The organism is Bordetella bronchiseptica (assembly GCF_900636925.1).
GTDB classification, from domain to species: Bacteria; Pseudomonadota; Gammaproteobacteria; order Burkholderiales; family Burkholderiaceae_B; genus Bordetella; species Bordetella pertussis.
This window is the reverse complement of sequence record NZ_LR134326.1, coordinates 169,944-1,079,654: the sequence shown is the minus strand read 5'-3', so window position 1 is coordinate 1,079,654 and position 909,711 is coordinate 169,944. Positions and strand designations below refer to the sequence as shown.

The 909,711-nt window shown below is 68.4% G+C and carries 844 protein-coding genes, 7 tRNA genes, 3 rRNA genes, 2 other RNA genes, 1 pseudogene and 3 riboswitches (1 of these 860 cut by a window edge); of the genes and pseudogenes, 415 read left to right on the top strand and 442 right to left on the bottom strand.

Annotated features, from left to right (window positions below):
- Nucleotides 1–81: 81 nt before the first annotated feature.
- Entirely contained in the window at nt 82–660 is a 579-nt protein-coding gene (phaP, locus tag EL288_RS05090; RefSeq protein ID WP_003814172.1) for a TIGR01841 family phasin, read from the bottom strand.
- 385 nt (nt 661–1,045) lie between these two features.
- On the opposite strand from phaP, the gene EL288_RS05085 reads away from it, so the two are divergent.
- Nucleotides 1,046–2,023 carry a tripartite tricarboxylate transporter substrate binding protein BugD gene (locus tag EL288_RS05085; RefSeq protein WP_003814174.1) on the top strand — a complete coding sequence of 326 codons (978 nt, stop codon included), beginning with the start codon at nt 1,046–1,048 and terminating at the stop codon, nt 2,021–2,023.
- A 93-nt stretch (nt 2,024–2,116) separates the two neighbouring features.
- Here the strand turns inward: EL288_RS05085 and dnt are convergent, their stop codons facing one another.
- The 4 genes from dnt to EL288_RS05065 form a co-directional block, all read right to left on the bottom strand.
- Nucleotides 2,117–6,511, bottom strand: a complete 4,395-nt coding sequence (gene dnt, locus EL288_RS05080; RefSeq protein WP_033459082.1) for a dermonecrotic toxin — start codon at nt 6,509–6,511, stop codon at nt 2,117–2,119.
- A gap of 200 nt (nt 6,512–6,711) precedes the next feature.
- Nucleotides 6,712–7,560 carry an IclR family transcriptional regulator gene (locus tag EL288_RS05075; protein ID WP_003814178.1) on the bottom strand — a complete coding sequence of 283 codons (849 nt, stop codon included), beginning with the start codon at nt 7,558–7,560 and terminating at the stop codon, nt 6,712–6,714.
- A 158-nt stretch (nt 7,561–7,718) separates the two neighbouring features.
- Nucleotides 7,719–8,531 carry a competence/damage-inducible protein A gene (locus EL288_RS05070; protein ID WP_003814179.1) on the bottom strand — a complete coding sequence of 271 codons (813 nt, stop codon included), beginning with the start codon at nt 8,529–8,531 and terminating at the stop codon, nt 7,719–7,721.
- 53 nt (nt 8,532–8,584) lie between these two features.
- Complete coding sequence (locus EL288_RS05065) at nt 8,585–9,385, bottom strand: EI24 domain-containing protein (protein WP_003814183.1); 801 nt, start codon at nt 9,383–9,385, stop codon at nt 8,585–8,587.
- Between the two features lie 61 nt (nt 9,386–9,446).
- Here EL288_RS05065 and EL288_RS05060 point away from each other — a divergent pair, with 61 nt between their 5' ends.
- Nucleotides 9,447–9,830, top strand: a complete 384-nt coding sequence (locus EL288_RS05060; protein ID WP_003814185.1) for a thioredoxin family protein — start codon at nt 9,447–9,449, stop codon at nt 9,828–9,830.
- Nucleotides 9,831–9,841: 11 nt separating this feature from the next.
- Here the strand turns inward: EL288_RS05060 and EL288_RS05055 are convergent, their stop codons facing one another.
- The 3 genes from EL288_RS05055 to EL288_RS05040 form a co-directional block, all read right to left on the bottom strand.
- The gene (locus tag EL288_RS05055) at nt 9,842–11,275 is read right to left on the bottom strand and encodes a DEAD/DEAH box helicase (RefSeq protein ID WP_033448688.1); all 1,434 of its coding nucleotides are present in this window, start codon (nt 11,273–11,275) and stop codon (nt 9,842–9,844) included.
- Between the two features lie 286 nt (nt 11,276–11,561).
- Nucleotides 11,562–11,891, bottom strand: a complete 330-nt coding sequence (locus EL288_RS05045) for an AzlD domain-containing protein (protein WP_033459080.1) — start codon at nt 11,889–11,891, stop codon at nt 11,562–11,564.
- A gap of 2 nt (nt 11,892–11,893) precedes the next feature.
- Nucleotides 11,894–12,643 (bottom strand): AzlC family ABC transporter permease, encoded by a 750-nt coding sequence (locus EL288_RS05040; RefSeq protein ID WP_010931455.1) that lies wholly within the window; start codon nt 12,641–12,643, stop codon nt 11,894–11,896.
- 182 nt (nt 12,644–12,825) lie between these two features.
- On the opposite strand from EL288_RS05040, the gene EL288_RS05035 reads away from it, so the two are divergent.
- Genes EL288_RS05035 through EL288_RS05020 form a run of 4 tightly spaced genes read left to right on the top strand, consistent with a single transcriptional unit; the run spans nt 12,826 to nt 15,567 of the window.
- Nucleotides 12,826–13,746: a branched-chain amino acid transaminase gene (locus EL288_RS05035; RefSeq protein WP_003814193.1), complete on the top strand. Its 921-nt coding sequence runs from the start codon at nt 12,826–12,828 to the stop codon at nt 13,744–13,746.
- A 46-nt stretch (nt 13,747–13,792) separates the two neighbouring features.
- Entirely contained in the window at nt 13,793–14,005 is a 213-nt protein-coding gene (locus tag EL288_RS05030; RefSeq protein ID WP_003814195.1) for a zinc-finger domain-containing protein, read from the top strand.
- A 22-nt stretch (nt 14,006–14,027) separates the two neighbouring features.
- Nucleotides 14,028–14,450 carry a YybH family protein gene (locus EL288_RS05025; protein WP_003814197.1) on the top strand — a complete coding sequence of 141 codons (423 nt, stop codon included), beginning with the start codon at nt 14,028–14,030 and terminating at the stop codon, nt 14,448–14,450.
- Nucleotides 14,451–14,466: 16 nt separating this feature from the next.
- The gene (locus EL288_RS05020) at nt 14,467–15,567 is read left to right on the top strand and encodes a YheT family hydrolase (RefSeq protein ID WP_003814199.1); all 1,101 of its coding nucleotides are present in this window, start codon (nt 14,467–14,469) and stop codon (nt 15,565–15,567) included.
- Between the two features lie 96 nt (nt 15,568–15,663).
- Here the strand turns inward: EL288_RS05020 and EL288_RS05015 are convergent, their stop codons facing one another.
- The gene (locus tag EL288_RS05015; protein WP_003814201.1) at nt 15,664–17,181 is read right to left on the bottom strand and encodes a M48 family metalloprotease; all 1,518 of its coding nucleotides are present in this window, start codon (nt 17,179–17,181) and stop codon (nt 15,664–15,666) included.
- A gap of 75 nt (nt 17,182–17,256) precedes the next feature.
- Between EL288_RS05015 and galU the strand changes: the two genes are divergently transcribed.
- Complete coding sequence (gene galU, locus EL288_RS05010) at nt 17,257–18,096, top strand: UTP--glucose-1-phosphate uridylyltransferase GalU (protein ID WP_003814203.1); 840 nt, start codon at nt 17,257–17,259, stop codon at nt 18,094–18,096.
- A gap of 21 nt (nt 18,097–18,117) precedes the next feature.
- On the opposite strand, the gene EL288_RS05005 is transcribed toward galU, so the two are convergent.
- The 4 genes from EL288_RS05005 to EL288_RS04990 form a co-directional block, all read right to left on the bottom strand.
- Nucleotides 18,118–18,999 carry a cytochrome c oxidase assembly protein gene (locus tag EL288_RS05005; RefSeq protein WP_003814205.1) on the bottom strand — a complete coding sequence of 294 codons (882 nt, stop codon included), beginning with the start codon at nt 18,997–18,999 and terminating at the stop codon, nt 18,118–18,120.
- An 81-nt stretch (nt 19,000–19,080) separates the two neighbouring features.
- The gene (locus EL288_RS05000; RefSeq protein ID WP_033459078.1) at nt 19,081–20,175 is read right to left on the bottom strand and encodes a porin; all 1,095 of its coding nucleotides are present in this window, start codon (nt 20,173–20,175) and stop codon (nt 19,081–19,083) included.
- A gap of 257 nt (nt 20,176–20,432) precedes the next feature.
- Nucleotides 20,433–20,792 carry a hypothetical protein gene (locus EL288_RS04995; protein ID WP_003814209.1) on the bottom strand — a complete coding sequence of 120 codons (360 nt, stop codon included), beginning with the start codon at nt 20,790–20,792 and terminating at the stop codon, nt 20,433–20,435.
- A 381-nt stretch (nt 20,793–21,173) separates the two neighbouring features.
- Nucleotides 21,174–22,181: a sodium:calcium antiporter gene (locus EL288_RS04990; RefSeq protein ID WP_003820973.1), complete on the bottom strand. Its 1,008-nt coding sequence runs from the start codon at nt 22,179–22,181 to the stop codon at nt 21,174–21,176.
- A gap of 43 nt (nt 22,182–22,224) precedes the next feature.
- Nucleotides 22,225–22,418: riboswitch (yybP-ykoY riboswitch) on the bottom strand.
- Nucleotides 22,419–22,497: 79 nt separating this feature from the next.
- Here EL288_RS04990 and EL288_RS04985 point away from each other — a divergent pair.
- The gene (locus EL288_RS04985; protein ID WP_003814212.1) at nt 22,498–23,838 is read left to right on the top strand and encodes an aminopeptidase P N-terminal domain-containing protein; all 1,341 of its coding nucleotides are present in this window, start codon (nt 22,498–22,500) and stop codon (nt 23,836–23,838) included.
- Nucleotides 23,839–23,847: 9 nt separating this feature from the next.
- Here EL288_RS04985 and EL288_RS04980 read toward each other — a convergent pair whose 3' ends face one another.
- On the bottom strand, nt 23,848–24,300 hold the full coding sequence (locus tag EL288_RS04980) for a TM2 domain-containing protein (RefSeq protein ID WP_003814215.1): 453 nt from the start codon (nt 24,298–24,300) through the stop codon (nt 23,848–23,850).
- 96 nt (nt 24,301–24,396) lie between these two features.
- Here EL288_RS04980 and EL288_RS04975 point away from each other — a divergent pair, with 96 nt between their 5' ends.
- From EL288_RS04975 to ruvA, 6 genes are all read left to right on the top strand, one after another.
- Entirely contained in the window at nt 24,397–25,578 is a 1,182-nt protein-coding gene (locus EL288_RS04975) for a UbiH/UbiF/VisC/COQ6 family ubiquinone biosynthesis hydroxylase (protein WP_003814217.1), read from the top strand.
- Nucleotides 25,579–25,643: 65 nt separating this feature from the next.
- On the top strand, nt 25,644–26,669 hold the full coding sequence (gene dusB / locus EL288_RS04970) for a tRNA dihydrouridine synthase DusB (protein ID WP_023995141.1): 1,026 nt from the start codon (nt 25,644–25,646) through the stop codon (nt 26,667–26,669).
- A gap of 40 nt (nt 26,670–26,709) precedes the next feature.
- Nucleotides 26,710–26,949, top strand: coding sequence for a helix-turn-helix domain-containing protein (locus tag EL288_RS04965; RefSeq protein ID WP_003814221.1), 240 nt, complete (start codon nt 26,710–26,712; stop codon nt 26,947–26,949).
- Between the two features lie 69 nt (nt 26,950–27,018).
- Complete coding sequence (gene purH, locus EL288_RS04960) at nt 27,019–28,608, top strand: bifunctional phosphoribosylaminoimidazolecarboxamide formyltransferase/IMP cyclohydrolase (RefSeq protein WP_003814223.1); 1,590 nt, start codon at nt 27,019–27,021, stop codon at nt 28,606–28,608.
- Nucleotides 28,608–29,156 (top strand): crossover junction endodeoxyribonuclease RuvC, encoded by a 549-nt coding sequence (ruvC, locus tag EL288_RS04955; RefSeq protein WP_003814225.1) that lies wholly within the window; start codon nt 28,608–28,610, stop codon nt 29,154–29,156. The genes purH and ruvC overlap by 1 nt, the downstream gene beginning before the upstream one ends.
- 80 nt (nt 29,157–29,236) lie before the next feature.
- Nucleotides 29,237–29,809 carry a Holliday junction branch migration protein RuvA gene (ruvA, locus tag EL288_RS04950; RefSeq protein ID WP_003814226.1) on the top strand — a complete coding sequence of 191 codons (573 nt, stop codon included), beginning with the start codon at nt 29,237–29,239 and terminating at the stop codon, nt 29,807–29,809.
- An 18-nt stretch (nt 29,810–29,827) separates the two neighbouring features.
- Here the strand turns inward: ruvA and EL288_RS04945 are convergent, their stop codons facing one another.
- Together EL288_RS04945 and EL288_RS04940 are read right to left on the bottom strand one after the other, a co-directional pair.
- A complete protein-coding gene (locus EL288_RS04945) occupies nt 29,828–30,739 on the bottom strand; it encodes a complex I NDUFA9 subunit family protein (protein ID WP_010927008.1) in 912 nt (303 codons plus the stop codon).
- Between the two features lie 73 nt (nt 30,740–30,812).
- On the bottom strand, nt 30,813–31,781 hold the full coding sequence (locus tag EL288_RS04940; RefSeq protein ID WP_003814230.1) for a threo-3-hydroxy-L-aspartate ammonia-lyase: 969 nt from the start codon (nt 31,779–31,781) through the stop codon (nt 30,813–30,815).
- Nucleotides 31,782–31,903: 122 nt separating this feature from the next.
- Here EL288_RS04940 and ruvB point away from each other — a divergent pair, with 122 nt between their 5' ends.
- The gene (ruvB, locus tag EL288_RS04935) at nt 31,904–32,977 is read left to right on the top strand and encodes a Holliday junction branch migration DNA helicase RuvB (RefSeq protein ID WP_003814231.1); all 1,074 of its coding nucleotides are present in this window, start codon (nt 31,904–31,906) and stop codon (nt 32,975–32,977) included.
- Between the two features lie 4 nt (nt 32,978–32,981).
- On the opposite strand, the gene recQ is transcribed toward ruvB, so the two are convergent.
- Nucleotides 32,982–34,802 (bottom strand): DNA helicase RecQ, encoded by a 1,821-nt coding sequence (gene recQ / locus EL288_RS04930; RefSeq protein WP_010927009.1) that lies wholly within the window; start codon nt 34,800–34,802, stop codon nt 32,982–32,984.
- A gap of 76 nt (nt 34,803–34,878) precedes the next feature.
- Nucleotides 34,879–36,330: a fimbrial protein gene (locus EL288_RS04925; protein ID WP_033451259.1), complete on the bottom strand. Its 1,452-nt coding sequence runs from the start codon at nt 36,328–36,330 to the stop codon at nt 34,879–34,881.
- 157 nt (nt 36,331–36,487) lie between these two features.
- Between EL288_RS04925 and EL288_RS04920 the strand changes: the two genes are divergently transcribed.
- Together EL288_RS04920 and risK are read left to right on the top strand one after the other, a co-directional pair.
- Nucleotides 36,488–37,189: a response regulator gene (locus EL288_RS04920; protein WP_003814239.1), complete on the top strand. Its 702-nt coding sequence runs from the start codon at nt 36,488–36,490 to the stop codon at nt 37,187–37,189.
- Entirely contained in the window at nt 37,189–38,613 is a 1,425-nt protein-coding gene (risK, locus tag EL288_RS04915; RefSeq protein ID WP_003814241.1) for a sensor histidine kinase RisK, read from the top strand. The genes EL288_RS04920 and risK overlap by 1 nt, the downstream gene beginning before the upstream one ends.
- Before the next feature lie 16 nt (nt 38,614–38,629).
- On the opposite strand, the gene EL288_RS04910 is transcribed toward risK, so the two are convergent.
- Complete coding sequence (locus tag EL288_RS04910) at nt 38,630–39,685, bottom strand: cytochrome d ubiquinol oxidase subunit II (RefSeq protein WP_003814243.1); 1,056 nt, start codon at nt 39,683–39,685, stop codon at nt 38,630–38,632.
- Nucleotides 39,682–41,022: a cytochrome ubiquinol oxidase subunit I gene (locus tag EL288_RS04905; protein ID WP_033447111.1), complete on the bottom strand. Its 1,341-nt coding sequence runs from the start codon at nt 41,020–41,022 to the stop codon at nt 39,682–39,684. Before EL288_RS04905 ends, EL288_RS04910 begins: the two co-directional genes overlap by 4 nt.
- 115 nt (nt 41,023–41,137) lie before the next feature.
- Between EL288_RS04905 and EL288_RS04900 the strand changes: the two genes are divergently transcribed.
- The 4 genes from EL288_RS04900 to minE all read left to right on the top strand — a co-directional run bounded on the left by EL288_RS04900 (nt 41,138) and on the right by minE (nt 45,074).
- The gene (locus EL288_RS04900; RefSeq protein WP_003814246.1) at nt 41,138–42,901 is read left to right on the top strand and encodes a glutamine--tRNA ligase/YqeY domain fusion protein; all 1,764 of its coding nucleotides are present in this window, start codon (nt 41,138–41,140) and stop codon (nt 42,899–42,901) included.
- A 111-nt stretch (nt 42,902–43,012) separates the two neighbouring features.
- Nucleotides 43,013–43,891 (top strand): septum site-determining protein MinC, encoded by an 879-nt coding sequence (minC, locus tag EL288_RS04895; protein ID WP_126621899.1) that lies wholly within the window; start codon nt 43,013–43,015, stop codon nt 43,889–43,891.
- A 112-nt stretch (nt 43,892–44,003) separates the two neighbouring features.
- Nucleotides 44,004–44,819 carry a septum site-determining protein MinD gene (gene minD, locus EL288_RS04890; protein ID WP_003814250.1) on the top strand — a complete coding sequence of 272 codons (816 nt, stop codon included), beginning with the start codon at nt 44,004–44,006 and terminating at the stop codon, nt 44,817–44,819.
- 3 nt (nt 44,820–44,822) lie between these two features.
- Nucleotides 44,823–45,074, top strand: coding sequence for a cell division topological specificity factor MinE (gene minE / locus EL288_RS04885; protein WP_003814252.1), 252 nt, complete (start codon nt 44,823–44,825; stop codon nt 45,072–45,074).
- A 183-nt stretch (nt 45,075–45,257) separates the two neighbouring features.
- On the opposite strand, the gene EL288_RS04880 is transcribed toward minE, so the two are convergent.
- The 4 genes from EL288_RS04880 to EL288_RS04865 form a co-directional block, all read right to left on the bottom strand.
- On the bottom strand, nt 45,258–45,479 hold the full coding sequence (locus tag EL288_RS04880) for a glycine zipper 2TM domain-containing protein (protein ID WP_003814254.1): 222 nt from the start codon (nt 45,477–45,479) through the stop codon (nt 45,258–45,260).
- 197 nt (nt 45,480–45,676) lie between these two features.
- Entirely contained in the window at nt 45,677–46,216 is a 540-nt protein-coding gene (locus tag EL288_RS04875; protein WP_003814256.1) for an isochorismatase family protein, read from the bottom strand.
- Nucleotides 46,217–46,236: 20 nt separating this feature from the next.
- Nucleotides 46,237–47,910 carry an energy-dependent translational throttle protein EttA gene (gene ettA, locus EL288_RS04870; RefSeq protein ID WP_003814257.1) on the bottom strand — a complete coding sequence of 558 codons (1,674 nt, stop codon included), beginning with the start codon at nt 47,908–47,910 and terminating at the stop codon, nt 46,237–46,239.
- Nucleotides 47,911–48,004: 94 nt separating this feature from the next.
- The gene (locus EL288_RS04865; RefSeq protein ID WP_003814259.1) at nt 48,005–48,922 is read right to left on the bottom strand and encodes a DMT family transporter; all 918 of its coding nucleotides are present in this window, start codon (nt 48,920–48,922) and stop codon (nt 48,005–48,007) included.
- 112 nt (nt 48,923–49,034) lie between these two features.
- On the opposite strand from EL288_RS04865, the gene EL288_RS04860 reads away from it, so the two are divergent.
- The 3 genes from EL288_RS04860 to EL288_RS04850 all read left to right on the top strand — a co-directional run bounded on the left by EL288_RS04860 (nt 49,035) and on the right by EL288_RS04850 (nt 51,782).
- Nucleotides 49,035–49,550 carry a hypothetical protein gene (locus EL288_RS04860; RefSeq protein WP_003814261.1) on the top strand — a complete coding sequence of 172 codons (516 nt, stop codon included), beginning with the start codon at nt 49,035–49,037 and terminating at the stop codon, nt 49,548–49,550.
- Nucleotides 49,551–49,670: 120 nt separating this feature from the next.
- Nucleotides 49,671–51,152 carry an indoleacetamide hydrolase gene (gene iaaH, locus EL288_RS04855; RefSeq protein ID WP_003814263.1) on the top strand — a complete coding sequence of 494 codons (1,482 nt, stop codon included), beginning with the start codon at nt 49,671–49,673 and terminating at the stop codon, nt 51,150–51,152.
- Between the two features lie 132 nt (nt 51,153–51,284).
- Nucleotides 51,285–51,782: a VOC family protein gene (locus EL288_RS04850; RefSeq protein WP_003814264.1), complete on the top strand. Its 498-nt coding sequence runs from the start codon at nt 51,285–51,287 to the stop codon at nt 51,780–51,782.
- Nucleotides 51,783–51,794: 12 nt separating this feature from the next.
- On the opposite strand, the gene EL288_RS04845 is transcribed toward EL288_RS04850, so the two are convergent.
- From EL288_RS04845 to EL288_RS04820, 6 genes are all read right to left on the bottom strand, one after another.
- Nucleotides 51,795–52,787, bottom strand: coding sequence for an ABC transporter ATP-binding protein (locus tag EL288_RS04845; RefSeq protein ID WP_003814266.1), 993 nt, complete (start codon nt 52,785–52,787; stop codon nt 51,795–51,797).
- Nucleotides 52,784–53,758 (bottom strand): ABC transporter ATP-binding protein, encoded by a 975-nt coding sequence (locus EL288_RS04840; RefSeq protein ID WP_003814268.1) that lies wholly within the window; start codon nt 53,756–53,758, stop codon nt 52,784–52,786. Before EL288_RS04840 ends, EL288_RS04845 begins: the two co-directional genes overlap by 4 nt.
- A 7-nt stretch (nt 53,759–53,765) precedes the next feature.
- Nucleotides 53,766–54,680: an ABC transporter permease gene (locus EL288_RS04835; RefSeq protein WP_010927016.1), complete on the bottom strand. Its 915-nt coding sequence runs from the start codon at nt 54,678–54,680 to the stop codon at nt 53,766–53,768.
- A complete protein-coding gene (locus tag EL288_RS04830; protein ID WP_003814271.1) occupies nt 54,680–55,666 on the bottom strand; it encodes an ABC transporter permease in 987 nt (328 codons plus the stop codon). Before EL288_RS04830 ends, EL288_RS04835 begins: the two co-directional genes overlap by 1 nt.
- A 79-nt stretch (nt 55,667–55,745) precedes the next feature.
- Nucleotides 55,746–57,317: an ABC transporter substrate-binding protein gene (locus EL288_RS04825; protein ID WP_003814273.1), complete on the bottom strand. Its 1,572-nt coding sequence runs from the start codon at nt 57,315–57,317 to the stop codon at nt 55,746–55,748.
- Nucleotides 57,318–57,435: 118 nt separating this feature from the next.
- Nucleotides 57,436–58,371 carry a glycosyltransferase family 2 protein gene (locus EL288_RS04820; RefSeq protein ID WP_003814275.1) on the bottom strand — a complete coding sequence of 312 codons (936 nt, stop codon included), beginning with the start codon at nt 58,369–58,371 and terminating at the stop codon, nt 57,436–57,438.
- A gap of 188 nt (nt 58,372–58,559) precedes the next feature.
- Between EL288_RS04820 and EL288_RS04815 the strand changes: the two genes are divergently transcribed.
- A complete protein-coding gene (locus EL288_RS04815; RefSeq protein WP_003814277.1) occupies nt 58,560–59,504 on the top strand; it encodes a LysR family transcriptional regulator in 945 nt (314 codons plus the stop codon).
- 68 nt (nt 59,505–59,572) lie between these two features.
- On the opposite strand, the gene EL288_RS24520 is transcribed toward EL288_RS04815, so the two are convergent.
- A complete protein-coding gene (locus EL288_RS24520; RefSeq protein WP_006226408.1) occupies nt 59,573–59,701 on the bottom strand; it encodes a hypothetical protein in 129 nt (42 codons plus the stop codon).
- 370 nt (nt 59,702–60,071) lie between these two features.
- Between EL288_RS24520 and uvrA the strand changes: the two genes are divergently transcribed.
- From uvrA to EL288_RS04795, 3 genes are read left to right on the top strand one after another with little or no spacing between them, the layout of a single operon-like run.
- Nucleotides 60,072–65,789 (top strand): excinuclease ABC subunit UvrA, encoded by a 5,718-nt coding sequence (gene uvrA, locus EL288_RS04805; RefSeq protein ID WP_003814283.1) that lies wholly within the window; start codon nt 60,072–60,074, stop codon nt 65,787–65,789.
- Between the two features lie 5 nt (nt 65,790–65,794).
- The gene (locus tag EL288_RS04800; RefSeq protein ID WP_010927018.1) at nt 65,795–66,922 is read left to right on the top strand and encodes an aminodeoxychorismate synthase component I; all 1,128 of its coding nucleotides are present in this window, start codon (nt 65,795–65,797) and stop codon (nt 66,920–66,922) included.
- 55 nt (nt 66,923–66,977) lie between these two features.
- Nucleotides 66,978–67,604, top strand: coding sequence for an aminotransferase class IV family protein (locus EL288_RS04795; RefSeq protein WP_003814287.1), 627 nt, complete (start codon nt 66,978–66,980; stop codon nt 67,602–67,604).
- Nucleotides 67,605–67,771: 167 nt separating this feature from the next.
- Here the strand turns inward: EL288_RS04795 and EL288_RS04790 are convergent, their stop codons facing one another.
- Together EL288_RS04790 and EL288_RS04785 are read right to left on the bottom strand one after the other, a co-directional pair.
- Nucleotides 67,772–68,482, bottom strand: coding sequence for an SDR family NAD(P)-dependent oxidoreductase (locus EL288_RS04790; protein ID WP_010927020.1), 711 nt, complete (start codon nt 68,480–68,482; stop codon nt 67,772–67,774).
- Nucleotides 68,479–69,483, bottom strand: coding sequence for a Bug family tripartite tricarboxylate transporter substrate binding protein (locus EL288_RS04785; RefSeq protein ID WP_003814290.1), 1,005 nt, complete (start codon nt 69,481–69,483; stop codon nt 68,479–68,481). Before EL288_RS04785 ends, EL288_RS04790 begins: the two co-directional genes overlap by 4 nt.
- A gap of 95 nt (nt 69,484–69,578) precedes the next feature.
- Here EL288_RS04785 and EL288_RS04780 point away from each other — a divergent pair, with 95 nt between their 5' ends.
- Both EL288_RS04780 and EL288_RS04775 read left to right on the top strand, forming a co-directional pair.
- Nucleotides 69,579–71,210, top strand: coding sequence for an AMP-binding protein (locus EL288_RS04780; RefSeq protein ID WP_172607920.1), 1,632 nt, complete (start codon nt 69,579–69,581; stop codon nt 71,208–71,210).
- 2 nt (nt 71,211–71,212) lie between these two features.
- On the top strand, nt 71,213–71,950 hold the full coding sequence (locus tag EL288_RS04775) for a GntR family transcriptional regulator (RefSeq protein WP_033467697.1): 738 nt from the start codon (nt 71,213–71,215) through the stop codon (nt 71,948–71,950).
- Between the two features lie 155 nt (nt 71,951–72,105).
- Here the strand turns inward: EL288_RS04775 and EL288_RS04770 are convergent, their stop codons facing one another.
- Nucleotides 72,106–72,978: a tRNA threonylcarbamoyladenosine dehydratase gene (locus EL288_RS04770; protein ID WP_019247745.1), complete on the bottom strand. Its 873-nt coding sequence runs from the start codon at nt 72,976–72,978 to the stop codon at nt 72,106–72,108.
- 268 nt (nt 72,979–73,246) lie between these two features.
- Here EL288_RS04770 and EL288_RS04765 point away from each other — a divergent pair, with 268 nt between their 5' ends.
- The 6 genes from EL288_RS04765 to purU all read left to right on the top strand — a co-directional run bounded on the left by EL288_RS04765 (nt 73,247) and on the right by purU (nt 78,396).
- Complete coding sequence (locus EL288_RS04765) at nt 73,247–74,467, top strand: MFS transporter (RefSeq protein WP_003814298.1); 1,221 nt, start codon at nt 73,247–73,249, stop codon at nt 74,465–74,467.
- On the top strand, nt 74,464–75,123 hold the full coding sequence (locus EL288_RS04760; protein WP_003814300.1) for a gamma-glutamylcyclotransferase: 660 nt from the start codon (nt 74,464–74,466) through the stop codon (nt 75,121–75,123). The genes EL288_RS04765 and EL288_RS04760 overlap by 4 nt, the downstream gene beginning before the upstream one ends.
- A 71-nt stretch (nt 75,124–75,194) precedes the next feature.
- Nucleotides 75,195–75,827, top strand: a complete 633-nt coding sequence (gene pdxH, locus EL288_RS04755; RefSeq protein ID WP_003814302.1) for a pyridoxamine 5'-phosphate oxidase — start codon at nt 75,195–75,197, stop codon at nt 75,825–75,827.
- 29 nt (nt 75,828–75,856) lie between these two features.
- On the top strand, nt 75,857–76,375 hold the full coding sequence (locus EL288_RS04750) for a flavin reductase family protein (protein ID WP_003814305.1): 519 nt from the start codon (nt 75,857–75,859) through the stop codon (nt 76,373–76,375).
- 10 nt (nt 76,376–76,385) lie between these two features.
- A complete protein-coding gene (locus tag EL288_RS04745) occupies nt 76,386–77,495 on the top strand; it encodes an NAD(P)/FAD-dependent oxidoreductase (protein ID WP_033447117.1) in 1,110 nt (369 codons plus the stop codon).
- A 46-nt stretch (nt 77,496–77,541) separates the two neighbouring features.
- Nucleotides 77,542–78,396, top strand: coding sequence for a formyltetrahydrofolate deformylase (gene purU, locus EL288_RS04740; protein ID WP_003814312.1), 855 nt, complete (start codon nt 77,542–77,544; stop codon nt 78,394–78,396).
- Between the two features lies 1 nt (nt 78,397).
- On the opposite strand, the gene EL288_RS04735 is transcribed toward purU, so the two are convergent.
- Complete coding sequence (locus tag EL288_RS04735; protein WP_003814314.1) at nt 78,398–79,300, bottom strand: LysR substrate-binding domain-containing protein; 903 nt, start codon at nt 79,298–79,300, stop codon at nt 78,398–78,400.
- A gap of 109 nt (nt 79,301–79,409) precedes the next feature.
- On the opposite strand from EL288_RS04735, the gene EL288_RS04730 reads away from it, so the two are divergent.
- Genes EL288_RS04730 through EL288_RS04720 form a run of 3 tightly spaced genes read left to right on the top strand, consistent with a single transcriptional unit; the run spans nt 79,410 to nt 83,273 of the window.
- On the top strand, nt 79,410–81,119 hold the full coding sequence (locus EL288_RS04730) for an acyl-CoA dehydrogenase family protein (protein ID WP_010927024.1): 1,710 nt from the start codon (nt 79,410–79,412) through the stop codon (nt 81,117–81,119).
- A 35-nt stretch (nt 81,120–81,154) separates the two neighbouring features.
- Nucleotides 81,155–82,135, top strand: a complete 981-nt coding sequence (locus EL288_RS04725) for a Bug family tripartite tricarboxylate transporter substrate binding protein (RefSeq protein WP_003814318.1) — start codon at nt 81,155–81,157, stop codon at nt 82,133–82,135.
- Between the two features lie 13 nt (nt 82,136–82,148).
- Nucleotides 82,149–83,273, top strand: coding sequence for a CaiB/BaiF CoA transferase family protein (locus tag EL288_RS04720; RefSeq protein WP_003814319.1), 1,125 nt, complete (start codon nt 82,149–82,151; stop codon nt 83,271–83,273).
- A 7-nt stretch (nt 83,274–83,280) separates the two neighbouring features.
- Here the strand turns inward: EL288_RS04720 and ggt are convergent, their stop codons facing one another.
- Nucleotides 83,281–85,035 (bottom strand): gamma-glutamyltransferase, encoded by a 1,755-nt coding sequence (ggt, locus tag EL288_RS04715; RefSeq protein ID WP_003814321.1) that lies wholly within the window; start codon nt 85,033–85,035, stop codon nt 83,281–83,283.
- 106 nt (nt 85,036–85,141) lie between these two features.
- Here ggt and EL288_RS04710 point away from each other — a divergent pair, with 106 nt between their 5' ends.
- A complete protein-coding gene (locus tag EL288_RS04710) occupies nt 85,142–86,041 on the top strand; it encodes a LysR family transcriptional regulator (protein ID WP_003814323.1) in 900 nt (299 codons plus the stop codon).
- Nucleotides 86,042–86,105: 64 nt separating this feature from the next.
- Here EL288_RS04710 and EL288_RS04705 read toward each other — a convergent pair whose 3' ends face one another.
- The gene (locus EL288_RS04705) at nt 86,106–87,089 is read right to left on the bottom strand and encodes a tripartite tricarboxylate transporter substrate binding protein BugE (RefSeq protein WP_003814324.1); all 984 of its coding nucleotides are present in this window, start codon (nt 87,087–87,089) and stop codon (nt 86,106–86,108) included.
- Nucleotides 87,090–87,224: 135 nt separating this feature from the next.
- Between EL288_RS04705 and EL288_RS04700 the strand changes: the two genes are divergently transcribed.
- Nucleotides 87,225–88,205, top strand: a complete 981-nt coding sequence (locus EL288_RS04700; RefSeq protein ID WP_003814325.1) for an AEC family transporter — start codon at nt 87,225–87,227, stop codon at nt 88,203–88,205.
- Between the two features lie 16 nt (nt 88,206–88,221).
- On the opposite strand, the gene fumC is transcribed toward EL288_RS04700, so the two are convergent.
- Nucleotides 88,222–89,613, bottom strand: coding sequence for a class II fumarate hydratase (gene fumC, locus EL288_RS04695; RefSeq protein ID WP_010929707.1), 1,392 nt, complete (start codon nt 89,611–89,613; stop codon nt 88,222–88,224).
- Between the two features lie 151 nt (nt 89,614–89,764).
- Here fumC and EL288_RS04690 point away from each other — a divergent pair, with 151 nt between their 5' ends.
- Nucleotides 89,765–90,301, top strand: coding sequence for a bifunctional alanine racemase/tRNA (adenosine(37)-N6)-threonylcarbamoyltransferase complex ATPase subunit type 1 TsaE (locus tag EL288_RS04690; RefSeq protein ID WP_003814329.1), 537 nt, complete (start codon nt 89,765–89,767; stop codon nt 90,299–90,301).
- Nucleotides 90,232–91,617 carry an N-acetylmuramoyl-L-alanine amidase gene (locus EL288_RS04685; RefSeq protein WP_019247543.1) on the top strand — a complete coding sequence of 462 codons (1,386 nt, stop codon included), beginning with the start codon at nt 90,232–90,234 and terminating at the stop codon, nt 91,615–91,617. Before EL288_RS04690 ends, EL288_RS04685 begins: the two co-directional genes overlap by 70 nt.
- Before the next feature lie 142 nt (nt 91,618–91,759).
- Here EL288_RS04685 and EL288_RS04680 read toward each other — a convergent pair whose 3' ends face one another.
- On the bottom strand, nt 91,760–92,398 hold the full coding sequence (locus EL288_RS04680) for a VTT domain-containing protein (protein ID WP_003814332.1): 639 nt from the start codon (nt 92,396–92,398) through the stop codon (nt 91,760–91,762).
- A gap of 86 nt (nt 92,399–92,484) precedes the next feature.
- Here EL288_RS04680 and mutL point away from each other — a divergent pair, with 86 nt between their 5' ends.
- Both mutL and miaA read left to right on the top strand, forming a co-directional pair.
- The gene (gene mutL / locus EL288_RS04675) at nt 92,485–94,374 is read left to right on the top strand and encodes a DNA mismatch repair endonuclease MutL (RefSeq protein WP_003814334.1); all 1,890 of its coding nucleotides are present in this window, start codon (nt 92,485–92,487) and stop codon (nt 94,372–94,374) included.
- On the top strand, nt 94,371–95,312 hold the full coding sequence (gene miaA / locus EL288_RS04670) for a tRNA (adenosine(37)-N6)-dimethylallyltransferase MiaA (RefSeq protein WP_003814337.1): 942 nt from the start codon (nt 94,371–94,373) through the stop codon (nt 95,310–95,312). Before mutL ends, miaA begins: the two co-directional genes overlap by 4 nt.
- A gap of 43 nt (nt 95,313–95,355) precedes the next feature.
- On the opposite strand, the gene purM is transcribed toward miaA, so the two are convergent.
- Complete coding sequence (gene purM, locus EL288_RS04665) at nt 95,356–96,405, bottom strand: phosphoribosylformylglycinamidine cyclo-ligase (protein ID WP_003814339.1); 1,050 nt, start codon at nt 96,403–96,405, stop codon at nt 95,356–95,358.
- A gap of 252 nt (nt 96,406–96,657) precedes the next feature.
- Here purM and hda point away from each other — a divergent pair, with 252 nt between their 5' ends.
- The 4 genes from hda to EL288_RS04645 are packed head-to-tail and all read left to right on the top strand — an operon-like array spanning nt 96,658 to nt 99,898.
- Complete coding sequence (hda, locus tag EL288_RS04660; protein ID WP_003814341.1) at nt 96,658–97,359, top strand: DnaA regulatory inactivator Hda; 702 nt, start codon at nt 96,658–96,660, stop codon at nt 97,357–97,359.
- Entirely contained in the window at nt 97,356–98,054 is a 699-nt protein-coding gene (locus tag EL288_RS04655; RefSeq protein ID WP_003814344.1) for an HAD family hydrolase, read from the top strand. Before hda ends, EL288_RS04655 begins: the two co-directional genes overlap by 4 nt.
- Entirely contained in the window at nt 98,055–99,410 is a 1,356-nt protein-coding gene (gene pcnB, locus EL288_RS04650) for a polynucleotide adenylyltransferase PcnB (RefSeq protein ID WP_003814346.1), read from the top strand.
- A complete protein-coding gene (locus EL288_RS04645) occupies nt 99,407–99,898 on the top strand; it encodes a 2-amino-4-hydroxy-6-hydroxymethyldihydropteridine diphosphokinase (RefSeq protein ID WP_010927026.1) in 492 nt (163 codons plus the stop codon). Before pcnB ends, EL288_RS04645 begins: the two co-directional genes overlap by 4 nt.
- An 18-nt stretch (nt 99,899–99,916) precedes the next feature.
- Here the strand turns inward: EL288_RS04645 and EL288_RS04640 are convergent, their stop codons facing one another.
- The 3 genes from EL288_RS04640 to EL288_RS04630 are packed head-to-tail and all read right to left on the bottom strand — an operon-like array spanning nt 99,917 to nt 104,393.
- Complete coding sequence (locus tag EL288_RS04640; protein WP_003814351.1) at nt 99,917–100,873, bottom strand: tripartite tricarboxylate transporter substrate binding protein; 957 nt, start codon at nt 100,871–100,873, stop codon at nt 99,917–99,919.
- 26 nt (nt 100,874–100,899) lie between these two features.
- A complete protein-coding gene (locus tag EL288_RS04635; RefSeq protein ID WP_126621897.1) occupies nt 100,900–102,294 on the bottom strand; it encodes an MmgE/PrpD family protein in 1,395 nt (464 codons plus the stop codon).
- Complete coding sequence (locus EL288_RS04630) at nt 102,291–104,393, bottom strand: TRAP transporter large permease (RefSeq protein ID WP_003814355.1); 2,103 nt, start codon at nt 104,391–104,393, stop codon at nt 102,291–102,293. Before EL288_RS04630 ends, EL288_RS04635 begins: the two co-directional genes overlap by 4 nt.
- Before the next feature lie 170 nt (nt 104,394–104,563).
- Here EL288_RS04630 and EL288_RS04625 point away from each other — a divergent pair, with 170 nt between their 5' ends.
- Both EL288_RS04625 and EL288_RS04620 read left to right on the top strand, forming a co-directional pair.
- Nucleotides 104,564–105,607 carry a TRAP transporter substrate-binding protein gene (locus EL288_RS04625; protein ID WP_003814356.1) on the top strand — a complete coding sequence of 348 codons (1,044 nt, stop codon included), beginning with the start codon at nt 104,564–104,566 and terminating at the stop codon, nt 105,605–105,607.
- A 43-nt stretch (nt 105,608–105,650) separates the two neighbouring features.
- Nucleotides 105,651–106,394 (top strand): GntR family transcriptional regulator, encoded by a 744-nt coding sequence (locus EL288_RS04620; protein WP_003814358.1) that lies wholly within the window; start codon nt 105,651–105,653, stop codon nt 106,392–106,394.
- Between the two features lie 16 nt (nt 106,395–106,410).
- On the opposite strand, the gene yihU is transcribed toward EL288_RS04620, so the two are convergent.
- Together yihU and EL288_RS04610 are read right to left on the bottom strand one after the other, a co-directional pair.
- The gene (yihU, locus tag EL288_RS04615; RefSeq protein WP_033449807.1) at nt 106,411–107,361 is read right to left on the bottom strand and encodes a sulfolactaldehyde 3-reductase; all 951 of its coding nucleotides are present in this window, start codon (nt 107,359–107,361) and stop codon (nt 106,411–106,413) included.
- A 54-nt stretch (nt 107,362–107,415) separates the two neighbouring features.
- Complete coding sequence (locus EL288_RS04610) at nt 107,416–107,826, bottom strand: carboxymuconolactone decarboxylase family protein (protein ID WP_003814363.1); 411 nt, start codon at nt 107,824–107,826, stop codon at nt 107,416–107,418.
- Between the two features lie 127 nt (nt 107,827–107,953).
- On the opposite strand from EL288_RS04610, the gene EL288_RS04605 reads away from it, so the two are divergent.
- The 5 genes from EL288_RS04605 to EL288_RS04585 are packed head-to-tail and all read left to right on the top strand — an operon-like array spanning nt 107,954 to nt 112,360.
- Nucleotides 107,954–108,781: an N-acyl homoserine lactonase family protein gene (locus EL288_RS04605; RefSeq protein WP_003814365.1), complete on the top strand. Its 828-nt coding sequence runs from the start codon at nt 107,954–107,956 to the stop codon at nt 108,779–108,781.
- Nucleotides 108,778–109,575, top strand: coding sequence for an SDR family oxidoreductase (locus EL288_RS04600; protein ID WP_003814367.1), 798 nt, complete (start codon nt 108,778–108,780; stop codon nt 109,573–109,575). Before EL288_RS04605 ends, EL288_RS04600 begins: the two co-directional genes overlap by 4 nt.
- 52 nt (nt 109,576–109,627) lie before the next feature.
- Nucleotides 109,628–110,542 (top strand): NAD(P)-dependent oxidoreductase, encoded by a 915-nt coding sequence (locus EL288_RS04595; RefSeq protein ID WP_003814369.1) that lies wholly within the window; start codon nt 109,628–109,630, stop codon nt 110,540–110,542.
- Nucleotides 110,539–111,339: an SDR family NAD(P)-dependent oxidoreductase gene (locus tag EL288_RS04590; RefSeq protein ID WP_003814372.1), complete on the top strand. Its 801-nt coding sequence runs from the start codon at nt 110,539–110,541 to the stop codon at nt 111,337–111,339. The genes EL288_RS04595 and EL288_RS04590 overlap by 4 nt, the downstream gene beginning before the upstream one ends.
- Nucleotides 111,340–111,373: 34 nt before the next feature.
- Nucleotides 111,374–112,360, top strand: coding sequence for a tripartite tricarboxylate transporter substrate binding protein (locus EL288_RS04585; RefSeq protein ID WP_003814374.1), 987 nt, complete (start codon nt 111,374–111,376; stop codon nt 112,358–112,360).
- Between the two features lie 33 nt (nt 112,361–112,393).
- Here EL288_RS04585 and EL288_RS04580 read toward each other — a convergent pair whose 3' ends face one another.
- The 6 genes from EL288_RS04580 to EL288_RS04555 all read right to left on the bottom strand — a co-directional run bounded on the left by EL288_RS04580 (nt 112,394) and on the right by EL288_RS04555 (nt 118,773).
- Nucleotides 112,394–113,308: a sugar kinase gene (locus EL288_RS04580; protein ID WP_003814376.1), complete on the bottom strand. Its 915-nt coding sequence runs from the start codon at nt 113,306–113,308 to the stop codon at nt 112,394–112,396.
- A 3-nt stretch (nt 113,309–113,311) separates the two neighbouring features.
- On the bottom strand, nt 113,312–114,151 hold the full coding sequence (locus tag EL288_RS04575; RefSeq protein ID WP_003814379.1) for an HpcH/HpaI aldolase/citrate lyase family protein: 840 nt from the start codon (nt 114,149–114,151) through the stop codon (nt 113,312–113,314).
- Nucleotides 114,148–115,344: a CaiB/BaiF CoA transferase family protein gene (locus EL288_RS04570; protein WP_010927028.1), complete on the bottom strand. Its 1,197-nt coding sequence runs from the start codon at nt 115,342–115,344 to the stop codon at nt 114,148–114,150. The genes EL288_RS04575 and EL288_RS04570 overlap by 4 nt, the downstream gene beginning before the upstream one ends.
- A complete protein-coding gene (locus EL288_RS04565; RefSeq protein ID WP_003814382.1) occupies nt 115,341–116,171 on the bottom strand; it encodes an FAS1-like dehydratase domain-containing protein in 831 nt (276 codons plus the stop codon). Before EL288_RS04565 ends, EL288_RS04570 begins: the two co-directional genes overlap by 4 nt.
- A 242-nt stretch (nt 116,172–116,413) precedes the next feature.
- Nucleotides 116,414–117,937 (bottom strand): fumarate hydratase, encoded by a 1,524-nt coding sequence (locus EL288_RS04560; RefSeq protein ID WP_003814384.1) that lies wholly within the window; start codon nt 117,935–117,937, stop codon nt 116,414–116,416.
- Between the two features lie 68 nt (nt 117,938–118,005).
- A complete protein-coding gene (locus EL288_RS04555; protein WP_003820893.1) occupies nt 118,006–118,773 on the bottom strand; it encodes a crotonase/enoyl-CoA hydratase family protein in 768 nt (255 codons plus the stop codon).
- A 182-nt stretch (nt 118,774–118,955) separates the two neighbouring features.
- On the opposite strand from EL288_RS04555, the gene EL288_RS04550 reads away from it, so the two are divergent.
- Genes EL288_RS04550 through EL288_RS04530 form a run of 5 tightly spaced genes read left to right on the top strand, consistent with a single transcriptional unit; the run spans nt 118,956 to nt 123,382 of the window.
- Complete coding sequence (locus EL288_RS04550) at nt 118,956–119,921, top strand: Bug family tripartite tricarboxylate transporter substrate binding protein (RefSeq protein ID WP_003814388.1); 966 nt, start codon at nt 118,956–118,958, stop codon at nt 119,919–119,921.
- A gap of 21 nt (nt 119,922–119,942) precedes the next feature.
- Nucleotides 119,943–120,722, top strand: coding sequence for a GntR family transcriptional regulator (locus EL288_RS04545; protein WP_003814390.1), 780 nt, complete (start codon nt 119,943–119,945; stop codon nt 120,720–120,722).
- A gap of 22 nt (nt 120,723–120,744) precedes the next feature.
- Nucleotides 120,745–122,007 carry a 3-isopropylmalate dehydratase large subunit gene (locus EL288_RS04540; protein ID WP_126621896.1) on the top strand — a complete coding sequence of 421 codons (1,263 nt, stop codon included), beginning with the start codon at nt 120,745–120,747 and terminating at the stop codon, nt 122,005–122,007.
- Complete coding sequence (locus EL288_RS04535) at nt 122,004–122,519, top strand: LeuD/DmdB family oxidoreductase small subunit (protein ID WP_003820891.1); 516 nt, start codon at nt 122,004–122,006, stop codon at nt 122,517–122,519. The genes EL288_RS04540 and EL288_RS04535 overlap by 4 nt, the downstream gene beginning before the upstream one ends.
- Entirely contained in the window at nt 122,519–123,382 is an 864-nt protein-coding gene (locus tag EL288_RS04530) for an isocitrate lyase/PEP mutase family protein (RefSeq protein ID WP_010927030.1), read from the top strand. The genes EL288_RS04535 and EL288_RS04530 overlap by 1 nt, the downstream gene beginning before the upstream one ends.
- On the opposite strand, the gene EL288_RS04525 is transcribed toward EL288_RS04530, so the two are convergent.
- On the bottom strand, nt 123,379–124,569 hold the full coding sequence (locus EL288_RS04525) for an MFS transporter (RefSeq protein ID WP_003814398.1): 1,191 nt from the start codon (nt 124,567–124,569) through the stop codon (nt 123,379–123,381). The genes EL288_RS04530 and EL288_RS04525 overlap by 4 nt on opposite strands.
- A gap of 289 nt (nt 124,570–124,858) precedes the next feature.
- Here EL288_RS04525 and glyQ point away from each other — a divergent pair, with 289 nt between their 5' ends.
- The 7 genes from glyQ to def all read left to right on the top strand — a co-directional run bounded on the left by glyQ (nt 124,859) and on the right by def (nt 131,079).
- Nucleotides 124,859–125,770 (top strand): glycine--tRNA ligase subunit alpha, encoded by a 912-nt coding sequence (glyQ, locus tag EL288_RS04520; protein WP_010929585.1) that lies wholly within the window; start codon nt 124,859–124,861, stop codon nt 125,768–125,770.
- A 1-nt stretch (nt 125,771) separates the two neighbouring features.
- Entirely contained in the window at nt 125,772–127,910 is a 2,139-nt protein-coding gene (gene glyS / locus EL288_RS04515; RefSeq protein ID WP_010927031.1) for a glycine--tRNA ligase subunit beta, read from the top strand.
- Nucleotides 127,907–128,446: a D-glycero-beta-D-manno-heptose 1,7-bisphosphate 7-phosphatase gene (gene gmhB, locus EL288_RS04510; RefSeq protein ID WP_003814404.1), complete on the top strand. Its 540-nt coding sequence runs from the start codon at nt 127,907–127,909 to the stop codon at nt 128,444–128,446. The genes glyS and gmhB overlap by 4 nt, the downstream gene beginning before the upstream one ends.
- A gap of 3 nt (nt 128,447–128,449) precedes the next feature.
- The gene (locus tag EL288_RS04505; RefSeq protein WP_003814405.1) at nt 128,450–129,178 is read left to right on the top strand and encodes a lysophospholipid acyltransferase family protein; all 729 of its coding nucleotides are present in this window, start codon (nt 128,450–128,452) and stop codon (nt 129,176–129,178) included.
- Nucleotides 129,165–130,073 carry a M48 family metallopeptidase gene (locus EL288_RS04500; RefSeq protein ID WP_003814407.1) on the top strand — a complete coding sequence of 303 codons (909 nt, stop codon included), beginning with the start codon at nt 129,165–129,167 and terminating at the stop codon, nt 130,071–130,073. The genes EL288_RS04505 and EL288_RS04500 overlap by 14 nt, the downstream gene beginning before the upstream one ends.
- A 70-nt stretch (nt 130,074–130,143) precedes the next feature.
- Nucleotides 130,144–130,539, top strand: a complete 396-nt coding sequence (gloA, locus tag EL288_RS04495; RefSeq protein WP_003814410.1) for a lactoylglutathione lyase — start codon at nt 130,144–130,146, stop codon at nt 130,537–130,539.
- A 9-nt stretch (nt 130,540–130,548) separates the two neighbouring features.
- Nucleotides 130,549–131,079, top strand: coding sequence for a peptide deformylase (gene def / locus EL288_RS04490; protein WP_003814412.1), 531 nt, complete (start codon nt 130,549–130,551; stop codon nt 131,077–131,079).
- 128 nt (nt 131,080–131,207) lie between these two features.
- Here the strand turns inward: def and EL288_RS04485 are convergent, their stop codons facing one another.
- Entirely contained in the window at nt 131,208–133,421 is a 2,214-nt protein-coding gene (locus EL288_RS04485) for an acyl-CoA dehydrogenase (protein ID WP_010927033.1), read from the bottom strand.
- A 142-nt stretch (nt 133,422–133,563) separates the two neighbouring features.
- On the opposite strand from EL288_RS04485, the gene EL288_RS04480 reads away from it, so the two are divergent.
- Nucleotides 133,564–134,793, top strand: a complete 1,230-nt coding sequence (locus EL288_RS04480) for a nucleoside recognition domain-containing protein (RefSeq protein WP_010929184.1) — start codon at nt 133,564–133,566, stop codon at nt 134,791–134,793.
- A 2-nt stretch (nt 134,794–134,795) separates the two neighbouring features.
- Here EL288_RS04480 and pyk read toward each other — a convergent pair whose 3' ends face one another.
- On the bottom strand, nt 134,796–136,238 hold the full coding sequence (gene pyk, locus EL288_RS04475; RefSeq protein ID WP_003814419.1) for a pyruvate kinase: 1,443 nt from the start codon (nt 136,236–136,238) through the stop codon (nt 134,796–134,798).
- Between the two features lie 104 nt (nt 136,239–136,342).
- Here pyk and EL288_RS04470 point away from each other — a divergent pair, with 104 nt between their 5' ends.
- Nucleotides 136,343–137,488, top strand: coding sequence for a glycerate kinase (locus tag EL288_RS04470; RefSeq protein WP_003814421.1), 1,146 nt, complete (start codon nt 136,343–136,345; stop codon nt 137,486–137,488).
- Between the two features lie 31 nt (nt 137,489–137,519).
- Here EL288_RS04470 and rsmA read toward each other — a convergent pair whose 3' ends face one another.
- The 3 genes from rsmA to EL288_RS04455 are packed head-to-tail and all read right to left on the bottom strand — an operon-like array spanning nt 137,520 to nt 142,270.
- Nucleotides 137,520–138,317, bottom strand: a complete 798-nt coding sequence (rsmA, locus tag EL288_RS04465) for a 16S rRNA (adenine(1518)-N(6)/adenine(1519)-N(6))-dimethyltransferase RsmA (protein WP_003814423.1) — start codon at nt 138,315–138,317, stop codon at nt 137,520–137,522.
- 24 nt (nt 138,318–138,341) lie between these two features.
- Nucleotides 138,342–139,901, bottom strand: coding sequence for a peptidylprolyl isomerase (locus EL288_RS04460; RefSeq protein ID WP_003814426.1), 1,560 nt, complete (start codon nt 139,899–139,901; stop codon nt 138,342–138,344).
- Complete coding sequence (locus tag EL288_RS04455) at nt 139,898–142,270, bottom strand: LPS-assembly protein LptD (RefSeq protein WP_010927034.1); 2,373 nt, start codon at nt 142,268–142,270, stop codon at nt 139,898–139,900. Before EL288_RS04455 ends, EL288_RS04460 begins: the two co-directional genes overlap by 4 nt.
- Nucleotides 142,271–142,379: 109 nt before the next feature.
- Here EL288_RS04455 and EL288_RS04450 point away from each other — a divergent pair, with 109 nt between their 5' ends.
- The 3 genes from EL288_RS04450 to EL288_RS04440 all read left to right on the top strand — a co-directional run bounded on the left by EL288_RS04450 (nt 142,380) and on the right by EL288_RS04440 (nt 145,020).
- Complete coding sequence (locus EL288_RS04450; protein WP_003814431.1) at nt 142,380–143,483, top strand: aminoglycoside phosphotransferase family protein; 1,104 nt, start codon at nt 142,380–142,382, stop codon at nt 143,481–143,483.
- Nucleotides 143,483–144,175, top strand: coding sequence for an N-acetylmuramate alpha-1-phosphate uridylyltransferase MurU (gene murU, locus EL288_RS04445; protein WP_010927035.1), 693 nt, complete (start codon nt 143,483–143,485; stop codon nt 144,173–144,175). Before EL288_RS04450 ends, murU begins: the two co-directional genes overlap by 1 nt.
- Nucleotides 144,176–144,318: 143 nt before the next feature.
- The gene (locus EL288_RS04440; RefSeq protein ID WP_003820867.1) at nt 144,319–145,020 is read left to right on the top strand and encodes a DUF6776 family protein; all 702 of its coding nucleotides are present in this window, start codon (nt 144,319–144,321) and stop codon (nt 145,018–145,020) included.
- Here the strand turns inward: EL288_RS04440 and EL288_RS04435 are convergent.
- The 3 genes from EL288_RS04435 to EL288_RS04425 form a co-directional block, all read right to left on the bottom strand.
- A complete protein-coding gene (locus tag EL288_RS04435) occupies nt 145,005–145,382 on the bottom strand; it encodes a 4a-hydroxytetrahydrobiopterin dehydratase (RefSeq protein ID WP_003814437.1) in 378 nt (125 codons plus the stop codon). The two genes, EL288_RS04440 and EL288_RS04435, sit on opposite strands and share 16 nt — an antisense overlap.
- Nucleotides 145,383–145,405: 23 nt before the next feature.
- Nucleotides 145,406–146,053: an OmpA family protein gene (locus EL288_RS04430; RefSeq protein ID WP_010927036.1), complete on the bottom strand. Its 648-nt coding sequence runs from the start codon at nt 146,051–146,053 to the stop codon at nt 145,406–145,408.
- 113 nt (nt 146,054–146,166) lie between these two features.
- Complete coding sequence (locus EL288_RS04425) at nt 146,167–147,039, bottom strand: isocitrate lyase/PEP mutase family protein (RefSeq protein WP_003814441.1); 873 nt, start codon at nt 147,037–147,039, stop codon at nt 146,167–146,169.
- Nucleotides 147,040–147,379: 340 nt separating this feature from the next.
- Between EL288_RS04425 and EL288_RS04420 the strand changes: the two genes are divergently transcribed.
- Nucleotides 147,380–147,598, top strand: a complete 219-nt coding sequence (locus EL288_RS04420; protein WP_003814443.1) for a DUF1059 domain-containing protein — start codon at nt 147,380–147,382, stop codon at nt 147,596–147,598.
- 39 nt (nt 147,599–147,637) lie between these two features.
- On the opposite strand, the gene EL288_RS04415 is transcribed toward EL288_RS04420, so the two are convergent.
- The 6 genes from EL288_RS04415 to EL288_RS04390 form a co-directional block, all read right to left on the bottom strand.
- Nucleotides 147,638–149,017, bottom strand: a complete 1,380-nt coding sequence (locus tag EL288_RS04415) for an aminotransferase family protein (protein WP_003814445.1) — start codon at nt 149,015–149,017, stop codon at nt 147,638–147,640.
- Nucleotides 149,018–149,058: 41 nt separating this feature from the next.
- A complete protein-coding gene (locus EL288_RS04410) occupies nt 149,059–150,456 on the bottom strand; it encodes an amidase family protein (RefSeq protein ID WP_010927037.1) in 1,398 nt (465 codons plus the stop codon).
- Between the two features lie 39 nt (nt 150,457–150,495).
- The gene (locus tag EL288_RS04405) at nt 150,496–152,148 is read right to left on the bottom strand and encodes a dipeptide ABC transporter ATP-binding protein (RefSeq protein ID WP_010927038.1); all 1,653 of its coding nucleotides are present in this window, start codon (nt 152,146–152,148) and stop codon (nt 150,496–150,498) included.
- Between the two features lie 3 nt (nt 152,149–152,151).
- Nucleotides 152,152–153,036, bottom strand: a complete 885-nt coding sequence (locus tag EL288_RS04400; protein ID WP_126621895.1) for an ABC transporter permease — start codon at nt 153,034–153,036, stop codon at nt 152,152–152,154.
- Nucleotides 153,036–153,977, bottom strand: coding sequence for an ABC transporter permease (locus EL288_RS04395; protein ID WP_003814453.1), 942 nt, complete (start codon nt 153,975–153,977; stop codon nt 153,036–153,038). The genes EL288_RS04400 and EL288_RS04395 overlap by 1 nt, the downstream gene beginning before the upstream one ends.
- A gap of 78 nt (nt 153,978–154,055) precedes the next feature.
- Nucleotides 154,056–155,642 (bottom strand): ABC transporter substrate-binding protein, encoded by a 1,587-nt coding sequence (locus EL288_RS04390; RefSeq protein ID WP_227914937.1) that lies wholly within the window; start codon nt 155,640–155,642, stop codon nt 154,056–154,058.
- Between the two features lie 199 nt (nt 155,643–155,841).
- On the opposite strand from EL288_RS04390, the gene EL288_RS04385 reads away from it, so the two are divergent.
- Nucleotides 155,842–156,657: an IclR family transcriptional regulator gene (locus EL288_RS04385; protein ID WP_003814457.1), complete on the top strand. Its 816-nt coding sequence runs from the start codon at nt 155,842–155,844 to the stop codon at nt 156,655–156,657.
- A 67-nt stretch (nt 156,658–156,724) separates the two neighbouring features.
- Here EL288_RS04385 and EL288_RS04380 read toward each other — a convergent pair whose 3' ends face one another.
- Nucleotides 156,725–157,294, bottom strand: a complete 570-nt coding sequence (locus EL288_RS04380) for a TetR/AcrR family transcriptional regulator (protein ID WP_003814459.1) — start codon at nt 157,292–157,294, stop codon at nt 156,725–156,727.
- A gap of 556 nt (nt 157,295–157,850) precedes the next feature.
- Between EL288_RS04380 and nspC the strand changes: the two genes are divergently transcribed.
- Together nspC and EL288_RS04370 are read left to right on the top strand one after the other, a co-directional pair.
- A complete protein-coding gene (gene nspC / locus EL288_RS04375; RefSeq protein ID WP_003814461.1) occupies nt 157,851–158,948 on the top strand; it encodes a carboxynorspermidine decarboxylase in 1,098 nt (365 codons plus the stop codon).
- A gap of 33 nt (nt 158,949–158,981) precedes the next feature.
- The gene (locus EL288_RS04370; protein WP_003814462.1) at nt 158,982–160,247 is read left to right on the top strand and encodes a saccharopine dehydrogenase family protein; all 1,266 of its coding nucleotides are present in this window, start codon (nt 158,982–158,984) and stop codon (nt 160,245–160,247) included.
- Nucleotides 160,248–160,302: 55 nt separating this feature from the next.
- Here the strand turns inward: EL288_RS04370 and EL288_RS04365 are convergent, their stop codons facing one another.
- Nucleotides 160,303–160,791 (bottom strand): sigma-70 family RNA polymerase sigma factor, encoded by a 489-nt coding sequence (locus EL288_RS04365; protein ID WP_003814464.1) that lies wholly within the window; start codon nt 160,789–160,791, stop codon nt 160,303–160,305.
- A 130-nt stretch (nt 160,792–160,921) separates the two neighbouring features.
- Between EL288_RS04365 and EL288_RS04360 the strand changes: the two genes are divergently transcribed.
- The gene (locus EL288_RS04360) at nt 160,922–161,893 is read left to right on the top strand and encodes a FecR family protein (protein ID WP_033449818.1); all 972 of its coding nucleotides are present in this window, start codon (nt 160,922–160,924) and stop codon (nt 161,891–161,893) included.
- 119 nt (nt 161,894–162,012) lie between these two features.
- Nucleotides 162,013–164,457 carry a TonB-dependent siderophore receptor gene (locus EL288_RS04355; RefSeq protein ID WP_010927039.1) on the top strand — a complete coding sequence of 815 codons (2,445 nt, stop codon included), beginning with the start codon at nt 162,013–162,015 and terminating at the stop codon, nt 164,455–164,457.
- 15 nt (nt 164,458–164,472) lie between these two features.
- On the opposite strand, the gene EL288_RS04350 is transcribed toward EL288_RS04355, so the two are convergent.
- Together EL288_RS04350 and EL288_RS04345 are read right to left on the bottom strand one after the other, a co-directional pair.
- A complete protein-coding gene (locus EL288_RS04350) occupies nt 164,473–165,063 on the bottom strand; it encodes a YceI family protein (protein WP_003814470.1) in 591 nt (196 codons plus the stop codon).
- Nucleotides 165,064–165,152: 89 nt separating this feature from the next.
- The gene (locus EL288_RS04345; protein WP_003814488.1) at nt 165,153–166,115 is read right to left on the bottom strand and encodes a bifunctional GNAT family N-acetyltransferase/nucleoside diphosphate kinase regulator; all 963 of its coding nucleotides are present in this window, start codon (nt 166,113–166,115) and stop codon (nt 165,153–165,155) included.
- 234 nt (nt 166,116–166,349) lie between these two features.
- On the opposite strand from EL288_RS04345, the gene EL288_RS04340 reads away from it, so the two are divergent.
- Together EL288_RS04340 and EL288_RS04335 are read left to right on the top strand one after the other, a co-directional pair.
- On the top strand, nt 166,350–167,666 hold the full coding sequence (locus tag EL288_RS04340) for an aromatic ring-hydroxylating oxygenase subunit alpha (protein ID WP_003814490.1): 1,317 nt from the start codon (nt 166,350–166,352) through the stop codon (nt 167,664–167,666).
- Between the two features lie 5 nt (nt 167,667–167,671).
- Nucleotides 167,672–168,193 (top strand): aromatic-ring-hydroxylating dioxygenase subunit beta, encoded by a 522-nt coding sequence (locus tag EL288_RS04335; RefSeq protein WP_003814492.1) that lies wholly within the window; start codon nt 167,672–167,674, stop codon nt 168,191–168,193.
- 128 nt (nt 168,194–168,321) lie between these two features.
- On the opposite strand, the gene EL288_RS04330 is transcribed toward EL288_RS04335, so the two are convergent.
- A complete protein-coding gene (locus tag EL288_RS04330) occupies nt 168,322–169,296 on the bottom strand; it encodes a LysR family transcriptional regulator (protein ID WP_003814494.1) in 975 nt (324 codons plus the stop codon).
- A 265-nt stretch (nt 169,297–169,561) separates the two neighbouring features.
- Here EL288_RS04330 and EL288_RS04325 point away from each other — a divergent pair, with 265 nt between their 5' ends.
- The 9 genes and pseudogenes from EL288_RS04325 to EL288_RS04285 all read left to right on the top strand — a co-directional run bounded on the left by EL288_RS04325 (nt 169,562) and on the right by EL288_RS04285 (nt 178,216).
- On the top strand, nt 169,562–170,581 hold the full coding sequence (locus EL288_RS04325) for a tripartite tricarboxylate transporter substrate binding protein (protein WP_010927040.1): 1,020 nt from the start codon (nt 169,562–169,564) through the stop codon (nt 170,579–170,581).
- A gap of 21 nt (nt 170,582–170,602) precedes the next feature.
- The gene (locus EL288_RS04320; protein ID WP_003814497.1) at nt 170,603–171,418 is read left to right on the top strand and encodes an alpha/beta fold hydrolase; all 816 of its coding nucleotides are present in this window, start codon (nt 170,603–170,605) and stop codon (nt 171,416–171,418) included.
- Nucleotides 171,419–171,462: 44 nt separating this feature from the next.
- The gene (locus tag EL288_RS04315) at nt 171,463–171,879 is read left to right on the top strand and encodes a RidA family protein (RefSeq protein ID WP_003814499.1); all 417 of its coding nucleotides are present in this window, start codon (nt 171,463–171,465) and stop codon (nt 171,877–171,879) included.
- Nucleotides 171,880–171,891: 12 nt separating this feature from the next.
- The gene (locus EL288_RS04310; RefSeq protein ID WP_003814501.1) at nt 171,892–172,926 is read left to right on the top strand and encodes a DODA-type extradiol aromatic ring-opening family dioxygenase; all 1,035 of its coding nucleotides are present in this window, start codon (nt 171,892–171,894) and stop codon (nt 172,924–172,926) included.
- Complete coding sequence (locus tag EL288_RS04305) at nt 172,923–173,804, top strand: fumarylacetoacetate hydrolase family protein (protein ID WP_010927041.1); 882 nt, start codon at nt 172,923–172,925, stop codon at nt 173,802–173,804. Before EL288_RS04310 ends, EL288_RS04305 begins: the two co-directional genes overlap by 4 nt.
- Before the next feature lie 317 nt (nt 173,805–174,121).
- A pseudogene (locus EL288_RS04300) lies at nt 174,122–174,313 on the top strand (IS5/IS1182 family transposase); the annotation flags it as partial.
- 137 nt (nt 174,314–174,450) lie between these two features.
- Nucleotides 174,451–175,392, top strand: coding sequence for a hypothetical protein (locus tag EL288_RS04295; RefSeq protein ID WP_230591593.1), 942 nt, complete (start codon nt 174,451–174,453; stop codon nt 175,390–175,392).
- Between the two features lie 8 nt (nt 175,393–175,400).
- The gene (locus EL288_RS04290) at nt 175,401–176,576 is read left to right on the top strand and encodes a hypothetical protein (RefSeq protein WP_033447159.1); all 1,176 of its coding nucleotides are present in this window, start codon (nt 175,401–175,403) and stop codon (nt 176,574–176,576) included.
- Nucleotides 176,573–178,216: an MORN repeat-containing protein gene (locus EL288_RS04285; RefSeq protein ID WP_003814506.1), complete on the top strand. Its 1,644-nt coding sequence runs from the start codon at nt 176,573–176,575 to the stop codon at nt 178,214–178,216. Before EL288_RS04290 ends, EL288_RS04285 begins: the two co-directional genes overlap by 4 nt.
- Before the next feature lie 38 nt (nt 178,217–178,254).
- Here EL288_RS04285 and EL288_RS04280 read toward each other — a convergent pair whose 3' ends face one another.
- From EL288_RS04280 to EL288_RS04270, 3 genes are all read right to left on the bottom strand, one after another.
- The gene (locus EL288_RS04280; RefSeq protein ID WP_010927044.1) at nt 178,255–178,476 is read right to left on the bottom strand and encodes a hypothetical protein; all 222 of its coding nucleotides are present in this window, start codon (nt 178,474–178,476) and stop codon (nt 178,255–178,257) included.
- 125 nt (nt 178,477–178,601) lie between these two features.
- Nucleotides 178,602–178,677 (bottom strand) — tRNA-Lys (locus EL288_RS04275).
- Nucleotides 178,678–178,793: 116 nt separating this feature from the next.
- The gene (locus EL288_RS04270; RefSeq protein WP_003814507.1) at nt 178,794–179,534 is read right to left on the bottom strand and encodes a glucose 1-dehydrogenase; all 741 of its coding nucleotides are present in this window, start codon (nt 179,532–179,534) and stop codon (nt 178,794–178,796) included.
- 103 nt (nt 179,535–179,637) lie between these two features.
- Here EL288_RS04270 and EL288_RS04265 point away from each other — a divergent pair, with 103 nt between their 5' ends.
- The gene (locus EL288_RS04265; RefSeq protein ID WP_033457485.1) at nt 179,638–180,258 is read left to right on the top strand and encodes a TetR/AcrR family transcriptional regulator; all 621 of its coding nucleotides are present in this window, start codon (nt 179,638–179,640) and stop codon (nt 180,256–180,258) included.
- A gap of 1 nt (nt 180,259) precedes the next feature.
- On the opposite strand, the gene EL288_RS04260 is transcribed toward EL288_RS04265, so the two are convergent.
- The 3 genes from EL288_RS04260 to soxR all read right to left on the bottom strand — a co-directional run bounded on the left by EL288_RS04260 (nt 180,260) and on the right by soxR (nt 183,664).
- The gene (locus tag EL288_RS04260; protein ID WP_126621894.1) at nt 180,260–182,368 is read right to left on the bottom strand and encodes an AsmA family protein; all 2,109 of its coding nucleotides are present in this window, start codon (nt 182,366–182,368) and stop codon (nt 180,260–180,262) included.
- 140 nt (nt 182,369–182,508) lie between these two features.
- The gene (locus EL288_RS04255) at nt 182,509–183,168 is read right to left on the bottom strand and encodes a DNA-3-methyladenine glycosylase I (RefSeq protein WP_003814513.1); all 660 of its coding nucleotides are present in this window, start codon (nt 183,166–183,168) and stop codon (nt 182,509–182,511) included.
- A 31-nt stretch (nt 183,169–183,199) separates the two neighbouring features.
- Entirely contained in the window at nt 183,200–183,664 is a 465-nt protein-coding gene (soxR, locus tag EL288_RS04250; RefSeq protein ID WP_003814514.1) for a redox-sensitive transcriptional activator SoxR, read from the bottom strand.
- A 276-nt stretch (nt 183,665–183,940) separates the two neighbouring features.
- Here soxR and EL288_RS04245 point away from each other — a divergent pair, with 276 nt between their 5' ends.
- Nucleotides 183,941–184,126, top strand: coding sequence for a hypothetical protein (locus EL288_RS04245; protein WP_019248355.1), 186 nt, complete (start codon nt 183,941–183,943; stop codon nt 184,124–184,126).
- Nucleotides 184,127–184,176: 50 nt separating this feature from the next.
- Here the strand turns inward: EL288_RS04245 and EL288_RS04240 are convergent, their stop codons facing one another.
- From EL288_RS04240 to EL288_RS04205, 8 genes are read right to left on the bottom strand one after another with little or no spacing between them, the layout of a single operon-like run.
- A complete protein-coding gene (locus tag EL288_RS04240) occupies nt 184,177–184,929 on the bottom strand; it encodes an IclR family transcriptional regulator (protein ID WP_003814516.1) in 753 nt (250 codons plus the stop codon).
- A gap of 6 nt (nt 184,930–184,935) precedes the next feature.
- Entirely contained in the window at nt 184,936–186,198 is a 1,263-nt protein-coding gene (locus EL288_RS04235; protein WP_010927060.1) for an ABC transporter substrate-binding protein, read from the bottom strand.
- A 41-nt stretch (nt 186,199–186,239) separates the two neighbouring features.
- Nucleotides 186,240–187,502, bottom strand: a complete 1,263-nt coding sequence (locus EL288_RS04230) for an FAD-dependent oxidoreductase (RefSeq protein ID WP_010927061.1) — start codon at nt 187,500–187,502, stop codon at nt 186,240–186,242.
- Between the two features lie 4 nt (nt 187,503–187,506).
- Complete coding sequence (locus EL288_RS04225; protein ID WP_010929211.1) at nt 187,507–188,634, bottom strand: ABC transporter ATP-binding protein; 1,128 nt, start codon at nt 188,632–188,634, stop codon at nt 187,507–187,509.
- A gap of 10 nt (nt 188,635–188,644) precedes the next feature.
- Complete coding sequence (locus tag EL288_RS04220; protein WP_003814524.1) at nt 188,645–189,472, bottom strand: carbohydrate ABC transporter permease; 828 nt, start codon at nt 189,470–189,472, stop codon at nt 188,645–188,647.
- Nucleotides 189,459–190,325 carry a carbohydrate ABC transporter permease gene (locus EL288_RS04215; protein WP_003814526.1) on the bottom strand — a complete coding sequence of 289 codons (867 nt, stop codon included), beginning with the start codon at nt 190,323–190,325 and terminating at the stop codon, nt 189,459–189,461. Before EL288_RS04215 ends, EL288_RS04220 begins: the two co-directional genes overlap by 14 nt.
- Entirely contained in the window at nt 190,322–191,695 is a 1,374-nt protein-coding gene (locus EL288_RS04210) for an MmgE/PrpD family protein (RefSeq protein WP_003814527.1), read from the bottom strand. Before EL288_RS04210 ends, EL288_RS04215 begins: the two co-directional genes overlap by 4 nt.
- On the bottom strand, nt 191,692–192,096 hold the full coding sequence (locus EL288_RS04205; protein WP_010927063.1) for a hypothetical protein: 405 nt from the start codon (nt 192,094–192,096) through the stop codon (nt 191,692–191,694). Before EL288_RS04205 ends, EL288_RS04210 begins: the two co-directional genes overlap by 4 nt.
- Before the next feature lie 443 nt (nt 192,097–192,539).
- Between EL288_RS04205 and EL288_RS04200 the strand changes: the two genes are divergently transcribed.
- The 5 genes from EL288_RS04200 to EL288_RS04180 are packed head-to-tail and all read left to right on the top strand — an operon-like array spanning nt 192,540 to nt 196,187.
- Nucleotides 192,540–193,451: a Bug family tripartite tricarboxylate transporter substrate binding protein gene (locus tag EL288_RS04200; RefSeq protein ID WP_003814529.1), complete on the top strand. Its 912-nt coding sequence runs from the start codon at nt 192,540–192,542 to the stop codon at nt 193,449–193,451.
- A 14-nt stretch (nt 193,452–193,465) separates the two neighbouring features.
- Nucleotides 193,466–194,176, top strand: coding sequence for a FadR/GntR family transcriptional regulator (locus EL288_RS04195; RefSeq protein ID WP_010927064.1), 711 nt, complete (start codon nt 193,466–193,468; stop codon nt 194,174–194,176).
- Nucleotides 194,173–195,417, top strand: coding sequence for an aconitase X (locus EL288_RS04190; protein ID WP_010927065.1), 1,245 nt, complete (start codon nt 194,173–194,175; stop codon nt 195,415–195,417). The genes EL288_RS04195 and EL288_RS04190 overlap by 4 nt, the downstream gene beginning before the upstream one ends.
- Nucleotide 195,418: 1 nt before the next feature.
- The gene (locus EL288_RS04185; protein WP_003814534.1) at nt 195,419–195,853 is read left to right on the top strand and encodes an aconitase X swivel domain-containing protein; all 435 of its coding nucleotides are present in this window, start codon (nt 195,419–195,421) and stop codon (nt 195,851–195,853) included.
- A gap of 28 nt (nt 195,854–195,881) precedes the next feature.
- Complete coding sequence (locus tag EL288_RS04180; protein WP_003814535.1) at nt 195,882–196,187, top strand: putative quinol monooxygenase; 306 nt, start codon at nt 195,882–195,884, stop codon at nt 196,185–196,187.
- A 57-nt stretch (nt 196,188–196,244) separates the two neighbouring features.
- Here the strand turns inward: EL288_RS04180 and EL288_RS04175 are convergent, their stop codons facing one another.
- The 7 genes from EL288_RS04175 to EL288_RS04145 all read right to left on the bottom strand — a co-directional run bounded on the left by EL288_RS04175 (nt 196,245) and on the right by EL288_RS04145 (nt 205,018).
- Complete coding sequence (locus EL288_RS04175; RefSeq protein ID WP_172596446.1) at nt 196,245–197,399, bottom strand: iron-containing alcohol dehydrogenase; 1,155 nt, start codon at nt 197,397–197,399, stop codon at nt 196,245–196,247.
- Between the two features lie 287 nt (nt 197,400–197,686).
- Nucleotides 197,687–197,762: transfer RNA gene (locus EL288_RS04170), tRNA-Lys, on the bottom strand.
- A gap of 129 nt (nt 197,763–197,891) precedes the next feature.
- Nucleotides 197,892–198,689, bottom strand: coding sequence for a MetQ/NlpA family ABC transporter substrate-binding protein (locus tag EL288_RS04165; protein WP_033457477.1), 798 nt, complete (start codon nt 198,687–198,689; stop codon nt 197,892–197,894).
- Nucleotides 198,690–198,736: 47 nt separating this feature from the next.
- Nucleotides 198,737–199,390, bottom strand: coding sequence for a methionine ABC transporter permease (locus EL288_RS04160; RefSeq protein WP_033447981.1), 654 nt, complete (start codon nt 199,388–199,390; stop codon nt 198,737–198,739).
- Nucleotides 199,347–200,435, bottom strand: coding sequence for a methionine ABC transporter ATP-binding protein (locus EL288_RS04155; RefSeq protein ID WP_003814544.1), 1,089 nt, complete (start codon nt 200,433–200,435; stop codon nt 199,347–199,349). The genes EL288_RS04160 and EL288_RS04155 overlap by 44 nt, the downstream gene beginning before the upstream one ends.
- A gap of 164 nt (nt 200,436–200,599) precedes the next feature.
- On the bottom strand, nt 200,600–202,825 hold the full coding sequence (locus tag EL288_RS04150; protein WP_003814547.1) for a glycoside hydrolase family 31 protein: 2,226 nt from the start codon (nt 202,823–202,825) through the stop codon (nt 200,600–200,602).
- Between the two features lie 294 nt (nt 202,826–203,119).
- Complete coding sequence (locus EL288_RS04145) at nt 203,120–205,018, bottom strand: bifunctional tRNA (5-methylaminomethyl-2-thiouridine)(34)-methyltransferase MnmD/FAD-dependent 5-carboxymethylaminomethyl-2-thiouridine(34) oxidoreductase MnmC (RefSeq protein ID WP_003814548.1); 1,899 nt, start codon at nt 205,016–205,018, stop codon at nt 203,120–203,122.
- Nucleotides 205,019–205,148: 130 nt separating this feature from the next.
- Here EL288_RS04145 and EL288_RS04140 point away from each other — a divergent pair, with 130 nt between their 5' ends.
- Nucleotides 205,149–206,042, top strand: coding sequence for an inositol monophosphatase family protein (locus EL288_RS04140; protein WP_003814549.1), 894 nt, complete (start codon nt 205,149–205,151; stop codon nt 206,040–206,042).
- Nucleotides 206,043–206,060: 18 nt separating this feature from the next.
- Here EL288_RS04140 and EL288_RS04135 read toward each other — a convergent pair whose 3' ends face one another.
- Nucleotides 206,061–207,737 (bottom strand): AMP-binding protein, encoded by a 1,677-nt coding sequence (locus tag EL288_RS04135; protein ID WP_010927068.1) that lies wholly within the window; start codon nt 207,735–207,737, stop codon nt 206,061–206,063.
- A gap of 76 nt (nt 207,738–207,813) precedes the next feature.
- Between EL288_RS04135 and EL288_RS04130 the strand changes: the two genes are divergently transcribed.
- On the top strand, nt 207,814–209,010 hold the full coding sequence (locus EL288_RS04130) for a M20 aminoacylase family protein (RefSeq protein WP_010929218.1): 1,197 nt from the start codon (nt 207,814–207,816) through the stop codon (nt 209,008–209,010).
- A gap of 13 nt (nt 209,011–209,023) precedes the next feature.
- On the opposite strand, the gene EL288_RS04125 is transcribed toward EL288_RS04130, so the two are convergent.
- Entirely contained in the window at nt 209,024–209,902 is an 879-nt protein-coding gene (locus EL288_RS04125; RefSeq protein WP_003814552.1) for a LysR family transcriptional regulator, read from the bottom strand.
- 106 nt (nt 209,903–210,008) lie between these two features.
- Here EL288_RS04125 and EL288_RS04120 point away from each other — a divergent pair, with 106 nt between their 5' ends.
- The 4 genes from EL288_RS04120 (at nt 210,009) to pagP (ending at nt 213,666) form a co-directional block, all read left to right on the top strand.
- Entirely contained in the window at nt 210,009–211,055 is a 1,047-nt protein-coding gene (locus tag EL288_RS04120; RefSeq protein ID WP_010929220.1) for a YeiH family protein, read from the top strand.
- A gap of 63 nt (nt 211,056–211,118) precedes the next feature.
- Entirely contained in the window at nt 211,119–211,529 is a 411-nt protein-coding gene (locus EL288_RS04115) for an acyl-CoA thioesterase (protein ID WP_003814554.1), read from the top strand.
- Between the two features lie 10 nt (nt 211,530–211,539).
- Complete coding sequence (gene mgtE / locus EL288_RS04110; RefSeq protein WP_003814555.1) at nt 211,540–213,012, top strand: magnesium transporter; 1,473 nt, start codon at nt 211,540–211,542, stop codon at nt 213,010–213,012.
- 105 nt (nt 213,013–213,117) lie between these two features.
- On the top strand, nt 213,118–213,666 hold the full coding sequence (pagP, locus tag EL288_RS04105; RefSeq protein WP_003814556.1) for a lipid IV(A) palmitoyltransferase PagP: 549 nt from the start codon (nt 213,118–213,120) through the stop codon (nt 213,664–213,666).
- Here the strand turns inward: pagP and EL288_RS04100 are convergent.
- The 4 genes from EL288_RS04100 to EL288_RS04085 form a co-directional block, all read right to left on the bottom strand.
- A complete protein-coding gene (locus tag EL288_RS04100; RefSeq protein WP_003814557.1) occupies nt 213,663–214,271 on the bottom strand; it encodes a gamma-glutamylcyclotransferase in 609 nt (202 codons plus the stop codon). The two genes, pagP and EL288_RS04100, sit on opposite strands and share 4 nt — an antisense overlap.
- Nucleotides 214,272–214,453: 182 nt before the next feature.
- Nucleotides 214,454–214,912, bottom strand: a complete 459-nt coding sequence (locus EL288_RS04095; protein ID WP_023852720.1) for an Lrp/AsnC family transcriptional regulator — start codon at nt 214,910–214,912, stop codon at nt 214,454–214,456.
- Nucleotides 214,913–214,930: 18 nt separating this feature from the next.
- Entirely contained in the window at nt 214,931–216,190 is a 1,260-nt protein-coding gene (locus EL288_RS04090) for a D-amino acid dehydrogenase (RefSeq protein ID WP_003814559.1), read from the bottom strand.
- 84 nt (nt 216,191–216,274) lie between these two features.
- Complete coding sequence (locus EL288_RS04085) at nt 216,275–217,054, bottom strand: SDR family oxidoreductase (protein ID WP_003814560.1); 780 nt, start codon at nt 217,052–217,054, stop codon at nt 216,275–216,277.
- Between the two features lie 114 nt (nt 217,055–217,168).
- On the opposite strand from EL288_RS04085, the gene EL288_RS04080 reads away from it, so the two are divergent.
- Nucleotides 217,169–217,723 (top strand): cysteine dioxygenase family protein, encoded by a 555-nt coding sequence (locus tag EL288_RS04080; RefSeq protein WP_003814561.1) that lies wholly within the window; start codon nt 217,169–217,171, stop codon nt 217,721–217,723.
- Nucleotides 217,724–217,732: 9 nt separating this feature from the next.
- On the opposite strand, the gene EL288_RS04075 is transcribed toward EL288_RS04080, so the two are convergent.
- From EL288_RS04075 to EL288_RS04060, 4 genes are all read right to left on the bottom strand, one after another.
- A complete protein-coding gene (locus tag EL288_RS04075) occupies nt 217,733–218,716 on the bottom strand; it encodes a tripartite tricarboxylate transporter substrate binding protein (protein WP_003814562.1) in 984 nt (327 codons plus the stop codon).
- Between the two features lie 179 nt (nt 218,717–218,895).
- Entirely contained in the window at nt 218,896–219,615 is a 720-nt protein-coding gene (locus EL288_RS04070) for a VOC family protein (protein WP_003814563.1), read from the bottom strand.
- A 16-nt stretch (nt 219,616–219,631) separates the two neighbouring features.
- Nucleotides 219,632–222,367 (bottom strand): preprotein translocase subunit SecA, encoded by a 2,736-nt coding sequence (gene secA, locus EL288_RS04065; protein ID WP_033459045.1) that lies wholly within the window; start codon nt 222,365–222,367, stop codon nt 219,632–219,634.
- Nucleotides 222,368–222,546: 179 nt separating this feature from the next.
- Nucleotides 222,547–223,533, bottom strand: coding sequence for a M23 family metallopeptidase (locus EL288_RS04060; RefSeq protein ID WP_003814565.1), 987 nt, complete (start codon nt 223,531–223,533; stop codon nt 222,547–222,549).
- A gap of 128 nt (nt 223,534–223,661) precedes the next feature.
- On the opposite strand from EL288_RS04060, the gene EL288_RS04055 reads away from it, so the two are divergent.
- A complete protein-coding gene (locus tag EL288_RS04055; protein ID WP_010931255.1) occupies nt 223,662–224,069 on the top strand; it encodes a flagellar hook-length control protein FliK in 408 nt (135 codons plus the stop codon).
- 111 nt (nt 224,070–224,180) lie between these two features.
- Here the strand turns inward: EL288_RS04055 and lpxC are convergent, their stop codons facing one another.
- From lpxC to rnpB, 16 genes are all read right to left on the bottom strand, one after another.
- A complete protein-coding gene (lpxC, locus tag EL288_RS04050) occupies nt 224,181–225,104 on the bottom strand; it encodes a UDP-3-O-acyl-N-acetylglucosamine deacetylase (protein ID WP_003814567.1) in 924 nt (307 codons plus the stop codon).
- A gap of 228 nt (nt 225,105–225,332) precedes the next feature.
- Entirely contained in the window at nt 225,333–226,517 is a 1,185-nt protein-coding gene (gene ftsZ, locus EL288_RS04045) for a cell division protein FtsZ (RefSeq protein ID WP_003814568.1), read from the bottom strand.
- Between the two features lie 188 nt (nt 226,518–226,705).
- Nucleotides 226,706–227,932 carry a cell division protein FtsA gene (gene ftsA, locus EL288_RS04040; protein WP_003814569.1) on the bottom strand — a complete coding sequence of 409 codons (1,227 nt, stop codon included), beginning with the start codon at nt 227,930–227,932 and terminating at the stop codon, nt 226,706–226,708.
- A 4-nt stretch (nt 227,933–227,936) separates the two neighbouring features.
- Entirely contained in the window at nt 227,937–228,758 is an 822-nt protein-coding gene (locus EL288_RS04035; RefSeq protein WP_003814570.1) for a cell division protein FtsQ/DivIB, read from the bottom strand.
- 12 nt (nt 228,759–228,770) lie between these two features.
- The gene (locus EL288_RS04030) at nt 228,771–229,721 is read right to left on the bottom strand and encodes a D-alanine--D-alanine ligase (RefSeq protein WP_003814571.1); all 951 of its coding nucleotides are present in this window, start codon (nt 229,719–229,721) and stop codon (nt 228,771–228,773) included.
- The gene (gene murC / locus EL288_RS04025; protein WP_003814572.1) at nt 229,718–231,124 is read right to left on the bottom strand and encodes a UDP-N-acetylmuramate--L-alanine ligase; all 1,407 of its coding nucleotides are present in this window, start codon (nt 231,122–231,124) and stop codon (nt 229,718–229,720) included. Before murC ends, EL288_RS04030 begins: the two co-directional genes overlap by 4 nt.
- Nucleotides 231,121–232,194 carry an undecaprenyldiphospho-muramoylpentapeptide beta-N-acetylglucosaminyltransferase gene (gene murG / locus EL288_RS04020; RefSeq protein ID WP_003814573.1) on the bottom strand — a complete coding sequence of 358 codons (1,074 nt, stop codon included), beginning with the start codon at nt 232,192–232,194 and terminating at the stop codon, nt 231,121–231,123. Before murG ends, murC begins: the two co-directional genes overlap by 4 nt.
- Nucleotides 232,191–233,384, bottom strand: coding sequence for a putative lipid II flippase FtsW (gene ftsW / locus EL288_RS04015; protein WP_003814574.1), 1,194 nt, complete (start codon nt 233,382–233,384; stop codon nt 232,191–232,193). Before ftsW ends, murG begins: the two co-directional genes overlap by 4 nt.
- Nucleotides 233,381–234,913, bottom strand: a complete 1,533-nt coding sequence (murD, locus tag EL288_RS04010; RefSeq protein WP_003814575.1) for a UDP-N-acetylmuramoyl-L-alanine--D-glutamate ligase — start codon at nt 234,911–234,913, stop codon at nt 233,381–233,383. The genes ftsW and murD overlap by 4 nt, the downstream gene beginning before the upstream one ends.
- The gene (gene mraY / locus EL288_RS04005; RefSeq protein WP_019247664.1) at nt 234,910–236,079 is read right to left on the bottom strand and encodes a phospho-N-acetylmuramoyl-pentapeptide-transferase; all 1,170 of its coding nucleotides are present in this window, start codon (nt 236,077–236,079) and stop codon (nt 234,910–234,912) included. Before mraY ends, murD begins: the two co-directional genes overlap by 4 nt.
- Nucleotides 236,069–238,906 (bottom strand): bifunctional UDP-N-acetylmuramoyl-L-alanyl-D-glutamate--2,6-diaminopimelate ligase MurE/UDP-N-acetylmuramoyl-tripeptide--D-alanyl-D-alanine ligase MurF, encoded by a 2,838-nt coding sequence (gene murF, locus EL288_RS04000; protein WP_033459042.1) that lies wholly within the window; start codon nt 238,904–238,906, stop codon nt 236,069–236,071. The genes mraY and murF overlap by 11 nt, the downstream gene beginning before the upstream one ends.
- Complete coding sequence (locus tag EL288_RS03995; RefSeq protein WP_033446492.1) at nt 238,903–240,633, bottom strand: peptidoglycan D,D-transpeptidase FtsI family protein; 1,731 nt, start codon at nt 240,631–240,633, stop codon at nt 238,903–238,905. The genes murF and EL288_RS03995 overlap by 4 nt, the downstream gene beginning before the upstream one ends.
- On the bottom strand, nt 240,630–240,908 hold the full coding sequence (gene ftsL, locus EL288_RS03990; RefSeq protein WP_003814581.1) for a cell division protein FtsL: 279 nt from the start codon (nt 240,906–240,908) through the stop codon (nt 240,630–240,632). Before ftsL ends, EL288_RS03995 begins: the two co-directional genes overlap by 4 nt.
- A complete protein-coding gene (gene rsmH, locus EL288_RS03985) occupies nt 240,908–242,002 on the bottom strand; it encodes a 16S rRNA (cytosine(1402)-N(4))-methyltransferase RsmH (protein WP_003814582.1) in 1,095 nt (364 codons plus the stop codon). Before rsmH ends, ftsL begins: the two co-directional genes overlap by 1 nt.
- An 8-nt stretch (nt 242,003–242,010) precedes the next feature.
- Nucleotides 242,011–242,439, bottom strand: coding sequence for a division/cell wall cluster transcriptional repressor MraZ (gene mraZ, locus EL288_RS03980; RefSeq protein ID WP_010931263.1), 429 nt, complete (start codon nt 242,437–242,439; stop codon nt 242,011–242,013).
- 278 nt (nt 242,440–242,717) lie between these two features.
- An RNA gene (rnpB, locus tag EL288_RS03975) (RNase P RNA component class A) lies at nt 242,718–243,135 on the bottom strand.
- A gap of 106 nt (nt 243,136–243,241) precedes the next feature.
- Here rnpB and EL288_RS03970 point away from each other — a divergent pair.
- Entirely contained in the window at nt 243,242–245,050 is a 1,809-nt protein-coding gene (locus tag EL288_RS03970; protein ID WP_003814586.1) for an ATP-binding cassette domain-containing protein, read from the top strand.
- Nucleotides 245,051–245,089: 39 nt separating this feature from the next.
- On the opposite strand, the gene pyrC is transcribed toward EL288_RS03970, so the two are convergent.
- Together pyrC and EL288_RS03960 are read right to left on the bottom strand one after the other, a co-directional pair.
- Entirely contained in the window at nt 245,090–246,169 is a 1,080-nt protein-coding gene (pyrC, locus tag EL288_RS03965) for a dihydroorotase (protein WP_003814588.1), read from the bottom strand.
- Complete coding sequence (locus tag EL288_RS03960; RefSeq protein WP_003814590.1) at nt 246,166–247,359, bottom strand: M20 aminoacylase family protein; 1,194 nt, start codon at nt 247,357–247,359, stop codon at nt 246,166–246,168. The genes pyrC and EL288_RS03960 overlap by 4 nt, the downstream gene beginning before the upstream one ends.
- 149 nt (nt 247,360–247,508) lie before the next feature.
- On the opposite strand from EL288_RS03960, the gene EL288_RS03955 reads away from it, so the two are divergent.
- Nucleotides 247,509–247,787: an SWIB/MDM2 domain-containing protein gene (locus EL288_RS03955; RefSeq protein WP_003814592.1), complete on the top strand. Its 279-nt coding sequence runs from the start codon at nt 247,509–247,511 to the stop codon at nt 247,785–247,787.
- 339 nt (nt 247,788–248,126) lie between these two features.
- On the opposite strand, the gene EL288_RS03950 is transcribed toward EL288_RS03955, so the two are convergent.
- From EL288_RS03950 to EL288_RS03920, 7 genes are all read right to left on the bottom strand, one after another.
- Nucleotides 248,127–248,519: a DUF4870 family protein gene (locus EL288_RS03950; RefSeq protein WP_003814593.1), complete on the bottom strand. Its 393-nt coding sequence runs from the start codon at nt 248,517–248,519 to the stop codon at nt 248,127–248,129.
- Nucleotides 248,520–249,666: 1,147 nt separating this feature from the next.
- Nucleotides 249,667–249,779 (bottom strand): 5S ribosomal RNA (gene rrf, locus EL288_RS03945).
- A gap of 175 nt (nt 249,780–249,954) precedes the next feature.
- Nucleotides 249,955–252,836 (bottom strand): 23S ribosomal RNA (locus EL288_RS03940).
- 322 nt (nt 252,837–253,158) lie between these two features.
- Nucleotides 253,159–253,234: transfer RNA gene (locus EL288_RS03935), tRNA-Ala, on the bottom strand.
- A gap of 20 nt (nt 253,235–253,254) precedes the next feature.
- Nucleotides 253,255–253,331, bottom strand: a tRNA-Ile gene (locus EL288_RS03930).
- Nucleotides 253,332–253,428: 97 nt separating this feature from the next.
- Nucleotides 253,429–254,959: ribosomal RNA gene (locus EL288_RS03925) — 16S ribosomal RNA — on the bottom strand.
- The 16S, 23S and 5S rRNA genes sit together here with 2 tRNA genes alongside, the layout of an rRNA operon.
- 873 nt (nt 254,960–255,832) lie before the next feature.
- A complete protein-coding gene (locus EL288_RS03920) occupies nt 255,833–256,309 on the bottom strand; it encodes an Lrp/AsnC family transcriptional regulator (RefSeq protein ID WP_003814595.1) in 477 nt (158 codons plus the stop codon).
- A 152-nt stretch (nt 256,310–256,461) separates the two neighbouring features.
- Between EL288_RS03920 and hppD the strand changes: the two genes are divergently transcribed.
- Complete coding sequence (gene hppD, locus EL288_RS03915; RefSeq protein ID WP_003814597.1) at nt 256,462–257,574, top strand: 4-hydroxyphenylpyruvate dioxygenase; 1,113 nt, start codon at nt 256,462–256,464, stop codon at nt 257,572–257,574.
- A 67-nt stretch (nt 257,575–257,641) separates the two neighbouring features.
- Here hppD and msrA read toward each other — a convergent pair whose 3' ends face one another.
- The 3 genes from msrA to ilvD are packed head-to-tail and all read right to left on the bottom strand — an operon-like array spanning nt 257,642 to nt 260,227.
- A complete protein-coding gene (gene msrA, locus EL288_RS03910; RefSeq protein WP_003814600.1) occupies nt 257,642–258,202 on the bottom strand; it encodes a peptide-methionine (S)-S-oxide reductase MsrA in 561 nt (186 codons plus the stop codon).
- A 23-nt stretch (nt 258,203–258,225) separates the two neighbouring features.
- The gene (locus tag EL288_RS03905) at nt 258,226–258,558 is read right to left on the bottom strand and encodes a c-type cytochrome (RefSeq protein ID WP_010929235.1); all 333 of its coding nucleotides are present in this window, start codon (nt 258,556–258,558) and stop codon (nt 258,226–258,228) included.
- Nucleotides 258,542–260,227, bottom strand: coding sequence for a dihydroxy-acid dehydratase (ilvD, locus tag EL288_RS03900; RefSeq protein WP_003814604.1), 1,686 nt, complete (start codon nt 260,225–260,227; stop codon nt 258,542–258,544). Before ilvD ends, EL288_RS03905 begins: the two co-directional genes overlap by 17 nt.
- 119 nt (nt 260,228–260,346) lie before the next feature.
- Between ilvD and lgt the strand changes: the two genes are divergently transcribed.
- Nucleotides 260,347–261,135, top strand: a complete 789-nt coding sequence (gene lgt, locus EL288_RS03895) for a prolipoprotein diacylglyceryl transferase (RefSeq protein ID WP_003814606.1) — start codon at nt 260,347–260,349, stop codon at nt 261,133–261,135.
- Here lgt and EL288_RS03890 read toward each other — a convergent pair.
- The 4 genes from EL288_RS03890 to EL288_RS03875 all read right to left on the bottom strand — a co-directional run bounded on the left by EL288_RS03890 (nt 261,110) and on the right by EL288_RS03875 (nt 263,035).
- Nucleotides 261,110–261,880 carry an SIMPL domain-containing protein gene (locus tag EL288_RS03890; RefSeq protein WP_010927072.1) on the bottom strand — a complete coding sequence of 257 codons (771 nt, stop codon included), beginning with the start codon at nt 261,878–261,880 and terminating at the stop codon, nt 261,110–261,112. The two genes, lgt and EL288_RS03890, sit on opposite strands and share 26 nt — an antisense overlap.
- Before the next feature lie 75 nt (nt 261,881–261,955).
- A non-coding RNA gene (ssrS, locus tag EL288_RS03885) (6S RNA) lies at nt 261,956–262,141 on the bottom strand.
- Nucleotides 262,142–262,193: 52 nt separating this feature from the next.
- On the bottom strand, nt 262,194–262,505 hold the full coding sequence (locus tag EL288_RS03880; protein WP_003814611.1) for a cell division protein ZapA: 312 nt from the start codon (nt 262,503–262,505) through the stop codon (nt 262,194–262,196).
- On the bottom strand, nt 262,505–263,035 hold the full coding sequence (locus tag EL288_RS03875; protein WP_003814613.1) for a hypothetical protein: 531 nt from the start codon (nt 263,033–263,035) through the stop codon (nt 262,505–262,507). The genes EL288_RS03880 and EL288_RS03875 overlap by 1 nt, the downstream gene beginning before the upstream one ends.
- A gap of 352 nt (nt 263,036–263,387) precedes the next feature.
- On the opposite strand from EL288_RS03875, the gene EL288_RS03870 reads away from it, so the two are divergent.
- The 4 genes from EL288_RS03870 (at nt 263,388) to EL288_RS03855 (ending at nt 268,137) form a co-directional block, all read left to right on the top strand.
- Entirely contained in the window at nt 263,388–263,852 is a 465-nt protein-coding gene (locus tag EL288_RS03870; protein ID WP_003814615.1) for a tripartite tricarboxylate transporter TctB family protein, read from the top strand.
- Between the two features lie 14 nt (nt 263,853–263,866).
- A complete protein-coding gene (locus EL288_RS03865; protein ID WP_003820743.1) occupies nt 263,867–265,372 on the top strand; it encodes a tripartite tricarboxylate transporter permease in 1,506 nt (501 codons plus the stop codon).
- 196 nt (nt 265,373–265,568) lie between these two features.
- Nucleotides 265,569–267,176, top strand: a complete 1,608-nt coding sequence (locus EL288_RS03860; RefSeq protein WP_003814619.1) for a gamma-glutamyltransferase family protein — start codon at nt 265,569–265,571, stop codon at nt 267,174–267,176.
- A 55-nt stretch (nt 267,177–267,231) separates the two neighbouring features.
- Nucleotides 267,232–268,137: an NAD(P)-dependent oxidoreductase gene (locus tag EL288_RS03855; RefSeq protein WP_003814620.1), complete on the top strand. Its 906-nt coding sequence runs from the start codon at nt 267,232–267,234 to the stop codon at nt 268,135–268,137.
- A gap of 48 nt (nt 268,138–268,185) precedes the next feature.
- Here the strand turns inward: EL288_RS03855 and EL288_RS03850 are convergent, their stop codons facing one another.
- Nucleotides 268,186–268,815 (bottom strand): FMN-dependent NADH-azoreductase, encoded by a 630-nt coding sequence (locus EL288_RS03850; protein WP_003814622.1) that lies wholly within the window; start codon nt 268,813–268,815, stop codon nt 268,186–268,188.
- A gap of 121 nt (nt 268,816–268,936) precedes the next feature.
- Here EL288_RS03850 and EL288_RS03845 point away from each other — a divergent pair, with 121 nt between their 5' ends.
- Entirely contained in the window at nt 268,937–269,860 is a 924-nt protein-coding gene (locus EL288_RS03845) for a LysR family transcriptional regulator (RefSeq protein ID WP_003814625.1), read from the top strand.
- An 8-nt stretch (nt 269,861–269,868) separates the two neighbouring features.
- Here EL288_RS03845 and EL288_RS03840 read toward each other — a convergent pair whose 3' ends face one another.
- Nucleotides 269,869–270,267, bottom strand: a complete 399-nt coding sequence (locus EL288_RS03840; RefSeq protein WP_003814626.1) for a type III secretion system chaperone family protein — start codon at nt 270,265–270,267, stop codon at nt 269,869–269,871.
- Between the two features lie 241 nt (nt 270,268–270,508).
- On the opposite strand from EL288_RS03840, the gene bopC reads away from it, so the two are divergent.
- Nucleotides 270,509–272,485: a type III secretion system effector BopC gene (bopC, locus tag EL288_RS03835; RefSeq protein WP_003814629.1), complete on the top strand. Its 1,977-nt coding sequence runs from the start codon at nt 270,509–270,511 to the stop codon at nt 272,483–272,485.
- 39 nt (nt 272,486–272,524) lie between these two features.
- Here the strand turns inward: bopC and EL288_RS03830 are convergent, their stop codons facing one another.
- From EL288_RS03830 to EL288_RS03820, 3 genes are read right to left on the bottom strand one after another with little or no spacing between them, the layout of a single operon-like run.
- The gene (locus tag EL288_RS03830; protein WP_003814631.1) at nt 272,525–274,036 is read right to left on the bottom strand and encodes a sensor histidine kinase; all 1,512 of its coding nucleotides are present in this window, start codon (nt 274,034–274,036) and stop codon (nt 272,525–272,527) included.
- A gap of 31 nt (nt 274,037–274,067) precedes the next feature.
- Entirely contained in the window at nt 274,068–274,754 is a 687-nt protein-coding gene (locus EL288_RS03825; protein WP_033446989.1) for a response regulator, read from the bottom strand.
- A complete protein-coding gene (locus EL288_RS03820; RefSeq protein ID WP_003814635.1) occupies nt 274,735–275,307 on the bottom strand; it encodes an RNA pyrophosphohydrolase in 573 nt (190 codons plus the stop codon). The genes EL288_RS03825 and EL288_RS03820 overlap by 20 nt, the downstream gene beginning before the upstream one ends.
- A gap of 65 nt (nt 275,308–275,372) precedes the next feature.
- On the opposite strand from EL288_RS03820, the gene EL288_RS03815 reads away from it, so the two are divergent.
- The 12 genes from EL288_RS03815 to EL288_RS03760 all read left to right on the top strand — a co-directional run bounded on the left by EL288_RS03815 (nt 275,373) and on the right by EL288_RS03760 (nt 287,121).
- Nucleotides 275,373–277,103, top strand: coding sequence for a proline--tRNA ligase (locus tag EL288_RS03815; RefSeq protein ID WP_003814636.1), 1,731 nt, complete (start codon nt 275,373–275,375; stop codon nt 277,101–277,103).
- 52 nt (nt 277,104–277,155) lie between these two features.
- Nucleotides 277,156–277,584, top strand: a complete 429-nt coding sequence (gene ybgC / locus EL288_RS03810; protein WP_003814639.1) for a tol-pal system-associated acyl-CoA thioesterase — start codon at nt 277,156–277,158, stop codon at nt 277,582–277,584.
- 2 nt (nt 277,585–277,586) lie between these two features.
- Nucleotides 277,587–278,267 carry a protein TolQ gene (gene tolQ, locus EL288_RS03805; protein WP_003814641.1) on the top strand — a complete coding sequence of 227 codons (681 nt, stop codon included), beginning with the start codon at nt 277,587–277,589 and terminating at the stop codon, nt 278,265–278,267.
- Nucleotides 278,267–278,725, top strand: a complete 459-nt coding sequence (tolR, locus tag EL288_RS03800) for a protein TolR (RefSeq protein WP_003814643.1) — start codon at nt 278,267–278,269, stop codon at nt 278,723–278,725. The genes tolQ and tolR overlap by 1 nt, the downstream gene beginning before the upstream one ends.
- A gap of 36 nt (nt 278,726–278,761) precedes the next feature.
- Nucleotides 278,762–279,883, top strand: coding sequence for a cell envelope integrity protein TolA (gene tolA / locus EL288_RS03795; protein ID WP_003814646.1), 1,122 nt, complete (start codon nt 278,762–278,764; stop codon nt 279,881–279,883).
- A gap of 16 nt (nt 279,884–279,899) precedes the next feature.
- Nucleotides 279,900–281,216, top strand: a complete 1,317-nt coding sequence (gene tolB / locus EL288_RS03790) for a Tol-Pal system beta propeller repeat protein TolB (protein ID WP_010931417.1) — start codon at nt 279,900–279,902, stop codon at nt 281,214–281,216.
- Between the two features lie 31 nt (nt 281,217–281,247).
- The gene (pal, locus tag EL288_RS03785; protein ID WP_003814650.1) at nt 281,248–281,745 is read left to right on the top strand and encodes a peptidoglycan-associated lipoprotein Pal; all 498 of its coding nucleotides are present in this window, start codon (nt 281,248–281,250) and stop codon (nt 281,743–281,745) included.
- An 86-nt stretch (nt 281,746–281,831) separates the two neighbouring features.
- Nucleotides 281,832–282,521, top strand: coding sequence for a tol-pal system protein YbgF (gene ybgF / locus EL288_RS03780; protein WP_003814652.1), 690 nt, complete (start codon nt 281,832–281,834; stop codon nt 282,519–282,521).
- The gene (locus EL288_RS03775) at nt 282,521–283,570 is read left to right on the top strand and encodes a FecCD family ABC transporter permease (RefSeq protein WP_003814655.1); all 1,050 of its coding nucleotides are present in this window, start codon (nt 282,521–282,523) and stop codon (nt 283,568–283,570) included. The genes ybgF and EL288_RS03775 overlap by 1 nt, the downstream gene beginning before the upstream one ends.
- A complete protein-coding gene (locus EL288_RS03770; RefSeq protein ID WP_003814657.1) occupies nt 283,567–284,361 on the top strand; it encodes an ABC transporter ATP-binding protein in 795 nt (264 codons plus the stop codon). The genes EL288_RS03775 and EL288_RS03770 overlap by 4 nt, the downstream gene beginning before the upstream one ends.
- A gap of 167 nt (nt 284,362–284,528) precedes the next feature.
- Complete coding sequence (locus tag EL288_RS03765) at nt 284,529–285,515, top strand: tripartite tricarboxylate transporter substrate binding protein (protein WP_003814659.1); 987 nt, start codon at nt 284,529–284,531, stop codon at nt 285,513–285,515.
- Between the two features lie 4 nt (nt 285,516–285,519).
- On the top strand, nt 285,520–287,121 hold the full coding sequence (locus tag EL288_RS03760; RefSeq protein WP_015064955.1) for a gamma-glutamyltransferase family protein: 1,602 nt from the start codon (nt 285,520–285,522) through the stop codon (nt 287,119–287,121).
- Nucleotides 287,122–287,131: 10 nt separating this feature from the next.
- On the opposite strand, the gene EL288_RS03755 is transcribed toward EL288_RS03760, so the two are convergent.
- Nucleotides 287,132–287,587 carry a MarR family winged helix-turn-helix transcriptional regulator gene (locus EL288_RS03755; RefSeq protein WP_003814663.1) on the bottom strand — a complete coding sequence of 152 codons (456 nt, stop codon included), beginning with the start codon at nt 287,585–287,587 and terminating at the stop codon, nt 287,132–287,134.
- A gap of 90 nt (nt 287,588–287,677) precedes the next feature.
- Between EL288_RS03755 and EL288_RS03750 the strand changes: the two genes are divergently transcribed.
- On the top strand, nt 287,678–288,946 hold the full coding sequence (locus tag EL288_RS03750; protein WP_003814665.1) for an NAD(P)/FAD-dependent oxidoreductase: 1,269 nt from the start codon (nt 287,678–287,680) through the stop codon (nt 288,944–288,946).
- 12 nt (nt 288,947–288,958) lie between these two features.
- Here the strand turns inward: EL288_RS03750 and EL288_RS03745 are convergent, their stop codons facing one another.
- Nucleotides 288,959–289,459 (bottom strand): YbaK/EbsC family protein, encoded by a 501-nt coding sequence (locus EL288_RS03745; protein ID WP_003814667.1) that lies wholly within the window; start codon nt 289,457–289,459, stop codon nt 288,959–288,961.
- A 119-nt stretch (nt 289,460–289,578) separates the two neighbouring features.
- Between EL288_RS03745 and EL288_RS03740 the strand changes: the two genes are divergently transcribed.
- From EL288_RS03740 to EL288_RS03730, 3 genes are all read left to right on the top strand, one after another.
- Nucleotides 289,579–290,385: an alpha/beta fold hydrolase gene (locus tag EL288_RS03740; RefSeq protein WP_003814668.1), complete on the top strand. Its 807-nt coding sequence runs from the start codon at nt 289,579–289,581 to the stop codon at nt 290,383–290,385.
- A gap of 222 nt (nt 290,386–290,607) precedes the next feature.
- The gene (locus EL288_RS03735; protein ID WP_003814670.1) at nt 290,608–291,606 is read left to right on the top strand and encodes a Bug family tripartite tricarboxylate transporter substrate binding protein; all 999 of its coding nucleotides are present in this window, start codon (nt 290,608–290,610) and stop codon (nt 291,604–291,606) included.
- A gap of 100 nt (nt 291,607–291,706) precedes the next feature.
- Nucleotides 291,707–293,341 carry an AMP-binding protein gene (locus EL288_RS03730; protein WP_003814672.1) on the top strand — a complete coding sequence of 545 codons (1,635 nt, stop codon included), beginning with the start codon at nt 291,707–291,709 and terminating at the stop codon, nt 293,339–293,341.
- A 48-nt stretch (nt 293,342–293,389) separates the two neighbouring features.
- On the opposite strand, the gene EL288_RS03725 is transcribed toward EL288_RS03730, so the two are convergent.
- The 3 genes from EL288_RS03725 to EL288_RS03715 form a co-directional block, all read right to left on the bottom strand.
- Entirely contained in the window at nt 293,390–294,583 is a 1,194-nt protein-coding gene (locus EL288_RS03725) for an acetyl-CoA C-acyltransferase (RefSeq protein WP_003814674.1), read from the bottom strand.
- Between the two features lie 65 nt (nt 294,584–294,648).
- Nucleotides 294,649–295,677, bottom strand: coding sequence for an acyl-CoA dehydrogenase family protein (locus EL288_RS03720; protein WP_003814676.1), 1,029 nt, complete (start codon nt 295,675–295,677; stop codon nt 294,649–294,651).
- 26 nt (nt 295,678–295,703) lie between these two features.
- On the bottom strand, nt 295,704–296,876 hold the full coding sequence (locus tag EL288_RS03715; protein ID WP_003814678.1) for an acyl-CoA dehydrogenase family protein: 1,173 nt from the start codon (nt 296,874–296,876) through the stop codon (nt 295,704–295,706).
- 185 nt (nt 296,877–297,061) lie between these two features.
- On the opposite strand from EL288_RS03715, the gene EL288_RS03710 reads away from it, so the two are divergent.
- The gene (locus EL288_RS03710) at nt 297,062–297,979 is read left to right on the top strand and encodes a LysR family transcriptional regulator (protein WP_010929255.1); all 918 of its coding nucleotides are present in this window, start codon (nt 297,062–297,064) and stop codon (nt 297,977–297,979) included.
- 10 nt (nt 297,980–297,989) lie between these two features.
- Here EL288_RS03710 and EL288_RS03705 read toward each other — a convergent pair whose 3' ends face one another.
- From EL288_RS03705 to EL288_RS03690, 4 genes are all read right to left on the bottom strand, one after another.
- Nucleotides 297,990–298,961 (bottom strand): Bug family tripartite tricarboxylate transporter substrate binding protein, encoded by a 972-nt coding sequence (locus EL288_RS03705; RefSeq protein ID WP_126621893.1) that lies wholly within the window; start codon nt 298,959–298,961, stop codon nt 297,990–297,992.
- A 66-nt stretch (nt 298,962–299,027) separates the two neighbouring features.
- The gene (locus EL288_RS03700) at nt 299,028–299,813 is read right to left on the bottom strand and encodes a crotonase/enoyl-CoA hydratase family protein (RefSeq protein WP_003814689.1); all 786 of its coding nucleotides are present in this window, start codon (nt 299,811–299,813) and stop codon (nt 299,028–299,030) included.
- Nucleotides 299,806–301,038 (bottom strand): CaiB/BaiF CoA transferase family protein, encoded by a 1,233-nt coding sequence (locus EL288_RS03695; protein ID WP_003814691.1) that lies wholly within the window; start codon nt 301,036–301,038, stop codon nt 299,806–299,808. The genes EL288_RS03700 and EL288_RS03695 overlap by 8 nt, the downstream gene beginning before the upstream one ends.
- A gap of 195 nt (nt 301,039–301,233) precedes the next feature.
- Entirely contained in the window at nt 301,234–301,989 is a 756-nt protein-coding gene (locus EL288_RS03690) for a TerC family protein (RefSeq protein WP_003814694.1), read from the bottom strand.
- Nucleotides 301,990–302,099: 110 nt separating this feature from the next.
- On the opposite strand from EL288_RS03690, the gene EL288_RS03685 reads away from it, so the two are divergent.
- The gene (locus EL288_RS03685) at nt 302,100–302,618 is read left to right on the top strand and encodes an MgtC/SapB family protein (protein ID WP_003814697.1); all 519 of its coding nucleotides are present in this window, start codon (nt 302,100–302,102) and stop codon (nt 302,616–302,618) included.
- Here EL288_RS03685 and fusA read toward each other — a convergent pair.
- From fusA to EL288_RS03665, 4 genes are all read right to left on the bottom strand, one after another.
- Complete coding sequence (gene fusA / locus EL288_RS03680) at nt 302,615–304,738, bottom strand: elongation factor G (protein WP_003814699.1); 2,124 nt, start codon at nt 304,736–304,738, stop codon at nt 302,615–302,617. The two genes, EL288_RS03685 and fusA, sit on opposite strands and share 4 nt — an antisense overlap.
- Before the next feature lie 410 nt (nt 304,739–305,148).
- Entirely contained in the window at nt 305,149–305,619 is a 471-nt protein-coding gene (locus tag EL288_RS03675) for a universal stress protein (protein ID WP_003814701.1), read from the bottom strand.
- A gap of 88 nt (nt 305,620–305,707) precedes the next feature.
- On the bottom strand, nt 305,708–306,052 hold the full coding sequence (locus EL288_RS03670; protein ID WP_003814702.1) for a TIGR01244 family sulfur transferase: 345 nt from the start codon (nt 306,050–306,052) through the stop codon (nt 305,708–305,710).
- A 99-nt stretch (nt 306,053–306,151) separates the two neighbouring features.
- On the bottom strand, nt 306,152–307,552 hold the full coding sequence (locus tag EL288_RS03665) for an aminotransferase-like domain-containing protein (protein ID WP_003814704.1): 1,401 nt from the start codon (nt 307,550–307,552) through the stop codon (nt 306,152–306,154).
- 188 nt (nt 307,553–307,740) lie between these two features.
- Here EL288_RS03665 and EL288_RS03660 point away from each other — a divergent pair, with 188 nt between their 5' ends.
- The 3 genes from EL288_RS03660 to EL288_RS03650 all read left to right on the top strand — a co-directional run bounded on the left by EL288_RS03660 (nt 307,741) and on the right by EL288_RS03650 (nt 310,324).
- Complete coding sequence (locus EL288_RS03660) at nt 307,741–308,655, top strand: DMT family transporter (RefSeq protein WP_003814706.1); 915 nt, start codon at nt 307,741–307,743, stop codon at nt 308,653–308,655.
- Complete coding sequence (locus tag EL288_RS03655; RefSeq protein ID WP_010927085.1) at nt 308,652–309,311, top strand: LysE family translocator; 660 nt, start codon at nt 308,652–308,654, stop codon at nt 309,309–309,311. Before EL288_RS03660 ends, EL288_RS03655 begins: the two co-directional genes overlap by 4 nt.
- A gap of 89 nt (nt 309,312–309,400) precedes the next feature.
- On the top strand, nt 309,401–310,324 hold the full coding sequence (locus tag EL288_RS03650) for an alpha/beta hydrolase (RefSeq protein WP_033469713.1): 924 nt from the start codon (nt 309,401–309,403) through the stop codon (nt 310,322–310,324).
- A gap of 5 nt (nt 310,325–310,329) precedes the next feature.
- On the opposite strand, the gene EL288_RS03645 is transcribed toward EL288_RS03650, so the two are convergent.
- Nucleotides 310,330–310,785: a multidrug/biocide efflux PACE transporter gene (locus EL288_RS03645; protein ID WP_003814711.1), complete on the bottom strand. Its 456-nt coding sequence runs from the start codon at nt 310,783–310,785 to the stop codon at nt 310,330–310,332.
- Nucleotides 310,782–311,783 carry a ChbG/HpnK family deacetylase gene (locus EL288_RS03640; RefSeq protein ID WP_162835034.1) on the bottom strand — a complete coding sequence of 334 codons (1,002 nt, stop codon included), beginning with the start codon at nt 311,781–311,783 and terminating at the stop codon, nt 310,782–310,784. Before EL288_RS03640 ends, EL288_RS03645 begins: the two co-directional genes overlap by 4 nt.
- Between EL288_RS03640 and EL288_RS03635 the strand changes: the two genes are divergently transcribed.
- Nucleotides 311,718–312,113, top strand: coding sequence for a GtrA family protein (locus EL288_RS03635; RefSeq protein ID WP_042962164.1), 396 nt, complete (start codon nt 311,718–311,720; stop codon nt 312,111–312,113). The two genes, EL288_RS03640 and EL288_RS03635, sit on opposite strands and share 66 nt — an antisense overlap.
- Here the strand turns inward: EL288_RS03635 and EL288_RS03630 are convergent.
- The gene (locus EL288_RS03630) at nt 312,073–313,692 is read right to left on the bottom strand and encodes an ArnT family glycosyltransferase (protein WP_003814717.1); all 1,620 of its coding nucleotides are present in this window, start codon (nt 313,690–313,692) and stop codon (nt 312,073–312,075) included. The genes EL288_RS03635 and EL288_RS03630 overlap by 41 nt on opposite strands.
- Complete coding sequence (locus EL288_RS03625) at nt 313,689–314,747, bottom strand: glycosyltransferase family 2 protein (RefSeq protein ID WP_080703256.1); 1,059 nt, start codon at nt 314,745–314,747, stop codon at nt 313,689–313,691. The genes EL288_RS03630 and EL288_RS03625 overlap by 4 nt, the downstream gene beginning before the upstream one ends.
- Nucleotides 314,748–314,876: 129 nt before the next feature.
- On the opposite strand from EL288_RS03625, the gene EL288_RS03620 reads away from it, so the two are divergent.
- The 3 genes from EL288_RS03620 (at nt 314,877) to EL288_RS03610 (ending at nt 318,301) form a co-directional block, all read left to right on the top strand.
- Nucleotides 314,877–315,392 (top strand): GNAT family N-acetyltransferase, encoded by a 516-nt coding sequence (locus EL288_RS03620; protein WP_003814722.1) that lies wholly within the window; start codon nt 314,877–314,879, stop codon nt 315,390–315,392.
- A 195-nt stretch (nt 315,393–315,587) separates the two neighbouring features.
- Nucleotides 315,588–316,793, top strand: a complete 1,206-nt coding sequence (gene gltS / locus EL288_RS03615; protein ID WP_010927088.1) for a sodium/glutamate symporter — start codon at nt 315,588–315,590, stop codon at nt 316,791–316,793.
- A complete protein-coding gene (locus EL288_RS03610) occupies nt 316,790–318,301 on the top strand; it encodes a TAXI family TRAP transporter solute-binding subunit (RefSeq protein ID WP_033469712.1) in 1,512 nt (503 codons plus the stop codon). The genes gltS and EL288_RS03610 overlap by 4 nt, the downstream gene beginning before the upstream one ends.
- A gap of 15 nt (nt 318,302–318,316) precedes the next feature.
- Here the strand turns inward: EL288_RS03610 and EL288_RS03605 are convergent, their stop codons facing one another.
- The 8 genes from EL288_RS03605 to EL288_RS03570 form a co-directional block, all read right to left on the bottom strand.
- Nucleotides 318,317–319,630, bottom strand: a complete 1,314-nt coding sequence (locus tag EL288_RS03605) for a short-chain fatty acid transporter (protein ID WP_003814726.1) — start codon at nt 319,628–319,630, stop codon at nt 318,317–318,319.
- Between the two features lie 190 nt (nt 319,631–319,820).
- Nucleotides 319,821–320,000, bottom strand: a complete 180-nt coding sequence (locus EL288_RS03600) for a hypothetical protein (RefSeq protein ID WP_003814728.1) — start codon at nt 319,998–320,000, stop codon at nt 319,821–319,823.
- A 274-nt stretch (nt 320,001–320,274) separates the two neighbouring features.
- Nucleotides 320,275–320,349 (bottom strand) — tRNA-Val (locus EL288_RS03595).
- A 59-nt stretch (nt 320,350–320,408) separates the two neighbouring features.
- A complete protein-coding gene (gene dnaQ, locus EL288_RS03590; protein ID WP_003814730.1) occupies nt 320,409–321,143 on the bottom strand; it encodes a DNA polymerase III subunit epsilon in 735 nt (244 codons plus the stop codon).
- A gap of 8 nt (nt 321,144–321,151) precedes the next feature.
- Entirely contained in the window at nt 321,152–324,238 is a 3,087-nt protein-coding gene (locus EL288_RS03585) for an efflux RND transporter permease subunit (protein ID WP_003814731.1), read from the bottom strand.
- A gap of 12 nt (nt 324,239–324,250) precedes the next feature.
- On the bottom strand, nt 324,251–325,330 hold the full coding sequence (locus EL288_RS03580; protein ID WP_126621892.1) for an efflux RND transporter periplasmic adaptor subunit: 1,080 nt from the start codon (nt 325,328–325,330) through the stop codon (nt 324,251–324,253).
- A 168-nt stretch (nt 325,331–325,498) separates the two neighbouring features.
- Complete coding sequence (rnhA, locus tag EL288_RS03575) at nt 325,499–325,966, bottom strand: ribonuclease HI (protein ID WP_003814734.1); 468 nt, start codon at nt 325,964–325,966, stop codon at nt 325,499–325,501.
- A gap of 60 nt (nt 325,967–326,026) precedes the next feature.
- Complete coding sequence (locus EL288_RS03570) at nt 326,027–326,797, bottom strand: class I SAM-dependent methyltransferase (protein ID WP_003814735.1); 771 nt, start codon at nt 326,795–326,797, stop codon at nt 326,027–326,029.
- A gap of 20 nt (nt 326,798–326,817) precedes the next feature.
- On the opposite strand from EL288_RS03570, the gene gloB reads away from it, so the two are divergent.
- The 3 genes from gloB to fabI all read left to right on the top strand — a co-directional run bounded on the left by gloB (nt 326,818) and on the right by fabI (nt 329,918).
- Nucleotides 326,818–327,618, top strand: a complete 801-nt coding sequence (gene gloB / locus EL288_RS03565) for a hydroxyacylglutathione hydrolase (RefSeq protein WP_010927090.1) — start codon at nt 326,818–326,820, stop codon at nt 327,616–327,618.
- A gap of 10 nt (nt 327,619–327,628) precedes the next feature.
- Nucleotides 327,629–329,038, top strand: coding sequence for a transglycosylase SLT domain-containing protein (locus EL288_RS03560; RefSeq protein ID WP_003814738.1), 1,410 nt, complete (start codon nt 327,629–327,631; stop codon nt 329,036–329,038).
- 94 nt (nt 329,039–329,132) lie between these two features.
- Complete coding sequence (gene fabI / locus EL288_RS03555; protein WP_003814739.1) at nt 329,133–329,918, top strand: enoyl-ACP reductase FabI; 786 nt, start codon at nt 329,133–329,135, stop codon at nt 329,916–329,918.
- A 151-nt stretch (nt 329,919–330,069) separates the two neighbouring features.
- Here the strand turns inward: fabI and EL288_RS03550 are convergent, their stop codons facing one another.
- Nucleotides 330,070–330,462, bottom strand: a complete 393-nt coding sequence (locus EL288_RS03550) for an OsmC family protein (RefSeq protein WP_003814742.1) — start codon at nt 330,460–330,462, stop codon at nt 330,070–330,072.
- Between the two features lie 137 nt (nt 330,463–330,599).
- On the opposite strand from EL288_RS03550, the gene EL288_RS03545 reads away from it, so the two are divergent.
- Entirely contained in the window at nt 330,600–331,280 is a 681-nt protein-coding gene (locus EL288_RS03545) for a tellurite resistance TerB family protein (RefSeq protein ID WP_003814743.1), read from the top strand.
- A gap of 4 nt (nt 331,281–331,284) precedes the next feature.
- Here the strand turns inward: EL288_RS03545 and EL288_RS03540 are convergent, their stop codons facing one another.
- The 3 genes from EL288_RS03540 to EL288_RS03530 form a co-directional block, all read right to left on the bottom strand.
- Nucleotides 331,285–332,256 carry a tripartite tricarboxylate transporter substrate binding protein gene (locus tag EL288_RS03540; RefSeq protein ID WP_003814745.1) on the bottom strand — a complete coding sequence of 324 codons (972 nt, stop codon included), beginning with the start codon at nt 332,254–332,256 and terminating at the stop codon, nt 331,285–331,287.
- Between the two features lie 95 nt (nt 332,257–332,351).
- Nucleotides 332,352–333,257: a carboxylating nicotinate-nucleotide diphosphorylase gene (gene nadC / locus EL288_RS03535; RefSeq protein WP_003814746.1), complete on the bottom strand. Its 906-nt coding sequence runs from the start codon at nt 333,255–333,257 to the stop codon at nt 332,352–332,354.
- Nucleotides 333,258–333,357: 100 nt separating this feature from the next.
- Entirely contained in the window at nt 333,358–334,326 is a 969-nt protein-coding gene (locus EL288_RS03530; RefSeq protein WP_003814748.1) for an NUDIX hydrolase, read from the bottom strand.
- 342 nt (nt 334,327–334,668) lie between these two features.
- Between EL288_RS03530 and EL288_RS03525 the strand changes: the two genes are divergently transcribed.
- The 8 genes from EL288_RS03525 to EL288_RS03490 all read left to right on the top strand — a co-directional run bounded on the left by EL288_RS03525 (nt 334,669) and on the right by EL288_RS03490 (nt 342,986).
- Nucleotides 334,669–334,902, top strand: a complete 234-nt coding sequence (locus tag EL288_RS03525; RefSeq protein ID WP_003820674.1) for a hypothetical protein — start codon at nt 334,669–334,671, stop codon at nt 334,900–334,902.
- Nucleotides 334,903–335,142: 240 nt separating this feature from the next.
- Nucleotides 335,143–336,504 (top strand): aromatic ring-hydroxylating dioxygenase subunit alpha, encoded by a 1,362-nt coding sequence (locus EL288_RS03520; RefSeq protein ID WP_003814754.1) that lies wholly within the window; start codon nt 335,143–335,145, stop codon nt 336,502–336,504.
- Between the two features lie 58 nt (nt 336,505–336,562).
- Nucleotides 336,563–337,201, top strand: a complete 639-nt coding sequence (locus tag EL288_RS03515; RefSeq protein ID WP_003814756.1) for a hypothetical protein — start codon at nt 336,563–336,565, stop codon at nt 337,199–337,201.
- A complete protein-coding gene (locus EL288_RS03510) occupies nt 337,201–338,070 on the top strand; it encodes a branched-chain amino acid ABC transporter permease (protein ID WP_003814759.1) in 870 nt (289 codons plus the stop codon). Before EL288_RS03515 ends, EL288_RS03510 begins: the two co-directional genes overlap by 1 nt.
- Nucleotides 338,067–339,029: a branched-chain amino acid ABC transporter permease gene (locus EL288_RS03505; RefSeq protein ID WP_003814761.1), complete on the top strand. Its 963-nt coding sequence runs from the start codon at nt 338,067–338,069 to the stop codon at nt 339,027–339,029. The genes EL288_RS03510 and EL288_RS03505 overlap by 4 nt, the downstream gene beginning before the upstream one ends.
- Complete coding sequence (locus EL288_RS03500) at nt 339,026–340,624, top strand: ATP-binding cassette domain-containing protein (protein ID WP_003814764.1); 1,599 nt, start codon at nt 339,026–339,028, stop codon at nt 340,622–340,624. The genes EL288_RS03505 and EL288_RS03500 overlap by 4 nt, the downstream gene beginning before the upstream one ends.
- The gene (locus tag EL288_RS03495; RefSeq protein WP_003814765.1) at nt 340,621–341,844 is read left to right on the top strand and encodes a YlbE family protein; all 1,224 of its coding nucleotides are present in this window, start codon (nt 340,621–340,623) and stop codon (nt 341,842–341,844) included. Before EL288_RS03500 ends, EL288_RS03495 begins: the two co-directional genes overlap by 4 nt.
- Nucleotides 341,841–342,986 (top strand): ABC transporter substrate-binding protein, encoded by a 1,146-nt coding sequence (locus EL288_RS03490; RefSeq protein WP_003814767.1) that lies wholly within the window; start codon nt 341,841–341,843, stop codon nt 342,984–342,986. Before EL288_RS03495 ends, EL288_RS03490 begins: the two co-directional genes overlap by 4 nt.
- A 15-nt stretch (nt 342,987–343,001) precedes the next feature.
- On the opposite strand, the gene EL288_RS03485 is transcribed toward EL288_RS03490, so the two are convergent.
- Entirely contained in the window at nt 343,002–343,916 is a 915-nt protein-coding gene (locus tag EL288_RS03485; RefSeq protein WP_003814768.1) for a LysR family transcriptional regulator, read from the bottom strand.
- 68 nt (nt 343,917–343,984) lie between these two features.
- On the opposite strand from EL288_RS03485, the gene EL288_RS03480 reads away from it, so the two are divergent.
- The 4 genes from EL288_RS03480 (at nt 343,985) to nudC (ending at nt 347,920) form a co-directional block, all read left to right on the top strand.
- Nucleotides 343,985–344,830 carry an MDR/zinc-dependent alcohol dehydrogenase-like family protein gene (locus tag EL288_RS03480; protein ID WP_010931612.1) on the top strand — a complete coding sequence of 282 codons (846 nt, stop codon included), beginning with the start codon at nt 343,985–343,987 and terminating at the stop codon, nt 344,828–344,830.
- Nucleotides 344,827–346,131, top strand: coding sequence for an amidase (locus tag EL288_RS03475; protein ID WP_003814774.1), 1,305 nt, complete (start codon nt 344,827–344,829; stop codon nt 346,129–346,131). The genes EL288_RS03480 and EL288_RS03475 overlap by 4 nt, the downstream gene beginning before the upstream one ends.
- Entirely contained in the window at nt 346,128–347,072 is a 945-nt protein-coding gene (locus EL288_RS03470) for a PDR/VanB family oxidoreductase (protein WP_003814776.1), read from the top strand. Before EL288_RS03475 ends, EL288_RS03470 begins: the two co-directional genes overlap by 4 nt.
- An 80-nt stretch (nt 347,073–347,152) precedes the next feature.
- Nucleotides 347,153–347,920: an NAD(+) diphosphatase gene (nudC, locus tag EL288_RS03465; protein WP_033458993.1), complete on the top strand. Its 768-nt coding sequence runs from the start codon at nt 347,153–347,155 to the stop codon at nt 347,918–347,920.
- Between the two features lie 24 nt (nt 347,921–347,944).
- On the opposite strand, the gene EL288_RS03460 is transcribed toward nudC, so the two are convergent.
- Nucleotides 347,945–348,649 (bottom strand): TetR/AcrR family transcriptional regulator, encoded by a 705-nt coding sequence (locus EL288_RS03460; RefSeq protein WP_014905429.1) that lies wholly within the window; start codon nt 348,647–348,649, stop codon nt 347,945–347,947.
- 290 nt (nt 348,650–348,939) lie between these two features.
- Here EL288_RS03460 and EL288_RS03455 point away from each other — a divergent pair, with 290 nt between their 5' ends.
- The 10 genes from EL288_RS03455 to EL288_RS03410 all read left to right on the top strand — a co-directional run bounded on the left by EL288_RS03455 (nt 348,940) and on the right by EL288_RS03410 (nt 359,132).
- The gene (locus EL288_RS03455) at nt 348,940–350,133 is read left to right on the top strand and encodes a CaiB/BaiF CoA transferase family protein (RefSeq protein WP_003814783.1); all 1,194 of its coding nucleotides are present in this window, start codon (nt 348,940–348,942) and stop codon (nt 350,131–350,133) included.
- On the top strand, nt 350,130–351,134 hold the full coding sequence (locus EL288_RS03450; protein WP_015064946.1) for an NADPH:quinone oxidoreductase family protein: 1,005 nt from the start codon (nt 350,130–350,132) through the stop codon (nt 351,132–351,134). Before EL288_RS03455 ends, EL288_RS03450 begins: the two co-directional genes overlap by 4 nt.
- A 52-nt stretch (nt 351,135–351,186) precedes the next feature.
- A complete protein-coding gene (locus EL288_RS03445; RefSeq protein ID WP_010927094.1) occupies nt 351,187–352,152 on the top strand; it encodes a Bug family tripartite tricarboxylate transporter substrate binding protein in 966 nt (321 codons plus the stop codon).
- Nucleotide 352,153: 1 nt separating this feature from the next.
- Nucleotides 352,154–352,927 (top strand): enoyl-CoA hydratase/isomerase family protein, encoded by a 774-nt coding sequence (locus tag EL288_RS03440; RefSeq protein WP_003814790.1) that lies wholly within the window; start codon nt 352,154–352,156, stop codon nt 352,925–352,927.
- Between the two features lie 366 nt (nt 352,928–353,293).
- Nucleotides 353,294–354,193: an ABC transporter ATP-binding protein gene (locus EL288_RS03435; RefSeq protein ID WP_003814793.1), complete on the top strand. Its 900-nt coding sequence runs from the start codon at nt 353,294–353,296 to the stop codon at nt 354,191–354,193.
- Nucleotides 354,194–354,219: 26 nt separating this feature from the next.
- Entirely contained in the window at nt 354,220–355,272 is a 1,053-nt protein-coding gene (locus EL288_RS03430) for an ABC transporter substrate-binding protein (protein ID WP_003814795.1), read from the top strand.
- Nucleotides 355,269–356,066 (top strand): ABC transporter permease, encoded by a 798-nt coding sequence (locus tag EL288_RS03425; protein WP_003814796.1) that lies wholly within the window; start codon nt 355,269–355,271, stop codon nt 356,064–356,066. Before EL288_RS03430 ends, EL288_RS03425 begins: the two co-directional genes overlap by 4 nt.
- A 61-nt stretch (nt 356,067–356,127) precedes the next feature.
- Nucleotides 356,128–356,919, top strand: a complete 792-nt coding sequence (locus EL288_RS03420; protein ID WP_003814799.1) for a GntR family transcriptional regulator — start codon at nt 356,128–356,130, stop codon at nt 356,917–356,919.
- A 52-nt stretch (nt 356,920–356,971) separates the two neighbouring features.
- Nucleotides 356,972–358,021, top strand: coding sequence for an ABC transporter substrate-binding protein (locus EL288_RS03415; protein ID WP_003814800.1), 1,050 nt, complete (start codon nt 356,972–356,974; stop codon nt 358,019–358,021).
- 118 nt (nt 358,022–358,139) lie between these two features.
- Nucleotides 358,140–359,132: a Bug family tripartite tricarboxylate transporter substrate binding protein gene (locus EL288_RS03410; protein WP_010929275.1), complete on the top strand. Its 993-nt coding sequence runs from the start codon at nt 358,140–358,142 to the stop codon at nt 359,130–359,132.
- 12 nt (nt 359,133–359,144) lie between these two features.
- Here the strand turns inward: EL288_RS03410 and EL288_RS03405 are convergent, their stop codons facing one another.
- From EL288_RS03405 to EL288_RS03335, 15 genes are all read right to left on the bottom strand, one after another.
- Nucleotides 359,145–359,975, bottom strand: coding sequence for a GntR family transcriptional regulator (locus EL288_RS03405; protein WP_003814804.1), 831 nt, complete (start codon nt 359,973–359,975; stop codon nt 359,145–359,147).
- Between the two features lie 53 nt (nt 359,976–360,028).
- The gene (locus EL288_RS03400; RefSeq protein WP_049788774.1) at nt 360,029–361,033 is read right to left on the bottom strand and encodes an SLAC1 anion channel family protein; all 1,005 of its coding nucleotides are present in this window, start codon (nt 361,031–361,033) and stop codon (nt 360,029–360,031) included.
- A gap of 53 nt (nt 361,034–361,086) precedes the next feature.
- Entirely contained in the window at nt 361,087–362,544 is a 1,458-nt protein-coding gene (locus EL288_RS03395) for a sulfatase-like hydrolase/transferase (protein WP_003814808.1), read from the bottom strand.
- A gap of 139 nt (nt 362,545–362,683) precedes the next feature.
- Complete coding sequence (locus EL288_RS03390) at nt 362,684–364,285, bottom strand: GMC family oxidoreductase (protein ID WP_003814809.1); 1,602 nt, start codon at nt 364,283–364,285, stop codon at nt 362,684–362,686.
- A gap of 13 nt (nt 364,286–364,298) precedes the next feature.
- Entirely contained in the window at nt 364,299–365,255 is a 957-nt protein-coding gene (locus EL288_RS03385; protein WP_003814811.1) for a PDR/VanB family oxidoreductase, read from the bottom strand.
- A gap of 15 nt (nt 365,256–365,270) precedes the next feature.
- Nucleotides 365,271–366,707 carry a Rieske 2Fe-2S domain-containing protein gene (locus EL288_RS03380; protein ID WP_010927098.1) on the bottom strand — a complete coding sequence of 479 codons (1,437 nt, stop codon included), beginning with the start codon at nt 366,705–366,707 and terminating at the stop codon, nt 365,271–365,273.
- Between the two features lie 63 nt (nt 366,708–366,770).
- Entirely contained in the window at nt 366,771–368,225 is a 1,455-nt protein-coding gene (locus EL288_RS03375; RefSeq protein ID WP_033458995.1) for an NAD-dependent succinate-semialdehyde dehydrogenase, read from the bottom strand.
- 293 nt (nt 368,226–368,518) lie between these two features.
- Nucleotides 368,519–369,163 (bottom strand): urease accessory protein UreG, encoded by a 645-nt coding sequence (gene ureG, locus EL288_RS03370; protein ID WP_003814817.1) that lies wholly within the window; start codon nt 369,161–369,163, stop codon nt 368,519–368,521.
- Between the two features lie 24 nt (nt 369,164–369,187).
- A complete protein-coding gene (locus EL288_RS03365; RefSeq protein ID WP_033458997.1) occupies nt 369,188–369,889 on the bottom strand; it encodes an urease accessory protein UreF in 702 nt (233 codons plus the stop codon).
- Nucleotides 369,873–370,490 (bottom strand): urease accessory protein UreE, encoded by a 618-nt coding sequence (gene ureE, locus EL288_RS03360; protein ID WP_033458998.1) that lies wholly within the window; start codon nt 370,488–370,490, stop codon nt 369,873–369,875. The genes EL288_RS03365 and ureE overlap by 17 nt, the downstream gene beginning before the upstream one ends.
- A 2-nt stretch (nt 370,491–370,492) precedes the next feature.
- Nucleotides 370,493–372,208 carry an urease subunit alpha gene (gene ureC / locus EL288_RS03355; RefSeq protein WP_003814824.1) on the bottom strand — a complete coding sequence of 572 codons (1,716 nt, stop codon included), beginning with the start codon at nt 372,206–372,208 and terminating at the stop codon, nt 370,493–370,495.
- Nucleotides 372,205–372,513 (bottom strand): urease subunit beta, encoded by a 309-nt coding sequence (locus EL288_RS03350; RefSeq protein ID WP_003814827.1) that lies wholly within the window; start codon nt 372,511–372,513, stop codon nt 372,205–372,207. Before EL288_RS03350 ends, ureC begins: the two co-directional genes overlap by 4 nt.
- Before the next feature lie 16 nt (nt 372,514–372,529).
- Entirely contained in the window at nt 372,530–373,147 is a 618-nt protein-coding gene (locus EL288_RS03345) for a HupE/UreJ family protein (protein WP_003814828.1), read from the bottom strand.
- 44 nt (nt 373,148–373,191) lie between these two features.
- Complete coding sequence (locus EL288_RS03340; protein WP_003814830.1) at nt 373,192–373,494, bottom strand: urease subunit gamma; 303 nt, start codon at nt 373,492–373,494, stop codon at nt 373,192–373,194.
- A gap of 100 nt (nt 373,495–373,594) precedes the next feature.
- Entirely contained in the window at nt 373,595–374,449 is an 855-nt protein-coding gene (locus EL288_RS03335) for an urease accessory protein UreD (RefSeq protein WP_003814832.1), read from the bottom strand.
- 466 nt (nt 374,450–374,915) lie between these two features.
- Here EL288_RS03335 and EL288_RS03330 point away from each other — a divergent pair, with 466 nt between their 5' ends.
- The 8 genes from EL288_RS03330 to EL288_RS03295 all read left to right on the top strand — a co-directional run bounded on the left by EL288_RS03330 (nt 374,916) and on the right by EL288_RS03295 (nt 383,100).
- The gene (locus EL288_RS03330) at nt 374,916–375,893 is read left to right on the top strand and encodes a LysR family transcriptional regulator (RefSeq protein WP_003814834.1); all 978 of its coding nucleotides are present in this window, start codon (nt 374,916–374,918) and stop codon (nt 375,891–375,893) included.
- A gap of 187 nt (nt 375,894–376,080) precedes the next feature.
- The gene (locus EL288_RS03325) at nt 376,081–377,022 is read left to right on the top strand and encodes a Bug family tripartite tricarboxylate transporter substrate binding protein (RefSeq protein WP_225665527.1); all 942 of its coding nucleotides are present in this window, start codon (nt 376,081–376,083) and stop codon (nt 377,020–377,022) included.
- Nucleotides 377,023–377,109: 87 nt separating this feature from the next.
- Nucleotides 377,110–378,072 carry a Bug family tripartite tricarboxylate transporter substrate binding protein gene (locus EL288_RS03320; protein WP_003814838.1) on the top strand — a complete coding sequence of 321 codons (963 nt, stop codon included), beginning with the start codon at nt 377,110–377,112 and terminating at the stop codon, nt 378,070–378,072.
- Between the two features lie 18 nt (nt 378,073–378,090).
- A complete protein-coding gene (locus EL288_RS03315) occupies nt 378,091–379,233 on the top strand; it encodes a thiolase family protein (protein ID WP_003814839.1) in 1,143 nt (380 codons plus the stop codon).
- Nucleotides 379,230–379,646 (top strand): Zn-ribbon domain-containing OB-fold protein, encoded by a 417-nt coding sequence (locus tag EL288_RS03310; protein ID WP_003814841.1) that lies wholly within the window; start codon nt 379,230–379,232, stop codon nt 379,644–379,646. The genes EL288_RS03315 and EL288_RS03310 overlap by 4 nt, the downstream gene beginning before the upstream one ends.
- Entirely contained in the window at nt 379,643–380,839 is a 1,197-nt protein-coding gene (locus tag EL288_RS03305) for a succinyl-CoA--benzylsuccinate CoA-transferase (protein WP_033447952.1), read from the top strand. Before EL288_RS03310 ends, EL288_RS03305 begins: the two co-directional genes overlap by 4 nt.
- Nucleotides 380,836–382,050, top strand: a complete 1,215-nt coding sequence (locus EL288_RS03300) for a CaiB/BaiF CoA transferase family protein (RefSeq protein WP_033459000.1) — start codon at nt 380,836–380,838, stop codon at nt 382,048–382,050. Before EL288_RS03305 ends, EL288_RS03300 begins: the two co-directional genes overlap by 4 nt.
- Before the next feature lie 6 nt (nt 382,051–382,056).
- Nucleotides 382,057–383,100 (top strand): amidohydrolase family protein, encoded by a 1,044-nt coding sequence (locus tag EL288_RS03295; RefSeq protein WP_003814847.1) that lies wholly within the window; start codon nt 382,057–382,059, stop codon nt 383,098–383,100.
- 115 nt (nt 383,101–383,215) lie between these two features.
- Here EL288_RS03295 and EL288_RS03290 read toward each other — a convergent pair.
- A tRNA-Ser gene (locus tag EL288_RS03290) sits at nt 383,216–383,306 on the bottom strand.
- 106 nt (nt 383,307–383,412) lie between these two features.
- Nucleotides 383,413–384,207 (bottom strand): GntR family transcriptional regulator, encoded by a 795-nt coding sequence (locus EL288_RS03285; protein ID WP_003814848.1) that lies wholly within the window; start codon nt 384,205–384,207, stop codon nt 383,413–383,415.
- Nucleotides 384,208–384,307: 100 nt separating this feature from the next.
- Between EL288_RS03285 and EL288_RS03280 the strand changes: the two genes are divergently transcribed.
- From EL288_RS03280 to EL288_RS03265, 4 genes are all read left to right on the top strand, one after another.
- A complete protein-coding gene (locus EL288_RS03280; RefSeq protein WP_010927102.1) occupies nt 384,308–385,543 on the top strand; it encodes a methylaspartate ammonia-lyase in 1,236 nt (411 codons plus the stop codon).
- A 68-nt stretch (nt 385,544–385,611) separates the two neighbouring features.
- On the top strand, nt 385,612–386,628 hold the full coding sequence (locus EL288_RS03275; protein WP_003814852.1) for a Bug family tripartite tricarboxylate transporter substrate binding protein: 1,017 nt from the start codon (nt 385,612–385,614) through the stop codon (nt 386,626–386,628).
- An 11-nt stretch (nt 386,629–386,639) separates the two neighbouring features.
- Nucleotides 386,640–388,016, top strand: a complete 1,377-nt coding sequence (locus tag EL288_RS03270) for an MmgE/PrpD family protein (RefSeq protein WP_033446468.1) — start codon at nt 386,640–386,642, stop codon at nt 388,014–388,016.
- Nucleotides 388,013–389,209 (top strand): MFS transporter, encoded by a 1,197-nt coding sequence (locus EL288_RS03265; protein WP_033459001.1) that lies wholly within the window; start codon nt 388,013–388,015, stop codon nt 389,207–389,209. Before EL288_RS03270 ends, EL288_RS03265 begins: the two co-directional genes overlap by 4 nt.
- On the opposite strand, the gene EL288_RS03260 is transcribed toward EL288_RS03265, so the two are convergent.
- From EL288_RS03260 to ribD, 4 genes are all read right to left on the bottom strand, one after another.
- The gene (locus EL288_RS03260) at nt 389,206–390,744 is read right to left on the bottom strand and encodes a SpoVR family protein (RefSeq protein ID WP_003814858.1); all 1,539 of its coding nucleotides are present in this window, start codon (nt 390,742–390,744) and stop codon (nt 389,206–389,208) included. The genes EL288_RS03265 and EL288_RS03260 overlap by 4 nt on opposite strands.
- The gene (locus tag EL288_RS03255) at nt 390,741–392,000 is read right to left on the bottom strand and encodes a YeaH/YhbH family protein (RefSeq protein ID WP_003814861.1); all 1,260 of its coding nucleotides are present in this window, start codon (nt 391,998–392,000) and stop codon (nt 390,741–390,743) included. The genes EL288_RS03260 and EL288_RS03255 overlap by 4 nt, the downstream gene beginning before the upstream one ends.
- A gap of 12 nt (nt 392,001–392,012) precedes the next feature.
- Nucleotides 392,013–393,938 carry a PrkA family serine protein kinase gene (locus tag EL288_RS03250; protein ID WP_033446470.1) on the bottom strand — a complete coding sequence of 642 codons (1,926 nt, stop codon included), beginning with the start codon at nt 393,936–393,938 and terminating at the stop codon, nt 392,013–392,015.
- A 377-nt stretch (nt 393,939–394,315) separates the two neighbouring features.
- Nucleotides 394,316–395,440, bottom strand: coding sequence for a bifunctional diaminohydroxyphosphoribosylaminopyrimidine deaminase/5-amino-6-(5-phosphoribosylamino)uracil reductase RibD (gene ribD, locus EL288_RS03245; RefSeq protein WP_003814865.1), 1,125 nt, complete (start codon nt 395,438–395,440; stop codon nt 394,316–394,318).
- 205 nt (nt 395,441–395,645) lie between these two features.
- Here ribD and EL288_RS03240 point away from each other — a divergent pair, with 205 nt between their 5' ends.
- Complete coding sequence (locus tag EL288_RS03240; RefSeq protein ID WP_003814867.1) at nt 395,646–396,209, top strand: cysteine hydrolase family protein; 564 nt, start codon at nt 395,646–395,648, stop codon at nt 396,207–396,209.
- Between the two features lie 12 nt (nt 396,210–396,221).
- Nucleotides 396,222–397,178, top strand: a complete 957-nt coding sequence (locus EL288_RS03235) for a GlxA family transcriptional regulator (RefSeq protein WP_003814870.1) — start codon at nt 396,222–396,224, stop codon at nt 397,176–397,178.
- A gap of 12 nt (nt 397,179–397,190) precedes the next feature.
- Here EL288_RS03235 and nrdR read toward each other — a convergent pair whose 3' ends face one another.
- From nrdR to tyrS, 4 genes are all read right to left on the bottom strand, one after another.
- Nucleotides 397,191–397,673, bottom strand: a complete 483-nt coding sequence (gene nrdR / locus EL288_RS03230) for a transcriptional regulator NrdR (RefSeq protein ID WP_003814871.1) — start codon at nt 397,671–397,673, stop codon at nt 397,191–397,193.
- A 158-nt stretch (nt 397,674–397,831) separates the two neighbouring features.
- Nucleotides 397,832–399,079: a serine hydroxymethyltransferase gene (gene glyA, locus EL288_RS03225; RefSeq protein ID WP_003814873.1), complete on the bottom strand. Its 1,248-nt coding sequence runs from the start codon at nt 399,077–399,079 to the stop codon at nt 397,832–397,834.
- Between the two features lie 214 nt (nt 399,080–399,293).
- A complete protein-coding gene (locus EL288_RS03220) occupies nt 399,294–399,950 on the bottom strand; it encodes a YbhB/YbcL family Raf kinase inhibitor-like protein (protein WP_003820605.1) in 657 nt (218 codons plus the stop codon).
- A gap of 35 nt (nt 399,951–399,985) precedes the next feature.
- The gene (tyrS, locus tag EL288_RS03215) at nt 399,986–401,215 is read right to left on the bottom strand and encodes a tyrosine--tRNA ligase (RefSeq protein ID WP_003814877.1); all 1,230 of its coding nucleotides are present in this window, start codon (nt 401,213–401,215) and stop codon (nt 399,986–399,988) included.
- 261 nt (nt 401,216–401,476) lie between these two features.
- Here tyrS and EL288_RS03210 point away from each other — a divergent pair, with 261 nt between their 5' ends.
- Both EL288_RS03210 and EL288_RS03205 read left to right on the top strand, forming a co-directional pair.
- The gene (locus tag EL288_RS03210; protein ID WP_003814879.1) at nt 401,477–402,892 is read left to right on the top strand and encodes a M23 family metallopeptidase; all 1,416 of its coding nucleotides are present in this window, start codon (nt 401,477–401,479) and stop codon (nt 402,890–402,892) included.
- Nucleotides 402,893–402,897: 5 nt separating this feature from the next.
- Nucleotides 402,898–404,034: an anhydro-N-acetylmuramic acid kinase gene (locus tag EL288_RS03205; protein WP_033452667.1), complete on the top strand. Its 1,137-nt coding sequence runs from the start codon at nt 402,898–402,900 to the stop codon at nt 404,032–404,034.
- A gap of 69 nt (nt 404,035–404,103) precedes the next feature.
- Here EL288_RS03205 and erpA read toward each other — a convergent pair whose 3' ends face one another.
- The 7 genes from erpA to pmbA form a co-directional block, all read right to left on the bottom strand.
- Nucleotides 404,104–404,475 carry an iron-sulfur cluster insertion protein ErpA gene (gene erpA, locus EL288_RS03200; protein WP_003814883.1) on the bottom strand — a complete coding sequence of 124 codons (372 nt, stop codon included), beginning with the start codon at nt 404,473–404,475 and terminating at the stop codon, nt 404,104–404,106.
- Nucleotides 404,476–404,562: 87 nt separating this feature from the next.
- The gene (locus EL288_RS03195) at nt 404,563–405,309 is read right to left on the bottom strand and encodes a DUF6776 family protein (protein ID WP_033446475.1); all 747 of its coding nucleotides are present in this window, start codon (nt 405,307–405,309) and stop codon (nt 404,563–404,565) included.
- Between the two features lie 36 nt (nt 405,310–405,345).
- Nucleotides 405,346–406,410: an N-acetyl-gamma-glutamyl-phosphate reductase gene (argC, locus tag EL288_RS03190; RefSeq protein ID WP_003814887.1), complete on the bottom strand. Its 1,065-nt coding sequence runs from the start codon at nt 406,408–406,410 to the stop codon at nt 405,346–405,348.
- A gap of 188 nt (nt 406,411–406,598) precedes the next feature.
- Nucleotides 406,599–406,991, bottom strand: coding sequence for a 30S ribosomal protein S9 (gene rpsI / locus EL288_RS03185; protein WP_003814889.1), 393 nt, complete (start codon nt 406,989–406,991; stop codon nt 406,599–406,601).
- A gap of 9 nt (nt 406,992–407,000) precedes the next feature.
- Nucleotides 407,001–407,429 (bottom strand): 50S ribosomal protein L13, encoded by a 429-nt coding sequence (rplM, locus tag EL288_RS03180; protein WP_010927106.1) that lies wholly within the window; start codon nt 407,427–407,429, stop codon nt 407,001–407,003.
- A 294-nt stretch (nt 407,430–407,723) separates the two neighbouring features.
- On the bottom strand, nt 407,724–408,821 hold the full coding sequence (locus EL288_RS03175) for a TRAP transporter substrate-binding protein (RefSeq protein ID WP_003814893.1): 1,098 nt from the start codon (nt 408,819–408,821) through the stop codon (nt 407,724–407,726).
- A gap of 339 nt (nt 408,822–409,160) precedes the next feature.
- Nucleotides 409,161–410,525: a metalloprotease PmbA gene (gene pmbA / locus EL288_RS03170; protein ID WP_003814895.1), complete on the bottom strand. Its 1,365-nt coding sequence runs from the start codon at nt 410,523–410,525 to the stop codon at nt 409,161–409,163.
- A gap of 58 nt (nt 410,526–410,583) precedes the next feature.
- On the opposite strand from pmbA, the gene yjgA reads away from it, so the two are divergent.
- From yjgA to EL288_RS03140, 6 genes are all read left to right on the top strand, one after another.
- Entirely contained in the window at nt 410,584–411,135 is a 552-nt protein-coding gene (yjgA, locus tag EL288_RS03165) for a ribosome biogenesis factor YjgA (protein WP_003814897.1), read from the top strand.
- Between the two features lie 13 nt (nt 411,136–411,148).
- Entirely contained in the window at nt 411,149–411,823 is a 675-nt protein-coding gene (locus EL288_RS03160; protein ID WP_003814899.1) for an alpha/beta hydrolase, read from the top strand.
- Between the two features lie 211 nt (nt 411,824–412,034).
- Nucleotides 412,035–413,084, top strand: coding sequence for an ABC transporter substrate-binding protein (locus EL288_RS03155; RefSeq protein ID WP_003814901.1), 1,050 nt, complete (start codon nt 412,035–412,037; stop codon nt 413,082–413,084).
- Complete coding sequence (locus EL288_RS03150; RefSeq protein ID WP_003814902.1) at nt 413,081–413,890, top strand: ABC transporter ATP-binding protein; 810 nt, start codon at nt 413,081–413,083, stop codon at nt 413,888–413,890. The genes EL288_RS03155 and EL288_RS03150 overlap by 4 nt, the downstream gene beginning before the upstream one ends.
- A gap of 2 nt (nt 413,891–413,892) precedes the next feature.
- The gene (locus EL288_RS03145; RefSeq protein ID WP_003814904.1) at nt 413,893–414,729 is read left to right on the top strand and encodes an ABC transporter permease; all 837 of its coding nucleotides are present in this window, start codon (nt 413,893–413,895) and stop codon (nt 414,727–414,729) included.
- Nucleotides 414,730–414,743: 14 nt separating this feature from the next.
- The gene (locus EL288_RS03140) at nt 414,744–415,436 is read left to right on the top strand and encodes an isochorismatase family cysteine hydrolase (protein WP_003814906.1); all 693 of its coding nucleotides are present in this window, start codon (nt 414,744–414,746) and stop codon (nt 415,434–415,436) included.
- 11 nt (nt 415,437–415,447) lie between these two features.
- Here the strand turns inward: EL288_RS03140 and EL288_RS03135 are convergent, their stop codons facing one another.
- The 3 genes from EL288_RS03135 to EL288_RS03125 all read right to left on the bottom strand — a co-directional run bounded on the left by EL288_RS03135 (nt 415,448) and on the right by EL288_RS03125 (nt 418,944).
- Nucleotides 415,448–415,837, bottom strand: coding sequence for a VOC family protein (locus EL288_RS03135; RefSeq protein ID WP_003814908.1), 390 nt, complete (start codon nt 415,835–415,837; stop codon nt 415,448–415,450).
- Nucleotides 415,838–415,942: 105 nt separating this feature from the next.
- Complete coding sequence (gene dbpA / locus EL288_RS03130) at nt 415,943–417,331, bottom strand: ATP-dependent RNA helicase DbpA (RefSeq protein WP_003814910.1); 1,389 nt, start codon at nt 417,329–417,331, stop codon at nt 415,943–415,945.
- A gap of 116 nt (nt 417,332–417,447) precedes the next feature.
- Nucleotides 417,448–418,944: a membrane protein gene (locus EL288_RS03125; RefSeq protein WP_003814912.1), complete on the bottom strand. Its 1,497-nt coding sequence runs from the start codon at nt 418,942–418,944 to the stop codon at nt 417,448–417,450.
- A 296-nt stretch (nt 418,945–419,240) separates the two neighbouring features.
- Between EL288_RS03125 and EL288_RS03120 the strand changes: the two genes are divergently transcribed.
- Nucleotides 419,241–419,915, top strand: a complete 675-nt coding sequence (locus EL288_RS03120; protein WP_003814914.1) for a GntR family transcriptional regulator — start codon at nt 419,241–419,243, stop codon at nt 419,913–419,915.
- Here the strand turns inward: EL288_RS03120 and EL288_RS03115 are convergent.
- Nucleotides 419,912–422,371 (bottom strand): bifunctional acetate--CoA ligase family protein/GNAT family N-acetyltransferase, encoded by a 2,460-nt coding sequence (locus EL288_RS03115; protein WP_003814915.1) that lies wholly within the window; start codon nt 422,369–422,371, stop codon nt 419,912–419,914. The genes EL288_RS03120 and EL288_RS03115 overlap by 4 nt on opposite strands.
- 96 nt (nt 422,372–422,467) lie before the next feature.
- Here EL288_RS03115 and gltX point away from each other — a divergent pair, with 96 nt between their 5' ends.
- Complete coding sequence (gltX, locus tag EL288_RS03110; RefSeq protein ID WP_003814917.1) at nt 422,468–423,913, top strand: glutamate--tRNA ligase; 1,446 nt, start codon at nt 422,468–422,470, stop codon at nt 423,911–423,913.
- A 3-nt stretch (nt 423,914–423,916) separates the two neighbouring features.
- Here gltX and EL288_RS03105 read toward each other — a convergent pair whose 3' ends face one another.
- The 3 genes from EL288_RS03105 to EL288_RS03095 all read right to left on the bottom strand — a co-directional run bounded on the left by EL288_RS03105 (nt 423,917) and on the right by EL288_RS03095 (nt 426,404).
- Nucleotides 423,917–425,119 (bottom strand): MFS transporter, encoded by a 1,203-nt coding sequence (locus EL288_RS03105; RefSeq protein ID WP_003814920.1) that lies wholly within the window; start codon nt 425,117–425,119, stop codon nt 423,917–423,919.
- A 68-nt stretch (nt 425,120–425,187) separates the two neighbouring features.
- Nucleotides 425,188–425,697, bottom strand: coding sequence for a lipoprotein (locus EL288_RS03100; RefSeq protein WP_003814922.1), 510 nt, complete (start codon nt 425,695–425,697; stop codon nt 425,188–425,190).
- A 254-nt stretch (nt 425,698–425,951) separates the two neighbouring features.
- A complete protein-coding gene (locus EL288_RS03095; RefSeq protein ID WP_003814925.1) occupies nt 425,952–426,404 on the bottom strand; it encodes an Lrp/AsnC family transcriptional regulator in 453 nt (150 codons plus the stop codon).
- 128 nt (nt 426,405–426,532) lie between these two features.
- Between EL288_RS03095 and EL288_RS03090 the strand changes: the two genes are divergently transcribed.
- From EL288_RS03090 to EL288_RS03070, 5 genes are all read left to right on the top strand, one after another.
- Entirely contained in the window at nt 426,533–430,039 is a 3,507-nt protein-coding gene (locus EL288_RS03090; RefSeq protein ID WP_033459002.1) for an indolepyruvate ferredoxin oxidoreductase family protein, read from the top strand.
- A 305-nt stretch (nt 430,040–430,344) separates the two neighbouring features.
- Nucleotides 430,345–433,272 (top strand): ribonucleoside-diphosphate reductase subunit alpha, encoded by a 2,928-nt coding sequence (locus tag EL288_RS03085; RefSeq protein WP_003814928.1) that lies wholly within the window; start codon nt 430,345–430,347, stop codon nt 433,270–433,272.
- Between the two features lie 21 nt (nt 433,273–433,293).
- A complete protein-coding gene (locus EL288_RS03080; RefSeq protein WP_003814929.1) occupies nt 433,294–434,490 on the top strand; it encodes a ribonucleotide-diphosphate reductase subunit beta in 1,197 nt (398 codons plus the stop codon).
- A gap of 317 nt (nt 434,491–434,807) precedes the next feature.
- The gene (locus EL288_RS03075; RefSeq protein WP_033447104.1) at nt 434,808–435,500 is read left to right on the top strand and encodes a histone H1-like DNA-binding protein; all 693 of its coding nucleotides are present in this window, start codon (nt 434,808–434,810) and stop codon (nt 435,498–435,500) included.
- 138 nt (nt 435,501–435,638) lie between these two features.
- Nucleotides 435,639–436,214, top strand: coding sequence for a YggT family protein (locus tag EL288_RS03070; RefSeq protein WP_003814933.1), 576 nt, complete (start codon nt 435,639–435,641; stop codon nt 436,212–436,214).
- A 7-nt stretch (nt 436,215–436,221) separates the two neighbouring features.
- Here EL288_RS03070 and EL288_RS03065 read toward each other — a convergent pair whose 3' ends face one another.
- From EL288_RS03065 to EL288_RS03005, 13 genes are all read right to left on the bottom strand, one after another.
- Nucleotides 436,222–437,685 (bottom strand): D-alanine--poly(phosphoribitol) ligase, encoded by a 1,464-nt coding sequence (locus tag EL288_RS03065; protein ID WP_010927112.1) that lies wholly within the window; start codon nt 437,683–437,685, stop codon nt 436,222–436,224.
- A gap of 10 nt (nt 437,686–437,695) precedes the next feature.
- Nucleotides 437,696–438,823, bottom strand: a complete 1,128-nt coding sequence (locus EL288_RS03060) for a membrane-bound O-acyltransferase (protein ID WP_003814937.1) — start codon at nt 438,821–438,823, stop codon at nt 437,696–437,698.
- A 7-nt stretch (nt 438,824–438,830) separates the two neighbouring features.
- The gene (locus EL288_RS24515) at nt 438,831–438,956 is read right to left on the bottom strand and encodes a hypothetical protein (RefSeq protein WP_003814939.1); all 126 of its coding nucleotides are present in this window, start codon (nt 438,954–438,956) and stop codon (nt 438,831–438,833) included.
- Entirely contained in the window at nt 438,953–440,080 is a 1,128-nt protein-coding gene (locus EL288_RS03050; RefSeq protein WP_003814941.1) for a D-alanyl-lipoteichoic acid biosynthesis protein DltD, read from the bottom strand. The genes EL288_RS24515 and EL288_RS03050 overlap by 4 nt, the downstream gene beginning before the upstream one ends.
- 25 nt (nt 440,081–440,105) lie before the next feature.
- Nucleotides 440,106–440,345 (bottom strand): acyl carrier protein, encoded by a 240-nt coding sequence (locus tag EL288_RS03045; protein ID WP_003814943.1) that lies wholly within the window; start codon nt 440,343–440,345, stop codon nt 440,106–440,108.
- A 321-nt stretch (nt 440,346–440,666) separates the two neighbouring features.
- A complete protein-coding gene (locus tag EL288_RS03040; protein ID WP_003814946.1) occupies nt 440,667–441,170 on the bottom strand; it encodes an outer membrane lipoprotein in 504 nt (167 codons plus the stop codon).
- Between the two features lie 173 nt (nt 441,171–441,343).
- Nucleotides 441,344–442,285: a carbohydrate kinase family protein gene (locus EL288_RS03035; protein WP_003814947.1), complete on the bottom strand. Its 942-nt coding sequence runs from the start codon at nt 442,283–442,285 to the stop codon at nt 441,344–441,346.
- Between the two features lie 11 nt (nt 442,286–442,296).
- On the bottom strand, nt 442,297–443,406 hold the full coding sequence (locus EL288_RS03030; RefSeq protein ID WP_010927115.1) for a DUF3426 domain-containing protein: 1,110 nt from the start codon (nt 443,404–443,406) through the stop codon (nt 442,297–442,299).
- 25 nt (nt 443,407–443,431) lie between these two features.
- Nucleotides 443,432–444,355 (bottom strand): 50S ribosomal protein L11 methyltransferase, encoded by a 924-nt coding sequence (gene prmA / locus EL288_RS03025; RefSeq protein WP_003814950.1) that lies wholly within the window; start codon nt 444,353–444,355, stop codon nt 443,432–443,434.
- Nucleotides 444,356–444,373: 18 nt separating this feature from the next.
- Nucleotides 444,374–445,720 (bottom strand): acetyl-CoA carboxylase biotin carboxylase subunit, encoded by a 1,347-nt coding sequence (gene accC, locus EL288_RS03020; RefSeq protein ID WP_003814951.1) that lies wholly within the window; start codon nt 445,718–445,720, stop codon nt 444,374–444,376.
- Between the two features lie 9 nt (nt 445,721–445,729).
- Nucleotides 445,730–446,179, bottom strand: coding sequence for an acetyl-CoA carboxylase biotin carboxyl carrier protein (accB, locus tag EL288_RS03015; protein ID WP_003814952.1), 450 nt, complete (start codon nt 446,177–446,179; stop codon nt 445,730–445,732).
- Between the two features lie 89 nt (nt 446,180–446,268).
- A complete protein-coding gene (gene aroQ, locus EL288_RS03010) occupies nt 446,269–446,703 on the bottom strand; it encodes a type II 3-dehydroquinate dehydratase (protein WP_003814953.1) in 435 nt (144 codons plus the stop codon).
- A gap of 78 nt (nt 446,704–446,781) precedes the next feature.
- A complete protein-coding gene (locus EL288_RS03005; RefSeq protein WP_003814954.1) occupies nt 446,782–447,330 on the bottom strand; it encodes a TlpA family protein disulfide reductase in 549 nt (182 codons plus the stop codon).
- A gap of 82 nt (nt 447,331–447,412) precedes the next feature.
- Here EL288_RS03005 and mpl point away from each other — a divergent pair, with 82 nt between their 5' ends.
- The 8 genes from mpl to EL288_RS02965 all read left to right on the top strand — a co-directional run bounded on the left by mpl (nt 447,413) and on the right by EL288_RS02965 (nt 455,993).
- Nucleotides 447,413–448,783, top strand: coding sequence for a UDP-N-acetylmuramate:L-alanyl-gamma-D-glutamyl-meso-diaminopimelate ligase (mpl, locus tag EL288_RS03000; protein WP_003814955.1), 1,371 nt, complete (start codon nt 447,413–447,415; stop codon nt 448,781–448,783).
- Between the two features lie 10 nt (nt 448,784–448,793).
- On the top strand, nt 448,794–449,387 hold the full coding sequence (locus EL288_RS02995) for a YqiA/YcfP family alpha/beta fold hydrolase (protein WP_003814956.1): 594 nt from the start codon (nt 448,794–448,796) through the stop codon (nt 449,385–449,387).
- 71 nt (nt 449,388–449,458) lie between these two features.
- Nucleotides 449,459–451,342: a ribonuclease catalytic domain-containing protein gene (locus EL288_RS02990; RefSeq protein ID WP_003814957.1), complete on the top strand. Its 1,884-nt coding sequence runs from the start codon at nt 449,459–449,461 to the stop codon at nt 451,340–451,342.
- Between the two features lie 37 nt (nt 451,343–451,379).
- Nucleotides 451,380–452,279, top strand: coding sequence for a TonB family protein (locus EL288_RS02985; protein ID WP_004567783.1), 900 nt, complete (start codon nt 451,380–451,382; stop codon nt 452,277–452,279).
- Nucleotides 452,276–453,139 (top strand): shikimate dehydrogenase, encoded by an 864-nt coding sequence (gene aroE / locus EL288_RS02980; protein WP_003814959.1) that lies wholly within the window; start codon nt 452,276–452,278, stop codon nt 453,137–453,139. The genes EL288_RS02985 and aroE overlap by 4 nt, the downstream gene beginning before the upstream one ends.
- A 20-nt stretch (nt 453,140–453,159) precedes the next feature.
- Entirely contained in the window at nt 453,160–453,888 is a 729-nt protein-coding gene (mtgA, locus tag EL288_RS02975; RefSeq protein WP_003814960.1) for a monofunctional biosynthetic peptidoglycan transglycosylase, read from the top strand.
- A gap of 96 nt (nt 453,889–453,984) precedes the next feature.
- Entirely contained in the window at nt 453,985–455,163 is a 1,179-nt protein-coding gene (gene lptG / locus EL288_RS02970) for an LPS export ABC transporter permease LptG (protein WP_033446409.1), read from the top strand.
- Nucleotides 455,160–455,993, top strand: coding sequence for a symmetrical bis(5'-nucleosyl)-tetraphosphatase (locus EL288_RS02965; protein ID WP_003814962.1), 834 nt, complete (start codon nt 455,160–455,162; stop codon nt 455,991–455,993). The genes lptG and EL288_RS02965 overlap by 4 nt, the downstream gene beginning before the upstream one ends.
- 36 nt (nt 455,994–456,029) lie before the next feature.
- Here the strand turns inward: EL288_RS02965 and EL288_RS02960 are convergent, their stop codons facing one another.
- The 6 genes from EL288_RS02960 to EL288_RS02935 all read right to left on the bottom strand — a co-directional run bounded on the left by EL288_RS02960 (nt 456,030) and on the right by EL288_RS02935 (nt 460,280).
- Nucleotides 456,030–456,770 carry a lysophospholipid acyltransferase family protein gene (locus EL288_RS02960; protein WP_003814963.1) on the bottom strand — a complete coding sequence of 247 codons (741 nt, stop codon included), beginning with the start codon at nt 456,768–456,770 and terminating at the stop codon, nt 456,030–456,032.
- A complete protein-coding gene (locus EL288_RS02955; protein WP_003814964.1) occupies nt 456,767–458,065 on the bottom strand; it encodes a dihydroorotase in 1,299 nt (432 codons plus the stop codon). The genes EL288_RS02960 and EL288_RS02955 overlap by 4 nt, the downstream gene beginning before the upstream one ends.
- Nucleotides 458,062–459,015: an aspartate carbamoyltransferase catalytic subunit gene (locus EL288_RS02950; RefSeq protein ID WP_033459004.1), complete on the bottom strand. Its 954-nt coding sequence runs from the start codon at nt 459,013–459,015 to the stop codon at nt 458,062–458,064. Before EL288_RS02950 ends, EL288_RS02955 begins: the two co-directional genes overlap by 4 nt.
- 13 nt (nt 459,016–459,028) lie before the next feature.
- On the bottom strand, nt 459,029–459,430 hold the full coding sequence (ruvX, locus tag EL288_RS02945; protein WP_003814967.1) for a Holliday junction resolvase RuvX: 402 nt from the start codon (nt 459,428–459,430) through the stop codon (nt 459,029–459,031).
- Nucleotides 459,423–460,028 (bottom strand): YqgE/AlgH family protein, encoded by a 606-nt coding sequence (locus EL288_RS02940; protein WP_010927118.1) that lies wholly within the window; start codon nt 460,026–460,028, stop codon nt 459,423–459,425. Before EL288_RS02940 ends, ruvX begins: the two co-directional genes overlap by 8 nt.
- An 87-nt stretch (nt 460,029–460,115) precedes the next feature.
- Nucleotides 460,116–460,280, bottom strand: coding sequence for a rubredoxin (locus EL288_RS02935; protein ID WP_003814980.1), 165 nt, complete (start codon nt 460,278–460,280; stop codon nt 460,116–460,118).
- A 116-nt stretch (nt 460,281–460,396) separates the two neighbouring features.
- On the opposite strand from EL288_RS02935, the gene EL288_RS02930 reads away from it, so the two are divergent.
- The 4 genes from EL288_RS02930 (at nt 460,397) to EL288_RS02915 (ending at nt 465,060) form a co-directional block, all read left to right on the top strand.
- A complete protein-coding gene (locus tag EL288_RS02930; RefSeq protein ID WP_003814982.1) occupies nt 460,397–461,245 on the top strand; it encodes a hydroxymethylpyrimidine/phosphomethylpyrimidine kinase in 849 nt (282 codons plus the stop codon).
- Nucleotides 461,242–461,895, top strand: coding sequence for a thiamine phosphate synthase (thiE, locus tag EL288_RS02925; protein ID WP_015064930.1), 654 nt, complete (start codon nt 461,242–461,244; stop codon nt 461,893–461,895). The genes EL288_RS02930 and thiE overlap by 4 nt, the downstream gene beginning before the upstream one ends.
- 16 nt (nt 461,896–461,911) lie before the next feature.
- Nucleotides 461,912–463,195, top strand: a complete 1,284-nt coding sequence (gene hemL / locus EL288_RS02920; RefSeq protein WP_003814987.1) for a glutamate-1-semialdehyde 2,1-aminomutase — start codon at nt 461,912–461,914, stop codon at nt 463,193–463,195.
- A gap of 239 nt (nt 463,196–463,434) precedes the next feature.
- Nucleotides 463,435–465,060 (top strand): DUF342 domain-containing protein, encoded by a 1,626-nt coding sequence (locus EL288_RS02915; RefSeq protein WP_015064929.1) that lies wholly within the window; start codon nt 463,435–463,437, stop codon nt 465,058–465,060.
- Nucleotides 465,061–465,153: 93 nt separating this feature from the next.
- On the opposite strand, the gene EL288_RS02910 is transcribed toward EL288_RS02915, so the two are convergent.
- The 12 genes from EL288_RS02910 to EL288_RS02855 form a co-directional block, all read right to left on the bottom strand.
- A complete protein-coding gene (locus EL288_RS02910; protein WP_003814990.1) occupies nt 465,154–465,555 on the bottom strand; it encodes a RidA family protein in 402 nt (133 codons plus the stop codon).
- Between the two features lie 24 nt (nt 465,556–465,579).
- A complete protein-coding gene (locus EL288_RS02905; protein WP_003814993.1) occupies nt 465,580–466,014 on the bottom strand; it encodes an acyl-CoA thioesterase in 435 nt (144 codons plus the stop codon).
- Nucleotide 466,015: 1 nt separating this feature from the next.
- Entirely contained in the window at nt 466,016–467,665 is a 1,650-nt protein-coding gene (locus EL288_RS02900; RefSeq protein WP_003814996.1) for an AMP-binding protein, read from the bottom strand.
- Between the two features lie 40 nt (nt 467,666–467,705).
- Nucleotides 467,706–468,875, bottom strand: coding sequence for an acyl-CoA dehydrogenase family protein (locus tag EL288_RS02895; RefSeq protein WP_003814998.1), 1,170 nt, complete (start codon nt 468,873–468,875; stop codon nt 467,706–467,708).
- Between the two features lie 2 nt (nt 468,876–468,877).
- Nucleotides 468,878–469,735 (bottom strand): enoyl-CoA hydratase family protein, encoded by an 858-nt coding sequence (locus EL288_RS02890; protein ID WP_003815000.1) that lies wholly within the window; start codon nt 469,733–469,735, stop codon nt 468,878–468,880.
- Nucleotides 469,736–469,756: 21 nt separating this feature from the next.
- The gene (locus EL288_RS02885) at nt 469,757–470,548 is read right to left on the bottom strand and encodes an SDR family NAD(P)-dependent oxidoreductase (protein ID WP_003815002.1); all 792 of its coding nucleotides are present in this window, start codon (nt 470,546–470,548) and stop codon (nt 469,757–469,759) included.
- Entirely contained in the window at nt 470,545–472,896 is a 2,352-nt protein-coding gene (locus tag EL288_RS02880) for a bifunctional salicylyl-CoA 5-hydroxylase/oxidoreductase (RefSeq protein WP_003815004.1), read from the bottom strand. Before EL288_RS02880 ends, EL288_RS02885 begins: the two co-directional genes overlap by 4 nt.
- 205 nt (nt 472,897–473,101) lie before the next feature.
- A complete protein-coding gene (locus tag EL288_RS02875) occupies nt 473,102–473,806 on the bottom strand; it encodes an ABC transporter ATP-binding protein (RefSeq protein WP_033446410.1) in 705 nt (234 codons plus the stop codon).
- A complete protein-coding gene (locus EL288_RS02870; protein ID WP_003815010.1) occupies nt 473,800–474,594 on the bottom strand; it encodes an ABC transporter ATP-binding protein in 795 nt (264 codons plus the stop codon). Before EL288_RS02870 ends, EL288_RS02875 begins: the two co-directional genes overlap by 7 nt.
- Nucleotides 474,591–475,556, bottom strand: coding sequence for a branched-chain amino acid ABC transporter permease (locus EL288_RS02865; RefSeq protein ID WP_003815011.1), 966 nt, complete (start codon nt 475,554–475,556; stop codon nt 474,591–474,593). The genes EL288_RS02870 and EL288_RS02865 overlap by 4 nt, the downstream gene beginning before the upstream one ends.
- Before the next feature lie 3 nt (nt 475,557–475,559).
- The gene (locus EL288_RS02860; protein WP_033459006.1) at nt 475,560–476,480 is read right to left on the bottom strand and encodes a branched-chain amino acid ABC transporter permease; all 921 of its coding nucleotides are present in this window, start codon (nt 476,478–476,480) and stop codon (nt 475,560–475,562) included.
- Nucleotides 476,481–476,576: 96 nt separating this feature from the next.
- Nucleotides 476,577–477,740 (bottom strand): ABC transporter substrate-binding protein, encoded by a 1,164-nt coding sequence (locus EL288_RS02855; protein WP_003815015.1) that lies wholly within the window; start codon nt 477,738–477,740, stop codon nt 476,577–476,579.
- Between the two features lie 222 nt (nt 477,741–477,962).
- Here EL288_RS02855 and EL288_RS02850 point away from each other — a divergent pair, with 222 nt between their 5' ends.
- The 6 genes from EL288_RS02850 to EL288_RS02825 all read left to right on the top strand — a co-directional run bounded on the left by EL288_RS02850 (nt 477,963) and on the right by EL288_RS02825 (nt 483,716).
- The gene (locus tag EL288_RS02850) at nt 477,963–478,853 is read left to right on the top strand and encodes an alpha/beta hydrolase (protein WP_010929728.1); all 891 of its coding nucleotides are present in this window, start codon (nt 477,963–477,965) and stop codon (nt 478,851–478,853) included.
- A 3-nt stretch (nt 478,854–478,856) separates the two neighbouring features.
- Nucleotides 478,857–479,360: a MarR family winged helix-turn-helix transcriptional regulator gene (locus EL288_RS02845; RefSeq protein WP_003815019.1), complete on the top strand. Its 504-nt coding sequence runs from the start codon at nt 478,857–478,859 to the stop codon at nt 479,358–479,360.
- Nucleotides 479,361–479,402: 42 nt separating this feature from the next.
- A complete protein-coding gene (locus tag EL288_RS02840) occupies nt 479,403–480,401 on the top strand; it encodes a hypothetical protein (RefSeq protein ID WP_033459007.1) in 999 nt (332 codons plus the stop codon).
- A gap of 67 nt (nt 480,402–480,468) precedes the next feature.
- On the top strand, nt 480,469–481,695 hold the full coding sequence (gene argJ, locus EL288_RS02835; RefSeq protein ID WP_003815023.1) for a bifunctional glutamate N-acetyltransferase/amino-acid acetyltransferase ArgJ: 1,227 nt from the start codon (nt 480,469–480,471) through the stop codon (nt 481,693–481,695).
- A 199-nt stretch (nt 481,696–481,894) separates the two neighbouring features.
- Nucleotides 481,895–482,761 (top strand): ATP-binding protein, encoded by an 867-nt coding sequence (locus EL288_RS02830; protein WP_003815026.1) that lies wholly within the window; start codon nt 481,895–481,897, stop codon nt 482,759–482,761.
- Nucleotides 482,754–483,716 carry a Nudix family hydrolase gene (locus EL288_RS02825; protein ID WP_003815027.1) on the top strand — a complete coding sequence of 321 codons (963 nt, stop codon included), beginning with the start codon at nt 482,754–482,756 and terminating at the stop codon, nt 483,714–483,716. Before EL288_RS02830 ends, EL288_RS02825 begins: the two co-directional genes overlap by 8 nt.
- A 10-nt stretch (nt 483,717–483,726) precedes the next feature.
- On the opposite strand, the gene EL288_RS02820 is transcribed toward EL288_RS02825, so the two are convergent.
- From EL288_RS02820 to EL288_RS02790, 7 genes are all read right to left on the bottom strand, one after another.
- Complete coding sequence (locus EL288_RS02820; protein ID WP_010929320.1) at nt 483,727–485,229, bottom strand: efflux transporter outer membrane subunit; 1,503 nt, start codon at nt 485,227–485,229, stop codon at nt 483,727–483,729.
- A complete protein-coding gene (locus EL288_RS02815) occupies nt 485,226–488,333 on the bottom strand; it encodes a multidrug efflux RND transporter permease subunit (protein ID WP_003815032.1) in 3,108 nt (1,035 codons plus the stop codon). Before EL288_RS02815 ends, EL288_RS02820 begins: the two co-directional genes overlap by 4 nt.
- Nucleotides 488,330–491,431 (bottom strand): MdtB/MuxB family multidrug efflux RND transporter permease subunit, encoded by a 3,102-nt coding sequence (locus EL288_RS02810; RefSeq protein ID WP_003815034.1) that lies wholly within the window; start codon nt 491,429–491,431, stop codon nt 488,330–488,332. The genes EL288_RS02815 and EL288_RS02810 overlap by 4 nt, the downstream gene beginning before the upstream one ends.
- Nucleotides 491,428–492,678, bottom strand: a complete 1,251-nt coding sequence (locus EL288_RS02805) for an MdtA/MuxA family multidrug efflux RND transporter periplasmic adaptor subunit (protein WP_003815035.1) — start codon at nt 492,676–492,678, stop codon at nt 491,428–491,430. The genes EL288_RS02810 and EL288_RS02805 overlap by 4 nt, the downstream gene beginning before the upstream one ends.
- Nucleotides 492,679–492,858: 180 nt before the next feature.
- A complete protein-coding gene (zapD, locus tag EL288_RS02800; RefSeq protein WP_023853184.1) occupies nt 492,859–493,611 on the bottom strand; it encodes a cell division protein ZapD in 753 nt (250 codons plus the stop codon).
- A gap of 41 nt (nt 493,612–493,652) precedes the next feature.
- On the bottom strand, nt 493,653–494,303 hold the full coding sequence (gene coaE / locus EL288_RS02795; RefSeq protein ID WP_010927124.1) for a dephospho-CoA kinase: 651 nt from the start codon (nt 494,301–494,303) through the stop codon (nt 493,653–493,655).
- Between the two features lie 2 nt (nt 494,304–494,305).
- Entirely contained in the window at nt 494,306–495,145 is an 840-nt protein-coding gene (locus EL288_RS02790) for a prepilin peptidase (protein WP_033459008.1), read from the bottom strand.
- Between the two features lie 240 nt (nt 495,146–495,385).
- On the opposite strand from EL288_RS02790, the gene EL288_RS02785 reads away from it, so the two are divergent.
- Nucleotides 495,386–496,129: a copper resistance protein NlpE N-terminal domain-containing protein gene (locus EL288_RS02785; RefSeq protein ID WP_003815047.1), complete on the top strand. Its 744-nt coding sequence runs from the start codon at nt 495,386–495,388 to the stop codon at nt 496,127–496,129.
- An 82-nt stretch (nt 496,130–496,211) separates the two neighbouring features.
- Here the strand turns inward: EL288_RS02785 and EL288_RS02780 are convergent, their stop codons facing one another.
- The 4 genes from EL288_RS02780 to EL288_RS02765 form a co-directional block, all read right to left on the bottom strand.
- On the bottom strand, nt 496,212–496,559 hold the full coding sequence (locus EL288_RS02780; RefSeq protein WP_003815049.1) for a LuxR C-terminal-related transcriptional regulator: 348 nt from the start codon (nt 496,557–496,559) through the stop codon (nt 496,212–496,214).
- A 97-nt stretch (nt 496,560–496,656) separates the two neighbouring features.
- Entirely contained in the window at nt 496,657–497,499 is an 843-nt protein-coding gene (gene panC, locus EL288_RS02775) for a pantoate--beta-alanine ligase (protein WP_003815051.1), read from the bottom strand.
- Between the two features lie 44 nt (nt 497,500–497,543).
- A complete protein-coding gene (locus EL288_RS02770; RefSeq protein WP_003815053.1) occupies nt 497,544–498,431 on the bottom strand; it encodes a segregation and condensation protein A in 888 nt (295 codons plus the stop codon).
- A gap of 26 nt (nt 498,432–498,457) precedes the next feature.
- Nucleotides 498,458–498,646 (bottom strand): DUF3460 family protein, encoded by a 189-nt coding sequence (locus EL288_RS02765; protein ID WP_003815055.1) that lies wholly within the window; start codon nt 498,644–498,646, stop codon nt 498,458–498,460.
- A 97-nt stretch (nt 498,647–498,743) separates the two neighbouring features.
- Between EL288_RS02765 and EL288_RS02760 the strand changes: the two genes are divergently transcribed.
- Nucleotides 498,744–500,201 (top strand): DHA2 family efflux MFS transporter permease subunit, encoded by a 1,458-nt coding sequence (locus EL288_RS02760; protein WP_033451374.1) that lies wholly within the window; start codon nt 498,744–498,746, stop codon nt 500,199–500,201.
- Complete coding sequence (glpK, locus tag EL288_RS02755) at nt 500,188–501,714, top strand: glycerol kinase GlpK (RefSeq protein WP_015040573.1); 1,527 nt, start codon at nt 500,188–500,190, stop codon at nt 501,712–501,714. Before EL288_RS02760 ends, glpK begins: the two co-directional genes overlap by 14 nt.
- 18 nt (nt 501,715–501,732) lie before the next feature.
- Here glpK and EL288_RS02750 read toward each other — a convergent pair whose 3' ends face one another.
- From EL288_RS02750 to EL288_RS02725, 6 genes are all read right to left on the bottom strand, one after another.
- Complete coding sequence (locus tag EL288_RS02750; RefSeq protein ID WP_003815061.1) at nt 501,733–502,200, bottom strand: CopD family protein; 468 nt, start codon at nt 502,198–502,200, stop codon at nt 501,733–501,735.
- Nucleotides 502,200–503,222, bottom strand: coding sequence for a Bug family tripartite tricarboxylate transporter substrate binding protein (locus EL288_RS02745; RefSeq protein WP_003815063.1), 1,023 nt, complete (start codon nt 503,220–503,222; stop codon nt 502,200–502,202). The genes EL288_RS02750 and EL288_RS02745 overlap by 1 nt, the downstream gene beginning before the upstream one ends.
- Nucleotides 503,223–503,342: 120 nt before the next feature.
- Nucleotides 503,343–504,083, bottom strand: a complete 741-nt coding sequence (locus EL288_RS02740; protein ID WP_003815064.1) for an amino acid ABC transporter ATP-binding protein — start codon at nt 504,081–504,083, stop codon at nt 503,343–503,345.
- A 54-nt stretch (nt 504,084–504,137) separates the two neighbouring features.
- On the bottom strand, nt 504,138–505,238 hold the full coding sequence (locus EL288_RS02735; protein ID WP_003815066.1) for an amino acid ABC transporter permease: 1,101 nt from the start codon (nt 505,236–505,238) through the stop codon (nt 504,138–504,140).
- Between the two features lies 1 nt (nt 505,239).
- A complete protein-coding gene (locus EL288_RS02730; protein ID WP_033451376.1) occupies nt 505,240–506,430 on the bottom strand; it encodes an amino acid ABC transporter permease in 1,191 nt (396 codons plus the stop codon).
- A gap of 119 nt (nt 506,431–506,549) precedes the next feature.
- Complete coding sequence (locus EL288_RS02725) at nt 506,550–507,566, bottom strand: amino acid ABC transporter substrate-binding protein (RefSeq protein WP_003815070.1); 1,017 nt, start codon at nt 507,564–507,566, stop codon at nt 506,550–506,552.
- Between the two features lie 318 nt (nt 507,567–507,884).
- On the opposite strand from EL288_RS02725, the gene EL288_RS02720 reads away from it, so the two are divergent.
- From EL288_RS02720 to cheD, 3 genes are all read left to right on the top strand, one after another.
- Entirely contained in the window at nt 507,885–508,556 is a 672-nt protein-coding gene (locus EL288_RS02720; protein WP_003815073.1) for a cell division ATP-binding protein FtsE, read from the top strand.
- Nucleotides 508,553–509,461: a cell division protein FtsX gene (locus EL288_RS02715; protein WP_033452690.1), complete on the top strand. Its 909-nt coding sequence runs from the start codon at nt 508,553–508,555 to the stop codon at nt 509,459–509,461. Before EL288_RS02720 ends, EL288_RS02715 begins: the two co-directional genes overlap by 4 nt.
- 212 nt (nt 509,462–509,673) lie before the next feature.
- Nucleotides 509,674–510,354, top strand: a complete 681-nt coding sequence (gene cheD, locus EL288_RS02710) for a chemoreceptor glutamine deamidase CheD (RefSeq protein ID WP_003817642.1) — start codon at nt 509,674–509,676, stop codon at nt 510,352–510,354.
- A 90-nt stretch (nt 510,355–510,444) separates the two neighbouring features.
- Here the strand turns inward: cheD and EL288_RS02705 are convergent, their stop codons facing one another.
- A complete protein-coding gene (locus EL288_RS02705) occupies nt 510,445–514,053 on the bottom strand; it encodes an indolepyruvate ferredoxin oxidoreductase family protein (RefSeq protein WP_003815079.1) in 3,609 nt (1,202 codons plus the stop codon).
- A 148-nt stretch (nt 514,054–514,201) separates the two neighbouring features.
- On the opposite strand from EL288_RS02705, the gene mutY reads away from it, so the two are divergent.
- Nucleotides 514,202–515,278 carry an A/G-specific adenine glycosylase gene (gene mutY, locus EL288_RS02700; RefSeq protein WP_010927127.1) on the top strand — a complete coding sequence of 359 codons (1,077 nt, stop codon included), beginning with the start codon at nt 514,202–514,204 and terminating at the stop codon, nt 515,276–515,278.
- Nucleotides 515,279–515,288: 10 nt separating this feature from the next.
- Here the strand turns inward: mutY and EL288_RS02695 are convergent, their stop codons facing one another.
- On the bottom strand, nt 515,289–516,098 hold the full coding sequence (locus tag EL288_RS02695) for a helix-turn-helix transcriptional regulator (protein WP_033459009.1): 810 nt from the start codon (nt 516,096–516,098) through the stop codon (nt 515,289–515,291).
- 89 nt (nt 516,099–516,187) lie between these two features.
- On the opposite strand from EL288_RS02695, the gene EL288_RS02690 reads away from it, so the two are divergent.
- Nucleotides 516,188–516,961, top strand: a complete 774-nt coding sequence (locus EL288_RS02690; protein WP_003815086.1) for a class I SAM-dependent methyltransferase — start codon at nt 516,188–516,190, stop codon at nt 516,959–516,961.
- 131 nt (nt 516,962–517,092) lie between these two features.
- Here the strand turns inward: EL288_RS02690 and metH are convergent, their stop codons facing one another.
- Nucleotides 517,093–520,866 carry a methionine synthase gene (gene metH / locus EL288_RS02685; RefSeq protein ID WP_010927128.1) on the bottom strand — a complete coding sequence of 1,258 codons (3,774 nt, stop codon included), beginning with the start codon at nt 520,864–520,866 and terminating at the stop codon, nt 517,093–517,095.
- 105 nt (nt 520,867–520,971) lie between these two features.
- Nucleotides 520,972–521,130, top strand: a riboswitch (cobalamin riboswitch).
- A gap of 72 nt (nt 521,131–521,202) precedes the next feature.
- Between metH and EL288_RS02680 the strand changes: the two genes are divergently transcribed.
- The 6 genes from EL288_RS02680 to EL288_RS02655 all read left to right on the top strand — a co-directional run bounded on the left by EL288_RS02680 (nt 521,203) and on the right by EL288_RS02655 (nt 527,811).
- A complete protein-coding gene (locus EL288_RS02680; RefSeq protein ID WP_003815090.1) occupies nt 521,203–523,092 on the top strand; it encodes a TonB-dependent receptor domain-containing protein in 1,890 nt (629 codons plus the stop codon).
- Between the two features lie 11 nt (nt 523,093–523,103).
- Nucleotides 523,104–523,997 carry a cobalamin-binding protein gene (locus tag EL288_RS02675; protein WP_003815092.1) on the top strand — a complete coding sequence of 298 codons (894 nt, stop codon included), beginning with the start codon at nt 523,104–523,106 and terminating at the stop codon, nt 523,995–523,997.
- Nucleotides 523,998–524,100: 103 nt separating this feature from the next.
- Nucleotides 524,101–524,898: a thiazole synthase gene (locus EL288_RS02670; RefSeq protein ID WP_033446412.1), complete on the top strand. Its 798-nt coding sequence runs from the start codon at nt 524,101–524,103 to the stop codon at nt 524,896–524,898.
- Nucleotides 524,895–525,746: a bifunctional hydroxymethylpyrimidine kinase/phosphomethylpyrimidine kinase gene (thiD, locus tag EL288_RS02665; protein WP_003815096.1), complete on the top strand. Its 852-nt coding sequence runs from the start codon at nt 524,895–524,897 to the stop codon at nt 525,744–525,746. Before EL288_RS02670 ends, thiD begins: the two co-directional genes overlap by 4 nt.
- A gap of 61 nt (nt 525,747–525,807) precedes the next feature.
- Nucleotides 525,808–526,488: a protein-L-isoaspartate O-methyltransferase family protein gene (locus EL288_RS02660; protein WP_003815097.1), complete on the top strand. Its 681-nt coding sequence runs from the start codon at nt 525,808–525,810 to the stop codon at nt 526,486–526,488.
- A gap of 3 nt (nt 526,489–526,491) precedes the next feature.
- Nucleotides 526,492–527,811 carry a TolC family outer membrane protein gene (locus EL288_RS02655; RefSeq protein WP_003815100.1) on the top strand — a complete coding sequence of 440 codons (1,320 nt, stop codon included), beginning with the start codon at nt 526,492–526,494 and terminating at the stop codon, nt 527,809–527,811.
- Between the two features lie 20 nt (nt 527,812–527,831).
- On the opposite strand, the gene rfaE2 is transcribed toward EL288_RS02655, so the two are convergent.
- From rfaE2 to ubiE, 6 genes are all read right to left on the bottom strand, one after another.
- Entirely contained in the window at nt 527,832–528,320 is a 489-nt protein-coding gene (gene rfaE2 / locus EL288_RS02650; RefSeq protein ID WP_003815102.1) for a D-glycero-beta-D-manno-heptose 1-phosphate adenylyltransferase, read from the bottom strand.
- 153 nt (nt 528,321–528,473) lie between these two features.
- Complete coding sequence (locus tag EL288_RS02645) at nt 528,474–529,352, bottom strand: ferritin family protein (protein WP_003815103.1); 879 nt, start codon at nt 529,350–529,352, stop codon at nt 528,474–528,476.
- Nucleotides 529,353–529,526: 174 nt separating this feature from the next.
- On the bottom strand, nt 529,527–531,089 hold the full coding sequence (gene ubiB, locus EL288_RS02640) for a ubiquinone biosynthesis regulatory protein kinase UbiB (RefSeq protein WP_003815105.1): 1,563 nt from the start codon (nt 531,087–531,089) through the stop codon (nt 529,527–529,529).
- Complete coding sequence (locus EL288_RS02635; protein ID WP_003815107.1) at nt 531,086–531,721, bottom strand: ubiquinone biosynthesis accessory factor UbiJ; 636 nt, start codon at nt 531,719–531,721, stop codon at nt 531,086–531,088. Before EL288_RS02635 ends, ubiB begins: the two co-directional genes overlap by 4 nt.
- 228 nt (nt 531,722–531,949) lie before the next feature.
- A complete protein-coding gene (locus EL288_RS02630; RefSeq protein WP_015040585.1) occupies nt 531,950–532,954 on the bottom strand; it encodes a Tim44 domain-containing protein in 1,005 nt (334 codons plus the stop codon).
- Nucleotides 532,955–533,119: 165 nt separating this feature from the next.
- Nucleotides 533,120–533,896 carry a bifunctional demethylmenaquinone methyltransferase/2-methoxy-6-polyprenyl-1,4-benzoquinol methylase UbiE gene (ubiE, locus tag EL288_RS02625; RefSeq protein ID WP_003815111.1) on the bottom strand — a complete coding sequence of 259 codons (777 nt, stop codon included), beginning with the start codon at nt 533,894–533,896 and terminating at the stop codon, nt 533,120–533,122.
- A gap of 166 nt (nt 533,897–534,062) precedes the next feature.
- Here ubiE and phoB point away from each other — a divergent pair, with 166 nt between their 5' ends.
- From phoB to serA, 6 genes are all read left to right on the top strand, one after another.
- Entirely contained in the window at nt 534,063–534,761 is a 699-nt protein-coding gene (gene phoB, locus EL288_RS02620) for a phosphate regulon transcriptional regulator PhoB (protein ID WP_003815113.1), read from the top strand.
- A gap of 11 nt (nt 534,762–534,772) precedes the next feature.
- Entirely contained in the window at nt 534,773–536,083 is a 1,311-nt protein-coding gene (phoR, locus tag EL288_RS02615; protein ID WP_003815115.1) for a phosphate regulon sensor histidine kinase PhoR, read from the top strand.
- Nucleotides 536,084–536,138: 55 nt separating this feature from the next.
- Complete coding sequence (locus EL288_RS02610) at nt 536,139–536,816, top strand: heavy metal response regulator transcription factor (RefSeq protein WP_003815117.1); 678 nt, start codon at nt 536,139–536,141, stop codon at nt 536,814–536,816.
- Nucleotides 536,813–538,210 (top strand): heavy metal sensor histidine kinase, encoded by a 1,398-nt coding sequence (locus EL288_RS02605; protein WP_003815118.1) that lies wholly within the window; start codon nt 536,813–536,815, stop codon nt 538,208–538,210. Before EL288_RS02610 ends, EL288_RS02605 begins: the two co-directional genes overlap by 4 nt.
- 105 nt (nt 538,211–538,315) lie before the next feature.
- Nucleotides 538,316–538,777: a DUF411 domain-containing protein gene (locus EL288_RS02600; protein WP_003815120.1), complete on the top strand. Its 462-nt coding sequence runs from the start codon at nt 538,316–538,318 to the stop codon at nt 538,775–538,777.
- Nucleotides 538,778–538,877: 100 nt separating this feature from the next.
- Nucleotides 538,878–540,077: a phosphoglycerate dehydrogenase gene (gene serA / locus EL288_RS02595; protein WP_033446413.1), complete on the top strand. Its 1,200-nt coding sequence runs from the start codon at nt 538,878–538,880 to the stop codon at nt 540,075–540,077.
- Between the two features lie 73 nt (nt 540,078–540,150).
- Here serA and EL288_RS02590 read toward each other — a convergent pair whose 3' ends face one another.
- Nucleotides 540,151–541,026, bottom strand: coding sequence for a LysR family transcriptional regulator (locus EL288_RS02590; RefSeq protein WP_003815123.1), 876 nt, complete (start codon nt 541,024–541,026; stop codon nt 540,151–540,153).
- 101 nt (nt 541,027–541,127) lie between these two features.
- Between EL288_RS02590 and EL288_RS02585 the strand changes: the two genes are divergently transcribed.
- The 4 genes from EL288_RS02585 to EL288_RS02570 are packed head-to-tail and all read left to right on the top strand — an operon-like array spanning nt 541,128 to nt 544,077.
- Entirely contained in the window at nt 541,128–541,559 is a 432-nt protein-coding gene (locus EL288_RS02585) for a VOC family protein (RefSeq protein WP_003815126.1), read from the top strand.
- A gap of 18 nt (nt 541,560–541,577) precedes the next feature.
- Nucleotides 541,578–542,312 carry a 5-oxoprolinase subunit PxpB gene (gene pxpB, locus EL288_RS02580; protein WP_003815128.1) on the top strand — a complete coding sequence of 245 codons (735 nt, stop codon included), beginning with the start codon at nt 541,578–541,580 and terminating at the stop codon, nt 542,310–542,312.
- Nucleotides 542,309–543,322, top strand: coding sequence for a 5-oxoprolinase subunit C family protein (locus EL288_RS02575; protein WP_003815130.1), 1,014 nt, complete (start codon nt 542,309–542,311; stop codon nt 543,320–543,322). Before pxpB (EL288_RS02580) ends, EL288_RS02575 begins: the two co-directional genes overlap by 4 nt.
- On the top strand, nt 543,319–544,077 hold the full coding sequence (locus EL288_RS02570) for a LamB/YcsF family protein (RefSeq protein ID WP_003815133.1): 759 nt from the start codon (nt 543,319–543,321) through the stop codon (nt 544,075–544,077). Before EL288_RS02575 ends, EL288_RS02570 begins: the two co-directional genes overlap by 4 nt.
- Before the next feature lie 10 nt (nt 544,078–544,087).
- Here the strand turns inward: EL288_RS02570 and EL288_RS02565 are convergent, their stop codons facing one another.
- Entirely contained in the window at nt 544,088–544,870 is a 783-nt protein-coding gene (locus EL288_RS02565) for an IclR family transcriptional regulator (RefSeq protein ID WP_003815135.1), read from the bottom strand.
- Between the two features lie 118 nt (nt 544,871–544,988).
- Here EL288_RS02565 and EL288_RS02560 point away from each other — a divergent pair, with 118 nt between their 5' ends.
- The 5 genes from EL288_RS02560 to EL288_RS02540 all read left to right on the top strand — a co-directional run bounded on the left by EL288_RS02560 (nt 544,989) and on the right by EL288_RS02540 (nt 550,224).
- Nucleotides 544,989–545,960 carry a tripartite tricarboxylate transporter substrate binding protein gene (locus EL288_RS02560; RefSeq protein WP_049788735.1) on the top strand — a complete coding sequence of 324 codons (972 nt, stop codon included), beginning with the start codon at nt 544,989–544,991 and terminating at the stop codon, nt 545,958–545,960.
- 62 nt (nt 545,961–546,022) lie between these two features.
- The gene (locus tag EL288_RS02555) at nt 546,023–547,243 is read left to right on the top strand and encodes an FAD-dependent monooxygenase (RefSeq protein ID WP_003815139.1); all 1,221 of its coding nucleotides are present in this window, start codon (nt 546,023–546,025) and stop codon (nt 547,241–547,243) included.
- Between the two features lie 20 nt (nt 547,244–547,263).
- Nucleotides 547,264–548,076 carry an enoyl-CoA hydratase gene (locus EL288_RS02550; protein WP_015064915.1) on the top strand — a complete coding sequence of 271 codons (813 nt, stop codon included), beginning with the start codon at nt 547,264–547,266 and terminating at the stop codon, nt 548,074–548,076.
- Nucleotides 548,077–548,081: 5 nt separating this feature from the next.
- Nucleotides 548,082–549,017, top strand: a complete 936-nt coding sequence (locus EL288_RS02545; RefSeq protein ID WP_003815145.1) for an alpha/beta hydrolase fold domain-containing protein — start codon at nt 548,082–548,084, stop codon at nt 549,015–549,017.
- Nucleotides 549,001–550,224: a CaiB/BaiF CoA transferase family protein gene (locus tag EL288_RS02540; protein ID WP_033459011.1), complete on the top strand. Its 1,224-nt coding sequence runs from the start codon at nt 549,001–549,003 to the stop codon at nt 550,222–550,224. Before EL288_RS02545 ends, EL288_RS02540 begins: the two co-directional genes overlap by 17 nt.
- 87 nt (nt 550,225–550,311) lie before the next feature.
- Here EL288_RS02540 and EL288_RS02535 read toward each other — a convergent pair whose 3' ends face one another.
- The 3 genes from EL288_RS02535 to EL288_RS02525 all read right to left on the bottom strand — a co-directional run bounded on the left by EL288_RS02535 (nt 550,312) and on the right by EL288_RS02525 (nt 555,772).
- Nucleotides 550,312–551,097 carry a GntR family transcriptional regulator gene (locus tag EL288_RS02535; protein ID WP_003815149.1) on the bottom strand — a complete coding sequence of 262 codons (786 nt, stop codon included), beginning with the start codon at nt 551,095–551,097 and terminating at the stop codon, nt 550,312–550,314.
- A 52-nt stretch (nt 551,098–551,149) separates the two neighbouring features.
- Nucleotides 551,150–555,112: a DUF3683 domain-containing protein gene (locus EL288_RS02530; protein ID WP_003815152.1), complete on the bottom strand. Its 3,963-nt coding sequence runs from the start codon at nt 555,110–555,112 to the stop codon at nt 551,150–551,152.
- A 123-nt stretch (nt 555,113–555,235) separates the two neighbouring features.
- Nucleotides 555,236–555,772 carry a YqaA family protein gene (locus tag EL288_RS02525; protein ID WP_033459012.1) on the bottom strand — a complete coding sequence of 179 codons (537 nt, stop codon included), beginning with the start codon at nt 555,770–555,772 and terminating at the stop codon, nt 555,236–555,238.
- An 86-nt stretch (nt 555,773–555,858) separates the two neighbouring features.
- Here EL288_RS02525 and ilvA point away from each other — a divergent pair, with 86 nt between their 5' ends.
- Nucleotides 555,859–557,367 carry a threonine ammonia-lyase, biosynthetic gene (gene ilvA / locus EL288_RS02520; RefSeq protein ID WP_003815155.1) on the top strand — a complete coding sequence of 503 codons (1,509 nt, stop codon included), beginning with the start codon at nt 555,859–555,861 and terminating at the stop codon, nt 557,365–557,367.
- An 89-nt stretch (nt 557,368–557,456) separates the two neighbouring features.
- Here ilvA and EL288_RS02515 read toward each other — a convergent pair whose 3' ends face one another.
- The gene (locus tag EL288_RS02515) at nt 557,457–558,563 is read right to left on the bottom strand and encodes a porin (protein WP_010927133.1); all 1,107 of its coding nucleotides are present in this window, start codon (nt 558,561–558,563) and stop codon (nt 557,457–557,459) included.
- Nucleotides 558,564–558,772: 209 nt separating this feature from the next.
- Nucleotides 558,773–559,156 (bottom strand): DUF4148 domain-containing protein, encoded by a 384-nt coding sequence (locus EL288_RS02510; protein ID WP_003815157.1) that lies wholly within the window; start codon nt 559,154–559,156, stop codon nt 558,773–558,775.
- Between the two features lie 243 nt (nt 559,157–559,399).
- Here EL288_RS02510 and EL288_RS02505 point away from each other — a divergent pair, with 243 nt between their 5' ends.
- A complete protein-coding gene (locus EL288_RS02505) occupies nt 559,400–560,290 on the top strand; it encodes a LysR family transcriptional regulator (protein ID WP_010927134.1) in 891 nt (296 codons plus the stop codon).
- A gap of 12 nt (nt 560,291–560,302) precedes the next feature.
- Here EL288_RS02505 and EL288_RS02500 read toward each other — a convergent pair whose 3' ends face one another.
- The 8 genes from EL288_RS02500 to purT form a co-directional block, all read right to left on the bottom strand.
- On the bottom strand, nt 560,303–560,851 hold the full coding sequence (locus EL288_RS02500; protein ID WP_033446416.1) for an adenine phosphoribosyltransferase: 549 nt from the start codon (nt 560,849–560,851) through the stop codon (nt 560,303–560,305).
- 62 nt (nt 560,852–560,913) lie between these two features.
- Complete coding sequence (gene cydC, locus EL288_RS02495) at nt 560,914–562,593, bottom strand: thiol reductant ABC exporter subunit CydC (RefSeq protein WP_003815160.1); 1,680 nt, start codon at nt 562,591–562,593, stop codon at nt 560,914–560,916.
- On the bottom strand, nt 562,590–564,341 hold the full coding sequence (gene cydD, locus EL288_RS02490; RefSeq protein ID WP_033456055.1) for a thiol reductant ABC exporter subunit CydD: 1,752 nt from the start codon (nt 564,339–564,341) through the stop codon (nt 562,590–562,592). Before cydD ends, cydC begins: the two co-directional genes overlap by 4 nt.
- Nucleotides 564,338–564,463: a cytochrome bd-I oxidase subunit CydX gene (gene cydX / locus EL288_RS02485; protein WP_003815163.1), complete on the bottom strand. Its 126-nt coding sequence runs from the start codon at nt 564,461–564,463 to the stop codon at nt 564,338–564,340. Before cydX ends, cydD begins: the two co-directional genes overlap by 4 nt.
- Before the next feature lie 13 nt (nt 564,464–564,476).
- Nucleotides 564,477–565,631, bottom strand: a complete 1,155-nt coding sequence (gene cydB / locus EL288_RS02480; RefSeq protein WP_003815166.1) for a cytochrome d ubiquinol oxidase subunit II — start codon at nt 565,629–565,631, stop codon at nt 564,477–564,479.
- Between the two features lie 15 nt (nt 565,632–565,646).
- The gene (locus tag EL288_RS02475; protein ID WP_003815168.1) at nt 565,647–567,266 is read right to left on the bottom strand and encodes a cytochrome ubiquinol oxidase subunit I; all 1,620 of its coding nucleotides are present in this window, start codon (nt 567,264–567,266) and stop codon (nt 565,647–565,649) included.
- 83 nt (nt 567,267–567,349) lie between these two features.
- Nucleotides 567,350–567,895 carry a GbsR/MarR family transcriptional regulator gene (locus tag EL288_RS02470; RefSeq protein WP_003815169.1) on the bottom strand — a complete coding sequence of 182 codons (546 nt, stop codon included), beginning with the start codon at nt 567,893–567,895 and terminating at the stop codon, nt 567,350–567,352.
- 142 nt (nt 567,896–568,037) lie between these two features.
- On the bottom strand, nt 568,038–569,258 hold the full coding sequence (gene purT / locus EL288_RS02465; RefSeq protein ID WP_003815170.1) for a formate-dependent phosphoribosylglycinamide formyltransferase: 1,221 nt from the start codon (nt 569,256–569,258) through the stop codon (nt 568,038–568,040).
- A gap of 105 nt (nt 569,259–569,363) precedes the next feature.
- Here purT and EL288_RS02460 point away from each other — a divergent pair, with 105 nt between their 5' ends.
- The 8 genes from EL288_RS02460 (at nt 569,364) to hprK (ending at nt 575,291) form a co-directional block, all read left to right on the top strand.
- Complete coding sequence (locus tag EL288_RS02460; protein WP_003815171.1) at nt 569,364–570,353, top strand: KpsF/GutQ family sugar-phosphate isomerase; 990 nt, start codon at nt 569,364–569,366, stop codon at nt 570,351–570,353.
- The gene (locus tag EL288_RS02455) at nt 570,350–570,958 is read left to right on the top strand and encodes a KdsC family phosphatase (RefSeq protein WP_003815172.1); all 609 of its coding nucleotides are present in this window, start codon (nt 570,350–570,352) and stop codon (nt 570,956–570,958) included. The genes EL288_RS02460 and EL288_RS02455 overlap by 4 nt, the downstream gene beginning before the upstream one ends.
- A gap of 12 nt (nt 570,959–570,970) precedes the next feature.
- Nucleotides 570,971–571,600 carry an LPS export ABC transporter periplasmic protein LptC gene (lptC, locus tag EL288_RS02450; protein ID WP_003815173.1) on the top strand — a complete coding sequence of 210 codons (630 nt, stop codon included), beginning with the start codon at nt 570,971–570,973 and terminating at the stop codon, nt 571,598–571,600.
- Nucleotides 571,597–572,217 carry a lipopolysaccharide transport periplasmic protein LptA gene (lptA, locus tag EL288_RS02445; RefSeq protein ID WP_003815175.1) on the top strand — a complete coding sequence of 207 codons (621 nt, stop codon included), beginning with the start codon at nt 571,597–571,599 and terminating at the stop codon, nt 572,215–572,217. Before lptC ends, lptA begins: the two co-directional genes overlap by 4 nt.
- Before the next feature lie 31 nt (nt 572,218–572,248).
- Nucleotides 572,249–573,040 carry an LPS export ABC transporter ATP-binding protein gene (lptB, locus tag EL288_RS02440; RefSeq protein WP_003815177.1) on the top strand — a complete coding sequence of 264 codons (792 nt, stop codon included), beginning with the start codon at nt 572,249–572,251 and terminating at the stop codon, nt 573,038–573,040.
- Nucleotides 573,041–573,275: 235 nt separating this feature from the next.
- Nucleotides 573,276–573,614: a ribosome hibernation-promoting factor, HPF/YfiA family gene (gene hpf / locus EL288_RS02435; RefSeq protein WP_003815178.1), complete on the top strand. Its 339-nt coding sequence runs from the start codon at nt 573,276–573,278 to the stop codon at nt 573,612–573,614.
- Between the two features lie 276 nt (nt 573,615–573,890).
- Nucleotides 573,891–574,346, top strand: coding sequence for a PTS sugar transporter subunit IIA (locus EL288_RS02430; RefSeq protein ID WP_010929966.1), 456 nt, complete (start codon nt 573,891–573,893; stop codon nt 574,344–574,346).
- An 18-nt stretch (nt 574,347–574,364) separates the two neighbouring features.
- Entirely contained in the window at nt 574,365–575,291 is a 927-nt protein-coding gene (hprK, locus tag EL288_RS02425; protein ID WP_003815180.1) for an HPr(Ser) kinase/phosphatase, read from the top strand.
- A 103-nt stretch (nt 575,292–575,394) separates the two neighbouring features.
- Here hprK and EL288_RS02420 read toward each other — a convergent pair whose 3' ends face one another.
- Nucleotides 575,395–576,681 carry a cytochrome c gene (locus EL288_RS02420; protein WP_003815181.1) on the bottom strand — a complete coding sequence of 429 codons (1,287 nt, stop codon included), beginning with the start codon at nt 576,679–576,681 and terminating at the stop codon, nt 575,395–575,397.
- Nucleotides 576,682–576,691: 10 nt separating this feature from the next.
- On the bottom strand, nt 576,692–577,444 hold the full coding sequence (locus EL288_RS02415) for a c-type cytochrome (RefSeq protein WP_003815182.1): 753 nt from the start codon (nt 577,442–577,444) through the stop codon (nt 576,692–576,694).
- A gap of 171 nt (nt 577,445–577,615) precedes the next feature.
- Between EL288_RS02415 and rapZ the strand changes: the two genes are divergently transcribed.
- Together rapZ and EL288_RS02405 are read left to right on the top strand one after the other, a co-directional pair.
- Nucleotides 577,616–578,488 (top strand): RNase adapter RapZ, encoded by an 873-nt coding sequence (gene rapZ, locus EL288_RS02410; protein ID WP_003815183.1) that lies wholly within the window; start codon nt 577,616–577,618, stop codon nt 578,486–578,488.
- A complete protein-coding gene (locus tag EL288_RS02405) occupies nt 578,485–579,435 on the top strand; it encodes a septal ring lytic transglycosylase RlpA family protein (RefSeq protein ID WP_003815184.1) in 951 nt (316 codons plus the stop codon). Before rapZ ends, EL288_RS02405 begins: the two co-directional genes overlap by 4 nt.
- Here the strand turns inward: EL288_RS02405 and EL288_RS02400 are convergent.
- Together EL288_RS02400 and rsmI are read right to left on the bottom strand one after the other, a co-directional pair.
- Complete coding sequence (locus EL288_RS02400; protein WP_003815185.1) at nt 579,432–580,004, bottom strand: methylated-DNA--[protein]-cysteine S-methyltransferase; 573 nt, start codon at nt 580,002–580,004, stop codon at nt 579,432–579,434. The two genes, EL288_RS02405 and EL288_RS02400, sit on opposite strands and share 4 nt — an antisense overlap.
- Nucleotides 580,001–580,939, bottom strand: coding sequence for a 16S rRNA (cytidine(1402)-2'-O)-methyltransferase (gene rsmI / locus EL288_RS02395; protein WP_033459014.1), 939 nt, complete (start codon nt 580,937–580,939; stop codon nt 580,001–580,003). Before rsmI ends, EL288_RS02400 begins: the two co-directional genes overlap by 4 nt.
- Before the next feature lie 66 nt (nt 580,940–581,005).
- Here rsmI and EL288_RS02390 point away from each other — a divergent pair, with 66 nt between their 5' ends.
- From EL288_RS02390 to EL288_RS02375, 4 genes are read left to right on the top strand one after another with little or no spacing between them, the layout of a single operon-like run.
- Nucleotides 581,006–581,539: a YraN family protein gene (locus tag EL288_RS02390; protein WP_033459016.1), complete on the top strand. Its 534-nt coding sequence runs from the start codon at nt 581,006–581,008 to the stop codon at nt 581,537–581,539.
- Nucleotides 581,540–581,547: 8 nt separating this feature from the next.
- Nucleotides 581,548–582,141, top strand: a complete 594-nt coding sequence (locus EL288_RS02385; RefSeq protein WP_033446211.1) for a phosphoheptose isomerase — start codon at nt 581,548–581,550, stop codon at nt 582,139–582,141.
- Complete coding sequence (locus EL288_RS02380) at nt 582,138–582,881, top strand: BON domain-containing protein (RefSeq protein ID WP_003815190.1); 744 nt, start codon at nt 582,138–582,140, stop codon at nt 582,879–582,881. Before EL288_RS02385 ends, EL288_RS02380 begins: the two co-directional genes overlap by 4 nt.
- Nucleotides 582,878–583,369 carry a peroxiredoxin family protein gene (locus EL288_RS02375; RefSeq protein ID WP_003815191.1) on the top strand — a complete coding sequence of 164 codons (492 nt, stop codon included), beginning with the start codon at nt 582,878–582,880 and terminating at the stop codon, nt 583,367–583,369. Before EL288_RS02380 ends, EL288_RS02375 begins: the two co-directional genes overlap by 4 nt.
- Nucleotides 583,370–583,525: 156 nt before the next feature.
- On the opposite strand, the gene EL288_RS02370 is transcribed toward EL288_RS02375, so the two are convergent.
- Complete coding sequence (locus EL288_RS02370) at nt 583,526–584,314, bottom strand: MetQ/NlpA family ABC transporter substrate-binding protein (RefSeq protein ID WP_003815192.1); 789 nt, start codon at nt 584,312–584,314, stop codon at nt 583,526–583,528.
- Nucleotides 584,315–584,575: 261 nt separating this feature from the next.
- Here EL288_RS02370 and argB point away from each other — a divergent pair, with 261 nt between their 5' ends.
- From argB to EL288_RS02345, 5 genes are all read left to right on the top strand, one after another.
- Nucleotides 584,576–585,478 (top strand): acetylglutamate kinase, encoded by a 903-nt coding sequence (gene argB / locus EL288_RS02365; RefSeq protein ID WP_003815193.1) that lies wholly within the window; start codon nt 584,576–584,578, stop codon nt 585,476–585,478.
- Nucleotides 585,478–586,224 (top strand): pyrimidine 5'-nucleotidase, encoded by a 747-nt coding sequence (locus EL288_RS02360; protein ID WP_003815194.1) that lies wholly within the window; start codon nt 585,478–585,480, stop codon nt 586,222–586,224. Before argB ends, EL288_RS02360 begins: the two co-directional genes overlap by 1 nt.
- Nucleotides 586,225–586,273: 49 nt before the next feature.
- Complete coding sequence (gene slmA, locus EL288_RS02355) at nt 586,274–586,849, top strand: nucleoid occlusion factor SlmA (protein WP_010927138.1); 576 nt, start codon at nt 586,274–586,276, stop codon at nt 586,847–586,849.
- A gap of 212 nt (nt 586,850–587,061) precedes the next feature.
- Nucleotides 587,062–588,555, top strand: coding sequence for a DASS family sodium-coupled anion symporter (locus tag EL288_RS02350; RefSeq protein WP_003815196.1), 1,494 nt, complete (start codon nt 587,062–587,064; stop codon nt 588,553–588,555).
- A gap of 10 nt (nt 588,556–588,565) precedes the next feature.
- Nucleotides 588,566–589,621 carry an Ldh family oxidoreductase gene (locus EL288_RS02345; RefSeq protein ID WP_003815197.1) on the top strand — a complete coding sequence of 352 codons (1,056 nt, stop codon included), beginning with the start codon at nt 588,566–588,568 and terminating at the stop codon, nt 589,619–589,621.
- Nucleotides 589,622–589,646: 25 nt separating this feature from the next.
- On the opposite strand, the gene rodA is transcribed toward EL288_RS02345, so the two are convergent.
- The 5 genes from rodA to EL288_RS02320 all read right to left on the bottom strand — a co-directional run bounded on the left by rodA (nt 589,647) and on the right by EL288_RS02320 (nt 595,312).
- Entirely contained in the window at nt 589,647–590,783 is a 1,137-nt protein-coding gene (rodA, locus tag EL288_RS02340) for a rod shape-determining protein RodA (RefSeq protein ID WP_003815198.1), read from the bottom strand.
- Nucleotides 590,780–592,732 carry a penicillin-binding protein 2 gene (gene mrdA, locus EL288_RS02335; RefSeq protein ID WP_003815201.1) on the bottom strand — a complete coding sequence of 651 codons (1,953 nt, stop codon included), beginning with the start codon at nt 592,730–592,732 and terminating at the stop codon, nt 590,780–590,782. Before mrdA ends, rodA begins: the two co-directional genes overlap by 4 nt.
- A 13-nt stretch (nt 592,733–592,745) precedes the next feature.
- Entirely contained in the window at nt 592,746–593,309 is a 564-nt protein-coding gene (gene mreD / locus EL288_RS02330; RefSeq protein WP_003815202.1) for a rod shape-determining protein MreD, read from the bottom strand.
- Complete coding sequence (gene mreC / locus EL288_RS02325) at nt 593,296–594,180, bottom strand: rod shape-determining protein MreC (RefSeq protein WP_003815203.1); 885 nt, start codon at nt 594,178–594,180, stop codon at nt 593,296–593,298. Before mreC ends, mreD begins: the two co-directional genes overlap by 14 nt.
- Before the next feature lie 88 nt (nt 594,181–594,268).
- Nucleotides 594,269–595,312, bottom strand: coding sequence for a rod shape-determining protein (locus EL288_RS02320; protein WP_003815204.1), 1,044 nt, complete (start codon nt 595,310–595,312; stop codon nt 594,269–594,271).
- A gap of 230 nt (nt 595,313–595,542) precedes the next feature.
- Here EL288_RS02320 and gatC point away from each other — a divergent pair, with 230 nt between their 5' ends.
- Genes gatC through gatB form a run of 3 tightly spaced genes read left to right on the top strand, consistent with a single transcriptional unit; the run spans nt 595,543 to nt 598,849 of the window.
- Nucleotides 595,543–595,851, top strand: coding sequence for an Asp-tRNA(Asn)/Glu-tRNA(Gln) amidotransferase subunit GatC (gatC, locus tag EL288_RS02315; protein WP_010929772.1), 309 nt, complete (start codon nt 595,543–595,545; stop codon nt 595,849–595,851).
- Nucleotides 595,852–595,853: 2 nt separating this feature from the next.
- Nucleotides 595,854–597,392: an Asp-tRNA(Asn)/Glu-tRNA(Gln) amidotransferase subunit GatA gene (gene gatA, locus EL288_RS02310; protein WP_010927141.1), complete on the top strand. Its 1,539-nt coding sequence runs from the start codon at nt 595,854–595,856 to the stop codon at nt 597,390–597,392.
- Between the two features lie 2 nt (nt 597,393–597,394).
- The gene (gene gatB, locus EL288_RS02305) at nt 597,395–598,849 is read left to right on the top strand and encodes an Asp-tRNA(Asn)/Glu-tRNA(Gln) amidotransferase subunit GatB (RefSeq protein WP_003815208.1); all 1,455 of its coding nucleotides are present in this window, start codon (nt 597,395–597,397) and stop codon (nt 598,847–598,849) included.
- An 83-nt stretch (nt 598,850–598,932) separates the two neighbouring features.
- Here the strand turns inward: gatB and pyrE are convergent, their stop codons facing one another.
- Nucleotides 598,933–599,607, bottom strand: coding sequence for an orotate phosphoribosyltransferase (gene pyrE / locus EL288_RS02300; RefSeq protein WP_033459018.1), 675 nt, complete (start codon nt 599,605–599,607; stop codon nt 598,933–598,935).
- A 137-nt stretch (nt 599,608–599,744) separates the two neighbouring features.
- Here pyrE and EL288_RS02295 point away from each other — a divergent pair, with 137 nt between their 5' ends.
- Entirely contained in the window at nt 599,745–600,533 is a 789-nt protein-coding gene (locus tag EL288_RS02295; protein WP_003815212.1) for an exodeoxyribonuclease III, read from the top strand.
- A gap of 423 nt (nt 600,534–600,956) precedes the next feature.
- Nucleotides 600,957–602,300 carry an NADP-specific glutamate dehydrogenase gene (gene gdhA / locus EL288_RS02290; RefSeq protein WP_014905419.1) on the top strand — a complete coding sequence of 448 codons (1,344 nt, stop codon included), beginning with the start codon at nt 600,957–600,959 and terminating at the stop codon, nt 602,298–602,300.
- A gap of 36 nt (nt 602,301–602,336) precedes the next feature.
- On the opposite strand, the gene EL288_RS02285 is transcribed toward gdhA, so the two are convergent.
- The gene (locus tag EL288_RS02285; protein ID WP_010929766.1) at nt 602,337–602,975 is read right to left on the bottom strand and encodes a trimeric intracellular cation channel family protein; all 639 of its coding nucleotides are present in this window, start codon (nt 602,973–602,975) and stop codon (nt 602,337–602,339) included.
- A gap of 190 nt (nt 602,976–603,165) precedes the next feature.
- Here EL288_RS02285 and EL288_RS02280 point away from each other — a divergent pair, with 190 nt between their 5' ends.
- On the top strand, nt 603,166–604,032 hold the full coding sequence (locus EL288_RS02280; RefSeq protein ID WP_003815215.1) for a universal stress protein: 867 nt from the start codon (nt 603,166–603,168) through the stop codon (nt 604,030–604,032).
- Between the two features lie 82 nt (nt 604,033–604,114).
- Here the strand turns inward: EL288_RS02280 and EL288_RS02275 are convergent, their stop codons facing one another.
- A complete protein-coding gene (locus EL288_RS02275; RefSeq protein WP_003815222.1) occupies nt 604,115–605,029 on the bottom strand; it encodes a LysR family transcriptional regulator in 915 nt (304 codons plus the stop codon).
- 96 nt (nt 605,030–605,125) lie between these two features.
- Here EL288_RS02275 and EL288_RS02270 point away from each other — a divergent pair, with 96 nt between their 5' ends.
- Nucleotides 605,126–606,217: a tartrate dehydrogenase gene (locus EL288_RS02270; protein ID WP_003815224.1), complete on the top strand. Its 1,092-nt coding sequence runs from the start codon at nt 605,126–605,128 to the stop codon at nt 606,215–606,217.
- Between the two features lie 42 nt (nt 606,218–606,259).
- Here EL288_RS02270 and EL288_RS02265 read toward each other — a convergent pair whose 3' ends face one another.
- Together EL288_RS02265 and EL288_RS02260 are read right to left on the bottom strand one after the other, a co-directional pair.
- On the bottom strand, nt 606,260–607,651 hold the full coding sequence (locus EL288_RS02265; RefSeq protein WP_003815226.1) for a beta-propeller fold lactonase family protein: 1,392 nt from the start codon (nt 607,649–607,651) through the stop codon (nt 606,260–606,262).
- A gap of 72 nt (nt 607,652–607,723) precedes the next feature.
- Complete coding sequence (locus tag EL288_RS02260; protein WP_003815228.1) at nt 607,724–608,170, bottom strand: DUF305 domain-containing protein; 447 nt, start codon at nt 608,168–608,170, stop codon at nt 607,724–607,726.
- 175 nt (nt 608,171–608,345) lie between these two features.
- Here EL288_RS02260 and EL288_RS02255 point away from each other — a divergent pair, with 175 nt between their 5' ends.
- Nucleotides 608,346–609,017 (top strand): heavy metal response regulator transcription factor, encoded by a 672-nt coding sequence (locus EL288_RS02255; RefSeq protein ID WP_003815229.1) that lies wholly within the window; start codon nt 608,346–608,348, stop codon nt 609,015–609,017.
- A complete protein-coding gene (locus EL288_RS02250) occupies nt 609,014–610,429 on the top strand; it encodes a heavy metal sensor histidine kinase (protein WP_003815230.1) in 1,416 nt (471 codons plus the stop codon). Before EL288_RS02255 ends, EL288_RS02250 begins: the two co-directional genes overlap by 4 nt.
- On the opposite strand, the gene EL288_RS02245 is transcribed toward EL288_RS02250, so the two are convergent.
- Nucleotides 610,394–611,350 (bottom strand): LysR family transcriptional regulator, encoded by a 957-nt coding sequence (locus tag EL288_RS02245; protein ID WP_003815231.1) that lies wholly within the window; start codon nt 611,348–611,350, stop codon nt 610,394–610,396. The genes EL288_RS02250 and EL288_RS02245 overlap by 36 nt on opposite strands.
- A gap of 139 nt (nt 611,351–611,489) precedes the next feature.
- Between EL288_RS02245 and cuyA the strand changes: the two genes are divergently transcribed.
- The 6 genes from cuyA (at nt 611,490) to cuyB (ending at nt 616,590) form a co-directional block, all read left to right on the top strand.
- Entirely contained in the window at nt 611,490–612,515 is a 1,026-nt protein-coding gene (gene cuyA, locus EL288_RS02240) for a D-cysteate sulfo-lyase (RefSeq protein WP_003815232.1), read from the top strand.
- A 93-nt stretch (nt 612,516–612,608) separates the two neighbouring features.
- Complete coding sequence (locus EL288_RS02235; protein ID WP_003815233.1) at nt 612,609–613,508, top strand: amino acid ABC transporter substrate-binding protein; 900 nt, start codon at nt 612,609–612,611, stop codon at nt 613,506–613,508.
- Nucleotides 613,509–613,643: 135 nt separating this feature from the next.
- On the top strand, nt 613,644–614,405 hold the full coding sequence (locus tag EL288_RS02230; protein WP_003815234.1) for an amino acid ABC transporter permease: 762 nt from the start codon (nt 613,644–613,646) through the stop codon (nt 614,403–614,405).
- Entirely contained in the window at nt 614,402–615,091 is a 690-nt protein-coding gene (locus tag EL288_RS02225) for an amino acid ABC transporter permease (protein WP_003815244.1), read from the top strand. Before EL288_RS02230 ends, EL288_RS02225 begins: the two co-directional genes overlap by 4 nt.
- 24 nt (nt 615,092–615,115) lie before the next feature.
- A complete protein-coding gene (locus EL288_RS02220) occupies nt 615,116–615,850 on the top strand; it encodes an amino acid ABC transporter ATP-binding protein (protein ID WP_003815245.1) in 735 nt (244 codons plus the stop codon).
- Nucleotides 615,851–615,855: 5 nt separating this feature from the next.
- On the top strand, nt 615,856–616,590 hold the full coding sequence (gene cuyB / locus EL288_RS02215; RefSeq protein ID WP_003815247.1) for a cysteate racemase: 735 nt from the start codon (nt 615,856–615,858) through the stop codon (nt 616,588–616,590).
- A gap of 57 nt (nt 616,591–616,647) precedes the next feature.
- On the opposite strand, the gene EL288_RS02210 is transcribed toward cuyB, so the two are convergent.
- The 4 genes from EL288_RS02210 to metX form a co-directional block, all read right to left on the bottom strand.
- Nucleotides 616,648–617,712: a porin gene (locus tag EL288_RS02210; protein WP_003815249.1), complete on the bottom strand. Its 1,065-nt coding sequence runs from the start codon at nt 617,710–617,712 to the stop codon at nt 616,648–616,650.
- Between the two features lie 111 nt (nt 617,713–617,823).
- Complete coding sequence (locus tag EL288_RS02205; protein WP_003815250.1) at nt 617,824–619,035, bottom strand: muropeptide transporter; 1,212 nt, start codon at nt 619,033–619,035, stop codon at nt 617,824–617,826.
- A gap of 124 nt (nt 619,036–619,159) precedes the next feature.
- Nucleotides 619,160–619,774 (bottom strand): methionine biosynthesis protein MetW, encoded by a 615-nt coding sequence (metW, locus tag EL288_RS02200; RefSeq protein ID WP_003815252.1) that lies wholly within the window; start codon nt 619,772–619,774, stop codon nt 619,160–619,162.
- Nucleotides 619,771–621,018 carry a homoserine O-succinyltransferase MetX gene (metX, locus tag EL288_RS02195; protein WP_003815253.1) on the bottom strand — a complete coding sequence of 416 codons (1,248 nt, stop codon included), beginning with the start codon at nt 621,016–621,018 and terminating at the stop codon, nt 619,771–619,773. Before metX ends, metW begins: the two co-directional genes overlap by 4 nt.
- Nucleotides 621,008–621,088: riboswitch (SAM riboswitch) on the bottom strand. It overlaps the preceding gene by 11 nt.
- Before the next feature lie 93 nt (nt 621,089–621,181).
- Between metX and EL288_RS02190 the strand changes: the two genes are divergently transcribed.
- On the top strand, nt 621,182–622,189 hold the full coding sequence (locus EL288_RS02190) for an Ldh family oxidoreductase (protein ID WP_003815254.1): 1,008 nt from the start codon (nt 621,182–621,184) through the stop codon (nt 622,187–622,189).
- 3 nt (nt 622,190–622,192) lie between these two features.
- Here the strand turns inward: EL288_RS02190 and EL288_RS02185 are convergent, their stop codons facing one another.
- Nucleotides 622,193–623,086, bottom strand: coding sequence for an AEC family transporter (locus EL288_RS02185; protein ID WP_003815255.1), 894 nt, complete (start codon nt 623,084–623,086; stop codon nt 622,193–622,195).
- Nucleotides 623,087–623,213: 127 nt separating this feature from the next.
- Here EL288_RS02185 and EL288_RS02180 point away from each other — a divergent pair, with 127 nt between their 5' ends.
- Nucleotides 623,214–623,450 (top strand): helix-turn-helix domain-containing protein, encoded by a 237-nt coding sequence (locus tag EL288_RS02180; RefSeq protein WP_003815265.1) that lies wholly within the window; start codon nt 623,214–623,216, stop codon nt 623,448–623,450.
- On the opposite strand, the gene EL288_RS02175 is transcribed toward EL288_RS02180, so the two are convergent.
- The gene (locus EL288_RS02175; RefSeq protein WP_010929589.1) at nt 623,422–623,970 is read right to left on the bottom strand and encodes a hypothetical protein; all 549 of its coding nucleotides are present in this window, start codon (nt 623,968–623,970) and stop codon (nt 623,422–623,424) included. The two genes, EL288_RS02180 and EL288_RS02175, sit on opposite strands and share 29 nt — an antisense overlap.
- A gap of 112 nt (nt 623,971–624,082) precedes the next feature.
- Here EL288_RS02175 and EL288_RS02170 point away from each other — a divergent pair, with 112 nt between their 5' ends.
- The 3 genes from EL288_RS02170 (at nt 624,083) to EL288_RS02160 (ending at nt 627,117) form a co-directional block, all read left to right on the top strand.
- Nucleotides 624,083–624,916, top strand: coding sequence for an alpha/beta hydrolase (locus EL288_RS02170; RefSeq protein ID WP_003815269.1), 834 nt, complete (start codon nt 624,083–624,085; stop codon nt 624,914–624,916).
- A 33-nt stretch (nt 624,917–624,949) separates the two neighbouring features.
- Complete coding sequence (gene gshA, locus EL288_RS02165; protein ID WP_003815271.1) at nt 624,950–626,533, top strand: glutamate--cysteine ligase; 1,584 nt, start codon at nt 624,950–624,952, stop codon at nt 626,531–626,533.
- A 65-nt stretch (nt 626,534–626,598) separates the two neighbouring features.
- A complete protein-coding gene (locus tag EL288_RS02160) occupies nt 626,599–627,117 on the top strand; it encodes a lipocalin family protein (protein WP_003815273.1) in 519 nt (172 codons plus the stop codon).
- On the opposite strand, the gene EL288_RS02155 is transcribed toward EL288_RS02160, so the two are convergent.
- From EL288_RS02155 to EL288_RS02145, 3 genes are all read right to left on the bottom strand, one after another.
- Nucleotides 627,114–628,082 (bottom strand): M14 family metallopeptidase, encoded by a 969-nt coding sequence (locus EL288_RS02155; RefSeq protein ID WP_033459020.1) that lies wholly within the window; start codon nt 628,080–628,082, stop codon nt 627,114–627,116. The genes EL288_RS02160 and EL288_RS02155 overlap by 4 nt on opposite strands.
- Before the next feature lie 29 nt (nt 628,083–628,111).
- A complete protein-coding gene (locus tag EL288_RS02150; RefSeq protein WP_033459022.1) occupies nt 628,112–629,098 on the bottom strand; it encodes a Bug family tripartite tricarboxylate transporter substrate binding protein in 987 nt (328 codons plus the stop codon).
- 134 nt (nt 629,099–629,232) lie between these two features.
- Nucleotides 629,233–630,144: a LysR family transcriptional regulator gene (locus EL288_RS02145; RefSeq protein WP_033448320.1), complete on the bottom strand. Its 912-nt coding sequence runs from the start codon at nt 630,142–630,144 to the stop codon at nt 629,233–629,235.
- Nucleotides 630,145–630,270: 126 nt separating this feature from the next.
- Between EL288_RS02145 and panB the strand changes: the two genes are divergently transcribed.
- Nucleotides 630,271–631,107, top strand: coding sequence for a 3-methyl-2-oxobutanoate hydroxymethyltransferase (panB, locus tag EL288_RS02140; RefSeq protein ID WP_003815281.1), 837 nt, complete (start codon nt 630,271–630,273; stop codon nt 631,105–631,107).
- Between the two features lie 513 nt (nt 631,108–631,620).
- Nucleotides 631,621–632,730, top strand: coding sequence for a porin (locus EL288_RS02135; protein ID WP_033448266.1), 1,110 nt, complete (start codon nt 631,621–631,623; stop codon nt 632,728–632,730).
- A 132-nt stretch (nt 632,731–632,862) separates the two neighbouring features.
- Here EL288_RS02135 and EL288_RS02130 read toward each other — a convergent pair whose 3' ends face one another.
- The gene (locus EL288_RS02130) at nt 632,863–633,909 is read right to left on the bottom strand and encodes a LacI family DNA-binding transcriptional regulator (protein WP_003815283.1); all 1,047 of its coding nucleotides are present in this window, start codon (nt 633,907–633,909) and stop codon (nt 632,863–632,865) included.
- A gap of 127 nt (nt 633,910–634,036) precedes the next feature.
- On the opposite strand from EL288_RS02130, the gene EL288_RS02125 reads away from it, so the two are divergent.
- The 6 genes from EL288_RS02125 (at nt 634,037) to EL288_RS02100 (ending at nt 639,949) form a co-directional block, all read left to right on the top strand.
- Nucleotides 634,037–634,909, top strand: a complete 873-nt coding sequence (locus tag EL288_RS02125) for a branched-chain amino acid ABC transporter permease (protein WP_003815285.1) — start codon at nt 634,037–634,039, stop codon at nt 634,907–634,909.
- Between the two features lie 28 nt (nt 634,910–634,937).
- Nucleotides 634,938–635,867 carry a branched-chain amino acid ABC transporter permease gene (locus EL288_RS02120; RefSeq protein WP_003815286.1) on the top strand — a complete coding sequence of 310 codons (930 nt, stop codon included), beginning with the start codon at nt 634,938–634,940 and terminating at the stop codon, nt 635,865–635,867.
- A 2-nt stretch (nt 635,868–635,869) separates the two neighbouring features.
- Nucleotides 635,870–636,634, top strand: a complete 765-nt coding sequence (locus tag EL288_RS02115) for an ABC transporter ATP-binding protein (RefSeq protein ID WP_003815287.1) — start codon at nt 635,870–635,872, stop codon at nt 636,632–636,634.
- Nucleotides 636,627–637,340: an ABC transporter ATP-binding protein gene (locus EL288_RS02110; protein ID WP_003815288.1), complete on the top strand. Its 714-nt coding sequence runs from the start codon at nt 636,627–636,629 to the stop codon at nt 637,338–637,340. Before EL288_RS02115 ends, EL288_RS02110 begins: the two co-directional genes overlap by 8 nt.
- 60 nt (nt 637,341–637,400) lie before the next feature.
- The gene (locus EL288_RS02105; protein ID WP_003815289.1) at nt 637,401–638,546 is read left to right on the top strand and encodes an ABC transporter substrate-binding protein; all 1,146 of its coding nucleotides are present in this window, start codon (nt 637,401–637,403) and stop codon (nt 638,544–638,546) included.
- Between the two features lie 74 nt (nt 638,547–638,620).
- A complete protein-coding gene (locus EL288_RS02100) occupies nt 638,621–639,949 on the top strand; it encodes an amidase (RefSeq protein WP_015064900.1) in 1,329 nt (442 codons plus the stop codon).
- Nucleotides 639,950–639,984: 35 nt separating this feature from the next.
- On the opposite strand, the gene EL288_RS02095 is transcribed toward EL288_RS02100, so the two are convergent.
- Nucleotides 639,985–640,575: a cysteine dioxygenase family protein gene (locus EL288_RS02095; protein ID WP_003815296.1), complete on the bottom strand. Its 591-nt coding sequence runs from the start codon at nt 640,573–640,575 to the stop codon at nt 639,985–639,987.
- A 290-nt stretch (nt 640,576–640,865) separates the two neighbouring features.
- Here EL288_RS02095 and EL288_RS02090 point away from each other — a divergent pair, with 290 nt between their 5' ends.
- From EL288_RS02090 to EL288_RS02080, 3 genes are read left to right on the top strand one after another with little or no spacing between them, the layout of a single operon-like run.
- Nucleotides 640,866–641,660, top strand: a complete 795-nt coding sequence (locus tag EL288_RS02090; protein ID WP_003815297.1) for an IclR family transcriptional regulator — start codon at nt 640,866–640,868, stop codon at nt 641,658–641,660.
- Between the two features lie 16 nt (nt 641,661–641,676).
- Entirely contained in the window at nt 641,677–642,837 is a 1,161-nt protein-coding gene (locus EL288_RS02085; protein ID WP_003815298.1) for a CaiB/BaiF CoA transferase family protein, read from the top strand.
- Nucleotides 642,834–643,577 (top strand): enoyl-CoA hydratase/isomerase family protein, encoded by a 744-nt coding sequence (locus EL288_RS02080; RefSeq protein ID WP_126621891.1) that lies wholly within the window; start codon nt 642,834–642,836, stop codon nt 643,575–643,577. Before EL288_RS02085 ends, EL288_RS02080 begins: the two co-directional genes overlap by 4 nt.
- Here EL288_RS02080 and EL288_RS02075 read toward each other — a convergent pair.
- The 4 genes from EL288_RS02075 to EL288_RS02060 all read right to left on the bottom strand — a co-directional run bounded on the left by EL288_RS02075 (nt 643,574) and on the right by EL288_RS02060 (nt 647,197).
- Nucleotides 643,574–644,488 carry a copper resistance protein B gene (locus EL288_RS02075; protein ID WP_033448268.1) on the bottom strand — a complete coding sequence of 305 codons (915 nt, stop codon included), beginning with the start codon at nt 644,486–644,488 and terminating at the stop codon, nt 643,574–643,576. The genes EL288_RS02080 and EL288_RS02075 overlap by 4 nt on opposite strands.
- Nucleotides 644,489–644,495: 7 nt before the next feature.
- Complete coding sequence (locus tag EL288_RS02070) at nt 644,496–646,271, bottom strand: copper resistance system multicopper oxidase (protein WP_126621890.1); 1,776 nt, start codon at nt 646,269–646,271, stop codon at nt 644,496–644,498.
- Between the two features lie 43 nt (nt 646,272–646,314).
- Nucleotides 646,315–646,809: a cupredoxin domain-containing protein gene (locus EL288_RS02065; protein ID WP_010927148.1), complete on the bottom strand. Its 495-nt coding sequence runs from the start codon at nt 646,807–646,809 to the stop codon at nt 646,315–646,317.
- Between the two features lie 313 nt (nt 646,810–647,122).
- Nucleotides 647,123–647,197, bottom strand: a tRNA-Arg gene (locus EL288_RS02060).
- 201 nt (nt 647,198–647,398) lie between these two features.
- Between EL288_RS02060 and EL288_RS02055 the strand changes: the two genes are divergently transcribed.
- The gene (locus EL288_RS02055; RefSeq protein ID WP_172607919.1) at nt 647,399–648,298 is read left to right on the top strand and encodes a c-type cytochrome; all 900 of its coding nucleotides are present in this window, start codon (nt 647,399–647,401) and stop codon (nt 648,296–648,298) included.
- Between the two features lie 188 nt (nt 648,299–648,486).
- On the opposite strand, the gene EL288_RS02050 is transcribed toward EL288_RS02055, so the two are convergent.
- The 4 genes from EL288_RS02050 to EL288_RS02035 form a co-directional block, all read right to left on the bottom strand.
- Entirely contained in the window at nt 648,487–650,001 is a 1,515-nt protein-coding gene (locus tag EL288_RS02050) for a 3-hydroxyacyl-CoA dehydrogenase (RefSeq protein WP_003815305.1), read from the bottom strand.
- 83 nt (nt 650,002–650,084) lie between these two features.
- A complete protein-coding gene (locus EL288_RS02045) occupies nt 650,085–651,314 on the bottom strand; it encodes a CaiB/BaiF CoA transferase family protein (protein WP_003817791.1) in 1,230 nt (409 codons plus the stop codon).
- 112 nt (nt 651,315–651,426) lie between these two features.
- On the bottom strand, nt 651,427–652,575 hold the full coding sequence (locus EL288_RS02040; protein WP_003817793.1) for an acyl-CoA dehydrogenase family protein: 1,149 nt from the start codon (nt 652,573–652,575) through the stop codon (nt 651,427–651,429).
- 44 nt (nt 652,576–652,619) lie between these two features.
- On the bottom strand, nt 652,620–653,282 hold the full coding sequence (locus EL288_RS02035; protein ID WP_080707664.1) for a TetR/AcrR family transcriptional regulator: 663 nt from the start codon (nt 653,280–653,282) through the stop codon (nt 652,620–652,622).
- A gap of 113 nt (nt 653,283–653,395) precedes the next feature.
- Here EL288_RS02035 and EL288_RS02030 point away from each other — a divergent pair, with 113 nt between their 5' ends.
- Entirely contained in the window at nt 653,396–654,388 is a 993-nt protein-coding gene (locus EL288_RS02030; RefSeq protein ID WP_003817796.1) for an NAD(P)H-dependent flavin oxidoreductase, read from the top strand.
- Nucleotides 654,385–655,122 carry an enoyl-CoA hydratase-related protein gene (locus tag EL288_RS02025; protein WP_003815313.1) on the top strand — a complete coding sequence of 246 codons (738 nt, stop codon included), beginning with the start codon at nt 654,385–654,387 and terminating at the stop codon, nt 655,120–655,122. The genes EL288_RS02030 and EL288_RS02025 overlap by 4 nt, the downstream gene beginning before the upstream one ends.
- A 79-nt stretch (nt 655,123–655,201) precedes the next feature.
- On the opposite strand, the gene EL288_RS02020 is transcribed toward EL288_RS02025, so the two are convergent.
- Nucleotides 655,202–656,023 carry an enoyl-CoA hydratase/isomerase family protein gene (locus tag EL288_RS02020; RefSeq protein WP_003815315.1) on the bottom strand — a complete coding sequence of 274 codons (822 nt, stop codon included), beginning with the start codon at nt 656,021–656,023 and terminating at the stop codon, nt 655,202–655,204.
- Nucleotides 656,024–656,111: 88 nt separating this feature from the next.
- Between EL288_RS02020 and EL288_RS02015 the strand changes: the two genes are divergently transcribed.
- The 10 genes from EL288_RS02015 to EL288_RS01970 all read left to right on the top strand — a co-directional run bounded on the left by EL288_RS02015 (nt 656,112) and on the right by EL288_RS01970 (nt 666,389).
- A complete protein-coding gene (locus EL288_RS02015) occupies nt 656,112–656,972 on the top strand; it encodes an NAD(P)H-hydrate dehydratase (protein ID WP_003815316.1) in 861 nt (286 codons plus the stop codon).
- Nucleotides 656,973–657,099: 127 nt separating this feature from the next.
- Nucleotides 657,100–657,336, top strand: coding sequence for a hypothetical protein (locus EL288_RS02010; protein ID WP_003815317.1), 237 nt, complete (start codon nt 657,100–657,102; stop codon nt 657,334–657,336).
- Between the two features lie 296 nt (nt 657,337–657,632).
- Entirely contained in the window at nt 657,633–659,261 is a 1,629-nt protein-coding gene (locus EL288_RS02005; protein WP_003815318.1) for an ABC transporter substrate-binding protein, read from the top strand.
- Between the two features lie 48 nt (nt 659,262–659,309).
- On the top strand, nt 659,310–660,353 hold the full coding sequence (locus tag EL288_RS02000; RefSeq protein ID WP_003815319.1) for a M14 family metallopeptidase: 1,044 nt from the start codon (nt 659,310–659,312) through the stop codon (nt 660,351–660,353).
- 58 nt (nt 660,354–660,411) lie between these two features.
- Complete coding sequence (locus EL288_RS01995; RefSeq protein ID WP_003815321.1) at nt 660,412–661,389, top strand: ABC transporter permease; 978 nt, start codon at nt 660,412–660,414, stop codon at nt 661,387–661,389.
- A 7-nt stretch (nt 661,390–661,396) separates the two neighbouring features.
- The gene (locus EL288_RS01990) at nt 661,397–662,317 is read left to right on the top strand and encodes an ABC transporter permease (protein ID WP_010929399.1); all 921 of its coding nucleotides are present in this window, start codon (nt 661,397–661,399) and stop codon (nt 662,315–662,317) included.
- A complete protein-coding gene (locus EL288_RS01985; protein ID WP_003815325.1) occupies nt 662,314–663,297 on the top strand; it encodes an ABC transporter ATP-binding protein in 984 nt (327 codons plus the stop codon). The genes EL288_RS01990 and EL288_RS01985 overlap by 4 nt, the downstream gene beginning before the upstream one ends.
- Nucleotides 663,294–664,304: an ABC transporter ATP-binding protein gene (locus tag EL288_RS01980; RefSeq protein ID WP_003815327.1), complete on the top strand. Its 1,011-nt coding sequence runs from the start codon at nt 663,294–663,296 to the stop codon at nt 664,302–664,304. Before EL288_RS01985 ends, EL288_RS01980 begins: the two co-directional genes overlap by 4 nt.
- A 2-nt stretch (nt 664,305–664,306) precedes the next feature.
- Nucleotides 664,307–665,212 carry a hydrolase gene (locus tag EL288_RS01975; protein WP_003815329.1) on the top strand — a complete coding sequence of 302 codons (906 nt, stop codon included), beginning with the start codon at nt 664,307–664,309 and terminating at the stop codon, nt 665,210–665,212.
- Nucleotides 665,213–665,255: 43 nt separating this feature from the next.
- On the top strand, nt 665,256–666,389 hold the full coding sequence (locus EL288_RS01970; RefSeq protein WP_010929402.1) for a M20 family metallopeptidase: 1,134 nt from the start codon (nt 665,256–665,258) through the stop codon (nt 666,387–666,389).
- Nucleotides 666,390–666,519: 130 nt separating this feature from the next.
- On the opposite strand, the gene EL288_RS01965 is transcribed toward EL288_RS01970, so the two are convergent.
- The 15 genes from EL288_RS01965 to EL288_RS01895 all read right to left on the bottom strand — a co-directional run bounded on the left by EL288_RS01965 (nt 666,520) and on the right by EL288_RS01895 (nt 683,358).
- On the bottom strand, nt 666,520–668,589 hold the full coding sequence (locus EL288_RS01965; RefSeq protein WP_003815333.1) for a UvrD-helicase domain-containing protein: 2,070 nt from the start codon (nt 668,587–668,589) through the stop codon (nt 666,520–666,522).
- 42 nt (nt 668,590–668,631) lie between these two features.
- On the bottom strand, nt 668,632–670,734 hold the full coding sequence (locus tag EL288_RS01960; RefSeq protein ID WP_033450588.1) for a primosomal protein N': 2,103 nt from the start codon (nt 670,732–670,734) through the stop codon (nt 668,632–668,634).
- Nucleotides 670,735–671,040: 306 nt separating this feature from the next.
- The gene (gene hemE, locus EL288_RS01955) at nt 671,041–672,117 is read right to left on the bottom strand and encodes a uroporphyrinogen decarboxylase (protein ID WP_003815337.1); all 1,077 of its coding nucleotides are present in this window, start codon (nt 672,115–672,117) and stop codon (nt 671,041–671,043) included.
- A gap of 75 nt (nt 672,118–672,192) precedes the next feature.
- Nucleotides 672,193–673,074: a hypothetical protein gene (locus EL288_RS01950; RefSeq protein ID WP_033450601.1), complete on the bottom strand. Its 882-nt coding sequence runs from the start codon at nt 673,072–673,074 to the stop codon at nt 672,193–672,195.
- Between the two features lie 182 nt (nt 673,075–673,256).
- The gene (locus tag EL288_RS01945) at nt 673,257–673,679 is read right to left on the bottom strand and encodes a F0F1 ATP synthase subunit epsilon (protein WP_003815341.1); all 423 of its coding nucleotides are present in this window, start codon (nt 673,677–673,679) and stop codon (nt 673,257–673,259) included.
- A gap of 9 nt (nt 673,680–673,688) precedes the next feature.
- Nucleotides 673,689–675,089 (bottom strand): F0F1 ATP synthase subunit beta, encoded by a 1,401-nt coding sequence (gene atpD, locus EL288_RS01940; RefSeq protein ID WP_003815343.1) that lies wholly within the window; start codon nt 675,087–675,089, stop codon nt 673,689–673,691.
- Nucleotides 675,090–675,131: 42 nt separating this feature from the next.
- The gene (gene atpG, locus EL288_RS01935) at nt 675,132–676,037 is read right to left on the bottom strand and encodes a F0F1 ATP synthase subunit gamma (RefSeq protein WP_003815344.1); all 906 of its coding nucleotides are present in this window, start codon (nt 676,035–676,037) and stop codon (nt 675,132–675,134) included.
- A gap of 98 nt (nt 676,038–676,135) precedes the next feature.
- Nucleotides 676,136–677,677, bottom strand: a complete 1,542-nt coding sequence (atpA, locus tag EL288_RS01930; RefSeq protein ID WP_003815346.1) for a F0F1 ATP synthase subunit alpha — start codon at nt 677,675–677,677, stop codon at nt 676,136–676,138.
- Between the two features lie 34 nt (nt 677,678–677,711).
- Nucleotides 677,712–678,251: a F0F1 ATP synthase subunit delta gene (locus EL288_RS01925; protein ID WP_003815348.1), complete on the bottom strand. Its 540-nt coding sequence runs from the start codon at nt 678,249–678,251 to the stop codon at nt 677,712–677,714.
- A gap of 12 nt (nt 678,252–678,263) precedes the next feature.
- Nucleotides 678,264–678,734 (bottom strand): F0F1 ATP synthase subunit B, encoded by a 471-nt coding sequence (locus EL288_RS01920; RefSeq protein WP_003815350.1) that lies wholly within the window; start codon nt 678,732–678,734, stop codon nt 678,264–678,266.
- A gap of 137 nt (nt 678,735–678,871) precedes the next feature.
- Nucleotides 678,872–679,114 (bottom strand): F0F1 ATP synthase subunit C, encoded by a 243-nt coding sequence (atpE, locus tag EL288_RS01915; RefSeq protein WP_003815363.1) that lies wholly within the window; start codon nt 679,112–679,114, stop codon nt 678,872–678,874.
- A gap of 116 nt (nt 679,115–679,230) precedes the next feature.
- Nucleotides 679,231–680,112 carry a F0F1 ATP synthase subunit A gene (atpB, locus tag EL288_RS01910; protein ID WP_003815364.1) on the bottom strand — a complete coding sequence of 294 codons (882 nt, stop codon included), beginning with the start codon at nt 680,110–680,112 and terminating at the stop codon, nt 679,231–679,233.
- 72 nt (nt 680,113–680,184) lie between these two features.
- Nucleotides 680,185–680,601, bottom strand: a complete 417-nt coding sequence (locus EL288_RS01905) for an ATP synthase subunit I (RefSeq protein WP_020699690.1) — start codon at nt 680,599–680,601, stop codon at nt 680,185–680,187.
- A gap of 175 nt (nt 680,602–680,776) precedes the next feature.
- The gene (locus EL288_RS01900; protein ID WP_033458697.1) at nt 680,777–682,285 is read right to left on the bottom strand and encodes a DUF1254 domain-containing protein; all 1,509 of its coding nucleotides are present in this window, start codon (nt 682,283–682,285) and stop codon (nt 680,777–680,779) included.
- Between the two features lie 296 nt (nt 682,286–682,581).
- Nucleotides 682,582–683,358: an enoyl-CoA hydratase gene (locus EL288_RS01895; protein ID WP_003815367.1), complete on the bottom strand. Its 777-nt coding sequence runs from the start codon at nt 683,356–683,358 to the stop codon at nt 682,582–682,584.
- A 34-nt stretch (nt 683,359–683,392) separates the two neighbouring features.
- Between EL288_RS01895 and EL288_RS01890 the strand changes: the two genes are divergently transcribed.
- Nucleotides 683,393–685,165, top strand: a complete 1,773-nt coding sequence (locus tag EL288_RS01890) for a M61 family metallopeptidase (RefSeq protein WP_080707665.1) — start codon at nt 683,393–683,395, stop codon at nt 685,163–685,165.
- A gap of 1 nt (nt 685,166) precedes the next feature.
- Here EL288_RS01890 and EL288_RS01885 read toward each other — a convergent pair whose 3' ends face one another.
- Nucleotides 685,167–686,069 (bottom strand): NAD(P)/FAD-dependent oxidoreductase, encoded by a 903-nt coding sequence (locus tag EL288_RS01885; RefSeq protein ID WP_003815369.1) that lies wholly within the window; start codon nt 686,067–686,069, stop codon nt 685,167–685,169.
- Nucleotides 686,070–686,193: 124 nt separating this feature from the next.
- Here EL288_RS01885 and folB point away from each other — a divergent pair, with 124 nt between their 5' ends.
- Both folB and ttcA read left to right on the top strand, forming a co-directional pair.
- On the top strand, nt 686,194–686,553 hold the full coding sequence (folB, locus tag EL288_RS01880; RefSeq protein WP_003815370.1) for a dihydroneopterin aldolase: 360 nt from the start codon (nt 686,194–686,196) through the stop codon (nt 686,551–686,553).
- Nucleotides 686,554–686,584: 31 nt separating this feature from the next.
- A complete protein-coding gene (gene ttcA, locus EL288_RS01875; protein ID WP_003815371.1) occupies nt 686,585–687,547 on the top strand; it encodes a tRNA 2-thiocytidine(32) synthetase TtcA in 963 nt (320 codons plus the stop codon).
- A gap of 12 nt (nt 687,548–687,559) precedes the next feature.
- Here the strand turns inward: ttcA and EL288_RS01870 are convergent, their stop codons facing one another.
- From EL288_RS01870 to apaG, 5 genes are read right to left on the bottom strand one after another with little or no spacing between them, the layout of a single operon-like run.
- The gene (locus EL288_RS01870) at nt 687,560–688,528 is read right to left on the bottom strand and encodes a D-2-hydroxyacid dehydrogenase family protein (RefSeq protein WP_003815373.1); all 969 of its coding nucleotides are present in this window, start codon (nt 688,526–688,528) and stop codon (nt 687,560–687,562) included.
- Nucleotides 688,529–688,555: 27 nt separating this feature from the next.
- The gene (gene dsbC / locus EL288_RS01865) at nt 688,556–689,395 is read right to left on the bottom strand and encodes a thiol:disulfide interchange protein DsbC (protein WP_003815375.1); all 840 of its coding nucleotides are present in this window, start codon (nt 689,393–689,395) and stop codon (nt 688,556–688,558) included.
- Nucleotides 689,392–690,561: a UbiH/UbiF family hydroxylase gene (locus EL288_RS01860; protein ID WP_003815378.1), complete on the bottom strand. Its 1,170-nt coding sequence runs from the start codon at nt 690,559–690,561 to the stop codon at nt 689,392–689,394. The genes dsbC and EL288_RS01860 overlap by 4 nt, the downstream gene beginning before the upstream one ends.
- Nucleotides 690,558–691,847 (bottom strand): murein transglycosylase A, encoded by a 1,290-nt coding sequence (gene mltA / locus EL288_RS01855; protein WP_003815379.1) that lies wholly within the window; start codon nt 691,845–691,847, stop codon nt 690,558–690,560. The genes EL288_RS01860 and mltA overlap by 4 nt, the downstream gene beginning before the upstream one ends.
- Before the next feature lie 42 nt (nt 691,848–691,889).
- On the bottom strand, nt 691,890–692,264 hold the full coding sequence (gene apaG, locus EL288_RS01850) for a Co2+/Mg2+ efflux protein ApaG (protein WP_003815381.1): 375 nt from the start codon (nt 692,262–692,264) through the stop codon (nt 691,890–691,892).
- A gap of 114 nt (nt 692,265–692,378) precedes the next feature.
- Between apaG and rpe the strand changes: the two genes are divergently transcribed.
- The 6 genes from rpe (at nt 692,379) to trpC (ending at nt 698,057) form a co-directional block, all read left to right on the top strand.
- Entirely contained in the window at nt 692,379–693,107 is a 729-nt protein-coding gene (rpe, locus tag EL288_RS01845; protein WP_023852620.1) for a ribulose-phosphate 3-epimerase, read from the top strand.
- A gap of 7 nt (nt 693,108–693,114) precedes the next feature.
- Entirely contained in the window at nt 693,115–693,819 is a 705-nt protein-coding gene (locus EL288_RS01840; protein ID WP_003815386.1) for a phosphoglycolate phosphatase, read from the top strand.
- Between the two features lie 263 nt (nt 693,820–694,082).
- Nucleotides 694,083–695,603, top strand: a complete 1,521-nt coding sequence (gene trpE, locus EL288_RS01835) for an anthranilate synthase component I (RefSeq protein WP_126621888.1) — start codon at nt 694,083–694,085, stop codon at nt 695,601–695,603.
- A gap of 55 nt (nt 695,604–695,658) precedes the next feature.
- Nucleotides 695,659–696,222 (top strand): aminodeoxychorismate/anthranilate synthase component II, encoded by a 564-nt coding sequence (locus EL288_RS01830; protein ID WP_003815390.1) that lies wholly within the window; start codon nt 695,659–695,661, stop codon nt 696,220–696,222.
- Between the two features lie 18 nt (nt 696,223–696,240).
- Complete coding sequence (trpD, locus tag EL288_RS01825) at nt 696,241–697,272, top strand: anthranilate phosphoribosyltransferase (RefSeq protein ID WP_003815392.1); 1,032 nt, start codon at nt 696,241–696,243, stop codon at nt 697,270–697,272.
- A complete protein-coding gene (trpC, locus tag EL288_RS01820) occupies nt 697,269–698,057 on the top strand; it encodes an indole-3-glycerol phosphate synthase TrpC (protein WP_003815394.1) in 789 nt (262 codons plus the stop codon). Before trpD ends, trpC begins: the two co-directional genes overlap by 4 nt.
- Before the next feature lie 20 nt (nt 698,058–698,077).
- Here trpC and EL288_RS24330 read toward each other — a convergent pair whose 3' ends face one another.
- From EL288_RS24330 to EL288_RS01805, 4 genes are read right to left on the bottom strand one after another with little or no spacing between them, the layout of a single operon-like run.
- Nucleotides 698,078–698,236 (bottom strand): hypothetical protein, encoded by a 159-nt coding sequence (locus EL288_RS24330; protein WP_162835032.1) that lies wholly within the window; start codon nt 698,234–698,236, stop codon nt 698,078–698,080.
- The gene (locus tag EL288_RS01815) at nt 698,233–698,997 is read right to left on the bottom strand and encodes an SDR family oxidoreductase (RefSeq protein ID WP_003815396.1); all 765 of its coding nucleotides are present in this window, start codon (nt 698,995–698,997) and stop codon (nt 698,233–698,235) included. Before EL288_RS01815 ends, EL288_RS24330 begins: the two co-directional genes overlap by 4 nt.
- 36 nt (nt 698,998–699,033) lie before the next feature.
- Nucleotides 699,034–699,663 (bottom strand): 2-hydroxychromene-2-carboxylate isomerase, encoded by a 630-nt coding sequence (locus EL288_RS01810; protein WP_003815398.1) that lies wholly within the window; start codon nt 699,661–699,663, stop codon nt 699,034–699,036.
- The gene (locus tag EL288_RS01805) at nt 699,660–699,926 is read right to left on the bottom strand and encodes a DUF2917 domain-containing protein (protein WP_003815400.1); all 267 of its coding nucleotides are present in this window, start codon (nt 699,924–699,926) and stop codon (nt 699,660–699,662) included. Before EL288_RS01805 ends, EL288_RS01810 begins: the two co-directional genes overlap by 4 nt.
- 129 nt (nt 699,927–700,055) lie before the next feature.
- Between EL288_RS01805 and EL288_RS01800 the strand changes: the two genes are divergently transcribed.
- The 4 genes from EL288_RS01800 (at nt 700,056) to EL288_RS01785 (ending at nt 704,163) form a co-directional block, all read left to right on the top strand.
- Complete coding sequence (locus EL288_RS01800) at nt 700,056–700,985, top strand: LysR substrate-binding domain-containing protein (protein ID WP_003815402.1); 930 nt, start codon at nt 700,056–700,058, stop codon at nt 700,983–700,985.
- Nucleotides 700,986–701,025: 40 nt separating this feature from the next.
- A complete protein-coding gene (locus tag EL288_RS01795; protein WP_003815405.1) occupies nt 701,026–702,012 on the top strand; it encodes an MBL fold metallo-hydrolase in 987 nt (328 codons plus the stop codon).
- A gap of 149 nt (nt 702,013–702,161) precedes the next feature.
- Nucleotides 702,162–703,580, top strand: a complete 1,419-nt coding sequence (locus tag EL288_RS01790) for a DUF1254 domain-containing protein (protein WP_003815407.1) — start codon at nt 702,162–702,164, stop codon at nt 703,578–703,580.
- Nucleotides 703,581–703,647: 67 nt separating this feature from the next.
- Nucleotides 703,648–704,163, top strand: a complete 516-nt coding sequence (locus EL288_RS01785; RefSeq protein ID WP_003815410.1) for an acyl-CoA thioesterase — start codon at nt 703,648–703,650, stop codon at nt 704,161–704,163.
- A gap of 6 nt (nt 704,164–704,169) precedes the next feature.
- On the opposite strand, the gene EL288_RS01780 is transcribed toward EL288_RS01785, so the two are convergent.
- The 9 genes from EL288_RS01780 to EL288_RS01740 all read right to left on the bottom strand — a co-directional run bounded on the left by EL288_RS01780 (nt 704,170) and on the right by EL288_RS01740 (nt 713,493).
- Nucleotides 704,170–705,165: a sterol desaturase family protein gene (locus EL288_RS01780; RefSeq protein ID WP_003815411.1), complete on the bottom strand. Its 996-nt coding sequence runs from the start codon at nt 705,163–705,165 to the stop codon at nt 704,170–704,172.
- Between the two features lie 2 nt (nt 705,166–705,167).
- The gene (locus EL288_RS01775; protein WP_033448285.1) at nt 705,168–705,974 is read right to left on the bottom strand and encodes a polysaccharide deacetylase family protein; all 807 of its coding nucleotides are present in this window, start codon (nt 705,972–705,974) and stop codon (nt 705,168–705,170) included.
- A complete protein-coding gene (locus tag EL288_RS01770) occupies nt 705,958–706,947 on the bottom strand; it encodes a YVTN family beta-propeller repeat protein (RefSeq protein WP_003815413.1) in 990 nt (329 codons plus the stop codon). Before EL288_RS01770 ends, EL288_RS01775 begins: the two co-directional genes overlap by 17 nt.
- A gap of 191 nt (nt 706,948–707,138) precedes the next feature.
- Complete coding sequence (locus tag EL288_RS01765; protein ID WP_003815414.1) at nt 707,139–707,879, bottom strand: ABC transporter substrate-binding protein; 741 nt, start codon at nt 707,877–707,879, stop codon at nt 707,139–707,141.
- A gap of 216 nt (nt 707,880–708,095) precedes the next feature.
- Nucleotides 708,096–709,106, bottom strand: coding sequence for a 2Fe-2S iron-sulfur cluster-binding protein (locus EL288_RS01760; protein WP_003815415.1), 1,011 nt, complete (start codon nt 709,104–709,106; stop codon nt 708,096–708,098).
- A gap of 18 nt (nt 709,107–709,124) precedes the next feature.
- Complete coding sequence (locus EL288_RS01755) at nt 709,125–709,604, bottom strand: GlcG/HbpS family heme-binding protein (RefSeq protein ID WP_126621887.1); 480 nt, start codon at nt 709,602–709,604, stop codon at nt 709,125–709,127.
- A 24-nt stretch (nt 709,605–709,628) separates the two neighbouring features.
- The gene (locus tag EL288_RS01750) at nt 709,629–711,089 is read right to left on the bottom strand and encodes an aldehyde dehydrogenase family protein (protein WP_003815417.1); all 1,461 of its coding nucleotides are present in this window, start codon (nt 711,087–711,089) and stop codon (nt 709,629–709,631) included.
- Between the two features lie 44 nt (nt 711,090–711,133).
- Nucleotides 711,134–711,865 (bottom strand): TenA family transcriptional regulator, encoded by a 732-nt coding sequence (locus EL288_RS01745; protein WP_003815418.1) that lies wholly within the window; start codon nt 711,863–711,865, stop codon nt 711,134–711,136.
- Nucleotides 711,866–711,984: 119 nt separating this feature from the next.
- Nucleotides 711,985–713,493 carry a hypothetical protein gene (locus EL288_RS01740; RefSeq protein ID WP_126621886.1) on the bottom strand — a complete coding sequence of 503 codons (1,509 nt, stop codon included), beginning with the start codon at nt 713,491–713,493 and terminating at the stop codon, nt 711,985–711,987.
- Nucleotides 713,494–713,722: 229 nt separating this feature from the next.
- Between EL288_RS01740 and EL288_RS01735 the strand changes: the two genes are divergently transcribed.
- The gene (locus tag EL288_RS01735) at nt 713,723–714,466 is read left to right on the top strand and encodes a sulfite exporter TauE/SafE family protein (protein ID WP_003815420.1); all 744 of its coding nucleotides are present in this window, start codon (nt 713,723–713,725) and stop codon (nt 714,464–714,466) included.
- A gap of 98 nt (nt 714,467–714,564) precedes the next feature.
- Entirely contained in the window at nt 714,565–715,287 is a 723-nt protein-coding gene (locus EL288_RS01730; RefSeq protein ID WP_003815421.1) for a GntR family transcriptional regulator, read from the top strand.
- A gap of 8 nt (nt 715,288–715,295) precedes the next feature.
- On the opposite strand, the gene EL288_RS01725 is transcribed toward EL288_RS01730, so the two are convergent.
- Genes EL288_RS01725 through EL288_RS01710 form a run of 4 tightly spaced genes read right to left on the bottom strand, consistent with a single transcriptional unit; the run spans nt 715,296 to nt 717,181 of the window.
- Nucleotides 715,296–716,228, bottom strand: coding sequence for an ornithine cyclodeaminase family protein (locus EL288_RS01725; RefSeq protein WP_003815423.1), 933 nt, complete (start codon nt 716,226–716,228; stop codon nt 715,296–715,298).
- A gap of 10 nt (nt 716,229–716,238) precedes the next feature.
- Nucleotides 716,239–716,544 carry a 2Fe-2S iron-sulfur cluster-binding protein gene (locus tag EL288_RS01720; RefSeq protein WP_003815425.1) on the bottom strand — a complete coding sequence of 102 codons (306 nt, stop codon included), beginning with the start codon at nt 716,542–716,544 and terminating at the stop codon, nt 716,239–716,241.
- A gap of 18 nt (nt 716,545–716,562) precedes the next feature.
- Entirely contained in the window at nt 716,563–716,862 is a 300-nt protein-coding gene (locus EL288_RS01715) for a hypothetical protein (protein WP_003815427.1), read from the bottom strand.
- Between the two features lies 1 nt (nt 716,863).
- Nucleotides 716,864–717,181: a 2Fe-2S iron-sulfur cluster-binding protein gene (locus EL288_RS01710; protein ID WP_003815429.1), complete on the bottom strand. Its 318-nt coding sequence runs from the start codon at nt 717,179–717,181 to the stop codon at nt 716,864–716,866.
- 334 nt (nt 717,182–717,515) lie between these two features.
- Between EL288_RS01710 and EL288_RS01705 the strand changes: the two genes are divergently transcribed.
- The 8 genes from EL288_RS01705 (at nt 717,516) to EL288_RS01670 (ending at nt 725,822) form a co-directional block, all read left to right on the top strand.
- On the top strand, nt 717,516–717,686 hold the full coding sequence (locus tag EL288_RS01705) for a hypothetical protein (protein ID WP_225665520.1): 171 nt from the start codon (nt 717,516–717,518) through the stop codon (nt 717,684–717,686).
- Between the two features lie 173 nt (nt 717,687–717,859).
- Nucleotides 717,860–718,369, top strand: a complete 510-nt coding sequence (locus EL288_RS01700) for a sigma-70 family RNA polymerase sigma factor (protein ID WP_003815434.1) — start codon at nt 717,860–717,862, stop codon at nt 718,367–718,369.
- Between the two features lie 35 nt (nt 718,370–718,404).
- Entirely contained in the window at nt 718,405–719,322 is a 918-nt protein-coding gene (locus EL288_RS01695; protein ID WP_003815436.1) for a DUF4880 domain-containing protein, read from the top strand.
- Between the two features lie 132 nt (nt 719,323–719,454).
- Nucleotides 719,455–722,067, top strand: coding sequence for a TonB-dependent receptor (locus EL288_RS01690; RefSeq protein ID WP_003815438.1), 2,613 nt, complete (start codon nt 719,455–719,457; stop codon nt 722,065–722,067).
- A gap of 57 nt (nt 722,068–722,124) precedes the next feature.
- Entirely contained in the window at nt 722,125–723,171 is a 1,047-nt protein-coding gene (locus tag EL288_RS01685; protein WP_003815440.1) for a hemin-degrading factor, read from the top strand.
- On the top strand, nt 723,168–724,031 hold the full coding sequence (locus EL288_RS01680) for a heme/hemin ABC transporter substrate-binding protein (RefSeq protein ID WP_003815441.1): 864 nt from the start codon (nt 723,168–723,170) through the stop codon (nt 724,029–724,031). Before EL288_RS01685 ends, EL288_RS01680 begins: the two co-directional genes overlap by 4 nt.
- Nucleotides 724,032–724,074: 43 nt before the next feature.
- Complete coding sequence (locus EL288_RS01675) at nt 724,075–725,019, top strand: FecCD family ABC transporter permease (RefSeq protein ID WP_003815443.1); 945 nt, start codon at nt 724,075–724,077, stop codon at nt 725,017–725,019.
- A 14-nt stretch (nt 725,020–725,033) separates the two neighbouring features.
- Nucleotides 725,034–725,822, top strand: a complete 789-nt coding sequence (locus tag EL288_RS01670; protein ID WP_003815444.1) for a heme ABC transporter ATP-binding protein — start codon at nt 725,034–725,036, stop codon at nt 725,820–725,822.
- Nucleotides 725,823–725,825: 3 nt separating this feature from the next.
- Here EL288_RS01670 and EL288_RS01665 read toward each other — a convergent pair whose 3' ends face one another.
- Nucleotides 725,826–726,326, bottom strand: coding sequence for a DUF523 domain-containing protein (locus tag EL288_RS01665; RefSeq protein ID WP_003815447.1), 501 nt, complete (start codon nt 726,324–726,326; stop codon nt 725,826–725,828).
- Between the two features lie 144 nt (nt 726,327–726,470).
- Between EL288_RS01665 and EL288_RS01660 the strand changes: the two genes are divergently transcribed.
- The 4 genes from EL288_RS01660 (at nt 726,471) to EL288_RS01645 (ending at nt 729,700) form a co-directional block, all read left to right on the top strand.
- Nucleotides 726,471–727,193, top strand: a complete 723-nt coding sequence (locus tag EL288_RS01660) for a 2OG-Fe(II) oxygenase (RefSeq protein ID WP_003815449.1) — start codon at nt 726,471–726,473, stop codon at nt 727,191–727,193.
- An 11-nt stretch (nt 727,194–727,204) separates the two neighbouring features.
- Nucleotides 727,205–727,855 (top strand): DNA oxidative demethylase AlkB, encoded by a 651-nt coding sequence (alkB, locus tag EL288_RS01655; protein ID WP_003815451.1) that lies wholly within the window; start codon nt 727,205–727,207, stop codon nt 727,853–727,855.
- Nucleotides 727,856–727,875: 20 nt separating this feature from the next.
- Nucleotides 727,876–728,463 carry a methylated-DNA--[protein]-cysteine S-methyltransferase gene (locus EL288_RS01650; protein ID WP_003815453.1) on the top strand — a complete coding sequence of 196 codons (588 nt, stop codon included), beginning with the start codon at nt 727,876–727,878 and terminating at the stop codon, nt 728,461–728,463.
- A 94-nt stretch (nt 728,464–728,557) separates the two neighbouring features.
- Nucleotides 728,558–729,700 (top strand): GGDEF domain-containing protein, encoded by a 1,143-nt coding sequence (locus EL288_RS01645; RefSeq protein ID WP_003815455.1) that lies wholly within the window; start codon nt 728,558–728,560, stop codon nt 729,698–729,700.
- A gap of 9 nt (nt 729,701–729,709) precedes the next feature.
- Here EL288_RS01645 and EL288_RS01640 read toward each other — a convergent pair whose 3' ends face one another.
- The 3 genes from EL288_RS01640 to EL288_RS01630 all read right to left on the bottom strand — a co-directional run bounded on the left by EL288_RS01640 (nt 729,710) and on the right by EL288_RS01630 (nt 732,917).
- Entirely contained in the window at nt 729,710–730,540 is an 831-nt protein-coding gene (locus tag EL288_RS01640) for a DUF2950 family protein (protein ID WP_003815456.1), read from the bottom strand.
- Nucleotides 730,537–731,850 (bottom strand): DUF3300 domain-containing protein, encoded by a 1,314-nt coding sequence (locus tag EL288_RS01635; protein WP_003815458.1) that lies wholly within the window; start codon nt 731,848–731,850, stop codon nt 730,537–730,539. The genes EL288_RS01640 and EL288_RS01635 overlap by 4 nt, the downstream gene beginning before the upstream one ends.
- Nucleotides 731,851–731,960: 110 nt before the next feature.
- On the bottom strand, nt 731,961–732,917 hold the full coding sequence (locus tag EL288_RS01630; RefSeq protein WP_003815460.1) for a LysR family transcriptional regulator: 957 nt from the start codon (nt 732,915–732,917) through the stop codon (nt 731,961–731,963).
- A 104-nt stretch (nt 732,918–733,021) separates the two neighbouring features.
- Between EL288_RS01630 and EL288_RS01625 the strand changes: the two genes are divergently transcribed.
- On the top strand, nt 733,022–734,017 hold the full coding sequence (locus EL288_RS01625; RefSeq protein ID WP_010929436.1) for a Bug family tripartite tricarboxylate transporter substrate binding protein: 996 nt from the start codon (nt 733,022–733,024) through the stop codon (nt 734,015–734,017).
- A gap of 12 nt (nt 734,018–734,029) precedes the next feature.
- Nucleotides 734,030–734,914 (top strand): MBL fold metallo-hydrolase, encoded by an 885-nt coding sequence (locus tag EL288_RS01620; RefSeq protein WP_003815464.1) that lies wholly within the window; start codon nt 734,030–734,032, stop codon nt 734,912–734,914.
- 43 nt (nt 734,915–734,957) lie between these two features.
- On the opposite strand, the gene EL288_RS01615 is transcribed toward EL288_RS01620, so the two are convergent.
- Together EL288_RS01615 and EL288_RS01610 are read right to left on the bottom strand one after the other, a co-directional pair.
- On the bottom strand, nt 734,958–736,034 hold the full coding sequence (locus EL288_RS01615; RefSeq protein WP_010929437.1) for a serine hydrolase domain-containing protein: 1,077 nt from the start codon (nt 736,032–736,034) through the stop codon (nt 734,958–734,960).
- 8 nt (nt 736,035–736,042) lie between these two features.
- The gene (locus EL288_RS01610) at nt 736,043–737,239 is read right to left on the bottom strand and encodes a pyridoxal-phosphate-dependent aminotransferase family protein (RefSeq protein ID WP_033449479.1); all 1,197 of its coding nucleotides are present in this window, start codon (nt 737,237–737,239) and stop codon (nt 736,043–736,045) included.
- A gap of 198 nt (nt 737,240–737,437) precedes the next feature.
- Here EL288_RS01610 and EL288_RS01605 point away from each other — a divergent pair, with 198 nt between their 5' ends.
- Nucleotides 737,438–738,148 (top strand): GntR family transcriptional regulator, encoded by a 711-nt coding sequence (locus tag EL288_RS01605; RefSeq protein ID WP_003815471.1) that lies wholly within the window; start codon nt 737,438–737,440, stop codon nt 738,146–738,148.
- 32 nt (nt 738,149–738,180) lie between these two features.
- Here EL288_RS01605 and EL288_RS01600 read toward each other — a convergent pair whose 3' ends face one another.
- Together EL288_RS01600 and ctaD (EL288_RS01595) are read right to left on the bottom strand one after the other, a co-directional pair.
- A complete protein-coding gene (locus tag EL288_RS01600; protein ID WP_003815472.1) occupies nt 738,181–738,726 on the bottom strand; it encodes a DUF2244 domain-containing protein in 546 nt (181 codons plus the stop codon).
- 27 nt (nt 738,727–738,753) lie between these two features.
- Nucleotides 738,754–740,349, bottom strand: coding sequence for a cytochrome c oxidase subunit I (ctaD, locus tag EL288_RS01595; protein ID WP_003815474.1), 1,596 nt, complete (start codon nt 740,347–740,349; stop codon nt 738,754–738,756).
- A gap of 364 nt (nt 740,350–740,713) precedes the next feature.
- Between ctaD (EL288_RS01595) and EL288_RS01590 the strand changes: the two genes are divergently transcribed.
- Nucleotides 740,714–741,682 (top strand): Bug family tripartite tricarboxylate transporter substrate binding protein, encoded by a 969-nt coding sequence (locus EL288_RS01590; protein ID WP_003815476.1) that lies wholly within the window; start codon nt 740,714–740,716, stop codon nt 741,680–741,682.
- Between the two features lie 15 nt (nt 741,683–741,697).
- Here the strand turns inward: EL288_RS01590 and EL288_RS01585 are convergent, their stop codons facing one another.
- The gene (locus EL288_RS01585) at nt 741,698–742,642 is read right to left on the bottom strand and encodes a LysR family transcriptional regulator (RefSeq protein ID WP_003815477.1); all 945 of its coding nucleotides are present in this window, start codon (nt 742,640–742,642) and stop codon (nt 741,698–741,700) included.
- A 228-nt stretch (nt 742,643–742,870) separates the two neighbouring features.
- Here EL288_RS01585 and EL288_RS01580 point away from each other — a divergent pair, with 228 nt between their 5' ends.
- The 3 genes from EL288_RS01580 to EL288_RS01570 are packed head-to-tail and all read left to right on the top strand — an operon-like array spanning nt 742,871 to nt 745,257.
- A complete protein-coding gene (locus EL288_RS01580) occupies nt 742,871–743,578 on the top strand; it encodes a haloacid dehalogenase type II (protein ID WP_003815479.1) in 708 nt (235 codons plus the stop codon).
- A 2-nt stretch (nt 743,579–743,580) separates the two neighbouring features.
- Nucleotides 743,581–744,789 carry a CaiB/BaiF CoA transferase family protein gene (locus EL288_RS01575; protein WP_003815482.1) on the top strand — a complete coding sequence of 403 codons (1,209 nt, stop codon included), beginning with the start codon at nt 743,581–743,583 and terminating at the stop codon, nt 744,787–744,789.
- 12 nt (nt 744,790–744,801) lie between these two features.
- Nucleotides 744,802–745,257 carry a PaaI family thioesterase gene (locus EL288_RS01570; protein ID WP_003815484.1) on the top strand — a complete coding sequence of 152 codons (456 nt, stop codon included), beginning with the start codon at nt 744,802–744,804 and terminating at the stop codon, nt 745,255–745,257.
- 10 nt (nt 745,258–745,267) lie between these two features.
- Here the strand turns inward: EL288_RS01570 and EL288_RS01565 are convergent, their stop codons facing one another.
- Genes EL288_RS01565 through EL288_RS01555 form a run of 3 tightly spaced genes read right to left on the bottom strand, consistent with a single transcriptional unit; the run spans nt 745,268 to nt 749,093 of the window.
- On the bottom strand, nt 745,268–746,242 hold the full coding sequence (locus EL288_RS01565; RefSeq protein ID WP_003815486.1) for a Bug family tripartite tricarboxylate transporter substrate binding protein: 975 nt from the start codon (nt 746,240–746,242) through the stop codon (nt 745,268–745,270).
- A 39-nt stretch (nt 746,243–746,281) separates the two neighbouring features.
- Complete coding sequence (locus tag EL288_RS01560; protein WP_010927164.1) at nt 746,282–748,030, bottom strand: acyclic terpene utilization AtuA family protein; 1,749 nt, start codon at nt 748,028–748,030, stop codon at nt 746,282–746,284.
- A gap of 7 nt (nt 748,031–748,037) precedes the next feature.
- Nucleotides 748,038–749,093 (bottom strand): Bug family tripartite tricarboxylate transporter substrate binding protein, encoded by a 1,056-nt coding sequence (locus EL288_RS01555; protein ID WP_126621885.1) that lies wholly within the window; start codon nt 749,091–749,093, stop codon nt 748,038–748,040.
- A gap of 111 nt (nt 749,094–749,204) precedes the next feature.
- On the opposite strand from EL288_RS01555, the gene EL288_RS01550 reads away from it, so the two are divergent.
- On the top strand, nt 749,205–750,200 hold the full coding sequence (locus tag EL288_RS01550) for a LysR family transcriptional regulator (protein ID WP_010927166.1): 996 nt from the start codon (nt 749,205–749,207) through the stop codon (nt 750,198–750,200).
- A gap of 90 nt (nt 750,201–750,290) precedes the next feature.
- Here the strand turns inward: EL288_RS01550 and EL288_RS01545 are convergent, their stop codons facing one another.
- The gene (locus tag EL288_RS01545; protein ID WP_232018719.1) at nt 750,291–751,352 is read right to left on the bottom strand and encodes an Ldh family oxidoreductase; all 1,062 of its coding nucleotides are present in this window, start codon (nt 751,350–751,352) and stop codon (nt 750,291–750,293) included.
- Between the two features lie 117 nt (nt 751,353–751,469).
- Between EL288_RS01545 and EL288_RS01540 the strand changes: the two genes are divergently transcribed.
- The 5 genes from EL288_RS01540 to EL288_RS01520 all read left to right on the top strand — a co-directional run bounded on the left by EL288_RS01540 (nt 751,470) and on the right by EL288_RS01520 (nt 755,673).
- The gene (locus tag EL288_RS01540) at nt 751,470–752,162 is read left to right on the top strand and encodes a FadR/GntR family transcriptional regulator (protein WP_230590509.1); all 693 of its coding nucleotides are present in this window, start codon (nt 751,470–751,472) and stop codon (nt 752,160–752,162) included.
- Between the two features lie 108 nt (nt 752,163–752,270).
- Complete coding sequence (locus EL288_RS01535) at nt 752,271–753,056, top strand: SDR family oxidoreductase (RefSeq protein WP_033449482.1); 786 nt, start codon at nt 752,271–752,273, stop codon at nt 753,054–753,056.
- Nucleotides 753,057–753,102: 46 nt separating this feature from the next.
- Entirely contained in the window at nt 753,103–754,266 is a 1,164-nt protein-coding gene (locus tag EL288_RS01530; RefSeq protein WP_003815495.1) for a mandelate racemase/muconate lactonizing enzyme family protein, read from the top strand.
- Nucleotides 754,263–754,631: a cupin domain-containing protein gene (locus EL288_RS01525; protein WP_003815496.1), complete on the top strand. Its 369-nt coding sequence runs from the start codon at nt 754,263–754,265 to the stop codon at nt 754,629–754,631. Before EL288_RS01530 ends, EL288_RS01525 begins: the two co-directional genes overlap by 4 nt.
- Nucleotides 754,632–754,695: 64 nt before the next feature.
- Complete coding sequence (locus EL288_RS01520; protein ID WP_003815497.1) at nt 754,696–755,673, top strand: Bug family tripartite tricarboxylate transporter substrate binding protein; 978 nt, start codon at nt 754,696–754,698, stop codon at nt 755,671–755,673.
- Nucleotides 755,674–755,772: 99 nt separating this feature from the next.
- On the opposite strand, the gene EL288_RS01515 is transcribed toward EL288_RS01520, so the two are convergent.
- On the bottom strand, nt 755,773–756,579 hold the full coding sequence (locus tag EL288_RS01515; protein ID WP_003815499.1) for an IclR family transcriptional regulator: 807 nt from the start codon (nt 756,577–756,579) through the stop codon (nt 755,773–755,775).
- A gap of 129 nt (nt 756,580–756,708) precedes the next feature.
- On the opposite strand from EL288_RS01515, the gene EL288_RS01510 reads away from it, so the two are divergent.
- The 3 genes from EL288_RS01510 (at nt 756,709) to EL288_RS01500 (ending at nt 760,400) form a co-directional block, all read left to right on the top strand.
- Complete coding sequence (locus EL288_RS01510) at nt 756,709–758,466, top strand: FAD-dependent oxidoreductase (protein ID WP_033456002.1); 1,758 nt, start codon at nt 756,709–756,711, stop codon at nt 758,464–758,466.
- A 75-nt stretch (nt 758,467–758,541) separates the two neighbouring features.
- Entirely contained in the window at nt 758,542–759,501 is a 960-nt protein-coding gene (locus tag EL288_RS01505; protein WP_003817909.1) for a Bug family tripartite tricarboxylate transporter substrate binding protein, read from the top strand.
- A gap of 53 nt (nt 759,502–759,554) precedes the next feature.
- Nucleotides 759,555–760,400, top strand: a complete 846-nt coding sequence (locus tag EL288_RS01500) for an amidohydrolase family protein (RefSeq protein WP_003815505.1) — start codon at nt 759,555–759,557, stop codon at nt 760,398–760,400.
- Nucleotides 760,401–760,451: 51 nt separating this feature from the next.
- On the opposite strand, the gene EL288_RS01495 is transcribed toward EL288_RS01500, so the two are convergent.
- From EL288_RS01495 to EL288_RS01415, 17 genes are all read right to left on the bottom strand, one after another.
- Nucleotides 760,452–761,066, bottom strand: coding sequence for a TetR/AcrR family transcriptional regulator (locus EL288_RS01495; protein WP_042145809.1), 615 nt, complete (start codon nt 761,064–761,066; stop codon nt 760,452–760,454).
- Between the two features lie 81 nt (nt 761,067–761,147).
- Complete coding sequence (gene lpdA / locus EL288_RS01490) at nt 761,148–762,557, bottom strand: dihydrolipoyl dehydrogenase (protein WP_003815510.1); 1,410 nt, start codon at nt 762,555–762,557, stop codon at nt 761,148–761,150.
- 16 nt (nt 762,558–762,573) lie between these two features.
- A complete protein-coding gene (locus EL288_RS01485) occupies nt 762,574–763,314 on the bottom strand; it encodes an ABC transporter ATP-binding protein (protein WP_015064875.1) in 741 nt (246 codons plus the stop codon).
- Complete coding sequence (locus EL288_RS01480) at nt 763,307–765,121, bottom strand: branched-chain amino acid ABC transporter ATP-binding protein/permease (protein WP_033452732.1); 1,815 nt, start codon at nt 765,119–765,121, stop codon at nt 763,307–763,309. The genes EL288_RS01485 and EL288_RS01480 overlap by 8 nt, the downstream gene beginning before the upstream one ends.
- Nucleotides 765,122–765,126: 5 nt before the next feature.
- Nucleotides 765,127–766,011, bottom strand: coding sequence for a branched-chain amino acid ABC transporter permease (locus EL288_RS01475; protein WP_003815515.1), 885 nt, complete (start codon nt 766,009–766,011; stop codon nt 765,127–765,129).
- Nucleotides 766,012–766,080: 69 nt separating this feature from the next.
- A complete protein-coding gene (locus EL288_RS01470; protein ID WP_003815516.1) occupies nt 766,081–767,289 on the bottom strand; it encodes an ABC transporter substrate-binding protein in 1,209 nt (402 codons plus the stop codon).
- A 74-nt stretch (nt 767,290–767,363) separates the two neighbouring features.
- Nucleotides 767,364–768,761, bottom strand: coding sequence for an MmgE/PrpD family protein (locus EL288_RS01465; RefSeq protein ID WP_003815519.1), 1,398 nt, complete (start codon nt 768,759–768,761; stop codon nt 767,364–767,366).
- Between the two features lie 20 nt (nt 768,762–768,781).
- A complete protein-coding gene (locus tag EL288_RS01460; protein WP_003817924.1) occupies nt 768,782–770,275 on the bottom strand; it encodes an AMP-binding protein in 1,494 nt (497 codons plus the stop codon).
- A 79-nt stretch (nt 770,276–770,354) separates the two neighbouring features.
- Nucleotides 770,355–771,530 carry an acyl-CoA dehydrogenase family protein gene (locus tag EL288_RS01455; RefSeq protein ID WP_003815523.1) on the bottom strand — a complete coding sequence of 392 codons (1,176 nt, stop codon included), beginning with the start codon at nt 771,528–771,530 and terminating at the stop codon, nt 770,355–770,357.
- 5 nt (nt 771,531–771,535) lie between these two features.
- On the bottom strand, nt 771,536–772,777 hold the full coding sequence (locus EL288_RS01450; RefSeq protein ID WP_033455998.1) for a dihydrolipoamide acetyltransferase family protein: 1,242 nt from the start codon (nt 772,775–772,777) through the stop codon (nt 771,536–771,538).
- 3 nt (nt 772,778–772,780) lie between these two features.
- Nucleotides 772,781–773,566: an enoyl-CoA hydratase/isomerase family protein gene (locus EL288_RS01445; RefSeq protein WP_003815526.1), complete on the bottom strand. Its 786-nt coding sequence runs from the start codon at nt 773,564–773,566 to the stop codon at nt 772,781–772,783.
- Nucleotides 773,567–773,580: 14 nt separating this feature from the next.
- Nucleotides 773,581–774,555: an alpha-ketoacid dehydrogenase subunit beta gene (locus EL288_RS01440; protein WP_003815527.1), complete on the bottom strand. Its 975-nt coding sequence runs from the start codon at nt 774,553–774,555 to the stop codon at nt 773,581–773,583.
- 1 nt (nt 774,556) lies between these two features.
- Entirely contained in the window at nt 774,557–775,528 is a 972-nt protein-coding gene (locus EL288_RS01435) for a thiamine pyrophosphate-dependent dehydrogenase E1 component subunit alpha (RefSeq protein ID WP_003815529.1), read from the bottom strand.
- Nucleotides 775,529–775,877: 349 nt separating this feature from the next.
- Nucleotides 775,878–776,663, bottom strand: coding sequence for an IclR family transcriptional regulator (locus EL288_RS01430; RefSeq protein ID WP_003815531.1), 786 nt, complete (start codon nt 776,661–776,663; stop codon nt 775,878–775,880).
- Between the two features lie 76 nt (nt 776,664–776,739).
- A complete protein-coding gene (locus tag EL288_RS01425; RefSeq protein ID WP_126621883.1) occupies nt 776,740–777,516 on the bottom strand; it encodes an enoyl-CoA hydratase/isomerase family protein in 777 nt (258 codons plus the stop codon).
- The gene (locus tag EL288_RS01420; protein WP_033447006.1) at nt 777,513–779,645 is read right to left on the bottom strand and encodes an acetate--CoA ligase family protein; all 2,133 of its coding nucleotides are present in this window, start codon (nt 779,643–779,645) and stop codon (nt 777,513–777,515) included. The genes EL288_RS01425 and EL288_RS01420 overlap by 4 nt, the downstream gene beginning before the upstream one ends.
- 1 nt (nt 779,646) lies before the next feature.
- Nucleotides 779,647–780,639 carry a tripartite tricarboxylate transporter substrate binding protein gene (locus EL288_RS01415; RefSeq protein WP_003815537.1) on the bottom strand — a complete coding sequence of 331 codons (993 nt, stop codon included), beginning with the start codon at nt 780,637–780,639 and terminating at the stop codon, nt 779,647–779,649.
- A gap of 244 nt (nt 780,640–780,883) precedes the next feature.
- Here EL288_RS01415 and EL288_RS01410 point away from each other — a divergent pair, with 244 nt between their 5' ends.
- The 9 genes from EL288_RS01410 to EL288_RS01370 are packed head-to-tail and all read left to right on the top strand — an operon-like array spanning nt 780,884 to nt 788,512.
- On the top strand, nt 780,884–782,032 hold the full coding sequence (locus EL288_RS01410; protein ID WP_033458600.1) for an acyl-CoA dehydrogenase family protein: 1,149 nt from the start codon (nt 780,884–780,886) through the stop codon (nt 782,030–782,032).
- Nucleotides 782,029–782,835 (top strand): enoyl-CoA hydratase/isomerase family protein, encoded by an 807-nt coding sequence (locus EL288_RS01405; RefSeq protein ID WP_003815541.1) that lies wholly within the window; start codon nt 782,029–782,031, stop codon nt 782,833–782,835. Before EL288_RS01410 ends, EL288_RS01405 begins: the two co-directional genes overlap by 4 nt.
- Nucleotides 782,832–783,986: a thiolase family protein gene (locus tag EL288_RS01400; protein ID WP_003815544.1), complete on the top strand. Its 1,155-nt coding sequence runs from the start codon at nt 782,832–782,834 to the stop codon at nt 783,984–783,986. The genes EL288_RS01405 and EL288_RS01400 overlap by 4 nt, the downstream gene beginning before the upstream one ends.
- Nucleotide 783,987: 1 nt before the next feature.
- Nucleotides 783,988–784,389: a Zn-ribbon domain-containing OB-fold protein gene (locus EL288_RS01395; protein ID WP_003815546.1), complete on the top strand. Its 402-nt coding sequence runs from the start codon at nt 783,988–783,990 to the stop codon at nt 784,387–784,389.
- Nucleotides 784,386–784,781, top strand: a complete 396-nt coding sequence (locus tag EL288_RS01390; RefSeq protein ID WP_003815548.1) for a hypothetical protein — start codon at nt 784,386–784,388, stop codon at nt 784,779–784,781. The genes EL288_RS01395 and EL288_RS01390 overlap by 4 nt, the downstream gene beginning before the upstream one ends.
- Complete coding sequence (locus tag EL288_RS01385) at nt 784,778–785,170, top strand: MaoC family dehydratase (protein WP_003815550.1); 393 nt, start codon at nt 784,778–784,780, stop codon at nt 785,168–785,170. Before EL288_RS01390 ends, EL288_RS01385 begins: the two co-directional genes overlap by 4 nt.
- A gap of 10 nt (nt 785,171–785,180) precedes the next feature.
- The gene (locus tag EL288_RS01380) at nt 785,181–786,341 is read left to right on the top strand and encodes an acyl-CoA dehydrogenase family protein (protein ID WP_003815551.1); all 1,161 of its coding nucleotides are present in this window, start codon (nt 785,181–785,183) and stop codon (nt 786,339–786,341) included.
- A gap of 37 nt (nt 786,342–786,378) precedes the next feature.
- Nucleotides 786,379–787,356 (top strand): tripartite tricarboxylate transporter substrate binding protein, encoded by a 978-nt coding sequence (locus EL288_RS01375; RefSeq protein ID WP_010927177.1) that lies wholly within the window; start codon nt 786,379–786,381, stop codon nt 787,354–787,356.
- A 7-nt stretch (nt 787,357–787,363) separates the two neighbouring features.
- The gene (locus tag EL288_RS01370) at nt 787,364–788,512 is read left to right on the top strand and encodes a CoA transferase (RefSeq protein WP_003815553.1); all 1,149 of its coding nucleotides are present in this window, start codon (nt 787,364–787,366) and stop codon (nt 788,510–788,512) included.
- On the opposite strand, the gene EL288_RS01365 is transcribed toward EL288_RS01370, so the two are convergent.
- A complete protein-coding gene (locus EL288_RS01365; RefSeq protein WP_003815554.1) occupies nt 788,509–789,399 on the bottom strand; it encodes a LysR family transcriptional regulator in 891 nt (296 codons plus the stop codon). The two genes, EL288_RS01370 and EL288_RS01365, sit on opposite strands and share 4 nt — an antisense overlap.
- A gap of 206 nt (nt 789,400–789,605) precedes the next feature.
- On the opposite strand from EL288_RS01365, the gene EL288_RS01360 reads away from it, so the two are divergent.
- Nucleotides 789,606–790,553, top strand: coding sequence for a dihydrodipicolinate synthase family protein (locus EL288_RS01360; protein WP_003815555.1), 948 nt, complete (start codon nt 789,606–789,608; stop codon nt 790,551–790,553).
- Between the two features lie 10 nt (nt 790,554–790,563).
- On the opposite strand, the gene EL288_RS24510 is transcribed toward EL288_RS01360, so the two are convergent.
- Entirely contained in the window at nt 790,564–791,247 is a 684-nt protein-coding gene (locus tag EL288_RS24510) for a GntR family transcriptional regulator (protein WP_003815556.1), read from the bottom strand.
- A gap of 214 nt (nt 791,248–791,461) precedes the next feature.
- Here EL288_RS24510 and EL288_RS01350 point away from each other — a divergent pair, with 214 nt between their 5' ends.
- The 18 genes from EL288_RS01350 (at nt 791,462) to mnmH (ending at nt 809,683) form a co-directional block, all read left to right on the top strand.
- Entirely contained in the window at nt 791,462–792,691 is a 1,230-nt protein-coding gene (locus EL288_RS01350) for a pyridoxal phosphate-dependent aminotransferase (protein ID WP_003817956.1), read from the top strand.
- Nucleotides 792,688–793,413, top strand: coding sequence for a 5-oxoprolinase subunit PxpB (gene pxpB / locus EL288_RS01345; protein ID WP_033453737.1), 726 nt, complete (start codon nt 792,688–792,690; stop codon nt 793,411–793,413). The genes EL288_RS01350 and pxpB (EL288_RS01345) overlap by 4 nt, the downstream gene beginning before the upstream one ends.
- On the top strand, nt 793,410–794,411 hold the full coding sequence (locus tag EL288_RS01340) for a 5-oxoprolinase subunit C family protein (protein WP_015064866.1): 1,002 nt from the start codon (nt 793,410–793,412) through the stop codon (nt 794,409–794,411). The genes pxpB (EL288_RS01345) and EL288_RS01340 overlap by 4 nt, the downstream gene beginning before the upstream one ends.
- A gap of 38 nt (nt 794,412–794,449) precedes the next feature.
- Nucleotides 794,450–795,202, top strand: a complete 753-nt coding sequence (locus EL288_RS01335; RefSeq protein ID WP_003815560.1) for a LamB/YcsF family protein — start codon at nt 794,450–794,452, stop codon at nt 795,200–795,202.
- A 64-nt stretch (nt 795,203–795,266) separates the two neighbouring features.
- Nucleotides 795,267–796,874 (top strand): ABC transporter substrate-binding protein, encoded by a 1,608-nt coding sequence (locus EL288_RS01330; RefSeq protein ID WP_003815561.1) that lies wholly within the window; start codon nt 795,267–795,269, stop codon nt 796,872–796,874.
- Between the two features lie 64 nt (nt 796,875–796,938).
- Complete coding sequence (locus EL288_RS01325) at nt 796,939–797,925, top strand: ABC transporter permease (RefSeq protein ID WP_003815564.1); 987 nt, start codon at nt 796,939–796,941, stop codon at nt 797,923–797,925.
- A 3-nt stretch (nt 797,926–797,928) separates the two neighbouring features.
- Complete coding sequence (locus tag EL288_RS01320; protein WP_003815566.1) at nt 797,929–798,768, top strand: ABC transporter permease; 840 nt, start codon at nt 797,929–797,931, stop codon at nt 798,766–798,768.
- A 4-nt stretch (nt 798,769–798,772) separates the two neighbouring features.
- Nucleotides 798,773–800,464, top strand: a complete 1,692-nt coding sequence (locus EL288_RS01315; RefSeq protein ID WP_003815568.1) for an ABC transporter ATP-binding protein — start codon at nt 798,773–798,775, stop codon at nt 800,462–800,464.
- The gene (locus tag EL288_RS01310; protein WP_003815570.1) at nt 800,458–801,780 is read left to right on the top strand and encodes a Zn-dependent hydrolase; all 1,323 of its coding nucleotides are present in this window, start codon (nt 800,458–800,460) and stop codon (nt 801,778–801,780) included. The genes EL288_RS01315 and EL288_RS01310 overlap by 7 nt, the downstream gene beginning before the upstream one ends.
- Nucleotides 801,765–802,754 carry a hydroxyacid dehydrogenase gene (locus tag EL288_RS01305; protein WP_010927183.1) on the top strand — a complete coding sequence of 330 codons (990 nt, stop codon included), beginning with the start codon at nt 801,765–801,767 and terminating at the stop codon, nt 802,752–802,754. Before EL288_RS01310 ends, EL288_RS01305 begins: the two co-directional genes overlap by 16 nt.
- Nucleotides 802,755–802,756: 2 nt before the next feature.
- Nucleotides 802,757–803,560 carry an N-formylglutamate deformylase gene (gene hutG, locus EL288_RS01300; protein WP_003815574.1) on the top strand — a complete coding sequence of 268 codons (804 nt, stop codon included), beginning with the start codon at nt 802,757–802,759 and terminating at the stop codon, nt 803,558–803,560.
- A gap of 13 nt (nt 803,561–803,573) precedes the next feature.
- Nucleotides 803,574–803,975 (top strand): acetyl-CoA carboxylase biotin carboxyl carrier protein, encoded by a 402-nt coding sequence (locus EL288_RS01295; RefSeq protein ID WP_010927184.1) that lies wholly within the window; start codon nt 803,574–803,576, stop codon nt 803,973–803,975.
- Nucleotides 803,972–804,418, top strand: a complete 447-nt coding sequence (locus EL288_RS01290; RefSeq protein ID WP_033449869.1) for an acetyl-CoA carboxylase biotin carboxyl carrier protein — start codon at nt 803,972–803,974, stop codon at nt 804,416–804,418. Before EL288_RS01295 ends, EL288_RS01290 begins: the two co-directional genes overlap by 4 nt.
- Nucleotides 804,408–805,772, top strand: coding sequence for an acetyl-CoA carboxylase biotin carboxylase subunit (accC, locus tag EL288_RS01285; protein ID WP_003815580.1), 1,365 nt, complete (start codon nt 804,408–804,410; stop codon nt 805,770–805,772). Before EL288_RS01290 ends, accC (EL288_RS01285) begins: the two co-directional genes overlap by 11 nt.
- 46 nt (nt 805,773–805,818) lie before the next feature.
- Entirely contained in the window at nt 805,819–807,042 is a 1,224-nt protein-coding gene (locus EL288_RS01280; RefSeq protein ID WP_010926183.1) for a pyridoxal phosphate-dependent aminotransferase, read from the top strand.
- Nucleotides 807,043–807,057: 15 nt separating this feature from the next.
- Entirely contained in the window at nt 807,058–807,441 is a 384-nt protein-coding gene (locus EL288_RS01275; protein WP_003815583.1) for a RidA family protein, read from the top strand.
- A gap of 101 nt (nt 807,442–807,542) precedes the next feature.
- Nucleotides 807,543–808,577, top strand: coding sequence for a selenide, water dikinase SelD (gene selD / locus EL288_RS01270; RefSeq protein WP_003815585.1), 1,035 nt, complete (start codon nt 807,543–807,545; stop codon nt 808,575–808,577).
- Nucleotides 808,577–809,683 carry a tRNA 2-selenouridine(34) synthase MnmH gene (gene mnmH / locus EL288_RS01265; protein WP_010927187.1) on the top strand — a complete coding sequence of 369 codons (1,107 nt, stop codon included), beginning with the start codon at nt 808,577–808,579 and terminating at the stop codon, nt 809,681–809,683. Before selD ends, mnmH begins: the two co-directional genes overlap by 1 nt.
- Before the next feature lie 9 nt (nt 809,684–809,692).
- Here mnmH and EL288_RS01260 read toward each other — a convergent pair whose 3' ends face one another.
- Both EL288_RS01260 and EL288_RS01255 read right to left on the bottom strand, forming a co-directional pair.
- Complete coding sequence (locus tag EL288_RS01260; RefSeq protein ID WP_225665898.1) at nt 809,693–810,028, bottom strand: DUF3325 domain-containing protein; 336 nt, start codon at nt 810,026–810,028, stop codon at nt 809,693–809,695.
- A 5-nt stretch (nt 810,029–810,033) separates the two neighbouring features.
- The gene (locus tag EL288_RS01255; protein WP_015064860.1) at nt 810,034–811,653 is read right to left on the bottom strand and encodes a PepSY-associated TM helix domain-containing protein; all 1,620 of its coding nucleotides are present in this window, start codon (nt 811,651–811,653) and stop codon (nt 810,034–810,036) included.
- A 282-nt stretch (nt 811,654–811,935) separates the two neighbouring features.
- On the opposite strand from EL288_RS01255, the gene EL288_RS01250 reads away from it, so the two are divergent.
- The 5 genes from EL288_RS01250 to EL288_RS01230 all read left to right on the top strand — a co-directional run bounded on the left by EL288_RS01250 (nt 811,936) and on the right by EL288_RS01230 (nt 817,973).
- Nucleotides 811,936–812,457: a sigma-70 family RNA polymerase sigma factor gene (locus tag EL288_RS01250; RefSeq protein WP_225665899.1), complete on the top strand. Its 522-nt coding sequence runs from the start codon at nt 811,936–811,938 to the stop codon at nt 812,455–812,457.
- A gap of 1 nt (nt 812,458) precedes the next feature.
- Nucleotides 812,459–813,493, top strand: coding sequence for a FecR family protein (locus EL288_RS01245; protein ID WP_003815596.1), 1,035 nt, complete (start codon nt 812,459–812,461; stop codon nt 813,491–813,493).
- A gap of 103 nt (nt 813,494–813,596) precedes the next feature.
- Complete coding sequence (locus EL288_RS01240) at nt 813,597–816,158, top strand: TonB-dependent siderophore receptor (protein ID WP_230594844.1); 2,562 nt, start codon at nt 813,597–813,599, stop codon at nt 816,156–816,158.
- Nucleotides 816,159–816,372: 214 nt separating this feature from the next.
- Nucleotides 816,373–816,810 (top strand): PaaI family thioesterase, encoded by a 438-nt coding sequence (locus EL288_RS01235; protein WP_003815599.1) that lies wholly within the window; start codon nt 816,373–816,375, stop codon nt 816,808–816,810.
- Nucleotides 816,810–817,973 carry a CaiB/BaiF CoA transferase family protein gene (locus EL288_RS01230; protein WP_003815601.1) on the top strand — a complete coding sequence of 388 codons (1,164 nt, stop codon included), beginning with the start codon at nt 816,810–816,812 and terminating at the stop codon, nt 817,971–817,973. Before EL288_RS01235 ends, EL288_RS01230 begins: the two co-directional genes overlap by 1 nt.
- On the opposite strand, the gene EL288_RS01225 is transcribed toward EL288_RS01230, so the two are convergent.
- Nucleotides 817,950–818,732 carry an IclR family transcriptional regulator gene (locus tag EL288_RS01225; protein WP_003815603.1) on the bottom strand — a complete coding sequence of 261 codons (783 nt, stop codon included), beginning with the start codon at nt 818,730–818,732 and terminating at the stop codon, nt 817,950–817,952. The genes EL288_RS01230 and EL288_RS01225 overlap by 24 nt on opposite strands.
- Nucleotides 818,733–818,855: 123 nt before the next feature.
- Between EL288_RS01225 and EL288_RS01220 the strand changes: the two genes are divergently transcribed.
- Complete coding sequence (locus tag EL288_RS01220; protein ID WP_003815605.1) at nt 818,856–819,872, top strand: oxidoreductase; 1,017 nt, start codon at nt 818,856–818,858, stop codon at nt 819,870–819,872.
- A 59-nt stretch (nt 819,873–819,931) separates the two neighbouring features.
- On the opposite strand, the gene EL288_RS01215 is transcribed toward EL288_RS01220, so the two are convergent.
- The 6 genes from EL288_RS01215 to EL288_RS01190 all read right to left on the bottom strand — a co-directional run bounded on the left by EL288_RS01215 (nt 819,932) and on the right by EL288_RS01190 (nt 825,858).
- A complete protein-coding gene (locus tag EL288_RS01215; protein ID WP_003815606.1) occupies nt 819,932–820,984 on the bottom strand; it encodes a Bug family tripartite tricarboxylate transporter substrate binding protein in 1,053 nt (350 codons plus the stop codon).
- Between the two features lie 58 nt (nt 820,985–821,042).
- Entirely contained in the window at nt 821,043–821,810 is a 768-nt protein-coding gene (locus EL288_RS01210; RefSeq protein WP_003815607.1) for a glucose 1-dehydrogenase, read from the bottom strand.
- Nucleotides 821,811–821,830: 20 nt separating this feature from the next.
- On the bottom strand, nt 821,831–822,304 hold the full coding sequence (locus EL288_RS01205; RefSeq protein ID WP_161781423.1) for a MaoC family dehydratase: 474 nt from the start codon (nt 822,302–822,304) through the stop codon (nt 821,831–821,833).
- 20 nt (nt 822,305–822,324) lie between these two features.
- On the bottom strand, nt 822,325–823,479 hold the full coding sequence (locus tag EL288_RS01200; RefSeq protein WP_003815609.1) for an acyl-CoA dehydrogenase family protein: 1,155 nt from the start codon (nt 823,477–823,479) through the stop codon (nt 822,325–822,327).
- Entirely contained in the window at nt 823,455–824,717 is a 1,263-nt protein-coding gene (locus tag EL288_RS01195; RefSeq protein WP_003815610.1) for a CaiB/BaiF CoA transferase family protein, read from the bottom strand. Before EL288_RS01195 ends, EL288_RS01200 begins: the two co-directional genes overlap by 25 nt.
- Before the next feature lie 166 nt (nt 824,718–824,883).
- Nucleotides 824,884–825,858, bottom strand: a complete 975-nt coding sequence (locus EL288_RS01190; RefSeq protein WP_003815611.1) for a Bug family tripartite tricarboxylate transporter substrate binding protein — start codon at nt 825,856–825,858, stop codon at nt 824,884–824,886.
- Between the two features lie 187 nt (nt 825,859–826,045).
- Between EL288_RS01190 and EL288_RS01185 the strand changes: the two genes are divergently transcribed.
- The 7 genes from EL288_RS01185 (at nt 826,046) to EL288_RS01155 (ending at nt 834,669) form a co-directional block, all read left to right on the top strand.
- Complete coding sequence (locus tag EL288_RS01185) at nt 826,046–826,816, top strand: enoyl-CoA hydratase/isomerase family protein (RefSeq protein WP_003815612.1); 771 nt, start codon at nt 826,046–826,048, stop codon at nt 826,814–826,816.
- A gap of 46 nt (nt 826,817–826,862) precedes the next feature.
- Nucleotides 826,863–828,881 carry an NADPH-dependent 2,4-dienoyl-CoA reductase gene (locus EL288_RS01180; protein ID WP_033473272.1) on the top strand — a complete coding sequence of 673 codons (2,019 nt, stop codon included), beginning with the start codon at nt 826,863–826,865 and terminating at the stop codon, nt 828,879–828,881.
- Nucleotides 828,882–828,943: 62 nt separating this feature from the next.
- Nucleotides 828,944–829,753, top strand: coding sequence for an enoyl-CoA hydratase/isomerase family protein (locus tag EL288_RS01175; RefSeq protein WP_003815614.1), 810 nt, complete (start codon nt 828,944–828,946; stop codon nt 829,751–829,753).
- Between the two features lie 87 nt (nt 829,754–829,840).
- The gene (locus EL288_RS01170) at nt 829,841–830,290 is read left to right on the top strand and encodes a MarR family winged helix-turn-helix transcriptional regulator (protein ID WP_003815617.1); all 450 of its coding nucleotides are present in this window, start codon (nt 829,841–829,843) and stop codon (nt 830,288–830,290) included.
- 23 nt (nt 830,291–830,313) lie between these two features.
- Entirely contained in the window at nt 830,314–831,063 is a 750-nt protein-coding gene (locus tag EL288_RS01165; RefSeq protein WP_033469392.1) for an electron transfer flavoprotein subunit beta/FixA family protein, read from the top strand.
- Complete coding sequence (locus EL288_RS01160) at nt 831,063–831,992, top strand: electron transfer flavoprotein subunit alpha/FixB family protein (RefSeq protein WP_126621882.1); 930 nt, start codon at nt 831,063–831,065, stop codon at nt 831,990–831,992. The genes EL288_RS01165 and EL288_RS01160 overlap by 1 nt, the downstream gene beginning before the upstream one ends.
- Before the next feature lie 412 nt (nt 831,993–832,404).
- Nucleotides 832,405–834,669 (top strand): TonB-dependent receptor domain-containing protein, encoded by a 2,265-nt coding sequence (locus EL288_RS01155; protein ID WP_003815626.1) that lies wholly within the window; start codon nt 832,405–832,407, stop codon nt 834,667–834,669.
- 72 nt (nt 834,670–834,741) lie between these two features.
- On the opposite strand, the gene EL288_RS01150 is transcribed toward EL288_RS01155, so the two are convergent.
- Together EL288_RS01150 and EL288_RS01145 are read right to left on the bottom strand one after the other, a co-directional pair.
- Nucleotides 834,742–835,719 carry a Bug family tripartite tricarboxylate transporter substrate binding protein gene (locus EL288_RS01150; protein WP_003815629.1) on the bottom strand — a complete coding sequence of 326 codons (978 nt, stop codon included), beginning with the start codon at nt 835,717–835,719 and terminating at the stop codon, nt 834,742–834,744.
- Nucleotides 835,720–835,760: 41 nt separating this feature from the next.
- Complete coding sequence (locus EL288_RS01145) at nt 835,761–836,246, bottom strand: MaoC family dehydratase (RefSeq protein ID WP_003815630.1); 486 nt, start codon at nt 836,244–836,246, stop codon at nt 835,761–835,763.
- Nucleotides 836,247–836,449: 203 nt separating this feature from the next.
- On the opposite strand from EL288_RS01145, the gene fabG reads away from it, so the two are divergent.
- From fabG to EL288_RS01105, 8 genes are all read left to right on the top strand, one after another.
- Nucleotides 836,450–837,196: a 3-oxoacyl-ACP reductase FabG gene (gene fabG / locus EL288_RS01140; RefSeq protein WP_010927192.1), complete on the top strand. Its 747-nt coding sequence runs from the start codon at nt 836,450–836,452 to the stop codon at nt 837,194–837,196.
- Nucleotides 837,197–837,221: 25 nt separating this feature from the next.
- Nucleotides 837,222–838,418: a CaiB/BaiF CoA transferase family protein gene (locus EL288_RS01135; RefSeq protein ID WP_010927193.1), complete on the top strand. Its 1,197-nt coding sequence runs from the start codon at nt 837,222–837,224 to the stop codon at nt 838,416–838,418.
- Between the two features lie 32 nt (nt 838,419–838,450).
- A complete protein-coding gene (locus EL288_RS01130) occupies nt 838,451–839,704 on the top strand; it encodes a thiolase family protein (protein WP_003815636.1) in 1,254 nt (417 codons plus the stop codon).
- A 32-nt stretch (nt 839,705–839,736) separates the two neighbouring features.
- On the top strand, nt 839,737–840,600 hold the full coding sequence (locus EL288_RS01125) for a MaoC/PaaZ C-terminal domain-containing protein (RefSeq protein WP_033458627.1): 864 nt from the start codon (nt 839,737–839,739) through the stop codon (nt 840,598–840,600).
- 28 nt (nt 840,601–840,628) lie between these two features.
- Complete coding sequence (locus EL288_RS01120; RefSeq protein ID WP_010927195.1) at nt 840,629–841,774, top strand: CaiB/BaiF CoA transferase family protein; 1,146 nt, start codon at nt 840,629–840,631, stop codon at nt 841,772–841,774.
- A 55-nt stretch (nt 841,775–841,829) separates the two neighbouring features.
- Nucleotides 841,830–842,699, top strand: a complete 870-nt coding sequence (locus tag EL288_RS01115; RefSeq protein WP_003815643.1) for an IclR family transcriptional regulator — start codon at nt 841,830–841,832, stop codon at nt 842,697–842,699.
- A 146-nt stretch (nt 842,700–842,845) separates the two neighbouring features.
- Nucleotides 842,846–843,817 carry a VOC family protein gene (locus EL288_RS01110; protein WP_225665494.1) on the top strand — a complete coding sequence of 324 codons (972 nt, stop codon included), beginning with the start codon at nt 842,846–842,848 and terminating at the stop codon, nt 843,815–843,817.
- The gene (locus EL288_RS01105) at nt 843,805–844,704 is read left to right on the top strand and encodes an alpha/beta fold hydrolase (RefSeq protein ID WP_126621881.1); all 900 of its coding nucleotides are present in this window, start codon (nt 843,805–843,807) and stop codon (nt 844,702–844,704) included. Before EL288_RS01110 ends, EL288_RS01105 begins: the two co-directional genes overlap by 13 nt.
- Nucleotides 844,705–844,776: 72 nt before the next feature.
- Here the strand turns inward: EL288_RS01105 and EL288_RS01100 are convergent, their stop codons facing one another.
- The 9 genes from EL288_RS01100 to EL288_RS01060 form a co-directional block, all read right to left on the bottom strand.
- Nucleotides 844,777–845,748, bottom strand: a complete 972-nt coding sequence (locus tag EL288_RS01100) for a PDR/VanB family oxidoreductase (RefSeq protein WP_003815651.1) — start codon at nt 845,746–845,748, stop codon at nt 844,777–844,779.
- Nucleotides 845,745–846,965: a Rieske 2Fe-2S domain-containing protein gene (locus EL288_RS01095; protein ID WP_231844138.1), complete on the bottom strand. Its 1,221-nt coding sequence runs from the start codon at nt 846,963–846,965 to the stop codon at nt 845,745–845,747. The genes EL288_RS01100 and EL288_RS01095 overlap by 4 nt, the downstream gene beginning before the upstream one ends.
- Before the next feature lie 106 nt (nt 846,966–847,071).
- On the bottom strand, nt 847,072–848,193 hold the full coding sequence (locus EL288_RS01090; RefSeq protein ID WP_003815655.1) for an ABC transporter substrate-binding protein: 1,122 nt from the start codon (nt 848,191–848,193) through the stop codon (nt 847,072–847,074).
- 131 nt (nt 848,194–848,324) lie between these two features.
- On the bottom strand, nt 848,325–850,007 hold the full coding sequence (locus tag EL288_RS01085) for an ABC transporter permease (protein ID WP_003815656.1): 1,683 nt from the start codon (nt 850,005–850,007) through the stop codon (nt 848,325–848,327).
- Between the two features lie 5 nt (nt 850,008–850,012).
- On the bottom strand, nt 850,013–851,131 hold the full coding sequence (locus tag EL288_RS01080) for an ABC transporter ATP-binding protein (protein ID WP_033458630.1): 1,119 nt from the start codon (nt 851,129–851,131) through the stop codon (nt 850,013–850,015).
- Nucleotides 851,132–851,141: 10 nt separating this feature from the next.
- Nucleotides 851,142–852,305, bottom strand: a complete 1,164-nt coding sequence (locus tag EL288_RS01075; RefSeq protein ID WP_010927199.1) for a Gfo/Idh/MocA family protein — start codon at nt 852,303–852,305, stop codon at nt 851,142–851,144.
- A gap of 28 nt (nt 852,306–852,333) precedes the next feature.
- Nucleotides 852,334–853,011 (bottom strand): RraA family protein, encoded by a 678-nt coding sequence (locus tag EL288_RS01070; protein ID WP_080603799.1) that lies wholly within the window; start codon nt 853,009–853,011, stop codon nt 852,334–852,336.
- A 33-nt stretch (nt 853,012–853,044) separates the two neighbouring features.
- Nucleotides 853,045–853,830, bottom strand: coding sequence for an SDR family oxidoreductase (locus EL288_RS01065; protein WP_015040701.1), 786 nt, complete (start codon nt 853,828–853,830; stop codon nt 853,045–853,047).
- A 10-nt stretch (nt 853,831–853,840) separates the two neighbouring features.
- Entirely contained in the window at nt 853,841–854,659 is an 819-nt protein-coding gene (locus tag EL288_RS01060) for an aspartate dehydrogenase (RefSeq protein ID WP_003815666.1), read from the bottom strand.
- A 165-nt stretch (nt 854,660–854,824) separates the two neighbouring features.
- On the opposite strand from EL288_RS01060, the gene EL288_RS01055 reads away from it, so the two are divergent.
- On the top strand, nt 854,825–855,790 hold the full coding sequence (locus EL288_RS01055) for a LysR substrate-binding domain-containing protein (RefSeq protein ID WP_003815667.1): 966 nt from the start codon (nt 854,825–854,827) through the stop codon (nt 855,788–855,790).
- Between the two features lie 27 nt (nt 855,791–855,817).
- On the opposite strand, the gene EL288_RS01050 is transcribed toward EL288_RS01055, so the two are convergent.
- The 3 genes from EL288_RS01050 to EL288_RS01040 are packed head-to-tail and all read right to left on the bottom strand — an operon-like array spanning nt 855,818 to nt 858,485.
- The gene (locus tag EL288_RS01050) at nt 855,818–856,225 is read right to left on the bottom strand and encodes an aconitase X swivel domain-containing protein (RefSeq protein ID WP_003815668.1); all 408 of its coding nucleotides are present in this window, start codon (nt 856,223–856,225) and stop codon (nt 855,818–855,820) included.
- Entirely contained in the window at nt 856,222–857,463 is a 1,242-nt protein-coding gene (locus tag EL288_RS01045) for an aconitase X (protein WP_326929484.1), read from the bottom strand. Before EL288_RS01045 ends, EL288_RS01050 begins: the two co-directional genes overlap by 4 nt.
- Nucleotides 857,464–857,513: 50 nt before the next feature.
- Complete coding sequence (locus tag EL288_RS01040) at nt 857,514–858,485, bottom strand: Bug family tripartite tricarboxylate transporter substrate binding protein (protein WP_003815671.1); 972 nt, start codon at nt 858,483–858,485, stop codon at nt 857,514–857,516.
- 106 nt (nt 858,486–858,591) lie between these two features.
- Between EL288_RS01040 and EL288_RS01035 the strand changes: the two genes are divergently transcribed.
- Complete coding sequence (locus EL288_RS01035; RefSeq protein WP_003815672.1) at nt 858,592–859,554, top strand: LysR substrate-binding domain-containing protein; 963 nt, start codon at nt 858,592–858,594, stop codon at nt 859,552–859,554.
- Between the two features lie 118 nt (nt 859,555–859,672).
- The gene (gene dld / locus EL288_RS01030) at nt 859,673–861,394 is read left to right on the top strand and encodes a D-lactate dehydrogenase (RefSeq protein WP_010927203.1); all 1,722 of its coding nucleotides are present in this window, start codon (nt 859,673–859,675) and stop codon (nt 861,392–861,394) included.
- Between the two features lie 43 nt (nt 861,395–861,437).
- Here dld and EL288_RS01025 read toward each other — a convergent pair whose 3' ends face one another.
- The 7 genes from EL288_RS01025 to EL288_RS00995 form a co-directional block, all read right to left on the bottom strand.
- On the bottom strand, nt 861,438–862,568 hold the full coding sequence (locus tag EL288_RS01025) for an acyl-CoA dehydrogenase family protein (RefSeq protein WP_003815676.1): 1,131 nt from the start codon (nt 862,566–862,568) through the stop codon (nt 861,438–861,440).
- Between the two features lie 13 nt (nt 862,569–862,581).
- A complete protein-coding gene (locus EL288_RS01020) occupies nt 862,582–863,772 on the bottom strand; it encodes an acyl-CoA dehydrogenase family protein (RefSeq protein ID WP_010927204.1) in 1,191 nt (396 codons plus the stop codon).
- Between the two features lie 180 nt (nt 863,773–863,952).
- Nucleotides 863,953–864,972 carry a Bug family tripartite tricarboxylate transporter substrate binding protein gene (locus tag EL288_RS01015; protein WP_003815680.1) on the bottom strand — a complete coding sequence of 340 codons (1,020 nt, stop codon included), beginning with the start codon at nt 864,970–864,972 and terminating at the stop codon, nt 863,953–863,955.
- A 132-nt stretch (nt 864,973–865,104) separates the two neighbouring features.
- Nucleotides 865,105–866,277: an acetylornithine deacetylase gene (gene argE, locus EL288_RS01010; protein WP_003815681.1), complete on the bottom strand. Its 1,173-nt coding sequence runs from the start codon at nt 866,275–866,277 to the stop codon at nt 865,105–865,107.
- Nucleotides 866,270–866,944, bottom strand: a complete 675-nt coding sequence (locus EL288_RS01005; RefSeq protein WP_003815682.1) for a DUF1028 domain-containing protein — start codon at nt 866,942–866,944, stop codon at nt 866,270–866,272. Before EL288_RS01005 ends, argE begins: the two co-directional genes overlap by 8 nt.
- Before the next feature lie 10 nt (nt 866,945–866,954).
- Complete coding sequence (locus EL288_RS01000; protein ID WP_033447889.1) at nt 866,955–867,383, bottom strand: RidA family protein; 429 nt, start codon at nt 867,381–867,383, stop codon at nt 866,955–866,957.
- Between the two features lie 30 nt (nt 867,384–867,413).
- Entirely contained in the window at nt 867,414–868,688 is a 1,275-nt protein-coding gene (locus EL288_RS00995; protein ID WP_003815690.1) for a flavin-containing monooxygenase, read from the bottom strand.
- Between the two features lie 364 nt (nt 868,689–869,052).
- Here EL288_RS00995 and acuI point away from each other — a divergent pair, with 364 nt between their 5' ends.
- Nucleotides 869,053–870,036 carry an acrylyl-CoA reductase (NADPH) gene (gene acuI, locus EL288_RS00990; RefSeq protein ID WP_003815692.1) on the top strand — a complete coding sequence of 328 codons (984 nt, stop codon included), beginning with the start codon at nt 869,053–869,055 and terminating at the stop codon, nt 870,034–870,036.
- A gap of 44 nt (nt 870,037–870,080) precedes the next feature.
- On the opposite strand, the gene EL288_RS00985 is transcribed toward acuI, so the two are convergent.
- The 3 genes from EL288_RS00985 to EL288_RS00975 form a co-directional block, all read right to left on the bottom strand.
- Nucleotides 870,081–871,064 carry a LysR family transcriptional regulator gene (locus tag EL288_RS00985; RefSeq protein ID WP_003815694.1) on the bottom strand — a complete coding sequence of 328 codons (984 nt, stop codon included), beginning with the start codon at nt 871,062–871,064 and terminating at the stop codon, nt 870,081–870,083.
- 147 nt (nt 871,065–871,211) lie between these two features.
- Nucleotides 871,212–873,353, bottom strand: coding sequence for an acetate--CoA ligase family protein (locus EL288_RS00980; RefSeq protein WP_003815695.1), 2,142 nt, complete (start codon nt 873,351–873,353; stop codon nt 871,212–871,214).
- A complete protein-coding gene (locus EL288_RS00975) occupies nt 873,353–874,132 on the bottom strand; it encodes an enoyl-CoA hydratase/isomerase family protein (RefSeq protein WP_003815696.1) in 780 nt (259 codons plus the stop codon). Before EL288_RS00975 ends, EL288_RS00980 begins: the two co-directional genes overlap by 1 nt.
- A gap of 398 nt (nt 874,133–874,530) precedes the next feature.
- Here EL288_RS00975 and EL288_RS00970 point away from each other — a divergent pair, with 398 nt between their 5' ends.
- From EL288_RS00970 to EL288_RS00960, 3 genes are all read left to right on the top strand, one after another.
- Nucleotides 874,531–875,424 (top strand): ABC transporter substrate-binding protein, encoded by an 894-nt coding sequence (locus EL288_RS00970; protein WP_003815697.1) that lies wholly within the window; start codon nt 874,531–874,533, stop codon nt 875,422–875,424.
- Nucleotides 875,425–875,487: 63 nt separating this feature from the next.
- Complete coding sequence (locus EL288_RS00965) at nt 875,488–876,507, top strand: Bug family tripartite tricarboxylate transporter substrate binding protein (RefSeq protein ID WP_003815698.1); 1,020 nt, start codon at nt 875,488–875,490, stop codon at nt 876,505–876,507.
- 56 nt (nt 876,508–876,563) lie between these two features.
- Complete coding sequence (locus tag EL288_RS00960) at nt 876,564–877,544, top strand: NAD-dependent epimerase/dehydratase family protein (protein WP_033452866.1); 981 nt, start codon at nt 876,564–876,566, stop codon at nt 877,542–877,544.
- Nucleotides 877,545–877,743: 199 nt separating this feature from the next.
- Here EL288_RS00960 and glmS read toward each other — a convergent pair whose 3' ends face one another.
- Complete coding sequence (gene glmS / locus EL288_RS00955) at nt 877,744–879,576, bottom strand: glutamine--fructose-6-phosphate transaminase (isomerizing) (RefSeq protein ID WP_003815700.1); 1,833 nt, start codon at nt 879,574–879,576, stop codon at nt 877,744–877,746.
- A 149-nt stretch (nt 879,577–879,725) separates the two neighbouring features.
- On the opposite strand from glmS, the gene EL288_RS00950 reads away from it, so the two are divergent.
- Complete coding sequence (locus EL288_RS00950; RefSeq protein WP_003815701.1) at nt 879,726–880,214, top strand: Lrp/AsnC family transcriptional regulator; 489 nt, start codon at nt 879,726–879,728, stop codon at nt 880,212–880,214.
- Between the two features lie 21 nt (nt 880,215–880,235).
- Here EL288_RS00950 and EL288_RS00945 read toward each other — a convergent pair whose 3' ends face one another.
- Nucleotides 880,236–881,420 (bottom strand): acetyl-CoA C-acyltransferase, encoded by a 1,185-nt coding sequence (locus EL288_RS00945; protein ID WP_033454214.1) that lies wholly within the window; start codon nt 881,418–881,420, stop codon nt 880,236–880,238.
- A 29-nt stretch (nt 881,421–881,449) separates the two neighbouring features.
- On the bottom strand, nt 881,450–883,567 hold the full coding sequence (locus tag EL288_RS00940) for a 3-hydroxyacyl-CoA dehydrogenase NAD-binding domain-containing protein (protein WP_010927208.1): 2,118 nt from the start codon (nt 883,565–883,567) through the stop codon (nt 881,450–881,452).
- Between the two features lie 257 nt (nt 883,568–883,824).
- On the opposite strand from EL288_RS00940, the gene EL288_RS00935 reads away from it, so the two are divergent.
- From EL288_RS00935 to EL288_RS00910, 6 genes are all read left to right on the top strand, one after another.
- Nucleotides 883,825–885,627 (top strand): DNA alkylation response protein, encoded by a 1,803-nt coding sequence (locus tag EL288_RS00935; protein WP_033458632.1) that lies wholly within the window; start codon nt 883,825–883,827, stop codon nt 885,625–885,627.
- A gap of 81 nt (nt 885,628–885,708) precedes the next feature.
- Complete coding sequence (locus tag EL288_RS00930) at nt 885,709–886,695, top strand: Bug family tripartite tricarboxylate transporter substrate binding protein (RefSeq protein ID WP_003815708.1); 987 nt, start codon at nt 885,709–885,711, stop codon at nt 886,693–886,695.
- A gap of 51 nt (nt 886,696–886,746) precedes the next feature.
- Complete coding sequence (locus tag EL288_RS00925; RefSeq protein WP_010927211.1) at nt 886,747–888,936, top strand: acetate--CoA ligase family protein; 2,190 nt, start codon at nt 886,747–886,749, stop codon at nt 888,934–888,936.
- On the top strand, nt 888,933–889,730 hold the full coding sequence (locus EL288_RS00920; RefSeq protein WP_033454218.1) for a citryl-CoA lyase: 798 nt from the start codon (nt 888,933–888,935) through the stop codon (nt 889,728–889,730). The genes EL288_RS00925 and EL288_RS00920 overlap by 4 nt, the downstream gene beginning before the upstream one ends.
- Nucleotides 889,727–890,563, top strand: a complete 837-nt coding sequence (locus EL288_RS00915; RefSeq protein WP_003815714.1) for an IclR family transcriptional regulator — start codon at nt 889,727–889,729, stop codon at nt 890,561–890,563. The genes EL288_RS00920 and EL288_RS00915 overlap by 4 nt, the downstream gene beginning before the upstream one ends.
- A gap of 19 nt (nt 890,564–890,582) precedes the next feature.
- The gene (locus EL288_RS00910; RefSeq protein WP_033458635.1) at nt 890,583–892,958 is read left to right on the top strand and encodes a molybdopterin-dependent oxidoreductase; all 2,376 of its coding nucleotides are present in this window, start codon (nt 890,583–890,585) and stop codon (nt 892,956–892,958) included.
- On the opposite strand, the gene EL288_RS00905 is transcribed toward EL288_RS00910, so the two are convergent.
- The 8 genes from EL288_RS00905 to EL288_RS00870 form a co-directional block, all read right to left on the bottom strand.
- Nucleotides 892,955–893,836 carry a DMT family transporter gene (locus EL288_RS00905; RefSeq protein WP_010929452.1) on the bottom strand — a complete coding sequence of 294 codons (882 nt, stop codon included), beginning with the start codon at nt 893,834–893,836 and terminating at the stop codon, nt 892,955–892,957. The two genes, EL288_RS00910 and EL288_RS00905, sit on opposite strands and share 4 nt — an antisense overlap.
- Before the next feature lie 98 nt (nt 893,837–893,934).
- Nucleotides 893,935–894,681, bottom strand: coding sequence for a helix-turn-helix domain-containing protein (locus EL288_RS00900; protein WP_003815717.1), 747 nt, complete (start codon nt 894,679–894,681; stop codon nt 893,935–893,937).
- Nucleotides 894,682–894,702: 21 nt separating this feature from the next.
- Entirely contained in the window at nt 894,703–895,764 is a 1,062-nt protein-coding gene (locus EL288_RS00895) for a glycosyltransferase family 4 protein (protein WP_010929453.1), read from the bottom strand.
- Nucleotides 895,761–897,083, bottom strand: a complete 1,323-nt coding sequence (locus EL288_RS00890; RefSeq protein WP_010927215.1) for a UDP-glucose dehydrogenase family protein — start codon at nt 897,081–897,083, stop codon at nt 895,761–895,763. The genes EL288_RS00895 and EL288_RS00890 overlap by 4 nt, the downstream gene beginning before the upstream one ends.
- A 113-nt stretch (nt 897,084–897,196) precedes the next feature.
- Nucleotides 897,197–898,582: an MFS transporter gene (locus EL288_RS00885; RefSeq protein WP_003815720.1), complete on the bottom strand. Its 1,386-nt coding sequence runs from the start codon at nt 898,580–898,582 to the stop codon at nt 897,197–897,199.
- Nucleotides 898,579–899,952 (bottom strand): bifunctional UDP-N-acetylglucosamine diphosphorylase/glucosamine-1-phosphate N-acetyltransferase GlmU, encoded by a 1,374-nt coding sequence (gene glmU, locus EL288_RS00880; RefSeq protein WP_003815721.1) that lies wholly within the window; start codon nt 899,950–899,952, stop codon nt 898,579–898,581. Before glmU ends, EL288_RS00885 begins: the two co-directional genes overlap by 4 nt.
- 74 nt (nt 899,953–900,026) lie before the next feature.
- Nucleotides 900,027–900,740 carry a PhaM family polyhydroxyalkanoate granule multifunctional regulatory protein gene (locus EL288_RS00875; RefSeq protein WP_003815722.1) on the bottom strand — a complete coding sequence of 238 codons (714 nt, stop codon included), beginning with the start codon at nt 900,738–900,740 and terminating at the stop codon, nt 900,027–900,029.
- A gap of 214 nt (nt 900,741–900,954) precedes the next feature.
- Nucleotides 900,955–901,599 (bottom strand): glycine zipper 2TM domain-containing protein, encoded by a 645-nt coding sequence (locus EL288_RS00870; protein ID WP_003815724.1) that lies wholly within the window; start codon nt 901,597–901,599, stop codon nt 900,955–900,957.
- A 127-nt stretch (nt 901,600–901,726) separates the two neighbouring features.
- On the opposite strand from EL288_RS00870, the gene EL288_RS00865 reads away from it, so the two are divergent.
- Nucleotides 901,727–901,948 carry a DUF3717 domain-containing protein gene (locus tag EL288_RS00865; protein ID WP_003815725.1) on the top strand — a complete coding sequence of 74 codons (222 nt, stop codon included), beginning with the start codon at nt 901,727–901,729 and terminating at the stop codon, nt 901,946–901,948.
- 171 nt (nt 901,949–902,119) lie between these two features.
- Here EL288_RS00865 and EL288_RS00860 read toward each other — a convergent pair whose 3' ends face one another.
- From EL288_RS00860 to EL288_RS00840, 5 genes are read right to left on the bottom strand one after another with little or no spacing between them, the layout of a single operon-like run.
- Nucleotides 902,120–902,722, bottom strand: a complete 603-nt coding sequence (locus EL288_RS00860) for an SCO family protein (protein ID WP_003815727.1) — start codon at nt 902,720–902,722, stop codon at nt 902,120–902,122.
- Between the two features lie 19 nt (nt 902,723–902,741).
- Nucleotides 902,742–903,635, bottom strand: coding sequence for a heme o synthase (gene cyoE / locus EL288_RS00855; RefSeq protein WP_003815729.1), 894 nt, complete (start codon nt 903,633–903,635; stop codon nt 902,742–902,744).
- Between the two features lie 10 nt (nt 903,636–903,645).
- Nucleotides 903,646–904,677, bottom strand: a complete 1,032-nt coding sequence (locus EL288_RS00850) for a COX15/CtaA family protein (protein ID WP_126621880.1) — start codon at nt 904,675–904,677, stop codon at nt 903,646–903,648.
- Nucleotides 904,678–904,679: 2 nt separating this feature from the next.
- Nucleotides 904,680–905,300: an SCO family protein gene (locus tag EL288_RS00845; protein ID WP_003815732.1), complete on the bottom strand. Its 621-nt coding sequence runs from the start codon at nt 905,298–905,300 to the stop codon at nt 904,680–904,682.
- 25 nt (nt 905,301–905,325) lie between these two features.
- On the bottom strand, nt 905,326–906,072 hold the full coding sequence (locus EL288_RS00840; RefSeq protein ID WP_019247764.1) for an SURF1 family protein: 747 nt from the start codon (nt 906,070–906,072) through the stop codon (nt 905,326–905,328).
- A 60-nt stretch (nt 906,073–906,132) separates the two neighbouring features.
- Here EL288_RS00840 and EL288_RS00835 point away from each other — a divergent pair, with 60 nt between their 5' ends.
- Nucleotides 906,133–906,333: a twin transmembrane helix small protein gene (locus EL288_RS00835; protein WP_003815736.1), complete on the top strand. Its 201-nt coding sequence runs from the start codon at nt 906,133–906,135 to the stop codon at nt 906,331–906,333.
- 109 nt (nt 906,334–906,442) lie between these two features.
- Here the strand turns inward: EL288_RS00835 and EL288_RS00830 are convergent, their stop codons facing one another.
- The 5 genes from EL288_RS00830 to coxB form a co-directional block, all read right to left on the bottom strand.
- On the bottom strand, nt 906,443–907,318 hold the full coding sequence (locus EL288_RS00830) for a cytochrome c oxidase subunit 3 (protein ID WP_003815738.1): 876 nt from the start codon (nt 907,316–907,318) through the stop codon (nt 906,443–906,445).
- 36 nt (nt 907,319–907,354) lie between these two features.
- The gene (locus EL288_RS00825) at nt 907,355–907,579 is read right to left on the bottom strand and encodes a DUF2970 domain-containing protein (RefSeq protein ID WP_003815740.1); all 225 of its coding nucleotides are present in this window, start codon (nt 907,577–907,579) and stop codon (nt 907,355–907,357) included.
- Between the two features lie 13 nt (nt 907,580–907,592).
- Nucleotides 907,593–907,715: a cytochrome oxidase small assembly protein gene (locus tag EL288_RS24405; protein WP_003815743.1), complete on the bottom strand. Its 123-nt coding sequence runs from the start codon at nt 907,713–907,715 to the stop codon at nt 907,593–907,595.
- A gap of 34 nt (nt 907,716–907,749) precedes the next feature.
- On the bottom strand, nt 907,750–909,357 hold the full coding sequence (ctaD, locus tag EL288_RS00815) for a cytochrome c oxidase subunit I (protein ID WP_003815745.1): 1,608 nt from the start codon (nt 909,355–909,357) through the stop codon (nt 907,750–907,752).
- A 110-nt stretch (nt 909,358–909,467) separates the two neighbouring features.
- Nucleotides 909,468–909,711, bottom strand: the final stretch of a protein-coding gene (coxB, locus tag EL288_RS00810) for a cytochrome c oxidase subunit II (RefSeq protein ID WP_003815748.1). It continues 914 nt past the right edge of the window; the window shows 244 of its 1,158 coding nt (coding positions 915–1,158); the start codon falls outside the window, past its right edge; the stop codon is at nt 909,468–909,470.

Below are 909,711 nucleotides of genomic sequence, written 5' to 3'. Positions count from 1 at the left end.
CGAAGGTGGCCCGAATTCCAGCTCTGCTCTGTCACTCAACAGTACTACAGTATGGGCTGTCGCAACAGCCCCCTGGTACGATCAGGCGGCGCGGCGATTGCGGCCCGCGGCCTTGGTCGCGACCTCGGCGGCGTCGCTGGCAGCCTTGAAAGAGGCATTGGCGGCGGCGTTCAGGTTGCTTTCGGCGACTTCGGCGGCCTGCTTGGCAGCCTTGGTCAGCGAATCGTAGGCGCTGTTGGCCGTCGCCAGCGACGACTTGATCAGGGCCACGGCGCTTTCCGAGCCGGTGGGCGCGTTCTTGGAGAACTGCTCGACCGCTTCGGTCAGCTGCTGTTGGCCTTCGGCGATCTGGGCCTCGGCCAGCTGGGCCAGTTCGGCTTGCACGCCGGCCACGATGTCGTATACATGCTTGCCATAGGCCAGCGCCTTTTCGGCGCCCGGCTGCACCAGGCCGCTGGTGAACGAGGCAACGTCTTGCGGATCCTTCAGCTCAGCCGCTTGCTGCGACTGCTGGGCGACTTCGTCCAGCGTGGCGCGCACGACCTTCAGATTCAGGTCGACCAGCTTTTCGAAACCGGCGAACATGGCCGATTGCGCGGCGACCAGCGAGTTGACGGTGGCTTTCTGGCGGGCCAGAACTTGTTGGGGGATGGCGCTCATAGGTATCTCCTGTCAGGGTCCGGCCGGGCCGGAAAATTTCACGACGGTCTGTGACGACAAAACGTGCGCGGATCTGGTAGGAAAATTCACCGCCGGCGCGTTTGCTGCATTGCACAATTGCCATTCTACGGACCTAAAAAGTCTTGTCAAGCACTTTTTGTGCGTCGCAACAATTGCTTGCCGGACTCCCGTGGCGCAACCTGCGTCCCCCTTTTTCTGCAGCCAGGATTAATCCGGTTGGGGGATACCCGCAATGACGCTGTTTCGATTGTTTTCTACACTTCTGACAGCCTGACGGCATTACCCTCATCGACCGTCAGACATAACAAGAAAGGCCAACCCGGCCCGAATCAACCGCAGCCATACCAACTGCATTGGAGACCTCATGCCCCCCATTTCCCGTAAGCTCTCGGCCCTGTTCGCCGCCGTCGCCCTGACCGGCGCGGGCACTGCCCTGGCGGAGTATCCCGAGCGCCCCGTGAACATGGTCGTGCCGTTCGCGGCAGGCGGTCCTACCGACAACGTGGCCCGCTCGCTGGCCGAATCCATGCGGCCGACCCTGGGCGAAACCGTCGTGGTCGAGAACAAGGGCGGCGCCGGCGGCACCATCGGCACCACCCAGGTGGCGCGCGCCCAGCCCGACGGCTACTCGATCCTGCTCATGCACGCCGGCTTCTCGACCGCGCCCTCGCTGTACAAGAACCCCGGCTACGAGCCCTACACCAGCTTCGAGCCCATCGGCCTGGTGGTGGACGTGCCGATGACCATCATTGCCCGCGGCGATTTCCCGCCCAACAACATCAAGGAACTGGCCGAGTACGTCAAGAAGAACGCCGACAAGATTTCACTGGCCAATGCCGGCATCGGCGCGGCCAGCCACTTGTGCGGCACCATGCTGGTCGAGGCGCTGGGCGTCAACCTGCTGACCATTCCCTACAAGGGCACGGCGCCGGCCATGAACGATCTGCTGGGCAAGCAGGTCGACCTGATGTGCGACCAGACCACCAATACCACGCAGCAGATCACCAGCGGCAAGGTGAAGGCCTACGCGGTCACCAGCCTCAAGCGCGTGCCCACCCTGCCCGACCTGCCCACCATGGACGAGTCCGGCTACAAGGGTTTCGAAGTGGGTATCTGGCACGGCATGTGGGCCCCCAAGGGCACGCCCAAGCCGGTGGTCGACAAGCTGGTCAAGAGCCTGCAGGCCGGCCTGGCCGATCCCAAGTTCCAGGAGCGCATGAAGCAGCTGGGCGCCGAGGTGCTGACCAACGAGGCCAACCCCGAGGCGCTGCAAGCCAAGGTCAAGCAGCAGGTGCCGCAATGGGCCGAGCTGTTCAAGAAGGCGGGCGTGGAAAAGCAATAAAGGCCGCGTCCCAATGCGGCCGGGCCGCGCATCGCGCGGCCCGGCCGGCCGATCGGGCGAGGCCTGCGCGCCCGCCGTTTCGCGCAATGCGATTCAGACCGGCGCCGGAAACAACGTCACCAATCGTTCGTTCAACACATCCAAGGCACTGCCGCTGCCTGCCCAGGCCAGATCCTCCGCCAGCAGGACGGCTCGCGCCCCTTGTCCGTCGTTGGAAATCAGAACGTATACCTGGCCGAGGCGGGGAACGGCCGACGCCTGGACTGCTGCGTTGTAGTCGAACGAAACCACACTGCCCGCCCCCGCATCGTGACGCGTTATGCGCGTACTGCCGCCTCCCGGCACATCCTTGCCCAGATAGGCAATGACCGCCCGGTCGTAGGTCGCGGCGATGCTGACCAAGTCGTCATTGCGCATCGGCGCCGGGATTGAGATCGGCGCGTACCCCATCGCCAAATGGGCCTGGTAAAGCGCCTGTACGCCTTCGCGCGCAGTCGCCCAATCCCCGAGTTCGGTCGACTTGCCAGTGTGGTAGAAGGCCAGGTAGCCCTCCTTGACCCCAACCATCGTCGTGCACCCGCTCAAGGAGCCGCCAGTCAGGATGAGCGGCGTCGCGACGGGAACAGTGTCGAGCCTCACGCGCACCCCGATCGCCCCTTCATCGCCGTTCTCGATGCTGATGATCCGCACATTGTCGGTCAGCATGACCTCGCGTGCCGCTGCGGGCGCGCCGTACGCATATTCGATCTCAGCCCCCGTCCACGATTGAATATAGCCATGGACAGGCCCGTCGACCGGCCTGAAGACGCTGGCGTCGAGCGCACGCGGCGCGGACATGCGCACCGGGCGGTCGTAACGCACGAACGAAATATCCAGCCCCGGAGGAAGATCGATGTCGCGCCTGCCGCCCAATGGCGGCCTGGCGCGCAGCGGGGAAATATCCCCATGGTTGAGCAATCCGATATCGGTATTTGCGTAATCCAGGCGCGTCGGGCTGATGGCGGCAGGACCGAAGTTCCATACCAGCGCCCCCCCGCCGGAAGCCTGTCGCCATGCGGGAAATATATCGTTCACGAACGACTGGAATATCGCGGGCGACGATTCCGAATAGGCGCCCAGCATGACGAAAAGACCGGTGCTGGCGGGATTCCCGATACCGCGTTCGAGCTGGGCGACGTTCGAGATATCGAACACATTGCCCAGCAGCCGGGGCGAAACGGCCTCCACGACCTCACTGGCCGTCGCGGCATGGCCCAGGCTGAGCAGGTGGAACGCCATCAGGTCGACAAAACGCGCATTTTCATAGCCGAGCCTGGCATGCAAATCGACAATGGCATCCAGATACAACTCCATCCGAGCCTGCCTGCCCAGCGACGTGTTCCGGTCCACTGCGTTAAACAGCGTTGCGACATCGTCGAGGTCATATCCCGCCCGGTACAGCACGTCATTGACCGGACTCAGATCGCCGATATAGGCCCTGACCTCCTGCAGGCGTCGCCCGATGCGCTGGCGAAGGCCGGCGTCCGGCTCGCCGAAGAAAATCCGGATCGCCGCGTCCATATCAGATTCAGCGCGCGGCGACGCAAGCCTGCTCCTGCAGGTATCGATATGCCTGAGCGCCACACGCCTCGCCTGGTTGAGCAGGCGGCGCATCGGCGCGGCCTGCTCGGCGGCAAGGGCGACCAGATTACGCGTGCGGATGCGTCCGAAGATTTCCGGCGCCCCACCCCGGCCAGGGACATCCAGATGCGTCTCCCAGTGGCCTTGCCCGTTCAGCCGAACCGGAACGGTATAGGTCAGCCTCGGCGGCAAGCGCCCGTTGACCACGCGCCAACCATGCGTGTATGCATCCCAGATGACTCTGTAGGCATTCCCGGATTCGACGATGAAGTACTCGGTGCGCTCGCTCAACGGTCCCAAGCCGCGCGTGTAGATGCCCTCAAACCTGCCGCCGGACGTGGACTCGACCAAACCGGTGGCGTCCACGCCGGCCATCCGCCATTCGCTTGCCAATTGGCCCCCCGTGCGCCCGGCCGAGGAACTGGCAGCGGAGAATGCCTGCCGCAGGAAGGCCTGGTTACGCCCGCCGACCGTAGTGGCGCTCACGAATCCCGCGACAAGCCGACGGATCGGCACGGGCTCGAAGATCTCATACAGATCGACGAGCAGCGAACGCGACAGGCGCAACCCGCTGGCTCCGATCAATGCCGGAAGCTCCTTGAGCACCGAACGCCACAAGCGCTGCCCGCTCAACCCCGCGATGCGTTGCCGCACCACGAAATTGCGCAGGTTGCCATACTGGGTACGGGTGAAACTACCCAACTTCCCTCCTATGCTGAACACCGAGGCAAGCAAGGAAATCGAATCAAAGACGATGCTCCCCACATCGACCCGATAGGAACGATCCTGGGTCGAAAAGAATATTTCCCGGTAGAACGGCACGATCCAGAAGGCGAACTTCTGCCATTCGCTGGGTTTGTACAAAGCGGACTTCGCGTGCGCCGCGAGGTCGTCCAGACTGTGCCTCAGGGCAACGGAAACAGCGAATAGCGGCACACCCAGCGCGCCTGCGGGCAGCCTGTACTCTTGCCGATACCCGAAATACCAGCATTTCTTGACATCCAGCCCCGGATTGCTCCGCCTCAATTTGAGGAGGTAGTTGTCGCGCAGACTTGGCCCTTCAGTCGCGGGGCCGCCGAGAAACCACCCGCCCGTTCGACGGCCGGTTCGAAAGCGGCCTTGCGGCTCGGCAAGGGCGGCCAGCGTAGGATTCTGCATCACCTCAGCGTTCGCAAGGACATCAGACCAAAGCTCACCGTTGATGTTCGATACCAACAGCCAGCTGGAATCATGGAGCTGGAACATGGTGAAAAGACCCGGCAGATCGGTCAGCGGCGGCCGCCCCAGGCAATATTCAATGCCCCTGTTGTGATTTTCGATTCCACGCGCGATCAGCCCTGGCTGCGATGTCAGCACCTTGTAGTGCCGTACTTTCTGCAGGGGAAGGCACCATTGATCGACCGTCATCCGCGAGCCCAGGGCCAGAATCCGCGCCAGCCGCTGCGCCTCGAGTATGCTGTATTGATCGATATAGTCGTTGAACTGGGCCGCATACTCCGCGTAGCTGGCGAACGCGTCGCTATCGCGAAAATCGGTAAAACTGATGAAGCCCCGAGGCTCCGGCTCCTGGTCGCCAAGCAGCATGCCCGCGGTTTCCTGCTCCAGCCTTCTGAATCGCGCAAGCACGCCAAGGGGCCGAAACCTGGCCAATACGACGGGCAACGTGCGCTGCGCGCTCTCGAGATCGCAGAGCACGCCCGCGATCAACGCGGCGGCCATGGATACATAAGCCGCGTCATTGGCTGCTCCACTGGCCACGATTTCGTCGTACTCGCCAGCCGCAACCGCCGGCATCGTAGAGGCGTTGCCGCGCCGCGCCCCCAGCAACCGCAAGGCCTCGCGCTTGATGAACCGAAGAGCCAGCGCATTGCGGTAATCGCCGTAGACGCGCACATCGCGCAAGGCGGCGTAGTCGAGCGCGAACGCCGCCTCGAGCAGATCAACCCGCGCCTGCTGGGTCGCGGCCAGATGAAACTTGGCGATTTCCCACGCATCAAGTTTGCGTGGCATCTCGTCTCCCGGGCTATCGACCGAGCCTTGCGCCCGGATGCGCAGTTGGGCATGCAGGCAATCCGCCAATGCATCGGCATACGCCAGATCGGCAACGGTGCGCATATACCCTGCATCCGCGACCACGCCATATGGGCCGGATGCCTGGAAAATCGCCTGCTCGCCCCGATTGATGCCGTCGCGGCACAAACGCCATACGTCGTGTTCGGCGGTATCCAGACTGCCGTCGTCCGGCTCTCCGTCCATGCGGCGTTCGATGCTTTCGGCGAGCGCCTGCTCGTAGATGTCGGCATCCAGATCGACGGTGCCGGCCAATTCGTCGTAGGCGAACCATAGCGGGTGTTCGAACACCGAGCCCAGACGTCCCGAACGATCCACCGGACGCTGGCGGCGGCGCTTGAGGTACGCCGCCGCCAGCGGATGCGGCACGCGATTCAGTAGGTAGTAGATCTCGTAGCGCGCCTTGACATACTCGAATACCAGGTCGCTGATCGCAGTGCGGGACAAGGCGGCGATCAACACGCCGAGATAGACATCGAGTGCGATCAACCACTGCAGGATCAATGACTCAGGCTCGAGACGAGCACGAATCGCCACCTGCATTTTCTTCAAATTGGAAACCGCCACCGGGCGGTACTTGGGATAATAGAACCATGTACGAGCATCCTGGCCGATGGGTTCATCCCCGTTGGGCGCTTCGCTAAACAGCGCGAATTCGGCCTTCTCTCGTTTGGCCCGTCCACCCGCAAGATCCCCGGACTCTTCCGAGGGCAGCGCCAGCAACTCTTCCACCACGCCGTCGTAGCCTACAAGCGCCATGTCGACAAGTTGCCGCAATGCCGATTCATCTTTATCCACGTTTGTTTGCCCCTGACCGGAAACCGGAAACGACCCCAGGTCGCCTGTTAGTCAGGCTAGCAAACACACAAGAACCGGCCCATCGGATGCGCAGCCATCTCCCAGCCGAACGCTCCGGAGATCAGGACGCCGCACCAACGGTTACGGTGCGATCGCAGCCACGCCTGCACGCACCGCCTTATCGCCAGGCCAGGCCGGACTCAGGCAGCCGCTGGCGCGTGGATCCCGTTGACGCCGGGCTCGTAGCCGAGCGCCTCGGAAATGCTGGCGGCGGCATCGACCAGCAGGCGTATCCATTCGTCCTGCAGGCGCTCGGCCGGGGCCGAGATGGACAGGCCCGCGACCAGCTTGCCGGTGTCGTCGTAGATGCCGGCGGCGATGCAGCGTACGCCCAGTTCCAGCTCTTCGTTGTCGCGCGCGTAGCCGTGCCGGCGCACCAGGGCCAGCTCGCGCTCGAGGCGGTCGAGCTCGGTCAGGCTGTTGCGGGTGTGCCCGGCCAACCCGGTACGCAGCGCATAGGCGCGCACCAGCCGCGTATCGTAGGTGGACAGGAACAGTTTGCCGGTGGAGGTCAGGTGCAGGGGCGCCCGCCCGCCGATGGCGCGCACCACCTGCATGCCGGAGCGCTCGCTCCAGGCCCGGTCGATATAGACGATTTCGTCGCCTTGCTGGACCGACAGGTTGATCGTCTGCCCGGTCTGCTTGTGCAGCGAACGCATGGCGCCGATGGCCGCCTCGCGCACATTCAGCCGCCCCTTGACCAGCGAACCGAGCTCCAGCAGGCGCATGCCCAGCTGGTACAGGCCGTTGTCGACCCGCTCGACATAGCGCCCTACCACCAGGTCATTGAGAATGCGGTGCGCGGTGGAGGCATGCAGGCCGGTAGTGGCCGACAGTTCCTTGAGCGTGACGGGTTCGGGCTGGGCCGCGAGCGCATCGAGCAGGCGCATGGCGCGGTCGATCACCTGGATGGCGATGGGATGCTGGCCGGCGCCGTCGTCGGAGTGAGACCCCGGCCCCCTGGCTGTAGCGTTCGGAATACGGGACATAGTGGTTGCGGATAGATGCCGCCCCGGGGCGGCGCCGATGCGGCACCGCAACAAGGAGCAGATTTATCGTATTGTGAAATCTATAAAGCCGTTTGGCAACCGCTATTTTTCTCGCCCCCTATTTTTCAGCAGAACGTCAGCATGGCGTCAACTCATCGTCAGTTTTGAGCTGGCGGAGCCAGTTTTCCGCCCAGGCGCACCACCTCGGCGCGCAGGAAGGCCAAGGCTTGCGCCGCCGCCTCGGGTTCGCCCTTGACGCCCAGGTCGATATGCGATGGCCCGCCCGTCTCGCCCACGCTGGGCAGGCTGAAGGCGCGCACGCCCGGCCAGCGCTGCTCGATTTCCACCATGGCCGGCGTGATGCGCGACTCGGGCATGTCGAACACCAGGAACGAATGTTCGGCATGCCGCACCTGGTGATGCAACGCGCGGTAGCGGGTATCCAGGGTCCATTCCAGCATGGGCCAGGCCATCACGGGAAAGCCCGGCACGAACGTATGGTCGCGCACGAAGAAGCCAGGAATGCGGTTGTACGGGTTGGGCACGATCTCGCAGCCTCGCGGGAACATTCCCATCTGCAGGCGCTGCTGGTTTTCCGGCGTGCCCATGTCGGCCGTACCCTGCCCCTTGGCGGCCATTTCGGCCGCGCGCAGCGCGATCGCCTGTTCGGCCTCGGGATGCAGGGCCAGCGGCAGGTCCAGCGCCTCGGCCGCGGCCTGGCGCGTGTGATCGTCGGGCGTGCCGCCGATGCCGCCACACGAAAAGACGATATCGCCGCTGGCGAAGCTGCGCCGCAAGACGGCCGCCAGCGTGGCGCGATCGTCGGGCAGGAGTTCGGCCCAGGACAGCTTCAGGCCGCGTGCGCCCAGCAGTTCGACCACCTTGGAAAAATGCTTGTCCTGGCGACGGCCGGAGAGGATCTCGTCGCCTACGATGATGAGCCCGATGCGGCGGGCGGATTCGGCTGCCATGTCTGGTTTCCGGAAAAAATGAGCCCCCCCCGGGGGGCGTGCAGGGCAATGCGCTAGACGTCGATCGTGCGTTCCTGGCGCAGGCGCTGCAGGGCGTCCAGGCCATAGTGCGCATACACCAGCCCCGAGAACACGGGCAGGATGATCCAGGCCGGCGGCAGCAGGTTGAGCAGCGAACAGACCAGTCCGATCAGCCAGAACCCGCTGTTGTGGCGCTTGAGCAGGATGGCGCGTTCGGCCGGGCTGGCGTGTTCGACGATGGCATCCAGGCGCAGCATGCGGGTGAAGGCGAACGCCCACCAGAACACCGACAGGATCACCGCCATGGGCGGGATCAGCCAGAAGGGCAGCGTCAACAACCAGCCGGCGCCGAACGCCAGGCTGACCCATAGCGCGTTCCAGACGCTGACCGCCGTGGCGTTCCTGCCCTGGCGGGCCAGGCCGGCATATTCCCGGCCGCCGACATGCCGCAGCACCAGCGGCATGACGAACACCGCCGCGATGGCCAGGCCCAGGATGCCGGAGATCGGCAGCAGGATCGCCGCCGCGATGACGGGCACCAGGTAGATCTTGAGCGAGAACAGCCCCGCCGCGACCATCCAGTCGTCGACCTGGTTGATGGCCTGCCACTGCGATGCCTCGAAGCGCAGCCACTCGTTCAGGGGCGTCCAGAACAGCCACAGCAACAGGATGGCGCCCAGCAGCGCGATCAGGAACGGCAGCAGCACCGCGAACAGCATGTTGGGATGGCACTGCGATACCAGCGCCCGCTTGAAGGCCCGCGCGATGCCGGCGGCGCCCGTGGCGGCGTTGCCGGCGGGCGGGATGATCGATTCGGGACGGGGTACAGTCATGGCGCGGCCGGAGAACGGATATGCCGGCTATGATAGTCAAACACGCTGCGATTTGCCCACAATGCCGCTACACGTACCTGGTTCCGACATCCCCACCCTGCGCGCCGCCCTGGCGCGCTCCGACGCCTGGCTGGTTGCCTGCTTCTGCGCCGCCTGGTGCGATACCTGCCAGCAATACCGGCCCAAGCTGCTGGAGCTGGCGCGGGCTCGGCCGGGACATACCTTTGCGTGGATCGACATCGAGGACCACCCGGACCTGCTGGGCGAGGAAGACGTCGAGAACTTCCCGACGCTGCTGGTGCAGGCGCATGGCAAGGTGCTGTTCTATGGCCCGATGCTGCCGCATATCGGCCATCTGGAGCGCCTGCTCGACAGCCTGGATCCGCAAGGCAGACCCGTGGCAACCGGCCTGCCCGACGTGGCGCGGCTGCTGGCCGCAGCCTGAAGCGGCGCCGCTCAGCCCTTGCGGCTGCCGCCCAGCAGCACTGCCAGTTGGCGCTTGGGCGCGTTGCTGCGCCCTTCCTGCTCGGGCGTCTCGGGCGAGGCCGGCTGGCCGTTGGCAGGCTCGTAAGGCTTGTAGAAGAGTTCGTCGACCGGCTGGCGCGGCGCGGCCGCGCCTGAAGTGCGGCGTTCGCCGCGGTGGCGGTCGGCGCCACGCTCGCGCGGGGCGTCGCGGTCGCGGCCATGGCTGCGCGCAACCAGGTCGGCCGGCAGTTCCAGCTTGCCGCGCGGCACCTGGCGCTTGATCAGCTTCTCGATGTCGAGCAGATAGCGCTCTTCGTCGGCGGTGAACAGGGCGATCGCCTCGCCCGACGCGCCGGCGCGGCCGGTGCGGCCGATCCGGTGGACATAGTCTTCGGCGTTGTACGGCAGGTCGTAGTTGATGACGCAGGGCACGCCGGCCACGTCCAGGCCGCGCGCCGCGACGTCGGTCGCCACCAGCACTTCCAGATCGCCGGCCTTGAACGCCTCGAGCGCCTTCATGCGGTCGCCCTGGGTCTTGTCGCCGTGGATCGACTCGGCCTTCACGCCGTCACGCTCGAGCTGGCGCGCCAGCCTCGCGGTGCCGATCTTGGTGTTGGAAAACACGATGACCTGCTTCAGGCCGCGCGACTTGACCAGGTGCACCACCGCCGCCCGCTTGGTATCGCCATGCATCTGGTAGGCGATCTGCGTGACGGTGTCGGCCGTGGCGTTGCGCGCGGCGACTTCGATCTCCACCGGGTGGTTCAGGTACGAACGGCCCAGCTTGCGGATTTCATTGCTGAACGTGGCCGAGAACAGCAGCCCCTGGCGCTGCGCCGGCAACAGGCGGATGATGCGTTCGAGATCGGGCAGAAAGCCCATGTCGAGCATGCGGTCGGCCTCGTCGAGCACCAGGATGCCGACCTGGCTGAGGTTGACGTTCTTCTGCTCGACGTGATCGAGCAGGCGCCCCGGCGTGGCCACCAGGACTTCGCAACCGCGCCGCAGGGCTTCCTTCTGCGGACCGATGTCCACGCCGCCGAACACCACGGCGCTGCGCAGCGGCGTATGCAGGCTGTAGCGCTTGACGCTTTCGTAAACCTGGTCGGCCAGTTCCCGCGTGGGCGTGAGAATGAGGGCCCGCACCGGGTGGCGCGCCGGCGATGCGCTGGTATTGGCCAGCGGCATCAGGCGATGCAGGATCGGCAGCGTGAATGCCGCCGTCTTGCCGGTGCCGGTCTGGGCGGCGCCCATCACATCGCGGCCTTCCACTACGACCGGAATCGCCTGCGCCTGAATCGGCGTGGGATTCGTATAGCCGGTGTCGGCAATCGACTTGAGCAGTAACGGATGCAGGCCGAAGTCTGCGAAAGTGCGCGTAGGCGCGTCGGTAACAGGCGCGTCGGAGGAGGTAGATTCAGTCATTAAGATGGGCAGATGCCGGGGGCTGCAAAAAGAACAAGAACGGACGTACGGCCAGGCCCGGATTGCTTGTGGATAACTTATTTTAGCGCACCGGCGGCCCGGGGCGCCCACGCGGGCTTTTTTGCCGCCGGGCCGCCCCAAGGCAAAAGCCCCCCTGGGGGGCAGCAAGCTGGCGCAGCGAGCGCAGCGTGGGGGCATTTTCCACCGCCGGGCCGCCCCAAGGCAAAAGCCCCCCTGGGGGGCAGCAAGCTGGCGCAGCGAGCGCAGCGTGGGGGCTTTTCTACCCTCAGCCGGCCAGCCAGCGCAGGCCCCACAGGGCCACCATCCCGACCACGATCACCAGCACCGCGCTGCGCGTACGCAGGAACGCCATGATGGCAAGAACGCCAGCCACCAGCTTGTAGTCGAACGCCGGCCCGAAGCCGGCTTTCCAGGGCAGCAGGTCCGGCACGACGATCGCCGTCAAGGCCGCCGCCGGCGCGTAGCGCAAGGCCCGCCGGACGCCATCGGGCAGGGGAATGTAGTCGCCGAACAGCATGAAGCCGGCCCGCGTCAGCACGCTGCATAGCGTCAGCAACAGGATGGCGCCGTAGACGTAGAGATCTCTGTCCGACATGGTCAGGTGCGCCCCTTGAAGAAGCGTTCGGCCCAGATGCCGGCCACGATGCCCGCCACCACGGCGGCCGCCAGGCCCAGCCGCAATGGCAGCAGCTGGCCCACCCAGGCCACCATGCCCGCCGCCAGCATCGACACCAGCATGGGCTTGGAATTGGCCAGCGGCACCGTGATGGCCAGCAAGGCCAGCACCGCGGCGAAGTCCAGCGACCAGGCTTCCGGCACCAGCGACCCCAGGTAGATGCCGACGATCGAGGTCACCTGCCAGACCATCCAGCCGGGCGCCACCGTGCCCAGGAAGAACCACAGTTGCTCGCGGGTGCCGCGTTCGGCGGCGTCGCCAAAGCGCGGCATGAACAGCACGAAGCCCATGTCGGTGGTGAAATAGCCCAGCCCCAGGCGCCGCGGCCAGGACATATGGCGGAAATAGGGATGCAGGGCCGCGCCGAAGATGAGAAAGCGCAGGTTGACCACGAAGCCGGCGGCGAAAATCAGCCACAGCGGCGCGCCGGTGGCGATCAGCGGCAGCGAGGTCAGTTGCGCCGATCCGGCGTACATCAGCAGCGTCATGGCCAGCGCCATGGACTCGGTCAGCCCGGACTTGACCATGGCCACGCCCGTGACCATGCCCCAGGTGCCGGTGGCGATCAGGGCGGGGGTAATGGCGCGCACGCCGGCGCGAAAGGCGTCCGCGCGTTCCTGCCGGGCCTGGCGGGCGTCTTCGAGCGCGGAAGTGGCAGGATCAGAAGCCAAGGCGCAGCCCCTGGCGATACGGACAGGACGACATGGGACTCACAGGAGAAACGAAACGCGCGACCGGCCAGGCAGACGCCAGGCGGCGCGCAAACCGCGCGACGGGCGGCCACGCCGCCAGCACGACATCATTGTAACCTCGCTGCTTGATACAATACGCGCCTCTATAGAGGGAGAACATCATGTCGATGTCGGACCGCGACGGCTTCATCTGGTATGACGGCAAGCTGGTGCCTTGGCGCGAGGCCACCACGCACGTGCTGACCCACTCCCTCCACTACGGACTGTCCGTCTTCGAAGGCGTGCGCGCCTACGAAACCGCGGCCGGCACCGCCATCTTCCGGCTGCAGGACCACACCAACCGCCTGTTCAATTCGGCCCACATCTACCAGATCCCGCTGCCGTACGACCGCGACACCCTCAACGAGGCCCAGCGCGAAGTGGTGCGCGCCAACGGCCTGGCATCGTGTTACCTGCGCCCGCTGGCCTTCTATGGCTCGGAAAAAATGGGGGTCTCGCCCAAGGGCGCCCAGGTGCACGTGGCCATCGCCGCCTGGCCCTGGGGCGCCTATCTGGGCGAGACCGCCCTGGCGCAGGGCATCCGCGTCAAGGTGTCCTCGTTCGCGCGCCAGCACGTCAACGTCACCATGCCGCGCGCCAAGGTGGCCACCACGTACGCCAATTCCATCATCGCCAATGCCGAAGCGCTGCAGGATGGCTACGACGAGGCCCTGCTGCTCGATACCGAGGGTTTCGTGGCCGAAGGCGCCGGCGAGAACATTTTCATCGTCAAGGACGGCGTGCTGTGCGAGCCCGAGATCGCCTCGGCGCTGACGGGCATCACCCGCTCCACCATCCATGCGCTGGCCGCCGACCTCGGCCTGCGCGTCGTCACCAAGCGCCTCACACGCGATGACGTCTACATTGCCGACGAAGCCTTCTTCACTGGCACCGCGGCCGAGGTCACGCCGATCCGCGAGGTCGACAACCGGCAGATCGGCGCCGGCCGCCGCGGCCCGGTCACCGAGAAGCTGCAGCAGGCCTTCTTCGACCTGGTCAACGGCCGCAACCCCAAATACCAGCATTGGCTGACCCCGGTATGACCGCCAGCCACGCTGTCCACGCTGTCTTTTTTTTCAGGAATCACTCATGACCGCCGCCGCCCAAGCCGCCGTCCCCGCCCACGACGCCATCGAAGTCGGGGCCGAAGACCTGCCCGTGTACTGCCCGGGCCCGAAAGCGCCCCTGTGGAGCATGCATCCGCGCGTCTTCCTCGACGTCACCCATACCGGCCAGGCCAGCTGCCCGTACTGTGGCGCCGCCTACCGCCTCAAGCCCGGCACGGTCGTCCACGGCCACTGAAATCCCTACCGCCATCGCCACCATGTTTGCCACGCCCGACGAAGCCGAACACGCGTTCTACGAAGCACTGGAACATGCCGACCTGGATCGTCTGATGCAGGTCTGGTCCGACGACGAGGAAATCGCCTGCATCCATCCAGGCGGCCTGCGTATCGTCGGGCACACGGCCGTCCATGAGTCGTGGCAGCAGGTCCTGGCCAACGGGCCGCTGCACCTGCGGCCGCTGCGGCCGCTGGTCATGCAAAGCATGATGTGCGCCGTGCATGTGCTGGTCGAACAAGTGACGGTAATGACGCGCGAAGGCGCGCAGTTCGCCAATTGCTACGCCACCAACGTCTATCACAAGGGGCCGGCCGGCTGGCGCATGGTGCTGCACCATGCCTCGCAGGCGCCGGCCGAGGCCGGGGTGCTCGACCTGCACGACTTCCCCGACCGTCTCCACTAAGGGCGGGTGGATCTCGTTGGCTGCCTCCAGAATCGACCTGACGCCCTGCCCCGTTCCGCCCTGGCTGCCCGACCGGCATAGCCAGACGGTATACGCGGCGGTGCTGGCCCAATACCACCGCATCGCTTTCGTGCGCGAGCGGGTCGACACCCCCGATACCGATTTCGTCGACTTCGACTGGACCGGCCCTGGCCTGTTCCCGCACAAGACCGCCGAAGGCGCCGCGCCCGCCGGCCCGGCGCCGCAAGGCAATGGCCGCATCGCGGCGGCGCGCTGGATCACCGCGACCGACTGGGCCTCGCTGCCGCAAACGGCCGACACGCCGGCGCTGATCCTCTTCCATGGGCTGGAAGGCGGCAGCACCAGCCGCTACGCGCAGTCGATCGCCCATTATTTCCGGGCGCGCGGCTGGATCGTCGTCATCGCCCATTTCCGCGGCTGCTCCGGGGTCCCCAACCGGCTGGCGCGCGCCTATTATTCGGGCGACTCGGCCGAAGTCGGCTTCATGCTCGATACCGTGCGCGCGCGCATCCCGCACGCGCGCTGGCACGCGGTGGGCGTTTCGCTGGGCGGCAATGCCTTGCTCAAGTACCTGGGCGAACACCACGACGAGGCCAGCTGGCTGGCCGCCGCGGCCGGCGTGTCGGTACCCCTGGACCTGGTGGCCGGCGGCAAGGCCCTGTGCACCGGCTTCATCGCACGGCGCATCTACACCGCGTACTTCCTGAAGACCATGCGGCGCAAGGTACTGGAGAAGGCCAAGCGCTTTCCGGGCGCCATCGACGTCATACGCATCGCCCACGCGCGCGACCTGCGCGACTTCGACGATGCCTATACGGCGCGCATGCATGGCTACCGCAATGCGCTGGACTACTGGACGCGCGCGTCCAGCAAGCCCTGGCTGGCCCATATCAAGACGCCCACGCTGGTGCTCAACGCCCGCAACGATCCGTTCCTGCCCGAAAGCGCCCTGCCCATCCCGGCCGAATGCTCGGACAGCGTGCTGCTGCACCAGCCGGCCGAAGGCGGCCACGCGGGGTTCCCTACCGGGCCGTTCCCGGCGCACCTGAACTGGCTGCCGCAGCGGCTGGGACGCTTCTTCGAGATGGGCAGCTGAGGCCCGGGCCTCGGCGAGCGTCCTCCGCCACTGGGCATACAGCCAGCAATCGCGCGGCTGGCCGCGCAACGCTGCCGGCATCCATGCTTGCCCGCCTCAGCCCGACTTGAACCGTTCCAGCAGCTGCCGCTCGTCGGCCAGCTTCTGCTTGATTTCGCGGATCGAAACGTCGATCTGCGACTGCTCGTAGAAATCGTTCGACAGGCCGCGCGCCTGCTGCAGCTGCGACTCGGCCGAGGCATAGGCGCCGGTCAGGTCGTAGTAGCGCGCCATGTTGCGGCGCGCATCCACCGGGTGGCCGGTGCGTTCTTCGCTTTGCGCAAGCAGCTGGTACAGGCTGGGCTCGTCGCCGCCCCACTGCCTGGCGCGCTCGCGCAAATAGGCCTGCGCGTCGGCATGCCGGCCGGCAGCCTGCAGCGCCTGGGCGTAGGCAATGCCCAGCGCCTTGCGATCCGGCCAGCGCTTGACGGCGGCTTGCGCCAGCGCCAGCGCCTGGTCATTGTCCTTGGCAGCCACGGCGACGTCGATCGCCAGGCGGGCCATCTGGGGCGAGGAACGGCCGCCCGCCCCCGCCTGCTCCAGGAAGGCGCGCGCCTGGGCCAGGTCGTTGCGCTGGAACGCATACAAGGCCAACCCATAGAAAGCGGCCGCCTGCCGCACGCCCGACAGCGCGCGCGACTCGTCCTGCAGCTGCTGCTGCGCGGTGCGCAGGCTGAGCGCATCGCGCCCCTGCGCCACCCGCATCTTGGCGCGGATGAACCAGAAATCGTCGCTGTCCACATGGCGCGAGCCCGGCAGGCCGCGGATGCGGTTCTGTACGTCGGACATCCGATCGATCGACAAGGGGTGAGTACTGGCCCATGCGCCGCCGCCCATGCCTTCGTTCAGGCGCGACGCATTCATCAGGCGCGAGAACATCTGGGCCATGCCGTCGGGGTCGTAGCCGGCCTTGGCAAGCATCTGCAACCCGGTGCGGTCGGCTTCGCGCTCGGCATCGCGCGAAAAACCCAGTTGACGATTGATCGCCGCCGCCTGGCCGAACGCGGCCACCCCCATGGCGAGGTTGCCTCCGCCGCCGGCCAGCGCCGCCAGCAAGGCGCCGGCCAGGCTGGCCAGCATCACCATGCTGTTCTGGTTCTGCTGCGTCATCCCCCGGGCGATATGGCGCTGGGCAACGTGGCCGATTTCGTGCGCCAGCACCGCCGCCAGTTCCGATTCGCTCGCCGAGGACACGATGAGGCCCGTGTTGACGCCGATATACCCGCCCGGCATCGCGAAAGCGTTGATTTCCGGATCGCGCACGCCGAACATCTCGACGTGCGGCGCGGCGCCTGGAGCGAACGAAGCCAGCTTGCGCCCCATGGTGGTCAGGTACTGGCGCAGTTCGGGATCGTTGATATAGGTGGGGTCCCGCCGGCCCTGGGCCATGATGGCGTCGCCCAGTTGGCGCTCCAGCATGGGCGAAAGCTCGGAGGCGGACGCCGCGCCCATTGAAGGCAGGCCGGAAGGCTGCCCCACCGCCGGCGCGACCGGCAAGCCCAGCGCCAGGCTCAACGCCGCGGCAAGCGCGCGCCTGCCCAGCGATGGCGAAAATGTCAGGTTCCAGCGGTTCATGGCACTATGATAGCCAGAGGTGGTAAAAAGTTTGCCGCTTCGACAAATTTTCCCGCACTTCCCCCTGGAGTTTTCATGCAAGTTGTCCGCAAAGCCGTCTTTCCCGTGGCCGGTATGGGCACCCGTTTTCTGCCCGCCACCAAGGCCATGCCGAAGGAAATGCTGCCGGTCGTGGACAAACCCCTGATCCAATATGCCGTCGAAGAGGCCGTCGCCGCTGGGATCACCGACCTCATCTTCGTCACGGGCCGCAACAAGCGGGCCATCGAAGACCATTTCGATGCCGCCCCCGAGCTGGAAACCGACCTGGAAGCGAAGGGCAAGCACGAACTGCTGGCGCTGGTCCGCGACATCCTCCCCGCGCACGTGAACTGCCTGTACATCCGCCAATCGGCCCCGCTGGGCCTGGGACATGCCGTGCTGACGGCCGCGCCGGCGGTAGGCAACGAGCCCTTCGCGGTGCTGCTGGCCGATGACCTGATCGACGCCGACACGCCGGTGCTCAAGCAGCTGATCGACGTGGCGGTGGCGCGCCAGGGCAGCGTGCTGGGCGTACAGGAGGTGCCGCGCGAAGACACGCGCAAATACGGCATCGTGGCCAGCCAGCCAGTCGATGCGCGCACCGAGCGTGTCACCCACATCGTCGAGAAACCCGCCCCCGAGCAAGCCCCCACCACCCTGGCGGTCGTCGGCCGCTATGTGCTGGAGGCAGCCATTTTCGACCATCTGCGTGCCACCACGGTCGGGGCGGGCAATGAAATCCAGCTGACGGACGGTATCGCCGCGCTGCTGCGCGAACGCGACGTCTATGCGCACCGCTATGACGGCAAGCGCTATGACTGCGGCAGCAAGGCGGGCATGTTCCAGGCCACCGTGGCCCTGGGCCGCAAATACCACGGCCTGATTCCGGAATAAGGCCGGGTATCGAGGCCGCGCTCAGGCGGCCGGACTGGTCGGACTCCCGGCGGCCCGCTGCCGGGCCCGCGCCGCGCGGTCCTGCGGCCGCAGGCGGCCCTTGCCCGACAGGCGCATCAAGGTGCCCAGCGCCACCAGCAGGCCCACCACTTCGACCAGCGCCGCCGGTATCCACATGGTCAGCCCGCCTATGGTCTGATCGGTCTGTGCCGACATGGCGATGGCCCGGCCGCACAGTTCGAACAGGGGATACAGGTCGCGCTCGGTAAAGGCGATGACCGCGCCGGCCACCATTTGCGGCGCCATGGTCAGCGCCGGCGACAGCACACGCCCGCCCGGCGTCATGGCCGCGGGAGGACTGGGGCGGCGATCAAGAATGAGGTTCCAGTACATGAAACCGCTGATGACGACCGACCAATTCATCAGCCGGTACAGGCGCCAGTCGAGCATGGAATAGAACTGGACGGAAGGCAGCAGCCACACCAGCACCAGGAAGACGAACAGCGTCGGCACGAACACCTTGTGGGTCAGCACCGCCGCCAGCGCCCGCCCCGTGCCGGTACGCAGGAAGTCGCGCAAGCGCACGCGCCACGCCATGGGCAGGCCGGCACGCATCGCCGAACCGGGGAAAGCCGCCATCACCAGCAAGGGCCCCAGATGGTGCAGCACCAGGTGCTGGGCGCGGTGGATGAAGAACATGCGCTCGGCGTAATAGTCCAGCCGCGTATGCATCGACAGGTACAGCAGCACCATGCCCGACCAGAACAGCCATTGGCGTGCCGCGGTCACGTGATGCACGCGCTGTCCACGCACGAACAACACAATGGCGACGACAAACGCCGCCACCAGCGTGGGCGAAAATTCCCAAGGTATGAGCCACTCCAGCCAATCCATGCGCGTCATCCGAAAACAGCCAGCAGGTGGCGAGGCGCGACGCCTCGCCGCCTGATTGTAGTTGACGACGCGCTGAAAGGCCGGGAATGCTCAGAAGCGCTGGGTCATTCCCACGCCAAACCGCGAGGCGCGGCCCACGTCGGAGGCGAAGGGGTCTTCCGGATCGTAGCCTTTCATATACCCGCCATAGGCATAAAGGCTGGTGCGCGCGGAAAGATCCTGGCGATAGCCCAGCGTCACGACATAGGCCTTGCTTGCCTGCTGGCCATTGGCCCAATGCCAGTCGGGGCGGGCCATGGAGCCCTGCACCAGCCATGCGCCATTGCCGTGCACGGGCACTTCCAGACCCAGCAGCCATGCATTGATGGCGCCACCATGGGCGAACGGCTCCGGGCCCAGGCCAATCTGGCCGCCACCGTTCAGGCCCACGAAACCGTTGCGCTGGCGCGACCAGGCTAGCGCCATCTTGAGCGCCTCGAAGTCGTACGTGAAACCGGCCTGCAAGGCTTGCGGCGAGCGGCCGCCGGTTGCCGACGTGTCGTGGAGGTTGAGCTTGTCCCAGGTGAAGGCGGCCAGCAGCGGGCCATCCTCGTACTTGAGACCGGTGCTGAAAGCCGGGCTGCGGTCGAACCGCCCGGTGTCGCCGCTTTCGACGTCGAAGGCGTAGCCCACCCCCCATTGCCAGCCGGAGAACTCCGGCGACAGGTAATTGACCAGGTTGTTGACGCGATAGTTGTCGGACGCCTTGAACAGCGCCCCCATGCCCATGTCGCGCCACGAGGCGATTTCGAGCTGGCCCCCGTATTGCAGGCCGATGGACTGCTGGCGGCCCAGGCTCAATTCGCCAACGCCGGCGTGGCCCAGGCCGACCCAGGTGCCGTAGTCGAACAGCCGTGCGTCGTCGTTGCGGGTGCCGTTGGCGGCGTCGAAACCGCTTTCCAGGCCGAACGACGCCCGCCAGCCGCCGTCCAGCTCCTCGGTGCCGCGCAGGCCCCAGAGGTTGTCGGTCTGCCCCCCGCCGAGCACCTGCTGCCGCGTGCCCAGGCCGGACACGCGCGTGGTGGCCAGCCCCACGTCCACCACCCCATACAACTCGAGCTGGTTGGCGGCCCTTGCTGGCGCGACGGACCAGAAAACGCTGGAAGAGCCGGCCGCCATGGCGGCCACGACGAGAAGACGACGCATGCCTGGAACTCCCGAATCAAGGGTGAAAACAGGGTTCAGCCTAGCGCGCCGCGTCGTACCCGGAGGTTAGCCAAGAAGAAAAGCAGACTGGTCCGATGCCAAAACCCGCAGACATTCACCTGTCCCGGAGCCAAACCGCACGCGGAGATACAAGAATGGAAGAAAAGCGCCTAGACCGCCGGCGTGCGCGGCCGCGCCGGTATGGCGCCGGCCGCGCGGCGCGGCTGGAGGGAGGAAGCGCGCATGGCCCGCGCGGTTCAGGCCACGGCCTCGGCACAGGCGCGCGCGCCGGCTGGCTCGGCGGCGCCGAAGCGCAGCTGCTGTACCGCCGGGTTGGCGCTGAGGCGGCGCGCCTGCGACATCAGCTCGGCGCGCAGCTCGGGCGGGCAGCTGACCGTGATGCAGGCCGACGCCAGCTCGGCGTCGCGGCCGCTGTCGACCTGGAACTGGGCCACGCTCAGGCCGGCGGCCGAGAAATCCAGGCAGATCTGCTTGCGCACGGCGCCCAGCGCATCGCGCGGGCAGACGAAGGTAAGGCGGGAGGTGCCGCGGCGTTGGCTGAGCGCATGGGTGCGATCAACCCCGGCACGGCGCAGGAACAAGTCAAAGAAACGCATGTCGACCTCCGTTACTGAGCGGAATCGGACTGCGGATACGCGCGCACGCGACAACCACGCAGCAAAGGCGGCGCACGACGATACGCGCGCGGACTTACGCTGGCGGCAGGCGGCGGTTCTGGCGGATTTGGTGGGAAGGCCCGGCGCGCTGCGCGTCGGACATACCGCACCCTGCATGACAGGATGCGGCAGATGGGTGCTCTGCTTGCGTCCTGTCAGGCAATAGCGTCGATGCAAGATCGACTACTGTCGCCGGAATCGGTATTCACAGAACAACTCCAGGGGATATAAACACGTCGATTCTACTCGGGTTTCTACTAATAAACAACACTTTTGGGCCGCCGCCGCGCTGAAACGGCCAGCGTGGCGGCGTCATGCGGCTCAAGCGTAGAAATGCCAGCCCAGGTATCCCGCGAACAGGGCGTACAGGCCGCCCACCGCCGACAGCGCCGGCACGCTCATGGCGGCGCGCCGGAAGCGCAGCCACAGCAGCAGGATCGCCGCCAGGGTGAAGCCGCCGGCGGCGAGCAAGGGGGCGTCGAGCAGCCACGGCGTCAGGAAGATGCCCAGCGCGCTGGGAATGGTGGCCTGGATCATCATGGCGCCGGAAATATTGGCCAGGGCCAGGCGCTCCTTGCCCTGCCGCACCCAGATCAGGGCGTTCATGATTTCCGGCAGTTCCGTGGCCACCGGGGCAAGCAGCAGGGCCGCCACGTGCGGCGAGGCGCCCATGGCCAGGCCCAGCAGCTCGATCTGGCGCACGAACACGTGCGAAGCCAGCGCGATCACGGCCAGCGCCAGCACCGTCTGCGTACAGGCCCAGAACAGGCTGGGGCTGGGATCGCGCGGCCGCAGCTTGAGCGGCTCAAGGTCTTCGCAATCCAGGCACTCTTCCTCGCGGGTCAGTTCGCGCTTGACGTACAGTCCGTAGACCGCCAGGAACAGCAGGCCCAGCCAGGGCTTCCAGGCGAATGCCAGCAGGCCCAGCGCCACCTTGAACACGAACACGCCCATGAACCAGGCCTGGTCGCGCGCCAGGCGCCGCTGGTCGGCATTGATGGCGGCCTCCACCTGGCTGGAGCCGGCGCGGCGCGTGCGCGCCAGCGTCAGCCCCACCACGGCATAGGCCAGCGTCGCCAGCACCAGCGGTCCGCCCATCGCGGCGCCCACGCCGATATCCTTCTGCTCGGGCGTGGTGCCGAACACCACGGCCATGAACGTGACGGCGCTTTCCGGCAGCGCCGTGCCGAAGGCCGCCAGCACGGTGCCGGTCGCGGTGGCCCCGAGCTTGAAGCGGTGGCCGACCCATTCGACGCCGTTGACGAAGAACTCGCACGCGAAATAGATGATCGCGGCCGAGAGGAAGAACAACAGCAGGGTGATGAACATGATGACGCGGCCGGACGAGCAGATCCCAATGGCACGACGACGCGGCTCGCCCGGCAGGGTGAACGCATCGCGGCCAAAGGTCTCGCCGGGCTGCTGCGCGCGGATGATCCGTGCGTGCGGGCCGTCAGCGCCATGGGGTACGAAACCACCAAGTGTGTTGACGCTGACTCTCTGGAGCCGGCCTCTGTTCGGAGGCGGATCCGGGGATAGAGATGGCTACTCCCCAATGACAGTGCGCGGATTGTAGCAGGCAATCTGCCTGGCCGGCGCGCGGGCGCGGTAAAGTAAAAGGCCCCGTATCCGAGCGCGCCACGCAATGAGCCTGCCTCCCGACGACATCGCCCCGTTTGCCGCGCGCCGCCGGCGCCTGATGGATCACATGCGCGCCGCGGGCGGCGGCATCGCCATCCTGCCCACCGCGCCGCAGGCCTTGCGCAATCGCGACGCCGAGTACCCGTACCGGCACGACAGCGATTTCTTCTACCTGACCGGCTTCACCGAGCCCGAGGCCTGGCTGGTGCTGGTCGCCGGCGCCACCGATCGCGCCCTGCTGTTCTGCCGCGACAAGCATCCCGAGCATGAGGTCTGGGAAGGGTTCCGCTTCGGCCCCGAGGCGGCCGCGGCGCGCTTCGGTTTCGACGACGCCCACGGGATCGGCACGCTGGACGAACTGGTGCCCGCCCTGCTGCTGGACCAGCCCGCCCTGTGGACGCCCGTGGCGGCCAGCGCGGCGCTCGACGAACGGGTGCGCGGCTGGCTGGCCGCGGCGCGCGCGCAGGGCCGCAGCGGCCGCCTGGCGCCGGCCGTGCTGCGCGACCCCGCCCCCGTCCTGGCCGGCATGCGGCTGGTCAAGGACGCCGCCGAGATCGCCGCCATGCGCCGCGCGGCCAAGATTTCGGCCGCCGCGCACCAGCGCGCGATGCGCGCGGCCCGTCCCGGCATGCGCGAGTATGAGCTGGAGGCCGAGCTGCTGTACGAATTCCGCCGCCAGGGCGCGCAATCGGTGGCGTACAACAGCATCGTGGCCGCCGGCGCCAATGCCTGCGTGCTGCACTACCCCGCCGGCGACGCCGAACTGCGCGACGGCGACCTGGTGCTGATCGACGCCGGTTGCGAATACGACAGCTACGCCGCCGACATTACCCGCACTTTCCCGGTCAACGGCCGGTTCAGCGGACCGCAGCGCGCGCTGTACGACCTGGTGGCGCACGCCCAGGAGGCGGCCGTGGCGGCCACCGGCCCGGGCCGCAGCTGGAACGACGGACACGAAGCGGCGGTACGCGTGCTGGCCCAGGGCATGCTGGACGAAAAACTGTTGACGGGATCGCTGGACGGGGTGCTGGAATCGGGCGCCTACAGCCGCTTCTACATGCATCGCACCGGGCATTGGCTGGGCCTGGACGTGCATGACGTGGGCGATTACCGCGGCGCCGGGCCGGCCGGCGCGCCACGCCCGTGGCGCATGCTCGAGCCGGGCATGATGCTGACGGTGGAGCCGGGCATCTACGTGCGCGCGGCCGACGACGTGCCGGCGCGCTTCTGGGATATCGGCATCCGGATCGAGGACGACGCCCTGGTGACCGAGGAAGGCTGCGAACTCATCACCCGCGGCGTGCCGGTGCAGGCGCGCGAGATCGAAGCCCTGATGCGCGAATAGTGGCGCGCCCTAGAACACGTAGCCGTCGAGCCAGCCCATGGCGACCCAGGTGTAGACCACGACCATCGCGACGGCGAACATCGACGCGATGGCGCCCACCAGCACACCGAATATTGCCACCAGCACCGGCCCCCAGCCGGTGCGCGAGACCTGCCCCAGCCCGGGGTTGTACAGGCGATCGAATTTCTCGTCGGGCATCAGGCTGAACACCACCCCTTCGATGAACCCGTCGATCATGGGAATGAACAGCAGGAAGAACGCCGGGTTGTCGTACCAGACCGGAAACCACTGGGTGGCCGCCAGGCACAGGATGGCCGCCAGGGTGACCATCCAGGCGCGGCGCCGCCCCAGATACCACCAGTGCGCGCCGATCCAGCCCAATGCGCAGGCCAGCAGGCCCAGGGCGATCTTGCTGCGCGGCCGGCGGGCGGCGCCGGGAACGGAAAGGTGTGCCTGCGTCATGTCGGATTGTGAGGAAATCGGAAAAGCGGCGCGTGCCGGACAGGGGCATTTTAGGGGCTGGCGCGGCCAAGGGAAGCCCCGGAGGGAACGGGTAGAATGCGCTGCATGACTCTGCCCGCCTACGATATCGCCATCCTGGGCGCCGGCCCGGTCGGCCGCGTGCTGGCCCTGCTGCTGGCGCGCCTGACGCCGCAGCCGCAGCGCATCGCCCTGCTGCAAGGCGGCGCGGGCCTGCCCCCGACGCCGGCGGGCACGCTCGGCCCGGCGGCCGACCCGCGCGTGCTGGCGCTGAACCACGGCAGCCGGGTGCTGCTGGAATCGCTGCGCGCCTGGCCGGCCCATGCCGCCGAGATCCGCCATATCCACGTTTCGCAGCGCGGCCGCCTCGGCCGCACGGTCATCGACCGCGAGGATTTCGACGTGCCGCAACTGGGCAATGTGGTCGCCTACGCGGCCCTGCATGCGCAGCTGGAACAGGCGGTGCAGGACTGCGGCGTTACGGTCTTGTCCGGCCCGCCTGCCCGCGTCGACGGCCAGGATGGCGAAGGCCTGACGGTGCGCCAGGGCGACGCCGCGCTGCATTGCCGGCTAGCCGTCCAGTGCGACGGCGCCGGGGGCAGCGACGTGCGGCGCGACTATGCCCAGCACGCGGTATTGACCAGCGCCCACGCCACGCTGCCGCGGTCCGGCTGGGCCTGGGAGCGCTTTACCAACGAAGGTCCTCTGGCCATGCTGCCGCACCCCCAGACGCCGGAGGCCTACTCGGTCGTATGGTGTTGCGCGCCGCCGCGCGCCCGGCGGCTGGCCGGCCTGGATGACGAGGCGTTCTCGCGCGAACTGACCGAAGCGTTCGGCACCCGGCTGGGGCGCCTGCGCAGCGCGGCGCCGCGCCACGTTTTCCCGCTGGAGCTCAAGGCGCGCCATGCGCAGGCGCACGGCCGCCTCGCCACGATAGGCAACGCCGCCCAGACGCTGCACCCGGTGGCCGGCCAGGGCCTCAACCTGGGGCTGCGCGACGCCGCGCAGCTGGCCCACGCCCTGCCCGACTGGCTGGCCGCCCCGCAGGCCGACCCATCCCCCCTGCTGGCCACCTTTGCCCGCGCCCGGCTGGCCGACCGCTGGGTGACCGCCGGCCTGACCGACCTGATGCCGCGCATTTTCGCCACCGGCCTGGCTCCGGTCGAACACGCCTGCGGACTGGCCCTGCTGGGGCTGGACATCGCCGCGCCATTGCGCGCGCCGCTGGCTCGCCATCTGTTGCAAGGCCTCAGGGTCTGACCCTGAAACAGGGCCCGCGCGATCTGGAAAAATGGGGATGGACGCAAGGCGGTTAAAATGTGCGCATGCGCATCGGTCCCTGGTCCCTTCCCAACAACGTTCTGGTCGCCCCGATGGCCGGGGTGACGGATCGTCCCTACCGCCAGCTCTGCAAGCGGCTGGGGGCGGGCTATGCGGTCTCGGAAATGGCCGCGAGCAACCCGCGGCTGTGGGACAGCGTCAAGACCTCGCGCCGCTTGAACCATGAGGGCGAGATAGACCCGATTTCGGTGCAGATCGCCGGCGCTGACCCCACGATGATGGCGGAAGCCGCCGCTTTCAATGTCGCCAAGGGCGCCCGCATCATCGACATCAACATGGGCTGCCCGGTCAAGAAGGTGTGCAACGTGGCGTCCGGCTCGGCGCTGCTGCGCCACGAAGACCTGATCGTCCGCATCCTGGAGGCCGTGGTGGCAGCCTGCGCGCCGCTGGGCGTGCCGGTGACGCTCAAGACCCGCACCGGCTGGGACCGCGAGCACCGCAACGCCTTGCGGGTGGGCCGCCTGGCCGAACAGGCGGGCATCGCCGCCCTGACCCTGCATGGCCGCACCCGCGCCGACCTGTACACCGGACAGGCCGAGTACGACACGATACGGGCCGTCAAGGCCGAACTGAAGATTCCCGTTATCGCCAACGGCGATATCGATTCGCCCGAGAAAGCGCGCCAGGTCCTGGATTACACTGGCGCCGACGCCGTCATGATCGGCCGGGCCGCGCAGGGGCGTCCCTGGATATTCCGGGAGATCGACCACTACCTGCGCACCGGCGCCAGGCTGGCGCCGCCGTCGTACGGCGAGATGCGCGACCTGCTGCTCGAACACCTGGACGACCACTACCGCTTCTATGGCGAACACACCGGCGTACGCACGGCGCGCAAGCACATAGGCTGGTACCTGGACGACCTGCCGGGCGCAGCCGCGTTCTGCGCCCGCATGAACCAGATCGACAACACGCGCGAGCAATGGCGCGCGGTGGCCGACTGGTTCGACACCATTTTGCGCGAGGGCCGCGACCAGCAGGCCTTTGTGGCGCAACCCCTGCTGGCGGCATGACCGCCAGTCACCACCAACATAAAAACACTCTGCACTCAAAATGAGCAAGAAAGATGTCCTGGAAGAATGCGTGCGCGCCAGCCTGGAGCGCTATTTCGAAGACTTGGGCGATTCCGAGCCCCACGACATGTGGGACATGGTGATGCGCTGCGTGGAGCGCCCGGTTCTCGAAGTGGCCCTGGAACGCTCCGGCGGCAACCAGTCGCGGGCATCGGAAATGCTCGGCATCACGCGCAACACCCTGCGCAAGAAGCTGCTGGCGCACAACATCCAGCCGTAGAACATCGCCCTTTTCCCGTATCCCGCGCCCTGCTCGCCCGCGACGGCGGCGCCCCACCTGCCTGCTGACATGAAAATCGAAACCGCCCTGCTCTCGGTGTCCGACAAGACCGGCATCGTCGAATTCGCCCGCGCCCTGACCGCTCGCGGCGTGCGCCTGCTGTCGACCGGAGGAACCGCCCGCCTGCTGTCCGAAGCCGGCCTGGCCGTCACCGAGGTCGCCCAGCACACCGGTTCGCCGGAAATCCTGGAAGGCCGCGTGAAGACGCTGCATCCCAAGATCCACGGCGGCCTGCTGGCGCGGCGCGACAGCGCCGAGCACATGGATACGATCGCCGCCTGCGGCATCGATCGCATCGATATGCTGGTGGTCAACCTGTATCCGTTTCGCGAAACCGTGGCCAAGCCCGACTGCACCTTCGCCGACGCCATCGAGAACATCGACATCGGCGGCCCGGCCATGCTGCGCGCCGCCGCCAAGAACCATGGCACCGACGCCGGCGGGGTGACGGTCGTGATCGATCCGGCCGACTACTCGCGCGTGCTGGCCCAGATGGACCAGGGCGGCAGCACCTCGTACGCGCTGCGCCTGGAGCTGGCGGCCAAGGTCTACAGCCATACCGCCGCCTACGACGGCGCCATCGCCGCCTACCTGACCAGCCTGGCCGAGGCCGCGCCGGCCCAGGACGCGGTGCCCGCGCGCAACGAATGGCCGGGCACCCTGACCATCCAGGTGCGCCAGGAGCAGGCGCTGCGCTACGGCGAGAACCCGCACCAGACCGCGGCGTTCTACGTCGACGCGCAGCGTCCGGCGGGCCTGCTGGGCAACTATCGCCAGCTGCAGGGCAAGGAGCTGTCGTACAACAACATCGCCGACGCGGACGCGGCCTGGGAATGCGTGCGCAGCTTCGACAGCACCGCCTGCGTCATCGTCAAGCACGCCAACCCGTGCGGCGTGGCGATCGGCGACGGCACGCTGCACGCCTACCAGCAGGCCTTCAAGACCGACCCGACCTCGGCCTTCGGCGGCATCATCGCCTTCAACCGCCCGGTCGACGCCGCCACCGCCGAAGCGGTCAGCGGCCAGTTCCTGGAAGTGCTGCTGGCCCCCGCCTACGACGGCGCGGCGCTGGCCATCCTGGCGGCCAAGAAGAACGTACGCGTGCTGGAAGTGCCGGCCGGCCCGGGCCAGAATGCCTTCGACATCAAGCGCGTGGGCGGCGGCTGGCTGGTGCAGAGCCCGGACGCCTACAACGTGCCGCGCGACGCGCTGAAAGTGGTCAGCAAGCGCCAGCCCACCGAGCAGGAAATGAACGACCTGGCGTTTGCCTGGAAGGTCGCCAAGTACGTCAAGTCCAACGCCATCGTGTTCGTGGGCGGCGGCATGACGCTGGGCGTGGGCGCCGGCCAGATGAGCCGCATCGACTCGGCCCGCATCGCCTCGATCAAGGCCGAGAACGCGGGCCTGACCCTGCGCGGTTCGGCGGTCGCCTCGGACGCCTTCTTCCCCTTCCGCGACGGCCTGGACGTGGTGGTGGCGGCGGGCGCGACCTGCGTCATCCAGCCCGGCGGCAGCGTGCGCGACGACGAAGTGATCGCGGCGGCGGACGAGCATGGCATCGCCATGGTCCTGACCGGCACGCGCCACTTCCGCCACTGATGCGCGTACTCGGCATCGACCCCGGCCTGCGCCGCACCGGCTTTGGCGTCATCGATGCCGAGGGCATGCGCCTGCGCTACGTCGCCAGCGGGACCATCGTGGTCCCGCCGGCGCTGGCGCTGCCCGAACGCCTGAAGGTCATCCTCGACAACCTGCGCGAAGTCGCGCGCGAGACCCGGCCCGACGTCGCCGCGCTGGAAATCGTCTTTCTCAACACCAACCCGGCCTCCACGCTGCTGCTGGGACAGGCGCGCGGCGCGGCCCTGTGCGCGCTGGCCGACAGCGCGCTGGACGTGCACGAGTACACCGCGCTGCAGATCAAGAAAGCCGTCGTGGGCACCGGCCGCGCGGCCAAGGAGCAGGTGCAGATGATGGTGCAGCGCCTGCTGTCGCTGGACGGCACGCCCGCGCCCGATTCGGCCGACGCGCTGGCCTGCGCCATTTGCCATGCCCACGTCGGCCCGCTGCACGACAAGCTGGACCGCCTGGGCACGGCCGCGCAACTGGGCAGCCGCCCGCGCCTGCGCAACGGCCGCCTGGTCGGCTGAGCGCGGCGCGGCGGCACTGCGTATAGAATGCGGGCAAACGCCGCCGCCGTGGCGGCGCCCTCATCCTGGCCTGTCACCCCATGATCGGACGCATTACCGGAACCCTCATCGAGAAATCGCCGCCCGTCGTCTGTGTCGACGTCAACGGAGTGGGCTATGAAATCGATGTCCCCATGAGCACCCTGTATGCGCTGCCCGAGACCGGCGCGCGGGTCACCCTGTTCACCCACCTGGTGGTGCGCGAGGATGCGCAGCTGCTGTACGGGTTCGGCAGCAGCGCCGAGCGCAGCACGTTCCGCGAGCTGATCAAGGTGACCGGCATCGGCGCGCGCACCGCGCTGGCGGTCCTGTCGGGGCTCTCGGTGGCCGAGCTGTCGCAGGCCATCACGCTGCAGGAGACCGGGCGCCTGACGCGCGTGCCGGGCATCGGCAAGAAGACCGCGGAGCGCCTGCTGCTGGAGATGCGCGGCAAGCTGGGCGCGGACATCGGCGCCACCCCGCACGCGGCCAGCGGCCACCAGAGCGATATCCTCAACGCGCTGCTGGCGCTGGGCTACTCCGACAAGGAATCCCAGGCGGCGCTCAAGAAGCTGCCCGACGGGGTGGACGTGTCGGAAGGCATCCGCCTGGCGCTCAAGGCCCTGGTCCGCTAGGACCGGCGGGCCGCGCCCCTAGCGCCGCGCCAGGTAGGCCGGCGCGACCGCCTCCAGCGCGGCGGGCGGCGCGGCCAGCCCCGAGGGCGCGGCGCCGCTGGCCACGTTGTCGCGCGTGAGCGAATCCAGGTTGTCGCGCGAGACCAGCGGATCGCCGGGCAGGCATTCGAACAACAGCGCCTGCATCCGGCCCAGCGCCATCGGCATTTCGCATACCGGCCGCGGGTGGCCGCTCCAGAGCGCGCACAAACGCACGATTTCACCCAGGGTGTAGACCTGCGGGCCGCACAGCTCGTAGATCTTGCCGGCCGTATGGCCGTTGGCCAGCGCCGCCATCATGGCGTCGGCCACGTCGCCCACATAGACCGGCTGCATGCGCGAACGCGCGCCGGCCAGCGGCAGGACGGGGAACAGGCGCGCCAGCCGCGCGAACATCCGGGTGAAGTTGTCGTCGGGACCGAACACCACCGAGGGCCGGAACAGCGTCCAGCCGCCCGTGGCGCCGAACACGCGCTGGATGGCGGCCTCGCCGTCGCCCTTGGAGCGCAGGTACATGCTGGGGCCGCCGCTGTCGGCGCCCAACGCGCTGACGTGCAACATGCGCGCCACGCCGTTGCGCACGCAGGCCTGGGCAATGCGCTCCGGCAACAGCACGTGCGCGCGGGCGAAGCCGGCGCCGTAGGGACGTCCGCGGCCCCCATGCAGCACGCCCACCAGGTTGACGACCGCATCGCACCGGTGCATGAGCCGGTCCAGCTCGGCGTCGTCGTGCACGTCCGCTTCGATCAGGGTGACCGTGGGCAGCACCTGCAGGTCCCGCCCCTTGTTGTAGCGGCGCGTCGGCACCAGGACCTTGTGCTCTTGCGCCGCCAGGCGCGCAACCAGATGACGGCCGATGAAGCCGGTTCCGCCGATGACAAGGATACGCATCGCGCAGCCCCCTGTAGCATCATTGTCGACCGGCCCATTCTGCCCTGCCCCGGGCGCGCCCGCAAGGGCGCGCTCAGTCGGCCAGCAGGCGCGCGTAGACCGGCAGGTCGACGTTGCCGCCGCTGATGATGACGCCGACGCGCTTGCCGGCCGCCTCGGGGATGAGTTTGCGCAACGCGGCGGTGGCGGCCAGGCAGCCGGTGGGTTCGACCACCATTTTCATGCGCTCGGCGAAGAACCTCATGCTTTGCACCAGTTCGGCATCGCTGACGGTCAGGATGTCCGCCACCTGCTGCTGGATGATGGCGAAGGTCAGCCGGCCCAGGTGCGTCGTGACCGCGCCGTCGGCGATCGACTTGGGGGCGGCGATGGTGACGATCTCGCCCTTGCGCAAGGATTGCTGGCCGTCGTTGCCGGCCGCCGGCTCGACGCCGTAGACGCGGCAGGCCGGGCTGAGGGCCCGCGCCGCCAGGGCCGAGCCCGCCAGCAGTCCGCCGCCGCCCAGGCACACGAACAGGAAGTCGAGTTCGCCGACCTCGTCGAACAGTTCCTTGGCGGCGGTCCCCTGCCCGGCGATCACGTCGGCGTGGTCATAGGGCGGGATCAGCGTGGCGCCGGTTTCTTCGTGCAAGCGGCGCGCGATGGCCTCGCGGTCCTCGCTGTAGCGGTCGTAGGTGACGACCCGGCCGCCGTAGCCCTCGGTGGCCGCGCGCTTGGCCGCCGGCGCGTCCTGCGGCATGATGATGGTGGCCTGCACGCCCTGCAGGCGCGCGGCCAGGGCGATGGCCTGGGCATGGTTGCCCGACGAAAATGTCACCACGCCGGCGCGGCGCTGTTCGGGCGTCAGGCGGGCGATGGCGTTGTAGCCGCCGCGAAACTTGAACGCCCCCATGCGCTGGAAGTTCTCGCACTTGAAAAAGACCTGCGCGCCGGCCATGGCGTCGGCGGTGGCCGAGGTCAGCACGGGCGTGCGATGGGCCACGCCAGCCAGCGTGGCGGCCGCCTGCTCGACGTCGGCGTAAGTGGGCAATTGGGGCTGCATGGGGGAATCCTCGATGGGCGGGCTGCGATTGCCGCATCATATCGCTATCGCCGGCGCCCGGCGGGCGCAAGGCCTGCCCGGGTGGTGTACGATGCCTTTCGCGCACGCCCAGATCCGAATTTATGGCCATTCAGTCCGACTCGCTCTCTTCCCTGCCCGATTCTCCCCGCATTGTCGCGCCGCAACCGGTGTCGCCCAACGAGGAGTCGATCGAACGCGCCCTGCGGCCCAAGGCGCTGGAAGAATACGTCGGCCAGCAGCGCGCGCGCGAACAGCTGGAGATCTTCATCGCGGCCGCGCGCAAGCGCGGCGAGGCGCTCGACCATGTCCTGCTGTTCGGCCCGCCGGGCCTGGGCAAGACCACCCTGGCGCACATCATCGCGCACGAAATGGGCGTGCAGCTGCGCCAGACGTCCGGCCCCGTGCTGGAGCGCCCGGGCGACCTGGCGGCGCTGCTGACCAACCTGGAACGCAACGACGTCCTGTTCATCGACGAGATCCACCGCCTGTCGCCGGTGGTCGAGGAAATCCTTTATCCGGCGCTGGAAGACTTCCAGATCGACATCCTGATCGGCGAAGGCCCGGCCGCGCGCAGCGTCAAGCTGGACCTGCAACCCTTCACGCTGGTGGGCGCCACCACCCGCGCCGGCATGCTGACCAATCCGCTGCGCGACCGCTTCGGCATCGTGTCGCGGCTGGAGTTCTACAACACCGACGAACTGGCCCGCATCGTCACGCGCAGCGCCAGCCTGCTCAACGCCGACATCACCGCCGACGGCGCGCACGAAGTGGCGCGCCGCTCGCGCGGCACGCCGCGTATCGCCAACCGCCTGCTGCGGCGCGTGCGCGACTATGCGCAGGTCAAGGCTCACGGCGTGATCGACCAGGACGCCGCCGGCCGCGCGCTGGCCATGCTGGATGTGGACCCGCAGGGCCTGGATGTCATGGACCGCAAGCTGCTCGAAGCCATCGTGCACAAGTTCGACGGCGGCCCGGTCGGCGTGGACAGCCTGGCGGCGGCGATCGGCGAAGAGCGCGACACCATCGAAGACGTCATCGAGCCGTATCTGATCCAGCACGGCTACCTGCAGCGCACGCCGCGCGGCCGCACCGCCACGCTGACGACCTGGCGCCACCTGGGGCTGACCCCGCCGGCCGCGGCGAGCGGCGGCACGGGCGAGCTGTTCAGCAAGTAGGCCGCTACGGGCGCTGCACGCAGCGCAGGATTTCCTCGCCGTAGGCTTGCAGCTTGCGCGCCCCCACGCCGCTGATGTGGCTGAGATCGTCCAGCGACTCCGGCCGGGCCAGCGCGATCTCGCGCAGGGTGGCGTCGTGGAAGATCACATAGGCCGGCACCCCGTTGCTCTTGGCAACCTCGCCGCGCCAGCTGCGCAGCGACTCGAACACCGGCTTGGCCTCGGCCGGCAGGTCGATGGGGTCGGGCCGCGCGCGGGCGCCCGCGCGCGAGCCGCGCGGTTTTTTCTCGGCCTCGCGGCGCAGCATGAGCTGATGCTCGCCCTTGAGCACGGCGCGGCTGCCCTCGGTCAGCGCCAGGGTGCCGAAACCCTCGTGATCGACCGCCAGCAGGCCCTGGGCCAGCAGCTGGCGCAGCACGCCGCGCCAGGCATTCTCGGACAGGTCGGCGCCCACGCCGAATACGCTCAGGGTTTCGTGGTCGTGCTGGCGCGTGCGGTCGGTGCTCTTGCCGCGCAGGATATCGATGATATGGCCGGCGCCGTAGCGCTGGCCGCGCTCCTTCCACAGGCGGTACACGGCCGACAGCACTTTCTGCGCGGCGACCGTGCCGTCCCAGGCCTGCGGCGGTTCGAGGCAGACGTCGCAGTTGCCGCAAGCCGTGATGGTCTGCCCGAAGTAAGCCAGCAGGCGCACGCGCCGGCATTCGACGGTTTCGCACAGGCCCAGCATGGCATCGAGCTGCTGGCCGAGCCGGCGCCGGTAGGCATCGTCGCCGGGCGACTCGTCGATCATGCGGCGTTGCTGCACCACGTCCTGCAGGCCATAGGCCAGCCACGCCGAGGCCGGCAGCCCGTCGCGGCCGGCCCGGCCGGTTTCCTGGTAGTAGCCTTCGACCGACTTGGGCAGGTCGATGTGCGCCACGAAACGCACGTCGGGCTTGTCGATGCCCATGCCGAAGGCGATGGTGGCCACCATGACGATGCCATCCTCGCGCAGGAAGCGCGCCTGGTTGGCGGCGCGCACCGCCGGGCTCAGGCCGGCATGGTAGGGCAAGGCATTGACGCCATTGGCGCACAGGAAGTCGGCGGTTTCCTCGACGCGGGCGCGCGACAGGCCGTACACCACGCCCGATTCGCCTTCGTGCTCGCTGCGGATGAGATCCAGCAGCTGGCGCCGCACTTCGTTCTTCTCGACGATGCGGTAGCGGATATTGGGACGGTCGAAGCTGGCCACGAAATGGCGGGCTTCGTCCAGGGCCAGGCGCTGCGCGATCTCGCTGCGCGTGGCCGCGGTGGCGGTGGCCGTCAGCGCGATGCGCGGCACCTCGGGCCAGCGCTCGTGCAGCATCGACAGCCCGAGGTATTCGGGCCGGAAATCATGCCCCCATTGCGAGACGCAGTGCGCCTCGTCGATGGCGAACAGGGCGATGCGCCCGCGCTCGAGCAATTGCAGGCAGCGGTCGGTCAGCAGGCGCTCCGGCGCCACGTAGAGCAGGTCCAGCTCGCCGGCCAGGAATGCCTGCTCGACCTCGCGCGCCACGCGCCAATCCTGGGTGGAATTGAGAAACGCGGCCCGCACCCCCAGTTCGGTCAGGGCGTCGACCTGGTCCTGCATCAGGGCGATCAGGGGGGAAACCACGATACCGGTGCCTTCGCGCACCAGCGCGGGCACCTGGTAGCACAACGACTTGCCGCCGCCGGTAGGCATCAGCACCAGCGCGTCGCCGCCGCCGATGACGTGCTCGACGATGGCTTGCTGGTCGCCACGGAAGGATTCGTAACCGAAAACGCGCGCAAGCACGCCCAGGGCGCGCGGGTCAGACATGGGTAGCAGGCAGATGCATCATGGCGGGGATTTTAAGCCCCAGCGCCGGCCTGTCCCTAATCGCCCCGGCCGCCGGCTAGAAACCCAGCCAGCGCCCGCGCATGAAGGCGTCCACCGGCATGCTGATATTGGCCCGCATTTCGTAGTCGCCGGAGATGACGTCGCGGTCCGCGCCCACCGCGAACTTCACGCTGGGCGCCAGCAGCATGCTGTGCTGCAGGCCGAAGCGCCGCTCGGTGACGCTGTCCACGCCCATGCCGCTGGCCTGGTAGGTGCCGCTTAGCGTGCCCCACCCGCTGATCGGCACGCCGGCCGACAAGGTATTGCGCATCTGCCGATGGGCGAAGCCGCCGTCCTGGAAACTGGCCAGGTCGCCGAAGCCGGCGCCCACTTCCTCGGTCGCCACGCCCAGCGTGACCGCGTCGTCGGCCAGGTTGACGTTGTAGCCGAACCGGTAGCGCCAGGCGTTGACCGCGTCGAAGGTGCTCTGGGTGGCGCCGACCTGGAAGGTGCCCAGTTCGCCCGCCGCGTAAGTGGTGCCCACGCCGCGCGTGGTCAGCGAAGGTGCCGACTGCATCTGCCCTTCCAGCGTCAGGCTGGGGGTCAGCCCGTAGCGGACCATGCCGCTGCCCGCCGAGGCGCCATAGTCGACCGCGCCCGAGGTGGCGGCCGGATCCATGTTGTTCAGGCGCCCGAACACCGACGAATAACCCAGTTGCCCCTCGGGCAGCAGCCCGCCGGGGGAGAGCCGGTCGCTGAGTTGCACGCCGCCGATCGGCGCCGTGCTGCCCCAGCCCGGCGCCTTGGAAACGACGTTGCCCATGGCCAGCGAAGGGCCGGTCACGGGCCGGTAGACCCAGCTGCGGTCGCCGTAGCTGACGGTGGGCACGGCGCTGGCGGAGGAAAACCAGGGCCTGCGCGGCTGGGCCACGCCGGTCATGAGGTAGACCGAACGCTTGCCCGCCAGGTCGTCGGTTTCGAGACCGAAGGAGTAGTTCGGCTCGGCCGGCGGCACGTCGGGAAACAAGTCCTCGCAGCCCAGGGGCATGCTGGCGGGCGCATCGGCGCCGTCGCCGGCAGGCGGCAACGGCACGGCGGGGTCATGCCCGAGCGCCGGCGCGGCCGCGTGCACCGAGGCGTCGGCGCCGGTTTCCGCCGGCAGCATGCGGCAGGGTTCGGGAATGGCGCGCTCCTGCAGCACCGGCGCCAGCGCGACCGGCTGCGAGCTGGCCGGCGCCAGCACGGAGATGCCGTAGCGGGCGACGTCGTCGGCCGCGCGCGCATAGGCCCGCCCGGCGGGCCGGGGGGCCGCCGTCTCGGGCGGGGTGGTGTCGATCGCGGCAGGCTCGGGGCCGGCCTCGAGGCCCGCCGGGGCCCTGGAGATATCCGGCGGATCGGGCATGGCGCAGGCCGCCAGCGCCATATTGCCGGCCAGGACAGCGGCCACCGCCACGCGCGAGACGCCTCTGTGTTCGCGTTCGCAGGCAAGCATCACGCGCACCAGTGTAGGAATTCCCGAGCGAGGCATCTGTAAACTTTCTTGATAAATCGGCACGGGAACTGACCCGGCGCGGCGGCCAACGGGCCTGATTTTACGTCCGCGCGCGCCGGCTTCGCCGGCGCTGTCCGTTTCAGTCGATTTCCCGCCTCTTGCGGCGCCCGGGGCGCCGCGTCACTATGCGAACATGGACAATCCTCATACCAAGCTGCTGGTCGTCGACGACGACCCCGCCTTGCGGCAACTGCTGGCCGACTACCTCAACCGGCATGGCTACGACACCCTGCTGGCGCCCGACGCCAGCGACCTCGCCGCGCGCATCACGCGCTACGCCCCCGACCTGCTCGTCCTGGACCGCATGCTGCCGGGCGGCGACGGCGCCGACGCCTGCCGCCGCCTGCGCGACCAGGGCGAAGACATCCCCGTCATCCTGCTGACGGCGCGCGACGAAGCCGTGGACCGCATCATCGGCCTGGAAGCCGGCGCCGACGACTACCTCGGCAAGCCCTTCGACCCGCGCGAGCTGCTGGCGCGCATCGAAGCCGTGCTGCGGCGCAAGCGCGGCCCCTCGGCCCTGACCAAGGACGCCCCGGTCAGCTTCGGGCCCTTCGTATTCGATCCTGCCACGCGGCAATTGCTGCGCGATGACACGCCGGTCAAGCTGACCGGCGGCGAAATCAACCTGCTCGAAGCGCTGGTACGCAATGCCGGCAAGCCGCTCTCGCGCGAACGCCTGCTGGCGCTGGCGCGCGACGACGACGGCGGCGAGCGCAACGACCGCGCCATCGATATCGCCATCCTGCGCCTGCGGCGCGCCATCGAGGAAGACCCGAAGCAGCCGCGCTGGATCCAGACCGTGTGGGGCATCGGCTACCGGTTTTCGCCCTGATGAAACTGCCCCGCCTGCCGGCGCCGCGCTCGCTGCGCATGCGCCTGATCCTGCTGGTGCTGGGTTCGGTCCTGCTGGCGCAGGCCGCCACGCTGGCCACGGTGTCCTATTTCCGGCACAAATTCATGGAGGACGTGGCGATCGACTACATCGCCACCACCATCCGCACCTTGCGCGCCTCGCTGTCGCAGGTGCCGACCGACGAACGCGCGGAGTTCGTGCGCCAGGCTTCCGGCAACCAGTGGCGGCTCTGGTCGCGCTCGCTGCCGGCCGACGCGCGGCTGCAGCGCTGGCATCGCGGCCCCCAGGAAGACGAGGCCGAGCGCGAGCGGATGCGGCGCGAGTACGAACGCCGCCATCCGCCGCCCGACGACATCCGGCGCGACCTGCGCGGCCTGGTCAGCGAACTCAACGAGCGCCTCAGCGACGGCACCCGTGTGGCGCTGTCGCGCGGCCCCCGGCCGGAAATCTTCATCTCGCTGGCGCCCAGCCCCTCGCCCGACGACGCGCCGCCGCTGCGCGAATGGCTGGTCATCCCGCTCGAACGCCTGGATCCGCCCGTCGCCACCCCATTGATCGCATTCTGGGTCGGCGGGATCGGGCTGGTGCTGCTGCTGGCCGCCTGGTTTTCGTGGCACATCACGCGGCCGCTCACGCGCCTGGCCGACGCCGCCGACCAGCTGGCCGCCGGCCAGCCCCAGCGCGTCGAACCCTCGGGGCCGCATGAAACGCGCGTGCTGGGCGAACGCTTCAACGCCATGCTGGACGCGCTGGCCGAGTCCGACTCGGTGCGGCGCACGCTGCTGTCAGGGCTGCCGCACGACCTGAAGGGGCCGCTGTCGCGCATGTGGCTGCGCATCGAGATGGCCGACGACCCGACGCTCAAGGAAGGATTGCGCAAGGACCTGCAGGACATGCAGCACATGGTCGACCAGTTCATCGGCTTCGTGCGCGGCACCGACCCGGCCGCCTACCGCTACGCGCCGCTGGCGCTGGGCGAATGGCTGGCCGAGCGCGTGGGCGCATGGCAGGGTGCGGGCACCGACATCCGCCTGCAGGCGCCCGACAATGGCGCGCTGGGCATACAGGCAGACGCGGTGGCGCTGGGCCGCCTGCTGGACAACCTGATCGGCAACGCCCTGCATCATGGCGCGCCGCCGGTCGAGGTCAGCCTGCGGCGCGACGCGGACATGGCGGTGCTGGAAGTGTCGGACCACGGGCCCGGCATCGCGCCCGAGCGGCGCACCGAGGCGCTGCGGCCCTTCGCGAGGCTGGACGACGCCCGCACGCGCACCGGCAACGTCGGCCTGGGGCTGGCGCTGGCCGAGGCCATCGCGCGCGCCCACGGCGGCGGGCTCGAATTGCGCCAGGCGCCCTCGGGCGGCCTGCTGGTGCGCATTACCCTGCCGCTTGCGAAGGCTTGACCCGCCGGCCGCGCCGTCAGGCGCCCGGCGGCGGCAAGAGCGGCACCGGCCGGCGTTCCTTGCCGAACACCGAACGGTACGCCAGGATGTTGAATACCAGCACCACGGGCACCCCGATCACGGTGCCGGCCAGCACCAGCCGCATGGAATCCAGCGCGCCGCTGCCATCCCAGATGGTCATGTCGTCGAGGATCAGGTACGGGAAGAAGCTGTAGGCCAGGCCGCACAGCATCAGCACGAACAGCATCACGCACAGGACGAACGGCAGCCAGCTGAAGCCGTCGGCCTTGCCCGGCAGCCGCGCCAGCAGCATCTCGGCCGCCACGAAGCCCAGCAGCATGAGGGCCCAGACCATGGCGGCCACGCCCAGGTGGGCCGTATTGCTCCATTTGTAGAAGATGCCGGCGTTGGCCAGGCCCAGCGTCACGGCGATGGCCACCATGCCGGCGGCGGTCCAGCGGATCGAGTGCCGCGCCCAGCCGGCGGCGCGCCGCTGCAGCTCGCCGTCGACCCGCATGACCAGCCAGCACGCGCCCAGCAGCGCATACGCGGCCATGGCGCACAGCCCGACGAAGAAGGCGAACCAGCCGTAGCCGGCGTCGGCCTGGTAGTCGGTGGCGATGCGCCCCAGCACCATGCCCTGGCCCAGCGCGGTCAGCAGCGACCCCACCCAGAACCCGAAGATCCAGCGCGGCTTGATCTCGGTGCGGGCGCGGATGCGGAACTCGAACGACACGCTGCGCAACACCATGCCCAGCGCCATCACGGTCAATGGCCCGAACAGCTTGCCCAGCACCACCCCCCAGGCGAACGGGAACGCCGAGACGAACAGCCCCAGCCCCAGCAGCGGCCAGAACTCGTTGGCATCGCGCCACGGGCTGAGCAGGCCCATCATGCGGCCGCGCTCTTCCGAGGGCGCCAGCTGCAGCAGCAGTCCGACGCCGATGTCGAATCCGTCGAGCACGATGCCGGCCGCCATCAGCAGCAGCAACAGCCCGACGAAAACCAGCGGCATCCAGAACGAGGGATCGTCGGGGCTCAGGCCCAGCGAGGCGGCCAGGGTCGCGATCATGAGGATCCTCCGGTCTTGCGCACGGGCACCACGCCATAGCGCGCGGCGTGAAACAGCATGCCCACGAACGCGGCCAGCAGCACGGCGTACAGCGCGATATGGCCGGCCAGGCTGTAGAGCAGCGCGGGCGTGGTCACCGGCCCCAGCACTTCGGACTGGGTCACGGCGCGATTGACGGCATACGGCTGCATGCCGGCCAGGTCGTAGCACCAGGTGGCCACGACTCCGAGCGCGCCGGCGAACATCAGCAGCGAAAGCACGCGCAGCCACCAGCGCGGCAGGGCCGCCGGATCGAAACCGCGCCGGCAGGTCAGCGCCAGGGTGGCGCACGAGGCCGCCAGCATCAGCAGGCCCAGCCCCAGCGCCAGCCGCAAGGACCAGAACGTGAAGGCCACGGGCGGCTGCATGCCGGAGAATTTGTCCAGGCCCAGGTAGCCGAGCGAAGCGTCGCGGTGCAGCCAGCGCCCGCCCGCCCCGGCCAGCGAGACCGCGGCCAGGTTGGCCTGGGCGCGGGCGCTGGGCCAGCCGAACACCACCAGCTCGGGCTCGGCGCCGCTGTGCCAGAAGCCCGCCGCGGCGGCGGCCTTGGCCGGCTGCAGGCGCGCCGTGACCTCGCCCATGCCGGCGGCCACCGGCCCCAGCAGCAGCGAGGCCAGCAGCGCGACGGTCAGGCCGGCGCGAAAGGCGTGGCGCTCGCCGTCGTCCAGCGGGCGGCGCAGGGCCTGCATGGCGGTCACGCCCAGCATCAGGAACCCGGCCGTCAGGAAAGCGCCCAGCACGGTTAGGCCCAGGCGCCAGCCGAACGACGGATTCAGGACCACCGCGCGCCAGTCGTATACCTGGTAGCGGCCGTCGATCAGGACCGCACCGTCAGGCGTCTGCAGCCAGGAAAACAGGGCCAGCACCCAGCCCACCGCCACCAGCTGCCCGATCGCCACCATCAGCACGGCCAGCGTATGGGCGGCGTCGGAGACCCGGCGCTGGCCAAACAGCATCACGCCCAGGAAGCACGACTTGACGATGAAGATGGACAGCACGCCGTAGCCCAGCAAGGGACCGGCCAGGTTGCCGATCTTGTCCATCAGGCCCGACCAGAGGCTGCCCAGCTGGATCAGCACCGGCACCGCGCAGGCCAGCGCCAGCACGAACGCCAGCGCGAAGATGCGCACCCAGAAGCGGTAGGCGGCCGTCCAGCCGGACTGCCCCGACCAGCGGGCGCGCAGCTTGAAGAACAGCAGCAGCCAGGCCAGCGCCAGCGATATCGCCAGGAACAGCGCCAGAAAGCCCAGGCTTGCCGTGAACTGCGCGCGTGCCAGCAGGAGTGGAGGGATATTCATGATGGGCGGTAGTTTAGAGCCTGTTTCCGGCATGTGGGGGACGGCTTGCAACAGTGTTTCCGCGCGAACGTGGCAAAATTGACTCTTTGTCGCCGCTTTTTCCTATTCTTTCAGAATGACCCACGCCCCGACGCCGCCTGCCGCCAGCAATTTCCTGCGCCCGATCATCGAAGACGACCTGCAAGCGAACCGCTTCCAGGGCAAACTGTGGGCCGGCAAACCCGGCCCGGCCGCGCTGCAGGCGCAGGGGCAGCCCGACCCGGCGCGCATCCGCACCCGCTTTCCGCCGGAGCCCAACGGCTACCTGCACATCGGCCACGCCAAGAGCATCTGCGTGAACTTCGGGCTGGCGCGCGACTACGGCGGCGTCTGCCACCTGCGCTTCGACGACACCAACCCCGAGAAGGAAGAGCAGGAGTACGTCGACGCCATCATCGAGGCCGTGCATTGGCTGGGCTTCGATTGGCAGGCCGATGGCAATGACAACCTGTATTTCGCCAGCGACTACTTCGAATTCATGTACGAGTTCGCCGAGGCGCTGGTGCAGGCCGGCCACGCCTACGTCGACGAGCAAAGCGCCGAAGAGATCCGCGCCAGCCGCGGCACGCTGACCGAGCCGGGCACCGACTCGCCATGGCGCGACCGCCCGGCCGACGAGTCGCTGCTGCGCCTGCGCGAGATGCGCGACGGCAAGCATCCCGACGGCAGCCTGGTGCTGCGCGCCCGGATCGACATGGCCTCGCCCAACATCAACCTGCGCGACCCGGTCATGTACCGCGTGCGCCATGCCACCCACCACCGCACCGGCAACGCATGGTGCATCTACCCGATGTACAGCTGGGCCCATCCGGTGGAAGATGCCCTGGAAGGCATCACCCACAGCATCTGCACGCTGGAATTCGAAGACCAGCGGCCGTTCTATGACTGGATCCTGGCGCGCCTGGCCGAGCTGGGCAAGCTGGCGCGCCCGCTGCCGCACCAGTACGAGTTCGCCCGGCTGAACCTGACCTACGTGGTCACCAGCAAGCGCAAGCTGCTGCAACTGGTGCGCGAAGGCTACGTGGATGGCTGGGACGACCCGCGCATGCCGACGCTGTTCGGCCTGCGCCGGCGCGGCTACACGCCGTCCTCGATCCGGCTGTTCTGCGACCGCACCGCGGTATCGAAGTCGGATTCGCGCATCGACTACAGCCTGCTCGAACAGGCGGTGCGCGACGACCTCGACCCGGTGGCGCCGCGCTCGGTCGCGGTGCTGGACCCGCTCAAGCTGGTGATCACCAATTACCCGGAAGGCCGCAGCGAGACCTGCTCGGCCCCGCGCAACCCGCACGATCCGCAGGCCGGCGTGCGCGAATTCCCGTTCACGCGCGAGCTGTGGATCGAGCAGGACGACTTCCGCGAAGAGCCGCCCAAGAAGTACTTCCGGTTGTTCCCCGGCAACACGGTGCGGCTGAAGTACGGCTACGTGGTGCGCTGCACCGGTTTTACCAAGGACCAATCGGGCAAGGTCGTGGAAGTGCAGGCCGAATACCTGCCGGACACCAAGAGCGGCACGCCGGGCGCCGACAGCGTCAAGGTCAAGGGCAATATCACCTGGGTGAGCGCGGCCCACGCCGTACCGGCCCAGGTACACCTGTACGACCGGCTGTTCGCCGACGCGCATCCCGACGGCGGCGACAAGGACTTCCTGGCCTGCCTGAACCCCAATTCCAAGCAGACCGTGCAGGCCTGGCTGGAGCCGGGCATCGAGGCCGTCCCTGGCGCCACGTGGCAGTTCGAGCGGCTGGGCTATTTCACGGTGGACAGCAAGGACTCCCGCCCCGAGGCGCCGGTCCTGAACCGCATCGTGACCCTGCGCGACTCCTGGCAGGCGGCCTGACCGCGCGCCAGGACGCTCCGCGCGGCGCTGGCCGGGTTATCATGCCCGACAATCCGCTGTCGCCGGCCGCCCTCCGCTTCGGGCCGGCGGCCGGCGCTTCCATTCCAATCCATGAACACTGAATCCCTCGCCCTGGACTTCAAGAGCGCCACGCTCTATGCCATTCGCGTGGTGCTGCACGATGCCGACACCACTCGCCTGCGCGCCGCGCTGGACAAGCGCATGGCCGATGCCGGCAGCTTCTTCGAGAACGAGCCGGTGGTCATCGATGCCACCCGCGTCGATGCGCCGGTGGACTGGCCCGCCCTGCTGCAGGCCCTGGCCGACCACAATCTGCCGCCCATCGGCGTGGTGGCCGAGGGCGCCAACCTGCAGGGCGCCCGCGATGCCGGACTGGTGCCGGTCGAGCTGTCGACCCCGGTGGCCCGCGCGCCCCAGGTGATCGACACGGCGCCGCCCAACGATGTGGCCACGCCGGTGCCGTCCGTGCCCGAGGCGACCGCCGAGGCCGCGGCCAAGGCCGGCCCGCAGGACGACGAAGCGTACGGCGAGCAGGCCGACGAAGCGCCCGCGCACAACCTCGAGTCGGTGCCGACGCGCGCGGCGCGCGAGACCACCGAAGCCAACCGCCCTACCGCCACGCCGCCCCAGTCCTCGTCGGCGCTGGTCATCACCAAGCCCCTGCGCTCGGGCCAGCGCGTCTATGCGCGCCATACCGACCTGATCGTGATCGGCATGGTCAGCCAGGGCGCCGAAGTCATCGCCGACGGCAACGTGCACGTGTACGGCCCGCTGCGCGGCAAGGCCATGGCCGGCGCGCGCGGCGACACCTCGGCGCGCATCTTCACCACGCAGCTCGATGCCGAACTGCTGGCCGTGGCCGGCGTGTACCGGGTGGTGGAGGACAAACTGGACAGGGCGTTGCATAACCAGCCGGCCCTGGTGCGGCTCGACGGCGACACCTTGCGCATCGAGGCGCTGAAGGGTTGAAACGACACCAGGCGAACGGCACACGACTGCCTACATCTTGTAAGAAGCCTTCATACGCTTTTTGCTTTACGATAACGCGATTTGTACGCACATAAATAAGGGTTCGAGCGTCATGACACGTATTGTTGTGGTGACTTCCGGCAAGGGCGGGGTGGGCAAGACCACCACCAGCGCCAGCTTTTCCGCTGGCCTCGCAATGCGAGGCCACAAGACCGCTGTCATCGACTTCGATGTCGGCTTGCGCAACCTGGACCTCATCATGGGGTGCGAGCGCCGCGTCGTCTACGACTTCGTCAACGTGATCCAGGGCGAGGCGTCCCTCAAGCAGGCGCTCATCAAGGACAAGCAACTCGAGAACCTGTTCATCCTGCCCGCCTCGCAGACCCGCGACAAGGACGCGCTGACGCAGGAAGGCGTCGAGAAGGTGATCGACGAGCTCAAGGAAATGGGCTTCGACTACATCGTCTGCGACTCGCCCGCCGGTATCGAGGCGGGCGCGCTGATGGCCGCCTATTTCGCCGACGACGCGCTGGTCGTGACCAACCCCGAAGTATCGTCGGTGCGCGACTCCGACCGCATCCTGGGCATCCTGGCCGCCAAGTCGCGCCGCGCCGTGCAGGGCGACGAGCCGGTCAAGGAATACCTGCTGCTGACCCGCTACAACCCCAAGCGCGTCAACGACGGCGAAATGCTGTCGCTGAGCGACATCGAGGATATCCTGCGCATCAAGCTGATCGGCGTGATCCCGGAATCCGAAGCCGTGCTGCAGGCCTCCAACCAGGGCCTGCCCGCCATCCACCTCAAAGATACCGACGTCTCCGAAGCCTACAAGGACGTCGTGGCGCGCTTCCTGGGCGAAGAACGCTCGCTGCGCTTTACCGACTATGAAAAGCCTGGCTTGTTGAAGCGGCTGTTCGGGGGAAAGTAAGCAATGTCCTTCCTGTCGTTTCTGCTCGGTCAGAAGAAGTCCTCGGCCAGCGTCGCCAAAGAACGTCTTCAGATCATCCTGGCCCACGAGCGCGGCCGCGGCGACTCGCCGGACTACCTGCCGCAACTGCAGCAGGAGCTGGTTGCCGTCATTTCGAAATACGTCAAGATCGACCCCGAAGACATCAAGGTCCACCTCGAACGCCAGGACACCCTGGAAGTGCTCGAGGTCAAGATCGAAATGCCGCAAAACTGAACACTCGGGTGCCTGTCCCCGCACGGGGGACAGGCACCCGCTGAATCTTGTTCCCGCACGCGGGACAGCCACCCGCTGAACCCATGCCGGCCGCCTCCCCCGACGGCGCCTCGGCAGCCACGAAAAACCCGGCCGAAGCCGGGTTTCTCGTTGAGGCGCGGAGTTGAGGCGCGGGGCGCGGATCTACTTGCCGACCTGGTCGCCGATCACGCCACCGATGGCGGCGCCGCCGACCGTGCCGAGAATGCCGCCGTTGGTGATCACGGCGCCCGCCACGCCACCCAGTGCGGCACCGCCCACGGTGCTCTTCTGGCGGCGGCTCATGCTGTCCCAGGACGAGCAGCCGGCCATGGAAACGGCCAGCAAGGCGGCCATGCAGGCTTTGGAGAGGGTACCGATCTTCATAACAAGCTCCTATTCTTGTGCCGGGATAGCGCACCAGCAGCGAAGCGAGCGCAACACGCACAAAGCGCGTCCCATGAAACTTAGAGCCTACAGAATCGCAAAATACTGCACCGGATGCTGTTAGGTTTGCCCAGGAATTGTGTCAATGGGTAGGCAATCCCGCCCGGATGCAGGCAGGTTGTTGCCGGAACGCGCGTTCATTTGACCAAACGTAACACGTCGCGAAACTTGGGATGTTCGCAAGTTTCCATCCATTCGAATATCGCCATCTCGGTGGTGACGATTTCGGCGCCGGCGCCGCGCGCGCGGCGCAAGGCCGCATGGTGATCGGCCGGCTTGCGCGAGCCGGCGGCATCCGAGACCAGCAAGGCGCGGTAGCCTTCCTCGAGCAGGCCCAGCACGGTTTGCAGCACGCAGATGTGCGCTTCGCAGCCGGCCACGAGTATGGTCTTGCGGGCCGGCGGCAGCCAGGCGGTGAAACCGGGCTCGCGCGTGGCCGAGAAATGCATCTTGGGGAAACGGGCCTGGATCTGCGTGTCCAGCGGCGCCACCGTGACGCCCAGCATGCGCGCATGGTGTTCGGTGGCCACCACGGGGACATCCAGCAGGCGGGCCGCCTGCGCCAGCTTGTGCGCGGCGGCCAGCACGGCCTGGCCGTCGTGGATGGCGGGCATGAGGCGGCCCTGCATGTCCACGATGAGCAGCGTGGCCTGGTTGGCTTGCAGCAGTGCGGACATGCGGACCTCCGGTTGCGGCCTTACTTGAGGGCCTTGTAGCGCAGGCGCTTGGGCTTGGCGCCCTCCTCGCCCAGGCGGTGCTTCTTGTCGGCTTCGTACTCCTGGTAGTTGCCGTCGAAGAACACCACTTGCGAATCGCCCTCGAACGCCAGGATGTGGGTGGCGATCCGGTCCAGGAACCAGCGATCGTGGCTGATCACCATGACGCTGCCCGGGAACTCGAGCAGCGCGTCTTCCAGCGCGCGCAGCGTTTCGACGTCCAGGTCGTTGGACGGTTCGTCCAGCAGCAGCACGTTGCCGCCGGCGATGAGGGTCTTGGCCAGGTGCAGGCGGCCGCGCTCGCCGCCGGACAATTGCCCGACGATCTTGTTCTGGTCGCCGCCCTTGAAGTTGAAGCGGCCCAGGTAGGCGCGCGAGGGCATTTCGAACTTGCCCACGGTCAGCAGGTCGGCGCCGTCGGCCACCGCGTCGAACACGGTCTTGTTGCCCTCGAGCGAATCGCGCGACTGGTCCACGTAGGCCAGCTTGACCGTCTGGCCCAGCTTCACTTCGCCCGAATCGGGCTGCTCGCGGCCGGCCAGCATGCGAAACAGCGTGGACTTGCCCGCGCCGTTGGGGCCGATGATGCCGACGATGGCGCCGGCCGGCACCTTGAAGCTGAGGTCGTCGATCAGCAGGCGGTCGCCATAGGCCTTGCTGACATTGTTGAACTCGATGACTTCATTGCCCAGGCGGTCGCCCACCGGAATGAAGATTTCCTGGGTTTCGTTGCGCTTCTGGTATTCGTACGAGGACAGCTCCTCGAAGCGGGCGATACGCGCCTTGGCCTTGGCCTGGCGGCCCTTGGGGTTCTGGCGCACCCACTCCAGTTCCTTCTTGATGGTCTTCTGGCGCGCGGACTCGGTGGCCTCTTCCTGCTTGAGGCGGTCTTCCTTCTGCTCCAGCCAGGAACTGTAGTTGCCTTTCCAGGGGATGCCGTAGCCGCGGTCCAGTTCGAGGATCCACTCCGCCGCGTTGTCGAGGAAGTAGCGGTCGTGGGTCACGGCCACCACGGTGCCAGGGAACTTGTGCAGGAACTGCTCCAGCCACTCCACGCTTTCCGCGTCGAGGTGGTTGGTGGGCTCGTCCAGCAGCAGCATATCGGGCTTGGACAGCAGCAGGCGGCACAGCGCCACGCGGCGTTTTTCGCCCCCCGACAGCTTGCCCACCATCGCGTCCCAGGGCGGCAGGCGCAGGGCGTCGGCGGCGATTTCCATCTGGTGCTCGATATCGTCGGCGCCGCTGGACGCGGCGGCGGCGATGACGGCCTCCAGCTCGGCCTGCTCGGCCGCCAGGGCATCGAAATCCGCATCCGGCTCGGCGTAGGCGGCGTAGACCTCGTCAAGGCGCTGCTTGGCGTTGAAGACGGCGCCCAGGCCCTCTTCCACCGACTGGCGCACCGTATGTTCGGGGTTGAGTTCGGGCTCCTGCGGCAGGTAGCCGATGTTCAGCCCCGGCATGGGGATGGCTTCGCCTTCGATTTCCTTGTCCACGCCGGCCATGATCTTGAGCAGCGTGGATTTCCCCGAGCCGTTCAGGCCCAGCACGCCGATCTTGGCGCCAGGAAAAAAGGAAAGGGAGATGTCGCGCAGGATCTGCCGCTTGGGCGGCACGATCTTGCCGACACGGTTCATCGTGTAGACGTATTGGGCCATGGACTCAGGGTCGGAAAAAGACAGTGATATACCGGAACAAGCCCTGATTGTAGGCCGGAACCCGCCGGCCCACCGCAGGCCGGCCGCAACGGCCTCAGGCGCGGCGCCGCGCGGGGCGCCACTGGGCCAGGCTGACGCCGGCCAGCGCCATCAGGCCGCCGGCAATGTGATACAGGTGCGGCGTTTCGCCCAGGAAGGCGGCGGCGATGGCGACCGTGACGACCGGCATCAGGTTGAGGAAGATGCTGGCCCGGTTGGGTCCCAGGTAGCGCACCCCCTGCATCCACAGAAATGGCGCGAACAGCGACGGGAAAATGCCTGCATACAGGACCAGCGGGATGTTCTGCGCATTCAGGGGCGAGGCCGGCGTCAGCAGGAATGCCGGCAACTGGAACACAATGCCGAACAGCACCTGCACGAACAGCGACTGCCACGGCCCGACCGACATCGGCCACTTGCGCAACAGCACGCCGTAGAGCGCATACGCCAGCGCCGCCAGCCCCATCAGCGCGTCGCCGCGGCTGCCGCCCAGCGCCAGCAGGCGCAGCGGATTGCCCTCGCCCAGCAGGATGCCCAGCCCCGCGAGCGAGACCACGGCGCCGAGGATGGCGGTGAGCGCCGGCCGTTCGCGCAGCACCAGCGAGCCGACCACGACCGTCAGCAAGGGAACCATGGCGGTGATGATGCCCATGTTGGTGGCGGTGGTCGTGCCCGCCGCCACGTACATCAGGCCCTGGTACAAGGCCATGCCGAGGCCGCCCAGGACCGCCAGCCTGCCGAGGTTGGGCCGGATCTGCGGCCATTGCCGCAGCACTCCGGGCAGGGCGAACGGCGCCAGCAGCAGGCCGGCCAGCACCCAGCGGTAGAAACCGATGGAGGCTGGCGCGATCACGTCGGCCGCCATTTTGGTTACCACCATGTTGACCGACCAGATCGTCGTCGCCAGCAGGGGAAACGCCATGTGGCGCGGCTGCGGCTGGGCGGCGCCGGGCGGCGAAGGGATGCTGCGCATCGAAAATCCGGAATTGGGGAAACCCCGCGATGTTAGCGCAGGGCCGCCATGCGCCCGGCCGCGGAAAGCGCGACAATACGGGCTGCCTTTCGTTGTCCCACCAGGAATCACCATGTCCGCCTCCGCCCAGCCGCCCGCCTCGCTCACGCATTTCAGTCCCGCCGAACTGGACATGCTGGCCAAGACCGCCGACGCGCTCAGCGCCTATCTGGGCAAGCCGGTGCTGGCCGAAGTGGCGCTCGGCGACGAAGGCACCGAATGGGTCACGTTCGGGGTCGCGCTGGATACCGACGCAGACGAAACCGACGACGCCGCGCCGCATGTCCAGATGGGCGGCGCCGGCGCGCGCCTGCTGGGCGGGCGCGGCGGCCTGCCCGACTCCGACACGGAAAGCTATGACTGCCTGTATCTGTGGGCGGTGCAGATTTCGCTCGTCGAAGGCGAGCGTTTCATCAAGCTGGACCAGGACGGCGACGAATGCGCCTGGTCGGACCAGCTCACCGATGTGCTGCCGTTCGCGCTGAGCGAAGACGAGCTGCCGCCGGACGACGACGAAGACGACGAGGACGACGAGGACGGGGCCGACGACGACGGTCCCGGCCACAACGGCGATACACACCGTCACTAAGCGGGCAGGCATCGGGCGGATTTTGCGGTAGTCTGGCTTCTGTCCGGGCGGCCATGCAGCAGCCGTCCCGCCAGCCGGCCGGCCCAGGCCGCGCGGCCGATCCGTCGTGCAAGGAGCCCCATGACCTCGACCCCGCCCCCCGCGTTCCCCGCCGGCGCCAAGCGCCCCGACCTGGCCAGCCTGACCGCCTACGAAGCCGCGCGCGAGCTGGCCGCCGGCGAAATCGGCAGCGAAGCGCTGACCGCCGCCTACCTGGCCCGCATCGCGGCGCATCCGGAACTCAACGCCTTCATCACGGTGGACGCCGACGGCGCGCTGGCGCAGGCGCGCGCCTGGGACGCGGCGCGCGCCGCCGGCGCCGCCGCGCAGCCGCTGGGCGGCGTGCCCATCGCCATCAAGGACAACATCCACGTGGCCGGCCTGCCCAATACCGCCGGCACGCCGGCGCTGCGGGGATTCGTGCCGCGCGCGCATGCCCCGGTCGTGCAGCGCCTGGTCCAGGCCGGCGCCGTCATCCTGGGCAAGACCAATATGCACGAGCTGGCCTACGGCGTCAGCGGCTACAACACCGCGTTCCATGGCGAGCGCACCGTCGGCGTGCGCAATGCCTACGACACGGCCCGCATCGCCGGCGGCTCGTCGGCGGGCAGCGGCGCGGCCGTGGGCGCGCGCCTGGCCCCCGCGGCGCTGGGCACGGACACCGGCGCCTCGATCCGCCTGCCGGCCGCGCTCAATGGCGGCGTGGGGCTGCGGCCCACGGTAGGCCGCTACGATGCCGCCGGCATCACGCCGATCTCGCATACGCGCGACACCCCCGGCCCCATGGCCAACAGCGTGACCGACGTCATGCTGCTGGACGCCGTGATCTCCGGCGAGCCGGCGCCGGCGCCGATCCCGGCGACCCGCATCCGCCTGGGCCTGCCGGCCTGGTTCTGGACCGGCCTGGATCCCGCCATCGCAGCGGTGGCGCGCGCCGCGCTGGACAAGCTGCGCGCCGCCGGCGTCGACCTGATCGAACTCGACATGCCGGGGCTGAAGGAGCAGAACCAGGAAATCAGCTTCGTGCTGGCCCTGTACGAACAGAAGATGGACCTGATCGACTATCTGCGGCGCTACGAGGCCGGACCGGATTTCGACGGCGTGGTGGCGCAGATCGCCAGCCCCGACGTGCGCGCCATTTTCACCGACATGATCGCGCCGCTGCGGCTGCCCGGCCCCGACGGCGCCGGCCTCGACCTGGAGCCCCTGTACCGCGAGGCCATCGCCACCGGGCGGCCGGCGCTGATCGGCATCTATCGCGACGCCTTCGCGCGCCATCGCATCGACGCCCTGCTGTTTCCCACCGTGCCGGTGGGCGCGCCCCTGGCCGGCCCCGACGCCAGTTCGCTGGAGAACTTCGCCAGGCTGGCGCGCAACGTCGACCCCGGCAGCAACGCCGGCCTGCCCGGCCTGAGCCTGCCCGCCGGGCTGGACGCGCACGGCCTGCCCGTGGGCCTGGAACTGGACGGCCTGCCCGGCGAAGACCGCAAGGTACTGGCCATCGGCCTGATGCTGGAAACCATCCTGGGCCGGCTCGCGCCGCCTGCCATCGCGGCGGCCTGAGACGCGGCGGCCCGCCGCAGGCGGCCAGTGCACGCCCGCCGCGGGGCGATCGCGGCGCAGTGCATCGCGGCGCTTGCCGGCGCGCGCCGCGGCGCTTTAAGGTGGAACGACCCCGTCCACTGGAGCCGCGCCATGGCCCGCCTCACCCGCATCGTTCCCTGCCTGTGGTTCGACCACCAGGCCGAGGAAGCCGCCCGCTACTACGCGGATATATTCGACAACTCGCGCGTCGGCGCGATCAGCCGCTACGGCGAGGCCGGCAAGGAGGTGCACGGACGCGCGCCCGGCTCGGTCATGACAGTGCAGTTCGAACTGGACGGCACGCCCTTCACGGCGCTCAACGGCGGCCCGGCGTTCCAGTTCAGCCCGGCGATTTCGCTGCAGGTCAGCTGCGCCACCCAGGAAGAAATCGACCACTACTGGGAGCGGCTGGGCGCCGGCGGCGATCCGCGGGCGCAACAATGCGGCTGGCTGGCCGACCAATACGGCCTGTCGTGGCAGATCGTGCCCGCCATGGTGGCCGAGTGGATGACCGGCGACCCGGCCGGCGCGCAGCGCGCCATGGCGGCGCTGCTGGGCATGAAGAAGCTGGACATCGCCGCCCTGCGGCGCGCCTACGACGGCGCCTGAGCGGCGCCACGCTCAGGCCAGGCGGCCTTCCTCCACCGCGTGGCAGGCGACCACGGCCAGGCCGTGCCCAAGCGCCCGCGGCGCCTCGCTCTTGCAGCGCGCGTTCGCATGCGGGCAACGCGGATGGAAGGCGCAGCCTGTCGGGGGATTGAGCGGATTGGGCACCTCGCCGGCCACCGCGGTACGCGGCCGCCCGGCGCCGTTCAGGTCGGGAATCGCCTCCAGCAGCATGCGGGTGTAGGGATGGCGCGGCTGCGCGAACAGCTCGTCGCGCGGCGCCACTTCGACCAGCTTGCCCAGGTACATCACGCCCACGCGGTCGGCCACATGGTGCACCACCGCCAGATTGTGCGAGATGAACAGATAGGTCAGGCCCAGTTCGCGCTGCAGATCCTTCATCAGGTTCAGCACCTGCGCCTGCACCGATACGTCCAGCGCCGAGGTCGGCTCGTCGCACACCAGGAACTGCGGCCGCGCCGCCAGGGCGCGCGCGATCGAGATGCGCTGGCGCTGGCCGCCCGAGAACTGGTGCGGATAGCGGTGCTGGTCGGCCGGGTCGAGCCCGACCTGGCGCAGCAGCTCGCCGACCCGTTCCTGGCGCTGCGCCGGCGCCAGGCTGGCATGCGTGAGCAGGGGTTCGGCGATGATGCGCCCGACCCGCCAGCGCGGATTGAGGCTGGCATAGGGGTCCTGGAAGATCATCTGCAGGCGGCTGCGCAACTGCTTGCCCTGCGGCGTGGCAAGCGCCGACAGCGGCTGGCCGTCGAACTGTATCGCGCCGCGCGTCAGCCCATACAGACCCACCAGCATGCGCGCCACGGTCGATTTGCCGCAGCCCGACTCGCCCACCAGCGCCAGGGTCTCGCCACGCGCGATCTCGAAACTGACCCCGTCGACCGCGCGCAGCATCTGGCGCGGCTTGCGCGCCAGGACGCGCTCGAGCCACGGCGCCGACACGTCGAACCAGCGCGCGGCATCCCGTACCTGTACCAATGGCGCGTTCATGCCGCCTCCCTCGCATCGTGCAGCCAACAGGCGGCCCGCGAAGCGCCCGCCGGCATCAGCTCGGGACGTTCGCTGCCGCAGCGCGGCAGCCGGACCTTGCAGCGCGGGTTGAAGGCGCAGCCTGGCGGAATGGCGTTCAGGCGCGGCATGCTGCCGTCGATCTGGACCAGACGCTCGGCATGGCTGTCGAGCGCCGGGATCGATCCCATCAGGCCTTCGGTGTAGGGGTGGCGCGGACGATGGATGACATCGCCGACCGGCCCGATCTCGGCCAGCCGCCCGGCGTACATGACGGCCACGCGATCGGCGGTCTCGGCGATCACGCCCATGTCGTGGGTGATCAGCATGACCGAGGCGCCCTGCTCGCGGCACAGCTTCTTCAGCAATTCGATGATCTGCGCCTGGATGGAGACATCCAGCGCCGTGGTGGGCTCGTCGGCCACCACCAGCCTGGGCTCGGCCGCCAGCGCCAGCGCGATCACCACGCGTTGCCGCATGCCGCCGGAGAACTGGTGCGGAAAATGATCGATGCGCTCGCGCGCGGCCGGAATGCCGGTGGCCGCCAGCAGCTCGATGGCGCGCTCGCGCGCCTGGCTCCAGGACAGCGGAAGATGCGTCACGATGGTTTCGGCCAGCTGCCGGCCAACCGTGTACAGCGGATTGAGCGAGGTCAGCGGATCCTGGAACACCGCCCCGATTTCGCGCCCGCGCACGCGCCGCATCTGGTCTTCGCGCAGGTTGTCGATGCGCCGCCCGGCCAGCAGGATCTGGCCCGCGCTGATGCGCCCCGGCGGTTCGAGCAGGCCGATGATGGCGGCGCCGGTCAACGACTTGCCGGCGCCGGATTCGCCCACCACGCCCAGCACTTCGCCCGGCGCGATGGTGAACGACACATCGTCCAGCGCCTTGAGGGTGCCCCGGCGGGTCGGGAATTCGACCGACAGGTTCTTCACTTCAAGCAATGCGCTCATGGTCGCCTCAATTCAGCCGGGGGTTGAGCGCGTCGCGCAGCCAGTCGCCCACCAGGTTGACCGACAGCACCAGCAGCACCAGGGCGGCGCCGGGGAAGATGGTGATCCACCACTCTCCGGAAAACAGGAAATCGTTGCCGATGCGGATCAGCGTGCCCAGCGAGGGCGCGGTGGGCGGCACGCCCACGCCGAGGAACGACAGCGTGGCCTCGGTGATGATCGCGGTGGCCAGGTGCACCGTGGCCAGCACCAGGACCGGCCCCATGACGTTGGGCAGCACATGGCGGAACATGATGACCGGCGGGGCCACCCCGATGACGCGGGCCGCCTGCACGTATTCGCGGTTCTTCTCCACCAGGGTGGAGCCGCGCACGGTGCGGGCATATTGCGGCCAGCCGGCCAGGGCGATGGCGCCGATCAGCACCGGGAACGCGATCACTTCGTGCAGCTCGCGCGGCACGGCGGCGCGCGCCACGCCATCGATGAGCAGGGCGATCAGGATGGCGGGAAACGACAGCTGCACATCGGCCACGCGCATGATCAACGCGTCCAGCCGGCCGCCCGCGTAGCCCGAGACCAGGCCGAGCACCACGCCGATCAGCATGGACAGCGCCACCGAGGCCAGCCCGATCAGCAGCGACACGCGGGTGCCGTACAGGATGGCCGAGTACAGGTCGCGGCCCTGGCTGTCGGTCCCCAGCAAGTACTGCGGCTGGCCATTGTCGGACCAGGCCGGCGGCAGCAGCGCATCGAGCAGCTCGACCGTGGTCAGGTCGAAGGGATTGTGCGGCGCCACCCAGCGCGCGCCGAACGCGCTGACCAGCAGCAGCGCCAGCACCAGCGTGGCGACCATGGCCACCGGGCTGTGGCGCCACGACCAGGCCAGGTCGCTGTCCCACCAGCGTTTGAGTACGGCGCGCATCAGTGGCCTCCGTTGCGCGACAGCCCGGAACGCAGGCGCGGGTCGACGACGAAATACAGCAGATCGACGATCAGGTTGATCACCACGAACACCAGCGCGATCAGGCACAGATAGGCCGCCATCACCGGCACGTCGGCGAACTGCACCGCCTGGATGAACAGCAGCCCCATGCCCGGCCACTGGAATACGGTCTCGGTGACGATGGCGAACGCGATGATGCCGCCCAGCTGCAGGCCGGTGATGGTAATGACGGGCACCATGGTGTTCTTCAGCGCGTGGCCGAAATGGATGGCGCGCTGGCGCAGGCCGCGCGCGCGGGCGAACTTGATGTAGTCCGAGCGCAGCACTTCCAGCATCTCGGAACGCACCAGCCGCAGCACCAGCGTCATCTGGAACAGCGACAGCGTGATCGAGGGCAGGATCAGGTGCTTCCACCCCGTGGCGGTGAACAGCCCCGAGGTCCACCAGCCGAAGCTGACGGTATCGCCGCGGCCGTAGCTGGGCAGCCAGCCCAGCTGCACCGAGAACACCAGGATCAGCAGGATGCCGATCAGGAAGGTGGGCAGGGATACGCCCAGCAGGGACCCGGCCAGCACCAGCTGCGCCAGCAGGCCGTGGCGGCGCAGCGCCGTGTACACGCCCAGCGGCAGGCCGACGACCAGCGCGAGAACCGCCGCCACCAGCGACAGCTCCAGCGTGGCGGGCAGGCGGGCCTGGATCAGGCTGGAGACCTTCTCGCTCTGGCGCAGCGAAATGCCGAAATCGCCCTGCAGGGCGTTGCCGACGAAGCGGGCGAACTGGACCGGCGGCGCGTCGTCCAGGCCGAGGCGCTCGCGCAGCTCGACCCGCTCGGCGTCGGTGGCGTCCTGCCCCAGCATGATGGTGACGGGATCGCCGACGTATTGGAAAAGCACGAAAGCCAGCAGGGCGACGGTGAGCATGACCGCCGCGGCCTGCAGGATGCGGCGCAGAATGAATGCAAGCATGGCAACTCGATACGGGGTGCGGCGCCGCCAGGCGCCGCACCCGGGACGGGACGCCGGCGCGCAGCGTCCCTCGCGGGCCTCAGTCGATACGCACCCAGTCGGCCGACAGGCGATTGTCGGCCCGATGGATCACCGTCACGTTCTTGCGCATGGCCCAGGGAATGACCTGGTCGTGCAGCGGAATATGGCCGAACTCCTGGGCATGGATTTCGAGCGCGCGGACGATGTCGGCGTCGCGCTTGGCCGGGTCGGTCTCGGTCTTGATGCGGTCGATGATCGCGTCGGCTTCCTTGTTGCTGTAGTCGCCCAGGTTGTACATGCCGTCGGCGCCCTCGCCCTTGGTGCGCACCAGGTTCTGCAGCGTGTACATGGCGTCGAAGGTCGGCACGCCCCAGCCGAACAGGAAGGCGCTGGTGTCGCGCGACTGCACCTTGGGGAAATAGGTGGCGCGCGGCATGGCGTTCAACGAGGCCTTCACGCCCACCTTGGCCCACATGCCCACCACGGCCTGGCAGATCGCCTCGTCGTTGATGTAGCGGTTGTTGGGGCAGTCCAGCGTGAAACTGAGCGTACCGTCATAGCCCGCCTCCTTGAGCAGCGCGCGCGCCTTCTCGGGGTCGTAGGGCACGCGCTTGTGCAGGGCTTCGGTCCAGCCATGCACCTGCGGCGCGATCATGGTGCCGGTCGGCGCCGACAAGCCGCGCATGACCGCGCGCTTGATCGCCTCGACGTCGATGGCGCGGTACAGCGCCTCGCGCACGCGCACGTCGGCGAACGGGTTCTTGCCCTTGACGCTGGAATACAGCAGCTCCGGGCGCTTCTGGTCGAAGCCGATATAGATGGTGCGGTACTCGTTGCCCTCCACCACCTTGGCCTGCTGGCGCAGGCGCTCCAGGTCCTGCGCGGCCGGATCGAGCACGAAGTCGATCTCGCCGGACAGCAGCGCGGCGGTGCGGGTGGCGTTCTGCTTGATCGGGGTGAAGACCACTTCCGTGACGTTGCCGATCTTCCTGTCCTTGTTCCACCACTCGGTGTTCTCGACGAACACCGTGCGCACGTCCACCTCGCGCGACTTCAGCTTGTAGGCGCCGGTGCCGTTGGTGTTGCGCGCCGCGAAGGTTTCTTCCTTGTTGACGAAGTCCTGCGGCTTGGCGACGTTGTGCTTCTCCGACCAGGCCTTGTTCATGATGAACACGTTGGGCAGCTGCCGCAGCAGCACCGGGTTGGGCGCGCTGGTTTCGATCTCGATGGTGTAGTCGTCGATCTTGCGCGCTTCCTTGATGCCCGTGGTGTACGCCTTGTAGTTCGAGGTGGGCGCCATGGCGCGATGGATCGAGAACACCGCATCCTCGGCGGTGAACGGCGCGCCGTCGTGGAACTTCACGCCCTCGCGCAGCTTGAAGCGATACAGCGTGGGCGAGACCTGGGTCCATTCGGTGGCCAGCGCCGGCACCACCTTGAAATCCTTGTCATAGGCCACCAGCGGTTCGTACACATAGCTGTTGGCGGCAATCGTCATGCCTTCGTTTTGCGAATGCGGGTCGAACGTGAGAATGTCGCCCTGCGAAGCCCAGCGGAAAGTCTTCGCCTGCCCGATCGACGGCAGGGCGCAAGCAGCGGCGATCGCGATAGCAATCATGGTGCGGCGCATGGTTAGCTCCTGACAGATATCTGAATGACCGCCGGATATTGCCGTAGCGCCGCTTCGCGCGTCAATTAGGGGTTTGTGCCGATACTGGGGGGGCACCCGCCGCCGCGGGCGCAGGCGCTCAGGCCACGCCGCGGCGGCGATCGCGGCGATACAGCAGATAGCCCAGCGGCCACATCAGCAGGACCAGCAGCCGCGCGGACGGCTGGGTCAGCCGGTACGCCTGCACCGCGGTGGGCAGGCCGGAGTTGTCCAGGTGCAGGCGAAAACGCGTGTAGCGCGCCGCCGCCATGATGAACTCCCGCGGCCGGTAGCGAAACCAGTCCAGGTGATGCTGCAGCATGTCCCAGGCCAGCAGGTACAGGCCCTGGATATTGCTGCTCAGGGATACGCCGCCCTGGCTCAGGCCGCCCGGCGTGTCGTGGTACACACGCACGACCCGGTTGATGAAGCGGCTGAGATAGCCGGCGCGCGAGATCGCCCACCACACCAGGCTTTCCGGCACGAAGCCGGCCACGTCCTCGGGAAACGGAAAGCGGCGCAGCACATCGGCGCGCATGGCGCCGAATTTCTCGCCCTGCACGCGGTAGCGGAAGTACATGTCCACCGCCGTGCTGTCGAAGACATCCTGCGGGAAGCGGTCGCCCACGATGGAACCGTCGGGCCGCGCGCACAGGCCGGTGACCGCCACATAGGTCTCGCGCCGGTCGGCGGGTATGCCCTCCCAGGCGTCCTTGAGTATGGCCAGGGCGTCGGGCGGGATTTCGTCGTCGCTGTCCAGGCCCACCACCAGCATGCCGCGCGCTTCGCGCACGCCGCGGTTGAAGGCGGTTTTCTTGTGCTGGTTGTGCTGCCACACATAGCGGATGGGAAAATCCGCCTGCGCCTGCCAGGCCCGCACCACCTCGTGCGTATTGTCGGTGGAACCATCGTCGACGACGACCCATTCGAAATCCCGACAGGTCTGGCGTTGCAGTGACTGGAACACTCGGTGCAACGTGACGGCCCGGTTATACGTGGGCGTCAGCACCGTGAATTGGAATTGCGAATCGATCATGCTCGTTTAGCCGGTACGCAACGGACGAGTCGGTTATGGGGGTGGCGCGAGAGTTGCAGTGTATGGGATAAGCCTCGCAGGCACACGCGCACTCCCTCTCATTTTGCAATTGAATATGTCATCTATTGGCATATTCTTACTTCGCTATAGGACGCGGTACACTCGCGCCGTACCTGTCCGACCCCGTCATGCAAGCGCAAACCGTCCAGCTCAACGATATCGCCCTGTTCGTCGAAGTCGCCAAGCGCAAGAGCTTCAGCCTGGCCGCCCGCGCGCTGGACATGCCGACGTCGACGCTATCGCGGCGCATCAACCAGCTGGAAAAGGCCATCGGCCTGCGGCTGATCAACCGCAATACCCGGCGCCTGGAGCTGACCGACGCCGGCACGGTCTATCTGCTACGTTGCCAGGGCCTGATCGACGAAACGCGGCTGGCGCGCGAACAACTGGAATCGCTGACGGGCCGCCCCAAGGGCCGGCTGAACATATCCATGCCGTATAGCCTGGCGATCTGGCTGCTGCCGACCTCGCTGGGCGCATTCCTGGACAGCTACCCCGAGATCGATTGCGAATTCGATCTCAACCTGAATGCCAGCGCGACCTCGCAGGGCGCCCCCTTCGACGTCATCCTGCGCTTCGGGCGCGACAGCGGCGACGACGAAACGCCGGATCCCAATACCGTGGTCGACGAAATCATTTCGCTCGACAGCTACCTGTACGCCTCGGAAGATTATCTGGCCCGCTACGGCGAGCCGCGCGACCCCGCCGACCTGGGCCGCCACGAATGCCTGCGCACGGCCATCGACCCGGAACATTCGCACTGGACGCTGCACAATGGCGAGCGCACCGAGCGCGTCGAGGTAAGCGGCCACGTGGCGGGCAACAACATCAGCGTGGTCGGCACGCTGGCCGGGCTGGGGCTGGGCATCACGCGCCTGCCGCATTGCCAGGCGCTCGATCCCGTGATCGAACGCAACTCGCTGCGCCGCGTACTGCCCCAGTGGCGGGTGCAGCCGATCTCCATCTACGCGGTGTACCCCTCGCCGATCCTGCCGGGCCGCACGCGCGTGTTCATGGATTTCGTCCGGCCGATGCTCGGACCCGCGCCGACCGGCCCGCAGCCGCGCGCCTGACCCCGGCGCCGCGCATAAAAAAACCGCCGGCAAGGGCCAGCGGTTTTTTTACCTGCAAGCAACGCAACTTACACGCGCTTGATCTTTTCCAGCATCTTGAAAACGCCCTTGGGCGACTTCACGAAAAGACGCTTGAAAGCCTTGCCCAGGCAACGGCGTTCCAGGGTGTTGCGACGCACGCGTTTGCGTTCGGCCATGATGATCTCCAGTGGGGTGGCCGCCGCGCCCGCCCCTGCCATTGCAGGCGCGAAAAGGCGACGGCGAAAATCTGAATAACTCGGCATTCTAGCCTGAAACAGGCGGGGCCGCCAAGCCGCGAGGGAGCATGGGCCCGGCCAGGCCGGCGCCACCGGCGGTCACGCCCCATCGGACAGTCTTCCTGGATCCTGGCCAGCAAGACATCAGGAAAATCTGCGATACTGTTTATTTATACAGCAAGAAAATCCGGACGCTGCGGCGCTGGCAAGGCAACGGTCCGGCCGTTGACTGCCCGCCGGCGCCGCGTTCCCGCATGGCGGCGCAGCCCGTACTCCGCCGCTGTCCTCCCTCAGGCTACGATTACGCCCCATGAGCTCCCAGATCCGCATCGTTGGCGCCCGCCAGAACAATCTCAAGAACCTCGACCTGACCATCGCCACCGGCGAACTCGTGGTGGTAACCGGGGTGTCCGGCTCGGGCAAAAGCTCGCTGGCCTTCGACACCCTGTATGCCGAAGGACAACGCCGCTACGTCGAGACCTTCTCGCCCTACGCGCGCCAGTTCCTCGACCGCATGGACAAGCCGCAGGTCGACCGCATCGAAGGCATCCTGCCGGCGATCGCCATCGACCAGACCAACCCGGTGCGCAGCTCGCGCAGCACGGTCGGCACCATGACCGAGCTCAACGATCACCTGAAGCTGCTGTTCGCGCGCGGCGCGCGGCTGTACTGTCGCGGCTGCGGCAAGCAGGTGCGGCGCGATACGCCCGAGTCGGTGTTCCATTCGCTGGCCGGGCGCGCGGCCGCGCTGGGAGATCCGCGCCTGGTGGTGACCTTCCCCATCGCGGTGCCGGCCAATTTCACCGAGGACGAGGTGCGCGGCTTCCTCGACCAGCAGGGCTACACGCGCGTGCATGCCGAGGAAGCCGCCAGCGCCGCCGCGCCCGCGCCCAAGGCGCGCCGCGGCAAAAGCGCCAAGGGCGCCAAGGACGGCGCCGCGCCGGTCGCGCGCCGCATCCTGCACGTCGTGCAGGACCGCTTCCGCTTTGCCGCAGCCGAGCGCGAGCGCGTCATGGAGGCGCTGGATACCGCGCTGCGCATGGGCGCGGGCCATCTGGCGGTGTACGCCATGGGCGAGGAAGGCGGCGCCGACCAGGCGGTCTGGAAATACAGCGACCGGCTGCACTGCGCCGACTGCGACATCGAATACACCGATCCGCTGCCCAGCAGCTTCTCGTTCAACTCGCCGCTGGGCGCCTGCGAAGCCTGCCGCGGCTTCGGGCGGGTGATCGGCATCGACATCGGGCTGGTGATTCCCGACGAGAACAAGACCTTGCTGGAAGGCGCGATCAAGCCGTGGCAGACGCCTTCGTTCAAGGAATGCCAGGACGACATGGTCAAGTACGCGCCGCGCGCCGGCATCCCGCTGTCGGTGCCATGGAAATCCATGACGCCCGAACAGCGCGGCTGGGTGCTGCACGGCGACCCCGACTGGAAAGGCGGCAACCAGGCCTGGAAGACGCAGTGGTACGGCGTGCACAAGTTCTTCGCGTGGCTGGAGAGCAAGGCCTACAAGATGCATGTGCGGGTGCTGCTGTCGAAATACCGCAGCTATACCCCCTGCCCCACCTGCCACGGCGCGCGCCTGAAACCCGACGCCCTGCTGTGGCGCCTGGGCAGCCGCGCCGAGGCCGATGCGGTGCTGCCGCCAGGCGAAGGCCGCTACCAGCGCTTCATGCCGGCCGGCACCAGCTGGAGCCGGCCGCAGCTCGAGGCGCTGGACGGCCTGTCCGTCCACGATGTGATGCAGCTGCCCATCGAACGCGTGCGCCGCTTCTTCGACGGCCTGCGCTTCGAGGGCGTGCTGGACGCCGCGGCCGACCTGCTGATGACCGAAGTGCGCGCGCGCCTGAAGTTCCTGTGCGACGTCGGGCTGGGCTATCTCACGCTGGACCGCCAGAGCCGTACGCTGTCGGGCGGCGAAGTGCAGCGCATCAACCTCACCACGGCGCTGGGCACCTCGCTGGTCAACACGCTGTTCGTGCTGGACGAGCCCTCGATCGGCCTGCATCCGCGCGACATGCATCGCGTGGTCGAGGTCATGCACCGCCTGCGCGACGCCGGCAACACGCTGGTGGTGGTCGAGCACGACCCGCAGGTCATGGTGGCCGCCGACCGCATCATCGATATCGGCCCCGGCCCCGGCGAGCGCGGCGGACGCATCGTGTTCGACGGATCGCCGGCACAGCTGCGCGCCGCCAATACCCTGACCGGCGATTACCTGGGCGGGCGCCAGCGCGTGGAGGCCCCCCGGCCCATGCCGGTGGCCAACAATACGCCGCGGCTCATCCTCGAAGGCGCCACCGCGCACAACCTGAACAACGTGTCGATCGAACTGCCGCTGGGCCGACTGGTGTGCGTCACGGGCGTGTCCGGCTCGGGCAAATCGACGCTGGTGCAGGACGTGCTCTACCCCGCCCTGCTCAAGCAGAAGGGCAAGCCGTCCGAAGCGCCCGGCGCGTTCGATCGCCTGCTGGGCGCCGAGCAGATCGCCGACGTGGTGATGGTGGACCAGACGCCCATCGGCAAGACGGCGCGCTCCAACCCGGCCAGCTACGTCGGCGCATTCGACGCGATCCGCAAGCTGTACGCCCAGGCGGCGCTGTCCAAGGAGCGCGGCTACACCGCCGGCACCTTCAGCTTCAACAGCGGCGACGGACGCTGCCCGACCTGCGGCGGCACCGGTTTCGAGCACGTCGAAATGCAGTTCCTGTCCGACGTCTACCTGCGCTGCCCCGATTGCGACGGCAAGCGGTTCCGCCCCGAAGTGCTGGAGGTGCGCGTCGAGCACCTGGGCAAGAGCGCCTCGATCGACCAGGTGCTGGAAATGACGGTCAGCGAGGCGCTGGAATTCTTCAAGGGACTGCGCGACGTGCAGACCGGCCTGGCGCCGCTGGCCGACGTGGGCCTGGAGTACGTGCGGCTGGGCCAGCCCGTGCCCACGCTGTCGGGCGGCGAGGCGCAGCGGCTCAAGCTGGCCGGCCACCTGGCCGAGGCGGCGCGCAGCGGCATCTCCACCGCCAAGGTTGCCAAGAAGGGCAGCCTGTTCCTGTTCGACGAGCCCACCACCGGCCTGCACTTCGACGACGTGGCGCGCCTGATGCGCGCCTTCCGCAAGCTGCTGGCCGCCGGCCATACGCTGCTGGTGATCGAACACAACCTGGACGTCATCCGCGCCGCCGACTGGCTGATCGACCTGGGCCCGGAAGGCGGCGACGCCGGCGGCGAAGTGGTGGGCGTGGGCACGCCGCAGGACCTGATGGCCAATGACCGCTCGCATACCGGCCTGGCGCTGCGCGACTACGAAGGCAGCATCCTGCCCGTGGCGCCGGTCAGCGCGCTGGCCGAGCCGGCCGCCGCCTATGGCGAGGAAGCCGGCACGCCGCTGCAATCGCTGATGCGCCGGCGCCGCCAGGCGGCCCAGTCCATCGAGATCCGCAACGCGCGCGAGCACAACCTGAAGAACGTCAACGTCGAGATCCCGCGCGACAAGTTCACGGTCATCACGGGCGTGTCCGGGTCGGGCAAGTCGACCCTGGCCTTCGACATCCTGTTCAACGAAGGCCAGCGGCGCTACCTCGAATCGCTCAACGCCTATGCGCGCGCCATCGTGCAGCCTGCCGGCAAGCCCGACGTGGACGCCATCTTCGGCATCCCGCCCACCGTGGCGATCGAACAGCGCACCAGCCGCGGCGGACGCAAGTCGACCGTGGCCACCATGACGGAAATCCATCACTTCCTGCGCCTGCTGTACGTCAAGCTGGGCACCCAGTACTGCCCCGATTGCAAGGTGGCGGTCGAGCCGCAGAACGCCGACCAGATCGTGGCGCGCCTGCTGCGCGAACACAAGGGCCAGCACATCGGCGTGCTGGCGCCGCTGGTGACGGCGCGCAAGGGCTACTACACCGACCTGGCCAAATGGGCAGGCAGCAAGGGCCACACCCATCTGCGCGTCGACGGCGCCTTCATCCCGGTCAGCCCCTGGCCGCGCCTGGACCGCTACAAGGAACACACCATCGAACTGCCGGTGGCCGATGTGGTGGTCGACCCCGGCAACGAAGCGGCGCTGCGCGATGCCGTGCGGCAGGCCCTGGAGCATGGGCAGGGCGTGCTGAGCGTGGTGTACCCGCTCGACCGGCTGCGCGCAGGCCTGGATGGCGATCTGCAACAGCAGCACTTCTCGGTCAAGCGCGCCTGCCCGTCGTGCGGCATCAGCTTCCCCGAGCCCGATCCGCGCCTGTTCTCGTACAACTCCAAGCACGGCTGGTGCGGCGGCTGCTTCGGCACCGGCCTGCAGCTGCAGGGCTTCGACGCCGAACAGACCGGCGAGGAAACCGCCTGGAACGCCTGGTACGAAGGCGAAGCCAGGACCTGCACGGTATGCCATGGCCAGCGCCTGAACCGCGTCGCGCTGGCGGTGCGCTGGCGCGACCGCTCGATCGCCGAGCTGGCTGCGCTGCCCGTCTCCGACGCCCATACCTTCTTCACCGGCCTGGTCACGCGCGGCCGCGAAGGCGAGATCGCGCGCGACATCCTGGCGGAAATCCGCGGCCGGCTCAATTTCATGCAGGAGGTCGGGCTGAGTTATCTGGCGCTGGACCGCGCCGCGCCCACGCTCTCGGGCGGCGAGGCGCAGCGCATCCGGCTGGCCGCGCAACTGGGCTCCAACCTGCAGGGCGTGTGCTACGTGCTGGACGAACCCACCATCGGCCTGCATCCGCGCGACAACCGCATCCTGCTCGACGCGCTGGCGCGCCTGGAAGGCAATGGCAACACCCTGGTGGTGGTGGAACACGACGACGACACCATCCGGCGCGCCTCGCACATCATCGATATCGGCCCAGGCGCGGGTATCCGCGGCGGCCGCGTGGTGGCGCAGGGCAGCGCGCAGGACCTGATCGACGCCCCCGAGTCGGTCACCGGCCGCTACCTGGCCAAGCCGCTGGCGCACCCGCTCAACGGCCGCCGCGCCGTCACCGCGGACACGCCCATGATCCGCGTGCACGGCGCGCGCCTGCACAACCTGCGCAGCGTGGACGCCAGCATTCCGATCGGGCGCCTGAGCGTGGTGACCGGCGTGTCCGGTTCGGGCAAATCCACCCTGGCGCGCGAAGTGCTGCTGGACAACCTGGTCCAGGCCGTGTCGCAGGGCAAGGCGCCGGGCTGGAGCGGCTGCGAACGCATCACCGGCTGGGAGGTCATCGATCGCGTGCTCGAGGTCGACCAGACCCCCATCGGCAAAACGCCGCGCTCGTGTCCCGCCACCTATGTCGGGTTCTGGGACGATGTGCGCAAGCAATTCGCCGATACGCGCGAGGCGCGCATGCGCGGCTGGACCGCGGCGCGCTTCTCGTTCAATACTGGCGACGGCCGCTGCCCGATCTGCGAGGGCCAGGGCATGCGCACCATCGAAATGAGTTTCCTGCCCGATGTGAAGGTGCCCTGCGACGCATGCAACGGCGCGCGCTTCAGCAGCGATACCCTGAGCGTGCAGATGCGCGGCAAGAACGCCGGCGAACTGCTGGCCATGGAAGTGGACGACGCCATCGGCTACTTCGCCGCGCATCCGAAAATCCACCGTCCGCTGCAATTGATGCAGGACGTCGGCCTGGGCTACCTGACGCTGGGCCAGCCCTCGCCCACGCTCTCCGGCGGCGAGGCGCAACGCATCAAGCTGGTCACGGAGCTGTCGAAGGCGCGCCTGACCGAAGGCGTCATCACCACCGGGCGCGCCTCGCGCGCGCCGCACACGCTGTATGTGCTGGACGAACCCACGGTGGGCCTGTCGATGGCCGATGTGGAGAAGCTGATCCATGTGCTGCACCGGCTGGTCGAAGCCGGCAATACCGTGGTGGTGATCGAACACAACCTGGACGTGATCGCCGAAGCCGACTGGCTGCTCGACCTGGGGCCCGAAGGGGGCAGCGGCGGCGGCCAATTGGTGGCCGAGGGTTCGCCCGAACACGTGGTAAGTTTGCGCGAGCGTTCGCACACCGGGCGCGTACTCAGTGAGTTCCTGCAGCAGTAGAAGCAATGGAATGCCGTTTTGAAGACCGGCTGGCCGGACGCGCCCTGCGCCTGGCCGGCGACCCGATCCGCATCGAGGCGCGCAGCGCCGACGCCGTGGCGCCCGCCCTGCGGGAGATCGAGCGGGCGCGCGCCGGCGGCCGCTGGATCGCGCTGCTGCTCGACTACGAACTGGGCGAATGGCTGCTGCCGGAGGCCTTGCGGGCGCCCGCGTCCGGGGCGGCGCCCGCGCCCCGCGAGGACGGCCGGGCGCGCCTGACCGCGCTGGCCTTCGAGCGCGCCGAGGTCGAAGCGCCCTGGCCCGCGCCCGCCACGCCGGCGGCGCGCATCGTCTCGGTCGCGCCGCGTATGGCGCGGGACGACTATCTGCGCGCGGTCGACGCCATCCGCGAGCTGATCGCCGCGGGCGAGCTGTACCAGGTCAACTACACCCAGCCGCTGGACGTGCGCATCGAGGGCGACCCCCGCCTGCTGTACCGGCAGATCGCGGCGCGCCATCCCGTGGGGAACGGCGCCTACATCGAGGACGGCGAACGCACCATCCTGTCGTTCTCGCCGGAACTGTTCGTGGCGCGCCAGGGCGAACGCCTGGTGACGCGCCCGATGAAAGGCACCGCGCCGCGGCACGCCGATCCGGCCGAAGACGCGCGGCTGGGGCGCGAACTGCTGGCCAGCGACAAGAACCGCGCCGAAAACCTCATGATCGTCGACCTGCTGCGCAACGACCTGGGGCGCCTGGCCACGCCGGGCTCGGTCAAGGTCGATGCCCTGTTCTCGCTGGAACGCTACCCCACCGTGTGGACCATGACCTCGACCGTCTCGGCCCATGCGCCGCACGCCGGCCTGGCCGACGTGCTGCGCGCGCTGTTTCCCTGCGGCTCGATCACCGGCGCGCCCAAGATCGCCGCGATGCGGCGCATTCGCCAGATGGAGGCGGCGCCGCGCGGGCTGTATTGCGGCAGTATCGGCTGGCTGGCGCCCGATGGCGATTTCTCGCTCAACGTGGCGATCCGCACGCTGGTGCTGGATCGCGCCGGCCACGGCGTGTACGGCGTGGGCGGCGGTATCGTGCACGACTCGGACGCCGCGCAGGAATGGCAGGAATGCCATTGGAAAGCGCGCATCCTGGGCTGACGCCGGCGCGCCGCTTGGCCTACACTAGCCGGGGCACCGCGCCGCAAGGAACCGCATGCAACCCGAGCTCATCGAAACCATCCTGGTCACGGCCGACCGCCAGCTGCCGCTGCTGGGGCGCCACCTCGCGCGGCTGCTGACCTCCTGCCAGGCATTGCGGTATCGCTGCAACGAGCCGGCCGTCGAATCCGCCATCATGGCCGCCGTGCGCGGCCTGCACGCCCCCGGTCCGCACCGGCTGCGCCTGCTGCTGGCGCGCGACGGCAGCCACGACATCCAGACCGCGCCGCTGGCGCCGCTGCCGCCCGACCAGGAAGTGATGCTGGCGCCGGAGGCGCTGGATGCCGACGAGCCGCTGCTGCGCTACAAGACGACCTACCGCCCCTGGTACGCCCACACCATCGAATGGCTGCCATCCCATCCCCGGGTGTTCGACCTGCTGTACCTGAACCAGCACGGCGAACTGTGCGAAGGCAGCCGCAGCAATGTCTACCTCGAACTGGGCGGACGCTGGTACACCCCGCCCATCGCCAGCGGCTGCCTGCCCGGCGTGCAGCGCGCCGAACTGATCGACCAGGGCAAAGTCCAGGAACGCACCCTCACCATGTCGGACCTGCGCAGCGCCGAATCGATCCGCCTGTCCAACGCCCTGCGCGGATGGATAGAGGTGCAATACCACTGACTCCGGTGCCTGTCCCCGCAGGGGGACTGGCACCGGCAAACTCCTTGCCAGTCCCCGCATGCGGACTGGCACCGGCAAACTCCTTGCCTGTCCCCGCTGCGGCAAGGGTGCCTGTCCCCGCGGGGACAGGCACCCCGCCCTACGCCATGCGCACTTGGCCGCCACGCTCACACCGTCATGCCCCCGCACACATACAGCACCTGCCCGGTGATGAACCCGGCGCGCGGGTCGAGCAGGCTGGCCACCGCATGGGCCACTTCGTCGGGACGGCCGACGCGGCCCACCGGAATGGCGGCTTCCAGTTGCCGCGTGCGCGGATCGCCCGGCGGGTTGGACTGGTTGAACAGCTCCGTGGCGATCGGACCGGGCGCCACGACGTTGACCGTGATGCCGGCCGGCGCCAGCTCCAGCGCCCAGGTGCGCGACATGCCGGCCAGCCCTGCCTTGCTGGCGCCATAGGCCGAACGGCCGGGCTTGCCCAGCGCGGCGCGGCTGCCGATATTGACGACCCGCCCGTAACCGCGCGCCCGCATGCCCGGCAGCAGCGCCTGCAGCAGCACCAGCGGCGCCACCAGGTTCAGCGCCAGCGTGCGCTGCATGGCGTCCGGCGCCACCTGGTCGATCCCGGCCACTTCGATCAGGCCGGCGTTGTTGACCAGATGCAGCACTTCTCGCTGCGCCGCCAGTTCGGTGGCCGCGCGGCGCGCCGCTTCGGTGTCGGACAGGTCGACCGGCACGAAGCGCTCGCCCGGCAGCACATCGGCCGGCTTGCCGCGGCTGAAGTTCACGACGTCATAACCATCGGCCAGCAGGCGTTGCGCGATGGCGCGGCCGATGCCGCGGCTCGCGCCGGTGACCAGGACGACGGGCCGGCTCATTGCGCGCGGATCCCGCGTTGCTTGATCAGCTCGCCCCACTTCTGGCGTTCGGCCTGCTCGAACTGGCCCAATTGCGCGCCGAACTTGTCGCCCGGCCGCGCGCCCATGGCGCCGAACTGGCGCGCCAGCTCCGGCGCCTGCAGCCCCTGGCGGGCCGCCGCCACCAGCTGCTCGACCACCGGCTGCGGCGTGCCGCGCGGCGCGTACAGCGCGAACCACGCCGTCACATCGAAACCGGCGACGCCGGCCTCGGCGAAAGTGGGCAGGTCGGGCACCGAGGGATCGCGTTGCGCCGAGGTGATGGCGATGCCGCGCACCAGCGAACCGTCCTTGATCTGCGCCAGCGCGCCGGGCAGGTTGTCGAACAGGAGATCGACCTGCCCGCCCGCGACCGCCGGCAGGGAGGCCGAAGTGCCCTTGAACGGCACGTGCAGCAGGCTGATTCCGGCCACGGCCTCGAAATAGGCGCCGGTCAGGTGCACCGACGAGCCCACGCCCGGCGACGCGTAGGTCAGTTTGTTGTCCTTGCGCTGGCGGGCCGCCTCGATCACGTCGGCCAGTGTGCGGTAGGGAGACCTGGCGCTGACGGCCAGCACGTTGGGCGTGGTCGACACCAGCGCGACCGGCACCAGGTCCCGGCCCGGGTCGTACGGCATGTCGGCGTAGAGGAATTGGTTGATGCTTTGCGTACCGATGGTGCCCAGGCCCAGCGTGTAGCCGTCGGGCTTGCTGCGCGTGACGTACGTCATGCCGACGTTGCCGCCGGCGCCCGGCCGGTTTTCCACCAGCACGGTCTGCTTCAGGTGCGGCTGCATCGCATGGGCGATGGCGCGCCCGAAGATGTCCGCCGCGCCGCCGGGCGGATACGGCACCACGACCGTCACGGGATGCTCGGGGTAGCCCGCGGCGCCTGCCTGCGCCGCCAGCGTCGCCATGCACGCGGCAATAAGGGCGCGGACTGCCGCCCTGCACGCGCGCCACTGCCCAGGTGTTCGCTTCATGCCTGCCTCCACTTGTATCCGTCGCCGGCTTTTTCTAAAGTACGTAAATACGTACTTTATTCATCTAAACATAAACGTCCAGGGCAGACAACCGCATGCGTGCCGCGCTTGCGCCCCTTCCGGAGGCCGCCATGCCCGCCGCTGAACTGTTCGCCACGAGGCTCGACACGCATGCCCGCGAGCGCCCAGAGGCCGTCGCGCTGATCGACCGCGACCGCCCCGTCACGCATGCCGCGCTGCGCGCCGGCGTGCTGGACCTGGCCGGCGGCCTGGCGGCGCTGGGCGTGCGCCGCGGCGAGCGCGTCGCGCTGTGGCTGCCCAATTGCGCGCACTGGGTGACGATGTTCCTGGCCTGCGCCCGCCTGGGCGCGCTGACGCTCGCGGTCAATACCCGCTTTCGCGCCCAGGAGCTGGGCGACATTCTCGGGCGCGGCCAGGCCGACTGGCTGGTCTACTGGCCGGGCTTCAAGGGCATCGACTTCGCCGGCATCCTGGCCGCCGTGCCGCCCGCCGCACGCGCGCGCCTGCGCGGCGCCATCGTCGTGGACGGGAGCGGCGCACAGGCTACCCCCGGCCCCGCCGGCCTGGCGGCCCACGCCCTGGCCGCGCTGCACGGCCCCGCTCCCTTGCCGGCGCCCAATGCCGGCGTGCTGTGCTTTACCACTTCGGGCACCACGTCGCTGCCCAAGTTCGTCCTGCACGACCAGGACACCCTGCTGCGCCATGGCGACGCCATCGCGCGCTCGTACGGTTATGACGACGACAGCCGCATCCTGGCCAGCGCCCCCTTTTGCGGCGCGTTCGGCTTCGCCACCCTGGTGGGCGCGCTGGCGCGCGGCGTGCCGGTGATATGCGAACCCGCGTTCGACGCGGCGCGCTCGGTGGCGGCCGTCCGCCGCCACCGCGTCACCCATACCTACGCCAACAACGAGGCCCTGGTGCAGATGTTCCGCCTCGGCGAACGGGCCGACTTCGCGACGGCGCGGCTGTTCGGCTTCGCCAGCTTCGCGCCGGCCCTGGGCGACCTGCTGCCGCTGGCCCGGGCGCAAGGCGTACCGCTGACCGGCCTGTATGGCTCCAGCGAACTGATCGCGCTGGTGGCGGCGCAGCCGCGCGAACCGGCCGATGGCGACGTCTCGGTGCGCTACGAGCCCGGCGGCGCATTGATCCACCCCGAGGCGCGCGTGCGCGCCCGCGATCCGCAGGACGGCCGGATCCTGGCCGATGGCGAATCGGGCGAAATCGAAATCCTGGCGCCCAGCCTGATGCGCGGCTACCTGGACAACCCGCAGGCCAGCGCCGGCGCCCTGACCGACGACGGCTATTTCAGGACCGGCGATCTCGGCTACACCCTGGGTACGCGGCAGTTCGTGTTCCAGACCCGCATGGGCGACTCGCTGCGCCTGTCCGGGTTCCTGGTCAACCCGGCCGAAATCGAACAGGCCGTCGAGGCGCTGCCGGGCATACGGGCCTGCCAGGTCGTCGGCGCCACCCGCGACGGCAAGACCGTGCCGTATGCCTTCGTGCTGCTGGACGCAGGCGCGAGCCCCGATCCGCCCGGCTGGATGGCCGCCTGCAGACAGGGCATGGCCGGTTTCAAGGTGCCGGCCGGCTTCCAGGTGCTGGAGGCGTTTCCGGTGGTCGAAAGCGCCAACTCGGCCAAGATCCAGAAACACAAGCTGCGCGAACAGGCCGAGGCCTTGCTCGCCGCCGCGCCTGCCGCCTGACCATGTCCGCCGCCCGGCTCTTTGCCCGCAGTCCCCAGCCGCTGTACCTGCAAGCCGCGGCGGTATTCCGCGGCCACATCCAGACCGGCGTCTGGCGGCCCGGCCGGCAGATCCCGCCGCTGGATGCGCTGGCGGCCCGCTACGGCATCGCCCGCTCGACCGTGCGGCAGGCGCTCGGCCTGCTGGAGGCCGACGGCCTGATCCGCCGCTCGCGCGGCAGCGGCACCTTCGTCGAGGACACCCTGCCCGAAACCCCCACGCTGCTCATCCCCAAGAACTGGGCCGAGACCGTGGCCCTGAGCAGGCAGCTGGGCACCGTGGCGCTGCACGAATCCAGTGCGCAGCAGCCGCTGCCCGACGACCTGGGCATACCCTGCGACTTCGCCCGCGACGGCCGCTTCCAATACCTGCGCCGCCTGCACACCGCCGCCGCCGGCCCGTTCTGCTTCAGCGAGGTCTACCTGGAAAGCGCGCTGTTCCGCAAGCACCGCGCCGAGATCCGCGCCAGCACCGTCGCGCCCGTGCTGGACCGCCACTACCGGGCACGGCTCAGCCACGCGCGCCAGGTGCTCAACGTCATCGAGGCCGGCGCCGCGTCGGCCCAGGCCCTGCGCATTCCCGTATCCGCGCCGGTGGCCGAACTGCGCCGCTACGTCTGCATCGACGCGCGCATCGTCTACTTCGCCCGCCTGGAATTCCCCTTCCACAAGGTGCGGATGGAATTCGACCTCCTTCCATAAGAAGGCGTGCCTGTCCCCGTATGGGGACAGGCGCCCGCCAACTTACCGGGGTGCCTCTTCCCGCAGGAATCCGGGTGCCTGTCCCAGCGGGGACAGGCACCCCGTCATACGCCAGCACGCTTGACCGCAGCGTACCGGCGCGCCGGCGCCACTGCTCAAGCGCCCGGCTTGCCCACCACCCATCGCAGCACTTCGTTGGCCGCGGCCAGGCCCATGGCGGCGGTCACGGTGACGACCGAGCCGTAGCCGGCGCACGACAGGCCCTGGGGGGCCGCGCGGGTCCCGGCCGCGCCCATATCGTCCTCGCCCTCGACGGCGCGGGTCCAGGCGTCGGGCAGGATGGCGGGCTGGTCGAACCACAAGGCACGCACGCCCATGCGCGGCACCCGTTTGCGGACCTTGCCGTTGGCGTCCGAGGCCCGGGGGAAGCCATGCTCGCGCCGCAGCTTGTTGCGCAGCTTGGCCAGCAGCGCGTCGTTGACGGCTTCGGACAGGTCGCCGGCGCGCAGCGCCAGCGGGTCGGTCTTGCCGCCGGCGCCGCCGCACAGCAGCAGCGGCACGCCGCGCTGGCGCGCGTGCAGGATCATGGCGATCTTGGCCGCCGCCTGGTCGGTGCAGTCGACGATCGCGGCATAGGGACCGCCCAGCACTTGCATCACGTTATCGGGCGCGACGAATTCGTCGACACGGGTCACGGCGCAGGCCGGGTTGATCTGGCCGATGCGTTGCGCCATGGCCTCGATCTTGGCCTGCCCCAGCGTGTCCGACAACGCATGGATCTGGCGGTTGACGTTGGATTCGGCGATGTGGTCCAGGTCGATCAGGGTCAGGGCGCCCACGCCGCAACGCGCCAACGCTTCGGCGGTCCAGGAGCCGACGCCGCCCAGGCCCGCCACCGCGACATGGGCCCCGCGCAGGGCGGCCGGCGCATCCGGGCCATACAGACGGGCCAAGCCGCCGAAGCGGCGTTCGGCATCGGCCTCGCAGGCCGGCGCGATCACAGAAGGCTGAGAGTTCATGGGCGCCATTTTCCCATGCCGGCCCCGACGCGGGACGATAGGCCGGACTCGCCGCCGAGGCGGTTACGTTGCACATACGACACATTACCGCGCCGAAAGCCGCCGCCAGGCCAGGACATGCCCACGGCGAGGCTTGCGCCAACTGCTGCCAAATGCCGCCAACTGGCCGCCACCTGCGCCATACAGGCCGCCTACCTCGCGCCATGCGCGCCGGAGCGCGCGAGGCGGGCTGCTCGACATAGGCCGAAGTTAGGGACAGAATGAAAGCAGTTACGCCGTGTCTACCTCCGACCCTACCCCCTCGCGCCCGACCCATGGCCCCGAACTTTCGGGAGCAGGGTATCTGTGCCTGCTGGCCATGCTCAATCACATGGCCCTTACCGGGGGACGCATCACCGTCTCGCTGACCGCCCTGAAACTGGGCCTGTCGACCTTCACGGTCGGCATGCTGGTGGCGGTGTTCGCCGTGCTGCCTATGTTCGCTTCGGTGCATGCCGGGCGCTGGGTGGACAAGATCGGCGTCGTGCGGCCGCTGGTGATCGGCTCCTCGCTGGTCACCTTCGGCACGGCCCTGCCCTTCGTCTCGCAAACCCAGGCGGCGCTGCTGGTGGCGTCGTGTTGCATCGGTATCGGCTTCATGCTGCATCAGGTAGCGACGCAGGACCTGCTGGGACACGCCGAGCCGCGCGAGCGGCTGCGCAACTTCTCCTGGATGTCGCTGGCGCTGGCCGCCTCCGGGTTCTCCGGTCCGCTGATCGCCGGCCTGGCGATCGACCACCTGGGCACGCGCCTGGCGTTCGGCATGCTGGCGCTCGGCCCCATGCTGTCGCTGGTGGGCCTGTACCTGCTGCGCCAACCGCTGCGCACCATGAACGGCGCGCTGACCGGGGGCAGCAACCGCCCCGCCGAGCGGCGCCGCATCACCGAGCTGCTGGCGGTGCCGCCGCTGCGCCGCATCCTGATGGTCAACACCATCCTGTCGGGGGCCTGGGATACGCATTTGTTCGTGGTGCCCATCTTCGGCGTGGCGATCGGCCTGTCCGCCACCACCATCGGCGTCATACTTGCCGCCTTCGCGGCGGCAACGTTCGTCATCCGCCTGGTTCTGCCGTTCATCCAGACGCGCGTGCGCTCGTGGACGCTGGTGCGCGCCGCCATGGCCACCGCCGCCATCGATTTCCTGCTTTATCCGTTTTTCACCGACGTAGGCATGCTGATCGGCCTGTCGTTCGTCCTGGGACTGGCGCTGGGTTGCTGCCAGCCGAGTATGCTGTCCCTGCTGCACCAGTATTCGCCGCCCGGCCGCGCAGCCGAGGCCGTGGGCCTGCGCATGGCGCTGATCAACGCCTCGCAGGTATCGCTGCCGTTGACGTTCGGCGCGCTCGGTGCGGTAATTGGCGTGGCGCCCTTGTTCTGGGCCTATGCGCTCGCCCTGGTGGCGGGCGGCTGGGCCAACCGCAATCCCCCGCAAGAATCCGATTCCTCCAAGTCTTCGTGAATACGCAGTCCCCTCCGTCCCCGCACGATCCGCACGGCGCCGCCGCGCTGCCCTTTCGCCTCTGGACTGCCGAGGAGCGGCGCGCCTCGCTCGACACCGCGCTGCGCGAATGGCGCGACGGCGAAGACGTCTGGGTATACGGCTATGGATCGCTGATCTGGCGGCCCGACTTCGATTTCGTCGAGCGCAGGCTGGCCACCCTGCACGGTCATCACCGGGCGCTGTGCCTGTGGTCGCGCGTGAACCGCGGCACGCCGGAATGCCCCGGGCTGGTGTTCGGGCTGGACCGCGGCGGCTCGTGCCGCGGCGTGGTCTACCGCCTGGCCGGCCGGCAGGTGCCCGATTACTTCCCCGCGCTGTGGGACCGCGAGATGTCCACCGGCGCCTATCTGCCGCGCTGGCTGCGCTGCGCCACCGAGCACGGTCCGGTCAACGCGCTGGTGTTCATCATGAACCGCGCCAACCCGGCCTATATCCGCGCCTTGCCCGAACCCGAACTGCTGGCCATCGTGCGGCGCGCCTCGGGCCGCTACGGCCCCTGCACCGAGTACGTGGTGCAGACGGCGCAGGCGCTGCGCCAGGCCGGCATCCGCGATGCGCGCCTGGAGCAGATCGCGCGCCAGCTGGAGGCCGACGTCCATCCGCTGGGCGTATAGGGCCGCGCCCACGCGGGCGCGGCGTTGGCGGTACACTGACAGCCTTCCATCCAGCCGGTTCCGCAACAGCCATGTCCGTGTCCGATCTGCGCCAGAGTTACGAAAAAGGCGTTCTCGTCGAAGAGCAGGCCGCCGCCTCGCCGTTCCAGCAGTTCGCGCGCTGGTTCGACGAAGCCGTCGCGGCCCGGGTGCCCGAACCCAACGCCATGACCCTGGCCACGGTCAACGCCGAGGGCCAGCCCAGCGCCCGCATCGTGCTGATCAAGGGCTACGACGACGCCGGCTTCGTGTTTTTCACCAATTACGAATCGCGCAAGGGCCTGGACCTGGACGCCAACCCGCGCGCCAGCCTGCTGTTCTTCTGGCAGCCGCTGGAGCGCCAGGTGCGCATCGAAGGCGTGATCGAGAAAGTCAGCGCGGCCGAATCGGACGAATACTTCCACAGCCGCCCGCTCGGCTCGCGCCTGGGCGCCTGGGCTTCGCGCCAGAGCCAGCCCATTACCCGCGACGAGCTGGAAGCGCGCGAGCGCGAGTTCCGCGACCGCTACGGCGAGCATCCGCCGCGTCCGCCGCACTGGGGCGGCTACCGCCTCAAGCCGAACCGCTTCGAATTCTGGCAGGGCCGCCCGTCGCGCCTGCATGACCGGCTGCGCTACGAGCCCGACGGCAAACAGGGCTGGACCATCGATCGCCTCTCGCCCTGACGCGCCCTTTTGCCGCCATCGCCGCCTGAATGTCCGCAGCTTTCCCCCCCGCCTTTGACGCCGCCTTCTTCCGCACCGCGCTGGGCCGTTTCGCCACCGGCGTCACGGTCGTCACCACGGCCGGGCCGGACGGCCAGCCTGTCGGGCTGACCGTCAGCTCGTTCAACTCGGTGTCGCTCAACCCGCCGCTGATCCTGTGGAGCCTGGCGCGCACCTCGTCCTCGCTGGCGGCCTTCGAGCGCTGCCAGCGCTATGTGGTCAACGTGCTCTCGGCCAGCCAGATCGCGCTGGCGCGCCGCTTCGCCACCGGCAAGACGCCCGAGCGCTTCGCCGGGCTGACGCTGGCGCAGGCGCCGGCCGGCACGCCCATGCTGGGCGAAGGCTGCGCCGCCTGGTTCGAGTGCCGCAACCGCAGCCGCTACGAAGAAGGCGACCACATCATCATGGTCGGGCAGGTCGAGCACTGCGGGCACAGCGGCGTGCCGCCGCTGGTGTTCCACGCGGGCGGCTTCGATCTCACGCCGCCGCATGGCGGCGCTTCCAGCTGAGAGAATCTCCATGAGCACCGACATCGATTGCATCGTCATCGGCGCCGGCGTGGTCGGCCTGGCCATCGCGCGCGCCCTGGCCGCCGGCGGCCATGAGGTCCTGGTGGCCGAAGCGGCCGAGGGCATCGGCACCGGCACCAGTTCGCGCAATTCGGAAGTCATCCACGCCGGCATCTACTATCCGGCCGACAGCCTCAAGGCGCGCCTGTGCGTGCGCGGCAAGCACCTGCTGTACGAATACTGCGCCGCGCGCGGCGTGCCGCACCAGCGGCTGGGCAAGCTGATCGTCGCCACCTCCGACGCGGAAGCCAGCCAGCTCGACAGCATCGCGCGGCGCGCCGGCGCCAACGGCGTCGACGACCTGCAGCACATCGACGGCGCCGCCGCGCGCCGGCTGGAGCCGGCGCTGCACTGTACGGCGGCCCTGGTATCGCCGTCCACGGGCATCGTCGACAGCCACGCGCTGATGCTGGCCTATCAGGGCGACGCCGAGAACGACGGCGCGCAATTGGTTTTCCATACTCCGCTGATAGCCGGCCGGGTGCGCCCCGAGGGCGGCTTCGAGCTGGATTTCGGCGGCGCCGAGCCCATGACGCTGAGCTGCCGGGTGCTGATCAATGCCGCGGGCCTGCACGCCCCCGGCCTGGCGCGCCGCATCGAGGGCATACCGCGGGACAGCATTCCGCCCGAATACCTGTGCAAGGGCAGCTATTTCACGCTGGCCGGCCGGGCGCCGTTCTCGCGCCTCATCTACCCCGTCCCCCAGCATGCCGGGCTGGGGGTGCACCTGACGCTGGACCTGGGCGGACAGGCCAAATTCGGTCCCGATACCGAGTGGATAGCCACCGAAGACTACACGTTGGACCCGCGCCGCGCCGACGTCTTCTACGCCGCCGTGCGCAGCTACTGGCCGGCCCTGCCCGACGGCGCGCTGGCGCCCGGCTACACTGGCATCCGCCCGAAGATCTCCGGCCCGCACGAACCGGCCGCCGACTTCGCCATCGCCGGCCCCGCCAGCCATGGCGTGGCCGGCCTGGTCAACCTGTACGGCATCGAATCGCCCGGGCTGACGGCCAGCCTGGCCATCGCCGAAGAAACCCTGGCCCGCCTGGCCGCCTGAGCGCGCCGGCCGGCCCGTACCAACCCCTGCCCCATATTCTCCGACCATGCAGCACAACGACTACATCCTGACCCTGTCCTGCCCCGACCGCACCGGCATCGTGTTCCGCGTCAGCGGCCTGCTGTTCGAACTGGGGTGCAACATCCGGGATTCGCAGCAGTTCGGCGACGAAGAGACGGGGCGCTTCTTCCTGCGCGTGCACTTCGACCTGCCGCGCGCAGCGGCCGAAAGCGCGCTGCGCGAGCAGTTCGCGGCGCTGGCCAACGGCTACGACATGCAATGGCAGATCCACGACGCGCATCGCAAGGCGCGCCTGCTCATCATGGTGAGCAAGCAGGGCCACTGCCTGAACGACCTGCTGTTTCGCGTCAGCAGCGGCCAGCTGCGCGCCGAAGTGGCCGCCATCGTGTCCAACCACAACGACTATGCCAGCCTGGCGGCGTCATACGGCATCCCGTTCCACCATATGCCCGTCACGCCCGACACCAAGGCCGCGCAGGAGCGCCAGGTGCTGGAGCTGGTGGAACGCGAGCAGATCGACCTGGTGGTGCTGGCGCGCTACATGCAGATCCTGTCGGCCGACATGTGCCAGGCGCTGGCCGGGCGCGCCATCAACATCCACCACAGCTTCCTGCCCAGCTTCAAGGGCGCGCGCCCCTATCACCAGGCGCACGCGCGCGGCGTCAAGATCATCGGCGCCACCGCGCACTACGTGACCTCCGACCTGGACGAAGGCCCCATCATCGAGCAGGACATCGAGCGCGTGGACCACACCATGACGGCCGCCGACCTGACCCAGGTGGGCAGCGACATCGAATCGCTGGTGCTGTCGCGCGCGGTACGCAGCCACGTCGAGCACCGCATCCTGCTCAACCGCAGCAAGACCGTCGTGTTCCGCTGAACTAGGCGCGCACGGGCGGCGGCGCGAAATGGCGCAAGGCCGCCTGCAAGGCCGTTGCCTGCAGGGACGTGGGCGCCAGGCTGGGCCAGGCGATCTGGCACACCGAGCGCGCCTGGTGCTCGAACGCCACATAGCAGGTGCCGGCCAGCCCGGCCCGCGCCAGGCACGCCGGCACGATGGACACCCCCAACCCGCTGGCCACCAGCGCCGCGACGCTGAGCCAATGCCGCACCTCGTGGCGCACCGCCGGGTGAAAGCCGGCCGCCACGCACAGCGACAACACCGTCTCGTAATAGCTGGGCGAGGCGGCCTGCGCGAAGAACACGAAATCCTCCCCGGCCAGGTCGGCCAGGCGCAGCGAGCGCTGGCCTGCCAGGCGGTGCGTGTCGGGCAGGCAGACGACGAACGGCTCGGCCACCAGGTCGCGCGCGCTCACACCCTCGGGCGGCGGATTGGCATGGATGAAACCCAGGTCGAGCTCGCCGCGCCGTAGCGCCTCGAGCTGGTCGTGCGAATTGCGCTCGGCCAGCACCTGCTCCACATCGGGCAGTTCGGCGCGCAAGGCCGCCAGCAGGTCGGGCAGGCCCCGGTACAGCATGGACCCCACGAAGCCGATGCGCAGGCGGCCTTGCAGCCCGGCCTCGGCGCGCCGCACCAGCCGCCCCACCTCCTCGCCCTGGCGCAGCAGCGACAGCGCTTCGCCATAGAGCACGCGGCCGGCGTCGGTCAGCGCCACATGGCGGCTGGAACGCTCGAACAGGCGCGCGCCCAGCTGGGTTTCCAGCTGGCGGATGGCGTAGCTCAGCGGCGGCTGCGAGATATGCAGGCGCTGGGCGGCGCGGCTGAAATTGCGCTCCTGCGCCACGGCGATGAAATAGCGCAGCAAACGGGGCTCCAGGTCCATGCCTCCTCCTATCCATACTTTAATTGTATTGTTCTACACCAAAACGGTATTTGTATAGATATATCGAACGGGCGACCATGGCGGCAAAGAATCCGGCAAGGGAGACACCATGGATACGCTTTCCTCCACCGACACGTCCGCCACGGCGGCCAGCCCGGTGCCCGACGCGCGCGGCCTGAACCTGTTCCGCGCCGATCCGTATGCGGCCGGCCTGGCGCGCTGCTACCTGCCCGCCGATCTCTGCGACCACCTGTTGCCGCACCTGGATCGCCTGGGCGCGCTGGCCGGCGGCCGCATGGACGAACTGGCCATGACGGCCGACCGCCACCCGCCCACGCTGTCGGTGCGGCACCGCACCGGCACGGACGAATCGCGCATCGACAAGCATCCCGCCTATGTGGAGCTGGAGCGCCTGGCCTACAGCGAGTTCGGCCTGGCGGCCCTGTCGCATCGCGGCGGCGTGCTCGGCTGGCCGGACCCCATGCCCGCCGCGGCCAAGTACGCGCTCAGCCATCTGTTCGTGCAGGCCGAATTCGGCCTGTGCTGCCCGGTCAGCATGACGGACTCGCTGGCGCGCACGCTGCGCAAGTTCGGCGACCCCGCGCTGGTGGAACAGGTCTTGCCGCAAGTCATCACGCAGGATTTCGACCAGCTGCAGCAAGGCGCCATGTTCATGACCGAACAAGGCGCCGGCTCGGACGTCAGCGCCACCACGGTGACCGCCCAGGCGCAGGCCGACGGGCGCTGGGCGCTGCATGGCGACAAGTGGTTCTGCTCCAACCCGGATGCCGGCTTTGCCATGGTGCTGGCGCGCAGCGAGCCCAACGCAGGCCTGCGCGGCGTGTCGCTGTTCCTGCTGCCGCGCCGCCTGCCCGACGGCAGCCCCAACCACTACCGCATCCTGCGCCTGAAGGACAAGCTGGGCACGCGCTCGATGGCCAGCGGCGAGATCCGCCTGGAAGGCGCGCTGGCATGGCTGGTCGGCCAGCGCGGCCAGGGATTCAAGCACATGGCCGACATGATCAACAACTCGCGCCTGTCCAACGGCATGCGCGCCGCCGGCCTGATGCGCCGCGCGCTGACCGAGGCGGTGTTCTTCGCCCAGCAGCGGCGCGCCTTCGGCAAGCGCCTGATCGACATGCCGCTGATGCGCCGGCAACTGGCCAAGATGGCCATGCGCGCCGAGCAGGCGCGCAGCGTCATGTTCCAGACCGCCCAGGCGCTGGCCGCCGCCGACCGCGGCGAGGGCGAGGCGGCGCTGCCGCGCATCCTCACGCCGCTGATCAAGTTCCGCGCCTGCCGCGACGCGCGCCAGGTGACCGGCGACGCGATGGAGGTCCGCGGCGGCTGCGGCTATATCGAAGAATGGGTCGAGCCGCGCCTGATGCGCGATGCGCATCTCGGCTCGATCTGGGAAGGCACCAGCAACATCGTGGCGCTGGACGTACTGCGCGCCATCCGCAAGGCCGACGCCCTGCCGGCGCTGCAGCGCCATGTGCAGGCCTTGCTGGCCGCCGGCGCGCCGTGCCCGCCCGAGCTGGCGCCGATCCAGGCGCGCGCCTTCGACGGCGCCTATGCGCTGGCCGCGCACGCGGCCGCCCATGAACGCGACGACCTGGCGCGCCAGGCGGCCTCGGCCCTGTACCACGTCGTCGCCATCGCCGCGCTGCGCTGGGAAGCGGCGCGCGATCCCCGACTGGCCTCGCGCGCCGCGCTGGCCGACCTGGCGCTGCGCCACCGGCTCGCTCCCCGCGACCCTTGCGCGCTGCCCGCCGACGACGACGCGGCGTGCCGCGCCGTGCTGCAGACCGCGCTGTAGCGGCGGTTCCCACATAACAACGACGGAGACATACCATGCAACAGCTGATTCGCAGCCTCGTCCTGGCCGCCGGCCTGGCCTTGCTGGGCGGCGCCGCCGCGCCGGCGCTGGCCGACTACCCCGACCGGCCAGTCACCCTGGTCGTTCCCTTCCCGCCCGGCGGCCCCACCGACGCCATGGCGCGCCGGCTGGCCGAAGGCCTGAAAACGCAACTCGACCAGACCGTGGTGGTGGAAAACCGCGGCGGCGCGGGCGGCAATATCGGCGCCGAACTGGTGGCCCACGCCAAGCCCGACGGCTATACGCTGCTGTTCGGCACCTCGGGCCCGCTGGCCATCAACATCAGCCTGTACAAGAAACAGAACTACGACCCGCGCACCAGCTTCGCGCCCATCGTGCGCATCGGCCACCTGCCCAACATCCTGGTGGTGCATCCCTCGGTGCCGGCCAACAACGTGCAGGAACTGATCGCCTACGCCAAGGCCAATCCCGACAAGCTGAGCTACGCGTCCTCGGGCAACGGCGCCTCCTCGCACCTGGCCGGCGTGCTGTTCAACCGCATGGCCGGCACGCGCATCCTGCACGTGCCCTACAAGGGCACCGGCCCGGCCCTGAACGACCTGCTGGGCGGGCAGGTTTCGATGTCGTTCACCGACATCCTTACCGCGTTGCCGCACATACAGGCCGGCAAGCTGAAGGCCATCGGCCTGGCCAGCGCGCAGCGCTCGCAGGCCCTGCCCGAGCTGCCCACGATTGCCGAACAGGGGCTGGCCGGCTACGACGTCAGCGTATTCTTCGGCATCGTGGCGCCCAAGGGCACGCCCGACGCCATCGTGCAGAAACTGAACGCCGCCTTCATCGCCGCGCTGGACGCGCCCGAAGTGCGCGACACGCTGCGCAAGCAAGGCATCGTGCCGGCGCCCGAGCGCACGCCGCAGGCCCTGGCCGGCTTCATCAACGAGGAAGTCGACAAGTGGGGCGAGCTGATCCGCGCCGCGCAGATTTCCCTGGACTAAAGGCGTATCCACCATGGCTGTTGCCGCATTGCCCCCCGGCGCCCTGCAAGGCTGCCGCGTCATCGACCTGTCGCGCGTGCTGGGCGGCCCGTACTGCACCCAGATCCTCGCCGACCACGGCGCCGACGTGCTGAAGATCGAACCGCCCGGCGGCGACGAGACGCGCGGCTGGGGGCCGCCGTTCTCCGGCCAGACCGCCTCCTACTTCATCGGCGTCAACCGCAACAAGCGTGGCATGGCGCTGGACCTGTCGCAGCCTGCCGGCCAGGAGCTGCTGCGCGGCCTGCTGGCCGACGCCGACGTGCTGGTGGAGAATTTCAAGCCCGGCACGCTGGAGAAGTGGGGGCTGGGCTACGACACGCTGAGCCAGGCCTTTCCGCGCCTGGTGCATTGCCGCGTCAGCGGCTTCGGCGCCGACGGCCCGCTGGGCGGCCTGCCGGGCTACGACGCCTGCGCCCAGGCCATGTGCGGGCTGATGAGCGTCAACGGCGAGGCCGACGGCCCGGCCACGCGGGTGGGCCTGCCGGTCGTGGACATGGTGACCGGCCTGAACGCGGCCGTCGCCGTGCTGCTGGCCCTGCAGGAGCGCCAGCGCAGTGGCCTGGGCCAGTTCCTGGACATCACGCTGTACGACTGCGCGCTGTCGCTGCTGCATCCGCACGCGCCGAACTACTTCTACAGCGGCCGGGTGCCCACGCGCACCGGCAACGCGCATCCGAACATCGCGCCGTATGAAACCCTGCCCACCGGCGCCGGGCCGATCTTCCTGGCGGTGGGCAACAACCGCCAGTTCGCGGCGCTGGCCGACGCGCTGGGCGCCCCGCAACTGGCGCAGGACGCGCGCTTTGCCAGCAACGCCGAGCGCCTGGCGCATCGCGACGCCCTGTGCGCCGCGCTGACCGAACTGCTGCGGCCGCACGAAGCGGCCTCGCTGGCCGAGCGCCTGCTGCGGCTGGGCGTGCCGGCCGCGGCCGTGCTGGACGTGGCGCAGGCGCTCGACCATCCGCACGCCCGCCACCGCGGCATGCTGCTGGAAGCCGGCGACTACCGGGGCATCGCCTCGCCCATCAAGCTGTCGCGCACCCCCGCGCGCCTGCGCAGCGTGCCGCCGGCCTTGCAGGAACCGGCCGGGGCCTGAACCGCCCTCAGTCGCCCAGCGCCAGGCCTTCGCGGCGCGGATCGGCGCCGCCGGCCAGGCCGTGCGGCCCGATCACGATGCCCTGGATTCCGCTGGGAAAATCGGTGATGCGCACCTCATGGCCCATGCGCCGCAGCGCCGGGGCCAGCGCTTCCAGCGCCGTGCCGCGCTCGAGCTCGGTTTCCTTGTTGCGGCTGCCCAGGTTGGGCAGCGCGATCGCCTGCTGCACGTCCAGCTTCCAATCGAGCACGCCGACCAGCGTCTTGGCCACGTAGTTGATGATGGCGCTGCCGCCGGGCGAACCCAGCGCCAGCACGGGCTTGCCGGCGCGAAACACGATCATGGGCGCCATCGAGCTGCGCGGCCGCTTGCCCGGCTCGACCCGGTTGGCGACCAGCCGCCCTTCCGGATCGCGGTAGGAGGACGAGAAGTCCGTCATCTCGTTGTTGAGCAGGAAACCGCGCACGAAGATCTTGCTGCCGAACGCGGCCTCGATGGTGGACGTCATGGAAACCACGTTGCCCGCGGCATCCACCGCCACCAGGTGGCTGGTCGAGGGCACCTCGATGGCGTCGTCGCGCGCGCGTTCGGCCAGCAGCCCCTGCGGATCGCCCGGCAGGGCCGTCTTCATGCTGCGGTCGGGGCGGATCAGCGCGCCGCGCTGGCGCAGGTAGGCGGGATCGAGCAGCGCCCGCACCGGAACATCGACAAAGGCCGGATCGGCCACGTAGAAGTCTCGGTCGGCGAAGGCCAGCCGCCCGGCCTCGGAAAAATAATGCACGGCCTCGACACTGCCGGGACGCATGCGCGCCAGCGGGTACTGTTCCAGTTCGCCCAGCATCTGCAGCACCGCCAGCGGGCCGCTGCTCGGCGGCGGCGCGCCGCACAGGCGGTAGCCCCGGTACAGGCCACACACAGGCTCGCGCACCACGGCCCGGTAGCCGGCCAAGTCGGCCTCGGCCAGGTCGCCCGGCGTGGGATGGGCACGCACCGCCGCCACGATGTCGCGCGCGATCGGCCCGCGGTAGAAGGCATCGGCCCCCTCGCGCGCGATGCTGCGCAGCGTGGCCGCGAACTCGGGATTCCGCAGCCGGTGGCCGACCGGCCAGGCCTGCCCGTCGGGGCCGTAGAAGTAGCGCGCCGCCGCGGGCTGCGCCGCCAGCGCCTTGTCGCCGGCGATGGACTCGTGCAGGCGCGGCGACACGGCGAACCCCTGCTCGGCCATCGCGATGGCCGGCTCGAACAGGGCCTGCCATGGCAGCTTGCCGTGCTGGCGATGCGCCAGCTCCAGGCCGCGCAACAGGCCCGGCGTGCCGACCGCGCGGCCGTTGTTGACCGATTCGGCATACGACAGCGGCTTGCCCTCGCGCAGGAAGCGGTCGGGCCGCGCAGCCGCGGGCGCGGTCTCGCGGCTGTCGTAGACGCGCAGCTCGCCGGCGCCGCGGTCGTAGTGCACCATGAAGGCGCCGCCGCCTATGCCCGAGGATTGCGGCTCGACCAGGTTCAGCACCAGTTGCGCGGCGATGATGGCGTCGGTGGCGCTGCCGCCGGCCCGCAGGATACGGTAGCCGGCCTCGCTGGCCAGCGGGTTGGCGGTGGCGATCATGTAGCGCTGGGCGTGCGCTTGCGCGCGCTCGCTGCGCGCGCTGGCGATCTCCGGATTGACGTCCTCGCGCGCCACGCCCGGCGCCTCGCGCGCCCAGGCCGGCGCCTGGCAAATGGCGGCGGCGCACAGCGCCGCCAACAGCGTCCGCAATGGCATGGTCTCCCCTCCTCAGGCTGGTCCAACGGCACATGATAAACAGGCTGTCCGGCAGCGGCGAACCCGCCTCGGCATAGAATCGCATTTTCCATCCCGGGTTTGAGCCATGCGCCTGCGCCACATCGAGATCTTCGAGGCCATCCGCCGTACCGGGTCGCTGACCGAGGCGGCGGCGGCCCTGCATATTTCTCAGCCCGCGGCCAGCAAGCTGCTGGCGCACGCCGAGGCCCAGCTCGGGTTCAAGCTGTTCGAGCGGGTCAAGGGGCGCCTGGTGGCCACGCGCGAAGCCGAAATCCTGGCGCCCGAGGTGGCGCGCCTGAACCAGGACCTCGGCAGCGTGCGCAGGCTGGCCGCCAGCCTGCGCGACCGCCCCCACGGCCACCTGCGGCTGGGCTGCGCGCCGGCTCTCGGCCTGGGCCTGCTGCCCGGCGTGGTGCGCGCCAGCCGCGACGCCCAGCCCGGCATCACCTTCGACATCCACACCCATCACAGCGCCGAGCTGGTGCAGGGCCTGCTGGCGCACGAGCTCGACCTGGCCATTACCTTCGACGCCAACGACCACCCCGGCCTGACGCGCACCAGCCTGGGCCATACCGAACTGGTGCACCTGAGCCGCCGCCCCGGCGCCGGCACGACGCGCCTGCAGGAACTCGGCGGCGAAACCCTCATCGTGCTCGACGCCCGCGATGCCTCGGGCTCGCTGCTGCAAATGGCGCTGGACGCGCAAGGGCTGGCCCCCCGCGTGGCAATCCAGGTACAGACCCACTACGTGGCCTGCGCGCTGGCCGAGGCCGGTTGCGGCGACGCCGTGGTCGACGCCATCACCGCGCGCGCCATGCTGCGTCCCGGCATGGCGCTGCGGCGCCTGGAGCCGGCGCTGCGCGTGCCCATCAGCGTCATGACCCGCAGCCAGGACGCGCTCTCGACCCTGCACCACGACTTCATCGAGCGCCTGCGCCAGGCCTGCTCGGTGCTGCAGGCGCAGCCCGCGCCGCAACCGGAATAAACAACGCGCGCAAGAAAAAAGCGCCCCGCGGGGCGCTTTCGGCGTGCACGGTGTCAGGCAGCCATCAGTCCAGCTTGATGTTCTGCTTCTTGACCACGTCCTGCGCCCAGTCGTACTGCTCCTTGATTTCCTTGGCGAACTCTTCGGGCGTGTTGCCCGACGGCGCCGAGCCCTGGTCGTCCAGGGCCTTGATGACCTTCGGGTCCTTCAGGGCCACCACGGCGGCATCGCGCAGCTTGTTCACGACATCCATCGGCGTGCCCTTGGGCGCCAGCAGGCCGTACCACACCGGCTGGTTCAGCACCGGGAAACCGGCATCGGCGAACGTGGGGACGTCCTTGATGGCGTCGATGCGGGTCGGCCACGCGATGGCCATGGCGCGCAGCTTGCCGGCCTGGATCTGCGGCATGGACGACGGCAGGTTGTCGAAGATCAGTTCGATCTGGCCGCCCACGGCATCGGCCACGGCCGGGCCCGAACCCTTGTAGGGCACGTGCACGATATCGGTGCCCGTGGCCATCTTGAACGACTCGCCCATCAGGTGCAGCACGCCGCAGGTGCCCGAGCTGCCATACGAGTACTTGCCGGGGTTCTTCTTGAGCTCTTCCAGGAAGCCCTTGAAATCCTTGGCGGGAAACTTGGGATTGACCGCCACGACGTTGGCCGTGTTGGCGAAGTTGGTGACCGGCTGGAAATCCTTGATCGGGTCGTACGGCAGGTCCTTGGGTCGGCAGGCCGGGTTGACGGCCATGGTCGACACGGTGGCGATCGACAGCGTGTAGCCGTCGGGCTCGGCCCGCGCGGCTTCGGACGCGCCGATGGCGCCGCCGGCGCCGCCCTTGTTTTCCACCACCATGGGCTGGCCCAGCTCCTGGCTCATGCGCTGCGTCACCAGGCGGGCGATGATGTCGGTCGAGCCGCCCGGGGCAAACGGAACGATCACGCGAATGGCCTTGCTGGGATAGGCATCGGCGGCCTGCGCGCCAGCGGCGGCGACAAGGCCGGTGGCCACGGCAATGGCCTGAACCAGGGTGCGTACTTTATTCATGAGTTTGTTTCCTCCAGGGATTTCGGCGCCGTGCGTAACGGGCCGGCTGTGCGGTGGGCGTACCGGTGTGCGGCGGCCTTTTTGAGTGTTGGCGCGCGCCTTCAAAGGATTGCTTATGGCCAAGGCGCTGCCAGAATGTCGGAGAATAGCAGCTTGCGCCGCGACGCGGAAGCGCCGCTCCTGTCAATTTTCCTTCCAGGTTCCATGTCGGTTGCCCTGCTGGTTTTGCCCGATTTCATGCTCGTCGCCCTGGGCTGGGCCCTGCGCCACAAACTGGGATTCTCCCGCGAATTCTTCGCCGGCACCGAGCGCATGGTGTATTTCGTGCTGTTCCCCGCGCTGCTGTTCCAGTCCATCCTGCGCACCCCCATCAGCGCCGGCCATGCCATGCAGCTGCTGCAGGCCACCGCGGCCCTGATGGCCTGCGGCGTGGCGCTGGCCTGGCTGGCCGGCCCCGTGCTCAGGCCCGCGCCGGTGGCGCTGGCCTCGGCGGCGCAATGCGGCTACCGCTTCAATACCTATATCGGCCTGGCCCTGGCCGCCAGCCTGGCCGGCGGCCCCGGCCAGACCATCATGGCGCTGATCGTGGGCTTTGCCGTGCCCATGGCCAATGTCGCCGCCGTGTACGGCCTGGCGCGCCACAGCGGCAACGGCCTGCTGCGCGAGCTGGCGCGCAACCCGCTGCTGGTCTCGACCCTGCTGGGCCTGGCCTGCAACCTCGCCGGGCTGAGCCTGCCCGGGCCCATCGACACCGTGATGGCGCGGCTGGGCGCGGCGGCCCTGGCGCTGGGCATCATGTGCGTGGGCGCCAGCCTCGCCTGGGAAGGCGGCAAGGGCCATGGCCGGCTGATCGGCTGGATGCTGGCGGTCAAGCTGGCCGCCATGCCGTCGGCGGCGCTGGGCATCGCCTGGGCGCTGGGGCTGCCGGCGCTGGAGACGCGCATGCTGGTGCTGTTTTCCGCCCTGCCCACCGCCTCGGCGGCGTATGTGCTGGCCATGCGCATGGGCGGCGACGGCCGCATGGTCGCGGTGCTGATCTCGCTGGGCACGCTGGCCTCGGCCGCGACCATCCCGCTCTGGCTGACCGCGGCCGCGGGGCTGGGCGCGCCCAACTGACGCGCCCGGCGCCGCTCTAGCGGCGCGCGTTGGTCATGTCGCCCGGCACCACCCACTCGGCGAACTGCGCCTCGGTCAGGTGCCCCAGCGCCAGCGCCGCCTCTTTCAGCGACAGGTTTTCCTTGTGCGCCTTCTTGGCGATCTGCGCGGCCTTGTCGTAGCCGATGTGCGGGTTGAGCGCGGTCACCAGCATCAGCGAACGCTCGACCAGCTCGGTGATGCGCTCGCGGTTGGGCTCGATGCCGGCCGCGCAGTGCTTGTCGAAGCTGACCATGCCGTCGGCCAGCAGGCGCACCGACTGCAGGAAATTGTGGATCACCAGCGGCTTGAAGACGTTCAGCTCGAAGTTGCCGCTGGCCCCGCCGACATTGATGGCCACGTCGTTGCCCATGACCTGCGCGGCCAGCATCGTGACGGCTTCGCACTGGGTCGGGTTGACCTTGCCCGGCATGATGGAGCTGCCCGGCTCGTTCTCGGGAATGCTGATTTCGCCCAGGCCCGAGCGCGGGCCGCTGGCCAGCCAGCGCACATCGTTGGCGATCTTCATCAGGCCGGCGGCCAGCGTCTTCAAGGCGCCGTGCGCGAACAGCAGCGCCTCGTGCGAGGCCAGCGCCTGGAACTTGTTGGGCGCCGACACGAACGCGCTGCCCGTGTCATGGGCCAGTTCGGCCGATACCTTGGCGCTGAACTGCGGATGCGCGTTCAGGCCGGTGCCCACCGCCGTGCCGCCGATGGCCAGCTGGTGCAGGCCGGCCAGCGTCGCGCGGATCTGCTGCTCGGCCAGGTCCAGCTGCGCCACGTAGCCGGAGATCTCCTGGCCCAGCGTCAACGGGGTGGCGTCCTGCAAATGGGTGCGGCCGATCTTGACGATGTCGTAGAACGCCGCGCTCTTGGCGGCCAGCGTGCCGCGCAACGCCTTCAGGGCGGGCAGCACGCGGTGCTCGACCTCGACCGCGGCGGCCACGTGCATGGCGGTCGGAAAGGTATCGTTGGACGACTGGCCCCGGTTCACGTGGTCGTTGGGGTGCACCTTGCGGCCTTCGCCGCGCTCGCCGCCCAGCAGCTCGGAGGCGCGGTTGGCCAGCACCTCGTTCATGTTCATGTTGCTCTGCGTGCCCGAGCCGGTCTGCCAGACCGACAGCGGAAACTCGTCGGGCCACTTGCCGGCGATCACCTCATCGGCGGCCCGCATGATGGCGTCTGCGACCTGCGGATCCAGCTCGCCCAGCTCGGCGTTGACCTTGGCGGCGGCGCGCTTCAGGCGCGCCATGGCGGCGACCAGCGGCACCGGCATCTTCTCGGTCGAGATCGCGAAGAAATGCAGCGAGCGCTGGGTCTGCGCGCCCCACAGGTGCTGCTCGGGCACCTCGATCGGGCCGAAAGTGTCTTTTTCGGTGCGGGTTTTCATGGCGGTACAGCTCCGTTTGCGGCGAGTTGGTCGGGTTGCCGGACGCATCCGGCAATAGATGAACGAGAATCAATCCTGTCGGCAAGCGTAGCAGAAAGCACGCTTCCTATAATCCGCTCCACGCCTTGCGTTTTACCACTCGAGACCCGCCATGTCCGCCCCACCGACCACCCTCTGCCTGCACCTGCCCGACGAAGCCGCCACCGAAGACCTGGCGCGCCAGCTTGCGCCGCTGGTCGACGGGCGGCGCGGCGGCCAGCCGGGGGGACAGATCCACCTGCAAGGCGACCTGGGCGCCGGCAAGACGGCCTTCACGCGCGCACTGTTGCGTGAATGCGGCATCCAGGGCCGGATCAAGAGTCCCAGCTACGCGCTGCTTGAATCCTATAAAGTTTCTAACTTATACTTCTATCACCTTGATTTTTATAGGTTTAGCGATTCGCGCGAATGGCTGGACGCCGGTTTCCGAGATTTACTGCGTGACGACGCGGTAGTTTTGATCGAATGGCCGGAGCGCGCGGCAGGCTTGCTGCCCCCTCCGGACCTGCTGATCTCCCTGGCTTACGCGGACCAGGGACGGGACGCCAGCCTGACCGCCCATACCGCCCGAGGACAAACATGGTTGAACGCGATTGTCCCCCCGCCCACGGCGCGCTCTCTCCCCGCGCCGCCGCCCGCCGACGCCTGATCAGCGTCGCCGCGACCCTGCTCGTCCTCCCTGTCGTTCCCCGCCTGGCGCATGCGGCCACCATCCTGGCCGTGCGCACCTGGCCGGCCGATGAGTACACGCGCGTCACGCTCGAGCTCGACAGCGAGCTCAAGGCGGAACACTTCACGCTGGAGAACCCCCACCGCCTGGTGGTCGACATCGAAGGCCTGTCGGTCAATGCCGCCCTCAACGACCTCGTGTCCAAGGTGCGGCACGACGACCCGTACATCCAGGGCCTGCGCGTGGCGCAGAACCGGCCCAACGTGGTGCGCCTGGTATTCGACCTCAAGCAGTCGGTGGCGCCCCAGGTGTTCACCCTCAAGCCGGTGGCCGACTACCAGTACCGCCTGGTGCTGGACCTGTACCCGAAGGTGGCGCAGGACCCGCTGATGGCGATCCTGAACAAGCAGTCCGGGCCCGATGTCGACGACCCGCTGGCGCGCGTGCTCGACGAGATCGCGCGCAACCAGCCCGCGCCCGACCAGCCGGCCGCGCCGCTGGCCCGCGGCCAGGAGCCGGCGCCCGCGCTGCCCGCCCCGCCCATCAAGCCGCTTCCCGCGCCCGGCCGCTCGGCCAGCCGCAAGCGCATGCTGACCATCGCGCTCGATCCCGGACATGGCGGCGAGGACCCCGGCGCCATCGGCCGCTCGGGCCTGCGCGAGAAGGACGTGGTGCTGCGCATCGCGCGGCGGCTGAAGACCCTGATCGACGCCCAGCCGTACATGCGCGCCTATCTGACGCGCGACGACGATTACTTCGTGCCGCTGCACGTGCGCGTGCAGAAGGCGCGGCGCGTGCGCGCCGACCTGTTCGTGTCCATCCACGCCGACGCCTTCATCAAGCCCACGGCCAACGGCTCGTCGGTGTTCGCGCTGTCCGAACGCGGCGCATCCAGCACGCAGGCGCGCTGGCTGGCCGACAAGGAGAACGCGGCCGACCTGATCGGCGGCGTCAACCTCGGCAGCCACGACCGCCAGGTGGCCAAGGTGCTGCTGGACCTGTCCACCACGGCGCAGATCAACGATTCGCTCAAGGTCGGCAGCGCCTTCCTGGACGAGATCAAGAAGATCAACCGGCTGCACAAGAACCGGGTCGAGCAGGCGGGCTTCGCGGTACTGAAGGCGCCCGATATCCCGTCCATCCTGGTCGAGACGGCCTTCATCAGCAATCCGAAGGAAGAAGCCCTGCTGCGCAGCGCGGCGCACCAGGAAAAGCTGGCGCAGGCCATGATGACCGGCATCGACCGCTACTTCACCGCCAACCCGCCGCTGGCGCGCGTAGGCGACGTGAGCTGAGCCGGGGCGCCTGCCCCGGCAGGGACAGATACCGCCTTGGCCGTCAAGCGTCGATGGCGTACAGCAGGGTGCCTGTCCCGGCTGGGACAGGCACCCTTGCCGCGGGTGTCGCTCCTCCCCAACGGGGACGGGCGCCCGCTTCTCACTGCCCGCGCCGTACCTGCAGCAGGCGCACCAGCGCGCCGATCACCACGGGCACGATGGCCGCGCCCAATCCGATCAGCACGATGGTGTTCAGGTGTTCGCGCACCAGCGGAATGTTGCCGAAGAAATAGCCCGCGGCCACCAGGCTGATCACCCACAGCAGCGCGCCGCCGATGTTGAACAGCTGGAAGCGCGCCAGGCGCATGTCCGCCACGCCGGCCACGAACGGCGCGAAGGTGCGGATCACGGGAATGAAGCGCGACATGACGATGGTCTTGCCGCCGTGCTTCTCGTAGAACGCGTGCGTGCGCATCAGCGCATTGCGGTCCAGGAAGCGCAGGTTCATCGAGAACACGCGCGGCCCGATGTAGCGCCCTATCGTGTAGTTGACCGTATTGCCGCTGATGGCCGCCACGATCAGCAGCGCTGCCGTCAGCACCGGGTCCATGTGGCCGGTGGCGCCGAACGCGCCGGCGATGAACAGCAGCGAGTCGCCGGGCAGGAACGGCAGCACCACCAGCCCGGTCTCGGCAAACACGATGAGAAACAGCACCAGGTACACCCACACGCCATACTGTTCGACCCAGATGCCTAGGGTCTGGTCGATGTGGAGCACCATATTGAAGAAGTCGAGCATAAGGGTCCGTGGATACGAGGCCGGCCGCCGGGCGGTAGCGTAGGGCTAAAATCGCCATTATTGCCTATTCCGTTTGCCGCCCCTCCATGTCCGATCGCCGCCCGATTGCTACCCTGCCCGACCTGTTGATCAGCCAGATCGCCGCCGGCGAGGTGATCGAACGGCCGGCGTCGGTGCTCAAGGAAATCCTTGAAAACGCCATCGACGCCGGCGCGCGCGCCATCGAGGTGCGCCTGGAAGGCGGCGGCATCCGCCGCATCGCCGTCACCGACGACGGCAGCGGCATCCCGCCCGAGGAACTGCCGCTGGCGCTCACGCGCCATGCCACCAGCAAGATCCGCTCGCTCGACGAACTGGAGTCGGTGGCCTCGATGGGGTTTCGCGGCGAGGCCCTGGCGTCGATCGCCTCGGTGGCCGACCTCACCATCATCTCGCGCACGCGCGGCGCCGAGCACGCCTGGCAGATCGACGGCGGCAGCCTGCAGGTCAGCCCGGCCTCGGGGCCGCCAGGCACGACGATAGACGTACGCCAGCTGTTCGACCGCGTTCCGGCGCGGCGCAAGTTCCTGCGCTCGGAAGCCACCGAATTCGGCCATTGCGTCGACGCCATGGAACGCATCGCGCTGGCCCATCCCGAAGTCGCTTTCCGCCTGTTCCACCACGACCGCGCGCAGCGCCAATGGCTGCCGGCCGACCATGGACAGCGCATCCGCGACGTGCTGGGCGCCGAATTCGTCGGCCATGTGCTGCCGGTACAGGCGGCCGCCGGCGCCATCGCCCTGATGGGCATGGTGACGCGGCCCACCGCCGCGCGGGCGCGCGCCGACCGCCAGTACCTGTACGTCAATGGCCGCTTCGTGCGCGACCGCACCGTCAGCCATGCCTTGCGCAGCGCCTATGCCGACGTGCTGCACGGCGACCGGCAACCCGCCTATGTGCTGTATCTGGACATCGACCCGGGCGCGGTCGACGTCAACGTGCACCCGGCCAAGCACGAAGTGCGCTTTCGCGACAGCGGCGCGGTGCACCGGTTCGTTTCGCAGGTGGTGGGCCAGACGCTGGCGCAGACCGGCGGGGCCGAAGCGGTGCCGGCCGGCGTCCCGGACGGCGCCGCCCCCGACGCGGCCTACGCCGGCGAGCCGGCCGCCGCCGCGCCCGGCCTGGCCGAGCCGCGCGCCCCCTATCCCGCTGCGTATCCGTCGCCGGGCCAGTCGCCCTACCAAGGGTCGCCGGCACGGCCGCACACGCAGGTGCCGTTCCGCCTGCACGGCGAACCCGCCGGCATACCCGCGACCGACTGGCAAAGCCTGTACCGCCCCCTGCCCGGAGATGCGGCGCCGGCCGCCACGGCACTGCGCGCCGCCCCCGCCACGCCGCTGCCGACGGCCGACGAGCATCCGCTGGGGCAGGCCCTGGCGCAGCTGCACGGCATCTACATCCTGGCGCAGAACTCGCGCGGGCTGGTGCTGGTCGACATGCACGCCGCGCACGAGCGGGTGGTCTACGAACAGCTCAAGCGCGCCCTGGACGACCGGGCGCTGCCGCGCCAGGACTTGCTGGTGCCGGTCGTGTTCCACGCCGCCGAGAAGGACGTGGCGCTGGTCGAAGAGCACGAGACCCAGCTGAACGAGCTGGGTTTCGAGATGCGCCCGTCCGGCCCCGCCTCCATCGCGGTGCGCAGCGTGCCGGCCCTGCTGGCGCGCGGCGACATCGAAAGCCTGGCGCGCGCCGTGCTGCGCGACCTGGGCGCGGTGGGCGTGTCGCGCCTGCTGACCGAGCAGCGCAACGAGCTGCTGAGCACCATGGCCTGCCATGGCTCGGTGCGCGCCAACCGGCGCCTGACGCTGGAGGAAATGAACGCGCTGCTGCGCCAGATGGAAATCACCGAGCGCGCCGACCAGTGCAACCACGGCCGCCCCACCTGGGTGCAATGGTCGGTCAACGACCTCGACAAACTGTTCCTGCGCGGCCAATGACCCCGCGCGCCATCATCTGCCTGGCCGGCCCCACGGCGGCCGGCAAGAGCGCTTCGACCCTCGCGCTGGCGCAGCGCTGGCCGCTCGAAATCATCAACGTCGATTCGGCCACCATCTACCGCGGCATGGACATCGGCACCGCCAAGCCGTCGGCGGCCGAGCGCGCCCAGGTTCCCCAGCACCTGCTGGATATCCGCGATCCGGCGCAATCGTATTCGGCCGCCGAATTTCGCGCCGACGCGCTGCGGCTGATCGCAGAGATCCACGCGCGCGGCCGCATTCCGCTGCTGGCCGGCGGCACCATGCTGTACTACAAGGCGCTGCGCGAAGGGCTGGACGATTTGCCGCAGGCCGATCCGGCGCTGCGCGCCGAACTCGAGGCGCGCGCCGCGCGGCTGGGCTGGCCTGCGCTGCATGCCGAGCTGGCGTTGCTGGACCCCGCCACCGCGGCGCGCCTGTCGCCCAACGACAGCCAGCGCATCCAGCGCGCGCTGGAAATCTGCCGCCTGGCCGGCCAACCCATGTCGGCCCTGCTGCAAGGCGAACGGCGCGGCGACGCGCCATCGCCCTACCGCTACGTCACGCTCAGCCTGGAGCCCTCCGAGCGCGCGGCGCTGCACGCGCGCATCGCGCAGCGTTTCGACGCCATGCTGGCGGCCGGGCTGGTCGAGGAAGTACGCGGCCTGCACGCGCGACCGGACCTGCACCCGGGGCTGCCGTCGGTGCGCTGCGTCGGTTACCGGCAGATGTGGTCGTACCTGGATGGCGATATCGACCTGGATACCGCGCGCGAACAAGGCGTGGCGGCCACGCGCCAGCTGGCCAAGCGCCAGCTTACCTGGCTGCGCGCGCAGCCGGAGCGCGTGATCATCGATTGCCTGGCCGGCGACGCCGTGGCGCGCACCGTCGACGCGATGGCGCGGGCGCTGCCCGACTGAGCAAGGGTGCCTGTCCCCACGGGGACAGGCACCGAACCCTGCCTCAGACCACGACGGTCTGGGCCATGCCGTCCTGCTGCGGCACGATTTCGCCGATCCGGTTGACGATCTCGCCCTGCTCGCGCAGCGTGGCGGCGACGGCGTCGGCCTGGTCCGCCGCGACCACCAGCACCATGCCGATGCCGCAGTTGAACACGCGGTGCATCTCGGCATCGGCCACGCTGCCCTGCTGCTGCAGCCACTGGAACAGCTTGGGCATTTCCCAGCCGTCGCGCTGCAATTGCGCGGCCATGCCGGGTTGCAGGATGCGCGGCACGTTGTCGAGCAGGCCGCCGCCGGTGATATGCGCCAGGCCCTTGATGGCCGGGCCGTGGCGATCCAGGGCCGCCAGCACCTGCTTGACGTAGATGCGGGTCGGCGCCATGACCACGTCGACCAGCGGCTGGCCGTGGAAGTCCTGGTCGGGGCGCGCGCCGGCGCGCTCGAGGATCTTGCGCACCAGCGAATAGCCGTTCGAGTGCGCGCCGCTGGAAGCCAGGCCCAGCACCACGTCGCCGGGCTGGATCGACTTGCCGTCGATGATGGCCGACTTGTCGACCGCGCCCACCGCGAAGCCCGCCAGATCGTATTCGCCGTCGGGATACATTCCCGGCATCTCGGCGGTTTCGCCGCCGATCAGCGCGCAGCCGGCCAGTTCGCAGCCGCGCGCGATACCGCCCACCACCGCGGCCGCCGTGTCCACCGACAGCTTGCCGCAGGCGAAGTAGTCGAGGAAGTACAGCGGCTCGGCGCCCTGCACCAGGATGTCGTTGACGCTCATGGCGACCAGGTCGATGCCCACGGTGTCATGGCGGTTCCAGTCGAACGCCAGGCGCAGCTTGGTGCCCACGCCGTCGGTGCCGGACACCAGCACGGGCTCGCGGAATTTCTTCGGCACCTCGAACAGGGCGCCGAAGCCGCCGATGCCTGCCAACACTCCGGGACGCATGGTGCGCGCGGCCAGGGGTTTGATGCGGTCGACCAGCGCGTCGCCTGCATCGATGTCGACCCCGGCATCGCGATAGGTCAAGGGAGCGGAATGTTGATTAGTCATGTGAAAAACCGTGGGGTATGTAACAATTGCGGGATTTTGGGTGGTACGTCCGGGATTTTACGACGCCGGGCGCGATCCTGGCCGCAAACCCCTGGAAATGCTCCGAAATGCTCCGCCCGCCGGGTTTCGCCCCTGCGCGTTCGCCATTGCGCGACACTGCCCGGCCCGCAGTGGTTTAATGCAGGGTTGGCCGCGCCGGGGCATGCCATGCGCCGCGCGCCGCGATCCGGAAAGCCTGTTTTATCGCCATACATGAACCGCCAGCTGCTGCTTGACGTTCTTCCTGCGCCTGCGCCTACGCTGAACAACTACATTGCCGGTCCCAACGGCCAGGCGCTGGCGGCCGCGCACGCCCTGACGGCCGGGCGGGCCATCTACCTGTGGGGGCCGGCCGGCTGCGGCCGTACGCACCTGCTGCGCGGCCTGAGCGCCCGGCCCGAGGCCATCTACATCGACGCCGCGCGCGCGGCGCAGTCGCTGCGCGAGCTGGCCGAGGCCGACTCCACCGCGCCCATGCCGCGGCTGGTGGCCGTCGACGACGTGCACCGCATGGACGACGCGCGGCAGGCCGGCCTGTTCGCCCTGTACAATCGCTGGCGCGAATCGGCCGCCACCGGCCGGGCCTTCGCGCTGGCCGTCTCCGGCGACCGCGCCCCGATGTCGCTGCCGCTGCGCGAAGACCTGCGCACCCGGCTGGGCTGGGACCTGGTCTTCCGGCTCGACCCCCTGTCCGACGCGGACAAACTGGCCGCGCTGACCGCCCAGGCCGCCGAGCGCGGCCTGCAGCTGGCGCCCGAGGTCATCAACTGGATGCTCACCCACCACGAACGCGACATCCGGAAGCTGGCTGCCTTGCTGGACGCGCTGGACCGCTATTCGCTGGCCACCGGCCGGCCCATTACCATTCCCCTGCTTCGCGCCATGCTGGCAGACCCTCACTCGCAAGCGACATGACGACCCGACGCCTAGCCCTGTTCGACCTCGACCACACCCTGTTGCCGTTGGACAGCGACTACCAATGGGCCGACTTCCTGGCCCGCACCGGCCGCGCCGGCGATCCCGCCGAGGCGCGCCGGCGCAACGACGACCTGATGGAGCGCTACAACCGCGGCGAACTGACCGCCGAGCAGGCCGCCGAGTTCATGCTGGGCCTGCTGGCGGCGCACTCGCCGGTGGAGCTGGCCGCCTGGCACGAGGAATTCATGCGCGATGTGATCCGCCCCAGCCTCACGGCCCAGGCGGTGGACGTGGTGCGCGGACACCTGGCGGCCGGCGACCTGTGCGCGCTGGTGACCGCCACCAACAGTTTTGTCACCGCCCCGATCGCGCGCGCCTTCGGCGTGCAGCACCTGATCGCCACCGACCCGGAATACCGCGACGGCCGGTACACTGGTCGCATCGAAGGCACGCCCAGCTTCCGCGAAGGCAAGGTGGTGCGGGTCAACCAGTGGCTGGCCGGCATGGGCCTGGCGCTGGGCGATTTCGCCGAGTCGTACTTCTACAGCGATTCGGTCAACGATGTTCCCTTGCTGGAAGCGGTAACACGGCCTATCGCCGCCAATCCCAGCCCGGGCCTGCGCGAAATCGCCCAGGCGCGCGGATGGCAGGTGATCGACCTGTTCGACCACCTCGAAGATGCGAAGTCCTAAATGATTACCGAAACCATAAGAAAATTTGTCGGCCGGCTGTTCGCGCCGGCCCTGCGCGGCCCACAGCGCATCGGCGCGGAACGCCATGGCATCGATCGCCGCAATGTCTCGCGCCACGCCATCAAAGTCTGCGACGTCCTGCGCCAGCATGGCTACGAAGCCTATATCGTCGGCGGCGCGGTGCGCGACCTGATCGTGGGCCTGGAGCCCAAGGATTTCGACGTGGCCACCAATGCCACGCCCGAGCAGATCCGGCCGCTGTTTCGCCGCGCCCGCATCATCGGCCGGCGCTTCCAGCTGGTGCACGTGGTGTTCGGCCAGGAAATCATCGAAACCTCGACCTTCCGCGCGCCGGCCTCGGACGACCAGGAAACCGACGAGCACGGCCGCATCCTGCGCGACAACGTATTCGGCAGCCAGGAAGAAGACGCGGCGCGCCGCGACTTCACCATGAACGCGCTGTACTACGACCCGCACACCGAGGAAGTCATCGACTACCACCAGGGCGTGCAGGACCTGAAAAAGCGCCAGGTGCGCATCATCGGCGATCCGGTCAAGCGCTATCGCGAAGACCCCGTGCGCATGCTGCGGGCGGTGCGCTTCGCCGCCAAGCTGAACGGCAGCATCGATACCGCCACGCGGCAGCCGATCCGCACCATGGCCAGCCTGATCGAGAACGTGCCGGCCTCCCGCCTGTTCGACGAAATGCTCAAGCTGCTGACCTGCGGCCACGCCATGGACTGCCTGCGGCAGTTGCGCAACGACGGCCTGCACCACGGCCTGCTGCCCTTGCTCGACGTCGTGCTCGAGCAGCCCGGCGGCGAGAATTTCGTCGAACTGGCGCTGGAGCGCACCGATGCGCGCGTGCGCGCCGGCAAGACCATCAGCCCCAGCTTCCTGTTCGCGGCGCTGCTGTGGCAACTGGTCGACGTGCGCTGGAAACAGCTGCGGGCCCAGGGCGAGCACAACATCCCCGCGCTGGTGCAGGCCGCCGACTCGGTGCTGGACGAACAGACCGAGAAACTGGCCATCCAGCGCCGCTTCTCGTCCGATATGCGCGAGATCTGGTTCATGCAGCCGCGCTTCGAGCGCCGCGCCGGCAAGACCATCTACCGCATGCTGGAGCAGCCGCGCTTTCGCGCCGCCTGCGACTTCCTGCAGCTGCGCGCCGCCGCCGGCGAGTTCGACAGCGTGCTGGCCCAGTGGTGGATGGACCTGGCCAATGGCGACGATGCCACGCGCGCCGAAATGATCGAGGAAACCGCCCACCTGCCGCGCGAAGCGGGCGACGCGCCGGCGCAAAAGCGCCGCCGTCCGCGCCGCCGCCCGTCCAACCGCCCGCGCGAACCGCAATGAACGGCAGCCCGGCTTCCGCCCTGGCATACGTCGGCCTGGGAGCCAACCTGGGCGACGCGGCCGCCACGCTGCGCAGCGTGCTGGCCGAACTGGCCGCCGCGCCAGGCATCCTCGCCTGCAAGGCTTCGCGCCTGTACCGGACGGCGCCCGTCGACGCCCAGGGCCCCGACTTCGTCAACGCGGTCGCCGCGCTCGACACCACGCTGGCGCCGCTGGACCTGCTGGACCTGTTGCAGGCGCTGGAACAGCGCCATGGCCGCGAGCGGCCCTACCGCAATGCGCCGCGCACCCTGGACCTGGACCTGCTGCTGTATGGCGAACAGGCCATCGACCATCCCCGCCTGAGCGTGCCGCATCCGCGCATGCATGAACGCGCCTTCGTGCTGGCGCCGCTGTGCGAACTGGCCCCCGCCCTGCGCCTGGCGCAAGGCGACTGCGCGGCGCTGCTGGCCGCGCTGGAAGACCAGGCCATCGAGCCGCTGCGCTGAGGGCAGCGGCTCCCCTGGTCAGGGCTGCAGATTGCCTTCCTTGACCACCTTGCCCCACTTGGCGATCTCGTCCTGCAGGAAGGCCGCCGCGTGCGCCGGGCTGTCCGCCACCAGATCGATACCGTCGCGCTCGAGCATCTGGCGCATGGCCGGCGTGTTCAGCGCGCGCGCCGACGCTTCGTTCAGCTTCTGGATCACCGCCGGCGGCGTGCCCTGCGGCGCGGCCAGCACGAACCAGTTGCGGGCCTCGAAGCCCGGCAGGGTCTCGGCCACGGTCGGCACGTCGGGCAGGATGGCCATGCGCTTGGACCCCGTGGTCGCCAGCACGCGCAGCTTGCCCGCGCGCACGTGGACCAGGGACGAAGCCGGGTTGTCGATCATCAGGTCCACTTCACCGCTGATCAGGTCCATGAACGCCGCGCCCGCCCCCTTGTAGGGAATCGTCATGAACGTCACCCCGCCCTGCCCGGCGAGCATGGCGGTGGCCAGCGCCTGGATGCCGGTGCTGGCGCTCAGGGCGAAATTGATGCGGTCCGACTGCCTGGCCTGCGCCAGCACGTCCGGCAGCGACGCCGCCTTGAACCTGTTGCTGGCCACCAGCACCTGGGGCGCCGCCGCCATGATCATGACCGGAGAGAAATCCTTGACCGGGTCGTACGGCACCTGCGGATAGAACGCCGGCGTCGTGGCGAAGGCGGCCGAACTCAGCAGCAGCGTGTAGCCGTCGGCCGCGGCCCGCGCGACGTCGGTGGCGCCGATCTGCCCGGTGTTGCTGGGCTTGTTCTCGACCACGATGCTCTGGCCCAGGATATCTCCAAGCTCCTTGGCGAAGGGACGCGCCAGCGCATCGACGCCGCCGCCCGCGGCAAACGGCACCACGATGCGCACCGCCTTGTCGGGGTAGCCGGCATGCGCCGCGCCGCTTCCCACCGTCATCGCCGCGGCCAGCAGCGTTCCCCAGATTCTCTTCTTCACGTATGTCTCCTATGTTGCACGTGCATTCAGGCGGCCGGCTGTTCCGCCGCCAGTCGCATGACGGCGGCGGCATCGCCCGCCTCATCCAATGTCCAGACCGCCTCGATCAGCCGGTCCGCATCCACGCGCGCGCCGCCATGGCGGCACAGTTCGCGCAGTTTTTCCTCGATCTCGCCGTCTTGCAGCGGCCGCTCCCGCGACCCGCGCGCGGCCTGCACCTCGCGCTCGAGCAGCGTGCCGTCCTGGAACGCGATGCGCACCTTCACGGCGTCGACCGACATGCTGGCGTCGTCGCGAAAGCCCAGCCGCAGGCCCAACGCCCGCAGCCCGGCGTCGGCGACCGCCTCGTCCGAAAACTCGGGCAGCCCGGCGCCGCCGCGCACCAGCGCCACGGCCACGGCATGCTGGGCGCTGACTTGCGACTGCCGGCCGGTGGCGACGCCCGGCCGGTCGGTGCGCTGTTTCAACAGCGGGTGCCCGGTCAGTTCGATGCGCTCGATGGCGGCCCAGCCGCCGCCGGCGATGCGGGGATCGGCCGCCAGCGCCAGGCAGGCGTCGATCACCGGATTGAGCACCACGCCGCAGGGATACGGCTTGTACGTGTTGTTCAGCACCTCCCAGCGTTCGCCCAGGCCGGCGCTGACCGCAGCGATATCGGGCGCGTCGGCGGCCACGCGCAGATAGCCGCGCACGCCCTCCAGCGGTTGCGGCGGTCCGTCGAAACCCTCCGCCGCCAGCAGGGCCGACAGCAGCCCGTTGCGCGCCGCATTGCCCACGCTGATGCTCTTGGCCGCGGTGCCCAGCGTTTCCACCAGCCCGCCTGCCTGCACCGCCGCGCAACCCAGTGCCGCCACCATGGCGTCGCCCGGCAGTCCCAGGCAGCGCGCGGCGCCCAGCGCGGCGCCGAATACGCCGCAGGTCGACGTGATATGCCAGCCACGCGCATAGTGCCCCGGCGACATGGCATTGCCGATGCGGCAGGTCGCCTCGACGCCGAGCACGAACGCATGCAGCAGCTGCGCGCCGCTCAGCGGCCGGGTTTCGGCCAGCGCGAACAGGGCCGGCGCCACCGGCGCCGTGGGATGGATGATGGTGGGGTGATGCGTGTCGTCGAAATCGTAGACATTGGCCGCCATGGCATTGAGCGCGGCCGCGTTGAGCATGTCCAGGCGCCGCGCGCGGCCCACCAGCGACGCCCGCGCGTCCGAGGCGAACCGGGCATAGGTGCGCGTGGCGGTGTCCAGGACGGGATCGCGCGCGGCCGCCAGCGCCACGGCGAAGTAATTCAACAGGCTGCGCCGGCCTTCGTGGCGCACCGCCTGCGGCACATCCTCCCAGCGGCTGGTGGCCGCGAAGCGCGCCAGTTCCGCGCTGACCGCGGGCGTGCCGGCGAGCGGCGAGACAGCTTGATTCATGGTCATTTCACTTGTTGGGGAAGCCACATCACGATCTGCGGATAAATGTAGATCAGGCACAGGAAGAGCAGGATGATCAGCACGAAGGGCAAGGCGCCGCGGATGATATCCGTGAAACGCGCCTTCTCGTTCATGCTGCGCAACACGAACAGAACCATGCCCACGGGCGGCGTGATCAGCCCGAGCTCGATCATCAGCACCAGGAAGACGCCGAACCAGATGGGGTCCAGGCCCAGCGACATGGCGATGGGGTATGTCACCGGCAGGGTCATCAGCATCATCGCGATGGACTCGACGAACATGCCCAGCACCAGATAGGCCAGCACCATGGCGGCGACGATCAGCGCCGGCGACAGATCCGCGCCCTGGATCAGGTTGACCACCTCGCGCGGCAGCCGCAGATAATCGAACACCCAGCTGAAGATGCCCGCGCCCACGACGATCAGCAGCAACAGCGCCGTCACCTTGGCGGAGTCGTGCGCGATCTCGAACAACGCCCGCCAGCTCAACTGGCGACGCACCAGGCACAGCACGAAGGCGCTGACGGCGCCGATGGCGGCGGCCTCGGTCGGCGTGGCCACGCCCGTGTACATCGAACCGAGCACCGCGCCGATGATCGCCACGAAAGGCACCATGCCGCGCGACGCGCTCAGCTTCTCGCGCAGCGTGTAGGCGCGCGCCACCGGCGCCGAGCCCGGCACCGCCAGCGCCCAGACCAGCGCGCCCAGCATGAAGCAGGCCATCAGCAGCAGGCCCGGCAACATGCCGGCCAGAAAGAGATGGGTGACCGACGCGCCCACGGTCGTGCCATAGATGATCATCGGGATGCTGGGCGGGATGAGAATGCCGAGCGTCGCGCCAGCCGCCGCTACCCCGTAGGTCAGGCGCGGACTGTAGCCGCGTTCGATCATGTCCGGGCAGGCCACCTTGCCCAGCGTGGCGGCCGTGGCCAGGCTCGAGCCCGACACCGCCGCGAACACGGCCGAGGCGCCCGCCGACGCGTGCGCCAGGCCGCCGGGCGCGCGGCCGAACCAGCGCACCAGCGCGTCGAACATGCCCGCGGTAATGCCGCTGCGCAGCAACAGTCCGCCCATGAAGATGAACATGGGCACGGCCGTCAGCGTGAAGGTATTGGTGCTGCTCCAGGCGCGCTCGGCCAGCAGCGACAGCTGCGGACGCGACAACAGGAAATACACGCCGAACAGGCCCACCAGGCCCAACGCGACCCCGATGCGCACGCCGAGAAACAGCAGCAGCATCATGCTGGCTACCAGCAGGAAGGCGACCCAGCCCAGCGACTGTCCGCGCGCCAGGCCATACAGGACGGCGCAGCCGCCGACGACCAGCACGACGTGCGCCAGGGTGCGCACGCCGCTCCACGCCCATGCGCAGGCCAGCAGGGCCGCGACGATGAGGGCCATGCCCCAGTCGAAGCGGCCGCCGGCCGCCATCGGCACCGCATTGGCGCCCAGGGCCACCAGCGCGGCCGCCAGCAAGGCCAGCAGCGCCGGCGTCAGCCAGCGCCGCCAGGCCTGGGCAGGCGGGCTCAGGCGATAGATGTCCACCAGGATGGACATGCAGAAAACCACCATTCCCACCGACACCGCCAGCTCGGGCATCCACTGCGGCGTGGAAAGCAAGCCCCAGTCGCGCGTGTCGTTGAGGTACTCGCGCACGTTGAAACTGGCCATCTGCCAGCCCAGCACCACGCAGAACAGCAACGCCAGCCACTGGCACAGCAATTCCACCCGCAGGCGCACGGGCGCGGACAGGCGGTCGATCCAGAGTTCGACCTGGACATGCGAGTTGGAGGCCTGCGCCGCGGCCAGGCCGAAGAACACGGTGGCCACGAGCAGGTAGCCGGAGATCTCGGTCGCCCATGCCGTGGGCGCGTTGAAGAGGTAGCGCGAGAAGATCTCATAGCACATCGACAAGGCCATGAGCAGCAGCGCCACCGTCGCCAGCGCGCCGCAGGCGCGCGAGATCGCCGCCATCCAGCGGATCAGGCAGAAGTCCTGATCGATCGCCAGGGGGTAGGGGGAAGCGCCCGCAAGCTCCGCCGGCTCGATCGGCATGACAGGTGCCGGCATCTCGATACTGCTCATAGCTGTCTCCTCGACACACGCGGCGCGGCCGCGCGATGGTGTTTTCCCTGAGAGAGCCGGCAAGCTCCTCCCAGAATGATGTTATGACGGTATTATAGGCATATTGTATGATTGAATGCTTGGAATTTTAACAGCGCACCGCGCCGCAACACCAACCTAGGAGGAGCAACATGTCCCAACGTTTCCCGCTACCACGCGGATTCCAGGCCGCCCTGGCAGCGGCCGCCCTGTGCACGGCCAGCTGGAGCGGCGCCGCCGCCGCCCAGACCTATGACCTGACCATGGCCGTCATCACTTCGCCCGGCGACGGCTATTCCATCCTCACGGCCTCGGTGCCCGAACGGGTGGCCAAGGCCACGGACGGCAAGGTCAAGGTCACGGTCAGCGATTCGCTCGTGCCGCCGGCGCAAATCGCCACCGCCGTGCGCGAAGGCCGCGTGGACATGAGCGCCGCCCTGCACACCTACCTGGCGGCCGACGAGCCGCGCATGGGCATCTTCAACCTGCCCGGCCTGATCAACAACATCCAGGAATACAAGCAGGTGTGCGACGCCTTCTGGTGCGAGGACACCCGCAAGATCTGGAAGGACAAGTGGAACGCCATCGTCCTGGCCGAAGGCGCGTGGTGCACCCAGCAGCTCTTCTCCAAGGATCCGATCCACAAGGTCGAGGATTTCAAGGGCAAGCGGCTGCGCGTGCACAATCCGCAGACCGCCGAAGTCGTCAACGCGCTGGGCGGCAAGCCGGTCGCAATGCCCACCACGGAGATCTTCCCCGCGCTCGAGCGTGGCGTGATCGACGGCCTGTTCATCTCGACCTGCGTGGGCGGCTCGCTGGAATTCTGGCGCATCGCCAAGAACGTGCAGAACTGGAGCCTCGGCCCGATCAACGGCTGGGCCATCCTGGCCAACCCCGACAGCTGGCAGAAGCTGCCGGCCGACGTGCAGAAGCAGGTCCAGGGCGCGATGGATGCCCTGCAGCAGGAGGCCTTCGGCAATTACGACACCTTCGTCAGCAACGCCCAGCAGGAGATGATGAAGAAGGGCGTGACCTTCTGGGTAGCCCCCGAGGAGGAACGGGCTAAACTAATGCAGCAGCAATATATCGGTCCTTCCTACGAGGCGTGGAACAAGCGCGCCAAGCAGGTCGGGTTCGATGGCCCGGCCTATCTCGATCGCGTGCGCACGACGCTCGGCAAGAGCGCCTCGAACTGATCGCAGGCCGTCCAATGGTGTCCGGTGCGCTCGCACGCACCGGATGCCTTTCCCATTTTGCAATACGAACCGCATGACATCTCCCGCAGCGCCAGAAGGTGAATTCAAGGTCCAGCGTGTCGCTTCCGTACTGCGCCATAGCGTGACCGAGAGCATCCGCAACGCCATCCTGGTTGGCCGGTTCCGCCCGGGCGAACGCCTGCCCGAACGCGAACTCTGCGAAATGACCGGCGTCAGCCGCACCCTGGTGCGCGAAGCGCTGCGCCAGCTCGAATCCGAAGGCCTGATCGTCGTCATTCCGCACCGCGGCCCGGTGGTCGAGCGGCTGTCGCCCGAACAGGCGCGCGGCATCTACCAGGTGCGCGAGGAACTGGAAGGCCTGGCCTGCCAGCTGTTCGCCGAACACGCCACCGAACCCCAGCTCGCCGCCCTGCAGGAGGCCTTCCAGGCGCTCAAGCGCGCCCTCACGCGCGGCACGCCGCTGGAGCAGATCGCCGCCAAGAACGCGTTCTACCAGCAGCTGCTCGACGGGGCCGGCAACGAGGCGCTGACCACCACCCTGCGTCTGCTCAACTCGCGCGTCATGCTGCTGCGCTCGACGTCCATGCAGGCGCCGGGCCGCGCCAAGCACAGCGTGGCCGAGCTGTCGAACCTGCTGCAGGCCCTGGTGGCGCGCGACGGCAAGGCTGCCCGCAAGGCGGGCAGCCTGCACGTGCGCAATGCCGCCAGCGTGGCCATCGCCATCCTGCAGGACTCGCTGGCCGACGCTGCCGCGACGGCCGAGTAAGCCCCGCGCGGCGCGCTCAGCGTGCCGCCGCCCCGAACGGATCGGCCTCGACCGGCGTATCCACCTGGTAAGGCAACGCCTCGGGCAATCCCGACAGGCTGCGCATGACCGGGTAGATCGCGCTGTAATCCTGTCCGCCACGGCCCTGCGCGCGCGCCGCCGTATAGGACTGGAATGCCGCGCTGCCCATCGGTACGCAGGCCCGGCTGCGCGCCGCCAGTTCGAGCGCCAGGCCCAGGTCCTTGTGCGCCAGGTCGACCTGGAAACCCGCCGACAGGTCGCCGCGCAGCACCTTGTTCGGATAGGTGATGTTCATATGCCCCAGGCCGGCGATGGTCCCGCGCATGACCTCCAGGGCCAGCTCGACGCTCAAGCCGCTGGCCTCGGCCAGGGTCAGGGCCTCGGCCGTCAGGGCATTGAGCGAAATACCCATGAAGTTGTTGACCACCTTCACGCGCGAACCGCCGCCCACTTCGCCGCAATCGATGACCTGGTTGCCCATGCACAGCAGCGCATCGCGGGCGCGCGCCTTGTCCTGCGCGCTGCCGCTGGCGAGGATCAGCAGCGTGCCGCGCTGCGCCTCCATGGCGGAGCGGCCGACCGGCGAATCCAGCATGCGCATGCCGCGCTCGGCCAGGCGCTGCGCGATCAGGTCGGTTTCCTGGGGCAGGATGGTGGACATGTTGATGAACAGCGCTCCCGGGCCCATGCCCTGCAGGGCGCCGTCGGCGCCTTCGAGCGCCGCCTGGATATGCGTCGCGGTTGGCAGCATGGCGATGACCAGGGCGGCCCCGGCCGCCGCCTCGCGCGCGCTGGCGGCGCGCTGGCCGCCGGCCTGCGCCAGGGCGTCCAGCGCTTGCGGATTCAGGTCGTAGCCGGTGACGGCATGGCCGCCCTTGACCAGGTTGCAGGCCATGGGCAGGCCCATCGCGCCCAGGCCGAGAAATGCGATCTTGTGTTTCTGCATGATGTCTCCTTGTCGGCCAGCGCATCCAGGCACTGGCCTGTCCTCGCCAACGCGTCAGGCGAAGGCCCCTTCTTTCTCCATCGTCTCCACCACTTCGCGCACCGCCTTCATGGCGTCCAGCGCGGCGGGTACGCCACAGTAGATCGCCGCCTGCAGCACGACCTCGACGATTTCGTCCTTGGTCACCCCATTGTTGATCGCGCCGCGCAGGTGCAGGCGCAGCTCGTTGGGCCGGTTCAAAGCGATCAGCATGGCCAGGTTCAGGAAGCTGCGGGTCTTGCGCTCCAGGCCGGGACGCGTCCAGACTTCGCCCCAGCAATATTCGGTGACCAGCTTCTGCAGGGAAGCCGTGAGGTCATCGGCGCTATTGAGCGATTTATCCACATACGCGTCGCCGACCACCGCGCGGCGAACTGCCAGGCCTTTTTGGAACTGCTCGGTTTGAAACTCAGGCCGTAATGCCATGGTGTGTCTCCATTGAGTGAAAAGCGGCGCGTTGGAACATCCACTTGCTACCGCACGTCGTACTACTATAATACAATCCTATTGTATTTATAAGATCCCAAACGTCATCCAGCCTGGAGGAGACACCTTGAACTGTGCGCCTTTTGACGTGTACGCCATCCGCTACGCGCGCCATAGCGGCCGGATCGCGGCCGACAACTATCTGGGCAAGGTGGATTTCCACGATGCCGAATCCGATCTCGATTACTACGTGTGGGCGCTGCGCCGCGGCGACGAGGTCTATGTGGTGGACACCGGCTTCGCCGAAGACGCGGCGCGCCAGCGCGGCCGCGAGCTGCTGATGCGCCCGGCGCAGGGCCTGGCCCTCATCGGCATCGACGCGACACAGGTGCGCGACGTGATCCTCACCCACCTGCACTACGACCACGCGGGCACGCTGGGCGACTTCCCCGCCGCCACCTTCCATGTGCAGGACGCCGAGCCGGCCTACGCCACCGGGCGCTGCATGTGCCATGGGCCGTTGCGCCACCCCTACGACGTCGAGGACGTGGTCGGGTTCGTGCGCAAGGTCTATGCCGGCCGGGTCAGCTTTCACAACGGCCAGACCGAACTGGCGCCCGGGCTGTCGCTGCACCTGGTCGGCGGCCACACCGGCGGCCTGCAGATCGTGCGCGTCTGGACGCAGCGCGGCTGGGTCGTGCTGGCTTCCGATGCCAGCCATCTCTACGGCAATATCGGCCACGACGCGCCCTTCCCGGCGGTCTACCACGTGGGCGACATGCTGGAGGGCTACCGCACCGTCCGGCGGCTGGCGGACTCCGAGGCGCATATCGTGCCGGGCCATGATCCACAGGTGATGCAGCGCTACCCCGCGCCTTCGCCCGAGCTGCATGGCAAGGTGGTGCGGCTGGACGTCGCTCCCACGCCCGACGGGCTCGTGCCGGAGGCGGCATGAACCCGGCCCGCCCGCTACACGGGCGCTGCGCCCTGATCACCGGCGCCGAGGCCGGACTGGGGCTGGCCATCGCCGATACGCTGGCCCGTTCCGGCGCCGACATCGTGATGCACTGCCTGCAGGCCAACGAAAGCGCCCGCCAGGCGCAAGCCGCCCTGGCGCGCGAGCACGGCGTGCGGGTGCTGCTGCTGCAGGCCGACCTGCGGGACGTGGACCAGATCGAGGCCATGGCGGCCCAGGCGCTGGCCGAGCTGCCGCGCCTGGACATCCTGGTCAACAACGCCGTGGTGCGCCATTTCGAGCCGGCCCATGAACTGCCGCGCGCCCACTGGGACGAGTCGCTGGCCGTCAACCTGTCGGCGGCGTTCCACCTCGCCCGCCTGGCGCTGCCGGGCATGCTGGCGCAGGGCTGGGGCCGCATCATCAATCTGTCGTCGGTCTATGGCGCGGGAGCCGCGGCCAACCGGGTCGGCTACGTCACCACCAAGACCGCCCTGCTGGGACTGACCCGCGCGCTGGCCGTGGAAACCGCCGCCAGCGGCATCACCTGCAACGCCGTCGCGCCGGGAACCGCGCCCACGCCGGCCATCGTCGGCCGCATCGCCGAGATCGCGCGGCGCGACGGCGTCGCGCAGGAACAGGCCGAACGCGAATACCTGGCCGCGCGCCAACCCACCGGCCGCTTCGTCGCCATGGAAAACGTGGCGGCCCTGGTCGCCTTCCTGTGCAGCGATGCCGGACGCGACATCACGGGCGCCACCCTGCCCATCGACGGCGGCTGGACCGCGGCCTAGGCCGCCCCTCTTTCACTTCCCACTCTCTATTCACACCACAGCGAGACACATCATGACGACGGAAAAGCATCTTGGTTTCGTAGGTATCGGCCGCATGGGCACTCCCATCGCCGAACGCCTGCTCGAAGCCGGCTACACCCTGACGGTCTACGACACGCAGGCCCCCGCGCTGCAGGCGCTGGCCGCCAAGGGCGCCCATATCGCCGACTCGCCCAAGGCAGTGGCCGACCGCGCCGAGACCGTGCTGGTATCCCTGCCCACCCCGGACATCGTGCTCGCTGTGGCGCTGGGCGAGGACGGCCTGGCGCGCGGCAGCGCGGTGCGCACGGTCATCGATCTGTCCACCAGCGGCTCGCAGGCCGCGCGCACGCTGGCCGACGGCCTGGCGGCGCAGAACATCGCCAGCATCGACTGCCCGGTCAGCGGCGGCGTCACGGGCGCCAAGCGCGGCACGCTCGCGCTGATGGTTTCCGGTCCGCGCGAGCGCTACGACGCCCTGCACGACATGTTCGGCGTGATCGGCAAGCCGGTCTACGTCGGCGAGCGCGCCGGCATGGCGCAGACCATGAAGGTCATCAACAACCTGATTTCGGTCACCGCGCTGAGCATCACCTCGGAGCTGATGGTGATGGGCGTGAAGGCCGGGCTGGATCCGGACATCATGCTCCAGGTCATCAACTCGGGCTCGGGCCGCACCAACGCCTCGGAAGACAAGATTCCCCGCTTCGTGCTTACCCGCAGCTTCGACTTTGGTTTTGCCATCGGCCTGTCCGCCAAGGACGTGCGCCTGTGCCTCGAGGAAAGCGAACAGCTGGGCGTGCCGCTGCGGGTCGGCGACGCCGCCCGGCGCCTGCTCAACGACGCGCGCGACAAGTTCGGCAATGATGCCGACCTGACCGAAATCATCCGCTACGTCGAAGACAACGCGGGCGTACAGGTGCGCGGCAAAGCCGCCGACGCGGCATGAGCACGGCCGGCGTAGCCGTCATCACGGGCGGCGCAAGCGGCATCGGCGCCGCCTGCGCCCGCCGCTTCGCGGCCCAGGGGATGGCGGTCGCCATCCTGGACGTGGCGCGCGAGGCGGGCGAGGCCCTGGCCGCCGAGCTCGGCGCCCAGGGCGCGCCGGCGCGCTTCTATGCCTGCGACGTGGCCGACGCCGCGGCCGTGCAGGCCTGCGCCGACGCGGTCTCGGCCGAGCTGGGCGAGACCGCGCTGCTGGTCACGTCCGCCGCGCTCATTCCCAATACCGAATCGGTGCTGGACATGGACCTCGCCGAGCATGACCGCATGTGGCGCGTCAACTACCACGGCACGGTGCATGCCTGCCGCAGCTTCGGACGCATTCTGCGCGCGCGCCGCGCGGGCCACATCGTCACCCTCGGCTCCATCAACAGCCGCAACGCACTGCCCTTGCCCGCCTACAACCCGGGCAAGGCCGCGCTGGCGCGCCTGACCGAGCTGCTGGCCCAGGAGCTGGGCCGCCACGGCGTGCGGGTCAACAGCGTGGCGCCGACCTACGTCATGACGCCGGCGCTGCAGGCCCGTATCGACGCCGGCCAGCGCGACCTCGCCGCAATGATGTCGGTGCACGCGCTGGATGCGCTGCCCACGCCCGCGGACATCGCCGACGCCGTGGCCTTCCTGTGCTCGCCGCAGGCCCGCCTGATCACCGGCGTGCTGCTGCCGGTGGACGCCGGCTGGGCCAGCGGCGTCAGCTACCGCACCTACGCCGGCGGCATGCCCCCGCAGAGCCACGGCGCCTGACCCCACCCCCATACCAAGACAACGGAGATCCCACATGTCCGGCTCATTCCTGAAAGCCCTGCGGCGCGCGCCCTTGCTGGCGCTGTGCCTGGCCCTGCTGCCGGCCGCCGCGGCCCGCGCCGCCTACCCCGAGCGCCCCGTGCGCGTCATCGTGCCGTTCGCCGCCGGCGGCGGCGCCGACATCGTCGCCCGCCTGGTCTTCAAGGGCGTCAGCGAGCAGCTCGGCCAGCCCTTCATCATCGACAACCGCGGCGGCGCCGGCGGCATCATCGGCACCGACGCGGTCGCCAAGGCCGAGGCCGATGGCTATACCCTGCTGCTGGGCCAGAGCGGCCCCAACGCGATCAACCCCTCGGTGTACAGCAAGCTGCCGTACGACGCGCGCAAGGACTTCGCGCCGGTCACGCAGCTGACCAGCTACCCCTATGTCGTGGCGGTCAAGAACGGCCTGGCGCCGAACAATCTGCGCGAACTGATCGAACTGGCCAAGCGCGAACCCGGCACGCTCACGTTGTCGACCGCCGGCCAGGGCAGCTCCGCGCACCTGGCGGTCGAGCTCTTCATGCGCCAGGCTGGCATCGTCGTCATCCCCGTTCCGTACAAGGGCGCCGGCCCGGCGCTGCTGGACGTGGTCGGCGGCGTGGTCGACATGACCTTCGGTGATGCCGCGTCGGCCTCCAAGCAGGCGCAGGCCGGCAAGATCAAGGCGCTGGCCGTCACAGGCGCGCGGCGCTCGCCCCTGATTCCCGACGTGCCCACGGTGCAGGAAGCCGGGGTGCCGGGCTACGAAGCCTCGGCCTGGCATGCCGTGCTGGCCCCGCGCGGCACGCCGCAACCGGTCATCCAGACGCTGTACACGGCCATCGCCAAGGTGCTCGCCGACCCGCAGCTGAAGGCGCGCCTGGCCCAGGACGGCATCGAAGCCGTGGGCAGCGAGCCGCAGGCATTCGGCCAAGCCTTGAACGCGGAAATCGACAAATGGCAGAAGGTGGTCGAAGACGCGGGCATCAAGCTGGAGTAAGCCGGCCCGCACGGCGCCGGCTCGGCGCCGTGCCTACGCCTTCTCGGGCCAGCGCGCCATCACGGCGGCGACATCGTCCTGGCCCGGCAGCCCGGCCTCGTTGCCCAGGTGCTGGATCTTGTAGGCCGCCGCCGCGCGCGCGAAGCGGAAGTGCTCGCGCCATGGCAGCTGCGGCCGCGCCGCATACGACCACACATAGGCGCCGTGGAACACATCGCCCGCCCCCGAGGTGTCCACCACCGCGCTGGCGGGAATGTCCAGCGCGGGCAGGCGCGACACCGCGCCGGCCTCGTCGTACCACAGCATGCCGCGCTCGCCCTGGGTGACCGCGCCGATGCGGCAGCCGCAATCGCGCAGCCACTCGAGCAAGGCTTCGGCGCTCAGGCCCATCTGCTCGCACAGGCGCTCGGCGCACACCGCCACGTCGATATGCCGCATGAGCTCGGCGGTGTTGCTGCGCAGGCCCCCGCCGTCGAGCGAAGTCAGCACGCCGGCGGCGCGGCAGGCGCGCGCGTAGTGCAGCGCGGCATCCGGCTGGTGGCCGTCCAGGTGCAGGACGCGGTATCCGCCCACTTCGAGCAGCGGAAACGATTGCAGGTAATCGGTGTCGCGGGCGCGCAGGATGGCGCGCTTGCCGTCGCGCGGCATGATGAACGACAGCGATGAGCGCCGTACCGGCCGCGGATGCACGCGCACGCCATGGCTGGCGGCCATGTCGGCGAACATGTGGCCCAGCCAGTCGGGCGCCTGCGGACAGATCAGATCGGGAGCCAGGCCCAGCCGCGCGCAGGCGAACGCGGCGGTGACGGCATTGCCGCCGAACGACACGGCGTAGTCGCGCGCCACGCGCTTGTCGTCGCCGCCGGGCCATTCGTCGGCCAGCAAGGTCACGTCGATATAGGCGTGGCCGACGAACAGCGCCGCCGGCGCGGGACCGGGCGCGGCCATGGCTCAGGCTTCCTGGCCGGCCGGCTCGCCGGCTCGCGCCAGCAGCTGGCGCGCCCGGGCGATCACCGGCGCATCCACCATCTTGCCGTCGAGCATGAAGGTGCCCGCGCCGCTGTCGCGGTGCGCCGCCACCACGCGGCGCGCCCAGTCCAGCTCGGCCAGGGGCGGCAGCAGCGCCTCGTGCACGATGGGCACCTGGGTCGGATGGATGCACAGCATGCCGGCAAAGCCCATGTCGCGCGCCCGCGTGGCGGCCGCCCGCAGGCCGGCCGTGTCCTGGACGCCCGGATGCACGCCGTCGAGCGGCTGCGCCAGGCCGGCCGCGCGGCTGTGCAGCAGCACCTGCACGCGGGCCTGGTCCAGCGCCACGCCGGCCGCCTCGGTGTCGGGCGTCAGGCCGAGATCCAGCGCGTAGTCCAGGCTGCCGAAGGCCAGCCGCGCCACGCCCGGCGTGCCCGCGACGTCGGCCGCGTTGAGCACGCCGCGCGCCGTCTCGATGATGGGCACGATGGGAATGCCGCTTTGCGCCGCATGGCGCACCTGCATCAGGCTCTCGGCCTTGGGCAGCAGGATGCCTCTGACGCCGGGCCGCCCGCGGCACGCTTTCAGGTCGTCATCGTGCCAGGCCGTGGACGCATCGTTGATGCGCACCCACAGGCGCGCGTCGGGATGCGTGCCCAGGAAATCGCACAGCGCTTCGCGCGCGCTGTCCTTGGCCAGATGCTCGACCGCATCCTCGAGATCGACGATCACGGCATCGGCGCCGCTGGCCAGCGCCTTGGGAATACGCTCGGGCCGGCTGGCCGGCACGAACAACGCAGTACGCACGACAGTTTGCATCACACCACCTCGGCTGCACGCAGGCGCGCCACCTCATCGGGCGCGTATCCCAACGATGCTAGCACCGCGGCGGTGTTTTCGCCCACCGCCGGCACGGCATCCATCCGCGCGGCGAACGCGTTGCTGGTGGCCGGCGGCAACAGCGCCGGCAGCGTGCCAGCCGGGCTGTCCACCTCGCGCCAGCGCTGGCGCGCCTGCAATTGGGGGTGTTCCCAGACATCGCGCATCTGGTTGACGCGCGCATTGGCAATCTGGGCCTGCTCCAGCCGCGCCGTCACCTCGCCGATGTCCAGGCGCGCGAAAACCGCCACGATCAAGGCGCGCAGCGCGTCGCGATTGGCCGCGCGGCGGGAATTGCTGGCGTAGCGCTCGTCGTCGGCCAGCTCGGGCTGGCGCAGCACGCGCTCGCAGAAGGCGCGCCATTCGCGCTCGTTCTGCAGGCCGAGCATGATGGTGGCGCCGTCGCCCACCGGGAACGGGCCATAGGGGTAGATGGTGGCGTGCGCGGCGCCCGCGCGCGGCGGCGGCGGCGCGTCGTCGAAGGCGTAATACATCGGATAGCCCATCCACTCGACCGTGCTCTCCAGCATGGAGACGTCGATCCGGCTGCCGACGCCGGTCTTGCCGCGCAGCAGCAAGGCATTGAGAATGCCCGAATAGGCGTACATGCCGGCGGCGATGTCGGAGATGGAGCACCCGGCCTTGACCGGCTCGTCCGGCGTGCCGGTGACCGACACGAAGCCGCTCTCGCTCTGGATGAGCAGGTCGTACGCCTTCTTGTCCTGGTACGGCCCGCCTTGTCCGTAGCCGGAGATATCGCAGACGATCAGGCGGCTGAAACGCGCGTGCAGCTGCTCGAACGACAGCCCCAGCCGGGCGGCCGCGCCCGGCGCGAGGTTCTGCACCAGCACGTCGGCCGACGCCAGCAGGCGTTCCAGCACCTCGTCGGCGCCGGGCCGCTTGAGGTCGAGGGTCAGGCTTTCCTTGGAACGGTTGGTCCACACGAAATGCGACGACAGGCCGCGCACGCGCTCGTCGTAGCCGCGCGCGAAGTCGCCGCTGCCGGGCCGCTCGATCTTGATGACGCGCGCGCCCATGTCGGCCAGCTGGCGGGTGCAGAACGGCGCGGCGATGGCGTGCTCCAGGCTGACGACGGTGATGCCGTCGAGCGGGCGGATGGCGGGCACGTCGCTCATGCCGTGAACCTCAGCTCGCCCTGGTGGGCCAGGGTATCGTCCTGCTGCGCCCACAGGCGCGCCAGGCCCGGCTCGGCCACGGCGCCGGCCACCTCGAACGGACGCGGCGCGATCAGCGGCCGCAGGCCGCGGTAGGACAGGTGGTCCAGACGCGCCCCGGGGTGGGCGCGGCGGAATGCCGCCACCATCATGGTGGCGATCATCGGCCCGTGCACCACCAGCCCGGGATAGCCCTCGACGCCGGTGACATAGGGGTAGTCGTAGTGGATGCGGTGGCCGTTGAAGGTGACGGCGGAATAGCGGAACAGCAGCACTTCCGAGGGCGTCATGGTTTCGCGCCACTGCGCCGCCGGCGCGGGCTCGGTGCCGGCCAGCTTGGGCGGGCTGGGCTGGCGGTAGACGATGTCCTGCTCCTCCAGGATCGCCAGCTCGCCCTCCTGGCGGTATTCGTGCCGCACGGTGACGAACAGCAGCGCGCCGGTGCGGCCGGTCTTCTCCTGGATACTGGCGACCGTGGACAGGCGTTCGGCCGGCACGCCCACGCGCAACGGCTGGCGGAACTCGACCCGGCCGCCGGCCCACATGCGGTTGCGGTCATCGGCCGGCGGCAGGAAACCGCCGCGCGCCGGATGCCCGTCGCGACCCAGGCCGTCCAGGCCCACCGTGCTGATGAAAAACGCCCACTGCCACAGGGGCGGCAGCGGCTGCCCGGCGCCAGGCGCCGGCTCTCCCAGCGTCGCGGCCACGCGGCCCACGGCTATCGGGTCCAGGGAGTCCTGCACGCATTCGGAGCTGCCTATCCAGGCGGCGAGGGAAGTAGCGGTCATCTCGGCGATCCTCGTTGCATCGAATCCGCCAGCATGCCCGCCCCACCGCGCCCGCGCAATTCGTTTTTCCGGTAGGCCGCCTTCGAAAAACCCATACACCTACATGGGTGCCTGTCCCCGCAGGGGGACTGGCACCCACAAATTCCTGGGGTGCCTGTCCCGACATAGGGACTGATATCTGCGACAGGGTGTGCCTGTCCCCGCTGGGACAGGCACACGACCCGCCCCCGTCGGGGCAGGAATCAGGCGACCGCGACCGGAATCTTGCCGATGCGGGCCTGCCACTCCTTCGGGCCGGTGGTGTGCACCGAGGTGCCCTGCGAGTCCACCGCGACGGTCACGGGCATGTCCTTGACGTCGAACTCGTAGATGGCTTCCATGCCCAGGTCCTCGAAAGCCAGGACCTTGGCGTTGCGGATGGCCTTGGACACCAGGTAGGCCGCGCCGCCCACCGCCATCAGGTAGGCCGAGCCGTGCTTGCGGATCGACTCGATGGCGACCGGGCCGCGCTCGGACTTGCCGATCATGGAGATCAGGCCGGTCTGCGCCAGCATCATGTCGGTGAACTTGTCCATGCGGGTCGCCGTGGTGGGACCGGCCGGGCCGACGACTTCGTCGCGCACCGGATCGACCGGGCCGACGTAGTAGATGACGCGGTTGGTGAAGTCCACCGGCAGGCTCTCGCCCTTGGACAGCATGTCCTGGATGCGCTTGTGCGCCGCGTCGCGGCCGGTCAGCATCTTGCCCGACAGCAGCAAGGTCTGGCCCGGTTTCCAGCTGGCGACTTCTTCCTTGGTCAGGGTATCGAGGTCGACCTGCCTGGACTTGTTGTAATCGGGCGCCCAGTGCACTTCCGGCCATTCGGACAGCGACGGCGGATCGAGGCGGGCCGGACCGGAGCCGTCCAGCACGAAATGCGCGTGGCGCGTGGCGGCGCAGTTCGGGATCATCGCCACCGGCTTGGACGCGGCGTGCGTGGGGAAGGTGCTGATCTTGACGTCCAGCACGGTCGTCAGGCCGCCCAGGCCCTGCGCGCCGATGCCCAGGGCGTTGACCTTCTCGTACAGCTCGATGCGCAGCTCTTCCAGCTTGCTCTGCGGGCCGCGCGCCAGCAGCTCGTACATGTCGATGTCTTCCATCAGCGACTGCTTGGCCATCAGCATGGCCTTCTCGGCCGTGCCGCCCACGCCGATGCCGAGCATGCCCGGCGGGCACCAGCCGGCGCCCATGGTCGGCACGGTCTTGAGCACCCAGTCGACCAGCGAATCGCTGGGATTGAGCATGACGAACTTGGACTTGTTTTCCGAGCCGCCGCCCTTGGAGGCCACTTGCACGTCGACGGTGTCGCCCGGCACCAGTTCGACGTGCAGGATACAGGGCGTGTTGTCGCGGGTGTTCTTGCGCGCGAACAGCGGATCGTCCAGCACCGACGCGCGCAGCGGGTTGTCGGGGTTGAGGTAGCCGCGGCGCACGCCTTCGTCACAGAGTTCCTGCAGCGTGCGTTGCGTGTCGAAGCGCACGTTCATGCCGACCTTGAGGAACACGTTGACGATGCCGGTGTCCTGGCACAGCGGGCGCTTGCCCTCGGCGCACATGCGCGAGTTGGTCAGGATCTGCGCCATGGCATCGCGGGCGGCCGGGCTTTCTTCACGCTCGTAGGCGCGCGCCAGGTGACGGATATAGTCCACCGGGTGGTAGTAGCTGATGAACTGGATGCCATCGGCGATGGACTGGATGAAGTCTTCTTCTTTGATGAGGACGGTCATGACGGTATGCGAGGATGGATGAACAATGGGCGCGCGGCGGTCAGGCCCGCCGCGCCATGCGGCCTGTTTTATTTGCCTTGCCAGACAGGCTTGCGCTTCTCGGCGAAGGCGGTGGCGCCTTCCTTGGCGTCGGCCGAGGTGAAGATTTCGGTGACCTGCGGACGCTGGCGGTCGAACATGGTTTCCTGGTCCCAGTCGCCCGATTGCGCGACGATGCTCTTGGCAACCTGCACCGCCAGCGGGCCGTTCTCGACGATGACGCGGGCCAGCGCCAGCGCGCCTTCCAGCGCGCCGCCGGCCGCCGTCAGGCGGTTGACCAGGCCCAGCGCATGGGCGCGCGACGCATCCAGGAAATCGCCCGTCAGGATGATTTCCATGGCGATGTGGTACGGCAGCCGGCGCGGCAGGCGCAGCATGCCGCCGGCGCCCGGCACCAGGCCGCGCTTGACTTCGGGCAGGCCGAACTTGGCATTGTCGGCGGCCACCAGCAGATCGCAGCTCAGGGCCATTTCGCAGCCACCGGCCAGCGCATAGCCCTCGACCGCCGCGATCAGCGGTTTCTTCGGCGGGCGTTCGGTCAGGGCGGCAAAGCCACGCTCGGGTAGCGACGGGCGCTGTCCGGTCCGGGCGAACGCCTTCAAGTCCATGCCGGCCGAGAACGTGCCGCCCGCGCCGGTCAGGATGCCGATACGCACGTCGTCGCGCTCATCGAGCTGGTCCAGCGCGGCGGCCATGGCCTGCGCCGTTTCGAAATTGATGGCGTTCCTGGCTTCGGGACGGTTGACCGTGATGATCTGGATGCCGTCGGCGATTTCCACCTTGACCAGTTCTGACATGCAATGCTCCTTCCGTATGCGCATGGGGCCGGGCCCCGACTTTTATATAAGACTCGACAGACCCGCATCATACGACCATTGCTCCGACCCCCGCTTCAGACTGCGCTGACCTTCACTTGCGAGACGCTTCAAATCTCCGGTACACTTGTACTATCATCAATACAACATATCAGGAGACGAATATGCAGGGATTGCAACGCCTGGCCGCCGGCTGCGCACTGTTTGGCGCGCTGGCCCTGCCGCTGGCGCCGGCCTCGGCGCAGAACAATGCCATCAAGCTGGTCGTGGGCGCCCCGCCCGGAGGCACCACCGACACCGTCGCGCGCAGCATCGCCCAGCACATGGCGCAGGACCTCAAGCGCACCGTGCTGGTCGAGAACAAGCCCGGCGCGGGCGGCAACATCGCGGCCGACTATGTCGCCAAGGGCAAGGCCGACGGCAGCACCCTGCTGGTCACCTTCACCAGTTTCTCGATCAACGCCAGCCTGTACCGCAACCTGCCGTTCGACCCGGTGCGCGACTTCACGCCCATCAGCATGCTGGCCAACGTGCCCAGCGTGCTGGTCACGCGCAAGGACTTCCCGGCCCGGACCATGCCGGAGTTCGTTTCGCTGGTGCAGGCCAGTCCGGGCAAGTACACCATGGCGCTGGGCGCCATCGGCTCCTCGCTGCACATGGCCGGCGAGCGCATGAAGATGATGGCGGGGCTGGACATCCTCAACGTGCCGTACAAGGGCACGTCGCCGGCCATCACCGACCTGCTCGGCGGCCAGGTGGACATGATGGTCGCCAGCTCGCTCAACGCCCTGCCGCACATCAAGAGCGGCGCGCTCAAGGCGCTGGGCGTCACCAGCCCGCAGCCGCTGCCGCAATTCCCCGGCGTGCCGCCCATCGGCGATACCATCAAGGGTTTCGAATCCAACGCATGGTTCGCCCTGTTCGGCCCGGCCGGCCTGCCGCCCGAGACGGTCGCGGCGCTGAACGCCGCCGCCCGCAAGGCGGTCGACACGCCCGAGTTCCGCAAGCTGCTCGAAGGCGAGGCGGCCACCGCGGTCAGCAGCAGCCCGCAGGAACTGGACGAATTCGTGCGCAAGGACATCGAACGCTACGCCGAACTCGTCAAGTTCACCGGCGCCACGGTGGACTGAACCCAACCGACTGGAGCCCCCGTGCCCGACAGCCCCTTGCCCCTGTATCACAAGGTCTATCTGCTGCTGAAGCAGCGCCTGCAATCGGGCGGCTTCGCCCTGAACGCGGCGATGCCCGGCGAGAACGCGCTGGCGGCCGAATACGGCGTCTCGCGCCTGACGATACGGCGCTCGCTCGAGGCGCTGGAGTCCGAAGGCCTGATCGAGCGCCGCCAGGGGCGGGGCACTTTCGCCGCCGAGGGCGCGATCCTGTCGGCGCCGCAGCACAGCGCCGACATCGACACGCTGATGGCGCACCTGGCCCGCATGGGCATGCATACCCAGGTGAACCTGCTCGAACTCGACACCGTGCCGGCCACCCCGCAGGTGGCGGCGCAGCTCGAACTGCCGGCCGGCGCGCCGGTACAGCGGGCGGTGCGGGTACGCAGCCACCAGGGCCTGCCGTTTTCGTACCTGGTCACGTACGTGCCGGGCGAAATCGGCCAGCGCATCCGCCGCGAGGACCTGGGCGCCAAGCCCCTGCTGGCGATCTTCCGCGACCTGGGCGTGCGCGTGGCGCGCGCCCAGCAATCGATCTCGGCGGTGCTGGCCGAGCCCGGCACGGCCGGCGCGCTGGACGTGCCGGTCGGCTCGGCCCTGCTCAGCCTGCAACGCCTGGTGCGCGACGACGCCGGCCGGCCGGTGGAATGGCTGCATGCCCTGTACCGGCCCGACCGCTACGAATACCGCCTGGATATGCAGGCCCACGATACGCCGGGCCAGCCTACCTGGCTGCCCGCCGGCGCGCCGCGGCGCGCCTGACCGAAACCTCCCAGACGCCCTCATGCCTGCCCAGACGCTAGCCCAGAAACTGCTGGCCGCCGCCGCCGGCCGCGACGCCGTGCGCGTCGGCGAGATCGTGACCTGCAAGGTCGACCTGGCCATGTTCCACGATTCCAGCGGCCCGCGCCGCCTGCAGCCCATGCTCGAAGAGCTGGGCACCGGCCTGTGGGACCGCTCCCGCATCGTGCTGGTCATGGACCATTACGTGCCCGAGTCCGATGACGAATCGCGCCGCATCGTGCGCATCGCCCGCGATTGGGCGCGCGAACAGGCCCTGCCGCACGTGTACGACTCGCTGGGCATCTGCCACGTGGTGGTGCCGGAACACGGCCATGTGCGCCCCGGCATGTTCTGCGTGGGCGGCGACTCCCATTCGCCCACCGGCGGCGCCTTCGGCGCCTATATGTTCGGCGTGGGCAGCACCGAGATGCTGGGCGTGGTCAGCAGCGGCGAAATCTGGATGCGCGTGCCCGACACGCTGATGATGCACTGGCGCGGCCGGCTGCGCCCGGGCGTCATGGCCAAGGACATGATGCTGTACATGATAGGCCTGCACGGCATGAACGGCGGGCGCTACCAGGCCGTGGAGTTCTGCGGCGAAGCGGTGCGCGCCCTGTCCATGCAGGAACGCATGACGCTGTCGAACATGTCGGCCGAACTGGGCGCCCAGGCCGGCCTGATCGCGCCCGACCGGACCACTGCGCAGTACCTGCGCCAGGCCGGCGCGCCCGAGCCCGATACCGCGCGCTGGCAGTCCGACCCGGATGCGCCCGCCCAATGGCACGAGTACGACGCCGACAGCCTGCCGCCCTACGTGGCGGCGCCGCACAGTCCGGCCAACGCCGCCCCGGTCCAGGCATACGCCGACACCGCCGTGCAGGTGGCCTATATCGGCGCGTGCACCGGCGCCAAGCTGGACGATCTGCGCGCGGCCGCGCAGGTCTTGCGCGGCCGCCGCGTGGCCCCGGGCGTCAGCCTGCTGGTGGCCCCGGCCAGCCAGCGCGACCAGGCGCGCGCGCAGGACGAAGGCGTGCTGCCGGCGCTGGTCGAGGCCGGCGCGACGGTGCTGCCCACCACCTGCGGCGCCTGTTCCGGCTACGGCGGCTCCATCCCGGACGGCGCCAATGTGATTTCCACCACGGCCCGCAACTTCAAGGGCCGCATGGGCGCGGCCAGCGCCCGGGTCTACCTGGCGTCCCCGTACACCGTGGCGGCCTCGGCCCTGGCCGGCCGCATCGCCGACCCGCGCGAGGTCCTGTCATGAGCGAAACGCACCAAGCCTGGCGCGTGGGCGACGACGTCGATACCGACCAGCTCGCCCCGGGCGCCTATATGAAACTCGGCATCGCCGATATCGCGCGCCATTGCCTCGAAGGCGTACGCCCCGACTTCGCCGGCGGCGTGCGGCCGGGCGACGTGCTGGTGGCCGGACGCAATTTCGGCATCGGCTCCTCGCGCGAGCAGGCCGCCGCCGCCCTGGTGCAACTGGGCCTGCGCGCGGTCATCGCGCCCAGCTACAGCGGCCTGTATTTCCGCAACGCCTTCAACGTGGGCCTGCTGCTGCTGACCTGCGAACGCGCCGGCGAGATCGCCGAGGGCGAACGGATCCGCATCGACCTGCCCAACCAGCGCGTGCTGCGCGCCGACGGCACGCCCCTGCCCTGCGAGCCCGTGCCCGCCTTCCTGCTCGACATGGTGCAGGCGGGCGGCCTGCTCATGCAATTGAAGCGGCGGCTGGCCGACGGCTCGCTGCCGCGTTACCCGATGAAAGCCTGATGACCCCTGCATCCCTGAAACACAAGCTGGCCGCCGGCCAGACCCTGCTGGCCCCCGGCGTCTACGATGCGCTGTCGGCGCTGATCGCCGAACAGGCCGGCTTCGACGCCGTCTACCTGTCGGGCGCCTCGATCGCCTACACCCGCCTGGGCCGCTCCGACGTCGGCCTGACCACCTACAGCGAAGTCGAGGACGTGCTGGCGCGCATCACCGAGCGCGTGCGCTGCCCGGTGATCGTCGACGCCGACACCGGCTTCGGCAACGCCCTCAATGTGCAGCGCACCGTGCGCGGCTTCGAGCGCGCCGGCGCCGCGATGATCCAGCTGGAAGACCAGGACTTTCCCAAGCGCTGCGGGCACCTGGCGGGTAAATCGCTGGTCCCGGCCGACGAGATGTGCGGCAAGCTGCGCGCCGCCCTGGATGCCCGCGCCAGCGACGGCACGCTGATCCTGGCCCGCACCGACGCGGTCGCGGTCGAGGGCATCGACGCCGCGTTCGAGCGGGCCGAACGCTACCTGGAATGCGGCGTGGACGCCCTCTTCATCGAGGCGCTGCGCTCGCCGCAGCAGCTCGACGCCGCCTGCGCCCGCTTCGCCGCGCGGGTGCCGCTGCTGGCCAATATGGTGGAAGGCGGCCAGACGCCCGTCGAAAGCGCCCAGGCGCTGGCCGAGCGCGGCTTTCGCATCGTGATTTTCCCGGGCGGCACGGCGCGCGCCGTATCGCATGCGCTGCAGGACTATTACGGCAGCCTGCGCGAGCACGGCACCACCGCCCCCTGGCGCGCGCGCATGCTGGACTTCGACCAGCTCAACGCGCTGATCGGCACCCCCGCCCTGCTGGAGACGGCCGAGCGCTACCGCTAGCGCGGCGCCTGGCCGCGCGGCAGCCAGTGCCAGAACACGGCGGCGGCGGCCAGGCCCACCCCGCCCATGGCCGCCACCCCGGCGGCCAGCGACACCAGCGCGGTGATGCCGGACAGCGCCACCGGCCCCAGGCTGCCGCCCAGGTCGGACATCAGGCGCCACAGGCCCAGGAACTCGGTACGCCCGGACGCAGGCGCCGCGTCGGCGCCCAGCGTCATGACAATGCCCGAGCCAATGCCGTTGCCCATGCCCAGCATCATCGCCACGATCACGAAACCGGCCACGCCGCTGGTCAGCGAGGTGCCGATCAGGGCGCAGCCCATCAGCAGCGTCGAGGGCACCGCCACCCACAGCCGCCCGCGCCGGTCCATCAGCATGCCTGCCGGATAGAACACCGACATGTCGATCGCCGCCACCAGGCCATAAATGAGCGAGGTGGTCGCCGGGTTGACGCCCAGGTGGTCGGCCCACAGCGGGATCACCACCTGCCGGGACGCGCGCACCGCGCTGACCAGCAGGATGCCCAGCCCCAGCGTCAGGTATACCTGGCGATGCGCGCGCGCCACGTCCAGCAGCCGCGGCCGGGCGACGGCCGCCTCGCCGCGGCGCCGCGGCGGCGCCATGTCGGGCGCGAACCACGCAATCAGGCCGGCCCCGGTCATGGCCACGGCCGCCACCCAGTACGCGCCCTGCAGGCCCATGAAGTGGATCAGCGCCGCGCCGGCGAACGGCCCGGCGAACACGCCGATGCGCATGGTGCCGGCCAGCGTGGACAGGGCGCGCGCGCGCATGTAGGCGGGCACGGCGTCGATCATGTAGCCCTGCCGCGCCAGCAGGAAGACCGAGGACGCCATGCCGACCATGAACACGCCGGTCGCCAGCATCCACAGCGTGCCGGCGAAGATGCACAGCAGCAGCGCCACCACGCTGAGCGCCGCCGCGCCCACCATGGAGCGCCGCTCGCCGTGGCGCGAGGTGAACATCGCGGCGGGGATGTTGCTGACCAGCGAACCGATGCCGACCAGGCCCACGATCAGGCCCGAGGTAGCCAGCGAAGCGCCCAGTTCCCGTGCGGTAAGCGCCACCACGGGCAGGATGGCGCCATTGCTCACGCCATAGAGGATGGAGGGGCCGAAGGCGGGAACGGCAATGTCTTTGAGGCTGAACGAAGCGTCGTGGTCGGACACGATGGGAACAGGAAGTGGGGGCCGACCTGTATTCTAGGACCTGTCCCGCATGGGGACCGACATTCGCGGCAGCGTGTGCCTGTCCCCGGACGGGCGCTGACATCCGCGGCGCGGTGTGCCTGTCCCCACTGGGACAGGCACACCGTCGTGCGGCACGGCGAACGGCGGCCGCTCCGCGGACGGCCAAAAAGGGACGTGTCCGCCGTCTGCGCCAAGGCCAGTTAAAATGGCGGGTTTTCCACGCTGCCGGCTGGCGCGCGGCCTGCCGCGCCCCGACTTCCTTACCCCTATGCTCACCTTCCAGCAAATCATCCTCACGCTCCAGGACTATTGGGACAAACAAGGCTGCGCCCTGCTGCAGCCGTACGACATGGAAGTCGGCGCCGGCACCTCGCACACGGCCACCTTCCTGCGCGCCATCGGCCCCGAGCCGTGGCGCGCCGCCTACGTGCAGCCTTCGCGCCGCCCCAAGGACGGCCGCTACGGCGAAAACCCGAACCGCCTGCAGCACTACTACCAGTACCAGGTCGTGCTCAAGCCCGCGCCGCCCGAAATCCTCGACCTCTACATCGGCTCGCTCAAGGCGCTGGGCATCGACCCCACGCAACACGACATCCGCTTCGTCGAGGACGACTGGGAAAACCCCACGCTGGGCGCCTGGGGCCTGGGCTGGGAAGTCTGGCTCAACGGCATGGAAGTCACCCAGTTCACCTACTTCCAGCAAGTCGGCGGCCTGGACTGCACGCCCACGACCGGCGAGATCACCTACGGCCTGGAACGCCTGGCGATGTACCTGCAGGACGTCGAAAGCGTCTACGACCTGGTCTGGACCGAAGGCGCCAACGGCAACCGCGTCTACTACCGCGACGTGTTCCACCAGAACGAGGTCGAGCAATCGACCTACAACTTCGAGCACGCGTCGGCCGACATGCTGTTTGCGCACTTCAACGATTACGAAGCCGAGGCCAAGCGCCTGATGGACGTGCCGCTGGCCCTGCCGGCCTACGAGGCGGCGCTGAAGGCTGCCCACACTTTCAACATGCTGGATGCGCGCGGCGCGATCAGCGTGACCGAGCGCGCCGCCTACATCGGCCGCATCCGCAACCTGTCGCGCGCCGTCGCGCAGGCCTACTACGACTCCCGCGAACGACTGGGCTTCCCCATGCTTGCCGGCCGCAAGGCCGCCGGGGAGGCAGCCTGACATGACCACCGATATCCGCCCCCTGCTGGTTGAACTGTTTACCGAAGAACTGCCGCCCAAGGCCTTGCAGAAGCTGGGCCAGGCGTTCGCCGAAGGCGTGCGCGCCACCCTGGCGCGCCACCATCTGCTGGCCGACGGCTGCGCGGTCGAGCCTTTCGCCACGCCGCGCCGGCTGGCGGTGCGCCTGTCGGCCGTGCTGGCCCAGGCCCCCGAGCAGGCCTACGCCGAGAAACTGATGCCGGTGAAGGTCGGCCTGGACGCCAACGGACAGCCCACCGCCGCGCTGGCCAAGAAGCTGGCCGCCAAGGGCCTGGAAGGCCTGGATCCGGCCACGCTGGAACGCGAGTCCGATGGCAAGCAGGAATACCTGGTGGCGCGCGGCACGGCCGCCGGCGCGCAACTGGCCGTCGGGCTGCAGGAGGGGCTGGACGCCGCCATCGACGGCCTGCCCATTCCCAAGGTGATGCGCTACCAGTTGGCCGACGGCCAGACCACCGTCAAGTTCGTGCGCCCGGCGCACGGGCTGGTGGCCCTGTTCGGCGCCGACATCGTGCCGATCGCGGCGCTGGGCCTGCAGGCCGGCCGCGCCACGCAGGGGCACCGCTTCCAGAGCAACGGCGCCATCGAGCTCGCCACGGCCCAAGGCTACGAGGCCGACCTGGCCGAGCGCGGCCGCGTCATTGCCTCGTTCGAGGCGCGCCGCGCCGAGATTTCGCGCCTGCTCGACGAGCACGCGCAACGGCTGGGCGCCACGCTGGGCGACGACCCCGAAGTCACGGCCCTGCTGGACGAAGTGACCGCCCTGGTCGAACACCCCACGGTCTATGTCGGGCAGTTCGAGGAACAGTTCCTGCAAGTGCCGCAGGAGTGCCTGATCCTGACCATGCGGCTGAACCAGAAGTACTTCCCGCTGTTCGACCCGGCCAGCGGCAAGCTGACGCACCGCTTCCTGATCGTCAGCAACATGCAGGTGGCCGACCCGGCCAACATCGTCGAAGGCAACCAGCGCGTGGTGCGTCCGCGCCTGGCCGACGCCCAGTTCTTCTTCGAGACCGACCGCAAGACCCCGCTGGCCGCGCGCGTCGAGCAGCTGGGCAGCATCGTCTACCACAACAAGCTGGGCACCCAGCTCGAACGCGTCGAGCGCGTGCGCGCCATCGCGCGCGGCATCGCCACGGCGCTGGGCGGCGACGCCGCCCATTGCGACCGCGCCGCGCTGCTGGCCAAGGCCGACCTGGGCTCGAACATGGTGGGCGAGTTCCCCGAGCTGCAGGGCATCATGGGCGCCTACTACGCCCAGGGCGACGGCGAGCCCGCCGACGTGGTCACCGCCCTGCGCACGCAATACCGCAACCGCTATGACGCGCCGGTCGACGCCGCCACGCTGACCGCGGCCACGCTGTTCATCGCCGAGCGCATCGAAACCCTGGTCGGCATCTGGAGCATCGGCCTGGCGCCCACCGGCGAGCGCGACCCGTTCGGCCTGCGCCGCGCCGCGCTGGGCCTGATCAGCGCCTTCGAGCAACTGGCCGCCGGCGGCTGGCTGAAGGTCAGCGAAGACGGCCCGCTGTCGCTGGACGGCCTGCTGGCGCTGGCCGCGCAGGCCTTCCCGGACGGCAAGATCGGCGCCGACACCCTGGCCGAGGTGCGCGCCTTCATCTACGAACGCTACCGCAACCAGCTGATCGGCGAACACGACCGCAACGCGGTCGAGGCCGTCATCGCGCTGGCGCCGCCGCTGCACCAGGTGGCCGCACGCGTACGCGCGGTGGCCGCCTTCGCGCAACTGCCGGCGGCGGCCAGTCTGGCCGCGGCCAACAAGCGCATCGGCAACCTGCTCAAGAAGGCCGAAGGGGAAATCGGCGCGGTCGATGCCGCGCTGCTGCAGGACCCGGCCGAAAAGGCACTGGCCGAGGCCGTGGCGCAACTGCGGCCGCAAGCCCGGGCCCAGCTGCAGGCGGGCGATTTCGCCGCCAGCCTGGCCACGCTGGCGCAAGCGCGCGAGCCGGTGGACGCCTTCTTCGCCGATGTCATGGTGATGGCCGACGACGCGGCGCTGCGCGCCAACCGCCTGGCGCTGCTGGGCCAACTGCACGGCCTCATGAACCAGGTGGCCGACATTTCCAGGCTGGCCCAGTGAAACTGATCATTCTCGACCGTGACGGCGTGGTCAACCAGGACAGCGATGCCTTCGTCAAATCGCCGGACGAATGGATCGCGCTGCCTGGCAGCCTGCAGGCCATCGCGCGCCTGACGCAGGCCGACTGGACGGTGGTGCTGGCCACCAACCAGTCGGGGCTTGCGCGCGGGCTGTTCGACACGGCCACGCTCAACGCCATCCACGACAAGATGCACCGCGCGCTGGCGCAGATGGGCGGTGTCGTCGACGCCATTTTCATGTGCCCCCACGGGCCGGACGACGGCTGTGCGTGCCGCAAGCCGCTGCCGGGCATGTATCGCGACATCGCGCGCCGCTACGACGTCGACCTGGCCGGCGTGCCGGCGGTGGGCGACTCGCTGCGCGACCTGCAGGCGGCCGCGCAGGCAGGCTGTGCGCCGTGGCTGGTGCAGACCGGCAACGGCCGCAAGACGCTGGCGCAGGGCGGCCTGCCCGAAGGCACGCGCGTATGCGAGGACCTGGCCGCGGTGGCCGAGCAACTGCTGCAGGAGGCCTGATCCATGGCCTGGCTGCGTTCGGCGCTGTATGCACTGTTCCTGATCGTCACCGTCATTCCCTATGCGTTCGCCTGCATCCTGTGGGCGCCGCTGCCGCTGCACTGGCGCTATCGCCTGACCGTGGGCTGGCCGCGCCTGGCCATCTGGGGCGCGCGCGTGATCTGCGGCATCCGCTGGCGCATCAAGGGCGCCGAGAACCTGCCCGACGGTCCCGCCATCCTGCTCTCCAAGCACCAGTCCGCCTGGGAGACGCTGTTCTTCCCGGCCCACATGCCGCGCGAAGTGTGCTTCGTCTACAAGAAAGAACTGCACATGGTGCCGTTCTTCGGCTGGGGCCTGGCGCTGCTGCGCATGATCCCCATCGATCGCGCCAAGGGCCGTGACGCCTTCGAGCAGGTCGTGCGCCAGGGCCAGGTGCGCCTGGACGAAGGCCGCTGGCCGCTGCTGTTTCCCGAGGGCACGCGCGTGCCGCCCGGAAAGACCGGCCGCTTCAAGATGGGCGGCGCGCTGCTGGCTTCGCGCACCGGCGCGCGCATCATCCCGGTGGCGCACAACGCCGGCGAATGCTGGCGCCGCAATGCCTTCGTCAAGCGCCCCGGCCTGATTACCGTCTCGATCGGCCCCGCGATAGAATCGCAGGACGTCGCCCCTGAAGTCCTCAACGCCAAAGTACAGGCCTGGATCGAAGGCGAGATGCGTGTTCTCAATCCCGAAAGGTATGGCCAAGCCTGATCAGCTGGAACTGCTGTTCGACGTCGCGCCGCCGGCGGATCCGGCCAGCGCGGCGCCGCCGGGCGCGCCGCCGCGCAAGACGCCCAAGGCCCGGCCGGCGCCGCCCGCGCCGGCCGCCATCGCCACCCCGTGCCCCGATCCGCTGCCGCCCGGCGCGCGCTGGCGCGAAGTCCATACCGAACAACAACCCATCGGCTTCGTGCTGCTGCGCTCGCGCCGCCGCAGCATCGGCTTCGTGGTGGCCGACGACGGGCTGCGCGTCACCGCGCCCAACTGGGTCACGCTGGGACAGATCGATGATGCCGTGCGCGAGAAGGCGCGCTGGATCCTTGCCAAGCTGCGCGACTGGCACGCCCGCAAGGAACAACTGGCCATGGCGCACACGCGCTGGCAGGCCGGCGGCGAACTGCCCTACCTGGGCAAGCGCATCGTTCTCGGCCTGGGCGCCGAACGCCGCCAGGCTTGCCTGTCGGGCGATGCCGACGCGCCCTGCGACGGCGACACCCTGTGGCTGGCGCTGCCCGTCGATGCCGACCAGGCGCGCATCCGCGACGCCGCCCAGGCATGGCTGCAACAGCGCGCCGGAGCCTGGTTCGGCGCCCGCCTGGCGCACTTCCTGCAGCTCACCGGCCTGCGCATCCGGCGCTGGCGGCTGTCCTCGGCCGCCACCCGCTGGGGCTCGTGCACCAGCGACGGCAACATCATGCTCAACTGGCGCCTGATCCACTTCGCGCCGGCCATCATCGATTACGTCATCGCCCACGAACTGGCCCATCTGCGCGAGATGAACCACAGCCAGGACTTCTGGACCGAAGTCGGCCATATCCTGCCCGGCTTCGAGGACGCCAAGAACGTACTGCGGCGCCACGATCCCGCCACCCTGCCGCAGTTCTGAGCCCGCGCCGGCTGGCGCGGCCGATTTGCTACGATGACGCCCTGGACGTTTTACCCATGAGGAGTTCATCATGCGCCTGTTGCATACCATGCTGCGCGTCGGCAACCTGGATAAATCCATCGATTTCTATACCAGCGTGCTGGGCATGCGCGAACTGCGCCGCAAAGACTACCCGGATGGCCGCTTCACCCTGGCCTTTGTCGGCTACCAGGACGAAAGCGAAGCCGCCGCCATCGAGCTGACCCACAACTGGGACACCGAGAAATACGACCTGGGCACCGGCTACGGCCACATCGCCATCGAAGTCGACAATGCCTACGAGGCCTGTGACAAGGTCAAGGAAAAAGGCGGCAAGGTCACCCGCGAGGCCGGCCCCATGAAGCACGGCACCACTGTCATCGCCTTCGTCGAGGATCCGGACGGCTACAAGATCGAGTTCATCCAGAAAAAGGGTCGCAACGACTGAGGCCCCGCCATGATCCACGCCATACTCAAGATGGGCGACCCGCGCCTGCTGCGCGTGGCCGCGCCGGTCGAGCGCTACGACACGCCCGAACTGCGCGCGCTGATCGACGACATGTTCGAAACCATGGCGCACGCCCAGGGCGTGGGCCTGGCCGCGCCGCAGATCGGCGTGGATCTGCAGCTGGTGATCTTCGGGTTCGAGCGCAACGACCGCTACCCGGACGCGCCGGCCGTGCCGCGCACCATCCTGTGCAACCCGGTCATCGAACCGCTATCGGACGAGATGGAAGACGGCTGGGAAGGCTGCCTGTCGGTACCCGGCCTGCGCGGCCTGGTGCCGCGCTACCGCCATATCCGCTACAGCGGCTACGACCCCGCCGGCCAGCGCATCGAACGCGAAGCCGAAGGCTTCCACGCCCGGGTGGTGCAGCACGAATGCGACCACCTCATCGGCCGGCTCTACCCCACCCGTATCCGCGACCTGACCAAGTTCGGCTACACCGAGGTGCTGTTTCCGGAGATGGACCCGAACGCCGACTGATCCAGGCGCCTGTCCCCGCGGGGACGGATACCGTCTTGGCCGTCAAACCGCAGTGTGCCTGTCCCAGCGGGGACAGGCACACTGGCCGCAGTTGGGACAGGCACCCACGCACCCGGAGCCTGCGCCCGCTACCGCCCGCGGCCGGTCAGCTCCTGCGGCGCGAAATCATCGACCGCCAGCACGCCCGCCACCGCCGCCTCGGCGGCCTCGATCTCGGCCGCCTGCTCGGGCGTCAGCGCGCCGCCGCGCAGCGCGTCGCGCCAATCCGGCACGCCTTCGCGCCGCAGGCGGTCCAGCAGGGGCTGCACCGCCGTCGCCAGGGCAAAGGCGCGCTCCAGGCGGCCTAGCGGATCGTCGCCATCGCGCTGCAGGTCGGCCGCCAGCCGGTCGTGCGTGCGCGACGGCGACAGCAGCAAGGCCGCGCATTCGCGCGTCAGCGCATCCGAGGGGCCGCGCGCCAGCCGCACGGGCAGGATCAGCGCGCGCACCAGCCATGCCAAGGGCCGGTTGGGCAGGTTGGACAGCACCTGGTCGATACGGGTCTCGATGCGATGCCGGCCATCCTCCATGCACCAGCGCACCAGGGCAAGGTCGCCATGGCAGCGCCCCTCGTCCTCCCAGCGCTTGAGCACCGCCGACAGCAGATACAGTTCGGACAGGATGTCGCCCAGGCGCGCCGAAATCATTTCGCGGCGCTTGAGCGCTCCGCCCAGCGCGCCCAGCGCCACATCGGCCAGCAGCGCGAACGCCGCCGCGTAGCGGCTGAGCTGGCGGTAATGGATCGCCGTGGGTCCGCTGACCGGCGCGCGCGCCAGCAGCCCGCCGGTCCAGGCCCGGCCCCAGGCCCGCAAGGTGTTGGCGCCGGCGTGGCCCAGATGCTTCCAGAACAGGCCATGGAAGGCCTCCAGGCCGCGCTGGGTGTCCTGGTCGCCCAGGGCCAGCACCTCGCCCATCAGGTACGGGTGGGCGCGGATCGCTCCCTGGCCGAATACGATCAGGCAGCGCGTCAGGATATTGGCGCCCTCGACCGTGATGGCGATGGGCACCGCGCGATACAGATTGCCGAGATAGTTCGACGGACCGTCGATCACCGCCTTGCCGGCGTGCACGTCCATCGCGTCGTCGACCGACTCGCGCATGCGCTCGGTGGCGTGGTATTTCATGATGGCGGAGATCACCGCCGGCTTGTGCCCCTGGTTCAGCGCCGCGCAGGTCAGGCGGCGCGCGGCCTCGACCAGATAGGCGTTGCCCGCCAGCCGCGCCAGCTTCTCCTGCACGCCCTCGAACTGGCCGACCGGGATGCCGAACTGGCGGCGGATACGCGCGTACATGCCGGTGGCGCGCGCGCTGACCACGGCCGCCGCGGCCGACAGCGACGGCAGCGAGATGCCGCGGCCGGCGGCCAGCGCGCTCATCAGCATCTGCCAGCCCTGGCCGGCGCGCGCCGGTCCGCCGATCAGGGCCTCGATCGGCACGAAGACATCGCGGCCGCGGTTGGGGCCGTTCTGGAATACCTGCATGGCCGGCAGATGGCGCCGGCCGATTTCCACGCCGGGCGCCTCGGTGGGCACCAGCGCCACCGAAATGCCGATATCGGCCGGACCGCCCAGCAGGCCCTCGGGGTCGGACAGCTTGAACGCCAGGCCCAGCACCGTGGCCACCGGCCCCAGCGTGATGTAGCGCTTGTGCCAGTTCAGGCGTATGCCCAGCATCTCGCGTCCATCCACCACCTGGCGGCACACCACGCCGGTGTCGGTCATGGAGGCCGCGTCCGAGCCGGCCTCGGGGCTGGTCAGGCCGAAGCACGGCACCTCGGTGCCGTCGGCCAGGCGCGGCAGCCAGAATTCGCGCTGCTCGGGCGTGCCGAACTGCAGCAGCAGCTCGCCCGGTCCGAGCGAATTCGGCACCATCACGGTCACCCCCGCCGTGATCGAATAAGCCGAAATGCGCCGCACCACCTCCGAATGCGCATACGGAGAAAAGCCCAGGCCGCCGTATTGCTCGGGAATGATCATGCCGAAAAAGCGCTGCGATTTCATGAACTGCCAGACCGGCTCGGGCAGATCGCGGCGCGACCAGGTGATGTCCCATTCGTCCAGCATGGCGCACAGCTGCGCCACCGGGCCATCGATGAAGCGCTGCTCGGCGGCCGTCAGCTCGGCCGGCGGCACATCCAGCAGCTTGCGCCAATCGGGATTGCCGGTGAACAGGTCGGCGTCCCACCAGACATCGCCGGCCTCGATGGCCTCGCGTTCGGTGTCCGACATGCCGGGCATGGCCTTGCGCGCCCAGCGAAATGCGGGTTCGGTGATACGCCTGCGGCGCCAAGCGTTGAAATCCATGCGCAATTCCTTTTCGTATCGATGCCTCTGCGACCCAAGTTACCAGAATTGACCGGGTGCGGCCAATGCCGCGCCAGTCTGCGACAATGAGCGGCGCCGCGCCGCGGCGCCCTGTCCCGTCCGCCTCACCGCGCACCCGCTCATGCTGAACAAGCTCTGGCTCGCCTTCTTCCTGACCGCCGCCGCCGCGGCCCTGTACCGCTGGCTGGGCCTGGGCGAACCCGACGTCTTCCAGGCCATGGTGGTCTCGCTGTTCGACATGGCGCGCGTGTCGGTGGAAGTGATGGTGCTGCTGTTCGGCACGCTCACCCTGTGGCTGGGCTTTCTGCGCATCGCCGAAGCCGCCGGGCTGGTCGAGCGGCTGGCCAGCCTGCTGGGGCCCCTGTTCGCGCGCCTGATGCCCGAGGTCCCGCGCGGGCATCCCGCCATCGGCCTCATCACGCTGAACTTCGCCGCCAATGGCCTGGGGCTGGACAACGCCGCCACGCCGATCGGCCTGCGCGCCATGCGCGAGCTGCAGTCGCTCAATCCCAATCCCGATACGGCCAGCAATGCGCAGATCCTGTTCCTGGTGCTCAACGCATCGTCGCTCACCCTGCTGCCGGTCACGCTGTTCATGTTCCGCGCCCAGCAGGGCGCGGCCGATCCGACGCTGATCTTCCTGCCCATCCTGCTGGCCACCAGCGCCTCGACGCTGGCCGGCCTGCTGGCCGTCGCGTTCTGCCAGCGCCTGCGCCTGCACGACCCGGTGGTGCTGGCATGGCTGGGCAGCGCCGCGCTGGCCTTGGGCGCGTTCATGGTGATGCTGGCCGGCATGTCGGCCGCCGCGATCGCCGCGCTGTCCTCGCTGCTGGGCAACCTGACGCTGTTCGCGGTGCTGCTGGCGTTCCTGGTGGCGGGCGCCTGGAAGAAGGTGCCGGTCTACGAGACCTTCATCGCCGGCGCCAAGGACGGCTTCAACATCGCCCGTGACCTGCTGCCCTACCTGGTGGCCATGCTGTGCGCGATCGGCGTGCTGCGCGCCTCGGGCGCGCTGGATTTCGCGCTCGACGGCATGCGCTGGCTGGCGCATGCCGCCGGCTGGGACACGCGCTTCGTCGACGCGCTGCCCACCGCCCTGGTCAAGCCCTTCTCGGGCAGCGCGGCGCGCGCCATGATGCTCGAAACCATGAGCCACTTCGGCGTGGACAGCTTTCCGGCGCTGCTGGCGGCGGTCATGCAGGGCAGCACCGAAACCACTTTCTACGTGCTGGCCGTGTACTTCGGCTCGGTCGGCATCGTGCGGGCGCGCCACGCCGTGGGTTGCGCGCTGGCCGCCGACCTGGCCGGCGTGCTGGCCTCGATCGGCGTGTGCTACTGGTTCTTCGGCTAGGGCTATTCCACCTTCAGGATCTTCAGGCCGTTGGTGCCGCCGCTGTCGCGGTAGAAATCGCCCTTGGTCAGGATGACCCAGTCGCCCGCCGCGACACGGCCACGCTTCTTCAGCTCGTCGATGGCCGCGTTGCTCAAGTCGGCCGGGTCGTATTCGGCCGGCGCGAAGGGCACCGTGTAGACGCCGCGAAACAGCGCCGCGCGCCGCTGCGTGGGGCCATGCGGGCTGTAGCAGTAGATCGGCACGCCCGAACGGATGCGCGACATGATCAGCGGCGTGTGCCCGCTTTCGGTCAGCGCGATGATGGCCTTCACGCCCGGGAAATGGTTGGCCGCGTACATGGCCGCCAGCGCGATGGTCTCGTCGCAGCGCGTGAACGTCTCGCCCAGGCGATGGTGCGAATGCGTGGTGGTGGGGTGCTTCTCCGCCCCCAGACAGACCCGCGCCATCGCCGCCACCGCCTCGATCGGATACTGGCCCGAGGCGCTTTCGGCCGACAGCATGACGGCGTCCGTGTAGTCGAGCACCGCGTTGGCCACGTCCGACACCTCGGCGCGCGTGGGCATGGGGCTGGCCACCATGGACTCCATCATCTGGGTGGCCGTGATGACCACCTTGTTCAGCGTACGCGCGTGCTGGATGATGCGCTTCTGGATGCCGACCAGTTCGGCGTCGCCCACTTCCACGCCCAGGTCGCCGCGCGCCACCATCACGCCGTCGCTGGCGCGGATCAGCGCATCCAGCGCGTCGTCGTCGGCCACCGCCTCGGCGCGCTCGATCTTGGCGATGATCCAGGCCTGGCTGCCGGCCGCGCGCAGCAGCGCGCGGGCTTCATCGATGTCGGCCCCATAGCGCGGAAACGATACGGCCACGTAGTCCAGCTCCATCTCGGCGGCCAGCTTGATGTCGGTGCGGTCCTTGTCGGTGAGGCTGGGCGCCGAAAGGCCGCCGCCGCGCCGGTTGATGCCCTTGTTGTTCGACAGCGGCCCGCCCACCGTCACGGTGGTGTGGACCTCCTCGGCCCCCACGCTGTCGACCACCAGCACCACGCGGCCATCGTCGAGCAGCAGCTCGTCGCCAGGGCGGCAGTCCTGCACCAGCTCGGGATAATCGATACCCACGATGGTTGCGTCGCCGGCCTCCTTGGAATGTGAGCGCGACAGCGTGAAAGGCTGGCCGGCCTGCAGGGTGACCTGCTGGTCGGTGAAGCGGGCGATCCGGATCTTCGGGCCCTGCAAGTCGCCCATGAGGGCCACGAAGCGCCCTTGCTCGGCCGCCAGCTCGCGCACCAGCCGCACGCGCTCGCGATGGTCCTGCGCGCTGCCGTGCGAGAAATTCAGGCGGGCCACGTCCATGCCGGCGCGTATCAGCCCGTCGAGCCGCTCGGGCGTGGACGTGGCGGGCCCCAGGGTGGCAACGATTTTGGTGCGGCGCAGTACGGGCATGTAGGCTCTCTCCGACGAAAACACGACAAGCCTGTATGGTACGACGCCCCGGGTCGCGCGGGTATCATAGGCGCTCGCCTTGCCGCGCCAGGAGCCGCACCATCGTGAAGATCGTCATCGCGCCCGATTCATTCAAGGAAAGCCTGTCGGCCCCCGACGCCGCCGCCGCCATCGCGCGCGGCGTCCGGCAGGCCTGTCCCGGCGCCCATACCCTGTGCATCCCGATGGCCGACGGCGGCGAAGGCACGGTCCAGGCCGTGCTGGCCGCCACCGGCGGCCAATGGCGCGAAACAACCGTGCGCGGCGCGCTGGGCGAACCGGTGCGGGCCCGCTGGGGCTGGCTGCCCGATGACGCCACCGCGGTCATCGAAATGGCCGCCGCGGCCGGCCTGGAACTTGCCCCGCCGGCGCAGCGCGATCCCTTGCGCGCCTGCAGCCATGGCGTGGGCGAACTGATCCGCGCCGCTTTGGATGCCGGCGCGCGGCGCCTCATCGTGGGCTTGGGCGGGTCGGCCACCAACGACGGCGGCGCGGGCATGCTGACAGCGCTGGGCGTACGGTGGCTGGATGCGGACGGCCGGGCACTGGCGCCCGGCGGCGCGGCGCTGGCCGATTTGCGGCAGGTGGACGCCAGCGGCCTGGACGCGCGCCTGCGCGGCGTCGTGGTCGAGATCGCCTCCGACGTCGACAATCCGCTGTGCGGCCCGCACGGCGCCTCGCATACCTTCGGTCCGCAGAAGGGCGCCACCCCGGAACAGGTACGGCAGCTGGACGCCGCCCTGGCGCACATGGCCGAAATCGTGACGCGGGCGGGGCATCCCGACCAGCGCGCGGCGCCGGGCGCCGGCGCCGCCGGCGGCCTGGGCTATGCCGCGCTCGCCTTCCTGTCGGCGCGCTTGCGCCCGGGGGTGGAGATCGTCGCCGAACTGGGCCAGCTGGCACAGGCGGTGGCCGGCGCCACCCTGGTGTTCACCGGCGAAGGCCGCATCGATGCGCAGACGCTGCGCGGCAAGACCCCGGCCGGCGTGGCCCGCATCGCCAGCGCCGCCGGCGTGCCGGTGGTGGCGCTGGCCGGCTCGCTGGGCGAGGGATACCAGGACCTGCATGCGGGCGGCATCACGGCGGCATTCAGCCTGGCGCCCGGCCCCATCACGCTGCAGCAGGCCTGCGAGCAGGCCGAAACACTGCTGGCCGAGCGGGCCCGCGACATCATGCAACTATGGGTCGCGGCAGGACGCCGCATGCTCTAGGGCCGAGCCGCCCCGGCGCGGCGCGCGCCGTTCAGGGACGGGCCAGCCCCGGCGCGCCGGCCGCCAGCAAGGCGTCGGCCAGGCCGATGAATTGCGCCACGCCCACTTCCTCGGCGCGCGCGGTCGGTGCAATGCCCAGTTCGTCCCAGGGGGTCAGGGCCGCCCAGTCGCCCAGCACGCGGCGCAGCATCTTGCGCCGCTGCGAAAAAGCCCGCGCCACCACCGTCTCGAACGCCGCGTCGCTGGCCGGACGCAACCGGTCGGCCGGCAGCGGCGCCATGCGCACCACCGCCGATACCACGCGCGGCGGCGGATCGAACGCCTCGGGCGCAACGTCGAACAGCTTCTCCATGCGATAGCGGGCCTGCAGCATGACCGACAGGCGGCTGTAGTCGCCGCTGCCGGGCTCGGCCACCATGCGGTCGATGACCTCGCGCTGCAGCATGAAATGCTGGTCGCGCACCTGTTCGGCGGCGCCCATCAGGTGAAACAGCAGCGGGCTGGAAATGTTGTACGGCAGATTGCCCACCACCCTCAGCCCCTGGCCGAACTGCGCGAAATCGACCGTCAAGGCGTCGGCCTCGACCACGGTCAGCCGTTCGGCGGGGTACTGCCGGCGCAGGCGCGCGGCCAGATCGCGGTCGATCTCGACCGCGGTCAGGTGATCGATGCGATCGAGCAAGGGGCGGGTCAACGCCGACAGGCCCGGACCGATCTCGACCACGCGGTCGTCGCGCGCGGGCCCGATGGCCCGCACGATCGACTCGACCACGCTCTCGTCGGTCAGGAAATGCTGGCCGAAGCGCTTGCGCGCCTGGTGTGCTGACATGAAATGGACCGGTCCTGTCGGATGCTAACGGTTGTTCTGTTCCAGCCGCTCTTGCTTCTCGAGGCGGTTGTCGATGAACGCCTGCGAACGCAATTGCTCGAGCCAGTCCTCGAAGGCCGGCACGGCGCGGCGCTCGAACAGCAGCTGGCGGGCGCGCATGCGCTGCACTTCGTCGGACACGTCGTGCTCGCGGCGCTCCAGCACCTGGATCAGGTGCCAGCCGAACGGCGACAGCACGGGCGGGCTGATTTCGTTGGGCTGCAGCGCATTCATGGCGGCCTCGAACGGCGGCACCGTGTCGCCCGGGTTCACCCAGCCCAGGTCGCCGCCCTGCGGCGCGGTCGAATCCTGGGAATACTGACGGGCCATGTCCTCGAATTTCACCGCGCCGCCCTGCAGGCGCTCGCGGATCTGCTCCAGGCGCTGGCGCGCCTGGTCGTCGGTCATGACGGTGGAGGTCTTGATCAGGATGTGGCGCGCGTGCGTCTGCGTCACGCGCACCGGCCCTTGCGGCGCGGCCACCGACGGCCCTTCCTGGAACGAGGACGGCTGCTGCGGCGCCGGCGCGGGCGCCGGCCGGGCGGCCTGCGCGGGCTGGCCGCCACCGGCGCGGTCGACCACCTTCAGGATATGGAAACCGTTGCCGCTTTGCACCAGCCCCGACACCTGGCCAGCGGACAGCGAGCCGGCCGCCTTGACGAACAGATCCGGCCAGCCGTCCAGCGGGCGCGCGCCCATCATGCCGCCCTGCAGCGCTTCGGGGCCGTCGGAATTGGCGGCGGCCAGGCTAGCGAAGTCATCGCCCTTCTTGGCGCGGGCGAGCAAGCCCTCGGCCTTCTTGCGCAAGGCCGCGACCTGGTCGGGCGACGAGCCTTCCGGCACCCGCACGAGGATCTGCGCCAGCACCAGCATCGCCGGCCCGGACTGCGCCGGTTGCCGCGGCTGGGGCTGGGGCTGCTGCGGCGCCGGCGCACGCGTGGCCTGGGCGGCGGCGGGATTGCGTTCCTGGTCTTTCAGGAAGGCATCCACTTCAGCATCGGAAATAATGATATTGGCGTCCACGGCGCGCTGGCGCAGGCGGTCCATGCGGATATCGTCGCGCAGGGACTTGCGGTACTGCTCCCAGGTCACGCCGCTTTTCTCGATTTCGGCGCGCATGGCCGCCGGCGTGATCTTGTTGCGCGAGGCAATCATGTTGATCGCCTGGTCGACCTGCGCCTCGTCGACGCGGATGCCCATGCGGTCGGCTTCCTGGCGCTCCAGGCGCTCCATGATCAGGCGCTGCAGCACCTGCTTCTGCAGGGTGCGCTCGTCGGGCACCTGGATGCCGCGTTTTTGCAGGTCCGCAGAGGCCAGCTTGGACGCCTCGCGCACTTCGCGCAGGGTAATGACATCCTTGTTGACGATCGCGGCGATACCGTCGACGAACTGCTCGCTCGGCGCCGGCGTGGCCGGCTTCTGGTCGCCTTTCGGCGCCGGCTTGGCCGGCTGGGCCTGCGCGGCCGACAGGGGCAGGCCCGCCGCCAGCATCAACGCCAGTACCGTGCCGGACATGCGGCGCAGGGAATGCAAGCTACGCATCATTCATACCTTTCAAAAGTCGTGCCCGTAGGCGTCGGTGGAACCACCGATTGGTAGCCCGGGATGCTCCTGTTGAGCAGGCTGATCGGATCGGTACCCAAGGCACCCAGCCCAGTCAGCTCAAGCTGGAAGAACAGCGCCGTGTTGGTGTCGGCAGCCGACACCGCGTAGCGCTGGTAGACCACACGGCCCACCCAGCAACAGTCGCCCTTGTACTCCAGCCCGGCAATGGCCTGCGTCACGCGCGGCGACTGCTCGGCCGCCGCCGCCGTGGCGGGCTCGGAGCGCAGCGAGTAATCGACCCGGCCCACGCCATACCAGCGGCGATGGATCGGCCATTGCACCGCCAGGCTGACCTGGTTCTGGCCCTGCGGCTGATACGAAATGCCGGGCAGCGGATCGCGCTGGTAGCGGTAGGCCACCGCCACCGTGGTCAGGCGCTGCGGCGACCAGCGCGCGCTGACCATGCCGCGCGACCATTTGTTGTCGTACGGGTTGTACTGCGCCGCCACGTCGGTGGTCAGCGTATCGGTAAGCGCCGCGGTGGCGCCCACCAGGAAGTCCGAACGCACATTCTTGCGCGGCTGCTCCGCCGGCAGGGTGACTTCCTGGTCCTGGAAATAGATGCGCTGCGCCGCCGACAGCGACAGGCGCTCGAAACCGGTGTTGGCGTCCAGCCAGCGCGTGGTCAGCGCCGCCGTGAGCTGGTTGGCGTTGGCGATGCGGTCCCAGCCGCCGGTGTAGATGTTCTCCTGGAACGCCTGGTCGAAACTGAAATCGGCCAGCGTCGTGTCGTAGACCGGCAGCGCGGACTGGTCGCGATACGGCACGCGCAGATAGTACAGGCGCGGCTCCAGCGTCTGCGTGGCGGCCTTGCCGAACAGCGAGGCGTCGCGCTCGAAGATCATGCCCGCGTCCAGCGACATGATGGGCACGGTGCGCGATTCGGTGCGCTTGTAGTTCGACAGGCCGATCCGGTTCCAGTCGCGGTTGTACCAGTCGGTGCGGTACTGGGTATAGTGCACGCCCACCTTGGGCACCAGGAACCAGCCCGGTCGCACGATGGGATACGAAACCGTGGGATAGGTCTGCAAGCGGTCGCCATCGGGGCCCAGGCGGCGGCCGTTGAGCAAGGGGCGCTGGAACCGCACCGCCGTGCTCACCCATTCCGCGTCGAAACCGCCCCAATCGTAGCGCGCCCCCTTGAGCCACAGCTCCGGCACCTTGTCGTAGGGCGGCGCCAGCGGCGCGTCCGGATCTTGCAGGGTCTGGTACTTGTAGACTTGCGCGTAGGTCTGCCAGTAGGTGCTGGACCAGCCCACCCGGCCACGTCGCGGCAGATAGGTGGTCGACGCCGTATTGAGCCCCAGCTCGGAGATGTCGCGGAAGTAGTTGTCGTCCGACGCCCCGGCGATATCCCAATCGGTATAGAAGCCATTGCCCAGGAGCTGCCGGTGATACGTGCGGTACATCCAGCGGTCGCGGCCGGTCTCGTTGTCGTCGGGCAGGTAGGTGCCGATCGCCACGCCCCGGTAGCCCGAGCCCAGGTAGCGGAACTCGCCGCCCAGCTGCGCGCCGCGCTTGCTCAGGTAGCGCGGCACCAGCGTCAGGTCATAGTTGGGCGCCAGGTTGAAATAGTACGGCAGCGAGATGTCGAACCCGCTGTTGCTGGTGGTGCCGTAGGTGGGCATCAGGAAGCCCGACTTGCGCTCTTTCTTGACCGGGAAGGTCAGGTAGGGCGAGGCCAGGATGGGCACATCCTTGAAATACAGCACCCCGTTGCGCGCCACCCCTTCGTTCTCGTCGAAATCCAGGTCTACCGTATCGGCCTTGATGTACCACGACGGCTTGGGGCACGGGCAGCCGCTGTAGGTGACCTGGCTCAGCCGCATCTGCGACTTGCTGAAGATGTCCGCGTGCCGGGCCTGCGCCGTGCCGCCGCTGGCGCCGATCCAGAAATTGGGCTCCTGGATCTCGCCGCTGTAGGTATCGACGTTCAGGCGCGCCGACGGGCCGGTGATCAGCGTGCCGTCGCGCAGCATGCGCGCGCTGCCCTGCACGTCCACATCGCCGGTATCGCGCCGGTAATTGATGCGGTCGCCCTTGATGATGCCGTCCACCCGGCGCACCTGGGCATTGCCCGTCAGGGTGACCTCGCTATCCGGGTCGCCGCTGATCTGGTCGGCCTCCATGAAGGCCGGGATCTTTTCGTCCGGCAGCCGATGCACGCGCAGCCCGGGCGAGGTGCGCAGGACCGGCGCGCCGATCGAGGCCGAGGGGGCGCTGGCCGCGGCCGAATCCTGATTGCCCTGAGCCTGAACGGCCCCGGCTACGCTGAAAGCTGAAAGGATCAACCACCGGAGCATGCGCACGAGGGAAACAACGCCTTATGAATGAGGCCGCCCGGGCGGGACTGGCCCCGACCGACGGCTGGAATGACCCGGTATTATAGAGAAGCCGGGCGATAGGGGAATTCCTGTTTTGCCCGGCACCGGCCTACCCATCCGGGGCCGCCGGGATCCCGAAACCATCGAGACGCGCTGCTTGAACAACGACCAAGACTCCCGCCTGGCCCTGATCCACGCGTGGCTGCAAACCCTGCCGGGCTCGCTCGGCCTGCGCCCCGAGACCATGGAGCCCGCCTCCAGCGACGCCAGCTTCCGCCGCTATTTCCGCCTGCAGGCGGCGGCCGGCACCCTGATCGTCATGGATGCCCCGCCGCCCCACGAGGACGTGCGCCCCTTCGTGCACATCGACGGCCTGCTGCGCGAGGCCGGCGTCAACGTGCCCGAAATCGTGGCCCAGGACGCCGGGCAAGGCCTGCTGCTGCTGTCCGACCTGGGGCAGGACACCTTCTACCAGCGTATCCGCGCCGGCATCAGCGACGCCCAGCTCCAGTCGATGTACCGGGACACCCTGGCCACGCTGGTGCGCCTGCAGCAGGCCAGCACGGCCGGGCTGCCGGCCTACGACGGCGCCCGGCTGGCGGCCGAGCTCGAACTCTTCCCCGAATGGTATGTCGGCCGCCACCACGGCGTGACGCTGGACGACAAGACGGCCGCCGCGCTGCGGCAGATATTCGGCCTGCTGGCGGCCGAGGGCGACACGGGCCACCGGGTGCTGGTGCACCGCGACTTCCACTCGCCCAACCTGATGGTCTGCGACGAGCCGCGCTACGGCCCGAATCCCGGCGTCATCGACTTCCAGGACGCGCTGGCCGGTCCGCTCACGTACGACCTGGCTTCGCTGGTCACCGACGCCCGCACCACCTGGGAAGAGCCGCAGCAGCTGGATTGGGCGATCCGCTACTGGGAGCTGGCGCGCGCCGCCGGCCTGCCGGTGGACGCCGATTTCGCGCAGTTCCACCGCGCCTACGAATGGATGGGCCTGCAGCGCAACCTGCGCATCCTGGGCGTGTTCGCCCGCCTGAACCACCGCGACGGCAAATCCATCTACCTGTCGCACATGCCGCGCGTCAGCGGCTACGTGCGCCAGGTGGCGCAGCGCTATGGCGCGTTCGCGCCGCTGCTGCGCCTGCTGGACAAGCTGGACGACCGCCAGGTCCAGGTCGGATACACCTTCTGATGCGCGCCATGATCCTGGCCGCCGGCCGCGGCGAACGCATGCGCCCGCTGACCGACACCACGCCCAAGCCCCTGCTGGCCGTGGGCGGCAAGCCGCTGATCGTCTGGCATATCGAACGCCTGGTGGCCGCCGGCCTGCGCGACATCGTCATCAACCACGCCTGGCTGGGCCAGCGCATCGTCGACCACCTGGGCGACGGCGGCGCCTACGGCGCGCGCCTGCGCTACTCGGCCGAAGCGGCGGCGCTGGAAACCGCGGGCGGCATCGCCCAGGCCCTGCCCCTGCTGGGCGACGCCCCCTTCCTGGTCATCAATGGCGATATCTGGTGCGACTGGGATCCCGCCCAGGCCCGGCGCCAGGCCGCGGCCCTGGACGCCGCCGGCGCGCAAGCCTGGCTGCTGCTGGTGGACAACCCGCCCCAGCATCCGCAGGGCGACTTCCGGCTGGAAGACGACGGGCGGGTCGCCGACGACGGCGCGCCGAAGCTGACTTTCGCGGGAATCGGCCTTTACCGGCCCGCCCTGTTCGATCCTGTGGCGCGCGGCAGCGCCGCCCCGCTGGCCCCGCTGCTGCGCCAGGCCATGGCGCGGCGGGCGGTCATCGGCGCGCGGCACGCCGGCCGCTGGACCGACGTGGGTACCCCCCAGCGGCTGGCCGCGCTGGACGGCCAGTTGCGCCCGGAAGGCACGTAACGTCACGTATTTCACGTCATCTACGGACGAAACCAGAGGTATCCGCCGGTCGCCAAGGAGGCTGCAACGCGGTATCCTCTACCACTTTGGCCCGAAGACACGCATGCTGTCTTCGCTGATTCTGCTACAGGAAATTCTCTCGCATGGCGTTCGGACGATCACAACGGCAAGTATTCAAGCCCTCGGTGTATCAGCCCGGTAAACGCACCCGGCGCATGCCGCGCTGGCTGGTGTTGCTGCTGGTGGGCATTGCGCTCGGCGCGGGCGGCGTGCTGTTCCTGCAGACCAACTACGGCCCGCAACGGCTGACCGTCGAGCAATCCGAACAACTGCACACCGAACTGAGCGCCGCCAACCTCGAGCGCCAGCGCCTGCAGACCCAGCTGGACGAAGCCATCGGCCAGCGCGACGCCAACAAATCCACCCACGAACAGCTCACGACCGACCTGGCGCAAGCGCGTACGCGCATCGATACGCTGAACCAGGAGTTGCTGCTGTTCCAGGACGCCATGCCGCCCGACCCGCGCGGCGGCGACATCGGCGTGCGCTCCGCCGTGTTCAAGCGCCAGCCGGGCCAGCTGAGCTACCAGGTGCTGATCATGCGCGAGAACCATGCGGGTCCGGCCTTCAAGGGCAATGTAACGCTGGCCATCGAAGGCAGCTACGCCAACGGCCGCCGCGGCACGCTCACGCCCGATCCGCTGGCGCTGGACCTGCAGCGCTACAACAATACCCAGGGCGTCCTGCCGCTGCCCGACGGCTTCACGCCGCGCTCGGTCACCATCCGCGTGCTGGACGGCCAGCAGAAGCAGCACGCCATGCGCATCTACTACGTGCGCGGCTGATCCGCGCGCGCCGGCAGGCCGGTGGCGCCCAGGCGCCCGGCCGCCTCGTCCATGAACTGCGCCATGCGCACATCCAGCTCGGTCACCCCGCCGGCGTCATGGGTGGTCAGCGTCACGTCGACCCGGTTGTAGACATTGCGCCATTCCGGGTGGTGGTCCATTTTCTCGGCGAACATCGCCACGCGCGCCATGAAGCCGAACGCGGCATTGAAATTGTCGAACCGATAGCGCTTCTCGATGGCGTCGCGCCCGGCCGCCGCGTTCCAGCCCTGCAAGGCCGGCAGCGCCACCTCGGCGCCGATACGCATCGGAAATTCCGTACTCATCGCAAACTCCCCGCGGCCGCGTCCGCCAGCCGGCATGGGCGGCGGACGCGCCGCCCTGTCTATTGCTTGACCGCGTACAGATAGACTTCGACGCGGCGGTTGGCGGCCCGGCCCTCGGCCGTCGCATTGTCGCCGACCGGGTCGTTGGCGCCGCGGCCCTCGACCGTCATGCGCCCCTGCGCCACGCCCTGCTTGCCCAGGTAGGACGTCACGGCGCGCGCGCGATTGACCGACAGTTGCTGGTTGTGCGCCGCCGAGCCGGTACTGTCGGTATGGCCCACCACCTTGGTGCGCAGTTCCGGATGCTGGTTCAGGGCGCGCGCCACGCTGTCGAGCACCGGCAGCAAGGCCGGCTTGAGCTGCGACTTGTCGGTGTCGAACGATACGTTGCTGGGAATGTTGACCTTCAGGCTGCCATCCGGCATCTCGACCACATCGATGCCCAGCGACGACGCGCCGGACTGCTGCACGTCCTGCTTGACGCCCGACCAGTTGTAGCCGATCAGGCCGCCGGCCACCGCGCCGATGCCGGCGCCGATCGCGGCGCCCTTGCCGTGGCCGATCAGGGCGCCGATACCCGCGCCCACCGCCGCGCCCGCGCCCGTGCCGATCGCGGTATTGGTCTGCTGCGGTGTCGCGCAGCCCGAAATGAGCAGGGCAGCGGCACTGACGACGGCGACGCGCATGATGGTTGTTCTTGCTTGCATGACGACCTCCTCGACGGTAGGGACAGGACCGGCAGGCACCGGCTCGACCATGCTAGCAAGCGGCAGACGGCGCACTCGAAACATTTTGTATATTCCTGCCGGCCCACCCGGAATCACGCATCCTTGTAGCGTTCCTCCAGCTCGTCATACAACGGCTTGCCCACCAGCCGTTGCCGCTCCAGGAAAGGCGCGAGCAACGCCGGGTCCTCGTCCAGCTTGCCGTCGCGCCTGAGCGCGCCCAGCGCGCGCTGCATGCCCAGCACCGCCCCCTGCAATGTCGCATTGGCGTACAGCACCACGCTGTAGCCCAGGCGCCCGAGTTGCGCGGCCGGCATGGGCGGCGTCTTGCCGCCCACCACGATATTGACCAGCAGCGGCTGGCTCAGCAGTTGCGGCAGCTTGCCCACCTCGTCCTGGTCGACGATCGCCTCGACGAACAGGATGTCCGCGCCCGCCTCGGCGAAACGCCGGGCGCGCTCGATGGCGGCGTCGAAACCCTCGACAGCGCGCGCGTCGGTGCGGGCGATGATGAGGAAATCCTCGTCGCGCCGCGCGTCGGCCGCCGCCTTGATCTTCGACACCATCTCGGACAGCGGCGCCACGCTCTTGCCGGCGAAGTGGCCGCAGCGCTTGGGAAACACCTGGTCTTCCAGCTGGATGGCATCGGCCCCGGCGCGCTCCAGCACCCGCACGGTATGCCATACATTGACCGCGTTGCCGAAGCCGGTGTCGGCGTCGACGATCAGGGGCAACTCGACCGCATCGCGGATGCGCGAGGTCGCGTCGGCCACGTCGCGCAAGCCGATGATGCCCAGGTCCGGCGCGCCGTAATGCATGTTGGTCAGGCCCGCGCCGGTCAGGTAGACCGCCTCGAACCCCTGGTCCGCCACGATCCTGGCGCTCATCGCGTTGAACGCGCCCGCCACCAGCATGCCATTGCGCTGCGCGACCCGTTCGCGCAGCACCCGTTTGGTCGAATTGCTCATTGCCCATGCTCTCCTTGCAGGAAGCCGGCCTGCGCCGGGCCGCCGTTGATGATGCGCTCCCCACGCCGCGCGGCTTCACGCGCAGGTCGGGCTGGCCCCAGCAGCATATACCAGGCGGCCCCGAATGATTCTTGGCGCCACGCCCAGGACAGGAATGGCAGATGCAAACCCTTACCAGGCGCGCGTGCGGGCGCCACGGCGGCGCAGGCCGCGCGAGCTTATAATTTTTCCTGGATCGCCCACCCGGTGCGACGCGCCATCGGGAACAGCGCCAGCAAGATCGCGCGTCGATTCCTCATGCGCCGCCGGCAGCATCGCCGCGGCGCGCAAGGGGCACACCATGTCACGCAAATATATCGACTGCCGTGAGTTTCCCAGCGAAATGAACTGCTCGGTCGCGCTGTCGGCCGACAGCGACGCCGAACTCCTGGAAGCCGCGGTCCAGCACGCCACCACCGTGCACAAGCACGCCGACACCCCGGAGTTGCGCGCGCAACTCAAGACCATGTTCCATGAGGGCACGCCGCCGCTCGCGGCGCAGGCCGGCAGCCGCGCCTGACCACGGGCCGGGCCGCACGCGGCCCGGCCGCAGGCGCCGTCAACCGAAGACCGTGGCCAGCGCCCGGTCGATCGCGCCGCACAGTTCGTCCACCTCGTCGCGCGTCAGGATCAGCGGCGGGGCCAGGCACAAGGTCGTATTGAGACCGGGCAGCGCGCGCGTGATCACGCCGATCAGCACGCCCTGCGCCTTGCACTGCGCCACCACGCGCTTGGCGTCGGCCTCGGAAACCGGCGTTTTCGCCGCCCGGTCGCTCACCAGTTCCACGCCCTGCAGCAAACCCTTGCCGCGCACGTCGCCGATGACGGCATGCTTGTCGGCCAGTTGGCGCAGGCACGCCTGCAAGTAGTCGCCCACCTGCGCGGCATGCTCGACCAGCCCCTCCTCCTCGAGGATGCGCAGATTCTCCAGCGCCGCCGCCGCGCTGCCCGCGCAGCCGCCGAAGGTGGAGACGTCGCGGAAGAAACTGAGGGGATCGTCCGGTTCGTCCTTGAACTGCTCGAAGATGCGCTCGTGCGTCACCGTGCAGGCAATGGCCGCATAGCCCGAGGCCGTGCCCTTGGCCAGCGTGACGAAATCCGGCTCGATGTCGAAATGCTGGTAGCCGAACCATTTGCCGGTGCGCCCCAGGCCGCACACGACCTCGTCGATATGCAGCAGCACATCGTGGCGCCGGCAGATCTCCTGCACGCGGCGCCAGTAGCCCTCGGGGGGCACGATGATGCCGCCGCCGGCGGTGATGGGTTCGAGGCAGAGCAGCCCGACCGTTTCCGGGCCTTCGCGCAGGATGACCTCCTCGATGGCGTCGGCGGCGCGCTCGCCGTAGTTCGCCACATCCCATTGCTTGCGGTACTCCAGGCAGTGCGGCACCTGGACGAAACCGTCGGGAAACGGACCGTACTGCGCCGCCCGCTCGGGCTGGCCCGCCGCCGCCAGCGTGGCGATCGACGATCCGTGATAGTCCCGCTCGCGAAACAGGATCTTGTATTTCCTGCCGGCATGGTGGCGCGCGGAGATCTGGCGCACCATCTTGAATACCTTCTCGTTGGCCTCGGAGCCCGAGTTCGAAAAATACACCCGGCTCATGCCCGGCATCTTCGAGACCAGCTGCCTGGCGAACAGCGCGCCGGGCACATTGCCCGCGCTTTGCGCGAAATAGTTCAGCTTGAGCATCTGGTCGCGCATGGCGTTGGCGATCCGCTCCCGCCCGTAGCCGACATTGACGGTCCAGAGTCCGCCGGCCGTGGCGTCCAGGTACTCCTTGCCGCTGGCATCGCGGATACGCGTGCCCTTTCCTTCGACCACCACCCAGGGGGCCGTGGCCTGCAGGGCGTCGTGCTGCAGCATGTGATGCCAGATGGCATTGCGGTCGTCTTCGACGACGCTGTGAAGATCATTGATCGTTGCCAAGTCGTTCATGGAAACCTTCCGCTGAAAGTAGGGGCTGGGAAATAAACGGGTTACACGGGGTCCACCGGGACGGGCGGCATGCCGCGCGCGGCGATGTCCTCGGCCGCCAGGAACAGCAAGTCCTCGCGGTAACGGCCGGCCGCCAGCTGGATACCCACGGGCGCCGAGCCGCACATGCCGGTCGCCACGCTCATGCACGGCAGGCCCATGAAGGCCAGGCCAAGCTGCGGCATCTGCGCCTCCCAGACGCTGTCGTAATCGGCCGCGGACCGGGTATCCAGGTCGTTGGCGAAGGGCAGGCGGGCCGACACCGGCAGCATCATCAAGGGATAGTCCTCGAAGAACAGCATCCACTGGCGCAGATAGGACGCCCGCGCCTTGAGCGCCGAACAGTAGCTTTGCAGGGTGACGCCGGCCGACTGCGGCTGGCCCCGCAGCATGGCCAGGGCGCCCGGGTCGCCCTCGGCCTGCGCCTCGGCCAGCAAGGCCGGATATTCGTCGCCCAGCCACAGGGTCACCTGGGCCACGGCGGCATCGCGCATGGGCGGAATGTCGTCCAGCTCGGCCACTTCCCAGCCGGCGTCGCGCAAGCGCGCCGCCGCATCCAGCAGCGCATCGGCCACCCCGGCGTCGATCTCCAGGCCGTCGGGCCGCAGGCACAGCGCCACCCGGCGCGGCCGGGCCGGGCCGGCCAGCGGCGCGGGCACCCACCACGGGTCGCGCGGGTCCGCGTGGGCCAGCGCGGCGAACGACAATTCGATGTCGGCCACGGTGCGGGCCAGCGGACCGGAGACCGACATGAGCTGCCCGCCCAGGCCGCGTTCGGGGAACGAAGCGTTGTAGTTGGGAATGCGCCCCAGGGTCGGGCGCAGGCCGTGCACGCCGCACGCGTAGGCCGGATACCGGATCGAGCCGGCGATGTCCGTGCCATGCGCGATGGCGCCGATGCCCGAGGCAACCGCCGCGCTGGCGCCCCCGGAAGAGCCGCCTGGCGTCAGGCTGCGGTCGAACGGGTTGTAGGTGTCGCCGTGCAGGCGGCCATTGGTGAACCAGCGCAGGCCGAACGCCGGCATGTTGGTGCGCCCGATGGGAATCGCCCCGGCCCGCTCGAAGTTGTCCACGATGGGGCTGTTGGCCGCGGCGCGGTGGTCCTTCAGCTTGCGGATGCCCATGGTGGTCGCGAAACCCGCCTGGTCGTGCGTGACCTTGACCGTCACCGGCACGCCGGCCAGCGGGCCGGGGTCCTCGCCGGCGGCGATGCGCGCGTCGACGCGGGCCGCCGCCGCCAGCGCCGCCTGGGGGTCGCTGTCGACCACGGCATTGATGCGCCCATTGACGGCCTCCATGCGGTCCAGCGCGGCGCGCACCGCCTCGCTTGCCGAGAACGCCCCCGACTTCACGCCCGCGACAATCTCGCAGGCCGACAGCCGCCACAATTCTGATGTCACGCCCCTTCCCCCTCGATGCTTCGCAAGCCGGACAGATGGCTACCGTTCGCGAAAGTTGGCAAAGTCCCAATCGCGTCCCGGCGCGGCCTCGATCAACGCGCGCGTGTAGGCGTGCGCGGGCCGCGCCAGGACATTCTCGGCCGTGTCGTGCTCCACCACGCGGCCATGCCGCATCACCATGACCTCGTCGCAGATCTGCGCGGCCACCCGCAGATCGTGCGTGATGAACAGAATCGCGATGTCCAGCTTGCGCTGCAGCGTGTCGAGCAATTCGAGCACCTGCGCCTGTACCGAGACATCGAGCGCGGACACCGCCTCGTCGGCCACCAGGACGTCGGGCCGCATGGCGATGGCGCGCGCGATGGCGATGCGCTGCCGCTGCCCGCCCGAGAACTGATGGGGATAGCGCGCCAGGGCGTCGGCCGGCAGGCCCACCAGCTCCAGCAATTCGGCCGCCTGCGCCAGCGCGGCCTGCCTGTCCTGCCCGAAGTTCACCGGCCCTTCGATCAGGCTGGCGCCGATGGTGCGGCGGGGGTTGAGCGAACGGTACGGATCCTGGAAGACGATCTGCAGATGCTTGCGAAACGGCTTGAGCTGCCTGGGGCCCAGCCGCGCGATATCGGCATCGCCGACACGGATGGCGCCTTCGCTCGGCTCGATCAGCCGCATCACGCAGCGCGCCACCGTGGACTTGCCCGAGCCGCTCTCGCCCACGATGCCCAGCGTACGGCCGGGCTGGATGCTGAACGCGACATCGTGCGCGGCCTGGACTTCCCGCCGGCGGCCCGGGAACCCGCCCATCGCATAGCGTTTCGCAAGCCCCTGCACCTGCAGCGTGGCGCACGCCTGCGGCGCGGCCCGGCCGGGCCGCGGAATCAGGCTGGGCACCGACTTGAGCAACTTGCGGGTGTAGTCCTGCCGCGGTTCGCGCAACAATTGCTCGACCGGCGCGCTCTCGACGATTTCGCCCAGGCGCATGACATAGACCCGGTCGGCGATCTCGGCCACCACCCCCATGTCATGGGTGATGAACAGCACCGCCGTATCGTGCTTGTGCTGCAGCTCGCTGATCAGCTTGAGCACCTGGTTCTGCGTGGTGACGTCCAGCGCGGTGGTCGGCTCGTCGGCGATCAGCAGCCGCGGCTCCAGCACCAGCGCCATGGCGATCATGATGCGCTGGCGCTGCCCGCCGGAGAGCTGGTGCGGATAGGATTCGTAGATACGCGCCACGTCGGGCAGGTGGACCTGCTCCATGATGTCGAGCACGCGCTGCTTCTTCTCGCGCCTGGGCAGCGCCGTGTGGCTGTCCAGCACCTCTTCGATCTGCGGCCCCACCTTCATGACCGGGTTCAGGGCCGTCATGGGCTCCTGGAAAATCATGGAAATGCGCTTGGCGCGCAAGTCCCGCAAGGCGGCCGGCCCGAGGTCTAGCAGGTTCTGGCCATCGAGTTCGATGCGTCCGCCTGTCACCCGCAGATGCCCCTTGGGCAGCAGGCCCATGACCGCCAGCGAGGTCATGGACTTGCCCGAGCCGCTTTCGCCCACCAGGCAGACCGTCTCGCCCTGCCGGATATCGACGTCGATATCCCGCAGGATGGCGCTGCCGGCGCCCGGCTGCCCGTCCACCAGGGACAGGCCCGCGATGCGCAGCACCACCGGGCGATGTTGGAGATCGCGCTTGCGAAATATCATCGTTTACTCCCCCCGCCGCTTCAGGCGCGGATCGAGCATGTCGCGCGCGGTGTCGCCCAGCAGGTTGATGGACAGGATGCACAGCGACAGCAGCAGGCCCGGCCACAGCATCAGCCCCGGGCGGATCTGGAAGTACATGCGCGCTTCCGCCATGATGTTGCCCCAGGTCGGTATCTCGGTGGAGACGCCCGCCCCCAGGAACGACAGCACCGCCTCGGTCAGGATGGCCGAGGCGCAGACGTAGGTGGCCTGCACCATGAGCGGCGCCAGGGTATTGGGCATGATGTGCCGCCAGAGAATGCCGGGCATCGACGTGCCCAGCGCCAGGGCCGCCTCGACATAGGGCTCTTCGCGCGCCGACAGCACCACCGAGCGCACCAGGCGCACCACGCGCGGCACCTCCGGCACCGTAATGGCGATGATGACCGACCAGATGCTCGGCCCGTTGAGCGCGGCCAGGGCGATCGCCAGCAGGATGGACGGCACCGACATCACGGCGTCCATGATGCGCATGACCACGCCGTCGAGCACGCGGAAGAACCCCGAGACCAGGCCGATGCACAGCCCCGCGGCGATGGAGATGACGGCCGCCGCCACACCCACCAGCAGCGAGACCTGGCCGCCCGCCATCACGCGCGAGAACACGTCGCGCCCCAGCGCATCCGTGCCCAGCCAATGATCCGCGCTGGCCGGCTTCAGGCGCATCAGCGGGTTGATCGCGATCGGATCGTGCGGGATGTACAGATAGGCGGCCGCCGTGGCCAGGACCAGGACCGCCAGCACCAGCGCGGCGGCAATCGGCGGCCAGCCGAAGCGGCACCATGCGGGCAGCTGGGTGACCCGGAATACGGCCTGCAGGGCGCTGGCCGGCTGCGGTAGCGTGGTCATCAGTAGCGGATCCTCGGATCGAAAATGGTATAGGACAGATCGATCAACAGATTGATGAACACGTACAGCGCGCTGGTCAGCAGGATCATCGCCTGGATGACCGGATAGTCGCGCGCCAGCACCGCGTCCACGGTCAGGCGGCCGATGCCGGGAATGTTGTAGACGCTCTCGGTCACCACCACGCCGGCGATCAGCAGCGCGAACCCCGTGCCGATGATGGTGACGATGGGCACCGCCGCGTTGCCCAGCGCGTGGCGAAACAGCACGATGCGCTCCTTGACGCCCTTGGCCCGCGCCGTACGGATGTAGTCCTCGCCCAGCACGTCGAGCATGCTGGCCCTGGTCATGCGCGCGATCAGCGCCACGAATACCGTGGCCAGCGTCATGCAGGGCAGGACCGCCGTGCGCAGGAACTGCTGCGGATCCTGGAACACCGAGGTAAAGCCCTGCACCGGCAGCCAGCGCAGGTCCACGGCGAAGATCTTCATCAGGATGTAGCCCACCACGAAAGCCGGGATCGAAAAGCCGATGACCGAGAACGCCATCACCGCGTAGTCGAGCCAGCTGCGATGCCGCCATGCGGCCAGCACCCCCAGCGGCACCGCGATCAGCACCGACAGGATGATGGTCAGGGTGGCGATCTGCAGCGTCGGCCCGACCCGCTGGCCGATCAGTTTGGTGACCGGCTGCCTGGAAATGATCGACGTTCCCAGGTCGCCGGACGCAAGCTGCGTCATCCAGGTGCGGAACTGCACCGTCAGCGGCTCGGTCAGGCCCAGCGACTTGCGGATGTTCTCGATCTGGGCGGGCGTGGCCGAATCGCCGGCGATGATGGCCGCCGCGTCGCCCGGCGTCAGGCGCAGCAGCAGGAATACGAACACCGCCACGATCACCACGACCGGAATCGTGGCGAGCACGCGCCGCAGGATGTAACCGAACATCGGCCGCCCCTTGTGGATTGAGTCAGGATGGGGCGGACCGCGGCCTCTCCAGGCCGCCGGTCCGCCATGGTGCGATGGCTACTTCTTGTCCATCTGCCAGAACACGGGAACCGGCGACGCAATGATGTCGACCAGGTTGGCGCGGCGCCCCTGGACCGTCTGGAACTGGCCCAGCGGCAGGTAGGTGACCTCGTCCATGACGCGCGCCTGGATCCGCTTGGCCACGTCCAGCTGCGCCTGCGGCGATCCGGCCGTGATGTACTCGCCGCGCATCGCCTCCAGCTCGGGATCCTGCGCCCAGCCGAAGAAGCCCTCGTCGCCGCGCGCGTTGAGCGTGGCGTTGATCAACGGCGTCGTGACCTCGGGCACCATCCAGTAACTGAAGAACATGCTCCAGCCGCCCTGCGACGGCGCGCCCTTGTTGGTGCGGCGGGTCACCAGCGTCTGCCAGTCCATCGGCTGCAGGTCCACCTTGAAGCCGGCGGCGCGCAATTGCTGGGCCGCCACCAGCGGCGGCGCGGCGAGAATGGGCACATCGGTCGGCTGCAGGATCACGACGGGCGATCCGTCATAGCCCGCCTCCTTGAGCAGGGCGCGCGCGCCCTCCACGTCGCCCTTGCCGGTCAGGGCCCCGGCGCCGGCTTCGGAGGCCAGCGGCGTGCCGCAGCCCAGCACCGCGCCGCATACCTGGTAATACTTGGGATTGCCGACCATGGCCGCCAGGATGGGCTCCTGGCTCATGGCCTTGAGCGCGGCCTGGCGTATCCGCTTGTCGTTGAACGGCGGCTGCTTGAAATTCATGCGCCCCAGGGCCTGGTAGCCCAGTTGGTCGCGCACTTCCAGCACCACGTCGGCGTTCGACTCGAGGATGGGCAGCAGATCGGTCGGCGTCTGCTCCAGATAGTCGATCTCGCCCGACGACAGCGCGCTGACCGCCGTCTGCGCGTCCGGCATGGTCACCCAGTTGACCCGGTCGACCTTGACCACCTTGCCGCCCGCCATCCAGTTGGCCGGTTCGTTGCGCGGCACGTATTTGTCGAACTTCGCATACGCCACCTTCACGCCGGGCGAGAACTCGTCCAGGACGAAGCGGAACGGGCCGGAGCCGGTGTAGTCGGTAATGGCTTCGCTCGACGGCGTCCTGGCCACCCGCTCGGGCATGATGAACGGCGGCACCGTCGACTGCTTGCCCAGGGTTTCCAGCATCGGGCCGAACGGCTTGCTCAGTTTCCAGGTGATCGTCCGGGCGTCAGTGGCGGCCAGGCTTTCGGTCTGGTCGAAAATGTGCTGGCCGCCGGTGTCGCGCTCGCCCCAGCGCTTGAGCGAGGCCACCACATCGGCCGCCGTGACCGGCGCCCCGTCGTGGAACCACAGGTTCTCGCGCAGCGTGAAGGTGTAGGTCAGCCCGTCGGGCGACACACTGAAATCCGCCATCTGCGGCCGGACATTGAAGTCCTTGTCCATCGAGACCAGCACGTCATAGATCATGTACCCATGATTGCGCGTGATGTGGGCCGTCGTGATGATGGGGTCCAGGACGCGCAGCCCCGAGTGCATGACGGCCGTCACCGTCTTGGGCGCCTGCGCCGCCGCGGGGACCGTCGCGGCCAGTCCGCAGAGCGCGGCCGCCACGGCCGCCAGGCGTGCGCCGGCGCGTATCTTCACAGCGGGATCAGCCGCATTGCGTGCGATGAACATCGTTTCTTCCCCTTGTTGTGTCGACTACATCAGAGATGACTTCGGTGACCGGGAACAACTAACATCGAAAACAAACTTCGGAACTTAAGTATCGCTGTGAGATACTTATATATTGTTTGCGACAATCCTAAATGAGATATCGTCAGCCCGTCAATAGGAGGAATTCATGCGGCGCAGTATTGTCAACAGCGAACTGGGCGTCAGGTCTCCCACCGAAGAAGAGCTCGAAGACCCGTTGTTCGTGCAGGCCGCGGCGAGAACCCTGCAGGTGCTGTCCGCCTTCCATCGCGCGGTGCGGCCCATGAGCCTGGACGAAATCGCCGAGGCGTCGGGAGTGGGCCGCAGCAGCACCCAGCGCATTCTCAACACCCTGCGCGTGCTCGGCTATGTCGAGCGCAGCGACGGAGGACGCGGCTACGTCCCCGGCATACGCATCCTCGACCATGCGCTGGACTACCTGCGGCTCAATACCCTGATTTCGCGCGCCTCCCCCGTCCTGCTCGACCTGCGGCGCAATGCGCTGGAGCGTGTCGACCTCAGCGTGTTCGACGACCTGCGATTGGTCTACGCCTCGCGCCTGCAGAGCAAGCGGGAGACCTTCTTCGCCACCCTGGTGGGGCACAGCGTGCCCACGTTCTGCACCGCCGGCGGGCGAGCCATCCTGTCCCACCTGCCCGGCGCCGAGGTCGACGACATCATCGCCCGCTCCGACCGCACCCCGTTCACGGACAAGACCATCACCGCGCCCAGGGAGATCCGCAAGAAAGTCGAACAGGCGCGCGTGTCCGGCTACGCCGTCACCATCGAGGAGGTGCTGGTGGGAGAGATAGGCATAGGCGTGGCGGTGCTGGGCGCCGACGGCCGTCCGGTCGGCGCGATACATATCGCGGGCTCGCTGAGCGAGTGGACGCCCGAAGCCTTCACCGCGCGATTCGCGCCGCTGGCGGTGGAAGCCGCCACGGCCATCAATCGCCTGAGCTGAGACGGCGCCCGCGCCGGCAGCCCGTATCCGGGCCATGGGCTCGCGCGGGCATGCCCATGGCCGCGCCTTACGCGGCCGAGCGCGCCGCGCCGCCCACGGGTTCGGCCACGAAGTCCAGCAGATCGTGGAACAGCTCGCGCCAGAGCCGATCGGACATCGGAAATCCAGCCACATGCCGCATGAAAAACGCACCTTCGGCAGCAAGAAAAGCAATGCGCAACAGCCGCTCTTCCTGAGTTTCCGCCGAGAACTTGCCGACGCGCGACGCGTACCACTTCGCCATCACGCCCTCGGTCGCATCCGAGCCGACCAGCGCCGTCAGGACCGCCGCCAGCCTTGAGTTGGCCTCGGACGATTCCTTGCCGGTGATCTTGACATGCCTGCGCACACGCTCGCGCAGCGACGATTGCGGGCCGATCTTCTTCTGGTAGGCGCGCTGTTCCTTGCGCAGCCACCTTTCCAGCAAGGCCTCCATCATGGCCTCGCGCGTGCCGAACACGGACTGGACGCTCGCCTTGGACAGGCCGGCCGCCTCGGCCAGCCCGCCAAAGGAGATCGTCACGGCGCCCGCCTCCGAAATGATGGATTCGGCGATATCCAGCAAACGCTCTCGATCTATCGTGCGGGGTCTGACCATCTAGGCGTCCAAATTCAATTATGATACGATCATATGATAACAAGTCGGAGCCCCGGGGTTCGTGTCGCCTCGTGCCTCCACCTCGTGCCTCCATATGGCGCGTGACGCCGCGCCCGTTGTCCCGCCGCGAGCCCGGCTTCACTGGCCGCCGTTGGCGTAATGCAATATGAAGTCTCGGCCCCGTCTCGGCAGGGGCCCATCTACTGGTTGGAGAGGACGCTATGAATAGTGACGCCCTCTTCCAATTGGGGATCGTTCCGGCATCGCTGAACACGACCCAAACGGAAGACAGAACTATCGTGACCGCAACGCGAATCGCATTCGCGTCGGCCGCGCGTGCGCTGCATCCGTTGCATGGCGCGCTGCACCACAAGGCTGGCACGCTGCTTCCCCACTCGGACCGAATGCGTACCTGAGGCCAGCGCCGCGCTGCGGCGTGCCTCCACCCGCCATCGCCTTCACGGGCTCCCGGCTTCGCGGCCGATCGCCCGGCCACTTTCCTATTGCAACACTCCACGCATGGCCTTGCGAGCCCCGTGCGTGGCATTGCCCCGCCATGTTGAAAACGCCTTACTACCTGATCGACAAACGTGCCCTGCTCCAGAACCTGGAGGTCATACGCCGCATCCGCGAGCGATCCGGGGCGAAGGTCCTGCTCGCGCTCAAGTGCTTCGCCACCTGGAGCGTATTCGACCTGATGCGCGAGTACATGGACGGCACGACATCGTCGTCGCTGTTCGAAGTCCGCCTGGGCCGCGAGAAATTCGGCGGCGAGACCCATGCCTACAGCGTGGCCTATGCCGAGGACGACATCGACGACGTGGTCGCCTGCGCCGACAAGATCATCTTCAACTCGCTGTCGCAGCTCGAGCGCTACGCGCCGCGCGCCTCGGCCATACCGCGGGGGCTGCGCCTGAACCCCGGCATCAGCGTGTCCGGCTATGACCTGGCCAACCCCGCCAGGCCCTTCAGCCGCCTGGGCGAAACGGACCTGGACAGGATCGCGCAAGCCATGCCGATGATCGACGGCTTCATGGTCCACAACAATTGCGAGAACCGCGATTTCACCCGCTTCGACGCCCTGCTGACCGAACTCGAGCATCGCTACGGCCACCTGCTTGGGCAAATCAACTGGATCAGCCTGGGCGGCGGGATCCACTTCACCGAGCCCGGATACGCGCTGGACGCTTTCTGCGACCGCTTGCGCCGCTTCTCGGAGCAGTACGGCGTCCAGGTATACCTGGAGCCGGGCGAAGCGGCCATCACCAATACGGCCACACTGGAAGTGACGGTGCTGGACGTGATGCGCAACGAAAAGAACCTGGCCATCGTCGACGCGGCGACCGAGGCCCACATGCTCGACCTGCTGATCTACCGCATGAGCGCGCGCGTGCAGCCCGACCAGGGCCCGCACCGCTACGTCATCTATGGCAACTCCTGCCTGGCGGGCGACGTGTTCGGCGAATTCAGCTTCGAATCGCCGCTGCAACCCGGTTCGCGGATTTCCATCCAGGACGCCGCGGGGTACACGATGGTCAAGAAGAACTGGTTCAACGGCGTGCGCATGCCCGCCATCGCGATCCGGGAACTGGATGGAGAAATTCGGCTGGTGCGGGAGTTCGGCTACCAGGATTACGTAGACAGCCTGTCCTGAGGAACTGGCTCTGTTGATTGAAGCGAGGTCAAAATGAAACGAAACGTCCTGATCATCGGCGCCGGCGGCGTGGCGCACGTGGTCGCGCACAAATGCGCGCAGCACAACGCCACGCTCGGCGAAATCCACATCGCGTCGCGCACGCTGGACAAGGCCCAGGGAATCGTCCGCTCGGTCCATGCCATGGGCAACCTGCAAACCAACGGCGTCGTGAAAGCGCATGGCCTGAACGCACTGGACATCAAGGCGACCGCCGCGCTCATCCGCGCCACCAATGCGCGCATCGTCATCCAGGCCGGCACCTCGTTCCTGAACATGGCCGTGCTCGCCGCATGCATCGAAACCGGCGCGGCCTACATCGACACGGCCATCCACGAAGACCCCGCGAAGACCTGCGAGGCGCCGCCCTGGTACGCGAACTACGAGTGGAAGCAGGCGCAGGCCTGCGCCGACGCCGGCGTGACCGCGATCCTGGGCGCGGGCTTCGACCCCGGCGTGGTCAACGCCTACGCTAAGCTGGCGGTCGACGAACTGTTCGACGAGGTCAGCTCGATCGACATCATCGATACCAACGCGGGCTCGCACGGCAAGTACTTCGCCACCAACTTCGATCCCGAGATCAACTTCCGCGAGTTCACCGGATCCGTCTGGTCATGGCAGGAAGGCCGCTGGTGCGAGAACCGCATGTTCGAAGAGCAGCGCGCCTGGGACCTGCCCGTGGTCGGCCGCCAGACCACCTACCTGACCGGCCATGACGAGATCCACTCGCTGTCGACGCACCTGAACGTCCCCAACATCCGCTTCTGGATGGGCTTCAGCGACCACTACATCAACGTCTTCACCGTGCTGAACTCCCTCGGCCTGCTGTCCGAGCAACCGGTGCGCACGGCCGAGGGCCAGCAGGTCGTCCCGCTGAAAGTGGTCAAGGCCGTGCTGCCCGACCCCGCGTCCCTGGCCCGCACCTACAAGGGCAAGACCTGCATCGGCGACCTGGTCCGCGGCGTCAAGGACGGCCGCCCCCATGAGGTCCTGATCTACAACGTGTGCGACCACGAGCAGGCCTACCGCGAAGTGGGCAGCCAGGCCATCTCGTATACGGCCGGCGTGCCCGCCACCGCGGCCGCGCTGCTGATCGCCGACGGCGCGTGGGACAACCGCAAGATGAACAACATCGAGCAACTCGCGCCGCGCCCGTGGCTGCAGCTGCTGGAGACCATGGGGCTGCCGTCCCGGATCCGCGATGCGCACGGCGACCGCGCGCTGCTCAGCCCATGCGGGAAGCTGCTGAAAGCCGCCTGACGCCGCCATCGCCCCGGCCTGCGCCATCCCGGGCCGGGCCCCGCGCGCTGGTCAGCTAGGCATCGGCGCCGTGTTCCCACGCGCGCATGCGGGAGCGGCAGTGCCGTAGCGCGCGCGTGAGGTGCTTGTGCACCATATCAACGGAAATGCCGAGGCTGTTGGCGATTTCATCGTGCGACATGCCTTCGACCTGCCGCATCAGGAAGGCCTGACGGCAGGCCGGCGGCAACTCCTGCAGGGCCCGTTCCAGCCGCGCCAGTTGCTGCCGGCGGTAGAGCCGCTCGTCCTGCAGCGGCGCTTCGCACCGGACGGCTTCTGCGGCGGCGTCCAGCGGCATGACCTGGCTGCCGCGACGGTTGCGATACAGGTCCGTGCAAAGATTCAGGGCGGCCCGGAACAGAAATGCGCGCGGCTGGACGATGGCGCAGCTGCCATTGCGATCGAGCACGCGCGCATAGGCCTCCTGGGCGACATCGGCGGCGTCATGCGAATTGCCGAGTTTTCGCGCAAGGAACCGCAACAACTCCGTGTAGTACTGCTCCATCCAGGCCTTCCCCCGCGTCGACCGACCAAGGCGCAAATGCGGAATCCTGCATAATGCCGCCTGAAACCGTGCTCTCCCCAGGCCGTGCACGGCGCCAAATGTGTAACAAATCTCATTTATATTAACAGCCATGGCTGTCCCACCCAGCAAGCAGGACGACCTCCTGACCGAGCAGGCCGTGCAATGGTGCGTGCGCATCCACGATGCGTCCTGTTCCGAGCAGGACCGCGCGGCGCTGCAAGCCTGGCTCGAAGCAGATCCGCGCCACGCCCGCGAGTACGAAGCGGTGCGCGATATCTGGACGCTGGCGCAGGACCTGCCGGCCCATGAGGCGCCGGCCAAGGCCTGCGCGCCGCGGCGCCGTCCCTATCCCGCCGCCCGCCGGGCGCTGGGCGCCTGCGCGCTGGGCCTGGCCTGCTGGGCAGCCGGCTGGTGGTTCGCCGTACTGCCCAGTTCCTACCACCGCTACGCCAGCGATGCGCGGGTGGCCACGGTCACGCTGGGCGACGGCACCGAAGTCGACATGAACATCGACACGGCCATGGTGTATCGCAACTACCGGGACGCGCGCCGTGTGCGCCTGAGCGACGGGGAGGCCTATTTCCGCGTGTTCCACGACGCCAGCCATCCCTTCGTGGTCGAAGCCGGGGCCGGGACGATCACCGTTACCGGCACGGCATTCAATGTCTGGAAATCGGGCGACAACGTCGTCGTCACGCTGGTCGAGGGCCGCGTGGACCTGCGCGCCAGCGCCACCGGCAAGACGGTAAGCCTGCAACCGCTGACGCAGGCACGCTACGCCGGGCGCGGCGAGCCTGTCACGCGCGCCGTCGACGGCGCGCAGTCCGCGGCCTGGCGCCACGGCAAGCTGGTGCTCGACAACACCACGCTGCGCGACGCCATCATGCAGATCAACCGCTACCTGCCCGCCGAGGCGCGCTACACGGCGGTGGATCCCGCCATCGCGGGCCTGCGCCTGGGCGGCACCTACGATGTGCGCAATGTGGGCGAACTGGCCCGCGCGCTGCCTGACATCCTGCCCGTGCGTACGGTACGCAAGGCCGACGGCAGCCTGGCGCTGGTTCCCAACCCGCCTCGATAAGCCGCGGCGCAGGTTTGCGATAGCGCCGCGCAGCGGCCGGCCGAGACTCGCGTGACGTTTCATTTTGTTTCAATTTTGCGTTCCCAGGAGGTCTGGCCGTTCCGTCTTAGAGATTGGTAGTGGTAATTACTTTCAATCTCTTTTCGGTTAAACATTCCATGCGAGCCAGACCGAGCGCGGCAACCCGCGCCCTGCACTCATCGTCGCGCCCCCGCCGCCTGATCCCTGCCCTGCTGGGCGCGCTTGCCTGCCTGGGCACTGGCGTACAGGCCGCGCCCATCGACGTCGATATCCCGCCCCAGAACCTGGCCCAAGCCCTGCACCAGCTTGGCCGGCAAGCCAACCTGCAGGTCCTGTACAGCCAGGACCTGGTCGATGGCCAGCGCAGCCCCGCCGTGCAGGGCCGCATGGAACCTGCCGAAGCGCTGGAACGCCTGCTGAAAGGCCGCAACATCCGCTATTCGATCCAGCACAACACCGTCACGCTCACGCCCATGCCGCTGACTGCGACGCTGCCGGCAATCAGCGTGGTCGGCGCCCTGCCTGACTCCGACACCTACGTGGCCACAGGCACGACAGCCGGCACCAAGACGGACACGCCGCTGATCGAAATACCGCAATCCATTTCGGTGGTGACCGCCGCGCAGATCCGCGAGCAGAATCCGCAGACGCTGGGCGACGCCGTGCGCTACACGCCCGGTATCGTGGTGCAGGAAGGATTCAACCGCACCGACGATCCTTTCATCATCCGCGGCTTCGACGTCCGCACCAATCCCGGCGTCATGTTCCGCGACGGGCTGAAAATCCCCCTGCCCCATTACAGCGCGATGTCCGAACCCTACGCGCTCGAACGCATCGAGGTCGTGAAAGGCCCCGCTTCGGTGCTGTACGGACAGGCCTCGCCAGGCGGCATCGTCAACGTGGTGTCCAAGCGGCCGACAGACAGCCCGCTGCGCGAGCTGCAGCTGAGCGGCGGCTCGCACAGCAACAGGCAGCTCGCCGGCGACTTCGGCGGACGCATCGACGACGAGGGACGGCTGACCTACCGCCTGACCGGCCTGGCGCGCAATGCCGACACGATGATCGACCATGTCCCGGACGACCGCTACTATCTCGCCCCCGCGCTGACCTGGCGCATCAGCCCGGACACCTCGCTGACGCTGCTGGCGAGCTACATGAAGAACAAGACCATCAACAACGCCGGCTACCCGCTCGAAGGCACGGTCAAGTACAACCCCAACGGCCGCATCCCGCGTCACCGCTTCACCGGCGAGCCGGACTGGAGCAAGTGGGACCAGGAGGTCGCCAACGTGGGGTACCAGTTTGCGCACCGCTTCAACGACACCTGGCAATTCAAGCAGAACCTGGGCTACGCCCAGTCGCGCAACCGCGTCAACCACGCCTACTGGTGGACCTGGGTGCCCGGAAGCGACTTCTCCACGGCCGAGCGCGGCGCCTACCGCCGCGACGATGACGCCCACGGCGTGAGCATCGACAACCAGTTCGAGGCCACGTGGCAATCCGGCCGCTTCAGGCACAACACGCTGTTCGGCCTCGATTACACCGAAACCTCGTTCACCCGCAAACAGTACGCCGGCTACAACAACCTCGCCCCGATCGACTTCTTCGATCCGGCGTACGGCTCGGACGTACTGCTGCCGGCGAAGCCGGACACCTACACCAACGAGAAGCGCAGCCAGCTCGGCCTGTACTTGCAGGACCAGATAAAGTTCGACGACAAACTGGTGGTGGTGCTCAGCGGCCGCTACGACAATGCCGACGGCTCGACGCTGAACAAGCTGAGCGGCGTCAATACCCGCACCGGCGACAACGCGTTCACGTGGCGCACCGGCCTGCTCTACCTTGCGGACAACGGTCTGGCGCCCTATATCAGCTATTCGACTTCGTTCCAGCCGCAGGCCGGCACCACCTCGCCCGCACGCGGCACCACGCCCTTCGACCCGACCAAGGGCAAGCAGTGGGAAGCCGGCGTGAAGTACCAGCCCAATGGTTCGAACTCGTTCATCACCGCATCCGTCTTCGAGCTGACGCGCACCAACGTCCCCACGACCGACCCCGCCAACCCCGTCTACAGCGTGCAGGAAGGCGAGGTGCGCTCGCGCGGCCTCGAATTGTCGGCCACCGCCAACCTGGCCTCGGGCTGGAACCTGATCGCGGCCTACACGTATACCGACGCGGAAATCACCAAGAGCAACTCCAACACGCTAGGCAACACGCCCGAGGCCGTGCCGCGCAACATGGCGTCGCTATGGTCCGACTACACCGTCCCGTCCGGTGCGCTGGCGGGGTTGAATATCGGCGCCGGCGTGCGCTACATGGGCTCGACCTACAACAACACCAATGCCGCCAAGGTCGGCGACTACACCGTGTTCGACGCCGCCGTGCGCTACGACTTCGGGGCGCGCAGCCCGTCCCTGAAAGGCTGGACGGCCGATCTCACCGTGCGCAACCTGTTCGACAAGGACTACGTGGCCTCGTGCACCTATGCCTGCTTCTACGGAGAAGGCAGGACCGTGCTGGGCCGGGTCACGTACAAATGGTAGGGAACGCGGCCGGCGTCAGCGCGCCGCTTCCGCGACCGCCTCGATGGTGATGCGCAGCTGGACCTCGTCGCTGACATCCGGCGCGAACGCGTCCACGCCGAAATCGCTGCGCTTCAATGTCGTCGTGGCGTCGAAACCGATGGCAGGACGCTGCGCCATCGGGTGCATGCCCTGCCCGTTCCGGCGCGCCTGCAGGACCACCGGCTTGTCGATGCCCTTGATGCGCAGGATGCCGTCGATCTGCAGCCTGCCGTCGCCCCGGTCGGTCACCGAGGTGCTCTTGAAGCGGATATCGGGATACCTGGCTGCCTCGAAGAACTGGACGCCCTGCAGCATCCCGTCCAGCTTGGGAACGTGCGAAGTCAGCTTCGACACCGGTATGCGCAGATCGACCGCCGAATCCGCCGGACTGGCCGCGTCGTAGCGCACCACGCCGGTGACGCCGCCCGCGTGCGCCGTGGGCTTGGAGAAGCCCAGGTGGTCCCAGGTCACCACGATTTCGGTGTGCTCCGGATCGATCTGGTAATCGACCGGCGCGGCCTGCGCCGACAGGCCAGCCAGCGCCAGGAGCGTGGCGGCGAAATAGGCAGGGTAGTTTTTCTTCATGGATGCGCTTTGGTGCCTGGCCTCCGGAAACCGGAAGCGCCCTGGTTCATGGCGGCGGCCAGGCCAGCCGGCCGCCGGAGCGTGCGAACCTACAGGTGGAAATCCCCCGCGGCTTCCGGCTGGTAGAGCACTTTCTCGATCCAGATCCGGCGGGTGCGGTCCGAAATCCGCCAGTCGACGGCATCGCCTTCCTGGTAGCCCAGGATCGCGGTGCCGAAGTCGGAAAAGACAGATAGTTTCCCGGCGCTGTCGTCCGCGTCGTCAGGATAGACCAGCGCCACCTCCACTTGCTCGTCGTCCACGTTCAGCAAGGCCCTGGAGTTCATCGTCACGACATTGCCCGCCACTTGCCGCGGATCCACCACGACGGCGCGCTCGACCTCGTGCTCCAGCTCGGCAAGCGCCGGGCCCTGTTCGAGCTCGAGCAGGCTCCTGAGCCGGGCCTGGTCGATTTCGGTGATCTGGATTCCACTGGGCTCGCCCGCCGCGCTTTCGCGCAAGAACCGGAGATAGCGCTCCACAGTCATGGAGAATGACTTCAGCGTCGGCGTTTCGCTTTCCAGCACGAAACCGCAACGCAGGAAGGCGTTCAACGAACGTTCGTTGTCCGGGTGGACCTTGGCGATGAGCCGCGCGGCCCGCATCTCGAAGAAGGCCAGCTTCATGCCTTCGCGGATGGCGCTGGCGCCCAGCTTGCGGCCCCAGTTGTCGCGGTTTCCGATGACCAGGACGATCTCGCAGTCCGACCCCGTCTTGACGAGACGGACAAAACCCACCGGCACGTCATGCCGGTCATAGGCCATGAAGAATCGGCCGCCCTGGTTGAACAGATGGGTCAGGACCGGCAACTGGACCCGGTCGATGACCTGTTCGATGAACCGCGAGACATGGCGCGAATCGCTCAGATGACGGGTGACATGCTCGTCCTCCAGCCAATCCATCAGAGTCAGCGCGTGCGCCCGGGTAATTTCCGGACACAGCGAAATGAAAGGCTTGTTCATCTTCACCACATTTGGTTGTAAAGAATGAAAGCCCTTCATGGCCACGGCCATGACGGTTCTTTCCACAAAGCGGCCATTTTAAGCCAGCACGCGCGCAGGGGTTGATTCGGGGTTCTGCCGCTGCGTAAACCGCGCGCCGCGGCGCGCGACCGCACGATGAAGTTTTCTTCAGGCCGGAGATGAAATATCGTCGGGTGACACCGCACGCCACGCCCCATAGTATCTGTCACACGCAAAGCAATGGACGGGTAATTGACCGTCCATTTCCAATATATGGAGTGACAAATGACGAGCTATACAGCGGCGGGGCTAGGCGAACTGGTCCAAAGGGACGGAGCGCTTGTCAATGGACGCATCTACACCGACCCGGAGATCTTCGGCCTGGAAATGGAGAGGATATTCTCGAAGGTCTGGGTATACGTGGGCCACGAAAGCCAGGTCGCCAATCCGGGCGATTATATGACCGGCTACCTGGCTCAGCAGCCGATCATCCTGACCCGCGATCGCGCCGGGCAGATACACGTGCTGTTCAATCGCTGCACCCACCGCGGCGCCAAAATCGTCAATCGCGAGCGCGGCAACGAACGCCTGCTGACCTGTATGTACCACGGCTGGGCCTTCGGGCACGATGGCGAATTGCGCGGAATTCCCTTGAAAAAGGATTTCCCCGCCGAGGCGGTCGAACCGTGCAAGGCAAGCCTGGCCCGACCACCACGCGTGGACGCGTATCGCGGATTCATCTTCGCGAGCCTGAATCCCGATGTGGAGCCGCTCCGCGACTACCTGGGAGCAGCCGCCTCCGGGATCGACGAAATCGTTGATCGTGCCCCGGCCGGCACGATCCGCCTGAGCGCCGGCTGCCATCGCTATATCTACGAAGGCAATTGGAAACTGCAGACAGACAACCTGGGCGATATGTACCACCCCGTGGCGTGCCACAGCTCCACCGTCGACGAGGACGGCAAGCAGTTCAAGCGGCGGCCTGGCGACGAAGGCGGCCGCGCCGCCTTCCTGGGTGCCGATGGCGAACCCATCGTCATCCAGACCGGCGTGCGCGGATTTCTCCGGGGACACAGCTCCGAGGCAAGCCTGTTCGGCGCCAACGATATCGTCAAGGAAGAGACGCGGCAGCGCGGCGGCATCATCGACGAATATCGATCCCTGCTGATCGAACAGCATGGCGTGGAAAAGACCGATGAAATCCTGAAGAACCGCCGCCACAGCATGACGCTGTTCCCGAATCTGGATGTGCTCATGGTGCAGACGTCCGTGCGGGTGGTCATCCCGCTTGCCTACAACCGTACCGAGGTGCGCATCTATCCCGTCCACCTGGATGGCGCGCCGGATGAGTTGAACCGCCAGATCATCAAGTTCCTCAATATCACTCATTCCGCGGCGTCCTTCATCCAGACCGATGACCTGGAAGCGTTCAAGCGCCAGCAGGAGGGATTAGCCGCCCGCTCGCCGCAATGGCTGATCGTGGCGCGTGGTCAAGGCAGCGAGATCGACGAGGGCAATGGCGCATATTTCGGGCCGCGCGCCAGCGAGGTCGGCCAGCGCATGCGCCATCAGTATTGGCGCGAACTCATGATGGCGGAGTAAGGATAATGTTGAAGAAGATCGACGATAGCGAGTCGTTGCTGGATACCGCCGCCCTGGCGCCGCTGCAGCGGTTTGTCGAGCGCGAATGCCGTCTGCTGGACGAACAGCGCTTCGAGGAATGGCTGGCGCTCTATTTGCCGGAGGCCACATACTGGGCGCCGGCGACACGCGACAACCCCGATCCGGATTCGCAGGTATCGCTGTTCTGGGACGACAAGGAGACGATGCAGACACGCGTGCAACGCCTGCTGCACCCGGAAATCCACAGCCAGATTCCGGCTTCGGTGACGGTCCGGCTGACCAGCAACTTCAGGGCGGCCGTGGCACCCGGCGGCGAGAAAGATGCCTATCAGGTGGAATGTCGATTCATCATGGTCGAAGACCGGCTGGGCAGCCCTCGGCAGCAATTCGCCGGCACGTTCAATTACTTGCTTGTGCAAAATGGCGCAGCGTTCCGTATCCGGCAAAAGCGGGTCGATCTGACCAATTGCGACCACGCCTTCCATACGCTGACGCAGCCGTTCTAGGGGCCGCGCCCTGCGCTGCCTGGTAGCGCACGACTCGTTGCCCTCACGCCGATCGTCGCCGCCTGGCATGGGGCGACGAGCCGGCGCCGGTGGTTGCCGAGCGCTTCCGCGGCCGCCGCCGCGGGCGGTCAAGCCAGCCGTTGCGCCGACGTGCCCTTGGCATTGGACAGCGCCGCTTCCTGCCTCAGCCACTCCTTGAATATCGTGAGCCGGCTGTCATTGCCCGTCGATGCATCCTTGACCAGATAATAGCTTCGGTCGATTCGCACCTGCTCATCGAACGGCAGATACAGGATGCCATCGCGCAGGAGTGACTCCGCCAGCACAGGCGTCGATACGACGACGCCCAGTTGGTCGGCCGCCGCCGACAGCGCGAGCAAGGCGTGGGTGAAGTGCATTTCCTTGGCAGGCTTGCCGTCGGCCAGGCCGGCGGCCGCCAGCCAGCGTTGCCAAAACGACGCGCTGCCATACAGCGTGCCACGATCATCGTGCAACCAGGGAAGCTCCAGCAAGCGGCTGCCCATGGCTTGTTTCTCGCCCTTCGGCAGCAGCGCGGGCGAGCACATCGGCGCGATGTACAGAGGAATCAGTTCCTCATGTTCGAACCCGCCGAATTGCCCGTTGCCATAGGCAATCACCAGGTCCGCTTCCTGGACCCAATCCTGGACGTTGTTCACGCCGCTTTGCTGTTCCTGGCGCAGCTGGGCCGCCTGCCGCAGCCGTGTCGTGACACGCACGTCGATATCCGGATACAGCAGCGAGAAGCGGTGCAAGCGCGGGAACAGCCACAGCGACGCGAACGACGGCGACGTGTTGACGGTAATGATGTCGGGCCCGCGATGTTTGCGCAACTTGTCAACGCCCACCTTCAGCGACTCGAACCCCTGCTGCAGGTACGGCAGGCAGGAAACCGCCGCATCTGTCAGGACCAGGCCTCGTCCAGTGCGCTCGAATAACTTGACGCCGAGCAGGTCTTCCAACTGCTGGATCTGATGGCTGACCGCGGTGGGGGTGACATGCAGTTCAGCCGCCGCGAGTTTGACACTGCGATATCGAGCGGCCGCCTCGAACGTCCGCAGGGCAGTGAGAGAAGGAAGCGACATGAGTAGATGAATTTAATTGAGTTCTGAGATGACGAATGCTCGATTGAATGTGCCGCAGGCGCTATCTATCATGCGATCAAGCCCGTGCGCCTGCGATGACACGATTGTGTTGCCGCATCAGCGAGGCCGCAAGTTGCCATGCGCCTTCGTAGATTACACATCAACACATGGCCACAACTGTAGTTCGGGGTTTACCCGGACTGGCCAGGATGATCGGTTGCCCTATCCGCGCTACCGCGCAGCAACCGCAAAAAGGAGACGTTTCATGAGCCGTAAAAAGTCGCCTCGCGGCGGTTTCCGTTCCCGCCTACGTCGTGCCGGCGGAACGCTTGCTTCAATCATTGTCGCGACGGCCTGTACGCTGCCTGTCACGAGTCCCGCGCGGGCGGAGTATCCGAACCGTCCCGTGACCCTGGTCGTGCCCTACTCTCCCGGTGGCGGAGTCGACGCGGTCGCCCGCGTCTTTGCCAGATCCCTGAGCGATAAGTTCAAGCAATCCGTCGTGGTAGAAAATCGCCCCGGCGCCGGCGCCATGATTGGCATCGACTACGCGAACCGGGCTCGTCCGGACGGCTATACATTGCTGATCGTCGATCCGGCATTTGTCATCAACCCCAGCCTTCAACCGCAGGTGTCGTACAAGGTCAGCGATCTCAAGCCTGTCGGCATTCTTACCGGTTCACCCCTCGTCCTGGTATCGGCAAAGAACTCGCGATTCGATTCCCTTGCCGGGATGCTGAAAATCTCCAAGGTCGAAGGCAAGGGCGTGACGTACGCAACCCCGGGCATTGGCACCACCCCCCATATGGCCGGTGAACTGCTGCGCGAAACGCAGGGCGCGAATCTGACTCAGGTGCCCTATAAGGGCAGCGGTCCCGCCACGGCGGATGTCATTTCCGGCCAGGTCGATGTCGGCTTCATGAGCATCACCGCGGCGGCGACGTTCCTCAAGGAAAACCGTTTGCAAGGTCTGGCTACCTCGGGCACGGCGCGCTCCACGGTTCTGCCTGACTTGCCGACAATCGCGGAAGTTACCCAATCCGACTACAGCGTGTTGTTCTGGACCGGGTTGTTCATTTCCGCGAAGGTGCCTGACGAGATTCAGCAATCACTGGCCGCCGCGGTGCAGGCCGTTTATGCGGATCCGGCCTACGCAAAAGGGCTCGCCGGCCTGGGTGAAACCCCGGTGGGGACCAAGCTGGCCGATCCCGGGCAATACGTCAACGCTGAATACAGCAAATGGGCAGCGCTGATAGCCAAGGCCAATCTCAAGCAGAAAGACTGACCGGGGATGGCGCAAAAGACAATGGACCGAAAGCAAACCACCTTCAACGGACTGCGCGTGGCCTATTGGGAGGGAGGAAGCGGAGAGCCGCTGCTTCTGATTCACGGCTCCGGGCCGGGCGCATCCACGCTGGGCAACTGGCGGCTCGTCCTGGACGAACTGGCCCGGGATTTCCACGTTATCGCGCCAGACCTGATCGGATTCGGGCAGAGCGACCGCAAGCCCGAGGCCCCGTATTTCGATCTCGACCTGTGGGCCGTCCAAGCCAAGGCAGCGCTGGATCTGTTTGACAGCGCCCGGATCAACGTCCTGGGGCATTCCCTTTCCGGCTACCTGGCCTTGCGGCTGGCCAGCGAGGATGCGCGCGTGCGCGCCGTCATGACGACCGGGGCGATGGGCGTGCCATTTCCCTTGAATGACGACTTGGAAAGAACCTGGTCATTCCCCCCGACCCGCGAGGCGATCGTGCGGGCAGGCGAATCGCTGGTCTATGACCGCGACGTACTGACCGAGGCCTACGTTCAGGGCCGCGTCGACGTTTTGCACCAGGGGGATTACGGCGCGTATTTCAGCGCGATGTTCGCCGGCGACAAGCAGCAGTACATCGACGCCGCCGTGCTGCCCGCCCAGGCGTGGGGACGCATCCAGTGCCCCGTCATGCTCGTGCACGGCCGCAACGATCTGCCGATCCCGTTCGAACGAAGCGCGCTGGAAATTGCCCGCCGCCTGCCGCATGCCGATCTCGTTGCACTGGCGCATTGCGGGCACTCCCCCGCCCTGGAGCATCCCGGCAAGCTGGCCGCCCTCGCGCGCCTTTTCTTTCATCCGGCGCCGTAGGCGCCGCTGCGTCCATTCGCATCCCACAACCACCAGGAATCATTATGAGCACAGAACTGCAGTACATGAACCCCGAAGGCGCCTGCCCGGCCCAGGGTCTTTACTCGCACGCGACTCGCGTGCCCGCAGGAGGAAACACGTACTTCATCGCCGGCCAGCTCTCCGTGGCGCCGGATGGCAGCGTTGCGGGCAAAGGCAGCTTCGAAACGCAGTTCCGCCAGGTTTTCAAGAACCTGGCCGACGTGCTGCACGGCCTCGGCTTGTCCCACAAGCACCTGGTGAAATTCACCACGTTCCTGGTTCATTCCCAGGACATCGAGACGTTCATGAAACTGCGTGCCGAATACTTCCCCACGATCTTTCCGGGAAGTCTTCCGCCCAATACCTTGCTGATCGTCGATCGCCTCGTCAAGGAAGAGTTCCTGCTCGAAGTCGAGGCAATCGCGTACCAACCGGCTTGATCGGAGGCAATCATGGCCAAGATCGTGGCTGGAATCGGCATGTCCCATGCGCCCGGCGCCCTGGGATGGCCGGATGCGCCCTCGGCGTCCGTGCGGCGGCGTCTTCTGCAAGCCGCCGACCGCCTGGGCCGCAGCCTGGATGCCGCACGCCCCGACGTGATCATCGCCTTCCTCGATGACCACTTCGAGAACCACTTCCGCTCGCTGATGCCGACGGTGGGCATCGGCGTGGCGGACAGCCATCCTGGCCCCGCCACGCAATGGCTGGAAGCGCTGCGCCTGACCCGGCAGGAGCGCTTTGGCGGCGCGCCCGAGATTGCCGAACGGCTGTTGCGGTCGCTGGTCGCCGATGGATACGACGTAGCAAGAATGGGCGAGATCGAATACGGCAACAACCTGATGGTGCCGTGGAAGCTGATGGCGCCCAGGAGCGCGCCGGCGATCATTCCCGTCTTCACCAATGTGTTCTCCCCACCGGTGATGCCATACCGGCGCGCGTACGCGTTTGGCGCCGCGCTGCGCAACGCGGCGGAGGCGCTCGACGCGGACCTGCGCGTCGCCTTCATGGCCACCGGGGGCATGTCCCACTGGCCGCCGTTCTGGAACGACTCCAGCCCCGAGGCCGACGCCTTCCTGGCGCGAATGAAGGCATTCCAGACGCATGGCAAGTCCGTCCTCGAAAAGGATCCCCACCTGCTGCGCGACCTGGCGGCCTATGAAATCGAGATGGCCGAGCGCAACCAGTGGCCGCTGAACTCGCCGCACCCCCTGGTCAACGAGGCCTGGGATCGCCAGATGCTCGATGCCCTGGCTCGCGGCGACGTCGAGTTCCTGTGCGGCTTGCAATACGAGGACGTAAAACGCGACGGCGGACATGGCGGCCAGGAAATCATCAACTGGATCGAGCTGATGGGAGCCATGAAGGGGGCTCCCGCGACGCTGCTCGAATACGAAGCGGTCACCGAGTGGATCTGCGGGATGGCTTATATGGATTACGGCGTGGCGCAGGCCTGGCCGGTCAATCCACTCATCAAGGAACAGGAATGAAGTTTGCAAGCCTCGACTATCAAGGCAAGGCACAGGTGGCGATCTTGGACACGGAGGCCGGCGTGTTCTGGCCTTTGTCCGGGCTTTTGCGCGACGAAGGCGACCTGGTCGAGCTGATCAGCGCCTGGGACAGTGTGCACCAGCGGATCGCGCCGTCGGGCGCCGGCATTGCTCTCGATCGGGCGACCATCCTCGCCCCGATCTCATCGCCCCGGCGCAACATCTTCTGTGTCGGGAAAAACTACCACGAGCACGCAGCCGAGTTCCAGCGCTCGGGGTTCGACAGCAGCGCAAAGGATGGAGAGCATGCCCCCGAAGCGCCGGTGGTATTCACCAAACCGGCCTCGGCGATCGTGGCCCCCGGGGCCGTCATTCCCCGGCATGCCCAGGTGACGCAGCAGCTGGATTACGAGGCCGAGCTGGCGGTCGTGATCGGCAAGGCCGGACAAGGCATCAAGAAGGCTGACGCCATGTCGCACGTCTTCGGCTACACCATCATCAACGATGTCACGGCCCGAGACCTTCAGAAATTGCATCGTCAGTGGTTCATCGGCAAATCGTTGGATGGCTTCTGCCCGATGGGCCCGTATATCGTGACGGCCGATGAAGTGGATGGACAGGCCCTGGATGTGCGATGCTGGATCAATGACGAGCTGCGACAGAACGCGAACACGCGGCAACTGATCTTCGACATCCCGACCCTGATCGAGACCTTGTCGGCCGGCATGACGCTGCAGCCGGGCGACATCATCGCGACCGGCACCCCGGCCGGCGTGGGGATAGGTTTTACGCCCCCACGCTTCCTGCAATCGGGAGACCGTGTCCGCATCGAGATCGCGGGATTGGGCGTACTCGAAAACACGGTCGGTAACGAGTAAGTCGTCAAGACGCGGACCAGGCGCGGCCATGCCACCCCGCGCCTCAATGGGCCTTGCGGCCTGCGCCGGGAATCCCCGCAGCAAGCCGGGCGGGATGTCCGCAAATGGAAAAGGACTTAGCGACTGCTCGCTAAGTCCTTGATCATTCTGGTGGGCTGTAAGTGGCTCGAACACTCGACCTACGGATTAAGAAGCCTAGCGTGTCCGCTTTTACCTTTACGTGGATGCCTCCACCTTACTGAGCGACTTCTGGAAAGAAGTCGAACTGATCCCGCAAGAGAGGAGTCCCTGACATGAAAATGCTGCCGGCGAGTTGCCGGCAGTGGTTTCTCAAGGAGATCGAGGGTTTGTTCGTGCCGGTGCTGCTGCTGGCGCGCGAGATGAAGCTGCTCAAGCTGAGGCACATTGCGCTGGACGGCACGAAGATCAAGGCCAACGCGAGCAAGTACAAGGCGCTGTCGTGGGGGCATGCGAACCGTATTGCGGGGCAGTTGCGCGAGGAGGTGCGGGACAAGGAACCGCAGCCGCCGCCATCGGCGCTCGCGCTAATTATTGAAATAAAAAGTAAAGTTCAGTACATTCCCTGACGAATTCCTGAATTTTCGAGAGACGGCTAATGACCCGACGCCAGCAGCGAAAGTCCCGCATGACACCTCGATTGCTGGCTGTGGCGGTATCAGGGTTATGCGTTTCGGGCTGCGAAACCACGCCAGGCGGATCATCCGCTGCGCCGGACGCGTATGCCTCGGTCCCATCCGCTAGCGGCCAACTGCGTTCGCTGGGGCCGGTTCCCGATCCTGCCGCTGCGCTGCAAGCCCGTGCCTTGCGGGACATCAACCATCTGCTGACGCAAGGCGAAGCCCTGTTCGCTCCGGGGCAGGGTGTTTCGTGCCCGGTTTCTTACCCGTTGGAAGCGGTTAACAGGCGCTTGCGCGCCAACGGGTCGCCGGAAGAGGCGCCACCGCTGGTATATGCCTTGAATGTCGTCTCGGGCGCTTGCCCCAGCCAGGGATCGAGCGCGGAGGATTTCAAGTTCGAAGGGCCGGTGGATTACATACTGGTCACGCACAAACGCAAGCAGACCACGGGCGACGACCATGACGACATTCTGTTGCAGGAGCGCCGCGTGGGGGTTTACGCCGGGGGCATGCCCGTCGGTGAGCACAAGGAATTCGGGCGCGCATTGCACAAGCACTATCGTCGCCTGTTTTCCGGGGAGATCATGGAGATGCGAGCGGCAGGCCGTGACGCCGGCAAACCCATGTATTCCGTCTACTACCAAAGCTACGGAGGCGGCGGCGCGCCGGAACTGGCCGGAACGCCCGTTGGCGGGACGGTCGATTTCTTTTCTCCGGACTGGCTGGCACAGCCTCTCAAGACCACGATCACGGTGGCCGCATACCCTGACGCATCGCGCAGAGTCGTCACGATTTATGAGGATGGCGAGCCCGTCAGGCGCTTTCGTGCCAGAAAAATGGACGGGCAATACGTCTTGCATGGTTGGTACGAATACCTCAAGCCACGCGGAAATAGCGTGTGCTACCAACATGCCGTGCAAATCCATGCGACCGAATGCGCCGACCTTTGAGGCACGGGATGACCATGCAATGTAAAAACAAAATCAGCGCGGGACTGATCCTGCTGGCGTGCGGCGTATTGGCCGGTTGCATGGGGGACCACGACCCTTACGCGGGTTATGCGCCCGCGGAACGAGCCAAGCTAGAAGCGGACGACAATGCTCGCCTCGCTGCCTTCCATCAGCAGTTCACGCAAGAGAAGGCAAACAACGCAGCGCTGGAAACCGTTGCCGATGAAATGCTGGCGTACCGCATGCGCTCAGGGGATACATCGCTGTTCGAGGGGGTGCGCGTTCGCGGCGACTTTGATCGCTTTGACGGGCAAATGAGCCTGGTGCGCGATGCATATACCCATAAACTGGCGCTCACCTATCACAAAGGTACGTATCATTCCTCGCCGGCGTCCACCTACCTCGGTCCCGCATCGGGCTTGAACCAGGCGCCGGCTGGATTCAACGGGCAGTACCAGGGTGATTTCAACATGTTCCTGCAGGCGCCCAGCGAGCTTGACCAGGAATTGGAATTGACCGACCCGGCCATTCGCACGGGGTCTTACGTGATGATTGGCACCTTTGTCCGTCACGATGGCGTGCGGGAACCTGGCATTTACGTGGCGGATTTTGCCAATGGCAATCACGCGTTGAAATTCACCAGGGCCACGCCTGCCTATCTTGCCCAAATGGAGCAGCGCTACGCCGATCAGGTGGCGTCTTTCCGCGAGTCGGAGCGCCGGCGGCGGCAAGCCGAGGCCTCTGGCGGCGGCGACGGATTCGGGGCCTTGCTGGCGCTGGGCCTGGGTGGCTTGATTTTGTCGTCGGCCGATATTCCCGGGGCGGATGTCGCCCAGATCGGCGCGGCCTTGTTCCAGGACGTGATGACCGACGGCCAAACACAGGCGCTGGCCGCCATCGCGCGAAGTGGCCGAGGCGCATACGCGCCCAGCACGCTGGGCGGCGCCGCGGTTGCGTCCGCCGGCGATACGCCCGCCCGCGGCGGCGCCGAACGCACTCAGCAATACCGTGTCACCTGCCCGGCGGGGCATTCCAGCACGGTGCCCATTCCATACAAAAGCGCTTCCTGCCTCGCGGCCAAGCAGGAAATGGCGCGCGTCTACGCTTGCAATCTGGTGGGCGAGTTTGAACAAGTCGCGCGGCAATGCGCACAGGGCTGCGGTTCGCCGCAGTGTGTCGAATGAATATCATCCATGCCGCGCGGCGGTTGGCCCTGGTAGCCTTGGCAAGCCTGGCGCTTTCGGGATGCGAAACGTTGACCAATATGGCGACCAGCGTGCGCGATGCCTTTGCGCCCGCGCCTCAAAGCGATGCGGCGGTCGAGGCCCCGCCGGCTCCCGGGACTTCCGTGGCGGATTCGTCGGCTGGCCCTGCCGACGAATCCGCCGAGGATCCTCTCGCGCCGGGTTTCCTGCATTTCGTTCTGCCCGATTCCCCCTGGGGTACGGAGGGTTGGCGTTTCGAGGCGTTGGCGGCCAAGTCCACGGCTGGCTTCATCCCTTTGCAGTCCGATGCCAGGTTGGGCTATCACCTCAAGCTGACCTTGTGGCCTGATCAATACCAGGTCCGGGTGTCTTTGCGTGGCGATACACGCTTGTCCCAGTGGGTGACGGTCGAGGCCGGAAGGCACACTGTCATCCATGTGGACTTGGGCGTCGTGACGGACGACGTTCTAGTCCTGCATGGCGAAGATGCCCTGAAACGTCTTGCCGAGTCCTTGGCGCTGTCCCGGGACCTGGGTCTGGCGCAGACTTTCAGCCCGTTTCGTCTGATATTCGACGGCGGTCTGGAGGGACGCTGGCATGGCCCCAGGAGCGATGGACAGGCCCGCGGTACGGGCAGGCTGGAGCTCTTCCGAGCCCAGTCTCGCGTGGCTCGCCTCGAAAATGCCCAGGCATTGCCGGGTGCGCGAAGCGGTTTCGAGGGCGTGCCGGTATTTGACGACGGCCGGCAAGTGGCGGGCCGCTGGCAGGGCAGGAGCCTGGCCGAGGGCAGCGTCATGCGTTTTCCGGACGGCCGTGTTTTCCAGGGCGGCTATACCGGCACGGAACCCGACACAGGCAAGTTGACCCTGACCGATGGCAGGACGTGGACAGGCAAGGTGAGCAATGGACAGCCGACAGGCAACGGAGATTTGACGTTGCCCGACGGTACGGTGGTTCACGATGTGCCGGGCATCGACGAGTCGGCGTTTGACGGCGAGTACGAATGCACCGCGCCGAGCGGCCGCGCCGTCAACTGCGCTTATTTCGAGGGCGAAAGACAGGCTTCTCTTGCGCAATACAAGCGCCGCGACAAGGCGCGGCAGGCCGCGACAGCGCGTGAGGTTGCGCAGGCGCGCGAGTTGGCCGAGGTTGCCCGGCAAACCCAGCCGGCCTCGCGAACCGATCCCATGAGTAAACAAGGCCTTGCCGCGGCGGTTGCCGCCGCCCAGGAAAACCAGGCCCGTCATCAGGACGCGCCCGCCGTCGACGGCAAACTCGATCGCCCGCAACTATCGAATGCCGCGCCAGCGGCTAGCGGTTGCGCGCGGGTAGAGGGCCGGTTTTCCACCACCACGGGTTTGAGCAAGGTGTCTTTCGATGCCGGCGGACGCGGGCATTTCTGGCAAAAAACATATGGTGGCGCGCGCGCCTATACCTTTGACGTCGATTTCCGTTGGACGAGCACTGATTCCAAGATGACGTTCGACTACGACGAAGCCGTCTACCGCGATGCGGCGGGCAATGAAATGCAGCGTACCCGCATGCCCGGCGGCACTGTCGCCTGCAGCTACGACGGGCGCGAACTGTCGATTGGCGGCGTGTCCTACTTCCGGCTCTAAAAACCAAGGCCTTGCAACTCGATGCGTTGCAAGGCCTTTTAAAGTTCGTACTGCTCGCTCACGTCCTGCGGGTTGGCCCGCAGGGCATTCTCCATACCCCGCTTGCCGTCATCGACCCACTGCTCGACTTCCGAGGGCGACAGGTCGTACTGGGGGCTGGCCTCGGCCACGATGGTCTTGCCTTGAAAAATGTCCAGCACCAGCGCGCTCTTGCTTTCGTCACTGCCACCCGGCTCCGTTCGTGTTCCATGTTCGGGCATCGCCTACCGCCTCACCATGACCTGAATTGATCGATGCAGACTCAGAATGCCTGCACAGCGCCTGCATGAAGCCGAAAAGCAAAAAGGCCGTCAGTGACTACTATCACTAACGGCCTTACAAATCATGGTGGGCTGTGAGTGGCTCGAACACTCGACCTACGGATTAAGAGTCCGCTGCTCTACCAACTGAGCTAACAGCCCGGCGATTGCTGCCTGTCATTCCGGGCCAGCCGGTTTGCAGTACTGATGCAATTGCAAGAGGGCGCATTGTACACGAATTTTCGGACCTGTCCAGCCGCGCCCGGTTTTCTTTGCGCTCAGGCGGCGTAGCCGCCGTCGACCGAGATCTCGGCGCCGGTGACGTAGCGCGCCTGGGGTCCGGCCAGGTAGGCCACCATGTTGGCGATGTCGGCCGGCTCGCCGTAGTGGGGCACGGCCAGCATCTGGACCAGCGCCGCGGCCTGGTCGGTGCCGGCCGGGTTCATGTCGGTGTCGATGGGCCCGGGGTGCACCACGTTGGCGGTGATGCCGCGCGGGCCCAGTTCGCGCGCCAGCGCGCGCGTGAAGGCGGCGACGGCGGCCTTGCCGGCGGCGTACAGGGCCACGCCCGGCCGGCCGGTGTGTCCGGCCAGGCAGCTGCCGATGTTGACGATGCGCCCGCCCTCGCCCAGGTGCGGCAGCGCCGCCTGGGTGGCGACGAACACGGCGCGCACGTTGATGTCCATCGAGCGGTCGTAGTCGTCGGCCGAGATGTCCTCGACCGGCCCGGCCAGGAAGATGCCGGCGTTGTTGACCAGGATGTCGAGGCGGCCCAGGTCGGCGGCGGCCCGGGCCACGGCCTCGCGGACCTGCCCGGCATCGGCCGCGTCGGCGGCGTAGGCGTGGGCGCGCCGCCCGGTGGCGCGCAGTTCTTCCACCAGCGCGTGGGCCTTGTCGGCGGCGCTGACGTAGGTCAGCGCGATATCGGCGCCGTCGGCGGCCAGGCGGCGCGCGATGGCCGCGCCGATGCCGCGGCTTGCGCCGGTGATGAAAGCAACTTTTCCGTCGAGTGCGGCCATGGCCAGCTCCATTTATGTAGTGATCGATACATATATAATGAAGGCGGGCCACCCGGTCTGTCAATACCCCGGCGACAGCGGGCCCCACGGGTAGAATCCAGGCATGGCAGAACGTGGTCGCCCGCGCAGCTTCGAACGGACCGAAGCGCTGCGCCAGGCAATGGAAGTTTTCTGGTCCAAGGGATATGAAGGAGCGTCGCTGGCCGACCTGACGTCGGCCATGGGGATCAATGCGCCCAGCCTGTACGCGGCGTTCGGCTCGAAAGAGGCCTTATTCCGCGAAGCGGTGCAACGCTACGCCGACACCGAGGGCGCGCGGACGCGGCGCGCCCTGCTGGAGGCCCCCGACGCGCGCGCCGCCATCGCAGGCATGCTGCTGGCCGGCGCGCAGACCTGCACGCTGAACGGCAAGCCGCCCGGCTGCCTGATGGTGCTGGGCGCCACCGCGGGCCCGGCGCAGCATGCGCCGGTGCGCGGCTGGCTGGGCGAGCACCGCCGCGATATGCAGGCCCTGATCCTGCGGCGGCTGGAGCAGGGGCGCCGCGACGGCGAGATCGGCCCGGACGCCGACCTGGCCGCGCTGGCGGCCTTCTACGCCACCGTCCTGCATGGCATGTCGATCCAGGCCCGCGACGGCGCCGACCGCGCGGCGCTGCAAGCGGTGGCGCGGCAGGCCATGCACGCCTGGGAAGCACTGGCGCGCCCGCCCGCCGCCGCCCGCTGACCTAGCGGCGCGGCGCCTGGGCGGGCTTGCGCATTTCCGTCAGCAGGGTGGCGCAGTGATTGTCGTCGCTGGTGCTGGGCGCGATCAGCGCCAGCAGGCCGGCGGCCGGCGTCAGGAGTATGCCCAGGGCCACCGCGCCGGCGCCGCGCGCGGCCAGCGGCCCGACATGCACGCCGGCGTCGGGCTTCTTGAAGCTGCCTTTGACGTACAGCGGCGAGCGCAGCGAGAACAGCCGAAAGCCCTTGCTGTCGGGATCGATATCCAGGTTGAGCAGTTCCTTGCGGAAGTCGATCGAGCCGGTGATGTTGACGACGGCGTTCTCGGTGTCGATCACGAACACGCGCGGCGTCATGACCCCGCGCGTCATGCCCATGTCGGCCGCGGCGCAATTGATCTTGACCTCGTCGTCGCCGAACAGCTTGCTGACCACATAGTTGCCGACATTCAGGCCGGCGATCTCCATCAGCGCGCGGCTGATCACGCCATCGTTGACCAGCAGCTTGGTCTCGCCGCTGGCGCTGCCCAGCAGGGCCGCCACGGAGTTGCCCTGGCCGGAGATCGCCACGTCGCCGTTGACCTCGCCCAGCGCCTTCTGCATGGCCTGCACGTTCGGAAACAGCTGCTTCAGGCGCAGCCGCCGCACGGCCAGGCGCACATTGCCGCTCATGGGCGCCTGGCGCCCGTCCAGCTTGAGCGTGGCGTCCAGGCTGCCGCCCGCCATGCCGAAACGCAGCGGCGCCAGGGTCAGCACGCCGTCGTCGAGCAGCACGTGCGCGGTCAGGTCGCTGATGGGCAGCCTGTCGCTGTGCACGATGCGCTCGCCGCGCAATTCCACGTCGGCGTCCATGACGCGCCAGCGGTCGGTGCGGAACTCCTGTACCGGCAGGACCTTGTCCGCCGGTTGCGCGACGGCTTTCTCGCCTTCGGCCTTGACGGACTTGGCGCCGCCCGATTGCACGCCGATCAGCGGCCCCAGGTCGGCCATGCGCAGCAGGCGCGAGGACAGTTTGCCGCTCAGCCTGGGACGCGGTTGCTGCAAGGCGAAGGTGATGTCGCCGTGCAGGTCGCTGGCGCCCACCTTGCCATTGAAATCGCGGTATTCGAAGCGCGCGCCCTGGGGGTCCTGCAGCCTGGCGACCAGGCGGCCGTCGGTGGAGTACGGCGGCGTATCGGGCAAGGTCACGCCGGTCAGGGGATACAGGTTGGCCATCGAAGCGCCGGCCAGCTTCAGGCGCAGGTCCAGCGCGCCCAGGCTCATGGGGTCGGTCAGGGTGCCCACCACCTCGACCTTGGTCGAGCCAATGGCCACCTCCGCCTGCACGGGAAACGGTTGGCGGGCGTCGCGCAGCGCCAGCATGCCGCCGACCTTGCCCGTCCCTTCCAGCGGCAGCTCCTTGTAGCGGCCGTTCACTTGCCAGCCGAACGCGTAATCGGGCGGCGCGGCAGGCGCGGCGGCGTCCGCCGGCTTGCCGCTATCCGCCCCGCCGGCCGCCTGGTCCGCGGCGCCGTCGCCGGCCGGCGCCCCGGCCAGTTCGGCGAACGGCACGGGCTTGCCCAGCGGGTCGACCAGCACGTCCAGGTCGGCCTGCGCAATGGCGTCCGCATAGCGGATGGCTCCCTGGTCGAAGCCGATCGCGTCGATGTCCACTTTCCAGGGCGAGGGCTCGCCCGTATCGGGCATGGTGAATTCCCAGTTGGCCACGCCATCGGCGCGGCGCTGCAGGTCGGCGCGCAGGCCGCTCAGCTGGATGCGCCGGATGACCACGCGCTGCCGCAGCAGCGGCAAGGGCGCCAGGCGGAACTCGCCGCGGCGCAGCGTCAACAGGTTGGGATCGCGGGCCCAGACGGCATTGGCGATGGCGACATCATGGACCACGAAATGCGGCCAGGGCACCCAGCCGCGCCAGCCGCCCTGCCCGGGTTCGCGCGCCCATTGCACGCTGAGGTCGCCCTGGATGGCGAACGGCCGGCCCAGCGCGGCGCTCGCCCGCTCGTTGATCGTCGGCTTCAAGCGATTCCAGTCCAGCGTGGCCAGGATCACCAGCACGGCCGCCAACAGGGCCAGCACGGCGCCGGCCAGACCCAGGAAAATCTTCTTCTTGCGCGTCATCCCACGGATCCCTTTGCCTGACGACGTGGAGCGGATCAGGCTGTTTATCCTTCACCTAGGGTAGCGCAGGCATGCGCGGGCGCAAAGGCCGGCGCACCATCGGGATACAGCCGGCAATACTGCCTTACGTGCTCGCCTCCTCAATCGGGGCGCTGGAATCGATAACGCGCCTGCTCGCAGGCGGCATGATGATGGCACCGGGGGTGATGGTCGTTGACCATGCCGACCGACTGCATGAAGGCATAGACGGTGGTGGGCCCCACGAAAGACCAGCCCTGCTTCTTGAGGGCCTTGGAAAGGGCCTCGGACTCGGCGGTGCGGGCCAGCACCTCGAAAGGCGCATCGGCGCCGCGCGGCGGCGCCTCGTAGCGCCAGAAGAATGCCGCCAGCGAACCTTCCCGGTCGCGCAGGGCCAGGGCGCGCCGCGCATTGTTGATCACCGCCTCGATCTTGCCCCGGTGGCGCACGATGCCGGCGTCCTGCAACAGCGCCTCGACCCGGCGTTCGTCGAAACCCGCCACCCGCTCCAGCTCGAAGTCGGCGAAGGCGCGCCGGAAGGCCGCGCGCTTGTTCAGGATGGTGCGCCAGCTCAGGCCGGACTGGAAGCCCTCCAGGCACAGCTGCTCGAACAGGGCGCGATCGTCGGCCTGCGGCCGGCCCCATTCGTGGTCGTGGTAGGCCACATAATCGACGGAATGATCCAGCCAGCCGCAGCGGGTCAGGCCGTCGGCAAAATCGGTACGAGGGTCCATGATGCGGGGAAACAGAAAGGCAAGTTCCGGAACCACCGATGCTAGCAAATCTTCCGGAAAACTCCTGTCCTGCCCGGCATCATTCGTGCGGCGGGAAATGCGGCCCCGCGCCCAGGCACGCCATGGCGTCGTCGGGATTGCGCAACGGACACTCCCGCAGCGACAGGCAGCCGCAGCCGATACAGCCATCGAGCTGGTCGCGCAGTTGCGTCAGCCCCAGGATGCGCTGGTCCAGTTCCTGGCGCCAGGCACGCGACAGGCGCCGCCAGTCGGCCACGGTGGGCGCGCGCGAGGTCGGCAGGGTGGCCAGCGCCTGCGCGATAGCGGCCAGCGGCAAACCCATGCGCTGCGCCACGCGTATCACCGCCACCCGCCGCAATACGGCACGCGCGTAGCGGCGCTGATTGCCGGCCGTGCGGGTGCTGGCGATCAACCCCTTGGCTTCGTAGAAATGCAGGGCCGATACGGCCAGCCCGGTGCGCGCGGCCACCTCGCCCACCGACAGCAAGTCCGGACGCCGGACGGCCTGCGCGGATCGCGTCATCACCCACCCCAAATCCTGGTCATCGCGCCAATGCTAACAGCGCGCCCGCGCCGAATGCCCACAACCCCGCGACGCGCAGGGGCTTTGCGCTTGACCTCAAGCTAGCTTGAGGGTCCATAGTGGTGCCCGTCGTCGATACGTCCGCACGCCGGGCAGTGTAGACATCCAGGGCGCGTTGCCCGGTCACCACGGTGCAATGAACTTATGCCCGGCCGGACGATCCTAATGCTTCGAGCATCAGCAGCATGCGCCGCGCCGCCACACCAAGGAGTACCCATGTCCGAACCCGTACGCACCGCCTCCCGCCCGGGCAAGCAGCCAGCCTCGTCCGCCGCCGAGCCGATGGCCCCGCGGCAGGCGCCGCGCTCGCGCCCCGCGGCGCGCGCTGGCGCCAACGCGTCCGGCCGGCCGCGCGATGCGATCGAGCACGAACTGGTGCGCGCCTGGAGCAACGTGTCGTAGCACACGGCCAGGCCGGCATCGTCCCGGCGCGCCAGCCATCGCGGCTACCTTTATCCCTCCAATGCGAACTCCGGAACCGCCTGGGTCGCCAGTGACGCCCGCGCCCGATCCAGGGCTTCGCGTATGGCGTGAAACTGCTTGCCGCCCTCGCTGCCGGCGGAAGCCGCGCTGACCCCATAGACCACCCCGTCGACCTCGAAATCGATGGCCACGGCCGTATAACCGGGCGTCAGCACACTCCGGGTCACGAAACACCCCAGCTTGCGGCATTGCCGGACCCGCTCGCGGATGTCCGCCCCCTGGTAGCCGGCGGCGAGCAGCCCGTCCTGGTTGCGCACCAGATAGCGGTCTATTTCGTAGTCCGGCCAACGGGACAGCAGGCAAACCCCGGCGGGACCGATGCCGAGCAGGCGCATGACCGCGACCTTGCTCGGCACGATCTCCAGCTCGGCCACGTCGAAGTAGGTCCGCTGCAGGACCGAATAGTCACCCGAGCAGCGAACCAGGTGCAGGCGGCATGCGTGCTGCGAGGCGAGCGGCTTGAGTACCTTCTCGATGGCGGGCGGCACGTACGGACGCGCGACCGCCTGCACCCCCAGGTCGAACGCCAGGGGGCCCAGGTGCAGCTTGCGCGTACTGGGGTGGCGCACGACCAGGCCCGACTGCCGCAGCATGTCTATCCAGCGATACGCCGTCGATAGCGACAGGCCGAGCTGCTCGCTGACGTAGCGGGCCGTCACCCCGGCGCGGTTGCTGTCGCCCACCAGCAGCAGTATCGACACGCAGATCGAAAATGGCGCCATGTCAGGTCAATTCAGCAGCCGCAGGGTTTCTTTCTGCATGGCCGCCGCCGTCTCCTGCTCCGACATGTCATTGGCCAGCATCTTGTTGATGGCGCTCTCGATCTGGCCGGAACTGATCAGGTCGCCGGACTTCGGCGTCAGCCCGACCCCGTCGATCCCCGGCATGGTGCCGACCGTATGGCGGCGGATGAAATCGGTGGCGCCGGGAAAGCGCTTGACCGTCTCGTTCGACGCCTGGAACTGGTCGTAGGCCGCCTGGTCGTGGTAGACCGGAAACGAGCTGATGGACGCGGCATCCAGGTAGGCGGCGAACGAGTTGGTGGAGAACAGATGCTCGACGAACGCCTTGGCGTCCTGGCTGTTCTTGCCGTCGGCGATGCACCAGCCGCGCTGGTTCTGGATCGTGCGGTTCACCTTGCCCGGCAAGGCCAGGGCCAGGGTGGAGCCTTCGTCGCGATTGGTGCGCTGGAAGGTTGCCATCGACGAGGGATTGGAGATGGTCATGGCCACCCTGCCCTGCGCCAGCGCGCGCTGGATCTCCGAGAAGCCGAAATTCAACGACCCCGGCGGCGAGTAGGCATACAGCTGCTTGTAGACCTTCAGCGCATCGATGGACGCAGGGGACTCGAAGATGGGGTTGCCCTGCGCGTCGAACGTGCTGCCGCCCATCGAGTACAGAATCATGCCGTAGGCGAAACGCGGCGAGAAATCGGTCTTGCCCGGCATGGCGATGCCGTACTTGCCATTGGCGGGGTCATTCAGCTTCTGCGCCGCGCGGATCACGTCCTCCCAGCTCTCGGGAGCCGCCAGGCCGGCCTTCTTGAAAAGGTCGGCCCGGTACATCAGGTAGGTCGGCGTGCGCGCCACCGGCACGCAGGCCACCGCGCCCCGGTAGCTCCATTGCTTGAGCGCGTCTTCATCGAAGCGGTTTTTCCCCAGACGGTCGATGAGGTCCGACACATCCGCCAGCTTTCCCCCTTTCATCCCGTCAAGCCAGGGCGCCAGCCCATAGGTCGTCCAGATGACATCGGGCAAGCCGCCCGCCGCCGCCGCGGCGGGAATCTTGAGGTAAGCGTCGTTGGGAGACATCTGCACCACGCTGACCTTGACGCCGGGATGCTTGGCCTTGAACGCGGCAGCCTCCGTTTCGAGCCATTTCTTGTAGCCTGGACGGGAGTCCGTCATCCACACGACGATGGAACCATCAGCCATCGCACAGCCGGAATACAGCAGCGACGACACCAACAGTGAAGCAACGCGTTTCATCATGTCCCCTTAGACGATTCTGGTTGAAACAGGTCGACGCCTGTCTATATGAACTTCATGGAAGCCAGCTCGGAAAACGCTGTCCTGGATGAGCTGGCAACGAGCTCATGGGCCGCGATGCCGGCCGACTCGCCCATCTGGATGCACGGTGCGGTAACACGGCAGGAGGCCTGCGCCAGCGGCGTGCTGCTGATCGCGCGGCCGATGACCAGGGCGTTCTGGATGCCCTGCGGCAAACACGACTCGTAGGGTATGCCGTAGTAGCGGTCCCCTTCCAGGGGTTCCCAGTGCGTCTGCGTATTCGAGCCGTGGAACTCGATCGGCCAGGCTGAATAGGCGACCGAGTTGGCCGGCTTGTCCCCGTCGCGCACCATGGCTTCGGTCAGGGGATGGTCATTGACGATGTTGCGCGAGTCCCGCACGCCCACCGACGACCCCAGGTCGACGATCTCGATATTGGCGAAGCCGTCCACCTCCCGCTTCAGCAGCTCGACCAGCCGGAAGGCTTCCTTGCGCGCCTCGGTCTCCACCCGGGACATATCCAGCGCGGCGGCCAGCGCATCATCGGCGGTCGATTCGAAATACACCCTGGTCGCGTTGAAATGCAGCAGCCGCTGGTCGGGATGCACATAGACGGCGACCGCGCTGCGCTTGAACGCCTCCGCCTGGCCGCTGGCATTGTGCTTCTCGATGGCCAGCCTGATTTCCGTGCGCACGTCGCGCACGCGCGGGTCCACGTCGGCCCCGATGACGCGGAACATCGACGATGCCGCCTGCACGGTGCCGTTCTCGCCGCGGCGCAAGGGCGTCGCGCACAGGCCTGCCAGGGAGGCGTTGCCGGTCGCGTCGACATACGCGCGCGCCGCAAGGGAGAACGGGCCTTCCACGCCGGCCAGGTGAACGCGCGCGATCCGCTCGCCTTCCATGTCGACCGCGAACAGCCGCGAATGGAAGAAAGTCGTCACGTTGGGCGGCAGGAGTTGATCCAGCAGGTATCGCACCTTGACCGGCTCGTAAGGCAAGGCCGTGACATGGCCGTACGAGTACAGGCCATCGCAAGCCTGCGCCTTGCGCATCGCGTGCACAAACTCGTCGAACAGGCCATGCACGACCTGGGTATGGGCGGTGCCCGTCCACGCGCCGCAAATGCCGCCCAGGGTCACCTGCGTCAGCGTCCCGCCGAGCATCCCGGATGCCTCGACGAGCGCCACGCGCAACCCCCTGCGGGCCGCGCTGATGGCCGCGAAGACGCCGCTGGTACCGCCGCCCACGACGACCAGGTCATAACTGTCCTGTGGAATATCCATATTCCTACTCACGAATCCTCCTTCCGCTTTGCGGATCGAAACACATTGCATGCCTGCCCTCGAAGCGGACGCTGTAACGCTGCGCCCGGTCGAGCCGGTCCGAGCCGAAGGCCTGGACCATCGTCTCGCCGGACTCGCGCTTGAGGGAAACAATGGTCTTTCCGCCGAGATACTCGGAAGAAAGAAACAGGAACTCCCCCTGGGCGTCGGGCGTGATCTCCAGGTGGTCGGGCCTGACCCCAATGAGCAGGTCGCCGTGCGGATCGAGCGGACAACGTCCATCGCCCAGCGTCACGACGGCCTGCGCCGCGGCTTGGGAAAACTGCGCGCTCGCGACACGCATGAAATTGATCCGGGGCGAGCCAAGGAACTCCGCCGCGTACGTGGTAGCCGGCTGTTCGTACAGTTCGGCCGGCGCGCCGTCCTGCTCGATGCGCCCTTCCCGCATGAGAATGACCCGCGTGCCCATCGTCATGGCCTCGGTCTGGTCATGGGTCACGTAGACAATGGTGTGGCCGAGGTCGCGGTGCAGGTCGGCGATCTCGCGCCGTGTCGAGGCCCGCAGCTGGGCATCCAGGTTGGAAAGCGGTTCGTCCATCAGGCAGATTTCCCGGCCATCGACAATGGCCCGGGCCAGCGCCACGCGTTGCCGTTGCCCGCCCGACAGCGCGCGCGGCTTCCTGTCGAGCAAGGGCGTCAGCCGGACTTTGCCGGCCGCCCGCTCGGCGGCCTCGCGCATGGTATTGAGGATACGCTTGCGGTTCGGAAACAGCCGGCCGAACAGGGGAAGCGAGTACGCATACTTCCACAGGCTCATCTTTATGGGAAACGAGATGTTCTCCCAGACCTTCAGGTGCGGATACAGCGCGTAGCTTTGAAAGACCATCGCCAGGCGCCGGTCCTTCGGCGGCACGTCCGTCATGACCGCATCGCCGATGCGAACGGCTCCGGATGTGGGTTGCTCGAGGCCGGCGATGATCTTGAGCAGCGTGCTCTTGCCGCACCCCGACTCGCCGAGTATCACCACGAACTCCCCCGGCGCGATCGCCAGGGAAATATCGTCCAGTATGGGCGAGCCGCCATACGACTTCGACACCGAATTCAGCTGGATTGCCGTGCTTGTTGACTTCATAGAGTGGTTCTCATCCTTTGACTGCGCCCGACGTCATCCCGCCCACGAAATACTTCTGGAAGAAGACGAAAAGCAGCAGGATCGGCAGCGTGGTGATGGTCCCCATCGCCATCATCAGGCCGTCGGTCAGTTCATAATCGGACGACAGGTATCCGATCGCCAGCGGCAGCGTTCGCAGGGTTTCCGAATCGAGCAGGATGAGGGCGAAGATGTAATCGTCCCAGGCCAGGATGAACGTCAGCAAGGCCGTGGCGACCACGCCGGGCTTGATCATCGGAGCCAGGATGTAGATCAGCGTCTTCATCCGATCCGCGCCATCGATGGCGGCGGAATGCTCCACCTCCTTGGGCAGTTGCTCGAAATACCCGATCATGACCCAGGTCGCGAACGGTATGGCATAGGTGGAAAGCCCCAGCACATGGCCCATGCGCGTGTTGTAGATGTTCAGCCAGACCGCGATCAGGTAGAACGGCACGACCAGGATGATGATCGGCACCATGTACGCGAACAGCACATAGGCCCGGTAGTACTTGCTGTGGCGGATCTCGAACCGCGAAAAGGCATAACCGGCCAGGATCCCGATCGGCATGGAGAACAGCACCGAAAGCACCGAGTTGACCGCGCTGTTGAAGAAAAACTGGCCGAACGATTTCTCGTACCAGGCCGACTGGATGTTCGCCATGTCGAGCGCGCCGGGCAGGATGCGCAACGGCACCTGGTAGAGCTCGTGTTCCGGCCGGATAGCGGTCAGCACCATCCAGGCGATCGGAACGAACAGCACCGCGCCGACCAGCCACGCCATCGCGGCCGGAAGCGGGAATCGGTTAATTATCCGCATGGCGTCGTCTCATCATGAAAGCGATACACAGGCAGGTCAGCGCGAGGGCGATGACGCCCAGGGCGGAGGCCTTGCCCAACGCGAACTCCCGAAAGGCCAGTTCGTAGATCATCAGCGGCAGGATCCGCGTGCTGTCCGCCGGTCCGCCGTTGGTCAGCAAGGCCATCAGGGAATAGTTGTTGGCGATCTGCATCGTGCGGATCACGGCAAGAATGAGCAGCAGGCCCTTGAGATACGGAAGCGTCACGTAGACGAAGCATTGGATCGAATTGCCCCCCGAGACCCGGGCTGCGTGATAGTCCTCGTCGCTGATGCCCTGCAAGGCCGCGAAGACCATGATCACGACGAACGGAATCCCGCGCCATGCGCTCACGATCAGCGCCGTCGCGAATGCCGTGTCGGGCGAGGACAGGAAGGGAAACCGCGCCAGCCCTTCCAGCCCCGCGCCGCCCGCGATGCCGGAGACCAGGCCGGTCTCCGGTGTCAGCAGCCATTGCCACATGTACGCCACCACCGCGACGGGTATCACCCAGGGCAGGAAGATCGCGCCCCGCAGGAACGCCCTGAACCGGGTGACGCGATCGAGCAGCACCGCGATGATGGTGCCCAGCGCCAGCTGTGGAATGACCGACAGCACGATCCACAGGAAAGTGATCCTGAGCGATCGCCAGAACTGCTCGCTGGCCAGCAGATCGCCGTAGTTCTGCAAGCCGATGAACTTCGCGCTCGACTCGCCCAGCCTCAGGTCGAAGAACGAGAACGCAATGGTGGCAAGCAACGGGACGATCACCAGCGCCGTCAGGACCAGCAGCGCGGGGCTGAGCAGCAGCATTCCCAGCCGGTTCTCTTTCATGGCGCGCCATTGATCAGTGTCGAGATTTCGCTTGCCAGCGGGTTGCCGGTTTCGTCGCGCAGGCGCGCCACGATGCCGTCGACCGCCTCGGGCGGCAGCAAGCCCCGCGCGCCGTCGGCCAGCTTGGTGGCATGGTCGAAAGGACGGTCGTAGCCGCCGAGCATCTGCTCGACGGTCCGGGTAGCCGTGCGCCCGTCCCGGCCATGGACGGTCACCGTCGCGCCGTACTTGAAGTCCTGGAACTGCGCCTTCTGGAGCCGCTCGCTGGGAACCAGGCTGATCTTGCCGTAGAGGGCCTTGACCCGCGCGTCGGTGGCGTTTTCGACCAGGTATTGCTCGTGGATGAGATCGCCATGGACATAGGCGGCGGCCACGCAGAATTTCGTGTCGAAACACAGGCCCACGTGCGTCAGCAGCCCCTGCTCGTAAGCGTCCAGGACGCCGGGTTCGAAGTCGTCGTAGCGGCCGCCCACATACAGCGTGGCCGTGCTGCATTCGACCACGATCCGCTCCACGTCCTCGGGCGCGATCTCTTCGCGGATGGACATGGCGCACTCGGCCGCGGGCAGGTTGTACGCGCAACCCGCGTGCTTCTTGGTCGACAGTGTTTCGGTGTACCACTTGACGCCGATATCCCGCGTCAGCTCCTTGAAATCGATCGACTCGGACACCGTGGCGAGATAGCCCGCCGGGTGTTCCACGATGTCGCCGCGGCCCACGATATCCTGCCGGGCCATGTTGGCCGAGGCGATGGCCCACATCGCGGGCAGGCCATTGACCAGCAGCTTGGAATCGGTCGTCCAGCCCACCGGACAGTTTTCCATCGCCATGTAGCAGCTATGGCCCAAGGCATAGCCCAGCTGCCGCCTGTCCAGCCCCAGCAACCGGCCGGCCACCAGCGGCAACTCGATCTGATGGTTGGGCAGGCCGTTGCCGAGGTAAGCGCCGCGCTGGATCGCCCGCGACGTACGGCCCGCGATTTCATTGCCGATCGTCACGGCCACGATCACGTCGTTGAGCCGCAGGCCGCGCTCTTCGGCAAGCGCCCATGCCACCGGCACGACGGCGGCGCCGACGTGGCTGATGAGCACCCAGTCTTCCCAGTCCAGGAGCTGCGCCAGGCCCGAGTTGTACAGCGCCGCCGAAGCGGCGGACATGCCCGTGCCCGCGCCGAAGGCCGAACTTTCGCCGCGGCCGAACGTCGCCAGGATGGATTGCTCGAAGGACTTCGCGACCGGCAATTGCGCGCCGCCCAGTATCGAGCCGACCGTGGCGATGATCTGTTCCCGCACGATGGACCTCACGTGGACGGGAATATCCTCGTAGCGCAGGTCATGGGCGAAATCGATGAGGGGAGCCGAGCTGGTCATTGTTTTTCCTCGAGCAGGACGGCCTGCAGCAACATGGAGAAATGCATGATGTAGCGACGTTCGTGCTTCAGGAAGCCGCACTTCCCGGCCAGCACCTTGCTCATGATGGAACGCTCGCCGCTGAGCACCGTATCCCAGTCGGGCGCGCCGAGCTGGATCGTGCAATGGGGCCGATGCGCGTGCTCGCGCACGACCATGGACGGCTCCACGCACAGGTACACGGACTCTTCGCCGCGCTTGAGCTGATAGACCGTGCCCAGTACTGCTTCCAGCCTTGGCGTCAGGTATTTACGTCCGCTGCGCTGCAAGGCACTGCGGATTCTTTCTATGTCTTCGAAGAACATGGCGCGTTTCCCGTGGCAAAAGATGGCCGGAGTATTGGGGACAACGCGGCACGGCACAATTGTGCGCGGCGAGAGTTTCGCAGTTTCTGGGAATTTCCATGAAACCGCGGTTACTCCCCTATGGGACCGGCCTCGCCATCCTGCTAGGCTTGTCTGTTTTGCCGCGCGCGCCGCGGCCCGCGGCGCGCGCGCGCCGGCGCTGCTGCTTTCCCACCCATGCCGCACATTCATGCCGACGCCCTCCGCGCGCGTGGCGCATCCCGTCGCGCCGGATGCTTGCGCTGTTCATGACCCCACCGCGAACGCCGGCTGACGCCCTCGCCGCGGCGGTATTCCCATCGCTTTCTGGATAACCCTCAGTGTTGCGGCGAGTTTATTTGGTAAGATGAAAACGCGCAATTGGTAATACAACTTTTGAGGATCCGATGATGGAAAGACGCAGGTTGTTATTGGGCGGCCTGGCCGCGGGTATTGCGGCGCCGCTGTTGGCCCGACGCGCGATGGCCAGCCCCCGCAAATATCCGGGCAAGCCCATCCGCATGATCATTCCCTTTCCCGCAGCCGGCGTGACCGACATTTCGGCGCGCCTGCTGGCGGCGGCGATGGCCGAGGAACTCGGGCAGACCATCATTCCCGAGAACAAGCCGGGCGCGGCGGGCAATATCGCTGCCAAATACGTGGCCGATGCCGCGCCGGATGGCTACACGATTCTTTTCAACAACTCCGCCACGCACGGCATCAACCCCACCCTGTTCAAGAGCATCAACTTCGATGCCGAACGCGACTTCACGCCCATCCTGTACTGTTCCTCCTCGCCGAACCTGTTCGTGGCGAACAAGAACTTCCCGGGCGACACGATTGCCGATTTCGTCGACATCGCCAGGCAGCAAGGCCCCGCGGTCATGATGGCGCTGGGCAGCCTGGGCAGCAGCCAGCACATGGCCGCCGAATTGCTGCGCCACGTCACGGCCACCCAATTCACCACCGTCCCGTACCGCGGCGGCGCGCTGGCCTTGCAGGATCTGATCGGCGGCACCGTGCAGACGCTGTGCGACGGTTATCCGTCGTCCATCCAGCACATCCGCCGCGGCACCATCAAGGCGCTGGGCGTCACTTCCCCGGAACGCATACCGAGCGCGCCCGACATCCCCGCCGTGGCGGAAACCCTCCCGGGCTACAGTGCCTACGGCTGGTTCGGGCTGGTAGGCCCCGCGGGCATGGACGCGGACGTGGTCGCCGTGCTGAACCAGGCCGGCAACAAGGCGCTGCAGGATCCCGAACTGCGCTCCCGTTATGCTGAGGTCGGTGCTACCTTGCACGGCGGCCCCCCGGAAGTGTTCAAGCAGCACATCCAGGACGAAATCAAACGCTGGCGGGAGATCATCATCGCGACCAACGCCAAGCCCGAATAACAAAGGATTCCCACTTGAGCTCGACGAAACGACCTGCCTCCCGCGCTGACGAAATCACCCAGGAACTGGTGCGGATGATTCAACTGGCCGACGCCCGTCGAATCGCGAAACTGCCGACCGAAATGGAGCTGGCCGCCCAGCTGGGTATCAGCCGTCCGGTGATACGCGAGAGTCTTTCGAGACTGGAATCGCTCAACATGGTGACGCGCCGCCAGGGTTCCGGCCTGTACATCGTTGCGCCGGAAAAGCGCAGCCCCGAAGCGCTGGTGCTGCTGGAGCAATCGGCGCCGCTGTCGCCACGCTCCATCGCCGAAGCGATGTCGGTGCGCGCGATCCTGGAACTGGAAACCGGCCGCCTGGCCGCGCTCAACCACCGGCAAGTGGACCTGGACCGGATGGCGGCCGAAATCGAGCGGCTGGCGGCCACCGGCGCGCGGGGCCTGGAGGCCGCCGAGGCCGACGAGGCGTTCCACCGGGCGCTGTCGGACGCGGCCGGCAACGTCACCCTGAGCCAGGTGCTGGATCTGTTCCTGCGCCTGTCATGGCGCAGGCGTGTCGAGTATTTCTCGCAGCCCAAGCTGGGTAAACAATCAATCATCGAGCACCAGGAGATCCTCAACGCCGTGGCGTCAGGCGACCCGGATGCCGTCAGCACGGCCATCCGGACCCACCTGAACAGCGCGGAACGCTTCTGGGACTCGAAATACGTAAAGAAGAAATCATGATACTGACGGACGAACAACAAGGTCTGTTGAACGGCGACGCCGGCGACGTCGTTGCGAAGTACTTCACCTGGCTGGTCGAATGGGGCCGCTTGATGGGCGCGCAACGACTGGTCAAGGTCGACAGCGTGCACACTTCCGGCATCACCGCGCAAGGCAGGGTCGCCGGCGCGGTAAGCCCCGAAGCCCGCAAGAAAACCCTCGAACAAGTCATCGAGTTCACCAGCGTCCGCATGCGGGCGCCGACTGCCACCCACGTGGCGCGCGTATGCGTGGAGGACGACAAGGGCGGCGGCCTGTCGGCGGAGGACCAGGCATTCCAGAAGCTGGTGATAGACCGGGCGCGCGACGCGGGCATCCAGCTGACCTGGACCTGCGCGCCGTACATCGCGGGCATACTGCCCAGCAAGAACCAGATCTGCGCCTGGACCGAGTCCTCGGCGGTCGTCTACATCAATGCCATGGTCGGAGCCCGATCCACCCGCAACGGCACCGAAAGCGCCATCGCGGCGGCCATGTCCGGCTGGTTCCCCGAGTTCGGCGTGCTGCTGGAAGAAAACCGCCAGGCCGATCTCATCGTGGAAGTCGAGGCCGCCCCTTCCGAGGAACTGTGCGACTGGGGCTTCCTGGGCTATTTCGCCGGCGAAGTATCGGGCCTGCGAACCCCGGTCCTCGATCAGCTGCGCGCGCCGTCCCTGGAAGAAGCCAAGCAATTGTCCGCCGCGGTGGCCACCGGCGGCGGCTGCACCATGTTCCATATCGCCGGCGTCACCCCCGAGGCCCCCACGCTGGACGCCGTGGCCAGGCGCCCGCTGGAGCGCATCCACTACACGGCGGCGGACCGCGCGCGCATCGCTGCCAAACTAAACACCCTGACGAGCGAACGGATCGATTACGTCGTGCTGGGCTGTCCGCACGCCACCTTGCACGAGATCCAGGTCATCGCCAGCCAGCTGGAGGGCCGCCGCGTCTGCCCGAACGTGCGCCTGGAAGTCTGGACGGCCTGGGCAGTGCGCGCGGTCGCGCAGCGCATGGGGCTGGTCGATGTGATCGAACGGGCCGGCGGCAAGGTGCTGACCGACTCGTGTCCCTCGATCACCCGCTCCGGCCATGGCCGCCGCATGGTCACCAATGCGGTCAAGCAAGGCAACTATCTACAGGGAATGACCGGCCACGAGGTCGCCGTCGGCAAACTGACCGACGTGGTTTCCGCGGCGCTGACCGGCACTTGGCAAGGACTTTGACATGCTCACTATCGATACGGCGTCCCGCACTTTTCACTGCAAGACCTGGGTGACGGGCCAGACACAGGGCAAGGCGGTCATCGCTCGCGAACGGATCTCGTTCTGGGGCGGCTTCGACCCGCAGACCGGCAGGATCGTGGACCCCTATTCCTCCCTGCGCGGACGCGACATCTCCGATTGCGTCCTGATCCTGCTATCCTCGAAAGGCTCGTCCGGAACATCGGGCATGCTCTCGCTGGCGACGCGCGCCGGCCACGCGCCCGCGGCGATGATCCAGGTAGAGATGGACCCCGTGACCGTCATGGGCTGTCTCGTCAACAACATTCCCTTGCTGCAGGCGACCGGATTCGATCCGTTCGAGCAGATCCAGGACGGAGACCTGGTGCGGATAGACGGCGAGAACGGTACGATCACCCTCGCCCCCGGGCAAGCCTGATACCGTCCCCTCCACCAAAGGTACCCCTATGTCCCAACCCTATCTGCAGGTCATCGCGCACTATCACGCCCAGCCAGGCGCCCAGGAGCAAGTCGGTGCGCTGCTTGCCCGGCTGGCGGAACACACCCGCACCGAACCGGCGAATCTGTATTACGAGTACTTCCAGTCGGGAAGCGATCCGTGCCACTTCGTCATCCTGGAAAAGTATCGCGACATGCACGGCCTGGATGAGCATCGCCAGACCGCGCATTTCCAGGCAATCGGCATCGGCCAGATCATTCCCCTGCTGGCCAGGCGCGAGGTCGAAAGCCACATGGTCACCCCGGACAGCTGACGCCGCCCGGGGTCCGCGCGCACCGCCGCAACGGCGGCGTGCGCGGCGCCGGCAGCGTCAGAACGCCTCTTCGTAGAGTCGCGTGGCGTCGGCCAGCGTGACATCGCGCGGATTGTTCCCCAACAGGCGCTGTTGCTGCAGGGCCAGCCCGGCCAGCGCCGGGATGTCCGCCGCCGTGACGCCGACCTGCGCCAGCCGCGTCGGCAGTTCCAGCGCCCCCGCCACCTCGGCCATCGCCTGCACGAACGCGGCGGCCTTTTCCGCCACGCCACCGGCATACCCCGGCAGGATCACGTCCGCCAGCTCCGCGTACTGGGTCTCGCAACGCAGCGAATTGAACCGCAGCACCGGCCCCAGCACCAGGGAGTTGGACAGCCCGTGCGGCACATGGAATGCGCTGCCCAACGGATAGGCCAGCGCATGCACGGCACCCACCGGCGCATTGGCGAACGCCTGGCCCGCCAGCATCGCGCCCAGCAGCATGTCCTGCCGCGCCGCCAGGTCGCCGCCGTCGCGGCAGGCGAGCGGCAACGCGCGAAACAGCAACCGCAACGCTTCGCGCGCCAGGGCGTCGGAAATGGGATTCTTGAGCACCCGGCTGGTATATGCCTCGGTCGCGTGCACCATGGCGTCGATACCGGTGGCCGCGGTGATGGCCGGCGGCAGGCCCAGCGTCAAGGTGGCGTCCAGGACGGCCAGGTCGGCATACAGCACGGGCGAGATGACGCCGGCCTTGGCGCCATCGCCGGTCGTCACGACGGCGATCGGCGTGGCCTCCGAGCCGGTGCCCGCCGTGGTCGGCACCTGCACCAGCGGCAAGCGCGGCCCCGCGACCAGGCCTATGCCATAGGCTTGGCGCAAGTCCTGCGTCGTCCCGGCGAATGCGGCAGCCAGCTTGGCCACATCCATCGAAGAACCGCCGCCAAAGCCCACGATCACCTGGGCCCGGGCATCGCGCGCCGCAATGATGGCGCGCTCGACCACCGACTCCGGCGGATCCGCGACCACCTCATCGAACATGGCCACCGTATGGCCCGCGCTGGCCAGCGCGTCGCGCAGCCGGCCCGCCAGGCCCAGTGAAACCAGCGCGCCGTCCGTCACCAGCAGGACGCGGCTGGCGCCCCATCGGGCCGCCAGCGTCTCTCCCAGGGCGTCGCTGGCGCCAGCGCCGACCAGCGTCCTCGCATGCGTACAGAACTCAAACATCGCCACCTCGCTCAGAACAGGCTGAAGTCCGCGTGCCGACGCACGGCATCCGCCCGCGCGGCGCGACTCGGAAAACCAGCTTAGCAGGCTGCGGGATCGCGCAGGCAGGCTGGTGCGGCGGTTTCCCAATTGTCGGGAAACCGCGTCGCGGCAAGCGGATATCGAAGGCGGGAAGATGGCCGCGCGCAACAACCAGGCGCACCGCATGAAAAAGGCCAGCAAGAAAAAAGCCGCTTCCATGAGCGGCTTTTTTCTTGCTGGCCTTGTTGCTGACCTTGCTTGCTGAATCTGGTTGGTGGGTCGTGCGCGACTCGAACGCGCGACCAACGGATTAAAAGTCCGCTGCTCTACCAACTGAGCTAACGACCCGACCGAAGCCAGGAATTATGACGGATTTCCAGCCCTGTGTCAAAATCGGCCGGGTGCAAAAGCCAAGCCGCCCGAGGGCGGATTGGCGGGATGCGGGCCCGGCCACCGCCGGACGCGTGCTGCCGAGGCTTACCAGGCGGCGACCACGGCGCCCTTGTACTTGCCGAGGATGAACTCCTTGACCGGCGCGCTCTGGTAGATGGAAACCAGCTTGCGCAGGTCGGCGCGGTCCTTGTCCTGCTCGCGCACCACCAGAACGTTGGCATAGGGCGACTCGGCCGATTCGCGCACCAGCGCATCCTTGCTCGGATCCAGGCCGGCTTCCAGCGCGAAATTGGTGTTCACGGCGGAAGCGTCGGTGTCGTCCAGCGAGCGCGGCAGTTGGGCGGCGTCCAGTTCGATGAAGCGCAGCTTGCGCGGATTCTCCACCACATCGATCGGCGTGGCCTTCAGGCCGGCCTCCGGACGCAGCTTGATCAGGCCATGGTCCTGCAAGAGCAGCAAGGCGCGCCCGCCGTTGGTGGGATCGTTGGGGATGCCGATGCGCGCGCCGTCCTTCAGCTCGTTCAGGTTCTTGACCTTCTTGCTGTAGACGCCGATGGGGAAGATCACGGTCTTGGCGATGCTGACCAGCTTGTAGCCGCGGTCGGCATTGGCGTTGTCCAGGTACGGCTGGTGCTGGTAGCTGTTGGCGTCGAGGTCGCCGGACGCCAGCGCCACGTTGGGCTGCACGTAGTCCGAGAACTCGATGACCTGGATATTCAGGCCCTGCTTGGCGGCCTCCTGCTTGACCACCTCGAAGATCTGCGCGTGCGGGCCGGCGGTCACGCCGATCTTCAGCGGCTTGTCCTGCGCCAGCGCAGGCTGCGCAAACACGGCGGCGCCCAGGGCGAACGCGGCGAGGGTTTTCAGGAACTTGGTGCTCATGTTGCGATATTCCCAGATACGGAGTGATGAAAAGAATCGTGCGGGATTCAGCGGTGCGACATGCGGCGCACCAGCCAGTCGCCCAGGCTCTGGACGACCTGCACCAGCGCGATCAGCACGACCACGACAGCCAGCATGACTTCAGGCAGGAAGCGCTGGTAGCCATAACGGATGCCCAGATCGCCCAGGCCGCCGCCGCCGATGGCGCCGGCCATGGCCGAGTAGCCGATCAGGCTGACGATGGTGACGATGGTGGCGGCCACCAGGCCAGGCAGGGCCTCGGGCAGCAGCACCTTGCAGATGATCTGCAAGGGCGAGGCGCCCATGGCGCGCGCCGCGGTGATCAGGCCTGGGTCCACTTCGCGCATGGCGTTCTCGGCGACGCGGGCCATGAAGGGAATCGCCGCCACCGCCAGCGGAACAATGGCTGCGGTGGTGCCGATGGAGGTCTGCACCAGCAGGCGGGTGAACGGGATGATGGCCACCATCAGGATGATGAAAGGCACCGAGCGCGTGCCGTTGACGACGGCCGCCAGCACCCGGTTGACCGCCAGGTTCTGCAGCATGCCGCCGCGTCCGGTGACGATGAGCAGCACGCCCAGCGGAATGCCGACCACCACCGAAATGGCGCCGGACACGCCGACCATCAGCAGGGTCTCATGCAGCGACGTGATAAGCAGATCGATCAGTTGCGGGCTCATGGGCGATTTCTTCTACGGTGATTTCACGGGCGGCCAGCGCGGCGAGCGCGTCCTTGACCGCGTGCGGCGCGCCTTGCGCCAGTACGAACAGCGTGCCGACGGCCACGCCCTGGATGTCCTCGACGCGCGCCTGCACCAGGCTCACGTCCAGCGCGAACTCGCGCGCCAGGTCCGACCAGAGCGGCTCGCCGGCGGCCACGCCCTTGAGCGACAGGCGCCACAGGCGCACGGCGCGGCCGGGCTCGGCGGCCGCCAGCGCGTCGATGCGCTGCTTGACGGCGGCCAGGGTGGCCTCGCTGAGATCCGACGCGGTCGCGGCCGAGACCATGGCGCGGGTGACTTCGTGCCGGGGCGCGGCGAACACTTCGCGCGTGCTGCCCAGCTCCACCACCTCGCCATGCGACAGCACGGCGACCCGGTCGCAGATCTCGCGCACCACTTCCATCTGGTGGGTGATCATCACCACCGTCACGCCCGTCTTGCGATTGATATCGCGCAGCAGCGCCAGGATGTTGTGGGTGGTCTCGGGGTCCAGCGCCGACGTCGCCTCGTCGCTGAGCAGCACGTCGGGGTCATTGGCCAGGGCGCGCGCGATGCCCACGCGCTGCTTCTGCCCGCCGCTGATCTGGCTGGGATAGCGGTCGCGCAGGTGCTCCAGGCCGACCAGCGCCAGCAGCCGCTCGACCCTGGCGGGAATCTCGGCGCGCGCCACGCCGGCGATCTCCAGCGGCAGGGCCACGTTGCCGTACACGGTACGGCGCGCCAGCAGGTTGAACCCCTGGAACACCATGCCGATGCGGCGGCGCTGGTTGCGCAGCTGCGCCTCGCCCAGCCCCACCAGGGCCTGGCCGCCAATGGCGATGCTGCCCTGGTCCGGGCGCTCGAGCAGGTTGATGCATTGAACCAGCGTACTTTTGCCCGCGCCGCTCGGCCCGATGATGCCGAACACCTCGCCCTGCTGGATGTGCAGGTTGATGCCCCGCAGCGCTTCGAAGCGGCCATGCGGGGTGGCGTACGTCTTGGATAGATTTTCGATATGAATCATGGCATGCGATTGTGAATCGCCGCTCTTCTTAAGAGAACGACTGTTTATTCCTCTTTTTATAACTATTAGTTATATAAAATGGATAAGACCCGATGCGTGCCGGCAACGGGCCGGCAACGCATCGGGTCGGAAGGGAACGCGCCGGGCACCAGGCCCGGCAGGCGTCAACGAGCGCGCGAGATGCGGACTTCAGCGCCGCGGCGCTTCACTTCCAGCCCTTCGGAAGGCAGGATGCGCAGTCCTTCCAGCCCCTTGATATAGCTGGAACCCTGCATTTGCATTACGCGGATTTTATTGCGCATGACCACCGGATTGTGGACCGGCATGCCGAACATCCAGACCTCGTCCAGGATACGCGCCGAGTTGAACTCGCCCGTGTGCTGCGCGGCCGGGCCGAGACAGAGCATGTGGCCTTCGCGGCCGAACACGGGGTAGCGGTCCAGTTCGCACTCGACGGTCCAGGTCGTGCCGCCCTCGTAGCGGTGGCCGGTGTTGAGGTCCCACCAGGCGTCGCCCTTGGGCAGGTAGACGCGCACCTGCTTGCCCGGCTGCGTCACCGGCGCGACCAGCAAGGCCGGCCCCAGCAGGTATTGCAGGTCCCAGGCATGCGCATGCGGATCGTGCGGGAACGACATGGCCATCGAACGCTGCACCGGCAGGCCGGTACGCGCCGAGTCCTCGATGGCGCCGAGCACGTAGGGAATCAGGCGGTAGCGCCACTGCATCCAGGTGCGGGCATGCGCCAGAGCTTCTTCGCCGAAGGCGTCGGGCAGCAGGCCAGGGACGCCCTGGAAGCTGAAATTGGCCGACAGCACGCAGGCCCCCAGCCAGCGCAGGTACAGCTCGGCGGTCATGCCCTCGAGCGGCGCCTGCGCCGAACCCAGCGCATGCACCTGCACCGGCACGCCGCTCGCGCCGATCGACAGCGCGGTGCGCAGGCTGTGCTCCAGCCCGGCCCAGTCGTTGGTCACGCGCGGGCCCACCTGCCACGGCAGGCGCTGCGCCGCCGGGAACAGGTCGGTACTGGGCACCACGCCCTCGGGCGGCACTTTCAGGCCGGCCACCGCGTCGAACAGCGCACGGCGGGCCAGCAGCGGATACATGGTGCGCAGCGCCGGGCCGGTTTCGCCGTTGCGCGCCGACACGCCATCGGGAATCGCGATCTGCGCGTCGCAGGCCGGCGCGTCCAGGCCGTCCTCGATCAACTGGCGGTGCCGCTCCACCCACATCGCGTAAGCGTCGCGATACGACAGATCCAGCAGGCCGTAGGGCTGCCCGCCGGTGGCGGCGTTGCCGTCGAACACCTGGGCGCTGCCATCGTCGCGCGTCAGCAGCCAACCGCGGTCTTCCAGCTCTTCGAACAACAGGCTGGATTTCAGCACGCCCGGAAAACCGCTCGCCGCCACATGGACATGATGCTTGTGGAACAGCGCCAGCATCTGGCGCGCGTCGGGGAAGCGCTGGGCATCCCACTCGAGCACCGGCTTGTCGGCCTGGAAGCTCCAGGCCGCCGGCAAGGCCAGCGTCACGGCATCCAGCGCAATCTGCTGATCGCGCAGGCGCGCCACCAGGGCCGCCGTCTCGGTCGGCATCTGGCCGTCGGCCTGCTGCAGCCATGCGCCCATCGCCCACAGCACCGGCTGGCCGGCGCGGCCGGTCAGCGCGGTGTACTGGTTGAGGATCTCGGCCGGCTCGCCGACGAACAGGAACAGGTCCAGCACCGGGTCGTCGATGGTGAGCACATAGGCGCCCTCGGCGGGCTCCAGGCCCACCGCGTGCTCGACGCGCCGCATCGTGTTGGCGTACACGCCCCAGCCGCGCGGGCTCCAGGCCAGCGGCAAGGCGCGATGCTCGGGGTCATCGGACACCACGGCTTCGCCGCGGCGGTTGAGATCTCCCGGCGTTTCGCCCAGGCCATAGACGGGCTCGGCGCCCTCCAGGCCCAGGCCCACGGTCCACACGGCCTCGTCGGTTTCGTCGAGCGCGTTGTGGCCGAACGCGGGCGTATGCGCGGACACTTCGGAAGCAAAGACTTCCTGGTCGCCGCGATACAGTTTCACGCGCACGGGATCGGAGAGCACCTCAAGCGTGGTATCGCCCTGGGCGATACGCCAGCCGCCGCCGTCGTCGCGCGGCGTCAACGTCGCCTCGCCCACGGCCTCCTGGCGCGCCAGCAACATTTCAGCCACGGCGCGCGCACGCGCGCTGGATTTTTCATCGGTGAGGAGACTCGCCTCGCCACAACGCAGGCGGTATACGCCCGGCGCGTGCGCTTCGACTACCAGGTGCAAGCCGTCGCCCGCGTCGAAGTCGATGCGGCTAGGGCGGGACGTCAACAACTCGACGGTGTCGAGCTGGGTAGTATGAGCAAAGTCGAACTTCGGCGGCACAGAGCATCCCCCGGCTTTAGCCAAAAAACCATTAAAAGACGCTATTTTGACGGATTTGGGCCCTGAAATAAACTCGCCCCCTCATTTTGAGGGTGCCGGCATGCCGTAGGCGGCGCTTCAGGCGCCATTTTGCGGCCTGAGCAGTCACTTACTTCCAACCCCCGCAAAATCGCCAATCACCGCTATCGTTCAGCTTATATCGGTGTTTCGGGCCCTATTTTGCCGCCAACCCCGGCCGATTATGCGCCCACTGCGCCGCGCGTGGTCGGCAATAGATGCGACACCATTTTATTTTCATCGTGGCGCGATTTGCGCCAGCAAGTCGGTTTCGAGCGGCCCGGGCTCGCCGCAGAGGCGCGCCGCGATCACGTCGCCCATCAGCGCCGCCCAGCTCAGCCCGCGCGATGCGTATCCCGCCGCCAGCCACAGCCCCGGCGCATGGGCGAGCGGCCCGGCCGCCGGCAACCGGCCCGGCAGCACGGCGCGCCATCCCGCCCAGCCGGGCAACGAACCGGGCTGCAGGGACGCGAAGGCGGCCGGCGCCTGGCCCAGCAGGCCCGCGGCCTTGTCCAGGTTGACGCGCTGGCCTTCGGCGCCGGTCAGCGCCTGCGCGGCGCCATGCACATAGGTGCTGCCGGCCACGCACCAGCCGTCCACGGCGGGCAGCAGGTATCCCTCGCCGCCGACGACGCAGCGCGGCCCGCCGGACAGGGCCTCGGCCGGCAGCAGGGTCACTTCGCCGGCCAGCGCGTGCATCCGGGCCAGCCGCGGCAAGGGTTCGAGCAGGCCGCTGTCGGCCAGCAGGCGCGGCGCGTCGGCCGCATTGGCCAGGACCACCACCGGCGCCTGCGCCACCTGCCGTCCCTGCGCGTCGAGCACCTGCCACTGGGCGCCGTGGCGCCGCAGCCGCGCAGCCTGCGCCGCGATCGTGCTTATGCCCTCGCCCGCCAGCAGCGCATCGATGAGCGCGCCCGGCCGCACCAGCATGCCGTCGGCGAAGAACACGCCGCCGCGCGCCACCGGCAAGCCGGCCAGCGCCCCCGCCTGGTCGCGGTCCACCATGCGCACCCAGTCGGCCGGAAATTGCAGGATCTGCAGCGTCTGCGCCAGCGCCGCCGCGCGGCCGGCATCGCGCTCGAGCTGCACGGTGCCGCAGCGCCGGGGCGCGGCCGGCGCCGGCAGGTCGCGCCAGCGCAGCCAGGCGCGCTGGCTGCCCGCGCGCGACAGGCGCGCACGCGGATTGTCGTCGCGCGCGATGACCGGCGTCAGGGCCGCGGCGGCATGGCCGGCGTGCGACGCAAGGCCCGCCAGCCGCGCCGCATCCAGTACCGTCACGGCCCGGCCGCGCAAGGCCAGCGCATGCGCCACCGCCGCGCCGGCCAGCCCGGCGCCGACCACCAGCACCGGCGCGCCGTCATCATCGGGCGCATCGTCGGGTGTCGCCACCCCAGGCAGGCGCTGGCCCAGCGTCATGTGCCACTTGCCGCCAAAGCCCGGCGCGCGCCGGACGGCAAAGCCCGCCTGTTGCAGCGCCTGCCGCACCTGCCCGGCGCTGCACCAGGAGGCCAGCGTGGCGTCCGGCGCTGCCAGCCGCGCCAGGGCCTGCAGCATGTGCGGGTCCCACATGGCGGGATTGCCGCGCGGCGCGAAGCCGTCCAGGAAGTAGGCGTCGACGCGCGCCGTCAGGCGCGGCGCCAGCTGTTGCGCCGCGCCGAAGCCCAGCGTCAAGGTCAGCGCGCCGCCTTCGAACTCCAGCCGGTGCAGCCCGGGCAGCAGCGGGGGCCACTGCGCGGCCAACTGGGTGGCCAGCGCCTGCAGTCCCGCCGGCGCATGGGCGCGCAGCACGGCCAGCAGATCCTCGCGCGCAAACGGGTGTCCCTCCAGCGACAGCATGTGCAGGCGGCGCGGCCGCGCCGGATCGTCACGCCAGGCTTGCCACAGGGTGAGAAAATTCAGCCCCATGCCGAAGCCCGTCTCGCAGACGGTAAAGCGCGCCCGGCCGCGCCAACGCTGCGGCAGGCCGTTGCCCCGCAGAAAAACATGCTCCGCCTGGCCGGCCGCGTCGTCGCGCGAGTGATAGACATCGCCATAGGCGGCGCTGTACAGGCGGCCCTGTTCGTCATGGACGACGACGGCGGGCTGCAGGGGCGCATACGGGGCAGACATGGCGGCAGGAAAGATCCGACTATTCAAAGGTTTGCCACTATAAAGCCATCGCCGGCCGTTGGATAAGCACCACGCCGTTGCAACGAAATACCTGGCAGCGGGCCCGAATTCTCCCTGGTTGCGGAATGCGTTGCGAGCATGGGCTTACACTTGGGCTATGCAGACCTCCGCCCAACGCTCCCCTGCCTCCGCCACCCTGGACCTCGGCGCGGCCGTCGACGCAGCCGTCACAGCGGCCCATGCAGGCGCCGCCATTCTGCAGTCGTACGCGCACCATCGCTCGGATCTGGTCATCGACCGCAAGGCGCGCAACGACCTGGTCTCGCAGGCCGACCGCGAGTCCGAGGCCGCCGTCATCAGCGTATTGCGCGAGCGCACGCCGCAGTTCGGCATCGTGGCCGAAGAAACCGGCGGCGCGGCGCAAGGGCCGGCCACCTGGTACATCGACCCGCTGGACGGCACCACCAACTATCTGCACGGCATCCCGCACTACGCGGTGTCGATCGCGCTGGTCGCCCACGCGGGCACGCGCGTGGTGGCGGGCGCCGACCTGCAGGAAGACACGCCGGTCATCGGCGTGGTCTACGACCCCAGCAGCGAAGAGCTTTTCACCGCCGTCCATGGCATCGGCTCGTGGCTCAACGGCCATCGCATCTCGTGCTCGCGCACGTCGACGCTCGACGATGCCGTGCTGGCCACGGGCTTTCCGTTCCGCGATTTTTCCTTCGCCCACCAGTACATGCCGATGCTGCACGATGCCATCCGCCGCACCCGCGGCGTGCGCCGCATGGGCGCGGCGGCGCTGGACCTGGCCTGGACGGCCTGCGGCCGCTACGACGGCTATTGGGAAATGGGCCTGGCGCCGTGGGATGTCGCGGCCGGCACCTTGCTCGTGCGCGAGGCCGGCGGCGTGTGCACCGACATGATGCGACAGCAGTCGTGGCCCAGCGGCGGCCGCGTGGTGGCCGGCAACCGGCACATCCACGGCGCGCTGTTCGACATGGTCAGCCCGCACCTGGACGCGCCCGCGCCCGATTCCAGCCAGGCCTGAGCGCCCGCGCGGCCCGCGCTAGCTTCCCGCCTCGGGCCGCAGTTCGCGCCGCAGGATCTTGCCCACGTTGCTCTTGGGCAGTTCGTCGCGGAATTCCACGTGGCGCGGACGCTTGTAGCCGGTCAGCCGCTCCTCGCACCATTGCAGCACCGCTTCGGCCGTCAGGGCCGGATCCTTCTTCACGACGAATACCTTGACCGCCTCGCCCGAATGCTCGTCGGGCACGCCGATGACCGCGCACTCCAGGACACCCGGATGCGCCGCGATGACGGCCTCGACTTCATTGGGATACACCTTGAAGCCCGACACCGCGATCATGTCTTTCTTGCGGTCGACGATGCGCGTGTAGCCGGCCTCGTCCATGATGCCGATGTCGCCGGTCAGGAAGAATCCGTCGGCCGTCATGACGTTGCGCGTTTCCTCGGGCTTCTGCCAATACCCCAGCATGACTTGCGGGCCGCGGATCGCAACCTCGCCACGCTCGCCCAGCGGCACCGGCGCACCGTCATCATCGAGAATGGCCACGTCGGTCGATGGCAGCGGCAGGCCGATGGAGCCCGAATAGGTCTTGGCGTCGGTGGGGTTCACGGTGGCCACCGGCGAGGTCTCCGACAGGCCGTACCCTTCTATCAGCGGATGGCCGGTCAGCTCCAGCCACCGCTCGGCGACCTGGCGCTGCACCGCCATGCCGCCGCCCAGGGTCAGGCGCAGGTCGGTGAAATCCAGCTTGGCGAAATCCGGGTTGTTGACCAGGGCGTTGAACAAGGTATTGACGCCGGGGAAGATATTGACCGGCGCCTGGCGCCAGGCAGCGATCAGCGCCGCCTGGTCGCGCGGATTGATGACCAGCAGATTGCGCATGCCGGCATGCATGCCGTAGAGGCCGCAGACCGTCATGGCGAACACGTGGTACAGCGGCAGCGCGCTGATGATCGTCAATTGCCGGCCATGCAGGTCGTGCAGCACCGGCTGCGCCACGGCTTCGGTCTGCAGCACGTTGGCTACCAGGTTGCCATGCGACAGCATGGCGCCCTTGGGTACGCCGGTGGTGCCGCCGGTGTACTGCAGCACGGCCAGGTCGTCCATGCCCAGTGCGGGCGGCGTGAACGTGGCGCGCGCGCCGTCGCGCAAGGCATCCGGCAGGCGGTGCGCCCCGTCGATGCGCCACGGCGGAACCAGCTTCTTCACATAGCGCGCCGCCAGGTTGACCAGCGGCGCTTTCAGGCCTCCCAGCAAGTCGCCAGGGCCGACCACCACGACATGCGACAGCGCGCCGCGATCGGGCACCGCCTGCAGCGTGTGCGCGAAATTCTCCAGGATGACGATCGTCTCGGCGCCGCTGTCGAGCAGCTGGCGCTGCAATTCGTCGGCCTTGTAGAGCGGATTGACGTTCACCACCACCATGCCGGCGCGCAGCGTCCCCAGCAGGCACACCAGGTAGGCGGGCACGTTGGGCATCATCAGCGCCACGCGCGCGCCGCGCGCCAGGCCGCGCCCCTGCAGCCAGGCGGCGAAGTGCCGCGCATGGGCATCCAGTTGCGCATAGGTCATGTCCGAGCCCATCGAGCGGCAGGCCACCTGGCCGGCATGGCGCCGGCAGGCCTGGTCCAGCAGGTCGGTCAGCGACGTGTAGTCCTGCGGCGAAATCTCGTGGGGAACCCCCGCGGGATAGTGGGCGAGCCAGGGGCGCAGCATGGTGTTTGCCTCCATTAATTCGAGTTTTGTTTGATGATAACCTTGTTGCCTCGGACTTCCGCATGGAGCCCACGGCATGAAACTGATCGAACCCATCGTCGCGTGGCGCCAGGATATCGCCGCCATACGCCGCGACATACACGCGCACCCCGAACTGGCATTCGAGGAATTCCGCACCGCCGACGTGGTGGCGGCCAGGCTGCAGGAATGGGGCATCGAGGTCGACCGCGGCCTGGGCGGCACGGGGGTGGTCGGCATCATCCGCGGCACGCGCGAAGGCGCGCGGGCGGTCGGCCTGCGCGCCGACATGGACGCCTTGCCCATGCAGGAAGCCAACACTTTCGAGCACGCCAGCCGCAATCCGGGCAAGATGCACGCGTGCGGCCACGATGGCCATACCGCCATGCTGCTGGCCGCGGCGCGCTTCCTGTCGCAGCAGCGCGATTTCGCCGGCACCGTGTACGTGATCTTCCAACCGGCCGAGGAAGGCGGCGGCGGCGCCAAGCGCATGATCGACGATGGCCTGTTCACCCGCTTCCCCATGGAAGCGGTATTCGGCATGCATAACTGGCCGGGCATGAAAGTCGGCCAGTTCGGCCTGACCGCCGGGCCCATCATGGCCTCGAGCAACGAGTTCGCGATCCACATCAAGGGCAAGGGCACGCACGCCGGCATGCCGCACCTGGGCGTCGATCCGGTCATGGCGGCGGTGCAGCTGGCGCAATCGCTGCAGACCATCGTCACGCGCAACCGCAACCCGCTCGACGCCGCCGTGCTCAGCATCACCCAGATCCACACCGGCAGCGCCGACAACGTGGTGCCCAACGAGGCCGTCATGCGCGGCACGGTGCGCACCTTCACGCTGGAAACGCTCGACCTGATCGAGCGCCGCATGGGCGAAATCACGCGCCTGACCTGTGCCGCCCTCGATTGCGAGGGCGAGCTGGAATTCCGGCGCAACTATCCGCCCACCATCAACCACCCCGCCGAATCGGCGTTCTGCGCCGGCGTCATGCGCGGCATCGTGGGCGCGGAGAACGTCAACGACCACGTCCAGCCCACCATGGGCGCGGAGGACTTCGCCTTCATGCTGCAGGACAAGCCCGGCTGCTACGTCTGGATCGGCAACGGATCGGGCGACCACCGCGACGCCGGCCATGGCGCCGGCCCCTGCATGCTGCACAACGGCAGCTACGACTTCAACGACGAACTGTTGCCGCTGGGCGCCACCTACTGGGTAGAGCTGGCGCGCCAGTGGCTGGCGCGCCCCTGAGCCGGCCAGGCCCCTAGGGCAGCGCCAGGCAGGCGTCCAGGAAGCGCTGGGTGGCGCGCGCCGCGGCGCTGGCGTGCGGCGCCAGGATGCTGAGCGTGCGCGTCAGCGGCCGCGGCAGCAGCCGCAGCGTCGCCAGCGAGCCGTCTTCGTGCCGCACCGACATGATGGAGACGAAGCCCACGCCCAGGCCGGCGCGCACCGCCTGCTTGACCCCTTCCACGCCCGCCAGCTCCAGCCCCACGGCCGGCGCCAGCCCCGCGCTGGCGAAGGCGCGCTCGACCAGCCCGCGCACGCCCGAACCCGGCTCGCGCGTGACCTGGGGCCAGGCCGCCAGGTCGCGCAGCGTGGCCGCGCCGTTGCCCGCCAGCGTGTGGTCGGAGCGCACGATCGCCACCACCTCGTCCTGGCGCCAGGGGTGCACCACCGTATCGGCGGGCAGGCCGGCCGGCACTTCGCCTTCGATGAAAGCCAGGTCCAGGGACGGCAGCCGCTCGACGATCTGGCGCGTATTGCCGTCCGACAGATGCACGCCGACGGCCGGGTAGCGGGCCCGGAAGGCGGCCACCAGGCCGGGCAGCAGGTAGCTGGCCGGCGTGGTGCTGGCGCCCAGGCGCAACGAACCGGTTTCCAGGCCGCGCCAGGCGTCGCGCAGCGCGCCGGCCTGGCTGTATACCTGGCGCAGTTGGCGCGCGTGCTCGGCCAGCCGCTCGCCGGCCGCGGTCAGGACGATGCCATGGCCGCTGCGCCGATACAACGGCTCGCCGAACCAGTCCTGCAACATGCGCAACTGGCCGGACACCGCCGGCTGCGACAGGTGCAGCAGTTCGGCGGCGCGGCTGATATTGCCGGCATCGGCCACGCTGGCGAAGGTAAGCAATTGCTCCGGTGTCATGCCGATATCGTAATTCCTGATGATAGATATTAAAAATAAAGATTTTTCAGATAATAGTCCGGGTCGTAATATTTCTGCCAGTTATTTAGTTATCGCTGACGGCGCTATGACCACCACTACCTCTACCCTGCCCTTGCCCACCCCGTGGCGCGACAAGCTCAATGGCATCCTGTTCGTCGCCCTGATGGCGGCGGCCGTGGTGCAACTGGCCGACCTGCCGTTCATCCGGCAATTCGGCTTCTCGCCCCTGGTGGTCGGCATCGTCTGTGGCATGCTGTATGGCAATTTCCTGCGCGGCACCATGCCGGCCGATTGGGGCGCCGGCGTGCACTTCACGGCGCGCCGCCTGCTGCGCATCGCCGTCGCCTTCTACGGCCTGAACATCAGCATCCAGCAAATCGCCGCGGTAGGACTGCCCGGCCTGGCGGTGTCGGTCGGCGTGGTCGCCTCCACCCTGCTCATCGGCACGGTGGCCGGCCAGCGGCTGCTCGGCCTGGACCGCGACACCGCCATGCTGACGGCCGCCGGCAGCGCGATCTGCGGCGCCGCCGCCGTGCTGGCCTTCGAGCCGACCCTGCGCGCCGCCCCTCACAAGAGCGCGGTGGCGGTCGCCACCGTCGTCCTGTTCGGCACGCTCTCGATGTTCCTCTACCCGGTGATCTACCACGCCGGCTGGCTGCCCTTCGACACCCAGGCGCTGGGCATCTATATCGGCGGCACCGTGCACGAGGTTGCCCAGGTGGTCGGCGCGGCCAGCAACATCGATCCGGCCACGACCGAGGTCGCCACCATCGTCAAGATGACGCGCGTCGCCTTGCTGGTGCCCGTCCTGCTGGTGCTGGGCTTCTGGCTGCGCGCCAGCGCCGCCGCCGGCGCCGACGGCAAATCCCACGCCAAGCTGCCGGTGCCGTGGTTCGCGATCGGCTTCCTGGTCCTGGCCATCGTCAACTCCCTCGACATCCTGCCGTCCGACCTGGTCACCGCCATCCGCAAGCTGGATGTGTTCGTCCTGACCATGGCCATGACGGCGCTGGGAATCGAAACCCGCTTCGCCCAGATCCGCAAGGCCGGACCGCGCGTCATGGCGCTGGGACTGGTCCTGTACGCTTGGCTGGTGTTCGGCGGCTACGGAATCGTGAAGCTGGCGACCTGAGCCGCGCGCTTAGGACACGTTTTTCCTGCATAATCGGCCGGGTCCCTTCAGGAGCCGGCCCGCATGACCAACCCACCCAAATCCCCCTTCACCAGCCTGCCCAGCGGCCGCGAGCCGGTCCTGCGCGTCATGCCCATGCCCGCCGATGCCAATATCCATGGCGACGTGTTCGGCGGCTGGATCATGGCGCAGGTGGATATCGCCGGCTCGATCCCTGCCGCCCGGCGCGCCGCCGGACGCGTGGCCACCGTGGCCGTCAACGCATTCCAGTTCAAGCAACCGGTATTCGTCGGCGACCTGCTCAGTTTCTATACCTCCATCACGCGCACCGGCACGACCTCGGTCACGGTGTCGGTCGAAGTGTATGCTGAACGCCAGCGCCTGGACGCCGAAGTCGTGAAGGTCACCGAAGCGGTGCTCACCTACGTCGCCACCGACGAAGCCCGGCGCAGCCGCCCGCTGCCCACCCTTTGAGTCCTGTTGCATGACGCAGTCCTCCGCCACGCCCAAGCCGCCCGCGACGCCCCGCCGGCTCGACCCCGAAGACGCCCAGCACGCACTGGCCGAGGTCCAGGAGTGCCTGCGCCGGCAACATCTGGTCGAAGACCTGGTCCATCGCCAGGAACAGGGCGACGACAAGGCCCACCTGGTGGAAGACCTGGTGCACCGCCAGCATGAGGCGGAGCTGGCGACCCTGATCAACGGGCTGCACCCGGCCGACATTGCCTTCATCCTGGAATCGCTGCCCAAGGACGAACGCCAGACGGTGTGGCGGCTGGTCAGTACCGAGCACGATGCCGATGTCCTGATCGAAGTCGAAGACTGGGTGCGCGAATCGCTGATCGAGGCGATGGACCGCCAGGACCTGGTCGCCGCCACCGGCAGCATGGACGCCGACGAGCTGGCCGACCTGGCGCCCGATCTGCCGCCCGACGTGGTAGCCGAAGTCCAGAAGGGCCTGACCGAGGAAGAGCGTGCCCAGCTGCTCGAGGCCATGGGCTACCCCGAGGACAGCGTCGGCGCCATCATGGACTTCGAAATGGTCCGGGTGCGCGAGGACGTGTCGCTGGAGGTGGTGTTGCGCTACCTGCGCCGCCTGCACGAACTGCCCGACCACACCGACCAGATTTTCGTGGTCGACCGCCAGGACAAGCTGCAAGGCGTCCTGCCGATCGCCACGCTGCTGGTCAGCGAGCCCGATACCGAAGTGCGCGCGGTCATGAACTCGGATTTCCTGACCCTGGGCCCGCTGGATTCCGACGCCGACGCCGCCAGCGCGTTCGAACGCTACGACCTGGTCTCGGCCCCGGTCACCGACGAACAGGGCCGGCTGATCGGCCGCGTCACCATTGCCGACGTGGTGGACGTGATCCAGGAAGACTCGCAGGAGCAGGCGCTGTCGCGCGCCGGTCTGCAGGAAGAAGACATCTTCGCGCCCGTGCTCATGGCCTTGCGCAACCGCGCCCCCTGGCTGCTGTTCAACCTCTGTACCGCGGCCACCGCCTCGTTCGTGGCTTCGCGCTTCGAGGATACCGTCAGCCACATCGTGATCCTGGCGTTTCTCATGTCCATCGTGGCGGGTATCGGCGGCAACTCCGGCAACCAGACCATGACCATGATCATCCGCGCGCTGGCCGTCGGCCGCATCACCGGCCGCAACCTCTGGCAACTGGTCAAGCGCGAAATGCTGGTCACGCTGCTGGTGGGATTGTGCGGCAGCCTGGTGGCCGCCCTGTTCGCCTGGGCCATTTCCGATTCGCTGTCCATCGCCGTCGTCATGATGGCCGCGATGATCTGCAACATGCTGGTCGGCGCCTCGGTAGGCGTCATGGTGCCCATGTTGCGCGCGCGCTTCGGCAAGGACCCGGCCATCGGCTCGTCGGTGCTGCTGACCTTCGCCACCGACTCGCTCGGCTTTTTCATTTTCCTCGGGCTGGCCACGATCTTCCTACTGTAGCTCCGCATTCCAGGTAGGCCATTTCCCTTGACAGCTCCCTGAAAGGCTATATGTTGCGCCATCGGTTAAGGTGTCGGTTTGCACTTTTTCCCGTTAGCGCAGCATATGACCCAGTATTTTCGGGCCCTGGCTTTCTTTCTTTTGCTGGTGCCGGCAACGGCCATGGCCTGTGACGGCTGGCCTTCCTGGGCGCGTGGCGCCTGCCAGCGCGTGGACCAGATATGGAATGAGGGCGGCAACGACCTCTACCTGACCGGCTACTCGTGGCACAACCGGGCCATGTACAGCAGCGACAAGATCCGCAGCTTCAACGAGCTGGCCTGGGGCGGCGGACTGGGCAAGAGCATCTACGACGAGGACGGCGACTGGCAAGGGCTGTACGCCATGGCGTTTCTCGATTCGCACAGCGACATCGAACCGATAGCCGGCTATGGTTTCCAGAAAATCGGCCGCATCGGCGCCGATACCCGCCTGGGCATCGGCTACACCGTCTTCCTGACTTCGCGCTCCGACATCATGAGCCGGGTGCCGTTTCCCGGCATCCTGCCGCTGGTCTCTGCCGGCTACAGGGATGCCACCCTCTACGCCACGTATATCCCGGGCGGCAAGGGCAACGGCAACGTGCTGTTCATGTTTGGCCGCTGGGAGTTCTAAGGCTGCGCCAGCCTGTCGACCAGCGCCCCCAGGCGCCAATCGACAATGCCATGCTCGTTGAGCGCCCGATGGGTTTCCCGCACGTAATCCAGGCATGCGCCCGAACGCCCCACCGCCTGGCGTACGGCGCGTATCAGGAGCTCGTCGCTGAGCGCGCCCGCGTAGTGCCGGCAACGCCGGTCCGGCACGAAGGCCAGCCCGCGCACCGGCGCCTGCCCGGTATGGCAGCGTAGCCAGCGCGGCTTGTATGCCCCGCCGCTCATTTCGCGATGCCATAGCGCCTGGAAGACCTCGGGCACGTCGCGCCCGGCCACCCGGAACGCCACGCCCCGGCAGCATCCGCCACGGTCCAGGCCGAACACCAGGCCCGGATTGTCGGGCGAGCCGCGATGATCGTGCGACCACAGGCACAGCGAGCGATGGTACCCGCGCACCGTCGCCAGCCGGCGCTCCTGCCAGGCGAAGTCGGGTCGCCAGATCAGCGATCCATACGCAAATACCCAGACGTCCTCGCCGCCGTTCCACTGCGCCAGCAGGTCGCGCGCCGAACCGGCCAGCGGGCCGGCCCCTGCGTCCGCCGCGGCGGCGGACTCCCGCAATGACATAACCAAAACCACCTCTGCCTGTGCGCCGGCACGCGCTGCGCGAGCCGGATAGCGAGCTATGCTACGCCGGCGCCGAAGAAATTACCTTGCGAGATGACGGGCCTGGCATGCCCCGCCAGGCAAAACCCGTTCACGGCGCACGCCCGCGGCGAAAAATTTTTGCACGCGCTCGGCGCCCCCCTCTACACAGCGTCCAGCGGCAGTTCCGTGGTGCTCTTGATGACTTCCATCGAAAAGCTGGCGCTGACGTCCAGCAAGTCGACCGCTTCGATGAGACGCCGGTAGAACCGGTCGTACGCCGCCATGTCCTCGACCACGACCTTGAGCAGGTAGTCGATATCCCCCGCCATGCGGTAGAACTCCACCACATTGGGCAGCGACATGACCGCGTTGATCAGGTTGTCGGTCCATTTGGCATTGTGCTGGTTGGTCTTGATGGACACGAAGACGGTCAGGTTCAGCCCCAGCGCCTTGGGGTCGAGCAGCACCGCGTTGCGCGCGATCACGCCGTCGTCCTTCAGCTTCTGGATGCGGCGCCAGCATGGCGTCACCGACAGGTTCACCTGCTCGGCGATCTCGGCCACCGAGCAGGTGGCGTCTTTCTGCAGCAGGCGCAGAATCTTGATATCGGTTTGATCCACGGGAACCCCCAAATAGCGTCAGGTGTAGCGGTCGGCGGTCAAGCCATCCAGGTCAATCTGCGGCGTGCGGCCGGCAACGATGTCTGCGACGATCCTGCCGGTACCGCAGGCTTGTGTCCAGCCATTCGAGCCATGGCCGCAGTTCAGGTAGAGATTGGCGTAGCGGGTCGGCCCCAGTATGGCCGGGCCGTCCGGCGTCATGGGCCGCAGGCCGGCCCATGCCTGCGCCGCGTCGTAATCGGCGCCTTGCGGAAACCACTCGCGCACCACGCGCTTGAGAAACGCCACGCGGCCTGGGTCGATCGCCAGGCCGTACCCTTTCAGTTCGGCCATGCCGGCCGCGCGCAGACGCGGGCCCAGCCGGGAAATCATCACCTTGTTGTATTCGTCCATGATGGCCGTCCGCGGCGCGCGCGCCTCGTCGGCGATCGGCGCGGTGATCGAGTAACCCTTGACCGGGTAAATGGGCAGCTTCAAGCCCAGCGGCCGCAGCAGGAAAGGTGTGCTGCCGCCCAGGGCGATCACATAGGCGTCGGCCTGCAGCAATCCCTGGTCGGTGTGCACGCCCGCGATCGCCCCGCCGGCTTGCGCCAGGCTCGCCACGGTACAGCCGTAACGGAACGCCACGCCCTGGCCGGCCAGCCAGGCGCCCATGCCGCAAACGAATTTGTAGCAATCCCCGGAGCCATCGAGCGGCAGGAACAGGCCGCCCGCCACCGGCGCGCCGGCGCCGGCCAGCGCCGGCTCGCGTGCGGCGGCCTCGGCGCCGCTCAAGAACTGCCATGGCACCTCGAACTCGTCGAGCGCACGCGTGATATTGGGCACGGCCTTCAGGTCGGCCTCGCCGCGAAACAGCTGTAGCGTGCCATCCTGGTGGAAGTCGAACGAAATCGGCAGCCCGGCTGCGGCGATCTCGCGCAGGCAGGCCTGGCTGTAGTGCGCCACGCGCTGCATGCGCAGCTTGTTGACACGAAAGCGCTCGGCGGAGCACTCGCCCAGCCAGCGTGCCAGCCATGCCAGCTTGCGCGGCCGCGGCGCCAGCGAGAAGCGGATCGGCGCATTGCGCTGCAACGCCATGCGCAGCACCTTGGCCACCATGCCGGGCGCGGCCCACGGCCCGGCGAAGCTGGGGCACAGCCCGCCGGCGTTGCCGAAACTGGTTTCGCGCGCCGGGCCGGCCTGGCGCTCGACCACGGTCACGGCATGGCCATCGCGCCACAGGTAGTAGGCTGCGGTCATGCCGGCCACGCCCGCCCCCAGGACCAATACACGCATCAATGGCTTCCTTGTGTGAGAGGCCGCGTGGCCGCCCTTTTCGATAAGGGGCGCATTATGCCGCAGCGCCCGCGCCGCGCGTGCGCGTCAATAGGTGCCTGGATAGCCCCCGCCGTCGATCAGAATATTCTGACCGGTCATGTAGCCGGTATGCATCGAACATATGTAGGCGCACAACGCGCCCAGTTCCTCGGGCTGGCCGTAGCGGCCGGCCGGATTGGCACGGCCGCGCTCTTCCCACAGTTTCTCGAACGGCTGGCCCGACTGCTCCACCAGGCCCTGGATGTGGCGCACCTGGGCATCGGTCGCGAAGGCGCCGGGCAGCAGGTTGTTGATGGTGACGTTATGGCGCACGGTCTGCCGCGCCAGGCCCGCGACGAACCCGATCAATCCGGAGCGCGCGCCATTGGACAGGCCCAGCTCCGCGTGCGGCGCCTTGACGCTGCGCGAGACGATATTGACGATGCGGCCGAAGCCGCGCTGCGTCATGCCATCGACCACCCGGCGGATCATGTCGATGGGTCCCAGCATCATCGCGTCCAATGCGCTGATCCAGTCATCGCGGCTCCAGTCGCGGAAGTCGCCCGGCAAGGGGCCGTCGGCATTGTTGATCAGGATGTCGGGCGCCGGACAGGCCGCCAGCGCGGCCTCGCGACCCTCGGCGCGGGTCAGGTCGGCGGCCACCCAGCCCACGCCGATGCCGGCTTCGCGGGTGATCTGCGCCGCGGCCTGCTCCAGCGTTTGCGCCGTGCGCGCCGCCAGCGTCACCTTGACTCCTTCCAGCGCCAGTTGGCGGGCACAGGCCCGTCCCATTCCACGGCTGCCGCCGAACACCAGCGCCGTCCTGCCTGCGATACCCAGATCCATGCCGACTCCTGATGAAATATTTTTCTAATCCGTCCCCTGCCGGCCTGCCATTTGGCAAACCCATTCCGGAACGTAGCCCCTAGGATAGGAAGACTGTCAGCATTCGTCCATCCCATGCGCACGCCACCGCTTGTATCCGTCCCTATTTCACCCAGCCTGCAGAATTTGTGCGCCTCGGTGCAGTCCGCGCAACTGAACGCGGCGCAGGCCTTGCTGCGTGAACTGGCCGCCAGCGTGGCCGGCGCGAACGGCGCGCTGGCCGACCTGCCGCCCGAGCTGCGCGCCGGGCATCCCGATCACTACAGCCGGCACGTCGCCTACGCCGACCCGCACGGCAGCTTCACCATTGCCTACCTGATCTGGCGTCCGGGACAGTTCAGCCCGGTGCACGGCCACAAGACCTGGTGCACCTACCGGGTCCTGCAGGGCGAGCTCACCGAATCCCATTACCGCTGGGACCCCGAACTCGGGCTGGCCCTGCGCACCGGCGCCGTGGCGCGCCGCCCGGGCGACATCGTCACCGCCACCCCCGGCCTGGCGCAGATCCACCGGCTGGGCAACGCCGGCGACGAGGTTGCCATTTCCCTGCACATCTATGGCGTGGCCCAGAGCGATATCGCCACCGGCGTCAACCACGTCGTGCAGGAAGCCGCGCCACGCCCGCACTAGGCGCCGCCGTCAGTTCTCGAGGCTGATGTTGTTGGCCTTGATGAACGAATCCCAACGCTCGTACTCGCTGCGCACGTACTGTTCCAGCGCCGGACCGTCCGAGGCGACGATTTCGAAGCCCGCCTCGTTCAGCTTGCGGCTCACCTCGGGGTCGGCCAGCACCGTCTGGAACGCCGCGGTCAGCTTGCGCACCGTATCGGCGGGCGTGCCGGCCGGCGCGAACATGCCGCTCCAGGAGTAGGCGACAAAACCGGGAAAGCCCGATTCGATCACCGTGGGCACCTCGGGCAAGTCGCTCAGGCGCTTGTCGCCGGCCACCGCCAGCGGCTTTATCTTGCCGGCCTGGATCTGGCCGCGCAACGCCGCGTAACTCAGCCAGGTCATGTTCGCCTGCCCGCCCACGACCGCCTGCACCGCCGGCCCCGCCCCGCCGTAGGGTACGTGCAGCAGTTCGACCTTGGCGCGCCGCTTCAGCTCTTCGGGCGCCAGGTGATTCAGCGAGCCCACGCCCGTGGAGGCGTAATTGAAGGTGTTGGCCGGCCGCTTGCGGGCGGCGTCCAGGAACTCGGCCAGCGTCTTGCCCGGCACCGACGGATTGGCCCCCACCACCAGCGGGAACCGCACGGTCTGGCTGATCGCCACGAAGTCCTTGAAGGTGTCGTAGGGCAGCTTGGGCTTGACCGCCGGGTTGATCGCATGATTGTCGAAGCTGACCAGCAGGGTGTTGCCGTCCGGCTCGGCACGCGCCACGTACGCGGTGGCGATCTGGCTTGCCGCGCCGACCTTGTTCTCGACCACGACCGCGCGCCCGCCCAACTCCTTGGACAGGCGCGGCTGCATGATGCGCGCCAGGATATCGGTGCTGCCGCCCGGCGGATACGGGACGACCAGCACGAGCGGCCGTTCGTCGGCGTGCGCGGGCGCGCAGGCTGCGCCCAACAGGGCCAACGCGCACAGGCTGGCCGCAAAACCCTTCAGTATTCGAGGTTTCATAGATTTTCTGCCCCATAAGGTCAGTGAAAACGGCCTGCCGGCCATCCATGGATCACGCATGCGGATCGCCGGCCGCCTTGCGCGGCCTCGGCCCGACCCAGGCCATGCTCAGCCACTATGATGCGCCATCGGCGTGCGCCGCGCATGCGCCGGCGCAAAGCCGGCGGCATGCGTGCCGCTCAGACGCCGGTATCCAGCGTGTAATGCGCGCCGTCGCGGTTTTCCAAGGTCAGCGTGCGCAGCCGCGGCGTGGCGCAGGCCGGATCCTGCCGCACCCGCAGCCGCAGGTTGCCCAGGGGTACGTCCCAGCCGCCGGCGACGGCCTCGGCCGGCACGTCCACCACCGCTGCCAGGCGCTGCGCCACGGCCTGCGCGTCGGCGGCGTCCGCCTCGATGCTGACGATGCCGCGGGCGCCGTTCGGGTGGGACAGGAGTTCATCGTTCCAGACCAGCTCGGGCGTGAGATGGCGGCAGAAGTACATCCGGATTCCCGGGATGGGCTGCTCGGCGAAACGCACGGTATGGAAGCGCGCCTGGACCTCGCGGCCCTGCCACTGCGCCGCGCGCGTCAGTTCCTGCACGGGATTGACGGCGAAACCTGCCTCGAGCAGGCGCCGGTACGTCGCCTCGGCGTCGTAGGTGCGAAACACCAGGGCCTCCAGGCCCAGCGGCGAGTCGGCGATTTCCTTGCGCGCCGGCGGCGCGCCGGGCGGCCAGCCCAGCAACTCGACGTAGGTGCCTTCCAGCACGATCAGGCGATTGCACGACCCCAGGTTGTGCACCGCCTTCTCGCTGAGGTGAAAGCCCTGGCGCTCGAAATGCGGCGCCAGCGCATCCAGCCGGTCGCGCACCATGACCACGGCATGGTCGAATTCGGTGCGGCCGACGGCATGCAGCATGGCGTTCTCCGGTGCGTCAGGCCAACTGGCCGTGGCAATGCTTGTACTTCTTGCCGCTGCCGCACGGGCAGGGTTCGTTGCGGCCGACCTTGGGCAGCACATTGCGCACCGGCTGCGCGCCCTGCGGCTGGCCATCGTTGGCCAGCGCCTCGTCGTAGTCGGAGTGGTGGTACTGCACGTTCTGCACGTGGGGTTGCGCCGCATCGGCCTCGGCCTGCTCGACCTGCTCGGCCGACTGCACCCGCACCGTCATCAGCACCCGCACCACGTCGTCGCGGATACGGTCCAACATGCCCGAGAACAGCTCGAAAGCCTCGCGCTTGTATTCCTGCTTGGGGTTCTTCTGGGCGTAGCCGCGCAGGTGGATGCCCTGGCGCAGATAGTCCAGCGCAGACAGGTGCTCGCGCCAATGCGTATCGATCGACTGGAGCATGATCGAGCGCTCGAACTGCGCCCACGACTCGGCCCCGACCTGCTCCACCTTGGCCGTGTAGATCTGGCGCGCGGCCGCCACCACTCGCTCGAGCAGTTCCTCGTCGGTCAGGTTGGGCTCCTGCTCCAGCATATCGGTCAGCGGCAGCTGGATGTGCCAGTCGCCCGCCAGCGCCTTTTCCAGCCCGGCGACGTCCCATTGCTCCTCGACCGATTCCTCGGGGATGAAGCCACGGAACATTTCGGCCACGGCGGCATCGCGCAGGCCCTCGACGGTCGCGCCGATGGAAGCGGCTTCCAGCACCTCGTTGCGCTGCGAATACAGTACCTTGCGCTGGTCGTTGGCCACGTCGTCGTATTCGAGCAGCTGCTTGCGGATGTCGAAGTTGCGGCCCTCGACCTTGCGCTGGGCAGTCTCGATCGAACGGGTCACCATGCCGGCCTCGATGGGCTCGCCCTCGGGCAGCTTGAGGCGCTCCATGATGGCACGCACGCGGTCGCCGGCGAAGATGCGCATCAGCGGGTCTTCGAGCGACAGGTAGAAGCGCGACGAGCCCGGGTCGCCCTGGCGCCCCGCGCGGCCGCGCAGCTGGTTGTCGATACGGCGCGACTCATGGCGCTCGGTGCCGATGATGCGCAGGCCGCCGGCCTGCTTGACGCGCTCGTTGAGCGGTTTCCACTCGGCACGCAGCGTTTCGATGCGCGCCTCCTTCTCGGCCTCGCTCAGCGCCTCGTTGGCGTGGATCAGGTCGACCTGCTTGTCGACGCTGCCGCCCAGCACGATGTCGGTGCCGCGGCCGGCCATGTTGGTGGCGATGGTGATGTGGCCCGGCTTGCCGGCCTCGGCGACGATCTCCGCCTCGCGCGCGTGCTGCTTGGCGTTGAGGACCTCGTGCGGCAGCTTGGCCTGGCGCAGCAGGCCGGCCAGCAGCTCGGAGTTCTCGATGCTGGTGGTGCCCACCAGCACCGGCTGGCCGCGCTCGTGGCAGTCGCGGATGTCGTTGAGGATCGCCTGGTATTTCTCTTGCGTCGTCTTGAAGACCTGGTCGTTCTGGTCCTTGCGGACCATCGGCTTGTTGGTCGGGATGATGACGGTTTCCAGGGTGTAGATCTCCTGGAATTCGTACGCTTCGGTATCGGCGGTCCCGGTCATGCCCGACAGCTTGTCGTACATGCGGAAGTAGTTCTGGAAAGTGATCGAGGCCAGCGTCTGGTTTTCATGCTGGATCTTGACGCCTTCCTTGGCCTCGACGGCCTGGTGCAGCCCATCGGACCAGCGGCGGCCAACCATGAGGCGGCCGGTGAATTCGTCGACGATCACGACCTCGTCGTCCTGCACCACGTACTGCTGGTCGCGGAAGAACAGCGTATGGGCGCGCAATGCCACCATCATGTGGTGCATCAGGGCGATATGGCGCGGGTCGTAGAGCGACTCGCCCTCGGGCAGCAGGCCCACGCGCGTGAGGATCTTCTCGGCGCTCTCGTGGCCGGCCTCGGACATGTAGACTTGCTGGCTCTTCTCGTCGACCCAGTAGTCGCCTTCGGGCTCGGGCTCGTGCGGCTTGGGTTCGGACGCCATGCGCTTGAGCAGCGGCGGCACCGCGTTCATGCGCACGTAGAGTTCGGTGTGGTCCTCGGCCTGGCCGGAGATGATCAGCGGCGTGCGCGCCTCGTCGATCAGGATCGAGTCCACTTCGTCGACGATGGCGTAGAAGAGGCGGCGCTGGCGGCGGTCCTCGACGCGATACTCCATGTTGTCGCGCAGGTAGTCGAAGCCGAATTCGTTATTGGTGCCGTAAGTGATGTCGGCAGCGTAGGCGGCGATCTTCTCGTCGTTGGGCTGCTGCGGCACCACCACGCCGGTCGACATGCCCAGGAAGCGGTACAGCCGCCCCATCCACTCGGCGTCGCGGCGGGCCAGGTAGTCGTTGACCGTCACGACGTGCACACCCTTGCCGGCGATGGCGTTCAGGTAGACCGGCAGCGTGGCCATCAGCGTCTTGCCCTCGCCGGTACGCATTTCGGCGATCTTGCCGTTGTGCAGCGCGATCCCGCCCAGCATCTGGACGTCGAAGTGGCGCATCCCGAACACGCGCTTGCCCGCCTCGCGGACCACCGCGAAGGCTTCCGGCAGCAGGTCGTCCAGCGACGTGCCCTGCTGATGCCGATCGCGAAACTCCTGAGTCTTTGCCGACAATTCCTCATCGGAAAGAGCCGAAATCTTGGGCTCCAGGCTATTAATCTGAGCTACCTGCTTGCGATATTCCTTCAGCAAGCGGTCGTTACGACTACCAATGAGTTTTTTGAGCAGAGAAACCATGCGTGTCGTTGGCGGCACCGGCCGGTTTGCGCCGCAACGGCGGCGGACAGACCCGTGACTGGATTGTTGTTGTCTGGTTGAGCGGGCAAACCCGCCGGGAAACGATCCAGTTTAACGCACCTGGACCGCAACGGCCTGCCGTGCGCACGGCGGCCCCGTCCGGCCTCGCGACGCGCCGTTCAGCGGGTCGCCGAAGCCGCGGGCGCCGTGGCTGGCGCCTGGGCCACGGTGGGCGGCGCCGTCTGCTGGGGCCCCAGGAACAGGCGCGGATCCAGCGGCTGGCCGGCCAGCCGCACCTCGAAATGCAGGTGCGGCCCGGTGGAACGGCCCGACGAGCCCACGCGGGCGATCTCCTGGCCGCGCTCGACCACGTCGCCCGGCTTGACCAGCAGGCGCGAGGCGTGGGCGTAACGTGTGATCAGGCCGTTGCCGTGGTCGATTTCCACGCTGTTGCCGTAGCCGCTCTGGTATTTGGCCACCAGCACCACGCCCCCCGACGCCGCCAGGATGGGCGTGCCGCTGGGCGCCGAGAAATCGAGCCCTTCGTGCATGGCGTAGCGGCCCGTCACCGGGTTGCGGCGCCAGCCATACGATGAACTGAGGTAGGGGTATTCAGTGATGGGCATGGCCGAAGGCAGCAGCGCCTTGTCCGCGGAACGGCGCGTCAGGGCTGCATCCAGCAGCCGCAGGTTGTCGGCCTGCTGCGCCATGCGTACCTGGATCTCGTCGAGCTGCTGCGCCAGGTCGGCGGCCGTGGCCGGCGACGGCGGCTGCCGGTCGGTGAACAGGTCATCCATCACGTGGGTGGCTTCCTCGGGCATGCCCTGCAGCTGGGTGGCCAGTTCCGGGTCGGTATAGGCGACCCCGGCCACCTGGGCCACGCGCCGCCCCAGCCCGTCGATACTGGCCAGCTTGGCCTGCAGCGTGCCGACCTTGGTGGCAAGCATGGTAACGTTCTCACGCACGAACGCCGTATCCCGGTCGGGGCTGACGGCCTGGGCGTAGGCAGGCCAATCGACCGCGTACGCGGCCGGAGCCGACGGGGACATATAGCGTTGCACGGCCGCGCCCACGATGGCGGCGGTCAGCAAGGTGGCGCCCACCAGCAATGCCAGGCGCCCGCCCCCGAGAGTGAAATGCCCTTCCCGCCCGGGCTGGGCATGCATAATCACGATCTTCAAGCTTGCATCCTGTTATTTGAGCCGGCATGGCCAGTCGAAACACATACCGTCCTCCGCGTTCTTCCACCAACCGCCCCGGCGACCGTAGCGCCCTGGGGTGGCTGGGTCATGACATGCGCGGCGCCGGCGTATTGGCCACGGCGCGCAAGCACCTGCAGATACAGCACGCCGTGGCGGCGGTCCTGCCGCCGGCGCTGGGAGCGCTGTGCGTGGTCGCCAAGCTGGAGAACCAGCATCTGCAGTTGGCGGTGCCGGGCCCGGCCCACGCGGCCAAGCTGCGCCAGATGGCGCCGCGCATTGCCCAGACCCTGACAGGTCAAGGTTGGAACGTAAACGAAATCAGCGTCCGGGTGCAAGCCGGCATGCCGCGGCCGGGACAAAAAGCGCCACGCCCGCCCAAGCTGGCCCAGCCCCTGGGCTCGACTGCCCTGGATGCCTTCGAGACGCTGCATCGGGGCTTGCGCCCCGGCCCCCTGGCCGACGCCGTGGCGCGGCTGCTGAAACACCACAAGAACCGCTGACGCGGGGCCGGCCAGCGGCCGGCAAACCGGGGACGCCTGAGCATCCCCACCAAAAAGCCTATGGCCGCTCAGCGCGGCCATAGGGCGAAAACCGATATCGGCAAGGCCTGGTCAGGCCAGCTTCCATTCGTGCCGGAACGCCTGCGGCGCCTCGGCTTGGGATTCATACGTCACCAGCTCCCAGGCATCCTGCTGTTCGAGCAAGGCGCGGGCCAGCTGGTTGTTCAGGGCATGGCCCGATTTGTAGGCAACGTAGCGCGCCACCAGCGGCTTGCCCAGCAGATACAGGTCGCCGATGGCGTCCAGGATCTTGTGCTTCACGAATTCGTCATCGTAGCGCAGGCCGTCGCTGTTGAGCACCCGGAACTCGTCCATGACGATGGCGTTGTCCAGGCTGCCGCCACGCGCAAGGCCCATCGAGCGCAGGGCCTCGACCTCGTTGACGAAGCCGAAGGTGCGCGCGCGCGCGATTTCGCGCACGTACGAATGGGTGGCGAAATCGATTTCGGCGAAATTGGCCGTGGAATCGATGGCCGGATGGCGGAAGTCGATCGAGAACGCCAGCGCGAAACCCTCGTGCGGCTCCAGGCGGGCCCATTTTTCGTTGCGGCCCTCGCCTTCGCGCACCTCGATGGGCTTCAACACGCGGATGAAGCGCTTGGGCGCATTCTGCTCGACGATGCCGGCCGAACGCAGCAGGTACACGAACGTGGCCGCGCTGCCATCCATGATGGGAACTTCTTCGGCCGTCAGGTCGACATGCAGGTTGTCGATGCCCAGGCCGGCCAGTGCCGACATCAGGTGCTCGACGGTGGAAACGCGCACGTTGCCCTGCTGCAGCACCGACGCCATGCGCGTGTCGCCCACGCCGATGGCCGAGGCCGGCAGGTCCACGACCTGGGGCAGGTCGACGCGGTGGAAGACAATGCCGGTATTCGCCTCGGCCGGACGCAGGGTGAGTTCGACCCGGCGACCCGAATGGACGCCCACGCCTATCGTGCGTACGAGATTTTGAATACTGCGCTGTCGGAACATGACGACTCTATTATTCTTGCGAAAGCCGGAAATCTACCAATAGACACCGGCATAACCGGGCTATTGTAACCTCCAGGGAACAATGCTGCCAGCCAAGTCCATTGCCAATAAATAATGCGTCCCTTTTATTGGCGGACAGGCGGACCGCTCCGACTCCGGCCCGCCGGGGAAAGGGCGGGCCGGAGTTGAGGGAGTTAGAGCCGTAGGACGGCTCTTTGGTTCACTACGTCAATCGGCTTGCTTGCGCAGGAAGGCCGGAATGTCGAAGTGGTCCATCCCGGAGCTTTCCAACGCGCGCACCTGGGCCGAAGCCTGGCTGCGCGGGTTGCGCATCACCGACGGCATGTCCAGCCCGCGGTAATCGCCCTGCTGGCCAGCCAGCATGTTGCCCACCGGCATGTTGTCGGTGCCGGTACGCAACGCCTCGCTGGTGTGCTGCACCAGTTGCGGACGGACGGCCTCGCGGCCCAGGCCGGTGGCCACCACGGTCACGCGCAGCTCTTCGCCCATCTGCTCGTCGTAGGCGGTGCCGAAGATCACGGTGGCGTCGTCCGAAGCGTAGCTGCGGATCGTTTCCATGATTTCGCGCGTTTCGCGCATCTTCAGCGTGCGGCTGGCGGTGATGTTGACCAGCACGCCGCGCGCGCCGTTCAGGTCCACGCCTTCGAGCAGCGGGCAGGCGATCGCCTTTTCCGCCGCCACGCGCGCGCGGTCCGCACCGCTGGCCGCGGCCGTGCCCATCATGGCCTGGCCCTGCTCGCCCATGATCGTCTTGACGTCTTCGAAGTCGACGTTGACGTTGCCCTCGACATTGATGATCTCGGCAATGCCCGCGCAAGCGTTGTGCAGGATGTCGTCGGCCGCCTTGAAGCAGTCTTCCTGCGTGGCGTCGTCGTCCATCAGCTCGTAGAGGTTCTCGTTGAGGACCACGATGAGCGAATGCACGTGCTTGCCCAGCTCGCCGATACCGTCTTCGGCCATGCGCAGGCGTTTGTTGCCTTCGAAGGTGAACGGCTTGGTGACCACGCCGACGGTCAGGATGCCCAGCTCCTTGGCCACTTCCGCGACCACGGGGCCGGCGCCCGTGCCGGTGCCGCCACCCATGCCCGCGGTGATGAACACCATGTGCGCGCCGTTGAGCGCCGCGCGAATCTCCTCGCGCGCCGTCTCGGCCGAAGCACGGCCCTGCTCGGGCTTGGCGCCCGCGCCCAGGCCGGTGCGGCCCAGGCGGATCTGCACCGGCGCATTGGTAGCCGCCAGCGCCTGCGCGTCGGTATTGGCGCAAATGAAGTCCACGCCGCTGACACCGCTGCGAATCATATGCGCGACGGCGTTGCCGCCCGCGCCCCCAACACCAACGACCTTGATTACGGTCCCCTTGGCGTTGTTCTCAAGCATCTCAAAGTTCATCATGATGACTCCCTCACAAGTCCGAATTGCAAATCACAAAAATTCCCCAACAACCTATCTTTTGTGAATCGCCTCAAAGCCGAAGCCGACCGTGGTCCGCAACGGGTTTGAGACGCCTCCCCTTTCCGGTCCGCCCGGCAATACCGCCGCCGCGCGCACCGAGGAACAGGCCCCGACCTGTCCCTTCCTGATCAGTTCATGAACCATTCCTTCATGCGCGCCAGCAGGGTCTTGAAGTTGCCGGTCTGCGCCGCCACCTTGCGGCCGCGCAGACGCTGCATGCGCGCTTCCTGCAGCAAGCCCATCACCGTCGAGAAGCGCGGGTTGCGCATCACGTCGGCCAGGCTGCCTTCATATTCGGGTACCGCCACGCGCACCGGCTTGAGGAACACGTCCTCGGCCAGTTCGATCATGCCGGGCATCTGCGCCGAACCGCCGGTGAGCACCACGCCCGAGGCCAGCAGGTCCTCGTAGCCGGAGTCGCGCACCACCTGCTGGATCAGCGTGAACAATTCCTCGACGCGCGGCTCGATCACCGCCCCCAGGGCCTGGCGCTTGACCTGGCGCGGGCCGCGATCGCCCAGGCCCGGCACTTCGACCGCCTCGTCGGGACGCGCCAGCACTTGCTTGGCCACGCCGTAGCGCAGCTTGATTTCCTCGGCATCGGGCGTGGGCGTGCGCAGCATCGCCGCGATGTCGTTGGTGATCTGGTCGCCCGCGATCGGGATCACGGCCGTGTGGCGGATCGCGCCGCCGGTGAAGATGGCGACGTCGGTGGTGCCGCCGCCGATATCGACCAGCACCACGCCCAGCTCCTTCTCGTCGGCGGTCAGGCACGCCAGGCTGGAGGCCAGGGGCTGCAGGATCAGATCCTGCACTTCCAGGCCGCAGCGGCGCACGCACTTGACGATGTTCTGCGCGGCGCTGACCGCGCCCGTGACGATGTGCACGCGCACTTCCAGGCGCAGGCCGCTCATGCCGATGGGCTCGCGGATGTCTTCCTGGCCGTCGACGATGAACTCCTGCGTCAGCACGTGCAGCACCTGCTGGTCGGTGGGAATGTTCACCGCCTTGGCGGTTTCGATCACGCGGGCGACGTCGGTGGCGGTGACTTCCTTGTCCTTGACGGCCACCATGCCGCTGGAATTGAAGCTGCGGATATGGCTGCCGGCGATGCCGGCGTACACGTCGCGGATCTTGCAGTCGGCCATCAGCTCGGCCTCTTCGAGGGCGCGCTGGATGGAGTTGACCGTGGTTTCGATATTGACGACCACGCCCTTGCGCATGCCGCGCGATTCATGCTGGCCCAGGCCCAGCACTTCGAAGCGCCCTTCGGGCAAGATCTCGGCCACGACAGCCACCACCTTGCTGGTGCCGATATCGAGGGCGACGATAAGGTCCTTGATGTCACGGGTCATGGCGTTAGCGTTTCTTGGCAGGTTTCGATTTGGAATGTGATGCATGCTCGGGCGGCAGCGGCGCCAGCGCCAGGGCAAATCCGGTTGGGTAGCGCAGGTCGGCCTGCGTCACCGTGCGTCCTTCGAGCCGGCTGCTGACCACCGGCCAGGCCTGCACGAAGCGCTGAATGCGCGCGGCGAACGGCAAGGCGCCGGGCAGGCCGTGCGGATCGGGCGCATCGGCGCCCGGATCGCGGCCCAGGTCCAGCTTCATGCCGTTGGACAGCGTCACGGCCCACGCATAGCGCGGGTTGAGCACCAGCTCGCGCACATGCATGTCCAGCGGCGCGAACCAGCGCGCCAGCTCGGCGTAGCGCTGCACCACCAGGCTCTCCGTGCCTTCCGGCCCGGTGAAGTGCGGCAGCACCATGTCGTCGGCCAGCTCGCCCGTGTTGGCGGTGAACGCTTCGCCCCAGGTGTTGATCATCTGGTTCTCGTTCCACAGCGCCAGCGGCTGCTGCTCCTCGACGCGCACGCGCAAGGTATTGGGCCAGATGCGCCGCACCGTGGCATGGCGCACCCAGGGCACCGACTCGAACGCCTCGCGGGCTTCGTCCAGGTCGACGGTAAAGAAATTGCCCCCGAAGCGCCCCGCGATCGCCGCGCGCACGGCGCCGGTCGAGACATAGTGCATCTCGGTCTCGGGCATGGACTCGATCTCGATGGCCGCCAACGTGAAATAGGGACGCTGCGCCACCCACGCCACGCCGGCCAACAGCATGGCGGCTACCGCCAGCACGGCCAGTGTGTTGGCGATCAGGTTGATGGTGCGAGCGTCGTTCCACACAGAGCGTCCCGTTCAATCTTGTCGCGCCGGGCTGCGCACTTTGCACGCGGCCTCGGCCAGGATGGCCACGCACAGGTCGGCATAGCTCATGCCCACCGCGCGCGCCGCCATCGGCACCAGTGAATGGCCGGTCATGCCGGGCGAAGTATTCATTTCCAGCAGCCAGGGCCGGTTCTCCCGGTCCAGGATGAAGTCGACCCGGCCCCAACCCTCGCAACCCAGCGCGGCGTAGGCGCGCTCGGCGACGGCGGCCACGTCCGCGGCCACGTCCGCGGGCAGGTCGGCCGGGCAGAAGTACTGCGTGTCGTCCGAGAAGTACTTGTGTTCGTAGTCATAATTGCCGCCGGGCGCGACGATCTCGATCACCGGCAAGGCGCGCGCCGCGGCGCCCGAGCCCAGCACGGCGACGGTCAGTTCGCGGCCCGTGATGAACTGTTCGGCCAGCACCTCGGCGTCGAAACGCGCGGCCAGCTCGTACGCCGCCTTCATGTCCGAATAGCCCGCCACCTTGGTGATGCCGACGGTCGAGCCCTCGTGCGGCGGCTTGAGTATCAGCGGCAGGCCCAGGCGGTCGGGCACCAGGCGCAGTTCGGTGCTGCCGCCCAGCACCTCGAAGGCCGGCGTGGGCAAGCCGTGCTGCAGCCACACCCGCTTGGTCATGATCTTGTCCATCGACAGGCTGGAGGCCAGCGGCCCGCTGCCGGTGTAAGGAATGCCCAGCAGCTCCAGCGCTCCCTGCAGCGTGCCGTCCTCGCCATAGCGGCCATGCAGGGCGATGAACACGCGCTCGAAACCCGCCGCGGCGAGGTCCGCCAGGCTGCGCTCGCCGGTGTCGAACAGGTGCGCGTCCACGCCGGCGCTCAGCAGGGCTTCGTGCACGCCCTTGCCGGACATCAGCGACACTTCCCGCTCGGCCGAACGGCCGCCGTACAACACGCCGACTTTGCCGAATTGCTTGCTCATGCCAGTTCTCCCACGAGGGCCGGCGTCTTGCTGATCGAGCCTGCTCCCATCACCACCACGACGTCGCCGTCGCGCACGAAATCGAGGATGGCCTGCGGCAATTCGCCCACGTCCTCGACGAAGACCGGCTCGACCTTGCCGGCCACGCGCAGCGCGCGCGACAGGGCGCGGCCGTCGGCCGCCACCAGCGGCGCCTCGCCCGCCGCGTAGACCTCGGTCAGCAGCACGCCGTCGGCCGAGCCCAGCACACGCACGAAATCCTCGAAGCAGTCGCGCGTGCGGGTGTAGCGATGCGGCTGGAAAGCCAGCACGATGCGCCGCTGCGGCCAGGCGCCGCGCGCCGCGGCCAGCGTGGCCGCCATTTCCACCGGGTGATGGCCGTAGTCGTCGACCAGGGTGAAGGTGCCGCCGCCATGCGCGGCCGGCACCGGCAGGTCGCCCCATTGGGTAAAGCGCCGCCCGACGCCCTTGAAGGCGGCCAGCGCCTCGCGGATCGCGGCGTCGTCCACGCCCAGCTCGGTGGCCACGGCAATGGCCGCCAGCGCATTGCGCACGTTGTGCAGGCCGGGCAGGTTCAGCTCGACCTGCAGCGCGGGCAGTACCACGTCGCGGTCGCGCCGCTGCACCGTGAAGCGCATGCGGGTGCCGTCGGCCTGCACGTCCTGGGCGCACACCTGCGCGTCGGGGCTGAGTCCGTAGGTGGTGATCGGCCGCGACACGAACGGCATGATCTCGCGCACGTTGGCGTCGTCGGCGCAAAGAATGGCGCTGCCATAGAACGGCAGGCGCTGGGTGAATTCGATGAAGGCGCTCTTCAGGCGCGCCACGTCGTGGCCGTACGTATCCATGTGATCGGCGTCGATGTTGGTCACGATGGCCATCACCGGCAGCAGATTCAGGAACGAGGCGTCCGACTCGTCGGCCTCGACGACGATGTACTCGCCCTGGCCCAGGCGCGCGTTGGCGCCGGCCGAGGTCAGCCGCCCGCCGATCACGAAGGTCGGATCGAGGCCGCCGGCCGCCAGCACGCTGGCCACCAGGCTGGTCGTGGTGGTCTTGCCATGCGTGCCCGCGACCGCGATGCCGCGCTTCAGGCGCATCAGTTCGGCCAGCATCACGGCGCGCGGCACGACCGGGATGCGCGCGGCGCGCGCGGCCAGGACTTCCGGGTTGTCGCCGGCCACGGCGGTGGAGGTGACGATGGCGCCGGCGCCGGCCACGTTGGCGCGGTCGTGCCCGATGGCGATGCGCATGCCCAGCTCGGCCAGGCGGCGCGTCACGGCGGATTCGTTCAGGTCGGAACCGCTGATGGTATAGCCCAGGTTGAGCAATACCTCGGCGATGCCGCTCATGCCCGAGCCGCCGACGCCGACAAAGTGTATGTGTTGGATGCGATGTTTCATGATGCCCGCCTCGCTGCCTGCTCGCAAACGTCGGCGATATGGGCCGCGGCGCGCGGCAGCGCATGCGTGCGCGCCCGGCCGGCCACGGCCTGGAGTTCTTGTCGGGTACGCTGGCCCAGCCACTGCGCCAGCCACTGCGGCGTCAGGCTGGCTTGCGGCTGCAGCCAGGCCGCCTGCGCGTCGCTCAGGAAGCGCGCGTTGGCGGTCTGGTGGTCGTCGATGGCGTGCGGGAACGGCACGAACAGGGCCGCGACGCCGGCCGCCGCCACTTCCGACACCGTCATGGCGCCGGCGCGGCAGATCAGCAGGTCGGCCTGGGCCATGGCGCCGGCCATGTCGTCGATGAAGGCGCGGCAATCGGCCTGCACGCCCGCTTGCGCATAGGCCTGCTGCAAGGCGGGCAGATGCTGCTCGCCCGCCTGGTGCACCACCTGGGGCCGCGCCTGCTCCGGCAACAGCGCCAGCGCCTGCGGCACGGTGGTGTTCAGCGCATGGGCGCCGAGACTGCCGCCAACCACCAGCACGCGCAACGCGCCGCTGCGGCCGGCATAGCGTTCGGCGGGCTCGGGCAGCGCGCACAGATCGGCGCGCACCGGGTTGCCCAGCGCCTCGCCGCGCGGCAACACGCCGGGAAAACCGCTGAGCACGCGGCGCGCCAGCCTGGCCAGCCAGCGGTTGGCCGTGCCGGCCACCGCATTCTGTTCGTGCACGACCAGCGGCGTGCGGCGCAGCGCTGCCATGACGCCGCCCGGGAAAGCCACATAGCCGCCCATGCCCAGCACCACGTCCGGCCGGATATCGGCCAGCCTGCGCCAGGCCTGCGCGCAAGCGCGCGCCAACAGGAACGGCAGTTTCAGCAGCGCGGCGGCGCCGCGCCCGCGCACGCCCTGGAAGCGCAGGGGAACCAGTTCGATGCCGCGCGGCGGCACCAGCCGGCCTTCCATCTTGTCGGGATTGCCCAGCCACAGCACGCGCCAGCCGCGCTCGCGCAGCACTTCGGCCACCGCCAGGCCCGGCATGATGTGGCCGCCCGTGCCGCCCGCCATGATGAGGATGGTCGGTGCGCTCATACCCGGCCTCCCCGCATCATGACGCGATTCTCGACGTCCACGCGGATCAGCATCGCCAGCGCGCACAGGTTCATGACGATGCCCGAGCCGCCGTAGCTCATCAGCGGCAGGGTCAGGCCCTTGGTGGGCAGCAGGCCCAGGCACACGCCCATGTTGATGAAGGCCTGCACGCCCACCCACATGGCCACGCCGTGCGCCACCAGCCCGGCGAACGTGCGCTCCATCGCGATGGCCTGCCGGCCGATGTCGAAACCGCGGTAGACGATGATCGCGAACAGCGTGATCACCAGCATGACGCCGGCGAACCCCAGCTCCTCGCCCACCACGGCCATCAGGAAGTCGGTATGGGCCTCCGGCAGGTAGTGCAGTTTCTCGACGCTGGCGCCCAGGCCCACGCCGAACCACTCGCCGCGCCCCAGGGCGATCAGCGAATGCGACAACTGGTAGGCGCTGCCGTAGGCATTGGCCTCGTTCCAGGGGTCCAGGTAGGCGAACAGGCGCGCGCGCCGCCAGGGCGACACCCAGATCAGCATCAGGAAGGTGCCCACCAGCACGGCCAGCAGGCTGCTGAAATACTTGCCGTTGATGCCGCCCAGGAACAGGATGCCGATGGCGATCGCCACGATCACCATGAACGCGCCCAGGTCCGGCTCCAGCAGCAGCAGCATGCCCACGCCGCCCAGCGCGCAGGCCATCGGCAGGAAGCCGCGCGAGAACGCCTGCATGTGCTCCTGCTTGCGCACGGTGTAGTCCGCGGCATACAGGAGAGCGGCCAGCTTCATCAATTCGGAGGGCTGGAAATTCAGCGGTCCCAGCGGGATCCAGCGATGCGCGCCGTTGACCTCGCGGCCGATGCCGGGAATCAGCACCGCCACCAGCAGGATCAGCGCGAACATGAACAGCGGCACGGCCAGGCGCTGCCATACCCGGATCGGCACGCTCAGCACGACGGCGGCGGCCAGCAGGCCGGCCGTCAGGAACAGCCCGTGGCGGATCACGAAGTAATAGCGGCCGTAGGAGGCGTAGCGCGGCCCGTCGGCCAACGCGATGGAAGCCGAATACACCATCAACAAGCCCAGCAGCAGCAGGGTCGACGCGGCGACGATCAGCGGCATGTCGTAATTGCGCATGCGCGTGCGGCCGGGCCGTACGGCGTTCACACTGGCGGTGAGTTCGGCGAACAGGCTCATGCCACCTCTCCCCGGTCGAGCGCGAGTTCCTGCACCTCCGCGGCGAATACTTCGCCACGGTGCGGGTAATTGCGGAACATGTCGAAGCTGGCGCAGGCCGGCGACAACAGCACGGCATCGCCGGGCTGCGCCAGCTCGGCGGCGCGGCGCACGGCCTCGCGCATGTCGGCGGCGGCCACGCAGGGAACGCCGGTGGGCTCGAGCACCTTGCCGATAGCCGCCCCGTCGACGCCGATCAGCACCACGGCGCGCGCGTGGCGGCGCACCACCGGCACCAGCGGCGAGAAATCCTGGCCCTTGCCCTGTCCGCCAGCGATCAGCACGACCTGCTGGCCCAGGCCTTCCAGGGCGGCCACGGTGGCGCCCACGTTGGTGCCCTTGCTGTCATTGATGTAGTCGACATCGCCGATCGAGCGCACCAGTTCGGCGCGATGCGGCTCGCCGGCATAGTCGCGCAGGGTGCGCAGCATCGGGCCCCAGCCCAGGTCGAGCGAGCGGGCCAGCTGCATCGCGGCCAGGGCATTGAGGGCATTGTGCACGCCACGGATGCGCAGGGCATCCACCGGCATCAGGCGGCTCATGCGGCCACCGGCGCGGGTGGGCGGCGGCGCGTCCTTCTTGCGTCGCGGCGCCGGCGCCGGCTCGTCGAAATCGTTGGATTCGCAGGCGGTCAGCCACGCAACGCCCTGACCCAGCTCCAGGCCCATGTCACCGACCAGGGCGGGCACGTCGCGGCCGAAGCTGCGTACATTCAAGGCTTGCAGGCTCTCGACCATGGCGACCGTCAACGGATCGTCGCGGTTGACGATGGCCAGGCGCGCCGGCTTGAGGATGCGGGCCTTGGCTTGCGCATAGGCCTGCATGTCGCCATGCCAGTCGAGGTGGTCCTGGGTCACGTTCAGCACGACCGCGGCGTCGGGCGCCAGCGTCCGCGTGGTTTCCAGCTGGAAGCTGGACAGTTCCAGCACCCACACCTGAGGCAGATCATCCTGGTCCAGCGCATCTATCAGCGCGGCCAGCGCGGCGGGGCTGATATTGCCGGCCGCGCGCGCGCTCATCCCGCCTGCCTCGATCAGCTGCCGGGTCAGCGCGGTGACGGTGGTCTTGCCATTGGTGCCAGTGATCGCCAGCACGCGCGGACGATACTCTCGGGATTCGGCCAGGCCGGCCAGCGCGCGGGCGAACAGCTCGATCTCGCCCACCACTTCCACGTTGCGCTCACGGGCCTGCTCCAGCAGTTCGCGGGTAGGCGACTCGTGCGGCACCAATCCCGGGCTCAGCACGATCTGCGCTACGCCGTCGAGCAGGTCCGGGGGGAACTGCTCGCCGCAGCCCAGCCGGTATTCGACCGTGGCATCGGCCAGCGCCGCTTGCAGCGCGGCCAGCCCTCCCGGTTGCGCGCGCGTGTCCGCCACGCGCAGGGGCGAACCCTGGCGGGCGCACCAGCGCGCGGCGGCCACGCCCGTCTCGCCCAATCCGAGGATCAGGACAAGCGGTGCGGCGGCACGGGAGGTTTCAGTCGTATTCATCGCAACTTCAGTGTGGAAAGGCCGACCAGCACCAGCATCATGGTGATGATCCAGAACCGCACGACGACCTGGGTTTCCTTCCAGCCGCCCACCTCGAAATGGTGATGCAGCGGCGCCATGCGGAATATCCGCCGGCCCTGGCCGTACTTGCGCTTGGTGTATTTGAACCAGGTGACCTGCACCATGACCGAAAGGGTTTCGACCACGAACACGCCACCCATGATGAAAAGCACGATTTCCTGGCGCACGATCACCGCGATGGTGCCCAGCGCGCCGCCCAGCGCCAGCGCGCCGACATCGCCCATGAACACTTGCGCCGGATAGGCGTTGAACCACAGGAAGGCCAGGCCCGCGCCCCCGATGGCGGCGCACAGCACCATCAGCTCGGCCGCGCCGGGAATGTACGGGAACAGCAGGTACTTGGAATAATCGACGCGGCCGACCACGTAGGCGAAGATGCCCAGGGCGCTGCCGACCATGACCGTAGGCATGATGGCCAGGCCGTCCAGGCCATCGGTCAGGTTGACGGCGTTGCTGGTGCCGACGATGACGGCCCAGGTCAGGGCCACGAAGCCCAGCACGCCCAGCGGATAGCTGACCGACTTGAAGAACGGCACGATCAGGTCGGCCCGCGTCGGCAGCGGCATCGTGAACCCGCTACCCACCCATGCCTTGAAGAGCGGCCACAGTTCGGTATTGGCGGGCGCCGAGACGGCGAAGGCCAGATACACGGCGGCGACCAGCCCGATGGTCGCCTGCCAGAAGAACTTCTGCCGGGCCGGCATGCCTTCGGGATCGCGGTAGACGACCTTGCGATAGTCGTCCATCCACCCGATCCAGCCAAAGCCGAACGTCACCAGCAACACCACCCAGACGAAGCGATTGGTCCAGTCCGCCCACAGCAGCGTGCTGATGGCGATCGCGATCAGGATGAGCGCGCCGCCCATGGTCGGCGTGCCCGTCTTGACCAGGTGCGACTCCGGGCCGTAGGCGCGCACGGCCTGGCCGATCTTCATTTCGGTCAGGCGGCGGATCACGCGCGGCCCCGCCACCAGGCCGATCAGCAGCGCCGTCGCGCACGCCAGCACGGCGCGCAGCGTGATGTACTCGAATACGCCAATGGCGCGCACGTCGTCGGACAGCCACCGGGCGATCTCAAGCAGCATGCTTGTCCCCCTGCCCCGAAGGCGCCTGATTGTTGCCGCTGAAAGCCGTCACTACCCGCTCCATGCGCATAAAGCGCGAACCCTTGATCAAAATGCTGGACGGGCGCAGGCCGCGCAACGCGGCCACGACTTCGTCAACCGATGCGCAGGCGCGCGCCGCCGGACCGAATGCGTGTGCGGCATCCCGGCTGGCCTCGCCTAGCGTGATAAGCGCGTCGATGCCATGCTCGCGCGCGTAATCGCCCACCTCGCGATGCATGGCGGGCCCGTTGTCCCCGACTTCGCCCATGTCGCCGAGCACCAATGCGCGCGGCGCGGGCAGCCGCGCCAGCACGTCGATGGCGGCGCGCGCCGAGTCAGGATTGGCATTGTAGGTGTCATCGATGAGCACGGTTCCGTCACTCATTTGCCGATGCTGCATGCGCCCGGCGACGGCCTGGAAACCGGCCAGCGCCGCGATGCAGGTATGCAGGGGCGCGCCGGCCGCCAGGCCGCAAGCGATCGCCGCCAGCGCGTTGCGCAGGTTGTGCAGGCCCGGCACGGGCAGATCCAGCTCGGCGCTGCCGGCCGGGGTCACCAGGCCGCATTGCGTGCCATGCGCCTGCGTCACGACACGCTCGGCGTAGACATCCAGGCCCGGTTGCAGGCCGAAGCGCAGCACCCGGCGCGCGCCCGCCAGCTTGTCCCAGATGGCGGCGTAGGGTTCGTCGCCCGGATAGACGGCCACGCCGTCCTCCGGCAAGGCGCCGATGACCGCGCCGTTCTCGTGCGCCACCGCCTCGACGGTATGCATGAATTCCTGGTGTTCGCGCTGGGCATTGGTCACCAGCGCAACCGTCGGCGCCGCCATCGCGGCCAGGCGTTCGATCTCGCCGGGATGGTTCATGCCCAGCTCGAAAACGGCGGCGCGATGCCGCGCGCGCAGGCGCAGCAGGGTCAGCGGCACGCCGATCTCGTTGTTGAAATTGCCAGCCGTCGCCAGGCGGCCGTCGTCGCCCTGCCACTGCGCCAGGATGGCGGAAATCATTTCCTTGGTGGTGGTCTTGCCATTGCTGCCCGTCACGGCGACGACCGGCAGCGTGAAACTGGAACGCCAGGCCGTGCCCATGCGGCCCAGCGCGGCCAGCGTATCGCCCAGCACCAGCTGGGGCAGCGCCACATCCGCCACTGGATGCGCCACCACGGCGGCGCAGGCGCCGGCCGACTGCGCCTGCGGCAGATAGTCGTGGCCGTCGAAATTTTCGCCCGACAGGGCCACGAACAGCTCGCCGCGGCCGATGCGGCGCGTATCGGTCGACACCGCGCCCGCATGCGGCAGCAACAGCGCCAGCCGGGCCCACTGGCGATCGTCGAACGGCAATTTGCGGCCGCCGATGTCCTGGTAGGTTTCATGTCCCTTGCCGGCCAGCAGTATCACGTCGTCGGGAGCCGCGCTCCACAGCGTCTGCATGATGGCCAGCGCGCGGTCAGGCTGCACCGCCGCGCGCATGCCGGCGGGAATGCCGGCCAGAATCTGGTCGATGATGTCCTGCGGCGATTCGCTGCGCGGATTGTCGCTGGTGACCACCACCCGGTCGGCCCGCTCGACGGCGATACGGCCCATTTCGGGTCGCTTGCCGGGGTCGCGCTCGCCGCCGCAGCCGAACACGCACACCAGGCGCCCGCCGCGCGCCTGCGCCACCGGGCGCAAGGCGGTCAGCGCGCGCGCCAGGGCGTCGGGCGTATGGGCGTAATCGACCACCACCAGCGCCCCTTGGGCGCCCGCGGTCAGGTGCTGCAACGGCACCGGCGTCACGGCCTGCAGGCGGCCGTCGACCGGCGAAATCGCCGCCAGTTCGCGCACGATCTGCGGCAGCGGCCAGCCCAGCTTGCTCAGCGCGCCGGCCACCAACAGCAGATTGGAGATATTGTGCTGGCCGAGCAGGCGCGTGACGATCTGCGCTTCGCCATCGGGCAGCGCCAGCGTGAACACCTGGCCATGCGCGGTGGCCTGCAGGTCGCGCGCGTGGACGTCGGCGGGAGCCCCTTGCAGCGAGTAGCCGGTCTTCAGCGCGGCCGGCAGGGACGCCAGCAAGCGTTCGCCGGCGGGATCGTCCGCATTGACGACGGCGGCCTGCAGGTCCGGCCATTGGAACAGCGCCGCCTTGGCCTGCTCGTAGCGCTGCATGGTGCCGTGGTAATCGAGATGATCGCGCGTCAGGTTGGTAAAACCCGCCACCGCGATGCGGATATGGTCCAGCCGGCCCTGCTCGATGCCGATGGACGAGGCCTCCAGGGCCACCGCGCGCGCGCCCGCGGCGCGCATCCGGGCCAGCGTGCGGTGCATGGTCAGCACATCCGGCGTGGTCAGGCTGCCGCCCAGCGACTGGCCGTCGGGCAGCAGCGCGCCCAGGGTGCCGATGCTGCCGCACGGCTTGCCCATGCGCGTGAGCACCTGCGCCAGCCATTGGGTGCACGAGGTCTTGCCGTTGGTGCCGGTTATCGCCACCACGCTCAGGTCCTGCGACGGACGGCCATACCATTCATCGGCCAGCGCGCCAAGCAAGGTGCGCAGCTGCGCGACCGGCAAGGCCTGCGCGCCCGCGGGCGCGACCGGCGCGCCTTCGGTTTCGTACAGGATGGCGCTGGCGCCACGCGCCAGCGCCTGATCCATGAATTGGCGGCCGTCGCTGGCCAGGCCGGGGCAGGCGACGAACACATCGCCCGGCTCGATCTCGCGCGAATCCAGGCGCAGATCGGCCGTCGGGGCGACGCATCCGCGCAGCCACGCCAGCGCCTGGTCCAGGTGCTGCCGTTGCACGGCGTTCAGGCGATTCGTCGGGCTCATCGCGCGCCCTCCGGATTGCCGGCCACGATGGTCGACTCGAACGGCGCGTCGGGCTGCACGCCCATCAGCCGCAGGCTGCCGCCCACGATGCGCGAGAACACCGGCGCGGCGATGGCGCCGCCGTAATAACCGCCCACCTGCGGCTCGTCGATCGAGACCGCCACCACGATCTTGGGATTGGAGACAGGCGCAAAACCCACGAACGAGCTGCGGTGGCGCTGAGCGCTGTACTTTCCGTCGACAATCTTGCGCGCGGTGCCGCTCTTGCCGGCCACCCGGTAGCCCTGAACCTGGGCGCGCTTGGCCCCGTCGGGCCCGGCAGCGGCCTCCAGCATGGCGCGCACGGTGGCGGCGGTCTTGGGGTTGTAGACCCGTACGCTGGTGGGCGCGCTTTCGCGCTTGACCAGCGTCAGCGACACCATGTCGCCATCGCGCGCGAAAACGGTATAGGCACGAGCCACCTGCAGCAGCGACACGGACAGCCCGTAGCCGTAGGCCATGGTGGCCTTCTCGATCAGGCGCCAGCGGTCCCACGGACGCAGGCGGCCGGGCGCGGCACCGGGAAAGCCCAGCTGGGGCGCCTGCCCGAGCCCCAGCCCGGTGAACAGATCCCACATCTCGCGCGACTGCAGCTTCTCGGAGATCATGGTCATGCCGATATTGCTGGACTTCAGCAGCACTCCGGCCAGATCCAGCGTGCCGTTGCGGCTGACATCGCTGATCGTGCTGCCCTGGTATTGAAAGCGGCCGTTACCGGTCTCGAACATGGTCGCGGTCGAGATGCGGCCCAGATCCAGCGCCAGCGCGGCGGTGAACGGCTTCATGATCGAACCCGGCTCGAATGTATCGGTGATCGCCTGGTTGCGCAGCGTCGAGACCTGGAACGTCTCGCGATGGTTCGGATCGAACGAGGGCAGGTTGACCAGCGCCAGGACCTCGCCGGTATGCACGTCGATCACCACGGCCGTCGCGCTCTTGGCCTGGTGCGCGACGCGCGCGTCCTGCAGTTCCTTGTACACCAGGTACTGCAGGCGCGTGTCGATGGACAGGCGCAGGTCGCGGCCGTCGACCGGCAAGGTCACCGCCTGCACGTCCTCGATGACGCGGCCCAGGCGATCCTTGATGACGCGGCGCGAGCCCGGCTGGCCCGACAATTGCTGGTTGAACGTCAGCTCGACGCCCTCCTGCCCCTGGTCCTCGACATTATTGAAGCCCACGATGTGGGCCGTGACCTCGCCTTCCGGGTAGTAGCGGCGCGACTCCGGCTGCTGGTGGATTCCGGGCAGGGCCATTTGCTTGATCTTGTCGGCAACGTCCATCGGCACCTGACGCTTCAGGTACACGAAATTGCGGTCTTCGTCGGCCAGCCGGCGACGCAGCTCGGCCACCGGCGTCTGAAGCAGTTGCGCCAGCGCGGCCACCTGCTCGGGCGGGATCGGCTTGGCGTCCTCGGGAATCGCCCATATGGCGCGCGCCGGCACGCTGGATGCCAGCACCACGCCGTTGCGATCCAGGATCTTGCCGCGCGTGGCGGCCAGGGTCAGCGTGCGCTCGTAGCGGCGCTCGCCCTGCTGCTGCAGGAACTCGGTCGACAGGCCCTGCAGGAACAGGGCGCGCCCGGCCAGCACGACAAAGCCGCCGAACAACAGTATCAGCACCAGACGGGCGCGCCACATGGGCAGCTGCCCGCGCAGCACGGGATTGTCGAAGAAAGGCACCCGCCTCACTGGGCGCCTCCGGCGGGCTGGTTCATATAGAGCGTGCGGTCGGGCACGATCGGAATCATCTTCAGGTCGTCACGCGCGGCACGGTCGATGCGGGCGTTGCGCGCCAGCTCGGCCCGCTCCAGCTGCAGGCGGCGCCAGTTCGTATCGAGATCGCGCGCCTCGGCCTGGCTGCGCCCCAGTTCGATGAAGAGCTGGCGCGACTGGTAGCGGCTGGTGACCAGGGAAATGGCCGACAGCATCAGCAACGCGGCAACGATGAGACTGGTGCGCCCCATTAGCGACGCCTCCCCTTGGAACCGGCGCGCGTGCCGCGCACCGGCTCGCCGGGCACCCGGCCGGCCTTGACGAAACCAGCCCCGCCGCCAGGCGGCAGCGGCTCGCCCGTGCGTTCGGCCACCCGCAGGATGGCCGAACGGGCGCGCGCATTGCCGGCGACTTCGACGTCGTCGGCGACAACCTTGCCCAGCGAGCGCACCAGCGGTTGCGGCAATTCGCTTTCACGCAAGGGCAGGCGCGCGTGCGCGGCGGCCGGACGAGCCGCCGCCGCGATGCATTGCTTGACCATGCGATCTTCCAGCGAATGAAAACTGATCACCGCCAACCTCCCCCCCGGGCCAAGCAGGTCTAGAGCTGACGCGAGGGCGCGAGCGAGCTCTTCGAGCTCCCGATTGATGTAAATCCGTAGAGCCTGAAAGGTGCGTGTGGCCGGATGCTGCCCCTTTTCGCGCGTGCGGACGGCGCCGGCGACGCACTCGGCAAGCTGGAGCGTGGTGTGCAGCGGCCGTGTTGCGCGGCAAGCAGCAATCGCTTTTGCAACCTGAAAAGCAAACCGTTCTTCGCCATAATCTGCTATGACCTCCCGCATCTCATCCACGCTGGCTTGCGCCAGCCAATCCGCCACCGTGGGGCCGCGGGTCGTATCCATCCTCATGTCGAGGGGACCGTCCCGCATGAACGAAAACCCCCGTTCGGCATCGTCAATCTGGGGCGATGACACGCCCAGATCCAGCATCACGCCATCGACCTGCTCGATGCCGCGCGCCGTCAATTCCTCGGCCATGGTGGCAAAGCCGCCATGCACCACTTCCACCCGCCCATCGCCGGCGGCCAGTTCCCGGGCCACCGCGATCGCCTGCGGATCCTTGTCGAACACCACCAGGCGCGCCTGCGCGCCCAGCCGGGCCAGCAGCGCGCGGCTGTGTCCGCCGCGGCCGAACGTGCCGTCGACGAAGACGCCGTGCTGCAGGCGCGTGGCCGCATCCGGCCCCGGCTCGCCGGCCTGACGGTGGGCGCCCTTGCCGCCGAAATCCGGCAGCACCAACGCGTCAACCGTCGGCTCCAGCAGCACGGGCCGATGTTCGAATTCCATATCCGGCTTCAGAACGAAAACTGATTCAACACATCCGGCATTCCCTGAGCCAGGTCCTCTGCCTCTCGGCGGGCCAGGGAAGCGGCATCCCAGAGCTCGAAGTGCGCGCCCATACCGAGCAGCATCACATCGCGCGTCATACCGGAAGCGTTGCGCAGCTCAGGAGCGATCAGAACCCGACCCGACCCGTCGATGTCCACGTCCTGCGCGTTGCCCAACAGCAGACGCTGCAGCGCACGCGCCGACATGGGAAACGCCGCGATCTGCGCGCGCTTCTCTTCCCACTCGGGACGCGGATACACCAACAGGCAGCCATCGGGATGACGGGTCAGGGTCAACCGGCCTTCGGCACGGTCCATGAGCGCGTCACGATGCCGGGTCGGAATCGAGATCCGCCCCTTAGCATCCAACGTGAGTGCGCTGCTTCCCTGGAACACCCGTTTGCCCCACTTAGTTGCACAAATTCCTACTTTTTCCCACTCTACGGGAAGCAACTTCATGGGTCAAGGCCGTGGTTGCAATTTTTTCAATCACAACAAGGACTTAGAGCCAATTGTAAAAACGGCGCGCGGAAAACTTGCTGATAAATCAGCAGCTTGCGCCGACTATTAAATGTCATTCATCAGAAGTAGGGCCCGGGCGCGTGTTTTCATTGTTTTACGTAGGGCGCCGTAAGCCAGCCGGCCGGATTCCGGCCGGCTGTCATGAAAATGCAGTGCAGAGCAGATCTATAGGCCGGATTCTGTACGCCGGGTTTCCCCGGCGGGCAATCATTCCTCTTGGCGAACCATTGCTGGACCGCTCCAGCCACCTACCCGCATGCTTGGACGGAGCCGCCCTTCCCGGCCTTACGGCCGTACGCATGCCTATTTGATGTTGCTCCGGATAGAGGTTGCCGCGTTTCACCCTGTCATGCCGCCGCCCGTTTCCGGACGGCGCGGCACGGAGATGGCCGTGCCGGTGCGCGCCAGGCGCGCCCTCATGACAGACTCGTCTCTGTGGCCCTGTTCCTCGGCTTTTCCGGCGGGCAAGCCCGCCAGCGTCGCCGGACGGCCGTTAGCCGCTATCCCGCCCTGTGGAGTCCGGACCTTCCTCGAAGGATTTGCATCCCCCGCGATTGCCCGATCTGCCCTGCGAGCGGCATTTTAGTACAGTCGGCGCCCCGGCTCCCGGCCGCGCGCTGCCCGCCCCGCGCGTTCCTGCGACAATACAGGCCAATACGCATCACTCTGTCTGTCCATGGCCCTCGCTTCCCTTATTACGCTTACCGACGTTCAACTGGCCTACGGCCACCACCCCTTGCTGGACCACGCCGATTTCGCCATCCAGGAAGGCGAGCGCATCGGCCTGATCGGGCGCAACGGCGCGGGCAAATCTTCGCTGCTGCGCCTGCTCGATGGCCGCACGCAGCCCGACGACGGCGACATCGCCCGCAGTTCGGGCCTGCGCGTGGCCACGGTCGAGCAGGAACCCGCACTGGATGAAACCGGCACGGTGTTCGACGTCGTGTGCGACGCCCATGCCCATCCCGAAGACTGGCAGCGGCCGGCGCGCGTACGGGCCGCGCTCGAACGCCTGGGACTGCCGGCCGAAGCGGCGATCGCCAGCCTGTCCGGCGGCATGCGCAAGCGCGTCGCGCTGGCGCGCGCCCTGGTCGACGAACCCGACCTGTTGCTGCTGGACGAACCGACCAACCACCTGGACTTCGACGGCATCGCATGGCTGGAAGCCATGCTGCGCAACTGGAAGGGCGCGGCCGTCATCATCACCCACGACCGGCGCTTCCTCGACGCGGTGGCGACCCGCATCGTCGAGCTCGACCGCGGCCGCCTGCTCAGCTTTCCCGGCAATTTTTCGCAGTGGCAGGAGCGCAAGGCGCAGTGGCTCGAAGCCGAGCGCCTGGAGCAGGCCCGCTTCGACAAGCTGCTGGCCCAGGAAGAAGTCTGGATCCGCAAGGGCATCGAGGCGCGCCGCACCCGCAACGAAGGCCGCGTGCGCCGGCTCGAACAGCTGCGCGTCGAACGCGCCGAGCGCCGCGAACGCGTCGGCAACGTCAGTCTGGCGCTGGCCCAAGGCCAGCGTTCGGGCAAGCTGGTCGCCGAACTCCAGGACGTCGGCAAGGCGTTCGGCGACAAGGTCGTGGTGCGCGACTACTCGACCACCATCCTGCGCGGCGACCGCATCGGCATCGTCGGCCCCAACGGCGCGGGCAAGACTACCCTGCTCAAGCTGCTGCTCGGCGAACTGCCGCCCGACAGCGGCACGGTGCGCCAGGGCAGCAACGTCTCGGTGGCCTATTTCGACCAGATGCGCGCCCAGCTCGACGAGAACGCGACGCTGGTGGACATCATCAGCCCAGGCAGCGAGTGGGTGGAGATCGGCGGCGCGCGCAAGCACGTGATGAGCTATCTCGGCGACTTCCTGTTCTCGCCGGCCCGCGCCGGCTCGCCCGTCAGCAGCCTGTCCGGCGGCGAGCGGGCCCGCCTGCTGCTGGCGCGCCTGTTCGCGCGCCCGGCCAACGTGCTGGTGCTCGACGAACCCACCAACGACCTGGACATCGAAACGCTGGAACTGCTGGAAGAACTGCTGCAGGAATACGCCGGCACGGTGCTGCTGGTCAGCCACGACCGGGCCTTCCTGAACAACGTCGTCACCCAGACCATCGCCGCCGAAGGCGACGGCCGCTGGCGCGACTACGTCGGCGGCTACGACGAATGGCAGGCGCAACGGCCCGCCCAGGCCGCCGCGCCCAAGGCCGAGAAACCCGCCGAAACCGCCAAGCCCGCCGCGGCGCGCCCCAAGCCGGTGCGCGCGGCACGGCTGAGCGCCTGGGATCTGCGCGAACTGGAAGCCCTGCCCGATGCCATCGCCGCCATCGAGGCCCGTCAGGCCGAATTGAGCGGCAAGCTGGCCGACGGCAGCCTGTACCGCGACGCGCCGGACGAAGTCGAACGCATCAACGCGGAACTGGCCACCCTGGAAAGCGAACTGGAAGAAAAATTCGCGCGCTGGGAACTCCTGGAAGCGCGTCGGGGCGACTCCGCCTGACACGCAGGCCGGGCCTCGCAAGGTCCGGCCTGCCCTGGCTCAGGCCAGGGCCCGCCAGCCGAGCGACTCGCCGCCGGCCAGCGGCACCAGGGTCGTATCGCCGAACGCGACCTCCGCCGGAATTTCGTAGGCTTCGCGCCGCAGCGTGAGCGTACCCGTATTGCGCGGCAGGCCGTAAAAATCCGGGCCGTGGAAGCTGGCAAAGCCTTCCAGCCGATCCAGGCGGCCGACCGCGTCGAACGCGGTGGCGTAAAGCTCCATTGCATGCAGGGCCGTATAGCAGCCCGCGCAACCACAGGCATGTTCCTTCAGGCCGCGCGCATGGGGCGCGCTGTCGGTACCCAGGAAGAAACGCGGACTGCCGCTGGTGGCCGCCTCGACCAGGGCCTGGCGATGCACCTCGCGCTTGAGGATCGGCAGGCAATACCAATGCGGCCGCACGCCGCCCGTGAAAATCGCATTGCGGTTGTAGAGCATGTGCTGCGGCGTGATGGTCGCGGCGGTGGGTCCTTCCGCGTCGCGCACGTAGTGGGCGCCTTCCCGGGTCGTGATGTGCTCGAACACCACCTTCAGGCCGGGATACGCGCGCCGCAGCGGCTGCATGACACGTTCGATGAACACCGCTTCGCGGTCGAACACGTCGATCGCCGGATCGGTCACCTCGCCGTGCACCAGCAGCGGCATGCCGCAGCGCTCCAGCGCAGCCAGCGCGGCGCCACACTTGCCCAGCAGGTCGGTCACGCCGGCATCGGAGTTTGTGGTGGCCCCGGCCGGATACAGCTTGACCGCGGCGACCTGCCCGGACTCATGCGCGCGCACGATTTCCTCGGCCGGCGTGTTGTCGGTCAGGTACAGCGTCATCAAGGGCGTGAAGGCAGCCGTATCGCCACCCGCCTTGCGCAGCGCCGCTTCGATCCGCGCGCGATAGGCCAGCGCCTGCTCGGTGGTGGTCACCGGCGGGCGGAGGTTGGGCATCACGATGGCGCGCGCGAACTGCCGCGCCGTATCCAGCACCACCGCCTCGAGGGCGCTGCCATCGCGCAGGTGCAGGTGCCAATCGTCCGGGCGGGTGATGGTAAGTTCTGTAGCGTGTTGGTTGGACATGGAAGCGGGCCTCAATCGGCCAAAGGCATGCCGCGCTCGGCCAGCGCGCTGAACATCGCGCTGCCCAGGGGAATCACGGCATCGTTGAAATCGAAATGGCTATTGTGCAGCACACAGCCCGACTCGGCGCCGCCCTGGCCGAGCCGGAAATACGCGCCGGGCCGCATCTGCAGCATAAACGAAAAATCCTCCGAGCCCATCGAGGGCACCAGATCGCGCACCACGTTCTCGCGGCCGATCATCTCGGTGGCGATATCGGCGACCAGGTTGGCGTGCTGCGGCGTATTCAGCGTGGCCGGGTAAATGCGCTCGTAGAGCACTTCCGCCGTGGCGCCGAAAGCGCTGGCGATGGCGCTGGCCAGTTCACGCATGCGGGACTCCACCATCTCCTGGACGGAACGGCGGAACGTGCGCACCGTGCCCACCATCCGGGCCTCGCGCGGAATCACGCTCATCGCGCCCGGGTGGCCGGCCTGCACCGAACCGATCGACAGCACCGCCGAATCGAGCGGATTGACGTTGCGCGACACGATGGTCTGCAGCGCGGTAATCAGGTGCCCCGCCACCGTGACCGGATCGATCGTCTGATAAGGATGCGCGCCATGGCCGCCGCGGCCGTTGATCGTGATCTCGAAACGATCGGCCGCCGCCATCATCGGACCCGGATTGATCCCCACCGTGCCCGGCTTGAGGCCTGGCCAGTTGTGCAGGGCGTAGATCGCGTCGCAGGGAAACGTATCGAAGAGCCCGTCGTCGATCATCGCCTTGGCGCCGCCGCGCCCTTCCTCCGCCGGCTGGAAGATCAGTACGGCCGTGCCATCGAAATTGCGGGTTTGCGCAAGATACTTCGCCGCCCCGATCAGCACCGCCGTATGGCCGTCATGGCCGCAACCATGCATCAGGCCCGGTTTCGTCGATTTGTGCCCGAAATCGTTGTCCTCGGTCATCGGCAGCGCGTCCATGTCGGCACGCAGGCCGATCATGCGGCCGCTGTCGCATGTACGGCCCCGGATGATCCCCACCACGCCCGTCTTGCCGATGCCGCGATGCACCTCGATGCCCAGCGCTTCCAGCGCGCCGGCGACAATGCCCGAAGTACGGACCTCCTCGAACCCCAGCTCGGGGTGGGCATGCAGATCGCGCCTCAACGCCGTCAATTCGTCATGAAACAGCCGGATGGATTCGAGCGGGGAACGGGCGTACATGGGCAGTTACAGGTTGCTGTCCCGAGGGGGACCGATCAGTAATTTTAGTTGCTACAGAGGATAAATGGCTTTGTCTTTAGGGGAGAGACACGTTATGCTGCGGCCCGCAGGACTATTTTTCCAACAAGCCAGAGAAGGAGCGCCGCATTATGGCCACACCCTCCAAAACCGCGACCGCACGCAAGCCGAACGCCGCGTTCATGAAGCCCCTGACCCCCAGCGCCGAGCTGGCCGCTGTCATCGGCTCGGAAGCCGTGCCGCGTACCGAGGTCACCAAGAAGATCTGGGATTACATCAAAAAGCACAACCTGCAGGATGCCAGCAACAAGCGCAACATCAACGCCGACGCCAAGCTGCGCCCCATCTTCGGCAAAGACCAGGTCACGATGTTCGAACTGACCAAGCTGGTCAACGCGCACCTGAAGTAATCGATCGGGCCAAAGGGCGTACGGCGTACGTCCCTTCCCGTCTCAGTGCCGGGCCTGCCGCAACAGCGGGCATTCGGTTGGCACAATCCGCTTCAAGCAATCTCCGCACGCGCTGGCCCACATCCGGTCCGCACCGCCTCGCAGCTGCTCCCCTGCCTCCCCCCCCCCCCACGCGAACATCCGCAGCACCGCCAGACGGCCCCTGCCGCACCCTGCCGCACCCTGCCGCACCCTGCCGCATCCTGCTTCTGCTGCGCACTGTACACACCAGCCGCCTGCAAACGAAAACGGCTGGCACAAAGCCAGCCGTTGCGAGCGGAACCGCGGCCTGTACCCGAGTCAGGTGTAGCTCGACGGTGCATTGCCTTCGAGCAAGGCCAGCCAGCCCTTGATCAGGCGATACAGCACCCATACCACCGTTGCCACCACGCCGATCCAGCCGATGAAAATCAACGTGGCGATGGCGCTGATGGCCAGCCACAGCAAGGCCCACCAGAAGGTGCGCAGCAGCCAGTCGAAATGACTTGCGTACATCGTGCCCGCGGTGTCGCCGCGCTTGACGTACATCAGCACTACGGCAGCCAGCGTGGCTATACCCAGAAAACCGCCGGTCAAAAAGCCCAGCGCGTACAGACCGTAAGCCACATGGGTAAGCGTGCGCAGATCCGGGGCACCGCCCGGCTGAAGGGTCTGGGGGTCACTCACGATTACTGCTCCATCGAATAAGTTCACAGCAATCTTACCGCAAGATGCACGCCCGCCTCGGCCGGCGTTGTTATTTGTAGACGGCGTCCTGTTCAACGCTGTTGACGGCGGTTCACTCCGTATTGACGACGACTCGCGCGCCTTGGAAGAATTGCCGCCGTGCGTGGGCAAGGCGCCTGAAAGTGCACGGCACGGCCAGGCCAGCGACACCTAATCCGCATCGCCGTGACCTCGTCCGGACATCGCTTCGGCCTTGCGTTGCCACGCCTGGGGCATCCGATGGAAGCAACGGCGAAGCGCGCGGAGCTGGCGAGCGGGTTAGCGGTGCCAGTCCCCCTTCGGGGACAGGCACCCGGCGAGGTGCAGCGGGTGCGGGCGCCTGGGCGCCTGCCCGCGGTCACGGTTGGCAGGTGCGATGCCGAGGCGAGATTCCACGGCGTGTGTCTGTCCCCGCACGGGGACTGACACGCGCTGCAGGCGGCACGGTCAGAAGCGGGGGATGTCTGCAGGTGCCAGTCCCCCTTCGGGGACAGGCACCCGGCGACGTGCGGCGGATGCGGGCGCATGGGCGCTTGTCTGCCGTCACGGTTGGCGGGTGCGATGCCGAGGCAGGACTCCACGGCGGGTGTCTGTCCCCGCACGGGGACTGACACGCGCTGCAGGCAGCACGGTCAGAAGCAGGGGATGTCTGCAGGTGCCAGTCCCCCTGCGGGGACAGGCACCCGGCGGCGTGCGGCGGATGCGGGCGCATGGGCGCCTGCCCGCGGTCACGGTTGGCGGGTGCGATGCCGAGGCTTGATTCCACGGCGGGTGTCTGTCCCCGCACGGGGACTGACACGCGCTGCAGGCAGCACGGTCAGAAGCAGGGGATGTCTGCAGGTGCCAGTCCCCCTGCGGGGACAGGCACCCGGCGGCGTGCGGCGGATGCGGGCGCATGGGCGCCTGCCCGCGGTCACGGTTGGCGGGTGCGATGCCGAGGCTTGATTCCACGGCGTGTGTCTGTCCCCGCACGGGGACTGACACACGCTGCAGGCGGCACGGTCAGAAGCGGGGGATGTCTGCAGGTGCCCGTCCCCTTGCGGGGACAGGCACCCGGCGAGGTGCGGGCGCCTGGGCGTCCCCCCAAAAACAAAACCCCGCGAGCCGTGAGGCTGCGGGGTTTTGAGCAATAAAAGCCTGACGATGACCTACTTTCACAGATGTACATCCACTATCATCGGCGCGAAGGCGTTTCACTGTCCTGTTCGGGATGGGAAGGAGTGGGACCACCTTGCTATGGTCGTCAGGCGTAACCGGCTAAGCGGTTGACGCATGGTCAACGGCTTGAATCTGGAAGAAGCACAGCGTGCGCCTGGCAGTCGATTGGGACTGGCAGCGACGCGGGTTGCGTGTGTATGTTGTGTTGGTATGAACGGCGCTGGCGCTTACTGTCCAGCGGTAATAATTAAGACTTGAGAGTTATAGGATCAAGCCTCACGGGCAATTAGTATCGGTTAGCTTAACGCATTACTGCGCTTCCACACCCGACCTATCAACGTCCTGGTCTCGAACGACCCTTCAGGGGGATCTAGTCCCCGGGATACCTAATCTTCAGACGAGTTTCCCGCTTAGATGCCTTCAGCGGTTATCTCTTCCGTACTTAGCTACCCGGCAATGCCATTGGCATGACAACCGGTACACCAGAGGTACGTCCACTCCGGTCCTCTCGTACTAGGAGCAGGCTCCGTCAAGTATCCAACGCCCACGGCAGATAGGGACCAAACTGTCTCACGACGTTTTAAACCCAGCTCACGTACCTCTTTAAATGGCGAACAGCCATACCCTTGGGACCGGCTACAGCCCCAGGATGAGATGAGCCGACATCGAGGTGCCAAACACCGCCGTCGATATGAACTCTTGGGCGGTATCAGCCTGTTATCCCCAGAGTACCTTTTATCCGTTGAGCGATGGCCCTTCCATTCAGAACCACCGGATCACTATGTCCTGCTTTCGCACCTGTTCGACTTGTCAGTCTCACAGTCAAGCACGCTTATGCCATTGCACTATCAGCACGATTTCCGACCGTACCTAGCGTACCTTCGAACTCCTCCGTTACGCTTTGGGAGGAGACCGCCCCAGTCAAACTGCCTACCATGCACTGTCCCCGATCCGGATAACGGACCAAGGTTAGAACCGCAAACAAACCAGGGTGGTATTTCAAGGATGGCTCCCTCGAATCTGGCGACTCGAGTTCTGCGCCTCCCACCTATCCTACACAGGCCGGTTCACAGTCCAATGCAAAGCTACAGTAAAGGTTCATGGGGTCTTTCCGTCTAGCCGCGGGTAGATTGCATCATCACAAACACTTCAACTTCGCTGAGTCTCAGGAGGAGACAGTGTGGCCATCGTTACGCCATTCGTGCAGGTCGGAACTTACCCGACAAGGAATTTCGCTACCTTAGGACCGTTATAGTTACGGCCGCCGTTTACCGGGGCTTCGATCAAGAGCTTGCACCCCATCACTTAACCTTCCGGCACCGGGCAGGCGTCACACCCTATACGTCGACTTTCGTCTTTGCAGAGTGCTGTGTTTTTAATAAACAGTCGCAGCCACCGATTCTCTGCGACCCCTTCATGCTCAGCGCGCAGGCGCTTCACACTACCAGGGTATACCTTCTCCCGAAGTTACGGTATCAATTTGCCGAGTTCCTTCTCCTGAGTTCTCTCAAGCGCCTTGGAATATTCATCCCGTCCACCTGTGTCGGTTTGCGGTACGGTCTCGTACAGCTGAAGCTTAGAGGCTTTTCTTGGAACCACTTCCAATCACTTCGCGAGACTTGCTCGCTCGTGCCACACCCTTGATTCTCGCGCCCGGATTTGCCTAAGCGCCATCTTCAATGCAGCAACAGGGACATCCAACACCCTGATGACCTTCCGCGATCCGTCCCCCCATCGCACTGTACGACGGTGCTGGAATATTAACCAGCTTCCCATCAGCTACGCATCTCTGCCTCGCCTTAGGGGCCGACTCACCCTGCGCCGATGAACGTTGCGCAGGAAACCTTGGACTTACGGCGAGGGGGCTTTTCACCCCCTTTATCGCTACTCATGTCAGCATTCGCACTTCTGATACCTCCAGCAGCCTTTACAAGCCACCTTCGCAGGCTTACAGAACGCTCTCCTACCGCGTGCACTAAAAGTGCACACCCGCAGCTTCGGTTTATCGCTTAGCCCCGTTACATCTTCCGCGCAGGACGACTCGATCAGTGAGCTATTACGCTTTCTTTAAAGGGTGGCTGCTTCTAAGCCAACCTCCTGACTGTCTATGCCTTCCCACTTCGTTTCCCACTTAGCGATAATTCGGGACCTTAGCTGGCGGTCTGGGTTGTTTCCCTCTTGAGTCCGGACGTTAGCACCCGGTGCTCTGTCTCCCAAGCTGTACTTGCAGGTATTCGGAGTTTGCCATGGTTTGGTAAGTCGCCATGACCCCCTAGCCATAACAGTGCTCTACCCCCTGCAGTAATACTTGAGGCACTACCTAAATAGTTTTCGGAGAGAACCAGCTATTTCCAGATTTGTTTAGCCTTTCACCCCTATCCACAGCTCATCCCCTAGTTTTTCAACACTAGTGGGTTCGGTCCTCCAGCACGTGTTACCGTGCCTTCAACCTGGCCATGGGTAGATCATCTGGTTTCGGGTCTACACCCAGCGACTGGACGCCCTATTCGGACTCGCTTTCGCTACGCCTTCCCTATTCGGTTAAGCTCGCCACTGAATGTAAGTCGCTGACCCATTATACAAAAGGTACGCCGTCACCCCATAAAGAGGCTCCGACTGTTTGTATGCATACGGTTTCAGGATCTATTTCACTCCCCTTCCGGGGTTCTTTTCGCCTTTCCCTCACGGTACTGGTTCACTATCGGTCGATCACGAGTATTTAGCCTTGGAGGATGGTCCCCCCATCTTCAGACAGGATTTCACGTGTCCCGCCCTACTTCTCTTACGCCTAGTTCCACACTCTGCATTTCGTCTACAGGGCTATCACCTGCTACGGCCGGACTTTCCATTCCGTTCGACTATGCAAAATGCTAAATCGTAAAGGCTCTTCCGATTTCGCTCGCCACTACTTTCGGAATCTCGGTTGATTTCTTTTCCTCGAGCTACTGAGATGTTTCAGTTCACCCGGTTCGCCTCCACTGGCCTATGTATTCAGCCAGGGATACCGCTTGCGCGGTGGGTTTCCCCATTCGGATATCTGCGGATCAATGCTTGTTTGCCAGCTCCCCGCAGCTTTTCGCAGGCTACTACGTCCTTCATCGCCTGTGATCGCCAAGGCATCCACCATATGCACTTAGTCGCTTGATCCTATAACACTAAAGTCTTATAGGTGCTGTTCATTCGCGCTTGTGCCGTTCATAAGTTCAAAGCACCTGACCAAACGCTTGCGCGCCCAGCCAGTTCTTGAGACTTGGAACAAAATCATGCAATCACAACCCGTATCCGTCTTCATCGACTCGCGTCGACTACTAAACGAACACTTTACGTTGTGCTTCTTCCAAATTGTTAAAGAACATATATAGCTGTCGGGCCAAAACCCAACGCTTAACACTGACTCGCAGCACTAAGCGTTGCTCTCTCGCCTTCCTGGTCTCGCCTGCCAACCCGCTCCCATCTTCAAGACGGGCTCTGGTGGAGGTGAACGGGATCGAACCGATGACATCCTGCTTGCAAAGCAGGCGCTCTCCCAGCTGAGCTACACCCCCATTTCCCTCTCAGGAAACCTTGGTGGGTCTGGTTGGATTCGAACCAACGACCCCCGCCTTATCAAGACGGTGCTCTAACCGACTGAGCTACAGACCCGCGAAACCTTTCTCTCTCGGATCAGCAGCCACCGATCCAGCAGCTATATAACAACAACCGATAAGCGTGGACACTTGACACGAGCACTCAAGCTCTTAAAGGAGGTGATCCAGCCGCACCTTCCGATACGGCTACCTTGTTACGACTTCACCCCAGTCATGAATCCTACCGTGGTAATCGCCCCCCTTGCGGTTAGGCTAACTACTTCTGGTAAAACCCACTCCCATGGTGTGACGGGCGGTGTGTACAAGACCCGGGAACGTATTCACCGCGACATGCTGATCCGCGATTACTAGCGATTCCGACTTCACGCAGTCGAGTTGCAGACTGCGATCCGGACTACGATCGGGTTTCTGGGATTGGCTCCCCCTCGCGGGTTGGCGACCCTCTGTCCCGACCATTGTATGACGTGTGAAGCCCTACCCATAAGGGCCATGAGGACTTGACGTCATCCCCACCTTCCTCCGGTTTGTCACCGGCAGTCTCATTAGAGTGCCCTTTCGTAGCAACTAATGACAAGGGTTGCGCTCGTTGCGGGACTTAACCCAACATCTCACGACACGAGCTGACGACAGCCATGCAGCACCTGTGTTCCGGTTCTCTTGCGAGCACTCCCAAATCTCTTCGGGATTCCAGACATGTCAAGGGTAGGTAAGGTTTTTCGCGTTGCATCGAATTAATCCACATCATCCACCGCTTGTGCGGGTCCCCGTCAATTCCTTTGAGTTTTAATCTTGCGACCGTACTCCCCAGGCGGTCAACTTCACGCGTTAGCTGCGCTACCAAGGCCCGAAGGCCCCAACAGCTAGTTGACATCGTTTAGGGCGTGGACTACCAGGGTATCTAATCCTGTTTGCTCCCCACGCTTTCGTGCATGAGCGTCAGTGTTATCCCAGGAGGCTGCCTTCGCCATCGGTGTTCCTCCGCATATCTACGCATTTCACTGCTACACGCGGAATTCCACCTCCCTCTGACACACTCTAGCCCGGTAGTTAAAAATGCAGTTCCAAGGTTAAGCCCTGGGATTTCACATCTTTCTTTCCGAACCGCCTGCGCACGCTTTACGCCCAGTAATTCCGATTAACGCTTGCACCCTACGTATTACCGCGGCTGCTGGCACGTAGTTAGCCGGTGCTTATTCTGCAGGTACCGTCAGTTGCACAGGATATTAGCCCGTGCCGTTTCTTTCCTGCCAAAAGTGCTTTACAACCCGAAGGCCTTCATCGCACACGCGGGATGGCTGGATCAGGGTTGCCCCCATTGTCCAAAATTCCCCACTGCTGCCTCCCGTAGGAGTCTGGGCCGTGTCTCAGTCCCAGTGTGGCTGGTCGTCCTCTCAAACCAGCTACGGATCGTCGCCTTGGTAGGCCGTTACCCCACCAACTAGCTAATCCGATATCGGCCGCTCCAATAGTGCGAGGCCCGAAGGTCCCCCGCTTTCCCCCGTAGGGCGTATGCGGTATTAGCCACGCTTTCGCGTAGTTATCCCCCGCTACTGGGCACGTTCCGATACATTACTCACCCGTTCGCCACTCGCCACCAGGCCGAAGCCCGTGCTGCCGTCCGACTTGCATGTGTAAAGCATCCCGCCAGCGTTCAATCTGAGCCAGGATCAAACTCTTCAGTTCAATCTCTGTGTGTGGACCCTGATCGAAACCAGGATCCGTATCGCTTGCTCAAAGGAAGTGAGGTTTAAAAAACCTTACTTCATTCAGTGAGCACTTGATAATGCTTTGCTTTCGATGACGACCGTAGCCGCCATCGTGCGCTCGCACCAAGTGCCCACACTTATCGGTTGTTAAATTGTTAAAGAGCGGTCTTGCCATCCGGCCTTCCGGCCGGCGCTGCGTTTTCAGCAGCAGAGAAACGAGATTATGAAGAAGTTTTTTCAGCTTGTCAAGTCGGCCTCGCCTGCTCCGCACCTGACTCACCCCCTTCCTCAAGGCCTGCGCCTCTCGCCTGGCACTTCTCGAAACCCCAGCACCCGCGCCTATCGGCATCAGGGTTAACCCTTGGGTTTCGGCAACTGCCAAGCCCGAAACTATAACACGACTCTTGCAGAATTTGCAACCCAAAGGCAGCGATTCGTTAACCGTCGTGCAACAACACCTGCCAGAACCCCGGGAACCGCCACATCGGCATAATCCCGCCCGCCCCGCCCCGGTGCTGCCCGCGCCCCCTGCCCTGGCTTGCCGGCTCCCGCACCTGGGCGGAGAACCTGCAAACCGCGGGATTCGCGGTTCCGGCTTCGTCGCGCTGAAAGATCAGTGCGGCGAAGAAGCGAGACTATAGCACAGAAAAAATTCGTACGCTGGCGTTGTGACACCAATTTTGCTGGTTCGTTAATTATTTTGTGTGCCCGCCATATTTTCCCTCCGGAACGAACCGCCCCTTTTTATTTCGGACAGGCTGGATGGCGGCTGCCCGCCGCCCTTCCATGGCCCCTATATATAGAGGGCATGGTGGAACACGGCACCGTGTCCCTATATATACGGCGACCGCTATACGCGCAGCTCGGTGGTTTCCTTGATCTGCTGCAGCGCGAAGTAGGATTTCATGTCCACCACGGCCGGATGCTGCATCAGGGTGTCCATGGCGAACCGGGAGAAGTGCGCCAGGTCCGCCACCTGGATGCGCAGCAGATAGTCCATGTCCCCCGACATCGCGTAGCACTCCACCACTTCGGGCCATAATTGGACATCCCGGGCGAAGTTGCCCATTGGCGCGTGGCTGCCGCCGCTGTGCTTGTTCAGTTTGATGGTGACGTAGGCCAGCAGGCCCAGCCCGACTTTCTCGGCATCGACCAGCGCCACGTAGCGCTTGATATAGCCCTGCTCCTCCAGGCGCCGTACCCGGCGCAGGCACGGACTGGGAGAAAGCGAAACCCGCTCGGCCAGCTCCTGGTTGCTGAGCCGCCCGTCGCGCTGCAATTCGGCAAGAATTCGCCGATCTGTCCTATCCAACTCAACCCCTAGCATCATCAGCCCCAAATTTGACCAGTACGGCAATATTATTGCCGATAACAGGCTTTTTCAGGGCATATTTGCAATCGCCTGCCCGCCTTCGCTGCCTACAATCTGCGTTCTGGTTTCAAGCAAATTGATTGCACAACATACAAGGGAGAGCAGCCATGGCTGAGAATTTCCAACCCTGGGAAAATCCGATGGGTACGGCCGGTTTCGAGTTCATCGAATACACCGCCCCCGATCCTGTCGCGTTGCGCAAGGTTTTCGAACTGCTGGGCTTCAAGGCCATCGCGAAGCACCGGCACAAGGATGTGACGCTGTACCGTCAGGGCGGGGTGAACTTCCTCATCAACGCCGAACCCGATTCGTTCGCCCAACGCTTCGCGCGCCTGCACGGCCCGTCGATCTGCGCCATCGGCTTTCGCGTGCAGGACGCCAACAAAGCCTACAAGCGCGCGCTCGAACTCGGCGCGTGGGGGTTCGACTCGCATAGCGGCCCGATGGAGCTGAACATCCCGGCCATCAAGGGCATCGGCGACTCGCTCATCTATCTGGTGGACCGCTGGCGCGGCAAGCAGGGCCACGGCGGCATCGGCGACATCAGCATCTACGACGTCGACTTCGAGCCGATCGATCGCGATACCGCGCAGACCGACGTGAACCACGCCGGCGCCGGCCTGACGCTGGTCGACCACCTGACGCACAACGTGCACAAGGGCCGTATGGCCGAGTGGTCCGAGTTCTACGAGCGCCTGTTCAATTTCCGCGAGGTCCGCTACTTCGACATCGAAGGCAAGGTGACCGGCGTGAAGTCGAAGGCCATGACCTCGCCCTGCGGCAATATCCGTATCCCGATCAACGAGGAAGGCACCGAAGAGAAGGGGCAGATCCAGGAATACCTGGACCTGTACCGCGGCGAAGGCATCCAGCACATCGCGATGGCCACCGACGATATCTACCAGACGGTGGAGGCGCTGCGCCGCAACGGCGTGGTATTCCTGGATACGCCGGACACCTACTACGAACTGCTGGACCGCCGCCTGCCCGACCATGGCGAGGACGTGACGCGCCTGCGGAAGAATCGCATCCTGCTCGACGGCGCGCCCGGCGGCGGGCTGCTGCTGCAGATCTTCACGGAAAACCAGATCGGCCCGATCTTCTTCGAAATCATTCAGCGCAAGGGCAACGACGGTTTCGGCGAAGGCAACTTCAAGGCGCTGTTCGAATCGATCGAACTCGACCAGATGCGCCGAGGCGTGGTCAAGCAGGTCGACTGAGCCCTGCCTGGCGCGAGCAAGGCCCACCCTCGCGGTGGGCCTTGTCATTTCGGGCGCCGCGGCGCGCTCAGCGTGCCAGGCGGTCCTGGAACTGCTTGCGGAACTTGGCGACCTTGGGCGCGATGACGAACTGGCAATAGCCCTGCTCTGGATGCAGGGCGTAATAGTCGCGGTGATAGTCTTCGGCCGGCCAGAACTTCGCCGGCGCGAGCAGGCGGGTCACGATGGGGGCATCGAAGACCTGTTGCGCACGCAATTCGTCCATGACGGCTTGCGCCTGCTCGCGTTGCCGTTCGTCCTGCCAGAAGATGGCGGACTCGTACTGCGGCCCGACGTCATTGCCCTGGCGCCCCGGGGTGGTGGGATCATGGGTGGCGAAGAAGACCCGCAACAGATCGCCGTACGACAGCACGGCGGGGTCGAACTCGACGCGCGCCACTTCGATATGGCCGGTGTCCTTGCCGCAGACTTGTTCGTAGGTGGGATGCTCGACGTGGCCGCCGGCATAGCCGGGTTCGATGCCGGTCACGCCACGCAGGTCCTTGAAGACGGCCTCGACGCACCAGAAGCAGCCGCCCCCGAGAACGGCTGCTTCGGTGGCCGGGCCGGCCGGTTGGGATGAAGACATGGCTTTCGCTCCGGAAAGAATGCTCAGGGCTTGGCGGGCAAGGACAGGATCCACTCGGCCAGCGCATGCGCGTCGGCGTCGCTGACCTGCGGCTGGGCCGGCATGGGCACGGCGCCCCAGGCGCCGCGCCCGCCGCCACGGATCTTGCCCGCCAGATAGGCCGCGGCCTCGGACTGCCCCGCGTAGCGTTCGGATATGCTGCGCAAAGGCGGCCCCACCCGCTTGCTGTCGACCTGATGGCAGGCCATACAGTTCTTGTTGCGCGCCAGCGCCTCGCCAGCCGGCTGCGCGCCGGCGCTACCGCCGGCCAGACAGGCCAGGACCGCCCACGCGGCCAGACTACTCTTCAAATGCATCGGTTACTGCCCCACGGCTGGCGGTACAGGCCAGCTTGCCGAACTTGGCAAGCACGCCGCGCACATAGCGCGGCTTGGGCTGGGCCCAAGCCTTGCGACGAGCCGCCATTTCCTCATCGCTGATGTTGAGCTGCAGCAGCAGCTGATGGGCATCGATGGTAACCGAATCGCCCTCGCGAATCAGCGCGATCGGCCCGCCGACGAACGCCTCGGGCGCCACGTGCCCGACCACCATGCCCCAGGTGCCGCCGGAAAACCGCCCGTCGGTGATCAGGCCGACGGTTTCGCCCAACCCCTGGCCGACCAGCGCGGAAGTGGGCGCGAGCATCTCGCGCATGCCTGGACCGCCCTTGGGGCCCTCGTAGCGGATCACCACCACATCGCCATCGCGGATGCGGCGGTCCATGATGGCGGACATGGCATCGTCTTCGGAATCGAACACGCGCGCCGGGCCGGTAATGACCGGATTCTTCAACCCGGTGATCTTGGCCACGCAGCCTTCCGGCGAAAGATTGCCCTTGAGTATCGCCAGGTGCCCCTGCGGGTAGAGCGCGCGTTCGATGGGCATGATGACGTCCTGCCCGGGCGGCGGCGCATCGGGTACGTTCGCCAGCGTCTCGGCCACGGTCTTGCCGGTGATGGTGATGCAATCGCCATGCAACAGGCCGGCGTTCAGCAGGATCTTCATCACTTGTGGGATGCCGCCGGCGCGATGCAGGTCGGTCGCCACGTACTTGCCGGACGGCTTGAGATCGCAGATGACCGGCACGCGCTTGCGGATGCGCTCGAAGTCGTCGATGTTCCACGGCACTTCCGCCGCGTGGGCGATGGCGAGGAAGTGCAGCACGGCGTTGGTCGAGCCGCCCGTGGCCATGATCACCGCCACGGCGTTCTCGATGGAGGCGCGGGTGATGATGTCGCGCGGCCGCAGCTGGCGCCGCACCGCCTCGACCAGCACGCGCGCCGATTCCGCCGCCGACGCGACTTTCTCCTGGTCCTCGTTGGCCATGGTGCTGGAATGAGGCAGGCTCATCCCCATGGCCTCGAAGGCCGAGCTCATGGTGTTGGCCGTGTACATGCCGCCGCAGGAACCCGACCCGGGGATGGCGCATTGCTCGATGGCCTTGAAGTCGGTTTCGTCCATGCGGCCCATGGTGTATTCGCCGACGGCTTCGAACACCGATACGATGGTCAGGTCCTTGCCCTTGTAGTGGCCGGGCTTGATGGTGCCGCCATACACGTAGATGCCGGGCACATTCATGCGCGCGAGCGCCATCATGCCGCCGGGCATGTTCTTGTCGCATCCGCCGATGACCACCACGCCATCCATCCACTGCCCCTGCGCGGCGGTCTCGATGCAGTCGGCGATGACCTCGCGCGACACCAGCGAATACTTCATTCCTTCGGTGCCCATGGACATGCCATCGGAAATCGTCGGCGTGCCGAACACCTGGGGGTTGGCGCGGGAGACGCGGATGGCCTCGATCGCCGCGTCGGCCAGGCGCTGCAGCCCGCTGTTGCATGGAGTGATCGTGGAATGTCCGTTGGCCACGCCGATCATCGGATTCTGGAAATCCGCCTCGGTGTAGCCCAGCGCGTAGTACATGGCCCGATTGGGCGCGCGCGCCACGCCCTCGGTAATGTGACGGGAACGATTGTTGTCGGACATGGTCTTGTCTCCAGGTGCGTAGGCCCATGCCGGGCCGGCCAGATCGCTGTCGGAAGGCAGCGCTACGGAACAACACGCTCGCCGGTTATTATCGGACATCTTCTTGCGCCAGGCGGAACATGCTTCAGTACCCTCAAATCGACCCCGTAGCCCTGCGTATCGGCCCGCTCGCCATCCATTGGTATGGATTGATGTATCTGATCGGATTCGCGCTGGTCTATGCGCTCGGCCGCCGCCGCATCACGTCAGGCCATACGACCTCGATGACGGTGCGCGACCTGGAAGACCTGATTTTCTACAGCGTGCTGGGCGTGGTGCTGGGCGGGCGGCTGGGCTATGTCCTGTTCTACAAGCCCGCCCACTATCTGGCCAACCCGCTGGAGATTTTTTATCTGTGGGAAGGCGGCATGTCGTTCCACGGCGGCCTGATCGGCGTCATCGTGGTAATGCTGCTGTTCGCCCACAAGAAGCGGCTGGGCTTTTTCACCGTGAGCGATTTCATCGCGCCGCTGATTCCGCTGGGTCTGGCCGCCGGCCGCCTGGGCAATTTCATCAATGGCGAATTGTGGGGCCGGCCGACCGACGTACCCTGGGCGATGGTCTTCCCGCAATCGGGCGACGGGCTGCCGCGGCACCCGTCCCAGCTCTACGAACTGGGCCTGGAAGGCATCGTCCTGTTCGCGCTGCTGTGGTGGTATTCGAGCAAGCCCCGCGCGGCGGGGCAGGTAAGCGCCATGTTCCTGATGGGTTATGGCGCATTCCGGTTCCTGGTGGAGTTCACGCGCGAACCGGACAACTTCCTGGGGCTGCTGGCGGCCGGACTCAGCATGGGGCAATGGCTGTCGATACCCATGGTGCTGGCCGGCGCCGGCCTGTACCTGTTTACTGCAAGGCCACCGTCCCGTTGACGGCGATGCTGACGGTGACTTCGCCCGCCTCGAGGGGAGCCTCGGGGTTGGGCGCGCCGCCGCCGGCGTCCTTGGCCATCATCATCTGCGCGCCCACCGCGCGCGGGACGGGCGCCCCGCCGCTGCCGCCCAGGTCCAGCTTGATCAGGCGATAACCCGAAAAGCCGAAGGCATTGGCCGCGGCCAGCGCGCGCTCGCGAAACGCCGTGGCGGCCTGGCTGAGCAGCTTGCGCTCCTCGGCTTCGCGGCCGGCGCGCGACAGCTGGAAACTGATGTTGGTGATGGCGGTCTTGTCGCCCAGCTTGGCAGCCAGCGCCGAGGCCGCCTGGAAGTCCTTGGACTCGAGCACGACCTCGCCCTGGCCGCGCCAGTTGATGACCTTGCCCTTGGAGTTGGTATTGGGCCACACGTTGTAGCCGCCGGTGCGCACGTCGATGTTCTTGGCGCCGCGCGCGCGCTTGACGACGTCCTCGAGCGCGGCCGACAGCTTCTTGCCGGCGCCCGGCTGGTCATTGGCCTCGACCTCGGCGGACAGGGTGATGCGCACCGTATCCTGCTTGACCTCGGAAGACGCGCTCGCCTGCAGCGTCAGCTCGGGCGCGCGGCTGGCGCTGTCGGCCTGGGTCTGCGGCGCCGCCGCGGGCGGCTGCGATTGGGCAAGGACGGGCTGCGCGGCGGCCAGGGCCAGGGCGGCAGCGCATGCGGCGCCCAGCCGGGTCAGCGAAAACGCGGAATGTCGAAGCATGGTGGACCTGTGAGGGAACGTGGGGGAGGGAGAGAGACATCCGAAGGCAGGCCTGCGATACAGGCCTGCCTGGATAGATGCCCCGCCTGTGCCGTCAAGGCCGGCATCTCGAACCCTGAGGTTCAAGGTGGTCGCGATCCGAAGAGCATCGGGTTCGTCTACGAGTAGACGATCACTCCAGCTCTACACTCCCGCAACCCATATGCCGTAAGACATAGGTTCAGAGAATGTATGGCCAAGTCACGAGCACGGCAGGGACAAACCATGAATACTGCATGAATTCCGATACTGCGCGCGGGTTACCGCGTTGACGCTAGAGCAGCTTTTCCTGTCCGGACAGCGCGTCGTCCAGCATCAAATTCATTTCCTCGATTCTACGCTTGAAGTCGCCCACCGCCAAACCGCCCAGCGGGCCATCCGGCGCCTTCATGGCGAGCAGTTCGCCAGCAACTTGCAGCGCCGCCATCACGGCGATGCGCTCGTTGCTGGACACCTTGCCCGAACCCTGAATACGCAGCATGAGCTGGTCGACATGGCGCACGGCGGCCATGAGCACGGGTTTTTCTTCAGCGGAGCACGCCAGCGAGTAGTCGCGCCCCAGAATCGTGACGTCCACACGTTCCATTACGATTGCTCCCCGGCCGGCGCGCCCGGCAGGCGGGCCAGCACGGCGTCGATACGTTCGCGCGCCGTCGAGGCGGCCACGCGCAGGCGTTGCAGATCGGTGTCGCGCGCCCGCAGGTTGCCCTGCAGCTCGGCCTCGCGCGCACTGACGCGGGACTCCAGCGCCTGGCGTTCGGCGGCTTCGCGCGCCAGTTGCTCGCGCAGCGCGACTTCGGTCTGCTGCGCCTCGGCCAACTGGGTCGCGGTGGCGCCGTCGTGCTCGCGCAAGCGGGCCTGCAAAGCCTGCAGCTCCGTCTCGAAATCGGCGCAACGCTGCTTGAGCTTGCGCTGTTCGGATTCGCTGTCGTTCAGGCGGACACGCAACGCGTCACGCTCGGCATGCAGATGCCGGGTGCGTTGCACCAATTGCCCGATACGGGCGGCGAGTTGGTCGAGGTCTTGCAGCATGGGCGCTATCGTAAACCATCCGGGAACCGAACGGGCCTCTTCACGCAAGCTGAGAAACACGGCAATATTCGGTAGAACCTGCATTTGCCGCTTTGCGGCGCGGCCCTGGCGCCATGAGCGCCCGCCAGCCGGCTTGGCTGTCGGCCAGCTGTCTGCAAACTTTCAGTTTGCTTTCATTCTGGCTTCGCCACGGCGATCCCGTTACACATTCAAGCCCCCGCAGGTGCATTTCTAGGGAAAACCCCGAGCAACTGGCGGAAAACCAGGGTTTCCAGCGCCCTTGCCCTCCATTACCATTCGGCCTTCAAAAATACGCAAGCGCCGATTTCAGAAAACCAAACGGCACCACCAAGTGCCTTTTTTGTGCCCGCCACCCAGCACGAGCCGGAGCAGGCAGTCTTTTAAATACATGCTGTAAAACAGGAGCCAACCAATCATGCAGCTACGCAATCGACAGGACTTCTGGTCGGGGGTGATGTTCATCGTCCTCGGACTGGGATTTTCCTGGCAAGCCAGCAGCTACCAAATGGGTACTGCCGCCCGCATGGGGCCGGGATACTTTCCTTTCTGGCTGGGGCTTGTCCTGGCTTTGTTGGGCGCGATCGTGCTGATCAGCGCGCTGTCCAAGAAAGCCACCGAGACAGCCGTGGAAGGCTTCGATTGGCGCATCGTTTTCCTGGTGGTGGGCTCGGTCGTCCTGTACGCCCTGATCCTCAAGCCGCTGGGTGTCTATCTGTCCGTCTTCGTCCTCGTGGTGGTCAGCAGCCTGGCCAGCCACGAATTCAGTTGGAAGGTGGCCGTTGCCAACGGCATCTTCCTCGTGGTCTTCAGCTATCTGGCGTTCATCAAGGGACTCGGCCTGATTTTCCCGCTGTGGCCGTCGTTTCTGGGCATGAACTAAGGAGACCATGAGTCATGGAATTGTTTGACAACCTGATGCTGGGTTTCTCGGTGGCGTTCACCCCCGAGAACCTGGCGTACGCATTGCTCGGCTGCATCCTGGGCACCCTGATCGGCGTGTTGCCGGGCATCGGCCCGGTTCCGACCATCGCCATGCTGCTGCCCATCACCTATGTGCTGCCGCCGGTGGCCGGCCTGATCATGCTTGCCGGCATTTACTACGGCGCCCAGTACGGCGGCTCGACCACGGCCATCCTGGTCGCGCTACCCGGCGAGACGTCAGCGGTGGTGACCGTGCTCGACGGCCACCAGATGGCGCGCAATGGCCGCGCCGGCGCCGCCCTGGCCATCGCCGCCCTGGGCTCGTTCTTCGCCGGTTGCGTCGCCACGCTGCTGCTGGCTGCCTTCGCGCCCCCGCTGGCCGAAGTCGCCTTCAAGTTCGGTCCGGCCGAATACTTCTCGCTCATGGTGCTGGGCCTGGTGGGCGCGGTGGTGCTGGCGTCGGGCTCGCTGCCCAAGGCCATCGCCATGATCATCCTCGGCCTGCTGCTGGGCATGGTCGGCACCGACGTGAACTCCGGCGTGGCCCGCTATGACTTCGGCATCCCCGAGCTGCAGGACGGCATCGACTTCGCCATCGTCGCCATGGGCGTGTTCGGCTTCGCCGAAATCATGACCAACCTGGAGCAGAAGGAAAACCGCGTCGACATCACCGACAAGATCGGCTCGCTGTATCCGAACTTCCAGGAGTTCAAGGAAGCCGCCCCGGCCGTGGTGCGCGGCACCGCCCTGGGTTCGGCCCTGGGCATCCTGCCGGGCGGCGGCGCCGTGCTGTCCTCGTTCGCCTCCTACACGCTCGAGAAGAAGATCTCGAAGAACCCGGAGCGCTTCGGCAAGGGCCACCCGGCCGGCCTGGCTGGCCCCGAGTCGGCCAACAACGCGGCCGCGCAGACCTCGTTCATCCCGCTGCTGACCCTGGGCATCCCGGGCAACGCCGTGATGGCGCTGATGGTCGGCGCGATGACCATCCACAACATCCAGCCGGGCCCGCAGGTCATGACCAGCCACCCCGAGCTGTTCTGGGGCCTGATCGCCTCGATGTGGATCGGCAACCTGATGCTGGTGGTGCTGAACCTGCCGCTGATCGGCCTGTGGGTCAAGCTGCTGAAAGTGCCCTACCGCATCCTGTTCCCGGCCATCCTGGTGTTCTGCACCATCGGCGTGTACTCGTTGAACTACAACACGTTCGACATCTTCATGACCGCGGCCTTCGGCGTGGTGGGCTACGTGTGGGCCAAGCTGAAATGCGAAGGCGCGCCGCTGCTGCTGGGCCTGGTGCTCGGCCCCATGATGGAAGAGAACTTCCGGCGCGCGCTGCTGCTGTCGCGTGGCGACTTCAGCACCTTCGTGACGCGCCCGCTGTCGGCGACCCTGCTGGCCGTCGCGCTCTTCCTGGTGGTGCTGGTGGCGCTGCCGGCGATCCGCAAGAAGCGCGAGGAAACCTTCGTCGAGGAAGAATGATCCCTCGATGCGGCCGGCGCCTGCCGGCCGGCGCGAACCGGGCCCTCGGGCCCGGTTTTTTTTTGCCTCGGCTTCGCAGTGCCGCACGCCATGGGCACCAGGCCGTGAGATTTCAAATTGCAACCAATCACAACAAATTTGACATGAATCGGCCGCGAGTGCGTTAAGCTACGGGTTTACCCGTGTCTATCGGCTTGTGATGAAGTTCGATTGGAACAACCCCTACCCCAGCACCCGGATTCCTGTTTTCGCGCGCAACGTGGTCGCCACGTCCCACCCGCTGGCGGCGCAGGCAGGGCTGCGCATCCTGGCGCTAGGGGGCAACGCCGCGGATGCGGCGGTGGCCAGCGCCGCGACGCTGGCGCTGGTCGAGCCAGCCAGCAATGGCCTGGGCTCGGATTGTTTCGCCCTGGTCTGGGATGGCGCCCGCCTGCATGGCCTGAACGCCTCGGGCACCGCCCCGGCGGCGTGGAGCCCCGGCTATTTCCAGCGCAAGCATCAGGGCGCGATCCCGCTGCGCGGCTGGGACAGCGTGACCATACCGGGCTGCGTGGCGGGCTGGGCCAGCCTGCACGACAAGCTGGGCAGCCTGCCCTTCGCCGACGTGCTGGCGCCCGCCATCGAATATGCCGAGCGCGGCTTCGCGGTGCCCCCGACGGTGCAGCGAAGATGGGCTGACCAGGTGGACCCGCTGCGCAGCCTGCCCGGATTCGCCGAACACTTCCTGCCGCATGGACGCGCGCCCGAGGTGGGCGAGCATTTCGTGCTGGCGGGCGCGGCCGCCACGCTGCGGCGCATTGCCGCCAGCGGCGGGCGCGATTTCTACGAAGGGGAAACAGCGCAGAAGCTGGTGGCGCACGCGCAGGCCCACGAGGCGGCGCTGACGCTGGGCGACCTGCGCGATTATGCGCCGCAATGGGTCGAGCCCATCAGCCAGGCCTACCGCGGCCATGCGTTGCACCAGCTGCCGCCCAATGGGCAGGGCCTGGCGGCCCTGATCGCGCTGGGGATCGTCGAACACTTCGACCTGGCATCGCGCCCCGCCGAACATCCGGATACCCAGCACATCCTGATCGAAGCCATGAAGCTGGCGTTTGCCGATGTCCATGCGCACGTGGCCGACGCGGCGCACATGCGCATCCGCGTCGAACAGCTGCTGGACCCGGCCTACCTGGCCGAACGCGCGCGCCTGATCGACCTGCGCCGCGCTCGCGTCTACAACGCCGCGCAGGCGCCGCAGGGCGGCACCGTCTACCTTGCATGCGCCGACCGCAATGGCATGATGGTCAGTTTCACCCAGTCCAATTACATGGGATTCGGATCCGGCATCGTGGTGCCGGGCACCGGCATCAGCCTGCAGAACCGCGGCTGCTGCTTCAGCATGGACCCCGATCATCCGAACGTCGTGGGCGGCGGCAAGCGCCCGTTCCACACCGGCATTCCCGCCTTCCTGACGCAGGATGGCGCGCCACTGATGAGTTTCGGCATCATGGGCGGCAACATGCAGCCGCAGGGACATCTGCAGGCGCTGGTGCGCATGCTCGATTATCGGCAGCAGCCGCAGGCGGCATGCGATGCGCCGCGCTGGAAATGGAACCGCGGGCTCTCGGTCGATATCGAAGCCGCCATGCCCGCGCAGGTGACCGACGCCCTGCGTGCCCGCGGCCATATCGTGGAGGTCGCGGCGCCGGCTGGCAAGGATTTCGGTTCGGGCCAGTTCATCTGGCGCCTGGGGGATCCGGCGGTCGATGGCTATGTCGCGGCCAGCGACAGCCGCCGCGACGGACTCGCCGCGGGCTTTTGATTGCGTTAAGGTTACTGTCCTGCATCCCAACAGCGCCCTTTAACGGAGATCCGGCATGGCCACCATCGGCTCGAAGACGTACGACACCACCACCCCGCGCAACGTCGCTTTCCTGGGCCTGGGCGTCATGGGCCTGCCCATGGCCGGTCACCTGGCCCGCGCGGGCCATCAGGTCACGGTCTACAACCGCACGGCAGCCAAGGCGCAGGCCTGGGCCGCCGAATTCGGCGGCAAGGCCGCCGCCACGCCGCGCGAAGCCGCGGCAGGCGCGCAAATCGTGTTCTGCTGTGTCGGCAACGACGACGACCTGCGCAGCGTGGTGCTGGGCGCGGACGGCGCCTTCGCCGGCATGCAGGCCGGCGCGGTCTTCGTCGACCACACCACCGCCTCGGCCGATGTGGCGCGCGAACTCTATGCGGCGGCGCGCGAACTGAATCTGCAGTTCATCGATGCGCCGGTCTCCGGCGGCCAGGCCGGCGCCGTCAATGGCGCGCTGACCATCATGTGCGGCGGCGACAGCGCCACGTTCGAGGACATCAAGCCCGTGGCGCACGCCTTCGGCCGCGCCGTGACGCTGGTGGGCCCGCCGGGAGCCGGCCAGCTGGCCAAGATGGTCAACCAGGTCTGCATCGCCGGCGTGGTGCAAGGCCTGTCCGAAGCCATCGCTTTCGGCCAGACCGCGGGATTGGACATGAAGCTGGTGCTGGATGTGATCAGCAAGGGCGCCGCGCAAAGCTGGCAGATGGAAAACCGCGGCGCCACGATGGTGGACGACCAGTTCGATTTCGGTTTCGCCGTGGACTGGATGCGCAAGGACCTCGGCCTGGTGCTGGCAGAGGCGCGCAACAATGGCGCACGCCTGCCGCTGACCGCCCTGGTGGACCAGTTTTACGGCGATGTGCAGAAAATGGGCGGCAACCGCTGGGATACGTCCAGCCTCATCAAGCGGCTGCGCGACTGAGGCCGCGGCGCCGGCCGCTCGTAGCCCGGGCGGCCGGCGCCCGTTCGATCAGGCCGCCGCCAGACCCTGGCGCGCATCAAGCGACAGCGCATCGATGCGCTGCCTGGCCAGGGCCAACCCTTCCTGGGCGGCCAGCTCGCCCATCGCCATGCCTTCGGCCGCGATGAACGTCACGTCGGTCATGCCCAGGAAGGCCAGCATCTGCTTCAGGTAGGGCGTCATCGTGTCGTCGGGCGTACCCTCGGACTTGCCGCCGCGAGCGATCAGCACCAGCACCTGCTTGCCCTGCACCAGGCCTTCGGGCTTGCCTTCGGCCGTATAGCGGAACGTCACGCCGGCGCGGGCGATATGGTCGATATAGCTCTTGAACTGGGCCGGCAGGTTGAAGTTGTAGACCGGCACGGCGAAGACGATGCGATCGGCATCGAAGAGTTCGGCGACCAGGTCATCGCTGAGCGCGGCGATGCGCTGCTGCTGCGCGTTGCGCGCCTCGGCGGGCGTGAACAGCGCCCCGACCGTCGCGCCGTCGAAATACGGCACGGGATCGGCGGCCAGATCGCGGATCTTGACCGTACCGCCGGGTTCGGACTGCTTCAGGCGGGCCAGCAGATGGTCGGCCAGTTGCTTGGAATTCGAACGATCGCCAAGGATCGAGGACAGGATGACGAGGGTTTTCATAAGGTGGGCCTCCAGTGGTACGGCGTCGTGCCGTGTAGCCATGGCGTTACTTTAAGAGGCTTCATTGTTTACATAAACCCAGTTAAGATGAACTGTTCGTTCTGAATTTAGAACAATTTTCATGCAAGATCTCAACGACCTCTACTACTTCGCCCAAGTCGTCGAGCAAGGCGGCTTCAGTGCGGCATCGCGGGTGCTCGATGTCCCGAAATCCCGCCTGTCGCGCCGCATCTCGCAACTGGAGGACCGGCTGGGGGTGCGCCTGCTGCAACGCACGACGCGCCGCCTGCGCCTGACCACGGCCGGCGAACGCTACCTGCACTACTGCCAGGAAATGACGGCGTCCGCGCGTGCGGCCGAGGACGCCATGCGGCAGTTGCAATCGGAGCCCGCGGGCCCGGTGGTGGTCAGTTGCCCGGTGTCGATTGCCCAGCAGATGCTGGCGCCGCTGCTGCCGGAATTCCTCGACGCCTGGCCGTCGGTATCGGTGCAGCTGCTGGTCACCAACCGGCGGGTGGACGTGATCCGGGAGGGGGTGGACCTGGCCTTGCGCGTGCGCACCAAGCTGGATACCGATGCCGAGCTGGTGGTCAAGCATCTGGGCATAGCCAGCGGCACCCTGGTGGCAAGCCCCGCCTACCTGCAACGCCATGGCACGCCCGAAACGCCGCAGGAACTGGCCTCGCATCGCACGCTCAGCTTCAACGACCCGCAGAACGAAGTGCGCTGGCCGCTGACCAACCAGCGCGGGGAATCGGTCGAAGTCGCCGTGCAGCCGGTGCTGGCCAGCAATGACTTCATCGTGCTGACCCAGGCCGCGGTGCGCGGGCGCGGCATCGCGCTGCTGCCGTCGATGGCCAGCGAAGCGGAGCTGCGGCGCGGCGAGCTGGTGCGGGTACTGCCGGACTGGCGCTCGCCGGAAGGCATCGTGCATTGCATCTACCCGTCGCGGCGCGGCATGATGCCCGCCGTGCGCGCTTTCCTGGACTTTCTTGCCAAGCGCGTGCCCCCGCTGGTGCGCCAGAGCGACACGGCCCGGCCGTAGGGCCGGCCTCAGGCCTTGCGGCCGGCGACCTCGGCCGTGTCCTGCGGCGCCGGCGGCGCGGCGGCCGGGGCCATGAGGGCCGCGGCGCGCGCCGCGACCCGCACCAGCAACGCGTGCAATTGCTCGGCCGTCAGGCGGCCGACATGCTCGCGCGCCCACAGGATGGCCTCGCCCTGCTCGGACAGGTCCAGCAGCACGGGCGGCCACTGCGCCAGGCTGTTGACCAGCGCCGCGCCCGGCAGCGGATCGGGCGCCGGACCAAGCGGCAGCAGCACGGTCACCATGTCGTCCTCGCATCCGATATGGACCGCCCATTGCTCATCGATGGCCAGGGAGGTGACCGGCTCGTCGGCGCCAACGGGCAGCCCCAGCAGGTGGCGCAGATTGCGGATGAGCAAAGGGAACATGGCATCTCCTGAGCATACGTACGGATGGGGTCACATATGCTGACCTCCCCGGCGCCCGGCCCAAATCAGGCAAACGCTGCCCGCCATGGGGGAAAGCGGCCTAACGAGCACGGACTTCTCCGCGCCACGCGGGACGCGAAGAACGCCGGACAGGCCGCGGTTACCAACATGGCATCCGGCGGGCTGGCTGTCGCCCGCGCCGCATCCGGCCATCGCCGCCCCAACCACGGAGGACCCGCACATGTTGAGCAACAACGTCAATCCGGTCGTCGGCCTGTCGTACCGCCCCCTGCCCGAGACGCCGCCCAGCGGCCAGGCCGCCGCACACCCCTCCATGCGCCTGCTCGAGCCGAACAACGACGAATTCGTGCGCAGCGTGGCCAGCCCGCGCCTGCACCACAGCAGCGAGGCGCTGCGCGAAGTCAAGCACGATGTCAGGCAGTTCCAGGCCAGCGGCGACCGCTCGCTGCAGCAACTGCGCGATCTGGAAGTGGCGCTCAATCACTGGGAGGCCAGCCAGCCCAGGGAGTTCGCCAAGCGCGGCGGCATGGTGGCCGAATTGCGCACCGCCATCGACGCCTACAAGCAGCAGCTGCACGAGCAGGCGCCCAGCCATGCCAATCTGGACGTGAAATGGCTGGATGGGCTGCGCGCCGGGTCGATGGCGCTGCAAGGCGACGTCAAGGTCTGGATGCAGAACCTCGAAGACCTGCATACGCGGCGTCCCGACGAATTCGCCGCCCGCCTGCAGCAATCCACCGACGCGCTGTACAGCCACCTGGAGGCCCAATGGGCGAAGCAGCACGGAACGCCGCCCACGGCGAGCGACGTCGCGGGCATGCCGCAATGGCAGGAATACACCGCCATGCTGCGCGAGCGCTTCGCGGGCCTGGACACCATACGCCCCAACCTGACGGCCGAGGAAAACGGCGTCGCCATCCTCAAGACGCAGACGCAGCTGCTGGCTTTGCAGCGGGCGCAGGAAGCGCTGCAGGCCAGCCTGGCCGACGGCGTGTCGCACCAGGGCGACGTCGGCCTGCTGCGCACCCAGTTGCTGGCCGGCATGGTCGAAGGATTGATCGCCCTGCAGCAGGCCGACGACGACAGCGCGCTATGGAGCCGCCCTTCCGCCGCCGATAGCGGCGGCCGCCTGTCCGTCGAAGCCGGTGCCAAGGCCAGCACCGATTTCGAGGCGCCGGCCAGCAAGGGCGAGCTGCTCAGGGGCAAGGGCATCAGCGGCGAAGCCGTGCTGGAGGCGTTCGCCAACATCGAGATGAGCGTAAGCGGCTCGCGCGCCGGCGCCGCCGGCGAGGCGGAAGGCTCGCTGCGGCTGTACGGCGAGTCCACGGCACGCGCCGAGGTGTCCGGGTCGTTCGAGCCTTTCGCCCTGTCGGGCAGCATCGGGCGCGAGGAAGCCGACGGCGACACCGCGGCCAGCGCCAACCCCGTGCTGTCGCTGAACGTGAGCGCCGAGCTGTCGAGCAAGCTGGGGCTGGAAGCCCAGGGCTCGGTGACGCTGGGCAGTTTGCTCAAGCTGGATGCCGAAGGACGCGCGGAAGTCGGCGCCAGCGCCGAGGTCTCGGGCACGGCGGCGATCGACAAGCGCAGCGACGGCCTCGGCGTGCGCCTGGAGGGCCAGGCCGAGGCCTTCGCGGGCCTGAAGGCCGAAGGAACGTTGACGGCCAACCTGCTGCACAGCAAATATGCCGACGCGCACGGGCTGACCGCCTCGGTCACCGGTAGCGCCAATGTCGGACTGGGAGCCACGGCCGAGGGCAAGCTGGTGGCCAGCCCCGGCCAGTTCGAAATGGGCGGCGAGGTCGGCACCACGCTCGGCGTGGGCGGCAATATCGGCTGGAACAGCAAGGTCGACGTCAACGCTTCGACCGCCTACGCCTACGAACTGGCCTCGGCGGCCATGGCGCGCTTTGACGCCTTACGCGCCAGCCAGCTCGACCATGACGCCAAGACCAGCGGCAACGAAAGCCAGCTCAACCGCCTGGCGGCCAACCTGCAATCGCACATCGACGCGACCAGCCAAAAATTGGATGCACTGAACAGCGCCGGGGTCGAAAGCCGGATCCGCAAGGTGGACGGGTTTGCCGCCGGCGACGGCGCCCAGGCGGCGGCCGGCCTGGCGGCACAAATGGCCTTGGTGGGAACGGGCGCGGACCTCAGCCACGACATCAAGATCACGGCGCTGAATCTACGCGCATGACGGCGAGGCGTTCGGGGCGAGGCGTTCGAGGCGAGACGCTCAGCCGCTGCGCCGGAACGCCTCGGCCTCGTCGGCCGGCGCGCTCTGGTCGTACAGGGGAATCCAGAACACGGCGCACAATCCGATCCCGCCCTGGGCGTTGGGCTCGCCGTCGCGCAATTCGATATCGCCATCGTTGCGCCGCGCATAGGCACGGGCGATCGACAGCCCCAGCCCCGATCCCGACGACGACGCATGGCGGTCGCCCGCCATGCGGTCGAACCGGGCAAACGCCCGGGCGCGCAATAGCGGCTCGATGCCAGGGCCATCGTCGGCGACCTGCACCTCGGCGCGGCCGGGGTAGCGCACGACCGATACCGTGATGTGCGCCCCCGCCGGGGCATAGTTGATGGCGTTGTGCACCAGGTTGGACAGGGCCTCGTGCAGTTCGACCTCGCTGCCCCAGACCGGCACCACGGCGGTGTCGCTGGCGCCTTCGGCCTCGTCGCCGCGCGCGTCGACCCAGCCCAGATCCTGCTGCTTCTCGTGGGCCAGCGGCAGGTACTGCAGCACGACGTCGCGCGCCACGTCGTTGAGGTCGAGCTCCTGGCGCGGTGGCGCATCGGCCTGGCTGGCATGCGCCAGCGACAGCAGTTGCTCGGTCAGGCGGCGGGTGCGGCCAAGCTGGTCGACGATGGCGCGCAATCCCTCCTGGGCGCGCACCGGATCGCGCTCGCGCAAGGCGTATTGCGCCTGGGTCAGCATGATGGCCAAGGGCGTGCGCAACTGGTGCGACGCGTCGGCCAGGAACTGCGACTGTTCGTCCAGCACGCGGCGATGACGGGCAATGTGGTGATTGACGGCCTCGACCAGCGGCGCGACCTCGCTGGGCACCCGCGTGGCGTCCAGCGGCGTCAGGTCGTCGGGCCGGCGGGTGCGGATATCGTTGCGCAGGCGCACCAGCGGCCGCAGGGCCCAGTTCACCCCCCACCAGACCAGCAAGGCCACCAGCGCCAGCATGCGGGTATCGCGCAAGACCTCCTGGCGCTGCGCGCTGGCCTCGGCCTCGACGCGCTTGCCGATGCTTTCGGCCACCACGACCAGCACCTGGCGATGCTGGTTGCGGTAGTAGAGGTCGCGCACCACGGCCACGGCGCGCACCGGATCGTTGCGATACACCGCGTCGAAGAAGACCGGCTGCCCGTTGCTGCGCGGCCAGTACGGAGGACGCGGCATCTCCGGCATGCCCGACAGCGCCCGGCCGGGCTCGCGCGGCATGCCGGGCAGGTTTTCAGGCCAGGGGGGGTCGATTTCCTCGATGCGGTAATACTTTCGCATCCCGGCCTTGGACTCGAGCATGACCTGGGCGTACAGCGGCGTCGCCACCTGCAGCGTGCCGTCGGCCGCGAACTCCAGGCTGCTCTCCAGCACGCGCGCCGGCTCCAGCAGCGCCGAGTCATAGGCTTCGTTGGTGATGGCCGCCAGGGTGCGGTAGTCGTTCCAGCTGTCGATGACCAGCAATACCACCACGCCCGGCAGCAACAGCGAGATGAGCAGCGCCCGGATGCCCACCAGCGGCGTGCGCGACGATGCGCGCGAACGCTCAGCTTTCGGAGGATTCACTGACGGTGCTTTCCAGCATGTATCCCAGGCCGCGCACCGTGACGATGCGCACGTCGCTGCCCGTCAGTTTCTTGCGCAGGCGGTGCAGCACCACTTCGATGGCGTCGGGATTGGCCTCGCTTTCGTGCGTGAACACTTTGCCGAAAAGCTGCGACTTGTCGACCGGATAGCCGCTGCGGGTCAGCAGCGCCGCCAGGGCGGCATGCTCGCGCGGCGTCAGGAACAGCAGCGCACCGTCCAGGGTGAAGGCGCGGCTTTCGCCGTCGTACGACAGCGAGCCGCATTGCAGGCGGGGGGGCTGCCGGCCGCGGCTGCGCCGCACCAGGGCGGTCAGGCGGGCCTCCAGCTCTTCGAGCGCGAACGGCTTGGTCAGGAAATCGTCGGCGCCGAGATTGAGCCCGCGCACCCGGTCCTGCAGCGCGCCCTGGGCGGTCAGCAGCAGCACCGGCGTACGGTCGTCCCGGTTGCGCATTTCGCGCAGCAGCACCAGCCCGTGCTTGTCGGGCAGGCGCAGGTCCATGACCACCGCATCATATTCGTTGCCCGCCATCAGGCCTTCGGCCGTACGGGCGTCCGGCGCGTGGTCGGGCGTGAACCCGCTCTGCGCCAGCGCCCGCATCAGCCAGGCCGCCATGTCGCGCTCGTCTTCAACCAGCAATATGCGCATGGCCATCCGTCTCGGAGGACGGGCTGTCGGTCGAACGCGGCCCATGCACCCGCTGGCGCAGATAGCGCGTTTCGTGGTGCCGGCGGAATAGAATGACAGCCAGCTCGTTCAGGGCCTGCGTATAGACGTCGCGCTTGAACTCGATGACCGCGTCCAGGGGCACCCAATACTGGCTCCAGCGCCAGGCGTCGAATTCCGGGTGCTGCGTGGCGCGCAGGCATACGTCGCTGTCGCGCCCTACCAGGCGCAACAGGAACCAGATCTGCTTTTGTCCTTTATAGTGGCCACGCCACTCTCGCCGGACGAAGTGATCCGGCACGTTATAACGCAACCAATCACGTGTACGCCCCAAAATGCGGACATGCTCGGGCTTCAAGCCCACCTCTTCATGGAGTTCGCGATACATGGCCTGCACCGGGCTTTCGCCGTACTTGATGCCACCCTGCGGGAACTGCCAGGCATGTTCCCGGATTCGCTTGCCCCAGAAGACCTCGTTTTTACCGTTTACGAGAATGATGCCGACATTGGGACGGTAGCCTTCGCGATCAAGCATGGGCCACCCCCACCGAATTCAATACAATTACGGTCGATTATACGTATCTGCTGCCACCTTTAACTATGCGCGCCTCCAAGTACCACCTGAACACTCTGAAAGAAGCCCCTGCCGAGGCCGAGATCGCCAGCCACCAGTTGATGACGCGGGCCGGCATGATTCGCAAGCTGGCGGGCGGAATCTACACCTACATGCCGCTGGGGCTGAAGGTCATCCGTAAGATCGAGGGCATTGTCCGCGAGGAAATGAACGCAGCCGGCGCCATCGAGCTGCTGATGCCGGTGGTGCAGCCGGCCGAACTCTGGATGGAGTCCGGCCGCTGGGAACAGTACGGCGCGGAGCTGCTGCGCATCAAGGACCGCCACCAGCGCGATTTCGTCCTGCAGCCGACCTCGGAAGAAGTGATCACGGACATCGCGCGCAACGAGATCCAGAGCTACCGCCAGCTGCCGCTGAACTTCTACCATATCCAGACCAAGTTCCGCGACGAACGCCGCCCCCGCTTCGGGTTGATGCGCGGGCGCGAGTTCACCATGAAGGACGCCTACTCGTTCGACCGCGACGAGGCCGGCGCCCAGCGCAGCTACGACATCATGTACGCCGCCTACCAGCGCATTTTCCAGCGCCTGGGCCTGGAGTTCCGCGCCGTGGCGGCCGACACCGGCTCGATCGGCGGATCGCGCAGCCATGAGTTCCAGGTCATCGCCGACACCGGCGAGGACCTGATCGTGTACAACCCCGAGTCGGACTACGCCGCCAATATCGAGCTGGCCGAAGCGCCCGCCCTGCTGGCCACCCGCGCCGCTCCCGGCCAAGACCTGGAGGCGGTGCCCACGCCCGGCGCGGCTAAGTGCGAGGACGTGGCCAAGCTGCTGGACCTGCCGCTGGCGCGCACCATCAAATCCATCGTGCTGGCCGTCGACCAGCCCGAGGGGCCGGCGCAGGTCTGGCTGTTGCTGCTGCGCGGCGATCACGAACTCAACGAAATCAAGGCGGGCAAGCTGCCCGGGCTGGCCGGCTTCCGCTTCGCCACCGAGACGGAAATCCTCGACCATTTCGGCTGCAAGCCCGGTTACCTGGGCCCGATCAAGACGGCCAGGCCGGTGCACGTGGTGGCCGACCGCACAGTCGCCAACATGGCCGATTTCGTCTGTGGCGCCAACCGCGAGGACTACCACTACCAGGGCGCCAACTGGGGCCGCGACCTGCCCGAACCCGAGCTGGTCGCGGACCTGCGCAACGTGGTCGAGGGCGACCCCTCGCCCGACGGCAAGGGCGCCCTGTCCATCCAGCGCGGCATCGAGGTCGGCCACGTGTTCTTCCTGGGCACCAAGTACTCGGAAGCGCTCAAGGCCACTTTCCTGGACGACAACGGCAAGCCGGCCGTGCTGCAGATGGGCTGCTACGGGATCGGCGTCACCCGCATCGTGGGCGCGGCCATCGAGCAGAACCACGACGCCCGCGGCATCATCTGGCCGCGCGCCATCGCCCCCTACGAGGTGGTGATCTGCCCGGTGGGCTGGGGCAAAAGTGAAACTGTTCGTGACACCGCGCTGGCGCTGTACGAGGCGCTGCGCGCGCGCGGCGTGGACGTCATGCTCGACGACCGCGACAGCCGTCCGGGCGTCATGTTCGCCGAATGGGAGCTGATCGGCGTGCCCCTGCGCGTAACAGTTGGAGAACGCGGCCTGAACGAGGGTGTGGTGGAATTGCAGGCCCGCCGCGAAGCCGAGGCGGCCAAGGTCCCGGTGGATCAGGCCCTGGCGCAGACGCTGGCCAAACTCGACTTGCTATAGTCCCCAGGGCGGGCGCCAGCCCGCCCCGGCAGCCACAGGGCTCCTATCGATCGTGACCGACCCGAAGTTCTCCGAATCCGTGCTGGATATCCGTGTCTACTATGAAGACACGGACGCCGGCGGAGTCGTCTTCTACGCCAACTACCTGAAGTTCCTGGAACGGGCCCGCACCGAATGGCTGCGTGGCCTGGGCGTGAACCAGTCGGACCTCGCCGAGCGCGAGCACCGCCTGTTCGTTGTCCACTCGCTGGACATGTCCTACCGCAAGCCCGCCCGGCTGGACGACCTGATTACCATACGCAGCCGGATTACACGAATCGGCCGGGCTTCGATACACTTCGCGCAGCGCGCCGAGCGCAATGGGGAACTGCTTGCCCAGGGCAACATCCAAATCTGCTGCGTCGATTCGATCCGTATGCGTCCGGCCGAACTGCCGGACGATATTCGCGCAAAACTGAAATTCATCCAGATTCAGGAATAAACATGCAAGTCACCAACGACATGTCGTTGCTTTCGCTGATCTCCCACGCCAGCGTGCCGGTTCAGTTGATCATGCTGCTGCTGCTGGGCATCTCGATCATGTCCTGGACCTATATTTTTGCCAAGCGCCTGGCAATCAAGCGGGCGCACCAGCAGACCCGCCGCTTCGAGGACGACTTCTGGTCGGGCGGCGACCTGGCCATGCTGCAACAGGCGGTGGCCACCCGCCGCGACGAACAGGGCGCCCTGGCGCGCATTTTCGACGCCGGCATGACCGAATTCCTCAAGGCGCGCCGCACCAGCGCCGCCGGCGACGTCAACGCGGTGCTCGATGGCCCGCGCCGGGCCATGCGCGCGGCCTACCAGCGCGAAATGGACTCTCTCGAATCGCACCTGAACTTCCTCGCCTCGGCGGGCTCGGTCAGCCCGTACATCGGCCTGCTGGGCACGGTGTGGGGCATCATGCACGCCTTCATCGGCCTGTCGAACATGCAGCAGGCCACGCTGGCCGCGGTGGCGCCCGGCATCGCCGAGGCCCTGATCGCCACGGCCATCGGCCTGTTCGCGGCCATCCCCGCCGTGGTGGCCTATAACCGCTTCACCAACGACATCGACCGCCTGTCGATCCGGTTCGACAGCTTCGTCGACGAGTTCCTGAACATTCTGCAGCGGCAGGTGCGCTAATGCCTTCGGTACGCTCCAACGGCCGGGCCGGCCGCCGCATGAAGGCCGACATCAACGTCGTGCCCTATATCGACGTCATGCTGGTGCTGCTGGTGATCTTCATGGTCACCGCGCCCCTGATCACGCCGGGGCTGATCGAGCTGCCCTCGGTGGGGCAGGCCGCCGATGTGCCGGCCAAGCCGCTGGAAGTGCAGATTTCGGAAGACGGCAAGATTGCCTTGCGCATGCGCGAGCCGGGCGCCACGCCCCAGGACATCGCGCGCACCGAGCTGGTCAACCAGGTCCGTTCGCGCATTACCGCCGAAACGCCGGTGGTGATCGCCGCCGACGGCAAGGTGCCGTACGAGTCGGTGGTGAAAGTCATGGACGAATTGCGTTCCAGCGGCATCACGCGCCTGGGCCTGCTGGTCGACCAGGGCGCCGGCGCCGAGACGCAGCAACCTGCCCGGAAACGCTAACGCGCCGCTTGCGGACAAGCCGGCACAGCAAGACACATGACCCCACCCCTTATTCGAAGCGACCGTTCGGCGCCTCCCTCGCCCGCCACCCAGGACAACCGCAAGGCCCTGGGCCTGGCGGTACTGGTGCACCTGCTGCTGTTGCTGGTGCTGATCTTCGGCGTGAACTGGCGTTCGGAAAACCCCGGGCCGGTGCAGGTCGAACTGTGGGCCGACGGCGACTCGCCAGTCAACCCGCCGCCCGACGAAGTCAAGCCGCAGCCCAAGCCGGAACCGCAGCCGGAACCTGAACCGCAACCGCAGCCCGAACCCGAGCCGGAGCCCGAACCGCCGCCGCCCCCTCCGCCCCCCCCTCCGCCGCAGCCGGAAGTCCAGCCCAAGGAACAGCCGGACCCGGAGATCGCGCTGGAAGAAGCGCGCAAGAAGCGCGAGCAGGAAGAAAAGGCCCGCCAGGCCGCCGAGGCCGCCAAGGAAAAGGCGCGCCTGGAAGAAGAGCGCCGCCAGGCCGAGCTGAAGGAAAGGCAACGCCTCGAACAGGAGCGCCGCGCGGCCGAGAAAGCCGCGGCGGAGAAGGCCGCCGCCGAAAAGGCCGCCGCCGAGAAGCAGGCCGCCGAAAAGAAGGCCAAGGAAGAGGCCGCCAAGAAGGCCGAAGCCGAGAAGAAAGCCGAGGCCGAGAAAAAAGCCAAGGAAGAGGCGGCCAAGAAGGCGGCCGCCGAGAAAGCCGCTGCCGAGAAGGCGGCCGCCGAGAAGAAAGCCAAGGAAGAGGCCGCCAAGAAGGCCGCCGCCGACAAGGCCCTGCGCGATGCCTTCCGCAACGACGCCCTGGGCGCGGCCGGCATCCCGGGCGGCACGGCCGACCGCAACCAGGCCGGCGGCGGACGCGACAGCGGCTATGGCGCCAAGGTGCGCGCCTGCGTGCAGCCAGGCGTGGCCTATCCGCCGCCGCCGCGCGCCGGCTCGGCCAATCCCACGGCACAATACCGGGTACAGTTGGGTTCTGATGGGAAGGTCAATGGTGTCACGCTGACCAGTTCTTCGGGCAACCCGGGTTTCGACCGGGCGGTCGAAACCGGCATCCGCCGCTGCAACCCTTTCCCCAAACCATCGACCGGCCGCTACGAGCCCATTATCGATGTTGTGTACCGCATGTACGATTGACAGGAGATTGCCCGCTATGACACCCGCCTTCCGCCGCGCAGACCTGACGGGGTTCCTGCGCACCTACGGCGCCGCGCTCATTCTGCTGCTGGCAGCGATGCTGGCCTGGCAACCCGCCCAGGCGCAGTTGCGCGTGGACATTTCCGGCACCGGCGCCACGCAGTACCCGGTGGCGATCGCCGACTTCGCGGTCGACGACACGCACGGGCGCGCGCTTGCCGAAGTGATCCGCGCCGACCTGACCCGCACCGGCCAGTTCCGCCTGATCAACGCGGCCGGCTCCGGCCTGAATGTGGACTCGCAGGTCGCCCACGACGACTGGCGCGCCAAGGGCGCCGACTTCCTGGCCTACGGCAGCATCACCCGCGGCCCCGACGGCCGCTACGACGTGCGCTACCGCCTGGCCGACACGGTCAAGAAAGGCCAGCTCGACGGCGTGGCGTTCTCGGGGACGGAGCAGGAGCTGCGCCGCGTGGCGCACCAGATCGCCGACCGCATCTACGAGAAGATCACCGGCGTGCGCGGCGTGTTCTCGACCCGCATCGCCTACGTGCTCAAGCGCGGCAGCACCTACGAGCTGCAGGTCGCCGACGCCGACGGCCAGAATCCGCAGGTCGCCCTGCGCTCGCGCGAGCCCATCATTTCGCCCAGCTGGTCGCCCGATGGCTCGCGGCTGGCCTACGTGAGTTTCGAGTCGGGCAAGCCGGTGGTCTACGTGCACACGCTGGCAACCAGCGCGCGCATTCCGGTGGCCAACTTCAAGGGCAACAACAGCGCGCCCGCGTGGTCGCCCGATGGCAGCCAGCTGGCGGTGGCGCTGACCCGCGATGGTTTGTCGCAAATTTACATCGTTAGCGCCGGCGGCGGCTCGAATATGCGCCGTATTACGCGCTCTCCGGGCATCGACACCGAGCCGAACTTTACGCCCGACGGCCGTTCCATTATCTTTACCAGTGACCGCAGTGGTGGGCCGCAAATCTACCAGACCGGCCTGGATGGTGGAGATGCCCGCCGCCTGACGTTTAATGGTGGTTACAACATTTCACCCCGAATTTCCCCCGATGGATCGACGCTGCTGTACGTTGCAAGACGCGACGGCGCGTTTCGTATCGCTTCGCTCAACCTGTCCTCAGGATCCGAAACGCTGCTGACTGACGGTCGTGACGATCAGTCTCCCAGTTTCGCGCCCAACGGCATGCAAGTGCTCTACGCCGCAATCCAGAATGGTCGTAGCGTGCTTGCCGGTGTCTCGAGCGATGGGCGCGTGCGGCAGACCTTGTCCGTCCTGAACGGGGAAATACGTGAACCAACGTGGGGCCCTTTTACCCGTTAACACGTGTGACTCTCTTTGCAAAGGAACTATCATGAAGTCGCGCATTGCCAAAAGCCTAACCATAGCTGCGCTGGCCGCCACGCTGGCAGCCTGCAGTTCCGTCCCTCTCGACGACAAGGCAGGTCAAGCTGGAGGCTCCGGCCAGGGTTCGGCCTCCGGCCAGATCCTGGATCCCTTCAACCCGCAAAGCATTCTGGCGCAACAGCGCTCGGTGTACTTTGACTTCGACAGCTATACGGTGTCGGAACAGTATCGCGGCCTGGTCGAAACCCACGCCCGCTACCTGGCTTCGAACAACCAGCAGCGCATCAAGATCGAAGGCAATACCGACGAACGCGGCGGCGCCGAGTACAACCTCGCACTGGGCCAACGCCGTGCCGACGCTGTCCGTCGCATGATGACCCTGCTGGGTGTGTCGGACAACCAGATCGAAACCATTAGTTTCGGCAAGGAAAAGCCGAAGGCGACGGGTTCGAGCGAGGCTGATTTCGCCGAGAACCGCCGCGCCGATATCGTTTATCAGCGCTAAGTCCTCGCGACGCCAAGCAGCCCCACCACGCGTCGGGACGGTCATCCGGCCGTCCCGACGTTTTCGTTTCAGACCTGGATATTTTCATGCGCGATCAAGCCCTGCCCCTGCGTACTCTGGTCATTACCGCCAGCCTGGCCCTTGCGGCCATGGCAGCCCCCGCCCATGCCTTTGCCGACGATGAAGCGCGCCGCGCCATCCTGGATCTGCGCCAGCAGGTGCAACAGCAGAATGAGCAGAACCAGCGCGCGCGGCTGCAATTGGCCGATCAGTTGCAGGCCATGCAACAGGAAATCGCCCAATTGCGCGACCAGTTGGAACTGATTTCGCGCCAGCAGCCCAATGCCCAGGGCGGCCAGCCCCAGCACGCCGGCAACCCGCCCGGCGTGACCGCGGTCGACCAGCAGGAACAGGCCGCCTATGACGGCGCGATCGATCTGTTCCGCAAGGGCCAGTACAAGGACGCCGCCGAATCGCTGGCCGCCTTCATCGCGCTGTACCCGAACAGCCAGCTGGCGCCGACGGCGCAGTTCTACCTGGGCAGCAGCCGCTACGCCATGAAGGATTTCAAGGGCGCGATCGAGCAGCTCAACAATCTGGTGCAGAACGCGCCGACCAACGCCCGCGCCCCCGACGCCCTGCTGGTGATCGCCGGCAGCCAGATCGAGCTGAACAACCGCGCCGGCGCCAAGGCCACGCTGCAGCGCATCGTGCGCGACTATCCCACCACGCCGGCCGCCAACACGGCCAAGAGCCGCCTGCAACTGCTGCAGTAATGGCCGAGGCCGCTCCCGACGCGGTGCGGGCCTACGGCCGCCTGCTGCGGCGCCGCCGGTGGCTGATGGCCGCCCTGGCGGCGGCGGCCTGCGCGGCCCTGGCCGCCGACGCCGCGCTGGGTCCCGCCGGCCTGACCCTGGCCGACCTCTGGCGCACCCTGCTGCAACCCGGCGCCGCCGATACGGCGGCCCGCGTCATCGTCTGGGACATCCGCCTGCCGCAGGCCGCCATGGCCGCCATCGTCGGCATGGCGCTGGGCCTGGCGGGGGCCGAGATGCAGACCATCCTGAACAATCCGCTGGCCAGTCCGTTCACGCTTGGCGTTTCCTCCGCGGCGGCGCTGGGCGCTTCGCTGGCCATCGTGCTGCACGTCGGCGTGCCCGGCGTGGCCGCGCCCTGGCTGGTGCCGCTTTACGCTTTCCTGTTCGCCGCGCTGGCCGGCCTGCTGCTGGACCAGGTGGCGCGGCACCGTGCGATCGGCGCGCCGGCCATCGTGCTGTTCGGCATCGCGCTGGTCTTCACCTTCAATGCGCTGATCTCGCTGATCCAGTTCACCGCCAGCGCCCAGGCGCTGCAGAATCTGGTGTTCTGGACCATGGGCAGCATGGCGCGCGCCGATTGGGCCAGCGTGGGCATCCTGGCGCTCGCCTGCGCGCTGGCCCTGCCGCTGGCGCTGCGCCACGCCTGGCGGCTGACCGCCCTGCGGCTGGGCGAAACGCGCGCGGCCAGCTTCGGCGTGGACGTGCGCCGGCTGCGCCTGGCCGCCCTGTGCCGCATCAGCCTGCTGGCGGCGCTGGCGGTGGCATTCGCCGGCACGATCGGCTTCATCGGGCTGGTGGCGCCCCACATCGCCCGCCGCCTGTTCGGCGAGGATCACCGCTTCTACCTGCCTGGCAGCGCGCTGACCGGCGCGCTGATCCTGTCGCTGGCCGCCTCGGTGTCCAAGAGCCTGGTGCCGGGGGTGATCGTGCCGGTGGGCATCGTGACCTCGCTGGTGGGCATTCCCTTTTTCGTGGCGGTGCTGCTGCGCCGCCCGCAAAGCCTGTGAACGCGCCAGGACTGGCCATCGAAGGCCTGGGCGTGGCCTATGGCGCGCGCACGGTCATCGCCGGGCTGAGCCTGGGGCCCTTGCCGCATGGCACGCTCACCGCGCTGCTGGGCCCCAACGGCAGCGGCAAATCCACCCTGCTCAAGGCGGTGGCGGGACTGCTGCCCGCGCGCGGCGGCGCGATCGCCCTGGACGGGCAGAGGCTGGACCAGGCCGACCTGGCGCAGCGGGCGCAGCAGGTCGCCTATCTGCCGCAAGGCCTGCCGGCCGATGTCCACTTGCGCGTGTTCGAATCGGTGCTGGTCGCGGCGCGCGCGCATGGTGGCGAGGCGGCCGGACAAATCGGGCCGCCGGCCATCGCCGCCCTGCTCGAACGGCTGGGCATCGGCCATCTGGCGCTGCAATTCCTCGACGAACTGTCCGGCGGACAGAAGCAGCTGGTGGGCCTGGCGCAGGCGCTGATCCGGCGCCCGCGCGTGCTGCTGCTCGACGAGCCGCTATCGGCGCTGGACCCGAACTACCAGTTCCATGTGATGGACCTGCTGTGCCAGGAAACCCGCGACCATGGCTTGATCACCATCGCGGCGCTGCACGATATCAATATCGCCCTGCGCCATGCCGACCAGGCGCTGCTGATCCGCGCCGGAGAGCTGGCGGCGGCCGGCGAGCCGGCCGCCGTGATCGACGCGCCGATGCTGGCGCGTGTCTACGGCATCCAGGCGCGCGTGGAACGCTGCTCGCGCGGCCACCCCCATGTGCTGGTGGACGGCGTGGCCGGCCCCGTCAGGTAGAAGCGACCCCAGCGCCATCGGTGACGCATGGCCGGCCGTACACGGCGGCACAAAACGTTGACATAGCAACTATATGCTCATAGGATGAGCACCTCGCCCGCCGCCACCCGGCCGCGGCGCGTTTTCCGCTGACTTCCCCCGCCCATATCCGCCCAGGAGATGCATTCATGTCCGGTTTCCGCTGTTTTACGCTGGCGCGCCTGATCGCGCCCGTCTTCGCGGCCGCAGCGCTGGCCGCCGCGCCCGCCAGCGCCGCGGATTTTCCCAGCCGTCCGATCAAGCTGGTCGTGCCGGCGCCGCCGGGCGGCGCGGGCGACATCAGCGCGCGCGCCATCGCCGAAGGCATGGGCGCCAAGCTGGGCCAGCCGGTCATCGTGGAAAACCGCCCCGGCGCGGCCACGCTGCTGGGCCTGCGCGCCGTCGTGCGCGACCAGCCCGACGGCTACACCATGGCGCTGCTGCCGGTCACGGGCGTGGCCATCGCCACCACCATGTACGACAACGTCCCCAGCCTGGAGAAGGACTTCTCGTATGTGGCCGGCGTGGTCAACGCCCCGCACATGCTGGTGGCGCCGGCCGGCCATCAGTCGGCCACCGTGGCCGAACTCGTCGCCCGGCTGAAGGCCGCGCCCGGCCGCTACAACTACGCTTCGCAGGGCGTGGGCTCGCTGTCGCACCTGGAGTCGGCGCTGTTCCTGGACGGATCGAAGGCGCAGGCCGAGCACGTCCCGTACAAGGGCAGCGCCGAAGCCCTGCCCGGCCTGATGAGCGGCGAGACCGCGTTCATGTTCGACAGCGTCGCATCGGTACGCACCCACGTGGCGGCCGGCAAGCTGGTGGCCCTGGGCACCAGCGCCAGCGGCCGCGTGCCGCAGTTTCCCGATGCCCCCACGATGGCGGAACTGGGCATCGCCGACCTGAAGGCCGACAACCCATTCGCGTTCGTCGCCCCGGCCGGCACGCCGCCGGCGGTGATCGCGGTGCTGACCGATGCGGTGCGCACCGCGCTGGCAGACCCCAAGATCATCGAGACGTTGACGCGCGCCGGCATGGTGCCGGCGTTCCAGCCGCCCAAGGATATCGCCCGCATCGCCGCCGAGGACCTGGCGTTCTGGCCCGGAATGGCGCGCCGCGTCGGCGCCAAGAAGGAGTAATCGCATGACCGCCCCCCTCCCCCTGGACTGGACTTTCCCGTACGTATCGCAGCGCATGCCCGCGCTGGGCGAGAACATGGTCTGCACCGAGCAGCCGCTGGCCAACCAGGCCGCCATGCGCATGCTGGCGGCTGGCGGCAACGCCGTCGACGCGGCGATCGCGGCGGCCATCACCATGACGGTGGTGGGCCCGTGCATGAACGGCATCGGCGGCGATCTGTTCGCCATCATCTGGGACGGACGCCAGCTGCATGGCCTGAATGCCTCGGGACGGGCGCCGCAGGCCTGGACGCGGGAATACTTCTCGCGCCATGACGCCATGCCCGCGCGCGGCTGGGACGCCGTGACGGTGCCGGGCGCCGTGTCGGGATGGGTGGCGCTGTCGCGCAAATTCGGCAAGCTGGATTTCGCCCGCCTGTTCGAGCCGGCCCTGCACTACGCGCGCCACGGCTTCCTGGTCACGCCCATCACCGCGCGCCAGTGGGCGGACCAGGCCGAGCCGATCATGCAGGGCCCCGGCTTTCGCGATGCCTTCGCCCCCAACGGCCGCACGCCCCAGCCCGGCGAACGGTTCATCTGCCCTGGGCAAGCCGATACGCTGCAGGATATCGCGGACACGCACGGCGAATCGTTCTACCGCGGCGCGCTGGCCGCCCGCATCGCCGCGTTCGCGCGCGAGACCGGCGGGGCACTGACCGAGGCCGACCTGGCCGCGCACCAGGCGGATTGGGTGGACCCGATCGGCGCGCAGTACGGCGAACTGACGCTGCACGAAATCGGCCCCAGCGGCCAGGGCATCGGCGCGCTGATGGCGCTGGGCATGCTCGACGGCCTGTCGGGCAAGCTGGGCCAGCCCGACAGCACGGACTTCTATCACTACCAGATCGAGGCCATGAAACTGGCCTTCGCCGACATCAACCGCTATGTGGCCGACCCCGCCTCGATGCGCGAGGTCTCGGCCGAGATGCTGCTCGACCGCGCCTACCTGGCCACGCGCGCCGGCGCGATCGACCCCGCCGAGGCGCGCTACCCGGGCCCCGGCAAACCCCACAACGGCGGCACGACGTACCTGACGGCCGCCGACGCCGACGGCATGATGGTGTCGCTGATCCAGTCCAACTTCAAGGGCTTCGGCTCCGGCGTGGTGGTGCCTGGCACCGGCATCGCCCTGCACAATCGCGGCTGGGGCTTCAACCTGATCGAAGGCCATCCCAACGAGGTCGGACCCGGCAAACGGCCGTTCCACACCATCATCCCGGGCTTCCTGATGCGCGACGGCGAGCCGCTGATGAGCTTCGGCGTGATGGGCGGCTCGCTGCAGGCGCAGGGCCACGTACAGGTGACGGTGCGCACGGCCGCCGGACAGAACCCGCAGGCCATCGTCGACGCGCCGCGCTGGCGCATCCTGGAGGACAACCGCACCGTCATGGTGGAATGGAACTTCCCCGACGCCGCCGTGGCGGGCCTGCGCGAGCGCGGCCACGCGGTGACCGTGGCGCCGCGCTTCTCGGATGAATTTGGCGGCTCGCAAGCCATCATGCGCATCGAGGGCGGCTACCTCGGCGCGTCGGACCACCGCAAGGATGGACAGGCCAGCGCGCTCTGAACGCGGCGCCTCAGAGTTCGTCCATGATGGCCTGCGCCTGCTCGGCCAGCTTGTCGAGCGTGGCATTGAAGGCGGCCAGTTCGTCGGCGGACAGGGCGCGCTTCATGCGCTCGTCGCGCGCCAGACTGATGCGCAGACCCTGCCGGTACACTTCGATGCCGGCAGGCGTCAGCGAGGCCAGCACCTTGCGGCGGTCATGGACGCCGGGCACGCGGTTCACGTAGGCTTTGTCGGTGAGTTCCTGCAAGGCCCGGCTGACCTGGCTTTTGTCGTAGCGGCAGAAATCGGCGATCTCCTGCACCGAACCGACGCCGTCGTTGGCCAGGAAGAACATGACGCGCCATTGCCGCACCGACAGGCCGAGCTCGCGCCCCATCATGAGCTCGAGGCTGCGGTACAGCAGTTGACTGGTCGACAGGAAGCGAAAGGCAAGCAGGCGGGATGCCGCCTGGGTGGATTTGTCCATGCTGAACCCTGAGCGGAATGGAAATGGCGGGCGCCAGGCAGGCCCGAGTATACAGAACGCCTCGCGCCCGGCTGGCGCGCGGCGCGCATCATGGAGATGGGATCGATGAGCAAGGAAATCATCGTGCTGGGCGCGGGCATGGTGGGCGTGTGCGCGGCCCTGCACCTGCAGCGCCGCGGCCACCGCGTCACGCTGGTGGACCGGCGCGAACCGGGGCTGGAGACCTCGTACGGCAATGCCGGCATCATCCAGCGCGAGGCGGTCGAACCCTATGCCTTCCCGCGCGGCCTGGCCACCTTGCTGCGCGTGGCGCTGCGCCGCGGCTTCGACATCCGCTACCACTGGGGCGCCCTGCCCGCGCTGCTGCCGCGCCTGGCGGCCTACTACGCCGCCAGCGCGCCGCGCCGCTACCGGCCCATCGCCCTGGCGTACGGCCAGATCATCGCCCATTGCACGGACGAGCACCAGGCGCTGATCGATGCGTCGGGCTGCGGCGACCTGATCCGGCGCACCGGCTTTCGTTCGCTGTTTCGCGGCGCGGCCGGCTTCGGCGCGGCTACCCGCGAGGCGCGGCGCCTGGCCGACGAATGCGGCGTGGCGCTGAAGATCGAATCGGCGTCCGACCTCGAGCAGGCCGAACCGGCCTTGCGGCCCGGCGTGAGCGCCGGCGCCATCCATTGGCAGGAGCCCTGGAGCGTGGCCGACCCCGGCGCGCTGGTGGCCGCCTATGCCGAGCGCTTCCAGGCCGAAGGCGGGACGGTGCTGTGCGGCGATGCCGGCACGCTGCAGCGCACCGGCGCCGGCTGGTCCGTACAGGTCGACGAGCCGGCCGGGCCGGCCCGGCGCGAAGCCGGCCACGCCGTGGTGGCGCTCGGCCCCTGGTCGGATGGCCTGCTGCGGCGTTTCGGCTACCGGCTGCCCCTGTTCGTCAAGCGCGGCTACCACCGCCACTACCAATGCGCCGCCATGCCCAGCATGCCGGTGCAGGATGCCGATTGCGGCTTCGTGCTCAGCCCCATGCAGCGCGGCCTGCGCCTGGCCACCGGCGCCGAGCTGGCGCGCCAGGACGCGCCGCCCACGCCCGTGCAGCTGGCGCGCGCCGAAACGGCCGCGCGCGACCTGTACGCGCTGGGAGAACCGGCCGAGCCGGACTTCTGGATGGGCAGCCGCCCCTGCACGGTGGACATGCTGCCGGTGATCGGCGCGGCGCCGCGCCACCCCGGCCTGTGGTTCAACCTCGGCCACGGGCACCAGGGCTTTACGCTGGGGCCGGTCAGCGGCCGGCTGCTGGCCGAACTGGTGGACGGCGCGCCGACCGTGGTCGACGCCGCGCCCTATTCGCCCGCCCGCTTCGGTTGATGCAAGGCGCCGTTATGCGGCGCGTTGCGCCACATCGGCGACCGGCGCGCCGGTCATGTCCGCCAATTGGCGCGGCGTCAGGTTGAACACCGCGTGCGGATGGCCGGCCGCCGCCCACAGGCTGTCGTACCGGAACAGGTCTTCGTCGAGCAGCATCACCGGCCGCACGGCATGGCCGATGGGGCAGACGCCGCCGATGGCGTAACCCGTCATGGCGCGCACGAACTTGGCGTCGGCCTTGGCCAGCCCGCCCACCCGCGCGGCGACCTTGGCCTCGTCGACCCGGTTGACGCCGCTGGCGATGACCAGCACCGGGGCGTCGTCGGCCGCGCGCCGGAAGATGATGGACTTGGCGATCTGCGCCACTTCGCAGCCCAGCCCCGCGGCCGCCTCGGCCGAGGTCTTGCCGGTCTCGGGCAGCATGATCACCGGCCTGTCATGGCCCATCTCGCGCAGCAGCCGCGCCACGCGCAGCGCCGACTCGGGCAGGGAATTCGGTTGGTCTTCGGCCATGGGTAGCGGATCCTTCGGGAAGTCATCGGCAAGGCGATCGGCCACGAGTGTATCAGCCCGCCCGCGCCGTCCGGGCTAGAATCACGCCCTGCGGGCCGTCGCGGCGCGCCACACCTGCCATGCGCTCAGAACCCCAACTTTCCCTGCAGACCGCCGCCATCGACGGCTACCCCATCGCCTACGCCGAGGCCGGCCAGGGCGCGCCCATGGTGCTGATCCATGGCTCGCTGTGCGATTGCCGCTACTGGAAGCCGCAGCTCGGACCGCTGGGCCGATCCTTTCGCGTGCTGGCGCCGTCGCTGCGCCACTACTGGCCCGAAACCTGGGATGGCGCCGGCGACGATTTCTCGGTCGTCCGCCACGCGCAGGACATCGTCGAATTCATCGAAAACGTGTGCGGCGAGCCCGTGCACCTGGTGGGCCATTCGCGCGGCGGCCGCGTCGCGCTGGAGACGGCGCTGCGCCGCCCCGACCTGGCCCGCTCGCTGGTGCTGGCCGATCCGGGCCTGCCGCTGCCCGGCGGCGACGACTCGCGCGGCGGATTCCGCCAACGCGCGCTGGCGCTGATCCGCGACGGCGACACCGACGCGGGCCTGGCGCTGTTCATCGATACGGTGACCGGACCGGACACCTGGCGCCGCATGGTGCCCTGGTTCAAGGACATGGTGCGCGACAACGCCAATACCCTGCTGGGCCAGGCGCGCGAACAGCCAGGCGCGCTGACGCCGCAAACCCTGCGCACGCTGGCGCTGCCGACGCTGCTGATCGGCGGCGCGCTCAGCCCCGCCCCCTACCCCGAGGTGCTGGACCTGCTCGAAGGCACCTGGCCCCACGCCGAGCGCACGGCCATCGCCGGCTCGTCGCACGGCATGAACCTGGGCAATCCGCGCGCCTTCAACGGCGCGATCGAAGCCTTCCTCGCCTAGGCCGGCACCGCGCAGCCCCTTGCCGCGCGGGCTGCGCGCCCCCGATACGCCGACCGTATTGGCCGAGACAAATAAAGTATTTGTGGAGACCGCCGCACCCTACATAGCATTGCCAGCTGTTGCACCAGGACGCGGCATGCCGCGCGGAACGTTCCCGATCCGCGCCATGCCGCCGACAGAACAATCGACAACAGCCTCAGGCAATCAAGGGGGAGCAGCAACATGGCGATTCACAAGAAAACACGGCCGTATCTTGCCTCGGCCGTCGGGGCGATGCTGTGCGCATTCGCGGCACCGGTTTGCGCGCAAGCCACCTACCCCTCCCGGCCGGTCAGCATCGTGGTGCAGACGCCGCCCGGAGGACCGTTGGACGCCGCCATGCGCGTCGTCGCCAAGCAGCTGGAGCAGCGGTTCGGCAACAACGCCAGCGTCATCGTGGAGAACAAGCCGGGCGCCAATGGCCTGATCGCGACGAAGTTCGTCGCCCAGTCGGCGCCGGACGGCCATACCCTGCTGGGCGTCAGCGTCTCGCATGTGGCCAACCCCAGCATCCACCGGAACATGCCGTTCGATCCCCTGCAGGAGCTCAAGGGCATCGCGCACCTGGGCGTCGCGCGCAACGTTTTCGTCGCCAGCGCGGTAGCGCCGCCCAGGAGCATCGAGGAATTCGTCGCCTGGGCCAAAGAGAACCCGGACAAAGTGACGTTCGGCTCCGGCGGCGTGGGTTCGGGCGGGCACCTGATGGCCGAGCTGATCGCACAGTCGACCGGCATCCGCATGACGCACGTCGCCTACAAGGGCGGCACCGCCATGCTGCCCGACCTGGTCGCCGGACGGGTGCTGTTTAGCGTGGACACGCTCAAGAACATGGCCCCGGTCGTCGAGGCAGGGTCGGTCAGGATACTGGGCGTGACCAACGCGCAGCGCTGGCCCGACCTGGCCTCGGTGCCGACCTTCGTCGAGTCCGGCTATCCGCAAGTGGCGCTCAACTCGTGGATCGGCATCGTGGCGCCGGCCAAGACCCCGCCGGAAGTGATGGCGCGGCTGGAACGCGAGCTCGCCTCGATCGCCAGCCTGCCGGAGGTCAGGGAGCAGTTTTCGGGGTTCGGGCTCAGCATTCTTCCCGAGCCGCTGGTCGGCGAGCAATTCCAGGCCTTCATGGAATCGGAGAAAGCCATGTGGAAGAAGATCGCCGACGCGGCGGACATCAAGGTCGACTAGACGAGCCCATCACCCGGCCGGCGCCACGCCGACCGGGCAACCCCGGCGCGCGGCGCTCTCCGCACCGAATGTGCACGGCGGCAACGACATCAAGGCCCACATGGCAGACTTCACGCTGGACGATATCAAGCAACGCAGCATGGCGGAAATCACCGCGATGCAGGCGCGGCGGCATGGCGAAAAGGCCTTTCTTCATTTCCTGCCGCGCGACGAAAGGATCAGCTATGCCGGGTTCGACCGGCGCAGCAGCGCCGTCGGCCGGGGCCTGAAAGCCCATGGCGTGCAGGCCGGCGCGCATGTCGGGCTGATTCTCGACAATTGCCCGGAGATGATCCTGGCGGTATTCGCGCTGGCCAAGATCGGCGCGGTGTGGGTGCCGATCAATACCGCGGCCAAGGGAAAGCTGCTGGTCTATTACCTGGATTTCGCCGACATCACGACGCTGATCGTGCACGAGAAGTATCTGGCCCCGATCGCGGCGTGCCTGCACGAACTTCCCAGGCTGCAGCGGATCGTCGTCGTCGACGATGGATCCGGACATGCCGCGCAGCAGGCCCCCCGGGCCATCCGCTACGCCGCGCTGGAGCAGGATGGCCGCGAGGACCAGGCGTTCGACGCCGACCCCTGGCAGCTTGGCGCGCTGCTGTTCACGTCGGGCACGACGGGGCCGTCCAAGGCCGTCATGTGGCCGCAGGCGGGGGTGAATGTGTGGGCTGCGCAGAACGCCATGGCCCGCTGGGTCGCCCATGACGACGTGGAGTATGTCTGCCTGCCGCTGTTCCATGCCAACGCCTTGCTCAACAGTACCTGGACGGCGTTCGTGGCGGGCGCCACCGTGGCGTTGACGGACCGCTACTCGACCACGCGCTTCTGGAGCGAGATCCGCCAGTGCGGCGCCACCCGTTTCAACTCGCTGGGCGCGATCGTCAATTTCCTGTGGACCCAGCCGCCCACGCCGCAGGACCGCGACCACAAGGTCCGGCTGTGCTCGATGGCGCCCGTCCCGCCCTATGTGCACGAGTTCGAGGCCCGCTTCGGCGTCAAGGTTTTCACCGGCTACGGGCTCAGCGACTATTGCCTGGCGGCCTCCACCCGGCTGGACGATCCCGCCGAGAAGGCCTTCAGTTGCGGCAAGCCGCGCCCGGGCATCGACCTGCGCATCGTCGACGACAACGACATCGAACTGCCCGCCGGCCAGACCGGAGAGATCGCGTTGCGCAGCCACGAAACCTGGAGCACGGCCTCGGGCTACTACAAGATGCCCGAGGCGACGCTGCAGGCGCGGCGCAACTTCCTGTTCCACACGGGCGACCGGGGCTACCTGGACGCGGACGGCTATCTGTACTTCGTCGACCGCAAGAAGGACTCCATACGGCGGCGCGGCGAGAATATTTCCTCGCAGGAAGTCGAGGCCGTCCTCACGTCGCATCCCGAAGTCGTCAATGCCGCGGTCTACCCCGTACGCGGCGATCTGCCCGAGGATGAAGTTGGCGCCTCGGTGCTGCTGCGCCCGGGCAGCGCGCTGAGCTACCAGGACCTGACCCGGTATTGCGTGGAAAACATGAGCTACTACATGGTGCCGCGCTTCCTGGAATTCGTCGATGCGTTGCCGCTGACCGAATCCGGCAAGATCGAGAAGTTCAAGCTCAAGCAGCGCGCCGAGCAGCGGCCATCTCCGCTGTGGGACCGCGAGGCGGCGGGTATCGTCGTCTCGCGCGCAAGCGCCAGGGCGTAGCGCGCCGCGCCCGCCGCCCGGCAAGCGGGCCGGCGGGCGGCCGCGGCCTCAGGCGCGCTCGACGGCGATCGCCGTCGCTTCGCCGCCGCCCAGGCACAGGCAGGCCACGCCGCGACGCAGGCCGCGCCGCCGCAGCGCGTGCATCAGCGTGACGATCAGGCGCGCGCCCGTGGCGCCGACCGGATGCCCCAAGGCGCAGGCGCCGCCGTTGACATTGACCCGTTCGGCCGGCAGGCCCAGTTCGCGCAAGGCGATCATCGTCACGACCGCGAAAGCCTCGTTGATCTCGAACAGGTCGACCGAGTCGCGGTCCCAGCCCACCCGCTCGAACAGCCGCGCGATGGCGCGCACGGGCGCGGCCGGAAACTGGCCCGGTGGCAGCGCCGCGGTGGCATGGCCGACGATGCGCGCCTGGGGAGCCAGCCCCAGGCGCTCGGCGTGCGCCTGCCGCGTCAGCACCAGGGCGGCCGCGCCGTCGGAGATCGAAGAGGCGTTGCCGGCAGTCACCGTGCCGTCGGCATTGAAGACCGGCTTGAGGCTGGCCAGCCGCGACACGTCGCACAGGCCGGGCGTCTCGTCGACAGCGACCATGGCGGCCGGCGCGCCACGGCGCGCCAGGCCGGCTATGGGCGCGATTTCCTCGGCGAATTCGCCTTCGGCGACGCTGCGTTGCGCCCGCAGGACGCTCTCGTGCGCATACGCGTCCTGCTGTTCGCGGGAGAAGCCGTATTCGCGCGCGGCCAGGTCGGCGTAATGCCCCATCAGCCGGCCTTCGTAGGCATCCTGCAGGCCGTCGCGGTACATGTGGTCGAGCAACTGGCCGTCACCGAGCCGATATCCCTGGCGCGCCTTGGGGATCAGATGCGGCGCATTGCTCATCGACTCCATGCCGCCGGCCAGCACCACATCGGCCGATCCGGCGCGCAGCATGTCATGCGCCAGCATGGCGGCCTTCATGCCCGAGCCGCACATCTTGCTCAGGGTGGTGGCCTGCACGTCGGTAGGCAGCCCTGCGCCGAGCACGGCCTGGCGGGCCGGCGCCTGCCCCAGCCCGGCGAACAGGCAGCATCCCATCAGCGCCTCCTGCGCCGCGTCGGGCTGCAGGCCCGCCTGCCGCACCGCGGCGGCCAGCGCATGGGCGCCCAGTTGCGGCGCGCTGTAGTGCGCCAGCGCGCCCTGGAACGCGCCGATGGGTGTGCGCCGCGCCGCGACGATGACTACGGGATCTGGATGGACGGACATGATGGACCTCGGAAAGGAGACAAGGGGAAAAATCGCTGCGCCGGCGGCGCGGCGTGCGGACGACGCTAGGCGTGGGCGGCGGACACCATCCCGCGCACCACGTCCAGCAGCGTCCGCTCGCCATCGGCCAGCACGCGCCGGCCAAGCAGCTCGGCGCAATCGTCTTCGCTCATCCCGGTGGCGCGCCACTCGTGCAGCCGCGCCGTGTACAGGCCGAGCGGCAATTCCTCGGTGATACCGATGGCGCCATGCACCGCATGCGCCAGCGCGCAGACAACGGGCACGGCCTCGCAGGCCCTGAGCCGGGCACAGGCGGCAAGCGCGGGATCGGGAAACAGCGCGCCGCTGGCGCATGCCAGCCGCGCGGCCATGGCCACGGCCGCCACTTGCTCGGCCAGCATGCTGATGTCCTGCTGGACCGCCTGAAACCGCCCCAGGGCCCGGCCGAACTGCTGCCGCTCCTGCACATAGGCCACGCAGCGATCCAGCACCGCCTGCATGGCCCCTGCCATGCCCGCGGCGTCGGCCGCGTTGCGCCAGGCCTGCACGGCGCCGGCGGGCGCCCCGGCGCGGCCGGCTTGCGCCGGCGTCCCGCGCCAGGCCGGCGCGCCGCTGGCGCGCGGCCGGAACAAGCCGGGCTGGACCGCGTCCGGCGCCGGCCACAGCGCCAGGCAACCATCGTGCTCGACCGCCACGGCCTGCGCCAGCGCCACGCCCGCGATGGGCGCGCAGCGCCAGCCGGCGCCATGGGGCAGCGCCACGCCCAGGGCGATCGGCCCGTCCGGCACGGCCTGCCCGGCGGCGCGCAGCAAGGCGCGCGCCAGCAAGGTGTCGGCAAACGGAAACGGCAAGGCCATGGCCCCGGCGGCCCGCAGCAAGCCTTCGGCATCGGCAAGCGACAGGCCGGCGCCGCCGTGTTCGGCGGGCGACAAGGCGTCGCCATAGCCCAGGGCGTCCACCTCGTTCCAGGCGCGCGCGGCGCCGGCGCGCGGATCGGCCGCGGCTTCGAGCTCGCGCACCCGCTCCAGCGGACACAGGCCGGCCAGCGCCCGGGCAAACGTTTCGTATAGATCCTGCTGCATGGTGGACACCATGTACTCCCCCTCGATGTAGGTCCGCCTCAGCGCAGCCCGAGCTCGCGCGCGATGATGCCGCGCAGGATATGGCGCGTTCCGCCGCGCAAGGAAAATGTCGGATTGATCAGCGTCAGGTAGGCCAGCGTACGCATCAGCACATCGTCGGGCGCCGGCTGCGGACTGGCGTGCAGCGCCTGCCCTATCAGCTCGGGAACCGCCTGCTCGAACTCGGTGCCCAGGTCTTTCACCAATACGGCGGCGAGACTGGCGTCGGCGCCCTGCTCCAGCCGCTGCGATACCGCCAGCGACATCGAGCGCAGCACCGCGAGCCGCGCGGCCAGGCGGCCCGCCAGGCAGACCTGCGCCCGCTGGGGCGCGGCGTCGCGACGCAGATGGGCCAGCCAGCCATCGAGCAGGACCATGCTGGAGTAGATGCGCTCCGGACCGCTGCGTTCGAGCGCCAGTTCGGCCATCACCTGCCGCCAGCCGCTGCCTTCCTCGCCCACCAGCGCATCGTGCGGCAGCAGCACGTTGTCGAACAGCACCTCGCAGAAATGCGCATCGCCGGCGATGTCGCGGATGGGCCGGATCTCGATGCCCGGCAGCGCAAGGTCGAAGATCATCTGCGACAGCCCGCGGTGGCGATCTTCCGGCGCGCCGGAGGTGCGCACCAGCGCGCACATGTAGTGCGAACGGTGGGCGTTCGTCGTCCAGATCTTGCGTCCGTTCAGCAACCAGCCGTCGGCGACGGGCGTGGCGCGCGTGCGCACGCTGGCCAGGTCCGACCCGGTGTCGGGTTCGCTCATGCCGATGGCGAAGAAGGCCTCGCCGCGGATGATCCTGGGCAGGTAGAACGCGCGCTGCGCCGGCGAACCGAAGCGCAGGATCAATGGCGCGGTCTGGCGATCGGCGATCCAGTGCGCCGACACCGGCGCGCCGGCGGCCAGCAGTTCTTCGCTGAGCACGAAGCGCGCGAAATTACTGCGGCCCGCGCCGCCGTACTCGACGGGCAGCGTCAGGCCCAGCCAGCCCTGCCGCGCCAGCGCGCGGCTGAATTCGGCGTCATGCCCCATCCAGGAGCGCGCCCGCCGATCCGCCGGCATTTCCCGCAGCGCCTCGTCCAGGAAGGCGCGCACGGCCGGACGCAGGGCCTCGTCGTGCGCGGGAATGGCGGCAAGCTGCAGCGCCTCGATGATCGTGCCCAAGATGGCTCCCATACGTGCGGCGGCACGGCACCGCGCACGCGCGCCGGTTCTTGAAGATGCCGTGAAACCCATGGCCCGCGCGGCTGCGCGGGCATCACGACAATCTACACGCAGCCCATATCACGGTCTAATATTAGATGTGGACCGGGCAATACATCGTGCATATCGCCAGCCCGGCGCATCACTGGAGGCGCGCCGTGGAGCTACGCCAGCTCAAGCAATTGTTGGTCCTGTCCGAAACGCTCAATTTCCATCGGGCGGCCGAGCGGCTTCATATGGCGCAACCGCCCCTTTCCACCGCGATCAAGAAACTGGAACAGGAACTGGGCGTACAGCTGTTCGAGCGGCTGCCCGCGGGCCTGCAACCCACGCCGGCGGCCGAGGTGGTATTGCGCTATGCGCGCGCCACGCTGTTCTACGCCGATGAAATCCAGCGCGCTGCCCAGGAAGGCGCCAGCGGCAAGCAGGGCATGCTCAAGGTGGGCTTTGTCGGCTCGTCGATCTACTCGCTGATGCCGCAGCTGCTGTCGGCGTTCCGCAAGGACTACCCGCGCGTGGACCTGGTCATTGAGGAGTCCACCACGGTGGACCTGCTGCGCCGCCTGGATGCGCACACCCTGGACGTCGCGTTGGTGCGCTTTCCGGTGCTGGAACCGTCGACGGCCCGCATCACGCTGCTGCAGGCCGATCATCTGATGCTGGCGGTGCCGGCCGGCAGCCGCTACGCGCAGCGCGACGACGTCGCGCTCGACGAGCTGGCGGACGAACCGTTCATCGGCTATTCGCGCACGCACGTGCCGGGCATGCACGCGTTGATCATGTACGCGTTCCAACAGTATGGCGTGGTGCCTCACATCGCGCAGGAGGCGATCCAGGTGCAGACCATCCTGAGCCTGGTGGAAAGCGGGCTGGGCCTGGCCATCGTGCCCAAGGTGGCATGCCGGCAGGCCGGCAGCGGCGTGCGGCTGGTCAATGTGCCGCAACTGGCCGAAACCATCAAGGTCGGCATCGCCCTGGCCGTGCATCCCGACAACGCCACGCCGACCACCGCCAACTTCGTCGACATGGCGTGCCGCCTGATGCAGACCGAGCCGGCCGCCGGCCAGGCGCGCTGAGCCCCGATCGCTATTCCTGCTGGATATTGGCCAGTTTGGCGATGCGCCGCATGGACGCCAGCTCGTCGCGCTGGAACGCCGCCAGGGTATTGGGGCCGCCGACGAAGGGCTCGCCGCCCAATTGCTCCATGAACGCCTTGCCTTCCTGGCTGCGCACCAGCGCCTGGACGGCGTCGGACACGCGCGCGACGATGGCCGGATCGACCTTCGCGGGAAAGAAGGCGGCGGTCCAGGCATAGGCTTCGAACCCCTTGTTGCCGCTTTCCTGCATGGTGGGAACGTCGGGCAGGTCCTTGATGCGCCGTGTGCTGGTCACCGCCAGCGGCCGCAATTTGCCGCCGCGGATCAACGGCAAGGCGGCGCTGACGTCGGCCACGCTGTATTGCACGACGCCCCCGGCCACGTCGGCCAGCGCGGCCGACGTACCCTTGTACGGCACGTGGGTGGCCTTGATTCCGTTCTGCTCGTGAAACAGCTCCAGCACGACCTGGTAGGTCGCGGTGCCGCTGGCAAAGTTCAGCTGGCCGGGCGCCGCCCGCGCGGCGGCCACCAGATCGGCAACGCTGCGGTAGGGCGAATTGGCCGGCACGACCAGGGCCATCGGAAAGCGCGCGATCGGCGCGACCGGGGCAAAGTCCTTGACCGCGTCGTAGGGCAGGTTCTTGAAGACGGCCGCGTTGGTCGTCATGGGCGAATTGCTGGCGACGAACAGGGTGTAGCCATCGGGCGGCGCGGTAGCCACGGCCTGGGCGGCAATGAAGCTGTTGCCGCCGGGCCGGTTTTCCACCACGAAAGGCTGCTTGAAACGCTCCGCCAGATGCTTGGACAGGAACCGCGCGGTCGTGTCCGCGCCGCTGCCCGGCGGCAGGGACACGATGATCTTCACCGGATGCGCGGGATAGTCGGACGCCGCGCGGGCGCTGCCACCCTGCGCCAACGCCGCGACGGACAATAGCGCAAGGGCCAGGGTCCTGGAATGCATGGTCGTCTCCGTTCTGTTGGTGCTTGTCGGATGCCGCGGCGGCCGCAAGGCCGGCGCGCAGCCGCGTCAGCCTCGCTTGCGGCTCAGATGGGCGTCGAGCGCGCCGGCATGCTCCTGGGTGTGATGCGCCAGCGCCTGGAAGCCCGCCGACAGCTCCAGCAAGGTATCCAGCCGCGTATGCTGGCCCTCGCGCAACAGCCGCTTGGTCAGGCGCAGCGCATGGCCGGAATGCTGGGCAATCTCCTGGGCCAGCGCCAGCGCCGCCGGCAGCAGCGCGTCGGCGTCGAACACCTCCGAGACCAACCCCAGTTCGCGGGCGCGCGCGGCGTCGATGCTGCGGCCCGTGAACGCCAGCTCGCAAGCGCGCGACATGCCGACGATGCGCGGCAACAGCCAGGCGCCGCCGTCGCCCGGCGTCAGGCCCAGCTTGACGAAACTCTCGGCAAAGCTGGCTTGGCGGGCGGCCAGCCGGATATCGCACATGCAGGCCAGGTCGCAGCCGGCGCCGATGGCCGGCCCATTGACCGCGGCAATGGTCGGGACCTCCAGGTTGTACAGCGCCAGCGGGATACGCTGGATGCCGCTGCGATAGGCCTGGCGGCTGTGCACCGGCTCGCCCAGCCCGGCGCCCACCGTATCGGACAGCGTCTTGAGATTGCCGCCGGACGAGAACACGCCATGCGAGCCTGTCAGCACCACGGCCCGCACCGACAGGTCGGCGCCGATCCGCGCGCAGGCCTGGACCAGCGCCTCGACCGCGTCGGCATCGGACAGGGCGTTGCGGGTGCGTTCGCGGTCCATGGTCAACAGCAGCACGCCGCCGTGCCGTTCGTGGCGCAGGAAATCAGTCATGATCGGTTCCCTCCGGAAGCTGGCGGGCCGCGGCGATGGCCGCCCCGTTCCGCACCAGCGCGGCAATGGCCTCGTCGTCGTATCCCGCTTCTTTCAGCACGTCGACGCTGTGTTCGCCCAGGCGCGGCGCATGGCCGCGCGGCTGGGGCGGCGTGCCGGACCACCGCGACGGCACCGCCATCATGCGCACCGCGCCTTCGCTGGGATGGTCCACCATGCCGAAGAAACCGATGGCCTCCAGATGCGGGTCGCGCAGCAGCGAGGCCATGGTGTGCACGGGCATGGCCGGGATATCTGCGGCCTCGAACGCGGCCAGCCACTCCTCGGTGGTGCGGCTGGCGATGGCGTCCGACACCAGGCGATAAATGGCGTGGATGTGCTGGGTGCGGGTGCCGATGTCGCGAAACCGCGGGTCGGCCGCGTCGCGGCCAGGCTGGCCGATGAGCTCGAAGAACGCCTTCCAGTGCTTGTCCGCATAGAGCAGGACGCAGATGTGGCCGTTTCGGGTGGCGTAGGGCCGCCGGTCGGCGTTCAGGATGCGTGGATAGCCGGGCGGCCCCAGGGGCGGCTCGAAGGTCTGGCCCATCATGTGGTCGCCCAGGATAAGGTGCGCCATGGTCTCGAACATGGGCACGTCGATGGCCTGCCCCTGGCCCGTGCGGGCGCGGTGGTACAGGCCGGCGGTGACGGCGTTGGCGGCGCTGATGCCGACGATGCGGTCGACCATGGCGCTGGGCGCGTAGCGCGGTATGTCGCTGCCCGCCTCGACCGACAGCGACGGAATCCCCACGGCCCCCTGGATCAGGTCGTCATAGGCCGCCCGGGCGGCGTAGGGGCCGCGCTGGTCGTAGCCGTACATGCCGACATACAGGATCGACGGATTGGCCTGCGCCACTTCGGCGTACGACAGCCCCAACCGCGCCATCGCCTGGGGACGCACGTTGTAGACCAGCACGTCGCAGGTGGCGGCCACCTTGAGCAGCGCCTCCCGGCCGGCGGGGTTTTTCAGGTCCAGGGCAATGCTGCGCTTGCTGCGGTTGGCGTGCAGGAAGATGCCGCCCATGTCCGCGTGGCGGCCGGGCCCGATACCGCGCACATTGTCGCCGGCGGGCGGTTCGACCTTGATGACGTCGGCGCCCAGGTCGCCCAGTATCTGCGTCGCGTACGGCCCCATCAACACGGTCGTGACGTCGAGGATGCGTACGCCCTCCAAGGGGCCGCTCATGCGCCGCCTCCGCCATGCCCCGCTCCGGCGCGCGCGGGGCGCCCGGCCATGCGCTTTCCTGTATTGCCTTCTTGCATCACGACTCCTGCCCAGGATGTTCTTTGCGAACATCCTAGGCAAGAAGGGCGCGCCGCGGAAATACTATATTTGGGTCGGCCGATACATCGCAGGTATTGCCGCCGCGCGGCCGCGGCGTCATCCGCCGGCGGCCCCCGCGCCACGCCCTTCGCGGGCGCGGCGCGCCATCATGTTCAGCCCCTCGACCAGGGCCGAGAACGCCATCGCGGCGTAGATATAGCCCTTGGGCACATGCGCGCCGAACCCTTCGGCAATCAGCGTCATGCCTATCATCATCAGGAAGGCCAGCGCCAGCATGACCACGGTCGGATTGCGTTCGATGAAGCGCGCCAGCGGCTCGGCCGCCAGCAGCATGACGGCTACCGCGACGATCACCGCCACGAACATGATGGGAATGTGCTCGGTCATGCCCACGGCGGTGATGATGCTGTCGATCGAGAACACCAGATCCAGCATCAGGATCTGCGCCACCGCCGCGGCAAAGCCGAGCGTGGCGGCCTTGCCGCCGAACATGTCGTCGCCCGGGTTGGGATCGACATGGTGGTGGATTTCCTTGGTGGCCTTCCACACCAGGAACAGGCCGCCGGCCACCAGGATGACGTCGCGCCACGAAAACCCGTGGCCGAACAGTTCGAACACCGGCTGCGTCAGCTGCACGATGAACGCCACCGTGCCCAGCAGCGCCAGCCGCAGGATCAGCGCCATGCCGATCCCGATGCGCCGCGCCTTGGTCTGGTGCTGGGGCGGCAGCTTGTTGGTGAGTATGGAGATGAATATGAGGTTGTCGATGCCCAGCACGACTTCCATGGCGATGAGGGTAGCCAGGGCTGCCCAGGCGGCGGGTTGCTGGGCCAGCGAAACAAGATAGTCCATCGGCGTCTCCAACGCAGGCGGGTTTGCCGATCATAACGACCCCCGGCCGCCGTGCACAGCGCCGCGTGGCCCTGCTATGCTGGAATTCCCTTTTCCGGGAGCACGCAGCCATGGACACTGTCTGGATGGAAATCTGGACCACCGTGCGCAACGAATTCGCCGACATTCCGGATGTCGCCGAGGCCACCCGCATCGTACTGCGCCTGGGCATGGCGGTGGCGCTGGGCGGGCTGCTGGGCTACGAGCGGGAGCGCAGCGGCAAGGCGGCCGGGCTGCGCACCCACATGCTGGTGGCCCTGGGCGCGGCGCTGTTCGTCCTGGTGCCGCTGCAAGGCGGCATGGAGGTCGGCGACCTCAGCCGCGTGCTGCAGGGCGTGATCGCCGGCATCGGCTTCCTGGGCGCGGGCGCCATCATCAAGCTGGGCAACGAGGGCGAGATCCGCGGCCTGACCACCTCGGCCGGCATCTGGCTGACCGCGGCAATCGGCGTGGCCGCCGGCATGGGGCGCGAGGCCACCGCGCTGGCCAGCACGCTGATCGCCCTGTTCGTCCTGGCGGCGCTGCGCCGCCTGGAAAAGCGCATCGCGGCCCGCGACGACAAGCGGGTCGTCGCGCAGCCGCCGCCCTAGCCCCGCGCCGCCGCCCCCGAACCGCGGGCAGCGATGATCTGCTCGGCCACCTGGCGCGGCGCCTCGGCGTAATGCTTGAACTCCATGCTGTAGGTGGCGCGCCCCTGCGTCAGCGAACGCAGCGACGTGGAGTAGCCGAACATCTCGGCCAGGGGCACCTCGGCGCGCACCAGCTTGCCGCCTCCGCCGGCGATGTCCTCCATGCCCTGCACCATGCCGCGCCGCGACGACAGGTCGCCCATCACGTTGCCCGTGAAATCCTCCGGCGTCTCGACCTCCACGTGCATCATGGGTTCGAGCAGCACCGGCTTGGCGCGCCGCATGCCCTCCTTGAAGGCCATCGACGCCGCCATGCGGAACGCATTCTCGTTCGAGTCCACGTCGTGGTACGAGCCGAACACCAGCGTGACCTTGACGTCGACCACCGGATAGCCCGCCAGCACGCCGGTGTTCAGCGTCTCGCGCACCCCGCGGTCGACCGCGGGGATGAACTCGCGCGGCACCACGCCGCCCTTGATGGCGTCGACGAACTCGTAGCCCTTGCCCTGCTCCTGCGGCTCCAGCTTGAGCACCACATGACCGTACTGGCCGCGCCCGCCCGACTGCTTGACGAACTTGCCCTCGACGTCGGTGACGGTGGACCGGATGGTCTCGCGGTAGGCGACCTGGGGCTTGCCCACGTTGGCCTCGACCCCGAACTCGCGCTTCATGCGATCGACCAGGATTTCCAGGTGCAGCTCGCCCATGCCCGAAATAATGGTCTGGCCGGACTCCTCGTCGGTCCGCACCCGGAACGACGGATCCTCCTGCGCCAGCCGGTTGAGCGCAATGCCCATTTTTTCCTGGTCGGCCTTGGTGCGGGGCTCGACGGCCTGCGAAATCACCGGTTCGGGGAAGGTCATGCGCTCGAGGATGATGACGTGCGCCGGGTCGGTCAGCGTGTCGCCGGTGGTGATTTCCTTGATGCCGACCGCGGCGGCGATGTCGCCGGCGTAGACCTCGCTGATTTCGCGCCGTTCGTTGGCGTGCATCTGCAGGATGCGGCCCAGCCGCTCTTTCTTGCTCTTGAGCGGGTTGAGCACCGAATCGCCCGACTTGACCACGCCCGAGTAGACCCGGAAGAAAACCAGCTGGCCCACGAAGGGGTCGGTCATGATCTTGAACGCCAGCGCCGAGAACGGCTCGTCGTCGGCGGGATGGCGCTCGATCTCGCGGTCGCGCTCGTCGTGGCCGATGATGGCCGGCACGTCCGCCGGCGAGGGCAGGTAGTCGATGACCGCGTCCAGCATGGCCTGCACGCCCTTGTTCTTGAATGCGCTGCCGCACAGCATGGGCACGATCTCGTTGGCGACGGTGCGGGCGCGCAGGCCGCTCTTGATTTCGTCCTCGCTCAGCGGCTGGCCCGACAGGTATTTTTCGAGCAGGGCTTCGTTGGCCTCGGCCGCCTTTTCGATCATTTTCTCGCGCCACTGCTCGGCCTGCGCCTGGAGCTCGGGCGGAATGTCGCGGTATTCGAAACGCACGCCCTGGCTGGCGTCGTCCCAGATGATGGCCTTCATCTTGACCAGGTCCACCACTCCCTCGAAATGGTCCTCGGCGCCGACCGGGATCTGTATCGGCACGGCGTCGCCCTTGAGGCGCTCGACGATCTGGCGCTGCACGCGGAAGAAGTCGGCCCCGACACGGTCCATCTTGTTGACGAAGGCGATGCGCGGCACGCCATACTTGTTGGCCTGGCGCCAGACCGTCTCGGACTGCGGCTGCACGCCGCCCACCGAGTCGTAGACCATGCAGGCGCCGTCGAGCACCCGCATCGAGCGCTCGACCTCGATGGTGAAGTCCACGTGCCCCGGGGTGTCGATGATGTTGATGCGGTGTTCGGGATAATTGCCGGCCATGCCGCGCCAGAACGCCGTGGTGGCGGCCGACGTGATGGTGATGCCGCGCTCCTGCTCCTGCTCCATCCAGTCCATGGTCGCCGCGCCTTCGTGCACCTCGCCCAGCTTGTGGGTGATGCCGGTGTAGAAAAGGATGCGCTCGGTGGTGGTGGTCTTGCCCGCGTCGATATGGGCGCTGATGCCGATGTTGCGGTAGCGTTCGATGCTCGTCCTGCGAGTCATGATGGCCTCTTGATGGCAAGGGATCGTGGTTTTTCCACGCGTCGCGGAGGTCGTCCGCGCCGCCTTGCGCACCTGCGCTGCAATCGGCTGTGGCTGGATCTGGCGCCGATGCGCTATTGCAGACAATACTACGACTGGCGCCGCCCATGGCAGATATCCCTGGCGTCGCCGGGGTGGCTTGCCGCAAGGCGCGGGACATCTCCCGCGCCTGTCCCGTCCTGTCGCCGGAGGTGCCTGTCCCCGCCGGGACAGGCACCCGGGCCCAGGAAAACCCCCACGCTGCGCCCGCTGTGCGGGCGTGCCTGTCCCCGCCGGGACAGGCACACTGTCGTACGCCATCGACGACAGGCCGAAAAAAAGCCCCGCGGCCTGCGGCCGGCGGGGCGTGTACGGCGCCGGGACTGCCGGCGCTATTTCTTGTCCTTGTCTTCCTTGACCCGGTACACCAGCACGGCCGTGTGGGCCAGCGACAGCACCTTGGCGGTCACGCTGCCCAGCAGCAGGCGCGACAGGCCGCTGCGGCCGTGGCTGCCGATGAAGATCAGGTCGCAGCCGGCCTCGCCGGCGGCCTGGACGATGCCGTCGGCCACGTTGAAATTGGACACCGCGCGCGACTCGGCCTTGACCCCGGCGGTTTCGGCCCGGTCGAGGATCAGCTTGAGGTATTTCTCAGCCTGTTCGGCCGAGGCCTTTTCGTAGTCTTCGTCGGTAATGGCGTAGGCGGCGGCCATGCCATCGAACCCGATGGTGGCGGCAAACGGCTGCGTGACATGCAGCGCGACGACTTCGGCGCCGGTGGAGCGGGCAAAGCAGATGCCCGCATTGGCTGCTTGCGCGGACAGCGGGGAACCGTCCGTGGGAATCAGGATCTTCTTGAACATGCTGCCTGCTCCTGTCTGGTAAGAGACTCCATGCTAACGGAAAACCACCCGCCGACGCACCCCGGGGGAGACCCGCCCTTGACCCGCGTCAACCCAGTTGCTGGGCGGCCGCGAACAGGTTGGTGCAACGGGTGCCGGTACGGCAGTAGGCGAGCACAGGGCCCGGCATCGTGCGCAACAGCTCGGCGAAGCGCGCGACGTCGGCGGCGGTCATCGCGCTGCCGACCACCGGCTGGTACTCGACCTGCAAACCCAGCGCCTGGGCGGCCTGCGACACATCGGCGGCGGTCGGCTGGTCGGGGCCGCCTTCGAAATCGGGCCGGTTGATGATGACGCTCTTGTAACCCGCGGCGGCCACATCGGCCATGTCGGTCGGCCCCAGCTGGGGCGCGACGGCGAAATTCTCGGTAAGGGGCTTGATAGCGGCGGACATGGTTGCAACCTCGAATGGTGAAACGCCGGACAGGCGGGATCTGTGGAAAGTATATTCAGTTCTGCGGATCGGCGTATGCCCGGCGCGGCTTCGTCGGCCCTATTGCGCCATCACCGCGGCGATCGATTGCCAGATGCCCGGCGTATCGACCATGGCGACCGAGAACCGCAGCATGGTCGACGGCGCGCCGCTGGGCGAGAACAGGGTGCCCGGCGCCAGCAGCATGCCGCGCTCGGCCGCGTTGCGCGCCACCGGCTCGGAATCGCGGCCGCAGTCGGCCCAGACGAACATGCCGGCGTGCGGCTCGTGCGGGACGGACAGCCCGAGCTGCTGCAGGGCCTGGATGCTGCGCAGGCGCGCTTCGTTGACGCGCGCGCGCACGCGCTCGATGTGGCGCCGGTATTGCCCTTCGACCAGCACCCGGTGCACCACCCGCTCGCCCAGCTCCGGCGAGGTCAGCCCGGCCAGCATTTTCAGGTCGGTCAGGCGCTGCAGCGTCTCGGCCCCGGCCGCGATATAGCCCACGCGCAGGCTGGCCGCCAGCATCTTGGAAAAGCCGCCCACCAGGATCACGCGCTCGAGGCGGTCGAGCGCGGCCAGCTTCATGGCGCCGCCCGGGTGCAGGTCGGCATAGGTGTCGTCCTCGACCACCATGAAATCATGGCGCTCGGCCAGGCGCAGGATGTCGTAGGCCGCGCCGGCCGACAAGGTATGGCCGGTGGGATTGTGGACCGCGCCGTTGATGATGTACAGGCGCGGCTTGTGCTCGGCCGCCAGGCGGTCGAGCATGGCCAGGTCCGGGCCATCGGGGCCGCGCGGCACCCCGACGGGACGCGCGCCGAATGCAGCCAGGCGCCCGAAGATGACGAACCACGCCGGGTCTTCGACCAGCACCGTGTCGCCTGGCTTGATCAGATGGCGCGCCACGATGTCCAGGCCATGCGTCACGCCATTGGTGGTGAGCAGATTGCGCTCCGGATGGGCCGGCACGCCATCGGCCTGCAGCATGGAAGCCAGCTGCTGGCGCAGCGGCGCGTAGCCTTGCGGGCTGCCGTACGACACCAGGTTGCCGCGCACCGTGCGGCCCACCGCCCGCACCGCCGCGGCCACCATGTCGGGGTCGAGCCACTCGGGCGGCAGCAGGCCGGCGCCGCCCGGCATGCCGGCGGCGGTTTCGCGGAACATGTTGCGCAGCAGCCAGCTCACGTCCACCCGCACCGGGGTTTCGGGCGCGGCCTGCGGCACCCGTGCGCTCGCCAGGGCGGTCAGGGAGGCGCTGCGGGCCCGCACGAAGAATCCGGCGCCGCGCCGGGATTGCACCAGCCCGCGCGCCACCAGCCGGTCATAGGCCTCGACCACGGTGAAGCGGCTGACACCGCTTTGCTCGGCCATCCGGCGTATGGACGGCAGCCGGGTGCCCGGCCGCAGGCCGTGCTCGTCGATGCGCCGCGCCAGGTCATCGGCCAATTGCGTCACCAGGGTGGCATCGGCCTGCCGCACCGGCTGCCACCCGGCGCCGGAGGGGGAAGAAGTCGCAACTGTCATGGTGGTTTTACCAGGCCAGTGATTAAAGTGACATGAAAAAGTGTACCGGTACTGTACCGATATCTATGCGTAGAGTGACACCAATGCGCCGGCACGGCAAGCCCGGCCGGCCGCTTTCCCCCATCCAGAGGCAAATCTTTCCCATGTCACCTCCTAGCGCGCAAGCATCGGCACCGTCCGCCTCCCCCCACGCCCCGAGCTGGGAAGGCTATGGCTACGGATTGATCGGCGTCCTGGTCTTCGCCCTGACCCTGCCCATGACCCGGCTTGCCGTCGGCGAGCTCTCCCCGCTGCTGGTCGGACTGGGCCGCGCCCTGCTGGCGGCCGTGCCGGCTGCCGCGCTGCTGTGGCTGACACGCAGCCGGCGTCCCGACCGGGCCGAATGGTCCGGCATCGTGCTGGCCGCCGTCGGCATCGTGGTGGGCTGGCCGGTCGCCTCGACGCTGGCCATGGCGTCGGTGCCGGCCGCGCACGGCGCGGTGTTCAACGGCCTGCTGCCGCTGTCGACGGCGGTATTCGCCGCCTGGCGCAGCGGCGAACGCCCCTCGCCGGCGTTCTGGAGCTTCGCGGTGCTGGGCGCCGTCCTGGTGGCGGGCTATGCGTTGCGGCAGGGCCACGGCGCCCTGCAGCCGGGCGACCTGTGGCTGCTGCTGGCGGTGGTGCTGGGCGGCATGGGCTACGCCGAAGGCGCCCGGGCCAGCCGCACGCTGGGCGGCTGGCGCACCATCTGCTGGGCGCTGGTGGTCAGCGTGCCGGCGCTGCTGCCGGCCGTGCTGTGGCTGGCGCACGACGCGGCCTGGCCCAGCCTGCCGGTGGCCGGCGCGTTTGCCTACCTGGCCTTCGGCTCGATGTTCCTGGGATTTTTCGCCTGGTATCGCGGCCTGGCCATAGGCGGTATCGCGCGGGTCGGGCAGATCCAGCTGCTGCAACCGTTTCTTACGGTTGTCGCGGCCGCCCTGCTGTTCAATGAGCAGGTCGAACCCATTACCTATGTGTTTGCCGTGGCGGTGGTGCTGGTCATCGCCGGCGGCCGGCGCGCCATGGTGCGAAAAGCATGATCGGCTCCGACCTGTCCTCCCTCGACCAGGCGCCCCTGGCCTCGCTGTCGGTATTGATGCCGCTGGTGCTGTTCACGCTGGTCAACTCGCTGACGCCCGGGCCGAACAACGTGATGCTGGCCTCCTCGGGGCTGACCTTCGGCTTTCGCCGCACGATCCCCCACCTGCTGGGGATCTCGGTCGGCTTTTCGATCATGCTGCTGATGGTCGGCCTGGGGCTGGGCGCCACGCTGGAGCGCCTGCCCTGGCTGTACTCGACGCTGAAATACGGCGGCGCCGCCTATCTGCTGTACCTGGCCTGGAAAATCGCCACCTCCGGCCCGATGGAAAGCGGCGCCGAACGCGGCAAGCCGCTGACCTTCATCCAGGCCGCGCTGTTCCAGTGGGTCAACCCCAAGGCCTGGGTCATGATCGTCAGCGTGGTGGCGACCTATACGCCGCAGCATGGCTATTTCGCCAACCTGATCATTGCGACCCTGGTGTGCGGCGTGGTCAACCTGCCCAGCGTGGGCGTCTGGGCCGCCTTCGGCATGGCGCTGCGCCGCTGGCTGCACCGCCCGGCCGCGGTGCGCGCCTTCAATGTCGGCATGGCCGTGCTGCTGGTGGTGTCGCTGTATCCGGTGGGCCTGGACCTGCTGGCGCTGTATACCGGCTGACGCCAGGGAACTGGCGGGCACGCCGTATGGTCTGAGCAGAAGGCGGGCGCCGCCGCGCGCGCCCTCGAATACGAACAAGCTCCGGTTACATGGTTTCCCTGCCCTTCAGACTCTCGTGGCGCCGCATGGCGGCCGTGCTGCTATTGGCGGCCGGCGCGCTGGGCTTCAACCAGCTCGACGCCTGGCAGCGCCAGGCCATTTTCTCGCCGCAAACCGATCAGCAGCGCTGGTGGCGCGAACCGCCGGCAGGCACCGAGGTGTTCGACCTGGCGCTGCCCAACGGCGACAAGGTGCATGCCTGGTACTGGCAGAGCCCGCGCCGCGACGCGCCGACCGTGCTGTACCTGCACGGCGCGCGCTGGAACCTCAACGGCAGCGCGTTCCGCATGGAGGGCTGGACCCGCATGGGCTACTCGATGCTGGCGATCGATTATCGCGGCTTCGGCCAGTCGACGCCGCTGCTGCCCTCGGAGCAAAGCGCCTCGCAGGACGCCGCCGCGGCGCTGCAGGAACTGGCGCGCCGCCAGCCCGATCCGGCGCGCCGCTTCATCTACGGCCACAGCCTGGGCGGCGCCATCGCCATCGACCTGGCGGCGCGGCCCGATCTGCCGCCGTTCGCGGGGCTGATCGTCGAATCCAGCTTCACCAGCATCGGGGCCATGCTCGGCACGATGAAATGGGGCTGGGTGCCCGGCGCCACGCTGCTGGTCACGCAACCGTTCGCCTCGGTGGACAAGCTGGCCGCGCTGACCACTCCCATGTTGCTGCTGCATGGCACGGCCGACCGGGTGGTGCCGCACACCATGAGCGACGAACTCTATCGCGCCGCGCAACAGGTGCCCGCCGACCTCAAGCGGCTGGTGAAGATCGAAGGCGCGTCGCACTCGGGCGCGATCCGCAGCGGACGCATCTATGAAGATGCCGTGGCCGACTTCGTACGCGACGCCGGCCGCGGCTATGCCGGCCGCCAGGGCGCCCCGCCCCCGCTCACGGCCTCTCGGCCCGGTACCTGAGCGGCTCAGGCGCCGGCCGGCTCGATCCGGCCCCACCAGCGCGCGCGCAGCTTGTCATAGGCCAGGTTGTAGAAGAAGGCGTAGGGCAGGTAGAACATCAGCAGGCCGATGTCCAGCATGAAGGCTTCCCAGAAGCTGATGGCCAGCCACCAGGCGGCCAGCGGCACGATGATCAGCACCAGGCCCAGCTCGAAGCCCACCGCATGCGCCACGCGCACCGGCATGGTACGGACCACGCCGAAGCGGCGCTCCAGCCGTTCGAAGCCGGCGTTGTAGACCATGTTCCACAGCAGCGCGATCCAGGCGATGACGGCGGTCAGCACGCCCATGTCGAACAGCGGCTGGTCCATGGCCCAGGCGGCGACGGGTGCGCTCAGGCCGATGGCGATGATTTCGAAGAAGAACGCGTGCAGGAAGCGTTCCTTGATGGTTTTGGGGGTTTGTTTCGAGGAAGAACTCATAAACGGCTTGCCAGGCGCCGGAAGCTGCCGGAATGCGGAACATTCCGGACCTTACCCGATTCCTGGCTCGCCTGCCGGCCACGGACCTGGCTCAGGCGCACGATGCGCAAGCCGTTGCGCGCCAGCCAGGTGCCCAGTTCGGGGTGCGCCAGCACCTCGTATTCGGCGGCGCGCTGGGAGGCGTGCGCCGCGCCGTGGACCTGCGGCCAGCCCGGATGGCACATCAGCAGATCGCCATCGCGCGCATTCATCAGCCAATGATGCAGCAGGCCGGCGTAACGCCGCGGCCCGCCCGTGAAACCGTAGACGCCCAGCATGCGCCGGTTGGTCTGCCAGCCCTCCTGGCCGGCGGCGCGCGCCAGCGCCCCGGCGCCCAGCGCGCCGATCAGCCGCGCCTTGGCGGCTTCGGCCAGCGGCAGCCCGAACTGCAGGCCGGGTGCGGTATGCCGCAGCCAGATGCGCTGCCCGGCGTAGCGCCGCTTGAGCAGGGCGCGCAGGCGCGGCAGGATGCCGGGCAGCTGATGCACGTGCTGGTGGCCGTCGACGTAGTCGGGCGCGCGGCCGAATGCCCGTTCGAACGCGTCGAACTGGCTGGCCAGCCGCGCATCTATCCAGTCCGGATCCAGCTGGCCGGCGTAGGCGCGCCACAGCAGGGCCGCCAGCCCGGGCGCGGCCGGGGCGGCGCCGGCAAAGGCTTCGGTGAAATCGACATGGACGCCCAGGTCGACGTCCAGGCGCGCCAGCGCCGGCGCATCGGCGGCGAACGCCGGCGCCAGCGGCATGCAGCTGACCGCGCTCAGGCGTCCCGCGCCGGCCAATTCGATCAGCGCGCCATCGATGGCCTCGTTCATGCCAAAATCATCGCCGCACACCGCGATGCGCCGGCAACGGACATCGCCGGCCTGGTTCCTCAAGGGAGACACCTCTTCGACATGCGCGGCCTGCTGCGACAGATTGCCTGGTTCATTGCCGTCGGATGCGCCGCGGCCGCCACCCATTGGGCCGTCGCGGTCGCCTGCGTGGAATGGGCCGGCCTGCCCCCGCTGGGGGCCAACGTGGTGGGCTGGCTGCTGGCCTTCGTCGTATCGTTCACTGGTCATTTCAGACTCACTTTCCGCCACCTTGCGGCATCCTGGACCATAGCCGCCCGGCGTTTCTTCCTTGTGTCAGCCCTGGGTTTCGCCATCAATGAGTTGTCATATGCCTGGCTGCTGCACGCCACGTCGCTGCCCTATGACGTGCTGCTGGCCCTGGTGTTGATCGGGCTGGCCTTCCTGACATTCGTCGCTAGCCGCCTGTGGGCGTTCCGTCACAGACACGCCCCTTGAAGGCTTCGTCCACCAGCACCAGCCAGAGGCTGCGCCGCGCGTCGGCAAAGCGCGCCGCCTGGCCGCGCAGCGGCGCGTACGCCTCTTCGTCGGCCGCCGTGCCCCAGACCCAGTAACGGCTGCCCTCCGGCGCCTGGCACAGGCGCTGCTGGAAAGTATCTGCCGAGACCAGCAGCCGCTCGCCCAGGGCCGGCTCGAACTGGACCGCGTCGTAGAGCTCCCGGCGCCAATTGTCGCGCTTGGGAATCTCGGGGTTGCTCCAGTCGTCGACCACCCACATCGGCCGGGCCGCATGGGCATACAGCTGCAGGTCGAACGGATAGGTATGCAGGGCCACCAGCGTGTCGTCCGGCCGCAACTCGCCGCGCAGCGACAGGGCCAGCTCGCGCGAACTGCCGCGGGCGTTGAACGACGCCACGAACACCGCGGTCACGCAGATGGCCACCGCCACCAGGGCGCTGACGCGCGCCATGCGGCGCGTGGCCCGCGCCACCGCCGGGTCGCGCAAGGCGCCCATCACCACTTCGGCCAGCAGGAAGGCCAGCGGCGGCAGCACCGGCATGATGTAGCCGACCAGCTTGGACTGCGGCATGGAGAAAAACGCCACGATGACCGCCAGCCAGACCAGCGCCAGGCGGCGCAAGCCGTCCGGGTCGGCGTCGGCGGCCCAGAATTGCTTGCGCAGCAAGCCGCCGGCCCACAACGACCACGGCAATGCCAGGCCCGCGATGACGGGCAGGTAGAACCAGAACGGCTGCACATTGTTGAAGCCGGTCTGCGCGAAACGCTCGAAATGCTGGTGGACGAAGAAGTACTGGAAAAAGCCCGGGTAGCGTACCTGCATCAGCCAGAACCAGGGCACGGCCACCACCGCGAACGCCAGGATGGCGGGCGGCCACAGCAAGGCCCGCAGGCCGCGCCAGTCGCGCCGCCACGCCAGCCAGGCCAGCAGGATCGCGCCCGGCAGCACCAGCCCGATCAGCCCCTTGGCCAGCATGGCCAGCGCGGCGCACACGCCGGTGGCCAGCGCCATGGCGCGCCAGGCCTGCCCGCCGCGGACACGCAGCGCCGTGTCGGCGCCGGCCAGCACGCACAGCGTGATCATGCCGGCCACCAGCATGTCCATGTTGGCGTACTGGGCACCGCCGAAAAACAGCGGCAGCGTGGCCAGCACCAGCACGCAGAGCGTCGCGGACGCGGCGTCGCGATGGCGGCGCACGAACAGGTACAGCGCGACGGCGCTGGCCCAGGCGGCCAGCGCCGAGGGCAGGCGCGCCGCCCATTCGTTGACGCCGAACAGGCGAAACGACAGCTCGGCCAGCCAGTAGTACAGCGGCGGCTTGTGGAAATACGGCATGCCGTCGATGAGCGGCACCGCGAACGAGCCGTTGCGCAGCATGTCCCAGGCCACGCCGGCGTAGCGCCCTTCGTCGGGCAGCGCCAGGGGCCGCATCCAGGACAGGAAGGCCAGCCAGACGCCGACCGCGAGAAGCAGCCAGCCCGCCGCGGGCAGGGGCCAGGGCCTGGCCTGGCCAGGGGAAACCGCATGGGGTTGCATGGATCGGGTAGCGAGAGTCATTGGGAACGCGCCTTGGCCGCGCGCTTGGCGCGCCCGCGGCGTTGACGGGCGATGAACAGGGGCCGGCCTTTCACTTCGTCGAAGATCCGGGCCACGTACTCGCCCACCACGCCCAGCGAAATCAGGTTGATGCCGGCAAAGAACAGCAGCGCGGTGACGATGGTGGTCCAGCCGGACACCGCGTTGCCGCTGATGAGATAGTCGGCCACCAGGTAACCGCCGTAGGACAGCGACAGCAGCGCGAACAGCACGCCGATGAGGCTGACCAGCCGCAGCGGCCAGGTGGTGAAGGCGGTCAGGCCGTCGCAGGCCAGGCGAAACAGCTTCCAGGCGCTGAAGTGGCTGGCGCCATGGCGGCGCGCTTGCGGGGTGTAGGGCACGGCCTGCGACTTGAAGCCCACCCAGGCATACAGCCCCTTCATGAAGCGGGTGCGTTCGGGCAGCGCCACCAGGGCCTCGACCACGCGGCGGTCCATCAGGCGGAAGTCGCCCGCGTGCGGCGGCACCTCGACGCCGCGCGCCGTGCTCAGCAGGCGGTAGAACGCGCGGGCGCCGACACGCTTGAACCACGGCTCGTCGTCGCGCTGGCGCCGCACCGCGTAGACCATGTCGGCGCCGTTGCGCCAGGCCGCCAGCATGTCGCCTATCAGTTCGGGCGGATGCTGCATGTCGGCGTCCAGACAGATGACGGCGTCGCCGTCCGCGGCTTCCAGGCCGGCTGTCAGGGCGGCCTCCTTGCCGAAATTGCGCGACAGCTGCACGTAGCGGATGCCCTCGACCGCGGACCATTGCGCCATCAGCTCGGCGGTATCGTCGGTGCTGCCGTCGTCGACGACGATGATTTCCCAGCTGGCACACCATTGCTCCAGGCAGGCGCGCAGGGCCGGCACCAGCACCCGCAGGTTGGCCGCCTCGTTCAGGCCCGGCACCACGCAGCTGACCTGCACGCCGGTGGCGCCGTCCCCCGCCAGCACCGCCATGCGCGCGGCCTGCCCGGCGGCGGACGTGCCGGCGCCGGCAAGCAGCTGGGATCGGAATTCGGTATACATGAACACACCACGGCGAAATTGACGGGAACGGCCGCCAGTATTCGTGAAGCCCCGTCAAATTTTCATCAAATCCGCTGCCGTTGGGAGCGTTCGCCGGGCTTCGGTAAAATCGCCGCACCCCGAACGGAGAAGTACGTGCCCCAAAGTTACATTGTGCGAACAATGCGGCCGGCCGACGTGGAGGCAGTGCTGCGAGTCCAGGCCGCTGTGTACCCGGCCAGCCTGCTCGAGAGCGCCGCCCTGTTCCAGAACCGGATCGAGATCGCGCCAGCCACCTGCCAGGTCGCGCTGGACGGCCAGGATCTCATCGGTTACCTGATCGCCTATCCCTGGGACGCCGGCCTGCCGCCGGCCCTGGACCGATCGCTCGAGCGCCTGCCGGGCGCCGCCGATACCTGGTTCGTCCATGATTGCGCCGTGCTGCCCGCCGCCCAGGGCGGCGGCGTGGCCGCGGCCTTGCTGGCCGGCGGACGCGCGCAGGCGCGGCGCCTGGGCCTGCGGCGCGCCAGCCTGGTGGCGCTGGCCCCGGCCGTCGGCTACTGGCTGCGGCATGGCTACCAGCCCCTGGCGGATTCGGACGCGCTGCGCGCCAAGCTGGCCGGCTATGGCGACGGGGCCCGCTACATGGTGCGCGCCGACCTGGCCGGCTGAAATATTGAGCCCGGCGGTCAACTGGCCCACAATAGGCCATCAGCGAGACTGCCCGCCGCCCGGAAATCCGGCCAGCGGACAGGCCGGTCATGGAGCAGCCGGCCAGGCGCACGCGCCGTTGCGCCCGGCCACGGCTTTCGCGCAGCGCTAGTTCGTCCTGAGGTTTCAACCGGCCCTGGAGGGCCAAAGGCTCGCATGATTTCCCTCACGCCCGTTCAGTCGCTTCTGGCCTGCTGCCTGGTGCTGGTCGCAGGCCGCATTCTGACCACGCGCATCGGCGTGCTGTCGCGCTACAGCATTCCCGACCCCATCGTCGGCGGCCTGCTGTTCGCGGTCCTGGCCACCGCCCTGGGCACCTGGGGCGGGATCCAGATCTCGCTCGAGACCAACATCAAACCCACCCTGCTGCTGATCTTCTTCGGCTGCATCGGCCTGACCGCCGACCTCAAGCTGCTGGCGCGCGGCGGGCCGCGCCTGATCGCCTTCCTGCTGGCGCTGATTCCCTTCCTGGTGCTGCAGAACGCCGTCGGCCTGGGCCTGGCCTGGCTGCTGGACATGCATCCGCTGATGGGGCTGATCGGCGGCACCATCACCCTGGTGGGCGGGCACGGCACCGGCGCCGCCTACGCGGCGCGCTTTGCCGACATCAACAATATCCAGGACGTCATGGCGCTGGCCATGACCGCCGCCACGATCGGCCTGGTGCTCGGCGGCATCATCGGCGGCCCGGTGGCCGAATGGCTGATCCGCCGGCACAAGCTGGACCCGCGCATGGCCGGCAAGGACGCCAACCAGGTACTGCCCGAAGTCGAGACCACCGCCGAGGCGCCCACCGCCACGTCGTTCATCACCTCGCTGACGGCGGTATTCGTGACGGTCGTGGTCGGCACCTACCTGGCGGGCCTGGTCGAGGACGCCCCGATCAGCCTGCCGAATTTCCTGTGGTGCCTGGCCACCGGCGCGATCATCCGCAACTTCGGCGGATACGTCGGCATACGGCTGGACGACCGGGTCTCGGAAATCATCGGATCGATCTCGCTGTCGCTGTTCCTGGGCCTGACCATGATGACGCTGGACCTGTCCAGCGTGGTGCGGCTGGCCGGCCCGCTGGCGCTGATGCTGGTGGCGCAGGCGCTGGTGTGCGCGCTGTATGCCGGCTGGGCGGTGTTCCGGATGCTCAAGCGCGACTACGAGGCGGCCGTCATGGCGGCGGCGTTCTGCGGTTTCGCCATGGGCGCCACCGCGACGGCCATCGCCAATATGCAGGCGCTGACGCGGCGCCACGGCCCGGCGCCCGAATCGTTCATCGTGGTGCCGGTCACCGGCGCGTTCCTGGTCGACATCCTGAACGTGATCGTCCTGACCTCGCTGATCGCCCTGCCGTTCGTGGGAGGCATGTGACCATGTTCATCCGCTGGCTCATTCTCTCCGCCTGCCTGCTGCTGGCCGCCTGCAGCCGCGCTCCCGATACCGAGATCCTGCAGCGCGATGTCGGCCAGACCCTGGCCGCCACGTACGGCCCGGACCTGTTCGACATCGTCGCGCTGCGCCGCATGGGCTCGGCCACCGACAGCACGGCCCCGCCGGGCCAGACGCGCCGGGTGGTCTATTACGATGTGGTGCTGGGCCTGAAGAAGGACCTCACCCTGGGCGCCTGGGACCAGCCCGGCGCCGCCGCGCTGGTCAGCCTGCTGGGCGCCGGGCCGCGCAGCATCTCGGGGGTGAAATCCAGCGGCAATGCCGCCGGCGACCAGATCGTCGCCCACGCCAGCGCCATCTACCAGCGCGACGCAGAGCAATGGGTGCACGTCGCCCCGGCCAGCTTCACGGCCACCGAAGCGCCCTCGCTGGACACCGGCGCGCCGCCGCCGGTGACGCGCCAGCTGCTCCAGACGCTGGAGCAGATCACGCGTTCCGTGCCCTACAGCGCCTCCAGCACCGCCCAGCACGTGGTGCAACAGGAGCTGGAGCGCTCGGTGGCGCGCATCAATGGCCGGCTTGCCCGCCTGCAAAAGGGCTACCCGCTGGCGACCGGCCCCGACAAGGGCGAGTACCTGGCGTTCGGCCAGGCGCTGGCCGCGATCGGGCGCAACGAGCAGGTGCGCGTCATTCCCCTCATTACCGGCGGCAGCGCGGACAACATGGCCATGCTGCGCAGCGGCGCGGCGGTGGCCGCCCTGTCGCAGGCCGACATCGCGCAACTGGCCTACGAGGGCAAGGGGCCGTTCGAAAGCCAGGGACCGTTCTCCGGGTTGCGCGCGCTGGGCAGCCTGTATCCGGAGCTGGTGCACATCGTGGTGCGCCAGGGCGATGGCATGGCCACGGTGGGCGCGCTGCGCGGCAAGAAGATTGCCCTGGGCCCGGCGGGCTCGGCGGTACGCACCACGCTGGAGACCGTGCTGGCAGCCCATGGGCTGCAGCCGGGGCGCGACTATGCAGTCATCGACACGCCGGCCGCCGCGGCCCTGCCGCAGCTGAGCGAAGGACGGGTCGACGCGGTGGCGCAGGTCATCGGTACGCCGGCCGCGCCCTTGCGCGCGGCGCTGACCCAGGCGCGCCTGGCGCTGCTGCCGCTGGACCGGGCTGCGATCGACAAGCTGGTGCAGGCCGATCCGACCCTGATGGCGCTGGACATCCCGGCCAACACCTACCCCAGCCAGGCCGCGGCCATCCCCACGGTGGGCATGGCGGCGCTGCTGGTCACCACGGCCGATCTGACGCGCGACGAGGCCGCGCATATGGTGGACGTGGTATACCGGGCCGGGCAGGACCTGCTGGCCGCCGGGTCCGCGCAGGGTGCGCAGGTATCCGCGGCCAACGCCGGGCGCGGATTGAGCATTCCCCTGCACGACGGCGCCGTGGAAGCCTTCGAGAAACTGGGCGCGCCGCCCCTGCCCGAGGGCAGGTAGGCGGCTGGCGCCGGGCTAGAAGAAGCTCAGTCCCACCGAAATGATGACGCCGGTCACCAGCAGCTGGATGATGCAATAGCCCATGATGTCCTTGGCCTTCAGGCCGGCAATCGCCAGCACCGGCAAGGCCCAGAACGGCTGGAGCATGTTGGTCCAGGCGTCGCCCCAGGCAACGGCCATCGCCACCCTCGGCATATCCGCGCCGAGCGCCTGCGCCGCGCTGATCACGATGGGGCTTTGCACCGCCCATTGCCCGCCGCCCGACGGAATGAAGATGTTCACGATGCCGGCGCTGATGAAGGTCCAGAACGGCAGCGTGGCGGCCGAGGCGATCGACACGAACCACTCGGACAAGGTGGCGGCCAGCCCCGAGTCCATCATGATGGCCATGATTCCCGCATAGAACGGGAACTGGATCACGATGCCCGCGCCTCCCTTGATGGCTTCGTCCAGGCTGGCCAGCAGGCGGCGCGGCGTGCCGTGCAGCAGGATGGCCAGGATCAGGAAGCTGAAGTTGATGACATTGAGGTTCAGGCCGGCGCCGCGCACGACGTAGTAGTCGAACATGTAGGCCAGCCCGCCCGCGGCGATCAGCCAGGCCAGCAGCCTGCTGTTCTCCAGGCGCGCGGCCGGACGCTTGTCGTCGTCCGAGGCCGGCACCGAGGCCTCTTCCAGGCGCGCCGGATCGACATAGACGCTTTCCTTCTCGTCGGGCAGCATCAGCCGGTTGACCAGCGGCACGAGGATGAACATCGCCACCACGATCACCAGGTTGAATACCGCGAAAATCGTATCGCCGGTGGGAATGATGCCGATCTTGTCGGCGGAGAAATGCCCCTCGGTCGCGATGGTCAGCGGAATCGAGCCGGCCAGACCGCCGTGCCAGATGATGAAGCCGGAATAGGCGCTGGCCACCAGCAGCCGGTAATCGACCCGCACCTGGCGGGCGATCTGCTTGGCGAACAGCGCGCCCACCACCAGCCCGAAGCCCCAGTTGATCCAGCTGGCGGCCAGCGACACCACGCTGACCAGGATGATCGCCCCGCCGGCGCTGGTGGCCAGGCTGGCCAGCCGCGCCAGCATCCGCTTGACCAGCGGCGTGCTGGCCAGCATGTAGCCGGTGACCAGCACCAGCAGCATCTGCATCGCGAAAGTCAGCAGCCCCCAGAAGCCGTTGCCCCACCAGCGCACGACGGCCATGGGGGTCTGGCCCTCGATGATCATGGCCGCGCCGGCGGCGACCAGCGTCAGCAGCACCACGAATACGTAAGGGTCGGGCAAATAGCGCTCAACCATTTTCACGGCTGAACGAGACATCAGTTTGAACACATCATCCTCCTGTTGGCTGGCCAGGCGCCACGGAGGTCCATGGATAATGAACGGGCGGCGCGCAAGCCATGGTCGTTGTTCGACGATAGCCCAGGCCTGGCGCGCAGGCCCGGGGATGCGCACAGACAGCACCCGGCCGTCCGCACGCGGCGCATCCTAACATGCCGCGCGTGCCGGCCCCGCGGCCGGCTCAGTAGTAGAAAGAGTTGAAGGTAATGTATGCCTTGTAGGCGATCGTCGCGAGCGCGGCGATCAGGCCGATGCCCAGCAGGCCCAGGCCAAGGTTGCGGTCGCGCAGGCCGAAGCCCACGATCATCAAGGCGACGGCCGCCGCGATGATGATCAGCATCGTGTTCGTATCCGGGTGCATGCTTTTGTTCTCCCTGGTTGACCTGGCCGCGGCCGCCCCGCGACGATGCGGCCCGCGCGCGCCACCGGCGCCTCCCCAAAACGGCAACCCCGCCCCATCTTAGCTGCCGTGCCTGCCTTGCGGACTCTACCGCAGGCGCAGGCTTGCGCCAAATCAACGGCGACGGCCCGCCCGCGCCACAAGACGCAGCACGCGCTCGCGCAAAGGTAGAAAAAAGGAAGCGGAAATGAAGAAGGGCCGGTGCTTTTGCAAGCGACCGGCCCTTCTGGGATGCTGGTGGGTGGTACAAGTTTCGAACTTGTGACCCCTGCCGTGTGAAGGCAGTGCTCTACCACTGAGCTAACCACCCCGAAAGAGGCGAAATTCTAGCACGAAAAAAACATTGTGTGCAAACGACCGCCCGCAGGCTCAGCCAGGCTGCCCGGATTCCGCGGGCAGCGGCTCGATCGCGCGCCAGGCGCAGGCCCCGCCGACCGCCTTGTCCAGCGCCTGCAGATAGGCCGCATGCTCGGCCAATTCCGCTTCGCTGGCGGCCAGCACGGTCAGCACCGAGGCATCGAACTTGCCCAGCACCAACGCGCCGTTGGCGTTCGCGCCCTGGTCATCGACGTCGATCAGCAAGGCGTCCTGGCCGCGCGTCATCGCCAGCCAGACCTCGGCCAGCAGCTGCGAGTCGAGCAAGGCGCCGTGCAGGGTCCGGTGGGCGTTGGAGATGCCGTAGCGGTCGCACAGCGCGTCGAGCGAGTTGCGCTTGCCGGGGTGCAGGCTGCGCGCATGCAGCAGCGAATCGACAATGTTCTCGCAGTGGGTGTTCAGCGGATCGCGGCCGATGCGCTGCAGCTCGGCGTTGAAGAACTTGACGTCGAACGCGGCGTTGTGGGCGATCAGCTCGGCGTCGGCGATGAAAGCCAGGAATTGCTCGGCCACTTCGGCAAAGCGCGGCTTGTCGGCCAGGAACTCGGTGGTCAGGCCGTGCACCGCCAGCGCCTCGGGGTCGCTGTCGCGGTCAGGGTTCAGGTAGAGGTGCAGATTGTTGCCCGTGACCATCCGGTTGACGATCTCGACGCAACCGATTTCGACGATGCGATGGCCCTGGGCCGGGTCCAGGCCGGTGGTTTCCGTATCGAAAATGATCTGGCGCATAAGCGGTGCTACTCCGAGGCGGGCGGCGCGACGGCCGGCCCGGTATGGCTGGCGCCGGTGCGCTGCCCTTGCGGGCGCGCCGCGGCGATCATCGAATACGCCACCGGCACCACGAACAAAGTCAGTAGTGTACCCAGCATCAGCCCGCCGACCAGCACCCAGCCGATCTGCTGGCGCGATTCGGCGCCCGCGCCCTGCGCCAGCGCCAGCGGCACGGTGCCCAGCACCATGGCGCCGGTCGTCATCAGGATGGGACGCAGGCGCAGCACGCTGGCCTCGACCACGGCCTCGTGCATGGCCTTGCCCTGGTCGCGCAGCTGGTTGGCGAATTCGACGATCAGGATGCCGTGCTTGGTGATCAGCCCCACCAGGGTGATCAGGCCGATCTGGCTGTAGATGGACAGCGTGCCGCCGGTCAGCCACAGCGCCAGCAACGCCCCGGTCATCGACAGCGGCACCGACAGCATGATGATGAAGGGATTGCGCCAGCTCTCGAACTGGGCCGCCAGCACCAGGTAGATGAAAGCCAGCGCCATGGCAAACACCAGGTAGATGCTGCCCGACGAGTCGCGGAACTCGCGCGACTGGCCATCGAGGTCGGTGATCACCGTATTGGGCAGCACGTCGCGCGCCACCCGGTGCATGTGGTCGAGCACTTCGCCCAGCGCATAGCCCGGCGCCACCGCTGCGTCGACCTTGACCGCGCGCAAGCGGTTGAAGTGGTTGAGCGACTGCGGCGACACGCTTTCGCGCACCGACAGCAGGTTGTCCAGCTGCACCATGCTGCCATCGCGCGCCCGCACGTAAATGCCCGAGATGTCGGTGGGCGTGGCGCGGTCGCCCTGCACCACCTGCACGATCACGTCGTACTGTTCGCCCTGGTCCTTGTAGCGCGTGACCTGCCGCCCCCCCAGCATGGATTCCAGGGTGCGCCCGACCACTTCGACGCTGGCCCCCACGTCGGCCATCTTGTCGCGATCGACGTGCACGCGCAGTTCGGGGGTGTTCAGGCGCAGGTCGGTATCGATGTTCTGCAGGCCGGGATAGTCGCGCAGCGCATTGGTGAACACGCCGACCAGCTTGGCCAGCTCGGGATACGAGGCCTGGCTCATGATGATGAATTCCACCGGCTTGGAACGGGCCGACTGCCCCAGCGAGGGCGGATTGGTCGGGAACGCCCGCACGCCCGGCAGCGACGCGAACTTGGGCTGCAGCTCCTGGGCGATCTGCTGCTGGCGCCGGGTGCGCTCCTCCCAGGGCGTCAGGCGCAGGATGGCCGTGCCGTCGGTGACCGTCGGAAAGCCCACCGTCACCTGGGCGGTGGCGGCCTCCGGGATGGCGGCGTAGAACTGTTCGATGCCCAGCATGCTGTCGAGCGTGTAGTTCAGCGTGGCGCCTTCGGGTGCGCTGACGATGCCGAACACGACGCCGCGGTCCTCGATCGGGGCCAGTTCGCTCTTGACCACCGAGAACAGCACCCCGCTGGCGGCCGCCACCACGGCGCCCACGCCCACCACCGTCCAGCGATGGCGCAAGGCCAGCTCCAGCGCGCGCCGGTAGCCGCGCCCCAGCGCTTCCAGCCAGCCCTCGATCAGGTTGTACCAGCGATTGTGGCTGTGCTGGTGCCGCAGCAGCACCGAGCACATCATGGGGGTAAGCGTCAGCGCCACGAAGCCCGACACCAGCACGGCGCCCGCCAGCGCCAGCGCGAATTCGATGAACAGCCGCCCGGTGCGGCCGGTGGCGAACGCCAGCGGCGCGTACACCGTGACCAGGGTCAGGGTCATCGCCACCACCGCGAAGCCGATCTCGCGCGACCCCTGGAACGCCGCCTGCTTGCGCGGCATGCCTTCCTCGATGTGCCGGAAGATGTTCTCCAGCACCACGATGGCGTCGTCGACCACCAGCCCGATGGCCAGCACCATCGCGAGCAGGGTCAGGGTGTTGATCGAAAAGCCGAACAGGTACATCAGGGCGCAGGCGCCCACCAGCGATACCGGGATGGTGACGATGGGGATGATGCTGGCGCGCAGGTTGCGCAGGAAGAAGAAGATCACCAGCACCACCAGGATGATGGCTTCGCCGATGGTCTTGAACACCGAGTCGATCGAACGCTCGATGAACACCGACGAGTCATAGGCGATGTTCAGCTTCATTCCGGCCGGCAGGCTCTGGTTGAGCTGCACGATCTCGGCGCGCACCGCCTTGGAGAGCTCCAGCGGATTGGCGGTGGACTGGCGCGTCAGGCCGATATTGATGGCCGAACGCCCGTTGTAGCGCGACAGCACGCGATCATTGGCCGCGCCGATCTCCACCTTGGCCACGTCGCGCAGGCGCACCGGATAGCCCTTGACGTTGGCCACCACCACATCCTCGAACTGGGCCGGCGTCTGCAGGTCGGTCGAGGACACCACCGAGAATTCGCGCGCGCGCGATTCGATGCGCCCGGCCGGGATCTCCACGTTCTGGCTGCGCAGCGCCGCCTCCACGTCCTGCACCGTCAGCCCGTAGGCCGCCAGCTTGTCGCGGTCCACGTAGATGCGCATCGACGGCAGGCGCTCGCCGAACACGCGCACCTCGGCCGCGCCCGGCAGCACCGACAGGCGGGTCTTGATATAGCGGTTGATGTAGTCCGAGGTCTGGATGGCCGAGTACGAGCCGGATTCGACCGCGATGTAGATGATGGGCTGGGAATCGGCCTCGACCTTGCCGATGATGGGCTCGTCGATCTCGTCGGGCAGGAAGCGGCGCGCCCGCGATACCTTGTCGCGCACTTCGGCGGCCGCGGCGTCCGGATCGCGCGAGAGGCTGAACTTGATGTTGATCAGGCTGCGCTCGGAGCGGCTGCGCGAGGTCATCACGTCCACGCCCTCGATGCCCGCCAGCTGGTCTTCCAGGGGCTTGGTGACCTGCGACTCGATCACCTCGGGCGAGGCGCCCTTGTAGGTGGTGTCGACCGAGACGATGGGCTCGTCGATCTTGGGATATTCGCGCACACTCAGGCGCGTATACGAAATAAGGCCGATCAGGACGATGATCAGCGAGAGCACCGACGCGAAGACCGGCCGGCGGATGCAGATTTCCGAGAGCACCATGGCGCGCCCCGCCTACGAACCGTTGGCGATGATCGTGACCGGCGCGCCATCGGTCAGGCGCTGCAGGCCGGCCACCACCACCTCGTCGCCGGCGCCCACGCCGGTTAGCAGCTCGACCCGGCCTTCGCGCCGCTCGCCCACCGTCACCTCGACCCGCTGCGCCACGCCATCGCGCACGCGGAACACATACTGGGTCTGGCCCGACGGCGACAACGCCGCCTCGGGCACCGCCAGCGCCTTTTCCTGGCCGAACAGCAGCTGCACGCGCGCGAACATGCCCGGACGCAGCACGCTGTCGGGGTTGGCCACGGTGGCGCGCAGCAGGATCGAGCGGCCGCCCGCGTCGACCAGCGGGCTGACGGCGTACACCACGCCCTGGCGCTGCTCGCCGGGCAGGGCATCGAGCCGCACGCTGAGCATCTGGCCCACGCCCACCTTGCTGAAATACATCTCGGGCACGCGGAAATCGACCTTGAGCGGATCGATCGCCTCCAGCGGCGCGAGGTCCTGCCCCTGGTTGACGTAGTCGCCCACGGACACGTCGCGCAGTCCCACGATGCCGGCAAACGGCGCGCGTATCGTCATCTTGTCCAGCCGGGCCTGGGCCAGCGCGGCCGCGGCCTGCTGCACCTTCAGCGAGCTGGCCGCCTCGTCGCGCGCCTGCTGGCTGACAAAGCCGCGGCCCTGCAGGTCCTGGGCGCGCCGGAACTGGCTTTGCGCCAGCGCCAGGTTGGCGCGCGCCTGGTCCAGCTCGGCGCGCGGCACCGAGTCGTCCAGCCGCACCAGGGTCTGCCCGGCCCGCACCGCCTCGCCTTCCTTGAAATCGATGTGCTGGATGCGGCCCGCCACTTCGGGGCGCAGCACCACCGACTCGTCAGAGCGCAGGCTGCCCACGGCGGCGATCCCGCGCGCGAACGGCGTCTCCACCACCTTGGCGGTTTCGACCCGGACGGCCGCCGGCGTCACGCCGGGCTGGGCCAGCGGCGTCACCGGCGCGCCGGAATTGGAGAGCCAGCGCGGCACATAGAGGCCCAGGGCAGCCCCCGCGGCCAGCCCGGCGGCGACTGCGGCAATCAATGCGGCTTTCTTCATGCGAAAACGTGGCAAGGCCGCACCGACCGGGCGATGCGGCAGCAAATTGGGAAGTCTGGCACTGTAGCACCCGCGTTTACATCTTGGCACAGCACTACCCTGCAGTTTCGCGGAATTCGGACCCGCCGTGCCATGCAATGCCGCCCGTTTAGGGATATCCCTGGTGCGCTAGCGGCCCCGCGCGGCCTCCACCCCCTGGTTGGCCAGGGCGTCGGCGCGCTCGTTGCCCGGATCGCCGGCGTGCCCGCGCACCCAGCGCCACTGCACCTGGTGCCGGCCGACCTGCTCGTCCAGGGCCTGCCACAGCTCGACGTTCTTGACCGGTTTCTTGTCGGCCGTGCGCCAGCCGCGCCGCTTCCAGTTCGCCAGCCATTCCGTCATGCCTTTCATGACATATTGGGAATCGGTGTGGATGGTGACGCGGCACGGCCGTTTCAGCGCCCGCAGGCCCTCGATGACGGCCATCAGCTCCATGCGGTTGTTGGTGGTCTGGCGTTCGCCGCCGTGCATGGTTTTCTCGTGCTGGCCGGCGCGCATCAGCACGCCCCATCCGCCCGGGCCGGGATTGCCCTTGCATGCGCCGTCGGTCCACATTTCCACCTGCTGGCCGTCGCCGCTACCTTCTAGATTCTGCATAGTGTCCGTATCGGGGCGCGCCGGATCGGCCCGGCGCGCCGGAATGAAAGTACGGCATTATCACCGGCCCGGATCGTCGGCCTGGCGATTGACCGCCACCGAGGCGGCCTGGGCGCGCTTGCGGCGCGTCTTCCAGGCCGGGCCGATCAGGCGCATGGCGGCGACCTTCTTGGTGGCGGTCACCACGTACACGGCGCCGCCCAGGCCCCACCAGCGCTGGCCGTAGCGCTCCATGAAGCGCCAGCGGCGCAGCCACTTGTCGGTGCGGCAGGCGGGCGCGTAGCAGCCGAACCGCCCGCGCTCGACCTCGAACGACAGCAGCTTGAACCAGTCCTTCAGGCGCGGCAGCGCGACCTGCGCCGACAGGGGCAGCGGCAGCCAGGCCTCCATGCCGGGCATGAGATTGCGCGCCCCCCACAGGCTCCAGGGGTTGAAGCCGGAAATCACCACCCGCCCTTCGGGCACCAGCACGCGCTCGACCTCGCGCAGCACCAGATGGGGCGCCTCGGCGCATTCGAAGGCGTGCGGCAGCACCAGCAGATCCACGCTCTGCGACTCGAACGGCAGCGCCTCGGGCGCGGCCGCCACGCAGGCCTGCCAGCCTTGCGCCAGCTCGGGCGGCGGCACGCCGGCCCCCACCCAGGCCTTGAACGGCATGCGGTTGGCGCGCAGCAGGTTGGGCTCGGCCAGCCCCACCTGCCAAGCGTAATATCCGAAGATGTCAGCCACCGCCTCGTCGAACTGGGCCTGCTCCCAGGCCAGGACGTACTGCCCCGGCGGCGTCTGGAACCATTCGGCCAGTTCTACAATCGGCGGAGTTTCTTCTGCCACGCTGTCGATCCCTTTCCAATATGCAAACCGCGCCCCCCCTGTCCGCCGTCGTGCCCTTGCCGGCCTTTTCCGATAACTATATCTGGGCCCTGGCCCATGAGGGCCAGGCCGCCGTGGTCGATCCCGGCGACGCCGCGCCGGTGCTGCGCTGGCTGCGCGCAACCGGCGCCACGCTGCGCGCCATTCTACTCACGCATCATCACCCCGACCACGTGGGCGGCGTGCTGGAATTGGTGCAGGCCACCGGCGCGACGGTGTACGGCCCGGCCGGCGAAACCCTGCCGCACTGCGACGTGCGGCTGGCCGAGGGCGACCGCGTGACGCTGCCCGAACTGGCGCTGGCGCTGGAGGTCCTGGACGTGCCCGGCCACACGGCCGGCCACATCGCCTACACCGGCCGCGCGGCCGGCGTCGAGCGCGTGCTTTTCTGTGGCGACACCCTGTTTGCCGGCGGCTGTGGCCGGCTGTTCGAGGGAACCCCGGCGCAAATGCTTGATTCATTGGAGAAATTATCTGCCTTACCGGCAGATACACAGGTTTGCTGTGCGCACGAGTACACTCTAGCGAACTTGCGCTGGGCGCTGGCGGTCGAACCCGCCAACCGCACCCTGCAACAGTGGTACCAGCGGGCCCAGGAGCTGCGCAACGAAGGGACGCCCACCTTGCCGTCGACGATCGGCCAGGAGCGCGAGACCAATCCTTTCCTGCGCACACCGCATGCCGCCGTTGCTCACGCTGCTGCTGTCTGGTCCGGACGTTCCCTGGCAACGCCCGTGGAAGTCTTTGCGGCTTTGCGCCAATGGAAGAACAATTTCAAGTGATCCACCGCCCATGAGATTTCTCCGCCTCCTGCTACCCCTGTTCCTCGCCGTACTTGCCGGCTGCGCCGGCACCGCAAAACAGAACCAGGCCGCCGGTCCCTCCAGCAACCGCTACATCGCCCAAGACACCTCCCGCACCGTCGATCTCACCAGCCCCCCCAGCGACGCCTGGGACCGCATCCGCCGCGGCTTCGCCATCCCCAACCTGAACACCGACCTGGCCCAGGAGTGGACCGACTACTACGCGTCGCACCCCGAGTCGGTGCAGCGCATGGCCGAGCGGGCCGGCAAGTACCTGTACTTCATCGTCGACGAAATCAACCGCCGCGGCCTGCCCACCGAGCTGGCGCTGCTGCCCTTCGTCGAAAGCGCCTACAACCCCACCGCCCTGTCGCGCTCGCAAGCCTCGGGCCTGTGGCAGTTCATTCCCACCACCGGCCAGCATTTCAACCTCAAGCAGGACTGGTGGCGCGACGAGCGCCGCGACCCGATCGCCTCGACCTACGCCGCGCTCGACTACCTGGAAAAGCTGTTCGAGATGCAGGGCGACTGGTACCTGGCGCTGGCCTCGTACAACTGGGGCGAGGGCTCGGTGCAACGCGCCATGGCCAAGAACGAGGCGGCCGGCCTGGGCACCGACTACCTGTCGCTGAACATGCCCGACGAGACCCGCAACTACGTGCCCAAGCTGCAGGCCATCAAGAACATCATCGCCAACCCGCGCAAGTTCGCGGTGGTATTGCCGCCGGTCGAGAACACCCCGTATTTCGTCGCGGTGCAGAAGAACCGCGACATCGACATCGAGCTGGCGGCCAGGCTGGCCGAAATGCCGCTGGACGAATTCAAGGCGCTCAACCCCGCGTTCAACCGTCCCCTGATCCGCGGCGAGCATGCCCCCACCCTGCTGCTGCCGGCCGACCGGGCCGACCGCTTCAACGCCAACCTGCAGAACTACAAGGGCGACCTCAGTTCCTGGAAGGTCTACCATACGCGCCGCGGCGAAAGCTATGCCGCCATCGCCAAGCGCTTCGGCATCAGCGAGGCCAAGCTGCGCGCCAGCAACGACATCGGCTCGAAACGGAAGGTGGCCGCCGGCCAGGCGCTGCTGATCCCGGGCGTGCCCAGCGGAGACGGCGCCGCCAATATCCAGCTGGCGTCGCTGTCGCCGCCGGTGGGCGCGCTGGACAACGTGGGCGAACCGCGCGCCGCTGCGGCGCCGCGCGGCAAGGCGCCGGCGCGCGTGGCCAGCGCGCGCCCCAACGTGCGCACCCACAAGGTCAGCTCGGGCGACACCCTGTTCGGCCTGGCGCGCAAATACGGCACCTCGGTCGGTGCGCTGCGCGCCCTGAACAACCTCAAGGGCAACAACCTGAAGCTGGGCTCGCAATTGCGCATCCCGGGCACCGGCACGCGCGGCTGACCAGGCGCGCCGGCCCCGCGCCGGCGCCCGTCCGCCAAGCCGCTAAAATTCCTACAATAGCGGCCTTTCCGCAAGGCAATCAAAGGACATCAACATGGGCTTTCTCGCCGGCAAGCGCATCCTCATGACCGGGGTGCTTTCCAACCGATCCATCGCCTACGGCATCGCGCGCGCCTGCCGCGACCAGGGCGCCGACCTGGCGTTCACCTACGTGGGCGACCGCTTCAAGGAACGCATCACCGAATTCGCCGCCTCGTTCGGCAGCGACATCGTGCTGCCCTGCGACGTGGCCGAGGACAGCCAGATCGACGCCGCCTTCGCCGAACTGGGCAAGCGCTGGGACGGCCTGGACGGCCTGGTGCACGCCATCGGCTTCGCGCCGCGCGAAGCGATCGCCGGCGACTTCCTCGACGGCCTGTCGCGCGAGAACTTTCGTATCGCGCACGATATCTCGGCCTACAGCTTCCCAGCCATGGCCAAGGCGGCGCTGCCGCTGATGGAAGGCCGCAAGGGCTCGGTCCTGACCCTGAGCTACCTGGGCTCCGAGCGCGTGGTCGCCAACTACAACACCATGGGCCTGGCCAAGGCCTCGCTGGAAGCCAGCGTGCGCTACCTGGCCACCGCCCTCGGCCCGCGCGGCATCCGCGCCAACGCCATCTCGGCCGGCCCCATCAAGACGCTGGCCGCCAGCGGCATCAAGGACTTCTCGTCGATCCTGAAGTTCGTCGAAGCCAACGCCCCGCTGCGCCGCAACGTCACCATCGAAGACGTCGGCAACGTCGCCGCCTTCATGCTGTCCGACCTCGCCGCCGGCATCACCGGCGAAATCACCCACGTCGACGCCGGCTTCTCGACCGTCGTCCCGGGAATGGAAAACTGATCCCTCCGGTGCCTGTCCCCGTAGGGGGACTGGCACCGGCCAAATCCGACCTCCGGTGCCTGTCCCCGCAGGGAGGGTGCCTGTCCCCGCCGGGACAGGCACACTGCTGTACGCCATCGACGCTTGACGGCCAAGACGGTATCTGTCCCCCCTACTCCACCACGATCGTCGACACCTGGATGTCGGTGGCGGTCATGAGTTTGTGCAGGGGGCACTTGTCGGCCACCTTGAGCAGTTCGTCGATCTGCGCGTCGTCCAGGTCGCCATGCAGTTTCAGCTTGGCGGTCAGGCGGTAGATGCCCTTGCGCTCTTCGCTGGCGTCGCGCACCACATCCACGTCCACCGCTTGCAGCGGCAGTCCCTTGCGCTGGGCGTACACCATCAGCGTCAACGCCTTGCAGCCGCCCAGCGCGGTGTCGAAATAGTCGTGCGGGTCCGGCCCTTCGCCCTGCGGTTGCGGCATGGCCAGCGGCAGTTCGTGGCCTTCGGCGGTGGCGGTGTACTGCAGTCCGCCGGGGGTGTTGGCGCGCACTTGGATCGTCATGGGATGTCTCCGTTCAGGCGCGGCCCCGCTGGCTGCGCGTCCAGGTTTTGTACCATGGGCGCCGCCTGACAACCGGCTGAACTATTTGGCAGACCGCCAGTCAGACGGTAATTCCACGCAAGACACAGGAGTCCACATTGAGCGCCCGTCAATTACTCGATCAGTTGTTGCAGTCCGGCCAGAGCCTGATGCAGGGCGCCGGCGCGCAAGCGCAGCAGGCCACCCAGGGCGGCAAGGGTACGTTCCTGGCCGGCCTGGGCGGCGGCGCGCTGGGCGCGGGCGCCCTGGGCCTGCTGCTGGGCAGCAAGAAGGCCCGCAAGATCGGCGGCAAGGTCGCCATGTACGGCGGCATGGCGGCGCTGGGCGCACTGGCCTATCGCGCCTACGACCAGTACCAGCGCAACCAGGCCGGCGGCGCGGCTGCCCCGGCGCCGCAGACCCTGGACCGCCTGCCGCCCGCCCAGGCCGAGCAGCACAGCAACGCCGTGCTGGTGGCCATGATAGGCGCGGCCAAGGCCGACGGCCACATCGGCCCCGACGAGCGCCAGTTGCTCGAAACCGAACTGGCCAAGCTGTCCGGCGACGCCGGCGACCGTGCCTGGCTGGAGGCCGAACTGGCCCGCCCGCTCGACCCGGCCGTCATCGCCCAGCAGGCGCGCACGCCGGAAATGGGGGCCGAAATGTACCTGGCCAGCCTGCTGGTGGCCGACGAGCAGAGCTTCATGGAACGCGCCTACCTGGACGAGCTGGCGCGCCAGCTCAAGCTGCCCGCCGAACTCAAGCAGCAGCTCGAGGCGCAGGTACCGGCCGCGGCCTGAGCCTTCAGTCGGCGCGCAGCCCCATGCGCGCCGTCAAGGCGGCGAAGCGGGCGATGTCGGCCTGCACCAGCGCCTCGAAGCGTTCCGGGCCTTCGCTGACCGGGTTGAAGCCCAGCGATTCGAGCTCCCGGCGCATGGCGGGTTCGGCCACGATGGCCGACAGCGCCTCGTACAGGCGCTGGATCACCGCCGGCGGCGTGCCGGCCGGCGCCAGCAGGCCATGCCACTGGTCCAGCTCATAGCCCGGCGCGCCCTGCTCGGCCACGGTGGGCACGTCCGGCAGCAGCGGCGAGCGCTGCGCCGAGGTCACCGCCAGCGCGCGCAACTTGCCCGCATGGATGAACGGCGCCGCGCTGGACGCGGTCACGATGCCCAGCGGCACCTGCCGCGACAGCACGTCCGTCAGCGCCGGGCCGCAACCTCGATACGGCACGTGCTGCAACCAGGCGCCGCTGGCCTGGCGCAGCATTTCGCCGGCCAGGTGCTGCGGCGTGCCGTTGCCGCACGAGGCGAACGCCAGCGTGCGGCTCTGCGTGTCCGCCTGGCGCAGCCGCTCCGGCAGGCCGGCATCGCCGGCCGGCTCGGCGGTCACGATCACCGAGGGCACATATGCGACGTTGATCACCGCCGTGAAATCGCGCGTGGGCGAGAAATCCAGGTTGCGGAACACCCCGGGGTTGACGGCGAACGAGCTGTTGACCATCAGCAGCGTATAGCCGTCGGGCCGCGCCTCGGCCACGGCGCGCGCGCCGATATTGCCGCTGGCGCCCGGACGGTTTTCCACCACCACCGGCTGGCCCAGCCGCTGCTGCATGGCGGCGCCCAGCTTGCGGGCCAGCAGGTCGGTGCCACCGCCGGGCGGGAAGGTCACGACAATGGTGATGGCGTGGTCGGGATAGGTGGCCGGCGCTTGCGCCGCGGCCGCGCCGGCGCCGAGCAGGCAGCCGGCCAACAGGATCGAGACTCGTGATTTCATGGTCGTCATGGGTGCAACGGGTCGCAACGCCCCGCATGGCGGGGCGCCGTGGTTGAGAAAACGGAACAGGAAAGGGCCGCGGCCCCGGGAACTGGCTAGCTGTCCAGGCCGATATCCAGCACCCGGGCGCTATGGGTCAGCCAGCCGATCGCCATCAGGTCCACCCCGGTGGCGGCCACCGCCGGCGCGGTCTCGGGCGTGATGCGGCCCGATGCCTCGGTGACCGCGCGCCCGTCGACCAGCGCCACCGCTTCGCGCAAGGTGTCCAGGTCCATGTTGTCCAGCAGGACCACGTCCACGCCCAGGCGCAGCGCGACGCGCAATTGCTCCAGCGTGTCGACCTCGACCTCGATCTTGACCATGTGGCCGATGGCCGCCCGCGCGCGCTGCACGGCGGCGTCGATGCCGCCGGCGATCGCCACGTGGTTGTCCTTGATCAGCACGGCATCGTCCAGCCCGTAGCGGTGGTTGCTGCCGCCGCCCACGCGCACGGCGTATTTCTGCACCGCGCGCAGGCCCGGCATGGTCTTGCGGGTGCAGGTCACCTTGGTATGGCCGGCGCCGATGGCCGCCACGATGGACGCGGTGGCCGAGGCCACGCCGCTGAGGTGGCAGAGAAAATTCAGGGCCGTGCGCTCGGCCGTCAGCATGCCGCGCGCCGGGCCGCGGATCAGCGCGATCTCGGCGCCGGGCTGCAACTGCGCGCCGTCGGGCAGCAAGGCATGGAATTCGATTTCCGGGTCGACCAGGCGAAACGCCAGGCGCGCCAGGTCCAGCCCCGCCAGCACCCCGGCCTGGCGCGCCACCAGGCGGGTCTGCGCGCGCGCCTGCGCCGGCACGATGGCGTCGGTCGTGATGTCGCCGGCACGGCCCAGGTCCTCCAGCAGCGCCGCGCGCACCAGCGGCTCGAGCATGACCTGCGGCAAGGGAGCGGGCGCCGTACGGAGCGTCGGCGCGGCGTCGATGGCGAGAGGGGCCGCCTGCCCGATATTTATGCTCATAATGAGTATTTAAGGGTCAAAAAAATGGCCACAGGGGCTGTGTTTAATTATGCTATTCCTGAGCATAAAGCGCTGTCAAGCATTTTTCGCCCCCCGCCGCCTAGAATTGCCGCGCCAGCGGCAGTTTGCTGCCGGCGATGGCGCGCTCGAGCAGCACGTCGCGGCGGAACCGGAACAGCTTGGCCGGGCGCCCCGCCGCGCCGCTGGCCATGCCGCCGGTTTCCTCGACCAGTTCCTGCTGTTCGATGAGGCGGCGGAAGTTCTGCTTGTGCAGGCCGCGGCCGGCCAGGGCCTCGACGGCCATCTGCAGCTGCAGCAGCGTGAATTCGGGCGGCATCAGTTCGAACACCACCGGCCGGTACTTGATCTTGGCGCGCAGGCGCGCAATGCCGGTGGCCAGGATGCGGCGATGGTCGTGCCGCATCGACTGCCCCGCCACCGGCAGGCCCGAGGCGTCCGGGTGGCGCGACTCGGGCACCAGCCCGGCCTCGAACAGCAGCTCGTAGCGCTGCAGGACCATGTCCTCGTTCCAGCCCGCGCCATCCAGCCCGAAGGTCAGGGCGACGCGCTGGCGGCGCTGCGCCCGGGCCGCGGCGTCGGCGCCCGCCCCGGCCCAGGCCAGCAGGCGGGGCGCGATCTCGTCGGCGATGATGGCCGGCCGGCCGGCGCGCCAGTCTTCCCATGGAAAGTAGCGATACCAGTGCTGCCAGCCCACCTGCGCCACGCCGGTGGCGCCGGCCTCGCGCGTCAGGCCCAGGTAGCTGACCGAAATGACGCGCGCTCCGGCCTCGTTGGAACGGTCGCTGTCGGCAAAGGTGTAAAGCTGTTCGACATAGCCCAGCGGGTGATGCGTCTGGGTCTCCACCCAGGCGCGCAGGCCGGCCTGCAGCGAACGGTGCGCCAGTTCGAACGGGCCGGCCGGCAGCGCGCGGGCGTCCTCGGTGGTGAGCACGCGCGGCTCTCCTTGCGTCACCGCCACCAGGACGGCTACCAATTCGGCGGAAACGGATCTGTCGAGTGCGTCGGTCAAGGCGATGGGAATGGGATACGGGAGGCGTGGCGCCGCCACGGCGCAGGCGGCGGGCGACCGGAAGCGTCGCGCCCCGATTATAGGCGGCACAAGCTGCAACAGCCGCTTGCAAAACGCTTGGATACGGGCGGGCGCGCCGGCCTAAGATGGGATGTATGCAGAACCGGCTCGGCTCCTCGCGGCGCCTGTCCCCGCAGGAACCGGGTGCCTGTCCCGACCGGGGCTGGCATCCGCGGCGAGGTGTGCCTGTCCCCACTGGGACAGGCACACCGCTCTACGCCATGAACGGTTGACGGCCAAGACGGTATCTGTCTCAGCGGGGACAGGCACCCGATACAGCCCGCATGACTCGATGACGCACCTGTTTCTGGAGCAGCCATCATGACCAAGACCGCACGCGATTCCCAACCCGCAGACCCGCACGCGCAATCCTGGCCACACCGTCCGGTGAACGCGCGCAAGGGCACGGACGTCATGCCCATGCCCGAGGAAGCCCCCCAGGTGGCCGGCATGCCCCGGCGCGGCCGGGCCATTGCCGAACCCGGCGATCCCGGCGTCATTACGCCCGAAGACGATGTGCTCGACACCTCGCACTTGAGCAACCCGCAACGCTGACGCAAATTCGTGGCTGGATGCGGCGCCGCAGCGCGGCGCCGCCGTGCGCGCGCGCCGGCGACCGGCCATCCCCGGGGCACCGCGGCGGTGCTGCTGCGCACCAATATCCGGCGCGCAATCCCCCTTTTCGTGCTGCTTTAAAAAAACGGATCTGGTTGGTTCGTTTTAATTATTTTCGCGCGCCGCGCTTTTTTCCTAGAGTGCATTCCATGTTCCTGCAACCTTCCTATGGCGCGAAACATGGAAAAGAAAATCGTACTCGTCAAACCGTATTCCGCATATGAACGGGACAAGACGCCGGCCGAGAACGCCGACCTGACCCGTGTCGAAAAAGGCTCGCCGATGGGCGAGTACCTGCGGCGCTTCTGGCAGCCCGTGGCGCTATCCGAGGAACTGGGCGAACTGCCCACGGCGGTGCGCATGTTCGGCGAAGACCTGGTGCTGTTTCGCGCTCGCAACGGCAAGCCCGGCCTGCTCGAAAAGCACTGCAGCCACCGCGGCACGTCGCTGGAGTTCGGCATCTGCGAGGAAAACGGCCTGCGCTGCTGCTACCACGGCTGGCTGTTCGGCGTGGACGGGCAGATCCTCGAAACCCCGGGAGACCCGCCCGACTCGCAGCTGCGCTTCAATGTCTGCCACGGCGCGTATCCGCTGCATGAGTACCGGGGCATCATCTTCGGGTATTTCGGCCCGCCGGCGGACAAGCCCGAGTTCCCGGTCTACGACACGTACGACATCCCCGGCGACCGCCTGGTGCCCTACTGTATTACGTACCCGTGCAACTGGCTGCAGGTCCACGAAAACGTGATGGACCCGGCGCACGCCGTGTTCCTGCATACGCGCATCAGCTTCACGCAATTCGCCGAGGCCTGGGGCGAGCTGCCCGAAATGGACTTCGTGCCCACGCCCACCGGCATGATCTACGTCACGTCGCGCCGCTGGGAAGACAAGGTGTGGGTGCGCTCCAACGACATCGTGCTGCCCAACCTGGCGCAGGTCGGCCACATCTGGGAAGACGGGCTGACGCCCAAGGAATTCGCCCGCGTGGCGATCACGCGCTGGACCACGCCGATCGACGACCACACCTGCCGCATCATAGGCTGGCGCCACATGCACCCGGATGCCGACCCGCGCGGCCTGGCCGACGAAAGCCTGTGCGGCGTGGAGACGGTGGATTTCTTCGGCCAGAACGGCGAGCGGCCCTACGCCGACCGCCAGCGCATGCCGGGCGATTACGACGCGCAGATTTCGCAGCGCCCGATCGCCGTGCACGCGATGGAAAACCTCACCCGCTGCGACCGCGGCGTGGCCATGCTGCGGCAGCTGCTGCGGCGCGAGTCGCGCAAGATCGCCAACGGCGAGGCGCCCGCCATCTCGCCGCTGCGCGCCAACGGCGCCACGCCCACCTACGCCCACGACACGGTGGTCAGCATCCCGCCCGCCGACACCGACGACGCGGCCTGCGTGCGCGAGATCGGCAAGGCCATCACCGCCATCGTCGTCAAGGGCGACCACCACGAACAGGCCGATCGCCCGGAACAGGTGCGCGAACGCATCCGCGCCTACGCCGCCGAACAGGCCAGCACCGCCACCTCCGAATGAGGGCCGGCCGCCACGGCGGCCCTCGCATCCCTTCGTCACCCACTACAGGACACCCAAGATGAGCTCACCCGTACATCCCGGCAAAGTGGCATGGACCGGCGACAACCCCGGCATCTACCTGAAGGAGCAGGACGACGGTCCATGGACCGGCCTGGCGACGTATTTCCACATCAATTATTCGCCCTATGGCATGGGCCGCGGCGTGCTGTTGCTGGAGCAGCCCGATATCGCCGCGACCCTGCCGCAGGCCTGCAATGTCTGCATCACCGACAACGAGCCGCTGGCGCGCTATCTGATGAAGGAGTTCTTCGCGCGCTTCAATTCATTCCGCGTCTCGGCCGGCACCGAGGCGATCAGCTACCTGCCGCTGACCGAGGCGCGCTCGGCCGGCGATACGCGCTCGCGCTACCAGGAGATCCTGCGCTCGCGCGATATCGAAGTGGTGCTGACCTGGGACGGCCTGACCGAGCCCTACGCGGTGGACATGCCGCCCGAGAAAGGACCCACCGGCCGCCATGAGATGTACAGCCTGTTCATCGACGCGACCGACGCCAGCATCACCCTCAACGGCAAGCCGCTGCGCGGCCGCGTCACCACGCGCAACTTCGACGGCGGCAAGAAGAGCTCCGCATTCCTGGCGTTCTCGGAATCGTGGATGGAGACGCCGTCCGACGGCACCGACAAAAGGACCACATGATGACCGAGTTCCTGCAGTACCTCGTCTCGGGCCTGGTGGTGGGCTGCATCTACGGCCTGGTCGCCATCGGCTTTACCGCCGTCTACAACGTGACCAACATCGTCAATTTCGCGCAGGGCGAGGCCTCGATGCTGGGCGCGCTGGCAACCGCCTCGATGCTGGCGGCCGGCGTTCCCCTGCCGCTGGCCGTGGTCGCCTGCGTGCTGCTGGTCGGCGCGCTGGGCGTGGTGCTGGAGCGCTTTGCGCTGCGCCCGGTGGGCAGCCACGCGATCCGCGGCATCATCATCACCATAGGCATCAGCGTGGTACTGCAGGGACTCGCCGTGGTGACCTGGGGCACCGACGCCCAGTCGCTGCCCGCCTTCTCCGGCTCGACGCCGATCAGCGTGTACGGCGTGTCGATGCAGCCCCAGGCATTCTGGGTGCTGGGCACCAGCGTGGTGCTGATGGCGGTGCTGTACGTCTTTCTCACCCGCACGTACCTGGGCCGCAGCTTCCGCGCCTGTGCGATGAATCCGCAGGCCGCGGCGCTGATGGGCATTCCCTCGTCGGTGATGCGCGGCCTGGGCTTCTTCCTGTCGGGCGCGGTCGGCGCCATCGCCGGCATCATCATCGCGCCCATCGCGCTGATGCAGTACGACAGCGGCGCGGCGCTGGGCATCAAGGGCTTCGTCGCCTGCATCATGGGCGGCTTCGGCAACCCGGTGGGCGCGGCCGCCGGCGGCCTGCTGCTGGGGCTGCTGGAGGCCTTCTCGGCCGGCTACATCAGTTCGGGGTTCAAGAACGCCATCGCGTTCGTCCTGCTGCTGGCCTTCCTGCTGGTGCGCCCCGGCGGACTGTTCGGCGAATTCGACAAGGTGAAGCGATGAAGAAACTTCCACTGGTGCTCACGCTGGCCCTGCTGGCCGCGGTCTACTCCACCGGCAACGCCTATCTGATCAACCTGTTCGTCGTCTGTGCGATCTATGCGCTGCCGGCCATCGGCCTGTCGCTGCTGGTCGGGCATTGCGGACAGATCTCGCTGGGACACGCCGCCTTCGTGGGCATAGGCGCCTACGCCGCGGCCATCGCCTCGCAGCGCTGGGACATGGATCCATGGCTGGCCGTGCTGTTCGCCGCGGCGCTGGCGTGCGCGGCAGCATGGGCGGTGGGCAAGCTGGTGTTCCGGCTGCGCGGCCACCACCTGGCCATGGCGACGCTGGCGCTGGGCATGATCGTCCACACCGTGCTGGTCGAATGGCACGACGTCACCGGCGGCCCCGACGGCATCAGCGTGGCGGGCGTGCTCAAGGTGGGCAGCCTGGAACTGGCCTCGGACCCGGCCTTTTTCGTGCTGGGCTGGCTGGCCGTCATCGTCGCGCTGATCCTGGCCGACAACCTGATCCGCTCGCCCTTCGGGCTGGCCCTGCGCGTGGTGGGCGAAAGCGAGCTGGTGGCCGGTTCCATCGGCATCGCGCCGGCGCGCGTCAAGCAGCTCATCATGATGGCCAGCGGGGCGCTGGCCGGACTGTCGGGGGGCCTCTACACATTCTGGATGGGCTACATCAGTCCGGATCCGTTCAACGTGGCGCTGTCGATCAAGCTGCTGCTGATCGTGGCCCTGAGCGGCTTCACCGGCACCTGGCGCACGCTGGTCGGCGTGTTCTTCGTGGTGCTGGTCAGCGAGGGCATGAAATCGTTCGGCCACCTGGACGTCATCCTGTACGGCCTGCTGCTGATCCTGACCATGCTGTTCCCGGTGCAAAGGCTGGGCAACGCGCTGCGCCACCTGCTCGCCCGCCGGGCCAACCGCGCCAAGGCGCCCGTCATCAAGGCCAATGTCCTATGAATAGCTCCGCAATCATGCTGGACGTCCAGCGCGTGGGTATCCGGTTCGGCGGGCTGCAGGCCCTGGACGATGTGTCGTTCCAGGTCCGCCGCGGCGAAATCCTCGCCCTGATCGGCCCCAATGGCGCCGGCAAGTCGACCCTGCTGAACATCGTCTCGGGCGCGCTTGCGCCCGGCCAGGGCAAGGTCTGTTTCGAGAACGAGGACGTGACCGGCCTGCCCGCTCACGAGGTGAACGTGCGCGGCCTGGCGCGCACTTTCCAGGCCGCCGAGATCCTGACCGCGCTGACGGTGCGCGAGAACGTCATGGCCGCCGGCGTGCGGCGCAGCGGCAGCGGCTTTCTGGCCGGGCTGGCCGGCCTGGGCTGGAAGACGGGCACGGCGCAGACGCTGTCCGAGCAGGCCATGATGCATCTGAAGACGGTCGGCATGGCGGCGCTGGCCGATACCTCGGCCGCCCAGCTGACGGCCGGCCAGCAACGACTGCTGGCCGCCGCGCGCGCCCTGGCCTCGGGCGCGCGGCTGCTGTACCTGGACGAGCCCGGTGCGGGCCTGAACAGCGTCGAGAAGGACATGCTGGCGGGCGCGATCGAGCAGATCCGCGCCAACGGCGCCACGGTAGTTTTCGTCGAGCATGATCTCGCCTTCGTGGGCCGGCTGGCCGACCGCATCGTGGTCCTGAACCATGGCCGCATCCTGGCGCAGGGCGAAGCGGCGGCGGTACGCGCCGATCCCGCCGTCATCGCCGCCTACCTCGGCAACACGGAGATCCGCCCGGGCCTGCGCCCCGAGGCCGCCAACGCCGAGGCCGCCACGGTGCTGGAGATCGACCGGCTGTCGGTGCGCTATGGCGCGCTGCAGGCGCTGTCCGATGTATCGCTGCAGGTACGCCAGGGCGAGATCGTGTCGCTGATCGGCGCCAACGGCGCCGGCAAGTCGACCCTGCTCAAGGCGGTGGCCGGGCTGCTGCGCCCGCAGGCGGGCCGGATCGCCTTTCGCGGCGCGGACCTGGCCGGCGTGCCGGCCGAGGCCCGCACCGGCGCCGGCATCGCGCTGGCGCCGGAGGGGCGCTCGCTGTTTCCCAGCCTCACGGTGCGGGAGAACCTGATGATGGGCCACTACGCCTGCGTGCGCCGCGGCGGCGTCATGCAGCTGCTGGCGCCGCGGCGCGAGACCGTGGCGGCGATGAACCAGGTCATGGAGGAAATCACCGCGCTGTTTCCGCGCCTGGCCGAGCGCATGCACCAGCAGGCCGGCACGCTGTCCGGCGGCGAGGGCCAGATGCTGGCGATCGGACGCGCGCTCATGAGCCGCCCGCAGCTGCTGATGCTGGACGAGCCGTCGTTCGGCCTGGCGCCGCAGATCGCGCGCGAAATCCTCGAATCGCTGCCGCGCCTGACCGAGCGCGGCCTGACGGTGCTGCTGATCGAACAGAACGCGCGCGCCGCGCTGCAAGTGTCCGACCGCGGCTATGTGCTGGTCAACGGCCGGCTGGTGGCGCAGGACACCAGCGCCAGCCTGCTGGCGCGCAGCGACATCGGCGAGGCCTTCCTGGGCTGGGAAGGCGCCGACACCCCGACCCGGAGGCAGGCATGAATTCCCTCGACACCCTCGATCCGCGCGACGCGGCCGCCTGGCGCGCCGTGACGGCGGTGCGCCCCGTGCTGGCGGGGCTGCTGCCGGCGCGCGAGGCCTTCGCGTACCCGCAGCGCACGCTGCTGCACGCCGGCCCGCCCTTGCCCGGCGACGGCGAGATCCCGTGGCCCATGCTCAACTCCATCGTCAACGCGGCGCTGTACGAAGGCTGGGCCGTCGACCGGGCCGACGCGCTGTACGGCGTGCGCACCGGCGCCATCCGGCTGGCGCCGGCGCAGGACCACCGCTGCGTCGTGCCGCTGGCGGCCATCCTGTCGCCCAGCCAGCACGTGCAGGTGGTGCGCGACGCGGCGGGCCGCGCCGCGCCCTGCCATGCCGCGCTCAACGGCGGCAACCGATGGCCGATCCGGCTGGGCCGCCCGGAGACGGAAGTGGCCGAACACCTGCGCTGGCTCAACGGGCCCTTTGCCGAGCAGCTGAGGGCCGGCTGCGAGGCCGGCATCGACCTGGTCGAACTGGCCGACCAGGCCCTTGCCGCGGGCGACGACTGCCATGGACGCACCCTGGCCGGCACGCAGGCGCTGGCGGCCAGCCTGCGCGCGCTCGGCCATGCGCCCGAGGACGGCGCGGTGGCGGACTACCTGGCGCAATCGCCGGGCTTTTTCCTCAACCTCTGGATGGCCGCGTCCAAATGCATGCTGTCGGCGGCCGAAGGCATGGCCGGCAGCAGCCTGGTGACCGCGATGGGCGGCAATGGACGCGAGGCCGGCATCCAGCTGGCCGCGCTGCCGGGACGCTGGTTCAGCCGGCGTTGCGGCGCGCCGCGCGGCGCGCTGGAGCCCGGCCTGTCCGGCGCGCAGCCCTTGCCGGCCATCGGCGACAGCGCCGTGGTCGAGGCCCTGGGCCTGGGCGCCATGGCGATGGCGCATTCACCGGCGCAGCAACAGGCCCTGGGCGCCTACATGCCCGAGCCGGCCGCCGCGCTGGGCGCCGCCCTGCTCGGCCCGGCCCACCCCGCATTCGAACGCAGCCATCCCCGCATGGGGCTGGCTGCGCGCGCCGTCGCCGCCACCGGCAAGGCGCCGGTGGTGGCGCTGGGCATGCTCGACAGCCTGGGCACGGCCGGGCGCATCGGCGGCGGTATCTGGACGGCCGACCCCGGCCTGTTCGCTCACGCACTCGAATTCATGGCGCAGCACCAACAAGGGGAATCACAATGAAACTGTGGAAAATCATGGCGGTCGCGGCGCTGGCCGCCGGCCCCGCGCACGTCGCGCTGGGCCAGGACATCAAGATCGGCGCGCTGCTCGAAACCTCGGGCGCCATCGCCTCGCTGGGGCAGCCCACGCTGGAAGGCGCCCAGCTGGCCATCGACCAGGCCAACGCCGCGGGCGGCATACAGGGCCGCAAGATCGTGCTGGTCAACGTCAACAGCGAAAGCGACAACACCAAGACCGTCTCCGGCGCGCGCCGGCTGCTGTCGCAGGAAAAGGTGTCCGCCGTCATCGGCCCGGTAAGCTCGGGCTCCAATTTCGCCGTGGCCGACGTCATCGAGCGCGCCAAGGTGCCGATGATCGCCAACGGCGCCAGCCGCGGCATCGTGCTGCCGCCCGAGAAGCGGCGCTATACCTTCATCGCGCCGCTGACCGACGAGATCGTGCAGACAGTGATGCTGCGCGACATGCAGGCGCGCCACATCACCAAAGTGGCGATGCTGCACTCGGACGTCGCGTTCGGCACCAACGGCCGCGATACGCTCAACCGCCTGGCGGCCCAATACGGCGTGCAGGTGGTGGCCACCGAGACCTTCGGCCACGCCGATACCGACATGACGCCGCAGTTGACCAAGCTGCGCGGCAGCCCGGCCCAGGCCATCGTGATCTGGGCCACCGGCCCCGGCCTGGCCATCGCCACCCGCAACCATCGCGCGCTGGCCATCGATACGCCGCTTTACCTTACCCACGCCGCCAACGACTTCAACTACCTGCGGCTGGCCGGGGAGGCCGCCAACGACATCCTGCTGCCATCGTCCAAGCTGTACGTCGCCGGGTCGTTGCCGTCCGATGACGCGCAGAAGGCCGGGCTGCAATCGTTCGTGGCCGCCTACACCAAGAAATACGGCAAGCCGCCGGCCACGTTCTCGGGCAATGGCTACGACTCGGCCAACCTGCTGCTGCAGGCCATGCGCGCGGCCGGCAGCGACCCGGCGGCGCTGCGCGCGCAGCTGGAGAAAGGCGAGCGCTACGTGGGCGTGACCGCCATCTACGCCTACGGCCCCGAAGACCACTTCGGCGCCAAGGCGGAAAGCGTGCGCATGCTCACGGTCAGCAACGGCGCGTTCGAACTGGCCGCGGCGCCCTGAGCGCCGGCCGCCGGCTCAGTGGGCCTGGATGACGAGTTCGTCGACCAGCTCCGAGATGTGCTCCACGATCGCGGCGGCGGCGCGCGGATAGTGATAGCGGAACGAATACGCCGCCACGATATTGGGTTGACGCACATGCGATTCGAATGCGCGCGACACGATGCCGCCCATGCCCGGCAGGGCATTGGGCGGACAGAAATTCAGGAGCGAGAAGCCATGGCCGGCCGCCACCATGCCCAGCAGCATATTGATCGACAGCACCGAATGGGCAATGCGCGGAATCGCGCCGTTGGAGCTGAAGGCCGTCAGCATGTATTCGCGCGTGCGCGGCAGGTCGAGCAGGATCAGCGGCTCGGTGTTGAGGTCGCTGGTGGCCAGCGTTTCCTTGGCCGCCAGCGCATGGGACGCGGGCAGCACCACCTGCAGCGGCGCGGCGCGCAAGGCCACCAGCTTGATGCCGGACGGGATCTCGAAGTCGTACAGCACCGCGATGTCGAGCGTGCCCGTGCGCAGGCCCTCCAGCAGGTACTCGTGGTGGCCCTCGAACCAGGCCAGGCGCACGCCGGGCAGATGCTGTTGCACGCGCGTGAGCAAGGGGGGAATCACGAACGGCGCAAAGGTGGTGAGGCAGCCGACGCGCACCTGCCCGTGCAGTTCGCCGCGCCCTTGCAGGCTGCCCAGCCCCCAGGCTTCCTGGAGGATGCCGCGGCACTGCACGGCGAAGGCGCTGCCCTGCTCGGTGAGGATCAGCCCGCGCGCATGGCGGCGGCGAAACAGCTGTACGCCCAGCAGGGCTTCGAGATGCGCGATGGCGGTCGATACCGCGGGCGCCGACACATGCAATGCCTGCGCAGCCTGCTGCACGGACTCGCATTCGGCGGCCGCCAGGAAATACGACAACTGCCGCAACGAAAAATCGGGCGCGCGCAATGCCGTGTCCTGCGTGTGCGAAGCAGTCGAAGCCACGTTTCTTCCCCGTTGGATTTCCGGCTGCCGTCATGCGGCGCGTTCCGGAAAATTTGTTTGCCACAAGGTATAGAGGAAGCGCGGCCATGACTATTGGTATTGCCCCGATGCCATCGCCGCGCCTGCGCGTGCGCGTCCAGGCGTGCCTGGGCGATGCCGGCGGGCTGCGGCTGCCCGGCGTTGCGTTCATCGGCAGCGCCGGCCCGGGCCGGCGCGTCGCGGCGCTGGCCACGCAGGCGGCCGCGCCCGGCGCCGATATCGAGATCGATGCCGGCCAGGCCTGGACCGTGGCCGACGGACTGGACGAGCAATCGGCCTTGCTGCTGGCCGTGCTCTGGCCCAGCGCATGGATCGCGCTGGTGGAGATCGGCGGCCTGCGGGCTGGACAGCAGGTGCTGGTGCACGAAGCCGATACGCCGCTGGGCCTGCTGGCCACCGTGCTGGCGCGCCAGGCCGACGCCAGCGTGATCGCAGCCGCGCGCACCGCCGGCGGCATAGCCGCCGCCTTGCGGGCAGGCGCGGCCGAAGGCGTGCTGTACGGCGACCCGTGGCCCGAGCTGGCGCGCGAGCACGGCGGCGCCGACCTGGTCTTCGACCCCGGCGCGGGCCGTTACGCCGTCGCCTCGCTGCCCTGCGCACGGCGCCGCGCGCGCATGCTGGCGCTGGACATGCACGACGGCCCGGCCGGCCCGCCCATCGGCGCCGCGCAATTGCTGCGCCGGCAGACCAGCCTGGCCGCCGCCGGCTGGGACCTCGTGCGCGACGCGCCGGCGCTGCAACGCGCCTGCCGCGCGCTGCCGCCGCACTGGCCGCGCATCGCGGCGCTGCTGCCGCTGCGCCCGCTCTCCCTTTCCACCAGCCAGGAAGCCCTTCCATGACATCCCTGCATCGCGCGCCGCCGCTGTCGGCGCATACCACCCGCGCGGCCGTTCTCGACGGCCACGCCAGCGCCGAACTGCTGGAGCCCTGCCTGGCGGCGATCCGCGCCCACGAACCGGTGGTGCGCGCCTGGCGCGAGCTCGACGTCGACGCCGCCCGCGCGCAGGCGCGCCGCCTGGATACGCACGCCGCGCGCGGGCTGCTGGCCGGCGTACCCATCGCGGTCAAGGACATCTTCCTGACCGAGCAGTTTCCCACCCGCTATGGCTCGCCGATCTACGAGCATGGCATCGCCGGCACCGACGCCGATTGCGTGGCACGCGCGCGCGCCGCCGGCGCGCTGGTGCTGGGCAAGACAGTCACCACCGAGTTCGCCTATTTCACGCCCGGCCCCACCGCCAACCCGCGCGATCCCTCGCGCACCCCCGGCGGTTCGTCCAGCGGCTCGGCCGCCGCGGTGGCGGCCGGGATGGTGCCGCTGGCCTTCGGCTCGCAGACGGCCGGGTCGCTGATCCGGCCCGCCTCCTATTGCGGGGTGTTCGCCCTCAAGCCCACGCACGGACTGCACAGCCTGGCCGGCGCCAAGGCCATGGCGCCCTCGCTCGATACGCTGGGTTGGCTGGCGCGCGACGCCGGCGACCTGGAACTGATGCGCTGCGCGCTGGCCGGCGAGGACTACCGGCCGCTGCCGGACGCGCGGCCGGCCGCGCTGCGCCTGGGCATCTGCCTCACGCACGAATGGCATGCCATCGAACCCGACGGCGCCCAGGCGTTCGCGCATGCGCAAGTCCTGTGCACGGCGGCCGGCGCGCAGCTCGCCCCGCTGGTGCTGCCCGATGCGCTGCAAGGCCTGATGCAGGCCCAGCAGACCATCATGGCCTACGAAGCCGCGCGCAGCCTGGCCGCCGAATGGCGCGACGCGCGCGCCCGGCTGAGCCCGGCCATGCAGGCCCTGATCGAAGCCGGCTTGGGCTGCGACGCGCAGTCCTATGCGCAAGCGCTTGCGCTGGCCGCGCGCGGCCGCGCCCATCTCGAGCACGCCATGCGCGACCTGGACGCCGTGATCGCTCCGGCCGCCCCCGGCGAGGCGCCGCCAGGCCTGGCGCGCACCGGCGACCCCATCTTCAGCCGCGTCTGGACCCTGCTGGGCCTGCCCTGCGTCAACGTTCCCGGCCTGGCCGGCCCCCATGGCATGCCCATCGGCGTGCAACTGGTCGGCCGGCCGGGCGACGAACGCCGCCTGCTGGCCGTCGCCGCCGCCCTGCACCGCGTGTTCCATCCGACAGGAGCCCCACAATGAAACTCGTCGTCCGTGCCGTCACCCCCCTGACCGCCGAAATCCGCCACTTCGAGCTGGCCGCGCCCGACGGCGCCGCCCTGCCCGCCTACACCCCCGGCGCCCACCTGAGCGTGCATGTCGTGCTGCCCGACGGCACGCCCGCGCGGCGCGAATATTCGCTGCTGGGCGACGGCTCGGCCACCGCCAGCTACGAGATCGCCGTGCAATGCCGCGAGCCCGCGGCGGGGTCGGCCTGGATGCACCGGCTGGCCCCCGGCGACCGGATCGAGGCCGAGGCGCCCGTCAATGCCTTCGCGCTGGCGGCCGACGCCGCCGAGCACGTGCTGATCGCCGGCGGCATCGGCATCACCCCCATTCTCAGCATGGCGCGCCATCTGCGCGGCGCCGGCGCCGCGTTCACGCTGCATTACGCCGGCCGCGCCCGCGCCGCCATGGCCTTCGCCGAGGAAGCCGCGGCCATGGGCGCTGCCTGCCGCCTGTACCACGACGACGGCGCGCCGCTGCACGAGGCGCTGCCGAACATCCTGGCCGCGCCGGCGCCGGGCCGCCACCTGTATGTGTGCGGCCCGCGCGCACTGATCGCCGATACCGTGGACGGCGCGGCCGCGGCGGGCTGGCCGCCCGCCAGCGTGCACTACGAACTGTTCCAGGGCGCCCTGGCCCTGCGCGGCGACCAGCCCTTCGACCTGGTGCTGCGCCAGTCCGGCATCACCGTGAGCGTGCCGGCCGGCCAGACCATGCTCGACGCCTTGCTGCAGGCGGGCGTCGAACCCCTCTACGACTGCCGGCGCGGCGAATGCGGCATGTGCCTGACCCCGGTGCTGGAGGGCAAGCCGGACCACCGCGACCACTACCTGTCGCCGCGCGAGCGCGAGGCCGGCGACGCGGTGTGCGTATGCGTCTCGCGCGCCTGCGGCGCCAGCCTCACGCTGGACCTGTGAGCCGATCGCGCAGCCCTGTAAACTAGCGCGCACGGCGGCTGCGCGCTCCAGCGCCCGGGCCTGCATGAACGAGGTGTTTCGTGATTTTCATCTTCCGCGGCGATGAGCTGCTGGTGCGCGAAAGCGGTGTGGACCTGCCCGACGGCGATACCTGTGCGCAGGTGGGCGTGCGCTTCGAGCTGATGCAACAGATCTGGCTGACGCACGACCCGCAGCTGCGCACCACGCACGTGGCGCGCGATACCGTCGCGCCGCCCGGCTATGCCTTCCGCAAGCTGCGCGCGCTGCTGTCCGAGCTGGGCGAGCGGGCGCCGCTGGCCGGCCGGGCCTTCCAGATCGCCGAATGGGTGCGCACCCATCGCTACTGCGGCGTCTGCGCCACCCCCATGCAACATGCCCGGCACGAGCTGTGCCTGCAATGCCCCGCGTGCGGGCTGCACGCCTACCCCCGCGTCTCGCCGGCCATGATGGTGCTGATCAAGCGCGGCGAGCACATCCTGCTGGCTCGCCATGCGCGCTACGCCACGGCCCGATATACGGCGCTGGCCGGCTTCGTCGAAGCCGGCGAAAGCATCGAGGACGCGGTGCACCGCGAGGTGGAGGAGGAAGTCGGCCTGCGCGTGCGCGACCTGCGCTATTTCGGCAGCCAGTCCTGGCCTTTCCCCCATTCGCTGATGATTGCCTTCACGGCCGAATACGCGGGCGGCGACCTGCGCGTCCAGAAAGACGAGATCACCGAGGCGCGCTGGTTCGGCCCGGGCGAGCCCTTGCCGGACATCCCCATGCGCGAGTCCATCGCCGGCCGGCTGGTGCGGGCCAACCTGCCCCCCGGCATGGCGTCCGACTGAGCGCGGCCGCCGGCGGCGCCGGCCTCAACCGCGCGTATCGGCGCGAGCGATGCCCTGGATGGCCTGGGTGGCCAGCTGCGTGGCGACGCGCTGCCGGAAACCCGGGCTTTCGGTCTCGCGCGGCCGGTACCAGACGGTAATCCAGTTGAGAATGCCCAGGATGCCCTTGGCGGCGATCGAATGGTCGGCCTCGGCGAAGTGCCCGCTGGCCATGCCGTCGCGCACCACCTGGCTGAACAGGCCTTCGTAGACATCGCGCATGGCGATGACTTCGGCGAGCGCCTCGCGCTCCATGGGCGTGGTGCTGACGGACTGGTGCAACTCCACGCCCTGCACCGTCACGCGCTGGTAGTAGAGCGAATCCATCATCAGCATGGCGTGCAGGTACGCCATGCGATACAGCTTGGCGCGCGGATCCAGCGAGGCATCGAAGGCGACCGGCACCTGGGCCTTCAGGTTCATGACCATCGCGCACTTGTGGACCGCGAAGAACAGGTCGGTCTTGCTGCGATAGTGGTAGTAGACGCTGCCCTTGGTGGCGCCGATCTGGCTGGCGATCACATCGATCGATGTCGCGGCGAACCCGTAGGTGGTGAACGCCTTGGCCGCCGCATCCAGCAGCTTGCGTTGGACGGCGGGCATGTCGTCATAGTCGATGCCCACCCAATTTTCGAGTTCGGGGGTAAGGAGCACGGCGTCTGCAGGTAGGGTGGTCCGGACCGGGTGCACAGTATAGCGGCAAACTATCGCCGGGCCGGGACGCGCCGATCCTTCCCCGATTCCATTCCATCAGAATACTACCAAGTATCATCTAACCATCATGACCTATCGATAACCATTAGATGACGTACTCGCTTCCATCGATTTTTGTTTTAACTATTTGAATTTAAATATTAATTTTTCACATGACCGAAACCCGTCAACGCTCTTGCCAAAAATACCCGGAACTAGAATACTAAGTAGTATGTTGATTTTGCCCAGGCCGAAACCGGCCCAGGCAACCGGAGAGGGGCAGAGGAATGGACGGACCGTTGAGCGGCGTACGGGTGCTGGACATGACGGCGGCGCTGTCGGGCCCGGTGGCCACCCAGATCCTGGGGGACATGGGCGCCGAGGTGATCAAGATCGAGCCGCCCGAGGGCGACAGCATCCGCGACCTGGGCCCGGCCCGGCATCGCGGCATGGGCGCCATGTTCCTGCACACCAACCGCAGCAAGCGCAGCATCGTGCTGGACCTCAAGCTGGAAGGCGGACGCGACGCGTTCAGGCGCCTGGCCGGCGCGGCCGACGTATTCGTCTGCAATACCCGCCCCAAGGCCATGGCGCGCCTGGGGCTGGCCTATGCGGATATCGCCGCGCTCAACCCCGCGCTGGTGTACCTGAACATCGTCGGCTACGGCAGCGCGGGAACCCATGCCGACAAGCCGGCCTATGACGATCTGATCCAGGCCGCCGCGGGCATCGCGTCGCTGCGCGCCGACGGCGATCCGGCGCGCTACGCCCCCATCGCCCTGGCCGACCGGGTCACCGGCATCCTGGCGGCCAACGCGGTGCTGGGCGCGCTGTACCACCGCGCCCGCACGGGCGCCGGCCAGCACATCGAAGTCCCGATGTTCGAGTCGATCGCCTCGCTGGTGCTGGCCGACCATATGGCCGGCCTCAGCTTCGAGCCGCCGATCGGCCCGCCGGTATTCGACCGCTACGCGTCCATACGGCGGCCGTTCCAGACCCGCGACGGCTTTCTCTGCATGATGGTGCTGACCGACCGGCAGTGGCGCGAATTCTTCCGCGCGGTCGGCCGCCCCGAAGTCATGGACGATGACCGCTTCGGCACCATGGCCCAGCGCACCCGCAATCTGGAAGCCCTGTACGCCATCGTCTCGGCAATCATGGCCACGCGCGACACCGACGCCTGGGTGGCGCATCTGGAAGCGGCCGATATCCCGGTGGCGCGGATCGAGAGCGTGGCGTCGCTCACCGCGCACCCCCATCTGGCGCAGGCTGGCTTCTTCCAGACGGTGGAGCACCCGACCGAAGGGCCGATACGCAGCATGGCGTGCGCCAGCACCTGGTCGGCCACCCAGCCGGCGCCGACCAGGCCCGCGCCGCGGCTGGGCGAGCACAGCCTGGAGATATTGCGGGAAGCCGGCTTCAGCGAGGAACAGACGCAGGCGATGTTCGCCAGCGGCGCGGCACGAGGATACGAATCATGAAGGCAGTCGTGTGCAAGGAGTATGGCGGCCCGGACGTCGCCGCGTACGAAGAGGTGCCGGCGCCGGCGCTCGCGCCGGGCGCGGTGCGCATCCAGGTGCAGGCGTGCAGCGCCAGCTTCGCCAGCCTGCTGGTGATGGAGGGCAAGCACCAGAACCGCGCGCCGCTGCCCCTGATACCGGGCACCGAGGTCGCCGGCGTGGTCACCGAACTCGGCGCGGGCGCCACGCGCTTTCGCGTCGGCGACCGGGTGATCGCCGGCGTGCAATCCGGCGGCTACGCCCAGGAAGTGGTGGCCCCCGAGGCCACGGTGTTCGAGCTGCCCGCCGACGTGCCGTTCGAGACCGGCGCCCAGTTCCCCACCATCTACGGCACGGCCTACGGGGCCCTGCAATGGCGCGCCCAGGTCGAGCCCGGCGAGGTCGTGCTGGTGCATGGGGCGGCCGGCGGCAGCGGGCTGGCCGCGGTGGAAGTGGCCAAGGCGCTGGGCGCCACCGTCATCGCCACGGTGGGCTCGGACGCCAAGCAGGCCATCGTGCGCGAGCATGGCGCCGACCACGCCATCAACTACCGCACGCAGGACTGGCGCGCCGAAGTGCTGCGCCTGACGGGACAGCGCGGCGCCGACGTCATCTACGACCCGGTCGGCGGCGAGACCTTCGACGCCTCGCTGCGGTGCATCGCGCCGGACGGACGCATCATCCCGATGGGGTTCGCCAGCGGCGCCATCCCGACCGTGCCGGCCAACATCGTGCTGGTGAAGAACATCAGCATCCTGGGCGTGTATTGGGGCTACTACTTCGGCTGGGGACGCCACCCGGTCAAGCCCGGCAACGACGCCCGGTTGCGGGCCGCCTACGCCCAGCTCTTCGAATGGACCCGCCAGGGCAGGATCCGGCCGCGCGCGCACGCGGTCGTGCCCCTGGCGGACTTCCGCACCGCACTGCGCATGATCGCCTCCCGCGAAGCGATCGGCAGGATCGTCATGCAACCGCAGCAATAGCGCCCGCGGCCGCCCGCCCGCCGCGGCATCGACAAAACCAGAGGAGACAAACATGTTCAAACGCATCGCCCTGATGGGCGCGGCCGCCATGCTGGCCGCCGCCCCCGCCGTCCACGCGCAGGACAAGTACCCCAGCCGGCCGATCACGCTGGTCTCGCCCTACCAGGCAGGCGGCACGACGGAAACCTTCGCGCGGCTGATCATCGACGACGTGGCGGCCATCCTGGGCCAGCCCATCGTGGTCGAGCAAAAGCCCGGCGCCGCCGGCACCATCGGCGCGCGCTTCGTGGCCACCAGCAAGGGCGACGGCTATACGCTGCTGGCCAACACGTCGCAGCACGTCATGTACGAAGGCATGTTCAAGAACCTGCCGTTCCGGCCCATGGAGGACTTCCGCCCGGTCGGCGTGCTGGGGTCGGCGCCCATCATCGTGGTGACGGGCGAGAACTCGCCGTACAAGACCTTCAAGGACGTGCTCGAGGCCGCCAGGACGCGCAATCTCACCTTCGCCTCCGGCGCCCAGGGCTCGCTGCCCCACCTGACCGGCGAGCGGGTCGCCGTGCAGGGCAAGCTGAACATGACCCACGTCCCGTTCAGCGGCACCGCTCCCGCGCTGACCAATGTCATGGGCGGCCATGTGGACCTGCTCTATTCCACCGCGGCCAGCGTGATGTCGCAGATCCGCGCCGGCAAGCTGCGGGCGCTGGCCGTCTCGACCAAGGAGCGCATGCCGGAACTGCCCGACGTGCCCAGCATCGCCGAGATGGGCATGCCCGGCTTCGACGTGACCGCCTGGTATGCCGTGTGGGCGCCCAAGGACACCCGCCCCGAGGTCGTGGACGCCATCAACCAGGCCATGCGCGAAGCCTCGGCGCGCCCGGAAGCGAAAAAGCGCATGGCCGCGCTCAGCGTCACGCCCAGCACGCTGACCGCCGCGCAGTTCGCCGCCTTCGCCGAGAGCGAGCGCAAGACCTGGCTCGACGTCATGCGCCGCGCCAACATGCAGCCGGCCAACTGACATGGCGCGGGCGGACGACATCGAGGTACGCGTGGCCGACCAGGTGGCCTGGGTCACCATCAACCGGCCGCAGCGCATGAACGCGCTGGCCCGCGCCACCTTCGCGCAACTGGTCGAGGTCTCGCTCGAACTGGACCAGGACCCTGGCGTCAAGGTGGTGGTCTATACCGGCGCGGGCGAGCGCGCCTTCTCGGCCGGCGTGGACCTCAAGGAGCTGGACGCGGCCGGCCGCATGACCCATCCCATGGGCGGCCCGGCGCGCAATCTCAACGAGGTCGTGCTGGAAATGGCCACGCCGACCATCGCGGCCATCAATGGCGTGGCCGCCGGCGGCGGGTGCGAGCTGGCCCTGGCCTGCGACATCCGCGTGGCCGCGTCCACCGCGCGCATCGGCCTGCCGGAAGCCCGGGTCGGCATGGGCGCCAATTTCGGCAGCGTGGTGCTGCCCCAGCTGATACCGCGCGGCGTGGCGCTGGAACTGCTTTATACCGGCGAGCTGATCGACATGGCGCTGGCGCACCGGTTGGGACTGGTCAACCACGTGTTCGAGCCGGCCGAGCTGATGGCGCAGACCGCCGGCCTGGCGCGCCGCATCGCCGACAACGCCCCGCTGTCGGTGCAGCGCATGAAGGCCATGGCGTTCAAGAGCATCGGCCTGCCCACCGCGGCGGCCCTGCGGCTGTCGGTCGGCCCCGACCCCTACAACAGCGAAGACAGGCTGGAAGGCGCGCGCGCCTTCGTGGAAAAGCGCAAGCCGCGCTTCCAGGGCCGATAACCTCTCGATGCGCGGGTGTCCGCCCCGGCATGGGGACTGACATCCGCGGCAGGGTGTGCCTGTCCCCGCCGGACGCCATGAACGCTGGCCGGCCAAGACGGTATGTCTCCCCGCACGGGACCCGACATCCTCGGCAGGGTGTGCCTGTCCCCGCCGGGACAGGCACACCGTCGTACGCCATGGACGCTGGCCGGCCAAGACGGTATGTCTCCCCGCACGGGACCCGACATCCGCGGCAGGGCGTGCTGGCCCGTTTCTTCGGGTAAATACTATATAGGAGCATAGTGCATGCCGGCACTAAACTATATAGGACTAGAGTAGCACCCGGACAACCCCGCTCGCTTCGGCGTCATCAAGGACGACCCTATGAATGCTCAAGTAAACACCTTCACGCCCTTGCCATGCACGGAACCCGGCAAGTCCGGCGCTCCGCCCAGGCCAGGCGCCAGCCAGGACAACCAGGTCAAGATCTCGTTCCAGGGCGTCAGCAAGACGTATGGCGGCCGGGGCCGCTCGGGCAACCGGACGCTGGCGCTGGACCGCATGGACGTGGACATCAAGGCCGCCGAGATCGTCACGGTGCTCGGCCCCACCGGTTGCGGCAAGTCCTCCACGCTCAACCTGATCGCGGGCTTCGAACAGACCAGCACCGGCTCGCTGCTCATCGACGGCAAGCCCATCGACGGCCCCGGCCCCGACCGGGCGGTGGTGTTCCAGCAGCCTTCGCTGTTCCCGTGGCTGACGGTCATGGAAAACATCACGCTGGGCGTGAAGTGCCGCGGCGTCCCCAAGGACACCTACGAGCCGCGCGCCCAGATGCTGCTGCGCGAAGTCGGCCTGTCGGGCTTCGAGAAACATTACCCCTATCAACTGTCGGGCGGGATGCAGCAACGCGTGCAGATCGCCCGCGCGCTGATCTCGGAACCGAAGGTGCTGCTGCTGGACGAGCCCTTCGGCGCGCTGGACTACCAGACCCGCATCCTGATGCAGGAACTGCTGCTGCAGCTGTGGCAGGAGCACAAGCCCACGATTTTCTTCATCACCCACGACGTATCCGAAGCCATCTTCGTGGCCGACCGGGTGCTGGTCATGAGCCATCGCCCGGGACGGATCAAGCTGGCGGTCAATGTCGACGCCGACAAGCCGCGCAACGCCGACTTCCTCTCCACGCCCGAGTTCATCAGCCTGCAGCGCGACCTGCTGCACGCCGTGCAGGAAGAAGTGCACGCCAACAAGAACCGTCCTCCCATGGCCAAGGCCGCCTGACTTCCCCCCGCAGAAGGAGTACGACCATGCAATCCTGTCTACGCCTGGCGGCGTCCCTGCTGTCCGCCGCCCTGCTCTGCCTGCCCGCGCCCGGCGCCGCGCAGACCGCTTCCCCCGCCAAGAAGGAACTGCTCAAGTTCAACTGGGGCGCCCCCACGGCGGACTACTACGCCCTGTACGTCGCCAAGGACCAGAAGCTGTTCGAGGAAGTGGGCCTGGAGCCCAATTTCTACTTCTTCCCGTCCGGCGCCCCCTTGCTGGCCGGCTTGAAGAGCAAGAGCCTGGACGTGATCACGACCGGCCTGGCCACCGTGTTCGCGCTGGGGCAGAACGTACCCCTGAAGCTGATCTACTGGGAGCTGGACCACGCCGCGGCCGAAGGCCTGGTGGTCGACCCGGCCGCCGGCATCAAGAGCTACAAGGACATCGCCAAGGCCAAGGCGATCGGCGCGCCCTCGGGCACCTGCGCCCAGGTTTCGCTGGTGCTGATGGCCAAGGAACTGAATCTCAAGTATTCGGACCTCAACATCATCAATATCGCGCCGCCGCTGTACGGCAATGCTTTCAAGAGCAAGTCGATCCAGGCCGCGGTGGCATGGTCGCCCTACTCCAGCATTCTCAACGCCGACCAGCTGCCGGTGGTGAACTGGGCCAGCGACTACACGCCGGACCAGGGCGTGTGCCCCGGCCTGACCGGCGTGCGCACCGAGTTCATGCAGCAGCATCCGGACATCGGCCTGAAACTCGTGCAGGTGCAGGCCAAGGCCATGGACATGATCCGCAAGGACCCCGAGCTGGGCATCGGCGTGCTGATGAAGTACCTGTCGGTCTCGCGCGAGGTGGCCAAGCACATCTACGACCGCGAGTTTTCGCGCATCCCGACCTACGCGCAGCAGATCGATCCCGCCTCGCCCTATTCGCTGGCCGCCAAGGACGCGGGCCTGGCGCGCAAGCTGCTGATCGCCAGCCAGGCGCTGGCCGAAGTGGGCACCATTCCCGCGCCCCTGACGCCGCAGGCCATCGCAGAGGCGATCGATCCGAGCGCGATTCAACGCTACATGAAAGGAGAGCGCAAATGAGCGAGCGCGTTGCCGTGGAAGGCCGCCAGCCGGCCATTTCCCCCACAGTTTTCTCGGTGGCCTCGGTCGTCGGGCTGCTGGCCATCTGGACCCTGGTCACCAACCTGGGCCTCGTGGGGCCGGGCTACCTGCCCAGTCCGCAGGCCATGTTCGCCCAGCTCGTCACCCTGGTCGAGCAGGGCTACGGCGGCAAGCCGCTGTGGGACCACGTCGGCGCCAGCCTGTTCCGCGCCCTGGTCGGATTCGCGATCGGCGTGCTGGCGGGCGTGCCGTTCGGGCTGTTCAGCGGCTACCACAAGGCCGTCGGCGCCATGATGTCGCCCATCATGGCGTTCATCCGCCCGATTCCGCCGATCGCCTTCATTCCCATGGCGGTGCTGTATTTCGGCCTGGGCGAGATGGGCAAGGTGGTGCTGATCGTCTTCACCGCCTTCAACTACTCGTTCGTCAGCGCCCAGGCGGGCGCCCTGTCGGTGCCCATGTCGTACTACCGGGCTGCCGAGTCCATCGGCATGACCAAGCTGCAGATCTTCTGGCGCGTGGTGTTCCCGTCGTCGATTCCCCACATCTTCACCGGGCTGAAGGTGGCCATGGCCCTGAGCTGGGCGGTGGTGGTGGCCGCCGAACTGGTGGGCGCGCAGAAAGGACTGGGTTTCATGATCTCGGACGCGGCGCAGCTGTTCCAGATTCCGGTGGTGTTCATCGGCATTGCGCTGATCGGCCTGATCGGCCTGGTGCTCAACGTGATGCTGACCGTCGCCGAGGAAAAGATCGTGCACTGGAAAGGGAGGTGACCGCGCGCATTGCCCGGCATACCCACTGTGTTGTGACGCCATGACAAGGAGCAGCAAGGCCATGGATACGGACGCCATTCGCAGCGAAATCTTCGGCCAGTTGGCCCGGCCGGACAACAGCGGCATACCCAAGTACCGCCGCCTGTCCAACATCCTGGTGGAAGCCATCAGGCGCGGCGTCTGGCAGCCGGGCGACCGGCTGCCGGCCGAGGAGCAGCTCACCGAGATGACGCCGTTCAGCCTGGGCACGGTGCAGCGCGCCCTGCGCGCGCTGACCGACGAGGGATTGGTGATCCGCATGCAGGGGCACGGCAACTTCGTCGCCGACCAGCAACGGCAGATGGCCGACCCCTGGCACTGCCGCTTCCTCGACGACGAATCCGACGGCATCGTGCCCATCTATTCGAAGGCGGTGCAGCGCGCCGTGGTCACGCCATCCGAGACCGGCCCCTGGCAACGCTACCTGCACAGCGGCAGCGTCATGCGATTGGACCGCATCATCAACGTCAACGACGAGTTCCGGATATTCAGCCGCTTCTACGCCGACCGCGAGCTGCTGCAGCCGCTGTGGCATGTACCGCTCGAAGAGCTGGACGGCGCCAATTTCAAGGACATCATCATGCGGCAGGTCGGCCTGCCGATCACCGAGATCGACCGCAGCGTGCGCATCCGGCGCATCGATGCGCAGGCTGCGCGGCTGATCGGCGTCGCGCCCGAAGCCACGGTGCTGTTCATGCAGGCCGTCGCCCGCGCCGGCCGCGACGCGTGCATCTACTACCAGGAGTTCTACATCCCCGAGACCGGCCGGGCGCTGCAGCTGCCCGAACAACGGCCCCGGGTCCACGGGCGCTGAACCCGGGGCGCCCCTCATTACAGACAGAGCCCCGAGACGGGCGGAGACAAGCATGACATCGAAGCAAGGCCGACACACCGCTTTCCTCACCAAGGCCGCCGCGGCCGCCGTCCTGGCCGCGGGCAGCGCCGCCAGCCTGGCGGCCGATCCGCCCAAGCCGCTGAAGATCAACTACGGCGCGCCGACGGCCGACTACTACACCCTGTACGTCGCCAAGGACCACGGCCTGTTCGAGAAACATGGCCTGGAGCCCAACTTCTTCTGGTTCGCCTCGGGCGCCCCCCTGCTGGCCGGCCTCAAGAGCGAAAGCCTGGATGTCTTCACCACCGGCCTGGCCTCGGCGTTCGCGCTGGGCCAGAACCTGCCCGTCAAGCTGCTGTTCTGGCAGCTCGACGACGCGCCGGGACAGGGCCTGGTGGTCTCGAAGGACTCGGGTATCGACAGCTACCGCGACCTGAAGAAGGCCAAGGCCATCGGCACGCCGTCGGGCACCTGCGCCCAGGTGGCGCTGGGCCTGATGGCGCGCAAGGCGGGCATCGCCATGAAGGAGCTGAACGTCGTCAACATTGCCCCGCCGCTGTACGCCAATGCCTTCACCAGCAACTCCATCGACGCCGGCGTGACCTGGGCGCCCTACCTGCAGTCGGTGGCCGAGCGCGGCTACAAGATCGTCAACTACGACACCGACTACGACGGGATCTGCCCCGTGATGACGGGCGCGCGCACCAAGTTCCTGCAGGAGCACCCCGACGTCGGCCTGAAGCTGGTGCAGATCTCGGCCGAGGCGCAACGAATGGTGGCCGACAACCCGCAACTGGCCATCGACGTGCTGGAGAAATACCTGAAGGTCTCGCCGGCCGTCGCCAAGGCAACCTACGAGCGCCTGTGCTGCGGGAATTTCCCCACCTTCAGGCAGCAGGCCGACCCCGAATCGCCCTATTCGCTGGTGTCCGACAAGGGCATCGTCGCCAAGCTGCATACCGCCACGCAGATCCTGGCCGAGGCCGGCACCATCCCGCAAGCCATCTCCCGGGAAACCGTCGCCGCATCGATCGACGCCTCGTACGTGCGCCAGTACCTGGCCACACAACCCGGGCAATAGCCGAGGCCCGCCCTCGGTGGCGGTGCCCGTCCCCGGACGGGAGCTGACATCCGCGGCGAGGTGTGCCTGTCCCCACTGGGACAGGCACCCCATTCATCCTATATAGGTATATATCACCATGCGATCCATTTCCCTGCACCTGCGGCGTGCCCTCGCCGTCCTCGGCCTGGCCGGCATCGCCGCCGCCGCGCCGCTGCACGCCGCCGAAACCTGGCCCGACCGTCCGGTCCGGCTGATCGTGCCCTACCCCGCCGGCGGCGGCGTCGACTTCGCCGCCCGGCTGATCGCGTCGGACCTGAGCAAGCAGACCGGACAGAACTTCATCGTGGAAAACCGCACCGGCGCGGCCGGCACCATAGGCGCGCAGGCCGTGGTGCAAAGCACCGCCGACGGCAACACCGTGCTGTTCGCCTCGCCCGCCGAAGTCCTGGTCAGCCGCATCGCCGGCCAGAAAACCTCGTACGACGCCGGCAAAGACCTGCAGCCGGTCACATTGGCCGGCGAAACGCCGCTGGCCGTCGTGGTCAACCCGGCGGTGCCGGCCCGCACGCTGGCCGAACTGGTCGCGCTGGCCAGGAAAGACCCGTCCGCCATCTCCTACGGCACGCCGGGCACCGGCAGCACCATGCAGTTCGCCGGCGAGGCCCTGAACCTCGCGGCCGGCATCAAGATGCTGCACGTCCCGTACCGGGGCGCGGCGCCCGCCATCGCCGACCTGCTGGGCAACCAGATCCCGGTGGCCATCGTCGGCGTCCCGCCGCTGGTGGCGCACCACAAGAGCGGCAAGCTGAGGATTCTCGCGGTCACCGGCAGCCAGCGCATCGCCGCCTTGCCGGACGTACCCACCGTGGCCGAGGAGCTGGGCGTGGCGGACTACCGCTACACCAACTGGTTCGGCGTCTATGTGCCCGGCAATACGCCCGCGGCCGTCGGGGACAGGCTCGCGGCGCTGATCCACGCGTCGGTGCACCGCGATGCCATCAAGGCCCAGCTGGCCGAGCAGGGCGTGGAGCCGATCGGCAACACCACGCCCGAGTTCGTCCGGTTCCTTGCCGGCGAGAAGGCGCGCTACGAGACCGTGCAGCGCAAGAGCGGGATACAGATGGACTGAGCGCGCCGGCGCTCAGTCGGTCAGCTGGTCGGGGATGCTGAGCACCCGCTTGGTCGGCGGGATGAAGAACTTCTGGTAGTAGATGCAGCGTTCCTGCCCCATGCAGGCCACCACCTGCAGGGCGATGCCCGCCGCGTAGGGCGGCGTCTTGGTGTAGCCCGCCACGGTGGGGTCGAACGGCTCCATCGCGACGAAGTGGTCGATCTTGGTGACCGGGACGTTCAGTTCCTGCGTGATCTGCTTCTTGAAGTTCAGGCCGTTGAGCTTCTCCATCGGCGTATCCCACAGCGACGGGAAAACGTTGCGGTCGACATAGAAGCGCGTGAACACCTCGAACTCGTTGCCGACGTTGATGGTGCGCTCGATCAGGATCACCTGCGCGCCGGCCGCGGTATCGAAATAACGCTGCCATTCGCCCTCGCCGCTGGCGTAGTCGCGGCTGATGATGGTGGAGTAGACCGGCAGGAAACCGACGCCGTCATCGGCCAGGAAGCGGCAATGCCAGGGATCCTGGATGCGCAGCTGCTGCTGCGCGACGAAGGTGCCCAGGCCATGCTCGCGCACCACCAGCCCCTGGTCGACCAGGATGCGCAGGGCGCGCTGCACCGTCCCCAGGCTGTAGGAGGTCATCTGGACCAGGTCGTCCTCGGTGGGCAGGCGCTCGCCCGGCTTCCAGTGCCCGGATTCGATGCCTTCGGCAATCGCATTCAGGACCAGCCGGTACTTGGGTATGCCGCTGTAGTTGGGGCGGTGCAACTGGTCGAACACCGCGGGCCGCTCGGCATTCACCACGATCTGCCCGCCGGCCGGCGTAGAACGTCGAAGACTCGTATTCATAAGCACATATCTGGATATCCCCGACGAAAGGGCGTCGGACGGCTAGCCCTCATATTATCTTATGCGCCCCCGCGTGCATCGGCCAGCGCGCCATTGAGCAGCCCGCGCACCGTCGCGCCCGTCAGCAGGACCAGGACCGTACTGAGCACCGCCACCAGGAAACCGGCCAGGGTGTGGAACGCGAGGGCGTGCCCGCTGTGCTCGGCGAACGAGAACGTGGCCAGCGTAATCGCGGCCAGCGGAAAGGAATACGACCAGGCCGCCAGGCTGAAAGGCAGGCGCGCGAAGCGCGGCGCCGCGGTAGACAGCAGCAGCGTCCAGAACAGCGAGATGTAGTACAGCACCCGGGCGAAACCGTCCAGCGAGCCGGTCAACGCCATGTACGCCAGGAAGGCCACCGCCGGCGGCGCGATCATGATGAACAGCGTGGGCGTGAGCGCACGGGCCAGCGGCGCGCCGAACATCAGGCGGTACAGGATGATGGCCTTGAGCACGATCCAGAACACGATGCCCAGGCTGAAGAAGAACCAGGCGCATTCGGCTGGCGCGAAACGCACGCCCGCGATCGGAATGACGATGTTGCCGACGACCGGCACGAACCACGATGGATTGACGTGGTCGAGCTGGTAGTGGGTATGGAAGATCCAGCTGCGCACGATGACCAGCGTGAACCCCAGGTGCACGGTCGCGCCCAGCCACCACAGCGCCGCGGCGGCGCGCGGCGCGTCGTCCGCCCAGGCCGTGCCGATCAGCACCACGCCCAGCGAAATCGCCGAGAAAAACGCCAGCTGCACGGGGTGGTTCCATTCGCGCGCGATCTCGTCCGGATGACGCAGCAGCCGCAGCAGGAACAGCGCCAGCAGCACGCCATACACCGCCGCCACCGCCACCTGGATGGCCAGCGCGACCTGCAAGGGCAGGCCCCAGACCTGATGGGCCTTGCGCCACGCCATGCCCAGGCCCGACAGGCCGAGCACCGAGGCGAACATGGAAACCGGAAAGCCGGCCAGGAACGTGGCGCCGGCCGGCGGCAACGCCGCCGGCAAGCCTGTTTGCGTCTGCATGGCGTGTCGGATCGGCGCGGCCACGCGGGAACGCGGCCGCGCCGTGGATGCCGTCAATCGAACTTGTGCACGGCCCCGGGCGCGGGGCTGAAACCCAGGTCGCCGCGCGCGATCACGGCCTCGCGCCCGCCGTTGTGCTCGAGCAGCTCGGCCTGGCGCGCGCGGGCGCGCCGGTCGACCTCGACAGGATCGCACAGCTGCCACAGCTTCTGCTTGCACAGCGCCACCACGTCCGCGTAGTCGGGACGGCCGGCCAGGTCTTCCAGCTCCTCGGGGTCGGCCTCCAGGTCGAACAGCTGGTGCGGATAGTGCACGTAGAAGATGTACTTGTACCGGCCTTCGCGGATCATGAAGGCGCCGGTCGCCGAGCCCATGCCGTGGTACTCGGCCATGACGTTGCGCTGCGGCGTCTCGCCGCGGGCCAGCTGGAACAGCGACACGCCGGGCAGGCCTTCCTTCAGCCCCGGGCTGGTCTCGCCCACGGCGTCGTAGATGAACGGCGCGACATCGACATGGCTGACCGGCGTGTTGACGGTGACGCCGGACGGGATGTCCCTGCCGGCGATGATCAGCGGCACCGCGGCCGCCTCCTCGAACATGTTCGACTTGCCCCACATGCCGCGCGCGCCCAGGTTGTCGCCGTGGTCGGAGGTATAGACCACGCGCGTGCTGTCCAGGATGTCCAGGTCGTCCAGCGTGCCGAGCAGCTTGCCGATGTTCTCGTCGAGGAACGAGCACAGGCCGTAGTAGCCCGCCTGCGCCTTTTTCACCAGGCCGGGATCGAAGTAATCGTCATAGTTGAAGCTGCCGCGGTAGTCCTGCTGGTAGGGGTGATCCGGACGCTGGCTCCTGTCGTACAGCTTGGGCAGGGGCAGATCGCGGTTGTAGTAGCGGTAGTAGTGCTCGGGCGGCGCGGTCAGCGGGAAGTGCGGGCTGACGAACGAGACGAACAGCACCCACGGCTTGTCGGCATGGCGCGGCGCCTGTTCGCGCAGCCAGATCTGCGCGCGCGAGACGATCTCGCGGTCGTAGAAGGTGTACTGGCTCTCGCCCGGGCCGGCCATCTGGGCCATCTTGTAGGCGCCCTTGCGCACCGGCAGGTCGCTGCGCACCAGCCCCATCAGGTCGCCCTTGCCGCCCACGATGTGCATGGGGATGATCTCTTCGCTGAAGCCGTGGTCGCCCCCGTAGTCGCGGAAATGCAGCTTGCCGATCGACACCACCTGGTGGTCGCGGTCGCGCAGCATGTGGTGCCAGCTCGGTACCGAGCCGTCGTAGGCGTCGGCGTTGTCCCAGAAGCCGATCTGGTTGATGTACTTGCCGGTCGCGAACGAGGCCCGCGCCGGAATGCACACCGGACTGGTGCAATAGGCCGAGGCGAACCGCGTGCCGCGCGCGGCCAGCGCGTCGAGGTTGGGCGTGTGGACGAACTCGTGCCCGTAGCAGCCCAGGGCCCGGGACTGGTGCTCGTCCGACATGATGACGACCATGTTCTGTGGAGTGACTTTCATGCTCTTCCTCTCTGCATCGATACGGCGTGCGCTTGCGGCCGCCGGTGGCGGCGCCTGTCCCGACGGGGCAGGCGCCTGGTGTCTGTGGCCTGCCGGTCCGGCACGCCGTTGGTGGCGCCTGCCCCTTGGGGACAGGCGCCTAGGGCCTTGCCTGCGTAATCAGGTCCGCCGCCTTCTCGCCGATCATGATGGCCCCGGCGTTGGTATTGCCCGACAGCAGCAGCGGCATGATCGACGCGTCGGCCACGCGCAGCCCCTGCACGCCGCGCACGCGCAGGCTGGGGTCGACCACCGAGGCCTCGTCGCCGCCCATGCGGCAGGTGCCGACCGGGTGGAAGATCGTGGTGCCGCTTTCGCGCACGAAGCGCACCATGTCCTCTTCCGTCTCCATCCGCGGGCCGGGGTGGTACTCCTCGGCGATATAGGCGGCCAGCGGCCGGGAGCGCGTCAGGCGGCGCGTCAGCCGCAGGCCGGCCACCATGGTGTCGCGGTCTTCCTGCGCGGAGAAATAATTGGGCTGGATGCGCGGCGCCTCCAGCGGATTGGCCGACTTCAGGCTGACCTGCCCGCGGCTCCTGGGGCGCAGCTGGCACATCGAGATCGTGAAGCCGGAGAAATCGTGCGGCTTGCCGGCCGCCATGTCGGCGCTGATCGTGCCGAAGTGGAATTGCACGTCCGGCCGGGTGGCGCCGGGACAGGCGCGCGCGAACATGGCGCCCAGCTGGATCCCGGCCGCCACCGGCCCGGCGCGGCGGAAGATCCAGCGCATGCCGATGGCCGCGCGGCCCCACAGCGTGCGCAGCTGGTCGTTGGTCGTGATGGGCCGCGTGCATTTGTAGATCAGGCGGACCTGCAGGTGATCCTGCAGGTTCATGCCCACCTCGGGCAGGTGGTGCAGCACCGGGATGCCGTGCGCCTGCAATTGCGCGCCGTCGCCGATGCCGGCCAGCATCAGCAGCTGCGGCGACTGGAACGCGCCCGCCGCGAGGATGACCTCCTTGGCGGCGCGCGCCTCGAAGGCGGCGCCGCGCTGGCGATAGCGCACGCCGACGGCGCGGCGGCCCTCGAAAATCACACCGGTGGCCTGCGCATCGGTCTCGATGGCGAGATTCGCATCGCCCTTGAGCGGCCCCAGGTACCCCTTGGCCGCCGAACAGCGCAAGCCGCCGCGCGTGGTCAGCTGGAAGTACCCCACGCCCTCCTGGCTCGCCCCGTTGAAATCGTTGGTGCGGGCGATGCCGTTTTCCTGCCCCGCCTGGATGAACGCCTCGACCAGCTCGTGCCTGCCGCGTATGTCCGATACGCCCAGGCGGCCGGCGCCGCCGTGGAACTCGCTGTCGCCGCGCTCGTTGCGCTCGGCGCGCTTGAACAGGGGCAGCACGTCCTGCCAGGCCCAGCCGGGATTGCCCAGCCGCGCCCAGTCGTCGAAGTCCTCGGCCTGCCCGCGGATATAGACCAGGCCGTTGATCGAGCTCGACCCGCCCAGCGTCTTGCCGCGCGGCTGGTAGATCTTGCGCCCGTTGAGCTCCGGCTCCGGCTCGGAATAGAACTGCCAGTTGTTGCGCGGGTCGAACATGGTCTTGCCATAGCCGATCGGGATATGGATCCACATGTTGCGGTCGGGCGGACCGGCCTCCAGCAGCAGCACCGAACCGGCCTTTCTTTCCACCAGCCGCGCCGCCAGCGCGCAACCGGCGGAACCCGCCCCCACCACGATGTAGTCGAAAGTACGCATGTCCATATCCGAATGTGTTTTACAGATCGAGCAGCAGGGCCTGCGGACCCGCCCCCGCGCAACAGACCAGCACGAATTCCGTGCGCTCTTCGTCCGACAGCACATAGTCGTTGTGCTCCGGCTGGCCACTGAAGTAACGCACCTTGCACGTGCCGCACACGCCCGACTCGCACGATGACTCGCAAGCCACGCCCGCCTCGCGGATGGCCTGCAGCAGGGTCTGGCCGGGCCGCACCGCCAGGATCCTGTCGGATTTGGCCAGACGCACCTCGCCGGCCGCCTGGCCAGTGCCGGCCAGCTTTTCCGTCAGCGCCGGGTTGACGCCGAAATACTCGTAGTGCACCGAGCCCTGCGGCCAGTGCGCCGAGGCCGCCTGCACCGCCTTCATGAAACCCGGCGGGCCGCAGAAGTACAGCTGGCTGCCCGGTTCGGGCCGCGCCAGCAAGGCGGCGATGTCCAGGCCGCGCGCGGGGTCGCCCATGTCGTGGTGAAAGAACGCCTTGTCCTGCGCCGCCAGCGTCTGCAGCCGTTCGCGAAACGCCGTGCGCTCGGGCGAACGCGTGCAGTAATGCAGCTCGAAACTGTGGCCGCTGCGCTGCAAGGCCTCGGCCATGGCCAGCACCGGCGTGATGCCGATGCCGCCGGCCAGCAGCACCTTGTGGCCGGCGCCGCTGTCCAGGGGGAACAGATTGCGCGGCTCGGAGACTTCGATCATGTCGCCGGCGCGCAGCGCCGTGTGCAGCGCCACCGAGCCGCCGCGCCCGCCGCGATCCTCCAGCACCGCGATGCGGTAGTGCTTGCGCTGCCAGGAGGGATCGCACAGGGAGTACTGCCGCGTGAAGCCGCCGGGAATGCTGACATCGATATGCGCGCCGGCTTCGAAGGGAGGCAGATCCTTGCCGAGAGGATGCACCAGCTCGAACGAACGGATGCCCTCGGCCTCATAGGTAATCGATCGGACGCATAGATTCAGCATGGCCGCGCTCCCGCCTCAGGCTTCCATCGCCAGCGCCTGGGCGACGATCTGCTTGCCCACGCCGTCGTCGATCCTGTCGAGCTCGGCGCGCACGAACGCGTCGCGCTCGGCGGCCGCCAGGCCGTCGGCCGCGCGCATGATGTCCAGCACCTTCCTGCCCAGCTCGTTGATCAGCTTGCGGTCCTCGGCGGTGTCCTCGCGCTGCTTCGCATACAGCACCGAGTCCTGCGCATAGAGCGGCAGCGATTGGCCGCTGGCCAGCAGCTGCGCATAGGCGGGGTCGGGCTTGGTCTTGCCGTGCAGGGCGTCGCGCAGCAGCTTGCGGAACATGTACACGCCCACGTCCGAGGCGCCGGGGTTCTCCAGCGCGTGCACGGCGATGGGACGCTGGCTGGTCAGGGCTTCCCAGTCGCCCGGCGCGCGCTGCGCCTCGTCGTAGCTGCGGTTGCCCGTCTGGCCGACCAGGAAGTCGATCTTGTCGACGCCGCAATCGGCTTCGCAGCCCATGCCGTCGGGGTCCACTTCCGCGTTGAAATGGCGCCAGCCGAAGATGATCATGTTGGTGTCGTCCACCGGAACGTGCCAGCGCGTGCAGCCCGAGGTCGAATGGCGCTCGCGGGCGGCGGTGGGCACCAGCGAGCCGATCTGCAGGTAGTTGGGCAGGTTCATCTCGGTAATGCGCACCCACACCCGGTCCTGCGGCAGGCGGCGGCCGGCCACGAACACGATGCCGTTGCCGCTGCGCGTGGGATGCCACTGCATCACCGGCATATCGCCAAAGCCCTCCAGCGTCACGCCGGCCGAGACCTCGGCATCCACGCCCTCGACCACCATGTGGTTGTGCAGCACCGCGGTGTGCATGTGGTCCATGATGTTTTCATGGACCTGCAGCCAGTTGCACGGGTACACGTTGGAGAACGGCACCAGCTTCGTGCCCTTGGGCAGGGTATAGGTGTCGTACTCGGGGAACGGCGGCTGGTTCTCCGGCGGCCCCATGTAGGCGAACACCAGGCCATCGCGCTCGAAGGCCGGGTAGGCGCCCTGGCAGACCGTCTGGCGCAGCCGCGTGTCGTCGTGCTCGCACGGCGCCTCCAGCAGCGTGCCGTCCACCCCGTAGTGCCAGCCGTGGTAACAGCAGCGGATGCCATGCTGCTGGATCACGCCGAACTCGAGCGAGGCGCCGCGGTGCGCGCAATGGCGGTGCATCACGCCGATGTTGCCGCTCTTGTCGCGAAACGCCACCAGGTTCTCGCCCAGGATGCGGATCGCCTTGGGCACGTCCCGCAGCTCCTCGGACAGACAGACCGGCTGCCAGTACTGGCGCATGTATTCGCCCATCGGGGTGCCCGGCATGGTGCTGGTCAGTTCGGCGTCGTGGGCCGGCATGTCGCGCTTGCGATAGCCGGCGAATTTCAAGGGCTGCTCCGTGGACGCGGCATTGGTGGTGCTCATGTTGATCTCCTCCGGTGTAGGTTCCGATTTGCGTCACGACAACTTCGAATGGCGCGCGCGCCGCTAGACTTCGACGTTCAGCTGGCTGACGAAGCGCGCATGCAGGTAGGCGTCCAGCCCTTCGGGCCCGCCTTCGTAGCCCAGGCCGCTGTCCTTCATGCCGCCGATGGGCGCGTCGGCCAGCGCGGGCACGAAATTGTTGATGCCGATCCAGCCCGCCTCGATGCGCTCGGCGAACTCGGCCGAGGTCGCCATGCGGTTGGTGAAGGCATAGGCCGCCAGGCCCAGGCTGGGATGATTGGCGCGGCCGATGACCTCGTCCATCGACCCGAAGCGCATGATGGGCGCCACCGGGCAGAACGGCTCTTCGGCCAGGATGTCGGCAGCGTCCGGCACGCCCTCCAGCACCGTGGGCGGGTAGAAATAGCCGCGCTGGCCGATACGGCGCCCGCCCAGCGCCAGGGTGGCGCCCGCGCCCACCGCCTGCTCGACCAGCCGCTCGGCGGCCTGCAGCCGGCGGACGTTGTTCAGCGGCCCCATCTGCACGCCCTCTTCCATGCCGTCGCCCACGCGCAGCAGGCCCGCGTGGCGGACGAAGGATTCGGCAAACCGATCGGCGATGCGTTCGTGCACGTAGAAGCGGCTGGGCGACAGGCACACCTGGCCGGCGTTGCGGTACTTGAAGCCCACGCACATCTTCGCCACGCGGTCGGCGTCGACGTCGTCGAACACCACCACTGGCGCGTGCCCGCCCAGCTCCATGGTGGCCGGCTTGAGATGCCCGGCGGCCATCGACGCCAGCAGGCGGCCCACGGCGACGGAGCCCGTGAACGAGACCTTGCGGATGATGGGCGAGGCGATGAGGCGTTCGGACACCTGCGCGGGCACGCCGTACAGCAGGTTGACCACACCGGCCGGCGTGCCGGCGTCGACGAAGGCGCGCACCAGTTCGATGCAGATGGCCGGCGTCTCCTCGGCCGGCTTGAGCACGACCGTACAGCCGGCCGCCATGGCGGCGGCCAGCTTGCGGGCCGCCAGCACGGCGGGAAAATTCCACGGCACGAACGCGGCCACCGGGCCGACCGGCCGCTTGAGAGACGACTGCGACAACCGTTGCGCCCGCGCCGGCAGCACGCGGCCGTAGGTCCGCTTGCCTTCCTCCGCGCACCACAGGATGGTCTCGACCACGCGGTCCAGTTCGCCGTGCGAGTCGGCCAGCGGCTTGCCGTTCTCCAGGGTCAGCACGACCGCCAGGCGGTCGCGCCGCGCTTCGATGAGCGCGGCCGCGCGCTGCAGGATGTCGGCCCGTTCCCAGGCAGTGGTCCGCGCCCAGTCGCCAAAGGCCTGGTCGGCGGCGGCCAGCGCGTCGTCGATGTCTTCCGCCGAGGCCAGCGGCAGCTCGCCTAGCGGCTGCTGCGTCGACGGGTTGACGACGACCTGCGTCCGGCGGCCTTCGACGCCGCGCCACTGGCCGGCGACATAGAGCTCCAGCCGAGCGGGATATCCCAGATTTTCCATGACCCAAAACCCTTGTTAGCGAGCTGCCATGGAGAGAACTATAGTCCTATATAGAACTAGAGTCAACGCGGGATTTTACGTCGATTTTGAAACCATATATTTCTTTTTAGCCAGTTTCCGGATGAATTTCCGCCGTTTTTCGGCTACGTCCGACGAAAACTATGGTCCTCTATATATAACGGCAGGCGTGCCGGCCCGCACCGAGCAAGCGCGTGCGCGGGAATCTTCGGCAAGCAAGGGCAGGCGCGGCCGCAACGCGCACAGCGGTCCGGCCGGCACGGGACGCGGCAGGCTCAGCCGCGGAACAAGCCTTCCGTCTTCAGGAAGGCAATCACCTGGTCCAATCCATCGCCGGTCTTCAGGTTGCACATCACAAAGGGCTTGTCGCCGCGCATGCGGCGGGTATCGGCCTCCATCACCGCGAGGTCCGCGCCCACGTACGGCGCCAGGTCCGTCTTGTTGATGATGAACAGGTCGGACTTGGTGATGCCAGGCCCGCCCTTGCGCGGAATCTTCTCTCCGCTGGCGACGTCGATGATGTAAAGCGTCAGGTCCGAGAGTTCGGGGCTGAAGGTCGCGGCCAGGTTGTCGCCGCCGGACTCGACGAACACGATATCGGCATCGGGAAACTGCTCCAGCATCTGGTCGATGGCGATCAGGTTGATGGATGCGTCCTCGCGGATCGCCGTATGCGGACAGCCGCCGGTCTCCACCCCCAGGATGCGCTCGGGCGGCAAGGCCCCCGACAGCGTCAGCAGGCGCTGGTCTTCCTTGGTGTAGATGTCGTTGGTGATCGCGATCAGGTCGAACTGCGGGTACATCGCCTTGCACACCATTTCTAGCAAGGTGGTTTTGCCGGACCCCACCGGGCCGCCCACGCCGACGCGCAGGGGGGGCAGGGTCTTGGTACGGGTGGTCAATGAAGAGATATCGTGCATGGCGTCTACACCAATCAGGCAAGGTCAGGAACGGAAAAGACGGGAGAACTGGGTTTCATGGCGCGCTGAAACCATGGCGTACTGCGGCGCGAACGTGTCGAGCCGGGGCGGGGTCGCGCCGGCGCGCGCCCGGGCGTCGGCCAGCACGGCCGGCAGCCCCGCGCGCAGCCGCTCGAGGATGCGCTGGCCCGCCATCTGTCCGAGCGGCACGCCCTTGATGGCCGCGGCCACCTGGTTCTCCAGCCACGAAAATACATAGGCGCCCAGCCCGGCTTCGCGCGGCAGCGCCCACATCGCGCAGGCGCAGGCATGCACGGCGGGCAGCGTGGCCGGCCGCAGCGCCGCCACGGCCGCCCTCGTCGCCGCCGTGCCCCAGCCCAGCTCCTGGGCCAGTCTGGCCAGCGAGCGCCCCATCTGCTCGGTTTCCTGGCGCAGCTCGCGGGTCTCGCGCGAAGCGTGGAACCACTGGTTCCAGCCATGCGCCGCCGCGTCGTCGCCGGCGCGCCAGGCCTCGAACAGCAGGCACCACAGCGGCGCCTCGGCGCGCGCCATCACCGTGACGAGCTGGCTTTCTATCCACGCCAGGGTGCTGGCCTCGTCGTGCACCAATCCCAGCTCGATGGCCGCCTCCAGGCCCTGCGAATAGCTGAAGCCGCCGATCGGCAGCGCCGGCGAAGACAGATGCAACAGCGCGGCCAGCTGTCCGGCATCAAGACTTGGCGTCATGCTCGCCGTGCTTGCCGCCGTGGCCGTGACCGGAATGAACGTGTCCGTGTCCGCCGGCATGGGAGTGCGCATGGGAGTGTGCCTCGTGTGCGTGGTATGCCGCCTGCGCCAGCGCGTAGTCGTCGCCGAAACTCTCGTCGTGGCCATGGCGATGGCCGCCGCCGTAGGCGCCCACGTCCGGCTCGAACACCGCGCGCAGGCGCGTCGCGGTCACGCCGCCCAGCTGGGCCAGCATGTCGATCAGCACGGCGTCGTACTCGAACTGCAGATGCTGCTCGGCGATCTCCAGCAGCACGTGGCGGTTGCCCAGGTGGTAGGCCGCCCGCGCCAGCTGCCAGGGCGTGGCGGCCGTCACGCGGGCCACGTCTTCCAGCGCGGCCCGCACCACCACGTATGTCCCGTCCTCGGCAACCAGGACATCGCCGTCGCGCAAGGTCTGGCCGCGTTCGATCGCCATGCCGAGCTCGCCGCGGCCCTCGTCCAGGTCCAGGCGCTGGCGGCTGCGGCGGCGTTCGGCCAGGGTCAGCGTCACGCCGGGCGCCTGGCTCAGGTCCAGGCCGCCGGCGGCGCCGCGTTTGATGAAAGTATTGGCGATTTTCATGATCAGAACAGGAAATAGCGTTGCGCCATGGGCAGCTCGGCAAGCGCCTCGCATTTGAGCAATTGCCCATCGGCATAGACTTGGTAGGTCTGCGGGTCGACCGAGATCGCCGGCAGCCAGTTGTTGCGCACCATATCGTGCTTGGTCACGCCGCGGCATCCGCGCACCGCCTCCAGGCGCTTGTTCAGCCCCAGTTCGCTGACCGCCGGATTGCTCAGGCTGACCTGCGAGACGAAGGCCACCGAGGTGCGCAGCGCCTTGCCGTGGCTGCCCCACATGGGGCGGATCTGCACCGGCTGCGGCGTCGAGATCGAGGCGCCCATGTCGCCGATGCTGGCGCTGACGGCCATGCCGCTCTTGAGCACCATGTTGACCTTGACGCCGAAAAAGGCGGGCTTCCACAGCACCAGGTCGGCCAGCTTGCCCACTTCCACCGAGCCGACCAGGTGCGCGATGCCGTGCGCCACGGCCGGGTTGATGGTGTACTTGGCGATGTAGCGCTTGATGCGCTCATTGTCCGAGCGCTCGCTGTCGCCTTGCAGCGGGCCGCGCTGCAGCTTCATCTTGTGCGCGGTCTGCCAGGTGCGCAGGACGATCTCGCCCACGCGCCCCATGGCCTGCGAGTCCGAGCTCATGATGGAGAACGCCCCCAGGTCGTGCAGGATGTCCTCGGCCGCGATGGTCTCGCGCCGGATCCGGCTTTCGGCGAAAGCCAGGTCCTCGGCGATGGATGGATCCAGGTGATGGCACACCATGACCATGTCCAGGTGCTCGTCGATCGTGTTGCGCGTGAACGGCATGGTCGGGTTGGTCGAGGCCGGCAGCACGTTGGGCATGCCGGCGGCCCGGATGATGTCCGGCGCGTGGCCGCCGCCGGCGCCTTCCGTATGGAAGGAATGGATGGTGCGGCCCTTGAACGCGGCGAACGTGTCCTCCACGAAGCCCGACTCGTTGAGCGTGTCGCTGTGGATCGCGACCTGGATGTCGGTTTCCTCGGCCACGTTCAGACAGGTATCGATGGAAGCCGGCGTGCTGGCCCAGTCCTCGTGGATCTTCAGGCCCATGGCGCCGGCCCGCACCTGCTCCAGCAGCGCGCCGTGCGAGCTCGAACTGCCCTTGCCGAACAGGCCCACGTTCACCGGAAAGGCGTCCAGCGCCTGCAGCATGGCGGCCATGTGCCAGGGGCCCGAGGTGCTGGTGGTGGCCAGCGATCCGGTGGCCGGCCCGGTGCCGCCGCCTATCATGGTGGTCGTGCCGGTGGCCAGGGCCTCCTCGATCTGCTGCGGACAGATGAAGTGGATATGCGTATCGATGGCGCCGGCCGTCACGATCAGCCCCTCGCCGGCCACCACCTCGGTCGAAGCGCCGATGATGATGGTCACGCCCGGCTGGGTGTCCGGGTTGCCCGCCTTGCCGATGCCGCTGATCAGCCCGTCCTTGATGCCGATGTCGGCCTTGACGATGCCGGTCACCGCGTCGATGATCAGCGCGTTGGTGATCACCGTGTCGACGCAATCGGTGGCCAGGCGCTGGCTCTGCCCCATGCCGTCGCGGATGACCTTGCCGCCGCCGAACTTCACCTCCTCGCCGAAGATGGTGTGGTCCTTCTCGACCTCGGCCAGCAGCAGCGTGTCGGCCAGGCGCACCCGGTCGCCGACGCCGCCGACCACGGTCGGCCCGTAAATCTCGGCATATGCCGAACGCGAAATCCTGGTCATTTCAGCGCCCCCATCACCTTGCCCTGGAAACCGAAGATGCGGCGCTCGCCGCCGACCGCCACCAGCTCGACGGTGCGGCGCATGCCCGGCTCGAAACGCACCGCGTTGCCGGCCGGAATGTTCAGCCGGTAGCCGGTTGCCAGCTCGCGGTCGAAGACCAGGGCGTTGTTCGCCTCGGCGAAGTGATAGTGCGAACCCACCTGGATCGGCCGGTCGCCCTCGTTGACCACGGCGATCGTCAAGGTCGGCCGGCCCACGTTGAGCTCGATCTGGCCCGGTTCGGTCAGTATTTCTCCCGGAATCATGATGACACCTCCCTGGTCAGACCCGAGCGCCGACGAACAGCAGCGCGCCGTAACCGGCGATGCCCACGCCCAGCGCCCGCGACAGCCACAGGTTCCAGTGCTTGAGGCGAAACCCCGCGAACAGGCCGGCCAGGTGCAGCCCCAGGGTGGCGAGCATGAAACCCGCCACGAAGCCCAGCGCGCCTTCGCTGCCGGGCAGCTCCATCCCGTGGGCCAGGCCGTGGAACAGGGCGAATCCCCCCACCAGCGCGAAACCCGCCCAGCCCTGCACGGCCTTGCGGCTGGCCACCAGCAGGCCCAGCACCAGCAGCGAGACCATGATGACCGGCTCGACGGCAGGCAGGCGCACGCCGGCCATGCCCATCATCGCGCCGGCGAACAGCAGCGCGAGAAACATGACCGGCAGCCACACCGCCTGGCGCGCCGTATGGTGCGTCAGCGCGCTCCACATGCCGACCGCCAGCATCGCCAGCAGGTGGTCGAACCCGGTCAGCGGATGCCAGAAGCCCGCCGCGAACATGCTGCCCGGCAGCTCGTGGCCGAGATGGCCCGGATGCGCCAGGGCGGCGCCCGAGAACAGCATCAGGGCGGCCGCGCCCGAGCCCAGCATCGCGCGCTTAGACATTGCTTTCATGCGAATCTCCCAATTCATGAATGACGAAAATCCCGACCCGGTGCTCAGACAACCGGGTTGTGGACGGTAATCAGCTTGGTGCCATCGGGAAACGTGACTTCCACCTGGATGTTGGAAATCATCTCCGGCACCCCTTCCATGACCTCATCGCGCCCCAGGATCCGCGTGCCTTCGCTCATGAGCTCGGCGACCGTCTTGCCGTCGCGCGCGCCTTCCATCAACGCGGCCGTGATCAGCGCCACCGTCTCCGGATAGTTCAGCTTCAGGCCGCGCGCGCGCCGGCGCTCGGCCAGCAGGGCCGCGGTGAAAATGAGCAGCTTGTCTTTTTCCCGTGGAGTCAGTTCCATGGCGGTTCTTCCTTTGTGTATGCATACCAGGGGCGGTTCATGCCCGGCCGGCGCGCGAGCGAGCGCCGCATGGCTGGTCCGCGGCCCCTCGCGCGGCGTATCAGGTGGCCCAGAGCCGGGGCACGACGGCGGGCGTATCGAGCACGCGCGGGCGCAAATAGGCCCAGGCATCGGTCATCACGGCCCTGACATCCTCCATGTGCACGCCCAGGCAGCGCACCAGGCACAGCGACTGCGTCGCGTCGTACGGCATCGTGGTGGCCGCGCCGCGCAGCGTGTCGCTCCAGGGCATCAGGCCGGCCAGCTCCTCGTTCTGCTCCGCGTCCAGGCGGGGGCCGAAGGACCACAGCGCGGCATGGACCGGAAAGCCCGCCAGGCCCGAGACCTGGCGCCGGACGTCGTCCTGCGCGCCGACCAGCCCCTGGTCCACCCACAGCAGCCGGCCGTCCACGTACAGCTCGGTGGCGGTATGCAGGCGGCCCTGGCTCCAATGGCCGGACTGGTTCACCCGCCCGAGCTGGATCAGGTCCCAGCCGATGGCGGCCGCGCCCGACTCAAGCTGGATCCGATTGCGCGCCAGGGCATCGGCCTCTTCGAAGAAAATGCTCTCGAGGGGCAGCCAATCGAGCCGGCCCCCCGCTGCCACGCGCAAATGCACGTCCTGCGAGGCCTGGCGGCCGTTCGACTTGTACCAGCGCGTGGCGCCGGGCGTGGTAAGCGCCGCGCGGGCGCCGCCGGCCACGTCGACGCGGATCTCGAGCGCGTCCCCGCCCGCGATGCCCGAAGGGGGATGAAGAATGGCGACGTGGCAGACTTGCGGCCCTTCCGGATACAGCGCCCGCTGCACCAGCATGGGCCCGTAGTGCGCGCGCTCGCGCAGCACGGTGCGGCCCGCGTGGCCGGGCGCGAAGCCCAGCGTCAAGCCCGCGCGCCACTGATCCAGGGTCTCAGACATGGCAGCCGTCCGCGCCAGCCGCGCCCGCGGGCTGTGCCGCCGCGGGCTCGGTCATTAATGCAGAAAACAGGCAAGAACTCATCCAAGGCAAAACCTGAAAAAACAACGGCCCCATAACCTTTGAATATATTCCCGCAAGCATGCAAAATGACATAATCAATAGATGGTATCACAACATCAAGCGCATTTATTCCGCCATCCACAGGGCCTATTAACAGCCGGCAAAAACCCATTGTTTTCAGTCGGATAGATCAAACTGCCTGATATATGCCGCCTACTTCCTGCAACGGCGCGCAATGCGCCATTATTTGCAATATCGATTATTTTCAATACCCCATCCGGCACTGCTTTTTAACTACCCGCGGGATAATCGGCCGGGCGTGCGGCGCGCCGGCCGGACGCCTCATGGGCGATGGTAAAATGTAAGCGGACAATTCCAGGCTGGCGACACAAAGGGCGTCTCTCTATGGCAGCGGAAGACTTCGCGCTTCCGGCGGACCACAACCCGCTGGATACGGATCTGCTGAATGTTTTCTGCTGGGTCGCGAAAACACAGAGTTTTTCACGCGCCGCGGCCGAGCTCGGCACCTCCCAACCCGTCATTACCCGCAAGATCGGCCGCCTGGAAGAATGCCTGGGCGTGGCGCTGTTCGTGCGCAGCAACCGCGGCTGCGTGCTGACCGCCGCCGGCACCGTCCTGATCGGCAAGGCTCCCTCGATACTGTTGCAGCTTGCCGAGATCAAAGAGGAAGTCAGCCATTCGGCGAGTGTCGTATCGGGCTCGCTGTCCATGGGCATTACCCACGCCGCCAGCACCGTCATGGCGCCGCGCCTGTTGCCCGTGATCGCCAGGCGCTGGCCGAAGCTGCAGGTGGATGTCATGGAAGCGCTGAGCCGTACGCTGGTCGAGCGCGTGCTCCATGGCGAACTTGCCCTGGCGGTGCTGTTCGACCCGCCGCCCCACCCCGACCTCATCTGCAGGCCGCTGCTGATCGAACGGTTGTGCCTGGTGGGAAATCCGCAATCCGATCTGCGGACCATGGCGCCCCCGACGATACGCGACCTGGCCCGATTGCCGCTGATGCTGCCCAGCGGCGGGCAAATCATCCGGAACCTGCTGGAAGACGCCTTCGCCGAAATCAACGAACCGCTCAAGCCCGTCTATGAGGCCGCCAGCATGGCCATGCTGCGCGAAATGGCGGTCCAGGGCATCGGCTACACGTTGCTCACGCAAGGCGGCGTGGCGGAAGACGTGGCGGCCGGCAAGCTGATAGCCCAGGCGCTGCCCGACAAGGGCATGGTCGTGACGCTGACCTTGATCACCAAGCGCGAGAGCACCCGGCTGCGCAATGTGCGGCTGCTCAGCGACTTCGTCGCCAGCGAAATCCGTGCCGTGGCCCGCCAGGGCCAATGGCCCGGCCATCCGACCGTGGTGGGCGGCTGAACCCGTACCGGGTCGCAGCTTGCTCCACTATGTCGAATCAACATGGCCACCATGACGTCCGTCCCATAGCACGGGGCAAAACCAACGGTTAGAGTTCACCAGGTTCTGAGAGGAGACATTGGTGAACAAGAATATTCCTGCCTTCCACAGGCGTTGTCACGGCCTTGTCCAGGGACTGGCTCGCACCTTGCTGCTGGCTCCAGTGCTGCTGGCGCTTTCCGTGCCTGCCGCGCAGGCGCAGACCTGGCCGAGCCGGCCCATCCGGATGGTCGTCGCTGCCGGCGCCGGCAGCAGCGTGGACGTGTTCGCGCGCCTGGTCTCCGAACGCCTGTCGAAAGCGCTGGGCCAGGCCGTCATCGTGGACCCGCGCCCAGGCGCCAATGGCACCATTGCCGCGCAGGCCGTGGCCAGCGCCAAGCCGGACGGCTACACGCTGCTCTACGCCGGCAATTCCGCCCTGGTGGTCGCGCCGCTCATGACGAAGGACCTGCCCTACGATGCGGAAAAGGACCTGGAGCCCGTCGCGCCTGTGGTGTACGTGCCGCTCGCCATCGCGGTCGGCGCCAAAAGCGCCATCCAGAACATCCAGGAGCTGGTGGCAGGCGCCAAGACCGACGAAGTCTTCTTCGCCACCCCCGGCGCGGCGTCGCTGTCGCGCCTTATCGGCGAGAGCATCAATCAGAAGGCCGGCACCCGGCTGGTCAACATCGCCTATCCCAGCTCGCCGCCCGCGCACACCGATATCATCGGCGGCCAGGTCCCTATCCTTATCGATGGCCTGGGCGGCATCGCTCCGCACGCCAAGAGCGGCCGCATGCGCCTGCTGGCGGTCTCCACCGCCAGCCGCTTCGCCGGGTTCCCGGACGTACCCTCGATTTCCGAGGCCGTGCCGGGCCTGGCAACGCCGAGCATGAACATCGTCATGGCGCCGGCGGGCACGCCCGCCGAGGTGCTGGACCTGCTCAACCGCCACATCAACGAAATCACCGCCGACCCGGCGATCGCCAGCCGCTTCATTCCCATGGGCGGCGAATCGGCACAAGGGTCGCGGCAGGATACCGCGGCCATGCTGCGCGAGCAGCGCGTCGAATTCCGCAAGCTGATGCAGACCGCCAACATCAAACCGTAGCGGGTGGCCGCCACGCGTGGCGGCCACCCGCAAGGCGATGCGTCCGCCGACGATCGCCGCCCCACCATCCCGATAGGCATAATCAACATGAAAATCTCGTTCATGGGCGCAGCCCTGTCCGCCGCTTTCAGCCTCGTGTTCGGCGCTTGCCAGGCCGAGACGTATCCCGACAAACCGGTCAGGGTCGTGGTGCCCGCGGCGCCCGGGGGAATCTCCGACAACATCACGCGCGTCGTGGCGGCCGAAATGCAGAACGTCCTCGGCCAGCCCCTGGTCATCGAAAACCTTGCCGGCGCAAGCGGAAACATCGGCACGTCGCGCGGCTTGTCGGCCCGCCCCGATGGCTACACCCTGACCGGCCTGACCACGGTACAGACCGCCTCGATGGCTACCCGGCCGGAGACAACGCCCGACCTGCTCGAGCGCGGCGAGCCCGTGATGATGATGTCGCGCAGCTGCCTGGTCCTGGTCGTGCCCAGTTCGCTGGGCATCAAGACCTTGCAGGAGTTCATCGCCTACGCCAAGGCCAATCCGGGCAAGATCTCCTATGGAAGCCCCGGCGTGGGATCCGGCTATCACATCATGAGCGAAGTGCTCAACGCCGCCGCCGGGCTGGACATGGTGCACATCGCCTACAAGGGCGAGCAACCCGCCACGACCGACCTGCTGGCCGGCCGCATCCAGGTGATGTTCCACACCTCGCCGTATCCGTACATCCAGTCTGGCCAACTGGTCGCCCTGGCGGTCACCTCCGAGCAACCCTGGCCCTACGCGCCGTCGGTGCCCACGCTCAACGCCGTCATACCCGGCGTTTCCTATTACGGCTGGTCGGCGCTCTACGCCCCCAAGGGCACCCCCACGCAAATCATCGACCGCCTGAACGCCGCGGGCAACACTGCGCTGCGGTCCGAACGCGTCGCCGCGGGATTCAAATCGCTGGGCATCGTGCCGGCCGGTGGTACGCCGGACGACTTGCTGGAGCAAGTGCGATCCGACGTCACCACGTTCCGCGACGTCGTGAAGAAGCGGAACATCGTGGTGGCGGACTGAGACTGGAGCGAACAGGACATGACGTTGAAGAACAAGGCAGCCATCGTGGGCGTCGGCGCCTCCGCGCAAGGCGCATTGCCGGGCAGCACGCCCATCTCGCTGGCCATCGATGCATTCAAGGCCGCCCTGGACGACTGCGGGCTGCAAAAGTCCGACATCGACGGGCTGCTCACGCATCCCGGCACGACCTCGCCCGAGGGCTCGTACAACTACTTGCGCCTGGGCGAGGCGCTGGGCATCAATCCGGCCTACACGGGCAGCCTGACCATGGGCGGGGGCACCGCCGGCGCACTGATCCAGAATGCCGTGATGGCGGTGACCAGCGGATTGGCCAGGAATGTCGCCTGCGTCTTCGGCGACACCCCGAAAACCGGCAATTACCGCTTCTCGAAGCCTTCCGGATGGGGCGACTCCTGGTCGATCTGGGGCATGTACGCGGCCGCCGGCAACAGCGCCCTGTCCGCCGCGCGCCACATGGCGCTCTACGGCACCACGAGCCGGCAGCTCGGCGAAGTCGCCGTGGCCTGCCGCAAGCACGCCAGCCTCAATCCCAACGCGCTGATGCGCGAGCCGATCACGGTAGATGACCATCAGGCCTCGCGCTGGATCGTCGAACCCTTTCACCTGCTCGACTGCTGCCTGATCAGCGATGGCGGCGTGTGCGTCATCGTGTCGTCCACCGAGCACGCCCGGGACACGAAGCAGCCGGTGGTGCGGATCGCGGGCATGGGCCAGGCCTATACGGCCCAGATGCTGGAACGCGAAGACTGGTGGTATGTCCCGCACCAGCGCGAAGCGCTCGACCGCGCCTTCGCCATGGCCGGACTGGGCCCGCGGGATGTCGACGTGGCCCAGCTGTACGACAACTTCACCTACAGCGTAATTCTGTGGCTGGAACACGCAGGATTCTGCAAGCGCGGCGAAGGCGGGGCTTTCGTCGAGGGCGGACGCATCCAGCTGGGCGGCGAACTCCCGGTCAACACCGCTGGCGGCAACCTCTCGGAGTCATACATGGAAGGCTGGCTGCACGTGGTGGAGGGCGTGCGCCAGATACGCGGCCAGTGCGGGCCGCGCCAGGTGCCCGACGCCGAAGTCTGCCTGGTCACCGGCCGCGGCATGACGCTGAACAACTCGAACGCCATGCTGCTGACCAAGGGATGATGATGAGCGACTACAGCAAGCCACTGCCCGAACTCAACGACTTGAACCGCCCGTTCTGGGCCGCGGCCAGGCAAGGCCGCCTGTCGCTGCAGCATTGCGCGTCCTGCGGGCACGTGCAATACCCGATCAACCCCGTCTGCACCACTTGCCTGGACGACCGGCTCGAGTGGCGCGACGTATCCGGCAAAGGCGAGATCTTCTCGTACATCGTCTATCACAAGGCGTATACGCCGGCCTACGCCGACGAGCTGCCGTACAACGTCGCCATGATTCAGTTGGCCGAAGGTCCGCGCCTCATCAGCAACGTCAGGCATGCGCAAGGCGCCACGCCCAAGGTCGGCGACCCCGTCCAGGTGGTGTTCGACCAGGTGACCGACGACATCGCCATCCCGCGCTTCGAGGTGCTGGCATGACGGCGGCCGACGCCACGCTCGCGGCCGGGGCCCTCAGCGGCCTGCGGGTGCTCGATCTGACCGACTCGAGCGAACAGTACTGCGGCCGGCTGCTGGCGCAACTGGGCGCCGACGTGACGCTCGTGGAGCCGCCACGGGGCACCTCCACCCGGCATCGCGGCCCTTTTCTCCAGGGTGCGTCCGGCCCCAACGCCAGCCTGCTCTTCAACTATCTGAACCTGGGCAAGTCCAGTGTCGTGGCCGACCTGGAAACCGAACAGGGTCGCGCGACGCTCCATGCCCTGGCGCGCCAGGCCGATGTCCTGATCGAATCGCGCGCGCCGGCGGAGAACCGCCGGCTGGGCCTGGACTATGCCGCGCTTCGCGCCGTCAACGAGCGCCTGATCGTCACCAGCATCACGCCATTCGGTCAGGATGGCCCCTATGCCGGCTACCAAGGCGACGATCTGGTCGCCATGGCGCTGGGCGGCTTTCTTTACCTGGGCGGCTATGCCGACCGCGAGCCCGTGGGCGCGCCGGGCGACCAGGCGCTGCTGGCGGCGGCCCAGTTCGCCGCGGTTGCCACCGCCATTGCCGTCTGGGACGTGGAGCGGCATCCGGCCGATGGGCAGGGGCGCCATATCGACGTGTCGGTCCAGGAATCCATCTCCATGGGACTGGAGACCGCCGTGCAGTTCGCCGAACTCGAGGGCACGGTGCGCCGGCGCCAGGGCGGCGAGCAACGCATGGCCGGCATGGGCGTGTTCCCATGCAAGGATGGACAGATCTACTACATGGCCGGTGGCGTGGGCAATGGCCGTTTCTGGCAGGCCAGCACCGAGTGGCTGCTCGACGAGCAAGTGCCGCGCGCGGCCGAATTGCAGGCCCCGGAATGGTGGGACCGTGACTTCATTTCGACCAGCGAGGCCAAGACGCGCTTCTACGAAATATTCACGCCTTTTTCCCTCGCCCGCACCAAGGCCGAGCTGTATGAGCAAGCGCAACAGCGGCGGTTGCCGCTATGCCCCATGAACACGCCAGCCGACGTCGTGGAAAGCACCCAATTGGCCCACCGGAATTTCTTCACCGAGGCCGCCATCCCGTCGTTGCGGGCCGCCTTCCGCGTTCCCGGGGCCCCGTTCCAGATGAGCGCCACCCCCTGCGCCGCCCACCGCGTCGCGCCAGAACTGCCCGCCGAGGTGCATGCCGAATGAAAAAACTGCCCTTGTACGACGTGAGAATCGCCGACTTCACCTGGCTTGGCGCCGGCTCGTTCACGACCAAGATATTCGCCGACATGGGCGCCGAGGTCATCAAGGTGGAGAGCGCCAAGCGTCCGGACGCGCTGCGGCACAGTCCGCCCTACAAGGACCGCCAGCCAGGCGCCAACCGCAGCGGCTACTTCTCCGACCGCAATTCCAGCAAGCGCAGCGTGACGCTCAATCTGAAGACCGAAGCCGGTCTCGCGGTGGCGCGCGAGTTGATCGCCTGCTCGGATGTGGTGGCCAACAACTTCTCGGCAGGCGTCATGGACAAGCTGGGCCTGGGCTACGAAAGCGTCCGCGCCATCAAGCCCGATATCGTGTACCTGTCGATGTCGATGCTCGGGCAGACCGGGCCGCAAGCGCACTACCTGGGCTATGGCCTGACGATCGGAGCGCTGACGGGCCTGCATGGACTGGCCGGCCTGCCCGGCCGCGACCCCACCGGCACCGGAACCAACTACTCGGATCACATCCCGAACCCGACTCATGCCGCATTGGCCGTAATGGCGGCGCTACGTCACCGGCGGCGGACGGGGCAGGGCCAGTTCATCGACCTGTCGCAAATAGAACCCACCGCCTGCCTCCTGGGTCCGGTCATCGCCGACTACACCGCCAACGGGACATTGCCCGAACCAATGGGCAACCGGCACCGCCCTTGCGCGCCCTATGGCGTCTTCCCCTGCACCGGCGAGGACCGCTGGATCGCCATCGCCGTGCAGACCGACGAGCAATGGCGCCGCCTGGCCCATGCCTTGCCGGACGGACCGCTGCGCGCGGCGCGCTGGGAAACCGCGGCCAACCGCCTGGCCGACGCCGCGGCCCTGGAGCAGGCGCTGGGCGACATCACCCGCGGCCGGGATCGGGACGACCTGATGCGGCACTTGCAGCAAGCCGGCGTGCCTGCCGGCGCCGTGCTGGATGCGCGCGACGTGCTGAGCGACCCCCAGCTGACGCATCGCGAACACTGGGTGCCGCACGAACACGCCGAAATGGGCCTCACCACCTATAGCGCGCTGCCCTTCCGCTTCTCCGACGTTCCCGTTCGCCCGCGGGCCGCGGCCCCCTTGCTTGGCGAGCATACGCACACGGTCCTGCGCGACATACTGCGCAAATCAACGGATGAAATCCAGGCGCTGCAAGGCGCGGGCGCGCTGGAATAACGAATCATGAATATCCAGAAAGCACACGACGTGGCGCCGCCCGAGTGGCTCGCCCAGGTGCGAGAGCCCGCGCTCTGTCCCGAGCAGATCATCGTCGACCCCCATCATCACCTCTGGGACCGGCAGGGGCAGTTGTACCTGCTGCCCCAGTTCCTGGAAGACCAGGCCGGCGACCACCGCATCGTCTCGACCGTCTATGTACAGGGCCGGGCCATGTACCGGGCTGGCGCGCACGCGCTGGCTCCCGTAGGCGAGACGGAATTCGCCCGCGGCGTGGCGGCCATGTGCGCCAGCGGCCGGTACGGAGAAACACGGGTTTGCGACGGCATCGTCGCCCATGCCGACCTGACGCAGGGCGACGGCGTCGAGCGCGTGCTGCAGGCGCATGTCGAAGCCGGCGGCCGGCATTTCAAGGGTATACGCCATATGGCGACCTGGGATGCCGACCCCGCCCTGATGAACCCGGACGTGGCGCCGCCGCCCCATCTGCTGGGCGAGACCCGGTTTCGCCGCGGCTTCGCCGTGCTGGACCGCATGGGGCTGGTGTTCGACGCCTGGGTGTTCCATCCGCAGCTTGCGGATGTCGTGGCCCTGGCCTCGGCCTTTCCCGACACCACCATCGTGCTCAACCACCTGGGCGGCATCCTGAACACCGGCTCCTATGCCGGCCGCCGCGAGGCAATCCGGGCCGACTGGCTGGCCTCGCTGCGCGAGCTGGCCACCTGCCCCAACGTCTATCTCAAGCTGGGCGGGCTGGGAATGCGGATTTCCGGGTTCGACTATCCGTCGCGCCCGCGCCCGCCGAACTCCACCGAACTGGCCGCCGACTTCGCGCCCTACATGCTGCCGGCCATCGACCTCTTCGGACCCGAACGCTGCATGTTCGAAAGCAACTTCCCGGTGGACAAGCGCTCGTACACCTACGGCGTGCTATGGAATGCCTTCAAGCGGCTGGCGGCGGACATGAGCCAGGCCGAGCGCGACCACCTGTTCTACCAGACCGCGGCAAAGGCGTATCGGCTGAACCTGGATCACATCGCCGCGGATTGACGCCCCGCCTCGATCGAGGCGCAGGCATATGCGCATGGCCAGGCCATGCAACGAAACAGGCGGGCGTCAATGACGCCCGCCTGTTTCGTTGTGTCTTGATTAATATGGGAATTCTTGGCGGACAGAGGGGGATTCGAACCCCCGATACGCTTATCACGTATACACGCTTTCCAGGCGTGCGCCTTCAACCACTCGGCCACCTGTCCTGATCTGGATTCGCGACTTGCCCGCGCGGCAAGGCACGCGGGAAAAGCGAATCTGCGATTCTAGCAGGATTCGGGCGGGCTTGTCCCGGCTCGTGTGGCCGCGCCGCTACGCGCGGCCGGCGCCCTTGCGCGGTCGCCCGCCCACGGCTTCGTCGGGCGCTTGCATGGCCGTCAGGACGTAGTTGATCTGGTACTCCTCGCGGTACAGGGTCTCGCCCCACAGCAGCGGCGTGTCGGCCGCGTCCAGGAAGGTATGCGTGCGCACCATGACCGGCCGGCCCTTCTCCAGCTGCAGGTGCCTGGCCACCGCCGCCGGCACCAGCGCGACGCGCACCGCATTGAGAAAGCGCGTGATCGGCATGCCGACCTCCTCGTCCAGCAGCGACTGGACCGAGCGCCGCGCCAGCATCTCGGCGGTCAGCCGCGCGCCCACCAGCGCGGGCAGGTAGCGCAGCTCGAAGGCGATCGGCTTGCCCGAAAGCAGGCGCAGGCGCTGCAGCCGGTAGACCGGCTCGCCGCGCCCAAGCCGCAGCGTATCGCGCACGTGGTCTTCGACCACGGCCTTGCCGTAGCCGATCACCTCATAGGTGAGATCGCGCGCGAAGGCATCCTGCTCGAAATAGGCCACCCGGTGCGTGTCCACCGTGGACGACAGCTTGGGCTGCGCGACGAAGCTGCCCACGCCGCGCTTGCGCTCGACCAGGCCTTCGAACACCAGTTGCTGGATCGCGTGCACCACCGTCGCGCGCGTGGTGGCGTAGCGCTTGGCGAGCTCGGTTTCCGACGGCAGCAGGTCGCCCGGCGCGTACGCGGCGTTGCTGATCGCGTCGCGAATGGCGTTGCGGATCTTGAGATAGACAGGCACGGCGGGTCGGCGCCCGGCGCTTGACGCAGGTTGCATAGTCAACTAGTCTTTATGCTGAAAACGATTCATAAGCGTATCACTAGGCCGACGGCCGGAGCCGCCGCCCCCTCCCAGCCCTTCCCTTACGCAGGATGCAATGAAACCCATGCAGCAGGACGTTCCCCCCATCCGTATCGAAGCCGTGCGCGTGACGGCGGGCATCGGCGGCCACTGGATCAACGACCAGATGGCGGTGCAGACCGGCGCCACGGCCGACGGCTACTTCTTCGAGGGCCCGACCAGCTCGACGGCCTTTCCGGCGGTGCGCTCGCCCAGCGTGGCCTACCTGGTCAGCCTGGACCTCGCCGACGGGCAGACGGCCCATGGCGACTGCACCACGGTGGCCAACGCCGGCTATGCCGGGCGCCCCCTGCCCCTGCGGCGCGAGGATGTCCAGGCCGTGCAGGCCGTGCTGCAGGAAAGCCTGGCCGGGCGCAGCTTCGCCGGTTTCCGCGAGGCCGCCGGCGCCCTGGACGCCATGCCGCTGGCCGATACGCTGCGCCTGCCGGTCGAGTACGGCGTGAGCCAGGCGCTGCTGGAAGCGGCGGCGCTGGCCAGCCGCACCCGGATGGTGGACGTGCTGTGCCGCGAATTCGGCCGCCCCGGCCCCACCCGCGGGCCGGGTTTTGCCGGATCATGCGGCGGCGCGTGGGAGGCCAATGTGGACAAGGCCATCGTGCGCGGCCTGGACATGTTCCCGCAATCGGCCATCCAGAGCCGCGCCGAGTGCGAACGCCTGCCGGATTACGCCGCCTGGATCGCCGGGCGCATCCGCAAGCTGGGCGCCGCGGGCTACCGGCCCGACCTGCATTTCGATTTCCATTCCTCGCTGGGACGGATGCTGGACAACGACGAGGACCGCGTCCTCGACTATCTGGCCACCATCTGCGAGCGCGCGGCCGGGCTGACCGTCTTCTTCGAGGATCCCATGCTGTCGGGCAGCGCCGCCGAGGCCCGCGAGCGGATGGGCTCGCTGCGCGCCAAGCTGGATGCGCGCCTGCCCAATGCCCGCCTGATCGCCGACGAATGGGCCAACGGGCCGGGCAACGTGCGGGCGTTCGCCGCATCGGGCGCGGCCCATGCCGTGCAGATCAAGATGCCGGACAACGGCTCGCTGCTGACCACCATCGACGCCATCCAGGGCTGCCAGGAGCACGGCACGCTGGCCTACCTGGGCGGCAGCTGCAACGAAACCGACATCTCGTCGCGCGCCTCCATCCACGTGGGCCTGGCGTTCGGCGCCTGGCGCATGCTGACCAAGCCTGGCCTGGGCTTCGACGAAGGCCTGATGATCATGACCAACGAAATCAGCCGCACCTTGAGCAAACGCTGAGCCGCTGCCCGGCCCTGCGCCGGGACGGCCGCGACCATGGACCACCACCACAGGGGAAAACCAAGACCATGCATGCACGACTACACTCCCGAGGCGCCCGCCTCGCCGCCCGCCTGGCGCTCGCCGCCCTGACGGCCGGCGCGGCCGCGCTGCCGCAGGCGGCGGCCGCCGCCGATTCCGCCTCCTTCCCGGACCGCCCGGTCACCATGGTGGTGCCGTTCCCGCCCGGCGCGGCCACCGACATCATCGCCCGCACCGTGGCCCAGAAGCTGAGCGACAAATGGGGCCAGTCGGTGGTGGTCGAGAACCGCGCCGGCGCCACCGGCTCGATCGGGTCCACCTACGTCGCGCGCTCGGCGCCGGACGGCCACACGCTGCTGGTCGCCACCACCAGCAGCCACACCATGGGCCCCAATCTTTCCTCCAGGCTGCCCTGGGATCCGGTAAGCAGCTTCGCGCCGGTGACGCTGCTGGCCTGGGCGCCCAACGTCCTGGAGGTCAACCCCTCGGTGCCGGCGAAATCGGTCCAGGAACTGATCGCCTTGCTGAAGAAGAACCCGGGCAAGTACACCTTCGCCTCGTCGGGCACCGGCAGTTCCATCCACCTGGCCGGCGAAATGTTCAAGGAGCAGGCGGGCGTGGACATGGTGCACGTGCCCTACAAGGGAGCCGCGCCGGCGGTGGCCGACCTGCTCGGCGGCCAGGTCGACATCATGTTCGACACCGTGGCGCTGTCGCTGCCGCACCTGAAGGCCGGCAAGCTGCGCCCGCTGGCGGTCACCACCACCCGGCGCTCCTCGTCCCTGCCCGACGTGCCCACCATGCGCGAGGCGGGCCTGCCCGGCTATGAAATGGCGGCCTGGATCGGCCTGCTGGCGCCGGCCGGCACGCCCGAGGCGGTCGTGGCCAGGATCCAGGCCGACGTCGGCGCGGTGCTGAAAATGCCCGACGTCAAGGAAAAGCTGCAGGCGCAGGGCACCGACATCTCCGGCATGCCCGGCAGCGAGTTCGCCGTGCTCATCAAGGACGAACTGGGCCGCTATGGCCAGGTCATGAAACAGGCCGGCATCCAGCCCGGCGATTGAGAGGGACCGTCATGCCCGCCGCCCACGCCACCAGCCAGCCGCCAGCCACCCGCTGGCTGGCCGAGCACGCCCTGAGATTCGACTACGACATGCTGCCCGCCGATGCGCGGCGCATCGTCCGCCACTGCATCCTCGACTGGTACGCGGTCACGCTGGCGGCCTGCCGCGAACCCGCCGTCGCCGCACTGGTCGACGATGCGCTCGAGGAAGGCGCGGGCGGCGCCTCGCCGGTGATCGGCCACGCCGCCGGCGTCTCGCAAGGCGCCGCGGCGCTGATCCAGGGCACCGCGGCGCACTGGCTGGACTACGACGACGTCAACCTGGCCATCACCGGCCATCCGACCGCGGTCGTGTACTCGGCCCTGCTGCCGCTGGCGCTGGCGCGCGGAAGCACGGCGCGCGAAGTGATGGCCGCCTTCGCGGCCGGCTACGAAACGGCCTGCCGCGTGGGGCGCTGGCTGGGCGACGTCCACTACCGCCATGGCTATCACGCCACCGCCACGGCCGGCGCGGTGGCCGCGGCCGCGGCGTGCGCCCGGCTGATGCGCCTGTCCACCGCGCAGACCGCTTCCGCGCTGTGCTTGGCCGGCACGCAGGCCGCCGGCCTGAAAGCCCTGTTCGGCACCATGGCCAAGCCGCTGCACGCCGGCCTGGCCGCGCGCAACGGGCTGATGGCCGCCCGGCTGGCCGCGCGCGGACTGGACGCGGGCCAGCAGGGCCTGGAAGCGGCGCAGGGTTTCGCGGCCGTGCTGAGCCCGGCGCCCGACTGGCCCGCGGCCACCGCCACGCCGCCCGGCGGACTCTTCCTCGGCGGACGTCTCTTCAAGTACCATGCATCCTGCTATGGCACCCACGCCGTGATCGAATGCGGCCGGATGCTGCGTGAACGTGGCGCACGCGTGCAGGACATCGCCCGGATCACCCTGCATGCCCATCCCGGCAGCGAAAACATGTGCAATATCGCCACGCCCCGCACCGCCAACGAAGCCCGCTTCAGCCTGCGCATGAACGCCGCATTCGGCCTGCTCGGGCTGGACGCCAGCGCCATCGACGCCTACACGCCGGCCCGCCTGGCCGATCCCGCCATCGCCGAGCTGCGCGACCGCATGCGGGTCGAATTCCACGACGATCTCGCCATGATGGAATCGCGCATGCTGATCGAGCACCACGATGGCTCGGCCATGCAGGCGCGCCATGACGCGGGTGTGCCGGCCGGCAGCATCGATGACGAAGCCGCCCGCCTGCAGGCCAAGTTCCACGCCCTGGCCGCGCCGGTGATCGGCGTGGGCGCGGCCGGGCGGCTGCGCGACGCCATCCTGGACCTGGACGCGGCGCCCGGCCTGCACGCCCTGGCCGTAACGGTACCGGCCACCGGCGGCGCGGCGTGAGCGAACCCCGTCCGCGGCGCATCCTGCCCATCATCGTACTGGCGCAGTTCTGCGGCACCTCGCTCTGGTTCGCCGGCAACGCCGCCAGCGCCGACCTGGGCATGGGCGACAGCGTGGCGTATGTAGCCAGCGCGGTGCAGCTGGGCTTCATCGTCGGCACGCTGTGCTCGGCCTGGCTGCGGATCGCCGACCGCTACGCGGCCTCCCGGCTGTTCTTCGGCTCGTGCCTGCTGGGCGCGGCCTGCAACTATCCGCTGACCATGCTCGCCCTGGCGACGCTGCCGCAACCCGACGCGGCGGTGCTGATCCTGCGGTTCCTGGTGGGCGTGGCGCTGGCCGGCATCTATCCCGTCGGCATCCGCGCCGCGGCGAGCTGGTTCCAGGCCGGACTGGGGCACGCGCTGGGCTTCCTGACCGGCGCGCTGGTGCTGGGCACCTCGTTTCCCCACTTGATGCGGGCCCTGGGCGCGCGGATCGACGGCAACCTGGTGCTGGCCAGCGCCTCGGCCATCGCGGTGCTGGGCGGCGCGGCCATGCTGGCCTGGGTGCCGGACGGCCCCTACGCGCGCCGCGCCCCATCCTCCGGCGGTGGCACGCTGGCCCAGGCCTGGCGCAGCCTGCCCGGCCTGCGGGCCGCGGCCATCGGCTACTTCGGGCACATGTGGGAACTGTACGCGTTCTGGACCTTCGTGCCCTTCTACGTGGCCGCGCACGCCGCGGCGCTGGGCGCGCCCATGGCGGCGCCGACGGTTTCCCTGTGGGCGTTCGCCATCATCGGCCTGGGCGCGCTGGGCTGCGTGGGCGGCGGCTTCGTGTCGCGCCGGCTGGGCAGCCGGCCGGTGGCGTTGACCCAACTGTCATTGTCGGGCCTGTGCTGCGTGCTCTCGCCACTGTGCTTTGCCCTGCCCACGCCCGCCTTCCTGGCCTTCCTGCTGTTCTGGGGCATCGTGGTGGTGGGCGATTCGCCGCAGTTCGCGGCCCTGGTGGCGCAGGAGTCGCCGCCAGCCCAGGTCGGCAGCATCGTGACCCTGGTCAACGCCATCGGCTTTGCCATCACGGTGGTCAGCATCCAGCTGCTCGACGCGCTGGCCGGCGCCCTGCCGGCGCCGTATGTCATGGCCGTGCTGGCGGCCGGGCCGATCATCGGCGTGGCGTGGGCCGGCGCCGGCGGCTGGCGTCCCGCGCCGCGCTAAGGCTCGATCTGGCGGTACGACAGCACCGTGCCGTCGGGCGCCGCCTCTTCCAGGCGCACGCGAAAGCCCCACAGCCTGGCCAGGTGCTTCATGACCTTGTCGGCGTCCTCGCCCGCCAGCGGGCGGCCGCGGCTTTGCTGGTGGCGCAGCACCAGCGCGCGGTCGGACTCGCGGAAATAGCGCACCACCTGGATATCGGGCACCTGGTTGTCGCGATTGTGCTGGGCAGCCAGCAGCTTGCGGATCTGCCGGTAGCCCTCGTCGTCGTGAATGGCGGCGACCTCCAGCTTGGGGTTGGCCTGGTGGTCGGCGATCGCGAAGAAGCGGAACTCGCGGATCAGCCGCGGCGACAGGTACTGCGAAATGAAGGACTCGTCCTTGAAGTTGCGCATGGCGAAGTCCAGCGTCGTCAGCCAGTCGCTGCCGGCGATGTCCGGGAACCAGCGGCGGTCTTCCTCGTCCGGCCGCTCGCAGATGCGCCGGATGTCCTGCATCATCGAAAACCCCAGCGCGTACGGGTTGACGCCGCCATAGCCGCGCTCGTCGAAACCGCGCTGGCTGACCACGTTGGTGTGGCTCTGCAGCACCTCGATCATGAAACCGTCGGTCACCCGCCCTTTCTGGTGCAGCCGGTTGAGCAAGGTGTAGTGCCAGAACGTGGCCCAGCCTTCGTTCATGACCTTGGTCTGGCCCTGCGGGTAGAAGTACTGGGCGATCTTGCGCACGATGCGCACCAGCTCCTTCTGCCAGGGCTCCAGCTTGGGCGCGTACTTCTCGATGAAGTACAGCAGGTTTTCCTCGGGTTCGGGCGGGAACACGGCGCGCCGCTCGCCGGCGCCGGCCGGGGACTCCTGGCGCGGCACGGTGCGCCACAGGTCGTTGTACTGCCGGCGCGCGTGCTCCTCGCGCTCGGCCTGGCGCTGCGCCTCCTCACGGTACGAGATGGGGGTGGGCCGCTTGTAGCGGTCCACGCCATGCGCCGCCAGCGCATGGCAGGAATCCAGGATCGCCTCGACGGCCTCGATGCCGTAGCGGTCTTCGCAGTCCATCACGTACTTGCGCGCGAAGACCAGGTAGTCGAGGATGCTGTCGGCGTCGGTCCATTGCCGGAACAGGTAATTGCCCTTGAAGAAGGAATTGTGGCCGTAGCAGGCGTGCGCGATCACCAGCGCCTGCATCGCCATGGAGTTCTCCTCCATCAGGTAGGCAATACATGGGCTGGAATTGATGACGATCTCGTACGCCAGGCCCTGCATGCCCTTGCGGTAGTACTGCTCGTTGCGGATGAACTCCTTGCCGTACGACCAGTGCGGATAGCCGATGGGCAGCCCGGCCGAGGCATAGGCGTCGAGCATCTGCTCGGAGGTGATGACTTCGATCTGGTTGGGATAGGTGTCCAGGCGGTACTCGCGGGCGATCTCCGAGATCGCCTCGTCGTAGCGCTGGATCAGCTCGAAGGTCCATTCCGAGCCTTCCGAAATGGGTTGCGCGCGGCCGACCGCATGCAGTTCGCCGCCACCGGTGATCGCATTCATACGGTTTCCTTCTTGAACAGGTCATGGAACACCGGGAAGATCTCCCCGCGTTCGCATATGCGCCGCATCACGAAATGCGACGCCGACTCTTGTTCGTATTCGGCCCACAGGCTGCTCTTGCGCGCCTCCTGCGAGTCGGGAACCTCGATATAGGCGAAATAGCGCGTGGCCGGCAGCAGGTTCTCGGCCAGAAAGCGCGCGCTCTTGCCCGCATCGGCGCCAAACGAGTCGCCGTCGCTGGCCTGCGCCGCGTAGATGTTCCACGTCGCCGGCGAATAGCGCTTCTGCACGATCTCGTGCATCAGCTCCAGGGCGGACAGCACGATGGTGCCGCCGCTCTTGGGATCGTAGAAGAACGTCTGCTCGTCCACCTCCTCGGCGTTGTCGGTATGGCGGATGAAGATCACGTCCACATGCTCGTACTTGCGCGACAGGAACATGTACAGCAGCGTGAAGAAGCGCTTGGCCAGGTCCTTCTTCATTTCGTCCATCGACCCGGACACGTCCATCAGGCAGAACATGACGGCGCGCGCCATGGGCACCGCCACCGCCACGCGGTTGCGGTAGCGCAGGTCGAGGTCGTCCAGGAAGGGCACGCGCGCCACCCGCGCGGCGCACTTCTCGACTTCGGCCAGCAGCCGGTCCAGCTCGGCCTGCGGTGCGCCGGCGTCGCGCGCCGCTTCCAGTTCCTGTTCGGCCGCATCCAGCGCCGCGCGCGCGCCCACCCCCAGCGCCACGCGCCGCGACAGCGACGCCTTCAGCGTGCGGTTGACGCTCAGCATGCTGGGCGAGCCGGTGGTGGTGTAGCCGGCGCGATGCCAGCGCTGCTGCTTGACATCGCCCAGTTGCGTGCGCGCCAGGTGCGGCAGCTCCAGATCCTCGAAGAACAGGTTCAGGAACTCGGCGCGCGACAGGCTGAAGGTGAACTGATCCACCGATTCGCCCTCGCCGGGCTGCGAGCCGGAACCGCCGTCGCCGCCTTGCGGGCGATCGAAGGTATCGCCCTTGGCGAACTCGCGGTTGCCGGGGTGGACGATCTCGCGATCGCCCCCCTCCCCGTGCCGGAAGCTCGGCTCGGAGATATCGCGCGCGGGAAGGTTGATTTCCCCGCCCTGGTCCATGTCCGAGATGGACCGCTCGCGGATCAGGTCCTGTACTGCCTTGCGGATCTGGTCCTTGTACCGCCTTAGAAAGCGCTCACGGTTGACAGCGCTTTTGTTGCGGCCGTTGAGCCGCCGATCAATGAGCGAATTCATGATTCACCTCGCTCAGGAAGACTTCCTCACTCTAAGATACCACTCGCACAGAAGCCGAACCTGTTTTTCGGTGTAGCCCTTATCCACCATACGATCTACGAAGCTCTGGTGCTTGCTGCGGTCTTCGGCCGACGCCTTGGCGTTGAACGAGATCACGGGCAACAGGTCTTCGGTGTTCGAGAACATCTTCTTCTCGATGACTTCGCGCAACTTCTCGTAGCTGGTCCAGTTGGGATTGCGCCCGGCGTTGTTGGCCCGCGCGCGCAGCACGAAATTGACGATCTCGTTGCGGAAGTCCTTCGGATTGGCGATGCCGGCCGGTTTCTCGATTTTTTCCAGCTCGTCGTTGAGCGCGGAGCGATCGAAGCTCTCGCCGGTTTCCGGGTCGCGGAACTCTTCGTCCTGGATCCAGCAATCGGCAAATGTTACGTACCGGTCGAAAATGTTCTGTCCGTATTCCGAATACGACTCCAGGTAGGCCGTCTGGATTTCCTTGCCGATGAATTCGGCATAGCGCGGAGCCAGATAGCCCTTGATGAATTCCAGGTAGCGCCGGCGGGTTTCCTCGGGGAAGTCTTCGCGGGCGATGCGTTGCTCAAGCACGTACATCAGGTGCACGGGGTTGGCCGCCACCTCGGTCTGGTCATAGTTGAAGACGCTCGACAGGATCTTGTACGCGAACCGGGTGGACACGCCGGTCATGCCCTCGTCGGTGCCGGCATAATCCTTGTACTCCTGCAGGGCCTTGGCCTTGGGGTCCACGTCCTTGAGGCTTTCGCCGTCGTAGACCCGCAGCTTGGAGTAGATGCTGGAGTTCTCGGGCTCCTTCAGGCGCGTCAGCACCGAGAACTGGGCCATCATGTCCAGCGTTCCCGGCGCGCACGGCGCCTGCGCCAGCGAACTGTGGCGCAGCAGCTTTTCGTAGATGCACACCTCTTCCGACACCTGCAGGCAGTACGGCACCTTGACGATGTAGATACGGTCGAGGAAGGCTTCGTTGTGCTTGTTGTTGCGGAAGGTCTGCCACTCGGATTCGTTCGAGTGCGCCAGGATCATGCCGTTGAACGGAATGGCCGAGAACCCCTCGGTGCCCTTGAAGTTGCCTTCCTGCGTGGCGGTCAGCAAGGGGTGCAGCATCTTGATCGGCGCCTTGAACATCTCGACGAATTCCAGCAGGCCCTGGTTGGCCAGGCACAGGCCGCCCGAGTAGCTGTAGGCGTCGGGGTCGTCCTGGGCGTAGCGCTCCAGCTTGCGGATGTCGACCTTGCCCACCAGCGAGGAAATGTCCTGGTTGTTCTCGTCGCCCGGCTCGGTCTTGGCGATGGCCACCTGGCGCAGCACGGAGGGGTTGAGCCGCACGACGCGGAACTGCGAGATGTCGCCGTCGAATTCGCGCAGGCGCTTGACCGCCCAGGGCGACATGATGCCGCTCAGGTAGCGGCGCGCGATGCCGTACTCCTGCTCCAGCGTATCGCCGAAGCGATCGGGATGGAACAGGCCCAGCGGCGATTCGTTGACGGGCGAACCCTTCAGCGCATAGATGGGGTAGGCCTCCATCAGCACCTTCAGCCGCTCGGCGATCGAGGACTTGCCGCCGCCCACCGGCCCCAGCAGATAGAGAATCTGCTTGCGCTCTTCCAGCCCCTGCGCGGCGTGCTTGAAGAACGCGACGATCTGATCGATCACATCCTCCAGGCCGTAGAACTCCTTGAACGCCGGATAGCGCCGGACCAGGCGGTTGGAGAACAACCGCGAAAGCCGGGGATCGTTGCGGGTATCGATGAGTTCCGGCTCGCCGATGGCCGCCAGCATGCGTTCGGCGGGACTGGCATAAGCCATGGGGTCTTGCTTGGCCAGCGAGAGATACTCTTCCAGGGAAAGTTCGGTTTCCTGGTCCCTCGCGTAGTGCGACTTGAAGCCTTCGAGGATGCTTTGCACGGCTAACCCTCCTACAGTGCCTGACGTACTACTAAACAGGTCGGGTTGGTTCATTGTGTGCCCGGCGACGCGCACATGCCAGAATTACTTGCAAATCGCGTGACCACAGCATATTGACGTAGTACTTTCGCCACACACAATAGACGGGATACCAGACCCTGTAAGGTTTAGGCTTGCATCGCTGCGCACAAGTTCCGCATATCGCCAAATTTCCACTCCGCCATGCGCTCTAGCCATCAATGGCGAGCCTGGCAGCGACCAGCGTCGAGTGCTAACAACCCATCGGATAGACGCGCACCACGCGCACGGCGCTCCAATTGCGCAACGCCTTTGCACATTTGGACAATTCATTGCGCCCGCCATGATGGGCGCATGGTTTATCCGCGCTGTCGCGACGCGGCGCTCACGCTGTCTTGCAGCGCGCGCCAGCGCGACGCCACCCGGGCTCGCAGGCGCACATCGGTGCCTACCGGAGCCAGTTCGGCGAATTCGAAGCGGCGCGCCCCATCGAGATGTTCGAGCAAGGGCAGTCGTACCATGCCCGCCGCGTCGCCCAGCAGGACGGGCGCCAGATACACCAGCAACTCGTCCACGCAATCCTCAGCAAGCAGCGCGCCTGACAATCCGGCCCCCGCTTCCACGTGCACTTCGTTGATTTCCTGGCTGGCCAGCCAACGCATCACGGCGGGCAGGTCGACGCGGTCCGGGCGCACGCCCGGCAGTTCGATCACGCGCGCGTTGCGGTCGGCCATGCGGCGCGCCTTGGCCGCATCGGAGCGGGCCGTGAAAACCAGCACTTGCGCCCCGTCGTCGAACAGGCGCGCGTCCTCGGGGATTTCGAAGCGGCCATCGATGACCGCCTTGCGCGGCGGATGGCTGGTCTGCACCGCGCGCGCATTCAATTGCGGATCGTCCTTGAGCACCGTGCCCATGCCGGTCAGCACCACGCCGCTGCGGGCGCGCCAGTGGTGGCCATCGGCGCGCGCGGCTTCGCCGGTGATCCACTGCGACACGCCGTTGTGCAGGGCGCTGCGCCCGTCCAGCGAGGCGGCCAGCTTCAGCCAGACCCACGGCAGGCCGCGGCTCATGCGCGCCGCGAAGCCCGCGTTCAGTTCCAGCGCCTCGTCGCGGCACACGTCCTCGGTCACCGCGATGCCGGCGGCGCGCAGCCGCGCCAGGCCCTGGCCGTTGACGCGCGGATTGGGGTCGCCCATGGCGACCACCACGCGCGCCGGCGCCGCCGCCGCCAGGGCATCGACGCACGGCGGCGTGCGGCCGAAATGGCTGCATGGCTCCAGCGTCACGTACACGGTGGCGCCGGCCAGCGAAGCGCCGCGCGCGGCGGCCTCGCGCAGCGCGCACACCTCGGCGTGCGGACCGCCTGGCGGCTGCGTGGCGCCCTCGCCCAGCACCTGCCCGTCGCGCACGATGACGCAGCCCACGCGCGGATTGGGGGCCGTGCTGTACATGACCGAACGCGCCAGTGCCAGGGCGCGCCGCATCCAGGAAACGTCGTCGGTGGGCGTGGAGGTATTCACGATCGAGATTGTATGCGCGGGCAGGCGCGCTTCCGGCTACAGTAGCACGCAGCGGAAAATCATGTCCGTATCGGTCCGGTGAAGGTCCATGGCGGTTCTCGCCCGGCCTCGGCCCGGCGCGCAGAATAGCGCTTCAGCCACGCCAAAACCGCTACCCAGGAGCCTCGCCATGAAACAAGCGCTGATCGTCATCGATGTCCAGGAATCCTTCCGTCACCGTCCGTTTTGGGACGATAGCGAACTGCCGGCATTCCTGGCGCAAGTCCAGGCGCTGATCGACGGCTGCCGGCAACGCGATATCCCCGTACTGCAAGTGTTCCATGTCAACGCCGCCAACGACCCCGCCTCGCCGTTCGCGCCGGCCTCGGGGCACGTGGTCGCCCTGCGCGAACTGCGCATCGCCCCGACCGCCGTGTTCCACAAGACGGTGCACTCATCCCTGTACGCCCGGGACGAGGCCGGCCACAGCCTGCACGACTGGCTGCTCGAGCATGGCGTCGGCGAGATCATCGTCTGCGGCATCCGCACCGAGCAATGCTGCGAAACCACCACCCGCCACGCCTCGGACGCCGGCTTCAAGGTCCGTTTCGCGCTGGACGCCACGCTGACCTTCGCCATGCGCGCCGCATCGGGCAAGACCTACACGCCGGCCGAGATCCGGGAACGCACCGAGCTGGTGCTGCAGGACCGCTTCGCGCAAGTCCTGCCGGCCGCCGCCGCGCTGGCCGCCTGAGCGCGGCGCGCCATGGTCCCGGTCTATTTCGTGGTGCCCGCGGGCCTGGTCCTGCTGGACCTGGCCGGGCCCGCCGAAGCATTCCGCATCGCCAACAAGCTGCGCCCCGGCTCGTTCGCGCTGCATTACTGCGGTCCCGAACCCGAGGTGGAATGCGGGCTGGCCGGGCTGCACCTGAGCCGGCTCGCCCCTCTGCCCGCCAGCCTGCCGGCCCAGGCGCTGGTGGTGGTGCCCGGCGTGGTCGACGCCGCCTTCCAGCTCGACCGCCCGCCGCTGCGCGCCGTGGTGGACTGGCTGGCGCGCTGCCGCGCGCAGGGCCGCTTCGACCTGATGTCGGTTTGCTCGGGCGCGCTGCTCGCCGCCGCGGCCGGGCTGCTGGCCCATCGCGAGTGCACCAGCCACCACCATTGCCTGTCCGGCCTGGCGCGGCTCGAGCCTACCGCGCGCATTCACGACAATCGCATTTTTGTGGAGGATGACGGCATCTGGACCAGCGCCGGCGTCACCGCCGGCATCGACCTGGCGCTCTACCTGGTAAGCCGCGCGTGCGGGCCGCGCGTGGCCAGCGCCGTGGCGCGCGACCTGGTGGTCTACCTGCGCCGCGCCGGCACCGACCCGGCCATCTCGCCCTGGCTGGACGGCCGCAACCACATGCATCCCGGCGTGCACCGGGTGCAGGACGCCATCGTGCACAACCCCGCGGCGGCCTGGACGCCGCAAACCCTGGCGGCGCAGGCCCATACCAGCGCGCGCCATCTCAGCCGCCTGTTTGCCGAGCACGCGGGCTGCACGCCCATGGATTACCTGTACCGAGTGCGGCTGGCGCTGGCGCGCGAACTGATCCGCGAGACGCGGCTGGACCTCGAACACGTGGCCGAGCGCGCCGGATTCGGCTCGGCCCACCATATGCGGCGGGTCTGGCGCCGCCACGAATCGGGCTCGCCCAGCGCCGCCCGGCACCCCGCCTGACGCCGCGGCGCCCTAGTCCTTGCGCAGTTTCTTGCCCGGCAGCAAGGGCCCTTGCATCTCGCGGATCGCCTCGACGAACTCGCCGATGTCCTCGAAGCTCTTGTAGACCGAGGCATAGCGTACGTAGGCCACCTTGTCCAGGCGCTTGAGCTCGCCCATGACCAGTTCGCCGATCTGCTCGCTGGGCACTTCGCGCATGCCGCTGGCCAGCAGGGTTTCCTCGATGCGCGCCACGGCGCTGTCGACCTCGTCGGTGCTCACCGGCCGCTTGCGCAAGGCCAGGGACAGGCTGCCGCGCACCTTGCCGGCGTCATACTCGGTGCGGCTGCCGTCGCGCTTGACCACCGACGGCATGGCCAGTTCGACGCGCTCGTAGGTGGTGAAGCGTTTGTCGCAGGACAGGCAACGGCGGCGACGCCGGATAGTGTCACCCTCTTCCGAAACCCTGCTGTCGACAACCTGGGTATCGGCGTTGCCGCAGAATGGACACCTCATGCGCGCTCCCCGTACGGATGATGCGGATATTGTAATAACGCGCGGCCCGCATCGGGCGTACCGGCGCCAAAACCGTGGTAATTCCGCCCATCGATGAAAAAAAGACAGGCCCTGACGGGCCTGTCTTGCCGGCGGCGGGCGGCCTGCGCCCGGCCGCGTCAGTTGCCGTAGACGGGCAGGCGGGCGGTCAGTTCATTGACCCGCGCGCGCACCGCGGCGATGTTCGCCTCGTCGCGGGGATTGTCCAGCACGTCGGCGATCAGGTTGGCGGTCAGCTCGGCCTCGGCCTCCTTGAAGCCGCGGGTGGTCATGGCCGGGGTGCCCAGGCGGATGCCGCTGGTCACGAAGGGCTTTTCCGGGTCGTTGGGGATGGCGTTCTTGTTGACCGTGATGTGGGCCTGGCCCAGCACCGCTTCCGCTTCCTTGCCGGTGATGCCCTTGGGACGCAGGTCCACCAGCATGACGTGGCTTTCGGTCCTGCCCGACACGATGCGCAGGCCGCGCTTGACCAGCGTATCGGCCAGCACCTTGGCGTTCTTGACGACCTGCTGGGCGTAATCCTGGAACTCGGGCGACAGCGCTTCCTTGAAGGCCACGGCCTTGGCCGCGATGACGTGCATCAGCGGGCCGCCCTGGATGCCCGGGAAGATGGCCGAATTGACGGCCTTCTCGAACTCGGCCTTCATCATGATGACGCCGCCGCGCGGGCCGCGCAGCGACTTGTGCGTGGTGGAGGTGACGAAATCGGCGTGCGGCACCGGGTTGGGATAGGCGCCGCCGGCCACCAGGCCGGCATAGTGGGCGATGTCCACCATGAACAGCGCGCCGTTGTCGTGGGCGATGCGCGCCATGCGCTCGAAGTCGATGTGCAGCGCGTACGCGGAGGCGCCGGCCACGATCAGCTTGGGCTTGTGTTCCTTGGTCAGCCGCTCGACCTGGGCGTAATCCAGCACCTCGTCGGCGTCCAGGCCGTAGGGCACGAAGTTGTACAGCTTGCCCGAGGCGTTGACCGACGCGCCGTGCGTCAGGTGGCCGCCTTCGGCCAGGCTCATGCCCAGCACGGTATCGCCCGGCTTGAGCACCGCCATGTACACGCCCTGGTTGGCCTGCGAGCCGGAGTTCGGCTGCACGTTGGCGGCCTCGGCGCCGAAAATCTGCTTCAGGCGGTCGATGGCCAGCTGCTCGACCACGTCGACGTACTCGCAGCCGCCGTAGTAGCGCTTGCCCGGGTAGCCTTCCGCATACTTGTTGGTCAGTTGCGTGCCCTGGGCCTGCATCACGGCCGGGCTGGCGTAGTTCTCGGACGCGATCAGCTCGATGTGCTGTTCCTGGCGTACGTCTTCTTTCTGGATGGCGGCCCAGACGTCGGGATCCACCTGGTCGAGGGTCAGGTTGCGGTTGAACATGGAGTTCCTGGTGCGGGTAGGTAGGGAAAACAAGGGCAGCCGTGATGCTGCGATTGCGCTAGTGTACAGCGACAGCGCCCCCCCGCCGGGGCGCGGACGCCCCGAAACGGGCCAAATTCGCGCTTCGGAACACAAAAACCGCGCAACCTCCCGTCTACCGCAAAAATGCCTCAAGTCGGCATGAGCCAGGCTCAAGCAAGCCCGGCTGCCGCGGTCACGAACTGGTGGTGGCGCCGATCTGGCGCGGCGCCAGGTCCGGATTGAGGGTATAGGTGCCGGTCAGCGACGCCTGGGCCAGCACGTGCCCTTGCATGGCCTTGAGCGCGTCCAGGCCGGTGAACGACCCTTGCAGGTTCAGCGAGGGGACATCCAGCGCGTACAGCGTGAACACATAATGGTGCACGCGCTCGTCGTTCCAGGGCGGGCACGGACCGTCGTAGCCGAAGTAGTCGCCGTTCATGTCGCGGTCGGCGGCAAACCAGCCGGTGTAGTCGTTGACGCCCTGGCGCGCGTTGTTGGGCGCCAGCGGCCCGCCCTTGCCGCGCGGCGTGATGCCGTCGGAGAAGGCGCCTTCCTGGATTTCGCGCATGTCCGCCGCCAGGTCGACCAGCACCCAGTGGAAGAAATCGACGCGCGGCAGGTCGGCCGGCACCGTGCGGCCCTCCTGGTTGACGTCGTCGGGTTGGGAGGGCACGTCCGGATCGTGGCAGATCAGCGCGAACGACTGGGTGCCGTCGGGCACGTCGTCCCACGAAAACTGGGGGTTGAAGTTGTCAGCCAGCGCGACGTGCGATTGCGCGTCGATCCTGCCGAATGCATACCGCTCGGGGATCGACTCGTTATCGGAAAATGACAGACTCGATAAGTTCATGTCGTGCTCCTGGAAGTGGGCCCCTCGATAAGAGGCTACCCCACCAACTTAACACGCGCAAACTTGCGCTTGCCCACCTGTACGACATAGGTGCCGGCGGACAATTGCAACGATTTGTCTTCGACCCGGTCGCCGTTGACGCGCACCCCGCCCTGCTCGACGTTGCGCTGGGCCTCGGAACCGGAGGCAACCAGCCCGGCCTCGCGCAGGATGCGCAGGATACCCTGGGGAGCGCCGCCCACGGTCACCTCGGGCATGTCCTCGGGAATGGCGCCGTCGCGAAAGCGCGCCTCGAACGCGGCCAGCGCCGCCTCGGCGGCCTGCGGCGAGTGAAAGCGCGCCACGATCTCCTGCGCCAGCGCGACCTTGGCGTCGCGCGGGTTGCGGCCGCCGTCGATCTCGGCCTTCAGCGCCGCGATGTCGGCCAGCGAACGGAACGACAGCAGTTCGTAGTAACGCCACATGAGCGTGTCGGAGATCGACATCAGCTTGCCGAACATCGATTCGGGCGCTTCCGAGATGCCGATGTAGTTGCCCTTGGACTTGGACATCTTCTCGACGCCGTCGGTGCCCACCAGCAGCGGCATGGTCAGGATGCATTGCTGCTCCTGGCCGTATTCCTTCTGCAGTTCGCGGCCCACCAGCAGGTTGAACTTCTGGTCGGTGCCGCCCAGCTCCAGGTCGGCCTTCAGGGCGACCGAGTCATAGCCCTGCAGCAGCGGATACAGGAATTCGTGCACCGCGATCGGCACGCCGCCCTTGAAGCGCCTGGTGAAATCCTCGCGCTCCATCATGCGGGCCACGGTATAGCGCGAGGCCAGCTGGATCATGCCGCGCGCGCCCAGCGGATCGCACCATTCCGAGTTGTAGCGGATCTCGGTGCGGGCCGGGTCCAGCACCAGGCTGGCCTGCGCGTAATAGGTCTTGGCGTTGGTCTCGATCTGCTCGCGCGTCAGCGGCGGGCGGGTCGAATTGCGGCCGCTGGGGTCGCCGATCGTCGAGGTGAAATCGCCGATCAGGAAAATGACGTTGTGGCCCAGGTCCTGCAACTGGCGCATCTTGTTGAGCACCACCGTGTGCCCCAGGTGGATGTCCGGCGCGGTGGGGTCCAGCCCCAGCTTGATGCGCAGCGGCACTCCGGTCGCGCGGCTGCGGGCCAGCTTGCGGGCAAACTCGGATTCCACCAGCAATTCGTCGCAGCCGCGGCGTGCGATGGCCAGGTCGGCCTCGACTTCAGGAGTGATTGGGGCTTCGGGGTGAGACATGTCAATGGGCCAAATGGATGAATCTTGGCTAAAAAAAGGTGTAAAAACTACTGAAATAAGTCGAAAATTTTAGCCGAATCCGCTAGGATACTGCCCTAATCATACGCAACTGTCATCGTACGGTTGCTGTCCCGGCTAAATCCACCCGTTTGTTTCACGAAATACGCTAGCAGGCGTATGCCCCTCGCACCGGAACGTGCCGGAGGGCGCGCACGCGCAGCGTTTGCTTGAATCTCACGCAGGCTGAAAGGTTTTTTCACGATGAATCGTGGCCCCAACAGTTTGGTGCGCAGCTTCAAACGCAAAGTTGCCGCCCTGTTCGCCCCTCCTGTCGAACCTACCTCGCGTGGCGGCGCCCTGCTCCGCCGCACCCTGACAGTCTCCGCGCTCGGCCTGTTCGCCGGCGCCGCCGCGCTGGGCATGGTTCAACAGCCCGACCGCTCCGAACTGCCCCCCTTGCGCCTGATCGACAGCGTCCTGCCGCTCGAGGCGGGCCAGATGCAGGTCAGCGACGCGAGCAACGCCCCGTATATCAGCGAAACCCGCATCCGCGCCGGCGACACCCTGGCCGCCGTGCTCCAGCGCCTGGACATCGACAGCCCCCGGCTGCAGAACTTCCTGACCCACGACGCCAGCGCGCGCAGCATCTACAAGCTGTACCCGGGCCGCTCGGTACAGGCCGCCACCAACGAGAACGGCGACCTGGTCTGGCTGCGCTATATCCACACCCCCGGCAACGAATCCGGCGGGCAGGTGGTCACGCGGCTGCTGCACGTGGCGCCCGACGGCGCCAACGGCTACAAGGCCGAGGAAGTCACCCAGGGCACCGAACAACAGACCCGCGTCGCGGTCGGCACCATCCGCTCCTCGCTGTTCGGCGCCACCGACGCGGCGGGCATCCCCGACTCGGTCACCATGCAGATGGCCGACATCCTCAGCTCCAAGATCGACTTCCTGCGCGACCTGCGCCAGGGCGACCAGTTCCGCGTGGTGTACGAGGTCCGCACCCACGAAGGCCGCTATGCAGGCGCCGGCCGCGTGCAGGCGCTGGAATTCATCAACGGCGACAAGACCTATAACGCCGTCTGGTTCAGCCCGGACGGCAAGAGCGGCTCCTACTACGACTTCGACGGAACCAGCCTGCGCGGCGCCTTCCTGCGTACCGCCCTGAAGTTCAGCCGCATCAGCTCGACCTTCGGCATGCGCATGCATCCCATCCACAAGACCTGGACCGGCCACAAGGGCGTCGATTACGCGGCCCCCACGGGCACCCCGATCCACGCCACGGCCGACGGCACGGTGGAGTTCGCGGGCTGGCAGAACGGCTACGGCAATGTGGTCATCATCAAGCACCACGGCAAGTACTCGACGCTGTACGCCCACCAGAGCCGCATCGCCGCCGGCCTCAAGAAAGGCCAGAAAATCGCCCAGGGCGAACTGGTCGGCTACGTCGGCTCGACCGGCTGGGCCACCGGCCCGCACCTGCATTACGAGTTCCGCGTGAACAACCAGCCGATCGATCCGCTCGCGGTCGACCTGCCGGTGGCCCGCAAGCTGGAACCCGCCGAACTGCGCGCCTTCACGCAGGCGGTGCAGCCGTACAAGCAGCAGATCAAGCTGCTGACCGAGTTCCAGCAGACCCTGCCGGAAGGCTCGGCCACCGTGGCCAGCCGCTGACCCGCATGGACAGCACGACGCACGGCCCGCGCACCCATGTGCCGGGCCGTTTGTTCATCGGCCTGATGTCCGGCACCAGCATGGACGGCGCCGACGGCGTGCTGGTACGGCTGGAGGGGCCGCGGCCGGAGGTACTGGCCAGCGCCAGCCTGCCCATGCCCGCCGCCCTGCGCGACGAGCTGTTCGCGCTCAACCATGCCGGCGCCAACGAGCTGGAGCGCGCCGCGCTGGCCGCCAACGGCCTGGCGCGCCTGTATGCCCGGGCCGTGCGCCAGTTGCTGGATCAGGCCGGACTGCAGCCCGGCGACGTGGCGGCGATCGGCGCCCACGGCCAGACCGTCAGGCACCGCCCCGACCTGGGCTATACCCTGCAGCTGAACGCGCCGGCCCTGCTGGCCGAGCTGGCCGGCATCGACGTGGTGGCCGATTTCCGCAGCCGCGACGTGGCCGCCGGCGGCCAGGGCGCGCCGCTGGTGCCGCCTTTCCATGCCGCGTTGTTTGCCGGCGGCCAGGCGCGCGCCGTGCTCAACCTGGGCGGCATCGCCAATGTCACGCTGCTCGAACCCGGCCGGCCGCCGCGCGGCTTCGACACCGGGCCGGCCAACGTCCTGCTGGACGCATGGTGCCAGCGCCACACCGGCCAGCCTTACGACGCCGACGGCCGGTTCGCCGCACAAGGCCAGGTGCTGGCCGGCCTGCTCGAACACCTGATCGCCAGCGAGCCGTGGTTCGCCCTGGCGCCGCCCAAATCGACCGGACGCGACCTGTTCAACCTGGATTGGCTGCTGGCACGGCTGCAGGCATTCGATGGCCCGGCGCCCCAACCGCAGGACGTGCAGGCCACGCTGCAGCGCCTGACGGCGCGCACGGTCGCCAATGCCATCGACGCCAGCGCGGCCGCGCCGCGCGATGTGCTGGTCTGCGGCGGCGGAGCCCGCAATCCGGGCCTGATGCGCGAGCTGGCCTATTGCCTGCAGCGCCCGGTACACCCCACCGACGATGCCGGCGTGCCGGCACAGTGGGTCGAGGCGCTGGCCTTCGCCTGGCTGGCCCAGGCCTGCCTGGACCGCATTCCTGCCGGCCTGCCCACGGTCACCGGCGCGCGCGCCGCGCGCGTGCTGGGCGCCCTCTATCCTGCCTGAAGCGCCCAAACGAAAAGGCCCTCCGGCGCATGCCGAAGGGCCTCGATCGCGGACCGGGCCGCGCGCCGCTTACACCGAGAACGACGAACCGCAGCCGCAGGTGGTGGACGCGTTGGGATTGCGAATGACGAACTGCGCGCCTTCGAGGTCTTCCTTGTAGTCGATCTCGGCGCCGACCAGGTACTGGAAGCTCATCGGGTCGACCAGCAGCTGCACGCCCGCCTTGTCCAGCACGGTGTCGTCGTCGTTGACCACTTCATCGAACGTGAAGCCGTACTGGAAGCCGGAACAGCCGCCGCCTTGCACGAACACGCGCAGCTTCAGTTCGGGGTTGCCCTCTTCGGCCAACAGATCCTTGACCTTGGCGGCCGCCGAGTCGGTGAAGACCAGCGGCACGGGCGGCGGAGCCTGCAGATCGACGGTTTCGGTAACAGCATTCATGGTTGACTCCTGGCCATCGCGGCCGAATTCCAGTGGGCGGAGCGATACCGCCCGGATAAGATCACTATAGCGCAGCCGCGACAGGACTCAAAATTCCAGTTTCACGGTGCGCGTCGCACGAACGGTCGTGTCTTCCAGCACACTGACCGTCACGGTTTCGGGGACAAAGCCATCGGGCAGATCAAGCAGGCCCTGGCTGCGCTGGTATTGGTCGAACTGCAAGGCCAGCAGGCTGGCGCCGGCTTCGGGCACGGTGGCGCCCCCGCCTTCCGCCTTGACCGTCAGCGGCTCCAGGTCGCGCGTGACCGTCTCGCCCTTGAGCGTGCCGGTGGCCTGGAACCGCAGCGCGCCGGAAAACGGCGTTTCGCCGCGTCCGCTGCGCATCAGCAGCACCTTGTAGCGCAGGCCCTGGCCTTCACGCTCGAAGGCCACGCCGCGGATATCGACCGAGCCGGCCGGCCCGGGCGGCAGCAATTGCTCGTAGAAAGCCAGCTGGTCGCGTACCCGCCCCACTTCCGACTGGGCGCTTTGCAACTGGGTCTCGAGCTCGGCGCGGGCCGCCCGCTCGACGGCAATCTCGCCATCGGCCGTATCGAGCTGGGCGCGCAGGAAGCGCGCCTCGGCTTCCCGCTGCTGCATGGCGGCTTCCTGCGCGGCCACTTGCTGGCGGGTCAGCACGACGGCGTCATCCGGGCCCTGGTGCGCCAGGCCGTAGCGCCAACCGGCCACCGCGCCCACCACCAGGCCCGCCGCCAGGGCCAGCCAGGCCCGGGCGCGGCCCTGCGGCCGCGCAACGGGTGCGCGGGGCTGGGCGGAGGCGGAATCGTCAGGCATGACTGCACGGCCGGGCCTCACGGCCCGGCCTGGGTGTTACGGCAGGATGGCGACCTGGTCCAGGCCGGCGGATTCGGGCAGGCCGAACATGAGGTTCATGTTCTGCACGGCCTGGCCGGACGCGCCCTTGACCAGGTTGTCCTGGACCACGAGGATGACCAGCTGGTCGCCGCCGCCCGGCCGTTGCACCGAGATGCGCAGGTTGTTGGAGGCGCGCACCGAACGGGTTTCCGGCAGGCTGCCGGCCGGCATGACATCGACGAACGGCTCGTCGGCATAGCGGGCCTCGAACAGCGCCTGGAAATCGGTGTCGCGAGCCTGCGGCAGGATGCGGGCGTACAGCGTGGAGAACATGCCGCGGATCATGGGCACCAGGTGCGGCACGAACGTCAGCCCCACCTTGCCGCCGGCCAGCTTCTCGAGCTGGGCGACGATTTCCGGCTGATGGCGGTGGCCGGCCACGCCATAGGCCTTGAAGTTGTCGCTCGCCTCGGAGAACAGCGAACCCACCTCGGCCTTGCGGCCGGCGCCCGACACGCCCGACTTGCAGTCGGCGATCAGGGTCTGGACGTCGACCAGTTGCTTGCCGCCCTCGATCAACGGAGCCAGGCCCAGCAGCACCGTGGTGGGATAGCAGCCCGGGTTGCCGATCACCCGCGCCTTGGAGATGGCCTCGCGGTTGAGCTCGACCAGGCCATAGACGGAGTCGGCCAGGATGTCGGGGCAGGTATGCGGAATCTTGTACCAGCGCTCGAACACGGCCGTGTCCTGCAGGCGGAAATCGGCGGCAAGATCGATGACGCGGGTGCCGGCGGCCAGCAGTTCGGCCGCCTGCGCCATGGCCACGCCATGCGGGGTTGCGAAGAACACCACGTCGCAATCGGTCAGCGAGGCTTTCTCGGGCGCCGAGAAGGCCAGCTTCACGCGGCCGCGCAGGTTGGGATACATGTCGGCCACCGGCAGCCCGTCTTCCTTGCGGGACGTGATGGCGGTCAACGCTACGTGGGGATGCTGCGACAGCAGGCGCAGCAGCTCGACGCCGGTATACCCGGTGCCGCCGACGATGCCAACCTTGATGCGCGAATTCGATGCTTGGGCCATGGTGAGGTTCCGTAAAACGTAGAACGATTGTATCGCTCAAAAAACGGAGACAGGCCGCGCAATGGGTACGCGCCGCCACCCCGTTTCCGACCGGACGACCGGCGCGGAGTTCCGCGCCGCACTGCAAGACGCCCGAAACCGGGGCGCCATAAGCAAAAAGGCCGCTTTCGCGGCCTTTTTGCGGGACATTAGCGCTTGCTGAACTGCTTGCGCCGACGTGCCTTGCGGAAGCCGACTTTCTTGCGTTCGACTTCTCGCGCGTCTCGCGTGACGAAACCAGCTTGCGACAGCGCGGGCTTGAGCGCCGCGTCGTAGTCGATCAGGGCGCGCGTGATGCCGTGACGCACCGCGCCGGCCTGGCCGGTTTCACCGCCACCGTGCACGTTGACCTTGATGTCGAACGACTCGAGATGGCCGGTCAGTTCGAGCGGCTGGCGCACGATCATGCGGCCGGTTTCGCGAGCGAAGAACTCGTCGACAGGCTTGCCGTTGACGACGATCTTGCCCGAACCCTTCTTGATGAAAACACGAGCCACCGAGGTTTTGCGACGGCCGGTTCCGTAGTTCCAGTTACCGATCATGGCGTTTCCTTAGAATTCCAGCGGCTTGGGCTGCTGAGCAGTGTGCGGGTGCTCGGCACCGGCGTACACCTTGAGTTTCTTGATCATGGCGTAGCCCAGCGGACCCTTGGGCAGCATGCCCTTGACAGCCTTCTGGATAGCGCGGCCGGGAAAACGCTGCTGCATTTTCTCGAAGTTCGTTTCACGGATGCCACCGGGGTAGGTGGTGTGGCGGAAGTACTTCTTGTCTTGCGCCTTGTTGCCCGTGACAACGATATCGGCAGCGTTGATGATGACGATGTAATCGCCGGTATCAACGTGCGGCGTGAATTCGGGTTTGTGCTTGCCACGCAGACGGTGTGCGACTTCGCTGGCCACACGACCGAGGACCTTGCCCTTGGCGTCGATCACAAACCAGTCACGCTTGACTTCATGCGGCTTGGCCACAAAGGTCTTCATGATGGTTCCTAGATAAAAATATTTGCTTTGCCAGGACATCCGGCAAAGTTTTTTCCCAAATCGCCAGATGCCGGAAATGCTTGCCGGGAAATACCCGCAAACCCCCAAGGCCCTGCCGCATGCCCTTCCCGCCTAAGCGTTATTACCCGCCCGTGCAAAAAGTCAAACAAAGGGAAAGTCGGCCATTCTAGCACAGCTGCTCAAATAATGGGCAAGCGCGCCGCAGGCGTTGCGCCCAAACAGCAGGGGCCGCCCCGAAGGGCGGCCCCTGGCCGGACCGAAACGGCGGCCGGCTTACTTCCTGCCGGCCATCGCCACGCCGAGATATTGGTCGTACGACCCTTCGGCGAGACGGAACCAGGGCACCACGCTGTCGCGGAAACCCATGTAGTTCTCGTAGATAGCCTTGAACTTCGGGTCCTTGTCCGAGAACTCCTTGTACACGGTCAGGGCGGCCTCATAGGACGCGTCCATGACCGAGCGCGGGAACGCGCGCAGCTCGGCGCCGCCGGCGATCAGCTTGCGCAGCGCGGGCGGGTTGAGCGCGTCGTAGCGCGAGGTCATGGCCACGTGGGCGACGCGGCTGGCGGCCTCGACGATGGCCTGGTAGTTCTTGGGCAGGCCTTCCCAGGCGCCTTCGTTCAGGTACAGCGACACCTGCGGACCGCCTTCCCACCAGCCCGGGTAGTAGTAGTACTTGGCGACCTTGTTGAAGCCCAGCTTCTCGTCGTCGTACGGGCCGACGAACTCGACCGCGTCCAGCGTGCCCTTCTCCAGCGACGGGTACACGTCGCCGCCGGCCAGCTGCTGCGGCACCACGCCCATGCGCGAGAGCACCTCGCCGGCAAAGCCGGCGGTGCGCATCTTCAGGCCCTTGAGGTCGTCCGGCGACTTGATTTCCTTGCGATACCAGCCGCCCATCTGCACGCCGGTATTGCCCATCGGGAAGTTGACGATCTTCAGCGGCTTGAACATTTCGCGGGTCAGCTTCATGCCGTCGCCGTCGAACATCCAGGCATTCATCTGGCGCGCGTTCAGGCCGAACGGCACGGCCGAGTCGAAGCAGTAGGCCGGATCCTTGCCGTAGTAGTAGTACGAGACGGTGTGGCCGCATTCGATGGTGTTGTTCGACACCGCGTCCATCACCTGCAGGGCCGGGACGATTTCGCCGCCGGGGAACTGGCGGATATTGAACTTGCCGCCGGTGGCCTCGGACACGAACTTGACGAAGATTTCGCCCGTGCCGAACAGGGTGTCCAGGCTGCGCGGGAAGCTGGACGCCATGCGCCAGTTGAGCGTGGGCGCGTCCTGCGCGAAGACCGGCGCGGCGACCGCGGCGCTGCCTGCGACCGCGCCGAGACCGGCGTGCTTGAGAAATGAACGACGTTGCATCTTCAGGCTCCTCCTGATGCTACGGATTTTGAGAAATAAGCAATACCCGCCGGATATTACACGTTGTCATACGTCCTGTTGATGGGGTTTTATCAAGATGCCGGCCTTGCGCCGCCGAGGCCGCGTCGATGCTGCGCCGCAAAAATCCGTCTCTCCGCCGGGCGGGCGCGCCGTGAATGGCGCGGGAACGACAGGAGCCCGCCTGCGCATGGCGAGAAGCCTGCCCCCGCATGGCGAGGGTGCCTGTCCCCGCCGGGACAGGCACCCCGTCATACGCCTGCCAGGACAGTGCCTGTCCCCACGGGGACAGGCACCCTGCCGGCGCCTGCTGGAGGACGATCAGGTGCCCGCCACCGACATTTGCTCGATCAGGATGGACCCCGTGGTCTTGGTGCCGCGCGAGATCGCGTCGGCCCCCACGGCGACGATATGGCGGAACATGTCGACCAGGTTGCCGGCGATCGTGATTTCCTGCACGGCATGCTGGATCTTGCCGTTCTCGACCCAATAGCCGAACGCGCCGCGCGAGTAGTCGCCCGACACGTAGTTCACCCCCTGGCCGATCAGCTCGGTGACCAGCAGGCCGGTGCCCAGCTTGCGCAGCATGGCCTCGAAGTCGTCGCCGGGCCGCGTCAGGCGCGAGGACAGCGTCAGGTTGTGCGAGCCGCCGGCGTTGCCCGTGGTGGCCATGCCCAGCTTGCGCGCCGTATAGGACGACAGGAAATAGCCTTCGAGCACGCCGGCGCTGACCACGCTGCGCGCGCGCGTGCGCACGCCCTCGTCGTCGAACGGCGAACTGCCCATGGCGCCCGGAATGTGCGGGTTCTCGGACACGTCGATATGGTCGGCGAAGATCGGCTTGCCCAGCGCATCGACCAGGAAGGTGGCCTTGCGATACAGCGCGCCGCCGTTGGCGGCCTGGGTGAAGGCGCCCAGCAGGCCCAGCGCCAGCGGGGCCTCGAACAGCACCGGGAACTTGCCGGTGCGCAGGCGGCGCGCCGACAGACGCGACAGCGTGCGCTCGGCCGCATAGCGGCCGACCACTTCGGGCGCGGCCAGCCGGTTGGGGTTGCGGTCGGAGGTGTACCAGTAGTCGCGCTGCATGTTGTTGCCGCGCCCGGCGATCGGCGCCACCGACAGGCTGTGGCGCGAATAGGGGTAGCCGCCCAGGAAGCCGCGGGTGTTGCCCATGACGAACTGGCCTTCGTACGAGGCCACCGACGCGCCGTCGGTATTGGTGATGCGCGCATCGACTTCGCGGGCCGCGCGCTCGGCGCGCAGCGCCAGCTCGGCCGCCTCTTCGGTGGTGACTGGCCACGGATAGTGCAGGCCCAGGTCCGGGAACTCGGTGGCCAGCAGGTCGGCGTCGGGCAGGCCGGCGGCCGGATCGGCCGCGGTATGGCGGGCGATGTGCCAGGCGGCCTCGACTGTTTCGCGCAGGGCCTGCTCGGAGAAATCCGAGGTCGAGGCCGAGCCGCGGCTCTGGCCGGCGTAGACGGTCAGGTCGAGCGAGCGGTCGCGCGTCTGCTCGACCGTCTCGATATCGTTCTTGCGCACGGAAACCGACAGCCCCAGGCTTTCGGAGACTTCGGCCGCGGCGTCGCTGGCGCCGGCTTGGCGGGCATAGGCGAGCACCTGCTCGACCAGTTCGGAGAATCGCGCGTGGTTCGCCGCGATCGGCAAGGAGTTTGAAGAATTGACCATTGCTGTCCAGTTTGCTGAGACGGTTATCATAGCCAAGTCCGTCTCTACGCAGTTTCCCATGAGTTCCCATTCCCAAGAACCCGTCGGCGAAGAAAATTTCGACGATTCCGAATACGACCGCCCCAGCAAATCCCAGGTCAAGCGCGAAATGCACGCGCTGCTGGACCTCGGCAAGGAGCTGGTCGAGCTCTCGCCCGAACGGCTGCGCCAGCTGCCGCTCGAAGAACGGCTGTACGAGGCGATCCGCGAAGCCCAGCGCACCACCGGCCGCGAAGGCCGCCGGCGCCAGATCCACTTCGTGGGCAAGCTGATGCGCAGCGCGCCGGCCGAGGCCATCCGCGCCCAGCTCGATACCTGGCGCAATGGCTCGCGCGAGGAAACCGCCGCCATGCACCGCCTGGAAACGCTGCGCGAGCGGCTGCTCAAGGACGACGACGCCCTGACCGCCGTGCTGCAGCGCAACCCCGACGCCGACATCCAGCACCTGCGCGCGCTGATCCGCGCCGCCCGCAAGGAAGCCGCCGCCAACGCCGCCCTGTCGCAGGGCCAGGAACCGCAGCGCAAACAGTACCGGGCCCTGTTCCAGGCCCTCAAGAACCTTTCGGCCTGAGCCGCCCCGACCCATGACCGCCCAAACCGATCTCCTGGACTGCATCGAACTCGAAACCGCGCCCAACCCCACCCATGCCGTGATCTGGCTGCATGGCCTGGGCGCCGACGGCAACGATTTCGTGCCCATCGTGCCCGAGCTGCGGCTCGATGGCCTGGCCGTGCGCTTCGTGTTCCCCAACGCCCCCGTGCAGCCGGTCACCATCAACGGCGGCATGGCGATGCGCTCGTGGTACGACATCCTGGTGACGGACCTGGTGCGCCGCGAGGACGCCGCGGGCATCCGCGCCTCGGAGGCCGCGGTGCGCGCCCTGATCGCGCGCGAGAACGAGCGCGGCATTCCCGCCTCGAAGATCGTGCTGGCCGGCTTTTCGCAAGGCTGCGCCATGACGCTGCACACGGGCCTGCGGCTGGACCAACAACTGGCGGGCATGATGGGCCTGTCCGGCTATCTGCCGCTGCTCGACAGCGCCGCCGCCGAGCGCCATCCCGCCAACGCGGCCACGCCCATCTTCCTGGCCCACGGCCTGTACGACCCGGTCGTCGCGCCCGAGCGCGCCGACGCCTCGCGCGCGCACCTGCAGGCGCTGGGCTACGACGTGCGCTGGCACACCTACCCCATGCCGCATTCGGTCTGCCTGGAAGAAGTCGCCGACATCGGCGCGTTCTTGCGGGAAGTGCTGCGCTGAACCAGAACTGTATACAGCAAGAAATACTGCTCCGTCCCTCCATCGAGAGACGTAGACTGTTTCCATAGAGGAAAACGCTAATCCCAAAACACTTGTGGGCCCGCCATTTTTGAATATAGTATCCAAAATGTAGTCAGGCCTACTTCAGTAGCGGTCCCAGGCCTTCCTGTTTCATCCCTCTACCCCGTATGGCCATGCGCCGACTCCGGGCATGGCTGTCAGAACGCAGGAGGAAGTGCCCGTGAAATCCCCATCCTCGCCTTTCGCGCGCCGGCTGCTTGCCGCCGGCATGCTGGCCGGCCTGCTCGGGTCCGGCCTGGCCGCCGCCCAGCCGCTGAATCCGCCGGTCAAAGTCCGCTACGAAGAAGTGGTGCGCTCCATCCTGTACGTGCCCAAGTACGTGGCCCTCTCGCAGGGCTATTTCAAGGACGCCGGGCTGGACGTCTCGATGAAGACGTCGCAGGGCACCGACAAGGGCATGACCGCCCTGCTCTCGGGCAGCGCCGACATCGTGCTGATCGGCCCGGAAGCGTCGATCTACGTGCAGAACAGCGAATCGCCGGTCAAGCCCAAGATATTCGCCGGCCTGACCGCCACCGACGGCTTTTTCCTGCTGTCGCGCAAGCCCATCGACAAGTTCGACTGGTCGATGGTCAAGGGCAAGGAAATCATCGGCTTCCGGCAAGGGTCCAACCCGCTGGTCTTCCTGGAGACCGTGCTGCGCAAGCACGGCATCGATCCGCAGAAGGACGTCAAGCTGCTGAACCAGATCGGCATTCCGGCGCGCGCCGGCGCCTGGATGGCCGGCCAGGGCGAGTACGGCATCTTCCTTGAGCCCGAGGCGGGCGAGCTGGTGCGCAACGGCAAGGGCCACATCGTGGCCTCGGTCGGGCACGAAGTCGGCCAGGTCGACTACACCGTGTTCACCTCCACCGACAAGTACATCCGCGACAACCCCAAGGTGATCCAGGCCTGGACCAACGTGGTGGCGCGCGCCGAGAAATACGTGCAGGACACGCCGGCGGCCACGCTGGCGCCGCAGATCGCCAGCTTCTTCCCGGGCCTGGAGCAGCAGGGCATCATCGATGCCATCGAGCGCTACAAGCAATACCAGATCTGGAAGACCACGCCGCTGGTGACGCCCGAAGCCATGAACCAGTTGCAGGACATGCTGATCGCCAGCGCGGTGATGAAGGACGCGGCGCGCGTCAAGTACGAAGACGTGGTGATGCCCGAGTTCGCCAGGCAGGCCAAGCCATGAGCGCGGTCGTGCACAACCTGATGCCGGCGCCGGCCGCGGCCAAGATCGAACTGCGCGAGGTCAGCCTGAGCTACTTCACGCCCGAGGGCGAGACCGAGGCCCTGTCCAAGGTGTCGTTCTCGCTCGCGCCAGGCGAATTCGTCAGCCTGATAGGCCAGAGCGGCTGCGGCAAGAGCACGCTGCTGTCACTGATCGCCGGGCTGATCCCGCCGACCTCGGGCGCCGTGCTGGTCGACGGAACGCCGGTCACGCGGCCCTCGCCGCGCATCGGCTACATGCTGCAGCAGGACTATCTCTTCGAGTGGCGCACCATCCTGGACAACGTCATGCTGGGCGCCGAGATCCAGGGCCGGCGCGACGCCCGCAGCGAGGCGCGCGCCGTGCACCTGCTGGAGAAATGCGGGCTGGGCGCGTTCCTGGAGCACACGCCGCGCCAGCTGTCGGGCGGCATGCGCCAGCGCGCCGCGCTGGCGCGCACGCTGGTAACCGAGCCCGACGTCATCCTGCTCGACGAGCCGTTCTCGGCGCTGGACTCGCAGACGCGCCTGGCGATCTCGGACGAGGTGGTGGACATCCTGCGCCGCGAACGCAAGACCGTGGTGCTGGTGACGCACGACATCGGCGAAGCCATCGCCATGACCGACCGCGTCATCGTGCTGTCGCGCCGCCCGGGCCGCCTCAAGAGCCAGTACCGCATCAACTTCGCCGAGCCGCGCCCGACGCCGTTCCAGGCCCGCTCGCGCCCGGAATTCAACACTTACTTCGAGCAGCTGTGGGAAGAGCTCGACGTACACGTGGAGGGGTAACCATGACCGCGCCTGCCGCCAACACGCTCGCCCTGCGCCCCGCGCACGCGCCCAGCGAGAAATACCAGGAATACCTGCGCCGCGACCGGCGCCGCAAGCACCACGTGCGCCTGGCCCAGCTGATGCTGCTGGTCCTGTTCCTGTGCGCATGGGAAATCCTGCCGCGCATGCACGTCCTCAATCCGCTGCTGACCAGCTATCCCAGCGCGCTGTGGCCCACGTTCTTCGAACTGTGGAACCATGGCAACCTGCCGCGCCACATCGCCGCCACGGTCATGGCCACGCTGGTCGGCTTCGGGCTGAGCATGCTGATCGGCGTGGCCGTGGCGGCGGCGCTGTGGTGGTCGGACTTTCTCTACAAGGTGATCGATCCCTTCCTGGTCGTGGCCAACGCCATGCCCAAGATCGCCTTCGTGCCGATCTTCTACCTGTGGCTGGGATCCGACTACGCGGTCTACGGCATGGCGGTGGCGATCGCCGTGTTCGTCACCATCATGGTCGTCTACGCGGGCTTTCGCGGCGTGGATCCGAACAAGATGAAACTGGCGTATACCTTTGGCGCCTCGCGCTGGCAGGTGCTGACCAAGGTCATCCTGCCCGGCAGCGTGCCCACGCTGATCGCCGCCGTGAAGATGAACATCGGGCTGGCCCTGGTGGGCGTGATCGTGGGCGAATTCCAGTCCGCCGACCTCGGCCTGGGCTTCCTGATCATGAACGGCAGCCAGATCTTCAAGCTGAACATCGTCATGACCGCCATCACCCTCCTGGCGCTGATTTCCAGCGTGATGTACCTGGCGATCTATCGCCTGGAAGCGGCCGTTGCGCGCCGCTACGCCTGAGGAGCACCCACACCATGGAATTTCCCCAATGGGTCATCGACCGCGTACAGGCGCGCCAGGGCTGCCTGCATCCCTACGATAGCCTGCCCGGCCCCCGCACCGCCGCCGTCGTCATCGACATGCAGCGCTACTTCACCCTGCCCGGCTACCAGGGCGAATGCGCGGCCGCGCGCGCCATCGTGCAGCCCATCAACCGGCTGTGCGCCGCGGTGCGCGCCGCCGGCGGCAGCGTGGTCTGGGTGCAGACCGCCTCCGACCATGCCGACTCGTTCTGGTCGCACCACCATGGCGTGATGCTGACGCCCGAACGCAGCAAGCGCCGGCTGGAGACGCTCAAGCGCGACAGCGAGGGCTACGCGCTGCACCCCGACATGGACGCCCGCGCCGAAGACGTACGCGTGACCAAGCGCTTCTACAGCGCCATGGCTCCCGGCTCGTCGGAGCTGGAGCCGCTGCTGCGCGGCCGCGGCATCGACACGCTGCTGATCGCCGGCACGGTCACCAATGTCTGCTGCGAATCGACCGCCCGCGACGCGATGATGCGCGACTTCCGCACCATCATGGTCGACGATGCCTTGGCGGCGGTCACGCCCGCCGAGCACGAAAACGCCCTGCATGGCTGGATGCTGTTCTTCGGCGACGTGCTGTCGGTGGACGAGGCCAGCGCCAGGCTGGCCGCGGCGGACGAGGCGCGCCGCATCGCCTGAGCCGGCGCCGCTCAGCGCCCGACCTGGTACAGCTGTATCAGGTTGCCGCAGGTGTCGGAAAAGATGGCGATCGTGGCCGGGCCGGCCGGCGTGGGGTCGATCGTGAACGCCACGCCCCGGTCCTTGAGCCGCCGCACCTCGGCGTGGATATCCGCGCTTTCGAACGCGGTGACCGGTATCCCGTCCTGGCGCAGGGCAGCCTGGTAGGCGCTCGCGGCGGGATGCCCGTTCGGCTCCAGCACCAGCTCCAGGTCGTCGGGCCCTTCCGGCGACACCACGGTGATCCAGCGCGCCGCGCCGGCCGGGATATCGTGCTTCTTGGTGAACCCCAGCACGTCGGTATAGAAACGCAGCGCCTTGTCCTGGTCGTCGACAAAGATGCTGTTCAGTCTGATTCGCATGGATCGCCTCCCTGGCCGGTTCGTCCATGCGCCGGGCGACGCTCGCGGCCGGCGCATGGATCCGTCCATTCTAGCGCCGCGCTCGCGCGCCTCGGCCCGCCGGGCTCAGAACTCTTCCAGGAAGCGCATGCGGAACCGCCGTCCCTTGATATTGCTGTTGGACAGGCGCGCGAAGGCCTGCTTGGCGACCTGGCGGTCCAGCGCCACATAGGCGTTGAATTCGGTGATGTTGATCTTGCCGACCTGCTCGAACGCCAGCCCGCCGTCACCGGTCAGGGCGCCCAGCAGGTCGCCGGGACGCAGCTTGTCCTTCTTGCCGCCCTGGATGCACAGGGTGATCATGGGCGCGCGCAAGGGGCGGTCGGACTTGGGCCGCAGCGAGCCGAGGTCGGCCCATTTCAGCGGGGCGCCCTGGTATTGCTCGATGAGGTTGGCCCAGCGCATTTCCTCGGGCGAACACAGGCTCAGCGCCAGCCCTTTCTGGTCGCCGCGGCCGCTGCGGCCGATGCGGTGCACGTGGACTTCGGTGTCCTTGGTCACGTCCACGTTGATGACCGCGCCCAGGTTCTGGATGTCCAGCCCGCGGGCGGCCACGTCGGTGGCGACCAGCACGGCGCAGCTCTGGTTGGCGAACTGGATCAGGATTTCATCGCGCTCGCGCTGCTCCAGGTCGCCGTTGAGCGCCTGGGCGCTGATGCCCTGGGCGCGCAGGCGTTCGACCAGGTCGTGGCTGCGGATCTTGGTGTTGCAGAACGCCAGCGTGGACGCCGGGCGGAAGTGGGCCAGCAGCGCCGCCACGGCATCCAGCCTCTGGCCTTCGTCGATCTCGAAGAAGAGCTGCTCGATGCGGCTGGCGTCGTGCTGGGCCTCCACCTTGATTTCGGCCGGATTGCGCAGGAAGCGGGCGCTCAGCTTGCGGATGTTGTCGGGGTAGGTGGCCGAGAACAGCAGGGTCTGCCGCCTGGCCGGGCAATGCGAGGCAATGGCGGCGATGTCGTCGTAGAACCCCATGTCCACCATGCGGTCGGCCTCGTCCAGCACCAGCGTGTTCAGCGTGGACAAGTCCAGGCTGCCGCGCGCCAGGTGGTCCTGGATGCGGCCGGGCGTACCCACCACCAGATGCGTGCCGCGCGCCAGCGATTCGGCCTGGGGACGCGCGGCGGCGCCGCCGCACAGCGTCAGCACCTTGACGTTGGGAATCAGGCGGGCCAGCCGGCGCAGCTCCTGGGCCACCTGGTCGGCCAGTTCGCGGGTGGGACAGAGCACCAGCGCCTGCGGCGCCAGGCGGTTGACGTCCAGGTTCTGCAGCACGCCCAGGCCGAATGCGGCGGTCTTGCCGCTGCCGGTCTTGGCTTGCGCGATCAGGTCGCGGCCTTCCAGGATGAGCGGCAGGCTTTGCGCCTGGATCGGCGTCATCTGTTCGAAGCCCAGGCCTTGCAGGTTGTCGAGCAAGGCGGGCAGAAGAGGCAGGGAGGAAAAAGACGTGTTGGTCACAATAAGGCGGATCGCAGAGGATCGCGAAAGACAGGATCGACCGACAGTGTATGCCGTCGCGCCCCGCCTGCCTCATCCGGCGGCGCCGGCCTGCCCGGCCCGGCGCCGCCGCGGCCTCAGGTCATGAACATCACCGCCGCCACGGTGGAGACGATCAGGCCCAGCACCACCGGCCCGAACAGCTTGCGCACCAGCTCCAGCACCGGCACGCGGGCAAAGCCCGCCACCGCGATCAGCGACGACCAGGCCACCAGGGTGCCCCCGCCGGTCCAGACCGCTCCCATCTGGCCCACCGCGGCCAGGGTAGCGGCGTCCACGCCGGCGGTCGCGCCCAGCGCGCCGGACAAGGCGCCGGTCAGCGGCAGGCCGGAAAAGCCCGAGCCGTCGATACCGGTGATGACCCCGACGATGAGCACGCCGAAGGCGACGACCAGGTGGCTGTTGGGAATCCAGCCCTGCGCGGCCTGCAGCAGGTCGAACAGCAGGTTGGGCGCATGGCCCGGCTCGACGCCGAGGATGCCGGCGGCCTGGTCGGGCGCGCCGAGGAAGAAGAAGCCGGCGATGGGCAGCACCGAGCCCATGGCCTTGAACGCGAAGACAAAGCCGTCGGTGACGTGGTCGGCGGCCGTGTTGAGGAAATCGCGTCCAGGCACGCCGACGGCGGTGGCGGCCACCATCAGCAGCGCCGCGGCGCCGCCCACCAGGGCCGCCGCTTCGCCGCCGCGCAGCGCCGGCAGCGAGGGAAACAGCCGCGGCGCCACCATGACCAGCACCACCAGCAGGAAGACCACCGGGGTGACGATGGCGAACAGGCGCGACCAGCCCTGCTTGCCCAGCGGCACCGAGCCGCTGTCGTAATCGACGGCGGCGGCCAGTTCGCCCTTGTCCATGGTGCCCGACTCCTCGACCGATTCGGGCACGACCACCGCGCGCCGCTGCCAGGCGTCGAGCAGCGCTTCGCTGGGCGCCTGGATCTGCCGGCGCATGCCGACATAGGCCAGCACCAGCGCGACGATGCCGGTCACCAGCGACAGGATCAGCGTGCGTTCGGCAACCAGGGCGGTGGCCACGCCGGCGGCCTTGGCGCTGATGCCGGGCGCGACGCCGATGACATAGTCGGACGACAGGGCCATGCCCTGCCCGGCGATGGCGATGGCACAGGCCGCGCCCAGCGGCGGCAGGCCGGCGGCGATGGCCGCGGGCAGCAGGATGGCGGCCACCAGGGGCACGGCCGGCGTGGGCCAGAAGAACAGCGAGATGAGATAGGTGGCCAGCGCCAGCACGACGAATGCGATATGGCCGTTGGTCATGACGGCCCGGAAGGGCTGCACCATGCGCACGTCCGAGCCCAGCGTCTTGAGCGCGTTGAGCAGGGCGGTCATGAATGCGATGACCAGGAATATGTTGAAGAGCTCCTTGGCCGCCATGAAGCTGGCGTTGAACACGGCCGTCACGCCGCTGACGACGCTGCCGCCGAAGGCGATGCCGACCAGCAACGTACCCAGCAGGGATGGAACGACGACGTTGGCGCGAAAGATCATCGTGATCACGATGACGACCACGCCCAGCAGATACATCCAATGCGCCGCAGTAATGACAACTTGCTGGCCCATGACTACCCCCTGATTTGCGCTTGTTGTGCAACAAGGCCGGCACGCGAACGGCGCCGGAACGAACCACCACGAACGTATACTATATTCTTAAATTCCGAATTTAGACACAATGGACCAAGCAAGGCAATACGGAATTTTATTCATTAAAATCAATGAACTTCCATCAAAACCAGGGATGCCCGCGCAAGATTCGACAATCAGGATTTCCCTTGTTGCGTTTTCATTGAATACGGTATACGGTTTGACTACCGACCATCGCAGGCTTGGATAATCCGCGCTCCGCCCGGATCACGACGATGACCCTAGGCAGCCAACATTCGCCGCTGTTCGCCCTGGTGCAGGAAACCCTGCGCAAACGCATCCTGAGCGGCGCCTATGCCCAGGGCGAACGCCTGGTCGAGGGCGACCTGGCCGAGGAAATGGGCGTTTCGCGCATTCCGGTGCGCGAGGCGCTGCGCGCCCTGGCCGCCGCCGGCCTGGTGCGCATCGAACCCCGGCGCGGCGCCTCCGTGGCCAGCCTGTCGCCCGAGCATGCGCGCGACATCGTCGAAGTGCGCGCCACCCTCGAAGCCCTGAACGCCCGCCTGGCCGCGCAGCGCCGCAACCCCCAGCAAGTGGCCGACATGGACCGCGCCATCCGCGACGGCGCGCACGCCTGCGAACGCGGCGACACCGCCGCCCTGGTGGAGCAGAATCGGCATTTCCACGAACTGCTGGGCGGCGTGAGCACCAACGCCGTGCTGCAGGACCTGATGCGCTCGCTGCGCGACCGCACCGCCCTGCTGTTCGCCCGCAACAGCGTGACACGGGCGGCCGACATCCTGGACGAACACGCGGGCATCCTGCAGGCCGTCACCGCCGGCGATGCCGACCTCGCCAGCCTGCTGGCGGCGCGCCACGTACACAACGCGGCCCAGTGGTATTTCGAACGACCGGTCGACCGCAAGGCGGTGGCGGCCGACACCGACTAGGCCGGCGCGTCCGGCTCGCGCAGCTGCAGCCAGACACGCCGCATGGTCGGGTCCTCGGGGTCTGCGTCGTTGGTAAAGCCCAGCCGCGTCATCAGTGTCAGCATCGGCCGGTTGGTCGACAGCACCAGCCCGTCTATGTATTCCAGCCCCTGCTCGCGCGCCGCGTCGATGAGCGCGCTCATCAGCTGGCCGCCCAGCTTGCGGCGCTGCCAGTCGTCGCCGATGACCAACGCGTACTCGGCGCCGCGCCCGTCCGGGTTGCGCAGGTAGTGCGCGAAGCCGATGATGACTTCGCGCGGGTGGCCCCGGTTGGCCGGGTTGGGCACCTGCGTGGCGGCCACCAGGGCCAGTTCGCGGTGATAGTCCACCTGGGTATAGCGCGCCACCATGCGCGGCGTCAGCTCGCGCATCATCGAGACGAAGCGCATGTAGCGCGAGCGCTCGGACAGCCCGCGAATGAACTCCTGCAGCGGCTCGCCGTCCTCGGGCCGGATCGGGCGGATGACCCAGGGCGTGCCATCGTCGAAACGGCGCGCCTGCACCAGGCGCGCCGGATAGGGATGGATCGCCATGTGGGCGTAGCCGCTGAGCTGCGGCGACACGGTGGCCTCGCGCTCGCACAGCACGATGCGCAAGCCGCCGGCGCGCAGCTGGGTTTCCCCGGCGTACAGGGGATCGATATCCACCGACTCGATATCGGGCAGTTCGGACACCATCTCCGAGACCTGCACCAGCGCGTGCTGCAAGGCCTCGGCGGCGGCGTTGGTGACCTGCGGCGCCAGCACGCGGCGCCACAGCCGGCTGCGCTCTATCATCTGGCGCGCCAGGAAGCCGTTGAGCGGCGGCAGGTCCATGCCCCGGTCGGCGCCCGACAGGACCGCGTCGGGCCCGCCCGCGCCGAAGCGGATGACCGGGCCGAAATGCGGATCGCGCCGCACGCGGATCGCCATCGGGCGCGATTCGGCCTCGATCGGGCGCACGCCCAGCGGGCCTTCGCGCAGCGGCACGTAGAAGGCATCGAGCAGCGCGCGCGCCTCGATGGGATCCAGCTCGCGCCGCCCTTGCGCGCGCGCTTGCCCCATGATGTCGCGCGCGCCGGCGCTGTCGGGCAGCAGGCCGGGCGGCTCGGGCGGCTGGGTCTGCAGCAGCAATTGCTGGTTGTAGTGATGGGTGGCCAGCACGCCGAATGCGTCGGCGGCCGATTCGGGCGTGCGAAACGCCGAGGTGCCGGCATCGTCGAGCATGCGGCGCAACGGCCGCATGCCCGCGTCGCCCATGAAACAGCTGACCACCGGCTTGCGCGCGCGCGGCGCCAGCTGCGCCAGCTGGCGCGCCACCGCCGGCATGTCGGCCAGCGCGTCGGGCGCAAGCAGCACCAGCACGCCATCCACGCCGGCGTCGTCGAGCAGGCAGTCCAGGATGGCCTGGATGCGCTCGGGCGTAAGCGGCGTATAGGTAATGACCGGATTGGCGGTGGCGGCGTCGGGTTCCAGCATGTCGGCCAGCGTGCGCTGCGTCGCCGGCGACAGCTTCGCCTGCAGCACCGCGGCGTCCGGGCCGATGAGGTCCAGCGCCAGTTGCGGCGGGCCGCTGCCGTTGGAGAACAGCGCCACCCGGCGGCCGCGCGGACGCCGGGTATAGCCCAGCACCTTGACGGCCGAGAACAGCTGCACGAAGTAGCGCACCCGCACCGCCCCGGCGCGCCGCAGCGCGGCATCGAACACGGCATCGGCGCCGTTGGCGTCGGCGCGGCCGGCCTTGAGCACGATGACGGGCTTGACGCTGGCGGCGGCGCGCAGCGCGCTCATGAACTCGCGCGCCGGCCCCACGTCCTCGATATACAGCACGATGCTGTCGGTGCGGGAATCGCTGGCCAGGTAATCGAGCACCTGCGACAGCCCCACGACCGCTTCGTCGCCCAGCGATACCGCGATGGAAAACCCGATGTGCACGTCTTCGGCCCAGTCCATCACCGCCGCCATGATGGAGCGCGACTGCGCCACCAGCGCCACCCGCCCGGCGCGCGCCAGCGACGGATGCTGGCTGAGGTTCAGGCCGGCGTGCGGACGCTGCGCCCCGAACGAGCGCGGCCCCAGCAGTTCGCAGCGGTTCTCGGCCGCCCAGGCGCGGCACAGCGCCTGGGTGCCGCGCGGATACGGGTCGGGCAGCTCGTGAGGCAACAGGATCACGGCCCGCGGCGCCAGGGCCGCCAGGCGCCGCAGCGTCTCGGGCAGCACCCCGGGGGCCACGCATACCAGCGCCAGGTCGGGACGCTGTCCCTCGGCCACCCCGGCACAGGCCGCCGGCAGCTCGGGCGCCGCCCCCGGCGCGGCCTGTACCACCGTGGTACGCGCCCGCAGGGCCGACGGCAGCACCGAGGTCACGGGCAACAGGCGGTCGGCGATGACCACCAGCGAAGCGGGCTCGAACATCGGGGCGAGAACGTGTCGCAGCATCTGATCCCGGGCGCTAATCTAAAATAGCACTCATCGTATCAATACCGCCCGCCAACATCCATGGCGGGCGCATGTTTCGCCACTTCTTTTATGGAGATGGCGCAGTCCGCCGAGCGGCCGCGCCCCTATGCCTTTATGACAGCCAACGCTACGCGTCCCGTGCGCACCCGCTTCGCGCCCTCGCCCACCGGTTTCCTGCACCTGGGCGGCGCCCGCACCGCCCTGTTCTCCTGGGCCTTCGCGCGCCATCACCAGGGCGTATTCGTGCTGCGCATCGAAGACACCGACGTCGAACGCTCCACGCCCGAGGCCGTGCAGGCCATCCTCGACAGCATGGACTGGCTGGGCATGCAGCCCGACGAGGGCCCGTTCTACCAGATGAAGCGCATGGACCGCTATGCCGAGGTGCTGGCCGGCATGCTCGAGGCCGGCACGGCCTACCATTGCTATTGCTCGCCAGAGGAAGTGGACGCCATGCGCGAAGCCGCCCGCGCCAAGGGCCTGAAGCCGCGCTACGACGGCACCTGGCGCCCCGAGCCCGGCAAGACCCTGCCGCCGGTGCCGGCCGACCGCAAGCCCGTGATCCGCTTCCGCAACCCGATCGACGGCGCCACCAGCTGGAACGACATGGTCAAGGGCCCGATCAGCTTCGACAACGGCGAGCTCGACGACCTGATCATCGCGCGCCCGGACGGCACGCCCACCTACAATTTCTGCGTGGTGGTCGACGACTGGGACATGGGCATCACCCATGTGCTGCGCGGCGACGACCACGTCAACAACACGCCGCGCCAGATCAACATCCTGCGCGCGCTGGGCGCCACCCTGCCCGAATACGGCCATGTCCCGATGATTCTCGGGCCGGACGGCGAAAAGCTGTCCAAGCGGCACGGCGCGGTCAATGTCATGGAATACGACGCCCAGGGCTACCTGCCCGAAGCCATGGTCAACTACCTGGCCCGGCTGGGCTGGAGCCACGGCGACGATGAATTGTTCACGCGCGAACAGCTGGTCGAGTGGTTCGACACCCGCCACCTGTCGAAGTCGGCCTCGCAATGGGACCCGAAGAAGCTGAACTGGGTCAACGCCCATTACATCAAGGGCATGGACGACGCCGAGCTGGCCGGCCGCGTGGCGCCGCGCGTCGAACGCCGCGGCGGCAAGCCGCAGGCCGCCGACCTGCCGGCCATCATGGGGCTGCTGAAAGACCGCGCCGAAACCCTGGAGCAACTGGCCGAGGACGCCATGCTGTTCTGCGGCGAATACCAGCCCGCTCCCGCCGAGCTGGCGGCCCAGCACCTGACCGAAACGGCGCGCGCCGCCCTGGCCGATTTCGCCGCCCGCGCACGCGACACCGAATGGAACCGCGCCGCCATCTCCGCCCTGATCAAGGCCGTGCTGGCCGACCGCGGCCTGAAGATGCCGCAACTGGGCATTCCGCTGCGCGTCGCGGTGACGGGCCGGGCCCAGACCCCGGCGGTCGACGCCGTGCTGGAACTGCTGGGCAAGGAAACCGTGCTGGCGCGCCTGCAGGCGCTCTGACGCTTATGCCGCCTGCGCCGTCTGCGCCGCCGCGTGGCGGCGCAGCGCCCAGGCGAATCCGCAACCCAGCAGCGGCAGCAGCAGCGCGGTCATGCCGAACAGCATGGCGGCGCCGGCTGCGTCCACCACCAGGCCGGCCAGGGCCACGCCGGCCGCCTGGCCCATGAACAGGCACGACGCGAACCAGGCCACCGCGGTGCCGCGCGCGGCCGGCACCATCTGCGTCGCGTTGGTCTGCAAGGTGGCGTGCAGCAGGTAGTAGCCGAACCCGGCCAGCACACCGGCGGGCAGGCTCCACAGCCACTGCGGCCCGAGCCAATAACAGAGGAACGCCGCGCTCAGCACCAGGCCGCCGGCCAGCGCCAGTCCGCGCTCGCCCAGCCGCCTGAGCACATGCCCGGCCACCAGCGTGTAGAGCAGGCCGCCCAGCGCATAGGACGCCACCAGTGCGCCGGCGGCGGTCAGCGAAATGCCGAAGCGCGCGTGCAGGTAGGACGGCGCGAAGGCCAGGGTGCCGAACACCAGCAATCCCTCGAAAAACACCGTGGCCAGCACGACACGCGCCCACGGGGTGCCCAGCACCAGGCGCGCCTGGGCCACGAATCCGGTACGCGCCGCGCCGGCCGCGCCCGTCTGGCCGCTGGCCGCCTGGCGGCGCAGCTCACGGTACAGCAGCGTGCCCACCACCAGGTAGATGGCCACCAGGACCGCGAACGCCCAGCGCCAGCCCACCGTGTCGGCGAACAGGCCGCCCACCAGCTGGCCGGCCGCCATGCCCAGGATGGTGCCGGTCAGGAAGCGCGCCAGCGTGGCCTGGCGCCGCTCGTAGGGCACGTTGTCGCCGATCCAGGCCATCGATAGCGGGACCACGCCGGCGCCGGCCGCGCCCGACAGCGCCCGCGCAGCCACCAGCGCGTCCAGCGAACCGGCCAGCACGGCCGCGGCGCTGCCCAGCGCGCACGCGAAGGTGGCGATGCACACCACGCGGTACTTGCCATAACGATCGCCCAGCGGGCCGAAGAACATCTGCAGTACGCCATACGCGATGGCGAACGCGGTCACCGCGTAGGCGGCCTGCCCCGTCGTGGTGGCGAAATCCGCCGCCAGCTGGGGCAGCATGGGGTCGCAGATGCGGAAAGCGGTGGAGCTGGCGAAGGCGGCCAACGCCAACAGCAGGATGGCTCGACTTTCGGACGACAACGACATGGCGGGTAGCGGCGGCGACGTGGGAAGTCCGCCACCTTACCCGAATGGCGCGCCGCTGGCGACAATCCTCAATAGGGCAGGCGGTAGCCGGGCTGCATGCGGCGGGCCGTGACGGCCTGCCCGTTGCGCTTGAGTTCGCGCAGCGTCAGCTTGCCGCTGTCGACCTTCTCGACGCGGTAGCGGTTCTGGTAGATGGGATCGGACGCATCGACGGGCTCGCCGTTCGATTGCGTGGTCCGCATGGTGTAGATGCCATCGGCCACGTGCCAGCAGCCGGTTTCGCGCAGGGCCGGCCGGGTCTTGCGGCCAACTTTCAGTTGCGTTTCATAACGCATCGTTCCGTCGGCGGACAGCACCGTCAATGTCTGGAAGTCGCCGGCAAAGCCGCGCTGGCGCGATACCGAATACCAGGTTCCCACCATCGGATCGCCGGCCTGGGCCGGCGTGCATGCCACCGCCTCGGGCGCCTCGGGCGTCGCGCGCGGCGCGGTGGCGGCAGACTCCTTGCGGGCGGCACAGCCGCCCAGCATCAGCGCCACGCCCAGGGCGCCGACCAGCGATATAGACACACGACTCATGACTTCCTCGGACCACGCAAAACAAACACGACAGCGCCGCCTGCCGGACTGCCGACGCGACGACAGCACGCACTCTAAAGAGCGGCGACAGACAAAGCAATGGCGCGCGGGGCCTTGTGCAATTGCGCAACAGTTACACCGTGTCCAGATGCTTCCGGCGCCGTATCCGAGGGCCCTGTCCCGGATCATCCGCGGCGAGGCGTGCCTGGCCCCACTGAGACAGGCACGCCGCTCTATATGGCGAGGCGGCGCGCCTACAGCGGCAGGCGGACCTCGTGCTTGAGTTCGCGCAGCACCACGATGGTGCGGGTCTGGCGGATGCCGGGCAGGTTGAACAGGAAACGGTGCAGGAAGCGGTCGTAGGCCTCCGGGCTCTCGACCAGGATCTTCAACAGGAAATCCGAATCGCCGGTCACGGCATAGCATTCGAGGATTTCCGGCGCATCGCGCACCGAGCGCTCGAACGTTTCCACCGTGCCGGCCGAATGCCGTTCCAGGCTGATCTGCGCGAACATGCACCCCTGCAGGCCCACCTTGCTGCGGTCGACCTGCGCGCTGTAGCCGGTGATGACCTTGTTCGCCTCCAGCGCCTTGACGCGCCGCCAGACCGGCGCGGCCGACAACCCCACCGTCTCGGACAGCTGTTGCGCCGAGGCCCGCCCGTCCTCCTGCAACGCCTTCAAAATGCCGATATCGGTCTTGTCCATCGGGTTGCCTCCTGTTTTCGCCACAAACGAAATGTTTGTTTCGCATTATAGGGATTACACGATCCGAAAACGCAATGAATGCCGGGCTCCACGCACCTATCATGGTCGAAAGAACTGGAGCACACGCCATGGACGGCACCCCCGCGGTCGACCCGCATATCGACCTCGACTATCAACTCGGCGACAACCTCACCCGCACCAGCGGGCGGGTGTTCCTGACCGGCACGCAGGCGCTGGTGCGCATGATGCTGACGCAGCGCCGGCTCGACCGCGACCGCGGCCTGAACACCGCCGGCTTCGTCTCCGGGTATCGCGGCTCGCCGCTGGGCGGCGTCGACATGGCCATGTGGAAGGCCGGGCAGGCGCTGGCGGACAACCAGGTCAGCTTCCTGCCCGGCATCAATGAAGACATGGCGGCCACCGCCGTCATGGGTACGCAACAGGCCGGCGTGCGCGCCGACCGCAAGGTCGATGGCGTGTTCGCCATGTGGTACGGCAAGGGCCCCGGCGTGGATCGCGCCGGCGACGCGCTGCACCACGGCAACGCGGCGGGCGCCTCGCGCCATGGCGGCGTGCTGGTGGTGGTCGGCGACGACCATACCGCCGTTTCCTCGTCCATCCCGCATGCCAGCGAGGCATCGCTGATCGGCTGGCACATGCCCATCGTGCACCCGGCGTCCATCGACGAATACGAGACCTTCGCGCTATGGGGCTGGGCGCTGTCGCGCTACAGCGGCGCATGGGTCGCGTTCAAGGCAGTGTCCGAAACTGTGGAATGCGGCCAGTCGTTCGTGCTCGAGCCGCCGGCCGCCTACGAGATGCCCGACGACCCGGAGCTGCCCGCCGAACAACTGGAATACACCGCGCGCGACTTTCTGTCGCCGGCGGTCGAACTGCGCATGCACCGCCGGTTGCGCGCGGTGCGCGCGTTCGCGCGCCGCCATTCGCTGGACCGGCTGGTCTGCGCGGCCCCGCGCGCCACGCTCGGCATCGTCACGGTGGGCAAGGCGCACCTGGACACCATGGAGGCCCTGCATCGGCTGGGCCTGGACACCGTCGGCGCCCAGGCGCCGGTGCGCATCTACAAGCCCGGCCTGACCTGGCCGCTGGACGGGCCGCGCCTGATCGAATTCGCGCAAGGCCTGCGGCACATCCTGGTCATCGAGGAAAAAGGCGCGGTCGTCGAAAGCCAGATCAAGGACCTGCTGTTCAACCTGCCGCAACGCCCCAGCGTGGCCGGCAAGACCGGGCTGGATGGCGCCGAGCTGATTCCGGCCGCCGGGCAATTGCGGCCGTCGCTGCTGGCCGCCCCGCTGGCCGCGTGGCTGCGCCGCGCGGGCCATATGCCGGGCGGCGCCGCGCCCGCAGCGTTCGCGTGTCCGGCGCCGCTTTCCAACGACGCCGACGGCATGCGCCGGCGCCCCTACTTCTGTTCGGGCTGTCCGCACAGCACCTCCACCAAGGTGCCCGAAGGCAGCCAGGCGCTGGCCGGCGTGGGCTGCCATTACATGGCGGCCTGGATGGACCGCGACACCGGCGGCCTGACCCAGATGGGCGGCGAAGGCGCCGACTGGATCGGCCTGTCTCCCTATATAGAGATGCCGCACGTGTTCCAGAACATGGGCGAAGGCACGTATTACCACTCGGGCTACCTGGCGATCCGCCAGGCCGTGGCCGCGCGCGCCAACATCACCTACAAGATCCTGTTCAACGACGCCGTGGCCATGACCGGCGGCCAACCGGTCGACGGGCCGATATCGGTGCCGCAGATCTGCCAGCAGCTGCGCGGCGAGAACGTGGCGCGCATCGTCGTCACCACCGACGAGCCGGAAAAATACCGCGGCGTCGCCCTGGGCACCGGCATCGATGTGCACCACCGCCGCGACCTGGACGCGGTGCAGCGCGAGCTGCGCGCCACGCCCGGCGTCACCGTGCTGATCCACGACCAGACCTGCGCGGCCGAGAAGCGCCGGCGCCGCAAGAAGAACCAGTTCCCGGACCCGCCGCGCCGCCTGCTGATCAACAGCGCCGTCTGCGAGGGCTGCGGCGATTGCGGCGTGCAGTCGAATTGCCTGTCGGTAGTGCCGCTGGAGACCCCTTACGGCCGCAAGCGCGCCATCGACCAGTCCAGCTGCAACAAGGACTATTCGTGCGTGGAGGGATTCTGCCCCAGCTTCGTCTCGGTCATGGGCGGCAAGCCGCGCAAGAGCGCCGCGCCGGCGGCCGACCACGAGCGCCTGCGCGCCCGCATCGCGCGGCTGCCCGAGCCGCGCCCGGCGCCGCTGGAGGCGCCGTACCGGCTGCTGGTCGCCGGCATGGGCGGCACCGGCGTGATCACCATTGGCGCCATCGTCTCCATGGCCGCGCACCTGCAAGGCCTGTCGGCCGCCGTGCTGGATCTCACCGGCCTGGCGCAAAAAGGCGGCACCGTGGTCAGCCACATCCGCCTGGCGCCGTCCGGCACGGCCAACGGGCCGGTACGGCTGGACTGGCAGCAGGCCGATGCCGCCATCCTGTGCGACCCGGTGGCTGCCGTCGCGCCAGATTCACTGGGCGCGCTGCGCCGCGACCATACTCGCACCACCGTCAATACCTATGTGGCGCCGGTATCGGACTTCACCCGCAACCCCGACGCGCCGCTGCGCGCCGACGCCCTGCTGGCGAAGATCCGCCACGCCGCCGGCGAGCACGTCGCGGCCCTGGACGCGCACGCGGCGGCGCAGGCCCTGTTCGGCGACAGCATCCTGTCGAACATGTTCATGCTCGGCCATGCCTGGCAGCGCGGCGACGTGCCGCTCGCGCTGGCCGCGCTGGCGCGCGCCATCGAACTGAACGGCGTGGCCGTGGCGGCCAACCGCGCCGCGTTCGACGCCGGAAGGCTGGCGGCCCACGAGCCGCAATCCATGGCGCAGGCGCTGCGCCCGGCCGCCCAGGTCGTGCAGCTGCACATTCCCGAGTCGTTCGAGCGCGCCGTCGAGCGCCGCGTTGCCGACCTGACCGCCTACCAGAGCGCCGCGTACGCGCAGGCTTATCGCGACCTGGTCGAACAGGTGGCCGCGCGCGAACGCGAGCTGGCGCCGGCAGCCCGCGCGCCACGCCTGGCCATGGCAGTGGCGCGCAGCCTGTTCAAGCTGATGGCCTATAAGGACGAATACGAAGTGGCGCGCCTCTACACCGACGACGCCTTCCGCGCCCAGCTCGACAGCCAGTTCGAGGGCGACTACAGCCTGCGCTTGCACCTGGCCCCGCCGCTGCTGGCCCGCAAGGACCCGCGCACCGGCGCACCGCGCAAGATCACCCTGGGCCCCCGAACCCTCACCCTGATGAAAGCCCTGGCGCGCCTGAAGGGACTGCGCGGCACGTGGTTCGACCCGTTCGGCCACACCGCCGAGCGGCGCATGGAACGCGCGCTGGTGGCCGAGTACCGCGCCACGGTCATCCAGCTGCTGGCCGGCCTGAGCGTCGACAGGCTGGCGCAAGCGGCTACAATCGCCGCCCTTGCCGAAACCGTGCGCGGCTATGGCCACGTCAAGCAGGCCAGCGTGCGGAAATATCGCGACGAACTGGAGCGGCAGTTGCGGCGCTACCAGGAACCGACCGGCTCGCCGGACGTTTCCCTGCGCCAGACCGCATAGACGCTCATTCAGAGCGATCACTTCGGCGGGCGCGCCTTGCAGGGCGCGCCCGCCGCATTTAGTAACAACTAAATTTGAACTTGTATCGCTCAGTGTCTTGTCCCGGACCCGGACGCTCACTAGAATTAGTGCCATACGAGGGGGTGGTACACTACATCTTGTGGTCGCTAAACACGCTGGACCCACCGGCCACGCACCCCGGACCATTCGTCCACGCGTAGCGATTCCCCTCACACCGAATACTTTTGCACCCGGCCAGGCGGCCCGCCTGGCCTTCCTCTACGCTTTTTCGCACAGGAGCTTCCATGCAGACTACGATCGCCTCTGTGACCCGGCCCACGGCCGTGCCGCCCGCCCAATCCGAGACCTCCACCGATCCCAACAGCGGCCAATGGGCCAGCTACAACATCATCCGCCGCAATGGCTCGGTGGTGGGGTTCGAACCCAGCAAGATCGCCATCGCCATGACCAAGGCGTTCCTGGCCGTCAACGGCGGCCAGGGCGCGGCGTCGGCGCGCGTGCGCGAGCTGGTCGAACAGCTGACCGCGCAGGCCGTCAGCGCGCTGGTGCGCAACCGCCCCGCCGGCGGCACCTTCCATATCGAAGACGTGCAGGACCAGGTTGAACTGGCCCTGATGCGCTCGGGCGAGCACGACGTGGCCCGCGCCTACGTGCTGTACCGCGAGCGCCGCGCCCAGGAGCGCGCCGCCGCCGCCGAAGTGCTCGAGAAGAGCTCGCCGGCCGCCGCCCAGGAACCGACCCTCAGCGTGGTCGACAACGGCGTGCGCCGTCCGCTCGACCTGGCTGCGCTGCGCGCCACCATCGAAGCCGCCGGCGAAGGCCTGACGCAATACACGGACACCGAAGCCATCCTGAAGGAAACGGTCAAGAACCTCTACGACGGCGTTCCGGTCGACGAAGTGTTCAAGTCCGCCATCCTGGCCGCGCGCGCGCTGGTCGAAAAGGATCCGGCCTACAGCCAGGTCACCGCCCGCCTGCTGCTGCACACGATCCGCAAGGAAGTGCTGGGCGAGGAAGTGTCGCAGGCCGACATGGCCACCCGCTACGCGGAATACTTCCCCGCCTTCATCCAGCGCGGCATCGAAGGCGGCCTGCTCGACGCCAAGCTGGCCGAATACGACCTGGAGCGCGTGGCCAAGGCCCTGGACGGCCGCCGCGACCTGCAATTCGGCTACCTGGGCCTGCAGACCCTGTACGACCGCTACTTCCTGCACGTGCGCGGCACGCGCATCGAGCTGCCGCAGGTGTTCTTCATGCGCGTGGCCATGGGCCTGGCGCTGCGCGAAGCCGACCGCGAAGCGCGCGCCATCGAGTTCTATGAAATCCTGTCGTCGTTCGACTTCATGAGCTCGACCCCGACGCTGTTCAACTCCGGCACCCTGCACTCGCAGCTGTCGTCGTGCTACCTGACCACGGTGTCGGACGACCTCGAAGGCATCTACGACGCCATCAAGGAAAACGCGCTGCTGGCCAAGTACGCCGGCGGCCTGGGCAACGACTGGACGCCCGTGCGCGCGCTGCGCAGCCACATCAAGGGCACCAACGGCGAAAGCCAGGGCGTGGTGCCGTTCCTCAAGGTGGTCAACGACACCGCCGTCGCGGTCAACCAGGGCGGCAAGCGCAAGGGCGCGGTGTGCACCTACCTGGAAACGTGGCACCTGGACATCGAGGAGTTCCTCGAACTGCGCAAGAACACCGGCGACGAGCGCCGCCGCACCCACGACATGAACACGGCGAACTGGATTCCCGACCTGTTCATGAAGCGCGTGATGGAAAACGGCGAATGGACGCTGTTCTCGCCCTCCGACTGCCCCGACCTGCACGACAAGTACGGCAAGGCCTTCGAACAGGCCTATGCGGGCTACGAAGCCAAGGTCGCCAGCGGCGAACTGAAGCTGTTCAAGAAAATGCCGGCTGTCTCGCTGTGGCGCAAGATGCTGTCGATGCTGTTCGAGACCGGCCATCCGTGGATCACCTTCAAGGATCCGTGCAACATCCGCTCGCCGCAGCAGCACGTGGGCGTGGTGCACAGCTCGAACCTGTGCACCGAGATCACGCTGAACACCAACGCCACCGAAATCGCGGTGTGCAACCTGGGTTCGGTGAACCTGGTGGCGCACATGAAGCCCAGCGCCAACGGCGGCTACGAGCTCGACCACGACAAGCTCAAGCGCACCATCGGCGTGGCCATGCGCATGCTCGACAACGTGATCGACATCAACTACTACGCGGTCGACAAGGCGCGCAACTCCAACGAGCGCCATCGCCCGGTGGGCATGGGCATCATGGGCTTCCAGGATTGCCTGCACGTGATGCGCGTGCCGTATGCGTCGCAGGACGCCATCGACTTCGCGGATCGTTCGATGGAAGCGGTGTGCTATCACGCGTATTGGGCGTCGAGCGAACTCGCGCAAGAGCGCGGCCGCTACCAGTCGTACGAAGGTTCGCTGTGGTCGCGCGGCATCCTGCCGCAAGACACGCTTGCGATGCTGCGCGAAGAGCGCGGCGGCAATGTCGACGTCGATGATTCGAGCTCGCTGGACTGGGATACGTTGCGTTCACGCATCAAAGAACACGGCATGCGCAATTCGAACTGCATCGCAATCGCCCCAACTGCGACGATTTCCAATATCATTGGTGTATCTGCGTGCATCGAACCCACTTTCCAGAACTTGTACGTCAAATCGAATCTCTCCGGCGAGTTCACGGTCGTTAACGATTATCTCGTGCGTGACCTGAAGAAACTCGGTCTCTGGGACGAAGTCATGGTCGCCGACCTCAAGTACTTCGACGGCAGCCTGTCCCGTATCGATCGCGTACCTTCCGAACTTCGCAAGCTCTACGCCACCGCGTTCGAAGTCGAACCGAGCTGGCTGGTGGAGTGCGCCTCGCGCCGCCAGAAGTGGATCGATCAGGCCCAATCGCTCAACATCTACATGTCGGGCGCATCGGGCAAGAAGCTGGACGACACCTACAAGCTGGCGTGGCAGCGTGGCCTGAAGACCACTTACTACCTGCGCACCCTCGGCGCCACCAGCGCCGAGAAGTCGACGGGCCGCGGCGGCGAACTGAACGCCGTCAGCGCCGGCGACCACGGCGCGGGCTCGGCCGTATCCGCAGCACCCGTTTTGCCGGAACCCGAAATCGTCGGGGCGGTTTGCACCATGCGGCCGGGAGACCCCGGCTTCGAAGAGTGCGAAGCCTGCCAATAACCGCCACCGGAGAATTCGATCATGCTTAATTGGGAAGAAGAGAACATCGCCACCAAACCCGCCACCTCGCCCGCGCCCGCGGGCGGGCGGGAAGCCGCGCCCGCCGTGCGGGCCGCGACCGGCGTGTTCGGCGACGCAGCCCTGCCTACGCCCACCGCGCCCCAGCACGCAGCCAGCCTGGGGGCCTCGGACGCCACCGCCGGCCGCGTGAAGGTGGCCGACAAGCGCATCATCAACGGCGAGACCGACGTCAACCAGTTGGTGCCGTTCAAGTACAAGTGGGCCTGGGAAAAATACCTGGCCACCTGCGCCAACCACTGGATGCCGCAGGAAATCAACATGTCGCGCGACATCGCCCTCTGGAAGAACCCCAACGGGCTCACCGAGGACGAACGCCGTATCGTCAAGCGCAACCTGGGCTTCTTCGTGACGGCCGACTCGCTGGCCGCCAACAACATCGTGCTGGGCACCTACCGCCACATCACGGCGCCCGAGTGCCGCCAGTTCCTGCTGCGCCAGGCATTCGAAGAAGCCATCCATACCCACGCTTATCAGTACATCGTCGAAAGCCTGGACCTGGACGAGGCCGAGATCTTCAACGCCTATAACGAAGTCCCGTCCATCCGCGCCAAGGATGAGTTCCTGATTCCGTTCATCGACGCGATCGCGGACCCGAACTTCCATACCGGCACGCCCGAAGCCGATCAGAAACTGCTTAAGTCGCTGATCGTCTTTGCATGCCTGATGGAAGGCCTGTTCTTCTATGTCGGGTTTACGCAGATCCTGGCGCTAGGCCGCCAGAACAAGATGACCGGCGCCGCCGAACAGTACATGTACATCCTGCGCGATGAATCCATGCACTGCAATTTCGGCATCGACCTGATCAACACCATCAAGCTGGAGAATCCGCATTTGTGGACACCGGAGTTCCGCGAAGAAATCCGCGAACTCTTCCGCAAAGCGGTCGAACTCGAATACGCTTACGCCGAAGACACGATGCCGCGCGGCGTGCTGGGCCTGAACGCCCCCATGTTCAAGTCCTACCTGCGCTTCATCGCCAATCGCCGTTGCCAGCAGATCGGTATCGAACCGCTGTTCCCCCAGGAAGAAAACCCCTTCCCGTGGATGGCGGAAATGATCGACCTTAAGAAGGAACGCAACTTTTTTGAAACTCGCGTGATCGAATACCAGACCGGCGGTACGTTGAGCTGGGAATAAGCGTTCATGCCGCTTGCCTGCGCCTGTCGCAGGCAAGCCGGATGTGCCCCGGTGACTGGTGTTCTGACACGTAGAACGTAGCGGTAGGCGACCTCTGGCGAGGCCGCCTATCGGCGCCATTTGAAATGGCTCGCGCCGACGAGGTTGCGGGGGCCATATCAAATGGCTGTGCTGAATTCATTAGCGCAAGCCGCAGTAGCTGTCGCCAGTCAGGGACAGCGGCATGCGCCGATGAATAGCCCGGGTGCAATCCGCCTGTTTTGGGGGTTGCCACACGGGTTTAAGTTCTGGGACCCCTGAACCTAAGGAGCATGACCATGGCAACTGCCAAGAAGGCCGCCAAGAAGGCGGTTAAGAAACCCGCAGCGAAGAAGGCTGCCGCCAAGAAGGCCACTCCGGCCAAGAAAGCTGCGGTCAAGAAAGTCGCTGTGAAGAAAGTCGCCGCCAAGAAACCGGCGGTGAAGAAGGTCGCCGCGAAGAAGCCGGCAGCCAAGAAGGTCGCCAAGAAAGCGGTAGCCAAGAAGGCCGTCGCCAAGAAACCCGCGGCCAAGAAAGTCGCCAAGAAGGCTGTAGCCAAGAAGGCCGTGGCGAAGAAAGCTGTCGCCAAGAAAGCCGTAGCCAAGAAGGCCGTGGCCAAGAAAGCGGTAGCCAAGAAGGCCGTCGCCAAGAAGGCGCCTGCCAAGAAAGCCGTCGCGAAGAAAGCCGTAGCCAAGAAGGCAGTTGCCAAGAAGGCTGTAGCCAAGAAAGCCGTCGCCAAGAAAGCCGTCGCCAAGAAGGCCGTCGCCAAGAAGGCGCCTGCCAAGAAGGCTGCTGCCAAGAAGGCGCCTGCCAAGAAGGCTGCCGCGGCCAGGAAGCCTGCCGCCAAGAAGCCCGCCGCGAAAAAGCCGGCTGCCAAGAAGGCTGCGCCCAAGAAGCCCGCGACGCCTCCTTCGACCGCTGCCGCTCCGGGCGCGAAGACTGCGCTGAACCCCGCTGCGTCGTGGCCGTTCCCGACCGGCGGCCGTCCGTAACGGACCTCTTCGCCAGTTAGCAGCACCTTAAGCCGCCTGGCTCCGCCAGGCGGCTTTTTCCGTCCCGCGCCTTCGCCCGCCTTCGCGGCCCGCGCTATCTTTTGGCGCCCGCCATGCGACAATAAAAGCCGTTATTGTTTGGCGACTGCCCTCATGCTCGGCGACATCATCCGCTTTCTGCTTGAAATCACCTTCACATTGTTCGGCGCGGCCCTGATCCTGCGGGCCTGGATCCATGCCGTACGCCTGCATCCCTTCAATCCGCTGGCACGCGCCATCTACCAGGGGACCAACTGGCTGGTGCTGCCGCTGCGCCGTGTGATACCGGCTACCGGCTCGATAGACTGGACCAGCCTGATCGCGGCCTGGGTGGCTGCGCTGATCTACCTTATCCTGGTCTGGCTGAGCGCCGTGGGCGCCTTGCCGCCGGCCAGCGCCCTGCCCTCGGCCATGGGCTCGGCGTTGCTGATGGTCCTGAAATGGACGCTGAACCTGATGGTGTGGATGACGCTGATCCAGGCGGTGCTGTCGTGGGTCAACCCGCTGTCGCCGCTCATGCCCTTGCTGCAGACGCTGACCGCGCCGCTGCTCGACCCCATCCGGCGCATCCTGCCGCGCACCGCCATCGACTTCTCGCCGCTGGTGCTGCTGATCGGCGCGCAGATCCTGCTGATGATGGTGGCACGCCTGGCCTACGGCATATTCGGCGTCTGAAACGGCGCTACGCCGCCGCCGGAATCGCCGCGTAGATTTCCAGCAGCTTCTTGCGGTCTATCTTGTGGTTGTTCGATACGGGCAAATCCGGACAGGCCACCAGTTCGGACGGCACCATATAGGACGGCAGCCGCCCTGTCAGTTGCGCTTTCCATTGCTGCAGCGCCGCCGGCAACTGGAAGCTGGCCTGTTCCACCGTACGTTGCGCCACGAACCCGATCACCCGCACCGCGGTGCCGTCGGGCCGGCGCAGCACGGCGCAGGCGCCGCCCGCCACGCCCGGCAGGGCATGCAGGGCCGCATCGATTTCCGCCAGCTCGATGCGATAGCCGTTGAGCTTGATCTGGTCGTCCATGCGGCCACGGCAGAACAGCAGCCCATCCTCGCGCATCCGTCCCAGGTCGCCCGTACGAAAGCCGCGGCGCCCGTCATGATGCACGAACAGCTTGGCCTGGTTGAGGTCTGGGCGATTGAGATAGCCGCGCATCACGTGATCGCCGACGATGCAGATTTCATCGTCGGCGACGTACAGCAGGCTGGCGGGCTTGGCGTAGCCGACCGGCAGGGGGTCGTGTTCGGCCAGCACCGCATCGTCGACGACCAGCGCGGTGGTCGCCACCGTGGCCTCGGTCGGACCGTACGTGTTGAGAATCGCCGCCTCGGGGAAGCGCTGGCGCAGCTTGCGCGCCAGCGCCACGGGCAGCGGCTCGCCGCAGAACAGGAATGTGCGCAGCGCCCGCAGTTGCTGCGGCGAGAAATCGCGGTTGGCCAGCTGCTGATGGGCGAACGATGGCGTCGACACCCAGACCGTCACGCCGGATCCAGCCAGGCGCGCCAGCCACTGCTGCGGCGCGGCGATCTGCTCGCGCGCATTCAGTACGCAGGTGCCGCCCGCGGCCAGGGTACCGAACACCTCGTACATGGACAGATCGAAACTGAAAGGCGCCTGGTTCATGAATACCGGCGCCTCGCCCAGCGCGAGGCCATCGCGCAGCCAATCGCCCAGCAAGGCCACGCTCTCGCGCCCGATCTGCACGCCCTTGGGATCGCCCGTACTGCCCGAGGTGAACATGACGTAGGCCAGGCCCCGTTCGGCCAGCGCTGCGGGCTCGGCCGCGCCGGGCCGGAAGACATCCGCCTGCGTGTCGTACACCGCGGCCGCGCGCACGATCTCCACGATGCGGCGCACGCGCTCGGGCGGGTAGATGGTATCGACGGGCACGAACGGCGCGCCGGCCAGCAAGGCCCCCGCCATGGCGACGAAGAAGGCCGCCTCCTTGTGGCCGTGGATCACCACCGGCACGTCCGGACCGATACCGTGGGCGCGCGCCCTCGCCGCCCACTGGCAGGCCTCTTCCCGCAACGCCTGCCATGTCAGCACGCGATCGCTGCCGACGACCGCGTCGGCCTGCCCGCCGCGGGCATCGGAAACGAATTCGAAACTGCGTAGATCGAAATACATGCCGCGCACTCCCGGCGGATCAGATAGGACTGCGGCCGCTGAACACGTACAGCGCCAACGCGGCCAGGATGAGCGTGAGCGCCCGCCCGGCCCATTGCACCGGCCGGCGCGCCAGGAACGCCTGCAGCGCGGGCCGCGTGCGCGCATGCTGCACCAGCAGGTTGTGCCCCACCGAATAGGCGCCGAACATCAGGCCGCTGACCACGTAATGCAGGGCCAGGCCGTTCCACACGCCCATGGCCAGCAGGGTGGCGAGAATGCCGATGTTCTGCGCGGCCAGCCGGTGGCGGCCGAAAAACGCCGTCTTGCTGAGCGCCTTGTAGATCGGCATGAACACCACATCGCGCAGCCATTCGGACAGGCTGATATGCCAGCGGCGCCAGAAATCCTGCGGATTGGCGCTGGCCAGCGGATTGCGGAAATTGACGGGCAGGGTAAAGCCGAACAGCATGCCCACGCCTATCGCCATGCTGCTGTACCCGGCAAAATCGAAGAACAGGTAGAAACTGTAGAGGCTGGCGTTCAGCGCCACGCCGGTCAGCGAGTAGTCGTGCGCATCCAGGGTGTTCAGGCCGTAGCGCCAGATTGCCTCGGCCACGCCGAACTTCTGGATCACGCCGAAAATCAGCAATTCGAGGCCGGCCAGCCAGGTTTCCAGCGTCACGCCTTCATAGCCGCGCTTCAGGTCGGCCTGGAAGTTGCGCCAGCGGTACATCGGCCCGGCCAGCAGCGTCAGCGGGAAGAACAGGTAGATGCAGTAGTCGAGCGGCGAAATGCGCTCATTGCGGGGCGCGAACAGCAGCACGTCGACAGCCCGGAACGTGGCGAACGACAGCCCCAGCATGCCGGTCATGGTGGTGATGCCGCACTTGAGCAGCAACAGGGGCGCCATGGTCAGCAGCACCGCCGCCCAGGTGGGCAGGTGGCCGCGCCGCATCGCCCACAACGCGGCGCTGGCCACCGCCAGCAGCCCCAGCGGCTGGTATGGCCGGGTCCAGAACACCGCCAGCCATACCGCCAGGCACAGCGCGCCGATCAGGTGGCGGTAGCCCAGCCGCCAGGGCAATCCGAGCGCGCGGTACAGCAGCAGGCCCAGGCCGCCGAACAGTGCGCCGCCGAAGAAAGCAAAGCTGCCGAACAGTTCCATGGCCGTTTCAGAACTGCTGGTACTGGAACTCGACCTTGATCGGTCCGCCACTGCCCGTGGTGGGCTGCGCCTGCAGCACGAACACCAGGATCAGGCCCAGGTACAGGCACAAATGCCAGAAGAAGCGCTTCATCGGGAAAAGAACTCCGCAATGCCCTGGTCGGCGATGGCCCAGCCCAGTTCGGCCAGGTGCATGTCGTCGCGCACCATGCCGGGCTGGAACGGCACGCTGTACATATCCAGGCAGCCCATGCCGTAGCGCGCGCACATGCCCTTGATGGCATCGGCCACCGGGTCGAAGCGCTCGACATCGAGGATCAGCTTGGGATTGAAGGGCTGGATCACGAAATAGGCGCGCACCTTGCGCTGCTGCAGCAGCGCCATGACGCGGGCCAGATCGCCCAGTTCGGGCCGCGTCATGGGCGGCATCTCCGGAAATTCATTGCGCGCCGGCGAGTTCAACGGCGCCAGGTACTGCCGGTAGTAGTCGTCGCGCACATCGTAGGGGTTGTGCCCGCCCAGTTCCGCTTCGATACCGCGCGCCTGGCCCAGCAGGTCGTGCCAGCGCCCCGCATCCAGGCGGGCCGCCGCCGGCCAGCTCACATACTTGTGCGCCGGCACGGCCAGGGGGCTGCGCGGCCGGTCGGGCGCGCGCTCGCCGCGGCTGTTCCACCACAGCGCGATCTTGTCCTTGAGCTCGGCCACCTGGCCGTTGGCGATCAGCCAGAGCAGCCCCCAGTTGGCGTTGTCGGCGATCCAGTCCTGCATCTGTTCGCGCGTGGCGGGCTTGTCCCACAGGCGGTCCCACACCGGCCCGGTGACGTGCTCGGCGAAGGCCGAGCGCGGCAGTTGCCCGCCCGAGGCGAACCAGGCCGGCGACACCATGATCACCAGGCGCGTATTGGGCGTGAGGGAATCGGCCACCGCCTCCAGCACGCTGACGATGCCATACGACTGGAACATGGCATGGCCGTACGCCAGGGTCGGCACCTTCAGTTCCTGCGGAAAGAATCGATAGGGCACGAAGCGCAGATCGTGGCTGGACAGTTCGGACGAACCCAGCACGACCAGGGTGCCATCGGCCAGCGCGTTGCCCAGCCGGTTCAGGTTGACGTTCTGCGTGCCCCAGTCCGGGCCGAGATTGGGCAGATAGTTGTCGCGCACCGACGCCACGCTGGAATGCGGGTGCACCAACGCACTGAGCGCGCCATCGGCGCCCCAGTACAGGCCCAGCGACAGCGCGACGGCGCTTGCCATCGCGGCCAGGTGGGACAGCAGGCGGCTATTGCGAATTGGCAGCGACATAGCCGGCAAGCGTGCGGACCGACTGTAGGTGTTCGGCGATTTCAGGCGCCGGGATACTGCATCCGTACTCCGACTCGACGGCCAGCGTGATGTCGACCGCGGCCAGCGAATCGACCAGGCCGGAAGAGATCAGGGCAGTGTCGGGGGTGACTTTCTTGAGGATGATCGACTCGACGATGTCGGCGATCCGGGTGTGCAGTTCTTGCTCGGTGTGCATGGCTGGTCAGTGTGCAGGTTGCCTCGTCAGGCATATACACCCCGCCCCCAGAGTTTCGAGCGCGACTATACTTTCCGGATTCTGACGGCCGCCTGAAAAAACATCGGCGGTCACAAAAATACCCCCTCCCCGGGCGCCTGTCCCCGCATGGGGACAGGCGCCTGCAAGATTTCATGGCATCTGCCCGTGCGTGTGCCTGTCCCCGCCGGGACAGGCACACTGCCGTACGCCATGGGGGACAGGCACCCGCCGACTCCCGGCCCGCCGCCGCAAAAAAAAACGCCCGCGTGAAGCGGGCGTCTTGCCGGAAGCAGCGGGCGATCAATACGGTGTCACGCGGGTCGGGCCCGCGCCGCTGATGACCTGCACGCGCTGCCCCACGCTGATGGGCACGTCGGCTTCCTGCGCCACGACCCGGGTTTCGCCGTTGTCCAGGCGCACCGTGATTTCGTAGCCGGAGGACTTGCCCGCGCGGTTCTCGATGGCGTTGCCCGCCAGCGCGCCGAGGATGACGCCGCCCACCGTGGCGATGGTGCGGCCGGTGCCGCCGCCGACGGCATTGCCCGCTACCCCGCCCAGCGCGCCACCGGCCACCATGCCGACGCCGCTGGACTTGTCGTTCTGGATGGTGATCGGACGCACGCCGGTGACCGTGCCGGTGCGCACGATCTGCTCGCGCTGCGCCTGGCCGTACGTGTACACCCCACTCGATGCGCTGGGATTGGCGCAGCCGGCCAGAACGGCCACCGAGCCGGCAACCGCCGCTACCGCCAGCAGGCGGCGGGCGCGCCCGGCAACTACAGAGGGGGAATGCATATAGTTCATTGAAGCTCCTCGATCGGACTTACCGATGATCCTCGATCATACTCTGCCCCCGGATTTTGCTGGCCGGGGTGAGCGAAACAGGGTGCTACTGACACAGCCTCATTGTTACAAATCGACATGCCTGCAGCGCGCTGGTTGGATCGTCCGCCGCGGCCAGGGTTCCCCTGCCCGTCTCAGTCCGGCAGGCCGATACCGTAGTTCGCGCGCATCAGGGCGTCGATCTCGCTGCGCGACGGCGCATGGTTCTGCGGGCCGCGCGAGGCAATCTTGATCGCGCCCATCAGGTTGCCCAGGCGGCAGCTGTCCGCCCAGCCCCAGCCGCTGGTCAGGCCGTAAAGCAGGCCGGCGCGGTGGGCATCGCCACAGCCGGTGGGGTCGACCACCGCCTGCGCCTGCACCGGCGCGACCTCGATGGTCTGCCCGCCGGCCATCACCGTGGCGCCGTGCGCGCCGCGCGTGACCACCGCGGCCCGCAGCCCGCTGGCGATCTCGGCCAGGCTGCGGCCGGTGCGCTGCTCGACCACGCCGGCTTCATAGTCGTTGACGGTCAGCGCCTGGGCCAGCTTGAGCATGCGCTCCAGGTCCGCGCCGTCGAACAGCGGCATGGCTTGCCCGAGGTCGAAAATGAACGGAATGCCGCGCGCGTGGAGACGCTCGGCGTGGGCGAACATGCCGGCCTTGGAGTCCGGCGCGATGATGGCCCAGGCGGCCTGCGCGTCGCTGAGGTCGTTGCCCGAGGAAAACTCCATCGCGCCGGGGTGGAAGGCAGCGATCTGGTTGTCTTCGAGGTCGGTGGTGATGAAGCACTGCGCGGTGAACGTGCCGGGCACGACCTGGATGCGCGATACGTCGATGCCCAGTCCGGACAGGCGCGCCAGGTATTCGCCGGCATCCTCGCCCACCGTCGCCACCGGCACCGGCTGGCCGCCCAGCAGCTTGAGGTTGTAGGCAATGTTGCCGGCGCAGCCACCGTACTCCTTGCGCATGGCGGGCACCAGGAACGAAACGCTCAATGATTGAATGCGCTCGGCAAGGATGTGTTCTTTGAAACGGCCTTCGAACACCGCGATCGTGTCGAACGCCATCGAGCCGCATACAAGTACGGGAGCCGTCATGCTGGAGTCCTTCATGGGAAGAATTTATCGAGTTGGTAGCCATTGACCTGCAGCCCGGCCACTTCGACCGGGATGGCAAGGTTGATTTCGCTGCCGGCCGCGAACGCGGGCCCGGCCTGCGAGGGCAGGTAATCCTGGGGCAGAATGATTTTGCGCGCCACGACGGTATCGGAGATATCGGTCAGATCGAGCACCAGCGCCGGCCATTCCTGGGGCCGGTCGTAGCGGTTGCGCAGCACCACGTTCAGCGTCAGCCGGGTGCGGGCGTCGTCGCCCTGCGCGGCGCCGGCGGCCGGCCGCAGCGACGATGACGTGATGGAAATGCGTTCGATGCGGCGCGCATGGCCCACGCTGCATTGCAGCGGCACGCAGGCTTGTTCGAGCACCGGCCGCAAGGCCGGCGCGGCGCCGGCGATGGCGCCGCGATAGACGTAGACCAGCTGCGCGGCCAGCGCCAGCACGCCCAGCACGCAGGCGTAGGCCCACAGGCGCCGCACCAGCTGGCGCGCCTGGATGCGGTCATCATCGAGGAACTCGGGCGGCGTACGGCCGCTGTCGACGGCGTTGGAATAGCGCGTACGGACTTCGCCGGGCACCTGCACCGCATCCTCGGCGTCGGCCGCAGCGCAGGCCGTGGCCGTGCGGCCGATCCGGAACGCCGGCTCCCGGTCGTCGTGCGCCGGATCGCGCGGCAATATCGGACGCCAGCCGGCCTCTGCGGACTCGGGGCGCGGCGCCGCGTCCCAATCGGCCTCGTCTTCGGGCGCGCCATCGGCCATCGCGTCGGGTTCGTCTTCGTCCACGGGCGGGGCGTCGCCGCGTTGCATGTCGGCGCGGCCACGCAGTACGGCCGGCGGCGCCTGGGTGGCCGGGGCCGCCGGCTCGGACGCCGCCCGATGGGCGTAAGGCGGATCGAAGGGCGGATCGGACGGCGGCGCGGACGGGACCGGCGGCGCTGCGGCGCGCGGCGCGCCGGCATCGGGCGCCGGGACCAGGCAGGCCCGGCCATCGAACACCGTGGCGCATTCGCCGCAGCGCACCAGCCCGTTGCGTACACGCAGTTGGTCGGCCACCACCCTGAAGGCGGCGCCACATTGCGGACAACGGGTGGTCAGCGCCATGAGACGGCCTCCTGCCCGCGGCCGCTCAGGCCTTTACGCCATGCAGGCAGACCCAGCCGTCGCGCTCGCGCCAGACGGACATGGTCAGCCAGGGCGCATAGGCCGCGGCCACTTCGTCGGCCTGGCGCTCGAGCACGCCCGAGAGCACCAGATGGCCGCCCGGCGCGACGCGCCCGGCCAGCATGGGCGCCAGCACCTTGAGCGGATTGGAGAGGATGTTCGCCACCACGACCTGGAACTCGCCGGCCGGCAGCGCATCGGGCAGCATGGCCTGCAGGCGTACCTGGTTGACCTCGGCATTGTCGACGGTGGACTGCACGGCCTGCGGATCGATGTCCACCGCCACGGTCTCGCCCGCGCCCAGCTTGCGCGCGGCAATGGCCAGGATGCCCGAGCCGCAGCCGTAGTCCAGCAAGCGCGCGCCGGCGGGCAGCTCGGCTTCCAGCCAGGCCAGGCACAAATGGGTGGTGGGATGGCTGCCGGTGCCGAACGCCAGGCCCGGATCGAGTTCGATATGAATCGCGTCGCGCGCGGCGTCGGGCACCAGGCCCGGCACGGCGGGGTCGTCGCGGTGCCAGCTGGGCACGATCCAGAGCCGCTCCGAAATCGGGATGGGGCCGAACTGCGACTGGGTCAGGCGCACCCAGTCGGCGTCCGGCACCTCGCGCAGGGACCAGCCATGCGCCAGCGCCGGATCCAGCCCGGCGGCGGCGATGGCCTGTTCGAGGATCTGCGCCGGATCGGCGCCGTCGGGCAGCAAGGCCACCACGCAATTGCGTTCCCAGGCCTGGACCTGCGGCTCGGTGCCCGGCTCGCCGAACAGCGGCCGCTCGGCCTCGGTGCCAAGGTCGGCGTCCTCCACCGAGACGGACAGCACGCCGGCCTCCAGCAGCGCATCGGACAGCGCGTCGGCCTGCGCCTCGCGGCAATTTAGGACCAGTTCACGCATGACTAGGATTTCCGTGAATCAGGGCCGCTGCGCCAGTTTGTGCTCCAGATAATGGATGCTGGTGCCGCCCTCGATGAAGCGCGCATCCTGCAGCAGTTCGCGATGCAGCGGGATGTTGGTGGAAATGCCCTCGACCACCATCTCGGACAGGGCGATGCGCATGCGCGCCAGCGCCTGTTCGCGCGTGTCGCCATAGGTGATGACCTTGGCGATCATCGAATCGTAGTTGGGCGGAACAAAGTAGCCGTTGAAGGCGTGCGAATCGATGCGCACGCCGGGGCCGCCCGGCACATGCCAGTTGGTGATGCGGCCCGGGCTGGGCACGAAACGGAACGGATCCTCGGCGTTGATCCGGCATTCCAGGGCATGGCCCTTGAACTGGATGTCGCGCTGGCGCAGCGTGAACTTCTCGCCGGCGGCGATCAGGATCTGCTGCTGGACCACGTCCACGCCGGTGATCAGTTCGGTGACCGGGTGCTCGACCTGGATACGGGTGTTCATTTCGATGAAATAGAACTCGCCGTTCTCGTACAGGAACTCGAACGTGCCCGCGCCGCGGTAGCCCATCTTGCGGCATGCGTCGGCGCAACGATCGCCGATGCGTTCGATCAGCCGGCGCGGAATGCCGGGCGCCGGCGCCTCTTCGATGACTTTCTGGTGGCGGCGCTGCATCGAGCAGTCGCGCTCGCCCAGCCACACGGCGTTGCGGCCGCCGTCGGCCAGCACCTGGATCTCCACGTGGCGCGGATTCTCCAGGAACTTCTCCAGATAGACTTCGGGATTGTTGAACGCCGCGCCGGCTTCCGAGCGCGTCATGTTGACCGCGTTCAGCAGCGCAGCTTCGGTGTACACCACGCGCATGCCGCGCCCGCCGCCGCCGCCGGAAGCCTTGATGATGACCGGATAGCCCACTTCGCGCGCGATGCGCAGGATCTCCTGCGGATCGTCCGGCAAGGCGCCCTCCGACCCCGGCACGACCGGCACGCCGGCCTCGATCATGGCGCGCTTGGCGCTGACCTTGTCGCCCATCTGGCGGATGGTTTCGGGACGCGGGCCGATGAAGACGAAGCCGCTCTTTTCGACGCGCTCGGCAAAATCGGCGTTCTCGGCCAGAAAGCCGTAGCCCGGGTGGATCGCCTCGGCGTCGGTCACCTCGGCCGCCGAGATCAGGGCCGGCATGTTGAGGTAGCTCTCGCGCGACGGCGCCGGGCCGATGCAGACCGACTCGTCGGCCAGGCGCACATACTTGGCGGTGCGGTCGGCCTCGGAGTGCACGACGACGGTTTTGATGCCCAGCTCGCGGCAGGCGCGCTGGATCCGCAGGGCGATCTCGCCGCGATTGGCGATCAGGATCTTTTCAAACATGTTGACCTATCAGCCAATAATGAACAGCGGCTGGCCGTACTCGACCGGCTCACCGTTCTCGACCAGGATTTCTTTGATCACGCCAGCCTTGTCGGCTTCGATCTCGTTGAGCAGCTTCATCGCCTCGATGATGCACAGCGGGTCGCCTTCCTTGACCGACTGCCCGACATCGACGAAAGGCGCGGCGCCGGGATTGGGCGCGCGGTAGAAGGTGCCGACCATGGGCGCCTTGACCACATGGCCCTGCGGCGCCGCGGGCGCCGCCTCGGCGGCGGGCGCGGCAGCCGCCGCAGGAGCGGCGGCCGGGGCGACGGCCTCGGGCATGTGATAGGCAACCGGCTGCAGGGCTTGCGAGAACTTGACGATGCGAACCTTGCCTTCGCCTTCGGTGATTTCAAGCTCGGCGATACCCGATTCAGCCACGAGGTCGATCAGGGTTTTGAGTTTTCGGAGGTCCATAGAAGCTGCTTCCCGATTGTGTTTTGGCCGCGCCCGTACTTCCGGGCCGCGTCAGATTGCTGTAGATGTGAGAGATGCCGGGGCGAGGATCAGTGGCGCGCCGCGTAGCGCAGCGCCGCCTCGTAGCCATCGGCGCCCAGGCCGGTAATCAGGCCTATCGCCAGATCGGACAGATAAGAATGCTGCCGGAATGAATCGCGCTTATACAGGTTGGACAAATGTACTTCAATAAACGGTATGGCCACCGCCGCCAGCGCATCGCGGATCGCGACACTGGTGTGCGTGTAGGCGGCCGCGTTGATGATGATGAAATCGGTACCGTCGGCCGCCGCTGCCTGGATGCGCTCGACCAGCGCACCTTCGTGATTGCTTTGCCACGAGGTCAGCGCCACGCCGAGCTGGCCGGCCAGCGCCGCCAAGCCCTGGTCGATCTGCGCCAGCGTCAGGCTGCCGTAGATATGAGGCTCCCGGGTGCCGAGCAGATTCAGGTTGGGACCATGCAAAACAAGAATGCGTTGCGCCATGGAGCTTGCCAAACTGTTGGCAATACGAGCGATAAACCGCCTTTTTAACGCCAAAACGGCCTATTTGTCCAACCGAATTCAAGCCGACAGGCCGGCCACGCTGCGATCCAGGTCATCGTAGACAATCTGGCCCAGAATTTTGCGCTTCATGCTGCCATCTGCCGACAAAAGCAGCGTAAAAGGCAGACCGCCACTAGGGTTGCCCAGGCTGCGCAGGGTATCGATGGCGCCCGCGCCCATTACCAGCAAGGGATAGGACACGGGGATTTTCTCGACGAATTTGCGCATATTGTCGGCAGTATCGACGCCGATACCCACAAACCGTACCTGCGGATATTTTTTCTGCAGGGCGTCCAGTTCGGGCATTTCCTTGACGCAGGGTGCGCACCAGGTAGCCCAGAAATTGACCACCAGGGGCTGGCCGCCCCAGTCGGCCAGCTTGCGCGGCGTGCCCTGCAGATCGGGCAGGGCGAGCTGGCGCAGCTGCGCCAGCGGGTCGCCGGCGCCTTCGGCCGGCGCAGCCGCCGACGGCGCCGGGCGCGCGTTACGGCGCTCGGCCAGGAAATACCCGCCGGAGGCGGCGGCTGCCGCGGCCACGCCAGCGTACAGAAAAAGACGACGATTCATGGCGCGATCATAACAATGCGCGCGCGCCGGGGATACCGGCGCGCCCCGCGCCAGCCTCTACAATGCCGCACAGGAGAACACCATGCACCTGCATATTCTTGGTATTTGCGGCACTTTCATGGGTGGCCTGGCGCTGATCGCGCGCTCGGCCGGCCACAAGGTCACCGGCTGCGACGCCGGCGTCTACCCCCCGATGAGCACCCAGCTGGCCGAGCAGGGCATCGAGCTGATCGAAGGCTTCGGCGCCGACCAGCTGGCGCTGGCCCCCGACCTGTTCGTGATCGGCAACGTGGTCAGCCGCGGCAACCCGCTGATGGAAGCCATCCTGGACAGCGGCGCCCGCTATATATCCGGCCCGCAATGGCTGGGCGAGCACATCCTGCCCGGCGCGCACGTGCTGGCCGTGGCCGGCACCCACGGCAAGACCACTACCAGCTCCATGCTGGCCTGGATCCTGCAATGCGCGCAACGCCAGCCCAACTTCCTGATCGGCGGCGTCGCGCCCGACCTGCAGGTGTCGGCGCGCTACGCGCCTGGCGCCCGCCCCTTCGTGATCGAGGCCGACGAGTACGACACGGCCTTTTTCGACAAGCGCTCGAAGTTCGTGCACTACCGGCCGCGCACCGCCATCCTGAACAACCTGGAATACGATCACGCCGACATCTTCCCCGATCTGGCCGCCATCGAGACCCAGTTCCATCACCTGGTGCGCACGGTGCCGTCCAACGGCCAGCTGGTGCTGCCGACCGACGCGCCGGCGCTCGAACGCGTGCTCGAGCGCGGCTGCTGGACCCCGGTGGCGCGTTTCGGCCCCGGCGGCCAATGGCAGGCCGGCCCCGCCGATGAGCAAGGCGCCTTCGAAGTCAGCGTGGACGGCCGCGATGCCGGCACGGTGCGCTGGACGCTGGGCGGCGAGCACAACCGCCGCAACGCCCTGGCGGCGCTGGCGGCGGCCCGGCACGCGGGCGTGGCGCCGGCCGAAGGCATCGAGGCGCTGTCGCGCTTTGGCGGCGTCAAGCGCCGCATGGAACTGCGCGGCACGGTCAACGGCATACGCGTCTACGACGATTTCGCGCACCATCCCACCGCCATCGCCACCACCATCGAGGGGCTGCGCCGGCAGGTAGGCGCGGCCCGCATCCTGGCCGTGCTCGAGCCGCGCTCGAACACCATGAAGCTGGGCACGATGGCGGCGCGCCTGCCCGAGGCGCTGGCCGGCGCCGACCTGGTGTTCTGCTTCGGCGATCACGCCGGCAAGCACGCGCTGGGCTGGGACCCGGCCCGGGTGCTGGCGCCGCTGGGCGAACGCGCCGCCGGCTACGACGACCTGCCGGCGCTGGTGCGCGCGGTCGCGGCGGCGGCCCGGCCGGGCGACCATGTGCTGGTCATGAGCAATGGCGGCTTCGGCGGCGTGCACGGCAAGCTGCTCGACGCCCTGGCCCAACCCCGCTGAAGGCGCCGCGATGCCCATCCTGTACCTGCACGGTTTCCGTTCTTCGCCCGACTCGTTCAAGGCGCGCCTGCTGGCGCAGGCCATGCACCAACGCGGCCTGGCCGGCCAATGGCAATGCCCGCAACTGCCGGCCAGCCCGCGGCAGGCCGCCGAGCTGGCGCTGGCGCTGGCCCGGGAGCAACTGGCCGGGCAGCAGGATCCCCGCCGGCTGACAGTGATCGGCTCGTCGCTGGGCGGCTATTACGCCACCTGGCTGGCCGAACGGCTGGGCTGCCAGGCCGTGCTGCTGAACCCGGCGGTGCAGGCGGCGCGCGATCTGGCCACCCAGGTCGGCGAACATCGCATGTATCATTCCGACGCGCCGTTCCACTTCCTGCCCGAGTATGTCGAGGAACTGCGCGCCCTGTACGCGGACCCGCTCACCCATCCCGAACGCTACTTCCTGGTGGCGGCCACGGGCGACGAGGTGCTGGACTGGCGGGAGATGCGCGATCGCTACCCCGGCTGCCGCCAGCGTATCGTGCAGGGCGGCGACCACGGCCTGTCGGACTTCCCGCGCTGGATGCCCGAGGTCCTTGAATTTGCCCTGGGTTCGCCCCACTGATTATTAATATACGGATAGGCCGCAATGTGCCGGGGCGCTCCTGACGCCGCCGCGCCCGATGGATTCTCACTATGTACGTGTTTTACGACGACGACGGCGGCTTCAAGGCCGGCAATATCCTGTCCGAGACCGACGCCAGCCTGCAGGTTGAGTCGGAAACGGGCAAGCGCAGCAAGATCAAGCGCGCCAGCACCCTGTTCACCTTCGCGGCGCCGGAGCCGGCCGCGCTGATGGCCCAGGCGGCCACGCTGGCCGAGGACATCGACCTGCAGTTCCTCTGGGAGTGCGCGCCGCAGGAGGAATTCGACGCGCCCGCGCTGGCGGCCGAGTACTTCGGCCACGCCCCCGGCCCGGTCGAGCAGGCCGCCCTGCTGATGCGCCTGCACGGCGCGCCGGCCTATTTCCATCGCCGCGGCAAGGGCCGCTACCGCCCGGCCCCGCCCGACATCCTGGCCGCCGCCCTGGCCGCGCTGGAGAAAAAGCGCCTGCAGGCCGAACAGCAGCAGCAGTGGATCGACGAAATGGCCCAGGGCCGCCTGCCCGAGGCCATCGCCCTGGCGGCCGAATCGCTGCTGGTGCGTCCGGACAAGAATTCGATGCAGTGGAAGGCGTTCGACGCCGCCTGCACCCAGCTGCAGAAGACGCCCGAGCGCCTGCTGCTGGACCTGGGCGCCTGGCCGCATCCGCTGGCGCTGCACAAGCGGCGCTTCCTGGCCGTGAACTTCCCCAGGGGCGTGGGATTTCCGGCCATGGACGTGCCGTCGATCGAACGCGAACTGCCGCTGGCCGAGGGCGAGATCTACTCGGTCGACGACATCACCACCACCGAGATCGACGACGCGCTGTCGGTCAGCGCCCTGCCCGACGGCAAGATCCGCGTCGGCATCCACGTCGCCGCGCCCGGACTGGCCATTACGCGCGGCAGCGAACACGACAAGCTGGCGCGCACCCGCCTGTCCACGGTCTACATGCCGGGCGAGAAGATTCCGATGCAGCCCGACAATGTGATCCAGGCGTTTTCGCTGGACGCGGGCCGGCCGGTGCCGGCCGTGTCGCTGTATGTCACGGCCGACCCGCGCACCGGCGCGATCGAAGCCTCGGAAACCCGCCTGGAACGCATCGTGGTGCGCGAGAACCTGCGCCACAACGACCTGGACGCGCAGATTTCCGAAGCCGCGCTGGCCGATCCGGACGCCCCCCTGGCTTATGGCCACTGGCTGCGGCCGCTGTGGCAGCTGGCGCAGGCGCTGGGCGCGCAGCGCGAAGCCGTGCGCGGCAAGCCCGAAAACAATACGCGGGTCGAATACAGCTTCTACCTGGACGGCAGCCCGGACGACCCGGATACCCCGGTGCGGCTGGTGCCGCGCCAGCGCAACGCGCCGCTGGACCGCATGGTGGCCGAGTACATGATCCTGGCCAACAACATCTGGGGCGGCCTGCTGAACCAGCACGGCGTGCCGGGCATCTACCGCTCGCAGCAGGCCGGCCGGGTGCGCATGAGCACGCAGGCGCTGCCGCACGAAGCGATCGGCGTGCCGCAATATGCCTGGAGCACCTCGCCGCTGCGCCGCTATGTCGACCTGGTCAACCAGTGGCAATTGATCGCGGCCGTCGAGCACGGCGTGTCGGCGCGCCTGGTGGCGCCCTTCAAGCCGCGCGACGCCGACCTCTATGCCATCATCGGCGCGTTCGACGCGCAGTATGCGGCCTGGGCTGATTTCCAGAACGCCATGGAGCGCTATTGGTGCATGCGCTGGCTCAAGCAGCAGGGAATCAGCCGCACGACCGCCCACGTGCTGCGCGAGGACCTGGTGCGCCTGGCCAACGCGCCGCTGGTCACGCGCGTGGGCGGCCTGCCCGAGCTGGAACGCGGCGCGGCGGTGCAGATCGACATCATGAATATGGACGAACTGGCGCTGGAGCTGGACTGCCGCTACCTGGGGCCGGCGGACTGAGATCACGCCGCGCGCCGGTTCGCCCTAAAATGCACGGGTGCGACGCTCCGCTTCCTCCTCTTCGATCCTGACGCGCTTCTGGCGCTGGCTGGGCGCCCCCGCCCAGCACTACCTGCTGGTCGGCACGGCCATCTCGCTGCTGGTGCACGCCGGCGCGCTGGCTTGGCGCTTCGCCGGGCCAGCGCCCGCGCGCCCCCAGGCCTCGACGCTGGAGATCGTGCTGGTCAACGCCCGCACCGACAGCGCGCCGGTCACGGCGCAGGTGCTCGCGCAAAGCCAGGTCGATGGCGGCGGCAACGCCGCGCGCGGGCTGGCCGCCACGCCGCTGCCGCAGACCGGCCGCAACGCCGAGACCATCGTGCTGGAAGCCATGCGCAAGCGCCAGGCGCAACTGGAGGCCGAGCAGGACCGGCTGCTGACGCAGCTGCAGTCGCAGGCCAGGACCGGCCAGGAGCGCCAGCCGGTGCACCCATGGCCGGACGCCTCCGAACCCGGGCTGGACCCGCGCGAACAACCCGGCGTGATCCAGAACGCCCAGATCGCCACGCTGGCCAGCCGGGTGCAAGCCTACAACGCCCAGCCGCGCAAGGAATTCGTGGCCCCGGCCGCCCAGGCCTCGCGCCATGCCGCCTACCTGGACGCCTGGCGCACCCGCATCGAAACCATCGGCACGCGCCACTACCCCGAAGACGCGCGCGGCCGCATCTACGGCTCGCTGCGCATCACCGTCACGGTGCGCGCCGACGGCAGCCTGGCCGATTTCGAGATCGACCAGCCCTCGCCGCACGCCGTGCTGAACCAGGCGGCGCGCCGCATCGTGCAGATGGCCGCGCCATTCCCGCCGTTCCCGCCCGAGATGGCGCGCGACACCGACGTGCTGGTCATCACGCGCACCTGGCATTTCGTCAACGACTCCCTGGAAACGACCGCCCCATGACCCTGCCGGCCTCTCCGCCCCGCTATGCCGTCATCGGCAATCCGATCGCGCACAGCCGCTCGCCGCAGATCCACGCCATGTTCTCGGCCCAGACCGGCCGCCCGCTGCGCTACGAGCGGCTGCTGGCGCCCGTGGACGGCTTCCTGCCCACCGTGCAGGCCTTCCGCGAGAGCGGCGGGCTGGGCCTGAACGTGACCGTGCCCTTCAAGCTGGAAGCCTACGCGCTGGCCGAGGCGCGCCTGTCCGAGCGGGCGCGGCTGGCCGGCGCCGTCAATACCTTGTCGTGGCGCGACGGCGCCTGGCACGGCTGCAATACCGACGGCGTCGGGCTGGTCAACGACCTGCTGCGCCTGGGCGTGGCGCTGGCCGGCGCGCGGGTGCTGCTGGTGGGCGCCGGCGGCGCCGCGCGCGGCGTACTGCAGCCGCTGGCCGCGGCCGGCTGCGCCCGCATCCATATCGTCAACCGTACCGCCGCGCGCGCCGCCGAGCTGGCGGCCGCCTGGCGCGCCGCGGCGCCGCGCACCGGCACGCAGGTCAGCGCCGGCGCCCTGGCCCAGGCCGCCGAACCCGGCGGCTGGGACGTGGCCATCAACGCCACGGCCAGCGGCCTGCAGGACGCGGCGCCGGACCTGCCCGGCGGCCTGTACGCGCCCGACGCCCTGGCCTACGACATGATGTACGGCGCGCGGCCCACCGCCTTCATGCGCCAGGCCGAGGCCGACGGCGCGGCGCGCTGCGCCGACGGCCTGGGCATGCTGGTCGGCCAGGCCGCCGAGAGCTTCCATATCTGGCACGGCGTGCGGCCCGACCCCGGGCCGGTGCTGCTGGCCCTGCGCACCGAACTGCTGGCCGCGGGCTAGCCGCAATCCGCCGCCCGCCCATGCCCAAGCCCACCGCGCGCCGCCTGAACTGGTTCCGGGTCATCACCGCCGTCATCATGGCGGTGCTGTGCATCGCCATCCTGTACCAATTGTGGATGTTCTCCCTGGTGGTCTGGTACGCCTACCGCGACCCGGGCAGCAGCGCCATCATGCGGCAGGAGCTGGCGCGCCTGCGCGAACGCGACCCCGAGGCCGAGCTGAAGTACCAGTGGGTGCCCTACGACCGCATCAGCAATACGCTCAAGCAGGCGGTCGTAGCGTCCGAGGACGCCAACTTCACCGAGCACGACGGCGTCGAGTGGGATGCCATCCGCAAGGCCTGGGAATACAACCAGCGGCAGGCCGAACGCGGCCGCACCAAGATGCGCGGCGGCTCGACCATCACCCAGCAACTGGCCAAGAACCTGTTCCTGTCCGGGTCGCGCAGCTACCTGCGCAAGGGCCAGGAACTGGTGCTTGCCTACATGATCGAGCATGTCATGCCCAAGGAGCGCATCCTGGAGCTGTACCTGAATGTCGCGGAATGGGGCGTGGGGGTGTTCGGCGCCGAGGCGGCGGCCCGGCATTATTACAATACCAGCGCGGCGCGGCTGGGCGCAGGCCAGGCGGCCAGGCTGGCTGCCATGCTGCCCAATCCCCGCTACTATGACCGCCACCGCAACACCGGTTACCTGAACTCGCGCACCGCCACGCTGACACGCCGCATGCGCATGGTCGAGATTCCCTGACCAGGAGTGCGGGCCCCGGTTACCCGGGGCTGCGCCAACCGCCGCGTTTTTGTTAACCTGTCACGTTTCCGCGCTTTATCTGCCGCATCACCCACCATGCGTACCGCACGCCGCTATCTGGCTCGTGAAATCTACCGCTCCTGTGCAGTGGTCCTGCTGGCCCTGCTGGGGCTGTTCACGTTTTTCGCGCTGGTCGACGACCTGGACAACGTGGGCGACAAGTTCAGCATGCTGGCGCTGTTCTACATGCAGGCGCTGGCCCTGCCCACCCGGCTGTACGATCTGCTGCCCATCGGCCTGCTGATCGGCGCGATCCTGGCGCTGGCCGGCCTGGCGCAGCGCAACGAGCTGGTCATCCTGCGCGTCTCGGGGGTCAGCGGCATGCGGCTGCTGGGCATGCTGTGGGTCATTACCATTCCGCTGATGATAGGCGCGACGCTGCTGTCCGAATTCGTCACGCCGGCGGCCGAGATCAAGAGCGGCGAGGCCGACCTGACGTTCCGCGGCAAGGCCGGCGGCGGGCGCCTCAACAGCGGCTACTGGTTCAAGGAACCCACCCCGCAGAACGGCACCCGCATCATCAATATCAAGACCCTGCTGGCCGACGGCCAGGTCAAGGACGTCACGCTGTACGAGTTCCGCTCCGACCTGGAAATGACCGCGCTGTGGACCGCGCCCAACGGCCGGTTCAGCCGCGGCGACCTGGTGCTCACCGACGTCAGCGAAACCCGCATCGACGAGCACGCCCCGTCGGCCCTGGCCGACGCCAAGCAGCCCAAGGAGCCGCCGGCGCGGGTCACCAAGGTGCCCGAACTCAAGCTGGACACGACGCTCAGCCCCGAGCGCCTGCTGGCGCGGGTGCTCACGCCCGAACGCATGTCGGCGCTGACCCTGGTCGACTACATCGAATACCTGCGCCACAACCAGCTGCAATACGACCGCCAGGTCGTGGCGCTGTGGCGCAAGCTGGTCTATCCGTTTACCCTGTTGGTAATGATCACCATCGCGGCGCCCATCGGCTTCATGCAGACCCGCCGCGGCGGCGTGGGCGCCAAGGTCTTCATCGGCATCCTGCTGGGCGTGGGCTTCTTCATGCTGAACCAGCTGGCGCTGAACGTCGGCATGCTCAGCCGCTGGCCGCCCTGGATCACGGCGCTGGGACCGAACCTCGGCGCCCTGCTGCTGGCTTTCGGCGCGCTGTCGATGATGGAATACCGTCACGCCATGGCGCGTTTCATGCAACACCGCTGGCCTTGGAGAAAAGTTCCTGCATGAAAGGCAGTATCTGGACCATAGGCGACGTGCAGGGCTGCTGCGCGCCGCTCGCAGAATTGCTGGCGCACCCCGAGATCGCCGGCGATACCGACAGTCGTTTCTGGTTTGCCGGCGACCTGGTCAACCGCGGCCCGCAATCGCTGGCCGTGCTGCGGCGCATCATGGCCATGGGCGAGCGCTGCACGGCCGTGCTGGGCAATCACGACCTGCATTTGCTGGCGGCCTACGCGGGCGTGCGCAAACCCTCCAAGTCCGACACGCTGGACGAGGTGCTGCAGGCGCCCGATGCCGTCGACCTGATCGACTGGCTGCGGTTCCGGCCGCTGGCCCACTACGAAGCGGGCCACCTGATGGTGCACGCGGGCGTGCTGGCCAAATGGGACGTCGCCAAGACCCTGGCGCTGGCCGGCGAGGTCGAGCAGGCCTTGCGCGGCCCGAACTGGCGCAAGGCGCTGCAGAAGATGTACGGCAACGAGCCCGCCACCTGGAAGGACGACCACACGGGCGGCAAGCGCATGCGCGTCATCATCAATGCCCTGACCCGCATCCGCCTGTGCACCCCGTCCGGCCACATGGAGTTCGCCACCAAGGTGGCGCCGGGCGCCTGGCCGGCCGGCCTGGTGCCCTGGTTCGATGTGCCCAACCGCGCCACCCGCGACGTCACGGTCGTGTTCGGCCACTGGTCGACGCTGGGCCTGCTGATGCGCCCCGACGTCATCTGCCTGGATACCGGTTGCGTATGGGGCGGCGCGCTGAGCGCCCTGCGCCTGCATGACCGCAAACTCGTGCAGGTGAAATGCAAACGTTTTCAGGATCCCAACGGCGACTGAACGCCGCCGCGGGCGGCCACGCGCCGCCCGGGCCGGCTACAGCTCGCCGGCGATGGCGTTGCGCGCCATGTGCGAGAGCTCCAGCCGGGTCGGCTGATGCCCTTCGGCATGCTGCGTAGGCAGGGGCTCCAGGAACACCACCTCCACCGCCAGCCTGGTCGTCCCCAATACCCGCCACAGATTGGCCACCAGGGTTTCCTCGCCGACGAAAGCGGCAAAGCCGCTGCGCTGGCCGCGATGCATGAACCGCAGCGCCACCGGCTGGATATCCACGCCTTCGGCGCGCGCCGGCTCGAACAGGCTGGCATGGAACGGGCGGGTCGTGAAGCCTTCGGTCGTCGTGCCCTCGGGAAACAGGCCCACGGCATCGCCGCGGGCGAAGCAGTCATGGATCGACTGCCCCATGGCATGCACCGCGTGGCGCTGCGTCCGGTCGATGAACAAGGTACCCGCGCCGGCGGCAAGGTAGCCGATGACCGGCCAGGCGCGGATCTCGCTCTTGGCCACGAACGACGTCGCGCGCACCGAGTTGACCACGAAGATGTCGATCCACGAGACATGGTTGGCGACCCACAGCACGCCGCCTCGCAGGCGCGGCGCGCCGCGCACATGCACGGCAATGCCGCACAGCCGCATCAGGCACGCCGACCAGTACCGGTTCAGCCGGGCCCGCTGGTCCTGGCGCAGCCCCCGGTACACCAGGGTCACGCACAGCAGGCCGAACAGCACCCAGGGCACCACCAGGAACACGCGGAAAACGAAGCGCAGCAGTTTCAAGCAGGGGTCTCCCAGACCGTACGCCCCGCCACCAGGGTCGCCCGTACACGGCCGGGCAGCATCATACCCGCGAACGGCGTGTGCACGCTGCGGCTGCGCATGGCGGCCGGCGCGGCGGTCCAGTCGGCGTCCAGGTCGACCAGGCACAGGTCGGCCGGCGCGCCCGCCGCCAGTTCGCCGCAGGGCGGCAGCGCCGCCGTGGCGGCGCGCAGGATGGCCGCCGGCGCGCTGGTGACCAGGGCCAGCGCCCGCGCCAGGGGCACGCGTTCGCGCTGCGCCCATTTCAGCGTCAGCGACAACAGCAGCTCCAGGCCGCTGGCGCCCGCCTCGGCCTCGGCGAAGGGCAGCAGCTTGCCGGTATCGCCGACCGGCCTGTGGTCGGAGCAGATGGCATCGATGGTGCCATCCGCCAGCCCGGCGACGATCGCATCGCGGTCGCGCTGGCCGCGCAGCGGCGGGTCGAGGCGAAAGCGGCTGTCGAAAAAGCCGATGTCCACATCGGTCAGGTGGATCTGGTGGGCGGCCACGTCGCAGGTGAGCGGCAGGCCCTCGCGGCGCGCGGCGCGCACCAGCGCCACGCCGGCTGCGCTGGACAGGCGCATCAGGTGCACGCGCGCGCCGGTGGCGCGCTGCAGTTCGAAAATCGTGTGCAGCGCCAGCGTCTCGGCCTGCACCGGCACCTCGGCCAGGCCCAGCCGCGACGCATAGGCGCCGGCCGCGGCCACGCCGTCGCGGCCCATCCAGGGGTCCAGGGGCCGCAGCCACAATGCCAGCCCGAAGGTGCGCGCGTATTGCATGGCGCGCCACAGCACCCGGGTATCGGCCACCGGCAAGCCGGCCTGGGAAAAGGCCACGCAGCCGGCCTCGGCCAGGGCGGCCATCTCGCTGAGCCGTTCGCCGCGCAGGCCCTCGGTCAGGGCGCCCAGCGGGTGCAGCTGTGCCTGGCCGGCCTGGTGCGCGCGGTGGCGCAGCATTTCCACCCGGCCCGGCTCGTCCAGCGGCGGGTCGGTATCCGGCGGCACGACCAGCCGGGTCACGCCGCCGGCCAGCGCAGCCTGCATTTCGCAGGCCAGCGGCGCGAGCCCGGCGCCGTGCACGCGCGCCGACAGGTCCACCAGGCCCGGCAGCACGGCCAGCCCGCGCGCGTCGATGTGCTGCTGCGCCTGGAAGCCCGCCGGCGCCTGGCCGATGGCGGCGATGCGGCCGTCCGCCAGGTAAAGGTCGGCGCGGGCGTCGGCGCCGCTGGCGGGATCGATCAGCCGGCCGCCGGCGATGCGTACCGTGCGCACCGTCATGGCCGTACTCCCGCGACCAGGCTCATGGCGGCCATGCGCACCGCGATGCCGAATGTCACCTGGTCCAGTATCACGGCCTGGCCGCTGTCGGCCACCTCGGAGGCAATCTCGACGCCGCGGTTCATCGGCCCCGGGTGCATCACGATGGCGTCGGGCCGGGCCAGCGCCAGGCGGGCCTGCGTCAGGCCATAGTGCTTGAAGTATTCGTGCGCCGACGGCAGCAGCGCGCCGCGCATGCGTTCGTTCTGCAGGCGCAGCATGATGACGACGTCGGCGTCGCGCAGCCCTTCTTCCATGTCGGTACAGACGCGCACGCCCATCTGCGCCAGCCCCTCGGGCAGCAGCGTGGCCGGCGCCACCACGCGCACTTCGGGCACGCCCAGCGTGGTCAGGGCGTGGATGTCGGAGCGCGCCACGCGCGAATGCAGTACGTCGCCGACGATGGCCACCGTCAGCTGGTTGAAATCGCCCTTGTGGTGACGGATGGTGTACATGTCCAGCAAGGCCTGCGTGGGATGCGCATGGCGGCCGTCGCCGGCGTTGATGACATGGACATGGGGCGCCACGTGCTGCGCGATCAGGTACGGCGCGCCGCTGGCGCCGTGGCGCACCACGAACAGGTCGGCCTGCATGGCCGACAGGTTGGCGATGGTATCGAGCAGGGATTCGCCCTTGGACGTGGACGAGGCGGCGATGTTCAGGTTGACCACGTCGGCCGACAGGCGCTTGGCGGCGATCTCGAAGGTGGTGCGCGTGCGGGTGGAGTTCTCGAAGAACAGGTTGAACACGCTTTTGCCGTGCAGCAGGGGCAGCTTGGGGAATTCCTGTCCGGGCGCCGGCACGAAGGTGGCGGCCAGGTCGAGGATCTGCTCGATGATGCGGCGCGGCAGGCCTTCGGTGGACAGCAGGTGGGTCAGCTCGCCGTGGCGATTGAGTTGGGGATTGAGCATGGGCAGCGGCAGGTCAGGGCTGCGGCAGGGTATCCAGGTAACGTTGCAATATGACGGCCGCGGCGACCGCGTCGTCGGCGGCATGCGTGCCCAGCAGTTGCTGGGCCTCCATGCTGGAGCCGCGCTCGTCGACCAGCTCGACCGCCAGGCCGAAGCGGCCGTGCAACTGGTTGGCGAAGCGGCGCGCCCGCGCGCTGGCGGGCTGCTCCTGTCCGTCCAGGGTCAGCGGCAGGCCCACCACGGCGCGCTGCGGCTGCCATTCCTGCAGCAGCTGGCCGATACGGCCGAAGCGCGCCGCGCGCGTCTCCGAGAAAATGATTTCCAGCGGGCGCGCCTGGCGGGTCAGGGTATTGCCGATGGCAATGCCGATCTTCTTTTCGCCGAAGTCGAACGCCAGCAGGGTTTCCTCAGGCATGGCCGGCGCCGCCCGCCAGCATCACCGGGTCGACGCCCAGCAGCTTAAGCGCGGCCGGGTAGCGGTCTTCGGGCGCGACATCGAAAATGATGTGCGAGTCGGCGCCCACGCTCAGCCAGGAGTTCTGCGCCATTTCGCTTTCCAGCTGCCCGGCGCCCCAGCCGGCATAGCCCAGCGTCACCAGCATGCGGGCCGGGCCGTTGCCGTCGGCCACGGCCTGCAGCACATCGCGCGAGGTGGTCAGGGCCAGCTCGCCGAGGTTGATGCTGGAGGTGTAGTCGCCGGCCGGCGCGTGCAGCACGAAGCCGCGGTCGGTCTGCACCGGTCCGCCGAAGAACACCATTTCATCCTTGACCGGGCCGATTTCCAGCTTGAGATCGATGCGCTCGAACAGCGTTGCCAGGGTCAGGTCGGTCGGCCGGTTGATCACCAGGCCCAGCGCGCCGCGCCGGGTGTGCTCGCAGATGTAGATGACCGTGCCGGCCAGGCTTCCCTCGACCACGCCAGGCATGGCCAGCAGGAACTGGTTGGAGAAATCGGTCGACAGCTCGTCGTCGTCCGGGATGTCGTCGGCGTCTGGGCGATGTGAGTCGGTCATGGCAGCCCCCTTGGTAGCGGGTAGTCGGGACAGTCGCGGCAAGCCGGCGAAGGCGGCCGCGGGCGCGGCCATCACGGCCTGGCGTGCTCAGATTTCCATCAGTTCGAAATCTTCCTTGCGCGCTCCGCATTCCGGGCAGACCCAGTTCGGCGGAACGTCTTCCCAGCGGGTGCCGGGGGCAATTCCTTCATCGGGCAGGCCAGCCTCTTCGTCATAGACCCAGCCACAGATAAGACACATCCAAGTACGCATAGTTCTCTCTTGCACTGCTGTCGCTTGCTCCGACCTCCGGGGCAAGTCCGTCAAGCATCCATTAGAATGGGCACATCTTACCGAAACACAACCGGGAGCGTCTGAGCTAGCTCAAGATGCGGCCCGATTACCCCTTTTTCGCCGTCGTTCCTGTCTTGGACTCCGTTACGCCTCCCCTCGTTCTCATTATCGGCCCCGTGGATCCGTCCGGCGCCGATGGCCTGCCCGCCGACGCAGTCAGTTGCGCCCGGCTGGGCTGCCACGCCCTGGCCGCGGTCACCGCGCTGACCGTGCAGGACACGGCCGGCATCGAAGAAGTCCACCCGGTGGCCCCCGAATTGCTCGACGACCAGGCGCGCTGCCTGCTGGAAGACATGTCGGTGCAGGCCATCAAGGTCGGCGCGCTGCTGTCGGCCGAGGCAGCCAGCGTGGCCGCGCAGATCGCCGCCGACTACAGCCACGTGCCGCTGGTGCTGCACCTGGGCCAGCGCACGCCGCTGCCGCAGGATGCCGCCGACCAGGACGACGCCGACGACCTGCTGGCCGCCACGCTGGAACTGGTGCTGCCGCAGACCGACCTGGTCGTGGTCGAGCACGTGCGCCTGGCGCAATGGCAGGCCGACGGCAGCATCGACACCAGCGGCGCGCCCTCGCCCGCCCACGCCTTGCTGGCGGGCGGCGCGCAATGGGCGCTGGTGCTGGGTTCGCCGGTGCGTCCCGGCCACCAGGTCAACATGCTGGTGGGGCCGGAGGGCCAGACCAGCACCTGGCCGTGGCAGGCCCCCCCCGACCGCAACGGCGACACGGGCGGCGTCGCCGCCATCGCGGCCGCCGCCATGCTGGCGCAGGGGATGGAAATGCCGCGCGCGGTGGAACAGGCCCTGGCGCATGCCGAACGCACCATCGCCGCCAGCTTCCTGCCCGGCATGGGCCGCCGCCTGCCCAACCGCGTGGCCCAGTCATGAAGACGCTGCGATTTCCCGCCGGGCTCTACGGCATCACCCCCGAATGGGACGATACCGACCGCCTGCTGGCGGCCGTGCGCGCCGCGGCGGCCGGCGGCATGACGGCGCTGCAATTGCGGCGCAAGCTGGCCGACGAACGCCTGCGCGCGACGCAGGCGCGCGCCCTGGCGCCGCTGTGCCGCGAGCTGGGCGTGGTGTTCCTGGTCAACGATCACTGGAAACTGGCCCTGGATGTGGGCGCCGACGGCGCGCACCTGGGGCGCGACGACGCCGACCCGGCCACCGTGCGGGCGCAGGCCGGCGCCGGCCTGCTGCTGGGCGTGTCCTGTTACAACGACCTGCGGCGCGCGGACGCCCTGCTGGCCGCCGGAGCCGACTACGTCGCCTTCGGTACGGTGTTTGCCTCGCCCACCAAGCCCGAGGCCGTGCATGCGCCGCTGCAAACCCTGACCGAGGCCCGCGCCCGGGTGCTGGCCTGCCCCGCGCCGCGTCCGGCGGTCGTCGCCATCGGCGGCATCACGCCGGCCAACGTGTCGCAGGTGGCCCAGGCCGGCGCCGATTCGGCCGCGGTCATCAGCGGCCTGTTCGAGGCGCCCGACATTCAGGCGGCCGCGCGCGCATGCGCCGCGGCTTTCTCCGTCAACCCCTAACCCTGCCGTATCCGCCATGTCCACCAACGCCGAACTCTTCGATCGCGCCTGCCGCAGCATTCCCGGCGGCGTCAATTCGCCCGTGCGCGCCTTCCGCTCCGTAGGCGGGACCCCGCGCTTCATCCAGCGCGCGCAAGGCCCCTACGTCTGGGACGCCGAGGGCAAGCAGTACATCGACTATGTCGGTTCCTGGGGCCCGGCCATCCTGGGCCATGCCCATCCCGAAGTCGTGCGCGCCGTGCAGGAAGCGGCCGTCCACGGCCTGTCGTTCGGCGCGCCCACCGAAGCCGAGGTGGAGCTGGCCGAAATGCTGATCGCCCGCCTGCCGTCGCTGGAGCAGGTGCGCCTGGTCAGCTCGGGCACCGAAGCCACCATGACGGCCATCCGCCTGGCGCGCGGCGCCACCGGCCGCCACAAGATCATCAAGTTCGAGGGCTGCTACCACGGCCACTCCGACAGCCTGCTGGTCAAGGCCGGCTCGGGCCTGCTGACTTTCGGCAACCCCAGCTCGGCCGGCGTGCCGCCGGAATTCGTCGCGCACACCCTGACCCTGGAATTCAACAACCTGGCCGCGGTCGACGCCGCGTTCAGCCAGCACGGCGCCGAGATCGCCTGCGTGATCGTCGAGCCGGTGGCCGGCAACATGAACCTGATCAAGCCGGCCGAAGGCTTCCTGGCCGGCCTGCGCGAACTGTGCACCCGCCACGGCGCGGTGCTGATCTTCGACGAGGTCATGACGGGTTTCCGCGTCGGACCGCAAGGCGTGCAGGGCCTGACCGGCGTGCGTCCGGACCTGACCACGCTGGCCAAGGTCATCGGCGGCGGCATGCCGGTGGGCGCCTTCGGCGGCCGCGCCGACCTGATGGCCCATATCGCCCCGCTGGGCGGCGTCTACCAGGCCGGCACGCTGTCGGGCAACCCGGTGGCGGTGGCCGCCGGCCTGGCGACCATGCGCCTGATCGGCGAGCCCGGATTCTACGAGCGCCTGTCGGCCCAGACCGCGCGGCTGGCCCAGGGCCTGCAGGAGCGCGCGCGCGCAGCTGGCGTGCCGTTCTCGGCCGACGCCATCGGCGGCATGTTCGGCCTGTACTTCGGTGACCGCGTCCCCGCCTCGTTCGCCGAAGTGTCGGCCTGCGACACCGAGGCCTTCAAGCGCTTCTTCCATGCCATGCTGGAGCGCGGCATCCACTTCGCGCCGTCCGCCTTCGAGGCTGGTTTCGTCTCGGCCACGCACGACGACGCCGTCATCGACGCCACCCTGGAGGCGGCCGAACAGGTGTTCGCCACGCTGCGCGCCTGATCCCGCCGCGACGGGCAGGGCCCGGCCCATCGGATTGTTACGATCCGATGGGCTTCGCTTTTTTGTTTTGGATCAAAAAAATCAGTGACATAGCGCGAAATCCAGGGAAACCCCGGCTCGATTGATTTCACGATCTATGGCTTAATATAACTCGATATTTCCACATATTACCCACCTATGACATCGCCGACCGGCCCTGCCCCGACGCGCGGCAGCGGGCCGGACCCGGAGGAACAGACATGACCATCGCAAATGCGCTCCAGCTCGAGCTGGACGAGGCGACGTGCGTCCTATCGGCCGCCTATGCCCCGACCGGCGAGAACGACACGCTGCCCACCTGGGACACGCTGGTGGCGGCCGTGCAGGCGCGCGGATGGCCGGCCACGGTGCTCGACCAGATCAGCGCCATCGTGTTCATCGAACAATGCCGCGATACGGCCGGCCCGGTCGAGGCCTGCATCGGCGAGGTGCGCAACGGCACATTCGAGCTGGAGGTGGCCGAAGACCGCATGAGCGCGCAGCTGACCCTGCGTGCCCCCAAGGGCGGCCAGCCGGTCGGCGAATCCGACCTGCTGGCCGGCCTGCAGGCGCACGGCATCGTGCACGGCCTCATCCCCGAAGCGCTGCGCCAGGCCCTGGAGCGCGGCGCCTGCGAGGCCCTGGAGATCGCGCGCGGCACCCTGCCCGAGGCGGGCGAGCCGGCGCGCTTCGAAAGCCTGCTGGACGCGCTGAAGACGCGCCTGAGCGAGGATGACGAGAACGCCATCATCGATTACCGCAACCTGGGCGACCTGACCCTGGTGTCGGCCGGCACGCCGCTGATGCGCCGTATCCCGGCGACCCCGGGCCAGCCGGGCACCGACGTGCTGGGCGGCCCGGTCGCGCCGCCGGCCGTGGCCGACCCGCCCTTCGCCCCCAAGCTCAATGGCGTGGAGGTCGATCCGGAAGACCCCGGCCTGCTGCGCGCGGCCATCGCCGGCTCGCCCATGCTGGTGCAGCACGGCGCCACGGTCAATTCGCTGGTGGAAGTGCCCGCGGTGGACCTGAGCTCGGGCAACATCGACTTCGAGGGCACCCTGCGCGTCAAGGGCGACATCACCGCCGGCATGCACGTGCGGGTATCGGGCGATGTCGTGGTCAACGGCACGATCGAGGCGGCCCACGTCGAGGCCGGCGGCAACGTCACCGTCAACGGCGGCATCATCGGCAGCGCCGAAGGGGTCGCGGACAGCCGCGGCGGCAGCCGCATGGCCCGCATCGTCAGCGGCGGGTCGGTCAAGGCGCGCTTCATCGACAACGCGCAGGTGCGCGCCGAGAAGAACGTGGCGGCCGAACGCGAGATCCGCCAGAGCACGGTGACCGCCGGCGAAACCATCACCGTCGGCCCGCCGGGCTCGCAGCAGGGCGTGATCACCGGCGGCACGGCGCATGCGTACAAATCGGTGCACGCCGGAACGCTGGGCTCGATGGCCGGCATTCCCACCGTGGTGCGCGCCGGCCTGAACCCGCACGCCAACGCCAAGCGCGCCGCGCTGGAGACGCGCGCGCGCGAGCTGGAAGAGGAAAAGGCCAAGCTGGAAAAGCTGATCCTGTTCCTGCACAACAACCCGGCCAAGAACGTCAACAACATGAGCGAGCGCGCCCGCCAGACGCACGCCAAGATCAGCGCCGACCTGGTGGAGCTGCAGGCCGAGGACGCACGCCTGGCCAAGGAGCTGCAGCCCCTGGAGACCGCCATGATCGTGGCCTCGCGGCGCTTCTTCGGCGGCGTGACGCTGCACCTGGGCATGAAGGTGACCGAATTCCTGGAGGACCAGGTCGGCGGCAAGGCCGTGCTGGAACAGGGCGAGCTGGCGATCCGCTGACGGGCCGGGCAGTGGGGTGCCTGTCCCGGCGGGGACAGGCACCCTGGCCGCGGGTGTCGCTCCCCCTGCGGGACAGGCGCCCGGATCGCCGCGTCAGGGAATCACGGCGGTGACTTCGATTTCGACCTTGGCCCGGTCCTCGATCAGGTCGGCGACTTCGACCGCGGTCATGGCCGGGAAATGGCGGCCGATCAGCTCGCGATAGTGCTTGCCGATTTCCGGATAGGACGCCACGTACTCCGCCTTGTTCTTGACGTACCAGGTCATGCGCACGATGTGCTGCGGCCCGGCGCCGCCTTCGGCCATGATGGCCAGGACATTGACCAGGGTCTGGCGCACCTGCTCGGCGAAATCGTCGGTCTCGAACTGCTGTTGGCCGTTCCAGCCCACCTGCCCGCCGACGAACACCAGCTTGGAGCCGACCGCCATCTCGGTCAGCGTGCCGTTCGAATAGCCTCGCGGCGCGAGCCAGTCCGGCGGTTGCAGAATTTTCATGTCATGGATCCTCTTGTAAAAACGTTATGCGTCCCGCGCCTGCGGCGACAGGAACGCCTGCATGCGGGCGCGCAGGTCATCGGGTAGCGGCGTCGAGCGCATGCTGCGCAGGTCCACCGTGACGATGGTCAGGTCGGCCGACAGCCGCAGACGGTCGTCCGGCCCCAGAAACCGCACATCCGCGCGAAACGACGCTCCCCCGATGCGTCGCACGCTCAGCTCCTGCCGCAGGCGTTCGTGCCAGCGGCTGGGCGCGCTGAAGTCGCACTGCACCGACGCCAGCGGCGTACCGATATGGCGGTCCACGTGCAATGCATGAAACGGCAGGCCCATGCCCTTGTCGAACCACTCTTCGACAAAGTCATTGATCATCTCGAAATAGCGCGGGTAGAACACGATGCCGGCCGGGTCGCAATGCCGGAACCGCACCTCCACCTCGCTGACGAACGGCTCGGCCACCTCAACCCTCCGCCGCCATGCGGCGCAGCGCGAAACGCTGCAGCTTGCCCGTCTCGGTGCGCGGCAGCGCATCGACGAACTCGATGGCGCGCGGATACTTGTACGGCGCGATGCCGGCCTTGACGAAGGCCTGCAGCGCCGCGGCCAGCGCGTCGTCCGGCTCGTAGCCGGGCTTGAGCACCACATAGGCCTTGACCAGCTGCCCCCGGTCGTCGTCCGGCGCGCCCACCACCCCGCACTCGGCCACCGCCTCGTGGCGCAGCAGCGCGTCCTCGACCTCCGGGCCGGCGATGTTGTAGCCCGCCGAGATGATCATGTCGTCGTTGCGCGCCTGGTAGAAGAAATAGCCATCGTCGTCGCGCAAGAAGGTATCGCCCGGCAGGTTCCAGCCTTGCTGGACGAAGCGCTGCTGGCGCTCGTCGGCCAGATAGCGGCAACCGGTGGGGCCCTTGATGGCCAGCCGCCCCACCGTGCCGTTGGGCACCGGGCGCATCTGCTCGTCGACCACCTCGGCCACGTAGCCCGGCACCGCTTTGCCGATGGCGCCCTGGCGGACCTCCTCGGGCGGGCTGGAGACGAACACGTGGATCATCTCGGTGCCGCCGATGCCGTCGATCATCTCGATGCCGGTGGCCTGCCGCCACAGCTGGCGGGTGGCGTCGGGCAGCGCCTCGCCGGCCGACACGCTCTTGCGCAGCGACGAGATGTCGTACTTGGGCGCGAGCGCGGCCATCTGGCGATAGAAGGTCGGCGCGGTGAACGAGATGGTGGCGCGGAAATCGTGGATCAGCGCCAGCAGCGTGTCGGGGCTCAGTTTCTCGGCCAGCACGGCGCTGGCGCCCACGCGCAGCGGAAAGCACAGCAGCCCGCCCAGCCCGAAGGTGAAGGCCAGCGGCGGCGTGCCGCAGAAGATGTCGTCGGGCCCCGGCCTGATGACGTGGCGCGGGAACAGGTCGCACATGGCCAGCACATCGCGGTGGAAATGCATGCAGCCCTTGGGCGCGCCGGTGGTGCCGCTGGTGAAGGCGATCAGGCACACGTCGTCGGCGGCGGTGTCGCAGGCCGGGAAATCCTCCGGCTTGGCCGCGGCGCGCGCGTCCAGCGCATCGGGCGCGCCGTCGTTGAACAGCATGACCTGGCCCAGTCCGGGGCAATAGTGCTCGTGGGCGGGCGCGGCGCAGTGCAGCGCCTCGTCCTTGAGCCGGGCATCGCACAGCACGGCCTGCACCTGCGCCTTCTCGATGATCTGCCTGAGCTCCTTGGCGCGCAGCAGCGGCATGGTGGGCACCGTGACCAGCCCGGCCTTGATCGCGCCCAGCCAGGCGGCGGCCATCATCGGATTGTTGGGGCCGCGCAGCAACAGGCGGTTGCCCGGCACCAGGCCCATGTCCTCGACCAGCACGCGGGCGATGCGGTTGGTCAGCGCCTGCAGCTGGCCGTAGGTCATGGTCTCGATCCGCTCGTCCTGGCGCCAGCGCAGCGCCACGCGTTCGCCATGGCCTTGGCGCACCATGGCGTCGACCAGCTCGGCGGCGCAATTGAAGCGCTTCGGATAGGCCACGTCGGGACCGTCGAGCAGGAATTCGGGCCACTCGCTCGCGGGCGGCAGGTTGTCGCGCGCGAAGCTGTCCAGGTGTGCGGAGGGTTCCATGGTTGTTTCCCCTGTGTCGATGATGTGGATCTCGCCGCGCTCAGGACTTGAGCAGTTCCCGGGCGATGATCAGTTTCTGCACTTCCGTGGCGCCCTCGTAGATGCGCAATGCCCGGATCTCGCGGTAGAGGCGCTCGACCGTGGCGCCCGCCACCACGCCCGCGCCGCCGAACATCTGCAAGGCCCGGTCGATGACCGCCTGGGCCGATTCGGTGGCCGTCATCTTGGCCATCGCCGCCTCCCGCGTGGTGCGCACCTCCTGCACGTCGCGCATCCACGCGGCGCGGTAGGTCAGCAGCGCCGACGCATCGACGGCGGTCGCCATGTCGCCCAGCGCGGCCTGCGTCAGCTGCAGGTCGGCCAGGGTCTGGCCGAACATGCGGCGCCCGCGCGCCCGCGCCAGGCCCTCGTCCAGCGCCCTGCGCGCAAAGCCCAGCGCGGCGGCCGCCACCGAGGCGCGGAAGATGTCCAGCGTCATCATGGCCAGCTTGAAGCCCTGCCCCGCCTCGCCCAGGCGCCGGGACGCCGGGATGCGGCAGTCGGCAAAGCGCAGCCGGGCCAGCGGATGCGGCGCGATCAGGTCGATGCGCTCGGCGATCTCCAGCCCCGGCGTGCCGGCATCGACCACGAACGCGCTGATGCCGCGCGCGCCGGGCGCCTCGCCGGTGCGCGCGAACACGCAATAGAAATCGGCGATGCCGCCGTTGGAGATCCAGGTCTTCTCGCCATTGAGCACATAGCCGTCGCCGTCGGCGCGCGCCTCGCAGGCAAGCGCCGCCACGTCCGAACCCGCCTCGGGTTCGGACAGCGCGAAAGCGGCGATCGCCTCGCCGCGCGCCACCGGCGGCAGGTACTGTTGACGCAGCGCATCGCTACCCATCAGCGAAATGGCGCCGCTGCCCAGCCCCTGCATGGCGAACGCGAAATCGGCCAGCCCGTCGTGGCGCGCCAGGGTTTCGCGCAGGATGCACACGGCGCGCGAGTCGACCTTGGGCAGGCGCCCGCCCCAGCCGCCGCCCGGCCCGGCCGGCACCGCATATCGCAGCCAGCCGGCCTGGCCGAGGCTGCGCACCAGGGCGCGGCAGGCGGCGTCGGTGTCGCGATGGTCGATGGCCGCCAGCGCCGGGCCGCACCAGGCCTCCAGTTCGCGCGCCAGTTCGCGATGGAGGGGGTCGAAGAAGGGCCAGTCCTGCCAGGAAAGATCCGGCATGCTCAGTCCCCCTCGAACACCGGCTTGCGCCTGGCCACGAAGGCATCGTAGGCGCGGCGGAAATCCTGCGTCTGCATGCAGATGGCCTGCGCCTGCGCCTCGGCCTCGATGGCCTCGTCCACGCCCATGTTCCATTCCTGGTGCAGCAGCTTCTTGGTCACGCCGTGCGCGAAGGTCGGACCGGCGGCCAGCTGCTCGGCCAGCGCCAGCGCCGCGCCGGACAGCTCGGCCGGATCATGCAGCGCATTGAAGAACCCCCATTGCAGGCCCTCGTCGGCATTCATGGCGCGGCCGGTGTACAGCAGCTCGCTGGCGCGGCCCTGGCCGATCATGCGCGGCAACAGCGTGCAGGCGCCCATGTCGGCGCCGGCCAGCCCCACGCGCGTGAACAGGAAGGCCGTGCGCGCCGCCGGCGTGCCCAGCCGCATGTCCGAGGCCAGCGCCATCATCGCCCCGGCGCCGGCGCACACGCCGTCCACCGCCGCCACGATGGGCTGCGGACACGCCCGCATGGCCTTGACCAGGTCGCCGGTCATGCGGGTGAAGTCCAGCAGCTCGGGCATGCTCATGCGCGTCAGCGGCCCGATGATCTCGTGCACATCCCCGCCCGAGCAGAAGTTGCCGCCCGCGCCGGTGAGCACCACGACCTTGATGTCGGTGGCGTAGACCAGGCCGCGGAACAGATCGCGCAGCTCGGCGTACGAGTCGAACGTCAGCGGGTTCTTGCGTTCCGGCCGGTTCAGCGTGATGGTGGCGATCTTGCCGTCGTCGGACACCTGCCACTGGAACGTGCGCGCGGCATGGCCGGCATACGGCCGCTTGTGGTGCTTCATGGTGTGGACTTGCTCGGATTGCGTCATTTCCTCTCCGTTTTCGGGTTCTCAGCCAGTCATGACTTCGCCGCCGTCGACGGCGATGGCCTGGCCGTTGATGGCTGCCGAGGCGGGCAGGGCCAGCCAGGCCACGGTTTCCGCGACTTCCTCGGGGTTGATCAGGCGTCCTTGCGGATTGCGTTCGGCCAGCGTGGCGCGCGCCTCGGCCTCGCTCAGGCCGGTCTTCTCCACGATGTTGGCCACCGCGCCGCGCACGATGTCGGTTTCGGTGTAGCCCGGGCACACGGCGTTGACCGTGACGCCCTTGCGCGCCGTCTCCAGCGCCAGCGCGCGGGTCAGGCCCACCACGCCATGCTTGGCGGCGCAGTAGGCGCTGACGTAGGCGTAGCCGATCAGGCCGGCGGTGCTGGCGACGTTGACCACCCTGCCCCAGCCGCCATCCAGCATCCCCGGCAGGGCCGCCTGGATGCAGTGGAACGTGCCGGTCAGGTTGACCGCCAGCATGCGCTGCCACAGCGCCTCGTCGGTGCGGTCGAAGCGCTGGCTGACCGCCTGGCCGGCGTTGTTGACCAGGATCGCGACCGGCCCGAGCGCGCGCGCGGCCTGCTCGAATGCCGCGCGCACCGAGGCGGCGTCGGCCACGTCGGCGCTGGCGGTCTGCACCCGGCCGGCGCGCGCCAGCTGGTCGGCGGCGGCATCCAGGGCGCCGCCGTCACGGCCCAGCAAGGTGACGCTGGCGCCGCGCGCCAGCAGCGCGCGCGCGCACGCCAGCCCGATGCCGCGCGCACCGCCCGTAACCAGGGCGTGGCGCCCGGCCAAGGCCTGTGTGGATGTGCTCATTTGATGTCCAGTTGCGCCAGCATGGCGGCGCGTTCGAAATTGGTTTCCAGCTGCCGCTTGCCGGCCACGTACTGGTCGGGCCAGTGCACATCGCGATAGCCCACGCGGGCCGCCTCGCGCAACGTCCAGGCCGCATCGGCCAGGTGCGGGCGCGCCAGCGCGCACAGGTCGGCGCGGCCCGAGGCGATGATGCCGTTGGCGTGGTCGGCCTCGAAGATCGCGCCCACCGCGATGGTGGCGATGCCGGCCTCGTTGCGCACCCGGTCGGCGAACGGCGTCTGGTACATGCGGCCATATACCGGCTGCTGGTCGGGGCTGACCTGTCCCGACGAGCAATCGATCATGTCCGCGCCCGCCGCCTTGAAATGGCGGGCGATCTCGACCGCGTCGTCGGCGGTGATGCCGCCCTCGACCCAGTCGTGCGCCGAAATCCGCACCGACATGGGCAGCTCGGCCGGCCAGGCCTGGCGCACCGCGCGGAACACTTCGAGCGGATAGCGCAGGCGGTTCTCCAGGCTGCCGCCATACTCGTCGTCGCGCTGGTTGGTCAGCGGCGAGATGAACGACGACAGCAGATAGCCGTGGGCGCAATGCAGTTCCAGCCAGTCGAAGCCGGCCCGGGCGGCGCGCCGGGCGGCGGCGGCGAAGTCCTCGCGCACGCGGTCCATGTCGGCGCGCGTCATGGCGCGCGGCGTCTGCGACACGCCCGGCAGGTACGGCAGCGCCGAGGCCGACAGCAGCGGCCAGTTGCCCTCGGGCAGCGGATGATCCATCTGCTGCCAGCCCAGCTGGGTCGAGCCCTTGCGGCCGGCATGGCCGAGCTGGATGCCGATGCGCGCGGCGCTGTTGCCGTGCACGAAGTCGACGATGCGGCCGAAGGCACCGGCCTGCTCGTCGTTCCACAGGCCGGGGCAGCCCGGGGTGATGCGCGCGTCGGGCGAGGGGCAGGTCATCTCCACCATGACCAGCCCCGCGCCGCCCAGCGCGCGCGCCCCCAGGTGCACCAGATGGAATTCGCCGGGCACGCCGTCGACGCAGGAGTACATGGCCATGGGCGAGACCACGATACGGTTGGCCAGCCGCACGCTGCGCGCCTGGAACGGCGTGAGCATGGGCAGCGGCGCCTGCGCGCCCGGCGCGGGCCCGGCCCCGGCGCGCTCGGCGATCCAGGCCTCGTATCCTTGCAGCCATGCGGCATCGCGCAGCCGCAGGTTCTCGTGCGAGATGCGCTGCGAACGGGTCAGCAGCGAATAGGCGAATTGCTCGGGCTCCAGGTTGGCGTAGCGCCGCACGTTCTCGAACCATTCCGTCGAGTTGCGCGCCGCGTTCTGTATTTTCAGCACTTCCACGCTGCGCACATCTTCGTAGTGCTGCAGCGCGCCGCGCAGGTCGCCGCGCCGGCCGTCCAGGCAGCGCGCCAGCTCGATGGCGTCTTCCAGGGCCAGCTTGGTGCCCGAGCCGATGGAAAAGTGCGCCGTGTGGGCCGCGTCGCCCATCAGCACCACCGGCACGTCGCGCTCGCCGCGCGGCGTCTGCAGGCGGTTCCAGCGCACCCAATGCGGACAGATCACGCGCGGGAAGCGGATCCAGATGGCCGCGCCGCGTATGTGCTTGGCGTTGCTGATCAGGCGGTGGCCGTCCAGCCAGGGTGCGAACAGCCGCTCGCAATAGGCGATGCCGTCTTCCTGGCTCATGCCCTCGATGCCGGCGGATTGCCAGGTTTCCTCGGGCGTCTCGACGATGAACGTGGACAGCCCGTCCTCGAAGCGATAGGCATGGGCCTGGAACCAGCCGTGTTCATTCTGCACGAAGGCGAACGTGAAGGCGTCGAATACCTTGGTCGTGCCCAGCCAGACGAAGCGGCAGCGGCGCTGGTCGATATCGGGGGTGAAGGTGTCGGCGTAGCGGGTGCGCACCACGCTGTTGATGCCGTCGGCGGCGATGACCAGGTCGGCGTCGTAGTCGCGCGCCAGGGCCTGGTCGTCCTGCACGAAGGTCTCGAACACCAGCTTGACGCCGACCTCCTCGCAGCGGGCCTGCAGGATGTTGAGCAGGTGCTTGCGGCCGATGCCGATGAAGCCGTGGCCACTGGTGCGGATGCTGCGGTCCCTGTAGTGGATCTCGATGTCGTCCCAGTGGTTGAACGCGTCGCCGATGGTCTTGGCCGATACGGGGTCGGCCTGGCGCAGGTTGTCCATGGTGGCGTCGGAGAACACCACGCCCCAGCCGAAGGTGTCGTAAGGGCGGTTGCGCTCGATGACGGTCACTTCGTTGGCCGGATCCTGCAACTTCATCAGCAGGCCGAAATACAGGCCGGCGGGGCCACCGCCCAGGCAGACTATCTTCATCGCGTTACACGCTCCGTGGCAGGCGCCGCCCTGTCCCGCGCGGACGCGCCTGATATGTTCAACCCTTGATAGTTTAGGCTTGAAATATATACCCTAGGGACGGGCTTCGCAAGACGGGTTTCCCGCAGGAACGTGCCGTCCCCAAAAGCGCTGCGCCGGACAGGCCGGCGCAGGAAGGAAGACTTCGGGAAGGCGGGCGCCGCGCTCACACCCCCAGATAGCGCTCCCACAGGCCGCGATCGGCGTCCAGCGCCGCGGAATCGCCCTTCCAGACCACCTTGCCGCGCTCCAGGATGACATGGCGGTCGGCCAGGCCGAGCAGGCGTTCGACGTATTTGTCGATGACCAGGATGGTCTGGCCGGCTTCGCGCAGCCGCGCCAGGCAGGTCCAGATTTCCTCACGGATCTTGGGGGCCAGCCCCTCGGTCGCCTCGTCCAGGATCAGCAGGCGCGGATTGGTCACCAGGGCGCGGCCGATGGCCAGCATCTGCTGCTCGCCGCCGGAGAGCTGGTTGCCCATGTTGCCGGCGCGCTCGCCCAGGCGCGGGAACAGTTCGAACACGCGCTGCGGCGTCCAGGGTTGGCCGATGGACGGATTGCGCGCCGCCACGAAGGCCGTCAGGTGCTCGCGCACCGTCAGGTTGGGAAAACACTGGCGCCCTTCCGGCACGATGGCCAGGCCGGCGCGCGCGATGCGGTCCGGGCTCCAGCCGCCGATCTCCTGGCCAGCGAACCGCACCGAGCCGGCGCGCAGCGGCAGCTGCCCGAACAAGGTGCGCAGCAGCGTGGTCTTGCCCATGCCGTTGCGGCCCAGCAGCGTCACCACCTGGCCGGCGCCGATCTCCAGGTCCACGCCGAACAGCACCTGGCTGGCGCCATACCCGCTTTCCACGGCGTTCACATTCAGCATCGGGCGCCCTCCAGCGCGGCGGTCTGTTCCTCGTCGCCCAGGTAGGCCTGGCGCACCTCCGGATTGGCGCGGATCTGCTCGGGCGTGCCGGTGGCGATCACCCGGCCGTACACCAGCACCGAGATGCGGTCGGCCAGCCGGAACACGGCCTGCATGTCATGCTCGACCAGCAGCATGGCGGCCCGGCCGCGCAGCGTTTCGATCAGCTCGGTCAGCCGCAGGGTTTCGTCCGGCCCCATGCCCGCCATGGGCTCGTCCAGCAGCAGCACGCTGGGACGGGCCGCCAGCGCCAGGGCGAACTCGACCTTGCGCTGCTCGCCGTGCGGCAGCGTGCCGGCCGGACGTTGCAGCATGCCGGCATCGATGGCGCACTGGCGCGCCAGCTCGTGGGCGGCATCGTAGAGTTCGCGTTCGGCGGCGCGCCGGCGCCAGAAACGGAAGCTGCTGCCGGCGCGTGCCTGCACGGCCAGCAGCAGGTTGTCCAGCACGCTGAACGATTTGAAGATATTGGTGATCTGGTACGAGCGCGACAGCCCGGCGGCCACGCGCTGGTGCGCATTGAGCGCGGTGATGTCGCGCTCGCCCATCTTCAGGCTGCCGGCATCGGCCGGCAGCGTGCCCGACAGCAGGTGGATCAGCGTGGACTTGCCCGCGCCGTTGGGGCCGATCAGGGCGTGGATCTCGCCCGGCGCCAGCGTGAGCGAGACCCGGTCGGTGGCCACCAGCGCGCCAAAGCGCCGCACCAGTCCGTCGGCCCGCAGCGCGGGGGAAGCAGCAGGCGCGTTCATGTTCCGGCCCTCGTCGAATCGGCGCCGGCGCGGCCGGCGAACCAGGGGCCCACCAGGCCCACCAGCCCGCGCGGCGCGCCCAGCACCACGCACAGCAGCAGCACGCCCAGTGGCAGGTGCCAATACTCGGTCCATTGCCGCAGCACTTCTTCCAGCACCAGCATGACCACGGCGCCGGCCACTCCGCCATAGCGCAGGCCGATGCCGCCGACCAGCACCATGATCAGCAGGTTGGCCGATTGCGTCCAGTGCATGAGGCTGGGCGAGATGAACAGGTTGTGGTTGGCCAGCAGGGCGCCGGCCAGCCCGGCCGCGGCGCCGCTGATGACGAAAGCCGTCAGCTTCAGCCGGTACACCGGATAGCCCAGCGACTCCATGCGCGACTCGTTCTCGCGTATGCCCTGCAGGGCGGCGCCGAAGCGCGAATCGACCACGCGGCCGAACACGCCCATGAGCACGGCGAACAGGACCAGCACCAGATAATAGAAAGTCAGGTCATTGGCCAGGTCCAGCCCGGGAAGCGTGGAATAGCCCGACAGGTTCAGGCCGTCCTCGCCGCCATACTGGCGCAGCGAAATGAACACGTAATAGACCATCTGGGCGAACGCCAGGGTAATCATGATGAAGTACACGCCGCGCGTGCGCAGCGAGATCGCGCCGGTGATCCAGGCCAGCGCGCCGGCCAGCGCGATCGCCGCCGGCCAGGCCAGCAACGCCGAGGTGATGCCGGCCGCCCCCAGGATGCCGACGGCGTAGGCGCCGGCGCCGAAGAAGGCGGCATGCCCCAGTGCCACCATGCCGCCGTAGCCCAGGATCAGGTTGAGGCTGGTGGCCGCCAGCGCGTAGATCAGTACGCGCCGCACGAACGAGATATAGAAGTCCAGGCCCAGCGCCGGCGCAACCAGGGGGAAAAGCGCCAGCGCGGCCAGCAGGGCCAGCGTCCACAGAGTCGATCTATGCATGGCTCACCCGCGCGCCGGAAACAGGCCGGCCGGCCGGAACACCAGCACCCCCGCCATCAGGACATAGATCGCGATGGCCGCCAGCGTCGGCCCGACGCTGGAAGCCACGGCGGGCGGAAACACCTGGCGCAGCAGCATGGGCAGGAAGGCCCGGCCGGCGGTGTCGACCATGCCGACCAGCAGCGCGCCCACGAAGGCCCCGCGAATCGAGCCGATGCCGCCGATGACGATGCACACCAGCACCAGGATCAGGATTCCCTCGCCCATGCCGATCTGCACGGCGGTCACCGGCCCCAGCAGCGCGCCGGCCACCGCGGCCAGCATCGCGCCCAGCACGAACACGCCCAGGAACAGCAAGGGCACGCGCACGCCCATCAGGGTCGCCATCTGGCGATTGGAGGCGCCGGCGCGCACCAGCACGCCGGCGCGCGTGCGCGTCACGAACCAGTACAGGCCGGCGGCGGCCGCCAGCCCGAACACGATGATCATCAGCCGGTAGGCCGGATACAGCAGATCGGGCAGCAGGCGCACCGGGCCGGACAGGGCGGCCGGCATGTTGAGCATGACGGGCGCCGGCCCCCAGATCATCTTGACCAGGTCATTGGCGATCAGGATGACGGCGTAGGTGCCCAGCACCTGGGCCAGGTGGTCGCGCACCGCCAGCTTGCGGATCAGCGTGAGCTCGAGCACCGCGCCCACCAGGCCGGTGGCCAGCGCGGCCACCAGCACCGCCGCCATGAAGGATCCGGTGCGCTGCATGGTTTCGGCCGCGACATAGGCGCCGGCCATGTAAAGCGAGCCGTGCGCCAGATTCATGATGTCCATGATGCCGAACACCAGGGTCAGGCCGGCGGCAATCAGAAACAGCATCAACCCGAACTGCAGACCGTTCAGCAACTGCTCGACGATCAACGTAAACGTCATGAAACACTACCCCCGCGTCGCTCACGCCCGGACGGGCCGCCCGCGAGCCTGTTTGGCCGGCGGCCGCCGCCCGCGCGGCCGCCGCCGGGGCCTGTCCTAGAGTTTGCAGTCGCCGACGTAGACGTCCTGGTACTTGTCGAACACCTTGCCGGTCAGCTTGTTGGTGATGCGGCCGCTGCCGTCCTTCTCGACCACGCGTGCGTAGTAGGCCTGGATCGGGTAGTGGTTCTTGCCGTAGGTGAAGCTGCCGCGCACCGACGGATAGTCGGCCTGCTCGAGCGCCTTGACGATGGCGTCGCGGTCGGAGGCCTTGCCGCCGGCCTGCTTGACCGCCGCGTCGATCGACATGATCACGTCGTACGCCTGGGCGGCGTACACCGACGGATAGCGGCCGTTGTATTCCTTGCGGAAGGCCTCGACGAACTTCTTGTTCTGCGGCACGTCCAGGTCATGCGCCCACTGCGCCGTGTTGACCATGCCCAGCATCGGCTCGCCCACGGCCTGGATCACGTCCTCGTCGGCCGAGAAGCCCGGGCCCACCAGCGCGGTGCCCTGCGCCAGGCCGGTCGAGACGAACTGCTTGACGAAATTGATGCCCATGCCGCCCGGCAGGAAGATGTACACCGCATCGGGCTTGGCGGCGCGGATCTGCGCCAGCTCGGCCGCGTAGTCGATCTGGCCCAGCTTGGTGTAGAGCTCCTCGGCCACGGCGGTCTTGTAGCCGCGCTTGAAGCCGGTCAGGGCGTCCTTGCCGGCCGGATAGTCCGGCGCCATGATGAACACCTTCTTGTAGCCGCGGTCCGCGGCCACCTTGCCAGCGGCCTCGTGGAAGGCGTCGTTCTGGTACGAGTTGCCGAACCAGAACTTGTTGCACTGCGCGCCCGCGTACTGGCTGGGGCCGGGGTTGTTAGACAGGTAGGGGATCTTGGCGGCGAACAGCGCGGGCCCCACGGCCAGCGCCACGTTCGAGCCGATCGGACCGGTGAAGAAATCGACCTTCTCGCGCTGGATGTAGCGCGTCACCAGCTGGCGCGCCTGGTCCGGGTTGCCGCCCATGTCGGTCTGCAGGAATTCGGCCTGCTGGCCGCCCAGCTTGCCGCCCAGTTCCTTGATGGCCAGGTTGAATCCATCACGCGCCTCGGCGCCCAGCGCCGCGAACGGTCCGGAAATGTCGTTGGCGATGCCGACCTTGATCGGATCGGCGTTGGCCAGGCCGGGCGCAAGCGCCAGGGCGGCCAGCAGGGAAGGGATGAGACGCATGGTGGAAGCTCCTTGCGCTTGGCGCGCGGCAGGTGTGTTCTTATGAGACGTTCGATTCGGATGCTTCAGTGCGCAGCCCGCCGCCGGCGCGGCGCGCGGACCCACAGCCCCGCGCGCCCGAGGCCGCCGCAAGAATTTGCGGCAAGGAACTGGCGTGCGTCATAGTTTAGGTTTAAAGTATTCCGCAAAACAAGTCTAGGGTTTTTCCCAATAAACCACGCCATGGCCGCTATCTACCGTCATTACGATCGCGCTGCGCTCGATGTGCAATACAACGCACGCGCGACAGTACCCGACATCCAGCCGATTCTCAAGCGCTATGCCGAGGCCAGCCAGCAGGCGCGCGACGCGCTGCCGTGCACGCTGGACGTCCCCTATGGCGATCACCCCGACGAATTGCTCGACATCTTCCCGGCCGACGGCGTGCGCGCCGCCCCGGTGCTGGTCTACATCCATGGCGGCTACTGGCGCGCGCTCAACAAGAGCGATTCGTGCAACATGGCGCCGGCCTTCACCCGCGCCGGCGCGCTGGTGGTGGCGGTCAACTACTCGCTGGCGCCGGCGGTCACGCTGGACCGCATCGTCGACCAGAACCGCCGCGCGCTGGCCTGGATACACCGCCATATCGCCGAGTACGGCGGCGACCCGGCCCGCATCACGATCTGCGGCAGTTCGGCCGGCGGGCACCTGGTGGGCGCGCTGCTGGCCGGCGGCTGGCACGGGCAGTACGGCGCGCCCGAGGACATCGTGCACAGCGCCGCCCCGCTGTCGGGGCTGTTCGACCTGCGCCCGCTGGTGCACACCCACATCAACGAATGGATGCGCATGAGCCCGGCCGACGCCGAGCGCAACAGCCCCGCCCTGCACATGCCGCGGCGCGGCTGCCCCATCGTGGTCAGCTACGGCGAAACCGAAACCGACGAATTCAAGCGCCAGAGCGACGACTTCCTGCGCGACTGGCTGGCGCTCGGCTACCCGGGCCGCTACATCCCCATGCCCGGCACCAATCATTACGACATCGTGCTGACCCTGAACGAGCCCGCCAGCGCGCTGACGCAGGCGATCTTCGCGCTGATGGGCCTTGCGCCCCCGCCCACTCCCTCTATCCGCTGAGCCATGATCGACACTCCCGACCTGGAAACGCGCGCCGCGCCCGAGGACCATCACGCGCTGCGCCTGTGGCTGCGCATGCTGACCTGCTGCAACCTGATCGAATCGGAGATCCGCAGCCGGCTGCGCACCGAGTTCGACACCACGCTGCCGCGCTTCGACCTGATGGCGCAGCTGCAGCGCGCGCCCAAGGGCATGAAGATGGGCGAGCTGTCGCGCCACATGATGGTCACCAACGGCAATATCACCGGCATCACCGACCAGCTCGAAAAGGAAGGGCTGGTGGTGCGCACCAAGGTGGAGAGCGACCGGCGCAGCTCGGTGCTGAAACTGACGCCGCAGGGCAAGCGCACCTTCGCCCGCATGGCGCGCGCGCACGAAAGCTGGGTCACCGGCATGCTCGACGACCTGCCCGAGGCCAGCCGCCACGCCATGTACAAGGCGCTGGGCGAGCTGAAGCTGCAGGTGGTGGCCCATCGCGCGCTGGCCCAGCGCGACGGCGCCTCGTGACAGGCCGGCCACGCCGGCGCCGGCCCGGCGCATAATTCCACCATGATTTCCCTGTCCGTTCCTGGCGGCAATTTCTACCTGGCAATGGCGCTGTCGCTGTTCTGCCTGAGCACCCTGCTGACCTGGGCGGTCACGCTGGCCGCCAACCGCGGGGCGCGCCGCTGGCTGGCGGCGCACCGCCGCCTGGGCCCGGCGCTGATGGTGCTGCTGGCGGTGGCCGGCGCCATCTTCCCCTACCAGCATTTCAGCCAGTGGCGCCAGGCGCAGCGCGAGGCGCGCGAACAGGCCGCCCGGCGCGCCGTGCTGGAGGCCGCCCGCCGCGTCGACGGCATCGACATGCCGGCCGGCACCGAACTGCGGCTGGCCGAACCTGGCCGGCTGGACAGTTTCCAGGGCGCGGACTTCCCGGTGCCCGCGCACGTGGCCGGGCTGCGCGTCACGCGCCTGGTCCGCCACGGCGCCGCGCCGGGCGGCCGGCAAGGCTGGTCGGTCACGCTTGACGGCAACCAGCGCATCGACGGCTGGCTGTGCTCGCGCGGCCACCAGGTCGAATTGGCCGTGCGGGATGGCACGCCCGCTTTCGCCGGCTGCCACCTGGCCGCCGGCAACGAGATCGGCGGCGCGGCCGTGCCGCCCGGCGCCTGGGTGGCGGCGCGCCAGTCCGGCCCGTGGCTGCTGCGCACCGAAGGCAGCGACCCGCTGGACGTGGGCCGGCTGCCGCTGCTCAAGGTGGACATGACGCTCGACGACCGGCGCCAGGTCGCCGGTTTCGAGGGCCTGCTGGCGCGCGAGCTGACCCTGGGCGAGATGACCTACCCCACCGGCACCCGGGTGGCCAGCGCGCCGGCCGGCCTGGCGCAGGCCCAGGCGGGCGACCTGCTGTTCAGCCCCTCGCGCGGGCGGGCCGCCCGGCGCGGCGCGGGCACCGAGATCGTGGCCGGCAAGTCGGTGCTGCAGGCGCCCGACGGCACGGTGCGCGCGGTGCTGGCCAACCGCGACGCCGGCGTGCTGGATTTCGCCGCCGTGCGCATGGCCCCCTAGCAGTAGTGGGATAATAGCCAGCTTCAGACGCCGCCCAAGGCGCCGCCCTGCCCTATGAGACGAAGTCATGGCCGTTAATCTGCAGATTCCCTCCGAATCCGAAATCCTTCCCGTCGCCGGTGTCGAAATCGGCGTGGCCGAAGCCGGCATCCGCAAGGCCGGCCGGCGCGACCTCACGGTGTTCCGCCTGGCGCCGGGCAGCGCGGTGGCCGGCGTGTTCACGCGCAACCGCTTCCGCGCCGCGCCGGTGCAGGTGTGCGAAGCGCACCTGGCCCAGGGCGGCCCGATCCGCGCCCTGGTCGTCAACACCGGCAACGCCAACGCCGGCACCGGCGCGCCCGGCCTGAAGAACGCCCAGGACACCTGCGCGGCGCTGGGCAAGCTGCTGGACGTCCCCGCCGAACAGATCCTGCCGTTTTCCACCGGCGTGATCCTCGAGCCGCTGCCGATGGACCGCCTGACCGCCGGCCTGCCGGCCGCGGTGGCGGACCTGCGGGCCGACGGCTGGTACGGCGCGGCCCACGGCATCATGACCACCGATACGCTGCCGAAGATCCATTCGCGCCGCGTGGACATCGGCGGCAAGACCGTCACCATCACCGGCATCAGCAAGGGCGCCGGCATGATCCGGCCCAACATGGCCACCATGCTGGGCTTTCTGGCCACCGACGCCGGCATCGCCCAGCCGCTGCTGCGCCAGCTGGCCATCGAGCTGGCCGACGTCTCGTTCAACCGCATCACGGTCGACGGCGACACCTCGACCAACGACTCGTTCATCCTGATCGCCACCGGCCAGGCCGGCGTGACGGTCGACAGCGCCGGCGACGCGGCCTATGCGGCCCTGCGCGATGCGCTGGCCGCCGCCGCCACCGACCTGGCGCAGAAGATCGTGCGCGACGCCGAGGGCGCCACCAAGTTCATGACCATCCGCGTCGAGGAAGCCGGCAATACCGAAGAGGCCCTCAAGGTGGCCTACGCGGTCGCGCACTCGCCGCTGGTCAAGACCGCCTTCTTCGCCTCCGACCCCAACCTGGGCCGCATCCTGGCGGCGATCGGCTATGCCGGCATCGACGACCTGGACGTCTCGCGCCTGCGCCTGTGGCTGGGCGACGTGCTGGTGGCCGTCGACGGCGGCCGCAACCCCGACTACCAGGAAGCCGACGGCCAGCGCGTCATGAAGCAGGCCGAGATCCTGGTGCGCATCGCGCTGGGCCGCGGCCAGGTGGCCGACACGGTCTATACCTGCGACTTCTCGCACGAGTATGTCACCATCAACGCCGATTACCGTTCCTGAACCGGAACACCCCGGCGCGCATGGCCGCGGCGCACGCCGCCCGGCCGCCGCGCGCCCGCAAGCCCCGTCTGCAGCGCGCGGCGCCATCCCCGTCCGCGCGCCTGCCGGCCCACCGCGCCCTATCCCGCGGCGCGGCGCCGGCGTCATCGAGCAACCGTAAACGCGGCGTCCCGCCGGGCGCCGCCGCCAAGGAACCGCAGTGACCGCAACAGACCTCACCCCCCTCCTCGCCCGCGCCGAGCGCGTGCTGGCGCAACTGGAAGCCTGGCTGCCGCCGGCGCCGCCCGACATCGACTGGTCCGCCCACGCCTACCGCTGGCGCAAGCGCGGTTCGCGCGGCTGGCTGGACGCCGTGCGCCACGTGGCGCGCATCGAGCTGGACGATCTGCAGCACATCGAGCGCCAGAAAGACATCATCGACCGCAACACGCGCCAGTTCCTCGAATCCAAGCCGGCCAACAATGTGCTGATGACCGGCGCGCGCGGCACCGGCAAGAGCTCGCTGGTCAAGGCCATGCTGGCCGCCTACGGCGACCGGGGCCTGCGCCTGATCGAAGTGGACAAGTCCGACCTGGGCGACCTGGCCGACATCGTCGAGCTCGTGGCGGCGCGGCCCGAGCGCTACATCGTGTTCTGCGACGACCTGTCGTTCGAGGAAGGCGAGGCCGGCTACAAGGCGCTGAAATCCGTGCTCGACGGCTCGGTCGCGGCCTCGGGCGACAACGTGCTGATCTACGCCACCTCGAACCGCCGCCACTTGATGCCCGAATACATGAGCGAGAACCTGGCCGCCAAGCACCAGCCCGACGGCGAGATCCACCCCGGCGAAACCGTCGAGGAAAAGATCTCGCTGTCCGAGCGCTTCGGCCTGTGGCTGTCGTTCTACCCGTTCAAGCAGGACGACTACCTGGACATCGTCTACCACTGGCTGCGCGAGCTGAACTGCCCGGCCGACCAGATCGAGGCCTCGCGCACCGAGGCCCTGCAGTGGACGCTCGAACGCGGCTCGCGCTCGGGCCGGGTCGCCTATCAATTCGCACGCGACTGGGCCGCCCGCCATGTCTGAAAAAATCGTCGATGTCGCCGCGGGCCTGATCCTGCGCCCGGATGGCCAGCTGCTGCTGGGGCAGCGCCCCGAGGGCAAGCCCTGGGCCGGCTGGTGGGAGCTGCCCGGCGGCAAGCTGGAGCCGGGCGAAACCGTGCTGCAGGCCCTGGCGCGCGAACTGCATGAAGAGCTGGGCATCCGCGTGACCGAGGCGCACCCCTGGGTGACCTATGTGCACGTCTACCCGCACACCACCGTGCGGCTGGCGTTCTGCCACGTCACCGGCTGGGAAGGCGAACCCCGCGGGCTGGAAAACCAGCGCCTGGAATGGGTCGACCCGGCGCGCGCGCACGAGGTCGGCGACCTGCTGCCGGCGGCCCTGCCGCCGCTGCGCTGGCTGCAGCTGCCCACCGCCTACGCCATCAGCGCCATCGGCGCGCCCGCCGCACTGGCCGATTTCACCGCGCGGCTGCGGCAAGCCCTGGACGGGGGCCTGAAACTGGTGCTGCTGCGCGAGCCCGACTGGCCCGGCGGCGCCGACGCCGCTTCGCTGCGCGACGCCATGCAGGCCATCCTGGCGCAATGCCGCGCCGCCGGCGCGCGCCTGTTGGTCAGCAGCCGCCATCCGCAGGCCTGGTGGCGCGAAGCCGACGGCGTACATCTGACGGCGCGCGACGCGCAGGCGCTCAAGCAGCGTCCGGCGCTGCCCGAGGGCGCGCTGGTGGGCGTCTCGGCCCACGGCCATGCCGAGATCGTGCATGCACGCGACCTGGGCGCGGATTTCGCGGTGCTGGGCCCGGTGCTCGCCACCGCCAGCCACCCGGAGCAGGCGCCGCTGGGCTGGCCCGGCTTCGCGGCCGGCATCCGCGACGCCGGCATGCCGGTCTACGCGCTGGGCGGCCAGTCGCCCGCCACCCTGGCCGAGGCGCGCCTGCACGGCGCGCACGGCATCGCCGGGATCCGCGGGCTGCTCTGACGCAACGGCGCTAGGGCGCGGACGGCGCGGACGGCTCGGCCGCCGCGCTGGCCGCCGCCTCGGCCGGCAAGCCCTGCCACCCGCCGCCCAGCGCCGCGATCAGCTGCACGCTGGCGTTGAGCCGGCTGCCCAGCAGGCTGATGGCGTTGCGCTCGGTGTTCAGCGCGGTGGTTTCCAGCACCGCCACGCTCAGGTAGTCGATCAGCCCCTGCTCGTACTGGTTGCGCGCCAGGCGCAGCGATTCGCGCGCGGACTCGAGCGCATTGCGCTGCACCTGCTGCTCGTGCTCCATCACGCGCAGCTGCACCAGGTAATCCTCCACCTCGCGCAGCGCCGTCAGCACGCTCTGGCGGTAGGCGGCCGCCTGCGCGTCATAGGCGGCGCGGGCCTGCTCGACGCGCGCCGAACGCGCGCCGCCGTCGAACAGCGTCATGGCCAGCGCCGGGCCGAGGGTCCAGAAGCGCGCCGGCGCGGTCAGCCACTCGGCGAACTGGCCGCTGCGAAAACCGCCGCTGGCCGACAAGGTCAGGTCCGGGAACCAGGCCGCCTGCGCCACGCCGATCTGCGCATTGGCGGCGGCCGCGCGCCGCTCGGCGGCCGCCACGTCGGGCCGGCGCTCCAGCAGTTGCGAGGGCAGGCCCGCCGGGATGTCCGGCAGTTGCTGCGCGAACGGCTGCGCCGGCAGGGCGAAGCGCGAAGGCGCCTGCCCCATCAGCACCGCGATGGCGTGCTCGAACTGGCCGCGCTGCCAGTCCAGGTCGATGGACTGGGCCCGCGTGTTCTCCAGCTGGGTGCGCGCCACCGCCACGTCGGACTTGCCCACCACGCCGGCTTCGTAGCGGTTCTGCGTCAGGCGCAGCGAGCGCTCGTAGGCCAGCACCGTGGCGTCGAGCAGGCGCTTCTGCTCGTCGAGCACGCGCAATTGCAGGTAGTTCTGCACCAGGGCGGCCTGCGCGCTCAGGCGGGTGGCGGCCAGGTCCGCCGCGCTGGCCTGCGCCTCGGCGCGGCTGGACTCGACCTCGCGGCGCACCCGGCCCCACACATCGACTTCCCAGCTGACCGACCCACTGAGCGAGTACTGGTTGCCGACCGAGCTGCCGTTCGAGCCGGCGCCGCTGCCGCCGCCCGAGCCGGACCGCGTCACGTCGGCGCCCGCGCCTATGGTGGGGAAGAAGCCGGCGCGCGCATTGCGCACCAGCGCCTGGGCCTGGCGATAATTGGCCTCGGCCTGCGCCACGGAGTAGTTGCCCTGGTTCAATTGCTGCACCAGGCCGTCGAGCACCGGGTCGCCATACACCTGCCACCATTGCCCGCGCGCGCTCTCGTCGCTGGGCTGCGCGGGCGTCCAGCCGGGCTGCGGCGCGGCGGCCTCCTTGTAGGCGGCCCCCACGTCGATGGCGGGTCGCTGGTAGTCGGGCCCGACCGCACAGCCGCCCAGCGCCGCGCACAGCGCCGCGACGGCCAGCCGGCGGCGCGGCGGAACGGAGAATCGGAAACCAGGCATACGGATCATGGGCGGGTGGGATCAGGAGCGGACCGCGCCGCGCGCCGGCGCGCGGCCCACAGGCGGAAGCGGTCCAGGTACAGGTACACCACCGGCGTGGTGTACAGGGTAAGGATCTGGCTGAGCACCAGGCCGCCCACGATGGTGATGCCCAGCGGACGGCGCATCTCCACGCCAGGCCCGCTGGCCAGCATCAGCGGCAAGGCGCCGAAAATGGCCGCCATGGTCGTCATCATGATGGGACGGAAACGCGTCAGGCAGGCGCGCAGGATCGCCGCGCGCGCGTCCAGGCCATCGCGCCGCTCGGCCTCCAGCGCGAAGTCGACCATCATGATGGCGTTCTTCTTGACGATGCCGATCAGCAGGAACACGCCGATCAGCGCGATCAGGGTGAACTCGTGGCCGAGCAGCATCAGGGCCAGCAGCGCGCCGATGCCGGCCGACGGCAGCGTGGACAGGATGGTCAGCGGGTGCACCAGGCTTTCGTACAGAATGCCCAGCACGATATACATCGTCACCAGCGCCGCCAGGATCAGCCATGGCTGGCGCGCCAGCGTCTTCTGCAGCTCGGCCGCCGTGCCCTGGAAACCCGCCTGGATCTGGTCCGACGGCAGGCCGATCCGGGCCACGGCCGCGTCGATGGCGCCGGTGGCCTGGTCCAGCGATACGCCGGGCGACAGGCTGAACGAAATCGTATCGGCCACGAACAGCCCCTGGTGGCTGACCGACAGCGGCGCGTTGGCCACCTTCAGCTGCGCGAAAGCCGCCAGCGGCACGCGCTGGCCGTCGGCCGCGATCACATGCACCTGCTTGAGCGACTCGATATCCTGCGCGAAGCGCGGATCCACGCCCATGACCACGTGGTACTGGTTCAGCGGCCCGTAGATGACCGAAACCTGGCGCTGGCTGAATGAATTGTTCAGCACCGCCGAAATGGTGGCCATGCTCACGCCCAGCCGCGTGGCGGCATCGCGGTCGATCACCAGATCGATCTGGCGCCCCTTGTCCTCGACATCGGCGTCCACATCGGTGATTTCGGGCAATGCCGCCATGGCCCGCTGCACCCTGGGCATCCATTCGCGCAGCAGCGCCAGGTCGCCGGACATCAGCGTGTAGTCGTACGAGCCGGAACTCTGGCGCCCGCCGATATGGATATCCTGCTGCGCCACCAGGAACATGCGCGCGCCGGGTTCGTTCTGCAGGCGCCCGCGCAACCGGTTGATGACCGTGTCGGCGCTCACGCCGCGCTCTTCGAGCGGCTTGAGCTGGATCTGCATGAAGCTGGAATTGCTGCCGCCGCGACCGCCCGCGTAGGCCGTCACGCTCTGCACCGCCGGGTCGGCCAGGATGACCTTGCGGAAGTACTCCAGCTTGGGCACCGTGGCCTGGAACGAGGTGCCCTGGTCACCGCGGAAAAAGCCCAGCAGCTGGCCGGTGTCCTGCTGCGGGAAAAAGCCCTTGGGCACCACCATGTACAGATACACGTTGAGCCCGATGGTGGCGGCCAGGATCAGCATCATCAGCCGCGCATGCGCCAGCGCCCAGCCCAGGCTGCGCTCGTAGCCGCCCTGCATGCCGCCGTACAGGCGCGTCCAGAGGCGCCCGATCCGCCCCGGCGGGCGCGGCGCGGCCGGCTCGGCGCGCAGCAGCCGCGCGCACATCATGGGCGTGAGCGTCAGCGACACCACCAGCGAAACCAGGATGGAGGCCGACAGGGTCACGGCGAACTCGCGAAACAGCCGCCCCGCCACGCCGCCCATCAGCAGGATGGGGATGAACACCGCCACCAGCGACAGGCTCATCGACAGCACGGTGAAGCCCACCTCGCGCGAGCCGCGCAGCGCCGCGCGCATGGGCGTGGCGCCGCGCTCGATATGCCGCATGATGTTTTCCAGCACCACGATGGCGTCGTCGACCACGAACCCGGTGGCCACGATCAGGGCCATGAGCGAAATGGTGTTCAGCGTGTAGCCGCACAAGTACATCACACAGAAGGTGCCGATCAGCGATACCGGCACCGCCACGCTGGGAATGAAGGCGGCGCGCAGCCGGCGCAGGAACAGCAGCACCACCAGCACCACCAGGCCCACCGCGATGACCAGCGTCAGCTCGGCCTCGTGCAGCGAGGCGCGGATGCTGGGCGTGCGATCCTGCGCCACGGTCAGGTCCACGTCGCCCGGCAGCAGGGCCGCCAGCTGGGGCAGCTGGGCGCGCACCGCGTCGACGGTCTCGATGATGTTGGCGTCGGCCTGGCGCCGCACGATCATCAGGATGGCCTTGCGGTCGTTGTAGAAGCCGGTCTGGTACAGGTCCTCGACCGAGTCTTCCACGCTGGCCACGTCGGACAGCCGCACGGCCGCGCCGTCGCGCCAGGCCACGATCAGCGGCCGGTACTGCTCGGCGCGGTCGAGCTGGTCGCTGGCCATGACCTGCCAGTGGTACTGGTCGTTCTCCACCATGCCCTTGGGGCGGTTGGCGTTGGCGCTGGACAGCGCCTGGCGCACCTCGTCGAGCGACACGCCGCGATTGGCCAGCGCGCCCGGGATGAGGTTGACGCGCACCGCCGGCAGCGAGCTGCCGCCCACCGTCACCTCGCCCACGCCGTTCACCTGGGCCAGCTTCTGCGCGACGATGGTCGAGGCCAGGTCGTACAGCTTGCCCTGGCCCAGCGTGGCCGAGGTCATGGCCAGCGTCATGATGGGCGCCGCCGACGGATTGGCCTTGTGGTACGTGGGGTTGCTGCGCAGGCTGGTGGGCAGCAGCGAGCGCGCCGCGTTGATGGCGGCCTGCACGTCGCGCGCCGCGCCATCGACGTCGCGGCTGAGATCGAACTGCAGGGTGATGCGGGTCGACCCCTGCGAGCTGCGCGAGGTCATCTCGGTAACGCCGGCGATGCTGCCCAGCGAGCGCTCCAGCGGCGTGGCCACGCTGGAGGCCATGGTCTCGGGGCTGGCGCCGGGCAGGCTGGCCGATACCGAAATGGTCGGGATGTCCACTTGCGGCAGGGGCGCGACCGGCAACAGGCGGTACGCCAGCAGCCCGGCCAGCACCACGCCCAGGCACAGCAGCGTGGTGGCCACCGGACGGACGATGAACGGCGCCGACAGAATCATGGCGCCTGCCGCGCGGCCGCGCCGGCGCCGCCGCGACGGCGCGCCAGCCGGTCAAACATGAGGTAGATCACCGGCGTGGTGAACAGCGTCAGCACCTGGCTGACGAGCAGCCCGCCCACCATCACCAGCCCCAGGGGCTGGCGCAGCTCGGCCCCGGTGCCGGTCGAGAGCATCAGCGGCAGCGCGCCGAACAGGGCCGCCAGCGTCGTCATCAGGATGGGCCGAAAGCGCAGCAGCGCCGCCTCGTGGATGGCTTCGCGCGGCGCCAGCCCGCGCTTGCGCTCGGCCTCCAGGGCGAAGTCGATCATCATGATGGCGTTCTTCTTGACGATGCCGATCAGCAGGATGATGCCGATGATGCCTATCATGTCCAGGTCGGTGCCGCTGATCAGCAGGGCCAGCAGCGCCCCCACCCCGGCCGAAGGCAGGGTGGACAGGATCGTGATCGGGTGGATGTAGCTTTCATACAGGATGCCCAGCACGATGTACATGGTGACCACCGCGGCCAGGATCAGCCACAGCGTGCTGTCGAGCGAATTCTGGAACGCCAGCGCCGCCCCCTGGAAGCGCGTGTCGATCGCCAGCGGCAGCCCGATCTCGGCCTGCACGGCCGAAATCGCCTCGACCGCGCCCGACAGCGAGGCCCCGGGCGCCAGGTTGAACGACACCGTGGTCATGGGGAACTGGTCGAGCCGGTTGACCGCCAGCACCGTGCGCCCCTCGGAAATGCGCGCGACCGACGACAGCGGCACCTGCGCGCCGGAAGCCGTCGGTACATGGATATGGTCCAGCGACTGGGGCGACTGGCGGAACTGCGGCAGCACCTCCAGCACCACCCGGTACTGGTTGGACTGCGTGAAGACGGTGGAAATCAGCCGCTGGCCGAATGCGTCATAAAGCGCCTCGTCGATCACCGCGGCGGTGATCCCCAGCCGCGAGGCGGCGTCGCGATCGATCTCGACCCAGGTCTGCAGGCCCTGGTCCTGCAGGTCGTAGGTGACGTCGGCAAGCTGCGGCACCTGGCGCAGCCGCTCGACCAGCCTGGGTGCCCACTCGCTGAGCACGGCCAGGTCGGGGTTGGACAGCGTCATCTGGTATTGCGTGCGGCTGACGCGGTCCTCGATGGTCAGGTCCTGCACCGGCTGCATGTACACCGTCAGGCCCAGGTCGGTCCCGCCATGCAGCGCGTCCTGCAGGCGCGCCATCACGGTCTTGAGATCGCCGCTGCGCTCGCTCTGCGGCTTGAGGGCGATCTGCATGCGGCCGTTGTTCAGCGTGGGGTTGCTGCCGTCGACGCCGATGAACGAGGACACGGCGGCCACGTCGGGATCCTGCACGATGATGCGCGCGGCCTCCTGCTGGCGCTGCGACATGGCGGCGAACGAGATGGTCTGCGGCGCCTGCGTGATGGCCTGGATCAGCCCGCTGTCCTGCTGCGGAAAGAAGCCCTTGGGCACGACGATGTACAGCAGCACCGTCAGCGCGAAGGTGCCCAGCGCCACCAGCAGCGTCAGCGGCTGGTGGCGCAGCACCACCTGCAGCATGCGGTCGTAGCCGGCGATCACGCGGTCGATCAGCGCGCCGGTGGCCTGGTGAAAGCGCCCATGGCGCTGCTCGGACTCGGGCCGCAGCAGGCGCGCGCACATCATCGGCGTAAGCGTCAGCGACACCACCAGCGAGATCAGGATCGCCACGGCCAGCGTCACCGCGAACTCGCGGAACAGCCGCCCCACCACCTCGGTCATGAACAGCAGCGGAATCAGCACGGCGATCAGCGAGAAGGTCAGCGAAATCAGCGTGAAGCCGATCTGCGCGGCGCCCTTGAGCGCCGCCTGCAGGGGCGTCTCGCCCTCTTCCAGGTGGCGCGCGATGTTCTCGATCATGACGATGGCGTCGTCGACCACGAAGCCGGTCGCGATGGTCAGCGCCATCAGGGTCAGGTTGTTGATGCTGAAGCCGGCCAGGTACATGATGCCGAACGTGCCGATCAGCGACAGCGGCACCACCACGCTGGGGATCACGGTAGCCGTGAGGCTGCGCAGGAACAGGAACGTGACCAGCACCACCAGCCCCACCGCCAGCAGCATCTCGAACTGCACGTCGGCCACCGAGTCGCGGATGGTCTGGGTGCGGTCGGCCACCACCACCAGGTCCAGCGTGGCCGGCATCGCGGCGCGCAGCTGCGGCAGCAAGGCATGGATGCGGTCCACCACGTCGATCACGTTGGCGCCGGGCTGGCGCTGCACGTTCAGCAGGATGGCGGGCTTGTCGCCCACCCAGGCCGCCTGGCGGATGTCCTCGGCGCCCTGCACCGCGCGCGCCACGTCGGACAGGCGCAGCGGCGCGTCGTTGCGGTAGGCGATGATCAGGTCGTTGTAGTCGGTGGGCGACTTCAGCTGGTCGTTGGCGTTGATGGTGGTGGAGCGGATCGGCCCGTCCAGGTTGCCCTTGGGCTGATTGACGTTGGCGCCGACCACCGCCGTGCGCAGGTCCGCCAGGCTCAGGCCGGCCGAGGCCAGGGCCTGCGGATTGACCTGTACCCGCACCGCCGGGCGCTGCCCGCCCGCCACGCTGACCAGGCCCACGCCGGGAATCTGCGACAGCCGCTGGGCCATGCGCGTATCGACCAGGTCGCGCACCTGCGGCAGCGGCATGGTGGGCGAGGTCACCGCCAGGGTCAGCACGGCCGCGTCGGCCGGGTTGACCTTGTTGTAGGTGGGCGGCACCGGCAGATCGTTGGGCAGCAGGTTGGAGGCCGCGTTGATGGCCGCCTGCACCTGCTGCTCGGCCACGTCCAGCGACAGGTCGAGGCTGAACTGCAGCGTGATGACCGACGCGCCGCCGGAGCTGGTGGACGACATCTGGTTCAGGCCCGGCATCTGGCCGAACTGGCGCTCCAGCGGCGAGGTCACCAGCGAGGTCATCACATCGGGGCTGGCGCCGGGATACAGCGTGACCACCTGGATGGTCGGATAGTCGACTTCGGGCAGCGCCGACACGGGCAGCAGCCGATAGGCGATCAGGCCGGCGATCAGGATCGCCACCATCGACAAGGCGGTGGCGACCGGCCGCAGGATGAACAGGCGCGACGGGCTCACGGCGTCCGCCTGGGCGCCCCGGTATTGACCGGCGCGGCCGCTTCCGGCGTGGTGCCGGTCACGATCTCTATCCTGGCGCCGGCGCGCAGCCGGTCCATGCCTTCGACCACGACCTTGTCGCCGGGCTGCAGGCCCTCGTTGACCGCCACCCAGTCGCCGTTGATGGCGCCCAGCTTGACCTGCCGCACCGCCACCGTGTCATCGGGCTGGGCCAGGAACACGAAGGCGCCGGCCGAACCCTGCTGCACCGCCGCGTTGGGTATCGCGGTCATGCCGCTGCGCGTCTCGACATACAGGCGCACGTTGACGAACTGGTTGGGAAACAGCGCCTCCTCGGCGTTGTCGAAACGCGCCTTCAGCTTGACCGTGCCGGTGGCCACGTCGATCTGGTTGTCGACGGTCTCGAGCTGGCCGCTGGCGATGCGGCGCGTGTCGGCGCGGTCATAGGCTTCCACCGGCAGCTGCCGCCCGGCGCGCAACTGCGCCAGCACCTCGGGCAGCTGGGTTTCGGGCAGCGTGAACACCACCGCGATGGGCTGGGTCTGGGTGATCACCACCAGGCCATTGGCGTCGCCGCTGGAAATCAGGTTGCCCTGGTCCACCTGGCGCAGGCCCAGCCGGCCGGCGATGGGCGCGGTGATGCGCGAGAAATCCAGTTGCAGCCGGGCGCTGTCCACGGCCGCCCGGTCGCTCTTGATGGTGCCCTCGTACTGGCGCACCAGCGCCGCCTGCGTGTCGAGCTGCTGGCGGGCGATCGAATCCTGCTTGTAGAGCGTCTGGTAGCGCTGCAAGTCGCGGCGCGCGTTTTCCAGTTGCGCCAGGTTCTGCTGCTGCTGGCCCTGCGCCTGCGCCAGCGCCACCTCGAAGGGCCGCGGGTCGACCTGCGCCAGCAGATCGCCGGCCTTGACGTGCTGGCCTTCCTGGAACGCCACCTTGACCAGTTCGCCATCGACGCGGCTGCGCACCGTCACGGTGTTGTAGGCGGTCACCGTGCCCAGCGCCCGCAGGACGATCTGGATATCCTGGGTGCGGGCCTCGCCCACGCGCACCGGCACCGCCATGTTCATCATCGAGGCCGGGCCGCCGCGCATGGCGCCGCGGCCGCCGGGCCGGCCCTGCTGCCCGCCCGTGTCCTTCGGCCACAGCCACCAGGCCAGGGCCAGGACGGCCAGGACGGCGATCGCGGCTGCGATCAGGCGGCGGCGCCCCTGGCGGGCAGGCGGCGCAACGGAACGGCTTTCAGGCATGAGGTATCCGGCAAGACGGCAAGGAGCCGCTATTTTCCACCAGACCGGCCCAAACTGGCAGTTTGCCGGGCGCTGCTGAAATAGACCGCAACAGGATTCGGCCCCCACACGCCCGCGATCACGGGTCGTTCGGCCCGGACAGGGGCAACGCGGGCGATGCCGGCCGGCGCCGGCGCGCCGTCAGGAGCTGCAGAGCGACATCTGGAACGCCACGTCGCGCGACACCTGCTGCGGCTTGACCTCGCCGTCCTGGGTCGAGAAGCGTATCCAGACCATGTACTTGTTGGCGCTGATCTCGGGAAAGACGCCGAGGCTGGGATCGACCCAGACGCGCAGCAAATGGTAGATCTTGCCGGCCAGCATCTGCTGGTAGCCGCCCTGCTCGGCCGCGATATCGGCGCGCCGCCCGGATTCGCGCAGCAGCCGCAACGCCATGGACAGGCCTTCATGCAGGGGCAGCAAGGGGGCCAGCCAGCTTTGCAGGTCGGCGCAGCGCACCGACTCGGGCTTGTTCTGCCAGGCATGATAGGACGGCATGTCCACCTGCGTGGCGCCGCCCGGCACCGCCAGCCTGCCGCGCAGGCTGACCAGCCATTCGTTCTCGCGCAATGCCTGGCCGGTCTTGCCCTGCGCCGCCAGCGCCGCCACCACGCGCTCCATGTCGCGCAGCATGGCCTCCAGCGCATCCTGGGCCACGCCGGGATGGTCGCGCAGCCCCACCAGGGCCATGCGCTGGCGCTCCAGGTCCTGCAGCACCGCGCCCTTGATGTCGGTGCGCTCGCTGGCATCGAGCAGATCGAACAGGGAGGAAACCGCGATCTGGTGCAGCCGGGCGTCGCCCTCGCGCGCGAAGAAGAACAACCTGTCGAACAGGTACTCCAGACGCAGATAGGCCCGGATACGTTCGTTGAAAGGGTATTCGTACAGAATCACGCTTGCCACAGGCCCGTCGGTGATCGGCCCGCGGGCCGGGGTTATTCAGGGGTACCGGCCGCCTTGCCGCCTGGCTGGCTGGCCGCGCCCGCCAGCGCGAGCCAGCGGTCGTGCAGAGTTCTTGCCCGCGCGCGCAAGGTATCGGGCGAGGTGGCGCCATCGTTGACGATGACGTCGTCCGCGGCCTCCAGCCGGGTTGCCCGCGCAGCCTGTGCCGCCATGATACGCCTGATGGCCGGCTCCGTCAGCCCGCTGCGTTTCTGCACCCGGGCGATCTGCGTGGCCGGGTCGCAATCGACCACGCAGATGCGGTCGACCCGGCCGCGCCAGCGGCCGGATTCGACCAGCAAGGGCACGACGAAAACCAGGTACAGGCCGCGCGCCTGTGCGGCGGCCTGCTCGGTGTGCAGGCCGATCAGCGGGTGCAGCAGGGCTTCGAGGCGGCCGCGCGCCGCGGGTTCGCGAAACACCAGGTCGCGCATCCAGGCGCGATCCAGCGCGCCGTCGGCGGCCACCGCCTGCGGGCCGAATTCGCGCGCGATGGCCGGCATGGCCGCGCCGCCGGGCGCGGTCAGCGCATGCGAAATCTCGTCGGCATCGATGACGCTGGCGCCCCATTCGGCCAGCATGTCGGCCACCCGGGACTTGCCCGAACCGATGCCGCCGGTCAATCCGATCTTGTACATGCCCATCCTCAATAGAACTGCAGCCAGGCGGGCCGGCCCGCCGCCAGCAGCATCAGGATACCGCCGAGCGCCAGGTAAGGACCGAAAGGCAGCGGCTGCCCCCTGCCGACCCGTCCGGCCAGCCGCAGGCTCCAGCCCACCAGCACGCCCGCCAGCGAGGCCCCCAGCAGCAACCACGGCAATGCCCCCAGCCCCAGCCAGGCGCCCAGCGCCGCCATCAGCTTGAAGTCGCCATGACCCATGCCGTCGCGCCCGGTCAGCAGGCGGAAGAAATGAAAGATCACCCACAGGAACAGATAGCCCGCGACCGCGCCCAGCACGGCCAGCGGCAGCGGCGCCAGCGCGCCGTCCAGGTTGACCAGCAGGCCGGCCCAGATCAGCGGCAGGGTCACCGCATCGGGCAGCAGGCTGTGTTCGAGATCGATCCAGGCCAGCGCCAGCAGCGCGCCGGTCAGGCCCATGGCGGCCAGCGCCATCGGCGTGGGCCCGAAGCGCCAGGCGCAGGCGGCAAACAGCACGGCCGCGGCCAGCTCGAGCATGGGGTAGCGCAATCCGATGGGCTGCCGGCAATGCCCGCAGCGGCCGCGCTGCAGCAACCAGCCGGCCAGCGGAACGGCGCGCCAGCCACGCAAGGCGGCCTGGCACGACGGGCAATGCCAGGCCGGCCGCCACAGGCCATAGCCCGACTCGGCGCCGCCGTCGTCCTCGCGCATGGCCGTGCGCCATTCGCGCTCCATCATGCGCGGCAGCCGATGCGCCACCACGCTGAGCCAGCTGCCGGCCACGAGCCCCAGCAGGGCGGCCAGCACCACATTCAACGCCGGATCGAGCGGGAAGACATGCCACATGGCGCCAGGAGGTACACGGAAAGGGAGGACAAGAAGAGGAAGCGCCGGACACCCGGCGCGTACCGGACCGGAAGGTCCGCCAGGGCCGGGCGGCAGCGCGATGCCGCAGGCGGCATTATTGCGGCGCGCCCCGATTTGCACAAACGCCGCACTTGCGCACGCAAAGCCGCGACAATGTATCGGATCTTCTCATAAGTGCGTAGAATCGCAGTTACAGAACAACCAACCGGACACGCTGCCATGTCTGCCCCACTCGATACGCCCGCGCTTCGTCTCAATACCCGTTTTGCGACCGGAATCGTACTGGCAGGCACCCTGGCCCTGGCCGGCTGCGCGCAACAGCGCAGCGCCGGCTATTACGACCCGCCCGGCGCCAGCACCATCACCGACGCCCAATACCAGGGCCAGGCGGCCGGCTACCGTACGGTGGTGCACGCGCCGTCGCAACTGCAGATCGAGCTCAAGCCCAACCAGCCCGCGCGCCAGCAAAACGCCCAGGCCCAGGCCGGCCAGCAATCCACCGAGGACGGCACGGCCGTGCCCGAAGGCCAGGCAGCCCCGCAGCCGCAGCCCGAGACGGCCAGCCCCGGCGCGCAAGCCATCATCCCGCAGGCGCAAACCTACCAGGGCACTTTCCCGTGCTTTGCCGCCGGCCTGGCTTGCGAAGCCCAGCGCGTCACGCTGACCCTGGCGCCCAACGGCCGCTGGCGCAGCCGCACCAACTACCTGGACAAGCAACCCCAGGCCAGCGCCCCCGTGGCCGAGCAAGGCTGCTGGGACGCCACCCAGGAACGCCCGCCCCGCGTGCTGCTGCTCGACGGCAGCGGCAACATGCGCGCCGAGCTGGTCATGACCGCCAACAACGTGCTGCGCGTACGTTCGGTGGGCGGCCGTACCCCCAACCTGAACTACAACCTCACCCGCCAGCCCGATCTGGACGCCATCGCCGAGCTCGACAAGCAGGCCGCGCCCAAGTGCCCCTGATGCGGCGCTGACGCGCCGCGGGCAGGCCTGCCATGCGCGCAGGCCGCCCGCCCGCGACGCAGAGGCACCGAAACCCGAGGACTCAAGACTCGCCGGCCGGGGTCGCCCCCTGCCCCGCCATGGACGTGGCCGCGCGCCGATGCGGACACATGCGGCAGGCCAGCTCGAACGCGTTGCGCACGCCCAGCTTGCGGAAGATGCGCGCGCGATGCGCTTCGGCGGTACGCCGGGAAATACCCAGATCGATGGCAATGACCTTGTTTGCCTTGCCTGCCGCCAGATAGGCGGCCACCTGGCGCTCGCGTGCCGTCAAGGCGGCCGGCGGCCGAGCCTCGGCGCGGCCGCCAACGGAAGGCGCGATCGGATGGCAGATGGATACGACAGGCAGGGCCGGCTGCGCGGATGAGGCGTTGCCAGGCGTGGGAAGCATGGGACCTCCTTTGCAAACTACGATTGCAATGCAGTCTGCCACGCCCGGCCTGCGCCGAGAAGCTGTCAAATTTGACAGGATCTGCCGCGGCCGCGGCTCAGAACTCCAGGTTGTCGATCAGCCGCGTGGCGCCCAGCTTCGCGGCGGCCAGCGCCACCAGGGGCTCGCCGGCGCTCATCTCGGCCACATCGGGAGCCTTCAGGTCGCGCTGGCGGCGCACCGCCACGTAGTCGACCTTCCAGCCACGATCGGCCAGGGCCTGCGCGGCCACCCGTTCGAGCGCGGCCGGGTCCTGCTCGCCGCCGGCGCGGCGCTGCGCGATGCCGCGCAGCGTCTCGTACAGCACCGGCGCCTCGGCGCGCTCGGCCTCCGACAGGTAGCGGTTGCGCGAAGACAGCGCCAGGCCGTCATCGGCGCGCACGGTTTCGTGCGCCAGGATCTCCACCGGCAGCTGCAATTGCCGGCACATGTTGCGCACCACCATCAGCTGCTGGTAGTCCTTCTTGCCGAACACCGCCACGCGCGGCTGCACACAGGCCAGCAGCTTCATCACCACGGTGCACACGCCCGTGAAAAAACCCGGGCGGAACTCGCCCTCGAGGATATCGCCCAGGTCGTCGGGCGGCAGCACGCGGTAGTTCTGCGGCTCCGGGTACATCTCGCGCTCGTCGGGCGCGAACACCAGATAGACGTCGCGGTCGCGCTCCATCTTCGCGACATCGTCGGGCAGCGTGCGGGGATAGCGGTCGAAATCCTCGTTGGGGCCGAACTGCAGCCGGTTGACGAAAATACTGGTCACCACCGGGTCGCCATGCTGGCGCGCCAGCTTCATGAGCGCCAGGTGTCCTTCGTGCAGGTTGCCCATGGTGGGCACGAACGCCACGCGGTTCTGGCCGCGCAGGTGGTCCCGCAGGTCCTGGATGGTGTGTACGACTTTCAAGGGGGTTCTCCGGAAGGGCCGGGTCGGGGATGGGGCCGGCCGCCTTACGCGGCGGCGGCCACGCTGGCGTAGGCCAGGCGCACGTAGATGGGCGCGTAGGGCTCGGCCTGGGTGATGTCGAGCAGGGATTCGCGCGCCAGTTCGAGCATGGCGATGAAGTGCACGACCACCACGGCCACCGGAGCGCCCTCGTTGATGCGTTCGAGGAAGAGCTCGCCGAACTCCATGAAGCGCACGTCGTTCAGGCGCCGCAGGATGTGGGTCATGTGGTCGCGCACCGACAGCTGTTCGCGCGTGATGTGGTGGTGCTGGTTCAGGCGCGCCCGCTTCATGATGTCGGCCCACGCGGCGCGCAGGTCGTCGACGCTGACCTCGGGCAGCATGCGCTCGACGCTGATCTCGGCCACCGCCTGGCTGCGCACGAAATCGCGCCCCAGCTGGGGCAGCGCGTCCAGCTTCTGCGCCGCCAGCTTCATCTGCTCGTACTCGAGCAGGCGACGCACCAGTTCGGCGCGCGGGTCCTCGGGCTCTTCGCCGGTGTCCGACTTCTTGACCGGCAGCAGCATGCGCGACTTGATCTCGATCAGCATGGCGGCCATCAGCAGGTATTCGGCCGCCAGCTCGAGGTTGTGGACACGGATCTGCTCGACATACGACAGGTATTGCCGCGTGACATCGGCCATCGGGATGTCGAGCACGTTGAAGTTCTGCTTGCGGATCAGGTAGAGCAGCAGGTCGAGCGGCCCCTCGAACGCCTCCAGGAACACTTCCAGCGCGTCGGGCGGAATGTAGAGGTCGGTGGGCAGCTGGAACAGCGGCTCGCCGTACAGGCGCGCGAACGCCACGCTGTCGACCACGTCGGGCGTGCTGTCGACCTGTGGCTCCACGAGCGCCGCCAGGTCGTCGCCGGAAATCGAGGCGTTATGTGCCATATGCGCCGCGCACGGGCCCGTGGGTATCAGTCGGCCTGATACACATAGGGCTTCTGCGGCACGCGGGCGGCGCGAAAGCCTTCGAGCAGCTCGGTGTTCTGCGCCTTGTCCCACAGGCGGGCGCGGCCTTCGCGCTGGCGCTGCTCGGTGTCCGGATGCGCGGTCTTGTATTCCTTGAGGAAGCGGGTGATCTCGGATTCGTAGTTTTTGGCCATGACAACAGCTTCAGCAGGTTTCAGATAGGGGGAGTTTACTTCAGGCGGGCCCCGGGCCGGCGTTACAATCGATTGACGCCTCTTGCGTCCCCCAGACATGTCCGCAGACCCCGCCACAGCCGCCGCGCCCCCTCCTCTCGCCAACCCGGACGCCGCCCGCGCCGCCCGCATGATTCCCTTCATCGTGGGGTGCGCGCTGTTCATGCAGATGCTGGACTCCACGGTGGTGGCCACCGCCCTGCCGGCCATGGCCGCGGCGCTGGGCTCCACGCCGGTGCGCCTGAACGTGGCGATCACCTCGTACCTGCTGGCGGTGGCAGTATTCGTGCCCATCAGCGGCTGGGCCGCCGACCGCTTCGGCGCGCGCCGCGTCCTCATCGCCGCCATCACCCTGTTCACCCTCAGCTCCGTGGGTTGCGCGCTGTCGCAGAACCTCGGCCAGCTGGTGGTCGCGCGCATCGTCCAGGGCATGGCCGGCGCGATGATGGTGCCGGTGGGCCGCATCATCCTGCTGCGCACCGTGCCCAAGCAGGACTTGCTCAAGGCCATGTCGTTCCTGTCCATACCGGCGCTGCTCGGCCCCGTGATCGGCCCGCCGGTGGGCGGCTTCATGGTCACGTACATGTCGTGGCACTGGATTTTCCTGATCAACATCCCGATCGGCATATTGGGCATCGCGCTGGTGCTGCGCTTCGTCAGCGAGATTCGCGAGGAAAACGCCCCGCGCCTGGACCTGCCCGGCTTCCTGCTGAGCGGCATCTGCCTGGCGGCGCTGGTCAGCGCCTTCGAGGCGCTGGGCCACGGGCTGCTGCCGCCGCTGGAGCTGGGCGCGCTGATCGCCGCCGGCCTGCTGTGCGGCGTGCTGTACGTATGGCATTCGCGGCGCGTCGAACACCCCATCCTGGACCTGTCGCTGCTGCGCACGCCGACCTTCGCCATTTCGGTGCTGGGCGGCAACCTGTGCCGCTTCGCGGTGGGCGCCGTGCCTTTCCTGCTGGCCATGCTGCTGCAGGTCGGCTTCGGCCTGTCGCCGTTTGCCGCCGGCATGATCACCTTCGCCAGCGCCGCCGGCGCGCTGCTGATGAAATTCGTGGCCACGCCCATCGTCACCCGCTACGGGTTTCGCCGCGTCCTGACGATCAACGCCATCCTCACCGGCCTGTTCATCGTCGCCTGCGCCGCCTTCACCCCCGTGACGCCGGCCTGGGCAATGATCGCCGTGCTGCTGGCCGGCGGTTTCTTCCGTTCGCTGCAATTCACGGCGGTAAATACGCTAACCTATGCCGATATCGGCCCCGAACGCATGAGCCGCGCCAGCAGCTTCGCCGCCATGGCGCAGCAGCTCGGCATCAGCCTGGGGGTCGGCGTGGCGGCCGTCACGCTCAACGTCAGCATGGCGGCGCGCGGCGCCGCCTCGCTGGCCATCGGCGACGTGGTGGTCGGCTTCATGGTGGTCGGCGCGCTGTGCATGCTTTCGGTGCTGTCGTTCCGCCGTCTGGCGCCATCGGCCGGCGCCCAACTTCAGAACGTCAAGGTTCCCCGTGACGGCAAATGAATTCATCCTGGCGCTGGACCAGGGCACGACCAGCTCCCGCGCCATCGTGTTCGACCGCGCCGGCACGGTGCGCGGCATGGGGCAGCGCGAATTCCGCCAGCACTACCCGCGGCCGGGCTGGGTCGAGCACGATGCCGGCGAAATCTGGCAAAGCCAGCTCGAGGTCGCGCGCGAGGCGCTGCGCAACGCCGGCGCCAGCGCCGCCGACCTCGCCGCGCTGGGCATCACCAACCAGCGCGAAACCACCCTGATCTGGGAGCGCGCCACCGGCCGCCCGCTGGCCCGCGCCATCGTCTGGCAGGACCGCCGCACCGCGGCGATGTGCGAAAAACTGCTGCACGACGGCCACGGCCGGATGCTGCAGGAGCGCACCGGCCTGGTCGTCGACGCGTACTTTTCCGGCACCAAGCTGGCCTGGCTGCTCGATCACGTGCCGGGCGCGCGCAAGATGGCCGAGCGCGGCGAGCTGGCCTTCGGCACGATGGACACCTGGCTGGTCTGGCAGCTGACCGGCGGCGCCGTGCACAGCACCGACCCGAGCAACGCCTCGCGCACCATGCTGTTCGACCTGCACGCCCAGGACTGGTCGGACGATATCCTGGCCCTCTTGAACATTCCGCGCGGCATATTGCCGCGCATCGCCCCCAGCAGCGCGCGCATCGGCGAAACCCTGCCCGAGTGGCTGGGCGGCTCGATACCCATCGCCGGCGTGGCCGGCGACCAGCAGGCCGCCACGTTCGGGCAGGCCTGCTTCACGCCGGGCATGGCCAAGAACACCTACGGCACCGGTTGCTTCATGCTGATGAACGTGGGCGACGCGCCGGTGGCCTCGCGCCACAACCTGCTGTCCACCGTGGGCTGGAGCCTGCCGGCGGGCAACGCCACGCACGCCACCTACATGGTGGAAGGCGGCGTGTTCATGGCCGGCGCAGCGGTGCAATGGCTGCGCGACGGCCTGGGCATCATCCAGCGCTCGGCCGACATCGAGGCCCTGGCGGCCAGCGTGGCCGACACGGACGACGTATTCATGGTGCCGGCCTTCGCCGGCCTGGGCGCGCCGCACTGGGATCCCTACGCGCGCGGCACGCTGGTGGGCATGACGCGCGGCACCACGCGCGCCCACATCGCGCGCGCCACGCTCGAATCGATCGCGCTGCAAAGCGCCGAACTGCTGTCGTGCATGAATGCCGACAGCGGCATCCCGCTGTCCGAGCTGCGCGTCGACGGCGGCGCGGCGCGCAACGACCTGCTGATGCAGATGCAGGCCGACCTGCTGGGCGTGCCGGTGGTGCGCCCGCGCGTGCCCGAGTCGACCGCGCTGGGCGCGGCCGGGCTGGCGGGCCTGGCGGTCGGGTTCTGGTCGAGCCTGGACGAGTTCGGCGCGCAGTGGCAGGCCGAACGCACTTTCGAACCGGCCTGGCCGGCCGATGTGCGCGAAGCCCGCATGCAACGCTGGCGCCAGGCGGTGGAGCTATCGAAGGGCTGGTCGCGCCCTGCCGCCGGCCACGCGTGAAGGCGCGGCGCCGGCGCGTCACAAAGACGGCTTGACCACGGCCAGCAGCACGATCGCGGCGCTGGCGAAGAACACCGCCGCGCCGCCCGCGGCCAGCCACGCCGGCGCGCCGGCCGCGGGGCTGGCCAGCTGGCGGCGCAGCACCAGGCTTTGCGCGCCATGCAACACGACCAGCAGGCCCACCAGGGCCAGCTTGACGTCCAGCCAGGGTTGTCCGAACCACCCGGCCATCGAAGCCAGATAAAGGCCGCAACCCACCCCCAGCAGCATGGCGGGCGAGATCAGCCACCGGTTGCAGCGCGCCAGGCGCTGCGCGAAACGGCCGGGTCCCTGGCCCTGGCGGGCCGGAAACGCGGTCACCGAGCTGAGCACCAGCAGCCCCAGCGTCCAGGCGGCCATCGCCGCCACGTGCACGATCTTGATCCAGGAATACAACATTGGGTACGACGGCCGGGGCCCGCGGGCGCCCGGCCGGCCTTCCGGCATCAGTTCAGGCTGGCGCCCGAGATCTTGACGATTTCCTGGTACTTGGCCATTTCCTGCTTCACGAATGCGGCGAAGGCGTCGGCCGTCATCGGCTCGGCCTCCGACCCCATGGTCAGCAGGCGCTGGCGCACGTCGGGCAGACGCATCGCGTCGGCATAGGCCTTGTTCAGCTTGGCCACCACGTCCGCGGGCGTGCCGCCGGTGGTGAACACGCCGAACCAGGTTCCCAGGTCGAAGCCCTTGACGCCGGCTTCTTCCACGGTGGGCACGTCGGCCAGCAGCGAGGAGCGCTTGGCGGTGGTCACGGCCAGCGCCTTGACCTTGCCGTCCTTGATCAGGGGCGCGGCGGCGGCCAGGTTGTCGAACATGAAGTCCGACTGGCCCGACAGCAGGGCCAGCTGGGCCGGCGCGGCGCCCTGGTAGGGAATGTGCTCGGCGGCGATGCCGGCGCGCGCCTTGAGCAGCTCGCCCGACAAGTGGCCGGCGCTGCCGTTGCCGCCCGAGCCGTAGTTCAGGCGGCCGGGGTTCTTTTTGGCATAGGCCAGCAGGTCGCCCAGGTTCTGGATGTTGTTCTTCTCGGCGAACTCGAGGTTCATGACCAGCACGTTGGGCACCGACGCCACGATGGTGACCGGGGCGAAGTCCTTGACCGGATCATAGGGCAGGTTGGCGAACAGCCACGGGTTGATGGCATGCGTGGCGACCGCGCCCATCACCAGGGTGTAGCCGTCCGGCGCGGCCTTGGCCACCAGGTCGGCGCCGATGTTGCCGCCCGCGCCCGAGCGGTTTTCGACGATGATGGGCTGGCCCAGCGATTCGCGCACCTTCTCGGCCAGCAGGCGGGCCATGGAATCGAGCGGGCCGCCGGGCGGGTAAGGCACCACGAAGCGCAGCGGCTTGGCGGGGAAAGCGTCGCCCTGCGCAACGGCCGGGGCCGTCCACGACAGGCCTGCCGCCACGGCCAGGGCCCCGCCCAGCAGGGCGCGCCGCGTGGCGGAAACGAAGGAATGGGAGCGGGACATAAGCGGGTCTCCTGTGCTTTTTGGCGTCTGTGCGGCCCGTAGCATACTCCAGTGTCCCGCCGGGCGATCCGCCGGAAAGCCCGGCGCCAGCGCCGTTTCCCGCCGCCCCGGCCCACCGCCTCAGTGCAGGATCTGGCTCAGGAACAGCTTGGTGCGCTCGTTCTGCGGATTGTCGAAGAACTCGTCGGGCGTGTTCTGCTCGATGATCTCGCCACGGTCCATGAAGATCACGCGGTTGGCCACCTTGCGGGCAAAACCCATCTCGTGCGTGACGCACAGCATGGTCATGCCGCTTTCCTGGGCCAGCCGCACCATCACGTCCAGCACTTCCTTGACCATCTCCGGGTCCAGCGCCGAGGTGGGCTCGTCGAACAGCATGATCTTGGGGTTCATGCACAGCGAGCGCGCGATGGCCACCCGCTGCTGCTGGCCGCCGGACAGCTGCCCCGGATACTTGGTGGCCTGCTCCGGGATGCGCACCCGCTCCAGGTACTTCATGGCGGTGGCCTCGGCCTCGGCGCGCGACTTCTTCAGCACCCAGGTCGGGCCCAGCGTCAGGTTCTCCAGCACGGTCAGGTGCGGGAACAGGTTGAAGTGCTGGAACACCATGCCGACATCGCGGCGGATCGCCTCGATGTGCTTGAGATCGTTGGTCAGCTCGGTGCCGTCGACGATGATGTGCCCTTGCTGGTGTTCCTCCAGCCGGTTGATGCAGCGGATCATGGTGGACTTGCCCGAACCCGACGGGCCGCATACCACGATGCGTTCGCCTGGCGCGACGTCCAGGTTGATATTGCGCAGCACGTGGAACTGGCCGTACCACTTGTTCACGTCCTGCATGCGAATGATGGCATCCGTCACGGATGTACTCCCTCAATGGCGCCGGCGCCCGTGCGTCGGGGCGCCGGCAAGTTGCTAGCGTTGATGGCCGGTCGCCAGGCGGTGCTCCAGCGCCTGGCTGTACTTGGACATCGAGAAGCAGAACACGAAGTAGATCAGGGCGATGAACACATAGGCCTCGACCCCGAAGCCGCGCCACGCGGCGTCCGACAGCGCGGCCTTGGCGGCCAGCGTCAGGTCGAAGATGCCGATGATCACGACCAGCGACGTATCCTTGAACAACGCAATGAAGATGCTGACCAGCGGCGGGATGACGATCTTCAGCGCCTGCGGCAGGATTACCTTGCGCATCTGCTGCCAGTAGGTCAGCCCCAGCGAGTCCGCCCCTTCGTACTGCCCCTTGGGAATGGCCTGCAGGCCGCCGCGCACGGTCTCGGCGATATAGGCCGCCGCGAACATGATGATGGCGATCTGCGCCCGCAGCAGCTTGTCGATGGAAAAACCCTCGGGCAGGAACAGCGGCAGCATCACCGACGACATGAACAGCAGGCTGATCAGCGGCACGCCGCGGATCAGCTCGATGTACACGACGCACAGCGCCTTGATGGCCGGCATGCGCGAGCGCCGGCCCAGGGCCAGCAGCACGCCGAACGGAAACGCCAGGGCGATGCCGAAGGTGGCCAGGATCAGGGTCAGCGGCAGGCCGCCCCAGCGCGCGTTCTCGACGTAGGTCAGGCCCAGCACGCCGCCCCACATCAGCACCGCGACCGCGCTCAGGCCCACGATCCAGACCAGCGCCAGGCTGGGCTTCCAGAAGCGGCGCATGCCGCTGCACACGATCACGGCGATCAGGATGATGGTGGCCAGCAGCGGCCGCCACTGCTCGTCGTACGGATAGGTGCCGAACAGGATCAGCCGATGCTTCTCGACGATGAAGGCCCAGCAGGCTCCCTCCGACTGGCGGCACTCCTGCGCCGAGGTGGCGGTGAAATTGGCGCCGATCAGCGCCCATTCGACCAGCGCAGGCACGGCCATCAGCACCAGCCATGCCAGCAGCACGGTGGCCAGGATGCTCAGCGGCGAGGAGAACAGGCGGGTACGCAGCCAATGCCAGACGCCGACATGGCCGGACGGGGGAGGCAGCGCCTCGCCGGGGGTATGCGTAGCACTGCTCATGTCAACGCTCCACCAGCGCGATGCGCTTGTTGTACCAGTTCATGAATATCGAGATCGTCAGGCTGACCGTGAGGTAGGCCCCCATGATGATCAGGATGCCCTCGATGGCCTGGCCGGTCTGGTTGAGCGTGGTGTTGACCACCGAGACGATGTCCGGGTAGCCGATGGCCACGGCCAGCGAACTGTTCTTGGTCAGGTTGAGGTACTGGCTGGTCATCGGCGGGATGATGACGCGCAGCGCCTGCGGCAGCACCACCAGGCGCAGCACCTGGGCGCGGCGCAGCCCCAGCGAGCCGGCGGCTTCCCATTGCCCCTGGTTGACCGCCTGGATGCCCGAGCGCACCACTTCGGCGACGAAAGCCGAGGTGTAGATCACCAGCCCGGCCAGCAGGGCCGCGAACTCGGGCGACATGTTCAGGCCGCCCTGGAAGTTGAAGCCCTTGAGCGCCGGCATGTCCAGCGCCAGCGAGGCGCCGCTGGCCAGCCAGCCCACGATGGGCAGCCCGATCAGCAGGGCGATGGCGGCGCGGCCCAGCGGGAATATCCGGCCGGTGGTTTCCTGGCGCTTGCGGCCCCAGTGGCCCAGCACGATGATGGCCACGATGGCCAGCGCCAGCCCGCCCAGCATCCAGTCCAGCGCGTTGCCTTCCAGGCTGGGAACGCGCACGCCGCGATTGGAGATGAACACGCCCGGCAAGGGGTTGTGCGCCTGGCGCGGCCCCGGCATGTTCTCGGTGATCAGCGCGTACCAGAAGAACAGCTGCAGCAGCAGCGGCACGTTGCGCATGACTTCGACATAGATCGAGGTCAGGCGCGCGACCAGCCAGTTCTTGGACAACCGGCCGATGCCGATGAGGGTTCCCAGCAGGGTGGCGAGCACGATGCCGATGACGGCGACGCGCAGTGTGTTGAGCACGCCGACCAGGATTGCGCGGCCATACGTGTCCGAAGGGGAATAGGCGATGGGCGTTTCGCCTATCGCGAAACCGGCCTCGCGGTCGAGGAATCCGAAACCCGTGGCGATATTGCGCACCGACAGGTTGTGCAGCGTATTGGAAACCAGAAACCACGCCACCAGCGCAACCACGACCAGCGCGACGAACTGGTAGACCACGGCGCGCAGGCCGGGATCATTCCAGTTGAGACGACGTCGCGGTGCCGGAATCGGGGCGTTTCGATTGGTAGTCGTCATAAATCAATCTACAGAGTCGGACGTTCGGCCGGCGCGGACGCGCCGGCCTGCTTTGCGCCCGCTCGCACGGACCGGGCAAGGGCTGCCGCATGGCCGCCCTTGCCCGCTTCAGGAGCGGATCAGCGCACCGGCCAGCCGTACATCAGGCCACCCTGCTTGTACGAGGCATTCAGTCCACGCTCCAGCTTCATGGCGCTGCTCTTGCCGAGCGTGGCCTCGAAGCTCTCGCCATAGTTGCCGACCTGCTTGATGATGTTGAAGGCCCACTTGTCGTCCACGCCCAGGTTCTTGCCCATGCCCGGCGTCACGCCGAGAATGCGCTGGATGTTGGGGTTGGAACTCTTGGCCATTTCGTCGACGTTCTTGGACGTGATTCCGTATTCCTCGGCCTCCAGCATGGCGTTGAGCGACCAGCGCACGACGTTGAACCACTGCTCGTCGCCCTGGCGCACCATCGGCCCGAGCGGCTCTTTCGAGAAGTCCTCCGGCAGGATGACGTAGTTATCGGGCTTTTCGAGCGTGGTGCGCGTCGAGGCCAGCTGCGACTTGTCGGTCGTGAAGGCATCGCAACGGCCCGCCGAGAAGGCGCGCACGATCTCGTCGTACTTGTCGATCACGACAGGCTTGAACTCGATCTTGTTGCCGCGGAACCAGTCGGCCAGGTTGAGCTCGGTGGTCGTGCCCGGCTGCACGCAGACGGTGGCGCCGTTGAGCTCTTTGGCGCTCTTGACGCCCAGCTCCTTGGACACCATGACGCCCTGGCTGTCATAGTAGTTGACGCCCACCCCGATCAGGCCCAGCGTCGTGTCGCGCGTCAGCGTGACGGTGGTGTTGCGGGTCAGCACGTCGACCTCGCCGGACTGCAGCGCGGTGAAGCGTTGTTGCGTATTGAGCGGCGTGACCTTGAACTTCGACGCATCGCCGAACATGGTGGCGGCGATGGCGCGGCACATGTCCACGTCCAGCCCCTTCCATTCACCCTTGCTGTCGGCGATCGAGAAACCCGGGATCCCGGTCGATACGCCGCATTGCACAAAGCCCTTCTTCTTCACGTTGTCGAACGTGGCGCCCGCGTGCGCGACCGACCCCGCGGCAAACAGGGCAGCGCCGGCAGCGGCCAGCTTGAGCATCTTCATGTGTTGATCTCCTGTTAGGACAACATCGAATACGCGAGGCCTCGTAGACCAACGCGCTTGGGCGGATGGTAGCGTTCGGATTAATTTGGGGACATGGGGGAAATCCCTTTTAGGGTAATTCACGAAAACGGGGACATCTGTTTGAGATGCGCGTCCCACGCGCCAGGGTACGCGTCATGCGGCGGCGCGCCATTTGCGGCGGCTATCTTGCAGAACGGCACGGGCGCCGGCGCGCCGGCATGCCGGCCGCCTGTCGCGAATTGTCATCGCCGGGCGCGCGCGCGGGGTTACTATTGCGACTTCTTCCTATACCTCGCCATGATTGAATTCCAGCACGTCTTCAAATCTTACGGGCGCGGCCGAAATATCCTGGCCGACATCAACTTTCGCATCAGCGCTGGAGAGTTCGTCTTCGTGTCCGGGCCGTCGGGCGCCGGCAAGTCGACATTGCTCAAGCTGATCGGCGGCCTGGAGCCGCCAAGCCGCGGATCCATCCAGGTCAACAACCAGCGGCTGGACAGACTGCCCAGCCGGGCCCGGCCGTATCTGCGGCGCGCCGTGGGGGTGATCCTGCAGGACACGCACCTGCTGTACGACCGCAGCGCCTTCCAGAACGTCATGCTGCCCCTGGCGGTGACCGGCCAGGCCCCGGACTCGGCCGCCGCGCGCGCCCGCGCCGCCCTGGACAAGGTCGGCCTGGCCGGCAAGGAAGACCTCAATCCCATCGAACTGTCGGGCGGCGAACAGCAGCGCCTGGCGATCGCCCGCGCCATCGTCAACCGGCCGGCCATCCTGATCGCCGACGAGCCGACCGCCAACCTCGACCATGACAACGCGCAGCGCATCATGAATGTGTTCCGCGACTTCAACCGCGTCGGCGTGACCACGCTGATCGCCTCGCACGACCAGGACCTGATGGCCCGCTACGCCACGCGCACGCTCAGCATCGAGCACGGGCGCTTCCACGACACGCACGGAGGCCAAGCATGAAGGCCTGGTTGCGACAACACCGCTACGCGCTGGCGATCACCCTGCGCCGGCTGGCGGCCCAGCCGTTCTCGTCGCTGGCCAACCTGCTGGTCATGGCGCTGGCGCTGGCCCTGCCGCTGCTGGGCAGCGCCATCCTGGTTTCGGTCCAGCCCCTGGCGCGCCAGGTATCGGTCACCCCCGAGCTGACCGTGTTCATGCAGACCCAGGCCCCCGCCACGGCGGCCGGCGCGGTGGCCGGGCGCATCGGCCGCGACTACGCCAGCCAGATCGCCGCGGTGCGGGTGGTGCCGCGCGACCAGGCGCTGGCGGCGCTGCGCGACAACCCCGCCTGGGAGCAGGCCCTGGCCGTGCTGCCCGGCAATCCGCTGCCCGACGCGGTGGTGGTGACGCTGGCCGACGGCGAGAACCTGGCCGGGCGCGCCGGCGCGCTGGCGCAGGACTGGGGCAAATGGGACGGCGTGGACCAGGTGCAACTGGACAGCGCCTGGGTGCAGCGGCTGGAAGCGCTGCTGCGCTTTGCCCGCATCGGGCTGGCGTTCCTGGCGGCCTGCGTGGCGGTGGTGGTGCTGGCCACCGTGTTCAATACCGTGCGCATGCAGGCCATGACCCAGCGCGAGGAAATCGCCGTGGCGCGCCTGGTGGGAGCGACCGAGTCCTTCGTGCGCCGCCCGTTCCTGTACCAGGGCGCCCTGACCGGCGCCGTATCGGCCCTGATCGCCATCGGCGCGGCGGCCATGGCGCTGACCCCGCTCAACGATGCGCTGCTGGGGCTGGCGCGCAGCTATGGGGCCGAATTCGCCCTGCACCTGCCCGGCCTGCCGGTGCTGGCCGTGGCCGTCATCGCCGCCGGCGTGCTGGGCGCGCTGTCGGCGCGCTGGTCAGTGACCCGCAGTACGCGCTTTTAAGCCCCTTGTTCCGCCGAAAGCAGGCGCGCATTCCCGGGTAAAGTCCAGACTTGCCCGGGAAACCGGGCTCGCGCCGAAAAAGGGACACACCCCCTGTCCGCGCGAACGCAAAAATTCACTTGTATGTCGATTTTTTGCAAGGAATAATCACAATTTGAATAAAACTTCGGCGCGCCCGGCTTCGTGCCCGCCGGCCGAGCCCCTGCCCTGCCATGCCTGCCCGACTTGATGCCCGCGCCACGCGCCGCTATTTCGATAGCGCCTTCAACAGTCCGGCCGTCAAGATCCTGCCGAACGAGTATTACGTCACGAACGGCGAGGACGTCATGCTGTCGACCGTGCTGGGTTCCTGCGTGGCGGCCTGCATCCACGACCCGGTGATCGGGGTAGGCGGCATGAACCACTTCATGCTGCCCGAAGGCGACATCCATTCGCCGGCCTCGGCCACCATGCGCTATGGCGCCTTCGCCATGGAAGTGCTGATCAACGAACTGCTCAAGGCCGGCGCGGTCCGCGAGCGCCTCGAAGCCAAGGTGTTCGGCGGCGGCGCGGTGCTCAGCGCCATGCAGCTGATGAATATCGGCGAGCGCAACGGCCAGTTCGTGCTGAATTACCTCAAGACCGAAGGCATCCCGGTGCGCGCCCAGGACCTGGGCGACGTCCACGCCCGGCGCATCAATTACTTCCCGCGCGACGGCCGCGTCATGGTGCGCAAGATGGCGCCGCACCACCAGAAGGCCGAGGCGCTGATCGCACAGCGCGAAGCCGCGGCCGCCCAGACGGTCCAGGCCGAAACCCGCGCCGCCCCGCGCGTGGAGCGCTTCGCGCGCCCCGGCGGCATGCGCGTCGAGCGCTTCGACACGCCCAGTCGCCGCGATCCGGTGGGCGCGTAGTTCCCCTGGGTGCCTGTCCCCGCCGTTCATGGCGCATGACGGGGTGCCTGTCCCGGCGGGGACAGGCACCCGGCTCCGCGCTGGCCACGGTCAGGCGGCGCGCACCCCGCCGCCGATCGGCACCACCGAGGCGCTGAATTCGCGCATCAGTTCGGCGCGGCGGACATCGGCGCGCGCCATGGCGGCCTCCTTGATGTGGCCATAGCCGCGGATCTCCTCGGGCAGGCTGGCCAGCGCGACGGCGTGCTCCAGGTTGCCGCGGTTCAGCTTGGGCAGGATCGCGCCCAGCTGCTCGCGGTATTGCTCGATCAGCGCGCGCTCGGCGCGCCGCTCGGCCGTGTACCCGAACACATCGAAGGCCGTGCCGCGCAGAAAGCGCAGGCGCGCCAGCGCGCCGAACAGGCGCAGCGTGGCCGGCCCATAGCGGCGCTTGACCAGGTGCCCTTCGCTGTCGCGCTTGGAAAACAACGGCGGCGCGAGGTGGAAGTTCAGTTTCCAGTCGCCTTCGAACTGCGCGTCGATGCGCTTGAGGAACTCGCCGTCCGAGTACAGGCGCGCCACTTCGTACTCGTCCTTGTAGGCCATCAGCTTGAAGTAATAGCGCGCCACCGCCTCGGCCAGCCGCGTGGTGCCGGTGGCGGCCTGCTCGGCCGCGGCCACCTGGTCGACCAGATCCTGGTAGCGCCGCGCATAGGCTTCGTTCTGATACTGCGCCAGGAACGCGCGGCGGATCCGCGCCAGCGCGCCCAGCTCGCCGGCCGGACGCTTGAAGTCCACCACGGCGCCCTGCCCGCGCTTGACTTCGACGATGCCTTCGTCGCCCGCCGCCGGCTGGCCCTTGCCGATCAGCGCCTGCACCTGCGCCAGGTCGTGGGCGGCGCGCCGCCCCCAGGCGAACGCGGCCAGGTTGTTCTCGACCTGCTGGCCGTTGAGTTCGATGGCGCGCTGCATCGCGGCCTCGCCCAGCGGCAGCCAGCCCTTCTGGTAGGCATAGCCCATCATCAGCGGATTGGCGTAGATCGCGTCGCCCAGCAGGCCGACCGCCAGCTCGGCCGCGTCGATGGTGGCCACGTTGTCCGCCCCGCACGCCTTGGCCAGGTCGGCCTGCAGGTTGGAGCCGGGCAGGGTCCAGTCGGGATCGTGGACGAAGGCGGCCGTGGGCGCGACGTCGCTGTTGAGCAGCGTATGCGTGCGGCCCGGGCGCATGCGGGCGATGGCCTCGGGGCTGGTGCCCACGACCAGGTCGCCGGCCAGCACCAGGTCGGCCTCGCCCATGGCCACTCGCGTATTGAGCAGTTCGCCCGGCGTGGGGGCCAGCACGACGTGCGAGTACACGGCGCCCCCTTTCTGGGCCAGGCCCGCCATGTCCAGCACCGAACAGCCCTTGCCTTCCAGGTGCGCGGCCATGCCCAGCAACTGGCCGATGGTGACCACGCCGGTGCCGCCCACGCCGGCGATGAACACGCCGTAGTGGCCGGCCAGCGCGTCGGCGCGCGGCGCCGGCAGGCCCTGGTCGATGGCGTCCTGCTGCGCCAGCGCGCGCGGCTTGCGCAGGCGTCCGCCCTCGACCGTGACGAAGCTGGGGCAGAAGCCCTTCAGGCAGGAATAATCCTTGTTGCAGCTGGACTGGTTGATGGTGCGCTTGCGTCCGAACTCGGTTTCCAGCGGTTCGACCGACAGGCAATGCGACTTCTCGGAACAATCGCCGCAGCCTTCGCAGACGCGTTCGTTGATCACCACGCGCAAGGCCGGGTCCGGATAGGCGTTGCGCTTGCGGCGGCGGCGCTTCTCGGTGGCGCAGGTCTGGTCGTAGACCAGCACCGACACGTCGGGATAGGCGCGCAGCTCCTTCATGACCGCGTCCAGCTCGTCGCGGTGCTTGACCGGCACGCCCGGCGCCAGGTCGGTGACGTGGCGGTATTTCTCCGGCTCGTCGGTGACGACGACGATCTTCTCGATCCCTTCGGCGGCCATCTGGCGCGTGATCATGGGCACGCTGATCGGACCGTCGACCGGCTGGCCGCCGGTCATGGCGACGGCGTCGTTGAACAGGATCTTGTAGGTGATGGGCACCTTGGCCGCCACGGCGGCGCGGATCGCCAGCAGGCCCGAGTGGTAATAGGTGCCGTCGCCCAGGTTGGCGAATACATGCTTTTCCTCGGTGAACGGCGCCTGGCCCACCCACGGCACGCCCTCGCCGCCCATCTGGGTGAACACCTGGGTGTTGCGGCCCATCCAGGTCACCATGTAGTGGCAGCCGATGCCGGCCATGCCGCGCGAGCCCTCGGGCACGCGGGTCGAGGTATTGTGCGGACAGCCCGAACAGAACCACGGCTTGCGGTCCACCACCAGGCGCGGCCGGGCCAGCGCCTGCTCGCGCTCGGCGATGAAATCCAGGCGCGCCTGGATGCCGGCGCGCACGTCCTCGGGCAGCTCGAAGCGCAGCAGGCGCGCGCCGATGGCCTTGGCCACCATGGCGGGCGAGAACTCGTAGTGCGCCGGCAGCAGCCAGTTGCCCTGCGGCACCGACCACTCGCCGCCGTCCTTGTCGTCGAACTTGCCGACCACGCGCGGGATCTTCTTGCCGGTGCCGATCCAGCTGAACAGCTCTTCCTTGAGCTGGTATTCGAGCACCTGGCGCTTTTCCTCGACCACCAGGATCTCGTCGAGATCCTCGGCGAACCGCTGCATGCCGGTGGCCTCCAGCGGCCACACCATGCCCACCTTGAACAGCCGTAGCCCGATGCGCTTGCAGATTTCCTCGCTCAGGCCCAGGTCGGCCAGCGCCTGGCGCGTGTCCAGGTAGGCCTTGCCCGAGGTCATGATGCCGAAACGCGCCTGCGCGTTGGGCACCTGCCACATTTCGCGGTTCAGCCGGTTGGCGCGGGCGTAGGCGAGCGCGGCGTACAGCTTGTAGTCCAGCAGCCGCGCCTCCTGCTGCAGCGGCGTATCCGGCAGGCGGATGTTCAGCCCGTCGGGCGGCAGCTGGAAATCCTCGGGCAGCACGATGCGCGTGCGCTCGGGGTCGACCTCCACCGAGGCGGACACCTCGACGATGTCGGTGATGCATTTCATGCCGACCCACACCCCGGCATAGCGGCTCATGGCCCAGCCATGCAGGCCGTAGTCCAGCACTTCCTGCACGCTGGCGGGAAACAGCGCCGGGATCATGCAGGCCTTGAGAATGTGGTCGCTCTGGTGCGGCAGCGTCGACGACTTGGCCGGATGGTCGTCGCCGGCCACCACCAGCACGCCGCCGTGGCGCGAGGTGCCGGCCGCATTGGCGTGCTTGAAGACGTCGCCGCAGCGGTCCACGCCCGGCCCCTTGCCGTACCACATGCCGAACACGCCGTCGTACTTGGCGCCCGGGAACAGGTTGACCTGCTGCGAGCCCCACACGGCGGTGGCGGCCAGGTCCTCGTTGATGCCGGGCTGGAATTCGATGTGATGCTGCTTCAGGTACTTGGCGGCCTTCCACATGTTCTGGTCGACCCCGCCCAGCGGCGACCCCCGGTAGCCGGACACGAAGCCGGCCGTGTTCAGCCCGGCGCGCTCGTCGCGCACGCGCTGCATCATGGGCAGGCGCACCAGCGCATGGATGCCGCTCATCCAGGCGCGGCCGGCAGTCAGGGTGTATTTGTCGTCCAGATGTACGGACTCAAGCGCCGCGCGCTGCGCGGGCGTCAGAGGGGCATTCATGTCTACTCCATTTGTAAGGGGTGTCCGAACCAGCCACGCGCTCAAGCCCTTGTGAGGCAACGGCAACAGATCCGGGCGCGTCTACGCCTTTCTTCTTTTCCTTCTTTGTACCCGGCCCGACCCGTCCCCGCAATAGGGCAATGCGATAATGGCGCCCATGGACTTCGCCTCCCGCATCACGGCCTGGCAGGCCCGCCACGGCCGCCACGATCTGCCCTGGCAGAACACCCGCGACCCCTATCGCATCTGGCTCTCGGAAATCATGCTGCAGCAGACGCAGGTGGCGACGGTCATTCCGTATTACCAGCGCTTCCTGGAACGTTTTCCCGATGTGGCCGCCCTGGCGGCGGCGCGCCAGGAAGATGTCATGCCCTACTGGGCCGGCCTGGGCTACTACGCGCGCGCCCGCAACCTGCACCGCTGCGCGCAGGAAATCATGCAGCGCTGCGGCGGCCGCTTTCCCCCGCGCGCCGAAGAGATCGCCACCCTGCCCGGCATCGGCCGCTCCACGGCCGCGGCCATCGCCGCCTTCGCCTACGGCGAGCGCAGCCCCATCATGGACGGCAACGTCAAGCGGGTGTTCACGCGCCACTTCGGCATCGAGGGCGACCCTGCCCGCCGCGCGGTGGAACAGCAGCTATGGGCGCTGGCCGCGGCCCAGGTGCAGGCCGCGCCGGATCTCGACATGCCCGGCTATACACAGGGATTGATGGACCTGGGCGCCACGCTGTGCACGCGCGGCAAGCCGGCCTGCGAACGCTGTCCGGTGGCGCAGTCCTGTATCGCGCGCCGCGACGGACGCCAGGCCGAACTGCCCACGCCCAAGGCGCGCAAGGCCATCCCCGAACGCAGCACGGCCATGCTGGTGCTGCACGGCCCCGACGGCATCCTGCTGCATCTGCGCCCCGCGCCGGGCATCTGGGGCGGCCTGTGGAGCCTGCCCGAATGCGACCCCGCCCACGACCCGGGCGCGGCGGCCCGCGAGCTGGGCCTGCAGGCCGAGGCGCCGGTCGAACTGGCCGCCTTCGCCCACACGTTCACCCACTACCGGCTGCATGTGCGGCCCTGGTATCTCGCGGTGCGCGGCGCGGCGCTGCGCCAGGCGGCCACGCCGGAACGCTGGGTCAGCCCCGCCGAACTGCCCGCCACCGCGCTGCCCGCCCCGGTGCGCAAGCTGCTCGACGGCCTGCTGGCCGCCCTGCCCGCGCCGCCGCGCCAGGCATAGCGCCGACGCCCTACGAGGGCAACAGCATCACCAGCTTGAGTTCCGGGTGCGTGGCCAGCCTGAAGGTGATCTGCTGCAGGTTCTGCCGCCCGCTGCGCGGGTGCTGGAACTCGCGCAGGCCGCCCTCGCGCTCGACCACGGCGTGGCGCGTCCACCAATGCGCGAAGACCGGGCTGGCGCGGTTGAGTTCGTCGAGCAGCGCGACCACGTCGGCCTCGTCGAGGTGGGCCCCCGCGTCGGCGCGAAATTCGGCCACCACGCGGCGGGCGCGCTGGTCCCAATCGACCACCAGCTCGCGCGCGGCCGGGTCCAGGAAGATGTAGCGCAGCAGGTTGGGCTGCGCGTCGCGCAGCGGCCAGTCGTCGAACAGCTCGCGCATGGCGGCGTTGCTGGCCAGCAGGTTCCAGGCGCGGTCCAGTGCGTAGGCTGGCGCGTCGATGGCATCGACACAGGCCTGCAGCGACGCGGGCGCATCGCCGCCCTCGTCGCGCGGCTGCTGCGGGTCGGCGCATTCGGCCAGCTCGAACAGATAGGCGCGCTCGGCGCGCGCCAGGTGCAGGACATTGGCGATACGCGCCCATACCGCAGGCGATACGGTGACTTCGCGGCCCTGCTCGATCCAGGTGTACCAGGTGACGCTGATGTCGGAGAGCTGCGCCACTTCTTCGCGCCGCAGGCCCGGCGTGCGGCGCCGCGAACCGGCCGGCAGCCCGGCCATCTGCGGCGTGATGCGGGCGCGCGCCGTGCGCACGAATTCGCCCAGCGCCTGCCGGCGCCGGGCCGAGCCTTCATGGGCGGCCAAATGGGTAGCACTGTTCATACCAGGATGAGCAATAGGCTTGTACGCGTATCGGAAGCCTTCTATCTTACTCGTGCCGCACCCGCGGCCCCTGCCTACCAAGGATTTCCATGTCAGCCACACCCACCCACGACGCCGCCGTCGAACGCCAATTCAGCCCCCGCGCCAGCGCCTACCTGACCAGCGCCGTCCATGCCCAGGGCGAAGACCTGCTGCAGATGGCCGCCATCGCCCGCGAACACCCCGGCGCGCGGCTGCTGGACCTGGGCACCGGCGGCGGGCACGTCAGCTTCCATGTGGCGCCCCATGTGGCCGAAGTCGTGGCCTATGACCTGTCGCAGTCCATGCTGGACGTGGTGGCCGGCGAAGCCGCGCGCCGCGGCCTGGCCAACCTGCGCACCTGTCGCGGCAAGGCCGAGGCGCTGCCGTTCGGCGATGGCGAGTTCGACCTGGTAATGAGCCGCTATTCCACCCATCACTGGGAAGATCCGGGCCAGGCCCTGCGCGAGGCCTGCCGCGTGCTCAAGCCCGGCGGCATCGCGGTATTCGCCGATGTCGTCAGCCCGGGCGAAGCCCTGCTGGACACCTGGCTGCAGACCATCGAAGTCCTGCGCGACACGTCGCACGTGCGCGATTATTCGGCCGCCGAATGGCTGCGCATGGCGGCCGAGGCCGGGTTGGTCACGCAGGGCATGACCGCGCGCCGGCTGCCGCTGGAATTCACCTCGTGGGTCGAGCGCATGCGCACGCCGCCCGAGCTGGTGACGGCGCTGCGCGCCATGACGGACATCGCGCCCGCGCCGGTGCGCCGGCACTTCGCCATCCAGCCCGACGGCTCGTTCACCAGCGACACGTTGACGCTGGTGGCGGTGCGTCCGGCCTAGGCCTGGGACTCATGGCGTCTGCCCGTGCGTGTGCCTGTCCCCGGGGGGACAGGCACACTGCGTGACGGGGGGGTGCCTGTCCCGGCGGGGACAGGCACCCGGATTCCCGGGCACAGGCCGCGCCGGCCCCGCTAGCCCAGGTTCGGCGCCAGGGTGCGGCGCACGTCCTCTTCGGCGCGGCCGCTGCGCGCCACGTAGTCGGCCAGCTGGTCGGCGCCGATGTTGCCCACGTTGAAATACTGCGACTCGGGGTGGCTGAAATAGAACCCCGAGACGCTGGAGGCCGGGAACATGGCGTAGCTGTCGGTCAGCTCCATGCCGACGTCGGCGGCGTCCAGCACGCGGAACAGGTCCGTCTTGACCACGTGCTCCGGGCAGGCCGGATAGCCGGGCGCCGGCCGGATGCCGCTGTACTTCTCGGCGATCAGCTCATCGTTGGACAGCGCCTCGTCCGCCGCGTAGCCCCACAGGTCGCGGCGCACGCGCGCGTGCATGCATTCGGCGAACGCCTCGGCCAGCCGGTCGGCCAGCGACTTCAGCATGATGCTGGAGTAGTCGTCCAGCGCCGCCTGGAACTCGGCCTCTTTCTTCTCGATGCCCAGGCCCGCGGTCACGGCGAACATGCCGATGTAGTCGAGCAGGCCGCTGTCGCGCGGCGCGATGTAGTCGGCCAGGCACTTGTTGCTGACGCCTTCGCGCTTGACGCCCTGCTGGCGCAGGTTGCGGTAGGTGAACAGCACCTCGCTGCGCGTCTCGTCCGCGTAGACCTCGATGTCTTCGTCATTGACGCGGTTGGCCGGATAGAAGCCGACCACGCCGCTGGCGGTCAGCCAGCGCCCGTCGATGATGCGCTTGAGCATGGCCTGGCCTTCCTCGTAGACCTTGCGCGCCTGCTCGCCCACCACCTTGTCGTCCAGGATGGCGGGGAACGGGCCGAACAGGCTCCACGTCTGGAAGAACGGCCCCCAGTCGATATAGCGCGCGATCTCGGCCAGGTCGTAGCTCTTGAAGGCGCGCCGGCCCAGGAACTTGGGGCGCGGCGGCTGGTAGCCGGACCAGTCGATCTGCGGGCGCGCCGCGCGCGCCTCGGCCAGCGACACCAGCGGCACCGCCTTGCGGTTGGCATGGCGGCGGCGCACATCCTCGTACTCCTGCGCCAGCTCCGCCAAATAGGCCGGGGCCTGGTCGGACATGAGGCTGGTCGCCACGCCGACCGAACGGCTGGCATCGGGCACGTAGATCACCGGACCGTCGTAGTTGGGCGCGATCTTGACCGCCGTATGGACCCGGCTGGTGGTCGCCCCGCCTATCATCAGCGGCATGGCGCGCTCGCGGAAATAGGGGTCGCGCTGCATTTCTGAAGCCACGTAGGCCATCTCTTCGAGGCTGGGCGTGATCAGGCCGGACAGGCCGATCATGTCGGCGTTCTCGTCCTTGGCCTTCTGCAGGATCTGGGCGCACGGCACCATCACGCCCATGTTCACGACTTCGAAGTTATTGCACTGCAAGACCACCGACACGATGTTCTTGCCGATGTCGTGCACGTCACCCTTGACGGTGGCGATCACGATCTTGCCCTTGGCGCGCACATCGCCGCCCGCGGCCGCGATCTGGCGCTTTTCCTCCTCGATGAAGGGAATCAGGTGCGCCACCGCCTGCTTCATCACGCGCGCCGACTTCACCACTTGCGGCAGGAACATCTTGCCCGCGCCGAACAGGTCGCCGACCACGTTCATGCCGTCCATCAGCGGACCTTCGATCACTTCGATGGTGCGCCCGCCGCGCGCGGCGACCTGCTGGCGCACTTCCTCGGTGTCCTCGACGATGAAGGTGGTGATGCCGTGCACCAGGGCATGCGCCAGGCGCTGCTCGACCGAGCCGGTGCGCCAGGTCAGGTCTTCTTCCTTCTTCGCGCCCGAGCCCTTGACGGTCTCGGCAAACTGCACCAGCCGTTCGGTGGGCGAGCGCTCGTCGGCCGAATCGCTGCGGCCCACCGGCTCGGGGCGGTCCAGGATGACGTCCTCGACCAGGTCGCGCAGGTGCGGCGCCAGGTCGGCATATACGCCCAGCTGGCCCGCGTTGACGATGCCCATCGTCAGGCCGGCCTCGATGGCGTAGTACAGGAAGACGGTATGGATCGCCTCGCGCATCGGCTCGTTGCCGCGGAACGAGAAGCTGACGTTCGAGATGCCGCCCGAAATGCGGGCATGCGGCAGGTTCGCGCGGATCCAGCGCGCGCCTTCGATGAAATCGACGGCGTAGTGATTGTGTTCGTCGATGCCGGTGGCCACCGCGAACACGTTGGGATCGAAGATGATGTCCTCGGGCGGGAAGCCCTCTTCCTCGACCAGGATGCGGTAGGCGCGGCCGCAGATTTCCTTGCGGCGCTCCAGCGAGTCGGCCTGCCCCTGTTCGTCGAAGGCCATGACCACCATGGCCGCGCCATAGCGGCGGCACAGGCGCGCATGATGGCGGAATGGCTCCTCGCCTTCCTTCATGGAGATCGAGTTGACCACGGCCTTGCCCTGCACGCACTTCAGGCCGGTCTCGATCACTTCCCACTTGGAACTGTCGATCATCACCGGCACCCGCGCGATGTCGGGCTCGGACGCGATCAGGTTGAGGAAGCGGTGCATACAGGCCACCGAGTCCAGCATCGCCTCGTCCATGTTGACGTCGATGATCTGGGCCCCGTTCTCGACCTGCTGGCGCGCCACGGCCAGCGCCTCGTCGTATTTCTCCTCGCGGACCAGGCGGGCGAACATCTTGCTGCCCGTCACGTTAGTGCGCTCGCCCACGTTGACGAACAGGGTCTCGTCGTCGATGTTGAGCGCCTCCAGGCCCGACAGGCGGGTCTTGACCGGCACCTCGGGCACCGCGCGCGGCGTCAGCGAGGCCACCTTGCCGGCGATGGCGCGGATGTGTTCGGGCGTGGTGCCGCAGCAGCCGCCGGCCATGTTGACCAGCCCGGCCTGGGCGAACTCTTCCAGCAGGGCCGAGGTATCGGCCGGCGTTTCGTCAAAGCCCGTCTCGGCCATGGGATTGGGCAGGCCGGCGTTGGGATAGACGCACACATAGGTGTCGCAGATCTTGGACAGCTCGGCCACATACGGACGCATCAGCGCCGCACCCAGCGCGCAGTTCAGGCCGATGGTGACCGGCCGCGCATGGCGCACCGAGTTCCAGAACGCCTCGACGGTCTGGCCGGACAGGATGCGGCCCGACGCATCGGTCACGGTGCCCGAAATCATCACCGGCAGGCGCACGCCGCGCGCCTCGAACGTTTCCTCGACGGCGAAGATGGCCGCCTTGGCGTTGAGCGTATCGAAGATGGTTTCGATCAGGACGATATCGATGCCGCCGTCGAGCAGGCCATTGAGCTGCTCGACATAGGCCGCGCGCAGCTCGTCGAAGGTGACGTTGCGCGCCCCCGGGTCGTTGACGTCGGGCGAGATGGACGCGGTCTTGGGCTGCGGCCCCAGCGCCCCGGCCACGAAGCGCGGATGCTCGGGGGTGCTGTAGGCGTCGCAGGCGGCGCGCGCCAGGCGGGCCGACTCCAGGTTCATCTCGTAGGCCAGCTCCGGCAGGTCGTAATCGCCCTGGGCGATCGACGTGGCGCCGAAGGTGTTGGTCTCGATCACGTCGGCGCCGGCCTCGAGGTACTGCCGGTGGATTTCCGAGATCACGTCCGGGCGCACCAGCGACAGCAGCTCGTTGTCGCCCTTGAGATCCTTGTGGTGCTCGGCGAAGCGCTCGCCGCGGAAATCGGCCTCGCCCAGCTTGTAGCGCTGGATCATCGTGCCCATGGCACCATCCAGGATCAGGATGCGCTTGTCCAGTTGGCGGACGAACTCGCCGCCATGCGTGTAGGCGGACAGCGGGAAGGGGATGCGGGGATAAGGCACGGTTTGTCCTGAGATGGGCGCGCGGTGTGGCAAAAAGGCAAGAAACGACCCAAAAATCAAGCTGACATGGTAACAAAATGGGCATTTCCCTGCCCCGCGGTGATACAGTTCTGGCCCCGAACCGGTGCTTTCGGCAAGTACGCTTGCGCGGAAGGTAAACGGGAAACAGGAAGGCCCTGCCCAGCCTGTGCTGCCCCCGCAACGGTCCCCATGGCGCGCGACGCGCCGTGGCAGCCCGATACCGGCCGGTTCGACAGCGAGGATGCGCCGCCCGCGGCCATGCTCATTTTCGTGAACGACGTGCGGGGTCGCGCGTCACACTGAGAACCATCCGTTATGAAATCCCGCTCACTCCGGCGCTGCGCCGGTGTCCTGGCCTGTGCCGCTCCGTTGGCCGGCCACGCCCAGGCCGGCGCCGCCGCCGGCCAACCCATCCCCGAACTCGATCCGGTCGTCGTCACCGCCGCGCGCTCGCCCCAGCTGCTCAGGAATGTGCTGGCCGACGCCAGCGTGATCGAGCGCGATACGCTGGCGCGCGCCGGCCAGTCCAGCCTGGCCGAAGTGCTGGCGCAGCAGCACGGCATCGAATTCGCCGACAGCGGCGGCCCGCAAAGCGTCACCAGCCTGTTCATGCGCGGCGCCAACAGCAACCAGACCCTGGTCCTGCTCAACGGCCAGCGCATCAACAACGCCAACGGCGGCGGCATTGCGCTCAACGCGCTGCCGCCGCAAGCCATCGAACGCATCGAGATCGTGCGTGGCGCGGCCAGCAGCCTGTACGGGGCCGACGCGATCGGCGGCGTGATCAACATCATTACCCGCGAGCCGGGCGACAAGGCGCTGTCGGCCTATGCCAACGCCGGTTACGGCACCTACGGCACCAGCCGCTACGACGCCGGCGTATCGGGCGCGGCCGACGGCTTCAGCTACAGCCTGTCCACCGGCTATGGCCAGAGCCATGGCTTCAACGCCACCAACCGCCGCTCGTTCTCGTACAACCCGGACAAGGACAGCTACTACCAGAACTACGCCACCGGCACGCTGGGCTACGAATGGCGGCCCGAGCAGAAAGTGGTGGCGCAGGTCTACCGCAGCCGCATCAACGGCGGCTACGACGCCTCGGCCTCGTACGACTACAACGACCGCTACATCCAGGACCTGCAGGCCTATTCGCTGGCCAGCGAGAACCGCCTGACCCGCTACTGGAAGAGCACGCTGCGCGCCGGCTATGTGGAAGACAAGAACGATTCGCGCGCCGAAGGCATGTTCGAAGACAACAACACGCGCTTCCGGACCCGCCAGATGCAGTACCTGTGGCAGAACGACTTCACCCTGGCCGCCGGCCAGACGCTGACGCTGGCCTACGAGCACCTGGACCAGCGCGCCGACGGCCAGATGAGCACCCCCACCGGCATCGGCAACTACACCGAGACGCGCCGCCACGTGAATTCGTACACCGGCGTCTACCTGGGCGATTTCGGCCGCCACCATGTGCAGGCCAGCCTGCGCAACGACGACAACTCGCAGTTCGGCAGCCACACCACCGGCGGCCTGGCCTACGGGTTCGACCTGACGCCCAACCTGCGCGCCACCGTGGCCGCCAACACGGGCTTTCGAGCGCCGTCGTTCAACGACCTGTACACGCCGACCAGCGCGTTCGGCTATCGCGGCAACCCCGACCTCAAGCCGGAAGAGTCGCGCAACGCCGAGATCGGCCTGAAGTACCAGGACGAGGACAGCGAGCTGGGCGTGGTGTATTACCAGACCCGCATCAAGAACCTGATCCAGGTGACCGAGGACTTCAGCACGGTCGAGAACGTCGGGCGCGCCCGCCTGCAAGGCTTCACCATCAGCGGCGCGCACCGCTTCGGCAACACGCGCCTGCGCGCCAGCCTGGACCTGAGCAACCCGCGCAACGAAGACACCGGCAAGCAATTGCTGCGCCGCGCCCGCACGGTGCTGCGCGCCGGCATCGACCATCGCTTCGACCGCCTGCTGGTGGGCGCCGAATGGTACGCCTCGGACGAGCGCTACGACTACGGCTTCCCCGAGGAAAAGCGCCTGGGCGGCTACGGCCTGGTCAACCTGACCGCGGCCTACGACCTGAGCCGCAACATGCAGGTGCAGGTGCGCTGGAACAACGTGCTCGGCCAGCGCTACACCTTGGCCGACGGCTACAACACGGCCGGCTCGAACGCCTTCGTCAACCTGTCGTGGCGCATGTAGGCAGGCCCGCCATGTCCGCCGCCCGCCTCGCCCCGCGCCTGATCGCCCTGACCGTGGCCGCGCTGGCCGCGCCGGGCGCGGCCGGCGCGGCGCCCGTGCGGGTGGTCGACGACCAGCGGCGCACTGTCGAGCTGGCCCAGCCGGCGCGCCGCGCCATCGCGCTGGCGCCGCACGCCGCGGAACTGGTCTACGCGGCCGGCGCCGGCGACCGGCTGGTCGGCGCGGTGCGCGGCACCGACTACCCGCCCGCGGCGCGCCAGTTGCCCAGCGTAGGCGACGCCATGCAGCCCGACCCCGAACGCATCGCCGTCCTGCGCCCCGACCTGCTGATCGGCTGGCAACCCGCCGCCGGCGCGCCGCTGGCCCCGATCGCGGCCCGGCTGGGCGCGGCGCTGTACTACAGCGACCCGCGCACCCTGGCCGATATCCCGGCCGCCATCGAGCAACTGGGACGCCTGTTCGGCACCGAAGCGCAGGCCGACGCCGGCGCGGCCGCCCTGCGCGCGCGCCTGGCGGCCCTGGCCGCGCGCTATGCCGGCAAGGCGCCGGTGCGGGTATTCGTGCAGGCGGGCACCGATCCGCTGTTCACGCTCAACGACCACAGCATCGTCGGCGACGTGCTGCGCCTGTGCGGCGGGGTGAACGTCTACGGCCAGGCCCCCATCCTGGCGCCCCAGGTCACCCTGGAAGGCGTGCTGGCCGCGCGTCCGGACGCCATCGTGGCCGGCGTAGACGGGACCGCCGACGCGGCCGCCACCCTGCGGGCCTGGCAGGCCGCCGGCGTGCCGGCCGCCCTGCGCGGCCATGTCTATGGCATCGACGCCGACAGCCTGTACCGCCCCACCGGCCGCCTGATCGACGCCGCCGAGCAGCTGTGCGCGCGCCTGGACGAGGCGCGCGGCTGAGCCCGCGCCGCCGGCCAGCCCCGGCGTGCTTTATCATTGGCCCTACCGCCGCAAACACTCTTGCGCACGCGCGCCTGCGCGTCGCGCCTACCGAAGCATCGCCATGACCACTGAAGATACCCTCACCATCGCCGGCCGCAGCTACCAATCGCGCCTGCTGGTCGGCACCGGCAAATACCAGGATTTCGCGCAGACGCGCGCCGCGCTGGACGCCAGCGGCACCCAGATCGTCACCGTCGCCATCCGCCGCACCAATATCGGCCAGAATCCGGATGAGCCGAGCCTGCTCGACTTCGTGCCGCCGTCGCAGTTCACGCTGCTGCCCAACACCGCCGGCTGCTACAGCGCCGACGATGCGGTGCGCACGCTGCGCCTGGCGCGCGAACTGCTCGACGGCCATGACCTGGTCAAGCTGGAGGTGCTGGGCGACCCGCAGAACCTGTTTCCCAACATGCCGGAAACCCTGAAAGCCACCAGGACGCTGGTCGACGAAGGCTTCAAGGTCATGGTGTATTGCACCGACGACCCGATCCAGTGCCGCATGCTGGAAGACCTGGGCGCGGTCGCGGTGATGCCGCTGGCCTCGCTGATCGGCTCGGGCATGGGCATCCTGAACCCCTGGAACCTGCGCCTGATCATCGACCAGAGCAGCGTGCCGGTGCTGGTCGACGCCGGCGTGGGCACCGCCTCGGACGCCGCCATCGCCATGGAGCTGGGCTGCGACGGCGTGCTCATGAACACCGCCATCGCCGGCGCGCGCGATCCGATCCTGATGGCCAGCGCGATGCGCAAGGCGGTCGAGGGCGGCCGCGAGGCCTACCTGGCCGGCCGCGTGCCGCGCAAGCTGTACAGCGCGGCCCCCAGCTCGCCCACCGAAGGCCTGATCGCCGCAGTCAAATGAACCACCCTGCCTCTTCGGCGACGCCCCGTGGCGAGCGCCGGATCCCCAACGCGCTGAGCATCGCCGGCGTCGATCCATCCGGCGGCGCCGGCGTGCTGGCCGACGTCAAGGCCATGAGCGCCCTGGGCGCCTACGGCTGCGCGGTCATCGCAGCCATGACCGCGCAGAACACCCAGGGCGTGACCGGCATCTCGCCGGTGCCGGCCGAGTTCGTCGGCCTGCAGATCGACACGCTGTTCGCCGATGTGCCCATCGACGCCGTCAAGCTGGGCATGCTGGGCCAGGAAGCCGTCACCCTGGTGGTGGCCGAAAAGCTGGCGCGCTGGCAGCCGGCGCACATCGTGCTCGACCCGGTCATGGTGGCCAAGAGCGGCGACCTGCTGCTGGAGCGCCGCGCCGTGGGCGCGCTGCGCGAGACGCTGCTGCCGCTGGCCACGCTGCTCACGCCCAACCTGCCCGAGGCCGGCGTGCTGCTGGACGAACGGCCGGTCGAGACCCTGAAGGAAATGCGCCGCGTCGCCGAACGGCTGCGCAACCGCATGACCCACGCGGGCCAGCGCTGGGTCATGGTCAAGGGCGGCCACCTGCCCGGCAACGAAACCATAGACCTGCTGCACGACGGCGACCGCATGATCGAACTGCCGGGCCATCGCATCGAAACGCCCAATACGCACGGCACGGGCTGCACCCTGTCGGCCGCCCTGGCGGCCCTGCTGCCGCAGAGCCCGGACGTACCCGAGGCTGCCCGCCGGGCCAAGGCCTACCTGACCGAAGCCATCCGGCAGGCCGACCGCCTGCAGGTCGGCAGCGGCCACGGGCCGGTGCATCATTTCCATGCTTGGTGGTAGTGCCGCCCGAATCGGTACAATGGCCTGTTGACTCCTCTATATTGGTTTCCGATTTTCCGTCATGAATGCTTCGACCCTGCCCGACGTAGAACAAGCCCGATTCAACATGGTGGAACAGCAAATCCGCCCCTGGGACGTGCTGGACCCCAAGGTGCTGGACGCCCTGTTCGCCGTGCGCCGGGAATTGTTCGTGCCGCCGGCGCTACGCGCCCTGGCCTTCTCCGACCTCGAAATCCCGCTTGAAATCAACGCGGTCAACACGCGCCAGAACATGCTGGCCCCCAAGATCGAGGCGCGCCTGGCCCAGGAACTGCTGCTGCAGCCGACCGACTGTGTGCTGGAGATCGGCACCGGCTCGGGCTACCAGGCCGCCCTGCTGGCACACCTGGCGCAACAGGTGACCACGGTCGAAATCGACAGCCGCCTGGCCACCTTCGCCCAGCAGAACCTGCAGGTGAACAATGTGGCCGACGTCAAGGTCGAAACGGGCGACGGCCGCAATGGCTGGGGCTCGACCGAATACGACGCGATCCTGGTCACCGGTTCGGTGCCGGTGGTGCCCGACGCCCTGAAGTACCAGTTGCGCGTGGGCGGCCGGCTGGTCGTCATCGTCGGACAGGCGCCCATCATGACCGCCTACCGCATCACGCGCACCACGGCCGCCAGCTTCGAGACCGTCTCGCTGTTCGAGACCGTCATCAAGCCGCTACGCGGCACCACCGTATCCCAGTTCAAATTCTGAACCATGCGTATCGGGCGGGTTGCGGCGTTGCTTACCTTGGCCTGCGCCGCGAACGCCAGCGCGCAGGACCTGATGCAGGCCTGGCGGGCCGGCCTGTCCAACGATCCGCAATTCGCCGCGGCGCGCGCCGCCTACCGGGCGGGCCAGGAAAAACTGCCGCAGGCCCGCGCCGGGCTGCTGCCGGCCCTGTCGGGCGAAGCCGGCGGCCTGTATAACGAAAGCCGCACCACCCACGGCCTGGGCGTCTCGCACAGCGGCGGACGCGGCACCTGGGATCTGGTCCTGACCCAGCCGCTGTTCGATTGGTCGCGCTGGCAGCGCTTCGAGCAATCCAAGCTGGTCGTGGCCGACGTCGAAGTGCAGTTGCAGCAGGCCTTCCAGGACCTGATGTTGCGCGTGGCCAATGCCTATTTCGGCATCCTCACCGCCCAGGACGCGCTGGCGGCCACCGAGGCCGAGAAAGCCGCCGTCGCCGAACAGCTGGCCGCCGCCAAGCGCACGTTCGAACTGGGCAACGCGACCATCACCGACACCTACGAAGCCCAGGCGCGCTACGACCTGGTCGTGGCCGAGGAGCTGCGGCAACAGAACGACCTGCAGACCCAGCGCGACGCGTTGTCGCGCATCATGGGCGAGGCGCCCGGCGCGCTGGCCGAACTGCCGCCCGGCATACCGCTGCCGGCGCCGCAGCCAGCGCGCCTGAATGACTGGTCCACCCAGGCCGAGGCCTCGGGGCTGGACGTGCTGCGCGCGCAGTTGCAAACCCGCATCGCCAGCCACGAGATCCAGATCGCCCGCAGCGGCCACATGCCTACCCTCAACCTGCGCGCCAGCAGCGGCAGCGCGACCGACGGCGTATTGCAGGGCACCGGGCCGGGCCGCCCGATCGAGAACACCGTCGGCGTGACATTGTCCATCCCGCTGTATGCCGGCGGCGGCATCTCCTCCCAGGTAACAGAAAAAGTCCAACTGGAACAAAAGGCCCGCCACGACTTCGAGGACGCGCGGCGCCAGGCCGTGCAATCGGCGCGCCTGTACTACAACGGTGTCCTGACCGGATTGGCGCGCGTACGCGCGCTGGAGGCGGGCGAGAAATCCAGCCGGGCCGCCGTCCAGGCCAACCAGACCGGCTACGAGCTGGGGGTGCGCATCAACCTGGACGTGCTCAACGCACAGCAGCAGCTGTACGCCACCCAGCGCGACCTGGCTCAGGCGCGCTACGGCGCCCTGCTCGACAGCCTGCGCCTGAAAGCGGTAAGCGGCATCCTCTCCGAGGCCGACCTGGACGCGGTCAATCGCCTGCTGCGGCTGCCGCGCAACTGAACCGGCGCGCCCGCAGGCGCTCAGCCCTGGCGGATCTTGCCCAGCAGCGCGGTGGTGGAGCGCTCGAAATCGAACGGAATCGCCACCGCGCGGCCGCCCCAGCTCTTGACCAGGGCCGTCTCCGGCAGGGTGTCCATATCGTAGTCGCCGCCCTTGACGATCAGGTCGGGACGCAGCTCGCCGATGAGTTCCTGCGGCGTGTCCTCGTGAAAAGAAGTCACTGCGTCGACGCAGCCCAGGGCCGCCAGCAGCGCGGCGCGGTCTTGCACCTGATTGAGCGGCCTGTCGCTGCCCTTGCCCAGGCGCCGCACGGACTCATCCGTATTGACCGCCACCACCAGGGTCGCGCCCAGCTGGGCGGCCTGGTCCAGATAAGTGACGTGGCCACGGTGCAGGATATCGAACACGCCATTGGTGAACACCAGCGGACGCGGCAGACGGCCAGCGGCCACCGCGGCAACCAGCTCGGCGCGCGACAGGATCTTGGATTCGAAACGGGCAGAAGACATAAGCCGATTTTACGGGAGCCTGTCCCCGGATGGGGACTGGCTCGCGCAAACTTCCACGGGAGCCTGCCCCGGATGGGGACTGGCTCGCGCTCAGGTGCCTGTCCCCGCCGGGACAGGCACCCCGCCATGCGCCATCCTGGCAGGACGCCGCCCCTAGGCCCCGGCCAGCACCAAGCCTTCCTGGGGCGCCAGCACGCGGCCGGTCTGCTCCTTGCGGTAGCGGTTCAGGTCCTTGACGCTGTCGAACTGGCGATCGAGCAGCTTGGACAGGATGTGCAGGATGCGGGTGGCGACCTTGCCCTCCCAGGTGCCGTCGAAACGGATCTGGGTGTCGAGCCAGTGCTCCAGCCAACCCGGCTCGGGCAGGCGCGACTGCACCGTGTCGTTGGGGAACAGGGCCTTGTTGACGTGCAGGTTGGTCGGATGCATGGCCTGCGCGGTGCGGCTGGCCGAAGCCATCAGCACGCCGATCTTGGCGAACGACTGGCGGGCTTGCAGGCTGGTCTGGTCGCCGCGATCGTGCAGCGCGCGGCGCATGTACTGCAGGTAGGCGCCGGCATGGCGCGCCTCGTCCTTGGCGACCGTGCGGTAGATCGCCTTGATCACCGGCTCGGTGTGCCAGTCGGCGGCGCAGCGGTACCAGTGGTTCAGCCGGATCTCGCCGCAGAAATGCAGCATCAGCGTCTCCAGCTCCGGGGCCGGGTCGAACTCGAAACGGACCTTGTGCAGCTCCTCTTCGGTCGGCATCAGTTCCGGCCGGAAGCGGCGCAGGTATTCGATCAGGACCAGCGAATGCTTCTGCTCTTCGAAAAACCAGACCGACATGAACGCGCAGAAATCGCTGTCGCCGCGGTTGTCGCGCAGGAACATCTCGGTGGCCGGCAGGGCCGCCCACTCGGTGATCGCGTTCATCTTGATGGTGTGGGCTTGCTCGTCCGACAGCTTGCTGCCGTCGAAGTCGTCCCATGGGATATCGGACGCCATATTCCAGCGCACCGCTTCCATGGTTTTGAAGAGTTCAGGGTAAAGCATAGTCGGCCCTTGTTCAGAATTCCCGCTTGGGGCTCATAGGATGGTGAAAATCGGTTCGGGTCGGCCGCGTCGAACACGGACCGGGCGAGTTCTAGTAGTTATCGCCGGTTACCGCGAAGCTGTAATGACAGTTCGGTGACGAAACCATGACAGGAGGACTCAAATCATGATTCGCTACCGGTTCAAGGCCCACAGGGCCACGGCCACCGCCACGGCCAGCACCGCGGTCAGGGCGGCCGTCAGCCGATTGCCCTGCTCCTGGGCGCGGCGCAGGCGGTTCATCTCGGCCAGCAGGTGCGGCGTCAGGTTGGGACGGCTGAAATGCTCGTGCACCAGGCGCGGCAACGATGGCAACATCTGCGACCATTGGCCGGCCTCCTTGGCCAGGCTCTGGCGCAGCCCCGTCAGGCCGATGCGCTGCCGCATCCAGTGCTCGAGATAGGGCTTGGCGGTTTTCCAGAGATCCAGGTTGGGATCGAGCTGGCGCCCCAGGCCTTCGACGTTGAGCAGGGTTTTCTGCAGCAGCACCAGCTGCGGCTGGATCTCGACATTGAAGCGGCGCGAGGTCTGGAACAGCCGCAGCAGCACCTGGCCCAGCGAGATCTCGGCCAGCGGACGGTCGAAATAGGGTTCGCACACCGCGCGCACCGCGCCTTCGAGCTCTTCCTCGCGGGTTTCGGGCGGCACCCAGCCCGACTCGATATGCAGCTGGGCCACGCGGCGATAGTCGCGGTGGAAAAAGGCCAGGAAATTCTGCGCCAGGTAATTCTTGTCGAACTCGGACAACGAGCCGACGATGCCGAAGTCCAGCGCGATATAGCGGCCCAGCGTCTGCGGCGCATCGGACACGTAGATATTGCCCGGGTGCATGTCGGCGTGGAAAAAGCCGTCGGTGAAGACCTGGGTGAAGAAGATTTCCACCCCGCTGCGCGCCAGCGTCGGGATATCGATACCGGCGGCGCGCAGGCGGTCGACCTGGCCGACCGGGATACCGTACATGCGCTGCATGGTGAACACCGTGCTGGCGGTGTACTCCCATACCACCTCGGGAACGATCAGCATCTCGCCGCGGCCCGACTCCGGACCGAAATTGCGCCGCAACTGGCTGCAATTGGACGCCTCGCGCACCAGGTCGAGTTCGTCGTGCAGGTATTTGTCGAACTCGGCCACTACCTCGCGCGGCTTCAGCCGCCGGCCGTCGGCGCCCAGGCGCTCGATCACGCCGGCCACCACGCGCAGCAGCGCCAGGTCCTTTTCGATGACGTTGAGCATGCCCGGACGCAGCACCTTGACCGCCACCTCGCGGCCGTCGTGCAGCACGGCGAAGTGCACCTGGGCGATCGAGGCCGAAGCCACCGGATCGACGTCGAACTGGGCGAACAGTTGCGCCGGCGGCGCGCCCAGCGCCGCCTCGATGCTGGCAGCCGCCTGCGCCGACGGAAATGGCGGCACGCGATCCTGCAGCAGCGCCAGCTCGTTGGCGATATCGGCCGGAATCAGGTCGCGACGCGTCGACAGCACCTGTCCGAACTTGACGAAGATCGGCCCGAGCGACTCCAGCGCCATGCGCAGCCGCACGCCGCGCGGCGCGCGCGGCCGGGTACCCAGCCGCATGACCCGCAGCAGGCACGTGGCCAGCGGGTGGTTCAGGCTCGACAGCACCAGCTCGTCGAGTCCATACCGCAGGGAAACCAGCAGGATGCGCAGCAGCCGCAGGAACGTCAGCATGGCATTCATGCGCCCCGCCTTGCGTCCAGGCGGGCCAGGCGCGCTTCCAGCGCCGCCGCCGAGCGCGCCAGCGCGTCGCTGTCGGCGCCGAACCGGGCCAGGTCCAGGCGCCATTGCTCCCATTGCGGCCGGCCCACCAGCACCGCGCTTTCCTCGGCCAGGTATTCGGAAACGTTGCGGGCCAGCCGGCCGCCGGCCTCGCGGGCGCCGCCGGCCAGCGCACGCACGCCGCCCAGCAGGCGCGCCGCCGGAATGTCGCCGACCACACGGGCCAGCTCGTCCTCGGCGTCCCAGCGCAGGTCGCGCGCCAGGTCGGCCACCACCTGCGCCAGCGCCGCGTCGCCCGAGATATGCGTCAGGTCGGCGAAATCGGCGCGGCCGTCGCCGGGCAGCAGGCGCGCCAGGCTGAAGGATTCGGCCGCCGACAGCGTGACGTTCGGCACCACCGCCGAATCGGCCTCCTGCACCCGCCCCTCGCTATCGATGGTCAGCGACAGCGCGAGCCCGCCCAGCGCGAACCGCACGGTCTTGCCGGCGTGGCGCGCCAGCCGGTCGCGCGCCCAGGATTCGCGCTCGAGCAGCGCGTTCAGCGCGCGCGCGGCGATCCTCGGCAAGGTGGGCAGGGCAGCAAAAGGCAGCATGGAATCGACAGGCGCGGACCACCCGCGGGGTGTCCGCAGCAACAAAGACAAAAGCGCAGTGTAACGGGTTCAAAAGCACCGTGTGCCGGCTGGCCATTGATGCCGCGCAAGACCGGCCCATAAGCGAACCGGCCCTGGCGGGCCGGTTCACGGTGCAGCCCGGCCGTCGGGCCGGGACCGCGGGGCCGGTTCACGCGGGAACGGGCCCTGGCCATCCCGCCGTGGCGGTCAGCTGGCGTGTTCGACCGGAATCTGCTGGATGCCTGCCAGCAGCCAGCCGCCGTCGGCCGGCTTGAACAGATTCCAGACTTCCTCGAAGCGGAACGCCTCGGTGCCCGGGGCTTCGCGCAGCATGCCGGAGAAGCGCACACTGGCGAGGTGGCCATCGGAAACCGTCTCGATGCCGAGCAGCTCGGCGTTGAGCAGCACCACTTCGGTCTTGTTGGCGGCGGCGCCGCGCGCTTCCAGTTGCGGCTTGAGTTCGCTGATCAGGTCGTCGGTCAGGAAGTCGCGCAGGCTTTCGACCTCGCCGCTGTCCCAGATGCCCTGGATGCGCACGAACTGGTCCTTGGCTTGCTGCAGGAAACGCGGCGTGTCGAAATCACCCGGGATGAACCAGTTGCCGTCGTCGCCGGCCTTGGGCAGCGCGGCTGCCGCTGCGGCGGGCGCCGCGGCGGGCTGCTGGGCAGGCGCCGGGTTCAGGCTTTCGCGCCACATGGGCTGCTGCGACGGCTGGCCGGGACGGTTGCCGCCCGCCGCGCCGTACGCGCCCTGCATGGCCTGGCGCGGCGCGCCGCCGCGCAGCCGGCGCACGATGAAGATGACGGCGAACACCACCAGGGCGATCAGCAGCATGCTGGCCATGAACTCGGCAAACGCGCCGGACAGGCCCAGGTGCGACAGCAGCGCGGCCAGGCCCAGGCCGGCGGCGATGCCGGCGATGGGGCCGAGCCAGCGCGACATGCCGCTCTTGGCGGCGGTGCCGGCGGCGGCCGTGCCTGCGGCGGCGGTAGCCGGACGCGCGGCGCTGGTGGCGCCGGCGGTGGTGCCCGCCCCGGCGGCCGGCGGCGTCACGGCCTGGCGCTGCTGGGTGATATTGGTGGATTGGCGGCCAAAGCTGGAGCCACCGCCCATGCGGCGGGCCTCCGCGTCAAACGACGCGCCCACCATCGCCGTGCCGGCGACGGCGACCAGCGCCATGGCGCAAAATCGGGAAAAACGGGATCGGGACATGCTTTTGTGCTCCTCGCGTACGCGCCGCCGCTCCCCCGCGGGAGCGGCTGGAAAGGCCCCGGTTGGGGCCAGCGCGGCAAACCTTACAGAAAACTGAACAATCTAAGCATAACGGACAAGCCGGCACGCCACAAGTTCCCCGTGGCGCCGCGCAGGACGTGCGTTTCAGCCCAGCCGCACGCCTTCGTGCAGGGCCGCCACGCCGGCGGTCAGATTGAAGTACTGGACGCGGTCCAGGCCGGCGTCGCGCAGCATGCCGGCCAGGGTTTCCTGGTCGGGGTGCATGCGGATCGATTCGGCCAGGTAACGGTAGCTGGCCTCGTCGTTGGCGACCTTCTTGCCCATCCAGGGCAGCACATTGAAGGAATACCAGTCGTAGGCCGGCGCCAGCGGCTTGGCCACGCGGGAGAATTCCAGCACCAGCAGCTTGCCGCCCGGCTTGAGCACGCGGGTCATTTCGGCCAGGGCGCGGTCCTTGTGGGTCATGTTGCGCAGGCCGAAGGCCACGCTGACGCGGTCGAAATACTGCGACGGGAACGGCAGGCGCTCGGCGTCGCAGACCGCGGTGGGCACCAGCAGGCCGCTGTCGGTCAGGCGATCGCGGCCGACGCGCAGCATGGATTCGTTGATATCGGTCAGCCACACTTCGCCGCTGGGGCCGGCGCGCTTGGCGAAGGCGCGCGCCAGGTCGCCCGTGCCGCCGGCAATGTCCAGCACCTTCATGCCCGGCCGGACCGCGGCGCGCCCGATCGTGAAAGCCTTCCAGACGCGGTGCAGGCCGGCCGACATGAGATCGTTCATGACGTCGTAGCGCGAGGCGACCGAATGGAAGACCTCGGCGACCTTGCGGGCCTTGTCGGCTTCGGGCACGGACTGGAAGCCGAAATGCGTGGATTGCTCGCCCTGCGGCGCCGATTCGGGCTGGGAATGAGGAGTTTGCATGGTGAAGTCCCGGTATATGGTCCAATGGTAGCCGATCGGCGGCGGCCCGCCGCCGCCGTGGACGGCCTGGCCCGGATATGGCTACGGTCACATACGTGAAATATTGCGGCCATACTATCGCAATGTTCGCGCCGCGCCGGCGCATGCTGCGTATCCATTGCCTACCATGTCCAGCACCATTCTTGTCGTTGAAGACGAACCCGCCATCCAGGAACTGATCGCCGTGAACCTTTCGTTCGCGGGCCACAAGGTCCTGCGCGCGTTCGATGCCGAACAGGCCCAGACCCTGATCCGCGCCGAGCTGCCCGACCTCATCCTGCTCGACTGGATGCTGCCGGGGGCCTCCGGCCTGTCGCTGGCCCGCAAGCTGCGCGACGAAGAGCGCACCCGCGCCGTCCCGGTCATCATGCTGACGGCCAAGGGCGCCGAACAGGACAAGGTCGACGGCCTGGAGGCGGGCGCCGACGACTACATCACCAAGCCCTTCTCGCCCAAGGAGCTGATGGCGCGCATCAAGGCCGTGCTGCGCCGCCGCGCCCCGCAGCTGACCGACGACATCATCGACGTCGCCGGGCTGAAGCTGGACCCGGTCACCCACCGCCTGTCGGGCCACAGCCAGTCGCTGTCCATCGGGCCCACCGAGTTCCGCCTGCTGCACTTCTTCATGACCCACCCGGAGCGGGTGTTTTCCCGCTCGCAGCTGCTCGACCAGGTGTGGGGCGACCACGTCTTCGTGGAAGAGCGTACGGTGGACGTACATATCCGCCGCCTGCGCAAGGCGCTGGAACCCAGCGGCCACGACGCGCACGTCGAGACGGTGCGCGGCAGCGGCTACCGGTTTACAGCACAGGTGCCGGCGCGCTAAAAAACCGCACGATGATCTGGCTGCGCACCCTTTTCATGATCGCCTTCTGGGCGGTCATGGCCCTGCTTGCCCAATGGCTGATCGGCAACCCGGCCGGCTGGCTGCTGTTCGGCGCGGCCATGGCGGCCATGCTGCTGTGGCGCAGCTGGCGCCTGCACCTGGTGTCGCGCTGGGCCCATGACCCCGAATCGGCGCCGCCGGCGGCCGTCGGCCCCTGGGACGACATCCTGGCGCCGCTGTATCGCTACACGCGGGCGCGCGCGCGCGAACTGGCCGAAACGCGCGAAACCATGCAAAGCATGCTGGCCGCCGCCCAGGCGCTGCCCGACGGCGTGGTCACGCTCAACGAAGATTTCCAGATCGACTGGGCCAACCGCATGGCGCGGCGCCACCTGGGCCTGCGCCTGCCGGCCGACCGCGGCCACAACCTGCTGAACCTGCTGCGCGCCCCCGAGTTCGTCGCCTATGCGCATCGCGGGCACTGGCCCGAACCCATCCTGGTGCGCCTGAGCCTGAACGGCCAGGAGCGGGTCATGATGATCCATCTGGCCGGCTACGCCAGCAACCAGCGCCTGCTGATTTCCCGCGATGTCACCCAGATCGAGCGCCTGGAAACCACCCGGCGCGATTTCGTCGCCAACGTCTCGCACGAGCTGCGCACGCCGCTGACAGTGCTGGCCGGCTTCCTGGAGACGCTGCGCGAGCTGCCGGCCGAGGCGCTGCCCGCCGAACAGCGCGACCAGTACATGGCCATGATGCACGAGCAGGCGCGGCGTATGCAGGCCATCGTCGAAGACCTGCTGACCCTGTCCACGCTCGAATCCTCGCCCGAGGCCGACCCGCTGGCCGTCGATGTCGGCGCGCTGCTGCGCACCGCCCGCCAGCAGGTCGAGGCGCTGTCGAACGGCCGGCATGTGTTCGAGTGGCAGATCGAGGAGGGGCTGGATGTGCTGGGCAGCGGCACCGAGCTGGCTTCGGCCCTGTCCAACCTGCTGACCAACGCGGTGCGCTACACCCCCGACGGCGGGCGCATCACCGTGCGCTGGCGGCGCGGCGCCGACGGCGAGGCGCTCTACAGCGTGCAGGACACCGGCATCGGCATTCCGGCGCGCCACCTGCCGCGCCTGACCGAACGCTTCTACCGGGTCGACCGGGGCCGCTCGCGCGCGGCCGGCGGCACCGGCCTGGGCCTGGCCATCACCAAGCACATCGCCATGCGCCACGACGCCGACCTGCTGATCGACAGCGAGCCCGGCAAGGGCAGCACCTTCACGCTGCGCTTTCCCGCCGAGCGCGTGACCGGCGAAGATCCGGACCGCTGAGGCGGCGGGCGATCCAGCGCATAATGCAGGATCCCGACATTCTGCATCCGCCCCCATGCGCATCCTCGTTATCGAAGACGAGCCCAAGCTGGCCGACTATCTGCACAAGGGCCTGTCCGAGCAAAGCCATATCGTCGACGTCGCGCGCGACGGCGTCAACGGCCGCCACCTGGCGCTCGAGGGCGACTACGAACTGGTCATCCTCGACGTGATGCTGCCCGACATCGACGGCTTCGCCGTCCTGGCGGCGCTGCGCGCGGCCGCGCGCAACACGCCGGTGCTGATGCTGACGGCGCGCGACCGGGTCGAGGACCGCGTGCGCGGGCTGGAAGGCGGCGCCGACGACTACCTGGTCAAGCCGTTCGCGTTCTCCGAGCTTCTGGCGCGCGTGCATGCGCTGCAGCGGCGCGGGCGCAGCCAGGAATCCACCCTGCTGCGCCTGGCCGACCTGGAGCTGGACCTGGCCAGCCGCAAGGCGCAGCGCGGCGGACGCCGCCTGGACCTGACGGCCAAGGAGTTCTCGCTGCTGGCGCTGCTGCTGCGCCGCCAGGGCCAGATCCTGTCGCGCACCACGCTGGCCGAGCAGGTCTGGGACATGAACTTCGACAGCGACACCAACGTCATCGACGTCGCCATCCGCCGGTTGCGCGGCAAGCTGGACGACCCCTACGACGCCAAGCTGCTGCATACCGTGCGCGGCATGGGCTACGTGCTGGAATCGCGCCCGTCATGAGGCTGCGCACGCCGTCGATGCAACGGCGGCTGACGCTGTGGCTGGGCGTCATCGCCCTGCTGGCGTCCAGCCTGGCCGGAGCGCTGCTGTTCTGGACGCTGAAACAGGAAGTGCAGCGCCAGGAAATCACCGAGGCGCGCGGCAAGGCCGAACTCATCGAGCACCTGGTGGGCATGCAGTCCCATACGCCGCAGGCGCTCAGCGACATGCTCGACGGCATCCAGGCCGGCCATGGCCACCTGGGCATCTGGATCACCAGCCCGGACGGCACGCTGCGCTATGGCAACGCCACGCCCGAGGTGCTCAGCGTCACGGACGGCGGCGAAGTGCTGCTGCGCAACGCCGATGACACCCGCATGCGCGGCGTGCGGCTGACGCTGCCGGGCCCGCCCGAGGCCGGCGCCACGCTGACCGTGGCGGTCAATACGCTGGCCAACGCACGCTTTCTCTATGCCTATGGCACCGCGTTGCTGCTGATCTGCGCGCTGTGGATCGGCGCCACCGTGGTGCTGGCCGCCTGGGCCGTGCGCCGCACGCTGGCGCCGGTGCGGCGGCTCTCCGGCCAGGCGGCCAGCATCCAGCCCGAGCACCTGGACGTGCGCCTGCCGGTGGTGGGCATCGACCGGGAACTGAGCGACCTGGTGGCCTCGTTCAACCGCACCCTGGACCGCCTGCAGGAGGCGTACCAGCAGATGGAGGGCTTCAACGCCGACGTCGCGCACGAGCTGCGCACGCCCCTGGCCACCCTGATCAACGGCGCCCAGGTCACGCTGTCGTCGCCGCGCTCGGCCGAAGAGCTGCGCGAAGCGCTGGCCTCCAACCTCGAGGAGCTCGAAGACCTCAAGACGCTGGTCAACGACATGCTGTTCCTGGCGCGCGCCGACCGCGGCGAGCAGGCCGCCGACCTGGCGCCCGCGCGGCTCGAACAGGAAGCCCTGCGCGTGGCGGAGTATTTCGAAGCCACGCTGGAGGCGCAGGCGCTGCACGTGGCGGTGCAAGGCAGCGCCACGTGCGCCGCCAACCCTGGGCTGGTGCGCCGCGCCCTGGCCAACCTGCTGGCCAACGCGATACGCGCCACGCCGCGCGGCGCCACCATTACCGTGCGCTGCGCCGCCCTGCCCGACGGCGCGGCGCGCCTGACGGTGCACAACCCGGGCCCGCCCATCCCGGCCGCGGACCTGCCGCGCATCTTCGATCGCTTCTTCCGCAGCGGCGGCGCCCGGCCGCCGCGCGGCGAAGGCCACGGCCTGGGCCTGGCCATCGTGCGCGCCATCGCGCGCATGCACAACGGCGGCGTGACGGCGGCCAGCGGCCCGGCAGGCACCGAGATCGGCTTTTCCCTCGGAGCGCGGCCCGCGCAAGATGACAAACGCGTAATCCGGGCGACAGACTGAGGTCAGTCCCGCCCTGCTATCGTCGGCCGGACTTTCGCGCCCCCGCACGCGTGCTACGCTTGGCCGGCGCGCTGTCCCCCTTGAACCTCCGCTATACAGGCTTTCATGTCGCACGTATCCACGCTTCGCCGCGCCCTGCTGGGGGCCTTGCTCCTGGCGCCGGCCGCGGCCCTGGCCAACACGCCGATCCCCATCGACGTCTGGCGTACGCCCACCTGCGGCTGCTGCGAAGACTGGCTGCAGCACTTGCGCAGCAACGGCTTCGAAGTCCGCGCCCACATGGTCGAGGACACCGCGCCGGTGCGCAGCCAGGCCGGCATGCCGGCCCGGTACGGCTCGTGCCACACCGCGCGCGTGCAGGGCTATACCGTCGAAGGCCATGTGCCGGCGGCCGACATCCGTCGCCTGCTGCGCGACAAGCCGCGCGCCGTGGGACTGACCGCGCCCGGCATGCCCATCGGCTCGCCCGGCATGGACGGCCCGGCCTACGGCGGGCGGCGCGACGCCTACGATGTGCTGCTGGTGCAGCCCGACGGCTCGGCCCGGGTGTTCCAGGCGTACCGCTGACGCGCATTTCGCCACAACGGCGCTATGGGCACTGCCCGGGCGCCGCCCGATCTGGTCCACAATGGGGGGGTTTCAACCCTTGTTGTACAGGCAACCCAACATGGCCCAGATTGTTCTGTTCGAGAATATCCACCCCAGCGCCCGCGCCGTCTTCAGCGCGGCCGGCTATACCGACATCGTCGCCCACGCGGCGGCGCTGCCTTCGGGTGAGCTGCGCGAGGCCCTGCGCGGGGCCGAGGTGGTGGGTATCCGCTCGCGGACCCATCTGGACGCCGACCTGCTGGCGGCCAACCCCGACCTGCGCGTGGTGGGGTGCTTTTGCATCGGCACCAACCAGGTCGACCTGGACGCCGCCATGATGCGCGGGGTACCGGTCTTCAACGCACCGTTCTCCAATACCCGCTCGGTGGCCGAACTGGTGCTGGGCGAAGCCATCCTGCTGCTGCGCCGGATCCCCGAGAAGAACGCCCGCGTCCACCTGGGGCATTGGGACAAGAGCGCCGCCGGCGCCTACGAGGCCCGCGGCAAGACGCTGGGGATCGTCGGCTACGGCAACATCGGCTCGCAGATCAGCACCCTGGCCGAGGCCATCGGCATGCGCGTGGTGTTCTTCGACGTGGAGGCCAAGCTGCCGCTGGGCAACGCGCGCGCCGCCGGCTCGCTGGCCGAGCTGCTGGAGCAGGCCGATGTCGTCACCCTGCACGTGCCCGGCGGCAAGTCCACCCAGAACATCGTCAACGCCGACACCCTGGCGCGCATGAAGCGCGGCGCGATTCTCATCAACGCCTCGCGCGGCACGGTGGTGGACATCCAGGCGCTGCACGACGCCCTGGCCAGCGGCCACCTGGCCGGCGCGGCGCTGGACGTGTTTCCGACCGAGCCCAAGAGCGCCGACGAACCGCTGGCCAGCCCGCTGATCGGCATGCCCAACGTCCTGCTCACGCCGCACATCGGCGGCAGCACCCAGGAATCCCAGGAAAACATCGGCCGCGAAGTGGCCGAGAAACTGGTGCGCTTCCTGCAAGCAGGCACCACCAAGAGCGCCGTCAATTTCCCCGAGCTGTCGTACCAGGCGCCCGTGGGCGGCTCGCGCATCATCCACGTGCACCGCAACGCCCCCGGCGCGCTGGGCGCGCTGGACAACCTGATGGCCCAGCATGGACTGAACATCGTCAGCCAGAGCCTGCAGACCAAGGGCCAGATCGGCTACGCCGTCACCGACGTCGACGGCGAAGTCAGCGACACCGTCCTGGCCGACCTGCGCAGCCACCCGGTCACCGTGAGGTGCGAAAAGCTGTAACCCCTGGGTGCCTGTCCCCGAAGGGTAACCCCTGGGTGCCTGTCCCCGAAGGGGGACTGGCACCAATCCCCCCTCACGCTTCCCCGAAACTCACCGCCGCCCGCAGGCATTGCGCCAGCCGTTGCGCCAGCGGCGACTGCCCCAGCGGCTGGCGCACGATGAGGCCGATCTCGCGGGCGAAGCGGACCTGGTCGTCCAATTCGAGCAGGCGCAGGCCGCGCGCATCCAGGTGCCGCGTATGCGGCAGCAGGGCCACGCCCAGGCCGTGGCGCACCAGATTGGCGATGGCGTCGATTTCGTCGAGCTCGATGGCTTCGCGCACATCCAGCCGGTGCCGCTTCAGGAACATGTCCACCAGCCGGCCGCCGAACGAGGCGCGGTCGTAGCGGATGAAGGGCTGGCCGGCCAACAGCTCGCGCCAGGGTGCCTCCGGCGCCGCCTCGGGCACGGCCAGCACCATGGGCTCGCGCAGCAGGGGCTGCCATTCCAGCTCCGGCGGCAGCGCGAACGGCGGGCGGATCAGCACCGCCAGGTCGACTTCGCCGGCATCGACATGGCCCAGCAGCGTGAGCGACACGCCTGGCACGATGCGCACGCGCACATCCGGGTGCTCGGCGCGCAGGGCCGCCAGGGCCCGCACCAGCAGATCCTGCTGCACCGACGCAATCGCGCCCACGCGCAACAGGCCGCTGACCCGGCCGGCGCCGGCCATGCCCACCACGCGGTCGGCCATGGCGACCAGCGCCTCGGCCTGCGGCAGCAGGCTGCGGCCATGATGGTTCAAGGCGGCCGACTTGCCGGTCCGCTCGAACAGCGCCACGCCCAGGTGTTCTTCCAGGCGCTTGATCTGTGCGCTGACGGCCGACTGCGTCAGGCCGAGCCGGCGCCCGGCTCCCGTGAAAGTGCCGCCGCGCGCCACGGCGATAAAGGTTTTGAATTCCCGGATCACAATCGATTTTATTGATGGTCAGCCCGAATATTTATCGTTTTTCTATCACAAAAACAACTAATACACTATGCCTTGAATCTTCAATGCCGTCAGGAGCTTGCATGTCCACCCCGTCCCCCATTCCTCCGTTCCACCTGGCCTTCCCGGTCCGCGACCTGGCCGAAGCCCGTGATTTCTACGGCGCCTTGCTGGGCTGTCCGGAAGGGCGCAGCTCGCCCGAGTGGATCGACTTCAATTTCTATGGCCACCAGATCGTGGCCCACCTGGCGCCCCAGGCATGCGGCTCGGCCGCCACCAACGCGGTGGATGCGCACAACGTGCCGGTGCGCCATTTCGGCGCGGTGCTGTCCATGGACCAGTGGGAAGCCCTGGCCGGCAAGCTGACCGACGCCGGCACCGAGTTCGTGATCGAACCCTATATCCGCTTCAAGGGCGAGGTGGGCGAGCAGGCCACCATGTTCTTCCTCGATCCGTCGGGCAACGCACTGGAGTTCAAGGCCTTCAAGAACATAGAATCCCTGTTTGCCAAGTAACTTTCTTCGCAGCAGGTATTGCCGTTGACCGTATCGCCCCCGCCTCCTTCATCGGCGCCCGCCGGCTGGCGCATCCTGCCGCAGGGCGACCGCTGCCTGATCGTGTGGTTCGGCGACCGGATCGACGCCGGCGTCGGCCGCGCCTGCCTGGCGGCGGCCGGCCTGCTGCGCGCCGCCGGCCTGGCGGGCGTGACCGACGTGGTGCCCTCGTTCGCGGCGGTGGCGGTGCACTATCGCCCCGGCCCGGACGGCGCGCCCGGCTACGCCATGCTGGCGGCGCAAGTCGAACGCCTGCTGGCTGGCGGCATCCCGGTCGACGACAGCGCCGGACGGGAAATGGAAATCCCCGTGTGCTACGGCGGCGAGCATGGCCCCGACCTCGAAGAAGCCGCGCGCGCCGCGGGCCTGACGCCCGAGGCGCTGGTCGCGCTGCATGGCGCGCCCGGCAGCATGGTCTACATGCTGGGCTTCGCGCCCGGCCATTCCTATATCGGCGTGCACGACGCGCGCCTGGACCTGCCGCGCCGCGCCACGCCGCGCACGGCGGTGCCAGCCGGCTCGGTCGCCATCGCCAACCGGCAGACCGTCATCTATCCCGCGCGCCTGCCCGGCGGCTGGAACATCATCGGCGCCACGCCGCTGAACCTGTTCGACCCGGGGCGCGAACCCGCCGCGCTGCTGCAACCCGGCGACCGCATCCGCTTCGTGCCGATCGACGCCGCCGAGTTCGATCGCCTGCGGGAGGCGCAATGAGCCTGGCCGTCATCAAACCCGGCATGCTGTCCACCTTCCAGGACGGCGGCCGCCACGGCTACCAGCACCAGGGCATTCCGGTGGCCGGCGCCATGGACCCCCGCGCGCACCGGCTGGCCAACCTGCTGGCCGGCAACGCCGCCGACACCGCCACGCTGGAGATCACCGTGGCCGGCCCCACGCTGCGCTTCGAGGCGCCGGCCTGCGTGGCGCTGGGCGGCGCCGACCTGGGCGCCACGCTCGGCGGCCTGCCCGCGCCCGTGCTGCGCCCGCTGGTGGCGCGCGCCGGCGACGTGCTGTCCTTCGCCCGGCCCGGCCAGGGCGCGCGCGCCTATCTGGCGGTGCACGGCGGCTACGACCTGCCCATGGTCATGGGCAGCCAGAGCACCTACCTGCGCAGCGCCTTCGGCGGCTACCACGGACGCGCCCTGGCCAAGGGCGACCAGGTCGGCCTGCGCCGGCCCCTGGCCGACGACGCGGCGCGCCTGGACGCGCTGGCGCAGCAGCTGTGGCAACTGCGCTTCTATCTTGCGGCCACCCTGAGCAGCCCGCCGCGCGACGTGCTGCGCATACTGCCCGGGCCCCACTGGGAGGCTTTCGACGCCGCCTCGCGCCAGGCCTTGCTGGACCAGGCCTTCCGTATCGGTGCGCAATCCGACCGCATGGGCTATCGTCTGGAAGGGCCGCGGCTGCGGCTGTCCGAACGGCGCGAGATGCTGTCGGAGGCCACCTGCTTCGGCACCGTGCAGGTGCCGGCCGACGGCGCGCCCATCGTGCTGATGGCCGACCGCCAGACCACCGGCGGCTATCCCAAGCTGGCGCAGGTCGCCACGGTGGACCTGCCTTCGTTGGCGCAAGCCATGCCGGGGCAGGCGCTGCGCTTTGCCCTCATCGAGCTTGAGCAGGCGCAACGGCTGGACGCGGCCCGCGAAGCCGCCTTCGCCCAATTGACCGGCCAGCTCGACGCCTTGCGCGGCCTGCTGCGCAACTTCCAGGAGCCCACGCCATGAATCCCGCCATCGACCTGAATTGCGACATGGGCGAAAGCTACGGCGCCTGGCGCATGGGCAACGACGAAGCCGTGCTGCAGTTCGTCACGTCGGCCAATATCGCCTGTGGCTTTCACGGCGGCGACCCATCCACCATGCGCCAGACCGTCGCCGCGGCGCTGGCCCATGGGGTGGCGCTGGGCGCTCACCCCAGCCTGCCGGACCTGGCCGGCTTCGGGCGCCGCGCCATGCAGATCACCCCGCAGGAAGCCTACGACCTGGTGGTCTACCAGGTCGGCGCGCTGGCCGGCGTGGCTGCCTCGCAAGGCGCGCGCCTGCATCACGTCAAGGCGCACGGCGCGCTCTACAACATGGCGGCCAAGGATGCGGCGCTGGCGCGCGCGATCTGCCAGGCGGTGCGCGACGTCGACAGCGACCTGGTGCTGTACGGGCTGGCCGGCAGCGCCTTGATCGACGCCGCCCGCGCCATCGGCCTGCGCGCGGCGCAGGAAGTCTTCGCCGACCGGACCTACCAGGCCGACGGCCAATTGACGCCGCGCAGCCAGCCCGACGCCATGATCACCGACCTGGACCAGGCCATCGCCCAGGTGCTGGGCATGGTGCGCGACGGCAGCGTGCGCACGCCCGACGGGCAGACCGTGGCCTTGCAGGCCGATACGCTGTGCATCCACGGCGACCAGCCCGATGCGCTGGTATTCGCCCGCGGCATCCGCCTGGCGCTCGAACGCAACGGCATCGCCATCCAGGCGGCGTAGGGCCGCGCCGTCACGCGTACGGCAGGACCGAGGTCATCTCCAGCAGGGCGGGTCCCACCTCGTTTTCCAATTGGCCGGGCTTGACGAACTGCGAGCCGAGCACGCAGTTGAATACATAGAGCTCGCCGCCGGACGACGGCCGGTACGGCACGCCGACCGTCGCGACGTCCGGCCGGTATTCGCCGTGCGAATAGCAGAACCCGTGCCGCCCCCAGAACTGGATCATGTCCAGCGCCGATTCGCCCCAGCGCTCCCAGTGCTCGGGGGTCTTCACACGGATCTGGTTGAACAGCGTATTGCGCTCGTCCGCGCTGCACGCGGCGAGATAGGCGCGGCCATTGGACGTGGCGATGATGGGGTGCGACATGCCGATGTCGGAGTAGCGCTGCGCGCGCAGCGAGCGCGACCGGCTGGTCTCCACGTACACCATGCTCAGGCGTTCCCGCATGCACAGCGACACCGAGCAGCCCAGCCGTTCGGCCAGTTCGCGCATCGGCGAGCGCACGACCTGCCGCAGCGCGATGTTGGCCAGCAGCGGATAGGACAGCGTGAGCACGGCATTGCCCAGCTGGAACTTGCCGGAAACCGGGTCGACCTTGAGATAGCCCAGTTCGATCAGCGTGTAGGTGTAGCGCGACACCGTCGGCTTGGACAGCCCCGACAACTCGGACAACTGGCGGTTGCTCAGGACCGCCGCCTCCGGCGTGAAGCATCTGAGCAACTGCAGGCCATGGGCCAGCGTGCTGGCGAACTGCCTGTCCCGCGCTGGGCGGCTTGCTTTCGGTGCGCTCATTCTTGTCTCCAGTGCCGCCCTGGGTGTTTTGCATGTCAAAACAGTGTGCAGCATAGCAAGGTTTGTCTCCCATTCTAAACAGGCCGGATTAGCATTCGGGCCTTCGAGGAGACAAACCATGAAACCATTCAGCTTGCTGCGCCGTATCGCCACGATTGCACTGCTCATGGCGGCCTCGTCGGCGCACGCCGATACCTTCCCCAGCCGGCCGATCCGGCTGATCGTGCCATTCGGCCCGGGCGGCATCACGGACCTCATCGCGCGCCAGGCCGCGCTGGGCATGGCGGAGAAACTGGGGCAGCCGGTCATCATCGAGAACAAGCCCAGCGCCGGCCACATCGTGGCCATGCAGACAGTGGCCCAGGCCACGCCCGACGGCTACACGATCCTGCTGGGTTCGAACACCGGCTTTACGGTCGCCCCGCACATGTACAAGAACCTGCCCTTCCGGATCGACACGCTGCAGCCGATCGCGCCGATCAACACGGCGCCCACGGTGCTGCTGGCCAGGCCCGACTTCCCCGCCAACAACCTGACCGAGCTGATCCAGTACATCAAGGACAACCCCGGCAAGCTGAACTATGGCTCGTTCGGCATCGGCACCAGCGCGCATCTGGGCATGGAGATCATGAAGAGCGACCTGGGCCTGAACATCATGCACATCCCCTACCGCGGCGATGCGCAGGGCCTGCTGGCCCTGAAGGCCAAGGAAGTGGACATCGCCTATATCACGCTGTTCTCGGCCCAGGCGCGCATCCGGGCCGGCGAATTCAAGGCGCTGGGCGTGCTGCAGAACGACCGCCTCACCGCCTTTCCCGACATCCAGACCACCGTCGAAGTCGGCTCGAAGAACTCGGGCATGCCGGTCTGGATCGCCTTCTTCGCCCCGCCCGGCACGCCCGACGCCGTCATGCGCAAACTGGAAAGCGCCACGCGCTCGGCCAGCTCCGCGCCCGCGTTCGTGGAATTCCTGCACAACAACGGCGTGGAGCCCTGGAATCCGTCGAACCAGGACCTGATGCGCTTCATCCAGGATCAGCTGAACCGCTCCGGGCCCATCATCCAGGAAATCGGCCTGCAGCCCCAATAGGGCGACTGCGCCCGCGCGGCGGCCCGGCCGGGCCGTCCCCCCACACACAACAGGACAAGACTATGCGAGTCATCATCGCAGGATGCGGTATTGGCGGCGCCGCGCTGGCCGTCGCCCTGGAAAAGTTCAAGATCGATCACGTCGTGCTGGAACAGGCCCCCCGCCTCGAAGAGGTCGGCGCTGGCGTACAGCTCAGCCCCAACGGCGTGGCCGTGCTGCAGCACCTGGGCGTGCACGAGGCCTTGAGCAAGGTCGCCTTCGAGCCCCGGGACCTGCTCTACCGAGACTGGCAGTCGGGCCAGGTGCTGATGCGCAACCCGTTGATGCCGACGATCAAGGAGCACTTCGGCGCGCCCTACTACCACGCGCACCGGGCCGACCTGCTGGGCGTGCTGACCGAGCGCCTGGATCCGGCCAAGCTGCGGCTGGGCAGCCGGATCGTCGACATCGAACAGGACGCGCGGCAGGTCACGGCCACGCTCGCCGACGGCACCCGGATACAGGGCGACATCCTGGTCGGCGCCGACGGCATCCACTCCCTGGTGCGCAGCCGCTTTTTCCAGGCCGACCAGCCCCAGGCCTCCGGCTGCATCGCCTGGCGGGGCATCGTCGACGCGGACGCCGCCCGGCACCTGGACATCTCGCCCAGCGCCCATCTCTGGCTCGGGCCCGAGCGCAGCGCCGTCATCTACTACGTCTCGGGCGGCCGGAAGATCAACTGGATCTGCATCGGCAGCCGTCCGGGCGACCGCAAGGAATCGTGGTCGGCGACCACCACCGTGGATGAGGTGCTGCGCGAGTATGCCGGCTGGAACGAGCAGGTAACCGGGCTCATCCGGTTGACCGACAAGCCCTTCGTCACCGCGCTGTACGACCGCGCGCCGCTGGACTCGTGGATCAACGGCCGCATCGCGCTGCTGGGCGACTCCGCCCACGCCATGCTGCCGTATCACGCCCAAGGGGCGGTGCAGAGCATGGAGGACGCCTGGGTGCTGGCCCGCACGCTGCAGCAGTCCGGCGGCGACATCCCGCCCGCGCTCGAACGCTACCAGTCCCTGCGCAAGGACCGCACCGCCCGCGTGCAGGCCCAATCGCAACTGGCGGAAAAGCGCTTTCACATGAGCGACCCCGAGCAGGTCGCGCGGCGCAACCAGAAGTTCCTCCACTACGACGCCCAGTATCGGGGCACCTTCCTGCCGCAGCAGGAATGGCTGTTCGGATACGACGCCGACAAGGCGGCCCTGGGCACCGACGACGCCTGGCGCGCCCTGCGCGCCTGGTAACCCGACACACGAGAGCAACCATGAACAAATCCGACTCTTTCGAACTCATCGAGTACCAGGCAGCCGACGGCATCGCGCGCATCGCCCATAACCGCCCGCAGGCGCGCAACGCGGAAAGCCAGGGACTGCTCGAGGAACTGGACCGCGCGCTCGGCCTGGCCGTGCGCGACGCCTCGGTCAAGGCCATCGTCATCTCCGGCAAGGGAGACCATTTCTCGGCGGGCCACGACCTCAAGGAGGCCGCGGCCAAGCGCAGCAACTTCACGGTGGAACAGCGCTGGGAATTCGAGGAGCGCTACTACCTCGGCTACGCGATGCACATCTACGACTGCCCCAAGCCGACGATCGCGCAGGTCAGCGGCGCGTGCATCGCGGGCGGATTCATGGTGGCCAACATGTGCGACCTCATCGTCGCCTCCGATGACGCGTTCTTCTCCGACCCGGTCTGCCAGACGCTCGCCACCGCGGCGGTCGAGGTCATGATCCACCCCTGGGTCATGGGAGCCCGCAAGGCCAAGGAATTCCTGTTCCTGGGCGAACGCATGAGCGCCCGGGAGGCGCTGGCCATCGGCATGGTGAACAAGGTCGTCGCGCGCGCCGAGCTGCAGGCCGAGACCGAGCGCATGGCGCAACGCATCGCCGCGTGCGACCCGTTCGCGCTGCGCCTGGTCAAGCGCTCGATCAACCGCGGCCTGGAAATGCAGGGCTTGCGCAGCGCGATCGACGCGCACTTCGACACGCACCAGCTCAGCCATCTGTCGGAAGGCTTCAGCCGCGCGCGCGCCCAGGGCCTGGGCAACGCCATCCAGGCGGCCGCCGCCGGCAGCCGCTGACGGCCATGGCATCGGCACAGCTGGCGACGCTCTCGGCCCAGGTCCGGCAACTGTACGCCGGCTGGGACCAGAACACGGACATCGCGCGGATACGGCGCGACTGGGACGCTTTCTTTGGCGCCGTGCGCCTGCCCGCGCGCGTCACGCCGGTCGATGCCGGCGGCGTCCCGTGCCATTGGATCGAAGCCCCGGCATCGACCCGCGACCGCGTGGTCGCCTTCATCCATGGCGGGGGCTACCAGATCGGCTCGCATCGTTCGCACCACAACCTGATGGCGCGGCTGTCCGCCTGTTCCGGCCGGGCGGTGCTGAGCATCGGATACCGCCTGGCGCCGCAGGCACGCTGTCCGGCCGCGCTCGAGGACGTCGACGCGGCCCATGCCTGGCTGGCCGGCCAGGGCTGGGCGGCGCGGCAGACGGCCCTGGCCGGCGACTCCGCCGGCGGCGCGCTGGCCGTGCTGCTGCTTGCGCGGCTGCGCGCGCGCGGCGCCGCATTGCCGGCCGCATGCGCCGTGATGTCGCCCTGGATCGACCTGCAGGCCCGGGGCGAGAGCTACACCGCCAATGCCGCGTCCGACCCCATCGCCAACCGCGCCACCGTGCTGCGCATGGCGCGCGCCTACCTCGGCCGCGACGGCGACCCCGAAGCGCCCGCCGTCTCGGCGCAGCACGCCGACCTGCGCGGGTTGCCGCCGCTGCTCGTGCAGGCCGGCTCGGCCGAGGCGCTGCTCGACGACGCGCGCGCGCTGGCCGCGCGCGCCGCCGCAAGCGGCGTCGCGGTGCGCCTGAGCGTGTGGCAGGACATGCCGCATGTGTTCCAGCTTTTCGCCGCACGCCTGGATGCCGCCGATGCCGCCATCGCGGAACTCGCGGATTTCATCAATCACCCATTGCGCGCCGCCCGCACCGGCGCCGAGCCCCACCATGAAACAAGCACTTGAGCACATCAAGGTCGTGGACCTCACCCGCGTCCTGGCCGGACCCTGGGCCACGCAGATCCTGGCCGACATGGGCGCCCGGGTCATCAAGATCGAGCGCCCCGGCGCAGGCGACGACCTGCGCGGCTGGGGGCCGCCGTTCCTGAAGAACGCGCACGGCGAGGAAACCACCGATGCCGCCTACTTCCTCAGCACCAACCGAGGCAAGGAGTCGGTGACGCTGGACATCTCCAGCGCCGAAGGCCAGGAAATCGTCCGCCAGCTCGCCAAGGACGCGGACGTGCTGGTCGAGAACTACAAGGTCGGCACGCTGGCGCGCTTCGGCCTGGACTATGAGTCGCTGCGCAAGATCAATCCGCGGCTCGTGTATTGCTCGGTCACCGGATTCGGCCAGACCGGCCCGCACGCCCACCTGCCCGGCTACGACTACATATTCCAGGGCATGGGCGGACTGATGAGCATCACCGGCTTGCCGGACGCCGAACCCGGCGGCGGCCCGCTCAAGACCGGCATCCCTATCACCGATGTGGTCACGGGCATCTACGCCTCGACGGCGATCCTGGGCGCGCTGGAGCACCGCAACCTCAGCGGCGAAGGACAGGCCATCGACATCTCGCTGCTCGATTGCCTGGTCAACGTCACCGGCTGCGCCGTCATGAACTACTTCCTGTCGGGCAAGATACCGCAGCGGCTGGGCAACACGCACTCCAACATGGTTCCGTACCAGGTGTTCCGTTGCAAGGAAGGCGACGTGATCGTGGCGGTCGGCAACGACACCCAGTTCGTGACGTTCGCCGGATTGATCGGCATGCCGCAGCTGGCCACAGACAGCCGCTTCTCGACCATGGCGCAACGCAGCCGCAACCGCGAAACGCTGATTCCCATCATCGCCCAGGCCATGCAGGCGCGCACCATGCAGGAATGGGTGTCCCTGCTCGAGGCCGCCAACGTGCCGTGCGGGCCCATCAACAATCTGCAGCAGGTGTTCGAGGACGCGCAGGTGCGGCATCGTGGACTCAAGCTGTCGCTGCCGCATGGCTCGGGCGTGGACGCGCCAGGCGTCGCCAGCCCGATCCGCTACTCGGCCACGCCCATCGCCTATGGCAGGGCCGCGCCCTGCCTGGGAGAGCATACGGACGACGTACTGCAATCGGAGCTCGGCATGGCGCCGGCGGCGATCGGCGCGCTGCGCGCGCGCGGCATCGTCTGAGGCCCAGTCTGGCCGTCGCGTGCGCTCCCTCGCGCCGGCAGGTTGCGCATGTCCCGGGCGGTCCGGGGATGTCGTGAGGAGAAAGGCCTACGCGACGCGCAGGCGGTCGTCGCCCGGCTCGTCGCCGGCGTCGCCCGCCCATTGTTCGTAGGCGCTGAGGATGCGCGGCAGCATTTCGCGCACCAGGACGTGCGCCTGGCGCGCCGCGCCGGCCAGATCGCGCTGCGCCAGGGCCGGGACGATGCCGCGGTGGTACTGGTCGGCGGGCGTGGCCGCCAGCGTGCGCCGCACCAGGTTGTAGCGCAGCGGCTCGACCTGCTCGTACAGGCGGCTCAAGGTATCGGCAAGCGGAACGTTGCCGGTAAAGCGCGCGCTGGCCAGGTAGAAGTCGCGCAGCGCGCCGATATAGCCGCGCACGTCGGCATCGGCCTGCGCCTGCGCGATGCGCGCCTCGTGCCGGCGCAGATCATCGAGCAGGGGCGAAAGGTCGGCGGCCTCCGACAATTGCATGATGCTGTAGGCCTCCAGTTCGGCGTACAGCATGTAGACCTGCCGGATTTCAGTCTGGCTGTAGCGGCGGATGCGGAAACCCTTGCGCTGCAGGTGCACCACCAGCCCGCCCCGCTCGAGCAGGCGCAAGGCCTCGCGAATCGGGCTGCGGCTGGTGCCGAAGCGCTGTTCGAGGTCCTGTTCGCGCAGGGGCTGCCCCGGCCTGAAGGTGCCGTCGACGATGAGTTCCCGTATCTGCTCTTTCAGGAAGTACGGGATCGTGGCGGGCGCTTTGACGTCCAATATGAATTCCTTGGCCGCAGGGCGCCGGAGTTTGCAAATATAAGAGAATACTAGATAAACATTGAAACATAAATAGCGCAATCCGGCGCCCTAGATCCGTCCCGCGGGGCCGCGGCCCCGCGGGATCGCGGCCTCAGACCAGCACGCGCTCGATACCGCCCGTGTTGGCGCGGCGCACGTAATCCTCCATCCAGGTTTCACCCAGGATGTGGCGCGCCATCTCGACCACGATGTAGTCGGCGTCCATGCCGGTCTCGCCTTCATAGCGCGACAGGCCTTGCAGGCACGACGGACACGAAGTCAGGACCTTGACGTCGCCGCTGAAGCCGTCGGCGCGCATCGCGGCCTGGCCTTGGTCCAGTTCTTCCTGCTTGCGGAAACGCACCTGGGTCGACACGTCGGGACGGCTCACCGCCAGGGTGCCCGACTCGCCGCAACAGCGGTCGCTCTTCTGGGCGCCCTCGCCCACCAGCGAACGCACGGTCTTCATCGGATCCTGCAGCTTCATGGGGGTGTGGCAGGGGTCGTGGTACATGTAGCGCACGCCCTGCACGCCGTCCAGCTTGATGCCCTTCTCCAGCAGATACTCGTGGATGTCGATCAGGCGGCAGCCGGGGAATATCTTCTCGAATTCATAGCCGGCCAATTGGTCGTAACAGGTGCCGCAGCTGACCACCACCGTCTTGATATCCAGGTAGTTCAGCGTATTGGAGACCCGGTGGAACAGCACCCGGTTGTCGGTGATGATCTGCTCGGCCTTGTCCGTCATGCCGTTGCCGCGCTGCGGATAGCCGCAGCACAGGTAGCCCGGGGGCAGCACGGTCTGCACGCCGGCATGCCACAGCATGGCCTGGGTGGCCAGGCCCACCTGCGAGAACAGCCGCTCCGAGCCGCAGCCCGGGAAGTAGAACACCGCCTCGGTATCGGCCGTGGTCGTCTTGGGGTCGCGGATAATCGGGACGTAGTTGGCGTCCTCGATGTCCAGCAGCTTGCGCGCGGTCTGCTTGGGCAGTCCGCCCGGCATCTTGCGGTTGACGAAGTGCACCACCTGTTCGCGCAGCGGCGCGCGCCCGACCGTGGCCGGCGGATGGGCGGCCTGCTTGCGCGAGACGCTGGCCAGCAGGTCGTGCGCGGCGCGCTGCACCTTGTAGCCCACGCCCACCATGGCCTTGCGCGTCGCATTGATCGCGGCCGGATCCTTGGCGTTCAGGAAGAACATGGCCGCGGCCGTGCCCGGATTGAACGATTTGCGGCCCATGCGGCGCAAAAGCGCGCGCATGTTCATCGACACGTCGCCGAAATCGATGTCCACCGGACAGGGCGTATAGCACTTGTGGCACACCGTGCAGTGGTCCGCCACGTCCTCGAACTCTTCCCAATGCTTCAGGCTGATGCCGCGGCGGGTCTGCTCTTCGTACAGGAAGGCTTCGACCAGCAGCGAGGTGGCGAGGATCTTGTTGCGCGGCGAATACAGCAGGTTGGCGCGCGGCACGTGGGTCGAGCACACCGGCTTGCACTTGCCGCAGCGCAGGCAGTCCTTGACCGAATCGGCGATCGCGCCGATGTCGCTTTGCTGCATGATCAGCGACTCGTGCCCCATCAGGTTGAAGCTGGGCGTCCAGGCATGGCGCAGGTCGGCGCCCGGCATCAGCTTGCCGGCGTTGAAGTGGCCGTTGGGGTCGACGCGCCGCTTGTATTCCTGGAACGGCGCCAGCTCGGCCTCGGTCAGGAACTCGTACTTGGTCAGGCCGATGCCGTGCTCGCCGGAGATCACCCCGTCCAGGTCGCGGGCGATCTGCATGATGCGCTCGACCGCCTGGTTGGCTTCGCGCAGCATGCCGTAGTCGTCCGAGTTGACCGGAATGTTGGTGTGCACGTTGCCATCGCCGGCGTGCATGTGCAGCGCCACGAACACGCGGCTCTTGAGCACGCGGGCGTGGACGGCGACCAGCCCCTCGAGGATCAGCTTGCCGGCGTTGCCCGAGAACACCCCCTGCAGCGCCGGCAGCACTTCGGTCTTCCACGAGATGCGTACCGTATGGTCCTGCACCACGTCGAAGACGCGGGCCTGCGGCTGTGCCTGCACGCGCCCGGCCAGCGCCTCGCGCTGGGCGGCCATGTCCAGGCCGTCGAGCTCGGGCAGCGCCTGGGCCAGCGGCAGGTCCAGGTTGTCCAGCAGCCACTGCCAGCGCCGGCGCGTGCGCGCCAGGTGTTCGATGGCCTGGCGCGTGCGCTCGGCCAGCACCTCGGCGCGCGTCAGCGCGACATCCTCGGCGTCCTCCACCTTGCCCATGGGCAGCGGCTCGGCCAGATAGGCATCCAGTTCGTCGAGCAGGCGCAGCTTGTTGCGCGTAGACAGCTCGATGTTGATGCGTTCGATGTGATCGGTGTACTCGCCCATCCGATCCAGCGGAATCACCACGTCCTCGTTGATCTTGAAGGCGTTGGTGTGGCGGGCGATGGCGGCCGTGCGCGAACGGTCCAGCCAGAATTTCTTGCGCGCCTCGGCGCTGACGGCCACGAAGCCCTCGCCGTGGCGCGTATTGGCCAGGCGCACCACTTCGCTGGCGGCGGTGGCCACGGCATCCTCGTCGTCGCCGACGATGTCGCCGATCAGCACCATCTTGGGCAGCATGCCACGCTTGCTCTTGGTGGCATAGCCCACCGCGCGCAGGTAGCGCTCGTCCAGGTGCTCCAGGCCGGCCAGGATGGCGCCGCGCGCCTTGCCCTCGCCGTCCAGGTAGCCCTTGACCTCGACGATGGACGGGATGGCGTCGCGCGCCTGCCCGAAGAATTCCATGCAGACCGTGCGGGTGTGGCGCGGCATGCGGTGCAGCACCCAGCGCGCCGACGTGATCAGGCCGTCACAGCCTTCCTTCTGCACGCCCGGCAGGCCGGCCAGGAATTTGTCGGTCACGTCCTTGCCCAGGCCGGCCTTGCGGAACTTGCGCCCCTCGATATCCAGGCGCTCGGTGCGCAGCAGCTTCTCGCCGGGCTTGCCGGCGCCGTCGAACCATTTCAGTTCGAAGCTGGCCACGTCGACGTCGTGGATCTTGCCCAGGTTGTGCGCCAGCCGCGTCACTTCCAGCCAGTTGCCGTCCGGATCCACCATGCGCCACCAGGCCAGGTTGTCCAGCGCGGTGCCCCACAGCACGGCCTTCTTGCCGCCCGCGTTCATGGCGATGTTGCCGCCCACGCAGGATGCCTCGGCCGAGGTCGGATCGACGGCGAACACGAAGCCGGCGCGCTCGGCGGCCTCGGCCACCCGCTTGGTGACCACGCCGGCGCCGGCGCGGATCACGGCGGCCGGCTCGGTCATGCCCGGCAGCACACAGGACTCGACCTCGCCCAGGGCCTCGAATTTCTCGGTATTGATGACGGCCGACTTCCAGGTCAGCGGGATCGCGCCGCCCGTGTAGCCCGTGCCGCCGCCGCGCGGCACGATGGTCAGGCCCAGCTCGATACAGGCGCGCACCAGCGCGGCGATCTCGTCCTCGGAGTCGGGCGTGAGCACCACGAACGGGTATTCGACCCGCCAGTCGGTGGCGTCGGTAACGTGCGATACGCGCGACAGGCCGTCGAACTTGATGTTGTCGCGCGCGGTGATGCGGCCCAGCACCCGCTGCGCCTGGCGGCGCAACTGCGCGGTCTGGTCGAACTGGCCCTCGAACGCGGCCACCGCCGAGCGGGCGCGCGCCAGCAGCTCGACCACCTTGGCGTCGCGGCGCGGATCATGGCCGGCCTCGGTCACGGCGGCCGGCTCGCGGCGCTTGTCGATCTCGCCCAGGCGGTGGTGCAGCGCCTCGATCAGCAGCTTGCGCCGCTTGGGGTTGTCGAGCAGGTCGTCCTGCAGGTAGGGATTGCGCCGTACCACCCAGATATCGCCCAGCACCTCGTACAGCATGCGCGCCGAACGGCCGGTGCGGCGCTCGCCGCGCAGGTCGCTGACCAGCTGCCAGGCGTCTTCGCCCAACAGGCGGCTGACGATCTCACGGTCGGAGAACGACGTGTAGTTGTACGGGATTTCGCGCAAACGCGCGCCGGGTGCGGGCGGTATCGCCGCGGTCAGGATTTGGCTGGCGAGGGGGGCGTTCATGGAAGCAACAAGAGGGGCCCTTAAAGAGCCATTTTAAGACATTGGCAACCCAATCTCCCGAATACCCCCACATCTGCGCGCAAAACCGCGCCAGATATGGGTCGGAAGGCAGACGGAGCATTGTTACATATGGAGCTCCGGCAGCGCCCATAGCAGGGCGCCGGTCAGCAGCGCGTAGCGCAGAAACTTGCCGATGGCCATGTAGACCACGCAAGGCCAGAAGCTGAGCCGCAGCCAGCCGGCCACCGCGCACAGCGGGTCGCCCACCGCCGGCAGCCAGGACAGCAGCAGCGCCGGCGGCCCCATCCGGTGCAGCCAGATCCGCGCGCGCGCGTTCCAGCGCCCGCCCAGGCGCGACTGGAAGCCGTCCTGCCGCTCGTGGGGGTGGCGGGCGCGCCAGCGCTCGACGGCGCGGTGCGCCCACAGCCCCATGTAGTAGCTGATGGCCCCGCCGGCCGTATTGCCGACGGTCGCCACCAGCACGGTGGGCCAGAACATATCGGGCGCCAGCTTGACGAATCCGTACACCGCCGCCTCGGACCCCAGCGGCAACAGGGTGGCCGACAGCAGGCTGACGAGGAAAACCGCGCTCAGGCCCACCTTGGGCAGGGCCAGGACAGCGAGCAGCCAATGGACGGCATCGAGCAGGCTTTGTTCCATGATGGCCGGTAGTGTAGGGCCAGTCGGCCCGGATGTCCCTGTGGTAATCTGCCCGACGCCTTTTTTTCCCGCGCCGCCGCCCCGCCATGTCCACCGACTACCTCAAACGCATCCTGACCTCCAAGGTCTACGACGTCGCCGTCGAATCGCCGCTGGAGCGCGCGCCCCTGCTGTCGCAGCGCATCGCGAACAACGTGCTGCTCAAGCGCGAGGACACCCAGGCGGTATTCAGCTTCAAGCTGCGCGGCGCCTACAACAAGATGGCCAACCTGACGCCGGCGGCGCGCAGCCGCGGCGTGATCGCCGCCTCGGCGGGCAATCATGCCCAGGGCGTGGCCCTGGCGGCCACCAGGCTGGGCTGCCGCGCGGTCATCGTCATGCCCACCACCAGCCCGCAGGTCAAGGTCGACGCCGTGCGCCGGCTCGGCGGCGAGGTCGTGCTGGCCGGCGACAGCTTCACCGACGCCTACGAACACGCGCAGCAGCTGGAAAAGCGCGAAAAGCTGACCTTCGTGCATCCCTTCGACGATCCCGACGTGATCGCCGGCCAGGGCACCATCGGCATGGAAATCCTGCGCCAGCATCCGGGCGAGATCGAGGCGATCTTCGTGGCCATCGGCGGCGGCGGCCTGATCGCCGGCGTGGCCGCCTACATCAAGCAGTTGCGGCCGGAAATCAAGATCATCGGCGTGCAGACCGAAGACTCCGACGCCATGGTCCGCAGCGTACGCGCCGGCCGGCGCGTGCAGCTCAGCGATGTCGGCCTGTTCTCGGACGGCACGGCCGTCAAGCTGGTGGGCGCCGAAACGTTCCGGCTGGCGCGCCAGTACGTGGACGACTTCGTGGTGGTCAATACCGACGCGATCTGCGCGGCCATCAAGGACGTGTTCCAGGACACCCGCAGCGTGCTGGAGCCCGCCGGCGCCATGGCGGTGGCCGGCGCCAAGCAGTACGCAGCCGAGCACAAGCTCAAGGGCAAGACCCTGGTGGCGGTGGCATGCGGCGCCAACATGAATTTCGACCGGCTGCGCTTCGTGGCCGAGCGCGCCGAAGTGGGCGAAATGCGCGAGGCGGTGTTCGCCGTCACCATGCCCGAGCAGCGCGGCAGCTTCCGCCGCTTCTGCGAGCTGGTCGGCAACCGCAGCGTCACCGAGTTCAACTACCGCATCTCCGATGCCGAGCGTGCGCACGTCTTCGTGGGCGTGCAGGTCTCCACGCCGGCCGAACCGGAAAAGATCGCCGCCAACTTCCGCCGGCACGGCTTCGACACCCTGGACCTGACGCACGACGAACTGGCCAAGACGCACCTGCGCCACATGGTCGGCGGCCATTCGGCGCTGGCGCGCAACGAACTGCTCTACCGCTTCGAGTTCCCCGAGCGCCCGGGCGCGTTGATGCGCTTTCTCAACGCCATGAACCCCGACTGGAACATCAGCCTGTTCCACTACCGCAACCAGGGCGCCGACTACGGCAACATCCTGATCGGCATCCAGGTTCCGCCCACCGACAAGAAACTGTTCAAGACCTTCGTCGCCGAACTGGGCTACCCGCACTGGAACGAAACGGACAACCCGGCGTACAGGCTGTTCCTGTAGGCCGGGGGGAGGAGGTGCCTGTCCCCGCAGGGACAGGCACCAAAAATTCAGCGGGTGCCTGTCCCCCTGCGGGGACAGGCACCCGAGTATCAGAATCTGTGTCTGATCCCCATCGCCACGGCCGTGTCCTTGGCGTCCCGCTGGAATGCATAGTTCTTGCCGTACGAGGCGTAGGCGTACAGGTTGGTGCGCTTGGTGAAGTCGTACGTGTAGCCCAGGCTGTAGACGTTGAACGTGGCGTCGTCGCCGGTCAACTTGTCGTTGCTGGGCGTGGCGCGTTGCCATGAGCCGAACACCGACGAGCGGCCCAGCGGAACGGTGGCGCCGATCATGTACGAATTGGCGCGAAAACCGTCGGCCAGCATGAACGAACTCAGCTTGTTGAAGCCATCGGGCGTAGTGCCCATGTTCTGGCCCACGAACCAGCCATCGCGCGTCTGGCCGAAAGCCGCGGCCAGCTTGACCACCTCGAAATCGTAAGTGCCGCCGATGGCGTACTGCTGCACCCGCGCATCGGATTTGCCGCCGGCGCGATCGTCGTTGGGGTTGAAGCGATCGTACGTCAGGGCCAGGTTGACCGGTCCGTTCAGGTACTGCAGGCCGGTGGTCAGCACGCGGTTGTTCCCGGCGGTGGCGAAGTTGCTGTCGTCGTCCAGCGTGTCGTCCGCGCTGAACGAATAACCGACGCCGAACTTGAAACCCTCCAGGCTGGGCGTCTGGTACAGCACCATGTTGTCCAGGCGCATGGTGTTGGCGGCGCTGAATGTCGTGCCCATGTTCGCCGAGTTGTAGCTCACCGAGAACGGGTCGATCGAGCCGAAGAACTTCGACGCCAGGTTGGTCTGGCGGCCGAATTCCAGGCGGCCCCACGCATCGCTGTCCAGGCCCACCGTGGCCTGGCGGCCGAACAGGCGGCCGCTTTGCAGCGAGTTGCCGTTGAGCGGGCCGAAGCCGGCCTCCAGGTTGAACACGGCGCGCAGGCCGTCGCCCAGGTCTTCGCTGCCGCGCAGGCCGAAGCGCGAGCCGCTGCTGACGCCTTGCACCGTGCCGATGCGGCTTTGCGACTGGCCCTTGAACTTGACCTGTTCATAACCGAGGCCGGCATCGATGAGGCCATACAGCGTCACCGAGTCGGCAGCCTGCGCGGCACCGGCGAAACCCGTCGCCAGCGCCACGGCCAGTAGTGTTTTTTTCATAGCAGTTCCCTACGGATGGCAAGAAAGACATGCGCCTGGCGCAGCCACGCTGCGCGCGAAGCACTGCCCACAGTGTCCGGCCGGCGCCCGCACGGAGAAACCCCTATTTCGGGGAACACTTTCCCATCAATGGAAGAATGGACGGGCACGGCGGCTGCGGCCGCCAGGTCCGGCACCCTGCCCGCGCGGGCTGGGCGGGACGGCGCGCCTTACTTGGCGGGCGGGTAGTCCAGTTCGCCGAAGGTGACTTCGCCGGCGGCCTTGGCGGCAGCCAGTTCGGCGCGCACCTGTTCGCGCGTCTTGCCGGCGGCGGGCGCGGCGGCGGGAGCGGGATAGTCCAGCTCGCCGAACGTGACCTGTCCGGCGGCCTTGGCCTCTTGCAGTTCGGCCGCGACATCGGCGCGGCTCTTGCCGGCGGCGGGCGCGGCGGCGGGCGGGTAGTCCAGCTCGCCGAACGTCACCTGCCCGGCGGCCTTGGCGGCGGCCAGTTCGGCGCGAACCTGTTCGCGGGTCTTGCCATCGGCGTGGGCGGCGGACATGCCCGCCAGCGTAACGGAAACCATGAGGGCAGTGGCCAGGGCGTGGCGTTTCATCGACTTCTCCAATCTTAAATGTTGTTCAGTGCCGTGGGGGGCAATATGTCAACGCAATGACGACCGGAGAAGTATCAGCGCTTCGAACCTAAGTAAAAACCCTTATTTTGGCGAACTTCATTCCATGAGCGGGATAATGATTAAGCAAGATGTATGTTCCCGCCATTTATCATGGCGGGACTCGCACCGCGCACATGCGGCGGGCGCGCCCACCCGCCGGCGGCATAAGAACAGAGGTCCAAGATGGATATCCAGCTCAACGATATCGCGCTCTTCGTTGAAGTGGCCAAGCGCAAGAATTTCAGCCACGCGGCCGAAGCCCTCAACATCCCCACCTCCACGCTGTCGCGCCGTGTCAGCGAGCTGGAGCGCGGCCTGGGCATGCGCCTGCTCAACCGCAGCACCCGCCGCATCGACCTGACCGAAGCCGGCGCCCTGTATTTCGAGCGCTGCCGCCATATCGTCGAGGAAGCGCGCGTGGCGCACGAGCAATTGCAGGACATGGCCGCCCAGCCCAAGGGGCGGCTGCGCATTTCGCTGCCCACCAGCCTGGCGCAGCTGTTCCTGACCGACGTGATACCGGAGTTCCGTAGCCTGTATCCCGATATCGAATGCGACTTCGACCTCAGCATGCGCCCGGTCGATCCCATCAGCAATCCGTTCGACCTGGTGCTGCGCTTCGGGCAACAGCCCGACTCCAGCCTGGTCGCGCGCCAGATCGTGCTGATGACCCAGCACCTGTACGCCGCCCCGCAATACCTGGCCCTGCATGGCGAACCGCGCGTGCCGGCCGACCTGGGGCATCACGAATGCCTGCGCCCCTCCATGAGCGACGCGTTCTCGTACTGGGTACTGCAATCGGGCGACAAGGTCGAGCGGGTCCAGGTGTCGGGCCGGCTGGCGGCCAACAACATCGGCATGCTGGGCCGGCTGGCCAGCCAGGGCCTGGGCATCACGCCGCTGGTCATGAGCGACAGCATGACACGCGCCATCAGGCAGGCGGGCCTGGTGCGCGTGCTGCCCGATTGGGCGCTGACGCCGATCCCGTTGTTCGCGCTGATGCCCTCGCGCATGGTGCCCGCCAAGACGCGGGCCTTCCTCGATTTCATCCAGCCGCGCCTGAACGCGAGCTGAGGCGGCGCGCGCTCAGTCGCCTTCCTGGTACTGGCACACGGTGTACAGCGGCGTGCCCGTGGCCGTGATCTGGGCCGAGCCGCCCAGGTAAGGCAGGTCGATGATGGCCGCGGCCTCGACCACGTTGGCGCCCAGCCGCTGCAGCAGCTTGATGGCCGCCAGCATGGTGCCGCCGGTGGCGATCAGGTCGTCGACCAGCAGCACGCGCTGGCCGGTGCGCACCGAATCGGTATGCATCTCGACCGCGGCATTGCCATATTCCAGCGAATATTCCTCGGCCACGGTACGGTACGGCAGCTTGCCCTTCTTGCGCACCGGCACGAAGCCGAGGTTCAGTTCGTGCGCCAGCACCGCGCCCACGATGAAGCCGCGCGCATCGACGCCGGCCACCAGGTCGAGGCGCTGGCGCATGTAGCGATAGACGAACAGGTCGATCAGGACGCGGAACGTGCGCGGGTCCTGCAGCACGGGCGTGATGTCGCGAAACGTCACGCCGGGCGTGGGCCAATCGGGGACGCTGCGGATGGTGCGCCGGACCAGTTCGGCGTAATCGGTCTGCATGGTGAACGTCCCTGGAAACAAAAGCAAGGCGAACTATAACCGCGCGCCGATGCTTAGGCCAGTCACATGGGCGCGGCGCGGTGCAGCCGGCCCGCTTGCAGCGTGTACACCGTATCGACCGTACCCGGCGGCAGGCGGGCATGCGTGGCGAGCACCACGGTACGCCCCTGCGTGGCGCGCGCCAGATCCGCCAGCAGCTCGGCCTCGGTGGCCGCGTCCAGGCCCGCGGTGGGCTCGTCGAGCAGGATGGCCGATGCGCCGGTCAGCAACGCGCGCGCCAGGCAAAGGCGGCGCGCCTGGCCGGCCGACAGTCCCGCACCGGTCTCGCCTATCCACGTATCGAGGCCGTGCGGCAAGCCGCGCACCACCTCGCCCAGGCGCGCCGCATCCAGCGCGCGCCACAGCGCCGCGTCGCCGGCCTGCGCGTCGCCGATCAGCAGGTTGGTGCGCACGGTGCCGAGAAACAATGGCGCGTCCTGCGACAGCAAGGCCACGCGGCGATGCAGCTCGGCCTGCGCGCACTCGCGCACATCGCAGCCGGCGTAGCGCACCGCGCCGCGCTGCGGGTCCTCCAGGCGCAGCAGCAGCTGCAGCACGGTCGACTTGCCGGCGCCGCTGGCGCCGACGATGGCCACGCGCTGCCCGGGCGCGACGCGCAGGCTGGCGCCGTCGAGCACCGGATGCGCCGCGGCGTCGGGCACGGGATAGGCAAACGTCACGTCCTCCAGCGCCAGTTCGCCCGCGGGCGGCAAGGCGCGCGGCGCGGCCGGATCACGCAGGTCGGGTTCGCGCGCGGCGATCTCGCCGATGCGCGCGGCGGCGGCGACCGCAGCGCCCAGGCGCGAAACGCCGCGCATGACCGGGCCGGCCACTTCGAAGATGCCGATCGTCGCCAGCAACAAGCCCGCCAGCAAGGGACCGCCCAGCTCGCCCGCGGCCAGGCCGTCCAGCCCGAACCACAGCACGGCCAGCACCGCCGCGCCGGCGGCCAACTGCGCCAGCCACTGCCCGCGCGCGGCGATGCGCACCTGCGCCGCGCGCGCGCGGGCCGACTGCTCGCACGCGTCGGCGAACTGCGCGCGCGCCTGGGCGCCGGCATGCAGGGCCGCGATGTCGGCATGGCCTTCGACCGCATCCAGCGTCGCCGCGCGCAGGGCCGCCGCGCTTTCCTGCACCGCCGCGCCGGGCCGGCGGCCCGCGCGCGCCAGCCACCAGGGCGCCACGGCACAGCACAGCAGCAAGGCCGCGGCCACCACCAGCGCGGCGGCCGGAATCCAGGCCCCCATGACCGCGGTCAGAATGGCGCCGCCCGCCAGCGCCACCGCAACCGGCGCCAGCACGAACAGGAACACCGTATCCAGCGCGTCGACGTCGCTGGTCAGCCGCGCCACCAGATCGCCGCCGCGGTAGCGCGCCAGTTGGCGCGGCGTCAGGCGCACCAGCGAGCGGAATACCGAGGCCCGCAGATCGGCCAGCAGGCGCAGCGTGGCGGCGTGGCCGGCCAGCCGTTCACCGTAGCGCGAGGCGATGCGGATAAACGACAGGCCGCGCACCAGCGACGACGGCACGAACAGATTGAACACCGCGCCCGCGCCGGCCAGCGCCGCCCCGGTCAGGAACCAGCCCGACACCCCGAGCAGGCCCACGCCCGCCGCCACGGTCAGCAGCGACAGCGCCAGGGCCAGCGCCAGCGCGCCTTTGCGGCGCGCGTACAAGCGGAACAGTAGGCGCCACAGGCTCATGCCGGCTGCAACTCCCGCAGGCGGCCCTGCTCCAGCATCCATTGCCGCGGCAGGCGCCGCGCCACCGCGTCGGCATGCGTGGCCAGCAGCAAGGTGCGTCCCTGCGCGAAGGCCAGGACCTCGTCGAGCACGCGCGCCTGTGTCGCCGCATCCAGGTGGGCGGCAGGCTCGTCCAGCAGGATCAGCCCGGGGTCGCGCAGGAACAGGCGCGCCAGCGCCACACGCTGTGCCTGCCCTCCCGACAGGCCATGGCCGCGGCTGCCCAGCGGCGTGTCCAGGCCGCGCGGCAAAGCCTGCGCGAACTCCATGACGCAGGCGCGCCGCGCCGCCTCCTCGACCAGCGCTGCACTGGCGCCAGGCCGCGCCAGGCGAATGTTGTCGGCGATCGAACCGGCGTACAGATAAGGCCGTTGACCGATCAGCACCACGCGTTCGCGCAGCGCGGCTTCGTCCCAGTCGGCCAACGGCACGCCGTCCAGCGCGATGGCGCCGGCGCCGTCGCGCAAGCGCGCCAGCAACTCCAGCAAGGTCGTCTTGCCGGCGCCGCTGGCGCCGCGCAATGCGACGTGCGCGCCGGCGTCCAGCTGCAGGGCGGCTTCGCGCAGCACCGGCGCGCGGCGGCCCGGCTGCGTCACGGTCAGGCCGTTCGCGGCCAGGCGCGCCGCGCCGCGCGCCAAGGCCGGCGCCGGGGCCGGCGGCGCGGGCTCAACCCCGGGCGAGGGCAGGCCGTCGAAGGTGCGCGCGATCTGCGCCACCGCGGCGCGCGCGGCCGCCCGGTCGTGGTAATGAGCGGCGAACTGGCGCAACGGCCCATATACCTCGGGGGCCAGCAACAGGCAGAAGAACCCGCCCTGCAAGGTCAGCACCGATGCCCGCACATCGAGAAAGCCCAGGTAGGTCAGGCCGATGTAGACCGCCACGCCGGCCACGCCCAGCGCCGCGAAGAACTCCAGCACGGCCGAGGACAGGAAAGCGATGCGCAGCACCGCCATCGTGCGCTGGCGCAGGGCGTCGCTGGCCGCCACGACCGACTGCGCCTCGGCCTCGGCGCGGCCATACAGCTTCAGCGTGGCCAGGCCGCGCAAGCGGTCGGCGAAGAAACCCGACAGCCGCGCAAACGCCTGCAGGTGGCGGCGGCTGGCCGCTTCCGCCCCCCACCCCACCAGCGCCATGAACAGGGGGATCAGCGGCGCGGTCACCAGCAGCAGCAGGCCGGCGATCACATCGACCGGCAGCACCACGACCGCGAAGGCGACCGGCAGCACCGCCGCCGCGCCCATGGCGGGCAGGTACTTGGCGAAGAAGGCGTCCAGCGCCTCGACCTGCTCGACCATGGCGCTGGCCAGTTCGCCCGAGGCGCGCTGGCGCGACCATTGAGGGCCCAGGGCCAGCAAGCGCGCGAACAACGCCTCGCGCACCTGGCGCTTGATGCGCTCGGCCGCCGCGGCGCCGGCGCGCTCGCCCAGCCAGGCCAGCGCGGCGCGCGCCAGCATGAGGGCCGCGATCGCGACAATGGAGGTGGCCAGCTCGGCGCGTGCCGCGCCCTGCACGATGGCCTGGTCCAGCACGCGGGCCAGCAGCCAGGCCTGGATGACCAACAGCACGCCGCCGATCAGCGGCGCGGCGCCGGCAACCGCCAGCGGCGCGCGCGCCGCGCGCGCCCGCATCGCCAGCCAGCGCGAATGCTCGCGAGGCGGTTTGTTCAGCGCGGCGGCGGGATCATGCTCGATACCGGAAGCGCCGCTCACTCGTCAGCCGGCTTCTTGTAGGGATCGTGCGCATGGCCTTCGCGCAACTCGAACCACATCGCATTCAGGATGCCGAACGCACACGCCAGGCTCAGGCCAAGAATCCACGAGAAAAACCACATGACTGGCTCCTGATCAGTACGAGTTGGGCGTGCCGTCCACCGAGTCTTCGGTGACCTTGCCGCGCATGACGCGATATACCCAGGCCGTGTAGACCGTGATGATCGGCAGGAAGAACGCCACCGCCAGCAGCATGATCCACAGCGTCAGCAGGCTGGACGACCCGTCCCAGACCGTCAGCCCGGCACCGGGCCGGCTCGACGACGGCATGATGAACGGAAACAGCGCGAAGCCGACCGTGAGGATGATGCCGGCGATCGACACTGACGAAGCGAGAAATGCGAGTACGTTGGCGCGCGCGCTGAGCAGCACGAAGGCAAGCAGCGCACCGCCCACGCCCAGCGCCGGGGCGATCCAGGTCAGCGGCCATTTCTCGTAGTTGGCCATCCAGCCGCCGGCCTGCAACTCCACGGTCTTGAGCATGGGGTTGGACGGCGCATGCATGTCCACCGCGCTGGTGATCACGTGCCCGTCCAGGCCATAGGCCACCCAGAAACCGCCCGCCACGAACAGCGCGGCCGTGACCAGCGCCGCCAGGCGGCCCCAGTTGCGCGCCCGCGAGGACACCGGGTCATGCGTGCGCCAGGCCAGCAGCACGCCGCCATGCATCACCATCATCGCCACGCTGACCAGGCCGGCCAGCAGCGCGAAAGGCTTGAAGAGCTGGTAGAAGTGGCCTTCGTATTCGGGCCGCAGCGTCGCCGCGTCGAAGCCGAACGGCACGCCGAGGATGATATTGCCCATCGCCACGCCGAACACCAGCGCGGCCACCACGCCGCAGAAGCACAGCACCGCGTCCCAGCGGCTGCGCCAGCGCGTGCCCTCCATCTTGCTGCGGTACTTGAAGCCCACCGGCCTCAGGATCAGGGCGATGAGGACCAGCATCATGGCCAGGTAAAAACCCGAGAACGAGGCCGCATACAGCAGCGGCCAGGCCGCGAAGATCGCCCCGCCGGCGGTGATCAGCCAGACCTGGTTGCCTTCCCATACCGGGCCGACCACGTTGAGCACCACGCGCCGCTCGACATCGGTCTTGGCGACCAGCGGCAGGAGCGCCGCCACGCCCAGGTCGAAACCGTCCATCACGGCGAAGCCGATCAGCAGCGCGCCCAGCAACAGCCACCAGAGCACGCGCAGGGTGGCGTAGTCGAAAGGAATCAAGCTATCCATGTGCGTTCTCCCCCATCAATACGCATCGACGGCCGCCTGGACCGGATCGGCGCGCCGGCCGGCCGGCTCGCTCGCCTCGCCTTTCGGCCCGGCCTTGACGGCATGCAGCATCACCTTGACGCCGATCACCAGCAGCACCGTATAGAGCACCAGGAAGATGGCCAGGCTGATCGCCAGGTCGGTGATGGTCAGGCCGGATGCCGCATAGTAGGTCGGCAGCACGCCCTCGATCACCCAGGGCTGGCGGCCATACTCGGCCACGAACCAGCCGCTCTCGATCGCCACCCATGGCAGCGGCAGGCTCCACAACGCCACCTTGAGCAGGCCGGGCCGGCTGTCCAGGCGCCCGCGCGAAGCCAGCCAGAACGCCACGCCGAAGAACAGGATCAGGTAGAAGCCCACCGCCACCATGACGCGGAACGCCCAGAACAGCGGCGCCACGTTCGGCACCGTGTCGAGCGCCGCCTGCGCGATCTGTTCGTCGGTGGCCTTGGACAGGTCGGGCTGGTAGCGCTTGACCAGCAGGGCGTAGCCCAGATCCGGCCAGGTGCGCTCGAACAGCATGCGCGCGTCGACATCCTTGGGATTGGCGCGAACGCGCTGCAGCGCCTCGTAGGCGGTAATGCCCTCGCGGATGCGCACCTCCGCGCGCCGCACCAGGTCGTCGATGCCCAGCAGCGGCGTGGTCAGCGAACGCGTACCGATCAGCCCCATGACGTACGGAATGGAAATCGCGAACTCGTTCCTGCGCTCTTCCTGGTTGGGAATGGCGATCAGGTTGAACGAGGCCGGCGCCGGCTCGGTATGCCACATGGCCTCGATGGCCGCGATCTTCATTTTCTGGTGTTCGGTGGTGAGATAACCGCTTTCGTCGCCCAGCACCACCACCGACAGCGCCGAAGCCAGGCCGAAGCTGGCCGCCACCGCCATCGAACGCTTGGCCAGGTCGATGTGGCGGCCCTTGAGCAGGTACCAGGCGCTGATCGACATCACGAACATCGCGCCCGCCACGTAGCCGGCGCTGACCGTATGCACGAACTTGGCCTGCGCCACCGGGTTGAGCAGCACGGCGGCGAAGTCGGTCATTTCCATGCGCATGGTGTCCGGATTGAACATCGCGCCCACCGGGTTCTGCATCCAGCCGTTGGCGATCAGGATCCAGAGCGCCGAGAAGTTGGTGCCGAACGCCACCAGCCAGGTCACCACCAGGTGGCCGACCTTGGAAAGGCGGTTCCAGCCGAAGAAGAACAGGCCGACGAAGGTGGCCTCGAGGAAGAACGCCATCAGCCCCTCGAGCGCCAGCGGCGCGCCGAAGATATCGCCGACGTAGTGGCTGTAGTAGGACCAGTTCATGCCGAACTGGAATTCCATGACCACGCCGGTGGCCACGCCCAGGGCGAAGTTGATGCCGAACAGCGTGCCCCAGAACATCGTCATCCGCTTCCAGATCTGGCGGCCGGTCATGACGTACACGCTTTCCATGATGGCCAGGATGAACGACAGGCCGAGCGTGAGGGGAACGAACAGGAAGTGGTACAGCGCGGTCGCGGCAAACTGGAATCGCGACAGGTTGACGACATCGAGGTCAATCATGGAGACGCTCCCAGACGGTAGACCGGCCCGGACAGCCGACATGGCCTCCCGGCTCGCTCGCAGGCCATGATAAGGGCGTTACGTGCAACTTCATAGGGATGATCCTCAACAAACAACAGCCAGATTCAATCCTTGCCGCGCAGCTTGCCGGCAAAACCCAGCACTTTCTGCACTTTTGAACCGAGTTTCATGAGATTTTGCAGCGTTTCGGGCGGCAGGCGCTGCACCTCGTCGAACCATCCCGTGGACAGCTCGATCAGCTCCAGCATCTCGTGCATGCGCTGCTGGGCATAGGCTTGCGCCTCGTCGGCCGGCCGCTCCAGCAAGGTGTCGCGCAACAGCGTAAGGGTGGGATCGATTTCGCGCTTGCGCTTCTCTTCCATCAGGATGCGGAAAATTTCCCAAACATCCTTGGGCGTCTCGAAATAATCGCGCCGGTCGCCGACCTGGTGCATCAGCTTGACCAGCCGCCACGACTGCAGCTCCTTCAGGCCCATGCTGACGTTGGAACGCGAAAAGCCCAGCGCCTCGGCGATGTCGTCGGCGTGCAGGGCCTTGGGCGACAGGAACAGCAGGGCATAGATCTGCCCCACGGTGCGGTTCACGCCCCAGCGGCTACCCATTTCGCCAAAATGCAGCACGAACCGTTCGGTTTGGGGAGAAAGCGCCACGACAATATTTGTTACGTTGATTTCAGAAATTCCTGAAATTATCGAACGTCGTGAAAAAAAAGACAAGGCGTCGGCGCCTTGCCGACCCGGCGCGCAAATGAAAACGCCCCCTGACGGGGGCGCTTGCCCGCGCTGGCTGTGTTCAGGCGCCGGCGCGCACGCGCACGGCCTGCGACACGCGCGCCGCCTTGGCCCGGGCCTGGTCGACGTCGTCGGCCACGGCCAGCCCCACGCCCATGCGGCGCTTGGCGAAAGACTCGGGCTTGCCGAACAGGCGGATGTCCGTGCCGGGCTCGGCCAATGCCTGCGCCACGCCCTCGAAGGCCACGCCACGGGCCTCCACGCCGCCGTAGATGACGCTGCTTGCGCCCGGCTGGCGCAGGCGCGTATCGACCGGCAGGCCCAGCAGCGCGCGCGCGTGCAGCTCGAATTCGTTCTGCACCTGGGAAATCAGGGTGACCATGCCGGTGTCGTGCGGACGCGGGCTGACTTCGGAGAACCAGACCTGGTCGCCGGCCACGAACAGCTCCACCCCGAATATGCCCAGGCCGCCCAGGTCGCCGGTCACGGCCAGGGCGATCTCGCGCGAGCGCTGCAGCGCGGCCGGCGACATGGGATGGGGCTGCCAGCTCTCGACATAGTCGCCATCGACCTGGCGATGCCCGATGGGCTCGCAGAACTGCGTCACGATCTGCCCGTCGGCGCCGCGGGCGCGCACCGTCAGCAGGGTGATCTCGTAGTCGAACTCGATGAAACCCTCGACGATCACGCGTCCGGCGCCCACGCGCCCGCCCTCCTGGGCGTAGCGCCACGCGGCGGCGATGTCATCGGCCGAGCGGATGATCGACTGGCCCTTGCCCGAGGAGGACATGACCGGCTTGATCACGCACGGATAGCCGATGCCGCCGTCGATGGCCTCGCGCAGCGCCTGCTCGGTATCGACGAAGCGGTAGGGCGAGGTGGGCAGGCCCAGGGTCTCGGCGGCCAGCCGGCGGATGCCTTCGCGGTTCATGGTCAGGTGGGCGGCGCGGGCGGTGGGCGTGACGCGCACGGCGCCTTCGTCCTCCAGCGCGACCAGCAGGTCGGTGGCAATGGCCTCGATTTCGGGCACGACCACATGCGGGCGCTCCTGCTCGATGACCTGCCGCAGCGCCTGCGGATCGGTCATGGAGACCACGTGGGCGCGATGCGCCACCTGGTGGCCCGGCGCGTCGGCATAGCGGTCGACCGCGATGACCTCCACCCCCAGGCGCTGCAGGGCGATCACCACCTCCTTGCCAAGCTCGCCTGCGCCCAGCAACATGACGCGGGTAGCCGTTGGAGACAGCGGGGTGCCGAGAACCGGCGCGGGAAAGGTGGACATGACGACGGACCTGCCTGAAAAGAAAAAGGGCGCAAAAAGGAGCCGCCAGCATGCCATAGGGGCCCGGACCCGGCAACTTGGCGCACTGCGATTAAAATCCGCTCCATGAGCGCTCATCCCGACCCCACGCCCGAGGCCATTCTCGCCTCGGCACGCCGCACGCTGCAGACCGAGGCGCAAGCCATTGCCGACCTCGCCGCCCGGCTCGACGACAGCTTCGTGCAGGTCGTCGGCATGCTGCTGGCCTGCCGCGGCCGTGTCGTGGTCAGCGGCATAGGCAAGACCGGGCACATTGCCCGCAAGCTGGCCGCCACCCTGGCCTCCACCGGCACGCCGGCCTTTTTCGTGCACGCCGCCGAAGCCATCCACGGCGACCTGGGGATGGTCACCCGCGACGATGTCCTGATCGCGATTTCCTATTCCGGCACCGGACAGGAGCTGCTGACCATTCTGCCGGTGGTGCGCCGCATGGGCGCGGGACTGATCGCCATTACCGGCAACGCCGAATCCGAGCTGGCCCGCCTGGCCGACGTGCACCTGGACGCCAGCGTGTCCCAGGAGGCCTGCCCGCTGAATCTGGCGCCCACCGCCAGCACCACGGCGGCGCTGGCCCTGGGCGACGCCCTGGCGGTCGCCTGCCTGGAGGCGCGCGGCTTCGGCCGCGAGGATTTCGCGCGTTCCCACCCCGGCGGCGCCCTGGGCCGCCGCCTGCTCACCCACGTGCGCGACGTGATGCGGCACGGACCCGCGCTGCCCATCGTCGCCGAAGACGCCCCCCTGCCCCGCGCGCTCGAGGAAATCTCGGCCAAGGGCATGGGCATGACGGCGGTCGTCGACGCACAGCGCAAGCCCGTGGGCATCTTCACCGACGGCGACCTGCGCCGCCTGATCGAGCGCGTCGGCGATATCCGCAGCCTGACGGTAGCCGACGGCATGACCCGGGCTCCGCGTACCATCGGGCCCGACGCGCTGGCCGCCGAGGCCGCCCAGCAAATGGACGACCGCCGCCTCAACCAGATGCTGGTGGTGGACACCGCCGGCGTGCTGATCGGCGCCCTGCATACTCACGACTTGATGGCAGCCAAAGTAGTATGACCAAGAACTCTCCTGTTTCCGTGCCGCACCCCGCCGAAGCCCTGGTGCTCGCCCGCATCCCCGCCTCGGTGCGCGAACGCGCCGCCGCGGTGCGCCTGATGGTTTTCGACGTCGACGGCGTGCTGACCGATGGCGGCCTGTACTATGGCGAGCACGGCGAAATGTTCAAGCGTTTCCATGCGCTGGACGGCCATGGCCTGCGGCTGCTGATGGAAGGCGGCCTGAAAGTCGCCCTGATCACCGGCCGCTCCGGTCCCATCGCCGACCGGCGCGCCGCCGAGCTGGGCATCGCCGAAGTCCTGCAAGGCGTGCGCGACAAGGGCGGCGCCCTGAGTGAACTTGCCCAGCGCGTGGGCGTCCAACTCAACCAGACCGGCTATATGGGCGACGACATCATCGACCTGCCTGCCATGCAGCGCGCCGGCTTCGCCGCCAGCGTCGCCAATGCGCCGGGCTACGTGGCGCAAGCCGCCCACTGGGTATCCAGCCAGCCGGGCGGCCAGGGCGCGGTGCGCGAATGCTGCGACCTGCTGCTTGCCGCCCAGGGCCGCCTGGGCACCTTCCTGGGCACGCCGGCCCTGCTCGGGCCTGGCGCCATCCAGTAACCGTTATCAGGCATGAAAGAACGCTTTCCCTCGCTGATCGCCTTGTTCCTGCTGCTGGCGCTGGTCGTCGGCACGTGGTGGGCGGCCGACTATGCGCAACGCGCCGTCCAGGTCGATCCGCCGCGCCGGCTGACGCACGAGATGGACTCGTGGGCGCGCAATTTCGTGATGCTGCGCACCGACGTCCAGGGCCGCCCGATCAACCGCCTGGAAGGCGTCTATGTCGAGCACTTCCCCGACGACGACTCCTACCACGTGACCACGCCGCGCGCCATCGGCCAACAGGCCGGCAACCCGATCACCATCGGGGTATCGAAAACCGCCATCATGGAACAGGGCGGCCAGCGCATCGTCATGAACGGCGACGCGCACGTGCACCGGCAGCCCGACGCCCGCAACGAGACGCTGGACGTACGCAGCCAGCAGCTGATCCTGCTGCCCGACGACGACGTGGTGTTCACCGACTTGCCCGCCCAGGTCAACAAGGGCAACTCCCGCATGAACGGCACCGGCATGCATTACAACAACAAGACCCGGCAATTGCGCGTGTCGGCGGCTGCCGACGTCGAAATTGCAGGAACCGAGGGGCGCAAGCGGCAATCCACCGAGACGCCCGCCAACTCCAACCAGAACAAACCATGACCCACCTGAGGCTTTCCCTTGCCCCGCTGCGGTTGTGCAGCATCCTGCTGCTGGCCGCTGCCGGCGCTGCGCAGGCGCAGGCGCAATCCGGCCAGGCCGCGCCGGCCGAAGAGCCGAGCACGCTGATCCTCTCGGACACGCTGCACTACGACGACATCAAGCGCCAGAGCATCTTCACGGGCAACGTCATCCTCACGCGCGGGCTGATGACGCTGACCTCGGACAAGCTGGAAGTCAACGAGGACGCGGCGGGCAACCAGTTCGGGGTCGCCACGGCCGACAAGGGCAAGATCGTCACCATCCGCCAGGACCGTCCCGAGACCTTCGAGCTGATCGAGGGCAAGGGCCTGCGCGCCGAATACGAAAGCAGCAAGAGCCAGTTCGACCTGATCGGCCAGGCCATCGTCACCCGCTACATCTGCGGCAAACCGTTCGACACGATTCGCGGCGACCGGGTGCGCTACAACGAGAAGACCGGCATCTACCAGGCGCAGGGCGGCCCGAACTCATCGGCCGCAGGCGGGCGCGTACGCTCGCTGGCCGAGCCGCGCGCCAAGGCCGACGCCGCGATCGCGGAATGCCGCGCCAAGAAGCAAGCGCCCAAGAAGCCGCAGTGAACCGCGCCTCCCTCTCCTATCACGTTGCACGATGACCGACTCCCACGCCACTCTGTCCACCGCCACCGCTGCCGGCGCCGCCGCCGGCAGCCTGCGCGCCACCGGGCTGCGCAAGACCTACAACGGCCGCACCGTGGTGCAGGATGTCTCGCTGTCGGTGGTCAGCGGCGAAGTGGTGGGCCTGCTCGGGCCCAACGGCGCGGGCAAGACCACCAGCTTCTACATGATCGTCGGCCTGGTTCCGGCCGACTCCGGGCGCATCGAGATCGACGGCTCGAACATCACGTCCATGCCCATCCACAAGCGGGCGCGCATGGGCCTGTCGTACCTGCCCCAGGACGCCTCGGTGTTCCGCCGTCTGACGGTGGAGCAGAACATCCGCGCCGTGCTGGAGCTGCAGCTCGGCCCCAACGGCAAGCCGCTGCCCGAGGCCAGGATCCGCGACAACCTCGAAGCCCTGCTGGAAGAACTGCAGATCGGCCATATCCGCGCCAACACCGCCATTTCGCTGTCCGGCGGCGAACGTCGCCGGGTCGAGATCGCGCGCGCCCTGGCCACCAGCCCGCGCTTCATCCTGCTTGACGAACCCTTCGCCGGGGTCGACCCGATCGCCGTGATCGAGATCCAGCGCATCGTGCGCTTCCTGAAGGGCCGCGGCATCGGCGTGCTGATCACCGACCACAACGTGCGCGAAACCCTGGGCATCTGCGACCGCGCCTACATCATCAGCGAAGGCAAGGTCCTCACCGATGGGCACCCCGACGAGATCGTCGGCGACCCGGCCGTGCGCCGCGTCTATCTGGGCGAGCATTTCCGCATGTAAGCGGGGGCTGCGCCGCGTCCTCTCGGGGAAAGCCCTAAGCCCTGCGCGCGCCCCTCTGGGGCCGCCATCAAACGTACACGATCTTGCGCTAGCGCAACTTGTATTGGCCAATAGAGTCTATACACTAGTACTCAAGGATCCCGCACGCGGATCCACCTGCCCTACAGGAGGACGCCCCCCCATTTACCCGCGCTCATGCGCACCCTTTTTTCTCTTTTCGGAAGGAGAGCAGACTATGAACCTGAGCATCTGCGGTCGTCACCTCGACGTCACCCCGGCAATCCGGGAATATGTCATGAACAAGCTGGCGCGAGTGCTGCGGCATTTCGATCATGTTATCGATACCCAGGTCATGCTTTCGGTAGAGCCCCTGCGGCACAAGGCCGAAATCACCATGCGTCTGCGCGGCAAGGATATCCATTGCGAAGCCGTCGACGAGAACCTCTATGCAGCCATCGATCTACTGGTCGACAAAATAGACCGTCAGGTCATCAAGCACAAAGACAAGGTTCAGAGCCACTCCGCCGAGTCCGCAAAGCGACAAGCCGCTGCGCTGGCCGCGCAGCAACCGTAGTCCCGCGCCTTGCGAACGCTCGTAGCGTGAGCCTGCCCCCATCGTGATCCGGACCACCGGATCCGTTATCGCGACCGATGTCCCAGGAAGTACTCCGCGGGACATCGGCAAGCAAACTCCCCCACCTGTCCCTCAATTGGCCTTCGTCATGCCGCGTTGCATGCATGCGTCCGCCCTCCCATAATTGCCCGGTTCGGACTATGCTTGCGCAGTCCCGGCAGGGCAGGAAAGGCAACGATTTTTTGCACTGCGACATATAACCATATAATGACCCGCATGAATCACTTGTCGCGCATCCTACCCGCCGGCAATGTCGTGCTCGACATGCTCGCCACGAGCAAGAAACGGGCGTTCGAACAGGCCGGCCTACTTTTTGAAAACCATCACGGATTGGCCCGCTCGGTCGTGTTCGATAGCCTGTTCTCGCGTGAGCGGCTGGGCTCGACAGCGCTGGGCCAGGGCGTCGCCGTGCCGCATGGCCGGGTCAAGGGCCTGGACCAGGCGCTGGCCGCGTTCATCCGCCTGGCCCAGCCCATCCCCTTCGACGCGCCCGACGGCCAGCCGGTCTCCATGCTGCTCTGTCTGCTCGTTCCCGAAGCCGCCACGCAACAGCACCTGGACATCCTGGCCGAACTGGCTCAGCTCATGTCCAACAAGCCGCTGCGCGAAGCGCTGGCCAGCGAAACCGACCCGGCCGCGGTGCACCGCATGCTGACCACCGGCCAACTCTGACGCCACGCGAAACTTGCCATGCTTACGGTCCAGGAACTGGTCGACGACAACGCCGACAAAATCCCCTTCAGCTGGATCGCCGGCCATGACGCCGCCGACCGGGCCATCCCCGACGACGGCATGGCCGCCGCCGACCTGGTAGGCCACCTGAACCTGATCCACCCGTCCCGCATCCAGGTGTTCGGCCAGGAAGAACTGGCGTACTACACGCGCTTCGACCTGCGCCGCCGCATGCACCACATGGACGAGCTGCTGATCGGCGGCGTGCCGGCCATCCTGCTGGCAGACGGCCTGACGCCGCCGCAAGACCTGATCGACCAATGCGCGCAGCACCAGGTACCGCTGCTGTCCACGCCCGTGGCGGCCGCCCAGCTGATCGACCTGCTGCGCATCTACCTGGGCAAGAAACTGGCGCCCACCACGACCGTGCACGGCGTCTTCCTCGACGTGCTGGGCCTGGGCGTGCTGATCACCGGCGAATCGGGCCTGGGCAAGAGCGAACTGGCGCTGGAACTGATCTCGCGCGGCCACGGCCTGGTGGCCGACGACGCGGTCGAACTCTCGCGCACCGCCCCCGGCGTGATCGAGGGCCATTGCCCGCAACTGCTGCAGAACCTGCTGGAAGTGCGCGGCCTGGGCCTGCTCGATATCCGCACCATCTTCGGCGAGACCTCGGTGCGCCGCAAGATGCGCCTGAAACTGATCGTGCACCTGGTGCGGGCGACCGCGCAGGACAAGTTCGAGCGCCTGCCGCTGCAGGACATCACCCAGGACATGCTCGGCCTGCCGATCCGCAAAGTCATGCTGCAAGTGGCCGCCGGCCGCAATCTCGCCGTACTGGTCGAAGCCGCCGTACGCAATACCATCCTCAAGCTGCGCGGCATCGACACGCTGGGCGAATTCATGGAACGCCAGGCCATGGCGATCCTGCAAAGCAGCAAGTAACACCACGGTGCCAGTCCCCGCAAGGGGGACAGGCACCGCAAATCTCCATGTGCCTGTCCCCCTTGCGGGGACTGGCACCCAGCCCAGGGCATCGAGCCCCGCCCTACCGCCCCGCTCCGCTCTCCCGCGTGCGTTTCACGTCCAGCGGCGTGACCGCGCCGGCCTGGTTGCCCCAGCTGTTGCGCACGTACGAAACCAGCATGGCGATGTCGTTGTCCGGCAGCGCCTGCGCGAACGGCGGCATGCCATGCGGGCGCGGGTTGGCCGCGGTCGCTGGCGCGAAGCCGCCATCGAGCACCATGCGTATCACGTTGGCCGGTTCGGCAGCGATGACGCTCGGGTTGCCGGCCAGCGCGGGCCAGGCGGGGAAGCTGCCCTTGCCGTCGGCCTGGTGGCACTGCGCGCAATGCTGGCCGTACAGCTTGCCGCCCAGCTCCATCACCGTCGCGGACGGGGCGCCGCGCCTGGCGGGCGGCGGCGCCGCCGCCGGCAAGGACTTGAGGTAGGTGCCGATGGCCAGCGCGTCGTCGCCGCTGAGATACTGCGTGCTGCCCAGCACCACTTCGGCCATGGGGCCGGCCACGGTCGAGTGCGGCGCGATGCCGGTCGTCAGCAGCGCGGCGATGTCCTGCGCGCTCCAGTCGCCCAGGCCGGTGCCCGGCTGGCCGGTCAGCGGCGGCGCGTACCAGCCCAGCCCGTCGATCATGCCTCCGCCCAGCGCCTCGGCGGCGCGGGTGGCCCCCAGGCTGTTGCGCGGCGTATGGCAGGCCGCGCAGTGGCCCAGCCCTTCGGTCAGGTAGCGCCCGCGATTCCACTGCAACGACTGTCCGGGATCGGCCTGCGGCCCGCCCGGCTCGAAATACAGCGCCCGCCACGCCGCCAGCAGCAGGCGCTGGTCGTACGGCGACGCCAGCTCGTGCGGGCGACTGGCCTGGCGCACCGGCTCGACCGTGCGCAGGAAGGCGTACAGCGCATCGGCGTCGGCGCGCGTCATGCGGGTGTATTCGGTGTACGGAAAGGCCGGGTACAGCAGCCGTCCGCCGGGGCCTTTGCCATTGTGCAATGCCTGCCAGAAGTCGTCGGCGCTCCAGCCGCCGATGCCGGTTTCGGCGTCGGGCGTGATGTTCGGTCCATACAGGGTGCCGAACGGCGTGGGAATGGGCGTGCCGCCCGCGTAGGCCTGTCCGCCGCGCGCGGTGTGGCAGGCCATGCAATTGCCGGCCCGCGCCAGGTAGCGCCCTTGCTCGACCAGCTCGTCGGCCGATCCGGTGGCCGGCGCGGCTTGCGGGCCGGCGGGCACGTGGTCGCGGGTGCCCAGCCAATACAGGGTGGCGACGGCGGCCAGCAGGGCCAGGATGGCGACGACGAGGACGCGCTTGATGATCTTCATGGCCGCCTCCTCAATGCCCCGCCTGGCTGCCGCACTCCAGCGGCAGCGTCAGCGAGCCGGCCGGTTGCGGCGTGTACGGATGTCCCACCGGCTGGCCAGCCAGCCAGGCCGACACCGCGCCGATATCCTCGGGCGTCAGCTTGAGCGAGACCTGCGCCATGCAGTCGGGCTCGGCGGCGCGCCGCAGGCCGTTCTGCCAGCTGCCGATCTGCGCCACGAGGTAATCGCGCGGCAGGCCGAGCAGGCCCGGGATGGCCGGCGCGACGCCGGCCAGCGATGCGCCATGGCAGGACGCACAGGAAGGGATCGCGCGGGCCGGGTCGCCCTCGCGCACCAGCAAGCGGCCGCGCTCGACCAGGGCGGCCGAGGCTTCGACGCGCGCCGGCGGCGGATAGGGCACGTCCTGGCCGGCGAAGTATGCCGCCATCTCGCGCAGATACGCATCGGGCAGGCCGTTGAGCAGATGCGCCATGGGCGGATACTGGCGCCGGGCATCGCGAAAATTCAGCAACTGGTGGTACAGATAATCCTGCGGCTTGCCCGCCAGGCGCGGATAGTAGCCGTCGGGGCCGGCGCGGCCCTGTTCGCCATGGCAGGCCGTACAGGCGGCGACCCGGGCGGCCATGGTGTCGGGCCGCAGCGCGGCCTCGCCCTGGGCCACGGCCTGGGACATCGCCAGCATGCCCGCGGCTGCGGCCAGCACGCCACACGCGGCGCGCCAGGCTCGCATTGCAATACGCAAATCGGATTTGAAGGCTAACATCGGACTGTCGAAGTTGACGCGGGCCCGGCCCGCCGGAACGTCGGCCGCTTGGCCGACTGCCAGGATACCCGCCTGCCCGCCATCGGGACAGGCGCAGATCCGGCAGCCGAGACCATAGCAGATGCCGGCCGGCGCGCACGGGCGATCGAATTCCATGCCACAATCACAGCCATGTTGAGAGTCGTCCTTATTACCGGCATTTCCGGCTCCGGCAAGTCGGTCGCCCTGCGCCTGCTCGAAGATGCGGGGTTCACCTGCATCGACAACCTGCCGGTGCGCTTTCTGGCCGAATTCATCGCCAATGCCCGCGATGACGCCATGGAACGGGTCGCCGTCGCCATCGACGTGCGCTCACCCGGCGAGCTGGCCGAACTGCCCGATGTCATCACCGCCTCGCGCGCCATGGGCACCAGCCTGAGCGTGATCTTCCTCGACGCCAACACCGACACGCTGGTGCAGCGCTATTCCGAGTCGCGGCGCCGCCACCCGCTGACCGACCGCCTGGCGCGCGGCGGCAAGACCCCGTCGCTGGCCGAGTGCATCGCGCTGGAACGCGAGCTGATGGCGCCGCTGCGCGACCAGGAACACGTCATCGACACCTCGGATCTCACGCCGGGCCAGTTGCGCGCCTGGATCCGCGACCTGATCCAGGCCGACCGGCCGCCGCTGGTGCTGACTTTCGAATCGTTCGCCTACAAGCGCGGCGTGCCCAGCGACGCGGACCTGATGTTCGACGTGCGCTGCCTGCCCAACCCCTACTACGACCGCACCCTGCGCCCCCTGACCGGCCGCGACGAACCGGTGGCCACCTGGCTGGGCGGCTTCGATATCGTGACCCAGATGATCGACGATATCGCCGCGTTCATCCGCCGCTGGCTGCCCCAGTACACGCAGGACACGCGCAACTACCTCACCGTCGCCATCGGCTGCACGGGCGGGCAGCACCGCTCGGTATACGTGGTCGAGCAACTGGCGCGGCGCTTCTCCGACCACGACCCGCTGCTGGTGCGCCACCGCACCCAACTGCCCGACGACCCCGCATGATCCGTTCGCGTCCGCTTGCCCTCCTGTCGACACTGCTGCTGGCGCTGGCCATCGCAGGCTGCTCCACGCCAGGCAAGAAACGCGGCGGCTACTACAAGGACGACGGCCCCGACGCCAACCCGCCGTCCAACCTCGACAACGTGCCCGACGCGACGCCGCGCCTCGAACCGCTGGCCAGCGGCCCGAACCGGCCCTATGTGGTGTTCGGCAAGCGCTATGTGCCCGACACCAGCGAACGCCCGTTTCGCCAGCAGGGCCTGGCCTCCTGGTACGGCAAGAAGTTCCATGGCAACTCGACCTCCAACGGCGAGTCGTACGACATGTACGCCATGACGGCGGCGCATCCGACGATGCCGATTCCCAGCTACGCGCGCGTCACCAGCAAGATCAACGGGCGCACGGTCATCGTGCGGGTCAATGACCGCGGACCGTTCCACAGCGACCGCATCATGGACCTGTCCTATGTGGCGGCCCACAAGCTGGGCATCATCGGCCCGGGCAGCGGGCCCGTCACGGTCGAGCGCATCCTGCCTGCCGAGATCCTCGCCATGAATGGCGGCGCGGCGGCGCCACGGCCCGGGCCCGCCTCGGCCACCGGACCGCTGCCCGTTGCCGCGCCCAGCGCGGCCGCCGCCGTCGAGCTGCACCCCGCGACCCAGCTCGCCTCGAACGCGCCGACGCCGCCGCGCCCGGCCACGGGCGCGGGCAGCGGCATCTACCTGCAACTGGGCGCCTTCAGCCAGCCGGCCAACGCCGAATCGCTGGTCAGCCGCATCAACGGGCAACTGGATCCGGCCAGCGGCATTCCGCCGGCGGTGGTCGAGCAGGCCAACAACCTGTATCGCGTACGCATCGGCCCCTACGCCACGCGCGAAGCGGCGCTGGGCGCGGTGCAGCCGGTGGCCGACCGCACCGGCATCCTGCCCAGCCTCAGCGCCACGCCCTAGGCCGCGCCGAAAGGCAGTTCCATCTGCGTGGTGGAAACCCGGCGCGCACGGGCGGCGCGGCTCAGGTAGCGGTGTCCCTCGTGGGCCAGCAGCGCCTGCTTGCGCGGCAGCCCGCCGCCAAACCCCGTCAGCGATGTGTCATGGCCGATGATGCGGTGGCAGGGGATCAGGATGGAAATCGGATTCCTGCCCACCGCGCCGGCCACGGCGCGGGCCGCCTTGGGCCGGCCGACGCGCCGCGCCAGCTCGCCATAGCTGATGGTCGCGCCGAAAGGCAGTTCCAGCAGCGCCTGCCAGACCTGGCGCTGGAATGGCGTGCCCTCGGGCTGCATGTCCACCTCGAAAGCGCGCCGCCGGCCCGCGAACCATTGCTCCAGCTCGGCGGCCGCCTGCCGCAACGCCGGGTGCGCGGCGTCCGGCGTCCAACCCGCGGCGGCAGGGCAATCGCGCTGGTCGACGAACCAGGCGCCGCACAGCGCCTGCCCGCGCGCGGCCAGCCGCATCGGCCCCAGCGGCGTATCGGTGTCGCAATAGAGGATATCCGTGGCCTGTTCGCTGGGCGGATTCATGGCTGCTCCTTGCGCGCCAGCGCCCGTGCATACAGCACATCGCGCGCCAGGCCGGTCACCTTGGCGGCCACCCGCGCGGCATCGCGCACCGACAGCGACTCCAGCAGCGCGTCGAGCAGCGCATCGGTACGCGGGTCGGCCGGATCGGCCTCGTCGTCCTGGGCGCCCGGCGCCTGGTGCACGATCAGCACGAATTCGCCCTGGCCGCGGTGCGCGTCGGCGGCCAGCCAGTCCGCCGCCTCGCCCAGCGGCATCGTGGCGATTTCCTCGAAGCGCTTGGTCAGCTCGCGGGCCACGGTCAACAGCCGGGCCGGGCCGCCGGCCTCGCGCAGGTCGGCCAGCGTGGCGGCCAGCCGATGCGGCGACTCGAACATCACCACCGGCGCCGGCAGCGCGCACCACTGGCGCAGCCAGCGCTGGCGCGCCACCGCCTTGGCGGGCGGGAAGCCGGCGAACGCGAACGCCGGATTCTCGTCCGAGGTCGCTCCGCTGCCCATCAGCGCCGCAATCACGGCGCTGGGGCCGGGCACCGGCACCACGGCGTAGCCCGCCTCGCGCACCGCGCGCACGATGCGCGCGCCCGGATCGCTGACCGCCGGCGCGCCGGCGTCGGACACCAGCGCCACGCGCTGGCCCTGGGCCAACCGTTCGCAGATCGCCTGGGCAGCGCTGGCCTCGTTGTGGCGGTGCGCCGCCATCAGCGGCGTGCTCACGCCCCAGGCGTCCAGCAGCGTGCGGCTGGCGCGCGTATCTTCGGCCGCGATCACGTCGGCGCGCACCAGCGCCTGCCACGCGCGCAGGCCCAGGTCGCCGAGGTTGCCGATGGGCGTGGCGATCACGTACAAGGTGGCCGCCGGCCAGTGCTGCGCGGCCACCCGGTCGGCCACCCGGCTCCAGGCGTCGCCCGGGGTCGGCGATAGGACATCTTGATTCATTGCATGGTGCTGCGACGGTGAAAACTGTGCCAGTGTAGCCCTGCACCGCCCCTCGCGACGACCGCCATGACCGACACCGCCACCCACCTGGCCTTCGCCCGCGCCGCCCAGGCCCAGCGCCGCCTGCATCGCCGTCCGCCGGCCTCGCCGCGCGCAAGCCCCGGCGCCCGCGACGGCGGCTCGCCCACGCAGCGCCGCGGACAGGCTTACGAAAGCGCCGCCCTGCGCTGGCTGGCAAGGCAGGGCCTGCGGCCGCTGGCGCGCAACCTGCGCTGCCGCGCCGGCGAAATCGACCTCGCCATGCGCGACGGCGAAGTACTGGTACTGGTCGAAGTGCGGGCGCGCGCCCACGCCGGCTACGGCGGCGCGGCGGCCAGCATCGGCGCGTCCAAGCAGGGCCGCCTGGCGCGCGCGGCGGCCTTGCTGCTGCCCGTGCTGCTGCGCCGCTACTGGCCCGGCGCGCCGCCGCCGGTGCGCTTCGACGTCGTGGCCTTCGAGGCCGGCCGGCCGCACTGGCTGCGCGGCGCCTTCTGGCTGGCCGAGCATGCCCCCGCGCAGGGGCGCCGCGGGCAGGATGCGCAGGGCTGGCGCGTGAGATAATGCGCGCCATGGATATGACCTCTCGCATGACGTCGCACTTTCGCGATGCGATGGCGCTCTGCGAACAAAGCGCGGACGCGCTGGCCGCCCCCCTGGCAGCCGCGGTAGACCTGCTTTTCGCAGCCCTGGCCAACAACGGCAGGATTCTGGCATGCGGCAACGGCGGCTCGGCCGCCGATGCCCAGCATTTCATCGCCGAACTGGTGGGCCGCTTCGAGCGCGAACGCCTGCCCCTGGCCGGCATCGCCCTCAATACCGACACCTCCATCATGACGGCGGTGGGCAACGACTACGGATTCGACGAGATCTTCGAGCGGCAGGTCCATGCGCTGGGCCAGCCCGGCGACGTGCTGGTGGCGATCTCGACCAGCGGCAATTCGCCCAATGTGGTGCGCGCCATGGAAACCGCGCGCGAACGCGAAATGCATGTCATCGCGCTGACCGGCAAGGGCGGCGGGGTCATGGGGGAACTCATCACCCCGCACGACGTCCATCTCTGTGTGCCGCACGATCGCACCATGCGTATCCAGGAAGTCCATATCATCTTGCTGCACGCCCTGTGCGACGGCATAGACGCCCTTCTACTAGGAGACACCGAATGATGCCCGACGCCAAAACCGCCGCCCGTCCCCTGCTGCTGGCCGCCGCCCTCTCGGCCGCGGCGCTCACGCTGTCGGCCTGCGCCCCGCTGGTCATCGGCGGCGCGGCAGCCACCACCGCGGTCGTCGTCACCGACCGGCGCACCTCCGGCGTCCAGCTCGAAGACCAGAACATCGCCTTCAAGGCCGAAAGCCAGATCGCGCAGAAGCTGGGCAACACCGCCCGCGTCAATGCCATGGTGTACGGCGGCCACGTGCTGCTGACGGGCGACGCCCCGACCGAAGAGGCCAAGGCGCAGGCCACCGCCATCGCCCAGTCGATCGAGAACGTCAAGGCGGTCACCAACCAGCTGACGGTCGGCCCGGCGGCCGATTTCAGCACCCGCTCCAACGACACCTGGCTGACCTCGAAGGTCAAGACGGCCCTGATCAACACCAAGTACGTGCCTTCCGGCACCATTTCGGTGACGACCTCGCGCGGCGTGGTCTACCTGATGGGCAAGGTCACCCAGGCCGAGGGCGACTACGCCGCCAACGCGGCCGCGGGCGTGGGCGGCGTGGCCCGGGTCGTCAAGCTGTTCGAGACCATCAGCCGCGAAGAGGCCATCCGCCTGTCGGGTTCGGGAACCAAATCCGGCGAGGGCTCGTCTGATGGTACGGCCGCGCAGAAGGCGCCGATCGAATCCGGCGCCGCACCGGCGGGCAGCGGTAGCAACGGCGTCGAAGCCATACCCATCAAATGAAGAAAATCGCGCTTGTCCTGATCATTGCGGTGGCCGCCGGCATTGGCGGCTGGTTCATGTGGCGTCCGGCCCAGACCGCGCCGGATGTCGCCTTCACCACGCTCGAAGGCCAGAAAATCACCATGCAGGACCTGCGCGGCAAGGTCGTGCTGGTGAAGTTCTGGGCCACCAGTTGCGTCACCTGCGTCAAGCAGATGCCCGACAACATCGCCAACTACAACCAGTACCACCCGCAAGGCTACGAGACCATCGCGGTCGCGATGAACTACGACCCGCCCAATTACGTGCTGAACTTCGCGCAAACGCGCAAGCTGCCGTTCCCCGTGGCGCTGGACACCAGCGGCGAGCTGGCCCAGGCGTTCGGCAACGTCCGCCTCACGCCCACGGCCTTCCTCATCGACAAGCAAGGCCAGATCATCAAGCGCTACCTGGGCGAGTACGACAAGGCCGAATTCCAGGCCACGGTGCAAAAGGCGCTGGCAGGGTAAGCGGCGGGGCCGGGTACTGGTGCCTGTCCCCGCGGGGACAGATACCGTCTTGGCCGTCAAGCGTTCTGGCGTATGACGGGGTGCCTGTCCCCGCGGGGACAGGCACCCAGAATTCCGCGGGTGCCAGTCCCCATGCAGGGACAGGCACCCAAAGGATCAGAAGGCCGGGACGACCGCGCCCTTGTACTTCTCGATGATGAACTTGCGCACCGCTTCCGAATGCAGGGCGTTGACCAGCTTCTTCACCGCCGGGGCGTCCTTGTTGTCGGGACGGGCGGCCACCAGGTTGGCGTAGGGCGAGTCGGCGCCTTCGATGAACAGGGCGTCGCGCGTGGGCACCAGGCCCGCTTCCAGCGCGTAGTTGGTGTTGATCAGCGCGAGGTCCAGGTCATCGAGCGAACGCGGCAGCATGGCGGCTTCCAGTTCGCGGAACTTCAGCTTCTTGGGGTTCTCGGCGATGTCGATCGGGGTGGCGACGATGTTGGACGGGTCCTTCAGCTTGAGCAGCCCCTGCTTCTGCAGCAGCAGCAAGGCGCGCCCGCTGTTGGAGGGATCGTTCGGGATGGCGATGGTGGCGCCGTCCTTGAGCTCAGCCAAACTCTTGATTTTCTTCGAATAACCGCCAAAGGGCTCGACATGGACCAGGCCCACCGACACGAGGTTGGTCTTGCGGTCCTTGTTGAAGGTGTCCAGGTACGGCTGGTGCTGGAAGAAATTGGCGTCGAGCTGCTTGTCGGCCAGCTGCAGGTTGGGCTGGACGTAGTCGGTGAACACCTTGATGTCCAGCTCCACGCCTTCCTTGGCCAGGGCCGGCTTGACGACCTCGAGGATCTCGGCGTGCGGCACCTGGGTGGCGCCAACGACCAGTTTTTCCGCCTGGGCGGCGCCGCCGGCCAGCAGGAAGGCCGACGCCAGCAGGGCCGACCGGACAAAGTTCATACGCATATGTAGCCTCTTGATGGGTGGTTCGCGGGCCTCGGCCCCGGCCGGATGCCGGCCTGGCGCGCGGAAAATGGCGCCGCCGTTGCAAAAACGCCCCCAAATGTACCTGAATGAAGGCTATTTGTCGGGCATATGGACATGGGTTGGCCGCATAAGGCCGCAGCGAATACTACAATCGGCCGTAGGCTTGGCGCTGCCCTCCGTGGCCCGGCGCCTGGCTGTCCTTTCATCCTACTTTTATATTCAGTCCGTATATTTGTTGCCATGACCGACACCCCCGACCCTGCCGCCGTCCTGTCTCCCGCTGTCAAAGCGGCCGTGCTGTCCGAAGCCCTGCCGTATATCCGACGATTCCACGGCAAGACCATCGTGGTGAAGTACGGCGGCAACGCGATGACGGAAGAACGGTTGCAGCGCAGCTTCGCCCACGACGTGGTGCTGCTCAAGCTGGTCGGCCTGAACCCGGTGGTGGTGCACGGCGGCGGACCGCAGATCGACGACGCGCTGCGCCGCATCGGCAAGCAGGGCACCTTCGTGCAAGGCATGCGGGTGACCGACGCCGAAACCATGGAAGTGGTCGAATGGGTGCTGGGCGGACAGGTCCAGCAGGACATCGTCATGATGATCAACGAGGTCGGCGGCAAGGCCGTCGGCCTGACCGGCAAGGATGGCATGCTCATCCAGGCCACCAAGAAGCTGATGGTCAACAAGGACGACCCCAGCCAGCCGCTGGATATCGGGTTCGTCGGCGACATCACGCGCGTCGAGCCGGCGGTGGTCAAGGCGCTGCAGGATGACCAGTTCATCCCGGTGATCTCCCCGATCGGCTACGGCGAGGACGGCACCGCGTACAACATCAACGCCGACGTGGTCGCCGGCAAGATGGCCGAGGTGCTGGGCGCCGAGAAGCTGCTGATGATGACCAACACGCCGGGCGTGCTGGACAAGGGCGGCAAGCTGCTGCGCAGCCTGTCGGCCCAGACCATCGATGAACTGTTCGCCGACGGCACGATCTCGGGCGGCATGCTGCCCAAGATCTCGTCGTCGCTGGACGCGGCCAAGAATGGCGTGAATTCGGTGCACATCGTCGACGGCCGCGTGCCGCACTGCCTGCTGCTGGAAATCCTCACCGACCAGGGCGTGGGCACGATGATCAGCTCGCATTGATGCAGGCGCGCCGGTATCTGCTGCGGCCGGCGGCGCGCCTGCGCCGCTCGCGCCGCATCGCCACGGCCGCGCCCGAGCGCCTGTGGCTGTTCGACCTCGACAACACGCTGCACGACACCTCGCACGCCATCTTCCCGCTCATCGACCGCGGCATGACCGAGGCGGTGGCCGAGACGCTGGCCGTGGACGAAGCCACCGCCAACCGGCTGCGCGCCGAGTACTGGCGGCGCTATGGCGCCACCGTCATCGGCCTGGTGCGCCATCATGGCGTGGACGCCGACGCGTTCCTGCATCGCAGCCACAACTTCGAGGTCGCGCCGCTGGTGCGCGCCGAAACCGCCCTGGCCGACAAGCTGCGCCGGCTGCCGGGCCGCAAGGTGCTGCTGACCAACGCGCCGCTGCACTATGCCCGCGCGGTGCTGCGCCACCTGGGGCTGCTGCGGCAATTCGACAGCATATGGGCCATCGAACAGATGCGCATGCATGGCCAGTTCCGGCCCAAGCCATCGGATGCCTTGCTGCGCTACGTGCTGGCGCGCGAGGGCGTGCCGGCGGCGCGCGCCGTGCTGATCGAAGACACGCTGGACAACCTGCGCAGCGCGCGGCGCGTCGGCCTGCGCACCGTGCACGTATTCCATCCGGGAACCCCGTTCGCCCGCGGCCATCGCCAACGCCCTGGCTATGTGGACTTGCGGGTAAACTCGGTCAGTGATTTGCTGTTGCGTCGTCGCCCGCTGCGCGGCTGACGACGGGTTCCCTACTCCACCTCCTGTCAGCCTGCCCCTAGGCCCTTCCATGGCGAGCAAACCCGGCGAGAGAAAGACCCAGATCCTGCATACGCTTGCGGAGATGCTCGAACAACCGCACGCCGCACGCATCACCACCTCGGCCCTGGCCGCGCGCATGCAGGTGTCCGAGGCCGCCCTGTACCGCCATTTCGCCAGCAAGGCGCAGATGTTCGAAGGGCTGATCGAGTTCATCGAAACCAGCATCTTCACGGTGGTCAACCAGATCGCCGTCTCCGAGCCCTATGGCATGGGCCAGGCGCGCAAGACCGTCGCCATGCTGCTGGCGTTCGCCGAGCGCAATCGCGGCATCACCCGCGTACTGACCGGCGACGCGCTGGTGACCGAGGACAACCGGCTGCAGGAGCGCATCAACCACATCAACGACCGCATCGAGGCCTCGCTCAAGCAGTGCCTGCGGGTGGCGGTGTCCGACGGCGCGCTGCCGGCCGACGCCAATATCGCGGCCCATGCCAGCCTGCTGACGCACCTGGTGCTGGGCCGCTGGCTGCGCTATGCGCAAAGCGGCTGGCGCGTCGCCCCCACAACCCACCTGGAGGAACATCTGCGGCTGGCGCTGGGCTGAGTCGCGGCTTACACGGCGTTCGGCGCAATCGCGCGGTGACGCCGGCCATGGCCCGAGGCGTACTGGCTTGCCGCGGGCAGAGGGCGGCCAGCATAATGCCAACGCCCCTTCGCCACAAGCGCAACAAAACGTTGCCTTGATGCACATCAATACGGGTTTTCCGCAGTTCTGTCACGATTGTTGCGTAAATCTGACCTCAACCGGAGAAGCAAATGACTGCGCCAGCCGCTGTCCCTGCCCCGCAATCCCCCCCGAAAGTCAAGATACCGATAGGTCTGATCGCCGGCATCATCGCCATGGTGGTGGTGCTGCTGCTGCCGCTGCCGGCCGAGCTGCCGCCGGCCGGCCACCGCATGCTTGCCATCCTGGCCTTCGCGGTGGTGGTGTGGATCACGGAGGCCGTCTCGTACGAAGCCAGCGCCATCATGATCACCACCCTGATGGCGTTCCTGCTGGGCACGGCGCCCAACGTCAAGAATCCCGACGTGCTCTATGGCACGTCGGCCGCCATCAGCATGGCGCTGACCGGATTCTCCAACTCGGCGCTGGCGCTGGTCACCGGCGCCCTGTTCATCGCCGCCGCCATGACCTTCACCGGGCTGGACAAGCGCATCGCCCTGGTGACGCTGGCCCGGGTGGGCACCAGCACGCGGCGCATCCTGCTCGGCGCCATCGCGGTCACCATTGTGCTCAGCCTGGTCGTGCCCAGCGCCACCGCGCGTAGCGCCGCCGTCGTGCCCATCATGCTGGGCGTGATCGCCGCCTTCGGCGTGGACAAGCGCTCCAACATCGCCGCCGGCATCATGATCATCGTGGCCCAGGCCACCAGCATCTGGAACGTCGGCATCCAGACCGCCGCCGCGCAGAACCTGCTGACCGTCGGCTTCATGGACAAGATGCTGGGCGAACGCGTGGCGTGGTCCGACTGGCTGATCGCCGGCGTGCCCTGGTCGTTGCTGATGTCCGCGGTGCTGATCTTCGTGGTGCTCAGGCTGCTGCCGCCCGAAAGCGATGCCATCGCCGGCGGCAAGGAGGCCGTCGAAGCCTCGCTGCGCGAACTCGGCCCCATGACCTCGGCGCAAAAACGCCTGATGCTGGTCTCGATCATGCTGCTGCTGTTCTGGTCCACCGAGGGCAAGTTGCACAAGTTCGACACGACCTCCACCACCTACTTCGGCCTGGTGCTGCTGATGCTGCCGCGCTTTGGCGTCATGACCTGGAAAGACGTGCAGACGCGCATTCCGTGGGGCACGGTGATCGTGTTCGGCGTGGGCATCAGCCTGGGCACGGCCCTGCTGACCACCCAGGCCGGCCAATGGCTGGGCGCCCAGGTCGTGGCGCATACCGGCCTGGACCATCTCGGCCCGCTCGGCATCTTCGCCATCCTGTCGGCCTTCCTGATCCTCATCCACCTCGGCTTTGCCAGCGCCACCGCGCTGACCTCGGCGATGCTGCCCATCCTCATCGCGGTGCTGCAGACGCTGCCGGGCGATTTCAACCGCCTGGGCATGACCATGCTGCTCGGCTTCGTGGTGAGCTACGGTTTCATCCTGCCGATCAACGCGCCGCAGAACATGGTGGCCCTGGGCACCGAAACCTTCACCGCCAAGCAGTTCGCCAAGGTCGGCATCGTGCTGACCATCGTGGGCTACCTGCTCATGCTGCTGATGAGCGTCACGTACTGGCGCTGGCTGGGCTGGATGTAAGGAGCGCGCCATGAAACTCTCGATTGCCCAGGCCATCGCGTTCGGCCAGCGCCTGCTGGCCGCCCAGGGGGTGCCGGACGACATCGCCCGCGACGTCGCCGAGCACCTGGTCGAGTCGGACCGCGTCGGCTACACCAGCCACGGCCTGTCCATCCTGCCCAATTACCGCCGCGTGCTGGCCGAAGGCTTCGTCAAGGCCGACGGCCGCGCCAGGCTGCTCAACGACCGCGGCGCCATGCTGGCCTTCGACGGCGACAACGGCTTCGGCCAGCACGTCGGCAAGGCGGTCATGCAGCAGGCCATCGAGCGGGCCCGCCAGTACGGCCAGTGCATCGTCACGCTGCGCCGCACGCACCACCTGGGGCGCATGGGCTACTACGGCGAAATGGCCGCCGAAGCCGGACTGATCCTGCTGGCGTTCACCAACGTCGTCAACCGCCCGCCCACGGTGGCGCCTTACGGCGGCGCGCAGGCCTGCCTGACCACCAACCCGCTGTGCTTCGCCGGCCCGCTGCCGGGCGGCCGCCCGCCCTTCCTGGTGGACATGGCCACCAGCTCGATCGCGGTCAACAAGGCGCGCGTGCTGGCGGCCAGGGGCGAGCCGGCCCCCGACGGCGCGCTGATCGACGCGCAGGGCAACCCGACCAACGACCCGAACGCGCTGTTCGCCGACCCGCCCGGCGCGCTGCTGCCGTTCGGCGGCCACAAGGGCTACGCCATGGGCCTGGTCGCCGAGCTGCTGGCGGGCGTGCTGTCGGGCGGCGGCACCATCCAGCCGGAACATCCCCGCAATGGCGTGGCGACCAACAACATGTTCGCCATCCTGCTGGACCCGCAAGTGGATTTCAACGCCGATTGGCGCACCCAGGAAGTCGGCGCCTTCATCGACTACCTGCATGCGTGTCCGCCGCAACCCGGCGTGGACCGCGTGCAGTATCCGGGCGAATACGAGGCGATGAACCGCGCGCGCCATGCCGAGGCCATCGAGTTCGAAGGCGCCATCTGGGACAGCCTGGCCAAGCTGGCGCAGGACCTGGGCGCGGCCGACGCCCTGCCGCGCGCCTGAAGCCGCCCCTTCCCCGGCCGCCGCCTCAGGCCGGCGCGGGGCGGCGGCGGCTGATGCTCATGAGGATGCCGCAGGCAATGCCCATGGTCAGCAAGGCGGTGCCGCCATAGCTCATGAAAGGCAGCGGCACCCCCACCACCGGCAGGATGCCGGTCACCATGCCGACGTTCACGAACACGTAGATGAACATCATCATCGTGATGGCGCCGGCCAGCAGGCGGCCGAACTGCGACGAGGCCCGCGAGGCGATCGCCAGGCCGCGCGCCATGAACAGGCCGTACAGCACCAGCAGCGCCACTCCGCCATACAGGCCGAACTCCTCGGCGTACACGGCGAAGATGAAGTCGGTGGTGCGCTCGGGGATGAAGTCCAGGTGTGTCTGCGTGCCCTGCATGTAGCCCTTGCCGTACAGGCCGCCCGACCCCACCGCGATCATGGACTGGATCGTATGGAAGCCCTTGCCCAGCGGATCCGAGCTGGGATTGAGCAGGGTGCAGACGCGGTGCTTCTGGTAGTCGTGCAGCACCACCCAGTCGACCTCCGGCTCGCACAGCTGGTCTTCGTAGTAGATCAGCGTGCCGATGGCGATGATGCCGGCCAGCAGGCAGGGCACCAGCAGCTTGAACGACAGGCCCGCGAAATAGATGACGAAGAATCCCGCGCCGAACACCAGCAGCGCGGTGCCCAGGTCGGGCTGCAGCACGATCAGGACGAACGGCGCGGCCAGCATCGCGGCGGCCACGAAGAAGTCGCGGATCCGCACTGCCCCGTCGTGGCGCTGGAAGTACCAGGCCAGCATCATGGGCACGGCGATCTTCATCATCTCGGACGGCTGGATGCGCGTGACGCCCAGGTTGAGCCAGCGCGTCGCGCCCTTGCTGGTCTCGCCGAAGAACTCCACTCCCAGCAGCAGGATCACGCCCAGCACATAGAAGGGCAACGCCAGCTTCATCAGCGTATTGGGCGGCACCAGCGCCATCGCCCACATGGCCGCGAAGGCGATCAGGAAATTGCGCGACTGCTCGGCGAAGCGCCAATCGGTGCTGCCTACCGCCGAATGCATGACGGTCAGCCCCAACAGGGTGAACAGGATCAGTATCAGCAGCAGCGGCCAGTCGAAAGCGGTGAACACGCGCAGCAGGATCAGGCCCAGGCGTTTCATTGGCGGCGCTCCTGCATGGGGCCATCGGTGGCGCCCAGTTCCAGGGCGGCGGCCTCGGGCTCGGCGGCGACCGGCTTGGCGCCGGCCCGCACCACCGACGGCGCGTCGGCCCGGCCGAGCCAATTATCGAACAGGGTGCGCGCGATGGGCGCCGCGGCGCTGGCCCCCCAGCCGGCGTTCTCCACGATCAGGGCCACGGCGATGCGCGGCTGCTCGACCGGCGCGAACCCCATGAACAAGGCGTGGTCCCGCAAGCGCTCGTCGATGGCGCTGGCGCGATACTGGCCGCCGCGCAGGCTGAACACCTGCGCGGTGCCGGTCTTGCCGGCGGCCTGGTAGGGCGCGCCGGCGAAGGCGCGCCGCGCCGTGCCGGCGCGCACCACGTCCGCCATGGCGCGCTTGATCACGTCGACGTTCTCCTGCTTGAGCGGGATGCGGTAGTCGGGCGCAATCTCGGTCGGGTTGACCGAGCCCGAGCGCGAGTCGCGAATCGCGTGCACCAGGTGCGGACGCCGATACAGGCCGCTGTTGGCCAGGGTCGAGGTGGCCTGCGCCAATTGCAGCAGCGTGAACGAGTTGTAGCCCTGCCCGACCGCCACGGAAATCGTTTCGCCGGCATACCAGCGCTGGCGATCGCGATCCTTGTAGGCCTTGCGCTTCCATTCGGTGGACGGCAGCACCCCGGCCTTCTCGCCCTCCAGGTCGATGCCGGTGATCTGTCCGAAACCGAACTGCTTGGAAAAATCGTGCAGCGCGTTCACGCCGATCTCGGGGCCGAGCGAATAGAAATAGGTATCGGACGACACCACGATGGCGCGGTGCATGTCCGTCATGCCATAGGCGGCGCCGCCGGCGTTGCGGAATTTCTGGCCGCCGAACTCGAAATAGCCCGGATCGGGCATGCGGTCGGTGGCGCGCCGCTTGCCCAGCTCCAGCGCGGCCAGGGCCACGAACGGCTTGTAGGTCGAGCCGATGGGATAGGTGCCGTACAGCGGCCGGTTGATCAGCGGATGGTCGGGCGACTCGTTCAGGCGGCGCCAATTCTCGACGTCGATGCCGTCGACGAACAGGTTGGGATCGAACGAGGGTTGCGAAACGAACGCCAGGACTTCGCCGGTATCGGGATCGAGCGCCACCAGCGCGCCGCGCCGCCCCTCGAAGGCCTGTTCCGCCAGCTTCTGCAGCTCCAGGTCGATCGACAGCATGATGTCCGAGCCCGGCACCGGGTCGATGCGGCGCAAGGTGCGCATGGGGCGTCCGCCGGCCGTGACCTCGACCTCTTCCAGGCCGGTGCGGCCATGCAGGGCGGCTTCCCAGGTTTTCTCGATGCCCTTCTTGCCGATGACGTCGGTGCCGCGGTAGTTGCCCAGCTGGCCGGCCTTGTCCAGCTCTTCGATGTCGTTCTCGGCGATCCGGCCGATGAAGCCGACCACGTGCGCCGCGGCCTCGCCCTGCGGATATTCGCGCACCCAGCGCGCACGCAGCTCGACGCCCGGGAACTCGAACGAATGCGCCGAGAACCAGGCGGCCTCGGTGTCGTTGAGGTTGTTGCGCAGCTGCAGGCTGGCATAGCGGCTGGATTCGCCCACCCGGCGCTTGAAGCGGCGTTGGTCGGACGGGCTGATGTACACGACCCGCGCCAGGCGATCGAACAGCTGGTCCAGGTTGCCGGCCTGGGCCGGCACGACCTCCAGGGTATAGGTGCGATAGTTGCGCGCCAGGACTTCGCCGTTGCGGTCCAGGATCTCGCCTCGCCGCGGCGGGATGGGCACGACGGCGATACGGTTCCTGTCCGCCCGCTCGGAAAACCCCTCGTAGCGGTCGACCTGCAGGTACCAGAACCGGCCCGCCAGCACGCCGAAGCAGGCCAGCGCGAACAGGCCGCCCACCCAGGCGCGCAGGCGAAAGCGCTGCTTCTGCTGCTGGCCGGTTTTCTTGAATTCGAACATGCGTCCGCCCGGATCAGACGGCGGAAGATTCGACGTCGTCGTAGCGTCGCTGCGGCATGTGCAGCACCCAGCCGGCCAGCGGCCAGATGGCGACGGTCAGGCCGACGCTCACGGCCCATTGCCAGCCCGGCCACTTGCCCGCCAGCCAGGCCAGGATGATCTGCGTGACCAGTTGGGCCAGGAAGAACACGGGCAGCATGTGCATGGCCTGGCTCCAGAGGTCGAAGCGCTGCAGGCGGCGATGCAGCGCGATCGCCCCGTAGGCCGTCAAGGTGTAGGACAGCGCATGGCCGCCCAGCAGGCCGGCGTCGTGGACGTCGAGCAGCAGCCCGAACACGAAGGCCGTCAGCAGGCCGACGCGGCGCGGTTCGTGCACGCACCAGAATGCGATGACCAGCACCAGCACGTCGGGCGAGCCCGGCCATTGCCGCCAGGGCAGCAGCGACAGCAGCCAGACCAGCAGCACCGTGCCCCACACGAAGACGCCATGCGCGGGGCGCGCCAGGCGTTCGGGCTCGACGTTGCTGGGCGTACCCAGCTTGCGTCGAGCCGGGACGGAAACCTTAGTCCGCTCCATCGACATCGGCCTCCTGGCGGTTGGATTCGGCCTGGTCCACATCGACCTGCAGGACCAGGAAATGGCGGTAGCGCTCGGGATGCGCCAATGGCTCGCCCAGGGCGCGCGCGAAACCCGAAGCGGTGTCGCGTTCGACCGAGGCGACCTTGGCCACCGGCAGCCCGGCCGGGAACAGGCCGCCCACGCCGCTGGTGACTATGGTATCGCCGACCTTGATGTCGGCGTTGGCCGCCAGGTAGCGCACCTCGATCACGCCGGGGGTGTTGGCGCCGAAGGCGATCAGCCGCAGGCCGTTGCGCAGCACCTGCACCGGGATGGACACGCGCTCGTCGGTGACCAGGGCGGCTTCGGCGGTCATGGGGGTGACGCGCACGATCTGGCCGACCACGCCGCCCTCGTCGATGACCGGCATGCCGGGCGCCAGGCCCGATTTGGCGCCCTTGTTGAAAACCAGGCGCTGGTGAAAGGCGTTGGGCGGCTCGTACAGCACTTCGACCACCACCGCAGACTGCGCCACCGTGTCGGTCACGCCCAGCAGACGCCGCAGCTGGGCATTCTCGGCGGCCAGCTGCGCCGCGTGCGTGGCCACCTGGGCCAGCTCGATGCGCTGGCGCTGCAAGGCTTCGTTCTCGCTGCGGATGAGGCTGGCGGCGTTGATCCATTCGTCGACCTGCTGCACCAGGTCGCGCGGCGCCATGACGGCGCGCTGGAAGGGATACAGCGCCACCGACACGGCGCGCCGCACCGGTTCGAGCACGCGCAGCTGGGAATCCACGATCAACAGGGCCAGCGCCAGGATGACCAGCACGGCCAGCCGCACCTCGGCCGGCGGGCCGCGCCGAAACAGCGGAGGGGTCGCTTGTCGTTGCATGGATAATCAGCCCGGGCCTGCCTGCCCGCAGCTGCTTCGCGGGCCGCGCCGGCCTGCTGCGTGCAGGCCGCCGGGCCGCGAGACAGGCTCAGTCGTTGATGAAGATGGCGCCGAGTTTCTCAAGATGCTCAAGCGCTTCGCCGCAGCCGCGCACCACGCAGGTCAAGGGATCGTCTGCCACCACCACCGGCAGGCCGGTTTCTTCCTGCAGCAAGCGATCCAGGTCGCGCAGCAGCGCGCCGCCGCCGGTCAGGGCAATGCCCTTGTCGGTGATGTCGGCGCCCAGCTCGGGCGGCGTCTGTTCGAGCGCGATCTTGACGGCCGAGACGATCTGGTTGAGCGGATCGGTAAGCGATTCGAGGATCTCGTTGGACGAGACCGTGAAGCTGCGCGGCACGCCTTCGGCCAGGTTGCGGCCCTTGACCTCGATTTCGCGCACTTCGGAACCGGGGAACGCCGAGCCGATTTCCTTCTTGATGAGTTCGGCGGTGGGCTCGCCGATCAGCATGCCGTAGTTGCGGCGGATGTAGTTGACGATGGCCTCGTCGAACTTGTCGCCGCCGACGCGGACCGAGCCCTTGTACACCATGCCGCCCAGCGAGATGACGGCCACTTCGGTGGTGCCCCCGCCGATGTCGACCACCATGGAGCCGCTGGCGTCCGAGACGGCCAGGCCGGCGCCGATGGCCGCGGCCATGGGCTCTTCGATCAGGTAGACGTGGGAGGCGCCGGCGCCCAGCGCCGACTCGCGGATGGCGCGCCGCTCGACCTGGGTCGAGCCGCACGGCACGCAGACGATGATGCGCGGGCTGGGGGCCAGCATATTGCGCGGGTGCACCATGCGGATGAACTGCTTGAGCATCTGCTCGGTGACGGTGAAGTCGGCGATCACGCCATCCTTCATGGGGCGGATGGCTTCGATGTTGCCGGGAACGCGGCCCAGCATCTGCTTGGCCTCGTGGCCGACGGCCTGGATGATTTTCTTGCCATTGGGACCGCCTTCGTGGCGGATGGCGACGACCGAGGGTTCATCCAGCACGATGCCCTTGCCGCGGACGTAGATCAGCGTATTGGCGGTACCGAGGTCGATCGCCATATCGCTGGAAAAGTAACTGCGCAGGAATCCGAACATGGGAGCTCAGCTAGATTCAGGAGTGGGGAGGCATGCTGCGGGAACGCCGACGCCGCCTCGACTGACAGGAGGCTGGCCCGACCGCAACGATTAAACCGTGAATCATAACTTATAATTTCCCCGGAAATAGCGCATAAATGCGGCCTATTCAAGCTTTGTAACGCCTTCGGCCTGTGCATACTGCCAGGTTCCCTTCCTCCGCTACGCCCTCGATTTTTTTCCGGTATTCCATGGCGCTCAACGAACAAGACGTGGCCCGCATCGCCCGGCTGGCCCGCATCGAACTGACCCCCGACCAGCGTGGCCGGGCCCAGGCCGAACTCAACGGCATCCTGCACCTCATCGAGCGCTTGCAGGCCGTAGATACGCAGGGCGTCGAGCCGCTCGCGCATCCCCTGTCGGCCCACGAGGACATCACCCTGCGCCTGCGCGAGGACGCCGTCAGCGAGCAGGCCACCGAGGCGCGCCGCGCCGAACTGCTGGCCAACGCCCCCGAATCGGCCGACGGCCTGTTCCTGGTCCCGAAAGTAATCGAATAGTCATGACCCAATCCGCCCTGCATACCGAATTCGGCGGCATTGCCGCCTTGCGCGACGCCCTGGCCCGACGCCAGGTCAGCGCGGTCGAGCTGGCGCAAAGCGGCCTGGACGCCGCCCAGGCCGCCAGCGGCCTGAACGCCTTCCTGCACATCGACCCCGAGCTCACGCTGGCGCAGGCCCGCGCCGCCGACGCCGCCCTGGCCGCCGGCACGGCCGGCCCGCTGGCGGGCATCCCCATCGCCCACAAGGACGCCTTCGTCACCCGCGGCTGGCGCACCACCGCCGGCAGCAAGATGCTGGCCGGCTATGCCAGCCCGTTCGACGCCACCGTGGTCGAGCGCCTGGCCGAGGCCGGCGCGGTATCGCTGGGCAAGCTGAACTGCGATGAGTTCGCCATGGGCTCGGGCAACGAGAACTCGGCCTACGGCCCGGTGCGCAACCCCTGGGACACCCGGGCGGTGCCCGGCGGCTCGTCGGGCGGCTCGGCCGCCGCGGTGGCCGCCCGCCTGGTGGCCGCGGCCACCGGCACCGACACCGGCGGCTCGGTGCGCCAGCCCGCCGCCCTGTGCGGCGTCAGCGGCATCAAGCCCACCTACGGCACGGTGTCGCGCTACGGCATGATCGCCTTCGGCTCCAGCCTGGACCAGGCCGGCCCGCTGGCGCCCAGCAGCCGCGACCTGCTCGAACTGCTGGACGTCATGACCGGCTTCGACCCGCGCGACGCCACCAGCCTGCAGGCCTGCGACGGCCAGGCCAACGAAAGCGGCCGGGTGCGCCGCGGCCACGACGCCGCCCAGGCCGGCTACGACGCGGCCGGCAGCCAGCCGCTCAAGGGCCTGCGCATCGGCGTGCCGCAGGAATACTTCGGCGCGGGCCTGGCCCCCGACGTGGCCGCCGCGGTCGAAGCCGCCCTGGCGCAGTTCGAACAGCTGGGCGCGGTACGCGTGCCCGTGTCGCTGCCGCGCACCGAACTGGCCATCCCCGCCTATTACGTCATCGCGCCCGCCGAGGCCTCGAGCAACCTGGCGCGCTACGACGGCGTGCGCTACGGCCACCGCGCCGCCCAGTACGGCGATCTCAACGAGATGATCAGCCGCTCGCGCGCCGAAGGCTTCGGCGACGAAGTCAAGCGCCGCATCCTGATCGGCACCTACGTCCTGTCGCACGGCTACTACGATGCCTACTACCTGCAGGCGCAGCGCCTGCGCCGCCTGATCGCCCAGGACTTCCAGCGCGCCTTCGCCGACCAGTGCGATGTCATCATGGGGCCGGTGTCGCCCACCGTCGCCAAGAACATCGGCGACAACCGCGACGACCCGACCGCCGACTGGCTGGCCGACGTCTACACGCTGGGCGTCAGCCTGGCCGGCCTGCCGGCCATGTCCGTGCCCTGCGGCTTCGGCGGCCAGGACGGCCGCCGCCCCGTGGGGCTGCAGATCATCGGCAATTACTTCGACGAAGGCCGCTTGCTGGCCTTGGCCGACCGCTATCAACAAGTCACCGACTGGCACCAGCGCGCGCCGGTTTCGCAGGACGCCTGACCATGAACTGGGAAATCGTCATCGGCCTGGAAACGCACACCCAGCTTTCCACCGACTCCAAGATCTTTTCGGGTAGCAGCACGCGCTTTGGCGCCGCCCCCAACACGCAGGCCAACGCGGTCGACCTGGCGCTGCCCGGCAGCCTGCCGGTCATGAACCGCGGCGCCGCCGAACGCGCCATCCTGTTCGGCCTGGCCGTGGGCGGCAAGGTCGCGCCGCGCTCGGTGTTCGCCCGCAAGAACTACTTCTACCCCGACCTGCCCAAGGGCTACCAGATCAGCCAGTACGAGCTGCCGGTGGTCGAAGGCGGCACGCTCTCGTTCTTCGTCGGCGAGGAAGAAAAAACCGTCAACCTGACGCGCGCCCACCTGGAAGAAGACGCCGGCAAGTCGCTGCACGACGAATTCAGCCTGGCCAGCGGCGCGCCGGCCAGCGGGATCGACCTCAACCGTGCCGGCACCCCCTTGCTGGAAATCGTCACCGAGCCCGAAATGCGCTCGGCCGCCGAGGCCGTGGCCTATGCGCGCGCCCTGCACAGCCTGGTGGTCTGGCTGGGCATCTGCGACGGCAACATGCAGGAAGGCTCGTTCCGCTGCGACGCCAACGTCTCGGTACGCCCGGTGGGCCAGAAGGAATTCGGCACCCGCACGGAAATCAAGAACGTCAACTCGTTCCGCTTCCTGGAACGCGCCATCCTGTTCGAGGCGCGCCGCCAGATCGAACTGATCGAGGATGGCGGCACCGTGGTGCAGGAAACCCGCCTGTACGACGCCGACCGCGACGAAACCCGCAGCATGCGCAGCAAGGAAGACGCGCACGACTATCGCTACTTCCCGGACCCCGACCTGCCGCCGCTGGTCATCGGCCAGGACTGGGTCGACGCGGTGCGCGCCGGCATGCCCGAACTGCCGGCCGCCCAGCGCGCCCGCTTCGAGGCCGACTACGGCCTGCCCGCCTACGATGCCGCGCAACTGACCGTCAGCCGCGCCATGGCCGACTACTTCGAGGCGGTGGCGCGCGCCCTGCCGGCCGGCCAGGCCAAACTGGCCGCCAACTGGATCATGGGCGAAGTCGCGGCCACCCTGAACCGCGAAGAGAAGGACATCGACGCCGCGCCCGTATCGGCAGCCGCCCTGGCGGCCCTGATCAACCGCATCATCGACGGCACGATTTCCAACAAGATCGCCCGCGACGTGTTCGCCGCCATGTGGGCGGGCGAAAACGGCGGCGACGCGGACGCCATCATCGCGGCGCGCGGCCTCAAGCAGATCAGCGACAGCGGCGCCATCGGCGCCATGATCGACGAAGTCCTGGCGGCCAACCCCGCCATCGTCGAGGAATACCGGGCCGGCAAGCAGAAAGCCTTCAACTCGCTGGTCGGCCAGATCATGAAGGCCGCCAAGGGCAAGGCCAACCCCCAGCAGGTCAACGAGCTGCTGAAGGAAAAGCTAGGCTGATCCCTCGGGAGCCTGTCCCCGCGGGGACAGGCTCCCGCTGACTGGAATGCCTGCCCCTGCCGGGACAGGCCCATGATCCGCCCCTACACCCCGTATTTGCTCCGGTACGCCTGCACCGCCGCGCGGTGCTCGGCGAACTGGGCGTCGTCCTGCAGCAGGGTCATGATGTCGGCCAGGGAGGCGATGCTGACCACCGGGATGCCGTAGGTGCGCGCCACGTCCTGCACGGCGGAATGCGGCGACAGGGCGTCGTCGGGACCGGCGCGTTCCATGCGGTCCAGGGCGATCAGCACCGCGGCGGGCTCGGCGCCGGCGGCGCGGATGATCTCGACCGATTCGCGCACCGAGGTGCCGGCGGTGATGACGTCGTCGATGATGACGACCTTGCCCGTCAGCGGCGCGCCCACCAGGGTGCCGCCTTCGCCGTGGTCCTTGGCTTCCTTGCGGTTGAAGGCGAACGGCACGTCGCGCCCGGCCATGGCGCGATGCCCGGCCAGCGCCACCGACGTAGCGGTGGCCAGCGGGATGCCCTTGTAGGCCGGGCCGAACAGCATATCGAACGCCACGCCGGAATCGACCAACGCCTGCGCGTAGAAGCCGGCCAGCGCGCCGACCGAGCGGCCCGAATTGAACAGGCCGGCGTTGAAGAAATAGGGACTGATACGGCCGGACTTGACCTTGAAGCTGCCGAAACGCAGCACGCCCTCGTCGAGGGCAAAACGGACAAAATCAGCGGCGGTAGAGGCGGAGGCGGACATACGTGCGATGGGCGAAATGGCAAACCCCGCCATTATCCGCGAATCGGCCTGGCGGCGCAGCGGCGGCGCGCCTCGGTTAAAGTTTCATTCTTGCGCCGGCCCGCAAGGGGCCGCGATGACCGATTCAGGAGCCAGCCTTGCTGCGTATCACCTCGCTCAACCTCAACGGTATCCGTTCCGCCTTCCGCAAGGGCCTGCAGCCCTGGATGACCGCCCACAACGCCGATGTACTGTGCCTGCAGGAGATCAAGGTCTCGCATGACGACCTGACCGACGAGCTGCGCCACCCGCCTGGCTATACGGGTCACTTCCACCACGCCGAGAAAAAGGGCTACAGCGGCGTGGGCATGTACCTGCGCGCCGGCGCCGAACGCGTGGTGGCCGGCTTCGATTGCGAGGAGTTCGACGCGGAAGGCCGCATCCTGCGCGCCGACTGGAAGGATCTGTCGGTCATCAGCGCCTACCTGCCCTCGGGTTCGAGCGGCGACGAGCGCCAGCAGGCCAAGTACCGCTTCCTGGACCAGTTCGGCCCATGGCTGGACGGCCTGATGGCCGAGCACAGGAAGACCGGACGCGAATTCGTCATCTGCGGCGACTGGAACATCGCCCACAAGGAAATCGACCTGAAGAACTGGAAGGGCAACCAGAAGAACTCGGGCTTCCTGCCCGAGGAGCGCGCCTGGCTGACCGAGGTGTTCGACCGGCGCGGCTTCGTCGACGTCTTCCGCAAGCTGGACGAGCGCGCCGACCAGTACACCTGGTGGAGCAATCGCGGCCAGGCCTGGGCCAAGAACGTAGGGTGGCGCATCGACTACCAGATCGCCACCCCGGGTATCGCCGAACGCGCACGCGCCACTTCCATCTACAAGGACGAGCGGTTTTCCGACCACGCGCCGCTGACGGTGGACTACGACATCGCCCTGTAACACGGTTGTGATGCGTAAAGGCCTCAAAAAATAACAGGGACGCATAAAGGCGAAAATTTCTTCGCCGATCCGGGCGGGGCCTGCCACGAACATGGTGCAACGCCGCAAATTGTGATTGCGCCCCACGGGAAGGCGCGCCAAATAAATGGGGACATAGCTGTAGAGCCCCATTTCATGCGCTTCTCGGAAAATATTCGCCTGTCATGGCCGGCAGGCGAATCACCGCTCGCATTAATACGTCCCCAATAATCACTCCTTCCGGCAAGCCGCGCCAACACTGGTTTTGCGGCCGATTCCGGCTTTTCGTCCGACGAATTTTGGCCCACAATTGCGCACCAAAAGTGTGCAACCGCGCACCTCTTCTCTACGCTTTTGCACCGCAACACAACGCGCTGCACCATCGCATTGCCAGGAGGCAGTATCTTGAAATTGCAGAGTCTGGACGACTTCCTGCGCCGGGTTGCCGCGCGCGATCCGCAACAAGCCGAATTCATGCAGGCAGTCCAAGAGGTCATGCTGAGCCTCTGGCCCTTCATCGAGAAGCACCCGCATTACGCCGAGCACGCCCTGCTGGAACGCCTGGTCGAGCCCGAACGCGTGATCCAGTTCCGCGTCTGCTGGACCGATGACCAGGGCCAGGCCCAGGTCAACCGCGCCTTCCGCATCCAGCACAGCTCGGCCATCGGCCCCTTCAAGGGCGGCATGCGCTTCCACCCGACGGTCAATCTGTCGGTGCTGAAGTTCCTGGCTTTCGAACAAACCCTGAAGAACGCGCTGACCACCCTGCCCATGGGCGGCGGCAAGGGCGGCTCCGACTTCGACCCCAAGGGCAAATCGGACGCCGAGGTGATGCGTTTCTGCCAGGCGCTGATGCTGGAACTGCACCGCCACCTGGGCCCGGACACCGACGTGCCCGCCGGCGATATCGGCGTGGGCGCGCGCGAGGTCGGCTTCATGGCCGGCATGATGAAAAAGCTGTCGAACTCGGCGGCCAGCGTATTCACCGGCAAGGGCCTGTGCTTCGGCGGCAGCCTGATCCGCCCCGAAGCCACCGGCTACGGCACGGTCTATTTCGCGCAGGAAATGCTGCAACGCGCCGGCCTGTCTTTCGACGGCATGCGCGTGTCGGTGTCGGGCTCGGGCAACGTGGCCCAGTACGCGATCGAGAAAGCCATGGCGCTGGGCGCCAAGGTCGTCACGATCTCGGACTCGTGCGGCACGGTCATCGACGAGGCCGGCTTCACGCACGAGAAGCTGCTGGCCCTGATGCACATCAAGAACGACCTGCGCGGCCGCCTGGACACGTACGCCAGCCAGTTCGGCCTGCGCTACGAGGCCGGCGTGCGCCCCTGGCACGTGCCGGTGGATGTCGCCCTGCCGTGCGCCACCCAGAACGAGCTGGACGAAAACGACGCCCGCACGCTGATCCGCAACGGCGTGAAGTGCGTGGCCGAAGGCGCCAACATGCCCGCCACCCTGGACGCCGCCAAGGCTTTCATCGCGGCCGAAGTGCTGTACGCGCCGGGCAAGGCCAGCAACGCCGGCGGCGTGGCGGTGTCGGGCCTGGAAATGAGCCAGAACTCGGCCCGCCTGCCCTGGACGCGCGAACAGGTGGACGCGCGGCTGCATGCCATCATGCGCGATATCCACGAAAACTGCGTGCGCCACGGCCACGGCGCGGGCAACTACGTCAACTACGTGGATGGCGCCAACATCGCCGGCTTCGTCAAGGTCGCCGACGCCATGCGCCAGCAGGGCCTGTACTGATGCAGGACCGCGCCGCCGCGCCCTGGCGCGGCGGCGTCAATGCCAGTCGCCGCGGTAGACGAACTTCGGCATCTGCCAGTTGAAGCGCAACGCCAGCAGGCGAAACGCCAGCCCGACGGCCAGCGCGACGGGCACCGACACGCTGGCGGACACGCCCTGGCCGTACATGGCCAGGTACAGGCCGCCGGTCACTGCCGAAACGCTGGCGTAGAGTTCGCTGCGAAACAGCAGCGGAATGTCGTTGCACAGCACGTCGCGCAATACGCCGCCGGCACACCCGGTGATCATGCCGCTGACCAGCACGATGGTCAGCGGCATTTCCATTTGTTGGGCCACCTGGCAGCCGATGATGGTGAACGCCACCAGGCCGATGGCGTCCAGCAGCAGGAACAGGCTGCGCAGGCGCCGCAGCGCGCGCGCCCCCAGCGCCGTCAGCAGCGCGGCGCCGGCCGTCATCCACAGGTATTCGGGATGGGCCACCCAGCTCAGCGGATAATGGCCCAGCAGCACGTCGCGCAGCGACCCGCCGCCCAATGCCGTGACACAGGCGATCACGCACACGCCGACCCAATCCATGTCGCGCCGCCCGGCGGCCAGCGCCGCCGTCATGGCCTCGGCCACGATGGCCACCAGGTAGAGCGTGTACAACAGCAGGACGGACGGATCTGGCGGCATGGCGGCGGCGCGGACGAAAAGATGGACAACGCTGGCATTGTATTGACAACGCCGCCGGCCCGGCTGGGCCGTACCGCCCGCTTGACCGCGATCAAGACGCCTGGCCCGCCTGTGCGGGACAATGGACGCTCCATCCTGCCGGCAAGCCCCGTGCGGGAACCAGGCCGCGACCACTACCAGGAGACGCCGCATGCAAGCCCAGACCGCCCCCATTCTGCTTGCCACCGACCTGAGCGCGCGCAGCGACCGCGCGCTGGACCGGGCCCTGATGCTCGCCGCGCAGGCGCAGACCAGCCTGGTCGCGCTGCACATCATGGAACCCACCAATGCGCCGCTGACCACGCCGGTGTGGCGCCGGCTGAGCGCCGACCACAAGCAACTGGCCGAACGCCGGCTGGCCGAGGACCTGGCCGACGCCCCCGTTCCCACCTCGGCGGTGGTGCGCAGCGGCGAAACCGTGCCGCTGATCCGCGAGACGGCCGAGCACTTCGGCTGCTCGCTGATCGTGACCGGCATCGCGCGCGAATCCACCCTCAGCCGCCTGCTGCTGGGCACCACGGTCGAGCGCCTGGCGCGCCAGGCCAGCCAGCCCGTGCTGGTGGTCAAGGCGCGGCCGCGTAAACCATACCGCGACGTGGTCGTGGCCACCGACTTCTCCGAGGGCTCGCGCCAGGCCCTGGTGGCCGCCCTGCGGGTGGCCGGCGACGCCCCGCTGACCCTGTTCCACGCCTATGACGTCCCGTTCGGCAAGGACGCGCCCGAAGACGCGGTGGTGCGCAGTTTCTACAACGACGCGGCCCAGAAGGCGCGCGCCTTCCTGGACGGCACGCCGGAGCTGGCCGGACGCCCCGCGCCCGAGCTGGTGCTGGAAAGCGGCCAGCCCGAGACGCTGCTGTCGGAGTACGTATTCAACCGCCGCTGCGACCTGGTGGTGACCGGCACCCACGGCCTGACCGGCATCCTGCGCACCGCCATCGGGAGCGTGGCCGAGAAACTGCTGGAAGCCCTGCCCTGCGACGTGCTGATCGTGCGGCAGACCGGCACGGCCGGCGACTGATCCGCGCAGGGGTGCCTGTCCCCGCTGGGACAGGCACCCTGTCATACGCCAAGACGGTATCCGTCCCCGCGGGGACAGGCGCCTATCCGCCGGCCTGCGCCGCGAAGCGCCGGAACTCCTCCTGCAGGAACTCCACGGCGACGCGCACCTTGGCGGAATTCTCCAGCCGCGACGGATAGACGGCCCAGATGTTGGCATCCTGGCGCCACGGCGCCAGCAACGGCACGAGCAGTCCGTCGCGCAACAGCGGCGCGACGTCCCAGTGCGAGCGCAGCACGATGCCGCGCCCGTCCACCGCCCAGCGCACGGCGATCTCGCCGTTGTTGGCCGACAGCGGCCCGGTTACCTTGATGGTGCGGTTTTCGGCGCCGGCGCGCAGCGTCCAGACCCCGAACGGGTGATCGCGCTCCTTGATGACCAGGCAGTCGTGGCCGGCCAGTTCCTCGGGCGTGCGGGGCGTTCCCCGGCGCGCCAGGTAGTCCGGCGCGGCGCACAGCAGGCGGTGATTGTCCGCCAGCCGCCGCGCGATCAGGTGCGGGGCGATATCGTCGCCCACCCGCACATCCAGGTCGAACCCCTCGCTGGCCACGTCGACCAGGCGGTCGAACACTTCCAGCCGCACCTGCAGCGCGGGAAAGCGCTCGACCAGGCGCGACAGCATCGGACCCACCACGTTGCGCCCGAAGCCGAAGCTGCAGCTCACGCGCAGCAGGCCGCGCGGCACCGCGCGGGTGGCGGCCACCTCCTGCATGAGCTGGTCCACGTTGTCGAGCACCCGCTGCGCCCACAGGAAGACCCGCTCGCCTTCGCGGGTGACGCTGACCCTGCGGGTGGTGCGATGCAGCAGCCGCACGCCCAGCACCCCTTCCAGCACCCGCAGGCGCTTGCTGACATAAGCGGTGGACACGCGCAGTTCCTCGGCCGCCGCGGCAAAGCTGGACAGGCGCGCCACGTGCAGGAATACGCGCAGATCTTCGTTGGCCGGGATATTGCTCACGATTCGTTGATGATCAATTCACAATTGACTCATTGTAGTCATTACGTCAACACTGGAAAATGGCCGGCATCGTCTTTTCCCGTCCGGAGCCCGCTCATGTCTTCCCCACGTACTTATCGCATCGCAGCCATCGCCGGGGACGGCATCGGACGCGAAGTCATGCCCGAAGGACTGCGCGTGGTGCGCGCCGCCGCCCGCCGCTTCGGCCTGGACCTCGATATCGTCACCTTCGACTGGGCCCATTGCGACTATTACCGCGAGCACGGGCAGATGATGCCCGACGACTGGAAAGCGCAACTGGCCGGCATGGACGCGATTTACTTCGGCGCGGTGGGCTGGCCCGCAACCGTGCCCGACCACGTGTCGCTGTGGGGCTCGCTGCTGAAGTTCCGCCGCGAATTCGACCAATACATCAATCTGCGGCCGGTGCGCCTGTTCGAGGGCGTGCCCTGCCCCCTGGCGGGCCGCCAGCCCGGCGATATCGACTATCTGGTCGTGCGCGAGAACACCGAGGGCGAGTACACCTCGGCGGGCGGCGTCATCTACGAAGGCACCGAGCGCGAAATCGTCATCCAGGAATCGGTGTACTCGCGCTACGGCGCCGACCGCGTGCTGCACTACGCCTATGCGCTGGCCGACAGCCGCCCGCGGCGGCGCCTGACGGTGGCCACCAAGTCCAACGGCATCGCCATCAGCATGCCGTGGTGGGACAAGCGCGCCGACGCCGTCGGCCAGCAGTATCCCGGCGTGGCGGTGGACAAACAGCACATCGACATCCTGTCGGCGCGCTTCGTGCTGCAGCCGGACCGCTTCGACGTGGTGGTGGCCTCCAACCTGTTCGGCGACATTCTCTCGGACCTGGGCCCGGCCACCACGGGCACCATCGGCCTGGCGCCCTCGGCCAACCTCAATCCCGAACGCGAGTTTCCGTCGCTGTTCGAGCCGGTGCACGGCTCGGCGCCGGACATCTACGGCCAGAACATTGCCAACCCGGTCGCCATGATCTGGTCCGGCGCCCTGATGCTGGATTTCCTGACCGAAGGCGCCGGCGCCGGACGCGCCGCGCACGACGCCATCGTGGCGGCCATCGAACAGGTGCTGGCCCACGGCCCGCGCACGCGCGACCTGGGGGGCACGGCCTCGACCGATGCCATGGGCGAGGCCATCGCCGCCCGGCTGGCGGCCTGAGGCCTGGCCGGCCGTCGCCGGCTGGCCGGGCCCGCCTGGACGCTAGGCGCCCACCAGCACCGCCCGCGCGGCATCGACGGGGGCATCGCCTTCCATGATGACGATGCCGCCCTGGCCGGCCGCGGCCGTGGCGTGCGGCCCCGCCGGCTGGCGCAGCGGCGCGATCATGGTGCCGGCGGCCTTGCCGTCCGCGCCGGTCCGGAAACTGGCCACCGGCGCCTTCACCCCGTTCAGATAGACGTTGTAGACGGTCTCGGCCTTCAGGCCGAACAGGTTGACCTCCAGCGCGTCGACCACGCCCAGGTTGCGCAACACGACGAACCCGCGTCCCTGCTTGCCAACCGGCTTGAGCGCGATGTTGACCGGATCGCCATTGACGCGCGGCACGAGATTCTGGTCGCCTCGCCCTTGCGCGACGACGCCCGACACGAAAGCCAGGGCCTGCGGCGCCTGGCCCACGGGTACGCGCTTGACGACCTTGTTGCTGGCCGTATCGATGACGTCGAGCGCGTCGCCGTTCTCCAGGCCGACGTAGACGCGGCTGCCGTCATCGGAGGTCCAGATGCCATGCGGCAACGCGCCGGTGGGGATGGTGGCGACCAGCTTCGCGGGCTTGTCGGTGGTGTACACCTTGACCGCGTTTTCCCCGCCGATCGTGACATACGCATAGGTCTTGCCGGCCACCGGCGCGAAGGCGATGTGGTTGGTAATGAAACCGGTGTCCATGACGCCCGTGACCTGCAGCGACTTCGTGTCGATGCGCGTGACCTTGCCCACGTCCTTGTGCGTCATCCAGATCTCGCTGTTGTCCGGCGTGATCTGCAGGAACGGTGAAAACGGGCTGACGACGTCGATCTTCTTGACGATCTTGTGCGACTTGACGTCGATCACGTCTACCGAAGGCGTGAAGCTGGACACGACGAAAGCCAGCTTGCCGTCCGGATGGAAGATCACCATTCCCGGCCCGAGGTTGGTCTGGATGCGGTCGGTCTCCTTGAAGGTCTGGGGGTCGATGACGGAGATGTAGTCTTCGCCGCGCACCACGACCCAGGCCTGCTTGCCGTCCATGGTGAAGAACCCTTCGTGCGGCGAACGCCCCAGATAGGTGATGCCCTTGACCTTGTTGGTGGCCGTGTCGATGAAGGTCGCCGAGTTGGAGCCGTTGGAGACGACCAGCAAGGTTTTGTGGTCGGGCGAAAAGCCCATGCCGTGCACATTGATCTGGCCCTTGTACAGCGGCGAGAGCAGGTCCGGCCGCGCGTTGCCAAGCCGGATCTGACCAAGCAGCGTATTGGTCGAAGGATCGACCACCGAAACCGTGTTGCTGTTCTGGTCGGCGGTATAGACGCGATCGTGCGCGCTGGGCAGCGACCAGGCGGCGCCCGCGTGCAGGGCCAGCGCCGCCAGGGCGCAGAGGGAAGAGGTTTTTTTCATGCGGATCTCACCTGTTTGTGTAATGCGGAATGGAAAGCCCCGGGGCCGGCAAACCCCGTCGAGCCGCAAACCCTATTTGCCGGCCGCCGCGGCGTGGCGGTCCAGCCATGCCTGCATGACACGGATTTCGTTCTGCTGCTCCGTGATGATGCCCAGCGCCAGGTTGCGCACCTCGGGGTCCTCGGTGTAGAGCAGGACCGCCTTGGCCATGTCGACCGCGCCCTGGTGGTGCGGCATCATCATGGTCATGAAGTCATGGTTGGACTGGCCATTCATGGGCGCGCGCAGCATGCCCTCGTCCATGACCGCCATGGCGTCGTCCATCAGTGCAGAGAACGGCTTGGCGGTGCTGGCGACGAAGACCGGCGGGGCCTTGGCCGCGCCGGCGGCCGGCGCGGATGGGTCCGCGCCATGATGGCCGCCGTGCGCGCTGGCGTATCCGCCGGCCAGGCATAGCAGCAGCGCGGCGACGCTACGCCCCGCGCCCGCGTGAAACGGGCCTTTCAACAAGAGTTGCATGAACGTGCTCCAGAAAAAAACGAAGGATCAGGCCTGCGATCGCGCGCCGAAGGCCCGCGATCCCAGTCCATCGTAGGGACGGGGCGCTATCGGCAGCATGGCTTTTGCATGACATTTGCGTCATGAACCGCGAGCATCGAATTGCTAACATGAACGCTCATCGGCGGAGCGTGCTATGGCTATCCTCGTCATCGAAGACGACCTCAAGACTGGCGACTACCTGAAGAAAGGCTTGCTGGAATCCGGCTATTCCGTGGATCTCGCCCGCAATGGCATCGACGGCCTGCACCGCCTGCGCGAGCAGCGCTACGACGTGCTGGTGCTCGATGTCATGCTGCCGGGCAAGGACGGCTGGCAGGTCATCGAAGAGGTACGCCAGGACTCCGACGTGCCGGTCATCTTCCTGACGGCGCGCGACCATGTCGCCGACCGCATCCGGGGCCTGCGGCTGGGCGCCGACGACTACCTGGTCAAGCCGTTCTCCTTCGCCGAGCTGGTGCTGCGCATCCAGACGATGCTGCGGCGCGGCGCGGCGCGCGCGGCCGAAACGCTGCAGGTCGCCGACCTGCGGCTCGACCCGGTGCGGCGCAAGGTCACCCGCGGCGGCGCCAGCATCGTCCTCACCAACAAGGAGTTCATGCTCCTGCACCTGCTCATCAGAAGGCAGGGCGAAGCCCTGTCGCGCACCATCATCGCCTCCGAAGTCTGGGACATGAACTTCGACAGCGACACCAACGTGGTGGACGTGGCCATCAAGCGCCTGCGCGCCAAGGTCGACGCCCCGTTCCCCCTCAAGCTGATCCAGACCGTGCGCGGCATCGGCTACGCCCTGGCGGAGCAGCCTTGAGGCGCTGGACGCTGGATTCGCTCACGGTACGCACCGCGCTGTCGTTCGCCGTGGTGTCCTGCCTGGTCGTGTCGGGGCTGGGCCTGTACCTGTACTCCTCCGCCAGGCAGGCGCTGGAGACGCGCGCCGACTACACCCTGGTGGGCCGGGTCGAGCGCTTTCGCAACATGCTGCACGACCTGTACAACATCCGGCAGATGGAGCAGCGTCCCGCGCTGTTCGAAAGCATGCTCGGCAACGAGCGGGACGTGCGCATCTTCCGCCGCCTGGGCGAAGCGCCCTTCATTGCCGTCAATCCCGACGGCATGGCGCCGCCGCCGATGACGCCGGTGCCGGTGGGCCGGGACATCACCATCGAATCGCTGCACAGCGGGGAACGCCCCGATGGCGTGCGGGTGCGATGGGTGTCCGCCCTGGCCGAGATCGGCGAGGACGGCGGCACGGTCGAAGTCACGGCCGCCTACGTCATGAAGCAGGAGTCGAACATGCTGTCGGCATACCTGCTGCGCGTGGTCGTCGCCATCGTCCTGACCACCCTGCTGACGGCGCTGATCGGCTACGCGCTGCTGGTGCGCGGGTTCAGGCCGCTGGCGGCGATGAGCGCGCGCGCCACCGAGATCTCGCCGGCCAACCTGGCGGCGCGCCTGCCGGAACGCGACGCGCCGTCGGAGCTGCGCGGGCTTGCGCGCCAGTTCAACGCCATGCTGGACCGCCTGCAGGCGGGCTACGAGCACCTGTCGCAATTCTCGGCCGACCTCGCGCACGAGATCCGCACGCCGGTCAATGTGCTCATGGGGCAGACCCAGGTCGCCTTGCGCCAGCCGCGCGGCGCCGACGAGTACGAGCTGTTGCTGGAGTCCAATCTGGAAGAGCTGGCCCGCCTGGCGCATATCGTCGAGAACATCCTGTTCCTGTCGCGCGCCAACCACGACGGCGCGGCCGTCGAGTACGCGTGGCTGGCGCAATCGGCCGAACTGGCGAAGATCGCCGAATACTTCGAAGGACCGGCGCAGGAGCGCGGCATGCGCTTTGCCATCGAGGCCAGCGGCCAATGCCGGGCCAACCCCATCATGTGGCGGCGCGCCGTCAACAATCTGGTGGTCAACGCCGTGCGCTACGGGCACCCGGACAGCTGCATTCTGCTTCGGGCCGGCGCCGACGCCAACGGCGCGACGATCGTGGTGGAGAACATGGGCGCGCCAGTCTCGCAGGAGGAGGCCGACCGGATGTTCGGCCGCTTCTACCGCAGCGACAAATCCCGCACCGCCAGCACGGAATCGAACGGCCTGGGCCTGGCGATCGTCAGCGCCATCATGCGCATGCACGGCGGCAGCGCCAGCGCCACCGCGCTCGACGATGGGCGCATCCGCTTTACGCTACGTTTTCCGCCGGGCCCGGCCGCCCCCGCCTGAAGCCGGCGGCGCCTCGGACTCCCGCAGCAAGGTCCAGAGGCGGTCTATGGCCTCGGGATAATTCGAATGCGTATTGCGGTACAGGCCCAGCTGCAGCGTCACGGGCTGCAGGTACTCCTCGCGCGCATCGAGCATGACCAGCGCGCCGGCCTTCACCTCCCGCTCGATCAGGCTCAGCGGCAGCCAGGCCATGCCCAGCCCCGCCAGGACCATCTCCTTGACCCCGGCGAGAAACACCGATTCGTGGACGATCTCGACCTTGCAGTGCTGCAGCAGCGCCGTGAACGACTGCTCGTACATGACGCGTCCCAGGAAGCTGTCGGGCGGAAACGCCAGCAGGCTCAGCGGCTTGCCGCGCCGCGGCGCATGCAAGGCGCGGCCGTTCCTGGCCGGCGCGCTCAACGGCACCAGGACCTCCTGCCCTACCGGCAGGCGCAAGTGCGCCGGGACCAGCCGGTACAAGGCGTCGTTCCTCTCCTCCATGCACAGCAGCAGGTCGGCCTCGCCGCGCAGGAACAGCGCCACGCAATCGTCGCGGTTCTCCGAGCGCACGCTGAACTCGATGCGCGGGCTGTCCTGCTCGCCGAGCAGCGTCAACAAGGCGGGCAGCCGCGACATGGTCAGGGAATGCTGGGTCGCCAGCACGAGGCGCGCCAGGCCGTTCTGCTCGGACTGCATGCGCGTGCGCAGCTGCGCCATGTCGCGCAGCAGCATGCGGAAACCCGGGATATGGCGCTGCGCGACAGGCGTCAGGCGCAGCGTGGGGCTGCGCCGGTCGATCAGCTCCAGGCCCAGCCACCCTTCCAGCTGCTGTATGCGGCGCGAGAAGGCCGGCTGCGTGACGTTGCGCAATGCCGCGGCCCGGGAGAACGTCCCCGCGTCGACCAGGGTCAGGAAGTCTTCTATCCACAGTTGTTTCATCGCATGGCCTTTCGTGTGCGCAGACCCGTTATGCAAAAAAAGTATGCGGCGCTAAGAACATAGCATTGGGCAGCGCGGCGGGCCCATGCCTAAGATGACCAGCACTGTCCATCCCGCACTGTCCATCCCGGAGCCGAAGATGCTACATCTTGCCAAGTTTCCCCGCATAAAACTCGGGCACTTCCCCACCCCGCTCGAATTCATGCCCAACCTGACCCGCCACCTGGGCGGACCGAACCTCTACATCAAGCGCGACGACTGCACCGGCCTGGCCACCGGCGGCAACAAGACGCGCAAACTGGAGTTTCTGGTGGCCCAGGCCGTTGCGCAAGGGGCGGATACGCTGATCACCCAGGGCGCCGTCCAGTCCAACCACGCGCGCCAGACCGCCGCGGCCGCCGCGCGCGTCGGCATGAAGTGCAAGATCCTCCTGGAAGAGCGCGTCCCGCATCCGGACGATGACTACTCCCACTCCGGCAACGTCATGCTCGACGGCCTGATGGACGGCGAGATCGTCGCGCGCCTGCCCGCCGGCACCGACATGCAGCAGGCCATGGAAGACCTGGCCCGCGAACTGGCCGGGCGCGGCAGCAAGCCCTACGTCATCGCCGGCGGCGGCTCGACCCCGGTCGGCGCGCTGGGATACGTGGCCTGCGCGCAGGAGCTGCTGCACCAATCGTTCGAAACCGGGCTGCGCATCGACCATGTCGTGCACGCGACCGGCAGCGCCGGCACGCAGGCCGGGCTGGTGGTCGGGCTGCGCGCCGGCAACAGCGGCATTCCGGTCTACGGCATCAGCGTGCGGGCGCCCAAGCCCAGGCAGGAAGAAAACGTCTGGAAGCTGGTGCAGTCCACGGTCGATTACATGGGCCTGCCCGCCAGCGCGGTGGAGCGCGCCGACGTGGTGGCCAATTCCGACTACGTCGGCGAGGGATATGGCATCTCCACCGACGCGATGATCGAGGCGGTGCACATGACCGCCGCACTGGAAGCCATCCTGCTGGACCCCGTCTACTCGGGCAAAGGCATGGCCGGCCTGATCGGATTGATCCGTTCGGGTCATTTCAAGCAGGGCGAGAACGTAGTGTTCGTTCACACGGGAGGCGCAGTAGGCCTGTTCGGTTACCGCCGCGCATTCGAAGGCCTGCCTCCATTGGCCGCCTAGGCTGTCCATCCGGACAGCCTGGCATTCAACACAGGGGCGCCATCTCCTGATCGCGGCCGGCAGAGCCGCAGGCGCCCCACAGGAGACAAGAGAATGAAGATAAGTACGGTATTTTTTGCCGCGCTCGTCGGCGTCGCGGCAAGCGCGCCCGCCCATGCCGAGGGCCGGCTCGACAAGATCAAGTCCTCGGGCACCATCACCATCGGGCATCGCGACGCCTCCATCCCGTTTTCGTACCTGGACGACAAGCAGAAACCGATCGGCTACTCGATGGAAATCTGCGAGAAGGCGGTCGAGGCCATCAAGGCCAAGCTGGGCATGGCGCAGATCAAGGTCAACCTGGTGCCGGTGACCTCGTCGACGCGCATCCCGCTGGTGGCCAACGGCACCGTGGACCTGGTCTGCGGCTCCGCCACCAATACCGTGGAGCGCCAGCAGCAGGTCGCGTTCGCGCCGACCACCTTCGTGACCGCGACGCGCTTCGCGGCCAAGAAGTCCTCCAACCTCAAGAAGCTGGATGACATGAAGGGCAAGACCGTGGTCTCCACGGCCGGCACCAGCAATATCCGCTGGCTGACGCAGGCCAACGAAAAAGATGGCCTGGACATGCGCATCATCCCCACCAAGGACCACCCCGCCGCCATGCTGACGGTCGCCAACGGCCGGGCCGCCGCGTTCTTCATGGACGATGTGCTGCTGGCAGGGCTGGTCGCGACCGAGCGCAAGCCGGACGAGTGGATGATCAGCGAGGACACCTACACGGTGGAGCCCTACGCGCTGATCCTGCCCAAGGATGATCCCGCATTCAAGAAGGTGGTCGACGACACCGTGACCGGCATGATGCGCGATGGCAGCCTGGCCAAGCTGTACAAGAAATGGTTCGAATCGCCGATTCCGCCGCGCAACGTCAACCTGCACCTGCCGATGAGCGCGGCGCTGCAGCGCGTCATCGCGAATCCGACCGATTCGGCGGACCCTGCCACCTATCGTTGAGCGCGGACCCCCGCACGGCGGGAGCGCGGGCCGGGGCCAGCCCCGCGCCCCGCGTCCCCGGACGCGGCGAACGCGGCAAATGCCGCGCTCGCCGCGTCCGCCGTGCCGTCCCGCCTGCGCAGCCTGGATACAACCATGAACTACAACTGGAATTGGCATATTTTTCTTGAGATGTCGCCGACCGGCGGCATCTACCTGGGCACGCTGCTGACCGGCATGGCGTGGACGCTCGGCACCGCGGCGCTGGCCTGGATCCTGGCGCTGGGCATCGGCATCGTGGTGGGCGTGGCCCGCACCACGCAGTCGAAATGGGCGCGCATCATGGGCGCCACGTACGTCGAGTTCTTCCGCAACATTCCGCTGCTGGTGCAGATGTTCCTCTGGTACTTCGTCGTGCCCGAAATCCTGCCGGTGCAGCTTGGCGACGCGATCAAGAGCATCCCGCCGCCATGGGGCATCTTCATCCCGGCGGTCCTGTGCCTGGGCTTCTACACCTCGTCGCGGGTGGCCGAACAGGTGCGCGCCGGCATCGAGTCGCGTCCGGCCGGGCAGCGCATGGCGGCCACCGCGCTGGGCATGCGGCCCAGCCAGGTGTACCGGTACGTGCTGCTGCCGACCTCGTTTCGCATCATCCTCCCGCCGCTGACCTCGGAACTGCTCAACCTCATCAAGAACACCTCGGTGGCATTCACCATCGGCCTGCTCGAACTGGTCGGCGCGGCCCGCTCGATGCAGGAATTCAGCTTCCAGGTCTTCGAAGCCTTCGCCGGCGCGACGCTTTGCTACTTCCTGCTCAACCTGATCGTGCTGCGCGCAATGCGATACATTGAAACGCGGCTGGCGGTGCCGGGCTTCATCGGCCCCGTCTCCGCCACCACCAAACTGGCTCCGACATGAACGAATTCGACTTCGACGTCATAGGACGCTCCCTGGGATACCTGTTCCGCGACGGCATGGTGTTCACGCTCAAGCTGACGTTCCTGTCCACGGCCATGGGGCTGGCGCTGGGAACCCTGCTGGCGATGTGCCGCCTGTCGGGCATCAGGCCGCTGAGCGCGGTCGCCGCCGCGTACGTGAACGGGCTGCGCGCCTTGCCGCTGATCCTGGTCATCTTCTGGTTCTACTTCCTGGTGCCCTACATAGGCGGCTGGCTGACCGGCGCCGGCAGGCCGCTGCAGGTGGGCGGCTTCACCTCGGCGCTGATCACCTTCACCCTGTTCGAGGCCGCCTACTTCTGCGAGATCATGCGCGCCGGCATCCAGTCCATTCCGCGCGGCCAGACCTCGGCCGCCTACGCCATCGGGCTCAATTACTGGCAGACGATGGCTTATGTGGTCCTGCCCCAGGCGCTGCGCAACATGGCGCCGGTCCTGCTCACCCAGACCATCGTCCTGTTCCAGGACACCTCGCTGGTCTACGTGCTGTCGCTGACCGACTTCCTGGGAGCGGGCATCAACGTCGCCCAGCGCGACAACCGGCTGGTGGAAATGTATCTCTTCGTCGCGGCGGTGTACTTCGTCATGAGCTTCGCGGCATCGCGATTCGTGCACTACCTGCAGCAACGCAACACCATGGCCGCGTAAGCGCGGCGAAGAACAGGACGTCACATGATAGAAATCAAGAATGTCAGCAAGTGGTATGGCACGACGCAGGTGCTCAATGACTGCGTGACCAGCGTGGCCAGCGGCGAAGTCGTGGTCGTCTGCGGCCCGTCGGGCTCGGGCAAGTCCACGCTCATCAAGACCGTCAACGGGCTGGAGGCCTTCCAGAAGGGCGAAATCATCGTCGACGGCGTTTCGGTGGGCGCGCGCGATACCGACCTGCCCCGCTTGCGCACCCGCATCGGTATGGTGTTCCAGGGGTTCGAGCTGTTTCCCCACCTGTCGGTCATGCGGAATCTGGTGCTGGCCCAGGTGAAAGTGCTCAAGCGTTCCGAGGAAGAGGCGCGCGCGCACGCCGTCGCCCTGCTCGAACGGGTCGGCCTGCAGGCGCACCAGCACAAGTTTCCCGGCCAGTTGTCCGGCGGGCAGCAGCAGCGGGTCGCCATCGCCCGCGCGCTGGCCATGCAGCCCATCGCCATGCTGTTCGACGAGCCTACCTCGGCCCTGGACCCGGAAATGGTCAACGAAGTGCTCGACGTGATGATCGACCTGGCGCGCGAGGGCATGACCATGATGGTGGTGACGCACGAGATGGGCTTTGCCCGCAAGGTCGCCGATCGCGTCATCTTCATGGACGCCGGCAGTATCGTCGAAGACTGCCGCAACGACGACTTCTTCCAGAACATGGATCAGCGCTCCCCGCGGGCGCGGCATTTCCTGTCCAAGATCATTTCCCACTGACCGCCATGCCTAGCGACGACGACACACAATTCGAGGGCCGCTTCCTGGGCGTGCTGGGCGGCATGGGGCCGATGGCCGGCGCCAGTTTCATGCAACGGCTGGTGGCGCTGACCGAAGCCGCCTGCGACCAGCAGCATGTACCGGCCATCCTGTGGAACGACCCGCGCGTGCCGGACCGGCCCGCCGGGCAATCCGGACAGGGCGCCGATCCGCTGCCGTGGATGCGCCACGGCATACGGCGGCTGGAGCAGGCCGGCGCCGCCGCGATCGCCATCCCCTGCAATACCGCTCACGTCTGGTATCCGCAACTGGCGCAATCGGCGAGCGTGCCCGTCCTGCATATCGTGGAGGCGGTGCTGGACGACCTGCGGCGCCAGGGCATCCATGCGGGCCGCGTCGGCCTGCTGGCTACCGCCACGACGTTGCGGCTGGGCCTGTACCAGCATGAAATGCTGGCGCAAGGCTACGAACCGGTCGTGCCGCCCGTCGACCTGATAGATGGCCTGTGCGCGCAATCGATACGCCTGGTCAAGCAGAACCTGCTGCCGCAGGCATTGCCGCCGGCGCTGGCGTGCATCGACAGCCTGCGCGCCATGGGCGTGGACGCCATCGTGCTGGGGTGTACGGAGTTGCCGCTGGCGCTGCCGCACGCGTTGCGCGCGGAACTGGGCGTCGCGATGACCGACTCGATCGACGCGCTGGCGCTGGCCGGGCTGGCCTGGTATCGCCGCGGCGGCTGAAGGTCCGGCCGCCGCGGCCGGTGAGCGGGGCGCTCTTGCGGGCGCCCCGCCGCCGCATCAGAAGATGTGGCGGATTCCCACCGCGGCGCCGATCTGCTTGTCGTCGCCCTGGATTTCGCCGGTGGCGGCGTCCTTGACCTTGTTGTAGTCGATGGTGCCGTAAACCTGCGTGCGCTTGGAGAGCGCGTACTCGGCCACGCCGACCAGCGCGTAGCGCTTGCCCTTGTCGCCTTCCTCGACCAGGTTCTTGCTGGTGTCGTAGTACGCGGCGCCCGTCAACGCCCAACGCGGCGTGGCCTGCCAGGTGACGCCGGCGAAATAGCCGTTGTCCTTGCGCTCCAGGCCGTTGTCCGGCAGGCTGGTATTGCCCATCACGGCATTGACGAAACCGGTCTCATCGCGGCCATTGAAGTAACCGATGAACACCTTGGCGGTCTCGAACTTGTACGAGGCGTTGAGGTTCCAGACGCGCTGCTGGTAGTCGGAGTTGCTGGCCGAGTGCGTCAGCATGTAGCCGCCGCCGATCGAGAACGGGCCGGTCGTATAGGACAGCGTGCCGCCATACTGTTCGCCCAGCTTGTGGTCCTCGAAGCTGTCGCTGAACGCATACGACAGGATCACGTCGAAACCGGCCAGCTTGTCGTTGCGATAGCGCACCGAGTTGGAGCTGCGCGCGCGCGACATCGCCACCGGCAGCCACGAGTTCTGCGCATAGTTGCCGACGGTCAGCGGGTCGTACGAATCGGCCAGGATCGTGAACAGGGGCGTGTCCTGGCGGCCCAGCGAGATCGCGCCGATCTCGCCGCCGTCCAGGCCGACGTAGGCATGGCGGTTGAAGAAGCTGTCGGGATCGGAACGCTCGCCGTTCTGGACATTGAACCCGCTTTCCAGGCGGAAGAAGGCCTTCATGCCATCGCCCAGGTCTTCCACGCCGCGCAGGCCCCAGCGGCTGTTGGAGATGGCGCCGTTTTCCATCGACACGCGGCTGTTGCCGTTGTCGTTGCCGGTGCTCAGGTAGCGGACGCTGACATCGGCGATTCCGTACAGCGTGACACTGGTTTCGGCGTGGGCCGTACCCACGAACATGCCTGCCAGCGCGACGGCTGGGATCAGTCGCTTCATTTTCCAGTCTCCTCTTTTTCGGACGTGAGTTGCCCGAATTGTTATCAATACCGCCACTGCGGGCGGCTTGCGCGGGTAGCGCAGGCCGTAACCTTAGCACCATCGCCACGCTCAGCGCGCGGTTTGGGCGTCCAGTTCGTCGATAACGTTGCGTCGCAGCCGCAACAGCCATAATCCGGGCAGCGCGATGAGGACGGTGACGATGAAAAAGCCCGGCCAGTCGAGCCACTCGACCAGCACCGGCGTCAGCGGCCCGGCCAGGTAGGTGCGGCCCACCGCGGCCAGCGCCGACAGCAGCGCGAACTGCGTGGCCGAGAACTGCTGGCGGCACATCGCCATCAGCAGCGCCACGAAGGAGGCCGTGCCCAGGCCGCCGCACAGGTTCTCGACGCCGACCGCCAGCCCCATCAGGTAGAGGTTCTTGGGGCTGACCGCGATCAGCCAGTAGCCCAGGTTGGAGACGGCCTGCAGCAGGCCGAACGCCATCAGCGAGCGGTACAGGCCCCAGCGCGTCATGATGGAGCCGCCGGCCAGCGCGCCGATGATGGTGGCGGCCAGGCCCAGCACCTTGTTGACGGTGCCGACCTCGGTGGCGCTGAACCCGGCGCCGCGCAGCAGGAAGGTGGTGGACAGCGCGCCGGCGAAGGCGTCGCCCAGCTTGTACAGGACGATCAGCAGCAGCATGTCGATGGCGCCGCGGCGGCTGAAGAACTCGCGAAAGGGTTCGACCACCGCCGCGCCGAGATCGCGCGGCGGGTTGGCCGGCCGCTCGGGCTCGGGCGCCCATAGCGTGCCCAGCGCGCACGCCAGCATCAGGCCGCCCATCAGCACATAGGTGTTGCCCCAGCCCAGCCAGCGATCGGCCACGATGAGCGCCAGGCCGCCGGAGACGATCATGGCCAGCCGGTAGCCCATGACCCGCATCGCGGCCCCGGCGCCGCGCTCTTCCTGGCGCAGCACATCGGTGCTGTACGCGTCGAAGGCGATGTCCTGCGACGCCGACAGGAAGGCCACCAGCACCGCCATCAGGGCCAGCGGCAGCAGGGCCGAGCCCGGCGACAGCATGCCCATCACCATGATGGCGGCGGCCAGCAGCACCTGGGTCAGCAGCATCCAGCCGCGGCGGCGCCCCAGGAACGGCGGCACGTAGCGGTCGATGAGCGGGGCCCAGAGGAATTTCAGCGTATAGGCGGTGCCGGCCAGCGTCAGGAAGCCTATGCTCTGCAACGAGACGTTCTCGACCGTGGCCCAGGCCTGCAGCGTGCCGCTGCTCAGCGCCAGCGGCAGGCCGCTGGCAAAGCCCAGCACCAGCAGCGGCGCCACGCGGCGGTTGGTATAGACCTTGGTGGTTTCGGTCGCGGCGGTAATGGCGGATCTCCCGTGGAACGACCGGTAGGCGCGCCGGTCCTGCTAGCGGATAGTAGCAATCCGCGCCGGCTTGCGGATGTCAGGACGCAGCGAAACGATACAGCGCCAATGTACTGCGCCAACTGGGGAATACGCGGATTTCCCTGCCCTCGTTGAACGTGGCGCGCTGCAGGATGCGCAGGCCCAGGGTGCCGGCCAGATCCTCGAAATCGCGCAGCGTGCAAAGGTGGATGTTGGGCGTGTTGTACCACTGGTACGGCATCTGGCCGGTCACGGGCATGCGGCCGCGCAGGATCGACCAGCCATGCGGCCAGTAGCCGAAGTTGGGAAACGACACCACGCCATGGCGCGCCACCCGCGCCATTTCGCGCAGGATGTGCTCGGTACGGTGCATGGACTGCAGGGTCTGCGACAGCACCACGGTGTCGAACTGCTGGTCGTCGAACAGCGCCAGGCCATCTTCCAGGTTCTGCTGGATGACCTCGACGCCGCGCTGCACGCAGGCGATCACGTAGTTGTCGTCGATCTCGACGCCGGCGCCGCGCACCTGGCGATGGTCGCGCAGGTACGCCAGCAGCGCGCCATCGCCACACCCCAGGTCCAGCACGCGCGAGCCGGGCTCGATCCAGCCGGCGATGCGCGCCAGGTCGGGCCGCAGGGCGGCGGGTTCGAAACGGGCCGAAACGGGGCTCATGCGGGATTTCCCTCCGGCGCGACGGCGCCATTGAGGCCCAGTTCGCGCGCAATCCGTTCGTAGTAGCCGCGCACTACCGCGTGATAGCGCGCGTCATCCAGCAGGAAGGCGTCGTGGCCGTGCGGCGCGTCGATCTCGGCATAGGTGACCGGGCTGCCGTTCTTGAGCAGCGCGCGCACCATTTCGCGCGAACGCTCGGGCGGAAAACGCCAGTCGGTCGAGAACGAAACCAGCAGGAAATCGGCCGTGGCCGGCGCCAGCGCGCGCGCCAGGTCGCCACCGGTGGCGCGCGCCGGGTCGAAATAATCCAGCGCGCGGGTGATCAGCAAATAGGTATTGGCGTCGAAATAGCGCGAGAATTTCTCGCCCTGGTAGCGCAGGTAGGACTCGACCTCGAATTCGACATCGTAGCCATAGCGATAGGCGCCGTCGGCGGCCGGCTCGCGGCGCGTGCGGCCGAATTTCTCGGCCATGTCGTCGTCGGACAGGTAGGTGATATGACCGATCATGCGGGCCACCGACAGGCCGCGCCCCGGCACCGTCCCGTGCGCGTAGTAGTCGCCGCCATGGAAATCGGGGTCGGTGATGATGGCGCGCCGCGCCACCTCGTTGAAGCCGATGTTCTGCGCCGACAGGCGCGGCGTGCTGGCGACGACCACGCAATTGGCCACCCGCTGCGGGCAGGTGATGGCCCAGCTCAGGGCCTGCATGCCGCCCAGCGAACCGCCCATGACCGCGGCGAAGCGCTCGATGCCGAAATGATCCGCCACGCGCGCCTGGGCGCGCACCCAATCTTCCACGGTCAGGACCGGGAACGCGGCGCCCCAGGGGCGGCCGGTGGCCGGATTGATGCTGGCCGGCCCGGTCGAGCCGAAGCACGAGCCCAGGTTGTTGACGCCGATGACGAAGTAACGATTGGTGTCTACCGGCTTGCCGGGCCCCACCATGTTGTCCCACCAGCCGACATCCTTGGGGTTGTCGGCGGACACGCCGGCCACATGGTGCGAGGCATTGAGCGCGTGGCAGACCAGAACCGCGTTGGTGCGCTGCGCATTGAGCGTGCCGTAGGTCTCGATGGCCAGTTCGTAGCCATCGAGGGTCTGGCCGCTGGCCAGCGGCAGCGGTTCGTCGAAACGCAGGAATACAGGGGCAACGATGCCGGCGGAACCCACGGCCGAAGGCGTGGCGGCGACAGGGGCGGCGGCCGTGGCAGGCAACGCCGGATTCAGGACAGGATTGGTCATTCAGACCTCTTTAGCTGGATTTATAAGAGGCGCCCGCAAGCGGATCAGGCAAATCGGCGCCGAACAATGTGCGCAATTCTAGCACTGGCCGGAATCCGATGTTCGTGGCAGCATCGATATCTGCGATGCCTGCCGCGACGCAGCGCGTTTCCGGGACCTTCCGATGGCCCATATCTACCTGGACGAACTGCAGCACCTGGCCGCCGCCGCGCTGGCGGCGGCGGGCGCCAACCCCGACATGGCCGAGAGCACGGCGCGCGCCCTGGTGCACGCCGACAGCCAGGGCCTGGTGCCGCAAGGCGTGGCGCGCGTGCCCGGCTACGCCGCCCACCTGCGCGTAGGGCGCGCCAAGGGCGCCGCCCGGCCCAGGCTGGCGCGCGAGCACGGCGGCACGGCGCTGGTCGACGCGGGTTCGGGCCTGGCCTACCCGGCCTGCGCCCTGGCGGCCGCGCTGGCCATCGAACGGGCGCGCCAGCACGGCGTGGCATTCGTGGCAGTGGCCAACAGCCATCATTTCGGCGCCGCCGCCTACCACCTGGAGGCCGTCGCCGCGGCCGGCCTGGTGGGCCTGGCCTTCGGCAACTCCCCGGCGGCCATGCCGGCCTGGGGCGGCCGGCGGGCGCTGCTGGGCACCAACCCGGTCGCGGCGGCCTTCCCGCGCCGCCGCGCCGCGCCGCTGGAAATCGACCTGGCACCGGGCGAGGCAACGCGCGGCCAGCTGATGATCGCGGCGCGCGACGGCGAGTCCATTCCGGAAGGCTGGGCGCTGGATGCCGAAGGCCGGCCCACCACCGACCCGCGCGCCGGCCTGGCCGGCACCATACTGCCCGCCGCGGGCGCCAAGGGAACCATGCTGGCGCTGATCGTCGAGCTGCTGGTGTGCAGCCTCTCCGGCGCGCGGTTCGGCTTCGAGACCGAATCGCTGTTCGACGACGACGGCGAGCCGGCGCGGCTGGGCCAGGCCTTCCTGGCCGTCGACCCGGCCGCGCTGGCCGGCACCGACACCTACCTCGAACGCGTGGAAACCCTCATCGAGGCCATGCTCCACGACGATGGCGTGCGCCTGCCCGGCGAGCGCCGCATCGCGCTGCGCAAGCAGGCGCTGCAGCATGGCGTGGACATCCCCGACACGCTGCTGGCGCAATTGCGCGGCATGTGCGGCGCGGGCTGAGGCCTACTGGCGCGTGAACCACAGCAGGGCCGGCGCCAGCAGCAGGAACACCACGGTCGACACCAGCACCGCGCCCGCGGCGATATCGCCGACGTCGGTATAGCGGCGCGCATACATGTAGCTGACCACGGCACAGGGCATGGCCATCTGCAGGGCCAGCGCCCCGGCCAGCAAGTCGGGCAGGCCGAGCAGCCACACCACCGCGTAGCCCGCGGCCAGCCCGACTGCCAGCCGCAGCGCGGCCACCACCGCGCCGGCGCGCATGCCATTGGCGGGAATCAGCGCCAGCGCGTGGCCCAGGCTCAGCAGCATCAGCGGCACCGTCACCGCCCCCAGCATGCGGCTGGTCGCGACCAGCCAGTCCGGCACCGGGATGTCCAGCGCGCGCAGGGTCACCGCGGCCACCGAGGCCAGCAGGACCGGGCTCTTCCAGCTGCCGGGCGTGTTGGCGCCGGGCAGCATGCGCACGGCGATCGTGTGCGTCACGAAGGAGTTGACCGCGAAGAATGCCACCGCCGCCGACAGCCCGGCGTCGCCGAACGCCAGTTGCGAAACCGGCAGGCCGAGATTGCCGGCGTTGGGCACGAAGGCGGTGGGCAGCAGCGTGCGCACCGGCAGGCCGAACAGCCGCAGCAGGCCGGCGCACGCCAGCGCGCAGGCCAGCAGCGCCAGCAGCGAGGCGCCGGCGATGGCCAGCAGCGCGCGGTCGTCCAGTTGCGTGGTGACGAAAGTGTGGAACACCAGCGCCGGGGTGGTCACCGTGGTGACCAGCATGGTGATGAACGTGCCGCCGAAGGGGTAATCGCGCTTGGCCCAATAGGCGCCGATTCCCGCGCATGCCAGCAGGGGCAGCAGCAGCACGACGGCAGACCAGTAGAACTGTACGACGGCAAGCATGAACGAGGCTGGGCCTATTCAGAAATGGATAAACGGCTCGATGCCGCCACGAATCGAGACTTGGCATGCCGGCGCGGCGCGCCGCATGATGGCCGGCCGCCCCTCATGGGCAAGGACGGGGTCCGCCATGCCGCAACGCACCACCCTCACCCCGCGCGAGCTGGACTGCCTGCACTGGTCGGCGCTGGGCAAGACCAGCTGGGAAACCGCCCGCATCCTGGGCATCGCCGCGCGCACGGTCGATTTCCACCTGGCCAATGCCTGCGCCAAGCTGGGTGTGGCCAACCGGCGCGCCGCGGTGGCCCGCGCCGTGCAATGCGGGCTGCTGCCGGCGCTCACCGCCGCAGCTCCACCGCATCGATGAATTCGCGCGCCCGCTCGGCGGGCAAGGTCTGGCGGGTGCCGGCGGCCACGGCCTCGATCAGCATGTCGTCGGTCGCCCACACCCGCGCCAGCAGCCAGTCGTCGCGCTCGCCCGGCGGGGCATGGATCTCGATGTCGGCGCCCGGCGCGGGCAGCGGGTCGGGCGGCTGGACGCCCAGGTTGGCGTACAGCGAGCGCGCCAGCGCCTCGCCCAGCGCGCGCCGGCGCGCCGGATCGGCCGCCACCTCGGGCGGCAGCGGCGCATGGCCGATGGCGAATACCGCCTGCTCGACCCGCGCGGAGGTCAGCGAAAACCGCAGCGGCACCTCGGCCAGGGCCAGGTCGCGGGTGTCGGTCTGCACCCGGCCGGGGAACGCCGCGCGCACGCGGCCATCGGCCACGTCGATCTCGCGCCAGTTGTAACTGGGCGAACAGGCGGCCAGCAGCAGCGCGGCGCAGCCGGCCTGCCACAGGATCCGCACGCGTTTCTTGAGCATGAAACGAAACAGCGTTGAAATCATGGGTATGGGTTCGCTATCGACCTGCAGAGGCCTGAAATTGTCGCCGATTTCATTTACTCCCGCCGCGGACGGCGTCAGCCTGGCCAATTACGCCTGGCCGGCGGCCCCGGACGTGCCCGCGCCGCTGCCCGGCCCGGGCACGCCCAGCATATACCTGCTGCATGGGCTGAGCGAGCACGCCGGCCGCTACGAGCGCCTGGCCGGCTGGCTGGCCGCGCGCGGCTGGCGGGTGGGCGCGCACGATCACCGCGGCCACGGCCGCTCGGGCGGCCCCCCGGCCGGCCTGGCCCGCCCCGACGACCTGGTGCGCGACGCCACGCAGCGGCTGCTGGACTGGAGCCGCGACTGCGGACGTCCGCCCATCCTGCTGGGCCACAGCCTGGGCGCGCTGGTGGCGGTGCGGGTGGCGCAGCGGCAATGGGCGCCGCTGGCCGGCCTGGTGCTCAGTTCGCCGCCGTTTCGCCTGCGCATCCCGGCCTGGTCGCGCCCGGCGCTGACCTGGCTGGCGCGCCGCCAGCCCGAGCTGCGCGTGCCGCACGGCCTGGCGCCGGCCTGCATTTCGCATGACCGCGCGGTCGTGGCCGCCTACCGGGCCGACCCGCTGGTGCGGCGCTGCATTACCGGGCGGCTGGCGCTGTTCATCGACCAGGCCAGCCAGGCCGCCCTGCGCGACGCGCCGCTGCTGCCATGCCGCACCCTGCTGCAGGTGGCCGGCGCCGACCGGATCGTCGCGCCCCAGGGCAGCCGCGCCTTCGCCGAGGCGGCGCCGCCCGCCCTGCTGACGCTGCGCTGGTATCCGGACGCCTGGCACGAGATTTTCAACGAAACACCGGCCATCGCCGCCCCGGTCTATGCCGACCTGGACGGCTGGCTGGCCGGCGCCGCGACATCTTTATCCCGGGAGCCGATCAGGGCTACCTCGGCACGGACGGCCATCACCCCGTAAAATCCGCGATCCACCCGGAAAAAAGATACGCCCGTGACCGATACCGCTGCCCAACGCCACCACCGCCTGCAAGCCCATGCCGACCTGCTGACGCAGACCCTGCGCGGCATCGAAAAGGAAGGCCTGCGCGTGGACCACCAGGGCGTGCTGGCCCGCACCGCCCACCCTGCCGGGCTGGGCGCCGCGCTGACCAACGCACATGTCACCACCGACTACTCGGAAGCGCTGCTCGAACTCATCACCGGCACCCATACCGACGTCGACAGCCTGCTGGGCGAACTGCGCGACACGCATCGCTACGTCTATGGCGTGCTCGAGGGCGAATACATCTGGAACCAGTCGATGCCGGCCACGCTGCCGCCCGAGGCCGACATCCCCATCGCCTGGTACGGCACCTCGAATACCGGCATGCTCAAGCACGTGTACCGGCGCGGCCTGGCCGAACGCTACGGCAAGACCATGCAATGCATCGCCGGGGTGCACTACAACTTCTCGCTGCCCGACGCGCTGTGGGACGTGCTCGTGCCCGATGCCCCGACGCCGCAGGCGCGCCGCTCGCGCGGCTATATCTCGCTGATCCGCAACTTCACCCGCTATTCCTGGCTGCTGATGTACCTGTTCGGGTCGGCGCCGGCCCTGGCGCGCGAGTTCATGCGTGGGCGCGACCACCTGCTCGAGACGCTCGACCCGTCCACGCTGTACCTGCCCTACGCCACCAGCCTGCGCATGAGCGACCTGGGCTACCAGAACAAGGCGCAGTCGCGCCTGAAGCTGTGCTACAACGACCTCGACACGTTCCTGGGCCGCCTCTACGAAGCGGTCACCGAACCCTGGCCGGCCTACCAGGCCATCGGCACGCGGCGCGACGGCCAGTGGATCCAGCTCAATACCAACGTGCTGCAGATCGAGAACGAGTACTACTCCAGCATCCGTCCCAAGCGCGCCACCGGCCGCTGCGAACGCCCCATCACGGCCCTGGCCGAACGCGGCGTGCAGTATGTCGAAGTACGCTGCCTGGACATCGACCCGCTGACGCCCGAAGGCATTTCCGCCGAAACCGCGCGCTTCGTCGATGCCTTCCTGCTGTTCTGCGCCACCTCGGACAGCCCGTTCTTCCCGGACAACGGCTACTGCCAGCGCAGCGCCGACAACTTCGCCGTCGTCGTCAAGGAAGGCCGCAAGCCGGGCCTGATGCTGGACCGCGAAGGCCAGGCCGTCAGCGTGCCGCAGTGGGGCCACGAGCTGCTCGACCAGATCGCGCCCTACGCCGCCCTGTACGACCAGGCGCTGGGCGGCGATGCCTACGCCGCGGCGCTGGCCGCCCAGCGCGCCAAGCTGGACCAGCCCGACCTGACCCCGTCGGCGCGGGTGCTGGCCGCCCTGCGCGAGGGCAACGTATCGTTTCACGATTATTCGCTGGACCTCAGCCGCCGCCACGCCGACGCGCTGCGCGCCCAGCCGCTGCCGGCCGAACGGACGCAGGCCTACGCCGAGGCGGCGCGCCAGTCCGTCGCCGAGCAATTGCGCCTGGAGCAGTCCGACGCGGTCGATTTCGACACCTACGTGGCGCACTACCACGCGGCCCTGAAAAACCCGCTGCCTTCGACGGCGTCCTGACAGGCGTATCGTTATGGCTGGGCCGGCGCCGCGCGCCGGTCCGGCACCTTCCTACCGGAGGCACTATGTTTCGCCTTGCATTCCTGTTCGCGGCCGCCGCGCTGGCGACCGGCGCCGTCGCGGCCGGACCGGCGGTCCGCACGGTCGAGTCGGTCGACCTGGCCCGCTATGCCGGCAAGTGGTACGAGATCGCCCATCTGCCCATGTTCTTCCAGCGCCAGTGCGTGGGCGACACCACCGCCGAATACACGCAGAACACCGATGGCTCGCTGGCGGTGAACAACCGCTGCCGCACCAAGGACGGCAGTATCGACGCCGCCTCGGGCACCGCCACCGTGGTCGAAGGCAGCGGCAACGCCAAGCTGGAAGTCTCGTTCTTCAAGCCCTTCAAGGGCGCATACTGGATCATCGGGCTGGATCCGGACTACCGCTGGGCGGTGGTCGGCTCGCCCGATCGCGACAACCTGTGGATCCTGTCGCGCAGGACGCAGCTCGCGCCGGCCGACCTGCAGAATGCCCTGGCGGTAGCCAAGGCGCAGGGCTACGCGCTCGACGAGCTGCGCTACACCCCGCAACAGCGCTAGGCCAGCCGGCCGTCCTCGCGCGGGTCCGCCGCATAGTCGCGGGCCAGCCGCACCACCGTCACGCCTGGCTGGAGCTGGCGCAGCGACGGCATGATCAACGTACAGCGGTCATAGGGCGTGACGATGGGCTGGCCATCGGCCCAGCCTATCGGCGTTCCCGCTCGCTCCAGCGTTTCGAGGCCCTGCCAGGCTTGCGCGAAGCGCAGGTCCATCGACGGCGCGACCACGGCGTCGGTCACCTCGAGCACGCGCTGGCCCGGCGCGGGCGGCAACAGCCACCCGGCCGGCAGGTCGCCGGCGTCGACCACGTCCGCCGCCAGCAGCAGGCGGCCCATCATGTCGCGCGCCACCTCGCGTGCCGCCGGTTCGCCGTGAAAGCCGCATTCGATCAGCAGCGCGCAGGCGTCGGCGCCGGGATCGCCGAAGCGGCCGAAATCGCGCATGCGCACGCCGTCCTTGTGGCCGGCGTCGACCACGACATGGCGCGGCGCGCCCAACCGGCGCGCCAGCGCGATATTGCGCGGCAGAACGCCGGTCAGCAGCAAGGGCTCGCCCGGCTCGTGCATCGAGTGCAGGTCCAGCAGCCAGTCGGCCCGCTCCACCCAGGGCCGCAGTGCCAGCGCGCGCTGGCGCTCGCGCGTGCGCGGCTGCGCCAGGCGCGCCTCGCTCCAGACGCGGTTCATGTCTTCGTCGACGAAGCGCGCCGCGTCATGGCGAGACGCATCGAAGGTATCGAAGGCGTCCAGGTTGCACAACGCCAGCGTCAGGCTGCCGCGGCGCGGCCGCAGCCCCGCCGCCAGCGCGTCCTTCAGCGCCCAGGCGCCGCACAACTCATTGCCATGGACCAGGGCCGACACCATGACGGCGCAGCCCGTCCGGCCGGAATCGAAGTGCCAGACGCCGGGCGTACCGGTGTTGCCGAGGCGCTCGGCGGAAAGATCGGGAACGGGAAGCTGGAAATGCATGGACGGCGGCTGCGAAATAAACGGTTGGATTATTGGGCTTCGATCCTGGCGGCCTGCACCAGGGCGCCGTACTTGCGGGTCTCGGCCTGCTGGAACTGCACCGGATCCAGGCCGGGCTGGGCGAGTTCGCCGCCGGTTTCCTGCACCTTGCGGCGGAATTCCTCCGACTTCAGCACGTCGGCCAGGGACGCGCGCAATGCTTCGGCCACCGGCGCCGGCAAATCGGCCGGCCCGTAGAGGGCGAACCAGACGCTGATGTCCACGCCTTCGAAACCCGGGGTCTCGGCCAGCGCGGGGATATCGGGCGCGGCCGGCGAACGCTTCTTCTCGGTCACGCCCAACGCCACGACCTTGTCCGAACGCACCTGCGGCAGCCCGGAGGACAGCACCAGCACGCCGTAATCGAGCTGGCCGCTCATCAGGTCGGTGACCAGCGGCGCCACGCCGCGGTACGGCACGTGCTCGGCGCGGGTCTGCGTCGACTGGTTGACCATTTCGCCGGCCAGGTGCAGCGCGGTGCCCACGCCGGACGAACCATAGTTGAACGAACCGGGCGCCACGCCGCGCAGCTTGTGCAGGTACTCGGCGGCATTGTTCACGCCGGCGCTCTTCGAGGCGGCCAGCAGCATGGGCTGCGAGGCAATCACGCCCAGCGCGGTGAAATCCTCGGCGCCGTCGTACTTGACCGCCTTGTTGATCATGCCGGCGATCACCATCTCGTTGGTCGAGCCCAGCAGGAGGGTGTAGCCGTCGGCCTGGGCGCGCGCCACGCGTTGCGCGCCGATGGTGCCGCCGGCGCCGCCGACATTCTCGACCACCACGCTCTGGCCGGTCTGGCGCGCCAGCGCCTCGCCGAACAGGCGGGCGGTCAGGTCGACGCTGCCTCCGGCCGGATAGCCGACGATCAGCGAGATGGGACGGTCCGGATAGCCGGCGGCAGCCGCCGGCAGGGGCGCGGCCAGGGCCGCGCCGATACACAGGGCGGCCAGCGCGCCGCGCAATGCATGCGATTTCATGTTTTTCCCTCGAGGTATCGACAGACCGTGGCCCGCCGCTTGTTATGAATGACTGCGCGCCATCATTCTGCGGGGCCGGCATATCGGCCGATGTGCCGAACCGGCACATCGCCGTGCCAATACGGTTTGCCGGGCTAGCGGCCGCGCTGGGTGCACTCCCAGACCGCCTCGGCCAGCGCCGACAGGCGGGTACGCGGCCGGTACAGGCGCACCTCGAAAGCGATTTCCTCGGCCCGTCCGCCCAGCGCGGCCAGCGCGCCGCGCCGGCAATCCCCGGCCACCATCGACCACGGCAGCCAGGCGATGCCCAGCCCCTTCTGCGCCATGCCGTGCGCGGCATCGAGGGAGTCGCAGCGCACGAACGGCGCCAGCGCATAGGGAAAGGTTTCGAGCCGGTCGCCGGCGATGCGCGCCATGGCCAGTCCGCCCGAATACGTGATCAGCGGCGCTGCCGGCCCGCCTTCGCTCAGGGCATGGCGCGGGCGGCCGCGCGCGTCGGCCTGGCATACCGGCACCAGTTTGTCGATGCCCAGGGTCATGTAGCGAAACCGTCCCGGCGTCAATTGCACCGACAGCGCCGGATGCTCATAGCAGCACACCAGGTCGACACGGCCCTGCTCCAGCAACGCCGCCATCTCCTGCATCACGCCGGTGGACAGTTCCACCTGCGCGCCGTCGCCCAGCAGGCGCGCGGGGCGCTGGCGCAGCCGCGCTATCCAGTCGGCCACCAGGGTACGCGCCAGGCTGCGGCCGGTGCCGATGCGCAAGATGCGCTCTTCCTGGCGGCCAGCGCTGCGCAGCTGTTCGCGCACCCGATCGACCTGCTCGACGACCTGGCCGGCCGCCTGCAGCAAGGCTTCGCCCTGCGCCGTCAGCACGACCGGCGTGCGGCCGCGCTCGACCAGCGGCGCGCCGGCCCAGGTCTCCAGCGCGCGGATGCGCCGCCCGAAGGCCGGATGCGTGACGTGGCGCAACTCGGCCGCGCGCACGAAGCTGCCGGTCTGCGCCAACGCGATCAGGTCTTCGAAGAGTTTCAGGTCGGACATGGAAAACCGCCGCACAAGTCGCTGCGCCGATACAATCGGCTTCTGATCCGGCACCATGCCGGGCCATCGCGCAGCAGAGTGCTCTTGTAGCATGCGACGCGCGCGTCAACCCCTTACGGAGACATCATGAGCGTGCCCACCGCCGCCAAACGCATCACCACCCGCCAATTGCGCATGCGCACGCCGGACGAGCCCATCGTGGCGCTGACCGCCTACACGGCTCCCATCGCCGGCCTGCTGGATGCGCACTGCGACCTGCTGCTGGTGGGCGACTCGCTGGGCATGGTCATCTACGGCATGGAAACCACCCTGCCGGTTACCGTGGACATGATGATCCAGCACGGCCGCGCCGTGATGCGCGGTTCGCAGCGTGCCTGCGTGGCGGTGGACATGCCGTTCGGCAGCTACCAGGAAGACGAGCGCCAGGCCTATCGCAACGCCGCCCGCATCATGGCCGAGACCGGCGCAAGCTGCGTCAAGCTGGAGGGCGGCGCGGAAATGGCCTCGACCGTGGCGTTCCTGGTCGAGCGCGGCATTCCCGTGATGGGCCACGTCGGGCTCAAGCCCCAATCGGTGCACGGCCATGGCGGCTTCCGTACCGTCGGCCGCGGCGCCGAGGCCGAGCAGGTCATGGCCGACGCACAGGCCATCGCCGCGGCGGGCGCCTTTACGGTGGTCATCGAAGGCACGCTGGAACCCGTGGCGCGCGCCATCACCGAGGCCTTGCCCGTTCCCACCATCGGCATCGGCGCCTCGCCCGCCTGCGGCGGACAGATCCTGGTGTCGGACGACGTGCTGGGCCTGTTCTCGGATTTCACGCCGCGCTTTGTCAAGCGCTACGCGCAGCTGGGCCCCATCATCGAACAGGCCGCCGCGGCCTACGCCAGCGAGGTCCGCGCGCGCACGTTCCCGGCGCCGGAACACTGCACCGGCATGCCGGCGCCCGACGGCCGCCCGGCCTGAAACCGGGCACAGGAAGCGGCCGCCGCCACGCGGCTGGCCGGCTCCTCGGGCCGCTCGGACTCCTGCGCACGGCCAAACGGCCAGCGCTGCGGCCTGACGGGAGGCGTGGCGGGAGGTTGATCGGTCATTGCTCAATCCCTTGCTATAGATGGGCCGAGCATAGCCGCTATGCCGTGCCATGATTGTCAACAATTGCCAATGATGTGCGCGGATCCTGCAAACCCGCTCCCGCGCGCCGTAGGGTTTTCGCCACGGGCAAACCCGGCCACGGGGCTGCCCCGCGCCGCGCCCATGGCGCCATCCCGCGTGCTACGCGCAGGCGCGGCGCGCCCGCGATAGCAAGGCAATATGACAGCACCACGCACGCATTGCCTCAGTGCATGGAAATGTCAATTCGCGCGCCGTGTAACACTCCGGCACATATGGCGCCCCTAGACTTCGCCGGGTCCACGTTCCAGCACGAACCGTGCAGGACGTATGTCGGACCTTCTGCAGAAATTTGGGAGCATCACAATGAAGAAAACCTTGCTTGCCGTCGCCCTGGCCAGCGGATTCGCGGGCACGGCGCAAGCCGCCGCCACCAGCGTCACGCTGTATGGCCTGATCGACTCGGGCATCGGCTATGAACAGGTCAAGGGACCCAACGGCTTCAAGCAAAGCCATGTCGGCGCGACCAGCGGCGTCAGCAGCGGCTCGCGTTGGGGCCTGAAAGGCGCCGAAGACCTGGGTGACGGCCTGCAGGCCGTGTTCACCCTCGAGGCCGGCTTCAACAACCAGACCGGCAACTCCGAACAAAGCGGCCGCCTGTTCGGCCGCCAGGCCACCGTCGGCCTGTCCAGCAGTGCCTGGGGCAAGCTGGAGTTCGGCCGCCAGACCAATATGGCGTCCAAGTACCTGGGCGACATCAGCCCGTTCGGCACCGACTACGGCATGGCCGGCATCGGCAGCACGTTCGGCTCGGCCAAGTCGCTGCGCCTGGACAACATGGTGATGTACCAGTCGCCCGACTTCAGCGGCTTCCGGTTCGGGCTGGGCTATTCGTTCAACGCCGACACCACCAAGGGCGACAACTTCAGCACCAGCGACAATCCGCGCGTCGTGACCGCCGGCGCGAAGTACGCTTCCGGCCCGCTGACCCTGGTCGCCACCTACGACCGCCTCAGCCCCAACCACGCCGCCACCAACGGCGAATCGCAAAGCGTGCAGGAATACGCCCTGGGCGGCATGTACGATTTCGAGGTCGTCAAGCTGCACGCGGCCTGGGGCCAGACGTTCGACGGCTGGTTCTCCGGCTACTCGATGGGCACCAACCCCAGCTTCGCCGGCTACAGCAAGCTGCCTTCGCTGGCCTACAAGGACGGAGCCAAGGTCGATTCCCTGATGCTGGGCGCGACCGTGCCGCTGGGCAAGACCAAGGTATTCGGCTCGTGGCAGCGCGCCGATCCGAAGAACGACAAGCTGACCGGCGGCGACAAGACCTACAACATCTTCGCCCTGGGCGCCACCTACGACCTGAGCAAGCGCACCAACCTGTACGCCTATGCCGCCTACGGCGACAACTACGCGTTCCATGACGAAGTGCGCAACACCGCCGTGGCCGTGGGCCTGCGCCACCGCTTCTGAGCCGTTGCATGATGGGCCGCCCCCCCGGGGCCGGCCCTGCGAGGCATGCGAGTCCAGCGTCCTAGCGGGTGGTTTTTCCTCTCCGTTATCCATCCGCGACGGCCTGGACCCGCTGCCGCCCGCCCTGCCCCGCTAGGCGAGCCCGCTGGGCTCGCCAGGGCGCGGACAGGTGCTGGCCCGCACCATCAGCTGCGGCGCCAGCCGCTCGGACGCCGGGCGCCCCCCCTTGATACGCTCGAGCAGCAGCTCCATGCTGCGGTAGCCCATGGCGTGCATGGGCGAGCGGATCGTGGTCAGGCTGATCGGCAGTTCCGCGGCCAGCGGCGTGTCGTTGAAGCCCACGATGGCCACATCGTGCCCCGCGCGCAGGCCGCGATCGCGCACCGCGCCCATCAGGCCGATGGCCAGGAAGTCGTTGACCGCGAACACCGCCGAGGGCTTGCGGGCGCTGCGAAACAGTTTCTCGCCGGCCAGCCGGCCGGCGCGGGTATCGAACGGCCCATGCAGTATCCATTTGGCCGGGATATCCACCCCTTGCTCGCGGCAATAGGCGATGAACCCCGCGCTGCGGTCGCAGCCGGTGCTGGCGTACTGCTCGCCGGCCAGCACGGCGATGTCGCGATGGCCCAGCGCCAGCAGATGTTCGGCCGCCATGCGGCCGCCGGCCACGTCGTCGCAGGTCACGGCGCAATGCGTGCCGAGATGGCGGCTGACCAGCACCATGGGCACGCCGCGCCGGGCGATTTCGTCCAGGAACCGGGTATCGTCGCGGCGCGCATCGGCGAAGATCAGCCCCTCGACCCGGCGATCCAGCGCCATCTCGCCCAATTGCCGCTGGCGCGGCGGCGCGTCGCCGGTATTGGCCACGAACGTCAGGTAGCGCGAGTCGGCGGCCGCCGCGTCGATACCCTCGTAGATCGTGGCCACGACCAGGTCGGACAGCTGCGGCACCAGTACGCTGACCGTGCGCGTTTTCTGGGTGCGCAGGCCGATGGCGTGCGGATTGGGTCGGTAATTGAGCTGCTGCGCCAGTTCGCGGATGCGCTCGACCGTCTCGGGCGCGGCGGCGTTGCGCGCGTCGTCGTCGGTGCCATTGAGCACGCGCGAGACGGTCGACACATGCACCTTCAGCTGCTGCGCCAGCGAACGCAAAGTGACCGGAGACTGCTTACCTTTCATGTGGCCTTCCTTTTGCGCGCATCATAGCAACATTCCCGTTTTACCCAAACGTTCGGGTAAATACTAAATTGCCAGCGGCCGCGTGCGCCCCTACAGTTGCTACCCAAACGTTTGGGTAGAGATCCGTATGGACCATTTTCTGCAGCAACTGATCTACGGCCTGTCCGTGGGCAGCACCTATGCCATGATCGCCCTGGCGATCACGCTGGTGTTCCGGGGCATGGACATCATCAACTTCGCGCAAGGCGAAATCTTCATGGTGGGGGCATTCCTGGGCTACGTCTTCCACGTGGACCTGGGGCTGTCGATGTGGCTGGCCTTTCCGCTGGCCATCGCCTCGGCGCTGGTGTTCGGCTCGTTCCTCGAACGGGTGTTCATGCGGCGGCTGGAAAACAGCAACCAGCTCTCGCTGTTCATGATGACCGTGGCGCTGTTCATCCTGCTGCGCAGCGCCGCGCAACTGCTCTTCGGCTCGTCCGCGTACCGCTTTCCGCCGCTGAGCGAACATGCGGCCTCGATCGGCTCGGTGCGCATCAGCGACCAGTACCTGATCGTCATCGGCATGACGCTGCTCATCATGCTGCTGCTGTACCTGCTGTTCACCCGCACGCCGCTGGGCCTGTCGGTGCGGGCGGTCGCGCAGGACAAGACCACCGCGCGCATGATGGGCATCAACGTTTCACGCATCAACAACTTCACCGTGGCGCTGTGCTCGGCGCTGGGCGCTGCGGCCGGCATCGTCTACGCGCCGATAGCGGTGCTGTCGTTCGACATGGGCAACCTGATCATGCTCAAGGGCTTCACCGCCGCGCTGCTGGGCGGGCTGGGCCTGCTCTCGGGCGCGGTGCTGGGCGGAATCATGCTGGGCGTCATCGAGCAGTTCGGCACGCTGTTGATCAACTCCGCCTACAAGGATCTGGTCTCGTTCTCGATCCTGCTGCTCATCATCCTGGTCAAGCCCAACGGCATCCTGGGCAAGAAGCAGATCAAGAAAGTCTAAGCAGACCAAGCCAGAAGGACACCGCATCATGTTTCGTCGCAAATATGGAACCGCGCTTTGCGCGCTGGTCCTCATCGCATTGCCGGCCCTGCTCAACGACCCGTTCATCACCCACCTGGGCGTGCGGGCGGCCACCTACGCCATCGTAGTCATGGGCCTGACGCTGTTCGCCGGCTACACCGGCCAGATCTCGCTGGGGCACGCCGCCTTCTTCGGGCTGGCCGCCTATCTGTCGGGCATGATGGCCAAGGCCGGCGTGCCCTACCTGGTATCGGTGCCGGTCGCCACGGCCGCAGTCGGCGTGCTGGGCTGCCTGGTCGGCATGCTGGTGCTGCGCACCAGCGGCCACTACCTGGCGCTGGCCAGCATCGCCGTCGCGGTCATCGTGCAGGTCATCATCAAGAACAGCACGATCACCGGCGGCCCTTCCGGGTTGACGGCCGTGCCCGCGCCGGATTTCTTCGGCTGGTCGCTCACCAGCGACCTGGGCTACTACTACTACGTGCTGCTGTGCATGTTCGCCGGCTTCGTCATCCTGCGCCGGGTCATCGACTCGCGCACCGGCGACGCCCTGCAGGCCATCGCCAACAACGAACTGGCCGCCCAGTCGCTGGGCATCCCGGTGTTCCGCTACAAGGTGCTGTCATTCACCATCAGCACCCTGTTCGCGGCGTTCGCCGGCACCCTGTTCGTGCACTACGACGGCTTCATCGACCCGGACAGGCTGGGCATCCACGTCTCCGTGCTGTTCCTGATCATGACCTTCGTGGGCGGCATCGGCAACATCTACGGCTCGGTGATCGGCGCCTTCGCGCTGACCATCATCGAGGAGTACGCCCAGGAATTCGGCCAATACAACATCCTGGTCTACGGCCTGCTGCTGGCGCTGGTGATCCTGTTCCTGCCCAAAGGACTGGTGGATCTGCCCAACAAGCTCAAATCCCTGCGCGCGAGGTAAGCATGCTTTCCGTCAACAACGTGACCCTTTCGTTCGGCGGCGTCCAGGCGCTCTCCGACGTATCGTTCACCATGCAGGCCAATGTCATCCATGGCCTGATCGGCCCCAACGGCGCGGGCAAGACCTCGCTGTTCAACGTGGTCAGCGGCATCTACACGCCGACCGCGGGCTCGATCCGCTTCGACGGCAAGGAAATCAGCCGCCTGAAGCTGCATCAGATCAACCGCCTGGGCGTGGCGCGCACGTTCCAGAACATCATGGTGTTCCCCGACCTGACGCTGGCCGAGAACGTGATGATCGGCCGCCAGGACCGCACCCGCGCCGGGGTGCTGGCCTCCATCCTGCGCACCCCGGGCGAGCGCGCCGAACGCCGCGCCACCCGCGAACGGGCGATCGAGCTGCTGTCGTACGTCGGGCTGGCAGGCAAGGCCGACGAACTGGCCTCCAACCTGCCCTACGGCGAACAGCGCCAGCTGGACATCGCGCGCGCGCTGGCCACCGACCCCAGGATCCTGCTGCTGGACGAACCGGCCGCGGGCCTGAACCTGCAGGAGCGCATCGCCCTGCGCAAGCTGATCCTCAAGCTGCACGAGCTGGGCTACACCATCGTGCTCATCGAACACGACATCAAGCTGGTCATGGGCCTGTGCGAGCACATCGTGGTGCTGGAATACGGACACAAGATCGCCGACGGCACGCCGCAGGAGGTGCAGCGCGACGAAAAAGTGATAGCCGCCTATCTGGGCGCGGGAGCGCAGCATGCTTAAGATCGACCGCATCGACACCTATTACGGCCGCGTGCAGGCGCTCAAGCAGTGCAGCCTGGACGTCGCCGCCGGCGAGTTCGTCACCCTGCTGGGCGCCAACGGCGCGGGCAAGAGCACCCTGCTCAAGTCCATCCTCGGCCTGCAGCCGATACGCGGCGGCGCCATCGAATTCATGGGCGAGCGCATCGACCGCCAGGCGCCCGACGCCATCATCCGCAAGGGCATCAGCATCGTCCCGGAGGGACGGCGCGTGTTCCCCGAATTCACGGTGGCCGAGAACCTGGTCATCGGCGCGCGGGCGCGCCGCTCCACCCACCACGAAATCCAGCAGGACATCGAACGCATCCTGGCGCAGTTCCCCCGCCTGAAGGAGCGCTACCGGCAGAAGGCCGGCACCATGAGCGGCGGCGAGCAGCAGATGGTGGCGATCGGCCGGGCGCTGATGGGCCGCCCCAAGCTGCTGCTGCTGGACGAACCGTCGCTGGGCCTGGCGCCGCTGGTGGTGGCCGAACTGATGGACAAGCTGCGCGAGATCCACGCCGCCGGCGCCACCATCCTGCTGGTCGAGCAGAACGTCACGCTGGCGCTGCAGACGGCCCAGCGCGGCTACCTGCTGGAGACCGGCCAGATCGTCGGCTCGGACGATACCCAAGCCCTGCTGCACAGCGACCTCGTGCGCAAGACCTATCTCGGCATGGACGGCTGATACGCGCCACGCCACTTTCGCCGATGCACGGCATCCCCCCCTCCCGACTAGAGAGACATCATGATTGCATTCGCTCCCCGCACCCTGGCCGTCGCGTCGATCGCGGCGACCGTCGCCCTGGCCGGTTGCGGCCAGAAGGAAGAACAGGCCGCGGCCGGCGCCACGCCGCTGCGCATCGGCATCATCGAATCCGTGACCGGCCCGGCCGCCTCGTACGGCGACGCCCACAACAAGGGCACCCGCCTGGCCGTCGAGGAAATCAACAAGGCCGGCGGCTTCAACGGCGTACCGCTCGAAGTGCACGGCGAAGACGACAAGAGCGACCCGGCCACCGGCATCAACGCCGCCAAGAAGCTGATCACCCAGCGCAAGGTCGACGCCATCGTCGGCTCGGCCGCCAGCCTGGTCACCATCGCCTTCTCGAAGGAAAACGAGAAATACAAGGTGCCGCTGGTCAATGGCATGGCCGGCTCGCCCACCATCACCGAGCAGGGCTTCCAGTACACCTGGCGCATCAAGATTACCGACAACCAGCTCGATACCAAGGCGATCGAGCACTATGTGCAGAACAAGAACGCGCGCAAGGTGGCCTTCCTGGCCGAGAACTCCGACTACGGCAAGCCGCCCACCAAGGCGGCCGCCGACCGCGCCCGGGAACTGGGCGCCGAAGTCGTGGCCTACGAGGAATACAACCGCGGCGAGACCGACTTCAAGGCCCAGCTGACCAACATCCGCGACCGCGCGCCCGACGTGCTGTTCGTGCACGGCTACTACACGGAAGGCTCGATCATCGCGCGCCAGATCCGCGAACTGGGGCTGAAGACGCAGCTCATCGTCAACGAGGGCCAGGGCGTGCCCAAGTTCCAGGAGCTGGCTGGCGCCGCGGCCGAGGGCGCCGTGTTCCCCACCACCTGGCTGCCGGGCCTGAGCGACGCGCGCTCCAAGCAGTTCGAGACCGCCTACCAGGCACGCTACAACAGCCTGCCCGGCGCGTTCGACGCCGGTTCATACGAAGCCGTCTACACCGTGGTGGAAGCCGCGCGCAAGGGCGGCGGCACCAAGCCCGAGCAGATCCAGGCCGGGCTGGCCCAGCTGCAAGGCTTCGAGACCCTGCTGGGGCCGGTGCGCTTCGATAAGAAGAACCAGAACGACGGCTCGATCCGCCTGGCCCGCTTCAACAACGGCAAGATCGAACCGCTGCAGTAAACCGCGGCGTCCGCCGGCCTCGCCGGCGGACGCTGTCCGCGCCTTGCCTTGCGCCTTACCCGTCTTTCATCAAAATGCTGACCATTGCTGCCCTCGCGTCTGCCTACCGCACGCGCCAGACCACCCCTTCCGCCACCCTGCGCGACCTGCTGGACCGGATAGCCGCCTCGCCGCTGAACAGTTTCATCAGCGTCGACCCTGAAACCGTCATGCGGCAGGCCGCCGACGCCGACGCCGCCTTCGCCGGCGGCGCCCCGGTGGGCGCGCTGCATGGCATCCCCGTGGCCGTCAAAGACTTGATCGACGTCGCCGGCATGCGTACCACCATGGGCTCGCAGCAGTACGCGAACCAGGCGAGCGCCGAACGCGACGCGCAGGTCGTCGCCCGGCTGCGCGCCGAGGGCGCCATCATCGTGGGCAAGACCAACACCCACGAGTTCGCCTACGGCCCCACCGGCGATCGCTCGTACTTCGGCGCGGCATGCAACCCGCGCGACCCGGCCCGCATGACGGGCGGCTCCAGCAGCGGCTCGGCCGCGGCGCTGGGGGCCGGGCTGTGCGCCGCCGCCCTGGGCACCGACACCAGCGCCTCCATCCGCCTGCCCGCCGCGCTGTGCGGCGTGGTGGGCCTCAAGCCCACCTATGACCTGCTGCCGCGCGCCGGCGCCTTCGACCTGAGCCAGACGCTCGATCACGTCGGCCCGATGAGCGCCACCGTGCGCGACAACGCCGTGCTGCTGGACGCGCTCGCCGGCCAGCCGGCGCACAGCTACGCGCGCCTGGCCGGCCAATCCGTGCGTGGCCGCACCGTGGGCCTGGCCACCGGTTTCTACCTCGACTATCTGGATGCGCCGGTGCGCCAGGCACTGGAACAGGCGCAGGAAGCCTTCCGCCAGGCGGGCGCGCAGGTGGTGCCCATCGAAATCGCCCAGGTGCAGGCCATCTACGAAGCCCAGCAACTGGTGCTCAAGACCGAAGCCTATGCGCGCCACCTGCGGGCGCTGACGACCAATGCGCCGTACCAGGACGAAGTGCGCGCGCGCCTGCTGACCGGCGCCGACGTGCTGGCGGTCGATTACCTGCAGGCCATGGCGATGCGCGCCGTGGCGCGCCGGGCCTTCGACGAGGCGCTGGCACAGGTCGATGTGCTGCTATGCCCCACCTGCGGCCTCACCGCCCCGCTGCGCGACCAGCGCACCACCGCGCTCGATGGCCAGGAGTACTCCACCACCTGGCTGTTGACCCGCCTGACCGCGCCGACCAATCTGTCCGGCCACCCCAGCCTGTCGGTGCCGTTCGGCGCCGACAGCCAGGGGCTGCCCATCAGCATGCAGTTGATCGGCCGGCATCTGGACGAGGCCGTGCTGTACCAGTTCGGCCAGGCGCTCGAAGACGCCGCCTGAAGCGCGGCGGCCGCCAGCCCGCAACGCCGTGCTGCTCAGCCGGCGTTGGGCGCGGCCCAGAGATTGGGCGTCATGGCGTTCGAATAGCCCGACACGAACGCCTTGCTCGCCCCGGTTTGCGGGTCGTAGACGCTGCGCCGTATGCGGCCGATATTGCCGCCGTACAAGTGGATGCTGATCGACACCCGGTCGTCGTAGGCATTGCTGACCTGGTGGATATCGCCGATCGACGGCGACACACAGGCCACGTCGCCGGGGCGCAGCACCTTGCCCGGGCCCTCCGGCGCCAGCCGGCCGTCGGCGGCGCGCCGAAACGGCTGGTCGGTCTCGGCGCCTCGCAGCATGCCGATGACGCCCCATACCGTGTGGTCATGCACCGGCGTCTTCTGGCCCGGCCCCCACACGAAACTGACCAGCGAGTAGCGGTCGCGCGGGTCGCCGTACAGCAGATACTGCCGGTAGTACTCGGGATGCGGCTGCGCCATTTCGTCGGGCAGCCAGTCGTCATGGGCCACCAGGCCGGCGATCAGCTGCCGCGCCTGCGCCAGGATGGCGGCCTCCTGCAGGCCGGTGCGTTCGACCAGCTGGCCCAGCGCCACCACGGTATTGAGCAATCTCTCGGACATGACCCCCTCCTGTCGGTCCCTTCATTCGAGCACATCGCCCATGCGGCGTCATCATGCCCGGAGAAATACCAAAATATAGGATACGAATTCTATATATGTGGAAAATAATAAAGAACACCCTGGATGGACGTCAATCAATATAGCCAATATCAAGCGTATTTACCGGGTAGAGGATGGGTTCGATAACTTCCCAATATTTAGGATTAATATTTCATTATTTGATTTATAAACGCGCTATCTGTATTCTGTGCGCGACCACCCTGGCATACGCATGAGCGCCAGGCCGGCGCTTGCGCTGCAAAGGCATACGACATATGGACAAAACCCTGCTCAAGGGCCTCACGGTCCTCGAAGCCATCAGCCGGCTCGACGGCGCCACGCCCACGCTGGACCAGATCGCCGAGGAAATCGGCCTCACCCGCAGCAATACGCATCGCACCCTGCAGACGCTGGCCCACGCCGGCTATGTCCGGCGCGACCCCGCCACGGGCTCGTACCAATGCACGCTGAAGCTGTTCGAGCTGGGCGCGCGCCAGCTGGCCAGCCTGGACGCCCGCAAACTGGCCCCGCCGTTCATGGGCGAACTGGCCAGGCTGACCAACGAAACCGTGCACCTGTCCGTGCTCGACGGGCTGGACGTGGTCTATGTCGACAAGCTGGACAGCCCGCAGCCCCTGCTGGCCTATTCGACCGTGGGCGGCCGGGCGCCGGCCTACGCGGTGGCCACCGGCAAGGCCCTGCTGGCTTGCCAGACGGCCGACTACCTCGACCACTATGGCGCCGCCATCAAGCGGCACACCGAAGACACGCACGTGTCGTTGCTCGCCCTCAAGCAGGAGCTGGCCGACGTCAACCGCATCGGCTACGCCATCAACCGCGGCGAGTGGCGCCAGGGCATCGGCGGCATTGCCGCGCCGATTTTCAACGGGCTGGACAAGGCCGTGGCGGCGCTGGGCATCTCCGGCCCGCTCGAACGGCTGACAAACCAGAAAATGCGTGAATACGCGCCGCTGGTGCAACAGGCGGCGCGGCAGTTGTCGGCGCACATGGGTTATCGCGGCGGCTATTTCGGCGGCGCCGCCTGAAGCACCAGGAGAAAAAATGAACCAGGAATCCACCCTCGCAGGCGTACGCGTCATCGAAATCTGCAACGTGGCCGCCGGCCCGTTCTGCGGCATGCTGCTGGCCGACATGGGCGCCGACGTCATCAAGATCGAGCCGCCCGGCACGGGCGACACCTTGCGCAGCTGGGCGCCCATCACCGATGGCTACAGCGAGAACTTCGCCTCCCTGAACCGCAACAAGCGCTCGGTCACCCTGAACCTGAAGAACGAGGCCGAGCGCGACGCAGCCATCGAGCTGATCGCCGGCGCCGACGTACTGATCGAAAACAACCGCCCCGGCGTCATGGACCGCCTGGGGCTGGGGCAGCAGGCCATGCGCGCGCGCAACCCGCGCCTGGTCTATTGTTCGGTATCGGCGTACGGCCAAAGCGGCCCGCGCAGCCAGGAAGGCGGCTTCGACCTGACGCTGCAGGCCATGAGCGGGCTGATGAGCGTCACCGGCGAAGAAGGCGGCGCCCCCGTGAAATGCGGCGTGCCCGTCTGCGACTTCACCGCCGGCCTGTATGCCGCCTTCGCCATCGCCGCCGCCCTGCGCCGCGTGCAGGCCGACGGCCAGGGCACGCACATCGACGTCTCCATGCTCGGGGCCACGCTGGGCATCGCCGCCCTGCAGACCTCCCAGTACTTCGGGACCGGCGCGGACCCGGTCAAGCTGGGCTCGGCGCACCCCCGCAACGCGCCGTACCAGGTATTCCGCTGCAAGAACGGCTACTTCGGCATGGCCGCCGGCAACAACTCGCTATGGAAAGCGGTCTGCAAGGTCGTCGAGCGCGACGACCTCCACGCCGACCCGCGCTTTGCCAATCCCACCGACCGCGCCGAACACCAGGTCGCCCTGCGCGACATCCTGGAGGCCATCTTCGCCGAACACGACTCCCATGCCTGGCTGGAGCGCTTCCGCCAGGCCGGCGTGCCGTGCGCCCCCATCAACGACTACTCCGAAGTGCTGGCCGACCCGCAGGTCGAACACATGGATTGGGTGCAGGACCTCGAATTGCCCAACGGCGTGCGCACCCGGACGTTCGTCTCGCCGGTGCGTTTTGACGCGCGCACGGCCGGCGTCATGCGCCGCCCGCCCGCCCTGGGCGAGCACAACGATGAGATCCTGTCGGCCCTGGCGGCCCGGCCGGCGGGTTGAGCGCCATGTCCGCCTCCCTTCCCCTGGCCATCGAGCGGCGCCCGGCAGCCTGGACCTTCACGCTGTCTCGCCCCGAAAAACGCAACGCGCTGTCGGCCGAACTGGTCGAGGCGCTCATCGACGGCGTGGATGCCGCCCACCGCGAACAGGTGCCGCTGCTGGTGTTCGCCGGCGCTGGCAGGAACTTCAGCGCCGGATTCGACTTCACCGACTACGAGACGCAAAGCCAAGGCGATCTGTTGCTGCGCATGGTGCGCATCGAAATGCTGCTGCAGCGCGTGGCCGGCTCTCCCAGCCTGACGCTGGCGCTGGCGCACGGCCGCAACTTCGGCGCGGGCGTGGATCTGTTCGCGGCCTGCAAGTGGCGTTATTGCACCCCGGAGGCCGGCTTTCGCATGCCCGGGCTGAAGTTCGGCCTGGTGCTGGGCACACGCCGCTTTCGCGATATCGTCGGCGCCGACCAGGCCCTCTCCATCCTGGGCAGCGCCCGTGCATTCGACGCCGACCAAGCGCGGCGCATCGGCTTCGTGCGCGACTGCGCCGCCCAGGCGCAGTGGCCCGCGCTGATCGACGCGGCCGCCGAAGCGGCCACCGCGCTCGATCCGGCCACCCGCGCCACGCTGCACCGGGTACTGCGGGACGACCACGACGACGCCGACCTGGCCGCGCTGGCGCGCTCGGCCGCGCAGCCTGGGCTCAAGGCGCGCATCCGCGACTATCTGGCCCAGCCGGCCGCCTAGAACCAGATCCGCACGCCCGCCATGATGGCCCGCTCCGAGCGGCTCTCGCCCTCCTCGCTGGCGTAGCTGGCGGTCCTGCCGAACTTGCGGCCGAACGAAACGCCGACATAGGGCGCCACTTCGCGCGTGATCTCGTAGCGCAGGCGCAGCGAGAACGACGCGTCGGACAGGCCGGCGCCGATGCCGCGCGCCTTGTCGTCCTTGCCGTACACGCTGGCCTCGATCTCCGGCGTCAGGACGAGCCGCTGGGTCAGCAGCAGGTCGTACTCGGCTTTCAGCGCCAGCGCGGTCCGCCCCGAGCCGCCCACGTAGGCCGTCACCTCGGTCTCGATGTTGTACGGCGCCACGCCCTGCAGGCCGATGGCGCCCCAGTTGCGCTTGGGTCCGGTGCCGAAATCGCGCCGCGCGCCCACCTGCAGATCCCAGAACGGCGAGATCGTGCGATTCCAGAAGGCTTCCACCTTGCCGTCGGAGCGGCCGCCGACGCGCTCGCCCTCGCTCTTGATCCACAGCTTGTCCAGGTCGCGCCCGACCCAGAACTGGCCATCCCATTGCAGGCCCGTGCGACGGTCGCGGTCATAGGTCATGCCCAGCTTGTCGAACAGCAGCTGGCTGGTCGCCATGTCGTCCATCATGTGCGAATGGATGCCGTAGGCCGCGTACGACTGATCACCCGCGCCATCGCTGCTCGGCAAGGCGCCGATCGCCGGCGCAGGCGCCGCGCCGTGATCCATGCCCGGCATGGAGCCATGGTCCATCGCCGAGGCAGGCGCCGCGCCATGGTCCATCCCCGGCATGGAGCCGTGGTCCATCGCCGGCGCCTGCGCCCAGGCGCTCGCGGCCGCGGCGGCCAGGCCCAGGCTGGCCGCCATGCCGGCCAATCGCTTCCTGTCGATACTGAAATTCGCCATGTTCCGTTCACTCCACGACGACGGCGCGGAACATGCCCGCTTCCATGTGATACAGCAGATGGCAGTGGTAGGCCCAGTTCCCCCTGGCGTCCGCGCTCACGCGGTAGCTGATCCGCTGGGCCGGATTCAGGCTGATCGTGTGCTTGCGCACCTGGAAGTTGCCGTCGGGCGACTCGAGATCGCTCCATAACCCATGCAAGTGGATGGGGTGGGTCATCATGGTGTCGTTGACCAGCACGAAGCGCACGCGCTCGCCGTACTTCAGCACGATGGGCTTGGCCTGCGAAAACTTCAGGCCATTGAACGACCACATGTAGCGATCCATATTGCCCGTCAGGTGCAACTCGATCTCGCGAGTCGGCGCGCGGTTGTCCTCGGGTTCGACCATGGAGCGCAGGTCGGCGTAAGTCAGGACCTTGCGTCCGTTGTCGCGCAGGCCGACGCCCGGATCGTCCAGCCGCGTGGTCACGATATCGGGCAGCATGGAATTGGCCGGGCCGTGCTCGGCGGGATAGGGGTGCCTGACTTCCACCATGCCCCCGCTCGCCTCGCCCGAGCCATGCCCCATGGCGGCATGGTCCATCCCGCCCATGGCGCCGTGGTCCATGGCCGCGCCGTGGTCCATGGCCGCGCCGTGGTCCATGCCGGGCATGTCGTGCGCCATGCCCATGTCCATCATCGTGAGCATCTGCACCGGATCCAGCGCCGGCACTTCGGCGTGCATGCCCTCGCGCGGCGCCAGCGTGGCGCGCGCGTAGCCCGAGCGGTCCATCGACTGCGAGAAGATCGTATAGGCGCGATCCTCGGCCGGCTCGACGATCACGTCGTAGGTCTCGGCCACGGCGATGCGGAACTCGTCGACCTCCACCGGCCTCACCGGCAGCCCGTCCGCCGCCACGACCGTCATCTTCAGGCCGGGAATGCGCACATCGAAGTACGTCATGGCCGAACCGTTGATGAAGCGCAGCCGCACCCGCTCGCCCGGCTTGAACAGCCCGGTCCAGTTGCCGGCCGGCGACTTGCCGTTGGCCAGATAGGTATAGGTCGCGCCCGAGACGTCCGCCAGGTCGGTCTGGTTCATGCGCATCTGCTGCCACATCAGGCGCTCGCCCAACGCGCTTGCCCAGCCCTGCTTGCGCGCATCGTCGACCAGGTTGTCGACGGTGGGCTGGATGTAGTTGTAGTAATCGGGCATGACCTTGAGCTTGCGGAATACGCTCATGGGGTCTTCATCGGTCCAGTCGGACAGCAGCACCACGTGGTCGCGCTCGGCTCGCACCGGATCGGCGCGCCTGGGCTCGATGACGATGGCGCCGTACAGGCCCGTCTGTTCCTGGAACCCCGAGTGGCTGTGATACCAGTACGTGCCGCTTTGCCGTACCTGGAAGCGGTAGGTGAAGGTCTCGCCCGGGCGGATGCCCGGAAAGCTCAGGCCGGGCACGCCGTCCATCCCGGTCGGCAGCAGGATGCCATGCCAGTGGATCGACGTGTCTTCGTCCAGCCGATTGGTCACGCGCAGCGTCACCGTATCGCCCTCGCGCCAGCGCAGGATGGGCGCCGGGATGCTGCCGTTGACCGTCGTGGCCATGCGCGCCGCGCCGGTGAAGTTGGCCGGCGTGCGGCCGATCTCCAGGTTGAACTCGGTGCCCGACAACACTTCGGGCTGCGCCGCGCCGGGCCGGGCCCAGGCTGCCTGGCGCCACAGCCCCAGGCCCGCCAGCACGCCTCCGCCCGCCAGGCCCTGGACGAAGCGGCGGCGCTGATTCGAAACTGCTCTGCTCATTCGTGCTTTCTCCCCGGAAACGCCGCGGCGCCCCGGCTCGTGGTTACTTGACGGAAACCGCGCCCTTCATGCCGGCCGGATAGTGCCCGGGTTCGAGGCAGCCGAAAGCCACGCGCCCCGCCTTGTCGAACTGCCAGACGATCTCGCCGCGCTTGCCGGCATCGAGCGACACCGAATTGGGCTCCTTGTGGCGCATGCCAGGATCCTTGAGCATCATCTGGTAATGCGCGCCCAGGTCGGCATCGGTACCCAGCACCATCTCGTGGCGGATCTTGCCGGAATTGGTCACCTTGAAGCGCACGGTTTCGCCAGCCTTGACCTCGATCTGGTCGGGCGTGAAACGCATGGCGTCGGTCATGTCGACATTGACCGTCCGGCTGGCCTTGGACGCCACGCCGGGCTTGCCGATCGCGGTGGCGGCGGCCCCGTGCCCGCCGCCATGGCCGCCGCCGTGCGCGCCGGAGGCGGCCGCGCCGAACGAAATCCCGCACGCGGCCGCGGCCGCGGCCATGCGCACTGCGTACACCCTTGCTTTCATGTTCGATCCTCGCTGGTCAGACTGGGTCAAGCGGCCACTGTAGTGAGCCGCGACCGTCCGCAAGCTGTCGGGAACATTACTTTTCTGTCATGCAGGCGCCGCGCGCATCCATCGCGGCAACCGGGGAGCAAGGCGCACGCCGGCCGACGCCGCCACGGCGCATGGCCAGTGCGGTCCGGACGAATGGCCGGAAGTGACGCTTCTGGGATTGCGGTGCGGACGCGACGCGGTGGCGCGACGCTTGCGCGTTGCGCCACGCCGTCCGCCTGCTGCGGACCGTGGCGCCGCGATGGCCGCTAGGGCCTTGGGAAACTGGCGCGCCCGACAGGAATCGAACCTGTATCAAGAGCTTCGGAAACTCTCATTCTATCCATTGAACTACGGGCGCGAAGAGGCGACATTGTACCGAACTTTGCGATTCGCGCACGCCCCGTACGGGCAGCGACAATTCTCTCATCGCATGAGCGTTATATAATCCAGCGTTTGCATGCGGGGAGCCCGGCTTCGGTGCGCCTTGCTCTGTAGTGATTGGATTGTCTCTTGCCGCCTTCTAGGCGTCCCCCGGTACCCCGATTCGCAGGATTTGGTCATGAGCAACGAGCAGGAACACATCGAAGAACACGTCTCGCCCATCAAAACGCCCAAGCAACTGATCACCACGGTCGTGCTGGCTTTCGTCGTCCCCATCATCATCATCATCATGCTGGTGAATGTGGTCACCTCCGGCACCAAGGTCGGTGCCGGTTCGGATACGCTGGGTGAGGAAGCGGTCGCCAAGCGCATCGCTCCCGTCGCCGGTTTCGAGCTGGTCGACGCCAACGCCCCGAAGGTCCACAAGACCGGCGAACAAGTCTTCACGGCGGTCTGTACCGCCTGCCACACCGCCGGCGTCGCCGGCGCGCCCAAGATGGGCGACAACGCGGCCTGGGCGCCGTTCATCAAGGCCGGCTACGACGCGATGCTCAATGTCGCGCTGCACGGCAAGGGCGGCATGCCCGCCAAGGGCGGCAACCCGGCCCTAAGCGACTATGAAGTGGCCCGCGCGGTGGTCTACATGGCCAACCAATCGGGCGGCTCGCTGCCCGAACCCGCGGCCCCCGCCGAAGAAGGCGCCAAGCCCGCGGAAGCCGCGGCCCCCGCTGCTGCCGCCGCGCCGGCTCCGGCCCCTGCCGCCCCGGCGGCCGCCGCGCCCGCCCCCGCGGCTGCCGCTGCGCCGGCAGCCCCGGCCGAACAGCAGGCCGCCGTCAACCCGGCCGGCGAGAAACTGTACAAGGCCACCTGTTTCGCCTGTCACGCCACGGGCGTGGCCAACGCCCCCAAGTTCGGCGACAAGGCCGCCTGGGCGCCCTACATCCAGACCGGCATGGACGCCATGCTCAAGGTCGCCATGCAGGGCAAGGGCGCAATGCCGCCCAAGGGCGGCGCGGCCACCGCGTCTGAGGACGACATCCGCGCGGCCATCGAATACATGGTCAACGCCGCCAAGTAAGCCGCGGCAGCGCCATGGAAAAAGCCCTTCGGCGTAATGCCGAAGGGCTTTTTCCATTCCCGGGTGCCTGTCCCCGCACGGGGACTGGCACCCGCAAACTTCTCAGGTGCCTGTCCCCGCCGGGACAGGCACCCCGTCATGCGCCATCTTCTGCGGGGACTGGCACCTCTTCCCCGCGAACCGCAGCCTCAGCCGTGCAGCAGCGACAGCCCCAGCTGGACGCGGCGCTGCAGCCACAGGCTGGGACGATAGCGCGGGTCACCGGTGACGCGCTGCATGTTGTGCAGGATCTCCAGCAGGCGGGCGCCGCCCAGCTTGTCGCCCAGCGCCAGCGGCCCGACCGGGTAACCCAGGCCCAGCGTCACGGCGCGATCGATATCCTGCGGCGTGGCGATGCGCTGCTGCGCGATATCGCTGGCAATGTTGACGATGCAGGCGACGATGCGCTGCGCCACGAAACCGGGCGAATCCTCGATGACGCTGACCGGCGCACCGTCGCTGGCCACCAGCGCATGGGCGTCGTCGCGCCAGTTCGACGCCGTGGCCGGCGAGACCATGAGCGTGCGGCGCCGGCCGGCCTCGAACGCATACAGCGTGTCCAGGCCCACGGTGCGCGCGCCGTCCAGGCCCTGGCCTTGCACGCAAGTGGAGACATCCTCGCCGTAGGGCGTGACGATGATCAGCGCATCCTGCGGCGGCGTTGCCCCCTCGGCCAGCTCGACCGCCATGCCGCGCAGCAAGGCGCTGGCGCGCGCGTGGCCGTCCGGATGCGCGGGGCTTACCCAGGCGCGCAGGCCGGCGCGCAGGACAGGCGCGGCCGGCTCGGCCGGCACCTGCTTCTGTCCGTCGGGATAGGCATAGAAACCTTCGCCGGCCTTGCGGCCGATCAGGCCGCCGGCCAGCCGCACGGTCGTGATGGGCGACGGCCGGAAGCGCGGCTCGTCGAAGAACTGCCGGTAGATCGATTCCATCACCGGATGCGAGACATCCAGCGCGGTCAGGTCCAGCAGTTCGAACGGGCCCATGCGGAAACCGGCCTGTTCGCGCATGATGGCGTCGATCTGGTCGAACGGCGCCACGGCCTCCTGCGCCACCCGCAGGCCTTCGGTGTTCATGCCCCGGCCGGCGTGGTTGACGATGAAGCCGGGCATGTCCTTGGCCCGCACCGGCGTATGGCCCATGCGCCGCGCCAGCTCGGCCAGCGCATCGCCCACGGCGGGATCGCTGCGCAGGCCGTCGATCACCTCGACCACCTTCATCAGCGGCACCGGGTTGAAGAAGTGATAGCCGACCACGCGCTGCGGGCGCTTGCACGCGGCCGCAATGGCGGTGATCGACAACGACGACGTGTTCGAGGCCAGCACGCAGTCGGCCGCCACGATTTCTTCCAGCGCCGCGAACAGGTCGCGCTTGACGTCCAGCCGCTCGATCACCGCCTCGATGACCAGCTGGCAATCGGCCAGATCGGCCAGCGCCGCCGCCGGCGCGATGCGCGCCAGCGCAGCCTGGGCGTCGGCCTCGCTCAGCTTGCCCTTCTGGGCCAGCTTGTCCCAGGTTTGACGCAACGCGTCGCGCGCCGCTTGCACCGCGGCGGCGTTGGTGTCGTACAGCCGCACCAGCACGCCGGCCTGCGCGGCGATCTGGGCAATGCCGCGCCCCATGGCGCCGGCGCCCACGATGCCGATAGTCTGGATCTCGCTCATTCTTTGCTCCTGCCTGGTTCAAGTATGGTGGACGCCGCGCCCGCCACGCCTGCGCGCGGCGGCGGACGGCGCCCAGGTATCGGTCAGCCCTGTCCCGCGGCCAGGGCCTGGATTTCGGTCTCGGACAGCCCGAGACGCTCGCTGAGCACCTGGCGGGTGTGCTCGCCCAGCAGCGGCGGGGCGCGGCGGTACTCGACGGGGCTGTCGGAGAAACGCAGCGGACTGCTGGCGGTCGGCACGGTGCCGGCGCTCGGGTGCGGCAGCTCGCGCCTGATCTGGCGGGCCACCACCTGCGGGTCTTCGAAGACCTGGTCCAGCGTATTGATGGGCCCGGCCGGCACGCCGGCGCTCTCCAGCGCGGCCAGCCAGGCATCGCGCTCGCCGGTGGCCATGCGCTCGGCCAGCAGCGGCACCAGCTCATCGCGGTTCTGCACCCGCTGCGGATTGGTGGCAAAGCGCGGATCGTCGGCCAGTTCGGGCAGGTCGATCACGCGGCAATAGTTGCGGAACTGGCTGTCGTTGCCCACCGCCACGATCAGGTGGCCGTCGCTGACCGCGAACACCTGGTAGGGCACCAGGTTCTGGTGTGCGTTGCCGGCGCGGCGCGGCGCCTTGCCGGAAGTCATGTAATTGAGATTCTGGTTGGCCAGCATGGCCACCTGGCAATCGAGCAGGGCCATGTCGATATGCTGGCCCAGCCCGCTGCGGTTGCGCTCGTGCAGCGCGGCCAGGATGCCAACCGTGGAATACATGCCGGTCATCAGGTCGGTCACCGCCACGCCCGCCTTCTGCGGGCCGCCGCCGGGCAGGTCATCGCGCTCGCCGGTGATGCTCATCAGGCCGCCCATGCCCTGGATCATGAAATCGTAGCCGGGGCGGCTGGCATACGGGCCGGTCTGGCCGAAGCCCGTGATCGAGCAATAGATCAGGCGCGGGTTGATGGCCTTGACGCTTTCGTAGTCCAGCCCGTACTTGCGCAGGCCGCCGACCTTGAAGTTCTCGACCAGGATGTCGCATTGCTGCGCCAGTTCGCGCACCAGCTCCGCCCCGCGCGGCGTGGCGATGTCCAGCGCCACCGACAGCTTGTTGCGGTTGGCCGAGAGGTAGTAGGCCGCCTCGGTGGTGTCGTTGCCGGCCGCATCCTTCAGATAGGGCGGCCCCCAGGCGCGCGTGTCGTCGCCCGCGCCGGGCCGTTCGATCTTGATGACTTCCGCACCCAGGTCGGCCAGGTTCTGGGTACACCAGGGGCCCGCCAGCACGCGGGTGAGATCCAGCACGCGAATGCCGGTCAGGGGAGCAGGACGTTGCGACATGTCGGTAGAAAGAAAGAGCCAGGGGAAGCAGGCATATTAGCCCCTGGCGCCAGGCGGCAAGTTTTGTTTTCGGCACGTTGTTGTGCGCGGCGCGCACAACGACGCGGCTGCGCTACGCGTACGCCTTGAGGGTTTCGCGCGCGATGACCAATTGCTGGATCTGGCTGGTGCCCTCGAAAATGCGGAACAGGCGGACATCGCGGTAGAAACGCTCGACCGCGTACTCGGAGATATAGCCCGCGCCGCCGTGGATCTGCACCGCCCGGTCGGCCACGCGCCCGACCATCTCGGTGGCGTACAGCTTGCTGCAGGCCGCCTCCATCGTCACGTTCTGGCCCAGGTCGCGCTTGCGCGCGGCGTCCAGCACCATCGAACGCGCCGCGTACAGCTCGGTCTGGCTGTCGGCGATCATCGCCTGCACCAGCTGGAACTCCGCGATCGGCTGGCCGAACTGCTTGCGCTCCAGCGCGTAGCGCACCGCATCGCGCACCAGCCGCTCGGCGATGCCCACGCACAGCGCCGCGATATGCAGCCGCCCCTTGTCCAGCACGCGCATCGAGGTGCGAAAGCCCGTGCCCTCCTTGCCGCCCAGCAGCGCCTCGGCCGGCACCCGGCAATTGTCGAACACCACGTCGCAGGTCAAGGCGCCGGCCTGGCCCATTTTCTTGTCCGGCTTGCCCAGCGTCACGCCCGGCGTGCCGGCCTCGACCAGGAAACACGAGATCGAATCGGCGCGGCGCTCGGGCGCGGTGCGCGCCATGACCGAGAACAGCCCGGCGACCGGCGCATTGGTGATGAAGCGCTTGGTGCCGTTCAGGACATAGTGGTCGCCGTCGCGGACCGCGCTGGTGCGCAGCGCCATGGCATCCGAGCCGGCGTCCGGCTCGGTCAGGGCGAACGAGCCGATCAGCTCGCCGCTGGCCAGCTTGGGCAGATAGCGCTGGCGCTGGTCGTCGGTGCCGGCCAGCACGATGGATTGCGAACCGATGCCGATATTGGTGCCGGCCAGCGACCGGAAAGCCGGCGAGGTCTGCCCCAGCTCGAACACCACGCGCACTTCCTCTTCCATGGTCAGGCCCAGCCCGCCATAATCCGCGGCGATCGACAGGCCGAACAAGCCCAGGTCGCGCATTTCCTGGACGATCTCGTCGGGAATGCGGCCGGTTTCGGCCAGCTCGTTCTCGGCCGGGACCAGCCGGTCGTTGACGAAGCGGCGTACCGCGTCCAGCAACAGGTTCAGGGTTTCATTGTCCAGCGCCATGATGCACCTCGAGGGAATATAAAGTGGGATGGGCCCGCGCGGCGTCAGATGCGCAGGCCGTTGAAAAGCAAGTCGTAGTAGCCGTCGGCGATCTGCTCGGCGCTGTCGCCCTGGCCAGGCTTGTACCAGCGCACCATCCAGTTCAGCATCGACAGCACCGCGCGGCCGGTGGCTGCCACGTCCAGCCGGCGCAGCGTTCCCGCGGCCATGCCCTGCTCCAGCAGGTCGCGCAGCAGTTGTTCGTAGCGGTCGCGCAATTGCGCGGCGTCGGCGCGCTCGGGCAGCGCCATGCCGGAATAGCCGATCAGCATGGTCACGAATTGCTCGTGATGGCGCGCGAAATAGCGGGCATGCCCCACCATGAAGGCGCGCAGCCGTTCGCAGGCCTCGCGCTGGCGCTCCACCTCGCGGGTCACGGCCTGCAGCAGGCCGGCCAGCGTCTCCAGGATGATGGCGTCGTAGATGTCCTGCTTGGTCGGGAAATAGTGATAGAGGGCGGCCTTGGACACCCCGATGGCCGCGGCCAGATCGGCGACCGAGCTGTTTTCGTAGCCGCTGCGGGCGAACAGGCGCGCGGCCTCCTCGAGAATGCGCTCGCGCGGCGCGGCCAGCGTGGGCGGGCGGCCGGCGCGCGCGCGCTTCGGAGCAGGGGCAGGAGCATCGGCCATGGCGTTATCCTGGCGGGCAAGGCGCGCCCCTGCCTGCATTGACAGGGGCTGGCCGCTTGCCGTTAAATGGGTTCATCAATTAATTACCGGACGACCGGTAAGTAATTATAGGCACAGATTTCCCCCGCGCTCAACAACCGGAATCGTCCCTCATGAACGCACGAGACACCGCCATGCCCCATCCCGTGGTTGCCGAGCTGTACGCCAGCATGACCCTGCCCGTGGTCTGCTCGCCCATGTTTATCGTCTCCAACCCCAAGCTGGCGATCGCGCAATGCGTCAGCGGCGTCATGGGGTCGTTTCCCGCGCTCAATGCGCGCCCCCAATCGCTGCTGGGCGACTGGCTCGACGAAGTCGAGGCCGGCCTGGCCGAACACCGCCGCGCGCATCCGGACGGCATCGTGGCGCCGTACGCGGTCAACCAGATCATCCACCAGTCGAACGACCGGCTCGAACATGACCTGGACGTGTGCGCCCGCCACCGGGTGCCCTACATCATCACCAGCCTGCGCGCGCCCGGCGACCTGGTTGCCGGCGTGCATGCCTGGGGCGGCAAGGTCTTCCACGACGTCACGACCGTGCGCCACGCCGAGAAGGCCCTGGAGGCCGGCGTCGACGGCCTGATCCTGGTGTGCGCCGGCGCGGGCGGCCACGCCGGCACGCTCAGCCCGTTCGCGCTGGTCTCCGAGGTACGGCGCTTCTACGACGGGCCGCTGGTGCTGTCCGGCGCGATCACCTCGGGCCAGGGCATCCTGGCGGCGCTCGCCATGGGGGCCGACTTCGCCTATATGGGTACGCGCTTCATCGCGACCGCCGAGGCCAATGCCTCCGAGGCCTACAAGCAGGCCATCGTCGACGCGAGCGCGTCCGACGTGCTGTACACGCCTTTTTTCACCGGCATTCCCGGCAACTACCTGAAAGCCAGCATCGTGGCCGCCGGCCTGGACCCGGCCGACCTGCCGGCGGCCGAGGCGGCCTCGTCCAACTTCGGCACGACGCGGGCCAAGCCCTGGAAGGACATCTGGGGCGCCGGCCAGGGCGTAGGCGGCATTGCCAGCGTGCTGCCGGCGCGCGAACTGGTCGCGTCGCTGCGCGCCGAGTATGCCCAGGCACAGGCGCGGCTGGGCGCGCGCAACCTGGGATGAACAGCCTGCTGACCGAGCGCGACGCAGCCGTGCTCACCCTGACCATCAACCGCCCCGAACGGCGCAATGCGCTGGATACCGCCACCTACGACGCGCTGGCGGCGCAGCTGCGCGCCGCCGACGCCGACACCGGCCTGGCCGCGGTCATCCTGACCGGCGCCGGCGACCATTTCACCGCCGGCAACGACCTGCGCGACTTCCAGGCCGAGCGTGCGGCCGGCGACAGCCCGGCCCTGCGCTTCCTGCGCGCGCTGGTCGACACCGACGTGCCGGTGCTGGCCGCCGTGGAAGGACATGCGGTCGGCGTGGGCGTCACGCTGCTGCAGCACTGCGATTTCGCCTTCGCGGCCGGCACCGCCCGGCTGCGCATGCCGTTCGTGGCGCTGGGGCTGTGCCCGGAAGGAGCTTCCAGCCTGCTGCTGCCCCGGCTGGCCGGCATGCGCAAGGCCGCCGAATGGCTGTTGCAAGGGCGCGCCTTCGACGCCGCCGAGGCGCATGCCGCCGGACTGCTCACCGGCGTCACCGAGCCGGGCCAGGCCCTGGCAGCCGCGCGGGCCGTCGCCGCCGACCTGGCCGCGCAGCCGCGCCAGGCGCTGCGCGTAAGCAAGCGCATGCTGCGCCAGGCCGACCGCGCCGCGATCCACGCCACGCTCGACCACGAGGCCGAACAGTTTCGCGAGCGCCTGCGCAGCCCCGAAGCCCAGCAGGCTTTCGCCCGCTTTTTCAACAAGTAGCCCGGCCGCACGCCGTGCGCCGGCACCCGTCCCGATGCGCGGCGGGAAGACGCCTGTCCCCACGGGGACAGGCGCCTCCTTACCGGAAATCCGGCGCGCGCTTCTCGCGCAGCGACTTGATGCCTTCGTGCACGTCGGGCCCGGCAAAACCCATGAACTCCAGGGCCAGCGACGTATCGAACGACGGGCCCGCCATGCGCAGCCAGTTGTTCAAGGCGTACTTGGTCCAGCGAATGGCGGTTTGCGAACCGGCCGCCAGGCGGCCGGCCACTTCGAAGGCCTTGGACAGCAGTTCGGCGCGATCCACGCACAGCGACACCAGGCCGATGCGCTCGGCCTCTTCGCCGCTGACCGCGTCGCACAGCAACAGGTAGTACTTGGCCTTGGCCATGCCGCACAGCAGCGGCCAGACGATGGCGGCATGGTCGCCGGCGGCCACCCCCAGCCGGGTATGGCCATCGATGATGCGCGCATCGCGGGCCGCGATCGAGATATCGGCCAGCAGCCCCGCCACCAACCCCGCGCCGACCGCCGCGCCATGCATGGCCGAGACGATGGGCTTGTTGCAGTTGATGATGTTGTAGACCAGGTCGCGCGCCTCGCGCCAGACCCGGGTGCGCACCTCGAAATCCTCGGCCATCTGCTGCACCAGCCCCAGATCGCCGCCGCCCGAGAACCCATTGCCTTCGCCACGGATCACCACCACCCGGGTCTGGTCGTCGGTATCGATATCGCGCCACACATCGGCCAGCTCGCGGTGCAGGCGCTCGTCGGCGGTGGACAACTTGCCGCTGGCGTCCTTGGCGCCCATGACCAGCTCCAGGATGCCCTCCGGATGGCGGCGGATGCGCAAGGCCCGGTAGCGGGCATAGTGCTCGGGATTGGTGTCTGTTTCGCTCATGTTTTGTCTCCATCGGGCGTGGCCGGCCGGCCCGGCTTTCGGGCACTATAGTGGAAAGCGGCACCGCCGCCCGCTGGAGTTTCATCGCATGGACACCTCTTCCTCTTCCCTGCCGGCCATCGAGCGCCAGCACCTGCCCGCCTTGTTCGCCGCCCGGCCCACCGACGCCCACAAAGGCAGTTGCGGCACCCTGGGCGTGATCGGCGGCGGGCCCGGCATGGTGGGCGCCGCGCTGCTGGCCGCCCGCGCCGGGCTGAAAGTGGGGGCCGGCAAGGTGCTGGTCGGCCTGGTCGCCGAAACCCCGCCGCTGCCCTGCGATCCCATGCAGCCCGAACTGATGCTGCGCGATTTCCGCGGCCTGCTGGAAGCAGGCCTGGGCATCGACGCCTGGACGGCCGGCTGCGGCTGCGGCATGGACGCGCTGGCCGCCAACGCCCTGTCCGAACTGTTCCAGCTGCGTGGCGACGCCGCGCTGGTGCTCGACGCGGACGGCCTGAACCTGCTGGCGGCCGGCGCCGTGCAGCCGCGCTGGGGCGATGCCCCGGTCGTCCTCACGCCCCACCCGGCCGAGGCGGGCCGGCTGCTCGGCCTGTCCACCGAGGCCGTGCAGGCGGACCGGCCCGCCGCCGCCCGGACGCTGGCCGCGCGCTACGGCGCCTGGGTCGTGCTCAAGGGAGCGGGCAGCATCGTCTGCGACCCCGCCGGCGCCTGCCGGATCAACCGCACCGGCAACCCGGGCCTGGCCACCGCGGGCACCGGCGACGTGCTGGCAGGCATCCTGGGGGCCCTGCTCGCCCAGCGCATCGCGCCCGAACAGGCTGTGCCAGGCGCGGTATGGCTGCACGGCGCCGCGGCCGACGCCCTGGTGACACATGGGATCGGCCCCATCGGCCTGACCGCCGGCGAACTGGCCGACAGCGCCCGGCGCCTGCGCAACAGCCGCGCCTAAGTGGTTGAAGCCGCTCGAAAAAGGCCTTTTTGCAACACCCTAGGGTAAACCCTGAATTTCACTTGCCAAGTGACTAGGGTTTTCCCTATAATGGATTACACCTAGACGAAACGTACTGGAGTAAGCCATGAGCGACCTGACCCTTAGCCACAACGCCCGCCTGACCGACTCGCTGGAGCGTGAACTGCTGCGCGGCGCTATGGAAGACCAATCGAACACCATCCGCCCGCTGGCCGCCGTGAAGGCTGCCGCCGTCGGCGTCGGCCGCGGTGTGCGCGCCGTGTTCGCCTTCATCGACGAAGTCAACGAATCGATGAACCGCGCCCGCGCCCAAAGCGCCCACTACACCGGCTCGCAGTGGTAATCGGCTGACCGCCGGTTCGGGCCCGCACGCAGTCACGCGGCCCGAGCCGGTCTTGCCACCCGCCGGGCCTGCCTCGGCCGGCGGATGGCATGCGACGCCGTTGCCTCCCTCGCGGCGCCGCTGCGCTGCGTCTGGCCTGCCTGGCAGACGCGGCGTTTCTTCCGCCCCCTTTCCTCGCTTCCCCCCTCCCCGCTGACAATATCCCGGGCCAAGGCACCCACTGGCTGTCGCATCGCGTTGACAATGCGCGATCCGGCTACCGATAATCGCGCCGGTATCCACCCGGAGTTGTCACCATGAAGTTGCGCACCACTTTGGCCCTGCTGGCCACCAGCGCCGGCCTCGCAGCCGCGCCCGGCAGCGCATCGGCACAGTCGCTGAAAATCGCCCTGTCGTCCGAACCCACGTCCGCCGACCCCCACTATCACAAGCAGACGCAGAATGACGCGTTCTCGGCGCACGTCTACAGCTCGCTGATCGGCCGCGACGCCGACATGAAGCTGGTTCCGGCGCTGGCGACCTCGTGGAAGAACCTGGACGACCTGACCTGGGAATTCAAGCTGCGCGACGACGTCAAGTTCTCCAACGGCAAGCCGTTCACGTCCGAGGACGTGCTGTTCACGATCTGCCGCACGCTGAACAACGAAACCAACGTTTCGCAGTCCTACATGGATACCACCAAGCGCATCGCGGACGTGCAGACGCCCGATGCGCATACCGTCATCATCAAGACGGCCGCGCCGCTGCCGCTGCTGCCGGCCGAGCTGGCGCGCTCGCTGCCCATCGTCTGGAACGGCATCGTCGAGCACGGCAAGCTGACGTTCAACCCCAAGGAAGGCTGCGGCGTGACCGGCCCGTGGCCGACCGTCGCCGACTTCAACAACGGCAAGGACGCCATCGGCACCGGCCCGTACAAGCTGAAGTCGTACGTCAAGGGCACCGGCATCGAGCTGGAGCGCAATGACAACTATTGGGGACCGAAGCCGTACTGGAAAGACGTGAAAATGGTGCCGGTGCCCAACGCGGGCCCGCGCCTGACCGGCCTGCTGTCGGGCGACTTCGATGTCATCGAAAACCCGGCCGCGCGCGACCTGCCGCGCATCAAGAGCAACCCGCAGTTCGGCTTCGTGGCCACGCCCTCGACCCGCCTGATCTTCTTCCAGCCCGACGTGGGCCGCAACCCCAGCCCGCTGGTCAAGAGCGCCGACGGCAAGAACCCGCTGCAGGATCTGCGCGTGCGCCAGGCCATCTCGATGGCCATCGACCGCAAGACCATCGTCACGCGCCTGATGGACGGCATCGCCACGCCGGCCTACCAGTACATGCCCGACGGCATGTTCGGCGGCGTGCCCAACGCTCCCGAGATCAAGTACGACCCGGAAGGCGCCAAGAAGCTGCTGGCCGAGGCCGGCTACGCAAACGGTTTCGAGCTGACGATTTCCACGCCCAACGACCGCTACGTCAACGACGGGCAGATCGCCCAGGCCGTAGCGCAGTACCTGTCGCGCGTGGGCATCAAGGCCAATGTCGACGCCATGACGGCCTCGCTGTACTTCCCCAAGCGCGCCAAGCGCGAATTCAGCTTCTCGATGGGCGGCTGGCCGGCCGAAGTCGGCGAAGCCTCGGCGCTGTTCCAGCTGTGGGTCGCGTCGCTGGACTCTCCCAGGAGCCTGGGCACCAGCAACTATGGCGGGTTCTCCAACGCCGAGTTCGACAAGGTATTCACCGAGGCCCTGGTGACGGTGGACGTGGCCAAGCGCGAGAAGCTGCTGCAGCAATCGACCCAGATCGCGCTGGACAACGTGCCGCTGATCCCGCTGCACTTCGAAAGCAGCATCTGGGCTTTCCGCAAGGGCCTGACGTACGAAGGCCGCCGCGACCAGTTCACGCTGGCCATGTCGGTCCAGCCTGCCGACCAGAAGTAGGCATGAAGCCGGACGGGTTCGTACCGTCCGCGCGACAGGGGCGCCGCCATGCGGCGCCCCTACGCATTTCAGCGGGCCGTAGTTGTAACCCCTATACAATTTGAGCCGCTTTCCGGAGTTGCCATGTCCCCGCCCCCCGCCGTCGCCGCCGTCCGCCCGTTCGAACTCGCCTGTCCCAGGCTGGACGCCGAGCGCGTGGGCAACGGCGCCACGCCCGGGGTCTGGCACTTCGATGCGGGCCTGCCGGGCCGCCACGTGCTGCTGACAGCGCTGATCCACGGCAATGAGCTGTGCGGCGCCTGGGCGCTGAAGGACGCGCTGGCAGCCGGCCTGCGGCCGCGCCGCGGCAAGCTGACGCTGGCATTCTGCAACCTGGCGGCGTTCGACCGCTTCGATCCGCTGAACTACGCGCCGGCGCGCTTCGTCGACGAAGACATGAACCGGGTCTGGAGCGCCGACAAGCTGGCGGCGCCCGACACGCAGGAGCGCCGCCGCGCGCGTGCGCTGCTGCCGTGGGTGGAACAGGCCGACTGGCTGCTGGATTTCCACTCGATGAGCAATGCCGACGAGCCGCTGCAGCTGACCGGCACCCAACCGCGCAATATCGAGCTGGCGCTCAAGCTGGGCAACCCGGCCCATCTGGTCGCCGATGCGGGACACGCGGCCGGCGTGCGCCTGCGCGACTACGGCCGCTTCGGCGCCGAAGGCGAGAACGGCACGCGCTCGCTGCTGATCGAATGCGGCTTTCACGGCGCGCCGGCCAGCCGCACGGTTGCGCGGGACATCCTGGCGCGCTTCCTGCTGGAGGCCGGCACCCTGGCAGCCGACGATATCCCCCCCGGCTGGCTGGCCGACGCGGCGCCGCGCCAGCGCGCGCTGCGCGTCACGCATGCGGTGGCCGCGCGCAGCGCGGATTTCCGCTTTGCCCAGCCGTGGCAGGGGCTGGAACGGATTGCGCGCGCCGGCACGGTGATCGGCTGGTCCGATGGCGAGCCGGTCGCCACGCCTTACGATGATTGCGTACTGATCATGCCCTCGCTGGCGAACCTGCGCCCGGGCGTGACCGTGGTGCGCCTGGCCCAACCTATCTGACCGGCCGGACCGGCGACGGCCGGACCGGTCTTTCGAAGACCACCAAGGAATCCATAACGTGGCCTTGTTCATCCTGCGCAGGCTCATACAAAGCCTGTTCGTCCTGCTGGCCGTCTCGGTCGTGGTGTTCTTCGCGGTGTACGCCGTGGGCGACCCGATCGAATTGCTGGTCAGCCCCGAGGCCAGCGCGGATGCGCGCCAGGCCATGATCGCGCGCCTGGGCCTGGACCTGCCGGTATGGCAGCAGTACGGCAACTTCCTCTGGCGCGCCCTGCATGGCGACCTGGGCAACTCGTTCGTCCACGGCATCCCCGCCATCTCGCTGATCCTGCAGCGCATTCCGGCCACGTTCGAGCTGGTGCTGGTCGCCATCGTCCTGACCTGTACTATCGGCATTCCGCTCGGCCTGGTGGCCGGCCTGCATCGCGACCGGCCGCTGGGCCGCGGCATCATGGCCACCTCGGTGCTGGGATTCTCGCTGCCCAATTTCTGGCAGGGCATGATGCTGATCCTGCTGTTCTCGGTCTGGCTGGGCTGGCTGCCCGCCTCGGGGCGCGGCGACACCGCCAACCTGTTCGGCGTGCCGCTGTCCATCCTGACGCTGGACGGCTGGTCGCACGTCATCATGCCGGCCATCAACCTGGCGGTCGCCAACGTGGCGCTGGTGCTGCGCCTGACCGCCTCGGGCGTGGTCGAGGCGCAATCGCAGGAGTACGTGAAGTTCGCCCGCGCCAAGGGCATCAAGCCCGGCCGCATCGTGCGCCGCCACATCCTGCGCAACATCCTCATCCCGGTCGTTACCGTCATCGGCATGGAATTCGGCCACCTGATCGCGTATTCGACGATCACCGAAACCGTCTTCGCCTGGCCCGGCATGGGCAAGCTGCTGATCGACAGCGTCTACCAGCTCGACCGCCCCGTGGTGGTGGCCTATGTCATGCTGGTCACGCTGATCTTCGTCGTCATCAACCTGGTGGTCGACATACTCTACGCCGCGCTCGATCCGCGCGTGCAACTGGTCGCCCCCGCACAGTAGGTCAGACATGGCAAATCCCCCGAGCAACGGCCGCACGCGCACCGTCCACCCCCTGTCGGAGACGCCGCGCCGCGCCCAGATCCTGAAGCAGCTGCACAGCCGCCCCACCGTGCGCGGTTCGGTCATCGCGCTGCTGGCGCTGGTGGCGCTGATCCTGCTGGCGCCGTACTTCGCGCCGCAGAATCCCTACGACCTCGCCAGCCTGAACCTGCTCGACGGCCGCCTGCCGCCGCGCTCGCCCACCATGGACGGCGGCTTCTACTGGCTGGGCACCGACGACCAGGGGCGCGATATGTTCAGCGCCATTCTGTACGGGCTGCGCATCAGCCTGCTGGTGGGCCTGACCGCGGTGGTGCTGGCCACGGCCATCGGCAGCCTGGTGGGCCTGCTGGCCGCCTATGCCGGCGGCGTGATCGACGCCGTCCTGATGCGCATCGTCGATTTCATCCTCGGTTTTCCCACCATCCTGGTGGCGCTGGTGCTGCTGGCCATGATGGGCCGCGGCGTGGACAAGGTGATCCTGGCGCTGGTGGTGGTGCAATGGGCGCACTATGCGCGCATCATGCGCGGCCGCGCCTTGCAGGAGCGCCGCAAGGAATATGTCGAGGCGGCCGCCAACCTGGGCTTTCCCGCCTGGCGCATCATGCTGTTCCACTTGCTGCCCAATTGCATGGCGCCGGTCATGGTGTTTGCCACCATCCAGATCGCCAACGCCATCGTGCTGGAAGCCACGCTGTCGTTCCTGGGCGTGGGCGTACCGGTCACCGAGCCTTCGCTGGGCCTGCTCATCGCCAATGGCTTCCAGTACCTGCTGTCGGGCGACTACTGGATCAGCCTGTTCCCCGGCCTGGCGCTGCTGCTGCTTATCCTCTCCATCAACATCGTGGGCGATCGCCTCCGAGAAAGCCTGGACCCGCGACGAGCATGAAAGACATCCTCCTGGACGTGCGCGGCCTGCGCACCGCATTCCATACCGAAGCCGGCGCCTGGCCCGCCGTCGACGGCGTCGACCTGGTCGTGCGCCGCGGCGAAATCGTGGGGCTGGTCGGCGAATCCGGCTCGGGCAAATCGGTCACCGGGTTTTCGCTGCTGGGGCTGATCGACCCGCCCGGCGAAGTGGTCGAAGGCGAGATCCGCTTCAAGGGCAAGGACCTGCGCAAGCTGGGCGAAGAGCAGATGCGGCAGCTGCGCGGCAACCGCATCGCCATGATCTTCCAGGATCCGCTGATGACGCTGAACCCGGTGCTGCGCATCGGCGAACAGATGGCCGAAGCCATTCTCACGCATGAGAACGTCCCGCGCGCCCAGGCCATGGAGCGTTGCCGCGAGGCGCTGGAGATGGTGGGCATTCCGTCGCCCGAAAAGCGCCTGCGCAGCTTCCCGCACGAATTCTCCGGCGGCATGCGCCAGCGCGTGGCGATCGCCATCGCCATGCTCAACAAGCCCGACCTGATCATCTGCGACGAACCCACCACGGCCCTGGATGTCACCATCCAGGGGCAGATTCTCTACCGCATGCAGGAAATCTGCCGCCAGCACGACACGGCGCTGATCTGGATCACGCACGACCTGGGCGTGGTGGCCGAGCTGGCCGACCGCGTCGCGGTCATGTATGCGGGCCGCATCGTCGAATCGGGGCCGGTGGACGCCGTGCTGGACGCGCCGCGCCACCCCTATACGCGCGGCCTGCTCGAATCGATGCCGGCGCAGACGCAGCCTGGCGCGCGCCTGCGCCAGATCGACGGCATGGCGCCGACACTGTCGGCGCGCCCATGGGGCTGCGCCTTCCGTCCGCGCTGCCCCAATGCCGTGACGCGCTGCACCGAACAGGCGCCCTCCGTGACTCAAGAAGGTCCGCGCAGCTACCGCTGCTACGTGCCCATCGCCAGCGAGACCGCAACCGCATGACGACCTCCGACCTGCCCGTTATCGAACTGCGCGATGTCCACAAGCGCTTCGAACACCGTCCCGACATGGCCCAGCGTCTGCTTGCGCTGACCGGCAAGCCGCTGGACCGCCGTACCGTACATGCCGTCAACGGCGTATCGCTGTCGGTGCGCCGCGGCGAAGTGCTGGGCCTGGTGGGCGAATCCGGCTGCGGCAAATCGACCCTGGGACGGGTGGTCGCCGGCCTGCACCGCGAGAGCGCCGGCGAGCTGCTGTACCAGGGCCGCCCGGCGGCGCAACTGCGCGGCGCCGACCGGCTTGCCTATGTCCTGGGCGTGCAGATGATCTTCCAGGATCCGCAGGCCTCGCTCAACCCGCGCCAGCGCCTGCGCCAGATCCTGGCCGAAGCGCTCAAGGTGCACAAGCTGGCGCCGCCGGCCGAGATCCCGGCGCGGGTGGACCGCGCGCTGGCGGAGGTGGGCCTGGACCGCGAATACCGCGAGCGCTACTCGCACCAGATCTCGGGCGGCCAGCGCCAGCGCATCGGCATCGCCCGCGCCCTGATGGTCGAACCCCGGTTCCTCGTATGCGACGAACCGGTGGCGGCGCTGGATGTCTCCATCCAGGCTCAGGTCATCAATCTGTTCATGGACCTGCGCGAACAGCGCGGCCTGACGTACCTGTTCATCAGCCACGACCTGGGCGTGGTGCGCCATATTTCGGACCGGGTCGCTATCATGTACCTGGGCAAGATCGTCGAACAGGCCAGCTCGGCCGAGATCTTCGCCCATCCGAACCACCCCTATACGCAGGCGCTGATGGCCGAAGTGCCCGACGTAGGCCGGCGCGGCCGGGTCTTCACGCCGATCCGCGGGGAGATCCCGTCGCCGCTGGACCCGCCGCCGGGCTGTACGTTCCATCCGCGCTGCCCGCATGCCATGCCGCGCTGCCGCGAACAGGCGCCGGTGCTGCGTGAAATCGCGCCAGGCCATGTTTCGGCCTGCCACCTGAACGACACCGCAAGCTGAACATGAAACCCGCCGACCTGACCAACGCCGACCGCATTGCCCTGGAACTGGGGCATGCGGGCCGCAACGCCATTCCTTACCTCGACGACGACCGCAATGCCGACCGTCCCTTCACGCTGAATACGTACCGCCCGTATGGCTACACCCCGGACCGGCCGGTCGTGGTGGTGCAGCACGGCGTGCTGCGCAACGGCGCCGACTACCGCGATTTCTGGATTCCCGCGGCCGACCGCCACAAGCTGCTGATCGTCGCGCCGACCTTCTCGGACGAAATCTGGCCGGGCGTCGAAAGCTACAACAATGGCCGCGCCTTCACCGCGGCCGGCAATCCGCGCCACGTCGACGGCTGGACCTACGCCCTGGTGGCGCGCGTGCTGGCCAACATCCGCGCCGCCGAGATCGCGGACTGCGAGCAGGTCTACCTGTTCGGCCATTCGGCCGGCGGCCAGTTCGTGCACCGCCTGATGAGCAGCCAGCCGCATGCGCCGTTTCATGCCGTGACGGCCGCCAACCCGGGCTGGTACACCCTGCCCACCTTCGAGCACCGTTTCCCCGAAGGGCTGGACGGCGTGGGCCTGACCGAGGACCACCTGGCCCGGCTGCTGGCCTACCCCATGACCATCCTGGCCGGCGACCAGGACATCGCCACCGACGACCCCAACCTGCCGTCCGAACCGGCGGCGCTGCGCCAGGGGCCGCACCGCTATGCGCGCGCCCGGCACTACTACGAAGCCGGCCAGCGCGCCGCCGCGCAACGCGGCTTGCCGTTCGGCTGGCAGTTGCAGGTCGTGCCGGGCATCGGCCACGACGGCCAGGCCATGTCGCAGGTGTGCGCCAGCCTCTGGTTCGACGGCCGCATGCCCGACGCAGCCGAACTGGCCCGCCTGGCCGGCTCGCAATCGGCCTGACCGCCGTCCCCTCCATCCTCCCTGCTGACTACACGCCCACGCCATGACGACCACGCTTCCCGACACCGACCAGCTCGTAGCTGGCATCCAGTCCTGGATTCAATGCGAATCCCCTTCGAACTCGCCGGCCGGCGTCACCGCCATGGCGCACCTGGCCGCCGAATACGCGCGCGCGGTCGGGCTGGCAGTGGAGATCCGTCCGCTGAACGCGGAAGTCGGCCCGCTGGTCTACGCCACCAATCGCGCTGCCGGCGATACGCGTCCCGGCGTGCTGGTCCTCGGCCACCTCGATACCGTGCACCCGATCGGCACGCTGCAGGACAATCCTTGCCGCATCGACGGCGACCGCCTGTACGGACCGGGCAGCTATGACATGAAAGCCGGCATCTACCTGGCGCTGTCGGCCCTGCGCGGCCTGCCCAGCCCGCACGCCACCGCCCTGCCCATCGATTTCCTGCTGGTACCCGACGAGGAAACCGGCAGCCACGCCTCGCGCGAGCATATCGAGCACTACGCCGCGCGCGCCAAGTACGCGCTGGTGTGCGAACCGGCGCGCCCCAATGGCGGCAAGTGCGTGACCGCGCGCAAGGGCACCGGGATGCTGCGGCTCAACGTCAAGGGCCGTCCGGCGCATGCCGGCATGCAGCACGAGAAAGGCCGCAGCGCCATCCGCGAAATGGCGCACCAGGTGCTGGAACTGGAAAGCATGACCGACTACGAGCGCGGCATCACCGTCAGCGTGGGGACGATCGCCGGCGGCACGGTCACCAATACCGTGCCGGCCCTATGCCGCTGCGTGGTCGACTTCCGCGTGCCCGACATGGGCGCGGCCGAAGACGTGCTGCGCCGCATGCGCAACCTGTGCGCCGTCGGCCCCGACATGGAACTGGACATCGACGTCGAGCTCAACCGCCCGCCCATGGTCAAGACAGAAGCCGCTACCGCGCTGCTGCAACTGGCGCAGGATTTCGCCGCCCAGGCCGGCTTCGCGCTCGAAGACGCCCCCATGACCGGCGGCGGCAGCGACGCCAACTTCACCTCGGCCATGGGCGTGCCGACCCTGGACGGCCTGGGCGCCGACGGCGACGGCGCGCACACCCTCAACGAATACATCCTGGTGTCCACCCTGGCCGCGCGCATGCGGTTCTGGGAATTGCTGTTGAAAGCACTCCACTGACGGCGCGCCGGTCCCAGCACCAAGGGCGTGAGTGCCTGTCCCCGCGGGGACAGGCACCTTGTGCCGGCCCTCCGCAACGCTCGGGTGCCTGTCCCCACGAGGACAGGCACCTCGCCAGCCCCCCGCGGCGCTAGTCCTTCTTCAGCAGCGCCTTCAGCATGCCCAGGCGCTCCTTGGGGCTCATGGCGCGCGTGGCTTCGTCTTCCTGCACTTTGGCGTCGCCCAGGCCCATCTCCTCGATGAAGCGCGAAGGCTCGCGCACCACGTCTTCGCGCGCGCGGCGGCGCTTCTTGCACCAGCTCAGGTTCAGGCTGCGCTGCGCTCGCGTGATGCCCACGTACATCAGCCGGCGTTCTTCCTGGATGCGCGTGGCCAGGGTCTCGGCGGCGCGCGCGGGGTCGCCGCTGTCCTCGTCGTCCTTGCCCAGGTGCGGCAGCAGGCCTTCCTCGACGCCAGCCAGGTAGACGTGCGGGTACTCCAGCCCCTTGGACGCGTGCAGGGTGGACAGCTTGACCGCGTCCGGCTCTTCTTCCTCGCCGCGCTCGAGCATGGTCACCAGCGCGACGTGCTGCACCAGGTCGAACAACGTCATGCCGTCCTCCTCGGCCTTGCGCTTGAGCCAGCCCGTCAGCTCCAGCACGTTCTGCCAGCGCGTCTGCGCCGGCCGCTCTTCCAGCATGTCGTACAGGTAGCGTTCGTACTGGATGGCCGAGAGCAGGTCATCGAGGATCTGGCCGGCCGGCTCCGGCGCGCGCGCGGGCTGGCCTTCGACGCCCCGTCCGGCGCGCCACTGGATGCGCCGCACGAACTCGGCGAAGGTGCGCAGCGGCTCCAGCTGGCGCGGCGCCAGCAGGCTCTCGAGCCCGGCCTCGTCCACCGCGGCCAGCAGCGAGCATTGGCGTTGCGCGGCGTATTGGCCCAGCGTCTGCAGGGTGCCCTGGCCGATGCCGCGCTTGGGCGTGGTCGCGGCACGGATGAAGGCAGGGTCGTCCTCGTCGTTGGCGACCAGGCGCAGGTAGGCCAGGATGTCGCGCACCTCGGCCTTGTCGAAGAAGCTCTGGCCGCCCGAGATGGTGTACGGAATCTTGAGGTTGCGCAGCGCCTGCTCCAGCACGCGCGATTGATGATTGCTGCGATAAAGAATGGCGAAATCTTTCCATTGCGCCTGGCGCTCGAAGCGCGCCGCCGACACTTTCATCGCGATGGACTCGGCCTCGTGCTCGTCGCCATTCATCGGCGAGACGATGATGGGCTCGCCATGACCCAGGTCCGACCACAGCTTCTTCTCGAACAGCTTGGGGTTGCGTTCGATCACGTTGTTGGCGGCGGCCAGGATGCGCTGCACCGAGCGGTAGTTCTGCTCCAGCTTGATCAGCTTGAGATTGGGATAGTCGGTGGTCAGCTTGGCCAGGTTCTCGATGGTGGCGCCGCGCCACGCGTAGATGGCCTGGTCGTCGTCGCCCACTGCCGTGAACATGGCCCGTACACCGGTAAGCAGCTGCACCAGGCGGTACTGGCAAACGTTGGTGTCCTGGTATTCGTCCACGAGCAGATAGCGCACCCGGTTCTGCCAGCGCGTGCGCACCTCTTCGTTGCGCTCGAGCAGTTCGGCGGGAATGCGGATCAGGTCGTCGAAATCCACCGCCTGGTATGCCGCCAGCGTCGCCGCGTAGCCGCGGTAGACGGTCACGGCCTCGACTTCGGTGGGCGTGATGGCGGCGGCCGCCGCCTGGTCCGGCGTGAGCAGGGCGTTCTTCCACAGCGAGATGATGGACTGCACCTCGCGCAGCCGGCCGCGGTCGGTGGTCGCCAGCAACTCCTGGATGATGCTCATGGCGTCATCGGCGTCCAGGATGGAGAACTGGGGCTTGAGGCCGGCATGCGCGGCCTCTTCGCGCAGCAGCCGCACGCCCAGCGCATGGAAGGTGCTGATGGTCAGCCCCTTGGCCAGCTTCGGATCGACCAGGGTCTTGACGCGCTCGGCCATTTCGCGCGCGGCCTTGTTGGTGAAGGTCAGCGCCACGATGTTGCGGCCCATGTAGCCGCACTCGCGCAACAGATAGGCCATCTTCTGCGTGATGACGCGCGTCTTGCCGCTGCCCGCGCCGGCCAGCACCAGGCACGGCCCGTCCAGGTACAGCACGGCTTCTTTCTGGGAGGGATTCAGGCCACTGCCTATCGAGGTATCGCTTGCGGACATGTTCGGTCAGAGTACGGGTTCGAGCGCCGGCGCCGGCCCCGCTCAGATCTCCAGCGGATCGACTTCCAGTTGCCAGCGTACGCGCGCCTCGGCGGCCAGTTGCGGCAGGCAGGCCGCCCAGGCCGTCAGGAAACCCTGCAGGGCGGGGCGGCTGGTGCTTTCTATCAGCAGCTGGGCACGCTCGACGTGGGCCACGCGCACAACGCGCAGCGGCACGGGATCGTAGAGTGTAATCGCGTCCACGCCGGGCCATGGCTCGCCCGTGGCTAGGTCGCGCGCGCGCTGCAGAAAGCCCTGCGCCACCGTCAGTTCGCGCGCCTCGGCGGTCAACAAGGCCTGATAGGCAAACGGGGGCAGCCCTGTGTCTTCGCGCTCCTGCAGGGCGTGGCGCGCAAAGCCGGCGTAATCGTGGCGCAACAGGGCCTGATAGACCGGTTGCTCCGGATAGCCGGTCTGGATCAGGACCTGCGCGCCGGCGGCATGGCGGCCCGCCCGCCCGGCCACCTGCATCAATTGGGCGAACAGGCGCTCGGGCGCGCGGAAGTCGTGCGCGAACAGCATGGAGTCGGCGTTGAGCACGCCCACCAGGCCGAGCCGCGCGAAGTCGTGTCCCTTGGCCACCATCTGCGTGCCGACCATGATGTCCACTTCGCCGGCATGCACGGCCGCGAACAGCGCCTGCGCACTGCCCTTGCGGCGCGTGCTGTCGGCGTCGATGCGCGCGATGCGCGCCTGCGGAAACCACTCGGCCAATTGCTCCTCGATGCGCTGCGTGCCGCGTCCCATGGGCTCCAGGTCCTGGTCGCCGCACTCCGGGCAGGCGCGCGGCACCGGCGCCTGGTAGCCGCAGTGGTGGCACTGCAGGCGATAGCCGCCCGCGCCCGGGCCGCGGTGCAGCACCGTGAACGTCGAGCAGCGCGGGCAGTGGCTGACCCATGCGCACGACGCGCAATGCAGCACGGGCGCGTAGCCACGCCGGTTGAGGAACACCAGCGACTGCTCGCCGCGTTCGAGCCGCTGGCCGATCGCCTCGATGAACTGCGGCGCCAGACCTTGCTTGAGTTGCAGCCGGCGCGTGTCGATCAGGCGGATCTCCGGCAGGCTGCTGGCGCGCGCCCGGCCGGGCAGCGTCAGGCGCAGGTAGCGGCCGCGCTCGGCATGCTGCCAGCTTTCCAGCGACGGCGTGGCCGAACCCAACACCACCGGGATATCCAGGTCGCGGGCGCGCCAGATGGCCAGGTCGCGCGCGGAATAGCGCAGGCCTTCCTGCTGCTTGTAGGAAGGATCGTGCTCTTCGTCGACCACGATCAGGCCCAGCTCCGGCAGGGGCGCAAAAATCGCCATGCGGGTGCCCAGCAGCAGGCGGGCCTGGCCGCGCTGCGCGCGCGCCCACGCCTGCACGCGCTCGCCATCGGCCAGCCCGCTGTGCAGGATGGCCACGCCCTGCGGCCCGACCAGCGCCTCCAGGCGCGCACGCAAGGCGCCTTCGAGCTGCGGCGTCAGGTTGATCTCGGGCACCATCAGCAGGACCTGCCGCCCGGCCTGCAAGACGCGCGCCGCCGCATGCAGGTACACCTCGGTCTTGCCGCTGCCGGTCACGCCGTGCAGCAGGACCGGCTGAAACGCCGACAGCGCGCCGATGGTGTCGACCGCCTCGCGTTGCGCTTCATTCAGTTCGGGCGCCTGGTCCGGCTCGGCCGCCACCGCTACCTCGGCGCGCGGCTTGCGCGCGTCCAGGCGCGCCACGGGTCCCAGGCCGGAGCGCTTGCCCTGGTAAGCCGACGGTTTGCGCAGCGGCGGCGGCAGCACCGGCAGCATGACCTCGCCCAGCGGCCGCTGGTAGTAATCGGCCGCAAAGCGCGCCAGCCGCATCCAGTCGGCCGGCATCGGCGGCAGGTCTTCGAGCGGCTGCTCGACCTCGCGCACCTGCGCCGGGTCGATGGACGGCTGGGCCGGATGTTCGACCACCACCCCGACCAGCTTGCGCCGCCCGAACGGCACGATCACGCGCGCGCCCAGCGGCAATGGCGCTGCGCTGCGGTAATCGAACGGCCCCGGCAACGGGACGTCCAGCGCAACGCGCACCCAGACGCCCGCCGCGTCGGCGGCGGGCAAGGCGGGATCGGCGGAAGACGCGTCGCTCATACTTAAAGTGAATTCTGGATTCTGGCGCTAACCCTGCGGCGCCTCATAGTGATATCCACACAAGTTTCCAGGCTGTGGATAACTTTGGGGAAAAAACGCTGGCAAGGGTGCGAGCTTTCAGGGCCGTGCCTGCCTGGCTTGGTTTCGCGTCTGCAATAAGCTCATATTTTTCTTTTGTATTCATGAGCTTATATATATTTTCCAGACTACGAGGCAGGTATTGGGGGTTTTCCCGAAACTTTGCGCTGCTGTGCACAACTCGGCACGGCAGCGCCTTCCCAGGCCGTTTGAAAGCGAAGCGCCCACTTACCCCGCATGCAGCGCGCGGCTGTAGGTGTGCACCTCGTCGACCAGCTCGCTGACCACCTCGGGCGGAGAGTATTGCGAGATGCCGTGCCCCAGGTTGAACACGTGGCCGCCCTTGCCGACCGGACCGAACGCGTCCAGCGTGCGCCGCGCCTCGGCGCGCACCGCCTGGGCGCCGCCGAACAAGGTCATGGGATCGAGATTGCCCTGCAGCGCCACCGCGTCGGCCACCCGGCGGCGCGCCGTGCCCAGGTTGACCGTCCAGTCCAGGCCCACGGCATCGCAACCGCATGCGGCGATTTCCTCGAGCCACTGCCCACCGCCCTTGGTAAACACGATGACCGGCACGCGGCGGCCTTCGCGCTCGCGCGTCAGGCCTTCCACCACGCGCCGCGTATAGGCCAGCGAAAACTGCTGGAACAGGCCGTCGGCCAGTACGCCGCCCCAGCTGTCGAACAGCATCACGGCCTGCGCGCCGGCATCGATCTGCGCATTGAGATAGTGGCGCGTGGCCTCGGCGTTGATCTCCAGGATGCGGTGCAGCAAATCGGGCCGGCCATACAGCATCGATTTGATCAGGCGATAGTCGTCGCTGCCGCGCCCTTCGACCATGTAACAGGCGATCGTCCAGGGGCTGCCCGCAAAGCCGATCAGCGGCACGCGGCCGTCGAGTTCGCGGCGTATCGTGCGCACTGCGTCGAACACATAGCGCAAGCTGTCCATGTCGGGCACCGCCAGCTTCGCCACATCGGACTCATCGCGCACCGGATGCGCGAAACGCGGCCCTTCGCCAGGTGCGAAATCCAGGCCCAGGCCCATGGCGTGCGGCACGGTCAGGATATCGGAGAACAGGATGGCGGCATCCAGGGGGTAGCGCGCCAGCGGCTGCAGCGTGACTTCGCAGGCGTAGTCGGGATTTTGCGCGAGCCCCATGAACGAGCCCGCACGGGCCCGTGTGGCGTTGTATTCCGGCAGGTAACGGCCGGCCTGACGCATCAGCCAGATCGGCGTGTATGGTACGGGCTCGCGCAGCAGGGCGCGCAGGAACACATCGTTCTTCAAAGGGGCAACAGACACGACTATCCTTGGTGATCGGAAGCCGTGATTTTACTGCCCTGGCAATTTCCTGCCCGCGGGACGGGAAAGGCTCGTTCAAGCCTCGTCGGCGGGGTCCCGGGGCGGAGCCGTTTCGTAGGGCCACGCGCCGGCCACGCCCTCGCGATAGGGCCGGGCATCGATGCCATGCTTGCGCATCAAGGCCCAGAACGCGCGCCGGTGCTTGCAGGCGGCACGCGCCGCCTGGGCCACGTTGCCGCCGTGGCGCGCCAGGGCCCCGCGCAGATAGGCACGCTCGAACCGCCCCACCACCTGCGCCTTGGCCTGGCGGAAAGGCAGCTCTCGCTGTACCGCCATCCGGGCGTCGCCCAGCGTCGCGGCATAGGGCGCGCGTGTCTGTGCAAGCATGCACGGCGCCGCTGCCGACGCATCGGCGGTTTCCGGCATGCCGGGCAGGCGATAGCCGTCGCCTTCGCCCGGATCTGTGGGCGCGCCCGGCCCGCGGCCGCCGCCAGGCTCGGCGCCCGGCACCGGCACGGCGGCCCGGGCGCCTGCCGCCGGCGGCGGGATGGCGCGCCAGGCGCGCGACGCCCTGACGCGCAGCTCCTCCAGGCAGGCCGGCACACGCAGGAAATCCCGCGCGCCCAGGCGCAGCAGGTCGGCGATGGCCGGCGCGGTCAGGTCGCGCACCAGTACCAGCACCGGGGTACTTAGCGCCGGGCTGGCTTGCGCCAGCACGAGACGCGCCCACCCCAGCGTGGAGGCCTGCACGGGCAGCAGCAAGGCGTCGAAGCGGCGCAGGCTCATGGCGGCTTGCCCCAGGGCGAGCCCATCGCGCCCGCCCGACAGCGGGTATTCGTGCAGGCGCAGGCGGTCGGCCAGGCGGGCCTCGGGGCTACGCACGGCGGCCAGCCACGCGCCTACCCACGACGGCTGGTCGGGCATGACGAGTACGGCGCATTCCAGAAGTGCACGCATGGCATGGGCCTCATTCACGATGAGCGAAGCCATAGCCTAACGCGTCGCGATGCGGCTCGGCCATTCGCAATCGCCACACTGTGGAGATTGCGCAGGCATGGGTCCGGGGATGCGCCAGAAACGACAAAGGCGACCGAAGTCGCCTCTGTCTGCCTGACGCGGCGGGCAATGCCCGCCGGCAATCAGTGCGTACGGCCTTGACGCAGCTTGCGCGCGGCCACGGCCTGGGCGGCCAGCATGGCCAGCTCGGCTTCGACCACGGCGATGTCGGCCTTGTCCTTGGCGTTGCGCAAGGCCTCTTCGGCCTTCTCGCGCGCCGCCACGGCACGGGCTTCATCCAGGTCGGCGGCCCGGATGGCCGTATCGGCCAACACGGTCACGCTGCCCGGCTGCACCTCGAGGATGCCCCCGGCGACGAAGATGTTTTCCTCGCCTTCGTCGGCACGGACGATCTTGACCGTCCCGGGGCGTATGCGCGAAATCAGCGGGGTGTGGCCGGGCAGAATGCCCAGCTCACCCGCCTCGCCAGGCAGCACCACGAACTTCGCCTCGCCGGTGAAGATCGCTTCCTCTGCGCTGACGACATCCACATGCAGGGTAGCCATATCGGATCCTTATTGGAGTTTCTTGGCCTTCTCGAAGGCCTCGTCGATCGTGCCGACCATGTAGAACGCCTGCTCGGGCAGCGCGTCGCACTCGCCGTCGACGATCATCTTGAAGCCACGGATCGTTTCGGCCAGCGACACGTACTTGCCCGGCGAGCCGGTGAACACTTCGGCCACGTGGAAGGGCTGCGACAGGAAGCGCTGGATCTTGCGCGCGCGGGCCACGGCCTGCTTGTCTTCCGGCGACAGTTCGTCCATGCCCAGAATCGCGATGATGTCGCGCAGTTCCTTGTAGCGCTGCAGCGTCTGCTGCACGCCACGAGCCACCTGGTAGTGCTCTTCGCCCACGACTTGCGGGTCGAGCTGGCGGCTGGAGGAGTCCAGCGGGTCCACGGCGGGGTAGATACCCAGCGCAGCGATGTCACGCGACAGCACGACGGTCGAGTCCAAGTGCTGGAAGGTCGTGGCGGGCGACGGGTCGGTCAAGTCGTCGGCAGGCACGTACACGGCCTGGATCGAGGTGATCGAACCGGTCTTGGTCGAGGTGATGCGCTCTTGCAGCACGCCCATTTCCTCGGCCAGCGTAGGCTGGTAGCCCACCGCCGACGGCATACGGCCCAGCAGCGCCGACACTTCGGTACCGGCCAGGGTGTAGCGGTAGATGTTGTCGACGAAGAACAGGATGTCACGGCCTTCGTCGCGGAACTTCTCGGCCATGGTCAGGCCGGTCAGCGCCACGCGCAGGCGGTTGCCCGGGGGCTCGTTCATCTGGCCGAACACCATGGCCACCTTGTCCAGAACGTTCGACTCTTCCATTTCATGGTAGAAGTCGTTGCCTTCGCGGGTACGCTCACCCACGCCGGCGAACACCGACAAGCCGCTGTGCTGCTTGGCGATGTTGTTGATCAGTTCCATCATGTTGACGGTCTTGCCCACGCCGGCGCCGCCGAACAGGCCGACCTTGCCGCCCTTGGCGAACGGGCACACCAGGTCGATAACCTTGATGCCGGTTTCCAGCAGCTCGACCGACGGCGACAGCTCGTCGAAACGGGGCGCGGGCTGGTGGATGGCGCGCTTCTCGTCGGACGCGATGGGACCGGCTTCGTCGATGGGACGGCCCAGCACGTCCATGATGCGGCCCAGGGTGCCGTGGCCCACGGGCACCGAGATCGGTGCGCCGGTGCCGGCCACTTGCATGCCGCGGCGCAGCCCGTCGCTGGAACCCAGCGCGATGGTACGCACCACGCCGTCGCCCAGCTGTTGTTGCACTTCCAGCGTCAAGCCCTTCTCGGCGAACGAGGAACCCTCGTCGACCAGGGTGAGCGCTTCGTAGATCTTGGGCATGTTATCGCGGGGGAACTGAATATCCACCACGGCGCCGATGCACTGAACGATGGTTCCGTTGCTCATGTCGATTCCTTGCTTGATAGCTTTTGTCGGAGTACTGCCGGGTTACACCGCGGCAGCGCCCCCTACGATTTCCGAAATTTCTTTGGTGATCGCGGCTTGACGGGTCTTGTTGTAGACCAGTTGCAAGTCACCGATGACCTTCTTCGCGTTGTCCGACGCGGACTTCATCGCCACCATCCGGGCCGACTGCTCCGACGCCATGTTCTCAGCCACGGCCTGGTACAACAGCCCTTCGACGTAACGCTGCAGCAGATCGTCGATCACGCTCTTGGCATCCGGCTCGTAGATGTAGTCCCAGCTGTAGTCCGACTTGATCTCGGCGGTCTTGGCCAGGGTCTCAACGCCCGATTGGAACGGATCGTCCAAACCATTGGACAACGGCAGCAAGCGCAGGAACACCGGCTCTTGCCTCATCGTGTTGACGAAGCGCGTGGTCGCCACGTACAGCGCGTCGATACGGCCTTCCAGGTAGTCGTCCAGCTGCACCTTGATGGCGCCCAGCAGGCGGTCGAGGTCGGGCTTGTCGCCCAGCTGCACTTCCTGGGACACCAGCTTGGCGCCAATACGCGTCAGCAGGCCCAGACCCTTGTTGCCGAAGGCCGTCGCCTGCACCTTGATGCTGCGCTGCTCGAATTCCTTCAGCTTGGACAGCGTCACGCGGCTGATGTTGGTGTTCAGGCCGCCGCACAAGCCCTTGTCGGTCGTCACCAGCACCACGCCGACCGCCTTGACTTCGCGTTCGACCAGGTACGGGTGGCTGTACTCGGGATTGGCCTGCATCAGGTGCGCAGCAATCTCGCGCACCTTGGTGGCGTACGGACGACCCGCGCGCATCCGCTCCTGCGCCTTGCGCATCTTGGATGCGGCGACCATTTCCATCGCCTTGGTGATCTTGCGCGTGTTTTGCACGCTCTTGATCTTGGTTCGGATTTCCTTGATTCCGGGCATTGCGCTTTCCTGTTGAAACGGCTTGGCGGGTTCAGCCGGGCTGTCCCCGCCCTACCGTAGGATGGGCGGCACGCCCATCGCTACGCCAGACAGTTGCCTTAAAAAGCACCGTGCTTCTTGAAATCCTGGACCGCGGCAGCCAGTTCGGCTTCGTCGTCCTTGGACAGTTCCTTGGTGTCTTCGATGCGCTGGATCAAGGCGGCGTGCTTGGCCTTGAGGTGATCCTTCAGCGACTTTTCGAAGGCCAGGATCTGCGCCACGTCGACGTCGTCCAGGTAACCGTTGTTGACCGCGTACAGCGAGACGGCCAGCTCCCACACTTGCAGCGGCTGGTATTGCGGCTGCTTGAGCAGTTCCACCACGCGCTTGCCGCGCTCGAGCTGGCGACGGGTGGCGTCGTCCAGGTCGGAGGCGAACTGCGCGAAGGCGGCCAGTTCACGGTACTGGGCCAGGTCGGTACGGATACCGCCGGACAGCTTCTTGATGACCTTGGTCTGGGCGGCGCCACCGACGCGCGACACGGAAATACCGGCGTTGATGGCGGGACGCACGCCCGCGTTGAACAGGTCGGTTTCCAGGAAGATCTGGCCGTCGGTGATCGAGATCACGTTGGTCGGAACGAAGGCCGACACGTCGCCCGCCTGGGTTTCGATGATCGGCAGCGCGGTCAGCGAGCCGGTCTTGCCCTTGACGGCGCCGTTGGTGAACTTCTCGACGTATTCCTCGTTGACGCGCGCGGCGCGTTCGAGCAGGCGCGAGTGCAGGTAGAACACGTCGCCCGGATAGGCTTCGCGGCCCGGCGGGCGGCGCAGCAGCAGCGACACCTGGCGGTAGGCCCAGGCCTGCTTGGTCAGGTCGTCATAGACGATCAGGGCATCTTCGCCGCGATCGCGGAAGTACTCGCCCATGGTGCAGCCGGCGTAGGCGGCCAGGTACTGCATGGCGGCCGAGTCCGAAGCGGCGGCGGCGACCACGATGGTGTATTCCATCGCGCCGTGCTCTTCCAGCTTGCGCACCACGTTGTTGATCGTCGAAGCCTTCTGGCCGATGGCGACGTACACGCAGGTGACGCCCTTGCCCTTCTGGCTGATGATGGTGTCGACGGCCACGGCGGTCTTGCCGGTCTGGCGGTCGCCAATGATCAGTTCGCGCTGGCCACGGCCGATCGGCACCATCGAGTCGATGGCCTTGATACCGGTCTGCAGCGGTTGCGACACCGAGCGGCGGGCGATAACGCCAGGCGCCACTTTCTCGATGATGTCGGTCTGGGTGGTGTTGATCGGGCCTTTGCCGTCGATCGCGTCGCCCAGGGTATTGACCACGCGGCCCTTCAGTTCGGGGCCGACCGGCACTTCGAGAATGCGGCCGGTCGTCTTGACCTGGTCGCCTTCGGACACGCCGGTGTAGTCGCCCAGAACAACGGCGCCAACGGAATCGCGCTCGAGGTTGAGCGCCACGCCGAACACGTTGTTCGGGAATTCGAGCATTTCGCCCTGCATCACGTCGGACAGGCCGTGGATGCGGGTGATACCGTCGGTCACGGAGACGACGGTACCCTGAGTACGAACATCAGTCGAAGCGCCCAGGCCCTCGATGCGGCTTTTGAGCAGTTCGCTGATCTCGGAGGGATTGAGTTGCATATTGACTCCTGGAATCCTGTTAGTCTCGCCTGCCTTATGCGGCCAGCGTATCGCGCAAGCGGGCCAGTTGGGCTTTTACGGAAGTATCGAGCACCTGGTCCCCGACAGCCACGCGCACACCGCCGATCAGTTCCTGATCGACCGACACGTGCGGCTTGAGCTTGAGACCGAATTTGAGTTCGAGCGCGGCAATCAGCTCTTTTACCTGAGCGTCGCTGAGTTCGAATGCGCTGGTGATTTCCGCCTGCGCCGTGCCTTCGTGACGATTCTTCAGCGCGACGAACTGCGTGGCGATGACGGGCAGCAGCAGCAAGCGGTCGTTCTTGACCAGCAGCTCGATGAAATTGCGGGCGGCCTGAGGCAGCTGCGACTTGATGAGGCCGGTGAAGACCTCGCTGCGCTGCTTGTCGTCCAGACGCGGATCGGCCATCGCCTCGCGCACGTCGGGATTGGCGGCGACCTGCGCCATCTCGCTGACCAGGTCGGCCCACACCGCCAGACCGGCCTTGTCGTCGCGCGCTGCGCCGAAGAGGGCTTCGGCGTAGGGACGGGCAACAGTGGAAAGTTCAGCCATGACGTTCCCGGATTAAAGCTGCGCCTTGAGCTGGTTGAGCAGCTCGGCATGGGCGCGGGCGTCAACCTCGCGCTTGAGGATCTGTTCGGCACCCTTGACGGCCAGCGCGGCGACGTCGTCGCGCAATGCTTCACGGGCGCGTTGAACTTCCTGCGCGGCGTCCTGGGCAGCCTGGGCCACGATACGGGCGCGTTCGGCTTCCGCTTCACGGCGGGCCTGCTCAATCACCGAAGCAGCCTGTTTCTCGGCTTCGATGATGCGGGCGTGAGTTTCGGATTTGGCAGAAGCCTCGATCAGACTGACGCGCGCTTGGGCTTGAGCCAGATCGGCTTTCCCCTTCTCGGCGGCGGCCAGGCCGTCGGCGATTTTTTGGCGGCGCTCATCGATCGCCTTCGTCAGAGGCGGCCACACGAATTTCATCGTGAACCAGCCCAGAACGAAGAACACGAGCATCTGGAAGAAGATCGTCGCGTTCAGATTCACGGTCGTTCCTTTAACACCTTGCAGCCCCGGCCATCAGAATGACAACCCAGGGCACTCGATACTTTGCCAGTCGGCAACGCGCGCTTGCGCGCCGCCGCCAGCGTCAGGCCCGCCTGTTTCGCCGGCGGGCAATGCCATTAGCCGACGAACGGATTGGCGAAGGCGAACAGCATGGCGATACCCACACCGATCAGGAACGCCGCATCGATCAGGCCCGCCAGCAGGAACATCTTGGTTTGCAGGGCGTTCATCAGTTCGGGCTGACGAGCCGAAGCTTCCAGGTACTTGCCGCCCATCAGTGCGATACCGATGCAAGCGCCGATGGCGCCCAGGCCGATGATGAGACCGCAAGCGAGAGCAACGAAAGCGACGTTGGTCATGACAACTCCTTGGTTAGAAATCTGAAGTCAGAATTATTGAAAAACAGGTACTGCTCAATGCAAGAAGATCTTGCTAACGGACGCCCGCCACCATGGCGGACGCCGAAAATTTGGGATCAATGCCCTTCGTGCGCCTGGCCGATGTAAACCAGCGTCAGCATCATGAAGATGAAAGCCTGCAGCAGCACGATCAGGATGTGGAAAATTGCCCACACCGAACCGGCCAACACATGCCCAATGCCCAAACCGATGCTGGCGCCGTTAAAGCCCGTCCAGGCGCCGCCCAGCAGCGCGATCAGCATGAAGATCAGTTCACCGGCGAACATGTTGCCGAACAACCGCATGCCCAGCGACACCGACTTGGCGGCATATTCGATCAGGTTGAGCAGCAGGTTGAACGGGGCCAGCACGAGCGAGGCCAGGCCGTGCGCGTGGAACGGCGCGGTGAACAACTCCTTGACGAAGCCACCCGGGTGCTTGATCTTGATGCCGTAATAGAACATCAGCAGCAGCACGCCCAGCGACATGCCCATGGGCACGTTCAGGTCGGCGGTGGGGAGAATGCGGTGGTAGTACAGCGGGTCGCCGTGCTCGGCGCCCAGGCCGGTCATGCGCCAGATCGAGGGCAGCAGGTCGACCGGCAGCAGGTCCAGCGCGTTCATGAGGATGATCCACAGGAACACGGTCAGGGCCAGCGGCGCCACGAACAGGCGGCTCTTGGCGTTGGTGACGATGGACTTGGCCTGGTCGTCGACCATGTCGACGATCATTTCGATGAAACCCTGGAAGCGGCCCGGAACTCCCGCCGTGGCGCGGCGCGCGGCCAGCCACAGGCAGAATACGACCAGCAGGCCCATCAGGATCGACCAGAACAGCGAGTCATAGTTGATGACGTTGAACTGGGCGATGACGCTTTGCTTTTCGCCAATATTGTTCAAATGCACCAGGTGGTGCTGAATGTACTCGGACTGAGGCGACGCGCCGCTGGGAGCAGCCATGTGGAACCCTACCCTGTTTGCTGTGTGCCCGTGCCCCTGTGGAGCCGGACTTTTTCACGATGGTTAATATCGCTACGAGCGCTTGCGCAGCATCAATAGCAGGAGATATCCCTTCAGTGTGAAGACCAGGCCCAGCAGGACAGCCGGCCACACCAGCCAGCCCTGCGCCAGCCACGACAGCAGCCACAGCAGTAGCGCCGTCATGAGCAGCTTGAGCAACTCACCGTAGAGAAAAGCAAATGGGTTTGGCCGGGCCGCCCTGACGACGTTGACCAGCAAGCGCAATGCAAACAATGCATTGGGCAAGAAATACGCCCCCGCTCCCGCCAACGCCGACAAACCTGCCGCCGTTCCCGCAACAACCCCCGCGATTGCCGCTGCCACGAGCCCCATGACACCCTGCGCCGCAATGGCCAGGCAGAGCTCCCGGCAAGCCCGCGCATCGAGTGCCGCACGATCAGCGGCGGTAAGAACCAGACTCTTTTGCATGAACTTCCCTGCCCTTGCCAGCAATTTACGACGCAGCTTTTGCCACGCTTTTAGCCCGCAAGCGTCAAACCCGTAGAGTATAGCGTGATTTTTTGGGGGTCGCCAAATGAAAACGGCCCCCGCCGCCAAGTCGGAAACGGGGGCCGATCGGCGCCGCGGCGCCGGCGCCACAAACTCAGTCTTCGCGCACGGCCGGCGGCGCCCAGTTGCCATCGAGCGCGATGTCGCGCGGCCAGTACAGGCGCAGGTTCAGCATGAAGTCGCCCTGCCGCGGCGCCGGCAGCCAGTTCGCCTGCCGCGCCTTGCGCGGCGGGTCGCGCTGGATGTAGATATCCAGCGAGCCGTCGGCGTTGTAGACCAGCGGGTCGGTGCTGCGCAGTGCATAGCGGTCGATCGGGTTGTCCGCCAGCCCCTGGCGTGCGTCGTACAGGATCAGCGACCAGAAGGCATTGGCCGGCGGCAGCTGGTCCTTGTCGAAGTGCAGCACGTAGTCTTCGTCGCTGCGCAACGCCTTGCCGCGCGCATCGACGGCCGTCACCGGGTAGAGCACGTCCTCGGGCGGGTTGGCGCCCAGCCCCACGTAGGCCACCGCGGCGCGGCGCAGGTAGTCCGTGCCATAGGTGCCGATGCCGTGCAGCGCCGTGTTCCAGCCATTGGCCGGGGTGCCCAGGCGGCCGGCCGCGTCGGCGATGCGGCGCCCCGCCAGCGGCTGCGCCTCGATCAGCGCCTGCTGCACCGTGGGGTTGAGCCGCGCGTACGCATTGGGCTGGTCGCCCAGTCCAAGCCTGCGCAGGCGGTCGAGCATGGGATAGTCGTTGGCGTGCGGCGGGTTGTTGCGCAACAGATCGGCGAACAGGTTGAAGTAGCTGGCCGCGTCCATCGCCGCCACCTGTTCGGCCGGCGATTGCCCGGCGCTCCAGGCCGGGTTGACCGCGGCGCTGCCCGTCATGCGAAACGGCTTGCCCCATTGGGCCAGCGGCGTGACCGTCAGGGCGGCCTGGAATTGGTTGACGTTCTGATAGTCATCCGGCCCGCCCGTCTGCACGCGCGCGATCATCCAGCCCGAACCGGTCGGGCTGCGCACCATGTCCACGCCGGGCGGCAGCGTGCCCTGCCAGTACGGTCCGACGATCGCGAAGGTCTGCGCGCCGCCGCCGGTCGTGCGGGTTCCGCGCGAGGCGTAGGCATCGGTCCACATGTCCAGCAGCGACAGCAGGTAATAGCGTTCCCCTGCAGCCGGCACCTGCACGATCAACGGCTCGCTCGACACGTCGTACCAGAGGCTGGACGACAGGGTGTCGGTGCTGGGCCAGGCCACATCCGTGGCGCGCGGGTCGGGAAAGGCGGTGCGGTGGCCGAACTGGTTCATCGGCGCGCGTCCGGCGATAGGCGTCTGCACGTTGGTCGAGGCGCGCCGCGTCATTTCCATCAGCACCATCGGATAGGCATAGACATAGGCGTCGATGGCGGTGTCGCGCAATTGCTCGGCGGTCATCGCCGGCGCCTGGACCGCGGCGCCCTGGGCCGCATACGGCGTTTCGGAAACCAGCCTGAGCGTGGACGTGGGCGCGCGGGCCGGCGACTGGGCCTGAGCCTGGGCGGCGCCCGCCAGCCCGACGCCGACTACGCCGGCCGCCAGCGCGAGTTGCCAACGCCGCCGTGGAAATCTTGCACATGTACGCATGAAGGGCTCCTTGCTTGTTGTTGGACAATGAGCCGCCGTCCCCGGCCGTGGCACGTCGCGCATGACGCGAGGCGCCTGACGTTGCCGGACACGACACTCCGGACCTGCCGTCACTCCAGGATAGGCCCGCACAATGCAACAAAGTGCAATGCAAGCGTTTCAACGGGCAACCCGCGTAACGCCGGCGGTGCGCGCAGGCCCGCCGCGCGCGCCAATGGAAACGCCGCGCATGCGCGCGGCGTCGGCAATCGGGCGGGTGACGCGAGGTAACCGGATGCGACCGGCCAGGCGCGGGCCTACCTGTGCTTGAAGTCAGGCTTGCGCTTCTCGGTGAACGCCGCCATGCCCTCTTTCTGGTCTTCGGTGGCGAATAGCGAGTGGAACACGCGGCGCTCGAACAGCAACCCATCGTTGAGCGGCACTTCGTACGCGCGGTTGATGCACTCCTTGGCCATCATGACCGACGGCAGCGACATCGAGGCAATGACGGTGGCGGCCTCGAGCGCCTCATCCGCCAGCCTGTCGGCCGGCACCACGCGCGATACCAGGCCGGCCCGCTCGGCCTCCGCGGCATCCATCATGCGCGCCGTCAGCGCCAGGTCCATGGCCTTGGCCTTGCCCACCGCGCGCGGCAGGCGCTGCGTGCCGCCGGCGCCGGGAATCACGCCCAGCTTGATCTCGGGCTGGCCGAAGCGGGCCGAGTCGGCGGCGATGACGATGTCGCACATCATGGCCAGTTCGCAGCCGCCGCCCAGCGCATAGCCGGCCACCGCGGCGATCACGGGCTTGCGTACGCGCTTTATGGTTTCCCAGTTGCGGGTGATGTAGTCGCTGCGGTAGACGTCCATGTAGGACCAGTCTTTCATGGCGCCGATATCCGCGCCCGCGGCGAAGGCTTTCTCGCTGCCGGTGATCACGATCGCGCCGATGCCGTCGTCGGCGTCGAGCGCCAGCAACGCCGCGCCCAGCTCCTCCATCAACTGGTCGTTCAGCGCATTCAATGCCTTGGGCCGGTTCAGCGTCAACCATCCCACGCGGCCCCGGGTTTCGACCAGCACAAACGACTCGCTCATTGATTGCCTCCTGTCAGAGTATGAAATGTAAGATATGCGCATGAACGACACACCCGTAATTTACCGCCTGGAACCCCACGACCCGGCCGGTCACCGCTACCGGATAACCCTGACCGTGGCCGAGCCTGCGCCCGAGGGACAGCGCCTGGCCTTGCCCGCGTGGATTCCCGGCAGCTACCTGATACGCGATTTCTCCCGCCAGATCGAGACGCTGGCCGCGCGCGCCGGCGGCAAGCCGGTGGCGGTGAACAAGATCGACAATCACACCTGGCAGGTGGCGCCGTGCAGCGGCCCGCTGCAGGTCGACTATACGGTGTATGCGTGGGATCTCTCGGTGCGCGGCGCGCACCTGGACGAAAGCCACGGCTTTTTCAACGGCACCAGCGTTTTCCTGCGCGTGGACGGGCAGGAAAACGCGCCCTGCATTCTCGACCTGGCGCCGCCGCGCGGCATCGAAGGCTGGAAGGTCTACACCAGCCTGCCCGAGGCGCAGGGGCTGGCGGGCGCGGCCCGCCGCCATGGCTTCGGCCGCTACCGCGCGCCCGACTACGACGCGCTGATCGACCACCCGGTCGAGATGGGCACGCCGCAGGTCATCGGTTTCCAGGCGCATGGCGCCGAACACGAACTGGTGTTCACCGGCGTGGCGCCGCGGCTGGACCTGGCGCGCATCGCCGCCGACGTGCAGCGCATCTGCGAGACGCAGATCGCCTTCTTCGAGCCGCGCAGCAAGCAGGCGCCCTTCCTGGACAGCGCCAGCCGCTACGTGTTCATGACCATGGTCACGGGCGACGGCTACGGCGGCCTGGAACATCGCGCGAGCACCGCCCTGATGGCCTCGCGCAAGGACCTGCCGGTACTGGGCCAGCAGGGCCAGGGCGAAGGCTATCGCGGCTTTCTCGGCCTGGTCAGCCACGAGTACTTCCATACCTGGAACGTCAAGCGCATCAAGCCGGCCGCCTTCGCGCCCTACAACCTGGAGCGGCCCGACCTGACGCGGCTGCTATGGGTGTTCGAGGGCTTCACCTCGTACTACGACGATCTGCTGCTGCTGCGCTCGCAGACCATCACCCGCAACGACTACCTGCGCCTGCTGGGCAAGACCATTTCGGGCGTGGCGCGCGCGCCGGGCCGCCACAAGCAATCGGTCGCGGAAAGTTCATTCGACGCCTGGACCCGCTATTACAAGCAGGACGAGAACTCCCCCAATGCGCTGGTCAGCTACTACACCAAGGGCTCGCTGGTCGCGCTGGGCCTGGACCTGCTGATCCGCCGCGACAGCGGCGGCGTCCATTCGCTCGATGATGTGATGCGCCTGCTGTGGCGGCGCTACGGACGCGATTTCTACCGCGGCCGCCCGCAGGGCCTGGCCGAGGATGCGCTGCCGGCGCTGATCCGCGAGGCCACCGGCGTGGACGCGCGGCGCTTCATCGCGCGCCATGCCCATGGCACGGCCGACGTGCCGCTGGCCGAGCTGCTTGCGCCGCACGGCATCAGCCTGACCTGGCAGGCCGGCGCCAATATCCCGACAATGGACGTGCGCACGCGCAAACAGGGCGAGGCCCTGGCGCTGGCCACCGTGTACGAGGGCGGCGCGGCCCACAAGGGTGGCCTGTCGGCGGGCGACGTGCTGGTGGCCATCGACGGCCTGCGCGTCGATGCGCCGGCCGGCCTGGACGTGCTGCTGTCGCAGTACCGCCCCGGCGACCGGGTGACGGTGCACGTGTTCCGGCGCGATGAACTGCGCAGCTTTCAGGTGCGCCTGGCCGCGCCGGCGCCGCTGGACTGCGTGCTGGCGGCGGCCTGACTCAGCGCGGCGGCGCCGGACGCTCCCAGCGGCGCTGGATCGCCTTGGCCGCCGTCACGCCGTCGGCCAGCGAGGTGACCACGCAGGGATGCATGCGGTCGGCCACCTCGCCAATCGCGTAGACGTCGGGCAGGCTGGTCTGGGCCGTGGCGAAATCGGTACGCAGGTAACCCCGCGAATCGCGTTCCAGGCCCAGGCTGTCGGCAAAATCGGCCTGCGGCTCCCAGCCATAGAACACCAGGATGAGGTCATAGGCCCGCCCGTCGACGGTGCGCGCGGCCGGATCGACGCGGTACGGACCCACTCGCACGCCTTCGGTGCCGGCCCGCGCCACCCACTGCTGCTGGGCGCGCACGGTGCGCGCGTACAGGTCGACCTGGCGCGCCCCGCGGTTGCGCACGTAGACGAAATTCTCGAAGGCATTGTCGCCCCCGCCCAGCACGGCGACCGTCAGGCCGGCATAGTCCTGGGCGACGATGGGCGAGCCCGGCCCGATCAGCACGCCCGGCCAGCGGGCCTGCTGCGGATGGCCGGGCAGCCCGCGCGCGCGCACGCCGGAAGCGATCACCAGCGATTTGCCGTAGACGGCGTCCTGTCCGGCGCCGCCCAGCCGCACTTCCACCCCGCCCTTGCAGGGGCGCACGGCGGTTGCCGGCGCGCGCAGCCGCACCGGCACGCCGGCGGCCGCGACGCTGGCGGCGATATTGGCCGCCACCTGCTGCCCGGTCACATCGGGCAGCACGGCGATCCAGTCGTCGGTGAACGGATTGTCGTTGCCCAGGCCGCCCAGCCGCTCGCCGGCCTCGACCAGCAAGGGCGCCAATCCGAGACGGGCCAGCCAGATCGCGCAGGACGCGCCGGCCGGCCCACCGCCTACAATTACCGCATCGTAGAACTGCCGCATTCCGTGTTTTTCCTCCGGCGCCCCGCCTGGCGGGCGCCTGTCGCCATGGCCGGATTGTAGTCAGGCCCGGCCGCCCGCCCGCGCGCCGCCTTACAATCCCGCATCCGTCTTCCCCACTGCCATCATGCCTACACGCCGCATATTCATCTCCGGGCTGGCCCTGGACGCCCGCATCGGCATTCTTGAACACGAACGCCGCGCCACCCAGCCGCTGCATATCGACGCCGAGTTCGACATCGACATCATGCGCAACGTGGACGACCACGACATCCACAGCGTGCTCGACTACCGGCGGCTGCGCGAGGCCATCGTCGAAGAATGCACGCAGGCCCATGTCAACCTGATCGAGACGCTGACCGAACAGGTCGCCGCGCGCCTGCTGGCCGATTTCGACGAGATCCGCTCGCTGCGCCTGCGCGTCAGCAAGCCCATGGCCTTCTCGGATTGCGCGGCGGTCGGCGTGGAGATACAGATCAGCCGCTAAGGCCAGGCAGGCCACCGGACATCGCTACGCTATGACTCTCACCGCATCCCCCACCGCCGCGCGCACGCCCGCCGAGGAAAAGGCGCGCTTCGAAGGCAACAAGCTGGCCAAGCGCCTGGCCCGCGAGACCACTCGCGCCATCGCCGACTACAACATGATCGAGGCCGGCGACAAGGTCATGGTCTGTCTGTCCGGCGGCAAGGACTCTTACGCGCTGCTCGACATCCTGCTCAGCCTGCAGAAGCGCGCGCCCTTCGCCTTCGAGATCATCGCGGTCAACCTGGACCAGAAACAACCGGGCTTTCCGCCCGAGATCCTGCCCGATTACCTGCGCGCGCTGGGCGTGCCGTTCCATATCGAGACGCAGGACACGTATTCGATCGTCACACGGGTCATCCCGGAAGGCAAGACCATGTGCTCGCTGTGCTCGCGCCTGCGCCGCGGCATCCTGTACCGGGTAGCCAGCGAACTGGGCGCGACCAAGATTGCGCTGGGCCATCACCGCGACGACATCCTGGGCACCTTCTTCCTGAACCTGTTCTACGGCGGCAAGGCCAAGGGCATGCCGCCCAAGCTGGTCTCCGACGACGGACGCCACACGGTGATCCGGCCGCTGGCCTACGTGCCCGAAAGCGACCTGATCGCCTATGCGCAATTCAAGCAATTTCCCATCATCCCCTGCAACCTGTGCGGCTCGCAGGAAAACCTCAAGCGCAAGGAAGTCGGGCGGATGATCCAGGAATGGGACCGCAAGCATCCCGGCCGCTCGTGGAATGTCTTCAACGCGCTCTCGCGCGTGGTGCCCTCGCACCTGATGGACCGCGATCTGTTCGACTTTGTCGGCCTCAAGCCCACCGGGGTGGCCGACGCCGGCGGCGATACCGCTTTCGACCAGATCGATCCCGAGCCCGATACGGCGGGCCCGGGCTGCGCCAGCGACGCGCCGGCCGGCCAGGCCGACGGCATGGCCGAGCAGCGCGTGGTCTTCCGCTAGGGCGCCAGGGGCTCAGCCCCGGGCGCCGCCCAGCACGTGTACCGGCGCGCCCGCGGCCCAGGCGCGCACGGCCTCGAGCGCATTGGCATAGAACGCCTGGAAGTTCTCCGCGTTCACATAACCCAGGTGCGGCGTCAGCAGCACGTTGTCCAGCGTGCGCCAGACATCGGTGGGGGGCAGCGGCTCGCTCTCGTAGACGTCCAGCCCGGCGCCGGCCAGCCGGCCCTTGCGCAGCGCGTCCAGCAGCGCGTCCTGGTCGACCAGGCCGGCGCGCGAGGTGTTGACCAGGTAGGCGCTGGGCTTCATGGCCGACAGCGCGGCCGCGTCGACGATGTGGCGGGTGCTCTCGCCGAGGATCAGATGCAGGCTGACCACGTCGGCGGTGGAAAACAGGGTGTGCTTGTCCACCCGCGTCACGCCGGCCTGGGCGGCGCGCTCGTCGGTGAGGTTGGGACTCCAGGCCACCACCTCCATGCCGAACGCGCGCCCCACCTGCGCCACCGCGCTGCCCAGCTTGCCCAGGCCCAGCACGCCCAGCCGCCTGCCTGCCAGCGGCTGCGGCATGCCGGTCTGCCACAGGCCGCGGCGCATGGCGGCATCTTCCTGCGGCAGGCGCTTGAACAGCGCCAGGATGTGGGCCCAGGCCAGCTCGGCCGTGGCGGCGCCGGCCTCGGCGCTGCCGGGCGCGCCGCACACCAGGATGCCGCCCGCGGCGCAGGCCTGCATGTCGATGGCGTTGTTGCGCATGCCGGTCGTCACCAGCAGCCGCAGCGCGGGCAGCGCCTGGATCAGTTCGGCCGGAAACGGCGTGCGCTCGCGCATCGCCACGATGACATCGAAAGGCTGCAAGGCCACGGCGCGCGCGGCCCCCGAAGGCAGCGCGTCGCGAAACACCTGCACGCGCGCCTGCGCGCCCAGCGTGGTCCAGTCGGCATAGCGCTCGGCCACGCCGTGATAGTCATCCAGTATCGCAATATGCATCCCAGCCTCCTTGGGGCCGCCGGCGGGCTACAGACGCGCTTCGAGTTCGTCGCGCGGCAGCGCGCCGCTGACGCGGCCGCCGCTCTTGAAGAAAATCGCGGGCGTGCCGCGCACCATCAACTGGCGGCCCAGCGCCAGCCATTGCTCGACCGGCGCATCGCACTCGGCGGTGGGCGGACGCTGGCCGCGCACCATCCAGTCTTTCCAGACCTTGGCGGGATCCGAGGCGCACCAGATGTCGCGCACCTTGGTCGTCGAGTCCGGCGAGAGGATCGGATACAGGAAGGTGTAGACCGTGATGTTGTCCATGTCCTCCAGCGTGCGGTGCAGTTGCTTGCAATAGCCGCAGTTCGGATCCTCGAATACGGCCATCACGCGCGAACCATCGCCCTTGACCTGCTTGACCGCCAGGTCCAGCGGCAACTCGTCGAACGGGACGCTGGACAGTTTTTCCTGGCGCTCGCGCGTGACATCGCGCCGGGTCAGGGCGTCGATGAGCGGCCCTTCCATGACCCAGGTGACCTTTTCATCGGTGTACAGCAGATCCGTTCCGATCTGCACTTCGAACAGTCCGTACGGGGTGCGTCGCACCGCCGTCACGTCGAACCCCTCGAAGCGCTGCGCGAACCGCTCCTTGACCGCGTCGGCCTGCGGATCGGGCGCCTGCGCCGAACGGGTGGAATACACCTTGTCGCCCGGCTTGGCGGGCGCGGTCCCGGTGGTCGAGTAGACCTTGTCCGGCGTGCCCGGGGCGGCCTGGCCGGCACCATCCTGCGCCAGGGCGCCCGAGCTCCACACCGCGGCGGCGGCGCACCAGACTGTGATCCGGAAATTCATACCTGCTCCTGAAAACGGCGGCCCGCTCAATTGCGCGAGGCCCCTTCGATGAGTTGCCGCTTGATGAACGGCACGGCATCCACCCATTGCATGCCCGCGTTGCGCAGCCAGGCCAGCGGCGCGCCGCGCGCCCCGAACAGGCGATGCAGGCCGTCGGTGGCCATGCGCATGGCCAGCACGGGCTCGGCGCGGGCGCGCTGGTAGCGCCGCAATACCCGTAGATCGCCGGGACCGCGAAAGGGTTCCCGGTCGCCGACCGCGCGGGCCAGCGCCTCGACGTCGCCCAGGCCCAGGTTCAGCCCCTGGCCAGCCAGCGGGTGCAGCCGGTGCGCGGCGTCGCCGGCCAGCGCGATGCCCGGCGCCACCATCTGGGCGCGCTCCAGCGTGAGCGGGAAACCCAGCACCGGGCTGCGTACGCGCAGCCGCCCCAGCCGCCCCTGCGAGGCGCAAGCCAGCAGGCGCTCCAGCTCGGCCGCGCGGACGGCCGGCTCCATGGCCTGCAAGGCCTGCGCCTGCGGAGTGCGCATCGACCACACCATGGAAACCTGCGGCCCGTCTGCGGTATCCGGCATGGGCAGCAAGGCCAGCACGCCGTCGTCGCGAAACCATTGGAACGCCGTGCCGTGGTGGGCGCGCTCGGCGTCCAGGTGCGTCACCAGGCCGGTGTCGTCATACGGGGTGGCGTCGTGGCGCAGGCCGGCGGCCTTGCGCAGCGGCGAGGCGGCGCCGTCGGCGCCGACGAACAGCTCGGCGCGCAGGCGCTGGCCGCCATCGGTCTCGACCTCGCCGGCACGCCAGCCGACGCAGCGCTCGGCGATCCAGGGGATGCCGAACATCTGCACCGCCTGCATCAGCACCCGTTCGATCTCGCCGGATTCGACGATCCAGGCCAATTGCGGCTGCGCCGCCTGCCAGGCGTTCAGGCGTACCAGGCCGTCGCCGTCGCCATGGATTTCCATGGCCTGCACCGGCGTCAGGCGGGCCGCCGGCATGGCGTCCCACACGCCCAGCCCGGCCAGGAATTGCTGGCTGGCGGGCGAAATCGCATAAACGCGCGGATGATAGCGATCGGGCTCGGCCGCCGGCACCGGCGCGCGCGGCGCCAGCACCGCCACCCGTTGCCCGCGGCGCGCCAGCGCCAAGGCGCTGGCCAGGCCGACGATGCCGGCGCCGCAAATCACGATCTGGGGTTTCATCGCGCCGACGGCTCCCCGGCCTGCTTGGGCCACAGCAGCCACATCTGGCCGCGCTGCTTCATGCGCCCGGCCTGCTGGCCGGCTTCCTCGCCGTAGCCCCAATAGAAGTCGGCGCGCGCCGCGCCGCGAATGGCCGTGCCGGTGTCCTGCGCGAACACGGTGCGCTGCAGGGGCCGGTCGGAGGCCGGCAGCGTGGTCGACAGGTAGACCGGCGTGCCCAACGGCACGAAACCGGCGTCGACCGCGATCGAGCGCTGCGGCGCCAACGGGATGCCATAGGCCCCCTTGGGCCCTTGCTCGGGATCGACCACCGCCTCTTCGCGGAAGAAAACCACCGCCGGGTTGGCGTTGAGCATTTCCTGCACGCGCGAGGGATTGCGTTGCGCCCAGGCGCGGATGTTCTGCATCGATGCCTGGTCGGCGCGCAGCTCGCCCTTGTCGATGAGCCAGCGGCCGATGGAGGCATAGGGCTGGCCGTTATGGTCGGCGTACGCGACGCGGATCGTGGTGCCGCGGTCGGGGCCATCGGTCAGCTGCACCCGGCCCGAACCCTGGACCTGCAGGAAGAAATTGTCGACCGGATCGTCCACCCAGACGATGGCCGGCGGCTTGCGGTCGCCCGCCTCGATCGCGGCGCGCGTGTCGTAGGGCACGACCCGGCGGCCGTCGAGCCGGCCGCGCACGCGCTTGCCGGTCAGGTCGGGATAGACCGAGCCCAGGTCGACGACGAGCAGGTCGGCCGGCACGGCATACAGCGGCCACTGGTAGCGGCCGCCCTGGCGGCGCGAGCCGCGCACCAGCGGCTCGTAGTAGCCGGTGACGGTATTGGTGGCGGGACGGCCGTCGGCGCCGGCGATGCGCCAGGGCTGCAGCCAGGTTTGCAGGAAGCGCCGCACCGCCGCGCTGTCGCCGGCGGCCGGCGCCTTGGACGGGTCGACCGCCGCCGCGCACACAGGCTGCCAGGCGCGCGGCGTGGCGCGTGCCGGCGCCGCCAGGTTACCGCTGGTCGGCCGCATCAGGCCTTTGCAATTGCGCAGGAACAGCGGCCACCAGCGCGACAGGTCGTCGCTCTCCCAGTTGGGCAGCTCGGTCCAGGCAACGCGCTGGTAGCGCCCGGCCAGCGCGCGCGGCGGGGTGTCGGACAGCGCCGACAGCGGCGGCACGACCAGCGGGCCTTCGGCCGCCGGCGGCACGCCGCCGGGCGCCGTCTCGGGCGGAATCTGCGATGGGGTCGTGCACGCCGCCAGCAATACGGACAGCAGGGACAGACAGAGAAGTCGCTTCATGGAATGCGGATCGGAAAATCACCGTGCCGGGAGGAGCCCGGCTCAGTGCAGTGTACGCGGCATGGCCAGCAGGAACTCCGCGATCGGCACCTCGAACGGAATGCCGTTTTCGCCGACGCAATGGTAGGTACCCCGCATCGTGCCGATGGGGGTCGGAAGCGGACAGCCGCTGGTGTATTCGAAGGTCTCGCCCGGCGCCAGCAGCGGTTGCTGGCCCACCACGCCAAGGCCGCGCACTTCCTGCACGCGCTCCTCGCCGTCGGTGATGATCCAGTGGCGGCTGATGACCTGGGCCGGGTGCGAACCGGTATTGGTGATGCGCACCGTGTAGGCAAACACGTATTGCTGCTGACTGGGATCGGACTGCTCCGGCACATAACGCGGGGTCACGGATACGGTCAGATCATAGGGTTTCACAGGCCTTTCCCGGTTCGACACATGGAAGGCGCCCGCAGGCGCGCACGAGGTTGACGCGGCTGGCCGGCGCCGAAAAAACCGGTTCGCCGCGCCAAGCTGCAATAATTGCACATTATGCCCCCGGAAATCGCGAACACCATGTCCACCCAGCCGGCCTCCACCCGCATCGCCCCCAGCATTCTATCCGCCGACTTCGCCCGCCTGGGCGAAGAGGTGCGCAACGTCGTCGCCGCGGGCGCCGACTGGATTCACTTCGACGTGATGGACAACCATTACGTGCCCAACCTGACCATCGGACCGATGGTCTGTGCCGCGATCCGTCCCCATGTACAGGTGCCGATCGACGTGCACCTGATGGTCGAGCCGGTCGACGAAATCGTGCCGCAATTCGCCAAGGCCGGCGCGAACGTCATCACTTTCCATCCGGAAGCCTCGCGCCACGTCGACCGCACGCTGGCGCTGATCCGCGACCACGGCTGCAAGGCCGGCCTGGTGTTCAACCCGGCCACGCCGCTGCACTACATGGACTATGTGATGGACAAGCTGGACGTGGTGCTGCTGATGTCGGTGAACCCCGGCTTCGGCGGGCAGGCGTTCATTCCGGCCACGCTGGCCAAGCTGCGCGATGCGCGCGCCCGCATCGACCGCTGGCGCGCGGCCGGCGGCCAGCCCATCCTGCTGGAGGTGGACGGCGGGGTCAAGGTCGACAATATCGCCGAGATCCGCGCCGCCGGCGCGGACACCTTCGTGGCGGGCTCGGCCATTTTCGGCAAGCCCGACTACGCCCAGGTCATCGGCCAGCTGCGCGCCGAGATCGCGCGCGGCGAAACCATCGCTGTGTGAGGCCGCCATGCAGACCATCAACGCCGTACTGCTCGACCTCGACGGCACCCTGCTCGATTCGGTGCCCGACCTGGCCATCGCCGCCAATGCCATGCGCCGCGACCTGGGCATGGCCCAGTTGCCCGAAGCGCTGGTCGCGACTTTCGTCGGCAAGGGCGTGGACAATCTGGTGCGCCGCGCCCTGGCCGGCAGCCTGGACGGCGCAGCGCCCGACGAAGCGCTGTTCGCACGCGGACGCCTGTCGTTCTTCAAGCACTACCACGCGGTCAATGGCGCGCACGCCACCGTGTTCGACGGGGTGAAGGCCGGCCTGGCGGCGATGCGCGAACAGGGCCTGCCGCTGGCGGTGGTCACCAACAAGCCGACCGAGTTCACCCTGCCGCTGCTCGAGCGCACCGGCCTGGCGGGGTTTTTCCGCCTGGTGGTGTGCGGCGACACCTGCGCGCGGCGCAAGCCCGACCCCGACCAGGTGCTGCATGCCTGCGACCGGCTCGGCGTCGCGCCGGCCCAGGCGGTCACCATCGGCGATTCGGTCAACGACGCCCTGGCCGGCCGCAGGGCCGGCACCGCGGTGCTGGCGGTGCCCTACGGCTACAACGAAGGAATGGACGTGCGTTCCCTGGATGTCGATGGTATAGTTGACACGCTTGTCGATGCGGCCCACTGGATTTCCCAGCGCAACGCCAAGCCGCAGCGCACCACCGCGGCCTGAAAGCCCGCCCGGTACGCCCGTCGTCACCCAACCAGACACTGCCAGCTACATGAACGCTCGTCCCTCGAACCAAATGCGCAACGCCTCGTGGCGTTGGTGGCGTTTGTCTTCCGGGTGGCGATGATTCCCTTCCCGGCCCTGGACGTATCTGTCGCCTAGAGCCGAAGCTGTGAAGTGCAGCGCCAAGCCCGGAACCCGTAACTGGACCGGGCTTTTTGCTGCATGCCCGGTCCGTACCAGAAAAACGCCGTACGAGACCCGACATGACTGAACTTGAATTCAAAGCGCTGGCCGCCCAAGGCTACAACCGCATTCCCCTGATCGCGGAAACCTACGCCGACCTCGACACGCCGCTGGCGATCTACCTCAAGCTGGCCCACAGCGGCCCGCAAGGCGGCCGCATGAGCTGCCTGATGGAGTCGGTGGTGGGCGGCGAGCGCTTTGGCCGCTACTCGTTCATCGGCCTGCCGGCGCGCACCGTCATCCGCGCCAGCGGCTCGACCACCGAGGTGCTGCAGGACGGCCACGTCGCCGAAACCCACGAAGGCGACCCGCTGGCGTTCATCGAGTCGTACCAGGCCCGCTTCAAGGTGGCGCTGCGCCCCGGCATGCCGCGCTTTTGCGGCGGCCTGGCCGGGTACTTCGGTTACGACACCGTGCGCCACATCGAACAGCGCCTGGGCCCGGCGGTCAAGCCGTTTCCCGACGGCATGGAAGAAGGCACGCCCGACATCATGCTGCTGCACGTCGACGAACTGGTCATCGTCGACAACCTGGCCGGCCGCACCTACCTGATGGTGTATGCCGACCCGGCCCAGCCCGAAGCCTACAGCCGCGCCCAGCAGCGCCTGCTGGAGTTGCGCGCGCGGCTGCGCCGCCCGGTCGAGATCCCGTACAGCCACGCCAGCATGCAGACCGAAGAGCGGCGCGACTTCCAGAAGGCCGACTACCTGGCCGCGGTGGCGCGCGCCAAGGAATACATCGCCGCCGGCGACGTCATGCAGGTGCAGGTCGGCCAGGTCATCGCCAAGCCGTTTCGCGACGCGCCGCTGTCGCTGTACCGCGCGCTGCGTTCGCTGAACCCCTCGCCCTATATGTATTTCTGGAACTTCGGCGATTTCCAGGTGGTCGGCGCCTCGCCGGAAATCCTGGTGCGCCAGGAGCAGATCGACGACCAGGGCGAAACCCGCTCGCAGATCACCATCCGGCCGCTGGCCGGCACCCGCAAGCGCGGCGGCACGCCGGAAGAAGACCTGGCGCTGGCCGCCGAACTGCAGGCCGACCCCAAGGAGCGCGCCGAACACGTGATGCTGATCGACCTGGCGCGCAACGACGTGGGCCGGGTGGCGGAAATCGGCTCGGTGCGCGTCAGCGACACCATGGTCATCGAGCGCTACTCGCATGTCATGCACCTGGTCTCCAACGTGGCGGGCAAGCTGCTGCCCGGCATGAGCAGCATGGATGTGCTGCGCGCCGCCTTCCCGGCCGGCACGCTGACCGGCGCCCCCAAGGTACGGGCCATGGAAATCATCGACGAACTCGAACCGGTGCGCCGCGGCATCTACGGCGGCGCCGCCGGCTACCTGAGCTACGGCGGCGAAATGGACGTGGCCATCGCGATCCGCACCGGGGTGATCAAGAACGGCACGCTGTACGTGCAGGCCGCCGCGGGTATCGTGGCCGACTCCAGCCCCGAAGCCGAATGGGCCGAGACCGAGGCCAAGGCGCGCGCCGTGCTGCGCGCGGCCGAGCAGGTCCAGCACGGCCTGGACGAACCCATCTGAGCCCCCCCATTGCGCAGACCTACGCCGGGCCGCGCGCCCGGCCGGAGAACCGAACATGCTATTGATGATCGACAACTACGATTCCTTCACCTACAACCTGGTGCAATATTTCGGCGAACTGGGCGAAGAAGTGCGCGTGGCGCGCAACGACCAGATCACGCTGGACGAAATCGCCGCGATGCGGCCGGACCGCATCTGCGTCTCGCCCGGCCCCTGCTCGCCGGCCGAGGCGGGCATCTCGGTGCCGGTGATCCAGGCCTTCGCCGGCAAGCTGCCCATCCTGGGCGTGTGCCTGGGCCACCAGGCCATCGGCGCGGCCTATGGCGGCGACATCGTGCGGGCGCAGCAGATCATGCACGGCAAGACCATCGCCATCACGCATACGGGCACGGACATCTTCACCGGACTGCCCTCGCCCTGCACCGTCATCCGCTACAACTCGCTGACCATAGACCCGGCCACCCTGCCGGACTGCCTGGAAGTGACCGCGACCGCGCCCGACGGCGACATCATGGGCGTGCGCCACAAGACCCTGCCGCTGTACGGAGTACAGTTCCATCCCGAGTCCGTGCTGAGCGAGCACGGCCATGCGCTGATGCGCAACTTCCTGACCCGCTGAACCCCTAGGAGCATCGCCATGACCATTGCCGCCGCCGAAGCACTGACCCGCTGCATCGAACACCGCGAGATCTTCCACGACGAAATGCTGCACCTGATGCGCCTGCTGATGCGCGGCGAGCTGTCGCCGCAGATCGCCAGCGCGCTGCTGATGGGACTGCGCGTCAAGAAGGAAACCGTGGGCGAGATCACCGCCGCCGCGCAGGTGATGCGCGAATTCGCCACCCCCGTCGTCACGCCCAACCCGCAGGACCTGCTGGACATGTGCGGCACGGGCGGCGACGGCAGCCATACCTTCAACATCTCCACCACCGCCATGTTCGTGGCCGCCGCGGCCGGCGTGCCGATCGCCAAGCATGGCAACCGCAGCGCGTCCTCGTCGTCGGGCAGCGCCGACGTGCTGGAAGCCCTGGGCGCGAACCTGCAGCTCACGCCCGAGGAAGTGGCCGAGTGCGTGGCCGCCACCGGCATCGGCTTCATGTTCGCGCCGGCCCACCATGGGGCCATGAAGAACGTTGCCGCGGTGCGCAAGGAATTGGGGGTGCGCACCATCTTCAACATCCTGGGGCCGCTGACCAACCCCGCCGGCGCCGCCAACCAGCTGATGGGCGTGTTCCACCCGGACCTGGTGGGCATCCAGGTGCGCGTGCTGGAGCGCCTGGGTTCGCGCCACGTGCTGGTGGTGCACGGCAAGGACGGCATGGACGAAGCCTCGCTCGGCGCGGCGACCATGGTGGGCGAACTCAAAGATGGGGTCGTACGCGAGTATGAGATCCATCCAGAGGATTACGGGCTATCCATGATGTCCAACCGCGGCATCAAGGTGTCCAATCGCGAGGAGTCTCGCGCACTTGTCATCGAAGCGTTGGATAATGTCGATGGCGTGGCCCGCGACATCGTGGCCCTGAATGCGGGCCTGGCCATCTACGCCGGCAACAAGGCGGATTCCATCCCCGAAGCGTTGGCCCTGGCATTTGAAACGATTTCTAACGGCTCGGCCCGCGCCAAGCTGGAAGAATTCTGCGCATATACCCGGAAATTCCAGAAATGAACGATATTCTTGCGAAAATCCTCGCCGTCAAGGCCGAGGAAGTGGCTACCGCACGGCAGATGCGCAGCGAGGCCGAATTGCTGCGCGAAGCCCAGGCGCGCCAGGATGTACGCGGCTTTGCCCAGGCCATCGAGGACAAGATCAGCCAGGGCAAGGCGGGCGTCATCGCGGAAATCAAGAAAGCCTCGCCTTCCAAGGGCGTGCTGCGCGAAAACTTCGACCCGGCCGAGATCGCGGCGTCCTATGCCATGCATGGCGCGGCCTGCCTGTCGGTGCTGACCGACGTGCAGTTCTTCCAGGGCTCGCACGACAACCTGCGCCGTGCGCGCGCGGCCTGCTCGCTGCCCGTGCTGCGCAAGGACTTCATCATCGATCCTTACCAGATCATTTCGGCGCGCGCCATGGGCGCGGACTGCGTCCTGCTCATCGTCGCGGCGCTGGCGCCGGCGCAGCTGCGCGATCTGGAAACCCTGGCCATCGACCTGGGCATGGACGTGCTGGTGGAAGTGCACGACGCCAAGGAGCTGGACGCCGCGCTGGCGCTGCGCACCCCGCTCATCGGCATCAACAACCGCAACCTGCGCACCTTCGAGACCACCCTGCAGACGACGCTGGACCTGCTGCCGATGATTCCGGCCGGCAAGCGCGTGGTCACCGAAAGCGGCATCCTCAAGCCCGAGGATGTCAGGCTGATGCGCGAGCACGACGTACAGGCCTTCCTCGTCGGCGAGGCCTTCATGCGCGCCAACGACCCGGGCGTCGAACTGGCGCGGCTGGTGGCCTGAGCCGCCGCGCCAACCCGGCCTCAGCGGCCGCTGCCGCGCGCCGGCGCCGGCGCGCCGCCCGCTTCTTCCTTGCGATGCCAGTGAAACGCGACGCGCCGGATGCGCGCGGCGCGAAACTGCACTTGCGAACGGCCGCCCGGCATGGGCGCGCCGCGCTGGGCGCTGCTGCTGTTTTTCATTTGCCGCCTGAAACCTCGATGAACGACCCGGTCGTGTAGCCGGCCTCATCGGAAAAAAACCACATCACCGCGCCGGCCACTTCCTGCACGGTGCCGCCGCGCCGCAACGGAATGCCGTCCTTGAGCCGGTCGACGCGCCCCGGCTCGCCGCCGCTGGCGTGCATATCGGTGTAGATGGTGCCCGGACGCACCGCGTTGACGCGGATCTCGTCGGCGGCCACCTCGCGCGACAGGCCGATGGTCAGCGTATCCAGCGCGCCCTTGGAGGCGGCGTAATCGACATACTCGCCCGGCGAGCCCAGCCGCGCGGCCACCGAAGACACGTTGACGATGGCGCCGCCGCGTCCGCCATGGCGCGGCGCCATGCGGCGCACGGCTTCGCGGCAACAGACGAAGGCGCCCACCACGTTGGTGGCGAGTATGCGAGTGATGCGGGCCGCGTCCATCTCCTCGACGCGCATCTGCGCCTCGAGGATGCCGGCATTGTTGACCAGCGCGTCGACCCGGCCCAGCTCGCGGTCGACGGTTTCGAACATCCGCACGACCTGGGCCTCGTCGGCCACGTCGGCGGCCACGGCCAGGGCTCGTCCGCCTTCGTCGCGGATGGCCTGCACCACCTGCTCGGCGGCGTCGCCGCGCGACCGGTAGTTGACGCAGACGGCGTAGCCGCGGCGCGCCGCCAGCAGCGCCACGGCGGCGCCGATGCCGCGCGCCGCGCCCGTGACGATCATGACTTTGTTGGGAGACAAGTGGTCGATCATGCGAGGGTTCTCCGTCGGCAGGAAAAGCGGATGGGATCAGGCCCCGGCCGGCTGCGGGCGGGCGGCCCAGGCCAACGCGTCTTCGAGCCGGTCGTTGCCCCAGAACATCTCGCCATCGACCATGAAGGTCGGCGCGCCGAAAATGCCCAGCGCGCGGGCCCGGTCGACCTGCTTGCGCAACGCCTCCTTGGTGGACTCCTGGCGCGCCTGCGCGATCAGCGCATCGGCATCCAGGTCCTGGGCCCGCAGCAGATCGCGCACCACGTCCTCGGACTGGATCTCGCGATCCTCGGCGAAATTGGCGCGAAACACATTCAGGCAGAAATCGACGCCCCAGTGCTGGCCCTGGCCCAGCAGCGCGACGCGCGCCGGCAGCACACCCATGCGCGGAAATACCGCCGGACGGCTGTACGGCACGCCGTACTTGTCGGCCAGGCGGGCGATATCGCGCATCATGTACGCACCCTTGCCCGGAAACAGCCGGAACGGCGAATCGTTCCATCCCTGCGCCTGGAAGATGGGCCCCAGCAGGAAAGGCCGCAGCGCCAGGCGCACGCCCGCCTCGCGCGCCAGCCCGCCTACCCTGGCCATGGCCAGGTAGCTGTAGGGGCTGGCGAAGTCGAACCACATCTCGACGGGGGATGCGTTGGGCGGCGGGGCATTCATCGGTCTGGCTCCGTGGAAGGAATTAGCGCGACCTGCCCGTACGGCAGGCCGCTGAGTACGACGTCGTGATCGCTCTGTACCACCACCGAAGCGCCCGGCGCCAGGATGCTGTCCTGCGCGCAACGGTACTCCGACAGCCACACCGTGCCCGACAGGCAGGCAATGCGCAGGCCGGCGGCGCGCCTCAACAGCATAGTCGAGCCGGCGCCCAGCGCAAATGACATTCCTTCGGTGCAAGAGAGTTCGATGCTGGGGCAAACCATGTCCGATACGCCATCGCTACGGGCGTGCCTGGAAAAAAACAAGATACACAGCCGTCGTCATGCTATTGGACGCCCATCGCGGTATATTGCTCAAGCGACTTCTACGCGGTTTTCGCATGATCTACAGTCATGTCATTATCCCTGGCGAAACTTCCCCCTCTGGACCTGGTGCGCGGCTTCGTGGCGGTCGGCCGGCGCATGAGCATCACCCTGGCCGCGCAAGACCTGCACCTCACCCAATCGGCCGTCAGCCGCCAGATCCGCGCCCTCGAGGCGCACCTGGGCGTGGCGCTGCTGTCGCGCGGGTTCCGCTCGGTCTCGTTCACCGCCGAAGGCGCGCAGCTGTTCCGCATGGCCGACCGCTGGCTGATCGAACTGGGCGAGCTGGCCGCGCAATGGCGCGCGCCCGAGCGGCGCACGCCCGTCACGGTGACGTCCACCATCGGCGTGGCGTCGCTGTGGCTGTTGCCGCGGCTGGGCCGGTTCCAGGAGGCGCACCCCAGCATCGACGTGCGGGTGGCGGCCGACAACCGCGTGCTGGACCTGGACCGCGAGCAGGTCGATATCGCCATCCGCTACTGTCCGCGCGACGCCGCGCCCGAAGGCGCGGCCTGGATGTTCGGCGAGACCGTCGTTCCGGTTGCCCATCCCGCGCTGGGCGTGGCCCGCCTGGATGCCGCGGCGCTGGCCAGCCAGGTGCTGCTGGAGTTCGACGATCCCACCCGGCCATGGCTGCAATGGGCCGATTGGCTGGGCGCGCAGGGCCTGGGGCGGGCGCGTCCCAAGGGCATGCTGCGCTTCAACCAGTACGACCAGATCGTGCAGGCCGCGCTGGCCGGCCACGGCGTCGCGCTGGGCCGGCTGGCGCTGATCGCGCCCATGCTGGCCGACGGCAGGCTGGTGCCGCTGGGCGCCCAGCAGGCCAGCGCGGCCCAGCTGGGCTATTGGCTGGTCGTCAATACGCGGCGCCCTTCGTCCGATGTCGGGACCGTGGCGCGCTGGCTGCGGGAGCAGGCCGGCCAGACGGCGCGCGACCTGCCCGTATCCGCGCTATCCTGACACCCCCGGCGCCCGCGCCCTACTTTCTCCGGAGATTTCCATGTCGACCCCGGTCCGCCTCCTCCGCCGCCTCGCCCTGGCCGCCGCGCTGACCGCCGCCGGCGTACAGCCCGCCCTCGCCACCGCCCCGGTGCTGACCGAGCAGGCCCCCGGTTTCCACCGCATGCAGGTCGGCGACTATGTCGTCACCGCCCTGTACGACGGCTATGTCGACCTGGACCCCAAAATACTCAAGGGCGCCAGCGCCCAGGATATCCAGACGCTGCTGGCCAGCATGTTCGCGTACCGCGCCAGCGGCATGCAGACGGCCGTCAACGGCTATCTGGTCCATACCGGCAAGCAGCTGGTGCTGGTGGACACCGGCGCGGGCGCCTGCTTCGGCCCCACGCTGGGCCGCCTGGACGCCAACCTGCGCGCGGCCGGCTACCGCGCGGACCAGGTCGACCTGGTGCTGCTGACCCACCTGCATCCGGACCATGCCTGCGGCCTGCTCGACGCCCAGGGCGGCAAGCTGTTTCCCAATGCCGACGTGTACGCGGCCCGCGCCGAAGCCGATTTCTGGCTGAGCGCGGCGGCCGCCGCGCAGGCCCCCGCCGATGCGCAGCCTTTCTTCAAGATGGCGCGCGATGCGGTGGCGCCCTACCAGGTCGAAGGCCGCTTCCTGACCTACGCCAACGGCGACGCGCTGCCGGCCGGCATCCAGGTCGTGCCCAGCCCGGGCCACACGCCCGGCCACACCTCGTACCTGTTCGAATCGTCGCAGCACAGCCTGCTGGTCTGGGGCGATATCGTGCACAACCATGCGGTGCAGCTGGCCCGTCCGGAAATCGCCATCGAGTTCGACGTCGATGGCGCGCAGGCCGTGACCACGCGCAAGAAGATCTTCGCCGACGCGGCGCGCGACCGCCTGTGGGTGGCCGGCGCCCATATGCCGTTTCCGGGCCTGGGCCACGTGAACGTGGATGGCCAGGGTTATGCGTGGGTGCCGGCCGAGTACGGCCCCCTGCGCACGCCGCCGCGGCCATGAGGCCTGCCCTAGCGGCGGATTAGGCGGCCGGAACTTCGCCTGTTCGGCGCTTGGGCCACGGCGCGCCGCTGCTACGATGGCCGCCTTGTCCATCGTCCGCGCGGCGCGCCCTCACCGTACGGCGCCGCGCCGCCCTCGTGGAGCGCCCCATGCGCCGCAACCGATTCCTGGCCCCCCTGCTGGTGGCCGCCAGCCTGCTGGCCACCGCGCCGGCGCACGGCCAGCCCGCGCCCGCCGCCGTCCTGGCCAGCGATGAAGCGCAGCGCATCGCGCTCGATGCCTACGTGTACGTCTACCCCCTGGTCGTGATGGACCTGAGCCGGCGCCAGGATACCGGCGGCAAGGGCCCCGGCCACGCCCCCGCCAACACCTTCGCGCACGAGCGCCGCCTGCCGCAGGCCGACTTCCGCCGCCTGCCGCGGCCCAACTTCGACATGCTGCGTTCGTCGGCCTGGCTGGACCTGTCGACCGGCCCGGTGGTGATCTCGACGCCCGAGACCCATGGCCGCCTGTACACACTGTCCGTGCTGGACATGTGGACCGACATATTCGCGGTGCTGGGCAAGCGCACCACCGGCACGGCGCGCGGCAATCACGCCATCGTGCCGCCGGGCTGGACGGGCGTCCTGCCGCGCGGCATGCACCGCATCGACGCCCCCACCGCGCAGGTCCAGGCCCGGCTGTACGTGCAGACCGGAGGCTCGTCCGAATACCCAGGCGTGCACGCCGTGCAGGACGGCTTCATCCTGACCCCGCTGGCCGAATGGAACCAGCAGGCCCAGTCGGTGCGGCTGCGCTCCGACCCGGACCTCGACGCGCTCACGCCGGCGCAGCGGCAAGTGGAAGGCATGAACGCCGAAGACTACTTTGGCTACGCCGCCGAACTGCTGCGCAAGCATGCGCCGCACGCCACCGACCAGCCCATGCTGGCGCGGCTGCGCCGCCTGGGGATCGCGCCCGGCCAGCAACTGGCCTTCGCCCGCCTGCCCACCACCGTCCAGCAGGCGCTGCGCCACGCCGTGCGCAACGGCCCCCAGGCCCTGCGCGACAGCCTGCCGGCGACGGGATCGCTGGCCAATGGCTGGCAGGCCGATGCCGACGGCGCCGGCGTCTACGGCAATGCCTACCTGCGCCGTGCCGTGACGACGCAGGCCCGCCTGGGCGCCAGCCTGCCGGAAGACGTGACCGCCATGCTGCTGCTGGCCGACGCCGCCGGCCGCCCGCTCGAGGGCGGGCAGCGCTACGTGCTGCGTTTCGAGGCCGACCAGTTGCCGCCCGCCGGCGCGCTGTGGTCGCTGAACGCGTACGACGCCCAGGGCTACCCGGTCGGCAACGGTTTCAACCGCTACGCGCTGGGCGACCGCGACCCGGTGCGCTACAACCCGGACGGCTCGCTGGAGCTGTACCTGCAGCGCGATCCGCCTGGCCCCGATGACCAGGCCAACTGGCTGCCCACCGGCGAAGGCGCGCCCGGCGTGATCCTGCGCATCTACCTGCCGCAAGCCAGCGTGCTCGCCGGCCGCTGGGTGCCGCCCGCGGCGCGGCGCGTCGAGGCGGCGGACGACTAGCCGCCGCCGTACCGCCGGCGCCCCGGGCCTGAGATAATGAGGCGTTTGCAACACACCCGGCCTTGCCATGGAAGACGCCTTCAGCCACCAATTGTCGATGACCATCCTGATGACGCCGGACATGGCGAACTTCTCGGGCAATGTGCACGGCGGCACCATTCTCAAGTACCTGGACCAGGTCGCCTATGCCTGTGCGAGCCGCTATGCGGGCCAGTATGTGGTCACGCTGTCGGTAGACCAGGTGGTCTTTCGCGAGCCGATCCATGTCGGCGAACTGGTGACCTTCCTCGCCTCGGTCAACTACACCGGCCGCACCTCGATGGAAATCGGCATCAAGGTGGTCACCGAGGACATCCGCCGCAAGCTGGTGCGCCATACCAACAGCTGTTACTTCACGATGGTGGCGGTCGACGACAACGGCCAGCCCACCGCCGTGCCGTCGCTGGAGCTGCGCAGCCTGGAAGAAAAGCAGCGCTTCGAGGCCGCCAAGCAGCGCCGCCTGCTGCGCCAAGAACTGGAAAAGCGCCACCACGCCATCAAGAAGCAGGCCCACGACGACCCGCATCCGGACCCCAAGCCCTAGGACGCCTCAGGCCTGCGCGTCGCGCGGCACGGCGGGCGCCGGCGTGTCGGCGCGTCCGGCCATGCGCCGCAGCCCCAGCCACTGCTGCGCCCAGAAGCCGCGCCCGTAATCGCGCCCGCCGGCCTGCGGCAACTGGTCATGGATGCCCGTCGGCCCGTAGTCGCCGTCAAAGCGCGCCGTGCCGAACAGCATGTCCCACAGCGGGAACAGGGCGGCGAAGTTGTAGCCGCCGGTGGGGCCGGGCTGCGAGGCATCGTACGCGATGGAATGATGCCGGCGATGAAAGCGCGGATCGACCAGCAGGCGCTGGCCCAGCGCGCCGAAACTGAGCCGCACGTTGGCGTGCGACAGGCTTTCGGCCAGCTGCATGATCGCCACCACCGCCACGAACTGCGCCGGCGGCACGCCGACCAGCTGCGACACCAGCACGATGACGGCATCGCGCAGGAAGTCGTCCAGCAGGTGATTGCGGTTGTCGCTCCACATCGTCATCTGGCGCTGGCTGTGGTGCACGGCATGCAGCGCCCACAGCCAGTGCACGCGATGCTGGGCGCGGTGCCAGGCGTAGTCGACGGCGTCGAAGACCAGCAGATACAGGACCAGGCTGACCCAGGCCAGGTCGGTCACGCCGGGCCATATCTGGTCGAGGTGCCAGGTTGCCAGGCCCCAGGTGTGCATCTGGCCGAACAGGGCATCCCAGAGCGGATCGATGGTGAAGAACAGCGCCAGGCGGAACAGCCCCAGGCGATGCACCAGGGTATAGAGCACGTCCACCGCCACCTGGCCGCGGTCGCGCACGGGTTCGACCGGCCGCCAGCGCTGCAGCGGCCCGAACACCGCGATCAGCACCAGCAGTTGCAGCAGGCCCACCAGCAGCCACATCGTCGCGTCATAGGCGTCCTCGGTGAAACCGGCCAGCCCGAGGTGGAACAGCGCCGGCTGCACCAGGGCCTCGAACAGCCATTGCTGGCATTGCGAGAACCATTGAGTCAAGGTGTCCATGATCAGCGATGCGAGGCAATCCATGGCCGATAGGCCGGATGGGTATCGAGCGTGGCGAAGCAGAACCCCTTGGCCTGCAGCCCGGTGATCAGCGGCTCCAGCACGGCCGGCGCCCAGGGATCCTTGCGCGACCAGATGCCCAGGTGCGCCAACAGGATATCGCCGGGACGGATATTTTGCAGCGCCTGGCGCAGCAGCGCCGGGTTGGGGTATTTGTCACTGGGCAGTTCGTCGCCCAGGAAGCCCGCCGGCGCCCAGCCCACGTGCGCGTAGCCGCAGGCGCGCGCGGCCTGCAGCAGCGCCGGCGAAGTCTTGCCGCCGGGCGCGCGAAACAGCGGCAGCATGGCCGCGCCCGCCATCTCGCGCAGGCGCTGCGCCGGCTGCCGCAGCGCCGCGCAGTATTGCGCGGCGCTCCAGTCCTGGCTGACGCCGGCCCGCGGGCCGGCGCTGGGCCGCACGCGGAACCCGCCATCGGGCAGGTCGCGCTGCCAATACACATGGTCATAGGTGTGCGAGGCGAACACATGCCCTTCGGCGGCCCGGGCGCGCCACCACGCGGCCCATTGCCCGTCCAGGCTGCCGCCGCCATCCAGCGTGCGCTCGTTGGCCAGGAAAAAGGTGGCGCGCACGCCATGGCGCGCCAGCACCTCGGCCACCAGGTCGGCCACGCCCATGTGCCCGGTATCGAAGGTCAGGTACACCGGCTTGGCGCAGGCCGCGGCCGGCTCGCCCGCGACAGGGGCCGCGCTGGCGGCCACCGCGCCAAGCGCGGCGGCCAATCCGCCCAGCAGGCTAGCGCGCCGCCGCATGGCCGAGCGTCCACACACCGTGCGGCGATTTGCCGACACGCACCTGCTGGCTCACCTTTTTGGTCTCCAGGTCGATCACGGTCAGCTTGCCGGCCCAGCGCGAGGTCACCAGCAGTGTCTTGCCGTCGGCCAGCACATCCATGCAATCGGGGCCGCCCGGCGCCGGATAGCTGTCCACCACTTCCAGCGTCTGCATATCGATGCGGCTGATGGTGTTGGCGGCGCGGTTGCTGACGAACAGATGGCGGCCGTCGCCCTGCGCGCGGAACGCATGCGCGCCGGCGCCGGTCTTGATGCGCCTGACCAGCCGCGCCGGGCTGGCAGTCAGGTCATAGGCCTCGACATAGCTGTCGCCGGTCAGCGCCACCAGCAGGGTCTTGTCGTCGCCGGTGACGAACACGTCGGCGGGCGTCCTGCCGACCGGGATGGTCCACAGCGGCGCCTGCGTGCCCAGGTCGATGGCGATCAACTGGTCGCTGTCCTGCAGCGTCACATAGGCGACGCGGCTGCCGCTGTCGATGGCGATATGGCTGGGCGTCTTGCCGGCCGGGATGCGGCGGGCCAGCTTCAGGTCGAACCCCTCGGGCCGCCGTTCCCAGCTGTAGATATCGATATGGTCAAGCCGGTTGGCCGCCGTGACGAACCACTTCATGTCCGGCGAGAAACGCAGATGGTAGGGATCGACGATGCCGGTCAGGGTGTGCTGCACCGCGCCGGTACGCGGATCGAGCAGCGTGATGGTGTCGCTCATGGCGTTGGCCACCATCAGGGACTGCTCGTCCGGCGTCAGGTACAGATGGTGCGGTTCCTTGCCGGTCGGCACGCGGCGCATTTCGGCATAGGTCTGCGAATCGATGATGCTGACATCCGCATTGAGCGAATTGAGCACGAAAATCGGCGTCGCCATCGCCGAGACACAGCAGGCCAACCCTGCGCCGGCGAGGGCGCAACGGACCATATGCAGGGGGTTCAAGATCGCTCGACCGCAAAAGGAATAATCGACGGGGCACGACCGGCTGCATCGTCAGGCGGTCCGGCGCTATTGTGGCATAGCGGCATGCCGAAAAGCGCGCCGCCGCGGGCCGCGCCGGCAAACCCCGCCGCTTGTTGCGGGCCGGCAACAGCGTGGGCGGCGCGGCCCCATCGCCGGCCTGGCCGGACGCCTCAGCCGTCCCGGCCGGGCGGCGCCACGGAAGCGCCCTGGATGCCATGGCGCGCCAGCGCCTGGGCCACGAAACCGTTGCCCTTCATGCTCTCGACGAAGGCATCCAGGCAGGCGGCGGCCGCTTCGCCGCGCGCCTTGGGCAGGCCCATCGCCTGCCTGATCACCATGAAGCGTCCCGGCAGCAGCCGCACGCCGCCCACGCGCCGCGCGTCGGCCTGCAACTGCTGCTTGACGCCGGCGGCCACATCCAGCCGCCGGGCCAGGAAGGTGTCGACCACCGCCTGCGAGCTGGCCGCGCGCACGATCTCGGCATGCTGCAGGGCGCGCGTCAGGTGCAGGTCATAGGCGCTGCCCTTGCCCACGGTGACGCGCGTGCCGGCTCGGTCGACGTCTTCGTTGGCCTGCAGCGGGGAGTCGTCGCGCACCAGATAGGCCCCTTCGATCAATACATAGGGGCCGGTGAAGGCAATGCCCGCGCCGCGCGCCGGATCGATGGCGAAAAAACCGATATCGGCTTCTTCCCGGGTGACGGCGTCGACCGACTGCCCGGCGGTGTCGAACACCCGCAGTTCGATGCCGGCGTTCAGGCGCCGGGCGAATTCCCGCGCCAGGTCGACCGACACGCCGACGGCCTGGCCGGCCGCATCGGTGCCGGCCAGGATGGGGTTGCCCAGGTTGATGGCGGCGCGCAACTTGCCGGCAGGCAGGAAGGCCGGGCGCAATTCGGGGTCGATCATCATGGCGGCGCTCGCAGGACGGGGCCGCGCCGCCAGGGCGCGGCCGGATTGAGGTCGAACGCCTATTCTATCTACTCGGGTGCCTGTCCCCGTATGGGGACAGGCACCCGCAAACTTCTCCCATACGGGGACAGGCACCCGCAAACTTCTCGGCGTGCCTGCCCCGCAGGAATCCAGGTGCCTGTCCCCGCTGGGACAGGCACCCCGGGCACCCGCCCGTCAGGCCGCGGCCGCCAGCGGATGCTGGAAGGTGAAGCTGTCTGCGTACAGATGGTCCAGGCTGGCGCCGCGCTCGGCGAAGCGGTGCCTGGCCTGCGCGATCATGGTCGGCGACCCGCACAGGTAGAGCGCGTGCTCGGAAAGGTCGTCGAAGTCCTGCAGCACCGCATCCTGCACATAGCCGCTGCGGCCCCGCCAGCCGGCGTCGGGGCGCGACAGCACCGGCACGAAATCGAACTCGTACAACCGGCCCTGCCATGACGCGATGGCGTCGCGCAGGTACAGGTCGGCTTCGGTGCGCATGCCCCAGTACAGGCTGACCGGCGGACACTCGTCGTCGTCCAGCAGGGATTCCAGCATGGCCTTGATCGGCGCGAGCCCGGTGCCGGTGGCCACCATCACCAGCGGCCGGTAATCCTGCTCGTGGTAGCAGAAAGTGCCCAGCGGCGCCTCGATCTCCAGCGGGGCGCCCGCCTGCGCGGCGGCCAGCCAGCGGTCGGTGAAGCGCCCGCCGGCAATGCGGCGCACGTGGAAATCCAGCCGCCCACGGCGCGGATCGGAGGCCATCGAGAAACTGCGTGTCTGCCCATCGGGCAGCACGATGTTCATGTATTGCCCGGCTCGGTAGTCCGGCCACTGGTCGGGATCGACCTCCAGCGCCAGGTGCGTCACATCGCTGCACAGCGGCGCGATGTGCGCCACGCGGGCGGCGATGCGGCGCGGCTCGGCGAAGGACGGCCCGCTGGCCACGCTGATCTCCAGGTCGGAGCAGGCGCGCGCCTGGCACACCAGGGCATAGCCGCACGCCGCCTCTTCCTCGCTCAGCGCCATGGGCTGCTCTTCGTATTCGACCCTGCCCTCCAGCAGCTTGACGCGGCACGTGCCGCAGCCGCCGAAGGTGCATTCGTGCGCCATCCGGACGTTGGCGCGCGTGGCGGCGTCCAGCACCGACTCGCCGGGCTCGGCGCAGAACTGCTCGCCGGTTTCCATCAGATGAATGCGATAAGCCATGGCGGTTCCGTCGTGCGTCTACTTCTTGATGTCCGCGGCGACCATCACCTTCATGCCGCGCTCGGCCAGCATGTCGGCCAGCGCCTGCAGCGCCGCCACGCCAGCCTTGGTGTCCTGCTCGCCGTTGCCGCCGCTCAGGCCGACGCCGCCGATGACCTCGTCATCGACCACGATGGGAAACCCGCCCACGAACACGGCGAACTTGCCTTCGAAGCTCCACTGGATGCCGAAGGCTTCGTTGCCCGGCAAGGCCGGGCCGTTGGGCGGCGTGTTGAAAAGGTGCGTCGAGCGCTTGTGGCCGGCGGCGGTGAACGCCTTGTTCCAGGCAATCTGCGGACCGGTGATGCGCGCGCCATTCATGCGCTCCAGCGCGATGGGATAGCCGCCGTCGTCGACGATGCAGATCGACTCCAGCACGCCGATCTCCTGCGACTTGGCAATCGCGGCCTGGATCATGACGCGTGCTTCTTCCAATTCCAATCGATAGATCTGTTTCATGTCGTCCCTTCAAACGTATGGGTTTCAGCCGGCGCGATAGACCGTCTTGATCTGCGTGTAGAACTCCAGCCCGATGCGGCCCGACTCGCGGAACGTCGAGGTGCTGGAGCGCTTCAGGCCGCCGAACGGCGCATTGATCAGGTTGCCCGTGGTGGTGCGGTTGATCTTCACCGTGCCGGCCTGGATATCGCGCGCGAAACGGTGCGCGTACTGCGCATTGGTGGTGGCGATGGCCGCGGCCAGGCCGTACTCGGTGTCGTTGGCCTTGGCGATGGCGTCTTCATAGCCATTGACCTCGATCAGCGCGATGACCGGCCCGAAGATCTCCTCGCGGGCGATGCGCATCTGCTGCGTGACGTCGGCAAAGACCGCCGGGGTGAGGTAGTAGCCGCGTTCGTAGCCCGGACCGTCCAGCCGCTCGCCGCCATACAGCAGCCGGGCCTCCTGCTTGCCCACCTCGATGTAGCGCATCACCGATTCGAGCTGCCTGGCGGTGGCCAGCGGACCCAGGTCGAAACTGCCTTCCAGGCTGTTGCCCACTTTCAGGGCCTTGACCTTGGCCAGCAGCTTCTCGGTGAAGGCCGCCTTGACCGGCGCGTCCACCAGCACGCGGCTGGTTCCCGTGCAGGCCTGGCCGCTGAGCGAAAAACCGCCCTTGACGACCAGGTCCACGGCGCGGTCCAGGTCGGCATCGGCCATGACGATCAGCGGGTTCTTGCCGCCCAGCTCCATTTGCGTGCGGGTGGTCATGTCCACCGAGCGGTGGATCTGCTCGCCCGCCGCGGTCGAGCCGGTGAACGACACCGCGCGCACCTGCGGCGCCTGGGTGATCGCCGCGCCGATGGCCGAGGCGCTGCCGGTCACCAGGTTCAGCACCCCGGGCGGCAGGCCCGCCTGCTCGAACGCCTCGACCAGGCGCAGGCCGGACAGCGGCGCATCCGAGGAAGGCTTGAACACCACGGTATTGCCGGTGATCAGCGCCGGGGCGATCTTGCGCGCCGGGATCGACACCGGGAAGTTCCACGGCGAGATCACCGTCACCACGCCCAGCGGCTCGCGCTGGCTGTACACGACCATGTCCGGATCGTCGTTGACGAAGGTCTCGCCGCTGAACGACTGGCCCTCGGCCGCGTAGAAGCGGATGGTCTGCGCCGAGCGCAGGACTTCGTCCTTGGCCAGGTTCAGCGCCTTGCCTTCCTCGCGCGTCAGCTCGCGGCCGAACTGCTCGGCGTGCGCCTCCAGGTAGTCGGCGGCGCGCTGCATCAACGCGGCGCGCTTGGACACGGCCAGGTTGCGCCAACCGTCGAAGGCGGCCTGCGCGGCGGCCACCGCCGCGGCCGCATCCTCGGCCTGCGAGGCCTGGAAGCGCCCCACGATGTCGTCGGTGTCGGCCGGGTTTACGTTGGGATAGGTCTTGCCCGCGGCGCAGGCGACCCATTGCCCGCCGATATAGTTCTTGAACTCGTGGTTCCGGAGATCTTCCACATCAGACCTTTCAGGTTGCGGGCGCCGCCTCGCGGCGGCGCGGTTCAGGCGGCCAGCTTCAGCTTGTCCAGCGACAGCTCGTGCTGCACATAGTCGGTATACAGGGCGGTGGTATAGAGCAGCCGCATCTGGGCGCCGACTTCGCAGATCCGCAGGCAGCGCTGCTGCAGCTCGGGCGTGTTGGCGTGCTCGAGCACGATCTGGTAGCCGCGTTCGCCGTGGATCTCGTCCGAGACGATGTGCAGGTCGAAGAACTCGACTTCCTCGTCGGTAAAGCCGTACTTCTCGCGCAACGTGGGCGTCTGCTTGCGGTAGATCGACGGCACCTGCGACTCCAGGCCGACCACCAGGCCCGCCACCGCCACGATGGGGTCCTCGCGCATGGCGACGGCATAGCACCAGCTCTGCAGGCCGCGCGTGGTGGGCGACATGTTGTCGGGGCTGACCACGCGCTCGCGCGTGGTGCCGCAGGCCTCGGCGAAGCGGATCAGCAGGTCGGTATGGCGGTCGCCGCCGATTTCCTCTTCGTACATATTGGCCAGCAGGAAGTCCTTGGCCTCGGTATAGGTATCGGGCGTACGGCCATAGATATAGGCCAGGTAATCGGCGAACGGGCCGACATAGTGGTAGTGGTTCTCGGCCCAGCGCGCCAGGTGTTCGCGGCTGAGCTGGCCGCTGGCCCAGGCGATGCTGAACGGCGACGCGTTGGCGCTCTTGCCCTTGATGGCGTTTTCCAACGCACTGCGGAATTCTTCTCGGCTCATCAAATCCGACATGGTCTGCTCCTTGTAGATAGCGCTGGCGCAAAGCGCGCTGGCGAGAATGTTTGGATATTGTATACTGTAAGCACTAAATAAAAGCCCGGGAAAACCCGCATCCCGGGCCCGACGCCGCCTCAGGACCAGATCAGGATGGCGGCAATCGTGGACACGCTCAGGGCCAGCAGTACCGGCAGCATCAGGGCGCGCACCATGTCCAGCACGTGCACGCGGGCAAAGCCGGCCACCGCGATCAGCGAGGACCAGGCAATCAGCGTGCCGCCGCCGGTCCATACGGCGCCCATCTGGCCCACCGCGGCCAGGGTCGCCGGGTCGATGCCCACCACCGGGCCCAGGGCGCCGGACAGGGTGCCGGTCAGCGGCAGGCCGGCGAAGCCCGAGCCGTCGATGCCCGTCACCATGCCCACCAGCAGCACGCCGAAGGCGACCAGGTAGTGGTTTTCGGGAATCAGGTGCTGGGCGGCGCTGATCAGGTCGAACAGCAGGCCCGGCGCATGGCCGGATTCCAGCCCCAGGATGGGCGCGGCGGTCTCGGCCGCGCCGATGAAGAAGAAGCCGGCGATGGGCAGCACCGAGCCCATGGCGCGGAACGCGAACACAAAGCCGTCGGTGACATGCTCGGGGCAGACATCGAGCATGCGGCGCGGCCCTTCGGCCGCCAGCGTGGCCAGCATCATCAGCATGAACGCCACCCCGCCCACCAGCGCGGCCGCGTCGCCGCCGCGCAGCGCCGGCAGGCCGGGCACCAGCCGCGGCAAGGCCATCAGCGCGATCACGCCCAGGAAAGCGATGGGCGTGATCAGCGCAAACGCGCGCGACCAGCCAGCCAGGCGCGCCTCGGCCCCGCCCTTGACCGGCTGGCTGGCGCCGCGCGCCAGCTCGGCCTTGTCGAACGAACCCGAACCCTCGATGCGCTTCAGCTCGCCATCCTGCGCGCGCGCCTGCCAGGCCGCCAGCAGCGCCGTATCGCCCGGCACAATGTGCTTGCGCATGAACAGGTAGGTCATCACCAGGGCGATCGCGCCCGTGATGACCGACAGCACCAGCGCCCGGTCGGCCACCACCGCGGCGCTCACCGCCGCGCCCGCCGCCTTGGCGCTGATCCCCGGCGCCACGCCGATGACATAGTCGGACGACAGGGCCATGCCCTGCCCGGCGATGGCGATCGCCATCGCGCCCGCCAGCGGCGGCAGGCCGGCTGCCACCGCCGCCGGCAGCAGGATGGCGCACACCAGCGGCACCGCCGGCGTGGGCCAGAAGAACAGGGACAGGCCATAGGTACAGCCGGCCAGGATCAGGAACGAAGCGTGCCCGTTGGTCATGACGCGGCGCAAGGGCTGCACCATGCGCACGTCGGCCTGCAGCACCTTCAGCGCATTGAGCAGCGCCGTCATGAAGGTGATCACCAGGAAAATATTGAACAGCTCCTTGGCCGCCACGAAGCTGGCGGTGAAAATGCCCACCAGCGCCTGGATGGGACTGCCCGTGAACGCCAGCACGACCAGGAAGGTGCCCAGCACCGACGGAACCACGACATTGGCCCGCAAGACCATCGTCAGAATGATGGCCACCACACTGAGCAGGTACACCCAATGGGCGGCGCCCAGCACGACATCCGACTGCATACCGCTTCCCCTTGTCCACGCACGGGCTGAGGCCCGCGCTCAAACTGTATACTATATTTAGTTTGATTTCCGTCAAAGCGGAAAGCCGGAAAAACTAGGGAATACCATAGCGCCGCCTACCAAGCAGAGGCTGTTTTTCGAGGGATAACCCGTAAAAACCCCTGCATTGATTTGCCGGCGGCAGGTCGTGCCGTTATGATTGCATATCGTATACCAATAAACATCGACCATGCCCTGGCTTGCCTACGCCCCCGACCCCTGGTTGTTCGCCGCCATGGCTGCCACGGTTTTCGTTGCCGCGGTGGCGCAAGGCATAGGCGGCGTGGGCTTCGCCATGCTGGCCGCGCCCGTGGCGGGAATCTTCTTTCCGCAACTGGCGCCCGGGCCGCTGCTTACCCTGGGCGGCTTCGTGTCGCTGCTGACCGCCCTGCGCGAACGGGCGGCCATCGACTGGGCCACGGTCGGCTACACGCTGGTCGGACGCTTCGCCGGCACCCTGGTGGCCGTCTATGCCCTGACCCGCTTCGCCCCGCAGCTGCTATCGGTGCTGTTTGCCGTGTCCATCCTGGCCGCGGTGGGCATCAGCGTGGCTGGCGTGCGCATCAGCGCTTCGCCCGCCCAGATGTCGGGCGCCGGCCTGGCCTCGGGCGTCATGGGCACCATCACCTCGGTTGGCGCGCCGCCGCTGGCCATCATGATGCAGCATTCGCCGCCGCCGCGCCTGCGCGCCACGCTGGGGCTGATCCTGTTCATCGGGGCGTCTTTCTCGCTGACCATGCTGTCGCTGGCCGACCGCTACGGCGTCAACGAGTTCCTGCTCAGCGTCGGCCTGCTGCCGTTCCTGCTGCTCGGCTTCTCCTGCTCCAGCCGCCTGAAGGAGCGCATGCGGCCGGCTACCGTGCGCCGCATCCTGCTGGGCATCTGCGCCATCGGCGCGCTCGTCGTGCTGGCGCGCGCCGCGCTGGGCGCCTGAAGGCGCGGCCGGGCCGCCGCCGGGCGGCTTGCACGGACGGTGTAGCAGAGTAATACAATGGACACTGTATTCACTGTCCCATCTGCTCGCACAACGCCATGGCACTTTCTGGTCCCAGCACGTATCCGCTCGACGCCGGCCATTCCGCCCCTTCGCTGAAAATCGGCGAGCAGCACACGCCTTTGTTCGCCGTCATCCGTGACAAATTGCGCGAACGCATCCTCAGCGGCGAGTTCACGCCGGGCGACCGGCTGATCGAAGGCCGGCTCTCCGACGACATGGGTGTGTCGCGCATCCCGGTACGCGAAGCCCTGCGCGCCCTGGCCGCCGAAGGCCTGGTCACGATCGAGCCGCGCCGCGGCGCATCCGTGGCGGTGCTGTCCGAGGCCATCGCCTACGACATGGTCGAAGTCCGCGCCACGCTCGAAGGCCTGAACGCCAAGCTGGCCGCGCAGCGCCGCGACGACGCCACCGTGACGCGGCTGCGCAAGTTCCTCGACGATGGGACCGAAGCGGCGCGCAGCGACGACCTGCAGCAATTCCTGGCGCTCAACTCGCAGTTCCACGAGATGCTGGCCACCATCGCCGGCAACGTGGTGCTGACCGACCTGATGCGCTCGCTGCGCGACCGCACCGCCTTGCTGTTCGCGCCCAGCAACATGCGACGCGCCAAGCAGAACTGGGACGAACACGCGCAGATCCTCAATGCCGTGATCGCCGGCAACGGCGAACTGGCCTCGCTGCTGGCCACCCAGCACGTCCACAATGCGGCGCGCGCCTACACCGAGGCGCAGCAACAGAACCAGCCCTCGGCGGCCTGAGCGCCGCGCTAGGGCGCCGGCCAGCCGCGCTGGGCGGCCAGGCGGCGGTAGGCGTACCCGGCCAGGGCCACGTCCTCCAGCCCCACGCCCACCGACTTGTAGATCACGATATCTTCATCGGCCTGGCGCGCCGTCGCCCGCCCGGCCAGCACATCGGCCAGTTCGACCACTTTGGCGTCCAGGCCGGTATCCGGCGCGGCCAGCACCAGGTCGCCCGCTTCGGACAGCGTCTGCTCGCGCCACTCCACCACGACCGCCCGCGCGCGGCGCAAGGCCTCGTCGTCCAGTTCCCGCGTATGCGGCAGGCTGGACCCGATCGCCCCCACGAACGCGCCCGCGCGCAATGCCTGCCCGGCAAACAGCGGCGTGGCCGAGCGCGTTGCGGTCACCACGATATCGGCCTGCGCGGCAATGTCGGCGGGCGCGGCCATGCGCGCCGGGACGCCGCAGCGCCGGCCGATGCGCTCCACGACCTCGGGCGAGGCATGAGGGTCATGGACCAGGATGGCCTCCAGGGCAAAGCGCGCGCTCAGCTGCGCCGCATGCTCGACGCCCTGGGTGCCGGCGCCGAACAGCCCCAGCACGCTGGAACGCGGACGGGCCAGCGCGCCGGCGGCCAGCACCGTGCACGCCGCGGTGCGCTTGCGCGTCAGCGTGCCTGCGTCGCACGTCGCCAGCGGCCGGCCGTCGGCGGCCGAGAACAGCAGGATCACGAACTGGAACTGCCCCTTGATCGTGGTGTACACCTTGGCGCCCGCCACGCCCTGGCCGGGAATCACCGCGCCCAGGGTCGACAGCTTCACGCCGCCGGCTTCGGTGCGCACGCGCCGCTGCATGGCGGCCGAGCCCCGGCCGAAGTCCAGGAATGCGGCGTGCAGCACCTCCTGCGCGGCCTGCGGGGTGACCGCGTCCTCGATCATTGCGTCGTCGATGTGCAGCATGCGCGCTCCCTCAAACGGGCTTGGGTTTCTGCCACGACACCTTGATGTCGCCGTTGACGAACGTCTGGCACGCCATGCGGTAGCCGCGCTCGAAATCTTCCGGCGTCAGGTGCCGGCGCTCCTTGGGCTTGATGGCGTCGGTATGCTCCAGCCCCGATTCGATCAGGCACTTGCAGGTCCCGCACAGCCCGCCGCCGCACTTGAAGGGAATGCCGCCCTGCTCCTTGAGGGAAACGCGCAGCAGATTGCTGTTCTCGGGCGCGGTGACGACCTTGCCGCCGTTGGTGATGAAGGTGATTTCGACCATGGTGTTCACGATTGGGTTGTCGGCGGCTCAGGCGTCGCGCCGAACCAGTTCGGCCTGCATGCTGCCAAAGCGCGTCAGATCGGTAAGCGCGTCGCGCGCGCCCTGCAGCGATTCGAATTTCTCCAGGAACTTGGAAGGCACGTGGTTGACCACCGCGCCGGGTCCTTCCTCGACGATCGCCACCTTGGCCTCGCCGCGCAGGGTGGCGATCTGGTAGATGGCCTTGCGCTGCCCATAGAAGAGATAGTCGTACTCCTCCACCACCTCGAACTCGGGCCCCGCCTCGGTATGGAACTGGCCCGGCTTGTTGGTCAGGATCACGTACATGTCAGTCTCCGCCGCCGGCCGGCGCCGCCGCGTCCTGGCGCAGCTCTATATCGTGGGTAATCCACAGCTGGCAAGCCAGGCGATAGCCCTGGGCCAGCCGGTCTCCCAGCTGCTTTTTCTCTTTCCAGTTCGGCTCGGGCAGGTGTTCGCCGCCAGCGAGGATGCGGCACGCGCAGGTGGCGCACTTGCCCATCCCGCACTGGTAGCGCAGGTTCGGATAGGGAAACTGCTTGATCCCGGCGCGCACCACCAGATTGGTGTTGTCCTTCACCTCATCGGTAAAGGTCTCGTCGCCCTTGTGGAATACAACGATAGGCATGGCCGATTCGCGCTCACAATGTCCTGGAATGCCGGGCCGCCATGGGCGGCCCCGCTCGTACCGGCGCCGATACTCGGCAGCCGTTATGAACATTGTATACCGTATGCAGTTTACGCCGGCCTAGGGAATTCACCGATAGGAGCACAGTTCCGCATCGCGCGCCTGCAAATCGCGCCAATTGCTTGATTAGTCTATTGAATCAGGCATATGGACGGCAAAAACCACGGCCATTGTTGTGCAAAGCGGGCCAAGACTGCATCGAAACGGTATTCGATGTACAATTGCTTGGTAGATAAAGCAATAGGTACTAACCATGAAAACCGTTACGCCTCGTATGCAACACACCCGTATCGGCCAGCAATTGCTGCCGCACTTCGCCCAGCGCGCCGAACTGCGCCGCACGATCCCGCTGTTTCCGTTCACGCTGGCCGAACTGCTGGCCCCGCTGCGCCGCAAGGCCGCCAACCGCCCCGGCTCCGACGAGCCCGCGCTCGACGCCCGCTGAGCGCCAGGCCGGCCGGCCTGGCCCGGCGCCCCGGCCCATTTCCCTGCCATGACCTGGCCCGCGCCTGCCCGGCGGCGGGCCGTCGGCGCCGGCGCGCCGGCAGGCACCGGTTGCATGCGCACGGTTTTTATCTAGAATGATAGTGGTTTGCATTATCATCGCGCCTGCCTACCGTGCCCCTCACCTCCCTCGCCCCCCAGGACGCCGTCCACGCGCTGTACCGCGAACATCACGGCTGGCTGCAAAGCTGGCTGCGCAAGAAGCTGAATGATGCCTACGACGCCGCCGACCTGGCGCAGGACACCTTCGTGCGCGTGCTGCGCCACCGTGCCGAACTCGCCACGTTGCGCGAGCCGCGCGCCTACCTGCTGACCATCGCCGGCCGGCTGGTCGTCAACCACTACCGGCGCCGCTCGCTCGAACGGGCCTACCTCGAGGCCCTGGCCAGCCTGCCGCCGGCGCACGCCCCCTCGCCCGAACAACGCGCCCTGATCCTGGAAGCCCTGGACCAGATCGATGCCTTTCTGCACAGCCTGGCCCCGAAAGTGCGCCAGGCGTTCCTGCTGGCCCAGCTGGAACGCCTGCCCTATGCGGACATCGCCCGGCGCCTGCAGGTATCGGTGCGCACCGTGCAGCGCTACATCGCGCAGGGCTACGAGCAATGCATCCTGCTGGCCCCCTGAATCCGCCCGGCGACGACGCGCCGATCGAGCGCCGGGTGGCGCGCGAGGCCGCCCGCTGGCTCGTGCGGCTGGGCTCCGGCCAGGCCAGCGCCGACGAAATCCAGGCCTGCGACCACTGGCGCGCCAGCCATGCCGAGCACGAACGCGCCTGGCAGCGCGCCCGCCGGCTGACGAGCATGTTCGACCGCATCCCGCCGGCCGTGGGCCAGGCCGCCCTGGGCCGCGCGCGGGACCGCCGCGCGATGCTGAAATCCTTGGCCGCACTGCTGGCGGCGCCGCCGGCCGCCTGGGCCGCGCTGCGGGGCGCCCGGAACAGCGGCTGGCTGGCCGACCTGCGCACCGGCACCGGCGAAACCCGCACGGTGGCATTGGGCCCGGGCACGCAGTTGCGCCTGAATACCGGCACCGCCGTCAGCCTGGACGACGGTTCCGGCATGCTCAGCCTGCGCCTGCACCGCGGCGAAATCTACCTCGAAGCCGACCGCCCCTGCCGCGTGCTGACCCGCGGCGGCATGATCCGCACGGAGGCGGCTCACCTCTGGCTGCGCCAGGACGATGCCGACGGCCTGCTCGGCGTGGTGGCCGGGCTGGCCTTCTGGCAGGGCGCCGACAACCGCACCCACTCGGTCGCGGCCGGACAACGCATCGCGTGGCACGACGGCGCCCTGCAGGGTGCGGCGCAAACGCTGGATGGCTCGCCGGACTGGCTGCGCGGCGTGCTGCGCGCCGATGCCATGCGCCTGGACCACTTCCTGCGCGAACTGAGCCGCTACCGCCCGGGTACGCTGCGCTGCGACCCCAGGGTGGCCGGCCTGCGTCTGTCCGGCGTGTTCCAGCTGGCCCACACCGACGACATCCTGCGCGCCCTGCCGGCGCTGCTGCCGGTGCAACTGTCCTATGTAACGCCGTACTGGATCACCGTCGGGCCCCGGCCCGCCGGCGCCACGACGTGAACAAGCGGCCAGCCATGAGCGAAGAACGTCCCTCGGCAAAAAAAATTCCTGTTCCCTGTCCGGTTTCGACGCGCCGGTGGTCATCGACAGCACAAGCACGCTCGTGCCTGCTCTCGATGGGAAAGGAAGATCATGGTTTACGCTTGCGATCAGGGCGCCCGCCGCGCCCGTCCCGCGCCGCCAAGGCGCCCCCAAACGGCACTGGCCATGCGCGGCGCGCTGGCGGCATGCGCACTGGCCGGTACGCTGGCGGCCGCTCCTGCCGCCGCGCAGCCGGCGGCGGCGCCCGCATCGGCGGGCGCGCGCGCCTGGCACATCGACGCCGGCCCCCTGGGCGAGGCCCTGGCGCGCTTTGCCGACCAGGCCGGCATTACCTTGCTGTACGACCCCGCCGCGGTGCGCGGCCGCGCCAGCGCCGGCCTGCAAGGCGTGTACTCGGTGCCCGACGGCCTGGCGCGCCTGCTCGATGGCAGCGGCCTGGACGCGCGCCAGCGCGGCGCCGGCACCTACGTGCTGCAGGCGCTGCCCGCCGGCCCGGTCGCCCAGCTGGCGCCGGTCACCATCGAGGCTGACGGCGTGCGCGCCGATCCCGCCTGGGCCCGCACCGCCACGCGCCGCGAACTCGACGCGCGCCAGGTGCTCGACTGGAACGATATCGGCAAGCGCGTCGATCCCGGCGTCAACTACAACCGCCGCACCAAGAGCATCAACATCCGCGGCCTGGACGAAAACCGCGTGGTCACGCGCATCGACGGCATCCGCCTGCCCTGGCTCGACGACGGCGCGCGCGGCATCCAGGGCGGGCTGAACGCGGTGGACTTCAACACCCTGTCGCGCCTGGACGTCGTGCGCGGCGCCGACTCCAGCGCGGCCGGCTCCGGCGCGCTGGGCGGCCTGGCCGACCTGCGCACGCTCGAACCCGCCGACCTGCTGCGCGACGGGCGCCGCTTCGGCGCGCTGGCCAAGTCCGACTATGACTCGGCCGACGCCAGCTGGGGCCTGAACGCGGCCCTGGCCGGGCAGGTCCACGACGACACCAGCTGGCTGCTGCAGGCGGGCACCCGCAATGGCCATGACCTGGACAACCGCGCCGACACGGGCGGCTACGGCAGCAAGCGCAGCCAGCCCAGCCCCGAGGACTACGCCCAGAACAACTTCCTGCTCAAGCTGCAGCAGCGCATCGACGGCGGCCATCGCCTCGGCCTGACGGGCGAATACTTCAAGCGCCGCGCCGACCTCGACCAGATGTACCAGCAGGGCGCCGGCACCAGCTACCAGTACGGCGCCAACCGCACCCACGAGGAAACCACGCGCAAGCGCGTCTCGCTGGACTACCAGTACAACGCCCCGCAGGCCGGCGCCGCGATCGACAGCGCCCGGGCCATGGTGTACTGGCAGCGTCTGCGGCTGGACAGTTCGCAGGACGCCCGCCGCACGCGCGACGGACGCGCCTACGCCCGCCCCGGCGACCCCTACTTCTACGGCTATCCCAGCGGCCCCTACGGACGCAGCAACTCGATCCAGGAATCGATCCTCGGCGTCAACGGCGAGCTCTCCAGCCGCTTCGAAGGCATGGTGTCGCAGCGCGTGACGATAGGCGGCGAATGGTACGGCAACCGCACCGAGCAGTATTCGGACGGCTACGACAACTGCCCCGCCATCCCGCCCGGCACGCCCGCGCCGATGGGGCCGCGCCTGTGCGACATGCTGCATACCAACCAGGCCGACATGCCCCGGGTCAAGGGCAGCCAGTGGGCCATCTGGGCACAGGACGAAATCGCCTTCGCCGACGGGCGCTACATCCTGACCCCGTCACTGCGCTACGACCATTACGAGCAGAAGCCGCAGCAAGGCGGCGGCTACCAGAACAACCCCAACGCCGGCGCGCTGCCGCCGCCGTCGTCGGGGGGCCGCTTCTCGCCCAAGCTGCTGGGCACCTGGAAGGCGCGCGAGGCGCTGACGCTGTATGCGCAATACGGCTTCGGCTACCGGGCGCCGTCGGCCACCGAGCTGTACACCAACTACGGCGGCCCGGGAACCTATCTGCGCGTGGGCAATCCCTCCTTGAAGCCCGAGACCAGCAAGGGCTGGGAGCTGGGCGCCCGCCTGGGCGACGATCAGTTGGGCGGCGCCGTGTCGCTGTTTGACAACCGCTACCAGAACTTCATCGACAAGAACGTGCCGCTGGGCAAGGGTTCGCCGCAATGGCAGCCGGCCTGGGACGGCCAGTACCCGCTGGGCGTCACCGGGCTGGCCAACCGGGCGCGCGTGCGCATCTATGGCGCCGAAGCCTCGGCGCACTGGCGGTTCGCGCCCAACTGGCGCACCTGGGGCTCGCTGGCCTGGGCCGTGGGCAAGGACGAAAACACCGGCCAGCACCTGAATTCGGTGCCGCCGCTCAAGGCCATCCTCGGCCTGGGCTACCAGCGCGACGAATGGGGCATCGACGCCATGCTGACGGCCGCCACGCGCCGCGACGACGTGCAATACCCCGAGGCCTGCGCCAGCGCGCGCTACGCCGATTTCCAGGCCCCGGGCTACGGCGTGGTGGACCTGTCCGCCTACTGGCGCCCGGCCGCCGTCAAGGGCCTGCAGCTGCAGGCGGGCGTGTTCAACCTGTTCGACAAGAAATACTGGGAAGCCATCAACGTGCCCACGGCGGGCGCCATTGCGATTCCGCGACCGTTAGACTGGTACACCGAGCCAGGCCGCAGCGTGCGCGTATCGTTGACCTACCAGTATTGAACCCGGCGCGCGGCGGCCGCCGGGCTGCCGCGCCAGAACCATACCCTGGAGAATGCAATGACCGAACCGACCTTTGCCACCCGCGCCGCGGCGCTGCGCCAGCGCAACGACGAGCTGGCCGCCAGCCAGCCCGGCCAGCGCGCCCGCAACCTGGCCCAGGCGCTCGGCGTCTCGGAAGCCGAATGGATCGCGGCCGGCTGCAACGGCGCGCGCGTCACCGCGCTGCGCGGCAAGCCGCAGGCCATCTTCCGCGACCTGGGCGAGCTGGGCGAAGTCATGGCCCTCACCCGCAACGACTGGTGCGTGCATGAACGGCACGGCCGCTACGAGGACATCCAGGCCGAGGGGCCGGTGGGCCTGGTGCTGGGGCCGGATATCGACCTGCGCGTGTTCTTCAACTGTTGGGCCAGCGCCTGGGCCGTCGAACAGGACGGCCACACCAGCCTGCAATTCTTCGACGGCGCGGGCGTGGCGGTGCACAAGGTGTACCGCACCGAAGCGACCGACGGCGCGGCCTGGGAGGCGCTGGTCGCCCGCTACGCGGGCGAGCCCGAATGGCCCGAGCCGCAGCCCTATCCGCCCGCCGACGACGCCGCCGCCGTGGACGATCCGGCCGCGCTGCGGCGTGACTGGCTGGCCATGCAGGACACGCACGAGTTCTTCCCGCTGCTGCGCAGGCTGAAGGTCGGGCGGCTGGCGGCCCTGAAGGCCGCCGGCGCCGACCTGGCGCAACAGGTGCCGGCCGAGACGGTCGAGCGCATGCTGACGCAGGCCGCGGCCAGCGGCCTGTCCATCATGTGCTTCGTCGGCAACCGCGGCATGATCCAGATCCACACCGGTCCGGTCGAGAAGCTGCGCCGTACCGGCCCCTGGTACAACGTGCTGGACCCGCGCTTCAACCTGCACCTGAACACCGAGACCGTCGATTCGGCCTGGGTGGTCAGCAAGCCCACCAGCGACGGCTGGGTCACCTCGCTGGAGCTGTACACGGCCGGCGGCGAGCTGATCGTGCAGTTCTTCGGCGAGCGCAAGCCCGGCAAGCCCGAACTGACCGCCTGGCGCCAACTGCTGTCTGGCCTGTGCGGCCAGCCGCTGGCCGAGTGAGGCAGGCCATGAAGCGCTTGCTGGCATGGCTATTGGCGATGGCCTGCGCCGGGGCCGCGGCGCAGGGCGCGCCGGCGCGGCGCGTCGTCACGCTGGGCGGCACCGTTACCGAAATCGTCTATGCGCTGGGCCAGGGCGGCCGCCTGGTCGGCGACGACCTGTCCAGCCTGTACCCGCAGGCGGCCACGCAACTGCCGCGCATCGGCTACTACCGGGCGGTGCCGGTCGAGGGCGTGCTGGCGCTCGAACCCGACCTGGTGCTGGCCTCCGAACAGGCCGGACCGCCCGACGCCATCGAGCGCCTGAAGGCGGTGGGCGTCCGTGTCGCGGTCGTCTCCGACCAGGCGTCGGTGCAGTCGCTGCATGCGCGCATACGCGCCATCGCCCAGGCGCTGGATGCCGTGCCCGAGGGCGAGCGCCTGGCCGCCCAGCTCGATGCCGAGCTGGCCCGGGCCGAGGCGCTGCCGGCCTCGGGCGCGCGCGCACTGCTGCTGATGAACCGCACCGGCACGCCCCTGGGCGCCGGGCGCGACACCGCGGCGGACCTGCTGCTGCGCCTGTCGGGGCTGGCCAACGCGCTGGCCGGCCAGGAGGGCTACAAGCCCGTGTCGGCCGAAGCGCTCGGGGCGCTGGCGCCCGAGGTCATCGTGGTGACCGCGGCCTCGCTGGCGGCATCGGGCGGCCTGGAGAAGCTGCGCGCGCAACCAGGAATCGCCGCCACGCCCGCCGCGCAACGCCAGTGCATCGTGGTCATGGACGACCTGCTGGCGCTGGGAACCGGCCCGCGCCTGCCGCAGGCGATCCGCCAACTCAAGGAGACGCCTTGTGTCGCTGGCCACGGCACCCCGCCCGCCCGCTAGCCGGCGCCATCCGGTCGCGCTGCTGCTGGCGCTGGGCGCTGCCTTGCTGGCGGTGGCCGTCCTCGCCGCCGCCAGCGGCGCGGTGCATATTCCGCTGGCCGACCTGGCGCGCCTGATCGGCGGCGACAGTACGCCGCGCGATGCGCTGTGGCGCAACGTGCTGTTCGACATCCGCCTGCCGCGCGTGCTGTTCGCGGCCACCGCGGGCGCGGCGCTGGCGATCTGCGGCGCGGCCATGCAGGCGCTGTTTCGCAATCCGCTGGCCGAGCCCGGGCTGGTGGGCATTTCGGCCGGCGGCGCGATGGGCGCGGTGCTGGCCATCGTGCTGACTTCCGGCGGCTTTGCCATCACGGCGCCGGCGGCCTTCGCCGGCAGCCTGCTGGCTACCGGCTGCGCCTACGTGCTGGGACGCCGCGCGCATGGCGTGGCGGGCCTGCTGCTGGCCGGCATCGCCATCAACACGGTGGCCGGCAGCGTGATCGGCCTGCTGACCTTCATGGCCTCGGACGCGCAACTGCGCGACCTCACGTTCTGGAGCATGGGCAGCCTGGCCGGCGCGCGCTGGTCGCTGCTGGCGTTTCTGGCGCCCTGGACCTTGCTGTGGTCGTGGTGGCTGATGCGCCAGTGGCGCGCCATGAATGCCCTGCTACTGGGCGAGCGCGAGGCGCACCACCTCGGTTTCGCGCTGCGCTCGGTACGGCGGCAACTGGTGCTGGCCACCGCGCTGATCGTCGGCCCCCTGGTGGCGGCCACCGGCGGCATCGGGTTTGTCGGCCTGGTCGTGCCCCACCTGATACGCATGACGCTGGGCGCCGACCACCGCTGGCTGCTGCCCGCCTCGATGCTGGCCGGCGCCCTGGCCCTGACGCTGGCGGACTGGCTGGCGCGGGTGGTCATCGTGCCGGCGGAACTGCCCATCGGACTGGTCACCAGCCTGGTGGGCGGCCCCTTTTTCCTGTGGCTGCTGGCGCGCGGCCGCCGTCTCTGACCGCAGCAACGCCCATGACCCTGCAAGCCCGCAATCTGACCTTGGCGCGCGGCGGCGCGCCCATCCTCACCGACGTGTCGCTGACGCTGGCGCCCGGCACGCTGGTGGGGCTGCTGGGCGCCAATGGCGCCGGCAAGTCCACCCTGCTGGCGGCGCTGGCCGGCGAACTGGCGCCGCGCTCGGGCCAGGTCTTCCTGGGCGATGCGGACCTGGCGACGTTGAACGCGCGGCAGCTGGCGCGCCGCCGCGCCGTGCTGCCGCAAAAACCCTCGCTGTCGTTCGACCTGGGTGTCAGCGACGTGGTCGGCATGGGCGCCTATCCGTTTCCGGAACTGGATCCGGCCGCCGTGCGCCAGCTGGTGCGCGACGCGCTGGAGCAGGCGGGCGTGACCCACCTGGCGCAGCGGCGCTATCCGCAGCTGTCCGGCGGCGAGCAGCAGCGCGTGCAGTTCGCGCGCGTGCTGGCGCAGTGCCATGCCATGCACGCGCCCGGCCAGACCCGCTACCTGATGCTGGACGAACCCATTTCCAACCTGGACCCCAGGCACCAGATGGAATTGCTGGCCACGGCGCGGGCGCTGGCCCACGAGGCCGGCATGGGCGTGCTGGTGATCGTGCATGACATCAATCAGGCGGCGCGCTGGTGCGACACGCTGGCGCTGCTGGCCGATGGCCGGCTGGCCGCGCTGGGGCCGCCCGCCGACGTGCTGACGCCGGACCACATGCGGCGCGTCTATGGCATCGAGGCCAATGTGCTGGCGCATCCCACCCTGCCCGGCCGCCTGCTGGTGCTGGCGCGCTGAGCCTCAGGCGCCGGTTTCGAGTTGGCGCAGCCAGGCCTGGGCGGCGTCGAGCTCGTGCTCGCTGAACACGCGCACGCCGGCGCGCGTCAGGCAAGCCGCCGTCACGCCTTCGCGCGCGATGCGCGCGCCGCTGAAACTGCCGTCGTACGTGTACCCGCTGCCGCACGACGGGCTGCCCTCCTTGAGCACGGCAACGCGGATGCCGCGCTCGCGCACCAGCGCCAGCGCCTGCCGCGCGCCCTCGACGAAAGCGGCGCTGACGTCGACGCCCGAGGCCTCGCGCACCTGCGCCAGGCCGTCGAGCACCGCGGCGCCCCCGGCGCCGGCGGCGATTTCCGCCGGCGGACGCGGCGTGGGCAATCCGCCGGCGACTTCCGGGCACACCGCCACCACGCGCCGCTCGGCCTGCCAGCGCGCCAGCACCGGATGTCCGGTCGCGGCATCACGTCCGTCGTAGCGCACCGGCCGGCCCAGCAGGCAGGCACTGACCAAGACCCATTCCATCGCGGCTCTCCCGGCGCCCGGCGGGCGCCACAGCCGCTACTGTAGCGCTGTCGCGCCGCCCCCGGCGCGGGCGCGGGGGCACGGCCGAATTCGGACGCAAGCCGCCGGAGGCCGGCGCGGCCGCGCGGCGCTAGACTGGCCGGTATGGATACTTGCCCGAACACGGTGCAGGCGCGCATCGGCGCGCTGGACTGGCCGGCCCTGGAAACCGCGCTCGATGCGCGCGGCGCCGCCGTCGCGCACGGCCTGCTGGATGCGCGCGAATGCGGCGAGCTGGCCGCCCTGTACGCACAGCCGCGGCTGTTCCGCAGCCGCATCGTCATGGCCCGGCACGGCTTCGGCCGCGGCGAGTACCAGTATTTCGCCTATCCGCTGCCGCCGCTGGTGGCGCAGCTGCGCACGGCGTTCTATCCGCCGCTGGCGGCCGTGGCCAACCGCTGGAATGCGGCGCTGCGCGACCCCATGCGCTATCCGGCGCGGCATGCCGACTGGCTGCATACCTGCCACCAGGCCGGCCAGGCGCGCCCCACGCCGCTGCTGCTCAAGTATGGGCCGGGCGATTACAACTGCCTGCACCAGGACCTGTACGGCGAACGGGTGTTCCCCTTGCAGGTGGCCATCCTGCTGTCGCGGCCCGGCCGCGACTTCGACGGCGGCGAGTTCGTGATGACCGAGCAGCGCTCCGGACACGCGGCGCGCGCCGAGGTCATGCCGCTGGCGCAGGGCGACGCGCTGGTTTTCGCGGTCAACCGGCGGCCGGCGCAAGGCGCGCGCGGGCTGGTGCAGGCCAGCCTGCGCCATGGGGTGAGCGAACTGCGGGCCGGCCAACGCTATACGATAGGCATCATCTTCCACGACGCCACCTGAGACGCAGCGCCATGCAAGCCGACCTCTTCGACGCCGAGCAAACCGGCATCCGCACGCGCCTGGGCGAGCAGGCGTGGGTGCTGCGGGGTTTCGCCCTGCCCTGGCTGGACGCCTTGCTGCCCGCCTTGCGCGCGGTCATCGCGCAGGCGCCGCTGCGCCATATGGCCACGCCAGGCGGTTTCACCATGTCGGTGGCGCTGACCAATTGCGGCGCGCTGGGCTGGACCACCGACGCGCACGGCTACCGCTACCGGCCCGACGATCCGCAGACCGGCTTGCCGTGGCCGCCGATGCCACAGGCGTTTGCGCAACTGGCGCGCGAGGCGGCGGCGCAGGCGGGCTTTGCCGGCTTCGATCCCGACGCCTGCCTGGTCAACCGCTATGCGCCCGGCGCGCGCATGTCGCTGCACCAGGACAAGAACGAGCGCGACTTCGGCGCGCCCATCGTGTCGGTGTCGCTGGGCCTGCCCGCCATGTTCCTGTTCGGCGGCGCGCGGCGCGACGAGCGGCCCGCCCGCATACCGCTGCTGCACGGCGACGTGGCCGTATGGGGTGGCGTGGACCGGCTGCGCTACCACGGCGTGATGCCGCTGGCCGAGGGCCAACATCCGCTGCTGGGCCGCCAGCGCATCAACTTCACGCTGCGCCGCGCCGGCGCCTGAATTCGGCCGCAAGCGCCGGGATGCGCGGCACGCGCGCGCCGCATACAGTCAAGGCGCCATCAAACCAGGAGCGCATCATGCATTTCTTTCAGGCCCAACTCGAATCGCCCCTCGGCGCCCTGAGCCTGGTCACCGACGACCGGCAGCAGGTACGCGCGCTGGAGTTCGCCGACTCGCCGCAACGCCTGCGGCGGCTGCTGCACCTGCACTACGGGACATACACCCTGCGCGAGGCGCCGGCCCCGGCGGCCATCGCCGCGGCGCTGGCGCACTACTTCTCGGGGCAGTGCGACGCGCTGGACGGCATTGCCACCGCCACCGGCGGCAGCGCGCTGCAGCAGCGGGTCTGGCAGGCGCTGCGCCGGATTCCGGCCGGCGAGGTCACCAGCTACGGCGCGCTGGCGCGGCAACTGGGGCATGACGACCGCCAGGCCGCGCGCGCCATCGGCGGCGCCAACGCGGCCAACCCCATCGCCCTCATCGTGCCGTGCCACCGCGTCATCGGCAAGGATGGCGCGCTCAAGGGCTATGCCTGGGGGCTGGAGCGCAAGCGCTGGCTGCTGGCGCACGAGAACGCCGCGGCGGGGCTGTTGCGCGAGGCCGGCTGAGCCGTTTGCAACGCCGGCAACGGCGCCATATACAAGCGGGCAAGGACGTTGTACCGTCGCGGAACTTCTTCTCCCGCATCCTGGCGCCCGCCGCATGTACCGCACCGACCGCCTCTACAGCCCCCCTGCCTGGCCTGTAACCCGCTGGCTGGCCGATCCCGGACGGAACGTGCCGGACGACATCCGCCAGGCGCTGCTCGCAGGCCTGTTCGGCACGATTTCGATCTTCGTGGGCGGCGTGCTCAACAGCGTGCTGGTGGCGCTGATCATCGCCATCCGCCTGCCGCAGGCGCCGTTCATCGCATGGCTGGCGTTCGAGCTGGCCTGCTGCCTGGCGCGCGCCGTCGTGCTGGTGTCGGCGCGCCGCGCCGCCGCGGCCGGCCGGCCCACCCATACCGACGCCTATATCGTGCTGACCGTGCTGTGGGCGTGCAGCGTGGGCTACGGCACGCTCATCAGCGTGGCCAGCGGCGACTGGGTCGCGGCGATCCTGGCCTGCCTGTCCGCCGCCGCCATGGTGGGCGGCATCTGTTTCCGCAATTTCAGCGCGCCGCGCCTGACCGCGCTGATGATCTGCGTGAGCCTGGGGCCTTGCACCACCCTGCCCTGGTTCACCGGCGAGCACAGCCTGTGGATCGTCAGCGTGCAATTGCCGCTCTACCTGGCCAGCATGACGGTGGCGGCGTACCGCTTCAATCGCATGCTGGTGGCGACCATGCAGGCCGAACGCGACAGCGACCGGCTGGCGCGGTGCGATGCGCTGACCGGGCTGCTGAATCGCTTCGGCCTGGGCTTCGCGCTGGAGCGCGCCGTGGCGGCAACGCGCCGCGACGGAAACGAGTTCGCCCTGCTGTACCTGGACCTGGATGGTTTCAAGTCGGTCAACGACACCCACGGCCATGCCGCCGGCGACCGGCTGCTGCGCGACGTGGCGGCGCGGTTGACGGAGCTGGCGCCGGCCGACGCGGCGATCGCGCGCATCGGCGGCGACGAGTTCGTGCTGCTGGTGCGGGATTGCGACCAGGCCTGCGCCACCGCGTTGGGCGATCGCATCGTGGCGCGGATCTGCGAGCCTTACGACCTGGGGACGCCGCGCCCGGTCCGCATTGGCGGCAGCGTCGGCATCGCGCTGGTGCCCCGCCATGGCCAGGAGATGACGGCCATCCTCAAGGCCGCCGACCGGGCGCTGTACCTGGCCAAGTCGGCCGGCAAGTCGCGCACCGCGCTGGCCGCCTGAGCGGCCAGGCTACTGCGCGACCGGCTGCCAGCCGGCCAGGTCGGTACGCATGCCCACCGCGCCCGCGCCGCCCAGGTCGCGCTGCAGCACCTGGCCGCTGGCGTCGGCGGCAAAGGTGTACACGCCGCTGCGCCGGTATTGGGCCGGCCAGGCCACCACGCGGAAATCCTTGCCGTCGGGCGCAGCCTCCACCCGGAACCGGTAGCCGGCATACGCCTGGTCGAGCGGCGTATCCGCGCCCATGGCCAGGGCGTCGGGCCCGAAGGGCGGCGCGTCGGCCTGGTCCGCCGCCGGCCAGTACAGGCCGTCGCGATGCTCGGGCCGGCTGACCAGCCGGCTTGCGTAGCGCCCCTGCCCCGGCCCCTGCGCATAGCGCGCCTGCGCCTGCGCCAGTTGCCTCACGCCGTCGATGGCGGCCAGTTCGTTGCGCCCGATGGTGCGCCGGCGCATTTCGGCCACGCCCGCCTGCAGGTCGAAGCGCCATTGCCCCTGGCCGCCGCGCGCCATCGGAACCGGAAAGGTCCAGCCCGAGAGCCCCACCGCCAGCCAGGCGCGGCGGTCGCCCTCGCTCTGGATGTCGTGGCGGTCGGCCCACGCGGCCAGGAAACGGTAGATCGCCTGCGTGTGATCGCCGGCCGGGAACACCTGGCGGTAATTGGCGCCCAGCACGCGCGCCAGCGCCGTGTCGTCGGACGTGGCGATGGCGTCGACCAGCGCATCGCCGGCGGCCTGGGCCGTGGGGTAAGGCGCCTGGGCCATGGCCGCGCCGGCGGTCGCCCAGGTCAGCGCCAGGGCGCCCAGGACGCGCCGGACCATCGGATGCTTGTTGTGCATGCTCATCTCCGGCCATGACCGAAATGGTGGGCGCCGCCGCCCATGCCGCCGCGGCCGCCAAAGCCGCCGCGCTGTTGCGCGAAGTCGCCGCGCTGGGTCTGCTGGCGCATGCGCGCGCCGTCGCCGGCGTCGTGCAGCGCCGGCGTGCGGTTGAATTGCTCGGCTCGCTCGCGCGCCGCGGCCTGGTCGGCGCGCTGGCGTTGCATGCCGTCCGCGTGAGCCGGATTGTGCTGGCCCGGTTGGCGCTGCCCGGCGCCCGCCTGGCCCGGCCGGCTGCCGCTCGGCCGGGCGTCGCGCCCAGGCGCCCCGGCGCGCTCGCCGCCATGCCCGGGACCGCCGTAACCGGCGACGGCATGGCCGGTATGGCCTTCGAACGCCTGCGCGGCGCGCTGCCGCTCGGCGTCGATCGACCCTCCGCCCGCGCGCTGGCCGGCCTGCGCGCGGCGCTGCTGGCCGGCCTGGCGCTGCGCGTCGAAGCGCTGGCGGCTGGCGCTGTCGGCGTAGGCCGCGCTGCCGCGATTGGCGGCGTTGTGCTGCCAGTCCACCCGCGTGTTGCTGGTGTCGATACGATGGTTGATGTTGACGTTGTTGTAGCGATTGACGTCGATATCGACGTCATTGTGTCCCCAGTCGAAGCCGCCCCACATGGCGTCGACCGCCGCCACGCCCAGGCCGAAGCCGATGCCGCCGACCAGGGCGGTCGCGAAGGCCGAGCCGGGCGGCGGCGGATAGTAATAGGGCGGATAGGCCGGATACGGCCAGGCGCCGTACACCACGGTGGGGTTGTAGCTGGGAACGTAGACCACCTGCGGATCGGCCGGCTCGACCACCACGACGGTCTTGCCGGCGCTTTCGGTGGTGGTGACTTTCTGCTGCTTGTTGCTGGTCAGCGTGCCGGCCTTCCTGGCTTCGGTGCGCAGGCGCTGCACGGAATCCATGACGTCGTCGGGCTGCGCCAGGAAGGCATCGCCCAGCGACTTGACCCATTGCGGCTGGCGCCCCATCAGATCCATGACCGACGGAAACGCCACCAGGGACTTGACGCTGGGATCCCACGGCTGGCCTTCGGCGGCCTTGACGGCGGCGTCGCCCGAATCCTTGGGATGATCGGCGGACCATTTGGCCGCGGCGGCCACGTCGTCGGGATAGGTGGCGGCCATCAGCACCTGCGACAGCAGCGAATCGGGATACAGGGCCACCGGCGCCAGCAACTGGTCGAGCCGGGCGTTGTCCAGCTTGGCCTGCGCCTGCGCGGAACCGGCCCATATCGCCCCCAGATACAGCAGACTCACAAGCAGATAGCGCAATCGCAACATATCCCACTCCCAGGAGTTTGCCCGTCGGACGGCCAGCGGCCCCCGGGTCCGGGGAACGCCGTTTGCCAGCGTAACGGCTGGCGCGCAATTTGAGAAGCGGCGCGTGGCGCTCAGGCGTAGGCCGCCACCCGCGCAATGCAGCGATGCAACACATCGCGCACCACCCGGTTCATGGCCAGCGCCCGGCGTTCGGCCAGCACGATCAGGCCCACGGTCGGCATGCGGAACGGGACGGGAAACGCCATGCAGCGCACGCCGCCCCAGCGCTCGAGCTCCTGTCCGATATCGAGCGGCAGCAGGCCCAGCGACGCCATGTTGCTGCTGATGGCCGAGTGGACCAGGCGCGCCGAAGTGGTTTCGATGCGCGCCACCGGCGCGACGGCATTGCGGCTGACGAAGGCCTCCACGAACGCCATGCGCGTCGGGCTGGACGCGGGCGGCAGCACCCACGGATGGCCGTGCAGCGACGCCAGCGTCAGGCTGGCGCGCCGCTCGTACAGCGCCTCGCTCATCACGATCGACGCGGTCTGCGAGAACAGGCCCTCCTGCGCCAGCGTGTCGGCGCCGGCGTCCGCCGAAAGCCGCCCGATCACGATGTCGAGCTCCTGGCGCCGCAGCGCAAGCACCAACTGGTCCGTGGCTCCTTCGAAGGTGCTCACCGACATGCGCAAGGGCTCGCCCGTGAGGGTCTTGAGCACTTCCTGCATCAGGGCGTTGGACACGAACGGAATCACCCCCAGGCGCAGGTGGGCGCCGCGCCCTTCCTCGAACGCGCGCAACTCGCTGTGCAGCGCGCCGGCGTCGGCCATCAGCAGGTCCACGCGCGCCAGGATGTGCCGGCCCACCGCGGTGGGCGCCAGCCGCGCGCCCCGCTCGCGCGAGAACACCTGGGCGCCCAGTTCCGCCTCGATGTCGCGCAAGGTACGGCTGAGCGCCGGCTGCGTGAGCCCGCGCCGTTCGGCCACGGCGGTCAGGGAGCGGGCCGCGGCGATCTCGCGCAGCAACTGCAGATCGCGAAACCGCAGCCGGGCAAACGGAACCGGGTCGCTAGGGGCGGAATCGTACATTATGGGTAAACCCTGGGTTTTGCATAACAAAAATGGTATCACTTCAAACAACTGAATCACACGAAAATCATGCAACTCAGGAAAACCACCATACGGGGAATGCCATGCAGCATCTACACAGACCTACGCGGCTCATGGGCGCGATAGCCATCATCACCACCGCGTTCGCGCTGGCCGGCGTGCCGGCGCAGGCCGGCGCCGCGCCGTCCGACCAGCCCCTGCGCATCGTCGTCCCCTACGCCCCCGGCGGCACCGGCGACGTCATCGCCAGGCTGGTCGCGAAGAAACTGGGCGAGCAATCCGGGCAATCGGTCGTGGTCGAGAACAAGCCCGGCGCGGCCGGCTCGATCGGCGCGTCGACCGTGGCCCGCGCGGCGGCCGACGGCAATACCCTGCTGCTGGGCTACACCTCCGAGATGGTCATCAACCCCATCGTGCAAAAAGGCGTGAGCTACGACGTGGCGCGCGACTTCGCGCCCGTGGCGATGGCGGGTTCGACGCCGCTGCTGCTGGTGGCCAACCCGACGGTCGGCGCCAACTCGATCGCCGAGCTGGTCGCGCTGGCCAAGGCCAGACCCAATCGCCTTTCGTATGCCTCGGCAGGCCCCGGCAGCCCGGCCCATATCGCCGGCGCGCTGCTGGCGCGCGAGGCAGGCATACAGCTGCTGCACGTCCCATACAAGGGCGGCAGCCAGGCGGTCACCGACACGGTGGGCGGCGTAGTCAGCATCTACTTCTCGGGCATGCCGCCGGCGGTTCCGTTCGTCAAGAACGGCAAGCTGACCGCGCTGGGCGTCACCGCCCGCCAGCCCAGCCCCGCCCTGCCCGATGTGCCGGCGCTGGCCGCGCAGGACTACCCGCGGCTGGATCTGGCCGGCTGGTTCGGCTTTTTCGCGCCGCGCGAGGTGCCGGCGCCGGTGCAGGCCGCGCTGCACGACCGCATCACCGCCGCCCTGGCCGCCGACGACATCAGGCAGGCGCTGGCCGTGCAGGGCGTGGAAACCCGGCCGATGAGCGCGCAGGCCTTCGGCGACTTCGTGGCCGCCGAACAGAAGAAGTACGCGCGCTTCATCGACGAACTCGGCATCGCGGCCGAATAACGAGGAACAAGCATGAATCTGTGGTTACTGGGCACCGGAACGCCCACGCCGTCCTTGCGGCGCATGTGTTCGGGCTATCTCGTGCGCGTCGGCGACGAATACCTGGTCTTCGACCACGGGTTCGGCGCGCACCATCGCATGCTCGAACTGGGCGTGCGCGCCACCCAGGTCTCGCACGCCTTCTTCAGCCATCACCATTACGATCACATGGGCGACTATCCGCGCCTGCTGCTGACCCGCTGGGACCAGGGCGTGGGCAGGGTCGACGACATGGACGTCTACGGACCGCCGCCGCTGAAGCTGATCACCGAGCGCCTGATCGGCGACGACGGCGCCTTCGGCCCGGACCTGATCTCGCGCACGGAGAACCAGTGCAGCATCGACGTGTACCAGGCGCGCGGCGGCACGGGCATGCGCGCCCGCCCGCAGCCCCGCCTGCACGAACTGGCCGCGGATGCGGTGGTGCGCACGCCGGGCTGGACCGTGCGCGTGGCGCCCGTGAACCACTTCGCGCCGCACCTGGTGTCGTATGGCTACCGCCTGGACGCGGACGGACAGTCCTTCGTGTATTCCGGCGATACCGGCCCCAGCCGCGCGCTGCGCGAGCTGGCCCAGGATTGCGACGTGCTGGTCCATATGTGCCACTATGTCTCGGGCACCGCCCCCAGCAAGACCTTCGCCGCGTTCACGATGGGGCACCGTGAGCTGGCCGAGCTGGCCGCCGAGGCCAACGTCCGCAACCTGGTCATCTCGCACGTGACCGAACAGTTCGACCACCCCGGCATGCGCGAGCGGATCGTGCGCGAAGTCGGGGAAATCTACCGGGGCAATATCTTCTTCGGCGAGGACGGCATGGAGATTCCCTTCGCCGGTCCGCGCCAGACCCGGCTGGATTGAACGCGGCGGCGCCGGAACGAAACGGCGCCGCGTCCGCCCGCGCCTACCCGGCCCGATGGGCGTCGACCGCCGCCAGGATCCGGCCGAACAGCGCGTCCGCGTAGGCGGCATCCAGCCAGCGCACGATGACCACCATGCGCCGCTCGGGCTCGACCCAGGTGAACGAGCTGCCCGCGCCGATGCCGAAGAAACTGGACGCCGGCACGCTGGGAAACACCTTCCTTTCGTGGTTGAGCCAGATCAGGTAGCCGTAGTAGGGCGCGATGTCGCAGGGAGTGCGCATCGCCTGGATCCAGGCTGGCGACAGCACCTGCCGGCCATCGGCCGCGCGGCCTTCGTCGAGCAGCATGCGGCCGATCAGCGCCTGGTCGCGCGCGCTGATCGACATGCCGCCGCCCCAGTGCGTGCCGCCCGGCACCGACGGCATGCGCACGCCGTCGATATCCACCCAGGCATTGTCGTAGCCCACCCACTGCCAGTCCTCGCTGGCGCCCAGCGGCCGCGTGACCGCCTCGCGGAACACCTCGGGCAAGGGCCGGCGAAACAGATGCAGCAGCGCATACGAAAGCTGGTTGATGCGTACGTCGTTGTATTCCCAGTAGGTGCCGGGCTCCTGCAGCGGCCGTGCGTCGCCCTTCCTGCCGTCGGGCGGGATGCCGAAGGCCACCGCGCGGTAGCGGTCGGCCTGGTCGGGCACGCCGAAGCGCTCGCCCTCCCATTCGCTGGTCTGCTGCAGCAAGTGGCGCCAGGTGATCCGCGCATTGCGGCCGGCGTCGAAACCGATGCCCGGCACGCGCCGGCCCACCGGCTCGTCCACGTCCGGCAGCAATCCGCGGTCGTGCGCCACGCCGGCCAGGATGGACAGGTACAGCTTGGCCACGCTGAAGGTCAGGTCGGCGCGCTCGGGCTCGCCCCACGACGCCAGCGTCTGGCCGTCGACCACGACCACGCCCGAGACCGGGCCGCGATCGTGCACCGGACCCAGCAGGCGGTTCCAGGGCGGCGGATCATCGAGGTGCACGCCGAAGTTGCCCTGGACGCTGCGGTCCCAGGCGGTTTCGTGATCGTTGGCGAACTGGATCGCCTGCTGCATGAGGGGGTTCATCGCTATCCTCTCCATGATGCGGTTCAGGCAGGCTGCCCGGCCGGGGTCTGGGCCAGGAACGCCATGGCGGCCTGCACGCCGCCGGCGCGGTGCGGCACACCCGCGGCCGCCAGGCCCATCTCGACGCCGGCCAGCGTGCCGCACAGCATCAAGTCGTTGAAATAACCCAGGTGGCCGATGCGAAATACGCGGTCGGCCAGCTTGCCCAGGCCCTGCCCCAGCGAGATATCGAAGCGCTCCAGCGCCCGCTGGCGGAATGCATCGGCGCTGTGGCCGCCCGGCATCAGTACCGCCGTGAGCGCCGGGCTGCATTGCGCCGGATCCAGGCACAGCAGCTCCAGCTCCCAGGCGGCCACCGCCAGCCGCGTGGCGTGCGCGTGGCGGCGATGGCGCGCATAGACCTGCGGCAGGCCTTCCTCGCGCAGCATCGCCAGCGCTTCGTGCAGGCCATAAAGCAGGTTGGTGGCGGGCGTGTACGGGAAGTAGCCGCGCTCGTTGGCCGCCAGCATCTCGCGCCAGTCCCAGTACGAACGCGGCAGGCGGGCCTGCCCGGCAGCGGCCAGCGCGCGCGGGCCGATGGCGTTGAACGACAGCCCGGGCGGCAACATCAGGCCTTTCTGCGAGCCCGCCACGGTTACGTCCACGCCCCATTCGTCGTGGCGATAATCGATCGAGCCGAGCGAGGAAATCGTATCGACCATCAGCAAGGCGGGGTGCCCGGCCTGGTCGATGGCCGCGCGCACCGCCGCAATGTCGCTGGTGACGCCGGTGGAGGTTTCGTTGTGCACCACGCACACGGCCTTGATGCGGTGTTGCGTGTCCTGCGCCAGCCTGGCGCCGATGGCCTGCGGGTCGGCCGGATGGCGCCAGTCGCTTTCCAGGCAATCGACCTCCAGGCCCAGGCGGCCGGCCAGCCGGCGCCACAGGCTGGCGAAATGGCCCGTCTCGGCCATCAGCACGGTATCGCCCGGCGACAGCGTATTGACCAATGCGGCCTCCCAGGCGCCGGTGCCGGACGCGGGGAAGATGAGCACCGGCGACTCGGTGCGAAACACGTGCTTCAGTCCGGCCAGCACCGCCAGCCCCAACTGGCCGAACGCGGGGCCGCGATGGTCGATGGTGGGCTGGTCGATGGCGCGCAGCACGCGATCCGGCACATTGGTGGGGCCGGGAATCTGCAGGAAGTGGCGACCGGACGGATGCGGGTTCAGGGCGAACATACGGGGCCTCGCATTGGATTATTGGTATACCAACTCAAGCCGCGACGCGGGCGGGCGATACGGGCCCGGCCATCCCGCGCCGGGCTCGTGCCACTCTAGCCTATTGAATTGGCGCGATGGCCTAGGGTATTCACGCATGATCGCGACGCGATCGAGGCACGTATAGTCGTGGGCAGACCCCCGAAACCTGGTATACCAATGAGCCTCGAAGTCAGCCTGCCGCCCTCGGCCAGCGCCTGCGCCGAAGGCGCCGCGGGCGGCGGCACCCTGCCCGCCACCGTGGCCGCCCGCCTGCGCGAACGCATCATCCAGGGTGATTTCCCGCCCGGCGCGCGGCTCAACGAACGCGCGCTGTGCGACCAGCTCGGCGTATCGCGCACGCCGCTGCGCGAGGCGCTGCGCGCGCTGGCGGCCGAGGGCCTGGTGCGCATCGAACCGAAACGCGGCGCCCAAGTGGTGGCCCTGTCCGCCGCCGATATCCGCGAAGCCTTCGAAGTCATCGGCGGGCTGGAGGAGATGTCGTGCCGCCTGGCCTGCGCGCGCGCCACCGACCAGGAGATCGCCGAGATCCGCGCGCTGACCTACGAGATGATGGCCAGCCACGCGCGGCGCGACCTGCCGTCGTACTTCCGCGCCAACCGCGCCATCCACGAGCGCATCGGCCTGGCCGCGCGCAACGCCCTGCTCAAGCAGCTGTACGACGCGCAGAACGCGCGCATCCAGAACCTGCGCTACGTTTCCAACGAAGACCGCCACAAATGGGACCAGGCGATGCGCGAGCACATGGCGATGGCCGACGCCCTGCAGGCGCGCGACGCCGAACGGCTGGCCGACCTCATGCGCGGCCACCTGCGGCGCAAGTGCGAGGCGGCGCTGCGCAGCCTGGCGGCGGCGTCCGGGATCCGTTGATCGCCGCGGTCCCCGCGGCGCCAGGATCCTGCTCATTCAAACAGCGTGTCGGCCGCGCCCAGGCGCGGCGCCCTGGATGGGCCCGTGCCCAGCGCCTGGCGGATGTCGGTCTCGAAGGCACAGGTGCGGCGCCGGTCCAGGTAGCGCGCCAGCCGCACCTGGCGGCGGCCGCAATGCAGCCACAGCGATTCGTCCGCGGCCGACCAGGCGCGGTGGCGGATGACGCGCGCGCGGCCGCGGTCGAAGACATGGCGCGACACGCGTTCGCCGTCGTGGACCTCTACGACCAGCGTGCCGTCGGCCCGCAGTTCGATGTCCTCGCCATCGCGCGCATGGCGCGCGAAATGCCAGCCGGCCAGCGCGATGAACGCCAGCTCGACCACGCACCAGGCGGTGATCGCCCACAATCCGTAGGCCGCGCCCGCCAGCCCCACCAGCACGGCGATGGCCGCCATGATGCCCATGCCGGCCATGAACTGGGCCGGCGCCACGCTGCTGCGCCGCAGGCTCCAGCGGCACGGCGCGGCGCCCTGCGCGCCGGCCTGCGGCAGAAGAGGATGGGAAAGCGTGTCGCGCATGGCCTGCCAGCCTGGGGGTTCCGGGGCCTACTTGACCTCGGGCGGCGTCACGAACGTATGATGCGGCGCGGGCGACGGCACGGTCCACTCCAGCCCCTCGGCGCCGTCCCACGGCTTGGCCGTGGCCACCTCGCCCTTGCCGCGGTAGCAGCGCAGCGCCGCCCAGACGAAGATGAACTGCGACAGGCCGAACCAGATCGCGCCGATGGTGGCCACCTGGTGGAAGGTGGTGAACTGCGCGGCGTAGTCGGCGTAGCGGCGCGGCATGCCGGCCAGGCCCAGGAAGTGCATCGGGAAGAAGGTCACGTTGAACGAGATCATGGTGGACCAGAAGTGCAGCTTGCCCAGCTTCTCGTCGTACATGCGGCCGGTCCATTTGGGCAGCCAGTAATACGCGCCGGCGAACAGCGCGAACAGCGAGCCCGCCACCAGCACGTAGTGGAAGTGCGCCACCACGTAGTAGGTGTCGTGCACCTGGATGTCGATCGGCGCCACCGCCAGGATGAGGCCGGTGAAGCCGCCGACCGTGAACACGAAGATGAAACCCACCGCGAACAGCATCGGCGTCTCGAAGCTGAGCGAGCCGCGCCACATGGTGGCCACCCAATTGAACACCTTCACGCCAGTCGGGATCGAGATCAGCATGGTGGCGTACATGAAGAACAGCTGGCCGACCACCGGGATGCCCGTGGTGAACATGTGGTGCGCCCACACCAGGAACGACAGCACCGCGATCGACGCCGTGGCGTACACCATGGATGCATAGCCGAACAGCTTCTTGCGCGAGAACGCCGGCACCACGGCCGATACGATGCCGAAGGCCGGCAGGATCATGATGTAGACCTCGGGATGCCCGAAGAACCAGAACACGTGCTGGTACATCACCGGGTCGCCGCCGGCGGCCGCGTTGAAGAAGCCGGTGCCGAAATGGCGGTCGGCCAGCAGCATGGTGATGCCCGCCGCCAGCACCGGCATCACGGCCAGCAGCAGGAACGCGGTGATCAGCCAGGTCCAGCAGAACAGCGGCATGCGCATCAGCGTCATGCCGGGCGCGCGCATGTTGAGGATGGTCACCATGATGTTGATCGCGCCCATGATGGACGAGGCGCCCATGATGTGCACCGCGAAAATGGTCAGGTCCATGCCCGGGCCCATCTGCAGCGACAGCGGCGCGTACAGCGTCCAGCCGGCGGCGGTGGCGCCGCCGTCGACCCAGAACGAACTGAGCAGGAGCACCGAAGCCACCGGCAGCAGCCAGAAGCTGAAGTTGTTCATGCGGGCGAACGCCATGTCGGAGGCGCCGATCTGCAAGGGGATCATCCAGTTGGCGAAGCCCACGAACGCCGGCATGATGGCCCCGAAGATCATGATCAGGCCGTGCATGGTGGTGAACTGGTTGAACAGCTCGGGGCGGAAGAACTGCAGGCCCGGCTCGAACAGCTCGGTACGCACGGCCAGCGCCAGCACGCCGCCCACCATGAGCATCACCAGCGAGAAGATCAGGTACATCGTCCCGATGTCCTTGTGGTTGGTCGCGAACAACCATCGTCGCCACCCGCTGGGCGCGGCGTGATGGTCGGCATGGCCGGCCGAAGGACTGTGATCGTGGACAATGGTACTCATGTCGCGCCTCCGGGAACATGGCGGCGCCACCGGCCGGGCCTATGCTGCCGAGCCCGCCGCCAGGGTGGCGGCCGGGAGCCGGATCGGCTCCAGCGCTCAGTTGTACGCCTTATGGCGCCGCTGCGCCACCGCAAGCACACCGCCAGCATGGTCTTTGATGCGGCCCCATAAGGCATGCCGCGCGCACCGCGCGGCCGCGCCGCATCATTGACGCCGTCAATATATCCATACCAACTATCCATTAGTCGTATCTGCGCCGGCTACCTACCATTTTGTCAGGCCCGCCCGGACCGCCAGCGCCAAGCGCGCGCGCGGCCGGACCACCCCCTGCACACCGGCGGGCCGGCACAAAGGAGACAACGAGATGAAGAAGAAGGTATGCCAAGCGGCCGGCATCCTCGCGCTGGCCTGCGCCACGGCGGCGGCGACGGCGGCCTGGCCCGACAAGCCCGTGCAAGTCGTGGTGCCGTACAACCCGGGCGGCGGCGTCGATACGTTCACGCGCCCGGTGGCCGCCAAGCTGGGAGAGGAACTGGGCCAGACGGTGGTGGTGGACAACCGCCCGGGCGCCGGCGGCACCATCGGCGTGCAACGCGCCGCCACCGCGCCGCCCGACGGCTATCACCTGCTGGCCGGCGGCGTGCACCAGATGATGGCCGAGGGCCTCTACCCGAACCGCGGCTACGACATGGACCGCGATTTCGTGCCGGTGGCGCTGGTGGCCAAAGTGCCCAACGTGCTGGTGGTCACCAACAAGGCGCCGTTTCGCAACGTCGAGGAGCTGATCGCATATGCCAGGAAGAACCCCGGCAAGCTGAACTATTGCTCGTCGGGCAGCGGCACCGCGCAACACATCGTGGCCGCCACCTTCAGCCAGCTGGCCGGCGTTTCCATGACGCACATTCCGTACCGCGGCACCGCGCCCGCCATGCAGGACCTGATCGGCGGCCAGTGCGACCTGATGTTCGACGGGCTGGGCACCTCCGCGCCGCAGGTGAGGACCGGCAACATCAGGCTGCTGGCCGTCACGTCCAACGCCCGCAGCCCGGCCTTTCCCGATGCGCCCACGCTCAAGGAGGCCGGAGGACCGGCGATGGATGCATCGATCTGGTATGCCTGGTGGGCGCCGGCGGGCACGCCGGCCGACGTGCTGGCGCGCCTGCGCGCCGGCATCGCGCAATCGCTGAAGGCGCCGGCGGTGCTGGAGGCCTGGCGCAGCCAGGGCGCCGAAGTCCCGCCGGCCATGGAGCCGGCCGCCCTGCAGGACTACGTGCGCGCCGAGAACCAGCGCTGGCAGAAAGCGGTGCGCGAACTGGGCATCAAGATCGGCTGACCGCCGGCGGCCTGTTCACCCCGCCGCGCCGGGCGTGGACAGGCCCTGGCCCTGCGGCGCCACCGCCCGCACCTGCTCGCGCAGCCATTGATGGGCGCGGCTGTGCTCGTAGCGCCGATGCCAGTACAAGGTCCATTGAAAGCCGGGCGTGGCGAACGGCAAGGGCCGGATCATGGTGTCCGGCCCCGCGATGCGCTGCGCCGCCCGCTCGGACATCACCGCCAGCAGGTCCGTGTCGCGCAGCACGGCCGGCACCAGCAGCCAGTGCGTCACGTTCAGCGCCACCTCGCGGCGCAGGCCCTGGCCGGCCAGCACGCTGTCGACGAAGCGGATGTCGGTAGGGCTCATCGAAACGCGCACATGGCGGTACGCGAGGAACTGCTTGAGCGTCAACCGGCGCCCGGCCAGCGGGTGCCCCTTGCGCAGCACGCACACCATCCTGTCGCTGAACAGGGCCTCGGCGCGGATCGCGCTGGTGTGCTGCAGCTCCATGCTGACGGCCAGGTCCAGGCGATCGGCCTCCAGCGCCTCGATGGTCTGCTCGGGCGAAAGATGCACGGTATCGATGGCCAGCCCGGGCGCCGCCGCGTCCACCCGCGCCATCAGGGCCGGCAGGACCAGCGTGCCCACCAGGTCCGACATGCGCAGGGTGAACTGGCGCTGCGTGCTGGATGGATCGAACTGGATGTCGCTGGTCATCAGGCGCGCGGCCTGCTGCAGCGTGGCGTGCACGCTCTCGCCCAGCTCCAGCGCGCGCGGCGTGGGCTCCATGCCCTTGGCCGTGCGCACGAACAGCTCGTCCTTGAACACCATGCGCAGCCGCGACAACGCGTTGCTCATCGCGGGCTGGCTGACCGCGATGCGGTCGGCGGCGCGGGTGACATGGCGCTCGGTCATGAGCGCGTCGAAAAACACCAGCAGGTTCAGATCGACCGATCGCAGATTGACGGCGGCGCGCATGACAGTTCCCGTAGCGGAAAAGACTGCCGAATTCTAATGCAGGCGACGCCGCGCCGGCGCGTTCTGTCGCAACGATTCCTCGTGACCAGCGTTATTTCAGCCTGTCCAGGCGAATTATTGATATAAAGAATAATCCCATAATGACTATCCATTGGACGAATATATAGCCGGAACCGAACATGGCAGGGCCGCGACACACGCGCTTTCACGCCAACCAGGAGAAACCACATGGCGACCGCAGAAACTCTCAAGCAAAAGATCAAGGTAGTGATGTTCGACCAGTACGGAACGGTGGTCGACATGCAGAAAGGGCTGGTGGAGATCGCCGCCCCCTACCTCAAGGAAAAGGGCTGGACCGGCAACCCCAATTCGTTCGTGACCTGGTGGCGCCGCACGCACTTCGAGAACTCGATGATCGACGCCTTGCTGCACCAGGAACACACGCCGTACCGCGAAATCGGCCACCGCGCCGTGGCCTACACGCTGGAGCGCGCCGGCATCGCGCACACCGCCGAGGAGGTGCGCTACCTGGTCGGCTGCATCGAACAGCTCAAGCCCTTCCCGGACGTGCCCGAGGCATTGGCGCGCCTGCAGACCCGCTACCGCATCGTGGTGCTGTCCAACGGCGACCGCGACATGCTGGAAACCGCCAAGCGCCATCACGGCATCCCGTTCGACAACGTCATCTCGGTGGCCGAGGCCAATTCGTTCAAGCCGCACGTGGCCACCTACGCCAAGGCCGCCGAAATCGAAGGCGTGCGCATGGATGAGGTGCTGTTCGTGGCCAACCACGCGTTCGACTGCCTGGGCGCCAAATCGGCCGGCATGCACAGCGCCTTCATCGACCGCCGCAAGCGTCCGTTCGGCGGCACGCCGCACCAGCCCGACCTGTGGGTCGACGACATGAAGTCGCTGGCCGACGCGATGGTGGGCTGAGCATGTCGCCGCTGCACGGAATACGCGTCCTGGACCTGACGCGGGTGGTGTCCGGCCCGTTCTGCACCATGCTGCTGGGCGACCTGGGCGCCGAGGTCATCAAGATAGAAGAGCCGGTCCATGGCGACGACAGCCGCGCCTTCGGGCCTCCGTTCAGCGGCGGCGAAAGCGCCTATTTCCTTTCGGTAAACCGCAACAAGCGCAGCTGCGCCATCGACCTCAAGCAGCCCGAAGGCAAGGAGCTGCTGCGCGCGCTGGCGCGCGCCAGCGACGTCGTCATCGACAACTTCCGGCCCGGCACGATGGCGCGGCTCGGCCTCGGATACGACGCGCTGCGGGCCGCCAACCCGCGCCTGGTCAGCTGCTCGATCACCGGCTTCGGCGACAGCGGCCCCGACGCGCAGCGGCCCGGCTACGACCTGATCATCCAGGGCGAATCGGGCATCATGGACATCACGGGCGACCCGGCCGGCCTGCCGACCAAGATCGGCACCTCCATCGCCGACCTGATCACCGGCCAGTTCGCCTCCCAGGCCATCACCGCGGCGCTGCTGGAACGCGCGTCCAGCGGACAGGGCCGCCACGTCGGCATCGCCATGCTCGACTGCATGGCGTCGCTGCTGACCTTCAACGCCGGCATCTACTTCACCACCGGCGCCAGCCCCACGCGGCGCGGCAACGCGCACCCGACCATCGCGCCGTACGAGACGTTCCAGGCCGCCGACGGCTGGCTGAACATCGGCGTGGCCAACGACAAGTTCTGGCAATTGTTCTGCGGCGTGATCGCGCGCCCCGACCTGGCCGACGACCCGCGCTACGCGCGCGCCGCCGACCGCGTCGCGCTGCGCGCCGAACTGGTGCCGCGCATCGCCGCCCTGATCGCCGCGAAACCGCGCGCATACTGGATCGCCGCGCTGCGCGAAGCCGGCGTGCCGTGCGGCGACATACGCTCGGTGGCCGAGGTCTGCGAGGCCGAGCAACTGGTGTCGCGCGGCATGGTGTTCGACATGCCGCACCCGAGCGCCGGACAGGTGCGCAACATCGCCAGCCCGTTCCGCTTCGACGGGGCCGGGACGGCGGCGCATCGCGCGCCCCCGCTGCTGGGCGAGCACACGGCGGCGATCCTGTGCGAACATGCCGGCTTGCAGCCCGAACGCGTGGCGGACCTGGCCGCGCGCGGCATCATACGCACCCACGCCACCAGCAACTGAGGAGAATCATCGATGGACGAAAGCGCCGCCCTGCGCGCCTTCCAGGACGCATTGCGCACCCAGCGCCCCGAGTTCGGACAGTTTTTCCTGGCCCGCCTGCTGGGCCTGGACATCAGCTACCCCGACGGCCAGTGCCTGATCGTCTTCGAACCCCAGGATTTCCTGTTCAATCCGCAGGGCAGCCTGCACGGCGGCATCATCGCCACCGTGATGGACATCTCGATGGGACACCTGCTCAACCACGTGCAGGGCGCCGGCCTGACGCTGGAAATGAAGACCCAATACCTGAAGGCCGTACGCCAGGGCACGGTGTACTGCCGCGGCGAGTTCCTGCAGCGCGGGCGCAGCGTCTCGTTCCTGAAGTCGACCCTGACCGACGCGCAAGGCGAGCCGCTGGCCATGGCCACCTCCACCTGGAAGGCGCTGTCGCCGGCGCGCGCGCCGGGCGTCGACGCCGCGGCGCGCTAGCCCCGGGACGCTACTGCGCGGTCGCGCCCGAGGCCTGCACCAGCCGGGCCTGGCGCGGAATTTCCGAATCCAGGTACTGCGCCAGGGCGGCCGGCTCGCCCGCCCGGATCTGGATGCCCATGGCCTCGATCTTCGGCCGCGCGCCCGGATCCTGCAGCACTTCGTTAAGCGCCTTGTTCATCGCCGCCAGCGCGGCGGCGTCCACGCCCTTGGGCGCCAGCAGCGCGAAGCAGGTGTCGCTGATCAGGTCGGCGCGGCCTTGCTCGACCGTGGTCGGCGCGTCGGGCAGCACCGAGGCGCGCTCCTTGGAAAACACCGCCAGCACTTTCATGTCGCCGGCGCGCACGTGCCCGACCGTCATCGGCACCACCGGGAAGATGGCGTCGAGCCGGCCCGCCTTCATGTCCGTCAACGCGGCGCCGGGGGTCTGGTAGGGAATGTGCACCAGGCCGTTGTCCATCTCGCGGCTGAGCATCTCGCCGGCGATGTGCCAGGAGCTGCCCACGCCGGTGGTGCCGTAGCTCAGCTTGCTCTTTCTCGTCTTGGCGTAGGCCTCGAACTCCGCGAGGCTGTTGGCCGGGAAGTCGCCGCTGACCGCCAGCACGTTGGGCGTGCAGCCCACCATGCCCACCGGCGCGAAGTCGGCGCGCGGGTCATAGCCCACGTCCTTGTACAGCGCCAGGTTGGTCGCCAGCGGGCCGGTCCACGAGATCACCATGGTGTAGCCGTCGGGCTGCGCCCGGGCCGCCTGGGCCATGCCCACGTTGCCGCCGGCGCCCGGCCGGTTCTGCACCACGATGGTCTGGCCCAGCCGCTGGCCCATTTCGAGCGCCAGCAGGCGCGCCAGCGGGTCGGACGAGCCGCCGGCGCCGGCCGGCAGCACCATGGTCAGCGCCTTGCGGGCCGGCCAGCCGTCCCCGGCCGCGGCGCCCGCGCCGTGAAACGCCAGCAGGCCAAGTACGAATGCAGCAGCGATGGGTCGCATGTTACGGATCCTCTCCGCGTCGGCGGATAGTGGTTGGTATCAATAGAGGGTGACTTGCATGTCGACCAGTTCGCGCGGCACCAGGCAGGAATTCAGCCCTATGACCGAACGCACGCGCGAGCCGCTTGCGCTGGTGGCCCATTTGCCGGTGCCCGACACGCCGTTGACGGCCAGCGGATCGATCTCCTTGCGCAGCTTCTCGGCCTCCTGCCGCTCGCGCGTCTTGAGCGCCACGCGCAGGATGACCTCGTAGGGTTCGCAGGCCGGCGCCGGGGTCGCCTCGCGGTGCACGGCGTTCATGCCCAGGTAGTCGAAGCGCAGTTCCTGCGCGTCCAGGCCGATGGCCTGGAAGCGCCGCTCCAGGATGTCCTGCGTCATGCGGGCGCGCCGCAGCGCCCCCGGGCCGGCGAAGATGACCATCTCCTCGGTCATGTAGCCTTCGCGCAGGCCCACCAGGGCCTTGAGCGTGGGCGGACGCGGCTGGCCCGCCTCGCCATGGATGAGCACGGCCACCTCGTCGGGCGCCGTCTGCACGAAATCCACCGCGCCCAGGTTGGTGACGCAGTCCGGCGCCAGGTAGCGCGACGGATCGGCCACTTCGTAGAGCAGCTGCTCCTTGCACGTGGCCGGCGTGAGCAGTCCGCCCGAGCCCGGCAGCTTGCTCAGCGTGATGGCTTGCTCGGACACCTCGGCGATGGGGTTGCCCAGGCGCTCCAGCCCGGGCACCTCCTTGTAGCCCGGGTCGGCGAAATAGCCGCCCGACAGCTGCGCGCCGCACTCCATGAGATGGCCGATGACCATGCCGCGCGCCATCTGCTCGTGGTCGTCGAGCGACCAGCCGAACTCGAACGCCAGCGGCCCGAGGTACAGGCAGGCGTCGGCCACGCGCGTGGTCAGCACCACATCGGCGCCGTCGGCCAGCGCGCGCACGATGCCTTCGCACCCCAGATAGGCTTCGGCCGAGACGATGCGGTCGCGGCTGCGTTCGACCGGCTCGCCGTCCTCGCTGTAGCGCAGCCCCAGGTCGGCGATGCGTCCGCTCAGCTCGCCGCCGCTGACCGCCGCCACTTTCAGGTCGGCGATGCCCAGCTGCGCGGCCAGCTCCTTGATCCGGCGCGCCGCGCCCCGCGGGTCCAGCCAGCCCTGGTTGCTGATGATGCGTATGCCCTTGGCCTTGCAGGCCGCCAGCACCGGCTCGAGCCGGGCCACCAGGTAGGGATCGTAGGCTGCCGTGCTGTCCGCATCCAGGCGCGCGACCTGCGCCGCGCTCATCGTCACCTCGGACATGGTTTCGAAGCACAGGTAATCCACCTTGCCGCGCTCGACCAGGTCCAGCGCCGGCTCGAAGCGGTCGCGCGACCACGCCGTGGCCGAGCCCAGGCGGACCGACCGGCCGCCGCGCGCGCCTGCGCCGGGCGCCGGCGGACTGTCCTGGTTGCGGGCGGCGCGGCCGACGTAGCCGTCGGGCACCCGCACCGGCAGCGACAGCATCAGCGACGACAGGGCCTTGCCCGATTCCTCGAACGCCAGCGTACGCGAACGGCCGCCTTCCAGCACTTCGTCCATGACGAAATTGAGCGCGCCGATGCGCGGCACCTCGTAGCGCGCGATGCCGCCCTTGACGATGGGGCCGTACAGTTCGCGCACGCGCTCCACCGTAACCTGTTCGCGCAGCAGTTCGTAGTCGGCGGGGTCATAGGCGATGACCGACACCATGCTGCTGTTGCCCTTCTCGCCCGATCGCGAATGCGCGACCTCCCTCAATGCCATCGTCTGGTAGCCGGACAAGTCTGCCTCACTGAATGCTGGCGCCGGTCGCCTTGACGACCTCCGCCCATTTGTCGATATCCTTGCGCACGAAGGCGCGGAACTCCTCGGGAGAGTTGCCCACCATCGTGAATCCCTGCGGCGCGAGCTGCTTTTGCAGCGCCGGGTCGCGCGCGGCGGCGGCGACGGCCGCGTTGAGCCGCTGCACCACCGGCGCGGGCGTGCCGGCCGGCGCGAACAGCCCCATCCAGGCCGTGGCGTCGAAATCCGTGATGCCTTGCTCCGTGGAGGTCGGCACGTCCGGCAGCAGGGACGTGCGCTCGGGCGCCAGCACCGCCACCGCCTTGAGCTGGCCGCCCTGGATCTGCGAGACCAGCGCCGGCACCTGGTAGAACAGCAGCGGCACGTGGCCGGCGACCGTATCGGCCACCGCCTGCCCCACTTCCTTGTAGGGCACATGGTTCAGCGGCGCGCCGGTGCGCAGCTTGAGCAGCTCGCCGCCCATCTGGCCCGACGAGCCGATGCCGCCGGTGGCGAAGTTCAGGCCGCCGCGCTGCTTGGCCAGCTTCACCACGTCGGCCAGGTTCGAGACCGGCAGGTCGCGGTTGACGGCCAGCAGGTTGGGAAAATAGGCGACCAGGGAAATGGGCGCGAAGTCGCGCAGCACGTCGTACGGCAGGTTCTTCATCATCGACTGGTTGATCGAGTGCGATGAAATCGTTCCCATCACCAGCTGGTAGCCGTCGGGCGCGGCGTGCGCCACCTGCGCGCTGCCCACCGCCCCGCCCGCGCCCGCCTTGTTCTCGACGATGACAGGCTGGCCCAGCTGCGCCGAGACGTGCTTGGCCAGCACCCGGGTCAGGATGTCGGTGCTGGACCCCGCCCCATACGGAACAATGATGGTGACCGGCTTGGCCGGATACGCCCCGGCCGGGCCCGCCGCCTGCGCAGCCGGCCAGGCCAGCAGGCCCGCCGTGGCCAGCAGGCAGGCGCGCGCCACGCGGCGCCGCGCCAGGGAAAGCCCGCCTTTCAGGGCGCGCGTCGATACCACCTGCGGGCGGCATGCGCCGTCACGGGATGTCATGGCCTCAGTCTCCTCGATGCGCGTCGATGCGCGCTGCGAAGGCATGTTAGGCACGCCCCCGGCATGCCCACAAACGGTATATTTGCAACGACTGATAACCGGAGACGATCAGTGGACGAAAGCTGGCTGGGTGTACTGCGGCGCATCAATCTGAATCAGCTGGCCAGCTTCGCGGCGGTCGCCGACCGCGGCAGCTTCCGCGCCGCCGCAGCGCAGCTGCATATTTCGCAATCGGCGCTGAGCGTGCAGGTGCAGCAGCTGGAGGCCGCGCTGGGCGTCAAGTTGCTGCACCGCGATACCCGCACCGTACGGCTGACCGACGAAGGCCGGCGCCTGGAACAGGTGTTCTCGCTGTCCGGGCGCGAACTGGCGCGGGTGCTGGCGCAACTGCGCGACGAAGGCCGCCTGCAGAAAGGCGCCATCGTCCTGGCGGTGCTGCCCTCGCTGGCGGCGACCTTCCTGCCGCCGTTGATGCGGGCCTTCCAGACGCGCTTTCCGGGCATCCGCATCCGCATGCACGACGCCGACTCGCGCCGCGCCCACGAACAGATACAGCAGGGCGCGGTGGACATCGCCGTCACCTCGCGCAGCCCCCGCAACGTGGAGGTCGGGTTTCAGCCCCTGTTCGAGGAGCCGCTGCTGGCCGTCGTGCCCGCCGCCGATGCGCTGTTTCGCAGGCGCGCCAGCGCCAGCCTGGAATTGCTGGCGCGGCGGCCGCTGCTGCTCAACCCGCGCGGCGTCGACCTGCGCGAACGGCTCGAAACCCTGTTTCGCGCCGCCGGCATCGCCGCCGCGCCAGCTCAGGAGCTGACCGGCACGGCCTCGCTGGTCGCGCTGGCCGCCTCCGGCATGGGCGTCAGCATCCAGCCGCGCAGCTCGCTGTACGGGCTGGACCTGGGCGCCTGCCGCCTGTTGCCGCTGCGGCCGGCCGCGCTGCGCGAGATCGGCGTGATCACGCCGCCGGGGCGCACGCCCTCGCCCGCCACCGCCGCCTTCCACGACTACCTGGTCGAACATGCGGCATCGGTCGCCTGGCCGTTGCTCGGCGTGCCTGGCCCCCATGCGGGGACGGACACCGCCTTGACCGTCAACCGCTCTGGCGTATGACGGGGTGCCTGTCCCACATGAGGACTGGCACCTGCCCGTGCGTGTGCCTGTCCCCGCGGGGACAGGCACACGGGTAGGGGGATGGCCTGTTCAGCCTCCCGCGCTCCATGGCGGCTGCACGCCCGCGCGCGCCGCGTACTTGTCCAGCTCGGCCGCCAGGCCGGCGGCGATGCGCAGCCCCTGCGCGCGCGCGGCCGCCAGGCGCGCCTGCGCCTGCTGGCCCGGCACGCGCACCGCCGAAACGCCAGGCCGCGGGGGATTCGCCGTGCACGACGCGGCCATCCAGTCGGTTTCGCGCAGGAACGCCGCGCGCCCGCCGAACGCCTCGGGGTCGAGGATGTGCAGATAGATATTGGTCACGATGCCGGTGGGCGCCGCATTGCGGCCATAGCCCGACAGCCCCTGCGTCAGCGCCTCCACCATCAATGCCATGGCATAGCCCTTGTGTCCATGGTCCACGCCGCCCACCGGCAGCAGCGAACCGCCATGGTCGACGACCTGGCGCGGGTCGTCGGTGGGCTCGCCTTCCCGGGTCAGCGCCCAGGCGGCCGGAAAGGCGCGCCCTTGCCTGGCCAGCTGCCGGGTGCGGTTGGTCGTGGTGATGGAGCAACTGATGTCCATCAGCATGGGCGCCTGCGAGGTAGGAATGCCGGCGGCCAGCGGGTTGGGCGAGAACAACGCTTCGGTGCCGCCGAAAGGCGCGACGGCGCGCGAGGCCGGTCCGGAGCAGGTCAGGATGGCCAGCAGGCCCTGCGCGGTCAGCTGCTCCAGGTACACGGCCAGCGCGCCCGCATGGAAACTGTTGGCGATCGTGCAGGTGGCCGAGCCATGCGTGCGCACGCGCTCCACGCCCGCCTCCATCGCCCGCTCGATCAGCCAGGCTCCCGGCAGGCGCTGGCCGTTCCAGGCGAAGCAGGCGCCCCGGTCCGCGATCACCTCGGGCGCGCCCTGGCTGGCCATCTGCCCATCGGCCAGTGCGTCCAGGTACCAGGAAGCCAGCGCCAGGCCATGACTGTCGTGGCCCATCATGTCGGCGCGCACCAGCGAGCGCGCCACCGCGGCGGCCTTGGCCGGTTCCAGGCCGTTGCGCTCGAACAGGCGGGCGGTGAAGTGCTGCGCGCTGTCGCAATCGATGTGGAGTGGATCCCGCATGCTCGTCATCCCGTGGTCGTTCGTGTCCAGCGAGTATAGTCTTATAGTGTTTAGAACTCTAGCAATCCAGTGATTGCACACTACAATCCGAGGATATTTTCTTGTTTGGCAGAACCCATGGAAAAAGTGCGCCGCGTCAGCGTCGTTGACGAAGTCGTCGAGCAGATCAGCCAGAAGATCCTTTCCGGCGAGTGGCCCCCCGATACGATGCTGCCGTCCCTGCGCAGCTTCGCGGCGTCGGCCGACGTCTCCATGATGACGGTGCGCGAGGCCATACGCATCCTGCAGGCGCGCGGCCTGCTCGAAACCCGCCACGGCGTGGGCACCTTCGTGCTGGCGCCGGACAGACAGCACGGCACGCCGTGGACCCTGGCCGTGGACGACACCGAGGAATACGCCGACCTCATCGAGGCGCGCGAGTACATCGAAAGCGCCATCCTGGACCTGGCCGCGCAGCGCGTCACGCGCGAGCAGCTGGCCAGGCTGCGCGAGATCACGCGCGCCATGCGCGCGGCGCGCCTGGACAGCGGCGCGTTCCTGGCCGCCGACGAGGCCTTCCACCTCACGCTGGCCGAGGCGGCCCACAACAATACCCTGCAGCACATGGTGCAGGCCCTGCGCGGGCCGATGCGCCGCATCATGGCCAACCGCAATCTGCAGCAGCTCAAGGAAAGCGGCAACCTGGACAGCGCCATCAAGGACCACGAGGACATCGTGGCGGCGCTGGCGCAGCGCGACAAGCGCAAAGGCCTCAAGGCGCTGCGCACCATCATCAAGCGCGGCAAGGATTACCTGGCGACGCTGGCCTGACGGCTGAGGCCGGGGCGGCCGCGCGCCCGCCTTTCGCGCGGCCTGTTGCGCTCCAACTGTTTAGAACACTATAATTCCTAAACACTAGGTCTCAACACAGGACGGATCATGGACTTGAAGATCGAGGGCAGGACAGCGCTGGTGTTCGGCGCGGGCGGCGGGCTGGGCAGCGCGATCGGCCGCCAATTGCTCGACGAAGGCGCCAATGTCGTGTTTGCCGATATCGACCAGGAAGCGCTGCAGCGCGTGTGCGCCGGCCTGGACGACGCCGGCCGGCGCGCGCTGCCGCTGCAATGGGACCTGGGCGAGCTGGGCATCATCGGCGAACGCCTGCAAGCCATCGCCGCGCGCTTCGGCACGGTGGACATCCTGGTCAACAACACGGGGGGCCCGCCGCCCACGCCAGTCTCGGGCCAGGCGCCCGAACTGTGGGCGCGGAAATTCCACGAAATGGTGCTGTCGGTCATCGCGATCACCGACAGCGTGCTGCCCGGCATGGTCGGCCAGGGCTGGGGCCGGATCATCACCTCGGCCTCCTCGGGCGTCATTGCGCCGATCCCCAATCTCGGCCTGTCCAACGCCCTGCGCATGACGCTGGTCGGCTGGTCCAAGACGCTGGCCCGCGAAGTGGGCCGCCATGGCATCACCGCCAACATCGTGGTCCCCGGGCGCATCGCCACCCCCCGCATCGCCTACCTGGACCAACAGAAAGCCGCTCGCGAAAAGCGCCGGGTCGAGGACGTAGCGGCCGAGAGCACGGCCGGCATCCCGGTCGGCCGCTATGGCCTGCCCGAGGAATACGCCGATGCCGTGGCCTTTCTGGCAAGCCGGCGCGCCGCCTTCATCACCGGGTCCGTCCTGCGCGTGGACGGCGGAATGATCAACAGCATCTGACCCCCCTTTCATCAACACCACACGGCCACCGTCGAGGACCTGCCACATGAAAATCACCGAAGTAAAGGCCCATGCACTGAGCACGCCGATTCCCGAGCGCATGCGCGTCGAGTCGGGCGCCGGACTGAAGCTGAACCGCCAGATGATCCTGGTGGAGGTGCGCACCGATGAGGGCGTGACCGGCGTAGGCTCGCCGTCCGGTCCCTACGACCTGGCCGTGCTCAAGCGCGCCATCGAGGACGTGATCGGTCCGCAGCTGATCGGCGAAGACCCGGCCAACATCAATTACCTGTGGCACAAGGTCTTTCACGGCGAGGTGTCGCGCAACCTGGGGCACCGCTCGGTAGGCATCGCCGCCATGTCGGGCGTGGACATCGCCTTGTGGGACCTCAAGGGCCGCGCCATGAACCAGCCCATCTACCAGCTGCTGGGCGGCAAGTTCCATACGCGCGGCGTGCGCGCCTACGCCAGCTCCATCTACTGGGATCTCACGCCCGACCAGGCGGCCGACGAACTGGCCGGCTGGGTGGAGCAAGGCTTTACCGCCGCCAAGCTGAAGGTCGGCCGCGCACCGCGCAAGGACGCGGCCAACCTGCGCGCCATGCGCCAGCGCGTCGGCGCGGACGTGGAAATCCTGGTCGACGCCAACCAGAGCCTGGGCCGCCACGACGCGCTGGCCATGCTGCGCATTCTCGACGAGGCCGGCTGCTACTGGTTCGAGGAACCCCTGTCCATCGACGACATCGAAGGCCACCGCATCCTGCGCGCGCAGGGCACGCCGGTGCGCATCGCCACCGGCGAGAACCTCTACACGCGCAACGCCTTCAACGACTACATCCGCAACGACGCCATCGACGTGCTGCAGGCCGACGCCAGCCGCGCCGGCGGCATCACCGAGGCGCTGGCCATCTCGGCGTCGGCCGCCTCCGCGCACCTGGCATGGAACCCGCACACCTTCAACGACATCATCACGGTGGCGGCCAACCTGCACCTGGTGGCGGCCTCGCCGCACCCTGCCATGTTCGAGTGGGACATCACCCACAACGACCTGATGACCAGGCTGGCCAGCTACGACCTGAAACTGGAGAACGGCCTGGTGCAGCCGCCGCAGGGCCCCGGACTGGGCTTCGAGATCGACTGGGATTTCGTCGCCGCGCATGCCTGGAAGGGCGAACCCGCCATCGGCGCCGGACACGGGATGAAGAAATGAGCCTCATCGACTGGAATTCACTGCCCAAGGCCGCGGGCATGCGCGCCGGCTCGGTGCGCCAGGCGGTCTGCGCCGAGCAGATGTCGGCCGTGCGCGTCGAGACCGCGCCCGATGCGGCGTTCGACGGCAAGACACATTGGCACGACAACGAACAGATGCTGGTCATGATCTCCGGCGAAGTCACGCTGGTGATCGACGACCAGACCGTGGTCTGCCGGCCGGGCGACCTGGTGTTCTTTCCCCCCGGCTCGCGCCACGCCGCCACCGCGGTGGGGCCGCAAGGCGCGGTGTACTACGAGATATTCGCCCCGGCGCGCTGTGACCAGCTGCCGGGCTGGATAGGAAGCAGCGTCTTGCGTTACTAGCCCGGGCGGCGGCCGGCGCCCGGTTGCGAGGACGCCGGCCGCGCCCCCCCCAAAGGAGACAACCATGCACAGGCTCATCAGAAGCACGCTACTTGCCGCAACCCTGGCCGCGCTCGGCCCGGCCCAGGCCCTGGCCGCGGATACCGACGGCTACCCGCAGGGGCCGATCAGCTACGTCGTGCCGGCTCCGCCCGGCGGCCTGATCGACACCATGGCCAGGACCGTGGCCGAAACCATGGGGCGCGAACTCAAGCAGCCGGTCGTCATCGAGAACAAGCCCGGCGGCAACACCAACATCGGCATCGCCTACGTGGCGCGCGCCAAGCCCGACGGCCTGACCTGGCTGGCGGTATCGTCGACGCTGGCGGTCAACGCCACGTTGTTCAAGCAGTTGCCGTTCGATCCCGAGAAAGACCTGATCCCCGTCGCGCTGTTCGCCACCACGCCCATGGGCATGGCCGTGCCCGCCAACTCGCCCTACGGCAACGTACAGGACATCATCAAGGCGGCGAAGTCCGGCAAGGTGCTCAACGTCGGATCCAGCGGCTTCGGCACCCCGCCGCACCTGGCCCTGGTGCTGTTCCAGCGCCTGACCGGCGCGAAGTTCAACCACATTCCCTACAAGGGCGGCGCGCCATCGCTCAATGACCTGGTCGGCGGCCAGCTCGACCTGATCTTCACCACCCTGAGCGAGTCGCGCTCGTTCATCCACGCCGGCCGCCTGAAACTGCTCGCGGTCAGTTCCAGCGAACGGGTCAAGGAGTTTCCCTCGGTGCCGACGACCGGCGAGCAGGGCCTGCCGGACATGCTGATCGCAGGCTGGACCGGGCTCATGATGCCGGCCGGCACGCCCGCCCCCATCGTCGACAGCATCTCCGCCAAGCTGGTCGCGGAAGTGGCCAAGCCCGCCATGAAGCAGAAGCTGGAAGACCTGGGCTACGTGGTCGCGCCGCAGGACCACGCCCGATTCACCCGCTTCTACCGCGACGAAATCCGCAAGTGGGGAGACGTGATCATCCAGGAAAACATCGAGCGCATGTAACCCCCCCTACCCGGGTGCCTGTCCCCGCACGGGGGACAGGCACCCGCTGACTTTCCGCCTGCCCCCACGCGGGACAGGCACCCGCTGACTTTCCCTTCCTCAGCGCGCCGCCCTCGGGCTGGCCGGCGTTTCGGTATAGCCCAGCTTGCGCGAGATATCGCTGGCGCAGGCATGCAGCCGGGTGGCGATCTGTCCATCCCAGTCGCTGTCGAATGTCGCCGACGGGCCCATCACCAGCAGGCCGGCGGCGATGTGCCCCATGGAATCGAAGACAGGCGCGCAAAAGGCGTCGATGCCCGGGATGGGGCTGCCCAGCGTGCGGGAGATGCCGCGGCTGCGGATCTCGGACAGCTGGCGCTCGTAGTCTTCCTGGGCGGGGCGGCTTTGGTGGCGCGACCCGAAGTGCACGCCCATGGGGTCGGCCTCCAGCACGCGCGACACCACCTTGGCCGGCAGGTAGGCGGCGAACAGGCGGCCGGTGGCCGTATGCACCAGCGACATGACCGTGCCGATGCGCAGGTTCACGTGCAGCGGATGCGCCGGCTCTTCCAGCCTGATCAGCGTAGGCCCCAGATTGCCCCACACGACCAGGCCGGTGCCATGGCCGGTTTCGGCCGCCAGGTCGGCGATGGCCTGCGAGGCTTCGCGCACCGGATCGAGGCGATGCAGCTTGGCCAGCCCCAGCTCCAGCGCCAGGTGGCCCAGCTCGTACAGGCCGGACGCCGGATCGCGCGCCACGAAACCCACTTTCATGAAACTGACCAGATAGGGGTGGACCTTGCCGGGCGGCATGTCGCATTCCTGCGCCAGCTCGGTCAGCCCGGCGGGGCGGCCGAACTGGGCCAGGGCCTGCAGCACCCGGCTGCCCAGCTCCACCGACTGGATACCACGACGGTTCTTTTCCAATTCACATCCTCTCGAAGGCCGGGCTGCGCACGGCGGCCGGCGGCGGGGATCAAGGGTAAACGCCAATATTATCACTTCGACAATTATATATAGTTAACGCATAACTAATCACTTAGACTTTAACTAAACATGAGCGTACATCTCTCCGGGGCCGGCCTACCCGCCGCCGTCGACGTGGTCGTCATCGGCTCGGGCGCCTCGGGCATGGCCACCGCCGTCACCGCGGCCTTTCATGGCGCCCAGGTCGTGGTGCTGGAGAAGGCCGACAAATTCGGCGGAACCACGGCGCGTTCCGGGGGATGGCTGTGGATACCCGGCACGCCGCTGGCCACGGCGCTGGGCATCGACGAGCCGGCCGGCGCGGCGCGCGACTACATCGCGCACGAAGCGACCACCCACTTCGACGCCGCGCGCACGCAAGCCTTCCTGGAGAACGGCGGCCGGGCGGTCGAATTCTTCGCCCGCCATACCCAGGTGCAGTTCGACATGCCGCGCAGCTTTCCCGACTATCACGCGGAAGCGCGCGGCGGCCAGGCGGGCGGCCGCTCCATGGTCACGCGCCCCTACGACGGGCGCGAACTGGGCCAGGCCATCGCGCACCTGGCGCCGGCGCTGCCCGAGCTGATGGTGCTGGGCATGATGCTGGCCTCCGGCGACGAAATCCGTCACTTCACCCGCGCCTTCCGCTCGCTGGCGTCGTTTCGCTATGTCGCGGCGCGCCTGTTGCGCCAGGCGCGCGACGTGCTGCGCCACGGCCGCGGCATGACGCTGACCAACGGCAATGCCCTGGCGGCCCGGCTGGCCAGGTCGGCGCTGGACCTGGACGTGCCGATCCACCTGCGCTGCCGCGCGCGGTCGCTGCTGGTCGAGAACGGCCGGGTCGCGGGCGTGCGGGTCGACACCCCGGAGGGCGAACGCACGGTGCGCGCCCGCCGCGGCGTGGTGCTGGCCTGCGGCGGTTTTCCGCACGATCCCACGCGCCAGCAGGCGCTGTTTCCGCATGTCGCGCGCGGCCAGGGGCATTACTCGCCGTCACCCTCCACCAACACCGGCGACGGCCTGGCGCTGGCCGAGACGCTGGGCGTGCGGGTGGACGCAACGATTCCGCACGCCGCGGCCTGGACGCCCGTGTCGCGGCCCACGCGCCGCAACGGCGAACAAGGCGTGATGCCGCATTTCATCGACCGCGCCAAGCCCGGGGTGATCGCCGTGACGCGGCAAGGCCGCCGCTTCGTCAACGAAAGCCTGTCGTACCACGACTTCGCCATCGCCATGATGCAGGCATGCCAGGACGACGACGAGGCCACGGTCTGGCTGCTGTGCGACCACGCCACGCTGCGGCGCTACGGCCTGGGCCGGGTCGCGCCGTTCCCGGTGCCCTATGGCCGCCACCTGCGCGCCGGCTACCTGCGCCGCGCGCCCACCATTGCCTCGCTCGCCGCGCAGATCGGCGTGAACCCGCGCGTGCTGGCCGCCGAGGTCGAGCGCTTCAACCGCGACGCCAGCAACGGCGCCGACACGGCATTCGGCAAGGGCACCACCGCCTACAACCGCTTCCAGGGCGACGCGCTGCACGGCCCCAATCCCTGCCTGGCGCCGCTCGAACAGGCGCCGTACTACGCGATCCAGCTGTTCGTCGGGGACATCGGCACGTTCGCCGGGCTGCCCACCGACGCACATGGCCAGGTGCTGTACCCGGACGGCCGCGCCGCCGACGGCCTGTACGCGGTGGGCAACGACGCGGCCAGCATCATGGGCGGCAATTACCCCGGCGCGGGCATCACCCTGGGGCCCGCGCTCACGTTCGGCTACGTGCTGGGCAGGCACCTGGGGCAACGCCAGCCAGCCGCCCGGTCCGCCGAACCCGCCACCGCGGCCATGGCGTAAGGGCCTGCGGTTCGCCACCCATCACCGCCACCACGCTTTTCACGAGATGCCGGATCGACCGGCCCAGGAGGACACATGAGACACTCGCTACGCATCGCCGTGCTCGCGGCCAGCGCCTTGCTGGGCGCCGTCGGCCCCGCGCACGCCTACCCCACCAAGCCCGTCACCATCGTGGTGCCGTTCCCGGCGGGCAGCCAGACCGACATGGTGGCGCGCATCGCCGGCGCCGAGCTGGAGCGCCGGCTCGGCAAGCCCTTCGTGGTGGAGAACAAGCCGGGCGCCTCCGGCTCGATCGCCGCCAAGTACGTGGCCGACAGCGCGCCCGACGGCTCGACGCTGCTGCTCACGACCGCCGCGATCCAGGCCATGAACAAGAGCCTGTTCAAGCAGCCGTCCTACGACCCGGTCAAGGACTTCACGCCGGTGGCGCAAATCGCCACCACGTCCATGATGCTGATGACGCGGCCCGATTTTCCCGCCGACAATGTCGAGGAGCTGGTCGCGCTGGCCAGGAAGGACGGCAACGCCATGTCCGCCGGCTACGGCTCGTCGGGCGCGCAGATCGCCCTGGCGCTGTTCCAGGCGCGCGCCGGCACGGATGTGCTGGCCGTGCCGTACAAGGGCATCCCCAACGCCGTGACCGACGTGATCGGCAAGACCATCACCTTCACTTTCGTGGACGTGGGCAACGCGCTGCGCTTCCAGCAGGGCAAGCAGCTCAAGCCGCTGGCCATCGCGTCGGCCCGGCGCTCGCGCCTGGCGCCGTCGGTGCCGTCGCTGTCCGAATCCCTGAAGGACTACAACATCACCAGCTGGTATGGTCTGGTCGGCCCCAAGGCCATGCCCGACAGCGTGGCCCAGTCGCTGGCGCAGGCGCTGCAGGCCAGCCTGGCCGATGCCGCCACCGTGGAAAAACTGGCGGTGGCCGGCGTCGAACCCGCATACATGCCGCCGGCGCCGTTCGGCAAGCACATCGAGCTCGAAGTCGACAACTGGGCCAGGCTGGTCCAGCTGGCGCGCATCGAGCCGCAATGACCGCCGGGTCCTTCCCCGCCCCAACCCTTCACCATTCACATTCATAGAGCGCCATGAAAATCATCGACTTTCGCCTTCGTCCGCCCGCCATGGGCTTTCTCAACGCCCGCATCTACACGCGCCCCGACATCCGCAACCGGTTCACGCGGCAACTGGGCTTCGAGCCGGCGCCCTCGGCCGAGGAAAAATCGCTGGAGCTGATGTTCGAGGAAATGGCCGCCGCCGGCATCGAGCAGGGCGTGTGCGTGGGCCGCAATTCCAGCGTGCTGGGCTCGGTGTCCAACGCCGACGTGGCCGCCGTGGCCAAGGCGTATCCGGACAAGTTCCATCCCGTGGGCTCGATCGAGGCGGCCACGCGCAAGGAAGCGATGGCGCAGATGCAGGAAATCCTGGACCTGGGCATCCGCATCGTCAACCTGGAGCCGGGCGTCTGGGCCACGCCCATGCACGTGGACGACCGCCGCCTCTATCCGCTGTATGCCTTCTGCGAGGACAACGGCATTCCGGTCATCATGATGACCGGCGGCAACGCCGGCCCGGACATCACCTACACCAACCCCGAGCACATCGACCGTGTGCTGGGCGACTTCCCGGACCTGACCGTGGTCAGCTCGCACGGCAACTGGCCCTGGGTGCAGGAGATCATCCACGTGGCGTTCCGGCGCCCCAACCTGTACCTGTCGCCGGACATGTACCTGTACAACCTGCCCGGCCACGCCGACTTCATCCAGGCGGCCAATTCGTTCCTGGCCGACCGCATGCTGTTCGGCACGGCGTATCCGATGTGCCCGCTGAAGGAATACACGGAGTGGTTCCTGACGCTGCCGATCAAGCCCGACGCGATGGAGAAGATCCTGCACGGCAACGCCGAACGGCTGCTGGCGCAGGCCGGCCGCTGAAGGCGCCTCGCCGGCATGTGAACGCGCCGCCCTCGGGCGGCGCGCCGGCGTTCATTCGACCCGCATCTTGCCGATGTCCGGCGCGAACGCCTCGGCCGGATGCCTGGCGACCGCGCGGCACAGCAGCTCGGACATGCCCTTGGCCAATTGCTTGTTGGACCAGTTGCCCGAATCCGAGAACCACTTCGGCACCCAGTTGACCGCGCCGAATATCGAGAAGATGGCCAGCTTGGGATCGCAGGGGATGACGCTGCCGTCCTCGATGCCCTCGCGCACGAAGCCGCGCAGCTTGGCCTCGAAGCGGTCGCGCTGCTCGACGATCTTGGCGCGGTCCTGCGGCTCGAGCGCGTGTTCCTCGGTGATGATCACGCAGCGGCTCATCTCGCTCAGCGTCACCTGCAGGTATTCGCGCACCGCCATCTGCAGCTTGTCCAGCCCGCTGCCGCCTTGCCGCTCGGCGGCCTCGATCGCTTCGAAGCCCACGCGCAGCGCCTCGGCGAACGCTTCGAACAGCAGCGCGTGCTTGTTGGGAAAATAGTGATAGAGCGCGGCCTTGGTCACCCCAAGGCTGGTGGCGATGTCGCCCAGCGATGTCGCGTGGAACCCTTTCTGGTTGAACGCAGCAATGGCCTCGCGCAACAGCGCTTCGCGCTTCAATTGATGCATGGCCTTGCGCGTGGGCACTGCGTTATTCCATGTCGCCACTGATCGAGTCCTCCCGGTGAGTTACGTGGACCGGTCGCATATTTAACTTTTTTTCCTGGTCAGGTACAACTCGGTAAGCGTTCCCTCGTACGCCTCGGCCGCGAAGGCCAGGGTTTCGGACAAGGTCGGATGCGGGTGTATGGTCAGCGCGATGTCGCCCGGTTCGGCGCCCATCTCGATGGCCAGCGCGGCCTCGGCGATCAGGTCGCCGGCCTGCGGCCCCACCATGCCCACGCCCAGCAAGGCGTGCGTGGCCGGGTCCACGAGGATCTTGGTCAGGCCCTCGCCGCGTCCCAGGCTGAGCGCGCGGCCGCTGGCCGCCCACGGAAAAGCGGCTTTCTCGTAGGCAATGCCGTCGCGCTGCGCCGCGGTTTCGGTCAGGCCCACCCAGGCCACCTCGGGATCGGTGTAGGCCACCGCCGGAATCACCCGCGCGTCGTTGGCCACGCGCATGCCCGCCGCGGTCTCGGCGGCCACCTTGCCTTCATGGGCGGCCTTGTGCGCCAGCATGGGCTCGCCCACCACGTCGCCGATGGCGTAGATGTGCCCGACATTGGTGCGCTGCTGCGCGTCGACGCGGATGAAGCCGCCCTCGTCGACCCGCACGCCGGCGCGCTCGGCGTCGATGGCCGCGCCATTGGGCCGGCGGCCCGCGGCCACCAGCACCTGATCGTACACCTGCGGGCCGGGCGCCTGCGGGCCTTCGAAGCCGACATGGATGCCGTCATCGCGCGCCTGGGCCGCGCTTACGCGCGTGCCCAGCAGGATGGCCTCGTAGCGGCCGGCCACGCGCTGCGCCAGCGGCTTGACCAGGTCGCGGTCGCAGCCCGGCAGCAGGCCGTCGGTCAGCTCGACCACCGTCACGCGCGCCCCCAGGGCCGCATAGACCGTGGCCAGCTCCATGCCGATGACGCCGCCGCCGATCACCAGCAGGCGCCGGGGAATCTCCTTGAGCTCCAGCGCGCCGGTCGAATCCATGATGCGCGGGTCGTCGGGCAGGAACGGCAGGCGCACCGGGCGCGAACCGACCGCGATGACGGCCTGCCTGAACGCCACGCGGGAACCATCGGATACCGCCAGGCTGTGCGGGCCGTCGAAGCGTCCCGTGCCGGTCACCACCTGCACCTTGCGCTGGCGCGCCAGCCCGCCCAGGCCGCCGCACAGCTTGGCCACCAGCGCCTCCTTGTGTGCACGCAGCTTGTCCAGGCGTATGCGCGGCTCGCTGAACTCGATGCCCAGCTCGCTCATGGCGCGCGCCTCGTCCAGCGCCTTGGCGCAATGCAGCAGCGCCTTGGAGGGGATGCAGCCCACGTTCAGGCAAACGCCGCCCAGGGTCGGACGCTGCTCCACCAGCACCACGGAAAGCCCCAGGTCGGCGGCGCGAAACGCAGCGGTATAGCCGCCGGGTCCGCCGCCGAGCACGAGCAAGTCCGTTTCCATCGTCGAAGCCATGTGCCGCCTTTTCCTTCTACTCTGTTGATACGGGGCGGGCCTTGCCCGCGCCGAGGTAAGCGCTGGAGAGATCGCCGCCCGCGCCGCTGGCCAGCTGCTCGCGCGTGCCTTCGAACACGGTCTGTCCATGCTTGAGCACATAGCCGAAATCGGCCACGCGCAGCGCCAGGCTGGCCATCTGTTCGCTCAGCAGCACCACGCGTCCGCCCTGCGCGCAGTATTGCTTGATGAAATCGAAGATCTGCGAGACGACGATGGGCGCCAGGCCCAGCGAGGGCTCGTCCAGCAGCACGCAGCGCGGCTGGTGCAGCGTCGCCATGGACAGGATCAGCATCTGCTGCTGGCCGCCGCTCAGCGTGCCGGCCTTGGCGCCGCGCCGTTGCTCCAGGATGGGGAAATTGCCGTAGACGCTTTCCAGGGCCGCCTTGAAATTGCCCTTGGGCTTGCGGAAATGCCAGGCGGTGATCAGGTTTTCCTCGACCGTGTGCTGGTGGAAGATGCGCCGTCCCTCCATGGCGTGCGCGATCCCGTGGCGGGCGCGCTCGTGCGGCGGCATGCGGGTGATGTCGACGCCGTCGAGCAGGATCTGGCCGCCCCGGGCCGGCGTGACCCCGGAAATGGCGCGCATCAGCGACGACTTGCCGGCGCCGTTGGCGCCGATGAGCGCGGTGATGCCGTCGGGTTGCGCCGTCAGGGTGACGCCGCGCACGGCATCGATGGCGCCATAGCTGACCTGCAGGTTGCGGACTTCAAGCATGAGCGGGCTCCTGCGCGCCAAGATAGGCCTGGATGACGGCCGGATCGGCGCGCATGCCGTCCATGTCGCCCCGGTAGATTTCATCGCCGGCCTCGAACACCACGACGTCCTCGGCCAGCTCGGCCAGGAAATCCATGTGATGGTCGATCACCATGACGGCCACGCCGTGGTCGCGCGCCAGGCGCACCAGGCCGATGAGGTGGCCGGACTCCAGCTCCGACAGGCCGGCGGCCGGTTCGTCCAGCAGCAGCAGTTCGGGGTCGCTGGCCAGCGCGCGGGCGACCTCGGCCAGGCGCTGGATGCCATAGGGCAGCTCGCTCATGATCGCGTCGGCGTGCTCGGACAGTCCGGCCGCCTGCATGAGGGCGTCGACCTGGCGCAGGAAGGCCGCTTCCTCGCGCCGGGCGCCGGCCGTATTGATCGCCGCGGCCAGCGCGCCATGGCGGTAGCGGCGGTGGGCGCCCATCAGGATGTTCTCGCGCACCGTGAAGCTGGGCACGTTGCGCGGATCCTGGAAGGTGCGCGTGATGCCGGCCTGGGCCACCTTGTGGGACGGCCAGCCCGCGATGTCCTGGCCCTTGTACAGGACGCGGCCCGAGGTCGGCCGGTAGATGCCGCTGACGACGTTGACCAGCGTGCTCTTGCCCGAACCGTTGGGGCCGACCAGCGCGGTGATGCTGCCGGCGTGCAGGTCGAGCGAGACGCCGGCCAGCGCGCGCAGGCCCGCGAACTCCATGACGACCTGTTCGACCCGGATCAGGGGCTGGGCCGCTTCGCGCCGCGCATGCGGCGGCCGCTCGCCCAGCGGCGCCGCCGGCTGCCCGGCGACGGCCCGGCGCAGCTGGTCGTACTTGCTGTAGCGCGTCTGCGTGCCCAGCAGCCCGGCCAGCCCACGCGGCAGCAGCGTGAAGATGAACACCAGGATCAGGCCGTAGACGATGTACTGGTAATCGTTGAAGGCCTGCAGCTTCTGCGGCAGGTAGGTGAACAGCACGGCGCCGTACACCTGCCCGGCCAGCGAACCCAGGCCGCCGACGATGGACATCACCAGGATCTCGATCGAACGCATCAGGCCGAAGCTCTCGGGCGTGAGATAGCCGATCATGTGCGCATAGAAGCCGCCGGCCAGTCCCGCCAGGCCGCCGCTGATGGCGTAGGCGGCGCGCTTGACCGCCGCCTGCGAAATGCCCAGCGAGCCGGCGGCGATTTCGCTGACGTGCACGGCGTAGAACGCCCGGCCGTAATGGCTTTTGACGAAGTTGCGCAGCATCAGCATGACCACCAGCAGCACCGCCAGCAGGATGCGGAAATACGCCACCGTATCGATGCTCCAGCCGAAGATCTGCAGCGTGCCGATCTGCGAGGACGGGATGCCGCGCATGCCCATCACTCCGCCGGTCACGCCGCGCAGCTCGCGCGCCAGTTCGTAGACGATCAGGCCGAAACCCAGCGACATCATCGCCAGGTAGAACTCGCGCACCCGGCCCGCCGGCCCGGCCAGCAGGAAGCCCACGCCCGAGGCCACGATGGTGGCCATGGCCAGCGCCACGGGAAAAGGCACGCCCCAGGATTTCAGCGCAATGGCGCTGACGTAGGCGCCGATGGCGAAAAAGCCCGCATGCCCCAGGGAGATCTGGCCGTTGATGCCGGTCAGCAGGTTGATGCCCTGGGCCAGCAGGATATTGATGATGACGAAGCTCCACATCTGCACCGTGCCGGTGTCGGCATGGCCGGCGCCCACGGCCAGCGCAATGGCCAGCACGCCCAGCGTCCAGGAGTTCGTCAGGAGTTGTCCTAGCAGTTTCATCGGCCTCACACCTTCACGGTTTCACGCTTGCCGAACAAGCCCTGCGGGCGAATCGTCAGCACGCCAATCAAGAGCACGAACGCCACCACCTCGGCGGCGGCGGGCGAGACGTAGCCGCCCACCAGCTTCTCCATGATCCCCAGGATCAGGCCGCCGACCAGCGAGCCGAACGCGCTGCCCATGCCGCCGACCACGGCCGCGACGAAGGCGAGAATCAGGAGATGCAGGCCGAAGTTCGGATCCACGGTGCCGGAGACCTGCGACACCAGGATGCCGGCGATGCCCGCCAGCACGCCGCTGACCAGGAACGAGAACACCACCACGCGGTACACCGGTATGCCCATCAGGGCCGCCAGGTCGCGATCGTGCGCCACCGCGCGCACCCCGTAGCCCCAGATGGAATGCCGCAGGAACAGCTCCATCAGGCAGACGATCATCACGCTGATGACGAACACGGCGATGTACTGCAGCGAGATATAGGCGCCCATGAACTCGACGGTATCGGCGCTGCTGAACAGCACGTCGGGGAAAGCGACCGCCTGGGTGCCGAACAGCCAGCTGGCCATCCCCTGCAGGAAGATGCCGATGCCCAGCGTGGAGACCACCCAGCCCATGCTGCCGGACATGCGCCGCATGGGCCGCACGCCGACCAGCTCGACGATCCACAGGATGAAGGCGGTGACGAGCAATGAAACGCCCACCGCGAGAAACACATTGACGCCGGCGCCGACCATGACCGCGGTCAGCATGGCGCCTGCCATGAGGACGGACCCCTGCCCGAAATTGAGCACGCGGGTCGTCCAGAACGTCAGGTTCAGGCCCAGCCCGATCAGGGCATAGACCGCGCCGACGCTCAGTCCCGAAACTATCATCTGGATAAAGAAATCCATACCACCCTCATCCCTCTGGCGCTGTGGCTGGGTCCGGCGCGGCCCCGCGCCGGCCGGACCCGCCGCCGGTTATTGCGCGATCGGCTCGAGCCGGATCTTGTCGCCCTTCTTGACGTACTCGAACACCTTGACCCCATCGGTCTCGATGCCGTGGTGGCGTTCCTTCGAGAAGGTGTAGGCCGTGTTGACGCCCTGGTAGTCCTTGATCGACTCGATGGCGGCGATGACGGCCTTGGGATCGGTCGAGTTGGCCAGGCGGATGCCTTCGAACAGGATGTTGGCCGCGTCATAGCCGTTGGAGACCGAGATCGCCATGAACAGCTGCGGATTCTCGGGATCGTTGCCCCACCAGCGGTCGGTGCCGTACTTGGCCTTGTAGGCCTTGGCGAAGTCGGCCGCGGGCGCGCGCATCGGGTTGCCGAAGGCGCCGATCATGGTGCCCAGGGTGCCCAGCGTGAGTTCGCCGGCGCCTTCCTGGTACGGCTGGCCCAGCGCGCCGTTGGAGGCAACCAGGGGCACGTTCACGTTCAGGCGGGCCATGGTCCGGCGCAGCACGGCCAGGTCCTTGCCCAGGCCGATGGCCGCGATGGCGTCCACGTTGGCGCGCTTCATGCGCGCCACCTGGGCCGTCATGTCCTGCGCGCCCTGGTTGTACGAATCGGTGGCCACCGGCTTGGCGCCGCCGTTCTTGGCGATGGAGGCGGCCAGGTAGTCGACGCCGGTCACGCCGTAGGCGGTGCTTTCGTGGATGATGCCCACGCGCTTGAACTGCTTGGCCAGGTACTCGCCCATGGCCACGGCCTCGATGTCGTTCTGCAGCGCGAACGAGAACACGTTCGGGCGCGGCTTCTCGCCGGTCTTCTCGCCCGGGTAGGTCACCACCGGCGTCTGCGCGATGGGGTTCATGTAGGGCCGGCCGTCGGCCTGGACCATGTCGATCACGGCCAGCGTGGGGCCGCTGCCGGCCGGGCCGATGATGCCGACGATGTCCTTGTTGTCGAGAATGGCGCGGATGTTCTGCACCGCGCGGTCGGGATTGAGCTGGTCGTCGAGCAGCATGGCGATCTCGATCTTCTTGCCATTGATGCCGCCCTTGGCGTTCCATTGCTCGACGGCAAGCTCGACGGCGCGCCGGTTGCCCTCGCCGAATTCGTTATACGGGCCGGTCAGGGCCGAGGTCATGCCGATCTTGATGGTATCGGCGGCCAGGGCGGCGCCCGAAGCCAGCACGGCGGCGGCGACCGCCAGGCAAGTCGTTGATTTCCTGTACCAAGACATATTGTCTCCTCCTAGAGAGTTTCGAACATCGTTGCGTCGTGCCCCGTGTCCCCGGGGCTTGTTTCCTGACCCGGTCAACGGGCGGTCTGGATCGTGCCGAAAGCGGCCAGCACATCGCCCAGGTCGGCGTGCGGCAAGGCCTGGGCAAATTTCTCGATATGGTCGTAGGCGGACGGCGCCACGCCGGTCTCTTCGCCGATGCGGCGCACCAGCGCCGACACGCCGGCCCTGTCGTAGCTGTATTCGGTGTGGTCCGTATGCATCTGCACCACCACGGGTTCGGCCCGTCCGTCCACGTCGGCCTCGATGCGGCAGGACAGCAGGCCCAGCGCCGGATCGGCCAGCGGCCGGATGCGGGGAATCAGGCCCAGCACGCCGGCGTCGTCGAACGCCGTCATGTGGGCGATGGTGGGCGCGCCGTGCAGCAGCGTGGTGGCCACGCAGAACTGGATGCTCATCAGCGTGCCCGACACGCTTTCGAAGGGGCCTTCCTTGTCCATGCCGGCGTAGCCGACCACCGTGGGGTTGAGGTGGATGCGCACCGCCCGGACGGCGTCGGCCTGCCCGCCCAGCTGCTCGCGCAGCGCCAGGCTGGCGCGCACCGGCGTCTGGTTGAGCGCGCAGACGGGATAGGGCTTGAAGGTGACTTTGAGTATGGACCAGTCCTTGCCCAGCTGGCCGGCGATGGCGTCGACGTCGCACTCGGTCCTGACGAAGGCGCGCACGAAGCCGCTGCGCCCCTCGAAGGCGCCGGCGGCCGATACCGAGCCGCTGGCGGCCAGCGTGGCGGCCGCCAGGCCGTTGCGCCCGGCCATGCCGACCTGGTAGCGCCACTCGTCGGTGCCGTCGCCGAACGACTGCAGGATGCCGCCGGCGAACGAGGCCGCGTTGGCCAGGGCGGCGGCGGTCCGGTCCTCCGGCAGGCGCCACAGGCGGGCGGCCGCGGCCGCCGCGGCGACGGTGCCGTACAGCGGCGAGGCGCGCAGGCCGGCGGCCGTGGTCAACGGCGAATAGGCGGCCTCCAGCGCGCCGCCCACTTCATAGCCGGCCACCAGCGCGGGCAGGAAATCCTCGATACGGCCTTCGCCGCGCTCGACCAGCGCGGTCAGCAAGGGCAGCAGGATGGCGCCGAAGTGCGCCACGCCGCAGGTGTCTTCCTGCGCACGGCCATGGAACAACGCCGCATTGGCCAGCGCCGCGCCGGCCACCGTGCTGCGGCGGCCGCTGCCCAGCAGCGTGGCGCCGTCCTCGCGCTCGCCGTCCATCGCCAGCACGGCGCGTTCGGCCACGCCGAAGAACGGCGTGGGATGGGAACCCAGCGCGATGCCGTAGCCATTGAGCACGCAGGCGCGCGCCTTGTCGAGCGCCGGCGCCGGGATGGTGTCGAGTTCGAGGTTCGCCGCAAACCGGGCGAATCGTTGTGCCAGGGTCATGGGATGTCTCCGTGTTCGGTGCGTTCGATGCGGCGGCATGGCGCCGCCTGCCCGTTGTCCTAACCGTTGTATTCGTCGCGCAGCACCCGCTTGAGCACCTTGCCCGACGGATTGCGCGGCAGTTCGGCCACCACCTTCAGTTCGCGCGGCACCTTGAAACTGGCCAGGCGCTGGCGGCAGTGGCGGTCGATCTCTTCCAGGGTCAGCGTCTGGCCGGGGTTGAGCACCACCACGGCGGTGATGCGCTCGCCCCATTTGTCGTCGTGCACGCCGATCACGGCCGCCTCGGCGATCTGCGGCAGCTCGTACAGCGCCGCCTCGACCTCGCTGGACGCCACGTTCTCGGCGCCGGTCAGGATCATGTCCTTGGTGCGGTCGGTGACGAACAGGAAGCCTTCCTCGTCCAGGTAGCCCACGTCGCCGCTGCGCAGCCAGTCGCCGTAGAACGCCTCGGCGGTCTTCTCCGGCGCGTTCCAGTAGCCCTTGGTGACCTTGGGGCCGCGCATGCAGATCTCGCCCTTCTGGTTGGCCGGCAGCCAGCCGCCCGCGCCGTCGGCAATGCGGATCTCCACGTGCGGCAGGGCGCGGCCGGTCGAGCCGATCTTCTCGATCTCGCGCCCGGCTTCCATCAGCGTGTCGCCGCTGCAGGTTTCCGTCATGCCGAACCCGTCGACGAAGCGGCCGCGCGTGAACACCCGCGTGAAATCGCGGATGCGCGACTCCGGCGTCTTCTCGCCGCCGGCGATGCACCAGGCGAAGGTATCCAGGTCGAAGCGGTCCGGATCCGGCACTGTCAGCACCCGGCTGAGCATGACCGGCGCCATCCAGCCGCAGGTCAGGCGATGGCGCTCGATCGAGGCCAGCACCGCTTCCGGGTCGAACTCGCGGTGCACGCACAGCGTCCCGCCCACCCACAGCACCGCGATGCCCGGCAGGTCGAACGCGCCGACGTGATACAGCGGCCCCACCACCAGCAGCTTCTCGCTGGCCGTCAGCCCCAGCGCGATCACATGGTCGATGGATTTCCAGTGGAGGTTGCCGTACGAGTGCATCACGCCCTTGGGCCGCGACGTGGTACCCGACGTATACATCAGGCGCACCAGGTCGGTTTCCGCCACGGCGGCCTGCGGCGGGATCTCCAGGCCGGGCTGGCCCAGCCGGCGCGAATCGGCCTGGGCCTGCGCGTCGATGACGATCTTGGGCGTCTCCAGCGCGACGATGGCGTCGAACTCCTCGTCCACCAGCAGCAGCTTGGCGCCGGCGTCGCCCAGGATATAGGCAGCCTCGGGCGCGGCCAGCCGGTAGTTGACCGGCAGGAACACCGCCCCCAGGTAGCTGGCGGCGAAGGCCAGCTCCAGGAAAGCCGCGCTGTTCTTCATGAACAGCGCCACCACGTCGTTCTGGCCGATGCCGCGCGCGTGCAGCATGGCTGCCGCCTGGAGAATGCGCTGGTGGAATTCGGCGTAGCCGATCTCCTGGTCGCGGTAGACGATGGCCGCCTTGTCGGGCGTGCGCCGGGCGTGGAAGGCAATCGAGGCGCTCAGATTGAACATGATGGGTGGTCTCCGTGGATGTGCGGATCGTTTGCGCGGGTGGCGGCCGGGGCCGGTCCCGCGTCGCGTTTCTGGGTGCTCAGTATGACTTGGGCATGCCAAGATCGTGTATGGCGATGTAGTTCAGGATCATCTCCTCGGACACCGGCGCGAACTTGAACAGGCGCGCGTCGCGCCACAGGCGTTCGACGTGGAATTCGCGTGCGTAGCCCATGCCGCCCATCGTCTGCATGCTGCGTTCGATGGCGTGGCTGGCCGCCTGCGATCCGATCAGCTTGGCGATGTTGGCCTCGGTGCCATAGGGCAGCCCCTGGTCGCACAGCGCCGCCGCCTTCAGGTTCATCAGGCGCGCGCACTGCAGCTCGGCATGCGACTGGGCCAGCGGAAACTGCAGGCCCTGGTACGAACTGATGGGCTTGCCGCCGAACACCTTGCGGTCGTTGGCGTACTGCACCGCCAGCCGCTTGGCCAGCCGGCCCGCGCCGATCAGGCTGGCCGTGGTGACGATGCGCTCGGTATTGAGCACGTCCAGCAGCTCGCGAAACCCCTTGTCCAGCGTACCCACCAGCTCGTGCGGCTCGATGCGCACGTTGTCGAAGAACACCGAGCAGGCGCTCAGGGTCTGGGTGCCGACCTTGTCAATGGCCGAATAGCTCAGCCCTTCGCGCTCGACGTCGATGATGAACATCGATATGCCGTCGCTGGGCCGCGCCCCCTCGGCCTGGCGCGAGGTGCGCGCCACCACCAGCATCTTCTGCGCGGCGTCCACCGCGGTGATCCAGATCTTGCGGCCGTTCAGGCGCCAGCCGCCGGCGGGCTCGGCCTCGGCATAGCTCTTCATGGCCAGCGTGTTGGTGCCGGCGTCCGGCTCGGTCAGCGCCATGCAGAAATTCATCTTGCCGCCGACCAGGGCCGGCAGCAGCTCGCGCTTCATTTGCTCGCTGCCGAACTTCGAGATGGGCACGCCGCCGAAGATGGGGTTGATCATGAACAGCTGGCCCAGGGTCGCGCCGCCGCCGCCGGCCGAGAGCTCCTCGACGATCAGGGCCAGGTCCAGCATGCCCAGGCCCGAACCGCCATGCTCCTGCGGCAGGGCCGCGCCGGCCAGGCCGGCGTCGCAGATGGCCTGCCAGCACTCCTGCGGAAACGCCTTCCTGCGGTCCAGGTCGTGCCAGTAATCCACACCGTAGTCCTCGCCGATGCGGCGCGCGGTCTCGACGATCAGCTTCTGCTCGTCCGAAAGCGAAAAATCCATGGAAACTATCCTTTGGTATGGGGTCGGTTGCGCAACAGCCGGTACGGGTCTTGCAGCAGGTCGATGACGTGATTGAGGAACGCCAGCGCGCTGGCGCCGTCGTGCAGCCGGTGGTCGGCGGCCAGCACCAGGCCCATCTCGCGCCGCAGCGCCGGGGCGCCCTGCTCGTCGGGCCGGAACAGCTCGCGTATGCTGCCCACGCCGAGAATGGCCGATTGCGGCGGGTTGATGATGGGCGCCATGTATGTCACGTTGAACATGCCGGCGTTGGAAATGGAAATCGCGCCCCCGCTCATGTCTTCGCGGGTGGCCTTGCCGGCGCGCACCCGGCCCAGCAGGGCGCCGGATTGCGCGGCGATGTCGTCCAGCGAGGCATGGTCCAGCCCGTGGAGCACCGGCGCCATCAGGCCGCGCTCGGTCGAGACCGCCACGCCCACGTCGATGCCCTGGAACTGGACGATGTGGTCGTCGTTCCAGATGCGGTTCTGGTGCGGCATGGCCGCCAGCGCGCGCGCCACCGCCGCGATGACGAAGTGGTTGAGCGTCAGCCGCGGCGCGTCGGCCTGCGCGTTCAGGCGCTGGCGCAGCGCCAGCAGCGCGCTGACCTCGGCCTCGGCCGAGAGGTAGAAATGCGGCACCTGCTTGGCCTGCGTCATGCGCCGGGCCATGGACTGCACCAGCGCGCTGGCCTCGATGCGCTGTTCGCCGGCGGCAGGCGCCAACGACGCGCGCGCGGCTGGCGCAGGCGAAGCCGCATCCCGCGGCGCAACCGGCAAGGCCGGCGGGGCCTGGCGCACGTCGGCGGCCTTGATGCGTCCGCCCGGCCCGGAACCGCTGACCTGCGCCAGGTCCAGGCCGGCTTCGCGCGCCAGGCGCCGCGCCAGCGGCGTGGCCACGACGCGCCCGCCGCGCGCGGGTTCGCGCGCCGCGGCCGGCGCGGCCTCGGCGGCCGGCTGCGGCGCCGGCGCCGGCGGCGCGTCGGCCAGGTCGTCCGCGCCCTGGCCGGGCCCGGTCCAGCGCGCCACCACGGTGCCCACCGGCACCGTCTCGCCGGCGGCGACCAGGATCTCGGCCAGCGTGCCGTCGGCCTGCGCGACAATCTCGTTGGCGACCTTGTCCGTCTCCACCACGAACAGCGAATCGCCCGCCTTGACCTCGGCGCCGCTGGTCACGCTCCACTCGATCAGCATGCCTTCGGTCATGGTCAGGCCCAGCTTGGGCATGAGCAGGTCGTTCAACTGGCTCATGGCCTACTGTCCGGTAAAGCGCGCGGCGCGCTTTTCGAGGAAGGCGCCGATGCCTTCGTGGGCGTCGCGGGTATCCAGCACCAGGCCGATCATGGCCTGCTCGTGCGCCAGCGCGTTGGCCAGCGGCATGTCGGCGCCGTCGCGCAGGGTGCGCTTGAGCAGCTTGAGCACCAGCGGCGACTTGGCGGCGATCTGCCCGGCCAGCGCCAGCGTTTCGGCCATCAGGTCGGCCGCCGGCACCGCGCGGTTGGCCAGGCCGATACGCACGGCGTCGGCGGCGCTGATGCGCCCGCCGGTGAACATCATTTCCTTGGCCTGGCACGGCGAGATCTGGCGGATGATGCGCTGCGTGCCGCCCGCGCCCGGGAACAGGCCCAGGTTCACCTCGGTCAGCGCGATGGCGGCGTTCTCGGCCACGATGCGCAGGTCCAGGCACAGCAGCAGCTCGGTGCCGCCGCCCAGCGCCCAGCCATTGACCGCGGCGATGGTGGGTTTGTCGCTGGTCTCGAAGCGGCGGAACACGCGATGGATGTCCTCGGCGAACTCCTGGTAGTGGGCCAGGCCCTGGCGCGAATTCAGGTCGACCAGGTCGCCGCCGGCCACGAACGACTTCTCGCCCGCGCCGGTCACGACGATGACGCGGCACTCGGGGTCGGCCTCCAGCGTGGTCAGCGCGCGCTCCAGTTCGAGCAGGGTCGGCGTGTCCAGCGCGTTGTGCAGCTTGGGACGGTTGATGGTAATGATGCCGACGTGGTCGCGGACTTCGGTGAGTATGCTTTGTTCGCTCATGGTGTCTCCAGTATTCAGGCGCACAGCTTGCGGGCTGCGGCGATGATGTCGGCCTCCTGCGGCTGGTATTGCGCTTCCAGCGACGGCGCGAAGGGCACCGGCACGAAAGGCGCGGCCACGCGGACGATGGGCGCATCCAGTTCGTCGAAACCGATGTCGGCCATGCGCGCGGCGATCTCCGCCCCCACGCCGAAAGCCTCCACGGCCTCGTGCACGATCAGCAGGCGGTGCGTGCGCTGGAGCGAAGCCAGCACGGCCGCCTCGTCCCAGGGCTGGATGCTGCGCAGGTCCAGCACCTCGGCCTCGATCCCGTCGCGCGCCAGCGCCTCGGCGGCGCGCTCCACCTTGTGCACCATGGCGCCGTAGCTCACCACGGTGAGGTCGCGGCCGGCGCGCGCGACGCGCGCCTGGCCCAGCGGAATCGGCCCGGCGTCGTCGGGCACTTCGCCCTTGGCGGCATACAGCGCCTTGTTCTCCACGAACACCACGGGGTCGGGATCGCGGATGGCGGACTTCAACAGGCCATAGGCGTCGGCCGGATTGCTCGGGCAGACCACCTTCAGGCCGGGAATGTGCGCGAACCAGGCCTCCAGGCACTGCGAATGCTGGGGCCCGGCGCTGATGCCGCCGCCGTGCGGGGTGCGCACCACCATGGGCACCGAGGCCTGCCCGCCGAACATGAAGCGCGCCTTGGCGGCCTGGTTGACCAGCGCGTCCATGGTCAGCGTCATGAAGTCCATGAACATGATTTCCAGCACCGGCTTCAGGCCCGACAGCGCGGCGCCGACCGCGGCGTTGGCCATGGTGGCCTCGGAGATCGGCGTGTCGCGGATGCGGTCGGGGCCGAACCTGTCGTGCAGCCCGCGCGTCACGCCGAACGGGCCGCCGGCCTCGGCGATGTCCTCGCCGAACAGGAAGACCATGGGATCCTCTTCCATGCACTCGGCCAGTGCGCGGTTGATGGCGTGGGCAAATCGGAGTTCAGCCATGTCAGCGAGCCTCGGCTTGGGTGTAGACATCGGCGCGGGCGGCTTCCCACGCCGGCGGGCGGCCCTTGCGGGCCCGCTCGACCGCCTGGTCGACCTGCGCCTGGACCGCGTCGCGTACTTTCTGGCGTTGCGCCTGGTTCACCCCCTTGCTGTCGAGCACCGCCTCGAAGCGGGCCACCGGATCGTGTTCGTCCAGGCCGGAGATCTCGTCGCTGTCGCGGTACTTCTGCGGGTCGCCCTCGTAGTGGCCGCGCCAGCGGTGGGTGATGCACTCGAGCACGCGCGGCCCCTTGCCGGCGCGGATGTCGGCCACGGCGGCCTGCGCCGCGTCCATGACCGCCAGCACATCGTTGCCGTCGACCTTGGCGTGCGGAATCGAAAAGGCCGCCGACAGCTTGTCCAGCGGCGCGACGAATTGCTTGTGGGTGGGCGAAAACTCGGCCCAGCCGTTGTTCTCGCACAGGAAGAGCAGCGGCAGCTGCCACAGCGCGGCCAGGTTCAGGCTTTCGTGCAGCACGCCTTCGGCCATCGCGCCGTCGCCGAAGAAGGCCACCGCCAGCGCATCGGTCTTGCGCACCTGGTGCGCCAGCGCGCTGCCCAGCGCGATGGGGATGCTGGCGCCGACGATGGCGTTGGCGCCCAGCATGCCGATCGACATGTTGGCCACGTGCATCGAGCCGCCCCGCCCCTTGCAGATGCCCTCTTCGCGCGCCATCAGCTCGAGGAAGAAATCGTCCATGTCGATGCCCTTGGCCAGCGCGTGGCCGTGGCCACGGTGCGTCGAGGCCACCGTGTCGTCGGGCCGCAGCACCATGCCCATCGCGGCCGCCACGGCCTCCTGGCCGACGCTCAGGTGGATGAAGCCCGGCACTTCGCCATCGGCGAACAAGCGTCCGAGCCGCAGCTCCACCAGTCGGATGCCCAGCATGCGCTGGTACGCATCGAGCAACTGTTCTTTATTGGCGCGTGCCACCTTGCCTCCCTTGTAACAATCGTGCCTGGCCTGGCCGCGAACGGCCTGGAACAGCGCCGTTCGTGGAGAAATTCACTTAGTCAGTTAATTAACTAACCAGACGGTTAGCAAAATAATAGAGAGGACACCTCGAAGCGTCAATCAAGGGTTTTTACCGAGATGCCGGGGCGAACGAGGCGAAGCCCACCCCGCAGGAACCAGGTGCCTGTGCCCGCACGGGGAGCGACACCGGCGGCCAGGGTGCCTGTCCCCGCGGGGACAGGCACCCGCATTCCCGGCGGGCACAGGCGCCCCCAAAAAAAAGCCGCGCAAGGCGCGGCAGGAGGAAAACGCAACGGAAAGGCGGCCGTCAGGCGTCGGCGCCGGCGCGACCGCCTGACAGGGCTCGGGTGATACGGCCGGCGCGTTCGCGCAGGTCCTGGCCCAGTCGTTCGAGCGCGTCGCCGGTGAACTGGGCGCTGAAGCCGACCGCGCTGATGGCCATCACCGGCTTGCCGAAGGCGTCCAGCACGGCGGCCGAGGCGGTGCTTACGCCCTTTACGTAGTGGCCGGCATCGGTCGCATAGCCGTTCTTCCTGGCTTCCTCCACGCCCGCCAGGTATTCGTCGAACGGCGGCTTGTCGTCCCAGCGCAAGGCGTCGAAGCGCTGTTCGAGCTGCTCGCGGTCCAGCCCGGCGTTGGCCGCCATGCAGCGGCCCAGGGCGGCGATGTACATGGGCAGGCGCTGGCCCACGCTCATGTGCACCCGCACCGAGCTGTCGTTGTCGGCGCGGTCCACCAGCACCACCCGCTCGTTGCTGGTGCGCTGCCACAGCGTCGCCGTGACGCGGTGCGCGCGCGCGATCTCTTCGAGGTGCGGATGGATCAGCCGCACGTAGGCGCCCTGTTCCAGCACGCCCTTGGCCAGTTCGACCAGGCCCAGGGCAATCGAATAGGTCTTGGTCGATTCGTCGAACGTGACCAGGCCCTCGTACACCAGGGTCTTGAGGAAGTTGTAGCAGGTGCTGGAATTGAGCTGGAGGTCGCGCGCCACGCGGGTAACGCCCACGCCCGCCGGCGCGGCGCTGAGGTAGCGCAGCACGCGCAGGCCGCCGACCAGCGCGCCTACCAGTTTTTCGGGGGGTTCAGCTGCCATTCTGAAGACAGAGAATTTCTCTCGCCAGGAAAGATGAAAGTGTGGCACATAGCGGCCTCGCGGTATACCCCGCCGCTCAGCCCGCGCGCCGTGCGCGCAGGCCCGCCAGGTAGCGCTGGATCGTCTCCCGCACCCCCGGAATGCGGAAGTTCTCGTGCATCAATGGCTCGAGCGCCCGCACCCTGGCCACCGTGGCATCGGGCGGCTCCATCGCCAGCCTGGCCTTGCGCGCGATGGCCAGGGCCGCGCGCCGTCCGGCGTAGTAGGCCAGGCGCCGCTCGGCCAGCGTCTCGAAACCGTCGAGCCCGAGCACGTCGGTCACCAGCCCCAGGTCGCGCGCCGCCGCCGCGTCCAGCGCCTGGCCGCTCAGGCACAGTTGGCGCGCGCGCGCCGCGCTGATCTTGGTTTCGAGCGCCGCCTGCACGATGACCGGATACATGCTGAATGCCATCTCCGGGCAGGCGAGGGACAAGTCCTGCGCGGCGATGACCAGATCGGTCATGGCCAGCAGTATGACGCCCGCCCCGGCCGCCTTGCCGCGCGCCACCGCCAGCAGCGGCAAGGGGCAGCGGGCCATGGCCGCCATCAGCTCGCGCAGCGCGGCGCCCTGCCGTTCCAGCGCCTGCTCGCCCAGGGCGAACTCCTCGATATCGCCGCCGGCGCAGAACAGCGTGGGCGCGGCGCTGCGCAGCACGAGCAGGTTCATGCCGTCGCGCGGCGCGCATTCGATGGCATGCCGGATGTCGTCCAGCATGGCGGCGCACAGGGCGTTGGCCTTGGCGGCGCGGTCCAGCACGATGGCGCGCACGCCCCCGGCATCCTCGACCCGCACGTGGTTCGCGGCGGCGCTCATGCGTATCGGCTCACGACGGCGTCCAGCACCCAGGCCCGGTCGCCGCGCACGGCCAAGGGATTGATCTCCACCTCCGCCAGGTCCGGCTGCGCCAGGAAGATCCGGCACAAATCGGCGATCTGGCTGGACAAGGCGGCCAGGTCCACCGCGCCGCGGCCGCGAAAGCCCTTGAACAGGCGCGCCGCGCGCAAGGATTCGAGCATGGCCTGGATGGCCCCGGCCGAAAGCGGCAGCAGCTGGCTGGCCACGTCGGCGTCCAGTTCGACCTCGACGCCACCGCGCCCCAGCGTCAGCGTGGCGCCGAAGCGCGGGTCGCGCCGCAGCCCCAGCAGCAGTTCGTGATCGAATGGCTGCATGGGTTCGACCAGCACCCCGCGAGCCTCGATGCCATGCGCCTGCGCGATGCCGGCCAGGCGGTGCACGGCTTCGCGCAGTTGGGCGTCGCTGCCAATGTTCAACACCACGCCGCCGATATCGCTCTTGTGCAGCAGGCTGGCGGCCTGCAGCTTGGCCACCACCGGATACGCCAGCGGCGCGGGCAGCCGGTCGGGCGCCGCTGCGCTCACGAGCATGCCGGCGGGCACGCCGGCCACGCCCAGCTCGCGCAGCAGCGCCTTGCCGTCGCATTCGGCCAGCGCCTCGACACGGGCACCGGGCGCGGCCGGCGGCGCGGCGGCCGGCAACGCCATGGCCAGGGCCGCCTCGCGCAACGCCCGCAGGCGCACCGCCGCGCCCACCGCGGCGACGGCCGGCGGAATATCGCGGAACACCGGGATGCGCGCCTGCTCCAGCGCGGCCACCGATTCTTCCTTGGCGCCGATCCAGATCACGATGATGGGCCGGTGGGTGCGCTGGCGCGCCTGCGCGATGGCGTCGGTGAACGCGCTGGCGATGCTGTGCATCAGGCCGACGAACAGCACGATGGCGTCGTTGCCGGGATCGCGGGCCACCGCCTCCAGCGCCCGGCCGATGCTGGCCGTGTCCTGCACGACGTTGCCGGTCAGGTCGAGCGGATTGGCGGCCTGCACGAACGAAGGCAGCACCGGCGCCAACGCGGCGGCGGTCGACCCGGCCAGCGGCGGCAGGGCCAGCCCGCGCCGCTCGGCCTCGTCGGCGATCAGCACGCCGGCCCCGCCGGAGACCGACATCACCGCAACGCGCCTGCCTTGCGGCACGCTGTCGAACAGGTATAGGCGCGCCGCGTCCATCATCTCGCCCAGCGAATCCACGCGCAGCGCGCCGTGCTGGCGCAGGCAGGCGTCATACAGGGCGTCGTCGCCGGCCAGCGCGCCGGTATGCGAGGCGGCCGCCGCGGCGCCAGCCTGCGAGCGGCCCGCCTTGATGGCGATGACCGGCTTGCCGGCTTCGGCCGCAACGCGCAGCGCGCGGCGAAACGCCGCCGTATCGCGGATGTCTTCGATATACAGGCCGATGACGCGCGTGTCGGCGTCGCCGGCCAGGTAGGCGATGGCCGCGGCGGCGTCCATGTCGCATTCATTGCCGGTGGTGATCCACTTGCTGAACCCCAGTCCCGAGCGCAGGCAGATGTCCATCCAGTACGCGCCCAGCGCGCCGCTCTGGCTGACCAGCGCGAAACCGCCCGGACGGATGGGGGTTTCCTCCAGCGCGGTGGTGAAGGAAGCGATCAGCCCGGTCGCGCTGTTGGCCACGCCCAGGCAGTTGGGGCCGAGAATGGTCACGCCGTGGGCGCGCGCCAGCTCGCCCAGCCGGCGCTGCAGCGCGGCGCCGGCCTCGCCCGTCTCGGAAAAGCCCGAGGAAAACACCACGAAGGCCCGCACCCCGGCGGCAATGCCCTCGCGGATCACGCCCTCGACCAGCGCGGCGGGCGTGCCGACGATGGCCAGGTCCACCGGCTCGCCGATGGCCGCCAGCGACGGATAGCTTTTGACGCCCTGCACCTGGGCGCGGGTCGGATTGACGGGGAACAGTTTGCCGACGAACCCGCGCGACAGCATATAGGCCAGCGGCCGGCCGGCGATCTTGCCCGGGTCGGCGGAAGCGCCGACGATGGCCACGCTGCGCGCCTCCAGCACCGCCGCCGCGCGCGCCGCGCCCTCCCATTGCGGCGCCGCCACGCTGCGCTCGGCCATATCCAGATCCTGCGTCATGTCAGTTCGCCTTGATGCCTGCCACTTTGATCACTTCCGCCCAGCGCTTCATTTCGCTGTCCAGGAACGCGCTGAATGCCTGCGGCGTCGAGGCTACCGGAATCACGCCCTGGCTGAGCAGCCGCTTGCGCACGCCGGGGTCCTCGAACTCGGCGCGCACGGCGCCCTGCAGCTTCGCCACGATCTCCGGGGGCACGCCGGCCGGCGCGACCAGGCCCAGCCAGGTATTGCCGTTGAAGCCCGGCACGCCCGACTCGTTGAGCGTCGGGTAATCGGGATAGGCCGGCGAACGGCTCAGGCCGGTGGCGGCGATCAGCTTCAGCTTGCCGGCCTTGACGTAAGGCTCGGCCGACAGGGCGTCGACGAACATGGCCGACACCGAGCCGCCGATCACGTCGGTCAGCGCCTGCGCGCTGCCGCGATAAGGCACATGCACCAGCTTGATGCCGGCATCCTGCTGCAGCAGCTCGCCGGACAGATGGTTCGACTGCCCGACCCCGGCCGAGCCATAGGTCAGGGTGCCCGGCTTGGCCTTGGCCAGCGCGATGAATTCCTTCAGGTTGGACGCCGGCACCGACGGATTGACCACCAGGAAGTTGGTCAACTCGACCAATTGCGTGATGTTGGTAAAGTCGCGCTCCGTGTCGTAGGCCAGCTTGTCGTAGATGCTGGGGTTGATGCCATGGCTGGTGGCGATCGCCCCCAGCGTGTAACCGTCGCCCGGCATGCGCGCCACCGCGGCGGTGGCGATGGTGCCACCGCCGCCCGGCAGGTTCTTGGCCACGGCCGGCTGGCCCAGCCGTTCCAAGCCATGCGCGGCGGCGCGGGCAATGGTATCCAGGATGCCTCCGGCCGACGAGGCAACGATGATCTCGATGGGCTTGGAAGGATAGGCCTGCTGGGCGTATGCCTGCATGGGCGCCGCGGCCAGGGCGGCCAGCAGCGCGCCGGCCAGCCTGGCCGAGACGCGCGAAAAAGACGTTCCGATGTACACGTTGCCTCCTAGTTATTCTTTATAGAGAATATTTATCTGGATTGCGAATAAAGTCTAGGAGCGAGGAAAAGCCTTGTCAAGAAAAAAACTTGAGGCCGCCCCCGTTGACGCCTGCGCTGCCCGTCGTTAAGATATTTTTTACTGAGAACTAAATTCTCTATAAAGAATAACGACACGTACCGCCCGGCCTGTCCGGTTCGCCTGGCGAGCCCCGCGCCGCGGTGCATCCCAAAGGAGCAGATCCGTGAGCTTGAGCTTTGCCTTTTCCAGCGAACACGAAGCCGTACGGGACACCGTGCGGCGGCTCTGCCAGGAAGAGCTCGCCCCCCTGGTGTTCGAGGCCGAGGAGCAGGAGGCCTTTCCCCGGCGCGTATTCGAGCGCTGGGGCGAACTCGGCCTGCTGGGCGTGCGCTACCCGGAGGCCGACGGCGGCAGCGGCCTGGACAAGGTCAGCGACTGCATTGTGCGCGAAGAACTCAGTTATCTGTCGCAGGCATTCGCCTCGACCTGGTCGGCCCACACCCACCTTGGCATCTGGCCGATCTGGAAGGCCGGCACGCCGGCACAGAAGGCGCGCTTCCTGGCCCCCGCGCTGGCCGGCGGGAAGGTAGCCGGGTTCGGCCTGAGCGAACCGGACGGCGGCTCCAACGTGCGCGCCATGAAGACCCGCGCCGAACGCGTCGAGGGCGGTTGGCGCCTGCACGGCAGCAAGCTGTACATCACCAACGCGCCCTTCGCCGACTTCCTGCTGGTGGCCGCGCGCACCAGCGCGGCGCTCAAGCCGGAGTCGATCAGCCTGTTCATCGTCGAACTGCCCAACGCCGGCTTCGACATCGCCAAGCTGAAGAAGGAAGGCATACGCGCATCCGAAACCGCGCTGATCCATATCGACGATGCATTCGTGCCCGATGACTGCCTGCTGGGCGAAACCGAGGGCACCTACCCGCTGATCCTGGAATCGCTGAGCGAGAACCGGGTCGGCGTGGCGGCCAATGCGCTGGGCATGGCGCGCGCGGCGTTCGACGCGGCGGCCAGCTTCGCCAACGACCGCCTCGTCGCCGGCAAGCGCGTGGGCGAATACCAGGCCATCGCGCACAAGCTGGCCGACATGTCGGCGCAGATCGAGGCGGCGCGCTGGCTGGTCTATTACGGCGCCTGGCGCGTGGACCAGGGCACGCTGGACGCGGCCACGGCGGCGCGCGTCAAGCTGGTCGCCAGCGAGACCGCGGTGGCGGTCAGCGAGCAGGCCATCCGCATCTTCGGCGGCGCCGGCATCATGCGCGAGTATCCCGTCGGACGCATTCATCGCGACGCGCTGGTCTACGTCATCGGCGAGGGCACCAGCGAAATCCAGAAAAACATCATTGCACGCAGCCTGGGGTTCAAGCCATGAGCGACTACGTATTGCGCGAGCGCCGCGGCGCCACGTTCGTCATCACCCTCAACCGCCCCGAGCGGCGCAACGCCTTCGACCTGGAGGTGCGCCAGAGCCTGGCCGAGGCCATCTTCGAAGCGCGCGACGACGACGGCGTCAAGGCGGTGATCATCACCGGCACGCAGGGCGTGTTCTGCGCCGGCGGCGACCTCAAGTCGCTGTCGGACGGCAAGCGCCCGATCTACCAGGACCGCGACCGCATCCGCCGCCTGCACACCTGGTTCCACGAACTGGTCAACCTCGAAAAGCCCGTCATCGCCGCGGTGGACGGACCGGCCTTCGGCGCCGGGTTCAACCTGGCGCTGGCCTGCGACTTCATCCTGGGCACGCCGGCGGCGCGCTTTTGCGCGGTGTTCGGGCGGATCGGCCTGGTGCCCGACCTGGGCGGCTTCTTCCTGTTGCCGCGCATCGTCGGCCTGCAGCAGGCCAAGGAACTGGTGTTCACCGCGCGCGAGGTGGATGCCGACGAGGCGCGCGCGCTGGGCATCCTGTACCGCGTGGTGCCCGCGCCCAGCCTGCTGGACGAAGCGCTGGCGCTGGCGGCGCGCTTTCACAGCGCCTCGACCCTGGCGCTGGGCATGTCCAAGAACATCCTCAACCGCTCCTTCAACCTCGACCAGAACACCCTGGCCGAACTCGAATCCCACGCCCAGGCGCTGGCCATCCACAGCGAGTACCACGAGGCGGCGGTGGCGCGCTTCCTGGACAAGCAGCCGCTGCCGTTCAGCTGGCCCGGCGAAGGCAAGGACGGCCAGTCATGAGCATGAACGCCTTCATCACCGGCGCCAGCGACACCAGCGTCGGCGAGCTGCCGGGCTCGAGCTGCATGGGCCTGCACGCCGAGGCGGCATTCGGCGCCATCGCCGACGCCGGCCTGGAGCCGGGCGACATCGACGGGGTGCTGTGCGCCTATTCGTTCACCGAACCGCACCTGATGCTGGGTTCGGTGTTCTGCGAATACACCGGCATCCACCCCGGCTTCTGCACCGCCGTCCAGGCCGGCGGCGCCAGCGCCTGCATCATGATCATGCAGGCCGCCGCCCTGGTGGCCAGCGGCCAGTGCCGCCACGTGCTGGTGGTCACCGGCGACAACCGCCTGACCGGCCTGTCGCGCGATGGCGCGGTGGCGGCGCTGGCCGAAGTGGGCCATCCGCAGTTCGAACGCCCCTTCGGCATCAGCGTGCCGGCTTCGTATGCGCTGGTGGCCCAGCGCTACATGCACGAATACGGCGCCACCCCCGAACACCTGGCGGCCATCGCGGTCGAGCATCGCCGCCACGCCGGCCGCCATCCCAAGGCGCACAAGCGCGATCCGATCTCCATCGACGACGTGCTGAACTCGCGCGAGATCAGCACGCCGCTGCGCCTGCTCGACTGCTGCCTGATCTCCGATGGCGGCGCCGCGCTGGTGATCAGCAGCCGCGCGGCCAGCGCGGCCAGCAGCAAGCGGTCGGTCGAAATCCTGGGCGCCGGCCAGGGACACACCCACGAACACATCGTGGCCGCGCCCAGCCTGACCGATTTCGGCTGCAAGGCGTCGTCGGCGCGCGCCTTCGCCGCCGCGGGCGTCAGGCCCGCCGACATCGACGTGGCGCAGATCTACGACTCGTTCACCATCACGCTGCTGGTCGAGCTCGAATCCATCGGTTTCTTCGAGCGCGGCCAGGCCGGCCCGGCGGCCATGCAAGGCCAGCTCGGCCTGGGCGGCGCGCTGCCATGCAACACCCACGGCGGCCTGCTCTCGTATGGCCACTCGGGCGCGGCCGGCGGCATGTTCCACGCCGTCGAGGCCGTGCACCAGTTGCGCGGCCAGGCCGACCAGCGCCAGGTCGACGGCGCCCGCCTCGCCTTCGTGCACGGCGACGGCGGCATTCTTTCCGCGCATTGCTCGCTCGTCCTCGGAGCCGCCTGATATGGACAAACCGCCGATCACCCCCAATGCCGAAAGCCTGCCCTTCTGGCAGGGCTGCCGCGACCATCGCCTGCGCTACCAGCAATGCGCCAGCTGCGGCACGGTGCAGCGCATCCCGCGCGCCGTATGCACCCATTGCCACGGCCGCGCGCTGCAATGGCGCGATTCGGCCGGCCAAGGCGTGGTGCTCAGCCACACCACGGTGCGCCGCGCCCCCACGCCGGCCTTCAAGGCCGACACGCCCTATGCCATCGCCCTGGTGGACCTGGACGAAGGCTTCCGGCTGATGGTCAACGTGCGTGGCGGCGCCGGCGCGCCGCTGGCCATCGGCGCGCGGGTGCGCATCGTGTTCGAGGCGCGCGGCGATGGCGCCGTGCCGATTGCGGAGATGGAGACGCCATGACCCAGCTGTACACCTACGAAACCTTCACGCCCGGCACGGTGCTGGGCGAATGGGCGGAACCCCTGGACGCCCGGCTGGTGGCGACCTGGGAGCGCCTGTTCGGCGCCGAGGCGCGCGACCAGCCGGCCCGCCAGGTGGGCCTGACCGTGGCGCTGATGATCCGGGCCTACCTGAACGTGGTCACGCCGCGCCCGCCCGGCAACATCCACGCGCAGCAGATCCTGTCGATCGACGGCCTGCCCGGCGTCGGCGAGACGGTGCGCTCGCGCATCCGCTGCCTGGGCAAGGAGATCCGCCGCGAGCGCCGCTACCTGCAGCTGGAAGTCAGCGGGGTGGGCGAACGCGAACGCAACCTCTACACCGGGCGGATGAACCTGATCTGGGCCGCATGAGGAACACCATGACGCAACGCCTTGAAGAAGTCTCGATGCGGGTCACCCAGGCGGATATCGACATCTACGCCGAGCTGACCGACGATTTCAACCCCCTGCACGTCGATCCGGCGTTCGCGGCCACCACGCCCATGGGCGGCACCATCGCGCACGGCACCCTGTCGGTCAACCTGATCTGGCAGTCGCTGGCGCGCAGCCTCGGCGCCGCCGCGCTCGCGCGCATCGACCTGGACATCCGCTTTCTCAAGCCGCTGTTCGCCGGCGGCGCCATCACCGCCGGCGGACAGCCCGACGCGGCCGAGCCGGACCGCTACGAGGTCTGGGTCAAGGGCGCCGACGGCGCCACCCTGATCGCCGGCCATGCCCGCCTGGCGCCAATCACGGACTGAGGAACACTCTATGCAATTCACCCACGAGCACCGCGAGCTGGCGCGGACCACGCGGCGCATCATCGCCGAACACCTCGACCCCTATCTCGACGAATGGGAAGCGGCGCAGATGTTTCCCGCCCACCAGGTCATGAAGGCGCTGGGCTCGGCCGGCCTGCTGGGCATCGGCAAGCCCGCCGAATACGGCGGCATGGAACTGGATTTCAGCTACGAGATGGTGTTTGCCGAGACGCTGGGCGAAGTCCGCTCCAGCGGCCTGAGCTCGGCGATCGGCGTGCAAAGCACCATGTGCACGCCGGCGCTCGCGCGCCACGGCAGCGACGCGCTCAAGCGCGCGTACCTGGCGCCCACCATCGCCGGCGACCTGGTGGGCTGCATCGGCGTCAGCGAAGCCTCGGCCGGCTCGGACGTGTCGCAGATCAAGACCTGGGCGCGCCGCGACGGCGACGACTACGTGATCAACGGCTCGAAGATGTGGATCACCAACGGCGTACAGGGCGACTGGATCTGCCTGCTGTGCAACACCTCGCAGGAAGGCGGCCCGCACAAGAACAAGTCGCTCATCATCGTGCCGCTGGATACGCCCGGCGTCAGCGTCTCGCGCAAGCTGGACAAGCTGGTGCTGCGCGCTTCCGACACGGCCGAGCTGTTCTTCGACGACGTGCGCGTGCCCGTCTCCAACCGCATCGGCGCGGAGAACATGGGCTTCATCTACCAGATGGAGCAGTTCCAGGAAGAACGCATGTTCGTCGCCGCGCGCGGCATGCGCTCGATGGAGCGCGTCATCGAGGAGACCATCGCCTACGCCGGCCAGCGGCAGGTGTTCGGCGGCACCGTGCTGTCGAACCAGGTCGTCTATCACAAACTGGCGCAGATGCAGACCGAGATCGAGGCGCTGCGCTCGCTGCTGTACCGCGCCATCGGCCAGTACCTGGACGGGCAGGACATCACGCAACTGGCTTCCATGGCCAAGTATTGCGCGGGCAGGCTGTCGATGCGGATTCCCAACGAGTGCCTGCAGTTCTGGGGCGGACAAGGCGTGATGAACGAGAACTGGATCTCGCGCGCCTATCGCGACCTGCGGCAGACCGCCATCGGCGGCGGCGCCAACGAAATCATGCTGGAAGTCATTGCCAAGACCATGGGCATCCACCCGGGCAAGCGCGCCTGAGCGCCGCCCGACCCGGACACAACGAGGAGACACAATCATGCACGGCAAGAATGCACTACGGGCCCTGCTGGCGGGCCTGGCGCTGGCGCTGGGCGCCACGGCGGCCGGCGCCGCCCCCTATCCGGAACGGCCGGTGCGGCTGATCGCCCCCATCGCGGTGGGCGGGCTGACCGACACGCTGGCGCGCCTGGTGGCCAGCGGCCTGGCGGACAAGCTGGGCCAGCCGGTCGTCGTCGAGAACAAACCCGGCGCGGGCGGCATCATCGGCATGGAGGCGGCCGCGCAGGCCGCGCCGGACGGCTACACGCTGATCCTGGTCTACCAGGGCGTGGCGGCGGTCAACGCCAGCCTGTACAAGAACCTGCCGTACGACACCCGGCGCGACTTCGCGCCGGTCGCCGGGCTGGGCAATTTCCCGCTGGTGCTGGTCGCCAGCCCCGCCTCCGGCATCCAGTCGGTCGGGGCATTGCTCGAGCGCGCCGGCAAGCAGGCCAAGGCGCCCAGCTATGCGTCGGCCGGCAACGCGACCACCTCGCACCTGACCATGGAGCTGTTCAAGAACGCCTCGGGCCTGCAGGCCCTGCACGTGCCCTACAAGGGCGAAGGACCGGCCAACACCGACGTGGCCGGCGGGCAGGTGGACATCGCGTTCTCGTCGCTGGCTTCGGTGGCGCCGCTGGTCAAGTCCGGCCGGCTGGTGGCCCTGGGCATCAGCACGCCGGAGCGCTCGGCCGTGCTGCCGGACGTGCCCACCATCGCGCAGGCCGGCGTGGCGGATTTCGAGGCGGTGGGCTGGTACGGCCTGCTGGCGCCGGCCGGCACGCCGGCCGAGGTCGTCGCCAAGCTGTCCGACGCCGTGGCGGCCGTGCTCGACCAGCCGGCCATCCGCGCCAAGCTGGAAGCGCTGGGCGTGAACGCGCGGGCCACGCCCGCCGCCGACTTCGGCCGGCAGATCGACGCCGAAACGGAAAAATGGCGCGCGGTCATCCAGACCGCCGGCATCACCCTGGACTGAGGCCCCCATGCTCAACCACGCATTGGCGGGCATCACCGTACTGGACTTCAGCCAGGGCATCGCCGGCCCGCACGGCGCCTGCCTGCTGGGCGAGATGGGCGCCGAGGTCATCAAGATCGAACCGCCGGCCGGCGACTGGCTGCGCGGCCTGGGACACCGCCAGGGCGGCACCAGCGTGCTGTTCGGCTACTTCAACCGCGGCAAGGCGGGCGTCGCGCTCGACCTGAAGGACCCCGCGCAACGGCGCCAGGCGCTGGCGCTGATCGACAAGGCCGACGTGCTGATAGAAAGCAACCGGCCCGGCGTCATGGCCCGCCTGGGCCTGGGCTACGAACAGGCGCGCCAGCGCAATCCCGGCCTGGTGTACATCTCGGTCACCGGTTTCGGCCAGGACGGCCCGCACCGCGACCTGCCCGCCACCGACGCCGCCATGCAGGCCTACAGCGGGTTCTCGTTCGGCGCGGGCGACATGCGCGATCCGGTGCGCGTGCGCGTCTCGGTGGTCGACATCGTGACCGGCGTCTATGTCAGCAACGCCGCGCTGGCCGCGCTCATGGCGCGCCATGGCAACCAGGGGCAAGGGCAGTACATCGATCTCAGCCTCATGCACGGCATCAGCGCCGTGCAGGGCGCCAAGTACGCCGAGCACGCCGCCACCCGGGGCGTGATCAGCCGCGAGCTCTACGCGGCCATCGGCATCTATCCGACCCGCGACGGCCACATCGCGCTCAGCGCCATGCGCGACCAGCAGGTCACCGACTTCATCGGCCTGGCCGGCCGCGCCGACCTGCTGGCCGACCCGCGCTACGCCACGCAGCAGGCCCGCTACGACAACCAGGACGAACTGCGCGCGCTGATTGCCGCCGAACTGGCCAAACAGCCCACCGCGCACTGGATCGAGGCGGCGCGGCGCATCGACCTGATCTGCCAGCCGGTGCAGACCTACGACCAATTCCGTCAGGACCCGCAGGTCCGTACCTACGAACTCTTCCAGGACATGGACCTGGGCTATGACATGCCGCTGCCGGCGGTGCGCATGCCCGGCATGACCGCAACCCAGGCCAGCCTGCGCCCGCCGCCGCGCCTGGGCGCCGACACCGCGGCGGTGCTGCGGCGCCACGGCGCGAGCCCGCCCTCCGCCGACGCCACGCCCTAGGCGCGGCGCATCACGCGCCTGAGGGTCTCGATGAACGATTGCATCAGGTGCGAGGCCGGCTCCTCGCGCAGCCTGAGGAGGTACGCCGTCAACGGCGCCAGGTCCCGCACCGGCCGCATCACGAAGCCGGCCCCGGGCCAGCTGCGCGCCGAGAATTCGTCCACCAGCGCCACCCCGGCGCCGGCCTGGACCAGCGCGCAGGCATTCTGTGGCGACCCCACTTCGATCACCGGACGGGCCGCGACCGACTGCGCGTCGAACCATGCCTGCAGCTTCTGGCCGAACGCCGAGCCGCGCTCGTAGGCCACCAGCGGATACGGCGCCAGCGCCTCGGCGCCGACCGGCTCCCGGCCTGCCAGCGGATGGCCGGGCGGACAGATCAGCACCATCCGGGCCGCGCCGATTTCCTCCTGTTCGAGGTTGGGATGGCCGGCCGGCAGGATGGTCAGCGCCAGGTCCGCCTGGCGCTTGAGCAGGCGCTCGGTCAGCGGCGCCTGGGTCAGGTGATGAAAGCTGAGCTTGACCTGCGGATGCGCCTGGCGGTACTGGGCGATCGCGGCGGGGATGAGCATCTGGCCCAGGCTGGGACTGGCCACCAGGTTCAGGATGCCCTCCTGGTGCTCGAACAGGTCGCGCGCCATGTCGTTGACGCGCTGCACGCCGGCGTACACGGCCTCGACCTCGTGGAACAGCTTGCGCGCCTCCAGCGTGGCGTACAGCCGGCCGCGGATGCGCTCGAACAGCGCGAAGCCGATGCGCTGCTCCATGTGCGACAGCAGCCGGCTGACGGCCGGCTGCGACACGAACAGGAGCTCGGACGCGCCGCGGATCGAACCGGTGATCATGACGGCGCGGAACACTTCGATCTGGCGCAGGTTAAGTTTCATGGCGATGGGCCGGCCTGGTAGTGGAGGTTAAGGCCTGGCCGGCTTCCAGCCTGCCAGATCCAGTGATCGCGACGGAAAGTGGTTAACCCATTGTTAAGGGTGACCGTCGATTTGGCAATGGCCGCCATGCCGCGGACGGCCAATAATCCGGCCATGGACCGCCGCGCGTGCGCACCAGGCGCGGCTTCACTGCACAGGAGACAGCCATGCAAGCCAGCCACGGCGCGCGCATCGACGAACAGACCTCGGGCGTGTACGTCATCGCCGCCACACCCTTCGCCGACGACGGCGAGCTCGACCTCGCGAGCCTCGACAGCCTGACCGATTTCTACCTGGACAAGGACGTGGCCGGGCTGACCATCCTCGGCATGATGGGCGAAGCGTCCAAGCTGACCGAGGCCGAGACCGCCACCGTCATGACCCGCATCCTCAAGCGCGTGGACGGCCGGGTGCCGGTGGTGGTGGGTGTGAGCCATCCATCGAACCGCCATCTGGAACGCCTGGCGCGCCAGGCCATGGAGCTGGGCGCCGCGGGCGTCATGGTGGCGCCGGCGGCCGGGCGGCACACCGACGACCAGGTCTACGGCTACTACGCCACGGTGGCCGAACGCCTGGGCGCCGACATCCCCATCTGCCTGCAGGACTTCCCGCAATCGACCGGCGTGCATACCTCGGTGGCCGTCATCCACCGCCTGGTCGACGACTTCCCGCAGGTCGTCATGCTCAAGCACGAGGACTTCCCCGGCATGCGCAAGCTGAGCCAGGTGCGCGCCCGCAGCGAGGCCGAGGGCCGGCGCCGGATCAGCATCCTGGTGGGCAATGGCGGCCTGTTCCTGCCGCAGGAAATGCTGCGCGGCGCCGACGGCGCCATGACGGGCTTCGCCTATCCGGAAATGCTGGTGCAGGTGTGCCGGCTGTTCGCGGCGGGCAAGGCCGAGGCCGCCGAGGATTTGTTCAATCTCTACCTGCCGCTGCTGCGGCACGAGTTCCAGTACGGCATCGGCCTGGCCCTGCGCAAGGAGACGCTGCGCCGGCGCGGCGCCATCCGCAGCGCCTACGTGCGCCAGCCGGGGCCGGCGCTGGACGCGGTCGACCACGCCGAGCTGGGCCGGCTGATCGCGCGCCTGGAAGCGCAACTGGGACGGGCCGCCTAGGCCGACGCCCTCAGTAGCTCCCCGACAGTTTGTCGATGATGGACTGTCGGATATTGTCGATGTGGCGCATGGTCTCGGCCGAGGCGGCCTGGGCGTCGCCGCGCGCCAGCGCGTCTATCATGGCCATGTGTTCGCCGCAGACCGGCTCCATGCGGCGCTCCAGCCGCTTGAGCGAGAACATGCGGGTCTTCTGCCGCAGGTTGGCGATCATGCTGGCCATCAGCTCGTTGCCGCAGTATTCGGAAATCAGGCCGTGCAGCTCGGCGTCCAGGATCTGGTGCAGCGGGTCGGCCGAGTCGTCCTGCAGCATCAGCGCCTCGATGCGCGCCCGCAGGTCCGCCAGCTGGGCCATCGGCACCTTGCCGGCCGCCCGCCCGGCCGCGTCGCCCTCCAGCAGGCGACGTATATAGAGGGTTTCCATCAGCTCCGGCAAGGTCACCTGGCGCACGAACAGCCGGTTGTTCGACTTGCGCTCCAGCATCTGCTCGCCTTCCAGGCGGTGCATGGCCTCGCGCAACGGCGTGCGCGACACCCCCAGGCGCTGGGCCAGGGCCCGCTCCTGCACTTGCTCTCCCTGCTTCAGCTCGCGCGACAGGATCAGGTCGACCAGGGCGTCGTAGGCCTGGTTGGCCAGCCCGCGCCCGCCGCTTTCGGTCTCCTGCCCGGATGTTTCGATGGGTTGTCCCATGTTCATGAATTCTGTTTTTGCCTGTTCGAAAGGTGCAGTTTGGCACAGGTTCATCGCGCCGATTCGCCGCGCGGCACTATTCCACCCCCGGTTTTCGACGTCAATCAGCGCGCGTTTTCCCTATGGTCGATCGTGTGTATATTAGTGGTATACCTTATGTACGCATTCTAACCAAAACGCCAGAATGGCGTTTCCCATCCTGGATTTCCCCTTGAACCCGATGTCCCGCGCCGACCTAGATACCCGTCTTTCCGACCGCCTCGCCGCTTCCCGCCCCTCCGCCACCGGAGCGGTCAGCGAACTGGCCCGCCGCCTGGCGGCCGAGGGCCGCTCCGTCATCAGCCTCAGCGAGGGCGAGCTGGACTTCGACACGCCCGCCCACATCCAGCAAGCGGCCATCGACGCCATCAAAGGGGGGCAGACCCGCTACACCAGCGTGGGCGGCACGCCGGCCCTGAAGGCGGCCATCGCGCGCAAGTTCGCCCGCGACCACCAGCTCGACTACGCGCCGGCCGAACTCATCGCCGCCACCGGCGCCAAGCAGATCCTCTTCAACGCCCTGCTGGCCACCATCGACCCGGGCGACGAGGCGCTGGTGGTGGCGCCGTTCTGGGTGTCCTATACGGAAATGGCGCGCATCGCCGGCGGCACGCCGGTCGTGATCACCCCCGACGCCGCCAACCAGTTCAAGCTGACGCCCGAACTGCTGGCCGCCCACATCACGCCGCGCACGCGCTGGCTCATCCTCAACGGGCCGTGCAATCCATCCGGCGCGCTGTACAGCCGCGAGGAGCTGGCAGCCCTGGCCGAGGTGGTGCGCCAGCATCCGCGCCTGCTGGTCATGTCGGACGACATCTATGAACAACTGGTGTACGAGGGCAAGTTCACCTCCTTCGTCGAAGCGGCGCCGGACATGCGCGAGCGCACGCTGACCATCAACGGCGTATCCAAGACCTACGCCATGACCGGCTGGCGCCTGGGCTACGCCGGCGGGCCGGCGTGGCTGATCAAGGCGCTGGAACTGCTGCAGTCGCAAAGCACCAGCAATCCCAGCTCGATCAGCCAGGCGGCCGCCGCCGCCGCGCTCGACGGCCCGCAGGATTTCCTCCAGGACTGGCGCGCCAGCCTGAGCAGCCGCCGCGACATGGCGCTGTCGGTGCTGCGCGACGCCGCGCCGGCGATGACATTCACCCGCCCGCCGGCGGCCTTCTATCTGTTCGCCGATTGCAGCCAAGCCATCGGCATGCGCACGCCCAAGGGCGAGCGCATCGGCGACGATGCCGATTTCGCGCGCTACCTGCTCGAAGAAGCGGGCGTGGCGGCGGTGCCGGGCAGCGCCTTCGGGCTGGCCCCTTATCTGCGCCTGACGTTCTGCGTGGCCGAGGCGCGCCTGCGGCAGGCCTGCGAGCGCATCGTCGCGGCCTGCGCCCGACTGGCCCGTCCGGCATGACTGCCGCCACCGCACCGCGCTCGGCCCGGATCGAACCGGTGGGCGACCGCTGCGTGCTGATCCGCCTGGGCGAGGGCGTGGACGCCGGCATCAGCCGTACCGTGCACGCGGTCACGGCCCTGCTCAACGCCCATCGGCCGGCGTCCGTGGTCGAAGTCGTGCCCGCCTTCAACAGCGTGGCGGTGCACTACCGCCCGACGGCCTACCCGCGCCAGCACGGACTGCCCAGCGAGCAACTGACGCGCGAGCTGCAGGACCTGCTGCGGCAGGACCTCCCCGAGCTCGAGGGCGAGGGCCGCGTGGTCGAGATTCCCGCCTGCTACGGCGGCGAGTTCGGGCCCGACCTGCAAGACGTGGCGCGCCAGTGCGGCCTGGGCGTGGAGGAAACCATCGCCCTGCACAGCGGCGCGCCGCTGACGCTCTACGCCTTTTTCTTCTCGCCCGGCAATCCCTTCGCCGGGCCGCTGGACCCGCGCCTGAACGTCAAGCGCCGCAGCTCTCCGCGCACGCGGGTCGAGGCGGGTTCGGTCGCCATCGCCAACGGCCTGACGTCGATTTACCAAAGCGCCTCGCCCGGCGGCTGGAACGTGATCGCGCGCACTCCCTGGAACCTGTTCGACGTGCGCCAGCAGCCGCCCACCCGCCTGCGCCTGGGCGACCAATTGCGCTTTCGGCCCATTACGCCGGAAGAATTCCACGACCTGCTGGAGCCGCGCCCATGAATACGATGGCCGTGCAACGCCCCGGCATGCTCAGCACGCTGCAGGACACCGGACGCTACGGACACCAGCAATACGGCGTGTCGGTCAACGGCCCGATGGACGAGTGGTCGCACCGCGTGGCCAACGCGCTGGTGGGCAACCCGGAGGACGCCGCCGTCCTGGAATGCACGCTGAACGGACCGCGCCTGGCGTTCGCCGAGCACACGCTGATCGCCCTGTGCGGCGCCCGCATGCGCGTGACCGCCGACGGCCAGCCGGTGCCGTACGACCGCGCGGTGCTGTTGCGCCGGGGCGTGGTGCTGGACGTGGGCGAGCGCATCGCCGGCGCGCGCCTGTACATCGCCGTGCGCGGCGGCCTGGCGCCCGAGCCCGTGCTGGGCAGCCGCAGCACCAATATCCGCGCCGGCTTCGGCGGCCATGCCGGACGCGCCCTGCGGCGCGGCGACCGCGTGCCGGTGGGCGCCCAGGCGCGCGGCGAGCCGCTGCTGCCCATCGAGCGCCTGATGGTGCAAAGCGCACTGCCCATGCTGCAGGCCCGCGCCGTCGACGTCGCGCCGCCGGCGCCGCACGCCGGCCTGCTGCGCGTCGTGGCCGGACCGCACTGGCCGGCGTTCACCGAGCAGGCGCACGAGCATCTCGCGCGCCAGGCCTACGAGGTCACGCCGCAGTCCGACCGCATGGGCCTGCGCCTGCGCGGCCCCGCGCTGGAACTGGCCCAGCCGCTGGAGCTGGTGTCCGAGGCCACCGCCTTCGGCACCGTGCAGGTGCCGCCCGACGGCCAGCCCATCGTGCTCATGGCCGACCGCCAAAGCGCCGGCGGCTATCCCAAGATCGCCTACGTCGCCAGCGCGGACCTGCCGGCGCTGGCGCAGGCCATGCCGGGCGAGGCGCTGCGCTTTGCCCTCGTCACGCAAGCCGAGGCCGAACACGCCTGGCTCGATTCCGAAGACCGGCTGGAGGCGATCCGCGCGCAGGCCGCGCGGGCGCTGCGGCCCTGACCACCATCCGACAGCCTCATCCGCCTGGAGAACGCGACATGCCTTCCATCGATATCAACTGTGACATGGGCGAGAGCTTCGGCCCGTGGGTCATGGGGCAGGACACCGAGCTGATGCCCCACATCACGGCCGCCAACATCGCCTGCGGCTTTCATGCCGGCGACCCCGACGTCATGCTGGCCACCGTGCGCGCGGCCATCGCCGCCGATGTGGCGATCGGCGCCCACCCCGGCCTGCCGGACCTGCAGGGGTTCGGCCGCCGCGTGATGGCGGTCACGCCCGACGAGGTCTACGCCCTCACCGTGTACCAGGTCGGCGCGCTGCAGGCCATGGCGCGCTCGCAAGGCGGCCGCCTGCATCACGTCAAGACGCACGGCGCGCTCTACACCCTGACCGCGCGCGACCCGGCGCTGGCCGACGCGGTCGCGCGCGCCGTGGCCGACGTGGACCCCGCGCTGCCCATCTACGTCGCCAATGCCGCGATCGCGCAGGCCACGCGCGAGCGCGGCCTGCGCGCCGTGTACGAAGTCTATGCCGACCGTTCGTACCAGGACGACGGCACGCTGACGCCGCGCTCGCAGCCCCACGCCATGATCGAAGACGTCGACCAGGCCATCGCCCAGGTCAAGCGCATGGTCAAGGAAGGCGTGGTGCGCGCCCTGTCGGGCAAGGACGTACCCATTACCGCCGACACGCTCTGCATCCATGGCGACCAGCCCGGCGCCGCGCTGTTCGCGCGCCGCATCCGCGCCGCCCTGGAGGCCGAGGGCATAGAAATCCGCACAGTCTGACCCAGCCGTTTTTAGACAAGAAAGCCGTCCCGCTGCTCAACGCTACTCTCAAGGAGTGACTTGCATGCTCTCTGCTACGCCTTCCGCCACCACGGCCTCCTGCCGTCGCCGCGGCCGCCTGTCCACCCTCGCGCTCGCCGCCGTGCTGGCGATCGCGGGGTCCTCGACCGCCCTCGCCCAGACCCGCGGCGGCACGCTGCGCGCCATCGTGCAGCCCGAGCCCCCCACGCTGATGCTGGGCCTGAACCAGCAGATCCCCACCCAGTACGTGGCCGGCAAGATCTATGAAAGCCTGCTGACCTGGACCACCGACCTCAAGCCGCAACCCGGCCTGGCGCGCGCCTGGAAGGTCTCGGACGACGGCAAGACCTATACCTTCGACCTGCAGCAGGGCGTGACCTGGCACGACGGCAAGCCGTTCGGCGCCGACGACGTCGTGTTCAGCATCGACAAGTTCCTGCGCGCGGTGCACCCGCGCGCCCGCGTCATCATCGACCAGTTCGTCGACACCGTCACGGCCACCGCGCCCGACCAGGTGCAGATCACGCTGAAGTCGCCCTTCCCGCCGTTCCTGAAGGCCTTCGTCAGCGACAACATGCCCATCGTCCCCAAGCACCTGTACGAAGGCACGGACTACGCCAGCAACCCGGCCAACCAGAAGCCGATCGGCACCGGCCCCTTCATGTTCAAGGAATGGCGCCGCGGCTCGGTCATCGAACTGGAGCGCAACCCCAACTACTGGCAGGAAGGCAAGCCCTACCTGGACCGCATCGTCTTCAGCGTGATCCCCGATTCGGCGTCGCGCGCCGTGGCGTTCGAACGCGGCGACGTGCAGGTGCTGCGCAGCGGCGACGTCGACAGCGTCGACGTCAAGCGCCTGAAGGCCCTGCCCAACGTGGACTACACCACCAGCGGCTGGGAGATCTTCTCGCAGCAGGCATACCTGCAGATGAACCAGCGCAAGCCGCCGTTCGACAACGTCAAGGTGCGCCAGGCGGTGATGCACGCGCTGAACCGCAAGTTCATCGTCGACAACATCTTCTTCGGCCTGGGCAAGGTCGCCACCGGCCCGATCTCGTCGAGCACGCCCTTCTACAGCGCCGACGTGCCGAAGTACGACTATGACCTGAAGAAGGCGCGCGCGCTGATCAAGGAATCCGGCGTCGACCTGTCCAAGACGCCGGTCAAGATCCTGGCCTATCCGTACGGCGCCACCTGGGACCGCCTGGGCGAGTACACCAAGCAGGCCCTGCAGCAGATCGGCTTCAACGTCGAGATGGACGCCGCCGACGCCGGCACCTGGTCCAAGCGCGTCTCCGACGCCGAGTTCGACCTGACCTTCAGCTTCACGTCTCAGTACGGCGACCCGGCGCTGGGCGTGTCGCGCTTGTATGTGACGCGCAACATCGTCAAGGGCTCGGCCTTCGTCAACAACCAGGGCTACAAGAACGCCGCAGCCGACGCGCTGTGGGACGAGGCGGCCACCGCCACGTCCGACGAGCAGCGCGCCGCGGCCTACGCCAAGCTGCAGAAGATCCTGGTCGACGAGGTGGCCAACGGCTACCTGTTCGAGATAGAGAACCCCACGCTGTCCCGATCCAACGTGCACAACCTGGTGACCACGGCCATCGGCCTGAACGACACCTTCGCCAACGTCTACATCGATAAGTAAGACGCATGCCGCCGGGGCCCGCCCCGGCGGCGGCCCCGCCTTGTCCCGCTTTGGAGCCGACTCTTTGAAGACCCTGTCGTATTTTGCCTCGCGGCTGAGTAAAGCCGTGCTCGTCGTGCTCGGCGTCGTAATCCTGAATTTCCTGTTGATCCGCATGGCGCCGGGCGATCCCGCCGCCGTGCTGGCCGGCGAGGCGGGCTCTTCCGACCCCGCCTACGTGGAGCAGTTGCGGCGCGAGTTCGGCCTGGACCAGCCCGTCTACGTGCAGCTGGGCACCTACCTGAAAGGCATCGTCCAGCTCGACCTGGGCTATTCGTACCGCGAACGCCTGCCCGTGCTGGACCTGATCCTGGACCGTCTGCCCGCCACCTTGCTGCTGATGGTGTGCGCCTTCATCTTCTCCGTCACGCTGGGCATATTGACCGGCGTGATCGCCGCGCGCGCCCGCTACGAGGGCAAGCGAAAATGGCTGGACAGCGCCATCATGAGCGGCGCGCTATTGATCTACGCCACGCCGCAATTCTGGCTGGCGCTGCTGGCGGTCATCTTCTTCTCGCTGACCCTGGGGTGGCTGCCGCCCTTCGGCATGGAAACCGTGGCCTCGACGCTTACCGGCTGGGCGCGGGTCGGCGACATCGCCCTGCACCTGATCCTGCCCACCGTGTCGCTGGGGTGTTTCTTCATGGCGATCTACGCCCGGCTGACACGCGCCTCGATGCTGGAAGTGCTGGGCATGGACTTCATCAAGACCGCGCGCGCCAAGGGCGTGCCGGTGCCGCAGATCATCCGCCGCCACGCGCTGCGCAACGCGCTGCTGCCGGTCATCACCTTCGCCGGCATCCAGCTCGGCCAGATGGCGGGCGGCGCGGTGCTCACCGAAACGGTGTTCGGCTGGCCCGGCATCGGCCGGCTGATGTTCGACGCCCTGGTGCAACGCGACTACCAGCTGCTGCTGGGCGTGTTCCTGATCACCTCGACCATGGTGGTGGTCTTCAACCTGATCACCGACCTGATCTACCGATTCATCGACCCCCGCATCCAGGGAAGCTGATCCATGAAAGCCTTTTTGAAAAGATTCTGCGCCAACCGCGGCGCGGCGGCCGGCCTCGCCGTCCTGCTGGCCGTGATCGTGGTCGGCGCGCTGGCGCCTCTGCTGTACGAAGAGTCCCCATGGATGATGGTGGGCCCGCCGCTGCTGGCGCCGTTCACCGACCCCGCCTTCCCGCTGGGCACCGACATGCTGGGCCGCGACATCGCCGCCGGCCTGATCTACGGCGCGCGCGTCTCGCTGCTGATCGGCGTGATATCCACCGCCGTGGCCGTGTTCATCGGCATCCTGGTGGGCGCGCTCAGCGGCTACTTCGGCGGCCGGCTGGACGATTTCCTGATGCGCATGACGGAGTTCTTCCAGACCATTCCGCAACTGGCCATGGCCATGGTGCTGGTGGCGATCTTCAAGCCCAACCTGGTTTCCATCGTCGGCGCCATCGCCATGGTGTCGTGGCCGCCGGTGGCGCGCCTGGTGCGCTCGGAGTTCATGACGCTGCGCACCCGCGAGTTCGTGCAGGCCGCGGTGGTCATCGGCCAGCGCCCCGGCCGCATCATCCTCACGCAGATCCTGCCCAACGCCGCCTCGCCCATCATCGTCACGGCCTCGCTGATGACCGCCACCTCGATCCTGACCGAGTCGGCGCTGTCCTTCCTGGGGCTGGGCGACCGCAACCTGATGAGCTGGGGCTTCATGATCGGCGCGGCCCGCACGATGCTGCGCGAAGCGCCCATGATGAGCATGTGGCCGGGGCTGGCGATCATGCTGACCGTGCTGGCCATCAACCTGATCGGCGAGGGCCTGAACGACGCCCTCAACCCGCAACTTCGCAAGCGTGGAGCATGATTCCGTGACAGCTACCCATCCAGCCTCGTCCGCCGCGCCGCTGCTTTCCATCCAGGACCTCAGCATCGCGCTGCCCGCCGGCGGCGACCGCCCGTACGCGGTCCGCAATATCTCGTTCGACATCAACGCGGGAGAAATCCTCTGCATCGTCGGCGAATCCGGCTCGGGCAAATCCATGAGCGCCAACGCCATCATGGGCCTGCTGCCGCACTACCTGCGCCCCGAGGGCGGACGCATCCTGTTCGACAACCGCGACCTGCTCTCGCTGGACGAATCCACGCTGCGCGGCATGCGCGGGCGCGAAATGGCCATGATCTTCCAGGAACCGCTGTCGGCGCTGAACCCGCTGCTGACCGTCGGCGAGCAGATCGAGGAAGTCATGCGCGTGCACAACGCCTATCCGGAACAGGAGCGCGCGCAGCGCGTGCTCGACGTGCTGGAGTTCGTCGGCCTGCCCGAGCCCCGGCTGATCCGGCACGCCTGGCCTTTCCGCCTGTCCGGCGGCCAGCGCCAGCGCGTCATGATCGCCATGGCGCTGGTGCTCGAACCCCGGCTGCTGATCGCCGACGAGCCCACCACCGCGCTGGACGTCACGACCCAGGCGCAGATCCTCGAACTGATCGCCCGCATCCAGCGCCAGAAAGGCATGGGCGTGATGTTCGTCACCCACGACTTCGGCGTGGTGGCCGAAATCGCCGACCGCGTGGCGGTGATGGAAAAAGGCATCCTGGTCGAGGAAGGCACGGCCGACCAGGTGCTCAACCGGCCGCGCCATCCGTACACGCAGCGGCTGATCGCCGCGGTGCCCACCCAGCGCACCGGCGGCGACGCAAGCCCGGCCGCGGCGTTCAGCCCGGTGCTGCATGTGCGCAACCTGAAGAAGACCTACGCCGCCGCCGGCGGGCTGTTCCACAAGAAGCGCGTCGTGCACGCCGTCAATGACGTCAGCTTCACCGTGGGACGCGGCCAGACGGTCGGCATCGTGGGCGAATCGGGTTCGGGCAAATCCACCATCGGCAAGTGCCTGCTCAAGCTGATCGACATCGACGGCGGCCAGATGCTGTTCGAAGGCAAGGACATCGCGCCCCTGACCGAGGCGCAGTTCCGGCCGCAGCGGCGCAAGATCCAGATGATCTTCCAGGATCCGTTCGCCTCGCTCAACCCGCGCCACACGGTGGGCCGCATCCTGTGCGACGGCCCCATGGCGGGCGGCGCGCCGCGCCAGCAGGCCGAAAAGCGCGCGCGCGAATTGCTCAGGCTGGTCGAGCTGGATCCGTCCGCCTTCGACCGCTATCCGGGCGAATTCTCCGGCGGCCAGCGCCAGCGCATCGGCATCGCGCGCGCGCTCGCCATGGACCCGCAGCTGATCGTGGCCGACGAATCGGTCTCGGCCCTGGACGTATCGGTGCAGGCCCAGGTACTCAAGCTGCTGCGCGAGGTCCAGCAGCGCCTGCAGCTGGCGCTCATCTTCATCACGCACGACCTGCGCGTGGCCTCGCAGATCTGCGACCACCTGCTGGTCATGCATCGCGGCAAGGTGGTCGAGCAGGGGCCGCCCACGCAGATCTTCGACGACCCGCAGGACCCCTACACGCGCCAGCTGATCGCCGCCATGCCCGGGCGCGACTGGGATCCCGCGGCCGCCGCGCTCGCGCAGGCCGCCGACGAACCCGCCCTGTACCCACAGCCATGCTGATCGAACCCGATATCGCCCTGGCCGAGACGCTGTTCGCGCGCCTGCGCGCGCAAGGCAGCGATGGCGTCGGCATCACGCGCGACACCTATGGCGCCGGCGAGCAGCGCGCCCACGACCTGATCGCCGCCACCGCGCGCGAGCTGGGCCTGGAGGTCGCGCGCGACGCCGCGCTCAACCTGTATGTCACCCTGCCTGGCGAGCGCCGCGACGAGCCCGTCGTCATGACCGGCTCGCACCTGGACTCGGTGCCGCGCGGCGGCAACTACGACGGCGCCGCCGGCGTGGTGGCCGGCATGGCCGTGCTGGCCGGCTGGGCGCGCGCCGGCGCGCGGCCCCGCCGCGACGTGGTGGTGATGGGCATCCGGGCCGAGGAAAGCGCCTGGTTTCCGGTCTCGTACGTCGGCAGCAAGGCGGCCTTCGGCCTGCTCGACGCCCAGGCCCTGGAGAGCCGGCGCGCCGATACGCAGCGCACCCTGGCCGAGCACATCGCCGAACACGGCGGACATCCCGGCCAGGTGGCCGGCGGCCAGGCCTGGCTGCGCGCGCAGGCCATCGACAGCTTCCTCGAGTTGCATATCGAGCAGGGGCCCGTGCTGATCGAGGGCGGCCACGCGCTGGGCATCGTGACCGGCATCTGCGGCAGCCGGCGCTATCGGCACGCGCGCGTGGCCGGCCGCTACGCGCACTCGGGCGCCACGCCGCGCGCCCACCGCCAGGACGCCGTGGTGGCGCTGGCGGCGCTCATCGACCGCCTGCAGCAGGCTTGGCGCCAGATGGAGGCCGACGGCCACGAACTGACCCTGACCTTCGGCCAGGTCTATACCGACGCCCGGCAGGCCGACTTCAGCAAAGTGCCCGGCCTGGCCAGCTTCTCGGTCGATATCCGTTCGCGCAGCGTCGAGACCCTGCGCCGCATGGACGAACACATCCAGGAAACCGCCCGCGCGATCGAGCACAGCCACGGCGTGCGCTTCGACTGGGGGCCGGTCTCCGGCAGCCAGGCCGCCGTCATGGATGCGCCGCTGCGCCAGGCCCTGGACGAGGCGGCGCGCGCCATCGGCGTCGCGCCGCGCGAACTGCCCAGCGGCGCCGGCCACGACTCGGCCACGTTCGCCAACCAGGGCATTCCCACCGCCATGCTGTTCGTGCGCAACGCGCACGGCAGCCACAACCCCGAAGAGGCCATGGACATGGCCGATTTCGCCGCCGGCACGCGCACGCTGGGCCGCGTACTCGCCGCCCGCGCCGGGCTGGCCGGCGCGCCCGCCGATGCCCGCGGCAGCACAGGAGATTCCCCTTCATGCCAACCTGCGTAATCGCCCAACCCGTACACCCGGTAGGGCCGCAACTGCTGCGCGCCGCGGGCATCACCGTGATCGAGCCGGCGGGCCCCGGCCTGGATGCCCTGCGCCAGGTCATCGCCGGCGCCGACGCGGTGCTGGTGCGCGACCAGCTGCCGGCCGAGCTGATCGACATGGCGCCGCGGCTGTGCGTGATCGCCAACCATGGCACCGGCACCGACAAGATCGCCGTGGCGCATGCCGACGCGCTGGGCATCCCGGTGGTCTATACGCCGCAGGCCAACGTGCGCTCGGTGGCCGAGCACGCGCTCATGCTGATGCTGGTGACCGCGCGCCAGGCCGTGCAGGCCGACGCCGCCACCCGCAAGGGCCACTGGGGCTTCAAGTACGAACAGCCCATGTACTCGCTATACGGCAAGACCCTGGGCGTCATCGGCCTGGGCCGCACCGGCCGCCTGCTGTGCGAGATGGCCGCGCCGGCCCTGAACATGCAGGCGCTGGTCTGGTCGCCCAGCCTGCCGGCCGGCGAAGCGCTGCCGCCCGGCGCGCGGCGCGTCGACACCTTGCAGGAACTGCTGCGCGAAGCCGACGTGGTGTCGCTGCACCGCCCGCTGCGCCCGGACACGCGCCACACGCTGGATGCCGCCACCCTGGCCTGCATGAAGCCCGGCGCCATCGTCATCAATACCTCGCGCGGCGGCCTCATCGACGAGGCGGCCCTGGCCGATGCGCTGCGCGAGGGCCGCCTGGCCGGCGCCGGCCTGGACGTCTTCGAGACCGAGCCGCTGCCGGCCGGCTCGCGGGTGGCCGGCCTGCCCAACGCGGTGCTCACGCCGCACGTGGCCGGCTCCACCCAGGAGGCCCTGCACGCCACCGCCAGCCAGTGCGCCGAACAGATCATCGCGGTGCTGGCCGGCCGCCGGCCGCCGCACCTGGTCAAGCCTTCCGTCTGGGAGCGCCGCCGCGCGCCCGTCACCCCGGAGCAATAGCCATGAGTCTTCCCATCGTCACGCTCGAACCGGGCACCATCCCGCTGCTCATCTCCATCCCGCACGGCGGCGAGTGCCTGCCCGAGGAATTCGCCCGCCGCATGACGCCGGCGGCGCGCAGAATCGCCGACACCGATTGGCACCTGTCGCGCCTGTACGACTTCGCGCGCGCCATGGGCGCCTCGATACTGCGCGCCAACTACTCGCGCTACGTCATCGACGTCAACCGCCCCAGCGATGGCGCCGCCCTGTACCCGGGCCAGACCACCACCACGCTGTGCCCGGTCACCAGCTTTCACGACGAGCCGCTGTACCTCGATCCGGCCGACCAGCCCGATGCCGCCGAAACCGCGCGGCGCGTGGACACGTACTGGCGCCCCTACCACGACGCCATGCAGGCCGAACTGGCCCGCATGCGCGGCCTGCATCCGCAGGTGCTGCTGTGGGAAGCGCATTCGATCGCCAGCGAGCTGCCCTATCTGTTCGAGGGCCGGCTGCCCGATCTCAATATCGGCACCTTCAGCGGCGCGGCCTGCGCGCCGGCCCTGCGCGAGGCCGCGATCGCCGCGGCCGGCGCGAGCCCGTTCGACTGGGTGGTCGACGACCGCTTCAAGGGCGGCTACATCACCCGCCACTACGGCCAGCCCGGCCAGGGCGTGCACGCGGTGCAGCTGGAGATGACCCAGCGCATGTACATGGACGAGGCCGAGCCGTTCGCCTACCGGGAAGACCTGGCCGGGCGCGTGCTGCCCACGCTGCGCGACATGGTGGGCCGCACGCTGGCCGCGCTGGCGCAGGTCCGCTGACCGGAGCGCGGCGATGATAGACCTGGAAGAAATCCGCACCTACGCCCGCCAGTTGCACCGCCACGGCGTCGACGCCCTGGAACTGCAGGAAGACGACCGCTTGCTGCGCATACGCGTGGACCGCCACCCGGCCGCCGCGCCGTCGGACGGGGCCACTGCGGCCGGCGCGCCCGACGCCGGCCTGGTCACGGTGCGCTCGACGGGCCTGGGCCTGTTCCGGCCCGCCGACCCCGCAACCGGCCCGGGCGCCGCGGTGCGGCGGGGCCAATTGCTGGCCCGGCTCGAGCTGGACCCGTGCCCGACGGACATCGCCGCGCCCGCCGACGGCGTGATCGTCGCCGTGCTGGCCGAGGCCGGCCAGCGCGTCGATTACGGCATGCCCCTGTTCCACCTGCAGCCCTCGGGGGAGTCATGAGCGAGAAATCCCGCCTGGTCCAGGACCTGATCGTCCTGGCCGCCGAAGAACGCATCGCCGAACTCGTGGTCAGCGAGGCAGGGCGCACCATCCGCGTGTTGCGCGGCGCCGCGTCCGGCCAGCCGCCCGCCGGCGAGCCGGAGCGGGCCGACAGCCCGGAGCAACCCAGCCCGGCCGCCGCCGGCGCATACACCATCACCGCCCCGCTGACCGGCACGTTCTATCGCGCCGCGCGGCCCGGCGCGCAGCCCCTGGCCGCGCCCGGCGACCGCCTGGCCGCGCACGCCCCGGTATGCGTGATCGAAGCCATGAAGATGATGACCGAAGTCAGCGCCGAACGCGCCGGCGCCGTTCTGCGCGTCCTGTGCGAAGACGGCCAGGCGGTGGAGCAGGGCCAGCCCTTGCTGGTCATCCAACCCGACGAGCCGCGCCATGTTCCGTAAAGTCCTGATCAGCAACCGCGGCGAGATCGCCCAGCGCATCCAGCGCGCCTGCCATCAGCTCGGCATCCAGACCGTGGTGGTGTACTCCGAGGCCGACCGCGATGCCGCCTATGTGCGCCACGCCGACGACGCGCTGTGCATCGGACCGGCGCCGTCGGCGCGCAGCTACCTGCAGGCGCCGGCCATCATCGGCGCCGCGCGCCTGACCGGCGCCGACGCCATCCATCCCGGCTACGGCTTCCTGAGCGAGAACGCCGGCTTCGCCGAGGCGGTGCAGGCCGCCGGGCTGGCCTTCATCGGCCCGACGCCGGCCGCCATCCGCACCATGGGCGACAAGGTCCAGGCCAAGCGGGCCATGCAGCAGTCCGGCGTGCCCTGCGTGCCGGGCTCGCAAGGCGTGCTGCCCGACGACCCCGGCGCCATCGCCGAACAGGCGCGCGCCATCGGCTTTCCGTTGATCGTGAAGGCGGCCGGCGGCGGCGGCGGACGCGGCATGCGGGTGGTCGAGCACGAAGCCGCGCTGCACGGCGCGGTGCAGACCACGCGCGCCGAGGCGCTGGCCGCCTTCGGCAATCCCGATCTCTACATGGAGCGCTTTCTGCAGCGTCCGCGCCACATCGAGATCCAGGTGCTGGCCGACCATCACGGCAACGCCGTCTGGCTGGGCGAGCGCGATTGCTCGATGCAGCGCCGCCACCAGAAGATCCTCGAAGAATCGCCCGCGCCGGGGCTGGACCCCGCCGCCGTCGAGGCGATCGGACAGCGCTGCGCCCACGCCTGCCGCGCAATCGGCTATCGTGGTGCGGGCACTTTCGAATTCCTCTACGAGGACGGCCAGTTCTATTTCATCGAGATGAATACGCGGCTGCAAGTGGAACACCCCATCACCGAGCTGACCACCGGCATCGACATCGTGCAGGCGCAGATCCGCATCGCCGCCGGCGAGCCGCTGCCCTGGACCCAGGAGCAGGTGCGCCGCCGCGGCCACGCCATCGAATGCCGCATCAATGCCGAGAACCCCGCCACCTTCATGCCGTCGCCGGGCCGCATCGCCCAATGGCTGCCGCCCGGCGGACCGGGCGTGCGCGTCGACTCGCACGCCTACGCCGGCTACGTGGTGCCCGCGCACTACGACTCGATGATAGGCAAGTTCATCGCCTTCGGCGACGATCGCGAACAGGCCCTGGCGCGCATGCGCGTGGCGCTGCGCGAGGCGGTCGTCGAAGGCATAGACACCAATATTCCCCTGCACCGGGACTTGCTGGCCGACCCGGTGTTCTGCGAGGGCGGCGCCGGCATCCACTACCTTGAAGACTGGATCGCCGGCCGGCAACGGCAAGGCGACACGGTCTGAGCACAACGCTTCGTGGCACCGCCACACCACTGAAAAAGGAACCCGCATGACCCCGATCGAAGCCAAGTTCGCGCGCCTGTCCACCGATCACGCGCCCGGCCAGGAAGTGCGCCAGGGCAACGCCGGCCTCGATGGCCTGCTGCGCGGCGACACCCTGCCCGGCACCCCGGTCGACTTCTCCCACGGCGACGTCAACACCAGCGCCTTCGCCCCCACCCCCGGATCGCTGCAGGAATTCGTCCAGGGCGTGGAGCGCGGCGGCGAACAGGCCTACACCGAATACCGCGGCGCGGCCGACCTGCGCCTGCGCGTGGCCGCCCACCTGGCCGAGTTCACCGGCGCCCCCGTCGACGGCGCCAACGAACTCATCATCACCCCGGGCACCCAGGGCGCCCTGTTCCTGGCCATCGCCTCCTCGGTCACCGCCGGCGACAAGGTCGCCATCGTGCGCCCGGACTACTTCGCCAACCGCAAACTGGTCGAATTCCTCGGCGGCGAAATCGTCCCCGTCGACATGCGCCACCTCGAACGCGACAGCGGCGCCGGACTGGACCTCGACCAGCTCGAAGCCGCCTTCAAGGCCGGCGTGCGCACCTTCCTGTTCTCCAACCCCAACAACCCCGCCGGCGTGGTCTACTCGCCCGAGGAAATCGCCCAGATCGCCGACCTCGCCCGCCACTACGACGCCACCGTCATCGTCGACCAGCTCTACTCGCGCCTGCTCTACACCGGCACCCGCTACACCCACCTGCGCGCCCTGCCCCAGGCCCCGGCCAACGTCATCACCATCATGGGCCCGTCCAAGACCGAATCGCTCAGCGGCTACCGCCTGGGCGTGGCCTTCGGCGCCGCCCACCTGATCGACCGCATGGAAAAACTGCAGGCCATCGTCTCGCTGCGCGCCCCGGGCTACTGCCAGGCGGTGCTGCGCACCTGGTTCCAGGAACCCGCCGGCTGGATGAACGAACGCATCGCCCAGCATCAGGCCATCCGCGACGACCTCATCCGCGTCCTGCGCGCCGTGCCCGGCCTGGCCGTGCGCGCCCCCGAGGCCGGCAGCTACCTGTTCCCGCGCCTGCCCAGGCTGGCCGTCGGACTGCACGACTTCGTGCGCATCCTGCGCACCCAGGCCGGCGTCACCGTCACCCCGGGCACCGAATTCAGCCCCCACGCCGATGACAGCATCCGCCTGAACTTCTCGCAGAACCACGCCGCCGCCGTCCAGGCCATCGAACGCACCGCGCAACTCATCGAGCGCTACCGCGCCTGACCCGGGAGGACATCCATGACGATCCAAGCCTACGCCAGCGACCTGGCGCCGCCGCCGGCGGGCACCTACAGCGTAGCCGTGCGGGCCGGCAACCTCGTGTTCCTGGCCGGACAGACCCCGCGCGACCGCGACAACGTGCGCCATGGCGACAAGCCCTTCGCCGACCAGGCCCGCATGGCCCTGGACAACCTCGAAGCCGCGGCCAACGCGGCCGGCCTGTCGCTCAAGCATGCGGTGCGCGTCGGCGTGTTCCTGACCGACCCGGCCGACGCCAAGGCCTTCGACGCGATCTACGCCAGCTACGTCGGTTCGCCGCCGCCGGCCCGCACGCTGACGCAATCCAACCTGCCCGGCTTCGCCATCGAAGTCGACGCGGTGCTGCTGGCGCCCGACGCCTAGCCGCGCCGCCCGCACGGCGGCGCCCGGCCGGGCCCGCCGCGCGGCGGCTTGCGAGGCATGGCTGGATTAGAATCCTCTGGTCCCGTCATTACGGAAGCATCATGAACACTCCGGTCCGCCTCACCCAGTACAGCCACGGCGCCGGCTGCGGCTGCAAGATCTCGCCCAAGGTGCTGGAAATCATCCTGGCCGGCAGCGGCGCGCAGAACCTCGATCCCCGGCTGTGGGTCGGCAATGCCTCGCGCGACGACGCCGCGGTCTATGCCCTGGACGACCAGCGCGGCGTTGTCTCGACCACCGACTTCTTCATGCCCATCGTCGACGACCCGTTCGACTTCGGCCGCATCGCCGCCACCAACGCCATCAGCGACATCTACGCCATGGGCGGCGATCCGCTGCTGGCCATCGCCATCCTGGGCTGGCCGGTCAACGTGCTGCCGCCCGAAGTCGCGCGCGAAGTGGTGCGCGGCGGCCGCGCGGCCTGCGACGAGGCCGGCATCGCCCTGGCCGGCGGGCACTCCATCGACGCCCCCGAACCGATCTTCGGACTGGCGGTGACCGGCGTGGTGGACAAGGCTCGTCTCAAGCGCAACGACACCGCGACCGCCGGCTGCCGGCTGTACCTGACCAAGCCGCTTGGCATCGGCATCCTGACCACCGCCGAGAAGAAATCGCGCCTGCGTCCCGAAGACGTCAACCTGGCACGCGACTGGATGTGCACCCTGAACAAGCCCGGCAGCCGTTTCGGCGCCCTGGCCGGCGTCAAGGCCATGACCGACGTCACCGGCTTCGGCCTGCTGGGCCACCTGGTCGAGATGGCCGACGGCAGCGGCGTGAGCGCGCGCATCGAATACGCCAAGGTGCCGCGCCTGCCCGGCGTCGAACATTATCTGGCCGAGGGCTGCGTGCCCGGCGGCACCGGCCGCAATTTCGACAGCTACGGCGCGCGCATCGCGCCCCTGCCCCAGGATCGCGTCGACCTGCTGTGCGACCCGCAGACCAGCGGCGGCCTGCTGGTGGCGGTGGAGCCGGCCGGCGAAGCCGAGTTCCTGGCGGCCGCGGGCGAACTGGGCCTGCGCCTGGAACCGATCGGCGAACTGGTCGCGCAGCGCCCCTACGCCGTCGAAGTGCTCTGATGCGCGCGGACACGCGCGATTTCCGCGCGCTCTTCCTGGGCGACGCGCCCTTGCTCGACACCCGCGCGCCGGTCGAATTCGCCAAGGGCGCCTTTCCCGGCGCGGTCAACCTGCCGCTGATGAGCGACGCCGAACGGCACAAGGTCGGGCTCTGCTACAAGCAACAGGGGCAGGACGCCGCCATCGCGCTGGGCCATCGCCTGGTCAGCGGCGCGGTCAAGGCCGAGCGCGTCGCCGCCTGGGCGGCGTTCGCGCAAGCCCATCCCGAGGGCTACCTGTATTGCTTTCGCGGCGGGCTGCGCTCGCAGATCAGCCAGGCCTGGCTCAGGGAAGAAGCCGGCATCGCCTACCCGCGCGTCATCGGCGGCTACAAGGCCATGCGCGGCTTCCTGCTGGAAACCATCGAGCAGGCCATCGCCGAATGCGGCTTCGTGGTGCTGGGCGGCATGACCGGCACCGGCAAGACCGACGTGCTGCGCCAGCTGGACCATGGCCTGGACCTCGAAGCGCACGCCCATCACCGGGGCTCCAGCTTCGGCAAGCACGCCACCGGCCAGCCGGCGCAGATCGACTTCGACAACCGCCTGGCCATCGACATCCTGAAGAAGCGCGCCGCCGGCTGCCGGCAGTTCGTGGTGGAGGACGAAAGCCAGGCCATCGGCAGCTGCAGCCTGCCGTTCGGCCTGTACCAGGGCATGCAGCGCTACCCCGTGGTCTGGCTGGAAGACACGCAGCCTGCCCGCGTGCAGCGCATCCTGCGCGACTACGTCATCGACCTGTGCGGCGAGTTCACCGCCCTGCATGGCGAGCAGGACGGCTTCGGCCTGTACGCCGCGCGGCTGCGCCAGAGCCTGGACAACATCGCCCGGCGCCTGGGCGGCGAACGCCACCGGCGGCTGGCCGCGCTCATGGACGAAGCCCTGGCCCGACAGGCCGGCGACGGCAGCGTCGACGCCCACCGCGCCTGGATCGAACCGCTGCTGACCGAGTACTACGATCCCATGTACGCGTACCAGCGCCAGGCCAAGGCGGCGCGCATCGTCTTCACCGGCGACCACCAGGAAGTGCTGGACTACCTGCGCGGGCCAGGCCGGGCGCTTCCGTAGCCGGCGCGGCTAGCCCCGCCACGCCAGCGCCACGGCGCCGGCCAGCACGGCCGGCGCAGCGGCATACACCAGCAGGCGCGGCCGGTAGGCCGCCAGCCAGCCAACCAGCATGGCGGCGATCGTCAACACCCCCAGCCACACCGCCAGCGCCAGCGACGGCGACCACGCCTGCAGGCAGGCCCACAGCGCCGCCGCCAGGCCGGCAACGCCGGCCAGCCGCCAGCCCCATGCCGCCGACGTGGCCAGCTCGCGCCCCAGCATCTGCTCCTGATGCCGCGGCATGGCCAGCGCCAGAGCCACGAACGCGGCGAAGGCCCAGCCCAGGCCGATTCCCATCATGCCCATGGCCGTCACCTCGCCCGCGCCACGGCCCGGGCCGCCGCCGGGAGGCGCTGCCCGGCCGCGCGCGCGACCGTGCCGTGGCGCGCCACCTTGACGGCGATGAACGCCAGCAACGCGCCGACGGCAAGCGCCGCCAGATCGAAGCCCGCCACCGACCACAATCCCCGACCCATGCTCTCGGCCAGCCCGGCGCCGCCCGTCATGGCATTCAACAAGGGCAGCAAGGCCAAGGCCAGACCGCTGGCGCCCAGCACCTCCACCCAGGCGCGCCGGTGCGTGCGCAGGCAGGCATGCGCCAGGCTGGCGGCCCACAAGACGAAAAAGCCCCCGACCTCCCAATCGGCGCGCGCGGCCATTCCCGCCGGCAACAGGCGGTTGAACCAGAAATAGCCGGCCACCGCCAGGCACAGCCCGCCCAGCCCGGCCACGTTCAGGATTTCCACGACGCGATGGCCGCGCGGCGTGATGCCGGTTTTCCGGCGCTCGGGCAGGCGCTTGACCACCCACAGCACCATGCCGCTTGCCACCATGAAACTGCCCACGAGACCGGACACCAGCAACAGCAGGCGCACGCCGGGGTCGGCGAAGCGGCCCAGGTGCAGGCTGGTGAACACGTTGTAGACGGCACTGGCGGCGCTGGGCCGCGGCGCGGGCGGGACCTGCAGGCGCTGGCCAGTCGCGACGTCGTAGACGGCGCGCCGCGCCACGCCCCGATCGGTCAGACTCTGCCCATGCGATTCGCGCAGTTCCACCCAATTCGCTGAACCGCCCTGCCGGTCCACCGTGATGGTACCGACGGGACTGGCCGGCCACAGTCGCGCCGCGTCGTCCAGCATGGCCTGCAGCGCCGGCGGCGAGGGTGCAGCCATCCCCTGCCCCCGGAGCGCAACGGCCGGCGGTGGCGGCGCGGCCCGGCGCTCGTTGAAGAACGCCCGCGTATCGCCCTGATAGGCGGCGTCCACCGCCGCCGGCATCAATTGGTACATCAGCAGCAGCAAGCCGCTGAACGTGATCAGGAAGTTGAACGGCAGCGCCAGCACCGCCGTCGCATTGTGCCCATCCAGCCACGAGCGCTGCCCCTTGCCGGGGCGGAACGTGAAAAAGTCGCTGAAGATCTTCTTGTGGGTGATCACGCCGCTGACGATGGCCACCAGCATGAACAGCGTGGCCGCGCCCACCAGCCAGCGCGCCCAGATGCGCGGCATGCCGTACAGCTCGAAATGGAAGCGGTAGAGGAAGTCGCCGCCACGGGTTTCGCGCACCTGTATCGCCTGGCCACTGCCTGCATCCAGGACCGCGCGCCGCAGCCCCGCCTTGCCCGCCGCCGCGCCCGGATCGCGCCACGACACATGCGCGGCCGGATCGCGCGCGGTAGGCAGCGCGACGGTCCATGACAGCGCGTCGGGCGCCATCGTGGCCAGCGCGGCAACGGCCCGGGCCGCGGTTTGTCCGTCGGGCTGCGAGCCGTGCACCTCGGGCTTCATCCATACCGAAATCTCGTCGCGCACGTAACTGAGCGTGCCCAACAGGAAGATGGCGAACAACAGCCAGCCCAGGAGCAGGCCGGACCAGGTGTGCAGCCAGGACATGGCCTGGCGCAGCCCTTCCGTCTTGCCGTCGGGCCTCATGGCGCCTCCCCGGCGAGCGGGCAGGCCGCCAGGACAGGCCGTCCTGGCGGGAAAGCGGAAAAGGAATGCATACGGGCTGGTCGTACCGGTTCGTGAATATGCACGCGCCCTGCCATGGGGCCGGCGGCGGCGATGGACAGGCCCGCGCTGGTCGGGACCCATATGCGCTATAGACAGGCAAACCTCGCGCATCCTGACGTGCGCCATGCGATTGGCTCTGTCGGACAATTATTAATGAGATTTGTTATTATTCTCAAAAATCAACACGGGATGGGTGGAGAATTGGAAACGCCAGGCCCTGGCCAGGGTTGGACGTCGCTGAAGGAATGCCTGTCGGCCGTCCAGCGCGCCGTCGCCGCGCGTGTGGGCGGCCAGCACTCGGCGCCGGATCTCGTGCAGGAGGCCTACGCGCGCATGCTCGACCGTCCCGCGGCGGCCAGCCTGGTCAACCTGCCCGGCTACCTGTATCGCGCCGCGCTCAACATCGCCTACAACGGCAGCGCGCGCAACAGCGTCGAGAACCGCGTCCATGGCCAGCTTGCCCTGTCGGGCGACGAAGCATCGGCCGCGCTTGACCCCGCCCGCATCTGCGCCGACCGCCAGGCGCTGGGACGCGTCATGGCCGCCATCGACGCACTGCCGCCGCGCTGCCGCGAAGTGTTCGTGCTGTACCGCTTCGAGGGCCTGGCGCAGGCGGAAATCGCCGCGCGCCTGGGGATCAGCCGCAACATGGTCGAGAAACACGTGATCCGCGCCATGGGCGCCTGCCGCGCCGCCTTGAACGAAGAGCGCCCGGTCGCATAACATGCACTGCCGCCGCCAGATATCCCGCCCCTTCGACGTGCGTACCGGTCCGCCCTCTCCGCCCGAACCCCGCGACCCCGCCATCGACGACGAAGCGATGCGCTGGTATCTCGCGCTGCGCGAGACCGGCGCCGACGATCCGGACCGCGCGCCGCTGCAGGCGCGCTTTCGGAACTGGCTCGAACAGGACCCGCGGCACCGCCCGGCCTATGACGCCTGCGCCCGAGACTGGGCCCGGCTGGCGCCGCTGCAGACGCACTACCTCGCAACGCGGCCGGGCACGCGGCGCCATCGGGGCGCGTGGCGCGCGGCCTGTGCGCTGGCCCTGGTGCTGGTCGTGACCACGATCGGCGGCCTGGCCTGGCAGGCGCACACCTACGCGGACTTCTCGCTGCTGGGCGCACGCCAGTTCGACACGCCGCTGGAACAGACCGCCGCGCTGCGGATGCGCGACGGAACCCGCGTCGACATGGACGTGGGCACGACGCTCACGGTGGCGTACGACGATGCGCGGCGCGAGGTCGTACTCGAATCGGGCGCCGCATTCTTCGACGTGGCGCGCGATTCGCAGCGCCCCTTCCTGATCCGCACCCCGGCCGGCGAAGTGCACGTCCTGGGCACCGCCTTCGAAGTCCAGCGCCTGGCCGATGGCTTGCTGGTCAATGTGGCGCGCGGCCACGTACGCATTGCCGCGCCGGAAAGCCCGGCTGGTGTCGAACTCCTGACCGGCCAGTCCGTGCGGTTGCGGCAGTCGCGTTTCGACGCAGTGCGCCCGATCGGCGTGAACCAGGTCGCCGCGTGGCGCCACAACCGGCTGGTATTCGACAACCGGACGCTGGGCGAGGTCGCGCAGGCGATCACCCGACGCGGCGACTGGACCGTGCACGTGGATCCGGCCGCGGCCCGCCTGCCGATCACGCTGGCGGTGCAACTGAACGACGTAGCCAACTCCCTGCAGGCGCTGCCCGAGATCCTCGCCGTCGACGTCGTGCGCACCGGGCGCACGCTCACCATCTCGGCGCGCAGCCGTCCTTGAACAATAACGAATCTCAATATCAGGATTTGCGACGCTCGCTTGTCTTCCTTCCATTAAGCCATATCCGGGAAGGGAGAACTCGATGCAGGTCCGAACGGGCGACATGCCCCTTGCACGCGCCGCGCGCATGCGTACGCACTGGCGGGCCGCCGCGCTCGCGGCAATCCTGGCCCACGCCTGGCTGCCGCCCGGCGTGGCCAGCGCGCAGCCGGCCCAGGCGCTGGAGCAGCCGCTGTCTTTCGACATGGCGCCCCAGCCGCTGGGTCAGGCGCTGATAGAACTGAACCGCCGCACGGCATTGTCCATCGCCTTCGACCCGCGCCAGGTCGAGCATTTCCAGGCGCCCGCCATACGCGGCGTGATGACATCCGAGCAAGCCTTGCGCCAGGCGTTGTCGGGCAGCAATCTCGCCTACAGCCTGCGCGGGCAAGTCGCCACGGTGCGGCAACAGGAAGTCGCACAGCTCATGCCCGTCACGGTGTCGGGCGACAACCTGCCGGCCTATATCGCCGACACGCCCACCTCGATCGCCACCAAGACTTCGCTGCCGCCGCGCCAGACGCCGTTCACGATCAACCAGGCCAGCCAGGAACTGATCATGGAACGCGGCGACGCCAACATCTACGACACGCTCGAAGGCTTCGCCGGCGTGACCACGACCAGCGGCAATGGCGACATCGGCCAGAGCATGTCGCGCTCCATCAACGTGCGCGGCTTCTCAACCGGCGGCGCCGGCCAGTTGCTGATCAACGGCCAGCGCACCTACAGCTCCGCGTCGGCGGCGCGCAGCCCCGACAGCCTGGAGCGCGTCGAACTGCTGCGCGGCCCCGCCGCGCTCTACTACGGCGCGGCCGAACCGGGCGGCATCGTCAACTACACCTACAAGCGCCCCCAGGCGCAGGCCGCCTACACCATCGTGGGCCGCACCGACAGCAAGGGGTCGTACGGGTCCATGGTCGACATGACCGGCCCGCTGAACCAGGACGATACGCTGCTGTACCGGCTGGTCGGCAGCTACACGCACACGGTGGACGACCAGGATCACATCTTCCAGGAGCCCAAGAGCGTATTGGCAGCGTTGACATACGCACCCAGCTCCCGCTTCGACACCACGCTGACCTACGAACGCATGGAAATGGAGGCCGTGCCGGAGCAGGAGAACAACATGCGCATCAGCAACCGGAACAGCCCGTACTACGGTCAGTACTATCCGGTGCCGCGCGACTTCTTCTGGGGCAGCCTCAACGACCGCGCGGTCACCGAAACCGACACTTTGCTATGGGACGCCAGGTGGCGGCCCAGCGAGCGCTTCAACCTCAACGCCTACGCCAACTACCAGGAAAGCAAGCAGTGGTGGCAGAACACCCGCGTCAACGGCGCGGGCAACGGCCCCGACGCCGACGGCAATGTGCAGCGCTATGTCAGCGGCCGGCAGGCCCGCGACCGGAACTGGTCGTTCGGCCTGGACCTCAGCGGCAAGGCCTACACCGGCGCATTCCGCCACGACTGGCTGACCGGCGCCGGCTACGGCCACACCCAGACGCGCTCCAGCGGACGGCAGGTGGCCGCCGACTCTCGGCCGGGCCAGCCCTACACGCCCGGCCCGCTGAACATCTTCGACCCCGACTACGGCAACTGGCACTACCAGGACCGCATCTGGGAAGACCCACTGGCCGCCGCCACCAAACGCAATGACCTGAACCTGTATTTCCAGGACATGCTGCACCTTCCCGACGAGAAGACGCGCCTGCTGCTGGCCATGGGATGGGCGCAATTCGACAGCCGCCCGCCCGACAACGCGCAGCGCAACAAGATCAGCAAGTGGTCGCCGCGCATCGCCCTGATGCACGATCTCACTCCGAGCACCACGGTCTACGCCAGCTACGGCGAATCGTTCTACCCCAACGAACTCAACCTGCTGGACATGAGCGGCTCGTACATCACCAAGCCGCAGGAGGGCAAGCAATACGAGATCGGCTTCAAGCAGGACCTGTTCGACTCGCGCGCCATGCTGACCGCGGCGCTGTTTCGCATCGACAAGAAGAACATGCCCATGTCGGCGCAACCGGACGGGCAATGCGATCCGCTGGCCGCGCCCGCGCCCGGCACGCCCGGCACCACCGACGGCAGCGGCGATTGCCGCACCAGCCTGTCCGGGCTGGAGCGCTCGCAGGGCCTGGAGCTGGAACTGTCCGGGCTGATCACCGACTGGTGGGCCGCCTCGCTCTCGTACGCCTACCTCAAGACCGAATACGTCGACACCGAGGATCCGTTCTCGCAGGGCCGCAGCAAGCCCAACATGCCGGCGCACAACCTGGCGCTGTGGAACAAGTTTCGCGTCTACCAGGATCCCGTTTACGGCACCGCGCACGTGGCCGTCGGGCTGCGCGCCTGGAGCAAGAGCCACAACGCCTGGCGCGACCCGGCCGTGGGCACCTACTACAACCCGTACTCGCGCACCGACTACAACCCCGGCTACGGCATCGTCGACGTAGGCGTGTTCTACGCCAATACCCTGGCCAACGGCATGGACCTCAAGCTGCAGCTCAACATCAAGAACCTGTTCAACAAGACCTACTACGACCGCAACCGGTTCGCCAACGGCACCACCATCGTGTGGGGCAATGAGCGCCGCGCCATGCTCAACGCCCAGCTGTCGTTCTGACAATCAATCGGCGCCCCCGCGCCGTCCCTTGACAGTTCGCGCCGCCGAAAGTTAAATTTATGAACATCGTTCATTATTATGAACGATGTTCCTCCGCACGCGCGCGTGCGGCCGCCAGGCGGCGGCCAGCCTTCATCGACCCGGCAATCCCGCGTGGCGCGACCGGTCCCGGACCTGGCGCCCGCCGCAGCACTACACGCTATACGGGATTCCGATGAGCTCCACGGCATTAGAAATGGCAAGCCGCTTCGTCAACCGCAGTCCATTCAACCGCTGGCTGGGCATGTCCGTGCTGGAAGCGGGCGAGCAAGGCATCGTGCTGGGCATCAAATGGCGGGAGGAACTGATCTCCAGCCCCGAGATCCGCTCCACCCATGGCGGCATTCTCGCCACGCTGGTCGACGCCGCCGGCGACTACGCGGTCGCGCTCAAGACCGGCCACCCCGTGCCCACCATGGACATGCACGTCGACTACCACCGCGTGGCCACGCCCGGCGACTTGCGCGCCGAAGGCCAGGTCATCCACTTCGGCAAGCGTTTTGCCACCGCGCATGCCCGGGTGCTGGACATGGACGGCAACCTCGTCGCCAGCGGACGCGCGCTCTACCTGATACGCGCCCCCCAGCCGGGCGCCGCCCAAGGAGCGGCGTGATGGGTCCGCTGCAAGGAATCAAGATCATCGAACTGGCCGGCATCGGGCCATGCCCGATGGCCGCCATGCTGCTGGCCGACCTGGGCGCGACGGTGCTGCGCATCGACCGTCCCGAACCTGCCTCGCTCGGCATCGAGCGGCCGCTCAAGTTCAACCTGCTGCTGCGCAACCGCAAGGCCGTCGCGCTGGACCTCAAGCAGCCGGCGGCGCGCGACTTCGTCCTGCGCCTGGTCGAGGGCGCCGACGCCCTGCTCGAAGGCTTTCGGCCGGGCGTGACCGAACGACTGGGGCTGGGTCCGCAGGACTGCCTGCAACGCAATCCGCGCCTGGTGTACGGCCGCATGACCGGCTGGGGCCAGACCGGGCCGCTGGCCCAGGTGGCCGGCCACGACCTCAACTACATCGGCCTGACCGGCGTGCTGCACGCCATCGGCCGCGCGGGGCAGCCGCCCACGCCGCCGCTGAACGTCGTGGGCGATTTCGGCGGCGGCGCGCTGTATCTCGCGCTGGGCGTGCTGGCGGGCATCATCGAGGCGCGCCAATCGGGCCAGGGGCAAGTGGTCGATGCCGCCATCGTCGATGGCGCCGCCTCGCTGGCGACAGCGCTGTTCGGCCTGCAGGCCGCCGGCCTGTGGAACAGCGAACGCGGCGCCAATCTGCTGGATTCCGGCGCCTATTTCTACGACGTCTACGAATGCGCCGATGGCCTGTGGGTATCGGTCGCGCCGCTGGAACGCAAGTTCCACGACAGGCTGCTCGAACTGATGGAGATCGACCGCGAATGGCTGGGCCGCCAGGCCGACCGCGAAGGCTGGCCGCGCGCGCGGGCGATCCTGGCCGAGCGCTTCAAGACCCGTACCCAGGCGCAGTGGTGCGAATTGCTGGGCACGGCCGACGTCTGCGTGGCGCCGGTGCTGCCGCTGGACCAGGTCGCCGGGCATCCGCATATCCGCGAGCGCGAGGTCCTGGTGGACATCGACGGCGTCACGCAGCCGGCGCCGGCGCCGCGCTTCTCGCGCACGGCGCCGGCCCGGCCCACGCCGCCCGAGGCCGCCGGCCCCGCCACCGACGCGGCGGCGCTGGCGCCGTGGCTGGCGCCGGCGGAACAGGCGCAGTGGCGCGAACGGCTGGCCGGCGCGTCAGCCGCCGGGCATGTGGCGTAGCGTGGCCGAGGCCTCGCCCGCCACTTCCAGCAGCAGGCTGCGCAATGCGGGCAGCGACTGCACGAACCGGTCGCTGGGCGCGGCGATCATGAAGGCGTAGCTGGCCGTGCCGTCCGCCTTGACGACCGGCGCGGCAATGCCCGACGCCCCCGCCACCGCCTCGCCGATGCTCACGGCCACGCCCGCCTCGCGGATCTCCTGCAGCTGGACCTCGAAGGCCGCCCGGTCCGGCAGCGGCTTGCTGGTCATCGGCTTGAGCTTTACCGTCTTGAGGTACTTCTTCTGCCAGGCCAGGTCCTGGAACGCAAACAGCACCTTGCCGGCGGCCGATACGTGCAGCGGGCGCTGCGTGCCGATGGGCACCGAATATCGGATGGCCTGCCGGCTGTCGATGCCATCCACATAGGTGACGGTCTTGGCTTCCTTGTCGATCAGCGCCAGGAACACGCTTTCTTCGCAGCGCGCCGCCAGTTGCTCGATGTACGGCCGCAGGATGCGGGTAATGCCGGCGCTGGCCAGGACTTCGGCCGACAGCTTGAAGATGGAGGGCCCGAGCTCATAGCGCCCGGACGCATGCACCAGGTACTTGTGCGCCACCAGCGGCCGCAGCAGCAGCAAAAGGCTGCTCTTGGGCGCCTCGAGTGCGGCGCTCAATTCGGCCAGCGTCACCCCGCCGGCCCGATGGGCCAGCACTTCGAAAATGCCAAGGATACGCAGCAGGGAACGAGGCTCGGAAGTGACGATGGAAGGGGTTTTCATGGATGAGTCGGATCGGGCGGAAAGTGCCCATGCATTGCGTTCATATTTATGAATGATACCCGCAAACAGGGCGCGGTTTGAATGGAATACACGATGGAACACGACAACGGAAAGGAGCAGACCATGCATTCGACATCCCACGGCGGCATGCCCGCGGACGGCGCGTTCGACGCGTTCCAGGTGCGCCGCGACACGCACATCAGCGCGGGCCTGGCGCGCCTGAAACTGGACGACCTGTCGCCCGGCGACCTGGTCATACGCACGGCCTACGCCGGCATCAACTACAAGGACGCGCTGGCCACCACCGATTACGGCAAGGTCATCCGCAAATTCCCGCGCGTGATCGGCAGCGACGCCTCCGGCTGGGTGGTGGCCTCGCGCGACCCCGCGTTTCGCGAGGGCGACGAAGTCGCCATCCTGGGCGGCGGCTTCGGCGTGGATCATGACGGCGGCTTCTCGCAATACCTGCGCGTGCCGGCCGGCTGGGCGATCCGCCTGCCCGCCGGCATGACCCTGCGCGACGCGGCCGCGCTGGGCATTGCCGGCTACACCGCCGCGCTGGCGGTGCATCTGCTGCAGGAAGCGGGCTGCCGGCCCGCACATGGCGAGGTCCTGGTCAACGGCGCGACCGGCGCCGTCTCCAGCATGGGTATCGAAATGCTGTCCGGCCTGGGGCATGCGGTCACCGCGGTCAGCGCCAAGGCGGACCAGCACGACTACCTGCGCGCCGTGGGCGCCGGCGCCATCCTCGCCCCCGCCGACCTGGCGGACAACGGCAAGCCCCTGGAGCCGGCCCGCTGGGCGGCCGCGCTCGACGCCCTGGGCGGCCCGCACCTGGACCTGATCGTGCGCTCGCTCATGCCCAGGGGCTGCGTGGCCAGCTACGGCAACGTGACCGGCAACACGCTGACCACCAGCGTGCTGCCGTTCATCCTGCGCGGCGTGCGCCTGATCGGCGTGAACCTGAGCTACTACATCGACCAGGAAACCGCGCTGTGGCAGCGGCTGGCCGGCGACCTCAAACCGCGCCGCGCGCTCGAACAGGTGCGCGCCATCGGGCTGGAGGAGGTGGCCGCCCAGCTGCGGCGCATGCTCGACGGCCAGACGACAGGCCGCACCGTGGTGGACCTGTCGGCCTGAAACGGCGCGGGCCGCGCCCATGGCGCGGCCCGCCGCAGTGGGCATGGACGCCCCCCGCGTCAATCCAGCGTCAGCCCGGATCCCTTGATGACCTTGGCCAGCCCGTCGATTTCCTTGCGCAGGAACACGTCGTACTCCTGCGGCGTGGAAGGCGTCGCCTGGGCGCTCTGGTTGGCGAAGAACGCCAGCACGTCCTGGTCCGCCAGCGCCTTGCCGACCGCGCCGTTGAGCTTGGCAACCACCTCGGCCGGCGTGCCCGCCGGCGCCATCAGCCCCGACCAGGCCGCCAGCTCCAGCCCCGGCGCCACGGTGGCGTCCAGCGTGGGCACGTCCGGCAAGGTTTCCAGCGGCTCCTTGGTGGCCACCGCCAACGCCCTCAGGCGGCCCGACTTGACCGCCGGGATGGCGCCCGCCGAGGTGGCGAAGTAGTAGTCCACCATGCCGGCCATCAGGTCGACCAGCGCGGGCGCCTCGCCCTTGTACGGAATGTGCGTGCCCTTGATGCCGACCGCGTCCTCGAACGACAGCGATGCCAGGTGGGTCACGTTGCCGTTGCCCGCCGAGGCGTAGTTCAGCCTGCCCGGGTTGGCCTTGGCGTACGCCACCAGTTCCTCGACGGTCTTGAACTGCGACTTGGTCGGCACCACCAGCACGATGGGCAGGCTCGCCGTGAGCGCGATCGGCGTCAGGTCGCGGGTCACGTCGTACGACAGGCGCTTGCTGTAGAGCGCCGGGCTCGATGCGATCGACGAGGTGTTGTAGAGCAGCGTGTAGCCGTCGTTGGCGGCCCGGCTGACTTCCTCGGCGGCGATGTTGCCGTTGGCGCCCGGCTTGTTGTCGATCAGCACGTTGGCGCCCAGCGTATTGGCCATGTGCTTGGCCAGCGTACGCGCAATGGCGTCGGTGCCGCCGCCGGCCGAGAACCCGAGGACGATCTTGACGGGCTTGGCCGGATAGCCGTCCGATGCCGCGCTGGCCGGCGTCGCGCCGCCGGCCAGGATGGCCAGCATCGCCGTCCCGGCGACGGCGCCCGCCAGCCTGACGAAACCGCGGCGTGCGCCGCGCGCCGTGGACGCAACAACCCCCATGCAAGACTGCTTGCACTGAACCATGTCTATCTCCTGTTTGCTTGGATGACGGGCGCCGCGCGCCCTGTTGTACCGGCGGGATCTAGCCCGCCATGGTCAAGCCGCCCGATACCGACAGCACCTGGCCGGTGATGAAGTCCGCGTCCTCCGAAGCCAGGAAGCACACGGCGCCCACCACGTCCTGGGGCTGGCCCAGGCGTCCGAACGGAATGGCCTTCTCCAGCGCGTTGCGCAGCTTGGCGCCGCTCTCGCCCTCGCCGGCGAAATCCCGAAACAGCGGCGTGTCGGTCGGCCCCGGGCAGACCACGTTGACGTTGATGTGCTTGCGCGCCACTTCGCGGGCGATCGTCTTGGTGAACGCGATGATCCCGCCCTTGCACGCCGAGTAGACCGACTCGCCCGACGAGCCGACCCGCCCCGCGTCGGAAGACACGTTGACGATGCTGCCCTGGCCGCGCGCCACCATGCCCTTGAGCACCGCGTGGTGCAGGTTGATGGGTCCCTTCAGGTTGATATTGACGATCTTGTCCCACAGCGGCGGCTCGGTATCGAGAAACCGCGCGGCGTGGTCCCAGCCGGCGTTGTTGACCAGCACGTCGACCGGGCCCAGCTCGCTTTCGACCCGGGCCACGGCGGCCGCGACGGCCGGGTAGTCGGTGATATCCACGCCATAGGAGGCGGCCACGCCGCCCTCGGCCTGGATGCGCCCGGCAACCTGCCCGGCGCCCTCGGCGTTCAAGTCGAAAATCGCGACCTTGGCCCCTTCCTGCGCGAAACGCTCGCACAGCGCCGCCCCGATGCCGCCGCAGCCGCCGGTGACGATCACGACTTTCTCTTTCAATCCTTTCATTGCCTGTCTCCTGTTGCGGCCTAGCCGCGGCACTTGATCATGCGCAGCGGCGTGTACGTCATCACCACCGTGCCATCCTGCTTGACCACTTTGTTGAAGGTGCGCACCAGCCCGCGGCCCGGCCGGCTGTTGGACAGGCGCGCCTCGATGACTTCGCACTCGACGTGGATGGTGTCGCCGACGAAGGCCGGCCCCTTCATGTCCAGCTCCATGTTGAGGAAGGCGTAGCCGGTCTTCTGCATGGTGGACTGCGTCAGCAGGCCTTCGGAAATCCCGTAGACGAACGAGCCCGGCGCGAAACGTCCCTTGATGTCGGATTCGTTCTTGACGAACTCCATGTCGGTGAACAGCACCTCGGTCATGTGGATGCAGTTGATGAAGGCGCATACGTCGGCGTCCTGGATGGTGCGCCCCAGCGTCTTGAACCTGCGTCCCACCGGCAGGTCTTCGAAATACATCCCCAGGCCTACGGTTTCGATTTCTTCGTGATTCATGGCGGTCTCCTTATGAATGGTCACTTCCGGTTCGGACGGCCGAGCAGGCTGTTCGAGATGATGTTGCGCTGGATCTGGTTGGTGCCCTCGATGATCTGCAGCACCTTGGCGTCGCGGAAATAGCGGTTGATCGGATACTCCGACGAAATGCCCGCCGCGCCGAACAGCTGCACGGCGTCGGTGGCGACTTTCATGGCGGTGTCGCTGGCGAAGCACTTCGCCATGGCGGCCACCGGCGCCAGCGCGGCCGCCGGCGCGCCGCTGTCGACCAGCGAAGCGGCGCGGTAGACGAGATGGCGCGCCGCCTCGGTCTGTATCGCCATATCGGCCAGCATCCAGCGCACCCCCTGGAAGTCGCTGACCTGCTGGCCGAACGCCGCGCGGTTGGTCACGAACTCGATGGCATGGTCCAGCGCGCCCTGCGCCAGCCCGACGCCGCGCGCCCCGATCAGCGGACGGCTGGCGTTGAAGGCTTCCATGACGGCCTTGAAACCGCCGCCCAGCATGTTGGCCTCGGGCACGAAGACGTTGTCGAGGAACAGCGGGCAGGACGGCACGCCGCGCGCGCCCATTTTTTCTTCCTTGCGGCCCACCTGCAGGCCCGGCGCGCCGCGCTCGACGATGAACAGGCTGATGCCGTCCTTGTCGTGCTCGCGGTACTTGGCCGCGACCAGGATGAAATCGGCGATGTCCGAATTGGTGCACCAGATCTTGGCGCCGTTGAGGACGAAGCCGCCGTCCGTCTTCTCGGCGCGCGTCTTGATGCCGCTGACGTCCGAGCCGCTCTGCGCCTCGGTGGTGGAGAAGGCGCCGCGCAGATCGCCGCTGGCCAGCCCCGGCAGCAGGCGCGCCTTCTGCTCCTCGGTGCCGCCGTGCAGGATGGCGCCGAACGGCACCCACTGCACCAGCAGCAGGTACGCGGTGTTGTAGCAAACGCGGCCGAACTCCTCGATGGCCAGGCAGGCCGACAGCATGCTGCCGGCGCCGCCGTACTGCTCGGGAAACGGCAGGGTGAACAGGCCCAGCTCCTTGAGCAGCGCGAACATGTCGTGCGGATACTCGGCCGTGCTGTCGATGTCGTTGGCGCGCGGGGCGACCCGTTCGCGCGCGACGCGCCGGATGAGGTCCTGGATCTGCTTCTGGTCGTCGTTCAGTGCGTACTGGCTGTCGTGCATGGATGATTCCTGGTCTCGATGATTCTTGCCGCCTCCAGCGCCTCGATGTCGGCGCCGGACTTGTGCAGCAGCGACGCCAGCACTTCGGCGGTGTGCTGGCCCCGCAGCGGAGGCGGATGGCGGTACTGGACCGGCGTGCCGGACAGGCGGATGGGATTGGCCACCATGCCCACCGTCGTGCCGCCGGGATGCGGCATGTCCACGCGCATGCCGCGGTGGACCACCTGCGGATGCTCGAAGACCTGCGCGTAGTTGTTGATCGAGCCGTTGGGCACTTCCGAATTGGCCAGCAGGTCCAGCCAGTGCCGCGACGGCTGGGTACGGAAGCGCGCCTCCAGCGCCTCGACCAGCGCGGCGCGGTTCACGTTGCGGCCCGGCATGTCGGCAAAGCGCGCATCGAGGGCCAGCTCGGGGCAGCCGATCAGCTCGCACAGCCGGCGGTATTGCCCGTCGTTGCCGCAGCCGATGATGATGTGGCCGTCCGCGGTCGGGAAGGTCTGGTACGGGGCCAGGTTGGGGTGCTCGTTGCCCCAGCGGCGCGGAATCGCGCCGCTGGCGAAATAGCTGGCGATCTGGTTGGCGCCGAAGTTGACCACGGTGTCGAGCAGCGCCACATCGATATGCTGGCCCACGCCCGTGGCATGGCGGCTTTCGATGGCCGACAGGATGCCGATGGTGGCGTTCAGGCCGGTCAGCACGTCGGCCACCGCGATGGCCGATTTCATCGGCCCGCCGCCCGGCTTGTCGTCGCGCTCGCCCGTGATGCTCATCAGCCCGCCCTCGCCCTGGAAGATGAAGTCGTAGCCGGGCAGGTGTGCATAAGGGCCATCCTGCCCGTAGCCCGTGATCGAGCAATAGACCAGGCGCGGGTTGAGCTCGCGCAGGTCGGCGTAGGACAGGCCGTAGCGCGCCAGGTCGCCCACCTTGTAGTTCTCCACCAGCACGTCGCATTGCAGCGCCAGCTCGCGCACCAGCGCCTGGCCCTGGGGCGTGGCGATATCGATGGCGATGGACCGCTTGTTGCGATTGGCGGAGGTGAAATAGGCGGAATCCCCGACGCGCTCGCCGTCGTCGTTCTCGATCCACGGCGGCCCCCAATGGCGGGTATCGTCGCCCAGCACCGGCCGCTCGACCTTGATCACGTCCGCGCCCAGGTCGGCCAGCATTTGCGTGCACCACGGGCCGGCCAGCACCCGCGTCAGATCCAGGACGCGCACATGGGAAAGAGATCCGGACATAGGTCCTGCCTTCGTTGAAATGGCGTTCATATTTACGAACAGTGTTTATTATTCTATATAACGGAGCCGGCGCAGACAACGGATTTCTGTGCTTTTTTTGCCCAAATACATCATGATCATGACATATTTGGGCGCACGTCGGCGTCGAAACCCCGGCCTCGCCGCCTCAGTCCAGCTTGATTCCCGAGGTTTGCACCACCTTGCGCCAGCGTTCGATCTCGGCCTGCAGGAAGACCTGGAAATCGCCCGGCGACGTGGCCTTGGGCACCGCGCCCTGCGAGGCCAGCTGGGCCGCCACCTTGGGATCGTTGAGGGCCTGCACGTAGGCATCGTTGATCCGGGCGATCACCGCCGGCGGCGTGCCGGCCGGCGCCATCAACGCCTGCCAGGCGCCCATCTGGAAACCGGGCAGGATCACCTCGGAGGCGGTCGGCACATCGGGCAGCAGCGGCGAACGTTGCGCGCCCGTCACCGCCAGCGCCACGACCCGCCCGTCGCGCACGTACGGATAGGCCGAATTGATGGGATCGGCGAACAGGTCCAGCCGTCCCGCAATGAAATCGGGGAAGGCGCCGGCGCCGCCCTTGTACGGGATGTGGGTGGCTTCGATCCCGGCGGCCTGCAGCAGCACGAACATGGCCAGGTGCGTGAGATTGCCCGTGCCGGAAGACCCATAGTTCAGCTTGCCGGGGTGCCGGGCGGCGTAGTCCTTGAGCTGCTGCACGTTCGTCACCCCCAGCGGCTTGCTGGCCATCACCAGCAGCGGCTGGTCGATCAGCAGGGAAACGGGGGCCAGGTCCTGGTCCAGCCTGTAGGCGACTTTCTGGCCGAATGCGGCCGTGAAACCCAGCGCCGACGTACTGTGCAGCAGGGTGTAGCCGTCGGGCGTGGCCTGGGCCACTGCCTCGGCGCCGATATTGCCGTTGGCGCCGGGGCGGTTCTCCACCACCACCGGCACGCCGAGCTGGCCGGATACCCGGGTGGCCAGCAGGCGCGCCACCTGATCGGTGGCGCCGCCAGGGGCAAACGGCACGATGACGCGGATGGGCTTGGCCGGGAACGTCTCCTGGGCCGTGCCCAGGGCAGGGGCTAGCATCAGCCCGCCGATCAATGCGGCGGCAAGCAGGCGCGACAGCTTCATGGTGGTCTCCTCGATATGTGTTTGTCGTTGGCCCGGCGGCATGGCCCGCCATCGCCAAATCGTTCATCTTTACGAACGATGTTCATTATTATATGTTCCAGCTTGCGGCGAGGACAAACTTTTCCCTTTACAAGCGTCGCCTTATTGCATCATGATGTTGATATAAATCCCGAACCCGGAGACAACCATGACTGTGCTCACGACCTTCCGCGACCAGCTCGCGGTCATCGAACTGAACCGGCCCCAGGCCATGAACGCCCTGAACGAGCAGATGCTGGCCGACCTGAATGCGGCGCTCGACCGGATCGAGGCCTCGGACTGCCGCGGCATGGTGTTCACCGGCGCGGGCGACAAGGCGTTCTGCGCCGGCGCCGACATCACCCAGCTGCAGGCCCGCTCGCCCGCGCAGCATCGCGCCAATGTCAGGCTGGCCCAGTCCACCTTCGACCGCATCGAGCAATCGCCCCTGCCCAGCGTGGCGGTCGTGCACGGCTTCGCCTTCGGCGGCGGGCTGGAGCTGGCCCTTGCCTGCACCTTCCGGATCGCCTCGGCCAAGGCCAGGATGGGCCTGCCCGAACTCAAGCTGGGCCTGATTCCCGGCTATGGCGGCACGCAGCGGCTGCCGCGCCTCATCGGCCCGTCGCGCGCCGCCGAGCTGATCCTGTCCGGCGGCGTCGTGGGCGCCGAAGAGGCTTTGCGCGTCGGCCTGCTCAACCGCATCGTCGACGCGGGCGCGCCGGCCGAACTGGGATGCGCCTACATGGCGCCGTTCACCGCGCACGGCAAGGTGGCCATGGCCATGGCGCGCGAAGCCATCCGCCGCGGCCTGGACGGCACGCTGCAGGCCGGCCTGGACATCGAGGCCGACCTGTTCACGCTGTGCGCCCGCTCGCAGGATGCCGCCGAGGGCATGGCGGCCTTCCTGGAAAAGCGGCCGGCCGTATTCACCGACCGCTGAGCCGCGCGCCGCGCCCACCACCGTCCTCCGTGATCCGGGAGTCTCCATGCACCCCTACAGGAATCTGCTCGAACCCTACGACTTCGGCTTTCTGGCGCTGCGCAACCGCATGGTCATGGGCGCCATGCATACCCGCATCGAGACGCTGGACCAGCCGGTGGCGCGGCTGGCGCAATTCTTCCGCGAACGCGCCCGGGGCGAAGTCGGCCTGATCCTCACCGGCGGCTTCGCGCCCGACCAGGCCGGCCGCATGGAAGACGACGCGCCCGTGCTGGAGCATGCCGGGCAGCTGGCGCCGCATCAGGCCATCACCCAGGCGGTGCACGAAGAAGGCGGGCGTATCGTGCTGCAGATCCTGCACGCGGGCCGCTACGCCAAACACCCGCTGTGCGTGGGCCCCACGGCGCAACGCGCGCCGATCAACCCCCATGTGCCGCGCGCCATGACGCCCGAGGACATCGCGCGCACCGTGCGGGCCATCGCCCATACCGCCAGCCTGGCCCGCCAGGCCGGCTACGACGGCGTCGAGATCATGGGCTCGGAGGGCTATCTGCTCAACGAGTTCGCCAGCGCGCGCACCAATACCCGCGACGACGCCTACGGCGGCAGCTTCGACAACCGCATCCGCCTGCCGATCGAAACCGTGCGGGCCGTGCGCGCCGCCGCCGGCCCGGACTTCCTGCTGATCTACCGCATCTCGGCCATCGACCTGGTCGAAGACGGGATGACCGGCGCCGAAAGCGCGCAACTGGCGCGGCGCCTGCAGGAAGCCGGCGTCGACATGCTCAATACCGGCATCGGCTGGCACGAATCGGCCATTCCCACCATCGCCGCGTCGGTGCCGCGGGCGGGCTGGGAATTCGCCGTGCGCAACATCAAGGACGCGGTATCGATCCCGGTCATCGCGTCCAACCGCATCAATACGCCCGAGGTGGGCGAGCGCCTGCTGGCCGACGGCGCGGCCGACTTCGTCTCGATGGCCCGCCCCCTGCTGGCCGATCCCGAGTTCGCCGCCAAGACCCGCCTGGGCCAGCCCGAACGGATCAACAGCTGCATCGCCTGCAACCAGGCGTGCCTGGACCGCATCTTCACCGAACGCACGGCCTCGTGCCTGGTCAACCCGCGCGCGGGCCGCGAGCTGGACTACCCGCGCGGCCGGGCGGCCACGCCCCGGCGCATCGCGGTGGCCGGCGGCGGCGCGGCCGGCATGGCATTTGCCGTCTACGCCGCCGAACGCGGCCACGCGGTCACGCTTTACGAAGCCGCCGACACCCTGGGCGGCCTGCTGAACCTGGCGCGCCGCATACCCGGCAAGCGCGAGTTCGACGAAACGCTGCGGTACTTCCACGGCCGGCTGGCCGAGCTGGATATCGCGGTGCGGCTGGGCACGCGCGTCACCGCCGACCAGCTGCGCCAGGCGCAATACGAAGCCGTGGTGGTGGCCACCGGCGTGACGCCGCGCCTGCCCGCCATCGACGGCCTGGACCACCCCAAGGTGGCCTTCTACGACGAGGTGCTGTCGGGCCGGCGCGAGATCGGCCAGCGCGTGGCCATCATCGGGACCGGCGGCATCGCCTTCGATACCGCCGAATTCCTGCTGGGAGACGCCGCCGAGTCGCAATCGCCCGAGCGCTTCCAGCGCCACTGGGGCATCGATGCGTCGCTGCGCCAGCCGGGCGGCCTGGCCGACCCCGCCACGCCCCCGCCGCGCCGTCTCATCCACATGCTGCAACGCGGCCACGACAAGCCCGGCGCGCGCCTGGGCAAGAGCACCGGCTGGATACTCAAGAGCCGCCTGCGCCGCGCCGGGGTGCGGATGATCACGGGCGTCACTTACCACGGCGTCAGCGACGCGGGCCTGGCGTACGCCTGCGACGGCGTCGCGCACGTGCTGCCGGTGGACGACGTCATCGTCTGTGCCGGCCAGCTCGCGCTGGACGAACTCAGCCAGGCCCTGGCCGGCTCCGGCATGCGCGTGGCCGCCATCGGCGGCGCCCGCCACGCCGCCGAACTGGACGCCGCGCGCGCCATCGAGGAAGCCCTGCAGCTGGCCCACGCATTCTGAATCCCCGCATTGCGCCGGCAAACCGGCATCTCTCCACATTCCGACCACGGGAACTCCAAACCATGACAGACCGCTACGCCTCCTATACCCGCCTGAAATTCGACCGGCCTCACCCGCGCGTGCTGCGCATCACCCTGGCGTCGCCGCTCAAGATGGGCGCCATGGACGCCGCCATGCACCGCGAAGTATCCGAGATCTGGAAAGACGTGGACGCCGATCCGAGCGTCTCGGCCATCATCCTGACCGGCGAGGGCCGGACCTTCTCGGCCGGCGGCGACCTCAACCACGAGCGCAAGGGCGCCGACGACTACGACACGCGCATGCAGACCATGAAGGAAGCGCGCGACATCGTGTACGGCATGATCAACTGCTCCAAGCCCATCGTCAGCGCCGCGCGCGGCTGGGCGGTCGGCGCCGGCCTGGCCTGCCTGGTCCTGGCCGATATCTCCATCGCCTCCAAGGACGCGCGCTTCTCCGACGGCCACATGAAGATCGGCGTGGCGGCGGGCGACCACGCCACCATCATCTGGCCCCTGTTGTGCGGCATGGCCAAGGCAAAATACTATCTGCTGACCGCCGACAGCTTCACCGGCGAAGAAGCCGAGCGCATGAACCTCATCTCGCTGGCGCTGGACGACGCCGAGGTGGAAGGCAAGGCCGTCGAACTGGCGTCGCGGCTGGCCGACGGCGCGCCGGGCGCGATCCGCTGGACCAAGCATGCGCTGAACAACTGGCTGCGCCAGGCCGGCCCGATCTTCGACGCCTCGCTGGCGATGGAATTCATCGGCATGGCCAGCCCCGAAGGCAAGGAAGGCATGGACGCGTTCCTGCAGAAGCGTCCGGCGCGCTTCCCCGCCGATACGCCGTTCTGAGACCCTTGCATCAAATCCTGGCGGTCCCGAACCTGCCCGATCGGGTAATCTCGGGACCATTCATCCGTAGCAAGAGGCGACAACATCGTGGCTAGGAAATCCGGCGCCGAGATCCACAATCGGTTGTTCTTCCGTCTGTTCCAGCTGGGCAACTCCCTGCAGCGGCAGGCGGGCAAGGAGCTGGGCATCAGCACCGTGCAATGGGCGGTGCTGGGCGCGCTCACCCGGCCCCAGGCGGCCGGCGGCATGACCTTCGGCGAACTGGCCGACTACCTCGTGGTCAGCCGGCAAAGCCTGGACGGCGTACTCAAGCGGCTCGAACGCGAAGGCCACGTGCGGCGCGTGCCGGACCCGAACGACCGGCGCGCGCGCGTGGTCATCCTGCTGCCGGCCGGCCAACGCTTCTGGGATGAGATCCAGCCCAATATCTACGAGTTCTACAGACAGGCCATGAAGAGCTTTCACTTCGACGACAGCGTGACCTTCGTGCACTTCCTCAATCGCCTGCAGCACGACATCGCCGAAGTGCGGCTCTGAGGCCCATCCATCACGGAAATCCCATGAAAATACTGGTACCAGTCAAGCGCGTGGTCGACTACAACGTCAAGGTGCGCGTCAAATCGGATCAAACGGGGGTGGACATCGCCAACGTGAAGATGTCCATGAACCCGTTCGACGAGATAGCGGTCGAGGAGGCCACGCGGCTCAAGGAGAAGGGCGCGGTGGCGGAGGTGGTGGCGGTTTCTTGCGGCGCCGCACAATGCCAGGAGACGCTGCGCACGGCGATGGCGATCGGGGCGGACCGCGCGGTGCTGGTGCAGACCGACGCGCAGCTGCAGCCGCTGGCGGTGGCCAAGCTGCTCAAGGCGCTGGTGGACAAGGAGCAGCCGCAGCTGGTGATTCTGGGCAAGCAGGCGATCGACGACGACGCCAACCAGACGGGGCAGATGCTGGCGGCGCTGCTGGATTGGCCGCAGGCGACGTTTGCGAGCAAGGTGGAGCTGGGCGATGGTCAGGTGACGGTGACGCGCGAGGTCGATGGGGGGCTGGAGACGCTGTCGCTGAATCTGCCGGCGATCGTGACCACGGACCTGCGGCTGAACGAGCCGCGCTACGTGACGCTGCCCAACATCATGAAGGCCAAGAAGAAGCCGCTGGAGACGGTGAGCCCGCAGGATCTGGGGGTGGATCCGGCGCCGCGCCTGAAGACGCTGAAGGTGAGCGAGCCGCCGGCGCGCCAGGCCGGCATCAAGGTGCCTGATGTGGCCACGCTGGTGGACAAACTGAAGAACGAAGCGAAGGTGGTGTGATGACGACGCTGGTAATAGCCGAACACGATAACGCGCAGCTGAAGGGCGCGACGCTGAACACGATCGCCGCGGCGTCCAGGCTGGGCGGCGAGGTGCATGTGCTGGTGGCGGGCTCGGGCGCGCAGGCGGTGGCCGAGCAGGCCGCGCAGGCGGCCGGGGTGTCCAAGGTGCTGCTGGCCGATGCGCCGCAGCTGGCCGAGGGGCTGGCCGAGAACCTGGCCGCGCAGGTGCTGGCGGTGGCCGGCGGGTACAGCCACATTCTGTTCGCGGCCACGGCCTCGGGCAAGAACGTGGCGCCGCGGGTGGCGGCCAGGCTGGATGTGGCGCAGATCTCGGACATCATCGGAGTGGAGTCGGCCGATACGTTCCAGCGGCCGATCTACGCGGGCAACGCGATCGCCACGGTGCAGTCGGGCGATGCGGTCAAGGTGATCACGGTGCGCACGACCGGTTTTGACGCGGTGGCCGCGCAGGGCGGGTCGGCGGCGGTCGAGGCGCTCGATGCGGTGGCCGATTCGGGGCTGTCGCGCTTCGTGGGCCGGGAGGTGGCCAAGAGCGACCGTCCGGAGCTCGCCGGCGCGCGGGTGGTGGTCTCGGGCGGGCGCGGGCTGGGCAGCGCGGAGAACTTCAAGATCCTGGACCCGCTGGCCGACAAGCTGGGCGCGGCGCAGGGGGCCTCGCGCGCGGCGGTGGACGCGGGCTACGCGCCCAACGACTGGCAGGTGGGGCAGACGGGCAAGATCGTGGCGCCGCAGCTGTACGTGGCGGTGGGCATCTCCGGAGCGATCCAGCACCTGGCGGGCATGAAGGACTCCAAGGTCATCGTGGCCATCAACAAGGATCCGGAAGCGCCGATCTTCGGCGTGGCCGACTACGGCCTGGTGGGCGACCTGTTCCAGGTCGTGCCCGAACTGACCGGCGCGCTCTGAGCGGCGCGCTCGGCGCCTGTCCCCGCGGTGGCAACGAGGTGCCTGAGCAACGAGGTGCCTGAGCAACGAGGTGCCTGAGCAACGAGGTGCCTGAGCAACGAGGTGCCTGAGCAACGAGGTGCCTGTCCCCGCGGGGACAGGCACCCCACGCACCCCACGCACCCCCCGCACCCCACGCCCCCCCGCACCCCGCGTTCCTTCCCGCATCAACCGCCGAATTCCCGCCAATTGCCGGGATTCGGACGCCTTCGTGTTGTATTCAAGCTGCAATAAATCCCCTCCAGGCCCCCAAAACTGAACTTTTCCTGAATTAATTCTGACGTTTAGTTGAATAGAAGAATAGGAATGAATAGCATTGTCATTCCTTGCAAACCGTTACCGCGGCAGCCGCGCGGTCTTTCCTTCGATTCCCATGTCAGAACAGAAAAGCAATCAACGCTCCGGGGGAGCGCAGCATTCCACGCACGCATCCAGACGCCGGCCGATCCTGCGCCACGCGCCGCTGGCCCTGGCGATCGCCGCGCTCGGCGCCGCCCAGGCCCAGACCGCCAGCCCGCAGGAAGACACCCTGGGCATCACGCAGATGGACACCGTGGTCGTGACCGCCTCCGGGTTCGAGCAGGAAATCAAGAACGCGCCGGCCTCGATCTCCGTCATCACCCGTGAGCAGCTCGAAAGCAAGCCCTTCCACAACCTGGCCGACGCGGTCGCCGACGTCGAAGGCGTCAGCGTCGAACGCGGCGGCAAGGCGGGCGGCATGAACATCAGCATCCGCGGCCTGCCCAGCGACTACACCCTGGTGCTGGTCGACGGCAAGCGCCTGAGCCAGAACAGCTCGGGCGCCCGCCCCAACGGCTTCGGCGACGTGGACACCAACTTCATCCCGCCCATGTCCGCCATCGACCGCATCGAAGTCGTGCGCGGCCCCATGTCCACCCTGTATGGCTCGGACGCCATGGGCGGCGTGATCAACATCATCACCCGCAAGGTCGCCAGGGAATGGACCGGCCAGGTCACGCTGGACGGCACCGCCCAGGGCGACAACCGCTACGGCAACAACTACGGCTCGTCGTTCTACCTGAGCGGCCCGCTGCAGACCGACAAGCTGGGCCTGTCGCTGCGCGGCGGCCTGTACCGTCGCCTGAGCGCGCACGGCAGCTACCCGGCCAACCAGGCCGAATACGACAGCGGCGACTACTCCGGCGACATCGCCAGCTTCAGCGGCCTGGGCGACAGCCTGCAGCGCAACGTCGGCCTGCGCCTGGCGCTCACGCCCAACCGCAACCACGACATCCTGTTCGACGTCGACGCCAACTGGCAGACCTTCGACAACGCCAACGGCGAACTCGGCACCCTCAACGCCGACGTGGCGCCCAACCGCCAGGGCGGCGGCTATGAGCCCGAGATGAAGTTCAATCGCCAGCGCTACGCCCTGACCCACCTGGGCCGCTACGACGGCGCGATCAGCTCCGACACCAGCCTGCTGTACGACACCACCGAGACCATCGGCCGCACCAACCCCATGAGCACGCCGCGCCAGCCGAGCGATGGGGAAAAGCGCGAACTGGAATACGAGAACTGGGTGTTCGACACCAAGTGGACCATGCCCCTGTTCAATGACCGCCACAACCTCACGATGGGCGGCCAGTGGCGCGAGCAGAAGTTCAAGGACACCCTGGTGAGCGCGCCCCTGAACCTGCGCCAGTACCAGTGGGCCCTGTTCGCCGAAGACGAATGGCGCATCGTCGACGACCTGGCCCTGACCATGGGCGCGCGCTATGACCGCAACGAGCAGTTCGGCGGCAAGTGGAGCCCGCGCGGCTACCTGGTCTGGAACGCCACGCCGGCCTGGACCGTCAAGGGCGGCGTCAGCAAGGGCTACAAGACGCCGGACATCAACCTCATGACCGACGGCATCATCGGCCTGGGCGCGCAAGGCACCATGCCGCTGCTGGGCAACTCGCAGCTCAAGCCGGAATCCAGCACCTCGTCCGAACTCGGCGTGCTGTTCGACGACGGCGAAGGCCTGACGGGCAACCTGACCGGCTTTCACACCAAGTTCAAGGACAAGATCGACACCCAGAACGTGCCCAACTGCCTGGCCGCCGGCGGCCCCGTGCCGGGGTGCCTGGACCTGGGCGTGTGGGAGCGCAACGGCGTGCCGGTGGCCAACTTCTCGCAACGCGTAAACGTGGATACCGCCACCATCCAGGGCTTCGAGCTGGGCGGGCGCATCCCGCTGTTCGAAGGCTGGTCCTTCAGCGGCAACTACACCCTGACCGCCAGCGAAATCACCTCCGGCGCCAAGCAGGGCCAGCCGCTGGGCTCGCAGCCGCGCCACAGCCTGAACCTGGGCCTGAACTGGCGCGTCAACGAACGCTTCAACGCCTGGGTGCGCGGCGAGTACCGGGCCAAGCAGTTCAACGACATGAACTGGGAAAAGGAGCAGGTGTTCTACAGCCCGTACTGGCTGGCCAGCCTGGGCGGCTCGTACGTGCTGAACAAGAACGTGACGCTGTCGGCCTCGGTGTACAACCTGTTCGACAAGAACTTCGTCGACTACGGCCCCACCAAGGTCGGCACCAGCGCCCCCACGGCCGCCACCTCGTGGAGCAACTCGTACCGCCAGGTGCTGGAAGGCCGCCGCCTGTGGGTGTCGGCGAACATTACGTTCTGATCCCGCGAAAGCGGGCAACCGCAAAGGAAAAGCCGGCGCAAGCCGGCTTTTCCTTGTCGGCGCCGGCGCGCCCTACTGCGGTTGCAGGCCGGCGTCCTTGACGATGGCGCCCCAGCGCGGCAGCTCCTCGCGCAGCATGGCCTCGAACCCTTGCGGCGTGGTCGTATGCGCCACCACCCCGAGGTTCTCCAGCTTCTCGGTCACTTCCTTTTCCTGCAGCACGGCGTTGAACACGCTGTTCAGCTTCTCCACCACCGCGGGCTGCGCGCCCTTGGGCAGCAGGAAGCCGATCCAGACGTGCGCCGGGACGGTGCCAAAGCCGCTTTCCTTCATGGTGGGCACGTCCGGGAACAGCTTGAGGCGGTCCTCGGAGCCGATGGCCAGCGCCTTCAGCTTGCCCGAACTGACGAACGCCTGCACGGCCGGCACCGTGTCGAACGCGATGTCCACCTGGCCGGCCAGCAGGTCCGTCATGGCGCGCGCGCTGCCCTGGTAGGGAATGTGCTCGATGCGCAGGCCGTTCTGGTGCTTGAGCGTTTCCATCGCCAGGTTGGACGAGGTGCCGGTGCCGGGGCTGGCGTAGTTCAGCTTGCCGGGATGCTGCCTGGCGTAGGCCACCAGGCCGGCGACGTCCTTGAACGGCATGCCCGGACGCGCCACCAGCACCAGCGGCAGGTCCGCCACCAGGCCGACCGGCGTGAAGTCGTCCGGCGTCTTGTAGTTCACCGTCTTGTACAGGAAGTGGTTGGTGACGGCCGCGCCGGTGGCGGCGATGGTCAGCGTATAGCCGTCCGGCGCCTGGCGCACGAACGAGGACAGCAGCACGCTGCCGCCCTGCCCGGGCTTGTTCTCCACGATCACGGGCTGGCCCAGCCTGGCCGCCGCGCGCTCGGCCAGCATGCGCGCCACCGTGTCGGTGGCCTGGCCCGGGGGAAAGCCCAGCTGCAGCGCGATCGGTTTGTGGGGATAGGCGTCGTTGGCCGCGGCCCCCGCCAGGGGGGCCGCGAGGATGATCGCCGCGCCGATCAGGCGCACTACGGATTGCTTCATGTCGTCTCTCTCCTTGTACCGGTATGTCCGTGCGTGCACCGTTATTCGGGCCGGCGCTTCTTCAGCAAATAGGTCTGCGACCCTTCCATCACGGTCTCGCCTTTCTGGTTCACCACCAGCGTCTTCATGCGCACGGTGCCGGTCGTGCGGCCGGGCTTGAGCTCGACGATCTCGAGCGAGCAATACAGCGTGTCGCCCACGAAGACGGGGCCGACGAAACGCGAACTCTGCTCGATGAAGCCTTTCATCGAAGCCTCGGTCATGTGCGGAAACAGGCCCGCGCCGGCCGCCGTCTGGATCACCACCTGGAAGCCATGCGCCAGCATGTGGGGCATGCCGTATGCGCGGCAGTACTCGACGTCGTAATGGATGGGATGGTTGTCGCCGCTGGCCAGCTGGAACGCCGCGAACAGGGCATCGGTCATGGTGCGCGAGGGCAGGACGAAGCGCTCGCCCACCTCGAAATCCTCGAAGTAGCGTTGCTCGCACATCTGGTGCGCGGTGGGGTCAAAACCAGGGGTACTCATCGGCGTTCGCCTCCTTTCCAGCGGGTTGCAAGTTGCGCCAATGTACATTACGGAAATTGTTTTCGCAATTATCCTCAGTGGCATATTCAGGGTAAACGCTCAATAAACTACCGAAGGCATTGTGCCGGAACAGCAACTTCATATATATTGCGAAAACAATTTCTGCATAAATGGTTCAAATCAGGACCGCACTGGAGGCAAGCATGGATCTGGGTCTGAAAGGCAAGGTCGCCATCGTGACCGGCGGCGGCAGCGGCATCGGCGCATCGATATGCGCGCACCTGGCCCGCGAGGGCGTGGCGGTGGTCGTGGCCGACATCAACCTGGAGGCCGCCCAGGCCCAGGCGGCCGCCCTCGCGGGCGAGGGCGCCAGCGCCCAGGCATGCCAGGTGGACGTCACCGACGAAGCCTCGGTGCGCACGCTGTACGATCAGGCCGCCACCTGGTTCGGCGGCGTCGATATCCTGGTCAACAACGCCGGCTTCACGCGCGACATGCGCATCGCCAAGATGGGCATGCAGGACTGGGACAGCGTGGTCGACGTCATCCTGAAGGGCGCGTTTCTGTGCACTCGCGAAGCGGTGCGCCATTTCGCCGAGAAGAACTGGGGCAGGATCATCAACATTTCCTCGCGCGCCCACCTCGGCAACGCCGGGCAGGCCAACTACTCCGCCGCCAAGGCCGGGCTGATCGGCTTCACGCGCGCCATGGCGCTGGAACACGGCCGCTTCAATGTCACGGTCAACGCCGTCGCCCCCGGCATCATCGATACCGAAGCGGTCAAGCGCCTGCCGCACTACGAGAAAATCCGCGACGCGGCCAAGGCCACCACGCCCATCCCGCGCATCGGCCACCCCGACGATGTGGCCAGCGTCGTCACCTTCCTCGCCTCGGAACCGGCCGGCTACGTGACCGGGGACGTCGTCCATGTCACCGGCGGGCGCTACTGACGCCGCATCGAGAGGAAACCCCGATATGTCCATCAAACCCCTGGCCGGCATCCGCATCCTGGACTTCAGCAAAGTGCTGGCCGGCCCTATCTGCACCCAGGCCCTGCAGGACCTGGGCGCGGAAGTGACCAAGGTCGAATCGTGCGACAGCGGCGACGACACGCGCGGCTGGCCGCCTTTCAGGGAAGGCGAAGGCGCGGTGTTCCTGTACGCCAATCGCGCCAAGCGCAGCATCGCGCTGGACCTGAAGTCCGATGACGCGCGCGCCGTCATACGGCAACTGGTCGAGCAGGCCGACGTGGTCGTCGAGAGCTTCGGCCCGGGCGTGGCCGAACGGCTGCGGATCGACTACGACACCCTGAACGCCATCAACCCGCGCCTGGTCTATTGCAGCATCTCCGGCTATGGCCGCAGCGGCCCGCTGGCGCACGGCAAGGGCTACGACATGATCCTGCAGGCCTTCGTGGGCATGTGCTCGATCATGGGCGAGCAGGGCAGCGGCCCGGTGCGCGCGCCGTTCTCGCCGATCGACCAGGGCACCGGCATGCAGGCCACCAGCGCCATCCTCGCCGCGCTCATGAACCGCGACCGCACCGGCGAGGGCTGCCATATCGAGGCCTCGCTGTTCGACACCGGCATCTTCTACCTGGGCTATATGTTCCAGAGTTTCTGGGAGCGCGGCACCGAGCCGCAGCGCTTCGGCTGCGCGCACGAGTCGCTGTGCCCCTACGAGGCCTACCAGGCGCGCGACAAGCAGATCCTCATCGGCGTGGCCAGCGAGGCGCTGTGGCGCAAGCTGTGCGACGTGCTGCAACTGGCCGACATGAAGGACGACCCGCGCTTCGACATCAACGCCCGGCGCGTGGCGCACCGCGAACTGGTCGCGCAGCGGCTCAACGCCGTGCTGGCCCGGCACGACGCCTCCCACTGGCAGGACCTGCTGGTGGAAAACGGCATCCCGTGCGCGCAGATCAACTCCTTCGCCGACGCGCTCGCCCACCCGCACACGATCGCCAGCGGCATCGTGGCCGAGGTCGACAGCGAGCGCTACGGCCCCATGCGCACGGTCGGCCAGCCGGTCAAGTTCAACGGCCAGCGCAATTTCGCCGACGCGCCGGCGCCGGCGCATGGCGAGCACACCCGCGCCATCCTCGACGACCTGGGATACAGCGAGGCGCAGATCGAGGCGATGCGCCAGCGCGGAACCATCAAGATTTCCTGAGCCCGCCCCCCGAACCACGGAGAGAAAGAACAATGAGCGAGACGTACATCGCGGGCATCGGCATGACGCCCCTGGCCAAGCACCTGACACTGAGCGTCAAGCAGCTGTCCGCCATGGCGATAGACCAGGCCCTGCAGGACGCCGGCATCGGCAAGGACGCCGTGCAGGCGGCCTGGTTCTGCAATACGCGCCAGGGCGCGCTGGAAGGCCAGCACGGCGTGCGCGGGCAATGCTCGCTGCGCGCCTACGGCTTCGAGGGCATCGCCATCTTCAATACCGACAACGCCTGCGCCAGCTCCAGCTCGGGCCTGATGCAGGCCCACGCGGCCGTCAAGGCCGGCCTGTACGACGTGGCCCTGGTGGTGGGCGCCGAGAAGATGAACTACCCCGAAAAGCGCAAGGAGATGTTCGAAGCCTTCAAGGGCAGCTGGGACCGCGACCTGGCCGAGCAGCACATGCAGGCGCTGCTGGCCATGGGCGAAGGCATGGACCTGCCGCCCGAGGCCCTGGCCGACACCGGCGAGCGCTCGGTCTTCATGGACATCTACGCCGCCCAGGCGCGCTTTCACATGAAGACCTTCGGCACCACGCAGCGCCAGATCGCCGCGGTCGCCGCCAAGAACCATTGGCATTCGCAGTTCAACCCGCTGGCGCAGTACCGCACGCCCATGACGGTGGAGGAAGTGCTGGCCGACAAGCTGGTGGCCTGGCCCATGACCCGCTCGATGTGCGCGCCGATGAGCGACGGCGCGGCCGCGCTGGTGGTGGTGTCCGAAAGGGCGCTCAAGCGGCTGGACGCCCGCCGCGCGGTGCGCATCCGCGGCCTGGCCGTCAGCAGCGGCTCGCAGCGCAGCGCCGACCAGGTCGAGCGCCACCTGACGCGGGTCGCCGCGCTGCGCGCCTACGAAGTGGCCGGCGTGGGACCGCAGGACATCTCGCTGGCGGAACTGCACGATGCGTCGGCCATCGCCGAAATCCTGCATACGGAGAATTGCGGCTTCTGCGACTACGGCGACGGCGGCGCGCTGGTCGAAAGCGGCGCCACGCGCCTGGGCGGGCGCCTGCCCCTGAACGTCTCCGGCGGCCTGCTTTCCAAGGGACACCCCATCGGCGCCACCGGCGCGATCCAGGTCCACGAGGTCGTGACCCAGCTGCGCGGCGAGGCCGGCCAGCGGCAGGTACCGGGCAACCCGCGCCTGGGCATGACCGAGAACGGCGGCGGCTTCTACGGGCTGGAGGAGGCCGCCTGCGTGGTCGGCATCTTCGAAGCGCCGTCGCGCCACTGAATCCGCCACGCCGAACCAGGAGCCGCACACCGATGGCCATAGACCGCGACCAGCTGTTGAACTGGACGATTCCCGACGTCCGCCATACCTATACCGCACGCGACACCATGCTGTATGCGCTGGGGGTCGGAATCGGCGACGACCCGCTGGCGCCGCAGACACTGCGCTTCGCCTTCGAACGCGACCTGCTCGCGCTGCCGACCATGGCGGTGATCCTGGGCTACCCCGGACTGTGGATGCGCGACCCCGCGCTCGGCCTGCAATGGCGCAGGATGCTGCACGGCGAGCAGGGCATGGCCCTGTACCGGCCGTTGCCGGTGGCCGGCACGGTCATCGGCCGCACGCGGGTCACCGAGGTCTACGACCGTGGGCCCGAGAAGGGCGCCGTGGTCCATGCGCGGCGCGACGTGGTCGACGCGGGCACCGACGAGCTGCTGTGCAGCCTGTTCGCCACGTCCGTGCTGCGCGGCGACGGCGGGTTCGGCGGGCCGCCCGCGCCGCCGCACCGCGCGGCGGCGATGCCCGAGCGCGCACCGGACCGCGTCGAGGATATCGCCACGCTGCCGCAGGCGGCCCTGATCTATCGGCTCTCGGGCGACTACAACCCCTTGCACGTCGACCCGGACCTGGCGTCGCAGGCCGGCTTCGAGCGCCCCATCCTGCATGGCCTGTGCACCTTCGGCCTGGCCGGCCGGGCGCTGCTGCAGGCCGCCTGCGGCCACGATCCGCGCCGGCTCACCGGCATGAACGCGCGCTTTTCCGCGCCGGTCTTCCCCGGCGAGACCCTGCGCACGGAAATCTGGCTGCAGGACGACGGCAACGCAATCTTTCGCACCAGCGCGCTGGAACGCGGTACTGTGGTGCTCAACAATGGACAAGCCACGCTGGCGGCCTGATCCGCCGGCGGCAAACGAGGAGAATGCGATGGGTCCCCTGGCAGGACTGAAAGTGGTGGAGTTTCCGGCGATCGGCCCGGCGCCGATGTGCGCCATGCTGCTGGCCGACATGGGCGCGACGGTCATACGGCTGGAGCGGCAGCAACCCTCCGCCGACCTGGGCGTGGAGCGTCCGCTCAAGTACAACCTGCTGCTGCGCAACCGGCCCGGCATCAGCGTCGACCTCAAGGCGCCCGAGGGCGCGCAGTTCGCGCAGGCGCTGCTCGAATCGGCCGACGTGCTGCTCGAAGGGTTCCGCCCCGGCACCATGGAACGCATGGGGTTCGGCCCGGACGCCTGCCTGCGGAAGAACCCCCGGCTGGTATATGGGCGCATGACGGGCTGGGGGCAGACCGGCCCCTACGCCGCCATGGCCGGGCATGACCTGAACTACATCGCCATGACCGGCGCGCTGGACGCCATCGGCAGGAAAGGCCAGCCGCCCACCCCGCCGCTGAACCTGGTGGGCGATTTCGGCGGCGGCGCCCTGTACCTGGCCATGGGCGTGCTGGCCGCCGTCTTCGCCGCGCGCGGCACGGGCAAGGGCCAGGTCGTCGACGCCGCCATGGTGGACGGGGCCGCCTCGCTCATGACGCCGTTCTTCGGCATGGCCGCCGCCGGCCTGTTCAACGCCGAGCGGGGCACCAACGTGCTGGACTCGGGCGCGCCGTACTACGACGTGTACCGCTGCGCCGACGGCAAGTACCTCTCCATCGCGCCGATCGAAGCGCGCTTTCGCAGGATCTTCTTCGAGAAGCTGGACCTGGACGCGCCGGCCGGCGACCAGCGCGCCGACTGGGATGCCCTGCGCGAGGCCATCGCCGCACGCATCGCCACCCGCACCCAGGCGCAATGGTGCGAATGCTTCGACGGCACCGACGCCTGCGTCGCCCCCGTGCTGTCGATCGCCGAGGCCCCCTCGCATCCGCACAACCAGGCGCGCGCCACCTTCCTGGACATCGATGGCGTGGTGCAGCCCGCCCCCGCGCCGCGCTTTGGCGCCACCCCGCTGGCCACGCCGCGCCCGCCCGAACCCGCGAACAGCCGGTTCGAACAGTGCCTGGGCGAGTGGGGAATGTCCGCCGCCGACATCGCGCGCTGGAAAAACAGCGCCGCCATCGGCGCGGCCCGCTAGGCGGACCGCCGCCGGGCCTCTGCTAGACTCCTACGCCAACGATTCGGGAACCCCCATGAGCAAGACAGATCCCACCGTCCAGGGCAACCGGCGCCGCAAACCGATGCAGACGCCCTCCGCCGGCGCGGCGGTCGTGCGCGACGACCTCAAAGACAGCACCGATCGGCAGTTCGTCGTTGCCCTGGCCCGTGGCCTGGACATCCTCAAGGCGTTCCGGCCGCGCGAAGGCCCGCTGGGCAACCGCGAACTGTCCGAGCGCACCGGCATGCCGGCGGCCACGGTCTCGCGCCTGGCGTACACCCTGTGCCGGCTGGGCTACCTGGAGTTCAACCCGCGCCAGGAGAACTACGAGCTGGGCAGCAGCACCCTGGCGCTGGGGCAGGTGGCGATGGCGCGCCGCAATATCCGCAAGGTTGCCGCGCCGCTGATGCAGCAGCTGGCCGACAGCACCAACGGCAACGTCGGCCTGGGCATCCTGCACAAGCGCATGATGCTCTACATCGAGACCTGCGAGGGATCGGGCCTGATCGGCCTGCGGCTGTTCAACGGCTCGCGCATCCCGGTGGCCACCACGGCCATGGGCCGCGCCTATCTCGCCTGCATGGAAGAGGCCGAGCGCGAACGCCTGCTGGAGGAATTGCGGCCCCAGTTCGGCGCGGACTGGCAGACGGTGCTGGTGGGCGTGCAGAAAGCCATGCGCGACATGGAGCGCGACGGCTTCTGCACTTCGCTGGGCGAATGGCAAAGCTACATCCACGGCGCGGGCACCGCGCTGCGGCTGTCCGACGGCAGCCTGTACGGCATGAACCTGGGCGGCGCGGCCTACCTGCTGCCCGAACGCGAACTGACCGAAGTCTACGGGCCGCAGCTGGTCGAAGTGGCCGAGAAAATCCGCAAGGCCATGAGCGTGCCCGACGAGGCCTGAGCCCGGCGCCCGGCCGGGCGCCGCATAGCGCTTGCGCTGTGCTCAAGCATGGCGTGCAATAAAATCGTTTGTCGCTGTCCCCTTGCAAGCCTAGATTGCTTGCTGACCCAATCGCCTTTTTTCAATCAGTCCTAAAGGTTGTCAGCATGCAAGAGCTGTCGCAAGACGCGGGCGCGAGCACCGTCGACGCCCCCTATTTTTCGCCCCGCCGCCTGGGCCACGTCAATCTCATCGTCCGTGACACCGACGCATCGATGCGCTTCTACCAGGACGTCGTCGGCTTCGAAGAGGTCTATCGCGTGCCGGCCATCGGCGGCGGCTTTCTCAGCAACGGCAACACGCACCACGACATAGGCATGGTGCAAAGCTCGGGCCCTTCGGGCAAGGGCCGTCCGCCGGGCCTGAACCACCTCGCGTTCGAGCTGGAAACCGAAGTCGCGCTGGTCGAGGGCTACGAACGGTCGCGCCAGGACGGCCTGGCGTTCGAGCGCACCCTGGACCATGACATCGCGCACTCGGCCTATTGCTCCGACCCGGACGGCAACTCGTGCGAACTGTACGCCGACGTCGTGCGCGAATGGCGCACCGCGCGCACCGGCGAGGTCACCAAGCCCAAACCCGCATGGTGGCCGGGCAAGACGCCTCCCAACCCGCATCGCAACTACCATGCCGAACCGCAATTGCGCCAGGTCGCGCATGCGGCGTTCCATCCCTTGCGCACGCAGCATGCCACGCTGGTGGTGGCCGACCTGCGCGAAAGCATCGCTTTCTACACCCGCCGGATAGGGCTGGCGCTGCAGGCGCAGGGCGACGGCTACGCGCTGCTGGGCGGCCGGTGCGGCCGGCGCGACGTCGCGCTGGTGCAGGCGCGCGGCCAACTGAGCCCCGGCTACCATCACGTGGGCCTGGAAGTCGCCGACGCCGGCGAACTGCTGCAGGCGGCGCAACGCTGGCGCGAGCAGGGCGGCCAGGTGGAGCGCCTCATCGAGCACCCCTTGCGCACGGCGGTGTACATCACCGATCCGGACGGCCTGCTGCTGCAGTTCTTCGTCGACCACGCCGCCGACCACGCCGCCTGGCGCCACCTCGACCGGGAGCAGGCCCTGTGGATCGTGTGAACGCGCCGGCCGGCGGCGCGCAGCCGGTGAACCTGACCGCCTACGCCACCCGCCAGTACGCCGACATACTCGGCATACGGACCGCCTACTATCGCTCGTGCGCCCGCCCGCGGCCGGGCCAGCCCGCCATCGTGCTGGTGCATGGCGGCGCGCCGGGCGCATCGGCCGAACTCAACTGGTTCCGCAATTTCGCGGTGCTGGCGGCGGCCGGCTACGACGTGATCGCCTATGACCAGCCGGGCTTCGGATACAGCAGCCAGCCCGCCGACCACGGCATCGACTTCCGCTACCAGCACCTGGTCGCCACCCTGCAGGCCCTGGCGCCGGACGCCGTGCACCTGGCCGGCAACTCCATCGGCGGCCTGCTGTGCAGCCTGTACGCCCTGCGCCGGCCCGCCGCCGCCCCGCGGGCGCGCTCGCTGATCCTGGCGGCGCCGTTTCCCTATTTCGATCCGCCGGCGGCCGCCAACGACCGGCTGCTGGCGCACCGCGGCCGCCTCGGCTCGATCGAACCCACGTTCGAGAGCATCCAGGCGCTGTGCATGAACACCTTCAACCAGCCCGCGCAGGTCACCGAAGATATCGTGCGGCTGCGCCTGGACATGCTGGCGGGCGAGCGCTGGAATGCATACAAGGCGCGGGCCGGCGCCTCGCGCGAATTCGAGCGCGCCGACGTGCTCGGCCGGCAGCTCGATACCCCGACCCTGCTGGTATGGGGAGTGCAGGACCGCAGCCTGCCCTGCGAAATCGGCATCGAAGCGATGCAGCACCTCAGCCGCGGGCAGTTCGTCTTCCTCACCCAGTGCGGCCACTGGCCGCAGACGGAACACGCCGACGCGTTCAACCGCCTGGCGCTGGCCTTCCTCGACGAGCACGGCCGCCCCTGAACGCGCCGCCGCAACCAGGCACACAGGCTGGTGCATGCCGGCCTGTGTGCCTGGCGACGGCGCGACGGTCCGCTACAAGCCCAGCACCAGCCGCTTGCTGCGCGCCCGCGAGCAGCACGGCAGGAACTGGTCGTTCCTGCGCTTCTCGTCGTCGGACAGGTACATGTCGCGATGGTCCGGCTCGCCTTCCAGCACGCGCAGCAGGCAGGTGCCGCAGATGCCCTGCTCGCACGACGTCTCGACGAATACGCCATGGCGCGCCAGCGCCTGCACCACGCTCTCGTCCTTGCCGACCGCGAACACCTCGCCGGACGAGGACAGCTGCACTTCGAACCCTTCGTCCCCCGCCACGGCGGCATCGCTGCCTGGCGGATTGGAAAAGCGCTCGTAGTGGATGCGGGCGTCGTCCCAGCCCTGCTCGCGCGCCTGCGCGATCACGGCTTCGATGAACCCGCCCGGGCCGCACACGTACAGGTGCGCGCCGGGTTCCTGGCGCGCCAGCACCTGCGCGATATCCAGCCGCTGCGCCGGCGGGCCGTCGTCGGTGTGGATGTGCGCGCGCGCCGCCAGGCCGGGAGCCTGCAGCCGGTCCAGGAACGCCATCCGCTCGCGCGAACGGCCGCAATAATGCAGCGCGAACCGTCCGCCGCGCGCGGCCAGCGACTCGGCCATGCACAAGATGGGCGTGATGCCGATGCCGCCCGCCAGCAACAGCGACGGGCCATCGGCATCGGCCAGCGCAAACAGGTTGCGCGGCGCGCCGATCTCGATCACATCGCCCACGTCCAGCGCATCGTGCACCGCCTGCGATCCCCCGCGCGAGGCGGGTTCGCGCAGCACCGCGATCTGGTAGCGCGCCGCCGGGCCGCCGTAGCGGCACAGCGAATACTGCCGGCTGATGCCGTTGCCGACATGGACATCGACGTGGGCGCCCGGCGCATAGGCCGGCAAGGGCTCGCCGTCCAGGCTTTCGAGCTCCAGCACGCAGACGTCGCGCGCCCCGGCATGCTTGCCCGCGATACGCACCGCCAGACGCGCGTTCATTGGGGCACTTGCTCCTGCATCGCCTCGGCGTCGGGCACGGCGGGATAGCTCAGGCTCTTCAGGAAGTCCGCCAGCTCGCGCGTGTCGGCCACCGTATCGACGGGCGCCATCGAGAAGACCGTACCGTCGCGCACCAGCGCGCGGAACTTCTGCAGCGCCTCCGGGCTGGCCATGAAGTCCAGCACCTTGCGGCGCGCCATCACGATCGCCAGGTCGGCGCTGACCAGTTTCTCCTTGGTCCGGTCGGCGATGCGTCCCATGCCTTCCTGCATGGCGCGGTCCTGGTCGTTGACGCCATGGATGCCCGTGGTGGACGTGCCCTTCTGCGCTTCCCGGTTGACCAGGTAATCGTTGCGCCGATTGCGGATCGGCGCCCAGGTGTCGATGATGGAGCCGCTGTTGAGCTCGAACGGGCCGTAGCGATACTCGGGCGGAAAGGAAATGCCGCGCTCGACGAATTCCAGGAACGCCTGCGGCAGCTCCCCGTCCAGCACGTAGTTGAAATCCCAGCAATAGGTGTTCTCGTCGTCGATCGGCACCCAGGCCCGGCCGCCGATGGGCCAGGCCGCGCTGGGGATGACCGAGAACATGGGCGCCATCCATTGCGTGACGCGCCAGTAGAAGCGCTCGTCGGCGCGGCGCCGCGCGATCGACATGAACCCGATGGGCGTTTCCTCGACGTTCAGTTCCGGCCTGGGATCCTTGTAGGTGTAGGTGCGGTGCACGCGGTCGGATGCCACGCCCTGGTCCGACTTGTGCAGCGTCGATACGTGCGAGCTGTCGATCTCGCCTTCGGCGCCCTGCATCCAGTTGGTTTCCTGCACCCAGACGCTGGCCAGGCGCTGCTTCTCCGGCAGGTCGATCCAGGGAAACCGCGGCAACTCGGGCGCCGGCCCGGCGCCCATGTAGATCCAGACGATGCCGGCCTTCTCCTGCGCCTGATAGGCAGGCAGGTGCATTTTCTGGCACAGGTTGGAATTCTTCTCGCTGGGCATTTCCAGGCACTGGCCATCGCGGCCGTACAGCCAGCCGTGATAGGAGCAGCGGATGCCGCGCTCCTCGACCTTGCCGAAAAACAGCGGCGCGCCCCGGTGCAGGCAGTGCGCATGGGTGATACCGACCTGGCCGCTGCCGTCGCGAAACGCGATCAAGTCTTCGCCCAGCAGGCGCAGCCGCACCGGCGCGCGGCTGCCTTCGGGCAGCTGGGAGGACAACACAGCGGGCAACCATAATGAGCGGAAAAGCTCGCTGCCCGGCGTGCCGGCACCCACCCGGCACAGACGCTCATTATTTTCCTTGGTCAACATGACGTTCTCCTTTGTGCTACTTACCCGCGACGCTGGCCACGGCATTCATGATCTGCTTGGCCGCGGCTTCGCTTTGACGCAACTGTTCCTCGGTGCGGACTTCGACGACCTTGACATCGGGCATCATGGCCTTGATTTTCTGCGTCGTGGCCGAATCCGGATCATGGAACAACGACAGATATTCTTCCTTCTCCTGGATCTCGGCGCCCTCGGTGGCCAGCCACGCCAGGAACAGCTTGCCCAGGTTGGGCTGGGGCGCGCCCTTCAGCATGAACATGAACAACGGGCCCACCGGCATGGTGGCCAGCGGCGCCCACTCGATCGGCGCGCCCTTGCGCTTCTGCGCCTCGGCCAGCGCCGTGTAGCCCGACACGCCCAGCGCCACCTCGCCGTTGGAGATCGCGCCCACGACGGCCGGCGGCCCCGGCTTGAAGCGCGGCTTGTTGGCGATCAGCTTGTTGGTCAGCTCGACCGCCTTGTCCACGCCGATGTCCACCGCCAGGATGTCCAGCGGCGGCGGCGTATTGTTGGCCATAGCGAAGCGGCCCTGCCATTTCGGCTCGGTCAGCTCCCATAGGTCCTTGGGCACCTCGCCCGCCTTGACCAGGTTCTTGTTGTAGACCATGACATACTGCACGTCCCATTGGCGCAGCATGCGCTTGCGGTAGGACGGCAGCACGCCGTCGACCGCGGCCGCCTTGATCTTGGGGAACATCTCGCCGAAATCGCCGACCCAGTCCACTTCGGCGTCCAGCCCATTCCTGGCGAACCAGTTTTCGTACGTGTTGTAGCCGTAGCCGCCGATGGCGCTGGGGACCGCCAGGCCGGCCGTGGCCTGCTGGTGCACGCGCGGCGCCGACACCGTCGACGTCAGCGGGGTCCACTCCCACTTCACATCGATGCCGAAGCGCTTCTGGAACGCCTCCATGATACGGCGCTGGGCCTGCTCCGACTTGGGCGAACTGACCATGATCACGAACGGTCCGGTAGCGGCTTCCTTGCGCGCCGCCTCGACGATGGCCTGGTTGTCGGCCGCCCGCGCGGCGAACACGGCGAGCGAGGAGAGCGCCACCGCCGACAGCCACTGCCCGCCGCGCTTGATCGCGGCCCTCCTGGAACTGCACGTCTTGTCTTGCATTGCCTGTCTCCTGGTCGTTGTTTTACGTCCGGGGCCTTTTGTTTTCATGGAAAGCCCCGTCGGATTACTACTCTAGGAACTGCCGTCTCGCCGGACAAACGATTTCTCCGTCGCTCATGCATGACCTGTGCTCAGCTATTGCGCTCGTCGACCCGCGCCATGTAGACCTGCAGGGGCATGACCACCGCCGCCAGCAGCACGATCAGCACCACCGACAGCGCCGCCGCGCCCGGCACATCGGGATAACCCCACAACAGCCACAGCGCCGAACTCAGCATGGCCGTCTTGGTGGTCAGGAAGATCAGCGGAATGCCGACGTCGCGCATGCCATGGGCAAAGACCAGCAGCCACCCGTTGAAGATCTGCGTGCGCAGGATCGGCACCAGGACGCGCCACATGATGCGCAGCCGCCCGACTCCGCCCAGGATGGCGGCGCGCTCGATATCGGGATGCACCTGGATCAGCGCCGCCGAGATGACCCGCGTGCCGAACACCAGATTGACCACGACCTGGGCCAGCAGGATGGCGGCAATGGTGCCGTAGATGGGCGTGCGCACATACAGCAGCAGCACCGCCAGCCCCAGGACGATGTTGGGAATCGCGATGGGCAGGAACGACAGCACATCGAGCCAGCGGCACCAGCGGTTGACCGGACGCACCGAGACATACGCGACCAGGAAGCTGACGCAGATCGCCAGGGTCGAGCCCAGCACCACGACGATGGCCGTATTGGACAGGCTGCGCTGGAACAGCGACGACGAGAACAGCTGGCGGTAGTTGTCGAACGAGACATTGGCCAGCGCCTCGACCGAGGGCAGTGTGTAGAACGGCAGCAGGCTGGCCCACAGCAGGATCAGCACCGGCATGAAAGCCAGCAGGAAGAACGCCACCGCATAGCCGTGCACGGCATGCCTGCGCCAGCCCAGCTCCTTGGCCACCAGCCGGAAGTTCTTGCCGCCGATGACGGCGAATTTCTCGGACTCGCGGGTCAGTCGCTGGTACAGCAGCACCAGGAACAGCGCGATCACCACCAGCACGATCCCGAACGCCGCCGCCAGGTTGTAGTCGGGCGCGCCCAGCTCGGCCGTGCTCAGCAGGTAGATGCGGGTGCTCAGGACCTGGATGCCGCCGGTCAGGCCGATGGACAGCGGAATCTCGAAGACCTGGATCATGATCATCACCGTATAGATGAAGACCGACAGCAGGCCGGGCAGGAGAATCGGGCCGACGATACGCAGCAGGATGCGCCAGGGCGACACGCCCGCCAGCGTCGCCGGGAACTCCAGCTTGTAGTCCATGTTCCGGATGATGCCGGACAGCATCACGTAAATGGTCGGCGTCAGCAGGAAGCTGCTGACCAGCACCATCATGCCCAGGCTGTAGATATTGATCGGGCCGTTCTGCGTTTCCAGGTCGAACCAGGTGCGCAGCAGATGATTGATGTAGCCGTTGCTGGGGTTGAGCAGCAACACCCAGCCAAAGCCCTGGATCAGCGAGGGCAGCGACAGGGTCAGGATCATCAGCACCCGCACCGTGACCTTGTAGCGGAAATCCGTGCGCTCGGTGATCCACGCCCATAGCGTGGCGAAGAACGTGGCGATCGCGATGGTGCCGCCCACGTAGATCACCGTGTTGGATATCAGCTGGCCCAACCCGGGCTGGCTGGCCAGGTTGACGAAGTTCTCCAGCGAGAACCCGGCGGGATCCAGCCACAGCTTGCCCTGGGGACGAAAGGCCGTCAGCAGCAGGACCAATACGGGCAGAACGGTCAGCGACACCACCAGAAAGCTGACCAGGCCAAAAATGGCGACCATGCTGACTACTCCTCGATGCAGTGGATTTTCTCAGGGGGGTAGTGCAGCTCGACCTGGGCAGCGCCCGCATCCATGGCGCGCGCGTTCACGTACGCGGACACGGCCTGGCCGGCGTCGGCCGGCGCGCGGCACACGACCTCCATGCGTTCGCCCAGGAAAACGCAGCGCTCGACCGCCAGCGAATACCGGTTCGGCCGGTCGCGCGGCCCGTCGGCGGCAACCAGCTGGAAGTCCTCCTGCCTGAGCACCAGCGTGGCCTTGTCGCCGGCCTTCAGCGCCGCAGCGCGCCGCGGAAAGACCACCGGCCCCAGCGCGCAGCGCGCCAGCACGTCGCCCGAGCCCGCATCGACCTGCTCGACCGTCGCCTCCAGCAGGTTCGGCGCCCCCATGAACTGGGCCACGAAGCGCGTTCCGGGCTGGTAGTAGATCTGGTGGGGCGTGCCGATCTGCTCGATCCTGCCTTCGCTCATCACGATGATGGTGTCCGACATCGCCAGCGCTTCCTTCTGGTCGTGCGTGACGTAGACCGTCGTGATGCCCTCCCGGCTGACGACTTCCCGGATCTGCTTCTGCATCGCGTCGCGCAGATTGGCGTCCAGGTTGGAGAGCGGCTCGTCGAGCAGGATCAGGTTCGGGCTTTGCGCGATGGCGCGCGCCAGCGCCACGCGCTGCTGCTGGCCGCCGCTGAGCAGGGGCGCCGGCCGGTCGGCCAGGTGCGCCAGGTGGACCTTCTCGAGCGCGGCGTCGGTGGCCTGCTCCAGCTCGGCGCGGCCGCGGCGGCGTTGGCGGCCGTTGAGCAGCGGAAAGGCGACGTTCTCGCGCACCGTCATGTGCGGCCAGATCGCGTAGCTCTGGAACACCATCGATATGTTGCGCCCGGCCGCCGGCACGTACACCGAACCGTCGCCGTCGTAGACGGTACAGCCGCTGATGTCTATCCTGCCGCCCGAAGGCTTGTCCAGGCCTGCCAGCATGTTGAGCAATGTCGACTTGCCGCAGCCGCTGGGGCCCAGCAAGGTGACGAAAGCGCCCGCCGGCGCCTCGAACGACACGCCGCGCAAGGCCTGGTGGTGCTCGCCCCGGCGCGTGTACCCTTTGGTGAGATCGGTGACTCGAAGACCCATGGTTGCCACCTCAGCGCTCGACCTGCCTGCCGGTCGCGCTGGACTCCAGCACGGCCAGGCACACTTCCAGCGTGTCCTTGCCCCAGCGCGCGTCGCGCAACGCCGGCGCCACGCCGGCGATGGCGTCGCGCAGCTCGTCGATCGTGTCGCCCTGGCTGAACGGCCCGCGTCCCGTGATGGCCGGCACCTCGCGCACCCCCTCGTCGCCGTAGACCAGCACCCCCTCGGGCGAGGCGCGCAGGTCGGCGTGCTCGCACGTCACCAGCATCACGCCGAAGTGCGGCTGCTTGCGGTCGGTATTGCCGGATTCCATCGACTTCGAGATCGGGCCGCCGAAGCCATAGCGGGAACGGCGCAGTTCGGCCTCGTCGCCCTCCAGCTGGCGCAGCACCTTGCGCGCGCCGCCGTGGTTCGGCTGCTTCGCGCGCCCGCCTTCGGCCAGCCAGAAATGCATTTCGTCGCTGTCGAAGTGGTCGTATCCGCTGTACACCATCACCGCGCAAGCGCCGTCTTCCAGCGTCAGCATGGCGGCGCAATTGCCTTCGGTGGGGCGCTTGGGATCGAGCCGCCCGGTCATGGCGCGCACCGCGGTGATGCGCTGCCCGGTGATGGTCTTGATGCTGTCGATCTGGTGCGGAAGCTGGTTGTAGATGATGCCGCCGCCCTTGCTGGTGTCCAGTTCCTCGGGCCGGCGCGGACGGTACAGGAAATCCGTGTAGTTGAAGCAATTGAGCATGGACACGCGGCCCACGCTGCCTTCCTGGACGATGGCGCGCAGGGTGCGCACCACCGGGTCGTGGCTGCGCGACGTGCCCACCACCAGGTGCACGCCGGCGCGCTCGACCGCCTCGATCATGCGGTCGGCCTCGTCGCGGCTCAGCGTCAGCGGCTTCTCGACAATGATGTGCAGGCCCTGCTCGCTGGCCTGCACCACATGCTCGCAATGGAACTGGTGCGGAGACGCGATGTACACGGCGTCCATTTGCACGTGCTGCATCATCTCGGCCAGCGTGGCGAACACGGGGATCCCGTATTCCTTGCCGAACCGCTCGCGCACGTCCTCGTTGGGATCGCAGGCCGCCACGATCTGCGCGTCGGGATGGTGGCGCATCGCCGGCGCCATCAGCACCGATCCCGCGAAACCCAGGCCGCAAATTCCGAATCGTATCTTCATTGTCTGTCTCCTCCGTGGTTTGCGGCGGCTATACGTGGCCGTATTGTTCGAGCGCCTGGGCCAGCGTCAGCCCCTTGGCCAGATCGATCCGGATCTGCCGTTCGGTGTCGGTCAGCTTCTCGGCCTCGGCCAGCACCTGCTCGACCACTTCCATGGGAATGACGATCGCCCCGTCCTCGTCGGCCAGGATGAAATCGCCGGGCCGCACCTGTACATAGGTGGACGTCGCGCCGCGCAGGTAGACCGGCACCTGGCTGTCGGTCACCTTCCAGCGGCCGATCGACTGCACCGGCGTGCGGTAGCGGGCGTACACGGGAAAGCCGTGCTCGCCGATCCAGCGCACGTCGCGGATGCCGCCATCGACCAGCGCGCCCACGCAGCCGCGCTCCTTCATGCCCAGCGCGATCAGCTCGCCGAAATAGCAGATGCCGTCCCCGTCGCCGCTCCAGACGCTGATCTCGCCTTCCGAGATGCCGTGGCATGCCTGCATCTTGGCCGCGTCGCCGCCCAGCGGATAGGGCGTCATCTGGCCGCGTATCGTGTAGGCCCAGCCGGCCAGCCGGCCGCCATCGGCGGGGTAGGGCGAGAACTCCTGGGCCAGCCCGCAGTCCAGATAGCCGAGGGTGTCCAGCACATCCGCCACGTTGGCGGTGTCGACCACCGCGAACCGTTGCCGGATGTCATCGCGCTGCGCTTTCGAGAACATGTCTTGCTCCTGTAATGTCGGTTTTGCTGCAGATCAGATGCCGGGAATCAGCCCGCCATCCACGCGTACCGTCGAGCCCGTGATATAGGACGCGGCCTCGCTGGCCAGAAAGGCGACCGTGTCGCCGTATTCCTGCGGACGCCCGTACCTGCCCGCCGGAATGCTGTCCGTGCTGGCGTCCACGACCTCGGCCAGCGCGCGGCCTTCGCGGCCCGCCTTCGCCTCGTCCAGCTGCTGGATGCGCCGCGTCGCGATCCGGCCCGGCAGCACCACGTTGGCCGTGATGCCTGCCGCCGCGACCTCGCGCGACAGCGTCTTGGACCAGCCCAGCAGGGCGGCGCGCAGCGTATTGGAAATACCCAGGTTGGGAATCGGCGCCGCCACGCCGGACGACGCGCTGGTGATCACCCGCCCCCATTGCGCCCGCCGCATGCCGGGCAGCACCGCGTCGGTCAGCCTGATGACGCTGGCCACCATGGCGCGGAAGTGCTTCTCCCAGTCGTCGGTGTGCACGCCCTGCGCCAGCGTGGGCGGCGGGCCGCCCGTGTTGTTCACCAGGATCTGCACATCGCCCCAGTGCGCCGCGATCCGCGCCACGCGCGCCTCGGTGTCGCCGAGCTCGGACAGATCCCAGTGCATGGGCATGGCCGTTCCGCCGGCCGCCTCGATCCGGTTGGCGGCCTGCCTGGCGGCGTCCAGGTCGATGTCGGCCACCACGACCCTGGCGCCTTCCCTGGCCAGGCTGTCCGCGATGGCCCCGCCCAGGCCGCCGCCGCCGCCCGTCACCAATGCAATCCTGTTCGCGATACCCAAGTCCATGGCGCGCTCCTCAGGTGCCGACGCGCACGGGCGCGGACATCTTGCGCAGCATGGCCATGACGCTTTGCGCGGTAATGCGTCCGGTCTTGGGATTCTCCGACGGGATGTTCTCGATCGTCATGCGCAGCAGCGCGGCATCGGACACCACTTCGATCGTGTGCGTGTTGCGCACCACGCCAGGATCGGCCCACACTTCCAGCTGCGTCTCGTCGGGGCCGATGCCGGCCAGCGACAGCGCCACGGCCACGTTCAGGTTGGCCGGAAACCCGCGGGCCGCCGCGCGCGCCGAGCCCGAATACAGCAGCAGCGGTTCGGTCAGCCCGTCGATGTCCAGGTTGCGCTCGGCCAGGATGGGCGCACCCTTGAAGCCGATGGGCGGCTTGCGCGAAACCATCTTCACCGACTCGATGCGGCCTTCCGCCGCCGCCGTGACGGCGTCCAGGCCCAGCAGGGCGCCAGTGGGCACCAGGATCTGTCCGTCGCTCGATCCGGCCTTGCGAAACAGCTCCGGAAACTCCAGCAGGGCGCCGACCGACAGCACGATGACTTTCTTGCCCGCGTCCAGCACCGGCTCGACGATCTGCGGCAGGACGGCCGCCGGCGCGCACTCGACCACGATATCGGCGTGGCGCGGCAGTTCGTGCAGCGGCACGGCCGGCACCGGCCGGGGCAGCGATGCGATGAAATCCGCGGTCCTGCCCGGGTCGCGCCCGCTGACCGCGCTGAGCCGGCAGCCGGCCACTTCGTTGCGCGCCAGGCGGTTGGCAAGCGCCTTGCCGATCGCCCCGAGCCCCGCAACCGCGACACCCAACTCCTCTCTACTACTCATTGCTTTCCTTTTATTCATCTATAAAATGGGCGGAACGCTACGTCAAGGAATGTATGCGGCGGCAAATAGGGCGACAAACGATTTGTTCTCGGCCCAGGCATGACGACAAGTAATGCGTCAAGCCGCCCGTCCCGGACAGAAAAAAGCGCAGGAGGAGAAAGAGGTATGCACAAGGCCTTGCCGTCCCTTATCGCGTTGCGCTTTTTCGAGGCGGCGGGACGGCTGCAGAGTTTCTCGAACGCGGCCCACGAGCTGCACGTCACCCAGGGGGCCGTCAGCCGGCAGATCCGCGCGCTGGAAGACGAGCTCGGCGTCAAGCTGTTCAATCGCCTGACCCGCAAGGTCGAGCTCACCGATGCCGGCCGCACCTACCTTGCCGACGTCGACGCGGCCTTCGCGCGCCTGCGCGCGGGCACCGAGCGCCTGAAGGCGCAGCAGGAGCACACCATCCTGCGCATCAGCGTGCTGCCGTCGGTCGGGTCATCCTGGCTGATGCCGCGCCTGGGTTCGTTCACGCGCGAGTACCCCTACATCGAGATCCGCATCAGCAGCTCGATCGAACCCGCCAACCTGCAGGCCGGCGATGCCGACGTCGCCATACGGGTCGGCGCCATGCCCGGCCACCAGTACGGCAACGACTCGCCGCGCATCGACCTGGTGATGACCGAAGACTGGCGCGATGTGCTGGCGGAAGAATTGATGGAGGACGTGCTGGTGCCGGTGTACTCGCCCAACATCCTCGAAGTGAATGCCAGGCTGGACGACAAGCGGGTCTTCCAGACCCTGCCGCTCATCCACACGACCAGCCGGGCCGACGCGTGGACCGGCTGGATGAAGGCCTTCAACCTGCACGAGCCGCCCGCCACGCCGCGCATCGAATACGGCCACTTCTTCATGTCGCTGGATGCCGCGCGCCAGGGGCTGGGCGTGGCGCTGATCCCGGAAATCATCTACCGCAGCTCATACACCCAGGGCCTGCACTGCGCCTCGCAGTACCGTACCCGCAGCGCGGGCGAGTACTACATGCTCACCCTGAACCGGCACGCGCAAAGCCACCACGTCGCGGTATTCCGCGACTGGGTGCGCAGGCAGTTCCGGGAGTTCAGGCACGGCGGGGCCGCGCCCGGATAGGGCGCCGCGCGGGCGCCCGTGCGATGCCTAGCCGAGCAGCGCGATGGATTTGGCCGCCGGGTCCAGGCGCAGGGCGGCTCCGCTGGCGATGGCCTGCAGCAGGCGCGCGTCGAAGCCTTCCATGATGGGCATGCCGGCCAGCACCGCTCCCTGGACCATGACCGGGTTGAGCTTGCCGAACACCAGGGCCTTGGGCGCGATGCCCTTGTGCAGCAGGTCGTAGAACGCCCAGCCGCCCGCCACGCCGCCCTTGGCGGTCGGGATGACGAGAATGCGATCCTTGATGGATTCGCCTTCCGCGCTGTGCCCGATGCGCGAGATCACGCCGCTCCAGCGGTCCAGGTCGTAGCGCGGGCTGAACCCCTCCCGCATGACCAGGGCCTGGCCCTCGACGACCGGCCCCCAGGCGCGATCGACCGCAAAAACTTCACTCATCGGAGTTCTCCCGTGCAGGCAATGTCCACGCAATCCGCCGTGCGGCGCAAGACGGTGTTGAAGCGATGGGCGGTAATGGTGTTGACCAGCTTGCCCGAATTGGAGATCAGGTTGGTCCAGCCGTTTTCCTCGCGGATCTTCGACAGGCGCTGCAGGATGTAGAAGCAGACGCCCTGCAGGATCGTCACGCCGGCGGCTTCCAGCACGTCGACATAGCCCAGCCGTTTCGCATCGCTGTAGATCATGTGGTTGGTCGTCACGACCGCGGTCATGCCCGGCGCCACGCGGCGCCCCGCGAACCGCTCGGAGAGCGACTGCATTTCGTACAACGAAAGCTGCGGGCCCGAGAAGACCACGATGTTCGCGCCGCCGTCCTTGTACTGGTAGGCGTCGAAGACGGCCTGCAGGTCGGCATCCGTGACGGTCATGGCCGCGGCGGGCGCCGCGCCGCCGAAGGCGGCCTCCAGCGTCGGCGCTTCCGGCGTCGCGCCGACCATGTGGAACATCGCCATCGAGCCGTAGCTCGCCAGCGAGGCGCCGAGATGCTTCAGTTCGTCGGACATCGGCGTCTTGCCGTAGCCGTCGATCACGGGAACCGCGAAATAGTCCTGGTTGGGATGCCCGATGATCTTGCCCAGCGCGCCCCAGTCCGCGAAGTCGCGCATCTGCGCCTGCAGCCTGACATGGAGGGTTCCGCGCCGCGCCGCGTCGAGGTGAAAGCCGTACTCCGGCGTGCGGCCGGTCAGCGCCGCGGCGAAACTGGACTTGCCGGCCTCGAAGTTCGTGCGCGCGCCCAGCACCGAGTTCGCGTAGATGACGGTGCCGGTGTCGCCCCAGGCCACGTGCTCGCCGATCTTCGGCTGGTACACGTGCTGATACGGGATGCACGAATCGGTGGCCGCGATGCGCATCGTCTTGTAGCGCGAGAGGATATCCTTCTCTTTTTCCTCTTCCTCGGCGTCCTGCGCCATCCTGGGATCGGCGTGGAAATGCATGCATTGCGCATTGCTCGATGCGGGCACGGCACAGCTCGCATGCTGGTCGGTCATGTGCCGCAGATGCTGCAGCCCGCCATCGCCCATCACCTCGATGTCGCCCATCACATGGGCATGGGTGATGGGAACGAAGCGCTCGGCGCCGAAGAAGTTGCCGACCTGAACCTGGAATTCGATCGCTTCCTGCACCGCGGCGCCCTTGTCGCCGCGCAGCATCGCGAGTTCTTCCTCGCTCAGCCGCATGGTCCCTTGATCCAACGTAGTTGTGTTGCTCATCGCCTTTCCTTCGTTGTTCAGTCCGCTTTCGCGCCTGATTCCTTGACCAACTTGCCGTACTTCCGCCGTTCCGCGTCAACGAACCGGGCCATATCGCCGGCGTCCATGAACGCGGGGCTGGCGCCCTGCGCCTGCAGGCGCTCGGCGAAACCCGGCTCGCGGGTAATCGCGCCGATCTTCCCGGACAGCAGCTTGATCACCTCCGGCGGCGTTCCGGCCGGCGCGAACACGCCCTGCCAGTTCTCGATGGCGAAACCCGCAAAGCCCTGCTCAGCCATGGTCGGCACCTCAGGCAACAGCGCGGAGCGCTGGGGCGTGGTGACGGCCAGCGCCCGCAGCTTGCCGGCCTTCAGGTGCGGCAGCGCCGGCGGCAGGCCGGAGAAGAACATGTCGACCTGGCCGCCCAGCAGGTCGGTCATCGCCGGCGCGCCGCCCTTGTACGGGATATGGGCAATGCCCGCCCTGGACTCCAGCCGGAACCATTCGCCGGCCAGGTGTTGCGGCCCGCCAGTACCGGACGAGGCATAGTTCGCCGCGCCGTCCTTGCCCTTGATCTGGGCCAGCAGGTCGGCTACCGAATGGGCGGGGCTGCGCGCGTTGACCACCAGCACCAGGGGCGCGGACGCCACCCGCGCCACCGCGACGAGATCCTTGGCCGGGTCATAGGGCATCTTGGCGTAGAGCAGCGGGTTGATCGCCACCTCGGCGGGCGAGCCGACCAGCAAGGTATAGCCATCGGCGGGCGAGCGCGCCACCGTGTCGGCGCCGATATTGCCGCCGGCGCCGGAGCGGTTCTCGACGATGACGGATTGCCCCAGCTCCTCGCCCAGGCGGGCGCCCAGCATGCGCGCCACTACATCCGTCGCGCCGCCGGCCGGGAAGGGCACGATGATGCGTATGGGCTTGTCGGGATAGGCAGCGGCCGCCACGCTGCCCAGGCCCAGTGCCGTGGCGGCCAGGCCGCCGGCGATCAGGTTTCTGAGTTTCATGATGTCTCCTCTTGCTGGACGTGACTATGCGCGCTCCAGGCATTCTTGGATAATCACGAAAACAGGCTATGTGACATATTTTCGTTATCACCCCGTGGAGAAGGCCATGGCACAGCAACGACTGGCGGGCGGTTCGGTGCCGGCCGTATTCAAATCACGGCTGCGGATGAAGCACCTGGAACTCTTTCGCAATCTCTGCGAGCTGCACTCGTTGCGCAAGGCCGCCGAGGCCTCCAGCATGACGCAGCCGGCGGCGACCAAGCTGATCCAGGAGCTGGAAAGCATGTTCGGCGTCCCGCTGTTCGAGCGCGACCGGCGCGGCATGCGCCCCAACGCGCATGGGGATCTGATCAAGCGGCACTTCAACGTGGTGATGTCCGATGTCGGCCATATGTGCGACGAACTGGCCTTGTACGCCAGCGGCGGCGCGGGCGTGGTCAGGCTGGGCATCGTCCCGTCGCTGTCCGCGCAGCTGCTTGCGCGCATTACCGACGACCTGCTGTCGGCCCACCCCAACGTGCGGCTGGAACTGACCGAAGGCGCCACCGACCGGTTGATGGAGGGCTTGCGGCGCAACGATCTCGACCTCATCTTCGGCCGCATCCTGGACCGGGCGCGCATCTCCGAGCTGCGCGTGGTCGAGGTCTATACCGAGTCCTTCGAGGTGGTCAGCGCGGCGGGCCACCCGCTGGCGCGCAAGGCGCGCGTCAGCTGGGAAGACCTGAGCCAGGCGCGCTGGATCCTGCCGGCAACCGGGTCGCCGCTGCGCGACATGGCCGAGCAGTTGTTCACCGGCCGCGGCATCCTGCGCCCCGTCGTCTCGGTCGAGTACAGCAGTTTCCACCAGATGCGCTACGTCATCGCGGGCAGCCAGCTGATCGGGCTGCTGCCCACCTCCGTCGCCCTGCAAGGCGAGGCGCAGGGCGACATCGCCAGGCTTTCCCCCGCGGAGCGGGCGCGGTTCGCCCCGATCAGCCTGATCTCGCGCCAGGACTTCGAGCAGCCGCCCGTCGTGCGGCAGTTCGAGGCCATCGTCCTGCGGGCGGCCCGGGACCTCGGCCAGGCCTGAACAGCGCCCGGTGATCACTGGTGTTTATCACCTCCGCCCAATAACTGATCACCGGGGAATGATCTTTGATGCACACTATGCGCCTGGCCCGATCCCGCCCCTTTTCTCCGGAGTTTCAGTGGTACACGCCACGCCCCCCACGCCCGGCCCGGGCGACAGCCGCGGCTTTGTCGAGCAACTGCGCGGCATCGTCGGCGCCGCGCACGTCCTGACCGACGAACATCGCACCCGCCGCTACCGCGCCGGCTTTCGCTTCGGCTTCGGGCGCGCCATCGCGGTCGTCCGGCCCGGCAGCCTGCTGGAACAGTGGCGCATCGTCCAGGCCTGCGTGGCGCACGGCAAGATCGTCATCATGCAGGCGGCCAACACCGGCCTGACCGGCGGATCGACGCCGGACGGCAATGACTATGACCGCGAGATCGTGATCATCAGCACGATGCGCATGAAGAAGATCCAGCTCATCCTGGACGGCCGCCAGGTCATCTGCTTTCCCGGATCGACCCTGGACCAGCTCGAACAGACGCTCGCGCCGCTGGGGCGCGAACCGCATTCGCTGATCGGCTCGTCGTGCCTGGGCGCCTCGGTGTTCGGCGGCATATGCAACAACTCCGGGGGCTCGCTGATCCAGCGCGGCCCGGCCTACACCGAACTGGCGGTCTATGCGCAACTGGGCGAAGACGGCCGGCTGCGGCTCGTCAACCATCTCGGCGTCGCGCTGGGCGACTCTCCCGAGGAAATCCTGGGCCGCCTCGATGAAGGGAAATTCGGCGCCGCGGACGTGCAGACCGCGGTGGGCAGCGGCTCGGACCACGAATACGCCGAGCACGTGCGCGCCGTCGACGCGGATTCGCCGGCGCGCTACAACGCCGACCCCAGGCGCCTGTTCGAGGCCTCGGGCAGCGCCGGCAAGCTGATTCTCTTCGCGGTGCGGCTGGACACGTTTCCCGCCGAAACCCAGACGCGCGTCTTCTATATCGGCACCAACGATCCCGGCGAGCTGACGGCGATACGCCGCCACATGCTGACCAGGCTGCCGGCGCTGCCGATCGCCGGCGAGTACCTGCACCGCGACGCGTTCGATATCGCCGACGTCTACGGCAAGGACACCTTCCTGGCGATACGCCAGCTGGGCACCGCCCGCCTGCCCAGGCTGTTCGCGATCAAGGCCCGGATCGACAGCTTCTGCGAGCGCGTCCCGCTGCTGCCGAAGTACCTCAGCGACCGCGTCCTGCAATTTGCCAGCCGGCTGTTCCCCGACCACCTGCCCAGGCGGCTGCGCGAATACCGCGACGCCTACGCGCACCACCTGATGATCAAGGTGCCGGGCAAGATCGGCGACCAGACCCGGCGTTTCCTGCAGGCCTACTTCGACGACGCCACCGGCGCCAGCTTCGAATGCACGCCCGAGGAAGGGAAGGCGGCCTTTCTCCTGCGCTTCGCGGCGGCCGGCGCCGCCGTGCGGTATCGCGCCGTGCATGCCGGCCAGGTGGAAGACATCGTCGCGCTCGATATCGCGCTCAAGCGCAATGACCGGGACTGGCTGGAACAGCTGCCGCCCGACGTCGAGGCGCCGATCCTGATGAAGCTGTACTACGGGCATTTTTTCTGCCACGTATTCCACCAGGACTATATCGTCAAGAAGGGCGAAGATTGCCTGGCGCTGGAACACCGGATGTGGAAGCTGCTGGACGAGCGCGGCGCCGAATACCCCGCCGAACACAACGTCGGCCACCTGTACGACGCCAAGCCCGAACTGAAGGCGTTCTATCGCGGCCTCGATCCGTGCAATCAGTTCAACCCGGGCATCGGCCGCACCTCGAAACTGCAGGGATGGCGCTAGGGCGGATGCGCACGGGCGAGGGCTGCCCTCGCCCGTGCGCGGTTCAGGCTTGCAGCAACGCGGCGTACCGGTCCAGATGATGGTCGGTGCCGCCGAGCAGGGGGTCGATCATGGCCAGCCGCTTGAAGTAATCGCCCGGCGCCATCTCGTCGGTCATGCCCATGCCGCCATGCAGCTGGATGGCCTGCTCGCCCACATAGCGGCCGGCGCGCGCGACCACGACCTTGGCGGCCGACAGCTTGCGCTGGCGCGCGGCCGCGTCGGCCTCATCGAGCGCCTGGGCGGCCACGTAGGCCATTGAAAGCGCGAGCTCTTTCTGTACCAGCATGTCCGCCATGCGATGCTGCAGGGCCTGGAAGCTGGCCAGCGGTACGCCGAACTGCTTGCGCGTGCGCAGGTATTCCGCCGTCAGCTCGATCAGGCGCTCCATGGCGCCGGCGGCCTCCGCGCACAGCGCGGCGATGCCCCAGTCCAGGCCGGCCTGCAATGCGGCCAGGCCCGCGCCCGGCGCGCCCAGCAGCGCCGACGCCGGCAGCCGGACATCGGCCAGCCTGACGCTGGCCGCGCGCTGGCCGTCCATGGTGGGCTGGCTGGCCAGCGCCAGGCCGGCCGTGCCGCGAGTGGGAACCAGGAACAGGCTGAGCCCGTCCGTGCCGGCCAGCCTGGCGCTGACCACCAGCACGTCCGCCGCCGCGCCATGCCAGACCAGGGTCTTGGCGCCATTGAGCACATAGGCCTCGCCCGCGCGCTCGGCCACGGTCTGCACCGCTTCGGGGTTGGACCGGCCGCCCTGTTCCAGATAGGCAGTCGCGGCGATGCATGCGCCGGCCGCCAGGCCGGGCAGCCATGCCCGTCGCTGTTCGTCGTTGCCATGCCCCTGGATGATCGTGGTGGCGATCACCGCGCTCGGCGTGATGGGCTCGCTCACCAGGCCCCGGCCGAGCTCGTGCTGCACCACCAGCTGGGTGGCCGCGTCCGCGCCGAAGCCGCCATGCTCGGCGCGCACATTCAGGCCCTGTATGCCCAGCTCGGCCAGGCCTGCCCAGATGGCGGGGTCCATGCCCGCGTCGCCGCGGACGATGGCGCGGCGCTTCTCGAACGTGTAGCCGGTCTCGATGAAGCGCCGCAGGCTGTCGGCCAGCATGCGCTGCTCTTCGCTGTAACTGAAGTCCATATCCGCCTCTCGCTCAAAGTCCCAGGATGGCCTTGGAAATGATGTTCTTCTGCACCTCGGTCGCGCCGCCGAAGATGGTGGTCTTGCGCATGTCGAAGTACGTCGCGGTGGCGCAGGCGGCCCACGCGGGGCTGTCCACGGCCTGGCCGCCGCCGTCCAGCCATGCGCTGTCAAAGGGCCAGGCATCGGGCCCTGCGATCTCCATCTGCAGCATCGCCAGGTCCTGCTGCAGTTCCGAGCCGCGGATCTTGACGATGGACGCCTCCGGCCCCGGAGCGCCGGCCGCCTGCGTGGCCACGCGCAGCAACAGCATCTCCAGCGCCATCACGTCCATCTCGATGCGCACGATCTTGTCGCGCACCCGGGGATCCTCGATCAGCGTGCGGCCATGCCCGTCGGCGGTGGCAGCGGCATAGCGCTTGAGCTGCGCCAGCTCGCGGTGGCAATTGCCAATGCCGGCAATGCCGGTGCGCTCGTGGCCGAGCAGGTACTTGGCGTAGGTCCAGCCGCGATTCTCCTCGCCGACCAGGTTCTCCACCGGCACCTCCACGTCCTCGAACCAGGTCTCGTTGATGTCGTGCCCGCCGTCCAGCGTCTTGATCGGACGCACGGTGATGCCAGGCGTCTTCATGTCGATCAGCAGCAGCGAAATGCCGGCCTGCGGCTTGGCCTCGGCGTCGGTACGCACCAGGCAGAAGATCCAGTCGGCCCAATGCGCCATCGTGGTCCAGGTTTTCTGGCCGTTGACGACATAGCGGTCGCCCTTGCGCTCGGCGCGCGTGCGCAGCGAGGCCAGGTCCGAGCCGGCCCCGGGCTCGGAGTAGCCCTGGCACCAGAAATCCTCCACGCCCGGCATGCGCGGCAGGAAGCGCTGCTGCTGCGCGCTGCTGCCGTACTTCATCAACACCGGCGCGATCATGCTCAAGCCGAATGGCAGCAGGCGCGGCGCGCCGGCGCGTCCGCACTCGATGTCGAAGATGAGTCGCTGCAACGGCGTCCAGCCCGTGCCGCCGAACTCGACCGGCCATCCCGGCGCGCCCCAGCCATGCGCATGCAGGATGCGGTGCCAGCGGATGTAGTCATCGCGCAGCAGATGCTGGTGCGCGAGCACTTTCTCGCTCAGCTCCCCTGGCAGGGCCTGCGCAAGAAAGCCTCGAACCTCCTCCCGAAATGCCTGTTCCTCTGATGTGAAGCGCAGATCCATGAGATATCTCTTTCTTGTAGGTGGAGAGCGGAACGCCCAACGCGTCCACGTCCAGCCAGGATAGCCTCCTCATTGCGGATTGCGGGAAAAAATATCCGGCGAACTGCTCGCGCAGAAGACCGGCATCGAACCGAACCGACACGGCACAACGGGCGCCCGGGCCGCGGGCGCCCGCCGCGATCAGTCGATCCGCTGCAATCCGACCTTCTCGACCACGTCGCGCCAGCGCTGCAGCTCGTTGTCGATCCGCTCGCGCGCGGCCTGGCGCGTGCCGCCGCCGGGCTCGATGCCGCGCGCCTGCAGGTCGCGCACGACATCCTCGGAACGCATGATCTCGTTGACGGCGGCGTTCAGTTCATCGAGCACCTGGGTCGGCGTGCCCTTGGGCGCCATCAGGCCGTTCCACCCGCGCGCGGTCAGATCGGGATAGCCCGCTTCGGCGCTGGTCGGCAACGAAGGCATTTCCTTCAGGCGCTGCGGCGACAGCACGGCCAGCGCCTTCATGCGGCCGGCCTGGACCTGGCTGAGCACTTCGGCCGGCGAATTGAACGAGATCTCGATCTGGTTGCCGAGCAGCGCCGGAATCAGGTCGCCGCCGCCCTTGTAGGGCACATGCAGCAGCTTCGTGCCCGTCAGCAACTGCAGATACTCGCCCGTCAGGTGCGTGAAGGTGTTCTGCCCATACGAGCCGTAGCTGACCTTGCCCGGATTCTTCTTGGCGTAAGCGACCAGCTCCTGCAGCGTATTGGCCGGGAACTCCAGGTTCGACACCAGCAGATAGGTCGTCTGGCTGGTGACCGCGACGGGTTCGAAATCCTTCGCCGGATCGTATTGCAGGGAGGTCCTGATGGTGGGCACGACCGTCAATTCCGAGGAGGCCGACGCCAGCAAGGTATAGCCGTCGGCCGGGGCCCGCGCGACGACCGTCGCCGCGATCGTGCCGCTGGCGCCGGAACGGTTTTCCACGATGAAGCGCTGGTTGTACTTCTTGCCCAGCCGGTCCGCCACCAGGCGGGCCACCGTATCGGCGCCGCCGCCGGCCGGATAGCCCACGATCAGCGTCACCGGCTTGAGGCCGGGCCACGCCACATCCGCGGCCATCGCCGTCGGCGCCCACGCGCCCAACAGCAGCGGCGCGGACAGCGAAAGCAACAGCCTGCGCAACAGACGGCTTGTTCTTGCAGCGATTTGAATGCACATATGATTTCTCCTTGTCTCATAGTTGTAGAAAAAGCGCCACCGTCATGGACCGGATCCGAAAGCCCGGCGTTCGTGACGGGGGAGTACATCACCACTACCGAAAACGCGTCATGGCAGCCTCGCCGCTGCCGCTTACTCTGTTTGCGCGGCCGGCTCCCGCACATGCGCGACCAGGCGCGCCAGCATCGCGTCGCATTGCGCAAGCTGTTGCAGCGACACGAACTCATCGGGCTTGTGCCCCTGGTCCATGCTGCCCGGCCCGCATATCACCGTGGGGATGCCCGAACGGCTGAACAGCCCCCCTTCGGAGCCATAGGCCACGGTGCCGAAATCGTCCGAACCGCACCATTGCGCCAGCAAGCGGGCCGCTTCGCTGTGCGCCTCGGTGGCCAGCCCCGGATAGGCGCTCAACGGCCGCATCTCGATGCCGGTTTCCGGATTGACCGCCTGCATGCGGGGCAACAGCTCGCGGTCCGCATAGGTTCGCAATTCGCGCTGCACGAGGCCGGGGTCGAAGCCCGGCAAGGCCCGCACCTCGAAGTCGAATTCGCATTCGGCCGGGACGATATTGAGCGCGCGTCCGCCGGCGATGGTCCCGGTCTGCACCGTCGAGAACGGCGGATCGAAGCGGCCATCGTGGTGCTGCGGCCTTGCCAGGCGCTCGCCGATCTCGTTGAGCTTGCCGATCAGCCGGGCAGCGTACTCGATGGCGTTGACGCCGGAAGGCGCATACGCGGAATGGCACGCGTGTCCCTTTACCTGGCAACGCATGGCGGCCTTGCCCTTGTGGCCGAGGACGGGCCGCAGCAGCGTCGGCTCGCCGATCAGGCACATGGACGGCAGCGGCGCGCGCTTTTCGATCTCGGCCAGCATGGACCCGACGCCCAGGCAGCCAAGTTCTTCGTCATAGGAAAACGCCAGGTGGACCGGAATCCGCAGCGGTCGTTCCACCAGGGCCGGCACCGCCGCCAGCACCGCGGCGATGAAACCCTTCATGTCGGCCGTGCCGCGGCCATGGAGGCGTCCGTCCTTTTCCGTGAGGCAGAACGGATCGGTGGTCCACGGCTGCCCGTCCACCGGCACGACATCCGTGTGGCCGGACAGCACGATGCCGGCCCGGTCGCGCGGCCCGATGGTGGCGAACAGATTGGCCTTGGTGCCCGCTTCGTTGTAGAACAGTTCGCTGGCCACGCCGGCCTGTGCGAGGTAGTCCTGCACGAACGAGATCAACGCCAGGTTCGACTCGCGGCTGACGGTCGGGAACGCGACCAATCGCGCCAGCAGGTCGCCGGTGGCGCTACTCATCGCCCGGCACGCCATAGGTGGGCGCGACAGTCGGGTTCAAGGCCCGCGCCAGGTAGTCCTGCATCTGGGGGCGATAGGCCTGCCACAGCGCGTCGAGCGAGGCGATGGGGCAGCCCTCATCCCAATCGACGCGCAGGTCGGCGATCGGCCAGCTGACCTCGCCGGCCAGGCTCAACGCCGCCGAATGCACGGGGCCGGCTTCGCCGCCCGCGGCCACGCCGGCGGCCATGCCCGCCAGCAGGCGATCCGCCAGGGGACCGGCGGCGCGCTCGAAGGCGCTGGCCATGGCGCCGATCACGGCGGTATTGCTCAGCAGGTTGCCCGCGGCGACACAGTTTTCCGCCTCGACGACGTGATGCACGCCCAGGGCGCCGGAGCCGGTGAAGGACGCGGTGCGTCCTTGCGCGTCGATGACCGTGACCTGCCGGTGCTGGCGCCAGGGGTCGGCATCGAGCGCCTGCTCCAGGGCCTGCCGCGGGGCGGCGCCCGCGGCCAGCAGGTCCAGGATGGCGGGACCCAGCGACGGCAGGGTGATGTTCTGCGTGGACACGGCGCCCACGCCGGGCTTGAGCCATGGGCAGCGGGCGCCGACCGCGATGCTGGACGAGCTGATGGCAACGCCGAGCTGCCCGGTGTCGGGACACAGCCCGATGATCGAGAATGTCATGTTCCCCTCCCTAGCGCTGGGCCTGCCAACCGTCCGGAATGACCGCGATCACATCGATCTCCATCAGCCATTGCGGTTGGCCCAGCGCGCTTACCACCAGGCCCGTGGAGATCGGAAACACGCCCTTGAGCCACTTTCCGACCTCCTGGTAGACCGGTTCGCGGTAGCGCGGATCCACCAGATAGGTCGTGGTCTTGACGATGTGGGACAGGTCGCTGCCGGCTTCCTCGAGCAACTGCTTGACGTTGCTCATGGCCTGCTCGGCCTGGGCGCGCGCATCCCCCAGGCCGACCAGCCGGCCCTCGAAATCCGTGCCGACCTGGCCGCGCACGTAGACCGTCTGCCCGGCACGGACAGCCTGGCAAAGATCATTGTCCAGGGTCTGGTTCGGGTACGTGTCCTTGGTGTTGAACATGCGTATGCGTGTATGCGTAGGCATCGATAGCATTCCTGTAGGCGGGTTTCACACTCACTGCTGGGACTGGCCGAAATCGGGATACGACAGGTAGTTGCGCTGCATCGCGATGTGGCCGGCAATGTGCTTCGCGTCGTGCCAGACGCCCCAGAGGAAGGCCGAGCCACGCCGCGACAGCCAGGGCAGGCCAAGAAAATACACCCCCGGCTCGCTGGAGACGCCGCGCTGGTGGCGGGGCTTGCCGTTGGCATCGAACGCGTCGACGTTCAACCAGCCGTACTCGGCGGCATATCCGGTTGCCCAGATGATCGACGTCACGTTGGCCGCGGCCAGGTCGAGCTGCAGGATGGGCTCGGTCATGCATGCGGGGTCGGGCGGCACCCGGCGGGCTTGCGGCTCGTCCGGCAGCGACAGGCCGTTGCGCGCGATGTAGGCGTCGGCGGCGTCCAGCAAGGCAAAGTGATTGGCGTCGCCGCGCGCCACGTTCTCGGCCAGATCGTTCTCGAACGCCACGACGCCATCGCGAAACGACTTCGTCACGCCCACCAGCGTGATTCCCTGGTGCGCGAGCGCCCGAAACTCGATGGTGCGTCCGCCATCCGTGCCGCTGACCGCAATGGTCACGTGCTCGCGGCCGGGCTGGACCGTCTCCTGGTCCCACAGGCCGAGCACGCCCAGCCACCAGCAGAAATCGCGGCCGCGGTAGCGCCGGGGCGGACGGTCGTGCGGCCCGACGGAAAGATAGACCTCGCGGCCGGCGCGCTGGAGTTCATCGGCGATCTGCACCCCGGACGACCCCGCGCCGATCACCAGGACGGCGCCCTCGGGCAGTTGCCCGGGGTTGCGGTAATCGGCCGAATGGATCTGCGTGAGCGCGGGGTCCCGCGGCGCGATGGCCGGGATCACCGGCCGCTGGAACGGCCCGGTCGCGACAACGATGCGCTGCGCCTCGTAGGTGCCGGCCGACGTCTCCACCGTAAAGCCGTACCTGCCGCCATTGCGCTCGGCGCGCACCACTTCCACGCCGGTACGGATGGGCGCATTGAACTTGCGCGCATAAGCCTCCAGGTAGTCGGCCACGGCGTCCTTGGACGCGAAACCGTCCGGATCGAGCCCTTCGAATTCCAGGCCGGGGAAGCGATCGTGCCAGGCGGGGCCGTTCGCCACCAGGGAGTCCCACCTCCCGGTTCGCCAGCGCTGCGCGATGCGGTCACGCTCCAGCACGATGTGAGGCACTCCCTGCCCAGTCAGGTGCTCGCTCATCGCGATGCCCGCCTGGCCACCGCCGACGACGAGGGTGTCGGTCAAAATGGGGCTATCAACAGTCACGTCTTCTCCGTAATCGACGTCAAGGGTTTCATGCCGTGGGCGCGCGGCGGATGGGAGACCGCGCAACGTCGCCATCGGCATCGGGGTGCCACAACGTGCACCCGCTGGCTTGGCAGCATTACAGCGAAAAAAGCCCGCGCACTGCGTTGGATTTACTGATGGCGTACACCAGTAATGCCGAAAAATGCCATGCCGGACGATGCGAGGCGCATGCGATGCCTGTTGCGTCGGCATATACGAATCCGAACGTCGACAAATACGAAGCAGTGCATCCGTGGGTGTCTATAAGATCTGGCCAATGGCGCCGCTTCGGCCGGCCGCCGCCCAACCCCACTGACACCACCGCACATTGAGGAGTCGATGCATGTTTGACGCGCTTGTCCTTGAAAAGAATGACGATTTCAACGCCTCGGTACGCCAGGTCGACGACAGCTTCCTGCCCGACGGCGACGTGACCGTCGACATCCATTACTCCACGCTCAACTACAAGGACGGCCTGGCCATCACCAATCGGTCTCCCGTGGTGCGCGACTGGCCGATGGTGGCCGGCATCGATGGCGCGGGCATCGTCCGCGCCAGCGAAAACCCCGCCTGGCGGCCCGGCGACGCCGTGATACTCAACGGCTTTGGCGTGGGCGAGAAACACAAGGGCTGCCTGGCCCAGCGCGCGCGCCTGCGAGGCGACTGGCTGGTGCGCCTGCCCGAGGGATTGAGCCTGCGGCAGGCGATGGCCATCGGCACCGCCGGCTACACCGCCATGCTGTGCGTGATGGCGCTGGAGCGCAACGGCGTGCGTCCCGGAGATGGACCCGTGCTGGTCACGGGCGCCACCGGCGGCGTGGGCTCCATCGCGGTGCTGCTGCTGGCGAAACTGGGCCACCAGGTCGTCGCCGTGACCGGAAAGGCCAGCGAGGCGCCTTACCTGCGCAGCCTCGGCGCCGCCGAGATCCTGGACCGGGCCGAACTGTCCGGCCAGGGCAAGCCCCTGCAGAAAGAGCGCTGGAGCGCGGCGGTCGACGTGGTGGGCAGCCACACGCTGGCCAATGTGCTGGCACAGACGCGCTATGGCGGCGCGGTCGCGGCCTGCGGGCTTGCCCAGGGCGCGGACCTGCCGGCCACCGTCATGCCCTTCATCCTGCGCGGCGTGTCGCTGATCGGGGTGGACAGCGTCATGGCGCCGCTTGAAATCCGCAACCAGGCCTGGCAACGCCTGGCGAAGGACCTGGACCTCGCCATGCTGGAGACGCTGACGCGCGAGATTGCGCTGGCCGAGGCCATCCCGGCAGCGCACGAGCTGATGGCCGGCAAGGTGCGAGGCCGGATCCTGGTCGGCACCGGCAACGCCTGACGACTGCGCGGGTCCGCCGCCCAAGGCGCGGACCCGCCATGGCTCTAGGCCGTATCGCCGGATGCAGGGTCGGCCTGCGGGCTCCACATGAAGTGCGAAGGCGCGACCATCCCCGGCACGTGCTCGTCCGAGATATAGGTCCGGCATCGCTGCATGAAGGCCTCCAGCACGCGGCGCGGCCTGGGCACGGGGATCCACGCCATGCCCAGGCGCATGGGCTGGTGCTTGCCGGCCAGGCGCAGGCTCAAGACGCGCTTGCCGTCCAGCGAATGGCTCATGCGCGGCCGCACGTTCACCAGCGAATAGCCCACGCCGTTGGCAACCAGTGAACGCACCACGTCCGGGCTGCCCGAGCGCGCGGCCACCAGCGGTTCGAGCTGCTGGGCGTGAAACAGCCCGAAGAAATACTCGCGGCTTCTCGGCAGGTCCAGCAGCACCATGGGATGCTCGGCCAGGCCCTTCAGGTCCGCCACGCGCTGTTGGGCCAGCGGCGAGGTCTCGCCGACGATGACATGCGGCGGCAGGGTGGCCAAGGGCTCGAACGTGATATCGGTGCCCTGCACTTCGAGGTCATAGGTCACCGCCACGTCGATCTGGCCCTTGTACAGGCGCTCGATCAAGCCTTCGTGATGGTCTTCCACATGCGTCACCTGGACTTGCGGATGGGCGCGCGAAAAACCCTGGCACAGCTCCGGCGTCACCATCGCGGCCAGCGTGGTGAAGCATCCCACCCGCAAAGGCCCCCGAATGCTCGACTGCGCGTCCGAGACGATGCCGTACAGGCCGGCGGTCTGGTCCAGCACGCCGCGCATCTGCTTGAGCAGGTCCTCGCCCAGCGGCGTCGTCGACAGGCCCTGGGCATGGTGCCGCACGAACACCTGGGCATCCAGCTCGGATTCGATATGCGCAATCGCCGCCGAGATGGATGACGGCGACACATGTATGCAGGCCGCGGCTTCGGCAATGCTTTTGTAGTCGCCGGCGGCGAGACAGTATTCCAGCTGGCGTAACGTGATTCGGGAGAGCATGGAGAATGAACCGTCAGCGAAAGTGAAAAATACTTCGTCACGGATCATTCACCAATTCAGTCACCATGACAAGCCAACAGCATGCCGGCGGCGCGTCGCGGCAAGGCCTTGCCGCGACGCATGCGCGCCAGCCTGGGCCGCCTACTGTCAGCCCGGGCCGAGCATGGCGGCCCGCGCATCCACGCCGATCGGCTTGCCGTCCCCGGCCCGGATCAGCAACGGATTGATGTCGAGCTCGGCCACCTGGTCGCGCAAGTCCGCGATCAGCCAGCTGACCCGGCTGACGACCTCGGCCACGGCCGCCACATCCGCCTTGGGCATGCCTCGGTAGCCATCGAGCAGCGGCCATTGCTTGAGCCGCCGCAATAGCGCCATGGCCTGTTCCGTGTCCACGGGCGCCACCGCCAACTGGGTATCCGGCACCAGCTCCACGGTGACCCCGCCGAACCCGACCATGATCATCGGGCCGAACTGGGCGTCGTTGATCGCGCCAACCAGCAGCTCGCTTTGCGCGGTCACCATCTCGGCCACCAGGCAGCCATCGAGCACGGCGCCGTCGACCTGGCTGGACAGGGCCTGTTCGATCTCCGCCCAGGCGCGCCGCACGGCCGCGTCGTCCGCCAGCCTCAGCTTGACCGCCCCGATATCGCTCTTGTGCACGAGTTGCGCGCTGACAGCCTTGAGTACCACGGGAAAGCCGATGGCCCGCGCGGCCTCGACGGCTTGTTCGGCCGTGCGGCAGAAACGCTCTTGCGCCAGCGGGATCCCGTACGCGCGCAGCAGCGCCTTGACCTCGGGTTCGCCGGGACGCGCGCCCAGCATGCGGCCGGCGCCCTCGGGCATCGGCCACGACGCGGGCCGCGGCGCGTCCCGGGCGGGCAGGGCGTCGGCCTTCGGCACGTAGTGCCGCAGGATGCGGATCGCATCATCCATGCGATCGACATAAGGCAGGCCCAGATCCTGCAGCAAGGTCCGGCAGTTGTCGGCCACGCCCCCGGGCGTCACCAGGAACAGCACCGGCTTGCCGCCCGCCTGCGCCATGGCCTGGCCCAGCGCCAGCGTCACCTGCTCGAAGTGCGGCGAAGTCGTGAGAATGACGAAAATGACGCCGATATCGGGCGCCTGGTTGTATGCCTGCACGATGGTGCGCAGCTGGCTCATCTCTTCCGTGGTCCGATTGCCCAGGTCCACCGGATTGAAGGCATGGCTGGGGTTCATCACCGTGCCCAGCAACTGCTGGGACGCGGCGTCCAGCCTGCCCAGCCGGATGCCCACGTCGGACAGGCGGTCGACCCCGATCCCGATGGCGCCGCCCGACGGGGAAACAATGCCCACGCCTTCGGCGGCGCATCGCCCGAATCGCGCCAGGATCGCGGCCAGCTGCAGCATCCCGTCGGGGTCGTCGACGATCGTCACGCCCGTGGCTTCGCACAGCGCTTCGAGCGCCCGGTAGTTGCCCGCCAGGCTGGCGGTATGCGAGCGCGCGGCCTCGGCGCCGGCGGCGGTGCGGCCGGTCTTGGTCAGGAGCACGGGCTTGCCCGCGCGCTGCGCGCGGCGCGCCAGCTCGGCGAACCGGCCGGTATCGACGAAACCCTCGACATACATCGTGATGACGCGCGTCAGCGGATCGTCGATCATGTACTCGAAGAAGTCGCAGATCTCCAGGTCGCACTGGTTGCCCAGCGACACGCAGGCGCTGAAGCGGATCTGCTCGCGGCATGCCCGGTCGTACATCGACACCATGAGCGCGCCGCTCTGGCTGATCAGGCCGATGTTGCCCGGCAGCAGCTCGCCCTGTTCCACCACCAGCGAGGACGTCAACGCCATGCGATGGTGGGGATTGATGATGCCCATGCAGTTCGGACCCACCAGCCGCATGCCCGCCTCGCGCGCAATGCGCACGATCCGGTCCTGCCGCGCGACGCCTTCGTCGCCCAGCTCGGCGAACCCCGCCGACACGATCACGCAGGCGCCCACGCCCGCCGCGGCGCATTCGCCGATGGCCTGCTCGATCATGTCCACCGGCAGCGCGAGGATGGCGACATCCACCGGACCCAGGTGGGCGATGCTCGGCACCGCCGGCAGCCCCGCCACTTCGGCCCTGCGCGGGTTGACGGGTATCACGGTGCCGCGGTAGCCGTTGCGCGTGACGTAGTGGATGATGCGGCCGCCGAACTTCTTCAGGTCGTCGGAGGCCCCCACGACGGCGATCGAACCCGGCGCGACGATGCGCGCCACGCTCAACCGGGGCGGCCTGGTAAAACCGGGCGATACGGAAGCGTTGTCCATTACCTGCCCTTGAAGCGCGGCTGGCGCTTTTCCTTGAACGCGGCAATGCCCTCGTTCTTGTCTTCGGACGCCCAGATGCGGGTGCACCATTCCTCTTCGAGCTGCGCGGCCCGGTCGGTGTTGTCGCGATACTGGGCGCGCACGGCCAGCTTGATGGCCTTGACCGACATGGGCGCGGCGGTGGCCAGCCGGGCCGCGATCTGCGCCACCTGCTCATTGAACTCCCCGGCCGGCACGACCCGGGTCACCAGGCCCAGCTCCAGCGCCGCCGCGGCATCGATGTCCTCGCCCAGCAGCAGCAGGTCCAGCGTGCGGTTGCGGCCCAGGAAATGCACCAGGCGCACCATGCCGATGCTCCACGTCGGGATGATCCCGAGATAGGCGTCCCCCGCGCGGAACTTGGCGGTGTCCGAGGCGATGCGGATATCGCCAATCCACGCAATGCCCGTGCCGCCGCCGATGCACCAGCCCTCGATGGCGGTGATCACGGGTTTTTCCAGCGTTTCGATTCGCTCGACGACCTCGCGGCCGATCACGCGCAGCATGCGGGCGTCGTGCTCCGAGAAATCGGCCTGGTCGTTCAGGTTGGCCCCGGCGGAGAACGCGCGGCTGCCCGCGCCGCGGATCACGATGGCGCGCGTCTGCTCGCGCTGCTCCAGCGCCTGCAGCCCCTCGAGCAATGCGTGCAGCATCTCGACCGAGAATACGTTCAAGGGAGGCGCGTTGATCGTCATTGTGCTGACGGCGCCCTCATGCGTAATGTCAATCGTCCCGGCCATCCAACGTCTCCTTTTTGATATGGGGGAAAGAATCTGGAAGTGCTTGCACGGAGCCGCACAGCCCGCCGGGCGGCCTCCTGATCGCTGGGCTCCATGTTCACGGGCTTGCGGCAAGCTGTAAATCTTCAAATTCCGCGCCAGCGCATCAAGAAATCCAAAGCTGTGCCGGGACTGCCGGGATTGCGGGACGCCAGGGCCTGCGCGCGGACCCCGCACGGCCCGCGGCGCGCCTTGACAAGACATTGGCAACGCCCTATAAATATATTTATAATTCATTTAATAATAAATTATGCAGGGGAGAATATGGTGAACCCGCCCAAAGCCCGCGTATCCGTCCGGACCGCGACCGCCATGCGCCTGCGCGGCGCTCGCCTGCATCCCGCCTGGGTCCGGACATCATGAAACTGCGTCTGGCCGAAAACTTTCGAGCCGTGTTCTATGCGCCGTTCTACGCCCTGAAGGCGCTCGGCCACGCCGGGCGCGAGGGCCTGGAAATCGAATGGCTGCCCCCCGCCGGCCCCGGCGGCGCGATCGACGAGGTGAAAGCGGGCGCGGTCGACCTGACCTGGGGCGGCCCGATGCGCGTCATCAAGGACCACGACAGCGCGCCGGACAACGGCGCCTCGCTGCTGTCCTTCGGCGAAGCGGTCGGGCGCGATCCGTTCAGCCTGGTCGGCCGGGCCGGCCTGGCCGCGCGCGGCCTCCACGACTTGCCCTCGCTGCGCCTGGGCGTGGTGTCGGAAGTGCCGACGCCCTGGTATTGCCTGCGGGCCGACTTGCACGACCGCGGCATCGATATCGCGCGCGACGGGCGGCTCGTCGAGGCCCTGACCATGCCGCAGCAAGTGCAGGCCCTGGCGGACGGAACGCTGGACGTCGCGCAGCTGTTCGAGCCGTGCGCCAGCCAGGCGCTCGCGGCCGGCGGCCGGCTGCTCTACGACGCCGCCAGCCGCGGCCCCACGGTCTACACCACCTTCATCTGCAGCCGCGACGGCCTGGCGCGCAACGGCGCCGCCCTGGCCGCGCTGGATCGCGCCTTGCGCGCGACGCAGGCATGGATCCACGCGCACGACGCGCGCGACCTTGCCCGCCTCACCGCGCCGTTCTTCACCGAACTTGCGCCGGACATCCTCCACGCGGCCATCGAGCGCTACCGGCGCAACGGCATCTGGTCCGAAACCACCCACGTGAACAAGGAGGGCTTCGATCGCCTTGCCTGCAGCTTGCACAGCGGCGGATTCGTTTCGTCGCGCATAGGCTATGAGGCCTGTGTCCACAATTTCGACCACTGACGCGGGACGGCCATGCACGGCGCCCGATTGCGTTGCCCACCATCTTTCTCGGAAATCATCACGATGGCCATTCTGCACCCCCTGAACTTCGCGCGCGGCCTGTGCCGCCTGCCGCGCCTGGCCCTGAGCGCATCGATCCTGCTGCTGGCCAGCCTGGCATCGCCGGCCGCGTCGGCCGCCGACGCGTTTCCCAACCGTTCCATACGGATGATCGTGCCCTTCTCGGCCGGCGGACCCGCCGACATCGTGGGCCGCCTCTACGCCCAGCACCTGTCCGACCTGATGGGCCAGCCCGTGGTAGTGCTGAACCGCGACGGCGCCGGCGGCATCATCGGCACCAACGAAGCCGCGCGCGCCGCCCCCGACGGCTATACCATCGTATTCGGCACGACCAGCACCATGGTCATCAACCAGATCATCTCCAAGAAGCTGCCGTACGACTTCTTCCGCGACTTTTCGCTGGTCGGCCTGATCGCCAACGCGCCGCACGTCCTGGCGGTGCGCGCGGACTTTCCCGCCCGGACCGTGCCCGAACTGATCGCGCTGGCCAAGCAGCACCCCGGCAAATACACCTTCGCCACCTCCGGCATCGGGACCATCGTCCAGATGGGCGGCGAACTGCTCAAGTACACCGCGGGCATCAACCTCATGCACGTGCCCTACAAGGGCGGCGGGCCGGCCACGCTGGCGCTGCTCGGCGGCGAAGTCGACATGACGGTCAACGACCTGACGACCATCAAGAACCACATCGCCAGCGGCAAGCTGCGCGCCCTGGCGGTGGCCGACAAGAACCGCCTGGCGCTGCTGCCGGACGTGGCGACCTTTACCGAACTCGGATTGCCCAAGATGGTCTCCAGCACCTGGTGGGGCATCGCGCTGCCGCAGGCCACGCCCGCCGACATCCAGGCCAGGTTCCAGGCGGCCAACAGCAAGATCGTCGCCAACCCGGACTACGCCGCGCGCCTGGCCGAACTGGCCGTGCAGCCCCTGGTGCTGACGGACCAGGAAGCCCGCGACTTCATCGCCGCCGAAACGCAGAAGTGGCAAACCATCGCCAACGTCGCCGACATCAGCGTCGATTGATCGACACAGGCGGCCGCGCCCAGGTGGAACGGCCGCCCGATACGGAGCAGGAAATCATGTCGGTACTGGTCACGGGTGGGGCGGGGTTTGTCGGCCTGAACCTCATCGAGCAACTGCTTGAACGCGGCGAAGACGTCGTGGCGTTCGGGCCCGCCCCCTTGCCGGACGCGGCCACCGCGGCCATGGCGCATCTGCCGGGGCGACTGTCCACCGTACTTGGCGACGTACGCCGCGGCGCGGACCTGGACGCCGCCTTGCGCGAGCATGCCGTCGATCGCGTGGTGCATGGCGCGGCCGTCACCGCCGGCCTGGAGCGCGAAAAGAACGCGGCCGCGGATATCTTCACCGTCAACCTGCTCGGCGCCGTGGAAGTGATGGAGGCCGGCCTGCGCCATGGCGTGCGGCAGGTGGTGCAACTGGGCACGGGCTCGGTGTTCGGCGCCGCCGGCCAGGTCGAAGGCATGCTGGACGAAACCAGCGCCGTGCTGCCCGAAACGCTGTACGGCATCAGCAAGTTCGCCGCCGAACGCACCGGCGTGCGCTACCGGAAAACGCGCGGCCTGAACCTGACCGTGCTGCGGCTGGGCACGGTCTTCGGCCGCTGGGAGTACGACACGGGCGTACGCGATACCTTGAGCCTGCCCCTGCAGCTGTCGGGCATCGCCGAGGCCGGCGGACAGGCCGTGGTGCATAGCCTGGCGGCCGATGACTGGGTCTACTCGGTGGACGTGGCGCGCGGCATCCTCGCCGTGCTGGACCGCGGGCAGACGCCCGACCCGGTCTACCACCTGTCGGCCGGCGCGCGCTGGTCGGTGCGGGACTGGTGCGAACGCCTGCGCGAGCGCTTCCCGCGCTTCGCCTATCGCATGGCCGACAACCTGGACGAATGCACCATCGGGCGCGACAAGGCCGTGCAGCGCGCGCCGATGGATATCGCCCGCCTGCGCCGCGATACCGGCTACGAACCGCTGTACATGCTGGAGCGCGCCTTCGACGACTACCTGGCCTGGCGGGCGGCGGTGGGCAGGATCGCCTGAATACGCCGCAGCCTGACCCGTGCCGATGCACGGAGAGCCAGACCCGCATCGCGTGGTGTGCCTGTCCCCGCATGGGGACTGGCCTCTGCCCGTGCGTGTGCCTGTCCCCGCTGGGACAGGCACACTACGCCAGCCTGCCAGGACGGTAGCCGTCCCCGCAGGGGGACAGGGCCTCTGACCGGCCGCCGGCTTTTCCCGCTTACTCCACCGTCACGCTCTTGGCCAGGTTGCGCGGCTTGTCCACGTCGGTGCCGCGCACGCACGCCGTGTGGTACGACAGCAGCTGCAGCGGGATCGTGTGCACGATGGGCGAGAGCGCGCCGTAGTACTCGGGCATGCGGATCACATGCATGCCCTCGGCGTTGGCGATCTTGCTGTCGGCATCGGCAAACACATACAGCTCGCCGCCGCGCGCGCGCACTTCCTGCATGTTGGATTTCAGCTTCTCCAGCAACGCGTCCTTGGGCGCGATCGTGACCACCGGCATGTGCTCGGTCACCAGCGCCAGCGGGCCGTGCTTGAGTTCGCCGGCCGGATAGGCCTCGGCGTGGATATAGCTGATTTCCTTCAGCTTGAGCGCGCCTTCCAGCGCGATCGGATAGTGCATGCCGCGCCCGAGGAACAGCGCGTTTTCCTTGGACGCGAAGCGGTCGGCCCAGGCCATGATCTGCGGCTCCAGCGCCAGCACCGCGCCGATGGCCGCGGGCAGGTGGCGCAAGGCCTTCAGGTGCTCGGCCTCCTGCTCCTCGGTGAGGCGGCCGCGCGTCTGCGCCAGGGCCAGCGTCAGCAGGAACAGCGCGGTCAGCTGCGTGGTGAAGGCCTTGGTCGACGCCACGCCGATCTCGACGCCCGCGCGGGTGATGTACGCCAGCTCGCACTCGCGCACCATGGCGCTGGTGGCCACGTTGCACACCGTCAGCGTGTGCTGCATGCCCAGCGAACGCGCATGCTTGAGCGCGGCCAGGGTGTCGGCGGTTTCGCCCGACTGCGAGATGGTGACCACCAGCGCATTGGGGTTGGGCACGCTGTCGCGATAGCGATACTCGCTGGCGATTTCCACCGCCACCGGGATGCGGGCGATGGACTCGATCCAGTACTTGGCGGTCAGGCCGGCGTAGTAGCTGGTGCCGCAGGCCAGGATCAGCAGCGAATCGATCTCCTTGAAGACCTTGTACGCGCCGTCGCCGAACAGCTCGGGCGTGATCGACTCGATGTCCTGCAGCGTGTCGCCCACGGCGCGCGGCTGCTCGAAGATCTCTTTCTGCATGAAGTGGCGGTACGGGCCCAGCTCGGCCGCGCCGGTGTGCACCTGCACCGTGTGCGCCTTGCGCTCGACCTGCTTGCCGGCCTGGTCGACGATCCACACGCGGGCCAGCTGCAGGTCGACCACGTCGCCGTCTTCCAGGTAGATGATCTGGTCGGTCGTGCCGGCCAGGGCCAGCGCGTCGGAGGCCAGGAAGTTCTCGTTCTGGCCCAGCCCGACCACCAGCGGCGAACCCTGGCGGGCCCCGACCACGCGGTGCGGCTCGTCGCGGCAGAACACGGCGATGGCGTAGGCGCCCTGCAGGCGGCGCACGGCCTGCTGCACCGCCTCGAACAGATCGCCCGCATACAGGTGGTTGACCAGGTGCGCGATGACCTCGGTGTCGGTCTGGCTTTCGAACACGTAGCCCACGCCCTGCAGCTCCTGGCGCAGCTCTTCGTGGTTCTCGATGATGCCGTTGTGCACCAGCGCGATGCGCGGCTCGTCCTTGCCCTGCGCCGAGAAATGCGGGTGGGCGTTGTAGGTGGCGGGAATGCCGTGCGTGGCCCAGCGCGTGTGGGCGATGCCGGTGAAGCCGCCCAGCTTGTCTTCGGCGACCTGCTCGGACAGTTCCGCCACGCGCTTGGTGCTGCGCGTGCGACGCAGGTGGCCGTCCATATACAGGGCGACGCCGCACGAATCGTAGCCGCGGTACTCGAGGCGCTTGAGGCCTTCAATCAGGATCGGGGTGATGTCGCGCTGGGCGACGGCGCCAACAATGCCGCACATGGGTGGACTCCTAAGAATTCAGGTTCGGACGCATTGTGCGCTGCCCGCCAAGAAATTAGATTTCTTAATTCTACGAATTTTGGAAGGTTATTTTCTTACAGAAACGTGATTAAATATAATTTCTTCCGGAGCGTTATTTTGAATTAATCATGCAAAACACGCCTAATCCTTCCGTCCCTTTGGATGACCTGGACCGCCGCATCCTCGACCAAATGCAGCGTGACTGCGCCCTGACCAACCAGGAACTGGCCGCGCGCGTGCACGCCTCGCCGCCGACCTGCCTGCGCCGGGTGCGCCGCCTGGTGGACGAAGGCGTGATCGAAAAGCAGGTGGCCATCGTCGCGCCGGCCAAGGTGGGCAGCACGCTGACGGCCATCGTGGAAATCACGCTGGACGTGCAGGCGGCCGAACGCCTGGCCGAATTCGAGGCCAGCCTGCTGGACGAACCGGCGGTGCTGCAGTGCTACCGCGTCTCGCCCGGCCCGGACTTCGTGGTGATCGTACAGGTGGCCGACATGCCGGCCTACCACGCCCTGGCCCACCGGGTGTTCACCGCCCAGGCCAATGTGCGCAACGTGCGCACCTTTTTCTCGGTGCACCGCGCCAAGTTCGAGACGCGCATCGGGATCGGCGGGTAGGCCACGGGCCGGCCGTACCAATCACTGCTGGACTTCCAGCAGGCCGGCCGCCCCCATGCCGCCACCCACGCACATGGTCACCACCACGTAGCGCGCCCCCCGGCGGCGGCCCTCGATCAGTGCGTGGCCGACCATCCTGGCGCCGCTCATGCCAAATGGATGGCCGATCGAGATCGCGCCGCCGTCGACGTTCAGGCGGGCGTCGGGAATACCCAGCCGGTCCCGGCAATAAAGCACCTGGCAGGCAAAGGCCTCGTTGAGTTCCCACAGATCGATGTCGTCGACCGTCAGGCCATGGCGTTCGAGTAGCCTGGGCACCGCCAGCACGGGCCCGATACCCATTTCCTGCGGCTCGCATCCGGCGGTGGCGAAGCCGCGGAACACCCCCAGCGGTTCCAGGCCGCGTCGGGCAGCCTCGCGGCCGGACATCAGGACGCAGGCCGCGGCCCCATCGGACAACTGGCTGGCGTTGCCTGCGGTCACGAATTGCCCGTCGCCACGCACAGGCGCCAACCGGGCAAGATTGTCGAGCGAGGTATCCGGACGAGCGCCCTCGTCCCGCGCGCACTCCACCTGTCGCAGCACGGCCTCGCCGGTGGCCGGGTCGATCGTGCGCATGGTCGTGCGGATCGGCGCGATCTCGTGCTCGAATCTGCCCGCCTCTTGCGCGGCCGCGGTCAGGCGCTGGCTGCGCAACGCGTATTCATCCTGGGCCTCGCGCGAAATACCGTAGCGTTGCGCGACCAGATCCGCCGTCTCGATCATGGTCATGTCTATGCCCGGCAAGTGCGCCGACAGCCATTCGTTGCGGTGCGACGACCTGTTGATATGGTCCAGCACCAGGCTGACCGACTCGACACCGCCGGCCACGATCGCCGGCACGCCTTCGGTACGGATCCGGCCGGCCGCGATTGCGATCGCCTGCAGGCCGGAGCTGCAGGCGCGCTGCACCGTCATGCCCGAAACCGTGACCGGCATGCCGGCCCGCAGCGCGCTCAACCGGGCGACGTTCCTGCCGGTCCCGCCTTCCGGGTAGCCGCATCCGAGAATGACATCCTCGACCTCGCCCGCCTCCAGGCCGGCCCGCAGGACGGCATGGCGTATGGCATGGGCGCCAAGGTCGGCGCCGTGCGTCAGATTGAGCGCCCCGCGGCGGGCCTTGCCGATCGGCGTGCGGGCCGTCGATACGATGACTGCATCAAGCATCTTCGAGTCTCCTGTCGAGAATGTGCCGGTCATGCCTGGCGCGCGGCATGCAGCGAGGCAAACCCGGCACCGCGGGTAGCGAGATCGCGCAACAGCGGCGCCGGCTGCAACGAAGCGTCCTCCAGGGCGTCGGCCAGGCGGGCGAGCCGGTCGCACACGCTGGCCAACCCTACCCGTTCGGCATGGAACATGGGCCCGCCGCGCCGTGCCGGCCAGCCGAAGCCGTGGACCCAGATCAGGTCGATGTCGCTGGCCTGCCGCGCAACGCCATCCTGCAATACACGCGCGCCTTCGTTGATCACCGGCAGGATCAGCCGGTCGGTAATCGTGGCGAGATCGAACGATTGGCGGCGTATGCCCAGTTGTTCCGCCATGCGCCGGATCAGCGCTTCGACCTCGGGGTCCGGGACGGCGACGCGGCTGCCAGGCGCATAGGAGAAATATCCGCGGCCAACCTTCTGGCCAAACCTGCCAAGTTCGCACAGGGCATCGGCAATGGGGGAGCGTGCTCCCTTGCCACGCCGGATGCGCCAACTGATGTCCAGGCCCGCCAGGTCGGTGGCCGCGCACGGCCCCATGCTGAACCCGAACTCGCGCGCGGCCTGGTCGATGTCCTGCGGCAACGCGCCGTGTTGCAGCAGCAACTCTATCTGACGGGCGCGGTGGGCCGACATGCGGTTGGCGACGAATCCATCGCATACGCCAACCGTTACGCATACCTTGCCCATGCGGCGGCCCAATGCCAGCACCGCTCCCAGCGTCCGTGGCGCGGTGCGCGCGCCGCGCACCACCTCCAGCAGGCGCATCACGTTGGCCGGGCTGAAGAAATGGGTGCCCACGACATCCTGCGGCCGCCGGGTCGCGGCGGCGATCGCGTCGACATCGAGCGTGGACGTGTTGGTCGCCAGGACAGCCCCGGGCCGCACAATGCTATCGAGCTGGCGGAAAATCGCCTGCTTGATCGCGAGATCCTCGAAGGCGGCCTCGACCACCACGTCGGCCTCGGCTGCCGCCTGCATGTCGCTGGCAGGCGAGATCCGTGCCACGGCATCCCGTGCCGCCGCCTCCGTCATGCGGCCGCGCGCAGCAAGCGACCGGTAATGCGCGCGAATCGCTTCAAGCGCCCTGTCCAGGCTGGCCTGCTCGACATCGATCAATCGCACGCGCAATCCCGCATCGGCCAGCGCGATGGCGATGCCCCGGCCCATCGTCCCCGCGCCGACCACGGCGGCATCGTGCGCCATCGGCGGCGCGGACGTGGCGTCATCGAGCCCGACGCGCCTGGCTGAACGCTCGGCGAAAAACAGCGCGCGCAACGCGCGCGACTCTTCGCCGTCGCGCAATCGGGCGAACAGCTCGCGTTCGAGCGCCCGGCCGCGGGCAAAGTCCGGCTGCGCCGCTGCCGACAAGGCCTCCACGGCCGCCGCGCCCGCCTGGGGTGCGCGCAACGCGGCAGGACGGGACTCGGCAATCTTGCGCAGGTCCTGCCCGGTCTGCGGCGACATGGGCGGATGCGCCAACGTGCTGGCACGGCGCACGCCTGCAGGACTGTCGGCCAGGGATGCCGCGAATTCAATGGCCCGTTCACGCAGCCTGTCCGGCCAGACAGCGTCGAGCAGGCCCGACTCGCGCGCCGTCTCGGCATCGATCGTCGCGCCGGACAGGATGAGTTCGGCGGCCGCCTCCAATCCGATGAGACGGGGCAGGCGCTGCGTGCCGCCTCCGCCAGGAATCAGCCCCAGGGTGATCTCCGGCAGTCCGAGCCGGCATCCCGCCAGCGCGACGCGGCCATGGCATGCAAGCGCGAGTTCCAGTCCGCCACCGAGCGCCTGGCCATGCAGCGCCGCCACGACAGGCTTGCGGCACGATTCGATCACGGCGGGCACATCGATTGCCTCGGCAGCGCCCTTCGCACGCGCAAACTCCCGGATATCCGCGCCGGCGACGAACGTGTTGCCCTCGCACGCCAGCACCACCGCCCGCACTGCGGGGTCCGCTTCCGCCTCGCGCAGCGCCGAGCACAGGCCGGCACGTACCGTATCCGACAGTGCGTTGACCGGCGGATTGTCGACGCTCAGGACGGCTACGTTCCGATGCCGGGCAACGCTCACCACCGGCTTGATGTGTTCGAAGTCCGGGTTCGTCATTCTCGACCTGCCTCCAGCTGGTTGGAAATGCTACGTGTAGGGAAATCGCCACGTCGGCCTGGGCAACGTGGACAGCATGAAATCTACACGCCTAACCTCGCCGCAATCAGGCCAAGTATTCGCATATTCGAATTGTTCATTCATAAGCATGAATACTGCGCTCAGCCGTTGATTCGATGTTCGCGGCCTGGGTACTCTTCGTTCCATCAGAACTGGCGCATACCTCGAAGCCGGTCGCATACACGGAGACAACACGCATGCCGCTGGCGAATCATGAAGTTTCACCATCACGGCCCCGCACCGCGGACGCGGCCGAATCGATTCCGAACGACTGCCGGGGCCAGAACTTCTGGCGCCTCGATCCATCGCTGCGCCAACTGCTGGCGCTTTGCGCCGATACCGAAGAGTTGCGCCATTTCACGCCGCACTTCGACCGGCTCGGCGAGCTGGCCGGCAACACGCTGGACGAACTGGCGGACGCCGCGGACAAGCATCCGCCGACGCTGGCGCCGCGCGACCGCCACGGCCGCGACGTCGACCGCATCGACTACCACCCGGCATACCGGGAAATGGAGCGGATCGCGTTCAGCGAGTTCGGCATGGCCGCGATCGGCCACAAGCCCGGCGTGCTCGGCTGGCCTGGCCACGCGTCGCCACTGATCAAGTACACGCTGACCTACCTGTTCTCGCAGGCGGAGTTCGGCTTGCTGTGCCCCGTCAATGGCAACGATGCGGCGGTCGGCATGATCCAGCGTTACGCCGACGACACACTCAAGCAACGCATGGCCGGCATGCTCAGCCAGGATATGCGTACCCTGCTGAAAATTGGCCATTTCATGACAGAGCGCACCGGCGGCTCCGACCTCGCCGGGATCGGCACCCATGCCCGGTTCGACGGGAGCGCATGGAAGATATATGGCGAGAAATGGTTCTGCAGCGCCATCGACGCCGATTACGTGCTGGTGCTGGCGCGTCCGGAAGGCGCCCCGGCGGGAACGCGCGGCCTTGGCATGTTCGTCGTCCCTCGCTTGCTGGAAGACGGCACTCGCAATCGCTACCGCATCGCGCGGCTCAAGAACAAGCTGGGCACCCGTTCGATGGCCACCGGCGAGGTCGTCTTCGACGGCGCCCTCGCCCATGCCATCGGCCAGGGCAGGGACGGCATACGGTACGCCGTCCTGCCCATCAACGCCTCGCGGCTCTCGCACGGCGTGCGCGCAGCCGGCATGATGCGCCGGTGCCTGAACGAATCCCTGCATTTCGCCCGCCGTCGCGCCGCCTTCGGCAAACCGGTGATCGCGCATCCGCTGATGAAACGCAGCCTGTTGAAGATCATGGTGCCCACCGAGCAGGCGTTGTCGGCATGCATGTTTGTTGCCTCGACGATGCACCGCGCCGGCGCGGACGATCCGCGGGACAGGAAGATCGTGCGGCTGGCCACCGCGCTGCTGAAGTTCCGAGCCTGCCGCGACAACGCGACGGTCGCCACCGCAGCGATGGAAGTGCGCGGCGGCAGCGGCTACATCGAAGAATGGATCAATGCTCGTCTGGTGCGCGATGCCCAGACCGGGCTGCTGTGGGAAGGCACCAGCAACATCAACGCGCTCGACATCGTCACCCGCGCGGTGGCCAGGGATGCCGCCCATGAGGCGTTGCGCCAGCGCCTCATGGAGCTGGCTCGCGATGCCCGCGTGCCGCCACGCCACGGCGCGGCGCTGACGCAGGCCGTAGAGGAAGCCGTCGCGCGTATCACCGCGATCGCCGCCGATCCACAGCTCGAACACCTTGCGCGGTCGGCCTCCTCGCGTCTTTATCACGTGATGACCGCCGTGCTGCTCGCCCACGAAGGCGCCATGCTGGCCGCCAGGACCGGCGATGCCCGCAGGCTGCTCCTGAGCTGGATGGTGCTGATGCATCGCATCGAACATGCCGAGCCATTCGATGGCGAGCATGCCCGGCGCGAGTCGCGCGCCGCCGACCTGCTGCTGGACGTCGACCGACCCGTGACGCTGGAAGCCCTGCACGCCGTGACCGGCATGCTCGACGCCAACGCCGCATGAACGCCTGCAAACGTATCGCCAGCAGCCACCCGTTGGCCCACGAGATTTCCGCCGCACCCATTTTCCGATCAGGAGCCATCCATGCAGAAGAAACGTAGAGCGCTGTTGTCCCTGCTTGGCGCCAGTGCGTTCCCGGCCTTGGCCGGACAGGCCTTCGGCCAGGGGCCGGCGTGGCCGACCCGCCATCTGCGCTTCATCTCCGGCGGCGCCGCGGGAGGCACCAGCGACATCGTGGCGCGCAACCTGCAGGAACCGCTGCAAAGCAAGTTCGGACAGTCCGTGGTGATCGAGAACATGCCGGGGGTCGGCGGCCTGATCGGCGCCGGCAACGCCGCGCGGGCCACCGACGGCCACACCTTCTTCGTCTCGAACCTGGCCTCCAACGTACTGAGTGTGCTGCTGTACGAGAAAGTGCCGTTCGACTGGCATACCGACCTGCCGGGCGTGGCGCGGTGCTGCACGCTGCCCAACGGCTTGTTCGTGCGCTCGGATACCGGCATCACCAGCGCGCAGCAGCTGTTCGACACGCTGCGCAAGGATCCCGAAAAACGCGTATTCAGCTCCGCGGCGATCGGCACGACCTCGCACCTTTCGTGCGTGATGCTGGGCCAGCGCCTGGGCATCGATCTGCTGCACATTCCCTTCAAGGGCGCCGCGGGCAACATGCTGGGCCTGCTGCAGGGCGATGTGTTCTTCACCATCGAGAACATTCCCACCTTCGCGGCCCTGGTCAAGGAAGGGCGCCTGCGGCTGCTGGCGGTATCCACCGCCGAGCGCTCGCCCAACTTCCCGGACGTCCCCACCATCCAGGAGTCCGGCATCGAGAATTTCGACGTCTTCTCCTGGTTCGGCATTTCGGCGGCACGCAGCACCCCGCGCGCGGCCATCGACGCCGTGGCGGCGGAGATCCTGGGCCAACTGGCCGAACCTGCCATGCAAACCCGTTTCGAGAACCTCGGGATGACCGTCGCCGGACTCGGCCCCGACGCCTACGACAAGTTCATCGCCTCCGAGATGGCCGACTGGGGAGCAACGGTCAAGGCCGCCGGCCTCAAGCCGGCCAAATAGCCAGTCCCTCCCCACCCGCGACGACTCCGACTCATCCAACGCCCCTGCCGCATGCCGACCCCATCCCAATCCCGCCGTCCCGGTTCCGGGCACACGTTGACCGCCCTGTTCGAGCCCCGCTCGGTCGCCGTCGTGGGCGCATCGGACGATCCGTCGAAAATCGGCGGCCGCCCCCTGCACCTGTTGAAGGCGGCGCGCTTCGCGCTACCGATCTACCCCGTCAATCCCGCGCGCAGCGTGGTGCAGGGACTGGACGCCTACGCCCGTATCACCGAAACGCCGACTCGGCCGGATCTGGCCATCGTCGCGGTGCCGGCGGCGCATGTCCTGGCCACATTCGACGACGTCGTTGCGGCTGGCGCGCGCGCGGCCATTGTCTACACCTCCGGCTTTGCCGAAATCGGCGCCGAGGGTGTCAAGGTACAGGCCGAATTGACGGCCCGGGCGCGCGCCAGCGGCGTGCGCGTACTGGGGCCAAACTGCCTGGGCGTGATCAACACCCGCAGCAAGCTGATCGCCACGTTCAGCGGCGCGGTGGGACATGCTCCCCCGAGGCCCGGATCCATAGGGCTGGCCAGCCAGTCCGGCGCACTGGGCGCCCACTGCCTGGTGCTGGCCGAACGCCGCGGCATCGCCTTCAGCGTCTGGGCGACCAGCGGCAACGAAAGCGACATCGATGTGGCCGAGCTGATTGCCTACATGGCGACCGACCCGGGCACCCACGTGATCGTGGCTTGCATCGAGGGCGTGCGCGACGCCGGCCGCCTGATCGAGGCGCTGGAACTGGCGCGCACGCACGGCAAGCAGATCGTGATGATGAAGGTAGGATCGTCGCCTATCGGCGCGGCCGCCGCGGCGTCGCATACGGCATCGATGGTGGGCTCCGATCAGGTCTTCGACGCCGTGCTGCGCGAGTTCGGTGTGTACCGCGCGCATTCGATCGAAGACATGTTCGACGTCGCCTATGCACTGACCGTGCACCAGAGCCCCCGCGGCCGCTCGCTGGCCGTCGTTACCACGTCGGGCGGGGTAGGCGTGCTGCTGGCCGACGAAGCCGAGCGGCTGGGCGTGGACATGCCGGAGTTGCCCGCGATCGCCCAGGCTCGCATCCGTGAATTGCTGCCCTATGCAGGCACGCGCAATCCGGTCGACGTCACCGCGCAGATCACCAACACGCCGGAGATTCTGGGGCCCATGCTCGACGCGCTGCTGGCCTCCGGGACGGTCGGCTCCTTGCTGCTTTTCCTGTCCCACCTCGGGCTGAACGCCGCGATGATGCGGCGCCTGATGCCAGCCCTGACTGCGCTCTCGAAGCGGCCGGACCCTCAGGTGCGCGTGGCTTGCCTGCTGGCCTGCGACGAGGTGCGCCAGGAACTGGAGGCCCTGGGCTTCAGTGTGTTCGAGGATCCGACCCGGGCTATCCGCACCGTGGCGGCCTTGATGGAGATTGCGGCGGCACAGGCGCAGGCGCGCCCGGCGCGGACGCTGCCGCGGCTACCCGATACCGCCCATGCCGTCACGCCTGGCATGCAATACAGCGAGACCGAGGCCAAGCGCCTGGTACGGTCGATCGGCATCCAGACCCTGCCCGAGCGTATCGCGCAGGATCCCGCCCAAGCCGCGGCAATCGCCACCGAGCTGGGCTTTCCGGTGGCGCTGAAAATCGTGTCGCCCGAGATTCTCCACAAATCGGACGTCGGCGGCGTGCAGCTCGCCGTGCAGACAGCCGACGAGGCGCGCTCCGTCTACACATCCATGATGGCGCGAGTGCGGCGCAACTGTCCGCAAGCGCGCATCGACGGCATCGCGATAGCCCCGATGGCGCGTCCCGGCGTGGATCTGATCCTGGGCTGCATCCAGGACCCGACCTTCGGGCCCTGCCTGATGCTGGGCAGCGGTGGCGTCTACACCGAGATCCTTGCCGATGCCGTGATCCGGCGGGCGCCTTTCGACGCCGCGACGGCCCGCTCGATGATCGCGCAGCTCAAAGGCGCGCCGCTGCTCGACGGTGCGCGCGGCATGCCACGCGCCGACACCGATGCCCTGGCGCAGGCCGTTGCGCTGCTTTCGGTCTACGCGTATGCCAATCGTCGCCACATCGAAAGCCTGGAGATCAATCCATTGCGGGTACTTCCCGCGGGCCAGGGCGTCGTGGCGCTGGATGCGCTGGCCACGACCGTACGGCATCCGACGGAGCCCGGCGAAGCGACGGTTTGTCCTGCACAGGAAGCGCACTCATGAACGACATGCATCACTTCACGACCGCCATCTCGAAGATCGTCAGCACGCCACAGGAAGAAGAGACCATCATCCGCGGACATCGCCTGTCCGACCTCATTCGCGAACAGCCGTTCGTGGCATCGGCCTTCCTGCTCCTGACCGGCCGGCTGCCCGACGCGGGCGAAGCGCGTACGCTGGATGCCGTGCTGACCGCGTGCGTGGACCATGGCGTGACGCCGGCGGCGGCCATCGGCCGCACCTTCGCCTCCTACGGGGCGCCCATCGCCCAGGCCATGGCGGGCGCGGCGCTGCTGTACGGCGACGTGGCCGGCGGCGTCGGCGACCCATTGGCTGCCATGATGAAGCAGGCCATCGCCGACGCCGGCGCGCGCAACGGCGCACCCGGCGAGCACGACGTCGATGCCGCCGCCGGGAACCTGGTCGCCGCGGCCCTGCGGGCCGGCGGGCGCATGCCCGGCTTCGGCAATCCGCCGCACGCCAGGGATCCGCGCCCGCGCGTCCTGCTGGAGGTAGCGCGCCGCGCCGGCACCGCGGGCATCCACTGCGAACTGCTGCTCGCGGCCGAACGCCATCTCGCCGCCGCCAAGGGCAGGGATATCCCCATCAACATCGACGGCATCGTGGCGGCCTTGGCACTCGACCTGGGATTGCCCGACGGCTGCGCCGCCGCGCTGGTGATGATCGCCAGGAAGTTCAGCGTCCTGACGCACTACCTGGAAGAAAAGGGGCAGAATACGAAGTGGCGTCATGTCCCCCAGGAGTGCGTGCACTACACCGGGCCCATGCCGTCATGATCGGCGCGCTGCGACATGCCTGCCCTGGTTCGCGCGCCGCGGCGTTCGTTCTTTCGGGTCTCCAAACCATGACCAACGAAGTCAAATCGGCCGTCCGTGTCATCCAGATCCTCGAATACTTCGACACCGTGCGCCGCGAGGCCGGCGTACTGGAGATTTCGCGCGCACTGGGTTTCCCGGCATCCAGCACGGCCGGCATCCTGCGCAGCCTGCAGCGGCTCAGCTACCTGGTCCAGGACGAGCAACGGCTCTATCGTCCGACCCCGCGCGTGACATTGCTGGGCAGCTGGATCGACCCGCTGCTCGCCCACGACGGCCCCCTGATGGCGCTGATGAGCCATTTGTCCAAGGCAACGGGCGAAACCATCATCCTGGCCCTGCAAGTGGATGCCGGCGCCCGCTACATCCACATCATTCCCTCGACGCAGCGCGTACGCCTGCATGTCAACGTCGGAGACGTACGCCCTTTGCTGACCTCCGGAACCGGCAGGCTGTTCGTCTCGACGATGGAGCCCGACCAGGTGCGGCGCGCCGTATTCCGGCACAACGCCTTGCGCGGCGCCAACGAGCCCGAGATCAATCTGTCCACCGTCACGCGCGACGCCACCCAGATACGCAAGAACGGCTATGCCACATCGCTAGACCGGCTCGTGCCAGGGGTAGGCATCATCGCGGCCTTGCTGCCGGAACGCGAAGGCACCCGGCCCATGGCGGTGGCCGTCGGCGGCCCCAGCGTGACGATACGCGCGCGCACCGCCGAACTTGCGTCGCTGCTCAGGGAGGGCATCGGGCAGTATCTCCCGCACCTGGGCAACGCAGGCGACCAATCGTAATTCCGCCAAGGATACGTCCATGAAAGAACGCGACACGAACGCGGCTCGTCCGGATGGCGAGCCACCTGTGCAATGGCGGCGGCACAGCTCGCACTGGGGAGTCTTCGACGCCGCACACACCGGCGACCGCTTGAAGGTCCGTCCGTTTGCGGGCGATCCCGATCCGAACCGCCTCATCGAGAATCTGCCGGACGCCATCCGCCATGGCGTGCGCGTTCCGGAACCGATGGTCAGGCTGGGCTGGCTGCGCGACGGCCCCGGGCCGGACACCCGGCGCGGCAGCGACGACTATGTGCCGATGTCGTGGGACGAGATACTGGATCGTCTTGCCCGTGAATTGCGCCGCGTGGTCGATCACCATGGCACCGCCGGCGTGTTTGGCGGCTCATACGGATGGTCCAGCGCGGGGCGCTTCCACCATGCGCAAAGCCAGCTGCATCGTTTTCTCAATGTCGCGTTGGGCGGCTATGTCCGCTCGGTCCATTCATACAGTTCGGGTGCCGCGCAGGTGGTGCTTCCGCACGTGGTTGGCGGCTTCGACGAAGTCACGCTGTGCAATGTCTCCTGGGAACAGATCACCCGGCATACCGACGTCGTGCTGGCATTTGGGGGCATGGCGCTGAAGAACTCGCGCGTGGCCGCCGGCGGCGTCAGCCGGCACATCGAACGCCAGGCCATGGCGCAGGCCGCTGGACGCGGCTGCCGCTTCTATACGATAGGCCCGCAACGGGACGATCTGCCCACGGAGGCGGCCGCGACCTGGCTGCCGGTGGTGCCGGGCACGGATGTCGCGCTGATGTTGGGCATCGCGCACACGCTGGTCGCAGCGGGCCTGCATGACCGGGATTTCGTCGTCGATTTCTGCGACGGCTGGCCGGTATTCGAAGACTATCTGCTCGGCCGCGCCGATGGCCTGGCCAAGAACGCGGCATGGGCAGCCGCCCTGTGCGGCATCGACGCTGCGGCCATCACGGAGCTCGCACTGGGACTGGCGGGCAAACGGGTCCTCGTGACCGTGGCCCACTCCCTGCAGCGCGCAGACCATGGCGAACAGCCGGTCTGGATGGGCCTGGTGCTCGCCGCGCTGCTGGGACAAGTGGGACTGGAAGGCGGCGGATACAGTTATGCGCTGGGCTCGATCTCCAAGTACGGGCGGCGCAAGAATGCCGTATCGATCGCGGCGCTGCCACAAGGCGCCAACCACGAGAAACGCTTCATCCCCTGCGCGCGCATCGCCGATATGCTGCTTTCGCCAGGCGAGACGTTCCCATACAACGGCAGGACGCTGCGCTACCCGCATATCCGGCTCGCGTACTGGGCCGGCGGCAATCCCTTCCACCATCACCAGGACCTCGGCCGCCTGGCCCAGGCATTCCAGCGGCTCGACACCTTCGTCGTCCACGAAATCGGCTGGACCGCGACCGCCAGGCATGCCGACATCGTCCTGCCTTGCACCATGACACTGGAGCGCGACGATATCGGCGCCTCGCCGACCGACGATCTGATGGTCGCGATGCAGCAGGTCGTCCCGCCTTACGCCGATGCCAGGAACGATTACGATATTTTCAGCGACCTGGCGCAGCGCATGGGTTGCGGCGCCGCAATGACCGAAGGGCGCTCGGCGTCCGATTGGCTGCAATGGATCTACGCGGCAACCCGCGAGCAGCTGGCAGCCAAAGGCCTCGACGCGCCGTCGTTCGACGCGTTCTGGGAGAAGGGCGAGCTCAGGCTGCCCCAGCGCCCGGACGATGGCGGCGCGCAACGGGCATTCCGGCTGGACCCTGCGGCACACCCGTTGCCCACGCCGAGCGGCCGGATACAGATCGCCTCGGCACAGATCGCGGCGTTCAGCTATGACGATTGCCCCGGGCACCCGGCCTGGCTGCCTCCCGCCGACCCCGTCTCGGCGGCCTACCCGCTCTATCTCGTCGCCAACCAGCCTGCCAACAAATTGCACAGCCAGTTCGACTACGGCGGTTACAGCCAGGCATCGAAGCGGGAGGGCCGCGAGGTCTGCACGCTGCATCCGGCGCTCGCGCGCGCCAGGGAGATCGGCGAGGGAGACATCGTGCGCATCTACAGCCCGCGCGGATCGTGCCTCGCGGCGGCGACCCTGTCCACGGATATCCGCGAGGACGTCGTGCGCCTGCCTACCGGCGCCTGGTACGACCCGGAGCAGGACGAGCGCGGGTTGCCCATGTGCGTGCACGGCAATCCCAATGCCGTGACCCGCGACGCGGGCACCTCGTCCCTGGCCCAGGGCTGCTCGGGGCAGCTGACGGCGGTGCAGATCGAAAAGTACCTGGGCCCGCTCAGGGATGTTCGCGCCTATTGCCCGCCGGCCATCGCCACGCGGCCCGGACCGCCGGGCCCGATTGCGCCGCCAGCCGGCTAGCGCCGCGTCGCCAGCCAGGCTCCCCCGATGATGGCCAGGGCCGCCAATACCGGCCCCCAGCCGGCCGCGGCGGCGCCGGTGGCGATCAGCAGCAGGGTCGAGACCAGCGGCGCGAGGTATGACAACGCGCCCAGCAGCGGCAGCGAGCCGCGCTTGGTGGCGTAATCCCAGGCGAAAAAGGCCAGCCCGACCGGGCCGATGCCCAGCCCCAGGATGGCCCACCACTGCGCTACCGACGGCGCGACGGTCTGCTCGAAGGCCAGATGGCAAAGCCCGCCGGCCAGCGCCACCACGCCGCACACGCCGCCTATCATGTCGCTGGGCACGTCGGCATAGCGGCGATTGAGCGCCGAGTATCCCGACCAGACGAACGCGCAGCCCAGGGCGGCGAGATAGCCATCGGCGCCCGCGTCCGCCCCGGGCGGGCCGCCGGCGCGCTGCCAGACCAGCAGCGCGGTGCCCGCGAAACCCAGGGCGGCGCCGGCCAGCGCGCGCCAGCGCCGCGCGCCGCCGGCCCCGCGCAGCGCGAACAGCACGATCAGCAGGGGCCAGAGATAGGCGATCAGGCTGGCTTCGGCCACCGGCGCGTTGCCCAGCGCGTAGAAGTAGAGCGCGTGGTAGCCGAAGATGCCGCCGACGGCCAGCAGCCAGGCGCCGGCCGGCGCGCGCAGCCGCCCCCAGGCGCGCCGCGCGGTCAGCAGGACGGCGCTGAGCGCGAAAGCCACGCCGAAACTGGCGGCCAGCAACTGGAACGGCGGCAGGCCCTGCGCCGTCGCGGTCATCAGGGCGAGCGACGCCCACAGCAGGATGGCCGCGACGCCAGCGCCATTGGCGGCATGGCGCGCCGGTTGCGCGCCGGGCAGGGCGGAAACGTGCATGGAAGGCGCTCCAATCAGGTTGGTCGCGCCACGCTACCCGCCCGCGCACGCCCTGTCTTGAAGCAATGGCGCGGGTTTAGGCAAAACCCGCGAAGCGTTCAGCCGCGCTGGCCGCGCCGGTACTGCAGCGGCGTCATGCCGCAGCCGGCGCGCACGGCGCGCGCCAGCGCGCTCTGGTCGGCATAGCCGGCCGCCGCGGCCACCTCGGCCAGCGGCAAGGCGGTCTGCGCCAGCAGCGCGCGGGCGCGCGCCAGGCGGCGCTGCATGACATAGCCATGCGGCCCCACGCCCAGTTCGGCGCGGCAGACCGCCTGCAGCGTGCGCTCGCTGACGCCGGCGCGGCGCGCCAGTTCGGCGACCGTGAGCGGGCGGGCCAGTTCGGCCTCGACACAGGCGCGCAGCCGCGCCAGCACCGCCGCGGGACGGGGCGGGCGCGCATCGCCCAGGGCCTGGCCCAGCAGCGCCGCCCAGTCGCGCCAACCGTCGGCCAGCCGATGCGGGGCATGCGCCGCCTGCGCGCCGGCGGCTTCGGCCAGATGCCAGGCCGCCGGCGGCAGCGGGAAGAACACCTGTTCGCCCAGGCGGTGCAAGGTATCGGTATCGAACGGGCTGGCGGCGGCGGGCAGGTCCAGCACCAGGAAAGCGGCGCCGGTATCGGCCTGGAAGGCGTGCGACTCGCCGGCCGGTACCAGCGCCCCCCAGGCGCCGGTCACGCGCCCTTCGCGGCCGGCGGCCGACAGCAGCATGCCGCCGCCGCGCGGCAGGATCAGCTGGTGATGGCAGGGATGGGCGTGGCGGCTGGTTTCGCCGCGATAGGACCGCAATCCGAATCTGGCCGTTTCCATCGCAGCGCTCCAGGGCGTCGGCTAGCGCCGCGCCAGCAATTGCTCGAATCGGGCCAGGTAGCGCCGGCCCATTTCCGTGACGTCGTGTTCGGTGCGCACGTAATCGTAGGCGCGCTGGGTGACGTCGGCGCGAAACGCCGCGTCGTCCAGGCAGCGCGCCATGCCGGCGGCCAGCGCATGATGATCGCCCACGGCGCACAGGACGCCGCGGCCGTCGGCCAGGCTTTCCTTCAGGCCGCCGGCGTCGGTCGATACCACCGGCACCCGTTGCAGGAAGGCATCCAGCACGCTGCTGCCCAGCGCCTCTTCGAGCGAGCTCATGACGAATACGTCCATGATGCTGTAGAAGTCTTCGACGCCCTTGCGAAAACCCGCGAACACGTACACGCCGTCCAGGCCCAGGGCTTGCGCCTCGGCACGCGCCTGCGCCTCGCGGTCGCCGCCCGCGCCGAAATGCAGGAACACGAAGTCCTGCCGCTGGCGCGCCAGCTCGCCGACCGCCCGCACCAGCGTCAGCGGGTCCTTGTCGTGGATCAGCGCCGCCGAGGTGGCCAGCACCTTCTTGCCTTGCAGGGCGAACTCGCGCGCCAGCCGCTCGACGTTGGCCGGATCGATGACGTGCGGCTCGACCGCGCTGCGGATGATGACCGGTTCGATGCCCAGGCGGCGCGGCTCGCCGGCGGCCATCTCGCTGATCGCCACGAACAGGTCGATCCGGCGCCATTTGAAGCCGGTCTTCCACTCCTCGCCCGGTTCGACCACGAACGAAGTGCGGCGCGAGAACGCCACCGGCCGGCGGTGCAGCGCCTTGGTCAGCACGGCCCAGGTCACGGTGTTGGCGGTCTGGGCATGGATGATGTCGTAGCTTGCGCCGGCGCTGGCCAGGAAACCCAGCTGGCCGGGCACGTTGCGCCGGCCGTGCGTGACGAAGCCTTCCTCGGCGGCGCGCGCCTGCAAGGGCCCGCCGGCGCGGCATAGCAGCTCGACATCGTGGCCGGCCTTGCGGAAGGCGCGCATGCAGTACAGCGTCTGGCGCTCGCCGCCGCGCCAGCCTTTCTCGAAGTTGAGCTGCAGTATCCTCATGCGCGGCCTATGCCCTGGTAGTCGAAGCCCTGCGCGCGCATGTCGGCCGGCACATAGAGGTTGCGCCCGTCGATGATCAGCGGCGCCTTGAGCATCTGCTTGACGCGGGTCAGGTCGGGAGCCCGGAACACCTTCCACTCGGTGGCGATCAGCAGGCCGTCGGCGCCGTCGAGCGCCTGGTACATGTCGTCGACCAGTTCGACCGCGGGGTTGTCGTCCAGCACCTTGGCGGCCTGCGGCATGGCCACCGGGTCGTAGGCCCGGATGCGCGCGCCGCGCCGCGTCAGGTCGGCGATGGTGCTCAGGCTGGGCGCTTCGCGCATGTCGTCGGTATTGGGCTTGAAGGCCAGGCCCCACAGCGCGAACGTGCGGCCCTGCAGGTCCGCGCCGTAGCGCGCGACCACCTTGTGCGCCAGCCGCAGCTTCTGCGCCTGGTTGGCCGTCTCGGCGGCCTCGATCACGCGCATGGGCAGGGCGTGCTCGCCGGCGCTGCGCATCAGCGCCTGCACATCCTTGGGGAAGCACGAGCCGCCATAGCCGATGCCCGGGTACAGGAAGTGGTAGCCGATGCGCGGATCGGCCCCGATGCCGCGCCGCACCTGTTCGATGTCGGCGCCCAGCGCCTCGGCCAGGTTGGCCATCTCGTTCATGAACGAGATGCGCGTGGCCAGCATCGCGTTGGCGGCGTACTTGGTCAGCTCGGCCGAGCGCACGTCCATCACCATCACGCGCTCGTGGGTGCGCTGGAACGGCGCATAGATGCGTCGCATGGTGTCGATGGTGTGCTCGTCGTCGGCGCCCACGATGATGCGGTCGGGGCTCATGAAGTCGTTGATCGCCGCGCCTTCCTTGAGAAACTCGGGATTGGAGGCCACGCTGAACGGCACCTCCACCCCGCGCTCGGCCAGCACTTCCTGCATGGCCGCCCGCACCTTGTCGGCGGTGCCCACCGGCACGGTGGACTTGTCCACCACCACCTTGCGGGTCGTCATGTGGCGGGCGATGCTGCGCGCCGCCGCCAATACGTACTGCAGGTCGGCCGAGCCGTCCTCGCCGGGCGGCGTGCCCACGGCGATGAACTGGACGTCGCCGAACGCCACGCTGGCGGCGATGTCGTCGGTGAACTGCAAGCGGCCGCCCGCCACGTTGCGCTTGACCAGGTCTTCCAGGCCCGGCTCGTAGATGGGTATGTGCCCTTCGCGCAGCATCGCCACCTTGGCGGCGTCCGTGTCCAGGCACAGCACCTCGTTGCCCATATCGGCCAGGCACGCGCCCGACACCAACCCGACATAGCCGGTACCAACGACTGTGATTTTCATGCCTGCAACCTCGCAATACGCGGCGTCAGCGGACCATCCGCCGCACTGCGGGCATTATAGAAGTAGTGGAGCGCCGCTCCCGCCCGGGCCGGCGCCCGCCCTGGGCGGCCCCCCTAGGCCTCGGCGCGGCGGCGCACCACGTTGACCACCACGCCCAGCGAGGCGCATACCGTGCCCAGCGCCAGGGCCAGCGTGGGCCCGTGCTGGGGATAGACGCTGAAAGCGATGGCCACCAGCGCGGTGCCGAAGCTCTGGCCGAACACCCGGGTGGTGGCCTGCACGCCGCCGGCCGCCCCGCTGCGCTGGCGCGGCGCCGACGACAGCATGGCGCGGTTGTTGGGCGTCTGGAACAGGCCGAACCCCAGCCCGGTCAGGAACATGCCGGCCATGATCCACGGGTTGGACACCGTGGTCGGCAGCAGGGTCAGGCAGGCCATGCCCAGCGCCATGATGCCGGCCCCCGCGCCGCTCAGCGTCGAGGCCGCGTAACGGTCGGACAGCCGCCCGGCCACCGGCGCCACCACGGCGGTGCCCACCGGCCAGGCCGCCATCAGCAGGCCGATCTGCAGGTAGGGGCGTTCAAGCACCTGCTGGAAATAGAAGGGCAGTGCCACGTACGAGGCCATCTGCGCGGCGAAGGTACAGGCCGAGGCGGCCACGGCGTACGCCACTGCCTGGATGCGCAACAGGTCCACCGGCACCAGCGGCGCCGTCTGGCCGCTGGCGCGCCGCACCAGCAGCCAGCCGATGGCCACGGCCACGGCGATCATCCCGATGCCGCGCAGCACGTCGTGCCCCAGCAGGTCCACGCCGGAAATGAAAATGCCCAGCGTCAGCATGGCCAGCAGCGCGCTCAGCCAATCCAGCGGCATCTTGTTGCGCGGCACCTCGGGCAGGAAACGCAGGCCGCACATGATGACGATGCCGATGGGCAGGTTGACGGCGAAAATCCAGCGCCACGACGCCACCGACAGGATCAGCGAACCCAGCGTCGGCCCCAGCACCGACATGACGGCCACCGTCGTGGCGTTGATGCTGATGCCGCGGCCCAGCATGCGCAGGGGGTAGATGTTGCGCACCAGCCCGCCGAACATGCACATCAGCGTCGCCGCCCCCACGCCCTGGCAGACCCGCGCCAGCGTCAGGTGCCATAGCTGCCCGGCGAAGACACAGGCCAGCGACGACAGGGTGAACAGCAGCAGGCCGAAGGTGAACATGCGCCGGAAGCCCACGCGCTCGGCCAGCGCCGACATGGGCAGCAGCATGACCACCACCGCGACGTTATAGGCGTTGATCACCCACACGGCATCGGAAGGCGCGGCATTCAGGTCGCGCGCGATCGTCGGCAGCGCCACGTTGGCGATGGTGGCATCGAGCACCGCCAGGCTCATGCCGGTCAGGACCGTGGCGGCGGCCCAATACCGGCGCGGCGTGGGCAGCCCGTCGGGCGGCGAGTTGCGGGAGCCGCACCGGGCGGCGGACGCATCCTCGCCGATCACGATTTCTTGACCGGGCGCTTCCAGCCTTCGATGGTGCTCTGGCGCGCCCGCGAAATCGTCAACTGCCCGGCCGGCGCATCCTTGGTGAGCGTCGTGCCGGCCCCCAGGGTCGCGCCCTTGCCCACGCGCACCGGGGCCACCAGCTGGGTATCGGAACCGATGAAGGCATCGTCCTCGATCACCGTGCGATGCTTGTTCACGCCGTCGTAGTTGCAGGTGATCGTGCCCGCGCCGACATTGACGCGCGCACCGATGTCGGCATCGCCGATATAGGCCAGGTGGTTGGCCTTGCTATCGGCCTGCAGCACGCTGTTCTTGATCTCGACGAAGTTGCCCACATGCGAGCGCTCGCCCAGGTCGGCGCCGGGACGCAGCCGCGCATACGGGCCGACCACGGCTTCCTGGCCCACCTTGGCCTGCTGCAGGTGCGAGTATGCCTCGATGCGCGCGCCGGCCTGCACGGCCACGTCGCGCAGCACGCAGTGCGGGCCCACCCGCACGCCGTCGCCCAGCGTAACCGTACCCTCGAACACGCACCCCACGTCGATGAACACGTCGCGGCCACAGCTCAGCGTGCCGCGCACGTCGAAGCGGGCCGGATCGGCCAGGGTGACGCCGGCCTCCAGCTGGCGGCGCGCCAGCTCGCTTTGCCAGGCGCGCTCCAGCTGGGCCTGCTGCACGCGGCTGTTCACGCCCAGGGTCTCCCAGCTGGCGCCAGGCTGCGCGGCGCCCACCGGCACGCCGTCGCCCACCGCCAGGCCGATCACGTCGGTCAGGTAGTACTCGCCCTGGGCGTTGTCATTGGTGATGCGGCCCAGCCAGTCCTTCAGGCGCGCCGTGGGCGCGGCCAGGATGCCGGTGTTGACTTCCTTGATGGCGCGCTCGGCCTCGCTGGCGTCCTTGTGCTCGACGATGCGGCACACCTGGCCCTGCGCATCGCGCACGATGCGGCCGTAGCCGGTCGAATCGGCCAGCACCTCGGTCAGCACGGCGACGCCGCGGCCGCGCGCCTGCAGCAGGTTCTGCAAGGTGGCCGGCTGCACCAGCGGCACGTCGCCATAGAGCACCAGGGTGACGTCGTCCTCGCCATCGCCTTCCAGCAATTGCGGCACCGCCTGCTGCACGGCATGGCCGGTGCCATGCTGCGGCTGCTGCAGCGCGAACTGCAGGCCGGGCAGGCCCTCGAAGGCCGCCTTGACGCGATCGGCGCCGTGTCCGACCACCACGATGATGCGCGCCGGCTGCAACTGCCGCGCGCTGCCGATGACGTGATCGAGCATGGGCCGGCCGGCCAGGGTATGCAGCACCTTGGGAAGATCGGACTGCATGCGCTTGCCCAGTCCGGCGGCGAGTATCACTACATTAAGCATAGAAATCTGAGATATCCAAAGTCAGTAAACGCGAAGGTTCGATAAGCGCGACGATTCCAGGACGTGCCGGCGCGCTACGGCTTGTCCGCCGCGCCCTTGGCGGGCGCCCGCTTGCGCGGCGCCCGCGGCTTGGCGGCGCTCTTGCGCGCCGCCTTGGGCTTGCCGGCGGCGGCGGGCGGGGCATCCGCCGCGCCCGGCGGCGGCGTTTCGCCCGCCGGGGCCTGCATCGACGCGGCCGTGGCCGCGGCCAGGTTGTTGAATTGCTGCTGCATCAGGTCCCACCAGGCCTGCGACGCCGACTGGGCCGCCGCGTTGATGGAGGGAGGAACGGCGCCAGCTTCCGCAGCCGGCGCGGCGGCCTGGCCACCCGCTTGGCCGGTCGGCGCGCCGCCGCCCTGCGGCGCCGGCTTCAGGCCCAGCGCCACTTCCAGCGGCGAAGCGCCGCCCGCGGCCTCGTCGGCGCCGACCGACGACACGCTGTCGACGAACGAGCGCAAGGTGGCAATGGTGGCGCGCTGCACCTCCAGCCCCTGGATCGAGCTCGACAGCATCGACAGGTTCAGGCGCAGCCAGTTCTCGACGCTGCGCAGTTCGTTGATCCGGCGGTCGAGGTCTTCCAGGTTCATGGGCACCGCCATGGGCAAGGCCTGGGTCAGGCCGCCCGGGCCCGCCAGCCCGGCCCACGCCTGGCGCATCATTTCCATGCTCGCCAACAGGGGATTGCCGGACAGATCCGAATTCTGGCCCATCCCGGGCAGCACGAACGGATTGGTGTGCGAGTCGCTCATTCGGTCTCCTGCGATGGCTGGGCGCGCCGGCCCGTTATCGACATGCGGCGGGCCGGTATGCGACCCGCATTATCGCTGCCCGATATTACGCTCGATTCCAGCCCCTGCCAAAACGCCGGATGACCTACGCCGCTGGCCGCAAGTCTGCCACGGAACGGCCGCTCGCCATGCTGCGAATTCTTTGCACCTGTATCCGGGCGCGCCGGCCGCGCGCTCAACCCGGCAGCAGCTGGTCGTTCTCGACCCGCACCCGGTCGCCCGAGGCGAACGCGAAGGGCTGGGCGCTGCGGAACTGGCGCCGGCTGCCATCGCTCATGCGCACGGTCAGCTCATAATGCGTCACCGTCTGTTGCTCACGGATATTGCGCTCGACTTCACGGCCAGCCAGCGCGCCGCCCACCGCGCCCAGCACGGTCAGGGCGTCGCGCCCGTGGCCGCCGCCGAACTGGTTGCCCACCACGCCGCCGACCACGCCGCCGGCGACCGTGCCGATCAGATGGTTGCTGTCATCGCGCACCGGCACCTGCACGGTGCGGATGCCCTCGACCACGCCGCAGGTGGCGCAGGCCGGCGCGCCCGCCTGGGCGGGCTGCTGGGCAGGTTGCGCCGATTGGGCCGGCTTCTGGGCCTGCTTGGGCGCCTGCTGCGGCGCGGAAGCCACATTGGCGGCCTCCGGCCCGGCCAGCGCGGCCTCTTGCGCCGAGGCGGCCGCCTGCGGCGACGACCCGGCCGACAGGTTGGGCAAGACCCCCGTCATGGCCGCCACGGCGACGGCGCTGAGAATGATGACGGAAACGGCCGCGGCGCCCAGCAACGGGTGCAGCCTGCGCCTGGGCGCGGATTCTGAGGGACGATTCATGTCGGTTCTCCGGCAACGACTACGGCCCGTTGTATAGCACCGCCGCCGCGTTTCCGCGTATTGCGATGGTGACCCTTTGCAAAGAATACGCCATTCGCCGCGCTGGCAATTCTGGGACAATGCCACGATGGATACGCCGATCACCCTGCCCGAGCTGGAACAAGCCATCAACTACTGGCGCCACCGCGCGCCCTCGCAGGGCGACGAGTCCCGCCTTTGCGCCCAGGCCGCCGCGCTGGCCACCCCCTATGCGCTGATGATCATCGGCCATCGCCGCGACATCACCCCCGCCGAGCTGAGCCAGGCCGCCCGCGCCGCCTACCAGGCGTGGCTGGACAGCCGGAAATAAGGCGCGCGGCCGGGCGCTTTGGGCGTCCACGGGTATCGGCCCCCCCATGCGGGGACAGATACCGTCTTGGCAGTCAACCGTTCATGGCGTAGCGCGGTGTGCCTGTCCCAGTGGGGACAGGCACACCCTGCCACAGATGTCAGTCCTCATGCGGGGATGGACACCCCGCGTCTACAGCAAGGCCTTGATGTCGTGCGCCAGCGCTTCGGCGCCGGCGGTATTGGTGGCCAGTACGCGCGATTCGCCCTTGCCGTCGAACAGGTAGAAGGCGGCGGTATGGTCCATGGTGTAGTTGGCCCCGTCCTGGGTCGGGACCTTGGCGTAATAGGCCTTGAACGACGCGGCGGCCTGCTTGATCTGCTCGGGCGTGCCGGTCAGGCCCAGGAAGCGCGGATCGAACGTCGTCACGTACTGCTTGAGTATTTCAGGCGTGTCGCGCTCGGGGTCCACGGTGACCAGCAGCACCTGCACGCGGTCGGCGTCCGGCCCGAGCTGCTTCATGACCTGCGACAGCTCGGCCAGCGAGGTCGGGCAGACGTCGGGGCACTGGGTGAAACCGAAGAACACCACCACCGCCTTGCCGGCGAAGTCCTGCAGGGTGCGCGGCTTGCCGTTGTGGTCGACCAGCGCCAGCTTCTTGCCCAGTTGCGTGCCGGTGATATCGCTGCCCTTGAAGGCCGGCGCGCTTTCGCCGCAGGCGGCCAGCAGCGCGGCCACGCCCATCGCGGCTACGGCTTGCAGCGCACGGCGGCGTGCGGAAGTAAAGGCGAACATCGAAACAACCCTCCTACAGTCAGCGCAGCAGGCCGACCCAGTGATCGATCAGCAGCGCGCCGAACAGCAGCGCCAGGTACAGGATCGAGAAGCGGAACAGGCGGCGCGCCAGCGCATCGCTGTATTCGCGATACAGGCGCCAGGCATACCAGACGAACATGCCGCCCAGGGCCAGCGCGCTGGCCAGGTACAGCGCGCCGCTCATGCGGATGGCGTACGGCAGCAAGGTGGTGGCGAGCAGGGCGAAGCTGTAGAGCAGGATATGCAGCCGCGTGAATTGCTGGCCGTGCGTCACCGGCAGCATGGGCAGGCCGGCCTTGATGTAGTCGTTGTTGCGGTACAGCGCCAGCGCCCAGAAATGCGGCGGGGTCCAGATGAAGATGATGAGCACCAGGACCCAGGCCTCGGCCGGCACGGAATCGGCCACCGCGGCCCAGCCCAGGGCCGGCGGCATGGCGCCCGACAGGCCGCCGATCACGATGTTCTGCGGCGTGCGCGGCTTGAGGATGACGGTGTAGATGATGGCGTAGCCGACGAAGGTGGCGAAGGTCAGCCACATGGTCAGCGGGTTGACCAGGTGGTACAGCACCAGCATGCCCGCGCCGCCCAGCAGGCCCGACAGGCTCAGCACCTGGATGTCGGAGATGGTGCCGCGCGCCGTCGCGCGCCGCGCGGTGCGCAGCATGCGGGCGTCGACCTCCTGCTCGATCAGGCAGTTGATGGCGAATGCCGCGGCGGCCAGCAGCCAGATGCCCAGGGTGCCAAACACCACGTGGCTCAGATCCGGCATGCCAGGCGCGGCCAGGAACATACCGATCACCGCGCAGAATACCGCCAGCTGCGTGACACGCGGCTTGGTCAGGACGAGGTATTGGCGCAGCAATCCGGTTTGGGGGGCAGCAAGACTGGACATGGTCGCTATTCTAAACGCGATCGAATTGGGGCCGGACCACCCCGGCGGCTTGCGGCGCGTCGGCCAGGCGCACCAGGATGACCACGACGGCCAGGGTCAGCCCGGCCGCCCCGCCATTGTGCAACACCGCGATCAGCAGCGGCCACTGGAAGAAGATGGTGGTCAGCCCGGTGAACAGCTGGGCCGCCAGCAGCGCCAGCATCAGCGTGGCCGGCCCGCGCAGGCCCGGCTCGCCGCGCAGGCGCCAGGCCAGCACGCCGACGTAGGCGAACACCACGAAAGCGAAATTGCGATGCGTCCAGTGGATGGCGGTCAGCGCGTGCTGGGAAATCATTTCCCCCGAGGGCAGCTCGCCCAACGCGCGAATCAGCGAAAAACCGCCATGGAAATCCATCTCCGGCAGCAACTGGCCATGGCAAGTCGGGAAGTCCATGCAGGCCAGCGCCGCGTAATTGGTGCTGACCCAGCCGCCCAGGGTGATCTGCGCCAGCAGCAGCAGAAACCCGACCGTCATCCACGGCCGCCAGCGCCGTGCCTGCGGCGACAGGGGCGCGTGCGGCCGTTCGCGCGCCGACAGCCAGGTCATCAGCGACAGCACCAGCAGGCCGAACACCAGGTGCGCGGTCACCACCACCGGCATCAGCTTGTGGGTCACCGTCCAGGCGCCGAACGCGCCCTGCACGCACACCGCGATCAGCGCGCCGACGGCCAGGGCCGGCGAGCGGCCCAGCTCGCGCCGGTAGCGCCAGGCCATCCAGACGATGGCGATGATCAGCATGCCCAGGAAGGCGCCGACGTAGCGGTGGATCATCTCGATCCAGGCCTTGGACAGAGTGACCGGCCCGAACGGCATGCTGCTGGCGGCCTGATGGATGTCGGACATGGCGCCCAATGGAGTCACGCTGCCGTAACAGCCCGGCCAGTCGGGGCAACCCAGCCCGGAATCGGTCAGGCGCACGAAGGCGCCGAACATGATGAGGTCCAGCGTCAGGAACCAGGTGAAGAAGACGAGTTTGCGATAGCGCTGCTTGATGCGGTCCATGGTCAGCCGATGCGCGAGTTGTACAGAAGCCTGCTGATGTCCTTGCGCACCTTGACGCCATCGGCGTCGGGAGGGAACTGCAACATCAGGTTGCCCAGCGGGTCGATGACCCACATGGGCCCGAGCAGGGCCGCCGGCGCGGCGGCGTCCTGCCCCAGCAGATAGCGACCCAGCTGTTCGGGACGGGCGCGCAGCATCAGGGTGCCGCGATAGGCGTCCAGCACTTTCTGCGGCACCTCCCCGTCGTCGGTGATGAACCAGACGCGCTGCACGCGGTCGACGTTCTTGCCCTGGCTGGCGTGGCTGTTGCGGGTGATGAACAGCTTGCGGGCGCAAGATTCGGGGCAGGCGGCCTGGTCGGCCACGCCCAGCAGCCACTTGCCCTTGAGCCCGGCGGGGTCGAACGGCTTGCCGTCCAGGGTGGTCAGCTGCAGCTGCTGCGCCGTCGGCATGGGCCGCTGCGGCTGCACCAGCGTGCCGTAGTTGCTGCTGTCCTCGGGCCACCACTGGGGATTGTTGTACACGATGACGGCCGCCAGCACGGGGGCCAGCGCGCACAGGAACACCAGCACCAGGGGCAGCATCGAGCGCTTGGGCGCGGAAGGAGCAAAAGAGCGGGCCACGTATGTTTTCCTGTATCGGGAGGGATCAAGCCTGGCGCCGGCGCCGCCAGGCGCGCGCGGCCACGACCAGCCAGGCGATGGCGGCGATGCCGGCAAACGCGAACCATTGCATGGCATAGCCGATGTTCTGGTTGTAATCGACCGAGGGCTGCGGCCAGTCGCGCGCCAGGCCGTCGTTGTGCTCGCCGGTCTGCATCAGCACCGTCGGCAGCAGCGTCAGGCCGCTGGCGCGCGCGTAGTCGTCGAGCTGCAGGTTCTGCACCACCGGCGGCAGCGCCCCGGATGCCGGCAAGGTGTCGGGCAGCTTGCCGGCGCGCGCGTCGCCGAACGACCACAATTCGAACAACCTGGGCACGCGCGGCATCAGTTCGCCGGTGACCGCCTGCGGGCCAGCCGGCGGCGCCGGCACCGAAAGCGTCTGGCCGGCGCCCAGCGCGCGCGGCAGCCAGCCGCGCAACACCAGCACGGCCGCCCCGCCGGCGTGCAGCCGCAGCGGCGTGGCCAGCCAGTAACCGGGCCGCCCGCCATGGTTGCGATTCTCCAGCAGTACACTGAACTGCGGCAGCCATTGGCCCTCGGCGCTGGCGGCGCGCCATGCGGTCAGCTGCGGCGCCGGCGTATCGGGCGCCAGGGCCAGCGGCGCCAGCGCGCGCCCGCCCTCGATGGCGGCCAGCACGGCGCGGCGCTCGTCGGCGCGATGCAGCTGCCAGCGTCCCAACGATGCGAGAATGGCGGCCGCGATACCCAACAGCAACAAGGCTGCCAAGGTCAATTTCCACGAGTGCGGTCGAGCCATGTCTGCAATAATTTCCGTTTTGCGCCGGAGGCCTGCATGCGCGTCATAGTCATAGTGGCCTTCATCGGTATTCTCGCCAGCCTGGCATCCGCCCTGGTCTACCTGATGAAGGACAAAGGCAGTACCAACCGCACGGTCAATGCGCTGACGGTGCGCATCGGGCTGTCGGTTGCCCTGTTCCTGTTCGTGCTGCTGGCCCATCACCTGGGCTGGATAGAAAGCACGGGATTGAGATAGCGCACGGCGGCGCGAGTTCCCGCGGCCGCGCCCTGCATGATAGCCCTGCCGGCGAACGAATGCCCCCTTGCGGGGGCATTCGTCGTCAAGGCTCGCTGCGGCGGCGGGTCTAGAACCAGTACACGAACAGGTACAGGCCCAGCCACACCACGTCGACGAAGTGCCAGTACCAGGCCGCGCCCTCGAAGCCGAAATGGTTGTCGGCGGTGAAGTGGCCGCGGATCAGGCGGATCAGGATCACGGTCAGCATGGTGGCGCCCACGATCACGTGAAAGCCGTGAAAGCCCGTCAGCATGTAGAACAGCGACCCATACGCGCCCGAATTGAACTTCAGGTTCAGGTCGGCATAGGCATGGATGTACTCGGCGGCCTGACAGGCCACGAAGATGAAGCCCAGCGTCACCGTCGCGAACAGCCAGAAGATGGCCTTGCCGCGCAGGTTCTCGCGCAGCGCGTGGTGCGCGATGGTCAGCGTCACGCCCGAGGACAGCAGCAGGGCGGTGTTGATGGTGGGCAGCCAGAACGGGCCGACCGTCTGGAAGTGCTCGACCACGCCGGCCGGGCCGAAGTTGGGCCAGGTGGCGTTGAAGTCGGGCCACAGCAGCAGCTTGTGGTCCAGGTCACCCAGCCAGGGCGTGGTGATGGTGCGCACATACCAGAGCGCGCCGAAGAAACCGGCGAAGAACATCACTTCCGAGAAGATGAACCAGCTCATCCCCCAGCGGTACGACGCGTCGATACGCTTGCTGTACAAGCCGCTCTCGGACTCCTGGATGGCGTCGCCGAACCAGAAGTACAGGGTGAGGAACAGGCCGATCACGCCGGCCAGCACCACCCACTTGCCCCACACGGCGCCATTGACCCAACCGGCCGCGCCCAGGCCCATGGCCAACAGTGCCAAGGCGGTCCGCACGGGGTGCCCGGAATCTGCAGGCACGTAGTAGTACGGGGCCTCTTTGCCTTGAACCGAGTGGCTCGCACTCATGGTCTTCTCCCTGGTACAGATTGTTGAATTATTGCTTCATGCCAGGCCGGCGACGGCCCAGCGCACGATCGCCACCAGGGCGATCACGAAAATTGCAGCAGCCAGCAGGCCGGCCACGATGACATGCACCGGATTCAGCCTGGCGATGTCGTCCTGGTAGCCCGCACCCTTGCGCACCCCGAAAAAGCCCCACAGCACGGCTTTCATGGTCTGGAAAAAGCTCAGCTTGCGCTGGCTGAGCTTGTGCAGGTCGTCGGTCATGTCATGCCCTCCGTCAGCCCGTCACGCCGGCAAACAGCACGGCGCCGCGGATAAAAGTCCAGACGAACACCGCCGCGACCAGCGCCAACAGGATGAGGGCGACGTTGCGATTGCGGCGGCGTTGTTCAGGAGTCATGTTACTGCCTTGCTACGTAGGGGGTGCGATGACCTTACTTTACTTCGGGCGGGGTTTCAAAGGTATGGAACGGCGCCGGCGACGGCACGGTCCACTCCAGGCCTTCGGCGCCTTCCCAGGGCTTGGCCGAGGCCACTTCGCCCTTGCCGCGGTAGCAGCGCAGCACGGCCCACAGGAAGATCAGCTGCGACAGGCCGAACCAGAACGCGCCGATCGTGGCCAGCTGGTGGAAGGTGGTGAACTGCGCGGCGTAGTCGGCGTAGCGGCGCGGCATGCCGGCCAGGCCCAGGAAGTGCATCGGGAAGAAGGTGATGTTGAACGAAATCATCGACGACCAGAAATGCAGCTTGCCCAGCTTCTCGCTGTACATGCGGCCGGTCCACTTGGGCAGCCAGTAGTACGTGCCGGCGAACAGCGCGAACAGCGAGCCCGCCACCAGCACGTAGTGGAAGTGCGCCACCACGTAGTAGGTGTCGTGCACCTGGATGTCGATCGGCGCGACCGACAGGATCAGGCCGGTGAAGCCGCCGATGGTGAACACGAAGATGAAGCCCACCGAGAACAGCATCGGCGTCTCGAAGGTCATCGAGCCGCGCCACATGGTGGCCACCCAGTTGAACACCTTCACCCCGGTCGGGATCGAGATCAGCATGGTGGCGTACATGAAGTACAGCTGCCCGGTCACCGGCATGCCCGTGGTGAACATGTGGTGCGCCCAGACGATGAACGCCAGGATGGCGATGGCGGCGGTGGCGTACACCATCGACGCATAGCCGAACAGCTGCTTGCGGGCAAAGGCCGGCACGATGGCCGACACGATGCCGAACGCCGGCAGGATCATGATGTAGACCTCGGGGTGCCCGAAGAACCAGAACACGTGCTGGTACAGCACCGGGTCGCCGCCGGCGGCCGCGTTGAAGAAGCCGGTGCCGAAGTGGCGGTCGGTCAGCACCATGGTGATGGCAGCGGCCAGCACCGGCAGCACCGCGATCAGCAGGAACGCGGTGATCAGCCAGGTCCAGCAGAACAGCGGCATCTTCATCAGCGTCATGCCGGGCGCGCGCATGTTCAGCACCGTGACGATGATGTTGATCGCGCCCATGATGGACGAGGCGCCCATGATGTGCAGCGCGAAGATGGCCAGGTCCATGCCGGGGCCCATCTGGGCCGACAGCGGCGCATACAGCGTCCAGCCGGCGGCGGTGGCGCCGCCGGGCACGAAGAACGACACCGTCAGCATGATGCCGGCGACCGGCAGCAGCCAGAAGCTGAAGTTGTTCATGCGGGCGAACGCCATGTCGGAGGCGCCGATCTGCAGCGGGATCATCCAGTTGGCGAAGCCCACGAACGCCGGCATGACGGCGCCGAACACCATGATCAGGCCGTGCATGGTGGTGAACTGGTTGAACAGTTCGGGGCGGAAGAACTGCAGACCGGGCTCGAACAGCTCGGTGCGCAGCAACAGGGCCAGCACGCCGCCTTCCATCAGCATGAAGAACGAGAAGATGAGGTACATCGTCCCGATATCTTTGTGGTTGGTAGCGAAAAGCCAGCGGCGCCAGCCGCTCGGCATGGCGTGGTGGTGGTCATCGTGACCGTGGCCGTGGCCCGGCGACACGTGGTCTACAGTGACGCTGCTCATGATGGACTCCTTCCTGCTGATTGCCGGCCTCGGTCCAGGAGGCCGGCAGGGATCTCGATCGAACGTAACGGTGGAAACTGCCAACTACAGGAACAGCAGCGGGGCGCGCTTCAGCGCGCCGCCACCACGTCCTTGGGTTGGACCACCGGGTCCTGGCCCTTGCCTGCATTGCTCCAGGCATTGCGCGTGTAGGTGATGACCGCCGCGACTTCGACATCGTTGAGCTGGCCGCCGAACGCCGCCATGGCGGTGCCGGGCTTGCCCTTGAGCACGGTATTGATCTGCGCGGCCTTGGGGCCCAGCACGACGGGATCGCCGTCAAGCGGAGGGAACGAGCCCGGAATGCCCTTGCCG

Bases quoted from the DNA above. Each gene is read 5' to 3' on its own strand.
- gloA (WP_003814410.1), top strand. From the start codon at position 130,144: ATGCGCCTGTTGCATACCATGCTGCGCGTCGGCAACCTGGATAAATCC.
- EL288_RS01830 (WP_003815390.1), top strand. From the start codon at position 695,659: ATGCTATTGATGATCGACAACTACGATTCCTTCACCTACAACCTGGTG.
- EL288_RS01510 (WP_033456002.1), top strand. From the start codon at position 756,709: ATGAGCGTACATCTCTCCGGGGCCGGCCTACCCGCCGCCGTCGACGTG.
- trpC (WP_003815394.1), top strand. From the start codon at position 697,269: ATGAACGATATTCTTGCGAAAATCCTCGCCGTCAAGGCCGAGGAAGTG.
- EL288_RS01430 (WP_003815531.1), bottom strand. From the start codon at position 776,663: ATGGCAGCTGAACCCCCCGAAAAACTGGTAGGCGCGCTGGTCGGCGGC.
- acuI (WP_003815692.1), top strand. From the start codon at position 869,053: ATGTTTGACGCGCTTGTCCTTGAAAAGAATGACGATTTCAACGCCTCG.
- EL288_RS01120 (WP_010927195.1), top strand. From the start codon at position 840,629: ATGGGTCCCCTGGCAGGACTGAAAGTGGTGGAGTTTCCGGCGATCGGC.
- EL288_RS02935 (WP_003814980.1), bottom strand. From the start codon at position 460,280: ATGCGTACTTGGATGTGTCTTATCTGTGGCTGGGTCTATGACGAAGAG.
- fusA (WP_003814699.1), bottom strand. From the start codon at position 304,738: ATGACTCGCAGGACGAGCATCGAACGCTACCGCAACATCGGCATCAGC.
- EL288_RS03125 (WP_003814912.1), bottom strand. From the start codon at position 418,944: ATGGGCCAGCAAGTTGTCATTACTGCGGCGCATTGGATGTATCTGCTG.
- EL288_RS01690 (WP_003815438.1), top strand. From the start codon at position 719,455: ATGGTTTACGCTTGCGATCAGGGCGCCCGCCGCGCCCGTCCCGCGCCG.
- EL288_RS02475 (WP_003815168.1), bottom strand. From the start codon at position 567,266: ATGTCGGCTGTCCGGGCCGGTCTACCGTCTGGGAGCGTCTCCATGATT.
- coaE (WP_010927124.1), bottom strand. From the start codon at position 494,303: ATGGGCATGTACAAGATCGGATTGACCGGCGGCATCGGTTCGGGCAAG.
- glyQ (WP_010929585.1), top strand. From the start codon at position 124,859: ATGCTCACCTTCCAGCAAATCATCCTCACGCTCCAGGACTATTGGGAC.
- EL288_RS01005 (WP_003815682.1), bottom strand. From the start codon at position 866,944: ATGACATTCTCGATCATCGGGCTGTGTCCCGACACCGGGCAGCTCGGC.
- EL288_RS03310 (WP_003814841.1), top strand. From the start codon at position 379,230: ATGATGATGAGCGACTACAGCAAGCCACTGCCCGAACTCAACGACTTG.
- EL288_RS02820 (WP_010929320.1), bottom strand. From the start codon at position 485,229: ATGATCCGTATGCCTGGTTTCCGATTCTCCGTTCCGCCGCGCCGCCGG.
- gatB (WP_003815208.1), top strand. From the start codon at position 597,395: ATGAACTGGGAAATCGTCATCGGCCTGGAAACGCACACCCAGCTTTCC.
- EL288_RS05045 (WP_033459080.1), bottom strand. From the start codon at position 11,891: ATGTCGGACAGAGATCTCTACGTCTACGGCGCCATCCTGTTGCTGACG.
- EL288_RS00980 (WP_003815695.1), bottom strand. From the start codon at position 873,353: ATGGACAACGCTTCCGTATCGCCCGGTTTTACCAGGCCGCCCCGGTTG.
- EL288_RS02135 (WP_033448266.1), top strand. From the start codon at position 631,621: ATGAAGAAAACCTTGCTTGCCGTCGCCCTGGCCAGCGGATTCGCGGGC.
- EL288_RS01470 (WP_003815516.1), bottom strand. From the start codon at position 767,289: ATGTCTTGGTACAGGAAATCAACGACTTGCCTGGCGGTCGCCGCCGCC.
- msrA (WP_003814600.1), bottom strand. From the start codon at position 258,202: ATGTCTTCATCCCAACCGGCCGGCCCGGCCACCGAAGCAGCCGTTCTC.
- EL288_RS04980 (WP_003814215.1), bottom strand. From the start codon at position 24,300: ATGACGCAGGCACACCTTTCCGTTCCCGGCGCCGCCCGCCGGCCGCGC.
- dnaQ (WP_003814730.1), bottom strand. From the start codon at position 321,143: ATGCGCCAGATCATTTTCGATACGGAAACCACCGGCCTGGACCCGGCC.
- atpE (WP_003815363.1), bottom strand. From the start codon at position 679,114: ATGACCAACGTCGCTTTCGTTGCTCTCGCTTGCGGTCTCATCATCGGC.
- EL288_RS03650 (WP_033469713.1), top strand. From the start codon at position 309,401: ATGGTTTCCCTGCCCTTCAGACTCTCGTGGCGCCGCATGGCGGCCGTG.
- EL288_RS02390 (WP_033459016.1), top strand. From the start codon at position 581,006: ATGACCGACACCGCCACCCACCTGGCCTTCGCCCGCGCCGCCCAGGCC.
- EL288_RS02345 (WP_003815197.1), top strand. From the start codon at position 588,566: ATGAAACTCTCGATTGCCCAGGCCATCGCGTTCGGCCAGCGCCTGCTG.
- EL288_RS02010 (WP_003815317.1), top strand. From the start codon at position 657,100: ATGAGCGACCTGACCCTTAGCCACAACGCCCGCCTGACCGACTCGCTG.
- EL288_RS00830 (WP_003815738.1), bottom strand. From the start codon at position 907,318: ATGAGTGCGAGCCACTCGGTTCAAGGCAAAGAGGCCCCGTACTACTAC.
- EL288_RS03175 (WP_003814893.1), bottom strand. From the start codon at position 408,821: ATGCAACGTCGTTCATTTCTCAAGCACGCCGGTCTCGGCGCGGTCGCA.
- EL288_RS04770 (WP_019247745.1), bottom strand. From the start codon at position 72,978: ATGGCGCCCATGAACTCTCAGCCTTCTGTGATCGCGCCGGCCTGCGAG.
- EL288_RS02855 (WP_003815015.1), bottom strand. From the start codon at position 477,740: ATGCGTCTCATCCCTTCCCTGCTGGCCGCCCTGGCGCTTGCGCCCGGC.
- pdxH (WP_003814302.1), top strand. From the start codon at position 75,195: ATGTCCGTGTCCGATCTGCGCCAGAGTTACGAAAAAGGCGTTCTCGTC.
- EL288_RS03445 (WP_010927094.1), top strand. From the start codon at position 351,187: ATGTTCAAACGCATCGCCCTGATGGGCGCGGCCGCCATGCTGGCCGCC.
- EL288_RS01895 (WP_003815367.1), bottom strand. From the start codon at position 683,358: ATGAGCGAGTCGTTTGTGCTGGTCGAAACCCGGGGCCGCGTGGGATGG.
- EL288_RS04270 (WP_003814507.1), bottom strand. From the start codon at position 179,534: ATGGCCGCACTCGACGGAAAAGTTGCTTTCATCACCGGCGCAAGCCGC.
- EL288_RS02900 (WP_003814996.1), bottom strand. From the start codon at position 467,665: ATGGAACCCTCCGCACACCTGGACAGCTTCGCGCGCGACAACCTGCCG.
- alkB (WP_003815451.1), top strand. From the start codon at position 727,205: ATGCAAGCCGACCTCTTCGACGCCGAGCAAACCGGCATCCGCACGCGC.
- EL288_RS24520 (WP_006226408.1), bottom strand. From the start codon at position 59,701: ATGGCCGAACGCAAACGCGTGCGTCGCAACACCCTGGAACGCCGTTGC.
- EL288_RS03510 (WP_003814759.1), top strand. From the start codon at position 337,201: ATGACCGAGTTCCTGCAGTACCTCGTCTCGGGCCTGGTGGTGGGCTGC.
- EL288_RS05070 (WP_003814179.1), bottom strand. From the start codon at position 8,531: ATGGCAGCCGAATCCGCCCGCCGCATCGGGCTCATCATCGTAGGCGAC.
- EL288_RS00970 (WP_003815697.1), top strand. From the start codon at position 874,531: ATGAAACTGCGTCTGGCCGAAAACTTTCGAGCCGTGTTCTATGCGCCG.
- EL288_RS01090 (WP_003815655.1), bottom strand. From the start codon at position 848,193: ATGCAAGACAAGACGTGCAGTTCCAGGAGGGCCGCGATCAAGCGCGGC.
- EL288_RS04910 (WP_003814243.1), bottom strand. From the start codon at position 39,685: ATGATCGCGACCCTGGCCGCCTCGCTGGGCCTGAGCCCCGACGATCCC.
- EL288_RS00870 (WP_003815724.1), bottom strand. From the start codon at position 901,599: ATGAATCGTCCCTCAGAATCCGCGCCCAGGCGCAGGCTGCACCCGTTG.
- mltA (WP_003815379.1), bottom strand. From the start codon at position 691,847: ATGAAGCGACTTCTCTGTCTGTCCCTGCTGTCCGTATTGCTGGCGGCG.
- EL288_RS03920 (WP_003814595.1), bottom strand. From the start codon at position 256,309: ATGCTAGGGGTTGAGTTGGATAGGACAGATCGGCGAATTCTTGCCGAA.
- EL288_RS04115 (WP_003814554.1), top strand. From the start codon at position 211,119: ATGACCAACCCACCCAAATCCCCCTTCACCAGCCTGCCCAGCGGCCGC.
- EL288_RS01785 (WP_003815410.1), top strand. From the start codon at position 703,648: ATGGAAGACGCCTTCAGCCACCAATTGTCGATGACCATCCTGATGACG.
- EL288_RS01365 (WP_003815554.1), bottom strand. From the start codon at position 789,399: ATGAAACTTAACCTGCGCCAGATCGAAGTGTTCCGCGCCGTCATGATC.
- EL288_RS04995 (WP_003814209.1), bottom strand. From the start codon at position 20,792: ATGCGTTTCTTTGACTTGTTCCTGCGCCGTGCCGGGGTTGATCGCACC.
- EL288_RS04690 (WP_003814329.1), top strand. From the start codon at position 89,765: ATGTCCGCCCCACCGACCACCCTCTGCCTGCACCTGCCCGACGAAGCC.
- EL288_RS02670 (WP_033446412.1), top strand. From the start codon at position 524,101: ATGACCACTGAAGATACCCTCACCATCGCCGGCCGCAGCTACCAATCG.
- EL288_RS02320 (WP_003815204.1), bottom strand. From the start codon at position 595,312: ATGTTCGGATTCCTGCGCAGTTACTTTTCCAGCGATATGGCGATCGAC.
- rsmI (WP_033459014.1), bottom strand. From the start codon at position 580,939: ATGAATCAAGATGTCCTATCGCCGACCCCGGGCGACGCCTGGAGCCGG.
- EL288_RS02150 (WP_033459022.1), bottom strand. From the start codon at position 629,098: ATGAAATCGCATGCATTGCGCGGCGCGCTGGCCGCCCTGTGTATCGGC.
- EL288_RS03735 (WP_003814670.1), top strand. From the start codon at position 290,608: ATGGCGATTCACAAGAAAACACGGCCGTATCTTGCCTCGGCCGTCGGG.
- EL288_RS02020 (WP_003815315.1), bottom strand. From the start codon at position 656,023: ATGAGCGAAACAGACACCAATCCCGAGCACTATGCCCGCTACCGGGCC.
- EL288_RS01545 (WP_232018719.1), bottom strand. From the start codon at position 751,352: ATGCGGGATCCACTCCACATCGATTGCGACAGCGCGCAGCACTTCACC.
- EL288_RS04595 (WP_003814369.1), top strand. From the start codon at position 109,628: ATGACGACGGAAAAGCATCTTGGTTTCGTAGGTATCGGCCGCATGGGC.
- EL288_RS04310 (WP_003814501.1), top strand. From the start codon at position 171,892: ATGGCCAAGATCGTGGCTGGAATCGGCATGTCCCATGCGCCCGGCGCC.
- EL288_RS02890 (WP_003815000.1), bottom strand. From the start codon at position 469,735: ATGACGCAATCCGAGCAAGTCCACACCATGAAGCACCACAAGCGGCCG.
- mgtE (WP_003814555.1), top strand. From the start codon at position 211,540: ATGACGCAGTCCTCCGCCACGCCCAAGCCGCCCGCGACGCCCCGCCGG.
- EL288_RS01135 (WP_010927193.1), top strand. From the start codon at position 837,222: ATGTCCATCAAACCCCTGGCCGGCATCCGCATCCTGGACTTCAGCAAA.
- EL288_RS02035 (WP_080707664.1), bottom strand. From the start codon at position 653,282: ATGCAGGCAGGGGCGCGCCTTGCCCGCCAGGATAACGCCATGGCCGAT.
- purU (WP_003814312.1), top strand. From the start codon at position 77,542: ATGCAGCACAACGACTACATCCTGACCCTGTCCTGCCCCGACCGCACC.
- rplM (WP_010927106.1), bottom strand. From the start codon at position 407,429: ATGAAGACCTTTGTGGCCAAGCCGCATGAAGTCAAGCGTGACTGGTTT.
- hda (WP_003814341.1), top strand. From the start codon at position 96,658: ATGAACCGCCAGCTGCTGCTTGACGTTCTTCCTGCGCCTGCGCCTACG.
- trpE (WP_126621888.1), top strand. From the start codon at position 694,083: ATGACTGAACTTGAATTCAAAGCGCTGGCCGCCCAAGGCTACAACCGC.
- EL288_RS01715 (WP_003815427.1), bottom strand. From the start codon at position 716,862: ATGTACGTGATCCTGACCAACAAGCCGGGCCAGTTCCATACCGAGGCG.
- atpA (WP_003815346.1), bottom strand. From the start codon at position 677,677: ATGCAACTCAATCCCTCCGAGATCAGCGAACTGCTCAAAAGCCGCATC.
- EL288_RS03550 (WP_003814742.1), bottom strand. From the start codon at position 330,462: ATGACGATCCAAGTGCGCGCCAACACCCCCGGCGGACTGCAGTACACC.
- EL288_RS03850 (WP_003814622.1), bottom strand. From the start codon at position 268,815: ATGAAAACCCTCGTCATCCTGTCCTCGATCCTTGGCGATCGTTCGAAT.
- argJ (WP_003815023.1), top strand. From the start codon at position 480,469: ATGGCCGTTAATCTGCAGATTCCCTCCGAATCCGAAATCCTTCCCGTC.
- EL288_RS04705 (WP_003814324.1), bottom strand. From the start codon at position 87,089: ATGAATAAAGTACGCACCCTGGTTCAGGCCATTGCCGTGGCCACCGGC.
- EL288_RS01445 (WP_003815526.1), bottom strand. From the start codon at position 773,566: ATGAGCGAACAAAGCATACTCACCGAAGTCCGCGACCACGTCGGCATC.
- EL288_RS01650 (WP_003815453.1), top strand. From the start codon at position 727,876: ATGCGCGGCACGCGCGCGCCGCATACAGTCAAGGCGCCATCAAACCAG.
- EL288_RS04920 (WP_003814239.1), top strand. From the start codon at position 36,488: ATGGACAATCCTCATACCAAGCTGCTGGTCGTCGACGACGACCCCGCC.
- EL288_RS03970 (WP_003814586.1), top strand. From the start codon at position 243,242: ATGGCCCTCGCTTCCCTTATTACGCTTACCGACGTTCAACTGGCCTAC.
- cydC (WP_003815160.1), bottom strand. From the start codon at position 562,593: ATGAGCCTGTGGCGCCTACTGTTCCGCTTGTACGCGCGCCGCAAAGGC.
- EL288_RS02940 (WP_010927118.1), bottom strand. From the start codon at position 460,028: ATGACCGACTCACATCGCCCAGACGCCGACGACATCCCGGACGACGAC.
- fumC (WP_010929707.1), bottom strand. From the start codon at position 89,613: ATGAAAACCCGCACCGAAAAAGACACTTTCGGCCCGATCGAGGTGCCC.
- EL288_RS01425 (WP_126621883.1), bottom strand. From the start codon at position 777,516: ATGAGCGCCGCCGCGAACCACGTGCGGGTCGAGGATGCCGGGGGCGTG.
- EL288_RS00890 (WP_010927215.1), bottom strand. From the start codon at position 897,083: ATGAAAATCACAGTCGTTGGTACCGGCTATGTCGGGTTGGTGTCGGGC.
- rsmH (WP_003814582.1), bottom strand. From the start codon at position 242,002: ATGGAATTCGAACATCGGCCCGTGCTGCTGGAGCCGACGGTTGACGCG.
- EL288_RS01145 (WP_003815630.1), bottom strand. From the start codon at position 836,246: ATGAGTACCCCTGGTTTTGACCCCACCGCGCACCAGATGTGCGAGCAA.
- tolR (WP_003814643.1), top strand. From the start codon at position 278,267: ATGCCTTCGGTACGCTCCAACGGCCGGGCCGGCCGCCGCATGAAGGCC.
- EL288_RS03660 (WP_003814706.1), top strand. From the start codon at position 307,741: ATGTCACCTCCTAGCGCGCAAGCATCGGCACCGTCCGCCTCCCCCCAC.
- EL288_RS00930 (WP_003815708.1), top strand. From the start codon at position 885,709: ATGCAGAAGAAACGTAGAGCGCTGTTGTCCCTGCTTGGCGCCAGTGCG.
- EL288_RS03865 (WP_003820743.1), top strand. From the start codon at position 263,867: ATGGAATTGTTTGACAACCTGATGCTGGGTTTCTCGGTGGCGTTCACC.
- EL288_RS04350 (WP_003814470.1), bottom strand. From the start codon at position 165,063: ATGAAGAAAAACTACCCTGCCTATTTCGCCGCCACGCTCCTGGCGCTG.
- EL288_RS02370 (WP_003815192.1), bottom strand. From the start codon at position 584,314: ATGCGTATGAACTTTGTCCGGTCGGCCCTGCTGGCGTCGGCCTTCCTG.
- EL288_RS04185 (WP_003814534.1), top strand. From the start codon at position 195,419: ATGCTCACTATCGATACGGCGTCCCGCACTTTTCACTGCAAGACCTGG.
- def (WP_003814412.1), top strand. From the start codon at position 130,549: ATGATCCACGCCATACTCAAGATGGGCGACCCGCGCCTGCTGCGCGTG.
- EL288_RS04365 (WP_003814464.1), bottom strand. From the start codon at position 160,791: ATGGAGCAGTACTACACGGAGTTGTTGCGGTTCCTTGCGCGAAAACTC.
- EL288_RS02815 (WP_003815032.1), bottom strand. From the start codon at position 488,333: ATGATTCTGTCGGCGCCGTTCATCGTCCGTCCGGTGGCCACCACGCTG.
- EL288_RS02545 (WP_003815145.1), top strand. From the start codon at position 548,082: ATGGCATCGGCACAGCTGGCGACGCTCTCGGCCCAGGTCCGGCAACTG.
- EL288_RS00945 (WP_033454214.1), bottom strand. From the start codon at position 881,420: ATGCTTGATGCAGTCATCGTATCGACGGCCCGCACGCCGATCGGCAAG.
- slmA (WP_010927138.1), top strand. From the start codon at position 586,274: ATGGCGAGCAAACCCGGCGAGAGAAAGACCCAGATCCTGCATACGCTT.
- ctaD (WP_003815474.1), bottom strand. From the start codon at position 740,349: ATGAGTACCATTGTCCACGATCACAGTCCTTCGGCCGGCCATGCCGAC.
- EL288_RS04820 (WP_003814275.1), bottom strand. From the start codon at position 58,371: ATGATCGATTCGCAATTCCAATTCACGGTGCTGACGCCCACGTATAAC.
- EL288_RS01555 (WP_126621885.1), bottom strand. From the start codon at position 749,093: ATGACATCCCGTGACGGCGCATGCCGCCCGCAGGTGGTATCGACGCGC.
- EL288_RS04240 (WP_003814516.1), bottom strand. From the start codon at position 184,929: ATGGCGCCATTTTCGATCTGCGTGTCGATACTGCTGCTGGTGGGCGAC.
- EL288_RS02610 (WP_003815117.1), top strand. From the start codon at position 536,139: ATGCGCATCCTCGTTATCGAAGACGAGCCCAAGCTGGCCGACTATCTG.
- EL288_RS02000 (WP_003815319.1), top strand. From the start codon at position 659,310: ATGCGGCGCCCCTACGCATTTCAGCGGGCCGTAGTTGTAACCCCTATA.
- EL288_RS01960 (WP_033450588.1), bottom strand. From the start codon at position 670,734: ATGAGCGACGCGTCTTCCGCCGATCCCGCCTTGCCCGCCGCCGACGCG.
- EL288_RS03600 (WP_003814728.1), bottom strand. From the start codon at position 320,000: ATGCACCCGGATACGAACACGATGCTGATCATCATCGCGGCGGCCGTC.
- EL288_RS04085 (WP_003814560.1), bottom strand. From the start codon at position 217,054: ATGGATCTGGGTATCGCAGGCAGGACGGCGCTGGTGTTCGGCGGCAGC.
- EL288_RS05015 (WP_003814201.1), bottom strand. From the start codon at position 17,181: ATGAACCGCTGGAACCTGACATTTTCGCCATCGCTGGGCAGGCGCGCG.
- EL288_RS02605 (WP_003815118.1), top strand. From the start codon at position 536,813: ATGAGGCTGCGCACGCCGTCGATGCAACGGCGGCTGACGCTGTGGCTG.
- EL288_RS03315 (WP_003814839.1), top strand. From the start codon at position 378,091: ATGACGTTGAAGAACAAGGCAGCCATCGTGGGCGTCGGCGCCTCCGCG.
- EL288_RS02400 (WP_003815185.1), bottom strand. From the start codon at position 580,004: ATGAATCCGCCCAGCGAACAGGCCACGGATATCCTCTATTGCGACACC.
- pyrE (WP_033459018.1), bottom strand. From the start codon at position 599,607: ATGTCCGCCTCCGCCTCTACCGCCGCTGATTTTGTCCGTTTTGCCCTC.
- murD (WP_003814575.1), bottom strand. From the start codon at position 234,913: ATGAATACGACTGAAACCTCCCGTGCCGCCGCACCGCTTGTCCTGATC.
- EL288_RS04965 (WP_003814221.1), top strand. From the start codon at position 26,710: ATGAGCAAGAAAGATGTCCTGGAAGAATGCGTGCGCGCCAGCCTGGAG.
- EL288_RS01215 (WP_003815606.1), bottom strand. From the start codon at position 820,984: ATGGTTCAGTGCAAGCAGTCTTGCATGGGGGTTGTTGCGTCCACGGCG.
- EL288_RS01570 (WP_003815484.1), top strand. From the start codon at position 744,802: ATGGACGAAAGCGCCGCCCTGCGCGCCTTCCAGGACGCATTGCGCACC.
- EL288_RS01420 (WP_033447006.1), bottom strand. From the start codon at position 779,645: ATGACGCAGGATCTGGATATGGCCGAGCGCAGCGTGGCGGCGCCGCAA.
- EL288_RS04215 (WP_003814526.1), bottom strand. From the start codon at position 190,325: ATGAAAGAGAACCGGCTGGGAATGCTGCTGCTCAGCCCCGCGCTGCTG.
- EL288_RS01260 (WP_225665898.1), bottom strand. From the start codon at position 810,028: ATGGGCATGATGGGAATCGGCCTGGGCTGGGCCTTCGCCGCGTTCGTG.
- EL288_RS03235 (WP_003814870.1), top strand. From the start codon at position 396,222: ATGGTCCCGGTCTATTTCGTGGTGCCCGCGGGCCTGGTCCTGCTGGAC.
- EL288_RS01230 (WP_003815601.1), top strand. From the start codon at position 816,810: ATGGGTCCGCTGCAAGGAATCAAGATCATCGAACTGGCCGGCATCGGG.
- EL288_RS03080 (WP_003814929.1), top strand. From the start codon at position 433,294: ATGCTTAATTGGGAAGAAGAGAACATCGCCACCAAACCCGCCACCTCG.
- EL288_RS04135 (WP_010927068.1), bottom strand. From the start codon at position 207,737: ATGCTGCGCCCCTGGCTCGCCCACTATCCCGCGGGGGTTCCCCACGAG.
- ureE (WP_033458998.1), bottom strand. From the start codon at position 370,490: ATGAAAATCGCCAATACTTTCATCAAACGCGGCGCCGCCGGCGGCCTG.
- EL288_RS04325 (WP_010927040.1), top strand. From the start codon at position 169,562: ATGAGCCGTAAAAAGTCGCCTCGCGGCGGTTTCCGTTCCCGCCTACGT.
- EL288_RS02550 (WP_015064915.1), top strand. From the start codon at position 547,264: ATGAACAAATCCGACTCTTTCGAACTCATCGAGTACCAGGCAGCCGAC.
- EL288_RS04295 (WP_230591593.1), top strand. From the start codon at position 174,451: ATGACACCTCGATTGCTGGCTGTGGCGGTATCAGGGTTATGCGTTTCG.
- hprK (WP_003815180.1), top strand. From the start codon at position 574,365: ATGCTTACGGTCCAGGAACTGGTCGACGACAACGCCGACAAAATCCCC.
- EL288_RS04905 (WP_033447111.1), bottom strand. From the start codon at position 41,022: ATGAATATCCCTCCACTCCTGCTGGCACGCGCGCAGTTCACGGCAAGC.
- EL288_RS03540 (WP_003814745.1), bottom strand. From the start codon at position 332,256: ATGAAATCACGAGTCTCGATCCTGTTGGCCGGCTGCCTGCTCGGCGCC.
- EL288_RS03115 (WP_003814915.1), bottom strand. From the start codon at position 422,371: ATGCTGCGACACGTTCTCGCCCCGATGTTCGAGCCCGCTTCGCTGGTG.
- EL288_RS04850 (WP_003814264.1), top strand. From the start codon at position 51,285: ATGGCCCGCCTCACCCGCATCGTTCCCTGCCTGTGGTTCGACCACCAG.
- EL288_RS02530 (WP_003815152.1), bottom strand. From the start codon at position 555,112: ATGAACGCCCCCCTCGCCAGCCAAATCCTGACCGCGGCGATACCGCCC.
- ftsL (WP_003814581.1), bottom strand. From the start codon at position 240,908: ATGGGGCGCACCAGTCTCATCGTTGCCGCGTTGCTGATGCTGTCGGCC.
- EL288_RS00835 (WP_003815736.1), top strand. From the start codon at position 906,133: ATGCGCGTCATAGTCATAGTGGCCTTCATCGGTATTCTCGCCAGCCTG.
- nadC (WP_003814746.1), bottom strand. From the start codon at position 333,257: ATGAGCATAAATATCGGGCAGGCGGCCCCTCTCGCCATCGACGCCGCG.
- EL288_RS04380 (WP_003814459.1), bottom strand. From the start codon at position 157,294: ATGGTCAGACCCCGCACGATAGATCGAGAGCGTTTGCTGGATATCGCC.
- argC (WP_003814887.1), bottom strand. From the start codon at position 406,410: ATGGCCCAAGCATCGAATTCGCGCATCAAGGTTGGCATCGTCGGCGGC.
- purH (WP_003814223.1), top strand. From the start codon at position 27,019: ATGAAAATCGAAACCGCCCTGCTCTCGGTGTCCGACAAGACCGGCATC.
- EL288_RS02375 (WP_003815191.1), top strand. From the start codon at position 582,878: ATGAAGAAAATCGCGCTTGTCCTGATCATTGCGGTGGCCGCCGGCATT.
- EL288_RS01130 (WP_003815636.1), top strand. From the start codon at position 838,451: ATGAGCGAGACGTACATCGCGGGCATCGGCATGACGCCCCTGGCCAAG.
- EL288_RS02245 (WP_003815231.1), bottom strand. From the start codon at position 611,350: ATGAAACAACTGTGGATAGAAGACTTCCTGACCCTGGTCGACGCGGGG.
- EL288_RS03280 (WP_010927102.1), top strand. From the start codon at position 384,308: ATGAAACCCATGCAGCAGGACGTTCCCCCCATCCGTATCGAAGCCGTG.
- EL288_RS04725 (WP_003814318.1), top strand. From the start codon at position 81,155: ATGCAACAGCTGATTCGCAGCCTCGTCCTGGCCGCCGGCCTGGCCTTG.
- tolB (WP_010931417.1), top strand. From the start codon at position 279,900: ATGACACCCGCCTTCCGCCGCGCAGACCTGACGGGGTTCCTGCGCACC.
- EL288_RS04835 (WP_010927016.1), bottom strand. From the start codon at position 54,680: ATGCGCGCCGTACTCAAACGCTGGTGGGACAGCGACCTGGCCTGGTCG.
- EL288_RS02560 (WP_049788735.1), top strand. From the start codon at position 544,989: ATGAAACCATTCAGCTTGCTGCGCCGTATCGCCACGATTGCACTGCTC.
- EL288_RS04370 (WP_003814462.1), top strand. From the start codon at position 158,982: ATGAAACGAAACGTCCTGATCATCGGCGCCGGCGGCGTGGCGCACGTG.
- rsmA (WP_003814423.1), bottom strand. From the start codon at position 138,317: ATGTCAGCACACCAGGCGCGCAAGCGCTTCGGCCAGCATTTCCTGACC.
- EL288_RS01295 (WP_010927184.1), top strand. From the start codon at position 803,574: ATGATAGACCTGGAAGAAATCCGCACCTACGCCCGCCAGTTGCACCGC.
- hpf (WP_003815178.1), top strand. From the start codon at position 573,276: ATGAACCTGAGCATCTGCGGTCGTCACCTCGACGTCACCCCGGCAATC.
- mnmH (WP_010927187.1), top strand. From the start codon at position 808,577: ATGCGCGCGGACACGCGCGATTTCCGCGCGCTCTTCCTGGGCGACGCG.
- EL288_RS01945 (WP_003815341.1), bottom strand. From the start codon at position 673,679: ATGGCTACCCTGCATGTGGATGTCGTCAGCGCAGAGGAAGCGATCTTC.
- EL288_RS01370 (WP_003815553.1), top strand. From the start codon at position 787,364: ATGCTCAACCACGCATTGGCGGGCATCACCGTACTGGACTTCAGCCAG.
- EL288_RS01810 (WP_003815398.1), bottom strand. From the start codon at position 699,663: ATGAATGCCCCGCCGCCCAACGCATCCCCCGTCGAGATGTGGTTCGAC.
- EL288_RS03285 (WP_003814848.1), bottom strand. From the start codon at position 384,207: ATGCAACCTGCGTCAAGCGCCGGGCGCCGACCCGCCGTGCCTGTCTAT.
- EL288_RS01275 (WP_003815583.1), top strand. From the start codon at position 807,058: ATGACGATCCAAGCCTACGCCAGCGACCTGGCGCCGCCGCCGGCGGGC.
- EL288_RS02825 (WP_003815027.1), top strand. From the start codon at position 482,754: ATGTCTGAAAAAATCGTCGATGTCGCCGCGGGCCTGATCCTGCGCCCG.
- purM (WP_003814339.1), bottom strand. From the start codon at position 96,405: ATGACTAATCAACATTCCGCTCCCTTGACCTATCGCGATGCCGGGGTC.
- EL288_RS02460 (WP_003815171.1), top strand. From the start codon at position 569,364: ATGAGCGCTCATCCCGACCCCACGCCCGAGGCCATTCTCGCCTCGGCA.
- EL288_RS01020 (WP_010927204.1), bottom strand. From the start codon at position 863,772: ATGGATCTGCGCTTCACATCAGAGGAACAGGCATTTCGGGAGGAGGTT.
- EL288_RS01985 (WP_003815325.1), top strand. From the start codon at position 662,314: ATGAAAGACATCCTCCTGGACGTGCGCGGCCTGCGCACCGCATTCCAT.
- EL288_RS03745 (WP_003814667.1), bottom strand. From the start codon at position 289,459: ATGGCCGAAGACCAACCGAATTCCCTGCCCGAGTCGGCGCTGCGCGTG.
- EL288_RS02040 (WP_003817793.1), bottom strand. From the start codon at position 652,575: ATGGCGCTGGACAATGAAACCCTGAACCTGTTGCTGGACGCGGTACGC.
- EL288_RS02760 (WP_033451374.1), top strand. From the start codon at position 498,744: ATGTCCGCAGACCCCGCCACAGCCGCCGCGCCCCCTCCTCTCGCCAAC.
- EL288_RS03875 (WP_003814613.1), bottom strand. From the start codon at position 263,035: ATGCAGGTTCTACCGAATATTGCCGTGTTTCTCAGCTTGCGTGAAGAG.
- EL288_RS03695 (WP_003814691.1), bottom strand. From the start codon at position 301,038: ATGAGCGGCCCCTTGGAGGGCGTACGCATCCTCGACGTCACGACCGTG.
- EL288_RS02955 (WP_003814964.1), bottom strand. From the start codon at position 458,065: ATGACGGTGCGCACGGTACGCATCGCCGGCGGCCGGCTGATCGATCCC.
- EL288_RS03395 (WP_003814808.1), bottom strand. From the start codon at position 362,544: ATGAAAGTCACTCCACAGAACATGGTCGTCATCATGTCGGACGAGCAC.
- EL288_RS02130 (WP_003815283.1), bottom strand. From the start codon at position 633,909: ATGAAAGGTAAGCAGTCTCCGGTCACTTTGCGTTCGCTGGCGCAGCAG.
- ruvC (WP_003814225.1), top strand. From the start codon at position 28,608: ATGCGCGTACTCGGCATCGACCCCGGCCTGCGCCGCACCGGCTTTGGC.
- EL288_RS01950 (WP_033450601.1), bottom strand. From the start codon at position 673,074: ATGCGTGCACTTCTGGAATGCGCCGTACTCGTCATGCCCGACCAGCCG.
- murU (WP_010927035.1), top strand. From the start codon at position 143,483: ATGCGCGCCATGATCCTGGCCGCCGGCCGCGGCGAACGCATGCGCCCG.
- mreC (WP_003815203.1), bottom strand. From the start codon at position 594,180: ATGCAACGACAAGCGACCCCTCCGCTGTTTCGGCGCGGCCCGCCGGCC.
- EL288_RS01065 (WP_015040701.1), bottom strand. From the start codon at position 853,830: ATGGACTTGGGTATCGCGAACAGGATTGCATTGGTGACGGGCGGCGGC.
- EL288_RS04080 (WP_003814561.1), top strand. From the start codon at position 217,169: ATGCGCACGCCACCGCTTGTATCCGTCCCTATTTCACCCAGCCTGCAG.
- lpxC (WP_003814567.1), bottom strand. From the start codon at position 225,104: ATGTTCCGACAGCGCAGTATTCAAAATCTCGTACGCACGATAGGCGTG.
- EL288_RS05065 (WP_003814183.1), bottom strand. From the start codon at position 9,385: ATGACTGTACCCCGTCCCGAATCGATCATCCCGCCCGCCGGCAACGCC.
- EL288_RS03880 (WP_003814611.1), bottom strand. From the start codon at position 262,505: ATGGAACGTGTGGACGTCACGATTCTGGGGCGCGACTACTCGCTGGCG.
- EL288_RS04975 (WP_003814217.1), top strand. From the start codon at position 24,397: ATGCGCTGCATGACTCTGCCCGCCTACGATATCGCCATCCTGGGCGCC.
- EL288_RS02995 (WP_003814956.1), top strand. From the start codon at position 448,794: ATGCCCATCCTGTACCTGCACGGTTTCCGTTCTTCGCCCGACTCGTTC.
- purT (WP_003815170.1), bottom strand. From the start codon at position 569,258: ATGTCCACCTTTCCCGCGCCGGTTCTCGGCACCCCGCTGTCTCCAACG.
- EL288_RS01210 (WP_003815607.1), bottom strand. From the start codon at position 821,810: ATGAAAGGATTGAAAGAGAAAGTCGTGATCGTCACCGGCGGCTGCGGC.
- EL288_RS03870 (WP_003814615.1), top strand. From the start codon at position 263,388: ATGCAGCTACGCAATCGACAGGACTTCTGGTCGGGGGTGATGTTCATC.
- EL288_RS04880 (WP_003814254.1), bottom strand. From the start codon at position 45,479: ATGAAGATCGGTACCCTCTCCAAAGCCTGCATGGCCGCCTTGCTGGCC.
- gltS (WP_010927088.1), top strand. From the start codon at position 315,588: ATGATTTCCCTCACGCCCGTTCAGTCGCTTCTGGCCTGCTGCCTGGTG.
- glyS (WP_010927031.1), top strand. From the start codon at position 125,772: ATGACCACCGATATCCGCCCCCTGCTGGTTGAACTGTTTACCGAAGAA.
- EL288_RS03715 (WP_003814678.1), bottom strand. From the start codon at position 296,876: ATGGGAGCCATCTTGGGCACGATCATCGAGGCGCTGCAGCTTGCCGCC.
- EL288_RS24405 (WP_003815743.1), bottom strand. From the start codon at position 907,715: ATGACTCCTGAACAACGCCGCCGCAATCGCAACGTCGCCCTCATCCTG.
- EL288_RS02805 (WP_003815035.1), bottom strand. From the start codon at position 492,678: ATGCCTGAAAGCCGTTCCGTTGCGCCGCCTGCCCGCCAGGGGCGCCGC.
- EL288_RS04340 (WP_003814490.1), top strand. From the start codon at position 166,350: ATGACGAGCTATACAGCGGCGGGGCTAGGCGAACTGGTCCAAAGGGAC.
- EL288_RS01610 (WP_033449479.1), bottom strand. From the start codon at position 737,239: ATGTTCGCCCTGAACCCGCATCCGTCCGGTCGCCACTTCCTGCAGATT.
- EL288_RS02190 (WP_003815254.1), top strand. From the start codon at position 621,182: ATGGCCCATATCTACCTGGACGAACTGCAGCACCTGGCCGCCGCCGCG.
- fabG (WP_010927192.1), top strand. From the start codon at position 836,450: ATGGATCTGGGTCTGAAAGGCAAGGTCGCCATCGTGACCGGCGGCGGC.
- EL288_RS02230 (WP_003815234.1), top strand. From the start codon at position 613,644: ATGAACTACAACTGGAATTGGCATATTTTTCTTGAGATGTCGCCGACC.
- EL288_RS03470 (WP_003814776.1), top strand. From the start codon at position 346,128: ATGAAACTCGTCGTCCGTGCCGTCACCCCCCTGACCGCCGAAATCCGC.
- EL288_RS01380 (WP_003815551.1), top strand. From the start codon at position 785,181: ATGCAATTCACCCACGAGCACCGCGAGCTGGCGCGGACCACGCGGCGC.
- EL288_RS01925 (WP_003815348.1), bottom strand. From the start codon at position 678,251: ATGGCTGAACTTTCCACTGTTGCCCGTCCCTACGCCGAAGCCCTCTTC.
- EL288_RS01255 (WP_015064860.1), bottom strand. From the start codon at position 811,653: ATGAGGCCCGACGGCAAGACGGAAGGGCTGCGCCAGGCCATGTCCTGG.
- mrdA (WP_003815201.1), bottom strand. From the start codon at position 592,732: ATGTTCGAATTCAAGAAAACCGGCCAGCAGCAGAAGCAGCGCTTTCGC.
- EL288_RS02875 (WP_033446410.1), bottom strand. From the start codon at position 473,806: ATGCTGAATGTGAACGCCGTGGAAAGCGGGTATGGCGCCAGCCAGGTG.
- EL288_RS01280 (WP_010926183.1), top strand. From the start codon at position 805,819: ATGACCCCGATCGAAGCCAAGTTCGCGCGCCTGTCCACCGATCACGCG.
- EL288_RS04075 (WP_003814562.1), bottom strand. From the start codon at position 218,716: ATGAAACCTCGAATACTGAAGGGTTTTGCGGCCAGCCTGTGCGCGTTG.
- EL288_RS01125 (WP_033458627.1), top strand. From the start codon at position 839,737: ATGGCCATAGACCGCGACCAGCTGTTGAACTGGACGATTCCCGACGTC.
- glmU (WP_003815721.1), bottom strand. From the start codon at position 899,952: ATGCTTAATGTAGTGATACTCGCCGCCGGACTGGGCAAGCGCATGCAG.
- galU (WP_003814203.1), top strand. From the start codon at position 17,257: ATGCAAGTTGTCCGCAAAGCCGTCTTTCCCGTGGCCGGTATGGGCACC.
- EL288_RS03955 (WP_003814592.1), top strand. From the start codon at position 247,509: ATGGCCACACCCTCCAAAACCGCGACCGCACGCAAGCCGAACGCCGCG.
- EL288_RS02780 (WP_003815049.1), bottom strand. From the start codon at position 496,559: ATGCTTCCCACGCCTGGCAACGCCTCATCCGCGCAGCCGGCCCTGCCT.
- EL288_RS05035 (WP_003814193.1), top strand. From the start codon at position 12,826: ATGTCGATGTCGGACCGCGACGGCTTCATCTGGTATGACGGCAAGCTG.
- EL288_RS04440 (WP_003820867.1), top strand. From the start codon at position 144,319: ATGGCGTTCGGACGATCACAACGGCAAGTATTCAAGCCCTCGGTGTAT.
- EL288_RS02715 (WP_033452690.1), top strand. From the start codon at position 508,553: ATGAAGGCCTGGTTGCGACAACACCGCTACGCGCTGGCGATCACCCTG.
- EL288_RS02880 (WP_003815004.1), bottom strand. From the start codon at position 472,896: ATGAAGATAGTCTGCCTGGGCGGTGGCCCCGCCGGCCTGTATTTCGGC.
- EL288_RS03155 (WP_003814901.1), top strand. From the start codon at position 412,035: ATGGCTGTCAGAACGCAGGAGGAAGTGCCCGTGAAATCCCCATCCTCG.
- EL288_RS03335 (WP_003814832.1), bottom strand. From the start codon at position 374,449: ATGTCTGAGACCCTGGATCAGTGGCGCGCGGGCTTGACGCTGGGCTTC.
- EL288_RS03145 (WP_003814904.1), top strand. From the start codon at position 413,893: ATGACCGCGCCTGCCGCCAACACGCTCGCCCTGCGCCCCGCGCACGCG.
- EL288_RS03450 (WP_015064946.1), top strand. From the start codon at position 350,130: ATGAAGGCAGTCGTGTGCAAGGAGTATGGCGGCCCGGACGTCGCCGCG.
- tolA (WP_003814646.1), top strand. From the start codon at position 278,762: ATGACCCCACCCCTTATTCGAAGCGACCGTTCGGCGCCTCCCTCGCCC.
- EL288_RS04435 (WP_003814437.1), bottom strand. From the start codon at position 145,382: ATGCCGGCTGGCGGACGCGGCCGCGGGGAGTTTGCGATGAGTACGGAA.
- EL288_RS04875 (WP_003814256.1), bottom strand. From the start codon at position 46,216: ATGTCCGCACTGCTGCAAGCCAACCAGGCCACGCTGCTCATCGTGGAC.
- ilvD (WP_003814604.1), bottom strand. From the start codon at position 260,227: ATGTCCGACAACAATCGTTCCCGTCACATTACCGAGGGCGTGGCGCGC.
- EL288_RS02705 (WP_003815079.1), bottom strand. From the start codon at position 514,053: ATGAATGCCCCTCTGACGCCCGCGCAGCGCGCGGCGCTTGAGTCCGTA.
- EL288_RS04220 (WP_003814524.1), bottom strand. From the start codon at position 189,472: ATGCGGATAATTAACCGATTCCCGCTTCCGGCCGCGATGGCGTGGCTG.
- pxpB (WP_033453737.1), top strand. From the start codon at position 792,688: ATGACTGCCGCCACCGCACCGCGCTCGGCCCGGATCGAACCGGTGGGC.
- EL288_RS04130 (WP_010929218.1), top strand. From the start codon at position 207,814: ATGAAACTGATCGAACCCATCGTCGCGTGGCGCCAGGATATCGCCGCC.
- EL288_RS02860 (WP_033459006.1), bottom strand. From the start codon at position 476,480: ATGACGTTTACGTTGATCGTCGAGCAGTTGCTGAACGGTCTGCAGTTC.
- accB (WP_003814952.1), bottom strand. From the start codon at position 446,179: ATGGACCTCCGAAAACTCAAAACCCTGATCGACCTCGTGGCTGAATCG.
- EL288_RS02045 (WP_003817791.1), bottom strand. From the start codon at position 651,314: ATGTCGCAACGTCCTGCTCCCCTGACCGGCATTCGCGTGCTGGATCTC.
- EL288_RS04830 (WP_003814271.1), bottom strand. From the start codon at position 55,666: ATGCTTGCATTCATTCTGCGCCGCATCCTGCAGGCCGCGGCGGTCATG.
- EL288_RS03075 (WP_033447104.1), top strand. From the start codon at position 434,808: ATGGCAACTGCCAAGAAGGCCGCCAAGAAGGCGGTTAAGAAACCCGCA.
- iaaH (WP_003814263.1), top strand. From the start codon at position 49,671: ATGACCTCGACCCCGCCCCCCGCGTTCCCCGCCGGCGCCAAGCGCCCC.
- EL288_RS01060 (WP_003815666.1), bottom strand. From the start codon at position 854,659: ATGAGTAGTAGAGAGGAGTTGGGTGTCGCGGTTGCGGGGCTCGGGGCG.
- EL288_RS01685 (WP_003815440.1), top strand. From the start codon at position 722,125: ATGACCGAACCGACCTTTGCCACCCGCGCCGCGGCGCTGCGCCAGCGC.
- EL288_RS02570 (WP_003815133.1), top strand. From the start codon at position 543,319: ATGAATCCCGCCATCGACCTGAATTGCGACATGGGCGAAAGCTACGGC.
- EL288_RS04535 (WP_003820891.1), top strand. From the start codon at position 122,004: ATGAGCGAAACGCACCAAGCCTGGCGCGTGGGCGACGACGTCGATACC.
- EL288_RS04630 (WP_003814355.1), bottom strand. From the start codon at position 104,393: ATGAGCAGTATCGAGATGCCGGCACCTGTCATGCCGATCGAGCCGGCG.
- EL288_RS03675 (WP_003814701.1), bottom strand. From the start codon at position 305,619: ATGTTCAAGAAGATCCTGATTCCCACGGACGGTTCCCCGCTGTCCGCG.
- EL288_RS05030 (WP_003814195.1), top strand. From the start codon at position 13,793: ATGACCGCCGCCGCCCAAGCCGCCGTCCCCGCCCACGACGCCATCGAA.
- thiE (WP_015064930.1), top strand. From the start codon at position 461,242: ATGAAGACGCTGCGATTTCCCGCCGGGCTCTACGGCATCACCCCCGAA.
- EL288_RS02735 (WP_003815066.1), bottom strand. From the start codon at position 505,238: ATGAGCAGTGCTACGCATACCCCCGGCGAGGCGCTGCCTCCCCCGTCC.
- EL288_RS01760 (WP_003815415.1), bottom strand. From the start codon at position 709,106: ATGGCTTATCGCATTCATCTGATGGAAACCGGCGAGCAGTTCTGCGCC.
- EL288_RS04260 (WP_126621894.1), bottom strand. From the start codon at position 182,368: ATGACGCGCAAGAAGAAGATTTTCCTGGGTCTGGCCGGCGCCGTGCTG.
- EL288_RS03475 (WP_003814774.1), top strand. From the start codon at position 344,827: ATGACATCCCTGCATCGCGCGCCGCCGCTGTCGGCGCATACCACCCGC.
- EL288_RS03440 (WP_003814790.1), top strand. From the start codon at position 352,154: ATGGCGCGGGCGGACGACATCGAGGTACGCGTGGCCGACCAGGTGGCC.
- EL288_RS04395 (WP_003814453.1), bottom strand. From the start codon at position 153,977: ATGTTCGGTTACATCCTGCGGCGCGTGCTCGCCACGATTCCGGTCGTG.
- EL288_RS01860 (WP_003815378.1), bottom strand. From the start codon at position 690,561: ATGAAACCCCAGATCGTGATTTGCGGCGCCGGCATCGTCGGCCTGGCC.
- ybgF (WP_003814652.1), top strand. From the start codon at position 281,832: ATGCGCGATCAAGCCCTGCCCCTGCGTACTCTGGTCATTACCGCCAGC.
- EL288_RS00940 (WP_010927208.1), bottom strand. From the start codon at position 883,567: ATGACGAACCCGGACTTCGAACACATCAAGCCGGTGGTGAGCGTTGCC.
- ubiB (WP_003815105.1), bottom strand. From the start codon at position 531,089: ATGAATGCCATGCTGACGTTCCTGCGGCTGCTGCGCATCCTGCTGGTT.
- EL288_RS04610 (WP_003814363.1), bottom strand. From the start codon at position 107,826: ATGGCATTACGGCCTGAGTTTCAAACCGAGCAGTTCCAAAAAGGCCTG.
- rapZ (WP_003815183.1), top strand. From the start codon at position 577,616: ATGTTGAGAGTCGTCCTTATTACCGGCATTTCCGGCTCCGGCAAGTCG.
- EL288_RS02555 (WP_003815139.1), top strand. From the start codon at position 546,023: ATGCGAGTCATCATCGCAGGATGCGGTATTGGCGGCGCCGCGCTGGCC.
- EL288_RS02125 (WP_003815285.1), top strand. From the start codon at position 634,037: ATGGACCATTTTCTGCAGCAACTGATCTACGGCCTGTCCGTGGGCAGC.
- EL288_RS04070 (WP_003814563.1), bottom strand. From the start codon at position 219,615: ATGCTGCATGCCGTCGGCCGCACCGAATTCGACCATGCCGTGGTCATG.
- EL288_RS02420 (WP_003815181.1), bottom strand. From the start codon at position 576,681: ATGAAGATCATCAAGCGCGTCCTCGTCGTCGCCATCCTGGCCCTGCTG.
- EL288_RS03390 (WP_003814809.1), bottom strand. From the start codon at position 364,285: ATGGACATGCGTACTTTCGACTACATCGTGGTGGGGGCGGGTTCCGCC.
- EL288_RS04775 (WP_033467697.1), top strand. From the start codon at position 71,213: ATGTCCGCCGCCCGGCTCTTTGCCCGCAGTCCCCAGCCGCTGTACCTG.
- EL288_RS01035 (WP_003815672.1), top strand. From the start codon at position 858,592: ATGGCACAGCAACGACTGGCGGGCGGTTCGGTGCCGGCCGTATTCAAA.
- EL288_RS04635 (WP_126621897.1), bottom strand. From the start codon at position 102,294: ATGACCATGAATCAAGCTGTCTCGCCGCTCGCCGGCACGCCCGCGGTC.
- EL288_RS03275 (WP_003814852.1), top strand. From the start codon at position 385,612: ATGCATGCACGACTACACTCCCGAGGCGCCCGCCTCGCCGCCCGCCTG.
- EL288_RS01970 (WP_010929402.1), top strand. From the start codon at position 665,256: ATGACGACCACGCTTCCCGACACCGACCAGCTCGTAGCTGGCATCCAG.
- EL288_RS02575 (WP_003815130.1), top strand. From the start codon at position 542,309: ATGAGCCTGGCCGTCATCAAACCCGGCATGCTGTCCACCTTCCAGGAC.
- trpD (WP_003815392.1), top strand. From the start codon at position 696,241: ATGACCATTGCCGCCGCCGAAGCACTGACCCGCTGCATCGAACACCGC.
- EL288_RS01500 (WP_003815505.1), top strand. From the start codon at position 759,555: ATGAAAATCATCGACTTTCGCCTTCGTCCGCCCGCCATGGGCTTTCTC.
- gatC (WP_010929772.1), top strand. From the start codon at position 595,543: ATGGCGCTCAACGAACAAGACGTGGCCCGCATCGCCCGGCTGGCCCGC.
- EL288_RS04385 (WP_003814457.1), top strand. From the start codon at position 155,842: ATGCGGCGCAGTATTGTCAACAGCGAACTGGGCGTCAGGTCTCCCACC.
- cyoE (WP_003815729.1), bottom strand. From the start codon at position 903,635: ATGTCCAGTCTTGCTGCCCCCCAAACCGGATTGCTGCGCCAATACCTC.
- EL288_RS04190 (WP_010927065.1), top strand. From the start codon at position 194,173: ATGATACTGACGGACGAACAACAAGGTCTGTTGAACGGCGACGCCGGC.
- EL288_RS03150 (WP_003814902.1), top strand. From the start codon at position 413,081: ATGAGCGCGGTCGTGCACAACCTGATGCCGGCGCCGGCCGCGGCCAAG.
- EL288_RS01465 (WP_003815519.1), bottom strand. From the start codon at position 768,761: ATGCCGCCGCATCGAACGCACCGAACACGGAGACATCCCATGACCCTG.
- EL288_RS00875 (WP_003815722.1), bottom strand. From the start codon at position 900,740: ATGAGCGACTCGCACACCAATCCGTTCGTGCTGCCCGGGATGGGCCAG.
- EL288_RS01335 (WP_003815560.1), top strand. From the start codon at position 794,450: ATGCCTTCCATCGATATCAACTGTGACATGGGCGAGAGCTTCGGCCCG.
- uvrA (WP_003814283.1), top strand. From the start codon at position 60,072: ATGAGCTCCCAGATCCGCATCGTTGGCGCCCGCCAGAACAATCTCAAG.
- EL288_RS02430 (WP_010929966.1), top strand. From the start codon at position 573,891: ATGAATCACTTGTCGCGCATCCTACCCGCCGGCAATGTCGTGCTCGAC.
- EL288_RS02285 (WP_010929766.1), bottom strand. From the start codon at position 602,975: ATGCCGCCAGATCCGTCCGTCCTGCTGTTGTACACGCTCTACCTGGTG.
- EL288_RS00850 (WP_126621880.1), bottom strand. From the start codon at position 904,677: ATGGACCGCATCAAGCAGCGCTATCGCAAACTCGTCTTCTTCACCTGG.
- EL288_RS03815 (WP_003814636.1), top strand. From the start codon at position 275,373: ATGCGCGCCTCCAAGTACCACCTGAACACTCTGAAAGAAGCCCCTGCC.
- EL288_RS02455 (WP_003815172.1), top strand. From the start codon at position 570,350: ATGACCAAGAACTCTCCTGTTTCCGTGCCGCACCCCGCCGAAGCCCTG.
- EL288_RS01890 (WP_080707665.1), top strand. From the start codon at position 683,393: ATGCGCATGAACGACACACCCGTAATTTACCGCCTGGAACCCCACGAC.
- EL288_RS04800 (WP_010927018.1), top strand. From the start codon at position 65,795: ATGGAATGCCGTTTTGAAGACCGGCTGGCCGGACGCGCCCTGCGCCTG.
- lptC (WP_003815173.1), top strand. From the start codon at position 570,971: ATGAAAGAACGCTTTCCCTCGCTGATCGCCTTGTTCCTGCTGCTGGCG.
- EL288_RS01025 (WP_003815676.1), bottom strand. From the start codon at position 862,568: ATGGACTTCAGTTACAGCGAAGAGCAGCGCATGCTGGCCGACAGCCTG.
- lptA (WP_003815175.1), top strand. From the start codon at position 571,597: ATGACCCACCTGAGGCTTTCCCTTGCCCCGCTGCGGTTGTGCAGCATC.
- EL288_RS01390 (WP_003815548.1), top strand. From the start codon at position 784,386: ATGACCCAGCTGTACACCTACGAAACCTTCACGCCCGGCACGGTGCTG.
- mutY (WP_010927127.1), top strand. From the start codon at position 514,202: ATGGCGCCCATGGACTTCGCCTCCCGCATCACGGCCTGGCAGGCCCGC.
- EL288_RS04925 (WP_033451259.1), bottom strand. From the start codon at position 36,330: ATGCCTCGCTCGGGAATTCCTACACTGGTGCGCGTGATGCTTGCCTGC.
- EL288_RS02680 (WP_003815090.1), top strand. From the start codon at position 521,203: ATGAAATCCCGCTCACTCCGGCGCTGCGCCGGTGTCCTGGCCTGTGCC.
- EL288_RS03855 (WP_003814620.1), top strand. From the start codon at position 267,232: ATGGCCACCATCGGCTCGAAGACGTACGACACCACCACCCCGCGCAAC.
- EL288_RS01180 (WP_033473272.1), top strand. From the start codon at position 826,863: ATGCACCCCTACAGGAATCTGCTCGAACCCTACGACTTCGGCTTTCTG.
- phoR (WP_003815115.1), top strand. From the start codon at position 534,773: ATGATCTGGCTGCGCACCCTTTTCATGATCGCCTTCTGGGCGGTCATG.
- EL288_RS04360 (WP_033449818.1), top strand. From the start codon at position 160,922: ATGGCTGTCCCACCCAGCAAGCAGGACGACCTCCTGACCGAGCAGGCC.
- EL288_RS03030 (WP_010927115.1), bottom strand. From the start codon at position 443,406: ATGGCGCTGACCACCCGTTGTCCGCAATGTGGCGCCGCCTTCAGGGTG.
- EL288_RS01840 (WP_003815386.1), top strand. From the start codon at position 693,115: ATGCAGACCATCAACGCCGTACTGCTCGACCTCGACGGCACCCTGCTC.
- ureC (WP_003814824.1), bottom strand. From the start codon at position 372,208: ATGACCAGGATTTCGCGTTCGGCATATGCCGAGATTTACGGGCCGACC.
- EL288_RS02405 (WP_003815184.1), top strand. From the start codon at position 578,485: ATGATCCGTTCGCGTCCGCTTGCCCTCCTGTCGACACTGCTGCTGGCG.
- EL288_RS04415 (WP_003814445.1), bottom strand. From the start codon at position 149,017: ATGAACGACTTGGCAACGATCAATGATCTTCACAGCGTCGTCGAAGAC.
- EL288_RS03050 (WP_003814941.1), bottom strand. From the start codon at position 440,080: ATGGCAAGCGCCGTCGCGCTGTCGCTGGGCCTGTACTGGGGCGCCGAT.
- EL288_RS04685 (WP_019247543.1), top strand. From the start codon at position 90,232: ATGGTTGAACGCGATTGTCCCCCCGCCCACGGCGCGCTCTCTCCCCGC.
- EL288_RS01990 (WP_010929399.1), top strand. From the start codon at position 661,397: ATGGCAAATCCCCCGAGCAACGGCCGCACGCGCACCGTCCACCCCCTG.
- EL288_RS04305 (WP_010927041.1), top strand. From the start codon at position 172,923: ATGAAGTTTGCAAGCCTCGACTATCAAGGCAAGGCACAGGTGGCGATC.
- lptB (WP_003815177.1), top strand. From the start codon at position 572,249: ATGACCGACTCCCACGCCACTCTGTCCACCGCCACCGCTGCCGGCGCC.
- miaA (WP_003814337.1), top strand. From the start codon at position 94,371: ATGACCCCGCGCGCCATCATCTGCCTGGCCGGCCCCACGGCGGCCGGC.
- EL288_RS01800 (WP_003815402.1), top strand. From the start codon at position 700,056: ATGTCATTATCCCTGGCGAAACTTCCCCCTCTGGACCTGGTGCGCGGC.
- EL288_RS03240 (WP_003814867.1), top strand. From the start codon at position 395,646: ATGAAACAAGCGCTGATCGTCATCGATGTCCAGGAATCCTTCCGTCAC.
- gloB (WP_010927090.1), top strand. From the start codon at position 326,818: ATGCAAACCGCGCCCCCCCTGTCCGCCGTCGTGCCCTTGCCGGCCTTT.
- EL288_RS04290 (WP_033447159.1), top strand. From the start codon at position 175,401: ATGACCATGCAATGTAAAAACAAAATCAGCGCGGGACTGATCCTGCTG.
- pmbA (WP_003814895.1), bottom strand. From the start codon at position 410,525: ATGGTCAATTCTTCAAACTCCTTGCCGATCGCGGCGAACCACGCGCGA.
- mpl (WP_003814955.1), top strand. From the start codon at position 447,413: ATGCACCTGCATATTCTTGGTATTTGCGGCACTTTCATGGGTGGCCTG.
- EL288_RS03690 (WP_003814694.1), bottom strand. From the start codon at position 301,989: ATGGACTATCTTGTTTCGCTGGCCCAGCAACCCGCCGCCTGGGCAGCC.
- EL288_RS01040 (WP_003815671.1), bottom strand. From the start codon at position 858,485: ATGAAACTCAGAAACCTGATCGCCGGCGGCCTGGCCGCCACGGCACTG.
- EL288_RS02085 (WP_003815298.1), top strand. From the start codon at position 641,677: ATGAACCAGGAATCCACCCTCGCAGGCGTACGCGTCATCGAAATCTGC.
- atpB (WP_003815364.1), bottom strand. From the start codon at position 680,112: ATGGCTGCTCCCAGCGGCGCGTCGCCTCAGTCCGAGTACATTCAGCAC.
- aroQ (WP_003814953.1), bottom strand. From the start codon at position 446,703: ATGGCGCAACGCATTCTTGTTTTGCATGGTCCCAACCTGAATCTGCTC.
- EL288_RS01240 (WP_230594844.1), top strand. From the start codon at position 813,597: ATGCCCCTTGCACGCGCCGCGCGCATGCGTACGCACTGGCGGGCCGCC.
- EL288_RS01160 (WP_126621882.1), top strand. From the start codon at position 831,063: ATGACGACGCTGGTAATAGCCGAACACGATAACGCGCAGCTGAAGGGC.
- EL288_RS01505 (WP_003817909.1), top strand. From the start codon at position 758,542: ATGAGACACTCGCTACGCATCGCCGTGCTCGCGGCCAGCGCCTTGCTG.
- EL288_RS01670 (WP_003815444.1), top strand. From the start codon at position 725,034: ATGACCCTGCAAGCCCGCAATCTGACCTTGGCGCGCGGCGGCGCGCCC.
- EL288_RS01540 (WP_230590509.1), top strand. From the start codon at position 751,470: ATGGAAAAAGTGCGCCGCGTCAGCGTCGTTGACGAAGTCGTCGAGCAG.
- EL288_RS02270 (WP_003815224.1), top strand. From the start codon at position 605,126: ATGTCTTCCCCACGTACTTATCGCATCGCAGCCATCGCCGGGGACGGC.
- bopC (WP_003814629.1), top strand. From the start codon at position 270,509: ATGTTGAGCAACAACGTCAATCCGGTCGTCGGCCTGTCGTACCGCCCC.
- EL288_RS02525 (WP_033459012.1), bottom strand. From the start codon at position 555,772: ATGGAACAAAGCCTGCTCGATGCCGTCCATTGGCTGCTCGCTGTCCTG.
- cydX (WP_003815163.1), bottom strand. From the start codon at position 564,463: ATGTGGTTTTTCTCGTGGATTCTTGGCCTGAGCCTGGCGTGTGCGTTC.
- EL288_RS04430 (WP_010927036.1), bottom strand. From the start codon at position 146,053: ATGCAAGCAAGAACAACCATCATGCGCGTCGCCGTCGTCAGTGCCGCT.
- atpG (WP_003815344.1), bottom strand. From the start codon at position 676,037: ATGCCCGGAATCAAGGAAATCCGAACCAAGATCAAGAGCGTGCAAAAC.
- EL288_RS01535 (WP_033449482.1), top strand. From the start codon at position 752,271: ATGGACTTGAAGATCGAGGGCAGGACAGCGCTGGTGTTCGGCGCGGGC.
- EL288_RS24515 (WP_003814939.1), bottom strand. From the start codon at position 438,956: ATGAAGCGCTTCTTCTGGCATTTGTGCCTGTACCTGGGCCTGATCCTG.
- EL288_RS03295 (WP_003814847.1), top strand. From the start codon at position 382,057: ATGAATATCCAGAAAGCACACGACGTGGCGCCGCCCGAGTGGCTCGCC.
- EL288_RS02785 (WP_003815047.1), top strand. From the start codon at position 495,386: ATGTCTGCCCCACTCGATACGCCCGCGCTTCGTCTCAATACCCGTTTT.
- EL288_RS01400 (WP_003815544.1), top strand. From the start codon at position 782,832: ATGAGCATGAACGCCTTCATCACCGGCGCCAGCGACACCAGCGTCGGC.
- EL288_RS01885 (WP_003815369.1), bottom strand. From the start codon at position 686,069: ATGCGGCAGTTCTACGATGCGGTAATTGTAGGCGGTGGGCCGGCCGGC.
- EL288_RS24510 (WP_003815556.1), bottom strand. From the start codon at position 791,247: ATGAACATGGGACAACCCATCGAAACATCCGGGCAGGAGACCGAAAGC.
- hutG (WP_003815574.1), top strand. From the start codon at position 802,757: ATGAGTCTTCCCATCGTCACGCTCGAACCGGGCACCATCCCGCTGCTC.
- EL288_RS01375 (WP_010927177.1), top strand. From the start codon at position 786,379: ATGCACGGCAAGAATGCACTACGGGCCCTGCTGGCGGGCCTGGCGCTG.
- EL288_RS03655 (WP_010927085.1), top strand. From the start codon at position 308,652: ATGATCGGCTCCGACCTGTCCTCCCTCGACCAGGCGCCCCTGGCCTCG.
- EL288_RS04680 (WP_003814332.1), bottom strand. From the start codon at position 92,398: ATGCTCGACTTCTTCAATATGGTGCTCCACATCGACCAGACCCTAGGC.
- cydB (WP_003815166.1), bottom strand. From the start codon at position 565,631: ATGGATAGCTTGATTCCTTTCGACTACGCCACCCTGCGCGTGCTCTGG.
- EL288_RS03635 (WP_042962164.1), top strand. From the start codon at position 311,718: ATGCGCGGCCTGCTGCGACAGATTGCCTGGTTCATTGCCGTCGGATGC.
- EL288_RS01495 (WP_042145809.1), bottom strand. From the start codon at position 761,066: ATGCATCAATTGAAGCGCGAAGCGCTGTTGCGCGAGGCCATTGCTGCG.
- soxR (WP_003814514.1), bottom strand. From the start codon at position 183,664: ATGACGCGATCCGCGCAGGCCGTCCGGCGTCCGGACTTGCTGTCGGTG.
- EL288_RS01225 (WP_003815603.1), bottom strand. From the start codon at position 818,732: ATGAAAACCCCTTCCATCGTCACTTCCGAGCCTCGTTCCCTGCTGCGT.
- EL288_RS04860 (WP_003814261.1), top strand. From the start codon at position 49,035: ATGTCCGCCTCCGCCCAGCCGCCCGCCTCGCTCACGCATTTCAGTCCC.
- mreD (WP_003815202.1), bottom strand. From the start codon at position 593,309: ATGGAGCGGACTAAGGTTTCCGTCCCGGCTCGACGCAAGCTGGGTACG.
- yihU (WP_033449807.1), bottom strand. From the start codon at position 107,361: ATGCAGAAACACAAGATCGCATTTCTCGGCCTGGGCGCGATGGGCCTG.
- argE (WP_003815681.1), bottom strand. From the start codon at position 866,277: ATGAGTAGCGCCACCGGCGACCTGCTGGCGCGATTGGTCGCGTTCCCG.
- EL288_RS02115 (WP_003815287.1), top strand. From the start codon at position 635,870: ATGCTTTCCGTCAACAACGTGACCCTTTCGTTCGGCGGCGTCCAGGCG.
- EL288_RS02965 (WP_003814962.1), top strand. From the start codon at position 455,160: ATGAAAGGCAGTATCTGGACCATAGGCGACGTGCAGGGCTGCTGCGCG.
- EL288_RS03500 (WP_003814764.1), top strand. From the start codon at position 339,026: ATGAATAGCTCCGCAATCATGCTGGACGTCCAGCGCGTGGGTATCCGG.
- EL288_RS01735 (WP_003815420.1), top strand. From the start codon at position 713,723: ATGCCCTGGCTTGCCTACGCCCCCGACCCCTGGTTGTTCGCCGCCATG.
- EL288_RS04335 (WP_003814492.1), top strand. From the start codon at position 167,672: ATGTTGAAGAAGATCGACGATAGCGAGTCGTTGCTGGATACCGCCGCC.
- EL288_RS02745 (WP_003815063.1), bottom strand. From the start codon at position 503,222: ATGTCCCGCTCCCATTCCTTCGTTTCCGCCACGCGGCGCGCCCTGCTG.
- EL288_RS04425 (WP_003814441.1), bottom strand. From the start codon at position 147,039: ATGAGCAATTCGACCAAACGGGTGCTGCGCGAACGGGTCGCGCAGCGC.
- EL288_RS02360 (WP_003815194.1), top strand. From the start codon at position 585,478: ATGCAGGCGCGCCGGTATCTGCTGCGGCCGGCGGCGCGCCTGCGCCGC.
- EL288_RS00915 (WP_003815714.1), top strand. From the start codon at position 889,727: ATGATCGGCGCGCTGCGACATGCCTGCCCTGGTTCGCGCGCCGCGGCG.
- EL288_RS03580 (WP_126621892.1), bottom strand. From the start codon at position 325,330: ATGAAGAAAGCCGCATTGATTGCCGCAGTCGCCGCCGGGCTGGCCGCG.
- EL288_RS03195 (WP_033446475.1), bottom strand. From the start codon at position 405,309: ATGCCTGACGATTCCGCCTCCGCCCAGCCCCGCGCACCCGTTGCGCGG.
- gatA (WP_010927141.1), top strand. From the start codon at position 595,854: ATGACCCAATCCGCCCTGCATACCGAATTCGGCGGCATTGCCGCCTTG.
- EL288_RS01805 (WP_003815400.1), bottom strand. From the start codon at position 699,926: ATGGTTTGCCCCAGCATCGAACTCTCTTGCACCGAAGGAATGTCATTT.
- EL288_RS04485 (WP_010927033.1), bottom strand. From the start codon at position 133,421: ATGGATTTCAACGCTTGGCGCCGCAGGCGTATCACCGAACCCGCATTT.
- nspC (WP_003814461.1), top strand. From the start codon at position 157,851: ATGTTGAAAACGCCTTACTACCTGATCGACAAACGTGCCCTGCTCCAG.
- EL288_RS03525 (WP_003820674.1), top strand. From the start codon at position 334,669: ATGACCAAGACCGCACGCGATTCCCAACCCGCAGACCCGCACGCGCAA.
- EL288_RS03490 (WP_003814767.1), top strand. From the start codon at position 341,841: ATGAAACTGTGGAAAATCATGGCGGTCGCGGCGCTGGCCGCCGGCCCC.
- EL288_RS01460 (WP_003817924.1), bottom strand. From the start codon at position 770,275: ATGTTCAATCTGAGCGCCTCGATTGCCTTCCACGCCCGGCGCACGCCC.
- EL288_RS01450 (WP_033455998.1), bottom strand. From the start codon at position 772,777: ATGAGCCAGTTGAACGACCTGCTCATGCCCAAGCTGGGCCTGACCATG.
- phaP (WP_003814172.1), bottom strand. From the start codon at position 660: ATGAGCGCCATCCCCCAACAAGTTCTGGCCCGCCAGAAAGCCACCGTC.
- EL288_RS02630 (WP_015040585.1), bottom strand. From the start codon at position 532,954: ATGTCCCGATCCCGTTTTTCCCGATTTTGCGCCATGGCGCTGGTCGCC.
- lpdA (WP_003815510.1), bottom strand. From the start codon at position 762,557: ATGGCTTCGACGATGGAAACGGACTTGCTCGTGCTCGGCGGCGGACCC.
- EL288_RS03775 (WP_003814655.1), top strand. From the start codon at position 282,521: ATGGCCGAGGCCGCTCCCGACGCGGTGCGGGCCTACGGCCGCCTGCTG.
- EL288_RS03365 (WP_033458997.1), bottom strand. From the start codon at position 369,889: ATGACGCCAAGTCTTGATGCCGGACAGCTGGCCGCGCTGTTGCATCTG.
- EL288_RS00895 (WP_010929453.1), bottom strand. From the start codon at position 895,764: ATGAGGATACTGCAGCTCAACTTCGAGAAAGGCTGGCGCGGCGGCGAG.
- EL288_RS04600 (WP_003814367.1), top strand. From the start codon at position 108,778: ATGAACCCGGCCCGCCCGCTACACGGGCGCTGCGCCCTGATCACCGGC.
- EL288_RS00860 (WP_003815727.1), bottom strand. From the start codon at position 902,722: ATGTTCGCCTTTACTTCCGCACGCCGCCGTGCGCTGCAAGCCGTAGCC.
- fabI (WP_003814739.1), top strand. From the start codon at position 329,133: ATGGGCTTTCTCGCCGGCAAGCGCATCCTCATGACCGGGGTGCTTTCC.
- EL288_RS02720 (WP_003815073.1), top strand. From the start codon at position 507,885: ATGATTGAATTCCAGCACGTCTTCAAATCTTACGGGCGCGGCCGAAAT.
- EL288_RS02110 (WP_003815288.1), top strand. From the start codon at position 636,627: ATGCTTAAGATCGACCGCATCGACACCTATTACGGCCGCGTGCAGGCG.
- ruvB (WP_003814231.1), top strand. From the start codon at position 31,904: ATGGCCATTCAGTCCGACTCGCTCTCTTCCCTGCCCGATTCTCCCCGC.
- EL288_RS03890 (WP_010927072.1), bottom strand. From the start codon at position 261,880: ATGCTTCGACATTCCGCGTTTTCGCTGACCCGGCTGGGCGCCGCATGC.
- EL288_RS02175 (WP_010929589.1), bottom strand. From the start codon at position 623,970: ATGATTTCAACGCTGTTTCGTTTCATGCTCAAGAAACGCGTGCGGATC.
- EL288_RS03560 (WP_003814738.1), top strand. From the start codon at position 327,629: ATGAGATTTCTCCGCCTCCTGCTACCCCTGTTCCTCGCCGTACTTGCC.
- tolQ (WP_003814641.1), top strand. From the start codon at position 277,587: ATGCAAGTCACCAACGACATGTCGTTGCTTTCGCTGATCTCCCACGCC.
- EL288_RS03585 (WP_003814731.1), bottom strand. From the start codon at position 324,238: ATGGTGCTCTCGGAAATCTGCATCCGCCGGCCGGTCTTCGCGTCGGTG.
- risK (WP_003814241.1), top strand. From the start codon at position 37,189: ATGAAACTGCCCCGCCTGCCGGCGCCGCGCTCGCTGCGCATGCGCCTG.
- EL288_RS03040 (WP_003814946.1), bottom strand. From the start codon at position 441,170: ATGAACTATATGCATTCCCCCTCTGTAGTTGCCGGGCGCGCCCGCCGC.
- EL288_RS03375 (WP_033458995.1), bottom strand. From the start codon at position 368,225: ATGGAAAATCTGGGATATCCCGCTCGGCTGGAGCTCTATGTCGCCGGC.
- EL288_RS04480 (WP_010929184.1), top strand. From the start codon at position 133,564: ATGCTGAACAAGCTCTGGCTCGCCTTCTTCCTGACCGCCGCCGCCGCG.
- EL288_RS01405 (WP_003815541.1), top strand. From the start codon at position 782,029: ATGAGCGACTACGTATTGCGCGAGCGCCGCGGCGCCACGTTCGTCATC.
- prmA (WP_003814950.1), bottom strand. From the start codon at position 444,355: ATGCGTGAACTGGTCCTAAATTGCCGCGAGGCGCAGGCCGACGCGCTG.
- EL288_RS01340 (WP_015064866.1), top strand. From the start codon at position 793,410: ATGAATACGATGGCCGTGCAACGCCCCGGCATGCTCAGCACGCTGCAG.
- EL288_RS03340 (WP_003814830.1), bottom strand. From the start codon at position 373,494: ATGGAACTGACTCCACGGGAAAAAGACAAGCTGCTCATTTTCACCGCG.
- recQ (WP_010927009.1), bottom strand. From the start codon at position 34,802: ATGTCTGACCCGCGCGCCCTGGGCGTGCTTGCGCGCGTTTTCGGTTAC.
- EL288_RS02225 (WP_003815244.1), top strand. From the start codon at position 614,402: ATGAACGAATTCGACTTCGACGTCATAGGACGCTCCCTGGGATACCTG.
- EL288_RS04165 (WP_033457477.1), bottom strand. From the start codon at position 198,689: ATGAGCACCAAGTTCCTGAAAACCCTCGCCGCGTTCGCCCTGGGCGCC.
- EL288_RS04315 (WP_003814499.1), top strand. From the start codon at position 171,463: ATGAGCACAGAACTGCAGTACATGAACCCCGAAGGCGCCTGCCCGGCC.
- EL288_RS00865 (WP_003815725.1), top strand. From the start codon at position 901,727: ATGGATACGCCGATCACCCTGCCCGAGCTGGAACAAGCCATCAACTAC.
- hppD (WP_003814597.1), top strand. From the start codon at position 256,462: ATGGCTGAGAATTTCCAACCCTGGGAAAATCCGATGGGTACGGCCGGT.
- dusB (WP_023995141.1), top strand. From the start codon at position 25,644: ATGCGCATCGGTCCCTGGTCCCTTCCCAACAACGTTCTGGTCGCCCCG.
- EL288_RS02015 (WP_003815316.1), top strand. From the start codon at position 656,112: ATGGACACCTCTTCCTCTTCCCTGCCGGCCATCGAGCGCCAGCACCTG.
- EL288_RS03415 (WP_003814800.1), top strand. From the start codon at position 356,972: ATGACATCGAAGCAAGGCCGACACACCGCTTTCCTCACCAAGGCCGCC.
- EL288_RS02180 (WP_003815265.1), top strand. From the start codon at position 623,214: ATGCCGCAACGCACCACCCTCACCCCGCGCGAGCTGGACTGCCTGCAC.
- EL288_RS01110 (WP_225665494.1), top strand. From the start codon at position 842,846: ATGCAAGAGCTGTCGCAAGACGCGGGCGCGAGCACCGTCGACGCCCCC.
- EL288_RS02845 (WP_003815019.1), top strand. From the start codon at position 478,857: ATGATCGACACTCCCGACCTGGAAACGCGCGCCGCGCCCGAGGACCAT.
- EL288_RS05060 (WP_003814185.1), top strand. From the start codon at position 9,447: ATGCCGCTACACGTACCTGGTTCCGACATCCCCACCCTGCGCGCCGCC.
- EL288_RS03430 (WP_003814795.1), top strand. From the start codon at position 354,220: ATGCAATCCTGTCTACGCCTGGCGGCGTCCCTGCTGTCCGCCGCCCTG.
- pcnB (WP_003814346.1), top strand. From the start codon at position 98,055: ATGATTACCGAAACCATAAGAAAATTTGTCGGCCGGCTGTTCGCGCCG.
- pal (WP_003814650.1), top strand. From the start codon at position 281,248: ATGAAGTCGCGCATTGCCAAAAGCCTAACCATAGCTGCGCTGGCCGCC.
- argB (WP_003815193.1), top strand. From the start codon at position 584,576: ATGACCGACACCCCCGACCCTGCCGCCGTCCTGTCTCCCGCTGTCAAA.
- EL288_RS05075 (WP_003814178.1), bottom strand. From the start codon at position 7,560: ATGTCCCGTATTCCGAACGCTACAGCCAGGGGGCCGGGGTCTCACTCC.
- selD (WP_003815585.1), top strand. From the start codon at position 807,543: ATGAACACTCCGGTCCGCCTCACCCAGTACAGCCACGGCGCCGGCTGC.
- EL288_RS02515 (WP_010927133.1), bottom strand. From the start codon at position 558,563: ATGAAAAAAACACTACTGGCCGTGGCGCTGGCGACGGGTTTCGCCGGT.
- EL288_RS04815 (WP_003814277.1), top strand. From the start codon at position 58,560: ATGCAAGCGCAAACCGTCCAGCTCAACGATATCGCCCTGTTCGTCGAA.
- EL288_RS02105 (WP_003815289.1), top strand. From the start codon at position 637,401: ATGATTGCATTCGCTCCCCGCACCCTGGCCGTCGCGTCGATCGCGGCG.
- EL288_RS02660 (WP_003815097.1), top strand. From the start codon at position 525,808: ATGAATGCTTCGACCCTGCCCGACGTAGAACAAGCCCGATTCAACATG.
- EL288_RS02600 (WP_003815120.1), top strand. From the start codon at position 538,316: ATGTCGCACGTATCCACGCTTCGCCGCGCCCTGCTGGGGGCCTTGCTC.
- metW (WP_003815252.1), bottom strand. From the start codon at position 619,774: ATGAGCCCCGTTTCGGCCCGTTTCGAACCCGCCGCCCTGCGGCCCGAC.
- EL288_RS02915 (WP_015064929.1), top strand. From the start codon at position 463,435: ATGACCATCGCAAATGCGCTCCAGCTCGAGCTGGACGAGGCGACGTGC.
- EL288_RS01755 (WP_126621887.1), bottom strand. From the start codon at position 709,604: ATGAAACAGATCTATCGATTGGAATTGGAAGAAGCACGCGTCATGATC.
- EL288_RS04940 (WP_003814230.1), bottom strand. From the start codon at position 31,781: ATGCAGCCCCAATTGCCCACTTACGCCGACGTCGAGCAGGCGGCCGCC.
- cuyA (WP_003815232.1), top strand. From the start codon at position 611,490: ATGCTACATCTTGCCAAGTTTCCCCGCATAAAACTCGGGCACTTCCCC.
- EL288_RS03090 (WP_033459002.1), top strand. From the start codon at position 426,533: ATGGACGGCACCCCCGCGGTCGACCCGCATATCGACCTCGACTATCAA.
- EL288_RS01575 (WP_003815482.1), top strand. From the start codon at position 743,581: ATGTCGCCGCTGCACGGAATACGCGTCCTGGACCTGACGCGGGTGGTG.
- EL288_RS01045 (WP_326929484.1), bottom strand. From the start codon at position 857,463: ATGCGGCTGAGCGAGGAAGAACTCGCGATGCTGCGCGGCGACAAGGGC.
- EL288_RS02100 (WP_015064900.1), top strand. From the start codon at position 638,621: ATGCTGACCATTGCTGCCCTCGCGTCTGCCTACCGCACGCGCCAGACC.
- rpe (WP_023852620.1), top strand. From the start codon at position 692,379: ATGCCCCCGGAAATCGCGAACACCATGTCCACCCAGCCGGCCTCCACC.
- EL288_RS02145 (WP_033448320.1), bottom strand. From the start codon at position 630,144: ATGTCCGACCTGAAACTCTTCGAAGACCTGATCGCGTTGGCGCAGACC.
- EL288_RS01705 (WP_225665520.1), top strand. From the start codon at position 717,516: ATGCAACACACCCGTATCGGCCAGCAATTGCTGCCGCACTTCGCCCAG.
- accC (WP_003814951.1), bottom strand. From the start codon at position 445,720: ATGTTTGAAAAGATCCTGATCGCCAATCGCGGCGAGATCGCCCTGCGG.
- EL288_RS03700 (WP_003814689.1), bottom strand. From the start codon at position 299,813: ATGACTGATTTCCTGCGCCACGAACGGCACGGCGGCGTGCTGCTGTTG.
- EL288_RS01625 (WP_010929436.1), top strand. From the start codon at position 733,022: ATGCAGCATCTACACAGACCTACGCGGCTCATGGGCGCGATAGCCATC.
- secA (WP_033459045.1), bottom strand. From the start codon at position 222,367: ATGGTTTCTCTGCTCAAAAAACTCATTGGTAGTCGTAACGACCGCTTG.
- EL288_RS02050 (WP_003815305.1), bottom strand. From the start codon at position 650,001: ATGAGCGAGATCCAGACTATCGGCATCGTGGGCGCCGGCGCCATGGGG.
- EL288_RS01165 (WP_033469392.1), top strand. From the start codon at position 830,314: ATGAAAATACTGGTACCAGTCAAGCGCGTGGTCGACTACAACGTCAAG.
- EL288_RS04200 (WP_003814529.1), top strand. From the start codon at position 192,540: ATGGCCAGCCCCCGCAAATATCCGGGCAAGCCCATCCGCATGATCATT.
- EL288_RS03720 (WP_003814676.1), bottom strand. From the start codon at position 295,677: ATGGTGTCCACCATGCAGCAGGATCTATACGAAACGTTTGCCCGGGCG.
- EL288_RS03515 (WP_003814756.1), top strand. From the start codon at position 336,563: ATGAGCTCACCCGTACATCCCGGCAAAGTGGCATGGACCGGCGACAAC.
- EL288_RS04030 (WP_003814571.1), bottom strand. From the start codon at position 229,721: ATGAGCAAGCAATTCGGCAAAGTCGGCGTGTTGTACGGCGGCCGTTCG.
- ctaD (WP_003815745.1), bottom strand. From the start codon at position 909,357: ATGAGCAGCGTCACTGTAGACCACGTGTCGCCGGGCCACGGCCACGGT.
- EL288_RS01185 (WP_003815612.1), top strand. From the start codon at position 826,046: ATGACTGTGCTCACGACCTTCCGCGACCAGCTCGCGGTCATCGAACTG.
- EL288_RS03960 (WP_003814590.1), bottom strand. From the start codon at position 247,359: ATGTACGCCCGTTCCCCGCTCGAATCCATCCGGCTGTTTCATGACGAA.
- EL288_RS03160 (WP_003814899.1), top strand. From the start codon at position 411,149: ATGACCGCCCAAACCGATCTCCTGGACTGCATCGAACTCGAAACCGCG.
- murG (WP_003814573.1), bottom strand. From the start codon at position 232,194: ATGAGCGCACCGACCATCCTCATCATGGCGGGCGGCACGGGCGGCCAC.
- EL288_RS02950 (WP_033459004.1), bottom strand. From the start codon at position 459,015: ATGCTCAATCCCCAACTCAATCGCCACGGCGAGCTGACCCACCTGCTG.
- EL288_RS01115 (WP_003815643.1), top strand. From the start codon at position 841,830: ATGAGCAAGACAGATCCCACCGTCCAGGGCAACCGGCGCCGCAAACCG.
- ubiE (WP_003815111.1), bottom strand. From the start codon at position 533,896: ATGCAAACTCCTCATTCCCAGCCCGAATCGGCGCCGCAGGGCGAGCAA.
- EL288_RS01330 (WP_003815561.1), top strand. From the start codon at position 795,267: ATGCTCTCTGCTACGCCTTCCGCCACCACGGCCTCCTGCCGTCGCCGC.
- EL288_RS04055 (WP_010931255.1), top strand. From the start codon at position 223,662: ATGCGCGGCGCCGGCGTATTGGCCACGGCGCGCAAGCACCTGCAGATA.
- EL288_RS02500 (WP_033446416.1), bottom strand. From the start codon at position 560,851: ATGCAGACCGATTACGCCGAACTGGTCCGGCGCACCATCCGCAGCGTC.
- EL288_RS01980 (WP_003815327.1), top strand. From the start codon at position 663,294: ATGACGACCTCCGACCTGCCCGTTATCGAACTGCGCGATGTCCACAAG.
- EL288_RS01075 (WP_010927199.1), bottom strand. From the start codon at position 852,305: ATGAAGATACGATTCGGAATTTGCGGCCTGGGTTTCGCGGGATCGGTG.
- EL288_RS00965 (WP_003815698.1), top strand. From the start codon at position 875,488: ATGGCCATTCTGCACCCCCTGAACTTCGCGCGCGGCCTGTGCCGCCTG.
- EL288_RS04120 (WP_010929220.1), top strand. From the start codon at position 210,009: ATGACCACCACTACCTCTACCCTGCCCTTGCCCACCCCGTGGCGCGAC.
- EL288_RS01590 (WP_003815476.1), top strand. From the start codon at position 740,714: ATGAAGAAGAAGGTATGCCAAGCGGCCGGCATCCTCGCGCTGGCCTGC.
- EL288_RS01745 (WP_003815418.1), bottom strand. From the start codon at position 711,865: ATGTCGGATTTGATGAGCCGAGAAGAATTCCGCAGTGCGTTGGAAAAC.
- EL288_RS05085 (WP_003814174.1), top strand. From the start codon at position 1,046: ATGCCCCCCATTTCCCGTAAGCTCTCGGCCCTGTTCGCCGCCGTCGCC.
- EL288_RS03210 (WP_003814879.1), top strand. From the start codon at position 401,477: ATGAATCGTGGCCCCAACAGTTTGGTGCGCAGCTTCAAACGCAAAGTT.
- EL288_RS02265 (WP_003815226.1), bottom strand. From the start codon at position 607,651: ATGAAAAAAACCTCTTCCCTCTGCGCCCTGGCGGCGCTGGCCCTGCAC.
- cheD (WP_003817642.1), top strand. From the start codon at position 509,674: ATGCCTGCCCGACTTGATGCCCGCGCCACGCGCCGCTATTTCGATAGC.
- hemL (WP_003814987.1), top strand. From the start codon at position 461,912: ATGTCCACCAACGCCGAACTCTTCGATCGCGCCTGCCGCAGCATTCCC.
- EL288_RS02565 (WP_003815135.1), bottom strand. From the start codon at position 544,870: ATGAGCGCACCGAAAGCAAGCCGCCCAGCGCGGGACAGGCAGTTCGCC.
- ilvA (WP_003815155.1), top strand. From the start codon at position 555,859: ATGTCCACCGACTACCTCAAACGCATCCTGACCTCCAAGGTCTACGAC.
- EL288_RS02120 (WP_003815286.1), top strand. From the start codon at position 634,938: ATGTTTCGTCGCAAATATGGAACCGCGCTTTGCGCGCTGGTCCTCATC.
- cuyB (WP_003815247.1), top strand. From the start codon at position 615,856: ATGCCTAGCGACGACGACACACAATTCGAGGGCCGCTTCCTGGGCGTG.
- EL288_RS04140 (WP_003814549.1), top strand. From the start codon at position 205,149: ATGCAGACCTCCGCCCAACGCTCCCCTGCCTCCGCCACCCTGGACCTC.
- EL288_RS03435 (WP_003814793.1), top strand. From the start codon at position 353,294: ATGAATGCTCAAGTAAACACCTTCACGCCCTTGCCATGCACGGAACCC.
- ftsZ (WP_003814568.1), bottom strand. From the start codon at position 226,517: ATGATGAACTTTGAGATGCTTGAGAACAACGCCAAGGGGACCGTAATC.
- EL288_RS02750 (WP_003815061.1), bottom strand. From the start codon at position 502,200: ATGCCGGAAGGCCGGCCGGGCGCCCGCGGGCCCCGGCCGTCGTACCCA.
- EL288_RS03345 (WP_003814828.1), bottom strand. From the start codon at position 373,147: ATGAAAGCAATGTCTAAGCGCGCGATGCTGGGCTCGGGCGCGGCCGCC.
- EL288_RS04990 (WP_003820973.1), bottom strand. From the start codon at position 22,181: ATGTTCATCACCCTGCTGTTGTTCTTCCTCTCGGCCGCGATCATCTAT.
- metX (WP_003815253.1), bottom strand. From the start codon at position 621,018: ATGACCAATCCTGTCCTGAATCCGGCGTTGCCTGCCACGGCCGCCGCC.
- EL288_RS02380 (WP_003815190.1), top strand. From the start codon at position 582,138: ATGATGCCCGACGCCAAAACCGCCGCCCGTCCCCTGCTGCTGGCCGCC.
- EL288_RS03385 (WP_003814811.1), bottom strand. From the start codon at position 365,255: ATGCTGAATCTATGCGTCCGATCGATTACCTATGAGGCCGAGGGCATC.
- EL288_RS04710 (WP_003814323.1), top strand. From the start codon at position 85,142: ATGCGCCTGCGCCACATCGAGATCTTCGAGGCCATCCGCCGTACCGGG.
- EL288_RS01055 (WP_003815667.1), top strand. From the start codon at position 854,825: ATGCACAAGGCCTTGCCGTCCCTTATCGCGTTGCGCTTTTTCGAGGCG.
- EL288_RS01190 (WP_003815611.1), bottom strand. From the start codon at position 825,858: ATGAAGCTGTCGCGCCTGCTTGCCGCCGCATTGATCGGCGGGCTGATG.
- EL288_RS04620 (WP_003814358.1), top strand. From the start codon at position 105,651: ATGCCTTTCCCATTTTGCAATACGAACCGCATGACATCTCCCGCAGCG.
- EL288_RS03725 (WP_003814674.1), bottom strand. From the start codon at position 294,583: ATGTCCGTCCATCCAGATCCCGTAGTCATCGTCGCGGCGCGGCGCACA.
- EL288_RS02255 (WP_003815229.1), top strand. From the start codon at position 608,346: ATGGCTATCCTCGTCATCGAAGACGACCTCAAGACTGGCGACTACCTG.
- EL288_RS00985 (WP_003815694.1), bottom strand. From the start codon at position 871,064: ATGCTCTCCCGAATCACGTTACGCCAGCTGGAATACTGTCTCGCCGCC.
- EL288_RS02585 (WP_003815126.1), top strand. From the start codon at position 541,128: ATGTCCACCCCGTCCCCCATTCCTCCGTTCCACCTGGCCTTCCCGGTC.
- EL288_RS01485 (WP_015064875.1), bottom strand. From the start codon at position 763,314: ATGCTTGAAGTCCGCAACCTGCAGGTCAGCTATGGCGCCATCGATGCC.
- EL288_RS00910 (WP_033458635.1), top strand. From the start codon at position 890,583: ATGAAAGAACGCGACACGAACGCGGCTCGTCCGGATGGCGAGCCACCT.
- EL288_RS02065 (WP_010927148.1), bottom strand. From the start codon at position 646,809: ATGAAAGCAAGGGTGTACGCAGTGCGCATGGCCGCGGCCGCGGCCGCG.
- EL288_RS03135 (WP_003814908.1), bottom strand. From the start codon at position 415,837: ATGCGAATCAGACTGAACAGCATCTTTGTCGACGACCAGGACAAGGCG.
- EL288_RS02350 (WP_003815196.1), top strand. From the start codon at position 587,062: ATGACTGCGCCAGCCGCTGTCCCTGCCCCGCAATCCCCCCCGAAAGTC.
- EL288_RS02075 (WP_033448268.1), bottom strand. From the start codon at position 644,488: ATGGCGAATTTCAGTATCGACAGGAAGCGATTGGCCGGCATGGCGGCC.
- EL288_RS04825 (WP_003814273.1), bottom strand. From the start codon at position 57,317: ATGCGCCGCACCATGATTGCTATCGCGATCGCCGCTGCTTGCGCCCTG.
- murF (WP_033459042.1), bottom strand. From the start codon at position 238,906: ATGAGCCCGACGAATCGCCTGAACGCCGTGCAACGGCAGCACCTGGAC.
- EL288_RS01150 (WP_003815629.1), bottom strand. From the start codon at position 835,719: ATGAAGCAATCCGTAGTGCGCCTGATCGGCGCGGCGATCATCCTCGCG.
- EL288_RS01605 (WP_003815471.1), top strand. From the start codon at position 737,438: ATGAGCCTCGAAGTCAGCCTGCCGCCCTCGGCCAGCGCCTGCGCCGAA.
- EL288_RS05055 (WP_033448688.1), bottom strand. From the start codon at position 11,275: ATGACTGAATCTACCTCCTCCGACGCGCCTGTTACCGACGCGCCTACG.
- EL288_RS01585 (WP_003815477.1), bottom strand. From the start codon at position 742,642: ATGCGCGCCGCCGTCAATCTGCGATCGGTCGATCTGAACCTGCTGGTG.
- EL288_RS02385 (WP_033446211.1), top strand. From the start codon at position 581,548: ATGGATATGACCTCTCGCATGACGTCGCACTTTCGCGATGCGATGGCG.
- EL288_RS02510 (WP_003815157.1), bottom strand. From the start codon at position 559,156: ATGAAACGCCACGCCCTGGCCACTGCCCTCATGGTTTCCGTTACGCTG.
- EL288_RS01385 (WP_003815550.1), top strand. From the start codon at position 784,778: ATGAGGAACACCATGACGCAACGCCTTGAAGAAGTCTCGATGCGGGTC.
- EL288_RS03270 (WP_033446468.1), top strand. From the start codon at position 386,640: ATGCCCGCCGCCCACGCCACCAGCCAGCCGCCAGCCACCCGCTGGCTG.
- EL288_RS02865 (WP_003815011.1), bottom strand. From the start codon at position 475,556: ATGCATAGATCGACTCTGTGGACGCTGGCCCTGCTGGCCGCGCTGGCG.
- EL288_RS02790 (WP_033459008.1), bottom strand. From the start codon at position 495,145: ATGTGGCATGTCTTCCCGCTCGATCCGGCGTTGAATGTGGTGCTGGCC.
- minC (WP_126621899.1), top strand. From the start codon at position 43,013: ATGAACACTGAATCCCTCGCCCTGGACTTCAAGAGCGCCACGCTCTAT.
- gltX (WP_003814917.1), top strand. From the start codon at position 422,468: ATGGCGCAGTCCGCCGAGCGGCCGCGCCCCTATGCCTTTATGACAGCC.
- EL288_RS00905 (WP_010929452.1), bottom strand. From the start codon at position 893,836: ATGCACGTTTCCGCCCTGCCCGGCGCGCAACCGGCGCGCCATGCCGCC.
- EL288_RS01900 (WP_033458697.1), bottom strand. From the start codon at position 682,285: ATGCGTACATGTGCAAGATTTCCACGGCGGCGTTGGCAACTCGCGCTG.
- EL288_RS03905 (WP_010929235.1), bottom strand. From the start codon at position 258,558: ATGCATTTGAAGAGTAGTCTGGCCGCGTGGGCGGTCCTGGCCTGTCTG.
- EL288_RS01195 (WP_003815610.1), bottom strand. From the start codon at position 824,717: ATGTCCGGATCTCTTTCCCATGTGCGCGTCCTGGATCTGACGCGGGTG.
- EL288_RS03840 (WP_003814626.1), bottom strand. From the start codon at position 270,267: ATGTTCCCTTTGCTCATCCGCAATCTGCGCCACCTGCTGGGGCTGCCC.
- EL288_RS03420 (WP_003814799.1), top strand. From the start codon at position 356,128: ATGGATACGGACGCCATTCGCAGCGAAATCTTCGGCCAGTTGGCCCGG.
- EL288_RS02850 (WP_010929728.1), top strand. From the start codon at position 477,963: ATGGCCGCTATCTACCGTCATTACGATCGCGCTGCGCTCGATGTGCAA.
- EL288_RS02930 (WP_003814982.1), top strand. From the start codon at position 460,397: ATGCGGCCCGATTACCCCTTTTTCGCCGTCGTTCCTGTCTTGGACTCC.
- EL288_RS03100 (WP_003814922.1), bottom strand. From the start codon at position 425,697: ATGAGTCGTGTGTCTATATCGCTGGTCGGCGCCCTGGGCGTGGCGCTG.
- rpsI (WP_003814889.1), bottom strand. From the start codon at position 406,991: ATGATCGGTAACTGGAACTACGGAACCGGCCGTCGCAAAACCTCGGTG.
- EL288_RS04550 (WP_003814388.1), top strand. From the start codon at position 118,956: ATGCAGGGATTGCAACGCCTGGCCGCCGGCTGCGCACTGTTTGGCGCG.
- EL288_RS00975 (WP_003815696.1), bottom strand. From the start codon at position 874,132: ATGGCCGGGACGATTGACATTACGCATGAGGGCGCCGTCAGCACAATG.
- EL288_RS02505 (WP_010927134.1), top strand. From the start codon at position 559,400: ATGGATATCCAGCTCAACGATATCGCGCTCTTCGTTGAAGTGGCCAAG.
- ggt (WP_003814321.1), bottom strand. From the start codon at position 85,035: ATGCCATTGCGGACGCTGTTGGCGGCGCTGTGCGCCGCCGCCATTTGC.
- EL288_RS01640 (WP_003815456.1), bottom strand. From the start codon at position 730,540: ATGAGCATGCACAACAAGCATCCGATGGTCCGGCGCGTCCTGGGCGCC.
- rodA (WP_003815198.1), bottom strand. From the start codon at position 590,783: ATGAAACGCCTGGGCCTGATCCTGCTGCGCGTGTTCACCGCTTTCGAC.
- EL288_RS02540 (WP_033459011.1), top strand. From the start codon at position 549,001: ATGAAACAAGCACTTGAGCACATCAAGGTCGTGGACCTCACCCGCGTC.
- EL288_RS04730 (WP_010927024.1), top strand. From the start codon at position 79,410: ATGGATACGCTTTCCTCCACCGACACGTCCGCCACGGCGGCCAGCCCG.
- EL288_RS01565 (WP_003815486.1), bottom strand. From the start codon at position 746,242: ATGCGACCCATCGCTGCTGCATTCGTACTTGGCCTGCTGGCGTTTCAC.
- ureG (WP_003814817.1), bottom strand. From the start codon at position 369,163: ATGCACGATATCTCTTCATTGACCACCCGTACCAAGACCCTGCCCCCC.
- EL288_RS04155 (WP_003814544.1), bottom strand. From the start codon at position 200,435: ATGATTCATATCGAAAATCTATCCAAGACGTACGCCACCCCGCATGGC.
- EL288_RS01440 (WP_003815527.1), bottom strand. From the start codon at position 774,555: ATGGCTGAACTCCGATTTGCCCACGCCATCAACCGCGCACTGGCCGAG.
- EL288_RS05025 (WP_003814197.1), top strand. From the start codon at position 14,028: ATGTTTGCCACGCCCGACGAAGCCGAACACGCGTTCTACGAAGCACTG.
- EL288_RS03300 (WP_033459000.1), top strand. From the start codon at position 380,836: ATGAAAAAACTGCCCTTGTACGACGTGAGAATCGCCGACTTCACCTGG.
- EL288_RS03740 (WP_003814668.1), top strand. From the start codon at position 289,579: ATGCGCTCAGAACCCCAACTTTCCCTGCAGACCGCCGCCATCGACGGC.
- mutL (WP_003814334.1), top strand. From the start codon at position 92,485: ATGTCCGATCGCCGCCCGATTGCTACCCTGCCCGACCTGTTGATCAGC.
- EL288_RS04405 (WP_010927038.1), bottom strand. From the start codon at position 152,148: ATGATATTTCGCAAGCGCGATCTCCAACATCGCCCGGTGGTGCTGCGC.
- ettA (WP_003814257.1), bottom strand. From the start codon at position 47,910: ATGGCCCAATACGTCTACACGATGAACCGTGTCGGCAAGATCGTGCCG.
- EL288_RS01475 (WP_003815515.1), bottom strand. From the start codon at position 766,011: ATGGATTTCTTTATCCAGATGATAGTTTCGGGACTGAGCGTCGGCGCG.
- mtgA (WP_003814960.1), top strand. From the start codon at position 453,160: ATGCCCAAGCCCACCGCGCGCCGCCTGAACTGGTTCCGGGTCATCACC.
- EL288_RS04790 (WP_010927020.1), bottom strand. From the start codon at position 68,482: ATGAGCCGGCCCGTCGTCCTGGTCACCGGCGCGAGCCGCGGCATCGGC.
- EL288_RS00920 (WP_033454218.1), top strand. From the start codon at position 888,933: ATGAACGACATGCATCACTTCACGACCGCCATCTCGAAGATCGTCAGC.
- EL288_RS02655 (WP_003815100.1), top strand. From the start codon at position 526,492: ATGCGTATCGGGCGGGTTGCGGCGTTGCTTACCTTGGCCTGCGCCGCG.
- EL288_RS04320 (WP_003814497.1), top strand. From the start codon at position 170,603: ATGGACCGAAAGCAAACCACCTTCAACGGACTGCGCGTGGCCTATTGG.
- EL288_RS02885 (WP_003815002.1), bottom strand. From the start codon at position 470,548: ATGAGCACATCCACACAGGCCTTGGCCGGGCGCCACGCCCTGGTTACG.
- EL288_RS04750 (WP_003814305.1), top strand. From the start codon at position 75,857: ATGTCCGCAGCTTTCCCCCCCGCCTTTGACGCCGCCTTCTTCCGCACC.
- EL288_RS04125 (WP_003814552.1), bottom strand. From the start codon at position 209,902: ATGACACCGGAGCAATTGCTTACCTTCGCCAGCGTGGCCGATGCCGGC.
- EL288_RS01085 (WP_003815656.1), bottom strand. From the start codon at position 850,007: ATGGTCGCCATTTTTGGCCTGGTCAGCTTTCTGGTGGTGTCGCTGACC.
- EL288_RS03685 (WP_003814697.1), top strand. From the start codon at position 302,100: ATGGACACTGTCTGGATGGAAATCTGGACCACCGTGCGCAACGAATTC.
- EL288_RS04280 (WP_010927044.1), bottom strand. From the start codon at position 178,476: ATGCCCGAACATGGAACACGAACGGAGCCGGGTGGCAGTGACGAAAGC.
- EL288_RS04225 (WP_010929211.1), bottom strand. From the start codon at position 188,634: ATGAAGTCAACAAGCACGGCAATCCAGCTGAATTCGGTGTCGAAGTCG.
- EL288_RS03320 (WP_003814838.1), top strand. From the start codon at position 377,110: ATGAAAATCTCGTTCATGGGCGCAGCCCTGTCCGCCGCTTTCAGCCTC.
- EL288_RS03730 (WP_003814672.1), top strand. From the start codon at position 291,707: ATGGCAGACTTCACGCTGGACGATATCAAGCAACGCAGCATGGCGGAA.
- EL288_RS02155 (WP_033459020.1), bottom strand. From the start codon at position 628,082: ATGCATTTCCAGCTTCCCGTTCCCGATCTTTCCGCCGAGCGCCTCGGC.
- EL288_RS01395 (WP_003815546.1), top strand. From the start codon at position 783,988: ATGGACAAACCGCCGATCACCCCCAATGCCGAAAGCCTGCCCTTCTGG.
- erpA (WP_003814883.1), bottom strand. From the start codon at position 404,475: ATGAATGCTGTTACCGAAACCGTCGATCTGCAGGCTCCGCCGCCCGTG.
- EL288_RS04745 (WP_033447117.1), top strand. From the start codon at position 76,386: ATGAGCACCGACATCGATTGCATCGTCATCGGCGCCGGCGTGGTCGGC.
- EL288_RS01790 (WP_003815407.1), top strand. From the start codon at position 702,162: ATGCGCCGCAACCGATTCCTGGCCCCCCTGCTGGTGGCCGCCAGCCTG.
- EL288_RS00950 (WP_003815701.1), top strand. From the start codon at position 879,726: ATGCAAAACACGCCTAATCCTTCCGTCCCTTTGGATGACCTGGACCGC.
- EL288_RS04560 (WP_003814384.1), bottom strand. From the start codon at position 117,937: ATGACCGTCCTCATCAAAGAAGAAGACTTCATCCAGTCCATCGCCGAT.
- EL288_RS01775 (WP_033448285.1), bottom strand. From the start codon at position 705,974: ATGCGGCGGCGCGCTAGCCTGCTGGGCGGATTGGCCGCCGCGCTTGGC.
- EL288_RS01620 (WP_003815464.1), top strand. From the start codon at position 734,030: ATGAATCTGTGGTTACTGGGCACCGGAACGCCCACGCCGTCCTTGCGG.
- EL288_RS03520 (WP_003814754.1), top strand. From the start codon at position 335,143: ATGGAAAAGAAAATCGTACTCGTCAAACCGTATTCCGCATATGAACGG.
- EL288_RS01710 (WP_003815429.1), bottom strand. From the start codon at position 717,181: ATGCCTATCGTTGTATTCCACAAGGGCGACGAGACCTTTACCGATGAG.
- EL288_RS03480 (WP_010931612.1), top strand. From the start codon at position 343,985: ATGCGGCGCGTTCCGGAAAATTTGTTTGCCACAAGGTATAGAGGAAGC.
- EL288_RS01660 (WP_003815449.1), top strand. From the start codon at position 726,471: ATGGATACTTGCCCGAACACGGTGCAGGCGCGCATCGGCGCGCTGGAC.
- EL288_RS03645 (WP_003814711.1), bottom strand. From the start codon at position 310,785: ATGAGTTCTTCCTCGAAACAAACCCCCAAAACCATCAAGGAACGCTTC.
- EL288_RS04530 (WP_010927030.1), top strand. From the start codon at position 122,519: ATGACCCCTGCATCCCTGAAACACAAGCTGGCCGCCGGCCAGACCCTG.
- folB (WP_003815370.1), top strand. From the start codon at position 686,194: ATGCCTACACGCCGCATATTCATCTCCGGGCTGGCCCTGGACGCCCGC.
- EL288_RS01205 (WP_161781423.1), bottom strand. From the start codon at position 822,304: ATGAATCACGAAGAAATCGAAACCGTAGGCCTGGGGATGTATTTCGAA.
- yjgA (WP_003814897.1), top strand. From the start codon at position 410,584: ATGAGTTCCCATTCCCAAGAACCCGTCGGCGAAGAAAATTTCGACGAT.
- EL288_RS02055 (WP_172607919.1), top strand. From the start codon at position 647,399: ATGAGCAACGAGCAGGAACACATCGAAGAACACGTCTCGCCCATCAAA.
- EL288_RS04245 (WP_019248355.1), top strand. From the start codon at position 183,941: ATGTCCGAACCCGTACGCACCGCCTCCCGCCCGGGCAAGCAGCCAGCC.
- EL288_RS03035 (WP_003814947.1), bottom strand. From the start codon at position 442,285: ATGACGGCTCCCGTACTTGTATGCGGCTCGATGGCGTTCGACACGATC.
- EL288_RS04180 (WP_003814535.1), top strand. From the start codon at position 195,882: ATGTCCCAACCCTATCTGCAGGTCATCGCGCACTATCACGCCCAGCCA.
- EL288_RS01000 (WP_033447889.1), bottom strand. From the start codon at position 867,383: ATGCCTACGCATACACGCATACGCATGTTCAACACCAAGGACACGTAC.
- EL288_RS02025 (WP_003815313.1), top strand. From the start codon at position 654,385: ATGAACAGCCTGCTGACCGAGCGCGACGCAGCCGTGCTCACCCTGACC.
- phoB (WP_003815113.1), top strand. From the start codon at position 534,063: ATGTCCAGCACCATTCTTGTCGTTGAAGACGAACCCGCCATCCAGGAA.
- EL288_RS02990 (WP_003814957.1), top strand. From the start codon at position 449,459: ATGTACGTGTTTTACGACGACGACGGCGGCTTCAAGGCCGGCAATATC.
- lptG (WP_033446409.1), top strand. From the start codon at position 453,985: ATGCGTACCGCACGCCGCTATCTGGCTCGTGAAATCTACCGCTCCTGT.
- EL288_RS04400 (WP_126621895.1), bottom strand. From the start codon at position 153,036: ATGACCACGCTACCGCAGCCGGCCAGCGCCCTGCAGGCCGTATTCCGG.
- EL288_RS04160 (WP_033447981.1), bottom strand. From the start codon at position 199,390: ATGAGCCCGCAACTGATCGATCTGCTTATCACGTCGCTGCATGAGACC.
- EL288_RS02005 (WP_003815318.1), top strand. From the start codon at position 657,633: ATGAAGTTGCGCACCACTTTGGCCCTGCTGGCCACCAGCGCCGGCCTC.
- EL288_RS02725 (WP_003815070.1), bottom strand. From the start codon at position 507,566: ATGAAGATGCTCAAGCTGGCCGCTGCCGGCGCTGCCCTGTTTGCCGCG.
- EL288_RS04285 (WP_003814506.1), top strand. From the start codon at position 176,573: ATGAATATCATCCATGCCGCGCGGCGGTTGGCCCTGGTAGCCTTGGCA.
- EL288_RS01795 (WP_003815405.1), top strand. From the start codon at position 701,026: ATGTCGACCCCGGTCCGCCTCCTCCGCCGCCTCGCCCTGGCCGCCGCG.
- EL288_RS03765 (WP_003814659.1), top strand. From the start codon at position 284,529: ATGTCCGGTTTCCGCTGTTTTACGCTGGCGCGCCTGATCGCGCCCGTC.
- EL288_RS02910 (WP_003814990.1), bottom strand. From the start codon at position 465,555: ATGAAAATTCTGCAACCGCCGGACTGGCTCGCGCCGCGAGGCTATTCG.
- EL288_RS02870 (WP_003815010.1), bottom strand. From the start codon at position 474,594: ATGAACGCGCCTGCTGCTTCCCCCGCGCTGCGGGCCGACGGACTGGTG.
- rfaE2 (WP_003815102.1), bottom strand. From the start codon at position 528,320: ATGTCTTCTGCCCGTTTCGAATCCAAGATCCTGTCGCGCGCCGAGCTG.
- glyA (WP_003814873.1), bottom strand. From the start codon at position 399,079: ATGTTCAACCGCAACCTGACCCTCGACCAGGTGGATCCCGACGTCTGG.
- EL288_RS02415 (WP_003815182.1), bottom strand. From the start codon at position 577,444: ATGTTAGCCTTCAAATCCGATTTGCGTATTGCAATGCGAGCCTGGCGC.
- murC (WP_003814572.1), bottom strand. From the start codon at position 231,124: ATGAAACATCGCATCCAACACATACACTTTGTCGGCGTCGGCGGCTCG.
- EL288_RS04625 (WP_003814356.1), top strand. From the start codon at position 104,564: ATGTCCCAACGTTTCCCGCTACCACGCGGATTCCAGGCCGCCCTGGCA.
- EL288_RS04505 (WP_003814405.1), top strand. From the start codon at position 128,450: ATGGCCTGGCTGCGTTCGGCGCTGTATGCACTGTTCCTGATCGTCACC.
- EL288_RS01740 (WP_126621886.1), bottom strand. From the start codon at position 713,493: ATGCAGTCGGATGTCGTGCTGGGCGCCGCCCATTGGGTGTACCTGCTC.
- EL288_RS03330 (WP_003814834.1), top strand. From the start codon at position 374,916: ATGGCAGCGGAAGACTTCGCGCTTCCGGCGGACCACAACCCGCTGGAT.
- EL288_RS02185 (WP_003815255.1), bottom strand. From the start codon at position 623,086: ATGCTTGCCGTCGTACAGTTCTACTGGTCTGCCGTCGTGCTGCTGCTG.
- EL288_RS04565 (WP_003814382.1), bottom strand. From the start codon at position 116,171: ATGACCGCTACTTCCCTCGCCGCCTGGATAGGCAGCTCCGAATGCGTG.
- minE (WP_003814252.1), top strand. From the start codon at position 44,823: ATGTCCTTCCTGTCGTTTCTGCTCGGTCAGAAGAAGTCCTCGGCCAGC.
- EL288_RS03425 (WP_003814796.1), top strand. From the start codon at position 355,269: ATGAGCGAGCGCGTTGCCGTGGAAGGCCGCCAGCCGGCCATTTCCCCC.
- ftsW (WP_003814574.1), bottom strand. From the start codon at position 233,384: ATGAGCCTGTTCGCCGAACTCACCGCCAGTGTGAACGCCGTACGGCCC.
- EL288_RS04100 (WP_003814557.1), bottom strand. From the start codon at position 214,271: ATGTCATTGCGGGAGTCCGCCGCCGCGGCGGACGCAGGGGCCGGCCCG.
- EL288_RS01320 (WP_003815566.1), top strand. From the start codon at position 797,929: ATGAAAGCCTTTTTGAAAAGATTCTGCGCCAACCGCGGCGCGGCGGCC.
- EL288_RS03260 (WP_003814858.1), bottom strand. From the start codon at position 390,744: ATGAATGCGATCACCGGTGGCGGCGAACTGCATGCGGTCGGCCGCGCG.
- glmS (WP_003815700.1), bottom strand. From the start codon at position 879,576: ATGTGCGGCATTGTTGGCGCCGTCGCCCAGCGCGACATCACCCCGATC.
- EL288_RS03755 (WP_003814663.1), bottom strand. From the start codon at position 287,587: ATGGACAAATCCACCCAGGCGGCATCCCGCCTGCTTGCCTTTCGCTTC.
- EL288_RS01725 (WP_003815423.1), bottom strand. From the start codon at position 716,228: ATGCTGCACATCGACGACGCAATGATCGAGGACGCGGTCACCCCGCAG.
- EL288_RS03410 (WP_010929275.1), top strand. From the start codon at position 358,140: ATGCGATCCATTTCCCTGCACCTGCGGCGTGCCCTCGCCGTCCTCGGC.
- EL288_RS24330 (WP_162835032.1), bottom strand. From the start codon at position 698,236: ATGAAAAACAGCAGCAGCGCCCAGCGCGGCGCGCCCATGCCGGGCGGC.
- EL288_RS04265 (WP_033457485.1), top strand. From the start codon at position 179,638: ATGGCAGAACGTGGTCGCCCGCGCAGCTTCGAACGGACCGAAGCGCTG.
- ruvX (WP_003814967.1), bottom strand. From the start codon at position 459,430: ATGCCTGAGGAAACCCTGCTGGCGTTCGACTTCGGCGAAAAGAAGATC.
- EL288_RS01975 (WP_003815329.1), top strand. From the start codon at position 664,307: ATGAAACCCGCCGACCTGACCAACGCCGACCGCATTGCCCTGGAACTG.
- EL288_RS04720 (WP_003814319.1), top strand. From the start codon at position 82,149: ATGGCTGTTGCCGCATTGCCCCCCGGCGCCCTGCAAGGCTGCCGCGTC.
- EL288_RS04500 (WP_003814407.1), top strand. From the start codon at position 129,165: ATGGCCAAGCCTGATCAGCTGGAACTGCTGTTCGACGTCGCGCCGCCG.
- EL288_RS04230 (WP_010927061.1), bottom strand. From the start codon at position 187,502: ATGGATATTCCACAGGACAGTTATGACCTGGTCGTCGTGGGCGGCGGT.
- EL288_RS01480 (WP_033452732.1), bottom strand. From the start codon at position 765,121: ATGAAACTGCTAGGACAACTCCTGACGAACTCCTGGACGCTGGGCGTG.
- EL288_RS03505 (WP_003814761.1), top strand. From the start codon at position 338,067: ATGAAGAAACTTCCACTGGTGCTCACGCTGGCCCTGCTGGCCGCGGTC.
- EL288_RS01815 (WP_003815396.1), bottom strand. From the start codon at position 698,997: ATGATCGACCACTTGTCTCCCAACAAAGTCATGATCGTCACGGGCGCG.
- EL288_RS00825 (WP_003815740.1), bottom strand. From the start codon at position 907,579: ATGACCGACGACCTGCACAAGCTCAGCCAGCGCAAGCTGAGCTTTTTC.
- EL288_RS04590 (WP_003814372.1), top strand. From the start codon at position 110,539: ATGAGCACGGCCGGCGTAGCCGTCATCACGGGCGGCGCAAGCGGCATC.
- EL288_RS03085 (WP_003814928.1), top strand. From the start codon at position 430,345: ATGCAGACTACGATCGCCTCTGTGACCCGGCCCACGGCCGTGCCGCCC.
- EL288_RS01765 (WP_003815414.1), bottom strand. From the start codon at position 707,879: ATGATGATCGACCCCGAATTGCGCCCGGCCTTCCTGCCTGCCGGCAAG.
- EL288_RS04570 (WP_010927028.1), bottom strand. From the start codon at position 115,344: ATGAGCGACGTGCCCGCCATCCGCCCGCTCGACGGCATCACCGTCGTC.
- EL288_RS03750 (WP_003814665.1), top strand. From the start codon at position 287,678: ATGGAGATGGGATCGATGAGCAAGGAAATCATCGTGCTGGGCGCGGGC.
- EL288_RS03380 (WP_010927098.1), bottom strand. From the start codon at position 366,707: ATGAGCACCACCAATGCCGCGTCCACGGAGCAGCCCTTGAAATTCGCC.
- EL288_RS02675 (WP_003815092.1), top strand. From the start codon at position 523,104: ATGTCCGCCGCCCGCCTCGCCCCGCGCCTGATCGCCCTGACCGTGGCC.
- EL288_RS02095 (WP_003815296.1), bottom strand. From the start codon at position 640,575: ATGTCCGAGAGATTGCTCAATACCGTGGTGGCGCTGGGCCAGCTGGTC.
- EL288_RS00960 (WP_033452866.1), top strand. From the start codon at position 876,564: ATGTCGGTACTGGTCACGGGTGGGGCGGGGTTTGTCGGCCTGAACCTC.
- EL288_RS00935 (WP_033458632.1), top strand. From the start codon at position 883,825: ATGCCGCTGGCGAATCATGAAGTTTCACCATCACGGCCCCGCACCGCG.
- EL288_RS03045 (WP_003814943.1), bottom strand. From the start codon at position 440,345: ATGCACACCGAGCAAGAACTGCACACCCGGATCGCCGACATCGTCGAG.
- EL288_RS01080 (WP_033458630.1), bottom strand. From the start codon at position 851,131: ATGGGTCTTCGAGTCACCGATCTCACCAAAGGGTACACGCGCCGGGGC.
- EL288_RS02210 (WP_003815249.1), bottom strand. From the start codon at position 617,712: ATGAAGCGACTGATCCCAGCCGTCGCGCTGGCAGGCATGTTCGTGGGT.
- EL288_RS02260 (WP_003815228.1), bottom strand. From the start codon at position 608,170: ATGCAACTCTTGTTGAAAGGCCCGTTTCACGCGGGCGCGGGGCGTAGC.
- EL288_RS00925 (WP_010927211.1), top strand. From the start codon at position 886,747: ATGCCGACCCCATCCCAATCCCGCCGTCCCGGTTCCGGGCACACGTTG.
- EL288_RS03350 (WP_003814827.1), bottom strand. From the start codon at position 372,513: ATGATTCCGGGAGAAATACTGACCGAACCGGGCCAGATCGAGCTCAAC.
- EL288_RS02730 (WP_033451376.1), bottom strand. From the start codon at position 506,430: ATGACGACTACCAATCGAAACGCCCCGATTCCGGCACCGCGACGTCGT.
- EL288_RS01615 (WP_010929437.1), bottom strand. From the start codon at position 736,034: ATGGAGAGGATAGCGATGAACCCCCTCATGCAGCAGGCGATCCAGTTC.
- EL288_RS04840 (WP_003814268.1), bottom strand. From the start codon at position 53,758: ATGAGCGCATTGCTTGAAGTGAAGAACCTGTCGGTCGAATTCCCGACC.
- EL288_RS02840 (WP_033459007.1), top strand. From the start codon at position 479,403: ATGATTTCCCTGTCCGTTCCTGGCGGCAATTTCTACCTGGCAATGGCG.
- EL288_RS04235 (WP_010927060.1), bottom strand. From the start codon at position 186,198: ATGATGAAACGCGTTGCTTCACTGTTGGTGTCGTCGCTGCTGTATTCC.
- EL288_RS04555 (WP_003820893.1), bottom strand. From the start codon at position 118,773: ATGTCAGAACTGGTCAAGGTGGAAATCGCCGACGGCATCCAGATCATC.
- EL288_RS03495 (WP_003814765.1), top strand. From the start codon at position 340,621: ATGAATTCCCTCGACACCCTCGATCCGCGCGACGCGGCCGCCTGGCGC.
- EL288_RS03760 (WP_015064955.1), top strand. From the start codon at position 285,520: ATGACCGCCCCCCTCCCCCTGGACTGGACTTTCCCGTACGTATCGCAG.
- EL288_RS01730 (WP_003815421.1), top strand. From the start codon at position 714,565: ATGGCACTTTCTGGTCCCAGCACGTATCCGCTCGACGCCGGCCATTCC.
- EL288_RS02695 (WP_033459009.1), bottom strand. From the start codon at position 516,098: ATGAACAGTGCTACCCATTTGGCCGCCCATGAAGGCTCGGCCCGGCGC.
- EL288_RS04655 (WP_003814344.1), top strand. From the start codon at position 97,356: ATGACGACCCGACGCCTAGCCCTGTTCGACCTCGACCACACCCTGTTG.
- EL288_RS03105 (WP_003814920.1), bottom strand. From the start codon at position 425,119: ATGTCGTTGTCGTCCGAAAGTCGAGCCATCCTGCTGTTGGCGTTGGCC.
- EL288_RS01965 (WP_003815333.1), bottom strand. From the start codon at position 668,589: ATGTCCGCAAGCGATACCTCGATAGGCAGTGGCCTGAATCCCTCCCAG.
- EL288_RS02030 (WP_003817796.1), top strand. From the start codon at position 653,396: ATGAACGCACGAGACACCGCCATGCCCCATCCCGTGGTTGCCGAGCTG.
- EL288_RS02160 (WP_003815273.1), top strand. From the start codon at position 626,599: ATGTTTCGCCTTGCATTCCTGTTCGCGGCCGCCGCGCTGGCGACCGGC.
- EL288_RS03120 (WP_003814914.1), top strand. From the start codon at position 419,241: ATGACCCTAGGCAGCCAACATTCGCCGCTGTTCGCCCTGGTGCAGGAA.
- EL288_RS01455 (WP_003815523.1), bottom strand. From the start codon at position 771,530: ATGGATTTTTCGCTTTCGGACGAGCAGAAGCTGATCGTCGAGACCGCG.
- EL288_RS04900 (WP_003814246.1), top strand. From the start codon at position 41,138: ATGACCCACGCCCCGACGCCGCCTGCCGCCAGCAATTTCCTGCGCCCG.
- serA (WP_033446413.1), top strand. From the start codon at position 538,878: ATGGCCCAGATTGTTCTGTTCGAGAATATCCACCCCAGCGCCCGCGCC.
- EL288_RS01235 (WP_003815599.1), top strand. From the start codon at position 816,373: ATGAGCTCCACGGCATTAGAAATGGCAAGCCGCTTCGTCAACCGCAGT.
- EL288_RS03670 (WP_003814702.1), bottom strand. From the start codon at position 306,052: ATGTCCGCCGCTATCAAGCCCCTTACCGAGAATTTCGCCGTCGCGCCC.
- rnhA (WP_003814734.1), bottom strand. From the start codon at position 325,966: ATGCAGAATCTAGAAGGTAGCGGCGACGGCCAGCAGGTGGAAATGTGG.
- ttcA (WP_003815371.1), top strand. From the start codon at position 686,585: ATGACTCTCACCGCATCCCCCACCGCCGCGCGCACGCCCGCCGAGGAA.
- EL288_RS03705 (WP_126621893.1), bottom strand. From the start codon at position 298,961: ATGCATTCCAGGACCCTGGCCCTTGCGCTATTGTCCGTCGCGGCGTTG.
- EL288_RS01245 (WP_003815596.1), top strand. From the start codon at position 812,459: ATGCACTGCCGCCGCCAGATATCCCGCCCCTTCGACGTGCGTACCGGT.
- EL288_RS03630 (WP_003814717.1), bottom strand. From the start codon at position 313,692: ATGACTCTCGCTACCCGATCCATGCAACCCCATGCGGTTTCCCCTGGC.
- EL288_RS04795 (WP_003814287.1), top strand. From the start codon at position 66,978: ATGCAACCCGAGCTCATCGAAACCATCCTGGTCACGGCCGACCGCCAG.
- EL288_RS03205 (WP_033452667.1), top strand. From the start codon at position 402,898: ATGGACAGCACGACGCACGGCCCGCGCACCCATGTGCCGGGCCGTTTG.
- EL288_RS04585 (WP_003814374.1), top strand. From the start codon at position 111,374: ATGTCCGGCTCATTCCTGAAAGCCCTGCGGCGCGCGCCCTTGCTGGCG.
- EL288_RS05000 (WP_033459078.1), bottom strand. From the start codon at position 20,175: ATGCGTCGTCTTCTCGTCGTGGCCGCCATGGCGGCCGGCTCTTCCAGC.
- EL288_RS01155 (WP_003815626.1), top strand. From the start codon at position 832,405: ATGTCAGAACAGAAAAGCAATCAACGCTCCGGGGGAGCGCAGCATTCC.
- EL288_RS01530 (WP_003815495.1), top strand. From the start codon at position 753,103: ATGAAAATCACCGAAGTAAAGGCCCATGCACTGAGCACGCCGATTCCC.
- EL288_RS03305 (WP_033447952.1), top strand. From the start codon at position 379,643: ATGACGGCGGCCGACGCCACGCTCGCGGCCGGGGCCCTCAGCGGCCTG.
- EL288_RS02765 (WP_003815055.1), bottom strand. From the start codon at position 498,646: ATGGCCAAAAACTACGAATCCGAGATCACCCGCTTCCTCAAGGAATAC.
- EL288_RS01070 (WP_080603799.1), bottom strand. From the start codon at position 853,011: ATGTTCTCGAAAGCGCAGCGCGATGACATCCGGCAACGGTTCGCGGTG.
- EL288_RS04780 (WP_172607920.1), top strand. From the start codon at position 69,579: ATGCGTGCCGCGCTTGCGCCCCTTCCGGAGGCCGCCATGCCCGCCGCT.
- EL288_RS03255 (WP_003814861.1), bottom strand. From the start codon at position 392,000: ATGAATTCGCTCATTGATCGGCGGCTCAACGGCCGCAACAAAAGCGCT.
- EL288_RS04060 (WP_003814565.1), bottom strand. From the start codon at position 223,533: ATGCATGCCCAGCCCGGGCGGGAAGGGCATTTCACTCTCGGGGGCGGG.
- ftsA (WP_003814569.1), bottom strand. From the start codon at position 227,932: ATGACCCGTGACATCAAGGACCTTATCGTCGCCCTCGATATCGGCACC.
- EL288_RS01645 (WP_003815455.1), top strand. From the start codon at position 728,558: ATGTACCGCACCGACCGCCTCTACAGCCCCCCTGCCTGGCCTGTAACC.
- EL288_RS04540 (WP_126621896.1), top strand. From the start codon at position 120,745: ATGCCTGCCCAGACGCTAGCCCAGAAACTGCTGGCCGCCGCCGCCGGC.
- EL288_RS03455 (WP_003814783.1), top strand. From the start codon at position 348,940: ATGGACGGACCGTTGAGCGGCGTACGGGTGCTGGACATGACGGCGGCG.
- EL288_RS02690 (WP_003815086.1), top strand. From the start codon at position 516,188: ATGTCAGCCACACCCACCCACGACGCCGCCGTCGAACGCCAATTCAGC.
- tyrS (WP_003814877.1), bottom strand. From the start codon at position 401,215: ATGTCTCACCCCGAAGCCCCAATCACTCCTGAAGTCGAGGCCGACCTG.
- EL288_RS01630 (WP_003815460.1), bottom strand. From the start codon at position 732,917: ATGTACGATTCCGCCCCTAGCGACCCGGTTCCGTTTGCCCGGCTGCGG.
- EL288_RS01520 (WP_003815497.1), top strand. From the start codon at position 754,696: ATGCACAGGCTCATCAGAAGCACGCTACTTGCCGCAACCCTGGCCGCG.
- EL288_RS04345 (WP_003814488.1), bottom strand. From the start codon at position 166,115: ATGGCCGTGGCCATGAAGGGCTTTCATTCTTTACAACCAAATGTGGTG.
- EL288_RS01290 (WP_033449869.1), top strand. From the start codon at position 803,972: ATGAGCGAGAAATCCCGCCTGGTCCAGGACCTGATCGTCCTGGCCGCC.
- pagP (WP_003814556.1), top strand. From the start codon at position 213,118: ATGACCCAGTATTTTCGGGCCCTGGCTTTCTTTCTTTTGCTGGTGCCG.
- EL288_RS01635 (WP_003815458.1), bottom strand. From the start codon at position 731,850: ATGTTGCGATTGCGCTATCTGCTTGTGAGTCTGCTGTATCTGGGGGCG.
- EL288_RS04420 (WP_003814443.1), top strand. From the start codon at position 147,380: ATGTCACGCAAATATATCGACTGCCGTGAGTTTCCCAGCGAAATGAAC.
- EL288_RS03845 (WP_003814625.1), top strand. From the start codon at position 268,937: ATGCAAGATCTCAACGACCTCTACTACTTCGCCCAAGTCGTCGAGCAA.
- EL288_RS04330 (WP_003814494.1), bottom strand. From the start codon at position 169,296: ATGTCGCTTCCTTCTCTCACTGCCCTGCGGACGTTCGAGGCGGCCGCT.
- nrdR (WP_003814871.1), bottom strand. From the start codon at position 397,673: ATGAGGTGTCCATTCTGCGGCAACGCCGATACCCAGGTTGTCGACAGC.
- EL288_RS05005 (WP_003814205.1), bottom strand. From the start codon at position 18,999: ATGACGCGCATGGATTGGCTGGAGTGGCTCATACCTTGGGAATTTTCG.
- EL288_RS04580 (WP_003814376.1), bottom strand. From the start codon at position 113,308: ATGGCCGCGCCCGGTCCCGCGCCGGCGGCGCTGTTCGTCGGCCACGCC.
- EL288_RS04845 (WP_003814266.1), bottom strand. From the start codon at position 52,787: ATGAACGCGCCATTGGTACAGGTACGGGATGCCGCGCGCTGGTTCGAC.
- EL288_RS03820 (WP_003814635.1), bottom strand. From the start codon at position 275,307: ATGCTTGATCGCGAAGGCTACCGTCCCAATGTCGGCATCATTCTCGTA.
- EL288_RS02235 (WP_003815233.1), top strand. From the start codon at position 612,609: ATGAAGATAAGTACGGTATTTTTTGCCGCGCTCGTCGGCGTCGCGGCA.
- panB (WP_003815281.1), top strand. From the start codon at position 630,271: ATGAGCGTGCCCACCGCCGCCAAACGCATCACCACCCGCCAATTGCGC.
- lgt (WP_003814606.1), top strand. From the start codon at position 260,347: ATGCTTCAGTACCCTCAAATCGACCCCGTAGCCCTGCGTATCGGCCCG.
- EL288_RS02895 (WP_003814998.1), bottom strand. From the start codon at position 468,875: ATGCCGGATCTTTCCTGGCAGGACTGGCCCTTCTTCGACCCCCTCCAT.
- EL288_RS04700 (WP_003814325.1), top strand. From the start codon at position 87,225: ATGTCGGAGAATAGCAGCTTGCGCCGCGACGCGGAAGCGCCGCTCCTG.
- EL288_RS02280 (WP_003815215.1), top strand. From the start codon at position 603,166: ATGCAAGCCCAGACCGCCCCCATTCTGCTTGCCACCGACCTGAGCGCG.
- ribD (WP_003814865.1), bottom strand. From the start codon at position 395,440: ATGCGGCGCGCCCTGGCACTGGCGCGTTCGGTCATGTACAGCACGGCC.
- mraY (WP_019247664.1), bottom strand. From the start codon at position 236,079: ATGCTGCTTGAGATCGCCCGGTGGCTGTCCGACGACGTGCGCGCCATT.
- EL288_RS04945 (WP_010927008.1), bottom strand. From the start codon at position 30,739: ATGCGTATCCTTGTCATCGGCGGAACCGGCTTCATCGGCCGTCATCTG.
- EL288_RS01525 (WP_003815496.1), top strand. From the start codon at position 754,263: ATGAGCCTCATCGACTGGAATTCACTGCCCAAGGCCGCGGGCATGCGC.
- EL288_RS02635 (WP_003815107.1), bottom strand. From the start codon at position 531,721: ATGCTGCCTTTTGCTGCCCTGCCCACCTTGCCGAGGATCGCCGCGCGC.
- ruvA (WP_003814226.1), top strand. From the start codon at position 29,237: ATGATCGGACGCATTACCGGAACCCTCATCGAGAAATCGCCGCCCGTC.
- EL288_RS01175 (WP_003815614.1), top strand. From the start codon at position 828,944: ATGACAGACCGCTACGCCTCCTATACCCGCCTGAAATTCGACCGGCCT.
- EL288_RS03140 (WP_003814906.1), top strand. From the start codon at position 414,744: ATGGAATTTCCCCAATGGGTCATCGACCGCGTACAGGCGCGCCAGGGC.
- EL288_RS02220 (WP_003815245.1), top strand. From the start codon at position 615,116: ATGATAGAAATCAAGAATGTCAGCAAGTGGTATGGCACGACGCAGGTG.
- EL288_RS01360 (WP_003815555.1), top strand. From the start codon at position 789,606: ATGCAAGCCAGCCACGGCGCGCGCATCGACGAACAGACCTCGGGCGTG.
- EL288_RS03825 (WP_033446989.1), bottom strand. From the start codon at position 274,754: ATGCGCATATTGCTGGTTGAAGACGAGCGCGACATGGCGGCCTGGCTG.
- EL288_RS01015 (WP_003815680.1), bottom strand. From the start codon at position 864,972: ATGTGCATTCAAATCGCTGCAAGAACAAGCCGTCTGTTGCGCAGGCTG.
- EL288_RS01350 (WP_003817956.1), top strand. From the start codon at position 791,462: ATGTCCCGCGCCGACCTAGATACCCGTCTTTCCGACCGCCTCGCCGCT.
- EL288_RS01310 (WP_003815570.1), top strand. From the start codon at position 800,458: ATGCTGATCGAACCCGATATCGCCCTGGCCGAGACGCTGTTCGCGCGC.
- pyk (WP_003814419.1), bottom strand. From the start codon at position 136,238: ATGCCCGTACTGCGCCGCACCAAAATCGTTGCCACCCTGGGGCCCGCC.
- EL288_RS02070 (WP_126621890.1), bottom strand. From the start codon at position 646,271: ATGAGCAGAGCAGTTTCGAATCAGCGCCGCCGCTTCGTCCAGGGCCTG.
- minD (WP_003814250.1), top strand. From the start codon at position 44,004: ATGACACGTATTGTTGTGGTGACTTCCGGCAAGGGCGGGGTGGGCAAG.
- EL288_RS03220 (WP_003820605.1), bottom strand. From the start codon at position 399,950: ATGAACTTATCGAGTCTGTCATTTTCCGATAACGAGTCGATCCCCGAG.
- EL288_RS01580 (WP_003815479.1), top strand. From the start codon at position 742,871: ATGGCGACCGCAGAAACTCTCAAGCAAAAGATCAAGGTAGTGATGTTC.
- EL288_RS01600 (WP_003815472.1), bottom strand. From the start codon at position 738,726: ATGCGCGACACGCTTTCCCATCCTCTTCTGCCGCAGGCCGGCGCGCAG.
- EL288_RS04735 (WP_003814314.1), bottom strand. From the start codon at position 79,300: ATGGACCTGGAGCCCCGTTTGCTGCGCTATTTCATCGCCGTGGCGCAG.
- EL288_RS01100 (WP_003815651.1), bottom strand. From the start codon at position 845,748: ATGAACGCGCGTCTGGCGGTGCGTATCGCGGGCAAGCATGCCGGGGCG.
- EL288_RS01870 (WP_003815373.1), bottom strand. From the start codon at position 688,528: ATGCATATTGCGATACTGGATGACTATCACGGCGTGGCCGAGCGCTAT.
- atpD (WP_003815343.1), bottom strand. From the start codon at position 675,089: ATGAGCAACGGAACCATCGTTCAGTGCATCGGCGCCGTGGTGGATATT.
- EL288_RS00900 (WP_003815717.1), bottom strand. From the start codon at position 894,681: ATGGAAACGGCCAGATTCGGATTGCGGTCCTATCGCGGCGAAACCAGC.
- EL288_RS03060 (WP_003814937.1), bottom strand. From the start codon at position 438,823: ATGGAACTGTTCGGCAGCTTTGCTTTCTTCGGCGGCGCACTGTTCGGC.
- thiD (WP_003815096.1), top strand. From the start codon at position 524,895: ATGAACCACCCTGCCTCTTCGGCGACGCCCCGTGGCGAGCGCCGGATC.
- EL288_RS01905 (WP_020699690.1), bottom strand. From the start codon at position 680,601: ATGCAAAAGAGTCTGGTTCTTACCGCCGCTGATCGTGCGGCACTCGAT.
- EL288_RS04210 (WP_003814527.1), bottom strand. From the start codon at position 191,695: ATGACCAGCTCGGCTCCCCTCATCGATTTCGCCCATGACCTGCGCTAC.
- accC (WP_003815580.1), top strand. From the start codon at position 804,408: ATGTTCCGTAAAGTCCTGATCAGCAACCGCGGCGAGATCGCCCAGCGC.
- EL288_RS01305 (WP_010927183.1), top strand. From the start codon at position 801,765: ATGCCAACCTGCGTAATCGCCCAACCCGTACACCCGGTAGGGCCGCAA.
- EL288_RS02770 (WP_003815053.1), bottom strand. From the start codon at position 498,431: ATGGCACATAACGCCTCGATTTCCGGCGACGACCTGGCGGCGCTCGTG.
- EL288_RS04785 (WP_003814290.1), bottom strand. From the start codon at position 69,483: ATGAAGCGAACACCTGGGCAGTGGCGCGCGTGCAGGGCGGCAGTCCGC.
- EL288_RS04865 (WP_003814259.1), bottom strand. From the start codon at position 48,922: ATGCGCAGCATCCCTTCGCCGCCCGGCGCCGCCCAGCCGCAGCCGCGC.
- EL288_RS04645 (WP_010927026.1), top strand. From the start codon at position 99,407: ATGAACGGCAGCCCGGCTTCCGCCCTGGCATACGTCGGCCTGGGAGCC.
- EL288_RS01220 (WP_003815605.1), top strand. From the start codon at position 818,856: ATGCATTCGACATCCCACGGCGGCATGCCCGCGGACGGCGCGTTCGAC.
- EL288_RS03640 (WP_162835034.1), bottom strand. From the start codon at position 311,783: ATGGGTGGCGGCCGCGGCGCATCCGACGGCAATGAACCAGGCAATCTG.
- EL288_RS03095 (WP_003814925.1), bottom strand. From the start codon at position 426,404: ATGGACAAGACCGATATCGGCATTTTGAAGGCGTTGCAGGAGGACGGG.
- EL288_RS01665 (WP_003815447.1), bottom strand. From the start codon at position 726,326: ATGGAATGGGTCTTGGTCAGTGCCTGCCTGCTGGGCCGGCCGGTGCGC.
- EL288_RS03400 (WP_049788774.1), bottom strand. From the start codon at position 361,033: ATGCAGACGCAAACAGGCTTGCCGGCGGCGTTGCCGCCGGCCGGCGCC.
- EL288_RS04985 (WP_003814212.1), top strand. From the start codon at position 22,498: ATGAGCCTGCCTCCCGACGACATCGCCCCGTTTGCCGCGCGCCGCCGG.
- EL288_RS04460 (WP_003814426.1), bottom strand. From the start codon at position 139,901: ATGATGCGTAGCTTGCATTCCCTGCGCCGCATGTCCGGCACGGTACTG.
- EL288_RS02645 (WP_003815103.1), bottom strand. From the start codon at position 529,352: ATGCTTTACCCTGAACTCTTCAAAACCATGGAAGCGGTGCGCTGGAAT.
- aroE (WP_003814959.1), top strand. From the start codon at position 452,276: ATGACCCTGCCGGCCTCTCCGCCCCGCTATGCCGTCATCGGCAATCCG.
- EL288_RS01050 (WP_003815668.1), bottom strand. From the start codon at position 856,225: ATGAGTGAAGTTTTTGCGGTCGATCGCGCCTGGGGGCCGGTCGTCGAG.
- EL288_RS01200 (WP_003815609.1), bottom strand. From the start codon at position 823,479: ATGCACGACAGCCAGTACGCACTGAACGACGACCAGAAGCAGATCCAG.
- EL288_RS01780 (WP_003815411.1), bottom strand. From the start codon at position 705,165: ATGGACACCTTGACTCAATGGTTCTCGCAATGCCAGCAATGGCTGTTC.
- EL288_RS03005 (WP_003814954.1), bottom strand. From the start codon at position 447,330: ATGAATCGTCGTCTTTTTCTGTACGCTGGCGTGGCCGCGGCAGCCGCC.